Here is a 922,746-nt window from a genome sequence, read left to right on the forward strand (position 1 = left end):
ATGAACGACTTCTGGCAACACTGCGCGACCCGTCTCGAACAAGAGCTCACGCCTCAGCAGTTCCGTACCTGGATCAAACCGCTGGCACCGCTCGATTTCGACGAACAGGCGCGCACGCTCAAGATTGGCGCACCCAACCGCTTCAAGCTGGATTGGGTGAAGAGCCAATTCTCCGGGCGTATCCAGAGCATGGCGTCGGACTATTGGAATGCCCCGATCGAGGTGACGTTCGTCCTCGATCCGAAGGCCGGTTTGCGGGTGCCCTCTTCCACGACGGTGACTCCGCCGCCTGCACCGAGTGCTGCGCCCGCCCCTGTGCCGACGACCGTCGCGCGCGCCAATCCGACGGCTGCTGCTGCCCACACGGCATTGGCAGGCGCAAATGGCAACCATGCGGCGGATGCCGCTGCGCTCGACGGCGAACGTCCCGATCTGGAAGCGAGCGAAGCCGAAGCCGTGCGTCGCAACTGGCGCGTCACGCCGCAGGAGCCCGCACAAGTCGGCGAAGTCGAGTCGATCTACGAGCGCTCGAAGCTCAATCCGGTGTTGACCTTCGACAACTTCGTGACGGGTAAGTCGAACCAGCTCGCCCGTGCCGCCGCCATTCAAGTGGCGAACAACCCGGGGACTTCGTATAACCCGCTGTTCCTGTACGGTGGCGTCGGTCTGGGTAAGACCCACTTGATCCACGCCATCGGCAACCAGTTGCTGGCCGAGAAACAGAACCCGCGCATTCGTTACATCCACGCCGAGCAGTACGTATCCGACGTGGTGAAGGCGTATCAGCGCAAGGCATTTGACGAATTCAAGCGCTATTACCATTCGCTCGATCTGCTACTGATCGACGATATTCAGTTCTTCTCCGGCAAGAGCCGTACGCAGGAAGAATTCTTCTATGCGTTCGAGGCGCTGATCGCGAATCGTGCGCAGGTGATTATCACGAGCGACACGTATCCGAAGGAGATCACCGGCATCGACGACCGGCTGATTTCGCGCTTCGACTCGGGACTGACGGTGGCCATCGAGCCGCCCGAACTCGAAATGCGCGTTGCGATCCTGATCAAGAAGGCGCAGGCCGAAGGCGTGGGATTGTCGGAGGACGTGGCGTTCTTCGTCGGTAAGCACCTGCGCTCGAACGTCCGTGAACTGGAAGGCGCGCTGCGCAAGATTCTGGCGTACTCGAAGTTCCACGGCCGTGAGATCACGATCGAGCTGACGAAGGAAGCGCTGAAGGATCTGTTGACGGTTCAGAATCGTCAGATTTCCGTCGAGAACATTCAGAAGACAGTCGCCGATTTTTACAACATCAAGGTCGCCGACATGTATTCGAAAAAGCGGCCTGCCAATATTGCACGGCCGCGGCAGATTGCCATGTATCTGGCGAAGGAACTGACGCAGAAGAGCTTGCCGGAAATCGGCGAACTGTTCGGTGGCCGCGACCATACAACGGTGCTGCACGCGGTACGCAAGATTGCGGAAGAACGAGGCAAGGATGCGCAGCTCAATCACGAGTTGCACGTGCTGGAGCAGACGCTCAAGGGGTAACAGCCAGCGAAGGCGCAGGGGGACGGGCGGGGTTGCCTGCATCCCTGTGGATAAGCTGGGTGCGGTTTGGGGGGAACGGGTGTTTTCGGGCACAATAGCGGATCGGCGCACAATGCGTCCCCGGTTCGTCCACAGCGTTTTCCGCCCTGTTATCCCATCTGCAAGTGATTGATTGATAAGGGAATCTTCGGGTTTTCAGCAGAAACTGGCACCCGTTAACAGTTACTACGAAGGATAAATATGCAATTGGTCAAAACTCAACGAGACAATCTGCTGCGGCCGCTGCAAATTGTGAGTGGCATCGTCGAGCGTCGCCATACGTTGCCGATTCTGGCCAATTTGCTGATTCGCAAGCACGGACAGGACATTTCCTTCCTGTCGACCGACCTTGAGTTGCAGATCACCACGACCGCTGACTGCGGTGCCGGCGCCGACGATGTGGCGACGACCGTGGCCGCACGCAAGCTGCTCGACATCCTGCGCAACATGCCGGACGCCGAAGTGGCGCTCTCGCTGTCGGACAAGCGTCTGACGGTGCAGGCGGGCAAGAGCCGTTTCCAGTTGCAGACGCTGGCGGCAGAAGATTTCCCGACGGTGGCCGAAGCCAACGACTACGCCGCGAGCTTCGCGCTTCCGCAGCGTGCGTTCCGCCAACTGCTGGGCATGGTGCACTTCGCGATGGCGCAGCAGGACATCCGTTACTACCTGAACGGCATGCTGCTGGTGGTCGAGGGCGAGAAGATCGAAGCGGTCGCGACGGACGGTCACCGTCTGGCGTACTGCAATACGACGATTGCCGGTGAGAAGTTTGCGCGTCAGGAAGTGATCATCCCGCGCAAGACGATTCTCGAGTTGCAGCGTCTGCTCGAAGACATCGACGATCCGGTGCAGATCGACGTGGCGCCGAGCCAGGTCAAGTTCCGTTTCGCGAACGTCGAGCTGGTGTCGAAGCTGGTCGAGGGCAAGTTCCCCGACTTCAATCGTGTGATCCCGAAGGGTTACAACAAGAGCTTCGTGATCAGCCGTGAAGAGCTGCATCGTTCGCTGCAACGTGCGGCGATCGTTACGTCGGACAAGTTCAAGGGTGTGCGTTTCCTGGTGAGCGAAAACCAGTTGAAGATCAGCGCGAACAACACCGAAAACGAAGAAGCGCAGGAAGAAATCGAGATCGATTACACGGGCGGGTCGGTGGACATCGGCTTTAACGTGACGTATCTGCTCGACGTGCTGTCAAACCTGAAGGTCGAGCAAGTGAAGGTGAGCCTTGGCGATGCCAATTCGAGCGCACTGATCACCCTGCCGGACAACGACGAATTCAAATACGTCGTCATGCCGATGCGCATCTGAGCGGATATTCCGCCATACGCGCCGTCACACATGCGCGAAGGGGCCGAGCGCCCCTTTGGCGTTTCTAGAGAATTATCCTTTTGCGGGATAAGCGGCCTTCGGAGCGCCAAAAGCGTGCGGGGGGCGGCAGGTCATGAAGCAGTAATTCGTCAGCAATGACGCAGTAACCGGAAGATTGTCATGAGCGAACAGCAAAAGCAGGCCGAAAACGGCTACGGCGCAGCCTCCATCCAGATCCTTGAAGGTCTGGAGGCTGTACGCAAGCGTCCCGGCATGTACATTGGCGACACGTCGGACGGCACGGGCCTGCATCACCTGGTTTTCGAGGTGTTGGACAACTCGATCGACGAGGCATTGGCGGGTTACTGCGACGACATTCACGTCGTCATTCACGCCGACAACTCCATTTCCGTGACGGACAATGGTCGCGGCATTCCCACGGGCATCAAGTTCGACGACAAGCACGAGCCGAAGCGTAGCGCGGCGGAAATCGTGATGACGGAACTGCACGCGGGCGGCAAGTTCGACCAGAACAGCTACAAGGTGTCGGGCGGTCTGCACGGCGTGGGCGTGTCGTGCGTGAACGCGCTGTCGACCTATCTGAAGCTCACCGTGCGTCGCGACGGCAAGAAGCACTTCATGGAGTTCCACCAGGGCGTGCCGCAGAACCGCGAGCTCGAGGTGGTCGACGGCGTCGAGACGTCGCCGCTGAAGTTGCTGGGCGACACCGACAAGCGTGGCACCGAGGTGCACTTCCTGGCTGACGAAACGATCTTCGGCAAGGTCGAATACCACTACGACATTCTCGCCAAGCGCATGCGCGAGTTGTCCTTCCTGAACAACGGCGTTCGCATTCGTCTGACGGATCAGCGCACGGGCAAGGAAGACGATTTCGCCTTTGGTGGTGGCGTGAAGGGTTTCGTCGAGTACATCAACAAGTCGAAGACGGTGCTGCACCCGACCGTATTCCACGTGATGGGCGAGCGCGACGGTATCGGCGTGGAAGTCGCCATGCAGTGGAACGACAGCTACAACGAAACGGTGCTGTGCTTCACGAACAACATTCCGCAGCGTGACGGCGGTTCGCACTTGACGGGTCTGCGTGCGGCGATGACGCGCGTGATCAACAAGTACATTGCCGAGAGCGAGATCGCCAAGAAGGCGAAGGTCGAGACGACGGGCGACGACATGCGCGAGGGTCTGACTTGCGTGTTGTCGGTGAAGGTGCCGGAGCCGAAGTTCTCGTCGCAGACGAAGGACAAGCTGGTGTCTTCGGAAGTGCGTGCGCCGGTGGAAGAGTATGTGGCGAAGGCGCTTGAGGACTTCCTGCAAGAGACGCCGAACGACGCGAAGATCATTTGCACGAAGATCGTGGAAGCGGCGCGTGCGCGCGACGCGGCACGTAAGGCGCGTGAAATGACGCGTCGTAAGGGCGTGCTCGACGGCGTTGGTCTGCCGGGCAAGCTGGCGGACTGTCAGGAGAAGGATCCGGCGCTGTGCGAAATCTACGTGGTCGAGGGCGACTCGGCAGGTGGTTCGGCGAAGCAGGGTCGCGACCGTAAGTTCCAGGCGATTCTGCCGCTGCGCGGCAAGGTGTTGAACGTTGAGAAGGCGCGCTTCGACAAGTTGATTTCGAGCGAGCAGATCGTGACGCTGATCACGGCGCTGGGCTGCGGTATCGGCAAGGACGATTACAACATCGACAAGCTGCGTTACCACCGCATCATCATCATGACCGATGCTGACGTGGACGGCGCGCACATCCGCACGTTGTTGCTGACGTTCCTGTACCGTCAGGTGCCGGAGTTGATCGAGCGTGGTTACGTGTATATCGCGCAACCGCCGCTGTACAAGGTCAAGCACAACAAGGACGAGCGTTACATCAAGGACGAGAGCGAGCTGGCGCAGTACATGCTGAAGCTGGCGCTGAACAATGCCGAGCTGACGCCGTCGACGGGTGCTGCGCCGATTTCGGGCGACGCGCTGGGCGAGCTGACGCGCAGCTATCAGTTGTCGGACGGTGTGATCGAGCGTTTGAGCCGCTTGTATGAGCCGTCGGTGCTGACGGCCGTGACCGAGGGCGTCGAGATCAATCTGGACACCGAGGAAGCGGCAGCGAAGTCGGCGAAGGCGCTGGAAGCTGCACTCAGCAATGACCCGCTGGCCCCGGAGATCACGATCACGGCGGTGACGGAAGAAGTCGAGAACGCGGACCCGGTGGTTTCGCTGCGCGTGGACCGTCGTCACCATGGCAACGTGAAGGTCACTGTGATCGATCCGGACTTCCTGCAGACGGCGGATTACGCGCAACTGCAGAAGACGGCGGAAACGTTCAAGGGTCTGATCGGCGAAGGTGCGACGATCAAGCGCGGCGAACGCTCGCAACCGGTGACGAACTTCAAGTCGGCCATGAAGTGGCTGATGGCGGACGCCGAGAGCAAGCTCTCCAAGCAACGCTATAAGGGCTTGGGCGAGATGAACGCGGAACAGCTGTGGGAAACCACGATGGACCCGGCGGTGCGCCGCCTGCTGCGCGTTCAGATCGAAGACGCGATCGCAGCGGATGGCATCTTCACCACGCTGATGGGTGACGATGTTGAACCGCGCCGCGCGTTTATTGAGAGCAACGCGCTGCGGGCTGGGAATATTGACGTTTGATGGTTGTTGTAGATAGCCGCATAACCTAAGAATCAGGGACCCATAAGTTGAGAAATTTATGGGTCTTTTTTATTGATGGCTTAGATTTATTGGTGATTCATCGTCAGGCCGCCGCCCTTTAACGAATCTCCACTAGCACCGGCACAATTTTGCTTCACCACATACCGATGTGAACGCCCAGGGACCGCTGGGTGTGTTCCATTCCGCGCAGGTAAGCCAGATTGTGCAAGTGCTGGAAGACATTCGACATCGAGCCGTTGCTTAGTAGCGTTGTTGCAGCTGCGCAAACGTTGCGTCATGGAGCATATGCCGGCCTTGGGACGAACACCGAAATGTATGCTTGTCAGATACCCAAATTAAGCTGCATGGGTGCTGGCGACGCGGCCCTTCGCCATAGCCACGCATCGAATTCCCGCCGCGGCACCGCGAGTAGGTCCGCTGCGCAGCAAAACGACCTTCGCAAAAACTGGTAGTCGTCGTTCTCCACGCCGACCTTCTTCGCGAACGTGCGCACATGGCGGTCGACTGCGATGGAGTCGATTCCGACGAGGCAAGCCATATAATCGACTGTTTTGGGACCAACGCCATTGATGCCTTGAATGGCGTGGCAAAACTCCTCGCACGCCAGGCGTGCCCGAAGGTCATCGGCTCGGTCAACGTCCCACTGCGCGAGATAGTGGACTAATGCCTCGAACCGTGTCACTTTCTCGTGATGGCGCCAGTTCAGGAATACTCCAGTCCTGTGCTCCTTAACCAATGTCACCAACGAAGACACTGAATCCATCTCGGGATAGGTTCGCAGAATGGCCAATACACGCGGACGAACAACAGTCGTGTAATTGAGCCCGGCTTGGAGCACTGAGTCTGCAAGTACTGCCCCGACATGCTCGCATGTGGCACGCGGGACTTTCTGCTCGCGAAGTGCACCCTCATCCTTGGCATAGTCAGCGATACGACGCGCTGCAAGCAGAATGTCGATGGCGGAGCTCTTCGTTCCAGCCGGTCTCATACCAGTCCCGCGTCTTTGAGTGCATTGAGCCGCTCGACGCAATTGGGGCACGCACCGCACGGGAACTGTCCGGAGGCCTGGCAAGAATACGTTCGTCCGATTGGCACACCCAGTTGGAGCGCCGCACGGGCCACGTCTGCCTTCGACGAGTAGCGGAACGGAGAATGGAACCGCACTGAACCAATGCTCGATGTAAGTCCGTCGAGGCTGTTCATAAATGCAGTAGTGCAGTCAATTTCTTTGGCATGGTTGCTATTGATAAAGCCGGTGTACACGTCCAGGATGCCGATGGTTTGCGCCCGAGCCGCAGCTGCTGCGAAGAAGAGCATGGTCCGGTATGGAATGTATAGGTCATCGTCTTTGATTTCCTCATTCCACAAGTCGGCCTCGCGTATCAAGCGCGACTGCGACCCCCTGAACAGGTCTGATATGTCATTCCTTTCCGGTCTGCGCATACTTGCAGGCAATACCTCGTTGACGCGATTCCACTCAACTTCTGCGCAATGCTGCCCGTAGTCGAAGAACATGGGTACGACGTCAACCCGCTCCGACGCGAGTTGGTATGCAACTGTAGTTGAGTCGAGTCCGCCAGAGGCCAGAAGAAGAACTTCTTTCATGGCAATTCGGCCCTCAATTTGGCCAGCACGTCGAAGACGCCGTTAAGACAAGTATCAAGGTCCGCAGAGTATACAGAACTCCCGACAACGACCATGGTGTTGTTGTTCTCGTTTCTTGGGTCAAATGTGATGACCGGTTTTCCCAGTGCGATGGCCATACCTAATTCTACGAGCGCGCCGGGGTCCTTCCCAAGCGGTACAGCGAAGACTGCAGCGCTGTCGCGCAATAGCTGACAATCCTTGTGATATGTGCGATGCAAGTCAGCCCGACTGGCTGGCGGCGCGAGCTCCCCGTTCTCCTGGACCGGGCGTCGAACCAGGAAGTTGTGGTACTCCAGACTCTCGACAGCGCGCTCAAGCTCCGGCTTATAAACATAGGAGAAATCCGGTGCGGCAACATAGATGGGAAACCGCTGACGGTCATGCCATGGCAGGAATGTACCGCCCAATCCGCACAGCATGTCGACCGTCAACCTCAAGGTCCGTTGTACGTCCCGCTTGAAGTCATCCGGATACGTAGTCTGGGAGTAGCATGTCGCGGCCTGGCACCCACGCCATGCTGCTTCAAGCCAGCCCCTGCTTGAGAAACCGACCATAACGGCCGAATAGACGTCACCCACTCCGACCGAATTCACCGTGCTTCCCAATGACGCCGGAATCTCGTCGACACTGTTGGTCTTGAAATGAAAAAGTCTGCTCCCGCCGCGATTCTCCTTCAGGAGGAAGACTTCCGGCAATAGTGTCTTAACTTCAGCAAGCAAATCGTCGACCCTCTCTTTTCCGGTTGCTGCAAAGAGTGGCGACGAGGTCGAGATGACTATTGCGTCTGTACGTCCGCGGAAAGCTTGGAGCGAAGACAGGTCTTCGACGTCATATGCGATGTCAAGCGTGAATTTTGCGTCGGGCGAAAATTCTCCTATCAATTCTGTGACGTCAAACTTGCCCGGGAAGATAACTACCTTTCCGTAGTTCTCTAGGTTTGGAGAATGCTCGCGCAGCTCCACTCGCTTGCTTTCGCGCAGCAAATCCTCGTAGCCCTGGTGAGAGACTTCTGTCGGGTCGCCGATGACGATGACGTTGGGTGACCCGACGACGTCACCGAGCCAGATGAACTCTTTGCAACCATGTGCCGAGAGGTAACGGCGCGCCTCGTCTGCGAGGTACTGCGGACAAAAGGCCGCAACTGAGTACTCCAGTCCGGACGCCCAGAGACCTCTTGCCGCGTGGACGACGCCGCCTAACCGAAGTTTACAGGGGACGTCCTTGCGGGCAAGAGTGAAGTCGATAACAACTTCCCCAACAATCAATACCGCGTCAGTGTGGACCATGATTATTGTGGGACGAAATCGCCTTCGATTGACGGCATCGGTGCAAGCGCTGAAGACTTGACGATTCCGATGTAGGTGGCTCCCTCCGCGAGGCAACCAGCAAGGTAGTTGAATGACGTGGGAAGCGCGCCAACCTTAAGGCCGTTTGCATCAATCGCGAAAACGCGTCCTGCGACAATGATGCCGAGCTGCGTTCCAGGAGCGGGAACTGCTTTATGTGTCCCGTAGTAGTCGCATTGAGCTACCTCTTCCAATACACATGAGAACGCCTGCTTGCATCGGTCAACGCCGCTTGCCCCACCGCCGGCGCCTGCCCCTTTGCTCGCATTTTCTGGTTGCTTCGAACCGGAATAATCCGAAAAACTGCCTGAACCTGTGCTTCCCATAATGTTTCCGTCTCCTGGTTAATGCAGTTCCTGCTTGCAACGATGCGCTGCGCAGGCAAGTTTAGTCGCACGACAAAAGAGTTGGCCGTTCCATTCGAGAAATACATGTGCGTTCAAGCGCTGACATTCCTCAGTGAACTGCTGGCCGCGAATTAACTACTTTATCTGGAAGAATTTTTGCCCTTTGTGATAGACGATATTCTCGTAGGTCAAAGTCGAAATTGCGATACAAGTTGGCCAGTGCCATGGTGACTTCCGAATTCCGAGGGAAAGTCGACGCCAGGCGATTCAGACTGAAGCTACGTTCAAAGCATCGGTATTTGCAGCTTTTCAAAAAACGCGCGATTTCGCTTTTTAGCGTCGTCCAGCATCTTGTCATACGAGAGAATTTCGATGTAGCAATTCAGCTGAGTGTGGAACTTAAAATACCCTGCGCCGTCCGGCGTGACCATGAAGTCTCGGGTAAGTGCTATGTCTCGTATCTTGGGAGTCAGGGTGCACACGATGTACGCATAAAACGGCGTCGTTTCCGCAACTTCTATGGTTCTGCCTTCTTCCGTTTTGGCTTTGCCGTCACGAAGTTTTCGAGCGTAGCGTATAACCTGCTCGACGGGGTCTTCCTCCGTTGATGGGTATTCGTTGCGCTCGGGGCGTTTGAACTCAACGATTACGGCAGAGTTGAAGCTGCGCTTCGCCTCAGCAAACACTTTCGCGGAATTGAAAACGACGATGTCAGGTTCGTCTTTTTCGTCAGAATTGACTACTTTGAGCCGACTAATCGGCAGGTCGGACCCAAGGTACCAGTGGTACGCTAGGCGTTCGTCGATGACCCAAAGATTCTGCCGGTCGAAGTCAACGTCATCGGAGCTTGCACGCATCGGAAAGATGATGCTGTGAACAGCTTCTTCCTTCACGTAGCGTCCGTCGTCCTGCGTTTCGAGAGCTTTGTCGAGAAGCTCGAGGATGGTCCTACGATGCACCACATATCTGGCCAGAGCCGCCTGGCCAAGCTCGTTCTCCTCACGAAGGAATTGCTCGCGCAGTTGCTTGTACGCTTCATTATTCCGGTGACCATCGAGCGGCAGACTCTCAATCTGCCGCGCCTGCTCTCTGTGGGCGAGTTCAATATCCTTCTGGACTTTATACAGCTCAATGTCCAACTGGTCGTCGGATACATTTGGGGAGATGCGGTCAATGTACTGGCCATACCTTTCGCCAAGCATGAAGCGGTACTGCGGGGCCTTGTTGGCGACCAGCGTTTCGATGTTTCGTCGCTTCTCTTCACGCAACGTGTTCATGTACGGGGCCGCCGCGCTCTTCACGACGTCCGTCACTGCCGTGTCGAGCTGTGGTCGACTCAGCTCATCATCGAGTTCGAGCTCGTCTTCGCCGGATAGAACCAACTGCGTACGAGATGAATCAACACGCGAATCGAGGTATTGCCCGAACACATACGTCTTGAAAACAAACGACTTACCCGTGTCATCGACGAATCTTGTTTTGAAGTCAGGAACACGTGAACCTACGCCCCAGGAGACGACCTCCCGCTTGTTGGCGCAGTAGGAGACGGTGTGCCGCCGATTCAAACTGGAGTCAAAGCGAACAATGACCGCGTTCAGCGTGTGGTTGCCGACCGTGAATTTATGTGCGGTTGTACGGGTGTCGGCCTCGGCGCGGAAGTACTCGTTCAGATTGATTGGTTCGTGCTCGTCATCGTGAATCCACACCGCTGGGCATCCGGGGCTTAGAAAGTAAATGACAAGGTGGTCAATAATTTTCTGCGCCAGAGTATCGAGCGATTTCGGAAAATGCTTCTGATATTCCGACCTAATGTTGAGCAGCTTTACCGTCGTCTTTACTTCGCTGGCTTCGCTAAGGTCGAGCGTTTCGTTCTCGACACCTTCCTCTGATTTCCGAAACTCGAAACTGCGACGATAGCGTTCGTCGCCCTGGTTGTAAACGCTCTCAATCGTCGCCTTCTCAAACACCTTGAGCCACGTGAAGCGCCCGACGCCCTTGTTCCCCTTTGCTGCTTTGCGGGTCGAATCGGAGACGAAAAATGCCTTTGCGTTAATGTCGGAAAACCCGCCACCGTTATCCACGATGGTGACATCGCGAATTGCGCCCAGGTAGTCGTCGCCACTGTCGATTAAGCGACCCTGCCTGTCGTCTCGGTGGAAATAGACATCAATGCGTCCGTCTTTGCGTGCTGACTCGTCAATTGACTCCAGAGAGTTGACGATGCATTCAAAGACCGGGATGTACGGCTGCGTAATGGGAAGGGCAAGGTTTTCCACTCGCCCTGCAATATCAACGTGCATAGAATTCCCCGTGTCTGGCGTCTTATGTTTTTTCGACTTGAGCAGCATTGGTGTTCATTTTCATGAGGCGAGGCACTCTCGCCAACGGTTCACCATGCGGTCAATAAGATACCTTACAAATCGTCATTTTGGTAAGCTCATTCGAGCCGTCTAATGGCAATGAGAGGTATTTTCTGCTATTTCAAATGTAAAGTTAATCAACGTGAAGATAATAGACAATGCTGGTCGCGTTACCATGATTTTCGGAAACCTGTATATCAACATTTGAGCGAGCGGCAAACGAGCAGCCAAGAGCTCAATTTTCCCCGTAGCGTTGATTGCCAGAGAAATTCACCTGAGATTTGGCGGGACTACTGGGGAATCTCGGAAATTACCCACGTGCCTTGAAAATTCTTCCCGTATTGACTACGGTAAAGCGGTGACAGCGCAATGCTGGCATGCAGATTGCAGAGACAGCCTATGTACGAAGTTGCGACCCGCCCACGCGGTCGAGCCCCTATTTATGAGAGGGTGCGACGAAGGTGCGGGCGATGGAACAGGCCATATTCTGGATGACTTGGGGGTAGTTTTGCGGCGCAAGGCAAAGCGTCGTGCTTCTGCCATCGCCGTTTCGAGGAACGCCAGTCTGCTTTGCCCGAAGCGCCGACGGGCAGCCAGGGGCTACGAAGGGGAATCGGGCCACGACGCCAGTTTTCACTCAGTCAGTCGCGGCCACAAGCTAGGCACGCTGCATTACCCTGATTCGTCCGCTTGCAACGAAATGGCCGGTGTTCGTACCCGCCATGTCGCGCACCGCAACGCTGACTTCCGACACCTTGTAACGCTGACGTTACAAGGATGTAACGCGAAAAAAATTTTCACCGAGAAAATCCCTTCGCAGCTAATCATTTTTTACGATTTTGGGCGTAACGTCGGCGAAGGCGCATCTATTTTTTGCGAAAATACTTTCAGTAAGCTGCGCGGTTCATAGTTCGATTGACCGCCTGATGCTTGACAGCAACCGCACTTCATTTTCGTACGTGCCCACTTTCACAGGGTGGTCTACACGCGTCACAACGCGCTCCCTGGGCAACGCGCTACGGCGCAATGCCGGAGGTGCGCTATGAGTCCAACGCCAGCATCCTACGGCCGGCGCGGCCGTCTGAACTCGGCCAACACCGGCATCCGTCACAACGCTTCAACGTACGGCGAGGCCAAGCTCGGCACCTATTGCGAGAAGGGGGATGGCCATCTCATCGTCGAATCCGAAGCTGAACGATTTGTCGCGCATCTTCTTGCCATTGACCCACGCGTCAGGGCCTTTCAGCCGCAGCCGTTTTGCGTCGATTTGATTGACCAGCGCCTGCTGCTCACGCGGCAGGCTGTGCGCGAAGCATGGCACAGGCATCGCGACGTGCCAGGGCCAAAGTTCTACACAACCGATTTCAGCATTGACTGGCAAGACGGTTTGCACGATGCCGTTGAGGTCAAGGTCGAGGGATTTGAGGGCGACGACGTGTACTGGGCCAAGGTCGCCCGGGCCCGTTCGATTCTGGCTGCCAATGGTTACCCACTGCGCACAGTCGTCCTTCCTGCGAGCGAGGCCCATCCTGTACGGATGAATTCGAGGATGCTCAAACAGGCGACCCACCAGACTCGTGCGTACCTGACCGACGAACTTGTTGAGCGCGTCACACGTCGCTGCGAACCAGGCCCCGTCCTGTTGCACGTGTTGTGTTCGGACCTTGCGCTTTTGCCAGGTCTGATTCCCGTCTTGTTAGTGGCTGGTGTGCTCAGCGCGGACCTCGCTCGTAACCGCATCTGCGGCACGCTCGAGTTGTCCCTAGCGTATGGCGACCTCGACCACCTCTGCCTGCTGGAGGGCGTCGAAAAGTGACGGAAATCGGTCCGGAAATGAACCGGCCCCCAAGGGTTGGATTCACGTCCAACGCTTGGGGGCCAGTTCAAATCTCCGGACGCTCTGAATTGCCAGCGCGCACTCGCAGTGTTCACATGGAAATCGGAATCCTTCCGAGTGCCACGGCACAGCCGAGTAACACGACAGAGAATCCCCAGACGGTAAGCAGTGAATAGCGGATGTGCCGACCCATCTCGAGGTTTGCCAACCCGAGAGCTAGCCAAAGGGCGGGCGAGAACGGGCTGATGAAGGTGCCGACGATGTTGCCGATTGTCATCGCATAGAGGGTTGCCGAAGGTGACACACCGAAGCTCGATACCACTTCCTGAACGACGGGTAACAAGCCGAAGTAATACGCGTCCGTGCTCAACACCAACTCCATCGGCGCACCGAAGAATCCCAGTACAAGGTGCAGATGGGGCGTCAGCGCGGTCGGCAGGACTTGCGTCAGATCGCCGGCCATCGATTTGAGCATGCCGCTACCGTCCATAATGCCCAGAAAGGCACCGGCAGCCATGATGATCGAACTCATCACCAGCGCATTAGGGGCATGCATCTTGATACGCTCGATCTGGTCGCGCGCGTTCGGGAAATTGATGGAGAGCGCCACGGCGAGACCGATCATGAAGACGTAGGTGGACGGCAGCGCGCCTGTGACAAGTCCCGCCAATACCATGACGAAGATCGCACCATTGAGCCACATCAGTCTTCGATGCCCGAACCCGTTGCACACAACGACGTCATCGACGGAGCATTTCTGACTGCTCGATTCACCAGCCCCGGCGTCTATCGACCGCCAGTCGTCAATTCGCTCATCGCCCTCTTCCGACAACGACACACCAGAGGCGCTTAACGCACGTGCCCGCTTTGCCTCCCTAAGGCCAAGCAGCACCGCCAGCATGACCAGCAACACCACGCCGATCCCCTGAATCGCGATCAATGGCCGCCAAAGCTCCGTCGCCTCGATACCGGATACGACCGCGGCCCGACCGAGCGGGCCCGCCCACGGCGTCATGTTGAAAATTCCCGCACCAAGTGTGAGCAGCATGAGCATCAGGTACGGACTCATGTTCAATCGCCGATACAGCGGTAGCAGTGCCGGAATCGTGAGAAGGAACGTCGTAGCGCCCGCGCCGTCGAGATGCGCGACCATGCCGAGCAACGCCGTCCCGACCGTGACTGCGATCACGTTGCCGCGCGTCGCCACCAACATTGCGCGCAATAGTGGACGAAACAGCCCCGCATCCTGCACGACGCCGAAGAAGACAATGGCGAACATGAACATCGCCGCCACCGGCATGACCTTGAGCAAACCCGAACTGAAGAACGCGCCGATCTGATCGACGCCGAATCCGGCAAGTGCGGCACCGATCAGAGGCACCAAGGTAAGGCCGACGATGGGATTACTTCTGCGCGTGAGCAACAACCCAACTACGACAACGATGATTGCAACACCGACTGCTGTAAGCAAATCCGTCTCCTGTTATGAACGGTGTGGATGTGGAGCGGTGTCAGGACGTGAGCCGTTGTTTGTATCGGATCGTGACGCGTGAGGCGCCGTGTCGGAACCCTGACAGGCATTAGGCGGGAAGATGTCGGACGTTCAGCAGTCTATCGTCTGAAGCAACGGCGATTTCGGGGAATAATCCCAAATGTTGCCGCATCGACGGGATGAGGCGATTTTCCAAAGCGAGATGGCGTGGATTGTGATGCAAACAAAAAGCCCCTCGAATCTTGCGACCCGAGGGGCTATCACCTGTCAAACCAGCACCAAACAAGAAGTGCTAATGACTGATCATCCACGGCCTGCCTGCGGGACGTTTAAACCCTTCTGAGGCCGCTGTCCCTGCGAGAGCAACCTTCCCTCCCGAGCAGCAGCTACATCCCGCCCGATGCCTCAGCGTCGACGCATCTCCGGATTGCCGTGGTGCATTCGCAGCGCGTTCATTCGTCGCATGCGCGGAACGGCTTGCATTCCCCATCAACGCCAACGCTGGCGCGGATATAACTCTCGACCCTTCCCCTCCACACTCAGGGCAATGACACGGGTCATCACGATCTGCAATCCGTCGCATCACCGCAAACGTCCCGCAGCGCCCACATTCGAAGTCGTATATCGGCATTGCTATCTCCGTCACGTTCGGCGCTTCAGGACTTCGCCAAATCTGGCGAACACGGCATTTCGACGCCGCCCTTCACATGCTTCGCCGGGCCATCGGCGTTCGGGCGGATATCGAAGTCGAAGATCTGCGTAGGCAGCCAGAGCGTTGCGCAGGCATTCGGAATATCGACGACACCACTGATATGCCCCTGCACCGGCGCGCATCCCAGAATCGAATAGGCCTGCGCACCCGAATAGCCGAACTTCTTCAGATACTCGATGGCGTTCAGACACGCCTGGCGATAGGCGACCGTTACATCCAGATAGTGCTGCCCCCCGTGTTCGTCGACCGAGATGCCTTCAAAGATCAGGTAGTCGTTGTACGTCGGTGTGATCGGACTCGGTTGGAACACCGGATTGCGAATGCCGTACTTCTCCATTCCGCCCTTGATCACGTTCACGCGCATGTGCACCCAGCCAGCCATTTCAATCGCGCCGCAGAACGTGATCTCTCCATCGCCCTGACTGAAGTGAAGGTCGCCAACAGACAGCCCAGCGCCATCCACATAAACCGGGAAGAAAATCTTCGAACCGCGTGACAAATCTTTGATGTCGCAGTTACCGCCATGCTCGCGCGGGGGGACTGTTCGCGCACCGGACGCCGCCGCCTTCTCCCTGGCAGCCCCCGACAATTTCCCCATATGCGCGGTCGCCGCAAACGGCGGATTCGCGAGCGGCGGCACTCGCTGCGGTTCCTTCGCGATCAAACCGGTTTCACGCGCATTCCACGTTTCAAGCAACTTCGGATCCGGCAAACAACCGATCAGTCCGGGATGAATCAGCCCCGCGAAATTCACGCCCGGAATGTGGCGCGAACTCGTGTACAGGCCGTGAAAATCCCAGATCGATTTCTGCGCGTGCGGAAAGTGATCCGTCAGAAATCCCCCACCGTTCGTCTTCGAGAAGAAGCCGTTGAATCCCCACTGACTATCCGCTTTCGCGCCGATGTCCAACAGATCCACCACAAGCAGGTCGCCCGGCGCCGCGCCCTTCACACCGACAGGACCTGACAAGAAATGGACGATGGAAAGATCGATGTCGCGAACGTCGTCCGCGCTGTCATTGTTCTTGATGAAGCCGCCGGTCCAGTCGTAGGTTTCGAGAATGAAGTCGTCGCCGGGTTTGACCCAGCAAGCCATCGGAATGTCCGGATGCCAACGGTTGTGGACTTGTTCGTTTTCGTAGGCGGATTGGTTCAGGTCGACCTTGATGAGAGTTTCTGCCATTGCGCTCGCTCCTGGTAATGGGCCAGTGGGGGACACCAGCGATCAAACAGACGCCCGATGGCGCCGGATTCACACAGAGAGGTATTCGAGAACTGCGGACATCAACAACACAACCAAAGCACTGATGCGACGAAGGGACGTGAAGCATCGATGTATGGAGGCAAATAGGTAAATCGCCGTCAGGCAGCACAATTACTTTGCACTACGTCAAATCACAGCACAAACCACCGTATTTCCCCTGATATTTTTGTTTTCCGATCATATCGCGATCCTAATTGGTGCAAAATACTTTCTCTGCACAAGAATAAGCACCATCGATGGGCATCCGAGATGAAATATCAATCACTTGACGATTTTCTGCGCACTACCGCTGAGCGCAACCCCGGCCAACCGGAATTCCTGCAAGCTGTCACGGAGGTGATGGAGAGCCTCTGGCCGTTCATATCGCAACATCCCAAATACGCCGAACACGGTCTGCTGGACCGTCTGGTCGAGCCGGAGCGCACCGTCATGTTCCGCGTCTCGTGGGTCGACGATCACGGCGACGTGCAGGTCAATCGCGGTTATCGCATCCAGCACAGTTCCGCCATCGGCCCCTACAAGGGCGGCCTGCGGTTTCACCCGTCCGTCAATCTCTCGATCCTGAAGTTCCTCGCCTTCGAGCAGACTTTCAAGAACGCCCTCACCACGCTGCCGATGGGCGGTGGTAAAGGTGGCTCCGATTTCGATCCGAAGGGCAAGAGCCCCGGTGAAGTCATGCGCTTCTGTCAGGCGTTCGTCACCGAACTCTTCCGTCATGTCGGCAGCGATACCGATGTGCCTGCGGGCGACATTGGCGTCGGTGGTCGCGAAGTCGGGTTCATGGCGGGCATGATGAAGAAGCTCTCGAACCGCGCCGATTGTGTTTTCACTGGCAAGGGGTTGTCCTTCGGTGGCTCGCTGATTCGCCCCGAAGCGACTGGCTACGGCACTGTGTACTTCGCAGAAGAAATGCTCAAGCAGACGGGGCGCAGCTTCGAGGGCTTGCGCGTGAGCGTCTCCGGGTCGGGCAACGTCGCACAGTACGCCGTGGAGAAGGCGATGGCGCTCGGCGCGAAGGTCGTCACCGTGTCGGATTCGAGTGGCACGGTCGTGGATGAAGACGGCTTCACGAGCGAGAAGCTCGCCGAACTGATGGACGTCAAGAACCATCACTACGGACGCGTGAGCGACTACGCCAAACGCACCGGCAGCAAGTTCCTCGCGGGGGAGCGCCCGTGGCACATTCCGGTCGACGTCGCGCTGCCCTGCGCCACGCAGAACGAACTCAACGCCGATGACGCCGAAACGCTCATCGGAAACGGCGTGATCTGCGTCGCGGAAGGCGCCAACATGCCGTCGACGAACGAGGCCGCGAAGCGCTTCGAGAGCAAGGGGATTCTGTACGCGCCGGGCAAAGCCAGCAATGCCGGTGGTGTCGCGACGTCAGGGCTGGAGATGAGCCAGAACGCCATGCGCATCTCGTGGCCGCGCGAGGAAGTCGATGCGCGTCTTCACGACATCATGCGAAGCATCCACGAGGTTTGCCTGCATCACGGCCGTCGTGCCGATGGCTCGGTGAGCTACGTCAACGGTGCCAACGTCGCTGGCTTCGTAAAGGTTGCCGATGCCATGTTGGCGCAAGGCGTGATCTGATCGGGGCGGTATTTCGCGACCAAAAGCGCTGCCCCAAATGGCAGCGCTTTTTCCTTCGGAGGGATGTGGCGCAACAAACGCGACATTCCCTGATGTTGTAGAACACGACCGCGGCGCCTGGGATCGCCAGTCGGCGAAACAATGCGAATGGTCGCGTCCCGTAAGTGCCGACGTTATGGGCACTGCGCGCAAAGACGATTAGCTGTGCCTCGCGTCCGGAGGCGGTCAGCAAGCCCCGGTGCTGAGCGCGGCGGGCGCGCTCGTCTTCGGTCTCAGCCTCAGCGAGCAGATCGCCGGACAACTGGAAGCGGGGTTTGTATTGAAAGGCTTTCCGGAAGACGAGCAACCGAATCCGCGTTTTGTCATCGCGCGGTTTATGCCGACATTCATCGCGACCTACGTCATGACGCTCTGACATCGCTTCGCCCGCAACATCACCCCAGCACCGGTATCCAGATCTCCAGCGTTCCCGTGCCGGTGACAGGGTCGAAATCGGCGCTGTAGCGCTCGAAGTCGGGCGCGTCGGCGGCTTGCAGTCCCGACTGTGGCAGCCACTGATGCCAGATCGTGTAGACGGTCTTGTGAATCGTCGAAATGTGCGCCTTGTGTTCGAACACGGCGAAGCGTACCGCCGGAATCTCCACACAGCGGAACGACGCGGGCAAGCGATCACGGCGCGTCACTTCCACTCCGGCGATGTATTCAAATCCACCGTCGCCATCGGGGTTGCAGCACACGCCATACGTCACATCGCTCACCTGATCCGGCACGTGACCGATATGAGGACCGAAGGCTTGCCAAAGTGCGGGAATGCCCTCGTTGGTGGCGAACGTAAAACGGTCGCTCATGCCCGCAATCAGCAAGGGAGCAGGTGTCTCAAAGCGCGGCGGGGCAAGGGGGACGAACTCGATCTCTTTCATACGAAGGGGCTCCACGAGTTTCAAGCCATCGAGGTGACGACGCGCGCGCAACTGCTCGGGCGTGATGCCGAAAGCGTCGGAGAACGCGCGTGTGAACGCCTCGTGAGAGCCATAACCTGCATCCAACGCCACACCGAGAATCTCCGGCGCACCGTCGACCAGCGCGTACGCTGCGCGCGTCAGACGACGGGCGCGCACATATCGCATCACTGGCCATCCGGTGGTGACGGAGAACAGACGTGAGAGCGAGAAGCGAGTCATCTCGCTTGCGTCGGCGACGTGATCGAGCGTGAGCGCGTCACCCAACCGGACTTCGATAAACCAGAGTGCTTTGGCAACCGGATGCATGGCATTTCCGAGAACGTGTCGGCATGACTATAGGGCAACGCTGACACGCCGATTTGATCGTTCTTGCGTGCCAAGCTCATTCGCCGGATTTCATCAATCGCCAGAACGTCGTGCGACCGATGCCCAGCGCGCGGGCGGCGGCGGCGCGGTTGCCGCCAGCGGCTTGCAGGGCGGCAAGTGCGGCGTCGCGCGTGACGGCCTCACGTGCGGTGACGTCCGGCGATGTCGACGCCAGCAATTGCTTATCGCCTCCGCGCTTCTGCGTGCCGAGTCGCGCCAACTCCGGAAACACCTCGTGAAGCGTCTGCGCATGACGCGCGACGTCGGTATCGAGATAGATGGCCGCGCGGGCCAACAGATTCTCCAGTTCGCGCACGTTGCCCGGCCAGTCATAGCGATCGAACAGCGGTGCGAGCACGTCGAGAATGGGTTTCGATGCCCGGGCGTCCAACCCGTAATGCGCAGCGTTTCGCGCGAGCAATGTCTGCGCGAGCAGACGAATGTCGTCGCGACGCTCTCGCAGCGCTGGCAGCGTCACTTGCAGAAGATTCAGACGGAAGTAGAGATCGGCACGGAAACGTCCCTCGGCGACCAGCGCGTTGAGATCGCGATGCGTGGCGGCGATCACGCGCACGTCTACCGGCACCGGACGCCCCGACCCCAGCCGCATCACCTCGCGCTCCTGCAACACGCGCAGCAGGCGGCTTTGCATCGCCGCTGGCATCTCGCCAATCTCGTCGAGAAAGATGGTCCCCGTGTGCGCGATCTCGAACAGCCCGGCCTTGCCGCCGCGGCGCGCCCCCGTGAACGCCCCCTCGTCGTGCCCGAACAACTCGCTCTCGATCAGCCCCTCCGGCAACGCCGCACAGTTGAAGGCGACGAACGGATTGCCGCGTCGCGCGCTCGCGTTATGAATGCCCTGCGCCACCAGTTCCTTGCCGGTACCGCTCTCGCCCGTTAGCAGCACCGTCGCGTCGTGCGCGGCCCCCGCGCGGGCGAGCCGTCGCACCTTCTCGATCTGCGGCGAGTCGCCGACCAGTTCGGCAAGCTCATGCTTCGCCACGAGATGCTTCGGGCGCTGCGTCGTGCGAAGCGACCGGTCGATGCGCTGCGCCATCTGTGCGTCCTGCACGGTGACCACTGCCCCCGAGCGCATGCCGTGCTCGTAGATCGGCACGCAACTCGTGATGAACGTACGCCCGTCGATATGCGCCAGCCGCTCCTCGACGGCGACGCCATCGTCCGACAATTCGCGCAGCAACGGTCCAAGCTTGCGAGTGAGTTCGAACTGGCGCGCGCCGTGCGTGGCAACCCGCTCGGCGTCGATACCCAGCAGCGTGAACATCGCCGGATTCACCGCTTCGAGCTGACCGTTGTCGTCGAACGCCGCGACGCCGTCGCGCATGTGCGCCACGATGGTGTTCAGACGCATGCGTTTCGATTCTTTCTCGCGGCTCACGCGGGCGAGTTCCACCGAGCGCTCGAAGGCTTCTTCCACCGCGCCGAGCGAATAGAGGAAGACGTGCTCGAGCCCGGCCTCCTGCGCAAAGTCGCACGCCATACCGGGGCCGATGATGACCTTGCAGCCCTGCGCGGCCAGCGTGTCGACGGCGTCTTGCACCTCGTCGACGGAGCGATACGCACGCTGACGGATCTGGATCTTGAGCAACTGCCCGAGGTCATCCAGTTCGCGCGAGACGGTTTCGTGCAGCACGAGGCCGAGCGGCTGGTCGGGCCAGGTCGTCGTCGCACGCGTGATGGCGCTGAGCACGTCGAAGCCGTTGACCTTGACTGTCACGACCGGCACCGAAAGGTTCTCGCGCAGATACGCGCCGTTCGACCCGGCAGCGAGCACCACGTCGACCGCGCCCGACTCGACATACGACTGCAACGCCGTGACCGCTGCGCCATAGCCTTCACGTACGGAGTAAAAGCGTGCGCGGTCGGTGTAACGCGGGGCGACCGTCTCGCAAAGCGTCTGCAAGCGGCTGATGCTCACGAGCGCGATGCCCGGGCGACGGGAGCGCGGATCGAGCGGCGCGGGCGCGCCGGAATGGCTGGGGGGCATGACGTTATCTCCGAACTGCTCTGACGGCTTGCTGGAACGTTTCACTAGCGTTTCATGAAACGTTCCAAATTCTGTTCGCCGATTTTGCCACATCCGAAAAAAGCGGACTGCCCAGCGCAAGTCGCTGATTCGATGGCGGAATTTTCGGCATTCTCAAGTGACGTCACGTCTGGCACGCAGATTGCGAACCGTCTCTCCATTTACCGATAACTCACACGGAGACCGTCATCATGACTACCGCGACTGCACAACGCCGCGCCGAATTCCGCCATAAAGTCGAGGCCCGTCAGGGGTTGCTCGTGCCCGGCGCTTTCAATGCCCTCTCGGCACGCGTCATCGAAGACGCCGGTTTCGAGGCGCTTTATCTGACTGGCGCGGGCGTCACCAACATGTCGCTCGGACTGCCCGATCTGGCATTCGTCGGACTGTCCGAGATGGCCGAACACACGGCGCGCGTGCGCGACGCCGTGTCGCTGCCGATCATCGTCGACGCCGACACCGGCTTCGGCAACGCGCTGAACGTGCGTCACACGGTGCGCGTGCTGGAGCGCAGCGGCGCGGACGCCATCCAGTTCGAAGATCAGGTGCTGCCCAAGAAGTGCGGTCATTTCAACGGCAAGGCCGTGATCTCCGCCGACGAGATGGTGGGTAAGCTCCGCGCCGCCGTCGATGCCCGCGAAGACGGCAACCTGCAAATCATCGCGCGCACCGATGCGGCCGCTGTCGAAGGCATCGAAGCGGCCATCGAGCGCGGCCGTCGTTTCATCGAAGCCGGTGCCGACATCCTCTTCATCGAAGCGACGGAGACGCTGGCCGACATCGAACGTCTGCCCGCCCTGTTCGACCGTCCGCAACTGATCAACATCGTCATCGGCGGAAAGACGCCGACGCAGTCACAGCCGCGTCTGGCCGAACTGGGCTACGGCATCGTGCTGTATGCGAACGCCGCGCTGCAAAGCGCCGTGCTCGGTATGCAGAAGGCGCTTGGCACGCTGCGCGACAGCGGACGTCTGGACGAAGACCCGTCGCTGGTGGTGCCGTTTGCGGAGCGTCAGCGTCTGGTGAACAAGCCGTTCTACGACGCCCTCGACAAAAAGTACGCCGCCGACTGACCGGCACCGCTTTCGACATTCGCAAGAGGGTGACGTGCCGCGTCGGTTACGTCACCCGTATTCCTCAAGTCGCACCGCATTGCCGCAATTTCGCATCACTGCAAGACGGCATCAAACAAAAAGTATCGGAGACAGATTGTGACGCCCCCCTCGGATTCCCTCGCCGCACGTCAACCGCATTCCCACAACGTTTCCACCGCCACCACTCGCGCCCCCGTCAAAATCGGCTCCATCGTCGGCGGCCTCGCGGGCAACCTCATCGAGTGGTACGACTTTCTCGCGTACAGCATCTTCTCGATCTACTTTGCCAAGGCGTTTTTCCCGGGCGATAACCCGACCGTCCAGCTGATGAACACGGCGGCCATTGCGGCAGTCGGTTATGTGGCGCGTCCGCTGGGCAGCTGGCTTATCGGACTGTACGCCGACCGTCGCGGCCGTAAGGCGGCTCTCACGGGCTCGGTGCTGGCGATGAGCGTCGGCTCGATGATGATCGCGCTCACACCCGGCTACGCGACCATTGGCATCTTCGCGCCCATCGTGCTGATCGCGGCGCGCTTGCTGCAAGGCTTGTCGATGGGCGGCGAGTACGGCACCAGCGCGACGTATCTGAGCGAAGTCGCGCCGGAGAACCGCAAGGGCTTCTTCCTCGGCTTCCTGCAAGTGAGCGTGGTGGCGGGGCAACTCGTCGCACTGGGGCTCATGCTGGTGATGCAGCGCTGGTTGCTGACGGCCGAGCAGATCGAACACTGGGGGTGGCGTATCCCGTTCGTGCTGGGCGGTGTGCTGGCCCTGTTCGCGCTGTACATGCGTCGCAACGTGACGGAGAGCGAGGCGTTCGTCGATAGTGCGAAGAAGCGCGAGACGTCGATTGCACGCGAGGTGTTCGCGCACTGGCCGCAGATTCTGCTGGCCATCGGCATCACGATTGGCGGCACGGTCGCGTTCTACACGTTCACCGTCTATATGCAGAAGTTTCTGGTGAATTCGGTCGGGCTGTCGAAAGAATCGTCGACGTTCGTCTTCACGCTCGCGTTGCTGCTGTACATGCCGCTGCAACCGCTGTTCGGGCTGCTGTCGGACGTGATCGGGCGTCGCAAGGTGCTGATGATCTTCGGTGTGAGCACCACGCTCTTCTCCGTGCCGCTCTTCACGGCACTCGCCCACACGAAAGACCCGCTGGTGGCGTTTGCGCTGTCGTTCGCCGGTCTTGTCATGCTCTCAGGTTTTACGTCGGTGCACATGCTGGCGAAAACCGAACTGTTCCCACCGCGCATTCGCGCGCTCGCCGTGGGCTTCCCGTACGCGCTGACGACAGCGATTCTCGGCGGCACGACGGAGTTTGTCGCGCTGCGTTTCAAGGCGAGCGGCCACGAGTCGTATTTCTATTGGTACGTGACGATCTGCGCGGCGATTTCGCTCGTTGTGTATCTGAAGATGCCGGAGACGCGAGGACGCAAGTTCGACTGAGCCCAGGCAACACGCCTGACGCGATCCGGCACGCATGGGCGAGGGGCGGTGCGATCCCCCTCCTCGCGCCGAAGCTTCCGAAGCTTCCGAATTGCGCGCTTTCCCGCGCGCTTTGATGGGCATATTCCCGGCTTCCGCCGGATTCGCGAAATCCCGTGACGGATCCGTAAAGTGCGTTGGCCCGCGCGTGGCATCGTGGGCCGACTATCGCTGAGGAGTTTTCGCCCATGATGCTGTCGCCGATTCCTGACCTTAGTCTCGTACTGCCGTCCGATGCGGAGGAATGGTGCCGCGGGAGCCTGACGCCAGATGTGGCGTGCGATCTCGAAGGTGCGTTCAATGTCCCTGGACCATCGTGGTCACTGCCGTTTCCCATCGTGCCGCCTGACACCGACACGGCGTTTCGCTTTCAGACCGATTTTCTGGGACTGGGCGATGATGCGTACAACGACATCATCACGCAATGGATCTGTGCCGTGCAGCGCGGGAGCGGCACGCCCGCCTGGCGCGCGTTCGTCGCCCGATGGCAAAAGTGGATGCCGGGCGGGCATGGCCGCTACACGCTGTTCGGGTTTCTGATGCAGAAGTTCGGCAGGATCGACATGCGCCTTCGCCCCGCCGCGCTCGAATGCTTTTTGACGGATGGCCCTGACGGGCGTGCGGCGGTGCAACGTCACTGGCACCGGGTCGGTCTGGGGAAGTTCTCGCGCGAGCACTGGCCGCTGGTGCAACGGCTGCTGCGCCGGGCTGGCATGCTGCGGTGACTGGCGACGGGGAACGCGTTGAATAAGCGCGACACAGAAAACGAAAAAGGCAGAAGACCTTTCGATCTTCTGCCTTCTTAAACCTTGGTGCCGACGGCGAGACTCGAACTCGCACAGCTTTCGCCACTACCCCCTCAAGATAGCGTGTCTACCAATTTCACCACGTCGGCTTTGTCCTGCAAGGGAGCGCGATTGTAACGGGAAAATTGGATTTTGTGAATGCTTCGCGCGCCGCACAACCGTCTTGCGCGCGCGACGCGCTCACTATCGACACACCAACTTGACGGATATACGTGCGGTATATCTCAGGCCGCCAGCCGTTGCGACCCGCCGACCACCGCCAGCGCCGGCGTGTGGGCACCGCCAAAGCCGTGCGAATCCGCAGAGTGTCCTTCGCGCAGACGGAAGCGGGCCACCGTCTCTGCCAGCATGCGCGCCTGCTCGCTGAGCATGGCCGACGCGGCCGCCGACTCTTCCACCAGCGCGGCGTTCTGCTGCGTCGCCTGATCCATCTCCGACACCGACCGATCGATCTGACTGATGCCCGCGCTTTGCTCGGTCATCGCGCTGTGAATCTCGCTCACCAGACGCTGGACGCGCGTGATGCCGTCGACGATCTCATGCATCGTCGTGCCGGCCGCCTGCACGCGTTCTGTGCCGCTCTTCACGTTCTGAACGGACGTCTCGATCAGGCCCTTGATTTCCTGTGCAGCGGCGGCGCTGCGTTGCGCCAGCGTACGCACTTCTCCGGCGACCACTGCAAAGCCGCGGCCCTGCTCGCCCGCGCGCGCCGCTTCCACGGCGGCGTTGAGCGCGAGGATGTTCGTCTGGAAGGCAATGCCGTCGATCACGCTGATGATTTCCGTAATTCGCTCCGACGACTGCGTAATGGCGGCCATCGTGCCCACGGCGTCGGTGACGACCTGGCCCCCGCGTGCGGCGGCGGCGCTCGCGTCGTTGGCCAGACGCGTCGCATGCTCGGCGGTGTCGGCCGTCTGCTTGACGCTCGACGTCAGCTCTGTGAGCGCGGACGACGTCTCCTGCAACGACCCGGCCGATGCCTCGGTGCGCTGCGACAGATCGCGGTTGCCCATTTCGATCTCGCTTGTCGCCGACGTCATCGACGACACGCCGGTGCGCACGTCGAGCATGACCGAGCTGATCTTGTCGACGAAGGCATTGAAGGACTTCGAGATTTGCGCGACTTCGTCGTGACCGGTCACATCCAGACGCTGGGTCATGTCACCGTCGCCCGAGCCGATGGTGTCCATCGCGTCGCGCACGATCGACAGGCGCTTGAAGGCGCGCGACGTGAAGATCGAGGCGATGAGCAAGGCAACGAGCGTGAGGACCACCAGCGTGACGATGGTGGCCGTGAGCACGTGCGTGAGACCCGACGTGGCTTCCGCGCGGTCGAGCGCGACCACCAGATACCAGTCCGTGCCGGGAATGCGTTTGGCCTTGAGCAGCTTGAGCGCGCCGGACAGTTCCATCGAGACCGGTGCGGCGCCGTCGGCCGCCATACCGGGCAGAGCGTCGGCGGTGAGCGCGGCGGAAACGTCGGTCGACGGCTTGAGCGAGTACTTGCTGTCCGGGTGAGCGATCACCTGCCCGTCGCTGGCGACGACCAGCGCGAGGCTCGACGGCGTGGGGTGAACGGCCTTGATGATGTCCTGCACGCCGGTGAGCGCCACCGCACCGCTGATCGCACCGGTCGTCTGACCGTCACGCACGAGCGGCGCGGTGAAGGCTACGTAAGGAATGCCCGTCGACGAATCGCCGTACGGCTTGGTGACGGTCAGCTTACCGGCCGCGACCGCGCTCTTGTACCAGGGGCGGGCCGTCGGATCGTAGTCCGCCGGGGTGGGCGCGGTGGAGAAGAACGTCTTGTCCGACCAGCCGATGCTGGTGATCGGGAAGTCGTTGGTCTTGCCCATGAGCTTCACGAGGCCGGTCGGATCGCCCTTTTCCACCACTTGCGAGGTGGCGACGACCGCCTGCGCCTTGTCGGCCGCCCAGCGCTCGACGGTACCTGCGTTGCCGTTAGCCACGGCCGAGAGCGTGTGCTCGATGCTCGACATCATGCTGTCGCGCACGATCACGTAGGTCGTAACGCCTGAGAGGATCAGCGCGCCCACGACCGTCAGACAGGTGATGAGCAGAATCCGGGTTCGCAACGAAGTGACTTTCATGGGCTTTCATCGATAGGCCCGTAAGCGAGCCGTGGATTGGGGGCGGCCGCTCGGGCAATTGGGGGTGCCGTTGCAGCGAAACAGTGAATCTGCTACTTCCATTACGTCCTTGCTCTCTGCGCTTACGGCTCAACGGCGCAATAACTTTAATGAGCAGGAATCAACGCCCCTGTGCTGCCCTTCAACGCTGGGTCCGATGCCCTTCAACGGTGCCCTCTGCCGCTGGTTCGAGATTTCTCATTTCGGTCGTTGAAACGTCGATGGCTTTGCGCCAGGCGCATCGTCATCGTCGTGATCGTCTTCGTCGACGAACGGCGAATCTGTATCGGGGTTTCCCTTTTTAAGCGCAATGCGTGCCTCGTTAGCAAGCGCTTCGTAGCGCTTGCGGAAACGGGACAGTTCTTTTTCGTCGAGTTCTTCGAGATCGAGCAAGGCGTTGTGCGCGCCTTCCATCGCACGGATCAACTCGTCGAGCTTGATGTGCATGGCCGCCGTATCGCGGTTCTGGGTGTTCTGAATGAGGAAGACCATCAGGAAGGTGACGATGGTGGTCGACGTGTTGATGACCAGTTGCCACGTGTCGCTGTAGCCGAACAGCGGTCCGGTCACCGCCCAGATCAGCACCAGTCCGACCGCCAGGACGAACGAGACCGGGCGCCCGGTCACTGTGGATAGGTAGCTCGAAAACTTCGAAAACCATTTGCCGTTCATGACCGTCTCCCGTTTTGAAACGATAGACGGATGATGGCACAGGCGTTGCCCGAGGAGATTCGCTACCCGTCGAGACCCTTCCCCACGCGGTTGCGTTGAGAACATCCCAAGTGCCGTCCCGGTGATTCACGGTACCAAAGCTGGGGGTCGAAAAGCGCAAGTGCGCCGCGTTATCGGTGCCAATCTGGAACTCCGATTAACGGAATTTGAAGGAGTGGGTCATGGAATCGGTTTCAAATAACAACGTGGTGACAGGCGTCCCGCCGACTGTCGTGCAAGTCGAGTCGGAAGAGCGCAGACCAAGTGCCGGTGGACTGACGACCGACCTGAGTGCCGTGGCTCAGGCGCGTCCCGACCCGGCACCGTTGGGAGAGGGGCATGCCCCTGCCGTATTGCGTAGCAATGTCGCTGCGCGCGCGGCAAGCGGTACGGAATGGGCGGCGACGGTCGAAAAAGTGAAGCAGGAGGTATGGCAGGCCGTTCGCGATGGCGTGGCTGCCGGACACGACATGAATACGCCAGCTTCGTTTCTGGCGCTGGATGAAGAAGGAAAGAAGCAAGTTGTCCAGTTGACGGTCAACTGGGTGTTCACGCCGGTCAACGAGGAGACGGAAAATCGGTTCAACCGTTTTACCTCTAACGGAGATGTGAGGCTATACCTCAAGAGAACCGTGTCCAAGGAGGATCACGACAAGATTCTCAACGTGTTGGCGAAGATTCCCGGAAAGGCTCGACATTATGTCGAACTGCGGATGAAGAACTACGGGATGGTCGCGAAAATCTACAACAACATTGTCGATCAGGCCAAAGACGATATCTGGCAGGCGACGACTGATGGAATGACGTTCAACAGAGCGGCCACCACGCCAGCTTCATTCTGGAAGCTGTCGGAGAATCAAAGGAAATCTGTTGTTCAGGACGCTGTCGGCAAGCTACCGGGCATCAGCGGAATACAAGTTGAACCCCGTCTCAAGTCCCTCGATGGCAACCCGGATTTTCAGAGCTATATGAAGGGAACGTTAACCCCCTGGAATTACAACTACATGATGGACAAGTTCAAGTTTCATGAACACTACGATACCCGGATGCGCATCAAGGAAATCGTCGATCGCCTGGACATGGTTAGCGGGTGACGCTATCGGATGCGGGAACCATCCACATGAACTTCCCCGACAATCTGATCCATCGCCTCGATATCCCGGCGGATGTGCGGGGGCAGGTCAAGGTCACGTTTGAAGCCATCGACGACTGTTGACTGCGCGCTTACGTGGGTTTCGCATACAGCCAATAAATCGGAAAAACCGAGGGTCGTCGCCTGACAGCCCTCGGCGAGTTCGTCATCTTGCGTTGAGAAAAGCACGCAACGATCTTCGTCCATCGAGACCATTCCCCATGCGGTTGCATCGCGAACGTCCCAAGTGCGGACCCGTTGATTCACGGTTCCAAAGCTGGGGGTCGGAAAGCGCAAGTGCGCCGCGCTATCGGTGCCAATCTGGAAGTCCGATCAATGGAATTTGAAGGAGTGTGAACATGGATTCGATTTCAAACGTTAACGTGACGGCACCCGCCATATCAACCGTCGTACCCGAGGCGGACCGAGGGGACGATACCGTCCAATTGAGTCGCGACCTGAATGCCGCAGTTCAGGCACCTACCGACTCGTCGTTACCGATGTCAAAGTCTACGTTTGTCTCTTCAAGCACCACTATCGAGACACGTTCGGCAGGTCGGGTGGATAGGGAGGCGAAGATCGAAAATGCGAAGCAAGAAATGTGGCAAGTGATTCGTGAGTGTGTGGCCGCAGAACGCACCATGATCATGCCGTACTCGCTTATTGAACTGGATGAAGCGGGGCGAAAGCAGGTCACTAAGATGACCGTCGAGTGGGCGTTAACTCCGGTCAATAGCGATACGGGAAAGTGGTTCGATTGCCTGACAAAAAATGAAATGATCAGGGAGTATCTAAAGGACACGGTTTCAGAGGAAATGGAAAAAGAGGTACGCAAAATCCCGGAATTGATAAACGTCCTCGGTGGGATTTACTACTACGACATGCTTCGAGGGAATTCGAACCGAAGCGCGACGACAGGCTCGGTGCCGAATTTCACACCGGAAAAAACGATTCCTCCCGACCCTACAAAATCCGGCGAGCTGCCCGCAGACGCGACATCACGTACGAATGTCGCATTGCATTCGGCAACTGGTGTGGGCAATGAGGTGCGGGAGGAAAGCGCCAAACAGGAGATGTGGATAATGGTTCGTGATGGTGTGAAGCATCATCACGACATGATCATGCCAGCTTCGTTCATGTTACTGGATGAAGATGGAAGGAAGAGGGTCGCCAAGCTAACGGTTCAGTGGGTCTTCACGCCGGTCGATGCGAATACCGAGAAATGGTTTAATCGCTTTACGGGAAATAAGACTATCCAGCCGTATTTGAAGAGTACCGTGACAAAGAGTACCAGGGCTGAGGCCGATAAAATAAGATACCTGAAGGACGTCGTTGAAAGAATTCATCAATATGGAATGTTGATTTGGAATTCCTGATGGATGTGTGGGCGCGTTGACAAATTCGACATGAAGTTCGCCGGGATGCCGGCGAACTTTTTATACGGAAGGGCATTTGTCAGTCCAGAAGTAACCCTCGGCGAGTTCGTCATCATTCGTCGAGAAAAGTACGCAACGGTCTTCACCCAGCACGACCATTCCCCATGCGGTTGCGTCGCGAATGTCCCAAGTGCCAGCCCACTGATTCACGCTACCAAAGCTGCGTGTCGAAAAGCGCAAATGCGCCGCGCTATCGGTGCCAATCTGGAACTCCCACCCATTAAAGGAGTTGAGTCATGCCTCAGATTGAAAGCGGGAATACACATGCAGCGGATCTGGTTGAACTAATGCCGTCGCGGCCCTACACATCGGAATCCATTCGTCAGGACAAGCCGCCCCTGGCCGATGACCTGTGTCGTGTGTCTCACGGCGCGTGTCACTCGATTCTGCACCCGCAGCTCGGAAATGGAGACATTCAGCTATGCGTCACGACGCATGCCGTCGGGGCTCACCACCTTGCGGTATCGATAAAGACAAGTCGGCCAAGTCCGGGAACGATCGATACAGGCGAGCCGGATCAGAAAATCGATGACGTGAAAGAAGGCGAAGAGAGCGGTGACGTAACGGACGCCCATGAGGCCATCGAAAACGCAAAGACAGACTTACAGACGGCGATTCGTAATAGGTATCACCACGACAACAAGACCGAGTTGCCGGGATCGTTTTCAAAGTTGAGCGAAGCCGGGAAGAAAGAGGTAATTACGTTTGCCGTTGATTGGGCACTGTCGGACTCCAGTGAAATGACGCCCAAATGGTTTGCCTCAACGCTCGGCCTTGCTGCGGATGAGGGGCTCGTCAAATATCTGGACCAGACCGTCTCTCAGACTACGTATGACAAGCTGGACGATCTCGTCGAAAACGCATTCGTGAAATCCGTCATCGATGCGTTCGGTATGCGGATCAAATAATTCGAAATGCATTCCGGGTTCGCCGTGTGCTTACGTCGGCGAACCTTCTCGTGCGTCGAGAGCGACGATGCGTCTTGCCGGAAAACGGCCTTGCACGGCCTATCGCGAGAATGCTGCGGGAAATTCGAGGGGCGTCGCCCGACATCCCTCGGCCAGTTCGTCGTCATGCGTCGAGAACATAACGCAGTGATCCTTGCCAAGCGCAGAAAACAAATCAATCAGCACGGCGCGCGAAGGACCGTCGAGGCCGCCGGTGGGTTCGTCTGCGAGGATAACGCGCGGTGCACCGAACAACACCGCCGTCAGATAAAACTTGCGACGGGTGCCCGTCGACATCTGCTCGAAACGCTTCTCCATATGGGGCGTCAGGCTGAAGCGCTCGGCGAGATCGAGGACGTTTGCGCTCACCGTCACCTGACGTTGTGTCGCGCGTTGCTCAAGGAAACCACGGCCCGTTTGCATGGGTTCCGTCATGCAATCGAACGGTACGACCGCCAGCGCGGCCTTTGCCGCGCCGGGGGCGCTCTGCATGGAATGCCCGTCGATCCATACCTTGCCCCCTCCCGCATCGACGGTGCCTGCGAGCATGCCGAGCAGCGTGGTCTTGCCGCCGCCGCCTTCATCGCGTAGCGCGAAGCAACCGGGGCCGGTGTTGAAACGCAGGTTCTCGAAAAGCGTGAAATCGTCGAAACGTCGAGTGAGTCCTTCGAAGCGAAGCAGTGACTCGTGAGGCATGACTTCGCTCATTTCAGATAAGCCTTGATGACGTGAAGTAAGGGGGCCAGTTCGGCTTCGCGGTGAGCCTGATCCGGTTCGTGGATGACGTGATCGACGAGATGGCCCTCGATGACAGCGCCCATCAGCCCATTGATGGCACCGCGGATCGCTGCGATCTGCTGGAGGATCTCGACGCAGTCCCCCTCTTCGCTCAACTGCCGCTCCAACGCCTGCGTCTGCCCTTGAATGCGACGCACCCGTGCCAATAGCTTGTTCTTGTCCCGAATCGTATGCACGGCTCGTCGCGCCCCTGTTCATGAAAATCGAATGAAAAAATCCTAACACAAATATACTGGTGGGGAGTATATTGCGGAGCATCGCACAACCCAAACGAGTCTCCTGAAATGGCCGATTTCCCGACCCTTCTCCAGCAAGGCAGCGCCTGGCTGTTCATTCCGAGCGCAATACTGCTCGGTGCATTGCACGGTTTGGAGCCTGGCCATTCCAAGACGATGATGGCGGCGTTCATCGTTGCGGTTCGCGGCACCGTCGGACAGGCGGTGTTGCTCGGTCTTTCGGCAACGGTGTCGCACACGGCGGTGGTCTGGCTCGTCGCCATGGCAGGCATGTACTTCGGGCGTAACTGGAACCCCGAAGCGTCCGAGCCGTACTTCGAAGTGGTGTCGGGCGTTCTGATTCTTATGGTGGCGGGATGGATGCTATGGCGTACGTGGCGCGACAGTCATCGTGAGCATACGCACCATCATGCCGACCATGACCATGACCATGACCATGACCATGACCATGACCATCGGCATGCTCAACCGCAGGTATTGAGCGCCATCGGCGACGGCTATCAGGATGCCCACGAGCGCGCGCACGCCCGCGACATCGAGAAGCGCTTCGCCGGACGCGAAGTCACGACTGGCCAGATCGTCATGTTCGGTCTGACGGGCGGTCTTGTGCCCTGCCCCGCCTCGATCACCGTGCTGCTGCTGTGCCTGCAACTCAAGCGCTTCGCACTCGGTGCGGGATTGGTGCTGTGCTTCAGCATCGGACTGGCGATGACGATGGTAGCGTCCGGTGCACTGGCCGCGCTCAGCGTGCGGCATGTGTCGCGTCGCTGGACCGGGTTTGGTGAGTTCGCGCGTAAAGCGCCGTACTTCTCCGGCGCGTTGATCGTACTCGTCGGCATGTACGTCATCTATCGGGGCGCTTCGCACATTCTTCTGTACGCCTGAATCGCACCACCCGCCCACCGGTATCCGTGCAGACGGCGCACAAATGCTGTGCGCGTTACCGTCTGGTTCGCAGCGATGCATCCCCCTAGACTGGGCACCTCATCAATCACCACCGAGGTTTACCCATGACTCACCTTCTGCTCCGCACCCTGAAGCTCGCGACGATCGGACTGTCGCTCTCGATGGCGGCTGCCGCCGTCACTGCAGGCGAATCGAAAAACGCGCCTGCACCGACGATCCGCGCCATGCTCGGCGCGACGCCCGTCGATCATCTCGATCCGAAGCGCACGGCCCTGATCGTGATCGATTTCCAGAACGAGTACTTCACCGGTCGCATGCCGATCCCGGATCGCGCGCAGGCACTGGCCAATACGAAGAAGCTGATCGATATGGCCGACCGTGCCGGTATCGAGGTCTATCAGATTCAGCACGTGGCCCCGGCTGGCTCCGCCGTCTTTGCGCTCGGCGGCAAGACCGTCGAGTTCGCGCCCGGCGCCGAACCGCGTGCGCGCGACACTGTTCTGCAGAAGACGACCGTGAGCGTGTTCGCGAGCACCGATCTCGACAAACGCCTCAAGGCGAAGGGCATCGATACGGTGGTGATTGCAGGCCTGATGACGCATGCCTGCGTTGCCGGTGCCGCCCGTGACGCCGCGCCGTTGGGCTATCGTGTCGTGGTAGCATCGGATGCGTCTGCGACCCGTGACATCCAGCGCGTCGACGGTTCCCGCGTCACGAGCGCCGCGCTCCATCGCGCCGCTCTCGCAGAGATCGAAGACACCTTCGGCGATGTGCTGACGACGGCCCAGATCCTGAAGCTGCCGCAGCGCTGAAATTCGCCTCACGGCGCTCGCTTACGTCACGCCGCACACAGACGATATGGACCACTTGCTCGCAATGCGCATTTTTCATGCCCTCGTCGAAGCCCGGAGTTTTTCAGGGGCTGGCGACGCGCTGGGAATGTCGCATTCGAGCGTCTCGCGTCAGTTGAAGCAAACGGAGGCGACGCTGGGCGTGGCGCTGGTCAATCGCAGCACGCGCCATTTCGCCCTGACCAATGCCGGTGAGCGTTATCACCGGCATTGTGTCGACATCCTCGCGCGTATCGACGCCATGACAGAGTCCATGACGGACGAACGCGAACATCCGGTGGGGCCGTTGCGGGTGACCGTGCCGCTGGCCGTCGGCACGCTCGAATTGCCCGCGTGGTTACCCGCATTCCGCCTGCAATATCCCGACATCGATCTGACACTGTCGTGCAGCGATCAATATGTCGATCTTCTGGCCGAAGGATTCGATGCCGCTCTGCGTATCAGCAGCGCGCCGCTCGCAGACAGCAGCCTCATGGCGAAGCTGCTCACCGTGTCGGAAACGGTGCTCGTCGCGTCTCCGACCTACCTCTCACACTACGGCCTGCCGCGTACGCCCGACGATCTCGTCACCCATCGGTGCCTGCGTTTCGGCGGCGCCAAGGGCCCGGGTGCACCGGGTGAGTGGATCGTCTCCGGCCCGGACCAACAGGCCCATCACGTGGCGCTCCATACCGGCTTCACGACCGACGCCATCACCGCCCTCTTCTCAGCCTCACTCGCCGGTGCCGGTATCGCCGGGTTCACCGAGCGCACCGTGCGCGCGGAACTGGCGCGTGGCACGCTGGTGCGTGTCTTGCCGCAGTACTCGCTCGGCCGCAGTCACTATTACGCGCTTTACCCGCAAACCCGGCACGTCAATCCGAAAGTGCGTGGGTTCGTCGACTTCATGGCAGAACACTATCGCGCGACGTAATTGATTACCGGATCGATTGTCAGATCGGTGGTCGGACGTCAGCTCGCATGTCATGTAAGAATCACCGCATTGGTCGGTCAATCCGTCGGCATGCCTGTCAGCCCATGTGACACCGATTCTCGAGGCGATTCCATGATCGATCCAAAAGACATTGCACCTGAAAGCTCGGCCGCGCGCGTCGCGTTGTGGCGGGCGCTGCATCTCGACGTCGACGCCGAACCGCATGTGCTTGTCGACGACGTCGGACGCCGCCTGCTCGCTCCCCCGGACGACTGGCGCGAGCGCGGCGACATGCATCCGACATTCACACGACCGTTTCGCGCGTCCATCGTCGCGCGGGCACGGTACATCGAAGATCTCGTCATCGCGGAAATGAAGCGCGGTGTGCGGCAGTACGTCATTCTCGGCGCGGGGCTGGACAGCTTTGCGCAACGTCATCCCGAACTCGCCGGATCGCTCTCGATCTTCGAAGTCGACAAACCGGGACCGCAGCGCTGGAAACACGACCGTCTCGTGGCACTGGGTTACGGCGTGCAGGACTGGCTGCATTTCGTCCCCGTGGATTTCGAGGCAGGGGATTCGTGGCGCGACGCGTTGATTCAGCATGGCTTCGACGCGAGCCGGCCTGCCGTGATCGTCTCGACGGGCGTGAGCATGTATCTGACGCGTGAAGCCAACGGGGCGACGCTGCGTGAGGTGGCGTCGTTCGCGGGCGACGGATCGACGCTGGCGATGACGTTTCTGTTGCCGCTTGAAATGGCGGATCCGGAGGTGCGTCCCGGGTTGGAGATGGCCGAGAAAGGAGCGCGCGCAAGCGGCACGCCGTTCATCAGCTTCTTCACGCCGGACGACATGATGGCGTTCGCTCGCGAGAACGGTTTTGCCGACGCGCAACACGTGTCTGCCACCGCGCTAACGGCACGTTACTTCGTCAATCGCACTGACGGCCTGCATCCCCCGGCGAACGCCGAGGAGCTGCTGATCGCCACGACATAGTGCGACGTTTGAGCCGTTGCTTCGGTGTCCTGTACTGCGAAACATGCGTGATCGCGATATGCTGCCCCGGCGGTGAGGTTTACCGCGCATATTCAGAAAAGTCCTCTGGAGGGACCGCATGACGCTGACCGAACTTCTCATCCCTACATTCCTGCACATGCTGCGCGGCCAGTCCGCATGGCTCGACAAGGCGGCCGCTTACGAGAGAGCGAACGGTAAGGACGCCGATGCGTTGATGACGCTGCGCCTCGCACCGGACATGTACCCGCTCGCCGCGCAGGCGCGCTTCGCGAGCTACCTGTCGATGGAGCCAGTGCATCGCCTGCGTGGCGAAGCCATTCCGGAAGCCACGAAGGAGATCCAACGCGAAGGCTGGAACAGCGCGCAGCGTCCCGGCACCTTCGCCGAGGCCAAAGCGCACCTTGCGACCGCCATCACGTTTCTCGAAGCGCTGCCAGGCAATGCGCTTGACGCGGGTGAATATATCGATATCGCGCTGGAGTTGCCCAACGGCGTGGTGTTCGACATGACCGGCGAGCAATACGCGCGAGACTGGGCGCTCGCGCAGTTCTACTTCCACACCAATACGGCCTACAGCATCCTGCGTCAGCACGGCGTGGAACTCGGCAAGGGCGAGTACGTGGCGCATGCGCTTGCGTACCTGCGTCCGGGCACGCTGCCCAAGGGTTGAGCGATCGCTGACGGAACGGACGAAGGGCGGAAGCTTCTCCGCCCTTCTTGCCTCCCGCTACTGACTTCCTGCTTCTCGCAATACTCAAAACGCTCAACGCCGCACGTTCAGCGCACCTGCCTGAACGCCAGACGCAGATCGTGAGTCAGCGCGTCCGGTTGTTCCCACGCAGCGAAGTGTCCACCCTTGGCCGGACGGCTGTAATAGATCAGGTTGGGGAACGCCTTTTTTGCCCAACTCTCCGGCGCTTGATACAACTCGTCCGGGAAGGCGCTGACGGCAACCGGGATCTTGATGCCCTTCGGCGCGAAGAACGCCAATTTGTTCTCCCAGTACAGCCGTGCCGACGATACCGCCGTATTCGTGAGCCAGTACAGCGTGATGTTGTCGAGCACGTCGTCGCGCGTCAGACCTTCCTGCTTACCGTCGAACACGCGCGCAATGAGTTCGTAGCTGCGCGCATCGTGGTCCAGCATCCACGCTGCCAGACCGATCGGCGAATCCTCGATGCCGTACAACGTCTGCGGACGTGCCGTCATCTCCTGCGCATAGGCGAGGCCGTGCGAGTAGAAGAAATCGAGTTGTTCGTAGGCACGCTTCTCATCCGCCGACAAATTGGCCGGTGGCGGTTTGTGGGCGTCGAGCGAGCGTTGGATCTCGTCGGGCACGGCGCCAGGCATGTTCGTGTGAATCGCCAGGAGTCCCGGCGGCGCTTGCACGGCCATCTGTTCGGTCACGGCATCGCCCCAGTCGCCACCCTGCGCAACGTAATGCGGGTACCCGAGCCTGCGCATCAACTCCGCCCATGCACGGGCAATGTGCGCCGGATCCCAGCCCAGTTCGTTGGGCTTGCCCGAGAAGCCGTAGCCCGGCAGCGAAGGAATCACGACGTCGAACGCGTCGTCGGCGCTGCCGCCGTGTGCCGTCGGATTCGTGAGCGGATCGATTAGCTTCAACTGCTCGACGACCGAGCCGGGCCAGCCGTGCGTCACGATGATGGGTAACGCGTTCTTGTTCTTTGAGCGTACGTGGATGAAATGGATGTCCACGCCATCGATGTTCGTCACGAACTGCGGCAACGCATTCAGCTTCGACTCCACGCGACGCCAGTCGTAGTCGTTCGCCCAGTACTGCGCCAGCTTCTTCATCGTCTCCAGCTGCACGCCCTGCGTGCCGTCGTTCACCAGTTCGCGGCTCGGCCATTTGGTGGCGGCGATGCGCTGACGCAGGTCCTTCAACGACTGCTCCGAAGCATGGAACTGGAACGGACGGATGGACGTGTCTACCGCTTGTGTCGAAGCACTTGCCGACGGCGTTGCCTGCGTCGCTTGAATCGGTTGCGCCGCATTGGCCCATGCGGGTATGGACAGACCGATGGAAGCGAGCGCGGCCGTTACCGCCAGCATGCGTATGGAATGCATCGAACGCGCAGGGCCGGCGCGACGGGGGAGTTTTGCTGAATGCATTTTCTGTGTCTCGGGGGGAAAGAGGCGTCAGACGAGATTGAGCTCGACGTCGATGTTGTTGCGCGTGGCCTTCGAATACGGGCAGGTCTGGTGGGCGGCGTCGATGAGCGACAGGGCGACGTCGCGCTCAAGTCCCGGCAGGCTGACGTTCAGGCGCGCCTTCAGGAAGTAAGCGCCATCTTCATTGGCGAGATCGACTTCTGCGTCGACGGCTGTGCCGACCGGCAGTTGAATCTTCAGCTTGCCAGCGGCGAGTCCCATCGCGCCGATGAAGCAGGCGGACCAGCCAGCGGCGAAAAGTTGCTCGGGGTTCGTGCCGGGACCGCTCGAACCGGGCGAGGACAGCTGGACGTCGAGCTTGCCGTCGGCGCTGCGGGCCGAACCGTCGCGACCGCCGGTGGTATGGGTCTTGCCGGTGTAGAGGATCTTGCTAGCCATGATGTTTTCCTTTCGATTTGGGTTGAGATTGCCTGTGAATTGTCTTTGAGTCGTGTCCGATTGAATCGGATGCGATGAATAATGCGACAGGCGAAATCAAAAGTCAACATCTTCCGATTAAATCGGATGCGATGTATATTGTGACGAAATCGAACGAACCGACGAGAACTGAACATCATGAGCAAATCGAAGCCCACCGAAACCTCGCTGCCACACCTTAGCGACTTCATGTGTTTCGCGGTGTACTCGGCCAATCTGGCCTATGGGCGTGCCTACAAGTCCATTCTTGAAGAGCTGGGTGTGACCTACACCCAATGGATTGCGATCGTGGCGCTCTGGGAGGAAGACAATGTTTCCGTCAAACGTCTGGGCGAGAAGCTGTTCCTGGAGTCGAATACGCTCACGCCCATCCTGAAGAAGCTCGAGGAACTCGGCTATCTGCGTCGTCAGCGCGATCCCGCCGACGAGCGGCAGGTCATCGTCAGCCTGACCGAAGAAGGGAAGCAACTGCGCAAGAAGGGGGCGCAGCGCGATCTGATTGCGGCGACCGGTCTCGATGCCGAGGAATTCGACCGCACGCAAAAGACCGTCGCGAAAATGCGCGACAGTCTGCTCAAACACGCTAACGGCGATTGACCGGCCGACCGACCGACGGGGCGTAGCCGGCCACGCATCGCCTGTGCATCACTCGCCGATCAAAAACGGCGGCCCGAAGCGCGTCGCGATGTGTTCCGTCGACTCGAACAACTCGCGCAGCACCTGACTCGTGCATGTGGGCTGCACGTAGAGATAGAACGCGACGTCGGGCAGACGCGGCAGCCCGTCGGCCTCCGAGAGCACGCGCATGTTGGCGTCGAGCAACTCGGTGGTGCGGGCCGTCACGCCAAGGCCCGCGCTGATCGCAGCCTTGATGCCGGTGAGCGTCGGTGAGATGAAGCTCGTGCGCCACGCAATGCCCGCCGCATTCAGCCGCTCGATCGACAGACGTCGGAACAGACTCAGCTCGTCTGCCATCACGAGCGGCACGGGGGCCGACGAGTTGAAGATGAAGTCGTCGGCGCAGATCCACACCATCGGTGACGTGCGCAACTTGATGCCGGGAAAGCCTTCGTCGTAGCGCGTCGAGATCGCGAGATCAAGTTCGTTGTCGCGCAGTGCGTCCATCAGATGCGGGCTGCGTCCGACGATGATTTCCAACTGTAATTCCGCCGAGAGTTTCGACAGCCGTCGCAGCATGCTCGGCAGAATCGACTCCGCCACATCGTGCGGCGAGCCGATGCGCAGTTTCTCCGCCGGTCCGCGCGTTTGCATGACCTGCACCGCCTGATCGTTGAGCGCCAGAATCTTGTTGGCATACGCGACGAGACGCACGCCGTCGGTCGTCATCGTCTTCTGCCGCCCCTGCTTTTCGAACAGCGGGCAACCCATTTCCTGCTCAAGCCGCTGCATCTGCTGCGTGATGGCCGATTGCGTGCGACCCACGCGTGTGGCGGCCGCCGCAAACGTCTCATGCTGCGCAATTGCGACGAAAGTCCGCAGCAGATCGATATCGAGATTTCGCATGGTCGTCCGCCCGAATACTTCAGAAACGTTAATGTTTCCCGGATAAAAATTAAATTGTTCTGAGCAATTTTGGTGGATAACCTGCCTGACACTCAAGCAATATTTATGTGACCGGGGGTGGAAGCCGGCATTGATCGGTCCCCGCTAATCGATTCGCGTCATTTGCTTTCGCGCACACGACAATGAATCCGTCGAATCGATGTGCCTTCGGTCAAACCCAAGGAGACTCAGGATCATGTGGCAACGACACCTTGCTGGCGCGCTGTTCGCAACACTCGCCATGACGGGCATCACGAACCTGGCACACGCCGACCAGTTGGCTGACATCAAGGCGCGCGGCACCCTCGTTTGCGGCACGCAAAACGCCAGCGAACCGTACGCGTTCCCCGATGCCGCCACGCGCAAGATCGTGGGCTTCGACGTCGACGTGTGCACCGCGCTTGCGAAAGGCCTCGGTGTGAAGCTCGAACACCGCGCTCTGTCGACCGACGCCCGTATCCCCGAACTCAAGACGCGCCGCGTCGACGTGCTCGCTGCCGCCGTTGCGTGGATGCCTGCGCGCGCCGCGCAGGTCGACTTCAGCGATCAGTACTTCGTCGCTCCGATTCGCGTGCTGGTGCGCGCCGACTCGCCGGTGCAGACGCTCGATCAGCTCTCGGGCAAGAAGATCGCCGCCTCGGAAGGCTCCAGCTCGGCGGCGGTGTCGGTGACGCGTCTGCCCGACTCGAATCTGCTGACGTTCCACGACATCTCGTCGGCGTTCCTCGCACTGCAACAAGGCAAGGTCGAAGGACTGGTCGCCGGACAACTGATCCTCGCGCGCTTCGCCAATGAAGCCGCAGCCAAGGGGGGACAGCAATACCGTCTGCTGAACAAATCGGTGTTCGAAGAGCGCTGGGGCGTGGTGATGAACAAGGGCGAGCCGGCGCTGCGTGAAGCGGTGAACAAGATTCTGGTCGACTACGACAAGACGAACGGGTTGCAGGACAGCTTCGAGAAATGGCTCGGCAGCAAGTCCGTGTACAAGTTCACGCGCGACTACAAGGTCGAGCCGATCAAGGTGCAGTGAACGAGACGTCGCACAATGTTCGATCTCTCGTTTCTGCTCGAAGACGGTTACCTGAAGCTGTTCCGCGACGGCGTACTCACCACGCTCAAGCTGTTCGTGGTCTCGGGAATGCTGGCCATCGTAGTGGGTATTGTGCTCACCACGCTGCGCGCCCTGCCGGTGAAGCTCTTCAAGGGCTTCGTGATCGTGGTGGTGGAATATCACCGCAACGTGCCGGTGCTGGTGCAGATTCTCGTCTGGTATTTCGGCGTACCGCAATTGCTGCCGGAAGGTCTGCGCGACTGGATCAACGCGGGCAACACCGAGTTCTTCTTTGCGACGGTCGCGCTGGCGCTCAACGCCGGTGCGTTCATCTCGGAAGACCTGCGCTCGGGCCTGCGTGCGATTCCGCATACGCAGCAGGAAGCCGCATGGTCCATCGGTCTCACGTACTTGCAGTCGTTTCGCTACGTGATCCTGCCGCAAGGCATTCGCGTGGCGCTGCCTGCGTTGCTCAACCAGTCGTTGCTGCTGTTCAAGAACAGCTCGCTCGCCATGGCGATCGGCGTGCATGAGTTGTTGTATCGCACGCGTCAGATCGACAACCTGACGTTCCGTACCTTCGACGTGTTTCTGGTGGCCACGATTCTGTATCTGATCGGCACGCTCGCGCTCATGGCGCTCTCCGAGCACTTCGCCAAGCGCCGCACGGCGCCCTCGGGAGTCTGACGATGTTCGAGATTCTTCATGACTATCTCGCACTGTTCCTCGTCGGCAGCTGGCCCAACGGACCGCTGGGCGGTGTGGCGATCACGCTGATTCTGTCGGCGCTGGGTTTGGTGATTTCGTTTCCCATTTCGGTGCTGATCGGTCTGGCGCAGGTCTCGCCGTGGCGCTGGATGCGACGCCTCGCCGGTATCTGGACACGCTTCGTGCGCGGCATTCCGTTGCTGATGATCATCTTCTGGGCGTACTTCGCGGTGCCGTTGCTAGTGGGCGCAGAGGTCTCCGCGTTCACCACCGCCGTGTGCGCGATCATCGTCTACGAAAGCGCCTTCCTGTCGCAGATCGTACGCGCGGGTCTCGAAGGGCTGCCGCGCGGGCAGATGGAAGCGGCGCGCTCGAACGGTCTGTCGTGGCTGCAAAGCATGCGTTACGTGCAACTGCCGCAGGCGCTCGCGAACATGCTGCCGTCCATCGTCAACCAGTTCGTATCGATCATCAAGGCGACGTCGCTCGCTTACGTGATCGGCGTGCCGGAACTGACGTACTCGGCGGCGCAGGTCAATACGATCACGCTCACCAAGCCGCTGCAAACGTTCCTCGTGCTCGCAGCGTTCTATTTTGTGTTGTGTTTCGCCATTTCCCGATTCGCAGGCTGGCTGGAGCGACGTATCGCCCGCCAGCGCGCGGGGCTGGCGTAAGCGCAGGGTTCAAGACGGTTTAAGAAGGAGAGCGCGATCATGACCATGCTCGCATTCGAAAAAGTCGACAAGTTCTACGGCGATCATCATGTGCTCAAGGGCATCGACGCCACCATCGGACGCGGCGAAGTTGTCGTCGTATGCGGCCCGTCCGGCTCGGGCAAGTCGACGCTGATTCGCACGGTGACACGACTCGAAGCCATTCAGAAGGGACGCATTCTCTTCGAAGGCAAGGACGTCAATGCCCGCGACATGAAGATCAATCAGTTGCGCGCACGCATTGGCTTCGTCTTCCAGAGTTTCAACCTGTTTCAGAACCTGTCGGTGCGACAGAACCTGATTCTGGGGCCGACGAAGGTGCTCGGCATGTCGCGCGACGAAGCGGTCGCGCAGGCCGAAGCGCTGCTCACGAAAGTGGGCCTCGCCCACAAGATCGACGCGATGCCCGCAAACCTCTCGGGCGGCCAGCAACAGCGTGTGGCCATTGCACGGGCGCTGGCGATGAAGCCGCCGCTCATGCTGTTCGACGAACCGACGAGCGCCCTCGACCCGGAGATGGTCCAGGAAGTGCTGCAAGTCATGCGCTCGCTCGCGGACGAAGGCCTCACGATGATGATCGTCACGCACGAAATGGGATTCGCGCGCGATGTGTCGAGCCGCGTGTGGTTCATGGATCAGGGCCAGTTGCTCGAAGACGCAGCGCCCTCGGAGTTCTTCAGTCAGCCGAAGCACGCGCGCGCGCAGCGATTCCTGCAAGACGTGCTGCGCCCGTCGCCGATGATCAGCGTGCCGCGCGATGCGGTGCCTGCGTGATTTCGTCCGCACTCGCGTGAGCCGAACACACCGAACACACAGAACACACGAAAGCGCCTCACCCGCGCACCTCACATAACAAAGCACTACGGAGAAGACTCTCATCATGTCCACGACTCAACTTCCCGAACAACGTCAGGCCGCTGTGAGCGACGCCATTGCTGCCATGAAGGCCGCGCTGGCCCCGGCGGGCGAGACGCGTCCCGCACTGGCCGAGGTGCTCGAACAGGTCAAGGCGCTTGCCGCGCGCACCGCGCTCTGGAGCGAAGCCGACTTCCCGCCGCCGACCGATGGCGAGCTGCAAGCGCGCTATCTGATTCATGAAGATGCCGACAAGACCTACGCCCTGTACCTGAACGTCATGCGTCCGGGCAAGAAGATCACGCCGCATAACCACACGACATGGGCGTGCATCGCGGCGGTCGACGGCGTGGAATACAACTACGTCTATCGCCGTACGGACGACGGCAAGACGCCCGGCGTCGGCACGCTCGAAGTGAGCGACACGGTCGTGGTCGACCCGGGCCACGGCATTGCGCTGGCGTCGGACGACATTCACGCGGTCGAGATTCAGGGCGACGCGCCGATCCGCCATCTGCACATGTACGGCCGTGCGCTGGAGACGCTGACCGAGCGCATCACGTTCGATCTCGCCAAAGGCACTTACCAGGTGATGGACATCGGCGTGAAGACGCGCCGCTGATTCCCTGACTTCCTGACGCAACACTGACCGTCGGCGCGCCTATCGCCGACGGCAAGCGACAAGACTCACCGACGGCGCGACTCCGTTCGCGTCACCCGAAGCACACCGCCCATGCCATTGGCACGGGCGGTGCGGGCCTGCTCATGCCTACGTTTTGGCGTGCATTGACATGCTTAGACGCGCGCTGACATGCGGCAGGCGAAATTGATTAACGACCTAACGTTACGACACCGGCTATGACTTCGTTCACTCCTCATTTTGTGTCGCCTGCCCTGCTCAAGGAATGGCTGCACGACGGCACCGAGATCGCCGTGTTCGACGTGCGCGAGCACGGGCAGTACGGCGAGGCGCATCTCTTCTACGGCGTGACGCTGCCCTACAGCCGTCTCGAACTCGACATCGTGCGTCTGGCGCCGCGTCGCGACGCGCGCATCGTCGTCTACGATACCGACCAGAGCGTGGCGGTGCTGGCGGCGCAGCGACTCGATGCGCTGGGTTATTCGGATGTGTACGTGCTGGAGGGCGGCACGCAAGCGTGGCAAGCGGCGGGCTTTACGCTGTTCGCCGGGGTCAACGTGCCGTCGAAGACGTTTGGCGAACTCGTCGAGATGGCGTACCACACGCCGCGTGTGACGGCGCGCGAGCTGGCGGCGATGCGTGAGCGGGGCGACAACGTAGTGATTCTCGACGGACGTCCCGTCAACGAATATCTGAAGATGACGATCCCCTCGTCCATCTGCTGCCCGAACGGCGAACTGGGTTATCGCATTCGCGATCTGGTGCCGGACACGACCACGCCCATCGTCGTGAATTGCGCGGGGCGTACGCGCAGCATCATCGGTGCGCAGACACTCATCAACCTCGGCATTCCCAATCCGGTCATGGCGCTGGAGAACGGCACGCAGGGCTGGTATCTGGAAGACCTGCCGCTCGAGCATGGCAGTACGCGTCGTTACCCCGACGCCGTGTCGCCCGCCAGCGTCACGCAAATGCGTGAGGCCAGCGGTGCGCTCGCCGAACGCTTCGCCGTGCCGGAAGTCGACGCGTCGACGTTTGCGCAATGGGCGACCGATACGTCGCGCACGCTGTTCCTGTGCGACGTGCGTACCCCCGAGGAGTACGCCGCTGGCACGCTGCCGGGGGCGCAGCATACGCCGGGCGGGCAATTGATTCAGGCGACGGATCAATACGTGGGCGTGCGTCACGCGCGCGTGGTGCTGTTCGATAGCGACGGCGTGCGTGCGCCCATCGTCGCGAGCTGGTTGCGTCAGCTGGGTCACGATGCCTACGTGTTGCGCGACGGTCTCGCCAGCGGCGCATCGCTGGCAGTGCCGACGCCGGGTGTTGAGACGACGCTACCGGAGATCGATGCCGCGACGCTGAAGACGGCACTGGCCGAAGGCAGCGTGACGGTGGTCGACGTGCGTCCGAGCATGAGCTTCCGCCGTGAGCACGCGACGGGCGCGCAATGGGCGATTCGTCCGCGTCTGCCGAAGCTGCCCGCGTCGGGCGATGTCGTGCTGATCGCCGACGAGCGCGGTGTGGCCGAGTTGTTCGCGGCGGATTGGCGTCGTGAGCACGCGCAGGATGCGCGCACGTTCTCGTTGCTTGCCGGAGGTTTCAAGGCATGGGCGGCCGCCGGATTGCCTGTCGAAGCGACGCCGGACTCGCCGCCGGACGCCGATTGCATCGACTATCTGTTCTTCGTGCATGACCGTCACGATGGCAACAAAGCGGCCGCGCGACAGTATCTGGCATGGGAAACCGGCCTGCTCGCGCAACTGGACGAGCATGAGCGCGGTGCATTCCGTATTGGTGACGCCGCCGTCGCGAAGTAAGCTGTGACTATTGGCGCGCATGTGACCGTCCCGGTCCTGCGCGCCACTGCTGCCTGACCTGAACCGTCCGAACCGTTCTCTCTACGCCAGACCATGTCCCGACAATCCCCCCCGCCTTCTTCACCTTCTGCATCCACGCCTCTCGCCGAACACGATGCGCCGCATCATGGCCGCTCGGTTCGCGTTGCAACGCGCCTCGTCAAAGGCGGTACGGATACTGCCGTCATTGGTGGTCGTGCGGTTAACCCGCCTGTGGTGCGTGCGTCCACGGTGTTGTTCGAATCGATGGATGACATGAACGATGCACGTCGTCGTCGTGGCACCGAGCGCATGTTCACGTACGGCGCACGCGGCAACCCGACGGGTTTCGCGCTCGAAGATGTCGTCGCCGGGCTGGAAGGCGGATATCGTGCGCGACTGTTCCCGACGGGGCTGGCGGCGATCACGATGGTGTTTCTCGCTTACGTGCGTCCTGGCGATCACGTGTTGATTGCGGATTGCGTGTATCAGCCGCTGCGTCATTTCGTCGAGACGTTCCTCAAGCCGTGGGGTGTGCACGTCACGTTTTTCCGCGCGGATGGCAGCGACGCCGCCGAGCATATGACGGCGCGCACGAAGATGATCTACGTGGAAGCCCCTGGCTCGCTCGTCTACGAGATGTGCGACATCCCGGCGCTGGCCGATCTGGCGCATCGACATGGGGCATTGCTTGTTGCGGACAACACCTGGGGATCGGGCGTGCAATGCCGTCCGCTGATGCTCGGGGCGGACATTTCGGTGATGGCGGCGACGAAGTACCTGAGCGGCCATTCCGACGTGATGATGGGCACCGTCACCACGACGCAGGAAGTCTGGCAGACGCTCTCGACGATGGCCGACGCGCAAGGCGTGGCCGTGAGTCCCGACGATGCCTATCTGGTGTTGCGCGGCACGCGCACGCTGGCGGCGCGTCTGGCGATGCATGAGCGCAATGCGCTGGAGGTGGCGCATTGGCTGGAGGGGTTGCCCGATGTGGCGCGCGTGTTCTGTCTGGCGCTGCCGACGGACCCGGGGCACGCGTTGTGGCGTCGGGATTGTCTGGGCACGAACGGGCTGGTGTCGTTCGAGTTCGCCAACGCGACGCCCGTGCAGGCGGACCGCTTCGTCGATTCGCTGAAGCTGTTCGGCATCGGTGCGTCGTGGGGCGGGTTCGAGAGTCTGGCGACGGTATCGAACGTGGTCGGCACACGCACTTGCGAAGACTGGTCGCATGCCGGGCTCATCGTCCGTCTGCACATCGGTCTGGAGGATCCGCAGGATCTGATCGATGATCTTGCTGCGGCGTTTGAGAAGGTATTTGGGAAGTGATGTACGGGTCGCGCGCAGTGGGGTGGCGCGCGACCCAACTTAGCTTGCGACTACTTCGCAGGTGCTGTCGGTGCCGGACGGCTGCCGTCGAGCGTCGTCAGAATCCGATGCGCGGCGCGCAGCCGCTCTTCCATCGGGTAATTCTTGTTGGCGAGTAGCACGATCGCCATCTGCTTAGACGGGACGAAGGCCACATATGTGCCGAACCCGCTCGTCGATCCCGTTTTGTTGACCCACGATACCGGCGCCGGTGCCATCGGCGGCGTGAGTTCGCGCGCGGGGGTCGATTCCATCGACATCCGCGTGGAGTTGCCCTCGATCAGCGTTTCGACCGTGACGGGATACGGATACTGTTCCCACGCGAGGTCTTGCGTCATCGGCGCATCGAAGAAGTAGCTGGTGCGCGTCGCGTAGATCGCGTGACGCAGACGCCGGTCATGAACTGCCTCGCCGAGGTTGGCGTTGACGAAGCGCAACAAGTCGGAGGCGGTCGTCTTCACGCCGTACGCTTCCTGCTCGAACACACCGGGCGAGACGCGAATCGGTTTGCCGTTCTTATATCCCCACGCGTAATTTGCCTGCTGATCTTCCGGCACCTTGATGAAGGTGTGCTTCAGATCGAGTGGCTTGAAGACGTGATCCGACATGAGCGTGGCGAAATCGCCGTGCATGGCGCGAGCGGTAATCCAGCCGAGCGCGCCGATGCTGATGTTCGAGTACGTGCGCGCGGTGCCGGTCGGCTTGGCGGGCTTCCACGCTTTGAGGTACTGCGTCATCTCGTCGATGTTGGTGACGTTGTCCGGCACCTGTTGCGGCATGCCACCTGTGGTGTGCGTGCCGAGATTCAGCAGTTTGACGTCGCCGAACGGTGTGCCCGCGAATTCGGGGGCGCGACGACTGACCTTGTCGGTTAGGGAGAGTGCGCCAGCGGCTTGCGCGTAGGTGGCGAGCGTGGCTGTGAACGTCTTGCTGACGGAGCCGATCTCGAACAGGGTGTCGTCGGTGACGGGCTTGTTGGTGGCCTTGTCGGCAACACCGTAATCGAAGACATAGGACTGGCCGTCGAAAACGATGCCGACGGCCATGCCGGGAATGTCCTGACGCGCCATCAGCGGCGCGATGGTCTTATCGACGAGCGATTTGATCTCGTCTTGCCGGGGATTCGTCTGAACTTGCGCGCCGGCCTCGGCGGCATAACTGCGCGCACTGAACGCCATCCAGCTAATTGCGGCGGTCGCCGCGAGGGCGGCAAACAGGGTGATTTGGGGTTTGGTCATTGACGCTCATCTCCGTATGAGGGCTCACCGGGGCGTACATTCTGCATCGCCGTGAGCTGTGGACGAAGCGTAAACCCAAAGGGGCGCGGGTTTGGGGTGGTTGCATGTAACCGTTGTAACGGATGCAACTCAGAAGAAGTCGATCGAATGAAGCGCGCAATCGACATTGCGCGAAGCTTCTTGATCGGGACACCCAATGAAATACGAATTCGCATTGACGTACGACTTAGACCCAGCCGATTTGCATCTGGATGACCTTATCGATCGCCTATGCGATTCGGAATGCACCGATGCAACATTGAGTGTCGGGGCCGGGGGGCGATGCACGCGATGGTTACGATGGAGAGCAACGCGGTCCGGGCGTGCCGCAAAGTCTCGAGACGAAAAAAAACCGCCCTCAAGGGGCGGTAACACGCTGAAATCAAACAGGGGGAGGGGGGAACTACTTTTCAGCGCGCGGGTATGAATGGTGGAAGGTGAGGCGTGCGATTACAGCGCCGGTTCGAGTTCGCGGTTCTCAGCCTCGCGCATGATGCGGATTGCTTCGGCGGAGATCATCGCATCGGCGTTGAGCGGCGGGATGTCGCCGAACAACGGGCGATAAACGAAATCGCCTACATCGATGGTCTCGTTCGTCAACGCGCATACGCCCGGATGGTGCGCCTTGCGGATGCGCCAGATCTGCGCGCCGTAGTTGCCGCCGGTGGCGTCGTTCCACGACACCGTGATCGTCAGCTCGCTGGAAATCTCCAGCACGCGCACGATAGGCGCACGTCGCGTGTACGGGATCACCGGTCGGCAGACGACCGGCTCCGCGTCGAGCATGGCAACGGTGTGCTGCCACACGCCCTGATCACGCGATGCGCGTGACGAGCGCGATGCGCGCGACGTAGGGGACGTGCGGGCCGTCGGCGCGGACACCGACGAAGGCGAGGACGCTGCGGTCCCAGAGGTGCGGCTGCTGCCGCTTCGGTTCGGGCAATTGGTTCGGTCGCTTCGCATGTTCAGGCCAGCCGGATGCGCGGCCCGCGAAGGCCGCCGAGTTTTTCCGCGCCCAGCAACACCGTCGCGCGGGCGAACCCGTGCAACGCGTGCTGATGACGCCGGTACAACATGGCGTGGCTCCACTGCGCAAAGCGTCCGCGCACGATGCCACCTTTGAAAAAGCCGAATCGCCCGAGGGCGCCAAACGCGTTGTAGCCAGACAGCGACAACGACGCGCCAGGGTCGCGATAAGCGAACGGCGGAATTGCGCGGCCTTCAAGCCACGCGCCCAGATGACGGCCCAGATGCGCCGCCTGTTGCGTTGCCACCTGTGCCGTCGGCGGCAATGCGTACTCGTCCTGCCCCACGCCCGACGAAGTGAACGACGCGCAATCGCCTAGCGCGAAAATGCGTTCGTCCTGCGACGTCTGCAACGTGGCGCGCACGACGACCTGATCCGCTGCATTGGTCGTCAGTCCGCCAATGCCGCGCAGACAATCCGGCGCTTTCACGCCTGCCGCCCACACCAGCAAGTCACCTGGAATGAGCTGGCCGTCGTCGCGGTAAAAGCCGTCGCGGTCGGCGCAAACGACGCGCGTATCCGTCAGCACACGAAAGCCGAGTTGTTCGAGTTGATCCTGTGTCGACGCGGAGACGTCGGGCGGAAACGCGCCGAGCAAACGCGGCCCGCGCTCGATCAGGGTGAGCTTCAGCCGCTCGCAAATCTGCGGATCGCCGTAACCGGCCGCCATCGCGAACGTGCGACTCAGTTCTGCCGCCAGCGCAACGCCTGTGGTGCCGCCACCGGCGATCACGATGCGCAATGCATCGTCGTTCACGGCGCTGCGCAGCGATTCGCAATGCAATGCCGCGTTGAATGCAGTCGCCTGCGGCTGGCTGTCGATGAAGTGGCAAACGTCACGCACACCGGGTAGCGAGGCGTCGTCGGCTTGCGAGCCCAGCGCGAGCACCAGCGCGTCGTAAGGCACACGACGCTCGCTGAGCAAACGCTTCCCGTCGTGACCTTCCATTTCCTCCAACACAATCTCCCGGCGCTCGCGGTCCAGACCGCTCATGCGTCCCGCCTGATACGTGAAACCGTTGCTGCACGCGTGCGAGAGATACGCCACCTGGCTGTGCGCGACGTCGCACGTCCCTGCCGCAACGGTGTGCAGCATCGGCTTCCAGAGATGGGTGGGATGACTGTCGACGAGTGTCACGCGCGCAGCACCGGCACGGCCGAGCGTTCTGCCCAGACGAGTTGCCAGCATCAAGCCGGCGATACCGCCACCGACAATCACGATTCGGTTTGCGCGAGACATTTGGGGGGAAATGTCCAATTCAACAAGTGATGAATAAGCGCATAATAGCGAGCGTGTACCCGGCATGTCAAATAGGACGTGTCTGGGGAGGCAGGTACGTTCGGGTCGGGTAGACTTGGCGTATTGCTGTCGCGAAATCCGACCCACCCATCGCTCAATGACTCCTGATAAAGCTCTCTCGCAAGCCGAACCGCCCCGCAAACGCACGCGTGGGCGTCCTACGTGCGACTGCACGCACGGTGCCGACGCGTTGCTCCTCAACGCCCGTCGCATCTTCGCGCAGCGAGGGTTCTATGCGAGCAGCGTGCGGCAAATTGCCGAAGCATCCGGGGTCGACGCTGCGTTGATTTCGCATCATTTCGGATCAAAAGAAGCGCTTTGGGTCGCTGTAGTCGATCAGATTGCAGGACTTACGCATGCGATGGTCGAAGAGACCCATGCCCTGCGCGACGCACCGGGCGACGCGTCCGAGCGCATCGAAAAGGCCGTGCGCGTCTTCGTAGAAGCGGTGTTCGATAACCCGGACGTCGGCATGTTCTTTTCGACGGCCGCGACCGAAGAAGGCGAGCGGCTCGACATTCTCACGCAGCGGCTCGTGCGCCCATATCGCGACGCGATGGTGCCACTCGTTGCCGACTGGCTCAAAGCGCAGAACCGTCCAGTCTCCGACGCCGACGTGATGTTCTTCATGCTCACGTCCGCCATCAGCAAGACCGTTTCCTACCGTCACATGATGGGGCCGTTCCTGCCCCCGGAAGGCATGGCCGATCTCAAGCGCACGGTGCTCGATTGCGCGATGGCGCTGATCCGGCAGTGACGCAACGCTGAGAAGATGGACGTCCCAACGCGGGAAGTCCGCAAGCGTCGTATAAGATAGCGGCACCCGGGCCGACTCCCGGCCCGCCTTTTTCTTTACGGTGCCCCCCTATGTCGAACGAAATCAAGCGTCTGCACACCAACGCTCGCATGAGCCAGATCGTGATCGCCAACGGCGTCGTGTATCTGGCCGGTCAGGTCCCCGACACCGCCAACGTGTCCGTCACGCAGCAAACTACCGAAATCCTCACGCGCATCGATTCGCTGCTCGCCGAAGCAGGCGTGAACAAGTCGCGTCTGCTGACCGCGAACATCTGGCTGTCGGACGCCAAGCACTTTGCCGAATTCAACGCCGTGTGGGACGCCTGGGTGCCCGAAGGTCACGCCCCGACGCGTGCCTGCGTGCAGTCGCCGCTCATGCGCGCTGGCCTGGAAGTTGAAATCGCCGTGACCGCACTGGCGTAATTCCGCCGTTCGTCACCCGTCTGTGCGCGCGCCGCGTGCGGACGCCGGGCTCGTTCGCGCGTGATGTGAGGCGCATGAGCCCGCTCCCCCTCCTTCTCTGATGGTCTGACCGCTCGTCGGACACCTGCTCATGACGTACGACGCCCTAGTGCTCGGTGCCGGTATCGTTGGTGTTTCCGTGGCTGTGCATTTGCAGCGACGCGGCATGTCGGTCGCGCTCATCGACCGCAAATCGCCCGGCAACGAAACCTCGTTCGGCAACGCCGGGCTGATTCAACGCGAAGGCGTCTATCCGTACGCGTTTCCGCGCGACCTCGGCACGCTGCTGCGCTACGCACGAAATCGTTCCACGGACGTGCGCTATCACCCGTCCGCCATGGGGACTGTCGGGCCCTTTCTCGCGCGCTACTGGTATCACTCGGAACCTGCCCGTCATGCGGCCATCGCACGCGACTACAGCACGCTGATTGCGCATTGCGTGACGGAGCATCGTGACCTGATCGCGGTGTCTCGCGCCGGGGCGTTGTTGCGTGAAGGCGGTTGGGTGAAAGTGTTTCGCACAACGTCTGCGATGGACGCGGCACAACGTGACGCCGAGCGCTGGCGCAACGAATACGACGTGCCGTTCGAGCGTCTCGATGCTGCGCAATTGCGTGCGGACGAGCCATCGCTCACGCACGCGTTGGTGGGCGGGCTGCGTTATACGGCGTCCGATTCGGTGAGCGATCCGGGCGCGCTGGTCGCCGCCTATGCGCGTTACTTCGAATCGCTCGGCGGACGCATTTTTACCGGCGACGCGACCACATTGCAGCCGCACTGGTCGGTGCAGACCGAAGTGGGCCGCATCGAAGGCCGTCGTGCAGTCATTGCGCTGGGGCCGTGGGCGGACAACGTGACCCGGGCGCTCGGCTACCGCTTCCCGCTCGCCGTCAAACGCGGCTATCACATGCACTACCGCGCGCAGCCGGACGCGAAGCTGAATCAACCAGTGCTCGATGCAGAGTACGGCTTCCTCATCACGCCGATGACGGGCGGTATTCGTCTGACGACGGGTGTCGAACTCGGCCTGCGCGACACGCCGCCCACGCCGGTGCAACTGGCGGCCGTCGAACCGCTGGCGCGCGAGACATTCCCGCTCGGCGAGCGTGTCGACCCGGTGCCGTGGCTCGGACGCCGTCCCTGCACACCGGACATGAAGCCGATCATCGGCCCCGCGCCGGGGCATCGCGATCTGTGGTTCGCGTTCGGTCACGCGCATCACGGCCTCACGCTCGGGCCAGTGACGGGACGCCTTGTCGCAGAACTGATGACGGGCGACTCGCCGGTGGTCGATCCCGCGCCGTTCAGGGCCGAACGCTTCTGATCACTGCGGCATCTCTTCCGGAGAGTCGACGCTGGGCGATGGCGTTGACTCGTTCGATTCGTCACCGCCGATCACGCTGATCTCGAACAACGGCTTGCCTGCGAGCGAACGCACCTCCGGGTCTTCCGGATAGGTCTTGAGCAGCGGGAGGATGACTGACCCGCCAATCACATTGCGACGGCTGTTATCCGCTGGCGATAACCCCCACACGTTCTGATACGTCATCGGCACGCTCACGCCGTCTCGTTGCGCATTGCCCAGGTACAACATGATGTGACCGTTGATATGGATGAGCGTCATGAGCGGCCGACCGCGCTCGGCGAGCGTGCGCAGTCGCGTGTCGATGTCGGCGTTGCGCAGATCGGTACGCCGTCCGGCACGCAACTGATCGGACGAATGTCGCGGTAGCCACACGCCGAACGGCGCGAACAGACTGCGCGTCTCGGCCGAGCAATCGTTATAGAAGAGCGTGTTGCCCCAGCCGTACGGACGTCCGATCTGTTGCTTCATCACCTGCGCCATATGACGTGGCGTCAGCGTCCACGGCATCCGCACGAAGTCTGATGCGTCGAGCGCAGCCATGCGGACTTGCGCTTGTCGCTGTGCGTCGGCGATGGGGAACATCGCCATCTGACGTCCGTCTCGCGACTGCACCAGCGGCAACACCGTGCCGATGGGGGCGAACGTCCGGTAGAGGGTTGTGGAGGTGCCCGGTACCGTGTCGCTCAACGTTGCATCGCCACGCACGATCGCACCGAGACTGCGCTGCGCGGCGTCGCGCCAGATGGCGACGAAGCGCGCGTCGACGGACGCCACCGTGCGCGCATCGATCCAGCCGATGAGGTCGGGTGAGTACACGAGCAACCACGCGCCGTCCTGACTGCGCGCGAGCGTGTAGACCGGCGTGCCGGGGCGCAGCGCGGAGTCCTGCAAGGCGTCGAACGGATAGCCTTCGCCTGCTTCGCGGAAATCGTAGAACGCGGGATCGTTCGTCGGCAGCAGGCGCACGAGCGCGTTGTCGACGGTGATGCCGCGTCGGCGCGGGTCGTACTGCCAACTGGCGTGATCGGTGTCGAGTTGCGCGAGTGCCATGTTGGACTCGATCGCGCGGATCCACGCCTGCGTATGCGGCTGGAAGTTCTCGCCGTAGGTCTTGCGAATCCCGGGGCGGCTATTGTCGAAACGGCTGACGCGGCGTGCCTGCGAATCGGCGAGTTGCGCAGCACCGCCCGCGTTCAGGAGCGATGTGGCAAGCCACGTGCCGTTCCACGGCGACGGATCGCGCGGTGCAGTGCCGAAGTAGCGGGCGCGGAATACGTCGAAGCGGCGGGTCTGTTCCTGTGCGGAAAGCAGTGGCTGATCGTAACCGGAGGCGTCGGGCCGGATCCAGTGATCGACGTCCTGATCGTAATGCTCGATGGGGAAGCGGCTGATGTTGTACCGCGCGGGGGGGGCCGCCGATGCCGTGCGCCCGGTCGCAGGCGACGATTCCGGTGCGGGAGTGCTGGCGCACGCCGCGAGCATGATGAGCGGCAGGACGGCGGGCAGCCATGTGAAGCGGCGCCGCATATGTCCCTTATGCCCCGTATGTGCCGTATGTCCCGTATGTCCCGTATGTCCCGTATGTCCCGTATGTCCCGCATGCCCCGTCGAAAGGTCACGGCGCTGGCTGTCGGAAGAGACGCTGGTACGGAACGAGAGAGCGCGCTGCAAGGTGCTGCGCGCCGCGAGAATTGCGCCCATGTCGTGCAAAGGAAAGCTCGGATGCCGCCATGCTACTCCATCGCCGCGAGGCAACTCCCGAGACGGCTACGCGTTGGGAAAGTGGCTTGCGTGACGCCTCGTCCCCAACGCGTCTATCCCTTACCAGCGGGCCGTCACGCTGCCGATCACCGTGCGGCCCGTGCCGTAGTAGCACTGCACGGTGGTGTTGCAGCCCGCCACGTAAGTGCGATCGAACAGGTTGGTCGCGTTCAGTTGCAGACGCCAGCGCCAGCCGATGTCGGCGTGCAGCGACGCATCGACGAGTGTCACGCTGGGCACCGAGAACGAGTTCACCGAGTCGCCCGCCGTCTGGCCGAGATAGCGGATACCGGCCCCCGCGCCGAGCTTGGCATCGCCCACATTGCCGAAGTTATAGTCGGCCCACAGCGACGCCATGTTGCGCGGCACGCCATACGGACGCTTGCCCAGATCGGTGTTGTTGCTGCGGGTGACTTCCACGTCCTGATACGTGTAGCTCGCCACCATGTTGAGCTTCGACGTGAGGCTCACGCGCGCTTCGAGTTCCACGCCGCGCGAGCGCACCTCGCCCGTCTGAATCGTGTTGCGCGTGTTGGTCGGATCGGCGGTCGAGACGTTTTGCTGCGTCAGGTTGAACAGCGACGCTGTGAAGATGGCATCGGTGTTCAGCGGCTGGTACTTCACACCGATTTCGTATTGCTGACCTGTGGTCGGCTCAAGCGGCGTGCCCGCGAGGTTGGTCGAAAGCGTGGGCAGGAACGACGTCGAATAGCTGAAGTACGGCGACAGACCGATGGCCGATTCGTACAGCAGGCCCGCGCGCCACGTGAACTTGTTCGGCGTTTGCTTGACCGACGACTTGTTGAGGTTGTTGTCGGTCGTCGACCACGTGAAGTCTTCGCGGCCGCCCAGCGTCAGATACCAGCGGTCCCAGCGCATCTGGTCCTGCAGGTACAGGCCGAGCTGCGTTTGCGTCTGGTCGGTGCTGGTCGTGGGGTTGGCGGGCAACACACCCTTCACGCCATAAACCGGCGCGTAGAGATCGAGCGACGGTGCGGAACCCGACCACACGCGGTTCAGGAAGCGCTGCGTCTGGAAGTCCACGCCGCCGACCATTTTGTGCGCGACGGGGCCGGTCGTCGTGTCGTACTGCACGTTGTTGTCGAGCTGCCAGCCGTTGAGGATCGGCGCGGCCTGATAGGCCGTGCGTTGCAATGTGCGTTGATCGGCCAGTAGCGCGGTGCCATAGATCGACTTGTAATCGAGATCCATGTGCGTGAAGCGCGCCGTCGAGCGGAATTGCAGCGCGTCGTTCACACGATGTTCGAATCGATAACCGGTGGCGACCTGCGTCTTGCGATAGCGGTCGAACGACGGATCGCCGGTGAGCAGATCGCGGTCGATGCGTCCCCAGCGGGAGTCCTTCACCATGCCCAGCGCCGGGCCGTAGCTGACCGACGAGCCCATGTTGTCCTGCATGTAATTGACGAACCACGTGAAGCTCGTCTGCGCGTTCGGACGCCACGTGAGCGACGGCTGAATCATCAGACGGTCATCGCTCACGTTGTCGGTCTGCGCGTTCGACATCCGGCCAAGGCCTGTGATGCGATAGAGCAACGTGCCGTCTTCGTTGGCCGGCCCCGTCATGTCCACACGCAGTTGACGACGGTCGAACGTGCCGTAGTCGACGCCGATCTCGCGGTAGGCTTCCGCGCTCGGTGCCTTGCTCACCAGATTGACGAGACCGCCGAGGTTGCCTGCGCCATAGAGGATCGAGCTGGGTCCGCGCAGCACTTCCACGCGCTCAAGTGTGTACGGATCGACGCGAACGGCGGCGTAGCTGCCCGGGCGATTCGCGATCTGTGGCACGCGCAGGCCGTCCCAGTAGACGTCGGCGTTGAAGCCGCGAATGTAGAACCAGTCGGCGCGGGTGTCGCTGCCGTACGGATCGGCGTTCACGCCTGCGGCGTACTTCAGCGCGTCCGTCACGGTCTGGACCGCCTGATCGTTCATCTGATCGCGCGGGATCACGCTGATCGATTGCGACGTCTGCATGATCGACGTATCCGACTTGGTCGCCGTATCGCTGCGCGTGGCCACATAGCCGAGCACAGGACCGCGTGCGACGTCGCGCTCGGCGCGGGCGGTCACGTTGGTCTGCGGCAGGGCGACGGCCGCACCGGTGGCTGTCGCGGCCGCAGCATTCGGGCCGGGCGCGACGATGTAGCCGCCGTTCGGCTGGCCCGTCGCCTGCAGGCCCGTGCCTTCGATCAGGATCGCGAGGGCGAGCGACGGCGTGTACGTGCCGGAGACGCCTGCCGTACGCTTGTCGGCGATCTGCGCGGCGTCGTACGAGATCATCAGGCCAGTCTGCTGCGCGAAAGCGACCAGCCCCTGTTGCAGCGAACCGGCGGGGATGTGCAGTGACTGCGCGGCGCGCGCAGCGGTGGCCGTTTGTGCTTGCGCGTCCGTCGTCGTGAGGACGGTCAGTGCAGACAGGGCGCTCAGGGAGCTCAGGGAGAACAGCGCCCCGGCGGCGAGGGTGACGGCGCGGTGTGCATGATGAGCGGGCGTGCGGGCACGTGCGGCACGCGAGAGCGTGTGGCTGACGTGAGAAGACATGACGGCGGTTTCCTTTCCTGGGAGCATCGAAACATCGAAATGGGCTTTCCTGTCTATGCCCCGCGAGATTCGAAAACCCCTCAGTCCGACGTCAAAAAATTTTCGGTGTGTTGCTAACGGCCGTTTTAGGTGTGCGTGCGGTCGCCGCCGATGGCGCGGCGCGTGGGCACTTCGGTGGGTGAACGGCCGGTGTTTGCGCTCGCGTTGTTGCCCGGTTGAACGCGCACGAACCAGCGGGTGTAGCGCTGGACGTCGACAGGCAAGGCCCGTGACAGCATGTCGAGCACGCGGTCGGTGTCGTCGACCGGATAAATGCCCGACACCGGTAAGCGCGCGATTTCCGGCGCGCAGCCGAGATGCCCGCGGCGATAGCGACCCAGTTCCGCGAGGAACGCGCCGAGCGGCATGGCGTGCACGATGAGCATGCCTTGCGTCCACGCGGCGGCGGCATTGGCGACGCCAACATCGTCAAAGCGTGAGCGCAGGGCCGTGGCGTCGAAGGTGGCGCCCTGCCCGGCCGTGAGAACGACGGCGGCGCCGGTCGCGTTGGCCGGGACCACACGCACCGCGCCTTCCAGCACGGCCACGGCGGCACTTTCGTCGTGCTGACGGACGGCGAAACGTGTGCCGAGCGCCTGGAGACTGCCCTGCGCGGTATCGACGAAGAACGGGCGATGTCCGTGATCGGCGTCCGCACCGGTGGTGATGGCGATTTCCCCGCGCACGAGCCGCAGACGACGCAAGTCCTGCGAGAAGTGCATGTCGACGGCGGATTCGGTGTTGAGCACGAGGACAGTGCCGTCGGCAAGCTGCACCGTGCGGCGCTCGCCCACGCCGGTGCTCAGATCGGCACGCCAGGCGCGCACGGTGTTCGAGTCGCCGGCCGACCAGACCGCGCCCGTCACACCCGCGACGGCGATGAGGCCGAGCACGCGGCGACGGCCCTGATTCGCGTTGGCACGCACGAGCGTGTTGTGTGCAACCAGCGCAGGAATCGTCCGAAGATGCGCGCCGAAGTCCACCAGACGTTGCCACGCGAGCGCGTGTCGTGCGTCGGCGTCATGCCAGCGTTGCCAGTCGGCTTGCATGGTGGCGTCCGCTTCGTCATTGGCCCCGACGGCTTGCAGGCGGACGAACCATTCGGTGGCCGCAAGCGTGACGGCTTCCGGTAACGGCGTAGCGGTTGCGAAGCTGGCGGCGCTCTGGTCGGAGGGCATCGGACGGCTCATGCGGCATCTCCGAAGCAGCAGGCGTGCAGGGCTTTGACGATATGGCGTTGCACGGTGGCGATGGAGATGCCGACCGTCTCGGCGATGTCGCGCTGTGCGAGGCCGTCGAGTTGCGACATGAGGAAGACGCGGCGCACGACAGGCGGCAGGCCGTCGAGGCGACGATCGATGTCGATGAGTGTCTGGAGCAGGATGGCGCGGGTCTCGGGATCGGGCGCGACGGCTTCGGGCTGTGCGGCGAGCGCGTCGAGATAAGCGGCTTCGATCTTGCGATGGCGATGCAGATTGGCGACGAGCCCTTGCGCCACGACGGTGAGAAAGGCGCGGGGTTCTCGCGGGCAGACGGGGGTGTCCTTGCTGAGCAGGCGCACGAAAGTGTCGTGCGCGAGGTCGGCGGCGTCGCCGTGATTGCCGAGTTTGCGATGCAGCCAGTTGCGTAGCCAGCCGTGATGATCGTAATAGAGCGAAGCCACGCCGGACGCGTCCGCGCGTGCGTGATCTTTGCGTCCCCCGTTGTCGTCACGCATCATGATGTTGGCTTGGTCGCCCGAACCGGCAACCGTCGCTGATCTAGCAGCTTTTGAGGTTAATGATAATCATTCGCATCATATCATGACCTATCGTGCGGTGACGGATGGAGGGGGCTGGATTAAGACCACCGCGAATGGGGGATTGGGTTGATGCTGTACAAACATACAGTACAATCGCAGCGTACCGGCGACGTCTGGATGCTGCCAGCGACTGTCGCATCGGCCTGATACAGTAGTTCCCCCGAGGCGCGTATGCGCTCTGTCGTTTTGTCGTTTTCGCACTGATACGGCTCTGATACCCAGTGGACAAGTCCTCCTCGAAACCCGACCCGTCGGCCAGCCACGCCATTCGTATTCGTGGCGCCCGCCAGCACAACCTCAAGAATCTCGACGTCGATATCCAGACCGGCGAGATGACCGTCGTGACCGGTCCGTCCGGTTCCGGCAAGTCCAGTCTGGTCTTCGACACGCTGTTCGCCGAAGGCCAGCGTCGCTATGTCGAGACGTTCAGCGCTTACGCCCGCCAGTTCCTCGACCGCATGGACCGTCCGCAGGTCGACCATGTGGAAGGCGTGCCGCCCGCCATCGCCATCGATCAGACCAACCCCGTGCGCAGCTCGCGCTCGACGGTCGGTACGATGACCGAACTCAACGATCACCTCAAGCTCCTCTTCGCCCGCGCGGCGGCGCTGTTCGATCGCGAAACCGCCCAGCCGGTGCGTCACGACACGCCCGAGACGATCTACGCCGATCTCATGGCGCGCACCGCACAGAGCGATCCGCGTCTGGTCGTCACCTTCCCGGTCGAGTTGCCCGGTAGCGTCACCCCCGACGAAGTGGCGCAATGGCTCTCGGCGTCCGGCTACACACGCGTGCAGGCCGAGCGCGAAATCACGACCGCCGAAGGTACGCGCAAGGTGCTCGACGTTGTCGCCGATCGCTTCCGTCTTCAGAACACGGAGAAGGCGCGCGCGATGGAAGCCATCGAGTCGTCGCTCAAGCGCGGCCGTGCCCGGGTGAACGTCTATGTGCTGGCCGAAGAAGGTGAGCCGGACATCTGGCGCTATTCGCAAGACCTGCATTGCCCCGATAGCGATCTGCATTACGCCGATCCGCAACCCGCGCTCTTCTCGTTCAACTCTGCGTATGGCGCGTGCGAAGCGTGTCGCGGGTTCGGTCGCGTGATCGGCGTCGACCTCGGTCTGGTCATTCCCGACGAACGCAAAACGTTGCGCGGCGGTGCAGTCAAGACGATTCAGACGCCCGCGTGGAAAGAGATTCAGGAGGACCTGCTGGAGTACGCAGGCAAAGCGGGCATCCCGCGCGATACGCCCTGGTCGAAGCTCTCGCCCGAACATCGCGAATGGGTCATCGAAGGTGACCCCGACTGGCAAGGCGAATGGAACAAGCAGTGGTATGGCATTCGCCGCTTCTTCGGCTATCTGGAGTCGAAAGCGTACAAGATGCACATCCGCGTGCTGCTCTCGAAGTACCGCAGCTACACCACGTGCGACACGTGTGGCGGTGCGCGTCTGAAGACCGAAGGTCTGCTGTGGCGACTCGGCTCGAAAGAGAATGCCGACGCCGTGCTGCCGCCCGCTCAGCGTTTCATGCCGCGTGGTGTGTCGTGGTCACGCGAGCAACTCGAAGCGCTGCCCGGTCTGACGATGCACGATCTGATGCTCATGCCGATCACGCGCGTGCGTCAGTTCTTCGATTCGCTGACGTTGCCGTCCAGCCTGCTCGATGACGCGCTGAAGCTGCTGCAAGAAGAAGTCGGCACACGTCTGAAGTATCTGTGCGACGTCGGCATCGGCTACCTCACCCTCGACCGCCAGAGCCGCACGCTTTCCGGCGGCGAAGTGCAACGTATCAATCTGACGACGGCGCTCGGTACGTCGCTCGTGAACACGCTGTTCGTGCTCGACGAGCCGAGTATCGGTTTGCATCCGCGCGACATGGACCGCATCGTCGCCGCGATGCATCGGTTGCGCGATGCCGGTAACACGCTGGTCGTCGTGGAACACGATCCGGCCGTGATGCTGGCCGCCGACCGTGTCATCGACATGGGGCCAGGGCCGGGCGAGCGCGGCGGGCAGATTGTGTTCGACGGCACGCCGAAGGAAGTGCGTCAGGCCGACACGCTCACCGGCAGCTATCTCGGCGGCCGCAAGCATGTGGCGAACGCGTCGAACTGGCGCGCGCGTCCGGTGGACGAGGCGACGCCGCGTCTGACGCTGACAGGCGCTCGCGAGCACAACCTCAAGCATGTCGATGTCGACATTCCGCTGGGACGCCTCGTCTGCGTGACCGGCGTCTCCGGCTCCGGTAAGTCGACGCTGGTGCAGGACATTCTCAGCCCGGCGCTGGCGCGTCACTTCGGTGACCCGACCGAAGCGCCGGGTGCGCACGACGAACTGATCGGTGCCGAGCAACTGTCGGGCGTCGTGTTCGTCGACCAGTCGCCTATCGGCAAGACAGCGCGCTCGAATCCGGCAAGTTACGTCGGCGCATTCGACGAAATCCGCAAGCTGTTCGCCGCTGAGCCGGTTGCGCTGCAACGCGGTTATAACGCCAGCACGTTCAGCTTCAACTCCGGTAATGGCCGTTGCCCGACATGCGGCGGCTCGGGTTTCGAACACGTGGAGATGCAATTCCTGAGCGACGTGTATCTGCGTTGCCCGGATTGCGACGGCAAGCGCTACCGCGCCGAAGTGCTGGACGTGAAGATCCAGCGTGCTATCCCCGGCGAAGCGATGCGCGAACTGAGCGTGTCGGACGTGCTGGAACTGACCGTCAACGAGGCCGTGAAGCTGTTCTCGTCGGATCGTGACGTGCTGCGTGTGTTGCAGCCGATCGTGGACGTCGGTCTCGAATATGTGAAGCTCGGCCAGCCTGTGCCGACGCTCTCCGGTGGCGAAGCGCAACGTCTGAAGCTCGCCGGTTTCCTGGCAGAAGCAGCACAGAAGAAGACGGCGAGCGGACAGAAGGTCGCGCATCGTGGCCGTCTCTTCATCTTCGACGAACCGACGACCGGGCTGCACTTCGACGACATTGCGAAGCTCATGCGCGCGTTCGGCAAGTTGCTCGATGCAGGCAATTCGCTGCTCGTCATCGAACACAATCTGGACGTGGTGCGTGCGGCCGACTGGATCATCGACCTCGGGCCGGAAGGCGGCGAAGGCGGTGGCGAAGTGTTGTGTGCGGGGACGCTTGCGCACGTCGTGGCGTGCGAAGGGTCGCATACCGGGCGCGCACTGGCCGAGTACGAACGTACGGTAGTCGCGCCCGCTCAGGCTGTGGCAGCGGGTAAGGAGTCGGATAAGGAGCCGGATAAGGCGTCGAGCGATGCCGGGATGCCGCTGCAAACGGCATTGCGTGCTGCGCGTGCACATCGTAAGCCTGCGGGTGGCGACGACATTCGCATCGTCAATGCGCGCGAGCACAACCTGAAGTCGCTCGACGTCGCGATTCCGCGTGGCAAGTTCAGCGTCATCACCGGTGTGTCGGGCTCGGGCAAATCGACGCTCGCGTTCGACATCCTGTTCAACGAAGGGCAGCGCCGTTACCTCGAATCGCTCAACGCGTATGCGCGGTCCATCGTGCAGCCCGCGGGGCGTCCCGAAGTGGATGCCGTGTACGGTATTCCGCCAACGGTGGCCATCGAGCAACGGTTGTCGCGGGGTGGACGCAAGAGTACCGTCGCGACGACCACGGAAGTCTGGCACTTCCTGCGTCTGCTGTACGTGAAGCTCGGCATTCAGCATTGCATCCACGACGGCGCGCCGGTGACGGCACAAAGCCCCGACTCCATCGTTGCGCAACTCATGCGCGACCGTCGCGGACAGCACGTAGGGCTGCTCGCACCGCTCGTCGTCGGACGTAAGGGGATTTACACCGATCTGGCGAAATGGGCCAAGGCACGCGGTCATTCGCATCTGCGTGTCGACGGCGTTTTCCTGCCGGTCGATCCGTGGCCGAAGCTCGACCGCTTCCGCGAACACACCATCGAGTTGCCGGTCGGCGATGTCGTGGTGACGCCCGAGAACGAAGGCTTGCTGCGCACATTGCTCGCGGCGGCGCTGGAGCTGGGCAAGGGCGTGATGCATCTGCTCGCCCCGCTCGACGGGCTGGGCGACACGATGACCGACGAGCAACCGGGCGAAGGCGTGGGCGAGATCGAGGTGTTCTCGGTCAAGCGGGCGTGTCCGGTTTGCGGCACGAGCTACCCGGATCTCGATCCGCGCATGTTCTCGTTCAACAGCAAGCACGGCTGGTGCACGACGTGCGTCGGTACGGGGCTCGCACTCACGCGCGAACAGCGTGAAGCGTTCGACGATACCGTCCTCAATCAGGACAATCGCGGCCGCGAGCATTCGCTGCCGTCGCAGGATCAGGAGCCGGAAGATGTGGGCGATCAGCCGTGCCCGGATTGCCACGGCGCGCGCCTGAACGGTGTGGCGCGTGCGGTGACGTTCGACGAACACGCCATCTCCGAAGTCGCGCAATGGACCGTGACGGACGTGCGTCAGTGGATTCAGGGCCTCGAACTGCAAGGTCGGGATGCGAGCATCGCCCGCGATCTGATCAGCGAAATTCAGGGGCGTCTGGAATTTCTGGAAGAGGTGGGCCTCGGCTACCTCACGCTCGACCGCGCCGCACCGACGCTCTCGGGTGGCGAGTCGCAACGTATTCGTCTCGCGGCGCAACTCGGCAGTAACTTGCAGGGCGTGTGCTACGTGCTGGACGAGCCGACCATCGGCCTGCACCCGCGCGACAACGGCATTCTGCTCGGCGCGCTGCGCAAGCTTGGCGATCAGGGCAACACGCTGGTCGTGGTCGAGCACGATGAGGACACGATTCGTCGCGCGGATCACATCATCGATATCGGCCCGGGGGCAGGCAAGCGGGGTGGCATGCTCGTTGCGCAGGGCAATGTGGAGGATCTCGCCTCGCATCCCGATTCGCTGACCGGCAAGTTCCTCGCCCATCCGTTGCAGCATCCGATTCAGCCGCGCCGCGAGGTGGTGACACCGGCCAAGGGAGCTGAGGCCGTTCCGTCGAACTGGCTGACGGTGCACGGCGCAACGCTTCATAACCTGAAGAACGTGACCGCCTCGCTACCGTTGTCGCGACTCACGGCGATCACGGGTGTGTCCGGTTCCGGCAAGTCGACGCTCGCGCGCGATGTGCTGATGACGAACCTGCTCGACGCCGTGGGGCGTTCGGTGTTGTCGTCGCCCGCGGAGCGTCGTGCGCGCAAGGGCACGGTGCGCCATGCAGTGAAGGCAGACGGCAAGCCGCGCGCGAAGTCGGAAGCGCCCGCAGAGCCGCGTCGTCCGGTGGTGCATGCGTGGCACGGATGCGAATCCGTGACAGGCTGGGAGACGATCGATCGTGTGCTCGAAGTCGACCAGACGCCCATCGGCAAGACACCGCGTTCGTGTCCGGCTACCTACATCGGCTTCTGGGACACCATCCGACGTCTGTTCGCCGACACCCTCGAAGCCCGCGCGCGCGGCTACTCGGCCTCGCGCTTCTCGTTCAACACGGGCGAGGGCCGGTGTCCGGCCTGTGAAGGTCAGGGTGTGCGGACCATCGGCATGAGCTTCCTTGCGGACGTGAAGGTGCTGTGCGACGTCTGCCACGGGCAGCGCTTCAACGCCGAAACATTGGCGGTGACGTGGCGCGGCAAGAGCATCGGCGACGTGCTGACGATGGAAGTCGACGAAGCCGTTGAGTTCTTCGCGTCGATGCCGAGCATTGCGCATCCGCTGCAACTGATGAAGGACGTCGGGCTGGGGTACCTCACGCTGGGGCAGCCGTCGCCGACGTTGTCGGGTGGCGAAGCGCAACGTATCAAGCTGGTGACGGAACTGACCAAGGTGCGCGACGACATTACGCGTCGTGGACAGAAATCGCCGCACACGCTGTACGTTCTCGACGAGCCGACGGTCGGGTTGCACATGGCGGACGTGGCACGTCTGATCAACGTGCTGCACCGGCTGGTGAACGGCGGACATACGGTCGTCGTCATCGAGCACAACCTCGATGTGATTGCCGAAGCCGACTGGATCGTCGACATGGGGCCCGAGGGCGGCAAGGACGGCGGTACCGTGGTGGCCGCCACATCGCCGGACGAGCTGGCGAAGGTCAAGGCAAGCCACACTGGCATCGCACTCAAACCGGTGCTCGCGCAGACGGCCGGAACCGGTGCCACGGTGGTTATGCCGGAGGAAGCGACCGCGAAATAATCGGCCAGCCGGATATTCGCTGTAGCCCGACGGGACGCCTGATACAGGCGTCCCGTCTTTATTTGCGGCTCAGGAGGCGTAAATCGTATACGAAATAATATTCGACGCGACACGCCAAGACGTTTCTTATTATTTCAAAAATAGAAATTAGAAATAGACAATTATCGACTTTATTGCGATAGGTGCGACTAATACACTTCAACTGTCGACGATGAATTGAACATCGCCTCTTTCAGACAGACAGGAGAAACACCATGAAGCGCACTCTTATTACCTCTGCCCTCGTTTCCGCAATGCTCGCCGTCTCGGCCGGTTCGGCTTTCGCCAGCGACGCTTTTGACGGTCCTTCGGAATTCTCGTGGGTTCCGCAAACCAGCGTGCTGACCCGCGCACAAGTTCGTGAAGAACTGGTGCAGGCGCAAAAGGCCGGTCTCGTGGTCCAACACGACTCTGTGTACCCGAAGGCAGTCCCGAGCGCACAACCGGCAACGGCCAGCGCCCCGGTCACGATGGGTTCGGTTGGCGGGCTGCAAAAAGCCGGTACGACCTACTTCGGTAACTAATCGCACTTGCGAATCGCTGTACTTGCCGTAACCCCGTGAGCCAGCGCTAACGCAGCGCGACGTGACTCCGGGAAAGCAGTCTCCGATACCAAATCGGCCGCCTTGTTTGCGGCCGATTTTGTTTTGGGCGCAGGCTTTTCATTTCGACGCGCTCCGTCAGGTAGCGCAACACTTGTGGAAAAGCCTGTAGATAACCTTGTTAGCAAGCTGTGGCAGGGTTGTGGGTAAGCCTGTGGATACTCGTGGGATATGCGGTGGAAAAGCGGGGTAAAAGTCGGCAAAAAGATGTGAATAACCCGTGAGTATCCAGTGGATATGTGGTGAATTTCCTGTGCATGACCCCGGGACAATCCTGTGGATTTCCTGTGGGAATCTGTGAGATTTCTGTGATTAACCTGTGGATGGCCTGTGGATAGATTTGCACAAGCCGGTCGCAGACGCCCGTCTGGTCTGCCTCTATGGCAATACGCCTGCCGACAGGTCGGAAAAACCGCGAAACTTACTTCCCAAAAGCTGCACCCAAAAATTCGGTAACGCGATTTATCGCGTCATCGCGCGCCTCGGGCTGGGTGCCGGTGATCGGCACGATGTGCGTTTTGGGATGGGTGAACTCGGGGCGCGAGCGGACCGGGAGATTCGGATAATCGAAGTCGTGATACGCGCCCGGATAGATGTGGAACGTAATCGGTGCGCCTTGCGCGGTAACGTCTTTCACGAACGCGTCGCACGGGGCCGCCTGGGTCCAGACGTCCTCCGCGCCCGTGAGCAACAGCAGCGGAATCCTTGTCGACCAGTTCGCGCCCTGCGCGCGGGTATTGCACCAGCCGGGATAGAACGCAACGGCGGCCACGAAGTCCGGCGAAGATGTCGCATTCTGTGTGCGACCGGGACCTTTGGGGCCGATGGCGAACAGCGTGGACCCGCCACCATGCGACCACCCCATCAACGCGATCCGGTCCGACCGGATACCCGGTATCGATTGCAGGTAACGCAACGCGCCATAAGCGTCGCGCGGGCGTTCCTCCCAAGGGCGCACCGGCCCACCTTTCGCACATTCGCTGCCTTGCCCCCGCGAAGTGAAACTGTCGACCATGAGCACCGCATACCCTTGCGCATTGAACCGCTGCGCCCAGTCCAGTTCGCGACGGTCGATCGCGCCCTTGCGCGAGAACATGCCGTTACAGCCATGCATGAAGACCACGGCCGGTGTCGGCGCGCTGGCATTGGCCGCACGGAACAGATAGGCGTCGATCATCACGGGGGCGCCATTGGCATCCTTGTCCAGCGACGGGAGGCTGAGCTTTTCTTGCGCCTCGGCGTTGCCGGTCGAGACGAAAGCGAGCGCGGACATTACCGTGAGGGCGATGGCAAACGAAGCGACGGCGCGATTCGCGCGAGCGGTGCACGGCAGCGACGTAGCGGGCATAAGGAGTCTTCGCCAGGAAGTGCGGCCGCCGGTCTCGGCACCGCTATTTGCCCGACTTTAGCGCGTGTTTGCGCCACCGTGTCGCTCGCCATATTACGAACGGTTGCAAGCCCTTCGGCCGTTCCTCGCTAAGCATCCATGCATCGGAGATAAGACGGTGCGTCGCCGCAGATTAGAATGCCATCGGAGACCTAAGCAATGCATCGATCCGTTCCGTCAACGGAACGTTCTATCTTCCCGGAGACATTCGACATGGCAGACAACAACGACAAACGCGACACCGCGTCACAAGCGCCCCAATGGCGACTCGAAACACTGGCCGTGCACGGCGGGTACCGTCCCGATCCGACCACGCGCGCGGTTGCCGTTCCGATCTATCAGACGGTGGCGTACGCCTTCGACGATACGCAGCACGGTGCGGACCTGTTCGACCTCAAGGTGCCCGGGAACATCTACACACGCATCATGAACCCGACGCAGGACGTGCTGGAGCAGCGCGTCGCGGCGCTTGAAGGCGGGGTGGCGGCGCTGGCGCTCGCGTCCGGTCAGGCGGCGGTGACCTATGCGATTCAGACGATTGCCGAGGCGGGCGACAACATCGTCGCGGCCAGCACGCTCTATGGCGGCACCTACAACCTGCTGGCACACACGTTACCGCTCTCGGGCATTACCACGCGTTTCGCCGATCCGCGCGAACCGGAATCCTTCGAGCCGCTGATCGACGAGAAGACGAAAGCCATCTTCGCGGAGTCGGTCGGCAACCCGCTGGGCAACATCACCGATATCGCGAAGCTCGCCGAGATCGCGCATCGTCACGGCATTCCGCTCATCATCGACAACACTGTGCCGTCGCCTTACCTGCTGCGTCCGTTCGAACATGGGGCGGACATCGTGGTGCATTCGCTAACGAAGTATCTCGGCGGGCACGGTACGAGCCTCGGCGGCGCCATCGTCGACTCCGGAAAATTCCCGTGGGCGGAACACAAGACCCGCTTCAAGCGACTCAACGAACCGGATGTGAGCTATCACGGTGTGGTGTACACGGAAGCGTTCGGACCGGCCGCATACATCGGTCGTGCGCGCGTGGTGCCGCTGCGCAATACCGGTGCGGCCATCTCGCCGTTCAACGCGTTCCAGATTCTTCAGGGCATCGAGACGCTCGCGCTGCGCCTCGACCGCATCACCGACAACGCGCTAAAGATCGCCCAGTATCTGAAGACGCATCCGAAGGTGGAGTGGGTGAACTATGCGGGCCTGCCGGAGCACCCGGACCACGGGCTGGTGAAAAAGTATCTGTCGGGACGCGGCCCGGGCATCCTCACCTTCGGCGTGAAAGGCGGCCACGCCGCCGGTGCCGCGTTCCAGGACGCGCTGCAACTCTTCACGCGTCTGGTCAACATCGGCGACGCCAAGTCGCTCGCCACGCACCCGGCATCGACCACGCACCGTCAACTGTCGCCGGACGAACTGCGCAAGGCCGGGGTGAGCGAGGAGACAGTGCGTCTGTCCATCGGCATCGAGCACATCGACGACCTGCTCGCCGATCTGGATCAGGCGCTTCGCAAGTAAGCGGGTTGCAGTTTCGACAGGCGCAACGATTATCGTCGCGCCCGTCACTGCGAAATACCGCGAAATGCGGCAAGAAGCCGTGAATTGGTGCGCGAATTCACGGCTTGTCCCGAACCTCATTTACGTCCAATTCTGACGGAGTATGATGCGCGGCAGCCGGTTGGGGGCAGGTGACCGGCACCGCCGTCATATGACTGTCACGAAAACGTCATCATGCCGGCGTACTGTCCTTGCCCATTTCTCAAGGATTGCGCATGGACTATTTGCAAGTGCTGGTGCTCGCCATCGTGCAGGGCGTGGCGGAGTTGCTCCCGGTGTCGAGTTCCGCACACGTCATCATGGCCGAGAAGCTGATGGGGCTCGATCCGTCGACGCCCGCCATGACGTTGCTGCTCGTGATGCTGCACACCGGCACCATGCTCGCCGTGATCGTCTACTTCTGGAAGTCGTGGCGCGAACGTTACTTCTCTTCGAAGCACGATTTCATTCACAACGCGAAGCAGGTCATCATTGCGACGGCCTTCACCGGCGTGATCGGTCTGGCGCTGATGTTCTTCATCGAGAAGGTGTTGATGCGCGGCTCCGAACACGCCGAGATCGAGCATCTGTTCGGCAATCTGTACATCATCTCCGCCGGTCTCGCGATGGCGGGCATTCTGATCCTGATTTCGGGCCGCAAGCGTGCGCCGATGGGCGATCGTCCGATGCGCGGCAGCGACTCTGCGTGGATCGGCGCGGTGCAGGGTGTCTGCCTGCCGTTCCGTGGTTTCTCGCGCTCGGGTTCAACCATCTCCACGGGCATGCTGCGCGGGCTCGACAAGGTGCGCGTCGAGGAATTCAGCTTCGCGCTGGCGGTGGTTCTCACCCCACCGGTCATCGTCAAAGAGGCTTACCGTCTGTATAAGTCGGGCGGCGCTCAGACGCTCTCCGGTCACTTCATGTCGGTGCTCACGCCGAGCCTCGTCGGCATGGTGTTCAGCTTCCTTGCGGGACTGATTGCGCTGCGCTGGCTGTCGCGCTGGCTCGAGCACGGTCGCTGGTATCTGTTCGGCATTTACTGCCTCGTGGCGTCGGCCGTCGTGCTCGTCTCCAGCCAGTATCTGTAATCACACCAGCCCGGCGACGACGTCCAGAAAGGCCGCGATGGCGCGCGATGCGCGCCGCTCGGCCAGACAGACGATGACGGTGGTCGTCTCGACGCGTGCGTCACCGATGGCGACCGTCGCCAGCCGCTCGTCCGGCGTGTGTTCGCGTGCAGACACCGCCGCGATCCCCAGCCCGAGGATCACCGCTTCACGGATCGCCTCACGGCTGCCGATCTCCATCGCCACGCTCGGCACCACACCCGCCTCCTGCATGGCCACTTCGAGCGCGTGACGCGTCGTCGACCCCGGTTCTCGCATCAGCAGGGGTTCGTCCGCCAGATCAGTCAGTTTGACGCTGCGGCGTCGCGCGAAGCGATGCGTACGCGGCACCAGCAGCACGACCGGATGCGTGCGGTACGGCACGGCGTGCAGACGTGCGTCGTCGTGATAGCGCGCCAGCACGGCGACGTCGGTGCGATACGCCAGCAGGCTCTCGATCATCTCCTCCGAATTGCCCGGCCGTACGGAGATGCGAATCCCCGGAAAGCGTGGTTGAAACGCCGCGACGATCTCCATCGCGTGATGCGGCCCCACCGCCCCCAGACGTAACTCCCCGGTACGCAGCCCGCCATGCTCCTTGAGCAGGCTGAGCGCTTCCGCTTCGTCCGAAAAGATGCGCAGGCTCACCGAATACAGCGCTTTACCGGTCGGCGTCAGCGTCAGTCCGCGGCCGTGGCGATAGAACAGCTCAACCCCATACGTTTCCTCCAGCGCCCGGATCTGTGTCGTCATCGTTGGCTGACTGACGTGCAACGCCTGCGCAGCACGCGTGACGCTGCCGTGGCGCGCGACTGCGTGAAACGAACGCAACTGGGTAATCCGCATCGATGTCGCTCCCGTGACGAGGTATAGGTTTTATCAATAGATTGACGAAAAAATGTGAATTGGAAGTATAGGACGACGCTCACCATAATCCAGCTCAATCTTCGCTAATCGATCGCAACGTCATCCGGCGCGGCGGCCCAAAGACCATCATGACTGCACGTTCGCGTTTCCATAATCCGGTCGACGTCCACTTTGGTCCGGGCGCGCTGGACGCTCTGCCCGAGCTCGTCGGTCACCGTCGCGCGGTGCTCGTCACCATGCCCGAGGCACGCGCGCTCGGCATGACCGGACGTATCGAAGCGTTGCTGGGCCAACGGCTCGCGGGGGTGATCGATCAAGTCAGCCCGAACCCGGACGTGCGCGAACTCGCGCCGATGTACGGCGACTTCTGGCGGCGCTATGGCCAATGCGAAGTCATCGTGGCGCTGGGCGGCGGCAGTGCGCTCGACACGGCCAAGTTGCTGATGGTCGCGGGCGACGATGACCGATTCGCCACGCTGGTGGACGCGCTCGATGCCGGTGGCACCTTCCGCCCGACGCGCATCAAACGGCTCATCACCATCCCCACTACGGCAGGCACCGGTAGCGAAGTCACGCCCTGGGCCACGCTGTGGGACCGCCATGTGAAGCGCAAGAAATACTCGCTGCATTTGCCCCAGACGTGGCCTGAGGCGGCTATCGTCGACCCGGCGCTGACGCGTTCTCTGCCGCGCAGCATCACGCTGCAAAGCGGTCTCGACGCCCTCTCCCACGCGCTCGAAGCAATCTGGAACGTGAACGCCAACCCCGTCTCCGACACCTTCGCCGTGACGGCCGCGCGCGACATGATGCGTGTGCTGCCGGGTCTCATGACATCGCTTGACGATATGACGCTGCGCTCGCAGGCAGCGCTGGCCGCACTTCAGGCGGGCATGGCGTTCTCCAATACGAAGACAGCGCTGGCGCACTCGATTTCGTACGACATGACCATTCGTCACGGCCTGCCGCACGGCATTGCCTGCTCGTTCACGTTGCCAGCGGTGATGCGCCTGGCCATCGGCCGCCGCGCCGATCGCGACGCGGTGCTGGCGCAAGTGTTCGATGGCGACATCGCAGGCGCACCCGACAAGTTGACGGCCTTCCTCAACGGTCTGGGGGTGGCGACGGAATTTTCCGCTTACGGCGTGAGCGAGCCGGAATCGACGGCGATGATCGCGGCCGCCCTCGATGGTCCGCGTGGGCGCAATTTCATCGGCGCTGCGGCCTGAACCTGATTCGAACGGGCGGCGTCGTGTTCGTCGCCCGGTGTTGTCGACGTTGTCGCTGTCGTTGGCCCAGTAGTCCCCGTATGCGTGTTTTCGCGTCTTACCCGCAGTCCCCGCAACATCCATCATCAAAACGATAGCCGCCCACCGGTCACCGGCACGGGCGGCACCGAGACATCCAGGAGACAGACGCCCGGCGCAGACCGGTGCGTCGCAGCGCGCCGCCGGGGCGCGGCGCATCAACAGGAGGCGCAATGGAACAGGTTCTCACCGGCGTTGGCACGCGGGATGCCGTCAACGACGAAAAAGCGGTGCGCACGGTCGCGCTGGCCAGCCTGATCGGCACGACCGTCGAGTGGTATGACTTCTTTCTCTACGGGACCATCACCGGTCTCGTGTTCAACAAACTCTTCTTCCCCAGCGGGGACGCCTTCGTCGCCACGGCGCTCGCCTACACCGTGTACGCGGTGGGATTTGCGACGAGACCGCTCGGCGGCATTCTCTTCGGGCATTTCGGGGATCGGCTCGGACGCAAACCGCTCCTGATCGTCACCCTCACCATCATGGGCGTGTCGACGTTCCTGATCGGGCTCGTGCCGACGTACGACAGCATCGGCATTGCCGCGCCGCTCATCTTGTTGTTCCTGCGGCTGCTGCAAGGCATCGGCCTCGGTGGCGAATGGGGCGGCGCGGTGCTCATGGCGTTCGAATACGCGCCACGCGACAAGCGCGGTCAGTTCGCGGCGTATCCGCAGATCGGATTAGCGGTGGGGTTATGTCTGTCGACGGGCGTCGTCGCCCTGCTCTCGTCGACGCTGACCGACGCGCAATTCATGTCGTGGGGATGGCGTCTCGCGTTCATGCTGAGTCTGGTGCTCGTCGCCGTGGGCATGTTCATTCGATTGCGGGTGTTGGAGACGCCTGAATTCGCACGTATCAAGGACAGTCAGCATGTGGCGCACGTGCCGCTCTCCGAGATCGTGCGCGACTATCGTCGCAACGTGCTGCTCGGCTGGGGCGCGCGGTATATCGACGGCGTGGTGTTCAACGTCTACGCCGTGTTCGCGATTTCGTATCTCGTCGGCACGCTGCATTTTCCCAAGACGCCGATTTTGCTGGCCGTCACCCTCGCTGCGCTCGTGCTGGTCGTGACGATTCCCTACGCGTCGAAGTTGTCGGACCGCGTCGGGCGACGTCGCGTGTTCGCATGGGGGGCGCTGGCGTGTGGCGTGTCGTCGATTCCCGCGCTCGCGGTGATGCATTTCTCGTCGAACGTCTGGTGGGTGTCGCTTGCTGTGATCGTGCCGCTGGGCGTGGTGTACGCGTTCGTGTACGGCCCGGAGGCGTCGCTGTTCTGCGAACTGTTCGACACGCGCGTGCGCTATACCGGCATCTCGGTCGTCTACCAGGTCTCAGGCATCGTTTCGAGTTCGATCACGCCCTTGATTGCCGCGACGCTGCTCGAATACGGCGGACACAAGCCGTGGTGGATTGCGGTGTACGTGCTGGCGGTGGGATGCCTGTCTGCGGCGTGCGCGAAGGCGATGAAACGGACTTATTGAGACGAGAGTGAGAGGAGAGGGTCAAGCCTTGGGGGAAGCATCCCGCACTGCGGGAGCACGGCAGGCCGGTGGATGGCTCCCCGGCTTGCCGTTTTTTTGCGCTGCGCGGATTACTGACCGAAGTAGATCGAACCGGCGCGGTTCACGCGACCCGGCACTTCATACACCGGCGAGACGACCGAACCGGCTTGCGCAGCGACTGCGCCCGGTTGAGCCTGCACCTGCGTCTGTGCCTGAGCTTGCTGTTGAACTTGTTGCGGCTGGGCGGGCGGCTGCGTGTTTTCGGCAGCGCTCGCGCTGGTCATGACGCCTGCGCTCAGCAGGGCGGCGGCAAGGGTCGATGCGAACAGAGCGTGTTTCATTTTCATTTCTCCTGTCTGGCGAGACGTCCACCATGGGCGCCGTCATTGCCGCCAATCTACGCGCGCGGCACAAGGAGAAAAACGCGGTCCTGGATAAGGACGCATTGCTGAAAATGAAATAATCGACCGTCATTTAAGCCGATACGTTCGGGCCGCCATGCAATCGACGCCCGACGGACCGGTCAACTGTCTATTAGCGACGCGTTACGCGCACTTCCTGTTGACGGCGCGAACGGGTGGCACGGCTGCGAAGATACGACGCGGTGAGCAGCGAAGCGCTCGCCAGCAAAAGGAAAGAACCGAGGGCAGCCATGGTAATGCTCCTGTACTGACCGGCATCGTCCGCGGTGCGGCGCACCCTGCGAGCCACGATGTCGGCTGACTTCATCATGTTGTCACTCTACTGCTGACGCACTTCGCGATAAACCCCATCGCGCTAAAGACCCTGTTGCGCACAGCGGCATGCCGGTCGAAAACGGCTCGAAAACGTGCCGAAATCCCCTCGCATATCCTGTTCAACGGCATTAAGCGGTTGATTTTCAATAGTTTTTTCGAATCGGACGATCGGTTGCATTTCGTAGACGTTCAGTTGCGAAAAAACCACGGGTTTTCCCTAAGATTCACTCATGCCAACGCGACGGACACCGCAACGCAGCAAAACGAAGTGCCCCCCGGCCTCGACGCTGATGATGCCCCGAACGCTAGCTGAACCCGAAGTATTCAACCAAATTGACAGGAGTCTCACCATGAACACTCGTATCCTTGCTGCCGTTGTTGCCGCCGCTTCGTTCGTTTCCGCCTCGGCTTTCGCAGACGCTCGTTACAACGACAACACGCCCGACGTCGCCGCCGCGACGCAAAGCCAGGTCAGCCGCGCAGAAGTTCGCGCCGAACTGGTCCAGGCCGCCGCAAACGGTCAACTGCTGCAAAGCGAAACCGGCGCACCGCTGGTGGCCGCTGCCCAAACGCAAAACGTCGCCCCGGCCGCCGCAGCGCTGACCCGCGCCGACGTCCGCGCACAACTGAGCGACCGCAACGTGTTCGCACAGGACAGCCGTTCGTAATCTGAGCGTCCCTGGAGTACTGCAGTACAGCAGCACCCACGCATCGCCCCCAAGCGATGCGAAGCCGCCGACCAGCATCAGGTCGGCGGCTTTTTTCATGGCGATTGGGAAAGGGCGCAACGGGTATGCGATGCAGCGTGTGCCCGCTGGTTGCGGACGTCACGCGACAACTGCGATATCAAATACAGAAGCGGCGCAAATGGGCATCCGTAGAATCCGCCCAACGGCTTCCGACGCGTGGCAAGAGATCATCGAAAACGCGCCCGGTAGCGGCGAGCCACGCACCGCTCGGCGGCTGACGTCGCTAGCGTCCGACACAACCCCTTCCCGGATCTCCCCGAACCATGCCCACCACAAATCCCTTGCGAACCTCGCAGGACGCGGCGTTTCGTCCCGAACCGATCCATGAGACGACCGGGGCAGCCGACGCCGCCGCCGCGCTCGCCCGCACGCTTCGCAACGCGCAGGCGATGCCCGAATACGAGGCCTCGGCGCTCGACGCACTCATCGCGCGTGGGGTTGCGTCCCACTGTGCGCCGCCCACGTCGAGCGTGCCGGACGAGCCGGACAATGCCGCCCGCTACTACTTCCTTACCCAGACCGATGTGTCGCGCATTGCACGCCGTCCCATCGATCCGCCCGCCCCCAAGCGCTATCTCGGCTTCGACCGCGTCACACGGTCGCTGCGGCATGTCGCCATCGCCGTCAACATGACGATGCGCGCGCGCTTCGATATCAATCCGCTGGAAGTGCAGGTGAGCGTGTTCGGTGGACGCATGCACATTGCGTCGAATTTCCATGCCGGGCGCATTCCCGAAGCGCTGCATCTTGCGCTGACGGACGACAGTCTGATGATGGGGGCGCCACGGCGTCAGGCACGTGAGGACATACGCAATTGGGACGCCATGGTCATGTCCCGACGCGTGCGCCATATCGCCAGGTTGCGACGCCACTATGTCGGCGGGCACGGGCTGCAGGGCATGCACGCTGCGGCGCGTGCCGAAGTGATGGCAGGCATTGGGCGGCCATCGGCGCAGGCATTGCCGGTAGACAGCGTGTTGCGTCAGCTCGACGATGCATTCGACACCCTGCGCCGGGTGCTGCAAGACGCTGCGAGCGCCAAACCGACGTTCCGCGATCTGGTCGTGCACACGCCGATGCAAGACAACACGCCGAAGCTCGCCGTATTACCGGACGGCGTCACGCAGACGATGCACGCGGAGCAGTGCATCGAGTCGGCTATCGCCCGGCATGTCGGGGAATGGCATCGCGAGGCAACCTCGCGGCTTGGCTTGCCGGACGACGCGTTGATCGCCGTACCGATGGCCGGGCGCTTCGTGCCCTGTGCGGCATGTGCCGAAGTCGAAGCGCAGAGTCGCACACAGGGGGGGCTGTTCGATCCGGCGAACGGCAAGTTCGTGCTTCACCGGAGTAGCCAGCGCATCGGGATGGCGTTTGCGAACGAAGTGCAACATATCGCGCAATCCACACTGGCGTCGACACGAGAAGTCGCGGCCAATCGCGCGCAAGCCATCTCGGATCGCTTCGTCGACGCGCCGCAATCGCTGCGCGCCTACGATCAACCGGTCGTGCTCGATTACTCGCTCGACACGGAGAGCGAAAGCTCGGGCGACGAGTCGTGATGACGGTTGACGTCGCGCTCGCCGCCCGCTGCTTCGATGCGTCCGGTTACCCGTGCACCTGCGCGTCGACAGGCATCCGACGCGCTTCGTCTTTCAACTTCGACAGTAGCCGGGCACCGAGCGCCGTATCGTTCAGGTCCGCATACGTCGCCCTTTCGCGGTAGTTGAGCATCTCCGTGCCGTCCGAAACGCCGATCGATGCGGACATGATCTCGTGATACGAGTGATGATTCTTCGGTGGCATGAGGTTCGCCATCATCACCATGCGCGCTTCGGCGAGCGACGGCCAGTCAGACACATCGCCCGAGTAAGCGGCCATCTCACGACACTGTGCATAGTGATTCAGATAGCGCAGCGTGTGGCCACTGGGACCTGAGATGACCGGCTTGTCGTGCACGATGGCCCCGAGCGCGAAGTTGACGATCGCCGGATCGTTGCGGTCCGACGTCCTGACCATGTTCGAGCGGTCACCGGTGCGATGCTGACGTACATGCGCGCCAATCGGGTTCATCCATCGGCCGTTGTCTTCGTCGTTGGTGTACTCCGCTGTGCTCCATGTGATGTTGAGCACGTCATGCAGCAGACGGCGGCGCTCGTCCGGATCGCAACGGAACATATAGCTCACGACGTCCTTACCTGCAGCGGGGCCGTCTTCGCGAATCACACGACCCACACCGGCATGGTCGAGCACCGCGAGGAATGCGCCTTCGCCTTCCGGATTGTGTCGCAGCGTCTCCCAACGCGATTGCATGACGTCGCGAATTCGGTCGGGCAACTGGACCGGCGATTTGATCTCGGCGATCGGTACATCGAACTCGCGAAGATTCCACGGATGCATGGGATTCTCGGGATGCGGCGCGGCGTTGAACATGTTGCGGCGACGCTTCGCGTCCGGTGCGTGAGGATCGTTGAAATGCTCGGCTTCGGCCTTGATCAGTGTGGCGAACACATGGGCATCGAGCGTGTCGCGTGAGTTCAGACATTCGTCTGCGCCCCCGATCCCGACCTGCTCGCTGATGATCTTCGCTTGCGCTTTGGCGTCGAAGTCCTCGAACCGCATCGGGGCACCGGTCAGCTCACGGATGCGCCGCGCGATGTCGCGAATCTCCGGGGCGTCGCACAGCGCCTGCCCAAGCTTGCGCTCGAACTCCACGCGTGCCGAGGCCTTTGTGTAGTAAGGCGCGCAATCGAAGAGATTGCGCCCTGCGTCGCGGCGCCGAAAGTCGTCGAACGCCTTGCTGTCGGGCAGCGAATCCAAAGAGTCGGTCGAACCGGTGCGCGTATCCAGACCGAAGTTCATCTTCAGGGCGGGCATGGGTTGCTCGGGCGCCATTTGTACGTGCCGCTCCAGTGTGCGATTGTCAAATTCGCTGGCGACGCGTGCGCGGCGCAGAAACTGCGCGCCAAGCGCCATTTCCAGGAGGTTGCCTGCGGATCGTACGCGCGCAATGTTGGACTGAACTGTCAACATGATGAATTAATTAACCTCGTTTCTCAGAAATTTAACCAGCTTTCGGTACTCGGAGAAAAGTCCGTTGATTTGTCCTTCCACATCTTTATGAATGTGTTCATAGTCGATGCCCGAGAATCCGAGCAATAAAATGCCCTCCGTCGCTTCAATAAAAATCATCGGTGGGCGGGCGATGTCAGAAAAACAGTTTTCCGAAATCAGATGAATTAGATGAGGGTGGTCCAGCATCGCGGGGGGTACGTCGACACGGAAATAAACGTTGAACGTATCGACCGAATCGTCGGCGCGGAAATAGAGTGCGTCGCCGTTCTCGAGCGTGATGCCTGCACCCGGAAGCGCTTGTGCCCGAAGGCCATGCAGGCCGAAGCGCTGCGAAATGACGTCGAGTATTTCGTTCAGCCGACGCTGCGGCATGACCGGGAGTGGCGAATGTGGCAGGGAGCTGTCAGTGCGTTCCGTGCCGTGTGGCAGCGCGCGGAATGGGTGTTGCATGATGCGGTTGTCCGGTCGATGTGGTAACCGGAGCGCATGTTAAAGACTTACTGTCACTTCGAATAGACAAGTGCGCGGATTTGGGGTGAATCATGTCAAATGAATCTGATATTTCCCGACTGACAGATTCACGTGATTTGAATTGAAATTTTTTAGCGTGAAGCGGGTCGCCCGGAAATCGTCAGGCAAAAAAAAGCCGCCCGAAGGCGGCTGAAGGTCGGGTCAGACCAAGGAAAAGCGCTGTCGCGGCGGTGTCAGCCCGCCAACGACCGAGTCAGTGCACTGCGCGCGACATCGAAGTCCACGGCAAAGCTGCGGTGCCACTCGCGTCGTGTGCTGTCGTCGATCCACGCGCCGTCCAGACCGTTGTGCATGAACTCGCGCAGGTCGCCGAGCGAGAAGCCGAAGTGGCTGAACATCAGCTCCCAGGCTTGCGCGGGGTTGACCTTGTGCAGGGTCGGGTCGTCGGTATTCGGGTGAATCTTCAGACCGAGGCCGGGCATGCGTCGGATCGGGTGATCCTTGGCCCAGCGCTCCGGCGTGAGCGTGCGCAGGTAGTACGAATTCGTCGGCACGACCGTGAAGACGATGCCGCGCTCGGCGCATTCGCGTGCGAAGTCCGGCGCGTCGACGATGGTGTAGCCGTGGTCGATGCGGTCGCACTTGAGCAGCTCGACAGCGGTTTCGACGTTCGTCCACGGCATGCCGAATTCGCCCGCATGCGCCGTCGTCTTGAAGCCAGCGAGGCGCGCATTGCGATACGCCTTCCAGAACAGTTCGGGCGGACGGTCGTTCTCGCGATAGTCGATGCCGATGCCGATGACTTCGTCGGCGCGATGCGTGCGCATCCATTCGACCATCTCGACGGCTTCGCTCGGGTCGGCCTCGCGGTCGATGCTGGGAATCAGACGGCCGACGATGCCGTGATCGCGTTCCGCGTCACGAATGGCGGCGACGATGGCGTCTTGCGCCTTCGCGTAGGGAATGCCGGACGTGCGCACGGTGCCCGTCGGGTTCCAGAAGAACTCGCTGTAGCGCACGTTGTACGCGGCGGCGTCCGCCAGATATTCGTAGGCGATGCGGTGCAGATCGTCCGGCGAGGTCAGGAGATGTTCGTCGAGCGCGCGCAACACGCGCAGCACGCCCACGGGCTTTTCACCGCGCGTGTAAAAGCCGTCGATCTCGGCGCGATCGAGCGGCGCGTTCGACTTTTCGGCGAGCGCCACGAACGTGTCGTGACGCACTGCGCCGAGCAAATGGCAATGCAATTCCACCTTCGGCATCGCATGAAAGAACGTGCGATGCGCTTGCTGAATCTGCACGCCGGTGCGTGCGGCGGGCACTTGGCCCGGTGTCTCTGTCATAACGTCTTGTCTTGGTGAAGTCATCGGCATGGGGGGGCGGCGCGACGCGTGTCGTTCGCCGCCAGGTCGGTCAGTGACGCCCCACGACCGTCCAGAAGTAATACGCCAGCGGCAGCGCCAGCACGTACAGGCCCCATGGCAATTCCTTGAATCGGCCCATCAGTGCCTTGACCAGCACGTAACACAGCAGGCCGCCAGCGATGCCCGTGCCGAAGCTGTTCGAGAGCAGCGTGAGCAGCACCATGGCGAGCACGGGGAATGCGTCGCTGAAGTCGTCGAACGGCACATGGCGGATGGTGCTGAACATCGACAGACCGATGAGAATCAGCGCGGGTGCCGTGGCTTCCTTCGGAATGGCCAGCGCCACCGGCACGAAGAAGCACACCAGCGCGAACATCACGGCAGCAGCAATCGACGTGAGACCCGTGCGCCCGCCCGCTTCCACACCAGCGGCCGATTCGACCAGTGCCGTCAGTGCGGGAATGCCCAGCAGCGCACCGCCCGTCGCGGCAATCGAATCGACGAGGAACGGACGGTTGATGTTCTCCATGTTGCCGTGTTCGTCGAGCAAACCGGCTTTGCCGCCGACGGCGAGCGTGGTGCCCAGCGTCGAGAAGAATTCCGCCGCGAAGAAGGCGAACAGATACGGCAGTGCGGAGATCGTCAGCGCGCTTTTCAAATCGAGCTGGAACGCCACCGGCGCAATGCTGTGCGGCAGCGAGATGAACGACTCGGGCACTTTGGTCACGCCGAGCGGGACACCGGCGAGTGCGGCGATCAGAATCGACCAGAGGATCGCGCCTGGCACCTTGCGGCCTTGCAGCAACACGGCGACGCCCAGGCCGATCAGCGCGACGATGGTGCCCGGCTTGCTGAAGTCGCCCAGCGCGAACGCATTCGTCTTGGCATTGGCGATGACCATACCCGCGTTGCGCACGCCCAGCACCGCAATGAACAGTCCGATGGATGCGCCGAGGCCCAGCTTGATGGCCGTCGGAATCAACCGCGCCACGACGCTGCGTGCTCCGATCACCGTCAGCAGCAGGAACAGCAGGCCGGAGAGGAACGCGATGGCGATGCCCGTCTGCCAGGCGACGTGTTCGGTGGCCGCGAGCGTGACACCCACGATGACCGAGCCGCCGATGCCGGGGCCGACGACGAACGGCAGGTTCGCATAGAAACCCATCAGCAACGAGAACAGCACGAACACCAGCATGACCGACGTGGTCGCCGCGCCGCGATCCATGCCACCCGTGGCGAGCAGCGAGGGAATCACGACGAGCAGATAGGCTGCCGCCAAAAACGTAGTGATGCCGGCGAGCACTTCGGTGCGTACGCTCGAGCCGCGTTTGCCGATGGCGAAACGGCGCTCAAGCCAGCCGCCCTGGGCGGTGACCGTATGGGATTGGCCGTGCCCGGCCGGCGCTACGCGCTCGTTGTGCTCAGGAGAAGAGGTCTGCATAAGCCAAGAATAGAAGGTCTTTGCGTGGCACTTTACGTGCGTGCGACTATAAATAAAAAATGAAATTACTTATGATTCGATAATTCGAATCTATTCTTCGCGACGCTGGCGGATTCCGAGGCTTCCCCGGCGCGACCTTGGCGGGCCGACGTCGCAAAACTGTTGTGTCCGACACACTGCTGGCACCTCTGGAGCGCGCCATGGCGACTTCGTCCCGTCGTAACGAAAACACTGCAAGCCGTGCGGGCGAGACGCCCGCGTCCAAAGCGCCGGTCGCGTCCACGGCTTCGTCTACCGCTTCGTCTACCGCTTCTTCCGCCACCACGCCGCAGGTCCCGCCACTGCCTGCGCTGACGCTGCGACAGGTGCAGTACTTCGTCGCCCTCGCTCACTCGCGCAGCTTCACGCAGGCAGCGCAGGCGCTCTCCGTCACGCAACCGGCGCTCACGGCCGCCATCCGCCAGATCGAGTTCCTGCTTGGCGGACGTCTCTTCGAGCGCTCGGCCCATCGTCTGACGCTGACCGATGCGGGCACCACCATCCTGCCGCTGGCGGAGCGTCTGCTCAACGCCGCACGCGGTACGTTCGACGACATGACGAGCACCTTCACGCTGCAGGCGCAGACGGTGCGCATCGGTTTCATTCCGTCGGTGGCTGCCCGCCTGTTGCCCGTACTCGGCAGCTTGCGGGACACCCATCCCAACGTGCGCTTCGCCCTGTCCGATCTGCCGAACAGCGAACTGGTCGCGGCCCTCGCCCGAGGCGAGATCGACCTTGGTGTCGGCATTCGCGACGAAGCCGACGAGGCCGGTCATGCGGCCAACACCGAGGGCTTTCGCTGCGACGATCTGTTCGACGACGAGATCGTGCTGGTGGCGCGTCGTGACGACGCGCTCGCGTCTGCCGAGTCCGTCAGCTGGTCGCAACTCACCGAGCGCGACCTGGCCGTGTTCGTGCGCGGCAACGTCAGCGATTCCTTGCAACGCACGGGCGGGTCGCAAAATCTGCGGCTCGAACCGAAGTACCGCATGGAGTACACCGAGCCGCTTTATGCGCTCGTGCGAAGCGGTCTCGCGCTGGCGATATTGCCCAAGCTTTACACCTTGCACCTGCATGACCCTGCGCTCGTAGCGCTCGACGTCATCGCCCCGCGTGTGACGCGCACCGTCGCGCTGATGTCGCTCGTCGGCAAGGAGCGCGGCCCGCAGGTGAGTGCGTGCCGCGACTGGATCGCGCAACATCTGGCGACATGAATCGACGGCGCTTCACGCGCGTTCATCGTCGGTCCATACGTGCGAACACGGCGGCCGATCTTTTCGATGGGCCGCCGTGTTCGCTGGCTTATACCGCCGTCCTGCGTTGCCGCGCGATTACGGCAGACGCGCAATGCGTTCAAGCAGCGTGGCGTAGAAGCGGTCGGCATCGATATCGGTGAGCCACAGGGCGTTCACCGGACGCTTCGTGCGGCCGTTCCAGTCCACCACCGTCTCACCCAGCGTGAGCTGGCCCGTCGTCTCCACGGCCACGTTCACGCGACGGCCGCCATACATCGTCGGGTCGATCAGATAGCCGATGGTGCACGGGTCGTACATCGGGGCTTCGTCCACGCCACGGCGGCGCTTCTGATACGCCAGTGCGGCGTTGAAGATGTCGCCAACGATCGGGCCGCAGCGATTCTTCAGCGCATGGAACGGGGCAACGCGCTGCGGCGTAATCAGCGTCTTCAGGCTGACGTCGCGCGGCACGATGGTCACGGGCACGCCTGCGCCGAGCACGATGCTCGCAGCTTCCGGGTCGACGAAGATGTTGAATTCGGCGGCCGGGGTATAGTTGCCGCGCTCGAACCACGCACCCCCCATCAACACGATTTCACGGATGGCCTTCGCGCCTTCGGGCGCGGCCGTCAGCGCCGTGGCGATGTTGGTGAGCGGGCCGATGGCGACGAGCGTGATGCTGCCCGGTGCCGCCGCACGCAGCGTGTCGATCAGATACGTGACGGCATGCTGCGGTGCGAGCGGCGCACGCGGGTCATGCAACGGCGCGCCTTCGAGACCCGAGCGGCCCATCACGTTCGCCACCGTCACCAGTTCGCGCATGAGCGGCTTCGGGCAACCGGCGTACACCGGCAGCGTTTTGGTCTTATCGGCCCAGTCGCGCACAATGCGCGCGTTGCGCTCGGTCAGGCTCAGCGGCACGTTGCCGCCTACGACGGTCAGCGCCTTGAGGTCGATCTGGTCGCTGGCACCCAACGCCATCAGGATCGCGACGGCGTCGTCCTGACCCGGATCGCAGTCGATGATCACCGTACGACGTGGCGAGCCTTCCGCCGTGAGCGGCGACGCGCCTTCGGTCTTCGTCATTTGCGCGAAGGCGCTACCGGCCATCGATGCACCGACGGTGGCCATCGACGCAGCCAGCGACGTGCGCAGGAAGCTACGGCGGCTGTGCTGGCGGCCGTCGGTCGTCGTATCGGTCAGTTCGGTCGTTGTCGTCATGTTGTCGGACTCGCTTGAATTAGAACGTGTGACGCATGCCCAGCGTCACGGCCATCTGACGCTTGGTGCTCGACGCGGCGTAGCCGAAGAGCTGTGCGTACTTGGCGTCGCCAGCGGCTTGCTGTGCGTTGAGCGTGAGTGCGACGTCCGTGCGCTTGGACAGCCAGTAGTCGGCTTGCAGGTTGACCTGATGCCACTGCGGACGCGTATTGATCACATCGTACTTGCCGGACGTAAAGCCGTACGCCGCGCCCAGCACCAGTGCCGGGGTGACGTTGTAGTTCAGCGTCAGGTTGTAGTTCTGGAGATGCAGGTGCGAGTTGTCGATGTACGTGTAGTGCACGTCCGAGAACATGGCGCCGATGAGTGCCGGGCCCCAGCGGTAGAAGCCGCCCGTGGCGAAGATGCGCTGCTGCTTCGCGAAGACGTTCGCCGGTGTGGCGCTCTTCGAGAAGATCAGCAGCGGGCTGGCGTAATCGTTAGCGATGGCGCCGTCGTTGTTGGTGCCGCTGAACGGGTTGTTGTACTGAGCGTACGCGGCGTTCCAGTCGAAGTCGCCGTACTTGTAGCCGAGGCCGAAGCTGTAGGCGTTGTTGTTGCGGAAGCCCGTGGCCGAGTTCGAGAAACCATACTGCGCCGTTCCGTGGAAGCCGCCAACTGTCGGGCTGACCCACTTCACCGAGTTCTGCATACGGATGTCGTTGTATCCGTTGTCGTTGTCGCCGATGTTCACGCCATTGCTCGAAATGATGATCGGGCCGACGTAATCGTGAATGGTGTCGTACTGACGACCGAGCGTGAACGTGCCCCACGTCTTGTCCGAGAGGCCGACGAACGACTGACGACCGAACGCACGACCGTTCTGTGCACCCGTGCCGTTCACGATGCTGAAGCCAGCTTCGAGCGTGAAGATGGCCTTGGTGCCGTTACCGAGGTCTTCCGAGCCACGGAAGCCCCAGCGCGGATTCTGGTTGGTGCCCGAGAGTGCCTGCCAATTCTTGCTGCCGCCCTGATTACTCACGTATCCCACGCCGCCCGAAATCAGGCCGTAAATCGTGACGTTGCTTTGTGCGTGTGCGGCGGTGGCGGCGACGCCGATGGCGGCGGCAAAGCCCAGACGGGCCAGAATCGTGGTCTTCATGAGGTGTGCTTCTCTAAGGTCTAAGTCCGCGCGCTTGCGAGAGTTGGCGCGATTCGGACCGAACTATAGGGAAGGGTCTTGTATAAATATAATTTTGATTTTTTATATATCGATAAATTGAATCGATATTAGCGCGAAAGCCGCATGGAACATACGGCGGGAGGATTTCGGATCGAAACGACGTCCGCCGTTGAGCGTTGCGCGGAGTCGACAGTGAGGGGGATCGCGATGCGGTGTGCTGTTCGCAAGCCCATGGCACATTGAGCGAATCCTGCAAAGGGATCGCCGGATTCTCACCTACGCTTTTACCGTGCAGCGCGTTGAATCGCCCTGCCCGTCCTGGCGTCTTCCAACAGAAAGGCAGATGGCCGTGCGGCTCCACGTGCTTCCATTTTCCGCGTTTGCCGCACGCCGACCCACTGAACCGTCGTTGGTGAGTTTCTTTCCCTTACGTTTAGGAGTGCAATATTATGAATACGCATGGAATTGGAGCTGGGAGCTCATCGATGGCTACCCCGGAAGTCGCAGCGCCGACAAATAAAAGTCCCCGCGCAAACGACATGTCTTTCGAAGCACAGTTGCGCGGATATATCGGGTCGAAGTATGTCGTCGTGGTTTCCGGCTACGATGATGTCGAATATTCGGACCCATCGAAGGCATGCCGTGCAATCAGCATGGCATTGAATCGGGTCAGATCGATCCACGGGAACAATGTCCTGTTCGTTTCGGAGGGATTGAGACGCGGAATCGGCATTGCCTATGAAGCCGCGGCCAAGCACAGCATCCCGACGTTAGGCATCATGGAATACGGCGATAAGAAGTTTGGGCGCACGATGGATTGCGACCACTTTTTGTACGTTGAGAATAGCAACACCCGGTCTCCCCGTGTGCCTGGAAGTGACGAAAGGGTGTGGAATCTCGCTATCAAAATCGGAAGAGAAAATCGTGGGGGAGAACTGCTGGCGATCGGGGATGGCGTGCGCCCGTTGAGCGATGCGCTTGCGGCGGCGGAAGACGGCTATAAGGTGACCTTCTTCAAAGGGTTTGACAATACCTCGGGCATTGTTATGGGCAGTCTGGAGGAGAAGCTTTGCCGTGCACGTGAAAAGAACGTCAGGATCGTCGAGCATTGGGACGTAGCGAACGATCTGCCTTCCGATGATTCCTGCGTACTCCCGGATCGGGAGGATATGGGGCCAGGATGGGAGATTCCCTGAAGAGCGTCGCTATGGTCGATGACTCAACAATACCGGCGCCTGCGCCACCAAATACAGCACGGCGCCGATCAACCCGCCCACGAGTGTGCCGTTGATGCGGATGTATTGCAGGTCTTGCCCCACGCTGAGTCGAATCTGTCGTGACAGATGTTCCGCGTTCCAGCCATGCACTGTCGCGCGGATGTGGTCCGTCACAAAATCGGCAAAGCCCGGGGCCATGCGCTCGGCTGCATCTCTGAGTTGCGCGTCGAGCGCCTTTCGCAATGACTCACTGCGCGCGAGTTCCTGCCCGATCCAAGCGGCAGCGCCGGTGATCTTCGCGCCGATCACCGAGTCATCCTTCGCAAGATCCTGCTTCACCCAACTGCGCCATTCGTTCCACAGGCCACCGACGTATGCATTCAGTGCGGTGTCGCCCTTCAACTGCGTCTTGAAGCCGTCGAGCTTCGCCTGAAACTCGACGTCGTGTTTCAGACGCGCGATCAGCCCCGCGACCGCCCGGTCGAACGCCTGACGCAATTGATGTGACTCGTCGGCCTCCATCTGCGCGAGCAAGCGTGTCACCGCCGCCGAGATCATGTCGGACCCCTTGTTTCCGATCCATTCCGATGGCAACACCTTTTCCTTCTTCGGATGATCGGCCTTGAGCCACTCGACGATGCGCGCCGAGATGAATTCGCGCGTCTGCGGTTCGTTGAGTAACTCGACGAGGTAGTCGAGCGTCTCGTCGAGCAATGCCTGATGACGTCCATCGCGCGTGAGTGTGTCGAGAATCGCTGCGGCCGATTGCGACAGATCGAGCCGGTCGATCATCGTGTCGAGCGCGCGTCGGATGAAGGCCTGGACATTGCGCTCGTCCATCACGTCGAGCACACCGCTCGTCACCTTCACCAGCACGGCGCTCAACTGACGCGTGTTCTCGTATGACCCGAGCCAGCGTGTGAGAGCGTCTGCCGGATTCTGCTGCTCGATGAGCCGCACTACCGAGGGCGTATCGAGAAACTTCTCGCGCACGAAACGGGCGAGGCCATCGCCGAGGGCGTCTTTCTTGCGGATGAGGATGTTCGTGTGCCGCGAGAGGCCGGGGATCGGAATGCGTCGGAACAGCGCTTCGACGGCAAACCAGTCTGCCAGCCCACCGACCATCGCCGCTTCGGCCGCCGCACGAATCCAGCCGGTGAGGAAATGCACCGGCATGAAGAGCGTGGCGATGAAAATCGCCAGCGCGACGAGAAGGAATGACAGCGCACGCCGTTCGGCGCGTTGCAGGGCAACGGCGGGATCGATGACATCCATGTGCTACCGGCTCCTCAGAAAGCGACGACACCTCACAGGGTACCGTGTCAGGCGCTCAGTGATAAGTCCCGAAGAGATTCGTCCGGCTCACCGACCATCGAACGCCGATCGTTTTGGTCCCCGCGAATTGGGTAAATACGGTTCTGGCGCGGAGCCATTATCGAAAGGCCCTGCGATACGGACACGCCCACACTGGGCCTGCGCGATGACCGTGATCGTTCTTGTCCGAAGCCTTCGCGCACCGGGCGGTCTCGTCAACCGACACCTCTCGTGTCAGGGGCCCTCCTGGATGTCCTCGTAACGCTTCAAAGGAGTCGTCCTATGAATCCCATCAGTCAGCAATCGGTATCGTCGCCTGTGACGTTGTCAGCGTCGGCACCAGCGAGTCGGAGAACCGACGCGGATTACGAACGAGAATTCATTCGCATGCTCTGCAGCACGCATCTCATTGTGGTTCAGGGCTTTCATTGGACGTCGTACGCCGATATTCAAGGGTTGAGGCAGTCGATGCGACGGGAGTTGGAGGCGCAGCGAGATCACCAGTTCGGGCGGCAGATCGTCGTTGTCAGCCGGGGCACTACCGAGAATATCGGTGAGGTCTACGGCATCGCCAGAAGTCTCGGGATGAGCACGGGATGTATCGTTGCGGAAGACGATGAGTTCAACTCACCGTGCGACCACACCTTTGTCGTCGACACGAGGGACGGCGAATGGAGCCGCGACAAATACGCCCGCAAGCTCGTCATGCCCGAGTCGGGCAAGGACCTCTTTCTATACGCGCTGGAGATTGCCAATCGCCCCGCAGGTTCCGGAGGCAGCATGTTGTGTTTCGGTGCGGAACCGGGGGTCGCCATTCTGGCCGATCAGGTCAAGAACGCCGGGTATGGGGTCAAGGTATTCAAAGATCACGTGCCGGCAGACGCTGACGAACGCAGATGGTACGAGACAACGATCAACTCCATGCAGCAGCAGGGGTTCGAGCTGATTGAGGGTCGATAAAAAACGCCCGGCGGTGCGGAGCCGCCGGGCGTCGTGTTCCATGCGCCGATCCTGCCTTGCTGCAAGGCGGGATCGGCTTCGTTCATCAACCGCGCTGCTTCGCCTTCAACTCCAGACGGTACTTATGCAGCAGCGGCTCGGTGTAGCCGTTCGGTTGCGTCAGCCCTTCGAACACCAGCGCGCTTGCGGCCTTGAACGCCAGCGAGTTGTCGAAGTTGCCCGCCATCGGCACGTATTGCTTGTCACCGGCGTTCTGCTTGTCGACGACGGCAGCCATGCGCTTCATGGTCTCTTCGACCTGTTCGCGCGTGATTACGCCGTGACGCATCCAGTTCGCCAGATGCTGGCTCGAAATACGCAGCGTCGCGCGGTCTTCCATCAGACCGATGTCGTTGATGTCCGGCACCTTCGAGCAGCCCACGCCCTGATCGATCCAGCGAACGACGTAACCGAGAATGCCCTGCGCGTTGTTCTCGATTTCCTTGCGGATTTCCTCAGCGCTCCACTCGGCCTTGGCCACGACCGGCACCGTCAGCAGACCGGCGAGCAGCGCGTCGCGCTCCTTCGCATAGTCGATCTTTTCGAGTTCCTGCTGAACGGCTTGCACGTCGACCACGTGGTAGTGCAGCGCGTGCAGCGTTGCGGCGGTCGGCGATGGCACCCAGGCGGTGTTCGCCCCGGCCTTCGGATGCGCGATCTTCTGTTCGAGCATCGCGTGCATCAGGTCCGGCATGGCCCACATGCCCTTGCCGATCTGTGCGCGACCGCGCAAGCCCGCAGCCAGACCGACCAGCACGTTGCTCTTCTCGTACGCGGTGATCCAGGCCGACGACTTCATGTCCCCCTTGCGCATCATCGGACCGGCTTCCATCGCGGTGTGCATTTCGTCGCCCGTGCGATCGAGGAAACCCGTGTTGATGAACGCCACACGCGCGGCAGCCGCTGCGATACAGGCCGAGAGGTTCACGCTGGTGCGGCGCTCTTCGTCCATGATGCCCATCTTGAGCGTGTTGCGCGGCAGGCTGTACAGGTCTTCGACGCGACCGAACAGTTCGTCGGCGAAGGCGACTTCAGCCGGGCCGTGCATCTTCGGCTTGACGATGTAGATCGAGCCGGTGCGCGAGTTCAGGCGATGCTTGCGATCGTGCAGCGAGGCGAGCACGGTCACCACGCCGTCGAGAATGCCTTCCGGAATCTCGTGGCCTTCGCGGTCGGTGATGGCAGGGTTCGTCATCAGATGGCCGACGTTGCGGATGAACAGCAGCGAGCGGCCATGCAGCTTGAGCGCCTTGCCGTCGGCACCGGTGTACTCGCGGTCGGCGTTCAGCCGACGCGTGAAGGTCTTGCCGCCCTTGGCGACTTCTTCCGTCAGCGTGCCTTGCATCAGGCCGAGCCAGTTGCGATAGAGGTCGACCTTGTCGTCGGCGTCCACGGCGGCCACTGAGTCTTCGCAGTCGATGATGGTCGTCACGGCAGCTTCGACGAGCACGTCCTTGATATGGGCGGCGTCGGTCTTACCGATCGGGTGATTCGCGTCGAACTGGATTTCGAAGTGCAGGCCGTTGTGCTTGATCAGTACGGCGGTCGGCTTCGCAGCGTCGCCCTGATGACCGGCGAACAGCGCGGGCGTGGCCAGCGTCGTCTTGCCGCTCTTGGTCGTCACGACGAGCTTGCCGTTCTCGACCGCGTAGCCGGTGGCGTCCTTATGCGAGCCTTCGGCCAGCGGAGCGGCCTGATCGAGGAAACCACGTGCGAAGGCGATCACGAGTTCGCCGCGCTTCGGGTTGTAGCCGGTGCCCTTCTCGGCGCCGCCGGTCTCGGGAATGGCGTCGGTGCCGTACAGCGCGTCGTACAAGCTGCCCCAGCGCGCGTTGGCGGCATTCAGGGCGTAGCGGGCGTTGGACAGCGGCACCACGAGCTGCGGGCCTGCCTGTTCGGCGATTTCGTAGTCGACTTCGGCCGTCGTGGCCTTCACGCTTGCCGGGGCGGGCAGCAGGTAGCCGATCTTTTCGAGGAAGGCGCGGTAGGCGGCAGCGTCGGCAATCGGGCCAGGGTTGGCGCGGTGCCAGCCGTCGAGTTCGCCTTGCAGGCGGTCGCGCTCGGCGAGCAGTGCGCGGTTCTTCGGGGCGAGGTCATGGACGATGGCGTCGAAGCCTTTCCAGAACGCGTCGACATCGACACCGGTGCCCGGCAGGGCTTCCTTTTCGATGAACGCGATCAGATTGTCTGCGACCGTCAGGCCGCCACGCTTGGAAGTGGAAGTCATGATGCTGTACTCGAGTTTGAAAACCAGGTTGACGCGACTCCGTCCGGCCGCTTGCCGGTGCGCCGACGCTTTTCGCGACGGTCACATCGTCAGGAGAACAGACGTTATGGGGCAATCGGGGTCAGTCTTATATAAGAGTCTGAGTGTAATCCTTCTCAGGTCACTCGGAAACCCGGTATTTCGCGTGCTTGCACCCGCCCGGCTTATAGGTGGGATAAGGGTTTGCGTATGACATCGGCGCCATAAGGCTTTGCCGCCGATGCCCGATTTTTCGTGTGCAGTTGCAGCATTCGGTATGGCGTTTCACTTTATGAGAAATGAAGGGGTGACGCCGAGAATGCGGCGTAGCGTTTCCTTTCGATATGAATTTGATTGTTCGTGCGACGGGTACACTCGATATTTCCCCCAAAAAGACCATCTGCCCAGGAGGCATGAAGTCGTGAAACAGATCTTGATGATGAGCAGCTCGCGCAAGGGTGCGTCGGGCTATCTGGAACATGCCGAGGATCAGGTGCATGCGGTGCTCAAAGGTCGCGCGAAGCGGGTGCTGTTCGTGCCGTACGCGGGCGGCATCACGTTCAGTTTCGACGAGTACGAATCGCGCGTGAAGCCGTCGTTCGAGCGATTCGGTTACGAGCTGACGTCGATCCATCATCACAAGGATGCGCGGGCGGCGGTGGAGCAGGCGGAAGCGGTGGTCGTCGGCGGTGGCAATACGTTCGTGTTGCTCGACCGGATGTACAACGCGGGCATTGTGGGGCTGCTGCGCGAGCGCCTGAATGCGGGCATGCCGTATGTGGGGTGGAGCGCTGGTGCGAACGTGGTGTGCCCGACCATCCGCACGACGAACGACATGCCGATCGTGGAGCCGCCGACGCTCAAGGCGCTGGGCGTGGTGCCGTTTCAGGTGAACCCGCACTTCATCAGCGGCAAGCCTTCGGGACATAACGGCGAGTCGCGCGAGGAGCGTCTGGCGGAGTATCTGGCGATCAATCCGGACGAAGGTGTCGTCGCGATTCCCGAGGGCGTGGCGTTACATGTGCACGGCGATAGCGCCACGGTGCTCGGCGAGTTCGACGCCCTGCATTTCAGGCAAGGCGGCGCCATCGACAAGATCCCGACAGGCAGCACGTTCGCGTTGGCATCGATTTGAGTTGTCGTGGCGTGTCGCTGTGTCTGACGGATGACTCCGGGATGCCGGAGCATCCGTAAATTCCGAAAATCTGAGTTCTTGCGCCAAGTTTCGGTAGTGAGGCGCTGTCCTGCTGGCAGAATCCCCACACATTTTCCGATGCTGCCAGGCATTCCTCTGATGGAAGGACTCAAAAATCTGTCTACAAAGTGGCTCGCCACAGACGCAAAGGGCTTCGGTTGCGAGGTCTTCGCGCTGACGGCCGCCATTCTCAACGGGACGATAGGCGTACTCACGCGAACGGCGTTCGATCAGGGGGCGACCTCGACGTCGGTGGCTTTCTGGAAGTGCTTCGGCGCGTTCGTGCTGGTGTCGGCCTATTGTGTTTGCCGAACTGAACATCGCACGCATATCGTCAGGCTCGCGCCGCGCTGGCCACACTTCGCATGCCTCGCGTTTCTCGGGATCTTTTGTCTTTACTTCTTCGAGACGAAAGCGTTTTCCCAGGCGTCGATTCCGCTCGTCTCCTTCCTGACCTATGCCGCTGGCGGCGCAACCGTCGTGCTTGCCGGACGCTATCTGGGCGAGCGACTCACCCGTCGAAAGCTCGTTGCGTTCGCAGCGATTGTCGCTGGCGTGGGCGTCATGAGCTTTTCAGAGAGTGATGTCAGTGGTACGGCGTCCGGTATCGGACTGGCACTGGCCGGTGGCTGCGGCTACGCCCTGTTCATCTTCTTTTCGAAATGGTTTCGTGCTGGTGCGGGCCTGCCGCAATTGGTGTGGCTATTCGGGTTTGGGAGCGCGTTTCTACTTCTGCCGCTAATTCAGGAGGGCTTTACGGTGCCCGATGGCATGCAGTGGGTGACACTCGGTGCGCTCGTCCTATTGCCGACGATCGGCGGCTTTTACTTCACGACGCGTGCGGTGGAGCGCGGGCAAGCCAGCAAAGTGCAGATCATCGAGACAAGCGATCCGCTGTTCGCCACCGCGTTCGGCTTTTTTCTCGTCGGGGACGGACTCACCTACGCGGGCGCGGTCGGTGCGGCATGCATCGCCATCGGACTCCTGACAGCCGTCTGGCAGCAAACGAAAACCGCCGCCCGGGCGTGACCCTCGGGCGGCGGTTTTCAGGCGTGCGTCGCTGACGCGAGGTGTGGCATTCGTGCCGCCCCGCGTCAGGTGGACGTCAGCGGTGTCGTGCGATCAGGCGTCGTCGTCGAGCCAGGGCACTTCGACGTCCGTCAGGAACGCGACCATCGCGAGCGGGCGCGCTTCCTGACGGCCGATCTTGCCGTCCGCACGGTGCCACACCGCCACGAACGTCTCGGGATGCTTGTCGGCGATCAGTTGCACGGTACGCAGTTCTTCTTCGTCCATTTCTTCGATGGGGCCGTCGAACGACACCACGAGTGCCTGCGGCCAGACGCCATCTTCCGGATCGTAGACCTTGTCGCCGTTCGGCACATCCACCGTTGCCTCGACGCCGATCGTCGCCGACGCCGCCACGATCATCTCGCCAAGCGAGCGCAGCAGCGCGGTTGCACGGGCGGAGTTGATCTGGCGCATGGCGAGGTCGCCGCGCGTCAGGGCCTGTTCAAGCTTGGGGTCGGTTTTTTGTTTGGGCATGCGGGGTCCTCGGTAAAACGTTAGCCACCTCGCGGCAGCCGTGCCATGTGAGTGCGACACCGGCCCGCACGCGGGGTTCCGATGCTACCACCGTCGCGCTTGCCGGGGCGCATTACAATGCGGGTTTTCTTCACCGGCCGCTGTAATGAACCCCGCCAAGCCCACCGATTCCGCCGACGCAAACCCCGCCACGCCCTCCGATGCGTCCACGCGGCCCAGCGAGGTCTATCTGCGCCTGCTCGGCGAAACCGCCAAGATCGACTGGAAGGATCTGGAGTCGTTCTTCGCGCGCGGCGTTCTGCTCTTCGTCACGCCCGGGGTCGACCTCGTCTCCGTCGCCGAAGCCGTCGCCAACGACGACAAATCCACCGTCACGCAATGGCTGACGTCCGGCATGGTGCAACGCATGCAAGCCGACACGGCCGCCGATTTCGCCGCACGTACGCCCGAACTGTGGGCCGTCGTCGTCGCGCCGTGGGTGCTCGTGCAAGAGCGCGGTATCAAGACCTGACAAACGTTCAGGCGATTCTGCGCGCAGATGGCGGCGCTTTCGTGGGCAATCGGCCTTATTCCGTGATGCCCGCTTCAACGAGGCGTCGCGTGCAATCTTCCAGCAAATCCTGCGCTACCACCGACGCGTACGCGTAGTCCGCGTCGAGCGATTCCGTCATTTCATGCGCCGTGTACAGCCCGGCTTCGCGTGAGAGCGTGCCCGCCAGCTCGCGGGCGAAATCGTCGCTCAACGATGACAACAAACGGCGCTCATCGAGTGGCAATTGCAACTTGGAACGCGATAGCCACATCTGCGCGAGCGTCGCGCCCTGCTTGTCCGTCATCCATTGCCCATGCTCGTAAAACGCCGACAGACGCTCGGCCGTGAGCGCGAACAGCAATGCGCGGCGGGTGTTGAAATTCAGACGAATCGGTTGATTGGGCGTGGCTTCCGGCATGACGGCAACCGCAAATTGCGGGCAATAACGAGATCAGCGGCAAAGGTATCACGCGAACAGCCGCAGCAGCGCATTGCGCGCATGCCGGATCAGGTCGGTTTCATCGGCACGCCCCGGCAGCAGATGGAATTCGGCGCGCGGCAGTGTCGGCAGCCCAAGCGATGGCGGGCAGACGATCAGCTCGGGCGTAAGCGCTGACTCATTCAGGCAGGACACCCCGAGCCCTGCGGCCAATGCCAACTGCATGCCCGCGACCCCCGCCGCCGAATGCGATACGCGGTACGCCACCTTGTGCCGTTCCAGCACGCTCGCGACAAGCGTCTGTAACGCGCACGTACGGGGGAGTGTCACAAGCGGCAGCGGCGTGTCGACAGGGGCTGTCTGCGTCGCTGCCATCGCCCACACGAGCCGCTCGCGACGCACCAGCGTGGCCGACGCCCCGCCGAGGTCATCGTTGGTCGCGGTGCCGTCGGCCACATCCTCGTTCATCAGCCGTAACGCCAGCCCTACGTCGAAATGCTCGCCCGTCATGGCCGAGCGCTCAATCTGCGAACTCTGCATGGCGCTTACGTGCAGGCGCAGACGCGGATAGAGGCTCGTGAACCGCTTGAGAACGCGGGCGACGTCGTGCGGACGGTAGTAGTCCGTGATCGCGATGCGCAGCTCACCGTCGAGCAACACCCCCTGAAGGTCTTCGAATGCGGCTTCCGACAGGGCCGCGATCTGACGCGCATAAGCGAGCAGCCGCGTGCCCGCAGGCGTGGCGCGCATGCCCTTACGCGAGCGCACGAGCAGCGGCTGTCCGGCCCGCTCTTCGAGCTTCTTCAGTTGCTCGCTAACGGTCGATTGCGACAGGAAGATCTGTTCGGCGGCGGCCGAAATGCTGCCGGCATCGTGAATGGCGATAAACGTACGTAGCTGGGTCAGATCGAGGGCACGGGCATTCATGGCGGTACTCGGTAGAGCGGCAATTCGTGGGACGAACACCTGGCAAACGAGGACCGGACGGCGCGCCGCCAGGCCATCGGCGTTAATCCGGAAAACACGATATACGTCATCGAGTTTTCCCGCTTTTCCGATGGATTGTACCTCCGTAGGATGCGGAGCATGGCATCCGGATTTACGCGCAAGCGCGACCCGGGATGCCCCGTTCCCCCTTTCCCTTTCTTCGGAGCCGCGTGTTGACCGCCCGCGCGCCGTGTCACTCATGAACGAACGTCTTTGCTCTGCCTCTGCTGCGGCGAATCGTCTTCCGGCCACTGCTGTGCCGCGTGCCCCGGACGTCGCCGTCCCACAACTCAGTCGGAACCATCGCTGGAAGGTGCTGGGCGTTGGCGTGGCGGCCAATGCCAGCTTCGCAGCGGCGATGGGCGGTATTCCCGCCACGGCCGTGCAGATGCGCAGTGCCTACGCACTGGCGAACGGCGACCTCGGCCTGGTGCTCGGCATGATCGGTCTGGGCATTGCCGTCTCGGAATTGCCGTGGGGCATGCTCACGGATCGATGGGGCGACCGGCGGGTGTTGCTCGTCGGGTTGCTGGTGACGGCGGCGGCGCTGCTCGGCCTCGGCCTGTGGGGGGTGCCGACGACGCACTTCGTCCCGTCGATGCCAATGCTCGCGACCGGGATGCTGGCCATCGGCGTGCTGGGCGGCAGCGTGAACGGCTCGAGCGGACGCGCCGTGATGCGATGGTTTCACGACAGCGAGCGCGGTCTTGCGATGAGCGTGCGGCAATGCGCGGTGCCGATGGGCGGCGGGATCGGCGCACTGCTGCTGCCGGGAACGGCGGTTCACTTTGGCTTCAGCGGGGTCTTCATCGGCCTGGCAGTGGCGTGCGTGGCCGCAGCGGGCATGGCATGGCTGTGGTTGCTCGAACCGCCGGACGAGCTTCATGGCGCGGCGCGCCCGGCAACGGCTAGCGCCGGTGGGCGTCCTGCTGCCGCCTATACGCCGTTGCGTGACGCCCGTTTGCTCAGCACCGCACTCGGCATGGCCGTGCTCGCCATGCCGCAAATCGCGGTGCTTACCTTCGGCACGGTTTTTCTGCACGACTTCGCGCATGTGAGCGTGCTGACGATTTCGCTGACGCTGGGGGTTGTGCAGACGGGCGCCGCAATCACCCGTGTGTGGAGCGGACGCTTCACCGACAAGCGCCGCAATCGTCCCGCATATTTACGCGCTTGCACGTTGGTGGTCGGCGTGGTGTTCGCGATGCTGGGCGCGCTGGTGGGATTACTTTCGTTACATCCCGAGTGGCTCGCGCACGGCACGCCGGTGATGATCGTGTTGCTGATCGTGGGCGGTGTGGTCGCCTCTGCATGGCATGGCGTAGCCTTCACGGAACTGGCCACGCTTGCCGGGGCGTCCCGCGCGGGCACGGCGCTGGGCATCGGTAACACCGGTGTCTTCCTGACGATGTTCCTCACGCCGCTGGCGATCCCGCTGCTGCTCTCGCTGGGCGGATGGGGGCTGGTCTGGGCTGGGGGCCTGATCTGCGCTGCACTCGCATGGCCATTGTTCGTCTGGTCGCATCGCGAAGTGAAGACGGCATGAAGACGAGGTGAAGAGAACGTAAGTGCACGTCGCCACAATGGCATCAACACGGCAGGTGCACGTTCTCCACCAGGAAGTCTAGAAACGCACGGACGCGGGCGGGCAAGTGGCCGCCCTGTCCCACATAAACGGCGTGCACCGGCTCCAGATCGCCGGGGTTGTAGTCTTCGAGCACGGTGACGAGACGGCCGTCGCGCAGATCGGCGTCGACGTGATATCGCGAGTGACGCGCGAGTCCCAGCCCTTCGAGTGCGAGTTTGCGCATGGTCTCGCCGTCGCTGACCAGCACGTTGCCAGCAGGCGGGTACAACGTGACGCCACCCGCACCATCGCGGAACGGCAGCCCCTGAATCTGACGCTCGAAATTGAACGCCATGACGTTGTGACGGATCAGGTCGGCTGGCGTTTGCAGCGCTGCGTTGCGCGCCAGATAGTCGGGCGACGCCACCACGTGCACGCGACTCTCGCCGAGCTTGCGCGCCACCAATCGTGAGTCGCGCAACGGACCCGCGCGCACGGCCACATCCGCACGTTGCGACAGCAAGTCGACGACCGTGTCGGTGAGCGTCAGGTCGAGCCGGATCTCGGGATACTTCGCGAGGAATGCCGGGAGGACCGGCAGCAGATACAGCGTGCCGATGGGCACACTCGAATTCACCCGCAGCAAGCCGCGCGGCACCGCGCCCGCCGCCGCTTCGCGCTCAGCGGCGTCGATCTCGGCCAGCACCCGCAACGCCCGCTCGTGAAACGCGGTGCCTTCGGGGGTAAGTTGCAAGCGGCGCGTGGAGCGATTGAAGAGTCGTGCGCCCAGCCGCCCTTCGAGCCGCGCGACGAGCTTGCTCACGGCCGACGGTGTCATGTGCAACGCGCGCGCCGCTGCCGAGAAGCCGCCCAACTCGACCACCCGCGTAAAAACTTCCATGTCGCCTGAGCGGTTGACGTCCTGTCGGCCCATCGGAGGTGTCCTCGACTCTTGAGGTGATGATTTTCGCGCGATCTTGTGACTTGAAGTCACAAATGATTTTCCTTCGCGCAGTCTATTTCATCAATGAAGGGACGTCTATATTCCGCACATTGGTTCACGCGCGTCGGATGGCCGGGGCATTCGGTCTATCGACTCGATGGCGGAACCCGCCCCGATATTCAGTCTTCAAGACAGGAGTTTTCCGTGCCTATCGCCCTCTATGCCCTGACCGCCGGTGCCTTTGGCATTGGCGTGACGGAGTTCGTGATCATGGGCTTGCTGCTCAACGTCGGCGCCGATTTCGGCGTGTCGATTGCGGCCGCTGGCCTCTTGATTTCCGGCTACGCGCTGGGTGTCGTCGTCGGCGCGCCGATCATGACGACCGCCACCGCCCGCTGGCCGCGCAAGACCGTGCTGCTGGTGCTCATGGCCATCTTCACTATCGGCAACGCCGCCTGTGCACTTGCACCGAGCTATGGTGCGCTGATGGCGGCGCGTGTGCTGACGTCGTTCGCGCACGGCACGTTCTTCGGCGTTGGCTCGGTCGTGGCGACGGGCCTCGTGCCGCGCGAACGCCGTGCGTCGGCGATTGCCGTGATGTTCATGGGCCTGACGGTCGCCAACATTCTCGGCGTGCCGTTCGGTACGTGGCTGGGGCAGCACTTCGGCTGGCGCGCCAGCTTCTGGGCCGTGACGGTCATCGGTGCTCTCGCATTCCTGGTGATCGCCCGGTTCGTGCCGAAAATCGCGGCCCCGGCAGACGCTGGCGACTGGCGTGCGGATTTGCGTGCGTTGGCGCGTCGCCCGGTGCTGCTCGGGTTGCTGACCACTGTGCTGGGATGGGTCGGGGTGTTCGGCGTGTTTACATACATCGCGCCGTTGCTCACGACGGTGACAGGCTTCTCCGAAGGTGCGGTCTCACCGATTCTGCTGATCTTCGGCGGTGGTCTGGTCGTCGGCAATCTGCTGGGTGGCAAGCTTGCAGATCGTCATGTGGTGCGCACGGTGCTGGGCAGCCTGCTGTCGCTCTCGGTCGTGCTCGGCTTGATGACGTTCGCGCTGCACTCGCAATGGCTCGCCATCGTGTTCGTGGCACTGCTCGGTGCGACAGCGTTCGCGACGGTCGCGCCGCTGCAACTGTGGGTGATGGAAAAGGCTTCGGGGGCAGGCGAGAGCCTCGCGTCGAGCTTCAACATCGCCGCGTTTAATCTCGGTAACGCCATCGGCGCGTGGCTCGGCGGCTTCGTCATCGAGCATGGCCCCGGACTGACGGCGGTGCCCTGGGTGGCGGCGCTGGTGCCGCTGGTGGGCGTGGGCGTCGCGCTGCTGAGCCTGCGTCTGGATCGCCGGGATGCGAGTCGTGCGCCTGCTCCGGTTTGCGAAACCCCTGCGATGTAAGGACGACGCAGCACAATGAAGAAGGCCCGGCGCGTCGATGCACGCGCCGGGCCTTTGTGTTTGGGTGTCAGATCGTCACGCCATCACGCCATCACGCCGATGATCACACTGGCGGCGGAGAATGCGGCCGTCGCACCGATGCCCGCCGTGAGGCCGCGTGCATTGAGCGTTTCTTGCGGCATGACGGCCGCGAGACGACTGCCGCCGGGCAGCGCCAGAATCACTTCCGCCTGACCCGAATCGTCGGTGATAGCGTCCACGGTGCCGGATAACCGGTTCGCCGTGGGCAACCCCGCGAGATCCGCGCCGCGCGCAACGTCGATCCACGGCGCTTTGATCAGCGCAAACGCTTGGCCGCCGATGGCGAGCCCCAGCGTTTGGGTGCTGTGATGGGTGAGCGACGCGGTGATCGCTTCGCCGCCGGGCAGCGTCAGCGTCACTTCGTCGTTCACACCGCAGTGTCTGATAGCCGTGATCGTTCCGTGCAACTGATTGCGCGCACTGGTCTGAAGTCCGAGGCGCGAGATGACCGGCCACTGCTCGTCGAAATGTTCGAGATCGTTCGCGACGCGTGCGAGAAACTGCTGCTGGGCGGCCTCCACCGCGCGAAATGCCGCGACCAGCTTCGCACCGCGAGCGGTGAGTCGCGTGCCGCCACCGCCACGTCCACCGGTGCTGCGCTCGACGAGCGGTTCACCGGCGAGCTGGTTCATGGCGTCGACGGCGTCCCACGCAGCCTTGTAGCTCATGCCCGCCGTCTTGGCGGCCGCCGTGATCGAGCCTTGCGACGCAATGTGTTCGAGCAGCGCAATGCGTGCCTGGCCGCCAAGCGACGAATTGCCACGATGCAGCCACAACGAGCCGCTCACCTGGAGGGCATCACCCGATCCGTTGCGCAAAACATTTTCCGGCGTTGAAGAAGGTTCGGAAACCATAATGATTTTTTCGATCAAACACAGCAGGTGGCCGCATTGTAGAGGGTGGGCGAACCAGCGGATACGAGGGCTGGGCGGGGAACTGTTGCGGCGCACCAACGAAGCTCGCTTCGGACGCCCATTTGGGGGACGAATGGGGGACGTTTCTCCACTACATTGAATTTCGCCGCATGCCCCCCCAAAGCCGGTTCGTATTGCTTCAGACCTGAAATACTCAAGTCTTCAACAAGTCTGGAGCGGGATGACCGGGAATGCGACGTTTACCGAAGTGAAGTGCCTACTCACCTGACACAACAGAAACGGGGTGAAATGATGCGCGTCAGGAATATCAAGGAAACGGTTGACGGGGCTCGATACTATCGTCTGGTTCGCACGCTGCCCAACGGCAAGCGACATCAGATGCAAATCTCTTTCTCCGCGGGTGAAATGCGCTTCAGACGATTCGTCGCGCAGCGATTGTGGTTGTTGCGCGCCGAAATGCGGGACAGCACACGCGCGGCGGCCGCACCAGCGCCACGCAGCAACATGCCGCAGTTGGTCTTCTGACCGGTTGCGGTGCCGTCTGGCAGAAACGCCTGGCTGGTGAAGACCGGCGTCAGCCGTCATCTTCACGGGTCCGGCGTTTTTGTTCTGCATGACTGTTCACCCTGCCTTGCGTGGCGTCAGCGACGTTATGGGCGCGCGTGCGCTGGTCTTCACGGCCGTCAGTCCCGTGCCCGCATGCGCAATCGCGTATTGCACCAGCTCATCGAACGCAATCGGCCGCGCGAACAAATATCCCTGCGCATAAGTGACGTTGCGCCCGCGCAGGTAATTCGCCTGCATCTCGTTTTCCACGCCTTCCGCCACGATCGTCATATCCAGCCGCTCGGCCAGATGAATGATGGAATCGCAGATGTTGCGCGTGACCACATCGTCTTCGGTGACGGGCAGGAATTCCTTGTCGATCTTCAGATAGTTGAAGTCGTATCGCTTTAGATACCCGATGGAGTTGTTTTCGGCCCCGAAGTCGTCAAGCGCCGTTTCGATGCCGCGCCGCTGCAACTCGGCCATCACGTTGCGCGCGGCGGCCGTGTCGCGAATCACGTAGCGCTCGGTGATCTCGGCGACCATCGGGTACGTGTTGTTCAGCGTGCCGTAATACCGCTCGATGTCGTGAATGATGGTGGTGTCGCGCAGATGCCGTTCCGCGAGGTTGATGCCGATGTGAAAGCCCTGCGGCAGCGCACCCTTGGCGACGTCGTTGCGAATCTGGCGCAGTAGCGAACGCGTCAGTTCGACGATGAGCCCGTTGTCTTCGGCAATGGGGATAAAGGCGTCCGGGCGCACCAGTCCGGCCACGGGATGGTGCCAGCGCATCAGCGCTTCGGCTCCCGCGCAACGGCCGGTGGCCAGCTCCATGACCGGCTGGTAGTACACCTTGAATTCGTTGCGCTTGATGCCGTGCGCGATCTGACGCTTCATGAATTGCGCCGGCCCGAAATGGCGGAAGGTCAGGACGCCGAGCAAAAACGCCACGATGCCGCCAAACGACAGGAAGATCGGCGCCTGACTTGCGGCGAGCGAACGCATCAATGAGGGGCTGCCTGCCAGCGACGTCGTGAAGTGTTCCGACGTGAGCGTAATCTGCGCCCCGCGCGTCGCAACCCCTGCCGATTCCAGACGCGGCCCTTCCGAGGTCAGCGCAACGTTGCCCACCGTCATGGCCGTCCACGCCAGATCGCTGCTCTTGACGCTGTGCAGCGTCTCCGTGAGGTAGATGCCGTCGACGAACCCGAGCACACCGTCCGTGGCCGAGGTCGGTACGTAAAGCGCCAGCGCGGGCGTTTCACGTACGTAAGGCGTGCCGCTGACGAGCAACGTGCGCGTGCCGGTCAGCATCGGCACGAGATCCGCAGGCAGGGGCATGTTGAGCGCCGAGTCCGAACGAATGACCGACGAGCAATAGAGCTGGCCACGCGAGACGAGCCAGATGGAACGGAAGTAGGGACTGAGGGTGCCCGCAGCCTGGAGGGAGACGCTGACTTCGCTGCACGAGCGGCCGACCCACGGGGTGGCACCACGCAGCGTACTTTCCGCCTGCGTGATGATGCGCTCTATCGCGTCGCGCTGACGGGCCGCTTCTTCCTGAAGAATCGACTGCGACATGTGATAAATGCGCAGCCAGCCCAGGAAAAGGACGATGGCAAGCGTGACCGCCACGACAAGTCCGGTCACCAGCCACTGCACGACTCTGGAGTGTTGAATCATGTTCGCTGCCAACCAAGGAAAGAGTGGGGCCCTACGTGTGCTGCGGTGCATTTTTTGGGTGCACGCGTGCTGCACGGCACAACTCGTCAATTGACTCTACACGAATCCCCGACGGTGTCCGACCCCCGATAAACCCGCACAACGCCCGGCAGATGGGCGTGAAGGGCGCTTGCCGATCCTGCGCGCAGCCTGCTTCCGGTGGGCTTGTGAGGCGTCCTCAGCAGGCGTTCTGACCGCAATTTGCGTGACACTGGGATGGCGTAATCGCGACAAAAGTTGGCGCAACGACGATTTACGCATGCTCTACACTTCACTCATTAAATTTCTGGCGGAAATTGGGATCAATCCCAACTTTCCTGCATAGGTCGGTCAATTCGCATCAATTCGCCCGAAAACCGACGCTCAGCACCCGTTTTCTTAAGCCTTAGACGTCAAATCCAACCCATGTCGAGTCAACCTGCAACGTCCCTTCCCGGTGCCAATACACCGGCGGCGCAGGGCACAGCGTTCCGCGTGCTGTCTGCGATCAGCTTCTCCCACCTGCTCAACGACATGATCCAGTCGTTGATTCTCGCGATCTACCCGCTGCTGAAGTCCGGCTTCAATCTGAGCTTCGGGCAGGTCGGCCTGATCACGCTGACATATCAGATCACCGCGTCGCTACTGCAACCGGTCGTGGGTCTGTACACCGACAAGCATCCGAAGCCGTATTCGCTGCCGGTCGGCATGGGTTTCACTCTCGTGGGGCTGCTGCTGCTGGCTGTCGCACCGAACTTCGGCATGTTGCTGGTCGCGGCGGCGCTCGTGGGCATGGGCTCGTCGGTGTTTCATCCGGAGTCTTCGCGCGTGGCGCGTATGGCGTCTGGCGGACGCCACGGCATGGCGCAATCGTTCTTCCAGGTCGGCGGTAACGTCGGCTCGTCGCTCGGGCCGTTACTGGCGGCGCTGATCATCGTGCCGAACGGCCGTGGCAGCGTGGCGTGGTTTTCGGTGGCGGCGCTCGTCGCGATCTTCGTGCTGTACCACGTGAGCCGCTGGTACGCCGTACAGCGCGCCTCGAATCAAGGCAAGAAGGCCGCGCGCCGGGGCGGCACGGTACAGCTGTCGCAGGGCAAGGTGCTGTTCGCCATCGGCATTCTGCTGGTGCTGATCTTTTCGAAGTACTTCTATCTTGCGAGCATCAGCAGTTACTTCACGTTCTATCTGATCAGCAAGTTCCACGTGTCGGTGCAGAGCGCGCAGGTGCACCTGTTCGTGTTCCTGTTCGCTGTGGCGGCGGGCACGATGATCGGCGGCCCGCTGGGCGACAAGATCGGCCGCAAGTATGTGATCTGGGGCTCGATTCTCGGTGCTGCGCCGTTCACGCTGATGCTGCCGTACGCCAACCTGTTCTGGACGGGCATTCTGACGGTGCTGATCGGGCTGATTCTGGCCTCGGCGTTCTCGGCCATCCTGGTCTACGCGCAGGAGCTGATGCCCGGCAAGGTCGGCACCGTGTCGGGTCTGTTCTTTGGCTTCGCGTTCGGGATGGGCGGTGTGGGCGCTGCGGTGCTGGGCCAACTGGCCGACACGACGAGCATCGACTTCGTTTATCACGTGTGCGCCTATCTGCCGCTGCTCGGCATCGTGACGGTCCTGTTGCCGGACGTCGAAGGGCACAAGAAGACAGCCGCTGCATGACGGGGCTCGCTGGTTGACGGTGTGGCAAGACGCCGTCGGCCAGCATCGTCCGTCATAGAAAAATCGCCGGTCCGACATCTCGGAACCGGCGATTTTTTTATCCAGCAGCGTCTGTCGCGGGCGACAGATCGAGACCGATCAGGGCGTGCCGCGCTTTTGCAGCTTCCATTCGGCCTTGTCGTTCGCCTTGCAAGCCGGGAGTTTGAGCGTGACTTCCTGACCCTTGGCGGTGAGCAGCACGACCAGATCGCGGCAGGTGCGCTCGCCATCCTTTTGCGTATTGGTCGGCGTGATTTGCGCGGCGATGGCCACCGAGTTGCCGGTGCCTGCGTTGGTCCAGTCGGTGGTCTCGTTGTCCTGCTTTTCCGTCAGCACGGTACGCGCTGCCTTGGCAAACGACGCGGTGTCGCGTTGCTTCCAGTAGGCCAGCGGCGAGTTGCCCATGAAGGAGAGGTTCGACGCAGCGAACGCGGGGGCGGCCAGCGCGGCGCCCACGACGAGCGCCGTGCCAAGCGCGAGCGAACGGGCGCGGGAGAAGTGGATGAGCGACATTCGGAGTCCTTGATATTGTCGACAGGGGACGAAGCCTGCGCGACGCCTGGCGATGGCGCACCGGATGTTGCGCCGGGCGTTCGGCCGCAGGAAGCACGTCGATCATAAAAGAAACCGGCAGCGGCGTCATCTCGGCGCGTCGCCGTGTGACTTCAGTGACCTCCTTGACCTCCAAGATGCCGGGCTGTCCTGACGACGTCGGCCACCTGCATGAGCGCACCGTCGACCATTCGCGTCGCTGCCCGGCGAACCGAGGGCGACGCGAATGGTCGACGGTGCGCTCTGGCCCGGGGCGGCGAATGCATCGACCGGCGTTACGGCAACGCCACGCGCTTGTAGCGCGGCCACGATGTCGTCGCAGCGCAGGGCGGGGGTCGACGAAGGGATCGGCACCAGCCGGTGGAATGCGCCGGGATACCCCGTCGAGTCCAGCCCGGACAGGCATTGCATGGCAATCGCCTGTCGCTGGGTGGCCAGTGCGCGTTTGTGGGTGATCCAGCGGTCCATCGTACCGTCCGAGAGCCAGCGGGAAGCCAGTTGCGCCATCAACGGCGCGGCACTCCACACACTGGCTCGCATCGCCGCATGCACGCGCGGCAGCAAAGCGGGTGGGGCGATGAGATAGGCGATGCGCAGCCCCGGTGCGCCGGGCTTGGACAGGCTGCACACTTCGAACGTCCGTTCCGGTGCGAGCAGACGAAGTGGCGGCGGGGCGTCCTCGACCAGAAAGCCGTAAGCACTGTCTTCGACGATCAGCAGGTCGTGACGCCGCGCGACGTCCACCAGCGCCAGACGCTGCGCGAGGGGCATCACGCAGCCCAGCGGGTTGTGCAGCGTCGGCATGGTGTAGACGACGCGCAGCCGTCCGGCGTGGTGGCGGCAGAGCTTGTCCAGCGCTGCGGGATCGAGGCCATCGGATGTCATCGGGACAGCGGCGAGCGGCACGTCGCGCATGGCTGCGAGCGCCTTCCAGCCGGGGTACGTAAGGGCCTCGACGGCGACCGTCTCACCCGCGCGGCACAACGCCAGTTGCAGCACGTCCAGCGCATGCTGCCCGCCTGCGCAGACGACCAGCGAATCGGGCGATAGCGCAACGCCGTCGCGACGCGACAGCCATTGCGCCGCTGCACGTCTGTCGGCCGGTGGCCCGTCGTGCGGCGAGTGGGCGAGCAACGCGCTCAGATCCCCGCCGGCGGCCATCTCACGCAGCGCCTGGCGCAACGCCTCGGTTTGCTCGGGCAGCACCGGGTAGTTGAACGCCAGATCCACGCCACCCAGCGCGCCCGGGGCCGGTGCCCACTGTGCGAAGGCAGCGGCGGCGCCTACGGCGGGCGAGCGCACGAAGGTGCCGCGTCCGATCTCGCCCACGGCGAGGCCACGTCGTGCGAGTTCGGTATAGATGCGCGTGACCGTGGACGTGGCGAGCCCGTGTGCGTCGGCGTAGTCGCGCTGCGGCGGCAGGCGCGTGCCCGAGGCGAGCTCGCCTGACGTGATCGCGTCGGCAAGCCGTTCGACGTGTTCGAGATAGCGGGCAGGGGCTGACATGGAGGTGAAAATTGATCTCAGGACAATTCAATAATTGCACTGCATTCAGGCGCTGGCAATACTGAGCAATGCGCTGGGCAATGCGCAGTGTCCCCCCTCGATGTTCTCTTTCCGATCATGCTCCCCACGACTTCTCCGCCGCCCCGTTGGGCGATTCCGCTCCTCGCCGTACAACTCTTCCTCGTGACGTTCTCCGTCAATCTGCAAGCGCCGCTGGTGCCGCACTACGCGGCGGCGAGCGGTTACGGCGCGGGGGCGCAGGCGCTGGCGTTTGCGTGTTACGTCGGTGCGCTGGTCCCGACCCTGCTGTTCCTTGCCGGGCTGTCGGATCGTGTCGGACGTCGCTTGCCGCTCGCCATCGCGCTCCTGTTCGGTCTCGTGGGCACGTGGCTGACGCTGCGCTGGCCGACGCTGGTTGCGCTCGGCGGCGCGCGCGCCTGCTACGGGCTGGCGACCGGCCTCGTCGCGGGCAGTGGCACGGCTTACATGACGGAGTTGTACGGAGATCGTGAAGACGCGGCAACGCGCGGCGCAGCGCTGGTCGCGGCGGCGACGTCGCTCGGCTTCGGCACCGGCGCGCTCGTCACAGGCCTGTGCCTGATCGTCGCGCCTTCGATGTTGCCGCCGCTGAGCTTGTGGACGTATCTACCGCTGGCGCTCGTTGCGGCACTCGCTGTCGCCGCGTTGCCTGCACCGGGACGTCACCCGAACGTGCCGTGGTTGCGCTGGCCGGTGCTCGCCCCCGGGACGGCGCCGCTGGGCACGGCGATTCTGCTCGCATGGGCCGCAGTGGGCGTTGTGATCGGTGTGGTGCCGTCGGCGCTGGCCGTGCACGGACATGCCGCGTGGGCGGGGTTCGCGACGTTCTTCGTCGTCTCGACCGGCCTGCTGTTCCAGCCAGCGGCTCGCCGCATGGTCCCGGTGCACGCCGTTCGGGTCGGGCTGGCGCTGGTGCCGCTGGGCTTCGTTGTGCTCGCGCTGGGGGTGGTGTACGTCAGCCTGCCCGCGATTCTCGCCGGTGCCGCCATCGCCAGTTCGGCGTGCTACGGCTTCACATATTTGGGAGGACTGGCCGCCGTCAATTCGGCGGTCGCGCCAGCATTGCGTGCGCGGGCGGCCGCCGGGTATTTCCTGTTCGCGTACTTCGGCTTTTCGGTGCCGGTCGTCACCAGCGGCTGGCTCGCGGATCGCTTCGGCATGCCCGTCGCCCTCGCTTTGTTCACTGCCGCGTTGATCGCGGGCAGTGCAGCGCTTGCGGTGGTGCTGCGTCGCGAGCGTGCATCGCCTACGCGTCCGGGGCGTCTGGTTTGACCCGAGGGGCCGGTTTACTTGCGTTGTTCGAGCCAGTGCCCGACGGGCTGACGTAAGCCCCGGTGCCGTGCAACTGGTCTTCGGCCAGTTCCAGCGCGCGCACGGCGCCGCGTCCCTTGCGGGCGAGCAGCATCTCGACGAGCGTCTCCACCACGGCAATCCCCGCCGTGATCGACGGGAAGAACGACGGGCTTTCGTGCGAGAACAGCACCGTCACGTCCGCATCGAGCGCGAGCGGCGAGACTGTCGAGTCCGTGAGCGCCAGCACACGGGCACCGGCGGCGCGGGCCGCGCGCGTCACGATCAGCGCTTCGTTCGAATACGGCGCGAAGCTGATCACCACCACGACGTCGCGCGCCGAAAGCGCCCGCAATTCCATTTCCAACGTGCCCGCTTCGCCACGGATGAGGTGCACCGTCGGCCGGAACAGCCGGTAGACGTACTGGAACGTGAACGCAATCGGAAAGCACGCGCGAAAGCCTGCCACGTGCACCGTCCCCGCATTCGCGAGCAGATCGACGGCCGCGCCCAGCGAGTCGTTCGCGCCGGCTTCCGTCAGATCGAGGTTGTTGTGCTGCACGCGGAACATCTCGGGCACCATGCGCGCGGCGTCACCCTCGCGGATCACCTGTCGCGCGCGGCTCGCATACGGCTGCGGTCCGAGACGAATCGATTCGAGGAACAACTCCCGAAGGCCGTGCCATCCGTCGAAGCCGAGATGCTGCGCGAGTCGCACGAAGGTGGCCGGTTGCACACCCGCTTCGGCGGCAATCGCACGCATCGAGCTGATCGGCACACGTTGCGGATGGTCGAGAAGAAAGCGCGCGCCCGCCTGAAATTGCGGGCTCAATTGAGAGTAGCGCTCACGCAGCAGAGCGTTGAGCTGGTCGAGCGTCTGCGGCAGCGCTGTGGCTTGTGTCATTGGGGGATGGCAACACGGCGGCGAAAGAATGTAACGATTGTTGCATGAAATGCCGCAAGCGCGCACGCCCTTTCCTCTGGGCCTGTGGCCTGCGGTGAAACACCGACTGTGGTAATGGTCTTGCGCGAAGTGTTGCGCTCGTAAAACACATGAAACATATGTTGCAAACGATAGGCGATGCGCCTACACTGAGCGGCATCGTTCGCGAGACCAATCGCCCGGCGGCCACCCGCCGGTCAGTCTCGTTTTGCATCATCTTTCCGTCAGAGGTTCAGGCATGACTCACGTGTTTCACCGCAATCCGCGCCAGACGTTGCCCGTCGCGGTCGGCGGTCAGGGAATCGAGTTGATCGACAGCAACGGCAAGCACTATCTCGACGCCTGCGGCGGCGCTGCCGTCTCATGCCTCGGCCACGGACATCCCCGCGTGATCGAGGCGATGCAGCAACAGGCGGCGCAACTGGCGTACGCCCATACGTCGTTCTTCACGACCGAAGTGGCCGAGCAACTGGCCGACACGCTTGCTGCGAGCGCGCCCGGCGATCTGAACCACGTGTATTTCGTGAGCGGCGGTTCCGAAGGCGTGGAGGCGGCGCTCAAACTCGCGCGTCAGTACTTCGTCGAGATCGGTCAGCCGCAGCGTCAGTTCTTCATCGCCCGCCGTCAGAGCTATCACGGCAACACGCTCGGCGCGCTCGCCATCGGTGGCAATGCCTGGCGACGCGAGCCGTTCCTGCCGTTGCTCGTACCGGCGCATCATGTCTCGCCGTGCTTCGCTTATCGCGAGCGTCTCGACGGCGAGAGCGATGCCGCGTACGTGCAGCGTCTGGCGGACGAACTCGAAGCGAAGATTCTCGAACTGGGGGGCGACACGGTGATCGCGTTCGTTGCGGAAACCGTGGTCGGCGCGACGGCTGGCGCGGTGCCGCCCGTGGGCGACTACCTCAAACGCATGCGCGCCGTGTGCGACAAGTACGGCGTGCTGTTGCTGCTCGACGAAGTGATGTCCGGCATGGGGCGCACCGGTTATCTGTTCGCCTGCGAAGAGGATGGTGTGACGCCGGACATCCTGGTCATCGCCAAGGGCCTCGGCGCGGGGTATCAACCCATCGGCGCAATGCTGTGCTCGGACAAGATCTTCGACGCTGTCGTCGGTGGCTCGGGCTTCTTCCAGCACGGACACACGTACCTCGGACACGCCATGGCGTGTGCGGCGGCGCTGGCCGTGCAGCGCACGATTGCCGACGAGAACCTGCTGGAGAACGTGCAGGCGCGCGGCGAGCAATTGCGTGCCCGTCTGCGCGAGGTGTTCGCCGATCACCCGAACGTGGGCGACGTGCGCGGACGCGGGCTGTTCGTTGGCGTCGAATTCGTGGCCGACCGTGCCACGAAGCAAACGCTGCCGACGGCCGACAAGACACACGCGCGTTTGAAGGCCGCCGCCAAAGAACGCGGCCTGCTGATCTACCCGATGGGCGGCACGGTCGACGGCGTTCACGGCGACCATGCGCTGATCGCGCCGCCGTTCATCTGCCAGCCGGGCGACATCGACCGTATCGTCGAGCGACTGGCGCTTGCCGTGGCGGACGTCACCGGTGTGAAGGCCGGAGGCCTGGCATGACGAGACCTTACGCGCTGGCCGTCGCACCGAACGGCGCACGCCGCACGCACGCCGACCATCCGGCGCTGCCGATGACGCCCACGGAACTGGGTGAATGCGCCAAGGCGTGTCTCGACGCGGGCGCAGCCATGATTCATCTGCATGTACGCAAGGCAGACGGCACGCACAGCCTGGAAGTGGCGGACTATGCGGCGGGCATTGCGGCCGTTCGTCGCGCCGTGGGAGACGCGCTGGTGTTGCAGGTGACGACCGAGGCCGTCGGTATCTATACGCCCGAGCAGCAGATTGCGACGGTGCGCGCGCTGCATCCCGAAGCGATTTCGGTGGCGTTGCGCGAAGTGCTGCCCGATGCAGCACACGCGAGCGCGGCCGAGGCGTTCTTCGACTGGCTGTGGCACGAGCAGATCACGACACAATACATCCTGTACGACACCGAGGACGTGGCGCACTACTGGCGCTTGCGCGCGAGCGGTGCGATTCGTCCCGGCCGCCATTGGGTGCTGTTCGTGCTCGGGCGCTACAGCAAAGGGCAGTTATCGTCGCCGTCGGACCTGCTGCCGTTCCTCGCCGCCTGGCAAGCCGGTGCGGACCGGCTCGGGGAAGCCGCCGACGCCACGCCGTGGGCGATGTGCGCCTTTGGGCCGCGCGAGGCCGAGTGCGCGCTGGCCGCAGTGTTGCAGGGCGGCCACGCCCGGATCGGCTTCGAGAACAACCTTTACCTGCCGGACGGCAGCGTTTCTCCGGGCAATGCCGCGTCGCTTGGTGCGCTGACGGCCGCCGCCACCCCGCTGGCCCTCGCGCCCATGACGGCGGACGCTCTGCGCGAACTGACGCGCTGAGCGTCGGGACCTCCGGCGGCGTCCGCTGACATCCGCTGACATCCGGTGACATCCGGCGACATCCGGACAGCGGTCCACCCGGGCGCAAGCCGTGCCCGGGAGTGCGCGACAAATCAGAAATAAACCCAAATACACGGCCTGACCGACGTTGCCCGGCCGGGCCGCTGTAATAGAATCGGCGTAACCTCAAAAAGGCCCGCGTCGCCCTCCCCGGCACCGGGCGTGAACACGAACGGGAGCGCGGCGTGAAACACTGGTCGATCCGACATCGCATTCTGGCCAGTTTTGGCCTGATCCTTGCCCTGATGGCCCTCATGGCCGGCATCGCTTACACGCGGTTGTCCGCCATCGAAGTGGAGGCGCACAGTGTGGAAGCCGATTCCACGCCGGGCCTTTACTACAGCACGATGCTGCGCGGTGCCTGGTTCGAGAGCTATCAGTTGCTCCAGCAGGTGGTCGCCATCGACGACAACGACAAGACCCGTGCGATCGACCTCGACACCTTGCGCACGGCCGATACCCGAATCGACGGCTGGATCAAGGATTACGGCACGACCGTCAATCGCGCCGTCGATCGCATGCAATACGACGAGGTGCGCGGCGTGCGCACGCAATACGCGCGCATAAGCACTCAGGTGCTCAAGCTCGTGGCCGACGGTCAGATGCCCGCCGCTCGCGCCATGCTGACCGACCAGCTGTACCCCGAATGGGGCCGGGGGCGTTCCGCCATCCAACGTCTGGTCGACACGAACAAGACGTTTGCCGACGAGTCGACGCATAACATCAACGAAGCCGTGACGGCCGCCAAGGCCACGCTGCTCACCACATTGGGCGTGGCGCTCGCGGCGGCTATCCTGGCTGGCTGGATGCTGTTCCGCGCGATCAGTGTGCCGCTCGCAAGCGTGATGCAGATTCTGGAGGTCATGCGCGCGGGCGATCTGACCAAGCGCCTCGATCTGGCGCGTCGCGATGAGTTCGGCGCGCTGGAGTCGGGCTTCAACCGGATGACGGACGAACTGACCGGTCTTGTCGGGCAGGCGCAGAAGTCGGCCTTGCAGGTGACGACGTCGGTGACCGAGATTGCCGCGACATCGCGTCAGCAACAGGCCACTGCCTCGGAGACGGCGGCCACTACGACCGAGATCGGTGCGACCTCGCGCGAAATCTTCGCCACGTCGCGCGATCTGGCGCGCACCATGACCGAGGTGGCGGGTGTGGCCGATCATGCCGCGTCGCTCGCGGGCACTGGCCACGTCGGCCTCACGCGCATGGAAGACGCCATGCGTCATGTGATGGACGCGGCAGGTTCCGTCAACGGCAAGCTCGGCATCCTCAACGAGAAGGCGGGCAACATCAATCAGGTGGTGACGACGATCACGAAGGTCGCGGATCAGACCAACCTGCTTTCGCTGAACGCGGCCATCGAAGCCGAGAAAGCGGGCGAGTACGGTCGCGGTTTTGCGGTGGTGGCGACCGAGATCCGGCGTCTGGCCGATCAGACGGCCGTGGCGACCTACGATATCGAGCAGATGATCAAGGAGATCCAGTCAGCGGTGTCGGCTGGGGTGATGGGCATGGATAAGTTCGCCGAGGAAGTGCGTCGCGGCATGGACGAGATGCGTCAGGTCGGCGATCAGCTCGCGCAGATCATTGCGCAGGTGCAGACGCTGCCGCCGCGCTTCCAGGTCGTCAACGAAGGTATGCAGGCGCAGGCCACCGGCGCGGAGCAGATCAATCAGGCGCTGGTGCAGCTCTCCGAGGCGGCTCAACAGACGGCAGAATCGTTGCAGCAGTCGAGTCAGGCCATCGAAGAGCTCAATCACGTCGCCAACGGTCTCAAGAGTGGGGTGTCGCGCTTCAAGGTGCAGGCGCTGCCGCCCACGGGACTGGTCTGACATCGTCTATTCATTGATCGTTTAGCCGTCGCTAATTCAACGAATTTTCGCCGTTTCTTTCGCGGACACCGCCATGTTGTTCCTGCGTTTCGCCATCGCGACCGATCACTACGTCATCGAAGCGGGCCACGTCGCCGAGGTGCTGCCGTGGCTGGCGCTCAAGCGTCTGCCCGCCGCACCGGCATGGGTGGCGGGTGCGTTCAGCTATCGTGGCGAGTCCGTGCCGGTGATCGATCTGACGCGGCTCGCGACGGGGCGTGATGCGCCTGCGCGGCGCTCCACGCGCCTGGTGCTTGTGCACTACCCCGCACCCGGCCCGAACGCCCGGCGTCTGGGTGTGCTCGTCGAGCGCGCGACCGATACCTTGCGTGCCGATCCGGCGGCGTTTCAGACAAGCGGCGTCAACCTCCCCGAAGGCCGCTATCTCGGCCCGGTGCTCGATACCGACGATGGACTCGTGCAGTGGGTGCGCGTCGACCAGTTGCTGACGGCCGAAGCGCGCGCCATGCTGTTCGATGCGGCGACGGACGTGCTGGCAGATGAGGCAGAGGGCGCGGATGACGCGCGTAATGCGGGTGCGGCGAACGCAACGGAGGCGTCGTCATGAGCCACGTGCGAGACATCGAACGCTTGCTGTACGACACGATGGGACTGGACGCCGAGACCCTCGGCGCGAACGCCATCGAACGTGCGATACGCGTGCGTCTTGCCGCCCTTTCCGCCCTGTCGCCGGACATGCAAGACGCGCCGCCGTACTCGCGTTACTGGCAGCGCTTGCAGCAATCGCCGCAGGAATTGCAGGCGCTTATCGAGACAGTGGTGGTGCCTGAGACATGGTTCTTCCGGCATCGCGATGCTTTCACCGCGCTCACGCAGATGGTCCAGGAGGAGCGCGAATCACGTCGGGGCACCGCGCGCGAAGGGCAGGCGCTGCGACTGTTGAGCTTGCCGTGCTCCACCGGCGAGGAACCGTACTCGATGGCGATGACGATGTTCGACGCGGGCCTCGGCGCGAACGACTTCACCATCGACGCGCTCGACATCAGCGAACGCGCGCTGGCCGTTGCGCGCGAGGGACTCTACGGACGCAATTCGTTTCGCGGCCCGCCGGGCACGATGCTGTTCCGGGATCGCTACTTCACGTCGGAAGACGAGAACTTTCGTGTGATCGGTGCGCTGCGTACGCAGGTGCGCTGGCACTCGGGCAATCTGTTCGATCCGTCGCTCGTCGACCGGCTGGGCACGTTCGATTACGTGTTCTTCCGTAACGTGCTGATCTACTTCGACCGCGACGGACAACGTCGTGCCATCGCTGCGCTCGAACAACTCATGCGTATGGGGGCGACGCTCTTCGCCGGACCGGCCGAGGGGGGAACGCTGACCAGCAACGGGCTGGCACCGACGGGGCACGTGCAGGCGTTTTCGTTCCGCGTGGCGGGGCCGGTGCGGGATATGCAGACGTCGGCAGCGGGCCTGTCGCGGCCGACGGGCAAGCTCGACACCTTCCGACCCGCGCCGCCAGTGAGTACTCTCGACGCCGTGGCGCAGCATCGCGTTGCGTTACCGCACATTTCGCACATTTCGAACGTGCAGCACGTGCGAGCGTCACCCGCGCAAGCGCCGTCCTCGCGCCCGCGTTCGACCGGTGCAGGCCCCTCGCGCACGTTTGCGTCGATGACGCCCGTAGGGTCGGTCACGCCACCGCCCGATTCAGCGCGCCCAGGCGTTTTTCAGCACGTTGACGCCAGCGCCCGAACGGACATCGCCGTGCAGCTGACGCAGGCGCAAATCGCTGCTGACGCTGGCGACTTCGTGGGCGCGGTGGCGCTGTGCCGTGCGGTGCTGGCTGTTGACCGGGCCAATGCGCAGGCCGAGTATCTGCTTGGACTGGTCGAAGATGCACGGGGCGACGCACAGGGCGCGCTCATCCATTACCGTCGCGCGCTCTATCTGGAGCCGGGGCATTATGAAGCGCTGGTGCATTGCGCCGCGCTGCTCGATGCGCGCGGCGACAACGCTGGCGCACGACGTTTGCTGGAGCGCGCCGAACGTACTGAACGTACCGAACGTGCGGGCACGACTTCGCACACGACCACCGAATCGCATGATCAGACGCATCGCCACGGGAACCGACATCGATGACCTACCGCGAATCCGCGCCTGAGACCGGTCCCGTGTCCGGTGAGCGCAAACCTTCTTCGCCAGCCGCTGCGAACGCGACGCAGTCCAGGCAGCCGTCGCAAGCGAACGGCAACACGTTGCATCGACAGGCGGCGGAATTGCTCGACCGTCTGCCGGTGGTGCCGGTGGACCCGGCGCCGTGGCGCGCCATCCCCGGCGGGCAGGAGAGCGAGCGCGGCTCGTCGCTGCTGCTTTTCCGGCTGGCGGACGAATGGCTCGCCCTGCCCGCATCCGCCATCGAAGAAGTCGCGCCTATGCGCGGCTGGCATTCCGTCCCGGGCCATCGGCAACGGGCGTTGCTGGGGCTCGTCAACCTGCGCGGCGCACTCGTGCCGTGTCTGTCTCTCGGCGAGCTGCTCGGCGTGCAGTCCGCACCGCAAACACAAACACCGCAGACGAACAGCCTGCGTGCAAGTACGGCGCGACTGCTGGCGTTGCGTCATGGGCATCATCTGAGCGCGTTTCCTGTGACGGAAGTGCACGGCACGGTGACGCCTGCACGCGCATCCATGGGTGCAGTGCCTGCGACGGCGCTGGGTGCGTCGAACGGCTTTGCCGTCGCCGTGCTGCCGTGGCGCGACCACATCGTCGGTGTGCTGGATCCGCTGCGCATTGGCGCGGCGTTCGACCGGAGCCTCGCATGAGCGACGATCTGCAGAACGCCACACTGCTCGACCTGTTCCGCATGGAGACGGAGACGCAGGCGCAAGTCCTCGGCGACGGCTTGCTGGCGCTCGAACGCGCGCCCACCGATGCAGCACGACTCGAAGCATGCATGCGCGCTGCGCATTCGCTCAAGGGGGCGGCGCGCATCGTCGGCGTCGAGGCCGGTGTCTCGCTCGCTCATGTGCTGGAGGACGCTTTCGTCGCGGCTCAGCACGGTGTGCTTGTGCTCAACGTGTCGATCATCGATCGCCTGTTGCAAGGTGTCGATCTGCTCATGCGACTCGCGCACCCGCCGGGGCGCGATCCGAACTGGGCGCAAGGCGCGGGCAAGGCAGAGATCGACGGGTTCGTCTCGTCGTTCGCCAACGAGCTCGCGGCATTGACGGGCGATGCGTCGCAGGCACCCCGTGCCTCCGGCGAACTCACGGCATTCGATTACGCGAGCTATGGCATGGAGACGGGGCAGAGCGACGCTGCGAATACCGAAGCGCCTCTCTCATACACCTCGGACACCTCGGACATCCCGCGCATCTCGGAAGAAGTGCTTGTGTCCGACGACGCTCACGTGCAGGACAGTCTCGCACTCCCGCGTGTTATGGAGCACGCGGTGCCGCCGACGTCTCCCGACACACGCGACACACGCGACACACGTGACGCACGCGACACATACACCACCGAGCGGGGCGTACACGCTGACACCGGCGACGGCGCGTCGCGTGCCTTGCGCGTCTCCGCCGACAACCTCGACCGGCTTCTGCGCCTGTCGAGCGAGGCGTTGGTGGCATCGCGCTGGTCGCAACCGTTCGCGCAATCGTTGCAACGGCTGAAACGTCATCAGCACGACGCGGGCGACGCGCTCGACCGCGTGAGTTCGGCGTTCGCGCAAGTGGCCGACCGCTCCGACGAAGACCGCCAGTTGTTGCTCTCGGCGCTTGCAGATCTGCGACGCGCGCTCGGTGTCGGGGGGCAGTTGCTGGCCGAACAGATTCACGAACTGGACGACTTCGACCGGCGCTCGACGCAACTGTCGCAACGTCTGTACGACGAGGCGCTCGCATGCCGCATGCGACCCATCGACGACCGCCTTGGCGGGTTCGCCCGCATGGTGCGAGATCTGGGCCGCTCGCTAGGCAAACCGGCGCGGCTGGAGATTCGTGGCGCGGATACGCAGGTCGACCGCGATATTCTCGACCAGCTCGAAGCGCCGCTGGGGCATTTGCTGCGCAATGCCGTTGACCACGGGCTGGAGCGTCCCGAAGTGCGTGCGGCGGCAGGCAAACCTGCCGAGGGCGTCATCACGCTCAGCGCTCGTCATAGCGCGGGGCTTCTGCTCGTGAGCGTGTCCGACGATGGCGCAGGTATCGACATCGAACGTGTGCGCGAGGCGGTGGTCAAGCGCGGGCTCGTCGCGCCTGAGACGGCTCGTCATCTCGACGACAACGAGTTGCTCGAATTCCTGATGCTGCCGGGCTTCACGTTGCGCGACACGGTCACGGATGTGTCCGGGCGCGGTGTCGGCCTTGATGCGGTGCGCGCGATGGTTGCGATGGTGCGGGGCACGGTGCGCATCGAGTACACCCCCGGGCGTGGTACGAAGTTCATCCTGCAACTGCCGCTCACGCTGTCGGTGGTGCGCAGTCTGCTCGTCGAGATTGCGGGCGAGCCGTACGCGTTGCCGCTCGCCAGCCTGTCGCGCACGCTGGCGCTGCCGCAAGAAGACATCGACATGCTCGAGGGGCGTCCGCATTTCACGCTGGACGGCAAACAGATCGGACTCGTGAGCGCGCAACAGGTGTTGTGCGGCACCGAACCGACGGGTACTTCCGGCGATCAGCCGGTCGTGGTGTTTGGCGAGGGCGAGGCGCGCTACGGGCTGGCCGTCGACAAATTCCTCGGCGAGCGTATGCTCGTCGTGCAACCGCTCGATGCGCGGCTCGGCAAGTTGCCCAACATCGCCGCCGGGGCGCTGACGGAGGACGGCTCGCCGCTGCTCATCATCGATACGGCGGATCTGGTGCGCTCGATCGCGAAGGCCGTGGAAATGGGTTCGTTGGAGCGTTTGCCGATGCGCGCCGCCCAGACCAGCGGACGCGGCCGCAAACGTTTGCTGGTGGTGGACGACTCGCTCACCGTGCGCGAGCTTGAGCGCAAGCTGCTCGCCGCGCGCGGCTACGACGTGAGTGTCGCCATCGACGGAATGGATGGCTGGAACGCAGTGCGCAGCGAAACGTTCGACATGGTGATCACCGACGTCGACATGCCACGCATGGACGGCATCGAGCTGGTGACCCTGATCAAACGCGACCCGCGCACGGCGGAATTGCCCGTCATGATCGTTTCATACAAGGATCGTGAGGAAGATCGGAAGCGCGGACTCGATGCGGGTGCCGATTATTACCTCGCGAAAGGCAGCTTCCATGACGATGCGCTGCTGCGTGCTGTCGTGGATCTCATCGGGGAGTCGGGGTCATGAAAATCGGCATCGTGAACGATTCGGCCATCGCGGTGGAGGCGTTGCGCCGCACGCTCGCGCAGCGTCCGGGCCTGGAAGTGGCGTGGGTGGCGCACGACGGCGCGCAAGCCGTACAGATGTGCGCGCCCGTGCCACCCGACCTCGTGCTGATGGATCTCGTCATGCCGGTCATGGACGGCGTGGCGGCGACGCGCGAGATCATGCGGCGCACACCGTGCCCGATTCTGATCGTGACGTCGGATGTCGGCCATCACGCGAGCCTCGTGTTCGATGCGATGGGCGCCGGTGCGGTCGATGCCGTCGATACGCCTGTGTTGGGGGCGGCGGAGCTGGCGCGTCCGGCCTCGTCGTTGCTCGCGAAGATCGAGGCGGTGGCAGCCCAGCAGGCCGACGCCCGCATACCGCAGACGGTCGTGGTGCCGCGCGCCGTGCCCGAGACGGACGCGTTGGTGGCCATTGGCGCGTCGGCAGGCGGCCCGGCTGCGCTGGCGACGCTGCTCGGACGCCTGCCTGCGAACTTCGCGGCGGGTGTGATCGTCGTACAGCATGTGGACGACGCTTTCGCACCCGGTATGGCGGCGTGGCTCGATCAGCAGACACCGCTTTCCGTACGGCTGGTGGAGGCGGGCGAGCGTCCCATGGCGGGCGCGGTGCTGCTCGCGGGGGGAAACCGTCACCTGCGGGTGGACGCCAGCGGTCGCTGCGTGTATACCGACGAACCCAGGGATGCGGTGTATCGTCCGTCCATCGACGTCTTCCTGCGCAGTGTGGCCGAGAACTGGCGCTCGCGCGCGGTCGGCGTGCTTCTGACGGGGATGGGCCGCGACGGTGCAGCAGGGCTGGGTGCCATGCGCACGCAGGGCTTCATGACCATCGCGCAGGATCGCGCGACGAGCGCGGTGTACGGCATGCCCAAGGCGGCGGCCGAAGCCGGTGCCGCGTCGCAAATCCTGCCGCTGAACATCATCGCGCCACAATTGGTGACGCTGTTCGGCACCGTATGACTGTGGGACAAGAACAGAGGGACGAATAACGATGACGACAACCCCGCGCCAACCCAAACCGGGCACGCCGCCCATCGGCACAGAAAGCAGCCTGAGCGAATCGTCGGCGATGGTATTGCTCGTCGACGATCAGGCGATGGTGGGCGAAGCGATTCGCCGCGCGCTGACCGGCGAAGCGAACATCGATTTTCACTATTGCGCGAATCCGGAAGAAGCGCTGCGTGTTGCCGAACAGACGCGTCCGACCGTCATCCTCCAGGATCTTGTGATGCCGGGCACCGATGGTTTGTCGCTGGTGCGACAGTACCGCGGGAGCCCGCTCACGCGCGATATTCCGATCATCGTGCTCTCGACGAAGGAAGAGCCGACGGTCAAGCGGGAGGCGTTCGCGGCGGGAGCGAACGACTATCTGGTCAAGCTGCCCGACACCATCGAGCTGGTTGCCCGCATTCGCTACCACTCGCGCTCGTACATGAACCTGCTGCAGCGCGACGAAGCGTACCGGGCACTGCGTGAGAGTCAGCAACAACTGCTGGAGACGAATCTGGAGTTGCAGCGTCTGACGCATTCCGACGGTCTCACCGGGCTGGCGAACCGTCGTTACTTCGACGAGTACTTCGGTGCGGAGTGGCGTCGCGCCTTGCGTGAGCAACGCGAGATGGCGCTGCTGATGATCGACGTCGACAACTTCAAGATATACAACGACACCTACGGCCACATTGCGGGCGACGACGTGTTGCGCCGCGTGGCACGCACCATCGCAGAAGCGGCGGCGCGTCCGGCCGATCTTGCGGCGCGTTTCGGCGGCGAGGAGTTCGTGATGGTGCTGCCGAATACGTCGGCGGCCGGCGCGGCGGCGATTGCCGAGAAGGTGCGCGCGCAGATCGAAGCGATGGCAATTCCGCACGTGGGGTCCGCCAACGGACGACACGTGACGATCAGTCTCGGCGGCGCGGCGCTGGTGCCGCGCACGCACATGGCGTCGACCTCGTTGATCGAGTCGGCGGATCTGGCGCTTTATCGCGCCAAGCAACAGGGCAAGAATCGCGTGGAGATGCAGCCGGGCGCTTCCTGAGCCTGAGGAGGGTGCATGACCTTCGAGCTGTTCTATTGGCCGGGCCTGCAAGGGCGCGGCGAGTTTGTCCGCCTCGCCTTCGAGGCCAGCGGCACGCCGTATGTCGAGATCGTTCAGGAGGACGGCCCGGGTCAGGGCATGGACGGTCTGCTCCACACGATGGACGATCCGGCCTGCACGGATCCCCCTTTCGCGCCGCCTTTTCTTCGCGTCCGGCACCCCTCCGGGGACGAACTGATCGGACAGACGGCGAACATCCTCGCGTATCTCGGACCGTTGCTGGGCCTTGTCGGCGAATCGCCACGCGCTCGGCGCTGGGTCAATCAGTTGCAGTTGACGCTGGCCGATCTCGTCGCGGAGGTGCACGACGGTCATCATCCCATCGCCAGTCGTCTCTATTACAGCAATCAGAAGGCGGAGGCACGCAAGCGCACGGCGGATCTGATCGAATACCGTCTGCCCAAATTCTTCGGGTACTTCGAGCGCGTGCTGGCGAACAATCCGAACGCAGGGGGATGGCTCAGCGAAGGCGCGCTGTCGTATGCCGATCTGTCGCTATTTCAGGTGATCGAGGGGTTGTACTACGCGTTTCCCCGCGCCATGTCGGGATTTGCGAAGGCGTTCCCGCGCTGTCAGTCAGTGCGCGACGCCGTCGCTCGCGAGCCGCTTGTCGCGGCCTATCTGAAGTCGTCGCGACGCACCGCGTTCAACACCACAGGCATCTTCCGGCACTACAAGGAACTCGATCGGGCTTCGCCGTTTTGATGTCATTTTGATGCCGTTTTGACGGTCTGCCTTATTCCGGCAGCGAAGTATCCCCGGCGTTGAGCGGGCGCTGCATCAGGACGGTGTCAACCCAACGGCCGAATTTGAAACCGACCGATTTGAGTGTGCCCGCGTGCTCGAAACCGCATGCGGCGTGCAGCGCGAGCGACGCCCGGTTGCCGCTGTCGCCGACATTGGCAATCAGTTGTCGCCACGGACCACCTTCGCACCGCGCGATGAGTGTGAGCAATAACGCGCGTCCGACCCCTTGTCCGATGGCGTCGGCGGCGATGTACACCGAGTCTTCCAGCGTGAAGCGATACGCCGAGCGCGGACGGTAATGCGTGGCGTACGCATAGCCGAGCACCCTGCCCTCATGTTCCGCCACGAGATACGGCAGGCCTGCGTCGCGAACCTTCGCGCAGCGTGCGCGCATCTCCGCTTCGTCGGGCGGCACCTCTTCGAACGACGCGGACCCGGTGAGCACGTGATGGGCGTAGATGGCCGTGATGGCGGGCAGATCGTCGTCTCGCACCGGACGCACGTTGCAAGCGCAGCGCGCGAGTTCGGTGCCCACGCATCGCGATTCGACCGATGCCGGTGAGACGGAGGCCGTCGACGACGACGGGCGGCAGGAATGGGCGGGACGGGACGACGACATACGAAAGAACCAGTAGCGTTGGAATTCACAACGGGCCGGTCTTCCGGCCCGTGACTGTCGGCAGTTTGCGCCGCTACTTGTTATAAGAAAAGCTTGTGCAGATTATGCGTTGCATAAGTCATTCTTTGAGATGATGCTCACGCCTCTTTCGACGTCTTCTCCGTTGCTCCGTCACCTGCCGGATCATCCGCTTGCGGCTGCACGCCACCGGCTTGCCGGACGACGTCGCGCCCTGCCACGCCTGACGCATCCGACGCGCCCGGTTCGGCATTCATTGCGTCGAGCCGTGCGCGAACGAAGCCGATGTGTTCACGAAGCACGTAGAACTGATCGGCATAAGCGAGCGGAATTTTCAGCCGGTTGACGGCGGCTTCGACGGCGTCGAGCCGGTGCCGCAGGTTCTTGTATTCCGTGTGAGCATCGTCGGCCAGCGCCTCGCGCTCCAGTGCGATGAGCGCACCGTACCAGCGATACAACCGCGACTTCACACGCCAGCTATACAGCGACGGCACCAGCCGGAACGCCGGAATCAGCACCACGATGATCGGCACGAGCAGCACGACGATCCGATCCGCGAGGCTTGCAATCCAGAACGGCAGATGCCGGTACAGGAATCCCTTGCCCGACTTGTAGTAACGCGCGGCGTCGTCGGAAATCGGGAACTCGTGCACCTGCGCGGACGGAAATTCCCCTGCGCGTTGCAGCAGGTTGGCCTTGCCGTGGACCTCGCGCGCTGCTTCGATGAGCAGATCGGAGAGCGCCGGATGCAGACTTTCGCGCGCGACGAGCTCGACCGTCGGGCTGATGACGTGCACCGGCTGCGCCGGTAAATTGCGGCCGAGATCGAAGACCCCGCGCGGCAGCGTCAACTGATTCAGATAGGTGAAGCGGCGCGTGTAGGCGTCGGCCTGCGCGAAGTCCATCAGCCGCACGCCGGGCGTGCGAATCAGCTTGCCCATCGTGGGGCCGGTGGCGGTGTCGCCGGTGAGCATCGCGGCATCGACACGTCCGTCGATCAGCGCTTGCGCGGCTTCCTGCCCGTCGTAAGCGGTGAGCTTGGTCGGGCCGCCGGGCTCGATGCCGTTCGCCTTGAGCAGGGTGAGCGACAGCGCACGTGCCCCGCTGCCTTCGCGTCCGATGGCGATGCGCTTGCCCGTGAAGTCGGAGAGCTTCGTTACGCGATCGCCACGATAGAAGACGGAGATCGGCGCGTAGAACATGCTGCCGAGCGAGACCAGGCCCTCGGTATCGAGGCCCTGCGACACGCCGCCCTGCACGAGGCCGAGGTCGACATTCTGCTTGTCGTCTGCCAGACGCTCGACGTTCTGACGCGAGCCTTCGGAGGTCAGCACATTCAGCGTGATGCCATCGCGCGCGAGGATGGTCTTGTAACGTTGCGCTGCGGTCCAGAACGAACTGCCTTCCGGTCCGGCGCTCAGCGTGACGGTGCGCGGCGGGGCCGGTTGCACGAGCCAGACAGCGAGCCAGATGGCCGCAATCGCGATGAGCACGACAGGGCCGAAGGAGACGGCGAGATCTCGCCAGGAAATCGCGACAAAGCGCGCGCGGAGTCGCCGGTGGGCGGGTTGGTTAGAGTCAGTCGTCATGAATTGATCGGGCGGGCTTAGCCAACAGGTCCAACATTCGGCCGATCATACGCCATCTACGGCGTCGTTCCCGACGCCGGACCCAAGCCGTCTCCGATCATCGCCGAAGCCGCTTCAATTCATCGGTTCGCGAGACTCTGCGCGAGTTGTTTCCATAGATGGTCGGCCGCAGGCGAGAGGCGGCGTCCCACGCGGGTCATCATCTGACTGGAGAAACCGGCGGCAATCGGATGGTCGATGGGCACCGCGACCAGCTCGCCGAGTTCGATGCCGCGCCGCGCGGTGATGGCCGACATGAAGGCGACACCCAGACCGGCGGCGGCCAGCGTTTGCGCGGTATTGAACAGATCGACGCGATATGCGGGTGTCACGTTCAGGCGCGCGGTGTCGAGCACCGAGTGCACGAAGTGCTGCACGCCGTGCGCTTCGGTCATGAAGATGAGCCGCTCGTGCACCAGTTCCGAGGGCGGCACGCGCTCCATTTTTGCGAAGCGATGCGTGGGTGCTACGACGGCACACAACGCCTTGGCGGCGAACGGATGAATGCGCATGGCGGGGTCGTCGTCCGAGCGGGCGCACAGGCCGATGTCGACCACATCGTCGCGCACCAGCGAGAGCACGGCGGGTGTGGGGCCGGAGCGGATTTCCACGAGGATGTCCGGATAGCTCATCGAAAAGCGCTGCAACGCCTGCGCGATCAGGCGTCCGATAAACCCTTCGCCCACACCGATGGCGACGCGTCCTCGTTTCAGATGCCGATACTCCTCCAGTCGCGCCGACAGGTCACGCTGACGCCGCTGGCCGTCGCGGTAATAGTCGATGAGCACCTGACCGATTTCGGTGACGATCACATTGCGCCCGCGCCGCTCGATGAGCGGAAATCGCAACCGTCGCTCCAGCGCCGCGATCTGTCGGCTGACGACGGACGGATTCACGCTGAGCGCCTCGGCCGCCATCCGTACGCCGCCCGTCGCGGCGATCTCGGCGAGATATTTGAGCGGACGCTCACCAATGTCGTCCATCCACGATTCGTTGTTCATGTTTGTTTCACTGTCGCGTTCGAGCGGATGCGCTGTCTGGCGCATGGCGCAGGCAACGACCGCCAAGGTGGCAGCCTGCCTGTGCGGAGCCAGCGACAACCTATTGAATTTTCAATGGTTTTGCTTACCGATACCGACATCCGGCGTATATCGTCGCTTCAAGCATTGTTGCCTTGAGGGCAACATTTTGGCTTACCAGGGGTCATCGGTGGGGAATTTCGTCGGTGCAATACTCCGCGTTAATCAAAAACTAGAGAGGAGCCCCCGATGAGCGAGATTCGCTATTGCGAGGTGAGCGATCTGGCCGACGCGCGTGAGCAGTTGGCCGACATTCGTCACCATATCCACCAACACCCCGAGCTGTCCTACGAGGAAGTCGACACGTCGCGTTACGTGGCGCAGAAGCTGGAAAGCTGGGGTTACACGGTCACGCGTAACGTCGGCGGTCACGGCGTGGTGGCCTCGCTCACTGCGGGCACGAGCGGTCGCACGGTCGGTGTGCGCGCCGACATGGATGCACTGCCGATTCACGAACAGACGGGCCTCGCGTACGCCAGCGTGCACGAAGGCAAGATGCACGCCTGCGGCCACGACGGTCACACGACAGTGTTGCTCGGCGCAGCCCAACATCTCGCCAAGACGCGCAACTTCGACGGCACCGTTCATCTGATTTTCCAACCGGCGGAAGAAGCCGGTTCGAACAGCGGTGCCGAGCAGATGATTGCCGACGGCCTGTTCGAGCGCTTCCCGTGCGAAGCGATCTTCGGTCTGCATAACCACCCGGGCGTGGCCACGGGCACGTTCGGTTTTCGCGCCGGTCCGCTGATGGCTGCGTGCGACACCGTCAAGATTCGTATCCACGGCCGTGGCGGCCATGCGGCGCGTCCGCATCTGGCCATCGACCCGGTGGTGATTGGCAGCGGTCTCGTGATGGCGCTGCAAACCGTGGTGTCGCGCAGCATCGATCCGACGGAAGCGGCGGTCGTGACCGTCGGTACGTTCCATGCCGGATTCGCGCCGAACGTCATTCCGGAAGACGCCACGATGGAGCTGAGCGTGCGCTCGTTTTCGGCGAAGGTGCGCGCGACGCTCGAAGAGCGCATCTGCGCGCTGGTGAAGTCGCATACCGAAGGCTTCGGTGCGAGCGCCGACATCGAGTACATCCGTGGCTATCCGGTGCTGGTGAACAGCGAAGCGGAAACGGAATTTGCCCGCAGCGTGGCCGAAGAACTGGTCGGCGCGGAGCACATCATTTCGCCGTTCCCGCCCATCGCTGGCAGCGAGGACTTCGCGTACTACCTGCAAAAGGTGCCGGGTTGCTTCATTCGCCTGGGTAACGGTGAAGGCAAGCCGATGCTGCACAACGCCAAGTACGACTTCAACGACGACAATCTGACCATCGGTGCCGCCTTCTGGACGCGTCTGGTGGAACGCTTTCTTGCCAAGGACCGCGCATGAGCATCGCAACGCAATCGCAATCGTTTCAAGGTGACGGCGCATCGTCGTCATCGGCAGTGCAGATGTCGCCCGCACAGCAACGCAAGATCGTCTTCGCTGCCGTCATCGGCAACCTGCTGGAGTTCTTCGACTTCACGGTCTACAGCTACTTTGCGCTGACGATCGGCAAGCAGTTCTTCCCGGCGGACGACCCCATCACGTCGTCGCTGCTCGCGTTCGCTGTGTTCGCGGTGGGCTTCGTGATGCGCCCGCTGGGTGGCATCGTGCTTGGACGCTATGCCGACCGCGCAGGCCGCAAGCCTGCGCTGACGCTGACCATCCTGTTGATGGCGCTCGGCTCGGCGGCCATTGGTCTTGCGCCAACGTATGCGCAGATCGGTCTCGCGGCACCGCTGCTGATCGTGAGCGCACGTTTGCTGCAAGGGTTCGCGCAGGGCGGTGAGTTCGGTGCGGCGACGGCCACGCTGCTGGAAGTGGGCGGCGCGAAGAGCCGTGGCTTCCGCGCAAGCTGGCAGTTGGCAAGTCAGGGCGCGGCCGCCTTGCTCGGCTCGGGTCTGACGGCGAGCCTCGGCTTCCTGCTCTCGGACGACACCATGCATAGCTGGGGCTGGCGCATTCCGTTCCTGCTCGGCACGCTGATCGCACCGGTCGGTATCTACCTGCGTCGTCACATTCAGGAAGAGCCGCCGAAGGCTAAGGCGGTGGCCGGTCGCGACGATCCCAAGCGTGGCCTGTATGTGCGCAACTGGTTCCTCACGATCTTCTCGATTGCGGGGATGTCCGTGTCGACGTACGTGATGATGTACTACATGCCGACGTACTGCATTCAGTACCTGGGTCTGCCGCCGAAGATGTCGATGCTCGCGGGCGTAGCTGCCAGCACGATCTCGTTGGTGATGTGCCCGATCTACGGCGCGTGGTCGGACAAGATGGGCAAGCGCAAGCCGCTGACGATGTTCGGCCGCGTGGCGCTGATCGTTCTGCTGTACCCGGCATTCTGGGTGATGATCAACTACCCGTCGCTGCCGGTGGTGCTGGCGGCGCTGATCGTGCTGATGCTCTGCTACACGATGGGTTCGGCCCCGGCGTATGCGTTGATGCCGGAGAACTTCCCGAAGCATCTGCGTGCGGGTTACATGTCGAGTGCGTATGCGATCTCGGTGTCGGTGTTCGGCGGCACGGCGCAGCTCGTCGCGGGCTGGCTGATTCGTGTGACGGGCAACAAGATGGCCCCGGCGTGGTACATGATCGCCTGCGTGATCGTGTCGCTCATCGCCGTGTCGATGTTCGAAGAGACCGGCAATAAGGTGCTCGACGAGTAAGCGCAAATCGACGCAAATAGACGCGAAATGCGAGAGATGTGAAAAAGGCGACGAGGAAATTCCGCGTCGCCTTTTTTGTTGCCGCCCGAATATCGAGCGCGCTTACACCCGCTCCAAAATCACCGCCATCCCCTGCCCGCCGCCAATGCACGTCGTGACGAGCGCGTAGCGTGCGCCGGTGCGCTGCAATTCGTAGGCCGCCTTAGTCACGAGGATTGCACCGGTCGCGCCGACGGGATGGCCCAGCGCAATCGCGCCGCCGTTCGGATTGACGCGCGACGCGTCGAGCGACAGCTCCTTGAGAAATGCGCCGACGACGGACGCAAACGCCTCATTCACTTCGATGACGCCTATCTGCCCGATATGCAGATCTGCCCGCTTGAGGACCTCGCGCGTCGCGACGACCGGACCGAACCCCATCTCCTCAGGTGGCACACCGACCCGTGCATGAGCGACGAGACGCGCGAGCGGTCGCAGCCTCCGTGTCTGAGCGTTGCGGGTGGACGTCAGCAGCACGGCGCACGCGCCGTCGCTGATGCCCGATGCATTCGCCGCCGTGATCGTGCCGCCGTCACGGCGAAACACCGGCTTGAGATGCACGAAATCGTCTGCGCAGGGCGTGGCTCTTACACGCTCGTCTCGCGAGAAAGTGGCGGGCTTGCGTGCGGTGCCAATGTCGAGTGGGACGACCTGCGCGTCGAAGTAGCCCGCCTCGATGGCGTGCGCGGCGCGTTGATGCGAAGCAAGTGCAATGGCATCCTGTTCGGCGCGGCCGATATCGCGCGACGCGGCCACGCGTTCGCCCAACTCCCCCATGTGGACGCCGATCATCGGATCGGTGAGACCGCCCATCAACGTATCGACGGCAACGACGTCGCCGGGACGCGAGCCGAAGCGGTGGGCGGGCAGCATGTAGGGCGCGAGACTCATCGTCTCGGCACCGCCACCGATAGCCGTCTCTGCTTCCCCCGAATCGATGAACTGTGCCGCAAGGAGGACGGATTCGAGTCCCGAGCCGCAGAGGCGATTGACGGTCAGCGCACCGGCGCGAGGTGCGACGCCGCCACCGAGTGCGACACGCCGCGCGAGGTACATATCGCCTGCGGACGTCTGATGAACGTTCCCGAAGATGACCTGATCGATGGTGTCGCCCGAGACACCGGTACGGGCCAGTAGCGCGCGCACGACAGCGCTGCCCAGATCGGCTGGCGGATGCTCGCGCAACGCCCCGCCGAATTCGCCGATGGCCGTACGAACGGCATCGACGATGACGATGTCGGTATTCATAGCGAAGTCCTGACGAATCGACCGAAGGACGAGAGCCGCCGCACGCGGCTCGACGTCTCAGCTTAGGACGCGATTTCGCACAAAACACCTGACAACCTTGACAGGTGGCGAGCGACGGGACGCTCGCCGTCCATCGCTTACACCTCGAACTTCACTTCCCCGTCCAGCGGATACACCGGACGATTCACGCGCGAGAACGGGAACAGGCTGTAGTTCGAACTCGTCACGCCGTTGCTGTCGCACTCGACCAGTCCGGCGGAAATCGGCACGAAGACCGGCCGACAGTACATACGCGACTTCAGCAGCAGAAAGCGTTCGCTGCGCGGATCGAGCCCCACGCACGTGAACACACCGTGATCCCACGGTTCGTGCGTGCGCTCCGTCACCACGATGCGCGCCGCGCCGATGTCGAACAGCACCGTGCGCCCCATGTAGCAACGCTGGCCCGTGTACGTCGGCCCCGTCACGACATACTCACCGTCGCTGATCTTGCGCACGACGCCAGTGAGCACCGGCGGTGTCTTGGTGATGCCCAACTGCGTCAACGCACGCTTGTTGCCTAGCGCCAGCGTGACCTCTGCGCCCTCGCCTGCGGCAATCAACGTCGCCACCGCCTCGGGATCGCACAACGGGCCGACACCGATGCCCGTCAGCCCGCCTGCCAACGCAGCTTCGAGCACGTCCATCGTGTCGCACGTGCCGCCCGACATGCAGTTATCGCTGTGATCGAGCAGCAGCACCGGCTTGTCCGCGCCCTGCGCCAGTCGTTTTGCCTCGGCAATCGAATCCGCGAGGGGTGCGCTGCGATAGACGAAGCCGTCACGCTCGTCCCACGCCTGCGCTGCGATGCGATTGGCGACGGCTTGCGCGCGCGCGACACCGTCGCCACCATCCTCACCTTGCTCGGCCGTCACCACCACGCTGATGCACGGCGCAGGAATGTCGGCGAGCGAAAAGCCCGAGAACACCGACACCGCCAGGATGCCCTCCTCGGCTTCGGCGCGGCGCGCGGCGTCCAGTGCACGCTTCATCGCGCCACCATGACTCGTGCTGCGCAGCGAGTGCACCATTAGCGGCGGCTGTTGCCACACGACCTTCGGGCGACGCTTGCCTGCCAGCATCTCGAACAGCAGACGTCCGGCATGTTCGCCCGTCTCGTACATATCGACGTGCGGATAAGTCTTGAAGCCGACGACGATGTCGGCGTTCGCCACGATCTTCGGCGTGACGTTCGCGTGCAGATCGAGCGCCACGGCAATCGGCGTGTCGGGCGCAGCGGCCCGTACACGCGCGAGCAGATCGCCTTCGCCATCGTCGCTGTTTTCCGCGACCATCGCGCCATGCAGATCGAGCAGAATCGCGTCGACACCGGTGGCCGCGGCCACGATGCGTCGGCACAGTTCGTCATACGCGCTCGCCGCCACCGGACCGCTGGGATTCGCACTCGCGGAGACGGGCGTCACCATCTGCGCACCTGCCGCTTCCGCCAGATCGATGAACGCAGACATCGCCGTGCGCATGTCCTTGTTGTCGCGATAGGCGTCGGCATCGAATGTCGGCCCTTCGTTGCCGAAGGCTTCGAGCGGCGTGGGCACCGGCGAGAACGTATTCGTCTCGTGATTCATCCGCGCGATCATGACCTTCATGCAGCACCTCCGGCGCGTTGCAGCATCGCTTGCAGCAGCACGTTGCAACCGGCTTCGAGGTGCGCCGGATCGGCGTCTTCGATTTCGTTGTGGCTGATGCCGTCCTTGCACGGCACGAAGATCATCGCCGTCGGGGCAACGCGGGCGAGATACACCGCGTCGTGCCCTGCACCGCTGATGGCGTCCATCGACGAATAGCCGAGCGTTTGTGCGCCGGTGCGAATGGCGTCGACCAGTTCCGGTGCGAACGGCTGCGGCGGGAAGTACACGACCTGCTCGATGGCGACGTCGATGCCCTTCGCACTCAGCGCAGTACACTCGGCGCGCAGCTTCGCGTTGAGGGCGTCGAGCGTGGCGTCGTCCGCCGCACGCAAGTCGACAGAGAGCTTCACGCGACCCGGAATGACGTTGCGTGAGTTCGGATAGTTGTCGACCCAGCCCACCGTGCCGCGCGCGTGCGGCGCGTGTTCGCAAGCGATGCGGTTCACGGCTTGAATTAGCTGTGCAGCCGCCAGCAGTGCGTCGCGACGCAGTTCCATCGGCGTCGGGCCCGCGTGTGCTTCCATGCCTGTGATGGTGACGTCGTACCAGCGCTGGCCGAGCGCGCCCTGCACTACGCCGATGGTCTTCCCATGGGCTTCGAGTACCGGGCCTTGTTCGATGTGCGCTTCGAAATACGCGCCCACGTCGCCCGTCTTCCCAACGGCGGATGACTTGCCCGCATATCCGATGCCGCCCAGTGCTTCGGCGACGCTCACACCGTCGCGATCCTTCTGCGCCAGCGCGTGTTCGAGTGTGAACGCGCCCGCATAGACGCCTGAGCCCATCATCACCGGTACGAAGCGAGAACCTTCCTCATTCGTCCAGACGGCAACTTCGAGCGGCGCTTGCGTCACGATGTGATTGTCGTTGAGCGTGCGCAGCACTTCGAGGCCAGCCAGCACGCCGTAATTGCCGTCGAACTTGCCGCCGGTCGGCTGCGTGTCGATGTGGCTGCCGGTCATGACGGGCGGCAGCGCGTCGTTGCGTCCGGCGCGGCGCGCGAAGATGTTGCCGATGGCGTCGATGCGCACCGTGCAGCCGATCTCCTTCGCCCAGGTCACGAACAGATCGCGACCCTGACGGTCGAGGTCCGTGAGCGCGAGACGGCACACGCCGCCCTTCTCGGTCGCGCCGATCTGCGCGAGTTTCATGAGACTGTCCCACAGACGCGCACCGTCAATGCGCACTGCGGCAGCCGGTTGATCGAGACGTTCCATGTTTTCCTGTCCTTGAGAGTTGCATATCGACGCCAGCGGGCACGCCAGTCGGGTGGGCTACGCCACGCCGACGCCGAGATAGCGGTCCTTGACGGCCTCGTCGGCGAGAAACGCCGCGTTGTCCGCGCCATACACGATCACGCCCTGCTCGACGATGTAATGCCGGTCGGCGAGCTGCGTGCAGACTTCCAGATTCTGTTCGACGAGCAGGATGGCCACGCCCGCCTGTTTAATGAGCTTCAACTGCGCCACGATCTCTTCGACGATCACCGGCGCGAGCCCCTCGACGGGTTCGTCGAGCATGAGCAGACGCGGGTGATTCATCAGCGCGCGGCCGATGGCGAGCATCTGCTGTTCGCCGCCCGAGAGTTGCGCGCCCCCGTTCTTACGACGCTCCTGCAAGCGCGGAAAGATGCGGTAAATGTCGGCGAGTTGCCACGGTGAATCGCGTCGCGCGCCGAGCTTCAGATTCTCTTCGACCGTGAGCAGCTTGAAGATGCCGCGATGCTCCGGCACGAAGCACACGCCGCGTGCGGCGATGCGGTGCGCGGGCTGCCCGGCGACCGGCTTGCCCATGAAGGTGATGCTGCCCGCCTTGGGCGTGACCACACCGGCGACGGTCTTAAGGGTCGTCGACTTGCCCGCGCCGTTGCGCCCCAGCAGCGTGACGAGTTCCCCATCGCCGATCTGGAACGACACGCCTTGCAGGATGTGGCTCTTGCCGTAATAGCTGTGAACGCCTGCGACGTCGAGAATCATGCGCGGCCTCCCGTGATCATGTTGCCGAGATAGGCGGCGCGCACGCGGTCGTCGGCACGAATCGCATCCGGCTTGCCTTCGACGAGGACACGGCCTTGCTGCATGACGGTGATCGTGTCGGAGATGTCCATCACGATGTTCATGTTGTGCTCGATCAGCACGACCGTGTGGTCGTCGCGCAGGCCGCGAATGAGTTGCTTCATGTCGTCGAGATCGTCGATGCCCATGCCGGACGTCGGCTCGTCCAGAAAAATCGCCTTGGGACGCGCGGCGAGCGCCATGCCGACTTCGAGGCGTCGCTGCTGCCCGTGCGAGAGCAGACCCGCTGCGGTGTCGGCATGACGTGTGAGCGCGAGCCGCGTGAGCACGTCGTCCACCACGGACGCGCAAGCGCGCGCGCCGTCCGCCTTGCGCCAGGACGACAGCGCCTGACGCGGCGTCACCCCCAATGCTGCCAGACGCAGGTTCTCGCGCACCGAGAGGTTCTGGAACAGCGCCGTCACCTGAAACGAGCGGGCGATACCGCGTTGCACACGACGGTAATCGGCTTCGGTCGTGACGTCATGTCCGTCGAACATGATGCGCCCGCCCGAGACCGGCACGGTGCCTGTGAGCATGTGGAACAGCGTGGTCTTGCCCGCGCCGTTCGGTCCGATCACGGAGTGCACCGTGCGCGGGGCGACGCGCAGATCGACGCCGTGCAGCGCGGTGAACTTGCCATACCGTTTGACGATGCCCGAGGCTTCGATGAGAGCGTCGCTCATGTCGGGTCTCCCTGCGTACTCTGTGTATCCAGTTTGCCGTTCGACGAGTTGCGGCGGCCCGTGATGCGGTACCACAGCGATTCGCCCACGCCCCACAAGCCGCGATGCATGAACAGACTCACCGCGATGAGCAGCAGGCCGAGCAGCAACAGCCAGCGCGGCCACAGTGTCGACAACCAGTCGGCGGCCAGCACGTAAAACGCTGCACCCAGCACCGAGGCGAACAGATTGCCCGTGCCACCGATCACCGTCATCACGAGGATCATCTCGCTGGTGTGGTACTCGATGTTGGACAGCGGCGCGATGCCCGTCATCAGCGCATGCAGTGCGCCCGCCAGTGCCGTCACCGCGCCGGAGATGGCGAACGCCACGAGCTTGAACGTCTTCACGTGGTAACCGATGGCTGCCGCGCGCGTTTCGTTATCGCGAATGGCCAGCAGCGTGCGTCCGAACACCGAGTCCGCCACGCGCAACAACCATGCGAAGACGATCAGGAAGATGACCGCGACGAAGGTGTAGTACTGCCACGGCGTCTCTAGCGGAATCAGCGTCTTGCCGCCGATGGAGAGCGATTTGCGCGGAATATCGAGCAGGCCGTTATCACCGCCGGTCCAGTCCGTCGCGGTATAGGCGAAGAAGTAGAACATCTGCGCACACGCAAGCGTGAGCATCACGAAGTAAGTGCCCTTCTGCCGGATGGCGAAGCTGCCGACGAGGGCCGCAATCGCTGCGCCCAGCACGATGGAGGCAACGATGGCCACGGGCATCGGCAACGACCAGCGCGTGAGCATGATGCCCAGCGTGTAGCTGCCCAGCCCGAAGAAGATGCCCTGACCGAACGACAGCAGACCGGTGTAGCCCAGCAGCAAGTTGCAGCCAAGGACGGCGAGCGCGTAGATCAGCACTTCGGTGGCCAGCGTGCCCGACGAGAGCGCGACCGGCAGGATCAGCGTGACGGCGGCAGCGAGCCACCAAAAACGGTAACGTACGAGCATCATCCCCTCCCGAGCAGGCCGTGCGGACGCATGAGCAGCACCGCTGCCATCGCCACGTAGATCATGAGACGCGCGCCTTCCGGCCAGATCGTGCTCATCAGACTCTGCACAATGCCGATCACGAGACCGCCCACCAGCGCACCGGCGAAGCTGCCCATGCCGCCGATGACGACCACCACGAACGCAATGCCCAGCGCCTCGATGCCCATGAACGGCTCCACGCCACGCACCGGTGCAGCCAGTACACCTGCGAGTGCCGCCGTGCCTGCGCCGAGGGCAAACGCCAGGCTGAACACGCGAAACACGTTGATGCCGAGCAGCGACACCATCTCGGACGACTCGCTACCCGCGCGCACTGCGCTGCCCAGGCGCGTGCCTTCCAGCAACCACCAGAGCACGGCGGCGAACACGGCGGTGAAGCCGATGAGGAAGAGGCGGTACTTCGGATAGATGAAGCTGCCCCACATCACCACGCCGTCGAGCACCTCGGGCACGGCGACGTTATCGCCCAGCGGTCCCCAAATGATGATGACGGCTTCTTGCACGACGAGTGCAAGGCCGACCGTCACGAGAATGTGGAACTCGTGCGCTTTCTCGTAGATGTGCGAGAGCAGGACTTTCTCGGCAATCCACGCCAGCGCACCCACGACGATGGGACACACGATGAGGGCGAGCCAGAACGACATGCCCCATTGCAATGCCTGATAGCAGAAGTACGCGCCGAGGAGATAGAAGGCACCGTGCGCAAAGTTCACGAAGCGCAGCAGGCCGAAGATGATCGATAGGCCGACGGCGAGCAGGAAATACAGCATCCCGATCCCGACGCCGTTGATGACTTGGAGCAAGTAGACGTTCATGCGCGTCCCGGAGAGCTTTGGAGCAGACTTGGAACACCTTGTGCATGCGAGCGCTTCGCGAGCGGATGCAGCACAGACGACACATGCGGGGACGACATGCGTCCCCGCGAGCGACAGACTTCAGATAGCGTAAGACGAAGTGAGGACGGCGTCAGGCCATCTTGCACTCGGTCTTGTCGAGCGGCAGGAACGACTTCCCTGCACTCACGATGTCGGCGTAGTCGTCGGCGTTCTTCATCTTCGCCTTCGCCTTGCCCTTGAGCAGGTAGTAGTTCTTGAGCACCTGATGGTCGCCCTTGCGAATCTCTTCCGGCCCGGTGAGACCGTCGTACTTCAGGCCTTCCATCGCCGCGATGACCGCCTTTGGATCGGCGCTCCCCGCCTTGACCATGCCGTCGAGCATGAGCTTGGTGCAAATGTACGAGCCGGCAAGACTGTAGTTCGGGTTTTGCTTGAAGCGGTCCTGCGTGCACTTGACCAGATCGAGGTTCAGCGGCGAGGCCACGGCGTGCCAGTACTGCGCGCCGAAGTACACACCGTCGCACAGATCCGCGCCGAGCGTCTCGAACTGCTCCAGACCCGAGGCCCACGCCATCAGGATCGTGCAGTTCTTCTTCATGCCGAAGCTCACGGCCTGACGCAGCGTGTCGGACGACTGCGAGCCGAAGTTCAGGATCAGCAGTACGTCGGGCTTCGCGGCAGCGGCGTTCGTCAGATAGCCCGAGAATTCCTTTTCGGTGAGCGAGTGATAGCTGTTGCCCACGTGCTCGATGCCCTTCTCCTTGAAGATGTTCTTCGCGGCGGTGAGCAACCCTTCGCCGAACACGTACTGCGGCGTGATCGTGTACCAGCGCTTGGCCTTCGGCATCGACTCGATGAGCGGACGCACCGTCTGCTCAATCGCGCCGAAGGTCGGCACGGACCAGCGGAACGTGGCGTTGTTGCAGTCCTTGCCGGTGATTTCGTCGGCCCCGGCCGTGGTGATGAAGATGCCACCGGCCTTCTCCACTTCCTTGCCCATCGCGAGCGCTTCCGACGAGAGAATGCCGCCAGCGAAGAAGCGAGCGCCCTTCTGCTGCGCGATTTCCTGCACGCGTCGAATCGCCGTTGCGGGTTTACCTTCGGTATCGAGCGTGGTGTACGCGAGCGGGCGGCCAAGCACCTTGCCGTACTGCTCGACGATGAGCTTCATACCCAGATCGGCGAACTTGCCGTTGGCAGCGAACGGCCCCGACATGGGCACCGGACACGCCAACTGAATGGCCCCGGTGCTTTGCGCGAACACGTCGCGAGCGGTGAACAGAGAGCCGGGCAGAGACGCCGCGGCGGCGAGCTTCAACATTTCACGACGATTCAATTTGATCTCCATTCGGGGAGCAATCGTTCATGGGGTCAAACGCTTTTTTCCCTATCCGTCATATTTATTATGATAAATAGGATGGATTTGATCGTAGGTATAATGATTTTCCGTGTCAATCGGAAAAAATTCCGATCCGGGACAACCCGGAAAGCAAGACACGACGTGCGTTCACCGCTGCGGTGACGCATGTTTCAAGTGCGAAAAGACTCCTGAGGCGCTACATGGCATTGGATGCACACACGGTGCGAGAGCCGTTGGAAATCAAACAGCAAAAGCGGGGCGATCTGGTCGCCGAAGCCATCAAGCGTCTGATCACGGAAGGCAATCTGTTGCCCGGCGATCGTTTGCCGCGCGAAGTCGAATTGCAGCAGATGTTCGGCGTGTCGAAGAGCACGATTCGCGAAGCGCTCAAGTCGCTCGAAGTGCAGGGACTCATCAAGGTGAGCACCGGGCCGTCCGGTGGCGGCATGGTCGTGGAAGTGCCGCTGGAGCGCACGTTCCAGCTCATGCAGAACTATCTCTTCTTCAAGGAAGTGAGCATCGACGACATCTACACGGTGCGTCAGTTGCTCGAACCCGAACTCGCCGCCGGTGCAGTGCCGCATCTGACCGAAGCCGATTTCGCGGCGCTCGAGAACAACATGTCGTGTTGCAGTCCGGCGTCGCACGACCGTCACGAGTTGCTGCGTCAGCGTCAGGCCGATGTCGATTTTCACGACATTCTCGCGGCCGCCAATCCCAACAGTTTCCTGCGCTTTACGTGCGAACTCGTCAACGAGATGATTCGTCAGCTGATCGTGTTCGGTAACGAGACACCGCGTCGCGAACACGAGAAGTTCGGCACGGCCAACGTCAACATCCATCGCGAGATTACGGACGCGGCGCGCGCAGGCGACGCCGAGCGCGTGCGCGAACTCATGCACTTCCACATGCAGGAGGCGCGCACTTATATCAAGCGGATGAACGGGAAGTTGCGCGGCCGTCTGATTCTCGATTCGGACATCGCCGACATGCAGCAGCGGGTGCGCTCGCAGCTGGGTGCGAATGCCGCGCCGGTGTCGCGCCGTAAGCCAACGGCGAAAATGGAGAACGCGGAGAAGAGCGCGACGGCGGACGCTGCACCGGCACCGAAGCGCTCGACGCGCAAGGCGACGGGCGAGGGCGCGGGCACGGCAAATAAGGTCGCGGCGAAGAAGGGAGCAACGAAGGCGTCGGTCGCGAAGAAGGTCGCAGTCAAGTCCGCCGCGAAGACGGCGACGTCGCCCAAAGCGCGCACTGTGCGGCGCACTTCGTCAAACTGAAACGGTAGGCGGTGCAGCGCGAAGCATCACGTCAGCACCGCCGCCGGTTGCTGTTGCGTGCAGCAGTGAATGCCGCCGCCACGTCGGGCGACAGCGTTTAGCGGCAACTGCACGACGCGTCGCTCGGGAAACGCTTGCTGCACGATGTCGCGGGCATGCGCGTCGGCCTTCGCGTCGCCGAAGGCCGCCATCACCACACCGCCGTTCGGCAGGTAGAAGTTCACATACTCCGGCGCGAAGTCGGCGTTGCTTGCGAGATCGACGGGCAGCGCATCGAAGTCCGGCGCGCGTAGCAGGCCGATATCGAAGTGCCTTCCCCGGGCGTCGCGCGCGAGCAGCAACGCTTTCAGATTTTCACGCATCTCCCGCGCCTGCTCGTCGCCACCCTCGGCACCCGACGCCAGCAGCACGCCGGGACGTACGAAGCTCGCGATGCCGTCGATATGTCCGTCGGTGATCGTATCGAGCGCCGAGCCCGGCAGCCAGACGACTTTCGTCACCCCGAGCCAATGACGAAACACCGCCTCGGCTTCGCCACGCGTCAGTCCCGGGTTGCGGTTCTCGTTGAGGATCGACGTCTCCGTCACGATCAGCGTGCCGTCGCCATCGACCAGCAGCGATCCGCCTTCGGCCACGATGGGCGCGAGCGATGTGGTCATCGGTGTCCTCTCGTCAAGCGCACGCGCCACACACTGTGCGACCTTCGCGTCGGCCGCGATGCATTGCATACAGGGCTTCCCCCAGCCGTTGAAATTCCAGCACAGCGCGTGCGGGGTGAGGGCGTCGTCGAGCAGGAAGGTGGGGCCGGTGTCCCGCATCCAGTGATCGTCCACCGGCATCGGGTAGAGCGCGGCGGTATCGGGCAGGGCGCGACGCGCTTCATCCAGACGCTTGGGGTCGACCGCAACGCGTAGCGGCTCGAACGGCGCGATGGCGTGGGCGATGAGCGCCAGTTCCGCCATGAGTGGCTGGCGTTGCGCAGCCGGGACGACTGAATCACCCGGCCACGCCATCCAGCAAGCCGCGTGTGGATGCCACTCCGGCGGCATGCGCCAGTGGCCGATAGCAGTTGTGCCTGCCGTGAGGGGCTTTTGGAAAGATGCCGTCATGATTCGCGTCGCCGTGGGGAAAAATGCCGCCAGTGTAGGCGGCGCACGCGCGCTGCGATTGCCCTCAGAGGGCTGACGGTTCTGCCAGGTGGACGGTGAGGCGCGTGAGTGCACGCACCTGACGCAGCGCGACACGCAGATCGCCGGTCGAAATTAGGCCGATGCCTCCGTCGTCGTCGCCGAGCGGCTGACCGTCGCGCTCATAGACGACCAGGGCGCCGACACCGATCGACGTGTTGTACAGCTCATGCCACGAGAACATGACGGTGTAGCCGTCCGCACCCTGTGCGAGCACGTACGCCCGCGTAAAGTCGCGCGCCTGCGGCAGACGCCACTGCGCGACGTCCAGCAACGCCGTGAGCCGCACACCCTTGTACTCATTCGCACTGCGCACCTTGCGACCGGACAGGCAGACCACGTCCAGTGGCCCGGTCAACTGTGTGGGCAGGCGCATGAGCGCACACAGATCGAAGGAGTGACGGCGCTTGACGCTGCCCGAGACGACGACTTCGCGCGACGTGTGCAAGGCCGTCGCGGGCGATGGTGCAGATGTCGGGGAGAGGCCGGTCGGTACGGGGCTGACGAGCGCGAGGCGGGCGTCCGGCGCCGCGCCGAGGTTCGCGCGCAAGGGATCGATGGGCATGTTGGGTTCGGTGTGTCGGCCTGGGGGAGCCGGTCGTCTCAATATAGCGGCCGACCCCGGCGCAGACATACGAAGTCGCTGATAGCGTTTATTCGCGACGCATAAGCGCGAAGAAAAGCGGGGCCGAAGCTGGCCCCGCATAGGCTCACTGCTGCCGATGAGCGTCACACACAGCGACGGCCGCGCGCATCAACGGCCGCTCAACGGCCGTTCGGCCGTTCAACTTCCGTAGCGGGCAGGATGCGTCGCCCCGGTTTTACCGGTATGACGTGCGGCCACCTCCGCCAGCGTGGCGCGCGCTTCCTGCACGTCCGCCAGCGTCTCGCCGCCTTGCAGGGCGTCGAGCGCATCGCGCAGCACAGTCATGCACTCGGCGTCGCTCAGCGTGTCCGGCGCGTTGCCACCGCCCAGACGCAACAGACTGTGTGCGGCGCGCAGCGTCAACATGGGCGATGCTTGTGCCCGTGCGATTTGCAACGCGTGTTCTAGCCACGGACGGATCGCGTCGTCGGCGTGATGACCCGCACGCAGGAAGTCCCCCTTCTGACGCAGGAACTCCGCTTGCCAGTGACCGTCGCTGCGGCGCGCCGACAGGTGCGCGCCGCGCTCCGCCGCATGCAAACCGAGTGCGATATCGCCGGTGCCCGCGCACGCTTCGACGAGCAGACCGAAGAACATCCCCTCGACGCCACCCATCGTCTCGCTGAGTCGGCCGACGCTGTCGGTAATTCGCTCCAGACCGTTCACATCGCCGCGCGATGCAAGTGCCCACCCGCGAATCGTCTGCCCGGCGAGCGCCCAGAGGGCTACGCCGATTTCGGACGCCACTTCGGTCGCCTCGCTCGCCAAGGCTTCGGCGGGCGCGACTTCGCGGCGCAGGCGGCGCAGCATCGCCGCGAACACCAACGCAAAGGCGAACGAGTAACGGCGGCCCTGCTGACGTCCCATCGCCAGCGCTTCCTCGCTCGCGGCGAGCGACGCGTCGTGACGTCCTGTGAACCAGTAAGCCCAGGAGAGGAACGACAGGCCCGTGATGCGCGCGTCTTCTCCGAGGCCGGTGTCGGCGTGTTCAGGGCGGTAATGCGCCAGACCGGTTTCCAGTGCCGTGATGGCTCCGCCGAAGTCGCCGTGACAGCACAGGCTGTTGCCCAGCGCGTAGTAAGCGTGCGCGAGCAGTGGCGGGGCACCGGCTTGCTCGGCGATGAGGATGAGCTTGCGCGCCAGTTCGACGCTGCGCTCGAAGTCGCTCCACGAGCTGGAGCCGAGCCACAGTCCCCAGTAAACGGGGAAGAGCGCGACGTCGTCGCCCATCGGTTGCGCCAGCGCGAGTGCCGTCTCGAAGTTGTGACGTGCAGGTTCCGAGCCGTAACCGTGCAGGGAGACGAGCGGCACACCCATCGCCATGCGCAGTTGCAATTCGCGCGGCGCGGTCTGTGCGCTGGTGCCGGTCTGGCGCAGCACGTCGAGCGCGCTCTGATAGTGTGCACACGCCTCACGAAATGCCTGACGGCCGGTCGCGTACTCACCGGCGAGGCGGTAGTGCTCGATAGCGGCGTCGGGTTCGTCGGCCTGACGGAAGTGCCACGCCAGCACTTCGGGTTCGGTCTGAACGGCAGCGTGATCGCGCATCGCCAGCGCAATGCGGCGGTGGGCGTCTTGTCGGCGCTCTTGCGGTTGTGCGTCGTACGCGGCTTTATGCAGCAGCGCATGACGGAAGACGTAGCGTCCGAGATCCTGACGCTGCACGAGGGCGCAGGCAACGAGCGTGTCCAGCGCGCGCTCGACGAGCGCCATCGAACGGCCGCTCGCGGCGGCCAGCAATTCCGCGTGGAACTCATGGCCGAGGCACGACGCGAAGTGCGCCACGGGCTTGGCGCTGCCCGCCGCGTCGATGCGCGCCATCATCAGTTCCTGAAGGCTCGCGGGCATCGGCATGGTGTTCGCTGCGTTGCGTCCGCCTTGCTGCGCAGCCGTCGCGCGTGCCAGTTCCTGAAGGAACAGCGGCACGCCTTCGGCCAGATGCACGATGCGCTCGCGCATGGCGGCAGGCAGGGCGACGCGCGGCGTGGCGGCCCGCACGATGGATGCTGCGGCCCCTGCGTCGAGCGGTGCGAGATCGATGCGGCGAAGTCCGACGGTATGTCGCCAGGGCAATTCGAATTCGGGGCGGGCGCAGACGATCAGCAAGCGTCCGCCGGGCGCATTCTCCGCCATCGTGGCGAGCAATTCCTGCGTGGACGGATCGGCCCAGTGCGCGTCGTCGAGCGTGATGACGCCGCCGTCCGGCAACAGCGCGGCGAGCAGCGTGGGCGCTTCGTTGAGCACGGCCTGCTTCCACGCATGCGGCACGTTGCCGTCGGCATGCATGTCGAACAGCGCGCGCAGACGCCTCAGGGCGAGCAGCGCGGGTTGCGGCAGCTGCGATGCCTCGACCGTCGACTGGGCACGCAGCCAGCGCGCGATCGGATGGAACGGCGTGCCCGCACCGTCCTGCGCGCAGGCGAGATCGATGGAGCGCAGGCCGCCCGTCTCGACGAAGTGACGTACGAGCGCTGTCTTGCCGATACCGGCTTCACCGATGACCAGCGCCAGCACGCCGTGGCCAGTGCTGGCGTCGCGCATGGCCGCGTGGGCGGCGGCGAGTTCGGCCAGTGCGGCGTCGCGGCCGAAGAGCGTGGCAGCGCGGCGGCGGGAACGACGCTCGGGGGTGGGATCGGGGTTGACGCGAAAGACCGGAATCTCGCGATTGCCGTGACGCTCCCGCACGCTGCCGTGCGCCGTCGTGGCGATGGCAACGCCGATGAGGCGTTGCGTGGCGTCGCAGATCACGACTTCGCCGGGCAGCGCCATGTCGGCGAGCTGTGTGGCCGAGCGCGAGACGCGACCGCCGGTGTCGGGGCTATCGTCGGCCGCCGAGCTGATCACGAGGCCGGTGTGAACGCCCACACCGATGCCAACGCGTGCGGTACTCGCCTGCACGCAGCGCATGGCGGCTTCGACGGCATGACGTCCCGCACCTTCCAGTGCCGTGGGGTAACCGAAGTAGCCGAGCAGGCCGCCGGTCGGGGTGCGCAACGTGTAGCCCCACGACTGGCGCAGGATCGTCTCGCACTGCACGAGGGGCGGGCGCATCATCGCGACGAGCTGGTCGGGATCGTCCACGCCGCTTGGCGCAAGTTCGATGGCCACGACAGTGATCTGACGACGCTCGGGGCCGGTCGCGCGCTGCTCCATGCGTGAGGGCGGCGTCTCGAGCAGTTGCGTCAGCGCGTCGCCGGGTAACTCGCCGAGTTCTTCATGCAAGATGTCGCACAGACGGCGGTATTCCGTCTCGGCGTCGTCGCGACGTCCGGCGCGTAGCAGCAGGGCGATCAGGCAATGCCAGCCGGTTTCGTCGAAGGGGGCGAGCGCCACGAGTTGACGCGCGTGCGCCAGCGCCTGATCGAGATCGCCCAGACGAGCGTACCCGTCGGCCAGCAGGCGTTCGCCAAAGACGCGGCGGCGCTGATATTCGTCGCGCTGGAGTTCGATCCACTGTTCGAGATCAGGCGTGTCGCGCACCGAGAGGCCGTGAAGGAACGGCCCCTGATACAGCGCGACGGCATCCGCCAGGTGCTGGAGGTGCGCCGCGAGATCGAGCCCGGTGACGGCATCGAGCGTGCGGTTTGCCTGCTCGATCATGCTCGCGAAGACATGCGCGTCGATCCACAGCCCGGTTTCCGGACGCAGACGCACGACCTGACGATCGGATTCGAAGAGTTCGTCGCCGAGGGTGTCGCGCAGATGGAACAGCATGCGCTTGAGCTTGTCGCGACCGCCCTGGCCGTCTTCGTCGGGCCAGAAGAGATCGGCCAGCGCGCCGCGTGTGTGATAGCCCGGTTGCAGGGCGAGATAGGCGAGCAGGCCACGCGCTTTCGTGTATTTCACGGCGCAGGCCTGTTTGCCTTGTTCGACCCGCATCGGTCCGAGCAGGTAGAGCGATCTGTTGGCTTGCATTGTCCTTGGACGGCAAATAAGCAAAACCGGCGGGGCCGCGAGGGGCATGCGCCGGTATTGCGAATTTCATGATGTCATCCCGTCGGCATGCCAACGAGACGCCAAGGCCGTTCCGGGGGGGCTCCGGCCAAATGCTTTAGGTATTACATACCGAAGTATAAACAGGTGTCTTAATTCCGTCGGAAATACCTTAAAGAATCGCTAATGAATACCCGGGGTGTCATGCGCGCGCCATGGTGATGTGCGGGGTGTCCGGAACGCTCAGGCGGGGGCTTGCCAGATGGTCGCATCGGCGGCGTCGATGCGCCGGGGCAGCAGCCCCGCCTGCGTGAAGACGTCCGCAATGCGCTGCTGCTCGGCGACGGCGTCGCGCACGACCGGCTGCACGTCGTAGCTGCGGCGCTTGTTGGCGGCTTCCACGGTGGCGGCGTCGAGCCCCCACACTGGCGACAGCTGAGCTGCGGCCTCGCGCGGGTTGGTGCGTACCCACTGACCGGTCTCGCGCAACGTGCGATACACGTCGCGCAGCACGGCGTCGTGATCACGCGCGAAGGCGGGCGTGGCGAGGTAGTAGCGCTGATAGCCAGCCAGCCCACGTGCCGTGGTCAGGGTGCGTACCTTGTCCTGACGCTCGACGCTCGCGAGGAACGGATCCCACGTCACCCAGGCGTCGACATTGCCGCTGGCGAATGCTGCACGACCGTCCGCCGGGGTGAGGTAGGCGGGCTGCACGTCGTTGATTCGCAGACCAACGCTTTGCAATGCCGCGATGAGCAGATAGTGCACGCCTGCGCCCTTCGTCACAGCAATGCGCTTTCCCTTGAGATCCGCGAGCGTTTTGATGGGTGAGTTCTGCGGGACCAGAATCGCTTCGGCGTCCGGCGACGGGGTCTCGCGCGCGACATAGGCGATGCGTGCGCCCGCCGCCTGGGCAAACACCGGCACCGTGTCCGCGACGTCCGCAGAGAAGTCGATGCTGCCGACGTTGAGCGCTTCGAGCAACGGCAGTCCGCTTGTGAATTCGTGCCATGTCAGCGTCACGTTGTGCGGGGCCAGCGCCTGCGCCAGCGTGCCGCGCGCCTTGGCGAGCACGATGAGCGTCGACGACTTCTGATAACCGATGCGCAGGGTGAGCGGCGTGTTGGCCGCGCGTGCCTGACGGCTGTGCGTGAGCACACCGGCCGCCCCCGCGATGCCAAGCGCGTTGAGCGCACCGCCCGCGAGCATCGCGGTGCCCGCGCGCTGAAGGAAACGCCGACGCGCAGAAGGGGGGGACGAGAGCGGGGCGCTGTCGGTGTTGTCGACGGCGGCGGCAAAGTAGGTGGAATCAGGCTGGCGAGTCATGAGCGGTGCAAGGTGAGGGCGGTGAGCGGGAGCGCTGTGAACGTGAACATCTGAATGTGAACGACGCGCAGCGCAACATGCGGCGCGCTGCGCCGTCGTTACTTGTATCGCGACGCATCGCGCTCACGCCAATAAGCGATTCGGCTTTGCTTAGTGTTCTCGCCGTCATATCGATATCGGGGCGATGCGCTTCGCGCCGAACGTCGCCCGAAACCGCCTCGGATCGACCATGAACACGACGATATCGTCAGTCAAAACCGCCGCAAGACCCGTCAAGCCCGCTAATGGCGTGGAGGTCTCGCGTTCGTTGCGTCTTCGCCCTTAGTGAAAACCCTGTGTTCCGCGTGTGTGAAGGGGCCAATAGCGATTACAGGTCGACGAAGCAATCTGAATGCTTTCATTGCCTTACCGCGCATGCGCACCGATATGGTGCCAGTGTGTTACGGCGTATTACAAAAAATCGAGTGATTTCAGTGAGTTGCCGCAATCTGCGTGCCTTGTAATGAAAATCATTCCTATTTATATTCGCGCCCCAGATCACTCCTGTGACGTCGTGCCGTCGAGCACGCATTTGTACGCCTTCGTACTCACTCGTTCCGTCGTACTTTCAATCACCATGATGCAACGCAAGCCGCTGGCCCTGGCGATGATGGCGATCTTCGCCACGCCGCTCGCCGTCACCTACGCCCCGAACGCGATGGCGCAAAGCCCCGCACCGAACGCGCCCGTCACCAATACTGCGACCTCGGCAGCCTCCCCTGCTGCACCTGCTGCCTCCGCACCCGCGGCGGCGCTGCCGCAGACGGAGGTCTCCGGCACGTCGATTCGCGAAGAGTACATGCGCGACATGTCGACGGTCGGCGGAAAAGTGCCGACGGCGATTCGCGACATTCCGCAAACGGTGACGGTCATCGACAAGGCGGTCATGCAGGCGCAGGGCGCGACGTCGTTCGCCGACGCGTTGCGCAACTCTCCTGCGATTACGCTGGGCGGCGCCGAGGGAGGGCAGATCGGCAACAACATCAACCTGCGCGGCTTCAACGCACGTACGGACATCTATCTCGACGGCTTCCGCGACCGGGGTCAGTACTATCGCGACACGTTCGATCTGGACGCCATCGAAGTGCTCGAAGGCCCGTCGTCGATGCTCTTCGGGCGCGGATCGACCGGGGGTGTCATCAATCAGGTGAGCAAGCAGGCGAATCTCAAGCCGTTGAACGAAGTGTCGGGCACGATCGGGACGAATGACCGGTATCGCGGCTCATTCGACTTCAACCATCCGCTCTCGGACACGGCCGCCTTCCGTATCAACGGCTTCGGTCAGGACATCCATACCACGCGCGACGTGCTGTACAACCAGGACTGGGGCGTCGCGCCGACGCTCAAGCTCGGTATCGGCACGCCCACGGAAATCACGCTCTCCGCGTTGGTCCAGCACAACCGCGACATGGCGGACTACGGCACGGTCGGCTTCAACGGCAACCCGCTGCCCATCTCGAAGAATCAGTTCTACGGGCTGACAACCGACCGCACCGTGCAGGACGTGGTGAGCGTCACGGCCAAGATCGAGCACAAGGTCGACGACAGCCTGAAGATTACGAACCAGACGAACTACAGCCGCTATTCGATCGACGCGATCGAAACGTCGTCGCACGCGGTCGGTATCTCCAACGGCAAGGGCGGCTTTACGACGCTGCCGACCGGGCCGACGCCGGGATTGCCGTCTTATTCGCTCGATCAGCTTTCCGTCCAGTTGCAAAGCCACGACCGTCAGATCACGGACACGGCACTGTTCAACCAGACCGACGTGGTGAAGAAGTTCGACACGGGACCGATCAAGCACACCCTGATCGCCGGTGCAGAACTGGGCCGCGACACGTACGAGAATCAGGCCTATCTGCGCACGGGCGCGGGGCAGACGTCGGGCTTCCTGGGATGGATTCCGGCGAACAGCACGGCGTACCTCGCCAGCCTGCCGAACGTCACGACGTCGACCGGCAACCTCGCACAAGGCTCGGCGGAGACGGTGGCGTTCTACGCGAACGACACGATCGAACTGAACAAGCAGTGGAAGATCATCGGCGGTCTTCGCTGGGACCGCTACAAGGCGCAGCTCTCGAACACGACCAGCGCACCGGGCTATGCGACGCAGACCGTCAATTACACGAGCGTGCGCACAGGGGTGATCTATCAGCCGAGCGAAGCGCAGTCGTATTACTTCTCGTACGGGACGTCGTTCAATCCGTCGCTTGAGACGCTGACAGTCACCAACAACACACAGGCGTTGCGGCCCGAGACGAACGAGTCGTTTGAAGTCGGCAGCAAATGGAATCTGTTCGACGACAATCTCTCGATCAACACCGCGCTGTTCCAGGTCACGAAGAACAATGCGCGCACGCAGACAGGCACGAGCGGCGAGTACAGCAACGCAGGCAAGGTGCGCATTCGCGGTGCTGAAGTGAGCGCGACGGGTCACATCACGTCGAACTGGCAAGTGATGGGCGGCTACATGTTCCTGAACTCGCAGGTCGTGCAGGCCAACGACGGTACGCAGGGCAACGTGCTGGCGAATACGCCGCGTCACTCGCTCACGCTGTGGTCGACGTACACGCTCGGCCACTGGGAAGTGGGTGGCGGCATGAACTACATGTCGATGCGCTACGCAGCGAACACCAACCTGATTCGTGTGGGCGGCTACACGCGTTGGGATGCCACTGTGGCCTACCATCAGCCAAAGTACGACATTCGCTTCAATCTGCTCAACGTGTTCAACAAGACGTATTGGGACGGGCTGATTCAGTCGGACGGTGGACGCGCGACGCCGGGCATCGGACGCACGGCGTTGCTCACCGGGACTTACCGTTTCTGAAGCTTCTGATCGTTGTCCGGGAAGGCTGAAGGGTGGCTTGAGCGCTGTTCGTCACGCCATCCCGCGCCACACAAAATGACGCACAATACGAGGCGCGAACCGGCATCACTGCGCGGTTTCGCGCCCTGTGCATTCTTCGAGGGACACCGCCCATGCAGCTCCGAATACCGAATGTCCTCTCCGACGATCAGGTGCGTTGGGTCCGCACGAAGCTCGACAACGCGGGTGATGCCTGGGTCGACGGCCTTGCCACGGCGGGGTATCAGGGCGCGCCCGTCAAACAGAACCAGCAGATCGACGAACGCTCGCCCGTCGCGCGCGAACTCGGCGACATGATTCTGGCAGCGCTCGAACGCAATCCTCTGTTCATCAGCGCCGCGCTGCCGAACAAGGTCTACGCGCCGATGTTCAACCGCTACGGCGAAGGCATGCACTTCGGCAATCATGTGGACGGCGCGATCCGTCTGCAACCGGGCAGCGGCATGCGCATCCGCACCGACATCTCCGCGACGCTGTTTCTCGCGTCGCCGGACGAATACGACGGCGGCGAACTCGTCATCGAAGATCAGTACGGTGCGCATCAGGTGAAGCTCGCGGCAGGGGACATGGTGCTGTACCCGGCGACAAGCCTGCATCGTGTCAATCCGATCACTCGCGGTGTGCGCGTGGGGTGCTTCTTCTGGGTGCAGAGTCTCGTGCGCGACGACACGCAGCGCACGTTGCTCTTCGACATGGATAACGCCATTCAGCGTCTGAATACGACGGACGCAGACGAGACGGCACGCCGCACGCTCGTGGGCTGTTATCACAACCTGCTGCGGGTCTGGAGCGAGACCTGAACAAACCGAGCGCAAAAAAACGCCCGATCCCCGTTTAAGGGATCGGGCGTTTCACAACATGCCGGGCGTTCGCGCCCGGCGGCGCTGGCCTCGCGCTTATTGTGCCTGACCGGCAGGTGCCGGCGTCGGTGCCGCGGCCGGGGCTCCCTTGTGCATCTCGCCGCGACGCTGCATCGCCTTGTCATGCCAGGCCTTCATCTTCGCCCAGCGTGCCTTGATGGCATTGCTCACAAGCACCTTCTGGTCGTTGTTCAGGCCGTTGTACACGTTCAGCCACGCATCTTCGGTCTGGCTGCGAAGCTGGCGGTTCTGATCGAACACCTTTTCGCGGGCGGCACGCATGCCGGCCAGATCGAGCACCTGCTGGTCCTTCGCCTGACCGATCATCTGACGGAATTGCTCGCCGTTCTTACGCATGGCGTCGCGATTCTGCTTCGACGTGGCGACCGCTTGCTGCCAGGCCTGTTCCTGTTGCGCGTTGAGCTTCAGTTGGTCGTGCAGCTTGCTGATGTTACCCAGCCCCCAGGGGCCGTGGTCGCCGCGCATGTGATGCATGGCGGCGTGCGGTCCGGTGGCCGGCGCAGGGGTGTCCGCGGCATGGGCTGCGCCGAACATCGCGGTGGCGGCAACGATTGCCGACGCGGCGGCGATCTTCAGTTTGCGCATGGTGTTGACTCCTTTTGATACTGCCGGAATTGGCAGTTTCAGAGTAAGTCATCAGTGAACCTAACAAGTTGCAAAGTGCAACTGCTGTATTACTCAGCGTTACCAGCGCCCGCGTTTGCAACATTCCGAAACGACTCGGCCCGCCGTTGCCGGGGTGGGCAAGGGCGGGCCGTGCTGACGAAACGCGCGACATCGCGCGCTTCGTCCGGTTCCCGAGGGGCGCTTAAGCGCCTTTCGGTACCTTGCGGATCAGTCCCAGGCGCCGCGACCGCCAGACACGCTGTAACGGCCAGCGCCGAAGAGGATCACGCACAGGCCCATGAACAGATAGAAGCCTTGCAATTCCAGCGCCCAGCCGCCCGTCTTCGACAGATCGCCCAGTTGGCTCAGGTGAACCAGCGAGAGGGCGACCAGCATGTTGCCCACGACGAGCAGGCCACCCAGACGGGTAAGTACGCCGAGAATCAGCAGGACAGGGGCGAGGACTTCACCCAGATACGCGCCATAGGCGAGAAACGCTGGCAGACCGTGCGATGTGATCATGCCCTCGATAAATCCGACACCGTTGATGACTTTGCTGACGCCGTGAAACAGCAGCAGGATGCCGAGGGTGAGGCGCAAGATCAGTTTGCCGAGATCGTCTCTGGTGCTCTGCATGGTGAAGGCTCCTTCTTGACTCGCTTGTTCGCGTAAGGGGGCTGACAGACAACGGAGTGGCGCGCCCCCTTCGATATCTGCAACGTCGGGACAGGTAGGGCGTGCCGGCCAAATGGGCACCACTGTATCAAAACGTTACGGCGCTGTCTGCGGGTGTCCCAACGATTTCATGGACATAGCGAAAGGCGACCCCGTCAGCGCGATTACACGCCGTTACTTTTCGGACTGCCGCGTTACACGACGGTTGTCGGCGGGCGGCCTTCGGGCTTCGTTATTACGGTCAAGGACGCAGCAAATCGCCGGCAATTCCGCCGGCAGGCGCGATCCCCCCGTCGAATCTCCGACGAAGCAAAACGCCCTAAAGCATAAGGATTCCATCATGAACGTCCGTAAAACTCTGATTCTGAGCGCTGTGACCGTGGCTTTCGGTGGCTTGTTCGCCTCGCAGGCGTTCGCCCAGGGCACCGCGACCGAAACGGCGCGCGACATCAATCAGCAGCAACGCATCGAGAATGGCCTGAAGAGCGGCCAGTTGACGACCAAGGAAGCGTCGGGTCTCGAGAAGGGCGAAGCGAAGATCGACAAGATGCAGGCGCATGCCGATCGCACGGGCGACACTGCCGCACAGAAGGCACGCATCGCTAACGCGCAGAACAAGGAAAGCGCGAAGATCGATCAGCTCAAGCACAACGACCGGGTAGCGAATCCGACGTCGAAGTCGTCCGAGCGGTTGCAGTCGGACGTGCAGCGTAACGTCAATCAGGAGAAGCGCATTGCTCAAGGGCAAGCGGCCGGGACGTTGAACAACAAGCAGGTCGGCAGCCTCGAGAAGGGCCAGGCGCATGTGGATGCCGCCGAAGCGCACGCCGCCAAGAACGGGCACGTGAGCGCAGGCGAGCAGTCCGGCGTTCAACACCGCGAGAACCATCAGAGCCAGCGTATCCATCAGGACAAGACGAACGGCTAAGCGCTCTGCATCGGGCGTCCTTCAGTCGTCCTGAAGGCTTCCGAGCCGTTCCGAGTGCCTGCTCTACGCGCCACCCCTTACCGGGTGGCGCGCTTGTTTTGGGGCTATCATCGGCGTCACGAAAACAAGCATGACGATGGAGGATGGACAGGATGGAGCTGGTGCAAGCGCAAAAGATGCTCGAAGAACTCGTCTCGCCGTGGGTGCGGCAACTGAATCTGCAAATCGAGGCCGTCGGCCCCGATGAAAGCGAGCTACGGTTGCCGTTCGATGCCGCGTTCAAGCACGGTGGCGGCGTGATCTGCGGACAGGTGTTCATGGCTGTGGCCGATACCGCGATGGTCGTGGCGTTGTCCGCCGCGCTCGGTGGCTTCCAGCCGATGACGACGGTGACGCTCAATACGCAGTTCATGCGTCCCGTCACGGATGGAGATCTGCGTGTGATCGCGCGGATTCTGCGTCGCGGCAAGAATCTGGTGTTCGGCGAGATCGAGATTTTCGACGCGTCCGGCAAGATGGCCGTGCACGCAACGACCACCTACGCGCTGCTGTGACGAATTGATGGCGGCGCCGCAAGGCCGCTTCAGAGGAGACCTCGATGTTCGATCAGATCGTCTTTGCCGGCGGCGGCAACCGCTGCTGGTGGCAGGCCGGATTCTGGGAGCGCGTCTCGCGCGACGTGCCGCTGCGTCCGCGTGTCATCACAGGCATTTCGGCCGGTGCGGCCACGGCGTGCATGCTGCATATGCGGGCGTCGGACTGGGTGATGGATTACTACCGGCAGGTGCTCGCGGGCAATCGCAAGAACGCCTATTGGGGCAACCTCCTGCGACGCGAGCGGGTGTTCCCGCATTACCGAATTTATCGTCAGGCATTGCTCGACATTTACGAGGGTCAACTCGACAAGCTCGCCGCCGGACCGGAAATTCGCGTGGGCGTGTCGCACATCCCTCGCTGGCTGGGACCGCGCAGCGCGACGGCGGCCGGACTCGTGGCGTACAACATCGACAAACATTGGCGGCGCACGCTGCATCCGACGCTCGCCCGCAGTCTCGGTTTTCGTCCGGAATTCGTGCGGGCGCAGGACTGCCGCACGACGGAGGAATTGGCGGATCTGATGCTGCAATCGTCGTGCACGCCGCCGTTCACGCCGATTCTGCGACGTGGCGGCCGGGCGGTGCTCGATGGAGGGATGGTCGATAACGTCCCCGTCGATGCGCTCGATGCGACGCCCGGGCAAGTGCTGGTGATGGTGACGCGGCGGTATCCGCGTCCGCAGATCTTTACGCAGCATCATGGTGGTCAGGACCGGCTGTACGTGCAGCCGTCCGAGCCGGTGCCGATTTCAAGCTGGGATTACACGCGCCCCGAGAACATGGCGCCGGCGTTCGCGCTGGGCCGCAAGGACGGTGAGACCTTCCTGCGGCATCTGGCGTCGATGTAACTGCGAGCCGGACAGCGGGGTGGTTGCGCCGACGTTGCGTCGGCGCTGCATCGATGTCGTGAGGCAGGAGTGGGCGGTCGGAGGTTAGCGTCCGAAGCCGAGCAGAGCCGCCGGATTCGCGACGTGCGAACGATCGCCGTTCAGGAAGTTGACGATGTTCTCGAACGCGACGCGGAAGTACAACTCGTAGCTCTCGCGCTCGACGTAGCCGATGTGCGGCGTGCACACACAGTTCTCCAGACGCAGCAGCGGATTGCCTTGCAGAATCGGCTCGCTTTCGAAGACGTCGATGGCGGCCATGCCGGGGCGTGCGCGGTTCAGCGCGGTGATGAGGGCGTTCTCTTCCACCAGTTCGGCGCGGCTCGTGTTCACGAACAACGCCGTGGGCTTCATCTGCAAGAGGTCTTCGAGTTTCACGACATGACGCGTTTCGTCGTTCAGACGCAGATGAAGCGAGAGCACATCGCTTTGCGTGAAGAGCTCTTCCTTGCTGTTCGCCACACGCAGGCCGTCGGCGGCCGCTGCTTCGCGCGAACCTTCGCGTCCCCACACCATCACTTCCATCCCGAACGCCTTGCCGTAGCCGGCGACGAGGCGGCCGATCTTGCCGTAGCCCCAGAGGCCGAGCGTCTGGCCGCGCAGCACCTGACCCAACCCGAAATTCGGTGGCATGCTCGATGACTTCAGGCCCGACTGCTGCCAGGCGCCATGCTTGAGGCTGGAGACGTACTGGGGAATGCGGCGTTGGGCCGCCATGATCAGCGCCCAGGTGAGTTCGGCGGGCGCGATGGGGGAGCCGACGCCTTCGAGCACGGCCACGCCGCGGGCGGTACAGGCGTCGATATCGATGTGATTGCCGGCGCGACCGGTCTGGCTGATGACACGAAGGCGCGGCAGCTTGTCGATGAGTTGCGCCGTGATCGCGGTGCGCTCGCGAATCAGAACGAGCACCTCGGCTTCTCCGACCCGGGCCGCAAGCTGCCCGACACCTTTTACCGTGTTGTTGAAGACCTTGACGTCGTGTCCGGCCAGAAGGGAGAAGGAATCGAGCTTGCGAACAGCGTCCTGGTAGTCGTCGAGAATGGCAATTTTCATGGCAAAGCGTAATCTAATCGACGCAGAACGATGACGTTCTGCGCAGACGGAACAATTGTTGGAGCCCGCCCACACGGACAGGCATGCTTGTTCTTGACGTGGTCGGCGCGGGAAGGGGCGACCCCCCGCTACCTTGTTGCGATGCAGCATCGACGCAATTTTTGCGGTGGTATGCTGACGCCTCGTTTTGCATAGTATGGCAGGTGTCCTGGCAACCATGGCGAAACCGCCTAAACACGATGGCAAAAAGTCGAACCCACCCCGCCAATGCATGTCGGACCTGGTGAGTGAGACGCCAACTGTGACGTCCTTCCGGTATCCCCAACCGGATGGACCGCCCGGTCACGCAGGGCGCCTGCACGGTGCTCTTATATAAGGACGACCGGTGCTCGCACCCACCGGCGCTTCAACGTCTGCTTCGATTTCCCCGACTCTGCATGGAGACAACCCCCATGACGCAAGCCAGTGTGAGCGCTAACGCGCTCAACGCCTCTTCCTCGTCCAATGTTGCCACGCGTGATCTGCCCGGTTGGGTGCGTCACCGCAAACTGATCGACTGGGTCTCGCATATCGCAGCGATCACGCAACCCGAGCGTGTCGTCTGGTGCGACGGCTCGCAAGAGGAGTACGACCGTTTGTGCGGACAGATGGTCGCCGCCGGGACGATGCAGCGGCTCAATCCCGCCAAGCGCCCCAATTCGTTCCTCGCACTCTCCGATCCGTCGGACGTCGCGCGGGTAGAAGATCGCACGTTCATCTGTAGCGAGAAGCGCGAAGACGCCGGCCCGACCAATCATTGGATCGATCCGGCCGAAATGCGCACGACGCTCGACGGGCTGTTTCAGGGCTGCATGCAGGGCCGCACGATGTACGTCGTGCCGTTCTCGATGGGCCCGCTCGGCTCGCCGATCGCGCACATCGGCGTGGAATTGTCCGACACGCCGTATGTCGCTGTGAACATGCGCATCATGACGCGCATGGGCCGTGCCGTGTATGACGTACTCGGCGACGACGGCGAGTTCGTGCCTTGCGTGCATACCGTGGGTGCCCCGCTTGCCGCTGGCGCAAAAGACGTGGCGTGGCCGTGCAACAGCACGAAGTACATCGTCCACTTCCCGGAAACGCGCGAGATCTGGAGCTACGGCTCAGGCTACGGCGGCAATGCGCTGCTGGGCAAGAAGTGCTTTGCGCTGCGCATCGCTTCGACGATGGGTCGCGACGAGGGCTGGCTGGCCGAACACATGCTGATCCTGGGCGTGACGTCGCCGCAGGGCAAGAAGTACCACGTCGCGGCGGCGTTCCCGTCGGCCTGCGGCAAGACCAACTTCGCCATGCTGATTCCGCCGAAGGGCTTCGATGGCTGGAAGGTCGAGACCATCGGCGACGACATCGCATGGATCAAACCGGGTAAGGACGGTCGTCTGTACGCCATCAACCCGGAAGCGGGCTTCTTTGGCGTAGCGCCGGGCACGAGCCAGAAGACGAACCCGAACGCGCTGGCGACGCTCGGCGAGAACGTAATCTTCACCAACGTCGCGCTCACCGATGACGGCGACGTGTGGTGGGAAGGTTTGACCGACACGCCGCCCGCGCACCTGATCGACTGGCAAGGCAAGGACTGGACACCCGAGAGTGCGAAGGAAACCGGCCGCAAGGCGGCGCATCCGAATTCACGCTTTACGGCGCCGGCGTCGCAATGCCCGTCGATCGACGCCGACTGGGAGAACCCGGCCGGCGTGGCGATCGATGCGTTCATCTTCGGTGGACGCCGCTCGACCACGGTGCCGCTGGTCACGGAAGCGCGCGACTGGACCGAGGGCGTGTACATGGCGGCGACGATGGGCTCGGAGACGACCGCCGCGGCCGCTGGCCAGCAAGGTGTGGTGCGTCGCGATCCGTTCGCGATGCTGCCGTTCTGCGGCTACAACATGGCCGACTACTTCCAGCATTGGCTCGACACGGGCGCACATCTCGACAAGTCGGGCGCCACGCTGCCGAAGATCTACTGCGTGAACTGGTTCCGCAAGGGGGCGGACGGCAAGTTCGTGTGGCCGGGCTTCGGCGAGAACATGCGCGTGCTGGCGTGGATGCTGGGTCGTATCGACGGCACTGCGCAGGGCACGGAGAACGCGTTCGGCATTACGCCGCGCTACGAAGATCTGAACTGGGACGGTCTGTCGTTCACCCCGGCGCAGTTCGACGACGTCACCTCGATGGACCCTGCCGCGTGGCACGAAGAACTCAAGCTCCACGCCGAACTGTTCGACACGCTCAAACACCATCTTCCGCAGGCGCTGCTCGATACGAAGGCCGACATCGAGCGCCGTCTGAAATCGTGAGGGTGGCGATGATGGGTGCATCGCGAGCGGCGCTAACATCGTCAGCGTCACGATAGCGTTGCTGTCATCCCGAGTCCGCAGCACGATCCCGCCGAGGGAAACTTCGGCGGGATTTTTTATTGCCTTGTGATCCTTCCGAAAGCTGCGCAAGTCAACGTGCTGGCCGGTTTTCGAAAGTCCTCCGGTGCTAGCATTTATCTCGTCATCCGAATGTTTGATCTGGATGACGATTTTTGGTTATGAACTGAAGGAGAGGCTTATGCACATGATGCTGATTGAAGGTATCGACGAGCAACTGATGCGGTCGATTGAGTCGAGAGCTGCCGAGGGTGGCAGAACGCCGGAAGAGGAAGTTCTGATGATTTTGGATCGTATGGCGAGGGTGCCGAGATTCCGGTCGTTGGGAGAAGCGCTGCGAGCCATGCCGAATGTCGGTCTCGATAGCGACTTCGAGCGGATCAACTAAGTGCCGAATGCCTCATGTACTTACTGGATACCAACGTCATTAGCGAAAGCCGAAAGAGGGGAGGCGGCGATGAAGGGGTTCAGCGCTTCATGCGAATGACCGATCGGCGTAAGGCACCTCGCTTTCTATCCGTCATTACGATGGGCGAGCTGCAACGTGGGGTTAAGGTGCTCCGGCACAGAAACGATGTTCGACAGGCATCGCTAATCGAGTCTTGGTTGGCCCAACTAAGACTCGATTACGCCAACGACATACTGCCGGTCGATCAGGAGATCTGCAACGTTTGGGCACGCATGCGCGTGCCCAACGCAGCGCACCCAATCGATAAATTGATTGCGGCCACAGCGTTGGTGCACAAGTTGATCGTCGTCACACGCAACGTCAAAGATTTTTCCAACACAGGTGTGGAGGTGTACAACCCGTTTCAGCCATAGCGTGGCGGCCAGGCACCCCCGATTTACAGCCGATTCTCTACCGCAAACTTGATCAACTCCGCTTGCCCTTCGATGCCGAGCTTGCGCTTGATGTTGAGGCGATGGGTCTCTACGGTGCGTACGGAAAGATCCATTTCCGTGGCGATCTGCTTGTTCGCGAGGCCATGTGCAATGCGTGTGAGAATTTCCCGTTCGCGCGGCGTGAGCGAATCGATGGGGGCGTGCGAGGTGGAGGCCTGCACGACGCGCGCCGCAATCGCTGCGCTGTAGTAAGCATCGCCGCGTGCCACACGTTCGATGGCCGTCACGATCTCGTGTGCGGGCGCATCCTTGAGCACGTAGCCGCGCGCACCGGCGCGCACCGCCTGACGCACATACTCGGCGTTGTCGTGCATCGAGAGAATCAGCACGGCGATATGCGGAAATTGCTCCCGAAACTGCGCCGTCAGCTCGATGCCGTTCGTGCCGCGCATGCTGATGTCCATCAGGGCGAGATCGGGTGATGCCGTCTTCGCGCGGGTCAGGGCTTCCTGCGCGTTGCCCGCTTCGCCAACGACCTGCAGGTTGGGTGCCGCGTCGAATCGCGCGCGCAGGCCGTCGCGCACTAGCGGGTGGTCGTCGATCAACAGGAGTCGGATGGGATGAGCTTGCATCATTTGCGAGGGGTTGCGCGAAGTGCCGCTTTCACGGCGGCCGGCGTGAGCGGGACCCACGCGCTGATCGTCGTGAGGCCGGGCCAGGATTGAATGCCAAGGGCGCCGCCTACAGCGTCGAGCCGTTCGCGCATATTGCGCAGGCCGATGCCGTGACGAGGATCGTGATGCACGTCGGTGACGTCGAAACCGCGTCCATCGTCGGCAATCGACAGATGAATGCCGTCGGATTTGAAGATGAGCAAAATCGATACGCGCGACGCATTCGCGTGACGCTCGATGTTCGTCAGCGCTTCCTGTGCGATTCGGTAGAGCATCGTCTTGATGTTGTCGTCGAGCGTCGGCGCGTCACCCTCGACGTTCATTTCCACGGGAAGCCCCGCGTGCGAGCCGAACTCACGGGCAAGTTGCTCAATCGCGGCCGCGAGTCCCAGATCGTCGAGCATTGCGGGACGCAGCGCTTGCGAAATGCGCCGGACTTCGCCAAGCGTGCCGTTCAGCCGTTCGATGGCCACGCCGAGTGTGGCGCTGGCGGCTGCAGGCGATCCCGGCAGGCGCATCGACGCCGATTCGAGCAGTAGCTTGACCGAGACGAGCAACTGACTGATGCCGTCGTGCAACTCGCGCGAAATGCGCGAACGCTCCAGCTCCTGCGACTCAACCACCTGACGGGCGAGTTGCCGCAGCTTGGCATCGGCGGTCTTGAGTTCGGTGATGTTCACCACCAGGCCGCACAGACCAACGATGGCGAGACACGACGATGCGATCAGCGTGATCCAGATCAGCGTGCGGTCGATGTTCGCCTGTGCGCGATCGTCGGATTCGCGCAAGGTGGCTTCGACGTCGTCGAGGTAAATACCCGTGCCGATCATCCAGTTCCAGCGCGGCAGGGCAATAACGTAGCCGAGCTTCGGTGTCATTTGCTGCTGGCGAGACGGTTTCTCCCACGCGTATTGAACGTAACCCCCACCTGCACGGGCGGCCGCGATGAGACGCTGGATCGTGGGCGCACCGGACTCGTCTTTGAGCGACCAGAGATTGTGGCCGACGAGTTCCGGCTGACGCGGATGCATCAGGCTGCGGCCCTGGAGGTCGTAGACGAAGAAGTAGCCGTCCTGGCCGAATTCCATGCGGGCGAGCGTGGCAAGGGCGGCTTCACGCGCTGCCGGGGTATCCGGGCCGTCATAGAGCGGCTCGATGGCGTTGCGCGCGAGCCCCACGTAATGCAGCAGCTCGGCCCGCTTGTTGGCCAGCGATGTGGTTTGTACGGCCTCGTGCTGCGCGCGCGATAGCTCAATACCCTGGTGTCGCACGGCAAGCGCGATGGCGACCATCGCCAACGCAACCGGCAGCAGCGACAGGACGAAAAATTTCTGTCGGAGATTCATGGCATTCGATAAGCCTGCAATGCCGCGACCGCTGGTTTCAAGGGTGCGCGCTACGTATTAGCACGTAGCGAACCTGCGTAGTTCCGCGCTTGTGGCGCGTCGGGCAAACGCCAATACTACACGCCGAATCGTGGCCGGGGCTGCCGAGTGTAACTCGCAAGTCCGTTCCCGGTGTTGGCAAAGTGCCTGGCAGGCGCGCATGCGTGCATGCGCGGACCGGGCCGATGGTCACAAGTGATGGTCACAAGCTTCGCCATCGGCCTTCGTTGTCGTTACCCCCCCACAGAGGGGCGCGCCAGCGAGCCGCAAGCGAAAGCGCTCCACGCTGCGATTCGGGACACCGACACGGTGTCACACCAAGAGGCGGGACAGTGTCGCAACGGCACCGTCCCGGGTTGCTGCCTTAAGCAGGCAGTTCCGAGGAGAGACAATGAATCGTATCTGGCAACAACTGCCCTGGGCAGCGGTGGCCGTCGTCGGCGCATGCGCGCTCGGCACGGTGGCGCTATCGCGCGGCGAAACCGTCAGCGCACTCTGGATCGTGATCGCAGCCGTCTGCGTTTATCTGATCGCTTACCGTTTCTACAGCAAATTCATCGCCACCCGCGTGGCGCAACTCGATGGCACGCGCATGACGCCGGCATGGCGTCACAACGACGGCCTCGACTACGTGCCGACCAATCGCTACGTGTTGTTCGGCCATCACTTCGCTGCCATCGCCGGTGCTGGTCCGCTCGTCGGGCCTGTGCTTGCCGCGCAGATGGGTTACCTGCCCGGCATGCTCTGGATTCTCGCGGGCGTGGTGTTCGCCGGTGCGGTGCAGGACTTCATGGTGCTGTTCATCTCGACGCGTCGCGACGGCCGCTCGCTGGGCGATCTCGTGAAGTCCGAACTCGGCATGATCCCCGGTGTGATCGCGCTGTTCGGCGCGTTCCTCATCATGATCATCATTCTCGCCGTGCTGGCGCTGATCGTCGTCAAGGCGCTTACCGGCTCGCCGTGGGGTACCTTCACGGTCGGTCTGACGATCCCGATTGCTTTGTTCATGGGCGTCTATACGCGCTTCATTCGTCCGGGCCGCATCGGCGAAGTCTCGATCATCGGCTTCGTGATGCTCATGGCGGCGATCTACTTCGGCCAGAGCGTGCACGACAGCGCCACGCTGGCGCCGCTGTTCACGTTCGACGGCAAGCAACTGACGTGGATGCTGATCGGCTACGGCTTCGTGGCATCGGTGTTGCCGGTGTGGCTGCTGCTCGCACCGCGCGACTATCTGTCGACTTTCCTGAAGATCGGCACGATTCTGGGACTCGCCATCGGCATTCTCGTCGTTGCCCCCGAGCTGAAGATGCCTGCGTTGACGCAGTTCGTCGACGGCAGCGGTCCGGTCTGGTCGGGCAAGCTGTTCCCGTTCCTCTTCATCACGATCGCTTGCGGCGCCGTGTCCGGCTTCCATGCGCTGATCTCGTCGGGCACCACGCCCAAGCTGCTCGATAACGAAGTCAACGCACGCTTCATCGGTTACGGCGGTATGCTGATGGAGTCGTTCGTGGCCATCATGGCGCTCGTGGCCGCGTCGGTGATCGACCCGGGTGTGTACTTCGCGATGAACAGCCCGGCAGCGGTAATCGGCACGACGCCGGAAGCGGTGGCGCAAGTCGTCTCGGGCTGGGGTTTCACTATCACGCCTGAGGTGCTGACCTCGACCGCGAAAGCGGTTGGCGAGAACACCATCATTTCTCGCGCTGGTGGCGCACCGACGCTCGCCGTCGGCATGGCGCACATCCTGCATCAGGTGGTGGGTGGCGAAGCGATGATGGCGTTCTGGTACCACTTCGCGATTCTGTTCGAAGCGCTGTTCATTCTGACGGCCGTCGATGCAGGTACGCGCGCCGGCCGCTTCATGCTGCAAGACCTGCTCGGCACCTTCGTGCCGTCGCTCAAGCGCACGGAATCGTTGCCCGCGAACCTGATCGCCACGGGCTTGTGCGTGGCCGCGTGGGGTTACTTCCTGTATCAGGGCGTGGTCGATCCGCTGGGCGGCATCAACACGCTGTGGCCGCTGTTCGGTATTTCCAACCAGATGCTCGCCGCGATTGCGCTGATTCTCGCGACCTGCGTGCTGTTCAAGCTCAAGCGCGAGCGCTTCGCCTGGGTGACGGTGCTGCCCACGCTGTGGCTGCTCGCCTGCACGCTCACCGCCGGGTGGCAGAAGATGTTCGACGCGGACCCGAAGGTCGGCTTCCTCGCGCACGCAGCGAAGTATCAGGCAGCGCTTGCCGAGGGCAAGCTGCTCGCCCCGGCGAAGTCGATGGCGCAGATGCAGCAGATCGTGTTCAACGACTATGTCGACGCGACGCTCGCGGGTGTGTTCATGTTCGTCGTGGTCGCGGTCGCGGTGTTCGGGGTACGGACCATCCTCATTGCTCGTCGGGAGAACAAGCCGACGGCTCAGGAAACGCCGTTCGAGCCGATGCCCTCCGGGCAGCGGGTCTGAGCACGGCAGACGTTTGGACGCACAGCGGAGGACACCCCATGCTCGATGAAGTCGGCAAGGTCGGACGATATCTGGGACAAGCCATGCGATTGATGGTCGGCCTGCCCGATTACGACACGTACGTGGCGCACATGCAGGCCACGCATCCGGATCGGCCGGTCATGAGCTACGAGGCGTTCTTCCGCGAACGGCAGGAAGCGCGCTACGGCGGCAAGAGCGGTGGCCGTTGCTGCTGAAGGCAACAGCGCATCCGAACACGGCATCGATCATCCTTCGATGCCGTCGAGAATGAGAAACGCCCGGTGGAGATCCCACCGGGCGTTTTCCTTTTATGTGACGGCTTGCGTGACCCGGCACCTACGTTCTGTCGACGTCACATCACCTTGGCGCACCGCGCGTTGGCGGCGCTGCGGCGGTAGCCGTCGAACACTTGCGCCACCACACGCACGAGCAGGCGCCCGGCAGGCAGCACGCGCAGTCCGTGCGCATCGATGGCCACGAGCCCGTCTGCCGCGAGATCGGCCAACTCGCCGAGTTCGCTCGCGAAGTAAGCGACGAAGTCGATGTCGTGGGCGTCTTCGATTGCGCTGAAATCCAGCGCCATGTGACACATGAGTCGCGAGATGACATCGCGCCGGATGTGGTCGTCCCGATCGAGTTGCACGCCGCGCGCAATCGCCAGCCCGCCCGCGTCGATGGCGTCGTAATACGTTTTGAGGGTTTTGGCGTTCTGCGCATAGCTGTCGCCGACACGGCCGATGGCCGACATGCCCACGCCAATGAGATCGCAATCGGCCCGCGTGCTGTAACCCTGGAAGTTGCGATGCAGCGTGCCAGCCGCTTGCGCGAGGGCGAGTTCGTCGTCGGGGCGCGCGAAGTGATCCATGCCAATGTAGACGTAACCGGCTGCGGTCAGCCGCGCAATGATCGTTTGTAGCAGCGCAAGTTTTTCGGGACCGTCCGGCAGTGCGTCGGGCAGACAGCGCTGCATCTTGAACTGCTCGGGCAGATGTGCGTAGCTGAAGACCGACAAACGCTCCGGGGCCATCTCGATGACGGCATCGAGCGTATTCGAGAAGGAGGCGGTTGTCTGATGGGGCAGGCCGTAGATCAGATCGAAATTGACCGACTTGAAGCCGCAACTGCGTGCGGCGTCCAACGTCGCTTCGACGAGCGCGCGCGGCTGCACACGGTGAATCGCTTCCTGAACACGCGGATCGAAGTCCTGCACGCCGATGGAGAGCCGGTTGAAGCCGAGGGCCCGCAGCGCGCGAATGGACGCCGGTCCCGCGCTGCGCGGATCGATCTCGATGGCGTATTCGGCGCTGTCGTCGGGCGTCATGACAAAGTGACGGCTGATCGCGTCGACGAGCGAGGCGATCTGTTCCAGTGAGAGGAACGTCGGGGTGCCACCGCCCCAGTGCATCTGTGCGAGCGTGCGGCCCGCGCCGAGCAACGACGCCTGACGCGCGAGTTCCGCATGAAGCCGCGCCACGTAGGCTTCTGCATGCGAGCGATTGTTCGTCACGATCTTGGTGCACGCGCAGTAGAAGCACACCGTGTCGCAAAACGGCACGTGCAGATACAGCGAGACCGGTTTGCCGGTGCGCTTGGATTGCGCGGCGGCGCGGGCGTAGTCGCCGACACCGAAATCGTCGTGGAATTGCAGCGCGGTCGGATACGAAGTGTAGCGTGGTCCGTTTACGTCGTAACGGCCGAGCAGACGGGCGTCGAACTGAACAGGACTGGCCGATGCCAGAGACGACGGCGCCGTGCGGGAAGATGCCGCTGCGCGGGACTGACAGCGAGAATGCCCGGGATCCTCTCCCAAATTGCGGGACGTGCAGCCCGGGCACGGTTTGCTGGCATGCGGATCGTCAGGCGAACTGGCGCAAGGCGTCGACAAAATGGGAAGGGGGTTCATGACGAGGCCCGAAACAATAGGAGACACTCGACTCTAGCCCCGGCACGCGCGGCGCGCCGTGACCTGCGTCAAACAGCCGGGTCGGCGGCATGCAAGCCGCGTGAGACGCCTGCAATGCGGGACGTCGTTGCGCGAATTGCCGCATTGGAAGTGGATTCTTGCGTCGCGGTGCGCACGCGGCACGCCTGACGTGCACCGAAATCATTGCCGCGGCAGGCAATTTTTTGTCGTCTACGGTAAGCTAGCGCCTTATTGAAGTCCCCGCCGTGTCGACAGCCCTGGCGGCACGCGCGAGGCTCGCCCCGGAACCGCCGGGGCGGCGGTCCGACCGGTGCCCGCGGGTTTTGGCGAGTTTCCCCAGGTATCCGCAGTGCTGGCAGCTTGCCGGTCTGCCCATACGCGCATACGCCCTATGCGCTTCTGCCGGAACGACGCGGCACATCACGATTGGAAACAACATGGACCGTCTGCAATCGATGCGCGTTTTCGTCAAAGTCGCCGATAACGGGAGTTTCGCCCGTACGGCCGCCCAGATGGACTTGTCCGCCGCTGTTGTCACGCGGCACGTCGCAGAACTTGAATCGCATCTCGGCGTTCGCTTGCTCAACCGCACCACCCGCAGCCTGTCGCTGACCGGCGCCGGTCAGGTGTATCTCGAACGCTGCCGGCAGATCATCGATGAAGTCGACGAAGCCGACGCCCTCATCTCCAGCGCGTCACGCGACCCCAAAGGTACTTTGAAGGTCGTCGCGCCCGTGTCATTCGGGGTGCGCAACCTCGCACCGCTGGTCAAGAAGTATCAGGAGCTGCATCCGAAGGTCGTGGTCGATCTCACGCTGACCGACAGGGCCGTCGATCTGGTCGAAGAAGGTTACGACTGCGGCATTCTGCTCACGCGCATGATCAACAGCGAAAGCCTGATTTCGCGTGTGCTCGCGGAGACGCGTGTAATGTTGTGCGCTTCGCCCGCGTACATCGCCGAACATGGTGAGCCGGTCACGCCGCAGGAACTGGGCGAACACGGTGTGCTGGGCCTGCCCAGCGAGTTCTGGAGCGACGACCGCGTGTTTGCCGGCCCGGACGGCGAAGTGCGTGTGCGCGTGCAGAACAAGCTTATCTGCAACAACACGGCGCTTCTGCGTCAGTCGGTGTTGCTCGGGCATGGGATCGCTTTCCTGCCGTCGTACCTGGTGGGGAACGACGTGCGCGACGGCGATCTCGTGGCACTGATGCGCAACTATTCGCAGACACCCATCGACGTCTCGCTCGTCTACCCGAGCCGTAAGTATCTGTCGGCAAAGACGCGTGGCTTCATCGATCTGACGGTCGAGTACTTCCGTCAGAACGAAGGTATTTCGGCCGCCGAGCGCTGGGTGCCACCCAAGATGTCGACCCCTGCCACTGAAATTCAGATGTGACGCAGCCTAAGGGGGCATTAGCGACGCCAGCGACTTGGTGACATTAGCGACTTCAGCAACCTTAGCGGCTGGCTTCGGAAAGCAAAACGGCCACTTCCGTGAGGAGGTGGCCGTTTTTCATTGCCCGAACCGATGAAGCTGCAGCGCTTCATCGGGGACATGACGTACTTAGAACGGTGCGTCGTCTTCGTCGAAGGCGGTGTCGTCGGATTTCGCCGCTGCCTTCTTGGTCGCCGGTTTGGCCTTGGCCGTCGTCTTCTTGGCGGCCGCCTTCTTGGCCGGTGCCTTGGACGCTGCGGTTTTCGACGCCGTCTTGCGTGCGGGCGTGGCCTTCTCGTCGCCTTCGTCACCCTTCGCGTCGCCGTCACCCGCCTTCGCTACGGTCTTCTTCGGGGCTTTCGCCTCGAATTCGAAGCCGATCTTGCCGTCCTTCTGCTTGGCCAGATAAGCCTTGAACGTGCGACCGGTGCGCGACGACTTGAAGTTCGTGAGCAAGTCCGTCTTGCCTTCGGTGAGCAGCTTGTGAATCTGCTCGCGCGTGATTTCCTGCTGGAGAATCACCTTGCCCGACGTGAAGTCGCAGGTCTTCGGATTCGCCACGGCGTTTTCGCACACGTAACGCATACCGTGCTCGAACACACGGCCGTTGCACTTCGGGCAATGACCGACCGGCTCCTGACCCGTGAAGTCCGGGGCTTCGCCATCTTCGTCGCCGTTATCCTGACCGAAGTCGAATTCGAGCTTGTAGCCCATTTCGTCATCGGGGGAGAGCTTGATGATGGCCGAGAACGGACGTCCCATCTTGCTGCGGAAACCCGACAGCGGTCCGATCGTCTTGTTCTGCAGCAGCTCTTCGACTTCCGGGATTTCGAACTGACGTCCGCCCGGGATCTTCGAGATCGAGAAATTGCAGTTCGTGCAGGCGAAACGGCGGTAGTTTTCCTTGACCACGCCGCCACAGTGCGGACACGGCGTCGTGAGCGTCGCGTAATCGCCGGGGATGGTGTCGGAATCGTATTCCTTCGCGCGCTTGACGATGGTCTGCGTCATTTGCGCGATTTCGTGCATGAACTCGTCGCGCTTGAGGCCGCCGCGCTCGATCTGCGAGAGCTTGGCCTCCCATTCGCCCGTGAGTTCCGGCAGCGTGAGTTCGTCCACGCCCAGGCCGCGCAGCAGCGTCATCAACTGGAACGCCTTGGCCGTCGGATGCAGCTCGCGGCCTTCGCGCACGAGGTACTTTTCCGTCAACAAGCCTTCGATGATGGCCGCGCGCGTGGCCGGTGTGCCCAGACCCTTGCCCGCCATCGCTTCGCGCAACTCGCCGTCTTCCACGAGCTTGCCCGCGCCTTCCATGGCGGAAAGCAGCGTCGCTTCGCTGTAGCGTGCAGGCGGCTTGGTTTGCAGGCCGACGGCCGCGACCTTGTCGACACCGACCTTTTCGTCCTTGGCGACCGGCACGAGATTCGGCTGGTCTTCCTTGGTGTCCTTCGCATCCTTGCCGTCGTCAGCGCCCTCCTTGCCGTAGATGGCAAGCCATCCAGCCTGCACGAGCACTTTGCCTTCGGTCTTGAAGTGATGACCGACCACCTCCGTGATGCGGGTCGTCACCTGATACTCGGCGGCCGGGAAGAACACCGCCAGGAAGCGCTTGACCACGAGGTCGTACAGCTTCTGCTCCGGCTCGGAGAGGTTCTTCGGCGCCTGCAGCGTCGGGATGATGGCGAAGTGATCGCTGATCTTGCTGTTGTCGAAGATCCGCTTGTTCGGCTTGACCCAGCCCTTGTTCAGGACCTGATTGGCGAACTGATGATAGTTGTTGCTCTCCTTGAGCACCGCCATCGTTTCCTTGACGGTCTCCAGGTAGTCTTCCGGCAGCGCGCGTGCGTCGGTACGCGGGTACGTCAGCACCTTGTGCTTTTCGTACAACGCCTGCGCCAGACCGAGCGTGTTCTTTGCGGAGAAACCGAAGCGGCTGTTGGCCTCGCGCTGCAAGCTGGTCAGATCGAACAGCAGCGGCGAGAGCTGGCTCGACGGCTTCGATTCTTCTGTGACGGTGCCGTGCTTGCCGCGCACTGCGGCGACGACCGACTCAGCGGCCGCCACGCTCCACAGACGCGAATCGCGCTGCTCGGGATCGAATTCGTTGCGCTTGAAATTCGGGTCGAACCAGCGGCCTTCGTAGAAGCCCGCTGCGGCGACGAACTCGGCTTTGACTTCCCAGTAGTCGCGCGACACGAACTTGCGAATTTTCTCTTCGCGCTCGACCACGATCGACAGCGTCGGCGTTTGCACGCGACCGACCGTCGTCAGGAAGAAGCCGCCGCCCTTGCTGTTGAACGCCGTCATGGCGCGCGTGCCGTTGATGCCGACCAGCCAGTCGGCTTCGGCACGGCTGCGCGCGGCGTCGGCCAGCGGGAGCATGTCGTCGTCGGTACGCAGACGCTTGAAGCCGTCGCGAATCGATTGCGGCGTCATCGACTGAAGCCACAGGCGCTGGACCGGTTGCTTGGCCTTCGCGTGCTGCGCGATCAGACGGAAAATCAGTTCCCCTTCGCGCCCCGCGTCACAGGCGTTGATCAGGACGTCGATGTCCTTACGCTTGATGAGGCGGGTGAGCACCTTCAGACGCGACTCGCTCTTGGCGATCGGCTTGAGGTCGAAGTGCGGGGGAATCACGGGAAGGTTGGCGAAGCTCCACTTGCCGCGTTTGACTTCATAGTCTTCCGGCGCGCCGATTTCGACGAGGTGGCCAACCGCCGACGAGACGACGTAATCGTCGCTCTCGAAGTACTCGTCATGCTTGGTAAAGCCGCCCAGCGCCCGCGCGATGTCATTCGCGACGGACGGTTTCTCGGCAATGATCAGAGCTTTTGACATGACGTTAGGTAATGTTGAGGGGGTGTCGCCAGGCGACATTCGTTGGCTTTATAACATATAGCCAATCCGGCGTTGCCGTCGGATCGGGCACAAGGCGTGCCTGAAAGCGGCACATCATAAGCGCGTCGCAAGCCGTCGGCAAGGGCGGGGCCGACGCGGGCTCACGCGTCCCGCAGATGCTCGCGCAGCGCGGGGGCCGCGACCGTGGCGTTGCCCAGTACGTCGGCGTCGAGCATGCGATCGAGAATCCCGATGGCCGGCAGCACCGGGCCGAAGAAGCGGGCCTGACCCGCCGATTGCGGTGCATCCTGAACCAGCAAGGTCGGGAAATTCTCGATGTCGTGGTCGTCGAGCCAGTCGGCGTGTGTTTCGATATCCACCCAGACGAAACATAGCTCGGGATGCTTCGCGGCCAGTTGCTCGAAGGTTTGCGCGTATTCACGGCAGGTGCCGCACCACGCCGCGCACAGACAGGCCACGAGACGCGTGTTGCCCCCGGCCAGCGCGGCAGCCAGTGCAGAACGGTCGGCGACGGGATCGAAAACGGGCATGGTATCGGTGATGTCGGTTGCTGTGTTTGGGGGGTGACGGGCAGAAGCGCGTTGTTTGACCCTCGTGGCAGGACTTCAGGGGGCCGACATCAGCTGGCTGATGTCAGTCGGATAAAGTCAGTCGGCTGAACCTGCCGCCCGGCAGACGGGCGACATGGCCGCCGAGTTCCAGTGCGCCCAGTTGCGCCAGCACGTCGGCAATACCGAGGCCGGTGCGCTCGCAGAGGGTGTCCGCGTTGACGGGATCATACCCCAGCGCCTTCAGAACCGCTGTCGTGCCCGCCGGGGCGTCTGTCGCTACGACCGTGTTTACGTCTGCCTTCGTCTGCTTCGGGCTGACATGAACATCCGGCACGGGGGGCGCGTGCCCGTCATTGCTGCCTTGAGCAATCCGTCTGCCGTGATCCGGCGTTGCGCCGTCCGCTCGGGAGGGTGAGGGACGGCGTTGACGCTTGCGGTCGCTGGGCACGACGCTTTCCGGGGAGGATGGCGTCAGGCCCAGCGCTTCCAGCACGTCGTCCGGCGAAGTGACGAGGGTGGCCCCGTCCCGAATGAGTACGTGGCACCCCTGACTGTGCGGCGAGTGGATCGAACCGGGCACGGCAAGGACGTCGCGTCCCAGTTCACCGGCAAGGCGCGCCGTAATGAGCGAGCCGGAGTGCGTGGTCGCCTCGATGACCACCGTACACCGGGCGAGTGCCGCGATCAGCCGGTTGCGACGGGGAAAGTGCTCTGGGCGGGGCGGTGTGCCGATCGGGAACGCCGACAGCATCAGGCCCCGTTCGGCGATCTGTTCGGCCAGTGCGCGATGGCGCGTCGGGTAGACGATGTCCGCGCCGGTGCCGATGACCGCGCACGTGCCCCCGAACGTCTCCAGCGCGCCCTCATGTGCGGCCGCGTCGATCCCGGCGGCGAGCCCCGACACGACGGCGACACCCGCGTCCCCCAGCCCCCGGGCGAAGTGCCGTGCGTTGTCGCATCCCTGAGGCGAGGCGCGACGACTACCGACAATGGCCACGGCCCGCTCGCCGTCGTCTCCCGACCGGTTGGCCAGGGTCCCGTCGCCCCGGTAATACAGGATCGGCGGTGGGTCGCCGAGCGTCAGCAACGCGCGGGGATAGGCGGTTTCGGACAAAGTAACGACGGCGCATCCCGGTCGGTCCGCCCATTCGAGCGTGACGGCGATTTGCGTCGACAATTCGGCAGACGTACGCGCCAGCAACCGCCCGACGACGTCCACAGGCACCACGTCGGACAACGCGCCGCGCGATGCCCCGAAGATCGCGTCGGGGGGACCGAAGGCGGCCAGCAGACGGCGGACCGCCGCTGACGGCACACCCGGCGTGTGGCACAGGCGCAACCAGTCCTTGATTTCCTCCGGGCCCGCACCGATCTGTCCATTGGAGGGCGTGGCCCCGAACTGGGCGGGATTCTCGTTCCTCGACGTACAGGAATGGCGCGTGAGGCAGGCGGGACGGGCGTCGCGAGCGGCCGGGGGCGCGTCGGCCGCCAGCGTCGACGATAGCGCTATGCTAAAATTTTTCATCATCCGGTAAGCATTGACCGGGGGGCCAGAGCAAACGGGGCGCGCGACAGACATTGCCGTACGCCTGCGTGATCACACGATTTTGCGCGTGCGGCCGCCCGCAGGGCAATGCGGCGAATTCCCGTTTTCATCATGGCATTACTGACAATTCTTCAATATCCCGATCCGCGTCTGCACAAGGTGGCCAAGCCGGTCACCGAGGTCGACGACCGGATCCGTCAACTCGTCAAGGACATGGCCGAGACCATGTACGACGCCCCCGGCATCGGCCTCGCGGCCACGCAGGTCGACGTGCACGAGCAAGTCATCGTGATGGACCTCTCGGAGACGCGCGACGAACTGCGCGTGTTCATCAATCCGAAGATCGTGTGGCGTAGCGACGAACAAAAGGTCTACGAAGAGGGTTGCCTCTCCGTGCCGGGCATTTACGACGAAGTCGAGCGCGCGGATCGTGTGCGCGTCGAAGCGCTTAACGAGAAGGGCGAGAAGTTCGTTATCGACGCGGACGATCTGCTCGCCGTGTGCATTCAGCACGAGATGGATCACCTCAAGGGGCGCGTGTTCGTCGAGTACCTCTCGCCGCTCAAGCGCAACCGCATCAAGGCGAAGATGAAGAAGCAGGCCGAACGCGCCTGATCGCGCCTGATCGCCACGGCGCACCTCATCGGCCGCGCGCCATCAGGTTTGGGTGCGCCCGCTAAAGTCCTCTATACTTGCAGCGCTCGCGGGCCATGCGCCCGCCTTCCGCTGCTGCGACGGGGCGTCTCGAACGTCTGCCGTCGGGCCAATCACCCCGACTGTCTGACGAGATGTCCATCGCCACGCCTACGCCGTCTTCCCGTACCCGTTTTGTTTTCTGGCTGAGCGCCGCACTGCTGTTCGCGTTCCTGCTCGCGGGCCTGTTCGACCGCGACCCCTGGAAAGCCGACGAACCGTATTCGGTCGGCATGGTGCTCAACTTCTTCCGAGGTCACGACCTGATCGTGCCGCGCGTGGCCGCCGATCCATTCGTCGAGAAGCCGCCCGTCATGTACTGGACGGGGGCGATGTTCGCGCGTGTGACGTCCGCCGTACTGCCGGTGTTCCAGGGTGCGCAGTTCGCGGTGCTCGCGTGGCTCGTCATTGCGGTGATCTGCGTGGGACGTCTGGCGCAGCGCCTCTATGGTTCCGACACCTTCAACTGGCTCGCGCCGATGCTCATGGTCGGCAGCTTCGGGGCCATCGAAAACATTCACAAACTCACGGCCGACGTGCCGCAACTGGCCGGTGCCGCACTCGCGCTGGCGGCGCTCGCGCGTCTGGCGCGGGCCGAGAATTCCGCCCGTCTGTGGGGGCTGCTCTTCGGCACAGGCGCTGGCATCGCGTTCCTCAGCAAAGGCTTGCTCGTACCCGGTGTGCTGGGCCTCACGGCACTGGCCGTCTTCGTGTTGCCTGCGTATCGCACGCGCCGTTACGCGACGGCGCTCGGTTGGGCGGTGCTCGCCTCGCTGCCGTGGCTGATCGTCTGGCCGATGTTGTTCTGGCGCGCGTCCGAGCCGCTGTTCATCGAGTGGTTCTGGGATAACAACTTCGGCCGGTTCTTCGGCTTTGTGCATCTCGGGGGCGAACGCAAGTCGTACTGGAACGACGTGACCAGCTTGCTTGGGCTGACCTTTCCGGCGGGCTGGCTTGCCGTGGGCGCGCTGATTTCACAGCTGCGCCAAGGCACCGGCGAACGTCTGCGACGCTTCGTCGGCGAACGCCCGGAACTCGCCATGCTGTGGCTGTATGCCGTGCTGTTCGTGTTGACGCTGGTGGTGTCGTCGGCCATCCGCGACATCTATATGTTGTCGCTCTTCCCGGCTATCGCCGTGCTGGGCGCAGGCGTGCGCCTGCCGTCGTGGCTGGAGAAGACGTGGTCGGGCGTGGCGCTGGTGCTCATGAGTGTGCTGGGCGTCTTCCTCTGGGTGCGCTGGGGGCTGCAACTGACCGGAAACGGGCACGTCGCCGCGGGTCCGATCGGCAAATGGTTGCCACTCGATTACGTGCTGCCGTTCTCGCCGGGGTTGTTCCTCGCAGGTCTCGTGATCGCGGCATTGTGGGTGACGGCCATCGTGCATCGTCGTGCGCTCGGTGCACTCGTGTTCGGTTTCGCTGGGCTGATGTTTGTCTGGGGAACGCTTTCGACGCTGCTGCTGCCGTGGGTCAACGAAGCACGCAGCTATCGCACGCCGTTCGCCGCGTTGCATGAGGCGCTGGCGCAAGTGCCGCGGGCAACGAAAGCCATGAAGACGACGGAGGCGAGAGAGGCGAGAGAGGCGACTGAGGCAGGAAAATCCGGAGCGAGCGCTTGCATCGGATCGTTCAACGTGGGCGAATCCGAGCGGGCTATGCTCGACTATTTCATCGACGTGCGTCCGGTGCAGCTTTCGAGCCTCGACGACGCTTCACGCTGCGACACGCTGCTGGTGCTCGATAAGGCAGCGGCGCGCATCGCGGTGCCGGACGCCTGGCGCGAGATCTGGCAGGGCGGCCGCGCCGGCGACACGAACGAGCGTTTCCGCGCATTCGTGCCCGCGGCACCCGCCACGGCTTCCGCCGCTTTGGCTGCGCCCGCCGCCGTACAGTAAGTCGTCGCATTCGCCGGGGCCACCGGCAGCACCAGGTTTGCACCCCGCAGGAGGAAGTCCATCATGACGCTTCGCATCGTTTTCGCCGGTACACCGGAATTCGCACAAACCGCGCTCGCCGCCATCGATGTCGCTGGCTTCTCCGTGGAGTTGGTGCTTACTCAGCCTGATCGTCCTGCTGGACGTGGCATGAAGCTTCAGGCCAGCCCCGTCAAACGCTATGCGCTGGAACACGGCATGCCGGTGGCGCAGCCGCCGTCGTTGCGCCGTAACGGCAAGTACCCGGAAGAAGCGACAGCGGCCATCGAGCAATTGCGCGCACTCGCGCCCGACGTCATGGTGGTGGCCGCCTACGGCCTGATCCTCCCGCAGGAAGTACTCGATCTGCCGCGCCACGGCTGTCTGAACATTCACGGCTCGCTGCTGCCCCGCTGGCGCGGCGCTGCGCCAATTCACCGTGCCATCGAATCGGGCGACGCCGAGACCGGCATCACCATCATGCAGATGGACGCCGGACTCGACACCGGTGCGATGATTTCGCGCGAAGCCGAACCCATCGGTCCCGAAGATACGACGGCGACGCTGCACGACCGTATGGCGGCGCTGGGCGGAAAGATGATCGTTGAAGCGTTGCAGCGGCTCGCACGCGACGGCCATCTGCCGTCCGAACCGCAGCCCGAGTCGGGGGTCACGTATGCCGAGAAGATCGCCAAGCAGGAAGCGGTGCTCGACTGGAACAAGCCCGCCGAGACGCTGGCACGGCAGGTGCGGGCGTTCGATCCGTTCCCCGGTGCGCTGGGTACCGTGCACGACACGCCCGTGAAGCTCTGGCGCGCGAGCGCCGTGGCGGGCAAGCCGGGCACTCCCCCCGGTGCGGTGCTCGAAGTGAGTGCTGACGCCATCGTCATCGCCTGCGGCGAAGGCGCGCTGCGCGTGACCGAGTGCCAGAAGCCTGGCGGAAAGCGCCTGCCGGTGCGCGAGTTCCTGGCGGGCTTCGCACTGGCGACGGGCGACCTGTTTGCGGCTGGCGCGGCAGGCTGAGCGTTTCGAACGTGACGCGTGAGTCTGGGATTCTACGTTCCGGACATCAAAACAGCGCGAAAATGGCGTAAAACGTCTTCGAAGTCGTATGCAAACCCGGTGAACGTCTGAAAAATTAGTCGACACCGGTGCCGGGGACGTTGAATTTTCGGTAAGCGACGCCATCTAACGCCCGAGGACACGCAAAGTGCGTGATCCGTGAGGTCATCAAGGATTTGCAGAGGAGAACACTATGTTCAATTGGATGAAGACCACCCTGCTGATGGCGGCCATCACCGCGTTGTTCATGGTGGTGGGCGGCATGATCGGCGGCAAGCAGGGCATGATGCTCGCGCTGGCGTTCGCGCTCGCGATGAATTTCTTTTCGTACTGGTTTTCGGACAAGATGGTGCTGCGCATGTACAACGCGCAGCAAGTCGACGAGACCAGCGCGCCGCAGTTCTACAACATGGTGCGGGAGTTGTCGCAACGTGCTGGCCTGCCGATGCCGAAGGTCTATCTGATCAACGAAGACGCGCCGAACGCGTTCGCGACCGGCCGCAATCCGGAGAACGCTGCGGTGGCCGCGACGACCGGCATCCTGCGCGTGCTCTCCGACCGTGAGCTGCGTGGGGTGATGGCGCACGAGCTGGCCCACGTGAAGCATCGCGACATTCTCATCTCGACGATTTCCGCCACGATGGCCGGTGCGATTTCCGCGCTCGCCAACTTCGCGATGTTCTTCGGCGGACGCGACGAGAACGGCCGTCCGGCCAATCCGATCGCCAGCATTGCCGTGGCGATTCTCGCGCCGCTGGCCGCCTCTCTGATTCAGATGGCAATCTCGCGCGCCCGTGAATTCGAAGCCGACCGGGGCGGTGCCGAGATCTCCGGCGACCCGCAGTCGCTCGCGATGGCACTCGACAAGATTCATCGTTACGCGCAAGGGATTCCGTTCGACACGGCCGAGCAGCACCCGGCCACGGCGCAGATGATGATCATGAATCCGCTGTCCGGCGGGCGTCTTGCGAACCTGTTCTCGACCCACCCGGCAACCGAAGAGCGCGTGGCGCGTCTGATGGAGATGGCTCGCACCGGCCAATACCCCGTCTGATATCCTGTCGGCCGACAGCCGTCCAGTTACCCTCCCATGCCCGCCGTCGTGCGGGCATGTTTGTTTGTAGAGTGCCCATGCCGCAACCGAGTCTGCCCACCGAATCCCTGGCCTATGTGCTGCAACGCGCTGCACAGGCCGTCGAATCTGTCCAGAAGGGCACCGCATTGCCGCAGGCGCTGACGCAAGCCACCGCCCAGTGCGCACCGACCGTGCGTGCTGCTACGCAGGATCTCGCTTACCGCGCCGTGCGACGTCTGGGCAGCAGCCGCGCGCTGCTCGCCGTGCTGGTCAAGCCGGCCTTGCAGGCACGCGTGCGCGACATCCTTCTATGCGCGCTCGCGTTGCTGCAAGACGATGCCGAAGGTGCTGCGTACACCGAATTTACGGTCGTCGATCAGGCGGTCGAAGCCATTGCCGCGCAGCGTCGCACGGCGGCGGCGAAAGGGCTCGCCAACGCAGTGCTGCGGCGCTTCCTGCGTGAGCGCAGCGCGTTGATGGCACAGATCGAGACGCAACCCGAAGCGCGCTGGAATTACCCGGCATGGTGGATCGACACCGTGCGCCGTGCCTATCCCGACCAATGGGAGACGCTGCTGGCCGCTGGCAATGGCCGCGGACCGATGACGCTGCGCGTGAACACGCGTCGTGTCAGCGTGGACGCCATGCAGGCGGCGCTGGCGCAGGCTGGCATGGAGGCCGAGATCATTGGCCCGGTGGCGCTGCGTCTGGCGCAGGCGGTGCCGGTCGATCGTCTGCCCGGTTTCGCCGACGGATGGGTCTCGGTGCAGGATGCCGGCGCGCAACGGGCTGCGCCGCTGGTGCTCGGCGAGCATCCGACGCCCGGCATGCGCGTGCTGGACGCCTGCGCAGCCCCTGGCGGCAAGACCGGCCATCTGCTGGAAATGGCGGACGTGCAGGTGACGGCGCTCGAATCGGACCGCACGCGCGTGCCGCGCATCTACGAGAATCTCGAACGTCTCGGGCTGGAAGCGGATGTGCGCATCGGCGACGCGGGCAATCCGTCGAAATGGTCCGGAGGGGGATGGGACGGCGTGCCGTTCGACCGTATTCTGGCCGACGTGCCGTGTTCGGCGGCGGGCATCGTGCGCCGTCATCCGGACATTCGCTGGTTGCGTCGCGAGGCCGACATTGACGCGCTGGTCGAGGAGCAGCGCCGGATTCTGCTCGCGCTGTGGGAGACGCTGGCCGTGGGTGGCGAACTGATCTACGCGACGTGCTCCGTCTTCCCGGCGGAAAACGAGCAGCAAGCGCAATGGTTTGAACGTGTACGCACAGATGCGGTACGATTGGACGCTCCCGGGCAATTGCTGATGACCCCTGGCGGCGCCCACGACGGTTTCTACTACGCTCGCTTCCAGAAACGGTGACTTTCTCCCAACGGCTACTGGCCTGCCTGCTGCCACTGCTGCTGTGCGTTTTTGCGCTCGGCTACACGGCACCCGCGCGCGCCGAAAATGAAATTCAGGTGCGCGAGGCCCGGCTCGAACCGTCGGACGGCGGCTGGTCGCTCGACGCACGCTTCGCCTTCGAGCTAAATAGCAGTCTCGAAGATGCCGTCAATCGCGGCATCTCCCTCTATTTCACGACGGACTTCGAACTGACCCGCTCGCGCTGGTACTGGTTCGACGAGAAGGTCGTGAATACGTCGCAGAGCGTGCGGTTGTGGTTCCAACCGCTCACGCGTCAATATCGTGTCTCCAGCAATAACGGCAACAGCAACAGCGGCGGCCTGCAACTCGGTTTTGGTTCGCTGCGCGAAGCGCTCGCGCTCGTGCGCAATGTCAGCGGCTGGCGCGTGATCGAGAAGGGCGTGGCCAAGCCGGGCACGCAGTATCAGGTGTCGGTGCGCATGCGGCTCGACAACGCGCTCATGCCCAAGCCGTTCCAGATCGACGCAGTGAACAACCGCGACTGGAACCTCAGTTCGGACTGGACGCGTTTCCTGTTCACGCCCGCGCAACCGTCGGCCTCGGCGAGCTTGTCGGTACCGACCGTGGCGGCACTGCCCGTCACAGCGTCTGCATCGACATCTGCGTCCGGCGCAGCCGTGCCGATCACGCTGGCACCGTCCGCCGAGCCTGCGAGCTTCGGCCTGACGGGAATGACGGCATCGCCCGATGCGACGAGTCCTGCGAACGCCGCGAATGCTGCCTCGCGCTCGACAGGCAAATTGCCACTGGCCTTCAATGCGGCCCTTCCGCCCGGAGCTGCCCGTGTCAAATAACGGCAGCGGCTTGCTCAAGCACATCGTCATCCGCACGCTGATCGTCACGATGGCGCTGGTCGCCATCGGTCTGTTCGGCCTGCTTGCGCTTGCGTCGGCCAATACCGAATTCTTCGATCGCTACTATTCGCTGCTCTACACCGCGAATATCGCGGTCGCGTTCATCTTCGTCTTCATCGTCGGCGCGCTCGTCTGGATCATTCTCGTACGGCTGCGCCAGCGACGTTTCGGCACGCGACTGCTGGCCAAGCTCGCGATCTTTTTCGCGCTGGTGGGTGTGCTGCCGGGCGGCATCATTTATCTCGTGTCGCTGCAATTCGTCTCGCGCAGCATCGAATCGTGGTTTGACGTGCGGGTTGAGACGGCGCTCGACTCCGGTCTCGAACTCGGGCGTGCGATTCTGAACAACGGCTTGTCCGATCTGAGTGCGAAGGCGCAATTGGTGGCCGACAATCTGGCGTCGAGCGGCGAGAAGGGCGGCACGCTCACGCTGCTGCGCATGCGAGATCAGTTCGGCTTGCAGGACGCGACCATCGTCGACGGCAACGGGCGCGTGCTGGCCTCGGCCTCAGGCAACTTCAACGCGCTGGTGCCCGATCTGCCCACGGCGCTGATGTTGCGACAGGCGCGCACGCAACCGCGTGGCTACACGGCCATCGAAGGCGGCAGCGAAGGCTACGACCGGCACGAAGGACACGATCAGTTGCGCTGGCGGGTGGTGATCCGCATTCCGTCGAGTTACACGTCGTCGTTGCAGGACGACGAACGGTTTCTGCAAGTCACCCAACTGGTCCCGGCCAATCTGGCCAAGAGCGCCGAGGCCGTGCAGAACGCTTATCGCGAGTATCAGGAGAAGGCGCTGGGACGCACGGGCCTTCGCAAGATGTACATCGGTACGTTGACGCTATCGCTATTCCTCGCGACCTTCGTGGCGATGATGCTCGCGCTGGCGCTCGGCAGTCAGCTGGCGCGTCCGCTGTTTCTGCTCGCGCGCGGCACGCAGGAAGTGGCGGCCGGCGACTTGTCGCCCAAGGGTGAGGTGCGTACCAATGACGAACTGGGTTTCCTGACGCAGGCCTTCAATGCAATGACGCGTCAGTTGTCCGACGCGCGCGCCACCGTCGAGCGCAACCGGCTCGCGCTGGAAAGTTCGAAGGCGCACCTGGAGTCCATTCTGTCGAGCCTGACGGCCGGTGTGTTCGTCTTCGACCGCGATTTCCGACTGACGACGGCCAACGCCGGCGCCGAACGCATCTTCAAGCAGAGTTTTCAGGGCGAGTTGAATCGCTCGCCCGCCCATATTCCGGCGCTGGTAGAGTTCGGTGAAACGCTACGTCGTGCGTTCGCCGATCGCGACGCCAATGCCGACGTCGGCCCGCGCGGGCACTGGCAGCAGCAGATCGGTCTGACGCTGCCAGGCGAAACCGACGGCGTGACGCTGCTGGTGCGCGGCTCGCATCTGCCGGAGCCGATGGTGGCGGTGGCCGGGGTGCCGACCAGCGCAGGCGGTGGCTACGTGGTGGTGTTCGACGACATCAGCGACGTGATCTCCGCGCAGCGCTCGGTGGCATGGGCCGAAGTGGCGCGGCGTCTGGCGCACGAGATCAAGAATCCGCTCACGCCGATTCAACTCTCGGCGGAGCGTTTGCAGATGAAGCTGTCCGACAAGCTGCCGCCGGCCGACGCCGAAGTATTGCGCAAGGGCGCGACGACCATCGTCAATCAGGTGGCGGCCATGAAGCGCATGGTGGACGATTTCCGCGACTATGCGCGACTGCCGCCCGCGATCATGCATCCGTTGCAACTCAACGAGCTGATTGGCGAAGTGTTGACGTTGTATGGTGTGGATGAAGGACGCGGCACGATCCGTCCGTATCTCGATGCCGAGCTGCCGGAGATCCGCGGAGACTCGACGCAATTGCGGCAGGTTATCCATAATCTGCTGCAGAATGCTCAAGATGCGGTCGGCGGAACCGAAAACCCTCTTATCACGGTGGAAACGAAGACAGTAGAATACGCAGGAACGGATGTGCATCCCGGCGAACCGAAGCGCACAGCAGTGCGTCTGACGATCACGGACAATGGGCCGGGCTTCCCGGCGCGCATTCTGACCCGCGCATTCGAACCCTACGTGACGACCAAGTCGAAGGGCACCGGGCTCGGGTTGGCGATGGTCAAGAAGATCATCGACGAGCATCAGGCGCGTATCGACATCCGTAACCGGTCTTTACCCGAGGGCGAAGGCAGTGCAGGTGCACAGATTTCGATCTTGTTTACTCAATTGGCTGACGACCAGGAACTGCCGCGCAGCAAGCCGGCAGAACACACGAAGGTAGCGTAAATGGCAACCATTTTGGTGGTGGATGACGAAATGGGGATCCGGGAGCTGCTCTCGGAGATTCTGAGCGACGAGGGGCATGTCGTGGAGGTCGCGGAGAACGCGCAGGAAGCGCGCGCTTTCCGTGCCGCACACACGCCCGATCTCGTGCTGCTCGATATCTGGATGCCCGATACCGACGGCGTGACCTTGCTCAAGGAATGGGCGGCACAGCAGTTGCTGACCATGCCCGTGATCATGATGTCCGGACATGCCACGATCGACACCGCCGTTGAGGCGACGAAGATCGGCGCGCTCAATTTCCTCGAGAAGCCCATTGCTCTGCAAAAGCTGTTGCAGGCGGTGGAGCAGGGGTTGGCGCGCGGCAAACGCGAAGCGTCCAGTGGGGCGGCGAGCGCCTTCGAAAGCGATGACGACGCGCTCGAAGCCGGTGTTTTCGGCGAGAGCGAGTCGCGCCACGCCGGTGCGGGTCTGAACGGTACGGCCTCGCATCATGCGCCGCTTGGCGTGAGCGATGCAGACGGCGTGAGCGGCCTGGCCGGTGCGGGCATGTCGGCGGACATCTCCTTCGACGTCCCGCTTCGCGAAGCCCGCGACGCGTTCGAGCGCGCATACTTTGCTTACCATCTGGCCAAGGAACACGGCAGCATGACGCGTGTGGCCGAGAAGACCGGGCTGGAACGCACGCACTTGTATCGCAAGCTCAAGCAATTGGGCGTCGAACTGTCCAAGAGCAAGACCTGATGGAACGGCGGTGTGGCGCGTGCAAAGGTGCCGCCATGCCGCTTCGCTGCAGATTTTTTAGTGTAGGGGCTTGCGCAAAGCGTATTCGTTCTCTATAATCTCTTTTCTCTTGGCCCGGTAGCTCAGTTGGTAGAGCAGCGGATTGAAAATCCGCGTGTCGTTGGTTCGATTCCGACCCAGGCCACCAAATTCGAAGGGCTTGCGCATATCGCAAGCCCTTTTTGCGTTTGACCGAAAACGCTGCCCGATGATGGGTATAACGGCCCGGCGATAGCTGCGCGGGGCAACGCGGTTCAAAATCGCGTGACAACTCCCGCACGCGGGTTGCCCGGAAGGTCCGGGGACGTTCGAGACTGCGATGTCCGTAAGTCCTGAATGTCCGAAAGGTCCGATCTTCGATGGCAACCGCAAGCGCGTGCCCCGGCCCCCGCTGTCGCGATGCCTCGATGCTCCGACGGCAAGGGCGATACTGCTAGCGCATGATCATGACGACAAGCACCGATTCCGCTCTGGTTCTGTTCTCCGGTGGACAGGATTCGACCACCTGCCTCGCGTGGGCGCTCTCGCGCTACGCGCGCGTCGAGACGCTGGGTTTCGATTACGGCCAGCGCCATAGCGTCGAGCTCGAGTGCCGCACCGACGTGCTGGCGAAGCTCCGCGAACGTTTTCCGCAATGGGCGCCGCGACTGGGCGACGATCACATGATCGACCTGTCGATTCTCGGTCAGATCAGCGAAACCTCGCTGACGCGCGAAACCACGATTGCGATGGCGGCGAATAATCTGCCAAACACCTTCGTACCGGGACGAAATCTGCTGTTTCTGACGATTGGTGCGACCATTGCGTATCGCCGTGGCTTGCGCGTGCTCGTCGGCGGAATGTGCGAGACGGATTTCTCCGGCTACCCCGATTGCCGCGACGACACCATGAAGGCGCTTCAGGTCGCGCTTAATCTGGGTATGGACCAGCGCTTCATCGTCGAGACACCGCTGATGTGGATCGACAAGGCCGATACGTGGCAGATGGCGCAGGATCTGGGCGGCGACGTGCTCGTGGAGACCGTGCGCGAAGACACGCACACGTGCTATCTGGGCGAGCGCAGCGTGCTGCACCCGTGGGGCTACGGATGCGGCGAATGTCCGGCGTGCCAGTTGCGTCAGCGTGGCTACGAGCAGTGGCGGGCACGCGATAACCGGAATCAGGGTCGCCAGGCGGTCTGATTCTTCATAGTCGAATCGAGAGCATCATGACGTACGCGGTAAAGGAAATCTTCTACACATTGCAGGGCGAGGGCGCAAACGCCGGACGCCCGGCCGTGTTCTGCCGGTTCGCAGGCTGCAACCTGTGGACCGGGCGCGAAGAGGACCGCGCCGATGCCGTCTGCCAGTTCTGCGATACGGACTTCGTCGGCACCGATGGCGAGAACGGCGGGAAGTACCGCACACCTGCCGAGCTCGTCGCACAGGTCGTCGCGCTGTGGCCGCAGGACGATCGCGCGCACCGCTTCATCGTGTGCACCGGTGGCGAGCCTCTGCTTCAGCTCGACGCGCCGCTGATCGCTGCGTTGCATGCCGAGGGGTTTCGCATTGCCGTGGAAACCAATGGCACGCAAGCGATTCCCGAAGGCATCGACTGGGTGTGCGTGAGCCCGAAGGCCGATGCCGAACTGATCGTCACGCGTGGCGACGAACTGAAGGTTGTGGTGCCGCAGGATCGTCAGCGTCTGGCCGATTACGAAGCGCTCGACTTCACGCACTTCTATCTGCAACCGATGGATGGCCCGTTGCGGGACACGAATACCAGGCTGGCGATCGACTATTGCAAGTCGCACCCGCGCTGGTCGTTGTCGATGCAGACGCACAAATACCTGAATATTCCCTGAGCCGTTGCTGTGATTACGATTACCCGGAAACTCGAATTCGATGCGGGCCACCGCATTCCCGATCACCGAAGCCAGTGCCGCAATCTGCACGGGCATCGCTACGTGCTCGAAATCACGCTTGCGGGCGAAGTGAGCCGTGAGAGCGGTGCGTCCGACAACGGCATGGTGATGGACTTTGCCGACGTGAAGGCGCTCGCCAACGAGCACCTCGTGTCGGTGTGGGACCACGCATTCCTCGTCTATGAAGGCGACACGGCCGTGCGCACTTTCCTTGAGACGATGCCCGACCACAAGACCGTGGTGTTCGATCGCGTGCCGACCGTCGAGAATCTCGCCGCTGCGGCGTTCGACAAGCTGAGCCATGTGTTCGATGCGCATTACGGTCGCGACCTGCGCCTGGTGCGTCTGCGTCTTTACGAGACGCCGAACTGCTGGTCGGAAGTGACCGCCTGAGCGACGGCTTGTGCGAATTGGCCGTCATCCTCCGGGATGACGCCCGCGATGTCACAGAACCGATATGTGACATCGCGCTATGATGCGGCTGGTTACACGTAACTGGCATCTATAACGTCAATCGCCAACACCCGATATCGCGAAAGGGGACTCTCATGATCAAGACTTTGCTGCGCGGCCTGCTGACCGCATTCCTGTTCACTGTTTTCGCTGTACCGGCCACGTCGGCATTTGCGGAAGACAAGGTCGTGTATCACATCAACGACGCCGAGCATCAGGCACTCGCAGGCTTGCGCAACATCCGCAACCAGCTGGACACGGTGCCGGACACCAAGATCGTGGTTGTCGCGCATTCGCAGGGCGTCGATTTTCTGATGGAGAGTTACAAGGATGCGGCGACCGTCGGGCCGCTGATCTCGGCCCTGCACGCGCGCGGCGTCAAGTTCGAGGTGTGCGAAATCACGCTCAAGCAGCGCAATCTGAAGAAGGACCAGTTTGTGCTGGACGCGGACTTCACACCGTCCGGCGTGGTCGAACTGACGCGCTTGCAGCAAAAGGGCTATGCCTACATCAAGCCGTAAGTGCCCAAGTGCCTAAGTGCGATGGCACGACAGCGATCTCACCCCGAAGCCCCGGTTCAAGCCGGGGCTTTTTGTTTGGCGCACAATAGGCGTACGTCCGTTCCCGGAGGTGTGCCATGACCCGAGCCGTCCCGACGTCGTTCGCCCTGCGCCGCGTGTTCGCCGGTGCTGTCATTGTGCTTGCGGGCGTTGCGTGCGCCCCGGTCCCCTACGCGGTCGCTGCCGCACAGGCGCCGGCGCAGGCGCTCACCGATCAGGCCGTGCATCAGTACGAGGCGGGCCAGCAAACGCAGGCGCTCGACGCATTTCGCCGCGCCGCCGAGCAGGGCAATCGCCTCGCGCAGTTCGACTACGCGATGATGCTGCTCAACGGCGAGGGGGGACGGCCGATCCCAACGGCGCTGTGCAATGGCTGGAGCGGGCCGCCAACGCGGGCATGACGCAGGCGCAATACGTCTACGGCAAGATGTTCGACGACGGCTACGTCGTGAACAAATCGATTCCTCAGGCCAACCTCTGGTACGAGAAAGCCGCGAAGCAGGGCCATGTGCAGGCGCAGGCGGCCATTGCCAACGAGTACTTCATCGGGCGGGGCGTGCCCAAAGACTACAAGACTGCCTTCACCTGGTACGAAAAAGCGGCGCGCGGCGGTGACCTGCCGTCGCAATACATCGTGGCGAGCTATTACGAGCGCGGCTACGGCGTTGTGACGCCCGATCCCGAGCGCGCACGCCTGTGGTACGGGAAGGCCGCCGCGCAGGGCGACGTTGCCGCCCAGGGCAAACTCGACGCCATGAATCGAGACCGCGCGCAACGCCTATCACCCGTTCCGCCCACTCAGCCCTCACCAGCCGCGCGATAGCGCAGCGGATTTTTGAAGTCCTGATCACGCATCTCCCGGATGCGAAGAATCCCATCATGAATCGCTGATCCCGGGTCGGTATTCTCAGCCTCAACGAATTCATTGTTGAGGAGCGCGAACGACGAACACCGCCGACGTCGACTGACAGTCCGGTATCGCTTGCTCGCGAAGAGATGATGGAATCAGACCTCCGACCCGACGAGATCGACGACATTCCCCAAGGGGCGGTGCTACGTCTGCTGACTGGCCCGATGCGCGGCTGCGAGTTCGCGCTGCCGCCCGGGGTGACGCTCTTCGTCATCGGCCCCAGCGATCCCGCGTTCGATCGTGGCTGGCAGACGGAAATGCCGCCCAACGCCATCTATGTGCCGATGGACGGCGAAGGTGGCGACAACTTCGAAGTGCTGGTCGACGACGCCGGACGCGAGGGGCTGTTCGTGCGCGTGCTCAACGAAGGTGCCGGTGCGGAAGTCGCCATCGACGACTCGCAGATCGCACGCATTGGCGATGTTCGCGTGGGCGTGAAGCGTATCTACGCTGCGTGGTCCGACGAGGTGCAGCGCAGCTTGTGCGCCCGCACGCGGCTCGACGACGTGGTGAGTCCGGCGCACGCGCGCCGACGCTGGCAGCAGGCGTTCTGGTCGTGCGTTGTCGTCGTGCTGCTCGTCGCAAGCGCGTTCTTTTACTGGCGCTCGGAGCCGCAACGCCAGGCGCAGAGCGTGTCGGAATACCTCGAGTCGCTCGGCGGTCGCGCCACCGTGCTGCCCGGTAACGATAGTCATCTCTACGTGCTTACGGAAGACGGCGACGCGCGTAACGCATTGGCGCGCGCGCTCGGCGCAGAGGTCATCAAGCGGGAAAAGCTGGTGCTTGTCGCGCTCGACGAAGAGAACGCGCGCATCACGCAGTGGATCGATACATCGCGCACCGAGGTGCTGTATTTCAAGCTCTCGCTCGACGACCCGGCCGTGCCGGAGCTATGGATCAATCGCAAGCAGAAGGGGCTGTCGGACGTGGAGATGACGCAGTTCCGTCAGGCGCTGCTGGAGCGAATTCCCTATGCCCACCGCGTGAACATCACACTGCATGACGAAACCGAAGCAAACGGCGAAGCCGAGGACGCGCTCAAACGTCAGATGGTCCCGTTTCTGCGCACCGACACGCCTGAAGGCGTGACGTTCCACATCAGCACGGAACTCGACGATGTCCAGTTGCGCCGTCTCTATGGCTTTATGCAGACCTTCGAGCGGCGGTGGGGCAAGCGTCTGGTGCACTTCAACGTCGATTTGCGCGATGACTGGACGGCAAAGCAATCGTACGCGTACGGTCCGAGCGCTTATGTGAAAGACGGACCGCATCAGTGGCGATTTATCAACCGGCAGTAATGCCGCACAGGAGCTTGGAACAACCATGAACGTGAGCACTCCGGGAGTGAACGGCGAGGACCTGACTTACCTCGAGCAGCTGTCGAAGGAATTCAATGGACCGACATCGGAATTGAAGAAGCGCATGGACGAGGCGATCGAGCTGATCAAAAGCGACCCGACCGAATCGGAGGGCATGGCCAAATTCCAGGCGGCCATGGCCGCCTACACGACGATGCGTGCAGCACAGTCCGGCACCGTCAAGACACTGAAGGACACGGCGCAAGGGGTCATCTCCAAGTACTGATGCACGTGCCATCGACTGCCCGTGTGTTTCACCGACATATCGAACGAGGCTGCCATGCTATTTGATCCTTCGCTGTTATCGGTCCGATCGCTGGACCTCAACGCATCGGTGTCTGCGACCGATCCTGCTTCAGGTCAGACGCTGGAGTCGCGTTTCATGAACGCGGTGGCCAATCTGTCCGCCGATTTCGAAGCGGACCGCGCAGGCATCGCGGCGGCAGCGTCGCGCTTCGATCCCAGTAATCCGGAGAGCGCGATGGACTTGCAGAATCGGCTCGCCGTATACGGTATCGATGTCGGCATGGCGAGTTCGCTTGCGCGTAAGTCGGTGGCGGCCGTCGAGGCCCTGCTTCGGTAATGCGCCGCTACGTCTTTCTCCTCGTTGCAGTGCTGGCGCTCACGGGATGCCGCAAAGCCGAGACGCTGCTCAGCGCGCTCGACCAGCAGCAGGCCAACGAAGTGGCTGCCGTGCTGCTGCGTCACGACATCGCGACGCAGAAGACCGACGGGGGAAAGGCGGGCTATTCGATTTCGGTCGACGCCGCCGATTTTCCGCAAGCGGTGGACTGGCTCAAGACATACGACTTGCCGTCGCGTCCCCGTATGGAAATCGCACAGATGTTCCCGCCCGATTCGCTCGTGGCGTCACCGCGCGCCGAACGGGCGCGCCTGTACTCTGCGATCGAGCAGCGGCTGGAGCAGTCCGTCCGATTGATGAGCGGCGTACTCGCGGCGCGCGTGCATGTGAGCTATGACGTCGATGCGCAGCCTTCCAGTGCCGCGATATCCAGTCCACATATTTCTGCTGTCGTCGTGTATCGGAACGACGTCGATGCGACAGCGCTGATCAATGACATCCGGCGATTTCTCAAGAACAGTTTCGACGATGTGCGCTACGAGAATATCTCCGTCGTGCTCTCGCGGCAGCCGGTCTCGCTCAGTGCGGGGCCGTCGTTGCCGGTCGAGAAGAGAACGAACGAAGGCCGCCCGCTCTGGCCGCTCCTGGTGGTCGGCGTGCTGGCTTGCGCGGTTCTCGCTGCGACGCTGAGAGCGCGCGTCAGGTGGCCGCGGCGCACTGACGTCACGCCGCAAGTGTCGGAGGGCCGATGATGGCCTTCTACCCGACACCCGATCTGCACGAGTCGCCGAGTCCGATTGCCGTGAGCTGGAGGACGATGATGTTCGACCCGGTGTCGTACATCCATCCGGTGCGCTTCATCTATCCGACGCCGTTCTCGTCGCCGCGTCAGCGGGCCGTGATCAACGAAATGCTCATCGCCGGATTTCGTCTCGACAGGCACTGGCCGTTCGATCAGATCGGGATCGTGGAGCGGCCTTGGGTACTGAACTGGCGATTGTTGCCGCAGGTGGCCTATCTGATGGGATGTCAGGTGCACAAGGCCAGTCTGTGTCGTCGCGCTGCGCTGCTCGGATTGCCCCGGTGGGCCTATGCGTACGCGCGGTTGCCGGTGCTCGATGCGGTGCCGTGCGCAGTGGAGGTGCCGCCGTCGCACAGCGAATTGCTCGGCGAAGGGTTTGTGCGGCTCATGGCGTTAAGTGCACCGCTTCGCGAACCGCTTCGTCAGCGCTTGCCATTGCTATTTCCCCCCCTCGATTCCTGCGCCGCCGACATGCCCGACGCGCGCGACGTGCGACTTTTCGTGACGGCTCTGCAATATGCCAAGAAGCATCCCCATTCCCCCCCGGACACGCGTCATTGACGGCGTTGTCGTGAGCCGCGACGAGTTGGCTCGCGGGACCCGCACCGAGCGCGTCGACGACGACATTCGTCGTTGGGCGAAGCGGCGTGTCGCCGAGACGCAGCAAACGATGGCCGGGCAACGTGCGTGTGCGATGCACGCAGGGTATCGCGACGGTATGGCCATGGCGCTCGAAGACGTGGTGGCGCATCTGATGCGCACTGAGCAGCTGTGCCTGCGCTGGCGCGGCGAAATGATCGAACAGGTGCGCGGCTTGCTGACGTGCGCGTCGCGCCACCCGCAGGCACTGCTCGCCGCGCTCGAAGACGCGCTGCATGCCTTCGCCGACGTGCCGTCCGACGTCCCCGTGACGATTGTATTGCCGGTGCTTCTCAAGCCTCGTCGCGACGACATTCGTGCGCGGGTGCAAGCCGCTTGCCATGCACCGCTCAAGCTCGAATTCAGGGCGACGGACGAGCGTATCTCCGTGCGCCGCGGAAGCACCGTGATCGAGTACGACCCGCACGACTACGTCGCGCGGGCTGAGGCGGCACTGGACCTCGACCCGAACGCATCGAAGGCGGACCTTCACGCGATGCTGGCGCCCGCGCTCAGGTCGCTCGGTGAGCATGTCGCTGCGCTGGCGACGGATCCGGCTCAGACGGAACGAACTGCGAACACGGGCCGCGACGTCGATGCGGCCCGGCGCCCCGCAATCGCCCCGGCTACAGGGTGCTTCGATACGACAGGAGGCGACGATGAACACCGTTGAAGGCATCTCGACGATCTCACCGGTGTCCGCAGACCCCGCCAACGAACCGACACCGATGTCGCTTGCGGAGCGCGTTCGCAGCATGCAAGGGGCGTCGCAGGGACAGCCACCTGCGTCGGACATCGATTCGCCGTCGCCCGATGTCGGCACGTTCGAGGACGACAAGGATAAAGGCCCGCCCAACATCTGGCGGAAGTTGTTCGTGCGTCAGCTATGGCTGGCGTCGTTCGACGCAAGTCAGGAGCAAGCAGAGGAAATTGGCGACGTGTGACGCGCCGGCGGCGCTTGCCACGGAATAGTGAAACGGAAGAACCGTCGGGCTTCGACGGGGAGTGAGGTGGTCGATGAGAAGCATGAAGATCATGGAAGAAGCGCAAGCGCTGTGCGAAAACCAATCGTACTCGCTGGCATGCGGCGGCGTGTGGTTCGTGTGTTCGCCGCCGTCCACCCGAAGCCTGTTGCTGGAGCTGCAGCCGACCGGCAACGTGGGGCCGACGCGACTGGAGCTGAGTCCCGGGTATTGCGGATTGCTGATGCACGGCAAAGGCACGCTGCTGGTCAGAGGCGGCACGCTGCACTACCAGCGGTTGCACTGCAACGTGCTGGTCAAGCTGCTGGCGTTCATGGACGAAGCGCACGCGATGGGCAATGACTCGGACGACCATTACCGGCGCTGCGCCGTGCCTGCGCTGCATCGGGTGCCGGTCGCGACACCATGGGTCGACCGTCGGCAATGCGAGCTGTGGTTCCTAAGTCAAATGACCGCGCCGGGAGAAGGTTTTCGAACGATGCTCGATGTGCTGCGCCGTTGCGAATCGTACGACCTGATCCGCTTTCTGCTCACGCGCGCACCCGCTGGTGGCACGTTGCGTCACATGTGCACAAAGTATGGCGTGTCCTATTCGCATTTCCGGCGACTGTGCCGGGGCGCGCTGGGGGAATCCGCGAAGATCGCGTTACGCGATTGGCGCATGGCGCGCTCGATGCTTGAAGTCGCTCAGGGGAACGACAGCTTCACGGAGATCGCGCTGCGCAACGGCTATGCATCGTCGTCGCATTTCTCCACCGAGATCAAGGAGCTGATCGGGATGTCGCCGACCAGTGCCGCCGGCGCGTTGCGAACGTTGGCCCGATGAAGAAGATGCACTATGCCGTCTGCGCGATGCTCGCCGCAGGCGCGTCGAATGTTGCCGTCGCCTCGTGGGCGACGGCGTTGTCGTCGGCAGGCGCGCTCGACGATGCTTCGCCAGCGTCGACGCCCCCGGCCGTGATCGAGCCGCAAGCGCAGGCGCTACCGCAGACGTCGGAACCCGTGCGGGAGCCTGCGCCGGTGCAGACGGCTGGCGTATCGGGCGGCTATGTGGCACGCAACGACAACCTGCGTGTGTTCTTCGCGGCACTGTCGCCGTATCTTGGCCGTCCGGTCATCGTCAGCAATCTGGCGGCGAAGAAGCAGGTCTCGGGCGATTTCGACATGAACAACGCCCGTGTGCTGCTGGAATCGATGGCGAACCGGCTGGGTCTCGTCTGGTATCACGACGGGCAGTCGATCTTCATCTACGACGCGTCCGAGATTCGCAATGCAACCGTCTCCATGACGCACACGACGCTATCCGATCTCGTGTCGTATCTGCGCAGCGCGGGGCTTTACGACCGACGCTATCCGATACGCGGCGAGGCGAGTCGCAAAGTGTTCTACGTTTCCGGTCCGCCTGTCTTTGTCGACCTCGTGCTCGCCGCGTCGCGCTCGATCGATCGCGCGACGGTCAATGACGTCCCGGCCGCCGGACCCGACCGGATCGGGGTGGTGCGCATGGAAAACGGCTTCGTGTCGGATCGCACCTATCAGATGCGCGACGAGAAGATCGTCATCCCCGGGATGGAGTCCGTGATCAAGGAACTGGTGGAGACCGCCCGGAGTGGTGCGGGTGGGGCGGGTAGCCTGGGCGGCCTGCTACCGCCGTCGACGCAGTTACCCCTCTCGCCTCAGGACACACGGGGTGTTCCCGCGCCGCTATTGCCACCAGGGCCCAAAACCGACACAACATCCCCGCCCGCAGCGCTTAGCGCCGCACCGCCGCTCTTGCCGCCTACGCGCCCCGGGAGTGTTGGCGAGGGCGGGCGTGGCCAGCTCATCGTGCAGGCGTATCCGGCGGGCAACAGCCTGCTGGTGCGCGGTACTGCCGAACAGGTCGAGCGCATCGAGCGTCTTGTCTCGCGCCTCGATGCACCGCGTCGGCACATCGAGTTGTCGCTGTGGATCATCGACGTGCGCAAGGAAGCGCTCGATTCGCTGGGCGTGGACTGGTCGGGCGGTGTCGCCATCGGGTCTCACGTGGGCGTGTTGCTCAACGCGACGGCGCCGGTCAGCACGCTCGACGGCGTTCGTTTTCTGGCGAAGATTCAGGCGATTGCCACGCGCGGACAGGCGACCGTGGTGTCGCGTCCTGTGATCCTCACGCAGGAGAACATCCCGGCGATGTTCGACGGTAGCCAGACGTTCTACGTGCCGCTCGAAGGCGAGCGCACCACGGACCTGCGCAGTGTGACCTACGGAACGATGATCAGCGTCTGGCCGCGCTTTGCCGGGCGCGACGAAATCGAAATGACGCTCAACATCGAAGACGGCACGAGTGCGCCCGGCAAGCAGAGCGATGCCGAGAGCAAATACACCGTGCTGCCGACGGTATCCCGTACGCGCATCAGCACCATTGCGCGTGTGCCCCAGGGCAAGAGCCTGCTCATCGGCGGCTATACGCGAGACAGTGGCGACACCGTCGAGAAGAAAATTCCGCTGCTCGGCGACATTCCGTGGATCGGCCGCGTGTTTCGCTACACAAGTACGGCACAGAACAACGATGTGCGCGTTTTCCTGATTCAACCCCGCGAGATCGACGGTCCCCTTCAGCGCGACGCCAGCGATATCGCGGGCGACACCGTGGCGACGTTGCCTTATCCCGTCGACGGGGTGTCGAAGGACATTCGCGCAACGACCGGGCTCGATCCGGCCCAGGCAGTCCCTGCCGCCGGAGGACGCGAAGCGTCGGGGGCCTCACCTTCTCAACCTCCGACGGACGCGAGCGCCGAACCGCACATGCGCGACGAGTCCGTCATCCTTAACACGGGAGCCGACCGTGGCCAGTCTTGAAGCTATTCGACCCTCGTCGTCGTCAATCTCGCAGACCGCCGCCACGTCGCAGGGACGGCAACGGGCGGTGCGCTCGCACGACGATGAAGACGGCCCTCAGCGGATTCTCTCGGGCGGCCCGGTCGCCGACATCCGCAAGACGCTGGAGTCGGCCGACGAAATGTCGTCTGTCATGGCGCAGTTTCGACTGCGCACGATGCGCAAGGAAGAGAACCGGGGCATGGCGCAGAGCTACGACTACATCCTCGAAGAGGACGCGCCTAACAAGATTCTGGCGATTCTTGGTGCGTCGTGGGTGACAGCCGAAGGGTTGAGCCGACTGCTGAAGGACGCCTTCGACGACGTCACCGACCGATGGCTCGCCCTTCAGGCGCTCGATACGCAACGTGAATCGCTCGACAGCGCCCAACAGCAGGCACTGACCGAAGCGATCCAGCTTGCGCAGGATGCCCCTCGCAGGGAAATCCGCGAGCGCAAGGCGGGTATTCACTGCGCAATCAAAGCCCGCCTGAGCGCAAAGCAGATGCCGCTCGAGTTCGGGCCACGGATGTTGCGCGCGGCGTATCGTGAGTTTCTGATCAACGACGCGGGGACGCCCGACATCGATATCTACCAGTCCTGGATTTCCCGATTCGGCTATACGCGGCGTGAGCAGGTGCTCAATTTCATCGAAGAGACATTTGTCGACGACATGCGCTCGCTCGACCCGAGCAGCACGCAGGCGGAGGCACTTTCACCGACGCAGCGCCTTAACGTCCTGAAGCGCCTGCGCTCGTGCGAGCGCACGTTCGTGCAACGGGTCAGCACCAGTCCGTTTGCCGAACCCTTCAACGCCAACGAAGAGGACTGGCTGCATTTCGTGCTCGCGATCCTGACCGACCCCCGTGCGCTCGACGAATGCATGAGCGCAGTCGCGGGCCCCGCCGCATTGCTGCAGGACAACGGCGCGCATGGTCGACTGATCGGGCTGCTGTACCGGGCTTGCAGCGACTTGCCGGGTGAGCCGTTGCAGACGCAGGAGGCGCGTGACGTGCTGCTCGACGGCTTGCGCGATCTGGCCGACGCGGCTTACCGTCGCGAACGCAGCGATCGTGCGTCCGACCCCGTGTCGCGACATCGCCGGAGCGTGTAATGCCCGCCGCGTTACTGAGCGAACTGCGCGGTCGTCCCGAGGTCGTCATTCTGATCCTGATGTCGTGCGTGATCGCCATGTTGGTGATTCCGTTGCCGACGTATCTGGTCGACTTTCTCATCGGCGTGAACATTGCGATTTCCGTGTTGCTTTTTCTCGGCGCGTTTCACATCGAGCGAATTCTGAACTTCTCCTCGTTCCCTTCGATGCTGCTCATCACCACGCTGTTTCGGCTGGCGTTGTCGATCAGCACCACGCGTCTGATTCTCATCGACGCCGACGCGGGAAAAATCATCGATTCGTTCGGGCAGTTCGTCATTGGCGACAGCCTGGCGGTGGGGTTCGTGGTGTTTGCCATTGTCACTATCGTGCAGTTCATCGTGATCGCGAAGGGCTCCGAGCGCGTGGCCGAAGTCGCTGCCCGCTTTTCGCTCGACGGCATGCCGGGCAAACAGATGAGTATCGATGCCGACGTGAAGGCGGGCACCCTCGATAACGACGGCGCCCGTGAGCGTCGCAGTGTGCTGGAGCGTGAGAGTCAGCTGTACGGATCGTTCGATGGGGCGATGAAGTTCGTCAAAGGCGACGCGATCGCGGGCATCGTCATCATCTTCGTCAATCTGATCGGCGGCATTATCGTGGGCATGACGCAGCGCGGCATGGAGTTGGGAGGCGCGCTGGAGACCTACACCACGCTGACCATCGGCGACGGTCTCGTCGCGCAGATTCCGGCACTGCTCATCTCGGTGTCGGCGGGCTTCGTCGTCACGCGTGTGAACGGCGAAGCCGACAACATGGGGCGCACGATCGTCAGCCAGTTGATGGGCAACCGCTTCGTGCTGGGAGCGACGGCGCTCCTCACGCTGATCATCGGCACGCTGCCGGGATTTCCGCTTCCGACCTTTTCTCTGCTGGCTTGCCTGCTGGCGCTGGCCTGCTACTTCGCAAAGCCGGACGCCGCGGCGGCCGGGTTATCGGGCAACGCGGCAAAGGCCAGCAAGGGCGGCAAGCCGGGCGATGGCGCCGCAGGCAAAGCGAGCAAGCCCGGGAAAACGGGTCCCAATACAAAGACGCGTCCCAACGCGAAGGCCGACAGCTCGCTCATGTCGATCGACAACCTCGACAGTGTCGCGCCATCGACAGCGCCGCTGGCCATCGTCATTCCGTCGGCGGAACTCGCGTCGTTCGAAGCGGCGGGCTTCACGGAGCGGGTGCGCAGCCAGTTTTTTACCGACTTCGGCGTGCATCTGCCGGAGGTCCTCTTGCAGGGCTCGTCGTCGCTCGATGCATCGCGCGCAGCTGTCTACATCAACGAAGTGCGTGCCGACGAGTTCGTCATCTTCTACGATCGCGTGCGCGTGGACGCCTACACCGCCGAAATCGCGGCCCTGGATTACGACCCGGTCTTCTCCGGCCCCGAGCGCGGCCGCTGTGCGTGGGTGACGCCTGCGCAGGGCGAGGCGCTCGCCGCCATGCGACACCTCACACATCCGCCCGCCGACGAACTGTATCAGGGGATGGCCGTCCTGCTCACGCGACATGTGAACGAGTTCTTCGGCATTCAGGAGACGAAGAAAATGCTCGATCTGGTCGAGCAGCATTACCCGGATCTGGTCAAGGAGGTGCTGCGGCACGTGGCACTACAGCGGGTCTCGGAGATCCTGCAACGTCTGGTCATGGAGCGTATCTCCGTGCGCAACATGAAGCTCGTGATGGAAGTCCTCGCCATGTGGGCCCCGCGTGAGAAGGATGTGCTGAATCTCGTCGAGCACGTGCGCGGCGCGCTGGGCCGCTACATCTGCAACAAGTTCCTGCGCGGCGGTGAGTTGCGCGTCGTGATGCTCTCTGCGGAGATGGAGGAGAGTGTGCGTCGTTCGATCCGGCAGACCGCCGGTGGCGCGTTCGTCAATATGGACCCGAAGGACGCCGAGGCGCTGCTCGATCGCGTAGCACTCGCACTCGACGCGTCCGGGCGGCCCCACAAGGATCTGGTGCTGCTGGCGTCGGTCGACGTGCGGCGCTTCGTGAAGAAGCTGGCGGAAACGCGCTTCCGCGATCTGGAAGTGTTGTCGTTCGGCGAACTGGTGGATGGCGTGTCCGTCAACGTCATCAGCACGATCTGAGCATGCCGATGCCCGCCATGACCCAAGCACCAAACCAAGCATCGATGCCGGGCGGCCCGTCGTTCGTCCGCCCTCTCTCGCTGATCTCGCGCATCGCCGGACACACGGCAGAAGCGAACATTCCGGGGGTGACCATCGGCGAGATTTGCGATATCCGCCGCACGTGGCGTGACGCGCATGTCGTGGGGCAGGCGCAGGTTATCGCGGTGCACGACGAGCGGGCCATTCTCAGCCTGTTCGCGGCCACGCAAGGGCTGTCCTGCGATTCGGCGTTGCTGCCCACGGGACGTCAGGCGTCGTGCCGCCCGCACGACACGTGGCGGGGTGCTGTGCTCGACGCGGGCGGCGATATTGTGGATCGCATCGACGGGCAGCCGCTGACGCCGCTGCGTGGAGGGGCGACGGAGCGGACGTTGCTGGCCCCGGCTTTGCCCTACCTCGAACGCGTGGGCGTCGATAGCGCCTTGCATACAGGACTGCGCGCCATCGACGCGCTGATGCCATGTGGCGTGGGGCAGCGAGTCGGTATCTTCGCCCCGGCGGGGTGCGGCAAGACATCGTTCATGAGCGCGCTACTGGCTGGCGTGGAAGTCGACACGACGGTGATTGCGCTGATCGGCGAGCGAGGTCGCGAGGTAGTGGAGATCGTCGAAGCGTTGAGGGCTTCGCCGGGCGCGCAGCGCTGCATCGTGATCTTCGCGACGTCTGACGCGCCTGCCGTCACACGCCGCAACGCTGCGTTGCTGGCGACCACGACCGCCGAGCACTTCCGCGATCAGGGGCAGCGGGTAGCGCTGTTCGTCGACTCGCTGACCCGCTACGTGCGCGCATGCCGAGACCTGGCACTGGCGACTGGCGAGCCACCCATGCGCGCAGGCGTACCCGCTTCGGTCTACACGAGCCTGCCGCAGTTGCTGGAGCGCGCGGGGGCATCCACACGCGGCAGCATCAGCGCCTTCTATACCGTGTTGCTGGAAGACGACGAGATGCCGGACCCCATGGCCGAAGAGATTCGGTCGATCCTCGACGGACACATTCATCTAAGTGCCCAACTGGCTCACCGGAACCACTATCCAGCCATCGACGTGTTACGCAGCGTAAGCCGTGTCGCGACGCGCGTCACGCCGTCTGACCAGATGCGCACGGCGGGTCAGGTGCGGGCATGGCTCGCGCGTCTCGAATCGTTGCAGACGTTGGTAGACCTCGGCGAGTACCGGCCCGGCGTGAATGCTCAGGACGACCGCGCGATGGAGGCGAAGCCGTACATCGAAGCCTTCCTGAAGCAAGAGGCGCACGAATGGTCGTCCGCCGAAGAGACGCTGAGGAGGTTGCATGAAATCGTGGGGTGACGCACGACGGCTCTATCGCGGTGCATTGCAGATCAAGGAGGTTCAGGAGCGCGAACTGCGCAACATCGCGTTCAGGGACGCCGATCTCATCAGACAGTCCGACGAGATCGCGGCACAACGCGACGCGATTCTCGCGTTGATCGCTTCGTCGAAGCCGTCGCAGCTGGAATCGGATATCACTGGACTGCGTGGCGGGATGCGCGTCACGGGGTTGTTGCGTCAGCAGGTGCGCGATCTCGATGTGAAGCTCGCGACGCTGGCCGAATCGCGCGAGCAGTTGGAGACCGACCGCGAACTGACCGAGAACGAGCGGCGTCGATGGTGGCGCAAGGAAACGAAGTACACACGTCTGGCGAAGACATTGCGTCGCGACGCTCGCAAACGTCAGGCGTATGTGGAATGTAGCGAACTTGAGGAACATCGATCATGGCGCAGGTAAGCGTGGCAGGAACGGCCGAGGTATCGGCAAGTCCGGACGAGACCGGGCGACAGCAGGCGAGCGACAAAACGATGGCGCAGCGTGTGGAAGAAGCGCTGCGCAGGCGGGCGTCCGAGCATCGGACAGCAGACGATATGCCGAGCGGTACGCCGCTTTGGTTCTGGTCGATGCCGATGGATCGCTCGCCGCCGCTGCGGCTCGACGCGATGTCCGGGGACTCACCATCATCGGGCGAAGGCGTGTCGTCGGCTCAGCAAGCGCGCGCAACGTCTGCCGACATCAGGGATGCGACCGACCCGTCGACGCGCCACGACGGCGCGCGTAAGGCGCTTGTCGAGTTGCTCAGGGCGAACCGACTCGTGGGTGAAGGACCGCCTCGATCCGTCACCGATAAGCGCACCGGCGCGTCGCTCGCCGCCGGTACATCCCAGGTCGATGCCAGTGCTTCGGTCCAACGTCGCAACGCACGGTCGCCGATGACCGACGGTGTTGGCGGTATCGGCGGTGTCGGTGAATCGACCACCACAGCCGTAGACGGGCACGCCGCGACGGCGTCGGGCGCGGCATCGGAGGTCGGGCAGGAATCCAGGCCGGAAGTGAGACCACATCACGATTCACGCGAGCGGTCGCATCGGGGGGAGGGTGGCGTCGGCGCGCCGGGTACTTCGACGCCACAGGTCACGCAGGGATATGCGCTCGCGCTACATCCGGGCGTACGTCGATTCGTGGCGCAGGGGCCCCACAAACCCATGGCACCGCGTGCACCGGTGCACCCGTCGCCCAGCGATGTTGCCCGCCGGTCGATCACCGGTGGCGACGGCATGCGCTACGCATTCGGGAGTTGGGGGAAGGGGCACTTCGTCAACGTGCAGGTCGTGCAATTGGACGGGCGCCGAGGCTTCGTACTCGGCGCGTCGGACGCCATGGTGCATCGGCGGTTGTCGGCCGCGCTGCCGGGGGCAGCGTCTTCGTCGGAAGAAGGATCGTCGCGCAGCGTCGATGTGCGCGCCATCGAGGCCGTCGAAAAATTAGACAGCACAAACGATGAGGACGCCGGATGCTGAAACTGCGACACATCGACGAAGGACTGTTGCAGCTCACTCGGGCGGCGGACGTCTGGCAAGCGCAGGGCTGGTCGGCATCGCTCGAATATCTGCCACGCATGGGGTCCTGGATTCGCGTGCAGGACACAGCGCACACGTGGCAAGGGTGGGTGGAACCCGGCATGTGGCTCGAAGGTGCCGCGCATGAGCTGGCCTCGCTCGCGTGCTGCGCCGATTCCGAGCAACTGGCGGCGCGGTTGTTCACCGTGACGGCAAACCCGTTGCATCTGCCGATGCCCGAGTTGCGTTATGACGTGCTCGACGTGGGCGCGCCGATTGACGGTGCGGCGCTACCCGACGCGATGCTGCTCAAGGTGCGGGCGGCAGAGTGCCCCGTATGGCTCACTCGGGTGCCCGAGGTACGGGGCGCGACGCCGCTCGACGTGAGTGGCGTGCGCTTCTTGCTCGATGTGGAGATCGGCCGCAGCCCGGCCCGGTTGGCGACGCTGCGCAGCGTTCGTCGCGGCGATGCGCTGATCGTTCGCGACGTGAAGCGTCGGCTGAGTTGTTCGGGAAGTGTGATCGGCGGTTATCAACAAGAGGAGGGGAGCGCGATGCTGGAAACGTATTTGCATGACGAGATCGAGGACATGACGCCTGAGCGTTTGCGAGACGGCGACGACTTTGGCGAAATGACGGCAGCATCCGGTGGGGCGACATCGCTGGCCCAGTTGCCTGTCGAACTGGTGTTCGTGCTGCAACGCGAGCGCATGACGCTTGCCGAACTGGCGCAACTTGGTCGCACGCGCGTGCTCGCGTTGCAGCCGGGCGCGGAGCAGCACGTCGAGGTGCGCGCCAACGGCACGTTGCTCGGGCGTGGTGAACTGGTGCAACTCGATGGACGGCTGGGCGTCGAGATCTTCGAGTGGCCGATGGAGACGGCCGACGCGCAAAGGGACGTCAAGGGAACGGATCATGTGGAGTGATGTACCGGCGATTGCGGTACTGAGTTTCTTCACACTGCTGCCGTTTCTGGTGGCCTCGGGTACCTGCTTCGTCAAGTTCTCCATCGTCTTCGTGATGGTGCGCAATGCGCTCGGGCTGCAACAGGTGCCGAGCAATATGACGCTTAACGGTGCGGCGTTGCTGATCTCGATTTTCGTGATGCTGCCAGTGACGACAGCGGTGCTCGACGCGTATCAGGCCAACCCCGTCAACTTTGCCGATCCGAATTCGGTGCGTCGCTTTCTCGACGACGGCCTCTCGCCCTATCGCGATTACCTGCTCAAGTACGCCGACCCGCAGCTGACGCAGTTCTTCGCGCGTCAGGAAGTGTCCCGCGACGGCGCCAGCGCGCCGCTCGACGACACGGCACCGTCCATCTTCGCGCTGCTCCCCGCGTATGCGCTCACCGAGATCAAGAGCGCGTTCACGATCGGCTTTTACCTGTATCTGCCGTTCGTGGTCGTCGATCTGGTGGTCTCCAGCGTGCTGCTCTCGCTGGGCATGATGATGATGAGTCCGGTGACGATCTCCGTGCCGATCAAGCTCATTCTCTTTGTGGCGATGGACGGATGGTCACTGTTGTCGCAGGGGCTGGTCAGCCAGTATCTGCAATAGGGAGCGCGCGATGGATAACCTGATTTTCGCGGGCAATCGTGCGCTGTATCTGGTGCTCATTCTGTCGGCCGGTCCTGTCGCGGTGGCCACGCTCGTCGGCGTGATCGTCGGCTTGCTGCAGACGGTCACACAGGTGCAGGAGCAGACGTTGCCGTTCGGCCTGAAGCTGCTCGCGGTCTCGCTGAGTCTGTTTCTGCTCGCCGACTGGTTCGGCGAGACGCTGGTCGGCTACGGTGCGGCTATGTTGAAGCTGGCCATGACGGGCAAAACCTGACATGGATGTGTCGCTCGTCTTCGCGCACCACGACGGCATTCTGGCGGTCGCAATAGCGTACGCGCGCGTCGCGCCGTCGGTGTTCTTGCTACCGATCCTCAACGGGAATGTGTTATCGGGCGTCGTGCGCACGACCGTTTCCATGTGGATGGCCTTGGGCGTCTGGCCCTACGCCTATGGGGCACCGCTCCCACTGGATGGCTACGTGTGGGCGCTACTGCTGCGCGAGGCGGCGCTGGGGTTGGTGATCGCGGTGGCCGTGGCGATGCCGTTCTGGGTGTTCCATGCGCTGGGGGCGTACATCGACAACCAGCGCGGCGCCACCCTCAGCAGCGTGATCGATCCGGCGAACGGCATCGATACGTCGGAACTCGCAGGATTCTTCCAGTGGTTCGGGGCGGTGATCTATCTGCAACTGGGCGGCATGAGGTTACTGCTCGAAGTGCTGGCACGCAGCTACCGCGTGTGCGAGCCATTCGGACAGTGCACGATCTCGGTTGCGCGCGTTCACGAATTTCTCGACGTGCTGGTCAGTCACGCGATTGCGCTGACGGCGCCGGTGGTCGCCGCGCTGTTCCTGTCCGAACTGGTGCTGGGGCTCTTGTCGCGCTTCGCACCGCAGGTCAATGCTTTTGCGCTGTCGCTGACGATCAAGAGTCTCATCGCGTTTGCCATCTTGCTGATCTATTTCTCCGCGACGCTGCCGGACGCGCTCGTGTCGATGTTCATGCGTCCCGACGACGTTGCGCGCTGGCTCGCGCCGGCGGCGGGACCGTAGACGGACGCGCGGCATGGGCGAGAAAACCGAGAAACCGACACCCAAGCGGCTCAAGGACGCCGCGAAGAAGGGGCAGGCGTTCAAAAGCAAAGAACTGACGATGGTCACGCTGGTGTTCGTCGGCCTGATCTTCGTGCTCTCGAGCGATCCGCTGGTGTGGCTGATGCAGGAATACCGACAGGTGCTGGCGAATGGTGAATTCGCCGATCCGCAAGCCTTCGCCATCAGACTGTTCAAACATGGCCAGCAAATGTTCATGCCGGTGCTGCTCGTATGCGTTGTGGCGGCGGTGTTGCCAGCCTTGCTGCAGACCGGCTTCGCGTGGGCGAGCGAAGCGCTCAAGCTCAATCTCGGGGCACTGAATCCGATGGCTGGCACCAAGCGTATCTTCAGCTTGCGCACGCTTAAGGATTCGCTCAAGGCGATGCTATACCTGCTTAGCTTCGGTGCCATCGTCGTGATGCTGTGGTCGAGCGCCAAAGCGTTACTGTTCGCGCAGATTTACATGAGTCCGGCGGGTGTGGGCGCAGCGTGGGCCGAACTGGTGCGCAAGCTGATCTGGATCTCGCTTGCGTGTGTCGTGCCCATCGCCGTGCTCGACGCGATGGTCGAGTTCTGGTTGTTCATGCGCGAGCACCGCATGGAGCGCCATGAAGTCAAGCGCGAGCACAAGGACACCGACGGCAATCCCGAGATCAAGCGACAGCGCCGGACGTTGCACAACGAGTTGCTGTCCGAGGCGGTGAAGTCCGACGTGCGCGACTCGCGTTTGGTCATTGCGAATCCCACACATATCGCCGTGGGCATCTATTTCCGTCCCGATGTCATCGCGCTGCCGTTCATTTCCGTCATGGAGACGAATGCTCGCGCACTCGCGGTGCGCAAGTACGCCGAGTCGCAGGGCATTCCCGTGATCGGCGATATCGCGCTCGCACGGCGTCTTTATCGGACGCACCGGCGTCATACATTCGTGGCGCTCGAAGAACTCGACGCCATCATGCGACTGCTCATCTGGCTGGAAGATGTCGAGCGCGCGGGCAAGCAGGACGACGTGGTGGGTGACGAGAGCGACGACCCTGGCGAAAGCGAAGCAGAGCCAGAGGTCGCAATTTCACAGAAGGAGGCGGGTACGCACCTCGAAGCAAAGGATGTGAGCGAAGCGAACGATGGCACCGACGGCGCGCCAACCCGACAGGGTTTCCCGGGGACCGTCGAGAAGCGCTAGTCCCCGTATTCAATAGAACGCTTTTTGGAAGTCTCCCAAGGAGCGCGTTGCTTAAATGGTAGCTATCGGGATGCTGTTATGAGACGACGAGCGACACATTGCAGCTGCCCGAATAATTGAGACCCCGGGAGGAAAGATGGTGCGCGAGGACATGTGTCATCTCTCGATGCTGCGCAACGCGGGCACGTTTGCGAGTTTTGCCGAACCAGAGGGGACATCGCCGGACCGGGAGTGCCTGCGCGCACTGGCGTGCGATGCCCTCGCCGAATTGCGACAGTCCGTGTGCACCGGCGCGCGTGACGCGGCTTGTGCCCCGTCGATCGATCTTCCGTCCGAACACCTGCTGTTCCCCTGCGTGTTGCCTGCGCGAGCCAAAGCGGAGGTGAGCCATCGGCTGGCCCGCGTGAGACTGAGCGACGCAGCGCGCCGCATCGTTGCCGCACATGGCCGCGCTCAGACGGCCTTCGAGCGAAGTCAGGCGCAGGCGATGAGCGCAGATATGGCGGTGGCCGAAGCACAGGTCGTGCTCGATGTCTTATCGCCGCACGATCCGCAGTACGCCCGTGCGAGCCACAAGCGTCAGACCGCGCTTGCACAGGCAACGGCAGCGGCTGCACAGGCAGACCGCTGTTATCGATGGGTGCGCGAGAGCGGTATCGAATCATGGGTTCGGTACCTCGCGCGATTGCCGGATTTCTCGCAGATAAGCGAGATGCGGCAGGACAGCGAACCTGTCGGCAAGCGTAGCCGCAGCGATTCCCGTTCGCTTCGGGCACGCGCCGCGTCGGGAGGTCGGCGCACCGCGGGCCCCCGACTCGCATTTATTCCAGCCGCCCGGCTGGCAGACAGAAGATCGACCCGTTTTCGGGGATCTGAAGGAGGTAATTCGATGACACAAGCGGCAATGCAAGCAGAAATGGACGAAGGGAGCGTTACGAGCGCGATCTGGGACGCTGTCGTCGCCGGCGCAAGCCTCAAGGACATCCACGGCATTCCAAGCGAGACCATGGACGGCCTGTACGCACACGCCTACGACTTCTATAGCAACGGTCAGTTGGCGCAGGCCGAAGCCTTCTTCCGCTTCCTCTGCATCTACGATTTCTATAACCCCGAGTACATCGTCGGACTGGCGGCGGTGTGTCAGCTCAAGGAGGAATACCAGAAGGCAGTCGATCTGTACGCGATGGCGTTCGCCGTCGGGAAGAACGATTACCGTCCCGTGTTCTACGCTGGCCAGTGTCAGATGATGATGCGCAATATGCCGCTTGCGCGCGAATGCTTCGGGCTGGTGTGTGAGAGCAGTAGCGACGCCGATCTGCGCACGAAGGCCAAAGCCTATCTCGACGCCATCGGTGCGGACGACGTCAAAGACAAGGCGCCCGGCGCCAAGGAGGCGGCATGACCACGATCACCGCAGCTTTACCCGGAATCGCGCCGCCTGCTGACGGCTCGAACGATCTCAACGGGCCTGTGGCAGGCAAAGGCCCCGACGGTGCGCAAATGCCCGTGCCGGATATCCGGGCGGGCATGCAAACCGTCATCCGGCAGATCATCGAGAACATGACATCGACGCCGACGTCGACGGGTGAAATGCCGAAGACGCAGGCCGATGCTCCCGCGCTAAAGCCACCGTTGGGCGATGCACGCGCGAGCCTGACGTATCTGCTGGGTCGCCTGACCGAGTTGTTCAGTCATTCGTCACTGTCGGATCTTCAGAACCGCCTCAAGCAGTCGCAGCTGGAAGCGGCGTCGCGTCAGGCAATGGCCGAGCAGAGTCAGGCTGAGTTCGATCAGGCGGTGGCCGCCGCGACGCAAGCGATGGACGCGCTCGATCAGGCCACCCAGCACCTCGCCGACGCAGAGCAGGCGCTGGCAAATGCGCAGGAAACGCTCACCAACACGAAGGCTGCACTCGACAGCGCAACGCCGGGCACGCCCGAATATGACGCGGCTATGCAGGCGTACGAAGCGGCGAAATCGGGCTACGACGCCGCGAAAGCCAGGCACGACCAAGCGAAACACGAAGCGACGCAGGCCTTCGAGGCCGCCAAGGACGCGACGAGGAAGGCGGACGACATTCTCGGCAAGTTCCTCGGCAATCAATTGCCGGGGACGCTCGACAAGGCGTCCACCGAAAAGAACGGCAAGAACATGGATGAGCTGATCTTTTTGATGGCAAAACTCGCGAAGTTGCTCGGCGACAGCGCGAACGATGCCATTCAGGAAGACATGAAGTTCTTCGAGGCGATTCGCAAGGCGCGGCAGGCCGATCTCGTCAAACAGAACGAGGAGTACGAAGCCACAGTCAAGCAGGCACAGAAGCTGAGCAAGATCTTCGGCATCTTCGGCAAGATTTTGGGGGCCGTACTCGCAGTCGTCGGTGTTGTCGGCGCGGTATTCACCGGAGGCCTGAGCACTACGATGACGGTGGTCGGTGTCGCGTTGCTGGCAGATTCGGTCATGGGCGCTGCGACCGGGTTCTCACTTGTCGGCGAGGCAATCAAACCGGTGATGACCCATGTCATTCAACCGCTGGCTTCCGAGATCGGCAAGTTCGTTGGGTCGATGCTCGAGGAGCTGGGCGTTGGCAAAGACACCGCTGAGATGATCGGCAACGTCGTGGGGGTCGTGGCCGCCGCGGCGGTCGCAATCGCCTTCATCGCGGTCTCGGTCGTGGCGGGCGGTGCGGCAGCGGCGACCAATTTCGGCAAGATGCTCGGCACCCTCGTGAGCGACCTGGTGAAGAAACTCGTGCCCGACATGCTGCGCGAAGCAGGTAAGGCCGGCGCAAAGATGGTCGCTCAGGGCATGTCTTCGGCGGCGTCGCGAATGGGGGTGAAGGAGGGCAATGCGCAAATGCTCGCCAACACGCTCAGAAGCGTGGTGACGTTCGGGGAACTTGCCCTGGGTGGCACGCAAGCGGCGGGTAACGCAGCCACAGGAACCTATCAGAAGCAAGCCACCGACGTCATGGCCGACATGATGGTCGCGCAGGACACGCTGGACAAGATTACGGACTCTGTGAAGCAGTCGGCGGACCGCTTCGGCGCCACCCAGAACGTTGTGTCCGCGATCATCTCTCAGATGTCCGACGCGGCCAAAGTCCAGCAGGAAGCGCGAAAGTTTGTGCTCAACAACGTACGTGCTTGAGTGAAAGGAGAAGTTCATGAGCCTCGCTATTCAGGATGTGACATATCAACCGCTTGTGCCGATGCTGGACGTGCTGGACAAGCCCCAGTCGCCGTCGTCGGTGCTAACCCCCTCGCTCTTGTTCACGCCGAATCTCGATGACGAGGACGCACAGCGGCCATCGCTTGCGAATCCTCCGCCGCACGCCAATCGTCTCGACGCCATCGACTGGTTGCGTCTGCAGGACGACAGAAAACGTATCGGCGTCGACACCCCGGCGAAAGACGGCGATAAGGACATCGGCAGCAAGGGGCTTGTCTCCGATGCCGCACTGGTCCTGTCGCTTGTCTATACGTTCTACGTGCGTGCCTACGAAAACTCGGTCAGGCTGCGCAACAGAATGGCTGAGGTGAATGTCGACTCGGTGATGGCGGCGGCCGACGCCACCCGTCGTCAAGGCGATGCAGCGATGTGGGGCGGCATTTCCTCCGGCGCAGTGCAACTGGCATTCACCGGCATGGGCGCGTTCCAGAGCTTGAAAGGTCTCTCCGGAGAGCGCTCGGCACTCAAGACACCGACTTCGACCCCGGATGTGACGCCGCCACCGCCGCCGCCGTCCTCGCCCGACATGCCGTCCGCCACTAATGCGTCGACGGCTGCTGCAGGGCAGTCTCCCGCCAGTCGTCGTAACAGCATGGATGCCAGCGTGTTGGACGACACGCCCCCACCCCCACCCCCGCGCCCGGATGCCGTAGACAGCGTGGATGTCCCGGATGCCCCGCCGTCCGCGACGAACACCGACGCAGCGCCCGGACCCGATCCACTCAATCAGGAGGCGATGGCTGACAACGGGCGGCGGGCGAAGACGTCGGGGCAAGCGCTGATGATGTTAGGGAGTCCGCTTGCAGGCGTGACGAGCGGCGCAAGCCGCTACAGCGAATTGATTGCCGCGCAGGATCAGAAGGTCAACGACAGTGGTGCGCAACTGTCCAAAGACGGCGTGAACACCCTGCAAGAACAGTCGAACCGGGACAACTCGACGCTGACGGAAATGCTCCGCGCATTCGACAGCGTTTCACAAGCGTCCATCGGTTCGGCCTCGACCATTGCCAATAACCTGCGCGCATAACGCTGACGCTTCAAAGGACGACCGAATGACCAGTATCGTCACCGACCGCTTTTATCCTGCCGCGAAGCTTCAACCTGAGGACGTCGTGCCGCCGGGGAAACCGGAAAACCAATCGAATATGGTTCCCGGCCCAATGCCGCCTGATGCACCGTCCCCCGACCGTATGCTCGTCGACGGCGTAGTCAAAGACACCCAACGTTTCCTGGAGGCGTTTCAGGTCGCGGGGAAGGACATGGGCGACGACGCCTGGGACGACGCACGCATGGCGGGACATGATCTTGTCGCACGGGCACAGGGTCTCGCGGACAGCGACATACCCATGCCGCAAGACCTGCGCGACCTGCTTCGCGGGAACGCACCGACGCCTTCGGTGAATTCGTTGGGGGACAACGACATCGGCGCAGACAACGATGACGATCCGGCGAAATGGAGCGACGCCGAGTTCTGGGATGCGATTGCGAAGCTGATCGGCGAGTTGAAGAGCAACTTTCTCGACACCTTCCAGGACGCCGCGAAGAAGTATCTGGAATTCAGTCAGGCACTGACCGACATCGTGTCAAAACTGTCGTCGTGGATCACGTCGAAGAACGATGGCAAGGAGGTAGAGCTCGACGTCGGGAAACTGAAGGAGGCGCTCGAAAAGTTACTCGAGAAATTCAAGTTGCCGAGCAAGAATGCGGTGCTGTGGCCGCCTCAGAAAAAAGACGGCGACGGCAAGAGTGACGAGATCGAAGGCGGTAGCAAGGAAGATGCCGCGAAGTGGGCAAAGGATCTCGGCCTGCCAGACAGCAGTGTGGTCGAGCAGCCACCCGGCAGCGGCAAGTACGTGGTGGTGATCGATACGGGCCCGATCCAGAGCATGATCGATACGCTGCCCAAGGCGGACGACAACGGCAAGGCGACGATGACTACGCAGCAGCTGGAAATCTGGCGTAACGGCTTCACCGGGCAGGAGAATCAGGTGAAGACGACAATGCAGTCGCTGTCGCAGCGCTACACCACGGCGAACGCGAATAACGAGAATCTGGTGAAGATTCTGAGCGGCGCGATCGCCTCCATGAGCGAATCGGCGAAAGGCTTCTACCGGTAGCGACGACAGAGGGTATGCGTGCTCGCCGGCGTGCTCGTTTCACCTTCAACCCCGCCGGGACGGGCGGGGTTTTTCATGGGCGCCTGAAACGGCTGCCGTCAGACAGAGAACAATGCTTCCAGACGCGGGTCGTGACGATACAAGCGTTGCCACGGATACCAGTCGGTGCGCATGCGTCGCCAGGCGTCGCGCGCTGCGCCGATGCCCTCTGTGTGAAGGATCAACGGCAGCAGTCCCGCACGGACCTGGCGCGAGTCGATTTCCGAGAGTAGTTGTCGGGCGGCCCGCTTCGCCGGCTCTGCACCGCGGGCGAGTTCCACGTAATGGCGGTTCACCCGCAACAGGCCCGCGTCGTCGCCGGTCTCACGTACGGACCGCACCAGCGCTTCGGCCTCGGCGTGGCGGGATTGGTAGGAGAGCATGACGGCCATGGCACTCGTGAGCACCGGATGATGCTGACCAAGGCGTTGCAGACTTTCGCGGGCCACGACGATGGCTTCGTCCGTGCGGCGGTCGAAGAACATCGACCAGATCTTGAGAATCGTCGCCGCGATCATGCTCGGGTCGTGCTCCAGCGCGATATCGAGCGCCATCTCCGCTGCCTTGGCTTCTCCTTTCAGGATGCAGTGCCACGCGTGGTGATAGCGCACGTAGGGGTTCGATGGCGCAGACCACAGCGCCCGGTCGAAAAGAATGTTCGCCACGCTCGATTCGAACTTCATGCTGTGCAACAACGCCAGCAGACTAACGGCATGAGGATCGCGAGGTGCGAGCGCGAGTGCGGCTTCGACGGCCGCGCGTGCGCCGTGCAAGGCCGCTTTCTGATCGAACAGACCGAGATACGCGAGCGCGAGGTAGCACTCGGCCTGCCCGCAGTACGGCGCCGTTCGCGACGCACCTTCGCCCACGCACTGATGAAACAGTTGCAACGACTGCCGCAGGCTCGAAGGGGTGTGTCGCTGAAGATTGAAGCGTGCGTGCAGGAACGTGGTGGCGCAGTCGAGCGAATCGAACGATTGCGATAAATGTACCGACGCGCAAAGCCCCGGTACATGTTTTGTCACGATATCGGTGATGCGGGTCTCGAGAGGTAGCGTGTTGTCCGTGTCGGTGAGTTCAAAATCCTCACTGCACAGCAATTGATGACATTCGGAGCTCACCAGCTCGATGCGCAATCTGTTGTTTTCGATGGCGTGACCGATAACGTAGTAATCGGGCGAGAAGCGTTCGACGAAGCGTGCAATGTCGTGGCATTCGAGCACCGAGCGCGTGATGGAGGCGGGCAGGACCCTCAGACCATACGCCGTGAATTCAAAGAAACGCGTGACGAGCCGGTCGTGCAGCATCAGCGTCTGCGCCGCATTCGGGAGACGGAACGGCATGATCGCGAGCGTGCATAACGCGGCCGCGCGTGTGGCCGGCGACACAATGGCCACAGAACGGCGAATCCGGTATCCGGTGCCGTACACCGTTTCCACGATGCGATCGGACTTCTTTTCGCGAAGCACGCGCCGGATGGCGTAGATGCAGCGCGTGAGCGATTCTTCGCTCACATCCTGATGGGGCCAGACCAGCGATAGGAGCCGGTCTTTGCTGACGTTTTCGCCCGCTGCGTCGAGCAACGTGCGAAGGACCGCTACCTCCTTGGGAGGCAGACCGATTTGGCGATCTCCTTGCTTGAGTACGCCATTAGCGTCCAACGAAAAATCGTCGAACAAATAGACTTTTCCATTCTGCGGCGAACTGATCTGGTTCACGTGCCGATTCTCCTGCCAGCGAACCCCACTCGACGCGAGCGAAGACGACTGCAGGTCCGACCTGCCGAAAGCCGGAAGTGTGCGAGACCTCTGCGCTCGGAATCATCGCCGCGGGGGGGCCGGCGAAATCATGTTCCTCAAAGCGTGGAGACTATGCGAGGAACCATGGATTCCGGGGGGCTCGATGCAGAAATTTGGGCCGATTCCCGACGAATTTGGGTCGGAAGCGCATTCCAATCGTGTCGGCATGGGCGAAAGATGAAATGCACTCCTGGGAGAAGACCGGGATCATGCCCAGAAGCAAGACATGTTCCCGACAGTCCCCAACCCATAAGAAATCATGGAAGCAGACCGTGAGTCCGGTACGTCGATTTCGGCATCCGCGCTGCGACGGCTGGCAGCGACCCGTCAGACTGACCGGTCGCTGCCCGTGGTGCAGGACGAAGTGGCTCTAGCACGAATCTGCGCGGCGATGCATGAGCGTTGGCAGGTCGATGTGACGATGCGGCACGAAACGATCTTCTTCGAGGCGCGCGATCTGGACACGTGCTCGATTCGGCAATCCGCCGGCACGCTCATCGAGCGATGCATGCGTGCTGTCGACGACGATGGCGCAGTCCGCGCTTTGACGATGAATCTCATGCTTTGCCGACGAGGCTTCCTGTTCGGCACGCGAGGACCGCTGCTGGTGCTGCATCGATATGTCGGGCCGTGGGAGACGTTCGAGACGTGCATGGACGCGATACACGATTTTCTGCATGTCTCGGACCGCGTCAAACGTGTGGTGATGTCGTCATGACGCATGCCATTTCCGCGTTGCTGCTCAGCGCGTTGCCACAGACGTTCGGCACGTTCCTGCAAGCGCGCTCGGTGGTGGGCGTCGAGCCGTACTGGTTGCTCGAATACGCGCATGGTGATCTGACGTTCATGGTGTCGTTCGCAGGAGGGGGGCTGCCGGATGTGCGATTCGGCGGACGTACGGCGCAGTGCGAATCCTGGCTGTATGGCCCTTCGCTGTTCGAGTCGCGTCGCATGCTGCTGATGTATGGCAGCGCGGTGCGTGGCACCCGTGCAGATATCGTGGCTTGCATCGACATGATCTTGTCAGAGGTGTTTATGCGGTGACGCCGGCGCAAGCGCCTGCTTGCAGCAGCGCAAGCAGGCACCGGTATTTGAGAGGGGGCACAACTTTATGGCATTTATGGTTCAGTCGACGCTGAGTGAACACATTGCGGTCGCAACGCCAGCGTCAGATCAGGTCGACATTTCGCAAAACGAATTCGACACGTGTATCCGGAACGACGATCGCCTTTTTCAGGCGAGCAACGATAGCGACGACGTGCCCGCCACACGGGTGCAACGCGATGCCGGGAAGCCGCCGCTATCGCGCGCCGATACCCGTGTGGCGATCTCCGCGCTCTGGAACGTCTACCAGGACTGCCGGACCACGCTGGGACTGCCCGACAAAGGGCGCGCCCACGACAGGCTCAAGGCCGAAGTACGGGACTTCTTGCGCGTATCGTCCGGCGCGCAAATGTCGGCGCGGGAGATGCGGGCGTGCTCGGAGCTCTTTCGGTCGATGCAAAGCGCGCTGGAGCGTCACATCAACAAGAAGACCTGGGAAAAGAAGCTTGTGCCCGCAGCATTGCGCGCCAGCCGTTCCCTGAAATGGCATTTCGAAGTTAGCGTCCATGAGTGCGTCAAACAGCGTCTGAACGACGGGCTGAAAGACCGGTTGAGTACGATGAAGCCGGGTGCGTCGCAGTCTTTCCGGATGCGCGGCGGCGTCGGTGCCAACGTGGTGCCTGGCGTAGGCGCGGGCGTGACTTACACATGCGATTCGACATTATCGGTCACGCCCACAGAGTGGGTGGTCGATTCACGTACGGACAAGGTCACGCTCTCGGCCGACGCGGACGTGCTGTCGTTCGTCGAGGCAGAGCTGGGACTGTCGGTCGCTGCGTCGCGCTCGGAAATTTACGGATCGCTGGTCGACTACGTCACAAGCGCGAGCCACAAATTCACGACGTGGATCAGGCATAGTCCGATCGCGCTGATCGCCAAGATTCGTGACTTGTTCACGATCTCTTCGTCCTACGAGTCCGATCGCGCACGCGCGGATTTCAGTAGCGATTGTCTGGAAGACGATCTGATCGCCTTGTGCGGCAAAAGCCTCGACATTGCGCGATACGGTTTGGCTAAACAGCCCGTCGAGCGTCAGCACACGTACATGGGGGAGGTGCATGCCGGTGTGTCCGCCAATATCGGCGTTTCGGCGAGTCTCTCGGCGGCCGGCCGGAAGTTTGTGACGATCAAGCAGGCGCGTCTGGACATTCTGGCGCTGGCCGAATCGAAGCCGGATGTCGCGCGTCGACTGTTGTCCGGGTCGACCCTTGTCTGTACGCCCGAGAAGTTGCTGGAGGTGATGCGGGCACATCTGAAACAGTCCAGCAGGGAGATCACGTCCGAACTCATGACGGGGCGGCACGGGAGCGGCATCGAGGATATGGAGGCGCGCGCGCAATATCTGCTCGAACAGTTCGCGTTACTCAAACTCAGCGGAGATCTGGCGCCGGAGGTAGAGGCGATCTTCATGGAGCTGTTCAAGGAGCGAGAGCGCATCTTGCGTCCCCACTCGCTGGCGGTCTACGAACTGAACAGTCGACAAAGCAAGTGGCAAGCCGAACTGAATGTGGGCGTCGGGCTGGGCGCGCTACTGCCGGACGGCATTCACGGAAATGTCACGTACGAGAAGGTGACGGAGGACGAAGACCCCTACTATTGCGGCAGCTTTCTCACGATCGATCTCGCTGGCACGGTCGACGTCGCGCATGCCGTTGCGCAGGCGCTCGACGCGGTAGGCGTGCGCTCGGGCAGCGTATGGGGCGTGGCTGAAATCGGCAGTGCGCTGAGCAACGTAGGCATCGATGCGAACGCAGGCGTGACGACGACGATGCGTTTCAAGCTCAAAGAGGATGGCGTCGCCCTGATGTATTCCGTTCGCGGCGTTAATTCGACCTGTGGCGTGGGCGGCAAGACGCCGACGCCGGTGTCCGTGACGGCGGGTGTGTCGTGGGCCGGTCATTCGGCAGACTTGCTGACCATGGGTAGCCATTGTCTCGACATGCTCGCGCCGATGATGCGACAGCGTCTGACGAGTGCATCGGATGGCGGTGGTGCCTGGTGGCAGGACTTCTCGGCGCGTCACAAGGACGAACTCGACGAGATGTATTTCCAGATGGCGACCCCCGTGCCCGGAACGACGCTCGAAGCCGATCTTCAGCGCATCGTGCAGGAGGTGCCCGCCACACGACACTTGCTCGATGCACTGCGCGAGGCCGCAGGAGATCTCGCGCAAGCGCCGACCCCAAATCACAGGGCAAAGACCAATGCTGCGATGGCCGAGTTCATGCTGGCTTACGTGAAAGGCGGCTACGGCGAGAAGGTGTCGGGAAAGTGGCACCTTTCGGTGGGCGGCAAGCGGTTGCCGGACCTCGAAGGCGAGACCAATAGGGGCGTGAGCGGCAATCGTGGAAACGACCGCAATGGTGGCACGTCGATACTCGCTGCGTGAAAGCGATACGTGAGACGAGGCAGGAAAGAAGCCGCAGGGCGTAGCGCACACCACGCCCTGCGGCGGCGTCATCGGTTAGCGTTGTGCGTCACTCCCGACGCTGGGCCGGGGTGGCTGGGCGGAAGCAGATTGGGGGGCGGAACACCGATGGACGGCCGTGTTGGCGGTCGTGACGAAGGCGATGACGGTGACGAGGGCGACGCTGTCGTCGATGGCGTCACCGCATCGGGAGTGTTGCGTCGCACGGAACCTTGGGTGAGCGTCTCCGTTTTCGGCGCAGTGGCCTGATTCAGCGCAGTCCGCGCGCGAAACGCAGCAAGTTTGGCTTGTGCGGCATCGATCAACCGGTCATCGTTCGCAGGGCATTCGAACTTGAAGGAACGGATGGCCGATGACGAATGCGCGGTCCTCTGCGCAGATCCGCTAAAACCGCCTCGAACCGAAAGACGCTCCACAGACTGCACCGCCCGGCTGTTCAGGACCCTGAGCAGTCGGGACGCTTTCACGCCCGAGAATACGGCGCGTATCTGCGCGGCGAATCGACTCCACGCCGATGGCATGCGTTTGGGGGTGAGTTCCCGATTCAGAATGAAATTGCATGCCCGCACACTCTGCTGCGGATGAAGGCAGTAGTCGAGCCCTCCGTATTGGACGACAACGCCGCACTTGTTCATGCCGATCTTCGTATCCGATGGCATGGCACTCAGTTGCATACGTAAATCGTCTGTGTCTCTCGACAGTGGAACGGCCATGATTTAGCTCCTGTGAATGATGGGGTCAGTGGGCCGCAGGGAGTGCTTGCGCGACATCCAGTAGTTCGCCGAACGCGTCGGCCAGCGTGGCGCGGTCCTGCCCGTCGAGCGGCATCTTCATCCAGCAATTGAGCGTGCCGTTGTCATTGAGCGAAAACACCGGCTGACGGAAGTCCGCGCGCAGATGATTGGCCTGCAGGGCGGCGGCCAGGGCATCGGTCGTGGGCGTTTCGTTGATTTCGGCGAGCATGAACCAGGACACATGATCGATCGCGCCAAAGTGCAGCGACATGCGGTCTTCGACATCGAGACTCACGACTTCCTGATCCGGGGCCGGTTCGAATGAGAAAAAGCCGATGTGATGCAGCAACTCACCGACAACGTTGTGAAAGGAATGTAGGTCTTGCATCGGGGAACGTCCTTGAGAGAGGGGATGAAAGGGAGTCGCTGCCGGGCGCGGCTTTACTATCGCCGACATCGCCGACATCGCTGCCATGGGTTCTCGACGTGTCGTGCGCGGGTTTCGTCGCGCCGCGTCGATGGCGAGTGCGCGCGAGTCGGGTCAGCTCCTGATGCTGGCGGAAGGTCGGATCGAACTTCGTCGGCCCGATGCGGATGTCACGCAACACGGTGTCCAGCGACAGATTGCTCTGGTCCAGCAGCACACTAGCGGCGAGCCACATGCCGAGGCGCGCCGTGCGGTGCGTCGATTGCACGATGGGCAGGTGCTTTGGCGCGATAAGCGTCTGCGTCCGATAGAAATCCAGACGTTGCAGGTGTTGTGCAGGGGTCGTCGCCTTGAGTCGTTCGGCGGCCTGATGCAGATGGGACAGGGCTTGGGCGCCGACGATAGCGTCGCCGTCGTCGGTCCATGCCTGCAGTGCCGGAAACGTGACAACGTCGCAGCCGTGCGTGATGGAGATAACGCATGTGCGCAAATGCGTACCCTGCTGCCCGCAGTCGCTTTGCGTCAAAAGATAGCTGCTGAAACCGATGTCGCCGAAACGGCGGCTCATTGGCGCGAGTAGCGGATAGGCGGTGTTGCGGGTGAGCAGTTCGTCGTCTGAGGCGAGCGTAATCAGGAGGGCGGGCGGCGCGGTCAGCCAGCGCTTCAGATAGCGCTCGATGTCGGGCGCACGAGGCGGCTCGCGACGTACGGCCAGCGTACGCTTCGCGTGCCTGAGCATCTGCGAATCGCGGGGCGATTTCTCGTCCGTCGGCTGACGCGTCAGCGTTAGCGCCTCGGCTGACGGCACGCGAACCGAACGCCGGGATGCCACGGTCGCGGTGCGTCCGGGGGATGGGGTCACGGTGGCCTGGGACGACATGGCAGGTCTCCTGTTGCGATCGCATCGCATGAAGGGGGGCAGGAAGGAACGGTGATTCGTACCGTTCCTCAGGGTGTTGCGAAGACATTTCGCGACGTGACGACACCGCAGCAGCAAATCCACGAATCGACAAATCAGCGATGTTTGAGCAACGGTCTTCGCAGGTCGTCGGCAAACGCACCGATGACGTCGAGCTGATGGTGGGTGCCGATCAGCTGCGGGGAAGCTGTGAGCCGGATATCGGTGACGATTTCCTCCACGCTGAGATGTTCGTGGACGTCTCGCGACATGGCGAGCGCCGTGACCAGAACCCCGGCGATGCCCTCGGGCTCGTCGAAAACGATCACGGGGTATCCGGTGGGGATGCCGCCGGTGGACTTGCCGCTCGTGTCGTCCGGCGGCGACACATGTCGCATGGCGTTTTCGACGAACTGCAACGTTTGCGTGACGTACAACCGGTCGGACGGCACATCCGTCGCATGTCGGTAGGGCGCGTGCAGTACCGAGAACGTGACCTCGCTCGCGCTGGTGCGAAGCGTCGTGGAGTACACGCTGAAGTCAGTGACGAAGGTCGCGGCCGTGCTGGTGGTGATGTGGCGTCGACTCACGCGAATGGCACCCTCGTGGCGCTCAGCGCCGTGCGGCTCGCATTGCGGAGTGACGTGCACGACGACCGACGGACGCAGCTTCATCAGCAACCACAAGAAGGCTTCGAGCGTGCCCGGCAGCGGCGTCTGGCAGACGACCGCCAGGGGCAGATGGTTCACGCGAATGACATTGGCCGGGAGCAACGCTCCGTCGAAACTGCGCAACGCCGTTTGACGTGCAACCCAGAGCGTGCGGTGGTGACGGGTCGACAATTCGCGATGATAGTGATCGCGATAGGACGCGTTACTCTCCGTGACCAGCTTGTAGTGGCCCACGACATGCTGGGCCGATCCCATGCGATGTTTGAGCTCGGACAGTGCGTCTTGCGGCCGGTCGTTGCCGAGGAGATCGACGCCACAGGTATCCGGGTTGCCGCGCCAGTCGAGCTGCCGCTTGATGCCTTGCAGCAAACGAGCCCTCACGGCGGCTGTGGCGTTGCGCAGCAGCCAGACCATGACGAACGGCTGATCGAGGCGCATGGCGCGCACGCCGGGGCGCACGGCATCCGGAGCGCCGATGCGTGCGTCCGATGGCGCATGCGTGCGCCACTGGGTGGATGCGTCGGCACTAGCCAGCGCGGCAAGCGCCATGTCGCGCGCGCGACGCCACAGATGCGGATGTCGGTAAGCGCTCCATCCCACGAGCAGAACCAGTTGACCGTCACGATTCACGCCGACGGTCGTACGGGCGGGATCGACAGAGTGTCGACAGATCAGACGATGAAGCTGCTCGGCTTCGTCACTGGTCATGGTGGCGGCGTTGATCTGGGTATGGATCGATGCCATGCGTTGAAATGCCTCCCGATTCCAGAGCGTTCGAAAGACTATGGTCGTGCCCGTAGCGCTCAGCCGCTTGCAGGTTTGGCTCATCGTATACGCTGGGATATGGCGTATCGAGGAGGTCAGCAGCGGCATGCGCATCGCGGGACACATGCGCATGGCGACGGGCCGTGCAGACTACGAAGCGCTGTTCACGAGCATCGTTCGGATCAATGCATCTCTGGCCACACCTCCCCGATGCAAGTCGTCGAGGAATGCCGGGGAGTCGCTGGTATTGCGCGTGCTTGTTCGCGCATTGTCGGACGCCGTCGCTATCGATGACGGCGGCGCTGTCCCCGATGTTGGCGTTTGCGTTTGCGGTGGCGTACCGGGCAAGAACTCGAACGAGTGCGACGACACCGTCGACGGTGAGGGGCTGGACGGCAGCGGATGATGCATAAAGGGCGGGTCGATCTTGCGCGGTGGCCGCTTCGGTGGGGTGGCGGCCACCGGAGTCCCGAGGTTGTCATTGGCCGTTGATACCAACCATTTCAGGTCCTGCAACGCCATCGGCGGTTGCGTTGTAATCCGCACGCTCGCCTGCGAGTGCGGCGAACGGGGACTGCCGCTCGACGAGGTCTTGTCGGGCATGCCCGCGAGAAGAGATTCGAAGCAGACGGCCTTGTCGGACGCGCCATCGATCTTTCGCAACGCATTGGTCAGGTTCATCCGCCTGATCAGCGTGTCCGTAGACTGCTTGCCCAGTCGGAGGTCTTTGAACTTGAGCGCAGAGCGCAACGACGCGCTTGCGTGCGTCGACAAGTCGTTCGCTTTGATGAGTTTGTCCGCCCGGTAGCACTGCTGAAGGTGCAGCAGGAATGTCTTGCCCTTGAAGACAACGAGCTGACCTTTGTCGTTGATGCCGATGCGCCCATTTTCGATGGTCGCGCCGTTACCCGGCTCCCCCAACCTGTCGAGCGCGGCGCGCGAATTGTACGCGACCGATTGCAGCGAGATACTGGTCATAGCCTGACTTTTCCTCTCGATGAGGCATTAGACGGGATATCGCGGTGTCGACTCGACCCGCGTTGGCGACGTGGGACGCTCGACTTGCAGTGCGTCAGCGGTGTAGACGGGCGTCGGGTCGCCGTATGCCATCCGTGCACGACTGACGTTTCTTTGCAGGGCGGACGGGTTGCTCTTGGGCGGGAGAGCTGGCTTTGCATCGCATTCGGTCGGCGCTTGCGGGAGGGCGACGCTCAGCGGATTGGCTGCTACGTGGGGGGTATCGTTGCCAGCAGATTCGCGGTACTTATCCCAGATCTTCATGGTCTCCGCCATGACCGCGAGATAGAGTTCCTCGTGCTTAACCGGGCCCGTCCACGTCGCGGGCTCAATCGACGAAACCGCTTCCGAGCGTGTCGTGAGCAAGACCTGCGCCGCAGATCCGGCACCGGTCTGGCGGTCCATGACATTGGACCGGTTCAACCTGAGGATCAGTTCGCTCACCGGCCGTTTATCCAGACGGACGCTGTTGAGCTTGAGCGAGGACACCAGCGAAGAGACGGGCGACTTCCTTTCGGCGATTAGTTCTTGCGCTTTCAGAAGCTGTTTCGCGCGGTGACATTGCCTGAGGTGCAGGACAAACTCCATGCCTTTGAAGACAGTGATCTGCCCGTCCTTGCGAATGCCGATTCGTCCTTTCGCCATACCTTCGTTTGCCTGAGCGTTCAGCATGTCGAGTATGGCGCGTGAATTCTGTGCAACGGTTTGTAGGGAGATGTCCATGCCCATCGCGAAGTGCTCCTTCGGTTATGTGCATGACGCCTGTCGGCCTAGGTCATCTCAATGAAGACCGTGAACTCGGCGAATGCACGTATGTTTTGTTTACGCCTCATTTGTATCGGATTTGAACTATGCCGAATCCCATGTTTCGCTCATTGATATCGACGAAAACATCGGCCGAAAACAAAAACGGCAGAGCGTAGGCTCTGCCGTTTTTCGGGTGACGCATCGATGCGTCGAAGGCGGTGCTGGGGGGCTAGCTCTGCATGAGCCGCTTCTCGCGCGCCACGCTCATGAGAATGCCGACCCCGAGGCCGAGCGTCACCAGCGCCGTGCCCCCGTAGCTCATGAATGGCAATGGCACCCCGACCACCGGCAGAATGCCACTCACCATGCCCATGTTCACGAAGGCGTAGGTGAAGAAGATCATCGTGACCGCACCGGCGAGTAATCGTCCGAACAGCGTCGCACCGCTCGCCGCGATCATCAGGCCGCGTGCGACCAGTAGCAGATACAGCAGGATCAGCACGCCCTCGCCGATCAGGCCGAACTCTTCCGCGAACACGGCGAAGATGAAGTCGGTGTGCTTCTCGGGAATGAATTCGAGGTGAGCTTGCGTGCCCTTGAGCCAGCCCTTGCCGGTCGTGCCGCCGGAGCCGATGGCAATGACCGACTGAATCGTGTGGAAGCCCTTGCCGAGCGGGTCGGACGTCGGGTCCAGCAGCGTGCACACGCGGTGCTTCTGGTAATCGTGCAGGATGTGCCATTCGACATCCGGCTGACAGATCTTGTCTTCCAGCGCGAGGATCGTGCCAATGCCGATGACACCGGCAATGAGCACCGGCAGAATCAGCTTCCACGACAATCCGGCCAGATAGATGACGTACAGACCTGCGGCCGCCACGAGCAGACCCGTGCCGAGGTCGGGCTGCTTCGCGATCAGTCCGACAGGCACGCCGAGTAGTGCGATAGCCGCCAGATAGTCGAACCAGCGAATGTTGCCTTCCCGCTTCTGAAAGTACCAGGCCAGCATGAGCGGCATGGCGATCTTCATGATTTCGGACGGCTGAATCACCATGCCGACGTTCAGCCAGCGCTTCGCGCCCTTCTTCGTCAGACCGAACATCGCTACTGCGATGAGCAGCGCCACCCCTGCGGTATAGAGCGGCACGGCGAACTTCATGAGGGTCTGAGTGGGCAGCATCGCCAGCACCCACATCAGGATGAAGGTCAGCACGATGTTGCGGATCTGATCTTCGACACGGCCGGGTACGTCGATGCTGGCGCTGTAGAGCGTCACCAGTCCCACGCAGAGCAGCAGGAAGACGATCAGCGCGAGCGGCTTGTCGAAGGCGGCAAACAGGCGCTTGACCTGTTCTTTCCACGTATGTTTGTCGAGCGCCATCATGGCGTTGCTCCTTGCCCGCGCTGTGCGCGGATCGCAGCACGGTGGCGTGCTTCGTCGGCGACGGTCGGGCTTACGGCGGGCTTTTGCTGAGGTGGTGGCGGCGTCTGAGGTGTCGCAGGTGCTGCTGCCGGGGCCGACGCCTTGCCGCCTGCGACGCGCGGTGCGGCGTTGGTGGCAGTGGCCCCCGATGCGCCCGGTGCTACCCGCGACACGGTCGTCGTGGCCGCGCCCGCGGTGCGGTCGAGTTCGGCGGCGCTGGCGGGCGGTGCGTCCGGCGTGGCGGAGACCGCCGACGCGGCGCCCGCGCCTGACGCTGCAGCTTGCAGCGCAGCGGCTTCGGCCGCGCGCTCCTTCGGCTCGTCGATCAGGTAGTAGTCGAGCAGACGTCGCGCCACCGGACCGGCCTGCGCGCCACCCCAACCGGCGTTCTCGACGATCAGCGCAATGGCGATCTTCGGATCTTCTGCCGGGGCGAAGGCGATGAACAGGGCGTGGTCGCGCTTGAACTCCGGAATCGCGTTGTGGTTGTACTTCTCGTTCTTGCCGAGCGAGTACACCTGTGCCGTGCCCGTCTTGCCGCCTGCATCGTACGGTGCGCCGGCGAACGCCTGACGTCCCGTGCCTTCCTTGATCACGCCGACCATCGCCCGTTTGACGAAGTCGATGTCGGCCTGCTTGTACGGCAGACGCGCACTTTCATGCGGCACGGTCAGCTGGCGCGCATGCGAGACGGGATCTTCGACGGCCTTCACGAGGTGAGGCTTCATCACCACGCCGTTGTTCGCCAGCGTGGCCGTGGCGTGTGCAAGTTGCAGGATCGTGAACGAGTTATAGCCCTGTCCGATGCCCAGACTGATCGTCTCGCCGTCGTACCATTTCTGTTGCGCTGGCTTCTTGTATGCCTTGCGCTTCCATTCGGTCGACGGCAGGATCCCGCGCGCCTCGCCTTCGATGTCGATGCCCGTCAATTGACCGAAGCCGAGCGGTGCCATGAAGTCATGAATGGCGTTCACGCCCAGATCGTGCGCGAGCATGTAGTAATACGTGTCGTTCGAGACCACGATCGAGCGGTACATGTCGATCCAGCCCTGACCGTTGCGCACGTCGTTGCGGAACGTGTGGTTGCCCAGTGTGAACGAGCCTGTGTCCTGGAAACCCCAGCTTGTCGTGCGCTTGCCGAGTTCGAGCGCGGCGAGCGCCATGAACGGCTTGTACGTCGAGCCGATCGGGTAGGTGCCGCGCAACGGACGGTTGAGCAGCGGCCGGTCGGCCGAAGTGTTCAGGGCGTCCCAGTTCTGCTGATCGATGCCTTCGACGAACAGGTTCGGGTCGAAGCTCGGCGCGGACACGAAGGCGAGCACGTCGCCGGTCTTCGGTTCGATGGCGACCACCGCACCGCGACGTCCGGCGAAGGCCTGTTCGGCGACCTGCTGGAGTTTGATGTCGATGGACAGCACGAGGTTGTCGCCCGGCGTGGCCGGGGTGCGCGAGATGGTGCGCACCGGGCGGCCGCCGGCGGTCACTTCGATTTCCTCGAAACCGGTGATGCCGTGGAGCTGCGTCTCGTAGCTTTGCTCGACGCCGATCTTGCCGATGTAATCGGTGCCCTTGTAGTTGTTGACGTCGCGGCGGATGTCGTACTTGGCGCTGTCGCTGTCGTTCTCTTCGCTCATCGCGTCGATGCGCTGACGATCGCGCTGCGAAATCCGGCCGATGTAGCCGATCACGTGCGCAGCCGTTTCGCCGAGCGGGTATTGACGGAACAGGCGCGCGTGCACGTCCACGCCGGGAAAGCGGAAACGCTGGGCGGTGAAGCGGGCGACTTCCTCGTCGGTCAGCCGCGTGCGGATCGGCAGGCTCTCGAAGCTCTTGCTGTCGTCCATCAGCTTCTTGAAGCGGGCACGGTCGCGCGGCGTGATCTCGATCACGTCCGACAGATCGGTGACGAGGTCTTCGAGCGGACGGCCGATCTTCGACGGGGTGATTTCCAGCGTGTAGGCGGAATAATTGCGCGCCAGTACCACCCCGTTGCGATCCATGATCACGCCACGGTTGGGCACGATGGGCGCGAGCGAGACGCGGTTTTCGTCGGCTTGCAGGGCGTACTGGTTGTGACGGAAGACTTGCAGATAGACGAAACGCACCGCGAGCAGGCTGAAGCAAATCAGCACGAAAAACGCGGCCGCCGTTACCCGCAGGTGAAACGTCTGCAGTTGTTGCTGGGGATTCTTGAACTCGGTCATGCTGGCTGGGCGGGGCTCGTAGGTGCGATCTGAGGGCGGAGAAGCCCGTCAGATCGGACGCGTATCGTCGCGGTCGACGGCGCGTTTCTGAGGCGCCAGCAGCAAGATACTGATCACCGGCCAGAGCACAGCTTCCACGAAGCTGGCCGCGAGCGGCCACCAGCCCGGGAATGCTGCGCCGGTCGCCAGACGAATGATGAACGGCACCACGTGCGCGAGCAGCAGCAACGGCAGCACCGTGAGCGCCTGACCGAGCAGCGTGAAGAACAGAACACGGCGGTGAATCATGATCGCACCGTACGACAGCAGCGTGTAAGCGAGCGCATGCTCACCCAGCAGCCCGGCGTTGTGCACGTCCATGAGCAACCCGACGAGAAACGCCACACCCATGCCGACCTTGCGCGGCTGGTGGATGTTCCAGAACATCAGCACCAGCGCGACGAAGTCGGGCATGGCGGGGGCGTGTCCCCACGGCATCAGGTTGACCAGAAACGCCACCACGAGACTGAGCGCGATGAAGTACGGATTGACCGGCAGCAGGATGTATTGCGGTCGTGGCATGTGAATTCCTCAATGACCCTTGCGGGCGCCCGGCGCGAGCTTCGGATCGGCACGCGTGCCGCCCTTCGGCGCAGGTTTTGCGCCACTGGCCGACGGATCGGAGGCGCGTGCGAGATCGGCTGCGGCGTCCGGATGCAGCGCCAGCGGCGTGGTGTATTGCAGGACCAGCACCTGACGCTGGCTGCGCAGATTGGCCACCGGCTGACACAGTATGCGCGCGAACGCTGTGTCCGAGACCCGGTCGACCTTGGTGATGCGTGCGACCGGCAGACCGGCGGGGTACACGCCGTCCAGGCCGCTGGTGGCGATCTCGTCGCCGACCTTCACGTCGGCCGACAGCGGAATGAAGCGCAGGTCGAGCACGTCGCCGCGCAGGCCACCGTAAATCACGCTGTGCACGCCGCTGCGCGTGACCTGCACCGGCACGGCCTGTTCCTTGTCGGTCAGCAGCGTGACTTCGCTTTGCATCAGAAACACACGCGAGACCTGACCGAGCAGGCCCTGCTCGGTGACGACCGGCGCGCCCAGCTTCACGCCGTGCTTTGTGCCGCGATCGATGACCACGCGTTGCGTGAACGGATCGCGCGTGTCGTATTCGATTTCTGCCGGAATGCTGGGGACGGGCAGACGCTCGCGCAGGGCCAGCATCTGGCGCAGATGTTCGTTCTCGGCCACCAACTGGTTATTGCGTTGGGCCTGGACGGAGAGTTCGAGATTACGCGCGCGCAGCGTGCCGTTTTCGGTGGTGAGCTGCGATTCGGTCGAGAAGAAGCCCGCTATGCCGAGAATGGCGTCGCGCGGCAACAGCATCATGCGTTGCACGGGATAGAGGGCGGTGCCGACGACGCTTCGCACCCGCTCCAGCGTGTTGTAGTGCGAGTCGACCACGAGCAGGCCGATGGCGAGCGCGACGAAACAGATCAGCCGGGCCAACGCCGACGGTCCCTGTTTGAACAGTGGCGGCGGACTGTACTGCATGGTGGGCCCTTCAGGGAAGCACGCGCAGCGAGGCGCTGCGGTGCACGAGTGGTGTCAGTCGGGCGCGACGAAGTGGCGTGACAAGCGGCGTGACGCCTGACTCCGAGCGCGAGATATTGCTGCGCGGCCTGTCGTGCCGGGCGAGGTGTGCAAGGGAATGCCCCACCGCGCCGGACGACGAACCACGCACGTTGGCTTACTCGTAGGAGAAGATGCTGCCGAGCTTGTCCATACGCTCGAGCGCCATGCCCGAGCCACGCACCACGCAGGTGAGCGGGTCTTCGGCGACGAGCACGGGCAGGCCGGTTTCTTCGGCGAGCAGACGGTCCAGATCGCGCAGCAATGCACCACCGCCCGTGAGCATCATGCCGCGCTCGGCGATGTCGGCGCCCAGTTCCGGTGGCGTTTGTTCCAGTGCAATCTTCACCGACGACACGATCTGGTTGAGCGGATCGGTCAGGGCTTCGAGAATTTCGTTGCTGGAGATGGTGAAGGCGCGCGGAATCCCTTCCGAGAGGTTGCGGCCCTTGACTTCCATTTCCTTGACTTCCGAACCCGGGAAGGCCGAGCCGATTTCCTTCTTGATCGCTTCGGCGGTTTGTTCGCCGATCAGCATGCCGTAGTTGCGGCGGATGTAGTTGACGATGGCTTCGTCGAACTTGTCGCCACCGACACGCACCGAACCCTTATAGACGATGCCGCCCAGCGAGATCACGCCCACTTCGGTCGTACCGCCGCCGATATCGACGACCATCGAGCCCGTGGCTTCCGAGACCGGCAAGCCGGCACCGATGGCAGCGGCCATCGGCTCTTCGATCAGGTACACCTGCGAGGCGCCGGCGCCGTGCGCGGCTTCCTTGATGGCGCGACGCTCGACCTGGGTCGATCCGCACGGCACGCAGATGATGATGCGCGGCGACGGCGAAAACAGACGCGACTCGTGAGCCATCTTGATGAACTGCTTGATCATCTGCTCGGTCACGGTGAAGTCGGCGATCACGCCGTCCTTCATCGGGCGGATCGCCTCGATGTTGCCCGGCACCTTGCCGAGCATCTGTTTGGCTTCTTTACCGACGGCCTGAATCGTCTTCTTGCCGCTCGGGCCGCCTTCCTGACGAATGGCGACAACCGAAGGTTCGTCGAGAACGACGCCCTTGCCGCGCATATAGATCAGGGTATTGGCCGTGCCCAGGTCAATGGCCAGGTCGTTGGAGAAATAGCTGCGAAGAAAACCGAACATGCAAAATCCTGTGTTTGCTTGAGGCCGCCCAATGCGTTTGACTGGGACGGCTGCCTGTCGTCTGGGTTCCGGCCTGTTCGCAAAAAAATCGCCAGGCGCCACGCGGCGGCTCGCGAAACGTGCGGACAAACCGAGGAATGCGGTACCGGGCAGGAGGCGGGGCTGCCGTTAAAAATCCGTCGCGTCAGGGTCTTCCACTGGACTGCGCGATCGTCTGTCGCGCCCCCCGGACTGGCCGTGGCCCACCTGCGCGACAGCGGCGGAGGGTGCAAAAACACGCTCCGACGCAAATTTAATGCGCAATGATACCTTATAATTTCGCAGGTTTTGCAGGAAAAACGAGCACGTTGACGCCACATTCGAGCCCCGGGGCAAACCCGCCGGGAGCCTCACGGTGCGGCGTGTCCGACGTCCTGCGCAGTGCAGTGCACGGAGTAAAACGGCAGACGGTCAGGACCTCGTCCGCAGATTCTCCGCATTCTGTCCCTAATTTTGGCGGCAGGCGTGCATTCGGCTGCTCTCCAATGCGCATTTTTTTGGGATTTCTTCATGGCTTTGAATCTCTCAGACGTCAAACGCATCGCTCACCTCGCGCGTCTCGAGCTGGCCGATGACGAGGCGGCTCACATGGAAAAGGAGCTCAACGGCTTCTTCGCGCTCGTCGAACAGATGCAGTCGGTCGATACGACGGGCGTCGCACCGCTCGCGCATCCCATCGAACAAATTCAGGAAGTCGCTCAGCGTCTGCGCACCGATGCGGTGACGGAGCTGGTCGATCGCGAGGCGAATCAGCGTCCGGCACCCGCCGTGCAGGACGGCCTCTATCTGGTGCCGAAGGTTATCGAGTGAGTCCCGCGCGAGACGCGAACGCTGTCCGATGGGACACACGCGTCTCATGCACCAGGGGCCTCAACCCTTCCGCCTTCATGCGCTACCCAGTCAAGCCGCCATCATGGAACAAGATCTGATTCATTTGCAGGATTTGCGCGCCGCGCTCGACGCCAAGCGTGTCTCGAGCGTCGAGCTGACGCAGCACTATCTGGACCGCATCGCCGGTGCCGCCGATCTGAACGCCTTCGTGCACGTCAACGCCGAAACCAGTCTCGCGCAGGCGCGCGCGGCCGACGCCCGCATCGCGGCTGGCGACGGCGCGAACCAGCCGCTGCTGGGCATTCCCGTCGCGCACAAGGACGTGTTCGTCACGCGCGGCTGGCACAGCACCGCTGGCTCGCGCATGCTCAAGGGCTACGACAGCCCGTACGACGCTGCCGTCGTCGAGCGTCTCTCGAACGCGGGCATGGTCACGCTCGGCAAGACCAACATGGACGAGTTCGCCATGGGCTCGTCGAACGAAAATTCCTACTACGGTCCGGTCAAGAACCCGTGGGACAAGCTCGCCGTGCCGGGCGGTTCGTCGGGTGGTTCGGCGGCGGCTGTCGCCGCGCGCCTCGCGCCGGCCGCGACCGGCACAGACACCGGCGGCTCGATCCGTCAGCCGGCCGCGTTCTGCGGCGTGACCGGCATCAAGCCGACATACGGCCGCGTGTCGCGATACGGCATGATCGCGTTCGCTTCGTCGCTGGATCAGGGCGGCCCGTTCGGTCATAGTGCAGCGGATTGCGCATGGATGCTCAACGGCATGGCTGGCTTCGACGCCCGCGATTCGACCAGTCTCGAACGTGCGGACGAAGACTTTGCGCGTGGTTTGGGCAAGCCGCTGGACGGCGCCACGGCCGACAAGCCGCTGGCCGGTCTGCGCATCGGTCTGCCCGCCGAATACTTCGGTGACGGCCTGGACGCCGACGTGCGCGAGTCCGTCGACACTGCGCTCGCCGAGTTCGAGAAGCTGGGCGCCGTGCGCGTGCCGGTATCGCTGCCGAAGACGGAACTCTCGATCCCCGTGTACTACGTGCTCGCCCCGGCAGAAGCGTCGTCGAACCTGTCGCGTTTCGACGGCGTGCGCTTCGGCCACCGCGCGGCCGAGTACCGCGATCTGCTCGACATGTACAAGAAGTCGCGTGCCGAAGGCTTCGGCACCGAGGTCAAGCGCCGCATTCTGGTGGGCACGTACGTGCTCTCGCATGGTTACTACGACGCTTACTATCTGCAAGCCCAGAAGATCCGCCGTCTGATCGCGCAGGACTTCCAGAACGCGTTCGCGCAGTGCGACGTGATCATGGGCCCGGTCGCGCCGTCCGTGGCGTGGAACCTCGGCGAGAAGAGCGCCGATCCGGTGCAGATGTATCTGGCCGACATCTATACGCTGTCGGTGAGTCTGGCCGGTTTGCCGGGCATGAGCCTTCCGGTCGGCCCGGGACGCAACGCGCGCCCTGTCGGTCTGCAAATGATCGGCAACTACTTCGACGAAGCCCGCCTGCTGCAAGTGGCCGACGCGTTCCAGCGCGCGACCGACTGGCACAAGCGCGCGCCGGCGGGCGTCTGATCATGAGCCGCCAGCGCATGCAACGCGACATGACGGTTCCCGCCCCGACCGGCGCACGCACGGCGTCCCTGGTCTCCCGGGGCTTGATGCTTGCCGGTATGGTGCTCACGCTCGCGTCATGCTCACTGCCGTTCTCGCGCCCGACGCCCATCGCCTATCGCGAAGTCAACCTCTCGGGTTACTGCTCGCAGACCGACGAAGACGGGTTTCGCGAACAGGCGACGCTCAAGGTGCAGGGCAACGCGGTGCAGGCGCTGGACTGGCGTCTGTGGGTGGGCAGCCGTGGCAGTTGCCACTTCAATCTGGCGAACTTTCACCAGACGCAGTGGAAGCCGAGCATCGAGCTGCGCGCGAACAGCGGCAGTTGCAAGCTGCTCATCTGGCAGGATCCGGGCAACGTGACGATCGGCCACGCGAACTGCGAGGCGTATTGCACGGGCGACGTCTACGACAACGCATGGCCGGTGAGCTTCGATCCGCAGTCGGGCACGTGCGCACGCGACACGCGCAGATAAGTCAGGGCCAGCGCTGGCAGGTATCGACGACATCGACGGCATCGACGACGTCAACGAACAGGAACAGGCCGGACCGTCCGCTCAGGGAGATCTGAGCGACGGGCGGCAGCAAAGGCAGGGCGACATGCGCCGTGCCGACAAGTTGAGACAAGGGTGAACCTTATGCAATGGGAAGTCGTTATTGGTCTGGAGACGCACACGCAGCTCTCCACCGCTTCCAAGATTTTCTCGGGCGCATCGACGCAGTTCGGCGCGGCCCCCAATACGCAGGCATGCCCTGTGGATCTGGCGCTGCCGGGCGTGCTGCCGGTGCTCAATCGCGGCGCCGTCGAGCGTGCGATCGAGTTCGGTCTGGCCATCGGGGCGACGATTGCGCCGCGCAGCATCTTCGCGCGCAAGAATTACTTCTACCCCGATCTGCCCAAGGGCTATCAGATCAGCCAGTACGAAATTCCGGTGGTGCAGGGCGGATCGATGAAGATTCAGGTCGAAGCCGATCCACGCACCGGCCGCGAAGCGTATGAAAAGGTCGTCACGCTCACGCGCGCTCACCTCGAGGAAGACGCGGGCAAGTCGCTGCACGAAGACTTCGCCGGTATGACCGGCATCGACCTGAACCGTGCTGGCACGCCGCTGCTCGAAATCGTGACGGAGCCGGAAATGCGCAGCGCGGCCGAAGCCGTGGCCTACGCCAAGGCGCTGCACGGTCTGGTGGTGTGGCTCGGGATCTGCGACGGCAACATGCAGGAAGGCTCGTTCCGGTGCGACGCCAACGTGTCCGTGCGCCCGGCCGGTCAGAAGGAATTCGGCACGCGCGCCGAGATCAAGAACCTGAACTCGTTCCGCTTCCTCGAAGAGGCGATTCAGTATGAAGTGCGTCGTCAGATCGAACTGATCGAAGACGGCGGTACGGTGGTACAGGAAACGCGTCTGTACGATCCGGACAAGAAGGAAACGCGCTCGATGCGCAGCAAGGAAGACGCGCACGACTACCGTTACTTCCCGGACCCGGACCTGATGCCGCTCGTGATCGACAGCGAATGGGTCGAGCGTGTGCGTGCATCGTTGCCGGAACTGCCTGCCGGTATGCAGGCGCGCTTCGTCGAAGCGTACGGTCTGTCGGACTACGACGCCGCTGTGCTCACGCAATCGAAGGCGCAGGCCGCGTACTTCGAAGCGGTGGTCGCCAAGGCAGGCAAGGCGAGCGCCAAGCCCGCTGCCAACTGGATCATGGGCGAACTGTCGTCGCTGCTCAATCGCGAAGACATCGGCATCGACGCCAGCCCGGTGTCGAGCGCACAACTCGCCGGTCTGCTCGCCCGTATCGCCGACAACACGATCTCCAACAAGATCGCCAAGGAAGTCTTCCAACTGATGTGGGAAGAGCGCGCGACCGACGAAGGGGCTGCCGACCGCATCATCGAAGCGAAGGGCCTCAAGCAGATCACCGACACCGGCGCGATCGAGAAGATCATCGACGAAGTGCTGGCGGCGAATGCCAAGTCCGTCGAGGAATTCCGCGCGGGCAAGGAGAAGGCGTTCAACGCGCTGGTCGGTCAGGCGATGAAGGCCACGAAGGGCAAGGCGAACCCGGCGCAGGTCAACGAGTTGCTCAAGAAGAAGCTCGGCGCCTAAGGTGCATGGGCTGACGGGCCGAAGGGCCTGAATAGCCTGAAGGGACGGAAGGGCGCGGTAGCCGGATCGGCACCGCGCCCTTTTTTTCTGCCCCCCGCAATTTGCGCCATACTGCCAACTAACTTTTCACGCAGGAGTTGGCGATGTTCGAGAAATACCGCGTGCCGTTCGGCAAGAAGCTGGACCTCTCCAGCTTCGACCCTGCCGACAAACCGTTCTCCGGCGACAACAAGGACGACGACAAAACGCGTCTGGCCGAGCTGGCGCTCAAACTCGACGAATTGCAGACGATTCTGCACGCCAACAGCAAACATCGTGTTCTGCTGGTGCTTCAGGGCATGGACACCAGCGGCAAGGACGGCACCATTCGCGCGGTGTTCCAGAACGTCGACCCGCTAGGCATCCGCGTGGCCAACTTCAAGTCGCCCACCCCCATCGAACTGGCGCGCGACTTCCTCTGGCGCGTGCACATGGTCGTGCCGGCGGCGGGCGAACTGGCGATCTTCAATCGCAGCCATTACGAAGACGTGCTCATCACACGTGTGCACGACTGGATCGATGCGGACGAATGCAAGCGCCGCTACACGCACATCAACAACTTCGAGCAACTACTCGTCGACAACAACACGCACATCATCAAGTGCTTCCTGCATATCTCGTCGGAGGAGCAGCGCAACCGACTTCAGGAGCGCATCGACGATCCGAACAAGCACTGGAAATTCGAGCTGGGCGACCTCAAGGAACGCAGCTTCTGGCCGCAATACACAAAGGCCTACGAGGCGGCTTTATCGGCGACCTCGACGGAACACGCACCGTGGTATATCGTCCCTTCCGACTCAAAACGCCACCGTAATCTGATGGTGGCAGAGTTGCTGGTGCACGCGCTGAGCGAGCTGAAGCTGACGTATCCGCCCGCCAGACCCGAGTTGACGGGCATGAAGGTCGAGTAGCGACGAAATGCGGCGGCGCAGCACGGCAGCGGACATAACGACGGGCAAGCAGTGAGCGGTCGCGGTAAGCCAAGACCGTTTTATCAGTAGAAACAGGCGCGACCGGGAGGGCGGGGGCCCGACCGGTGACGGCGTCGCATGGGGAAACGGGGAAGAAGATGAGTGACGAGAACGCCCACCGGCCGTTGCCGGGGGACGCGGCTACCCGCGGGCATGGCGGCCAGCCGGGGAACGGCGCGCAGGGAACGAAAGGACCCAATGGACCAAATGGGCCAAATGGACCGAAGCGTTCGCGCCGCTGGGTCGTAGGTCTGGTCGCAGTGGCGGTCATCGCTGGCGGGGCCACGTGGTTGCGCTCGCGCGGCGCCGAGAAGACCGTGAAGACGGCGGCTGCACCGTCTGTCACGGCCGCGATCGTCGAAACGCGTGATGTCCCGGTCCGGCTCATCGCTAACGGGACGGTCACGGCGCGTCAGACCATCGATGTCCGCCCGCAAATCTCCAGCACCATCCGTCAGGTACATATCAAGGAAGGCGATTTCGTCAAAGCCGGGCAGTTGCTGTTCTCGCTCGACGCCCGCATGGACGAAGCGAACCTCAAGAAGGTGCAGGCGCAACTGGCGAAGGACGAAGCCGATCTCGCCAACGCACGTCGCACGCTCGCGCGCACCAAACAACTGATCGCCGAACACTTCGTGTCGCAAAGCGCCCTCGACACGGCGCAAAGCGGTGTGGACAGCCTGACGGCACAGGTCGCCGCGGACCGGGCCGCGATTGCCGCGAGTCAGGTGGCGGTCGACTACAACCAGATCCGTGCGGGTATCGATGGGCGCACCGGCGCGATCAACGTGCATCCGGGCAGTCTGGTCACGCCGGGGGGCGCGGCGCTCGTGAGCATTACCCAGCTCGATCCGATCGACATCAGCTTCACGCTGCCCGAAGGGGCGTTGGCCGAATTGCAGGCGGCGCGCGCGGGCGGTCCGGTCGCCGTGACGGCGACGCTCGGGACCACGGGCGTGAACGTTACCGGTCAGCTCAGCTTCATCGACAACGCGGTGGATTCGCAGACGGGCACGATTCGCCTGAAGGCCGCTTACGATAACCGGGACGCGAAGCTGTGGCCCGGCATGTATCTAAACGTCGCGGTCATCGGCCGCGTGCTCAAGCAGGCGAGCGTCGTGCCGCCGCAGGCGGTGCAGACCGGGCCGGACGGCAAGTTCGTGTACGTGATCGGCGGCGACGGCAAGGTCAGCGCCAAGCCGGTCAAGGTCGGCTACGTGGAAGCAAAGCTCGCGGTCGTCGACGGTGTGCCAGCCGGGGCGAAGGTCGTGCAGGAGGGCGCGGAAAACCTGCGTCCGGGCAATAAGGTGACGGTCGTTGCGTCGCGCGAAGGCGGTGCCGGTGTGGGTGCCGGTGGTGGCTCAGGGAAAGCGCCATGAACCTCTCAGAACTCTGCATCCGCCGACCGGTCATGACGATCCTGCTGTGCGTGGCGGCGGTCGTCGCGGGTCTGATCGCGTACGGACAGATTCCGATTTCCGCCCTGCCCAGCTACAACTCGCCGGTGATTCAGGTCACGGCCACGCTGCCGGGCGCGAGTCCGGAGACGATGGCCGCGTCGGTCGCGGCGCCGATGGAAAAGCAGTTCTCGACGATTGCGGGTGTGGCGGTCATCAGTTCGACCAATACACAGGGCACGACGTCGATCATCATCGAATTCGACAGCGACCGCGATATCGACGCGGCGGCCGTCGACGTGCAGGCGGCGCTGTTCCGCGCGCAGCGCAAGCTGCCGGTGGAGATGACGACGCCGCCGTCGTATCGCAAGGTCAATCCGGCCGATGCGCCGATTCTGTTCCTCGCGATGAACTCGCCGTCGATGTCGCTCGCCGAGCTGGACGACTACGCGGAAAACCTCGTCTCCCCCACGCTCTCCACGCTGCCCGGCGTGGCGCAGGTGCTGATCTTCGGTCAGAAGCGCTTCGCCGTGCGCGTGAAGGCTCGTCCCGACGCGCTCGCCGCGCGCAAGCTCACGCTCGACGACGTGGCGCGCGCCCTGGCGTCGGCCAACGCGAATAGCCCCGTGGGCACGCTCGACGGTAGCCGTCAGACGCTGACCATCGAGGCCAACCGTCAGATGACGAAGGCCGACCAGTTCGCGAACCTCATCATCGCCAGCGTCAACGGGAGCCCCGTGTATCTGCGCGACGTGGCGGATGTGCAGGACAGCGTCGAATCGGTGAAGACCGGAAGCTGGGTCAACGGCGAGCGCTCGATTGTGCTCGCGGTGCTGCGTCAGCCCAACGCGAATACGGTCGCGACAGTCGATCAGGTGAAGGCGGCGCTGCCACGACTCGCGGAGCAGATGCCGCAGTCGATTCAGGTCAAGCTGCTCAACGACCGCTCGGTGTCGATTCGCGAGTCCATCGACGACGTGCAGTTCACGCTCGCGCTCACGGTGATTCTCGTGACGCTGGTGATCTTCCTGTTCCTGCGCCGTCTGGCCGCCACGCTCATTCCGGTGATGTCGCTGCCGGTGTCGCTGATCGGCACCGTCGCGCTCATGAAAGGCATGGGTTACTCCATCGACAACATCTCGCTGCTGGGCATCACGCTCGCCGTGGGCCTGGTGGTCGACGACGCCATCGTGATGCTGGAGAACATCGTGCGTCATATCGAGAACGGCGTGCCGCCGTTGCGCGCCGCGCTCGTCGGTTCGCGCGAAATGGGCTTCACGATTCTCTCGATCTCGATTTCGCTGGTGGCGGTGTTCATCCCCATCTTCTTCATGCCGGGCGTGATCGGGCTGATGTTCCACGAGTTCGCGGTGGTCGTGTCGCTGGCGATTCTGGTGTCCGCGGCGGTGTCGCTCACGCTGATTCCGATGTTGTGCAGCCGCTATCTCAAGCACGAGCAGGACGAAGGCCTCGGTCTGCGCGCCACGCAGTGGTTCGAGGACGGCTTCGTGTGGGTGCAGGATGCCTACGTGCGCAGCGTCGATTGGTGCCTCGCGCACCGCAAGTGGGTGATCGGTGCAGCGGGGGCCACGTTCATTGCGACGGGCGTGCTGTTCGCCACGATCCCGAAAGGCTTCTTCCCGAGTGAAGACATCGGGCAGGTGCAGGTGACAGCCGAGGGCGCACAGGACATTTCGTTTACGGCGATGTCGGCGCTGCTGCGTCAGGCGGGCGACATCATCCGTGCGAATCCGGCGGTGGAAACCGTGATCGTGTCGGCCAACGACAGCAATCAGGGCCGCATGTTCATCAACCTGAAGCCGCATGGCGAGCGAGCGCACATGAGCGAAGTGCTCGAAGCGCTACGGCGCGACGTCAAACAGGTGCCGGGCCTGAACGTCTACTTCAATCCGGTGCAGAACCTGCAACTGGGAGGCAAGCAGAGCAAGAGCCGCTATCAGTATGTGATGCAGAGCGTGAAGCCGGGCGAGATGCAGTTGTGGTCCGACCGACTGATGAACCTCATGCGTGCCGATGCGATCTTCCGCGACGTGACGACGGACGCGCAGATGAAAGGTTTGCAGGCGCAACTCACCATCGACCGCGACAAGGCGAACACGCTGGGTGTCGCCATCGGCGATATCCGTAGCGCGCTTTACAGCGCGTTCGGCGAGCGTCAGGTGTCGACGATCTACACGCCAAGCGACAGCTATCAGGTGATTCTGCAAGCGGACGACAACGACCGTCGCGACGAAGGCGCGTTCGACAAGATTTACGTGCGCGGCAAGGGCGGTGCACTGGTGCCGCTCTCGGCCGTGGCGACCGTCGAGCGAAAGATGGGGCCGGTATCGGTCAACCATCAAGGCCAGTTGCAGGCGGTCACGCTGTCGTTCAACCTCGCGCCGGGCGCGGCACTGGGCGACGCGTCGAAGAAGATCGTGGGCTTCCAGCAGCAGTTGGGCTTCCCGCCGAGCATCATCACAAGCTGGGGCGGCGATGCAGCCGCGTTCCAGAAGTCGCAGTCGAGTCAGGTGGTGCTGCTGGTCGGCGCGTTGCTGGTGATCTACGTGCTCCTTGGCGTGCTGTATGAGAGCTATATTCACCCGATCACGATTTTGGCCGGTCTGCCGTCGGCGGCGGTCGGCGCGCTGATCACGCTGCGTCTGTTCGGCATGGATCTGTCGCTCATCGCGGTGATCGGCATTCTGATGCTGATCGGTATCGTGAAGAAGAACGCGATCATGATGATCGACTTCGCGCTCGACGCGCAGCGCAATGGCGGTATGACGCCGCTTGAGGCGATTCGTCAGGCCTGCGCGCTGCGCTTCCGCCCGATCATGATGACGACATTGGCGGCACTCATGGGCGCGTTGCCGATTGCATTGGGGCTGGGGGCGGGGGCGGAACTGCGCCAGCCGCTCGGTCTGGCCGTTGTCGGCGGGTTGCTGTTCTCGCAGGTGATCACGCTCTACATCACGCCGGTCATCTATCTGTATCTCGACCGCTTCGCCGGTAAGGGGCCGCTCGTGCTGCCCGGCGACAAGGCGGCGAACGACGGTGGCGGTAAGCACAACGGCAGCCAGGATGGCAGCCACAACGCAACCGACATCAATGCGCACAAGACCAGTCACGCCCACTAAGCGTTGACGAAACCGACGGCGTGCAGCGGCATCTTCTGCCTGCTGCGCGCCATCGACCCTCCCCTACGGCGCCACGCTCCCTCCCGTTTGCCACGCAAGCCATGCAAATTGGCTTGTGAATCCGCTGATTCCTGACGTTTGCGCACACTTTTGTAGGCCCTTGGTTTGCGTGTAGTCAGATTCCTATTTTTCAGTTGATGTGACCGAAGGCGTCCGGCTGTCCGGTACCCACAGCCTGCCTTGTTTTCACGGTCATTTCGCGATGATTTTCGCGATTGTCGAGGCGCGTCCGAAGGTATCGGAAATGGCGCGCGAATGGGCGATTTCATGCTTGCGTCGAATGTCAATTTGCGAAAGCTGCGCGACGCACGCGACAACGCGACGACGCACATTCGGGCATAAATCGCCCCAGTCGTTGCGAGCGAGTCTCTCGGATCGTGACGTCGTTTCCTTAAATCTCTCAAATCCCTCAAATCTCGGAATCGAAAAATGAACGCATTCACAGACGCGAACGCCATCGCGCAAATCAAACACAAGCTGGTCAAGCGCCTGAACAAGCACGGACAGCGCGGGGTAACGTTGGTGGAACTCTCGGTCGCCGTCGCCGTGATGGGCCTGATCATGGCTGGCGCGATGGTCGGTGTGCCGCGCCTGATGAACAATGTGAAGCTGTCGCAGGAGATGAAGGACTGGCAGATGTCGGTGCTTGCGGTGCAGAACGCGGTGGCGGCCGGGACGCTGATCGCCGGGCAGACCAAGCAGGCCGAAATTCGTCCGACGGCGATTGCCGAGCCGTTCAATCGGCCTGCCGGCACCACGACGATCCTGAACCGGTTTGGCGGCGAGATCACCATCGACGCGGTGGACAAGAGCGGCTATCCGTCGAGCGGTGTAACGGTGAAGTCGGTCGGGTATCCCAGTTCCCAGTGCGAAGACTTCGCCGCCAAGATGAACGGTCTGTTCGCCACGCTGAGCATCAACGGCAACGTCATCAAATCCAAGACGGAAAACAAGATCGATCAGATCAGCAAGTCGTGCACGCAGGACAGCAACAGCGCGGCCATGACGCAAGCCGATCTCGAATTCACTATCGCCGGTTGAGAAGTCTTCTCGGGGATCTGACCAAAGACTAAAGGCGGACAGAACATGACTCTTCCAGGAATGCGTGTTGCGGTGCTCGCTGCGATGTTGGGGGGCGCGACGCCATCGGCGCTGGCGGTGTCCGACACGGACGTGACGTGGATGTTCGCTAGCCACAAGCCGCTGATGCAATCGCTGGGCGGCGCAGCCGACACGGGGCCCGTCGCCGAGTCGGCGAGTGCGCGGCACACCTCGCACGAAGGCGGCGCCGCCCTCGACACGCGCGACATGCCCGACGACGGGGCGCGTCACGTCCAGACGGCGAGCGTCGCCGAGCCAGCGGCAATGGAGCTTGCCCTGCAACCGTCGGACGGCCGCGTTTCTCAGGCCGTCCGACGGTATGCCGAGCGCAATGGCTGGCAACTCGCGTGGGAGATCGAGCGCGATTTCCCCATCGAGTATCCCGCCACGTTCCGCGGGGATTTCCTCGGCATCGTCGAGCAGATCGTGCGCTCGTTGCAGAACACCGACGCACCGATTCGCGTGAAGGTCTACGAGGCCAACCGCGTGTTGCGCGTCGTGCACGCCACACAATAACTTCCGCCTTGCCCTGCGCACGGCGAACCACATCGGAAGCGGTCATCCATGAGAAAGCATCTCGGCGTGTTGTGCGCCATCACGTTACTGACAGCGTGCGGCACGCCGGGCCTGCTGTCGAAAACCGACGAGAACGTTACACAGGTGCGCGAGACCATGCGCACCGCCAACGACACATACGCAGCAACAGCTATAGGCGCCATCGAACATGTCGATGGCGCCTGGCTGTCAAAAAAATCAGTCGCGGTCAACGCGACGATCGCACTTCCCGAATTCTTCACGCGTCAGGTGCGCTTCTCTACCGGCGCGCCCCTTCCCATGTCGGTGCTGCTCGCGCAAGTGGCGCGTGGCCACGGCCTGACGATTCGCATGGCCTCCGATGTCGCTTGCGACGGCGGTGCGTCGGTTGGCGTTGGTCCGGGCGGACGCGGCAGGCCTGCAGGCGCGCCGCAGCGCTTCCAGATCAACTGCACAGACAGTGGCGAGCCTGCCGTGCCGCTGCAATACCACGGCTCGCTATCCGGGCTGCTCGACACCATCGCGCATCGATCCGGCACACACTGGTCTTATCGCGATGGCGTCGTGCAATTCGCGCGCTACGTCACCCGGACCTTCCAGATCAAGATGATGCCGGGCAGCTCAACGTACACGGCGTCGGTCGGCAAGGCGTCCAAGATGAAGGCGGATCGCGGCGCGTCCGGCGGCGGTGGCGGGACGTCGGCGGGCGGCGTCGATCTGAGTTTCAATGCCGACGCGAACGTCACGGTCGAGTCGGAACTGGATTACTGGACGGATCTCGTCAAAACCGTCGGCGACATGCTCTCGCCAAGCGGTCGCGTCACGCCGTCGGTCGTCACGAGTTCGCTCGTCGTCACCGATACGGCCGATGTCGTCGAGCGCATAGCGCGATACGTCGAATCGGAGAATGCGGTGCTTGGCCGTCAGGTGAAGCTGCGCGTACAGGTCTATTCCGTCACGCTCGACGAAAACTCGGCGGCAGGCATCGACTGGGATCTCGTTTATCGATCCGCCAGCGGTTTCGTGGCGGGTCTGAGCGGCCCGGCGCTGGGCGGTGCGCTCATGACGCGCAAGGGCGGGCTGGGCATTCGCACGATTCCGAACGGGCGTCTGGCCGGGTCCACTGCGTTCATCAAGGCGCTGAGCAAGCAGGGGCGCGTGAGTACGGTGATCGACACGACCGTCGTCACGCTGAACAACCAGCCAGCGCCGGTGGCCGTCACGCAGAACCGGGGGTTCGTCGCGCAAACCAAGATGACGCCCGGCAATTACGGCGGACAGGCCGTCGTGACAGCCGAGCAATCGGTGCTCACCACGGGATTCGTCATGAATCTGTTGCCGACGTTGATGGATAACCGGAGCGTGATGCTGCAAGTGCAGATCGATATGTCGGACCTTAAGAAGCTCGACAAGATCAATCTGCGCACGGGTAAGGAAGCGCCGAGCGGCAGCGATGCGGGAGCATCGGGCGGCGGCAACGGCCCGAACGTGCGTGCGGACATCGACGGCAAGGCGGCGAGCATCGATATTGGCGGCAAAGGCGACGACCGTGGTCGCGACGACGACGGCCTCGGCGCCGGCACGTTCATGCAACTGCCAATCACGGCGTCCGTGCAGACCATGCAGCGTGCGTCGCTTAAGTCCGGCGACACGCTGGTGTTGAGCGGCTTCCGTCGCAAGGACGACGACACCGAGCGCGATGGCATCTTCAACTACGAGGGTGGAACGAAGGAGGCGAATCAGCACGTGAACGAGGTCGTCATCATGATCTCGCCGGAACTGACAGAGGGCGTGTGAGATGGGGCGCGCACTGTCCAACCACCTCGTGATCGGCGCGCAATGGGAGACGCTGATCGGTCTCGAAAAGGAGATGACCGAGATCCGCAGTCTCGCGCGCAGCCGCGACGCCTCGCACTTCACCGTCACCGATGACGGGGCAGGCACGCGCACCGTCGGGCTGGTCTCGCTGCCCGACGCGACGCAGACGAACGCCGCTACGACCCGGTACGCGCTTGCGGCGGTGTTGCGCACGCTGGTCGACGGACCGAACGTCGCGTTCATGCACCCGGACCCTGACGACCCCGCCAAGGCAGTGTTCGTGACGTTGCGCGACCATCGTCCCGAACTGGATCTGGAGGTTCCGGCGTCGCAGTTGAAGCATCGTCTCGAACAGTGGACGGCCGAGGTCGAGGGCCCGGTGAAAGTCGCCGGGGTGATGCGCACGGATCTGCCGCATGCCGACGTCATCCTCACGCTCGACGACATCGCCGCGGCTGCGGTTCGCGAGGCAACGGCCGAGACACGTATCAAGCCGGTGCGTCAGGCGCTCCCGGCGCGACAACTGAAAATCGCCGCTACGGTGGTGACGTTGCTCGCGGTCATCACTGGCGCAGCGTACGGGGGGTGGCAATGGTACGAGAGCATCCAGCGCGAAAAGCTCGCCGCCGCGAATCGCATCGATCCTGTCGTAGCTTACAAGCAGGCGCTGACGCGGGCACTTGCCAACGAGTCGTTCTCGACCGGGGCATCCTACGCAAGACATTTGCAGCGTGCGGTGCAGCAACTACCCGCGAACGCCGGGGGATGGCGACCGGCGTCCATCGACTGTAAGGCGCGGACTTGCGAGATCGAATGGCGGCGTCTCGAAGGTGGCACCTTCGACTTGCTGCTGTCTCAACGGCCTCGTGCGCAGATCGTCGATCTCGATCATGCGAACGAGCGCTTCATGCTGCCCGAGGACGATGCCACCTCGGCAAGCACGGTCGCCGCATCGCTCGGTGCGGCGAAAAGCGAAGCGCACACACCGGCAGGCACACCCTCCATCGAAGCGCTCGAAGACGACGGCGATGCCCGCGTCACCCCCATCCCGCGCAATCAGTTTCTGCGCACGGCAGGGGCGCGGCTGCAAGCGCTCGGCGACTACGGCATGGATATCGCGCTGACGATGCCCGAGCCGTTGGTGCCGGTACCACCGGGCGCGGCCTCGCGGGACGACATGCCGCCACCCATCTCGAAAGGTGAATGGAAGATGGCGGGGCACCTGGCGTTCTTCGACTCTGTCGCGGGTCTGATGATGCGCGCGGGCAACATGTCCCTCGGCGAGCTGAAGATCGTGATCGACGACGGCAAGCCCGTCTTCTCCGCACAAGGAACCTACTATGTTCACTAAGTTGCTTCGTGACGCCGCATGGGTGACGGCGACGCTGCTGTCGGCGACGGCACATGCCGAAGAGACGATCGACGTCTTCGCGCGGGCGCATCTGAAGGCATCGCAAGCGGCGCAGGATGCCAAACAGGCGCAAGCCAAAGCGCACGCAGCGGGGGATGCACAGGCACCGACGTCCGCCAAACCCGCACTGGCCGACGGGCCGCCCGAACTGCTTTTCATCTACGGTGTGGAGAACGCTTCCGTCGCGTATCTGCGTGTGGACGGCAAGTTCGGACGCAATGTGGCGAAAGGCGACAAGGTAGGACACTGGCAGGTCGTGCAAATCGGTGACGATTTCGTCGACATTCGACGCGGTGAGCGGCAACAACGCTTGCTCTTGCCCAATGCCTTCGGCGCAGTGTCGTCATCTTCCGCACAGACGAATCGGCGCGTCCCGGGGCAAGCGCATGGCGACGATTACTGAACGATTGCGCGCCACGCTGGCGCACCTCGGACGACGCGGGCACACGCGCGCCATCGTCCGTCCTATCGCCGATCTGCGCGAGTCCGACATTCAGGCGTTCGGCTGGCGACAGGACCTCGGCATCACGCTCGCAGGCGCGGAGCATGGCGCGCTGGTGCTTGTTGCGATGAAACCTCGTCTGTACCTCGTACTGCTCGAAAACAACACGTTCGTGCGCATGCAGGGTTCGGATCTGCTCGAACGCTTCGACCGTGCCGTACGCGCCAAACACCGGCTGGACCTCGAAGGCATTTACGTCGGCACGACAGAAGAAATCTTGCTGATGCAGTCGCGCCTTCAGCAGCAAGGAGACGAAGGAGGCCAGATCGGCGAGCGGCGGACCGGTGCGTATCGCAATTTCGATCTGATCATCGAGCGCGCGGTGGAAGCCGGGGCGTCGGATATTCACTTCGAGTTTCGTGAGGGACGTCATGTTCAGGTGCGCATGCGCATTCACGGCAAGCTGCGCATGTCGGCGGAGAACGATCGTCTCGCCCGCGACTATCACGCCATGCTTGACGCCGTCTCGGCCGCCTACAACTCGCGCGCCGATCCGAGCAGCCGCAGCCACAATCACTTCGACGACGCGCAGCACCAAAGCTGCTCGATTCCCCTGACGATCCGCCAACGCAAGTACCAGCTGCGCTTCCAGAGCGTGAAAGAGAATCGCGGTGTGGACGTGGTACTGCGTCTGCTGATCAACGAAGCCACGGACGGCGACGTCCTCACACTCACCCAACTGGGCTATGCCGACGATCAGGTCGAGATTCTGGAAGATGCCGTGCACCGCAGCCCGGGCCTCACGATCATCGCGGGCGAAACCGGCTCCGGCAAATCCACGACGCTGCGTACGCTGATGACCTACGAGCGCGATTCGGGCAAGAAATTCTTCTCCATCGAAGATCCTGTCGAGTACATCCAGCCGCATATGACGCAGATCCCGATTCAGCGACGCGCAGAAGACGGCCCGGGAGACTCGCCCTTCGGCGCGGCGGCCAAGGTCTTGCTGCGCGGCGATCCCGACAAACTGATGCCGGGCGAGATTCGCGATGCAGAGACCGGATCGTTCGCCAAATCGATGACGGAGACGGGCCACCAGGTGTTGTCGACGGTGCACGCGTCGAGCGCGTTCGGCATCGTGTCCCGGTTGGTCAGCGACGAAATCGGCATGCCGCTCTCGGCCGTCGCCTCGCCAAATTTCCTCACAGCCATCGTTTATCAGAAGCTCATCCCGGTCCTGTGTGCGCACTGCAAGCGTGCCGCGCTGGACGCGCCGGACGTCATCGACGCCGCCACGTTGTCAGTGATCGGCGCACTCGGCATCGACACGTCGAAGGTTTGCGTCGAAGGGCCGGGCTGCGAGCGTTGTGCCGGTCGCGGCACGAGTGGGCAGACGGTTGTGGCCGAAGTGTGCGAGCTGACCGACGAGTTGCTGGACTTGCTGCGTGAGGGGCGCTACTGGGACGCCGAGCGTCACTGGCGCGTCTGCCACGATGGCGACCTGACCAGCCCGCACATGACCGGAAAGTCCGCGATGGAGCACGCCATTTACAAGATGTCGCAGGGACTGGTCGACCCGCACGATATCGAGGCGGCCTTCTGCAAACTCAAGAAATTCCATTTCCGTCAGTCGACGTCGTTGGGCACCACTCCGACACGGCGTCTCGCCAGTGTGTGACCAGGCGCCGCATGCGTCGATGTCTGCGTAATTCCCCCTCCGAGGTTCAGCACTGAATGCCATGATCGAAGCCGCTAACCGTCTGCTCGCCAAACTCTCTCCTGCGCGCGATCCCTATCCCGGCCTGACGAAGGCCAAGCGCCAGTTTCGCAAGTCCCGCGCCAAGTTCTATAGCGATTTCGCCGACGCCATCGAAGACGGCGCGAACCCGTTCGAACTGTTCTCGCGCCGCTATACCCGGGCGAAGGAGCGCCGCAATCCGATGGCACCGTTGTACGCCGTTTGGCGAGACCGGGCCAGTTCGAAGAATTTGCAAAAGTCGTGGGCGGGCACGATTCCTGAGGAAGACCTTGTCGTGATCGCGGCAGGCGAGAAGGGCGATTTGCCCGGCACGTTGCGCTTTCTCGCGCGCGTCGTCACGCTCCAGCAGCAAACGCGTGCGGCCATTGCGGGCGCGGTGGCGTTGCCGATCTTCATGTCGGTACTGCTTGCGGCGATTCAGTTGGGCGTGGCCTACGGCATGATGCCGATCATGACGGAGATCATGCCGCCGGAAAAATTCCCGCTGGTCGGCGCAGGTCTCTATGCGATGTCGGGCTTTGTTGCGAACTGGTGGCCGCTCCTGTACGGCCTGCCGGTCGCGCTTGTCGTGCTGATGTCATTCTCGTTCAGCCGGTGGACGGGACCGCTGCGTCGCCGCTTCGACAACTTCGGCCCCTACGCCGTGTATCGCGACGTACGCGCAGGCGAATTTCTCGTCGCGCTCGCCGCGCTCACGAGTGCGAAGACCTCTGTATTCGATGCCGTCTCGCTGCTGCTTACGCGGGCATCGCCCTGGTTGCGGTGGCATCTGCTGCGCATGCGGGCGTCGCTCAGGAGCGAGCGCAGCATGATCAAGGCGATGGACACGGGTATCTTCAATGAGGAGGTATTCGATCGGCTTGTCGAGTACTCGGGGAGGACCAACTTCGACGCGGGCATTCGCAAGATCGGGTTGATGACCATCGAAGAGGTCGCGGAACGCATCAAGGCCCGCTCGGCCACGTTACGCTCCGTGCTTCTCGCGCTCGTCGGCCTGACAATCATCTTCACCGTCGGCGGCATGTTGCAGATCGGCCATGCGGCGGGCGAGTACGCGCAATCGATGTTCTGACGATGGGCGCTCTTTTCGAATTCCTGTGGTGCGAATTTCGGGCGCTGCCGCGTGAAGCGGTCGCGGCAGGAATGGCCGTGCTGGGACTGTTTGCGGGCAGCTTTCTGAATGTTGTCGTCTACCGGCTGCCGCGCATGCTGGAGACGCAGTGGGCAGGCGAAGTCGCTGCGTGGTCCGGACAGATTCCGCCGGTGACGCCGGTCTTCAATCTCGCCTGGCCGCCGTCGCGCTGCCCGAGCTGCGAGTCGCGCATTGCGGCACGTCATAACGTCCCGGTCCTTAGCTATCTCTGGCTGCGCGGGCGATGCGCCGTTTGTGGCGCACGGATTGCGCTGCGTTATCCCCTCGTCGAAATAGCTGTCGGCGTGCTATTCGCCGCGATGGCGTGGACATTCGTGCCAACGAAGCAATACGCTGCGATGCTCGTCTGGTGCGGCTTCGGCGCGACGTCGCTGGCGCTTGCCCTCATCGACATCGATACGCGATTGTTGCCAGACTTGCTCACGTTGCCGTTGCTATGGGCGGGGCTGTTATGCAGCGTGATGGGCGTGACGCTGCCCGTCGACGAAGCCGTGTTGGGGGCCGTGCTCGGGTACGTCGCGATGTGGACGATCGGATCGGTGTACCGCGCACTGACGCACCACGACGGCCTCGGCGGCGGCGACGCCAAGCTCGTCGCCGCCTGTGGTGCGTGGCTCGGATGGATCGGCGTGCCGCTGACGCTCGCTTTCGGCGCAATCGCTGCAACGCTGGCGTTCGCCGCCTATGGGCTGGTGCGCGGCCGCGGGCTGCGCGAGCCGATGCCGTTCGGCCCCTGGCTCGTGCTTGGCGCCTTGGCGAGCGCGCTGTGGGGCGAGCCGTTCCTAGACCTGTGGCTGCGCACGCGCGGCTAATGCGGGAGCGGCGGTCATCGTCTCCCCGATGGACGCGCCATCGAGCGACGCACCCGCACCACCGCGCACGCCGACGTTCTCCCCTTGATTCGAGGCCTTCGCACTCGCCAGCATCATGTCTGCCGCTTTCTCGCCGATCATCATCGACGGGGCGTTGGTGTTGCCGCCGATGAGCGTCGGCATGATGGACGCATCGACTACACGCAATCCTTCCACGCCCCGCACCCGCAGTTCTGTGTCGACGACCGACGCCACGTCGCTGCCCATCCGGCAAGTGCCGACCGGGTGATAGATGGTGTCGGCACGCGCACGGATCAACGCCGTCAGCGCTTCGTCCGATTCCACGCCCCGGCTGTGCAGTTCTTCTCCGCCGAACTTCGCGAGCGACGGCGCCGCGAGAATACGCCGAATCACGCGCGCCCCGCGCAACAGCGTATCGACATCTTCCTGCGCTTGCAAAAACGCCGGGTCGATGTGCGGTGCGTCGCGCATGTCGGCGGACGCCAGCGTGACGCGTCCGCGACTCTTCGGTCGAAGCACGCATGCATGCAACGACAGGCCGCGCCGCAGATGCAACCGCCGGTTGTGGTTATCGCAAATGCCCACGAGAAAGTGCATCTGCAAATCGGGCCGCGCGAGCGACGGGTCGCTTTTCAGAAAGCCACCGGCTTCCGCGACGTTGCTTGCGAACAGACCGCGCCGGTCGCGCAGGTATTCCATCCCCTGCGTGAGCAGATGCCAAAGCCCTGGCGGTGTGTAGCCCACGAGATCGCGATGTGCGATGTACTTGTTGACGATGAAGTCGATGTGATCCTGCAAGTTTTCGCCCACACCGGGGGCGTCTACCCGCACGTCCAGGCCATGCGCGCGAAGCTGATCGGCCGGACCGATGCCCGAACACATCAGCAACTGCGGCGAGTTGAACGCGCCGGCGCTCAGCACGACTTCGGCGCGCGCGTGAATCGTTTGCACAGCGCCTTGCCGTTGCAGCTTGATGCCCGTCGCGCGCTTGCCGTCGAACACGATGCGCTGCACCAGTGCGTCGGTGATCACGTGCAGATTGTTGCGCGTCTTGCCGTGCAGATAGGCGCGCGCCGCGTTCCATCGCTGACCGTCCTTCTGCGTCACCTGATAGATGCCCGCGCCTTCGTAATGCTCGCCGTTGAAGTCTTCGCTGACGGGGAATCCTGCTTCGCGCGCGGCGTCGACATAGTGTCGGGAGAACGGATTGACGGTGCGCAGATCGGCGACGTTGAGCGGGCCGCCCGCACCATGCCATGCGTCGGCGCCGCGCTCGTTGTTCTCGTTGCGACGGAAGTACGGCAGCACGTCGTCCCACGCCCAGCCGGTGCAGCCCGCCTGCGCCCAGTCGTTGTAGTCGTCCGGATGCCCGCGCGTGTAGATCATCGCGTTGATCGAGCTGGAGCCGCCGAGACCGCGTCCGCGTGGCTGATACCCCTGACGTCCTCCCAGTCCCGCCTGCGGTGTGGTGCGATAGCCATAATTGCGGCGCGATGCGAACGGCACGAGTGCTGCGAGGCCGAGCGGCAGACGCACGAGAAAGCTGTTATCCGGCGGACCGGCTTCGACGAGTGCGATGGTGCGATCGGGCAACCCGTCCGCCAGACGCGCCGCGAGTGCGCAACCGGCCGAGCCGCCGCCGACAATGACGTAGTCATAGTCCATGCTGTCATCCTCCCTTGGATGGCACTGCTTCAACGATGTTGTTGAATGCGTTCGCTGCTTCTTGTGCTGCTCGTTTTTATGATGCTTTGCGATGCCTGTGTCTCTTGCCGCTTTGTCTCGCCGCTTGCGTCGATCTCTGGGAAGTCTCGTCGACGTCACTTTGCAGCGGCACTCATTGTAGGCAGACAATGCGTGTGCCCGGGGGGGAAGTGAAGCATTCCTCTAATTTGTGCGAGCCCGAGGGCCTAGCCGCTATGATGAAATGATCGACTTGAAGTGACCGTCCCATGTAAGGCATTCGGGATGACGCGCAAGGGAGACACGGATGACTGAAGCCTGGCAGACGCACGACGTCACCAATCAGGTGCCGCCGCTCACGGACTACAACCTCTACGCGACCGATGCCGCGCTGCAAGCGGCTGTGGCGGCGTTCGATGCGGACTGGCACGCGAAGGCGTTGCATCGTCAGGGCGCACGTGTGGGCGAGACGGAAGTCCAGCAATGGGCACAAGACGCCAATCGTCACGAACCGGAACTGGAATCCTTCGATTCGCAAGGCAATCGTATCGACCGTGTCGCATTTCATCCTGCGTGGCACTCGCTCATGGGACTTTTGCGCGGTGCACAACTGCAATCGCTGCCGTGGGCGCATCCGCGCGGCGGGGTGATGGCGGCACGCACGGCGTCGTACTTTGTGCACGCGCAGAACGAAGCCGGTTCGCTGTGTCCTACGACGATGACGTTCGCGAGCATCCCGGTGCTGGCGAAGGAACCGGCGCTCTTCGCCACCATCAAGGACAAACTGCTCGCGCCGCAGCATGATCCGCGCGACGTGCCGCTCGCACAGAAGCACACCATGCTAGTCGGCATGGGCATGACGGAGAAGCAGGGCGGCTCCGACGTGCGCACGAACACCACCGTCGCGACCGAAGTGGGCAATGGCGAATTCGCGCTCGTCGGCCACAAGTGGTTCTTCTCCGCACCGCAGTGCGACGCGCATCTGGTGCTCGCGCGCGATAGCGACAGCGACGCGTTGTCGTGCTTCTTTGTACCGCGCTACCGTCCGGACGGCCACAAGAACGCAGTGCAGATTCAGCGTCTCAAGGACAAGCTCGGCAATCGTTCGAACGCGAGCAGCGAAGTGGAATTTCAGGGCGCGTACGGCACGCGTGTGGGCGCGCCTGGGCGCGGTGTGCCAACGATTATCGAGATGGCGACTTACACGCGGCTCGATTGCGTGATCGGCAGCGCGGCGATGATGCGCACGGGCGTCGTGCAAGCGATTCATCACGCACGGCATCGCACGGCGTTCGGCGCGAAACTTGTCGATCAGGACCTGATGACGGCGGTGCTTGCCGATCTCGCGCTGGAGTCGGAGGCGGCGACGTGGCTGGCGATGCGGCTCGCGCGAGCGTTCGACGCGAGCCTGTCGGACGACGACTCACCCGTCGAGCGCGCATGGCGGCGCATCGTGCTGCCCGCCGCGAAGTTCTGGGTGTGCAAGCGCGCGCTCGAACTCGCTGGAGAATGCATGGAGGTGTGGGGCGGCAACGGGTATGTCGAGACGGGGCCGCTGGCGCGTCTGTACCGCGAAGCGCCCGTCAATTCGATCTGGGAAGGCTCGGGCAACGTGATGTGTCTGGATGTGCTGCGCGCCATGAGCCGCGAGCCGGATGTCGCCCAAAGTTGGTTTCAGTGGCTCGACGAACGCGTCGGATCGCACGCGACGCTGCGAGCCGCGCTCGCACAGTTGCACGGCTGGCTCGCCGCCGATCCCACGTCGCATGGGGTGCGCGCGCGTGCCATCGCGCAACAGATCGTGTTGCTGTCACAGGCCGCGTTGTTGTTGGAGCATGCGCCGTCCGAGCTGGCGCACGGGTTCGTAGAGAGCCGGTTCGCGAATGCGGGCGGACGTGTCTACGGTGTGATGCCTGACACGATTCCAGTCGGCGTGCAACGCGCGTGGCTCGACAGAGCGTTTCTTGCATGACGCATGACGCAAACGCATAACGCATGACCTAAGACACGACGCACCGACTTCATATAACGACAACATATCGACGACAGCGACCGGAGCACTCACGCACCGGCAGTCGCAGGGAGGAACGGCATGGGACACAAGGACGAGATGGGCGGGGGCGGGCTGCACGAAGCCGCAACATTGCAGGTGTCGCATGACGACGATCTGGCGCGCGCGTTGCTGTTGCCACGCTTTGACGCGATGCGTCACGCGCACGAGGCCTCCCCACACGTTGACTGGTCGACCCGCAAACGTCATCTGACGGCGCTGTTGGGCATGCTGCACAAGTATCGCGAGCCCTTCGCGAAGGCCATCGATGAGGACTTCGGCGGGCGCTCGAAAGAAGAGACCGACATGCTCGAATTGTTTCCCTCGCTGGGCAATCTGAAGCATGCGCTGTCGCACACGCGTCGCTGGATGCGTGGCTCGTCGGGTTGGGCAAACCTCTGGCTCCTGCCTGCGCGCCGCGCGCTTGTTCCCCAACCGCTGGGTGTCGTTGGTGTGATCGTGCCGTGGAACTACCCGCTGTTTCTTGCCGTCGGTCCGCTCACGGATGCACTGGCCGCAGGCAACCGCGTGATGATCAAGGTCTCGGAAGTCACGCCGCGTTTCGCGGAGGTGTTTGCGTCGGCCATCGCCGAGACGTTTCCGCCGGAATGGGTGACGGTCGTGACGGGTGACGCGCAGGTCGCGCGCGCCTTCTCGTCGCTGCCGTTCGACCATCTGCTGTTTACCGGGGCGACGTCGATTGGCCATCACGTCATGCGCGCGGCGAGCGAGCATCTCACGCCGGTGACGCTGGAACTCGGCGGCAAGTCGCCCGCGATCATCGGCCCGGGCGCGCGCTGGGAGCACGCGGTGGAGCGCATCATGCTCGGCAAGCTGCTCAACGCGGGGCAGACGTGCGTCGCCCCCGACTATGTGCTGGTGCCGCGCGAAAAGCTCAATACGTTCGTGGCGACGGCGCGGCAGGTGGCGTCGCGCCTTTACCCGGATGCCGTGAACAATCGGCAATACACGAGCATCGTGTCGGCGCGTCACTTCGAGCGATTGTCCGGACTGGCGGGCGAGGCGGCCGCACAGGGCGCTACGGCCCACCCCTTGTTCGACGCACCGGCGCAGGCAGCGCGCAGACGTCTGCCGCCGGTCGTGCTGACGGGCGTGCACGACGGTATGCGCGTGATGCGTGAAGAGATCTTCGGGCCGCTGCTGCCTGTGGTGCCCTATGACGATCTGGACGCCGCGATTGCGTACGTGAACGAGCGTCCGCGTCCGCTCGCGCTGTACATGTTCGACACCGACAATGCGCGCATCGATCAGGTCGTGGACGGCACCATCTCCGGCGGCGTGACGATCAACGACACGCTGCTGCACGTGGCCGAGCATTCGTTGCCGTTCAGCGGCGTGGGACCGTCCGGTATGGGCGGCTATCACGGGGAGGCGGGCTTTCGTACCTTCTCGAAGGAGAAACCCATCTTTCGGCAGGCACGCTGGAATGGCGGCGGTCTGCTCAATCCGCCGTACGGCAAGCGGTTCGCCGCGATGATGAAGCTGCTGCTGCGCTGAGGGCCGGACACTTCGTCGCCGCGCGTTATGTTGACCAAAACAAAACCCCCGCCGGTTTGACCCGGGCGGGGGTTTTGTCTGACTGACGCCGGTCGAAACCGGCGTTCGCCGTGAAGCGATTTAGCCGAATCAGGCGACCGCGCGCAGACCGGCGTCGGCCAGCAGGGCGTCGGCGCGATCCGTGGCTTCCCACGAGAATTCCGGCTCTTCGCGGCCGAAGTGACCGTAAGCGGCAGTCTTCTCATAGATCGGACGCAGCAGGTCGAGCATCTGGATGATGCCCTTCGGGCGCAGGTCGAAGTGCTTCTCGACCAGCTCGGCGATGCGCTGATCGCTGATCTTGCCCGTGCCGAAGGTGTTGACCATGACCGACGTCGGACGCGCCACGCCGATGGCGTACGAGACCTGGATCACGCACTTCGAGGCCAGACCGGCGGCCACGATGTTCTTCGCGACGTAACGGCCAGCGTAGGCTGCCGAACGGTCGACCTTCGACGGATCCTTGCCCGAGAACGCGCCGCCACCGTGCGGTGCAGCACCGCCGTACGTGTCGACGATGATCTTGCGGCCCGTGAGGCCGGCGTCGCCTTGCGGGCCACCGATCACGAAACGACCGGTCGGGTTCACCAGGAACTTGATGTCGCCCTTGATCAGGTCGGCCGGCAGCACCGGCTTGATGACTTCTTCGATGACGGCTTCGCGCAGCGCGTCCAGCGCGATGTCCGGCGCGTGTTGCGTCGAGAGCACCACGGTGTCGATGCTGTGCGGACGGCCGTTTTCGTACTTGATGGTGACCTGGGACTTGGCGTCCGGACGCAGCCAGGGCAGACGGCCGTCACGGCGCACTTGCGACTGGCGCTCGACCAGACGGTGCGACAGGTAGATCGGCAGCGGCATGAGTTCCGGCGTTTCGTCGCAGGCGTAGCCGAACATCAGGCCTTGGTCGCCTGCACCCTGATCGAGGTTGTCGTCGTGTGCGCGGTCCACGCCCTGAGCGATGTCCGGCGACTGGCGGTCGTAGGCGACCAGCACGGCGCAGCCCTTGTAGTCGATGCCGTAGTCGGTGTTGTCGTAACCGATGCGACGGATCGTTTCGCGTGCGACCTGCTGATAGTCGACCGTGGCGGTCGTGGTGATTTCACCGGCGAGCACGACGAGACCCGTGTTGCAAAGCGTTTCCGCAGCAACGCGCGCGTACTTGTCTTGCGTCAGGATGGCATCGAGAACGGCATCCGAGATCTGGTCAGCGACCTTGTCCGGGTGACCTTCGGAGACGGATTCGGAGGTAAAGAGATAGTCGTTCGCCACTTGTGGCTCCTCTAACGTATTTGGCGACTCACGTTGCCGTCATCGGAGGAGAAGCGGCGACGCTTTAGCGGAAAGTTGGTCGAATGGGCTGCCTATGTATGGTGGCTCATTCGAATCGCCCCGCAAGTTGTCAGTTAACTCGGCGATGTCGCTTATTATACGCCCCTGAAGAAATCCTGCTTGTGACATGGCTACCACTCCCAAGAAATCCCTCGGGTACTACCTCAGCGTGGGTTTGCTGCGCGGACTCAACCTGCTGCCCTATAGCTGGGTCGCGCGCTTTGGCGCGGGCGTCGGCCATGTGCTGTACTTGATTCCCAGCTCCCGGAAGCGGGTGGTGCACACCAATCTGCGCCTGTGTTTCCCCCACTGGGACGACGCCACCCGCGAGCGCGTGGCCCGGGCGTCCTTCGTCCATGCGATCCGGAGCTATGCCGAGCGCAGCTTTCAGTGGTTTGGCAGCGGCAAGAAGCTCGAACGGCTTATCGAACTCGATTCGGCCGTCGATCTGCGCGCCCCGGACATGCCCCCCACGATCCTGCTCGGCTTCCATTTCGTGGGGATCGAGGCGGCGTCCGTGTTCATCAACTACTCGCTGCACCGCCCCTGCGCCTCGCTTTACACGCCGATGTCCAACCCGGCGTTCGACGCCATGGCCCGCGAGCAACGGGGCCGTTTCGACGCCGAGATGATCCCGCGCGGCGACAGCGCGCGCGACGTGCTGCGCATGTTCCGCAAGAAAAAGCCGGTCATGCTGGCGGCCGATATGGACTATGGCGCTCGAAACTCCACGTTCGTGCCGTTCTTCGGCGTCGAGACTTGCACGCTGACGTCGGTGTCGCGACTGGCGGAAGTCGGCCGGGCGCAGATTCTGCCGTTTATCGGCGAAGTGCTGCCTAACTTCAAGGGCTACCGTCTGAAAGTGTTCCCGATCTGGGAAAACTACCCCAGCGGCGACCCGGATGCCGACGCACGCCGCATGAACGCCTTCCTCGAAGAGCAGATTCTCAAGATGCCGGAGCAGTATTACTGGGTCCACAAGCGTTTCAAGACGCGCCCCGAGGGGCAGCCGGGGGTCTATTGACCGGCACCGGATGCGCGTCGACCTTCTCCACTACAATAGCGGCATGAAGCTCAAATTCACCAAGATGCAAGGCGCCGGAAACGACTTTGTCGTGATCGACGGCATCTCGCAGACCATCGATTTCACGCCCGAACAGTGGCGTGCGCTCGCCGACCGCCACTTTGGCGTCGGCGCAGACCAGTTGCTGCTCGTCGAACGCTCCAGCATGCCGGGCGTGGACTTCCGCTATCGCATCTTCAACGCCGACGGCGGTGAGGTCGAGCATTGCGGCAACGGCGCGCGCTGCTTCGTCAAGTTCGTGCGCGACACCGGGCTGACCGACAAGCAGACGGTGCGGGTCGAAGTGCAACAGGGCGTGATTACGCTCACGATGCGTGAAGACGGTCAGGTCAGTGTGGATATGGGCGCACCGATTCTCACACCTTCTGACGTGCCGTTCGACGCGGCCGGTCTGGAAGGCCGCCGCGAGGGCGACGACACGCTCTGGCCGCTCGACGTCGCAGGCAAGACGACCTGGATTTCCGTGGTCTCGATGGGCAATCCGCACGCCGTGCAGGTGGTGGATAACGTCGACACCGCACCGGTCGAGACGGACGGCCCGCTGGTCGAGCGTCACCCCCGTTTCCCGCGCCGGGTGAACGCCGGTTTCCTGCAAGTGGTGAGTGAGCACGAAGCGCGACTGCGCGTGTACGAGCGCGGCGCAGGCGAAACGCTGGCCTGCGGCACGGGCGCGTGTGCGGCGGCGGTCGCGGGCATCCGTCGCGGTTTGCTCAAGGCACCTGTAGCCATCGAGACGCACGGCGGCACGCTCACCATCGACTGGGACGGCGCAAGCGGTCCGGTCATCATGACGGGACCGGCTGCCACGGTCTTCGAAGGTACGATCGAAGTCTGACGTCTTCGGCGTCAGGGCAGGCAGCATGGCATTGGTTTCAGACGGATTCTGATTTAGCGACCCAGGCGGCCGCCCGTCACCCTTGTGTTCGGCGTCACGAATATGAGGCACGACAGGCGGCAGTTGACGAACAGCAGACGGACATTCATGAACGACCGAGATATTGCGGAATACCTGATTGCGCATCCCGACTTCTTCGAGCGCCATGCCGAATTGCTGGCTGGCGTGCGGCTCACCAGCCCGCACGGCCAGCGGGCGGTGTCGCTGCAGGAGCGTCAGATCGAGATGCAGCGCGAGAAGACCAAGCAGATCGAGCGGCGCCTCGCCGAACTGATGCGCTACGGCCACGAAAACGACGATATCTCGGGCAAGCTGCACCGCTGGACCCTCGGTCTGCTGGGCGAGCGTGACCCGCATGCGCTGCCTGAAGCGATTGCCCGTGGCCTGCGCGACGTTTTCAATGTGCCGTTCGCCGCCGTGCGCCTGTGGAACGTGGCCGCGCCGTATCAACCGGCCGAGTTCGCCCGCAGCGTTAGCGAAGAAGTGAAGATTTTCGCGACGAGTCTGGTCACGCCGTACTGCGGCGCGAACACCGGCTTCGAAGCGGTGACATGGCTGGGTGCGCCGAGCGATCCCGCCTCGGTCGCCCTGCTCGCGCTGCGCGATCCGCAAGTGACCGACGGCCCGGTGTTCGGCCTGCTCGTCATGGGCTCGGAAGACGCACGCCGCTTCCATGAAGGCATGGCGACCGACTTTCTCACGCAGATCGGCGAACTGGCCGGTGCTGCCCTCGGCAAGCTGCGCGCCGACGACTGAGATGCGCTCCGGAGCTTCGGCTGGCAAGGGAAAGGGGACGAGCGAGGCGGCTGACGTGGCGCACGACGCGTCGCCCGAGTCACCTCCTGAAGCCCCCCCTGAACCGCCGCTTGAGCCGGGCATCCGCACCTATCTGACGTCGCTGGCCAGCGAGCGCAAGCTCGCGGCGCTCACCCTGGAAAACTACACGCGCGACCTGCGTCAGTTGCAGCGTCTGGCGAACGGCCGTGCGCTCGAATCGCTGCAACACGGCGACATCCGTCGGTTCGTAATGAAGCTGCATAGCGAGGGACTCGTCGGCCGCTCGATCGCCCGCAAGCTCTCCGCCTGGCGTGGCTACTTCGCGTGGCTCGCTCAGCGCACCGCGCTCGCCGCGAATCCCGTCGAAGGCGTGCGCGCCCCCAAACAACCCAAACCGTTGCCCAAGGCGCTGTCGCCCGATCAGGCGTCGGCGCTCGTCGAGTTCTCGACGGGCACGTCAGCCGAGGCCGTGCGCAACCGGGCGATGTTCGAACTGCTTTACTCGTCGGGCCTGCGTCTGTCGGAGCTGACGGGGCTTGACCATCGTTACGTCGAGGCGGACGGCTACCGCTCTGCGAGCTGGCTGGATCTGGCCGAGCGCGAGGTCGTCGTGACGGGCAAGGGCAACAAGCGGCGCCGCGTGCCGGTGGGCGAGAAGGCGGCGCAGGCGTTGACGCAATGGCTGGAGATGCGCGCACCGCTGGCGTCGGCCGAGCCGCACGCCCTGTTCCTGTCGGCGCGCGGCAAGCGTGTCGGGGCGCGCGCGGTGCAGCAAGGGCTGGAGCGCCATGCGCTGGCTGCCGGACTGCCCACGCACGTGCATCCGCACATGCTGCGTCACTCGTTCGCAACGCATGTGCTGCAATCGTCCGGCGATCTTCGGGCCGTGCAGGAAATGCTCGGCCACAGCAATATTTCGACGACGCAGATCTACACGAAGCTCGATTTCCAACACCTCGCCAAGGTCTACGATCAGGCGCATCCGCGCTCACGCAAGAAGCCCTGAGGCTGGCCCCAATGCCGCACCGGGCTGACGATGCGCTTTACGGCGAGCGCGCCGAGTCGGTGTAGAATCGCGTCCTTCCCCAGCAAGTCCCGCACGTTGTGCGTTGTGCCGTCCGTGTGCCGGATGCTTCCCGCGTGTGGCCGAGCGTATCAGCGCCTTCGGCCCGCCGTGCCGCCAGACTTGCCCGTCACTCCGAATGCAACCGTTGGTCCGTCCCGCATGAATACCTTGACCCTCAAGCCCGGCAAAGAAAAGTCCTTGCTGCGCCGTCACCCCTGGATTTACGCCACCGCCGTGGCGCGTGTGGACGGCAACCCGGCCTCCGGTGCCACGGTCGTGGTGCGGGCCGCCGACGGCCGTTTCCTCGCGCGCGCCGCATTCAGCCCGGTGTCGGCCATTCGCGCCCGCGTGTGGACGTTCAACGAAAACGAGCCGGTCGATCACGCGTTCTTCAAGCGTCGCGTGTCGGCGGCGCTGGCGTACCGCGAAGAGATGGTGCACGACACGGGCGCGACACGTCTGCTCTTCGGTGAGGCCGATGGCCTGCCGGGCCTGATCGTCGACCGTTATCAGTCCGCGCCGGGCCAGCCGCAGACCGATCAACTCGTCTGCCAGTTCATGGCGGCGGGGGTTGAAGCCTGGAAGGACGCCATTACCAAGGCGCTCGTGGGCGCGACCGGCTGCCCGAACGTCTATGAGCGTTCCGACGCGGCGGTGCGCGAGCGTGAAGGGCTGCCGAGCATTACCGGCGTGCTGGCCGGGGCCGAGCCGCCCGAAGCCCCCGAGTTGCTGACGACCCATGAAAACGGGGTGAAGTACTACGTCGACGTGCGCAACGGGCACAAGACCGGCTTCTACGTCGACCAGCGCGATAACCGTCGGCTCGTCCAGCAACAGGCCAAGGGCCGCGACGTGCTGAACTGCTTCTGCTATACCGGCGGCTTCTCGCTGGCGGCGCTGGCAGGTGGCGCGCAGAGTGTGCTGTCGATCGATTCGTCGGGTGAGGCGCTGGCGATTGGCGCGCGCAACGTCGAACTGAACGGATTCGACGCCGCCCGTGCCGAGTGGCGCGATGCGGACGTCTTCAAGACGCTGCGCGCCCTGCGCGAAGAAGGCCGTACGTTCGACATGATCGTGCTCGACCCGCCGAAGTTCGCGCCGTCGGCCCATCACGTGGACCGCGCCGCGCGGGCCTACAAGGACATCAATATGGCGGGCTTCCGTCTGCTGCGTCCGGGCGGTCAGTTGCTCACGTACTCGTGCTCGGGCGCGATCGACGCCGATCTGTTCCAGAAGATCGTGGCCGGTGCGGCCGTCGATGCCGGTGTCGACGCGCGTATCCTGCGTCGCCTGTCGGCCGGTATGGATCACCCGATGCTGACGCAATTCCCCGAAGGCGAATACCTCAAGGGGCTTTGGTTGCAGCGTATGTAAGTGCTTGCTTTCTCGGTGTTGGCTGTCCGGCGGGCATCAGCCCAGCGTGAGACCGACCACACCCAAGGCGATCAGTACGGCACCGCCCACGCGGCGGTGCATCTCCCCCTCTCCCAGCACCCGCACACCAAGCAGCGCAGCCACCATCATCGACATCTCCCGCGCCGGGGCGACATGCGAGACGGGCGCGTATTTGAGCGCTGTCAGGATCAGGAAGTAGGAGATCGGCGAGATCGTGGAAATGATCAGGATCTTGCGCCAGTTGGCCTGCCACAGCACGGCGATGCGGGCCGGACGGGAGAATGCCGTCGGCGCGGACAACACGACCCGCAGCACGTTTTCCAGGTAGTAGTAGACGAGCGGTGCGAGCATCAGGGTGCGCATGGCGTAGGCATCCGCCAGCGTGTAAGCCGCAATGAATCCGCCCGTCAGCACGCCCCAGCCAGCGCCTGCATGCATGCTGCCGCGCCGGAACAGCCGTTCGCCACCGGCAATCACGAGCACGCCACAGACGACCAGCGCAATGCCCACCAGCGCCAGCCACCCCGGGCGCTCGCCCAGCAGCACGATGGCGCCGATGGACGACAGCAACGGGCCGGTGCCGCGTGCGAGCGGATAGACGACCGAGAGATCGCCCACGCGGTAGCCGCGCTGCAAGACCAGGGTGTAGCCGTAATGCAACAGGGCGCTGACGGTGATGACACCCCAGCCGAGCGCCGACGGCCAACTGGCTTGTCCTGCGAGGAAATACAGCGCCAGCGGCGTGTAGATCACGACGGTCAGCAGGGCGTAGAGAAAGACCAATTGCGGGCCACCGCCTTCGCGCGTGTCGATGCGCTTGGCGACGAAATTCCAGGTGGCATGCAGAAACGCGGCGGTGACAACGAGGGCGAGGGCGGTGAGCGACATGACGAAGGGTGTTTTTTGTGTCAATTGTATGACGCATTCCCGTTCACTCCCCGTCACGTTGCCCGAATTTCATCCTATTCGTCGGCTAATATCCCGTCATTCCCGGTCCAACTGAGGCAGCCGGGCGGGCAACAGCGGGGCCGTCTGGACCAATTTGCAACTCGGTTGCAGCGCTGACGGCGCTGTGCTTAAATCGATTCATGAGCCTTACTCAATTACAACCGTATCTGGAAGCCGCCCGCACAAGCTTGCAGGAGCAATCTGGCCGCGTGACTTCGGGGCGTGTTCGCGTGCTGGCCTTGCTGCTCAAGGCAGGCCGCCCGCTCACCCATCAGGAAGTACTGGCCGATCTGGCGACCGACGCCGATCCGCTCGACCGCGTGACGGCCTACCGCGTGCTCGACTGGCTGGTCGCGCAGGGCTGGGCGATCAAGCAGGCGGGCGACGACCGTATCTTCCGCTTCGTCATGGCCGAGCACGTCGATCCCGAGCGTGCGAGCGCGCCGCGTCCGCATACGCAGCACGGTCATTTCCGCTGTGTACGCTGCCATCGAACTTTTTGTCTTGACGATTGGCCCCAGCATCCCCAATTGAGTGAGCGCGAACTCAAGCGCCTGCCCAAGGGTTTCGTGGGCGAACAGGTCGAGCTGCTGATTCATGGCACCTGCGCCCAATGCGCGGGCGCTACCAACTGACACGGCACACGCCGCCGCCGGCGCATTCCGATGCGCCGCATCACCACAGGACATTGCATTCATGACTCCCGTCACCATCCTGACCGGCTTTCTCGGCAGCGGTAAAACCACGCTGCTCAAGCGCATCCTGACCGAAGCGCACGGCATGAAGATCGCCGTCATCGAAAACGAATTCGGTGAAGAGAACATCGACAACGACATCCTCGTGCAGGACAACGCCGAGCAGATCGTGCAGATGAGCAACGGCTGCATCTGCTGCACGATCCGGGGCGATCTGGTGCAGGCGCTGTCCGATCTGAACAGCCAGCGCGACGCCGGTTCGATCCAGTTCGACCGCGTGGTCATCGAGACGACCGGCCTGGCGAACCCCGGCCCGGTGGCGCAGACCTTCTTCATCGACGACGAAGTGGCCGACACCTACCGTCTGGATGCCATCATCACGCTGGTCGACGCCAAGCACGGCCAGCAGCAACTCGATCAGCACGAAGTGGTGCAGCGTCAGGTGGGCTTCGCCGACCGTCTGTTCATTACGAAGGCCGATCTGGTGACGCCGGACGCCCTCGACGACCTCAAGCACCGTCTCGCCCACATGAATCCGCGTGCGCCGCAGCAGGTGGTGGACTTCGGTCAGGCCGATCTGAAGCAGATCTTCGACATCCACGGCTTCAACCTGAACGACAAGCTCGACATCGATCCGGACTTCCTGGCCGCCGACGAGCACGCGCACGACCACGGCCACGACCATGACCACGATCATTCGCATTGCGACCATGACCATGGCAAGTGCGATCACGAAGGTCACGACCACGGGCACGCTCACCACCACCATCATGCGCATCACGACGACGCCATCAAGTCGTTCGTCTTCCGCAGCGAAAAACAATTCGATCCGGCCAAGCTGGAGGATTTCCTCGGGAGCATCCTACAGGTGTACGGCGAACGCTTATTGCGTTATAAAGGCGTATTAAACATGCGCGGTATCGACCGCCGGGTCGTGTTCCAGGGCGTTCACCAGATGATGGGTAGCGACGTGGGCACGAAGTGGCAACCCGGTGAGACGCCGAACACCAAGATGGTGTTCATTGGCGCGGAACTGCCGAAAGACATCATCCTGCAAGGGCTGGAACGCTGTCTGGTCTGAGCGGAATCGCCGAATCCGGTGACGGGAAAGCCCTTAATCGGGACTGTCGAACGATTCGGTTACAATACCTGCCCACTGGGACCGCCGCCAGCGAATCGACGCGGCATTCCGGGGGGTAGGCAGGGGAGCACCGTCATGGCCACCGCCTCTCGCAAGACTGCCACCGCACGCCCCACGCGCCGGTCTGAACCGGTGCCGGAAGCGGGCGCCAAGCGTGCTCCAGCAGGCAAATCGAAGACGGGCGACGAGGCCACCGCCAAGAAGAAGGCGCCGCCTAAATCGCCCGGCAGGAAAGTAACCCAAGAAGCCGCCCGCGGCATTGCCGGTAAGCAAGACGTGCCACCCGCTACAGGGGCATCGCCGGATCATCCGAAAGAGACGCCACAGAAACCCATGAGCAAGCAACGACTTTTGACCGAGGCCGAAATTCTGAAGATGTCCGACAAGGACTACATGAATGCGGCTCAACTCGAATTCTTCAAGAATCGTCTGGAAGAGCTGCAAGCCGAAATTCTGCGTAATGCCGGGCAGACGACCGAGAACCTGCGGGAAACCGTGGTGGTTCCGGATCCGGCCGACCGCGCGACCATCGAAGAGGAACACGCGCTCGAGCTGCGCACTCGCGATCGCGAACGCAAGCTGCTGAAGAAGGTCCAGCAGTCGCTCGCCCGCATCGACTCGGGCGATTACGGCTGGTGCGAAGAAACCGGTGAGCCGATCGGCGTGCCGCGTCTGCTCGCCCGCCCGACGGCAACGCTGTCGCTCGAAGCGCAAGAGCGTCGCGAACTGCGTCAAAAACTGTTCGGCGACTGATCGTCGACCAGTTGGCTCCGGTAACCGCGCGGTGGCGGTGCCCGGTGGCCTGAATCGATCAAAGGCATGTCTTCGCGACATGCCTTTTTTCTTTCGCGGGCATCATCGCTCAGCCGTTGTCCCTTCACCGTCGTTCCTCCACCGTCATTCCACATGACGCTCGCGGGTGACGTCACTTTATGGCAGAATTGCAACTCAGTTGCAATTTCTGTCACTCATGCCTTCCATCGACTCCGACGCTCGCCCGTGGCGTGCGCGCAAGCGCATGCGCGTTGGTCGTGGCCGCAGCGGATGGATCGTCTGGCTCATCACCGCACTGCTCTGCGTGCAGATGTGGGGCCTGCAGCATGAGATTGCACACGCGCGCGAGTTGTCCGGCATCGGGCAACACACGTTCGGACGTAGCGATGCACTCGCAGCAACGACCGCGGCGGACATCGCCAACGTTGCGGCCGATGACGACGACGCCGTCGCCGCCGACTGGTCCGTGCAATCGTCGCGCACGACACACGCCAGTTTCGGCACCCATCACCATCATTGCCATCTCTTCGAAGGGGCGACGCTCGCGGCTGCGATGGCCGTGGCGGTCCTCCATTGGGCGGGCGACGCCAGCACGGCACGCGCCCCATTGCAGGTCAACGGACGAAGCCATGCGAGCGCCGTCGTCCTGCCGTTCGACTCCCGTGCCCCGCCGGTCACGGTCTGAATCTCCGCGCATAGCCGTGTGAATCGTCGTCCTGTCCTCCCTTCATCCGAGGGGGGATCGACGCGTTCGCATCGCCCTCGCGCGCATCTGACGAATTTCCACCCGTATCCACCCGCATCCACCTGTAGGCATGCCAACGTGCGCCGCTGCTTGCGACGCGCGCTCGGGCGGTTACCGCGCGTCCATTCGTCCCGATGCCGCGCCGATACACGGGGCCCCGGCCCCATCAGACCGAATACAAGCACAAGACCGACATGGCCATCTCTACCCTTCGCGTCGCGCGTCAACGCGCGACGACCTCGCTCGCCCTGACTCCGGATGTGACATCCGCAGCGCACCGCCGCACGTCGCCCAGACTTGCACCGCTTCCGCTGGCGGCGGCGCTCACCTTCAGCGCTTTCGCCATGACCAGCCTGGCAGTTCAGGCGGCGGAAGTGTCGACGCAAGCTCCGGCCGCCGCCGCTGCACCGGCTACCCCCCCGGCCGCGCCGGACGCTGCGCTACCCGTTACGTTCGTCACGGGGAACCCGCTCGGCCGCGCCGCCGCCGACCTCGCCGCCCCGCTCACGGAACTCGACGGCCGCGCGCTGGCCCTGCGCCGCGCCACCACGCTGGGCGAAACGCTGGACGGCTTGCCCGGCGTGTCGGCTACGTCGTACGGCCCGAATGTCAGCCGCCCGATCATTCGCGGGCTCGACGGCGACCGCATTCGCGTGTTGCAAAACGGCACGGCTTCGCTCGATGCTTCGTCACTCTCCTACGATCACGCTGTGGCACAGGACCCGCTCTCCATCGAGCGCGTGGAAATCGTGCGCGGCCCGGCGGCGCTGCTCTATGGCGGTAACGCCGTCGGCGGTGTGGTCAACACTATCGACAACCGTATCCCCCGCGAAGCGCTCAACGGCATTTCCGGCGCGACCGACTTCAACTACGGCGGTGCGAACCGCGAGCGCGCAGGCGCAGCGCAGCTCGAATTCGGCAACGGCCAGTTCGCATTTCACGTCGACGGCTTTGCACGCAAGAGCGCCGATCTGCGCATTCCGGGCTTCGCCCGCTCGGCGCAACAACGCGCACGCGACGACGAAGACACGAAGCAACCGTCGGGCACCCTGCCCAATAGCGATGGCCAGACCAGTGGCGCGGCTGCCGGCGCCTCCTGGACGTGGGCCAATGGCTACGCCGGACTGTCGTACTCCGGTTACGACTCCGATTACGGCACCGTCGCCGAGGAGAACACGCGCATTCGTCTGCGTCAGCAACGTCTCGCACTCGCAAGTGAAGTACGGAACCTGAGCGGCCCGTTCACGGCGTTCAAGTTCGACTTTGGCTACACCGACTACGAACACAAGGAAATCGAGAACGGCGTGACGGGCACGACGTTCAAGAACCACGGCTACGAGGGACGCATCGAAGCGCGTCACGCGAAGATCGGGCCACTCGAAGGCGCCGTCGGTGTGCAGTTCTCGCAGAACACGTTCTCCGCGCTCGGCGAAGAAGCGTTCGTGCCCAAGAGCGACACCACCAACGTGGCGCTGTTCGCGCTCGAAGAGTGGGCCGTCAATCAGGCCGTGAAGCTCTCGTTCGGCGCCCGCATCGAGCATTCCAGCGTGAAGCCGAGTTCCGGCGGTAATGAGCGCTTCGAGAACCTGCCGTCGCGTAACTTCACACCGGGCAGCGTCTCGGCAGGCGCAGTGTTCGCGCTGGCACCGGCATGGTCGGTGGCAGTGAACACCTCATACACCGAGCGCGCGCCGACGTTCTACGAGTTGTACGCGAACGGCCCGCACCTCGCGACCGGCGTGTACGAGATCGGCAACGCGCAGGCGAAGATGGAAAAGGCCTTCTCCACCGACCTGGCGCTGCGCTACGAGAGCGGTCCCAACAAGGGCAGCGTGGGCGTGTTCTACAGCCGCTTCTCGAACTTCATCGCGCTGAACAATACCGGCCTCACAGCGCCTGGCGAAGAGAAGCCGCTGCCCGTGTATCAGTACGCCGGGGTGCCCGCCGACCTCTACGGCTTCGAGGCACAGGGCCGCGCGCGCGTGTGGCAGGGCTTGGGCGATGTCGACGTCGAACTGCGCGGCGACTACACCATTGGCCGCAATCGCGACACGGGCGAACCGCTGCCGCGTATCGCGCCGTTGCGTCTGACGGCGGCAGTTATCTACGGACTGGGCCATTGGGGGGCGCGTCTGGAAATGGTGCACGCGAGCAATCAGGGACGTGTCCCGTCCAACGATCTGACGACGAACGGCTACACCACGCTGGGCGCTGCGCTCACCTATCAGTTCAAGGCGGGCGGTGCGCAGTGGCTGGCCTATCTGAAGGGCGAGAACCTGACCAATCAGGAAGTGCGTCTCGCGAGTTCGGTGCTGCGCGACATTGCGCCGCAGGGCGGCCGTGCCGTTCGCGTGGGGTTGCGCACAACGTTCTAAGCGGCGTGGCGCGCTGAGCATTCCGCAAAATCGAGGCAATTTCCGAGAAATTGCTTCGTGGCTTCCAATTCGTGCGGCGCAATGCCGCGCGAATGTCACGATCCATGCCGCTTCGCGCGGCATCGGCTTGTCGTCGACGGCACGTCTTGCGCGATGCCGTCGACGCCTCTTGATATTCTTTCGATTGCCCTAAACTACAGTCACGTCTCGCCCGGCAGGGCGCGTCGTCACCGATCCGAGGGTTGTGCAGCCGTTGTGCTGCAGTGGTTCGGCGGTGATGCGCGCGAGGTCCGGGCCAATCGTTACGGGGCGCATGTCGCCCCCCGAAAAGGAACAGGCATGGAGCAATATCACGGCACCACCATCGTCTCCGTTCGGCGCGGCGATCAGGTCGCGCTTGGCGGTGACGGACAGGTCACGCTCGGCAACATCGTGATGAAGGGCACGGCGCGCAAGGTCCGCACGATCTATGACGGCAAGGTCATGGTCGGTTTTGCGGGCGCCACCGCAGACGCCTTCTCGCTGCTCGATCGTTTCGAGGCGAAGCTCCAGAAGCATCAGGGGCACCTCACGCGCTCGGCCGTCGAACTCGCAAAGGACTGGCGCACCGATCGTATGCTGCGCCGCCTCGAAGCGATGATGATCGTCGCCGACGCGGAAACCACGCTGGTCATCACCGGTAACGGCGATGTGCTCGATCCGGAAGGCGGTGTGGCGGCCATCGGTTCGGGCGGTTCGTATGCACAGGCGGCAGCACGCGCGCTGGTCGAAAATACCGACCTGACGCCGGCCGAGATCGTCAAGAAGGCGCTGACGATCGCGGGCGAAATGTGCATCTACACCAACGACAATCACATCATCGAATCGCTGCCGCCCAAGGCAGCGAAGTAACGACGGACGACGCACGTGCCGCAGCAGGTGGACTCCTGCGGCACGCTCTGCCGGCCGGTGGCTGATCGTGGTATCGACAGCCGTCCGGCCGGGCGTCGGCCTCTTTGCGAACCCCTAATCTGGCGAACGTCATGACCCATATGACCCCCTCCGAGATCGTTTCCGAACTCGACAAACACATCATCGGCCAGCACAAGGCCAAGAAGGCTGTTGCGGTGGCGTTGCGCAACCGCTGGCGTCGTCAGCAGGTGGCTGAGCCCCTGCGTCAGGAAATCACGCCGAAGAACATTCTGATGATCGGACCGACGGGCGTCGGCAAGACCGAAATCGCCCGCCGTCTGGCCAAACTCGCCGACGCGCCGTTCATCAAGGTCGAAGCCACTAAGTTCACCGAAGTCGGCTATGTGGGCCGCGACGTGGACAGCATCGTGCGCGACCTCGCGGAAATCGCGATCAAGCAAACGCGCGAAGCCGAAATGAAGAAGGTGCGCACCAAGGCCGAAGATCGTGCCGAGGACCGCATTCTCGACTTGCTGTTGCCGACGGGCCGTGAATCGTCGCGCGACATTCGTTTCGGTTCGGCATCGGTGGAAGCCGAGCCGGGCGGCGAAGATAACGCCACGCGTCAGACATTCCGCAAGCGTCTGCGCGAAGGTGCGCTCGACGACAAGGAAATCGAGCTCGAAGTCGAGATTCCGGCGCAGGGCATGGAAATCATGGGCCCGCCGGGAATGGAAGAAATGACCGAGCAGATCAAGGGCATGTTCGCGAATCTGGGCAACCAGAAGAAGAAGCGTCAGAAGCTCAAGATCAAGGACGCGCTCAAGATCCTGACCGACGAAGAAGCCTCGAAGATGCTCAACGACGAAGAGGTCAAGCAACTGGCGCTGCGCAACGTCGAACAGAACGGTATTGTGTTCCTCGACGAGATCGACAAGATCGCCACGCGCAGCGAAGTGGGCGGCGGCGACGTCTCGCGTCAGGGCGTGCAGCGCGACCTGCTGCCGCTGGTCGAAGGCACGACCGTGAGCACGAAGTTCGGCATGATCAAGACGGACCACATTCTGTTTATTGCGAGCGGTGCGTTCCATCTGGCCAAGCCGAGCGATCTGATTCCGGAACTGCAAGGCCGCTTCCCGATTCGCGTCGAACTCGAATCGCTGTCGGTCGAAGACTTCGAGGCGATTCTCACGCAAACGGACGCGAGCCTCGTGAAGCAGTATCAGGCATTGCTGGCGACCGAAGACGTGAAGCTCGAATTCGCACCGGACGGCATCAAGCGTCTTGCGGAGATTGCGTTCTCGGTCAACGAGAAGACGGAGAACATCGGCGCACGCCGTCTGTACACCGTCATCGAAAAGTTGCTCGAAGACATTTCGTACAGCGCAGGCAAGCAGTCCAACGAAGTCGTCACGATCAACACCGAGTACGTGAACCGCTTCCTGGAAGAGGTGGCGCAGAACGAAGATCTGTCGCGCTACGTGCTGTAAGCGTCGTCATCGCTGCACCATGAAAAAAGGCCCCTCGGGGCCTTTTTTCTTTTCTGCGTCCGGCTCACTGCTTGACCGGTCGCTTGAGCAGTTTGCGTTGCAACGTGCGTCGGTGCATGTTCAGCGCGCGGGCAGTCGCAGAGATGTTGCCGTTGTGCTCGGCGAGCACGCGCTGAATGTGTTCCCACTCCAGTCGCGCGACCGACAGCGGCGAGGGGTTTTCGATGGCTTCGTCCGCTTGCGTTTCGCTCGCATCGCTGCGCAGCGATGCAAGGATCGTATCGGCATTGGCTGGCTTGGCCAGATAGTTGTCTGCACCGTCCTTAACGGCCTGCACGGCGGTGGCGATGCTTGCGTAACCGGTCAGTACCAGCATGCGGGCTTTCGGTTGCAGCGCGCGCAACGGCGCGATGAGCGGCAGGCCGGAGTCGTGGCCGAGATGCAGGTCGACCGAGATGAGATCGAACTGACGCGTGCGAGCGGCGAGCAAGGCGGCGGCGCTGTCTGCGGCGATCTGCACGTCGTAGCCGCGACGTGTCAGGGCGCGGGCGAGCGTTTCGGCAAAGACGACGTCGTCATCGATAAGAAGGAAGTGGGAGGCGTTCATGTCTGACTCCGCGAACCGAAGAAGAAAGTGGCCATCGGCAGGCGCAATTCGGCGCGCGTGCCTTGCGGCATGTTGGGGGCGAGGGTGATGTCGCCGCCGAGACGTTGTGCGCTGGCAAAGGCGAGATACAGCCCCATGCCGTGTCCGCCGTGCGTGCTCATGACGGGCGAGTTGCCCAGCCGGGTGCGCAACTCGGCGGACATGCCGGGGCCTTCGTCGCAAACGGTGAAGCGTACGTCTTCCGGCGTGGCGGCCACGTCGAGCGTGACCGACGACGGACTGAAGTACGCCGCATTATCGAGCAGGATCGTCAGGATCTGTCCGACCTGCACGGTATCTTCGATGCGCGTGGTCAATTCCGGCGGCACGTGTAACTGAAATTGCACCTGTGGATGACGCAAGCGCCACTGCGTGGTGAACGCGGGCAACCATTCAGCCATCGCCTGACGCACCGGTGCAGCCGCGCGCATCTGCACATGCCCGATCGCGCTCTTGCACAGCGCAATCTGTTGCTCCAGCGTTTGCAGATCGGGCTCGAACGACTTCAGTGCGTCGTTGCCCAGACTCTCGCTGCGAAGCTCGCCGACGACCACGGCCATCGTCGAGAGCGGCGTGCCGAGTTCGTGTGCGACGCTTGCGGCCTGCGCGCCGAGCGCGGCCATCCGTTCGTCGCGCAACAGACGCTGTTCGGCGCGGGCGAGTTGCGCATCGCGAGCGCGCAGGGCGCGCGACATGCGCGAGACGAACCACGCGATCACCAGCACGCTGACCACGAAGTTCACCCACATCCCGGCAAGATGCAGACGCAGCAGATTGCCAGGGTCGGCGAGATCGAGCGGCACGTACTGGAAGTTCAGTGCGCCGTAGGCGACGAGCGAGAGCAGCGCCAGTTGCGACGCATTGCGCCACGGCAACACGGCAGCGGCAATGGCCAGACCGGGCAGGAACAGCGAGACGAAGGGATTGGTCGCGCCGCCGGAGAAGAACAGCAGCGCCGTGAGGGCCGCCAGATCGACGAGCAACTGGCTCATCAGATCGAGATCGGTGCGACGCTTGGCCCGCTCGACACCGCGTCGGGCGCGTATCCAGGTGAGCACGTTGAACAGGACTTCCAGCGCGACGATGGTGAGCATCGGCTCCAGTGGAAGCCGCACGCCTAACCAGAGTTGCGCGACGCCGATGGTCGCCAACTGGCCGACGATAGCCAGACAGCGCAGCCAGAAAAGCTGGACGACGTTGGTTCGCTCGATGGGAAAATGAGTCATACGACAAGTGTACCAAGTCCGGGTCACGCGCCATCTGGCGTTGCGAGGCGCTGCGACACTCTGCCGCATCGGCCTGAGGCCGGGTATTACAAGGGCGGCACACGCATTTACCAACGCACGACTACAATGGTCGTTCACATTTTGCGCGACATCTCGCCGCGCAATGTCTTCGTCCGAAAGACAGACATGGATTGGGATGGACCGGCGTCGGACATTGTTCGTCGACGCCTCTGATTCGTCAGTTCGTCGTCAGCCCGTCGACAACAAAAAGGAGTTTGCATGAAGCACAAGCTTTTGGTGGCGGCCGCATTCAGTCTTGGCATGGCGTCGGCCTCGGTCTTCGCTCAGTCGCAGGTGGATGTATCCGACGCGTGGGCGCGCGGTACGGTCCCGGGTCAGACATCGTCGGCCGTCTACATGACGCTCCAGGCGCATCAGGCAACCACGCTGCTCAGCGTGAGCACCCCCGCCGCCGCGAACGCCGAAGTGCATGAAATGAAGCTCGAAGGCACGGTGATGAAGATGCGCGCGCTGCCCAAGGGGCTGCCGCTGGAGGCCAACAAGCCGGTCGCACTCAAGCCGGGCAGCTATCACATCATGCTCACGGATCTGAAGGGCCCGCTCAAGAAGGGCGACACCGTGCCGGTGACGTTGAAGTTCGAGACGGCCGATCACAAGACGTCCGAGCAACTGGTGAAGGCTACCGTGCGTGACCTGACGTCGGCGCCGCCGGCCGGTGGCGGCATGGCTGGCATGGCCCACGGCGCACACAGCCAGTAAGCGTCGCGTCTCTAAATAGAGATGTCCGGATCGGCGGCGGTGCCGCCGACCGGCACGCCAGCGGCGACGAGCGCTGCGCGCAGGCAGGCCGGGCAGAGGCAGGCACCCACGCCCAGCCGGGCCGACGCGGGCAGGTGCGGCCAATCGAGGCACCAGCATTGCACCTCGTGCGCTGCGCCGTCGCTTCCCGTCTTCCCGCTTCCCGACGCGATCGCCCCACACGCCACGACCGTGCCGCACTGCGGGCAGCGCGACGGATCGACCGGCTCAACACACATGTCGACGGTCATCGGCTCCCCCGGTCGGCGCGACCCCAATCCCCTGCATCGCCCGGCAATTTCCGTCCTGTGAGAGAGGCGTCGCCGCTCTTGGCCCCCCGCCAGTTGTACAACTGCAACAGCATGGACGCTGTCATCGACCGGCCACACGTGCCGGGGTACGGCGCGCAAATCGGGTGACTAGCGGGGCAGAGAAGCGACACGGTAAAAATCGGCCACTGACGGGCGTCCTTTAATGAGTGAAAGGGGTGATACGCACGAACGGCGCTGTGCCGCTGACGGGGCGAAAATCGCCGCGTTTGCGTTTGCGGACCGACCTGTGGGGGAGGGTAGCCATGGGCTTTTGCCGATGCAAGGGGCAGCCCCTTCCGAAACCCCTCAAACCCCCGCACGCCAAGGCTTCTTGGCTGTACAATTCGCCGTGTTTCCTGGTCCACCTGCTCCATTTGTGAGAAGAACCTTCCTGCCATGTCCGATCTGCAACTGAATTCCATCGACGACATCGCACCCGCTCTCAAGGCCGAAATTCTGGCTGAGGCGATGCCGTATATCCGCAAGTATCACGGGAAGACCGTGGTCATCAAATACGGCGGCAACGCCATGACCGAAGAGCGATTGAAGCGCAGTTTCGCGCGCGACGTCATTTTGCTCAAGCTCGTCGGTATCAATCCGGTGGTGGTGCACGGTGGTGGCCCGCAGATCGATCAGGCGCTCAAGAAGATCGGTAAGCAGGGCACGTTCATCCAGGGCATGCGCGTGACCGACGAAGAGACGATGGAAGTCGTCGAGTGGGTGCTTGGCGGCGAAGTTCAGCAGGACATCGTCATGCTGATCAACCAGTACGGCGGTCAGGCGGTGGGTCTCACCGGCAAGGACGGCGGTCTGATCAACGCGCGCAAGATGATGCTGCCGGATCGTGAGAACGCCGGTCAGTTCCTGGACATTGGCTATGTCGGTGAAGTGGACTCGATCAACCCGGCGGTCGTGCGCGCGCTCCAGGACGACGCTTTCATCCCGGTGATCTCGCCGATCGGCGTGGGCGAAGACGGTCAGGCTTACAACATCAACGCCGACCTCGTCGCGGGCAAGCTGGCGACCGTGCTGGGCGCCGAGAAGGTGGTGATGATGACCAACATCCCGGGCGTGATGGACAAGGACGGCAATCTGCTGACCGATCTGTCGGCGCGCGAGATCGACGAACTGTTCGCAGACGGCACGATCTCGGGCGGCATGCTGCCGAAGATCTCGTCGGCGCTCGACGCGGCGAAGAGCGGCGTGAAGTCGGTGCACATCGTCGACGGCCGCATCGAACACTCGGTGCTGCTGGAGATTCTGACGGAGCAGCCGTTCGGCACGATGATCCGCTCGCACTGAGCCGGACGTCATGACGACAACCTTGAAGGCCGCGCCGACATCGTGTCGTGGTCAGCGAGGTGCGACGGCAGCGTCGGACTGATTCAAGTGGCGGACCCTTCGGGGTCCGCTTTGCATTTGCGCGCCATGCGGCGAGCGTGTAACCCCACTCTCCATCTCACAAGACACCATGTCGACCCCTGCCTTCTTTTCCTGGAGCGGTGGCAAGGATTCCTGCCTTGCCCTGCATCACGCGATGTCGTGCGATACCGGCGGCGAACCGCATTACGACGTGAGACGACTGCTAGCGATGTTCGACGAGACGGGCGACAGCTCGCGCTCGCACGGTTTGCCGCGCGAGTTGATGCAGGCGCAGGCCGACGCGCTCGGCATCGCGCTCGACGTCGGTCTGGCGGGCTGGCGTGAGTACGAAGCGACGTTCGTCGCGCGGTTGCAGGCGATGCGTGCCGAGGGCGTCACGCACGGGCTGTTCGGCGACATCGATCTTCAACCGCATCGCGACTGGGAGGAAAAGGTGTGTGCGGCGGCAGGCATGACGGCGGTATTGCCGCTCTGGCAGCGCGAACGTCTCACGCTCGCGCACGAGTTCATCTCGCTGGGGTATCGCGCGGTGATCGTGTGTGTGGACGGGCGGCACCTCGGGCCGGAGTTCGTCGGCCGCGAGTATGACGCGTCGCTGCTGGCCGATCTGCCGGAGGGTGTCGACGCTTGCGGCGAGAACGGCGAGTTCCACACCTTCGCCTACGACGGCCCGCGCTTTGCGCAGCCGGTGCCGTGGCGTATCGAGCGCGTCGAGACGATTCATGGTCCCAAAGAGTATGGCGGCACGCCCTACCACCGTGCACATATCGTCGGCGACGGCGCTTGAGAACATTTCCGTGTCACCCGGCACGTCGATCACGCCGCGCCCCGACGTCTCCTCAGTCCGGCGCAGTCAGCTTGCGCAATTCGTCGAGCAGCTTGGCGGCGGGGCTCGGCAGAATGCCCTGACGACGTCGGAAGGCGGTGAGCGTGCGCGTGGCGCGCACGGTGGCAATCGGCAGTGTGTCCATCACGCGCGCCTGCGCTTCGACGTCGTACATCGGCTCGGGCATCCACGTCAGAAAGCCGCATCGCGCGACCATGCTCTTGAGCACCGGCACGGAGCGCGTTTCCACGACGATGTTCGGCAAGCCCAGCCCGTGTGCGGCGAACACGCTTTGCATATGGGCGTAGGGCGCGGTGCCGCGTGGCGGAATCGCCCAGCGCTCCTCAAGCGTGTCGGCGAGCGTAATCGTCTTTCGCTTGCGCAACGGATGGTCGCACCGCGCGACCACGTAACTGTCGTCTTCCCAATGGCAATCGGGAACCGCGACGATGTCGTCGGTGTCCGGTGCGACGGTCGATAGCGCCAGATCGATCTCGTGACGCATGAGCCCCTGCGCCAGTCGATCCCAGACCCCCTCGATGATTTCCACGCGCAGATTCGGCCAGCGCGTGAGCACCCGGTCGACGGCGAGCGGCAGCACGTGGCTCGCGATGGCACCGACCGCGCCGACCTTGATCGTGCCTTTGGCGAGGCCGCGCAACGCGTCGATTTCCTCACGCGCATGTTCGGCTTCTCGCGCCAGCAGCATCGCGTGCGGCAGTAGCGCCTGCCCGAATGCCGTCAGCTCCATCCCCTTGCTGTGACGCTCGAACAGCGGTGCGCCCAGATCCGTTTCGAGACGCTTGATCGTGCGGCTGAGCGCGGGCTGCGTGAGATGCAGTTCCGTGGCGGCGCGCCCCAGACTGCCGGTCGCGACGATGGTCGTGAAGGCGCGCAGTTGCTGAAGATTGAGGCTCATTGCGAACGACGGAACTCCCGGAGTTGAGACGACACCGACCGAAGGATGACGCGATAGGCCGGCCGCGCAAAGTCATGCAAAAGCGTAATGACTTTGGCACGTAAAAGCAATTCCGGTGCATATATCGTCTGCCTATACTCGCAAAATCGCTCGTCCGATCACGCACCCGATCATTCACGTGTGCGCGCCGCGAGCCACCACAAGAACCATGCCATCACGCCCGCGCGTCGACGGCAGCACGAGACAACCGACTCCATGAAAGACAGCCGAGAACTTCGCGCCGGTCAGCCCGCTGGCACCTCCGACACACTCACCGTGCGCGAGGTCGTCATCGACCTGATGCGCCGCCACGGCATGACCAAGGTCTTCGCCAACCCGGGGTCGACGGAACTGCCGCTGTTCCGCGACTTCCCCGAAGACTTCGAGTACGTGCTGGGATTGCAGGAAGCGGTTGTCGTCGGCATGGCGGACGGTTACGCACAGGCCACCGGCAACGCGGCGTTCATCAATCTGCATTCCGCCGCCGGTGTCGGCAACGCGATGGGCAACATCTTTACCGCGTACAAGAATCACACGCCGCTCATCGTGACGGCGGGCCAGCAAGCCCGCTCGATCCTGCCGTTCGATCCGTTCCTCGCATCCGTGCGGGCGACCGAATTGCCGCAGCCGTACGTCAAATTCAGTCTCGAACCGGCGCGCGCCGAAGACGTGCCGCTGGCGCTCGCCCGCGCCTATCACATCGCCATGCAGGAGCCGAAGGGGCCGGTGTTCGTGTCGATTCCGGTGGACGACTGGGATCGTCCGGCCGAGGCGCTGCCGCCGCGTCAGGTGAGCACACGGGTGCAGGCCGACCCGGTCGCGCTCGCACAACTCGCAGCGGCGCTCGATGCGTGCGAGCGTCCGGCGTTCGTCGTCGGCTCGTCGATCGATCGCGCGGGGGCGTTCGACGCCGTGGTCGCGCTTGCCGAGCGTCACAATGCGCGCGTCTTCACGGCGCCGATGTGCGCCCGCTGCGCGTTCCCGGAAGACCATCGTCTGTTTGCAGGTTTCCTGCCGTCAATGCGCGAGAAGATCGTTGGCCTGCTCGGCGGGCACGATCTGATTCTGGTGATCGGTGCCCCCGCATTCACCTATCACGTAGAAGGCGCTGGCCCGCACGTGCCGGAAGGCGCGTCGCTGTTCCAACTGATCGAAGACCCGGGCGTTGCCGCGTGGACACCGGTCGGCGCGTCGGTCGTGGGCAACGTGCGTCTGGGCGTGGAAGCACTGCTCGCGCGCGATGTGCCCAACGAGCGCACGCAGCCGCCCGCGCGCGCCGTCCCGCCCGTGGCTGCATCGAACGCACCCGGTGAGCCGATGACGACGGCCTTCGCACTGCAAACGCTCGCCGAAGTGCGCGACGCACGGGACATCGTCGTAGAGGAAGCCCCGAGCGCGCGCTCGGTGATGCAGCAATACCTGCCGTTCACTCTGCCGGGCACGTTCTACACGATGAACAGCGGCGGTCTGGGCTACTCGATGCCAGCGGCCGTCGGCGTGGCGATGGCCAATCCGGGGTGCCGCATCATCGGCCTGATTGGCGATGGCTCGGCGATGTACTCGATTCAGGCGCTATGGAGCGCTGCGCAGGCTCGCCTGCCGATTACCTTCGTCATCCTGAACAATCGACGCTACGCCGCATTGCAGGACTTCGCGCCGTCGTTCGGCTTTGGTCCGAAGGATCCGGTGCAGGGCACCGACCTGCCTGATCTCGACTTCGTTCGTATGGCCGAAGGCATGGGCCTGCGTGCGCAACGCGTGGAGCAGGGAAGCGAGTTGCGCGACGTCTTGTCGCACGCCATTGCCAGCGGCGAGACGCGTCTCGTCGAACTCGTGGTGGCATGATGCACGGCGATAGCGGGCTGTCTTGCGACGGCATCGCGCGACCCACAACGAATTAAGGAGACGTCAAACCATGTCCATCCAACAAGATCCGCAAGCCCTCACGATGCTGATCGCTGGCAAACGCGTTAGCGCCACCAACGGCGCAACGTTCGAGCGACGCAATCCGCTTGACGGTGGCGTCGCGTCGCGCGCCCCCGCTGCCACCGTCGAACAGGCGCGCGCTGCGGTGCGTGCTGCGTGGGATGCGTTCCCCGCATGGTCGAACACCGGCCCCGGCGAGCGTCGTGCGCTTTTGATGAAAGCGGCCGACCAACTCGAAGCGAAGGTCGAACAATTTCAGGCCGCGATGGCGGCGGAGACGGGGGCGTCCGGTCTGTGGGCCGGTTTCAACGTCCATCTCGCCGCACAAGGTCTGCGTGAAGCCGCTGCGATGACGACCCAGATCGCGGGCGAGATCATTCCGTCGGATGTGCCGGGCAGTCTCGCGATGGGCGTGCGCCAGGCGGCAGGCGTAGTGCTGGGCATCGCACCGTGGAACGCACCGGTCATTCTCGGCGTGCGCGCGCTGGCGTTGCCGCTCGCTTGCGGAAACACCGTCGTATTCAAGGGCTCGGAATTGTGTCCGGCCACGCACGGCCTGATCGCCGACGCGCTGGACGAAGCCGGTTTGCCGCCGGGCGTCGTGAACTTCATCACCAACGCCCCGAAGGACGCGGGCGTTATCGTCGAAGCGCTGATTGCAGAACCGGCCGTGCGCCGCGTGAACTTCACCGGCTCCACGCGTGTGGGACGCATCATCGCCGGTCTTTGCGCCGAACATCTCAAACCGGCGGTGCTGGAGCTGGGCGGCAAAGCGCCGTGCCTCGTGCTGGACGATGCCGATCTTGACGATGCCGTGAACGGCGTGGCGTTCGGAGCGTTTGCCAACTCCGGTCAGATCTGCATGTCGACGGAGCGCATCGTCGTGGCCGAATCGATTGCCGACGCCTTCGTCGACAAGCTCGCCGCCAAGGCGCGTTCGCTGCCGCTCGGCGATCCGCGCAAAGGTCCGGTCGTCCTCGGTTCGGTGATCGACATGGCTACGGTCGAGCGGTGCAACGCACTGATCGACGACGCCCTTGCCAAGGGCGCGAAGCTGCTGTGCGGCGGTCGCGCCGAGACCACGCTCATGCCTGCGACGCTGCTCGATCACGTCACGCCGGACATGGCGATCTACGCGCAAGAGTCGTTCGGTCCGGTCAAAGGCATCGTGCGCGTGAAGGACGACGAAGCGGCCATCGCCTGCGCCAACGACAACGCGTACGGTTTGTCCTCTGCCGTGTTCAGCCGCGACATTGCGCGCGCGATGGGCGTGGCCAAACGCATCGAGTCGGGCATCTGCCACATCAATGGCCCCACCGTGCACGACGAAGCGCAGATGCCGTTCGGCGGCGTGAAGTCGAGCGGCTGGGGACGCTTCGGCGGCAAAGCAGGCGTTCATGAATTCACCGATCTGCGCTGGATGACGGTGCAGACCACCCCGCGTCATTACCCGTTTTGACGTTACGTAAGACCACCATACCGCCGCAGCCGGGAGACCGGAATAGACGGCCGGAGGAGACAACCGTGTCACAACCGTTTGAAACTGCCCCTGCGGGGGTGAGCGCTGCATCCGCTGCGCCCGCTACATCCGGTCAGCCGCATGCCACCGATGCCCCGGCGGCGGCCGCCCCGAACTTCGGTCGCGTGGTCGCGGCGAGTTGCTTCGGCACCGCCATCGAGTGGTACGACTTTTTCGTCTACGGCTTTCTCGCGCCCATCGTGTTCGACCGGCTGTTCTTCCCGCAGCTCGATTCGATGACGGGCATGATCGCGGTGTTCGCCACCTTCGCCGTCGGCTTCCTCGCGCGACCCATCGGCGGCATCGTCTTCGGTCACTTCGGCGACCGCATCGGACGAAAGTCGATTCTGTTGTTCACGCTGATTCTGATGGGCGTGGCGACGACGCTCATCGGCTTGCTGCCGACCTACGCGATGGTCGGCATGTGGGCACCCATCATGCTCGTGACGCTGCGCTTCATTCAGGGCTTCGCGCTCGGCGGCGAGTCCGTCGGCGGGCTGCTGATGACGGTCGAAGGCGCACCTGCGCACTTGCGTGGCCTCTTCGGCGGGCTGATTCAGGCTGCAGGGCCGACGTCGATTGTCGGCGCGTCGCTCGCTATCGTGCTCATCACCCGTCTGCCGGAAGAGGACCTGCTGTCATGGGGTTGGCGTCTGCCGTTCCTCGTGAGTCTGCTGCTGGTGGCGCTCGGCACCTACGTGCGTCTTAAGGTCGAGGAGTCGCCGACTTTCAAGGCTGCGGAGCAGCATCGCGATATCGCGAAGGTGCCGGTGGCCGAGGTGCTCACGCATTACTGGCGTCCGACGCTCGTCACGTTCTTCATCTGTCTGGCCGAGACGAGCTTCTTCTATCTGGTGGCGATCTTTTCGCTCTCGTACGGCACGAAAACGCTCGGCCTGCCGCGCAACGTGATGGCCGACGGCGTGCTGTACGCCAACATCCTCGCCATGCTCACGATTCCGGCGTTCGGCATGCTGTCGGACAAACTCGGACGCCGTCCGATGTTCCTGATGGGACTCGCTGCCACGGCGCTCTTCATCTACCCGTTCTTCCTGATGATGGGCAGTAAGGAGACGGCGCTTGTCGTGTGCGCCATCGTGATCGGCGCGGGCGTCATCCATCCGATGATGTTCGGTCCGGAAGGCAGCTTCTTCTCGGAGTTGTTCGATACGCGCGTGCGCTTCTCTGGCGTGTCGCTCGGCAAGCAGATCGGGACGGTGCTCGGTGGCGGTCTCGCACCGATGATCGCGGCAAGTTTGCTGGCATGGAGCCACGGTCAGATCTGGCCCGTGATCGTCTACTTCCTCGTGCTCGCGGCCATGGCGCTGATCTCGACGGTGCTTGTGCGCGAGACCCGGTATCGAGTGATGTGACGCACATCGGTGCGTCGCTGAGGTCGATGAGGTCAATGAAAACGAACAGCCCCGCTCGGATGACGATGCGGGGCTGTTGGCTTTTTACGGGAAGCTATCGATCAGAGATCGAGGACCAGTACAGGCGATTTGCTGCGCGAGCAGCACGGCAGGATCTGATCGTTGGCGGCGCGTTCGTCGTCAGTGAGATAGACGTCGCGATGATCGGGCGTGCCATCGACGACACGCGTGAGGCACGTGCCGCACACGCCTTGCTCGCACGACATCTGCACTTCGACGCCCTGTGCCGCGAGCGCGGCGACGATGGTCTCGCCAGCTTTCACCTCGATCACACGGCCACTCGAATGCAGCTTGACCTGAAACGGCTGGTCGCCCTCGCCGTCGGTATTGGCAGACACCGGCGCAGCGAAGTACTCGCGATGCACGTTGCCTTCCGGCCATTGCGCCGCTTCGGCACGAGTGAGCACGGCGTCGATGAAGCCCGCCGGACCGCACACGTACAGATGCTTGCCGCCGGACGGCTGCGCGAGAATCGCGTCGAGATCCGCGCGTGCGCCTTCGTTGTCGAAGTAGAACTGCGTCTTGTCGGCGATGCCAGCGCTGGCGAAGCGATCGCGAAACGCCGTACGTGCAGGTTCGCGCGTGCAGTAGTGCACTTCGAACGACGCGCCGCTCGCCGCCAGCGCTTCGGCCATGCAGAGGATCGGCGTCACACCGATGCCGCCCGCGAGCAGAATGCTGTGCTTTGCGCCATCCGCGAGCGGGAAGTGGTTGCGCGGTGCGCTGATCTCGATGTCGGTGCCGACCGTCAGCGCGTGCATGCCCACGGAGCCACCCCGCGATTGCGGATCGCGAAGCACGCCCACGCAGTAGCGATGCGTCTCGCCGGGGGCGTTGCACAGCGAGTACTGGCGGATGAGGCCGTCGGCCACGTGCACGTCGATGTGCGCCCCGGCGGTGAAGGCGGGCAGCGCGCTGCCGTCGACACTCACCAGTTCGAATTCGCAGATGTCGGTCGCGACGTCGCGCTTGTTCGCCAGCCGGACTTTCATGCTGCGTTCTCCACGCCACCGGCCGCCGCACCTGAACGCTCAGCGTCGATCAGACGGTCGAGCACCTTGCGCGACTGCACGCCACCCGCGTCGATGTTCAGCTTGAGAATCTTCTTCTCGGGATACGCCGACAGATTGCGCTGCTGCGCTTCGAGCACTTCCTGGTCCTCGGCAAAGATGCCGCCCTGTCCACGCTTGATGGCGGCCGTCAGCTCGGCGTCTTCCGGCTTGAAGTTGCGCGCCATACCCCAGAAGTACCAGATCGATTCGTCGGTTTCGGGCGTGATGAAGTCGACGACGATGCTGCCTGCCTTCTTGTCGGCCGGCGCGTCATAGCCGCCATGACCTGCATGCGCAACACCGACTTCGATCATCACGTGACTCGGCGGGGTGAAGCGGCAGACCTGCCAGCGGTCGCACGGCACCTGATCGTCCAGACCGTTGGCGCGCAGTGCGCTCGCCCAGAACGGCGGCGCCTTGATGTTCTCCATATGGCGCGCCGTGATGACCATGTCGCCTTCGACGGTCGTCTTCGGCGGCGCTTCCTCGATCTCTTCCTGACCGATGCTCGTCGCGTGCACGTAGGTCTCGTGCGTCAGATCCATCAGGTTGTCGATCATCAGGCGATAGTCGCACTTGATGTGATACAGGCCGCCGCCGTACGCCCACTGCTCGCTCACGGCCCATTCCAGATGCGGGATCTCATCGGGATTCGCCAGGGCTTCGTCGCCCGGCCAGACCCACACGAAGCCATAGCGCTCGACGCACGGGAACGAGCGCGTCTTCGGGAAGCCGCCGACGCGCTGACCGACCATCTTTGTGCACTTGCCGCCGCCGTCCACCGTCAGACCGTGATAGCCGCACACGAGGTGGCCGTCCTTGACGAAGCCCAGCGACAGCGCTGCGCCGCGATGCGGGCAGAAGTCTTCGAGTGCCGCGACTTTGCCGTTGCCGTCGCGGAAGAACACCATCGCTTCGTTGCAGATCTTGCGGCCCAGCGGCTTCTCGGCGAACTCGTCGGCCGTGCATGCGACGTACCAGGTGTTTTTGAGGAACATGATCGTTTGTCTCCTTGGTGCGCCTTCGTATGGAGGGTTTGGCGCACTCTCGTTTCGATTGGGATAGGGTGGATTAGCGTATTGCCGGATTCGGGAGCGCGCGGGTCAAAGCAACTGCGCGCCCATGCTGTGTTCCTGTGTGACGATGTGTTCGCGGCACATGAATTCGGCGCGGTCGGGCTGGCGTGCGGCAATCGCCTCGACAATCGCGTGATGCTGACGATGCGCGTACGCAATGATGTCCGCGTACTGGCGTCGGTCCTCATGACCGAACGCCACCGTGCGCGGGGCCACGAACGGCACCAGATTGCAGCGCGCGATAAACCCTTCGAGCAGCGGATTGCGTGCGCCGGTGACGAGTAGATCGTGAAAGCGCGCATTGAGCGACGCATAGCCGATCTGCACTTCGGGCGTCATCTGATGGTCGGCGAGCAGCGCATCGCCTTCGGCCAGCAGTTCGCGCAGTTGCGTCAGCAATTCCGCACTCGCACCTTTCTCGGCGAGCAGACGTGCGGCATAACCTTCGAGCGCGCCACGCAAGTGCAACGCTTCGACGCTCTCGTCGCGGGTGTGTGCCCGCACGGCGTAGCCGCGTTGTCCGGCGCGCACAACCAGCCCTTCTTCCGCGAGCACCGGCAACGCCTGACGCACCGGCATGCGCGAGACCCCCAATTGCTCGGCCAGCTTGGCTTCGGCCAGACGCTCGCCCGGCGCGAGTTCGCCCTTGAGGATCATTTCGCGCAGTTGGACCGTGGTCGGTGTGGGATGCAGCATGCGTCTCCTTTCGTTCGCTTACACGCGTGCCGGACAGACTGGGCTTGCCAGCACCGGCTTTTTTTCATTATGGGATCCCGTAATTCGTAAAAGCATCAGTAAATACCCTTGTTTGTGCAGATACGGGATCCCGGATAGACTCGGCCTGCATAAATTCGGGCTATTTCATTCTGCGGCCCGGGCATGACAAGACAAGAAACGGAGACTTTCAGCGTGGCAAAGATCATTGGGGGGATCGGGACGTCGCACGTGCCGACCATCGGTGTGGCGTACGACAAGGGCAAGCAGCAGGATCCCGCGTGGGCACCGCTGTTCCAGGGCTACGAGCCTGTCGCGAAGTGGCTCGCGCAGAAGCAGGCGGACGTACTCGTGTTCTTCTACAACGATCACGCGACGACCTTCTTCTTCGACATGTACCCGACGTTCGCGCTCGGCGTGGGCGAGTCGTTCCCCATTGCCGACGAAGGCGCGGGGCTGCGTCCGTTGCCGCCGATTCGCGGCGACGTGGCGTTGCAGGCGCATATCGCCGAGTCACTCGTGAACGACGAGTTCGACATTACGGTGTTCCAGGACAAGCCGATCGATCACGGCTGCGCGTCGCCGCTGCCGCTGCTCTGGCCGCACAAGCCGGACTGGCCGGGCACGGTCGTGCCCATAGCCATCAACGTGCTGCAATACCCGCTGCCGACGGGCCGTCGCTGCTATCGCCTCGGGCAGGCGGTGCGTCGCGCCATCGAGTCGTATCCGGAAGACCTGCGTGTGGTCGTCGTGGGCACCGGCGGGCTTTCGCATCAGATTCACGGCGAGCGTGCGGGTTACAACGACGAGTCGTGGGACCGCGAATTCCTCGACCTGCTGGAGCGCGAGCCGGAGAAGCTGACTGAACTCAGGCACGTGGACTACGTCGAGCGTGGCGGTGCGGAGAGCGTCGAGCAAATCATGTGGCTGTCGATGCGTGGCGCGATGGGCCCGCGCATCAAGCGTTTGCACCTGAACTACTACCTCGCGACGACGACCGCCATGACCGTCGCGCTGTACGAAAACGACACAGAGGACGACGCCGCATGAACCCGCAACTCGAAGGCATCGAAGCGATCACCGGCACGTACGCGTTCGATCTGCGCGTGAGCAACCGCACGCTCAAGCTCAACCGCTTCTTCTGGCACATGATTCGTGCCGAGAATCGCGAGACGTTCCTGAAAGATCCCATCGCCGCTATGACCGCTGCCGGTCTTACCGCCGAAGAGCAGGCGATGGTGCAGGCGCAGGACTGGATCGGCCTCGTGCGTCATGGCGTGAACTTCTTCGTGCTGGAGAAGTTTGCGCGCGTGGTGCGCAAGACGAATCTCGAAGTCTATGCGCTCATGCGCGGCGAATCGCTCGAAGCGTTCATGGCCACGCGTCGCGTGCCGACCATGCGCTGACATGGCGATCGATACCGCCATCAGTCTGACCAACGCGCCGCCGGCGCACCGGCTCGCGTGTCACGAACGCGGCACGTGGAGCCGTGCGCCGCAAAGCAACGAAGCCACGCTGCTGGTTCGCAAGCTGCGCGGATTGCGCGCGATGGTCGCGGTGCTGGAGTGCGATTCCGTCGCGCGCGCAGCCCGCATGCTGCATCTCTCGCAATCGGCCGTTGCCCGTTCGATCTCGGACATCGAGGCGGAATTGGGCTTTCCGCTGTTTCACCGCAGCGGGCGCGGGCTGATTCCGAACGCGGCGGGGCAACGGCTCGGTGTGCGCGCGACGCGTGCGCTCGCGGAGCTGGCGAACGGCTATCGTGAAGCGTTCGCGGCGACGGCATCGCAAGCAGACGGCGGCGCGCGTGCCGCAAGCCGGTTCGCCGCCGTGGTCGCGCCGCAGCAACTCACGAGTTTCATTGCCGTTGCGGAACTGGGCAGCGGACCGTTGGCGGCGACGCGTCTGCAATGCTCGCAGCCGACCATCCAACGCAATCTGGATCAGCTCGAAGACCTCATCGGCATCAAGCTGTTCCGGCGCACGCCGCGCGGTACGCGTCTGACCGACGAGGCCGTCGCGCTACTCGGTCCCGTCAAACGCGCGCTCGCGGAACTGGCGATTGCCGAAGACGAACTCGCACCGTTCGGCGGACGCCAGCAAGGCACGGTCATCGTGGCGGCCTTGCCGCTATCGAGCGGCTTTCTGCTGCCCAAGGCGATCGACAGTCTGCTGCACAAGTCGCCGTATCTCACGGTGACGGTCGTCGACGGTACCTACGAAGCGCTGGTGCGTCAGTTGCGCCAGGCGGACGTCGACATGATCGTCGGTGCGCTGCGTGCGAACGACGTGCCGCCGGATATCCGTCAGGAAGCGCTTTTCGAGGATCACCTGTCGGTCGTCGCGCGCGCGGACCATCCGTGCCTGACATCCGGCAAAACGCCTACGCTCGCCGAACTCGCCGGGTACGGCTGGGTCAGCCCGCTGCCGTGCACACCGGCGCGCGAGGTGTTCGAGCGTGTGTTCCATGCAGAAGGTCTTGCGCTGCCGCACACGCAGGTGCACGCGAGCAGCTCGCCGGTGGTGCGCGGGTTGCTTTCGTCGAGCGACCGTCTCGCGTTGCTCTCGCCGGTGCAGATCACGTCGGAGTTGCGCACGGGGGAGCTGGCCGTGGTGCCGGTGACGTTGCAGCACGCGCGCCGTTCCATCGGCGTGGCCACGCGCCGCGACGGTTTGCTTTCACCGGCCGCAGAGCAGTTGCTCGACGAATTGCGCGCGCTTGCGCCGACGATGCAGCATCCGTCGTAAATCCGTTGCAGGTCGCTCGCCGATGCCCCGGCGAGCGCGGCGAAAATCGCCGGATTCGCCATGACTTGCATGTCTCGCCTCACTCGCTCACGCACGATTTTTCGACGACGTGACGCCTCCTGACGACTGCCCGCCGTGCCTTGTACGGCGGGCGTTCCACTCGCGAAACGTCGCTCGTCCCGCAGCGCGAAATTCCCCTCGTAAAAAACGTCTCGCAACGTAGGGGAAATCTCGGGGATATACGAAAAACGCAACGCTCGACGCGAGAAGGTCGTTCGACGCGCTCATTTCGTCTGCCTAAGCTGTTCCGGATACATAGAAAAGGCGCGCCAACCCCCGGCGCGGCTTCATGAAAAACGGATCGGTGCTACGACGCCGACGAGGAGACGACACCATGATGAAGCGCCATCTCTGGCTCGCTGTGGCACTTGCGAGCGCTTGCCAATTCACCGCCGTTTCGGTCGCGCGCGCCGAGGAAATCAAGGTCGGCGTGCTGGGCCTGTTCTCCGGCTCCGCATCGTGGTGGGGTACTGAATATCGTCGCGGCCTGAACCTGTGGATGGAGCAGAACAAGAGCAAAGTCGGCGACGACACGATTGTGCTGCTGGAGCGCGACGAGGGCGGCGTGAACCCGCAACGCACGCGTCAGCTTGCTCAGGAACTCGTGGTGCGCGATCAGGTGCAGTACCTGTTCGGCGGCTCATTCACGCCGAACGTGCTGGCCATGGCCGACGTCGTGAACCAGACCAAGACGCCGCTCGTTATCGGCAACTCGGGCACGTCGAGCGTCACGCTCAAGTCGCCGTACTTCGTGCGTACGGGCTTCACCCAGTGGACCGTGAGCGTGCCGCTCGTCGAATACGCCGCGAAGAAAGGCGTGAAGAATGCGGCCATCGTGGTCGCCGACTTCGCCACCGGCTACGACGCCATCGACGCCTATAGCGAGACGTTCAAGAAGGCGGGCGGCAAGGTCGCCGTTGAAGTGAAGGTGCCGCTGGGCACGACGGACTTTTCCAGCTACCTGCAACGCGTGCGTGACGCCAAGCCGGACGCCGTCTTCATGTTCATGCCGGTCGGTCCGATGTCGGCAGGCTTCGTGAAGGCGTTCAAGGAGCGCGAACTCGACAAGGCAGGCATCCAGTTGTTCGCCACGACCGAGACGATGGAGTCGGACCTGCCCGCGATTGGCGACAGCGCACTGGGCACGATCACCGCACTGCATTACTCGCCGTTCCTCACGACGCCGGAGAACACCGCATTCGTTAAGGCCTACAAGGCGAAGTACGGCCCGGGCGCACTGCCGTCGATTGCTTCGGTTTCGGCCTACGACTCGATGACGCTGATCGCACAGATGATCAAGGCGACCAAGGGCAAGAAGGACGCCGACAAGGCGATTGCCGCTGTGAAGGGTTACGCGTGGGTGAGCGCACGCGGTCCGGTGTCGATCGATCCGAAGACGCGTGAAATCGTGCAGAACGTGTACATCCGTCGCGTGGAAACCATCGACGGCAAGCTCGGCAACAAGCCGATCGACACGTACAAGTCGGTGGTCGAGCCGTGGCACATCAGCCACCCGGAAGTGGCCGCGAAGTAACGCAGGCGACACCCCCCCGAAGTTCGCTCTGTTCGTTAGGTTTCGGTAATTCCTCATGACGCAATCGCTTGCCACTTTCCTGTCGTTGTCGATTGACGGTGTGGCCTACGGGATGCTGCTGTTTCTCATCTCCGTGGGCCTCACGGTCACGCTCGGCGTAATGCGCGTAGTCAATCTCGCGCACTCCGCCTTTGCCATGATCGGCGGTTATTTCACCCTGTGGGCCATGCAGCGTGCCGGCCTCGATTTCTTCGTCGCCCTGCTCGTCGGCGTGCTCGGCACGATGGTGCTCGGTGCGGTGCTCGAGCGCACGCTGTATCGCTGGGTCTACACGGCCAACGGTCTGGGGCAGTTGCTCATGACGATCGGCCTCGCGTTCATCATCTGCGCGATTGCCAAGCATCTCGCTGGCACGGAGTTGCAGACCATTCCTGTGCCGCAGGGCCTGCGCGGCACGTGGGACTTCGGGGCGTTCTCGGTGTCCGTGTATCGCATCTTTGCGCTGGTGTGCAGCGCGGTCGTGGCCTTCGGTATCTGGCTGGGGCTTGAGCGCACGTCGTTCGGTGCGAAGCTGCGTGCCGCCGTCGACAATCCGCGCATGGCGCGCTGCGTCGGCATCGACGTGCCGCTCGTGTTCTCGATCACGTTCGCCATCGGTTGCGGTCTGTCGGGCCTTGGCGGTGCGCTGTCGAGCCAGATCCTGCCGCTGGAGCCGTACTACGGCCTGAAGTATCTGGTGCTGGTGCTGATCGTGGTTGCCGCCGGTGGACTGGGCAGCCTGCGCGGTTCGCTCTATGCCGGTCTGCTGCTCGGTCTGATCGACACGCTCGGCCGTTACTACGTGCCTGCGCTTGGCGCTTTCATGATCTATCTGGCCGTGCTGGCCATTCTGCTGATCCGCCCGCAAGGGCTGGTCGGTCGTGCGTAAGCGGAGGGTGAAGATGTCAATTACGAAACCCTCGCAAGCGCTGAGCGGTGCGGCGCAAGTGGCACCGGCGCTGCGTCGCAAGCGCCTCGGCATGCTCGACGCGCTGCTGCTGCTCGCCGCCGTCGCCACGTACTTCTTCGCCGATCTGTATCTGGCGCTCGCCACGAGCGTGCTGATCATGATCATCTTTGCGCTCTCGCTCGACCTGGTGCAGGGCTACTGCGGCATCGAGACGCTGGGACACGCGGCGTTCTTCGGTAGCGGTGCCTATGCGGCCGGTCTGTTCGCGCTGCATGTGTCGCCGAATCCGTTGCTGGGTCTGGTGGCCGGTGCCGTGGTGGCGGCTGTCGTCGGGCTGATTACCGGCATTGTGGTGCTGCGTGTGAGCGGGCTGACGCAGATCATGCTCACGCTTGCGTGCGCCACGCTGCTGTACGAAGCGGGCAACGTCGCCAAGTCCATCACGATGGGCGACGACGGCCTGACCGGCTACAGCATCGCGCCGGTGCTGGGCATGTTCGAGTTCGACATCTACGGCCACACGGCGTATCTGTACGCGCTCGCGGTGCTGCTCGTCGTCTATCTGTTCACGCAGTTTCTCGTGAACTCGCCGTTCGGCCTGACGGTGCAGGGCATTCGCGAGAACGCGATGCGCATGTCGCTGCTGGGCGTGCGCGTCGGCCTGCGTCGCCTGATGCTGTACACGATTGCCGCCGCTGTCGCGGGTGTCGCCGGTGCGTTGTCCGCGCAGGTCAACAACATCGTTGCGCTCGACACGCTGTCGTTCACGCTCTCGGCGAACGTTCTCGTGATGCTCGCCCTCGGCGGCACTGGACGCCTCTACGGCGCAGTACTCGGCGCGGTCGTTTTCATGGTGCTGTCCGACCGGATTGCCGCCATCGACCCGACGAACTGGCTCGCCGCGCTCGGCGTGCTGCTGATCGTCGTGGTGCGCTTCGCGCCGGACGGCCTCATTGGTCTGGTGGATCGGTTCGCTGCGCGCGTGCTTCGTTCCGCATCGGTGCCTGCTGTTGCACCGGCATCGGCGGAGAACACCAACGCAACGACCACGGACAAGGAGGTGACGCCGTGAGCGCTGCACTCGAAATTCAGGGACTGTCGAAGCGCTTCGGCCAACTCGACGTCACGCGCAACGTCACGCTGTCGCTGCCGGTCGGCGCACGTCATGCGCTGATCGGACCGAACGGTGCGGGCAAGAGCACGTTGATGAACCTGCTCACGGGCGTGCTCAAGCCGAACGCAGGCGTGGTGCGCGTTGGCGGCACCGACGTCACGTCGATGCCGTCGCACAAGCGCGTCAAGCTCGGTCTTGCACGCACGTTCCAGCTCAACACGCTGTTCGACACGCTCACCGTTGCCGAGAACGTGGGCCTCGCCCTTACGTCGCGACGCGGACTCGACGGTTGCATCGGCCGCCCGCTGGCGAATCGCCCGGCGGTGGTCGAGGAAGCGGCAGAGCGCCTGCGCGAACTCGGGATGATCGACCTCGCAGGCAAGCGCATCAACGAACTCGCGTACGGCCAGCGTCGTCAGGTCGAGATCGCGCTGGGTCTCGCGCTGGATCCGAAGGTGCTGCTGCTCGACGAACCGGTTGCCGGTGTGCCGTCGGGACAGGGCCGCAAGTTGTTCGAACTGCTGGAGCGTTTGCCCGAAGACGTCGCGGTGATGGTCATCGAACACGACATGGATCTTGTCTTCCGCTTCGCGCGCCGCATTACGGTGCTGGTCGAAGGCGCGGTGCTGATGGAAGGCGAGAAGGACGAAGTGCGCAGCGATCCACGCGTGCGCGATATCTATCTGGGACGTCGCCATCATGACTGACATTCTGCTCGAAGCCGGTGGGCTCAGTGCCGGGTATGGCGAAACCATCGTGCTCGAAGACCTGAGCCTGCGTGTGGCCGCTGGCGAAGCCGTCGCGATTCTCGGACGTAACGGCGTCGGCAAGAGCACGTTGCTGCTGAGCCTGCTTGGCCTCACCACGCGTCACGGCGGCGTGCTGCGTTATCGCGATGACGACATTACGTCGTGGCCCGCCTACAAGCGCGCCCGCGCCGGACTGGCGCTGGTGCCGCAGGAGCGCGAGATCTTCAAGTCGCTCTCCGTCGAAGAGAACCTGCAAGTTTCGGCGATGGCCGAGGGGGCCGGTGCTGCGGATGAGAAAGGCATGTGGACGCTGGAGCGCGTCTACGACCTGTTCCCGCGTCTGAAGGAGCGTCGTCGCAATCTGGGCAATCAACTCTCGGGCGGCGAGCAACAGATGCTCGCCATCGGCCGCGCGCTGATCGGCAATCCCCGCGTGATTCTGTTCGACGAGCCGTTCGAAGGGCTCGCGCCCGTCATCGTCGATCAACTGGTCGATGCGTTCTGGAAGTTGCGCGCCGACGGCGGCATGGGCGTGGTGCTCGTGGAGCAGCACGCGGAACTGGGACTGGAACTCACCGACCGCGCGCTGGTGCTCGACCGGGGCCGTCAGGTCTGGGCGGGGCGCAGCAGCGATCTGGCCGCGTCGCCGGAACTGCTCGGCACCCTGGTCGGACTGGAAAGCGCCTGAGCGAGCGTCGCCGGGCTGCGCAACAAGTATCAGAGTCAAACACATGAGCACAACACAGCACAGCAGCAATTCGGGATTGGCGGGCCTCGTGGTCAGCGCCCACTCGGCGGACTTCGTCTGGCGCGCAGCGGGCACGATCGCCACGCACGTCGCGCAGGGCTATCGCATGAAGATCGTCTGCCTGTCGTTCGGCGAGCGCGGCGAGTCGGCCAAGCTCTGGCGCAAGGGCGCGGAGATGACCGAAGCGAAGGTCAAGGCCGCACGTCGTGAAGAGGCGCAACGCGCCGCCGACATTCTCGGCGCGGAAATCGAGTTTCTCGACATCGGCGATTACCCGATGCGCGTGTCCGACGAAACGCTGTTCCGGCTCGTCGACATCTATCGCGACGTGCAACCCGCCTTCGTGCTGAGCCATTCGGAGAAGGACCCGTACAACTTCGATCACCCGCTGGCGATGCACGTCACGCAGGAAGCGCGCGTGATTGCACAGGCCGAAGGTCACAAGCCGGGCGAGAAGATCATCGGTGCGCCGGCCGTCCTCGCGTTCGAGCCGCATCAGACCGAGCAATGCGAGTGGATCCCGAACACCTTCGTCGACATCACGCCGGTGTGGGACAAGAAGCGCGCCGCCATCGAATGCATGGCCGGTCAGGAACACCTCTGGGATTACTACACGCGCGTGGCGTTGCAACGCGGTGTGCAGGCCAAACGCAACATCGGCATCACCGCGTCGCGCGACATCAAGTACGCGGAGGGGCTGATGCGTCTCACGCCGGTCGTTACGGAGCAACTGTCATGATTCGCGGCGTCGTCGTTCGTCAGATTCCGCGCGTCGATGCCGCTACGCTCGACATTCTGCGCAGCGCAGGCAGCGCCACCGTGCACGAGGCGCAAAGCCGTCTCGGCCTGATGGCCACCTATCTGCGCCCGATCTACGCTGGTGCGGCGGTGGCCGGTAGCGCCGTCACGGTGCTTGCGCCGCCGTCCGACAACTGGATGCTGCACGTCGCGGTCGAGCAGGCACAGCCGGGCGACATCGTCGTGGTCGGCGTGACGTCGCCGTGCGACGACGGGTACTTCGGCGATCTGCTCGCCACGTCGATGAAAGCGCGCGGTGTTGTCGGGCTGATCATCGACGCCGGTTGCCGCGACATCGGCACACTCACCGAGATGCAGTTCCCGGTGTGGTCGAAGGCCATCTCGTCGCAAGGCACGGTCAAGGAAACGCTCGGCTCGGTGAACGTGCCGGTCGTGTGCGCGAACCAGATCGTCAACCCGGGCGACGTGATCGTGGCCGACGACGACGGCGTCGTCGTGGTGCCGTTTGCCACCGCGCACGCCGTCGCGAAAGCGGCCGCCGCGCGCGGTGCGGACGAAGCCTACAAGCGCGGCGTACTCGCGGGGGGCACGCTCGGCCTCGATTACTACAAGATGCGCGAACGTCTTGCCGCGAAGGGCCTGCGCTATGTCGACTCGCTCGACGAGTTGCAAGGCGAGTGAGGGGCGCGACTTGGGCGAGCTAAAGCACTCTCAGACGCGCATTCGCGCCGCCGTCATGCGGGGAGGCACCTCGAAGGGGCTGTACTTCCTCGCGGACGATCTGCCCACGGACGCCGCCACGCGCGACGCGGTACTGCTCGCTGCGATGGGATCACCCGATGCGCGTCAAATCGACGGCATGGGCGGCGCGAACCCGCTCACGAGCAAGGTCGCCATCGTCTCGCGTGCCACACGTGCGGACGCCGACGTCGACTATCTCTTTGCACAGGTCGTGGTCGACGAAGCGCGTGTCGACTACGGACAGAACTGCGGCAATCTGCTCGCGGGCGTAGGGCCGTTTGCGATCGAGCGCGGACTCGTTGCGGCAACGGGCGACGTGACCGACGTCGGCATTCACATGGTCAACACGGGGCAGGTGGCGGTCGCCACCGTGCAGACCCCGGGCGGCATGGCGAAGTACGACGGCGACGTGGCCATCGACGGGGTGCCCGGCACGGCAGCGCCCATTCCACTGATGTTCCGCGATACCGCCGGGTCGTCGTGCGGCGCGCTGTTTCCGACGGGCCAACGCCAGGACGTCGTCGAAGGCGTCACCGTCACGTGTATCGATAACGGCATGCCGCTGGTGCTGATGCGCGCTGAGGATCTGGGTTGCACGGGCGCAGAGTCCTGGCAGCAACTCGAAACGGATGCGCAGTTCCAGCCGATGCGTGAGCGCATCGAAGCGATTCGTCTCGCCGTCGGCCCGCGCATGAATCTGGGCGACGTGCGTTCGCGCACGGTACCGAAGATGTGTCTCGTTGCGGCACCCCAGGCCGGGGGAGCGCTCGCAACACGTTGCTTCATCCCGCATCGCTGCCACTCGTCCATCGGCGTGCTGGCGGCCGTTAGCCTGGCGACGGCGGCAGCGCTGCCGGGCACCGTCTGTCACGAGATGGCCGTGGTGCCGGATGGCGAAGCACCGCTTGTGTCCATCGAACATCCGACGGGGGAGTTCACCGTGCGACTGACACTCGGTCTCGATGCCGAAGGACAGACCGACGTCACGGGCGCAGGCCTGTTGCGCACCGCACGCTGGTTGTTTGACGGCGACGTGTGCATTCCCACTCGTGTGTGGGCGCAAGAGGAGGCGGCATGAGTCAGGACCGTCTGCCGTTACTGCTGCTGCCCGGCCTGCTGTGCGATCAGGTGGCGTGGGCCGCCACTGCCGCGTTGCTGCCGGAATTCGATTGTCGCGTGCCCGCGTGGGGCGCGCTCGACACCATCGGTGCGATGGCCGACCACGTGCTGGCCACCACGCCGGAGCCGCGTTTTGCGCTGGCCGGACATTCGATGGGCGGGCGCGTAGCGCTCGAAGTCGTGCGCCGTGCGCCGCAACGCGTGAGCCATCTCGCGTTGCTCGACACCGGCTATCAGGCGTTGCCTGACGGTGAGGCCGCTGAGAAGGAGCGCAGCGGTCGCGCCGCGTTGCTCGCTCGTTCGCGCAAGGAGGGTATGCGCGCGATGGGGCAGGTCTGGGCGACGGGCATGGTGCATCCCGACCAGATCGGTATGCCGCTGTTCGACGCGATTCTCGACATGATCGAGCGCAGCAACCCCGATCAGTTTGCGGCGCAGATCCATGCGCTGCTGGGCCGTCCGGATGCCACCGCGCAACTGAGCGACGTGCGTTGCCCGACGCTCGTGCTGTGCGGACGACAGGACACGTGGAGCCCGCTCGCGCGTCACGAAATCATGGCCGGGCTGATCCCGGATGCGGTGCTGAGTGTGGTGGAACACAGCGGTCACATGAGTCCGATGGAACGCCCTGAAGCCGTGGCCGCTGCCATGCGCGCATGGTTGTCGCTGCCGTCGACCGAAGGGGTGACGTCATGACGCAGAACATGCCAACCACACAAACACCCGACTCCATCGATCAGCAAACGCTCGAGGTGCTGCTCGCCAAACAAGCGTGTCACGACCTCGTCATGCGCTTCGTCATGTGTAACGACCGTCGTGATCCGCAGGGACTGGCTGCGTTGTTCGCCGAGAAGGGGGTGCTGGTGCGCCCCAATGGCGAGACGCTCGTTGGCCCGGTGGCGATAGCGGCTGCGTACGCCGACCGTCCGGCGGACCGCCTGACGCGCCATCTCGTCGGCAATGTGCTGATCGAGGTGACGTCGACCACGGGTGCGATCGGCAGCAGCACGGTGCTGCTTTGGAGCGGCTCGGCGCAGGACGTGCCGGGACCGTTCGGACGTCCGGCGCAGGGCCGTCAGGTGATGGGCGAATTCGAAGACACTTTCGTGCGCACGGCGCAGGGATGGCGCATCGCCCGACGCGAAGCGCGTTTCACTTTCGTACGCGAAGCATGAAGCAAGGCGTGAGGGAAAAAACAGCACCTCACGTCGCGCCATAAAACAACGGGGACCGAGGCCGGAGTGCAGCACAGGAGGCGGCAACGGTGACCCGAAAGAGCAAGCAATGCAGTACCGGAGGCGGACGCAGTGCCGTCCCAACAAGGCTGGACCTGTGACATTGCCACCGGTTCGGAGGTTGAGGTTTGGAGTAGCTGTGTATTCAAAAACAAGGGGACAGAAGTGAAAGTGAAACACGCATTGGCCGCAGGCCTGCTGCTGGGTGCAGGCCTGGCGCACGCGCAAAGCAACGTGACGCTGTACGGGATCGTCGATACCGGCATCGCCTACTACAACAATGCTGCCAATGGCGGCAGCTTCGTCGGCGAACCGACCCTCACGGGCAAGGTGCCGTCGCGCTTCGGTTTCAAGGGTGTCGAAGACCTGGGCGGCGGTCTCAAGGCCGTCTTCACGTTGGAAAACGGCTTTCAGCCGGGCACCGGCGGTCTGAACTATGGCGGACGTCTGTTCGGCCGTCAGGCCAACGTAGGTCTGTCGAGTTCGTGGGGCACGGTGCTCATCGGCCGTCAGAACAATATGACGTTCTATGTGACGGGCAATGCGGACGTGATCGGACCGTCGATCTTCTCGCTCGCCAGTATCGACCCGTACATCGCTAACGCGCGTAGCGACAGCGCCATCGGGTATATGGGCAAGTTCTCCGGCGTGACTGTCGGCGCCACGTACAGCTTCGGGCGCGATGCATCGTCCGCAGGCGGACCGTCGGCCACGAACTGCGCGGGCAACGTCGCGGGCAACTATCAGGCCTGTAAGCAATTCACGGGCTTGCTCGGTTACGACTACGAGAACTTCGGCATTTCGGCGTCGTACGACCAGATGCGCGGCAACACCGGCGCCGCCGCACCGCTGACCAGCTCGCAGTACACCGATTCGCACTCGGTCATCAATGCGTACTACAAGTGGTCGACGGGTCGCGTGGGTGGTGGCTGGATTCACCGCAACGTGAGCGCCGACGCCGCATCGCTGCGCTCGGACATCTACTTCATCGGCTTCACTTATTTGCCGACGATCACCTGGGCGTTCGACGCACAGGCCATTCGTTACCAGTTGAAGAGCCGCGCCAACGCCACGATGCTCATCGGCCGGGCCACGTACTCGCTCTCGAAGCGCACGTCGCTGTATGGCATGGCGGGCTGGGTGGCGAACAGCCAGAACGGTGCAGTGGCGATTGCCGCTGGCGGTTCGGTGGTCACCGGTGGCAACCAGTTCGGTACGATGCTGGGCATTCAGCACACGTTCTAACGTCCGAACTCGCTTAAACGCGGCACTGCGTAGCGAGCACGTGTGGGGCGTCCGGGGGGGCGAATCGCACGTGACGCGGTGCTGCGTCACTCCCTGTTGCGCGGCGTCGTCGTGGTGGCGTGCCGCGCATAACGAGCGAGTGATCCGGCAGACGTCGTGCGGCGTGACCGTGTGCAGCCGAACATTCCCCGAGCGGCACCATTGCGCATGATTTTCCTGCCCGGCCCGGGCTATGATGCCAAGCAGGCACTGGCGAGCGAGAAGCAAATCCCGGGCCGAGATTTTTCCCCATGAACCCCTCTGTATGACGCAACCGATCGCCCCTGTCGCGCCGCTGGCCGAAGGCCTTTGCGCGAGCGCACGCCGCATTGCCGTTCCATCGATTCTGCTCGGCACCTTCCTCGGCAATCTCGATGCCTCGATTGCCAACGTGGCATTGCCGACTATCGCGCGCGATCTGGTCGCCGATCCCGCCTCGACGGTGTGGGTTGTCAACGCTTACCAACTGATTTTTGCGATGGCCGTGCTGCCGCTGGCGGCGCTGGGCGAAAAGCTCGGTTATCGGCGCGTGTTCCTGTTCGGTGTGGCCGGGTTCACGCTGGCGTCGCTCGGCTGTGCACTTGCCCCGTCGCTCTCGTGGCTCGTCGCTGCGCGCGTGGTGCAGGGGCTGTGCGGTGCATGCATGTCGACCATCGTCCCCGCGTTGCTGCGCATGGTGTTTCCGCCGCATATGGGCGGACGCGCGATCTCGCTGCTGGCGCTGACCGTCGCGCTGTCGACGGCGGCCGGGCCGAGCGTGGCGGCGGTCATTCTCACGCTGGGCGACTGGCGCTGGCTGTTCGCCATCAATCTGCCCATCGGACTGGTCGCGCTGGGCGCGTCGTACCGGTTCCTGCCGCGCACGCCGGGGGCCGAGCGGCGCATCGACGTGCCCGGTGCGTTGCTCAATGCCGCGACACTCGCGCTCATCATCATCGGACTCGGCCATGTCGGCGAAGCCGGGCATCATGGTGCCGCTGCGTTGCAGATCGCGCTCGGGCTGGCCGTGGCGGTGGTGCTTGTGCGTCATCAGCGCAGTCGTCAGGCACCCCTGTTGCCGCTCGATCTGATGCGCGTGCCGGTGCTGGCGTTGTCGTCACTGACGTCCGTCGCCTGTTATATGGCGCAAACGCTGGCGTACGTCGGCATGCCGTTTCTGTTGCAGCACACGTTCTCGCGCAGTGAGGCGACGACGGGCCTGCTGATAACGCCGTGGCCGCTGGTGATCGTGTTTATCGCGCCGCTCGCGGGGCGGCTGTCGGATCGCTTCGACAGCGCGCGCATGAGTGCGCTGGGGCTGGGCGTGTTCGCGGTGGGGCTGGCATCGCTGGCGTGGCTGCCCACAGACGCGAGCGACTGGGGCATCGCCTGGCGTATGGTGATTTGCGGGGTAGGCTTCGGCTTCTTCCAGACGCCGAACAACCGCATCATCATGATGGGCGCGCCGCGCGAGCGCAGCGGCGCGGCAAGCGGTCTGATGACGATTGCCCGGACCGTCGGCATGACGCTCGGGGCGGCCGTGGTGGCGCTGCTGTTCGATCTCTATGGCGATCACGGCGCGCACGCAGCGATGGTGTGCGCGACGATACTCGCGGCGCTGGGCGGTGGCGTCAGCCTGCTGCGGGTGCGGGCGAAGGCGCGCGCGGGCTGACGGCGTGGCAGATAGCGAGATAAGGCAGGCTGAGCCAATTTGTCAAAGTGGGCGTCGCGCGCTAGCATCTTGCCTTGCCGAGACCCCCGTCGCACGTGCGACGACGGTCATGTTCACGTATTTCCTCGCAAAATTCCGCTATCTCCGTGTCTTCTTCTCACGTTCTGAGCCGGCGACGCCGGGCGCACCTCGCCCGTAGCGAGCACGGCACGCGCGGTCCGGTCTGGTTGTTCGATCTGGACAACACGCTGCATCGCGCGTCTCACGCGATCTTTCCGCGCATCAACCGCGCGATGACCGCCTATATCGTCGAGAAGCTGGGCCTGCCGCACGACGAAGCGAATCTTCTGCGTTCGACGTACACCGAGCGCTACGGTGCGGTGCTGCTCGGGCTGATCCGGCATCACGCCATCGACCCGCACGAATTTCTCGCGCAAGTCCATGAACTGCCGCCGTTGGCCGAGGTGCTGCGCGCCGAGCGCGGCATCGCCCGTCTGATGGCCGGTCTGCCCGGGCGCAAGATTCTGCTGACCAATGCGCCGGCGCACTACGCCATGCCGATCGTCGAGGCTTTGGGAATCGGCCGTCATTTCGAGCGCTTCGTGAGCATCGAAGACATGGCGGATCGGCGTGGCTGGCGCGCCAAACCCGACCCGACGATGCTGCGCCGTCTGCTCGTGCGCGAGGGGCTGACACCCTCGAACACCTGGCTTGTCGAGGACACGCGCTCGCACCTCAAGCACCTGCGGCATTTCGGCATCAAGACCGTTTGGATCACGGGACACCTGCCGGTGAGAAACAGTCTTGGCAAGGTTATGGCGCGAAGTGGCCGCCCACACTTCGTAGATATCAAAGTACAATCTCTGCGCGAGTTAAGGGCGTACCTGGCGACCGGGGCAGGTGCCAGGCATGTGAGGGGCAAGTGACGGGCCGGTGAGGGCTCAGTCAGGCTCCCCCCGTCAGCCCTTTGCCGCGCGACGATTACATAATCCCAACTGATAACGACCAGACGATGCAGCAGGAAAACTCTTCGAACGGCGCCGGTTTCGGCACCGCCGACGCGCTGGAGGCCATGCCCGCGCCTGCGCCGGTGAAGACCACCCGTCCCAAACCGGGCGAGCGCCGCGTGCAGGTGTTGCAGACCCTTGCGGCCATGCTTGAGACGCCCAAGGGCGAGAAGATCACCACGGCCGCGCTCGCGGCTCGCCTCGATGTCTCCGAAGCGGCGCTCTATCGCCACTTCGCGAGCAAGGCCCAGATGTTCGAAGGCCTGATCGAATTCATCGAGCAGACCATCTTCGGCCTGATCAACCAGATTTCCGCACAGGATCAGGACGGTGTGACGCAAGCGCGCGCCATCGTGCTGATGCTGCTCGGTTTCGCCGAGAAGAACCCCGGCATGACGCGCGTGCTGACCGGCGAAGCGCTGGTCGGCGAACACGAGCGTCTGCAGGAGCGCATGAACCAGTTGCTCGACCGCATCGAAGCGTCGCTGCGTCAGGTGCTGCGCCTGGCGGCAGCGCAAGGCACGCTGCCCGAGACGTTCGACGCGAACTCGCGCGCCAACCTGCTCGTCTCGTACGTGCTGGGTCGTTGGCACCGTTTCGCCAAGAGCGGCTTCAAGCGCTCGCCGGCCGAAGGCGCCGAGCCGCAAGTGGCGGCACTGCTGCGCTAAGTCCGGCGGCAGTGGCTCGTCTGCGCCGAGTGCGCAGATTACGTTATACTTTTGCAACGCGTGGCAGGGCGGACGACATATCGTCCGGCCTTGTTGCGATGACTGGCGCGCCGATTTGGTGACTCGCTTGCGGGCGCGCGAATGACTCGGACAGAGGATCTCCAGGATCCTCGTCGTGGGACATTCAATAAAAATGCGGCTAAAGAGGTCGTTCGCGCACCCCGCCGTTTTTCCGTCGACCCCTTTTCCCGCACAGAACGCTTCAGGACATCGTCCGTCGATTCGTATTGACGATGACGCTGACCCCGGCATGTTTCGGACAGGGATTTATGGAATCTTCAATCGGAATCGTCACGCCGCAGCGGATGCATTTCGCTGAGCCGCTGGCACTGCAAAACGGCAGCACCCTCGCGGGCTACGACCTGATGGTCGAGACCTATGGCGAGCTCAATGCCGATCGCAGCAACGCCGTGCTGGTGTGTCACGCGCTCAACGCGTCGCATCACGTGGCGGGCATCGCCGCCGACAACCCCAAGGACATCGGCTGGTGGGACAACATGGTCGGTCCGGGCAAGCCGCTCGACACCAACCGCTTCTTCGTCATCGGCGTGAACAATCTCGGCTCGTGCTTCGGCTCGACGGGGCCGATGAGCCTCAATGAAGCCACAGGCACACCGTACGGTGCGCGCTTCCCTGTCGTGACGGTCGAAGACTGGGTCAATGCGCAGGCCCGCGTGGCCGACGCCTTCGGCATCCGCAAGTTCGCCGCCGTGATGGGCGGCAGTCTCGGCGGCATGCAGGCGCTGGCGTGGAGCATCATGTACCCCGATCGGGTGGGGCACTGTCTGGTGATTGCCTCCACGCCCAAGCTCTCGGCGCAGAACATCGCTTTCAATGAGGTCGCACGCTCGGCCATCCTCTCCGATCCCGATTTCCACGGCGGCGACTATTACGCGCACGGTGTGGTGCCGCGTCGTGGCTTGCGCGTGGCGCGCATGATCGGGCACATCACCTATTTGTCCGACGAGGACATGGCGACCAAATTCGGCCGCGCGTTGCGACGCGCCGAAGCGCTGGTCGACGAGGTGAAGGACGGCAGCGGCAACGGTAATGGCAACGGCAAGGACGACGGCTACCGCTTCAGCTTCGACGTGGAGTTCGAAGTGGAATCGTACCTGCGCTATCAGGGCGACAAGTTCGCCGAGTACTTCGATGCCAACACCTACCTGCTGATTACGCGCGCGCTCGATTACTTCGACCCGGCGCGCACGGTCGGTGGTGATCTGGCGAAGGCGTTATCGCACACGTCCGCGAAGTATCTGATCGTGTCGTTCGCGACCGACTGGCGTTTCGCCCCGGCGCGCTCGCGCGAGATCGTCAAGGCGCTGCTCGACACGCGCCGCACCGTGAGCTACGCCGAGATCGACGCACCGCACGGTCACGACGCCTTCCTGCTCACCGATGCGCGCTATCACAATCTGGTGCGCGCTTACTACGAACGTATCGCTCAGGAGGTCGGCGTATGAGCCAGTCCACCGCTCCGGCCAACAGTGCGCAGGCCGCGCAACTAGCGGCGTCGCGCCATCGCATTTCGGCCTCGCTCGCAGATCGCCCCGACTTTCGTGTCATCGCGCGATGGATCGAGCCGTCCTCGCAAGTGCTGGACCTCGGTTGTAGCGACGGGTCTTTGCTGCGTCTGCTGACCGACGAACTCGACGTGAGCGGATACGGTGTCGAGATCGACGACGCGGGCGTACTCGCGTCCGCGCAGCGCGGTATCAACGTCATTCAGCAGAACATGGAAGACGGGCTGAGGCTGTTCGAAGATCAGAGCTTCGATACCGTCATCCTGTCGCAGACGTTGCAGACCATTCACCGCACGGCAGACATTCTGCGCGAGACGGTGCGTGTGGGACGCGAAGCGATCGTGTCGTTCCCGAACTTCGGCTACTGGCCGCATCGGCTGTCGGTGTTGCAGGGGCGCATGCCGGTGTCTAAGAGCCTGCCGTTCCAGTGGCACAACACGCCGAACGTGCGGGTGCTGACGATTAAGGACTTCGAAGCACTGGCGCCGGACGTCGGTGTGAAGATTCTGGATCGCGCGGTCCTGCACAATGGGCGACTGGTTTCGGTGGGGGCGAACTGGCGTGGTAGTCTTGCGGTCTATCGCGTCAAGCGTTCCTGAACCGACGGCAGCTTGCGGGGCAGCGTAGCGCCGGACCCCGCGTAGCAATCGACGTCGGGGGCCGGGCGCCGTGCATCGCAGGCGGCTGGCCCCAATTGTCCTTTCCATGACCGATTCGCTGCGGCCCGACGACGGGCGCGTCTTCCACCCCACGCGGATGCTCATCTGCGTGATTCTCGGTTTCACCTCCGGCTTGCCGCTTTTCATCCTGCTCAATCTGGTGCAGGCGTGGTTGCGCAGCGAGCACGTAGATCTCAAGTCGATCGGCCTGTTTGCGCTGATCCAGTTTCCTTACACGTGGAAGTTTCTGTGGGCACCTCTCATGGACCGCTTCGCACCCAATTTTCTGGGATGGAAGCCGGGGCGGCGTCGCGGGTGGATGTTCGTCACGCAACTGCTGGTGGCGGGCGCGGTCGCGATCATGGGGACGTATTCGCCGCAGCGCGATCTGATGACGATTGCCGCGTTGGCGGCGGCGCTGGCGTTCTTCAGCGCGAGTCTGGACATTTGTCTGGATGCCTACCGACGCGAGTTGCTGTCCGATCGCGAGCAGGGGCTGGGCACGGCGATGCACGTGAACGCGTACAAGGTGGCGGGTCTGGTGCCGGGATCGCTGGCGCTGATCATGGCGGATCATCTGCCGTGGTCGCAGGTGTTTTTCGCGACGGCGGCGTTCATGCTGCCGGGCATTGTGATGACGCTGGTGGTCAAGGAGCCGGAGATTCGCGGCACGCCGCCAAAGACATTGCGCGAAGCGGTCGTTGAGCCGTTCCACGAGTTCGTGACACGCGGCGGCTGGTCGCAGGCGTTGCTCGTGCTGGCGTTCATCTTTCTGTACAAGCTGGGTGATTCGATGGCGACGTCGCTGGCCACGTCGTTCTATCTGGATCTGGGCTTCACGAAGACACAGATCGGCGTGGTGGCGAAGGCGACGAGTCTGTGGGCGAGCGTGGCGGGCGGCATCATCGGCGGGATCTGGCTGATCAAGCTGGGCATCAACCGTGGGTTATGGGTGTTCGGCGTGCTGCAACTGGTGTCGGTGCTGGGCTTCGCGTGGCTAGCCGAGGCCGGTGCGGTGGTCGCGGGACTGGGCGCGGTGATCGCGTTCGAGGCGTTCACGGCGGGGCTGGGAACGGCGGCGTTTACCGCTTACATCGCACGCACGACGGACCCGCGTTACACGGCCACGCAATTCGCGCTGTTCACGAGTCTGGCGTCCGTGCCGCGCACGTTCGCGAACGCAGGGACGGGCTATATCGTGGACGGCGTCGGCTGGCTGACGTTCTTCCTCATCTGCACGGCGCTCGCGATCCCGGGCATGCTGCTCTTGCCCAAAGTCGCCCCCTGGGGTGCTGACGACGACGGCGGCGATGGTGTGCCTGCGGCGAGCAGAACGTGAGGTAGCGGGCGCTCGGCGATCGGGGCCGAAGGCGTTCGCCTTCGCGTGTGTCATGCCTGCCGTGTCGCCCGCCGCCGTTTATCGTGACGGTGCGCCAGAGTGGCGCACCGCGAGCTTTTGTCGCTGGACGACCTGAGTTGCGAAGTCCGCATCGGACGGAATCGGTTCCCAGAAAAAGTCGTGCTGGAAGATCGGAATAAAGTCGAATTTCCTGGACCGGAAAATGCCCCGACGGCGTTTGAACTCGCTGTAACGATCACCTTTGAAATGTCGGTTCACCGATGTAAAAGGCAAGAGACGTTCGGCGATATCCGTGAAAGTTAGATCGGGGTGCGCGTTCTTGAACGCTTCGAGCGCGTCGAACTGATCGCGGCAAATGATCTGAACGGCGGTTTCGGGAAGTTCGTAACGCTGTGCCCACATGACATGCCAGCCGGTGCGTGTCTCGTTGACGAAGTCCACGAGCGCCTGACTCAGTAGATAGGCATCGGATTCGATGTGAACGATCTTGTCCGCGCCTATGGCCGTAGCGATGGTGTGCGCGTGCAGGAAACTGCGCCACCAGCCCGGATAGTGGGCCATGCTTTGCCGTCCGAGATTCTGTTCGAAGCGAACGATGCCCGTCGCGTGGTCATGTTCCCGGATATCGTGGCTCGCGGGCACCGTCGGAATGGTCTTGGCGGGCGGCAGATAGGGCGACCCGTCGTCGATCATGAGGATCTTGTCGGCGTGGATCGGCCCGTTGCCGTAGAAGTCCAGCCAACGCTGATATCGCGTTTTCCAGGCTTCGGCATCGCGGATGTAGCTCGTGCAGAATAGAAGGGTTTTCATGATGCGCTGCGACCGCGTGGTGCTCAAAGCGCGTGGTCGTAGTCGACGATCAGCGGGGCGTGGTCGCTGAACTTGATGTCGCGGAACACCGAGGTCGTCTTCGCCTTTGCTGCGATGCCCGGCGTGGCGATCTGGTAGTCGATGCGCCAACCGACGTTCTTTGCATACGCCTGTCCGCGATTGCTCCACCACGTGTATTGCTCCGCCCGCGGATCCAGCGTGCGGAAGACATCCACATAACCGTGATCGTCGAACAACTGCGTGAGCCACGCGCGCTCTTCCGGCAGGAAGCCCGAGTTCTTCAGGTTGCCCTTCCAGTTCTTGATGTCGATTTCCTTGTGCGCGATGTTCACGTCGCCGCACAGCACGACCTCGCGGCCCTCGGCCTTGAGCGCCAGCAAGTGCGGCATGAAGTCGGCCATGAAGCGGAACTTGGCCGCCTGACGCTCCTCGCCGCTCGACCCCGACGGGATGTACACCGAGATTACCGACAGATTGCCGTAACGGACCTCGACATAACGACCCTCGGCGTCGAACTCGGTGTTGTTCCAGCCGATGACGATGTCGTCGGGCTCGCGTCGCACGTACACACCGGCGCCGCTGTAACCCTTCTTCTCCGCATAGTGGAAGTAGCCCTGATAATCGTGCGGCTTGAGGAAGTCCGGCGTCATGTCCGGCAACTGGGCCTTGATTTCCTGAACGCAGAGGATGTCGGCGTCCTGATTGCCGAACCATTCGAAAAAGCCCTTCTTGGAGGCGGATCGCACGCCGTTCAAATTCGCGGTAATGATGCGCATGAGTCTCGATGTGTCGCGCCGCTCTCGCGCCCGTGGAGCGCGATGCAACGGCAAAAGGGGGAAATTTGTCAGCGGCAAGGATACCGCAATCGCCGATTCCCGTCGGACGACGGGCATGCATGCGCGGCGGATGTATCCGACGTCCGGCCGTCTGTCAGAACCCGCTCACTTGCGTCGTGCGCCGCCTGCGATCGCTGCCTTCGCTTCGCCGTCGCCTCCTGGCCCGAGGATGTCGCGCGCCAAGGCGAGCCAGCGTCGCGCCGCATGTGACAGATACGAGTCGCGTCGCCACGCCATCGCCAGATCCCACGGAATCTCCGGGTCGCGTACGTCCGTCATCACGAAACGCTTCGGGTCGAGTCGCGCGCAGAACGGCTCCGGCAGCAACGCAATGCCCACGCCGTTGTCCACCATCGACGCGATGAAGTCCCACTGACTCGAGCGGCCCGCGATCTTCGGCGTGAAGCCCGCGCGCCGACACGCGGCGATCACCAGTTCCGATAACGCAAATCCCTCGCCATAGAAGACGAAGGGCTCGTCGCGCAATTCGCCAAGGCCAACGGAGGCGCGGCCCTCCCAGCGCGATTCTCGGGGCGCGATCAGACGCAACTGGTAATGACAGACAGGCAGCACATCCAGCACGGTCGGGTCGATGGGGAGCAGCACCGCCCCCAGCTCGATCTCGCCCGCCAGCAACGCCTGCTCAATGGCCCGCGAGCCGGTCTCGAACAGCTTCATCTCGATATCCGGGTATTGCTGATGGAACGCGCCGATCACCGGGATGAACAGGTCGCCGCCCAACGGCGGGATGCCGATCGACAACTCGCCGCGCGACACCGTCTCCAGATCCGCCAACTCCTGTTGCAGACGGGCATGGGCGGCGAGTACGTCCTGACCGCGCTCGAAGACAACGCGTCCCGCATCGGTCAGTTGAAGTCGTCGACCCATGCCGCGCTCCTCGCGCAACATGAGCGGCGTGCCCAGTTCGTCTTCCAGCGCCTTGACCATCTTGCTCACCGTCGGCTGGGTGACGAACAACGCTTCCGCCGCCGCCGTGAAGCTCTGCTGTCGCACAACCTCCACAAATCCTCGCAACGCACGCAGTTCCATTTTGGTTCTCTCGGTTGCACACCAATGGTGCAATTTGGCCCAAAGCCCCGTCCAGCAAGGCTTTCTTATGCACTATTAGGGTTAATACTTAAATTATTCCAATTTGGAATCGTTCTGATACGACTAATTCATTATATTTATGTTGCGCTGCTTCCTATACTGCGTTTCATATTCAGGAAAACCCTTAGGGAGTCAGCCATGACCAAGATGATCGCCAGCCGTCTGTATAGCCGTAGCAAGGGCGTTGTCGGTGTGCTTTGGCAAATCGCGCTCCTGACGGGCATCTATCTGGCGGCCGATGCTGCATCGCGTCATTTTCATCTGCCTTTGCCGGGTGGCGTGCTGGGCTTGCTCGTCGTCGTCGCGCTGCTCATGAGTGGCGTGCTGAAGACGGAGAAGATCAAGCGTGGCGCGGACTGGTTTCTGGCCGAGATGATCCTCTTCTTCGTGCCGTTGGTCGCCGCCGTCATGCAATACACGGATCTGCTGCGTCAGGAAGGCCTGCAACTGCTGGCCGTGATCGGTGTCGGCACCACGCTCGTGATGGTTTCGACCGCGCTGGCCGTCGACTTCGCCTGCCGCGCCGAGCGCCGTCTGAAGCTGGCATGCGCCCGCATTCCGGCCCGCCGTGCGCATGCGCACGATGGTCGCTGAAGCATTACGTACCGCATACATACTGCATTACGTACCCGACGCCGTTCGCGCCGCTCTTCAAGCTGATCGCACTCGCAGAGAATTGTGATGAATCATACGGCGCTCCTGCTACTCGTTCTCACCGTCTTCTTCTATTACGTGTCGAAGCGCCTTTATGCGCGCTTCGGCAAGGTGTGGCTCGGCCCGGCGATTCTCGCGCCGATCCTCGTCATCGGCGTGATGATCGGCGGCGATATTTCATATACGACGTACATCGCCGATTCCCGCTGGCTTGTGTGGCTGCTCGGGCCGACGACCATCGCCTTTGCGGTGCCTATTTACGAGCATCGCGACATCATCCGCCGCCATGCCTTTGCGCTGACGTTCGGCGTGCTGGTCGCCATGGTCGTGGCCGTCGGTAGTTCGTACGTGCTTGCGCGGCTGTTCGAATTGCCGCCGGAAATGGCGCGCAGCCTGCTTGCACGTTCGATCTCGACGCCGTTCGCGCTTGTCGTATCGGATCAGGTCGGCGGTTCGCGCGATCTGGTCGGCCTCTTCGTCATCATCACCGGGCTGATCGGCATGTTGCTGGGCGAGGCGCTTCTGTCGTGGCTGCCGCTGCGTACCCGTATGGCGCGCGGTGCGCCGTTCGGCGCGGGCGCTCATGGCTTTGGTACGGCCAAGGCGCGCCAGATCGGTGGCGAAGAAGGTGTCGTCGCCAGCCTCGTCATGATGATCAACGGCGTACTCATGGTGCTCGCCGCTCCGCTGATCGCCCATCTTCCCGTCTGATAAAAATAACCCTTCGGACGTCGCCCCTGCCGTAACTTCGCGCATCAGTTTTGCTACAATGCCGGGGTCTTGAGGAGCGTTGCGACAGCCGAAGTGCTGCCAGGCTCAAGATCCTTCCTATTGGCCCCGCCGGCCGCCGGATTACCCCCGGATCGTTGGCGCGTGGGCCCCAAGAACGGCGCTCACGTCCCAACTATCTAGACTTTAGAGAAAGGAGGCGTGATGAACGCCGTAGTCGATTCGAAATTCTCCGATTTCCACGTTGCCGATATCAATCTGGCGGCATGGGGCCGTAAAGAGCTGACCATTGCCGAGAGCGAAATGCCCGGTCTGGTCGCGACGCGTGCCGAATTCAAGGCCAGCCAGCCGCTCAAGGGCGCGCGCATTGCCGGCTCGCTGCACATGACCATCCAGACGGGCGTGCTTATCGAGACGCTGACCGCGCTGGGCGCCGAAGTCCGCTGGGCTTCGTGCAACATCTTCTCGACGCAGGACCACGCCGCCGCCGCCATCGCTGCCGCGGGCATTCCGGTCTTCGCGTTCAAGGGCGAGTCGCTCGACGAGTACTGGGAATACAGCCACCGCATCTTCGAATGGCCGAACGGCGAGTTCGCCAACATGATCCTCGACGACGGCGGCGACGCCACTCTGCTGCTGATTCTCGGTAGCAAGGCCGAGAAGGATCTGTCGGTCGTGGCCAACCCGACCAACGAAGAAGAAGTCGCGTTGTACGCCGCCATCAAACGTCACATCGCAATCGATCCGCAGTGGTACAGCAAGCGCCTGTCGCAGATCAAGGGCGTGACCGAAGAGACGACCACCGGTGTGCACCGTCTGTACCAGATGGAAAAGGACGGCACGCTGCCGTTCCCGGCCATCAACGTGAACGACTCGGTCACCAAGTCGAAGTTCGACAACCTGTACGGCTGCCGTGAGTCGCTGGTCGACGGTATCAAGCGCGCCACCGATGTGATGATCGCGGGCAAGATCGCCCTCGTGGCCGGTTACGGCGACGTGGGCAAGGGCTGCGCACAAAGCCTGCGCGGTCTGGGCGCGACGGTGTGGGTCACGGAAATCGATCCGATCTGCGCACTGCAAGCCGCCATGGAAGGCTACCGTGTCGTGACGATGGAATACGCAGCCGACAAGGCCGACATCTTCGTGACGGCGACGGGCAACTACCACGTGATCGATCACGACCACATGGTCGCCATGAAGCATCAGGCCATCGTCTGCAACATCGGTCACTTCGACTCGGAAATCAACGTGGCGTCGACCCGCAAGTACGAGTGGGAAAACATCAAGCCGCAAGTCGATCACATCATCTTCCCGGACGGCAAGCGCATCATTCTGCTGGCTGAAGGCCGCCTCGTGAACCTCGGTTGCGCCACGGGCCACCCGTCGTTCGTGATGAGCAACTCGTTCACGAACCAGACGCTCGCCCAGATCGAACTGTTCGTGCACGGTGCGAAGTACAAGAACAGCGTGTACGTGCTGCCGAAGCATCTGGACGAGAAGGTCGCGCGCCTGCACCTGGGCCGCATCGGTGCCGAACTGACTGTGCTGAGCGACGATCAGGCGAAGTACATCAGCGTCGACAAGAACGGTCCGTTCAAGCCGTCGCACTACCGTTATTGATCGGTTGACGTTGCCGCGCGGGGCGTCGGCACGTCGCATGGAGGAATGCGACGCATCGACCCGGCGCGGTAACGCGTGGTGAAGCCACGGCCGTGCGATGGCGTCAGTTGCCGTTGTGTCCGCCGGGGCTTGCCGGACTCGAATTTCTCACCGCCGGTGCGGGCATGCATGCCGTGCACCGGCAAGTTTTACGGAGCTTGCCATGCGTCTGCTGCTGATTTGGCTCATCAATGCCATCGCGCTTCTCGTTTTGCCGTACATCGTGTCGGGCGTTCAGCTCAAGGGCATCGGCACGGCGCTGATCGTCGCGGTCGTGCTTGGCCTGATCAACGCGTTCCTGCGCCCGCTGCTCGTCGTGCTCACGCTGCCGGTCACCGTGGTGACGCTGGGGTTGTTCATCTTCGTCATCAACGCACTGTTGTTCTGGCTCGCGTCGCATGTCGTCAAGGGCTTCGAAGTCTCCGGCTTCTGGGCGGCGCTCTTCGGCTCGCTGCTGTACAGCCTGATTTCGTGGATTCTCTCGGCGTTGGTGTTCGGCGACCGCGTCTCCAACGTGTAAGTGTCGACGGCCATCCGTCGACAGTTCTTTGCAGGAAATTCGTAGTCATGTCGCAAGCTCTTCGTGCCGATCAGGCCCTCGTCTCCCGAGGACTGGCGGCGTCGCGCACTGTCGCTCAACGTCTGATCGATGCCGGACGCGTGTATTACGCCGGCACCGAGACGGCGCTCAAGAAAGCCAGCCAACCGGTGGCGAGCGACGAGGAACTGGAAGTGCGTGCCGCGGCCGACGGATTGCCGGACGAAGACCGGTACGTGTCGCGCGGCGGCCTCAAGCTGGCGGGCGCACTGGTCACGACGGGACTCGACGTGACGGGCCGCGTAGTGCTCGATGTCGGTCTGTCGACCGGTGGCTTCGCGGACTGCCTGTTGCAGGCGGGCGCGGCGTATATCGTCGGCGTCGACGTGGGACACGGACAACTGCATCCGCGTTTGATGGGCGAGCCTCGGCTCGCGTCGCTCGAAGGGATCAATGCGCGACACCTGTCGCGCGAGATGCTCGATGCGCGTTTGACGGAAGTCGTATCGGATGGTGAGCTGAATGCTGTACCGGAGGCGGGCTTCGATCTGATCGTGGGCGATGTGTCGTTCATCTCGCTCACGCTAGTGTTGCCCGCTGTAGCGCCGTTGCTTGCGCCGGGTGGCGACCTGCTGATGCTGGTGAAGCCGCAATTCGAAGTGGGACGGGAGCACATCGCACGCGGTGGCCTCGTGAAAGACACCGCGCAGTATGCGCAAGTGGAGACAAAAATCCGCGCCGCCTGTGAAGCGCTCGGACTGACGGTGGCCGCGTGGCTCGACAGTCCTATCGCGGGCGGCGACGGCAACCGGGAGTTCTTCGTGCACGCCAGACGTGCGGCATGAACGGCTCCGAAGATAACAAGACGATCATGACGCAACCTTCCTTCAGTTTCGAATTCTTCCCGCCCAAGACTGCCGACGGCGCGGAGAAGCTGCGCGCGACGCGTGCGCAACTGTTTCCGCTCGGCCCGAAGTTCGTTTCGGTGACGTTCGGTGCGGGTGGCTCGACGCAGCAGGGCACGCTCGACACCGTCATCGAAATCCAGCGCGAAGGCGTGGACGCCGCACCGCACTTGTCGTGCGTCGGCTCGACCCGCGACAACATCCGCGACATTCTCACGACCTACCGCGATCACGGCATCCGTCACATCGTGGCGCTGCGTGGCGACCTGCCGTCGGGCATGGGCGAGATCGGCGAGTTTCGCTACGCGTCGGAACTGGTCGAGTTCATTCGCGCAGAGACGGGCGACTGGTTTCACATTGAAGTCGCGGCTTACCCCGAATACCATCCGCAGGCCAAATCGCCGCGACACGATCTCGAACACTTCGCCAACAAGGTGAAGGCCGGCGCGAACGCGGCCATCACCCAGTATTTCTTCAATGCGGATGCTTACTTCCGCTTTGTCGACGACGTCGCCCGCCTCGGCGTGGACGTGCCGATCGTGCCGGGCATCATGCCGATCACGAACTACTCGCAGATGATGCGCTTCTCGGAAATGTGCGGTGCGGAAGTGCCGCGCTGGATCGCCAAGCGGCTGGAAGGCTTTGGCGACGACCGCGAAGCCATCCGCGCCTTCGGTCTCGACGTGGTGTCGGCGCTGTGTGAGCGCTTGCTGAAGGAAGGCGCGCCGGGCCTGCACTTCTATACGCTCAATGCGGCGGCAGCAACCAAAGCCATGTGGCAGCGGCTCGGCCTGTAAGGCGCCGCCGGGCGGGGCGCGCGCAATCTTTTCTGCCCGATGACCGCTCAGGAAGTCAATCCTAATCAAAATTGAGTGATTTCCTAATCAAAAACGCCACAAATGGGCGGTTTAGTAGGGATTTGGCGTGTTGTTACGTAGGTGAAGGTTAAGTAATATCCCTCGTGGGCTCGGCGGCTGATCGTCGCCGGGCGTCAACTCAAAATACGAGGAGCCTATGAAACAGACTCACACCCTGCGTTTGCTGTTGGCTGCAACCGTGCTTGCCGGAGCGGCAGTGATCCCGCCCGCGGCAGCCGTCGAGCTCCCGAACAAGACCCTCGTCTACTGCTCCGAGGGCAGCCCCGCCGGTTTCGATCCGGGGCAACTGACCACCGGCACCGACTTCGATCCCGCCGACGCCATTTACAACCGCCTCGTCGCCTTCGTGCCGGGCGAGACGGCCACGACGCCGTCTCTGGCCGAGAAGTGGGACATCTCGCCGGACAACAAGGTCTACACCTTCCATCTGCGCAAGGGTGTGAAGTTCCACACCACCGAATACTTCAAGCCCACGCGCGACTTCAACGCCGAAGACGTGAAGTTCACGTTCGACCGCATGGGCGACCGCGAGATGCCGTTCCGCAAGGCTTACCCGGCGGAATTCCCGTACTACGTGGACATGGGCCTGCAGGCCGACATCGAGCGCATCGAGATCGTCGATCCGTACACCGTGCGCTTCGTGCTCAAGAAGGTCGACGCACCGTTCATCCAGAACCTGGCCATGTCGTTTGCGTCGATCCTCTCGAAGGAATACGCAGACAAGCTGATGGCGGCGAACAATCCGCGCGACATCGCACTCAAGCCGGTCGGCACCGGCCCGTTCATCTTCCGTAGCTATACGAAGGACGCCACGCTGCGCATGGACGGCAACAAGGAGTACTGGAATACGAACCTGCCGCCGAAGGTGGGCAAGCTGGTGTTCGCCATCACGACGGACGCCAACGTGCGTATCCAGAAGCTCAAGCGCAACGAGTGTCAGGTGGTGACGTACCCGCGCCCGGCGGACGTCGATGCGCTCAAGGCCGACATTCAGGCACAGGGCAAGGCGTCGAAGATCAAGATGCCGGATCAGGTGGGCTTCAACCTCGGCTACGTGGCGTACAACGTCAAGAAGGCGCCGCTCGATCGCGTGGAAGTGCGCCAGGCGCTCGACATGGCGATCAACAAGAAGGCGATCCTCCAGTCTGTGTATGGCTCGGCCGGACAGTTGTCGAACGGCGCGCCGATGCCGCCGACGCAATGGTCCTATGACAAGAACATCAAGTCGGCCAGCTACGATCCCGAAAAGGCCAAGGCGCTGCTCGACAAGGCGGGCGTGAAGGGTATCGAGATCACGCTGTGGGCCATGCCGGTGCAACGTCCGTACAACCCGAATGGCAAGTTGATGGCCGAGATGATTCAGGCCGACTGGGCCAAGATCGGCGTGAAGGCGAACATCGTCACGTACGAATGGGGTGAGTACATCAAGCGCGCCAAGGCGGGTGAACACGATGCCATGCTGATTGGCTGGACCGGCGACAACGGCGATCCGGACAACTGGCTCGGCGTGCTGCTCGGCTGCGACTCGATGAACGGCAACAACTTCTCGAAGTGGTGCTACAAGCCGTTCGACGATCTCATCAAGCAGGCGCGTCAGACGACCGACGTCAAGGAGCGCACCAAGCTCTACACGCAGGCGCAGGACATCTTCGCGCAGCAACTGCCGTTCTCGCCCATCGCGCACTCGACGCAGTACAAGCCGATGGCCACGAACGTGAAGGGCTTCAAGCTCAGCCCGTTCAGCCGTAACAGCTTCGCTGGTGTATCGCTTGATTAAGTTCAGTCAAGCTCACTAAGCCGTACGACGTTTCACCGACAAGTAGAAAGCCGACTGGCCCGGCCGCCGCGCCCGGGCCAGTTCGCAGCACCCGGACGGAAGATCGTCCACGACTGACAAGATTCACTAACGCGGCAATGCGCCACTTGTCCCTGCGCCGGGGACGGGCGGCGCGCGACGCCCCCACGGAACATTCCTATGCTGAGATTCGTCCTGAGACGACTAGGCATGGTGATCCCGACGTTCATCGGCATCACCGTCCTCGCGTTCGCGCTCATCCACCTCATACCCGGCGATCCGATCGAAGTGCTGGTGGGCGAGCGCAATCTCGACCCCGTCATGCACGCCGAAGCGATGAAGCGGCTCGGGCTCGACCAGCCGCTCACCACGCAGTATTTCGTCTATCTGAAACACGCCGCACAAGGCGACCTCGGCCGCTCCATCGTCACCAACGAAGGCGTGCTGCACGAGTTCTTCGCCCGCTTCCCGGCCACGCTGGAACTCGCCCTCTGCGCGATGATCTTTGCGCTTGCCGTCGGTTTGCCAGCAGGCGTTGCCGCTTCGCTGCGGCGAGGCAAGATGCTCGACCACACCACCATGGGCGCTGCGCTCACCGGCTACTCCATGCCGATCTTCTGGTGGGGGTTGCTGCTCATCATGCTCTTCTCCGTCGACCTCCAATGGACACCCGTGTCCGGGCGCATCGGCGTGGAATTCGACGTGCCGAGCGTGACCGGCTTCATGCTCATCGACACCTTGCTCTCGGGAGATGAAGGCGCGTTCGCCTCGGCGGTCAGCCACCTGATTCTGCCGACCATCGTGCTCGGCACCGTGCCGCTCGCGGTGATTGCCCGCATGACGCGCTCCGCCATGCTCGAAGTGCTGCGTGAGGATTACATCCGCACGGCACGCGCGAAGGGGTTGTCGCCGTGGCGCGTGATTGTCGTGCATGCGCTGCGCAATGCGCTGATTCCCGTCATCACGGTGATCGGCCTGCAAGTCGGCACGCTGCTCGCGGGTGCGGTGCTGACCGAGAACGTCTTCTCGTGGCCCGGCATCGGCAAGTGGCTGATCGATGCGATTCTTCGACGCGACTATCCGGTGGTGCAGGGCGGCATTCTGCTCATTGCGACGGGCGTGATTCTGGTCAACCTGCTGGTCGACGTGCTCTATGGCGTCGTCAACCCGCGCATCCGGCACTGAAGGAGGTCAACAATGAGTGACACGCCTGCTACGCTGCCGCCTCCCGCTGCCGTCACGGCCACGCCGCGCGCGCGCCTGATCCGGGAGTTCCTGCGCAGCTTTACCGCTAACCGTGGCGCGACTGTCGCGGCCATCATCCTGTTGCTGATGTTCGCGGCTGCGCTGCTCGCACCGCTCATCGCCCCGCACAGTCCCATCGAGCAATACCGCGACTTCGTGAAGATTCCGCCGGCGTGGTTCGAGGGCGGCAACGCACGCTTTCTGCTCGGCACCGACGAAGCCGGACGCGACATTCTTTCGCGCCTGATCTACGGCGCGCGGCTGTCGTTCTGGATCGGTCTGTCGTCGGTGGTGCTTTCGCTGATTCCGGGCATTCTGCTCGGGCTGCTGGCGGCGTTTTTCCCGCGCTGGCTCGACACGCCGATCATGCGTCTGATGGACATGATGATGGCGCTGCCCTCGCTGCTGCTGGCAGTCGCCGTGGTGGCTGTGATCGGCCCGGGCCTTGCCAACACGACCATCGCGATTGCGATCGTGACGTTGCCCGCGTACGTGCGTCTGACGCGTGCGGCGGCCATCGGCGAACTGCAGCGCGAGTACGTCGTCGCCTCGCGCATGGCCGGGGCGGGCACGCTGCGCCTGATGTTCTCGACGGTGCTGCCGAACTGCGCGGCACCGCTCATCGTGCAGGCGACGTTGAGCTTCTCGGTGGCCATTCTCGACGCGGCGGCGCTCGGCTTTCTCGGCCTCGGCGTGCAGCCCCCGCTCGCGGAGTGGGGCTCGATGCTCGCGTCCGCACGCGACTATATGGAAAGTGCCTGGTGGATTGTGACGCTGCCGGGACTTGCGATCGTCATCTCGGTCCTTGCCATCAACCTGGTCGGTGACGGCCTGCGCGATGCCCTTGACCCCAAACTGAAACGCATCGCATGAGCCTGCTCTCCATTCGAAATCTATCGGTCGACTTCGACGGCGCACGCGCGGTCGACGCCATCGACCTCGACGTCGGCCAGGGCGAAATTCTTGGCGTGGTCGGCGAATCCGGTTCCGGCAAGAGCGTGACGATGCTCGCGCTCATGGGGCTTATCGACGCCCCCGGTCACGTCACCGCCGACGAAGTGCGTTTCGACGGCCGCGACTTGCTTCACGCATCCAAACGCGAGCGCCGCAATATTGTCGGGCGAGACGTCTCGATGATCTTTCAGGACGCGCTCACCAGTCTGAATCCGAGCTTCACCATCGGGTATCAGATTGGCGAGGTACTGCGCCGTCACATGGGATTGCGCGGACGGGCGCTGCGTGAGCGGATCGTCGAACTGCTGGAACAAGTCGAGATTCCCGACGCCGCCAACCGGCTCGGGGCTTATCCGCACCAGCTTTCGGGCGGGATGAACCAGCGCGTCATGATCGCGATGGCGATTGCGTGCCGTCCCAAACTGCTGATTGCAGACGAGCCGACGACTGCGCTGGACGTCACCATTCAGGCGCAGATCATGGCGTTGCTGCTGCAACTGCAGAAGGACTACGGCATGTCGCTCGTGCTGATTTCCCATGATCTCGCGGTCGTGGCGGAAGTCGCGCACAAGGTGGCCGTCATGTATGCGGGGCAGGTCATCGAAGTCCAGCAGGTGCCAGCGCTGTTCGACGCGCCGCATCACCCTTACACAGAGGCGTTGCTCTCCGCGATTCCGGAACATAACCGGGGCGTGCGCCGATTGCGCACGCTACCGGGCGTGGTGCCGGGGCGAGACGACCGGCCCGCAGGTTGTCTGCTGTCGCCGCGCTGTCCCTATGCCGACGATCATTGCCGCGAGGTGCAGCCTGCGCTGACGCCTTATGTCGGGCCGAGCGCGGTGGGTTCGCCGATGGTGCGGTGTTTCAAGCCGTTGCCGCATGAAGTGGCGATTGGACAGTCGACGGGAGGGGTGCGATGAGCGAAACGATATTTGCCGCGCCTCCGGCCAGTCCGCAGGCGAGTGCGTCGGACAACCGCGTAGTGTTGGCCGCGCAGGATCTGACGCGTTTTTACACGGTCAACCGTGGGTTGCTGCGCGGGCAGGCGAGCGTCAAGGCGCTGAACGGGGTGTCGTTCGAGTTGAAAGCGGGTCGTACGCTGGCAGTGGTTGGCGAGTCGGGGTGCGGCAAATCGACGCTGGCGCGGGTGCTGACGTTGATCGAGACGCCTACGTCCGGCAGGCTCTTCGTCGACGCGACCGAGACCACGGCGGCGTCGGCGGGCGAACTGGCGCCGTTGCGCACGCGCATCCAGATGGTGTTCCAGAACCCGTACGCGTCGCTCAACCCGCGCAAGACGGTGGGACAGGCGCTCGACGAACCGCTGGCCATCAATACGTCGCTCAGTCGCGCCGAGCGGGGCGAGAAGATCGCCGCGATGATGCGCACCGTCGGCCTGCGTCCGGAACATGTAGCGCGTTACCCGCACATGTTCTCGGGCGGTCAGCGTCAGCGGGTGGCGATTGCCCGTGCGATGATCCTGTCTCCGGCGATTGTGGTCGCGGACGAGCCCGTTTCGGCCCTGGATGTCTCAATTCAGGCACAGATCCTGAATCTTTTCATGGATTTGCAGGACCGATACGCGACGAGTTACGTATTCGTGTCGCATAATCTCGCGGTGGTCGAGCATGTGGCCGACGACGTCATGGTGATGTACCTCGGCCGCGCGGTCGAACACGGTCCCAAGGCCGCCGTGTTCGGCAAGCCGCTGCATCCGTACACGAAGGCATTGATGTCGGCGACGCCGGCGATCAAGGCGTCCGAGCGGCGGGTGAAGATTCCGCTGATCGGCGAGTTGCCGTCGCCGCTGCGCCCGCCGCCGGGGTGTGCGTTTGCGCCGCGCTGTCCGTATGCGGTTGACCGATGCCGTCAGGAAGTGCCGCAATTGCGAGAGCTCGAAGGACGTCGGGTGGCGTGCCATCGGGTCGAAGAGATAGAGGGATAAAGAGATTGGGTGGACCACCACGCGCGACGCATGTGCGCCGGGGCGTTGCATTGACCGGCTGGCTGCTGGGTTGCTTGCTGATGACGCTGGCCGTCACGCTGGACGCGGCGACGACCGCCGTTGCGCGCACGGTGGCACCGCGAACGTTCCCGTTGGTGGTCCCCGAGCCCGGCGAACCGCCGCCGGGCGCCAATCTCCCGTTCTACGAAGCGCGCAAGGGCGACATGACCATCTACGTGATGGGCACGTTGCACGTGGGCAAACCCGACGACTATCCGTTCCGCAAAGTGGTGGTCGATGCGCTGCGCGTGTCGAAGGTGGTGGCGTTCGAGCTGTCGCCCGACGACCTGACGATGTCGCAGGACGACGTACAGAAATACGGCATGTGCTCGCGCGCCTGCCTGCCCAGGCTGATCCCTGCGCCGCTCTGGCGTAAGTTGCGCGACCGTCTCAAGGGCAATCCGGCGATGCTCGCCGAGATTCGCCACATGCGCCCGTGGCTGGCGGCGTTGCTCGTCGAGACGCTGGATTCGATGGGCGCCGACCTCCAGACCGAGTACGGCACGGAAAATCAGTTGGAGAACATCTATCGTGGCCGCATCGTCGGCCTCGAGTCGCTTGCCGAGCAGATGGACGCGTTCACCGGCCTGACGGCGGCGCAGCAGAACGAGTTGCTGGCGCAGGAGCTGGTGCTCACGCCGAAGACGGCGACGGCGCAGGTGGAGGAGTTGCACCGCCTGTGGCGCGCGGGCGATGCCGAACTGGTGTTCGACTGGTCGCAAAGCAAGGCGCTGCAAGTACGACGCAATGCGGCGTTGGCCGACGCGATCGACGAGCGCATTCTCTACTCGCGCAACCGTCGCTTTCTGGCGCGCATGTTGTTTCTGGCGGACCCGGGCAAGCCGGTGTTCGTCGCGGTCGGCACACTGCATCTGGGCGGCCCGCACGGCATTCTCCAACTGCTTCGCGAGCACGGCTTTTCGGTCGCCCAGCGATAAGTCGGTCGGGACATCAGAGAACCAGGCGATCCGCTTAGGAATCGCCCGAGAAATCTCCAGACCCGATTGGACACCCGGCGACCCGCTTCTGATCTCACCTCACGCCAGCATCCCTCGTGCTTCGATGAAGCTGATGATCTCCTGAAGACCTTTCCCTTCCTTCATATTGCCCATCACGAACGGACGCATGCCGCGCATCTTCTGCGTGTCGGAGCGCATGATGTCGAGCGACGCGCCGACATAAGGTGCAAGGTCGGTCTTGTTGATCACCAGCAAGTCGGACTTTGTGATGCCCGGGCCGCCTTTGCGGGGGATCTTCTCGCCACCGGCCACGTCGATGACGTAAATCGTCAGGTCCGACAACTCGGGGCTGAACGTCGCGGCAAGATTGTCACCACCCGATTCGATGAACACGACATCCGCATCCGGGAAACGATCCAGCATGCGCTCGACAGCTTCGAGATTGATTGACGCGTCCTCGCGAATCGCCGTGTGCGGACAGCCGCCCGTCTCCACGCCGAGAATCCGCTCAGGCTCCAGCGCACCGGCGACGGTGAGCAAACGCTGATCTTCCTTCGTATAGATGTCGTTGGTGATGACGACCAGGTCGTAGCGATCGCGCATCGCTTTACAGAGCATCTCGGTCAACGTGGTCTTGCCGGAGCCGACCGGGCCTCCGATGCCGACACGCAGCGGCGGATTCTTTTTGGTGCGACGGGCGTTGGCGGATATCGTCATGGCGTATGTCGTGGTGGTGGTGATTGAAAGATGACGCAGGAAATGACGAATAAGACGACGCGAAAACCTGCGTCTTAAGAACGGAACAGCCGTGAATACTGTGTTTCGTGGCGCGAGGCCAGAATGGCCAGCGCCGGGGAAAACGTGTTGATCTGATCGTCCGGCAACGACGCGGCCCGATGGGCGGCGTCGACCACGCGCGGACGTAATGCAACGATGACTCGCTGTGCCGCCAACTGCCCGAGCGGCACTGCCTTGAGCGCACCGGCGACCTGATTCTCCAGCCAACTGAATGCGTAAGCGACGAGCGTATCGGGCAGCGGTGCACCGTGCGTGAGCGCGGCGAAGGCGAAGGCCGTCGGTAGCGCAATCGGTTTGAGCGACGACAGATGCTCGCGTAGTTCGGCATCGCCCCATTCGAGCGACACCGCGAGTTGGGTGAGCGACCAGCCCATCTGCTCGGTCTCGGCGCGTAGCTCTGCGGTCTCACGCGTGGCGAGCAGCCAGTCGTTGATGTGTCGTAACGCAGCGACATCCCGCGCTTGCCAGTGACGCCATTGGCGCGCCAGCAGCGCCATTTCACCCGTGGTGAATACGCCGTCGAGCTGACTGGCGATCCAGCGCTCGGCGCTAGGCGCGTCGTGGATGACGCCGTGCTCGACCGCTGCTTCGAGGCCCTGAGAATAGCTGAAGGCGCCGATGGGCAGCGCGGGCGAGGCGAGATGAAGCAGCGCCGCGAGCGATTGCAGCGACGCCGCCGCAACCGGCTCAGTGAGAGGGCTGGGCAGGCTTGCCGTCATCGGTCGGATTCACTGAAGCGGGTTCACCACCGGAGTCGGCGGCGTGATGGTGGCCACAATCCGGGCCATGAACATGGTCATGGTCGTGCGCATGATCGTGACTATGCGAATGCAAATGCGAGTGATCGTGACCGCAGCCTGGACCATGAACATGCCCGTGTTCATGCCCGTGGTCGTGGCCGTGATCATGATCATGACCGTGATGCTCGTGAAACACGCGCTGTGCGAGTTCGAAGTCTTCGGCGTAAGTCGCGTCGTGACCGTGCTTGTGACCGCCGCCGTATGCACCGGCCTCCGGCTCGAAGGGCATCAATGCTTCGGCGACGTCGACATCGAGCCGCAGCAGCATGTCGCGCAAGACCGGGTCGTATTCGAGCTTGAGGTATCCGTCGCCCACTTCGACCGGGGTATGACGATTGCCGAGGTGATACGCCGCGCGGGTGAGCGCGAGGGCGGTCGGTGCGCTCACGAGCAGCACGGTTTGCGCCGCCGCTTCCACGCGGATGAACTTCCCGTCGTCTGCGACGAGCACATCGCCCCCGCGCAACACGGTGCCGCGCGGCAAAAACAGCGCGACCTCTTCACCGGTCTCCAGCGTCGCACGAAGACGGCTCTTGCTGCGCGCGTCGAACGGCAGCACGAGCGCCGGGGCGCGGCGCGCGAGCGGGGCAGCGATGCGTCCCGCTTCGAAGCGCTTCTCGACACGGCGCAAAGCCGTGGTCGACGACGGAGGGTTCCCGGATGCGGAGAGTTCGGAATCTTGCGACATGGCTCGGCGAGGTCAGAAAAGAAAGTAGCGTTGGGCCATGGGCAATACGGTGGCAGGCTCGCACGTCAGCAGTTGCCCGTCGGCAATGACCTGATAGGTCTCGGGATCGACGCTGATGTTCGGCAGCCAGTCGTTATTGATCATGTTGGCCTTGGTCACCTGCCGGATATTGCGTACCGGCACGATGCGTTTGGCCAGCCCGAAACGACCGGCCACGTCGCCATCGTACGCTGCTTGCGAGACGAACGTCAGCGACGTGCGCGCCAGCGCGCCTGCCCGTGCGCCGAACATTTCGCGGTAATGCACCGGCTGCGGCGTCGGAATCGACGCATTCGGGTCGCCCATCAGCGCCGTCGTGATCATGCCGCCCTTGAGAATAAGCGACGGCTTCACGCCGAAGAACGCCGGTTCCCACAACACCAGATCGGCCCACTTCCCGACTTCGATGGACCCGATTTCATGCGCCATGCCGTGCGTGATCGCCGGGTTGATCGTGTACTTCGCAACGTAGCGTTTCACACGAAAGTTGTCCGACGCCGACGGGTCCGTCCCCAGTGCGCCGCGTTGCACCTTCATCTTGTGCGCCGTCTGCCAGGTGCGCATCACCACTTCCCCGACGCGCCCCATGGCCTGCGAATCCGACGAAATCATCGACAACGCGCCGAGATCGTGGAGGATGTCTTCGGCCGCAATCGTCTCGCGACGAATGCGCGACTCGGCAAAGGCAATGTCCTCCGCAATCGCCGGATCGAGGTGATGGCAGACCATCAGCATGTCGAGATGTTCGTCGAGCGTGTTGACGGTGTAAGGCCGCGTCGGATTGGTGGACGACGGCAGCACGTTCGGTTCGCCGCAGACCTTCAGAATGTCCGGCGCGTGGCCGCCGCCGGCACCCTCGGTGTGATACGTGTGGATCGTACGGCCCTTGATGGCCGCGACGGTCGCTTCGACGAAGCCACCTTCGTTGAGCGTGTCCGTGTGAATCGCGACTTGCGTGTCGGTGGCGTCGGCCACCGAGAGGCATGCATCGATGGCCGCAGGCGTCGACCCCCAGTCCTCATGCAGCTTCAGACCGATGGCCCCCGCTTCGATCTGCTCCATCAACGGCGCGGGCTGACTGACGTTGCCTTTGCCGAGAAAGCCGAGGTTGATGGGCCAGCCGTCGGCGGCCTGCAACATGCGCTCCATGTGCCACGGTCCTGGCGTGCAGGTGGTCGCATTGGTGCCCGTCGCGGGACCGGTGCCGCCGCCCAGCAGCGTCGTCACACCCGACGACAGCGCTTCTTCGATCTGCTGCGGGCAGATGAAGTGAATATGCGAATCGATGCCACCGGCCGTGACGATCATGCCTTCACCGGCGATGACTTCGGTCGCGCCGCCGAGCGGGATCGTCACGCCGGGCTGGATGTCGGGGTTCCCGGCCTTGCCGATGCCCCAGATGCGTCCGTCCTTCAGGCCGATGTCCGCCTTGACGATGCCCCAATGGTCGATGATGACGGCATTGGTAATGACGGTGTCGACCACGTCCGCGCGGGTGCGTTGCGATTGCCCCATGCCGTCGCGAATCACCTTGCCGCCGCCGAACTTCACTTCTTCGCCGTAGATCGTGTAGTCGCGTTCGATCTCGACGATGAGTTCCGTATCGGCCAGACGCAACCGGTCGCCCGTGGTGGGGCCGAACATTTCCGCGTAGGCGCGGCGAGAGATCTTCATAGCGCCCCCATGACGCGACCCGCGAAACCATAAACGCGGCGGTCACCCGCCAGCGCGACGAGTTCTACCGTGCGTTGTTGCCCCGGTTCGAAGCGAACGGCGGTCCCCGCGGCGATGTTCAGCCGAAAGCCGCGCGCCGCTTCGCGATCGAATTGCAGGGCGTCGTTGACTTCATAGAAGTGGAAGTGCGAGCCGATCTGGATCGGACGGTCGCCGGTGTTGGCCACGGTCACGCTGACGGTCTCACGCCCCTCATTGAGCGTGATGTCACCAGCGGCGGGGAGCAGTTCTCCGGGAATCATGAGCGTCTCCTGGCGGCAGCAACCGGATCAGGCGGCTGCCACGAGCAGCGTTACGCCATAGGCCAGCACGCCTGCACCCAGCACGCGCGGCACCCACGCCGTGCGATGGCGCAGCGCCACACCGGCAGCGATGCCGAGGCAGTGCAGCGTGCCGGTCGCGACGAGGAAACCGGCCATGTAATGCATCGCGCTCGCTTCGGTCGGCAGCTCGGCGCCGTGGGCGAAACCGTGGAAGACGGCAAACGTGCCGACGACCGCTGCGCCCGCCCATCCCGGCAGTTGCGCACGCGTCGCGAGCATCAGACCGAGGACGAGCAGCGAGACGGCGATCATCGGCTCCACGCCGGGCAGGGAGAACCAATGCATCATGCCGAGCAGGCCGCCGGCCGCGAGCATGGCGACGAACGCGAGCGGTGCCGCCCAGACGCGTTTGGACGTCAGCGAACTCCACAGCCCCACGACGATCATTGCGCAGAGGTGATCCGCGCCGGTCAGCGGGTGCAGGAAACCGGCGGCGAAACTGCTCACGGCGTCATGACCGGGATGCCCCGGGTGGGCCAGCGCGACACCCGATGTGGCGAGCAACGCAAGGCCGGTCGCCACGCGGGCACGGACCGTAGCGTGGCGAGGACGACCGGCGTCGGTCGAGCGGGCAGAGACGGGGGGCGCATTGTGCGCGTCAATCGTGTGTTCGAGGCGAGCCATGGGGGGCATCCTTAAAGTGCAGCGAAATGTTGTTGTCTATGGTTACAGCTGACAGACGAAGCGGTCGACGCGGACCGTCACGTCATGGAATCGGGTGATGCACGGTGACGAGCTTGGTGCCGTCGGGAAACGTAGCTTCGACCTGAATGTCGGGAATCATTTCGGGCACGCCTTCCATGACGTCGTCACGCGTGAGCAGCGTCGTGCCGTAATGCATCAGGTCGGCGACGGTGCGTCCGTCGCGCGCGCCCTCCATCAGTGCGGCGCTGATGAACGCCACGGCTTCCGGATAGTTCAGCTTCAGGCCGCGCGCGCGCCGACGCTCGGCCAGCAGGGCGGCGGTGAAAATGAGCAGCTTGTCTTTTTCGCGGGGGGTGAGCTTCATCGTGACGAGTGAATTTCAGTGCGAAGGGTGGGCAAAGGGTGACGTGTCATTGTGCGATGAACCGCTGCAATTCCGGCGTTGCGGGTTGCGTGAAGAGCTGTTCCGGATCGCCGGACTCCCAGATCTTCCCCTGATGCATGAACACCACGCGATCCGATACATGACGTGCAAAGCGCATCTCGTGCGTGACGAGAATCAGCGTCATGCCTTCGGCGGCGAGGTCTTCCAGCACCTTGAGCACTTCCGCGACGAGTTCGGGATCGAGCGCCGAGGTGATCTCGTCGCACAGTAGCACCGAAGGATGCATCGCAAGTGAACGGGCAATCGCCACGCGTTGCTGCTGACCGCCCGAGAGTTGCGACGGGTAGCTGTCGAACTTGTCGGCCAGCCCCACTTTGGCGAGCATCGTGCGGGCGACTTCGCGGGCCTCGTGCTTCGCAGTCTTCTTGACGACCTTCTGCGCGAGCATCACGTTTTCGCCCGCCGTCAGATGCGGAAACAGGTTGTACTGCTGGAATACCATGCCGACCTTCAGACGCAGCGCGCGAAGATCGGTGTCGCGTGCACCGACCAGCACGCCGTCCACGTCCACGCTACCCGCATCGAACCGCTCAAGACCGTTGAGTGTGCGCAGCAGTGTGCTCTTGCCCGAGCCGCTCTTGCCGATGATCGACACGACCTGACCGCGCTCGACATCCATGTCGATGCCACGCAGCACGGGGTTCTCGCCGAAGCGCTTTTGCATGCCCCGGACCTTAATTAGCGACATGGAGTTTCCTTTCGAGATGACGCGCCCACAGCGACAGCGGATAGCAGGCGGCGAAGTAGAGCAGCGCAACGAGGCCGTACACGGTGAACGGCTGGAACGTCGCATTGGTGAGCATGGTGCCGGTCTTGGTGAGTTCGTCGAAGCCAATGATCGACGCGAGCGCCGTGCTCTTGACGACCTGCACCGAGAAGCCGACGGTCGGCGCAATCGCGATGCGCAGCGCCTGCGGAAGGATCACGTGACGCAGTTGTTCGCCGTAACGCATCGCCAGACTGGACGACGCCTCCCATTGACCGTGCGGAATGGCGTCGACGCAGCCGCGCCAGATTTCCGTCAGGTAAGCGCTCGTGTAGAGCGTGAGACACACGGCCGCGGCCACCCACGGCGACACTTCCAGCCCGAGCAACGGCAGTCCGAAGAACACCAGAAAGAGCTGCATGAGCAGCGGGGTGCCCTGAAACACTTCGATGTACAGCGCCACGGCGCGCGCGGCCCATTGCACGCGCCCGACGCGAATCACCAGAAGCAGCAGCGCGACCAGGCCGCCGCACACGAAGGCGATGGCGGATAGCGCAAGCGTCCAGCGTCCGGCGAGGATCAGCCCGCGCAGCATGTCCACGATAGAGAACTCGGTCATCGCGCGCCTCCCTTGACCATGCCGCGAAACAGTCGTCGTGCGGCGCGCATCAGTACACGACGAAGCGCGATGGCGAGCACCAGATAGAGCGCGGTGACGATCAGGTAACTCTCGAAGGCGCGGAATGTGCGCGACTGCACGAAGTTGGCCGCATACGACAGATCGGGGACGGAGATTTGCGACACGACGGCCGAACCGAGCATCACGATGACGATCTGACTGGCGAGCGCGGGGAACACCTTGGCGAACGCTTGCGGCAGGATCACGTGACGCAGGATTTGTCCGCGCGTCATGGCAAGCGAGAGACCGGCTTCGGACAGCCCGCGCGGTACGGCACGCATGCCTGCGCGAATGATCTCGGTCGCGTATGCGCCGAGGTTGAGACTCATGGCGATGATGGCGGCGCTCGTTTCGTCGATATGAATACCGACGCTGGGCAGCCCGAAGAAGATGAAGAACAGCTGAACGATGAACGGCGTGTTGCGGAACAGCTCGACGTACAGTCCGGCGAAAAACCTGAACCCGTTCGAACCTTCCTCGCGCGCGGCGGCGCACAGCGCACCGATGACCACGCCGATGACCGTGGAGACGGCTGTGAGCGCAATCGTTAGCGCGGCACCGCGCACGAACAGCGCGAAGTACTGCCGCAGGTCGGCGAAATCAAGGACGTAGTGCATTAGGCGGCATGAGGTGAAAGGGGGGATGCAAAGGATCGGCGCATCTGGTCAGACCGGTCGATACAGTGAGGTAGCAGGATTCGTGCCTGGCGCTGTCGGGTGCTGCGCAGGCTTGCAGGAAGCCGCGGCGGGGTCCGTCGATCAACGAAGTGGGGGAGAGGTAGAACGTCCGATTCGTTTTCGGTGCGCCCGATTTTGGTGCGCGAAAACGCTGGTGTCGAAGGTGTGATGCCGACGTTGTCACCATATTGGTGCGTCGGCATCGCCTTCACGTCGCCCAGATCCGAAGCGGCTCGGCCGGTGCCCCATGCACGATCGGACGTAGCTTGAGCCAATGAGCGATCAGCAATTGGCGCACCGTCTCCATCTCTCGGCCGAGCACGCGCAACACGAGGACATTACCGGGCAGGCACGTGATACCGGCACGGATGTCCTCGCTGAACGGCAGTCCCTCGGCCAGGGTCTCGGCCAACTCGCGTGTACAGGCTGGCCCGACCGCCCAGAGTGCCGCGAACACGGGGAAGCTCGCGAGGCCGGTCGCGCCGGTGCGCTGTGGATCATCCGCCCCGAGCACCGCCTGCTCCGCCCACAGCAGACGATCCTGCGCGTCGCGCAGTGCGAAATTCGAGCGCCAGCGGCCTTCTGTCCACTGCTCACCTGCCGCCTGACGGCCGAGCAGCGTCGCGTCCCAGCCGATGACGGTCGCGTTCTCGCCAAGACGCACCGTCACGCGCTGACGCGCATCCGCATGCTCGAACACGATGTTCTCCAGCGGCAGCCAGTCGAGCTTCGCGCCGTCGTGCACCGTCAGCGTAATGTCCTGCGTGCCAAAGCGGCCTTGCGACTTGTACCACTTCGTCGCACCGGGCGTCGTCAGCACGGCGTGGCTGTCGTGGCCGACATCGATGTCGATGGACAACGCGTCGCCACCCGCGATGCCGCCGGGCGGATGCACGACGACCGCGTGACAGATGCCGGGGCCTTCCGGATGCAACGACTTCTGTACGACGAGTGGCCCCTGATGACGGCGCGTTGCGAGCACCGTGCGGGCGTGATGGCGCTCGAAGCCGAGCGTCAGCTCGGCGTGCCAGCCGGTTTCCGTCGACGCCATCACACCGCCACCATGTGCCGTACGCCGTCGGCTTCCATGTTCTTGCCCAGTCCGCTTGCGACGATGGCGCCGCGGCTCATCACGCGATAGTGGTCGGCGAGCTCAAGTGCGAAGTCGTAGTACTGCTCGACGAGCAACACCGTCATGCCGCGCTCGTCCACCAGACGTCGCAGCGTGCGACCGATGTCCTTGATGATCGACGGTTGAATGCCTTCCGTCGGTTCGTCCAGAATCAGCAGTTGCGGGTCGCTCATGAGCGCGCGCCCGATGGCGAGTTGCTGTTGCTGCCCACCGGACAGATCGCCGCCGCGTCGCTGCTTCATGTCGCGCAACACGGGGAACAACTCGTAGATGTCGTCCGGTACGCCGCGCTTCGCTTCACGCGACGGGCGGCTTGCGGCTCCGATCAGCAGGTTCTCTTCGACGGTGAGGCGCGGGAAGATCTCGCGACCTTGCGGCACGTACGCCATGCCGCTCGACACGCGGGCATAGGACGGGGCCGACGTCAGCGTCTTGCCGCGCCACGCGATGCTGCCCGACTTCACCGGCACCACACCCATGAGGCATTTGAGAAGCGTCGTCTTGCCCACGCCGTTGCGTCCCAGCAGCACGGTGAGTTGTGCGTCGGGCACCGTGAACTCCACGTTGCGCAGGATGTGACTACCGCTGTAGAACTGATTGAGTGCGTGAATTTCCAGCATGGTCAGCGTCCCAGATACGATTCGATCACGCGTTCGTCGCGTTGCACGGCGTCGAGCGTGCCTTCGGCGAGTACCCGGCCTTCGGCCATCACGGTGACGAGACCGGACTCCCCCGCGAGCGCGGCGACGAATGCCATATCGTGCTCGACCACCATCATCGAGCAATGTCCGCGCAGACGGTTGAGCAACTCGGCCAGTTGGGCCGTCTCTTCGTCGGTCATGCCAGCGGCGGGCTCATCCAGTAACAGTAACTGCGGCTGCTGCATCAGCAACATCCCGATCTCGAGTCGCTGCTTCTGACCGTGCGACAACTGACCCGCGCGCACATGCGCCTGATGCTCCAGATGCGTGAGCGCCAGCACTTCCTCGACGCGCCGTTTGATGGTCGGCGTCAGCACGGCCCAAAGCGCGTGGAACCAGCGCTTGTCCCCCGCGCACGCGAGTTCGAGATTTTCCCAGACGCTGTGATGCTCGAACACCGTCGGCTTCTGGAACTTGCGCCCGACCCCCGCCTGCGCGATGGCCGGTTCGTCCAGACGCGTGAGGTCGAGTGTCTGACCTAGGAAGGCGCGTCCCGAGTCGGGGCGCGTTTTGCCGGTGATCACGTCCATCATCGTCGTTTTACCTGCGCCATTGGGGCCGATGATGCAGCGCAGTTCGTCCGTCTTGATCGACAGCGACAGATCGTTCAACGCGCGAAAGCCGTCGAACGAAACGCAGATGTTCTCCAGATACAGGATGAGACCGTGCGACGTGTCGATTTCACCGGGCACCACGAGGTGCGACATGCCCGTCGCGTCGCCGCTGACCGAAACGGAAGCCTGCGGCGCATCGGCCTGCTGCCAACTGATGTCGTAGTCGGGTCTCATGCGCGGTCTCCGGAAACGGAATGGGGCACGTCGCCTTCCGCAGCGACGGGGGCGTGGCGCTCGCGCTTGCGCGTGAGTTGCGTGACCAGACCCATCACGCCTTGCGGCAGCAGCAGTGGCACCAGCACGAACATCGCGCCGAGGAAGAACAGCCAATATTCAGCGAAGTAGGCGGTAAAGAAGCTCTTCGCACCGTTGACGATGAACGCACCGGCAATCGCACCGACGAGTGAGCCGCGTCCGCCGATGGCGACCCAGATCGCCATTTCGATGGAGTTGACCGGGGCCATTTCGCTGGGGTTGATGATACCGACCTGCGGCACATAGAGCGCACCGGCGATGCCGCACAGCATGGCCGACAGCGTCCAGACGAACAGCTTGTAGCTGAGCGGTCGATAGCCGAGGAACATGGCGCGGGACTCCCCGTCGCGAATGGCGGTGACGACGCGTCCGAACTTCGAGACCACCAGTGCGCGGCACAGCAGGAACGCGCCGACCAGCACGGCGAACGTCACCAGAAACAGCACCGTGCGCGTGTTCGCCGAGGTGATCGAGTAGCCCAGAATGCGCTTGAAGTCGGTGAAGCCGTTGTTGCCACCGAAGCCGGTCTCGTTGCGATAGAACAGCAGCATGGCGGCGAACGTCAGCGCTTGCGTGATGATCGACAGATAAACGCCCTTCACGCGCGAGCGGAACGCCAGATACCCGAAGAGCCACGCGACCACGCCCGGCAGCGCCACGACGAGGAACATCGCCCAGGCGAAGTGCTCGGTGCCGGTCCAGTACCACGGCAGTTCCTTCCAGTCGAGGAACACCATGAAGTCGGGCAGATCGCTGTGATACACGCCGTCACGCCCGATGCCGCGCATGAGATACATCCCCATTGCATAGCCGCCGAGCGCGAAGAACAGACCGTGCCCGAGGCTCAGAATGCCGCAGTACCCCCACACGAGATCGAGCGCCAGTGCGGCAATCGCGTAGCACATGATCTTGCCGACGAGCGTCATGGCATATGCCGACAGATGCAACGGATGTGTAGCGGGCAGTACCAGCGCACACACCGGGACGATCACCATCACCGCCAGCACGAATGCCAGCAGCACCGGGGCGACGTGTTTCGGTAGCAGGCGTGCACGCGCGGGCACGTCCAGTGGCACCGTCGGGGCGACGCCGTCAGGTAGAAAGTTCGACGTCTGCATTCAGGCCTCCGCACTGCGCCCTTTGAGCGCAAACATGCCCTGCGGGCGTTTCTGGATGAACAGCACGATCAGGATCAGCACGGCGATCTTCGCGAGCACGGCACCCCACACGGGTTCGAGCAGTTTGTTGGCGATGCCCAGACCGAATGCGCCGACGATCGTCCCCGCGAGTTGGCCCACGCCGCCCAGCACCACGGCCATGAACGAATCGATGATGTAGCTCTGACCGAGGTCCGGGCCGACGTTGCCGATCTGCGAGAGGGCGCAGCCGCCGAGACCGGCAATGCCCGCACCGAAAGCGAAGGCGTAGCTGTCCACGCGTCCCGTTTTCACGCCGACGCACGCGGCCATCGAACGGTTCTGCGTCACAGCGCGAATGAACAGGCCGAGGCGCGTGAGATTGAGCACCGACCACGTGAGCGCCACCACGACCAGTGCGAACACCAGAATCACGATGCGGTTGTACGGCAGCATCAGATTCGGCAGCACAGCGACACCGCCGCTCATCCACGACGGATTGATGACCTCCACGTTCTGCGCGCCGAACAGCGTACGCACCGCCTGAATCAGGAGCAGGCTGATACCGAACGTGGTGAGCAGCGTCTCCAGCGGACGTCCGTACAAATGCTTGATGACGGTGCGCTCCAGCACGAATCCGAGCGCGGCGGCCACGACGAACGCGGCGGGCACGGCGGCGACGAGGTAGAAGTCGAACGCCCCCGGCAGGAAGCGCTGGAATAGCGTTTGCACGACGTAGGTGGCATACGCGCCGACCATCAGAAACTCGCCGTGCGCCATATTGATGACGCCGATCAGGCCGTAGGTGATCGCCAGACCGAGTGCGGCGAGCAGCAGCACGCTACCGAGTGACAGACCGGCGAACACCGTGCCGAAGAACTCACTGCGGCGCTGTGCGGCGGCCAGTTGTGTGAGCGCGATGTCGGCGGCGCTGCGTACCGTGGCGTCGGGCTCGGCATAGGTGCCGTCCGCTTGCCTGGCGACGATGGGCAGCAGCAGGTCGCGCATCTGCGGATCGCCAGCGGAGGCAATCAGATCGATGGCTTCACGGCGTTTCTTCGGATCGGTGTCGTGCAGGGCCGATTGCGCCCAGAGCTGATCGAGACGTTTGAGCAACGCGGGATCGATCTCCTTCTGACGCGCTTGTTCGATCAACGTCTTGAACGCGGGCGACGGGTTCTGCAACATCGTGTCGATGGCTTGCGCACGGGCGTCGTGATCGGTCGACAGCAGCGCACCGGCGGCGGCGGCCGTTGCCACCTTTGCGCGCAGCACGTTGTTCAGCGTCAGCGACCCGGCGTCGTCGGCTTTGACGGGCGCACCCGTGATCGGATCGACGTATTTGTCGTCCTTCTGAATCGCGAGGCGCTCGCCCACGGTCACGGCCGAGTCGTCGGCCAGTGCCTTGAGGAGTGCAGCCGCCTGCGGCGAACCGTCGGCGGCGAGGTGATCGATGGCTTGTGCCTTGGCGTCGAAATCGTCGCCCGCGAGGGCGGTAAGGTCGGCGTCGGTGACGGCGGCACGTGCGGGGTGGGAGAGGGTCAGCGCAGCGCCCAGTGAAAGCAGGACAAGGGCGGCAGCGGTCCAGCGTCTTATCGTTATCATGCGAAACCTCTGCATGCGCCGGAGGGCGGTGTGCGGCTCCGGCGCAAGGAATGGAAGGAAGATCAGACCTTGTCGGGCTTGCCTTCGTTACCCGCGATGAACGGGCTCCACGGCTGGGCGCGCACCGGCGCCTTCGTCTTCCACACCACGTTGAACTGACCGTCCGGGCGGATTTCGCCGATCATCACCGGCTTGTGCAGGTGGTGATTGCCGTCCATGACCATGTCGAAGCCGTCCGGCGACTTGAACGATTGGCCGATCATGGCGGTGCGCACCTTGTCGACGTCCACGCTGCCCGCCTTCTCGACGGCCTGCTTCCACATATGCATGCCAACGTAGGTGGCTTCCATCGGATCGTTCGTCACGCGCTTGTCGCCACCGGGCAGACCCTTGGCCTTCACGTAGGCGAACCATTCCTTCTTGAACGCTTCGTTGGTCGGGTTCTTGACCGACATGAAGTAGTTCCACGCGGCCAGATGGCCCACGAGCGGCTTGGTGTCGATGCCGCGCAATTCCTCTTCGCCAACGGAGAACGCGACGACCGGCACGTCCGTCGCCTTGATGCCCTGATTGCCGAGCTCTTTATAGAACGGCACGTTCGAATCGCCGTTGATCGTGGAGATCACGGTGGTCTTGCCACCCTGTGCGAACTGTTTGATGTTGGCGACGATGGTCTGATAGTCGCTGTGACCGAACGGCGTGTAGACCTCCTGAATGTCCTTGTCGGCGACACCCTTCGAGTGCAGGAAGGCGCGCAGGATCTTGTTGGTCGTGCGCGGATAGACGTAGTCGGTGCCGAGCAGGAAGAAGCGCTTGGCGCTGCCGCCTTCCTTGCCCATCAGATACTCGACTGCCGGGATCGCCTGCTGATTCGGCGCAGCGCCCGTATAGAAGACGTTCTTCGACATCTCTTCGCCTTCGTACTGCACCGGGTAGTAAAGCAGACCGTTGAGTTCTTCGAAGACAGGCAGCACCGACTTGCGCGACACCGACGTCCAGCAGCCGAATACGGCGGCGACTTTGTCCTTGGTGAGCAACTGACGTGCTTTCTCGGCGAAGAGCGGCCAGTTCGAGGCGGGGTCCACGACCACGGCTTCGAGCGGACGGCCCATCACGCCGCCTTTGGCGTTGATGTCGGCAATGGTCATGAGGGCGACGTCCTTGAGCGACGTCTCCGAGATGGCCATCGTGCCCGAGAGCGAATGCAGGATACCGACCTTGATGGGCTGTTTGCTCTGCGCGAACAAGTTGGGCGCCATGCCGGTGAGCGATGCGGCGCCCGAGAGGGCCGCCATCTGGAGTAGCGTGCGTCGTTTCATGGTACGTCTTCCCCTTTCCTGGTTAGACCGGTCAATCCGGTATCGGGGAATTAACGCAAGGGTCGTGCCAGCGTGCTCCCATGAGGTGCGCAGGGCGTGGCGACGGGGGCGGGGGATAGATTTTCAGGAGGCCCGCTATGAGCGCGAGACACGGTGGTGCGACGGCGCGCCGTATTGGTGCGCACCGACTTGGCGCGCGAACCTGTCCGTTCGCGCGCGAGGGCCTCAGACTTTGCGCGGCGACTCTACGGGCGGCGTGCCGTCATGAAAAAGGGATGTCAGAAGCGAACGCAGTTCCGCCGAGTCGGCGTGCTTGTGGACCGTGACCGCGTGCTGCACGGCCGCCTCCAGCAACTCGTTTTCGGAGTCTGCGCAAAGCGCTACCGAACAGTTCATTTCGCTGGGGAATTCCCGGCAATCGATGAATTTGCGAGCCATGATGCTCTCCTCGCACAAACAGACTGATGACGCATGCATGAACCACAGCGAGCGATGAACGCTACGCGAAGTGGTTCAAAAAGTATAGGCCGCAGGGGATGAGATGACGGTAACGAGACCGGTTTTCTCTGCGTGATGCCGCGCCAGGTGCGCAGGCCAGATCGGAGCGCGGGAATGCCCCGCCTGAGGGCATTCGACATGCCGCCCTGGCATTTTTTGATGCATGATTGGCATTCGTGCCAAATAGGCTGACGGCAAGATGACGGCGTCCGAAGACTTCTCACCGACTCGACATCACACCATGACCGATACCGTTGCCAGGCGCCCCGCGCCACCTTCCGAACCCGCCGCGCCACCTTCCGAGCCCGCTGGGCATCAGCGCCGTCGACTGGGCCGACGCTATGCCGCCGTACTCGCCGCCTGTCAGGCGCTCTATACGGCGGCGTTGTCCGTCGACCTGACGCTGACCGGTCTCGTCGGCTACATGCTGGCGTCCGACAAAGGGTATGCGACGCTGCCGTTCTCGCTCATTACCGTCGCTTCGGCAATTACGACGATCTTCGCGTCGATGCTGATTCAGCGCTTCGGCCAGCGGCTCGGCTTTGCGCTGGGGGCTCTGTTCGGCACCGTGGGCGGTCTGGTGTCGGTGATGGCGATCTACGAGAAGCATTTCGCGATGTTCTGCGCGGGGACGGCGTGCGTGGGCGTGTTTCAGGCGTTTGCGCGTTACTACCGGCTCGCGGCGGCGGACGTCGTGCCTGTCGAAGACAAGCCGCGTGCCATTTCCGTTGTGCTCACGGGCGGTGTGCTGGCCGCCGTGATCGGACCGGCGCTCGCGGCGGGCAGCAAGGACTGGCTCGCGCCGGTGACGTTCGCCGGATCGTATCTCGTCGTGACAATCCTTTCGGGCATCTCGTTGCTGCTGCTCGTCGGTTTTCTGCGCGACCTGCCGGTGCACGCGGCGGGTGGGGTAGCGGGCGGTGCGGCGGAGCTTCCGGCGCGTCCGCTCGGCGAGATCATGCGGCAACCGATTTACGTCGCGGCACTCGCGAACAATCTGATCGGTTTCATGGTGATGATGTTCGTGATGACGGCGACGCCGATTGCCGCGGTCGCGTGCGGCCACAGCATCGACGACGGCGCACACATCATCGAGTGGCATCTGGTTGGCATGTACGCGCCGTCGTTCTTCTCCGGTCATCTCGTCAAGCGATGGGGTGTGGTGCCGGTGCTGCTGCTCGGCATCGGCATGTCGGCGCTGTGCGGTGTTCTGGCACTGATGTCGACGAGTCTCGCGTACTTCTATGCGGCGTTGGCCTTTCTCGGCGTCGGCTGGAACTTCATGTTTGTGGGCGGCACGACGTTGCTCACGATGTCGTACCGTCCGGCGGAGCGCGCGCGTGCGCAGGCCGCGAACGAATTCATCACCTTTGCAGGCACTGCGCTGGCGAGTCTGTTCGCCGGGCAATTGCTGGCGCGTTTCGGCTGGGCCACGATCAATCAGGCGACGTTCCCGTTGCTGACGATCGCGGCGCTGGCGACCGTGTGGTACGCCGTCGATGCGAAGCGCCGTCCGGCGCACGCGACGGCCTGACATCAACCGACCGTTCACCATGAGCCAACCTCGTCTCGTTGCCTTTCTTCTCGTGCCGCCGTTCGTTCTGCTGGATCTGGCGGGGCCGCTCGACGCGTTTCACGCCGTCGTGCGCAACTTCACGGAGCAGGGGCAGGACGCACCCTACAAAACCGTGGTTGTGTCCGAGTATGGCGGCCCAGTGGAGACGGGGTCGGGCATCACGTTGCACACGGAGCCGATGCGGGCGCTGGACGCGATGCAAGTCGACACGCTGATCGCAGTGGGCGGTGCGGTGGCGCATCGTCCGGCGGTGCCGGGGCCGGTAGGTGACTGGTTGCGCGACTACGCACCGCGCGTGAGGCGCGTGTGTTCGGTGTGCGTGGGGGCGTTCGTGCTTGCTTCGGCGGGGCTGCTCAATGGGCGGCGCGCCACGACGCACTGGCTGGACACGGCGATGTTGCAGGCGTGCTTTCCCGAAGTGCGGGTCGAGTCCGATCCGATCTACGTGCGTGAGGACCCGGTGTGGACGTCGGCCGGGATCACGGCGGGCATCGATCTTGGGCTGGCGTTGATCGAAGACGATTGCGGCGTGGATGTCGCGTTGCAGGCGGCGCGTCGGTTGGTGGTGTTTCTCAAGCGTGCGGGCGGGCAGTCGCAGTTCAGTCCGCCTTTACAAGAGCAGGTCGCGGCGGGCGCGCCGTTCGGCGATTTGCATGCGTGGATGTCCGCGCGGCTGGACGGCGATCTGTCGGTGATGCGACTGGCGGAGCAGGCGAACATGAGTCCCCGGACGTTTGCCCGAAGCTATCTCGCGCGCACGGGATCGACGCCTGCGAAGGCGGTGGAGCGCATGCGTCTGGAGGCGGCGCGCTTCGCGTTGCTCGACTCGGATGCGTCGCTCAAACGCATCGCCGCGCGCGTGGGCTTCGGCGACGAGCAGAACCTGCGTCGCGCGTTTCAACGTCAGTACGGCGTGACGCCGGTGGCGTATCGGGAGCGGTTTGGGGTGGGAGTTGATGCGTAAGGAATCGAGGATCACCGGTCGAATGTGACGGTTGGCGCTTCAGTCCCCAACGGCATGAGCAATTTCGGAATCATCCGATTTCGGAATGCCGGAGGCTCGTTGATACTTCACAGATCGTGAATATCACCTCTCTGGATTCGCTTCCTTAATGCTCGCCAGGCGACTAACACAATTCATTGTCTCTTCACTTCTTTCGCTGCTGTCCGTGCAACCGCTATTCGCCCACGCAAGTTCAGCGCGGTGCGGCGAAGTGTGGCCAACGGTTAGGCCCGTGTTCGCGTCAGCGATTCAGTACGGCAACGTGGAGCGAAAGAGCGATCCATTCATTACGTTATCGTTAAATAAGAAGCCAGCTCGGATGCTGCTCGATTCTGGGTCGAATCGCCACGTCATTTGGGACCCACGCATCGTCCTCGAAGGAGGCGCGCCTGACACTGGCGGCAATGTCCTGAAAGCAATCGCTTCTTCTGCGCCTGCACGTCAACGCGTTTTCGAGTTGGAGGATGCTGAGCGCCGCAGCACGGCCCAGACAATCTACGTAATTGATGAAACGCCTCTGATGGCAGAGGGCTTCTCGGGGATTATCAGTCCACAGTATCTGGCCGGTAGCGATGTGTCGGTAATGAACTTCAGGGACGATTGTTTTCTTGTTGCCGAACGCTTTGAGCCGGAGGTCGTTGGGCGGATTCGCGTTGTCGACGGAAGAGCATTGCCCAATATCCATCATGTGATGGCAATTCCAGTGGGATTTAAGGGCGCGCGGATCCCGATGGTTGTCGATTCGGGCGCGTACGCGACAACGCTACCTCTCCCGACGATCAGCGGTGAAGCGGTCGGCGAGGTTCGGCGCAGATCCATCGATTTGTTGGGGCACGAGATCGAAAGTGACGATCACACGCGACTCGTGGACTTCACTATTAATGGTCAGACGATCTCCCGCCATCCAGTTGCATCTCAAGCTGTTCCGCGTGAAGGTGGCTTAGCGAGTCTTGGTGCGATTGGGATGGATGTCTTAAGGAACCGAATCGTGTTTCACGATAACGAGCGTCATCGATTCGCTTTGCTGGTTCCTTGGACGGAGGTGAGCACTGGTGATGAATAAATCAAGCCGCCAACTTCCCCGCCGCAGCTTTATCCAGAAACCGGAACAGGCGCGCGTCGTCCGAGTATGCGACGTTGAAGCGGAACCAGTGGCAGGGTTCGTTGTGGGCGAGGAAGAACTCGCCCGGGGCAAGCATGATGCTTTCCAGCAGCGCTGCTTCTGCCAACTCTCGGGCAGGTTGCGTGGCGTCCGGTAGGCTGCCGCACACGAACATGCCGCCTTCCGGCTGCGCCAGCAGCGTCACGCCGTGCGATTGCAACTGAGTGATGAGACGTGCACGGGAGCGCGTCAGGCGATCCGACAGGCGTTCGATGTGCTTGCGGTGGCGTCCCTCGGTCAGGATCGCGTGCACGATGCGCTCGTTGATCTCGGACGACGTCAGCCCCGCCACCATCTTGCTGCGCGCAATCTCATGCGCCAGATCGCGCGAACACGCCAGATACCCCACGCGCACAGACGGCGAGATCGTCTTCGAAAAACTGGAGACGTAAATCACGCGCGACAAGCCATCCATCGCCGCTAAGGACGGTGTACCCGCCGGCGCAAGCTCGCGGTAGATGTCGTCCTCGACGATCCAGAAACCATGCTGCTCGGCGCACTGCAAGATGCGATGCGCCGACGCCGGTGTGAGCGACGTGCCCAACGGGTTCTGCAACGCGGGATTTACGAACAGCGCGCGCGGACGATGCGTCTGCGCCGCCTGCTCCAGCGCCGCGAGGTCCAGCCCGGCTTCCGTGCGGGGGATGCCCACGACGTTCAGTCCCGCCAGACGCAACACCGCCAGCAAATTGCAATACGCCGGGGCTTCGACCAGCACCGTGTCGCCCGGCTTGAGCAATGTGCGCACCACGAGATCCAGCGCCTGCGTGGCACCTTGCGTGAGCACGATTTGCTCAGGTGGCGCGTCAATGGACAACTCCCCAAGGCGTCGGGCGAGCCACTGACGCAACGGCCCATAACCGTGCGGATGCCCGTAGTGCGCGAAATGCGCGCCCGGTCCCTTCGACAGCGAACGCAGCGCGCCATGCAGACCGTCCTCGTCGAGCCAACTGTCGGGGAGCCAGCCGCAGCCGCTTTTCACCGCGATGGAGTCGTCCGCGAAGATCTCCGAGAGCAACCAGGCGTTGGTGACTTCGCTCGCGGCGGCCCCCATCGACAGGCTCCCGCCGGGGCTGGACGATCCGGGCTCGCGCGTGTCCGCCGCGCCCGCCACAAAGAACCCCGCGCCGCGCCGCGCCACGAGCGTGCCGTGTGCGACGAGACGGTCGTACGCCTCCACCACCGTGAATGTGCTGATGCCGTGCGCCTTCGCCAGCGACCGGATCGACGGCATGCGCATGCCCGCGTGCAACGTCTGACGCTGCAACGCCCGCTCGACCTCCCGCACGATCTGGTCGACGAGGGCTTCGGGTTGCGCGCGGTTCAGGGTAAAGGCGAGCGGCTGGACCATGGTTTGACGAGAGTACGGGTAAGGACAGCGAGTGAGCGTGCGGATTACGTACTCCGTCGAACACTCAACCTGCGGTGTACGGGTAAATCCCGAGCGGCATCACATCCGGCCCCGGCCCACGTGGTGCGGGGCGGGCGGGTGTCCGCTCCATTGGCTGTTGCCAATACAGTTGGGGCAATTGACCGATACAGAATAACCATTTTCCGGGTGACTGTACATGTCTGTACCGGTTCACCTCTCGTAGCATCCATTCCATCCACCCGTGGAGCGGCTTCGCGCCGCCAACCCGGGACCTCCTGATCGTGACATGCCCCTGGGGAGACCCCGCGATGAACATGAAAGACCTGAATCTCGATATGACGGCGTTCTGGATGCCGTTCACCAACAACCGTCAGTTCAAGAGCTCGCCGCGCCTGTTGGTCAAGGCCGAAGGCATGCACTACACGTCGTCGGACAATCGTCAGATTCTCGACGGCACCGCCGGTCTCTGGTGCGTGAACGCCGGTCACTGCCGCACCGAGATCGTCGAAGCGATCCGTCAGCAGGCCGGTGAGATGGACTTCGCGCCGACGTTCCAGATGGGGCACCCGAAAGCGTTCGAAGCGGCCGCCAAGATCGCCGAGATCACGCCGCAGGGCCTCGACCGCGTGTTCTTCACGAACTCGGGATCGGAGTCGGTCGACACCGCCCTGAAGATCGCACTCGCCTATCACCGTGCACGCGGCGAAGGTCAGCGCACGCGCCTGATCGGTCGTGAGCGCGGCTATCACGGCGTGGGCTTTGGTGGCATCTCTGTTGGCGGCATCTCGCCGAACCGCAAGGCGTACTCCGGTCAACTGCTGCCCGCCGTCGACCATCTCCCGCACACGCTCAACATCAAGGAAGCGGCCTTCACCAAGGGACAGCCGACGTGGGGCGCGCATCTGGCCGACGAACTGGAGCGCATCGTCACGCTGCACGACGCGTCGACCATCGCCGCCGTGATCGTCGAGCCGCTGGCCGGTTCCACCGGTGTGCTGGTGCCGCCGCAAGGCTATCTGCAAAAGCTGCGCGAGATCTGCGACAAGCACGGCATTCTGCTGATTTTCGACGAAGTGATCACGGGCCTCGGCCGCCTCGGCAAGCCGTTCGCCGCGCAGTACTTCGGCGTGACGCCGGACATCATCACGATGGCCAAGGGCGTGAACAACGCTGCCGTGCCGATGGGCGCCGTCGCTGTGAAGACGTCCGTGCACGACACCATCGTCGACGCCGGTAACACGGGCGCCATCGAGTTCTTCCACGGCTACACATACTCGGGGCACCCGCTGGCGGCCGCCGCTGCCTGCGCTGCGCTCGACGTCTACAAAAACGACGGCCTGTTCGAGCGTGCCGCCAAGCTCGCTCCGCACTTCGAAAAGTCGATTCACGGTCTGCGCGACCTGCCGAATGTCGTCGATATTCGCAACCTCGGCATGGTCGGCGGCATCGAGTTGTCGACGCGCGACGGCAAACCCGGCGCACGCGCACACGAGATCTTCGTCAAGTGCTTCGAGAAGGGCGCGCTGATCCGATACACCGGCGACATCCTCGCGTTCTCGCCGCCGCTCATCATCAGCGAAGCGCAGATCGACGAGTTGTTCGGCATCGTCGCGCAAGCCATCCGCGAGACGGCATAAGCCAACACCCGCATTCACACAGTATTTACGGAAATCGACATGAACCAACGAGTCAGCACCGAACGTATCGAGCATTGGATTGGCGGCGCAAGCGTCGCGTCGGGTGAAGCCGAACTGCGCTTTGGCGAAGTGACGAACCCGGCGACCGGCGAAGTGATTCGTCAGGTGGCGCTGGGCGGTGCGAAGGACGTCGCAACGGCAGTCGCCGCCGCGCGTGCCGCGCTGCCGGGCTGGCGCGCCACACCGCCGATGAAGCGCGCTCGCGTGATGATGAAGTACCGCGAATTGCTTGAGACGAACCGCGAAGCGCTCGTGCAACTGATCACGCAGGAACACGGCAAGACGCTCGACGACGCCCGCGGCGAAGTCACGCGCGGCATCGAAGTGGTCGAGTTCGCCATCGGTATCCCCCATCTGCTCAAGGGCGAGATTGCACCGCAGGTCGGTACCGGCGTCGATACGTACTCGATCCATCAGCCGGTGGGTGTTTGCGCGGGCATTACCCCGTTCAACTTCCCGGCCATGGTGCCGCTGTGGATGTTCCCGATGGCCGTGGCGTGTGGCAACACGTTCGTGCTCAAGCCCTCGGAGAAGGTGCCGTCGGCGGCGCTGCTGCTGGTGCGTCTGGCCAGGGAAGCCGGTCTGCCCGACGGCGTGCTGAACGTGGTGAACGGCGACAAGGCAGCCGTCGATGCGCTGCTCACGCACCCGGACGTGAACGCTGTGTCGTTCGTCGGCTCGACGCCGATTGCGCAGTACATCTACAGCACGGCGTCGGCGCACGGCAAGCGCGTGCAGGCGCTCGGCGGCGCGAAGAACCACGGCGTGGTCATGCCGGATGCCGATCTCGACTTCACCGTCGACGCACTGATCGGCGCTGCGTACGGTTCCGCTGGTGAGCGCTGCATGGCGATCTCGGTGGCCGTCGCGGTGGGCGATGTGGCCGACCAACTGGTGGCGCGTCTCGCACAAGCCGCGAAGGCGCTGCCGGTCGGCGACGGCACCGACCCCGTCGCGCAAATGGGACCGCTCATCACGCGTGTGCATTGCGACAAGGTGAAGGGGTTCGTCGATGCCGGTGTGGACGAAGGCGCGAAGCTCGTGGTGGACGGCCGTGGCCTGAAGGTCGCCCAGCGCGACGACGGCTTCTTCATCGGTCCGTGCCTGTTCGATAACGTCACGCCGGATATGTCGATCTATCGCAACGAGATCTTCGGGCCGGTGCTGTCGGTCGTGCGTGTGAACACGCTGGAAGAGGCCATTGCGCTCATCAACCGCAATCCGTATGCGAACGGCACGGCGGTGTTCACGACGTCGGGCGGTGCTGCACGTCGCTTCGAAGACGAAATCGAAGTCGGCATGGTCGGCGTGAACGTGCCGATCCCGGTGCCTGTCTCGTACTTCTCGTTCGGCGGCTGGCGCAATTCGCTGTTCGGCGATCAGCACATTTACGGGCCGGAGTCGGTGCGCTTCTACACGCGCTCGAAGGTGGTCACGCGTCGCTGGTCTGAGGGACGTCCGGCGAATGCCACGTCGTCGCTTGTTATGCCGACGCTCGGTCAGTAAGTCGTCAACTTCAGCGCAATACGAAAACGCCGTCCCGGGATGCCCGGCGACGGCGTTTTTGTTGGTGGGCGACGATCGTCTGAGAGGTCAGCGCACCGGCGCGATTTCGATGCCTTCGTCGAGCAGGAAACTACGGATGCGCTGCGCGAATTCGAGCGCGTGTTCGCCGTCGCCATGCAGACAGACGGTCTGCGCCTGGATCGGGACGAGCGTGCCGTCGATGGCGCGCACGCGCTGCGCCTGAACCATCATCAGCGTTTGTGCGAGGGCGTCCTCCTCGCGCTCGATCAGCGCGCCGGGCGTGCCGCGTTTGACGAGTGAGCCGTCCGGGTTGTAGCCACGGTCGGCAAACACTTCCTCGACGGCGTGCATGCCCGCCGCGCGCGCCGCCTTCACCAGTTCGCCACCCGCCAGACCGTAGACGGCGAGATCGGTGTCGAAGGCGCGAATCGCTTCGACCAGCGTTTCGGCGAGTGCGGGGTCGCGCGCGGCCTGATTGTAGAGTGCCCCGTGAGGCTTCACGTGCGTGAGCCAACCGCCCTGCGCGCGCACCATCGCAGCGAGTGCGCCGATCTGATACAGCGTGCCTGCACGGATTTCGTCTAGCGGGAGCTGCATTTCGGTGCGTCCGAAATTTTCGCGGTCGGGGAAGCTGGGATGTGCGCCGATGGCCACGCCGTTCTCCAGCGCCCAGCGCACCACTTGCTGCATCGTGCCAGCGTCGCCCGCATGCCAGCCGCACGCCACGTTGGCCGAGCTGACCAGCGCGAGCAGTGCTTCGTCGTAATCGCAACCTTCTCCGAGGTCGACGTTAAGGTCGATCTTCATCATGCGTTCTCCTGCGGGGACAGCCTGTCCTGCGTGTTCAAGTCTGCGTATTCAAGTGCGTTTGCGCGTAATGGCGGCCACCTTCGGCGTACTCAGAATGCCGCGGTCGTGCCACGCGAGTGCGCGTTCGATCTGATCAAGATAGCGCAGTTGCTCGCGTAGCGCTTCACGCGCTTCGGCGGGGGTGCATTCCGAAAAGTACAGCGTGCTGCCGAGCCGTGCCTGTCCGAGCCGCCAGAGATCGGCGGTGATCACCGTGCCGATCTTCGGGTAGCCGCCGGTCGTCTGCGCGTCAGCGAGCAGAATGATCGGCTGTCCCGACGGCGGTACCTGAACCACACCCGGCAACACGCCGTGAGAGAGCAGGTCGTGCATGCGGTTTTTCTTGCGCGCGAGCGGCTCCGGGCCGGACAGGCGATAACCCATGCGGTTGCTGTTGGGCGTGACCTGCCACGGGTTCTCCCAGAAGTTCTTGTGCGTGACGGACGTGAAGTCGTCGTACTCCGGGCCGGGCAGCACGCGCACGCGGTGTGCGAGCGGGTCGGACAGCCACAGCGGCGGGCGCACGCCCAGAGGCTCGGCTTTGCGTGCGGCGGTGCGCGGGTGGCCGATGGCGATGCGGTCGCCGTCGTGCAGGGCGCGGCCCTCGAAGCCACCGAACCCGCCGTTCAGATCGGTGCTGCGCGAGCCGAGCGTTTCGGGCACGTCGATGCCACCGGCCACGGCCAGGTAGGTTCGCATGCCGAAGCGCGAGGGGCGCAACGTCAGCGTCTGACCTTTCACGACGGGGAAGCGCCACCACGACCACACGGGCGTGCCGTCGAGGTCGGCGTGACAGTCCGCGCCGGTCAGCGCGACGAGGGTGGCCGACGTGAAACGCATCACACACGTCCCCATCGTGATTTCGAGAGTGGCGGTGTTCTGGTCGTTGCCCACGAGCCGGTTGGCGACGGCGCAGGCGAGCGGGTCGAGGGCACCGCCGCTGGCGACGCCGAAGGCACGCTGACGGGTTCGGCCCAGGTCCTGAACGGTAGTGAGCAGGCCGGCACGCTGGATGTCGATCACAGGTCGAGACTCGCGATAGTGAAGCGCACGCGGTCGCCCGGCGCCAGGAGGGCGGGGGGCGTCGCAGCGGGGTCGAACAGGGCGCTGGTGGCGTGGCCGATGATCTGCCAGCCGCCCGGCGAGTTGAGCGGGTAGATGCCGGTCTGATTGCCGCCGATGCCGACCGAGCCGGCGGGCACGGACAACCGGGGCTCTGCGCGACGCGGCGCGGCAATCGAATCGTCCAATCCGCCCAGATAGGCGAAGCCCGGCTGGAAGCCGATGAAGTAGACGATGTACTCCGGGGCAGTGTGGCGCTGCACGACCGTCTTCGGTTGCAGGCGCGCGTGTTTGGCCACATCCGCAAGATCGGGGCCGTGCTTGCCGCCGTATTGGACGGGAATCTCGATGTCGCGTCCGACTTCCCCTGCGCCCGGCGGCGTCTGCCAGGCATCGCGCAACCGTTCGCTCAGGACATCGATATCGGTGGCGAGCGGGTCGAAGAGCAGCGTGAGGTTATTCATGCCGGGTACGACTTCGCGCACGTCGTGCCAGTCGCGGGCCAGCGTCGCCACGTGCCAGACACGGCGCTGTGTGGCGAGATTGGCAGACGTCGGGCTGGTGCCCGCTTCACACACGAGCGCGCTGTCGCCGAGCGGCAGGATCTTGAGCGTTGTCATGAATTAGCGTGGGTTGCCGGGAGGGCGGGCGTAGGTGGCCGATTCCGTCACGATGGCGTCGAGCGCCAGATCGTGCGCTTCGGCGCTGAGGTCCTGAACTTCGAGAAGGTCGTAGGCAATACCGAGCGTTTGCGGGGCGGGTTCCATCGCATGTAGCGTGCGGTCGTAGAAGCCTCCGCCGTAGCCGAGGCGCAGACCGTCGCGCGTGAAGCCGACGCAGGGCACCAGCAGCAGGTCGGGAACCAGCACTTCGGTGTCGCGCGGGACCGGGATGCGGTAGCGGCCTTCCATCATGGGGGTGTCGGGTGTCCAGCGATGGAAGACAAGCGGGGTGGCCGGTGCGGTGACGACCGGCAGGGCAGCGAATCTGGGCGTATCGGGCGACGCTGCGACCAGCCACGTGGCGACGACATCGCGGGCGTCGAATTCGTCCTGAATGGGCCAGTAAAAGCCAATGCAGCGCGGGGCACGGCGCGAAAGCTCGTCGGTCAGCCGGGTGGCGAGTGCGGTGTCACGCTCGGCGCGTGCGTCGAGGGTGCTGCGGGCGTCGAGCAACGCGCGGCGCAGCAGGGCTTTCGGGCGTGCGTTCGCCGACGTTGCGTCCGCCCCATTTCCAGACGTCTGGGCCGCCGATTGGGCGGGGTCCCGTGCTATGCTTGAATTCACTTTTTACCCGACGCTCCACGAAGATGTCCGAACGTTTGACCCGAGTATATCGCGCCGCCGCGCTCGCCCTGACCGCTGCCGCGCTGGTGGCCTGCAGCACGACCCAGGCGACAGGACGTCCCAAGGCGCAGTCGGCGGCAAGCCGCTCGGCGCCATCGGCCGACGCGCTGTCGCAGCGCTCGCCGGACGACATCTTCGTCCAATTGCGCGAGGCGGCCCGCAGCAATGACGCACCGCGCGCCGCCGCACTCGCCGCGATGCTCACCGACTACGACGTGCCGTCGTACGTCCAGTATTTCCAGATCAAGCCGCGCATGTTCGACCGTTCGGGCAAGGCGCTTCTCGACGCACCCGACGACGATATCCGCGCCTTCTTGCGCACGTATGACGGTCAGGCCATTGCCGATCGCATGCGCAACGACTGGCTGCTCGTGCTGGGCAAGCGCCACGACTGGCGCACGTTCGACGCCGAGTACCCGAAGTTCGCCCTCGACGACGACACCCAGGTCAAGTGCTACGCGCTGATGTCGCGTGCCTCGCGCGGGGAGAACGTCACGCAGGCCGCCATCGATCTGCTGACCACGCCGAAGAACTATGGCGAGGGCTGCATCGACATGATCAATACGCTCGCCGCGAGCGGTCAGTTGCCGCGTCAGGAAGTCTGGCATCAGATTCGTCTGGCGTACGAGGAGAACTACACCTCGCTGGGCAAGCAGATTGCCGATGCGCTGGGTGCGGCGCGTCCGGACGACACGTTGCTCGACATGGCGGCGACGCGTCCGGCGCAGATTCTGGCGCGCGGCGTGGATGGCTCGGAGGCGTCGCGTCAACTGGCGCTGCTCGCCACCGTGCGCATGGCCCGCTCGGACGCCATGCTCGCCGCGAGCAGCTTCAGCAGTATCGCGGGCAGCCTGTCGCAAGACGAACGCGCCATCGGCTGGGGTGCGATCGGCATGCGTGGTGCGCTGTCGCAGAATCCGATGGCGATCAACTGGTACCGTCAGGCGGGCACCGCCAAGCTCTCGAACACGGCACAGGAATGGAAGATTCGCGCGGCGTTGCGCGCGGGCGACTGGAATCTCGTGCGCACGGGCATCGAAGCGATGCCGGCCGCGTTGCGCGACGACGGTGTCTGGACTTACTGGTATGGTCGCGCGCTGCGCGAAGCCGGGCAGGGCGATGCCGCGCGTGCGCAGTTCCAGAAGATCGCGTCGCAACCGAACTTCTACGGTCAGCTGGCGAACGAGGAACTGGGCAACAAGACGATGCTGCCGCCGCGCACGGCCGTCACTCGTGCCGAGATCGACGCCAACCGCTCGAACGCCGGTTTCCTGCGTGCTGCCAAGTTCTACGACATGGGCTTGCGCTTCGAAGGCAACCGCGAGTGGAACTGGGAATTGCGCAACATGACCGACCGTCAGCTGATCGCCGCCGCGCAGTACGCCAACGGTATCGAACTGTTCGACCGTGCGGTGAATACGGCGGATCGCACGAAGGTGGAGCACGACTTCTCGCTGCGCTATCTGATGCCGTTCCGCGACAAGGTCGACCGCTTCTCCAAGATCGTCGATCTCGACGAAGCGTGGGCGTACGGCCTGATCCGTCAGGAATCGCGTTTCATCATCAATGCCCGTTCGTCCGCCGGAGCCGGTGGCCTGATGCAAGTGATGCCCGCCACGGCGAAGATGGTCGCCAAGCAGATCGGCATCGACTACAGCCCGGGCATGATGCACGACATCGATACCAATATCCGTCTGGGTACGAGCTATCTGTCGGATATCTACAATAAGTTCGACGGCTCGGCGGTGCTCGCGTCGGCCGGTTATAACGCTGGCCCGGGACGGCCGCGCACGTGGCGCTCTACCCTCGACCGCCCGGTCGAAGGCGCGATCTTCGCTGAGACGATTCCGTTCAACGAGACGCGTCAGTATGTCGAGAACGTGTTGTCGAATACGACGTATTACTCGGCCATCATCACGGGCCGTCCGCAATCGCTCAAGGAGCGACTCGGCGTCATCCTGCCCCAGTGACGGCCAATGGCTGTCCTCGGGGTGTGGCCGGGTCCGCGAACCCACAGTCATAACGCGGAGGTGACGCATGCGCTATAACGTTTGTGTCGTCGGTGGCACCGGCTTCATCGGTAGCCATCTGGTGGCCCGGCTGGTCACGCTGGGACACGCCGTGCGTCTGCCGACGCGGCGTGTCGAAGCCGCCAAGGCGCTCGGTGTGCTACCCGGCGTGGAACTCGTCGAGTGCGACGTGCATGACCCGCGCGCCCTCGAACGCGTGATCGCGGGCAGCGATGCCGTCATCAATCTCGTCGGTATTCTGCATAGCGACCGAGGCACGCCCTACGGCCGCGCGTTTGCGCGGGCGCACGTGGAACTGCCACGCAAGATCGCGCAGGCCTGCAACGACCGTGGCGTTACCCGGCTAGTTCATATGAGCGCGCTCGGCGCGGATTCGAACGGCCCGAGCATGTACCAGCGCTCAAAGGGCGACGGCGAGGCGGTGATTCGCGAGTCGGGCCTTGCGGCGACGATCTTCCGTCCGTCGGTGGTCTTCGGCCCCGGCGACCATTTCCTGAATACGTTTGCGAAGCTGCAACGGCGTCTGCCGATCGTGCCGCTGGCCAGTGCGAACGCGCGCTTCCAGCCGATCTATGTGACGGACGTTGCGCAAGCGTTTGCGCGGGCGCTGGAATGCGACGCCACCATCGGCAAGACGTACGAACTCGGTGGACCTGAGGCGTACACGCTCGAAGCGCTGGTGCGTTTCGCGGGCGCGGCCTGCGGCTGCGAGCGTCCCATCCTGCCGCTGCCGGACAGCACCGCACGACTTCAGGCCGCGATCTTCGAGAAGCTCCCGGGCGAGCCGATCATCACGCGCGACAATCTCGATTCGATGACGGTCGACAACGTGCTGACCGGCCCGCTGGCCCCGGAGCTCGATCTGACGCCGAACGGTCTGGAAATCGCCGTCGACTATCTGAACGGCGGCAATTGGGAAAAGCGGATGTCGGACTATCGCCGCTTCGCCGGACGTTAGGCTCGACTGAACGACGGACGTAGCACCGTCAGTTACAACTTCGCTGCATCGGTTTCATCTGCTTCATCGCTACGCCATCACAAGCCAACGCGCGGCGCTCAGGCGCTGCGCGGGCAAAGAAGGTCCTCATGCAACTCATCATCGCCAACAAAAAATACTCCTCGTGGTCGATGCGTCCCTGGGTGCTGCTCAAGCACTTCGGCATCGCGTTCGAAGAGAAGAACGTGTGGCTCGCGCAGCCCGATTCGCGCGAGCAGATCCTGCGCTACTCGCCCACGGGCAAGGTGCCTTGTCTGATCGATAACGGCATCACCGTCTGGGATTCGCTCGCCATCTGCGAATACCTGGCCGACGCCTATCCGCATCTGCCGCTGTGGCCGAAGTCGCTGGGCACCCGCGCGCATGCCCGCAGTATCTGTGCCGAGATGCACAGCGGTTTCACCGCGTTGCGCACCAATATGTGGATGAACGTTGCGGCCCACTGGCCCGGCGCCGGTGCGACGCCCGAGGCGCTCGCCGACGTCCGCCGCGTCGAAGCGATCTGGGAAGACTGCCTCGCGCGCTACGAAGGTCCGTTCCTCTTTGGCGACTTCTCGATTGCCGACGCGTTCTATGCCCCCATCGTGATGCGCTTCACGACGTTCGAGCCCGCGTTGTCGGCGCATGCACAGGCGTATGCCGAGCGCATTCGCGAAGTGCCTGCGGTGCAGGCGTGGGTGGCGGCCGGTCGTGCGGAGACGCAGAGCGTCGCTTTCTACGACGTGCGCCCATGAAGATTTACGCCGTCGGCGGTGCGATTCGCGACGCCATGCTGGGACTGCCTGTGAAAGACCGCGACTATGTCGTGGTCGGTGCGACGCCGGAAGAGATGGTGCGACAGGGCTTCCGTCCGGTGGGGCGCGACTTCCCGGTGTTTCTGCATCCCAAGACACAAGCCGAGTATGCGCTGGCGCGTACCGAGCGCAAGACGGCGCGTGGCTACCATGGCTTCTCGTTCTACTTCGCGCCGGAAGTCACGCTGGAGGAGGATCTGATCCGGCGCGACTTCACCATCAATGCCATGGCCCGCGAAGTGCTGCCGGACGACAGTCTGTCCGACGTGCTGGTCGACCTCTATGGCGGCAAGCGCGATCTGGACGCCCGCGTGTTTCGTCATGTCGGCGAGGCGTTTGCAGAAGATCCGGTGCGTATTCTGCGCTGCGCACGGTTTGCCGCGCGCTTCACCGACTTCACCGTCGCCGACGAGACGATGGCGCTGATGCAGACGATGACGGCCAACGGCGAAGTCGACGCATTGGTGGCCGAGCGGGTCTGGCAGGAAATTTCGCGCGGGTTGATGGAACATCGCCCATCGCGCATGTTCGATGTTCTGCGTGAGTCAGGGGCGCTCGCGCGCATTCTGCCGGAGGTCTCCCAGTTGTGGGGCGTGCCGCAACGTGCCGACTTCCATCCGGAGGTGGACACCGGCGTGCACGTGATGATGGTGCTCGACTACGCCGCGCAGCAGGGCTATTCGCTGCCGGTACGTTTCGCTGCGCTCACGCACGATCTCGGCAAGGGCACGACGCCGGAAGATGTCCTGCCTCGCCACATCGGACACGAGGGGCGCAGCGTCGGATTGCTCGGTCCGTTGTGTGCACGGTTACGCGTGCCGGTCGAGTGCCGGGAACTGGCGCAGGTCGTGGCGCGCGAGCACGGCAACATCCATGCAAGTCAGAAGTTCGGCGCGGGTGCGTTGGTGCGCCTGCTGGAGCGGTGCGATGCTCTGCGCAAACCGGAGCGGTTCGTCGAAGTATTGCAAGCGTGCGAAGCGGATGCACGTGGGCGTGGCGGTGACTTCGCGACGGCGCCATATCCACAACGCGAGCGTTTGCTGGCGGCGCTGGACGCGGCGCGTAGCATCGATGCCGGGGCGGTGGCAGGTCAGTACGCAGACAACCCGGGGAAGATTCGCGAAGCGGTTCAGGCCGCGCGCATCGATGCCGTCGACGCGGCAGGGTTGGGCGGCGAAGAGAGCTAACCCATTCGTCAGACGGAACGACAGAGGGGCATGCGAGACTTCCGAATCTCGCCTGCCCCTCATTGTTTACTTCGCTATTGCGCCGCTTTCCGGACGCTTTCCCGCCGCCCTCGTCCTGCTTACTCGAATGCCTTGTCGTTCGGGTTCGCGTAGAGCTGCTTGAGCTGCTCGCTCATCGGGAAATTGAAGTTGATGTTCTTCGGCGGCACCGGCGTCTCGAACCACTTCTTGTACATGGCGTTGATCTCGCCGCTCTTCATCACACCTGCGAGCGTGTCGTCCACCAGCTTTTTGAACTCGGTGTCGCCGTGCTTCATCATGAAGCCGTACGCTTCGAACGACTGCGGCTTGCCCGTCACGACCCACTCGTCGGGATTGCGACCCATCGTGCGCGCACCGGCAAGCAATACGTCATCCATCATGAATGCCTGAACGCGTCCGCCCTGAAGCATGGTGAACGACTCGCCGTAGTCCTTGCCGGAAATGACGTTCATGCCCATCTTCTTCTCGTTGTTCATCTTGTTCAGGATGCGCTCTGAGGTCGTTCCGGCATTGGTCACGACGGGCTTGCCCGCCAGATCCGGGAAGTCCTTGATGCCCGAATTCTTGTTCGTGAGCAGGCGCGTGCCCGCGACGAAGAACGTGTTCGAGAAATTGACCTGCGACTGACGCGCCGTGAGGTTCGTCGTCACGCCGCACTCGATGTCGACCGTGCCGTTCTGCACGAGCGCGATGCGGTTCTGCGACGTGACGGGGATAAAGCGGACTTGCAGATCCGGCTTCTTAAGACGCGTTTTGACTGCGTCCACGACCTTGTTGCACAGGTCCTGAGAGTAACCGATGACGTTATGACCGTTGTCGTAATACGAGAACGGAATGGACGATTCGCGATGGCCGATGGAAATCACACCGCTGCTTTCGATCTTTTGCAGCGTCTCCGACGTACCCTGCGCCAGCGCCGCACCGGCCGCCAACGTCATCGCTACGGCCAACACCCCGCGCATCACCCCGGTCAATCGCGTCTTGATCATGTCCTGCTCCTGAAATGGTCTTCCCGTGATTCAAATTGAATCATTTGTTTCATGTTAATTTTTTTGCAACAAATGATCAAATCATAGTTAACCCGGAAAACGACAGGGTTATGCACCACGTCGTGAGACGCGAAGGCGCAACGAACTATTGGCGGGGACTGACGGGGAAGACGGGGCGGTGCGGGGCGAATGCGATTGGAGCGGCCGATGAACGGCGTTGCAACGGGTGTTGCGGCGGGTGGGGTGTTGTGCCAGTTGTGGCGGTTGTGGAGTGCAGCGATTGTTACAGCAAACGAATCAGCAGGTTGAAGATAAGCGAGAGCAGCACGGTCGAGGCAAACGGGAAGACCATTTCCTTACCGCGCCAGCGCAGACGCACGTCACCGGGCAGGCGGCCGATGCCGAGTTTGGTCAGCCAGGGCGCGGCTGCCGAGAGGACGCAGATCGCGAAGAAGATGGTGAACATCCAGCGAAACATCGGGGCGGCCTCTCGGTTGGGCGTGATTTGACGTTGGCGTAGCGGATCAGAGGGCGTGACTGCGGTCGCCGTTGACGAAGCCGACCAGCCCGGCCCATTCGTCCATTGCGCGTCCGAAGGCGATGACCTTGAAGAGCTCGCCCATCTCAGCCTCGGAAAGCAGTTTCTGCGCGGCGGCGGCCGCAGGCAGGAACGTCTTCGGGTCGGTCGGGTCGAGTGCGCTCATCAGATCGACGATGCCCGCATTCATCAGGAAGCGCGCCTGCGACGTGAAGCCCAGCAGGTCGAGACCGGCTTCCACACCGGCGTCGGCGATACCCGAAAACTCTACGTGCGCGGTGATGTCCTGCAAGCCCGGGTAATAGAAGGGGTCGTCGTGCGCGTGGTGACGGTAGTGGCACATGAGCGTGCCGCCTGCGCGCTGCGGATGGTAGTACTCGCGTGCGGGGAAGCCGTAATCGATCAGCAGCAGCACGCCGCGCGCAAGCAAGGGGGCGACGCTGCGCACGAAGGCCGCGGCGGCTTCGTGTGTTTCCGTCAGATATTCCTGCGTCGGAGGCAGATCGGCCAATGCGTTGAGCGCTTGCGGCAGCGGGCCGGTGTAAAGCCGCTCTTCCCACGCGAAGCCTTCCGGCGTGAGCACGACGCCGCGCTCGAACCAGACCGGCTGACCGTCGGCATCCGGACGACGGGCCCACAGGCGTACGGGCATGGCGTCGAGGACTTCGTTGCCGATCATCGTGCCGTGGAAGGCGTCGGGCAACTGATCGAGCCACGTCACACGATCCAGCAGATGCGGTGCGGCTTTTTCAATAGTGTCGCGTTGGCGGGTGCGAAGTTCGCCCGAGAGTTCCATGATCGAGTACTGCTCGCACGGCGTGCCTTCGGCTTCGAGGGCGAGCAGCAGATCGGCCGCGAGGCGTCCGGACCCGGCACCGAACTCCAGTACTTGCGCGTCACCCGTCTGTTCGAAGACTTCGCCGATCTGCCGCGCGAGCGTGCGCGCGAAGAACGGTGTGAGTTCCGGTGCGGTGACGAAGTCGCTGCCGTCGGCGGCGAGGCGTCCGAACTTGGCGGCACCGGCGGCGTAATAGCCGAGGCCGGGCGCGTACAGGGCCAGTTCCATGAAGCGATCGAACGGCAACCAGCCGCCGTCAGCTTCAATGGTGTCGGCGAGATATGCCGTGAGGCGGCGCGAGTGTTCGAGCGCGTCCGTCTCCGGAACGGGTAAACTATGGGGTTTCGGTGCGGCCTGATTCATGCGGGCATTGTAACGGAGACGGTGCAGACTGGTTGCTATGGTTGAGATAGTGCGTCTGTGGGCGAATTCGACGCGTTTTGCGCCGATTTTTGCTGGTTTTCGATAGTTTTTGCGTGTTTTTCGCCAGTTTGCGCAACGCTCGGCCTCCGCCAGGAGTCCGGCAGAAGGTTCGCAGGCTGTTGTGTCCCGCTGCCGCTGAAGCCTCAGGACGCCCGAAGTTCGTTCATCCGCCCGCTGTGAAACAGGAATTCGCCGCATGACCGTTGCATCGACGCCACGCCCTGTCCCCGACGCAAATGACGCCGCTCGCACGTCCGACGTGCTGCACGCGTCGCATGCATCGCGCGTTGCGTTGGTGACCGGCGGCGCGCGCCGCATCGGGCGCGCCATCGCGCTGAAGCTTGCGAGCCTGGGCTGGGACGTCGCCGTGCACTACGAGCGCTCGCATGACGAGGCGCTTGAAACGGTGGCTGCCATCGAGGCGATGGGTCGCCGCGCGGTGGCGTTGCAGGCGTCGCTCGCCGACGAAGCCGCCACCGTCGCGCTGATCGGGCGTTGCCGTGAGGCCCTGGGCGCGCCCGTGTGTCTGGTGAACAATGCGTCGCGCTTCGAGTACGATTGCGCCGACGATTTCGGCTACCAGGCGCTGGAGCGCCACATGCGCGTGAACGCAGGCGCGCCGCTGGTGCTGGCGCGCGAGATGCACGCGGCGCTGGGTGAGTCCGGGCGTGGCGTCGTCGTCAATCTGCTCGATCAGAAGCTGGCGAATCCGAACCCCGATTACCTGTCGTACACGCTGTCGAAGGCGGCGCTCGATGTGGCGACGACGTTGCTCGCACAAGCATTTGCACCGCGCTTGCGTGTGGTCGGCGTAGCACCGGGCGTCACGCTTCTGTCCGTCGACCAGACGCCAGCGGGTTTTGCCGCCGCGCATGCGTCGACGCCGCTGGGCGCGTCGTCCACGCCGGAAGACATCGCCGAAGCCGTCGCCTATCTGGCGCAGGCGCCCGCCGTCACAGGCACGGTGTTGTATGTGGACGGTGGCCAACATCTCGCGAGTTCGTCGCGCGACGTGAAATTTCTGACCGAGCCGGCCGATGCCGACCGGTCTCGTTGATTGTCATTACGAGTCTTCAAAATGCATAGCGCTCTTTCCCACCCCCGCCTGATGGACTGCCGTCGCATGTTCCTGCGCGACTACGAGGTGTTCATCAACATCGGCGTGCACGATCACGAAAAGCGTGGCGAGCAGCGCGTGCTGATCAATGTGCAACTGTTTGTCCCGCTCGCCGAGAGCACGCCCACGGAAGACAAGCTCGATGAAGTGGTGGATTACGACTTCATGCGCGAGACCATCGCCAAGCGTGTGGGGCAGGGCCACATTCACTTGCAAGAAACCCTTTGCGACGACGTCGCGCGTGCGCTGCTGGCGCATCCGCGCGTGCGCGCCGTGGGGGTGTCGACCGAGAAGCCCGACGTCTACCCCGATTGCCACTCGGTCGGCATCGAAGTGTTTCAGATGAAGGATGCCTGACATGAGTGCCGTCATGCCTGAGACCGGCGCGCCACTGGCTGCGACCGGCAATGCCGCCGCCGCCGACAGCGTGAAGAAAGCGCAGAAGCTCGCGTTCGAGAACAACAAGCTCGAAAAGCGCCTGTTCCGTCTGACGGGGCAGGCCATCGGTGACTACAACATGATCGAGCAGGGCGATCGCGTCATGGTGTGCATGTCCGGCGGTAAGGACAGCTATGCCATGCTCGATATTCTGCTCAAGCTGCGCGAGCGTGCGCCGATCGACTTCTCTATCGTCGCCGTCAACCTCGATCAGAAGCAGCCCGGCTTTCCCGAACACGTGCTGCCGGATTACTTCCGTTCCATCGGCGTGGACTTCCACATCGAGAATCAGGACACGTATTCCATCGTCAAGCGCGTGGTGCCCGAGGGCAAGACCACCTGCTCGCTGTGCTCGCGTCTGCGTCGCGGCATTCTGTATCGCGTGGCTGGCGAACTCGGTGCGACGAAGATCGCGCTGGGCCACCATCGCGATGACATCATCGAGACGCTGTTCCTGAACATTTTCTACGGTGGCAAGCTCAAAGGCATGCCGCCAAAGCTGCAATCGGACGACGGCAAGAACGTGGTGATCCGACCGCTCGCGTATGTGCGCGAACCGGATCTCGAGCGTTACGCCGAGTACAAGCAGTTTCCGATCATTCCGTGCACGTTGTGCGGCAGCCAGCCGAACCTGAAGCGCGCCGAGATGAAGTCGCTCATCCGCCTGTGGGAAAAGCAGCACCCGGGGCGCATCAAGTCGATTTTCAGCGCGTTGTCGAACGTGGTGCCGTCGCATCTGATGGACACGGGCCTTCACGACTTCCGGAATTTGCGTGCGACGGGGCAGCCCGATCCGCTCGGCGACATTGCGTTCGACGAAGCGCCCTGCGGCGATGAGGACGATGCGGGCATCATCCGCATCAATCAATTGACGCAATTCGACGACTGATCGACATCGACGACTGACGCACGACGGGCGCGTATCTTGCGAACCGAATCGTGCGCCAGACGTGTCCCCAGTGATCCCCGCGCTGTCATCGGCCGGGGACGCGAGATCCCGACACACTGACAAACGCCTCCCACTTTCGAATCGTCACGACGCCATGAATATTGTGATTCTCGCCGCCGGCATGGGTAAGCGCATGCGCTCGAAGTTGCCCAAGGTGTTGCAGCCGCTGGCTGGCCGCCCGTTGCTCTCACACGTGATTGCGACTGCGCGTCAACTCGCGCCGGGCAAGCTCATCGTAGTGATCGGGCACGGTGGCGACGCCGTGCGCGAAGCCGTATCTGCGCAGGACATCCTGTTCGCAGAGCAGACGCATCAGTTGGGCACAGGGCACGCCGTGCAGCAAGCGGCGTCGCAGCTCGACGAATCGGTGCCGACCCTCGTGCTCTACGGAGACGTGCCGCTCACGCGCGTCGAGACCTTGCAAGGACTGCTCGATGCAGCGGGCAACGACAAGCTGGGTGTGCTCACCGTCGATCTCGACAACCCGACAGGCTATGGTCGCATCGTGCGCGATGCGGCGGGCAACGTGCAGCGTATCGTCGAACAGAAAGATGCCAACGAGGCCGAGCTGGCGATTCGTGAGATCAATACGGGGATCGTCGTCGCCCCGACGCGCGCGCTCAAGGGATGGCTCGGCGGTCTGAAGAATCAGAATGCGCAGGGCGAGTACTACCTGACCGACGTGATCGCCTGTGCGGTGGCGGACGGCGTGTCCGTCGTCACCACGCAGCCAGCGTTTGCTTGGGAGCCGAACGGCGTGAACGACAAGGCGCAGCTGGCCGCGCTGGAGCGCGACTATCAGCGCAATGCGGCGGGGGCACTGCTCGCGGCCGGTGTCACGCTGATCGATCCGGCGCGCTTCGATGTTCGTGGGGAGATCGTCTGCGGCACCGACGTTTCCATCGACGTGAACTGTGTCTTCGAAGGCAAGGTCACGATCGGCGACGGAGCTACCATCGGTGCGAACTGCGTCATTCGCAATACCACGATCGGTGCGGACACCCGTATCGAAGCGTTCAGTCATCTGGACGGCGCAGTGGTCGGGGCGAATGCGGTCATCGGGCCGTACGCCCGTCTGCGCCCTGGCGCCGATCTGGCGGACGACGTGCACATCGGCAACTTCGTGGAAGTGAAGAATGCATCGATGGCCAAGGGGTCGAAGGCGAACCATCTGGCGTACGTCGGCGATTCGACCGTGGGCGCGCGTGTGAATATCGGTGCAGGCACGATCACGTGCAACTACGACGGCGCGAACAAGCACCGCACGATTATCGAGGACGATGTCTTCATCGGTTCGGACACGCAACTGGTAGCCCCCGTCACGGTCCGACGCGGTACGACGATTGCCGCTGGCACGACAGTCTGGAAGGACACGCCGGAAGATGCACTGGTGCTCAACGGCAAGACGCAGGAAGCGAAGACGGGTTATGTCCGCCCGCGCAAGCAGAAGCAGTAAAATCGACGGTTATGTGCTGGCGCATGGCCGATTGGCGTGCGCTGGTGAGTGAATTCGGATCTCATCCGATTGAATGAGCCAGCGTTTCTGGCTCTTAGGGAAGCGAATATGTGCGGCATTGTCGGCGCGGTGGCGCGACGTAATGTAGTACCGGTACTGGTCGAAGGTTTGCGTCGTCTCGAATATCGTGGCTACGACTCTTGTGGCGTGGCTGTACTCAAGGACGGTGTGCCGCAACGTGCACGCAGCGTCTCGCGCGTGGCTGACCTCGACGAGCAGCTTGCCCAGACGCAACTGACGGGCGAAACGGGCATTGCCCACACGCGCTGGGCAACGCACGGCGCACCGGTCACGAACAACGCGCACCCGATCTTCTCGCGCGACGAAGTGGCACTGGTTCATAACGGCATCATCGAGAACCACGAAAGCCTGCGGGACGAATTGCGCGGTCTTGGCTATGAGTTCGTGTCGCAAACCGACACCGAAGTCATCGCCCATCTGATTCACCACATTCTCTCTAATGGCGCAGCCAGCGATCTGTATCAGGCGGTTCGTCTGGCGACGCGTCGTCTGCATGGCGCTTACGCCATTGCCGTGTTCCGCAAGCAGGAGCCGCATCGCGTCATCGGTGCACGTGCGGGTTCGCCCCTCGTAGTCGGTGTGGGCGAGGGCGAGAACTTCCTCGCGTCGGACGCGCTGGCGCTGGCTGGCACGACCGATCAGTTCATCTATCTGGAAGAGGGCGATGTCGTCGAACTCACGCTGGACGGCGTGAAGATCGTGGATCGCAACGATGCGGCTGTCGAGCGTGAAGTGCGCACCGTTCAGGCTTACACGGGGGCCGTGGAGCTGGGACCGTATCGTCACTACATGCAGAAGGAAATCTTCGAGCAACCGCGCGCGATCGGCGACACGATGGAAGGCGTCGAAGGTATTTCGCCGACGCTCTTCGGCGAGAAAGCCGAAGCGATGCTCAGCAACGTCGATTCGATTCTGATTCTGGCGTGCGGCACGAGTTATTACTCGGGCATGACGGCGAAGTACTGGCTGGAGTCGCTGGCGCAGATTCCGACGCAGGTCGAAGTGGCGAGCGAGTACCGTTACCGCGACAGCGTGCCGAATCCGAAAACGCTGGTCGTGACGATCTCGCAATCGGGTGAGACGGCCGACACGATGGCGGCGCTGCAGCATGCGCAATCGCTGGGCATGACGAATACGCTGGCGATCTGCAATGTGGGAACGAGCGCGATGGTGCGTCAGACCGCGTTGCATTACCTCACGCGTGCGGGCACGGAAATCGGCGTGGCGTCGACAAAGGCGTTCACGACGCAGCTCACGGCGCTGTTCCTGTTGACGCTGACAATTGCGAAGTTGCGCGGCCGTCTGAGCGCGGCGCAAGAGGCGGATTACCTGACGCAGCTGCGTCACCTGCCGTCGGCGCTGCACAGCGTGCTGGCGCTGGAGCCGCAGATCATTGCGTGGGCCGAAGAGTTCGCCCGTCGCGAAAACGCGCTGTTCCTGGGGCGTGGTCTGCACTACCCGATTGCCCTGGAAGGCGCACTCAAGCTCAAGGAAATCTCGTACATCCACGCCGAGGCGTATCCGGCTGGCGAACTGAAGCATGGCCCGCTGGCGCTGGTGACGGATCAGATGCCTGTCGTGACGGTGGCGCCGCGCGACGCGCTGGTGGAGAAGCTGAAGTCGAACATGCAGGAAGTGCGCGCCCGTGGCGGTCAGCTGTATGTGTTTGCCGATTCGGACACGGAGATCGCGAATGCCGAAGGCCTCCATGTGATTCGTATGCCGGAGCACTACGGCCAGTTGTCGCCGATTCTGCACGTCGTGCCGCTGCAACTGCTCGCGTATCACACCGCCTGCGCTCGCGGCACCGACGTCGACAAGCCGCGCAATCTCGCGAAGTCGGTCACGGTGGAGTGAGGTGACGAAGGCGCCTGCGTTTTCAGGCCCCGTCGGCTAGTTCGGAAAGAGGCACCTGCGGGTGCCTCTTTTGCTTTGTGCGTTCAGCGATGTCGACGTGAGTCGTTCCCGGACATCGGTGGCTTACGTCGCGGCCGACCAGACTGCGAGTTCGTAACCATCGGGATCGAGGAAGTGGAAGCGGCGACCGCCGGGAAATGAGAACACGGGACGGCTGATCGTTGCACCGGCCGCTTCGACACGCTGTTGGGCTCCGGCGAGATCGTCTGCGTAGAGGATCACCAGCGGTCCGCCGGGGCGAACCGCTTCTCCTGTCGTGAAGCCACCCGTGAGGCGTCCGTCCGTGAATTCGGTGTACGTCGGGCCGTAGTCGGTGAAGGTCCAGCCGAACACGCTGCCGTAGAACGCTTTGCTGCGTGCAATATCGCAGACGTTGAACTCGATGTTGTCGATCTGACGATCGCGGCCTCGGTGACTCATGCTTGTTCTCCTGCGGAAGACGGTTCGTCGGGAAGGGCGTAGCGGAAGTCGTAAGCGTGCTCTCCGTCGGTGATTTCGATGACGAGACTGCCGGTCAGGCCCGTCAGCGCATCGGTCCCGGAATCGGGCACGACGGTAATGGACTGCGTGGGTACGCCGCGCGTCATTGTCGAGCTGTGTTGCAACACAAACGTCCCGTTGCGTCCATGAAGCGCGCCGCGCACGGTTTCCATGGCGACGTAACCGGCTGAGCCAGGTGTGCCGCTGCGAAACGCCAGCATCTCTCCCCGACCGGTGGCACTCAGATCCCCGTGGTACGTCTTGTCCAGCGAGAGGCGGCCAAGCCCGGTGTCCTGCGCAACGGCACTCAGCGCTTCCGGCCCGAGCTGAACATCGAAAAGCCCTTTGGCGGTTTGGTTCACTTTCGTGCTCCTCCAGTCGAATATGGGTGCTGTGTTTTTGTACAGTGTTGAGTGTACTCAAACTTGCGCAAGATGCAAGCTGCATTTGCGTCGATGACGTATCGATGCCGCTTCGGTCCGATAGTCAGTACTAATGAATTATTGAGTTAGGCCGCGTCCGATTTTTCGGTGCATCTGCTCGCACCGACGCATGCGTTTCTAAAATGGCTGACTTCAACGTTTCCTGATCATGTGCAAATGCTGTTGGTGGAGCCACTGCCTGAGGCCTTGGCAGATGGGCTGCCACGGCCATTCGGCACCGTTAGCTTTCGAGGCGTTGTCTGGGATCTGAGTCATTTGTCGCCATTCGCTTTCAGAGTGCAAATCGCGGAGCGCTGCGATGTCTCCGTGCTGGTGCTATTTTCCTGTCACTGCTTCACTAAAAGCATTCAGTGGGATGCTCGGCCGATTGCTTCGATTCCGACTCAGGAGATTTACACAGACGGACGAGAGCGTCGGGTGCTGTGTCCAGAGCGCTACGCGCTTTCCCGAAAAATCCTACGCAAAATCGTGTTGAGTCTGGGGACTCGACGTATCACGTTAGCAGACGACAGGCGACCAAACTTTGTCACGCACGAACATGTCGATGCGCTGGGCCGAAAGGCGCTCTATGCCGTGTTTTTCGAGGTTGAGAGGGACCGGCGGCGCAAGCGGTTGATCTTGCGGGTGCAGTCGGCGTACGTGCTGGAGGGTGGATTGACGCGACGGCAGCGAGAGGCCAAAAAGATCGCGTTGAGCACGTTGTTACGCAACATCCACAAAGGTTCGCCGATTCGGGCGTAAGTGCATGCGACACTACAAAAACCAACGGCCACCGAAAGGTGGCCGTCGCATGCGGGATTCTCTATCTGACATGTTGCAGAACTCCCACTCCTGGTGGGACCCGGTTGCCCGGGCGGCGCTACGTTTTTCGCACCCGCTGGTACGTAGTTTTCAGGCGGGATACTAATATAGCGGCACGTGCCTGGTCAAGTTGAGGCAGACGTCGCTATTCTCCCGAGTCTAGTCTCCACCCAAACAAAAAAGGAGTCCCTTTCGGGACTCCCTCAACTACTGGAGCACTCAAATCAACGGCTAAACATCTCGCGAAGCGTTTAGCTTAGAACTTGTGGCGCAGGCCCGAGATCACAGCCGTTTGGGTCTTCGTGCTCGACGCACCGCCAGCACCGTTGATCGATGCGGCCGAGGCGTCGCCAGCGGCCTTTTGATAGACACCGACCAGATACACGTCGGTACGCTTCGAGAGCAGGTAGTCCACCGCGGCGTTGACCTGGTGGTACTTCGGACTCAGGTTGGCGAGCGTGGCGCTGCGCGTGCTGGCGTCCGTGTACGTGTACGACAGGCCCAGCAGCAGCGACGGCGTCAGGTTGTACGTGCCGTTCAGTTCGTAGTTCGACACACGTGCGCCCGTGCCGCCAACATACTTCAGCTGCGTGTTGCTATAGATGAAGCCAACGTTTGCCGGACCGAACTTGTAGCTGCCGCCCGTGGCGAGCACGCGCTGCTTGTCCACACCGACCGTTGCCGTGCCGACCTTGGCCGAGTAGAAGTCGCCGCTGTAATCGCCGGTCACTGCACCGCCGGTGTTCGCGCCGTTCGGCGTGCCGACTTCCAGGTAACCGATGCCAAACTTGAACGGACCGTTGGCGTAGCTCGCGCCCAGGCTCCATGCGCGGTTGTTCGAGAAGCCCGTGCCGTTGCCGCTATTGGCCTGGTTTGAGAAGCCATACAGGCCGCCGAACGAGAAGCCAGCGTAGTTGGCGCTCGTGTACTTGATCGAGTTGTTGATGCGGAACGAGTTGTACAGGTTGTCAACGTCGCCGACGTGCGCGCCGAGCTTCGTTGCAAACTGCTTGGCCGACGTCAGGCCGCTCACGAAGTCCACCACGGAGTCGTACTGACGACCGATGGTCACGCTACCGAACGTCTTGTTCGACAGACCGACGAATGCCTGACGGCCGAATTCACGGCTGCCCTGACCCAGAGCACCGTTCGTGATGTTGAAGCCGTTCTCCAGGGTGAAGATGGCCGACGTGCCGCCGCCCAGATCTTCCGAACCCTTCAGACCCCAGCGATTACCCGATTGCAGGCCATCAGCCGTCGTGAAGTTTTTGCTGCCACCGACGTTGCTCACGTAGGCGAGACCCCCATCGAGAACGCCATACAGCGAAACGTTGCTTTGCGCATGTGCAGCACCTGCCGCAGCGGCTGCGATCACGCCAGCCAGTGCGGCGGCCAATTGCGTCTTTTTCATCGGTCGAATCCTCTATCGAAAACTTATTAATCAATTCGAACCCTTCGCCTGTGGACGGGCGCCCCGTGGGTTCGGGCCGAACTATATCGAACGAACCCGCAATTCCATAGGTGTATTAACCAAATTACGCGACCGATGTCTGACCGATGCAACGCATCGCAGCACACCGCGACGAATGTCATCGAATTCATTTTCATGACACATGAATGCCGTAAAAAGGAATCCGCGAGAGGTCCGATGTGCAGGCCGCTTGCGCAAAACTTCACCGCAGCGTCGCCCGCCTTTCACGCTCGGCCACGAGCACCGCATAGCGCTTGCGAACCTTGTCGGCGTAGCGCTGGCGCAGCATGGCGCGTGCCTCACCGCCGCCGGCGTTATAGGCGCCCACGGCTTCCCATCCATACCCATACTGACGTACGAAGCCTGCGAGAATCCACGCGCCGGTGATGATCGACGCACAGGCGTCTTCACGTAATCGACGCTCGGTCAGACCGTAGCGAGAGAGTGTCGGCAGGTGGGCGCTGTTGATCTGCATCAGGCCGATGTCGCGCGTGCCGTTACGGTTGACGTTGCTGGCGTTCACGTCGAGATTCGATTCGACTTGTGCGATGGCGTACAGCAGCAGCGGATCGAGACGATAGCGATCTGCGGCGACGTCCCAACAGTCAGCCCGCGCGGGTGTCGACATGAGCGCTGCGACGACAGCGATTGCGGCGCAGGAATAAAGAAGATGAAAGCGACGAAAGTGACGAAAGCGACGAAAGCGACGAGAGGGACGAGAGGGACGAGAGGGACGAAGGAAGCGAAGGAGACGAGAGATCGTAGGGGATGACAATTCGAAACTCCTGACAGCGCCACGACCGCGCGGGTGGGCGAGATTATCGATAAGCGCGTGTCGCCTCGGCTTTCAGAACGCGCTCATCCGTGTGCTGGTCGTGTGTCGATTCGCGGACTCAAGGGGCTGTTGGCTCAACGTTCAGTCGTGGCATAGCGCCTTCTTTATGACGATATGAAGTGAATGTGCGACATATCGTCACCAATGACGTAGTTATCGACGATTTAACGCTACATTTCATCCGAATCTCTCCCTAGAATTGAGGCATATCGCGTCGCGCGGCAAGCCGTGATGACGCGTCGACCGACGTTCCTGAATGGGGAAAGACATGAAAAAGATCGCCTTGCTGGGTGCGGGACACATCGGCCAGACCATCGCGCGTTTGTTGCACGACAGCGGCGATTACCGGGTGACGGTGTTCGACCGCAACGCGCAGTCCTTTGAAGCGGTGCGCGACTATGCGCACGCGTTCGTCGAACTCACCGGCAATGACACTGGCTCGCTGCAACGCGCAGTCACCGGCTTCGATGCCGTGGTCAACGCCTTGCCCTACACGATGGCCACGAGCGCGGCAACCGCCGCCGTGGCAGCGGGCTGTCACTACTTCGATCTGACCGAAGACGTGGCGGCCACGCACGCGATAGCGCAACTGGCTGAAGGCGCATCGACAGCGTTGATGCCGCAATGCGGACTCGCGCCGGGCTTCATCGCGATTGCGGCGCATCACCTCGCGGCGGCGTTCGACCGCGTCGACTCGGTGAAGATGCGCGTCGGTGCACTGCCAGCCTTTCCGACCAACTCGCTGAAGTACAACCTGACGTGGAGCGTCGACGGATTGATCAACGAGTATTGCCAGCCGTGCGAGGCGATTCGCGATGGTGCGCGCCTGAGTGTGCAGCCGCTGGAAGACCTCGAACACTTCTCGCTCGATGGCGTGGAATACGAGGCCTTCAATACCTCGGGGGGTCTCGGCACGTTATGTGAAACGCTGGCGGGGCGAGTGCGCGATCTCGACTACAAGTCCGTGCGCTATCCGGGGCATGGTGCCTTGATGAAGGTGCTGTTGAACGAGCTACGTCTGAAGGACGATCAGGAAACGATCAAGACGATTCTCAAGCGCGCGATTCCGAGCACTTTGCAGGACGTGGTGCTCATCTTCGTGGTGGTGAACGGGCTTCGTCGCGGCGTGCTCACGCAGGAAGTGTTTGCGCGCAAGATCTTCGCGGAGCGCAACAACGGTCACAGCGCGAGCGCCATCCAGATCACGACGGCGTCGGCCATTTGCGCTGCAGTCGACATGTTCTTCGCTAAACAACTCCCGCAGCGCGGTTTCGTGCGTCAGGAACAGATCGCGTTGCCGGATTTTCTGGCGAATCGGTTCGGTCAGGTCTACGCGCACTCGACGCACATCGAATCGCTTTCCTGACGTCACATACGTCGCAAGGGATGCGAAAAAAGACACGACGGCCCGGCAAGCGGTGCGCCCCGCCATCGGCGGGCCGTCGTTGAGGAAACGCATTGGCTGACGCGAATGCGAAGAGGTTTGAAGCGGATTAAAAAGGTTTAAAGCGGATTGAAGCGATGTGAAACGTCGTTACGCCGTTTTAGAAGCGATGCTGGATGCCCGCCGTCACGCCGACCTGCGTATCGGCAGCGCCCGTCAGGTCGCGCGAAAGGCTGACCTTCTGGCCGTGCTTCGCGAAGGCATAGCCGCCGGACAGATACAGCGCCGTGCGCTTGGACATCGCATATTGCGCACGCAGGGAGATGAGCGTCGGATCGGCGTCGCTCGCGTCCTTGATGTCCTGATGGTAGATCGCGCCATACAGCGTGAACGCAGGCGTGAAGTCGTACGATGCGCCGAGCCAGTACATGTCGCTGCGCAGCGATGCGGTGCCTGCGGTCACGAACGTCTTCTTGTAGTTGCGATACCCGGCCATCACCTTGGCTCCGCCAAAGCGGTAGCTCGCACCTGCGTGAATCCCTTGGATGTAGTCCGTCGTGTCGGCCGGCGTCACGCTGTTGCCCGCACCGTTTTGACGATCGTACGTTGCGACGACGGCGAACGGACCGTTCTCGTAGCCGATGGCGAAGTCGTACTTCGACGACGTCTTCATGCTGTCGGCCACGTTGCCGAAGCCATACATCGCGCCGAGTTTCAGCCCGTTGAACTCGCCGTCGTAGCGCACGGCGTTAGCCGAGCGGGAGAACAGGCCGTCTTTGCGTCCACCGGTGGCCGTCGCACTCGTCGCCCACGAGTAGTTCGGCGCGTAACCCATCGGGTCGAACTGGAGCATGTAGTCGTACGTCGTGGTGAATGTGCGGCCGAGTGTGAACTGGCCCCACTTCTTGTGCGACAGGCCGACGGTGGCGCGGCGATCGAAGATTGCGCCGGGGCCGTCGTCGAACTGGCCGTTCACGACGTTGATGCCGCTCTCGAGGTTGAACACGGCCTTGAGATCGCCGCCGAGATCTTCCGTGCCCTTGAAGCCGAAGCGCGACGTGTTCTTGCCACCCGAGACCGCGCGCATTGCACCGCCGTTATCGGCGGCATGATTCACATACTCGACGCCGGCGTCGACAATCCCGTAAATCGTCACGTTCGATTGGGCGTGCGCCTGAGCGGCCAGTGCGCCCACAGCGATCAGCGCGGCACGCGCCATACTGCTTCGTTTCATTGTTATCTCCTCTGTTCTCTTTCTCGTGGTGTTGCGCGGGAGAGCGCCCGCGCGTCGCATGAAAAGCGTGTCGGCGTCTCCCTTAGCCGTTCGATTGCGCAAACGCCCAGCAGTCGTTCGCGGGGAATTCCACCCAGTGATTGCCGGGTTCGCGGGGGACGTGACCGAATGCACGGAAACGCAACGCGCCGCAATGGAAGAGGTACTCCCAGCGGTCGCCGAGATACATCGACGTGACGAGCTGGGCGTTCACGCGGTTGAGGCCCGGGCCGTCGGCCACCTGCACGCGCTCGAGACGGATGACGGCCTGCGCGTCCTGCCCCGGCGCGAGCGTGTCGCGTGCGCGCGCTTGCAGTGCAAAACCGTCGCCTGCGAGCGTGACGAGATCGCCGTCGACGGCGCTGACCGTCGCGTCGATGCGGTTATTGCTCCCCATGAACTCCGCCGTGTAGAGCGAGCGCGGTGAGCCGTACAGTTCTGCCGGCGTGCCTTCCTGCTCGATGCGGCCGTTGCGAAGCAGCAAAATGCGGTCCGACATCGCCATGGCTTCGGTCTGATCGTGTGTGACGCACAGCGCCGACAAACCTAGCGACACGATCAGCTCGCGCAGCCACGCACGCGCTTCTTCGCGCAGCTTGGCGTCGAGGTTCGAGAGCGGCTCGTCGAGCAGAATGACGGGCGGGTTGTAGACGAGCGCACGCGCAATGGCGACACGTTGCTGCTGACCGCCCGAGAGCTGGAAGGGGAAGCGTTCGGCGAGATGGCCGAGGCCCAACTGGTCGAGGGCGCTCTGCACTCGCTCGCGACGCTCCGCCGCGCCTACTTTGCGCAGCTTCAGCCCGTAGCCAACGTTATCCGCCACGGTGCGGTGCGGCCACAGTGCGTACGACTGAAACACCAGACCGAGCGAGCGTTGCTCGACCGGACAATCGACGTTCCTGGCACCGTCGAAGAAGACCTGATCGTCAAGCGCGATGCGGCCTTGCGACGGCTGTTCGAGACCGGCCACGGCACGCAGCAAGGTGGTCTTGCCGCTGCCCGAAGCGCCCAGCAGACACACGACTTCACCGGCTTTGAGTTCGAACGACACACCCTTGAGGATGGGGTTGGCGCCGTAGCTCAGAAAGAGGTTGTCGACGATGAGCTTATCCATGCAATTTGACTCCGAAGCGCAACGCCACGCCCAGACCGGCGCCGACCATCGCGATGTTGATGACAGAGAGCGCGGCGACCTGATCGACCGCGCCGGTCGCCCACAGCGACACGAGCAGCGAGCCGATGACTTCCGTGCCCGGCGAAAGCAGGTAGACGGCCGTCGAGTATTCGCGCTCGAAGATCATGAAGATGAGCAGCCACGCAGCGAGCAGACCGAAGCGCACCAGCGGCAGCGTGACGTCCAGGCTCACGCGGCTGCGCGTGCCGCCGACGCTGCGCCCGGCTTCTTCCAGCTCAGGGCCGACTTGCAGCAGCGCGCTCTGGATGAGGCGCATGCCGTAGGCGAGCCACACCACGGTGTAAGCGACCCAGATGCTCCACATCGAGTTCTTCAGTTCGCGCAGTCCCGGCACGAACAGGAAGATCCAGAGGAACGCGAGACCGGCGAGCAGGCCCGGCACAGCGCGTGGCAGCAGCACGAGGTAGTCGAGCAGCTTCGCGGCCCAGTCGTTGCGGCGATGACCGGCAAAGGCGACGAGCGAGTAGAAGCCCACGGCCAGCGCGCCGCCGATCACGCCGATGCCCAGCGTATTGACGATGGCGCGCACGAGGTTGTCCTGCTCGAACAGCTCGGTGAAGTTCGCGAGCGTGAGCACTTCGCCGAGCGCGACGCCTTCGCCCCAGTGCGTGACGAACGAGCGCAGCACGATGCCGGAGATCGGCACGAACACCGTCACGATCAACCACACCGCCACGATCGCCAGCGCGACCCAGCGCCAGATGCCGAGCGGCAGCACCGTCTGACGTCCCGCCTTGCCCTTCACCGTGACGAACTTGTTCGCGCGCTTGAGCAGGTGACGTTGCAGCAGCACGAGGGGGAAGGTGATGGCCACGATGCACATCGCCACGGCCGCCATCAGGTGATACGACGGCACGCCGAGCTTGTTGGTCAGCTTGTAGAGGTAGGTGGCCAGCACCAGATGGCCCTCGGGATCGCCGAGCACCAGCGGCAGACCGAAGACTTCGAAACCGAGGAAGAACACGAGCACGCCCGCAAACAGGAGCGCAGGCATGGTCATCGGCAAGCTCACGTCGAGCGCCACGCGGAACGGGCGGGCGCCGGCCACGCGAGCGGCTTCTTCGACGTCGGAGCCGAGATTACGCAGCGCGGCCGACGAGTACAGGTAGACGTGCGGCACGTGCGTGAGGCCCACGATCACGGTGATCGCAAAGATCGAGTAGACCGACCACGGGGCGTCGATGCCCGTCAGTTCGCGGAACCAGACCGAGTAAAAGCCGACGGGACCGGCAGCCACCACGTAACCGAACGCGAGCACCATCGGCGAGACGAACACCGGCGTGAGCAGCAGCGGTTCGAGCCAGCGGCGGCCGGGCAGGTCGGTGCGCACCATCAGGAAGGCGAGAATGCCGCCGAACGGGATCGAGATGAACAACATCCCGAACGCGATGATGAAAGAGTTCTTCACGGCCGACCAGAAGTCGGGATCGGTGAAGATAAAGCGGTAACCGTCGATGCCGAACGTGCGGCTGGCGTCGAAGAACGGTGCGGAGAGCAGACTCTGCAGCACGATGAACGACAGGGGCAGCAACACCGCAATCGTGAGCACGGCGATGACAAGCCAGCGCGAAGTGGCCGCGAGCGCGCGCCAGGGCGGCGCTACGTGAGGGGCGGCACCCGCTGGCGGACGGCCGACAGGGGCCGCTGCGCGGTTGGCAGTAGAGGACGACAGCATGAGAGTCTCCCTGCACCCCGCAGGGCGCATATCGAGAAAGGCTTGGGGAGAGGCGGGCCGCGCGTTACGTCGTCAGGAGACGAGGTGAGGGCGCGGCCGCCGGACTTGAGGCCTGGGGCTTAGAAAATCGTAAGACGGATGCGGCAGCTTCGGTCGGTGCCGATCAGCGCTTGATCGACTGCTGCCAGCGCTTGAGGAATTCAAGACGCTTCGACTGATCCAGATAGACGAGCAGACCCGCGCCGATGGGGATCGGCTTGAGCGCTGAACCGAGCTGCTGCGTGAGGTTCGCCATCGAGGTTTCGCCGTCGACGTCCGCACGGATCGAGAACAGGTTGGCCTGATTGGCGAGCAGCGTCTGACCACGCTTGGAGAGCAGATAGTCGACCCACAGCTTGGCCGCGTTCGGGTTCTTCGACTGCTTCGAGATCGTCACGAGACGGCTCACGACCTGCGTGTAGTCGCGCGGATAGACGTAGCCGATAGACGGATCCTTCTTCGCCTTGGCGAACGCATACGAGCCGAGAATGTTGTAGCCGATCAGGTTTTCACCCGACGAGATGCGCTCCATCATGGCGCCCGTGCTCGATTGCAGCTTCGGGTTGAGTGCGCCCATCGCGCCGACGAGTTCCCACGTCACTTCGGGGTTCACGCGTGCATCCTGCGTCAGATAGTTGAAGCCCACGCCCGACTTTTCGATGTCGTAGGTCGTGACCTTGCCCTTGAACTTGGCCGCATTCGTCTGCAGCAGCTTGATCAGCTCCATGCGCGTTTGCGGCACTTCGCCTGCGGGCAACAGACGCTTGTTGTAGACGATGGCGAGCGGCTCATACGTCGTGCCGTAGGCCTGCTTCTGGTACTGCGCCCATTGCGGAATGTGGGCAGCTTCGGGCGATTCGTAGCTCGCCATCGTGCCGTCGTTCACGAGTTTGACCTGGAGATCCATTGCGGAGCTCCAGAGCACGTCGGCGCTGGTGCTGTGCGCGGCGTACTCGCTGATGTAGCGGTTGTACAACTCCGTGCTGTTCATGTCGTTGTACTCGACCTTGATGCCGTACATCGACTCGAAGTCCTTGATGAGCGGGCGCACCAGCGCGGTGTCCGTCACCGAATAGACGATCAGCTTGCCTTCCTTTTTTGCGGCGTCGATGGTGGCCTGATAGTTCGCCGGATAGCCGGGCGGCACCTGAGCATGGGCGGCCGGGAGCGCTGCCGTGAAGAGCGCTGCCGTGAAGAGCGCTGCACCGAGCGTCGTCGTCGCGAGCAGGGCGCGGGGCATTATCGTTTGCTTCATGTCATCCTCCGGAAGACCCCTTGCATGGGGTTTGTCGTTTTCGCGTGGCGCATGTTAATTTGCCGAAACTTTCAATTCGCTTTCGATTTCGTGTCGAATCCGGCCCGAGCCCCGATTTTCGGGTCATGGATTTCCCTAGTTCTCATGCGCATCCTGCTTGTCGAAGACAATCCGAGCCTGGCCAAATCGCTCTCCGAAGCGCTGACGCAGGCGAACTTCGCCGTCGATTGTATGCACGACGGCGAGGCGGCCGATCACGTCCTACGCACGCAGGAATATTCGCTCGTGATTCTCGATCTGGGGCTGCCGCGACTGGACGGGCTCGAGATCCTGCGCCGATTGCGTGCACGCCGTAATCGGGTGCCCGTGCTGATCCTCACCGCACACGGCTCACTCGAAGACCGGGTGAAGGGCCTCAATCTCGGGGCCGACGATTATCTTTCAAAACCGTTCGAACTCGATGAACTGGAAGCGCGTGCGCGCGCGTTGATCCGCCGTTCTCAGCATCACGAAAGTGCGGATGTGACGTGCGGGCCGCTCGTGTTCGACGGTGTGGAGCGTAGTTTCCGGCTCGATGGCGAGCTGCTTGCGCTGACCAAGCGTGAGCGCGCCGTACTGGAAGTGCTGATCTTGCGCGGCGGACGTGCCATCAACAAGGAAGCGTTGTCGGAGAAGCTCTTCGGTATCGACGAGTCCGTGAATCCCGACGCCATCGAGATCTACGTCTACCGCCTGCGCAAGAAGCTCGAAGGCAGCCGCGTGGCGATCGTCACGTTGCGCGGGCTGGGGTATCTGCTGGAAGAGAAGGCGGATCTCGCGCCGCCAGCACCTTCCGTCGACTGACATCGGACGTTCCGTCACCTCATGCCGCAACCGAATCTCCGCCGTCAACTGGCGCTCTGGCTGCTGTTCCCGTTGCTGGGGCTGCTCGCGCTCGACACCTGGCTGACGTATCAACGTGCGATGAGTGCGGCCAACTCGGCGTTCGACCGCTCGCTGGAGTTCTCGATCAAGTCGATTCGCGAAGGCACGCAACTGATCGACGGCGAGGTGCAGGTCAATCTGCCGTATCTCGCGCTGGAGATGTTCGAATCGGATCGTGGCGGCAAGATCTACTACGTCATTCGTGAGGGCGGCGACGGCGTGCAGGGCGGCGATAACGACGGCCGTGCCGTCACGGGCTATCACGACCTGCCGTTGCCGCCCGCACGCGTCACGCCCGAGCCTTATCACACGGCCTTCTACGACGCCACCTATCGTGGGGAGACGCTGCGTATGGGCGCCCTCCAGTTGCCGGTCCACGATGTGCCGAACGCGAAGACGCGTGTCGTGTGGATCGTCGTCGGGGAGACGACCGAGGCGCGTCACGAGCTTGCGCGCCAGATTCTGACTGGCGCACTTCAGCAGGAGGTGCTGCTGGTGGTGCTGGCGCTCGCGATCGTGTGGCTCGGTGTGACGCGCGGCCTGCGTCCGCTCAACCGGCTCTCGGCCAAGGTTGCCGCGCGAGAGGAGGACGACACGACGCCGCTCGAAAACGTCGATCTGCCGACCGAGGTCAAGCCGCTCGTCGAGTCCATCAACCAGTACGTGGGGCGGGTGGGGCGCATGCAGGCGTCGCGTCAGCGCTTCTTTGCGGACGCCGCCCATCAGTTGAAGACGCCGCTGGCGATCATTCAGGCAGAGTCCGAGCTGACGCTGCGCGAATCGTTGAGTGCACAGGCACGTGAGCGCGTCGAGCGCCTCAATCAGGCGGTGAAGCAGGCGGCGAAGAGCGTGCGGCAGTTGCTCTCGCTGTCGCGTCTGGAGGCCGAGGACGGCCCGCCCGTGGCGATGGTGCCGACCCGGCTCGACGAGGCGGCACGCAGCGTCACACTCGACTGGTCGCCGGTGGCGCGCTCGCGCGGGATCGACCTCGGCTTCGAGAACGACGGTGCCGTGACGGTACTGGCGCAACGTGAGTTGCTGGCCGAGTTGTGCGGCAACCTGATCGACAACGCCATTCGCTATGCGGGGGACGGCGCAGTGATCACCGTGCGCACGCGGCGCGGGGGGGCGACGGGCCACTTGCGCCACTTGGGCCACTTGGACGGCGCGGACGTTGCCAACGTTTCGGACGCGACGAATGGCGGGCACGACAATCCCGACGGGCCGATGCTCCAGGTCGTCGACAACGGCCCCGGCATCCCGACGCACGAGCGCGACGCCGTGTTCGAACGCTTCTATCGTCGCGAGTCCGCAGTGCTCACCCAATCCACCGCCGATGGCTCCGGTCTCGGGCTCGCCATCGTCAAGGAAATCGCACGGAAACATCACGCCGTCGTGACGCTTGGCGAAGCCCCGGGGGGCGGTCTGGAAGTCACCGTTCGATTCCCGGCGAATGAGGTTGCCTAACCGTCCTGGGATGAAATTTCCTCGTTATGCAGTTTTTTGGGAAGGATATTCCATGGAACTGCATAACGAAGGGTGATTCTGCAAGCCTTTTCCTCTTTTCGGCGCGTACGATCGATGCACTCTTTTTTGGCGGGGGGCCGATCATGCGCGAGAACGAAACACTTCACTACTTCGATTACGCAGCGACAACGCCTGCGGACGCCGCAGTCATCGCGGCGATGGCCGACTGTCTGGGCATCGACGGCGTTTTCGGCAATCCCGCGTCCAGTTCGCATTCCGCGGGTGTGAGCGCCCGCCGTCTCGTGGAACGCTCGCGTTCGCAGGTCGCGTCGCTCATCGGCGCGGATGCGGCCGAGATCGTGTGGACGTCCGGCGCGACCGAATCGAACAATCTCGCACTCAAGGGCTATGCGGAGTTGGGGCAGGCGCGTGCGCATCTGATCACCAGCGTGCTCGAACACAAGGCGATTCTCGATACGATGGCGTGTCTGGAAAAGCGAGGTGTGCCCGTCACTTATGTGAAGCCCTCGGCGACCGGCGAGATCACGGCCGACATCGTGGCGGCCGCGCTGCGTCCGGATACGGGGCTGGTGTCGGTCATGCTGGTGAACAACGAACTGGGGACACTGACCGACGTCGCGGCCATCGCGAAGGTCGTGCATGCCGCAGGCGCGCTGCTCCACGTGGACGCCGCACAGGCGCTCGGCAAGACCCCCATCGACGTGAAGGCCATGGGCATCGACATGCTGTCGATGTCGGCACACAAGGTGTATGGCCCGAAGGGCATCGGCGCCCTGTATGTGAGCAAAGACGCGATGTCGCGCATCGCGCCGCAGATGCACGGTGGCGGCCATGAGCGCGGTCTGCGCTCGGGCACGCTGGCGACGCATCAGATCGTTGGCATGGGCACGGCATGCGAGTTGGCAATGCAGAACATGACGGTCGATACCGTCCGTATCGAAGCACTGAGCCGTCGTTTGCTCGACGGTGTGCGAGTGCTTGATGGCGTGGTGCACAACGCCGCGAACGCCCGTCGCATTCCCCATACGCTCAGCCTGACGATTGGCCACCCCGGCTTTTTCACGTTCATGCTCAACGGCAATCTCGCCGTGTCGTCGACTTCGGCGTGCAATTCGGCCTCGGGGCAACCGTCGCACGTGCTGAGCGCCATCGGGCTGGACAGCGAAGCGGCGAGCCGCACCGTGCGCCTGAGTCTCGGCCGGTTTACTTCCGAGGCGTCCGTCGATTTTGCGATTGCGTGCTTCGAGCGCGTGGTTTGCCAGTGCCGCGCGCTGGCGGCGTAATCCCTTTCTCGCGGGCGATCTTGGCGCGCCGGAATAAATCGCCCGTGCAGCGCTATTCCTGGCGAGCGACGATTCGCGCTACGTGCTCGGCGCTGAAATTGTGGTGGGCGGCGGGTTTCCACACTTTAGACCTTGCGACGGTGGGGGCGGGCAGAGGAGAGGCGCGCAGAGAGAGGCGGGGCACTTGATCCATCGCAAGTTGACGAAGATTCAACGCACCGGGCGTCGGGGAGTGCATTTCGCCGTCCTGTATTATGCTTTGAACGACTTGCGATATTGCTGACTCTTATTCTCTCCCTCTCCCCACCCACCTCATGTCGGAGGTATGTATGAGCAAAGAGAAAGACCGTCTGGACACCGGCTCGACGACCGGCGCCGGTGCACCGGCGGCAAGCGACCGAAACACGCTTTCGGTCGGCGCGGATGGCCCCCTTCTGTTGCACGACGTTCATTTCCTCGAACAGATGGCGCACTTCAATCGGGAGAAGGTCCCCGAGCGCCAACCACACGCAAAGGGCGCAGGTGCCTTCGGCGTTTTCGAAACCACGGAAGATGTGAGCCGTTACACCAAGGCGTCGTTGTTCAAGAAGGGCGCCAAGGTCGACATGCTCGCGCGTTTCTCCACGGTCGCGGGCGAAGCCGGTAGCCCCGACACCTGGCGCGACGTGCGCGGTTTCTCCCTCAAGTTCTATACAGACGAAGGCAATTACGACCTCGTTGGCAACAACACCCCGGTCTTCTTTGTCCGCGATCCGATGAAGTTCCCGCACTTCATTCGCAGCCAGAAGCGCTTGCCGGACTCGGGCCTGCGCGACAACCACATGCAGTGGGATTTCTGGACGAACAATCCGGAGTCCGCGCATCAGGTGACCTACCTGATGGGCGACCGTGGTTTGCCACGCACCTGGCGTCACATGAACGGATATGGTTCGCATACCTACATGTGGGTCAACGCCAGCGGCGAGAAATTCTGGGTCAAGTATCACTTCCACACGCAGCAGGGCATGGAGTTCTTCTCCAACGCCGAAGCCGCGACCATGTCCGGTCAGGATGCTGACTTCCACCGTCGCGATCTGTTCGATGCCATTGCGCGTGGCGAAAACCCGAGCTGGATTCTGTCGGTGCAGGTCATGCCGTACGCGGACGCGAAGCAGTACCGCTTCAATCCGTTCGATCTGACGAAGACGTGGTCGCACAAGGACTATCCGCTGATCAAGGTGGGCAAGATGACGCTCAACCGCAATCCGGAGAACTTCTTCGCGCAAATCGAGCAAGCGGCGTTCTCGCCCGGCAACACCGTGCCGGGCATCGGTCTGTCGCCGGACAAGATGCTGCTCGGTCGTGCGTTCGCTTATAACGACGCGCAGCGCAATCGCATCGGCACTAACTTCCACCAACTGCCCGTGAACCGTCCAAAGGTGCCGGTGCAGACGTATATGTTCGACGGTCACATGGCTTACGAACATAGCGGAAACGCACCGGTGTATGTGCCCAACAGCGGTGGACGTCCATATGCCGATCAGACGGGGGCGGCCGAGGACGGCTGGGAATCCGACGGCGCCATGGTCCGCAGCGCCTACACGCTGCACAAGGACGATGATGACTTCTCGCAACCGGGCGACCTCGTGCGCAACGTATTCGACGAAGCGGCCCGTACGCGTCTCGTTGAAACCGTGTCCGGTGCCCTGCTCGCCGGTGTCCGCAGTCCGGTACTGGAGCGCGCGTTCGACTACTGGAAGCAGGTCGACGCGGATGTCGGCGCGCGGATCGAGAAGGCGGTGAAGGCCGGAAAGAAGTAAGTGCGAGTAGGCGCCAGTAGGCGCGAGTAAGTGTGTGGATTGGCGCGGGAAGTCGGCGCGCTAATCCCAACGACGCATTTGCGGCGGGCGACGATGCTCTGCAAAGTGCCCGCCGTTTTCATATGTAAAAGGTTTCGCGTCCAGCGTAGTAATGCCCTCCAGAATCCGCCGATCGGGTTCGGCATTTCGCCCCAAAAAATGTCACTTATTGTGAGTGCGCGCGGTTCCTGATAGCATCACGACTACTACACGGAGATGGCATTCCTCCGGCGTTCGTTTCGCAAACCGCCCTGCAAAGGGGCTGATGATGCCTGCAAGATCCTGGCGTGCCGGGAGGTTGCGGGCTACGCAAGCGAGCGTGTTTCTCGTTCCTCTGAAGTCGCATTCCGCAGACCGTTCCCCTTCGCGTTCAGGCCACGTGTCGACGACATTGTTCGTCTCTGATTGAGCCTGTGAAGATGTTCCGCGATTCTCCTTTGTGGTCCTCCCTGTGCGATCTGTTCGGCGTATTGCCGCGCGCCGCACATGCCAGTGCGCTTGCAGCACTCGTCGGCGTGATGGCGGGCAGTGCGTCGGCGTTGTTCCTTGTCGTGCTCGATCTTGCGACCAATACACGTGTCGTCCACCCCTGGCTGCTCTGGCTGTTGCCGGTCGCCGGATTCGCGGTCGGCTGGCTCTATCTGCGCCTGGGCGCGAGCGTCGAAGCGGGCAACAACCTGCTGATCGACGAGATCCACGATCCCCGGCGCGTCGTGCCGTTGCGCATGGCACCCCTCGTGCTTTTCGGCACGGTTGCGACGCACCTCTTCGGCGGCTCTGCGGGACGCGAAGGCACGGCCGTGCAAATGGGCGGCGCGCTTGCCGATCAGTTGACGCACGTCTTCCGTTTGTCGGGCGAGCAACGCCGTGTGCTGCTGATGTCGGGGATCGCCGCGGGGTTCGCGTCGGTGTTCGGTACGCCGCTCGCGGGCGCGGTGTTCGGTCTCGAAGTGCTTGCCATCGGTCGATTGCGTTACGACGCCTTGCTCCCGTGCCTCGTAGCCGCCCTCGTGGGCGACGCGGTGACCCGCGCGTGGGGCGTGCAACACACCGTCTACACGATTGCACCGACGGCATTCGCGCCGTCGATCACGCTCGCCGGTGCCTTCAGTGCTGCGGCGGCAGGCGTGCTTTGCGGCTTGGTCGGCATGGCGTTTGCACAGGCGACGCATGCCACGTCCGCCTTCATGAAGCGGCGCATCGCTTACGCGCCGCTGCGTCCCTTCGCGGGCGGTGTGCTGGTGGCCGTGGCGGCCACGATGCTCGGCACGCCGCAGTACCTCGGCCTCGGTATCCCGACCATCGTCGACGCATTCCATACGTCGCTGCCGTGGTACGACTTTCTCGGCAAGGCAATCTTCACGGTGATCACGCTCGGAACGGGATTCAAGGGCGGCGAGGTGACGCCGCTGTTCTACATCGGCGCGACGATGGGCAATGCGCTGTCCCATGTGCTGATGCTGCCAGCGGCAGTGCTGGCGGGCATCGGATTCGTTGCGGTATTCGCTGGGGCGGCGAATACGCCCATTGCGTCGACGTTGATGGCGATCGAGATTTTCGGTCCGCAGATCGGAGGCTACGCGGCGATAGCTTGCGTGCTTGCGTATCTGTGTTCCGGACACACGGGCATCTATCGCGCACAGCGTGTGGGCCACAGCAAACATGGTGAAGTGCCTGAAGGCACGCGGCTCGCGGATCTTCCCGCGTGGCGCAAGACGCTCAGGGCGAATTCGTCATCGTCGGACAACGCCCATCGCCCTTAAGCACGCAGGCGAGCCAGATCGGCGAGGGCACGTTCAAACGCAGACGCGTTTTTCATCCCTTGATCTTCGTGATTGGTGTTGAAGAGCACATGCGTGTCGTCGGCGAGCGCGGCGATCCGTTCGACGCGCGCCGAAATATCGATCAGCTCACTCGCGCTGTACTCGTAGACGAAGCGACCCGACGAGGCCGTGACGCCCCGCCGGTTCCACGCGGCGGCATTGCGTCCGTGCAGACGAACGACGCACAGGTCGTCGCGCGTCGTGGCCCATACGGCGGGCACGGTGTTGTCGAATCCGCAGGGACTGTCGACGATGGTGTGTGCTGCGCCCGTCTCGCGCAGCATGGCGAGCGTGGCCGCCTCGCGCGATGGCGTATCGAACCAGCTACGGTGACGAAATTCGATGGCATGGCGCTCCCCGTCGAGCCGTCGCGCGGTCTCGAAAACGAGGGCGCGTCCGGCGCGGTCGTTTTGCACCCTTGGCGAGAACTGAAAGTGGATGGCCGTCAGTTGCCCGCTTTGGCGCAACGGCTCGACGGCTTCGAGATAACGTCGCCACAACTCGTCGCGCAACTCGACAGGTATGTCGGTGGCGGCAATTTGTGCGCTTTCCGGCGGCGCGCGGCGGTGCTGCGCTTCACGTGACGGTAACGCCTGAGCGATATCGGACGGCAACGCGGCGAGGGGGGTGTTGTGCCCGGTAAAGGCGCGAAACGCCTTGATGTGAAAGCGAAAGGTGGGGGGCGTGCGCTGCGTCCATCGCCAGGCAATATCGGCGTCGGGCAGCCGGTAATAGCTGCTGTCGACCTCGACGAGATCAAACCTGGACGCGTAGTGGCGCAGGCGCGCGGCCGGTGTATCGACGCCCGGTGGGTAGAACCGTCCGCACGCGATGAGCGTGGGGTCGGTCCAGGACGACGTGCCGGTGCGGATTGTCATAAGAGCCGTAGGCGGGGTGGTGGGCTGTCGACGCAGGTGACAGCGAGGATTCGTCCGAATTTCACAAGAGGCTCGATGGGCACAAAACCCATCGCTATAATGTATAAATATACAGTACTCTTTGAGCGTACCTAAACCCGATTGCCTGCCGTTCATCCACCGATTCGCATGTCAGAACAGCCGTCCGCCGCCGCCCGCGATCCTTGGGCCGAACTCAACGACCGTCAGCGTGAAGCCGTCGACTTCGGTGTGGACGACGATGGTGCGCCTGGCGGGCCGTTGCTCGTGATTGCCGGGGCGGGGTCGGGCAAGACGAGTACGCTCGCGCACCGGGTCGCGAATCTGATCGTGCGTGGTGCCGATCCCAATCGAATCCTGCTGCTTACGTTCTCGCGTCGTGCCGCTGGCGAAATGGAGCGTCGCGTGGGGGCCGTGTTGCAGAAGGTACTGGGGCTGTCGTCGACACAACCGCCGTCGCTGCCGTGGGCCGGTACGTTTCACGCGATTGGCGCACGGTTGCTGCGCGATTTCGCCCCACGTATCGGGCTGTCGGAAGCGTTCACCATTCATGACCGCAGCGACGCCGAGGATCTGCTCGGGCTGGTGCGGCACGATCTGGGTTTTTCCGCGACGCAGTCGCGTTTCCCGCTCAAAGGCACGTGTCTGTCGATCTACTCGCGCGTGGTGAACAGTCAGGCACCGCTCGCCGAAGTGCTCGCCAGGCACTTCCCGTGGTGTGCGCAATGGGAAGCGCAACTCAAGCAGCTTTTCGGCGGTTATGTCGACGCGAAACAAGCGCAGCATGTGCTTGATTACGACGACCTGCTGCTGTATTGGGCTGAGACGATGGGTGCGCCGGAACTGGCTCGTGAGCTTGACGCCCGCTTCGATCATGTACTCGTCGACGAGTATCAGGACACCAACCGCTTGCAGGCGCAGATTCTTCTCTCGATGAAACCGGACGGGCGTGGCTTGACGGTCGTGGGCGACGATGCGCAGTCGATCTACGCGTTTCGCGCGGCGACGATCCGCAACATTCTCGATTTCCCGGGTCAGTTTGCCGAGCCGGCGCACGTGGTGACGCTGGAGCGCAATTATCGGTCGACGCAGCCGATTCTCGATGCGTCCAATGCGGTGATCGCCGAGTCGAACGAGCGCTACGCGAAGGCGTTGTGGACGGACCGGCTATCGGACCGGTTGCCGCAACTTGTCAACGTGAGCGACGAATCGGGGCAGGCGCGTTGGGTCGCGGATCAGGTGCTGGCGCAACGTGAGACCGGCACGCGACTCACGCAACAGGCGGTGCTGTTTCGCACGGGGAGTCACAGCGCGGCGCTGGAGCTGGAACTCACGCGTCGCAATATTCCCTTCGTGAAGTTCGGTGGGTTGAAGTTTCTCGAAGCGGCCCACGTGAAGGACATGCTGTCGATCTTGCGATGGGCGCATAACCCGGCCAGCCGGTTGTCGGGTTTTCGCGTTGCGCAGTTGATCCCCGGCATCGGGCCGGTGAGCGCCACGCGCTTGCTCGATGCCATGGCCCAGTCCGCGACACCCGCGCAGGTGCTGGCCGAGTTCAAGCCACCGTCGGGTGCCGCCACGCAGTGGCGAGCGTTCGTCGAAGTCTTCATGACGTTGCACGACACGCGGCTGGCGTGGCCTGCAGACGTGGATCTGGCGCTGCGCTGGTACGCACCGCTGCTCACCCAACGTTTCGACGATGCCGCCGTGCGTCAGGCCGATCTCGAACAACTCGCGCGCATCGCCAACACGTACGGCTCGCGCGAGCAATTCCTGACCGAGCTGACGCTCGACCCACCCGATGCCACGAGCGCACAATCCGGTCCGCCGCTCCTCGACGAGGATTACCTGATCCTGTCGACGATTCACAGCGCCAAGGGGCAGGAGTGGCATTCGGTGTACGTGCTCAACGTGGTCGATGGCTGTATCCCCTCCGATATGAGCACCGGGGACGACGAAGACATCGAGGAAGAGCGACGTCTGCTTTACGTGGCGATGACGCGTGCAAAAGAGTCGCTGCAACTCGTTGTGCCGCAGCGGTTCTACGTCCATCAGCAAACCGGTCTGGGCGATCGCCATGTGTACGGCACGCGCAGCCGTTTCGTGTCCGACAAGATGCTGCCGCTGTACGATATTTTCCCGAAGCCGCGCGAGGACGATGTGCCGCGCGGGCCGGTCGGCGACGTCACGGTGCACATCGACGTCGCGAGGAAGCTTCGCAATGCCTGGTCCTGAACGTTGTCCCGACATCGTGCTGCGCGAAGCGCGCGAGGCCGATATCGATGCGCTCACACAACTCCTCATGCAGACGTATCGCACGACATGGGCACCGATGCTGCGCCCTGAGGTGGCGGCGGCATTCGCCTCCGGTGAACGCACGCGAGCCTATGTGCAGGCACATTGGCTTGAATTCGTGGTGGCTGTCCCGATTGCGTCGGATGACGAAGTCGTCGGCATGGTGCACGTGGTGGGTGATTTCATCGATGCCCTGCACGTGACGCCTTCACAGCAGCGACGCGGTGTCGGCGCGTTGCTGCTCGCGCATGCGGAATCGAAAATGCGCTCGCTTGGCCACCCGCTCGCACGACTCGAGACCGACACGTTCAACGTGCAGAGCCGCACGTTTTATGTCCGCAACGGGTATCGGGAAGTCGCCACCTATCCGGACGAGGCGTGGGACAGCGGCTTCACCACGGTGCTGCTGACGAAAGCGCTTTAGGCGCTGTCTTCTGCGTCGCGCGGCGTTGTGAAATCTTTCGTCACGTTTCCGCTGTCAGGCGCGGAAATTTTCTAAAGTTGCCGTCTTCCGTGCATCAGGTATAGTCGCCGCATCGGCGGCGGAGCATTGCGCGCACGCTGCCCGGAATACCTAAGAAATGGATGGTCGTCGCGGCATTGAAGATGCCGGGAGACATGGAGGCAATGGATGGTGGATCAGATGACGTTGCTGCCGACGGGGCTATTGCTCGTCGGCATGGCGCTCGGCACGGCGGTGCTTGCCGTTGCCGTGGCCTGGCTCGCGCGCGTCGTCCTGTTCGACCGTCTCGCAGACCCGACGGAGGTGCGCGGCACCGTGGCCGACGTGGTCCACGGGAGCCTGCTGGCATTCATCGTCTTTGTGCTCGCCCATGTGCTGACCGATGTGCGGGCCAATCTCGGCCATGCCGACGATCAGGCGTTGCACGAAGCGTCGGTGGTGCGACGCCTCGATCGTGAGCTGAAAGCGGTAGGCGACGCCGACGCGCAGTCGGCACGTGTGCTGCTGCGTGGCTATGTGAGCTCCGCCGTCACGGACGAATGGAAGACGTTGAGTACCTCCGATCCCGATCTCTCGCCGGACACCGAAGCTGCGCTGACGGCGTTTGTCGGTGCCACGCGGCGCGTCATTGCCCGGCACGAAGACAGCGCGAGTTCGATACGTACGTTGCTGGATCGTCTCGAAGAGGCGAGACAGGGGCGGTTTGAAAACGCGACAAAGACGGTGCCGGGCGTGTTCTGGTGGGTCATCTCGTTGTTCATGCTCGCGGCGATGGCGATGAACGGCCGTTATCCAGGGTCTTGGAAGAGCAATCTCATCATCGCTATTCACATGGGCGCGATTGGAATGGTGGTCGCACTCATCGTGAATCTGGATGAGCCGTTTCGTGGGGCGTCAGGTATTTCGCCCGCGCCATTGGCGAAGTCGGTGGGGATCGTAGTGCCGCGCTGAGACGCTGAGGGCCTGAGGCGTCGGAACTCGACGCTCGCGTAGGTTGGCTCATGCGCGGCCGGGCGCGGTGGTCGTATGTAGGAATGCAGGAGAAGAGAACGATGTTTTCGAATGTGCCAGCGGCGTCGATGGAATCGACGCCCGAAATCGAGGCGTTTCGCCCCGGTGTCTATCGTCACTACAAAGGGAATTGCTATCTCGCGCTGGGCATCGCCCGTGCCGACGAGACGAACGAACCTGTCGTCGTCTACACACGGCTCTATCCGCGTGAAGGCTTGCCGATGAGCACGCGGTTGCTGCGCATCTGGAATGAACCGGTGATGACGGAGAAGGGCCCGGTGCCGCGTTTCACGTACATCGGTCATACGACGCCGGCGGTGTGACGTATTCGCTCGCTGCGCGCCGTCAAAGACCGTATGGCGATTGCCCGACTTCCGAACTGACAGAACTCACCCGAACCGCCGGTATTTCCGGTACTTAGCCCTTCTCAGGACGCCCCCCATGACGACGCTTCATACGATGAGCCGAAAGGCCATCGCGACCCCTCACGCCCATACGGACCATACGGACCATACGGACCATACGGACCATACGGCCCGTACGATTGAGGCGAGCGATGCATTCGCCACCCACCAGCCCCGCCGTTCGGTGGATTCGGGCGACTCGGACCTCAACGGACGACGGGCATCGAAGCCCGCACCGCGCAATTTGCGTCGTTGGTGGGCGCTATTCGCGATTCTGCCGTTCGTGACGTCGGTGGCGGGATGTGGCTTGCTGGCGGCACCCTGCCGTGTGGTCTCGGCGGGGCTGAAGATCATTCCGGGGGTAGGGGGCGCGCTGGCGACGCCGACGGATGCGTGCGCAGCAGCAATCGACTGATCGCAGAGACCGGACGCAGAAAGCGGTCGCAGAAAAAAAGAAAGCCCGCGCGTTGCGGGCTTAATCCATATCAGGAGGAGACATGGAGGAGACGAGTTCAGTATAGGACGACGTGTTGCGTCGCACCATATGTATTTTTACGTAAGCGTCCTCATGTTGCGTAGGCGCAACGAAAAATAAATCACATAAAAAACAATGATTTGCGTCGATCTTCATCAGTGGCAAGCCATCTTCGCACCCCGTAGCCCTTCGAGTCACCCCTCTAGTTATTGTGCGGATGCACGCCTTTTCGTCGACATCAGTTGCAGGATGAACGGCACCGAGTCGCGCAGGGACGGGTTGACCGTCGCGTCGTGATCGAGTCCGTCGTACATGCGCACGGTGGTCTTGGTGCCTGCCTTGGCGACATCCCGCGCGAATGCCTTTTGCATGATGACCGGCACGTCGATGTCCTCCGTTCCCATGCCGATGAACACCGGATGTTTGATGCTGAGCGTCGGATAGCGCAGCGACGGCGTCTGGCTGTCCAGCAGTTTCTGGATACCCGGTTGCATGCTGTTCCCGGCGTTCAGACCTGCGGCCGTCGAGTGATCGGTCAGCGTATCGATGCACAGTGTGCGGGCCTCATCGAGTACCGGTAACGCCTGCGGGGAGAAGTACTTCGCGGGATTTAACGACGGATCGCGGTCGGCTGCGGACAGGAAGATGTACATCGCGTACGGAATCTTCGGGTCCGGCGCGCCCGGATCGGGCTGACCCGCAAAAAGGGTGGCGGCGGATGTCTGTGCGTTGAAATACGGCGTGCCGGTGAGAACGGTGGCGATGACCCTCACGTCCGGGGCGTATATCGGCTGAAAGCCCGCTGCGGCGAACGCGGCGTGAGCCCCCTGCGATTGCCCGACGAAGATCACACGGTTCTGCAACGGAAAGACGCTGCGGGCCGCGAGCAGGCTGTCCAGCACGCTGTACGCTTCGGCACGGGCGTTCAGATAGTGATGCAGCCCCTGCGAACCAAGACCCGCGTAGTCGGGGGCGACGACGGCAAAGCCGAGCGACAGCCAGGTACCGAGATACTGAATGTCGCGCGTGCTGCGCACGTTGAGCGACGGCGCGCACTTGCTGGCAATGCCGACCGTGCCATGTGCCCAGACCACGACCGGCCAACCGCCGGGCGGTGTCGGTCCTTTGGGCAGGAACACGGCACCGGTGTCTTCGCGGGCTTCGATGCCGCCGACACCGTCAATGGAACTGTAACGGATGCTGAATTGCTCACCGGCTTCCGGGAGTCCGTAGTCGGCTTTCAGCGGCTGCCGCTCGACCATCGCGCCGTGCGGAATGGTGACGGGTGCGGCCTCGGGCGTGATCGCGTGTGCGGCGCGGCCGATGACCAGACTGGCGAACAGGGCGGCACTGACATAGCGCCACAGGCGATTGAACATGTTGAACTGTCCTCGTATTGGGTAATGCGTTTGAAGCTCGGGCGGGCAGCGCTCGCGCGTTGCCCGGATGCCTGCTGCTCTTGCGTGTGCCAATACGGGTGACGTTACACCGTCCCCCTGGGAAAGTCTCGATTCGATGTCAGCCGTGCGAGGCGTGCGATGCCTGCGTCGCGTTCTGCGCTTGCGATGCGGCGGCCTGCTCGGCCTCACGCCATGCGCGGCGCGAGCGACGCATGCGGCGCAGCGCCAGTGAGGTCATCGTAATCCAGCCGAACGGGCGCGGATCCACCAGCATGCTCACTGCACGCGCGTAATCGAGCACCAGACCCGGTGTCCAGGCCATCGTCTTCGCGCGCTTGCGCAGTTGGGCGGCCACCCACAATTCGGGCGTAAGCCACAGGCGGACGAACGTCCACCAGCCAGCATCGCCGCCGTCGTGCAACTGCCCCACACGGCCCTCGATCGCGGCTTCGAGCGCCTTGGCCACACTGCTTGAGCAGTTACGGTGCGTGAGGTTATAGGTGGTGTTCTGCTGATATGTCTGCCAGAAAGCGCTCAATTGCTGCGGGCTGTAGTTGCGAATACGCACCTTGACCGTCGATGGGCACCACGCCTTCGACTCCGTAGCGTAGTTCGGCTGGAAGGTGCCGGGCACGTCGTTCTCGCGCGTCGCGCGCAGCAACTGTCCAAACTGGTCCGGCGAGCGGTCGATTTCCTTGGCGGGGTAAAGGCTCACGTACACGCCCTCGTGACTCTCCAGCGCCGCGTGCCCCGTCGAAATCACGCCGTTCTTGTCGACGGCCGCGATGTAGCGATCGATGACCGGGTGACGGCGTGCCGGTGCTTTGGACGACCCGGACGGCGTCCACACGTGCACCGTGAGCGCCGGCTCGGAGTCGGTGGGCGGGCCGTCCCAGCGCGGTGCACGGGGACGCTCGCTCCACAGGCGGCGCTTGTCTTCCGGGCTGCCGAGAATTTGTTCGACGCGGAAATCGCCGCGCATGCGACGCGCCCGCATGGCCAGCACGAGTACGTTCCACCCGGTGAAGACGAGTCCAAGCCCGATGGCGTACGGCAGGGTGCCCTTGTAGTGCGTCGGGTAGGGCTGATAGAAGAAAATCGCGACGACGATTTCCAGCGCACCGCCTGCAATGGCCCACGCCCAGCGTGGATAGCGCACCACGTACGCCGCCACGCATTGCAGCAGGCCATCGGCGAGGAACAGCGTGCCGAAGAGCATCGACAACCAGAAGTTGCCGTTGTGTTGATCGAACAGCAGGACCAGCAGTGCCGCAACAGTAAAGGTGCCGCCCTTTAGCCCCCGTACGAGACGCTGACCGCCCACGCCGATGGTAGCGATGGCAAGCGTCGCCAATCCTTCGAGCAGCAGCAGCCACGCGAAGACCTTCAGTGGGAAGTGCACGACGCCGTCGAGCGCGTCGACGATCAACGCCATGCCGAACGCGAAGAAGATCGCGCCGATCCAGATCAGCGCCCGGGCCCGGCGACGCAAATAATTCACGCCAAGCAATAACAGAATCAGACGTACCAACGCAGGGTCTCCGACGCATGCGCGCGTCCCGATGTCCGAGACCGACGCGCACCCCGATTGCGGGGAGGGTTTCGATTAATTTGGGATGCGGCCTATTTTTGTTCGCATTTTCGTCCGTATATTAGCGCGTCACTCGTGACAGGCCAAAAACAAAGGCGGCGCGCTCCTTTCGGGGCGCGCCGCCTGTTGCAGCAGGTAACACGTGGCGCACCGCTCTTGCGAGCGATGCGCCGGATGACCGCTTAGTCCTTCTTGCCTTCGAGCTGCGGCAGTGCGTCGTCGCTGGTCGACGTCAGCAGACCGGCCTTGGCGTACGTCATCAGCTTCTCGCGCGTGTCGACGATGTCGAGCGTACGCATCGTGAGCTGACCGATACGGTCGAGCGGCGTGAAGACAGAGTCGCCCTTTTCCATCGTCAGGCGCTCGGGCTTGTACGTCAGGTTCGGCGAGGTCGTGTTCAGCAGCGAGTAGTCGTTACCACGGCGCAGTTCGATGGTCACTTCGCCGGTCACGGCGCGGGCCACCCAACGTTGAGCCGTCTCGCGCAGCATGATCGCTTGCGGGTCGAACCAGCGGCCCTGATAGAGCAGACGGCCCAGACGGCGGCCGTTCTCGCGGTACTGCTCGATCGTGTCTTCGTTATGGATGCCGGTCACGAGGCGCTCATAAGCGATGAACAGCAGCGCGAGGCCCGGAGCTTCGTAGATGCCGCGGCTCTTGGCTTCGATGATGCGGTTCTCGATCTGGTCGCTCATGCCCAGGCCGTGACGGCCGCCGATGCGGTTGGCTTCTTCGAACAGTTCGACGGCGTTGGCAAACGTCTTGCCGTTGAGCGCGACCGGCTGGCCTTCTTCGAAGCGCACGGTGACTTCTTCAGCCTTGATCGCGCAATCGTCGCGCCAGAACGGCACGCCCATGATCGGCTGAACGATCTTGATGCCCGAGTTGAGGTGTTCCAGATCCTTGGCTTCGTGCGTCGCGCCAAGCATGTTCGAGTCCGTCGAATAGGCCTTCTCGACCGACATCTTGTAATCGAAGCCGTTGGCGATCAGGAATTCCGACATTTCCTTGCGACCACCGAGTTCGTCGATGAACGTCTGGTCCAGCCACGGCTTGTAGATTTGCAGGCTCGGGTTGGTCAAGAGACCGTAGCGATAGAAGCGCTCGATGTCATTGCCCTTGTACGTGCTGCCATCACCCCAGATATTGACGCCATCTTCCTTCATGGCAGCCACAAGCATCGTGCCCGTGACGGCGCGGCCAATCGGCGTGGTGTTGAAGTACGTGACACCGGCCGTCGAGATGTGGAACGCGCCCGATTGCAGGGCGGCAATGCCTTCGGCCACGAGTTGCGCACGGCAGTCGACCAGGCGGGCGTTCTCGGCACCGTAACCCATCGCGCGACGCGGGATTTCCTCGTAGTCGGGTTCGTCCGGCTGACCCAGATTGGCCGTGTAAGCGTAGGGAATCGCGCCCTTTTGGCGCATCCAAAGCAGCGCAGCGCTGGTGTCGAGACCGCCCGAAAAGGCGATGCCGACCCGTTGTCCCGTGGGAATGTGTTGCAGAATCGTGGTCATCGGCGTGAAAAAGCTGGGTTTTTAACCTGTCAAGTATCCCTGTCCGGGCTATGGATGGTCAAGTCTGATGGCCTTTTGGGCGCGATCCGATCATGTTTTCTTCGCCATTCATCCGCCATTTGTCCGTGACTTCGACCGGATTCCCGCGCGCCGGGACATTCCCATGCTGTCATCCCTGACCGTTCACCACTGCGTACCCGCGACACCGCACGCGGCCGCCAGAAAATCCGAAAACGCCCGGATCACGAGCGATGCCTGACGATGCTGCGGGTAGACGACATAAATCGACGACGGCGGCGGCTCGAAGTCGTCGAGCACCGTCACGAGACGACCGCCCAGCAACGCGGGGGCGACGATAAACACCGGCAGCCACGTCACACCCAGCCCGGCGACCGCCGCATCGCGCGCCAGCTCGCCGTTGTTCACGCGAAGCCTCCCGGACACCGGAATTTCCAGCGGCTGCCCGTCGCGCGAGTAATGCCAGCTCACGCGCTGGCTGTGACCGTAGGGCAGCAACGTGTGACGGCTCAGGTCTTCGGGCGTCTGCGGCGCACCGTGGGCTTCGAGATAGCGGGGACTGACGCAAGTGACCATGCGCATGGGCGCGACGGTGCGGGCGATCAGCGACGAGTCGGCCAGCGCGCCGATGCGCACCGCCACGTCGTAACCTTCGCCGATGATGTCCACCGTGCGGTCGTTCAGTTCGAGTTCGATGGTGACGTCGGGATACGTCGTGAGAAACGACGGAATCGCCGAGCTGAGGAACATCGTCCCGAACGACATCGGGGCGGACACCCGCAAATTACCGCGTGGGCGTTCCCCCTGACTGCTCACCGCCAGATTCGCGGCTTCTACGTCGTCAAGGATGCGCCGGGCGCGCTCGTAGTAGACCCGACCGAGGTCGGTCACGGCCAGTCGTCGGGTCGTACGCAGCAGCAGGCGTACGCCGAGGGATTGCTCCAACGAGGAGATGCGGCGGCTCACGAACTGCTTCGAGAGTCCGAGTTTCGCCGCCGCGCCGGTAAAGCTCATGGCGTCCACGGCGCTGACGAAGATGCGCATGTCGTCGAGCAGGTCCATCGGCAAGATTCCCGTCTGCGATAAATGACGGGTGACAACGAGCGGACTTCGATGCGCATTGTCACCCAGAGAAAGACAATCTTAGCCGAGATGCCAGTCACGTTCGCGACTGAAACTACCGGAGCGCCAGCCGCAGGCCCATCAGAATGGCGGCGGTGCCCGCGACGGCCAGCGCCGTCGGCCGGTGCCCGAAGATGCCCCAGTCGAGCAGCGCGGTCACCACGGGCACCAGATAGAACAGGCTCGTCACCGTCACCAGATTGCCGGACGCGATCATCCGGTAAAGCAGCAACGTCGCGCCGACCGAAATCACGAGGCCCATGTAAAGCAGCGGCAGCCAGAAGCCGACGGTGCCGTCGATGTGCCACGGCTGCGTCGGCGCGACGAGCAATGCCAGCGCCAGCCCGACGGCATATTGCAGCGGCAGCACGTCAAGGGGCGTTTGTCGCGACCCTTTTTGCGCGAGCGTGCCAAGCGTCATGCAGGCGAGCGCCGTGAGCGCCCACACGGACCCCGCCGCCGATAGCCGTGCCGACATCAGGCTTTGTGCGACGACGAGCGCTAGCCCGACCAGTGCGACCGCCAGCCCCAGCAGACGTCGCGCACTATGACGCCGCTCCAGCGCCACGAGGGTGAGAATCGGCTGGACGCCAAGCACCGTCGCCAGTGCCCCCGGTGTGATGCCGCTGGCGAGTGCGAGCAGATACGACGCCTGATAGCCGCCAATGAGCAAAACACCGGTGCCCGCGACCTGCCAGCCGGTGCCGCGTGCGGGCCACCATTGGCGACGGGTCAGTGCGATCAGCGTGAGCGCTGCGAACGCGACCCCCAGACGAATGACGAGAAAGGCGAACGCCGACGCGTGCGCCAGCCCCCATTTGGCGGCCAGTGCGCCGCCGCTCCACAAGAGAACAAATAAGAGCGTCGCGCCATGTCGGCGCAATGCAAGACCATCGAGTTGCATCGATCTTCCCCTGAGCAGCGTGTCCGGTGTGTGGTGCGATGTTTGTGCCGCGACGCCATCACGAGATCGCTCAGGCCGCGTGCACGAGGTGGCACACAGCCGGGGCGACAGCATCAAGACGACATCATCGAGACATCGACACAAGATCACCGCGGCTGGCGCAATGCGCGCAGACCACCGGAACCCGCTGAAATTCGAATGAAAAAGTGCTGTGCCGGGCGATGGACACCCAGCGAGCCGTGTGTGGCGTCAGGCCACGACTACGTCGGCGACCACCACAGTGGGCGGTGCCACGCCGGACGGCGGGGGAGGTGCGACGGCTGCAAAACGTCCGCGCAGTCGAGCACCGACACCGCGTTGCGGCGGCGATACGGCGAGACGGACGGATGCGTGAGCAGTCATGGATCGATGGAGGAATCGAATGGGTGTTGATTCGAGTGTCGAATCACGCCCGTCACTCGACGAGCGTGGACACACTTTACACGGAGGTATTGGAGCGAGCAAGCGGGAGCGGCCAAGCGCCCAACGTCGCGTACGTCAGGCGGTCGGCCACGCGCCCGTGCGCTCGACGCTGGGCGACGCTTCGCCGTCGCGCCAGGCGGCCGGTAGCGCACCTCGTACGCGTCGCACTTCGCGCACGTGCAGACGCACTAACCGCAGCGCGCCTTCGAAGCCGCTTTGTGTCTCGTCGTGCCAAAGGACTTCGGCGTCGCCCGCGACATGCAGAAAGTCGCCCGATGCAAAGTCGACGAAGACCAGCCCGGCGCGTGGGTTGGCGTGCAGATTGCCGAGCGTGTTGTAGAACGAATTGCCGCGAAAGTCGGGCCACACCAGCGTGTTGGCGTCTTCCACGCGCACGAATCCCGGCTTTCCGCCGCGATGCGAGACGTCGGTGCCTGCACTGCGCGCCGTCGCGCCATCGCCTGCGAAATGCGTCGCGATGAAGAACGTGTCGGCACTCGCAATTTGCCACTGCGCGTCGTCGTCGAGAGCGCTTTGCGGCGTTTCGGCCACCGGTGGCGCGTCATGCGCTTGCGGCGTTGCTTCGCGCTTGCGAATGTACTGCGGGCAGTTGCCGAAACTCTGGGCGACCCGCAGCGTGAACCCTTGCGCATCGACTTCGTCGATGGTGCCGTTGACGCGATTGCGACGCCGCGTCGAAGGCTCGATACCCAGCAAGCCGATCGCCGCGCCCACTGTCACCGCGCCGTAGAGCGGATCGGTCGGTGGCGGGAAGGCGCTCACACGCAGCAGCGTCGGATCGGGTGACTGCGCGAAGCCGGGGGTGCCGCTGAGCAGCGTGGCCCATGGCTGATTGTCGGCATCCAGTCCGCCGATGACGAGAAACGGCAACTGCGCGAAGAACTGACGATGCTGATCGGGCATCGCGAGACGAATCACGCGCGCCCCCACCTCCGCCATCTGCTCACGAGAACCCGCGAGCGTCTGCACGTACATTTCACCCGCGTGAAAGGGCGATGCCAGTTGAAGCGGTGACGGGGTAGGGGCGTTCATCATGCTCTCCTTCGGTTCGGGCGGCGCTCGGGCGATGCATCGGACGATGCACGGGTGACGCGACCCACCTTCGTTTAACTTTCATGCTTCATGCTTCATGCAGCAGCGGCGTTCAGACCACACGCCGTCGACGGCATCGGCACGAAACGCGGCAGCGCTTCGATGCGCGCCAGCCACGCGCGCACGGCCGGATACGGTTGCAGCGACACGTTGCCTTCGGGCGCATGCGCCAGGTAGGAGAACAGCGCGATGTCGGCAATCGTCGGCGTTGCGGCCGTGACGAACGGTGTGGCGTTCGGTGCGGTGAGGTGTGCTTCGAGACGCGTGAGCAGCAACACACCGCGCTCGATCATCGCGCTGGTGTCGACGGCACGGTTGAAGACGACGGCCACGCGTGCTGCGGCCGCGCCGAACGCCAGATCGCCTGCGGCCACCGACAGCCAGCGTTGCACGCGAGCCGCAGCTACCGCGTCGTGCGGCAACCAGGCGTGCTGGGCGTCGTAGCGCGTCGCAAGGTAGACGAGGATCGCGTTCGAGTCGGCGAGGATCACACCGTCGTCGTCGATGGCCGGTACCTGACCGAACGGGTTGATGGCGAGGTACGCAGGCTGCTTGTTCTCACCGGTCGCCAGATCGACGTCGATGGCTTCATACGGCAAGTCAAGCAGATTGAGCATCAGCTCGACGCGATGGCAGTGGCCCGAAAGCGTGAAACGGTAGAACTTGATCGGACGTGCCGGGCGAGCGGGGACGTAGGCGTGAATGTCGGTGGGGCGGGTCATCGGGCATCTCCGTGGGTGAGTGGATGCGGCAGCGCCGGGGTCGGAACCGTCACGCAATGCCCGAATTGTCCATCTGGTCGATTTTCGGATAAATGGCGTTAACCTGATTTGACTACTCCGAAAATCGGAGTAATCATGCGCCGCATGGACAAACTTCGCGCAATGCAGACATTCGTGGCCATCGTCGATCAGGGGAGCCTGAGTGCGGCGGCACGCGCGCTCGATTCGTCGCTGCCTGCTGTGGTGCGGACGCTGGCGGCGCTCGAAACTTCCCTGGAGGTGCGGTTGCTCAATCGCACGACGCGCCGTATCGCCCTCACCGAAGAGGGGCGCACCTACCTCGACACCTGCCGCCAAATCCTCAGCGAGTTACACGAGGCCGAGGCGCGGCTGGCGGCGCGTCACGAAGCGCCGAGCGGTACGCTGGTCGTCACCGCCCCGGTGCTGTTCGGACAGATGCATGTCGCCCCGGCGGTGTACCGGTTCCTGCGCGCGTACCCGAACGTCAAATGCCGGCTCCTGCTCAACGACCGTGTGGTGAATTTGTGGGAGGAGGGGATCGACGTCGGCATCCGGATCTCGCCGCTCGACGACTCCACGCTTGTCGCGCAGGGCATCGGCGCGATTCGCCGCGTGGTGGTCGCGAGTCCCGCGTGCATTGCCGAGCAGGGCGAGGTGGCGCATCCGCGCGAGCTGCTCGGCAAGAACTGCATCCTCTCGCATGGCGGCGGTTACGGCCAATGGCGTTTCTGGGAAGGGGGACGGGAGTTCGTCGTGCCCGTCGACGGCAATCTCGAAATCAGCCACGGCATGACGGCCGTCGAGGCCTGCGCCAACGGCATGGGCTACGGATGCTTTCTGTCGTATCAGGTGGCGCAGGCGATGGACGAGGGGCGGCTCGTGCGCGTATTGAAGGACTACGAAGGACCGGCGCGACCGGTCAACATCGTCTATCCGCATGCGCGCCTTTTGCCGTCGCGCACACGTGCGTTCGTGGAGTGGATGAAGCGGGAGTTGCCTGAGGTGGCGACGCGGTGGCGCTGAAGTGACGTCGCGTCGAACTGGTCGACGAGCGAGCGTCAGACAAAAGAACGCGGAAAGCGACGGAGCCGCTTCCCGCTAAAAAAGCCCGCCGACGCCAACCGGCGGGCCGCTTCGTTCTTTTGTCAGTTCAGGCGACGATCAGTCGCGGTCTTCGCGCCAGCCACGGTGCCAGCCGCGATCGTGACGACGTTCTTCCCAGCGGCGCTCGCGCCAGTCGTCGTAGCGGTCGCGACCGTAGTACACCACCGGCTGCGGAGCACGATACACGGGGCGCGGGGCCACATACACCGGTTCCGGTGCGACGTAGACCGGCTGCGGCGCCACGACGACCGGTGCGGGCACGCCGAGATAGAGGCCGACGTCCACATGCGCCGAAGCGGCGGTGGAAGCGACAGCGGCGGTAGCGCCAAGGGCAGCGATGATCAGAATGCGTTTCATGGTGTCCTCCATGAGTCCTGCTTTGGTGATTCGGTGGTGGCGTTGGCCACGTTGTTGAAACCGTTGATGCCAGTCTAGCGATGGCCTCGGGTGGCAGGTGCTACGAGTGTGTTGGGGATGTGTCGTTTTGTAACGCCGGTGGACGCTGCCGCAACGAGCAGAGAAACCGACGAGAGGCGGTTGGGGGTGTTGGGGCGGTCGAGGCGGGCGACGGAAGAATCGGTCGCTGAAAACACAAAAGGCGTCACACGAAATTCGCGTGACGCCTTTTGCATTTAATCGTTGGTAGGCTCGATTGGATTCGAACCAACGACCCCCACCATGTCAAGGTGGTGCTCTAACCAACTGAGCTACGAGCCTAGAAAGACCGCGAGTATATGGGGTATTTCTGAGGCTGGCAAGCGTTTTGCGAAAAAATCTTAACGAAACGCGCGTGGATGTGCCGTCGCGTGCTCATTCTCCCCGCTTGGCGGCGGCCCCGGAAGCGCCGCGCTTCGGCTTGATGCGCACCCAGATTCCCTTGTTGCCGCCGCTGCCCGAGCGTTGCTCCACGTCGAACAGCCCGATGGTCGCGACGAGATCGCTCAGCTTGCCGAAGCCGTAGTTGCGTGCGTCGAAGTCGGGCGCTTGCTTCGCGATGTGACTGCCCATCGCCCCGAGGCCGGCCCAGCCGTCTTCGTCCGACACACCGGTGACGGCCGTGCGCAACAGCCGCACGAGTCGCGTGTCGCGTTTGAGTTCGGCGGCGCTGCGACGCTTGCGCGGCGCGGGCGCTTCGTCGTCGTCCGGCTCGTCGTCCTGACGCAGCAGTTCGGTGTAGATGAACTTGTCGCATGCGGTGACGAAGGGCTGCGGTGTCTTGCGCTCACCGAAGCCGTACACGATCAGGCCCTGTTCGCGAATGCGCGACGCAAGACGTGTGAAGTCGCTATCGCTGGAGACGAGACAGAAGCCGTCGAAGCGCCCGGTGTAGAGCAGATCCATCGCGTCGATGATCATGGCGCTATCGGTGGCGTTCTTGCCGACGGTGTAGCGGAATTGCTGGATGGGCTGGATCGAGTATTCGAGCAGGCACTTCTTCCAGCCGTCGAGATTCGGTTTGGTCCAGTCGCCGTAGATCCGCTTCACGCTGGCGACGCCGTACTTGGCGACTTCGGTGAGCAGGCCTTCGACGATGGCGGGTGCGGCGTTATCGGCGTCGATGAGCACGACGAGCGTGGGGCCCTGAGCGGCCACCGGTGTTGTTACTGACATGGCGGGGTTCCTTGGACGCAAAGACGTATCGGATCTTTCGGATCGGTCGGACGCTTTGCATTATGACCCGGAACGGTGACCGCCATGCCTGACATGCGTGGCAGAGGCTAACGCGTGCCGCGCTGTCCCAGCGGCGCGAACCACAACACGCCGATGCCGACGAGCAGGCTCACCGCCGCGAACAGCAGCCCCGAGGTGAACGAATGCGTCCAGTCCTTGAGCACGCCGACCACGATGGGGCTCAATGCAGAACCGAGATTACCGACCGCATTGATGACGGCCAGCCCCAGCGCGCGGGTGTGCGGCGCGAGGCTGCGATCCGGCACCGTCCAGAAGATCGCCATCGCCGTATATGCGCCGGTCGACGCCATTGCCACCCCCGCGAGACGCAGCGACGGTTCCGGTGCGAAGCAGGTGACGACCCACCCCGCTGCGGAGAACAGCATCGGCAGCACGAGGTGCCAGCGACGCTCTTGCAGACGGTCGGAGCGGCGTCCCCACCAGATCATGCCCGCAATGGTGCAGACGGACGGGATGGCGGCAAGCAGGCCGATGGTGACGTTGCTGCTCGTCGTACCGAAGCTCTTTACGATCTGCGGAATCCATAGCGACGCCAGCGAGAGTGTGTTGACGAGGCAGAAGTATCCGAGTGCGAACTTCGCCACGCTCGGCGTGCAGATGGCGCGCCACATGCTGGTGTGGGTGCCTGCGTGGGTACCCGACGTTGCGCTCGCTTGTCGTGCGGTTGCTTCGGCGCGATCACGTTCGATCATCGCACCGAGTGTCCGCTTCTCGGTGGCGCTGAGCCAGCGCGCGTCGGACGGCTTGTCGTCGAGATACCACCAGGTCACGAAGCCGAGCAGCACCGTCGGCAAGCCTTCGAGCACGAACAGCCATTGCCAGCCTGCGAGTCCGGCCACGCCGTCCAGGCGCAGCAGATAGCCCGATGCCGCAGCACCGAGCGCCGACGTTACCGGCATCGCGATCATGAACCACGCGTTGGCGCGTGCGCGCGCAGCGGATGGGAACCAGTCGCCCATGTACAGCAGCATGCCTGGCAGGAAACCGGCTTCGGTAATGCCGACGATGGCGCGAATCAGATAGAGGCTGGTGGCGTCATGCGCAAACATCGTCGCGCTCGACGCGAGACCCCACGCGATCAGAATCGCGCCGATCCAGCGACGCGCGCCGAACTTCACCAGCATCAGGTTGCTCGGCACGCCGCACAGCACGTACGTCAGATAGAAGACCGTCGAGGCCATGCCGAACATCGTGCTGGTGAGCCCGAGGTCCTGACTCATCGTGAGTGCCGCGAAGCCGACGTTGATGCGGTCGAGAAACGAGAACAGGAACAGGACGAACAGAAAACCGAGCAAACGCCGCGAGACCTTGCGCACGACGGCGCGCTCCATCGCTTCGCTGGCGACACGGTGCACCGGGGCGTTGGCGGGAACGCAGGCGTCGGGTACGGATGCGGCAATGCCGCCGGAAAGACCGGCGGCGGGCGTGATACGACTCATGATGGGTGTCTTCTCCAGCGCTCCCCGCCTTGTCTGATGTGGCGGTGTTTTGAGATGGGGTCCGCCATCGTGGGCGGACGCCGAAAGGAACGGTGTGCCGCCGTCAGGCGGCTTGCAACTGCGTGCCGCCTGCGGCCTGTGCGATGAGATCGATCACGCGTTGCGGATCGCTAATCTCGTTGGCGAGCAGCAGCACGACTTTGGCGAGCAGCAACTCGCGCTTGTCGGCCGGGGCGGCGTCGATGGCCAACGCGAGCGTGTCGTAGATGTCTTCGAGGCCTGCAATGGCGGTTTGTTGAGCGGTCATGACGAGCTTCCTTGGAGAGCGGGGCGTTCAGGCGAGCGCCGTCGCCTGCGCAAGGGCGCTGGCCAGACGCGGGGCGTCGAGCTGCAACCAACGGGCGCAGATATGGTGATCGGGGCGTACGAGGTACGCCGTGCCATCGGCCGCGCCGTACCTGGCGGCTGCGTGGCCTGTCGGGTCGGGCAACGTGAGGTCGGCACCCGCCACGGTGTTCTCGGACAGCGCGAAGGCGATGACCTTGACGGGCACGCCACGCTCGCGCCACGTCACGATGACCTGACGCAGCGCATCGTCGAGCGGTGCATCGCCGAACGTCACGAGATGGAATGCCGCGCCGAGGTGATCGTAGAGATAGTCGTCCTCGGCGAGTTTTACGTTCGGCGTCGGTGCGCCGACGGTCGGGCCTGCGGACATCGTCGCGTTGTCGTCGTTCGGGCTGTTGAGCGGCGAGTGACGATAGTCGTGCGCGCGCGACGTGCGCCAGTGGAACAGCGGACGCACGAATTCATGATCGAGCGAGAGGTCGAGCACGGCGTCGCGCAGCACGCGGAATCCATGCGACGGCGGCGTCATGAAGCGCGTACTCTTGCCTGCTTCCGAAATGATCTCGCGTGCCGCGCCCACACGGTCGTGCGTGTACGACGCGAGCAACGACGTCGGGGCCGCGCCCTTGACGACGGCCGCGAGTTTCCATGACAGATCGATGGCGTCCTGAAAACCGGTGTTGGCGCCGCGCACGCCGAAGATCGGCAGCAAATGTGCGGCGTCACCGGCGAAGAGCACGCGTGCGTGCACGTAGTCGGGAAGCGTCAGCGCGCGCGCCGAATACACCGAGCACCAATCGAGCGCCCACGGCTTGCCGCCGAGTCCCATCATGTCCAGTTGCGCGTTGATGCGTGCGCGAATCGTTTCCGGTTGCAGCGCGTGTTCAGACGTCTCGTCGACCGGCAACTGATAGTCCACCCGCCAGATATCGCCCGGCTCACGATGCATCAGCACGGTGTTGCCCGGATTCCATTCGGGGGCGAAGAACGCAAGACGCTCGGTCGGCAGATCGAGATCGATGCGAATGTCGGCGATGACGAAGCGGCCCTCGTAGCTCGCGCCTTCGAAGCGCAGGCCAAGGGCTGTGCGCACGGTCGAGCGCGCGCCGTCTGCGGCCACGAGCCAGCTCGTGCGCTGCGTGTACTCGCCTTCGGGCGTGTCTATTTGCAGCGCGACACCGTCGTCGTCCTGCGTCAGTCCGATCAGCTTGTTGCCCCAGCGCATCTCGATGAGCGGTTCGCGCTCGATGGCGTCGACGAGATAGCTCTCGAGTACGTTTTGCTGGAGGTTGATGAGCGGCGCGAAGCGGTCGTCGTCGTCGTCGACCGGCGATTCCATGCGGAACACGCGCTGGCCGCGATAGTAGGAGTTGCCGCTAGTCCACGGCAGACCGTTCGCGACGACGGCATCGGCCACGCCGACGGCTTGCAGAATCTCCTGCGAGCGGCGCGTGAAGACAATCGCGCGGCTACCTTCGGAGACTTGCTGTTCGGATTGCAGCACGACGCAGCGCACACCGTGACGCGCCAGCGCGAGCGCCGTGACCATACCGATCGGACCGCCACCCACAATGGTGACGGGCACGGCCGGGGCGTCGCTCTGCGGCGCAAAATGGGGATAGACGCGATACGTGTGATACAGCGACGCGCGCGGGGTGGTCTCTGGTTTATGCATGGTGATGCGGCACCCGAAAAGCCGCTCGGCGCGTGTGTCGCGGGGCCTCGTGTCAGCGGGGAGGCGGCGCAGCCACAGCGCGCGAATGACGAGGAACGTCATCGAGCATTTAGTTGCTAACGCAACAATTCTAGTGTGCTAAGGTTGCGTTCGCAACCAAATATCGACCCATTTCGTCTAGGGGAAAACACTGAAATGCGGCCATCCCACAAATCGCTCGACCAGTTCCTCACGTACAAGATGCATCGCCTGATGAAGCAGCACGACAGGCGCGTTGCGCAGTCGTACGCGGACGGTGCGCAGTTGAGTCTGGCGGAGTCGCGCGTGCTGGCGGCGGTGGGCACGGCCGGGGCGTTGTCGAACTCGGAACTGGCGCGCCGGGCGAATCTGGACAAGAGTCAGGCGAGCCGTGGGGCGGACGGGCTGGTTACGCGTGGACTGGTGCGCCGCGCACCGGACGAGCACGACGGCCGCGCGGTCAAAGTGACGCTCACGCCGGAGGGCGAACGTGTCTGGCGCGTGGTGATCGATGCCGCACGCACGCATTACGAACGGCTGTTCGAAGCGCTGAGCGACGACGAGACGCGCGTGTACGAACGTCTGCTGGACAAACTGCTGTTGCGCTCCGACGAGCTCGATGAGCTTGAGTGAGTAGGGGAAGTAGGGGGAGTGGGCGTCGCTACCACGCCGCGCGCGTCGGCACCGAAAAAAGGGCACCCGGAGGTGCCCTTTTCTTCATCTCTGACGTCTGAGCCGATTACGCAAAGTTCAGCGTCTTCGTCAGATCGCCCGGCGGGTTCGTGCCGCGTGCCGCAAAGGCCGCGTTGCGATAGGCGATGCCTTCGAGCGTCGGCAGATCGTGCAGACGCGTGACGAAACGCAGGATCGACGTGGTGTCGTAGAACGTGTGATCGACATTGCCGCGCTTGGCGAACGGCGACACTACGATGGCCGGAATGCGCGAGCCCGGACCCCAGCGGTCGCCCTTCGGGGGCGCCACGTGATCCCACCAGCCGCCGTTCTCGTCATACGTGATCACGACCACCATGTTGTTCCACTGCGGCGACTTCATCAGGTGCGCAAGCACGTTCGCCACGTGCTGGTCGCCGGACTCCACGTCCGAATAACCGGCGTGCTGATTCAGGTTGCCCTGCGGCTTGTAGAACGTGACGGCGGGTAGCTTGCCCGCAATCGCGTCGGCGATGAATTTGTTCGAGATCGGGCTGTCGCCTTCACCGCCATCGCGCAGGTGTTCTTCGCGCGCCGCCGTGCCCGGTGCGAACTGGGCGAAGTAGTTGAACGGCTGATGGTGGTACTGGAAGTTCGGCTTGTCCGCGCCGCCCTTATGGTCAAGCGCCGATTGCCATGCGCCCGCATACCACGCCCACGACACCCCCTTCGTCGACAGCAGGTCGCCGATGGTGGCGTAGTTCTGCGGCGGCAGCGTCGCCGGGTTCGACGGATCGGCCAGACGCTTGTCACCCGACGCGGCGGGCTTGATCGGCGAGGGCTGATACGCAGGCATCATCGTGTTCACGGCGAAGTTGTCCGGCGTGATGGCGCCGTCGCGCACGAACTTCGGCTTGCCGTCGGCGGCAGACGCGGGCGAGTCGGGCGCCACGGCGAGACGTACACCCTGCGGGCCGTCGGCCAGCACGGCGATCTTGTCCTTGGCAGGACTCTGCGCGGCGTTCGGATACATCGGCGGGCGTGCCGTCACGAGGAACTGGTGGTTCAGGAACGAGCCGCCGAAGGCCGCCATGAAGAAGTTGTCGCACATCGTGTACTGCTGCGCGATCTTGTACAGATCGAGCGTCCTGGCCGTGTCGCCGTAGTAGCCCATCACCAGACCGCCCGAGTCCGCCCAGGCGGCGAACTGGTTGTTCGCGCCGTCGTTGATCTGCATCTGGTTCTGCCAGAACAGATGCCACAGGTCGCGCGTGATGACCGACTCCGGCAGCAGCTTGCCTTCGGCGTCCTTGAGCATGAACGGAGCGTTCGGCGCGCGCGCGATGTCCTTCTCGGTGATGTGGTACTTCTTGCCACCGATCATCTGTGCGCGCGGCACCAGACCGTCGAACACCGGCGGGAGCAGCGACATCGGCGTCTTGCCGTCGCGATCGAGCTGCGTGTAGCTCGATGCGTTCACCTTCGACAGTGGTTTTTCAATGCCGGGGAAGTCGGCGAACAGGTTGTTGAAGCTGCGGTTCTCGAGATAGATCACGACGACCGTCTTCACATTGGCCTTGAGCTGAGCGTCGAACGTGCCGCCCGGAGCCACCGCAGTGGGTGCCGCGGCACCGCCTTCGGTCGCGCAGCCACTGAGCGAAGCGCCTGCGGCACCGGCGGCGCCGATGGCGGCCAGGCCTTGCAGAATGCGGCGGCGCTGCGGGTTCGTCGGATCGTCGTCGTGCGAGAGGTCGGCCGAAGTGGCGTCGAGCGCCGGATCGTGCGGCTGGGGCGTGGTGTCGTGCGTCATGATGTCCTTGTTTGACGTGTCGGGCAGTGGGGCGCGCGTGAGCGCCCGCGACCGGTCGGCAAGGACTGACGGGCAGGGGCCGCAGGTAACTACGGAACCTTAACGTGTCGGCTTGCCCGGGCGGGCGGGGCAAGCGACGGTTTTACGCGGGGAATGTGACATTTCGGTGACATCGTCGATGCGTCACGCAGTGTGAAACAAGTGGGAACGGTGGCGCCTGCAGATCGCGCCGAACCTTAATGAGACGATGAGCGCACCGACGGGCGCAAAAGCGGCGCGTTCGGATCGACTAGGCAGCCCGATGTCCGGGATAGCCCGTGTCCTGAAAAAGTCCGGTCTGGAATTGCTCGACCAGATCGTCAAGCAGTGCGCGCAGGGCGCTGGGCATCTGCTTGCGCGAGATGTACACGCCGTAGACGGTCATTTCGCGCGGCACGTAGTCGGGCAGCAGCGCGACGAGCGAGCCATCTCGCAGATGTGGCAGTGCCGAGTAGACCGGCTGCATCGAGATGCCTGCGCCGGCGAGCGTCGCGGCGAACACCACGTTCACCTCATTGGCCGACAGATTGCCGCCCACCGGTACGCCGAGCGGCACACCGTCGTGCGTGAATTGCCAGAGGCTCTTGCCGAAGTAGGTGTATGTCAGACAGTTGTGCAGCGCGAGGTCTTCGGCGCGCATCGGCGTGCCATGACGTTGCAGATAGGACGGCGCGGCGCAGATGACGGAATGACACGTCGCGAGCTTGCGGGCGATGAGGCCGGGAGACGGCTCCGTCGTCACGCGAATGGCGAGGTCGATGCGCTCGTCGACCAGATCGACAGTGCGGTCCGCGACGACGAGATCGATCGCCACGCCCGGATGCTTCACGATGAAGCGCGTCACCGCCGCCGCCAGAAACGCCTGCCCGAGCGACGTGCTGCACGCGACGCGCAACAAGCCGCGCGGCGTGCTGTCCGCGTTCGACGCACACGCCAGATCGTCGGCGATGCCGAGCATTTCGCGGCACCGCGGCAGGGCGTCGTTACCCGCGTCGGTGAGGCTCACGGCGCGGGTCGTCCGATGCAGCAGGCGGGTGCCGAGCCACGCTTCGAGTTCGGCGAGGTAGCGCGAGACCATCGCACGCGACATATCGAGCCGCTGCGCCGCCGCCGTCAGCGAGCCGCGCTCGGCCACTTCCGTAAAGACCCGCATCGCCGTCAGACGGTCCATGATTTGCTCGATCGGTGCAACAAAGTGATCGCCATTATGGGCTTTTTTTGCGCGAGTGGCGCGACTACGATGGCAATCATGGAAAGCGCACAATCGTCCTCTCTGCGTTCTGCAATGGTCCCGGACGCCGCGCTGCAATACACAGGAACCCCGCCATGACTTCAGCCGCACCGCAAACCGCCCATCAAGCCACGTTGCATTACATCGCCGACCCGCTGTGCGGCTGGTGCTACGCCGCCGCGCCCCTCGTGCGTGCCGCGCGCGACGTGGCTGGTCTCGACGTCGCGTTTCACGGCGGCGGCATGATGGCCGGTCCGAACGCCCAGCCCGTCACACCGCAGTTGCGCAACTACGTCATGCCGCACGATCACCGGATCGCAGCGCTGACGGGCCAGCCGTTCGGCGATGCCTACTTCGAAGGCCTGCTGCGCGACGGCACCGCCGTGTTCGATTCCGCACCGCCCACGGCGGCCGTGCTGGCGGCGGAATCGCTCGCGCAACGCGGTCTCGACATGTTCGCCGCCGTGCAGCGCGCGCACTACGTCGACGGCAAACGCATCGCCGATCGCGACGTGCTCGTCGATCTCGCTGCGGACCTCGGGCTGGATCGCGAGGCCTTTGGCAAAGCGTTCGACGCACAAGACACCAACACGCTCATGCAGCACTTCCGTGACAGCCGCGCGTGGCTCACGCGCATGGGCGGCAGCGGCTTCCCGACATTCGCGCTGGAGATCGACGGCCAGATGGAACGGCTCGAACCCGGCCGCTATCTCGGTCAGCCCGACGCGTGGCGCGATGCGCTTCGCGAGCGCCTGCTGGCGGCGCAGCCCGCCGCCGTTGGCGACGCTGGCGCATTGCCGCAATGCGGTCCCGACGGCTGCGCAATCTGAGTCTCGCAGCGTCTCACTAAGTCTCACTAGTCACCCGAATTTCACCCGCAAGTCATCCCCCTAATCCCCAGGAGCATCCTGATGAAAGTCGCACTGATTGGAATTACTGGCCGCGTCGGAACGCGCGTCGCCGAAGAACTGCTGCAACGTGGTCACACGGTCACGGGCATCGCCCGGAATCCGGAGCGCGTCGAAGCTGAGAAAGGTCTCACTGCGGTCAAGGGCGATGCCGCCGATCCCTCGTCGCTCGCCCCGCTGCTCGCCGGTCACGACGCTGTGATCAGCGCTGGTCGCTTCGTCTCGATGGACGCCGCCAAACTCGTCGACGCTGTGAAGCGTGCAGGCGTGCCGCGTCTGCTGGTGGTCGGCGGTGCGGGCAGTCTCGAGATCGCGCCGGGCAAGGCGCTCATCGATACGCCGGAATTCCCGGACGCCTACAAGCCCGAAGCGAGCGCCGGTCGCGTGTTTCTGGAAGTGCTGCGCGCCGAGCCGAAGGATTCGTCGCTGAACTGGACGTTCCTGTCGCCGTCGGCACTGTTCGAACCGGGCGAGCGCACGGGCAAGTTCCGCATCGGTGGCGACGGATTGCTCGTCGACGCGAACGGCAAGAGCTGGATCTCGATGGAAGACTACGCGATTGCGCTGGTCGACGAGCTTGAAAAGAACCAGCACCCGCGTGCGCGTTTCACGGTCGGTTATTGAAAGGTCCGAGGAAACGCCTGAGGCAGGTGACGCTGACGCTCACGGCGATTAGCGCGCCTGCCGGAAGGTGAGGTTGTACCGCACGGCTTGCGCGTCGAAGCTGCCTTCGACGCTCGCAATGCCGTGATAGACGAGTCGCGAGGGACCACCCCAGACGACGACGTCGCCCGGCTCCAGCCGCACGCGCCGCGTGCGGTCTCCTCGTTGCAGGCCGCCCCAGAGGAAGACAGCGGGCAAGCCCAGCGAGACGGACACGATAGGCGCACCCAGCTCGCGTTCGTCGCGATCCTGATGCAAAGTCAGTCGCGCGTCGAGCGTATAGCGGTTGATGAGGCACGCGTCGGGCGAGAAGTTGCGATATCCGGCGGCCTCGGAAGCGTCGCTCGCCAGTGAGACGAACGAAGCGGGCATCGCAGGCCACGGCTGTTTCGAGAGCGGATCGTGCGTGCCGTACCGATAGCCCATCTTGTCGCTGATCCACCCCACGTCACCGCAGTTGGTCATGGCGACCGACATTCGTTTGCCGCCCGGCGTCAACCAGTGACGCAAAGGGGCCTGCGCAATCACCGCATCGATATCCGTTTGCAGCGTCGCGAGACGCGAACGTGCAAAGCCGCGCAGCACGAACGCGCCCGGGCCGAGTTCGTCGGCGTGGCGCGCGTTGGTGGTGTCGTCGTCGGCATCGTTGCCGAAGAGGTCGAACGTCATGGCAATGTCGTGGGGGCCGGAGGATGTCAGGTGGCGTCGTGCAGGATCACACCGAGCGTGTGGCGATGACCGCTGCGCACGCGGCTCACGCCGTGCCGCATGTTCACGCGATAGACGCCGCGTGTGCCGTTCACCGGGCGGTGATGTACGGCGAAGACGACCGCGTCGCCACGCGTGAGCGGCACCACTTCGGCACGCGACTGCATACGCGGACGTTGCTCCGTCAGCACGAACTCGCCACCGGTGAAGTCCTTGCCGGGTTGCGACAGCAGAATCGCCACCTGCAACGGGAAGACATGCTCCCCATAGAGATCCTGATGCAGGCAATTGTAGTCGCCTGCCTCGTAACGCAAAAGCAAGGGTGTCGGGCGGCGCTGACCTGCGTCGTGGCATTGCGCGAGGTAGTCGCGATGCGTCGGCGGATAGCGTGTGTCGATTCCCATGACCTTGTACCAGCGGTGCGCAATGTCACGCAGCGGCGCATAGAACGCTTCGCGTAATTCGGCGACGAGCGACGGCAGCGGGTAGGCGAAGTACTGGTACTCGCCTTGCCCGAAGCCGTGACGCGCCATCACGATCCGGCTGCGAAAACGTTCGGACGTCGGAGCGGTGCCGGTGCGTGCGTTCGTCTGCCCGTACATGGCGCACAGGCTCGCGCACTCGTCGACATCCAGCAGGTTCGGAATGCGCGCCGCGCCGAAAGCGTTCAGTTCGTCTTCCAGCGCGGCCCAGTCGAGCGACGTGACGCGAGCGCTCACAGCTTCACCTTGGCAGAACGATTGTCGCTGTTGTGTCGGTCGCCACGTTCCTCTTGCTCGTGCACGAGCAATGCGCGCTTGCGCTCTACGCCCCAGCGGTAGCCCGACAGCGCGCCGTCGTTGCGCACGATCCGGTGACACGGAATCGCCACGGCGAGCGTGTTGGACGCACACGCCTGCGCCACGGCGCGCACGGCACGCGGCGAGCCGATGCGCTCGGCGATCTGGGCGTAGCTCGCCGTCTGCCCGGCGGGCACTTCGCGCAGCGCTTGCCACACGCGCTGCTGGAACGCGGTGCCGCGAACGTCGAGCGGCAACGACAGGCCAATGTGCGGCGATTCGACGAATCCGACCACCTGCGCGACCCATCGCTCGAATTCGGCATCTGCGCCGACGAGCTCCGCCTTGGGGAAGCGATCCTGCAACTCACGCACGAGCGCGTCCGGATCGTCACCCAGCGAAATCGCGCACAGGCCGCGCGAAGTCGCAGCCACGAGCAGTGCACCGAGCGAGCACTGCGCGACGGCGAAGCGGATCGACTCGGCCTTGCCGCCTGCGCGGAAGGCTGCAGGTTTCATGCCGAGCAGTGCGTCGGCATGGGCGTAGAAGCGGCCGTTGGAGTTGAAGCCAGCGTCGTAGAAGGCCGACGTCACGCTCTGCGCCTCGGGCAACGCATCGCGCACGCGCTCGGCGCGGCGGGCGCTCGCATAGCCACGTGGCGTGACCCCCGTCACCGAGCGAAAGAGCCGGTGAAAGTAGTGCGGGCTGAGTCCGGCTTCCGCCGCAAGCGTTTCGAGCGACGGCGGCACCTCGGCTGCCTCGATACGGCGGCAGGCGGCCGTCACCAGCGCGGCATGGCGCGCGTCGAGCGCGCCCTGATCGGGCTTGCAGCGTTTGCAGGGACGAAAGCCTGCGCGCTCGGCCGCGGCCATATCGGTGTGGAAAGCGACGTTTTCGCGGCGAGCCAGCCGCGCACCGCACGACGGACGGCAAAACACGCCAGTCGTGCGCACGGAATAGAAGAATTCGCCGTCCGCCTGCTTGTCGCGCGCCACGACGGCAGCCCATTTGGCGTCGTCGGTGGCGTAGCGGGACGTTTGCGGACCCGTGCGCGTATCCGCCAAATCCGCCATATTCGACGATGTGCCGGGCGAGGCGTCGTTGTCCTGCGGGTCGCGGTGCTTGGGTGACGGACGTTTGGCGGTCATAGGGTAGAAGTGCATCACAAGGGTCTCCCGAGAGCTGATGACTGGCTTTCAGTCTAGGGAGACGGTCGCGATGCTGCGCTCCGTTTCTTGCTATCGAATTCGAAGTTCTTCGTCAGACGCCCGGCGGCATGGTCGTGCCGAGCTTCGCGGCGAAACTCATCACCATCACCAGCACGAGGGCTTCGATCGCGACCACGCGCGCGAAGGCGCTCGTATCGAGCGTCGTGTCGCCGGTGTCGAGCGCCAGACGCGGCAGAAAGTGCCAGCGGTTCCACGCGCCCAGCAACGCCGCACACGCGACGAGGACCAACTTCGTGACCAGCCACGCCAGATATGCAGCATTCTGATCGCTGAACCAGAGCGTTGCATTCTCACCGAGCGTGCGCCACGCGTTGAACGCGCCGGTAACGAGTGCGACGAGCATCGCCAGCGTGGCGACCGACGACAACCGTTCGCCGTAGGCGGCACGTGCCCCGACGGGCCAGTGACGCCAGCCCGGGATCACACATCCGGCGACCAGCACCACGCCCGTCCACGATGCCGCTGCCGCCACGTGCAGCGTATGCACGCCGATGGCGAGCCACGGCATGGACGCATCCGCCGCATGTCCCGTGCTCGCGCGCGCCAGCGCAAGAATCACGGCACCGGCGGCATAGACCCACCGGCCATAACGTTCCTGAAGATGCTCGCGACGGTGATGCCGGTCGCGCGGATCGTCGGCTATCGGCATGACGGCACGCAGACGCCGCCGCGCTTCGTACCATGCCCATGCGCCCGCGCACAGCAGCGCCGCACCGATCCCGGCCACCCACTGCGCGCGGCCGAAATGCGTCTGCGTAAGCACGACCCAAACGTCGCTGAACATCGCCGACGAATCTTCCCAGTCGCCCCCTGTCATTGCCTCGGTGCTTGCCAGCACATAGGCGATCCAGGCGAGCACGGCCAATCCGGCTGCGAACGCAGGCAGCACGCGTCGCGTGAGGCCACTGCGCACCGCGTGCGGACTGCGCAGCAGCAACACGCCGAGCGCCAGCGCCAGCGCAAGATTCAGCAAGCCCGCCGTGGCGGGCTGCCAGGTGCCGGCGGCCAGATCTGCCGGCATCACTTCACGGTGAACTTGAAGCTGCCCTGGGTGCGGTGACCGTCGCTCGCCACGGCCACCCAATTCGCCTGATATTCCCCGGCGGCGAGTGTCGGGACGGGGAGTGTGAGGGTCTTGCGGGCGGCATCGAGTTCAGGCTTCGCCTGCGTGACGGCGTTGCCCTTGGCGTCGACGACGGTGAGCTTCGAGAGCGCGCCTTCGAGCGCCGAGTCGAACGTTACACGCACCAACTTCGGCGCCTCGACGGTGGCCTGCGCAGCAGGGTCGCTCGAAGCGATGTGCGCGTGCGCCCAGACTCCCTGAGAAAGGCTGGCCAGACCGATGACGGCTGCAACGGTGAGACCCTGCGTCGCACGACGCAGCGCGCCGGTTGCGTGACGGGCCTGAACAGCGAAGGAAGCGATTTTGGAAGTGCGCATATCGAATTTGGCTAAAGAGACGAAAACAATGCGGCCACCCGACAGCGGCGGCACGCGAGGTTTGTCGAACTGCGTGAGGCCGCCGTCAGGAGGCAATGGCGCGTGAAGCGCGCCGCTCGCGCAGTATCGCAGACCTTGCAGACAGGCGCAGCGGCCCGCCGGTTCCACCGCCGGATGCCTTGCGCGGCATCGTGTCGCGCCGTTTCCAAAGCGGGAGCGCAGTCTGATGTCCCGACGCAAACCTGTGGGTTATGTGCAACTGAGTTGCAAAAAAGGAGAGCTCGCCGTATCATCGCGCCATATTGCAACTCTGTTGCATTTAATCGGCCGATGCGTTGGCCACGCGATGTCCGGTGAATGGCTGGCATCGCCACGAATGCGCGCTGACGCGCCTGCGATAGCGCGACGCTGCGCCGGTCCCCCCGACGGCGCGCGCCAGCGGCGTCACGCTTGCCCGTACCGGTCAACCCAGGCACCGGTGCGGCGCCACCCGCCTCCAGTGGGGCGACGTCGGCGCGCATCCTTCGGGAGAACGCCTGCCCCACAAGACCACAGGACTTTGTTGTCATGACTCACCCTCTTCCCCAAACCGGCGCCGATCGCCGTCTGCCCGTCACTGTCCTTTCCGGATTCCTCGGTGCCGGTAAAACCACGCTACTCAATCACGTGCTGCGCAATCGCGAGGGCTTGCGCGTGGCGGTCCTCGTCAACGACATGAGCGAAGTCAACATCGACGCGTCGTTCGTCGAGCGTGGTGCAAGCAACGCCGGCGCGGCCCTCTCGCGCACGGAAGAGCGCCTCGTCGAGATGAGCAACGGCTGCATCTGCTGCACGTTGCGCGAGGACTTGCTGATCGCCGTGCGCGAACTCGCGCAGGACGGTCGCTTCGACTATCTGCTGATCGAATCGACGGGCATTGCCGAACCGATGCCTGTGGCCGCCACGTTCGAATTCCGCGACGAAGCGGGACAGTCGCTTGCCGACATTGCGCGTCTGGACACGATGGTGACTGTCGTCGACGCGCTGCACGTACTGAAGGACTTCAACGGGCTGGACACGCTGGCGCAACGCGGGGAGGTCGCGGGCGAGGAGGACGAGCGCCGTCTCGCGGAGCTGCTGACCGAGCAGATCGAGTTCGCCGACGTGGTCGTGGTGAGCAAAGTGGATTGCGTGGACGCGTTGCAACTCGACGCCGTCAAGGCACTCATCACGGGCCTCAATCCGTCGGCCAAAATCGTGCTGGGCGAGCGCGGACAAGTGCCGCTGAACGAAGTGTTGGGCACGGGGCTGTTCGACCCTGCGCGCGCGGAGCAGATGGCCGGTTGGGCGCAAGCGCTCGTGGGCGAGCACGATTCCGAAGCAGACACGTTTGGTGTGACGAGCTTCGTGCTGCGTCAGCGCGAACCGATGCATCCCGCGCGTTTCGCGGCGTTCATGTCGATGCCGTTCGACGGACTGATTCGCGCGAAGGGTTATGTCTGGGCGGCAAACCGTCCGGCATGGGCGCTCGCGTATTCGCGTGCGGGTAATACGGCGACGCTGGAGTCGGTCGGCCAATGGTGGGCTGCGGCCGATCCTGACTTGTGGCCGCCTGTCGGCGATCCGCAACGCACGGCCATCGAATCGAACTGGGAAGCGCCGTGGGGCGACCGTATCAACGAAGTGGTGTTCATCGGGCGCGATCTGGATCGCGACGCCATCGAGAAGGCATTCCGGGATTGCCGCCTGAGCGCCGTCGAACTCTCGCAGGGCGACAAGGCGTGGCGCGACGACGAACACGCTCTGCCGCTGGAAATGGCCGACGAGGCGTGAGCGAATGAGTCGTACCCATGCGCAGAAGCCGGTAGCGGCGCGCCAGCGCGCGCTGAAGCGAACGCCTGAACCGTCAGACCGGCATGCGCGCGCACATGCCAGCACCGAGACGCGAGCGCAGTTCACCTTGTCGCGCAGTTTTGTGTTCGAAGCGGCGCACACGCTGAACCGCCGCGACATCGACCCGCCGAGCATGGACGCGAGTCGTCGCATCCACGGCCACAGCTACCGGGCGACGGTGGAAGTCACGGGTGCGCCGATGGGCGAGTCGGGCATGGTGCTCGATCTGGCACAGCTCGATGCAGCGCTCACGCGCGTGAGCGAACGGCTCGATCATCGTCTCCTGGACGATGTCGCCGGACTCGGTCCTGCAACGCTTGAGAATCTCTGTGCGTTCATCTGGCGCGCACTCGCGCCGCATCTCGTGGGGCTGTCGCGCGTGAGCGTCAGTCGCGATGCGCGTGGGGACGCCTGCTCGCTCTCCATGCGCGAGGCATGAAGCACGCGTGCTCGTCGACGCGCGTTCGCATTCGTCGACGTTAAAAAAAGATGCGACCGGCACCGTGAGGTACCGGTCGCGTGGACACCGAGGGAAGGCGGTGTCCGAGGTGTGGCGCACGGCGGGAAGCTGCCCGTACGCCACGACCACTGTTGCCGACCCGGGCGGATTGCCGCTTAAAAGTCAGGCGTTTCCACCGGACGCAGGTCGAACACAAGCACTTCGGCGTCGTTGCCACCGGAGAGCGTAAGTGCCGTCTCATCGCGCACTCGCACCCCGTCCCCTTCACCCAGCGCCACACCGTTCAGGCTCACACTACCGCGTGCAACGTGCACGTAGGCGTAGCGGTTCGGCGCGAGCGTCAGCGTGGCCGATTCATCACCGTCAAACAGCCCGGCATACACGCGCGTATCCTGATGGATGTGCAGCGAGTTGTCGCTGCCGTCCGGCGAGATGATCTTGCGCAACTGGCCGCGCTTTTCTTCCGCCGTAAAGCGTTGTTGCTGATACTCCGGCGCGATGCCCGTCTGGTTCGGCACGATCCAGATTTGCAGGAAGTGCACCGAATCGGTCTTCGAGTGGTTGAACTCACTGTGCGCCACGCCACGCCCTGCGCTCATCAACTGCACGTCGCCCGGCTCGATCACGGAACCGGTGCCCATGGTGTCCTTGTGTTCGAGCGCGCCTTCGAGCACGTACGAAAAGATCTCCATGTCGCGGTGCGGGTGCTTGCCGAAGCCCTGAGCCGGCGCCACGCGGTCGTCGTTGATCACCAGCAGGTCGGAGAAGCCGACTTGCTTAGGATCGTAGTAATTCGCGAACGAAAACGTGTGGTGCGAGTTCAGCCAGCCATGGTTGGCAACGCCTCGGTCTGCAGCTTTTCTGATGTCCAGCATGATGGGCTCCTGTCACTTCTTCGTTAAGTTGTGAGGCTGTGTTGGCCTCGATGAATGACATTTTAGAGTCCCCAGCGAGAACCACAATCCATCTGATTTGAGAATTATTGTCTCAATTTAGTTGTCAATTGATGGCGGCCGATCCGGCGTGTTTTCGGCCCGGAGATCGGACGATTCTGATCGAACGGGGTACAAAACACCGAAAGTGGGCGTGAGTACCGCGTGTGTCGCCCGTGCTGCGGCGCGATGTGCGAGACTACGAGCCTTCTTTCGAAAGGCCAGACGACCGGCCGTCCGGCGGCGGCCCGCGCTCACGAAGCATGGGCGGCCGTGCAAATGTTCGATTTCGTCACGATCTACCTCTTACTGGAGCATCGCCATGAGTCGCAGTTACGCATTCCGTATCGTCAACGTCTTCGCCGAATCCACGTTCGGCGGTAACCCGCTGTGCGTGTTCGAAGACGCCCGCGGCATGAGCGACGACGAGATGCGATTGCTGGCGCGTCAGTTCAATCTGTCCGAGACAACGTTCATTCTTCCCTCGGACACGGCCGACGCTCATGTGCGCATCTTCACCCCCGGCTACGAAATGCGTTTCGCGGGTCATCCGACGCTAGGTACCGCGCACGTGCTGCGTTCCCTGCGCGGCCTGGGCGATAACGTCACGCTGCAGTTCGCCGCCGGTCTGGTGCCCGTGCAGGCGCAAGGGGATCACTGGACGCTGACCGCACCGTCGTCGGGCGAGCCGAAAATCCAAAAAGCCACCGAAGCGGATTCGGATATCGCAGCGCTCGTGCGCCTGAGCCGTGACGATCTGGCGCAATCGCCGCAGTGGGTCGATACCGGCGCGGATCAGTTGCTGATTCCGGTGCGCGACGCCGACGCTGTTGCACGCGCTCAGCCCGACAGTGCCAAGCTGGAGCGCTGGCCGCTCTCGAGCCTTGAGCGCAAGACCGGATACGTGTTCTCCATCGACGACCGCCAAGGCAACGAGCTGCAGGTCACGGCGCGTTACTTCTTTACCACGCAGGGCGGGGGTGTCAGCGAAGATCCGGGCACGGGTTCGGCATGCGCCAATCTGGGCGGCTGGCTGATCGGGCAGGGCTATCCGTTGCCTGTGCGCGCGCGCGTGTCGCAGGGCGACGCCATCGAGCGTGCGTGCCGTCTGACGCTCGAAGTGACGGCGGACCGCGAGATTCGCGTGGGCGGCAATGTGATCGAAATCGCGCGTGGCGAGGTCACGCTGTAAGGGGAATACCGTCGTATGTACGCTTTGGCAGCACCGGTCGAGACCGAGCTGGAGATCAGAAAAAGCCGGTTTATCGGCATCGTCATGCCTGTGGCATCGCGCGAAGCGGCGATGCGTGAACTGGACGCACTGCGGGTGCGTTATCCGAATGCCACGCATTACTGCTGGGTGCTGTTGTGTGAGGGCGCGTCGGGATTCGACGACGACGGCGAGCCGGGAGGCACCGCCGCCAAGCCGATGTACAACGTCCTCATGCACAAGGGGCTGGCGAATGTGTTCGCGGTCGTGGTGCGTTACTACGGCGGGATCAAGCTGGGCGCGGGCGGGCTGACGCGCGCGTACGGACAAGCGGTGAGCGAAGCGCTAAAGCTCGCAACGCTCACCGCCGTCGAGCCGACGATCGAACCGCGTTACCGCTGTTCGTTTGCCCACGAGGCGACGTTGCGCCGATTAGCCGAGCGTCACGCCGCTGAGGTGCTCGACGCCGCTTACGACGACGCCGTCACCTTGCGCCTGCGGCTCAAGGTGCGCGACGTTGAAGCGTTCGAGGCCGACGCCACCGAAGCGCTCAGCGGCGGCCTCGTTCGAAGCGACGACTGACGAGGCGACTTGCCGTCGCCTGCCGTCGCTTCTCACCGTGCTTTAGCGAACGTTCACAACCCCTCGCATGCCCGCTTCGAAGTGCCCCGGCTCAAGGCACGCGAAATCCACCGTTCCGGCTTGCGTGAAGTGCCACACCAGCGTCTTGCGCTGACCGGGCTCGACCGTCACCGCATTCGGCTCGGCGTGAGTCATGCCCGGCATCTGCTGCATCATCTTCGCGTGTTCGGCGAGCGATGCAGCAGTGCCCAGCGTCAGTTCGTGACGGATCTTGCCGTTGTTGGTGACAACGAAGCGCACCGTGTCGCCACGCTTTACGGTCAGCGTGGCCGGTGAGAAGCGCATGGTGTCGCGCATGTCGACATCGACTGTGCGGGTGGCCTGCGCGTCGTCGCCGGGTTCACCGATCGCGGCCGCCTCGCTGCTGTGGCCGTGCTGCATGTGCATGGCGTGCGGGTCGTCGGCCATCGCGGGCAGACTGAGCAGGAGCGTGGCAGCGCCCAGGGCGAGCGGGGCTGCGACCGAGCGGCTGAAGTGCGAAATGAGGTGCGGACGAATCATGATTTGACTCCGGTTTTGCCTGCGCTTGCGGGCGGGCGATGGGTAGAGGGTAACGCTGAAGTGCTGCCTTGCCACGGACTTGCGACGGTGCCGCGAGGCGCGCGATACCAGCCGGGATCGCGATAGCTGTCGCGCGGCAAGTCTTGCCGCACTTTGAGGGTGGTGAACATGCCGCCCATTTCGATGGGGCCGTAGGGCCCGGTGCCCGTCATCATCGGCAGCGTGTTTTCCGGAATCGGCATTTCCATGCCGTTCATCGACGCGCCGGTTTCGCCCATCGCCATGTAGTCGGGAATGATGCGGGTGACCTTTTTCGCGATCTCACGCTGATTCACGCCGAGCATGGTCGGCACGTCGTGACCCATCGGGTTCATCGTGTGGTGCGACTTGTGACAGTGGAAGGCCCAGTCGCCGGGTTCGGTGGCGTCGAACTCGATGGCGCGCATCTGCCCGACGGCCACGTCGGTGGTGACTTCCTGCCATTGCGCGGTGGGCGGTACCCAGCCGCCGTCGGTGCCTGTGACCTTGAACTCGTGTCCGTGCAGATGAATCGGGTGATTCGTCATCGTGAGGTTGCCGATGCGGATGCGCACCCGGTCCCCCCGACGCGCCACCAGCGGATCGATGCCCGGAAACGCGCGACTGTTCCACGTCCAGAGATTGAAGTCCGTCATCTCGTTGACGCGTGGTGTGCGCGTGCCAGGGTCGATGGCGTAGGCATTGATGAGGAATACGTAGTCGCGATCGACCGGCATGAACGACGGGTCCTTCGGATGCGTGACCCAGAATCCCATGAGGCCCATGGCCATCTGCATCATTTCGTCGGCGTGCGGGTGGTACATAAACGTGCCGGGACGTTTCGCTTCGAACTCGTAGACGTATGTCTGGCCCGGTGCGATAGCGCGCTGGTTGAGACCGGCGACGCCGTCCATGCCGTTGGGCAGACGCTGGCCGTGCCAGTGCACGCTCGTGGCCTCCGGCAGCTTGTTCGTCACGTACAGACGCACACGGTCGCCCTCGACGACCTCGATGGTCGGCCCCGGACTCTGGCCGTTGTAGCCCCAGAGGTTGGCCTGCATGCCGGGCGCGATTTCACGCACTACGGGTTCGGCGATCAGGTGGAATTCCTTGACGCCGTTGCGCATGCGCCAGGGGAGCGTCCAGCCGTTGAGCGTGACGACGGGGCGGTAGGGGCGTCCGTTGGGCGGAGCGAGCGGTTTGGCGGTGGTGGCGTCGCTGCGAGTGGCGGCGTCCGGCAGTGCTGCGAGGCTGGTGCGTTCGACAGCGGCAGCGCCCACGACGGCGAGGCTGGCGTCACGCAGGAATCGTCGGCGCGAAGTCATTCGCCACCTCCGTGTTGGTGAGACGGGTGAGATGAAGCAGGCTGCGCGGGGGCAGACGGTGTGGCTGGCGCAGATGGTGCAGATGGTGCAGATGGTGCAGATGGCGCGGCAGACGAGGACGATGCGACCGGCGCGGAAGCTTCCGTCGGCGAGGGCGATGCCGATGCTTCAGGCGTCCCGCCGCCAAGGCTCTCGCGAAACGCTGCATCGGCCAGCCAGTAATCGGACGTCGCGTCGATGTAGCCAAGGACCGCGTCGCGTTGCTCGCGCGCGTCCGTCAGCAAGTCGAAGACACTGGCGAGCATGCCGTTGTATCGCAGCAACCATTCGTCGGACACGCGCTGACGCATCGGGAGGATAGTCGTGCGGTAATGCTCGGCGATGTCCCACGCAGCGAGTGTCTGCGCGCGACGTGTGCGAACGTCCGCGCGCGCGGCAACGGCCGTATCGGCGAGACGGTCGACGCTTTGGCGATAGCGCGCTTCGGCACCGGCGATGCGTGTCGAACCCCAGTCGAATAGCGGCACTTCCAGCGAGATTTCGTAGCCGCGCTCGCTTGGGCTACCGGTAGCGCTGTTATTGCGATATGCCGTATCCAGTACGTTGACGAAGCGTGTGACGCGGGTCAGGCCGAGGTCGCTCGCGGTGGCATCGAGCGCAGCCCGTGCGGCACGCACGTCGGCACGTTCGCGCAGGGCCTGCGCTTCGGCGTCGGGCCATGCAGGACGAGGTGCGGGTAAGGCGGGCAGACGTTGCGGCAACGTGAAGCTCAGTTGCTGACCCCAGAGGCCCATTTGCCGTGCGAGCTGTTCGCGTGCGGCGTTGGCCTGCTCGCGGGCGCGTGCGAGACGCGCGGCCGTATCGGCGTAGACAAGGTTCTCCTGCGTGCGCCGCATCGCACTGAAGTTGCCTGCACGCGCCATGCCGTCGGCGAGTTCGCTGGCAGCTTGTGTGGCGAGGGTCGTCTGCTCAAGGATCTGCACGCGCTCCTGTGCGGCAACGGCGTCGATCCATGCGCGGCGCGTGAGCGTCGCTTGTTCGACGATGGCTTGCGTCACCTGCGCCTGCACCTGCGCGAACCGACGCGCCTCTACACGCGAAGCGAGCGGCATCGTGAGGACACGGACGAAGTCGATGCCCCATGTGCGTTCGATGCTGACATCGCCACCGCCTTGCACGCGCTGAAAGGAGAAGCGGGGATTGGGCAGACGTCCCGCCTGAACGAGCGACGCTTCGGCGATGCCGAGTTCCGCATACGTCGCCTGCAAGCCGCGATGGTTGAGCAGCGTGAGCTGGACGGCGGTGTCGATATCGATCGGGTGAGCCAGCAAGTCGTCGCGCTGTTTGGCGAGCGCTTGTGCTGCGGCGTCGTCGCGAGCCCAGACGGCTGATTTGCCGAGGCGTTGTTGCGCAGTGTCGGCAACCGAGGTGAAACCGCCGTCGTCGCTAAACGTTGCGCAACCGGACAGTACCAGCGTCGCAATCGCGGCGAGGACCAGCGGCGATCGACGTGTGCGACGGGCCGTATCTGCAGCGCGACGATGCGGCCGGAATGCTGTGGCGCCGCGTGTGAGAGACGTGGAGACTGTCGCTGTCATGGGCGACAAATGAGCGCTCGTCATTGCAGCCCTCCTTGTCCGCCATGACCGGCGTGCGGATCGACGGACACGCCGGGAGGCGACGTCATCGGCATGGCGTGTCCCATGTTTTCGTGGCCCGGTGTCACCGGGGCGGACGAAGGGGCCGTCGGCATGGCGTGTCCCATTGCTTCGTGGCCTGTCCTGGCGGGCGGATTCATGGCATGCCCGCTGTGGCTCGGCATGTCATGACCCGAACCGGACATCCCGGACATCCCGGACATGCCCGAAACGCTGGCGTTCACCATGCGCCAGTCGCTTGTCGCGACGGATAGCGCGGGCCGGACGAAGTCGCTCAGCACGTCGGCGGGCAGTGGTCCGGCGGGGGCGTCGGGAGACGCGGGATCGTCGGAGGCGACCATGGGTGTCGCCGGTTCTGCGGCGACGGCGCCTAGCGAGCTCGCGCCCCACAGCGATAGCGCGACGGGCACACACAAGGCGTGCCGTCGAAAGGAAAGAAACATCATCGAAAGACTCGTCGATCTGGCGATGCCGGGCGTGGACACGCGCCTCGGAAGGCAGCGCGTACGGCACGGCACCGCATGTTCATGGGGCAGACGGACTTACGACGTGAGTGACGAATGTGACGGAAGCGGCAGTCGCCTCAACGGCAGCGACCGCAACCGACACATCGACGGCAACAGGCAGATCAGGCGTAGCCGTGCCAGTCACGAGGTAGTTCGTAAATCAGTCTGACGGGGGAACGACGACGGCTGGGAATCGACCGGGCGCGCGTGCAGGCATCAGGCGATGCCGCAGCGACACAGGTCGCGATGCGAAGCCGTCAGATGGCGAGGGCTTTGGGGGGACGTTCGAGGACGGCAACGATGGCGCTGGTGGCCGACGTGCGAAGGAACGGAATGGCGGCAGACGGCTGTGCGTCCGGCACGCGCATCACGACGCTTTGCGGCAGGGCTGTGCAGACGACGCAAGCTGCGCAGGCAGAGCAACTGGCGTGTTGATTGTGCGACGTCTGTGATGACGCATGCGTGGCGTCGTGCGTATCGCTGACCGTGACTGTCGCCGCGTTTTCGTCGCCGTGATGGTGCATGCCGTACAGGGGGTCGCCGGGCATCGACGCGTGATGCATCGCCATGGTTGGCATGGCGTCGAGTGTCGCAACGGGCATGCGCTGCATCGAAGCCGCAGGCGTTCCCGGCGGGCAATGCGTGCGTAGCGCGGCCATGGCCTGTAGCGGCATGGTCACGCACAACAGCAACAGCACGAGGAGTTTGCGCCAGCGATTCATGCTGCGCAGTCTAGCATCGCCTGCGCGCCGCTCGCAAATCGACGTGCGGCACCGTCGTGCGCATCGACGTTCGTCGACTGCCATGCGGGCTTGCGACAATGCCGACGCCAACACCATACCCACGGCCACGCCCTCCGTCTCAATGCTCAAACAGATGGAACGTCTCGAAGTGCGTGCGTCGTCTCGACAGCGCGACGAGGTTCACGACGCACACCAGCGCGACGAGCACGAACAGCGGTGCGGAGACCTCGATGGTGTCGCGCGCGAGCAGCGAGACGAGCGTGAGCGCGACCATGAGCGTCAGCAGCACACGATGCAGCCACGCCGCGAGTTTCAAGTGCCGCTCGGATTGTGCGACGAGCACGACCAGTGAGACGTAAAACGGGGCCGCAATGACGGCGAGCACGCAGAGGGCGAGCAGCACGCCCAGCACGCTGGTCAGCAGTTCGTGCCCGTCGGCGGCGCTCGATTGCACGCCCACAACGGTTGCTGCCGCCAGGTAGAGCAGCATCAGTCCATCCAGAACGATCGCGAGTCGGTTCATGACATCTCTCCGGCGTAAAAGAGTGCGGAGGTTCAGAGGTGCGCAGGCAAGTGTCCGGCGCAGTCAAATCGTCTGAGTCATCTGAAAAATGCGCTGAAAAAATCGCCGAAAAAGCGGTCCGAGATCCCGCCAGTGTCATGCGTCGGTCACCGGCGGCAGGCCAGACTAGCCGCGAATCACGATATTCCTGTGACAGCGGCCGACAATGCGAGTGCCGTCGTCAGCGTGGCGGTGCGGGCGTGGCGGAGGGGCGAGGTCGACCGTCCGTTTGCAACGCTTCAGGGAGCATCAGACCCAGCCAGATGGCCGCAGCATCGACTTCAGCCGGATCCGACGCCACCTGTACGCGGTAGATTGCGACGTTGCCGCAATCGTCCCCGCAAAACAGATCGCGCTCGAGATCGGCGATGACGTCGAGCCGCTGCTGAACACGGTAGAAGCCCAGCGGCGTGAGGTCCTGCACCAGCGCAGCAAGTGTTTCGGGATAGAGAAACAGACGCGACGGCCAATGGCCGTGTCGATGGCGAAATTTACCGAGCGCACCCAGCACGTGCGCGAGCGTGCCGCCATGACCGCGAACGAAGTCGATCAGGTGCGGCGTGCCGTAACCATTGGTGTACACAAACGCTCCGTTGACTTCCCGAAGGTGAGTGCCCGGTAAATATTGGTCTTGTGATTCGATAGTTGCAGACCGGCACGCGTGGCGAAATCCGCACTTTCGCTTAATCCGTCGGCATGAGTGCCAACGCAGAAGCGTTAGCACAAATGGAAACCGGCGGGCTAAGCCGCCGGTTGAGGCCCCATCGGGGCATCGCCAGCCGCGTGTACCGGCGCGGCATGGTATGGGCCAAGGAGACTTGGCACCGAAGGGCATTGCCGTCATGCATCGGACCACCATCGGTCCCCGGCCGTGCCTATGCAGTTTGACTGCGCTTTGAGTATAGGTCGCGTGCGCCGCGTGCCAATCGGCTTTTTGGATGAGCGCGCCGTCAATCCACGATGCGAACTATCAGGCACTTCCGAACTCGAATTGGCGCAAGTTTTCCCGTGTCACCGTGGTTTCGTCCGCGCGCACTTTGCGTTCTAATGTCACCATTCCAGGCGATATCGAAAGTGGTCCACGCCCGCATGACCCGGTCACCCCCGGCGACCACTAACGCGCCATACCCCAGTCAGACATTCCAATAATGGCAACGAACTCTTTTCAACGATGGGCTTTGCTGGCATGCGTATGTGCCGCACAGTCGGCCTTCGCCGCCGACCAGTGCGAAGGCATTCTGATGCTGGCCAAGAGCGCTCAAACCGGCTTTGAAGACGTCTCCGGGCCGCTGGTGGCCAAGAATGAGCGCGGCGAGAGCTATCAAGCGACGTATTCGGTGCCCGGCGGCGATTGCAAGGTGTTTCGCGCGACCGGACTCGCCCCGACCTACGAGTGCATCTGGGATTACCAGAAGATCACGCCGATGGATTTGCGCAATCAGGCGCAGAAGTTCGCGACCGACATAGCGCGCTGCACGCGCGGTGTGACCACGATGCGCACGACCACGACGAACCCGGCCGGGCTGCCCGCCGAATGGCAGAGCGCGAGCCGGAAGTACGCGCGTCCGGTCAATTTCACCATCACGGCGCAGGATCTCGTGACGCCGCGCGGCGACCGTGTGCGTGAGATTTCGCTGTCGGTGGAAAAGCAGATCGGCGACAAGTGATTCGACGGGGCGTCGCCCCCTCGGGCCCGCCGGGCTTGGGTTTGCGGAGCTTTGTCCGGCAAGCCCGAAGCGCATTCGTCTCCCGGTTACGTCCCGGTTTTAGCCCAGTTACAAACGGTTGCAGACCGCATCGCGTATTAACATCTTTTCAGTCGACGCTCATTCGGCTGTCCCGGTAAAGTCATTCATGAGGTGTATGGCGCATCGGCAATCCGCCGATGCGGGGCACACCTCGTGCAACCGGCCCCACCGTAGTGGCCGGGAGATGTGGCTGAACCCAAATGAGTGCGCGACTTCGCTGTTGTTTCCTGTTACTGCTGGTGTGTGCCTACCCTGCCTGGGCCGATGGCGGGCGTGGGCGCGAGATGCTGGACGTGAACAAGGCGTCGCTGCGCGAAGACATCAGCCGTTTCAACGCGGACCGGGGGCGTGGACAGGCGGCTTACCCGAACTGGGCGTCGCCCGCCGAACCCCGTGAGCGTCAATACACACCGCAAGGCGAACCCCGCGGCCAGCGCGGCAATGAAGGCGGCGGACGCCGGGGCCGCGGCTTCTAAGACGGCCGCACGAGGCTCACCCGCCCACCCGATGAGTGCACCCCCGACGCCTCACCAGAGTTCCACCGCTAAATCCTGTAGCACCCCTGCGTAGCCGTCCCCGATCTGCACCGAATGTTGCACATGTGCAACATTGGATGCGCTCTCTCCTCCCCAAAGACGTCCCTGAGTCGCCCTTGAGCGATGTCCATGATTCGCGCATCTCACGGCGAATGTGAGCGGTTGCTAACCCCGAAATATACGCGTTATATCAATCCCGTTATACCGGGATTAATTGTGGCGCGGATGGTCGTCCGAATTTTGTCTCCCCACCATTTCCCAGCCACTTCGTGTGGTGCATTTTTCCTTGCCGTTCCGGTCTTTCTGCGCACGGCGGGGCTGTGCGAGAATCACGGCCGTTTATCAGGGAGGCGCTTCTCGAAAGGGCGCCAGCAGGGTCCCGTGCAGGGCGGGAGCAGGCACACAAAATACATAAACCAAGGAGAAGTCAATGAAGCGCAGTATGGCCAAGGGCATGGGCGGGGCACTCGTTCTGGGCGCGTGCATGGGGGCGGTGAGCGCGCCGGCACTCGCACAATCGAACGTCACGCTTTACGGTCAGGTCGACGCCTGGGTGGGCGCAGTCAAGAACCCGGGTAGCGACCGGGCCTGGACGCAGGGCGGTGGCGGCATGTCCACGTCGTACTGGGGCATGAAGGGTAACGAAGACCTCGGCGGCGGCCTGAAGGCGGTCTTCGTGCTGGAAGACTTCTTCCGTCCGCAGAACGGTCAGTACGGCCGCTTCCAGGGCGACTCGATGTTCTCGCGCAACGCCTACGTCGGCTTGCAGTCGGACACGGCCGGCACCGTCACGATCGGTCGTCTGACCACGTCGTACTTCGTCTCGACGATTCTGTTCAACCCGTTCGTCGATTCGTACACCTTCAGCCCGATGGTGTTTCACACCTTCATCGGTCAGGCCGGTCAGGGTGTCGTGGGCGACTCCGGCTGGAGCAACGCCGTGATGTACACCACGCCGAACTTCAAGGGGCTGACGGGCGCGGTCTCGTACGCCTTCGGCAACAAGGCGGGTGAAACCGGGCAAAACAAGTGGAGCGCCTCCGCGCTGTACTTCAACGGCCCGTTCGCGGCGACCGTCGCTTACCAGCAGGTCAAGTTCGACTCGGTGCCCGACGACATGGCCGGCATCACGGGCTTTCGCAGCCAGCAAGCGCTGCAACTGGGCGCGACGTACGACCTGCAAGTCGTGAAGTTCTTCGGCCAGTACCAGTACATCCGCAACAACATCACCGGCGGCGGTGTGTCGGAGAACGGCGGCCAGCTCGGCGTGTCGGTGCCGCTGGGCAACGGCAAGGTGCTCGCTTCGTACGCGTACACGAAGAGCTCGGGCGCGAGCAACGTCAACCGCAAGACGTGGGCACTCGGCTACGACTACAACCTGTCCAAGCGTACCGATATCTACGCCGCGTACATGAACGACAAGGTCAGCACGATGTCGGGCGGTGACACCTTCGGTGGCGGCGTTCGCATGAAGTTCTGACGCCACGGCGCGCGCGCATCCCATGCGCGTGACGGTGGAATCAGCCAAGGGGCAGACCGAAAGGGTCTGCCCCTTTTTCTTTGAGCGACGTCGGTGTGCGGCATGCGCCCCGTCAATCGCATTGGCCATTCCGCACAGCGGTTTCATGTGTCACCGATTCGACGTGTCCGCGCTATGATTTGTGCACCGCGCAAGACGGTATTTCCCGCCACCTTTCAAGCACAAACGGAGCAGAGACGACATGACGATTCAACACGTAGGCATCATTGGCGCTGGCACGATGGGTAACGGTATCGCGCAGGCCTGTGCGGTGGCCGGACTGCCGGTGACGATGGTCGATATCAGCGACGCTGCCGTGCAAAAGGGCGTGGCCACGATTGCCGGGAGCCTCGACCGTTTGATCAAGAAAGACAAGCTCACCGCTGCCGACAAGGACGCCGCCCTCGCGCGCATTACGACGTCCACCGATTACGCCGCGCTGGGCACTGCCGATATCGTGATCGAAGCGGCTACCGAGAACTTCGACCTGAAGGTCAAGATTCTCAAGCAGCTCGAAGGCGCCGTGAAGGACGGGGCGATCCTCGCGTCGAATACGTCGTCAATCTCGATCACGAAGCTGGCGGCCGTCGTCGCAAATCCCGACCGGTTCATCGGCATGCACTTCTTCAATCCGGTGCCGCTCATGGCCCTCGTGGAGCTCATTCGCGGACTGCAAACGAGCGACGAGACGCATGCGCGCGTTGACGCGCTGGCGCGTCAACTGGGTAAGTCCCCGATCACGGTGAAGAACGCGCCGGGCTTCGTCGTCAACCGGATTCTGGTGCCGATGATCAACGAAGCGTTCTTCGTGCTTGCGGAGAACCTCGCGTCGCCCGAAGAGATCGACGAAGGCATGAAGCTGGGTTGCAATCATCCGATCGGTCCGCTGGCGCTGGCCGACATGATCGGTCTGGACGTCTGCCTGTCGGTGATGAACGTCTACTTTGAGGAGTTCGCGGACTCGAAGTATCGTCCGTGCCCACTGCTCAAGGAGATGGTTGCGGCCGGTTATCTGGGGCGCAAGACGGGACGTGGCGTCTACACGTATTGAGTGATTTGAATCCGGCGCGTGCAACGCGCGCCGGAAGTTGTGCCGACGCGCGGCGCTCAAGTGCCGCCCGCACCCTCGTGCACCTTCGCAAGCGGCAATTGGGGGGCGTCGAGAGACGTCGGCACGCCTGACGAACTCGGTGCCCCTGACGACCCGCCCGAACTCGACGTTCTCGACGCCGTTCCGGCACTTCCCTGACTGGCCAGACTCCCTCGTCGGCTCGCCCCGGTACGGCGAGGGCCGAGTGGACGCGTGAGTGAGACGCGAAAAGCCTCCCCGGGCCGGTGGCCGACGTCGGCAAAGGCGGCATCGAGCACATGCCTTGTCTCCTGCGGGTCTTTCGATAACGCAAAGCCGACCGCCTTCACCCGGCTCCAGGGATCGAGCAAAAGCGTTGAGTCGCGCGCATTCATGATGAACCCGGCGAAGTTGTCGCCAGAGATGCCGTCGGCGCCGGGGCCTTCGTATGCCACGGGCGTTGCGAGTTCAAGGGCATCGATCAATTCTTCGGATTCCGTATAAAGAACCAATGCGTGGGGCAAACGCCCTGTCGGATGAATGGTGATCATTCGAATGCAATCGCCGTGAACGCCGTTCTCGATCAGAAAGTGAAAAAGCACCTCGGCGTTCTCCTGACAAAACGCTTCGGTGCCCAGATTCAGACGGTAATGGCCCGCTGTGATGACCGCGGCGAGTCTTTGTTGTTCGTAAAGCGGCGTATCGGGAGGGATGCGCTCGAGCGCGACGCGGATCGCCTCCCGATTCGGGATGATCGAGTAGTCGCGATATTGACGCAGATCCTGCCGGTTGGAGCGCAGCAGCTTCATGCGCGACACGTCGTTGTAGGCCGCGAGAATGGCGTTCTGCGCGTCGTCGTCTCGAAGATGACTGAGCACAGCGTCGACTTCGTGGCGATTCAGGGCGATGCTGTCGGGCGTCCCGATGCGACTGGTTCCGCACCCGCCACCGCACAATCGCTGCGGCTCATGGGCGACCCACAGATCCAGATGCGGGTCGTACGTGACGGGCACTTGTGCCTTCGTGCGGCGCGGCGCGTCCACGAGCCAATGATCACCGCCTGCCGCCCGACTCGCGAAGTAGAAGCCGTGCTCCCCGCGCAGGTATTGCTGAGCGTCGACGATCACCAATCGCGTTGTGCCATCGGACGGCAGGCGGTCTGCGGGGATCTGCTGCGCGTAGCCCTCGAGATACGTTTGCTCACCGGCGATGAAGAAGTCGGGCATTTCTTCGGACACACTGCCAAGCGAAGCGTCCGGCGCGGGGGGGACATCGATGTTCTCTGGGTCGACCATGCGTTCCAGATCGGTCGCAGTGATCTTTTGCTCGACGCCGTTAAAGGACTTTTCGGGCGACACGACGCGGACGACGGGCGCCGCCACGCCGGACTTTTCCACCGTCGCTTGCGCGGCCTTCTTGCCTGCGGGACTCAGCCGCGCGGGGCGCATGGCACTGCCGAGCGGACGTGCCATCACTCGAGGGTCGGCGCTTTGCACAATGGAAATAATGCGGTCTGCTGTGATGGGTTTGCCGTCGATGCTGTCGGCCACGGCGTCAGCCACCTCCGAGGGAAGGCGCAGCAACGCGACTTCGGGGATCAGACCCGTGGCGACGTCCACGAGATGAGCGCGCTGCTGAATTTCCTCGCGCATCGGTTCACTGACGGTGTTGCCCGTCAGCAACGCATACATGTCAGCGATCGAATCGCCGAAGTGCCGGAACGGGGCGCTGCCGGTGCCAATCGATCTGAGCACGTCCAGCGGCGAATACTGCTCCTTGAGGGTCATGTGTGGATCAATCGGTTCGGCACGAACGGCGGGGTTAATGTCGCCCGGCGTGGGCGGCGGCTGATCGGGAAGCGACATCGACGCGCAGGCGGACGCGTCGTCTTGCACGCCGTCGTCGCCGTGGCAGCGACGCACGGCTTTCGGCACGAAGGCGGCGAGGGGGCCGACGGGGCCGACAGATGCGACGGGCGCGATCAGGTTGGCGACGAACATAAGTGCAAATGCGGTCGGCCAGACGGTCGACGTGGACGACGCTGCAGTCTTGCGCAGCGAGCCGCCGTGCATCAGGCGCGAGCGGGTTCGCGAAGGGTGCGAAGGGTGCGAAGGGTGCAAAGGGCGCAGGGGGTGCGATGTGTGCGACGACGTCACCAGGCGTGCGTGAGTGAACGCGATGCTGAAGTGTCTTTTCTTTTGTACGCTCACGCAGGCGTCGGCGCGTGCCGACACCTTGCGATGCTGCACTGCGTGCGAAAGCGGATAAACGGGGGCGGCGACAGTGGCATGACGATACGAGGCATAAGGCATAGCAGCGTCCACGTAGAAGGGGGATGAAGCGAGCGATCGGTCAGTCCGCTTGCGGTGCGGATTCGGACGATTCACTCCCGGGTGGTTCGAGATCCGATGGCACGGACACGCCGCGGCGTCCCGTCGCGCGTGGGATCGAAACGCTCAGGCGAGGACTCGACGAAGAGGGCGCCGAGTTGGGGGAGTTGCGCGACGTACCCGATCCCGTCCCGGCGCTGCCCGCACTGCCCAGACTCGACTGGCTGCCGGGCGAGCTGCGGCGCGAGGCAAGCGGACGGGTGACCGACACCGTGTACGGATTGCCGTTGCGGTGGCCGATGTCGGCGAAGGCCACGTCCAGAATGTCGACGACATCCTGCGGTTCTTTGGCCCACGCGAAGGAGACGGCCTTGTTGCGGCTCCACGGATCGAGCAGCAGGGTCGTGTCGCGCGTCATGTAGGTGGCCCACGCGAACTGCCCCGAGGAGAGGCCGTCCGGGCGCAGGCTCTCGCGAAGACGCGGTGTCGACGCATCGAGCATGTCGATGAAACGGTGCGATTCCGAGTAGAACACCATGACGTGCGGAGAGCGGTTCTTGGGCTGCACGGTGATCATGCGCAACTGATCGGTGCTCACGCCGTCCTGAACCAGAAAGTGGAAGAGAATCTCCGCGTTTTCCTGGCAGAACGCCTCGGCGAACGGGTGAGCGTAGTAGTACCGCGCGGTGGCTTCGCCGACCAGACACTGCTGTTTGACGAGCGGCAACTGCGGGTCGATGTCGCGCATCGCGACGCGCAGGGCTGCGCGGTGATCGATGATCGAGTTGTCGCGCAATGCGCGCAGATCGGGGCGGTTGGAGCGCACCAGATGCAGGCGGCTCAGATCCGCAAAAGCATTGTGAATCGCCTCCTGCGCGCTTTCGTCGGTGACATGCATGGTGGCGGCGAAGATGTTGTCGAAACTCGTGGCGATGCTGTCGGGGCTGATGGGGCGACTCGGCGCACAGCCGCCGCCACACACGCGCAGTGGCTCATGCGCCCGCCACTGATCGGTGACCGGGTCGTACGTCACCGGCACCTGCGCCCGCGTTTGACGTGGCGCATCGATAAGCCAGTGATCGCCGCTCATGCCTTGCGATACGCGGTAGTAACCCGCTTCGCCGCGCAGAAAGCGATGACCGCCGACGACGACAAGACGCGTCGCCTTTTCCGTGGGCAACTCGGCCTGAGTGAACGTTTGCTCATAGCCGTCGAGATGGTCGAACTCGCCCGCGATGGTGAAGCGGCTCGTCGGCTTTTCAGACGCCAGGTTGTCCGGCAATTCGACGATCCCGATGCGCTCGTCCTTCGGCGCCGACCACGGGGGCGCTTCCGGTGCATGACGGACATCGACCTTCGCGGAGCGCTCCGGCGGTGCCAGGTCGGGCGTGGCGGGCGAGCCACTGGCGCGCGGGGAGGCGAACTGCATCAACGCGATCAGCCGGTCGATGGCCGGGGGCTTGCCGTCGATGCTATCAACGGTGATGTCGCTGACCTCTGCAGGCAGTCGCAACAGCTGCACTTCGGGAATGAGGCTGGAGGTAATGTCGATGGCCGTACCCCATGTTCTGACGGTTTCGCGCGTCTCGCGTGGGACCTCGCGGCCGGTCATGAGCGCATAAACGTCGGTCATCGATTCGCCGATGCTGGCGAATGGCGATCGCGCGGCCCCGACGGCTCTGAGTACGTCGAGCGGCGAGTACCGAGACTTGAGCAGAACCGGTGGTACGAGCCTGGCGACAACGTCGTCCGACTGCGGTGCTTCGTGGAGATCGTCGAGGCCGTTCGGTGCCGGTGCGCGCGCCGATGCGTCACGAAATGCTCGCGGCGGTGATGCCGATGCGGACGTGACGAAGTTCGTCACCAGAAGAATCGCAAACGCTGCGGACCACGGCGCGCTGCCGGATTGGCTTGACGACATACGCGTTTCGAGAGCGTCATCGGATGCCCGTGCGCTGCGAGCGCGGCGAAAGGTGTGGGGGAAGGCGCAGAGACGGGCGGCAGCGTCGCGCGTGCGCATCACGGCGGGCGATGGGCCGTAACACGGTGTCGGGCGGATGGGGCGGTGGTGGGTTGTCAAATTCACGGAGAAATCTCCAAGGACATGCTGCGTTCATGACGTTAATCACGTTAATGACCTTCTCGAAATCGTCGCCTGGCGCTATACGGCGACCCCCGTTGCCCCCGCAAGGACCGATGCGCTTGAGCCACTGGCCGAACTCCCGGAGCCGCCGAACGAGCCGCTGCTGCCTGCACTCCCAAGGCTGCTCACGCTGCCTCTGCTCTGCTCGAGAGGCCGTGTGATCGAGACCCAGTACATGCTGCCCGGCCGATGCCCGATCTCGGCGAAGGCGTCGTCAAGCGCGTCGACCATTGCGACCGCATGCGCGGCATCCGCGAACGACGTGGCCCGCGACCGGCTCCACGGATCGAGCAGCACGGTGGAATCGCGGGCTTCGTAAGCTTCGCGCGCGAACAGTATGTCGACGAGTCCGTCCGGCCCCACGTTCAGCGGCGGGTGCGGCGTTGCCTCTTCAAGCAACGTGATCAGTCGCGCCGACTCCGTGTAGAGCACCATCACATGCGGTGGACGGTTCTTCGGCTTTATCGTGATCATGCGGAGGTTTTCGAGGGGCACCTGGTTGACGAGCAGGTGATGAAAGAGGATCTCCGCGTTTTCCTGACAGAACGCTTCGGCGTAAGGGTTCCAGTAGTAGTACAGCGTGGTGATCAACGCTGCTTCCTGCTGTTGTTTGAGTAACGGAAGGCTGCGTTTGATTCGCTTCATCGATGTCCGTAACGCCATGCGGTGATCGATGATCGAGTTGTCGCGGGTCGCCTGAAGGTCGGGACGATTGCTGCGCGAAAGATGCAGGGCGGCCAGATCGTCGAACGCGTAGATGATCGCCTCGCGTATGTCCGCGTTGCGCAGATGGGCGACGGCGTCTCTCACCTTGTCCTGGTCGAGCGCGATGCTGTCGGGTGTGGATTCACGGCTTGGGCCGCAGCCGCCGCCGCAAAGCCGTAGCGGTGCTTCCGCCTGCCAGCGCCCGCTGGCGGCGTCGACATGTACAGGCACGGTCGCGGCGCGGCCACTGCCCTTCGGTGCCGAGATCAGCCAATGGTCGAGGCTGTGCCCACGCGTCGCCCGGTAGTAGCCGGCCTCGCCGCGCAGGTAGAAACGCCCGTCGATCGTGACGATCCGCCGCTGCGGATCGATGGGCAATTTGTCGGGCGGCAGCGATTGCGCATAACCCTGCAGATGCTCGTTCTCGCCAGCGATATGCCACTCATGCGGCCAGTCATGCGGCCAGCCATGCGCCATGTACGGCATGTCACGAGGGCGGGCGTCCACGGTGTGTTCTGCGGCAAGCGCCGCATTGTCTTCGTTGGCGGCGACATTGCGTTCTCGGTGTGCGTCGACATGCGCACCGGTGTCCGGCTGTGCGCCGCCAGACGAGCGTGACGCCTTGCTTTGGGCCTTGCGTTGGGACACTTGTCGCTGCTTCTCTTCACGCATGGCGGCGATGTCCGGTGGCTTCCGGACGGCCCCCCGACTTCCAAAGTTATGAGAGTCCGCCGCCTGAACCATATCGATCAACCGCTCCGCCGCCACGGGGCGACCTTCCATCTGATCGGCGGCAATGCCCGCGGCATCGCCCGGAATTCGCGCGATCCCGACATCGGGCACCAGTCCGGTGGCGAAGTCCAGCGCTGAAGTCCATTGACCGACCGATTTACGCGTGTCGGCCCGAACTTCTTCGCCGGTGACCAGCGTGTACATCTCCAGCAGCGAGTCGCCTGCGTTTCGGAAGGGTTCGCTCGACGTCGCGATGGCATACAGAAACTCCGAGAGGGTGTAGTTCGATTTGATGAGCGATGTCTCCACGGGTCGCACGGCCACGACGTCGACCGCTTTGCCGGGCATTGGCAAATGACCCGCATGACCGCCGGCGGAAATCTGATACGCGCTATCTCTCGGACCGGCGGGGGCCGGTGGCGACTTGTGCCTGGCCGACCCCCACGGCACGGCACTCCTCGCCGGTGCGATCAGATTGGCGACGAAGAGGATGGCGAACGCTGCGGGCCACGCGCCGCCCGTGGCCGAGGGCACGGAATAGGCGGTTCTGCGCGACGCCGGCGCGCGCTCGGCGCGACTGGATGGGGTCGCGCAGACCGAATGGGCGTGCCGGAACGTTCTGGCGAGCGGATTACCGGGCGCACCTCGTGTTCGCGAAGACGACTCCGAAGCGCGCAGTCCGTAGCAGGGGGCGGGTCCAATGACACGGCAATGTGATGAATAGGGCATGGCAACGTCTCCGAAGGTAGCGTCCGGTGCGCCGCACGACGAGGATGAAGGGGGGGCAATCCCGCCGCTAGCGTTGCCTGACGGCACGGGCGTCCGGGGTCAGCGTTCCGGCATGCCGACCGTCGGCGCATCCTCTGCCGACGACGGCGTGTCCGACCGGGTCGGGAAATTGAAGACGCTGCTGCCCTCGCTGCTGAGACTCACCGGACTGTTGGCGCTACTGGCACTGTTTGAACTGCGAGGGCGCGAGCCATGCGGCGACTCCCTGAGAGGGCGAGTGATCGAGACGGTGAACGGATGACCTTCGCCGTGCCCCATCGTGGCGAGCAGGTTATCGAGTTGACGCTCGATGTCGAGATCGGTGCCTGCTTCGACGAACCCGGTGGCTTTTGCTCTGCCCCAAGGATCGAGAATGAGCGTCGAATCGCGCGTGAGGAACACCGCGCGCGCGAACATCCTTCTGCCGATGCCGTCGGGACGGCCGTACATCGCCGGTTGTGGCGTGGCCATGTGCAGCATGTCGATGAGCATCTGTGCCTCGGTGTACAGCACGACGACGTGTGACGGACGGTTCTGCGGATTGAGTGTGATCATGCGAATCCGCGTGTCGGGCACGCCGCCCTCAAGTAGCAGATGAAAGAGGATCTCGGCGTTCTCCTGACAGAAGGCCTCGGCGTGCGGGTTGTCGGAGTAGTGCATCGCGGTGGCCGCCGCCGTCTCGCGTTGCTGTTGCAGCAAAGGCGCTTCGCGATCGATGTTGCGCATCGCCTTGCGCAGTGCTGCGCGGTGACTGACGATCGAATAGTCGCGCGCCGCGCGCAGATCGGCCCGGTTGCCGCGCAACAGTTTCAGGCTGCTCAGACTACCGAAGGCCGCATGAATGGCATCCTGGGTGTCGAGTTCGGGCAGATGCGAGATCGCCGATGCAATCGTCATCCATTCGTCCACGATGCTATCGGACCCGAGTAGGTTCTTGCTTTGTCCGCACCCACCGCCGCACAACCGCAACGGCGGGTCTGCACGCCACCCGCCGGTCTCGGGGTCGCGTGTCACCGGGACTTGCGCCTTGTCGCGTCGCGGTGCATCGACGAACCAAAGGTTCTCGTGTGTCCCCTTCGTCACGCGGTAATAGCCATGATCGCCCGAGAGGTAGTGGTGGCCGTCGATCAGCATCACACGTGTGGCGTCGGCGGGTGGCAGGCGGTCTGTCGCAATCGTCTGCTCGTAACCCGCGAGATGTTCGCGCTCTCCGGCAATCGCCGTCGGCGACTGGAATGCTCCGATGGGTGAAAAGTTTGGGGCGTCGCCGATGAAATCTTCCGGTAAGGCTTCCGTTTCGCGCAGGCGAATGTCGGCGATCGGCGGACGCGCGTCGACGGGGGCCGGACTGCGCAGTCCCGGCGCGGCCTGTTTCGTTGCGCCCGGTATCGAGTCCGGCGTCGCGCCGATGGGAACGCGAGGTGCGTCGGCCGCCGACATTGCGGCACCGGGTACCACGACCTCTGTCTGGACGTTGCTTTGCCACGTGCGCGGATCGAGTACCTGCATCAGCATCAGCATGTCGTCGCTGACGGGCGGTTTGCCATCGATCTGCCGGGCCGCCACGTATGAGATATCGCCGGGCACGCGACTCAGGCGTACCTGGGGAATCAGGCTCGTGGAGAGGTCCAGCACTTTACCGGTGCGCGTGACCGACTTTCGCGTTTCGGTCGCAACCGGTGTATCGGCGAAGACGTCGTACGCGTCGCCCAGCGAGGCACCGAATTCCTCGAACGGCGATCGCGACGCCGCAATGATTCTGAGCATGTCCATCAGCGTGTAGCCGGTCTTGAAACGAGTACGCTCGACGAGACGGATGTCGACGTCATCCGGCGCGGATGTGCTGTTCGTCTGCGCCTCGGTCTGCGGTGCGAATACCGGGTCCTCTGCACGGTGTGGAACAAGGTCGTTGCCCTCGTTCGAATCGGCGACGAGATTGCGACGCGGGATGGCGCCAGCGGCAGGCGACACCAGATTCGCCACGAAAAGCACGGCAAATGCGACAGGCCAGACGCCGGACGCCCGCCGCGCACGCGTCGATGCGTCGACTGTGTGCGGGACTTCATGCGCGTCTCGGACATGATGCACGTCATGTATCGAATGGCTCGCACGGCGTGCATACCGCGCACGACGGAAGGTGACATGAAAGCCGTCGGGCCTTTCGCCCGATGAAGCGCGATGCTGGCGTGCGGGTGACAGGCCGTAGTGCGGCATGAAGTGCCGGGGGCTGTGATGCAAAGCGTGCGGCATGGCGTGCTCTCCCGAAGTAATGGGCCACCGGTCGCAGCGCGTGTGCAGCGCCTTGACGTTTCGGTGGCCCGGGAGATGAAGACTGCCATCGCACCGATGCGCCGGGCTTGCGCATCGGTCAGAGCGTCTGTCGTTTTTGGATGATCGCTATTTCGGATAGCGATGTAAATGAAAGGTACCCGGGAAGCGTTTCATCCGGCGATGGCGATCACCTTACGTCGCTGTCGACGCCTCACTCCCACCGCTCTCGCCGCTTCCGTCGCCACCGGAATCCTTTGAACCCTGAGAGCCGCCAGACCCCTGTGATCCCTGTGATCCCTTTGAGCCCTGCGAGACACGCGATCCGCGCGGACTCGGCCGCCTGGCGAGTGCGCGATCCCGAGGTGCGGGGTAAGGGCGCGTCAGCGAGACCCTGAAGGGGTTGCCAGGACGGTGTCCCGTATCGGCCAGCGCGATATCCAGTTCGTGCATCATTTCCTCAATGCTGTCCGAATCGACGAACGAGGACGCTTTGATCCGGCTCCACGGGTCGAGCAGGACGGTGACGTCTCGCGTCAGGAACAGCGCCGCAGTGAAGCGCTCTGCGCTGATGCCGTCGACATACCCCTGCACCGGCGGTTGCGGCGTCGACAGGTCGAGCAGATCGATGAATTGGTCCGACTCGGTGTAAAGCACCATGACATGCGCTGGCTGGCTCTTGGGTTGGATCGTCATGATGCGGATGTGATGACTCGGCACCCCGCGCGCGAGCAGGTAGTGGAACAGAATCTCGGCATTCTCCTGACAGAACGCTTCCGGACTGAGGTCGTAGACGCCCGTATCGACATAGCTGTCGTAATGAATCGCCGTAATCTCGGCGGCCTCGCGCTGTTGCTCGAAAAGCGTTGCGTACGGATCGAGACGCATCAGTTGCGGCACCAGAATCTTCCGGTGGCCGACGATGGAGTTGTCGCGAAACGCACGCAGATCCTCCCGATTCGTACGCATCAGATGCAAGTGGCTGAGATCGCGATAGGCGAGCTGAATGGCGTCCCGAATGTCGCGGTCGGGAATGTGGCGAATCGCGTCTGCGATCTGGTTCCGGCTCATCGCAACGCTGTCGGGCGTCGATTCGCGGCTCGGACCGCAGCCGCCACCGCATAGCCGCAGCGGCGCTTGCGCCTGCCATCTCCCGGTCTGCGGGTCATACGTCACCGGCACCTGAGCGCGGGTGCCACGGGGTGCGTCGGCCAGCCAGTGATTTACCTGCGGCGTCGCGCTCAGGCGATAGAACCCTGCCTCTCCGCCGAGATAATGGCGCGTGTCGACGGTGAACAACTGTGGACGCGCCGCGTCGGGGGGTGCGCCGGGCGGGAGCGCTTGTTCGTAGCCCCGGAGGTGATCGCGTTCGCCATCGATGCGGTGTTCGGGGAGCCTAGCAGGCTGGCCGTTCCGTGACGTTTCAGGTGTATCGACAGGCGGATCGAGCGGATCGAGCGGATCGCCTGCAGGGGAATCGGCGTTGACGGCGGACACGGGCTTCCCGTCTTGCGCGTCGATGTTCGCTTCGGCACGGGCATCAGCAGCGGCGGCGGCAATGACGTCGTCTTCAACGTTGGGTTCGACGCCCCCGTCGTCGTTGGCTTGCTCAACGTCGTGGACATCGTGGAGTTCATGAGTCGGGCCCGAACGCTCAGCGAGTAACCACGCCGACGACACGAGATCCGCCGACGGCGCACCGGCTTGCACAGGCATCGACGCCCCCAACGCGCGTGGGTCGCTCATCTGAATCAAGGCACCGATGCGCTCGGCATTCGTGGGTTTGCCCTCAGCGGCCTCGGCAGCCGCTTGCGCCACATGGCCGCCGAGACGGGCGTTTTGTACCGATGGAATCAACGCCGTTACCATGTCGATGAAGCTGCCGACATCCTTCACGGTTTCCAGCGTTTCCGGGTCGAGTTCCTGGCCTGCGACGAGGACGTGCATCTCGTTGATCGCCCGCCCGAGATTCTGGAACGGTGCGCTCGATGCGCCGAGCGCACGCATCAGTTGAGGCAGAGAGTAGTCGGCCTTGAGGGCAGTGGGGTGTTGTACGGGGACGCGCTGCACGTGGTCCCCGGTGATGGCGGCGATATCGTGGGCGTGCGGTGCGGCGTCGTCTGCGGCATCGTCGCGTGGACGTTGCTCATCTCGTGAGAACGGAAGCCTCGGTCCCGCCAGTGCGAGCGGCACGAGGTTGGCGACGACCGTCAGCGCAAACGCCGTCTGCCAGTGCCCGATGGAAGATGCCTTGGCCTGGGCATTTCGGCATGGGCCGTTTGCCACGGCGGCATGCGCACGCGGCGATGCGTGCGTGCCGCGAAAGTGACGCGGAAACTCATGCGCGCCGAAGCGGCTGCTCTGGCGGCGGTTGGCGGCAGGGGAGAGTCTGTAGCAGGGCGCGGAACCGATCGCGCGATGGTGTGGCACATGCGACATGGGAAGGCCTCCTTAAAGCTCATAAGGGCACATAAGGCGGGCCGTGCATGTGTCGTTGACGACGGTGTCATGCGCCAGCCCGGGTGGAGGAGATTGCCACTGGCAGGCGCGCGGATGCTTGCGTTTCGCTGGATCGTGCTGTCGGTTCTGCGAATTTGCGAAGGGATGTCGAGGTGGTTATACGGCGCGAGGCGACAGTGGCCCCGCGCCATGACGTGTCAGCCCGCGAGGCGCTTGCGCGTGTCGTCGTACTCCTGCTTCAGGCGCGCAATGATCTCCGCTGCCGGACGCACGTCGTCCATCAACCCCACGCCCTGACCTGCGCCCCAGATGTCCTTCCACGCTTTCGCCTTGGAGAAGTTCATCGCGGTCTTGTCTGCCGTGGGCAGGTTTTCGGGATCGAGACCCGCATTCAGAATGCTCTGGCGGATGTAGTTGCCCGACACGCCGGTAAAGAGGTTCGTGTAGATGATGTCGTTGGCGCTGGCGTCGACGATGGCCTGCTTGTAGGTGTCGCTCGCGTTCGCCTCGGTGGACGCGATGAAGCGCGTGCCGATGTAGGCGAGGTCCGCCCCCATCGCCTGCGCGGCGAGAATCGAACCGCCGTTGGCAATCGAGCCGGAGAGCACGATGGGACCGTCGAAGATCTTGCGCACTTCGCCCACGAGCGCGAACGGCGAAAGCATGCCCGCATGACCGCCCGCGCCGGCGGCGACGAGAATCAGGCCATCCACACCCGCTTCGAGCGCCTTGTTGGCATGACGCAGATTGATGACGTCGTGCAGCACGATGCCGCCGTAGCTGTGCACGGCGTCGAGCACTTCCCTGGGCGGCGCACGCAGGCTCGTGATGAAGATCGGCACGCGATGCTCGACGCACACGCGCACGTCGTGCTCAAGCCGTTGGTTCGACTGATGCACGATCTGGTTGACGGCGAGCGGGCCGACGACGGCGTCCGGATTCGCGGCCTTGTACGACGCGAGCTCTTCGGTGATGCGCGACAACCAGTCTTCGAGAATCTGCGGCTCGCGCGCGTTGAGCGCCGGAAACGAGCCGACGATACCGGCCTTGCATTGCGCGAGCACCAGTTCCGGGTAGCTCACGATGAACATCGGCGACGCCACGACAGGCAACGCCAGGTTTTGCAGAATCTTGGGAAGGGCCATGAAGTCTCCTGAGGCAGGACGTTCTGTGCGCGCTCGCCTGGACGTGACAGTCGGGACGTGGCATGGCTATCACGGCCATTTCGCGAACGATCGTTCGATTATAGGGGGATTCGAACGGCGCCCGGTGAGCGGTCACTCGAAGAAAGCTTCGGTTCCGATGCGGTCATCGCCGCCGTATCAGGGAAAGTCCTCTTGGGTCGACGCCCTGTGCTGACTACGATAAAGACGCGTGCCAGGGGACACCGGTAGCCGGTGTCGCAGGACGAGCGCCGCGTTAGCGACCGCAGCGTTCGTCCGGCACGTCACGTCCTCAAACGCCGCTTGCCGTCACTGGCGAGCGGCGTTATTTTTTTGCCGCTGAAGCGGGACGTGCGATGTCATTCCACGCAGACAGGCACCGGCTCACACCGCGTGCAACGTGTCCGTCTCGGCGTCGTGACGCAGCGCACCGGCTTTGGCCAGTTCCGCGACGAGCATGTCGAGCAACGCAGGCCACCCGGAAGGCGGGGCGAGCATCGCCGCCGCGTTGCGCCAGGCGCGCGCCGTGTCGAGCGTCGCCTTGAGCATTGCCCCCGTCATCTGTCCTTGCGCCATCAACTTGAACACGATGAGCACCTTCAGCGCATTGCGGGCGTTGCGGGCGGGATCGCTTTGCAGATAGTCGAGACGTCCGCGCGCGGCGGCGAGCGCACCGTCGATGTCGTTGAACGGCTTGCCGTGTCCGGGAATCACCAGCGAGACGTCGAACTGCTCGATGAGGTCGAGCACGGCGGCCTGCTCGGTGAATCCCGACTCGCCGTCGAGTTCCGGGAAGATTACGCCGAAGCCGCGCTCCCAGAGCGCGTCGCCGGAAATCAGAATGCCGTCGGCGGCGTTGTAGAGCATCAGGGCGTGCGGATCGTGTCCCGGCGCGCTGAGCACCAGCCATTCGTGCTCGCCGAGCGGGACGGTGTCGCCGGGCGAGAGCGTATCGTCGAACGTAAAGCGCGCGCATTGCTGGCCGGTCGCGTCGAACGACAGGCGGCGCTCGTCCCAATGGCGCACCGGATCGGCCTCGGCGGCGGGCACCCACGTGCGGCAGCCGTAGCGGGCTTGCAAGGCTGCGTTGCCGCCGCAGTGGTCGGAATGCAGGTGCGTGTTGATGAGGCGGGCGAGCGCCCGGCCTTCGGGCAGCGCGTGCGCCACCAGCGCCAGCGTTTGTTCCGAATGAGTGACGTAGCCGCTGTCGACGAGCGCGGGCTCGTCGCCGAGGAACAGCACATTGTTCGATGAGAGCCAGCCGCGCTCGAACACGCGCAACCCGGCGGGCAGGGTAAGCGAGGTCATTGGGCGTATCTCGTTAGGCGATGGGGATGTTCTTTCGCTTGCGTCAGCGATCAGGTCGGTTTGGCGCAGACGAGGATCTTGGCCGTCGCCGCGATCACCGTTTCGCCGTGCTGATTCACGGCTTCACCGTCGAGCGACACGATGTCGCCTGCCAGCTTCTCCTTCCACAAACTCTCGGTGACCGTCCAGCGCACGGTGATGTCGTCGCCCGCATGCACGGCGCGGCGCAGCTTCATGTCGAACTCCAGACCGAGCGGTTGCGCCGTCTTTGAGTAATGCGTGGCGAGCAGTGCTGCGAGATAGGACATCTGTTGCGTGCCCGACGAGATCAGTCCCCCGAAACGCGGATCGGCAGCGGCGTACTCGGCGTCGAGATGCAATGGATTGAAATCGTGCGCGAGCGTGGAGAATTCGCGGATCGAATCCGGCGAGAAGTGATGGCTGGCGGAGAACGTCTCGCCGACGGCAACGATTTTTCCCATGAGTAATGACGATAGTTGGGCAGATATTGCGTGAGTGGCGGCGAGTATCGCGGTGAGGGCTACGCGTCGTCCGCGCCCGATTTGTTTGCGACCACGCGACGATGCATCTCAGGCGGCGCTTCATGCTCCGCGCGGCGCGCGGGCAGCAGCGACCAGACGAGGCGTTTAGCGTCGTCCGCCATCGTCGACCATGCGGCGATCTCGTCGAGGGTACGCCAGCAGCCCGAGCACCAGCCAGTCGCAGGATTCATGCGGCAGATGTTGGTGCAAGGTGACGGGACAGGAGAGTCGAGCGAGGTCATGAGCGTGCGGCGAGCGCGTGGAATGTCGGTTTCAGATGGGCAGGCCGAGCTTGGTCGCTTTCTCGCGCAATTTGCCGTGAAAGCGTTCCTGATCGACGATGACACGCTCGTGCGTGCCCGAGCTGACTTTGTCCAGACCGTCCCAGGCGGCCACTTCGAAGCGAAGCGTACGCCCGTCGACGTCGATCAGCTTGCCCCGGATGCGCAAGGTGTCGCCTGCCGGTGTCGCCGCCAGATGCGTGAAAGAGACGAGCGTGCCGAGCGACTGCTCGCGCGGCCAGTCCAGATAGGGACGGATTGCCTGGAGACACGCGCACTCGAGAATGCCCGCGAGATAGCCCGTGGCCAGCACCGCAGGCATGTCGCGGCAGAGTTCTACATCGTCGTAGAGTTCGGGGACCACGGCCTTCTGCGGCACGCGATACGTCCACTCGAATGTCAGGCCCGGCACAAGTTCGGGGCTCGGCATGGCAGGTCTCCTGGTTCTTGTGAGCGGCGGTGCGTCGAGCGCTACGGTCAGCTACGCAGCGCGACGTCGACGACCGGTGCGCCCGTCATTGCCACCAACTGCTGCGGCGTGAGGTTGAACACGGCGTGCGGGTGTCCGGCGGCGGCCCACAGGCTCGCGAGCTTCAGCAGGTCTTCGTCGATCAGCGTGACGGGCGAGACGACATGCCCGATCGGGCTTACGCCACCGATCGAGTAACCGGTCTTTTCCTTGACGAAGCGGGCGTCGGCGCGGGCGAGTTCGCCCACTTGCGCGGCGACCTTCTTCTCATCCACGCGGTTGACGCCGCTGGCAATGACGAGCACCGGTGTGTCGTCGGCTGCGCGACGGAAGATGATCGACTTGGCGATCTGCGCGACTTCGCAGCCCAGGCCTGCGGCCGCTTCCGCCGACGTCTTGCCGGTAGCGGGCAGCAGCACGATCGGCTGGTCGTGGCCGATGCCAGCGAGCAGCCGCGCGACGTGGCGCGCCCCTTCGGGCAGTTGATGTTCGTCAGCGGATTCGGGGATCTGTGGCGTGCCGTTCATGGTCGGGTCCGGGGTTTTCAGGCGTTAGTTCGTCGAGGCAGCGGCGTCTTTCAGTTTTGCGAGCATGGCGCGACCCACGCGCGAGGCGTTCGGGCGGCCGATGGCTTGCGAAATGAAGTCGCCCGTGTGCACGACCGCTTCGAGATCGATGCCTGTCTCGATACCCAACCCTTGCAGCAGATACAGCACGTCTTCCGTCGCGACGTTGCCGGTCGCGCCCTTGGCGTACGGACAGCCGCCGAGACCGGCGACGGACGAATGGAAGATCGAGATGCCCGAGAGCAGCGCGGCGTAGATGTTCGCCGTCGCCTGACCATAGGTGTCGTGGAAGTGTCCCGACAGACGCTCGATAGGGAACACCTTCGCGCAGGCGTCCATGACTTCACGCGTGCGGGTAGGCGTGCCGACGCCGATGGTGTCGGCAATGTCGATCTCGTCGCAACCGAGCGCGGCGAGTCGCTTGACGACATCGACCACGCTCGCAACCGGCACTTCACCCTGATACGGGCAGCCGAGCGCGCACGAGATGCTTCCGCGCAGACGCAGCCCAGCGTCTTTGGCGGCGCGGGCGACCGGCTCGAATCGCGTGATGCTCTCTTCGATGGAACAGTTGATGTTGCGTTGCGAGAAGGCTTCGCTCGCGGCGGCGAAGATCACCACTTCGTCCGCCTTCGCGGCGACCGCGCCTTCGAAGCCGCGCATGTTCGGTGTGAGCACCGAATAGATCGTGCCCGGACGACGCGTGATGCCAGCCATGACTTCGGCCCCGTCGGCCATCTGCGGCACCCATTTCGGCGAGACGAACGACGTCGCCTCGACGTTGGCGAAGCCCGCGGCCGAGAGACGGTCGATCAGCGCGATCTTGATGTCCGTGGCGACGGGCTGCTTTTCGTTCTGCAGGCCGTCGCGCGGGCCGACTTCGACCACTTTCACACGTTGCGGCAGATGAGATGCGGACATGGGGATCGGTCTCCTCTAATTCGTCTGGTGGGGATCGGCCGCGACGCGCCTGGGTGGCGGCTCGGTCGTTCGTTTATTCGCTCAGTAACCGCGCGTCAGGTCGACGATGCCGGTAATGGCTTCGCCGCGTGACATCGCGGCAATCTTTCCTGCGATCTGCGCGACGGTCTCGTCACGCAGCGTCAGCGCCGAGATGTGCGGCGTCACGGTGACCTTCGGGGCGCGCCAGAACGGATGCTCGGCCGGTAACGGCTCGGTGCGGAACACGTCGAGCGTGGCACCGGCGATCTGGCCGCTGTCGAGGGCGGCCAGCAGGTCGTCGTCGACCAGATGCGCGCCACGCGCCACGTTGATCAGGTATGCGCCCTGCGCGAGTTTCGCGAACAGGTCGGCGTTCAGAACATCGACTGTTTGCGGTGTGAGCGGCAGCAGGTTGACGAGAATGCGTGCGCCCGACACGCAGGCGTCAAAGCCTGCATCGCCGTGATAGAGGTTGATGCCCGTATCGTCCTGACGCTCGCTACGGCTCCAGGCGCGCACCGGAAACCCGAACGCCTTCAGCGCCTTGGCCACGTGCGCGCCGAGCGTGCCGTAACCCAGTACCGCGACGGGGAAGTCGGCGAGCCGGTTCGGCTTCTGGAATTTCCACTGGCCTTCGATTTGCTGGGTCTGGAAGTCGTCGAGACGGCGAAAGTACCGCAGTGCGGCGGCGCTGACGTACTGCGCCATCTGGTCGGCCATGCCTGCATCTTCGAGGCGCACGAGCGGAACGCCAGGCGGCAGACGATGCGCGCTCTCGCCGTGTGCGCCGAGCACGCCGTCGACACCTGCGCCTAAGTTGAAAATCGCCTTCAGACGCTCACGGGGTTGCAGGACTTCGGCGTTCGGCTTCCACAAGACGATGTAGTCAGCGGGGGCGGTGTCGCCCGGCTGCCAGCCACGAATGCTGGCCTGCGGCAGATGCTCGGCGAGGCCGGTTTCATAGGCGGCAGTCTTGCCGTCCGGAGAGAAGATCAGGATGTCCATGAGGTGCGCGGCAGGCGTGGGTGGACGCGTGCCGTCGCAACAGCTGCGTTCACTCGATTTACGTTAACGTCAAGTGTAACGCAGCTTCGGCTCGCCCATGTATTGGGGCGAGGCCCGAGCCAGAGACTCAGTCGCGGGCGGCCGCGCGCAGGGTTTCGAGCTTGACCGCGAAATTGTGGTTGTCGTCTGCGACCCAGACTTCGCCGTCCTGAATCGTGCATTGCAGGCGCATCGTGCGCGAGGCCAGCGCCGTCAAGGCTTCGGCGGATTCGTCGTCGAGCATCCGTACGGTGAGGTTCGACAGACGGTTGACCTCCTTCTCGGTCGCCTGCCACCACACGGCGGCGGGTTTGCCGCCGTATGCGATCACGTCGACGTGTTCTGCACGGCCGGCCGCTTTGACCAGACGACGAGCATCCGGCTGGCCGACATCGATCCAGCGAACGATGTCGCCGCCGAAATCGTGCTCCCACAGATCCGGTTCGTCGGCCGTCGAAATGCCCTTACCGAACGAGAGACGCTCGCCCGCGTACAACATGAACGCCAGCACGCGCACCATCATGCGCTCGTCGGTTTCCGACGGATGACGGGCAATCGTGAGGTTGTGGGATGCGTAGTAGTGACGGTCGAGGTCGGTGATCTGCACCTCGGCCTTGTAGATAGTGGCTTTGAGCGCCATGCCGGGAAACCGCTGGATTGAAGAAAGTCGCAAGCATACACCAGGCGGTGCAGCGTCCTGTGTCAGGTCCGTCAAGCCCGTGGCGCACTGCAGCAAAGGGGCCGCAAGCTCGGTATACTGGCGCCTTCGTCTCACCTGATGCATCTCCATGCCGGTTCCTGCACCGCAAACGATCGACGTCAACGGCTACCCGATGGCCTACGTCGAAACTCCCGCCCCCGCCGACGCTGTCGGCGCGCCGCTAGTGCTGGTTCACGGATCGCTGTGCGACTACCGATACTTCAAGCCGAATATGGCCCCGCTGGGGCAGCGTCGGCGCGTCATCTCGGTCAGCCTGCGTCACTATTTTCCCGAAGCCTGGAATGGCCACGACGGTGAATTCTCCGGCGAGCAACACGCCGAGGATCTTGCGGCCTTCATTACGGCGCTCGGCGTCGGCCCTGTGCACGTGCTGGGCCATTCACGCGGCGGCTATGTCGCGCTGCGCACCGCGTTGCTCGCTCCCGACACCGTCCGCTCGCTGATCCTCGCCGACCCGGGCGTGGAAATCAGCGGCGGCCCGGTGCAAATTCCGCTCGACAGCGAGCGCGGCAATTTCCGTGAAGCGGCATTGAAAGCCATTGAAGCGGGCGATATCGACGGCGGTCTCGCACTCTTTATCGATACGGTGAGCGGTCCGGACACGTGGCGTCGCATGGTGCCGTGGTTCAAACAGATGGTGCGCGACAATGCGCGCACGCTGATCGGACAAGTCGCCGAGCCGCGCACGCCGCTGCCGATCGACGCCCTCGGCGCACTCCACGCGCCGGTGCTGCTGATGGGCGGTGCCGAGAGTCCCGCGCCGTATCCGGACGTGCTCAACGCGCTGGCGTACGCGATGCCCGAAGCGCGTCGCATGGTGATTCAAGATGCGTCGCACGGCATGAACCTCGCCAATCCGATCGCCTTTCACCGCGCGGTCGACGCCTTCCTCGGCACCGATTGATACGGCGAGCGCAGCGTCGGGCCCGACGTCGTCCCCCGTGCTGCCGCTCGCGCCTCACCTGTCATGTGCCCTCGCTGCCGGGCGCGCCTTTCTCTCTCATTCGTCACGCAACAAACCGTGGCCCAACCGTAGGCTCAGGGTGCGGACCAGATCGGCCATCCATGCCTGATCGCGGTCGGACAACTTTTGCATGGCACGATTGAGCGACGGATACGGATCGCACGGGGCCGACACGCTCGCGCCGATGTCCGCTGCCATGCCGTTCGACGAATCGAAGGCCAGCAACTCATGCGGGGGTAGCCCCAGCGTGTCGGCAAGAATGCAAATGTTGCGCAGCGAGATGTTGCGTTTGCCGCGCTCGACACCACTCAGATAGGAACGTGCGAGACCGCTCTCCAGCGCAAGCTTGTCCTGCGCCCAGTTGTACTTCTTGCGCAAACCGGCGAGATGTCTGCCGAATCGAAATAAATTGGTGTCCATAAAAAAGTTTCCTTGTTCGGGACGAGAAGATTGGAACAAAAATCCGGCATCGGGGACGGTGCCTCGGGTGTCCCTCGTTTGTGAGGCACGAACTACCGGGAGCGTCGCGCAGATTTCTTGCGGACTTTCGGAGAAGGCACAACGAGTGCAGTCGTTCTGACGGTGACGGCGGCGCTATTTCGCGTACCGCCGTACTGCACCGACGCGCTGTGAGACGCGTTGCCGCCCTCCCGTCAACCGGCGCCGCGCAGTGTGACACTGGTCTGACCGGTAGAAGTAGAGCGGGGATTCTGAAAGGTTCCGCGTTGGGATGTCACTCGATGATGACGAGCCGAGCCGGATATTGTGTCCAGCCTCGTGGAATTGCGGTAGGCGTCGGCTCCCCGTCGCTCCTGTCGTCGTTGACGCGCACGTCGCCACGTTCTCTGAGTTCGGTAACGACGCGGTCTGCGCAAGAGCGGCTATTTTTAATAGGTTAACCAGTCACTTTTACGAGACGAATCATCGCGCAACACCCCCCGTGTGGCCCGGGGACTTTGCGCGATCTCCTAAGCACTAATGGCGTGGCGATGGCTCACCGCTGCGCGGGTTGCTTTGAAGGGTGCTTCAGCCGCACCCTCGTTCGCGCCCTCATTCGCGTTCATCGTCGCTGCGCGGCCAGCGCAGCGACTCTTCCCGAGCAATGACGCCTGCGCCCGGCGCTGCGGCAGGTCGCGGTGAGAGATCCGTTTCACTGTCCTGCCGAGGGTCCGGGTCGCCGAAGCGACGCGCGCTGGCATTCGTCGCCGGATCATGGGTGTCGACCGACGTTTGGGATACACCCGGGTAAGTCTCCGGCGAGGCTGTGGAGAGTTGATGGCGAACAGGCAATCGCGTGTCGAAGTCGGGGTCGATCGCCGCACGGGCTGGCATACCGTCGAACGACGTAGGCGGCGCTTCACGGCGTGTAACGTGATCGAAGCCCTCGATTGCGTCGATGGAATCCGAGTCGTCGATGACGTTCGGGTCGTCCCCATCGTGGATATCGTGGACATCGTGAAATGGACCCGCATGAACGCCAGCGGAGGCCGTACCTTGGGACGAGGGTGCGTAGGCGCTCGTCGCGGACGGCGGCGCCGCGTGACTCAGGCGCGAGCTGAGACTGCGGATGATTTCCGCGAGCCAGACCTGATCGCGGTTCTCCAGCTTGCACAGTGACCGGCTGATCTGCGGCAGCGGGGTGCGCTCGGAGGCCGTCGCTGCATCTTCCGCATTGCCCGCGGCAGCCTGAGCGAAACGCAGCATCTCGGACGTTGGCACGCCCAGCGTGTCTGCCAACACGCAAATGTTGACGAGGGCGACATTGCGTCTGCCCCGTTCGATACCGCTGACATACGAGCGAGCCAGACCGCTCTCGAGGGCAAGCTTCTCCTGCGACCAGCCGCGCGCCTTACGCAAGCGGGCCAGATGGTCTCCGAACAGGGCGAGTGGATTGGTTTGCATGGCGAACTCCGTTGACGAGTCACACAGCGTAATCAATCCCCCCGCGCCCTGCGACGTTATATCGCTCTCCTCCCCATGCGTGACGGGCGGGCCTCTATAAAGAGTCGGTGACGCTAATAGCGCAAAATTTATCGGACGCTTCCCAATTCATCCGCCACAGCGGGCATCGGTTCACGCGCTTTGCGAATCGGCAGATGCCAGTTTTCGCCGAGTGCCACGCCCGCGAGAATCAGCGTACCGCCCAGGAGGTGGTAACCGGCGAGATGCTCTCCGAGACCGAAGGCCGCGATCAGCGCCGTGAAGATCGGTACCAGATTGATGACGACGGTCGCGCGACGCGGGCCGATGCGCGCAACGCCGATCATCCAGATGAACGGGGCGGCGATGGACACCGGGATCGTCGCGAAGGCCAGCTCCGGCAGGTTGTCCATCGAAATGCCTGCTTTCTCCGAGATCAGATAGAACGGCAGCAGCGCGATGACGGCAAACATGATCTGCGCGTACAGCGACGGCAGCGGCGCGAGCGGCAGATGCCATTTGCGCAGCAGCACGCAGTACACGGCGTACGCGAGCATGGCGGCGACCATCATGGCGTCGCCCACACCGATGCCCTGATCGGTGAGATGTAGCAGCGAACCGTGCCCGACGACCAGCAGCACGCCACCGATCGACAGCAGGCCACCGGCCAGCGCGCCAGCGGTGAGGGCGTCGCCCAGGAGCATGACCGCGAGCGTGAGCGTCGTGAGGGGCAGCAGCGCCAGAATGATCCCCATGTTGGTGGCACTCGTGTAATGCGCCGCCGAATAGGCGAGGCCCTGATAGATCGCCATGCCCAGCACGCCGAGGGTGGCGTACTGCGCCATGTGCGGCGCAAATTGACGGCGGGCGCGCCACAACGCGGGCAACGCAAACGGCGTGAGCAGCAACGCGGCGGCGAACCACCGCAGGAACGCGATCTCGGCAGGGAAAATGTGACCGACGGCGAGCTTGTTGACGATCACGTTGGCCGACCAGATAAGCACTGCGGTCAGCGGCAGAATGAAATTAGCCATGATGTATGCGATGTGCCGGTCGGGCGGCCGACCGGCGGGTGACTTACGAACTGAGGCAAATTGTCCGCCCGAAAGGTATCCGTCGCATAGCGAATTTCAGACAAACGATAAGGGATTTCGGACGTGACGTCCGGGTCCACATTGACCACCCTCAACGCCGTGCGCTTTGGAAGCGCTCGCCGACGTTGTCCGCAGGTAGAATGGCGCCTCCGGGTCCCTGCGACGACTGTATGTCAATGTGTTCGCACACACGACGCACAACGCCCGGCCCCACGGTGCGATGACATCGTGCGCGCATTTCGTAGTCCGTCGTTCTTGATTCGTGGTCCGTGGTTCGTGAGGGTCGATCGGAGCAGCATGGTGTCAGTGAGTCAGCAAGACAGCAACGCGCGCGCCGACGGCACGCCACAACACCGAAGGACGGGGGGCGCCGCTTCGGCGTCTGCTGCTGCGGGTATCGATCCCGCCGTTGCAGGCAAAGGCAAGCGTTTCGTACGACGCATCTATCGCCTGCGGACCATCGGTCTGGGCATCGGATTCTTCTGTGTCGCAGGCGTCTTCTATCGACTTGATCCGCCTACGCCGCTTTGGTTGTGGGCGCTGGTGATCTTCCACGGCTTCGTCTGGCCGCATCTGGCCTGTGTACTCGCACTGTCGCGTCCGATCCCTTACCGCGCCGAGCGCACGAATCTGATGATCGATGCGGCATTCGGTGGCTTCTGGGTCGCCGCGATGCAGTTCAATCTGCTGCCGAGCGTCGTCGTTCTCGCGATGATGTCGATGGATAACATCGGCGCGGGCGGCGTACGGCTTTTCCTTCAGGGGCTCTTGGCCAACGTTGTTGGCGCTCTGATCGGGATCGCCGTCCTTGGCTTTGCCTGGGCACCCGCGTCCGATACCTTCAACGTCATCACGAGTTTGCCGATGGTGATTCTGTATCCGGTCGCACTCGGCAAGGTGACGTATGACCTCGCGCAGAAGCTGTCGCAGCGCTCGCGGGAAATGGAGTATCTGTCGCGACACGATGGCCTGACGGGCCTGCTCAATCGGCGGGCGTGGGAGCAGCGGCTGGCCGACATCCACGAGCATTGCGCCCACACCGGGCAACCGGCGTGTCTGGTGCTGATGGATCTGGATCACTTCAAGCGCATCAACGACACGCTCGGCCACGCTGCAGGCGACTCGGCGCTCAGACGCTTTGCCGGACTACTGCGTCAGCGTCTGCGAGAGATCGACGCGGTCGGGCGATATGGTGGCGAAGAGTTCGGTGCCGTGCTGGTCAATACCGGCGAAGTGGCGGGACGCGATCTGATGCACCGGCTGCTCGCCGATTTGCGCGCCCGAGTGGCGCAGGCAGAAGCGCAAATGCGGCAGGACGAAGCGCTTCGCGTGTCGCTCACGGAGTGTACGGTGAGTATCGGGCTGGTGCCCTTTTCGAGCGCTTTCAGCACTCCGCACGCATGGCTCCAGCAAGCCGATCGTGCGTTGTATCGGGCTAAAAGTCAGGGACGCGACGGGATGGTGGTGCTCGAGGCCGGTGCCTTCGGTATGTCCGGCGCAGGGGCTTCGCCGGATCGCGAAGAGGCTACCGGCGGCACAGATGCGAGAGGCGCCAAAAACGTATAGCGCCTGACGCTTAACGACTCAGCGCGTGCACAAGCGCGCGAACGCGCCACGCAGTGCGGCGGGCAAACCGGCGGCGAAATTGAACGGACGGGCCAGTGCTGCCAGGCCCTCGCCATTGAGCACGCGCGCGCCTTCCAGATGCGTGGCCAGCACGCAGAAATCTTCACGGCGCATGCCCACACGCTGACACGCGTGGTCGAGTTGCTTCAAGTCGTTCGGATGCAGACTGATGGTGAGGGTAACGCGCTCTGGGTCGGTGTTCATGACTTTCAATTTTCTCTTTTTCGATACATCGGGCATGACGCGCGGGTAAGCGCATGCCAAACGCCCGCGAGATAACGCGGGCGAGCCGGATCCGACTGCGTGGGATCGGGCCTGTAGGGCGCACATGGCGGACACGTCGAGCGAACGAAACGTCGCAGAGTAAAGACGATTTCGGTCCGCCGATGCGCGCGATGTCTGATCGTGGCGTCGGGTTGTTTTACGTAACGCGTGGGCAATACGAGGCTGTGGGCGCGCAATCCGCCGCCTGAGTGTTGCGCGGGCGGCGGTACGGCACTAACGCGTGAGAGCGATGCCTCGTAACAGCAGGGAGGGCTGACTCTCCATCCGGCCATCGCACAAGCGCCGGAATACAGCATGAGTACTGCGGTACTGCGAATTGCAACTGCAGGGATTGCTCAACGATTGCTTGGGTGTTGCTTAGCTATTGCGGGGTACTGCGGTGATGCGAGACCTTCTGAATTACAGGACTGCGTTTGATGCGTGTACAGCGATGCAGACTTCAAACTACCCATACTGCGACTTGCTGAACTGCTACTGCGGATAAAGCGGAACTACGAGCACTACAAGACTTCCGAACTGCTACTGCTACTGCTACTGCTACTGCTACTGCTACTGCTACTGCTACTGCTACTGCTACTGCTACTGCTACTGCTACCACCTACTGCGAGACGACGCTGAATTACGCGGCGTCCTTAAACTGAATGCGGGGGCACGGTGCGACACGGTGGCTACGGCGATAGCGCAACACGCGGTCCATGTGCGCTGCCGAGGCGTTGCGCACTGCACGGCGGTGCAACTGCTTCACACGTGCTGCCGACACCGAAATGGCCAATGCCGCGACAACCAACCAACTGACGAAAACCACAATACTTCTCCCCGTTGAGTGCAGCGCCGAAACGATCCGGGATGAACCGGTACGCATCGAATTCGATGGGAAATCAAAAAGCGTGGTGAGCGCCGGTCGCAACTGCATAAAACTTCAATGGAGTGGATTCTAAATAGATTCCCGAATAGGGTAAACCCTTAAAATCGTGAATAGTGTATTTTTTTAGACGAATTAATGGATTTTTCCAAACAGTCGTTTGAATTTGAATGTCGTTGATTCCATGCAGAAATCGGTCCAAACCCGCATGCCTTCACGGGTTCGGGCCGATTGGCTTGAGACGGACAGATCAGAAGCTGTGCTTCAGCCCCATGCCCAGCAGTAACTGCGTGCGGGCACCGGCGTCGATGCCATAGGAGCCGACCGAGGCTGTTGCTTCCACGGCTTGTCCCTGATTCAGTGTTTTACCGACCGCTTGCTGATAGCCGCCAATCACATAAGTGGACGTGCGCTTGGACAATGCATAGGTGACGCCCGCATTGAACTGGTTGTAATGCGCTCCGAGGGTGCCGTCGGCGCGCATGCGCGTGTAGCTGTAGCCGATACCGGTGTTGATGGCTGGCGTAAGCGCATAGGTGGCGAACGCATTCACGCTGTCGAACTTCGCCGTGCCGGTGAAGAGCGACATGGCATCGCTCCCGTACTGCGCGTTCGAGAATGTCACACCGAGAATCGCCGGACCGATCGCGTACTTACCGCCCACCCGTGCAATGCTCACCTTGCTCGCGGTGCGGAACCCGGCATTGATCGGCGAGTTGAACAGCGAACCCGCGCTGCTCGTCCATTCGCGATAGGGCCAGTCACCGTTGGTGAGCGGGTTCCCGCGATTGCTGCCGCCATCCGCGAAGAAGTAACCGGCCGCGATCGCCACAGGACCATTGCTGTAGGCCCCCGCCAGGCCGTAGGAGCGCCCCGCGCCAGCCTTCCCCGCGACGTTGCCGGTCGCATACATCCCTTCGAATTGCAGACCACCGAAGTTCGGCGTGGCATAGCGGATCGAGTTGTTGATACGTGCGCCGTTGTCGTAGTTGTCGACGTCGCCCGGCGTGGCGAAGAAGCCGCCGAAGTAGCCGTCTGCGGTCAGACCCTGCACGAGATTGACGACCGGGTCGTACTGACGGCCGATCGTCACTTCGCCCCATTCGCTGCTGCGCAGACCGACGATGGCTTTACGCCCGAACGCGAGACCGCCGTTGCCCATCGATCCGTTGACGGCGTTGAAGCCGCTTTCGATCTGGAAGAGTGCCGAGAGGCCATTCCCCAGCGATTCCGTACCGCGCAGGCCCCAGCGGCTGCCGCCGATGATGTTGCTTGTGATGCCGGTGAACGACCCAGGGCCGTTGGCGACCGCCGTGTGGTTGGCGTGCACGATACCGGAGTCGATCGTGCCGTAGAGCGTGACGTTGCTTTGTGCGCTGACGCCGGACGGCAGTGCGAGCAACGCGAGCGTCGCGGCGAGCGCCAGGGTGCGCAGGCCGGGGTTCAGGTGTGGACGTTGGTTCATGATGTCGAGCGCGTTGGCGCGCATGGTTGAAATCGACATCGAGAATATTGGCGAACACCTATTCGGATTCCTTATGAAAATTCCGAAACCCCGGGGATCCGCATGGCAGCGACCGCCGTCCGAGGCCGCTGCCATATTTTCTAGGAACCGTCCTTAGGAACCTTGTGCAAACACCGCTATAAGCGTGCTTACGAAGTTCCCCGCTGGACGCGTAGCTAACGTCAGTTTTCGTCGTTGCCCTTGCTCTGACCTCGCGGCAAACCCGCGCGTCGCCGTGCGACACGCGACAGTGCGGCCCAGTCGAGCTGTCCCTCATCGTGCGCGAGGCTGTCGAGGTGGTTGTCGCGCAGCACGCTCGCGAACGGCATGGGAACGTTCGCGGCTTCGCCGGCGAGCAACGCCAGGCGCACGTCCTTCGCGCCGAGCGCGAGCTTAAAGCCCGCCGGTTCGAACACCTGCTTCGAAATCGCTCCGCCGTATCCGGTGTAGGCGGGCGTGTTGAAAACCGTCGACGTGACCATCTCGAGAAAGTCGCTGCTTGCGACCCCGTGACCTTGCGCGAGCGCGGCCGCCTCGCTCATCGACTCGATGGCGCTGGCGATCATGAAGTTCGACGCGAGCTTCACGACGTTCGCCTGCTCGGGCGTGTCACCGAACCGCCAGGTGCGCTGACCGAGCACATCGAACAGCGGCTGGACCGTATCGATGACGGACGCCTCGCCCGCCACCAGCACGTTGAGCTTCCCGGCCTCGGCCACATTCACGCGTCCCAACACCGGTGCGGCCAGATAGCGCAGGCCCAGCGTTTCGCACTGTGCGCGAATCTCGCGGGCGAAGTCGAGCGAGACGGTGGCCATGTTCACCACGATGGCGCCGCGCGTGAGCGCGTGGAGCGCGCCACCGTCGCACAGCACCGTGCGCGAGGTGTCGTCGTCGGCCAGCATGGCGATCAGCACGTCGACACCGAGCGCGGCCTGCGCGGGGCTCGCCGTTGGCGTGGCTCCCTCAGCCGCGAGGGCGTCCACGGGGCCGCGCGAACGGTTCCACACGCGCAGCGAGTAGCCTGCCTTCAACAGATTGCGCGCCATCGGGGCGCCCATGGTGCCGAGTCCGAGAAATCCGATATTCATACGTTCTCCTGATGCAAAGGAATGTGTTGCAGCGCGTGGCGCCGAGGGTCACCGGGCCGGTCGAGCCCATCGAGCCCATCGAGCACTCGCACGGGCGACGCGCGTCAGCCAGCAGCATGACACCGGAAGCGAGTTTTCGCACAGGAGACCGGCGAACGGTAAGATGGACGCCATCGACCCGCACGGGCAGGCGGCCCCTCATCGTCTGCGCCCTCACCATGACCGTTCGCTACAACTGGCCGACCTTCAAGACGCTGCCGTACCCGGTCTACTTTCGCTACGACGAGTTCGACGCGCAGACCGCCTGGGTGCCGCATCGTCACGACTGGGGCACGTTCAGTTACGTGGCGAACGGCGTCATGCAGATCGAGATCGAGGGCACGCGCTTTCTCTCGCCGCCGCAATATGCGGTGTGGGTGCCGCCGAAGGCGACGCACGCGAGCTTTAACGCGGACGCCGTGATCTACCGATCCGTGTACATCGATGCCTCGCTCGCCAGCGCCCTCCCGGCGAAGGCGGCGACGTTGCGCATCAGTGGCTTGCTGCGCGCGATCCTGCTGGACTTCGCGGAGCGCGGCGTCGCATGCCCGCAGACCGACGCCGACCGGCGGCTTGCGCAGGTGCTCATCGACCAGATCGCGCTGGCCCCGGCGGAGCCACGCTTTTTGCCACAGGCGAGGTCGCCCTCGCTGGTGCGTGTGCTGGATGCATTACAGAGCGAGCCTGCCGATAACCGCACGCTCGCTGCATGGGCGAAAACGATGTCGATGACGGAGCGCACGCTGGCGCGTCACTGTCTGACGGAGCTGGGGATGACGCTGGGGCAATGGCGGCAGCGCATGCGCTTTCTGCGGGCCATCGAGGGATTGGAGGCGGGACGGACGGTAAAGTCGATCGCGTTCGATCTGGGCTACGCCACACCGTCGGCGTTCATCGAGATGTTCACGCGCCAGTCGGGACTGACGCCGGAGCAATTCCGGCGTCAGACGATCCTCAGCGCGTCCGCGCACGATTCGGCATGATGCCCGCGTGATTCTTGCCTGGTACCGGGCCCTCGTGCGCGACGCAGAACTTACAACGCCATAAAACTCATCGCTTGAACGCCAGCAACTGCGCGCCTTCCGGCACCTGATCGCCCACGGCGTAAAGCACTTCTTCGATCTCGCCGTCGGCCGGTGCGCTGATGGTGTGTTCCATCTTCATCGCTTCCATCACGAGCAGCGGCGCGCCTTTCTCGACCTTGGTGCCAGGTGCCGCGAGTACCGCGATGACCTTGCCGGGCATTGGTGCGGTCAGACGGCCTTCGCCGCCTTCCTGTGCGCCTGCTTGTGCGAGCGGATCGTGCCAGCGCAGCGTCCACGACTGCCCGTCGGCGAAGACGTGGGCCGTCTCGTGTTCGAAGTCGACGTGGCCCTGCACACGGCGCTCGCCGAGCGTCACGCGGTACACGCCTGCGTCGTGGGCGTAGCGGTACGGGTAGGTCTGTCCGTCGACCGTTAGCGTGCTGGCCTGTGCGCCGCTCGTGAGCACGACGTCCAGGCGCGTCTCGCCATGATCGAACGAGAGCGTGCGCTGATAGTCGCCGTTCAGCCGCCAGCCCGTCGCGAGTTGCCACGGCGAATGACGGTCGATGCTGTCCTGGTACTTACGGAAGCCGACGATCGTCTCGCGCGCGAGTTGCGCCGCGACGGCCAGCGCAAGCGTCGTGGCGGGCACGGGTGTCGCAGCCGGGAACAGCGTGTCGCGGTGGCGTTCGATGAGGCCTGTGTCGAGATCGGCCCCGGCGAACGGTTCGCTCGCCACGAGACGCCCGAGGAATGCGATGTTCGTCTGCACGCCGACCACACGGTACTGGCCCAGCGCGCGACGCATGCGCGCGAGCGCTTCGTCTCGGTCCTGTCCCCACACGATCAGCTTGGCGATCATCGGGTCGTAGAACGGGGAGATGGTGTCGCCCTCGCGCACGCCCGAGTCGATCCGCACGCCTGTCGGGGACGTCGTGCCGCCGATTTCGAACTGCACCGCCGCCGGCGGACGCAGCGTCGAGAGCGTGCCCGTCGACGGCAGGAAGTTGTTGTCCGGATTCTCGGCGTAGATGCGCGCTTCGAGCGCGTGACCGTGAATGCGCAACTCGTCCTGCTTGCGTGGCAGCAATTCGCCTGCGGCCACACGCAGTTGCCATTCGACCAGATCGAGGCCGGTGATCATTTCGGTGACGGGGTGCTCCACCTGAAGACGCGTATTCATCTCCATGAAGTAGAACGAGCCGTCCTGATTGGCGATGAACTCGACGGTGCCTGCACCGACATAGCCCACCGCGCGCGCGGCATTGCACGCCGCTTCACCCATCGCACGGCGACGCGCCTCGGGCATGCCCGGGGCGGGCGCTTCTTCCAGCACCTTCTGGTGGCGACGCTGCACCGAGCAGTCGCGCTCGAACAGATAGACGCAGTTGCCGTGCGTGTCGGCAAACACCTGAATTTCGATGTGACGCGGACGCGTCAGATACTTCTCCACGAGCACGCGTTCGTCGCCGAAGCTGCTCGCGGCTTCGCGCTGGCACGAGGCGAGCGCGGCGCGGAATTCTTCGCTGCGCTCGACGACACGCATGCCCTTACCGCCACCACCGGCGCTGGCCTTGAGCAGCACCGGATAGCCGATCTCGTCGGCGCGCGCGTGGAGGAAGGCGGCGTCCTGATTGTCGCCGTGATAGCCCGGCACGAGCGGCACGGCCGCCCCTTCCATCAGCGTCTTGGCGGCGCTCTTGCTGCCCATCGCGTGGATGGCCCCGACCGGCGGGCCGATGAAGACGATCCCGGCCTCATGGCAGGCGGCGGCGAACGCTTCGTTCTCGGACAAGAAGCCGTAGCCCGGGTGGATTGCTTGTGCGCCGGTGGCCTTGGCGGCCGCGATGATGGCGTCGATGCGCAGGTAGCTCTCGCGAGCGGCCGCACCGCCTACGTGCACGGCTTCGTCGCACACGGCGACATGCTTGGCGTGCGCATCGGCGTCGGAATAGACAGCGACCGTGCGGATGCCCAGCCGAGCGGCCGTGGCAGCCACTCGGCAGGCGATTTCGCCGCGGTTGGCGATGAGGATTTTGTCGAACATGTTGCCTCCGGAAAATGGTCGATTTGGGCGGCGCCGATGGCTAACGTCCCCGCTTGTGACGGAGCGTCAGCGCACTGACACCATTCTCTTTGCTATTCAGCTTTGCGGCCACAACGGATGGAGCGGATCGTCTTGTGCGATCTGATCGTTGCGGCCGCATTTATCCTTCAACGCCTGCGCGGCAACCGCGTTGCTCCGCTCAGTGGGTCGCGCAGGGCTTCAATGCGTCGCACTCGCTCGCGTCGCCAGCATTCTCCGCGCCGAGCTTCTCTTCGGTCGACGTTCGCATGCCCAGGCGTGCGAGCAGCGCGCGGTCGGCTTCGGCCTGGGGGTTCTGCGTCACGAGCAGCTTCTCGCCGTAGAACATCGAGTTCGCCCCGGCGAGGAAGCACAGCGATTGCAGCGAGTCGTCCATCATTTCGCGTCCGGCCGACAGACGCACCATCGCGCGCGGCATCGTGATACGTGCCACGGCGATCATGCGCACGAAGTCGAACGGATCGACGCTCTCGTTGTTTTCCAGCGGCGTGCCCTCGACCTTCATCAGGTTGTTGATGGGCACCGACTCCGGATACGGCGACATGTTCGCGAGCTGCGCGATCAGACCGGCGCGCTCACGGCGCGTCTCGCCCAGACCGACGATGCCGCCGCAGCACACCTTGAGACCGGCGTCACGCACGCGGGCGAGCGTGTCGAGACGGTCCTGATACGTGCGCGTCGTGATGATCTGGCCGTAGAACTCCGGCGATGTGTCGAGGTTGTGGTTGTAGTAATCGAGTCCTGCGTCGCGCAGTTGCTGTGCCTGACCGTCGCGCAGCATGCCGAGCGTCACGCACGTCTCCAGACCCAGCGCCTTCACGCTTCGCACCATCTCGCCCACGGCGTCGACCTGATGCGGCTTCGGGCTGCGCCATGCGGCACCCATGCAGAAGCGCGTCGCCCCGGCTTCCTTGGCGCGTTGCGCGGCCGCGACCACTTCCTCGACGGGCATCAGCTTTTCGGCTTCAACGCCGGTGTCGTAGCGTGCGGACTGCGGGCAGTATGAGCAGTCTTCCGGGCAACCGCCGGTCTTGATCGAGAGCAGCGTCGAGAGCTGGACGGCGTTGGCGTCGAAATGCTCGCGGTGCACTTGCTGTGCGCGGAAGATCAGGTCGTTGAACGGCAGAGCGAACAGCGCTTCGATGTCGGCGACGGTCCAGGGCGTGTCGTTACGGCGCAGGGCTTCGTCGTGGCCGTGGGCGGCAGTGTGAGCGTGAACTTGCATGGTGAGATTCCTTGAATTCTGTATGTTCGGTGTTGGCGCGATGTCGGTGCTATGGCGGTCCGTAGATCGCGCTCAGGGTGCGGTGTGCGGGCGAGGGCCGGACGACGCCTGCGCCGCGCGATGCAGTGCGGTGTCGACCAGCGGCGCAATATCGAGATAGCCGGAGGCGGTCGCGGCGTCGGGGTGCGGCAGATGCGGCACACGCCCGAGCAGCGGTGCACCCAGTCGGGCGGCAATCGCCTCGACGTTGGCATCCACATGACGCATGTCCGGATCGACGTGGTTAGCGACCCATCCGGCAATCGTGAGACCGCGCGACGTAATCGCCTCGGCCGTGAGCAGCGCATGACTGATGCAGCCCAGACGCAGGCCGACGACGAGGATCACCGGCAGGCCGAGCTGACGTGCGAGATCGGCGGTGTCGGGCGCGCTGGCGTCGGGGCCGAGCGGCACGCGAAAGCCGCCGACGCCTTCGACGATCACGAGGTCCGCGCGCGCGGCGACCCGCGCATAGCCTGCCCGGATCACGCTGCAATCGAGGTCGATGCCCTCGGCAGCGGCGGCGATGTGCGGCGCGGTGGCGTCCTTGAGCACGTACGGGCAGTACCAGTCGTCGGGCAGCTTCAGATTGCTCGCGTCGTGCAACTGCTCCACGTCTTCATTGACGAAACGACCGTTGTGTTCGGACGCGCCTGCGGCCACCGACTTCAGCCCGGCGCACACCAGCCCGCGACGCGCTGCGGCATGCAGCAACGCCGACGAGACGAGCGTCTTGCCGATCTCGGTGTCGGTGCCCGTGACGAAGAACGCGTGACGCGCGGGCGTCGCACGCTCGGTCGGGGCATTGGCGGCAGTGATGAGGTTGCGTTCAGCCATGCGCGTGCTCCGTCCAGTCGTTGTCGAGTTGATTGATGGCGCGGGTCAGGCGCGCGACGTCCTCGGCCGTATGTGCGGCGCTGAGCGTGAGACGCAGGCGCGACGTGCCCGGTGCGACCGTCGGCGGACGAATCGCGGGCACCCACAATCCGGCCTCGGCCAGCCCGGCCTGCGCATGCAGCGCGGCGGCGTTCTCACCGAGGATGATCGGCTGCACGCCCGTCGGGGAGACCATGTGATGCCAGTGCTTCAACGTGAGCGAATCGCGCAGTTGCGCAATGCGCGCCTGCAACGTCGCACGACGCTCGCGACCTTCGTCACCCGCGATGATGGCGAGACTGGTGAGCAACGCATGCGCCTGCGAGGGCGCGGCCGCCGTCGTGAAGATGTACGGACGGGCGCGATTGATCAGCCACTCGATCACGCTTCGATGGGCTGCGACGAACGCGCCACCGACACCGGCGGCCTTGCCGAGCGTGCCGATGATGACGAGGTTCGGCGAGCGCATGTCGAAGTGTTCGAACACGCCGCGTCCGTTCTCACCGACAACGCCGAAGCCGTGCGCGTCGTCCACGATGAGCCACGCGTTATGACGCTCGGCGAGCGCGAGCAACTGCGGCAGCGGTGCGATATCGCCGTCCATCGAGAACACGCCATCGGTGACGATCAGCTTCGTCTCAGCGGTGCTGGCATCAAGCAGAGCGGCGAGGGCGTCGACATCGCCGTGCGGATAGACGTGCGTCTTCGCGCGCGAGAGCCGTGCGCCGTCGATCAGCGAGGCGTGGTTGAGCGCTTCGGAGAAGATCTCCGAGTCCTTGTTGGCGAGTGCGGAGATCGTCGCCAGATTGGCCATGTAGCCGGTGCAGAAGTACAGCGCGCGGCCGTCGACCAGATGCGGCGACATGAAGTCGGCGAGGACGTCTTCGAGTTCCGCGTGCGCCTGCGAGTGGCCGCTGATGAGGTGCGAGGCGCCGCTGCCTGCGCCGTAACGTTGCGCGCCTTCGATGAGGGCTTCGACGACCTTCGGGTGTGCCGCCAGCCCGAGATAGTCGTTGCTCGCGAAGGCGAGGACGTCACGGCCGTCGGCACTCAGGTGCGGCTGGCATGGCGTGCTCACCACGCGATGACGGCGACGGAGATGCTGACGGTCGATCTCGGCGAGTCCGGCGTCGAGACGGTCGAGCAGGGGATGGGTCGTCATGCCGACACCTCCTGCTTCAGCGTCGCGTTCATCGTCGTGTCGAAGGCGGCGAGCGTTTGAGCGGCCAGCCAGTCGATCGTGCCGTCGTCGAGCACATATGGCGGCATCAGATACACCGTCGAGCCGATCGGACGCAGCAGTACGCCACGCGCGCGGGCTTCGGTGTAGAAGCGCTTTGCGAAGGCACTCGCCGCGCCGGGTGCGTCCGGCAAGTCGGCGTCGAAGGCCCAGATCATGCCGCGATGGCGGAAATGCTTCGCGCGCGGATCGTCTGCGAGCGGTGCGAGGGCTTGCGTCAGACGCGCAGCGCTCACGGCATTTCTGGCGAGAACGTCGTCGTCCGCGAAAATGTCGAGCGTAGCCAGCGCAGCGCGGCACGCCAGCGGATTGCCGGTGTACGAGTGCGAGTGCAGGAATCCGCGTGCGGTGTCGTCGTCGTAAAAGGCGTCGTAGATCGCGTCGCGCGAGAGCACGAGCGAGAGCGGCAGATAGCCGCCGCTGATGCCCTTGGAGAGCGTCAGCAGATCGGGCCAGATACCGGCCTGTTCGCTCGCGAAGAACGTGCCGGTGCGGCCGCAACCGACGGCGATTTCGTCCGCAATCATGTGCGCGCCGTGCTTGTCGCAGAGCGCACGCACGCGGCGCAGGTATTCGGGATCGTGCATCGCCATGCCTGCGGCGCACTGCACCAGCGGCTCGACGATGACGGCGGCGATGCGTCCTTCGCGCTGCGTGAGCAGCGTGTCGAGTTCATCGGCGGCACGACGCGCGACATCCACGGCCGTCTCGCCATCGCGCGCCTGACGCGCATCGGGCGACGCCACAACGTGCGCGTGTCGCAGCAGCGGGTCGTAGGCGTCACGGAACAGGGCGACGTCGGTGACGGCCAGCGCACCGAGCGTTTCGCCGTGATAGCCGTTGCGCACGCAGACGAATTCGCGCTTGTCGCTGTAGCCCTGATTGCGCCACGCGTGAAAACTCATCTTCAGCGCGATCTCGACGGCCGACGCACCGTCCGACGCGAAGAACGCATGACCGAGCACGCCGCCGGTCAATGCCGACAGACGTTCGGACAAGGACACGACGGGCTCATGCGTGAAGCCGGCGAGCATCGCATGTTCGAGGCGACCGAGCTGATCGATCAGCGCCGCGTTGATGCGCGGGTTCGCGTGGCCGAACAGATTGACCCACCACGAACTGATCGCATCGAGGTAGCGCTCGCCGCCGGTGTCGACGAGCCAGGGCCCTTCGCCGTGAGACAGCGCGACGAGGGGCAGCTTTGCCTGTTGCTTCATCTGCGTGCAGGGGTGCCAGACCTGGCGCAGACTGCGTTCGGCGAGATCGCCGGGACCGTTGGGGGGGCGCGGGGAGGCGTCCATCTTTGACTCCTTGGAGGGCCGTGACGGGCGAGAAGCCGGGCGAGATGCCCGACGCTCGTCGTCCGTCTGGCTGGCCGGTGCGGGGCATTGCGCGCTGCGCTGCTGCACGTGGCCGGAGGTGGGGGATGGGCGCATGGTAGGCAAAGCGATTTGGCAGGGCAATAGGCGGATTTGGTGCGAAAACTCGCTGTTTTGTGAGCCGTAAGGAGACGTTATCGATAATTTCGTAAAACCCGCCGATAACGTTCCGGCATCTCCGCCGTCACCCCTCGCAAAAAAATTTTGTAACCGTCGAAATGGATGATTCCCGTGCGTTCGCTCAGGACGCGTCGCGCCACGACGGCGAACGCTTCTCCAGGAACGAACGCACCCCTTCGCGACCCTCATCGGATGCGCGGATCTTCGCGATGCGCTCGGCCGTGTCGGCGATGGCCGCCTCGTCGATGGCGCGCCCGGCGAAGTCCTGCACAAGGCGCTTGCACTCCTTCACCGCGTTCGGGCTGTTGTCGACCAGCGCCTTCGCCAGCGCGCCGACGGTGCTGTCGAGCGTGTCGTCGGTAACGACTTCGTGCACGAGGCCGAGACGCTGCGCCGTGGTGGCTGTGAAGCGTTCCGCCGTCAAGAAATAGCGACGCGACGCCTGTTCGCCCAGCGCGCGAATCACATACGGGCCGATGGTCGCGGGAATCAGGCCGAGCTTGGCTTCGGACAGGCAGAAGTGCGCCGTGTCGACGGCGACCACGATGTCCGCCACGGCCGCGAGGCCCACACCGCCTGCGTACGTGTCGCCCTGCACGCGCGCGATCACCGGCTTCGGGCAGCGGTAGATCGTGTTGAGCATGACGGCGAGCGTCATGGCGTCGGCGCGGTTCTCGGTGTCCGAGTATCCGGCCATCTTCTTCATCCAGTTCAGATCGGCGCCCGCGCAGAACGCTACGCCTTCAGCGGCGAGCACGATGGCGCGCACGTCGTCGTTCGTCGCCAGCGCGCGAAACGTGCCGGTCAGTTCTTCGATGACGGTTTCGTTGAACGCGTTGCGCACGTCCGGACGGTTGAGCGTAACGGTGGCGACGTGGGCGTCGACACTGAGCTTGAGCGTAGCGAGTTGCATGACGGAATTCCTCGGTGGACCGGTGTGGGCGATAACGAGCGCTAACACGCGATAACGCGCGATTACATGCGGAACAGGCCGAAGCGTGTTTCCGGAATCGGCGCATTGAGCGCGGCCGACAGACCGAGACCGAGCACCGTGCGCGTGTCGGCCGGATCGATCACGCCGTCGTCCCACAGGCGCGCGCTCGCGTAGAACGGATGCCCCTGACGTTCGTACTGATCGCGGATCGGCTGCTTGAAGGCGTCTTCTTCCTCCGCGCTCCACTGTCCGCCCTTGCCTTCGATGCCATCGCGCTTGACCGTGGCGAGCACTGATGCAGCCTGCTCGCCACCCATCACGGAGATGCGCGCGTTCGGCCACATCCACAGGAAACGCGGCGAGTAGGCGCGACCGCACATGCCGTAGTTACCCGCGCCGAACGAGCCGCCGATGATGACGGTGAACTTCGGCACGTTCGCGGTGGCGACGGCCGTCACCATCTTCGCGCCGTGCTTGGCGATGCCTTCGTTTTCGTATTTGCGCCCGACCATGAAGCCCGTGATGTTCTGCAGGAAGATCAGCGGAATCTTGCGCTGGCAGCACAGTTCGATGAAGTGCGCGCCCTTTTGCGCGGACTCCGAGAACAGGATGCCGTTATTCGCTACGATGCCGACCGGATAGCCCCACAGATGCGCGAAACCGCACACCAGCGTGGTGCCGTAGCGCGCCTTGAATTCGTCGAACTCGGAGCCGTCGACCAGACGCGCGATCACTTCGCGCACGTCGAACGGCTTCTTCGTGTCGGCGGGAATCACGCCGTACAGTTCGCGTGCGTCGTACTTCGGTTCGACCGGGGGCTTGGTGGCGACCGTCGCCGGTTTGCGGCGATTGAGGTTCGCGGCGATGCTGCGTGCGATGGACAGCGCGTGTGCGTCGTTCTGCGCGAAGTGATCGGCGACACCCGACAGGCGCGTGTGGACGTCGGCACCGCCGAGATCCTCGGCGCTCACTTCTTCGCCCGTAGCGGCCTTCACCAGCGGCGGGCCGCCGAGGAAAATCGTGCCCTGTTCCTTGACGATGATGGACTCGTCGCTCATGGCGGGCACGTATGCGCCGCCAGCGGTGCACGAGCCCATCACCACGGCGATCTGCGGAATGCCTTGCGTCGACATCTGCGCCTGGTTGTAGAAGATCCGGCCGAAGTGATCGCGATCGGGGAAGACGTCGTCCTGATTCGGCAGATTCGCGCCGCCCGAGTCGACCAGATAGATGCATGGCAGATGGTTCTGCTCGGCGATCTCCTGTGCGCGCAGGTGCTTCTTGACCGTCATTGGGTAATACGTGCCGCCCTTGACTGTCGCGTCGTTACAGACGATCACACATTCCTGGCCGGAGACACGACCGATGCCGGTGATGATGCCCGCGCCCGGTGCGTCGTCGTGATACATGCCGGTTGCAGCGAGTTGCGAGAGTTCGAGAAAAGGTGAACCCGGATCGAGCAGTTGTTGCACGCGATCGCGCGGCAGCAGCTTGCCACGGCCGGTGTGTTTCTTGCGCGCAGCCTCACCGCCGCCACCGGCCAGTTGCGCGATACGGGCGCGCAGTTCGTCGACTACGGTCTGCATGGCGGACGCGTTGCGTGCAAAGTCTTCGCCGCGCGGGTTGAGTTTGCTTTCGAGAATCGGCATGTGACGAAATCCGGTGGAGTGTGAGTTTTAGTTGAGTGCTTATGCTGAGCGACGTGGCGAGCGATGGGCTGAATGTCGTCGCGAGATCAGTCGAACAGGTCGCCGTCGATGTAGCGCCAGCGGCCGTCGTCGGTGCGCTCGAAGCGACTGCGTTCGTGCAGCCGGTGAGCGCGTCCGCCGACCTTGTAACGGGCGACGAATTCGACTTCGGCATGGTGCTCGTCGCGCTGCAGATGGGCTTTGACCTGAAGGCCGAGCCACTGCGGGGCGTCGCCGAAGTCGAGCGTCGCGGGACGCGTGCGTGCCGCCCATGTGTCGAGCAGATACGGCGCGTTCTGGCGCACGAACGCCGTGTAGCGCGAGCGCATCAGTGCTTCCGCCGTGGGCGCAATCTCGCCGTGTTCGAGGTAACGCGCGCAGCAATCTTCGAACGCGAGGCCACCGCACGGACAGCCTTCGCGGTCTTTGTCTTGCGGCGATTGGGGGCTTGCCATCGTATGTCGTGCCTTATGGTGTTTCAGTGTCAGATCTTGCCGTGCTTCAGACAGGCCTCGACTTGCGTGAAACGGTCGAAGCCCCAGAACGGTTCGCCGTCCACGATCACGAACGGCGAGCCGAACACGCCGCGCGCCATCGCCAGATCGATCTCGGCTTTGAGGTGGTCCTTGGCGGCGGGCGAGTGCATGCCGATGTCGAGGGCCGCGCCATCGATGCCGAGGGCTTCGCCGAGCCGTACCAGTTCCGCCGGGTCGCCGATGTTCACGTCGTCGACGTAGAGCGCGCGGAAGATCGACTTCGCGAACTCGGCCGACAAGTCGCCGCCGCGATGGTCCTGCACCCACAACACGGCGCGCTCGGCGGCTTGCGTAGGGATCGGGAAATGCGTCGGCCGCTTGTAGTCGATGCCATGAAAGCGCGCGGTGCGCGCCACGTCGTTCTTCAGATACTCCGTCTTGATCGGATGCTGCACCGGTGCGCCCGTGCCGTTCACCTTGTAGACGATGTCGAGCAGGATCGGATGCCACGCGACGCCACGCCCATTGCGCGAAGCGATGTCGTCGATGCAGGTGCTCGCAAAATACCCGTACGGGGATGCGAAGTCGAAATAAAAGTCGATGGCGGACGTCATGTTGGCTCCGTTTCCGAGTGACGTTTCTGGCCCGCGAATCAAAAGATACGGCGGTGTGGCAACAGCGTCTTATGGGTGCTACGGGTGATGCAAGTGCTACGGTACTGCGTGATTTACCAGGGGAACGGCGTGCCGTCGTAGTTGTAAAAGCCGCCGTTGTGCGTGGCGCGCTCGCCTGGGGCACGGGCCAGCACGCGGCGCATCCCGGCCACGCTCGTTTCCACGTCGATGTCGGCGTTTTCGCCTCCCATGTCGGTGCGTACCCAACCCGGATGCATGGCGACGCACGTAGCGCGCCGGGCTTCGAGCGACACCGCTTTGACGACCGAATTCACGGCGGCTTTACTCGCGCGATAGAGCCAGCTGCCGTTCGACTCCATCAATTCGACGCTGCCCATGCGGCTCGACAGGAAACCGAAGCTGCCGCCCGCCGCTTCCACGAAAGGCAGCACGAGTGGCGCGACCTGCATCGCGCCGAGTACGTTGGTGTGGAACACGCGGTCGAACTCGTCCTTCGTGATCGGCGCGAGACCGGTCGTGCGTTCGGAGTTCACACCGGCGTTGTAGACCGCCACGTCGAGTTCCACGCCGTCGAGTTGCCAGGACAAACCGGACAGCGACTCCACGCGCGTAACGTCGAGTTTCAGGGCTTCGGCATCCAGCTCGCGCAGAGCGGCCAGACCGTCTTCATTGCGTGCAGTAGCGAACACGCGCCAGCCGTCTGCACGATACTGCCGTACGAATTCCATGCCGATGCCGCGCGAGGCACCGATGATGAGCGCTGTTTTCATGACGTCGTTGTGTCCCCGTCGATTGTGTCCCCGTAGAAACGGTGAACCGGCGTTGGACGCCGGTGTGAGTTCAGACGTGTACGTTGATCAGACGAGTTCGATGGCCATCGCCGTCGCTTCGCCGCCGCCGATACACAGGCTCGCCACGCCCCGCTTGCCGCCGGTCTTGCGCAGTGCGCCGATCAGCGTGACGAGAATGCGTGCGCCGGACGCGCCGATCGGGTGGCCGAGCGCACACGCACCGCCGTGAATGTTGACCTTGTCGTGCGGCAGATCGAATTCGTGCATCGCGGCCATCGCGACGACGGCGAACGCTTCGTTGATCTCGAACAGATCGACGTCGGCCGTCGACCAGCCGGTCTTCTCGAACAGCTTGCGCATCGCGCCGACCGGGGCGGTCGTGAACAGGCCCGGTTGTTGCGCGAAGGTGCTGTGACCGGCGATGCGCGCGAGCGGCGTGAGGCCGAGGCGTTTGGCCGTCGATTCGCGCATGAGCACGAGCGCGGCAGCGCCGTCGGAGATCGACGACGAGTTGGCGGCGGTGACGGTGCCGTCCTTGCGGAAGGCGGCCTTGAGCGTCGGAATCTTCTCGGGGTTGGCCTTGAACGGCTGCTCGTCCTGCTCGACGACGGTGTCGCCCTTGCGGCCCGGCACCGTCACGGCGGTGATTTCCCACGCGAACGAGCCGTCTTTCGTGGCGTTCTGCGCGCGTTCGAGGGAGGCGATGGCGAAGGCGTCCTGCGCCTCGCGGGTGAAGGCGTAACGGTCGGCGCACTCTTCGGCGAAGGTGCCCATCAGGCGACCTTTGTCGTAAGCGTCTTCCAGACCGTCGAAGAACATGTGGTCGATGACCTGACCGTGACCCATGCGCATGCCGGCGCGCGCCTTGGGCAGAAGATAGGGAGCGTTGCTCATGCTTTCCATGCCACCGGCGACGATGACGTCGGCGCTACCGGCGACGAGCATGTCGTGGGCGAACATCGCGGCGCGCATGCCGGAGCCGCACATCTTGTTGACGGTGGTGGCACCGGCTGCGAGCGGCAGGCCTGCACCGAGCGTGGCCTGACGCGCAGGCGCCTGGCCCTGACCGGCTGGCAGTACGCAGCCCATGACGACTTCGTCGACCTGCTCCGGCTTCAGGCCAGCGCGTTCGACGGCCGCACGAATGGCGGCAGCACCGAGTTGGGGCGCGGTGACATCGCTGAATACCCCTTGCAGGCCACCCATCGGCGTGCGGGCAGCGGAAACGATGACGATCGGGTCTTGTTGCATGGCAATCTCCATAAAAGGGTTTGCGTGGCCGACACTGCGTCCTTGCGGACCGGTGCGTCAGCCCCGAATATCCAATGCTTCAATCTTCCGTCGTCCACGCGCCCGCTGGTGCGCCTGAGGGGCCTAACTTGACCTAAGTTGGCCTAGGTGGCCTGGGCCATCAGGCGCGTGGATGACGTAATTCGGCCATCGCTTCCACGCAGCGATCGTAGATACGCGGCAGGGATTCGAGGCTATTCACCGACATGCGCAGGTCGCGCACCAGACCGTCGCGCAGGCCGTACACCCAGCCGTGCACCGTGACCGGTTGGTTGCGGGCCCAGGCGTCGCGCAGGACGGTGGTGTGACAAATATTCACGACCTGTTCGATGGCGTTCAACTCGCACAGGCGATCGTGACGGGCGTCGCGTGAGGGCAGCGCGTCGATCTGGTCGATGTGGCGCTCATAGACGTCACGCACGTGGCGCAGCCAGTTGTCGACGAGGCCCATCTTCGCGCCATCGAGTGCCGCACCCACACCGCCGCAGCCGTAGTGGCCGACGACCATGATGTGACGCACTTTCAGCACTTCGACGGCGAACTGCAAAACCGACAGGCAGTTCAGGTCGCTGTGCACCACCACGTTGGCAATATTGCGGTGGACGAACACTTCGCCCGGCGCCAGGCCGGTGATCTGGTTCGCGGGCACGCGCGAATCCGAGCAGCCGATCCAGAGGTATTCCGGGGTCTGTATCTTTGACAGACGCTCGAAAAACGCGGGATCTTCCGCGTTCACGCTGGCCACCCAGGCGCGGTTGTTATCGAGCAGATGGATGAGAGGTTGGTCTTTGTCTTCGGTCATGATCGTGTCATCCGGCGGGCATGTCGTGAGCTGGGAAGCGTCGATGGCGAGGAAGTCCGGCGCTCAGGCTGCTGCCGCGCGAGGCGGAGCGTCCGAAGCACCCGAATCCGTGATGCCGCGGGCGGCACCGTAGCGATTGACGAAACGCAGCGAGACATCGTACGGATAGAAGTCGTGCATCTGTCCGGCTCGTACCCGATCCTGAAAGCCTTGCCACAGGTCGGGATCGAAGAAATCCGGATGATGCTGGCTCAGATAGCGCCGCACGCGTGCGTCTCCCGTCAGAAACGTCTCAAACGTCTGCGGAAACACGTCGTGCGGGCCTACACGGTACCAGACTTCCCCTGACATCGCCTCTTCTTCGTTACGTGGTTCCGGCACTCGACGGATGTGGCAATCCGTCAGATATTCCAGTTCGTCGTAATCGTAGAAGACCACCCGGCCGTGACGCGTCACACCGAAATTTTTGTACAGCATGTCGCCCGGAAACACGTTCGCCGCCATCAGCTCCTTGATCGCATTGCCGTATTCGCGCATCGCGTGGTCCACCTGGTCATCCGAGGCGGACTGCAGCCACAGATTGAGCGGCGTCATGCGACGTTCGATGTAGCAGTGGCGGATCACCAGCGCGTCGCCGTCGAATTCGAGCAGCGAGGGCACTTCGGTACGGAGCTGGGCGAGCAGGGCGTCGTCGAAGCGTGAGAGCGGGAAGGCGACGCTGGAGAACTCCAGCGTGTCGGCCATCCGGCCCACGCGATCGTGCTGCTTGACCATCAGATACTTCGCTTTCACTTGTTCGCGTGTCGTCTCCTTGGGCGGCGCGAAGCGCTCGCGAATCAGCTTGAAGACGTACGGATACGAGGGCAGCGTAAACACCAGCATCACCAGTCCGGGAATACCCGGTGCGCTCACGAACTTGTCGCTCGAATGCTTCAGGTGATGCAGAAAATCGCGATAGAACAGATTCTTGCCGTGTTTTTGCAAGCCGACCGATGTATAGATCTCGGCCTTCGGCTTTCCCGGCATGATCGTGCGCAAAAACTGCACATAGGCCGACGGCACCTCCATATCGACCATGAAATACGCGTGCGAGAAGCTGAACATCACGCGCAGTTGCTCGCCGCGCAGCAGGGCGGCGTCGAGCGCCAGCTTGCCGTGGCCGTCGTGCACGATCGGGACGGCGAACGGTGTCGTAGTGTCGCCGTTCACGATGCGTCCCACGATATACGCCGCCTTGTTGCGGAAGAACAGCGACGCCAGCACGTGAATCTGGAAATTCGGCGCGGCGTCGAATGTGCCGAACGCCTCTTCGATGGCGCGCATCACATAGCCCACGTCGCGCGACAGATCGGCGAACGGGCGCTTAAGCTGGAAATTAGTGACGATGCGCGCGAGCGTGGCGGCCATGCCGTCCTGCGCGGGATAGTAGACGCGGTACGTCGGCTTCGCGGCGGGCGCGTCGTTCTCGATGTACTCCGTCGCTACGGCGGGGCGCACGAAGATGAAACGGTTATTGAAGTACGAGCGATGCAGGATCTTGCAGCACACCGAGTTGAAAAACGTCTCGGCCAGTTCCGGCTGGCGATGCTCCGTGAGCAAGCCGATGTAATGCAGCTTCACTTGCTGCCAGACATCGTCGTCGAGCGACTGCGCGTCGAACTCGTCCTCCAGCGTCACGATGCACTCGCGCACGCGTTCGTCGTAATAGGCGATGCGGTCGCGCTGAAGCTTCTGGATGCCCACGAAGTCACCGGCTTCGAAACATGCCTGCGCCGCGACGCACACCTCGCGGAAGATGCGGTAATGCTTGTCGAAGCCGTCCAGCATCGTGCGGGCGACGTCGAAAGCAAACTGCGACGACAGGAGTTTCGGGAAGTGATTCATACCGGTCGGGACAGGCGCAGGGCGATGCTTGTGAAGATTGTAGCGCCGCTGCCTGCGCCTGAATGTTCGTCTTTTCCGTGTGGTTACATCGTTTCGGAGAACAGTTCGCGGCCGATCAGCATGCGGCGGATCTCCGACGTGCCTGCGCCGATCTCGTACAGCTTGGCGTCGCGCCACAGACGGCCGACGGGATACTCGTTGATATAGCCATTGCCGCCGAGAATCTGAATCGCTTCACCGGCCATCCACGTTGCCTTTTCGGCCGTGTAAAGAATCACCCCGGCGCAATCCTTGCGCACCTGACGCACGTGATCGCTGCCCAGCGATTCCAACTGACGGCCCACGGCGTACAGATACGCGCGGCTTGCCTGAAGGATCGTGTACATGTCGGCGACCTTGCCCTGAATCAGCTGGAATTCGCCGATGGACTGACCGAACTGCTTGCGGTCGTGGATGTACGGCACGACCACGTCCATGGCGGCCTGCATGATGCCGATGGGCCCGCCTGCGAGCACGGCGCGCTCATAGTCCAGACCGCTCATCAGCACCTTCACGCCGCCGCCGACCTGACCCAGCACGTTTTCTTCCGGCACTTCCACGTTCTCGAACACCAGTTCGCCCGTGTGCGAGCCGCGCATGCCGAGCTTGTCGAGCTTTTGCGCGACCGAGAAGCCCTTCATGCCTTTCTCGACGATGAACGCCGTCATGCCACGTGCACCGGCTTCGATGTCCGTCTTGCCGTAGACCACCAGCGTGTCGCAGTCCGGGCCGTTCGTGATCCACATCTTCGTGCCGTTGAGCACATAGCGGTCGCCGCGCTTCTCGGCGCGCAGCTTCATGCTGACGACGTCCGAGCCCGCGTTCGGCTCGCTCATCGCGAGGGCGCCCACGTGTTCGCCGGACACCAGCTTCGGCAGGTACTTCGCCTTTTGCGCGGCCGTGCCGTTGCGGTGAATCTGGTTCACGCACAGATTCGAGTGTGCGCCGTACGACAGACCGATCGAGGCGGAGGCGCGCGAGATTTCTTCCATCGCGATCATGTGGGCCAGATAGCCCATGTTCGCGCCGCCATACTCTTCGGAGACCGTCATGCCGAGCACGCCGAGGTCGCCCATCTTGCGCCAGAGGTCCATCGGGAACTGGTCTGTGCGATCTACCTCTGCGGCGCGCGGGGCGATTTCCTTCGAGGCGAAATTCGCGACCGATTCGCGCAGCATGTCCAGGTCTTCGCCGAGCATGAAATTGAGGCCGGGCAACGTCGTCATGACACAGTCTCCAGAGGTGGCGCGTGGCGGTTGGCCCGCGCGCATGTTCGATGGTGCTTGAAAGTGCTTGAAGGTGCTTGGTAAGCGGTGGTGAAGCGTTCGTCAGGCGGGCGTCATTGAGACGGACTCGCGGCCAGCACGAAGAGCGTTTGTTGCATGAGGGCGCAGAGCGTCCATTTCCCGTTATCGATGGCGAACAGTTCGGCGGTGGCGACGATGAGTGTGCGTCCGGATTTGACGACCTGACCGCGTCCGACCAGTGTATCGCCCTTGCCGGGCGCGAGAATGTTCAGTTTGTATTCGGCGGTGACCAGTTCCTGATCGGGCGAGATGCGTGTGTAGCCTGCGTAACCGCCTGCCGAATCGGCGATGGCACCGATGACACCGCCGTGGAAATAGCCGAGCTGCTGATTCACTTTGTCCGAGAACGGCAGAGAAATCTCGCAAAAACCGTCGGTGATATGCGTGAGTTGTGCGCCCCAGTGGGTCATGACGCCTTGTTTGTCGAAGCTGGCGCGGATTTTCGCGTCGACGGCGGGGTCGACGGGAGCGGCATGAACAGCATGAGACGAGGGGACGTTGTGCATGATCGGCTGGGCGCAAGTGGCTAAAAAGCCAGATTCGCAGATACTACTTAACGTTTACGTAAACGTAAAGTAAGGACTTTCCTGAATCGGAGAAAAGAACCGGGAGCGCAGCCAAAAGGGGGGTGTGGGGAAATAGATGGGCGGGGATCGGTGCTGCCCTGACGCAGTGACTTTCAGGTGGAACGGAGTCAGGGTAGTGCCGATTCCCGCGGCCCTGGGGTGAGGCAGGGCTGGGGGAGGTTGGAGCGGGCTGTGGTGAAGAAGGTTAGTGAGAAGCCGCCGCCTTAACCCGTCGAGCGGAGGGCGGCGCAGCTTCGCCAGCGGCCTCGAGCAAAGCAAGGCATTGCGCTTCGTGCTGGGAGACTTCGTCGAGCGTGGCGTGGAGGTCTTCGAGTTGCTGCTCCAGCACTTGACGGTGTTGAGAGAGCGTGTCGAGAAACACCTTGAGCTGCGGCACGGTGTCCTTGGGCGATTCGTAGAGATCGAGAATCGTCTTGATTTCGGAGAGTGTGAGGCCGAGGCGTTTGCCGCGCAGCGTGAGCTTCAGGCGCGTGCGGTCCTGTCCGGTGTAGACGCGGTGACGTCCGCCGGGGCCTTCACGGGCGGGCGTGAGCAGACCCTGATCCTCATAAAAGCGGATCGCGCGGGGCGTGATGTCGAACTCGCGGGCGAGGTCGGTGATCGTGTATGTGAGCATCGGATCGGCAGGGGATCGGATTAGCAAGTTTAAGCGGGTGCTTACCATTGCAGATAGAATTGCCGTTTACGTTAGCGTCAACTTGCATCGTATGCAATCGGTGATGGCGTCAACCTGACAACAAGAGAACAAGCCCATCTGGAGCGTGGCCCCCGTGAATGCCCTTGAACAGCAACTGAACTATCCCCTTGGCGATTTCCTGCCCGACGGCGGTACCGTGCACGAAGTCGTGCCGGGCGTCTTCTGGGTGCGCATGCCGCTGCCGTTCGTGCTCGATCACATCAATCTGTGGTTGTTGCGCGATGAAGTCGACGGGGTGAAGGGCTGGACAATCGTCGACTGCGGGATCACGCATCCGCAGATCAAGGCGTACTGGGAACAGGTGTTCGATAGCGCGCTCGGCGGCGAGCCGGTGCTGCGAGTTGTCGTCACGCATTGTCACCCGGACCATCTTGGCCTCGCGCACTGGATCTGCAAGGGCGGCGACAAACAGCGCTGGCAAGCGCGGCTCGCCATGTCGCTCGGCGACTATGCGTGGGGACGTCTCATGTCGGAGGGCGATAACAACAATGCCGCCAACGCGGGCGGTGAGTTCGCCGTCGCGCACTTCATCGCGCATGGTCTCGCCGACGAGGCCATGATCGACCAGATTCGCAATCGCAAGTCGTACTTCAGCGACCTCGTGCCCGAAGTGCCGTCGCGCTACTTCCGTCTCAAGGATGGCGATACGCTGCGCATCGGCGGCAGCGACTGGCGTCTGATTGCGGGCTACGGTCACTCGCCCGAGCATATGGCGCTGTACTCGGAGCAGCACAACGTGCTTATCTCCGGCGACATGGTGCTGCCGCGTATCTCGACCAACGTCAGCGTCTTCGATATCGAGCCGGAAGCCAACTCGCTGCAACTATTCCTCGACTCGCTGGGCGTTTATTTGGATTTGCCTGCGGACTGTCTGGTCCTGCCGTCGCACGGCCGACCGTTTACGGGCTTGCACACGCGCATTCACCAGCTTCGCGACCACCATGCGGCACGCTTGCAGGAAGTGCGTGATGCGTGTGCGAAGTCGCCGCAAAGCGCAGGCGATATCGTGCCCATCATGTTTCACCGCAAGCTCGATGCGCACCAGACGACCTTCGCGATGGGCGAAGCACTGGCGCACTTGCATATGCTTTGGCGTTCGGGCGAACTCAAGCGTGAGCGTGATGCCAAGGGTGTCTGGCGCTTCTCGCCTGTGTAAGGATCGCGTAGTGCGGAGCGGCTGACGTAAGCCGTGTTGCTCAGAAAATAAAAACGCCCCGGAGACGGAAGTCCCCGGGGCGTTTTGCATCGTATGGCCCGCGTGTCGCCCAAGCACTCAGGCGTGCTGCGTCGATGCTTGCATGTTGCGTCCCTCACGACCGAGCAGACCGTACGTCACAAGACTGATCGCGACGGTCATCAGAATGTAGTACGCCGGGGCGAGCGGATTCTGTGTGACCTTGATCAGGTATGTGATCCAGAACGGCGCTAGGCCGCCGAAGAGCATCACCGAAACGTTGTAAAGAATCGAGACGCCCGTCGAGCGCACGCCGACCGGGAACACTTCCGTGACGGCCGTCGGGAACGCACCCCACACGAAGCCCATGCACACCGCCGGCAGAATCTGCGCGAGCAGCAGATTGCCCATCGACGGCGAACCGTGCAGTCGCGTGAACATCCAGAACGACGTCAGTCCGTAGAGCAGTACGAACAACAGAATCAGCGGCTTGCGGCCGACACGGTCCGAAATCCATCCCGTGAGCGGGCAGAGCGCGGCGATCAGCATCGCCGCGGTGAATGTCGACAGACTGGCGGCACCTTGCGTCAGACCGAGTTGCTTGACGGCGTAAATCGGCGTGTAGATCAGCGTGACATAGAACGATGTCGTGGCCGCCACCGTCAGGCCGAAACCGGCGATCAGCGAGCGATAGTGCTTCGAGAAAACGTCGGCGAGCGGCGTACGACGTGTCGGTTCACGCGTCGCGGCGTAGGCCAGAAACTCCGGTGATTCCGTCATGCGGCGTCGAATGTAGAAGCCCACCGGCCCGATCAGAATCCCGAACAGGAACGGCAGACGCCAGCCCCACGATTCGAGCGCTTCTTTCGAAAGTCCCGTCGTGAGTACGTAAGCGCACAACCCGGCGAGCGCTACGGCCAGCGCCTGCGAGCACATCTGAAAACTGCCGTAGAAGCCGCGCAGATTCGGTGGCGAGAATTCGATGAGCATGGCCGTCGAGCCGCCGAATTCACCGCCTGCCGAGAAGCCCTGAATCACGCGGGCCAGCAAGATCAGCAAGGGGGCCGCGAAGCCGATGGTCGCGTAGGTCGGCGCAATGCCGATCAGACCCGTGCCGAGTGCCATGAGCAGCACCATGACCGACAGCGCCGATTTGCGGCCCGCGCGGTCGGCGTACAGACCGAAGGCCAGGCCGCCGATGGGACGGAAGAAGAACGCCACGCCAAGCGACGCCACGCTCGCGAGCAGCGACGTCGTATCGTTATCCGCAGGGAAGAAGAGTTTCGCGATGACCACCGCGAAGAGACCGTAAACCGTGAAGTCGAACCACTCGAACGCGTTGCCCAGGGTAGAACCGATCACCGCTTTGCGTCGCAGCGCCGGATCGATGACCGGCGTGCCGGTGGGGGTTGTCTGCATGTGCCTCTCCTGCTTGGTTGGGAGTGCCGCAGGCGGATCGGTATGGCTCGGCGCATCGCCGTGTGCACACGCGTCCGCTCTATGGCGGCGAATCCGGTTTAACGTCGTGTATACCTCTGTTCAAGTTACACGAGCACTCTAACGCAGGTTTGGAATGCACCACAACGGGTCAAAATTACGACCGAATCTTGCGTGAGACGGCGTGTTTCACGCATGGAATGCGATAAGGGAGCAAGAGCGGAGGTCAGCACGGAGGTCAGCGATTCCCCCGGCTGCCTTTCCATCGATAGTCGCGCTGACCGACCCAGCCCCAGGTGCCGGTGGACGGATCGAATTCGTAGCCTTCCCGATACTCGCTCGTATAGCAGCCACCCTTCTCGAGATAGCAGCGCTCGCGCAGGAAGTGCGCAGCGTCGCGCGACGAACGGGGTTGCGCCGGAACGATGGCCACCGGTGCAGGCTGCACGATGACAGGCGCAGGTTGGACGATGGCGGGTGCCGGGCCGACGATGACAGGCGCAGGTTGGACGATGGCCGGAGCCGGGCTGACGATGACAGGCGCAGGTCGAACGATGGCCGGAGCCGGGTCGACGATGAGGGGCGCAGGCCGGACGTATGAGGATGGCGGTCCGAAGACCTGCCAGTTACCCGGATCCATCGCAGCGCAGCCCGTCAGGATCGCTGCGGCCGTGAGTCCGGCGAGATGCAATGTGACGCGAGAGAGGACGACATTCATTGGGGCACCGCGCGTTGAGAATGCGGGGCACTCTAACGCGCGGGGTCGTTCATTTCCCCGCTTCGTCCTGCATTTTGGGGGATGTCCGAGTCAGCTTTCCCGGTCTTTAGCCGCCTCACGTGCCTGCCGCTGCGCCATCGTCGGCTTGCGTGGGGCGCGGGCGAACAGCATGTCGTACAGCCAGCGCGGCAGGCATCGCATCCCGAAGGCCGCAATGCCCATCTGCCACGGCAGCACAGCGAAGCGCTTGCCGCGTGCAATGGCCGCCGCCGCCTTGCGAGCGAACTTGTCCGAGTCCATCAGGAACGGCATCGGGAACGGATTGCCGTCGGTCATCGGTGTGCGGATGTAGCCCGGCGCAATCGTCACGACAGCCACCTTGTCCGCGCGCAGTTCGACGCGCAGGCTTTCGAGATACGTCATCGCCGCCGCCTTGGAGGCGCTGTACGCGCCGTGCCCCGGTAGACCGCGCACACCTGCCACGCTGCCGATGCCGACGAGTGTGCCGCGCTTGCGCTCACGCATCGGACCCACGAAGGGGCTGAACGTCGAGACCATCGCCATCCAGTTGGTGTCCATGACGGAGGCGAAGTGCGGCAGATCCGCGGGGTCTTCCGTATTCACGCCGTGGCTAATACCTGCGTTGGCGATCACGATGTCCGGCACGCCATGGCGCGCCATGAAGTCGCCCGCCGCAGCGCGCAGTGCGAGGGCGTCGCGCACGTCGAGCGCGTAGCAATGCACGGCATGAGGGTGCGGCAACGTGGCGGCGAGATCGGTGAGCTTGTCGCCACGGCGTCCGACGAGCCCGAGAATCGCGCCCTGCGCCGCGTAATGACGCGCGAGCGCCTGCCCCAGCCCGCTGGACGCGCCGGTGATGAATACCTTCGGTGATGTCGTGTGTGCTGCCATTGTCGCCATAGAACGCAAAAGCCCGGCCGGGGCCGGGCTTCAGGCGCCGCGAAGCTTACATCTTCTTCGCGCGGATCTGATTGATGATCGAGTCGGCCGTCTTGAGCGCCGCATCGAACGTTTGCTGTTCGGTCGTCGCCGGTTTGCCCTGCTTTTGCAGTGCATCGCCAGACGTGGCCGGGGAGACGAGATACTTGCCCTGGATGGCGATCGTCGGCACGCCGTCGATCTTGTAGTCCTGCCAGGTCTTGTTGGCCGTCTTCACACCGTTATCGACGCCGAAGCTCTTGTACGTGTCGAGGTACTTTTGCTTGTCGACGCCCAGCGTAGCCAGGAAGTCGGCTTGCTGGTCGGCCGTCAGCAGGTAGTTGTGCTTGACGTGGATTTCGTTGAAGACCTTCGGCGTGAGCTCTGCATCCTTACCCATGGCCACGAGCGCGAGGTACATGCGCGTATGCGGTTCGAAACGGCTCTGGAAAGCGACCGGCACGCGCTTGAACACGACATCCTTGCCCTGCGCCTTGACCCACTTCTCCAGCGACGGCTCCAGCGCATTGCAATGCGGGCAGCCATACCAGAAGAACTCGGTCACTTCGATCTTGCCCGGACCCGCCGTCAGCGGTTGCTGCGAAATCGTCAGATAGTCGGTCCCCGCGACCGGTGCTTCAGGCGACGCCGAGGCGACACCCGAGAGGAAACCGAAGGAAATCAGAACGGCACCAAGAAGTTTTTTCATGATCTTTGTATAGGAGTGAGACCAACACGCCGGTTTGTCCATCATCGGTGAGCGGCGCGCCAGCAAAACCATATCCCGGATTCAGCCAAATTAGCTAGTGCGTATGACCGGCGATGTCTCGCCGGGTTCAACGTCTCGTCAGCGTGGATGCCGCCGGGCCCTCAATGATGCGGGCTTTTGCGAATCCTTGCCGGGCGGCGTTGAACGAGCGCGCAGGCAGTGTCCATGCGATGCGGCAGAAACAAAAGGCGTTGCCTTTGTGGGGCAACGCCTTTCGCGTTCATTGCTTCGTGAAGCGGATCACTGCCGTGTCGTACCCGCCATCCTGCAGGCGTTGACGCACGTGATTCATTTCGTCGAGCTTGCCGTACGGGCCAAGGCGCACGCGGTAGAGCGTGAGACCGTTGGCGTCGCGCTGCGTGACCTTTGCTTCGAAGCCCGAGAGGGCCAGCTTGGCGCGCAGTTGCTCGGCGTCCGTTTGCGACTTGAACGCGCCGACCTGGAGGTAGTAACCCGTGCTGGCGTTATCCGTGGTGCTCGCGGGCGGCGTGGTCGGCGGGGCGACCGGTACCGTCGACTTGCCGTTGAGAATGTCGGCGGGTGAGGGCTTCGTCGGCGCGGGCGCGGTCGGGGCCGTCGGTGCGGAGGCGGTCGGCGGCGTGACCGGATTGCCCGGCACGAGCGGCGACGTTTCGGCTGCCGAGGGCGCTTCCGGCGCGGTGGAACCCGATGCGGCGCCCGGCAGCGGCGTGCGCGGCTGGAGCGACTTGTTCGGGTCCGGCGCCTGCGCGGCCGGCGAGTTGTCGGCCGGACGCGGCGGCGTCTTCTCGACGAACGGGGTGGGCGTCTTCGTAATGTAGAGCGCGACGACGACGGCAACGGCCAGCCCAACGATCAGGCCGAGCACGATGCCCAGAAAAGTACCGCCCCGCTGGCGGGGTGGTCGACGTGTGTTTGCCATCGAGTCGATTCCGTCCTTACAGAGTTCCGATGCGTTTGCCGTTCGGAGTGGTTGGATAACTTACATCTTGGCCGGGGCCGACACGCCCAGCACGGCAAGCCCGTTGCGCAGCACCTGACGCGTCGCCGCAAGCAGCGCCAGACGCGCATGCTTCACGGTCTCGTCGTCGACCAGCACGCGATCCGAGTTGTAGAAGGAGTGGAACGCGCCAGCCAGATCCCGCAGATAGAAGGCCACGGCGTGCGGCGCAAGTTCCTCGGCGGCACGCGTGAGCATGTCCGGGTACTCGGCGAGCAGTTGCAGCAGCGCGAGCGCGCGTTCGCTGTCGAGCGGCGCGAGATCGGTGTTGGCCAGCGACGTTTCGTCACCTGCCCATTGCGTGAGGATCGAGCAGATGCGCGCGTGGGCGTACTGCACGTAGTACACCGGGTTTTCGTCGTTCTGCTTGAGCGCGAGATCCACGTCGAACACGAATTCCGTGTCCGCTTTACGTGAAATCAGGAAGAATCGTACGGCGTCGCGGCCACGACGCAGGGCGTCTTCACGCGCGGCGGGGTCCGTCACCGGCGTTTCTGCCGTAATGCCGCCCGACCATTCGATCAGATCGCGCACCGTCACGTAGCTGCCAGCGCGCTTGGAGATCTTCACCTCTTCGCCATTGCGCATGACGGTGACCATCTTGTGCAGCACGTAGTCGGGGTAGCCCTTCGGAATGCCGATGCCCAGTGCTTGCAGACCGGCGCGCACACGCGCGATGGTGCCGTGGTGGTCCGAGCCCTGCACGTTGATGACCTGATGGAAGCCACGGTCCCACTTGCGGGTGTGATAGGCGACGTCCGGCACGAAGTACGTGTAGGTGCCATCGGACTTGCGCATCACGCGGTCCTTGTCGTCGCCGTAGTCGGTGGTGCGCAGCCACAGCGCGCCCTCCTGTTCGTACGTCACACCTGCATCGATGAGCGCCTGCACCGTGCGCTCGACGCTGCCGTCGGCGTACAGAGACGATTCGAGGTAGTACTGATCGAAGATGACGCCGAACGTTTGCAGATCGATGTCCTGCTCGCGACGCAGGTAGGCCACGGCGAAGGCGCGGATCGAGTCGATGTCGTCGACGCTGCCGCTGCCGGTGACGGGCGCACCGTCGGAGGCCTGCACCGTCTTGCCCGCGAGAAAGTCCTGCGCGATGTCGCCGATGTAGTCGCCGTTATAGGCCGATTCCGGCCATTCGGCGTCGCCCGGCTTGAAGCCGCGCGCGCGGGCTTGCACGGAGGTGGCGAGCGTCTGAATCTGCACCCCGGCGTCGTTGTAGTAGAACTCGCGATGCACCGGGCGGCCTTGCGTGCCGAGCAGCGCCGAGATCGTGTCGCCGAGCGCGGCCTGACGGCCGTGACCTACGTGCAGCGGGCCGGTCGGGTTGGCCGAGACGAACTCGACGAGCACCGGGGCGGCTTCGTTGCTGGCGGCGCGACGGCCGAAGGCAGCGCCTTCGGTCAGGATCGCGCGGGCGACCGATTGCTTTGCGGCATTGGCCAGACGCAGGTTGATGAAGCCGGGACCGGCGATTTCGACGGCGTCGACGAGGCCCTTGGCGCGGGCGTCGGCGAGGATCGCGTCGGCGATCTTCTGAGCCAGTTCGCGCGGATTGGCGCGCAACGGTTTGGCGAGCTGCATGGCCACGTTACAGGCCAGATCGCCGTGGGCGGCCACTTTGGGGCGTTCGAGCAGGATGACGGGCGCGGCAGGCGCGGTGCCGTCTGCAGGCATCAAACCGGCGACGACATCGCCGATCAGCGCGACGAGAGCATTCTTTTGTGCGGGTAGCATTGGCGGGTGTTTCGGGTGCGTCCGGACGCGTCCGGACAGGCAATTGAATCGTCAGCAACGGATTTTAACAGGTGTATGATGAAGTCACGGTGGCCGCCCATGCCGCTCGTTGCGTAACTAGCCGGGACGTGAGGGCGCAAACAAGTCAAATAGGGAGATAACCATGATGATCAAATTCTCGTCGCACGCCTCACCGGACATCATCATGCTGGAAAGTCTGGCGGAATTCTTGCTCGGCATTGTGGGCAAAAGGCTTGGCGAGCGTGGGGCAATCGGGTCGGATGAGACGGGTGCGGCCATTGCAAAGCTCGAAGCAGCGATTGCAGAGGACAAGGCGGCTGGCGCGAAGGAAAACGAGGGAAAAAGTTCCGACGAGCGCTACGAAAATGACAGTCTGCGTCTGTCGGTTCGGGCGTATCCGCTGTTGAACATGCTCCGTGAGGCGAATGCCGAGGGTAGCCCCGTGATGTGGGAGGCCTAATCTCGGGGGCGTGTCGGCCCCCGACAGATACCTCATCTGATCCCAGCCGAAAGAAAAAAGCAGGCCGCGAATCGCGGGCCTGCTTTTTTTTGTGTGCTGCGGGAAACGATCGGACCGGGCCGCCCCCGGGCGAGGGGTTTGAATCAGACCGCGAGGGCCTGAGCAGTGGCGGCGCGGGTGCCGGTCCGGGTGATGCGACGCCTGAACTACGACGTCAGCGCTCGACGTTCGCCCGCGACTTCCTGCTTACTGGGCCTTGCCCGGTGCGTTATCCGGCGCGTTGGTCGCACCGTTGCCGGTGTTGCCGTTGTTCGGCGTCTTCTTGGTGCTGTGACGCGGCTTTTGGGCCTTCGAATTCGGGTGCGGATCCGACGGCGTCATCGTTTGAGCGCCCGGCGTCGGGGCTGCCTGACGCGCATTCGGGTTCGCCTGGCTAGGCATCGGGGCCGACGGATCCGTCGTCGTGCCGCCGCCAGGGCCGGCAGCACCACCGCCCGCAGAGCCTTGAGCGAAACTCAGTGCCGAAGCACCGGCGAGGGTCAGGGCAGCAACCGAAATAATCAGCTTCTTCATCAGATGGACTCCTTTGCTTTGCGTTGCACTGGGTAGGAACGTCTTTCGTGCAGGCATCACTTGCGTTAGTGAGATTCCAGTCTAAGAAGCTGCGACGCGCGGTGCTGTAAGGGTTTGTAATTGAATGTAATTCGGCTTTTTCCTAGGTCATTTCCCACGCACGAGCGTAGGAGACGTCCTATTGCATTCGTTTATTAGTTAGTCATCCGAACGGCTTGACCAGAACACCTGATTCACACCGGGCAGCGTTTCGAGATGATCCGTGAGGGCGTCGAGTTCGCCCGCCTTGACGGCGGTTGGCAACAGCAGTGCTTCGATTTCGACTTCCGCTTCGCCGAACGGATGGATGTCGAGCGCGCGCACCGGATAGTTCGACGCTTCGAGCCACGCTTCCACCTTGTCGAGCACCTCGCGCTGCGTCGTGCGGGCGCAGATGACGGACAACGCATAGGTGGCTTCCGATGTCGCCTCGTTAATCGGCGCGCGGTTGATGCGGTTCACGACCGGGCGCAGCAGCGTGTTGGCCGCCAGTACGAAGAACGCCACGACGACCGCTTCGACGATCAGACTCGCCCCGGCAGCGGCCCCCACGGCGGCCGAGCCCCACAGCGTGGCAGCGGTGTTCAGGCCGCGCACTGACGCGCCGTCTTTCATGATCGCGCCCGCGCCGAGGAAGCCCACGCCCGAGACGACATACGCAATCACGCGCGTGTCTCCCGGCATGAGCCGCATCGACAGATCGACGAAGGCCGCTGCACCGACGGCCACAAGCACGTTGGTGCGCAAACCTGCCGTGCGCTGACGCACTTGCCGTTCAACGCCGATGATCGTGCCAAGCACGAACGCGACGGCGAGCGAGATGAGCGTGTTGAGCAGCGGGAGGAGATGGAAATTCTGGATGCTGTGCAGTGCTTGCATGGAACGTCTCGACTTGAGGCGGCTGACATGGGCGGGTGCAACGGGCCAGACGGGCATGTTGCGCCGCCGCATTATGGCATTGGGTTCTGACGGACGGAAGTCACCCCACCGGAATGGCGCTCAGGTATCGCATGGCGAAACATGGGCCGGGCCGGGGCGGTGAGGCAGGCGGGGCGACGGTGCGCGGGACCGGCCATCGGACGTCACGTTCGACGATGGCCGGTCTTGATGACAGCGTTGGTTACGACAGTTGCGGTGCCAGCAGACGCCGTGCCGTCGCTTCGTCCACGCCGGTCCGTTCCATGAAGTCCTCGACCTGATCGGGGCTGATCTTGCCGACGCTGAAGTACGTGCTGTCCGGATGCGACAGGTAGAAGCCCGATACGCTCGCCGCAGGCAGCATGGCAAGCGATTCCGTCACGCTCATGCCGATTTCATGCGCTTGCAGATAGTGGAACATCGGCCCCTTGACCGAGTGCTCGGGGCAGGCCGGGTAGCCCGGTGCGGGGCGGATGCCGACGTACTGTTCCTTGATGAGCGCATCGTTGTCGAGCTGTTCGTCGCTCACGTAGCCCCAGAAGTCGCGGCGCACGCGCGCGTGCATGCATTCGGCGAACGCTTCGGCCAGCCGGTCGGCCAGCGCCTTGAGCATGATCGCGCTGTAGTCGTCGTGCGTGGCAAGAAAGCCCGCTTCCTTGGCGTCGACACCCAGCCCTGCCGTCACGGCAAACATGCCGATGTAGTCGGGCACACCGCTGTCCTTGGGGGCGATAAAGTCCGCCAGCGAGCGGTTCGGGCGACGCACGCCGTCCACCACCGGGCGCTCGGTCTGCTGACGCAGGTTATGCCACGTGAACGCCACTTCCGAGCGCGACTCGTCCGTGTAGATCTCGATGTCGTCGTCGTTCACGACGTTCGCGGGCAGCATCGCGATCACACCGTTGGCGGTCAGCCAGCGGCCCTTGATCAGGCGATCGAGCATCTCGCGGCCGTCGGCGAACACGCGTGTTGCCGACTCGCCCACGATCTCGTCCTTGAGAATTGCCGGGTACGGACCGGCGAGATCCCACGTCTGGAAGAACGGACCCCAGTCGATGAATTCGGCCAGCTCGGCCAGATCGTAATTCTTGAACACGCGCCGACCGATGAACTTCGGCTTAGGCGGCACGTAGCTCGACCAGTCGATCTTGTACTTGTTCTCGCGCGCAGTCGCGAGCGAGACCATCGGCGTGGCCTTGCGGTTCGCGTGCTGCTGACGCACGCGTTCGTAATCCGTCTTCACTTCTGCAAGATAACGCTCGGCGGCTTCGTCGGAGAGCAGGTTCGACGCCACGGACACGGAGCGCGACGCGTCCGGCACGTAGATCACCGGACCTTCGTAGTTCGGTGCGATCTTCACGGCCGTATGCACGCGCGAGGTCGTGGCGCCGCCGATGAGCAGCGGAATGTTGCGCAAACGGAAGTAATCGTCGCGCTGCATTTCTGCGGCGACGTAAGCCATCTCTTCGAGACTCGGCGTGATCAGACCCGACAGACCGATGATGTCTGCGCCTTCTTCCTTCGCCTTGGCGAGGATTTCGGCGCACGGCACCATCACGCCCATGTTGACGACTTCGAAGTTATTGCACTGAAGCACCACGGTGACGATGTTCTTGCCGATATCGTGCACGTCGCCCTTGACCGTGGCGATCACGATCTTGCCCTTGGAGCGGACATCTTCGCCCGCAGCGGCCATGCGCGCCTTTTCTTCTTCGATGAACGGCACCAGATGCGCCACGGCCTGCTTCATCACGCGGGCGCTCTTCACCACCTGCGGCAGGAACATCTTGCCCGCGCCGAACAGATCGCCCACGACGTTCATGCCGTCCATGAGCGGGCCCTCGATCACCTGAATCGGACGGCCGCCCGCGTCGGCGATCTTCTGACGCACTTCCTCGGTGTCTTCGACGATGAAGGTGGTAATGCCGTGCACCAGCGCGTGGGCGAGGCGTGCCTCGACCGGCTGATTGCGCCACTCCAGATTCTCTTCGCGCTTGGCCGCGCCGCCCTTGAAGCGGTCGGCGATTTCCAGCAGACGCTCGGTGCTGTCGTCGCGACGGTTGAGCACCACGTCTTCCACGCGCTCGCGCAGTTCGGGATCGAGGTTCTCGTACACGCCGAGTTGACCGGCGTTGACGATGCCCATGTCCATACCCGCCTGAATCGCGTGGTACAGGAACACGGTGTGAATCGCTTCGCGCACGAGGTCGTTGCCGCGGAACGAGAACGAGACGTTAGACACGCCGCCGCTGATCTTCGCGCCGGGCAGGTGCTCCTTGATCCAGCGCGTGGCGTTGATGAAGTCGACCGCGTAGTTGTTGTGTTCCTCGATGCCCGTGGCCACCGCGAAGATGTTCGGGTCGAAGATGATGTCTTCGGGCGGGAAGCCCACTTCGTCGACCAGTACGCGGTAGCTGCGCTGGCAGATTTCCGTCTTGCGGGCGTAAGTGTCGGCCTGACCCTGCTCGTCGAACGCCATCACGACGGCGGCTGCACCATAGCGGCGGATGCGCTTCGCGTGGTGCACGAACGCTTCGTGGCCTTCCTTGAGCGAGATCGAGTTGACGATGGCCTTGCCCTGCACGCACTTCAGACCCGCTTCGATCACTTCCCACTTCGACGAGTCGATCATGATCGGCACGCGCGCGATATCCGGCTCGGACGCGATGAGGTTCATGAAGCGAACCATCGCGGCCTTGGAGTCGAGCATGGCCTCGTCCATGTTGATGTCGATGACCTGCGCGCCGTTCTCGACCTGCTGACGGGCGACCGCGAGCGCTTCGTCGAACTGGCCGTTCAGGATCATGCGCGCGAACGCTTTCGAACCGGTGACGTTGGTCCGCTCGCCGACGTTCACGAAAAGCGTGCCCTCGCCGATGTTGAAAGGCTCAAGGCCGGACAGGCGCATCGGCGGGACCGGTGCGGCGAATGACGTTTGGCTCATAGGGCAATCCGTTCTGTATTAGATGTTCGCGTCGGCGTCAGTGACGTCAGCGACGTCATTGCGGTACTGCGAGGGCCAGCGGCGCGGCTTGACGTCCGACAAAGCCTTGGCGATCTCGGCGATGTGCTCCGGCGTCGTGCCGCAGCAGCCGCCCGCCAGATTCACCAGACCCGCTTGCGCGAACTCACGCAGCAGACCGGAAGTGACGTCGGGCGTCTCGTCGAAGCCTGTGTCGCTCATCGGGTTGGGCAGACCGGCGTTCGGGTAGACCGACACGTACGTGTTGCACAGCTTGGCCAGTTCGGCGATGTACGGACGCATGAGCGTCGCGCCGAGCGCGCAGTTCAGGCCGAACGTGAGCGGGCGGGCGTGACGCAGCGAATTCCAGAACGCCTCGACCGTCTGGCCGGACAGAATGCGCCCGGAGGCGTCCGTCACGGTGCCGGAGATCATGATCGGCAGAATCTCGCCGGTGTCCTCGAACAGTTCGTCGATGGCGAAGAGCGCGGCCTTGGCATTGAGCGTGTCAAAGATGGTTTCGACGAGGAACAGATCCACGCCGCCTTCCATCAGCGACTTCGCCTGTGCGTAGTACGCGTCGCGCAATTGGTCGAAGTCGACGTTGCGCGCGCCGGGGTCGTTCACATCCGGGCTGATGCTCGCGGTCTTGGGCGTCGGGCCGATGGCGCCGGCCGCGAAGCGCGGCTTGTCTGGGGTGCTGTAGGCCGCGCAGGCCTCGCGCGCGAGACGCGCCGACTCGCGGTTCATCTCGTCGGCCAGGTCTTCCATGTGGTAGTCGCCTTGCGCGATCGTCGTCGCCCCGAAGGTGTTCGTCTCGATGATGTCGGCACCGGCGGCGAGATACTTGCCGTGGATTTCGCTGATGATGTCCGGGCGCGTGAGCGAGAGCAACTCGTTGTTGCCCTTCACGTCATGCGCGAAGTCGGCAAAACGCTCGCCACGGTACTGCGCTTCGTTCAGCTTGTATTGCTGAATCATCGTCCCCATCGCGCCGTCCAGAATCAGAATGCGCTTCTCGAGCAGTGCGGGCAGCGCCTGGGCGCGCGTGTATTGCAGTGCCGATCGTGCGATCGAGGCGGGTGGGGTTGCGGTGGTCATGACGGACGTCGCCCTGGAGTGGCCGGAAAACCTATAATTGTAATGGTTTTCGTGCATATCGCTGTGTATCGCCGCGCGCCGCCGCCGGATGGGCGGGGCTGTGTGACGATGCGCCAATTTTTCGTCAACTTCTCGCCAGTGTTTGCCCAACGACATGGAATTCCTGCTCCCGAGCGCCGCTCACAAGTTCCTGCAAGCCAACGCCAATGCGCTGTTCGTGGATTGCCGCAGCGAAATCGAGCATCTGTTCGTGGGGCACCCGGTGGGGGCGATCCACGTGGCCTGGAACGACGGCCCTGACTGGGAAGTCAACCCGCACTTCGTGCAGAGCGTGCGCAAGCTGGCGGGGGCGGGCGGTGAGCGCCCCGTGATGTTGATCTGCCGCAGCGGCAACCGCAGCACGGCGGCCGGTGAGGCGCTGGAGGCGGCCGGTTTTCTGAACGTCTACGGGGTGTTGCACGGCTTCGAGGGCGATCTGGACGCCTCGCATCACCGAAACGCCGTGAACGGCTGGCGGTTCGACGGTCTGCCGTGGCAGCAGTGCTGAGCGGGACGTGGCGATGAGGCCCTGGTCGTCTACCCGCCTCACCGCCGAACCCTGACATCGCGTCAGAGTCTGGCACCATGAAAAAACCCTCGCCTTGGCGAGGGTTTTTCGTGGGTACTACCGAATGGAGTCGGTATCAGTGGAGCACAACCGGGTTCGTCATGAAGGTGTCGAACTGCCCGAGGAATTCGTCGACTTCGTCTTCGGAGGGTTCGCTGGCGATCAATTTCTGCACTTCTTCACGGAATTGCCGGGCAAGCGAGCCGTCGAGGAAAATCTCGCGGCCGGCGGATTTGTCCACGATTTCATAGCCGCCGGCGGACAGCGAGTGATTGCCGTTATCCGCGGCAAACTCAACGACACAGTAGTTCGGGCTGTTGTAAATCATGAGCATGGCAACTCTCCTGGTGTTCCTGCATGGTCCTGAGTAACCCACATAGGGGCGACGCGGCGCGATTTCAAGAGGCAACGCCCCATGATTCGCTTATCGGCACACCGGCTGACGAATTCAATGGTTTTGGCCCTCCTTTTGTAAAGGTCACGCTACAAGTCCTGCAAACACCCCCTGCCAGTCGATCTTTTTGCAGGGTTCAGACGTTAGATGCGGCACCGAGCAAAAACGTTGCAAGGGCATTCGTTACGAACTGTTTCTGCTCGACGATCGACAGATGGGCCGCGTCGGGCACGATCTCCAACTGTGCGCCCGCAATACCGTTGGCGATCCGGCGCGCCACGGCGGGCGGCGTCGACGGGTCGTTTTCCCCGACCAGCACCAGCGTCGGCACGTCGATCTCGGACAGGCGAGCGCGTACGTCGAACGCCGCGAGCGCCTCACAGGAGGCCGCGAAGCCTTCCGGGGCGGCATGCGCGACGAGAGCACGAATGCGCTCGGCTTGCGCGGGGTGATGCTTGCGAAAGTGCGCGCCCAACCAGCGTTCCAGCGTACCCGCTGCAAGATCCTTCATGCCGTGCGCGCGAGCCGCCGCTGCGCGCTCCAGAAATACCTTGGCATCGGCGTCGTCGTAACCGGCCGTGGTATCGATCAGCGTCAGGCTGGCGATGCGCTCGGGGGCGTCCAGCGCCACTTGCTGCGCCACTGCGCCCCCCATCGAGATGCCGACGAAATGTGTCGAGGGGATCTCCAGGGAACTGAGCAGGGCGGTCGCATCGGCGGCCAATTGTTCAATGGAGTAAGGGCCGTGCGTGATATCGCTGCGGCCGTGGCCACGGCTGTCGTATCGGAGTACCCGGAAGTGGGCCGTCAGTTCCGGGACGAGGTCGTCCCAGACGGTGAGATCTGCACCTAAAGGGTGCGCCAGTGTGAGCCACGGACCGTGGCCGTCCACCGCGTAATGAATCGATGCTCCGTTGGCACTGACTTTCATGGGCGGTCCCCTGGATTAGTCGATGCGTTGCGAGGTGATGTCGATGGGCGTCGATTCACTGGGATGATTCTGATTATGTCAGGAACATCGGGATTCTGCAGACCGTTTCGTCGTAGTTGGGCAACACTTCGCGGCTCACCCGCATGCAGCCTGCATCACTCGAAATTCTAAGGAATTTTGCGTCGTTTTTCGAGACGGAAAACCCTGTGTTAGCAGGGGTTTAGTACGCCGGAATTTAGCGGGTCGATCGCGTTTGCGGTCTGCCGTCGGTTTCGTCTCTGCGCTGCTTGTGAAGTCTACCTCTCAGGTCTGCCTCTCGGGCTTACCTCTCAGCGCTTCATCATTGGGCCGATTTCTCCGTGAAGATCAGCTCGAACTCGTTGCCGGACGGCTCCGTCTGTTTCACGCGCACCGGCAGCCAGTCGAGCGATGGTGCGAGCCAGATATCCACACGCCGCTCGTCGCCCGCCTTGCGCGGCAGACGTGTGAAGTGGCGCGTCTCGACGTAACCGTTGCGCGTGGCCATCGTCTCGCTGCCGACGTACTGCACCGGCCACACCTCGCTGCTATCCGTGTCGACCACGGTGAACTCGTGCGTCACGCCGACCTGGGTATAGCGCTCGGGATTGCCCCGCGCGTAGCTCGCCAGTTGCATCATCACGCTGAACCGGTCCTGTGCGCCGGGCGCAAGCGGGACCGACTGGCCCGAGCGGGAGAAGTGGAGCGTGGGCGTGGCGTCACGATGGAAATCGGTGATGTATTCCGCGCGACGCCCGCGTTTTTCCACATAACGGGATGGCGCGATGCCGTTCGCGTCGTAGCCGCCTTCGCTGATGAACTCGAACGTGCCGAAGAAGATGATCGGCACGGCCACGCGCAGCGTGTAATGCCCGTTCTCGTTGATCCAGTGGAGCTGCCCCGTCTGATTGCGCACGCCGTTCATGAGCGCGTCGTAGGTCAGGGTGACGGACGGCGGTGGCTCGAACTTGTCGCCATTCGCGGCGGCGGCCGTGAGCGGCACACCGGGTGCGGCGGCGGCGTCCGACGCCTTCGCGCCGGGCATGTCGCCTTCGCTCGCCACTGTCTCCGACGCGGCTACCGGGCCCGGCGTATCCGTCGCGACAGGGGCGGCGAGCGTATCGGGGGGCGCAGGGGCGCGCGGACGTGGCTTGGCGACCGGCTTGGGTTTGGGAGGCGGCGGTGCCGGCGGTTCGGGTGGCGCGACCGGTTTGAGCGGGATCAGCGTGATCGGAATGCTGGGGATCGGCGTGTCGTCGAGCGTCGTGCGATGGACGGCGACCCAAAACGCGATGAGCACGTGTGCGACGAACACCGCCGTGAGCACGGCGGCCCACAGGCCCCAACGTCTGCCCGGTCGCTTAGCGCGCGACGGCTGCGCAGGCGTCTGCCCGGCGACGTCAGCCACGCCCGGGGCCGCCGGCGAATCGGGGGCCGCAGGCATGTCGGGTGTCGCTTGAGGAGGCTTACCAGGGGGCAGCAAAGACACGAGTTGGAATCGATCGGGATGTCAGAAGCTCAGGATCTCATATTGCGATGACCACGGTTCGACAGCACCCGCTGCGGGCCGTTCATCCCGCAACTTTCAGCGTTTTCTGCAGCGCTGTCTTCAACGCGGTCTTCAACGTTTTCCCCCGGGCGCCTGCGCGTGTCCGAGGTCGGCGGAGAGATTCTGAGCGAGCGTGCGCAAGGCCGTGTCGATGGGGCCGCCCCAGCGCGCGTCGAAGCGACTCTCGGGGCCGAGCGCCATGAGACCCATCACGAGTTGTCCCGTCGCGTCGAACACCGGCATGCAGAACGCGTTGACGGACGGCAGCACCGTACCTTCGACGCGGGCCGCCCGATGCGCGCGCACATCGTCGAGTACCGCTTCGTACTCCGCGCGCGTGGCGGGCAGATGATGTCGCGACGCGTGTTGCAAGGCGGTGAGTGCGGCGTCGATGAGCGGGGCGGTCTGACGCTCCGGGAGATAGGCGGCGAAGAGTCGACCGGCGGCCGATTCGAGCATGGGCATCACGTCGCCCAGACGCAGCGGCACGCGCATCGGGAACGTCGATTCGAGCCAGTGCACGACGGTCGGCCCCTGATTGCCCCAGACGGCCAGCCCCACGGTCTGATCGATGGCGTCGCGCAGTTCCGACATGGCGAAGCGTGCGGCCTTGAAGGCGTCGATGCGCGCGAGGTGCGCGAGTCCCATGCGCAGCGTGAACGGGCCGAGGTCGTAACGTCCGCTAACCGGATCCTGAACAATGAGTCCGAGCCGTTGAAAGCTCACCAGGTAGCGGTGCGCTTTGGCGGGGTTCATGCCAGCCGAGTGCGCGAGATCGCGCAGCATCATGGCGTTCGACGCTTCGGTGAGCACTTCGATCAGACGGAAGCCCACTTCGATGGACTGGATGCCCGAGCGGGTCTTCTCCTCGTCGGGGGCTGCGCTGCCGTCCTTCTCGCTCTCGTTGTGATGTTCAGGCGCTGTCATGTGTCTCTTGAATAGTTGTCATGGCCGCTTGCCGGGGCACTGCTCGACCCGTGCCCGGTCGATGCCCTCAGGTAGAATCGTCGGTGTCAAGCGCCATTCTATCGGGCCAAAATCGCCGGGCCTCAAATTGGAATCCGCTTTATCCGAATCCGCTAAAACTGCCGTAATTGCCTGCAGACGCCATCACATGAAACTCGCTACCCGTAAGGACGGCACGCGCGACGGTCAACTGATCGTCGTCTCGCGCGACCTGTCGACCGCCTGCATCGCCGACGCCATTGCTCCCACGCTGCAACGCGTGCTCGACGACTGGACGTTCTACGCCCCGCAACTGCACTCGCTCTATACCGAACTCAACCACGGCCGCGCGCGCAACGCCTTCGCGTTCGACCCGGCCGAATGCATGGCGCCGTTGCCGCGCGCTTATCAGTGGGCCGACGGCTCGGCCTATGTGAATCACGTCGAACTGGTGCGAAAGGCACGCGGCGCGGAGATGCCCCCCGAATTCTGGACCGACCCGCTGATGTACCAAGGCGGCAGCGACGACTTCATCGGGCCGACGGACGACATCGTCTGCGCCTCGGAAGACTTCGGCATCGACTTCGAAGCCGAGGTTGCCGTGGTGACCTCGGACGTGCCGATGGGCGCGAGCCCGGCGCGCGCGCTCGAAGGCGTGCGTCTGCTCATGCTGGTCAACGATGTGAGCCTGCGCAACCTGATCCCGGCCGAACTCGCCAAGGGCTTCGGGTTCTTCCAGAGCAAACCGGCCAGCGCGTTCTCGCCGGTTGCCGTCACGCCCGACGAACTGGGCGATGCATGGCGCGACGGACGTGTGCATCGTCCGCTAACGGTGAAGTGGAACGACAAGAAGTTCGGCGCACCGGAGTGCGGCGAAGACATGGTGTTCGACTTCGGCCAGTTGGTTGCGCACGTGTGCAAGACGCGTAACGCGCGCGCCGGGACCATCGTCGGTTCGGGCACGATTTCGAACAAGGATCGCAGCCGTGGCAGCGCGTGCATCGCCGAGAAGCGCATGCTGGAGACCATCGAGAAGGGCGCGCCCGAGACCGCATTCATGCGTTACGGCGACCGTGTGCGCATCGAGATGTTCGACGCGCAGGGCAAGACGATCTTCGGGGCGATCGATCAGGCCGTCGCACCGCTGGACGAGTAATCGTAGTCCGAACGGTACAGCCAACGGGTAGACCAACCGCGCGGACGGGAAAAGTGAAGATGGCTGCAAGCCATATCCGGCGTGACTTCCCGGGGTATGGGAGGATACGTCCATAGGGTGAACCCGGATATGGCGGGGAATTCTGCCTCCGCTATTCTTTGTCTCCTTGAGTCGGTGCGCATGCCTGGCAGGTTCGCGCACCGGCCGTTACTTTCGCCGGCGCGGCGCGAGGTGTCCGTCCCGGGGCATCTGCGTTTCAAAAAATCAAGCGCGGGCCAGACCAGGAGAATTCCATGCGAAACCCCGTGCGCACTGCCCTGCTGGGTGCGATGTTGCTGGCGTTGGCCGGCGGCGCTGCCGCTCAGGTCAAGATTGGTGTGAACATCTCGCTCACCGGCCCGGCGGCCTCGCTCGGCCTGCCTGCGCGCGACACTGTCGCCATGCTGCCGAAGGAAATCGGCGGACAGAAGGTCGACTGGATCGTGCTGGACGACGCGTCGGACACCACGACCGCCGTTCAGAACACCAAGAAGCTCATCTCCGAAAATCACGTCGACGCCATCATTGGTTCGTCGATCACGCCGAACACGCTGGCGATGCTCGATGTGATCGCTGCTGGCACCACGCCGACGATTTCGCTCGCTTCGTCCGCCCGCATCATCGAGCCGGTCGACGCCAAGCGCTACTGGATGTTCAAGACCCCGCAGACCGACGCGCAGATGGCCTCCGCTATCGTGGCCCACGCTTCGCGTCACGGAGTGAAGAAGATGGCCTTCATCGGCCAGGGTGACGCGCTCGGCGAGGCTTTCTATGACGAAGTCGCCAAGTTCGCCAAGGTGAATCACATCGAGATGGTCGCGAGCGAGCGCTTCGCACGCACCGACCCGAGCGTCACCGGCCAGATCCTGAAGATCATGGCGACCAACCCCGACGCCGTCGTCGTGGGGGCCGCCGGTACGCCGGCAGCGCTGCCGCCGAAGGCCCTCGCCGAGCGCGGCTACAAGGGTCTCGTGTACCACAACCACGGCGTGGGCAATAACGACTTCCTGCGCGTGTGCGGCAAGGACTGCAACAACACGTACCTGCCGGCCAGCCCGGTGCTCGTGGCAGCGCAACTGCCGAACGATCATCCGGCCAAGGCGGTCGCGCTCGACTACATCAAGAAGTTCGACGCCAAGTACGGCGCGGGCAAGGTGGCGGCCTTCGGTTCGTACGCCTGGGACGCTGGCATTTTGCTTGAGCGCGCGATTCCGATCGCACTGAAGACGGCCAAGCCGGGCACGCCGGAATTCCGCAAGGCGCTGCGTGACGCGCTGGAAACGACCAAGGACGTGCACGTCACGAACGGCATCACCAACATGAGCCCGACCGATCACCTTGGCCTCGACCAGCGCGCCCGCGTGATGGTCAAGATCGAAAACGGCAAGTGGGTGATCGCCCCGTAATCGCCGAAACTTCCGAATGCGGGACGTCATGTCCGTCCCGCATCAACCTCGTATTTGACCCGTTGACCGTCGGCGGCGCTGGCATATCCGGTGCCGCTGTTTCCCATCCCCGCCTATGCGGGGATATTTTTTTGGAGCGGTAAGCCATGTCGCAAGACCCCTATCAACACTACCAGTCGCTGCAATTCAAGCGGCATCCGAACGGCGTGCTCGAACTCATCATGGGCGCCGGGGCGAACAAGAGCGGTCTGTCGACGGCCGACCATCGCATGCATCAGGAACTGGCCGACGTGTGGCGCGATATCGACCGCGACGCCCAGACGCGCGCCGTCGTGATTCGCGGTGAGGGCAAAGGCTTTTCAGGCGGTGGGGATCTGTCGCTCGTCGAAGACATGGCGGACGACTTCACTGTTCGGGCGCGAGTGTGGCGCGAGGCACGCGATCTCGTCTACAACGTGATCAATTGCAGCAAGCCCATCGTCTCTGCGATGCACGGTCCGGCGGTCGGCGCGGGGCTGGTGGCGGGCTTGCTCGCGGACATCTCGATTGCCGCGAAGACGGCGCGCATCATCGATGGACATACGCGTCTGGGTGTGGCCGCGGGCGACCATGCCGCCATCGTCTGGCCGCTTTTGTGCGGCATGGCGAAAGCGAAGTACTACCTGCTGCTATGCGAACCGGTGACGGGCGAGGAGGCCGAGCGCATCGGACTCGTGTCGCTCACCGTGGACGAGGCGGACCTGCTGCCGAAGGCGTTCGAAGTGGCCGATAAGCTCGCGCGCGGCTCCAGCACGGCGATTCGGTGGACAAAGTACGCGTTGAACAACTGGTTGCGCAGCGCCGGACCGGCGTTCGACGCATCGCTGGCGCTCGAATTCATGGGCTTCTCCGGGCCGGACGTGCGCGAGGGGCTGGCGTCGCTGCGGGATCGCCGCGCACCGGACTTCGGAGGCGACGCCCCGTTTTGACACACCGCTGGCGCAAGCTCGGCGTATGATCGATAGCCATACGCCCTGTGTGCTTCAACTGCCGTCCGTGCCCGACTGGAGACTGTAATGAGCGATTCGACGAGTGCCATGCCTAACGGCTTCGACATTCTCAAGAAGATGTGGGAGGCGTTCAGTCCGCCCGCGACATTCACCTCGCCGCTGACGCAGTTGATGCAAAGCGCTGCGCCGTTGCTCGATCCCGACGAAATCGAAAATCGCATTGCCGAGATGCGTGCGGTGGAACAGTGGCTCACGCTCAACCTGAACGTGCTGCGCTCGACGATTCAAGCCTTCGAAGTGCAGCGCGCCACGTACGCGACGCTGCGCGCGTTCGGCACGGGCAGCTTCGGTGCGACGGACGCGTCAGGCGCGACGGACACCGGCGCGTCCCCGTTCGGACAGGCGGCTGCTGCCAACCTCTGGCGTTCACCGTTTGCCGCCGCCGAGCCAGCGCAGGACGTCGAGCCGGAACCGCAGGCGAGTGCGCCCGAAGCGGAACCGGAAGCCGAACCCGAAGCCGGGTCGGAAGCTGCCGCGCAGGCCGGTGCCGAGAACGAAGCCGGTGCGTCGGCGTCGCCTTTTGGCCAGGCGAGCAGTGCCTATGGGGCGCTGGACCCGTCGATGTGGTTCAACGCCATGCGCGCGCAGTTCGACCAGATTGCCGCTGCCGCGCAGGCGGCAGGCGTCTCGGCTGCGCAGATGACCGAGGCTGCGGCGGCGCAAATGTCCGATGCGGCGGCTAAAGTAACGAAGGCAACGAAGGCCGCAGCACCGTCCGCAGCGAAGGCATCGGACAAGACGGCCGCCCCCACAAAGCGCGCCGCGCCGGGAACGAAGACGGCATCCAGGACGGCGGCTAAACGCGCGCCGGCCAGCAAGAAGACGCCCGCCAAAACGGCGACTAAATCCGCTGCGGCCAAGACGTCGGCCAAGACATCCGCCAAAACGCCGGGACGCTCGTCGTCGGCAAAGGCCGAGGGCGAAACTCCGGCACAGGCGTCGGCCAAGGGCCGTGCATCGGGCAGCACAGGGAAACAAACCGCCTGGAAGTGGTAGGGCGCGCGACTTCGGTTGCATGCCCGGCAGCTGACGGCGGGGGAAGAATAACGACAGCGAAGGCAGAGGAGGCCCCCCATGATCTCAGGCGAACGTACCGGTCTCGTCCTGATGGGCGGAGGCGCACGCGCCGCGTATCAGGTCGGCGTGCTCGCGGCGATTGCCGCGATACAACGCGAGGTCCTGCCGTCGCGGCGGGCTATCCCGTTTCCGATTGTCTGCGGGACGTCGGCAGGTGCGATCAATGCCGCTGCACTTGCCTCGCATGCAGACGATTTTCAGCACGGTGTCATGAAGCTCGACGCCGTCTGGCGTCAGTTTCACGCCGGTCAGGTATTTCGCGCCGATTCGCTGGGCATGGCGGGCACCGGTGCGCGCTGGCTCGCCGCCATCTCCCTCGGCTGGGCGTTGCGCCGCTCGCCGCGCTCGCTGTTCGACTGGTCCCCGCTGGCGGATATGCTGCGCCAGGCGATTCGTCTGGACCGGTTGCCGGACGTTTTCGCCTCCGGTGCGCTCGAAGCCCTGTCGGTCACCGCCTTGTCGTACTCCTCGGGCAAACACGTCACTTTCTATCAGAGCGCCGAACCGATTCAGGCGTGGAAGCGTTCGTTACGGCTCGCACGCGCTGTGCCGCTGACAGTCGAGCACCTGCTGGCATCGAGCGCGATCCCGTTCCTCTTTCCGGCCATCGAACTCGATCTCGACGGACAGTCCGAGTATTTCGGCGACGGCTCGATGCGTCAGATCGCGCCGCTCAGTCCGCCGATTCACCTGGGGGCCTCGCGTGTGCTCATCATCGGGGCGTCGCACGGACAGTACGGACTCGATAGCAGCGGCGAGCGCATCGGCGGTTATCCGAGCCTCGCGCAGATCGGCGGACAGGCGCTGGCGAGCGTGTTCATCGACGGGTTGTCGGCGGATCTGGAGCGTCTGCAACACATCAACAATGTGCTGCGATACGTGCCGGAGGCGCAACGCGAGTCGAGTGGATGGCGTCCCATCGAGACGCTGCTGATTTCGCCGAGCCAGCGTCTGGAGCCGATTGCAGCGCGACACCTGAAGCAACTGCCGCGCGCCGTTCGCACGATGCTGGGGGCGATCGGCGCGGATGCCGAGCGCGGTGCGGCGTTTGCGAGTTACTTGCTGTTCGAGTCGGCCTACACGCAGGAGCTGATCGCGCTCGGTGAAGCGGATGCGTACGCGCAGCGCGACGCGATTGCCGCGTGGCTCGTGGCCGAAGCCGATGGTACGAGCCCGCTCGACGACGTCGAAGCCGGTGCGGTCGGCGGTGCCGCGCCACCGGCCAACTCGCCGCTGTCGATCGATCCCGGCACCGTGGCAGATACCGGAAAGCCCGCGGCATGAGGCGCATGGACTTCCCGTCTCCCGACTCCCGTTTCCCATCTCCCACTTCCCGCTATCATTGCCGTCTTCACTGAGTCGCGCGTATGTCGAAATCATCCCGTTCCGCAGTCGCATGTCCCTATCCGTCGACGTTCTGGCGCGACCCGGCGTTGCCGTTTCTCGAAGCCCGCGAAGTGCTCGACGGGCGGCGCGTGTGCTACGCGCTGCACAGTCACGAGACGTTCTCCATCGGCGCGGTGACGGGCGGTCGCAGCACGTATCTGAACGGACGCGCCCGTGAGACCGTGGGGCGAGGCAGTGTCGTCGTGATGAACCCGGATGCGGTACACGCCTGCAATCCCATCGGCGACGAGGCATGGGCCTATCGCATGCTATTCGTCGACACGGCGTGGTTGGGCAATCTTCAACGCGAACTGGGGTTTGCGCATGGGCAGGATCTGCATCTCTTCGACCCGATGTCGTCGACCGACCCCGCGCTGTACGACGGACTGAACCGGCTTTACGACGTTTGCACCGACACGTCGCGTGATCGGCTGGAGCGCGAGAGCGTCGTGCAACAGTTTTTCATCGATGTGCACGAGCGGTTGAATCCCGGGCCGAAGCCGATGCGCGACGACTCGCACAAACTGCGTGACGCCGCCGATTTCATCCGCGCGCACTGCTGCGAGGCGTTGACGCTGGCGCAGATCAGTGCGGCGGCGGGCTTGTCGGCGTCGTATCTGACGCGGGCATTCCGTGCGCAGTTCGGCCTCACGCCGCATGCGTTTCTCATGAACCAGCGCATTCAGTATGCGCGGGCGCGCCTGCGGCGCGGACATGCCATCGCCGAAGTCGCGCTCGACGCGGGCTTTGCCGATCAGGCGCATTTTCAGCGGACCTTCAAGCAGTTTCTCGCCGCGACACCGGGACATTATCGCGAGCCGCGCGCGGCGTGAGCGTCATTGCCCCGCATCATCCCGCTGCAACCAGATACACCGCACTTCCCGCCAGCAGCGCGGCCATCACGCGATTGAGCCGCCGCACCCGTTTCGGATCTCGCATGTGATGGCGCAGCATCGCGCCTGCCGCCGCCCAACACCCGACCGACAACCAGCACACGACGAAGTAGATCGCAGCGAATTGCCAGATGCGTGTGGGGTTGCCGCCCGTGTAAGCGCCCATGCCTGCAAGCGCGGCGAGCCACGCCTTCGGATTGAGCCACTGCATGACGGCACCGTGCGACAGGGTCGGGCCGCGCTGCGTGTTGGCGTCGCCAAGTTCACCGTTGTCGACGGCGAGCTTGTACGCCATATACAGCAGGAACGCCACGCCGAACCATTGGATCGCATGCAGGAGCACAGGCACGCGCTGCAGGAGTTCGTACACGCCGAAACCTACGGCGACGAGCAGCGCGACGAAGCCGACGGTCGCCCCCGTCACGTGGCGCAAACTCGGCATGAGCCCATAGCGCGCGCCCGAGCCGAGCGCTACGACATTCACAGGGCCTGGCGTGATGGAGGCCGCTAGCGCGAACGCGGCCATCGAATAGAAAACGGTCATCGGAATCCTCATTGCGAACGAGTTCACAACATCACATGCGTCGGATGACGGTGTGTGTGAGGTTCCGACTTTAGGTGGAGGCTTGCGCGGTGTATTGAAGAAAACTGCTCTATGCAGGATCGTGGCGGCTCAAAGAAACATGCGCTCACGCAGCCAACGTATCAAACGTCCCAGAAAGGGGAGTTTCAGATAGATGTCTTCAGTCGCATCCCAATAGTCGCGCTGATAGGCGACGCGACCGTCGACCGCGAGCCGAAGATGCGACGCGCCATGGATGACCTGTTCGTCGTCGAGCCAGCGTTTGGCGTGAAAGTGGAGGTTCCAGACGAGTAATGCCTGATTGTGCTGAAGCAGTTGCGCCGTCACTTCGAAGCGCGGTACGTCAAGGCGCTCGAACAGATGCGTGAGCAGCGACGCGACTTCGGCGGCGCTGCGTACTTCGTGCAGCGGTGTCTTGACGTAGACGTTGGGGGTGTAGAACTCCCCCAGATTCTCGATGCTCTGGCGGGTCAACGTCTCGAAGTACTGGGTCAGGCGCGTGAGCGCGGCAGCGTGATCGATGTCCATAGGCACGCTTGTCCGGGCGCGGGCTCAGCGGGCGTCGCTGATTAGTTCCGCGCGAAGATCGGGCGCGCTGGTGCGCGGGTCCAGCCAGATGGCGAAGAAGGCGCGTCCGAAGGCGTCGCCTGCGATCTGGCCGATGAGCTTGCCGTCCGAGTAGAAGCGAGTGCCGTCTCCCGGCCGGAAGACGCCGGTGAGATGCTGGCCTGCCGAGACGTCGGGCAAGATGCGCGCAAGTTCTTCGGCCCAATGCTGGCGCTCGGCGTCGGTCCCCAGTTGCAACTTGCTCATCTCGATGAGGCTGCGTTGTACGAGCGTGTGGGACTTGAAACTTCGCGCGTAGCGCACGTCGAGCACGAGCGGATGCGTGCTCCAGTTGGCGCTGAGGCGATTCGCACCGGAGAAGAGGGCGGCGTCGTATAGATGGAAGCCCATTCGCGAGAACGATCCCTGCCCGACGAGATGCGCGGACGGGATTTCCTGCGAGGCGAGTTGCTCGACGTCGAACGCCAGAGCGCCAGGCGCTGCCGCCACGGCCATCAAAAAACAGGCGGTGCGCAACCAGACGGCAAAGTGGGGACGATGAACTGCGTGCGCCCGGTTTGCCCGATGTGCTCGAAGTGCCATGCTCGGCTCCCTATCGGTGAAGGGATCAAGGATTAAGTCGAGTCGGTAGGCCCATTGGCGACGCCCGGCTCGTTCTGCCGGTGCGTCTGCCCGTCATTCATGTTGCGTAATTGCGACTGAGAACTATCCTCAAAGTGAGGCGTGGCGAGCGGCGGTTGTCGGGCCGGCCTGCGGCACTACTGAGGCGCCACTGAGGCGATTTCGTCGCAAATTCGGAACGATTGCTTCCAGCGTAGACCATGGGCGCGGCCTGCGCAGGCCCGTGGCACAAGGAAATACCCTGACACCTCACCTGAAATCGCCCTTTGGACGGCCGGGGCAGGGTAAGCATCGACCGCGTGCAACCGTCTATCAGGAGGTGCGTTGGGAAGCCTCTTGCTCCCTCAGCTTAGGTCGTTTGCGTGACAATTTGACAGGCGTCAAAATTACGACGCATTACCGTCACGTGAGTGTCAAACGTCACGGTAATTAAGGGGAATTATGTTATGATTCAAGAGTTTGCCCATATTTTAGTAGGGTCGCTCTAAGCCATTTTGCCAGGATGCGGCCAGTCAACAGGCGTGAAATCGCCGTCCTTCTGCGACGGCAGGGTTCAAGACGTGGAACCGGACGGCGGGGGCCGACCGAGACCCGCTCACCGTTTTGTCTGTCGAAATTCGGCGTAAACTTTCACAATACTATCTTGAGTCCTGGTGTAAGGTCTCGCGACCTTGGGGGTAATTGAAATGACCGAAATGCTGTATCCCGAACTGTACAAGTCGCTGGAGGCAGTGCGTTGGAACATGGAGAAGGACATTCCGTGGGACAAATTCGACGCAAGCCAACTCACCGACGATCAGGCGCGCACCATCAAGATGAATGCCATCACGGAATGGGCGGCGCTGCCGGCCACCGAGATGTTCCTGCGCGACAATCGTGACGACAGCGATTTCTCCGCATTCATGAGCGTGTGGTTCTTCGAAGAGCAGAAGCACTCGCTGGTGCTCATGGAGTACCTGCGCCGCTTCCGCCCGGAACTCGTGCCGACCGAAGCCGAGCTGCACGCTGTGCGTTTCCCGTTCGATCCGGCGCCGCCGCTCGAAACGCTGATGCTGCACTTCTGCGGCGAAATCCGCCTGAACCACTGGTATCGCCGTGCTGCCGAATGGCACACCGAGCCGGTCATCAAGCACATCTACGAAGTCATTTCGCGCGACGAAGCGCGTCATGGCGGCGCTTATCTGCGCTACATGAAGAAAGCCATGACGACCTTCGGCGACAACGCACGTGCTGCGTTCGCGAAGATCGGCGTGTTGATGGCTGCGGCGCGTCGCACCGAAAAGCCGCTGCACCCGACCAATCTGCACGTGAACAAGGAACTGTTCCCGAACGATACGGTGCAGTCGCGTCTGCCGGAGCCGGAATGGCTCGAACACTGGCTCGACGAGCAAATCAAGTTCGACGACAGCTGGGAAAAGAAGGTGGTCGAGCGCATTTTGCACAACATGTCGCTGCTGTTCGAGCGCACGTTCGCGACGGCGCAGGACCTGAATCGTTACCGCAAGGAAATCACCGTCCGCCTCGCGGCCGTGACCGCACCGGCACCGGCCGTCGCGGCATCTGCGTAATCCAAAACGCAGGCAGACTTCGCGGTATCAACAAGAAAGGGGCTTCGGCCCCTTTTTTGTTTGGGGCGGTGAGGCTCGTGGGACAATAGCGGCCATCTTTGCGAACAGCGCGTCCACTTCGATCGAACGTCATGTCAACTCCCCAAGTCATTCCTCCGGCCGATTTCGAGGCCAAGATCCTCTCACGCGAAGCGCTTGCTGCGTTGGCGCCGACGCTGCCGCGCCCATTGGTGTTCACCAACGGCGTCTTCGACATTCTGCATCGCGGTCATGTGACCTATCTGGCGCAAGCACGTGCGCTTGGCGGATGTCTGATCGTAGGCGTGAATACGGACGCTTCGGTGCGCACCCTCGGTAAGGGCGACGATCGCCCCATCAACAACGAAAACGATCGTGCGGCCTTGCTCGCGGCGTTGCGAAGCGTCGACTATGTGGTGACGTTCGGTGAAACGACGCCCGAAGCGCTGATTGCCGCGGTGCGGCCCGACATTCTGGTGAAGGGGGGCGATTACGACATGGACAAGCTGCCGGAGTCTGCGCTGGTGCGCGGCTGGGGCGGCAAGGCAGTGGCCATTCCGTTCGAACATCAGCGCTCGACGACGTCGCTGCTCAAGAAAGTGCGGGCTCAATCATGAGTGTCGCTCCTCTCGTTGAAGTTACACGCGGCGCCAACGGTGTCGATACTGTCGAGTGCATCCATTATGGTTCGGTGGCTGTGGTCGACGCGCAGGGGCGCTTGCGCTATGCCGCAGGCGATCCGTCGTTCCTCACGTTTTCGCGCTCCACGCTTAAGCCATTTCAGGCACTACCCTTCGTGGAAGGCGACGGTGTGCCGCACTTCGGTCTGACGCAACCTGAGCTTGCTCTGCTGTGCGCGAGCCATTCCGGCGAGTCGTTTCACGTTGACGGCGTGAAAAGTCTGCTGAGCAAAGCCGGGTGCGACGAACATCACTTGCAGTGCGGATGCCACGTACCGACGTTCTATTCCGCCACAGGCAAGCGCGCACCGGCCGATCTGAAGCCGACGCCGTTGCACCATAACTGCTCGGGCAAGCATGCGGGCTTTCTCGCGTACTGCGCGCAACACGGTTTACCTCTCGACACCTATCTCGATCCTTCGCACCCGTTGCAGCAGCGCATTCGCGCACGTGTGGGCGACGTTGTCGGTGTTTCGGGCGATGCGCTACCACTGGGTATCGACGGTTGTTCCGCGCCGAACTACGCGTTGCCGCTCGACAAGCTGGCAGCGGCGTACGCGCGTCTCGCGGTAAGTGACGACGCGGCGCTCTCGACCCTATTCGACGCGATGACGCAGCAGCCGGAGATGGTGTCGGGTACCGCACGCAACGACCTCGCCTTCATGCGCATGGCGCCGGGCGACTGGGTGGCGAAAATCGGCGCGGACGGTGTACAGACCATCGGTGTTCGCTCCGCTGGTCTGGGCATCGCCATCAAGGTGGTCGACGGCAACATGCGTGCGCTCTACACCGCAGCGGTAGCCGTCCTTAAGGCACTGGGCCTCGTCGATGCCCCGGAAGCCACCGGTCTTGCCCCGTGGGTGTCGCCCGTCGTCAAGAACGCGCGTGGCACGCAAACCGGCGTTGTGCGGGCTGTCGTTGACTTGAAGCGAGTGAGCTGACGAGTTGATGAAAGGCGGGCGGGGCGAAGTGCCTGCGCGAGGTGCGAGGCGTTCGCCACCGCGCGTGCCTACCCTCGCCGCTTTGCGCGAGTGACCGTAGATTTGCGCGCAGGCGTGCTAATGCACACCGGCGGGCGGACTCCCCGCCGGCGCCGGGCATGCTTTCACCAGTTGTGCCGACCACTGCTGCGTGACCACGCCACGCACCTGCGTGGCGGCGTTCGCATTGATACCGGCAATGCGATAGATGATCCGGCTCTTGGCATTCGGCCTTTCGCTCAATTGCGGCGTCAGGCCTTTCTTTTGCGCGGTCGCCATCAGACGCGTCGCGCGATCTTTGTCGTTGAACAGCCCAAGCGAGACGACGATATTCGAACCCTCGTCGTTGAGCAGGAAGTATTCGGTCACGCCTGCCGAGCGCAATTGCGCGACCTGTTTGTCCGCAGCCGCCTTGTTCGGCACCGGGTCGAGATGCACCCAGTAGCGTTTGTCGACGGCGACAGACTGAATGTCGCCCTGACCGGCAGGCAGCGCGGCGAGCAGCAGGCCGCGCGCCTGTTGCGCATCGTTTGCGGCAAACGGACCGATATCGAGGCAGGAAGACGTTGCGGCGACCGCGGCCGCCTGAGCCGCGCTGGCATCGCTCGCGACGACGCCTGGCGCAGCGGCAGCCACCGCCTGAGTCGCTACCGTTGCAGTTGCCGATGATGCGGCGGCGTCACGAGACGCGGCATTTCCGCTTGCGTTGCCCGGCGCTTCGGCCGCCACCGACGACGCGCGTACCGGCGTCCCGCCACTGATGTCCGCACCCGTCAGCCGGATGTGCTCGGGGTCGAGTTGCGCCTTTACGCGGGCCGGTTCGCGGCCGGCTTCCGGCAGCACGTCACGCCATTTCAGCCAGCCCAGTTGCACGGCCGCAAATGCTGCGTTTGCCGCGAGAAACATGACGAGCAACAACGCGCGCAACATCTCAGACGCCTCCTCGTGCTTGTCCGGCATCGCGTGACGCGTCTGCCGGGGTATGGGGCTCGGTGGCTCTTGCCGCCGACGATTTAGTCGCGTCTAACGCGACTTCATAGAGCCCTGCTGGCACGAGCTGATCGTGCTCTGTAAAGGGCAGTGCGAGCGTTTGTGCGAGTGCATGACGCGCACCCCCGGAAAGCACGCAGCGCACGGGGGCGCCGAGCTGTGCTTCGAGCTGTGCGTAGCTGCGTTCGACGAGACCGGCCTGAGCGGCCGCACATCCGCGAAGAATAGCCTCGGTCGTGCTGCGTGCGAATGCCTGACCACCCGAAGGCATCGTGGCGTCGAGTGTGGGCAACTGCGCGGTACCTTGCGCGAGTGATTGCAGCATCAACGCGGGGCCCGGGGCGATCAGCCCGCCGAGATAGTCGCCGTCGCCGCGCAACGCTTCGATGGTTGTGGCGGTACCCAGTGTCACGATCAGGAGGTGTTCGCCCGGCCATGCGGCGTGTGCACCGATAAGGCTGGCCCAGCGGTCGCTGCCGAGCTGCGAAGGCGTGTGATAGCCGTTGCGCACGCCCGCCCGTGCGTCGCTCGCGCGCAGCACCTGAAGCCAGTCGGACGACGCCATGCCCCACAGCGTCTGCAAGGTCATGCGCACGGCTTGTTCGGCGGCTTCACCCGCGACATTGGTGAGCCAGACGCCGGTGGGGGCCGGGCAGATGAATCCGTCGTGTTGCCCGCCCTGCCCGATGGCGAGCGGTGCAGCGTTGGGCGCGAAGTGTCGACCGCCGGTTTGGCTCCCGGTGTCTTCGGTGTCTGACGTCGCAGACGTATCTGCTGCCAGTGCCGACCAGCCTGCACGAATTTGTGTGGCTAGCGTACGCCATTCGGCGTGATCTACCGCGCCGCTGGCGAGAAAAGACGGCGAGGCGGCACGCCAGTGTGCGGGTCGCACAGCCGGTGCCAATGCCCATTTGATGCGACTGTTCCCGGCGTCGACCAACAGCCAGGGGGCGGCACTGCCATTGACGCTACCGTTCGATGCGGCAGGCATGCCGTTCGCGCCGCGCATGCTTTCGGATATCGGCGATGCTGACGATGCTTTTCGGGGCGCGGACATCAGCGACCTCCCTGCGTTCCGGGGAGCGTTGTTGCGGTAGGCGGATCGAGCAACCGCACCGAGACTTCGCCGCTGGCGATCTTGCGCTCGCCTTCGGTCGTCGCGACACGCAGGCAGCCCTGCGAATCGACGCCGAGTGCGACGCCGTGCAACACGTCGCGTCCGTGTTCGATCACACGAATCGACGACCCGCCGTAGGCATGCATCGCTTCCCAGTCTTCGCGGAACGCGTCGAAGCGCTGCGTGTCGAAACGCGCGAGCATGGCTGCGAGTCGCTGAACCAGGGCGACGAGGACCGACGACATATCCGGATCTACGAGGATCGATTCGAGTGCAGCGGGCGGGGTGGCAGGGACCGCTTGAGTGGCGGCGCTGGGTGAAGCCGCCGTTGCGCTCTGAACAGCCGCGCTGTCGATGCGCGTCGCCACATCGCCCGCATGACGAAGATTGACGCCAATGCCGATGACGACGCCGATGCGTCCCGGCCCTGCCGGGACCGTCTCAATCAGAATGCCCGCGAGCTTGCCGCCACGCAGCAGGACGTCGTTGGGCCATTTAAGGCCGAGCGCCTGCGGTGCGGATATCGGCAAATCCGACAATCCCTCCACGACCGCGACGCCTGTTGCCAGCGACAAGCCGGCCAGTTGTGCCGGACCACCGGTCATTACATACGCCAGCGAGAACGTCAGGCTGTCGCCCGGCAAACTTTGCCATGCGCGCCCGCGTTGGCCTCGACCGGCGGTCTGTTGCATGGCGGCGCGAACGATCGGCGCACACGATGTGTCTTCACGAAGGCGCGCGAGCAGGTCGAGATTGGTGGAGCCTGTGGTGTCGACGACTTCGATCTGCCAGTCACGGCAAACCGCCGCCAGACGCGAACGAACGCGCTCGCCGTCGAGCTGGCGCGCGGCGGTGTCGTGGGCGGACGTTGCACCCGTGCCAGAGCGGCTTTCCGGGGAACCGGTGGCCGTGGCGTCGAGCGGATCGTGAGGCGAAGAAGGTGCGGCGTTATTCATGGCTGCTATTGTAGCGGCGAGGTTGGCGCCGCGCCGGTCTGTCCTGCGCCGAAGACCGTATTTCGGCATCATCCGAGGCGCGCATCGGACAATTCCGGCGGGTTTTCAGTCGCCACCGGGTTGCCATCATATTGCCGCGCCTGTACCGTACAATGACCGCGTTTTGCCGCGCATTTTGCTGGATCCACGCCGGATTTCGGCGAGTTTGTTGTCAGGAGATCCCCAGTTTTGAACCTCGATGCCGTACCCACTCTCGAGCTGACCACCTCCGCGCAAGGCCCGGTGGTCATGCTGCGCGGTCTGTGGACGGCGTTGGCGCTATCTCAGCGCAAGAAGACGCTCATCGGGCTGGTGCGTGCATTGCCTAACGGCGAGCTGGCCTGGGACCTCACTTGTGTGGAGCGCCTCGATCACGTGGGCGCGCAAGCCCTTTGGCGTTACTGGCAACGCAAGTACCCTCAGCGTATCGCGTTGACCGCCACGCAGCGCGCGCTGTTCGATCACCTCGCAGAATTCGACCGCACGCGTCAGAGTCCGGTGCCAAAGCGTCGCGTCGATCCCGTCAGCCAACTGGGCTATTCGCTGTTCACGCTGGGCGAGCATCTGCGCGACGGCATCTCGATGTTCGGTCGATTCGTGATCGACCTCGGCCGTGTCGTTCGCCATCCGTCGCGCGCGCCCTGGCTGGAAATGTCAGCGAACATCTACAGTGCCGGAGCGAAGGCGCTCGGCATTACTGCGATGGTCGCGTTCCTGATCGGCATCGTTCTGTCCTATTTGTCTGCCCAGCAACTGAAGTTGTATGGGGCAAGTACGTTTATCGTGAACATTCTCGGCCTGTCGGTGATCCGGGAACTGGGGCCAGTGCTTTCCGCGATTCTCGTCGCGGGGCGCTCGGGATCGGCGATCACGGCGCAACTGGGTGTGATGCGCGTGACCGAAGAACTGGATGCCATGCGCGTGATGGACATCCCGCACGGTTTGCGACTCGTGCTGCCGAAGGTCATTGCGCTGGCCATTGCCATGCCATTGCTCGTGATGTGGACGAACATCGTCGCTCTGCTCGGCGGCGCCATCGCAGCGAAGTACGAACTCGGCATCGGACTGCATTATTTCTTCACTACGCTGCCCAACGCCGTTCGTATCGCGAACTTGTGGATCGGTCTGGGGAAGGGCGTCGTCTTCGGCATGCTGATTGCGCTGGTGGCGTGTCACTTCGGCATGCGCGTCAAACCTAACACGCAGAGCCTTGGCGAGGGCACGACACAGTCGGTCGTCACGTCGATCACCGTGGTGATTCTGGCGGATGCCGTGTTCGCCATCCTCTTCCGCAACGTGGGGATCGGCTGATGAGCGAACCTATCGTGCGCGCCCCTGCCAACACCGCTGCGGTCTCGTCGCCGCAGGCCCAGAGCGATGTGCTGTTCGGCGCGTCGGCCGGATGCCCGCCGGTGTCGTCGACGTTGCCGGGCGAAGCCGAGCCGGTCATCGAGGTACGCAATCTCACGAAACGCTACGGCACGCACACGATTCACGAACATCTGGATCTCACCGTGCGTCAAAGCGAGATCATTGCGCTCGTCGGCGGGTCGGGGTCCGGCAAGACCACGCTGATACGGCAGATCATCGGTCTCGAAGGGCCAACCAGCGGGCATATCAGTATCTTCGGACATGACATCACGATGATCGACCGGCGCACGGCCCATTTGCTGCGTCGTCGTTCGGGCATGTTGTTTCAGCGCGGCGCACTGTTCTCCGCGATGACGGTGTTCGACAACATTGCGCAACCGCTGCGCGAGCTGCATACGCTTTCGGAAGACCTGATTCGCGATGTGGTGATGTACAAGCTGGAGATGGTCGGGTTGTCGGGGCGCATGGCCAATCGCATGCCGTCGGAATTGTCGGGCGGCATGATCAAACGTGTTGGCATTGCGCGCGCCATCGCACTGGAGCCGGAGCTGCTGTTCCTCGACGAACCGACGGCCGGGCTCGACCCGCAGGCATCGGACGAGTTTGTGGACATGGTGCGCGGCCTGCATCGCTCGCTCGGCCTGACGGTCGTGATGGTCACCCACGATCTCGACACGGTGATGATGCTGGCGACCCGTGTGGCGGTGCTGGCCGATCGCAAGGTACTCGTGAACGCACCGGTCGAAGACGTGGTGCGTGTCGATCACCCATTCATTCACAGCTTCTTCCTCGGTGAGCGCGGCAGACGCGCGTTGCTGGCTTTGCCTGCGGCACGGCGCGCCAAGATTTCGGAGTTACTCGACGATGGAAAATAAATCGCACGCTTTCATGGCGGGCCTCTTCACACTGGTATTGCTCGCCGCCGTTGCTGCTGCGGTGTACTGGTTCAATCGCGACAACCGCGTCCGTGTGCCCTACGACCTGGTCTCGCGGACCAACGTGACGGGCCTCAATCCGGAGTCGGCCGTGCGCTATCGCGGTCTGGGCGTCGGCAAAGTCGAGTCGATCAAGTTCGATCCCCGCACGCCGGGCCAGATCCTGATTCGCATTCTCGTGAACGAAGGCACGCCGATGACCAAGTCGACGTTCGCCACGCTGAGTTATCAGGGCGTGACGGGGCTGGCCTTCGTGCAACTCGATGACGATGGCCATGACCGCACGCTGCTACCGTCATCCGAGACACAGGTCGCGCAATTGCGTTTGCGTCCGAGTTTCGTCGACGAGCTTCAGCGGCGTGGCAACAACCTCGTGCACCAGCTTGAGGAAGCGACGTCGTCGGTCAACAAGTTGCTAGACCCCGAGAATCGGCAGGCGATCGTCGATTCGATCAATAGCGTGAAGACCGCCGCCCAGAGCGTGAGCCGTGTGGCGACACAACTCGAACCGGTCACGAAGCAACTGCCGGAAACCGTGCGCGAATTGAACGGCACGCTCGCTGGCGCGCATCGCCTGACGAACCAACTGACCGATCCGCAGGGACCGCTGGTGCGTAATCTGGATAGCGTGGGGCGGGCGGCGGATCAGGCGGCATCAAGTCTTGCCGCGTTCCAGGGCACGATGCAGACGTTCGAAGGTTCGCTGCAACAGGAAGCGCTGCCGCGTCTGAATCGTCTGTCGGACGATCTTCGCTTCACGTCGCAGGCGGTGGGGCAAGCCGCAGAGACGATCAATCGCAATCCGCGCGCATTGCTCTTCGGCACGTCGCCGCCTCCGCCGGGGCCAGGTGAGGCCGGTTTCGCGTGGCCGCGTGGGGCCGGGGCAGGTCAATGATGCGCGACACCGTCATGCAAGGGGATATCGAGATGAATAACGGTAAGGGTCGCCTCGCCACGTGGCTGTTCGGTCTTGGGGCCGTGCTCGGGACTGTGGTGTTGGTCGCCGGATGCGCCGCGCCGGCGCCGTCGGGTGCACTTGCGCGCTTCGATCTGGGGCCGCCGACAATGCCTGCGTCGGCTGCGGCCGGTGCGAACGGTGCAGCCGGTGCAGCCGGTGCCGCCGGTGCCAACGCCCCCGCCTCGGATGTCGCGGCTGCCGGTGCGCAGCAACTGTCGCCGCTCAAGGTCGTGGTCAACGCGCCGAGCTGGCTCGACTCGGACCTGATCTATTACCGTTTGCCCGCCAGCGAAGGCGATCAGGCACGCGTGTATGCCAATAGCCGCTGGCTTGCGTCGCCCGCACGGCTCTTTGGCGATCGTCTGCGTGCGGCGCTATCCGTCGATCGTGCGGTGCTCGCCGCAGGCGACCCGGCGGCCGCCCCCGCACTGCGTGTCGAGCTTGAAGAGTTCGCGCAGTACTTCGACAGTACGTCCGCCAGTCATGGTGTGGTGCAGGTCCGCGCGACGTTGTTCGACGGGCCGAAGCTGCTCGCGCAGACGACATTGCGCTCTCAGGCGCCCGCCGGCTCGGCGGATGCCGCCGGTGGCGCGCGTGCGCTGGCCACCGCCAGCGATGCGGTGCAGAAGCAGTTGATCCAGTGGCTCGCCGGACGTGTACCGGCACCTTCGGCAACAACGCGTGCCCCTGCGCAGTCGCGGGCGTTGCCCGCCGCGTCTTCCGCAGGTTCGTCGTCGGTGAGCGCTTCGGCGCCGTCGCGATAGCGGGTCGTCTCGCCGATGCCCGAGCACGAAGTCAAACCCTGGCAACGACGCGCTTCTCCGCTTACGCGTCAGGCGTTGCTGTGCCTGATTCTGCTGATGGCCTACGCCAGCCTCTACCCGTTTGAGTTTCAGCGGGCGGCGGTCGGGCCGTTCGACTACCTGTTCGCGCCGCTGCCCCGCTGGATGACGATGTTCGATGTCGTCACCAACGTGCTGGGCTACATCCCGCTGGGTGTGCTGACCGTATGGGCGTTGCATCCGGCATGGCGCGGCACGCGCGCGGTGATCGCGGCTTTCGTGCTGGGCACGCTGCTCTCGTGTGGGATGGAGGCGTTGCAGACGTACCTGCCCACGCGCGTGGCGTCGAATGTCGATCTCGCGACGAATGCGCTGGGCGCGCTCATTGGCGGTGCAATGGCCGTGCCGCTCACCAGCCCGTTGCTCGATCGCGGATGGCTTCGTCATTTGCGCTTTGCGTGGTTCGAGCGTCATGCGAGTCTGCTGCTCGTGTTGTTGGCGCTGTGGCCGTGGGCGCAGGCGTATCCGCAGCAGTTTCTTTTCGGCGACGGTGACCTTGTCCGGCAAATCTGGCTCTGGCAGGACCCGGATATCACCGATCTGGTCCTCGACTGGGTGCCGAAGCTCGGGGAATTGCAGGACTATCTGTCGGCGCTGGATGCCGTCGCGAGCCACGCCCTGTGGGAGACGGTCGTGACCGCGAGCGGCACGATTCTCGCAGGGTTGCTCGCGACGTTGGCCATGCGACGCACGGCACCGCGCGTGCCGCTGCTGTGCGCGATGTTCATCAGCGCTTTCGCGATCAAGGCCATTGCGGCGGCGTGGCAGTTCTCGCCCGCGCAGGCGTTCGACTGGGTGACGGCAGGCGCGATTTACGGATTGGTCGTCGGCTCGCTCGTGCTGATCGTCGCCGGGCGCGGGCCGCGTTTTCTGCGGGGCGCCGTTGCGCTGGCGGCGCTGGTCGTCCTGCTCGTTTTCGTCAATCTTCTGCCTGCGAATCCCTATTACGAGGCGGCGCTTCAGTCGTGGCGTCAGGGGCAGTACGTGCACTTCAACGTGCTCGCGCGCTGGCTCGCGTGGACATGGCCGTATCTCGTGCTGATCTACCTGCTGGCGATGTTCGATCCGAGCCATCGCGGTCCGGCGCGTCGCGGCGGCAGGCCGGACTGACGCCAACGCACGCCAGGGAATCCGGCATTTTTTCGAGGGCGCGTCGATGCCCCCGCCAAAAGGGTGAAATGCCCGTCAAGGCCCGTCCGGTAAGCGTTTGCGGTCGATTTTTCCGCGTCATTGTTTCCAAAATGGAAATAGCGTATTGGCCGTCTGCCCATTGGTGAGGCCGTCCTCGACTCCTAAACTCTCATGTAAGGCGCACTGACACTGGGTGCGTCACGACCGCCCGGCATCTACAGGCAGATCCCGGGCGGTTTTCATTGGGGAGCGAAGATGAGTACCTGGGGATTGGTGTTTGCGCATAAGACACGGCAGCGCGTGCTGATGGCTGTGATCGCGGCGGCCACCGGCATCGAGATGCTGGAGAACGGCATGTTCGTGTTCGCGTCGTCGCATATCGCTGGCGGCGTCGGTGCTGCCCCGGAAGAGTACGCCTTCGTCTCTACGCTTTACGCTGTCGCTGGCATTCTTGTCATTCTCAAACAACGCTGGCTCGCGTCGCGTCTGGGTTATCGCGGTTTTCTGACCGGTGCGCTCACGCTCATGGCGTTCGGTGCATGGCTGTGCGGCATGGCGCACAACCCGGTGGAGCTTGCCGTGGCGCGCTTCGTGCTCGGACTGGGGGCGGGATCGCTGTTCACGGCGAGCCGCATTCTGATCAACCTGTGCTTCGCGCCCGAATTGCGGCTGCGGGCGTTGTTGTTCTTCACTTACGGCTTCTTCGGCGCGCAGATCTCTGCGCCGTTGCTCGCGAGCTATCTCGTCGATCATTTCATGTGGTCGTCGGTATTTCTCGTCATGGTGCCGATCGCGCTCGCCGGGGCACTGGCGTCGTGGCTCGTCATTCCGGATTTTCGCGAACGGCTGCGTGACGAAGGCGAATTCGAAATGCGCGGCATTGTGTTCTTCGCGGCGGGCGTGCTGTTCGTCGAAGTGATGATGCAGCGCTCGCGCTTCGACTTCTTCTCCAACCCGCTGCATCTGCTTGAACTCTGTCTGGTCGGGGCGATCTGCGCCATTGGCTACATGTGGCATCAGTATTCGCATCACAAGCCGCTGATCGACTTTCGCGTGCTCGTGCGCAACCCCGTGTATGTGCTCGGGCTGGGCGGGTATGCGGTGTATTACTTCTTCTCGTATTCGACGTCTTACCTGTTCCCGATTTACATGCAGCAGGGACTGAACTGGAGCGTCGAGCACACGGGGTATCTGCAAGCGGTGGCGTCGGTGACGAGTCTCGTCGTGGCCGTGATCTACACGATGGCGCGCCCCAAGTTCGTGCAGCTCAAACCGTTCGTGCTGCTCGGCTATCTGTGCCTGCTCGGTTACGCGTTCTTGCTGTCGCAGAGCTATCAGGGTGTGTCGAGTCAGTGGCTGATTCTGCCGATGGTGCTGAGCGGTCTTGGCGGTGTGTTCGCCATGATTCCGATTGCCGAACTGACGTTTCGCGGCATGGACGAGTACGTCTTCCAGCATGGCTATCAGACGAAGAACATCGTGCGTCAGTTGGTGAGTTCGATGTCAGTGTCCGTCATGGCCGTGCTGATGCAGGATCGTCAGGCCGTCTTCATGCATCAGCTGACGCCCGCGATGACGCCGCTCAACCCCGCCTACAACGCGGCCGTCTCGCAGGCGCAGCAGACCTTCGGTGCGAGTGTCGATGCGACGACGGCAGCACACATGGCATCGGCGTGGGTGGGCAATCTCGCGTCGCAACAGGCGCTGGTGCTCTCGTGTGTGAACGTGTTCTTCGGCTTCGCATGTCTGGCTGCCTTCTGCGCCTTGTTCATGGCGGTGCAACGGCGTCTTCGCTGATCAGTGTCCGGGTGTCCCGGAATCTGCATTTCCTCATTTCGTCGGTGCAGGGCGTTGAGTGCGCCCGCCGGGGCCGTCCGCAATGCCTGAGCAGGTCGGTTAGAATGCCCGCAACACGTCGTTACGTTGCCAATTCCCCCACATAAAAGCACCGACATGGCCACCACCCAGTCGCAGTACTACAAGCATCACGTGTTCTTCTGTCTCAACCAGCGCGAAGCAGGCGCCGACCGTCCGTCGTGCGCGAACTGCAATGCGCAGTCGATGCAGGAGTACGCCAAGAAGAAGGTCAAGCAACTCGGTCTGGCCGGTCCCGGTCAGGTGCGTGTGAACAAGGCCGGATGCCTGGATCGTTGCGAGCTGGGGCCGGTCGTCGTGATCTATCCCGAAGGGACCTGGTACACGTACATCGACGAGACCGATATCGACGAAATCGTCGAGAAGCACCTGGCGCAAGGCGAGATCGTCGAGCGCCTGTTGATCGACTGATCGACTGATCGACCGCGTGGTCGACATGCCATGTCGACGCCTGCGGCGGCTTCGCACTCCAGACCTACTTCGCTCATGAACGCTCAGACTGAACGCTTCACCATCGACGGCCCGGTCGGCGCCATCGAAATCGCTATCGACCGCCCGGCCGGTGGGCCGGAAAATCTGCGCGGCATCACCCTCGTCGCGCACCCGCATCCGTTGTTCGGCGGCTCGCTCGACAACAAGGTGGCGCAGACGCTCGCGCGTGCTTTCGTCCAGCTCGGTTACGCCGTGGTGCGTCCGAACTTCCGTGGCGTGGGCAAGAGCGAAGGCGAACACGACAAGGGCATCGGCGAGCGCGACGACCTGATGGCCGTCATCGCCTGGATGCGTCAGCAACCGGGGTGGGAAACGCAACCGCTCGCACTGGCCGGATTCTCGTTCGGCACGTTCGTGCTGTCACACGTAGCCAAGGCACTCGAAGCCGCAGGTACGCCTGCCCAACGTCTGGTGTTCGTCGGCACGGCCGCGAGCAACTGGGACGTGGCGACCGTGCCGGCCGACACACTCGTCATCCACGGCGAAAAGGACGATACGGTGCCGTTGCAATCGGTGCTGGACTGGGCGCGTCCGCAAACCTTGCCCGTCGTGGTAATCCCCGGTGGCGAACACTTTTTCCACGGCCTGTTACCGCTGCTGAAACAGATCGTGGTCGATGCGTGGCGTCATTGATACATCTGGCCCGAATTTCGGGGCGTTTCGTCTGACAGCGACCCGCTTCGCTGGGGACGTCGGATGGCGACGGGTATAATTCGCCTCTGAACCTTGTCGTGCCGTGTCGGGTCTATTTCCCCGAACGGCATGGCTCCGGCGCTCCGGTGCCGCCGTCTTCTTCGCCGTGCCGCGCTCGCCAAAGCGTGGGTTGCACGGTGCCTTCAAGCGCAGATGCCTCTGAGTTTTGCTTCGCTCACTTCGTTTTTCTCATCGCCAATGAAATTCAACGCTTCGCTGTCCCGTGCCGCCGCCGCCGCGGCGATTGTCGCTTGTGGCTCGCTTGCTACGCTTCCCGCTCGTGCTCAACAGATCCCGCCGCCGCCGATGTCGGCCAAGGCGTGGACCATCGTCGACGTCACCAGCGGTCAGGTGCTCGCCGCCGGTGACCCGGATGCCCGCGTGGAGCCGGCATCGCTCACGAAGATCATGACGACGTATCTGGTCTTCGAAGCCCTTCGCGACAAGCGCATCTCGATGGATCAGACCGTCATTCCGGGCGAGTCGGTTCGCAAGGTGGGTCGTGACGAATCGCGCATGTTCATCGAAGCCGGCAAGCCGGTCTCGGTGCGCGATCTGGTCTCGGGCATGATCATTCAGTCGGGTAACGACGCCTCCATCGCGCTGGCCGAACTCGTCGGTGGCTCGCAGCCGGGCTTCGTCGAGCTGATGAACCGCGCCGCGCAGCGTATGGGTCTGAAGAACACCCACTACACGAACGTCGACGGTCTGACCGACCCGCAGCACTACACGACGGTCGCCGACATCGCCACGTTGTCGACGCACATGATTCAGGACTTCCCCGAGTACTACAAGATTTACTCGGAGAAGAGCTTCACGTACAACAACATCCGCCAGCCGAACCGCAACCGTCTGCTGTCGCTCGACCCGACGGTCGATGGCCTGAAGACCGGCCACACCAAGGAAGCGGGCTACTGCCTCGTGTCGACGGCCTCGCGTCCGCTGCCGGGCGCGCCGGGCGTGAATCGTCGTGTGTTGTCGGTGGTCGTGGGTGAGCCGACCGAACGCGCGCGCGTGCAGGACAGTCTCTCCGCGCTGAACTACGGTTATCAGAACTTCGACACGTTGCGCGTGTACGGCGCGAATCAGGTCGTGGCCACGCCTAAGGTCTGGAAGGGCAAGGACAGCGAGCTGAAGATCGGCGTGAAGAAGGACACCTTCATCACTGTGCCGAAGGGCACCGCCGACAAGATCAAGCCGCAGCTCGAACTGCGCGAGCCGCTGATCGCACCGATCGCCAACGGCGCGCAGGTCGGCACCGTCAAGGTCATGGCAGATGGCAAGCAACTGGCCGAATTCCCGGTCGTGGCGCTGGCCGACGTGGCGCAGGCCAGCTTCATCGGCCGTGCATGGGACGCCCTGCGTCTGATGTTCGTGAAGAAGTAATCGGGAAGCCATTCGCATCATGAACAACCCCACCGTCTGGCTCAATGGCGAACTGATTGCGCTTGCCGATGCGAAGATTTCCGTCCTCGACCGAGGTTTCCTCTTCGGGGACGGGATCTACGAAGTCGTGCCGGTCTATCACGGCAAGCCGTTCCGTCTTGCGCAGCATCTCGACCGCCTGGAGCGCAGTCTCGCGGAAATCCGCATCGCGAACCCGTACACGCGTGCCGAATGGGAAGCCCTGTTCGCGCGTCTGTCGGCCACGTGTGCGGCCGATCCGCACAGCGTCTACGTGCAGGTCACGCGCGGTGTCGCGCCGCGTCAGCACACGTTCCCGAAGGACATCACGCCGACGGTGTTCGGCATCGCCACGCCGCTTACGCTGCCGAGCCGCGAGAAGGTGGAGCAGGGCGTCGGCGCGGTCACGCATGAAGACCGTCGCTGGCTGAACTGCCACATCAAGTCGACGTCGCTGCTGGGCAACGTGCTGATGGCGCAATACGCGGCCGATCACGAGGTGCAGGAGACGATCCAGTTCCGCGACGGGCTGCTGACGGAAGCGTCGTCGAGCAACGTGTGGGTGATCAAGCACGGTGCAATGGCCGCGCCGCAGCGCGATAATCGGATTCTCGAAGGCATTCGCTACGGCGCGCTGGAGTCGTTCGCGCAGGAATGCGGTATCGCCTTCGAGGAGCGTGCGGTGAGCGAAGCGGAAGTGCGCGACGCCGACGAACTGCTGATTACGTCTGCCACGAAGGAAGTGCTTGCCGTGGTTACGCTCGACGGCAAGCCGGTGGGCGACGGCAAACCGGGCCCCGTCTTCCGCGCGCTTTATGCGGCGTATCAACGCGCCAAGGAGGCACTATGACGGAAGAGAAGAAGAGCCTGATCGAGTTTCCGTGCGACTTCCCCATCAAGGTGATGGGGCATGCGCAGGATGGCTTCGCGCAGGCCATCGTGGAATTGCTGCGCGAGTTCGATGCGCAGTTCGACGCGGCGACCGTGGAAATGCGTCCGTCCAGCACGGGTAAGTATCTCGGTCTGACCGTGACGGTGCGCGCGCATTCGCAGGCGCACCTCGATGACATTTACCGCAAGCTGACGTCCCATCCGATGGTGAAGGTGGTGCTGTAAGCGACGTAGTACCGACGCGTGCCTGAGATTGCCTGTGATGGCGTGAGGCGCGCGTCTTCCGATCTCCGGATCGATCAGGCGTGCGTCGGTGCCCCGTCGTCGGGCAACTTCGCGGGGTCGAGACCCAGTTGCGCGTCAGTCGCCATCTCCCCCGCCGTCGCGGCCATCCCGGCCGCCAGCGCAGCACGGCTCGGCTTGGTCGGACGCTGCCGCGTGTCCTTGACCAGCTCGAACGCCGCCACTTCCTCCAGAAACCACGTTCTGAACGCCTGTACGCGTTTCGTCTCCAGCGCGGCCAGCGGACACACGAAGAAGTAATCCCATTCGCAAGGCGTATCGACGTCGGACAGCCGCACGAGGCGTCCCGCCATGATGTCGCCCACCGCGAGCGAACGACGCACCAGCGCCACCCCCTGACCGACGATAGCGGCCTGCGAGAGCATGCCGGAATCCTCGTACATCATCCCTTGCATCGGCTCGGGGATGTCGAAGCCTGCGGACGCGAACCATGGGGCCCACGGCTCATCTTGCGAGCGCAGCAACGTACTGTGGCGAAATTCGTCGGCGGTCTGCGGCAGCCTGCCACCGTTATAGGACGGACTGCACGCGGGGAAAAAGACGTCGTCGAGCACCTTCTCGATGTGCAGCCCCGGCCAGTTGCCCTTGCCCATACGAAGGGCGACGTCGACGTCGTCGCGCTCGAAATCGGTCAACTGCGCGCTGCATCGCAACTCCACTTCCAGTTCCGGATGGCGGTCGATGAAGCGGCCGATGCGCGGCGTGAGCCAGCGGCTGGCAAACGACGGCATGGTGGTGAGCACCAGACGCCGCTCGCTGCGCGTGCCCGCTTGCAGCTTGCGTGTGGCCTGCGCAATGTCGGTGAGGGCGGCGCGGATCGACGCTGCGTACTGACGCCCCGCGAGCGTGATGCTGATGCGCTTGCCGTTGCGGGTGAAAAGCGTGGTGCCCAGCTCCTGCTCCAGCGCACGAATCTGATGGCTGATTGCGCCGTGCGTGACGAACAATTCTTCCGCCGCACGGGAAAAGCTCTCCAGGCGGGCAGCCGCCTCGAAGGCGCGCAAGGCGCTTAGGTTGGGAAGTCTCCGAAGGTCCATGTGAGCTCTATTCGCAAGGCCGTGAAAATATGTCGTTTGGTGCGGCGCCTGCCAGTCCCTATGATTCAGTCATTGTCTCGCACTGAGTGGGGGTCGTAAAATGCAAAACAATTTGACAAAGGTTCAGTACTTCTACGGTCTTCGCCCGGGCGAAGTGGTCACGCTCGATCTGCATCATGAGCATACGCTCGTCGCACGTGGCTCGTCGGTCTGGGTGACGCGTGCCGGCGATCCGCGCGATTACTGGCTCACGCCGGGGCAGCGTATGGCCGTCGAGCCGGGGCGCCGCTACTGGGTGTCTGCGGATACGCCCGCCGAGGCTCAGCTGGAGCGCGAAGTCTCGCGTCGCTTTCCGGTGATGCGCCTGCTTCGCAAGTGGCTGGCTGGCCGTCGGGCGGCGCGTGAAGCGAACTCCTGCACCTGCGCAGCCTGATATCACTGGCAATCCGATCGATGTGCCGGGCTCCGGCCCGTGAAATCCACGCGCTCTATGGCGATAGTCGCCGGACGAGCGCGTGTTTCGTTTGGGCCGCGGAAGTCCGACCCTCGGTGCTGTTAATCGAATTCACAACAAGACGCGCAATAATCGAGTCAAAATCACAGCGATAACGCGTCGAAACAAGAGAAGTCGTCCCCCGATGAGCCAAGCTTCGCCCCCCGCCCCGGTGCCATCTTCCGCCATGCCGAACCCGCAAGCCGACGAACGCCTTGGGCGTTTGCTGATGATTGCCGCAATGGTGATCTCCGGCACGATCGGTTACTTCGTGCTTATGTCGGGCCAGCCGGCGCTCAATGTGGTGTTCTTCCGCTGCCTGATCGGTGCGCTCAGCCTGTGCGGCTGGTGTGCGCTTCGCGGTTACTGGCGCGGGTTCCGAATGACTCGCTGGCAAGTGGTGAATGTGACGCTCGGGGCCATCACGCTCGTCTCGAACTGGTATTTCCTGTTCACGGCCTACCGGCTGACCTCGGTCGGTATTACGACTGTCGTCTACAACGTTCAGCCGTTCCTGCTGGTGCTCGCCAGTGTGATCGTCACGCGCGAGCGGCCGTCGCTGGCCACGCTGGGCTGTCTGGGTGTGGCGTTCGCCGGGCTGGTGATCCTGGCCGAGCCCGGTGGCGTGCATGGCGCGGGTTATCTGATCGGCGTGGCGAGTGCGCTGGCTGCTGCGTCGCTCTACGCCGCGACCACGCTTTTCACGAAGAAGCTGGCCGGGACGATTCGTCCCGAGATCATCGCCGCGCTGCATATGGTCATCGGTGCGGTCGTTTTCGTCTGGATGGCGGACTTCCAGCATTTGCCGTCTGCACCGCGTGAGGTCGGCGCCATCGTCACGCTGGGCCTATTCCACACGACGTTCATGTATTTGTTGCTCTACGGGGCGTTTCAGAAGGCATCGACGTCGAGTCTGGCGGTGTTCGGCTTCGTCTACCCCGTGGTGGCCGTGGCGGTGGACTTCCTGGCGTTCGGCATCGTGCTGCATCCAACGCAGTGGCTGGGCGGCGTGATGATTCTGCTCGCGGCCGGGTGGTATGCCCGGGGTCTGGGCGCCGCATCTGCCCGAAAGGCGGCCTGAGCTTCCGGATCTCTCGGCGTTGTCCGTTGCGGCCGGGCAACACCGGGCGCAGCGCCTTGCGGGCGTGGCTTCGAGCAAGACTGGCGTGGTTTCGCTAAAATTGCGTCCATGACCTCCCCGATCGAAGTTTGCTGGCGCGGCATCGAAGACTACGCCACCTCGTTCGACGCCATGCGCGCGTACACCGACGCGCGTGGCTCGCACGGCCCCGACCAGCTCTGGATCGTCCAGCATCCGCCCGTCTACACGCTCGGACTCGCCGGCGATCCCGCTCACCTGCTCGTTGCCAACACCGGTATTCCGCTCGTCAAAGTCGACCGAGGCGGCCAGATCACGTATCACGGCCCCGGTCAGGTGGTGATCTATCTGCTGGTGGACCTTCGACGCCGCAAGCTCGGCGTACGTGAAATGGTGCGTCTCATCGAGCAGGCCGTGATCGACACCCTTGGAGCGTATAATCTCGACGTTGAGCGCCATGCCGGCGCGCCGGGTATCTATGTGAGCCCGGGCGACGGCACTGTGGCGCATGCCGGCGCGAAAATCGCTGCGCTCGGGTTGAAAATCCGCAATGGCTGCAGTTATCACGGCGTTTCGCTGAACGTCGCGATGGATCTGCGTCCGTTCGACTGGATCAATCCGTGCGGTTACGCCGGTTTGCAAACCGTAGACATGGCCACGCTAGGCGTGGCTCCCCGCTGGGACGAAGTGGCCGCGCGACTGGCGCAGCAACTCGGTCATCACCTCGAACAGCACCCCGCGACGACAGTTGCCGCGCCGCAGGCCGATACGAATTCGGCCGCCAGCGCAGACGCCGCCGCCTGATTGGACGCCTGGAAAGCCCCCATCATGACCACCGTGACTCAGAACGACAGCACGAACAAAGAAGTTCGCACGATCGACGGCGATTACGACGCCACCGCGAAGCAGAAGTCGCAAGCCAAGACGGCGCGCATTCCGATCAAGATCGTGCCGATCGAGCGCCTGAAGAAGCCGGACTGGATTCGCGTGAAGGCGGCCACTCACACCTCCCGTTTCTACGAGATCAAGCAGATTCTGCGCGAGCATAATCTGCATACGGTCTGTGAAGAGGCGAGCTGCCCGAACATCGGTGAGTGCTTCGGCAAGGGCACGGCCACGTTCATGATCATGGGCGACAAGTGCACGCGCCGCTGCCCGTTCTGCGACGTCGGCCACGGTCGCCCCGACCCCCTGGACGTCGACGAGCCGCTGAACCTTGCGAAGACCATCGCCGCAATGCGTCTGAAGTACGTCGTGATCACCAGCGTGGACCGCGACGATCTGCGCGACGGCGGTGCTCAGCACTTCGTCGATTGCATCCGCCACGTGCGCGAGCTGTCGCCGTCGACCCGCATCGAAATCCTGACGCCGGACTTCCGCGCGCGTCTCGACCGCGCGCTGGGCATTCTCAATGCCGCACCGCCCGACGTGATGAACCACAACCTCGAAACGGTGCCGCGTCTGTATAAGGAAGCGCGCCCCGGCTCGGACTACCAGCACTCGCTCACGCTCCTCAAGGAGTTCAAGGCGCAGCATCCGGACGTCTCGACGAAGTCGGGCCTGATGGTCGGTCTGGGCGAGACGGACGAAGAAATTCTTCAGGTGATGCGCGACATGCGCGCGCACAACGTCGACATGCTCACGATCGGTCAGTACCTGCAACCGTCGGAGCACCACCTGCCGGTGCGCCGTTACGTGACGCCCGACACGTTCAAGATGTTCGAGGAAGAAGCGTACAAGATGGGCTTCACTCATGCGGCCGTAGGTGCGATGGTGCGCTCGAGCTATCACGCCGACGTGCAGGCGCACGAAGCAGGCGTGGCCGACGCCATCTGAGCAGAATCCTTCGGACCACTCGTCCGGACGGAAGCATCACGAAAGCGGATCGTCGACAGACGGTCCGTTTTTTTCGTCCGTACCCCCCATGCGCTTGCGTGTTGAACGGGCAATGAACCCGTCTATGACCCCCTCCAAGCGTTAGCCAGACGCCCACACTCGATTACGGGACGTCACAAGTCGCTCCTGGTTTAGTAGCCGATACGCGCCACAGGCATCCCCCGGATGCCGACTAACGCGGCCGAATGCCTACGATACGCGCCGTCATTTGCAATGATCGTCGCCGAACGGCCAGCGTTACCCCCATGCGCCTGCTTTATCTCCCTCGAAATATGTTGTAACAACCGTCACCTTGTGGCGCCGGGTGCGTTGTTCCAGAATATTGAAACTTTGTTTTGCTTGGCAAAACACTGCGCACGTCATGGTTATTGGGCGAGCGGATGTTCCGGATGCACGCCAGGAGGCAGCATGTCCCGTCAGGTCACTGAGGGCCGATTTTTCGTTGAGGCACCGCAAGGTGGCGCAATGCGCCACGGGGGGCACTTGCCTCTGGTGATCGACGCGCCTCACAGTGGTCATGTGTTACCGCCGGACTTCGACACGATTGCCCCGACAGCCGCGATCCTCGCTTGTGGCGACGCCTACGTCGACGAACTCTGGTCCGTCGCGACGCGTCACGGCGCGACGCTCGTCGCGGCGCTTTTCCCGCGCGCCTACATCGACCCGAATCGCGCCGAGCACGACATCGACCCCGAATTGCTGGCGAGCCTGTGGCCACACGATGCGCGTCCGCAAGGGTATAGCGAGCGTGGCGTCGGACTGCTGCACCGCTTTGCTGCCCCAAACGTACCGCTCTACGACCGCCGCCTGACGGTGGCGGAAGTCGAGCGACGGATTCACGATTACTACCTGCCGTACCGCCACGCGTTGCGCGATGCACTCGATTCGGCGTGGCAGCGTCACGGCGTGGTCTGGCATCTGGACTGTCATTCGATGCGTTCGCGCGGCGGGGCACTCGATCCCGATGCCGGTATGGCGCGCCCGGACGTACTGGTGAGCGACGGGGACGGCACCACCGCAGACCCCGCGTTTTCACGCTGGGTGATGGCTGAATTCACGCGTCTCGGATTTCGTACGGCCTACAACGTGCCGTATCGGGGAGGCGATCTCGTGCGTCATTTCGGACGCCCCGCCGAGCGGCGTCACAGCGTGCAGATCGAACTGAATCAGGCGCTTTATCTGAATGAATCTAACGGCGAAAAGCATGACGGCTTTTCGACGCTGCAATCGCAACTTGGCCAATTTGCGGCGGCGCTTGCCGCCTATGCCGAACAACATAGCGAGGAAGTTTGAGATGGACTACACAGTCGCTTCGGTCGACACGGCGCTTTCGCTGCTGTCGCTGGTCGGGGAGTGTCCCGGCCTCGGTGTTACGGAACTGGCGCAGCGCGCCGGCCTGAACAAGTCGCGGGCGTTTCGTCTGCTGGCGACGCTCGAACAGCACCGCTGGGTGGTTCGCGAGGGCAGTCCCGTGACCTACGTGCTGGGTGCGCAGGCATTGGTGCTCGGCGTGGCAGGCCATGAACAGGTCAACCTCGTGAAGGTCGCCCATCGTCACCTGCAGGCGCTCAACCGTGCGCTCAACGAGAACATCCAGTTGCGCGTGCGCGATGGTCTCGAGTCGCTGTGTGTTGCCCGCGTGGAATCGACGCACGAACTGCGCGTGCATGGCGTGGTCGGCAACCGTCGCCCGTTGTACGTGGGCGCGTCGGGCCGTGTGCTGCTGGCTTTCGCGTCGGACGACGTCCGCGCGCAAGTGTTGGGTCGTCCCCGCAAGCGCTTCACGGCGGGCACGCTGATCGAGCGCGACGAACTGGCGGCCGAACTGCTGAACGTGCGTCGTCAGGATTGCGCGGTGAGCTTTGGCGAACTTGCGCCGGAAGCCGTCTCGGTTGCCGTGCCAGTGCGCGACGCGTCGGGTGAAGTGATCGCCTCGCTGTCGGCCTCGGGCCCGTCGTCACGCATGACGCGTGCGTTGCTGCCCGATATCTCGTCGCGTCTGTCGGCCTGTGCCGCAGAGATCTCGGCCGCACTGGGCTATCAGACGCCGGTCCCGGAAGCGCTTTCCGCCTAAGTGCGCTGAGCGCGACCGGCGGGAAGGGGTGACCGGCGACGGTTGCCCGACCCCCGGGGCAAGTCCGGACCTCCCGGCGAAGGCTCTGCCGCCACAGGCGCCTGCTTTCAAGGGAGGTTTTGTTTATCTCAACGGTCCGTTGTGACGCATCGAACTTCAGGTTCACTCGGCCTTATCGCGTGAAATCTCCCAATTTCGCCGAATTTTCTGGAAATCCAGAAACAATCCGTGCTTGCTTTCCGGATTTCCATATAAGTGAGCATCGGGTTTTCCACAACTTCCCCCAATAAAATCAATCACTTGTAGTGTTGGCATAAGTATTGCTTTCTACCGCGCGTGCTGCCGTCGTTTCCGAATTCCCGTTGGAAATCCGGAAATCCAGAGCAAGCCGTTCTAATAAAGAGAGGAGACCTTATGTTCAAGCAATGCCTTGCCGCCGCTGCGCTGTGTGCAGCTTCGCTACACGCTTTTGCCGACGATCTGGTGCGTCTGGGGAACCTGAAGTTCGCCCACTACGGCGCTGTGTCGTACATGAAAGTGATTGGACCGAAGTACGGCCTGAAGATCGAGGAACGGATGTTCGCCAAGGGCGTGGACATCATGCCGGCCATCGTGGCCGGTCAGATCGACGTGTCGGCAAGTGCGCTTGACGCTGCTATCGCAGGTCGCGCTCAGGGCGCACCGATCTACGCGGTGGCGGGTTTCGCCAAGGGCGGCGTGCGTCTCGTAGCGAAGAAGGGACTGCCGGTCACCAAGGTGGCCGATCTCAAGGGCAAGAAGGTGGGCGTGGCCCGTGGCGGTGCTCAGGAAATGATTCTGTACGCAGAACTCGCGAAGGCCGGTCTGACGTGGTCGGATCAGCCGGGCAAAGACGTGCAGATCATGTTCATGGCCTTCGCCGATCTGAATCAGGCACTGGCCGCTGGCAGCATCGACGCGATGTGCCAGTCGGAGCCGCAAGCCTCGCAAGCCATCAACAAGGGCTTCGGCGTGGAAATGCTCAAGCCGTACGACACGCCCATCGGCGAACCGGTGCGTGCGCTCGTGATCACCGAGAAGCTCTATAAGGAAAAGCCGGACGTTGCCCAACGTCTGATGTACGCGTTCGTCGAAGCGACCGATTACTTCATCAAGAACCCGAAGGCGGCCGAGAAGTACGTTCGCGAGGACATGTTCAAGAACCAGATCACGGAGCAGGACTTCACGGACGCCATCGGCAACTCGCCGTATAGCTACGACCTGAGCCTCTCGCACGTGCAACTCACGACCGACCTGATGAAGAAGTACGGCGTGGGCAAGTTGCAGGATCCGGTGCCGCAGGCGGGAGACTGGGTCAAGCTCGACCTCCTCGCCAAGGCGAAAACCAAGCTGAACATCAAGTAAGGCGAGGCGAACGGATGTCCGCAGTGCTCCCCCATTCGGGTGCTTCACGCGCCGCGCGTATGCTGCGCGGCGTGCTGATTCCGGTCGCGGTCGTGGTGATCTGGCAGATCGTCACCGGCCTGGGCTGGATCAACCCGATCATTCTCCCGTCGCCGCTCGCGGTTGTGACCAAGTGGTGGCAATACCTCAAACCGACCGTGGCGATGGCCGAAGGCTTCGGCGCGTGGCTCGAATCGAGCGAACTGCTCATGGACGCCACGCATAGCCTTTACCGCGTGATCATGGGCTTCATCGTGGGCGCAGGCATCGCGCTGCCGCTCGGTCTGCTCATGGGCACGAGCACGCGCGTCTACGGCCTGTTCAATCCCTTGGTGCAAGTGGTGCGTCCGATTCCCCCGATCGCGTACATTCCACTGGCCATTCTCTGGTTCGGTCTGGGCAATCCCCCCGCGTTCTTCCTGATCGCGCTGGGTGCGTTCTTCCCGGTGTTGATGAACACGATTGCCGGCGTGCGTCACGTCGACGGCATCTATCTGCGCGCCGCGCGCAATCTCGGCGCGGGTCAGCTCACGATCTTTCGTCGCGTGATTCTGCCCGCGGCTACGCCGTACATTCTGTCGGGCGTGCGTATCGGTATCGGCACGGCGTTCATCGTTGTGATCGTGGCCGAGATGATCGCCGTGAACAACGGCCTGGGCTATCGCATTCTGGAAGCGCGCGAGTACATGTGGTCGGACAAGATCATTGCCGGGATGCTGACCATCGGTCTGCTCGGTCTGGTGATCGACCTCGGCATGGATCGTCTCAACAACCACCTGCTCAAGTGGCATCGTGGTCTGGAAACCAAGTGAGGCGATGAACAACATGCTGATTCAAATCGATCACGTCAACAAACAGTTCCCGATTCCCGGCGGCGTCGTCGACGCGCTCAAGGACATCGACCTGAACATCAACGCGGGCGAGTTCGTCTGCCTGCTCGGCCCGTCGGGGTGTGGCAAGTCGACGCTGCTCAACGCACTCGCCGGCTTCGTGCAACCGACCTCGGGTGCGATTCGCATCGACGGTCGTGCCGACGCCGCCGCCGAGCCGGGCCCGGATCGCGGCATGGTGTTCCAGGAGTACGCACTGTTCCCGTGGATGACCGTGGCGCAGAACGTGGCGTTCGGTCTCGAAATCAAGGGCATGAAGCGCGCTGAGATCAACGAGCGCGTGAACCTGCTGCTTGGCAAGCTCAACCTGCGCGAGTTCCGCGACCGCTATCCGCGCGATCTCTCGGGCGGCATGCGTCAGCGCGTGGCGATCGCCCGCGTGCTCGCGCTCGACAGCCCGATCATGCTCATGGACGAGCCGTTCGGCGCGCTCGACGCGCTCACGCGTCGCACGTTGCAGGACGAATTGCTGCGCATTTGGGAGGAATTCAGGAAGACGATCATTTTCGTCACACACAGTATCGAGGAGTCGATCTATCTGGCCGATCGGGTCGTCGTCATGACGTACCGGCCGGGCACGGTCAAGCGAGACGTGGTCATCGAACTACCCCGTCCGCGCGACACGGCAGGCAGCGAATTCAATGAATTGAAGAAGGAGCTGGCCCAGATGGTGATGGAGGAGCAAATGCGCTTTGCGCAAAGCGAGATTCGCGGCGTCACCGCGGATTAATAAGAAGGGCGGCGGCTTGCCCCGCCGCCTGAAGAGGAAACAACATGCAAACCCAGACCAAAAAACCCTTTTACCGCATCCTGTACGTGCAGGTGCTGTTTGCCATTGTCGTCGGCATTCTGCTCGGGCACTTCCGGCCCGAACTCGCCGTCGAGATGAAACCGCTCGGTGACGCGTTCATCAAGCTCATCAAGATGATCATCGGTCCGGTGATCTTCTGTACGGTCGTGACCGGTATCGCCGGTATGGAAGACATGAAGAAGGTCGGCCGCGTTGGCGGCAAGGCGCTGATCTACTTCGAAGTCGTCTCGACGCTCGCACTTGTGATCGGCCTCGTCGCCACGCACGTGCTCAAGCCGGGCGCTGGCTTTAACGTCGATATCAATTCGCTCGATCCGAAGGCGATCGCGGGCTACGCTGCGAAGGCAGCGCACGGCGACACGTTCACCGACTTCCTGCTGCACCTGATCCCGAACACGATCACCGACGCGTTCGCCAAGGGTGAAATCCTCCAGATCCTCGTGATCGCTATCCTGTTCGGCGCAGCGCTTGGCGCGATCGGTGAGCGTGGCCGCGTGGTGACGAGCTGGATCGACAGCGTGTCGGGCGTGCTCTTCCGCGTTGTGCACATCATCACCAAGGTCGCTCCGCTGGGCGCTTTCGGTGCTATGGCTTTCACCATCGGCAAGTACGGTATCGCCTCGCTGGTGCCGCTCGCCAAGCTCATGGGTACGTTCTACCTGACGTCGTTCCTGTTCGTGATCGTCGTGTTGGGTCTGATCGCCAAGTTCACCGGTTTCTCGATCTTCCGCTTCCTCGCGTACATCAAGGAAGAACTGCTGATCGTGCTGGGTACGAGCTCGTCGGAAGCTGCGCTGCCGCACCTGATGGAAAAGATGGAAAAGGCTGGCTGCTCGAAGTCGGTGGTGGGTCTTGTGATCCCGACCGGTTACTCGTTCAACCTTGACGGTACGAACATCTACATGACGATGGCCGTGCTGTTCATCGCACAGGCGACGAACATCGACCTGACCTGGGGCCAACAGCTCACGCTGCTCGCCGTGGCGATGCTGACGTCGAAGGGCGCTTCGGGCGTGACCGGCGCAGGCTTCATCACGCTGGCCGCAACGCTGGCCGTGATCCCGACGATTCCGGTCGCCGGGATGGTGCTGATTCTCGGTATCGACCGCTTCATGAGCGAATGCCGCGCACTGACGAACATCGTCGGCAACGGCGTTGCGACCATCGTCGTGTCGGCCTGGGAAAAGGAACTGGACCGCAAGAAGCTGGCCGACGCCATGTCGGGCAAGCAAGGTCCGGAGCTGGCCTGACGGCCGGTGGCAGGGGCGGGCGGTGCTGCGTGTGATGTGTTTTGCGCGACACTGCCGACCGGTTCGCCGGGTCCCTGCCAACCTGTATCGACCGTACGTTCGCCACCGGGCGGCGCGGCACAGGCACAATAGCGCCTGAGCTTCGCCGCCCGGTGGTCCTTTGAGCATCTCACGCAACACCCTGTGCCCCAATGGCCACCCCGCACGACAACACGATCCGCGCCCGCCACACCCGCGGCAGTCACGCACCCCAGGGTGCCGCTGCGCGCGTGAGCCGCGAGGACGCAGTGGGCAATCGGCGCGACGAAGTCCCCATCGATCTCGAGAGGGCTGCCCCGATGCGCCGTTGGTCATGGATCGTCGTCATGTTGTTGGCGAGTGTCCTGTTTTGCTGGTTGACGTACGCCCTGAGTTGGCAGCGGGGTGTGGCCGACTTGCGCGTAAACGCCGGCGCGCGTGTCGAGCGTTACGCTGGCAGCCTGCGTAGTACCGTCGACCGCTACGAATTTCTTCCGTATCTGCTCTCGTTGCATCCGTACGTGCACGACCTGTTGCTCAATCCGAAAGACAAGGCCGTCGTGCAGCGGGCCAACGATTATCTGTTCGACGTCAATCAACGCGCCAAGGCATCGGCAGCGTACGTGATCGACGCGAACGGCCTGGCGCTTGCCGCGAGCAACTGGCGCGAGAAGGCGACATTTGTCGGACAGGAGTACCGCTTCCGTCCGTACTTCATCGACGCCATCAAGGGCGCATTCGGCCGCTTTTACGGCGTGGGCACGACCTCCGGCGAGCCGGGGTATTTCGTCTCCCAGCCGATTCTCGTTGACGGGCAGATCCACGGCGTCGTCGTGGTGAAGCTGAACCTGGAGTGGTTCCAGCGTGCGGGGGCGGACGCCTCCGAGCCGGTTGTCGTGGCCGACGACCATGGCGTGATCTTTCTGTCGTCCGAGCCGCGCTGGCAGTATCGTTCGCTCTCGCCGCTCGCTCCCGCCGTGAAGGCGGCGCTCGATAGTACGCGCCAGTATTACAACCAGAACGTCACGCCGCTCGCGTGGAGCGAGGACGAACGGCTCGACGCCGACGGCGAAGTCGTGACGGTGCACGACGGCAGAGGCGCGGGCAAGAACCGGCGATTTCTCGCCGTGCAGCGCAAGCTGGGTGAGCCTGACTGGACGCTCATGTATTTCGCGCCGCTCGATCAGGTGATCGCCAATGCACGGATCGCAGCGGTAGCTGCGGCGTGTCTGGCGGCGTTCACTTGTTTGCTGGGCGTGGCGTGGAATCAACGACGTCAGCGTGTGCGCGACATGCTCAAGAGCCGCGAACTGTTGCAGTCCGCCTACGCCGAATTGGGCGAGCGTGTCGCCGAGCGTACGGCCGATCTGCAATCGGCCAACGAGCGTTTGCAAACGGAAGTTCAGGAGCGTTCGCGCACCGAACACGAATTGCGCGAGGCCCAGAGCGAACTCGTGCAGGCATCGAAACTCGTGGCACTGGGGCAGATGGCCGCAGGCATCACGCATGAACTCAACCAGCCGCTCTCGGCCTTGCGCAGTTTCTCGGACAATACGCGCGTGCTGATCGAGCGCCGGGAGTACGACGCTGCGCAGGAGAACCTCGAAGCCATTGCGTCGCTTACCGACCGCATGGGCAAGATCACCGGGCAGTTGCGTCTCTTTGCGGGGCGTGCGCGGCGTGGTGACATGGAAGCCTCGGTGCAGCGAGCGCTGGACAATACGCTGATGCTGCTGCGCGTACGTCTGGCAGGTATTCAGGTGACGACCACCTTCGCGCGCGGCCTGGAAGATGTGCAGGTGGCGTGCGAGGGCTTGCGTCTCGAACAGGTGTTGATCAATCTGGTCGGTAACGCCATCGACGCCGTGGTGGGGGCGGCTAACCCGCAAGCCTCGCCGTCGATATGGATCGATGTGGACGCGGACGACCTGTGGGCGCGCATTTATGTGCGCGACAACGGGCCGGGCATTTCGGAGGCACATATGCCGCGTCTGTTCGAGCCGTTTTTCAGTACCAAGGAGGGCGGTCAGGGCATGGGGCTCGGACTCGCAATTTCGTCATCCATCGCACAAGAGAACGGCGGCCAGTTGGTCGCGCGCAACGTTCCGGGCGGTGGGGCTGAATTTCTCGTGACGCTGCGCCGCGTGCAACGCACCGGCGCGACAAACGCATGATGTACAAGAACCTCCAAATCCTATTTGTCGAAGACGACGAACTTGTGCGGCGTGCCACGCTGCAAAGCCTGCAACTCGCCGGGCTCGATGCCTTCGGGCTGGCGTCGGCCGAGGCGGCGCGAGAGCGCATCACGCCGGACTTTGCCGGTATTGTCGTGTCGGACATTCGTCTGATCGGCATGAGCGGGCTCGAATTGCTTGCGCATCTGCGTCAGCACGCCCCGGAAGTGCCGGTCATTCTCGTCACCGGTCATGGCGATATCTCGATGGCGGTGCAAGCCATTCGCGACGGCGCTTATGACTTCATCGAGAAGCCCTTCGCGCCGGACCGTCTGATCGAGTCGGCCAAGCGTGCGCTGGAAACGCGCAAGCTCATGCTGGAGAATCAGGCGCTGCGTCGTGAACTGGCGGAGCAGGGCGGACGCGCCTCGCGCATCATCGGACGCAGCCCGTCGATGGAGACGCTCCGCACGCTGATCGCCAACGTCGCCATGACGGATGCTCCGGTGCTCATCAACGGCGACACCGGCACCGGTAAGGAGTTGGTCGCCCGCAGTCTGCATGAGTTGTCGCGTCGCCGCGATGCACCGTTCGTCGCGTTGAACTGCGGTGCACTACCCGAGGCGATCTTCGAGAGCGAGATGTTCGGCCACGAGGTCGGTGCGTTTACCGGCGCGGCGAAACGTCGTGTCGGCAAGCTGGAGCATGCGTCGGGGGGTACGTTGTTTCTCGACGAGATCGAGAGCATGCCCGCAGCATTGCAGGTGAAGTTGCTGCGCGTTTTGCAGGACGGCGTACTGGAGCGTCTCGGATCGAATCAGTCGATTCGTGTGGACTGCCGCGTGGTGGCCGCCGCCAAGGGTGACATGGAAGCGCTCGTGCGCGAGGGGACGTTCCGTCGAGACCTCTTCTACCGCTTGAATGTGGTGACGCTTGCGCTGCCGCCGCTGCGCGAGCGTCGTGAAGACATTCTGCCGTTGTTCGAACATTTCATGCTCGATGCGGCCGTGCGTTACGGACGCCCCGCACCGGTGGTGTCGGACCGGATGCGTCAGGAGTTGCTCCAGTCGGACTGGCCGGGCAACGTGCGCGAATTACGCAACGCGGCTGACCGTCTCGTGCTGGGTGTGGCGAGTGCGCCGGAAGGGGAGTCGCTCGCGCCGCTGCCGCTCAAGGAACAGGTGGAGCGGTTCGAGCGGGCGGTGCTTCAGGAGGCGCTGGAACACAGCAAGGGCAACGTGGCCGCGACGGCTGAGGCACTACATGTGCCGAAGGCGACGCTGTATGAAAAGCTCAAGCGCTATGGCTTGCATACGCGCGGACACGGCGAGGGGGGCGACGGGCGTTGAGTCGTTGTCGGCGCGTTTCAGTCTCCGTCTCCCAGTGTCTCCCTGTATCGCTGCGTGGCGATCAAATCAGGTCGACCTTTCCGCTACCGAGACGGTACACGCCGCCAACGATCTTCAGCGCACCTTTCGCCTCCGCGTCTCGCAAGATGGCCGACGCGGCGCGCAGCGCGCTTATGTTATCCGACACATTTTGCGAGACGGCTGCCGCCAGCCGGTCGGGTGCTTTTTCAACCTTGCGAACCGTCAGAGACATTTGCTCGACGATCGACTGGATGCTGCCGGGGTAGGTCGTCCCTTTGAAGTGCGCGTTGAGTGCCGCATCGACAGCGCCACATTTGTCGTGCCCCAGCACGACGATGAGCGGCACCTTGAGCACAGCGACGGCGTATTCGAGACTACCGGTCACGTCGGTGCTGACGATGTTTCCCGCGACACGCGTGGTGAACAGGTCGCCGCGCACGCTATCGAATGCGTACTCCGGTGCGACGCGCGAGTCTGCGCAACTCAGCAGCGCTGCATAGGGGTTCTGTCCTTGCGTGAGCGATTTACGTTCGGACGCGAAATCATGGCGACGCATGAGCCCCGCGACATATCGCGCGTTGCCCTCTTTTAGTCGGGCGATGGCGTCGTCCGGCGTGACGACGTTATGCGGTTTGGGGACGGTCTTGTCAGCCCACGCGGACGTCGGGACGCTGCTCGTCAGCCCGGCGATTGTTGCGGCCAATGCGCTTGAACCGCGAAGGAAATGTCGTCGCGTCGAAGGTTGCGCCACCAGGGATTTCGTCTCGCACATCTTGCATCGTCCTAAAAGCAGGGGTTGGGGGGAGATGCATTCTTGCATGCGTCGCGTTCGGGGAATTGCCACCGGTCGCGCGACGTATGGGCCGCGTCGCCGGGAAAAGATGCACCGACAAGTGTTTGAGACGTTGCGTCCACCCCGGATGGGCTGTGAAATTTGGGAGGTTGCTTGCTTATTTCGTCCCGGGCTTCTGCTTTTGTGCAATGAAGGGCGAACGACGCATGTGTCGCCGAAAAGCAAAAAAGCGCCCTATATAACTAAAGGGCGCTTTTTGTCTTCAGTGAATCGCGCGAGAGGTGTTCCGCAATCAGGCCGATGATTTAGGCTTGTTTTGCGAGCGCGGTCTCGATGAGCTTGTTCAGTTCCGCGTACTCGGGTTCGCCGACATATTGCTTGAGCACCTTGCCGTTACGATCCACGACGAACGTCGTCGGCGTGAGCTGGACGTTGCCATATTGCTTGGCGACGCTGCCGTCGGAGTCCATCGCGACCTTGAACGGCAATTGACGCGACTGCGCGTAGTTCATCACGTACATCGGCGGGTCGTAGCTCATGGCCACTGCGACAAATTCCAGCCCCTGACCTTTGTACTTCTCGTACGTCTTCACCATCGTCGGCATTTCCTTCATGCACGTGACGCAGCTCGTCGCCCAGAAGTTGACCAGATAAACCTTGCCTTTGAGTTGTTCGGTGCCGAGCTTCTGACCCGAGAGCAACGTGAATGTCGCTTCGGGCGCTCGCTTCTGACCGGCGAACGTGAAGTACGCGGCAATCGCCACGGCGGCGATAACCACGACAGCGAGGATCTTGCCGAGAGGAGACTTGCGGGAGGTCGTAGCGCTCATGACACAGCGGTGTGGGTAAGGAGTTCGGTGGGGGGCAGAGGTCCGCCGTTTTGACGTCGATCCGCCCTCGATTTGTCACCGATTCTACTCTGAATCTCAGCGTGTCGTGGTGCCGCTGCCCGGGTGCAGACGGGCGCGTCCGCGTGCGATGGCGTCGTCGAGATATGCACCGTAGAAGTCCGGCAGACCTGCGCCGATCAACGGGTCTGCGACCGGCCGTCCGCTGGTATCGAGGAACAAAACCGTCGGCGACACCTTGACGCCATGGGCACGCGCCCACGCAACGCCGGTGGTCGTCGCGCCATCGAAATCGCGCACGGGCGTTGTGCTGTCCATGCCGATTTCGCGCACTTCGTACTTGCCGCTGCGCACGAGCGGCGCCAACTCTCGTTGGCGGATCGGGCCGCAATAGACGCAGTCCCGCAGCGACACGAGCACGATCAGCGGCGCGTCGAGCGAGGCCGCGCGACGCGCGTGCGCCGCGAAGTCGGTCGCCAGCGGTACGGCCGCCTGCTGTTTGGCCGCTGTCTTGTTATCGAGCGGTTTCGCCGCTGCACCCTCATGCGGATAGGTGACGCCGGTTGCCTGCGCGAGAACCAACGTCGAGGCGGTGGACGTCGGATGTCCCACAGACTGGTTGAAACTGTCGTCAGCGCTTTGCGTGCCTGGTGACGCGAAAGCGGCGACCGGCGCGATGAGCGGCAGTGTGATCACAGTGCTGGCGATCAGAGATTTCAGCAGCCGGGCGCGTCCCATCGCCCGCGGTGAAGCAACCGGTGCGGTCGGGGCGGACGAGGCAAGGGACGTGGAGGCGCAGGCGTGTGTCATGCCGCCGATGATACCGGGAACCGCGCCGAGCCGTTTTCCCTGCCGCACCGCATAGCGGATAATGGCGGCTTCCCATTCTCCAACCTCTCTGACGTCTATGAACCGCGTTGTCCGTGTCTGCGCTCTGCTTGCCGCGACCGTCGCGACCCTCGTGATGGCCGCGTGCTCCCCTCGCTACGATTGGCGTGAGGTCCATGACAAGGATGGCGCGTATGCCGTGACCTATCCCGCCAAGCCGACGCAAGATGAGCGCGAGGTGAAGTTCGCCTCCGGGCCGCTGCCGATGCGCATGCAGGCCGCACGCGTCGACGCTGCACTCTTCGCGGTGGGCGTGGTCACGCTGCCCAGCGATGACGCCACACTGCGCCAGACCGTCGTCGACGAACTGCAACACGGCTTGCTCGCCAATGTGAACGAGCGGCAGGTGTCGCCCTCGCAAGTGATGGTGCGTCAGGCGGGCGATGCGCCCTCGCTCCCGGGCATGGCGGTCTCTGCACAGGGCGTGGCGAGCGACAAAGCCGAACGTTACGTCTCCGCGCGTTTCGTCGGACGTGGCAACCACGTCTATCAGGCCGTCGTCATGGGGACGAAGGCACCCGGCAAGGAACAAGTCGATCAGTTCCTGGACTCGTTCACTCTGGAGTGAGCGGCGTACTTCAGGACGTGTTTATGCGCTCGGACGTCGGCGTCCCCATTCACGTCGGCGCTTCTCGATACTGCACCGCCTCGGCGATGTGAGACGCATCGATTGCGTCGCATTCTGCGAGGTCCGCCACAGTGCGTGCCACGCGCAACACCCGGTGGTAGGTGCGGGCCGACCAATGGTGTTGCGTCACCGCACGGTGCAGCACCTCCTGCGCCGCCGGTCCCAGTGGACATTGCGCTTCCAGCGCACGATTCGACAGACCGCAGTTCAACTGACCCTGACGCTTTAGCTGGCGCGTCTGCGCATGTCGTACTCGCATGGCCACGACTTCAGTGCGCTCGCCGGTGGCTGGAGCGGCGAATGTTTCCGCGCTGAGTGCAGGCACTTCCACGTGCAGGTCGATGCGGTCGAGCAACGGCCCGGAGAGCCGGTTGCGGTAACGCGCTACCGCGTCACTCGTGCATCGGCAGTTGCGTGACGGGTGCCCCAGGTCACCGCAGGGACACGGGTTCATTGCCGCCACCAGTTGAAATGCCGCGGGAAACGTCGCATGCCCACCGGCGCGCGAAATCGTGACATGCCCCAGTTCCAGTGGTTCACGCAGCACTTCCAGGACACGACGCTGAAATTCCGGCAGTTCGTCGAGGAACAGCACGCCGCGATGCGCCAGACTGATTTCCCCCGGTCGCGGCGTGCTCCCGCCCCCCACAAGGGCCGCCGCCGATGCCGTGTGATGCGGCGCACGAAAGGGCCGGCGTCCCCAATGCCGCATATCGAAGCCCTGCGCGCTCAGACTTGCGAGCGTTGCCGCTTCCACGGCCTGCGATTTGCAGAGCGACGGCAACAGGCCGACGAGCCGCGTCGCGAGCATCGATTTGCCCGTGCCGGGTGGCCCGCAAAGCAAAAGGTGATGGCCACCCGCCGCCGCCACTTCCAGCGCTCGTTTGGCGTGCTCCTGCCCTTTGATGTCGATCATGTCCGCGATGCTGCTGCCCGGGGGCGTGGCGCCCGGCGCGCTGACTCGCGCGACGTCGAGTTCGCCCCCCGCTGTGTCCGCTGCCCTGTCGTTAGGCGAACCCTGCACCACGGCACGTGGGAGCGGTATCGCGACATCCGGCGCCGCGAGGTGGGCGCAGACGTCGAGTAAAGCGCGTGCGCCATAGACCGTGGCTTCCTCCACCAGCGCAGCTTCTTGTGCGCTCCCGGCGGGAAGCACGAGCGCGCGTGTCGACGGCTCCGATGCCATCGCGCTCGCCATCGCCAGGCCACCGCGAATAGGGCGCAACTCGCCGGTAAGCGACAACTCGCCCGCGAACTCGTGCGTGCGCAACCCGGCCTCCGGTAACTGACCGCTCGCCGCCAGAATGCCGAGCGCAATCGGTAGATCAAAACAGCCCGACGCCTTCGGCAGATCGGCCGGGGCCAGATTGACGGTGATGCGTCGCGCTGGGAATTCAAACCGGCTGTTCTGCAACGCCGAGCGCACCCGCTCGCGACTTTCCTTCACTTCGGTATCGGGCAGCCCCACCAGCGACAATCCCGGCAAGCCGTTCGCCAGATGGACTTCGACTGTCACCGGACGTGCCGACATACCGGTGATCGCGCGGCTGCTCACCACTGCCAATGACATGACCTCTCCTCCGACGGCACGGATCGTGCCAATTTCCAATGACAACACGCCAGTTGTGTTGCCTCGATGTCGTCGATGGTCGCCCTTGAGCGCGGCAATGTGCAATGCCATATCCGTGCAAATGCGCGGCGACGGCGTGTTTTGGGATGGGGTGTGATGCGTGTCCGGAATTGCCCGTCAGTCAGCTAAGACTATTCCGATAAGCGTTCGCGAATTCATGAGGGATGAGAGCGCGTGCATCGGGCGCGACTCGGAAGAAGGGCGCTGACAGGGAAGCCGAAGGCGCGGGCTGACGGAAGGCGGAGCCTTAGGAGGTCGGGGGGGCAGGACTCGGGGTCGCGAAAAATGCGGAACGCAAACCACCGGGCACGCGCACGAGCGGGTGCGTGCCCATGTAACAAGGGGCGCTTTCGCGCCCCTTGGGATCTTCAGTCTTGCGCTTCGCTGCGCAGACCTTCGAGCTCGGCCACGCGCTTTTCCAGCGCTTCGAGCTTTTCGCGCGTGCGTGCGAGCACTTGCGCCTGCACGTCGAATTCCTCGCGCGTCACCAGATCGAGTTTGGTGAAGCCCTGACCCAGCAGGCTTTTGACGTTGCGCTCGATATCCTTGGCGGGCGATTGCTTGAGCATCTCGCTCACCTTGGCTTGCATGTCTTGCAGGATCTCGTTCGGTTTCATAAGCCTTCCTCTCGTCGTTTCTTTGCACCGATGTGGTGCTTGCACCGTCAACGTGCTTCGTCGTGCCAGCCAGGCCGGTGCAACGTGGTGCATTCCGACGCGGCCTCTCAATGTTGGCGCAACTCTAACACCGTTTTTTGCGACCAGCCACTCAAGCGGCCCGGCCAGCACCGGCCGCGTGCGCTTTTGACACGATTTACCGCGCTGAGTTGTTCCTGGCGTGTCGTTTGCGTGCCTCACGTCCCCCGGAATTTTGCCAATTTTTTATCCCGAAATCCGTATCTTGCGCGTCGCAGCATACGCGGTCGAAGGAGCTGGCACGGGAGTTGCTCTACTCAGTTCAGAACCTGCCGCACGCTGTACTAAGACGTGAAAGTCAACTTAAGGGGAAAGTGATGAGAAAAGTGTCAACTGCGATGGCTGGCTTTGTGTTCCTTGGCGCTATGACGGCGTCTGCCGGCGTATTTGCGCAAGCGGCCGCTGAGGGCGCCGCACCGGCAGCAGCACCCGCAGCACCACCGGCCGACGCAGCTGCGGCTGCCGCCGAACCGCTGACGATTACCGCCAACGTCGGTCTGTTCTCGGATTACCGCTTCCGCGGCATTTCGCAAACGGCCAAGCGTCCGGCGATTCAGGGTGGTTTCGATATCGCGCACGAGTCCGGTCTGTACGCCGGCGTGTGGGCGTCGAACATCAGCTGGATTTCGGACGGTAATTCCGCCGTCAGCGCACCCATCGAGATGGATTTCTATGGCGGTTGGAAGAAGGAAATCATTCCCGACTGGACCATCGATTTCGGTGGTTTGCAGTACTACTACCCGGGCACTTATCCGTCCGGCCAGTTTTACGCCCGTCCGCATACGTTCGAGTTGTATGCCGCCGTGGGCTGGAAAACCGTAACGCTGAAGTATTCGCACTCGATGACCCGTCTGTTCGGGCTGACGAGCCCCGATGGTCAGGACACGACCAACAGCGGCTATCTCGACCTGACGGGCACCTACGACATCGGCTTCTGGGGTCTCTCGGCCGTGGGACACGTGGGTCATCAGTGGGTGCACAACTTCAGCGCCGCAAGTTACACCGACTGGAAGATCGGCCTGTCGAAGGATCTGGGCAAGAACTTCAGCGTGTCGATCTCCTACGTGGATACGAACGCCGACGAGAAGTACTACACCGCCGCGAATTCCGGCAAAGTGCTTTCCAAGGCGACGGTCGTCGTAGGGTTGTCGAAGACATTCTAAGGAGCGACTCATCATGAAGCTGATTACCGCAATTGTGAAACCCTTCAAGCTCGACGAGGTGCGTGAAGCCCTCTCGAACATCGGCGTGGCGGGGATTACGGTGACCGAAGTCAAAGGCTTCGGCCGCCAGAAGGGCCATACCGAACTGTATCGGGGCGCAGAGTATGTCGTCGACTTTCTGCCGAAGGTGAAGATCGAGGCGGTAATCGGCGACGCCTTGCTCGATCAGGCGATCGACGCCATCGAGCAGGCGGCCCGTACCGGCAAGATCGGCGACGGCAAGATTTTCGTGTCAAACGTCGAGCACGTGGTCCGTATCCGTACTGGAGAGACCGGCGAAGACGCGCTGTAAAGGTCCCACATAAGAGACAACAATCATGAAAAAACTACTTGCCAAACTCCTGCTCGCCGCCGCCTTTACGGGTGTCGTGGGCCTCGGCGCCAGCGCCGCACTGGCCCAGGACGCCTCGGCGCCTGCCGCTGCTTCGGCCGCTTCGGAATCCGCAGCACCCGCTCCCGCAGCGGCGACCGCAACGCCAGCGGCCGCACCTGCACCTGCTGCGCAAGCCGCAGCGCCCGCCGCTCCTGCGGCTGCACCCGTGCCGCCGAACAAGGGCGACACGGCCTGGTTGCTGACCTGCACCGCGTTCGTGATTCTCATGACGCTGCCCGGTCTGGGCCTGTTCTACGGCGGTCTGGTCCGCTCGAAGAACATGCTCTCCGTGCTGATGCAGTGTTTCATCATCTTCTCGCTGGTGGTCGTGCTCTGGGCGATCTACGGCTACAGCATCGCGTTCACCGAAGGCGGGGCGTTCTTCGGCGGCTTCGATCGCTTGTTCCTCAAGGGAATGACGCCGGACTCGGTGGCGGCCACGTTCAGTAAGGGCGTGAATGTGCCGGAGTACGCGTACATGGCGTTCCAGGCTGCATTCGCCGCAATCACCTGCGCGCTGATCGTCGGTGCTTTCGCAGAACGTGCCAAGTTCTCGGCCGTGCTGCTGTTCACCGTCATCTGGTTCACGTTCTCGTACCTGCCGATGGCGCACATGGTCTGGTTCTGGGCCGGTCCGGATGCCTACATCGACGCAGCGGCGGCCGACGCGGCCAACGCACACGCCGGCTGGCTGTTCCAGAAGGGCGCGCTCGACTACGCCGGCGGCACGGTGGTGCACATCAACGCGGCTATCGCAGGGCTTGTGGGTTCGTACATGGTCGGCAAGCGCGTTGGTTTCGGTAAGGAAGCGTTCAAGCCGCACTCGCTCACGATGACGATGATCGGCGCGTCGCTGCTCTGGTTCGGCTGGTTCGGCTTTAACGCCGGTTCGGGTCTGGAAGCGAACGGCGGTGCCGCACTTGCCTTCGTCAACACCTTGCTCGCCACCGCTGCAGCCACGCTGTCCTGGACGGCCGGTGAATGGATCGGTAAGGGCAAGCCGTCGATGCTGGGTGGCGCGTCGGGTGCCGTGGCCGGTCTGGTGGCGGTCACGCCGGCAGCGGGCTTCGTCGGTCCGATGGGCTCCATCGTGCTTGGCTTGCTCGCGGGTCTCATTTGCCTGTGGGGTGTGAACGGTCTGAAGCGCCTGCTCAAGGCCGACGACGCGCTCGACGTGTTCGGCGTGCACGGCGTGGGCGGTATGCTCGGCGCGATTCTGACGGGCGTGTTCGCTGCACCGTCGCTCGGCGGCACGGGGATCTACGACTACGTCGCCAACAAGGTGGCACCGGATTACTCGATCGCAGGGCAGGTCTGGATTCAGTTCCAGGGCGTGCTGACCACGCTCGTGTGGTCGGGGGTCGTCGCCTTCATCGCCTTCAAGATCGCCGACATCGTGCTGGGTCTGCGTGTGCCGGAAGACGAAGAGCGTGAAGGTCTGGACATCACCTCGCACGGCGAATCGGCCTATCACAACTGAAGCAACGACTCAGGCAGCTGATTTCACCTCAAATACATCTGTCTCATCGCACCGTTTAGCCCCGGCTTCCGTCCGGGGAAAACCCGGGAACGTCAGCGAGTCGGCAAGGACTCGCCGACAACGGCCAGAAGGCCCGTCCCGGGCGACGCGAGAGGAGTTGCCGGAAGCCGGTCGGACAGCCGGCCCCGGCATTGCGCGGGCACCCAGGCGGTGCCCGTTTTTTTCGGCAGCCCCGGAAATCGTCCCCGCGCTTGTGATTTTCGGTTTTGCCCCCATGTCTTCTCACCGCGGCATCGCGCCGCGCTCCCCATAAACGTTGTCGACGCGTGCTCGTACGCCGCAAATCGTTGCCTCATCGACGGTGTGCCCGCGTGGCTGGCCTCGCGTCACGGAGCCCCTTCCCGGGGCATGGCGAACGGCGGGGGCGCTGAGCGTATGCTCTACAATCGATATTCCATCTGGATATGAGAGAAGCATGGTTCCGCATCTCGTCACGGCCCTGAAAGGCCCCTTGCTCGACCTGGAAAAGAAGATCCTCGATGCGACGCCCGCCATCGAGCGCTGGTTCCGGCTTGAGTGGCAGGAACATACGCCGCCGTTCTACTGTTCGGTCGACCTGCGAAATGCCGGCTTCAAGCTCGCTCCCGTCGACACCAATCTCTTCCCCGGCGGCTTCAATAATCTGGCACCGGAAGTGTTGCCGCTCGCTGTGCAAGCCGCGATGGCTGCCATCGAAAAGATTTGCCCCGATGCGAAGAACCTGCTGCTGATCCCCGAACGCCATACGCGGAACTCGTTCTATTTGCAGAACATTGCGCGGCTGTCGACGATCATGCGTCACGCCGGGCTGAATGTGCGTCTGGGCAGTGTGTCGGACGACATCACCGAACCGACGACCATCGAGTTGCCGGACGGGCAGCACGTCGTGATCGAGCCGCTGGAGCGCACGCCGCGCCGTCTGGGGCTCAAGAACTTCGATCCCTGTTCGATTCTGCTCAATAACGATTTGTCGGCCGGTATTCCGCCGATTCTCGAGAATCTGCACGAGCAATACCTGCTGCCGCCGCTGCACGCCGGCTGGGCGGTGCGTCGCAAGAGTCAGCACTTTTCGGCCTACGACGATATCGTCAAGAAATTCGCCAAGATGATCGACGTCGATCAATGGATGCTCAATCCGTACTTCGCGAAGTGCGAGGGCGTCGATTTCGACGAAGGCGTCGGCGTGGAGAAGCTTGCCGATACGGTCGACGCCGTGCTGAAGAAGATCAACAAGAAGTATCGCGAGTACGGGATCACCGAGAAGCCGTTCGTCGTCATCAAGGCCGATGCCGGGACGTATGGCATGGGCGTGATGATGGTGCACGACGCCGCCGAGCTCAAAAACCTGAATCGCCGTGATCGCACCAAGATGAGCGTGGTGAAGGAGGGGCTCGAAGTGCACGACTTCATCGTGCAGGAAGGCGTCTACACGTTCGAGCGCATCAACGAAGCGGTCGCGGAGCCGGTCGTCTACATGATCGATCGCTATGTGGTGGGCGGCTTTTACCGTGTCCATACCGGGCGCGGCACTGACGAAAACCTCAACGCCCCCGGCATGCACTTTGTGCCGCTTGCGTTCGAGCATACGGCACTGCCGGATGTCCACGCGAAGCCGGGTGCCGCACCGCCCAATCGCTTCTATATGTACGGTGTGGTGGCGCGCCTGGCGCTGCTGGCGGCATCGGTCGAACTGGAGCGTACCGATCCGGATCCCGAAACGTATTGATCGATTCCGTCCGGTGTCGCGCAATGCGACACGTTGCGCGGCGAGTGACAACTTGCCGCGCGCTATCGGTTTCGGCGGAAGGCGGCGGGCTTCGGCGCCGCTTTGAGAAGTTTCTGAATTTGACCTGAGACAACGTCCCCTTGACGGTGGTCTCAGACGCCTCTTGTCCCGAGAGGCGAAAAGAAAAAGACGCCCGGCTGGCCCCCCGACTAGCCGGGCGTCACATTTACCGGTCGCCTCATGCAACGACCGGAAATCGGGGCTTCCCTGGGCGGTTCACCCCGCAAACTGGCTCCCTGCGCACCCCCTTCACATCCTGGATCGGTGTACTGTGCCGTTCCGTCTCGGTTCGCGTCAGCAATGAAGCGATGATGCGACCGTTTGACGCAACAAACATCCCCCGAATGGGGGATGTCCGTCGGCGTTCATGCGGAATAGGAAATTTCCCTGGAATCTACTTTGACTGGGAGGTGCATGGGAGTGCAGGGGGACTTGCGCGCATGCCTTCGCCAAATGCATCAATTGCCGGTTCCCACACTCGGCTACCTACCGCTGTGGCTGGAGACGTTGCGCGTGGGGCTCTCGGCCGACAGCGTTGCCGCGCTTTGGTGCTATGCGCAAGACGGTGTGAGTCCGGTGAGCGATCCGTCAGGAACCGCACACGTTACGTGTGGGTACGCCCCGCAAGCACCGTTATCGGCGTGTGAGCGGCTGGCGTCGTGCGGTTGGGTGATGCCGTCTGCGGCCGAATTGCGACTTTCGCCGATTCAGTCGTTGCAACACGGTGGCGTGCTATTCGGGCACGCGCGCAAGCGTTCCGGCGCGGCCAAACGGTCGATGTCGCCGAGCCATCTTCACCGTCCGCCGGAGCTCGATGCTTGTTTGGCCGATGGTGATGTGCTGGACGCTTACCTGCTGCCCGCGAGTCGCGCGGCCGACGAGCGCCTGCAGCCGACGCTTTCCCGCGAGCGTGAAGGGGCCAGTCCGACATGGGACACGCCGCCCCTCGGCGCGTTGCGGCTACTCGTGTCGCGCAGTCGGACGCGACTGGCGTTCAGTGCGCGAGAAGTCGCCACGTTCGAGACGGTGGCCGCCGAGTTTGCCCAATCACCGGCGCGTCCCCATTTTCCGCCGCTCCTGCCGCTCTCATCTCTCACGAGCGCGATGCTGCCTGCCGTCGAGGGACGGGCGATGCCGGAGGGGACGGGGTCCGTCTGTGCCGACATATCGGGCACGATCGTGTGGCACCGGCGTCAGCCCGAGTGGGCCGATCCGGGCGCGTTGACGCTCATGCGTCGCGTCTGGCAACTGGTGCCGGGGCGTGCATGGCCCGATGCGTGTGTGGTTGTGCAGGCGTGCCAGCGGCTGGCCGAAGCGCTGACGTTGCATCCCTGCGGTATGTCCGGCGCGATCGTCTCGGGTGCGCAAATAGGAACGACCTTGCCGGTGCCAGGCGGCACGTTGCATCTGCACGCCACCCATCTCTGCGGCATGGGCGGGCGCGCCACGGAGCGCGTGCGCATCTCCCTGCATCTCGCCGTGCCACCCGTCATCCGCCTGTTGGCGCGGTTGTGGGACACGGCGCTGACGCCTGTGCAGCGGGAGATCGCAATGCGCTTGATGGCGGGGCAATCGCGTACGCAGACGCGCGAAGCGTGTGCGATTGGCGTGCAGACGCTCAAGACGCATCTGTCGCTCATGCGGGCACGGCTGGATCCGGTGCGTGACGCGTCGCTGCTCCTCGGACTGCGCAGCGGCAAAACGACGCCTCGGCTAGAATAGACGCCTGTCGCCGCAGCTTGCGGTGTGTGCATCCGAACCCCCAAGACTCCCGCCGATCGATGCAGATTCTCTTTATCGCCGACCCGCTCGACCAGTTCAAGATCTACAAGGACACCACGTTCTCGATGATGCGCGAAGGCGCACGTCGCGGGCACCGGATTTTTGCGTGCGAGCCGCACGAGATGGCATGGCAAGGCGCTACGGTGGATGCGCGCGTGAAGGAGATTCGTCTGACGGGCGACGCCGACGTCTGGTACGAAGTCGTCGACATTCGCGTGGCGGCGCTCACCGAGTTCGATGCAGTGATCATGCGCAAGGATCCGCCGTTCGACATGGAGTACATCAACTCCACGTGGCTGCTCGAGATTGCCGAGCGTGCTGGCGCTCGCGTGTTCAACAAGCCGAGCGCTATTCGCGACCATTCCGAAAAGCTGGCGATTGCCGAATTCGGTCAGTTCGTAGCACCGACGCTGGTCACGCGCGACGCTACACGTCTGCGCGCTTTTCACGCCGAACATGGCGACGTCATCTACAAGCCACTCGACGGTATGGGTGGCACGGGCGTATTCCGTATCGGTCCGGACGAGCGCAACCTCGGTTCGGTCATCGAAATGCTCGGCGAGAACGGCGCACGTTCGGTGATGGCGCAGCGTTTCATTCCCGACGTCAAGCTGGGTGACAAGCGCGTGCTGGTGATCGGCGGAAAGGTCGTGCCGCATTCGCTTGCCCGAATTCCGCAAGGCACCGAGGTGCGCGGCAACCTCGCGGCCGGTGGTCTGGGCGAGGCGCGCGATCTGACGGCACGCGATCGCGAGATCGCCGAGACGCTGGCCCCGGTGCTGTGGCAACGCGGCCTGCTGCTTGTGGGTCTCGACGTTATCGGTGACTACCTTACGGAAGTGAATGTCACGAGCCCGACGTGCTTCCAGGAAATCACCGATCAGACCGGTTTCGACGTGCCGAAGATGTTCATCGACGCGCTGGAACTGGCGGTCTGAGACGTCCGGGGCGTGGCAACGCGCGGTGACGCGCGGAATTGCCGCACGGAACTTGCGTTATTTGGGCCGGCCCTGCGGAGAACCCGCTTGGGACGGCCCCTAACCCAATGAAATTTCAGGGTTAATTCGGGATTTTGGCGCGCCTGCTAAAATAAGAATCCCAAAATCGACAGGTTCGCGTTCGTCGTTGTGTTTGTATCCCGAACACCCGCGGCGCCCGGCGTGCCTAGCATCATGGCTGGAATTCTGATCATTGCCCACGCACCGCTGGCTTCGGCCCTTCGCGAGTGCGTTTCGCACATCTACGGCGGTTGTCCGTCGCGCATTGGCGCGATCGACGTGGTCCCCGACCAGGACACGGCGGCGCTCGTAGACGTCGCAAAGGAACGCCTCGCGCAATTGCGCGAAGAGAACGGCGTGCTGGTCCTTACCGATTTGTTTGGCGCGACGCCATCGAATGTGGCGGCACAACTCGTGGGGCCGAAAGTGCGCGTGCTCGCGGGCGTCAACCTGTCGATGCTCATCAAAGCGGTGTGCTACCGCTCGGTGCCGCTCGATACGCTGGCCGAGAAGGTGCTTTCGGGCGGATCTAAAGGTATTCTGGAAGTCGGCGCGGGTGCGCCGGTCACACACACTACGTCACACTGAAACATGCTTCGACAAGAAACGACGATCGTAAATAAATTGGGCTTGCATGCCCGGGCATCCGCAAAGCTGACGCAACTGGCGGCGAAATTTCAGAGTGAGGTCTGGCTGACCCGGAACGGTCGGCGTATCAACGCGAAGAGCATCATGGGCGTCATGATGCTGGCGGCCGGCATCGGCTCGACGGTGGAAGTCGAGACCGAAGGTTCGGATGAGGCTCAAGCCATGAAGGAAATCCTCGAGCTCATCGCGAACAAGTTCGGCGAAGGGGAATAAGGCATTGCGGAAGTGATGTGGCGTCGGCAGGCGCGCCGCATCTTGCAGCACACCGGCATTGCGCAGGCCGTGCTGTCACCGCACCGCCGCTCGCTGTCCTGAGGGCAGTAATACACACAGAATTCGGTCGAATCACCGCCTCTGAACTGGGGAGACTTCCTTGTCTTTCACCCTGCACGGCATTCCCGTTTCCCGCGGCATCGCGATCGGACGCGCTTATTTGCTTGCGCCCGCCACGCTCGATGTCCCGCACTACCTGCTCGATCCCAGCCAGATCGACGACGAAGTCGCGCGCTTCCAAAGCGCTCAGGCGACTGTCCAGCAGGAACTCGACACCCTCAAGGAAGAACTGCCCGATGATGCGCCCGGCGAGATGGGCGCGTTTCTCGATGTTCATTCCCTGATTCTGAACGACACGTTGCTGGTCGATGCCGTCGTCAAGCTCATTCGCGAGCGTCGCTACAACGCCGAGTGGGCGCTGACGACGCAACTCGAAGTGCTCGTTGCGCGCTTCGAGGACATCGAAGACGAGTATCTGCGCGAGCGTCGCGCCGACATCGAACAGGTGACGGAGCGTGTGCTCAAGGCCCTTGCCGGTGCACCCGGCATTCGCCACGTCGTGGCCGAGACGCCGCGCGACGACATGATCGTCGTGGCCCGCGACATCGCCCCGGCGGACATGCTGCAGTTCAAGTCGCAGACGTTCAAGGGGTTCGTCACGGACCTCGGCGGCAAGACGTCGCATACCGCCATCGTCGCCCGAAGTCTCGGCATTCCGGCCGCGGTCGGCGTGGCGCAGGCGAGTCTGCTCGTCAAGCAGGACGACGTCATCATCATCGACGGCGATCACGGCATCGTCATCGTCGACCCGGCGCCGATCGTGCTCGAAGAGTACAGCTACCGGCAAAGCGAGCGTGCGCTGGAAGAGCGTCGCTTGCAGCGCCTGAAGCACTCCCCGGCACAAACCATCGACGGCACGCCCATCGAGCTGCTCGCCAACATCGAGTTGCCGGAAGACGCCAAGACGGCCGTCGATGCGGGCGCGGTCGGTGTGGGCCTGTTCCGCACCGAGTTCCTCTTCATGAACGAGGAGGAGGCGCCGGAGGAAGAGGCGCAGTTCGAGGCGTACAAGCGTGCGGTGGAGACGATGCACGGTCTGCCGCTCACGATTCGGACCATCGACGTGGGGGCCGACAAGCCGCTCGACAGCCACGAGACGTACGAAACCGCGCCGAACCCGGCGTTGGGGCTGCGCGCGATTCGCTGGAGCCTGTCGGAGCCGCGCATGTTCCTCACGCAGCTGCGTGCGATTCTGCGGGCATCGGCGTTCGGCAAGGTGCAGATTCTGTTCCCGATGCTGGCTCACGCGCAGGAAATCGATCAGACGCTCGAACTCGTACGCGAAGCGAAAGCGCAGCTCGACGCCGCCGGTCTGCTCTACGACCCGAACGTGAAGCTCGGCGCGATGATCGAGGTGCCTGCCGCAGCCCTCACCGTGCCCATGTTCCTGAAGCGGCTCGACTTCCTGTCCATCGGCACGAACGACCTGATTCAGTACACGCTGGCGATCGACCGTGCCGACAATGCCGTCGCGCATCTATACGATCCGCTGCACCCGGCGGTCCTGCGTCTCATCGCCATGACGATTCGGGAGGCACACGCTTTCGGTGTGCCTGTCGCCGTGTGCGGTGAAATGGCAGGGGATCCGACGGCGACGCGTCTGCTGCTCGGCATGGGGTTGCGCGAATTTTCGATGCACCCGAGCCAGTTGCTGCAGGTCAAGCAGGAGATTCTGCGCGCGCATTTACCGGATCTCGAGCGGCCGGTGCAGGAACTGCTCGCCGCGACCGAGCCTGAGGAAATGCAGGCTGCTCTGGCGAGACTTGCGGTGGCCTGATCGGTCGACGTGCGTCGCACAACGCAAAAGCGGACGCTCCCGTGAGGAAGCGTCCGCTTTTTCTTTTTCGCTGATCGATGAGATTGCTACAGCCGAAATTTAGGACTACGCCGGACGCATCCTCAGCCATTCCCCACGCAATCAGTGTCGCTGTCCGCAGACTTTACATTCCGGATTGCGGGCGCAATGCATGGTGTGCCAACTCATTTTGCGGCCGTCGAGCATCTGAAGACGGCCCACGAGCGGCGTACCGATGCCGGTGATCAGCTTGATCGCCTCGGCGGCCTGCATGCTGCCGATGATGCCGACAAGCGGTGCGAGCACGCCCATCGTGGCGCAGGCTTGTTCGGGAAACGGCTCGTCCGCGGGGAAGATGCATTCATAGCAGGGCGATGCATCGTTGCGCACGTCGAACACGCTGATCTGTCCGTCGAAGCGCAGCGCTGCCCCGGAGACCAACGGCACACCGGCAGCGACGCAGGCGCGGTTGACCGCGTGACGTGTAGCGAAGTTGTCCGAGCCGTCGAGCACGACGGTGGCGCCGCGTGCGAGTGTCGTCAGGCGGGCTTCGTCTACGCGTTCGTTGATGACGTCGACGACCACATCCGGGTTGATGCGCGCGATGCGCTCGCGCCCGGATTCAACCTTCGGCTGTCCGACGCTCTGCGTATCGTGAAGGATCTGGCGTTGCAGGTTGGTGAGGTCGACGGTGTCGTCGTCGATCAGCGTGATGTGTCCGACGCCCGATGCCGCCAGATAGAGCGCTGCGGGTGAGCCGAGACCGCCTGCGCCGACGATGACCGCGTGCGCGGCAAGCAGACGCTCCTGACCCTCGATACCGAGTTCGTCGAGCAGGATATGGCGGGAGTAACGCAGCAGCTGATCGTCGTTCATCGCAAAACGGAAAGGGATAAAAAAACCGTGCCGGCTTTCGCGGGCACGGTTTGTAGTGTAAAGCCGTTGCTTATTTCTTGTCCGCAGGCTTGGCGGGCACGACGGTGTCCGTCTTCGGATCCGTCTTGGCCCCGGTCGCCGGTGCTGCGGCCTTCGAGGCGTCCTTCGGCAGCGGGCCGGCGTTGGCTTCGAGGCGCGACTTCGTGCGCTGGACCGGCTCGCCCTTGAGCTGATGAACGGCCTGCTGGAGCATGAAGTCGTCGGCACTGCCCAGATCCGGCAGACGCTCTTCGCGTTCCTTCTTGCGCTCGTCCGGCGTCTTCTTCGCGTTCTCTTCTTCGAGGCGTCGCAGTTCTTCCAGACGGCGGGCTTCGCGTGCGTCGATTTCCTTCTGCTCGTCAGGCGTTTGCGTGTTGTGCAGGTGGTTCTGGTAATCGATTTCGCGCGTGACCAGTACGTCGTCCGGATCGCCCTTCGGATTCTGGTCGACCGGCACGTCCGGCTTGATACCGATGGACTGGATCGAGCGACCGCTCGGCGTGTAGTAGTACGCCGTGGTCAGACGCAGTGCCGTGTCCGGGCCCATCTGGCGCACGGTCTGGACCGAGCCCTTGCCGAACGTCGTCTTGCCCATGATGATGGCGCGCTTCGAATCTTGCAGTGCGCCGGCCACGATTTCGGAGGCGGACGCCGAGTAAGCGTTCACCAGCACGACCATCGGCACCGTCTTCCAGATCGGGGCTTCGCCCTTGAGCGGATCTTCCGGGCTGGCCGACAGACGGTAGTTGTCGAACGTTGCCTTGTACGTCTGTTTTGCGTCTTCGATCTGACCGTTGGTGGACACGACCACAGCGCCTTCCTTCAGGAACGCGGCGGACACGCCGACAGCCGACTGGAGAATGCCGCCGCCGTTGTTACGCAGGTCGAGAATCAGACCCTTGAGCGGCTGGTCCTTGGCCAGTTCCTGGAGCTTCTTGGCCAGATCCGGCACGGTGCGTTCCTGGAAGCTGGTGATGCGCACGTAACCGATGCCCGGTTCGAGCAGCTTGCCCTTGATGCTCTGGACACGAATCTCGGCACGCACGATCGAGACCGGGAAGGTGCGCTCTTCCGACTTGCGGAAGATCGTCAGCGTGACCTTGCTGCCCGGGGCGCCGCGCATGCGCTTGACCGCCTGATCGAGCGTCATGCCGCGCACGGGCTTGTCGTCGATGCGGGTGATCAGGTCGCCCGGCTTCAGACCAGCCTTGAACGCGGGGCTGTCTTCGATCGGGGAGATGACCTTCACGAGGCCGTCTTCCTGCGAGATCTCGATGCCGAGACCCGCGAAACGGCCACGCGTCTGCTCCTGGAGTTCTTTGTATTCGTCCTTGTCGAGATACGACGAATGCGGATCGAGGCTCGACACCATCCCCTTGATGGCAGCCGTCAGCAACTTCTTGTCGTCGACCGGTTGCACATATTCGCGCTTGATCTGGCCGAACACTTCAGCCAGCAGACGAAGCTGTTCGAGCGGCAGCGGCGTGGTAGCGCTTTGGGCGGATGCCTGCGAGAACGCGAGGGTGGCAGCCGCACCGGTCGCGAGGCCCAGCACGATCAGGCCGATGTGTTTGAGGGTTTGGCGCATATAGGCGTGGAATTCCCGGAATTTTGGGGCGCACGCCAATGGGCGCGCGCACTTTGGCGAAGTATAACCGTTTGCCCGCAGGCGGGACATTGCCCATTCGACAGGGACTTTTCCGGAGTGGTTCTACGAAAAGTTCCGTTCCGGGCGATGTCATATGGCGAATTTCGTCGAACGTCGGCCGATAGGGCGCCGCTTTCGCCGGTGGGACGTGCCCGCGCCGAGGGTCGCCTGACTGCGTGCAGACGCAAGAAGCGTCCGGAAATCGTGTTACCGCTTATTACGGAAGCCACCGAACGCGTGTGAGGTGAGGCGCTTGAAGTGAGGGCGCGTGCGCCGAGATGGCAGGAAGATGGCGAGAATGCCAGGGAGCGGGCTGCGACGTTCCCCCGAAGGAAAGCGTCGCAGCCGTCAGCACGTTAGCGGAGACTTACTTCGACTTGCCTTGCGCGGCCACGGCAGCCAGCGCACCGGCAATCTTGTCCTGATCGCCCAGATAGTAGTGACGGATCGGCTTGAGGTCGGCGTCCAGTTCATACACGAGCGGCGTGCCGTTCGGAATGTTCAGGCCGGCGATATCGTCGTCCGAAATATTGTCGAGGTGCTTGATGAGGGCACGCAGCGAGTTGCCGTGCGCGGCGACCAGCACTTGCTTACCTGCACGCACGGCCGGAGCGATCGATTCGTTCCACAGCGGCAGCACGCGCGCCACGGTGTCCTTCAGGCACTCGGTGAGCGGAATCTCTTCGCGCTTGAGCTTGGCGTAACGCGGATCGTTGTACGAGCTGCGTTCGTCATCCGCGGCCAACGGCGGCGGCGGCGTGTCGTAGCTGCGACGCCACACGTGGACCTGATCGTCGCCGTACTTCGCCGCCGTCTCAGCCTTGTTCAGGCCGGCGAGCGCACCGTAGTGACGCTCGTTCAGACGCCAGCTGTGCACGACGGGAATCCACATCTGATCCATGGCGTCCTGCACGTGCCAGAGCGTGCGGATCGCGCGCTTGAGCACCGACGTGTAAGCGAGATCGAATTTGAAACCCGCTTCGGCGAGCAGATTGCCGGCCTGGCTGGCTTCGGCGACGCCCTTCTCGGTCAGGTCGACGTCGACCCATCCCGTGAAGCGGTTTTCTTTGTTCCACGTCGATTCGCCGTGGCGGATAAGAACGAGCTTGTACATAAGCAAACTTCAGTCAGAGTAGGAAAGCGGGGGCAGCCGACGGAGGCGGGGCAATTCGTCGCATCGGGCGGAGCCAGGCCCGGTATGGGTTTGGCGTCACTTCGCGGTGACATTCGGGGCTTCGCAAAGGGAGCCGCCGACGCCCGGCGCAACGATTGCCAACGAGACCCGTCGGCGCAATCACGGAATATTTTATAATGATCGGATTCTTTTGATATTTTTCAGGTGGTTTGTGAAGTTCTTTGCCGATTACACCAACCTCGCGCTGATCGCCATCGCCCTCGTTTCGGGCGGCATGCTGGCCTGGCCGGTATTCAAGCGCGGCGGTCGCGGTCTGTCGACCGTGGAAGCAACCCAGCTCATCAACCGTAAGGGCGCCGTGGTGCTCGACGTGCGCACGGCTGAGGAATTTGCCGCTGGCCACCTGCCGTCCGCACGTAACGTGCCGCTCGACGACGTGGAGCAAAAGGTCGCGGGCGTCATCAAGAACAAGGCGGCTCCGGTTCTGATCGTTTGCAAGAGCGGCCAGCGCTCGGCGCGCGCTCAGACGCTCCTTCGCAATCTTGGTTATGCTGAGGCGTTCAGCCTTCAGGGCGGTGTTGCCGCCTGGCAGGAAGCCGGTTTGCCGGTGATCAAGTAATCAAGGAGTTGCAGTCATGCCGAAGATCGTGATGTACAGCACGCAAGTGTGCCCGTATTGCCAGATGGCGGAGCGCCTGCTGCGTCAGCGCGGTGTTCAGGAGATCGAGAAGATCCTGATCGACAAGGAGCCGGCCCGTCGCGAAGAAATGATGTCGCGCACTGGGCGTCGCACCGTACCGCAAATTTACATCGACGAGCGTCATATTGGCGGTTACGACGATCTGTCGGCACTCGATCGTGCCGGTGGTCTCGTTCCGCTCTTGCAAGCTGCCTGATACCGCCTGCAAAATAGTCGCCCAGCCGCGTGATTGCGCGGCTGTCTCAATTCCAAGGAAACGAAATGTCCGACCAGAATCAGCCGTTTTTCAGCATCCAGCGCGCCTACCTGAAAGATCTGTCGCTCGAGCAGCCGAATTCGCCCGCGATCTTCCTCGAACAGGAGATGCCGACCGTTGAAGTGCAGTTGGACGTCGCCGCCGAGCGCCTGGCCGAGGAAATCTTCGAAGTCGCCGTGATCGCCACGGTGACGGCCAAGATCAAGGACAAGGTGGCCTTTCTGGTCGAAGGTAAGCAAGCCGGGATTTTCGAAATCCGCAACGTGCCGGTCGAGCAACTCGATCCGCTTATCGGCATCGCTTGCCCGACGATCGTCTACCCGTACCTGCGTGCCAACGTGGCCGATACCATCAGCCGCGCCGGCTTCCAGCCGATCCATCTGGCGGAAGTGAACTTCCAGGCGCTGTACGAGCAACGTCTGGCACAACTGGCCGAGCAGCAAGCGGCCAATGGCGAGACGCCGGCCCCGGGCATCGTGATGCCTGACGGCTCGTCCGCTCAGACCCACTAAGCGCTTGCGCTGCTTCGACGCCGTGGCCGGTACACGCTGACCGGCCGCTGCGTCGAGATTTCCACATGAAAATTGCCGTATTCGGTGCAGGTGCCTGGGGCACCGCGATGGCGAGTCACATGGCAACACGCCATGACGTCGTCCTGTGGGCGCGCGACGCCGCGCTCGTGGCGCAACTGGCCGCCACGCACGAGAATTCCGCTTACCTCCCCGGTTCCCCGTTATCTCCCCGTCTGCGTTTCGAAAGCGATTTCGAGACGGCGATGGCGCATGGCTCCGGCGATCACGCATTGTGCGTTGCCGCCGTCCCGGTTGCCGGGTTGCGGGCGCTGGCTGGCCATATGGCTAAGGCCACGGATGCGCCGAAAAACCTCGTCTGGCTGTGCAAGGGTTTCGAAGCGGATACAGGCCTGCTGCCGCACCAGGTTGTGTCGGACGTTTTTCCTGCCGTTGCTGGCGGTTCGCTCTCAGGTCCCAGTTTTGCGCGTGAAGTCGCGAAAGGCTTGCCTGCCGCGCTGACGATTGCGAGCGCCGTCCCGGCCCTTTGCGAATTGACGATCGCGGCGTGCCACTTCGGTGCATTGCGCATTTATTCGAGTGATGATCTTGTCGGCGTCGAAGTCGGTGGGGCTGTAAAGAACGTACTCGCGATTGCGACGGGCGTGAGCGATGGTCTCGGTCTGGGTCTTAATGCCCGCGCGGCGCTGATTACGCGCGGTCTGGCTGAAATGACCCGGCTGGGCGTCGCGCTGGGCGGCAAGCCCGAGACGTTCATGGGGCTGACCGGCATGGGCGACCTGATTCTGACCGCTACCGGCGATCTGTCGCGTAACCGCACTGTCGGATTGCAGCTCGCGTCCGGCAAGTCGCTCGATGAGGTGTTGACATCGCTGGGCCATGTCGCCGAGGGCGTACGATGTGCACGTGCGGTGCGCGATCTGGCCCGTGCGCACGGCGTCGAAACGCCGATTACGGACGCCGTTTGTGCGACGCTGTTCGACGGGCTTCCGGCCCGTGCTGCGGTGGAAGCGTTGCTACGTCGTGACGCCCGCGCAGAGCGCGAAGACGACGCCTCGCAGGACTGAGCGCACCTTTCGCGGCACATCGATGTTTTGCCGGACTTTCCGGTCGTTCGTCTGACGACGAACCGTCGGAAGGTTGTTCTCCTGCCACGGCTTTTGGCCGTTGACACTCGCAACAAGGGAGAGATGCCCATGTCGCAAGCTGCCCTTCCTCATCGTCACCTGCACGCTTCGCAGGGCGACATCACGCAATCCACGCTCGATGCCATCGTCAATGCCGCGAACGAATCGCTGCTGGGCGGCGGTGGCGTCGACGGTGCAATTCACCGCGCCGCAGGCCCGGAACTTCTGGACGCCTGCCGCAAGCTTCATGGTTGCCCGACCGGACAAGCGAAGCTCACGCCCGGTTTTCGTCTCAAAGCAAAATTCGTGATTCACGCCGTGGGCCCGGTGTGGCACGGCGGCGCGGATGACGAACCCGCGTTACTCGCGAGTTGCTATCGCGAAAGCTTGCGTCTGGCGGCCGGGCAAGGGTGCCGGAGCGTGGCATTTCCCGCGATCAGTTGTGGCGTCTACGGATACCCGCCGGAGCTTGCCGTGCCGCTCGCCGTCTTCACTGTGAGCGACGCGCTGCCCCATTTCCCCGTCATCGAGCACGTTGAGTTCGTGTGCTTCGACGCGGCGATGTTCGCGCTGTACCGTCGCGAACTCGAGAATCAGGATCCGCCAGCGTAATCCTGTTGGCGCCACGCCTCGAAAACGACGACGGCGACGGTGTTCGAGAGATTGAGACTCCGGTTGCCGGGGCGCATCGGCAGACGCACACGTTGCGTCATGGCGAACGTGTCGAGCAGGTCCGGGTCCAGTCCCCGCGTTTCGGAGCCGAAGACGAACCAGTCGCCCGGCGCAAACGACACCTCGCCGAAGGGACGCGATCCGCGTGTGGTCAGCGCGAACATGCGCGCGGGGTCGGGGGCTTCGGCGGCGAGAAACGCGGGCCAATCCCGATGCACTTTCATCTCGGCGTACTCGTGATAGTCGAGCCCGGCGCGTCGCATGCGCGCGTCGTCGAGCGGAAATCCGAGCGGTTCGATCAGATGCAACCGGGCACCTGTATTGGCGCACAGACGGATGACGTTGCCGGTGTTCGGCGGGATTTCGGGCGAGACGAGAACGACGTTGAACATGAGTGTGAGGCTAATTAATTGAGTGGGCCGAGGGCGGCGTGCGCAGCACGACGGCCGCGAGGACGTGCACGGCACCCGCGCGCTTGAGCGCGGCGGCCGCAGCGTCGCAGGTGGCGCCGGTGGTCATCACGTCGTCGATCAGGACGATGTGGCGCCCCTCGATGCGCTCGCTAGCGACAAAGACGTCACGCAGATTGCGCTGGCGCGCGTCACGCGACAACCGACGCTGCGCCGGTGTCGTTCGCGCCCGGTGAAGCACCCCGACGCTGGCCGGCAGACTTGCCCGCCGAGCCGCAACGCGCGCTAACTCCCATGCCTGATTGAAGCCGCGTGAGGCCAATCGCGAGGGCGCCAGGGGCACGGGCACCACGAGCGGTATCGAGTCCCGATGGCGGTTTGCCGGGGCGACCTCTCTCAAAGCATCGCCGAGGCGCTCGCCGAATTCCCGCGCGAGCGGCAGCGCACCACGGTATTTCAGACGAATCATCAGCATGTCGAGCGGCGGAACGTAGTCTGCGAGCGTCAGCGTGGCGTCGAACGCGGGCCGGTCTTGCAGGCATTGTCCGCAGAGGGCGGATGTTGGGGTGCGACAAATTGTCGCACCATCCGGCGTTGGCGCAACCGTTCCGTCCAGTGCCAGCACTGGCGACAGCAAAGCGACAGCGCATCGTGCACAGCGTGGCCTGGCGCCCGGTTGGCTCGCGTCGAATGCTGTCGCGCAAGCGTCACAGATCTGCCTCAGCGCTCGACGCCGACAAATTGCGCAATGATCGGGCAACGCGATGCGCAGCAACCCGCTCGCTAGCCGAGTCGGCGTCTGGAGGAGCGAAGAGAGGATGGGCACGGCGAATATCCGGGATGAAGAGCAGAGGGCGGTGGATCGAAACAGGCGACTTAACAGGCGCGTGGTGCGGAGTGGCCCGGATGTATCCGATGCGTTCCGACAGCAGCGAGTATACTGCCGACTCGCCTTTTCGCCTGTCCCATGAAGCCCTCCGACGCCCCTCAAAACCCGTCCTCTGCGTTCTCCGCACGCATTTTGCGCACTGCGTTCGACCGTCGCGCACCGAACTGGCAGGACGCCGATTTCCTGATGCGGGAGGTGGCGTCGCGCCTCGCGAGCCGGCTCGATTACATCAAGCTCAAACCCAAGCGTGTTCTGGACGCAGGCTGCGGCACGGGCGGTGATCTGCAGAGCTTCGGCGAACGATATCCCGATGCATACCGTGTGGGCCTCGACGCCTCGTTCGGCATGGCGAAGGCTGCTGCAGCGGCTGGCGCTACATCCGGCTGGCGGCGTCTGCTGCGTAGCGCTCCTCCGTATGGGGTGGTTCAGGCCGATTTCGCTGCGCTGCCGTTTGCGTCGCGTGCCTTCGATCTCGTGTGGTCCAACCTTGCGCTCCATTGGTATCGCGAGCCGCATCGCGTGATCCCCGAGTGGCACCGCGTGCTGACGACGGACGGATTGCTGATGTTCTCGGCTTACGGCCCTGACACGCTGCGCGAGCTGCGTGCTGCGTGGGCGGAAGTCGACGGCCTTCCCCACGCGCTGGAACCGACGGACATGCACGATCTGGGCGACATGATGGTGGCGAGCGGATTCGATACGCCCGTGACCGACATGGAGCGTCTGACGCTGACGTTCGAATCACCTGACACCTTGCTGCGCGACGTTCGTCTGCTCGGGGTGAATCCGCAGCCCGAGCGTCGCCAGGGATTGACGGGGCGGGCGCGACTTGCGGCATTGCGAGCGGCGCTGGAGCGTCAGCGTGGCCCCGACGGCACGATCGCACTGACGTTCGAACTCGTCTACGGTCACGCCTGGAAGATCCCAGAGAAGACCGATGCCGCAGGCAACGCAGTCGTGCGTCTTCAGGATATCGGTCGCGGCGGCCGTCCGCGCTAAGCACCCATTCGTTCCTCCTGCCAGCATCGCATCGGCGGCGTTCCGCCGATGCCGAAGCCTCTCCCACGCCCTTGCATCACGCCGAGTGATGCGTCGCCTGATGCACCGCCGCAGCCTGCGTTCTACACGAGTATGCAGGTGTTCCACGCTCGTCCGGTTCGCTTAAATGACGCTTCACGGCGTGATTGATCGCAGGACCTGGATGGCATCTCTCCCTGCGTCTCTTCACGCACAAGCGTTGCTTGCGGGCGAATACTCGGGAGGTGGGTGGTGGACTTTCAACACGAAACGTTATCGGTACGACAAGACGTCGAACGTGCGCAATGCGACGGGGCACGTCATGCAGGCGCGTCGAAGGCGCTTCGTATCGATGGCGAATTCCTTCGCCCGACCGTCCCCGTCTTCACGGCCATCGAGGGTTTGTGCGCAGCCACCGTTCATCTAAAACTGGAAGGGTTTAACGCTGCGGGCTCCGTCAAGCTCAAGACCGCGCTGCAACTGATCGACGACCTCGAAACCACCCATCGGATTCGGCGCGACACCCAGATCGTGGAGTCTTCATCGGGCAATCTCGGCGTGGCGCTGGCGATGGTCTGCGCGAATCGCGGCTACCGATTCACGTGCGTGACCGACCCCAACACGTCGCGGCAGGCCATCCGGGCGATGCAGGCCGTCGGCGCGCGTGTCGTGCGTGTCGACCGTCGCGACGCACAGGGGGGCTATCTCGCGACGCGCATCGCGTGGATTCGGGAGCAGGTCGAGCGAGATCCGCAGTGCATCTGGGTCAATCAGTATGCGAATCCATCCAACTGGCGTGCGCACTTTCGGTGGACGGCGCCGGAAATATTCTCGGCCTATCCGGACGTCGATCATCTTTTCATCGGTGCAGGGACGACCGGTACATTGATGGGCTGTCTTCACTATGTCCGCGCACATCGATTGCGAACGCGTGTGATCGCCGTCGACGCAGTGGGGTCCGTCACGTTCGGTGGTCCGCCTGGGCCACGCTTCATTCCGGGGCTTGGCACCAGTTGCAGACCACCGCTCAGCGAACTTTTGGACTCAGAACCACCGGATGCCATCGTCCATGTTCACGAATCCGACACCCTGCGCATGTGCCACAGGCTGGCTTGCCGAGGGCTGCTGGTTGGCGGGTCGACGGGAAGCGTGCTTCACGCGGTGCAGGCTTCGATAGCAGACATTGCTGCGAGCGATACCGTTGTTGCCATCGCGCCCGACATGGGCAACAACTATCTCGACACGCTTTACGACGGTGACTGGGCTGCGGCGTGTTTCGGCGACATGCCGGGTATGTCTGGCGTATCCGGTGCATCCGGCACCACCGCCGCTTCCATCGAAACGGTTGCACCGTCGCTGTCATGAACGCGCGCCCCATTCCACAGTTCCGCGTGTTCACTGGCGAGCAGATCGACACGGCCGTTCGCCACGGCAAGCACGCCATTCTCGATACCGTCGAAGCGGCATATCGCGCGCATCACGCGGGCCATACCGTGAATCCGGAAAGCCAGTTTCTCCGGTTTCCTGACGCACAGCGCAATCGCATCATCGCGTTGCCCGCGCACATCCGCGGACGTGGCGAAGGCCGCGAGAGTGTGACCGGTATCAAATGGATTTCGAGTTTCCCGGAAAACATCGAGCGTGGCATGCCGAGGGCGTCCGCGGTGCTGATTCTCAACGATGCGGTGACGGGGTACCCGATGGCCTGCATGGAGGCGAGCATCATCAGCGCGGCACGCACGGCGGCGAGCGCGATCAGCGCGCTTCGATGTCTCGCGCACGACGCCACCGCTTGTCCTCGGCGTGTGGCGCTCATCGGGGCGGGGGTGATTGCACGCCATGTCGCCGAGTGTCTGCCGCTAGCGGAACTGAGCATTGGCGAGGTCATGGTCCATGACCTGAACATCCGATATGCCGAGTCGCTTGCAAGCCGAATCGAAACGCAAATTGGGTTGAACGCCCGCGTCGAAGCGTCGCTGGAAAACGCGATACGCGAATCGGACGTGATCGTATTGGCGACCACGGCGGTGTCCCCGCATATTGAAGATCCCGAATGGTTTGCGCACTGTCCGATCGTGTTGCATCTATCGTTGCGAGATCTCGCACCATCGATTGTCATGGCGGCGCACAACGTGGTCGACGATATCGACCATTGCTTGCGTGCCTCGACGTCGCTTCATCTCACCGAAATCGCGACGGGCCATCGACGCTTCGTCACGACATCGCTGCCGCACTTGCTGAGCGGCGGTGAGCCGCCGATGCGCGATCGGCCCATCGTTTTTTCCCCTTTCGGACTTGGCATTCTCGACATCGCCGTCGGTCGCTGGGTCTACGAGTGCCTGGCTGCCGAGCAGGCGCCCATCCCCCGATTTTTCTTTGACTTGCACCGCGCATGACCACAGCTTCTACTGCTTCCTTTGGCTCCTCCTCATCAACGGATCAACACGCTTCGCTCGCTGCCGGAGGGTTCGCGGATGTCCTCGTCGGGCTGCAATACGGCGACGAGGGTAAGGCGAAAATCATCGATGCCCTCGCACCGGGGTACGACATCATTGCCCGCTTCAACGGCGGGGCCAATGCGGGCCATACCATTGACACACCGCAAGGGCGCATCGCGCTAAAGCAATTGCCCTCCGGTGTATTCCATCCCCATGCCACGCTGTATATCGGGTCGGGTTGTGCCGTCAATCCGTGGAAGCTGGCGGATGAGATTGGTCAGCTGCGCGAGATGGGTATCGCCCTCGAAGGGCGGCTTCACATCAGCGCACGCGCTGCATTGGTGCAGCCGCATCACATTGCGATGGATCGTCGCAATGGCGACACGATCGGCACGACCGGCAACGGTATCGGCCCGTGCTACGCAGACCGCGCGTTGCGTGTCCGAAACGATATGCGCGTCAATCTGATGCTCGGCGACCTGATCGCGAACGAATCCGAGGCCGTGGGTTCGATGCGTAACATCTTCACGCGCATGGTCAACGCCGAGGGCGGCACCTCGCCGTGGATGGCAGAAATGTCCGATCTGCTAAGGGACTTACCCCGGGTGGCAGCGTCTTTGCGGCCGTACATCCAGTCGGATCGTGGATGGCTCACGTGTCGTGTCAGGGCAGGCGCGAGCGTGTTGTTTGAAGGCGCACAGTCGGTGCTGCTCGACGTGGTCGAGGGAAGTCAGCCCTATGTCACATCGAGCCACACGGTGCCTGCCTACGCGTATGTGGGGGGCGATCTTTCGCCGAAGTACCACCGGCAGACGATCGGCGTGGCCAAAGCCATCATGTCGCGCGTAGGGCGCGGGCCATTTCCTTCGGAGCTTGGCGGCGAGCGCTCCGCACAGTACTGCCACGAGGCGTCGCAGTCCCACATCGGAAAAGTGGAGGAGCAGTCATGTTTCTCCGCCGACACATTGCTTCGCTCCAGCGATCCGTTCGACGTGGGCACCGCGCTTCGCATGCTCACTGCGGAGTACGGAACGGGCACCGGGCGGCCGCGCCGCATCGGCATGCTCGATCTCGCGCAGTTGAGAGACGTGATCAGAACGCATGCAGTGGACTGCGTGTATCTCAACAAGGTGGACTGTCTCAAGCACTACGCAAAGTCGACGTACCAGGGGGTGCCGATGCGCGTGCATCGCGATGTGCTGACAGCGGATGCCATGCCGGATGTGCTGATCTATCCCGGGCTGACGGAGCCCTCGCTCGATCAGGCCCGGGAAGGGGTGCTGGATGAAGCTATGCACGGCTTTATCGACTTCGTCGAGCGTCACATCGGGGCACCTTTGACCGGGCTCGGGCTCGGGCCTGAGCGTGCCAGCCTCGTGCTGCTGGCACCGCGTCAAATAGCACCCGTCGCGTCATCGATGCCTCATGACGCCTAAGCAGACCGGCATCGGCGCATATGGTGTCTCCGGCGGACACGGTGTATCCGCATTCGAACCCAAACCGTGGCGAGACGTCGCTGCAGTCACCCGCTGTGCTACGGAGTTGCCGTTTCCGCCTTTGCTGCCGGGGCATCTGTTTTTCAATGTGTCGCTCATGCCGTATGCGACGCATCCGTTGGTCTGCGCGCAAGGTCAGGCGGCTCGGCAGCGGTTGAGTGCACTGCGTCTCGGAGACTACCTGAACAAAACGGAGCAGGTCGAGTTGTTCATCGTCAACCGGGCCATCGAGAAGATGCTCGACAGAGATGACATCACGGCGGTGAGTCGCGACGATTTGCTGGCGATTTACACGGACGAAGGTTTCCACACCTGGATGATGGAGCGCTTCCGTTTGCAGATGTTGCGCGCGGCGGGGCACGTCATGGAAAAGGGGACATCTCGGGGTGTCGCGCGGGTGCTGGCTTTGTGCGAATCGGTTTCACCAGCGTACGCGGGTATCGCAAGCATTGCCGCAGCGACCGTGACGGAGACGCTGATCACCGGAACGTTACGTCAGGCGGGCGCGGGAGATGAGATTTACCCGCCGGTGCACACCTTGCTGTCGGAGCACGGTGCGGATGAGATGCGGCATCAGGCAGCGTTCGTTCGTTTCGCGAGCGAGTGGGTGCCTGACCTTTCGCTCGGTGAGCGCGAATGCCTCAATCAACTGTTGCCGGAACTGATGATGGCATTTCTCGCGCCCGAGATCGCGACGTGGCGAGAACATCTTTGTGCGATTGGACTCGGCGAAACCGAGGCCGATCGGGTGCTGCTGGAGAGCGTCGATCCATTGGCGGTTGGCGTGCAGATGATGGAGGCGGCGCGGGTGCCACGTCGTCTTTTTGAACGCCTGGGGCTGTCATGCGCAGAAAGGTTTGCACAACAGGCGAGTCGGTGGCGACCACCTTGATGGCGTGCAACTACAGGACTTAAACGCGAAGTCTGCGCAACGCGCGGGAGACGACTGAATTACGGTGGATGAACGGCGATCAGGAGGGACTTGTGACGTGTCATTGGCTTGCGCCCGATTTGACGATGAGTGCCCCGGACTACCGGGCGTTGCTGAGTGCGGCGCTATCGTTCAAGCGTCGATATCCCCTGCACACCGAGGGGGCGCTTCGTGACAGGACGATCTACTTTCTCTTTTATAACGCCTCGCTGCGCACGCGTAGCAGCTTCCAGACAGGACTGGCGAGATTAGGGGGAACGCCATCGTCCTGGATCCGCACACGGGGATTTACACGCCGGCGCTTCCTGACGCGGAGATCCCCTACTCGACGGAGCGTGTGGCCGACGTGGCGCGAGTGCTGTCGTCCTACGGTGACGCGATAGCGATTCGCATGTACGGCGCCCCCGCAGGCTGGGTGTACGGTGCGGCGCACCGACATCTCGAAGCGTTCGCCGAGTCGAGTCAGGTGCCGGTCATCAACATGGAGTGCGACCGTTTTCATCCGTGTCAGGCGCTCGCGGATGTCATGACGCTACGGGAGCAACTGGGCGGACTCACCGGGCGCAAGCTGTGCATCAGCTGGGCTTACTCGGGAAGCTGGCACAAGCCTGTCGCGGTGCCGCAAAGTCTGTTGCTCGCCGCCGTCAAAACCGGGATGGACGTGACGCTCGCCTATCCCCCACCGTTTGCGCTCGACGATCAGGTCATGGCGGCCGCCGCAGAGTTTGCCGGGCAGACGGGGGCGAGGATTCGCGTGACGCATGATTTGCGCGATGGTGTGACCGATGCGCACGCCGTCTATGCCAAGTCGTGGTGCAGCCTCAATCACTTGCCACAGCGCTCGGGAGAGGGGGTCGACGAAGCGGGGATGCAAGCGGCCTTCGAGCGCTATCGCGACTGGTGCGTGGACGAAGACATCATGCGGCTTGCCGCACCGAACGCAGGCTATCTTCATTGCTTGCCAGTGGATCGGGGGCAGGAGGTGTCGGATGACGTCGTAGAAAGCCCGGCGTCGTGGGTGTTCCAACAAGCAGCGAACCGACTGCACGCGCAAAACGCCGTGATGGCGCACCTGTTGAATCCGGGGAGTCTGACGTGATGCCGTCGTTCTCTTATCGCTATACCTGCGTGCGCTGCGCGACCCCGCAGACGTGGGGGACGATTCGCTATCGATGCCATGTGTGTGGACAGAACTTACGAATCCAGCGCAAGGCCGATGCGGACTCGCCGTCGGCGATGGATATCGTGACGACATTCCGAGAAAGTGAAACGGAAGGCATGTGGCGGTACGTCGCCTTGTTGCCCGTCGAAGCGCACTGGGGTAGCCGACTACGTGTCGGCGGAACACCCTTGATCGATTGCGGGGACGACGGTGGCGTCCGGCTTCGGATCAAGGACGAAGCGCGGAATCCTAGCGGCTCGCTCAAGGACCGTGCCACCGAGCTGGTGCTGGCCGTCGCAAAACGCGCCGGGTGCACGGGGGCGGTGACGGCCTCGACCGGCAACGCAGGGGCGTCGCTTGCGTGCATCGCCGCCGCGCAGGCGATGGCGGCAACGGTCGTGGTGCCAGCCAGCACGCCCTTCGCGAAGCTCGCGCAGATTCGGGCGTATGGCGCGAACGTCTACGAGATCGGGGGCACCTATGACGACGCCTTCGAGATTGCCGAACGCATGGCCGACGACGCGCTCTTGTGTTGTCGGAACACCGGTGTGAATCCATTTACGCGTGAAGGCAAGAAGACCTGTGCCTATGAGATTGCTGAAGCGATGGCGTGGCATGTCCCCGACTGGGTCATCGTGCCGACGGGGGACGGCAATATTCTGTCAGGCATCGCGGCGGGATTTCTTGACCTCTTTGCACTGGGTATCACCTCGGCGATTCCGCGTCTGATGGCAGCACAGGCCCATAGCGCCGACAGCATCGCGCGCGACTGGACGACGTACGACGAGACCGTGGCGTTGCCGGTGTCGCCCACTGCCGTTACGCCTAACACGGTGGCCGACAGTCTCTCGGTGAGTCAACCGAGAGACCATTTTGCAGCGCTGCACGCCCTCAGAGCTACGCGTGGCACCTGCGTGGTAGTGAACGACGAGTGCATTGCTGCTGCGTCGCGCACGCTCGCACAGCGGTTCGGTCTTTGGTATGAACCGTCTGCGGCGGCAGGCTACGCGGCGTTGCAAGCGGGTTTCGCCAGCGGGCGTATCCAGACGGGGGCGGAAGTGGTGTTGCTAGGAACTGGCAGTGGACTGAAGTCACCGCAATGCTTCGATGACGTGACCCGTCCACCGGCTTGCGCATTGGCGGTGCTGCCTGAGGGCCATGCGCCTGGCGAGCACGGTCCGTTGCATCGCGGGACATGCCCATGAGTGTGATGTCGGGTATGGACGTCATTGTCATAGGCGCCGGTGTGAGCGGCCTGACGACCGCAGTGGCGATGTCGCTCGCAGGTCGTCGCGTCGCCATTTTCGCTGCTGAGGGGCCATCGCAAACGACGTCGGCGCTTGCGGCGGCGATCTGGCATCCGTTCTATCAGGCCCCGGATCTCATCTATCTCTCTCGCGCCCGGCACACCTATGGAGCGATGCATCGATTGTCGTCGGATGCGTCGTCCGGAGTGAGCATGAGGCCATTGACCGAATATTTCCGGCGCGACGCTGGCGTGCCCTGGTGGGCGGACTGCGCCAGCGGTCTGTGTCGGGTACCGCCGGCGCGTGTGCCATCGCGCTTTGCCTGCGCGTACCGCATGGACGTGCCCGTCGCGGTCACTGAGACCTACCTGCGTTATCTGATGAACATGTTCCTTGAGCTAGGCGGGCGATTCGTGCCACGTCGCATCGAGGATCCCTCTGCATTGCTCGACGAGGTCGAGATCGTGGTGAATTGCTGCGGCTTCGGCAGCCGCCAGTTCGGCGACGACGCCTTGTCGCTGTCGCGGGCCGTTGTGCTTCGTGCCACGCGTGACGACGCCGTGCAAGGATGTTTCATCGATGACTCGGATCCTTTCGCGCCGACGTACATCGTAGAGCGCGACGACGACATCGTACTCGGCGGTACGGCAGAACCCGACCTGACATCGACGGTCATCGGGCAACGTCAGATCGATGGCATCGTTCGTCGCTGCACACGACTTTGCGAGGGCGTTGCGGCCCTGCGCATCATCGATGCGCGCGTCGGATTCCGTCCGGTGCGTCATTCGCCGCGTGTTGTCCGGGACGAGCGGTATGCGCGCTTGCTGCACAACTATGGACATGGAGGCGGCGGCTTCACCTTGTCATGGGGATGTGCGAACGACATCGTTCGACTCGCGGGCGAGGTGCCGAGCGCCGCGTGAGCGTGCTCGCACCGTGCTTGTCACGCACGATTCTATGTAACCGTGTAAGGAGACCCGATGGAACTGGATCCGGCGACGCTGGACGAGGCGCGCATCTACAACTTCATGATGAGCACGATTCTCCCGCGTCCGATTGCGTGGGTGAGCACAGTCGATGCGCTTGGGCGACCGAACCTCGCGCCGTATGCGTACTTCATGGGCGTGTGCTGTGTGCCGATGACGGTGCTGTTCTGTCCTGTGGTGCCGCCGCAGCCGAGGCGAAAGAAGGACACGCTGCACAATATCGAGGCTGTGCCGGAGTTCGTCGTGAATGTGGCGAGCACGTCGTGCATCGATGCCGTGAATCTCTCGGCCGCGCCCTTGCCACCCGGGGAGTCGGAATTCGATCTCACCGGCGTGACGCCAGTGCCGTCGTCGCGTGTGCGGCCCCCGCGTGTTCGGGAGGCGTCCGTCGCCTTCGAGTGCGAGGTGCGCGACATCATCGAGATCAGCGCTGCACCCGGCGGAGGATGGGTTGTGCTCGGCACGGTGCTCGCTGTGCACGTAGACGACGCGCTGCTCGATCCCGTCACCTGTCATGTCGACTTACACGCCCTCAGTCCGGTGGGGCGTCTTGGCGGTGGCTCGTTCGTGAAGGCTGCTACCGATACGTTCACGTTGACACGCTACAAGACGCTTGCCGATCTTGCGTCGCGAAAGTGATCTCGTCGACATTTGTGTGCGGTGGCAACGCGACATCGTCGAGCAGTCCGTAGTCGCTTGCCATCTTCGCGGCGCGATGGCGGCTCGATACGTCGAACTTGCGCATGGCGCTGCGCAGATGGAAGACGACGCCATGTTCGGAAAGCGTGAGGATGCGACCGATTTCCCACGATGTCTTGCCGCACGCCACCCATCTCAAGCACTCGCGTTCGCGCGGCGTCAGCGCTGGCGCGCAGCGACGGGCCGCATCGCACTGAACGAGGCGCCACACGGCTTCATGCACATGGGCAGCAAGCACGACGCCAGCATGCGACGCCCACACATGTGCGCCCGAATCGCCGACGTCATGCGTTGGCCGCGCGTAGTAGCGTGCATCGTGACGCCCCTGAGGTTGTGCATGATGTTGTGCCGATGGACGGAGGCAACGCGCGGGGCGTCTCGGCGACGACAGACTCAATGTCCCCGATGCCCCCGATGGCGTGAAGACCGGATACGTGATGCCGAAGCGCAACCCGGCGGCGCGCTGTTCATCGAGCAACTGTCGGGCCTCGGGGGACGCGTACAACCCCGGCGTCCATTCGACCGGTGTGAGCTGCCGCGCGGCGAGCAAGAGGACGGGGTCGACGGTGTCGTAGCGTTGTGCGTCATAACGCTGCTGCCACTCACTGGGCAGATTGCCGAGGCGTGGTGTTGCGAAGCGGCCATCGGGCAATGCGAAGTGGCCGCGATAGCTGAAGTAGCGCTGGCCCAGCGCGCTGCAAAGCGAAAGGAGCAGCGTGTGAAGAACGTCGAAGCCGGTGGCGTCTCGCAGGGCGCTCAGACCGTCGGCAAACGAGCGGGAAGAGAGAGGGCGCGTGGCTCGCATGGTAAAGCGATGTAGGGAACATGTTTCGCTTGTAGCATGCGTCTGATGGCTGCGCGCATCGGGCTTCGCTGCATCGTGCGTGGTCCGCGCGCCACGACGCCGCGATGGCGGCAGGATACCAAAGCGACAACGGGTGAAGGCTCGGGGCAAAGCCCCTTATGACGCGGTGTCGCCACAGTATCCAGGCCTCGGAGGAAGGCGCGACATAACGTCGCACGCGAAATCCGGCACGGCGTCTACTGTTGATGGATATCGGACGAATCCCGCATCGCAACGAAGCCCTTAGTGCGAAGACGGGGTGGTGACGTGTCGTTCGAATGTGTCGGTTGGCAGGGTATTCAGGACACCGCAACGAGTCGCCGCGTGTTGCAATGTGTCAAACGTGCGACGCATAGGGAGTATCCCGTAGTCGCTCGGCCGTTGGGATTTTCGGCTAGGGGATTAACCGGATTTCCCTTTTGCATCAATGAGTTCAGGAGGATGCTATGGCGCGCCAAATACTCGGTATCAATGTTGTCGCTTCGAGAATGCGCGTTCTATAATGCGGCAGTTTGTCGCGGCCCGGACGCAACTAGTTCCCGGCCGTCGGACATGAAAGACCCAAAATGCCCCACGGGTGACGGCGATGCTCGCAGCCTCTTCTTCCGAGACCGGAAACGGTTCGGCGATGAAGGAATGGACGCATAAGCGCAACTGCGCGATATCGCCGCGCCAGTTTGTCCTGTTCTACCTGTCGTTGGCCGCCGTCTCACTGGGTGTTGCCTTGATTGCGGCGTGGCGCGGTGGGTGGTTGGTCTTGCCGTTCACAGGCCTGGACTTGCTCGTGGTGGGCGTTGCGTTCGTCATTCATGCCCGGCATGCCACAGATTACGAGGTCATTCGGTTGTCGCCCGTGAGCCTTGTGGTCGAGCAACGTTCAGCACAGAGGTTGACGCAGTTCGAGTTCAATCCCCGCTGGGTACGCATCGACATCGAAAAGCCGCCGCGAACGCGCATCGTCTTGCGCTCGGGTAGCCGCTCGGTCAGTGTCGGTGCCTATCTTGCGCCGCATCGCCGCGAAACGTTTGCGCGCGAGCTGCGCCGTTGTCTTGCCCAACAGGCCTGAGAGAGATGGAGACGATCTCGGGCGACCGCCAGGGAGGATTTGGATGGTAATTTTGGGTAAGGAAGCTATGAAAAAAACGAAACACGCCTTGGCGGCTTTCCTTGCGGGCGCTTCACTGCTCGCCGGCGCTCCGGCCATCGCGGCGGGAGTCGCGGATATGCCGGGTGGGCCGGCCGTCAACGAGCTCAACTTCCAGCCGCCGGTCACGAAGCTTGCGGAGGAGCTTCACAGCCTGCACACCATGATGCTGATCATCTGTCTGGTGATCTTCATCGCTGTGTTCGGCGTGATGTTCTACTCGATCATCAAGCACCGCAAATCCAAAGGCCATCAGCCTGCGAATTTCCATGAAAGCACCACGGTCGAGGTGATCTGGACGGTCGTGCCGTTCATCATCGTGATTCTGATGGCGTTGCCCGCCACGAAGACCGTCGTGGCCATGAAGGACACCACCAACGCCGACATCACCATCAAGGTGACGGGTTATCAGTGGAAGTGGGGCTACGACTACCTGAAGGGCGAAGGCGAGGGCATCAAGTTCCTCTCGACACTCACCACGCCGCGCAGCCAGATCGACGGCACCGAGCCGAAGAGCAACACGTACTTGCAGGAAGTCGATAACCCGATGGTCGTACCGGTCAACAAGAAGGTGCGTCTGATCACTACGGCCAACGACGTTATCCACTCGTTCTACGTGCCTGCCTTCGGTATCAAGCAGGACGCCATCCCGGGCTTCGTGCGCGACACCTGGTTCAAGGCGGAGAAGGTCGGCGAGTACCGTGGCTTCTGTACCGAGCTGTGCGGTAAGGAACACGCGTTCATGCCGGTCGTGGTGAAGGTTGTTTCGGAAGACGATTACAACAAGTGGGTCGACACGCAGAAGAAGCAGATGGCGGCCTCGGCAGACGATCCGAACAAGACCTACACCGTGCAGGAACTGATGGAGCGCGGCCAGAAGGTCTACGCCTCGAATTGCGCTGTGTGCCACCAGCCGAACGGCAAGGGCGGCGGTGCGTTCCCGGCGCTCGATGGCGGCAAGATCGTGACGGGCCCGGTGGCCGATCACATCAGCATCGTGCTGCATGGCAAGAATGCGATGCCGAACTGGTCGCATCTGAACGATGTGGAGCTTGCGGCCGTCATCACGTTCGAGCGCAACTCGTGGAGCAACAAGACCGGCGACGTGATTCAGCCGGCACAGGTGCGCGAAGCACGCGGCAACAAGTCGGCGAATGCCGCCGGTGCCGCGGCCGACGCAGCGAAGAACAGTTAAGTCGTTCGACCAGTTCGAAGCAAGGAGATTGGGTATGAGTTCCATCGCTCACGATCACGTGGCGGGTCACGACGATCACGCGCACGACCATCCGCACGGATGGCGTCGCTGGCTGTTCGCGACGAATCACAAGGACATCGGCACGTTGTACATGATCTTCTCGTTCGTCATGCTGCTCTCGGGCGGCGTGATGGCGTTGATGATCCGTGCGGAATTGTTCGAACCGGGCCTGCAGTTCATTCGTCCGGAGTTCTTCAACCAGCTCACCACCATGCACGGGCTGGTGATGATTTTCGGCGCGATCATGCCGGCGTTCGTGGGATTCGCGAACTGGATGATCCCGCTGCAAATCGGCGCGTCGGATATGGCGTTCGCGCGCATGAACAACTTCAGCTTCTGGCTGCTGCCGGTGGGTGGTCTGCTGCTGATCTCGTCGTTCCTCGTGCCGGGCGGTGCGACCGCTGCAGGCTGGACGATGTACGCACCGCTGTCAGTGCAGATGGGGCCGGGCCAGGATCTGGCGATCTTCGGGGCGCACATCTTGGGCGCGTCGTCGATCATGGGCGCCATCAACATCATCGTCACGATTCTGAACATGCGCGCACCGGGCATGACGCTGATGAAGATGCCGATGTTCGTGTGGACGTGGCTCATCACCGCCTACCTGCTCATCGCCGTGATGCCGGTGCTTGCCGGTGCGATCACGATGCTGCTCACGGACCGTCACTTCGGTACGTCGTTCTTCAACGCAGCGGGCGGCGGCGACCCGGTCATGTATCAGCACATCTTCTGGTTCTTCGGACACCCGGAGGTGTACATCATGATTCTGCCGGCGTTCGGGATCGTGTCGCAGGTGATTCCGGCGTTCTCGCGCAAGCCGTTGTTCGGCTATAGCTCGATGGTGTATGCCACGGCGTCGATTGCGATTCTGTCGTTCATGGTGTGGGCGCACCACATGTTCGTGACGGGCATGCCGGTCACTGGCCAACTGTTCTTTATGTACGCGACGATGCTGATCTCCGTGCCCACGGGCGTGAAGGTCTTCAACTGGGTCGCCACGATGTGGAAGGGCTCGCTCACGTTCGAGACGCCGATGCTCTTCTCCGTCGGCTTCCTCTTCGTGTTCACGATGGGCGGCTTTACGGGCCTGATTCTCTCGCTCGCCCCGCTCGACATTCAGATGCACGGCACTTACTACGTGGTGGCGCACTTCCACTACGTGTTAGTGGCCGGCTCGCTCTTCGCACTATTCGCCGGGTTCTATTACTGGGTGCCGAAGTGGACGGGCCACATGTACAACGAGTGGCGCGGCAAGTTCCACTTCTGGGGCTCGCTCATCACGTTCAACGTGACGTTCTTCCCCATGCACTTCCTGGGGCTGGCGGGCATGCCGCGTCGCTATGCCGATTACCCGGCGCAGTTCACGGACTTCAATCAGATCGCGACCATCGGCGCGTTCGGCTTCGGCCTGATGCAGGTGTACTTCCTGTTCTGGGTTGCGATTCCGACGTGGCGTGGCGGTAAGGCGGCCGAAGCCAAGCCGTGGGATGGCGCGCAAGGGCTGGAGTGGACCGTGCCGAGTCCGGCGCCGTTCCACACGTTCGAGACGCCGCCGAAGGTGCATTGAACATGGCACTCAGTCCTGAACAGCGGGCGAGGAACCTGCGCACCGGGCTGATTCTCGGCTCGGTGGTGCTGGTGTTCTTCATCGGCGTGATGATCAAGACCAAATTGTTAGGCGGTATCTGATGGCCGGCATGCGACGCCTCAACGTGCGCACCTTCAGCAAGCTTCTGCTGTTGGTCGCGGTGATGTTCGGATTCGGGTACGCGATGGTGCCGTTCTACCGCGCGTTCTGCGATCTCGTGGGCATCAACCAGTTGGGCGATCGCACGACCGAGATCAGCGCACGCAATTCGCAGGTCGACGAGAGCCGCACGATCACCGTCGAGTTCGACGCCAATGCGCAGGGACCGCTGCGCTTCAAACCGGCGAAGAGCAGTCTGACGGTGCACCCGGGTGAGATCGCGACCATCGAATACGAAGTGGCGAATCAGCAACCGCATGAAGTTCGTGCGCAGGCGATTCCGAGCTACGCACCGGCACAGGCGGCGAGCTACTTCAAGAAGATCGAGTGTTTCTGCTTCACGCAGCAAACGCTCAGGGCCGGGGAGGCCAAAGAGTTTCCGGTGGTGTTCGTGGTCGACACGAAGCTGCCCAAAGATGTGAATACGATCACGCTGTCCTATACTTTTTTCGATCTCGGCAAGAACGACGCCAATCAACGTGCGGACGCCCCGACGGGCACCCAGGTTGGAGCGGTGAACGCAGGAGCCGCGGCTGCAGATTCGATAAGGGGAGGCAAGGGCGGGAATGGATGACCTGAAGGAGGCGACCCGGCGCAAGCTGTCTTTCTTCCAGACCATCGGTGCGGTGTTCTGGTCGTTTTTCGGTGTGCGCAAGGGGCGTGATCACGACCGCGATATGGCACAGCTCAACCCTGTGCATCTGATCGTGGCGGGGTTGATCGGGGGCATCCTGTTCGTCGCGGCGCTGGTGTTTCTGGCGAAGCTCGCCATCCGGCTCGCGACGTAATTGGTACAGACAAAGAGAACCAAGCCTGGAGAGATAAGAATGAGTGGTCAACACCAAACGGCGCCGTACTACTTCGTGCCGGCCCCCTCGCGTCACCCGGTGAGCTGCAGTGTCGGCCTGCTGGTGGTGCTCGGCTCGGCCGCTGCATGGGTCAACGGACAATCGTGGGCACCGTGGACGGCGCTGGCCGGTCTGCTGTGGGTCCTGTGGGTGCTGCGTAGCTGGTTCGGCGACTCGATTGCCGAGTCCGAGGGCGGCCTGTACAGCAAGCGCATCGACGTGTCCTATCGCTGGGGCATGAGCTGGTTCATCTTCTCCGAAGTGATGTTCTTCGCGGCATTCTTCGGCGCGCTGTTTTACGCGCGTACGCTCGCCATGCCGTGGCTCGGCGATCTCGATAACAAGCTGCTGTGGCCCGACTTCAGCGCCGTGTGGCCGAACACCGGCCCGGCCGGTGTGGTCGACGCGTTCGAGACGATGGGCCCGTGGCCGATCCCGACGCTCAACACCGCACTGCTGCTGACCTCGGGCGTCACGCTCACGATCTCGCACCACGCACTGCGTGCGAACCATCGTGGCAGTGCGATCTTCTGGCTGTTCGCCACCGTCGTGCTCGGCTTCGTGTTCCTCGGCTTCCAGGCGTACGAATATCACCACGCCTACACCGAACTGAACCTCAAGCTGACCTCGGGCGTGTACGGATCGACCTTCTTCCTGCTCACGGGCTTCCACGGCTTCCACGTGATGCTGGGCGCGATCATGCTCTCCGTGATGCTGGTGCGTTTGATGAAGGGCCACTTCACGCCCGATCATCACTTCGGTTTCGAAGGCGCAGCGTGGTACTGGCACTTTGTGGACGTGGTGTGGCTGGGGCTGTACGTCGTGGTCTACTGGCTCTGACGCCGGTACCGAAACATGCTTAGGGGACGCCGCCGGATTCCGGCGGCGTTTCCATTTGATGCGGCCTTATGTCGCACAGTTAGCGTGATACTGGTAGTGACGGCATTGCGCCACCGGGGTGACTGTCGGCAGAGGTTATTCCGGGTAAAGCAGCGTGGCAGGGATGGGGTGCGGCGATTTGCCGCAGGAGCCCGGCGCGGGACTCAGTATCGTATGCCCGTGCTGTGAATCCAGCCCATCCAGTTGGCGAACAGGATGAGCAGGAACAGCGTCACCGACAGGCCGACGCGCACCATCAGCGATTGCACGGTGCGGTTCGATCGGCCCTTGTCCCGCATCATGAAAAACAATGCGGACGCCAGACTGCCGAGAATCAGGACGAAGGCGATGGCAACGATGATGCGCATGATCTGTCCGATGACGGGAATTCGTCATTATCGGGCAACGCACACGTGCTGGCACGCTGCAATGCAGTGTGGACAGCGCGTTTTGCGCAACATCGGGCGGCAGTCGGACAAGGAACTTACGTGTTGAAAACTCTCTTGCGCGGCATGCGGCCTGTGCCGGCCGTGCTGATACTGCTGGGCGTGATGCTCACCGCCGCACTCGGTGTGTGGCAGTACCAGCGCGCGCAGTTGCGTCTGGCGCGTCAGGCACAGATCGAGCAGGCCGAGCGCGCGCCGGTCATCGCGCTCGGCGCGCAGGCCTATTCGCTGGACGATGTGAGCCATCGGCGCGTGCGCGTCACGGGCCGGTTCCTGCGCAATCGCGTGGTGTATCTCGACAACCGTCCACGCAACGAACTGCCCGGCTTCTATGTGGTAATGGCGTTGCAAGTCGCGCCCGATCACGTGGTGCTCGTCAATCGGGGATGGTTGCCGCGCGACCTGCGCGACCGCGCGTCGATCATGCCGTATGCGACACCGGCGGGCGATATCACGGTCGAAGGCCTTGCCATGCCCGACCCGTCGCGCGCCTTTGAACTGGGGCGTGGCGGCTCGGCGGCGGGGCTGTCGATTCGTCAGAATCTCGACGTGGCGGAGTATGCACGTGAGACGTCGCTGCCGCTGCAACCGTTCGTCATCATGCAGACGAACGACACGGGCGATCACCTGCTGCGCGACTGGCCGCAACCTGCGAGCGGCGCAGATCGCAACTATGGTTATATGGCGCAGTGGTTCGGCATGTCGCTGATTCTGGCGCTGCTGGGGCTGCGTTTGGCCTATCGGCGCGGCCGTCGCATGGCGACGACGACAAACAATTTCACGCGGGCATAAGACGCGCATAAGGCGAACATGAGTGCAAATGTGAGTACGGATCGGAGTGGAAGTCCTGCCGTCGACCCGGTGCAACGACGCCGGGCGAGGCGCATGCTCGTGCTGCTCTTCGTGGTGTGCGCCGCGCCTGCCGTAGCGGCATATCTGATGTATTTCGTTTTCAAGCCGCAGGGCGGGACGTCCGCCTACGGCAAGCTGATCGAGCCGCAGCGTCCATTGCCGACGCTCGTCGTGCACGACGACGAGACGGGCGAGAACCTGCCGCTGTCGTCGCTCAAGGGCAAATGGCTCATGATCAGCGCCGACACGGCCACGTGCGACGAGAATTGCGTCAGCAAGCTGTTTTACATGCGGCAGATCCGCGTCCTGCAGGGCAACGAGCGTACGCGAGTGGAAACGCTGTGGCTGGTGACGGACGCCTCGAAGGTGTCGCAACAGATCGACGACGCCTATCCCGATACGCGCCGTCTGCGTGCCGATCCCGTCGCACTCGCCTCGTGGCTGCCGACGCAGGAGGGCACCGGCCTGCGCGATCACATCTATCTGGTCGACCCGCTGGGTAACCTGATGATGGTGTTTCCGAAGAACGCCGATCCGGGCAAGATCAAGAGCGACCTGTCGCGACTGCTGAAGTGGTCGGGGACGGGTTGATGGGGTGAGGGAGAGTCCCTCGCACGATGAATGAAACGAATGGCCCCGGGGCGCACGTGCGCCCCGGACATGTTGAAGAACAGACGTAAAACCGATGCTTTACCTTCTGGAACTAGGCTTCATCGGCCTGTGTATCGCGGTGCTGCCGCTCGGCTGGGTGCTGCTGCGCCGCGACGCGAACAAATACCGCAAACTGGCCTGGGTGACGACCTTTCTCACGCTCGACCTGATCATGTTCGGGGGCTTCACGCGCCTGACGGATTCGGGGCTCGGATGTCCCGACTGGCCTGGGTGCTACGGCACGTCGTCGCCGTTCGCCGCGCATGCCGACATCCACGCGGCGCAGTTGATGCTGCCTAGTGGACCGGTGACCTTCGTCAAGGCGTGGATCGAGATGATCCACCGGTATTTCGCGATGGCCGTCGGCGTACTCATCATCACGCTGATGGTGATGGCATGGGTGAAGCGTCGCGAGTTGAAGCAATCGCCGTGGCTGGCCACGTGGCTGCTGGTGCTCGTGTGCGTGCAGGGCGCGTTCGGAGCGTGGACCGTCACGATGAAGCTGCAACCGGTGATTGTCTCCATCCATTTGATGTTGGCGCTCACTTTGCTCGGATCGCTGGCATGGCTGGCATGCCGCCAGATGCCGCTGGCGAGCGTCGCGGCCGACCCCGGGGCGTTGCGCTGGCGCTGGGCGGCGCTGATCGGGCTGGCGTTGCTCGTCTTCCAGATTGCCCTTGGCGGATGGGTAAGCACCAACTACGCTGTATTGGCGTGCACTGACTTCCCGACGTGTCAAGGTCAGTGGATTCCGCCGATGGACTTCCATAACGGATTCAAGCTATGGCGAGAACTGGGCAAGACGGCGGGTGGCGAGGTGATTCCGATGAATGCGCTCGTGGCGATCCATTGGGTGCACCGGACGTTTGCCGTGGTCGTGGTGGTGTATCTGGCGTGGCTGGCGAGCCGCCTGCGACGTCATGCCGCGCTCAGAAAGCCCTCGATTCTGGTATTTCTACTGGTTTTCGTGCAATTCGCGACCGGATTGTCGAACATCGTTTTCCAATGGCCGCTGCTCAATGCCATCGCCCACAACGGCGGCGCGGCGGTCCTGCTGCTTTTGCTTGTCATGTTAAACTACCGCATTCGCGCCGCCCGCTTAGTCGCAGCGGCGCCCATTGCGGCCAGCCTGATAGATCAGGCAGACGTCCCGGCCCGCCAGAAGCCTTTCTCCGCAGCGGAGCCGGCTGCCGCACCGCTCGGCGCCCCGTCTGGCCCGGCGTAGCGCATTGCCTTCAGAGTGTATGAAAAGCACGACCCTTCCCCATCCGCCGGCTAGCCGTATCGCGCAATACTGGGCGCTGACCAAGCCCCGCGTGACGCAGCTCGCCGTCTTCTGTGCCGTGATCGGCATGTTCCTGTCCACGCGCGGCATGGTGCCGTGGCAGGTGCTGATCGGCGGCACCATCGGCATCTGGCTGCTCGCCGGATCGGCCTTTGCCGTGAACTGCCTGATCGAGCAACGCGTCGACGCGCTCATGCGTCGCACTGCGTGGCGTCCGTCGGCACGTGGTGAGATCGCACCGTGGCAGATCATCGTCTTCTCGACGATTCTGGGTGCGGCGGGCATGGTGGTGCTCTATACGTTCACGAATCCCCTGACGATGTGGCTGACGCTCGGCACGTTCGTCGGCTACGCGCTCATCTACACCATCATCCTCAAGCCCTCGACGCCGCAGAACATCGTGATCGGCGGCGCGGCGGGTGCGATGCCCCCGGCCCTCGGCTGGGCTGCTGCGACCGGCGCTGTGCCGGCGGATGCGTGGATTCTGGTGCTCATCATCTTCGTCTGGACGCCGCCGCACTTCTGGGCGCTCGCGCTTTACCGCCGTCAGGATTACGTGAATTCGGGGCTGCCGATGCTGCCGATCACGCATGGCGAGAAGTACACGCGTCTGCAGATCCTGCTGTACAGCGTCGTACTGTTTGCCGTGTCGCTGCTGCCGTTCGCGCATCGCATGAGCGGCTATCTGTATCTCGTGTCGGCGGTCGTGCTCTCGGGCATCTTCCTCGGTTACGCGGTCAAGCTGTGGCGCAAGTATTCCGATGAGCTCTCGCGCTCGATGTTCCGCTATTCGATCGTCTACCTCTCGCTGCTGTTCGCGGCGCCGCTGGTCGACCATTACGTGCAGATCTACCTGCTGGGCTGAACCTCCGGGGCATTTGCCCGTCACAGGCTGAGTCACGACGACAGGCGCGTTACGGTATTCTTCGCCGGCGCGCCTGTTGTGTTTTCCGAAGGCGTCTTTTCCATACGTTCTGGGGTCATTCGTTCATGAATCTTGCTGTCATCTGGTTGCGCCGTGCGATGTTGCTGATGGGGCTGACGGTGCTTCTCGCCGCCTGCGGTAAGGAAGGGCCGACGTTCACGAGCCTCGATATCACCGGCAACAAGGAATTCGCCAAGGACTTCTCGTTGCAGGACCCGCAGGGCAAGACGCGCACGCTCGCCGATTACAAAGGTAAGGCCGTGGTGATGTTCTTCGGCTACACCCATTGCCCGGATGTCTGCCCGACTACGATGGCCGAACTCAATCAGGTGATGCAAAAACTCGGTGCGGATGACGCTCAGCGCGTGCAGGTGCTGTTCGTGACGGTCGATCCGCAGCGCGATTCGGCCGAACTGATGGGCCAGTATGTACCGGCGTTCAATCCCGCGTTCGTGGGGTTGCGTCCTGAAGATGACGCCGCGCTCAAGGAATTGACCAAGTCGTTCCGCGTGGTGGTCAACAAGGTGGAAGGGTCGACGCCCAATAACTACACCATCGATCACACGGCCGGGATTTACGTGTTCGATCCGAACGGGCAACTGCGTCTGTTCATGCGTCCGGACGAGCCGGTCGACGCGATGGCCAAGGACCTGAAGACGTTGCTGAGCTAAGGTGCCAATCTAAGGCGCTGATCGGCCGCAGGATCTCTCCGCATAAAAAAATCGCGCCCCTGGAGGCGCGATTTTCGTTTCTGCGTTCGCTACGACGCCGACCCATGATGGCTCGGCGTCGTCAGGCTCAACCGCCTTCCTGACTGCGACGTTCGAGGTCGTCGTGCGCTTCGAACCACATCACGTTGATGATGCCGAACGCGAGCGCGAGGCCAAGGCCGAGAATCCAAGAGAAGTACCACATGTCGCGACTCCTTGATCAGTACATCGTGTGCGGGTTGTCGTTGACCGTCTCGATCGTTACGCGCCCACGGATCACGCGGTACACCCAGCCGGTGTAGAGCAGGACGATGGGCAGGAAGACGATCACGGCGATCAGCATGATTTGAAGCGTGAGCTGGCTCGATGTGGCATCCCAGACCGTGAGGCTGCTGCCCGGCGCAGTGGCCGACGGCATGACGAACGGGAACATCGAGAAACCGGCGGTGAGGATGATGCCTGCGATCATCAGCCCGGTGACGACGAACGTCCATGCATACGCGCGGCTCGTGGCGAGCAGGGCGGCGAGCAACGCGCACAGACAGGCGACGACCGGCGCGGCGATCATCCACGGGTAGGTGTGATAGTTCGTGAGCCACAAGCCCGGGCCGGTAGTAACCTGCTTCATCAGCGGGTTGGCCGGAGAGTCGGTCGCGCCCATCTGCGTGATGGCGAAACCGTCGACGTGCGTGGCAACCAGCACCCCGGCCACTAGGAACAGCAGCAGCGTGCCCAGTGCGGTAAGACGCATGATGCGCCCGGCGCGCTCGGCCACCATCGGGTCGGCTTTCATGCGAAGGTGCGCGGCGCCGTGCGTGACCAGCATCAGCACGCTCACCAGTCCGCACAGCAACGCGAACGGGTTGAGCAGGGCCCAGAACGACCCGGTGTAGGTCGAGCGCAGGGTGTTGTCGAACGAGAACGGCAGACCGAGCAGCAGGTTGCCGAAGGCTACGCCGAATACCAGCGACGGCACCGTGCTGCCGACGAACAGTGCCCAGTCCCACGAGTTGCGCCAGCGTGCGCTCGGCAACTTGTTGCGGTAGTCGAAGCCGACCGGTCGCAGGAACAGCGCGAAGAGCACCAGCAGCAGCGCCCAGTAAAGGCCCGAGAAGGCGGCGGCGTAGACGAGCGGCCACGCGGCGAACATCGCGCCGCCTGCTGTCACGAACCACACCTGGTTGCCTTCCCACGTGGGGGCGACGGTGTTGATGATGACGCGTCGTTCCGCGTCGGTCTTGCCGAGGAAGGGCAGCAGCGTGCCGGTGCCCATGTCGAAGCCGTCGAAGAAGGCGAAGCCGATCAGCAGAACGCCGACGAGCACCCACCAGATCAGCTTGAGTACGGTGTAATCGATCATCATGATGTGTGTCTCCCTGACGATCAGACCGAAGCCGCCGGACGGTCGCCCGCAATCGCGGCCCCGCCTGACCCTTCCGTCTCGAAGTGATAGCGGCCGGTGTGCAGCGACGACGGGCCGAGCTTGACGTACTTCACCATCAGGAACATCTCAATGATGAGCAGCGCGGTGTAGAAGATGATGAAGCCCGCGAGACTCATGTACAGATCGGTGGCAGACAGCGACGACGTGGAGAGATGCGTCGGCAGAATACCGGCGATGGTCCACGGCTGACGCCCCATTTCAGCGACGATCCAGCCGAACTCGGCGGCGAGCCACGGCAGCGGAATCGCCCACACGCACCAGCGCAGGAACCACGCCGAGCGCGGCTTGAGCAGACGGCGTCGTGCGCACAGCCAGAACGCCCACAGGAACGTGAAGAGGAACAGGAAGCCGAGGCCGACCATGATGCGGAACGACCAGAACACGGGTGCCACCGGCGGGATCGTGTCGTTGGCCGCCATCAGAATCTGCTCCGGCGTGGCGTCGACGACGTTCGGCGTGTACTTCTTGAGCAACAGGCCGTAGCCGAGGTCGTCCTTGTACTTGTCGAACTCGGCGCGCACCGCCGGCGACGTATCGCCGCCACGCAGCTTCTCGAGCGCTGCGAAGGCGATCATGCCGCGCTTGATGTTGTCCTTATGCTCGTCGCGCAATTGCGTGAGGCCGATGACAGGTGTGTCGACCGAGCGCGTGGCGATCAGACCCATCGCCCAGGGAATCTTCACCGCGTAGTCGGTGCGTTGTTCCTTCTGATTCGGGAAGCCGAACAGCGTGAACGATGCGGGCGGCTTGGCCGTCTCCCATTCCGCTTCGATGGCCGCGAGCTTCACCTTCTGTACTTCGCCCGTGGTGTAGCCCGACTCGTCGCCCAGCACGATGACGGACAGCGTGGACGCCAGACCGAAACCCGCCGCGACCGCGAACGAGCGCAGCGCGAACGGCACGTCGCGACGCTTGAGCAGGTACCACGCGGAGATGCCGAGCACGAACATCGCGGCGGTCACGTAACCGGCCGAGAGCGTGTGCACGAACTTCACCTGAGCGACCGGGTTGAACACCACTTCCCAGATGCTGCTCAGCTCCATGCGCATGGTCTCGTAGTTGAAGTGTGCCCCGACCGGATTATTCATCCAGCCATTGGCCACGAGAATCCACAGCGCCGAGAGGTTCGAGCCGAGCGCCACCGCGAAGGTGGTGGCGAGGTGGCCGATGCGCGAGAGCTTGTTCCATCCGAAGAAGAACAGGCCCACGAACGTGGCTTCGAGGAAGAAGGCCATCAACCCCTCGATTGCGAGCGGCACACCGAAGATGTCGCCGACGTAATGCGAGTAGTAGGCCCAGTTGGTGCCGAACTGGAATTCGAGCGTGAGACCCGTGGTCACGCCCATCGCGAAGTTGATCAGGAAGAGCTTGCCCCAGAACTGGGTCATGTCCTTGTAGATCTGCTTGCCGGTCATCACATAGACCGATTCCATGATGACGAGCAGCCACGACAGGCCCAGTGTGAGCGGGACGAACAGGAAGTGATACAGCGCCGTTATGGCGAACTGCAAGCGCGAGAGGTCGACGACTTCGCTACTGATCATGGCGGACACCTTGATTTTTGGTGGGGGACTGCGCTTCGACGGCCTGCGGCCCGATGAGGGCGCGGGCCACGACGTCCGGCGGCAATTGCATGTGTTTGGCCATCGGAGCGTCGAAGAACGCGTGCTTCAGAACGAACAGGAGTACTACCTTGATCGCGAGCACGATCAGGATTTCGAGGGCAAAACGAGAAGGGCGGGTGCGCCAGCGCCGGATCATCCAGGCGACGATGCCCGTGGCTGCCGGTTCCGGCTGGCCCGGGACCGCTGCGGCCGGTACTGCCGGTGAGGCCGTGGCGTGAGGCTTCAGACTGCTAGGAGAGTGGGTGTCCATCCGTGACGGCTCCTGGCGTCGAAAGTCGTGTTGTTGGGAACAGCGTCGACTTTCGGCGCATTTTGCCTTATCGCTTGAAAATGTCAAACCGCAGCGCACGGGGGCGGATGACACGCAGATGACGCTGGTTCGATGCGGATCTGCCGTTGCGAGCAACGGCGGATGAGAAGCGGATTCGAGACAAGGGTCCGGCGCGGCGAACGGCCCCCGGGCCGTCCTTCGCACGCAGCATGGCTACGTACGAACCGATTCTATCGACGGGCTCAGTAGCAGACCTTGCGATGCATCAAGTCGCGATCAGATGACGGATGAACTTTCGAAGTCCAATAAAAAAGCCCCGCGAACCTCTCGGGGCTTCACGGGGCTTGGGTGTCGGCGATGTTCCGTCGACCTGGATCGCAGTGTCGTGTGGCAATTTGTCGCTGCCTTCGACACCCGAACCCGGTATTACGCGTAGGCTTGCAACGCGCCTTTCATCTTCTTCATGGCGGCCACTTCGATCTGACGGATACGTTCGGCGGAGACGCCGAACTCGTCTGCCAGTTCGTGCAGCGTGGCACCACCGCTGCCATCGTCGGCGACCGACAGCCAACGCGCTTCGATGATGCGGCGGCTACGCGGGTCGAGACGGCCGAGCGCCGTTTGCAGACCGTCGCTCTGCAGATGGTCACGTTCGCGTGCGGCGATCACGGCGGTCGGCTCCTGATGGGAGTCGGCCAGATAGGCGATGGGGGCGAAGCTTGCGCTGTCGCCGTCGTCGCTGTGACCTTCGAGGGCGATATCACCGCCCGACATGCGCGTTTCCATCTCGATGACGTCTTCACGCTTGACGTTCAGGTCGCGTGCGACCTGATCGATCTCTTCGGGCGTGAAGGCCTGCAAGCCTTGCTTCTGGCTACGCAGATTGAAGAACAGCTTGCGCTGGGCCTTGGTCGTGGCGACCTTGACCGTGCGCCAGTTCTTCAGCACGTACTCGTGAATCTCGGCCTTGATCCAGTGCATGGCGTACGACACGAGCCGGACACCCTGCGTGGGATCGAAGCGTTTGACGGCCTTCATCAGGCCGATATTGCCTTCCTGAATCAGGTCGGCGTGCGGCAGACCATAACCGAGGTAATTACGCGCGATCGAGACCACCAGACGCAGGTGCGAAAGCACGAGCTGGCGGGCGGCTTCGAGATCGTCGTTCTCACGCAGACGCTTGGCAAGCGACTGCTCTTCCTCGGCGGTGAGCAGGGGAATGCGATGGACAGCCTGAATGTAGCTGTCGATATTGCCCAGACTGCCCGGCAGCATCAGCGCCGACGGGGCAAGTGCAAGGGCACGCGAATTCGGCGCCGTGCCGGTGGCCGGCGTCGTCGGATGCTTGGTGGCGGCAGTACTCAAGTGGTGGACTCCTGGTTAGCCTCTGGGAAAGCATTTTAGCACTCTCTTTCGATGAGTGCTAAAGACGTTAGAACCCTTACCGGACGGGAAGTTTCCGGCTTCTCGGGGTTTTCCAGCACCCCCCGTCAAACGGGAGAAGTCACTGGCGCAAACGTGACTCGGATGGTGTAAATTGCAACCCAAGCCACGAGCTTAAAGTGATGGCGAAGGATGGGAGGTCAGCATGGCGGGAAAGCACATTGACGCGGTACGACAACTCGAATCGGCGCGCTTCGAAGCGATGATCGAAGGCGATGTCGATGAGCTGGAAAAGCTCCTCGCGGACGATCTGTTCTACGTGCACTCGAATGGCAAACGCGAAACCAAGCGCGAATTTCTCGACGCGATCAGCTCCGGCCGCCGCCGTTACCTCGACATCGACGTCGATCCGAAAGCGCAGGAACTCCGCCAGTTCGGCGACACGGTGGTCGTCACTGGCAAGCTCAAGGTCGAACTGGAAACCGCGACCGGTTCGCTCGCGTCGCAAATGACCTACACGGCAGTGCACAAGCTGCTGGCCGAAGCCTGGCTCGTCATCTCCTGGCAGGCCACCCGCATGGCGTCGGCCGACTGACCCGCCCGGTACTCTCCAGGCGTCCTCTCCAAACAGAAGATTTGATGTGTTTCGGAATGAAATGTTCCGAAAATATCGAATCAATCCGCGATATTTCGATTTTGTGACGGAATTCGTGCGAGTTATCCGACGTTGTGCGCGTATTTCGTCTCAATGCGCCGATGACGCACTTAGCCCGATGGCCTGACGAATCACCTCGACCTGACGAGCGATGGGGGCAGGCACTGGAACGTCGCCAGCAAGCACCGCTTCGATCCATCGGGCAGTGGCCGGGGCGTCGGCTGGGGGGAGTGACGGCGGCGCGCCGGTGGCACCTTCCTCAGCTTCCTGCCACACCCGGAACTTCCCGTCCGAAAACCCATCGATCGCCGCCTGCCGACGGGCATCCGCGACCGGTTCGCCTTCCGTGCCACGGGCAAGCAGCACGCCCGGGGCGGCGCTATTGGTCGCGTCGGCAAACATCTCGCTCAGCGTCTCCCGATACTCCGGATGTGTGTAGTTCACGAGGCGCAGCGCGGGCCCGGCAAACGGCTGCAAAAGCTTGACGACGGTGTGCCCGGAATTTCGCACGCCGAGCGCCGCACGCATCTCCAGCAATCGCTCCAGCGCGGGCGACAGCGCGGCAATGGGCAGATAGGCGACGCGGCGCGTGCGCAGGGCTTCCTCCGCCTCGGCGGCCGATTGGCTCGCGGGATGACCTAGCTCCGCGAAGATCGCTTGCGTGCCGACGCGATTCGCGCCGCTGTGATGTTGTCCGTGCACCAGCACCGGGATACCGTCGCGCGCGAGCAGCAGCGCCAGCAACGGTGTGAGGTTCGGCTGTTTGCGCGCGCCGTTGTAGCTCGGCAGTAGCACTGGCGGCGGGGCGTCGGCCGGGGCGACGAGCGGGGTGAATGTGGCGTGTGCGGCGTCGAGCATAGCGCGCAGTTCGACGGGCGTTTCACCCTTGATGCGATACGCGATCAGGACACCGCCCAGCTCGGCGGGCGAGACCCGGTCGGCGAGGATGGCGTCGAACAGTGTGCGGGTTTCGTCGGCGCTCAGCGCGCGTGCGCCCTTCGCTCCGCGGGCAATGATCTTGAGTAGCGGGGCGCAGGCAAAGGGGGCGGCGGAGGTCATGACGCGGTTATCCAGGGTATGCGCGTGGCATGCACGCGGTATGCGGCTTCTGTGCGGCTTCTGCCTACGTTCGTGGGCGAGTCGTCATCCATCATACGCAATCAGGTGTCATCGGGGCCAGTGCTTGCAGTACCATCTCGTGTTCGGGCGCGCTTGCAGACCCTTCGGATTCTCACGATCCCCCGTCGCCGCGTCGTCCCCCAATTTTCGCTTTCGAGGTCAGCCCCATGTCCACGCTCACGCTGTACAGTTATTTCCGCAGTTCTGCGGCCTATCGGGTGCGTATCGCCCTGAACCTCAAGGGACTCGACTACGACATCGTGCCGGTACATCTGGTGCGCGACGGTGGCGAACATCTCAAGCCAGCCTACCGTGCGCTCAACGTCAATGCGCTGGTGCCGACGTTCGTCGACGGCGACGTCAACATCCATCAGTCCCTCGCCATCATCGAGTATCTGGAAGACGTGCATCCGACCCCCGCGCTGCTGCCGTCCGACCCGGCTGCGCGCGCGCAGGTCCGCGCACTGGCCCTGGACATTGCGGCCGACATCCACCCGATCGACAACCTGCGCGTGCTGCGTTTCCTCAAGCACGACATGGGCGTGACGGAAGAGCAGAAGAACGCGTGGTACGTGCACTGGATCGTGGAAGGGTTCAAGGCGCTTGAAGCGCGTCTCGCGGCGCAGACGTCGCCGGGTAAGTTCGTCGTTGGCGATACGCCGACGCTGGCCGATTGCTGCCTCGTGCCGCAGATCTACAACGCCAATCGCTTCAAGGTCGACATGACGCAATTCCCGCGCATCTCCGCCATCCACGCCCATTGCCAGACGCTCGAAGCCTTCCAGCGCGCTGCGCCCGAAGCGCAACCCGACGCCGAGTAAGTCCTTAGATGATCGATCCGGCTTTCTGGCGGGGCATGGCGCTCGGCGCCAGCCTCATCATGGCAATTGGCGCGCAGAATGCGTTCGTTTTGCGTCAGGGAATTTTGCGACGCCACGTCGGCATCGTCGTGATGGTCTGCGCGATTTGCGACATGGCGCTGATCGCGGCGGGCGTGGCGGGTATGGGCGGCCTGATCGCCGCTTATCCGCGCTTCATCACGATCGTGACGTGGGGTGGCGCGGCGTTTCTGTTCCTCTACGGCTTGCGAGCGTGGCGCGCGGCGTTTCGCGGTGCGGGGGCGTTGCAAGCCGACGGCAGTCGCGCGGCCACGCAGGAGATGTCGTGGCAACGCGCCATCGGCCTCGTGCTAATGCTTTCGCTGCTCAACCCGCACGTTTATCTCGACACGGTGATTCTGCTTGGCGGCATTGGCGCACGCGAGCCGTCGCCGGGCAACGTGTGGTTTGCGGGCGGCGCGATGATCGCGTCTATCCTGTGGTTCACGGCGCTCGGTTACGGCGCGCGTCTGCTCGCGCCGCTCTTCTCGCGTGCCCGCGCGTGGCAGATTCTCGACGGCGTGGTCGGGCTCATGATGTGGGGGCTTTGCGCGGGACTCGTCGCGCAACAGATGTAACGTCGTTACGCAGACGAAAAGCAAACGGCCCGCCACCGGAGTGTGCGGGCCGTTTGCTTTGATGCGTCGGCTTCGCGGTGTTGCTCGCGGTTCAGCCCAGCAGGGCGTCGGCGAACTCGCGGGCCGAGAACGGTTGCAGGTCTTCCACCTTCTCGCCCACACCGATGAAGTACACCGGGACCGGACGCTGACGGGCGATGGCCGCCAGAATGCCGCCCTTGGCCGTGCCGTCGAGCTTGGTCACGATGAGACCGGTGAGCTGGAGGGCGTCGTCGAATGCCTTGACCTGCGTGAGCGCGTTCTGACCGGTGTTGGCGTCGATGACGAGCAGCACCTCGTGCGGTGCGCCATCGGCCGCTTTGCCCAGCACACGCTTGATCTTCTTGAGTTCTTCCATCAGATGCAACTGCGTGGGCAGACGGCCTGCCGTGTCCGCCATCACGATGTCGATCTTGCGCGCGCGCGCGGCGCTCACGGCGTCGAACACGACGGCTGCCGGGTCGCCGCTTTCCTGGGCGACGACGGCGACGTTGTTGCGTTCGCCCCAGATCGCCAGTTGTTCACGGGCCGCCGCGCGGAACGTATCGCCCGCCGCGAGCAGCACCGATTGGCCATAGTGCTGGAAATGTTTGGCGAGCTTGCCGATGCTGGTCGTCTTCCCGGCGCCGTTCACGCCAGCGATCATCACGACCATCGGCGCTTCGCGGCCCAGCACGAGACTCTGTTCGAGCGGTTGCAGCAGGTCGACAAGCAGGTCATGCAGCGCGCGCTTGACCTGTTCGCCTTCGGTCAGACGCTCGGCCTTGACCTTCTTGCGCAGGGCATCGATCAGGTAGGTCGTGGCTTCCACGCCTGCGTCGCTCATCAGGAGCGCGCCTTCCAGTTCTTCGAACAGGTTCTCGTCGACCTTCACACCGACGAAGATGCTCGTGATGCCTGAGCTCGTCTTCGACAGCCCGGCCTTCAGGCGGGTGAGCCACGAACGCTTGGCCGCCGGTTCAGGTGCCGGGGCCGAGACGATTTCGCCAATGGCTTCGCCTTGCGCGTCCTTCACGACGACCGGTGCGCGTGGGGTGACCGGTTCAGCGGGTTCGACGGGGGTGCTCTGAGCGACGGGGGCGACCGGAGTCGGCTGCGGGGCAGGCGTCGGCGTAGCCGCAACCGGCGTGGGTGCTGTTGGGATATTGACTCGCGCAAGTTCGGAATGCGCTGAATTTTCCGCAGAGCCGACGGCAGGTGGAACGGGCTGAGCCGCTTGCGTCGGCGTGGCTGCAGGGGCGGACGGCGTCACCGGGGCCGGAGCAACAGGCGCGGCAGTTGCCAGCGGTGCCGTCCCGCCTTGCGTCGGCTGGCTTTCCGGTTGCTGCGGCGCTGCGGACGGCCGCGGATTCTGTGTCTGCGATACGTCTGTGGAAGACGCTTCGGATTCGGGCGCTTCGGGCAATTCGGTCGGTGCGGGGCTCGTTTCGGCGGCCTTGTTGCCGCCCGACTTGAAGCGCTTGAAGAAACTGAACATGGGGTGAGGAACTCGACGTGGGGGCGCGCTATCGGCGTGCGACTATGATTTGTCCTGCCATTCGCGCCGCACAAAACGCCCTACAATGGGCAGGTCGTTGTTTCCGACGCGGGAAATGCGACGTATTTTATCAGACGCGAATCGACGTCCATGATGGGCGAAAGGGGATCCATGACGGGAACCATGCGCTGGCGACACGCCTTGGCCGGACTGGCCCTGGCTGGTGTGATGAGCCTGGGCCACGCCGCTGACACCGGTGGCAGCAAGACAACGGATAACACTTCGGAATTCACGCTCTCGAACGGTCTGCGGCTGATCGTGCGCGAGGACCACCGGGCACCGACGGTCGCTCACGTGGTCTGGTATCGCGCCGGCTCGCTCGACGAGTTCAACGGCACCACTGGCGTCGCCCACGCGCTTGAGCACATGATGTTCAAAGGCACCAAGACCGTCGGCGCGGGGCAGTTCTCCCGCCAGGTCGCCGCCCTCGGCGGTCGTGAGAACGCCTTCACGAGCAAGGACTACACCGGCTACTTCGAGCAAACGGAGAAGTCGCGTCTGCCGGAAATGATGCGTCTCGAGGCCGATCGCATGGCGAATCTGACGCTCTCCGCCGACGAGTTCGCGAAAGAGATTCAGGTGGTGATGGAGGAGCGTCGTCTGCGCACGGACGACCAGCCGCGCGCGCTGCTCTATGAGCAACTGATGGCGACGGCGCTCGTCGCGAATCCGTATCGTCGCCCGATCGTCGGTTGGATGGACGATCTTCAGCACATGACCGTTCAGGACACGCGCGACTGGTACGAGCGCTGGTATGCGCCGAACAATGCCGTGGTCGTGGTGAGCGGCGACGTCGATCCCGCGCAGGTCAAGACGCTTGCCGAGAAGTACTACGGCCCGATCAAGTCGCACACGTTGCCGGAACGTCGTCCGCAGAACGAACCCGCGCAGATGGGCGTGCGGCGCGTGTTCGTGAAAGCACCGGCGGAGAACCCGAACGTGATGCTCGCGTGGCGTGCGCCGCGTCTGAGCGATGTCGAGAAGGATGACGACGTCTATGCATTGCAGGTGCTTTCGGCCGTGCTCGATGGGTACGGCAACGCGCGTCTGACGAGCCGTCTGGTGCGCGAGCAGCGCATTGCGAACGACGTCGGTGCGAGCTACGACGGCGTGGGCCGCGGCCCGCAGTTCTTCATCATGGACGCGACCCCTGCGCAGGGGAAGACGCCGGAGCAGATCGAGAAGGCCTTGCGTGCGCAGATTGCCGACATTGCGGCACATGGTGTGACGGAGGCCGAGCTCAAGCGCGTGAAGGCGCAGGTGGTGGCGTCGCAGATCTACAAGCGCGACTCGGTGTTCGGTCAGGCGATGGAAATCGGGCTGAACGAGATGTCGGGCATTTCGTGGCGTCAGATCGATCGCATGCTTGAAAAGGTGAAGGCAGTCACGCCCGCGCAGGTGCAGGCGGTGGCCGGCAAGTACTTCGGCGACGAATCGCTGACGGTTGCCACGCTCGTGCCGCAGCCGATCGACGAGGCGACACGCAAGCGCCGCGCCCAAGGGGCGCAAGACCTGAAGAACATGCGCTGAGAGGGCCACACACGATGATGAAAATTTCCGCACTGTTGCGTGCGTTCTCCGTGCCCGCGCGAACGGGTGTCATGGCTTGTGCAGCCGCTGGCGCGCTGGCGGCCGCTCTGCCGCTCACGGCCAGCGCCGCGCTGCCGATCCAGACCTGGGTCGCGCCGTCCGGTGCCAAGGTGATGCTGGTCGAGAGCCGTTCGATCCCGATGATCGACGTGAACATCGATTTCGATGCAGGCAGCCGCTATGACCCGAAAGGCAAGTCGGGGCTGGCGTTGCTGACGGCTGGGTTGCTCGACGCTGGCGCGGCGGCTGCAGGCGGGCGTCCTGCGCTGAGCGAGGCGCAGATTGCCGACCGTTTCGCAGACGTGGGCGCGATGGAAGCGACGAGCGCCGGACGTGACGCAGCGACCGTCACCATCCGCACGCTGTCGTCGGCCACCGAGCGCGATGCGGCCGTGAGTACGCTGGCGCAATTCCTGCAACATCCGACGTTCCCCGACGTTGTGCTCAAGCGCGAAACGGCGCGTCTGTCGTCCGCGATTGCCGAATCGGATACGAAGCCTGAGGCGATCGCCGAGAAGGCCTTTCGCAGTGCGATCTACGGTAGCCACCCGTATGGCGTGACGCCGACGGTGGCAAGCGTCAATGCCGTGAAGCGCGACGATCTGGTGCGTTTCTATCGCGATATGTACAGCCCGAAGCGGGCGGTCGTCTCCATCGTTGGCGACATCGACCGCGCGCAGGCCGAGAAGCTTGTGGCCCAGTTGACGGACGCCATGCCTGTCGGCGTCACGCCGCCCACGATGCCGCCGGTGGCCGCGCTGCGCAGCGCGGTGCAGATCGATCTGCCGCATCCGGCCGAGCAGGCACACATCGCGACGGGGCAGGCGTCGATGGCGCGCAGCGATCCCGACTACTTCCCGTTGCTCGTGGGGAACTACGTGCTGGGCGGTGGCGGCTTCGTGTCGCGTCTGACGGCGGAAGTGCGTGAGAAGCGCGGTCTGACGTATGGCGTATCGAGTGGCTTCGTGCCGCAGTTGCAGGAGGGTCCGTTCGAGATCAATTTGCAGACGCGTCGCGAGCAAGCGCCCGAAGCGCTTAAAGTCGTGCGCGAGACGCTGGCCCGATTCGTTCAGGACGGCCCCACCGCCGAGGAAATGCAGGCAGCGAAGGACAACCTGACGAACGGCTTCCCGCTGCGTCTGGATAGCAACCGCAAACTGCTGGCGAACGTGGCGGCCATCGGCTTCTACAACCTGCCGCTCGACTACCTCGACACCTGGACTGCAAAGGTCGAGGCTGTGACTGCGGCGCAGGTGAAGGACGCGTTTGCGCGTCACGTGCAGCCGGATCGCCTCGTGACTGTCGTCGTCGGACCGAGTGACGTGTTCGGCGCGGCGAGCGCAGGCGCAACCGCACCGAGCGCCACGCCGACAGCGAGCAAGCCTGTGAAGTGATGACGGCGTGTAGGTCGCACGTCTGAGCACGTCTGAAAAAACGGCACCGGGATTTCCGGTGCCGTTTTGTTTTGCAGCCTACGTTTCGGATTCGCTCGGGAACGCTATCGAAGTATCCTGCGACGCAACAGCACAAGCGCGACGGAGAAGCCGACGACGGTGTAGAGGACAAGTGCGCCCACATGTAGCCACGGCATATCGATGGCGCGCCCCAGCATGGCAGGGCGAATCAGCGCGACCGCGTGCGCGAGTGGCAACCATTCCGTCACATGACGCGCTGCCGCCGGGAGTTGCGACAACGGGAAGAACACGCCGGAGAGCAGCAACATCGGCGTCATCACGAGCGTCTGGTAGAACATGAAGAAGTCGTAGCTCGGCGCGAGTGCCGTCATCACCATCGCCAGACTGGCGAACGCCAGCCCTGCGAGCAAAACGGCTGGCAGGACCACAGCGAGACTGTCGATGCGCGCGTATCCGAGCACGCTTGCTACCATCAGAATCGCAACACCCGAGAGCACGGCTTTGCTTGCGGCCCAGACGACCTCGCCGAGCACGATGTCGCCCAGCGTCAGCGGAGTATGCATCAGTGCTTCCCAGGTGCGTTGCACGTGCATGCGCGAGAAGCCCGAATACATCGATTCGAAGCTTGCCGAGAACATCACGCTGGAGCCGACGGTGCCCGCGGCGAGAAACGCGATGTATGAAGTGCCGTCGACATTGCCGACCATCATGCCGAGACCGAAACCCAGGCCGAAGAGGTAGATCATCGGGTCTGCGAGATTGCCGAACATCGAGGCAATCGCGAGTTTGCGCCAGACGAGGAAGTTGCGTCGCCAGACACCCATCCACGGCGTGACGCCCGGCAGGTAGCGAGGCGCATCAGGCGTCATGTGGTGTTCAGTCATCTCGCATCTCCCGTCCCGTGAGCTTGAGAAAGACATCCTCCAGATTGGCCCGACGATGCAGATACCGCACCCCCGGCTGGTCCTGCAGGGCGTTCACGACCGGTGCGGCGTCGCGAACGTAACAGAAGTGGGTCTCGCCGCTGGTCTCGATGCGCTCGGCGAATGGCGCGAGGCTGGCAAGGAGGGCGTGCGGGACGTCGCCGAAGACTTCCACGACATCGCAGCCGATTTCGCGTGCCACGAGTTCCGGCGGTGTGCCTTCGGCGATCTTGCGTCCGGCGTCGATCACGCAAAGCCGGTGGCACAGACGCTCGGCTTCTTCCATGAAGTGGGTGGTGAGCAGAATCGTCTTGCCCTCGTTCATCAGCGATTTCAATCGCTCCCAGATCAGATGCCGGGCCTGAGGATCGAGTCCGGTCGTCGGCTCGTCGAGTACGAGCACGTCGGGATTATTGATCAGGGCGCGCGCAAGCGTGAGGCGCCGCTTCATGCCGCCCGAGAGCTGGGCGACGCGGGCATCTGCCTTCGATTCGAGACGGGCGAACGCCAGCAGCGCGGGCACGCGTTCCTTGATATCGGCCGAGGCGAGTCCGAAATAACGTCCGAAGACCGCCAGGTTTTCGCGCACCGTGAAGTCGGGGTCCAGATTGTCGAACTGCGGCACGACGCCGACGCGGCGTCGCGCTTGCGGTGCGAGTTTCGGGACGGGCAGGCCGCCGAGCCGGATTTCGCCAGCGTCGGGCGTGACAAGGCCCAGCAGCATGCGTAACGTGGTCGTCTTGCCCGCACCGTTGGGCCCCAACAGGCCGAAGCACTCGCCCGGTGCGACGTGCAGCGAAAGGTGATCTACCACGGGGCGGCCGTCATAGGCCTTGCATAGTTCTGTTACCTCGATGGCGGCATCGGTCATGGCGGGTCTGCGGTCTCCTGTCGCGTGGCCGGGCAACAACGGTGGATCGACGTACGATCGACGTTGGGAGTGCGTCGCAAAGCTGGACGTTCACCGGCCGGGATTTGTGCACCGCCGTGCGCCGCTATCCCTTATGGGGCATGGCCTATGGGGCATAAGGCGCGGGCGATGTGGTATGTTTCGCCTCAACAATGTAGCGTGAATTGTCATGATTTTGGATTCTCTGCGCGCGCAACGACGCGCGCGACCCCATTTTTCCACCGTCAGCGGTGCCCCCAGTCAAGCCGTATTGCGGAGGACGCCATGAAGTCCGGTGCAGGTAACGTGGCGCGCGGCGCGCCGCAGCAGGTCCGCATCATTGGCGGTCAGTGGAAGCGCACGCCGCTGCCGGTGCCGCCGGGCGACGGTCTGCGGCCGACCCCCGATCGCGTGCGGGAGACGCTGTTCAACTGGCTCGGGCAAGACCTGACGGGCATGCAGTGCCTCGACGCCTTCGCGGGCAGCGGTGCGCTCGGCTTCGAAGCCGCCTCGCGCGGCGCGCAGCGGGTGTTGCTGGTCGAGTCGGCCGCACCGGCCATTCGTCAGTTGCGCGCCAATCAGGCCAAACTCGACGCCAAACAGATCGAGATCGTCCAGGCGGATGCCAGACGCCTGATAACCACACTCTCGCCCGGGGTTTTCGACGTCATTTTTCTCGATCCGCCGTTTGCGAGTGGATGGCTGAACGACCTGCTGGCTCCTGCCGCCCGTCTGCTCGCGCCGAACGGCGTGATCTACGCCGAGTCGGACGTCCCCCTGGAGGACGAAGCGCTCGCCGAGTTGGGCCTCGTGTGCCTGCGTCGGGCGAAAGCCGGAGCGGTGCATTATCATTTGCTTGAATCGATTCCGAAAACCTAGAGACCACAATGAATAAGTACGCAGCAGCGGTCCCCAGCCGCGAGGAGACGTTGGCATGGTAGTGGCGATCTATCCGGGGACGTTCGACCCGTTGACCCGAGGCCATGAGGATCTGGTCCGCCGTGCGGCGGGCATCTTCGACAAGCTCGTGGTCGGAGTGGCCGACAGCCGAAACAAGAAGCCGTTCTTTTCGCTCGAAGAGCGGATCGACATCGCGCGCGAAGTGCTCGGTCACTACCCGAACGTGAGCGTCGAAGGCTTCTCCGGCCTGCTCAAGGACTTCGTGCGCAAGCATCAGGCGCGCGTGATCGTGCGCGGGCTGCGCGCCGTGTCCGACTTTGAGTACGAGTTCCAGATGGCGGGTATGAACCGCTACCTGCTGCCCGACGTCGAGACGATGTTCATGACGCCGTCCGACCAATACCAGTTCATCTCAGGCACCATCGTGCGCGAGATCGCTCAACTGGGTGGCGACGTCAGCAAGTTCGTGTTCCCGTCCGTCGAAAAGTGGCTGGTCACGAAAGTCGGCGAAATGACACCGAAGCGCTGAGCAGCGTCGCTATCAGGCATCGGTCACGTATTTCGCTCGACCGGGGCTCCGGCTTTCTAAGCTTGGCGAGCCATCAGGAAAAAACCCGCAACGCCGATGAGCGCTGCGGGTTTTTTTATCGTGACTCGGGGTGCGAGATCAGAAGTTGGCTGGCAACGGTGCTTGCATCCACTTGACGGACATCGCATTCAGTCGACCGTCGGCCTTCGCCTTGTCGATGATGGCGTTCAGCTTCGCCACCATCGCCGTTTCGCCTTTGCCCACACCGATGTAGCAGGGCGTTTCTTCAACCGGGAATTTCAGATCGAAGGCGCGCTGTTTGCTCTTCTCGCGCACGGCGTTCGCCACGATGTTGCCCAGCGTCACGAGCTGCACCTGACCGGCGAGATACGACGCCGCCGTCGCGTTGTTGTCCTCATATCGCTTGATGTTCGTGCTCGGCGGTGCGACGGCGGTCAGCGCAAGGTCTTCCGTCGAGCCGCGCGTCACCGCGATGGTCTTGTTGGCGAGGTCGGCAGGCACCTTGATCGCAATGTCTTGCGGACCATACACGCTCTTCGGGAACGGTGCGTACGCCTTCGTGAAATCGATCGCCTTCTCGCGTTCGGCGTTCTTGCCGAGTGACGAAATGACAACGTCGACCTTGCCCGTCGTCAGATACGCGATGCGGTTCGTGCTGATGACCGGTACGAGTTCGACCTTAGCCCCGATCTCCTTGCCGATCAGCTCCGCCATGTCGATGTCGTAGCCGTGCACTTTGAGGTCGGTACCGATCGAACCGAACGGCGGGAAGTCTTGCGGGATGGCAATGCGGATGACGCCGGTCTTGGCGATGGTCTGGAGGGCGTCGGCGTGGGCGAGGCCTGCGAGACCTCCCAGCGACGCAACGACAACCGCTTGCAGCATCCGGCGACGACCGGCTTGATGAAGGAAGGCAGGCATGACTCGAACTCCTTGGCTTTAGACAACGACGATGACGTGAGAGGGGCTTGCGTACGCGATAACGCACGCAGGTCACAGCGGTCGAACTGGTACGACCAGTGGTGCAAAGTGATAAGCACTAACCGTGCCAGCCGTTCCAGAGCGTTGATGACGGTGGCCGTGAAGTCGAAACGCGGCGGTGGGCGAGACTGACGCACGCTGATACCCGTTTGGGCATTCTGCGCGGCGGTGCGTTGTGCACCAAAGTGAGCCGGTCGGCGGACGAACCGGTGCATGAATCGGGGGGTATTACGGGGTGCATCGCGGCATCCGGCGCGGCGACGGCAAGTGGACACCCGCTAACTTTCGTATAATCGGGGAATTGTTCCAGGAACCGTAACGGCTGCCGTTCGCCGGGGTTCACGCAAGTCAATGATCGGCCTGAGGAAAGCGAGTCAACAGTGGCACTGATGATTACCGACGAATGCATCAATTGCGACGTGTGCGAGCCTGAGTGCCCGAACGACGCAATTTCGATGGGGGTCGAGATCTATGAGATCGATCCGAACAAATGCACGGAGTGTGTCGGACACTTCGACGAACCGCAGTGTGTGCAGGTGTGTCCGGTGGAGTGTATTCCCATCAATCCGGAACACGTCGAGACGCCCACACAACTGCTGGAGAAGTACACCCATCTGCAAGCGGCCAAGTCCGCCTGAATGGCCTGAGCGGCATGAGCGGCAACCGACCGCTCATCCCGCGCCGCCAACGATGCCAGATCTCACCGGCCGGGTCACTTTCCCGGCGACGCGTGCAGACGCATCATCGCCTTTTCCATCTCACCCTTAACAACCAGGTCGACGATGTCGAGCGATCGCGACATGGCGTCGTCGATCTGTTCCTGCTCTTCCTTGCGCGGCGGCTTGAGCACGAAGTCCACGACCTGCTGCTGGCTTCCGGCCGGTTGTAGCGTGCGCGGGTGTCCAATGCCCAGACGCAGTCGCCAGAATTCAGGCGTCGTCAGATGCGCGGCAATATCCTTGAGGCCGTTGTGCCCGCCACTGCCACCGCCACGCTTGAGCTTGACGGTGCCGGGCAACAAATCGAGTTCGTCATGCACGACGAGGATCTCGTCCGGCAGGATCTTGTAGAAGCGAGCGAGTGCTACGACCGACTGCCCCGAGCGGTTCATGAAGGTCTGCGGCTCCAGCAGCCACACTTCCTGCCCGGCCACGCGCGTACGTGCTGCGAAGCCGTGAAAGTTCTTCTGGTTGGTGAGCGACGCGCCGCATTGCTGCGCCAGCGCGTCGACGAACCAGAACCCTGCGTTGTGACGCGTCGCAGTGTATTCGGCGCCCGGATTGCCGAGCCCTACGATCAGCTTGATCATTTCGGTATCAGGATCTTGGCACGCGCCATCTTGGCATGCGCGCCGCCATAAAAAAACCCGCCGGACATGATGTCGCGGCGGGTCTTGCGTCCAGCGTCGCCGCTGAAAGCTAGCGAACGAGGCTTAGGCAGCCGGCGTTTCGCCTTCAGCCGAAGCAGCCGCTTCGTCAGCAGCAGCGCCAGCCGGTTGAACGGCTTGTGCCACCACCGGGTTTTCTTGCTCGACGTGCAGCGTCAGCGTCACGCCGGCGGGCAGCTTGACGTCCTTGGCGTGAACCGTCTTGCCAGCTTCCAGAGCCGACAGGTCGACTTCCAGGAATTCCGGCAGCTTGCCCGGCAGGCAGCTAACGTCCAGTTCGTTCAGGGTGTGGCTGATCACGTTCGAAGCCAGCTTCACGGCCGGGGCGTTTTCTGCGCCCAGGAAGTGCAGGGGCACCTTGACGTGGATCGGCTTGTTCGCGTCGACACGTTGGAAGTCAACGTGCAGAACCAGTTGCTTGAACGGGTGGTACTGCACATCGCGCAGCAGCACTTGTTCGGTCTTGCCAGCGACTTCCAGCTCGAGAATCGACGAGTGGAAAGCTTCCTTGCGGAGCGCGTGCCACAGGGCATTGTGATCCAGCTCGATCAGTTGCGGATCAACGTTACCACCGTACACGATGCCCGCGGTCTTGCCGGCATTGCGCAGGCGGCGGCTCGCACCCGTACCTTGCAGATTACGCTCAAAAGCGACGACTTTCATAACAACTCCTTGAGCTGCCCGCGACCAGGCAGCGATTTCTTCCTGAATTTCCCGCCAAAAAACACGGGTTTCAGTAACGACAAAGGCGGGGATAGGCTCCCCGCCGACATAACAACGGCGCCACACAGGCGCCGTCGCAAAATTTTACCGAACGCTTATTCCGCGAACAGCGACATCACCGAGTCGCCGCGACGGATACGCGAGAACGTCTCGGCCAGCAGGTTCGCGCAGCTCAGTTGGCGAATCTTGCCGCCCTTCGAGTCGTCGCGCAGCGGGATCGTGTCGGTGACGACCACTTCATCCAGCTCCGAGGCGTTGATACGCGCTGCGGCACCGCCCGAAAGCACCGGGTGCGTACAGTAGGCATACACCTTCTTCGCGCCACGTTCCTTCAGCACTTGTGCGGCTTTGCACAGCGTACCGGCGGTGTCGACCATGTCATCCATGATGACGCAGGTACGGCCTTCGACTTCACCGATGATGTTCATCACTTCAGCGACGTTGGCCTTCGGACGACGTTTGTCGATGATGGCCAGATCGCAATGCAGCTGCTTGGCGAGGGCACGGGCACGAACCACGCCGCCGACGTCGGGCGACACCACCAGCAGGTTTTCATGGTTCTGCGCACGCACGTCTTGCAACAGCAGCGGCGAAGCGTAGATGTTGTCGACCGGGATATCGAAGAAGCCCTGAATCTGGTCGGCGTGCAGGTCCATCGTGATGATGCGTTCGACGCCCGCGATTTGCAGCATATTGGCGACGACCTTCGCCGAGATCGCCACGCGCGCCGAGCGGGGGCGACGATCCTGACGGGCATAGCCGAAATACGGGATGGCAGCGGTGATCCGGCCGGCAGAAGCGCGCTTGAGCGCGTCGACCATGATCATCAGTTCCATCAGATTGTCGTTGGTCGGAGCGCACGTCGACTGGAGGACGAAGACGTCCTTGCCGCGCACGTTTTCCTGAATTTCGACTTGAATCTCACCATCCGAGAACCGGCTGGCCATGGCTTTGCCGAGGGGGATACCGAGAGTATCGACGACCGCTTGGGCCAAGGCGGGATTGGCGTTCCCGGTGAATACCATCAGGTTATCACTACTCATCTGGCTACCTGCGGGACGTTTGGATGCTGAGACTTTACGACAGAAGAAATTGGCAGGGGAGGAAGGACTCGAACCCTCGTATGCCGGAATCAAAATCCGGTGCCTTAACCAACTTGGCGACTCCCCTACACTAACCGATGCCTTCGCTGCGTTGTAGGAAACGCAACAAAGTAAAACCTTTTTACGCGAAGGCGAACATTGGATGTTCGGCCAGGCTAGTGGTCACTTGACCGATCCAGCGCTCTGGCAATCGCTTGCATGCCGCTTCCGCATCTGCTTTCGTGTCAAATACACCGAACACGCTAGCGCCGGATCCCGTCATACGTGCAGTGGTGAAGGTTCTGAACCAGTCAATCACAGCAGCGACTTCCGCGTATTCTCGAGTGACAACCGCCTGCATGTCGTTACGGAAGATTTCATCCGTTTCGAACACGTTTTTGTTGGCGTGCTCAAGAAAGAACGCCATTGTGACGATCTTCGTATCCCTTGTCAACAGGGGATCCGTAAATATTTTGTTGGTCGCGACATGCACGCGCGGGTTCACCACGAGGAAGTGGCGCTGCGGCAAATCCACGGCGTGCAGTTCTTCACCAAGGCCCTCTGCGAAGGCATTGCGGCCGAAAACGAAAAAGGGCACGTCCGCACCCAGTTTCAGGGCAAGTGTCTGAAGGGTTTCGCGCGGTAGATCGAGTTGCCACATGCGGTTGAGCGCGAGCAACGTCGTCGCGGCGTCGGAACTGCCGCCGCCAATGCCGCCACCGGCCGGCAGGCGCTTCTCGATGCCGATATCCACGCCGAAACGCACGCCACAGTGTTCTTGCAGCAGGCGCGCGGCGCGCACCGTCAGATCGGTCTCCGGCGGCACGCCGGGCAACGGATTCGTGTGAACGATCTGTCCGTCGTCGCGGCGCTCGAAATGCAGCGTGTCGGCCCAGTCGATCAGTTGAAAGACGGTTTGCAGTTCGTGATACCCGTTAGGCCGTTGTCCGACGATGTGAAGGAACAGGTTCAGCTTGGCCGGGGCCGGGCAGTCACGCAGGATTTCGTACATGGCGAGGCAAAAAACGGAAGACTTTGAATGAGAAGGGGCACAGGGCGCGGGCTTACTCGTCGATCACGAGTCGCACGGCAAGCGGCGAGTTGTCGAGATCGCGCGACAGATCGACACGTTTGACGCGTAACGGTGTGCCGTCGAAATACGCCTGATAGTCGATGGTCCAGCCATCCTGCTTCAGATGGATGGGGCGCTGCGTTTGCGGATCGCGTTCGATGCTCGCCTGCGACCCCGGCGCACCTTGCATGCGCAGCCAGTAACGCAGGCCGCCCACAGGCAGCGCGAAGCCGAGCGCATCGTGCATCACATCTTCGAGACGAGGCCCGGTAATCGGTGCTTTACCCGGCAATTCCAGCGAGGCACTGCGCGGACTCTCGCGCACAATGGCTTGCGTCTGGCCCAGCGGGTCGAGCAATTGGACGGTGGCGTTTTCGCCGTTCTGCTGCCAATCGAAATTGCCGTACGTGTTGCGTGCTTCGCCGTTCTGCTCGTAACGCACCGAGAAACGGCCGCGATAGTGTTCGACGGTTGCGCCCGCAGTCGGCTCAACGGGGGCTGGCGGCGCGAGGCTGGCACATCCTGTTGCGATGACGCTCGCCGTGCAGGCCACAACGAGGGCGGCCGCACGAACGAACCTTGAAGCGTCGACGCGGCGTATCACCGGGTGCGACGCACATTGAGACTTCTCGACCATACGCGCTAACGTCATCAAAGTCATTACGGCGCGACGTTGTAACGCTTCATCGTCGAGCGCAGCGTGTCGTCGTCACCGTCGAGCTTGAGCGCTTCGCGCCAGGTTTTGCGCGCTTCGTCTTGCTGACCCGATTCCCACAGCACTTCACCCAGATGTGCGCCGATTTCCGCCTGCGCCTGAATGCCGTAAGCACGGCGCAGCAGTTCGAGCGCCTGCGGCTTGTCGCCAAGGCGGTACTTCACCCAGCCGAGGCTGTCCATGATGTACGGATCTTCCGGCGAGAGCGACGACGCCTTCTGCAGCAGCTTGAGCGCTTCGGGCAGTCGCGTATTGCGTTCCGTAAGCGAGTAGCCCAGCGCGTTGTATGCCTGCGCGTTATCCGGCTGCGACGCCATCACGCGACGCATCGCCTTTTCCATCACGTCATAGTGCTTGTTCAGTTCGGCCACCATGCCGTACTGATAGAGCAGGTCGGCATCGTCCGGATTGTTTTTGACTTCGACGGCGAGCAACTTCTCCGCATCGTCGTAACGCTTGGCTTTGACCAGCAGATCCGATTCGGCACGTTTGAGCGCAAGTTGCTCACGCGGCTCGCTCGATTTGATGCCGTGCAACAGTGCACGGCCTTCCTCGAGCTTGCCCTGATCCGCCAGCAACTGCGCGCGGCCGATTTGGGCAGGCAGATAGGCGTTGCTGTCTTCGCGAATCTTCGAGAGCCACTTGTCGGCGGCCGGGTAGTCCTTGCGGTCCTGCGCGATCTGCGCGAGGTAGACGTACGCCTGTGCGCCGTCGGTGTTCTGCTGCTCGGCTTCCGTCGCGTACTTCTGCAAATACTGTTCGGCCTGTTGCGGATGGTTGGCGTGCAGGTTCAGCAGCGCGAGCGCCATCAGCGTCGACAGTTCATGCGGGTAACGCTTTTCCAGCGTTTCGAATTGCTTTTGCGCCGCGTCGAGCTGATTGTCGGCGAGCAGCAGCTTGGCGTAGGCGAAGCGGGCTTCCTTGGCGTTCGGATTCCGGTCGAGGAACGACTTCAGACTGGCGATCGCGCCGGTGCGCTCCGCCGGACCCATCTGACCGTAGAGCAGGGCAGCGGCTTCGTAATCGGGCTTGAGCTTGAGTGCGGTTTCGAGCGACGTGCGCGCGCCGGCGGTGTCGCCTGCGTCGAGCTGCGAGCGGGCGATGGCCAGTTGCGCTTCCGGACGCTGCATGTCGTTCGACAGCATGCGCTTGAGCGAGTCGATGCCGGTGGCGCGCTCAGGACTGCGGGCGATCATTTGCTGTAATTCGAGAATGGCCTGACCGCGACGTGCTTCGGGCACCTTGTTCAGTTCGTCGACCAGCAGCGGTTCGGCCTCGGCCAGATGGCCGGTGCCGACTTCGAGGCTGGCCAGCAGTTGGGTCGCAGGACGCCACGACGGATCGAGCTGATGCCACAGCTTGGCGGCAATCAGGGCGTCGCCGAGCTGGCGTGCGCCGAGTGCGATCTCAACCGCGCGACGCGCCATGCGCGGATCTTTCGTGCGGTTGGCGAGGGCGACGTAGGTATTGAAAGCGGGGGCCAGATTGCCTTGTTGCAGGCTCAACTCGGCGGCCATCACTTCGAAGACGATCTCGCTGCTGAGCGCAACATTCGGCAGCTTCTCACGCGGGACGTTCGCATTCGGTGCGACGTCTTCGCTGTCGACATCCGAGGCAGCACTGCTCGCGGCACCCGGTGCGCTGGCCTTGGCGGGGGCGGCCGGTGCCTTGGGCGCGGTCTGGGCCGCCGGTCCGGACTGGGCGAACGCGTTCGAAGATGGCAGGAATGCCATGATTGCGCTGGCGCAGGTCACGCCAAGCGCCGTGGCTCCGGCCCAGGCCCCGCGAGCCAGGGCGCCGCGCAGGCGCAAAAGCACGGGTGCCACGGTTTCCGCAGTACGGTCAGCGGCGGGAATGGACTGGAATCGGGTGTTCGGCATAGGGATCCACGGCAGGTTTCGAGCGATTGTAGCGCGCCCGATACAATAGAGTCTAAATCCTCAGCAAACGTTCGCAGGCATGCCTGAACTCCCAGAAGTCGAAGTCACCCGCCGCGGTATCGCGCCACACGTAGCGGGCACGCGTATCGCGCGCATCGACGTGCGCAACGGGTCGTTGCGCTGGCCGGTACCCGACGGGCTCGACGCCCTCCTGCGCGGCGAAACGCTCATCGGCGTCACACGTCGCGGCAAGTACCTGCTGCTCGAATACGCGCCCGGCTGGTTGCTCGTGCACCTGGGCATGACCGGGACATTGCGCGTCATGCCGGAACCGCAGTCGCTGCCGAGCGCGGGCGTTCATGACCATATCGACCTCGTGTTCGAACGTTGCGCGCTGCGCTATCGCGACCCGCGCCGCTTTGGGGCCGTCCTTTTCCATCCGCGCACGTCGGGCGATGTGCTGCACCATCCGCTGCTCGCCAGTCTCGGCGTCGAGCCGCTGACCGACGACTTCGACGGCGCCTGGCTTTATGCAGGCACGCGCGGACGCACCGTCTCCATCAAACAGGCGCTGCTCGCGGGCAGCATCGTCGTGGGGGTGGGCAATATCTACGCCTCGGAGAGCCTGTTCCGCGCAGGCATCCATCCCCGCATGGCGGCGGGCAAACTGTCGCGCCCGCGCGCCGGGATGCTTGCGCAAGCCGTCAAGACGGTGCTCGCCGCAGCGATCGAGAAGGGCGGCAGCACGTTGCGGGACTTCGTCGGCAGCGACGGCCAGAGCGGCTATTTCCAGCAGGAGTATTTCGTCTACGATCGTGCGGGCCAGCCGTGTCGCGTATGTGGCACGACGATCCGGCAGATCGTGCAGGGACAGCGCTCCACTTTCTTCTGCCCGAAATGCCAGAAATAAATTAAAGCTTTCCCCGAAAACCCCATGAAAGACGCCCCCAACGACACCACCGTCGGCACGCTCGCGGATACTTTCGCGCAGCGTCTGATCGCCTGGCAGGCCGAACACGGCCGTCACGATCTGCCGTGGCAGAACACGCGCGACGCCTACCGCATCTGGCTGTCCGAGATCATGCTTCAGCAGACGCAGGTCGCCACGGTGATCCCGTATTACGGCCGCTTTCTCGAACGCTTCCCCGACGTCGCCGCACTGGCCAGCGCACCGCAAGACGATGTGATGGCGCTATGGAGCGGGCTTGGCTACTACTCGCGTGCGCGCAACTTGCATCGCTGCGCGCAGGTCGTCGTCGAGACCCATGGCGGACGCTTCCCATCAGACCCCGAAACGCTCGCCACGCTGCCGGGCATCGGTCGCTCCACTGCAGCGGCGATCGCCGCATTTGCATACGACGCGCACGCCGCCATCCTCGACGGCAACGTCAAACGGGTGCTTGCGCGCGTGTTCGGTATCGAAGGCTTTCCGGGCACGCCGAAGATCGAGCGAGAGATGTGGGCGCTGGCGGAATCGCTGTTACCGCAAAGCGATTTACCCGCCTACACGCAAGGGATGATGGACCTCGGGGCCACGCTGTGCGCCCGCGGCAAGCCACGCTGCGGTGAGTGCCCGTTCGACAGCGATTGCGTCGCGCATGCGACGGGACGCGAGCGGACATTGCCGACTTCCAAGCCGAAAAAGGCGCAGCCGGAGCGCTACGTCGACGTGCTGGTCATCCGCGCAGGCGATCGCGTGTTGTTCGAGCGACGTCCGGACAGCGGTATCTGGGGTGGTCTGTGGAGTCTGCCGGAACTCACGCCGCCGACCGACGCACGCGACGCCGACGACGCATTACTGCGCGAGCGTCTGACGGGACATGCGGCGGCACTTGGTGCGAAGGTTGGCGCGGTGCAGTCGCTCATGCCGCTGCACGGCCTCACGCACGTCTTCACGCACTTCAAATTGCATCTGCGACCGTGGATGGTCACACTGTCCGCGTCGTCGGCAACGTCGATCGACGATGCCAACCGTGCATGGCTGGATGGGGAGGGGGTTGCGGCCGCCGGGTTGCCCTCACCGATTCGCAAGATCGCCGATGCGCTGTCGCTGCACGGGTTGAACGACGGTCAGTTGTCGCTGCCGGCTTAGGCGAGCCGGCGACCTTTCACTTCGTGTCGATGGGGGCGAGTTCGCGGTGACGCACGAGCACGCTCGCTTCGTCGCGAAAGCGCGCGCCAAGCGTCTCCGAGATGAACACGGAGCGATGTTGCCCGCCCGTACATCCGATGGCGACCGTCAGGTAGCTGCGATTGTCGCGCATATAGCTCGGCAACCACTTTTGCAGATAGGCGGCGATGTCGTTGATCATCTCGTCCACTTCGGGAATGGCGGACAGGAAATCGATCACGGGCTGATCGCGCCCGGTCAGCGGGCGCAATTGCACGTCGTAATACGGATTGGGCAGCGAGCGGACATCGAAGACGAGATCGGCGTCGAGCGGCACGCCATGTTTGAATCCGAACGATTCGAACATCAGCGTGAGGCCGGTCTGATCGTGTTGCACGAATTCGCGAATCCAGCGGCGCAGTGCACTTGCGCGCAGATTGCTTGTGTCGATCTGGTGACCCAGCTCGGTGACGCTGCTGAGCATCTCACGCTCTTTCTCGATGGCTTCGACGAGCGAGCCGGTGGCCGAGAGCGTGTCGTCGCCAGCCGCTGAAAGCGGGTGACGGCGGCGCGTCTCCGAGAAACGTTGCACCAGCGTTTGTGTAGTCGCATTGAGGAACAGCACACGGACATCATGGCCGAAACGGCGCAGGCCGCCAATGATCGGCGGCAGCTCGGCGAGCGAACTCCCGCTACGTGCGTCGATGGCGACCGCGAGGCGCGTGTAATGCTGTGTTCCGAGGTAGACGGCGAGTTCAGGCAAAAAGCGCGACGGCAAATTGTCGACGCAGTAGTAACCCGCATCCTCGAGGACGTTCAGCGCGAGCGATTTGCCCGAGCCGGAGACGCCGGTAATCAATACGATCTTCATGACATGTCCCGAATACAACCATCATGGTAAGCGATTGTGTCGTACGGGTGTCGCGTGGGCAAAAAACGAGGGCGTTCCTGCCACTTTCGCTGCATTTTCGCTGGGTTTTCGAGAATCCCGTTCTGCAAGCGAAAACGGCGCCCGCGTGGGGCGCCGTCAGGCTTGTCAGGCGTAAGCGCCCGGCGTGGAACTCAGGCAGCCGGAGCGTTCGACAGGCATTGCTTCATGAACGCCTTGCGATCGTCGCCCTTCTTGCCGCTCGCTTGCGTGTTGCAGGTCTTCATCTTTTCCTGCTGAGTCTGTTTTGCGGCCGGGGCAGCCCCGCCAGCGGACAGACACTGCTTCATGAACGCCTTGCGATCGTCGCCCTTCTTGCCGGTCGCTTGCGAGTTGCAAGCCTTCATCTTGTCTTGTTGGGAGTTGGTCGCCTTGGGGGCAGATGCCGGGGCGGCGGCCGTTTGAGCGAACACGGGCGATGCGAGCAGCGGGGATACCAGAAGCAGTGCAGCGAGTGCTTTTTTCATGATCGTCTCTCCAAAAGGTCGTGACGCACGGGCACGGGGATGAACCGCGTTGCGATTACAACATGTTAGAAAACGCGCCGCAATCGCGCGGCGTTGACAGAAAAACGCAAAACTAGCGGTATACCCGAAAGGTTTCGGCGGATTCGGCGGATTCGGACCACCGATTCGCGAATTGACAAGGCTCAGAGCAATTTGCCCTGCATGCCGTCCGGGTCTTGCATGGCCTGGCGCTGACGCTCCATGAAGTCCTTGAGCGTATCGATCCCGCGCAGTTGCAGAATCGTGTTTCGCACGGCCGCTTCGACCAGCACGGCCAGGTTTCGCCCGGCGGCCACTTGCAGAATCACCTTGTTGATCGGCAGGCCCAGCACGTCGACCGTCTGCGCTTCGAGCGGCAGACGCTGGAATTCGCCATCAGGACGACGCACCAGTTGCACGATCAGCTTGAGCTTCATCTTCCGGCGCACGGCCGTCTCACCGAAGATGGTCTTGATGTCGAGCAGACCGAGACCGCGCACTTCCAGCAGGTTTTGCAGCAGCGGCGGGCAGCGGCCTTCGACGAAATCCGGCCCGAGACGCACGAAATCGACCGCATCGTCGGCCACCAGGCCGTGTCCTCGGCTGATCAGTTCCAGACCGAGTTCGCTCTTGCCGAGACCGGAGTCGCCGGTGAGCAGCACGCCCATGCCCAGAATGTCGATGAAAACGCCGTGCATCGTGCAACGCGGCGCGAAAACGCGAGAAATGTACAGACGCAGGCTGTCGATAACGGAAGCCGTCGACAGCGGCGTGGTGAACAGCGGGGTGGAGGAGCGTGTACAGCGCAGCACCAGATCGGGCGGCGCTTCGAGGCCGTCTGCCACCACGAGGAACGGCGGTTCCAGCGCGATGACTTCACCCATGTGACGCTTGCGGTTTTCGTCCGTAAGACGCTGGTAGTAGCGTAGCTCCGCTTCGCCGAGCACCTGAATCCGGTTCGGGTGGATGAGGTTCAGGTGACCCACAAGGTCGGCGCTGGAGGTGGCCGTGGCCACGCTCTCGGGCGTGAAGCCGCGCTCCCAACCTTCATGGCCCGTGAGCCACGACAGACGCAACGTCGCGGCGTTGTCGTCGAAAATGCTTTGCGCGTTGATGCCGGTCAGTTCCACCGCGTCGCCTCGTTCGGTTGGGTGTGGGAGCTACGGAATTCGTGTGTGTTCGCGGCGATTCGTACCGGTGCGCAGACGACGCGGGACGACTCAGGGCTTCCAGTTCGTCAGCGCGGTGTGAACGTCTTTGGCGCTGGGCGCGTTGATCAGGATACTGCGCATCTCAGGGTCCGAGAGCAACTGAGCAATTTCGGACAGGATTTCGAGGTGCTGCTGCGTCGCCTGCTCGGGTACGAGCAACACGAACAGGAGGGAGACGGGCTGACCGTCGGGCGCTTCGAACGGAATGGCCTCTTCCAGGCGGATGAACGCGGCGGCCGGAAACTTCAGGCCCTTGATGCGTCCGTGCGGAATCGCCACGCCTTCGCCAAGACCCGTCGAGCCGAGACGCTCACGGGCGAACAGATTGTCGGTTACCACAGCGCGAGAAAGCCCGGCGTTGTTCTCGAAGAGGAGGCCGACCTGTTCGAACAGGCGCTTCTTGCTGGTAACGGACAGTCCAAGCAGGATGTTGGACTCGAGTATGAGTTTGGCTAAACGGTTCATCTTGTAATGCGGGCGAACGCTTAGTCGCCCTCCAACCCCCGATTGACCTCGCATTATAGACCACTCGCCGCCGCGCTCGCGGCAAGTCACGGAAGTGGGGCGAACCATACAAAAGGGGCCGTTCAACGGCCCCGCGGTGGGTGATGCCAGACTTACAACAGACGGATATGCGCTCGGGTGGTTCCTTGCGGGTTTTCGTCGGTATCAGCCAATGCGATTACCACGCCTGAAGATGCTATTGCAGCGGTTCCGCCTCAGGAGGAAGTTCGTGGTGCTTGATGGCCTCGCGACCGTGATCCTGAACCTTGTCCTTGTACTGCATTACCTTGCGGTCGAGCATGTCGATCAGCTTGTCGATGGCGGCATACATATTCTCGTCACACTTCTCGACGAAAATTTCCTTGCCCTTGAGAAACACCGTGACGCTCGCGATCTGGCGTCCGCTCTTCTCCTTGGTTTTGTCGACAGAGAGGATCACCTCGGCGCCAATTAGCTGGTCGAAATGATTCAACACGCGGTTAAGCTTGTTGACGACAAATTCGCGCAGCGAAGGCGTGAGTTCGAGATGGTGTCCACTGATCTTCAGATTCATAGCTGCTCTCCTTGCTGAAATGCCGAAGTGCAGGCCGCGTCAACGTTGACGCTGGCTAGCGAGGGTGCGAGCCATTGACGTGACGCAATGTCGCACTGCGGCGTAATGCCCCAGCGGCCAACATGGCGCACCAGGACTGTCCTACAAAGATTTGCGCAAGTTCACTGCGGGGATTCGCATGGCCTCGCGGTACTTCGCGACAGTGCGCCGCGCCACCACAAAACCTTGCTCTGCCAGCAGTTCCGCGATACGGCTATCGGAAAGGGGGCTCTGCGGGTCTTCTGCTCCTATGAGTTGCTTGATGAGTGCGCGGATGGCGGTCGATGACGCAGCGCCTCCGGCTTCCGTTGCCACGTGTGATCCGAAGAAGTACTTGAGCTCGAAGGTTCCAAATGGAGTGAGCATGTACTTACTCGTTGTCACGCGTGAAATCGTGGATTCATGTAAACCCAGCGTATCAGCAATCTCGCGTAAAACCAAGGGCCGCATGCCGATTTCGCCATGCGTGAAGAAGTTCTTTTGGCGCTCGACAATCGCCTGCGCCACCCGCAGGATCGTGTCGAAGCGTTGCTGGATGTTCTTGATCAGCCAGCGCGCTTCCTGCAACTGCTGTTGGAGGTTGCCGGTTCCCGGATCGTTCCGGTTATTTCGGAGAATGCGCGCATACATCTCGTTGATACGCAGACGCGGCATGACTTCCGGATTCAGCTCCGCCGTCCAGCCGCTCCCTTGCTTGCGTACCAGCACGTCCGGCACGACATAGTCGGCCTGAGGCGCGCCGTAAGCCGCGCCCGGGAAGGGGTCCAGCGAGCGAATCAGCTGATGCGCGGCGCGCAGGCCGTCTTCACCGACACCTAGCAGGCGGCGCAGACGCGTGTAATCGCGCGCGGCCAGCAGTTCCAGGTGATCGGTGACGATGCGCAGCGACAGGGTGCGCACACCGCTAGCGGGCAGACGCTGGAGCTGTAGACGCAGGCATTCGGCCGGGCTGCGGGCACCCACGCCCGCCGGGTCGAAGCTTTGCAGCAGCGCCAGCGCCGCGTTGATCTCTTCCGTTTCGAGCGCCAGTTCTTCAGGCATTTCGGCCTGAATTTCGTCGAGCAGGCTACCGAGGTAGCCGTCTTCGTCCAGCGATTCGATCAGGAATTCCACCAGCGCGCGGTCGCGCGGACTCGCCTTGGTCAGGCGCAGTTGGGCCAGCAGATGTTCGCGGAGATTGGGGTGGTCGACGTGAAGTTGCGGACGCGCATTGTCGTCGTCGTCCGATGCGCTGCCGGAGCGGGCGAAGTCGTTCAGGCTCCAGTCGCTGCCGTTGTCCGACGCGTTGTCGTCGAAGCGGGCCTCACCATCGAGTTCGCGTGCTTCGTCGTGACCGTTGGAGGCCTCGGGGCCATTGTCGTTCGAACTGCCCGACGACGAACTCCGTTCGTTGCGCAGCGACCCGTCTGTGCCCACACGTACCGAACCGGCGAGCCAATCGTCCTCGCGTTCGAGCATCGGGTTCTGGGTAAGGGCGTGCTCGACTTCCTGTTGAAGTTCGAGCGTCGACAGTTGCAACAACCGGATCGATTGCTGCAACTGCGGCGTGAGGGTCAGGTGCTGAGAGGTGCGGAGTTGAAGAGTCGGTTTCATAGCGGTCTCGCCTTCATTGTAGAGGCTTTGTCACGCCAACGGAACCGTCCCTGACTCCTATCGGAGGCAGGGTTTACATGCGAAAAATCTGCTTTACATCCGGAAATTCTCGCCCAGATAGACGCGACGGACGCTTTCGTCGGCAACGATCTGGTCAGGCGTACCGGCGGCAAGCACCGAGCCTTCGCTGATGATGTACGCGTGATCGCAGATACCCAGCGTCTCGCGCACGTTGTGGTCGGTAATCAGGACACCGATGCCTCGGTCCTTGAGAAAGCGCACGATCCGCTGAATTTCCAGCACGGCGATCGGGTCGACGCCCGCGAACGGTTCGTCGAGCAAAATGAAACGCGGCTGTGTGGCCAGGGCGCGCGCGATTTCCACGCGACGACGCTCGCCGCCCGAGAGCGACATCGCCGGATTCTCGCGGAGGTGGCCCACTTGAAGCTCGTCGAGCAGGGCTTCAATGCGACGTTCGATTTCATCGCGCTTGAGGGGCTTGCCCTGCGCATCGACCTGCAATTCGAGCACGGCGCGAATGTTGTCTTCGACCGTGAGCTTGCGGAACACCGACGCTTCCTGCGGCAGATACGAGACACCCATGCGGGCGCGCTCGTGGATCGGCAGTTCGCTGATGAGGTTGCCGTCGAGCTGGATTTCGCCATCGTCGGCGGGCACGAGTCCCACAATCATGTAGAACGACGTAGTCTTGCCCGCGCCGTTCGGGCCAAGCAGACCCACGACCTCGCCGCTTTTCACGTCGAGCGACACGTCCTTGACGACGGTGCGCGCGCCGTACTGCTTCTTGAGCGAGCGCACGACGAGCGCGCTGGGCTTGCCCGCCGGGCCGGCGCCCGGGTTGATGGTCGAAGCGTTGCTGTTGGCAGAATTGGCAGAATTACTCACGCGGATTCCCGATGTTCTTGGAAGGCGACAGCGGCGGCAAATCGCCCTTGGGCGCGGCGACCGGCTTGCTGGCAGCGCCCGACGCCTGTGCGCCCGTGGCGTTGCGAGGTGCGAGCGTGGCGCGCACGCGGCCGTTCGGATTGTTGGGGTTGACCTGATCGGCGCCGCTGTTGGCGGTGTAGACCTCATTGTAGGTGTCGTACGTGATCACGCTGCCGTGAATCTCGTCGAGTACCTTCGTGCCCCCGGCCAGACGCTTGAGCGTGGCCTGCGTGGTCAGCGTAGCGACTTCGGTCTTGCCGTTGTAATAGATGGTCTGGCCCCAGCCGTCGATGTACTCGTCCATGCCGTCGCGCTTCTGACGCATGTAGGCGAGCGGGCCGCCCGGCTTGTAGTAAGCGGTGGCGTACTGATAGCCCTCCGGATCCTGAGTCACTTCGACGCGATCGGCCTTCAGGAGAATCGTCCCCTTGGTCATCGTCACGTTGCCGGTGAAGATGTTGACCTGCTTGAGGTCGTCATAGCTCATGTGGTCCGACTCGATATTGAGCGGCTTGTCGCGGTCGGCGCGTTCGGCATGCGCCAGCGGTGCAGCCAGTGCGCCAAGAACGGCGAAGGCGGCAGCCAGCGCGCGAAGCGCACGCAGCGATACAGAGGCGGGTCGCAGTGAAAGGCGATCGGTCATGGGGTCTTGGGGCCCTGTGGAGTCTGAGATGGCGCGCGTGGAGCGGTAGGCGCAGCGGGCTGACCTGACGGCGGCGGGCGCTTGGCGCCCAGTTCCGCCGGCTGGATCGTGCCGTGAACATTGCCGAGCAATTGTACGGCGCGCGAGATGTTATTGAAAATCATGCCGTCGCCATACATCACGGATGACCCGCGGAACAGCTGCACCGGCTTCTCGGTGCGCACGATGTCTTCGTTCACGAGCACCTGAAAGTGCTCGGACAGCGCGCGCATTTCGGGGTCTCGCGGCCCAGGCTGACGCACCACGACCGCGTCGTCGTACAGATCGACGATCGACATATCTGCGTTGAGCGTGCCACGTTTGCTCGTGGCGGTCACTTCGGGCTGATCCGGCGTGAAGGCGCGCACGGCCGGCATCGTCATGGCCGTGGTCTGGTCGTCTTCGAAGTGCGTCATGTGGACGGCGTTGACGCGGTACTGCGTCACACCGTTGGGCGCGAGCATGGAAATCACCATGTCGTCGGCGTAGTAATCGGGGATGTGCTGCTTCACGTACGGCGCGCGGTCGGCATCGGACGGCAGCGTGCGCTGCACGAGCCAGTACGTACCTGCCGCAAGGCCGGCCAGGACGGCGATCGCGATCAGCGAAGCGGGCGAGACGCGTTGGGTGGCCATGAGTGGATCGACTCTCCCGGCGCGTCAGGCGATGGCTTCGGCGAGCAGGGCGTCGTAACGCCCCTGCGCGCGCAAGATGAAGTCGCACAACTCGCGTGCGGCACCTTCGCCGCCGCGCGTACTCGCGATCCAGTGACAGCGTGTCTTCACTTCGACATGCGCATTGGCCGGGCAGGCGGCGAAGCCCACGCGCGTAAGCACGGGCAGGTCGGGCCAGTCGTCGCCGATATGTCCGCAGACGTCGGCCGTCACGCCCACTTTGGCGCACAGGTCTTCAAACGCGGTGCGCTTGTCGTGCACGCCCTGATAGACGTGCGCGACGCGCAGATCCGCTGCGCGTTTGGCGACGATATCCGACTGGCGTCCCGTGATGATGGCGGTGACGATACCGGCTTCGCCGAGGAGCTTCAGACCGTGGCCGTCGAGCGAATCGAAGGTCTTGATGACTTCACCGGCCGGGCCGTAGCGCAGGCCGCCGTCGGTCAGCACGCCGTCGACGTCGAACACCATGACGCGCAGACGCGCCGCGCGAAGCGTGGCAGCCGCTGCGTCGAAGGGGGCGATGCCGGAGGCGTTGGGGGGATTCGTTTGACTCGGATGATTCATTGGCAGACGGCTCTGGGCAGACAACTCACACGACCTTGGCGGCGAACAGGTCATGGACGTTCAGCGCGCCGACCAGGCGGCCGTTTTCCGTCACGAGCAACTGCATGATGCCGAAGCGTTCCATCAGTTCGGCAGCTTCTGCGGCGAGCTTGTCCGGATCGATGGTGCGCGGATCGGCCTTCATGACGTCGGCCAGCTTCAGCGAGGTGAAATCGAGTGTACGCTTGAATAAACGCCGCAAGTCGCCGTCCGTAAAGATACCGACGACACGATCGTCGGCGTCCACGATGGCGGTCATGCCGAGACCCTTGGCGGTCATCTCGATCAGGGCGTCGGAGAGATTGGCGTCGGAGCGCACGCGCGGCACCGCGTCGCCGGTGCGCATGACATCGCGCACGAAGGTCAGCAGGCGGCGGCCGAGCGCGCCACCCGGATGCGAGCGGGCGAAGTCTTCCGCACCGAAGCCGCGTGCGTCGAGCAGCGTGACGGCGAGCGCATCGCCGAGGGCGAGGGCGGCCGTGGTGCTGGCGGTGGGCGCGAGGCCCAGCGGGCAGGCTTCCTTCTCGACGTGCGCGTCGAGATGCACGTCGGACAGACGGCCAAGGCTCGATGCGGCGTTGCCGGTCATGGCGATGAGCTTCGCGCCAATGCGCTTGATCATCGGCAGGATGCTGACGAGCTCACCCGTTTCGCCGGAGTTGGACAGGGCAACGACGACGTCGTCGGCCGTGATCATGCCCAAATCGCCGTGGCTGGCTTCAGCGGGGTGAACGAAGAATGCGGGGGTACCGGTGCTGGCGAACGTGGCAGCGAGTTTGCGGCCGATGTGGCCGGACTTGCCCATCCCGGTAACGACGACGCGTCCGCGGCAGGCAAGCAGCAACGAGACCGCTTCGAAGAAGCTGTCGTCGAGGTGCGCGGACACGCGTTCGATGGCGTCGGCTTCAGTGCGCAACACCTCCCGGGCGACCTCTAGTGCCCGGCCTGGATTGATTTTCGCTATCATGCGCGGAGTATATCAAAACGGACGTGGCGTCGAAGGACAGCCGCGCCACGTCTGGCCCCGCGCCCCGCCCAGCGCCATTCGGGACATCGCCCGGACCGGTCCGGTTTCCTCTCCCGGGGCCGCCGTCCGGACGTACGCTGGCACGGCCCTTGCATGAGATTGGCAAGACAACGCACCCCGCTCACCCGGAATCACTCAGGAAACCGACCCTAGCTGATGGCATCGCCGCTCGAACTCACTCTCGTATTGTTGTTTGCCGCCTGCGTCGGGGTGGTGCTGTTTCGCATGCTCCATCTGCCGCCGATGCTGGGCTATCTCAGCGTGGGCATCGTCATCGGCCCGCACGCGCTGGGGCTGGCGGCCGATTCGCAGCGCGTGCAGTACCTCGCGGAGTTCGGCGTCGTCTTCCTGATGTTCTCCATCGGCATCGAATTCTCATTGCCCAAGCTAAAGAGCATGAGAAGAGTGGTGCTCGGACTCGGCGTTTCACAGGTACTGGGGACGTTGCTCGTCGCTGTCGGACTCGGCGCACTCGTCAACCTGTTCTGGTCGTTCTCATGGCAGGCCTCGGTGGCGCTGGGTGGCGCGCTGGCCATGTCCTCGACGGCCATCGTCACCAAGATGCTCGCCGAGCGGCTCGAACTGGAGACGGAGCACGGGCGCAACATCATGGGGGTGCTGCTGTTCCAGGATCTGGCCGTGGTGCCCTTGCTGATCGTGATCTCCGCGCTCGGCGGCAACTCGAAGGCGCTGGTGCTCGCGCTCTCGCTGGCGGCGCTCAAGATCACGGGCGCACTGGCGTTGCTCCTCTGGATTGGGCAAAAACTCGTCGGACGCTGGTTCCACATCGTGGCCGCGCGTCGCTCGCAAGAGCTCTTCATGCTCAACCTGCTGTTGCTCACGCTGGGCCTGGCCTACATCACCGAGCACCTGGGGCTGTCGATGGCGCTGGGGGCGTTCATCGCCGGGATGCTGATTGCCGAGACGCCGTTTCGCCATCAGGTGGAGGACGACATCAAGCCGTTCCGCGACGTGCTGCTCGGCCTGTTCTTCATCACGACCGGCATGCTGCTCAATCCGGGCATCGTGCTCAAGCAGCCGTTGCTCGTGCTGTTGTTCTTTGTCGGTCCGCTGATCGTCAAATTCACGCTCATCGCGGGGCTGGCGCGTCTGTTCGGCAGCCCGCCGGGCACGGCAATCCGCACCGGGCTGGGGCTGGCGCAGGCGGGCGAGTTCGGCTTTGTGCTGCTCAATCTCGTGATCGACCGGAGTCTGCTCGATCCGTCGCTGTCGCAGGCGGTGCTCGCCGGGATGTTGCTCTCGATGCTGTGCGCGCCGTTCCTCATCATCAACGCCGACCGCATTGCGCTGCGCTTCGTCGCCAACGAATGGATGATGCAGTCGTTACAGATGACGAAGATCGCGACGCAGAGCATCAAGACGTCGGGGCACGTGATCATCTGCGGTTACGGCCGATGCGGTCAGAACCTTGCGCGCATGCTGGAGCAGGAGGGCATCGGCTACGTGGCGCTCGACCTCGACCCTGACCGCGTGATGGAGGCCGCCAGTTCCGGCGAGACGGTGGTGTTCGGCGACGCGGCCCGGCGCGAAGCGCTCGTCGCGGCAGGGATCCACCGGGCGGCGGGCATTGTGGTGACTTACGACAGCACGCCGGCGGCGCTCAAGGTGCTCGCACAGGTGCAGGCGCTGGAGCCGACGCTGCCCGTGGTCGTTCGCACAGTCGACGACACGCATATCGACGACCTCATCGCCGCAGGGGCCACCGAAGTCGTCCCGGAAATCGTGGAGGGCAGCCTGATGCTCGCCTCGCACGCGCTGGTGCTCATGGGCGTGCCGATGCGCCGGGTGTTGCGCCGGGTGGCGCAGGCGCGTAACGAGCGCTACAGCCTGTTGCGCGGCTACTTCCACGGGCTGGACGACGAAGACGAAGGCGGCGAGCGCGAGCAGGTGCGCTTGCAATCGGTGCCGCTCACGCTCAACGCGGCGGCCGTCGGCCGTACGTTGGGCGAGCTTCGGCTGGACAAACTCGGGGTGACGGTGACGGCGATCCGCCGCCACGGCATTCGTGGCGTGGAGCCGGTGGCGGAGACGCGTCTGATGGCCGAAGACATCGTGGTGCTGCGCGGCCTGCCCGACAAGCTGGTGGCAGCGGAGACGCGGCTGCGCGGGCACGAGTAGGGCGCTAGAGCGGGCGGAAAGTCGGACCGTCACGGGGGAGCCGGGCCTTTTTGGCATAATGTGGCGTGTTCCCTATCAGTACCGAAAGAAGGATCCCCTTGCAGATCGACGAGTCCCCTGCCGCCTATATCAAAAGCCAGATCCGCACCGTGCCGGACTGGCCCGCACCCGGCGTGCAGTTCCGCGACATCACCCCGTTGCTCAAGAACCCGCGCACCTTGCGGGTGCTCATCGATGTGTTCGTACATCGCTACATGGCGCAACGCCCCGACTATATTGCGGGCCTCGATGCGCGCGGTTTCATTCTCGGCTCGATCCTCGCATACGAACTGAACATCGGATTCATCCCCATTCGCAAGAAGGGCAAGCTGCCCTATCAGACAGTTGCCGAAGAGTACGAACTGGAATACGGCAGCGCGACGGTCGAGATTCACGCCGACGCCTGCGGCCCCGGCGACCGAGTGCTGCTGATCGACGATCTGGTCGCCACGGGCGGCACGATGCTCGCCGGTAAGAAGCTGCTGGAGCGGCTCGGCGCGACGGTCATCGAGGGGGCGGCCATCGTCGACCTGCCGGAGCTGGGCGGATCGAAGCTGATTCGCGATGCTGGCCTGGACCTCTTCCTTCTGTGCTCGTTCGAAGGGCACTGAGCGCACTGAGCGCACCGAACGATTCTTGACCTTCCGACCCGGACGCACCGATGCCCAATCTCTGGCTGTTCCTACTGACCTCGGTGGCGATCACGCTTGTGCCCGGGCCCGACAACATGCAGGTCATCGCGCGCGGTATTGCGCAGGGGCGCCGCGCGGGACTGGCCGCTGCGGCCGGGTTCACCTTCGGCTGCCTATTCCATACGACGATTGCCGCAGTGGGCCTCGCGGCCGTGCTGCGCTCGTCGCCGTGGGCGTTCGAGACGATCAAGCTGTTTGGTGCGGCCTATCTCATCTGGATCGGGATCAAGGCGCTGCGTGCGCGAGGTGCGCTGACGCTGGCGAATGACACCGAACCGCAGTCGCTCGGTGCCGTCTTCCGTCAGAGCGTGTTCGCGAACATGCTCAACCCGAAGGTCACGCTCTTCTTCCTCGTGTTCCTGCCGCAATTCGTGAGCGCCAACGCGGCCCATCCGGGCTGGCAGATGGTGCTGCTCGGCCTCGTGTTCATGGCGCAGACCATCGTCGTGTTCAGCGCCTACGGCTGGTTCGCGGGCGTGCTGGGGACGTGGCTCAAGCGCCGTCCGGGGGCGGGGCGCTGGCTCGACCGCGTGGCCGGTGCCATCTTCATCGGTCTGGGATTGCGTGTCGCGTTACAGGGGTAATGCACGACACGTGACGTTCCCGGTTTCGTGGACGTCGTCCCGTCATTCGTAGTCCAACTGATATTGCTCGATCATGCTTGCCGAACAACGCCAACAATACGTGCTCGAACAACTTGCCAAGACCGGGGCGCTGGCGATCAGCGATCTGGTGCGGGAGCTGGGTGTGTCGCGCGAGACCGTGCGACGCGACCTCAACACGCTCGCCGCGCGCGGTCTGCTGCTCATGACCCACGGCGGCGCGCTGGCTGCCGACCGGAGTGAACCCGACTGGACGCTGCGTGAGAACGTCAACGCCGTGGGCAAGCGTGCCATCGGCGTGCGCGCCGCGGAGCTGGTGCCCGACGGCGCGTCGGTCATCATCGACTACGGTACGACCACGCGCGCCGTTGCACAGGCGCTGCTCTCCAAACATCGTCTTCGCATCTACACCAACGACTGGCAGATCGCGCGCCTGCTCGGACGCCATCACGACAATCGCGTGACGCTGCTTGGCGGTGAATTGCAGGACAACGAAGACGCCGTGCAGGGCTGGGACGCCATCAACCAGATCTCGCAATATCACGCCGACTTCGCGTTCATCGGCGTGGGCGGCGTGACCGAAGATGGCGGCATCACCGATTTCAACCGCGCTGCGGCTGAGCTGCGCGCACGCATGTTGCTGTGTGCGAACGTGTCGGCCGTCGTCGCGGACCACACCAAGTTCGGCCGCGTGACGCCCGTGCGTATCCGTCACTTCGAAGCGGCGCGCTATCTCATCAGCGACGCGGCTCCGCACAAGAGCATGCTGGCCCAGCTTCGCGCGCGCGGCCCGGAGTTGCTCATCGCCTGACGACGACCGGTCCGCCCGGGACCGGTCGTTTTTCTCTCTCGTCCCGTCACTCACTCACTCACTCACTCACTCGCACGTCGCCGCGCCCGCATGCACACGTGTGCCTTAGGTCGCCACAGCACGCCACACGTCGCCAAGACGCCTTTCGCCCCCTGAACATCTCTCCAGCCAAACGCGCCGCGAGGGGCTTGTCGCACGGCCTTATGCGGTGGTTTCTCCTGTCGATACGTGTTCGTCAGGATGCCAAAAATATGTAGACAAAGTTGGCCGATGGGACCGACGGCGCCTGCGCATCATGTCACCCATCCTGACGTCATCAGCTTTTCTCCGGCACGTTGCATCGCCCCGAAAACGTTGCCAAGCCATTGAACAAATAAGGGTTTTGGCCGTACGGAAAAAAGCTGATCGATTGTCACTGTCTTGTCATCCGCACTTTTTAGACTGCGTTCACTTTTGGCACAAATTGCCACAAAACAGCTAGTCGGGCGACGCGAGCGACAACGCCTCAAGGAGGACGTCGCGAGTCATAGAGCATCGGGGCCGACCGGCGATCTGACTCACAGGTGAACCGTGGACGAAGCGATTCGAATCGAGCGACTGACCAAGACTTTCGGGAGCCGCCGCGCACTCGACGAAGTAGCGCTCAAAGTCATGCCGGGCGAAATGATCGCCCTGATCGGGGCCTCCGGCTCGGGCAAGTCGACGCTGATGCGTCACATTGCAGGCTTTGTACCGGCCGACCAGCAGCCGGGCAGCATCGAAATTCTGGGTCGTCCGATTCAGCGCGACGGCCGCATCGTGCGCGAAGTGCGTCAGATTCGCCGCGACATCGGCTTCGTCTTCCAGCAATTCAATCTGGTGGGCCGCCTGCCGGTCATCACCAACGTACTCACGGGTCTGCTGGCCCGCGTGCCGCTGTGGCGCAGCCTGATGTTCCGCTTCACGACGGCAGAGCGTCAGGCCGCCCTCGCGGCGCTGGCGGAAGTCGGCATCGCCGATTTTGCTTTCCAGCGCGCCAGCACGCTCTCGGGCGGTCAGCAACAGCGCGCAGCCCTCGCACGCACGCTTGTGCAGGGCGCCAAGATCATTCTCGCGGACGAGCCGATTGCGTCGCTCGATCCGGAATCGGCGCGCAAGGTCATGGACATGCTCGCGCGCATGAACCGCGATCACAAACTGACGGTGGTCGTCTCGCTGCACCAGGTGGACGTTGCCATGCGCTACTGCGTGCGCACGGTGGCGCTGCATCAGGGCCGCGTGGTGTACGACGGCCCGTCTTCGGCGCTCACGCCGGACCTGCTGCGCCGTCTGTATGGCGTGCAGGCAGGCGAACTGCTGAACGAAAACTCGGAAGATTCCGAAGCGTCGACGACCGGCGAAGCGAAGCCGGCCGACGCGCAAGCCCCATTCCTCACCTCGATGTCCCTAAGCCTCACTTAAGTCCTATCTGACCAGGAGCTTGCTCTCATGAAACTGTGGAAAACCCTGCTGGCCGGCGCGGCCATGTTCGCCTCGGTAGCGGCGGCACACGCGCAGGAAATCAACTTCGGCATCATCTCGACGGATTCCAGCGCAGCCCTGCGTCAACGCTGGCAGCCGCTGATCGACGATATGGAGAAACAAACGGGCATCAAGGTGACCCCGTTCTTCGCCACCGACTACGCCGGCGTGATCGAAGGCATGCGCTTCAACAAAGTGCAGCTCGCATGGATGGGCAACAAGGGCGCGATGGAAGCCGTCGACCGCTCGCAAGGCGAAGTCTTCGCCAAGATCATGTACGCCGACGGCACCGAGGGCTACTACTCGCTGCTGATCTCGAACGCATCGAGCCCGTACAAGACGCTCGACGACGTGATCAAGAACGGCAAGAAGATCAATTTCGGTCTGGGCGATCCGACGTCGACGTCGGGCACGCTGGTGCCGGGTTACTACGTGTTCGCGAAGAACAACATCGACCCGCGCACGTACTTCAAGACGGCACGTAGCTCGAACCACGGCGCCAACCTGATGGCGGTGATCAACAATCAGGTCGACGTCGCGACGAACAACACCGAAGAGCTCAACAAGCTCGAAGCCACGCAGCTGGAGAAGGCCAAGCTGGTGCACGTGATCTGGAAGTCGCCGCTGATTCCGTCGGATCCGCTGCTGTGGCGCAAGGACCTGCCGGACGGCACGAAGAAGAAGATCCGCGATTTCTTCCTCTCCTACGGCAAGGACGCGCACGAGAAGGAAGTGCTGAAGAACATCTACAACTACGGCGGTTTCCGCGCGTCGTCGGATGCTCAGCTGCTGCCGATCCGTCAGCTCGAACTGTTCAAGCAGAAGGTGCAGCTCGAGTCGGACGCCAACATCGACGCCGCCAAGAAGAAGACGCAACTGGCTGAGCTCGACGGCAAGCTGGCAGCACTCGACAAAGAGCTGAACAAGACGAAGTAAGTAAGACGATTCAAGCGATGGCGGGCCCGGGAGCCGGGTTCGCCATCTCCTTAGTTATACGAAATTTCGCCGGTGGTAGCTGCGCCGGTACGACACGTGGTACTCGACATGAACACCAGCGCATCAATCACTGCCAATGGCCGCCTGCCGGGCGAGCCGCCCAAGCGTTCGTGGCTGTCCCTGATCAGTTGGGGCATCTTCTTTCTGGTCCTGGTGTGGTCGTGGAGCGGCGCCGACATGCGTCCGCTCGATCTGATTCGCGATTCCGGCAACATGAGCCAGTTTGCGCACGATTTTTTCCCACCTGACTTCCGCGACTGGCGTGTGTACGTCAACGAGATGCTCGTGACGATTCACATTGCCGTGTGGGGGACGGCACTTGCTGTCGTCTGCTCGATTCCGATGGGTTTGCTCTCGGCGTCGAACATGGTGCCGGCGTGGGTGTATCAGCCGGTGCGTCGCGTGATGGACGCGTGCCGCGCGATTAACGAAATGGTTTTCGCGATGCTCTTCATCGTGGCGGTGGGTCTCGGGCCCTTCGCCGGTGTGCTCGCGCTGTGGGTGCACACGACGGGCACGCTCTCGAAGCTGTTCGCCGAGGCGGTCGAAGCGATCGACCCGCGTCCGGTGGAAGGCGTGCGCGCGACGGGCGCTCGCGCCATCGACGAAATCCTGTACGGCGTGCTGCCGCAGGTCATGCCGCTGTGGATCTCGTACACGCTGTACCGCTTCGAGTCGAACGTGCGTTCGGCATCGGTGGTCGGGATGGTGGGCGCAGGCGGCATCGGTGTAGTGCTCTACGAAGTGATTCGCAGCTTCCAGTACGCTCAGACGTGCGCGGTGATGGTGATCATGGTGATCGTGGTGACGTGTATCGACGTCTTCTCGGCACGTGTGCGGAAGATGGTGATCTGACGTAGCGATTGTCGGTGCAGTAGCAGTATGCAGTGTGGACGATGTGGAACAGAGAGAGGGCGCTTCGGCGCCCTCTCTCTTTTCAATGATGCAACCGATTCGCCATCAAGCGATCCGCTGCCCTACCATATAAGTCTCGCGCGGAATCGGCGGCATGCCGGGGCGCACGGCCACGCGCACCATATCGGCACGCAGGCCCGGCTTGATGCCGCCACGATCCGTGAGGCCCGCCGACTGCGCCGGATTCCACGACACCGTGCGCATGGCCTTCGAGAGCGTCCAGCCGCAGTCGGCGTGATCGTTGTGCAACTGGAACGCCGCTTGCAGCAAACTCGCCGGGACATAGTCCGACGACAGAATGTCGAGCACATCTTCACGCGCCAATTCCGCTGCCGCCACATTGCCCGAGTGCGAACCGCCACGCACCACGTTCGGTGCCCCCATGATCACGCCAATCGACTTGTCGTGCGCGGCACGCGCGGCGACCAGCGTCGTCGGAAATTCCGACAGCGCCACACCGTCGCGCTGCGCTTCTTCCACGTGTTCGAGCGATGTGTCGTCGTGGCTTGCGAGCGGCAAGCCGCGCGCACGGCTCATCTCCACGATGGAGCGACGATGCGGAATCGCATACCTTTCCTGCTGCGCGCGCAGATCGGCCAGCATGGCTTCCCACTGCGCGTCAGGCACCTTGCCGTTGCGCTCGTGATACTGACGATGCAGCACCGGGTCGTGCCACTGACGCTGACCCGGCGTGTGATCCATCACCGACACAAGACGCAGCAGCGGGTGATCGCACATGTTGGCGAACGTGTCGGCCGCGTCCTGCGTCGCAATTTCGCAGCGCAGATGCAGGAAGTGGTCTGCACGGAACAGCCCCGCTTCGATGGTGTCGAGCAGTGCCTGACCACACTCGGCCTGCAGCTTGCGACTGCGTAGACCCGACGCGTCGCGCTCGCCGATGACCAGCGAGTCGAACACCGTCGTGATACCGGCGGCGGCGACTTGTGCATCGTGAATCGCAAACGCGGCGTGCGTGTTCCAGTAGACGCCCGGGCGCGGTGCGAGGTGCTTCTCCAGATTGTCGGTATGCAACTCGACAAGCCCAGGCACCAGATAATCGCCTTCCCAGTCGACGGCTTCAGTGGACTGCGTCGTCCCTTCCTCCACCGAGTGGATGAGACCCTCGCGGACCTCGACCACGCCGGTGAAGGTCGTGTCGGGCGTGACGATGCGAGCGTTCTTGATAAGCATGGACAGACTCCGGGGGGATCAATGTGCGGGGCGAAGCACCGGACGCATGGCGAGCGTTCGCGTCGCCACTTCGTCGCGGGTCGCCTCGTCGTGGAAGATGCCCACGATGGCGCTCCCCGCTGCACGGGCTTCGGTAATCAGTTGCGAGACCACGGCGCGGTTCTGCGCGTCCAGCGACGCCGTCGGCTCGTCGAGCAGCAGCACCGGCGCGGCGGCGATCAGTCCGCGCGCGATGTTGATGCGTTGCTGTTCGCCGCCGGAGAACGTCGCCGGGGCGAGCGACCAGAGACGCTCGGGGATGTTCAGACGCGCGAGCAGATCGCGCGCTCGGCCGGCTGCGTCGGCGTCGCCGTGACCCAGACGTCGCAGCGGCTCCGCCACGATGTCGAGCGTGGTGACGCGCGGAATCACACGCAGAAACTGGCTGACGTAGCCGAGCGTGGTGCGTCGCACGGAGAGCACTTCGCGGGCGGTCGCGGTCGTCAGATCGACCCAGTGCTCGCCCTGACCGGCGTCGTGACGGATCTCGATGCGGCCTTCGCCCGCGAGGTAGTTGCCGTACAGACAACGCAGCAGCGTGCTCTTGCCCGAGCCCGAGGGGCCGACGAGCGCCACGCATTCGCCGCGTCGCACCGTGAGGTCGACACCTTCGAGTGCCGGAATCGCTGCGCCGCCTTGCGCGTGCAGACGGAAGGTCTTGTGCAGACCTTGTGCGCGCAGCATGACGTCGTCTTCGCGCGTGCCCAGCGTAAGTGCCGCGCCGCTGAGCGACGTTGCAGACGTAGTAAGGTTCGTTCCGGAGTTCATACGGGCAGTACCGAGGAAACCAGCAGTTGCGTGTAGGGATGTTGCGGGTCGTCGAGGACCTGGTCGGTCAGCCCGGCTTCGACCACACGCCCTGCCTGCATGACGATCAGGCGATGCGCGATGAGTCGCGCCACGCCGATATCGTGCGTGACGATGATGGCGGCAAGATGAAGGCGCTCTACGAGCGAGCGCAGCAGGTCCAGCAGACGGGCTTGCACCGAGACGTCGAGTCCGGCGGTCGGCTCGTCCATGAACACGAGACGCGGCTCGGTCACGAGGTTGCGGGCGATTTGCAGACGCTGCTGCATGCCCCCGGAGAACGCACCGGGCATCTCGTCCACGCGCGCAGGATCGAGTTCGACCTGCGCCATCCAGTGACGGGCCTTCTCGCGGATATCGCCAAAGTGACGCGCACCGACCGCCATCAGACGGTCGCCGATGTTGCCGCCTGCCGACACGTTCATGCGCAGCCCGTCACGCGGGTTTTGTTCGACGAACCCCCACTCGGTGCGAAGCAGACGACGCTTGTGCGCTTCGTCCAGGGCGCTCAGGTCGTGCAGCACGCCGTCGGTGCCGCGATAGTGGAGCGATCCGGCGTCGATCTCGTGCCGCAGGGCCAGCGCGTTAAGCAGCGTCGATTTGCCCGAGCCGGATTCGCCGACCACGCACACCACTTCACCGGGCCACAGATCGAAGCTCACGTCGGCGCAGCCGATGCGATCGCCGTAGTGCTTGCCGAGTCCCGTCACGCGAAGCAGCGGTTCGTCGAGCGGTGCCGTATGACGTTCGACCGGTCGCATGGAATCCATCACGGCGTTCATGCGCGCTCCTTCGCGGCGTGCGCCACATCTGCCATGTTCGCGGACGTGCGCTCGCCGCAGTAATCGCTGTCCGAACACACGTACATGCGCGTGCCTTCGTCGTCGGTGATGACTTCGTCCAGGAAGCTGTCGGTCGCGCCGCACAGCGCGCAATGCGCGTCCCATTTCTGGATTTCGAACGGGTAGTCGTCGAAGTCGAGACTCTCGACCGACGTGTACGGCGGAATCGCGTACAGACGTCGTTCGCGTCCCGCACCGAAGAGTTGCAGCGCCGGATTCATATGCAGCTTGGGGTTGTCGAATTTCGGAATCGGGGAGGGCGACATCAGATAGCGTCCGTTGACGATGACCGGGTAGTCGTAAGTCGTCGCAATCGCGCCGTGACGCACGATGTCCTCGTACAGGCGCACGCGCATCAGGCCGTATTCACCGAGCGCATGCAGCTTGCGCGATTCAACGATGCGCGGCTCCAGACGGAACATCGGTTCGGGCATCGGCACCTGAAACACGAGGATCTGGCCGTCGTGCAGCGAGACTTCGGGAATGCGGTGGCGTGTCTGGATAACGGTTGCCTCCGACGTCTTCGTCGTGGTGGCGACACCGGCCGTGCGCGCAAAGAAGCGACGGATGTTCACGGCGTTGGTCGTGTCGTCCGCGCCCTGATCGATGACCTTGAGCGTGTCGTCGGCCCCGATCACGGCGGCGCTGACCTGAATCCCGCCGGTGCCCCAGCCATAGGGCAGCGGCATTTCACGGCTGCCGAACGGCACCTGATAGCCGGGGATGGCCACGGCCTTGAGCAGGCTGCGGCGGATCATGCGCTTGGTGTGTTCGTCGAGGAACGCGAAGTTGTAGCCGTCGGCCGTGGCGACGCTGGCCGCAGACGGTTGGGGAGTGTCTTGCAACGTGGCGGCGTCGTTCATGCGGCCTCCTGAGAGTTCTGAGCAGCGGGGGCAGTGGCGTCGTCGCTCACTTGCTTGCCGGATGTCGCGTATTTCGCGGCGTGCTCGGCGCGCAGACGGCGCACCAGTTCCAGCTCGGCCTGGAAGTCGACGTAGTGCGGCAGCTTCAAGTGCTGCACGAAGCCCGACGCCTCGACGTTGTCGCTGTGATAAAGCACGAATTCCTGTTGCTGCGCGGGCGAGGTGGCTTCGTCGCCCAGCTCGTTCGTGCGCAGTGCGCGGTCGACGAGCGACATGGCCATCGCCTTGCGCTCGTTGTGGCCGAACGCCAGTCCGTAGCCCTGCGTGAACTGCGGCGGGGTGTCCTGATTGCCACCGAACTGCGTGACCATCTGGCACTCCGTCACGGCGATCTCGCCGATGTCGATGGCGAAGCCGAGTTCTTCCGGTTCGATCTCGATGGACACCTGACCCAGACGGATTTCGCCCGCGAACGGGTGATCGTTGCCGTAGCCGCGTTGCGTGGAGTAGCCGAGCGCGAGCAGGAAGCCTTCGTCGCCGCGTGCGAGGTTCTGCAACCGCGCCGTGCGCGACGCTGGCGTGAAGAGCGGCGAGTGCACGAGGTCGTGCGGCTCGGGGTCGGCGCCGTCGGTGTTCAGCGGTTCGAGCAAGCCGTCGCGCTTCATGATGTCGGTGACGCGCGTGGTGGCCGCGATGGGCGGCACGTCCGGGATCTGAGTGGCGGCGCTCGGCTGCGGTGCTGCGGTCGGTGCGGCGTTCGTGCGAAGTTCGCCAGCGAGCGGCGCATGCATCGCAGCGTCTGACGTCTCGCCTTCAAGACCTTCCGCCAGCAACGCGAAGTCCAGCAGACGCTGCGTGTAGTCGTACGTTGCCCCCAGCACCTGGCCACCGGGCACGTCCTTGAACGTGGCCGAGATGCGGCGCGACAGTCGCATCGACGCTGTATCGATCGGCTTCGTGGTGCCCAGACGTGGCAACGTCGTGCGGTAGGCACGCAGCAGAAAGATCGCTTCGACCAGATCGCCTGATGCCTGTTTGATGGCCAGCGCCGCGAGCGTTTCGTCGTACAACGCGCCTTCGCTCATCACGCGCGAGACCGCGAGACGCATCTGTTCGCGAATTTGCGTGACGGTGAGCGCGGGGATGTCGGGATTGCCGCGTCGCGCCTTGGCGAGCAGGTCCCAGGATTGTTCGATGGCGCGCTCGCCACCTTTGACTGCGACGTACATCAGCAAACCTCCACATGCGTGGTGCGCGGCAGCCCGAACACCGTGTCGCCAGCGGTGATCAACAGATCGAGACCGGCGGGAAAGCGCGGTGCGAGTGCGGCGCGTGCCTGCCAGAAGGCGGCATCCAGGCCACCGACGGTGACGTCCGCATGCGTCTGAACGCCCGGGCCACGCAAACGCAGATGCAGTCCGTCGCTGGTGTGTCCCACGCTCAGTGCGGGTACGTCGACGATCAGCGTGGCGCTGTGCTCCGGCGATTCGGCCGTGCCGAAGGCGAAGCGCTCAAGGGCCGGGCAACTGGCGGGATCGGTGAGCAGTGCGAATTGCGCGTGCGCAAGACCGGCTTCGCCGCTGAGCACCGGTGCACCTGTGTGAAAGCGCAGGGCACTGGCCACTTCGCCCAGCGGCGATTGCAGCCAGACGGGCGTCGTGGCGTCGGCCAGCGCGAGCAGCGTGGCGCGCGCGGCAACGCTGGCTTCGTCGCTATGAGCGAGACGTTGACCGACCCGGCGCAACTGGCCGGGGCGGGCGAGCGCGTCGAGGACTGCGCGGAAGACGCCCTGAGCGTCGTGGACCGGATCGTCGAAACCGGGTTGCAGTGCCGACCAGTCGGGCATGGTTGCCGTCAACATTCAGGCCTCCCGGACCATGGTGAAGAACTCGACGCGGCTAGCGGCCACGTCGGCATCGTTCTGCGCTGCGGTCGCAGCCAGACGTTGAGAGATCGCCGCGAGCGGACCGGCGGCAAGCACGCCGCGGTGGTGCGGCATTTGCATCAGCGCGTCCAGGCGCGCCACACGCACGGCGCGCTCGGCGTCGCGGCCCAGCACATAGCCGGTGCCGACCACACCGTCCTGCTGACGCAGCGTGCAACGCGTGACGGTCGTCTCGCCGAGGTTGAAGCGGTCGCCGCTGCCGCCCACGCGGCCCTGCACCAGCACGAGGCCGGTCTGCGGGGCGCGCAGCCAGATGAATTGCGGAGCGTCGGGGCAACGGGCGATGGCGTCGTCGAGTTCGTCGCGCGTGGCGCGTGCAAACAAGGCTAGCCACCGGGCGCGGTCCGCCCTTTCCTGCGGGGCGGCGCCGTCCTCGTCACGGGCGGTGTCGGGAGATGTGATTGGCATAATTGTCTAGTCGTATAGACGTGTGTATGATCGCAATGACTTCAGATGGGGTACTGCTCGCGGCCTCATTACAACTTTCCGGGGTGTCAGTTTGATGACAGCACAACTCGAACGTGGTGGCGGTGTTGCGGTCTGGCGGCAGATCGCGCAGATTCTGGCCACGGAAATCGGCGAGCGTCGTTATGGCGAAGGCTCGCCGGACGACCGTCTGCCGAGCGAGACGGACCTTGCGCAGCGCTTTGGCGTAAACCGTCACACGGTGCGCCGCGCGATTCTCGGTCTGGCAGAGCAAGGGCTTGTGAACGTCGAACACGGACGCGGCACTTTCGTGCAGGCGGCCGCCATCGGATATGTGATCGGACGCCGCACGCGCTTCACCGAGAATCTGTCGCAGAACAATCTGAAGACCGCGCAGCAGATCATTTCCGCGCACAAGCTCAAGGCCGAAAGCAGCGTCGCGCACGCGCTCGGGTTACGTGCAGGCGCACCGGTCTATCGACTGGAACTGGCCCGTCGCAGTCTCGACACGCAGGGCATCGAACTTCCGCTGGCCTACAGCGAGAACTGGTTTCCGGCGTCGCGCTTTCCCGACTTTCCCGATGTGTTCGCAGAGCACGAGTCGATCAGCGCCACGCTCGCTATCTTTGGCGTGAAGGACTACACGCGTCTCGAGAGTCGCATCGGTGCGCGCATGCCTGACGCCGACATCGCCCGCCACCTTGGGATCAACCGTCAGCAGCCGGTGCTGAGCGTGGAAAGTACGGATGTGGACGAAGCAGGCAAACCGATCAAATACGGCATTGCCTACTTCCCGGCAGACCGTATGCAGCTTGTGGTGCAAGGGGCGACGCAATGAACGAAGGACAGCGACGGCAACTGGATTTGTCGGTGGCGCGTTTTGCGATCTACTACGCACCGCCGTCTGGCTCGTGCTGGTGGAACGAGGGCAGCCGCTGGCTGGGGCGTGATGCGATCGCGGCGCGTGCGTTGCATGCGCCGACGGTAGATGGGTTGTCGCGCTCGCTGCACGACCTCACCGTCGATCCGCGACGCTATGGATTGCATGCCACGCTCAAAGCCCCGATGCGGCTCGCACCGCAGGCGCGACTGAGCGATCTGTCGGGTGTTGCGGAGACGGTGGCGGCGCGTCACGTCCCGTTCGATCTGACGGTCCATACCGACGTGATCGGCACCGACAATGGCAAGTCGCCCGGTTTCGTCGCGTTGCGTCCGAAGGCGGGCGCTGCCGACGAGAAGGCGGTGAATGCGCTTGCGGCCGATTGCGTGCAGGCATTCGACACGCTGCGTGCGCCGATGAGCGACACCGAACTGGCCAAACGAAATCCGCATCTGCTAACGTCGCGTCAGCGCGAGTGGCTGGCGCAGTGGGGATATCCGTACGTGTTCGACGAATTTCGTTTTCACGTCACGCTCTCCGACCGTGTGACGGCAGGCGACGCCACGGTCATCACCGACTGGTGGCAGCCGCGCGTACAGGCGCTCGGGCCCATGCGCGTCGACAGTCTCGCCATCTTCGTTCAACCCACGCCAGCCGAGCCCTTTGTCATGTTCGAACGTTTCGCCCTCAGGGAAGCCGCATGAATCACGCACATCTGTTTTACGTGATGGGGCCGTCCGGTGCGGGTAAGGACTCGTTGCTTGCGTACGCACGAGCGAAGCTCGATCACGCGTCGTCGTCTCGTTCGCCGGTGTGCTTCGCGCATCGTTACATTACGCGTGCGCCGTCGGAGGGAGAGAACCACATCGCGTTGTCACACGCTGAGTTTTCGGCGCGGCATTCGCTCGGTTGCTTCGCACTCGACTGGGAGAGTCACGATTGCCGTTACGGCATCGGCGTCGAAATCGATGCGTGGATGCATGCGGGCGCGAACGTCGTGGTGAATGGCTCGCGCGCGTTTCTCGCACAGGTCGTCGCGCGCTACGCTGAACGTCTGCATCTGGTGGAGATTCGGGTCGACCCGGAAGTGCGGGCGCAACGTCTTGCGAAGCGTGGCCGCGAATCCGGCGACGCGCTCGACAAGCGTGTCGCGCACAGCGTGACATGGACGCCGCCCGAAGGTATTCCGCTTTCGGTGGTCGATAACGACGGGGCACTCGAAACGGCGGGCGATGCGCTGCTCGCCTTATTGACGTCGCGGCCCGAGCGCTGACAACAGACAGTCGAGCGAGCGCAGATAGTCGCCATCGTCCGGTGGCGGCGCGGCGGGCCTGTCGTCGTCGCGTGCGAAGGGTAGGCCGCTGCCGTGCGCATGATCGATCAGAATGTCTCGCCACAGGAGCGGTTCCGTCGTCATGGCTCGCAGCAGCCCGGTCAGACGGTCGGTGATATCGCGCGTCACACCGGCAAATGCCTCGGGTGTCGCGAAGATTGCGAGCGTCAGTTGCGGATGGCGACGCACGGCGGCGTGATACCGGATCAGAATTTCGCGTACTTCCTCATGACACGCGAGGCCCGCTTCGATGTCTTTGAGCACGTCGGCGTACACCGCATCAGACAACGCGCGCAGCAACCCGGCGTAATCCTCGACGTGATGGTAAAGACTCATCGGCGTGACACCGAGCCGACTGGCCAGCGCGCGCATGCTCAGTCCCTTTGCGCCGGTACTTGGCGCTTCGTGGAGCAGCGCGAGCGCCGTCGTCAGGATGGCGTCTCGCGTAACCCCGGTGCCCTGTGCAGGCCGTCCGCGCGTGCGTCTCATGCGATGACCCGATAAGTGGACTGCACCAATCCCGACGCAAAGCGCTGGCTGTCGATCAACTGCAAGTCGACGTCATCCGACAATGCACCGAACAGTGGCTTGCCCGCACCGATCAGCACCGGCACCGTCGTGACGACGATGTCCGCGATCAGTCCTTCGCGCAAAAACGATTGCACGACCTTTCCACCGTCGACATAGATCCGGCCCACGTTCTCCCGCGCCAACGCCTGCATCAGTGCACCGGGTGGCAGGTCGGAGAAGCGCACTTTTCCCTTGAGCGTATCGGGGACTGGCGTGTTTGCCAGTTGCGTCGATAACACCGTGACGGGCAGATCGTAGGCCCAGGGGCCCATCGTCAGCACCTTCTCGTACGTACCGCGGCCCATCACGATCGCGTCCTTGTCGGCGATGAAGGCGGCGTAGCCGTGATCCTCCGAGGGATCGTCGCGTTGCAGCAACCAGTCGATGTCGCCATCGGGCCGGGCGATGAAACCGTCAAGGCTGGTGGCGATGAACGCGTGCGCTGTCGTCATGGCTTGGTTCGTCATTATTTATACGGCGTATATTTTTGCGCAAACAATCGCTAAAGACAAGTCATGCGGCCGATGGCGTGTCGGCGCAGACAGGGTGAATTCACGATCGCGGCATTGATGTCGCCAATGTGTCCGTCAACTTTATGTTGCATTGTGTGTTGTAATGTTGCAAATTATTGCAATGATTTTGAAGTTTGAGTAGTCTCGCGTCATCGCTCATGTCATTGCCCGGCGCTGGCCGGTGCAAGCCTTTCCGGAGTCCATCCATGCCTTCAGCCTTGCCCACTCATGCCCGTGTCGTCATCGTCGGCGGCGGGATCGTCGGCTGTTCCGTTGCCTATCACCTGGCCAAGCTCGGCTGGACCGATGTCGTGTTGCTGGAGCAGGGACAGTTGTCGTGCGGCACTACATGGCATGCTGCCGGGCTGGTGGGGCAATTGCGTTCCCAGGAAAGCATGACGAAGCTCATCCGCTATTCCACAAAGCTCTACAGCGAGCTGGAAGCGGAAACCGGGCTTGGCACGGGGTGGAAGCAATGCGGTTCGTTGTCGGTGGCACGCAGCGCCGAGCGCATGACGCAACTCAAGCGCACGGCGGCCGTGGCGCGCGCTTACGGCGTGCAATGCGACGTGATCTCGCCGCGCGAAGCGGGCGAACTCTGGCCGGTCATGCGCACCGACGATCTCGTGGGCGCGGTGTGGCTGCCCGGCGACGGTAAGGCCAATCCGACCGACCTCACGCAGGCGCTCGCACGTGGGGCGCGCAGCCGGGGCGTGCGCATCGCGGAGAACACGCGCATCACGCAAATTCACACAGCGTCGCCCAACGGCATTCGCACGGCGACGGGGGTGTCGTGGCAGAACAAGGACGGTGAGCACGGACGCATCGACGCCGAGATCGTCGTCAACTGTGCCGGTCAGTGGGCCAAGGCCGTGGGGCGCATGTGCGGTGTCACCGTGCCGTTGCATTCCGCCGAGCACTACTACATCGTCACCGACCGTATCCCGGGTGTGCATACCGATCTGCCGGTCATGCGCGATCCCGACGGCTACATCTACTTCAAGGAAGAGGTTGGCGGTCTCGTGATGGGCGGTTTCGAGCCGAACGCCAAGCCGTGGGGCATGAACGGCATTCCGGAGAATTTCGAATTCCAGTTGTTGCCCGACGACTGGGACCAGTTCGAGATCCTCATGGAGAACGCGCTCATTCGCGTACCCGCACTGGAGACGGCGCAGATCCGCCAGTTCTACAACGGGCCTGAATCCTTCACGCCGGACAACAACTTCATCCTCGGCGAAGCGCCAGAGCTTCGGAATTTCTACGTCGGCGCGGGCTTCAATTCGATGGGCATTGCGTCCGCCGGTGGGGCAGGGATGGCGCTCGCCGAATGGATCGTGGCGGGCGAGCCGACGATGGATCTCTGGCCGGTCGACATCCGTCGCTTCGCGGGCTTTAACGGCAACGACACGTGGCTGCACGATCGCGTGAAGGAAACGCTGGGTCTGCATTACGCCATGCCGTGGCCGAATCGAGAACTCGATACGGCGCGTCCGTTCCGGCGCTCGCCGCTGTACGCGACGTTGCTTGCGAAGGGCGCGTGCTTCGGCAGCAAGATGGGCTGGGAGCGGCCGAACTTCTTTGCACCGTCGCCCGAACAGGCGAGCATCGATTACAGCTTCGGTCAGCAGAACTGGCACTCGTGGAGTGCAGCGGAGCATCATGCGTGCCGCGACGCCGTGGCGCTGTTCGACATGAGCTCGTTCTCGAAGCTGCTGATCAAGGGGCGCGACGCCGAACGCGTGCTGCAGACGTTATGCAGCAACGACGTCGCCGTTGCCCCGGGGCGCACCGTCTACACCGCGATGCTCAACGAGCGTGGCGGCTACGAATCGGACTTCACGCTCACGCGCCTCGCGCCGGACCAGTATCTGATGGTCACGGGCTCGGCGCAGACGACACGTGACATGGACTATCTGGAGCGGCGCATCGCCAGCCTGCCCGACGATCCGCGCTGCACCGTGGTCGACGTCACCGGCCAGTACGCCGTGCTCGCGCTGATGGGACCGAACTCGCGCGCGTTGTTGCAGCAGGTATCCAAAGCCGATTTCTCCAACGAGGCGTTTCCATTCGGTACGAGCCGCGAGATCGATCTCGGCTACGCGACGGTGCGCGCGACGCGCCTGACCTACGTGGGCGAGCTTGGCTGGGAACTGTACGTGCCGGTCGAATTCGCCGTTGGCGTCTACGAGACGTTGCATGCGGCGGGCGTTGCGTTCGGGTTGAAGGACGCGGGCTACTACGCCATCGATTCGTTGCGCATCGAGAAGGGCTATCGCGCATGGGGACGCGAACTGACGCCGGATGCGAACCCGGTCGAGGCGGGGTTGACGTTCGCCTGCAAGCTGACGAGCGACATCGCCTTCACGGGACGCACCGCCGTCGAACTCGCGAAGTCGAAGGGCGTGCGCCGTCGTCTCGTCAGCGTCGCACTCGATGACGCGAGCGACAAGATGCTGTGGGGCGGTGAAGCGGTGTTGCGCGACGGTCAGCCTGTCGGGTTCATCTCTTCGGCAGCCTTTGGCCACACCATCGACGCGCCTGTGGGCCTGGCCTATCTGACGAACCCGGACGGCCCGGTGTCCGCCGAGTACATCGAGGCCGGTCGCTATCAGGTTGATCTCGCTGGGGAGCTGCTCGATGCCCGGGTGCAACTGCGCGCGTTGTACGACCCGAAAGGCGAGCGGGTGAAGGGCTGAACGACGAACGTGTGTATGGCTGAACCGCACGCCGGGGTCCAAATCCCAATGTCGTTCAGCCCAGCCAGACGGGCGATGCGTGCCGACGCGGGACGGTCATTCCCCGCGCTTCGGGCGAACTCGTCGCCGCTTCTGTAAAATGCCGCTTTTGCCTCGATTTCGCGCGCCAACGCCTGGCGCGCGTCCGGTCTCTGACGTATGTCTTTTGCTTGTATTGCGGCGGCGCGCCGCTTCGACGACCGAGCGCATCTGCCGCTCGTGATCGGCTCGCAGCGTTTTGGATGGATTCGCCGTAGCGACGTCGAGTCGCTGTGCCGCTGGCCCGACGTGTTCGAGATCAGTTCGCTCGCCGTGCGCATTCATCCGCGTCACGATACGTGCGAAGCCCGCACGGCGGCGCTGGCGCCCGTGATCGAAGCCCTCGCCGCCGAGGGACGTATCACGGGCTGGCGCAACGAGCATTACGCGATCCGTCAGCGTCTGTACGACACGCCGCTGGCGTGGATCGAACGCGCGGCCTCTCGCTTTTTCGGTACACGCACGTTCGCCGTGCATGTGAACGGCTACGTGCCCGCTCGCTTCGTCGGCGAAGCCCCGAAGATGTGGATCGCGCGCCGCAGCGTGCTCAAGGCCACCGATCCGGGCTGTCTCGACAACCTGTCGGCGGGGGGCATCGGTAACGGCATTGGTGTGGGCGACACGCTGGTCAAGGAATGCTGGGAAGAAGCGGGTATTCCGGCGCATCTGGCCAGCGAAGCGCGTCCGGGCCGTACGCTGCACATCCTCGCGGAAATTCCCGAAGGCGTGCAGTCCGAGCAGATTTTCGTCTACGATCTTGCGCTGCCGCGCGGGTTCGTCCCCGAGAATCAGGACGGCGAGGCGAGCGCGCACTGGCTGTGCTCGGCGGGCGACGTACGCGACGTGATTGCGCGCGGCAAGATGACGGTCGACGCGAGCCTCGCGAGCCTCGACTTCCTGCTGCGCGAAGGCGCGATTCGCGTGAAGGACTGCGCCGGTATCGAGGCATTGTTCAAGCCTGCGGACGAGTAAGCCCGCGCCGGATGCCCAGTGCGCACGCGGCCGGCATCGAATCGACGAATCACCGAATTTCAACACTGCAACGACATTGCAAGCCTTTGCCCAGGAGCAATCATGGCACCGATCGAAAATAGCTACATTCTGAAGTTGTCCTGCCCGGACCGTCCCGGCATCGTCCACACGGTGGCCGGTTTCCTGGTCGAGCGCGGCGGCAACATTCTCGACTCGGCGCAGTTCAACGATCGCTTCACGGGCGGCTTCTTCATGCGCGTGCATTTTCAGCAACTGCCGGGCCAGAGCGATCTGGCGTCGCTCCAGCGTGATTTTGCACCGCTGGCCGAGCAGTTCGAGATGGAATGGGAACTGGTCGACGCTTCGATCAAGCCGCGCGTCATGCTGATGGTGTCGAAGATCGGCCACTGCCTGAACGACTTGCTGTTCCGCTACAAGACCGGCCAGCTCAACGTCGAAATCCCGGTGATCGTGTCGAACCACAAGGATTTCTACCAACTGGCGGCGAGCTACAACATCCCGTTCCACTATCTGCCGCTGATGAACGCGACGCCCGAGTCGAAGGCCGCGCAGGAAGCCAAGGTGTTCGAGCTGGTCGAGGACAACAACATCGATCTGGTGGTGCTGGCCCGTTATATGCAGGTGCTCTCGAGCGACCTGTGCAAGAAGCTGGCGGGACGCGCCATCAACATCCACCATTCCTTCCTGCCGAGCTTCAAGGGAGCGAAGCCGTACTATCAGGCGTTCGACCGTGGTGTGAAGCTGATCGGTGCGACGGCGCATTACGTGACGTCCGACCTCGACGAAGGTCCGATCATCGAGCAGGAAGTCGAGCGCGTCGACCACACGATGGACCCCGAGCAACTCACCGCCATCGGTCGCGACGTGGAATGTGTCGCACTCGCGCGCGCCGTGCGCTTTCACGCCGAGCACCGCATCTTGCTGAACGGCCACAAGACGGTGATCTTCCGCTGAGCGCTTCGCTGATGTTTGTGCCGCTCAATGCGGCACATCGCACAGACAAAAAAGCCCGGGACACGAAGTCTCGGGCTTTTTTTATGCGTTCGTGACGTGTATCAGGTGCGCTGTGCCAGTTCGCTGCCCGCATCGCGCGAAAGCCGCGCAATCGAGATCGTCGAGCTGACGGCGATCAGGCCGACGACGAGAAACGCCCAAGGGAAGTCGACGTTCGTCACATGGTCGCGCCCATGCAGCCACGACGACGTCTGCAACACCGCCGCGCCAATCGTGATCCCGAGCGTGAGCGACACCTGTTGTGCGACGCTGGCGAGACTCGTCGCCTGACTCATGCGATGCCCCGGCACATCGGCGTAGGAAATCGCATTCAGACTCGTGAATTGCAGCGAGCGGAAACAACCGCCGAACAGCAGCGTGCCAAGAATCACCAGATGCGACGTCTGGTCGGTGAAAAGTCCGTACCCCCCGATGGTCGCGGCCGCAATGACTGCGTTCGTCATCAGCACGCGGCGGAACCCCCAGCGCTGAAGAATGCGCAGGGAGAGCGTCTTCATGAACATCGCACCGGCCGCGGAGATGAAGGTCAGCGCGCCCGACTCCAGCGGTGTCATGCCGAAGCCGAGTTGCAGCATCAGCGGCAAGAGAAACGGAGTCGCGCCTACGCCAATGCGAAACAGCGTGCCGCCACCGACACCTGCGCGGAACGTGGGGATGCGAAAGAGATCGAGCCGCAACAACGGATGCGCAATTCCTTTCGCGTGACGCAGATACGCGACGATCAGCGCAGCGCCGACGGCGACCAGCCCGAGGGCGAGCGGCGTGGGAATCAGATGACGGCCGATGGTCGACAGGCCGAGCATCAGGATCGACAACCCGAAACCCGAGAGCAGGAAGCCCTTGACGTCGAGCGGCGGCACTTCGTCTTCGTACAGATCGGGGATGAATTTCGTCGCAAGGATGAAACCGAGCACGCCGATGGGGATGTTGATGAAGAAGATCCAGCGCCAGTGCCAGTACGTCGTGATGAAGCCGCCCAGCGGCGGACCGAGCACCGGACCGACCAGCGCCGGGATCGTGAGGTAGTTGAGCGCGCGCACCATGTCGCGCTTCTCCACGGACTTGAGCAGTGCGAGTCGCCCCACGGGCACCATCATCGCGCCGCCCATGCCCTGCACGAAGCGTGCAATCACCAGCTCCGGCAAGTTGGTCGAGATGCCACAGCAGATGGAGCTAACGACGAACACGCCGATAGCGGTGCGAAAGACGTTGCGCGTGCCGAAGCGATCGGCGATCCATCCACTGACCGGAATGAAGACCGCGAGGCTGATGAGGTACGTCGTGAGGGCGAGCTTGAGCGTGATCGGGCTCTCGCCGAGATCTTTCGCGATCAACGGCAAGGAGGTGGACAACACGGTGGAATCCATGTTCTCCATGAACAGCGCGCAGGCAACTATCAGTGGAACGAGCATGAGGCATGACGTTGCCGTCGCGGCAACGAGAGTAAGCGAACGAGGTACGGCAAGAAGTGCAGCACGGGGGTACCGGGGTAAAGCGCAGACGATGCAGCAGATGACGCTTTCTGCGTTTATAGCAAATTCCGGTGCGGCGCGTCCCGTCGATGGTTGAAGCGAGCTGCCATGCGGATTTCAGAGGGACTGACGAGGTATCCCGTCGTTTTAAACAGCGGAATGCTGTACTGCACCGCGATATGTTGTTTTGTCTGACGAACTGCTTGCCTCCTCAATGCGCCTCAAGAAAGTCACGGAGGACATGCAGGTGCGTATGTGCTTCGTCGTCTTCCAGTCGATGTGCGGCCGTGAGTAATGTGACCGGGCCTTCGGTCAGACGCGTGCGCAACTCGGCGAGCATCGCGTTGTGGTCGGCATCCAGCGTTGACAGTTCTTCGAGGAAGCGTGTGCGGAACGCCGCGAACTCCTCGGGATGCTCGTGAAACCACTTGCGCAGCGGTGTGCTCGGCGTGACGTCCTTCGCCCAGAAGTCGACATGCGCCTTGACCTTGGCCAATCCGCGCGGCCAGAGGCGGTCGGCGAGAACACGCTGGCCGTCGGCAGCGTCGGGGGCGTCGTAGACGCGCTTGAAGCGAATGTTGTAAGACGGCATAGGGGGCGGCCTCCGGTGGTGATCGCGTGAGCGCCCGCCGCTCGCGCTGAGCGGGCGCGCAATACTTCGGAGCTTACCGGAGGCGCTTGTTACAGGCGAGTCCCCACGATAGGACATGACACATCAGAAGCGCCAGTTGACGTTGCCGTACACCGAGTTGTCGCTGACCTTGCCGCCAAACTGACCTGAGTAGCTCACGCCGAGCGTGACGGCATCGCTGACGAAAGCATCGATACCGGCACTGACGACCACCGCGTCACGGGCAATCGGCACGCCCCCCACCGTGAAGGCGGCTGACGTCCCCGAGAACGCCAGTTGCATATCCGGAGTGTTCGCGCCGTAAGCATGACGCCACCCGGCAGACAGTCGTACGCGTCCCGATGCGGCAGACCCGGCCCCCGTGGCGAAGGGGATTTCACCGCGCAGGCCTGCTGTGGAGAACGTGATGCCGTGCGACTGCTCATCGGCATGGAGCCCGGCAATGCTGCCGGATTCGTCGAAGGCGTCGGTACGCACGCGTGCGTAAGCCACGTTTGCGAAAGGCTCGACAATGACGGGCCCAGCATCGACACGCCACGCCGCTTCGCCGAACACTTGCCATACGGCAGCGTCGTATTTCGCCCGTGCTGTCTGTGCAACGGGGCCGATAGCGATGGCACGTTGCGTGCTGATCTGCTGCCAGCCGTACGCGCCGCCGACCGTGGCGCCCAGACGTCCGAAGCGCCGATTCACGTAAGCGCCGATCTGCGCGTCGTTACTGTTACCCGACGCGCTGGCGCCTGTATTGAACGTGCTGTGCCCCAGTCCGCCAAACACACCGGCGCGCCATGCATCGGCGAAGGGCGCATCCACCCCGGCGAGCACACCCATGCCACGGCGGTGCAGCGTCGCCGCGCCCGAGCCGCCATCGTCGACAGAGCGGTTACGCATCTGCCCGTCATTGCCGTAGACGGAAGCCCATGCCTGTGTCGCGCGCGTTTGCGAACGGCAATCGTCGCGCTGATCCGGTGACGTCATGCGGTTGCCCGAGATGTCATCGCTTGATGCCGCTGCATCACACGCTGATGAAAGCGAGAGACTGTCGCGCAGCCGCTGCGAGACCGCGTCGCGTGCAATCTGCGACTGACCCAGCAGCATCGACGCCACCGAGGCGTGCAGACTCCCGTCGAGACTTTCGAATGCAGCGGGCGCGTTGGCGGCCGTCAGGCCGAGCGCGGTCTGATAGAGCGCACTGCCTGTGCCCAGCGATGCGACCGCAGCGGCCACTGCGCGCTGATTCGGCGTGACGGCACCGGCGGGCAGGGGGGTACCGTTCGGCGCGAACGTCAGCAACACGGAGGTTGGCGTGTAGCTGACTTGTGGCGTGAGGTAGAGGAGGTTCGTGGAAGTCGACGCGAATTGCCCGAAGACGCCGCCCGTCGCCGACACGATGACGGCCCCCGATGCATCTGCCGGTTGTGTACCCGGTGCCGCATTGACGACGAGACTGCTGCCGCCGACCGTGGCGCTGCCGGTGGTGCTGACCTGACTCGGCGCTGTGCCGGGTGCCGCGTTGACCTGCAACGTCGACCCTGGCGCAAGCGTGAGGTTGCCACCGACGCTGAGCGTCGACCCCGGCGAACTGACGACGATCTGACTCCCGCTCGCGCCTGTCAGGGGACCGGTCTGTGCGCCTGCACCTGAGCCACCGGCACTGGCCGGTGTGGGCGTCGTCAGCGTGGCCCCTGTCTGGACGGTGACCGGTGAGTTGGGCAGTCCACCGATACCCAGCGTGCCGCCCGCGACGGTCGTTGGTCCTGACAACGGATTTTGCGCACCCAGCGTGAGCGTACCGCCGCCGGTCTTCGTGAGACCGCCCGTGCCGGAAACGCTGCCAGGGAAATTGCCCGACGCCACGGACACCGAACCGCCGTTAATCGTGAGTCCGCCCTGCGTCGTGCCGTTCAGCGACGGCAGTGTGACGTTGACGCCTTGTGTCGTCACGCTGCCCTGTGCGACGCTCAGCCCGCCGGTGCCCAGCCCACCGGGCGACGTTACGGTGACGCCGCCGCCGTTCACCGTTGTGCCGCCCGTGAAGGTGTTCGAGCCACCGAGCGTGATGCCCTGCGGGTTGTTCAACGACAAGCCGCCGTTGCCGGAAATGCTTCCACTCAGTGTTAGCGGAGCGGTGCCACCGACGGACAGTGTCGATCCGTTGCCGAGTGTGATGCCGTTCGCGAGGGTCGCTGGCGCACTCGCACTGAGGGCACCGCTACCGTTGACGGCAAGGCCGCCAGTGCCGAGCGAAGCGCTGTTGCCGACGGTTAGCGTGCCCGCGTTCAACGTTGTGCCCCCGGTGAACGTGTTGGCTGCGCCCAACGACAACGAGCCGCTCCCGTTCTTGACCAGCCCGCCCGCGCCGGACAGCGTGCCATTGAAGACGTGGCTGCCGGTGTCGCCGGTCGTGAGTCCGCCACTGCCCAGAATGACCTGCGTGCCGGTGTCGCCGTCGAGCGTTGCAAGCACGAGCGGTGCCGTCGTGGCGGATGCGTCGAGCGTAGACCCTGCGTTGCCAAGCGAGATGCCCGAAGTGTTGCCGAGACGCCCGGACGCTCCCAACTTCAACGTGCCGCCGAACACCGTCGTCTGCCCTGAGAACGTGTTGTTTCCGCCGAGCGTCACCGTGCCGCCCCCTTGCTTCGTGATACCACCGGTACCGCTAATACTGCCGTCGAAGGCGTTGTTCGCGGCGCCACCCAGCGTGAGCGATTGCCCGCCCAGCGAGACAGTGGTGTTGGCCGCACCATCGAGTCCCCGGACGGTGACCGGCGTCGTTGCGCCTGAGAGGTCGAGCGCGGTGCCACCCGCAAGCATGACGTCGTTCGCCCCGCCAAGCGCGCCCCCAGCCCCGAGCGCCAGTGTGCCGCCGGCCACGTCGATGCCACCGGTGAACGTACTTTGTCCTGTCAACGTCTGCGTGCCTGCACCGGCTTTGACGATGCTGCCGGTGCCCGCGATACCTGCGCCAAGCGTCTGATCGGTGGCATCGCCGAAGGTCAGCGTATTACCGCCAACGTTCACAGTACCGCCGGTGCCCGCAAGTGTCGCGAGCGTTTGATTACCGGCCGCCGCGATATCGAACGTCGCATTCGCGCCCGTGATCGCGACGTTCGCCCCGTTGGCCAGTTGACCGGTCGCGCCGAGCGCGAGCGTGCCGTCTGCGACGGTGGTCGTGCCGCTGAACTGTTGCTGACCGAGGAGTGTTTGCGTGCCGCTGCCTTGCTTGACGATGCCGCCCGTGCCGCTGATCGTACCGCTCACGGTGTGGCCCGATGCATCGCCGAATGTCAGCGTGTTGCCCCCGAGTGTGACGTGGGTGCCCGCCTGCGCAGTCAGCGCACCGATCGCGCGGTTGCCGTCCGCACCCGAAATGTCGAGTGTCGCGCCCGCGTTCTGCAATGTGACTGCACCAGTGGGGGACAGCGTGCCCGCCCCGCCAAGCGCGAGCGTTCCCGCCTGCACGACGGTGCCGCCAGTGAAGGTGTTCGAGCCGGTCATCGTCTCGACACCGGTTCCGACCTTCACCAGACTGCCGGTGCCCATCACGCCGCCGCTATACGTCTCGTTCAGCCCGTTCGCGCCGACCTCCAGCGTATTACTGCCCATGTTGACGTTGCCGCCGCCGGTGAGGGCGCCGAACGTTTGCGTGCCGTTGCCCGCCGACAGATCGAAGGTCGCGCCGGTCTGCACATCGACGACACCCGCTGCATTCAGACTCGCGCCCGCGCCGAGCGCCAGCGTCCCGGCGTTGACGTTGGTCGCCCCGGCATACGTGTTCTGACCGTTGAGCGTAAGTGTCGCCGCGCCGTTCTTCGTGATGCCACCTGCACCACTGATCGCGCCGTTAAGGGTGAGGTCGTTCGTACCGACGACGGTGAGATTGCCACTCAGCGAGATCTGATTGCCGAGCGTGCTGGCCTGTGTGGCGTCAAGCGATGTGCCATCGGCGAAGCTCACTGTGCCGATGCCCAACGCCGTGTCGCTGCCCACTGAAATGCCGCCCGCCTGAACGTCGACGCCGCCAGTGAAATCGCTATTCCCGGAGAGCGTCTGAACGCCGCTGCCGAGCTTCACAAGGCTGCCACCTGCGCCGTGAATGTTGGACGCCAGTGCGCCGCCTGCAGCGTCGGAAAGCGTCAGCTTCGTGCTGCCGAGATCGAGAGTGCTGCCTGCGACGCCGCTGACCGACGCAGCGGTCTGATTGGGACCCATAGAGAGATCGAGGACGGCCGTTGCGCCGTTGAGATTGGCGTTCATGCCGCCGAGCAGCGCGCCGTTGCGAAGCGCGAGCGTACCCGCGTCGATACGCACGTCGCTCGTCAATGCGACACCACCGTTCAGCGTTTGTGTGCCACTGCCTTGTTTGATGAGGTCACCGGTGCCGTTGAGCGCGCCGCTGAATACGGCGTTGTCGGTGCTGCCCAGCGTGAGCGTCCGTGTGCCGAAGTCGACGGTACTGCCAGCGATTCCGCTCAGCGATCCGATGACGGGCGTCGCGGCGGCGCTCACATCGAATGTCGCGCCGGACGCTACCGTCACATCGTTCGTATTCGACAGCGAGCCATTGGCATCCAGAGCGAGCGTGCCGCTATTCACGCGGACGTTCCCCGTGAAAGTGTTCCGCGCACCTAACGTAAGCTGGCCGCTGCCGTCCATGATCAGCGCGCCGGTCCCGGAGATGGCACTCGCGAGCGTGTCGTTATCGTTGTTGCCGACCGTCAGCGAACTGCCACCGCCCAGCACGACGCTGCCGCCGACGCTATACAGATGTCCCAGCGATTGATTCCCCGCCGCGCTGAGGTCGAGCACTGCACCCGTTCCGGTCAACGCCACGGACGCGCCCGGCGCGAGGCTGGCCCCGGCCCCGAGCACAAGCGTGCCGTTGGAAATTGTGGTGGTACCGGTGTACTGTTGCGTGCCGAGCAATGTCGTCGTGCCGCTGCCTTGCTTCAAGAGGTTGCCCGCCCCGCTGATGACCGCCGCGACGGTATGCGTCGTCGCGTCACCGAACGTGAGCGTGTTGGCCCCCAATCTGATCTGCGTGCCTGCATCGGCAGCGAGTCCGCCGATGGTTCGCGGTCCGGTAGCGCCCGAGATATCGAACGTCGATCCTGCGTTGGAAAGGGTGACAGCACCCTCCGTGGCGAGCGCGCCTGCGCCGGCGAGTGCCAGCGTTCCCGCCTGAATGACGGTGCCGCCTGTGTAGGTGTTCTGTCCTGTGAGCGTTGCGGTGCCCGCGCCGATCTTGACGACCGATCCCGTGCCGGTGAGTCCGCCGCTGAACGTATCGTTGCCCGCGCCGCCAATTTCGGTGACGAGTGCCCCGATGTTCACAGTGCCAGCGCCATCGATTGCACCGATCACTTGCGTTCCGTTGCCAGCGGAAAGATCGAGCGTTGCGCCGCTGGCGACGCTCACGGTACCAGTGGCATTGAGCGATGCACCGGCACCGAGCGCCAGCGTGCCCGAATTGATCGTTGTCGCACCCGCATACGTGTTGCTACCGCCAAGCGTGAGCGTGGCACTACCCAACTTGGTGATGCCGCCGCTTCCCGACAGCGCGCCATTGAGGGTGAGGTCGTCACTGCCGAGGACGGTCAATGTGCCAAGCAGCGTGGCGCTGTTGCCGAGCGTGACCGCCTGTGTGCTGTCGAGTGTCACATTGCTGCCAAAGGTAGCCGCTCCTGTGCCCAACGCGAGGTCGTTGCCGACGACCAGTCCGCCAGACGCGACACGCACGCCGCCGGAGAAATCGCTGGCACCCGAGAGCGTCTGGATACCGGGGCCCGAGACGACGAGCGCACCGGTTCCATGAATCGCACCGCTGTAAGTTGCGTCGGTCGCGTTGTTCAACGTCAGCGTTCGTGCGCCCAGCGAGATCGCACTGCCGGTCACGCCGCTCAGAGGGCCGATGGTCGACGCCGCACCGCCGCTGATATCGAACACGCTGTTGACGCCGCTCAGCGTGAGCGCATTGGCTCCTTGAAGCGCTGCGCCGCCGCCCAGTGCGAGCGTTCCGTTGGCGATGTTTATGGCTCCCGCATACGTTTGCGTTGCGGTGAGTGTTTGTTTGCCCGCGCCCTTTTTGACGAGTCCGCCCGTGCCCGTGATCGTGGCGGCGAGCGTCTGATCGGTGGCGTCGCCGAAGCGCAAGGTGTTGGTGCCGAGCGCGATTGTTCCGCCGCTGCCCGATAGCGCGCCGATGGTGTGCGCCGTGGATGCACCGCTAAGGTCGAATGTTGCCGTCGGGCCGCCCAATATGACAGCCCCTCGCGCGGCCAACGAGCCTGCACTGCCGAGCGCGAGCACCCCGTCGTTGATGGTGGTGCCTCCCCCCATGTGCCACTCCCCGCGATCGTGAGTGTCGCCGCGCCCGACTTCTGAAGTGCGCCGCCACCCAAGAGGGCACCAGTCAGCGTCAGATCCGCGCTACCAAGCACCGCAGACGTGCCGATGAGTGTGATGTTGTTGGCGAGCGTCAGTGCTTGCGTCGTGTCGAGCGTGGTCTGGTCGGCGAGCACGAGCGTACCGGTGCCCAGCGCATTCGCATTGCCCAATTGCAGTCCGCCAGCCTTGAGCGTCACGCCGCCGGAGAAGTCGCTCGCACCGCCAAGCGTTTCCACGCCACCGCCTTGCTTGATCACCCCCCCGGTGCCGTGAATGCTGCCGTTAAACGTTTCCCCCGTGTTGTCGCCGAAGGTCAGCGTGTTCGCACCCAACTGCACCTGTGCCGTGCCGCCGCTGAGTGAGCCGATGGTCTGTGGACCGGCGGCGCTGATGTCCAGCGATGTCGAGCTATCGCCGAGCGTCACAGCGTTTTGCGCCGACAATCCGCCACCCGCGCCGATGACGAGCGAACCGCCACCGACCACGACACTCCCCGTAAAGGTCTGCTGAGCCGTGATGGTTTGTGCGCCGTTCCCGAACTTCACGATGCCGCCACCGGTGCCGGTCAGCGTGCCAGCGAACGTTTGATCGGTGTCGTCGCCGAAGGAGAGCGTGTTGTCGCCGAGATTGATTGTGCTGCCGGACGCGCCTGAGAGCGCTCGAATCGTCTGGTTCTCGCCATTGCTGATGTCGAGTGCCGCGCCGCCCGCGATGCTCACAGGATTCGCCGACAGCGTGCCCGTGCCGCCGAGGGCGAGCGTGCCTTGATTGATGGTGATCTGACCGGTGAAGGCATTCTGTCCGGTCAGCGTTTGCGTGCCGGTGCCTTGTTTGACGATGCCGCCAGTGCCACCGAGGCTGCCCGCGAACGTCTGGCTCGCCGCATCGCCGAGTGCGAGCGTGTTGCTACCCAGTGTGACCAGGCTGTTGGCTGTGCCAATCAGTGAGCCGATGGAGACCGGTCCCGCGCCGCCGATGTCGAACGTCGCACCATCGGCGAGCGTGACGACGTTACTGCCCGCCAGCGCATTATTCCCCTGAAGCGCCAGTCGTCCCGCTGCGACGTCAATGCCACCCGTAAACGTCTGCGCGCCGGAGAGCAGCAGCGAGCCGGTGCCTTGCTTGACGATACCCCCGGTCCCGGAAATCGTGCCGCCGAATGTCGTGTTTCCCGAATCCCCGACCGTCAGCGTCTGATTGCCGATGAGCACCGTTGATCCGATAACGCCGGAGAGCGCACCGAACGTCATGTTTGCCGCGGTGGAGAGGTCCAGCGTCGACGTGCTGCTTGTCAACGCAAGCGGGGTGGCGTTGGCGAAGGCAGCCCCCTGAAGCGTCAACGTGCCTGCGCGCACGTTAATCCCGCCCCCGGCAGTGCTTGTGCCGGTAAGCGTCATGACGCCTGTGCCTTGTTTGACGAGGCTCCCGCCACTGCCCGTGAACGCTCCGGCGAACGTCTGATTGGTCGCATCGCCAAACGTCAGTGCGTTGTTGCCGAGCGCGATCGACGTGTTGGCGATGCCCGACAACGCGCCGATCGTTTGCGCCGACGCCTGACTGATGTCGAACGTGGTGCCTCCCCCCAGCAGAGACACCGCACCGTTGCTGGCCAGTGAGCCACCCGCACCCAGCGTAATGCCGCCCGCGTTGATTCTTGTGCCGCCGGTAAAGGTATTCGCGCCGCTCAGCGTCTGTGTGTTGGCATTCGTTTTCACGATGCCGCCGGTGCCGCCGATGGCACCTGAGAACGTGCTGTTGGCGCTGCTCCCGAGTGTCAGATTATTGGCACCGAGCGCGATTTGCGTGTTGCCTACGCCGGACAATCCCGAGACGGTTCTGTCGCCGTTCGCGGCGGACATATCGAAGACGGCGCCCGCTCCGGAAAGCGCAAGCGGGGTGCCACCGATCTGCAAGCTGCCCGCGCCCGACAACGCCAGCGTTCCCGCCACGACATTGACGCCCCCGCTGAACGTATTGGCCTCTGTCAGCGTGGCGGTCTGTGCGCCCTGTTTGGCCAGACTCCCGCTGCCGCCGATCGGACCTGACAGCGTGAGCGCTGCGCTGCCACCGAGCGTCAACGTACTGCCGCCACCGATGGCAATCGTGTTGGCGAGCGATACCGGTGCGTTGGCGTCGAGTACGCCGGTGGTGCCCGATACCTGAACCGTGCCGCTCCCGAGCGCTGCGTTGCTGCCCGCGACGAGCGTGCCGCTCGAGAGAAATGTCCCGCCGGCGTAAGTGTTGATGCCTGAGAGCCAGAGGCTTCCCGTACCGCTCAGCGACAAGCTGCCGGTACCGCCGACGACACCGCCCAACGTCAGCGGGTTGGCCCCCGAGACAGAGAGGCCGTTGGCGCCCAGCGTCGTTGGCAAGGCAATCGTTAGCCCCGCACTGGCCGCTTGCATGGCCCCACCGTTGACCGTGAGCGAGCCGGTGCCGAAACTGCCTGCGTTGTCGAACACGGCGAGGCCGCCGTTGAGCGTTGTCGACGTGACGGCTAGCGGACCGGTGAACGTCCACGTGCCGCCATTCACGGTGGCGCTAGTGAAGTTCACGTAGCTTGCGCCGTTAAGCGTGCCGGTGCCCGTCGTGGTCGCATTGTTGGCGGCGTTGCGAAGCACCAGCGCGTTGGTGCCGCCTGCACCTCCGTCGATCACGCCCGCCGCCGCGAAGCCGAGATTGAAGCCGACGACGGGAAGGGCGCCGATACCGGTACTGCCGCCGTCGTTAAACGTCGAACCGGTGACCGCTGTGAACGTGTTGTTGCTGTTCGCGCCGAGCGAGACGCTGCCGCTTAGCGTGCCTTCGTTGCTGAACGTATTGCCTGCGCCCGTCGTGCCGTTGGGCTGAAAGGCTACGCGTCCGAGAATCGTCCCCGTGTTGGAGAAGTTGACGCCCGCGCCCCCATACGCCGCCACCACTGGTGCGCTGCCGTTCCCCGTGAGCGTGACCCCGAGGATAGGCGTGGCCCCCAGCGTGCCGCTGTTGTTGAGGGTCGTGGTGCCGCCGGTGGCGTTCTGCACAGTCAACGCCAAACCCGTCAGCCCCGGCAGATTGACGCCCAGCACCCCCACCGTGCCTCGCATGATCGCGTTATTCGTCACGGTCTGCGTGCTGCCACCGGCATTGCCGTTGCCGATTACGGTGCCAGAGGCGAGCAACCCGATGCCACCCAGCAGCGAGGGGTCGATGGTGCCGCCATTCACGAGCGTGACGTTGCTCCCCGTGAGCGACAACGCCGTGCCGCCAACGCCGAGCAGAACACCGACACCGGCGCTGCTGTTGACGGTGACCTGCAAGTTGCTTGCGGCATTCGAATAGGACGGCGCGAGCGGATTCGCCGCGCCGCTACACGTCACGACGTTACCGGCAGCCGTGCAAGTCGCCCAGGACGATGTCGGGGTCAATGCGCCGAGCAACGCGATGCAGGCAAGGCATAGGCGCGTAAGCGTGAGTGGCGGAACAGTCGTTGGGAAGACCCGAAACCATCTTGCACGCCGCACACGCGACGCCGGCGCGCCCGCATTCTGATGCGCTGTCTCCGGCGCGGGGACGACATCGACGCGGCAACGCCGCCAGACCAAACGATAGAGGTGCTTGTTCATCGTGCTCCGGTTCCCAATAGCATGGAGTGCAGAAAGGGCGATGCGCGATGGCAACGCGCCCTTGGCGGCGGCATTCGGGGGGGAAGCGACGACAGCAGCGGTGCAGTGATAGGGCTGCGGGACGACGCGTTAATGCGCGGTAAATGTGCGGGCCATTCTAGAAAGCGCGATGGGAAAGTGCCCGGGCCATGGCGCTGACGAGGCCCGCCAAGTGACACCGCGGAATACGGGATTTGGTCGGGGAATCAAGGCCATGCGCGGCCTTGTGAAGGACGAGGCGACGCCGTTGCAGCGCCGCAAGAAAAGCAGAGTTTCGGACGATTCCCTAAGTCATCGACGGCGAGCCACCGCTTGGGTCACTCGCCGTCGTACGACGGAAGACGACAAACAACGACGTGTCCCTACCTACGCAGCACGCGTGAGCGGCGCGACCCGACGAATGCCCAGCGACGCCAGTGACTGCGAGATCGCCGTGACAACGTTACGCATCTCGTTGTCGTCGATGGCACCGATGCAGCCGACGCGGAACGTCTCGATCTGAGTGAGCTTGCCGGGGTAGAGGATGTAACCCCGTTCGCGCACGGCCGCGTAGAACGCCTTGAAGTCGTACTTGCTGTCGGTCGGCGCATGGAACGTCACGATGACGGGCGCTTGTACCTCTGCGTCGAGGAATGGACGGAAGCCCAGCGAGGCCATGCCGTCCACCAACGCACGGCAGTTCCTCTGGTAGCGCCCGCCGCGCACCGGCTGTCCGCCCTCGGCGAGGAACTGATCGACGGCCGCGCGCAGCGCAGCGACCACGTGCGTCGGCGGCGTGAAACGCCATTGCGTGGTCTTCTGCATGTAGGTGTACTGGTCGTGCAAGTCCATCGCCAGCGAGTGGCTGTTGCCGCCGCTCGCTTCGAGCACCGTCTTCTTCGCAATGACGAAGCCCATGCCCGGCACGCCTTCCAGACACTTGCCGCTCGCGGCGATCAACGCGTCGAACGGCATCGAACGCACATCGATTTCCACCGCACCGAACGAACTCATCGCGTCGACGATCAGCCCTTTGCCGTGTTTCTGGCAGACCCGTGCGATATCGGCCAGCGGGTTCAGCACGCCCGCGCCGGTTTCGAGATGAACCTGTGCGACGTGCGTGATCGACGGATCGCGCGAGAGCGCTTCGTCGATGGCCGCCGCGCTGGCTGCCTGATCTTCGGGGATGGGCAGGGCGACGGCGTCGCGGCCCAGATAGCGGCAGATCTTCAGAATGCGCTGGCAGTACGCACCGTTATCCGGCACGAGAATACGGGCGTTGCGCGGCGTGAGCGTACCGATGGCCGCTTCGACGGAGAACGTTCCGGAACCTTGCAGCGGGACGCAGACGTAGTCGTCGCCACCGTGCACGATGTCCACCAGATCGCGGCACAGCGACGCGGTGATGCGATTGAACTGGGCGTCCCACGAACCCCAGTCGCGCAGCATGGCCTGTCGGGTGGCCGGCGACGTGGTGAGCGGGCCGGGGGTGAGCAGAATCGGTTCCTGACCGAGAATCATGACCGCCTCCTATTAAGCGGGGAAACTACCAAAGTGAGTCAGCAAAATGAGCGACCAAAACCAACTTCAATGTCCGCTTCGCGTGCCCTGCACCTTGCCGGACGGCCGACGCCACGCCTGCGTGTAGCGCTCCACCACGATCTGCACGCCGTAATAGAGCAGGCACACCAGCATCGACGTCAGCACCACGAGCGTCGCCATCGCGGCGGCAGGTCCGATGGACCCGGTCTCATCCATGTTGACGATGGCGACCGATGCGAGCGACGTATCTGCGGAGTAAAGGAAGACAACGGCGGAGACCGTCGTCATCGCGTTGACGAAGAGATAGCGGCTGATGTCGATGATCGACGGCAGGCAGATCGGCGCAGACACGCGCCAGAACGTGCGGTAGAAGGGCACCTTGAGCGACGCCGACACATACTCGAACTCGGGGTCGATCTGCTTGAGCGCCGTGACGGCCGTGAGGTGACTCGACGAGTAGTAATGCACGACGTTGACGATCACCAGAATGGCGAGCGTGCCGTACAGGTTGTGCAGCGGGTTCGCTTCGGAGACGAAGAAGAAGATGTAGCCCAGACCCAGCACCAGCCCCGGCACGCCCATCGGCAGCACGGCCATCATGCGGATGAAGCCGCGCACCCACGCCATGCCGCGCGTCTTCTCAAGGAGGTAGGCGATGACGAAGATCGCTGCCGTTCCCCACACAGCGCACCAGAACGCCATCTGCAAGCTGTTGACGTACGAATCCACTGCGCCGCTTTCGATCAGGCCGAAGCGATAGTGACCGAGCGACAGACTGAAGTTGTACGGCCAGAACTTCACGAACGACGCGTACACCGCCATGCCTAGAATCGCGAGCATGATCGCGGCCATTCCCCAGCACATCGCGGCCATGAGCCAGTCGAATCCGCGTGACGGCTTCGGCACATAGGGCACGGCGCGCGCGCTGAGCAGGGCCTGCTGCTTGCGTTGCACGACCGAATCCACCAGATACGTAATGCCGACGGGCACCAGCAGCACCAGCCCGACGACCGCGCCCTTGGAGAAGTCCTGCTGTCCGATCACCAGCTTGTAGATGTCGGTGGCCAGCACGTTGAAATCGCCGCCGATGACCTTGGGAATGCCGAAGTCCGATATTGCGTAAGTGAAGACGATCATTGCCGCGCTGATGACCCCGTACTTCGCGCCGGGCAGCGTAATGGTGAGAAAGCGTCGCAGTGCGGGCGTACCGAGTGCATCGGCGGCTTCATAGAGCCGTGCATCGGTGAGCGAGAGCGCCGTAATCAGAATCATCAGCGCATGTGGGAACGTGGCGTTCACGAGCGACATCACGATGCCAAGCGGGCCGTAGATGTCCACGTCGCCCATGAACGGACGCAGCAGCCCCTGATTGCCGAACCAGAAGATGAACGAGATGGCGGGCAGCAACGTTGGGCCGAGAATCGGAATCAGTGCGATGTTGCGCAGCAGCGTCTTGTGACGGATGCAGCTGCGCGTGAGCGCGTACGCGAAGATGAAAGCGAGCGGCACCGTGATGCAGGTCGTCACCATCGAGATCCATACGCTGTTCCAGATCGAGCCGAAAAGCGCAGGGGAGTGGAAGTACTCGCGAAAGTGTCGCAACCCGACGAAGTGTCCGTCGTTGTCCTGCACGCTCTTGACGAGAATCGCGGCCATAGGCGCGAGCAGAAAGAGTACGCCCGCTGCGGCAGCGACAAGCAGCAGTGCCTGTGCGAGACGATCCGTCCAGTGCGAGGCGAGTCTCACCGGGCGAACCGCCGATGGCGGCGGCCGATCCGCTGTCGTGGGCAATGCCGACGCGCTGTGACTTTGCGGGTTGGCCGTCAGGGTCGAGCCTGCTGAACTTAAGGAACTCATCGTGGCTACCCCTGACGGAAGACGCGCACGGCGGCGCTCGGCACCGAGAAGCGCAACGCGCCGCCGGTCGCCGGTTGCAGGGCCTGCATGTCCGCAGGCGAGAGGTCGGCGTAGAGCGCGTGGTCGCAGGCGTGCATGCGCAGCGTCACGCGCGAGAATGCGCCGAGAAACTCGATCTTCTCGACGTTGCCGTCGAACACGTTGGCGGTGTCGTCGAGGTCGTCCAGATCGCGCACGCGCACGTCCTCCGGCCGGAAGAAGACGCGGATGTCTTCGCCAGAGCGACAGCCGTTGAGCGTGCCGCACGTCAGCTCGTACTGCCCGACGTGAACGCGTCCCGCTTCACCCAGACGCGCGGGCAGGATGTTCGTCTTGCCCACGAAGTCCGCGACGAACGGCGTGGCCGGATGCTGATAGATCTCACCGGGTGTGCCGACCTGCTCGATGACGCCGTTGTTCATCACGACAATGCGGTCGGCCATCGACAGCGCTTCTTCCTGATCGTGCGTGACGAGAATCGTGGTGATGCCCAGCCGTTGCTGCAGCGCGCGGATCTCGCTGCGCAGACGCACGCGCACGCGGGCATCGAGCGCTGAGAGCGGTTCGTCGAGCAGCAAGAGACCGGGCGAGGTCGCGAGTGCGCGGGCAATCGCAATGCGTTGCTGCTGGCCGCCGGAGAGCTGACCGGGAAACTTGCCGCCTGCATCGGGCAACCCGACCATCGCCAGCAGTTCGGCCACGCGCGCGTCGCGCTCGGCACGCGGCACGCGACGGTTCGTCAGTCCGTACGCCACGTTTTGCGCGACGCTCAGATTCGGAAAGAGTGCATACGACTGGAAGACGATGCCGTAATCGCGCTGCATCGGCGGCAACGACGAAATGTCCCTTCCGTTTTGCGACAGCGTGCCCTGCGTCTGCGCCTCCAGTCCGGCGATGATGCGCAGCAACGTGGTCTTGCCGCAGCCCGACGGACCGAGGAAGCAGAGCATTTCGCCGCGTCGCACGGTGAGATGAATGTCATGCAGCACGACGGTGCTGTCGAAGCGCTTGTGGATGCCTGCTAAGTGGAGATACGTATCGTCGCTCATTCGGGAGACCTCCTGCATGGGTGTGCCGGTGTGCCGGTGTGAATGAATGCGCGTGCGGCGTGATCGATACGGGCCGCACGCTGCATCGTCACGCCGTCACTTCTTCTCCGACTTCGCGCCGTAGCGCTTCTGCCACTCGGCAAGCACCGACTCGCGGCTCTTCGCGATGTCCGTGAAGTCGTTCTTCACGAGCATGTCGGGGTAATTGGCAGGAATGGTGTCGAACTTCTTCGCGACACCCGGGTAGGCCACGATGGCCCAGTCCTTCGCGTACATCTCGTTGGCTTCCTTGCTCGCGAGCCAGTCCATGTAACGCTTGGCGGCGTCGAGCTTCTTGGTCGTCTTCACGATGCCCGCCGCTTCGATGTCGTAGCCCAGCCCTTCCTTGGGGAACACGAGATCGATCGGCGCGCCCGCCGCCTTGGTGCGATGCGCATTGAATTCGAACGAAATGCCGATGGGGTACTCGCCTGCGCCGGCGTCGCGACACGGCTTCGAGCCCGAGTGCGTGTACTTCACGATGTTCTTGTCGAGGGCGTCCATGTACTTCCAGCCGCCGTCCTTGCCGAACATCTGCAACCAGGCCGTGACGTCGAGAAAGCCCGTGCCGGACGTGGCCGGGTTGGGCATCACGATCATCCCTTTATAGATGGGCTTGGCGAGGTCTTCCCACGACGTGGGCTTGGGCAGATTGCGCTTGGCCGCTTCCACGGTGTTGAAGCAGACAGTCGCGCCCCACACGTCGAGGCCGACCCACGATGGCGGATTGGCCTTGTCGCTATAGGCGCGCGTGAGCTGATCGAACCCCTTGGGCGTGTACGGCGTGAGCAAGCCTTCCTGCTTGATGAGTTCCAGGCTCGACGCGGCAAGCCCAGCGATCACATCCGCCTGTGGGTTGGCCTTTTCCGCGAGCACCTTGGCCGTGACTACGCCGGTGGAGTCGCGCACGTACTTGATCTCGATGTCTGGATTCGCCTTCTGGAACGCTTCGGCGTACGGACGCATGACCTCGACTTCCCACGCGGTATAGACGGTCAGCGTGGTCTTCGCGAGCGCGTGACCGGCCTGTGCAGCGCAGACGAGTCCTGCGGCGAGGACGGCGGCAGCGCGCATGGCACGGCGCAAGGATGAATTCATGGATGGCTCCTGTGGGTCGCGATCAGAGTCGCGTTGTAAGTACACTCGACAGCCTTCTGTGAGGCGATTTGTTGCATGATATTGGCAAATTATGTCGTTTTCTTGAAACCCATGGCTATTGTCATCTGTTCGTCAAATACCTCCAATAGTATGGAAATCGTTGATTCAGATAGGGTTTTGTCGTTGCCGCAATCGACTCGACCCGACGGTGTTGCAAAATCTGTCTGCAATGTCGGATGTGTTTTGTTGACAATCTACAAATTGCTGTGCTTGAATGTCAACAACAAAAATAATCACGTGATGCCACAAATTGCCAAGTGTCGATGGCGCGGCGGTTTGTGTTTCGGTGCTGGTGTACCGACGCACCGACGTCACGCGATGGCATCAATGTCCAGAGCACTGTTTTGAAAAAGGGAAGGCCGGTATGACTCCGAAGCCCACATCGCCAACCGCAATCGAGTTGTTGCAGAGCCAGTCGCTCACCACGCTCGTCCAGCATGAAATCGAGCGCCAGATCATGGCAGGCACGCTCACGCCGGGGACCAAGCTTAACGAGATCGAGGTGGCGGGCAGCCTGGGTGTGTCGCGCGGTCCGGTGCGCGAGGCGTTTCGGGCGCTCGAAGAAGCGGGCCTGCTGCGAACCGAAAAGAATCGCGGCGTCTTCGTGCGGGTCATCTCGATTGAAGAGGCCGAAGAGATTTACGCGCTGCGTGCGGTGCTCGACGAGTACGTTGCCCGTACGCTGGCCGAGGTCATCACGTCCGAGCAACTCACGCGCCTGCGTGAATCCGTCGAGGCGATGCATCACGCGGTAGAAAACGGCGACAGCGAGGGCTATTACCAGCTGAATCTGGCGTTTCACGATGCGCTCGTCGAGATGGTCGGCAACCGCAAGTTGCTGGAAACGTATCGCCGTCTGGTCAAAGAACTGAGTCTGTTCCGTCATGAAGCGCTGACGGGCGACTCGTCCGCGCCGCCGAAGTCGGAGCGTGAACACCGGGACATCGTGAGCGCGATTGCGTCGCGCGATCCCGAGCGTGCCGCGCAAGTCACGCGCGACCACCTGGTGCGAGGCCGTACGCGTATTCGCGAAATGCTCGCGCGTGCGCCCGGTGCGTCGGGTGCGTCGGGGGCTGCGCCGCAGGCGAAGGCGGGCTAAAGATTTGTCTTGTTGATATTTCGGCCGCATGCAGGCCATCGCACGAAACGCGATGCCCATTGCGGTCAACTGAGTGGTTATTGAGGAGAACCGACGTGAACCAGCCCGCACAGATTCAAGTGAACGGCCGTCAGTACCGCCTGCCGAAGCAACCGACCGTCATCGTATGCGTCGACGGTTGCCAGTTCGAATACATCGAAGCCGCTGCCGCCGCAGGCGTTGCGCCCTATCTGAAGCGTTTGCTCGCCGAGGGCGCCGTCTTCAAGGGCGACTGTGTCGTGCCGTCGTTCACCAACCCGAACAACCTGTCGATCGTGACCGGCGCGCCCCCCGCCGTGCACGGTATCTGCGGCAACTACTTCTTCGACCCGGCCGCCAACGGCGGTCGTGGCGCCGAAGTCATGATGAACGACCCTGCCTACCTGCGTGCGGGCACCGTGTTTGCAGCGGCCGCCGACGCGGGTGCGAGCCTCGCCGTCGTGACCGCCAAGGACAAGCTGCGCAAGTTGCTCGGCTATCGCATGAAGGGCATCTGCTTCTCGTCGGAGAAAGCCGATCAGGTCACACTCGAAGAGAACGGCATCGAAGACGTGGTGGACCTCGTCGGCATGCCGGTCCCGGACGTCTACAGTGCAGAACTCTCGGAGTTCGTGTTCGCGGCGGGCGTGCGCCTGCTGGAGACGCGTCACATCGACCTGATGTATCTCTCGACGACGGACTACATCCAGCATAAGTGGGCCCCGGGCACGGACGGCGCGAACGCCTTCTACGCAATGATGGACAAATACCTCGCGCGGATGGATGAGCTCGGTGCGGTGATTGGCCTGACCGCCGATCACGGCATGAATGCCAAGCACGATCCGAAGACCGGACAGCCTAACGTCATTTATTTGCAGGACCTGCTCGACGACTGGTTCGGCAAGGGCGTGGAAGCCGGCGGCGCTCGCGTGATCCTGCCGATCACCGACCCGTATGTCGTGCACCACGGTGCGCTCGGTTCCTACGCCACGATCTATCTGCCGAACGACGCCGATCGCGACGCCATTCGTGCACGCATCGCCGCACTGCCGGGCATTGAAGTGGTGCTGACGAATGCCGAAGCCTGCGTGCGTTTCGAGCTGCCGCCCGATCGCGTGGGCGATCTGGTAGTCGTCAGCGATCAGTCGGTGGTGCTGGGCACCAGCGCGAGCCGCCACGATCTGTCGGGACTGACGGTGCCGCTGCGCTCGCACGGTGGTATCTCGGAGCAGACGGTGCCATTGCTCTTCAATCGCAAGACCGAAGGGATTCCGGGCAAGGCGCGACTTCGCAACTTCGACATTCTCGATGTGGCGCTGAATCACGTTTGAGCCACGTTGGATTGACGTCTGACCCAAGAGCAGAGCATTAGCGCCAGGGTCGAGCGAACCAGAAAAACGTTCGAACGACCCGGCCCCTGTCCAGTTAGAGACGCAGTGGAGAACCCCATGAACGCGCCGCACAAGTTGCACCCCGAGTTCCGCGCCGAAGCGCTTCGCATCGGTGGCGAAAAAGTGACCCGCGAACGGATCATCGAAGTGTTCAATCCGTATTCGGGCGATCTGGTCGGCACCGTGCCGAAAGCCTCGCTCGACGATGTGCGTCGCGCGTTCTCGATTGCCAAGCAGTACCGCTCCACGCTCACGCGCTTCGAGCGCGCCAACATTCTGGAGAAGGCGGCCGCACTGCTACGCGCACGCACGGCTGAGGCGGCAGCCATCATCACGATGGAGTCGGGGCTCTGCAAGAAAGACGCCGTCTACGAAATCGGCCGCGTCGCCGACGTGCTGGGTTTTGCCGCTGGCGAAGCGCTCAAGGACGACGGGCAGGCGTTCTCATGCGATCTCACGCCGCACGGCAAGAAGCGTCGTGTGGTCACGCAGCGCGAGCCGCTGCTGGGTGCGATCGCGGCTATCACGCCGTTTAATCACCCCATGAATCAGGTGGCGCACAAGGTCGCGCCGTCGATTGCGACGAATAACCGGATGGTGCTCAAGCCGTCCGAGAAGGTGCCGCTCTCTGCGTACTATCTGGCCGACACACTTTACGAAGCCGGTCTGCCGCCGGAGATGCTCCAGGTGATCACGGGCGATCCGATGGAGATTGCCGACGAGCTGATCACGAACGAGAACATCGACATGATCACGTTCACGGGCGGCGTGTCGATCGGCAAGTACATCGCGTCCAAGGCGGGTTATCGCCGCATCGTGCTGGAGCTGGGCGGCAACGACCCGCTGATCGTGATGGAGGACGCCGATCTGGAACGTGCCAGCGATCTCGCGGTGCAAGGGTCGTACAAGAACTCGGGACAGCGTTGCACGGCGGTCAAGCGCATGCTGGTGCACAAGGACATCGCCGCGCAGTTCACCGAACTCGTGGTCGAGAAGACCCGGGCGTGGAAGTATGGCGATCCGGCCGATGGCGACAACGACATGGGTACGGTGATCGACGAAGCGGCCGCGCGCCTGTTCGAATCGCGCGTGAACGAAGCGGTGTCGCAGGGCGCACGTCTGCTGGTCGGCAACAAGCGCGAGGGCGCACTGTATTCGCCGACGGTGATCGACCGTGTCGACCCGAAGATGACCGTGGTGCGCGAAGAGACCTTCGGGCCGGTGTCGCCGATCATCACGTTCGGCAGCATCGACGAAGCCATCGCCATCTCCAACGGCACCGCGTTCGGCCTGTCGTCAGGCGTTTGCACGAACCGGCTTGATTATGTGACGCGTTTTACCAACGAATTGCAGGTCGGGACGGTCAACGTGTGGGAAGTGCCGGGATATCGCATCGAACTGACGCCGTTCGGTGGTATCAAGGACTCCGGGCTTGGCTATAAGGAAGGGGTTCAGGAGGCGATGAAAAGCTTCACGAACACCAAAACCTTCACCTTGCCGTGGGGCGTCTGAGCGAGGTGTAGCAGAACCAGCGCAAAAATTGTGACAATTTGATGACAGGATTGTTGCGCTGGTCAAATTGGTGTACGGTGTGTCGATTGGGGATACGCATGACGCGTGAACTTCATACGCATCCCGACGCCAGTGTTGGACTGACGCGGGATGCCGGTTTGGCAAACCAGGGCACGCGTCATCTTGGCGGCGCGAAGCGCTGCCTGTCCCGTCGACAATAAGATCACGGAACACTGGCATGCTGACACTGCTCAACCTTCTTTCCGGCGTGGCGATGCTGATCTGGGGGACGCACATTGTGCGTACCGGGGTCCTGCGCGTCTACGGTGCCGACCTGCGACGCATTCTGTCGCACAGCATCTCGAACCGCTTCCTCGCCTTTGCGGCGGGCGTGCTCGTCACGGGGCTCGTGCAGAGCAGTAACGCGACCGCGCTCATCGTGTCGTCGTTCGGCGCGCAAGGGCTGATCGCGCTGGCGCCTGCCCTGTCGATCATGCTGGGCGCCGACGTCGGTACAGCCCTCATGGCGCGGATCCTGACGTTCGATCTGCACTGGCTCTCGCCGCTGCTGATCTTCTTCGGCGTCATCTTCTTCCTCTCACGAAAGCAAACGCGCGCAGGCCAGTTGGGTCGCGTGTCCATCGGTCTTGGGCTGATCATTCTGGCGTTGCAACTGATCGTGGGTGCGACCACGCCGATGACCGAAGCCGCCGGCGTCAAGGTGCTGTTCGGCTCGCTGACGGGCGATGTGATGCTCGACACGCTGATCGGTGCGCTCTTCGCGATGGTGTCGTATTCGAGCCTTGCGGCCGTGCTGTTGACCGCCACGCTGGCGTCTTCCGGCGTCATCTCGCTCAAAGTGGCGCTGTGTCTCGTAATCGGCGCGAACCTCGGCAGCGGCATGCTCGCGATGCTGACGTCGGCCGGTCAGAATGCGGCGGGACGTCGTGTGGTGTTCGGCAGCCTTATCTTCAAGCTGATCGGCTGCCTGATCGTGCTGCCGTTCGTCGACTACGCGCCGATGCTGGTGAACTGGCTTTCGGACGCTCCGGCACAAGCCGTCGTCAACTTCCATGTGCTGTACAACCTCGTTCGCTGCCTCGTCTGCCTCGCGTTCACCGAGCCGATGGCGCGCTTGTGCGTGCGCCTGTTGGCTGAGAAGCCGGAAGCCGATGGTGTGACGCGTGCCCGACATCTGGATGAGAGCGCGCTGGAAATGCCATCCGTAGCGCTGGCCAATGCCACGCGCGAAACGTTGCGCATGGGTGACCTCATCGAACAGATGCTCAACGGTTTGCTTTACGTCATCAAGAGTAACGACGTGGCGCGCGCGAGAGAGACACGTCGTCTGGACGACGACGTCGACCATCTCTACACCGCGGTGAAGATGTACCTGACGCGCGTGTCGCGCGAAAACCTCAGCGAGCAGGACAGCCGCCGCTGGACGGACATCATCTCGCTCACGATCAATCTGGAGCATGCGGGCGACATCATCGAGCGCATGGTGGTGGAGGTCGAGGAGAAGAAGATCTCGCACAAGCTGTCGTTCTCGGAGGCGGGTTTGCAGGAGATCTGCGACATGCACGCCCGGCTGGTCACGAACCTGCAACTCGGCTTGTCGGTGTTCCTCAATACCGATCTGCGCAGCGCGCAGCGGCTGATGGCTGAGAAGGAGAGCTTCCGCGATCTGGAGCGCGCGTATTCGTACACCCACCTGAATCGTCTGGCGGGCCAGTCGGTGCAGAGTATCGAGACGTCTTCGCTGCATCTGGACATCATCAGCGACATGAAGCGTCTGAATTCGCTGTTCTGTTCGACGGCGTATCCGGTGCTCGACGACGCGGGCGCGCTGCGCAAGAGCCGCATGCGCGACAAGCCGAAGGAAGCCAAGGACGGCAAGGACAATAAGGATATGAAGACGCCGAAGGAAACGAAGGCGTCGAAGCTGGCGGCGTTTGCCGATGTCGCGACGGCCGCTGCCGGGGCTGCCCCCGATTCTCGCGATGACAACGAGAGTTCTCACGATGGCCCTGAGCCTGCCGGACATCCGCACCCTGTTCGATAAATTCGGTTCGATCGCTTACAGCGGCGAACCCGTCACCCAACTGGAGCACGCGCTGCAAAGCGGCGCGCTTGCCGAGAGCGAGGGCGCCGACGAGGCGCTCGTCGCCGCCAGCTTCCTTCACGATCTCGGCCATCTGCTCAATCTTCAGGGCGAAACGCCCACCGAGCGCGGCATCGACGATCTGCATCAATACTTCGCACTGCCGTTCCTCAGGCCGCTGTTCAGCGACGCGGTCCTCGATCCGATTCGTCTGCATGTGGACGCCAAGCGTTGCCTTTGCGCGATCGATCCCGATTACTACGGCAAGCTGTCGGTAGATTCGGTGCGCAGCCTCGCGCTGCAAGGTGGCGTGTTCAGCGACGAAGAAGCGAAGACGTTTCTCGCGCGCGAGCATGCGCAAAGCGCGCTTCGCCTGCGCCGCTGGGACGACCGCGCGAAGATCGCAGGTATGCAGACGCCGCCGCTCGACCACTACATGAAGGTGCTGGAGCGAGTGACGATTCAGTAATACGGGTGAAGGGCGGGGGAGATGCGGGTGAGATGAAAAAAGGCCGCGCCGGGACGATCCGGCGCGGCCTTTTTCGCGTTAGACGGCGAATGCGCGTCAGTGCGGCAGTTTTGCGCGCCACGCCGACGGCAGCAGGCGCAGCACTGCCCGGCGCGACGGTTGCCAGAACACCGAGAGCAACAGAAGCACGCCGCCGACGATCACCGCCGTGGCTGGCAGCGACATGCTGGAGTGCGTGTAGAGTTCGTCGCCATCCGAGCCAGGCGTCATGAACATGCGCAAGATTGCGCTCATGACGTACAGCAGCGACGACAGCATCAGCGCGCGACGGTCAATGGCGAGCGACACGGCAGTGAGCAGCACGAACACGGCGATGACCGCGCCGGGGTGATTCGGCGCGAGCATCCAGAAGATCGGATGCGTCACCATGCAGGCGGCGAGCAGATGCAGCCAGAAGGCGACATCGGAGCGGATGGTCGTGCGTTGCGGGTCCTGCGCATCCCAGCGAAGTGCCCACACGAAGATCGCCAGCCCGACGACGACGTTCGCCACCAGCAACCAGCCGTCGTTCTCGGTCAGTACGAGCACGTGCGCCCACACGACGGCGACAATACCCGCCACACCCATCGCAATGACTGCGGGCACCCGGAAGCGCCACCAGAACAGAGCGGCGCCGAGCGCCGTGCTGACGCAGGTGCCGACGAGCGTCCACCAGGTCATCGATGCGCGCACGCTTTCTCCGCCCTGATGCAGCAGCGAAGCGTTCCCGAAACCGAGCATCGCGGCCGTGCTCACGAAGCTGAAAGAAAAGCAGAGCGCAGGCAGCGCCATGCGGCGACGTCGCACGAAAATCTCGGACAAGCCCCAAGTGATCGCTGCGGCGATGAGCATTTGCAGCCAGGAAGGCAGCGAAGCCGTGAGCCACACCGTGCCGAACGAGAGCAGCCATGAAGCGATGACGACGAAGATGTCGTTAAAGCTTGTGACCAGCCGCAAAGGTTCGTCATCGATGCGTTGCTGAGTCAGCGGTGCAGACGGAGGGGGCTGGGTTACATCGGAAGGCGCGCGTGTCGGTGTCTGGAAATCGGGTGTCGTCATGTTTCGATGAACTTTGGAATGCGTAGGGCGAAGTGTACCGGTCTGAACGGTCAACTCGCCTCGCATTCCCGGGATTCATCACAAGTTTCAACCCGCCAACGCCGTCGCCTCGATCTCAACGGCAACGCCGTGACTGAGGGCGGGCACCGGCACCACGCAGCGCGCTGGTTTCGCTTCGCCCGCCCACTCGGCGTAGACCTCATTGAACGGCCCCCAGTCGTCGACGTTCGTGATGTACACGCGCACCTGCACCAGACGGCTGACACTGGTGCCGCAGGCGGCAAGGATGGCCGCCACGTTGTCCAGCGCCTGCTTTGCCTGCACGGCGAATGGCGCGCCGACCAGACGCTCGCCCTCCGGCGTGACCGGCAACTGTCCCGAGACGAAGACGAAGCCGTTCGCGCAAACCCCGTGCGAATAGTGGCCTCGCGGCGGTTGCAATGTCGGTACGTTCACCGATTCGATACCTCGTTCCTGCGTGCTCATACGGCCTCCCCGAGCGTAAGTTTGGCAAAACGTGCGAGATCGACGTTGCCGCCGGACAGAATGACGCCCACGCGCTTGCCGCGAACGTCGACCTTGCCCTGCATCGCGGCAGCGGCCGCAAGACAACCCGTCGGCTCGACCACAATCTTCATGCGGCTCGCGAAGAACTTCATCGTCTGCACGAGTTCGTCGTCGGTCACGGTCAGGATGTCGTCCACCAGCGAGCGAATCACCGGGAACGTGTACTGACCGAGATGCTGCGTCTGTGCCCCGTCGGCGATGGTGCGGGGCGTCTCGATATGAACGATCTCGCCCTTGCGGAAGCATTGCTGCCCGTCGTTCCCGGCTTCGGGCTCCACGCCGTAGATTTCGATATTCGGATTGAGCGCACGCGCTGCAACGGCGCTGCCCGAGAGCAAACCGCCACCGCCCAGACACACCAGCAGCATGTCGAGCTCACCGGCGTCTTCGATCAGTTCCTTGACGGCGGTTCCCTGACCGGCCATCACATGCGGATGGTCGTACGGCGGGATCAGCGTCATGCCGCGTTCCTCGGCGAGACGCTTCGACAGCGCTTCGCGATCTTCCTTGTAGCGATCGAAGAGGATCACCTCCGCACCGTACCCACGCGTGGCGTCGATCTTCATTTGCGGGGCGTCCTGCGGCATCAGGATGACGGCGGGCACGCCCAACTCGCGGGCCGACAATGCGATGGCCTGCGCGTGGTTGCCCGACGAGAATGCCAGCACGCCGCCACGCTTCTGCTCCGCCGTGAACTGGGAAATCGCGTTGTACGCGCCGCGAAACTTGAACGCGCCCATGCGCTGGAAGTTCTCCGCCTTGAAGAACAGGCGGGCGCCGGTCATGGCGTCGGCCGTGCGCGACGTGAGCACCGGCGTGCGATGCGCCGCTTCGCGAATCCGGTCGTGAGCGGCGACAACGTCGCCATACGTAATCGCCAACGTGGGGGTAGTCATGAGGAACCTTTCGGGTCGGAGAGATAGGTGTAGACGGTCGAACGGGCGACGCCCAGCGTGCGCGCTACTTCGGCATGCGCGTGACGCAGGTCCAGCAGGCCGCGTGCCTCGATGAGACGGATCGCTTCGCGACGTTGCGCGAGCGTCAGGCCCTGTGGCGTGGTGTTGCGCTGCGCCGCGAAGTCGGCGATGAGCGGCCGGATGTCGTCGAGACGTCGGCTGGCAAGCGTCTCGCTGACGGTGGCCGGTGCCTGGTTCGTCACGCTCACCAACTGCTGGACGCTCGCCGCTGCGGCCGCCAGCATCGAAATGTCCATGTTCAGGCAGATGGCGGCGACGTACTCGCCCTCGCTGTTCTTCAGGCCGATGGACGTGCTCTTGGCTGGACGCCCATCCGGAAACCGATTGGCGTAGTTCGCGATGACCTCGGGGAACGCCGGGTCGGCGATGCGCGCGAGCCCCATCTCCGTGACGGCGTCGCCCGGCTCGCGGCCTGACAAGTTGTTGGCGATGGCCACGATGGCGTGGTCGGGGTCGGTCAGGTCGTGCAGCACCACTTCCACGAGCGGTGCGAAGGTTTGACCGAGCGCTTCGACGATCTTGCGTCCCTCACGCAATAGCAGCGTGTTCTCGTCGAGCTTGCCCGTGGCGGGAGATTTGGCGGATTTCATGATTTGACATTATGTCATCGAGTGACGAAATGTCAAATTCACATCAAAAAACACGCCCGGTGCCTGTGGGCAGCGGGCGTGGCTGTGTACAGTCAGGCGCTCAGACTAGCTGCTTTTCCGCCAGTTCGCTCTTGAGGTGGCCGTAGTAGATGGGCGCGGCGATCAACCCCGGTAGCCCGAATGCGGCCTCCATCACGATCATGGCCAGCAGCAACTCCCAGGCGCGCGACTGAATCTGAGTGCCGACGATGCGCGCGTTCAGGAAGTATTCGAGCTTGTGAATGACGATCAGGAAGACAAGCGCCGAGATCGCCACATACAGCGACACCGATAGGCCGAGCACCACGATGAACGTGTTTGAGATCAGGTTGCCGACGACCGGCAGCAGGCCGACCACGAACGTCACCACGATCATCGTCTTGCGCAGCGGCAGATGGATGCCGAACAACGGCAGGATGCCGATCAGGAAGATGGCCGTGAAAATCGTGTTGATGAGCGAGATCTTCACCTGCGCGAAGACGATGCGGCGGAAGGCGTCGCCGAAGAGCGTCACGCGGCGAGTGAGTGCGGCGGCCAGCGGACGCATGTGCTGCACCGGACGCACCGTCGACAGCGCCACCAGCGCGCCGAGTACCAGCCCGACGATGATGTGCACCATCGCGTTCAGCGCTTCCTTGCCGACGAGCGACATCTCCTGCGTGTGATCCTTCAGGAATTCCGTCACGGCCTGATGAATGTCTTCGGTATCCGCAGGCAGACGGTCGGTTACCCACATCGGCAGTTGCGAGCGCGCCTGCTCGATCGCTTCCATCATGCGGCCGTTGATGTGTTCGAGGTGCCCCGCGTCGCTGCGCAAGAACGTGATGATGCCGAACACCAGCGCCGTCATGAGGGCGACGATGAGTGCCGCGAGCAGCGCCACGGCGACCAGCCGCGCCCGTTCGCTGGAGATGCGCAATTGCAGACGCGGCCCCAGCACATGGACAAGCTGATACACCACCATGCCTGCCAGTACCGCCGACAGCAGGTGGATGCTGAGGATCAGCCAGAGGGCTAGCGCCGCGAAAACATAGCTTGCGGCTTCGACCCAGAAGTTCCGGTCCGGAGTCCAGCCAGAGCGCGGTTCCATGAGATGAGTCCTTTTCCGATGAAGCTTTACTTGCCGCGCTTGAGCAACGGCGCCAGATACTTGCCAGTGAAGCTGGCCTTGCTCGCTGCCACTTGCTCGGGCGTGCCTTGCGCAATGATCTGCCCGCCGCCCGCACCGCCCTCCGGCCCGAGGTCGATCACCCAATCCGCCGTTTTGATCACGTCGAGATTGTGTTCGATGATGACGACCGTGTTGCCCTGATCGCGCAACCGGTGAATCACCGTCAGCAACAGTTCGATATCGTGGAAGTGCAGGCCCGTGGTCGGTTCGTCAAGGATATACAACGTACGGCCCGTGTCGCGCTTGGACAGTTCTAGCGAGAGCTTCACGCGCTGTGCCTCGCCGCCCGAGAGCGTGGTGGCCGACTGACCGAGACGGATGTAGCCGAGACCGACGTCGAGCAGCGTCTTCAGCTTGCGCGCGACGACCGGCACCGGCTTGAAGAACTCATGCGCCTGTTCGACCGTCATGTCGAGCACTTCCGAGATGTTGCGTCCCTTGTACTGGACTTCGAGCGTTTCGCGGTTGTAGCGCTTGCCGTGGCAGACGTCGCACGGCACGTACACGTCCGGCAGGAAGTGCATCTCGACCTTGATGACGCCGTCGCCCTGACAGGCTTCACAGCGTCCGCCCTTCACGTTGAACGAGAAGCGGCCCGGGTCGTAACCACGTTCCTTGGCCGCAGGCACACCGGCGAACAGTTCGCGAATCGGCGTGAACAGCCCCGTGTAGGTGGCAGGGTTCGAGCGCGGCGTACGCCCGATGGGCGACTGGTCGACGTTGATGACCTTGTCGAAGTGTTCCAGTCCATCGATCTGCTCATACGGTGCCGGCTCGGCCGACGAGCCATACAGATGGCGTGCAACGGCGTGATACAGCGTGTCGTTGATGAGCGTGGATTTACCCGAGCCGGATACGCCCGTCACGCACGTCAGCAGGCCGACCGGCAGGTCCAGGTTGACGTTCTTCAGATTGTTGCCCGTGGCGTCGACGATGCGCAGATAGTCCTCGCCCGGTGCACGACGCTCGGTCGGCACTTCGATGCGTCGCGCGCCCGAGAGGTACTGGCCCGTCAGCGATTCCGCAGCATTCTCGATCTGTTGGGGGCTGCCCTGCGCAATCACGGTGCCGCCGTGAATGCCTGCGCCGAGTCCCATGTCGACGACGTAGTCACTCGCCAGAATCATGTCCTCGTCGTGCTCGACCACGATCACCGAGTTGCCGAGATCGCGCAGATGCTTGAGCGTGCCGATGAGGCGGTCGTTATCGCGCTGATGCAGGCCGATGGACGGCTCGTCGAGCACATACATCACGCCTGTCAGGCCCGAGCCGATTTGCGACGCGAGACGAATCCGTTGCGCCTCGCCGCCCGAGAGCGTGTCGGCGCTACGTTCCAGCGAAAGGTAGTCGAGACCGACGTTATTCAGGAACGTGAGACGTGCCACGATTTCCTTGACGATCTTGTCGGCAATCTCGCGCTTCGCGCCGTGCAGCACCAGTTCGTGGAAGTAGCCGAGCGTTTCGCGCAACGGCAGATTGCCGATCTCGTAGATGGCGCGTGCCTGCTTGCCTTCGCCCACTTTGACGAAGCGAGCCTCGCGGCGCAGGCGGCTGCCTTCGCAATCGGGGCAAGCGCGGTTGTTCTGATACTTGGCAAGCTCTTCGCGAACGGCGACCGAGTCGGTTTCGCGATAACGCCGCTCGAGGTTCGGGATGATGCCCTCGAAGGCATGCGAGCGCACCGACGTGCGGCCCTTCTCGTTCACGTAGGTGAACGGAATCTCCTGCTCGCCTGAGCCGTACAGCACGATCTTCTGCGTCTCTTCGGGCATGTCCTCGAAGGGGGTGTCGACGTCGAAGTCGTAGAACGCTGCGAGGCTTTGCAGCATCTGGAAGTAGAACTGGTTGCGCCGGTCCCAGCCCTTGATCGCGCCGGACGCGAGCGACAGTGCAGGGAAGGCGACGACGCGCTTCGGATCGAAGAACGTCATCTGTCCCAGACCGTCGCAGGTCGGGCATGCGCCCATCGGGTTGTTGAACGAGAACAGACGCGGTTCGAGTTCCTGCAACGAATACGAGCACACCGGGCATGCGAACTTCGAGCTGAAGACGTGCTCCTTGTCCGTATCCATTTCCAGCGCAATCGCACGGCCGTCGGCCAGACGCAGCGCTGTCTCGAACGACTCGGCCAGACGTTGCTTCAGATCGGCGCGTACCTTGATGCGGTCGATGACCACGTCGACGGAGTGTTTTTCCGTCTTCTTGAGCTTGGGCAGAGATTCGATGTCGTACACGCGCGCCGTGCCTTCGTTGGCCGCGCCGCCGCCCGAGCGGATGCGAAAGCGCACGAAGCCCTGTGCCTGCATCGATTCGAAGAGGTCGGCATGCTCGCCCTTACGATCGACGACGATCGGCGCGAGGATCATGAGCTTGGTGTCTTCGGGCAGCGCGAGCACGGCGTCGACCATTTGAGAAACGCTTTGCGATTCGAGCGGCAACCCGTGATCGGGGCAGTACGGCGTACCCACGCGTGCATAGAGCAGACGCAGGTAGTCGTGAATTTCGGTGACCGTGCCAACGGTCGAGCGCGGGTTGTGCGACGTGGCCTTCTGTTCGATCGAGATCGCAGGCGAAAGTCCTTCGATGAGATCGACGTCGGGTTTTTCCATCAGTTGCAGGAACTGACGGGCATATGCCGACAGGCTTTCGACGTAGCGACGCTGACCTTCCGCGTAGAGCGTATCGAAAGCGAGCGACGACTTGCCGGAGCCCGACAGGCCGGTGATCACCACGAGCTGGTGACGCGGCAGGTCGAGACTGACGTTCTTGAGGTTGTGGGTGCGAGCCCCACGAATACGAATGGTTTCCATTGACGGTTCCGGGTCGTCGCCGAGGAATCCGCGCGGCGAATTGTCGCGGGGCGGTTTCCGGCCCCCAAGAGCCTGAGTTTCCCGGGACGTCGGACCGCGCCAGCACGGCGTTGGCCGGGCATCGACGCAGCAGGCGGCGGGAGCGGTCGGGCGGGCCGCTGGGGGGAAATCAGGGCGGCTAAACCTGCTAATATACCTAAGTTTGATTGCCGGGGCTGATCCCTGCTGACGGGCTGCCTCGGGCGCCGATGCGGCATGGGAGGCAGATGGGGACGAACCGCCCGATTTCCAGAGGCTGGCGTCCGGTCGTCGTGCCAGGCCTGCAAGGCCTGTCGGGCATTCAGGACCTTACCGGGTCTCATGTGCGAACCCGCCAGGCGGGGCGACACACCCCGTCGTCCGAATGCAAACATCAGACAATTCCGAGGCCGCAAGCGCTTTTTCCATCTCTCAGGACGTAATGTCGACTGATTCCGTGACTTCCGCATCTCCTGCCTCGACACGCGGCCGAGGGGGCCGCATGACCCCGCTAGAAGTGCGCGCCAGCGCGTCGCTCGCGGGGATTTTTGCATTGCGCATGCTCGGGCTGTTCCTGATCATGCCGGTGTTCTCGGTCTTCGCGCAGACGATTCCGGGCGGCAACGACACCTTCCTTGTCGGTTTGGCCATCGGTATCTACGGCCTGACGCAATCCCTGCTCTATATCCCGTACGGGTGGGCGTCCGATCGTCTCGGACGAAAGCCTGTCATCGTCTTCGGCCTGATCGTGTTCGCGATCGGCTCGCTGGTGGCGGCGATGGCGCACGATCTGACGTGGATAATCGTCGGCCGCGCGATTCAGGGCGCCGGGGCGATCTCGTCGGCCGTCATGGCCTGCGTGGCGGATCTGACGAGCGACGCGAACCGTACCAAGGCGATGGCGATGATCGGTGGCAGCATCGGCGTGTCGTTTGCCGTGGCTATCGTGTGTGCGCCGTTCCTGTATCACTGGCTGGGCATGAGCGGCTTGTTCTCGGCCATCGGCATACTCGCGGTGCTGGCGATTTTCGTGGTGCTGTGGGTGGTGCCCACGCCGCCGGTCCATGCCAAGGCCGGGCCTGCGCCGTTCTCGGAAGTGCTGCATAACCCGGAACTGCTGCGTCTGAACTTCGGCGTGTTCGTGCTGCACGCCACGCAGACGGCCCTTTTCGTGGCGATGCCGCGCATGCTGGTTGCGGCCGGATTGCCGGTGGCGCAGCACTGGGAGATTTATCTGCCGGTGATGGGGCTGTCGTTCATCGCGATGGTGCCTGCGATCATCGCCGCTGAAAAGCGGGGCAAGATGAAGGCGGTGCTGCTTTCGGCGATTGCGCTCGTGGCCATTGCGCAGGTAGCACTGGGCGGATTGCCGCCGACGGTCGGTGTGATTGCCGTGGTGTTGTTTGTGTACTTCCTGGGCTTCAATGTGCTCGAAGCGTCGCAGCCGTCGCTGGTGTCGAAGCTGGCGCCGGGGCAGCGTAAGGGTGCGGCGGTCGGGGTGTACAACACGACCCAGGCACTCGGCTTGTTCTGCGGTGGGGCGCTAGGGGGTTTTCTGATGACCCACTACGGTCAAAACGCAATCTTCCTGACTTGTGCGGCCGGTGCTTTCGTGTGGCTTATAATCGCCGCACCGATGAGGACGCCTGCGCCTCGTCAATCCTGATCGGATTTCAGCAATACCGGAGAAAGATTTATGGCATCAGTCAACAAAGTGATTCTGGTCGGCAATCTGGGTGCCGACCCCGAAGTCCGCTACATGCCGAGCGGCGATGCGGTTGCGAACATTCGTCTGGCGACGACAGACCGTTACAAGGACAAGCAGTCCGGCGAATTCAAGGAAATGACGGAATGGCACCGTGTGTCGTTCTTCGGCCGTCTGGCTGAGATCGTCAACGAGTACCTGAAGAAGGGTTCGTCGGTGTATATCGAAGGCCGTATCCGTACGCGCAAGTACCAGGCGCAGGACGGCACGGAGCGCTACAGCACGGAAATCGTGGCTGACCAGATGCAGATGCTGGGTGGCCGTAGCGGCGGCGGCGAAGGTGGCGGCGGTGGCGGCTACTCGCGCGGCGGTGGTGGTGACGAAGGCGGTGGCGGCGGTTACTCGCGAGGCGGTGGTGGTGGCGGCGGCGGTGCCCGTCAGCAAGCCCCGGCCAAGCAGTCCGGCGGCGGCTTCGACGACATGGACGACGATATTCCGTTCTAAAACCTACTTAGTTGTTTCTTGTTGGTTCAAAGCCCGCGCTCCTATAGGACGCGGGCTTTTTCTTTACCAACACTTTTTTAAGGCCTACTTTGATGGGGAACTTAACCAATACTTGCGGGAAATGGTGGGTTAGCCACTACACAAGCTGGCACGGGCATTCAGCCTAGATTCGAGCCGTTTGTTTGACGTTCTATTTTTCCCAAATAAGGTAAGCCGGCGCGTCAGACATTCGCGTGCGCGCAACTTCGGAATCTCCCGCAGGGCGGCTGTCGACGTCCTTGTCGTGTGGGCAGCAAAGCTATCCGCGCGGGGAGAAATTGCTGACGTAGGCCAAGATTAGATTGGTGCCTTGGCGGACGCGCTGCTTGCGCGCAGGGATAAAGCCCCCAGCAACGTCCAATTTGCGCCTTGGGGGGCTTATGGCTTGTCCTACCCCGTAGGCGATTCAGCCTCACTTGCAATGAAGTCGGCACCGCTTACGCACCGCTCGCACTAACGGCTGAGTAACTCTGAAGGGTCTACCTCGAGCCCGAGAGCAAGTTTCTGCAGATTGTCGAGCGTAATGTTGGTCGTAGCTCGTTCAATCTGGCTTACATATGTCCGGTGGAAGCCACATTTGACGCTGAGCAATTCTTGAGAGATGGCCCTCTCCAACCGAAATCGCCTGACATGCTCTGCCAGCCGGCGCCTGAGGTAAGGGTCGATGTCTTTGCTGTCTGTGTCGGTCATGGCCGGGAGGTTGGCCTAACATGACCTTTCCGTCTACCTGTTAAACATCTACTGTTTAAACATCTACTGTGTAAACATATACAATGGGCGTGGTTCACGGGACGCGCATGTCTAAGAGAGGCTGTCGCGCATTGACATTCCCGGCAGACAAGCACCCCGATAAAGCGTAAAGACGGAGGTCCTTCAACAATGACCCACAGCGCGAGACCCGAAGAAAAGTTGGTCAACAACTCGGTACCGCACAGGTCAACGCGCCCTATGTTGACTGCCGAGCAATGCCGCCTTCTGTCGCGGTACCCTTTGCTTTTTCGTGCGACACAGAACCCGGGGGCATATCCGTCAAACATTGCTCATTTTGGTATTCAGTGTGGCCGGGGTTGGTATCCAATCATTGAGGCTGCCGCCCGAGAGATTGAGTATGAATTACGCACGATGTGGTGCGACCAAGCTCAGAATCCGGAGAGTCTCTCCACGATGGATGAAGGTCTTCTTTCGGGCCGGGTAGCGTACCCCGTGCTTCCGTTTTGTACAGACATTAGCCAAGTTGCAGGAACTCTGACGATAGAGCTTCAAGATGGATACCTTTGCGACATAGACGCGTGGGGGCGAATTCGAAAGGCTGTTGAAAAGGCGGCGTCCAACGCTCGCTACGTGTGCGAAAGCTGCGGCAAGCCAGGGGCGTTTCGGGAGGTCTATTGGCGGCACGTTTACTGTGATGGATGCATAGCCCCTTTTTACTTTGACATGTCCTCATAGCGCTAGACCGCGCGCTCCAGCTCGTGAACGATGACTTCAAACCATTGCTCCTGTGTCCTGTGCTGTAGAACCGTCGCACGACAAGCCGTAGGGGCCGCTGTGCACCCAGTTCAGATGCCCATCTAACTGGAAGCGGAGTCGTTCACCAAAATGAGAGTGATTTCCTTTGGCCACGGTGTGACGGTCTTGCGATGGAGAACAACATGCAAGCAGGCAGCCAGATTGACCTCAAAGTTGCCCTTCGTAAAATTCATGAGCTGGCGATGACCGACGGCGATTTGGGCTACGAATATTGGCGGGAGGTAGGGCGGCTTTTACTACGGGTGGGGGAAATGTAGGAGGAAATAGATGTGCTCAAAAAGGAGTTAGAGCGATTTCATACTCGTCTGCCCAAGACTGACTGAAGTGGTGGACTCTGGCACCCAACCGGCGCAACGATGGTTACGTAGCGTTTCTGGTATCACGCAGTTTCATCACTTTTGAAACTTCTCTTTTTCGTGCCCCTCCTGCCGCGCGCTGAAGAAGGAGGGCGGTAAGCATGGTTTCTCCTGGGGGAAAGGTCTTGCACACGCTTGCCTCCACGATGCGCGAGTTGGCGAAGCGATTGCAAGACATCGATTTCATTTGGCACGTGTCTGGTCGCCGTTCAAATCACTCCGGCGAGGCAGATTAGTACATCTCCGCGAAGTTTCCATTGGCATTTGATGCCCGTGTCCGACCGTGGCGCGCTACGGTTCGCGCGAACACATGTGCCCACCAGCTACTCCAAGCGAGTTACGGAATATGTGCTAAGCGGATGCCATATCAATGGGTGCCGTCGTGACTGGCATATGCACTTCGCGTCAAATTGCACGCAACCCTTAGGGTGATGGTCCCGGTGGACTCCGCGTGCCCTCCGCCGTAAGTCCGATGCGTTAAAATCTCGCAACGCATACCGGGGAATAGCAAAAATGACAAGCGTTGCGACGGTGAAGCCCGTCTTGAGATGGGCGGGTAGCAAGCGGCAGATACTTCCAAAGTTGACCGGTCTGGCGCCACAGATTCCTGGGCGCTACATCGAACCGTTCTGCGGTTCTGCCTGCCTATTTTTGGCGCTCAACCCGTCACGAGCATTGCTCGGCGACGTAAACGCTCACTTGGTCGCAGCCTACAAGGCACTGCAGCGGACACCTGAGATGGTCGCATCTATCCTCGCCGACTGGGACGTAGATAAGGAAACATACCTTCACTTGCGTGCATTGCCGACTGGCACGTCCGCGGCCTTTGATGCCGCAAAATTTCTCTACCTGAACCGCTACTGCTTTAACGGCGTATACCGTGAAAACCGCCAAGGTCAATTCAACGTACCTTTTGGGGGGTATCGGACGGGTTCACTGCCTGGTCTAGTGGAGCTGCGTCAATTCTCAGCGCGATTGCAGAACGCGGAACTTTACTGCGGTGACTTCGCGAAGGCCGTTCGGAGTGCGAAGTCGAACGATTTCATCTACCTGGACCCACCGTACCACTATGGCAGCGTCCGCAATCGCGGCGAATACGGTTGGAACGCGTTTTCGGACACTGACGTGGAGCGATTGATTGAAGAAGTCCGTTCCGCAGACGAGCGTGGTGTCCGAATCTTGATTTCATACAACCAGGCACACTCACTCCGCAAGGCACTCCCGGGCTGGCACCTGACGTATGCCCCAGTTCGTCGGAGCGTCGCCGGGTTCTCGAAGGGGCGGAAATCGGTGCGAGAGTACCAGCTCCGCAACTACGAATAGGTGCGGACGCATGACTCATGAGCACGTTACGTTTGCGGTCTTGAGCGACCTGCACGCAGCCCCGAGAAGCAGTGACCCGAAAGGTACGGAAGTAAAGCTTTACTCTGACGGAGATAACTTTGGCCAGCACGATAGTCCATTGTCGTCGCTGTACGAACTTGTTACCCGTGAAAGCTTAACTGCCGACTTCGTTATCTGCCCCGGTGACATGACCAATCGCGCTGACGGAGGCGCGCTGAGGTTTGTTTGGGAGCAGCTACACGTACTGAAGCAAAAGATGGGCGGACAAGAAGTGATTGCGACCGTCGGCAACCACGATGTCGACTCGCGGGGCCACACTGAAGGGACAATTCCTCGCGAAGCGCTGATGCGCCTGCTGCCACGATTCCCTATTGCCGACGATGCGCTGGCCGACCACTTTTGGGCCCACGGCTATTTCTTGACCACTATTGGTCGAGTCCGCTTCTTAGTGCTGAATTCCTCCTGGCTACATGAGCATCGCAATGAACTGGAGCGAGGCGCTGTCACTGGCTATACCTTGGAGAAGCTCCAGCGCGACCTCGATGGACAGCGTGAGGCCGAATTCAACGTAGCGGTTTGCCACCATCATCCCCACGTGCACAGCGAACTGAACCTTGGGGGGGACATCATGCTCAACGGCCAGAAATTGCTCGATACATTGTCGAGCAACGGAGCGTGGCTAGTTATTCATGGCCACAAGCATCATCCGAAGATTGAACTGGCTCAAGGAGAGTTTCAGCAACCTATAGTGCTGGCTTGCGGGAGCTTCTCAGGGCGACTTGAAGGGGCGAACGCGACAGTGTCGCGGAATTACTTCCATGTCGTGCAGGTGGAGCGATTCGGTGTTGATGCCGAGTTGCGTGGCGTTGTTAAGTCGTGGAATTGGGTTCAGGGATATGGCTGGAAAGAGTACGGAAATTCGAATGTCACTTTTCCGAGCCGGTTGGGCTTCGGATTCGAGGGCAGCGTGCAGCAGCTTGCGCGTGCCATCGTTAATTCAATGGGTACTCACCAACTGATGAAGTGGGAGGCGATGTTGAAATTGCAGCCTGACTTGGCTCACCTCACTCCGCGCAAGTTAAATGCATTGAGCAGCACGCTCGATACCAAACACAATATTGTCATCACGTGCGATGGTACGGGTCTTCCGTTCGAATTCGGGGTGAGGTCAGTGTGACAAAAATCGAACGCTCAAACCTTTCAATCAATGCAGAAGCGTTTAACGCGAAATACCTCGAGCCAGCCGAGGTGGCGAATGGTTTCGTCTATTCAACTCATTTTGAGAAACTTGCGGGTGACTATCACGCCGTGCTTATCGGGCCACGGGGCAGCGGAAAAACCACGCTACTCAAGATGCTCCAGCCGAGTGCGCTAGCAACCTGGGCGGGACCTAAGGCGGATGCCTTCCGAACTTCAGTTAAGTACAGCGGCGTCTTCATCGCGTCCGACATCAGTTGGTCGAAGCAGCTCAACTCCCTCGGATATGGGAGGCTAAATGAGCAGAATCATCGTACTCTCGTTCTGGCGTGCTTCACTACGCACGTTATTCACGCAGTGTTGGAGACGATGGCCGCACGCGCCAACTCGGAGCTTGCATATCGTGGAGTCGTCCTCAGTAGTGACCAGGAGGCATTGTTAGCTCGTGAGCTCGCCACGGCGCTAAGAGTAAAACCAGAAATCCCAAGTCTTCTGGCGGTTCGTCAAGCACTACGGAACCGTCTGTCGGAAATCCGTGTTGTTGCAAATTCCTGCAGCTTGCTTTCGCACGAGCAATGCTCGGAGAAGCTTGTTTCATTAGACTATCTCCATCTAGATTTCCTCGACATTTGCTCGAATATATGCGCGAGTTTTAATGAGGCAGTGGGCGAAACCGGTGCGCGATGGAGCCTCCTGTTCGATGAATTGGAGACGGCGCCAGATTGGATTGTTGACCAGTTGTTCTCCGCACTTCGCATGTCGGACCCACGGCTCTACCTCAAGCTGGCAATCAGTCCTGTCTCGGGAACTGCGTATCGTGCGCTCTTCAAGCAAGAAGGTGCCTCTCTCGGCCACGACTATCAGCAAATCCGGTTGTGGTACTCCGACCGCACGGACTCAAAAGCGTTTTGCAGGGCATTGTGGGCTTCCCTGACGCAGAAGCACGGCCTGAAAATTACGGCTGAAGAGGCGTTAGGGCGTTCCGTGTTCGAGCCAAAGGACAATCGCGGAGTGCGTCGGCGCAGTCCGTACAGTCCAGGTGAACCTTGGCACAAGGTCTTTACATCTCTCGAGAGAAAGGACCGCTCGTTCTCCGGCTTTCTCAAGCTGAAGAGCATTGACCTTTCTGCGGCCGAGAGCCTTTGGGCGAGCAAGAGGGATAGTGTTCTTCGTAAAGCTGCACCTGTTGCAGCACTTCGCGACTTCTTCTTGCATCAGTCCAAAAAGGGCGAGGTCGCAGCGCGGCAGCGGAAGACACTCGAAATCTATGCCGGCGCTGATTCTATATTCGCCATAACGGAAGGCAATCCGCGTTGGTTCATCGGCCTCGCCTCGCCACTTATCAGTTTTCTTGCCAAAAGCGGCGAGCGTAAAGTTCCTATCTCGGAGCAGGCAAAAGAGATTGATGCCGCGGCTGACCGAATGATTGCCCTTCTGAAGACGATTCCGGTCGAACATGCTGATACTCAAGGCATTGAATTGTCGCTCGATGCACTACTGGAGGAAATTGGTTCTCGGTTGCACGCAGAGCTAGTTGAGAAGCATTTCAGCATTGACCCCGCGCAATGCTTCGTCGTTGATGACGGGGTCTCCACGAGAACGCAAGCTTTGCTAGCATCCGCGGTAAACCGCGGCGCGGTTATGCTCGTCGACGAATCTTCCTCGAGAGCAATTGTTGGGGAGATGCGCGGGGCGAACCTACGATTGAGTTTCCTGCTCGCGGCAAAATACGGGCTACTCCTTCGCAAAGGAAAAACTGTGCGCCTTTCCAGTCTCCTGCCGGGGCGTGAACGCCCACCGGCAGCGCAAGAGAACAAGCCGGCCCAGCTCTCATTGGATATGGATTGAAATGCTTACACTGACTTCGATTCAAGATGTTGAGAGTAAGCCGTCGAGCGACATCGACGTGCTCATTGTCGCCTGTGGCTATGAAGGTCGTGCAAGGGCTGCTGCCCAAGAGTTCCACACTACGGCGAAAAGCAAGCTGGCAATTGGATTTTCGTCGCAGCGCGAACTCGAGTATGAAGCGAACAAGGCTTGGTTCGAGAGCGCAGGTTTCGACTTGGTAGAGGTTGGTGACAACGAGTTTCGGGCTGCGCTCGAGCAGTATCTGTTGCCACGCGCTCAGGGAGATGGCGTACGGAAGGTGGAAGTCGATATTTCCTGTTTTAATCGCTTCCGGTTGGCACATTTGGTTGATGTGCTACGCACGTTATCCGCTTCCGAGGTCACGGTAATATTCCGCTACTCAATCGCGAAATTCACGCCGCCTGTGGAGGATACGGCACCTACGGTGTCGGTGGAGCCTGTGATTCCGCAATTCGCAGGGTGGACGACGAGGCCTGACCGTCCGCCGGCCGCTATCGTAGGCCTTGGCTACGAGCCAAATAAGGCCATCGGGATTGTGGACCATTTGGAAATTAACAATGCCACGTGGGCGTACTATCCTCTCGGACCTATCCCAGAATATTACCAGCGGGTTCTCGAGGGGAATCGGTCATTGCTCAACATCATCCAGGCCGACGGAAGGTGTCAGCCATATGACTTGGACGAACCAGCTCAGCTTTTTCATGAGATAAATTCGCTCGTCGATATGCTGAAGCCGCATTTCAACACCGTGTTGATTCCGTTCGGTCCCAAGCTTTTTGCTTTGGTAACGTTATTGGTTGCTAGCTTGAACGATGACGTGGGTGTTTGGAGGGTCAGCAGTGGTTCCCTCGAGGAGCCGGTGAACCGCGAGCCTTCTGGGCATATCGTTTCGGTGTCTGCTACGTTCCGCGATGCACCTTGAACTGGGGCATGTCAATCTCGTAGCAGTAGCTTATGCAGCTGACATACAAGGTGCAACATGCCGCTTCCATTCAAGCTCTTTGAGGCAAATCAAGCCGACCTTGAGCAACTTATTGCCGAACGGGCTCAGGAAGGCCCTCATTTAGACTTTAAGCGCGAGTTGCCCAGTGTATGGGATAACGGCGCAAGGCATGAGTTGCTTGCAGACGTCTCCGCTTTCGCGAACGCGGGGGGCGGAGACCTCGTCTATGGCATTGCGGAGAATGACCAAGGAGAAGCGGCTACGCTGGTTCCTGGCATCGAGAATCCTGATGAAACGGCGCGCCGACTAGCTGACTTCCTGTTGAATGGCGTCGAGCCTAGGATGCCAGGCGTGCAGGTACATCCCGTCCCAGTTGTCCTGGGAACTGGCAGCGGTCATGCCTTTGTCGTCCGAGTTCCACAGAGTTGGGCGGGACCACATCGAGTGAGAACGAACAACAAGTTCTATATTCGGGAGGGGAATCGCAAGCGTGAGCTCGACATCCCAGAAATCAGAGGGTTGTTCATTCGTTCGGATAGCCAAGCGCAGAGACTTCGAGACTTCCGCACCGAGCGCATTGGCAGAATTCTTAGTGGAAACGTTCCGTGCAAGCTCGTGACGGGTTCGGTCTGGATTCTACATTTGTTCCCTACCCAAGCAGTGCTCGGAGTTGGAAGCGTGGACCCGCTTCCATACCTCAATTTTGTCCGCCGTATACCTTGCCTCGGCGCGCAACATCCAGGAAGCCCACGCATCAACCTCGACGGCGCGCTCGGCTTCCGGAATCTGAACGAAGAAGGTGCGACGCATGGTTATACGCAGCTTTTCCGGGATGGTATTGTGGAAGCTGTATTTGTTGTCACTCCACGCGAGGGCGCAGGAAACCGGCGAATTCTCCATGGCGCGGGATTCGAACAACATGCGGCGGAGTTCCTAAGGCAAATCAGGCCCGAGCTGGAATATGCCGGATTTCATCCGGAGTGCTCAGTCATGATGTCGCTGCTTGAGGCTGACCAGGTTGAATTGGGGTTTAACAGGTTTAATTTCAGTGTGGACGCCACACAGGGGTATTTCGACCGTGCAACTGTCGTCCTGCCCGATGTGCTTGTGCTGGCGGAGGTAGACCCTTTCATCGGGCTCAGGCCGATGTTTGACCTCGTCTGGCAGGCTGCCGGGATGGCCGGCTCCGTGAACTTCAATGCCGAGGGACAGTGGCAACCACCCCGATGAGCACGCCTAATTTCACGTACATCAATGGGTGTATCGTCTTGCCAATGCTTGGTAGGGCGCTAGCTCGCGCATCGTATTCCGGGGCGTCTTGGCCCATTCGGAAATACTGCGTCTATCAGTGGCGGCACTTCTATGACTCGCGGCGTTAGCGGACCACTCGCAGTCTGCACTTAAAAAAGTACTTCAACGTATATCGAATATTAATTATTTCGCAAGAGTTAATTTAAAAGCTTAACTAAAATTGGTAGTGTTATTCGTATATCGCGTTTTATTTATTTGTGGGATTGATTATATTATTCTAGATTTTATTAAAAATACTCTTGAGTGATGGGTAAATATTTGTTAGATTTTACGTCAAATACCACGCTCGTTTTACTAACATTGCACTCGAAGATACCTGGGCTCCTAGTGGGCAGGGTCAACGCGCCTATTTGTGAGAGGGTACGTTGGCGAGGATGCGATGTTGTGTGTAATCGAAAGAATCAAGAGCGCGTGTGCTTCAAGGGGGGTTGACGGTCTCTATGGCCCGCATTCACCGTCCATTGTTTGGGACATCTCCGACCCTTCCGAGCGTCGTCCAATCGCAACGCCAAGACGACGCGCCCCTGGCTTGGCGCGCCAGCTTCACGGTTACGTCCGGCGTGAGTTGAGGGCAGTGCCGATTCGGTTTCGCAATACACGCTCACGCGAAGCCGTCTCCAAGTGCTCGGTTCCTTCTCTTTCTCCATCTGCGGGCCGCGACTCTCTGCCAATTTCAGCGGGGTTCCGCTTGTGCGCGCGCGCGCATCGTACGCACGCATGCACCGGCGAGCTTGAGGGAACTGCTGAATGACGAGCTTCGTCGCAAAGCGAATCCAGTTTCGGAACGGGGAGCGCCACTCAGTGCTGAGCAGACCCGGTAGCTTGCCAGTCCACGAGGTGACCCTGTACCTGGCGAAGTACAGGAAGCGCGGTCGAGCCGCCAACACAATTCATTCCGTGTGCCTAGTTTTGGCGATGCTGTATCGAGAGCTAGCCAAGGCGCGCATCGACTTGCTTCAGCGGCTGCGGCAAGGTCAGTTCTTGACGGTCCCCGAGCTCAATCGAATAGCCGATGTGGCTCAGTATCGCGTGGCCGACCTTTCCTATGAAGACGCGGACGAACGGAGTTCCGCGAACGTCATTAGTATCAAGCGAATCCGGATGCGCCGCAAAGCGGCGGTCAAGGGGCTCAAGGCGGTCGATGTGGCGACCCAAGCTTCCCGACTCAGGTACATAGCGGATTATCTGGAATTTCTGGCGACGTATATGAGCGCGACTCTGTCGGCGTCCCTGCGGAGGGAGTTAACGCTTGAAAGCGCCCACGCGCTCAAAGCGTTTCGTGCCCAGGTTCCCCAGGTTTCTATGTGGGCCAAGCTCGGTGCCCGGGAGGGGCTTTCAAAAGAGGACCAGGACCGACTCCTCAATGTGATTCGCCCGGACTCGCCTGACAACCCGTGGGAGCGCGGTTTCGTTCGCCAGCGGAACTGGCTGATTGTTGTGCTCTTACTCGCGACTGGCATGCGTCGCGGCGAACTCCTCGGTCTACAGATTCGAGACCTTGACCAACGCCTGCCTAAGCTGCGCATCGTCCGAAGGGCCGATGCAAGCGACGACCCCCGTCGCATTCAGCCAAACACCAAGACCAACGACCGCGAGGTGGAACTGCGGCCGGTAATCATGCGGGCCGTCTGGAGCTACATTAGCCAGTACAGAAAGAAAATCAAGGCCGCGCGCAAGTTCCCGCAACTCATCGTTGCCGATGATGGTCAGCCATTGTCGCTGAAGAGCATCGACAAGATATTTGTACAGCTTCGCGAAGCTTGCCCAGGCTTGCCTGTTACGTTGACGAGTCATGTGATGCGCCACACCTGGAATGAACGCTTCTCCGAGCTGGCTGAACTGTTGGGGCTGACGGATGCCGTCGAAGAGAAGGCCCGCAATGAACAGCAAGGGTGGGCGGATAACTCGAAGTCCGCTGCAACCTATACCCGCCGTTACGTTAGCCGTAAAGGACGAGACCTTTCCCTGAAACTACAAGAGCAACTTGATGTCCCAGAACACTGAACTGCGCTCGTCCACTGCTCTGGCCATCACTTTGCCCAAGCGTGTGTTTACGCGAAGCGGGAGCAGCTTTGACCCGAGGGAAGACCTCTGGGAGTGGGCCGATGGTCCGTTTAACGCGCGAATCGATTTTCGTCGTTACCGCGACGGCTTCGAAGCGTTAGTGCCGTCGCTCAAGCAAGCCCTCCTTCCCTTCGTTAAGGGGCACTCGTCTGGGCATGTCACGAACTTGCAGCAGGCATTTTCTCACTTCGTCGACGCCTTGAAGACGTGTCCGCAAGGGGCGTTTAGCGCACAACATATCGCTAACTATGCGGCCAAGCTGGGAACTCATGAAAAATGGCGACTTGGGACGCTCAACGGCCTGCTGCAGAAGTGGGTTGACCTGGGGCTGCCAGGTGTGGAGCCGGAGTGCGCCAAGTACCTTTTGGAGCGCCGGAAGCCCGGGAACAGAAAGGGCGACGCGGTCAGGACGCGGAATCCGGTCGAAGGACCTCTGAGCGAAGAGGAGTACACCGCATTGTATTCGGCGGTCAACGCTGCCTATGGGCGCGGAGAGCTTCCGCTATGGACTCTTCTGCTCACACGACTGCTATTAGCTTGCGGCGGGCGCATCTCTCAATACGCTTCGCTCAAGTTTGGCGACTTCGACTCCGAGACATTAGTGCTTAGCCTTCCGCAGGTCAAAACACGTAAACAACACGCGCGCACTATCCTGCTCCCGTTTTACATCAGCCCGCAAACGGGGCGGCTCGTAGCAGACTACATCAGTGGCTTACGGACTGAGGGCTACAACGACAATTCTGCGTTTTTTCCGCAAGACTTGGTCATGCCTCGCGGACCCCGCAAACAGCTTCGAGTCTTTGGGGACCCATTTTATGGGCACTGCACTCCTGAAACTCTGGGGAAGTGGTTTAGCGCTCTTATGATGGAAATCGCACCGCCTACTTCTCGGCTCGACTATGCGCCGATGCCTCTCACGTCTCGAAGGTTCCGGTACACATTTGGCACTCGGCTTGCGGAAGAGGGAGCAAGCGAAATGGTCATCGCCAATCGTCTGGGGCACGCGGACCTGCAGCACGTTGGAGTGTACGTCGCGGCCTCTCCGAAGATAGTGGATAGCATCGACAAGACGATGGGGTCACTGCTCGCACCGCTTGCTAGGTCGTTCAAGGGACGGGTAGTGGAAGATGAGAAGCATGCCACGCACGCGGGCGCTCCAGGCAGTCGCATCATTGACTTCCGGGTATCAAAAAATCCGGTGGGTAGTTGCGCAGCAAAGGGACGCAACTGCGCGTTTAACAAGCCGGTTGCCTGTTACGCATGCTTCCGGTTCGAGCCGTGGCTTGACGCTCCGCATGAGAAAGTGCTTGAGCGCTTGGAGTCCGAACGAGGAAATTGGTCCACCGATGACAGAGTGGCCGCCGTAAACGATGAGTCCATTCGGGCAGTTAAGGAGGTTATCGAGCTTTGCTCTCAGGTTTGGCAACAGAGAAACAGGACTGCGGAGGCGGTGTCGTGAACGCTCCAGTCCTCAACTTCACCCCCCAGGCCGAATTGGAACCCTTGGCCAACCTCGATGCCTTCGAGTCGCTCTGCAGGGACTCGGACGTGCTAGACGCCAAAAGGCAATTCGATAGGAACGTCTGGGATATTGGTTACCTGAAAGGGCGTAACGGGATGCATCGGGTGGCGTTCAGTACCTTGGAGGCGGCACGCCAGAACAAATCTGAGCCGAGTTTTCCCCATCCGTTCCTAAATTTTGCGAAAGCGGTGCTTATCTACCTTGAAGACAAGAGACCGCTGGTCAATCATGGCCAGCGCATTATGGCATTTCGATGTCTTGAAGCAGCGTTGCGGGAGTCAAGCAAGGGTTCGCGTCCGACGGCTGTCGACGAAAACGTGCTGGATAGCGCGGTAGAACTTGCGAAGCAAATGTTCGCCCCAGGTATCGCCTATCGGCTTGCAGGTCAACTTCGAATTATTGCTGAATTGATGTGCACAAAAGGGTTCATTCATCTTCGTCAACGCTGGACGCATGGCCTCAAAAAGCCCGAGGAGAGGAGTTCTCGCATTTCAGAGGAGGCGATGACCGCGCGCCAGGAAAAACTGCCCTCGGCCGCGGCACTCCGTGCACTCGGAGCTATCTTCTACGGGGCCATCGAACCTGTCGACGTTCTCGTTTCGAGTATCACCGGCCTGTTGCTTTGTGCCCCAGAGCGCATCAACGAAGTGCTTCGGCTTCGGCGAAACTGCCTTGTTGAGGGTGATGGAGAATATCGAGGGAGGCTGGGGCTGCGGTGGTCCGGTTCGAAGGGCGTCGAGAATACAACCAAATGGCTTCCCACGGAGATGGCGCCCATCGCGCGTAAGGCTGTTGAAAACATCATCGAGGTAACCGCGCCGGCTGCAAAGTTGGCGGCTTGGTACACGGCAAACCCTGGGAAGCTGTATCTGCACAAGGCAGCCGCGCATCTGAGGAACAAGAGCATCCTGACAGCGGAAGAACTTGGCCTCATCTTGTGGGGTGATGAGACGGCGATTGGTGCTGCCCACCTCTGGGCAAAAGAGACAAAAAAGCTGCCCAGCCATAAGCTCGGCGCACGCCGTGTTGGTTATCTGTTTGAGGATGTAGAGCGCGCGGTTCTTGCGATGCTACCCGCAACGTTTCCTTATGTACTAGGTGACTCCGAGCTTCTATGCCGTGAGTCTATGGCCCTCACTCGGACGAACGAAACGCATTCGGAGAATGCGACATACTGTTGCATGTTTAGCTGCGTGAGCTACGACACAGTCGTCAGTCGATTCGGGGCACCAAGTAGGCGTTTTCGGTCAATCTTCGAGCGTTTTGGCTATACCGAGGATGATGGTTCGCCCATCAAGCTCCGGAGTCATAGCCTTCGCCATTACCTGAATACGTTGGCACAGAGCGGGGGCTTGAGCAGTACCGAAATTGCCATCTTCTCCGGTCGAAAGGATGCGAGGCAGAACCGAGCCTACGACCATATGACCTCGGATGAGGTTCAGGCGCCTATCAGTCAGGCCCTGAAGAACGGGTTCACCTCGGAACTGGAACCGGTCTTCGGCGTAGGGCGTAATCTGGTGACACGCGGCGAGTTCGATGGCCTTGGACTGACCGCGGCACATACGACACAGTACGGCTGGTGCGCTCACGACTTCGCGAGCGAGCCGTGCCAGATGTACCGCGACTGCATTAACTGCGGGGAGCAGGAATGCATTAAGGGAAGCGAGCAGAAGGAAGCGAGCCTGCGGCTGCTGAAACGCGAGACTGAGTACCTGTTGAAGCAGGCACGGGAGGCGTTGAGCGAGGAAGAGTTCGGTGCTGATACATGGGTCAAGCACCAAACGGTGACGCTCGAACGAGTCGACGCGCTTCTGTCGATTCTGGAAGACCCTGCGGTACCCGTTGGGGCGCGAATTCGTTTGGATGTGAACGACGCTCCGCTCATCACAATGGATAACATTCATCCCGTCAGGTGTGCTCCAAATACGCGGCGAAAGGTGCTTGCATGAAAAAAAACCGAGCACCGGACTTAACCGACGAGCGCATTGCCGCAATAGTTGAGACGTTGGACGGGTGGATAGGCAAGCTCACCTGGGAGCTTTTGCTGGATGCAGTGGAAGCATCTACGGGTGACCGCTACTCTCGATTTACATTTGCCGAATATCCGCAGATTGCCAACGCATTCTCGCTCAGGAAGGACGTCTTGCGCGGTGCTTTGCCACGTGAACGAGGCGAGCCTCGAGACGAACGTGTCCGTGCGGCTCTCGCGCAGGCTGACCGCTACAAGGCCAAAGCCGAACGGCTGGAAGCGGAGAACCAACTTTTGACAGAGCAGTTCGTGACGTGGGCGATTAACGCCGAGCGAAAGGGCGTGACGATAGACATGTTGAATGCGCCGCTCCCGAAGCCGGAACGCGACCGTTCGAAAGGGCCAAGTGATGGGAAGCGGACAACAGGTCGGCATTCTCGCGCTCCCAACTAGGCCATATCGCAGCGCTCTTCGCCGAAGCGCGCATCGACCTCCTACCCACAAACAGGGGGTAAGGTGCCGATTTCAATGATATTTGCGCCGGTCTCGGCGCGTTACCAACAATCGTGCGTGACGCAAACCTCGTACAGGACCGCACTCACTCAAATACAAGCCGTTACCAACACTTTTTAGTGGGTATAACCCTTCTAAGTCCACGCGACCGGGGGAGATCTCGCCCGTCGACAAAACCCGGCAAGCGTTGCGCTGCCGGGTTTTTTTGCGTCTATGCGTACGCATGTCCGCACGGCCATACGCCCACGCCGGTGAACTCAGCGACAAAACGAAACAAAACTCATTGAGTCTCGACACCGTCCCGACCCGGGTCTCTCTACCATTCGCGGAGACACCATCGGGTCGGAACGCATGAAGATTCTTTATACAAACTTTCACGTCGGCTGCGGCGGCGGGCAGGACACCTACGTCCGGGAACTCGCGCTCGCCATGAGCCGCGACCATGAGATCACCGTCGCTACACCCCCCGGTAGCTGGCTCGGTGAGCAGATCAAACGACTGCCGCGCATCACATCGGTCGACATCGATTTCAAACCGCGCTGGTATCGCTTCTGGCAAGAGACGCTGCGCCTGCGTCGGCTGATTCGCGAGCACCGCTTCGATGTCGTGCACGTCAACGGTTCTCCCGATCATCGTCAGGTCATGCTCGCCGTCGCCGGACTGACGGTGCGCCCGGAAATCGTCTTCACCAAGCACAACACCTATCCTGCGAACTCGTTCGGCAACTGGTTGCGCGCGAGCTTCGGCACAACCCGGACCATCGCCGTGAGCGACTACGTACGCACGATGCTCCGACGCGAGTCGTCCTATCCGAACATCGTGGTGATCAAGCACGGCGTGCGTTCGCCGGGTTCAGCGCCGCTCAATGAGGAGGAACGCCTGCGCCGTCGCTCGGCCCTGCTCGGTGCAAGCGCCGACGACAGCATCGTGCTCGGCAGCGCAGCGGGCACCGGCGCGGCGAAGGGATGGGCCGACCTCGTCGTGGCGCTCACGCTGCTGCCCGAAGCGACACGTCGACGTTTTCGCGTCTGGCTCGCGGGTACCGAGCCGAGCATCGAGCAGCGCGCGATGGTCGAGGCGTGCGGTCTCGATGCGCAGATTCTCTTCACCGGGCCGATCAACCACGTCCACCATCTGCTCGCGGCGACCGATGTCGCGTTCGTCCTCTCCTATCACGAGAGCCTGTCGTACGCGTGCCGCGAGGCGATGGCCGCCGGCTGTGCCAGCCTGGTGACGAAGGTCGGCGGATTGCCGGAAAACGTCACCCCGTGGGTAGACGGCTGGATTGTGCCGCCGCGCGATCCGCAAGCCATCGCCAACGTGCTGATGCACATTGCCGACAAACCGGAGCGAACCCGACACATGGGGCACATGGCACGGATGAAGGGACGGACCGAATTCGATTTCGACGATTTCGTCGGCGCGACCTACGGCGTGTATCTGGACGCCACCGCCGCGCGCGTCACGTCGCAACACCCGACGCGCGCGAATCTCTCGATGCGTCAGTGGCTGCGCATTGCACTGCGTCGTGAGAGACGCAATCAGAAGCGAGCCGCCTGAGGCCCCCGCCATGTCGGTTCCGATTCTGATGTATCACCAGATTTGCGCCGTGCCGCCGCACGACAATCCGCTGCGGGGGCTGTGCGTCGACCCCGATACGTTTGCGTCGCAGATGGCCTGGCTTCGCCGCTTCGGCTATCAGGGCCTGAGCATGTGCGAGCTTCAGTTGTATCTTCGTGCGCCGGGACGCGCCAAAGTGTTCGGCATCACGTTCGATGACGGCTTTCAGAACGTCTTCGATCACGCGATGCCGGTGCTCGATTCGGTGGGCTTCACGGCGACCTGCTATTTCGTGGCGGATCATTTGGGCGGGACCAATCACTGGGACGCCCATCTCGCCCCGTCCCCCGCGCCGCTCATGGACCGCGACCGGCTCCTGACGTGGATGCGTCGCGGGCACGAGGTCGGTGCGCACACGCTCAATCACGTATCGCTGCCGGATCTGGCGCTGGACGATGCCGCCGCAGAAATCGTCGGCGCCAAGCACCAACTCGAATCGATTTGCGGGACGAACATCGAGGCGTTTTGCTACCCGTACGGCAACGTCACCCGACACGTGCGCGACATCGTCGAGCGCGCCGGGTATCGCAACGCCACCACCACTCGACGTGGTCGGGTCGACCGTGACGACGATCCCTTCCTGCTGCCCCGTCTGGCCGTTGCGCCGGATGTCGGACCCTTCCGCCTGCTGTTCAAATGTCTGGCGAGCTAATTCGCCTCGCATCGCTCCCGAATCGAATCGGCCGTGAGGCCACCTTTCTGAATCTTTACCGTCTGACAGACGCTCCGCGCACAATTCGTGGGATCGGGTCCATTAGGGGAAACGGAAAGCGGGTATTCTTGCGTTTTTCCTAAATCTCTCCGTAAGCCATGAGCCGTTTCCCCAAACTTCATCTGCGCGACGGGGACGGTTTTCGTTGGCTCGGCGCGTGCCTGCTGCTCGGTGGGTTGTTCGTCCTGCTCACCCCGGCGGCGCGGGCTGCAACGTCCACGGCGCCCGCGACACCCGAGACGATCTGTCGCGTCGAGGGCGGCGATTCGGGCCGTCCGTCGGTCGGGCTGGTGCTTTCCGGTGGCGGCGCGCGAGGCTACGCGCACCTCGGCGTGCTCAAAGTGCTCGAAGACAATCGCATTCCGGTGGACTGCGTTGCGGCAACGAGCATGGGCGCAGTCGTCGGCGGCTTATACGCGAGCGGCCTGAGTGCGTCCGATATGCGCGCCCGGCTTGAGCACGTGAACCTCGCGGACGTTGCGTTCGACGTCACCGATCGCAGCGATCTTCCGCAGTCGCAGCGCGAAGACGAACGCTACTACGTCGACAGCTTCTCCCTCGGCTTCGGTCGCAACGGCTTCCAGCTGCCCTCGGGGCTGGTGCATGGCAACCGGCTTCAGGCCCTGTTGCAGGAGTGGACGCCTAACATCGGCGGTTCAGTATCGTTCGACAAGCTTCCCGTGCCTTTTCGCGCGATTGCTGCCGACTTGCAGACCGGTCAGATGGTTGTGCTCGATCGCGGCTCGTTGCCGCAGGCTATTCGCGCGAGCATGGCGCTGCCCGGTCTCTTCTCGCCGGTGGATGTCAATGGCCGTACGCTGGTCGACGGCGGCATCGTCAGCAACCTGCCGATCGAGACGGCGCGCTCGATGGGGGCGGATGTCGTGATTGCCGTGGACATCGGCTCACCGTTGCGTCCGCTGAACGCGCTGTCGTCGCCAGCGGACGTGTTCCAGCAAATGGTCGGCATTCTGATTCGCCAGAACGTGGCTCGCCAGCGCGAGCAGCTTCGCGCAACCGACGTGCTGATTCAGCCGGATCTCGGCCGTCTGACATTCACCGACTTCGAGAACGCCCCACAAGCCATCGCCGCTGGCGAAGCCGCTGCACGGGCCGCGCTGCCACAGCTTCAGCGGCTCGCGCTGAGTCCGGACCAATACGCCGCGTGGCGTGCCGCGCACGGCAAGACAGCGGCGCAAGCGGTACGCATCACGAAGGTCGAGATCAACTCGCGCGGGGTGGTGCCTGCGAAGCGCATACGGGCGGCGCTGCATGTGAAGGAGGGCGACGTCTACGACCCGGCAGCAGTCAACAAAGACCTGCTCGCCCTGGTCAACGAAGACGATTTCGAGAGCGTCACGCAGCAAATGGTAGAAGAGAACGGCGAGCACAAACTCGTCATCACGGCGCAGGAAAAGCGCTGGGGGCCGAACTTCCTGCTGTTCGGCCTCGGCTTGTCGGCGACGTCGAAGGAGGAGGGAAGCTTCCGTCTGCACCTCGGCTACCGCCGCCCGTGGCTGACGAGCAGCGGTCTCGAAGCCCGTGCCGACGCCACACTCGGCAGCGACGTCCTCGCGTTTCACGGCGAGTTGCGTCAACCGTTCGCGAACCCGTGGGGGGCTTACATCGCGCCGTATGTGGAGATTCAGCGCCGTCACGCCAACGTATACGACGAGTCGGGCGATATCAGACTCACGCGGTATCGACTCACCACGGAGCGTGCCGGTGTCGACATTGGCTTCCCGATATCGACGTTGGGTGATTTCCGTGTCGGTCTGGCGTATGCGCACGGCACGGCGGTGCCGCAATACAACCTGCCGATCGGTGGCGATGACGACGATGCACAGCCGACGCAGCAACTGCTCTTCCCCGACATTTACGGACGCCAGTTGAGCGCCCGCGCAAAGCTGGTGATCGACCAGCTCGACGATCCGCAATTCGCACGTCGAGGTTATTTCACGGAGTTGCGCGCAGAGCGATCGTTGTTCGCGGGCACCAACAGTTATACCGAGGTGTACGGCAAGGGAATGGTGGCGATGAGCTATGGGCGGCACAGCGTAAGCGCCACGGTGGAGGCAGGCAACAACTTCGGCGGCACGAACGTGACGAACCCACTCGGCTTTACGCTCGGCGGCTTCCAGCACTTGTCCGCATACGCCGCGGATCAATTGGCAGGCAATTCCATGATGTACGGGAACATCACGTACATGAACCGGATTGCGTCGTTCAGCGCCTCGCCGATCCGGCGTCTGTTCGTCGGCGTGAGCCTGGAGGCGGGCAACGTCTGGTCCGTGGACGATTCGTTCGGGAGCGGTACGCTCAAGCGCAGCGTCACGGTCTTCTCCGCGCTCACTACGTCGTTCGGTCCGATTTACTTCGGTGTGGCCTTCGCGCCGGGCGGACGTAACAACATCTACTTCCAGTTGGGACGTACGTACTGAGTTGACTTAAGACGTCACCGAGGGAGCGCCGGTGGCGGGGATTGCAGGCCAACTGATTTCGAAGCGCGCCCCGCCGAGGGTGACGGGATCGGTGGCGGCAACATTACCGTTATGTGCCTGCATGACCTGCTGCGTGATGGCGAGACCCAGTCCGTAGCCCCCCGTGCGGCGGTCGAGTCGCACGAACGCATCGAAGATCCGTTTGCGGTCGTCCGGCGCAATGCCGGGGCCGTCGTCTTCCACGTAGATACCGATATTCCCGTGGCGTAACTGCATCCCCACAACGATGCGCGAGCGCGCATACCGGCTCGCATTGCGCAGCAGATTACGCATGGCGTACGCCATCAGCCGCTTGTCCATGACGACCTGATACGACGGCGCGAGATTGCATTCCAGCGTGATGTCCCGTTCGGCGTAGAGCAGGGAAGCGTCGCGTACCTGATTCGCAAACCAGTGCGCAACGGACGTGGCCTCAAGATTCGACTGAAGTGAGCTGTACTCCAGCCGCGCGAAAGTCAGACTCATGTCGATGAGTTCGTCGAGTTCGGTCACGTCCAGATCGATGCTCGCCAGCGCTTGCTGACACGCGTCGGCAGACGACGTCGGGTCGCGCAATATTTCCAGCGCAAAACGCAGACGCGCGAGCGGTGTGCGCAGTTCGTGCGAGATGCCGTTAGTCAGATCGCGCTGTGTGGCGATCAGCTTCTCCATGCGTTCGGCGAGCGCGTTGAGCGTGCGCGCCAGCGGGCCGATGATAACGCTGTACGACTCCTTCGCGCGCGTGTGAAAGCGGCCGCCGCTGAAGTCGATGGCACGCTCGCGCACCATCACGAGATCGACCCAGACCGGGCGCATCCACCGATACGCGACGATGGCAGGCAACAGCAGCGTGCTCAGTATCACGGGCACGAGAAAGTGTGCCGTCCCCAGACTCGTGCGCCACGCACTGTCCGGCACGTTGAACACGATGAAGAGCGCCGGGACGACGAGCACCAGCAGACAAAGCCCGAGCAGGTTCGTGTAAGTACGCACGAAAAGCCGCGACCAACTGGGACGCCGGTCGGCGCGGGTGTCCGTCCATGAACGGCGAAATCGCTGCCACCGCAGCCGGCAGTATCGATAGGGCTGGAAAGGGTTGGCGGGCATGATATGCGCCGGGCTGGCCGGTCGTGAGGTCGTGCCGGGTCAGTCCCAGCAGGATTTGTTGAGTTGATACCCCTTGCCGCGCACCGTCAGAATGCACTGCGGTGCGGAAGGGTCGTCGTTGAGCTTGCGTCGCAGCTTGTAGATGCCGCCGTCCACCGAGCGGTCGATGCCGTCGAACTCCACGCCGCGCAAGTGACGCACCAGTGCGTCGCGCGTCACTACTTCACCTGCCGAGCAGGCCAGCGCCCAAAGCAGATCGAATTCGGCGGACGTCAGGTCGGGCTGCTTGCCGTTCGGCAGCGTGACGGACCGGGTGCCCCGGTCGATGCGGCACCGGCCGAGCGTGATGCTCTCGGGCGAGTTGCTGGCGGGAATCAGATGCTCGTTGCGACGCAGTTGCGCTTTGATACGAGCAAGCAGCACACGCGGCTCCACCGGCTTGTGGACGTAATCGTCGGCACCCAGTTCCAGCCCCAGCACTTCGTCGAATTCCTCGTCGCGCGCCGTCACCATGATGACGATGCCGCGATACTGCGCGCGCGCTTCACGACAGATCTCGAAGCCGTCCTTACCGGGCAGATTGACGTCGAGAATCACCAGATCGGGGCGGCGGCGAAGGATCGTTTGCACGGCGCGTGCACCGTCGAGCACGCATTCGACCTGATAGCCGTGCTTCTGAAGGTAGCCGCAAACCAGGGCGGACAGACGGGCGTCGTCTTCAACGAGGAGGATGCGGGCGGACATGTGAATGCTGAAGGGAGATGGCGCGAGTGTAACGATTTCTGTCGCGCTGGTATTGCCTGGCGACAAAACTCGACAATTCTCCAACGTCGCTGCGTTGTGTTTTCGGTGTTTGCTTAATAAAAAACACCCCGAGGGCCGTAAGCCTCTCGGGGTGTTCTCCGGGCGAGTGCCCGAGCGACGCGCCCGACAACGCCTGGCCGAAGGTTTTACGCCTTCGACGACGTATCCGGTTGTGCGACCAGCAGAAGGAAGCCACCGGCAATCGCGATGTTCTTGAAGAAGTTATTCAGTTGACCACTGAATTGCGCGGGGTCGGCGGCCCAGAACTTATGGCCGATGAGGGCCGTTGCGACGGTGTAGATCGCGAGCAGCAGCGCGAGCGGCTTGAGACGCCAGCCCAGAATCAGCGCGATGGCGCCACCGGCTTCGATCAGGATGACCAGCGCGGTCACGACTTCCGCAAAGGGCAGACCGATGGCGGCGAAATAGCCGACGGTCGCTTTGAAGGCTAAGATCTTGCGAACCCCGGCGATCAGGAACAGGGCCGACATCAGCACCCGTGCGAACCACTGAATGTTGAAACGATGCATGGTGATTGTTTTCATCCAAAAGCGAATTTCATTCGACAAAGACGTCGGCATTGCGGCGTTCCTGCGTGATGTGACGTCGCAGGTCGCGCTCATCATATCGATGCGATACGCGGCACGAAACACCTGCCCGGGTAACTTAAAGTTGCACGGGCAGAACAATCGGCATGAAACCTTTGCGTAGATAGGCGATAGCCTGAAGTCCGAGAAATGCTCAACCGTGCGATGACATCGAAACGTATACGGAAACGGGAGTTTGTATAATCGATGCGTTTTCCATTTCGGCCTCGACAGGTTCTGCGCTGTGACCAAATCCTCACGCGACGACGCGACCGGCAACCTCGCCGCCACCGCCACGCTCGATGAAGCTTCGCTCTCGACGGCGGACCGGGCTTACGACGCGATTCGTCGTCAGATCGTGTCGGGCGAATTGCCGGAGGGCGCACCGATTCGTCAGGACGAGATCGCGGCGCAAATGGGCGTGAGCAAGATTCCGGTGCGTGAGGCACTGATGCGTCTGCAATCCGAGGGATGGGTGTCGCTCAAGCGTCATTCGGGCGCGATCGTCTCGCCGCTCACGGTGAACGATTGCGTCGAGATGCTCGACATGCGCATCGCACTCGAATGCCGTGCGCTTGAGATTGCGGTGCCGAATATGGCGCCGAGCGATCTCGCGCTGGCCGAACAATTGCTCAAGCGCTATGCGAAGGCCGACACACCGCAATCATGGAGTGATCTGAATCTCGCGTTCCATCAGGCACTTTACGCACCGGCGAATCGCCCGCGTCTCGTCGCCACAGCGCAGGCCGCGCAAGAGCGCATGGGACGTTTTCTGCGCGCGCACCTCTCGGCCGTCAACGACCACCAGCGCTCGACCGACGAACACATCGCCATCCATCAGGCCTGCGCTGCGGGCGACACGAAAACCGCTGTGCGTCTGCTGCGCAAGCATCTGGAGCAAACGCAACGCGAAGTCATGGCGTATTTCCGGCTCAACGGGAAGGCTTAAGCATCCCCTATTTTTCCTTGTCGGTCGTCTTCGCGCGCCCAAAATCGTATACGAAAATAATAAATGATATACGGACAGGATTTTGTTCGCGTATAGTCCATGTGACCGGGGTATTGCGTACCCGGCTGTTCGGGCAGTCCCGCGCGGGGCTATGAGCCCGAAATTTGTCTCGTCTGTCGTCTGCCAGAGAGGCGCTGCGCGCGCCCGCACTGCGATGTAGAGCGCACCCAGGACACCTGGACGCTGTGTTGTTTTCCAGCGCTAGGACTTTCCCTGATCCGACGCAACCCCTGATTGCCGGAATCGAAAAGCTGGGTGTAATGTCTTTACATGTATATACAACGTAGGACGAACTACTCATTACATCTATCAGGAGGTTTCATGTCCGAGTCGAAGAGTCTTCAGGGCGCTGCCGTCTGGCGCGGTGCCGAAATGGTGAACAACGACCGTTGGGTCAAAACGTTCCCGGCACACGTGCTCGATCAGATCGATGCCGCACTGGCGCAAACGCACAACGTGGACTGGCGCGACATCAATCGTCAGAACTTCCCGCTGCCCGATGCGGGTGCGTTCTTCGACGACGTTCGTGAAGAACTCGAAAACGGCTCCGGCATGGTTAAGATTCGCGGTCTCGACGTCAGCCGCTACGACGCCGAACAACTGCGTCGCATCTGGTACGCGCTGGGGGCACACCTCGGCACGCCGATGTTCCAGAACTGCCGTGGCGAAGTCATGCGCGAGATCAAGGACGAAGGCATGGGCGTCGGAGCGAAGCTCTACGGCGCGACCGTCGACAGCGCGGGCAAGCAATTTCTCTCCTCCGGCGCACGTACGCTCTCGCCGGGACAACTGCGCTTTCACACGGACCGCTGCGACGTGGTCGGTTTGCTGTGCGTGCGTCAGGCATCGGAAGGCGGTGTGAGCAAGCTGGCGAGCAGCGCTACCGTTTACAACGAGATGCTCAAGCGCCGTCCGGATCTGCACGCGCTGCTGTGCAAGGCGATTCCGCGCAGCCGTTTCGGTGAAGAAGCCGGTGGTGAACACATCGCTTACGACCTGCCGATTTTCGGCGTGCGAGACGGCAAGCTGACGAGCCACTTCTCGCTCACCTATATTGAGAACGCCCAGATGCTGCCGGGCGTGCGCAAGCTCAGCGATGCCGAGCACGAAGCCATTCAGATGCTCATGGCGCTGGCTGAAGAAGAGTGCTTCCAGATGCGCTTCGCGCCGGGCGACATTCAGTTGCTGAACAACCACATCGTGTATCACGGCCGCACGGCTTTCGTCGACGATGTGCAGACCGGTCAGGACCGCATGCTCATGCGCCTGTGGCTGTCGATGCCCAATTCCCGTGCCTTGCCCGACGATCACGCCGTTCTCTGGGGCGATGTCGCGTCTGGCAAGCCGCATGGCGGCATCGCTCAACCGGCTGCGGCATTGCCCGCATAACGTAATGAAGTACTGAAGTACTCAAGTACTAAAACACTGAAGCCCCCGCGCTCGCGCCCCGAATCACAGACCAAAGACGCAAGGAGAGACCCCCTCATGAATCCGATCGAACAGCAGGACAACACCCGCGCAACCCGCAAGTCGACTCATCTGCGCTCGCTGCTCATTCCGCTCGTGCTGGGCGGCCTCTCCCTCGTGTCGACGGCAGCCTCCGCAGCGCCTGACTTCGGCAATTGCCAGGTCACCGGCACGCGCGGCTCGATCAAACTCGAAACGGTCACGCCGGGCGCATTGTCGGTGCGTCCCGTGCTGCCTGCACCGGGCTGGTGGAACGGCGATTCGCCCGACACCATCAAGGACGGCTTCGAGTACTGTATGGCCGCCAACATGGCCTATCGCGCCGGTCTGGATCGCGTGATCGTCGTCAACCGTTCGTTCGCGCAAGTCGTGACGGGGCAGGCCAAGGGCTTCGATATCGCGCTGAGCGAAATCACCATCACCGACGAGCGCAAGAAGGTCGTCAACTTCACCGATCCGTACTTCAGCTCGGATCAGGGCATTCTCGTGAAGACGGGCACCAAGGTCGACAAGGACAGCATCAAGAAGATGCGTCTGGGCGTGAAGCAGGGCACCACGATCCTGCCGTATCTGACGGATAAGGTGAAGGTCGCCGAGCACCCGAAGGTCTACACCGACGCCGCTGCCATGTACGCCGCACTGGCCGCCGGTCAGGTCGACGCCGTGCTCTACGACACGCCGAACGTGCTGTCCATCGCAAAGAAGTCCGAAGGCCGCTTCGAAGTCGTCGGCCGCTATGACACGAGCGAACAGTGGGGCGGTCTCGTCAACAAGGATTCGCCGAATCTGGCCGCGTTCAACAAGCTGATCGCCGAGATGAAGAAGGACGGCACGTTCGACCGTCTGGCCACGCAATACCTCGTGCCGAGCCTCGGTGCCGATCCCGCCAAGCTGCCGATCCTGACGCCGTGAGGTCGGGGAGACCCGAGTCAATCCATATGAGCGAATCCACTCAAAAGGCCCCGGGGTCCATCCTCGGTGGCATGGGCCGGGAGCGCCGTCTGAACGTGGGCGGCACCCCGTCCGCACCGACGGTGCTGTGCCTGTGCGCATTGCTTGGGGCGGCGATTGCCGTCGCCGGCGGCGTCTACACGATCGGTGCCCTGCGTGAAGGGCTGATGGCCAATCAACTGGGCGGGTGGTGGGTGCCCGTCGGTACGGTTCTGCTCGGGCTGGCCTCGTTGCTCGTGCTCATTCCGCTGGTGCGTGCGTTTGCGCGTTACCAGGACTTTCGGCGCGCCACGTCGCGTCGCGACATCGTCGCTGCGCGCGTGGCGAAGTCCGAAGCCGGGGTGCAATGCTGGATCACGCTGGGCTACACGCTCGCGCAACTGATCGTCGTGCTCGCGTTGCAGTTCGTGCTGGCGAACGATCTTGCGGTGGCGAAGACGTTCTTCCTCGTCCCGCTCATCGTCAAGACGTTCCCGCTCGTACTCGAAGCCTTCTGGGTGAACGTGAAGATCTTCCTGATCGCAGAAGTCTTCGTGCTGATCTGGGGCCTGGTCGTCGCACTCGCCATGTTCGCACCGGGCAATGCCGGCAAGCCGCTGCGGTTCATCGCCACGGCTTACGTCGACATCTTCCGCGCGATGCCTGCCGTGCTGGTGATCTATCTGGTCGGCTTCGGCCTGCCGCTCACGGGCGTGCCGATCCTCAAGGACCTGTCGCTCACCACCTACGTCGTGATCGCGTTGACGCTGACCGTCGGCGCGTACGTGGCGGAGATCTATCGCGCCGGTATTCAGGGCGTGCACTGGTCGCAGGTGGCGGCGGCGCGCTCGCTGGGCCTGTCGTACACGCAGACGTTGCGCTTCGTGGTGTTGCCGCAGGGTATCCGGCAGATCATTCCGCCGCTGCTCAATGCCTTCATCGCGTTGCAGAAGGACACGGCGCTCGTGAACGTCGTCGGGGTGATCGACGCCTTCAACCAGTCGATGGTGATCGCGTCGAACCACTACAACCTGTCGGCGGCAACGACCGTCGCCATCCTGTTCATCATCATCTCGGTTCCGCAAGTGCGCTTCGTGGAACGGATGGCCAAACGCGACCGCGCCCGCATGCGTGCCGGCGGTGCCTGAGGAGCGAACGACCATGTCATTCATCGAGATTCGCGACATTGCCAAGTCGTACGGCGACGTGTCGGTCATCAACGGTCTGGCGATGACGGTGGAGGAGCATCAGGTGGTGTGCCTGATCGGTCCGTCCGGCTCCGGTAAGTCGACGTTGCTGCGTTGTATCAACGGTCTGGAGTCCATCGACGCAGGCGAGATCCTCGTGCACGGCGACCGCATTACCGGCCCCGGCGTGGACGTCAATTCGCTGCGCCGGGACATCGGCATCGTGTTCCAGGGCTACAACCTGTTCCCGCACATGACAGTGCTGGAGAACGTTACGCTCGCGCCGATTCGTGTGCTCAAGCAGCCCAAACGCGAAGCGGAGGAACGTGCAATGGCGTTGCTGGAGCGCTTCAGTCTGGCGCATAAGGCGAACGAGTATCCGGACCGCATGTCGGGCGGTCAGCAACAGCGCGTGGCTATCGTGCGTGCGCTGGCGATGGACCCGATGGTGTTGTTGCTCGACGAAATCACGTCGGCGCTCGACCCGGAGCTGGTGTCCGAAGTGCTCAACATCGTGCGCGATCTGGCGCACGAGGGCATGACGATGCTGCTCGCCACGCACGAGATGGGCTTCGCACGCGAAGTGGCGTCGAAGGTTTGCTTCCTGTGCGACGGCGCCGTATGCGAGGAGGGACCGCCGGAGCAGATTTTCGGCGACCCGCAGCAGGAGCGCACGCGGGCTTTCCTGCGAAGCATCCGGCAAGCCAAGCGTCTGTAGCAGACACCCCCTCGCGCCTCACGGTTGGAGGGGGTTTTTCTTTGTCGCGTCGTTTTCTGCGCGCGTCGCTCAGGCGATGCAGGGACCGGTCGAATCCCGCATGATCACCCGCGTTTGCACGGTGCTGAGCGTCGTCGGTTGCCCGGCGCGCTTGCGCAGGAAGGTATCGACGGCCGACTCGCCGAGCGCTTGTGTGGGAATGGCGACGGTGGTCAGCGGCGGCTCCAGCAGCGACGCAAGTTCGATGTCACCGATGCCCACAACCGACACAGATTCTCCGATCTTCAGCCCGCAACGCGTGGCGGCGCGATAGACAAGCGGCGCGAGCAGGTCGTCGTCGCACACGAACGCCGTCGGGCGCTGGGGTTGCGAGAGCAACGCTTCGATGGCCGACGACGAGGTGGCGCCGAACGGCAATTCGATCTCCAGGCGGGCGTCGTACGTCAGCCCATGCGCCTGCAAACCCTCCCGATACGCCCGTGAGCGTACGCGAAACGTGTTGGCTTCCAGATCGAAGCCGACCCGCGCAATGCGCGAATGTCCAAGCGATGCGAGGTGATCGACCATCTCTCGCACAATCACGTCCGAAGCGATGAAGACGTCGGCATCGGCAGACGAGTCGCCGTCGACCACGACCACGGACGTCGGCATGATTTCCAGCGCCCGCGCCGTCCACGACGCCTCCCAGAAGATCATGCCGTCGAAGGCGTGCGCATCGAGGCTGAGGAGCAGACGCTCCGGGTCGTTCCCGTACTCGCCGGTGTTGATGAGCACCGTGGCGTAACCATTGGCCGCAGCACTCCCGATGACCGACTTCAGCACAGACGCGAAGTAGGGGTTCGAGACATTCGGCACGCCCAGCGCGAGCAGCTTCTGCGTGCCGAGCTTCAGACCGCGCGCCGAGGAGTTCGGCCGGTAGCTCAGCGTCTGGGCGGCTTGAAGAATCTGTTCGCGCCGCTCGGGCGTAACGCGCCCCTCGGCCTTGCCACCGAACACCAGCGACACCGTGGATTGGGACACACCGGCCAGACGCGCGACATCGCGGCTCGTCGGACGCGCAGCCGCAGGACTTTTCTTCTTATTGCTCATTGCGCTCATTCACGCGTTGAATCGTAAAAAATTCGAGTTTAGTGGTTAAAATCCGTCAGTCATACGTATGACGCGATCCGAAATGCTTACTTCGACGCATTCGCAGTGGAATGGGAAACAGTAATGAAGCGTCGTACCTTTCTCGCCGGCTCGGGCCTTCTGATGGGTGCTCCGGCGGTGATCATCCGGCAGTCGAGCGCGCGCAGCGTATCGCACGGCACCCGCTTTCCGTTCTCGGTCGCCAGCGGCGACCCGACGGCGGAAGCGGTCGTGCCGTTTGCTGAACACGCCAGCGCAGTGGAATGTGATCGCATCGACGGTCAGGATGACGCCATTCGACATGCGGCACAATGACGCCCTTTATCGCTACCTGCAATCGTGGGACGGCGATCCCGCCGAGCGCAATCGCATCCTCGACCAGATCACGGCAGCGCGTGTGCCTAACCCGGTCGCGCTCTCGGGCGACATTCATTCGTACATGATCTCGTCCGTGGTGCGCAATGGGGGTGACGACCCGCGCTCGGCACCGATGACTGAACTCGTGGGCACGTCGATCAGTGCGCAGTGGCCCGAGCCGCTCGACAAACCGATGGTGCAGGGACTGCCGCTGAACCCGCACGTTATTTGCTACGAGGGTCAGCAGCGCGGTTACATGCGATGCACGCTCACGCGCGACTCGCTACTGACCGATCTGCGCACAATCGACTTTACCGACAAGCCCGGTGGCACCGTCCGGACGAGCAAACGCTTCGTCGTCGAGAACGGAAAGACCGGCGCACAGGAAATCTGAACCTCATGAACGCTACACCCCATCCGCTGCTGCAAGCCTTTTGCCCCCATGGTGACGTGATCGCCGCCGTGCTCCGCATCATGGGGGTGTCTGCCGATCAGCAGGAGAGCGACGACGGTTCGCACGACTGGTCGCATCTGATTCGCGTGTGGAAACTGGTGACGCAAATCGCCGCCGACGACCCGGCGCTCGATCTGGAGATGCTGGCCGTGTCGGTGCTGCTGCACGATTGCGTGCAAGTGGAGAAGACGGACCCGCGCCGCGCACAGGCGTCGCGGCTCTCGGCGGAGAAGGCGAGTGAAGTGCTGCGCACGTTGGGGTGGGACGACGCCCGCATCGACGCCACCGCGCACGTTATCGAAGCACACAGCTTCTCGGCGGGGATCGAACCCCTGACGAGCGAGGCGCGCGTGCTGCGCGACGCCGACCGGCTCGATGCCATTGGCGCCATCGGCATCGCCCGCACGTTTTACGTCGCAGGTCGCAACGGCTCACGGCTTTACGATCCACTCGACCCCTTCGCCACGCATCGCGAACTCGACGACCGGCGCTTTGCACTCGATCACTTCGAGACCAAGCTGCTGCACCTCGCCGACGGATTGACGACCGCCACCGCGCGGCGCATCGGAGAACACCGTATCGCCACCATGCGTGCCTACGTCGAGCTGCTGCGCGACGAGATTGCAACGACACGTCCAACGTCCTGATCGCCGTCTGCGCGATGCCGTCCGTGGCGTGGCGGGCGCACAGGCCTCCGGTCAGACGTACAGCGCCGCAGGCTCCTACACGTTCGGCCCGACGCGGGTGGCGGCGGGGTATCTGCACATTGATAACGGCAACGCCCGGGCGACGACGCGTCCGTCGAGCACGACTGACTTTTGCTTCGTGAGCGCTGTGAACCGCGCGTACGCCAGTGCGAAGTCCATCGACACCTACCGCGCAGGGGGACGTTACACGCTCGGCAACGTTACGCTCGGCGGCTATTACAGCCAGTCGTACTACAACGTGGATGCCGCTTCGACTTTCAGAACGACGCAGCGCTACGACAGCTATGGCGTCTACGCCGTGTGGCAGATTTCGCCAGCACTTGCTGTGCAGACGGGCTACGACGACCTGAGCGCATCGGGGGATTCGGCGGCGCAGTACCACCAGGTCAGTGCGGCGGTGGATTACAGCCTCAGCAAGCGCATGGACCTCTTCTGTGTGGTGACATACGCGCACGCCACGGGGTACAACGGCATCGGTCCGGCACAGGCGGCAATTGCCACCGTCTACGTCGACGCGGGCGTGAGCTCGCAGATGTATGTCACCGCAGGCGTGCAGCATAAGTTCTGAGCCGTCACGCCATCATTTCAGCGCCGTCGTCGGGTTCAGCCTGCGACGGCGTCCAGTGGCACCTCCAGCCCGACCTTCACGTTGCTCATCGAGACGAGCGTCTTGAAGCGTTTGACGTTGTTGCTCTCGAAGAAGAGCGCGCGCGTGAGCGCTGTGTACTGCGCCATGTTCTGCACGACCATGATCACTACGAAGTCGCATTCCCCAGCGACGTAATAGCACTGCTGCACCTGCGGACACGCGAGAAAGCTGCGCTTCATGGCGTCGAGTAGATCTAGGCGCTCGTTCTCGACTTCGACTTCCGTAATGATCGTGAGCGGATAGCCGACCTGCTCCGGGTCGACCAGCGAGACGGTCTTGCGCGTCACGCCTTCCTCCGCGAGCTTCTTGAGCCGCCGGTTCACTGCCGCAGACGACAGATTGATCTGCGCCCCCAGCGCATGCTGAGGTGTTGTCGCATCCTGCTGAATCGCCGCAAGGAGGGCGATGTCGTAACTGTCGAGGCTCATTTGCGCAATAAAAATTCGGTAGAGACGCCTAAAACGCGTAAATCGTACGCGCGCTCCGGAATATTATTCAGGCTGTCCGATGATACTCCGCTAGCGGTGACCCTCCGAAGTCTGTGCCGCAGCGCGCTTTCGCCTCCTACAAGAACAACCGACCGCCTCATGTCCGACACGAAAACCCCCGCGCTTCGCCTGAACGGGCCCGTCCTGCTCCAACAACTCCGCGAACTCGGCGAGATCGGCACCGATCCCGTCGCAGGCGGGCGCACGCGCGTTGCGCTGACCGACGACGAGAAGGCTGGCCGCGATCAGGTCGTCGCGTGGATGCGCGCGCTCGATCTCGATGTGCAGATCGACCGCATCGGCAACATCTTCGGCACGCTGCCCTCGGCGACGAAGGATGCGTCGGGTGAAATGCCCCGCCCGCTCATGATGGGCTCGCACATCGATACGGTCGTCAATGCCGGTGCACTCGACGGATGCTACGGCGTGCTTGGCGGCCTGGCCGTCGTGCGCGCGTTTCGCGACGCGGGCATCGCGCCGTCGCGTCCGATCACGGTGGCGGCCTTCACCAACGAGGAGGGCGCGCGTTTTCACCCCGACATGATGGGGTCGCTCGTACACGCGGGCGGGCTGCCGGTGGACGAAGCGCTCGACGCCATCGGCACCGATGGCGCGCGTCTGGGCGACGAACTGGTACGCATCGGCTACGCCGGTGACATGGAACCTGGCACCCTCGTCCCCCACGAATATCTCGAACTGCATATCGAGCAGGGTCCGATTCTCGAAGCCGAGGGGTTGGAGATCGGCGTCGTCGAGAACTTGCAGGGCATCTCGTGGCAGCAGATCACGGTGCAGGGCAACGCCAACCATGCGGGCACGACCCCGACGCGTTTACGTCACGATGCTGGCTATGTGGCCTCGGCGACGGTGACCGAGTTGCGCCGCATTGCCGTCGAATCCGGCACGACGCTCGCGACCGTGGGCACGATGAAGTTCGAGCCGAGTGTCATCAACGTGATTGCGCGCCGTGCAGTGTTTACGGTCGACATGCGCGATCCGAGCGAACAGCGTCTTGCCGAGAGCGAAGCGCGTCTGGCCGATTTCCTGACGAAGATTGCGCAGGCTGAAGGTGTGCGCATTTCGACGGAGCGTCTCGCGCGCTTCACGCCGGTCGTCTTCAACGCCGAATTGGCCGATGTGATCGAAGCCTGCGTGAAGCGTCGCGGTCTGTCGTACAAACGCATGACGTCGGGCGCAGGACACGACGCGCAGATGATTGCGCGCATTGCCCCGGCCGCGATGATTTTCGTGCCGAGCCGTGGTGGCATCAGCCACAACCCGCGTGAACATACCGACGACGACCAGCTGGTGCGCGGTGCCGAGGTGTTGCTCGACGTTGTCGCGCAACGATTGGGCGTGTCGCAGTAAATCAGCGGCTGCACTCAGGAAAATCCAGCTACATCCCGCAATTCCGGAGCCCCCCCAATGCCCCCGATGCCCCCACTGCTTTACGTCAACCCGCACGCCACGCGCGCACCGTACCCGGCCGAGCTTCACGACATCATGAGCATCGCTCGTGCACAGCAGAGCCGTGAGTGGCTTGCGCACTGGGACGGACTGACACCCGGCGCTACGCCGCTGCGTTCGCTGCCGGACCTGGCGGCGTCGGTCGGTGTGCGCAGCGTGCTGGTCAAGGACGAAGCGCTGCGCTCCGCACTCGGCAGTTTCAAAGCGCTGGGCGCACCGATTGCCCTCGTGCGATTGTTGCTGAGTCAGTTCGACGGGAAGGGTTTCAACGCGAAGTCGCTGCTGAGCGGCGAGCATCGCGACGCGCTGGCCGGTTTCACGGCGATCAGTGCGACGGACGGCAACCACGGTCGCGCGCTGGCTGCTGCTGCGCAAAGCATCGGCTGCCGCTGTGTGATCGTTCTGCACGCGCATGTCAGCGAAGAACGGGAGCAAGCGATCGCGGCATATGGCGCCGAGATCGTGCGCATCGCAGGCAATTACGATGACTCCGTCGAAGAGGCGGCGGCGCTGGCATCGCGTCACGGCTGGCATGTCGTCTCGGATACGTCCTACGATGGATACGAAGTCATCCCGCGCGATGTCATGCAAGGCTACGGCACGGTGGCGGCGGAAGTCTCGGAAGCGCTGGATGGCGATGCGCCGCAAAAGGATTCGGCCAGCCCCGTCACGCATGTCTTTGTGCAAGGCGGAGTGGGCGGGCTGGCAGCGGGTATCGTGAGCTATCTGTGGGAGCGCTGGGGCGTGTGGCGGCCGACGTTCGTGGTCGTCGAGCCCGAGCAGGCGGACTGTCTGTATCAGAGCGCCATCGCCGGGAAAGCCGCGTCGGCGTCCGGATCGGTCGATTCCGTGATGGCCGGGCTGGCGTGCGGCGAGACGTCACCGCTCGCGTGGCGTTTCCTCCAACCGTCCGTCGACGCGTTCATGACCGTCACCGACGCGCAGGCAGTCCAGGCGATGCAGCGTCTCGCACGCGGCACCGACAACGATGTGCCATTCGTCTCCGGGGAGTCCGGTGCGGCCGGGCTGGCGGGGTTGATGCTGGCGGCAGCCACGCCAGCGATGGCGTCGGCGCTCGGCCTCACGTCGGACTCGCGCGTGTTGCTCATCAGCACCGAGGGCGCGACGGCTCCGTCCGTCTATGCCGAACTGGTTGGCGAGCCTGCCACGTCGGTCGAGGCGCGTCAGCAGGCGTGGCTCGCACGCTAATCTCGTTATCCATCAAGCCTATTGCCGGAGCCACGTATGAGTCACGACACCGCACAAGAGACGTATTTCGCCACGGCGCTGACCGGATGGCGGCATGCGTTCCATCGTCAGCCGGAAACGGGCTTCGAGGAAGTCGGCACCTCGCAGACGGTGGCCACGATTCTGGAGAGCCTCGGACTGGACGTGCATCGCAATATCGGCGGCACGGGGATCGTGGCGAATCTGCGCGTCGGAGACGGCAAGGGTGCGATCGGCATTCGTGCCGACATGGATGCGTTGATGATCGACGAGAAGGCGCCGGGTCGCGACTATGCGTCGCAAGTCCCGGGCAAGATGCACGCCTGCGGCCACGATGGGCATATGTCGATGGTGCTGGGGGCGGCGAAGCTGCTCGCCGAGTCGCGCGACTTCAACGGCACGGTACGCTTCATTTTCCAACCCGCCGAGGAACACGGTCGCGGTGCAAAGGCGATGATTGCCGATGGGCTGCTCGAGCGCTTTCCCATCGACGCGATCTACGGTATTCACAACATGCCGGGCATTCCGACGGGACGCATTGCCACGCGCGTGGGCGGCATCATGGCCAGCGAGGACAACTTCGTCATCCGGATTCGTGGCAAGGGCACGCACGCGGCGCGGCCGCACATGGGTGTCGATCCGCTGGTGATTGGCGCACAGATTGTCGTGGCGCTACAAACGGTGGTGTCGCGCAGCGTCGACCCGGGACTGTCGGCAGTGGTGTCGTGCACGGAGTTCATCACAGACGGCATTCGCAACGCGATTCCGACGAACGTCGAGATCCGGGGCGATACGCGCAGCTACACGCCAGACGTACAGCAACTGCTCGAAGCGCGCATGCGCGACATCTGCATGGGCGCGTGCGCGATGCACGGTGCGCACTGCGAGTTCGAATACACGCACGAGTTTGCGCCGACGATGAACTGGGCCGAGAACACGGCGCTGGCCGTACGTGCGGCCCGAACGGTGGCAGGCGAGGGGATGGTGGATGCGGAGATCGCGCCGGTGATGGCGTCGGAAGACTTCGGCGTGTTCTTGCAGCATGTGCCGGGGAACTTCGCGTTCATCGGCAACGGCAGCGGCGACGAACCCGGCGCGATCCCGCTGCACAACGCCTGCTACGACTTCAATGACGCGATCCTGCCGCTCGGTGCGCGTTACTTTGCGCAGATCGTGCGCGAAAGCTTGCCGCGCTGAGGGGCTGCGCTTGCGGGCTTAGCGCACGGCCGCGAGTGGCACCGTTCCGGCGTTGATCACGGCGTCGGGCAGCTCGCGAACGGCTTCCAGCGTCTTTCGGATGTGCGCGGCGAGCAATGTTGCCGCGCGGTCGGCGTCGCGGGCGAGGCAGGCGTCGAAGATCGCCTGATGTTCTTCATGGACGTCGCGCGGCACTGGACGGTGCGTGATGGACAGACGTCGATAACGTTCGGACTGGCGGTAGAGAATCGCCAAAAAATGGTGCAGCCAGCGCGACGGGCAAGCACGAATCAACACCTCATGAAACGCGCGGTTTCGCGTTTCCCACTGGGCAAACTGCCCGACGTCCTGCTCGCCATCCTTGCCCAGCCGCTCCTCGGCGAGCGTGAGCAGATGGAACGCGCTCGTCAGGTCGGCTTCCCACGCATCGTCTCCCAACGCGACCGACTGGCGTAGCGCCTCGGTCTCCAACTGCACGCGTGTCTCGGTGATGTCGATGAAATCGGCCAGCGAGATCGGCGTCACCCGAAAGCCGCGATGGCCATGCTGGACGACGAGTGCGTCCGCCACCAGAAGCGCCAGCGCTTCGCGCAGCGTCCCCGCGCCCACTTCGTACCGATCCTTCAGATGCTCGACGCGTAGCTTCTCGCCGGGCGCGAGATGCCCCTCGACAATGTCGCTGCGCAGACGCATGTAGGCGCTTTGCGCCAGCGTGGCGTCGGCCGCCGGGGCAGTCTGGGAGGCGGGGGCGGTCGGGCTATGCATGTGTCAGGCGGTCTGGACCTGTGAAAACGGGTGCCGAGAGTATAAGCGGCTTCTTTCGGATTGTCGCCAAATCGTCAAATAATCGAGATAAATAAAAATTCTCGAGAAAATGTTGACGAGAATCGGGCGACGGATTTATCGTGTGCTCCATGCCGACGTCAGCGCTTTGCCCGTTATTGGGTATCGGGTATCGGGTGATGACGCTCATCCGAATCCAACCAGACAGAGAACGTGAGACATGAAGGATTTCCAGAACTTCATCAACGGTGAGTGGGTGTCCAGCCCGCGCACCTTCGAGAACCGTAATCCGGTCGACAACAGCGTGATCGGGCTCGTCCACGAAGCCGGACGTAGCGAAGTCGATGCCGCCGTGCGTGCCGCCCGCGCTGCGCTTCACGGCCCGTGGGGCAAGATGACCGTCGCACAGCGCGTGGAACTGCTGCACGCGGTGGCCGACGGCATCAACCGCCGCTTCGACGACTTCCTGGCCGCCGAGATTGCGGACACCGGAAAACCGCACGGACTGGCGAGCCATCTCGACATCCCGCGCGGTGCGGCGAACTTCAAGGTGTTCGCCGACATGATCAAGAACGTGCCGACCGAGTCGTTTGCGATGACAACGCCCGACGGCGGCAACGCGCTCAACTACGGTGTGCGCACGCCGCGCGGTGTGATCGCCGTCGTCTGCCCGTGGAATCTGCCGTTGCTGCTCATGACGTGGAAAGTCGGCCCTGCGCTGGCGTTCGGTAACACCGTGGTCGTGAAGCCGTCGGAAGAAACGCCTGCGACCGCCACGCTGCTCGGTGAGGTCATGAACGAAGTCGGTGTGCCGCCGGGGGTCTATAACGTGGTGCACGGCTTCGGGCCGGACTCGGCGGGTGCGTTCCTGACCGAACATCCGGGTGTGAACGGCATCACCTTCACGGGCGAGACGCGTACCGGCGAAGCGATCATGAAGGCCGCCGCGAATGGTGTGCGTCCGGTGTCGTTCGAGCTGGGCGGCAAGAACCCGGGCATCGTGTTTGCGGACGCCGATTTCGACAAGGCCGTTGCGGGCATTACGCGCTCGGCGTTCGACAACAGCGGTCAGGTGTGTCTCGGCACGGAGCGCGTGTACGTGCAGCGTCCGATCTTCGAGCGCTTCGTAGCGGCACTAAAGGAGCGCGCGGAATCGCTGAAGATCGGTGATCCGTACGCGCAAGGCACCACCTTCGGCCCGCTCGTGTCGCAGGTGCATCGCGAGAAGGTGCTGTCGTACTACGCAAAGGCGCGTGAAGAAGGCGCGACGGTCGTGACCGGTGGTGGTGTCCCCGACATGCCCGCGTCGATGAAGGACGGTGCGTGGGTGCAGCCGACCATCTGGACAGGACTTCCGGAGACCGCGTCGGTCATCCGCGAAGAGATCTTCGGGCCGTGCTGCCACATCGCGCCGTTCGATACGGAAGAAGAAGTGATTGCGATGGCGAATGCCACGCCTTACGGGCTGGCCGCGACGGTGTGGACGTCGGACGTCAGCCGCGCACACCGCATGGGGGCGGCGCTGGAAGTGGGTGTGTGCTGGATCAACGCGTGGTTCCTGCGTGATCTGCGCACGGCGTTCGGCGGCGCGAAGCAGTCGGGCATCGGACGCGAAGGTGGCGTGCACTCGCTGGAGTTCTACACGGAGCTGCGTAACGTCTGCGTGAAGCTGTAAGCGCTGACGCCGCAGCCACATCAACGTCAAGGGCCTCGCAAACCGTCCTGTCAGAGACGGCCTGCGAGGCCCTTGTCATGATGCCGCGATTTACTTGCCCGTCGCGTCCATCGCACGTGCGAGACGTGCCACGCCTTCTTCAATCGCTGTTACGGCCGGGGCCGCGAACGACAGACGCAGCGACGCTTCGTCCGCGTTGTCGGCAAAGAACGCCGTGCCCGGTACGAACAGCACCTTTTCGGCAATCGCGTTCGGCAACAGTGCACTCGTCTTCACCGCCGCCAGACGCGCCCACACGAACATGCCACCCTGCGGCGCGTGGAACTGAATCGCATCGCCAAGCTTGTCGCGCAAGGTGTTGCACATCGCTTCGCACTTGAGACGGTAGGCTTCGGTGATCTTCGGCAGATGCCGCGTGAGCGACCCTTCCGCAAGGTACTCGGCAGCGACGGCTTGCGTCCACGGCACGCTGCACAGATCGACCGTCTGCTTGGCGACGACACAACGTCGCGCAATCTCGGGCGGCGCGACCGTCCAGCCCACTCGCAAGCCAGGCGCGACGATCTTCGACAGGCTGGAGAAATGCACCACCCAGTCGCGCGATCCCGGCACTTCGGCCGTCAGACCGAGCATCGTCGGTACGGCTTCACCGGAGAAGCGCAGATCGCCGTAAGGATCGTCTTCGACGATCACGAAGCGGTATTCCACTGCCAGCTTCAGCAACGCAATACGGCGTTCGCGCGAGAGCGTGGCCCCGGTCGGATTTGCAAACGTCGGCACCGTGTAGAGCAGCTTCGGCACGGCGATCTTGCCGTCGCGCAGCAGCGCGCTCAACTGAGCGACATCGAGACCGTGCGCATCGACCGGCACCGTGACGATCTTTGCCTGTTGCAGACGCAGCGCCTGCAACGTTGCCGGATAGGCGGGCTGTTCCGTCACGACGACATCGCCCGGGGCGACCATTACGCGCAGCAACAGGTCGAGCCCCTGCTGCGAGCCGGTCGTCACCAGCAATTCCTCCGACGCACAAGGTGCGCCGCGTTGCGCCATCAGCGCGATGATCTGCGCCTTGAGTTCCGCGAGGCCGTCGGTCGGGCCGTATTGCAGGCAGCGCGTCGGCTGAGCGAACGCACGGGCCTGTGCGGCGGCCAGACCGTCGACGTCGAACAGATCGCTCGCCGGATAACCGCCGGCGAACGAGATCATGCCCGGCTCGGACAGGTATTTGAACAATTCGCGAATCGGCGAGCCTGCCGGATTCGCGAAGGGAGTCGTGAAGTCGTACATGTCGTGGTAAATGTCGGTCGGCTACCGCGACTTCACTCGATCGAGAAGTCGATGCCTTGCGCGAGCGGCAGGGCAGACGAGTAGTTCACCGTGTTCGTCGCGCGGCGCATATAACCCTTCCATGCATCCGAACCCGACTCGCGGCCACCGCCGGTTTCCTTCTCGCCGCCGAACGCGCCACCGATTTCTGCGCCGCTCGGTCCGATGTTGACGTTGGCGATACCGCAGTCGCTACCGGCTGAGGACGTAAAGCGCTCGGCTTCGCGCAGGTCGTTCGTGAACACGCACGACGACAGGCCATGCGACGACGCGTTGTTAGCGTCGATGGCTTCGTTGAAATCGCTGTACTTGAGCACGTAGAGAATCGGCGCGAACGTTTCCGTCAGCACGACTTCCGTTTGCGACGGCATTTCGACGATGGCCGGTTTCACGTAGAAGCCGCCTTCGTTGCCCGCCACCGCATGACGTTCACCGCCCGTCACCTTGCCGCCTTGTGCACGCGCCTGATCGAGCGCGCCTTGCATGCGCTTGAAAGCGCCTTCGTCGATCAGCGGGCCCATCAGCGTGCCGCGCTCAAGCGGGTTGCCGATGGCGACCTTGCCGTAGAGCGTCTTCAGACGCTCGACGGTCTTGTCGTACACGCTCTCATGCACGAACAGGCGGCGCAGCGTGGTGCAACGCTGACCGGCGGTGCCCACCGCCGAGAACAAAATGCCGCGCAGGGCCAGTTCCGGGTTGGCGCTTTCGGTCACGATACCGGCGTTGTTGCCGCCGAGTTCGAGAATCGAACGGCCGAAGCGGCGAGCGACTTCCACGCCGACCTTGCGACCCATTTCGGTGCTGCCCGTGGCGCTCACGATGGCCGAGCGCGGATCGGCGACGAGCGCCTCACCCACGTCGCGACCACCGATGATCAGCGCGGTCAGGCCTTCCGGCGCGTCGCCGAATTCAGCAATCACTTCTTCCATCAGCTTGTTGACGGCCAGCGCGGTCAGCGGCGTCTTTTCCGACGGCTTCCACACGACGGCATTGCCGCACACCAGCGCCAGCGCAGCGTTCCACGACCACACGGCGACCGGGAAGTTGAAGGCGGAGATGACGGTGCACACGCCCATCGGATGCCACGTCTCGGCCATGCGGTGGCCGGGGCGCTCCGAGGCGATCGTCAGACCGTACAGTTGACGCGACAGGCCGACGGCGAAATCGCAGATGTCGATCATTTCCTGCACTTCGCCCAGACCTTCTTGCAGGATCTTGCCCGCTTCGAGCGTGACGAGCGCGCCCAGTGCCTGCTTGCGCTCGCGCAGCTTTTCGCCAAGCAGACGCACCAGTTCGCCGCGACGCGGGGCGGGCACGTTGCGCCATGCCGTGAACGCCTTGTGCGCGCGCGCGAGGGCGGCTTGTGCGTCGACGACAGACGCGCTGGCCACGCGGCCGATCAGTTCGCCGTTGATCGGCGAGTGCACGGCGATGTCGCCTGCTTCGGCCAGTTTGGCAATACCCAGTTCGTTGAGGATGGAGGTCGCGTTCACGTTAATACCCTTATGGAATTCAGCGTTGATTCGTTGATTACTTGGCGTTGGCCGTCATCTTGAAAATGCCCTGCGCGTTACCGGCATCGAAGCGAAGATCGATTTTCCAGCAGCGTTTGGCGGTGTCGTACTCGCGGTGACGCGTGATGAATTCGTAGAACGAACCCGGCACGTCGCGGGTGACCGTTTCACCGTTCTTGCCACGGAACTCGCGACGCACGGTGTCGGCGCGATAGGCCGTCTGGAACACACGGCCCGAGCGCGAGCGCTCGACTTCGGGTTTCATCGGGCGGCCCTTGGCCTTCTCGGCGTCCGACAGCGCGAACACGTCTTCCACGCGGTCGGTGGCGTGGTTGAACGCATTGCCTTCGGTGGAAATCCACGCCATTTCGGCCGATTCTGCCAGCAACAGCTCGTAGTCCGCCTCGCTCGGCACGTCGTGCTGACGCGCAAATGCGCCCACGATCACCGGCAGCAGCGCCTGCGCGCTTTCCAGCGGCAGCGTGCCGTCGCGCTCCAGTTCCCACAGCTGCCCGACGGCCGCCGGTGTGAGCGGGTCTTTCGAGGTGCCGACGACGCGCGACACGGCTTGCTGGAACGTCTCCGAGAAACGCTCGGGATGCAGTTCGCTCACGAAGAATTGCGAAATCTCCTCGGGAGCGTCTTCATGCGCGTAGGCGCGGCCCGTCATGCCGAGGCGATCCAGTGGATAGCGGCCGTTGAGCTTGAAACCCAGCGGACGCAGGATGCGCGTGAACGCCGCTTCGCCCGGCGGCAGCGCACCGTTCTGGTCCCAGCGCACGGTGCGCAGCGCGCCGTGATCGAAGTAGACGCCACCCCCGGCGGCAATCGCCTCCTCGGTGTAGGTGCGACCGTTTTGCGAGCGCGCGAGCAGCCCTTCGAACAGCGCCATGTTCATGGCTTGTGCCAGTTCGGCGCGCGTGACGCGCCCCGGCTCGAAGTCGGCCAGGATCGACGGCGAATTGAGCGTGGTGAAAAGCGCGTCGGTACGCGCCTCCCCGATCAGGGAAACCAGCAAGGACTGCACGTTGGCGTTGCGCATCAGGTTGTCTCGCAGGGGGACGCCGTCTCGTGCGGCATCACAGGGTGAAGGTGTCAGGGCATGGCATGCGGCGTACCGTCATGCCTTCTTGCAGTGACTGCATTATTGGAACGGATGCGTCTCGCGTAAAGCGAGATAAAATTGCCACTTAATGCGTTTTTGGAATCAACATGCGCAAATTCAAGACCCCCGGCACGGCGGCGCTGCTGGCGTTCGAGGCGGCGGCCCGGCACGAAAGCTTTACCCATGCGGCCCGCGAGCTGTTTCTCACCGAGAGCGCGGTGTCGCGCCAGATCGCCACGCTGGAGACGCAGTTGGGCGTGCGGTTGTTCGTGCGCGCCAAGCAGCGCGTGGTGCTGACCCGCGCGGGACGGCTTTATGGCACGCAGGTGCGCCGTACGCTCGAACAACTGGATCGCGACACCCTGTCCATCATGGCCCACGGCAGCGGCGGCGGCTCGCTGGAACTGGCGGTCCTGCCAACGTTCGCGTCAGAGTGGTTGATTCCAAGAATGAAAGACTTCGACGACCGGCATCCGGATGTTCGCGTGAACATGGGCGTTCACACCGACCTCTTTACGTTCGACGAGACACACTTCGAGGCGGCCATCCATTTCGGCCAGCCGACATGGCCGGGCACGTCGTCGGACTATCTGTTCGGGGAAGAAGTGGTGCCGGTGTGCCGTCCGTCGATCCTGAAAGGACCGGTGCGCACTGCGGCAGATTTGCTGACGTATCCGTTATTGCATTCGACGACACGTCCGAGCGCTTGGTCGCAGTGGTTTGCGGAGCAGCGCGTCGAGGACCATCGGGCGTTGCAGGGCGTGCGCTACGAGCTTCACACCATGCTCATTGCGGGTGCGGCGGCGGGGTTGGGGATTGCGCTGGTGCCGAAGTTCTTCGTTGAGGGACAGTTGGCGACGCTCGGCCTCACAATTCCGTTCGACGTGAAGAGCGTGGCCGAGTCCGCCTACTATCTCGTCTATCCGACGGAACTGACGCACGGGCAGCCACTCAGCGTTTTCCGCGAGTGGCTGCTCGATCAGGCGAAAGCGTATCGGCCGACGTACCGTCCGGACTATCGCCCCGCCTGATGGTGGACGACGCGATCGATCAGCGTCCCGTGTAACGCCCCGGCTTATGCCACGCAACGACCATCGCGCTCATGGCGATGGCCGAGATGGCGGACCAGGCGACGCGTCCGGCTGGCATCGTGGCGAGCGACGCGATCAGAATCGTCGTGTCGATGCACACTTGCGTGATACCGGCATTGATGCCGCGCTTGCGTTGCAGCCACAGCGTGACGATGCCGGTGCCACCGACGCCCGCCCCATGTCGCGCCAACGCCAGAATGCCCATGCCACACAGCGTGCCACCGACGAACGCGGCGAACAGCGGATTGACGAAGGCGATGTCGAACGTTTGCGGCATGGCCGCGAGGGCGAAGGTAATGCCGAAGCTCGCGACGGTGGATTTTAGCGCAAAGCGCGCGCCCATCGTGAAGTACGCGAACAGGAAGAACGGAATGTTCACCAGCGTAAAGATGGTGCCCACCGGTAGCGGAAAGACGTAAGAGGCGAGCAGTGCGATGCCAGCCACACCGCCGGTAACCAACCCGGCAGCCTTGAGCAGCACCAGACCGACCACCACAAATGCCATGCCGATGACCATCGCATAGATGTCTTCGAGCACGGAGTGCGGCACACCGATTGTGTCGGCTGCTGCAATAGCGCCGGATACAGCGCCCGTATCGTGTTTCATGATCAGTAAGTCAGGAACGACAGGACGGCGCGCCCGGCTCTCCTGATGCCGGAACGCGCCGCCGAAGATTTCCCGCGTCGCTGTCTCGGGCGACGCGCAGCTTCACAGCTTGTAATGTAGTGACTGTCTTAACGCGCGATTACGCGACGTGGTGGACCCACTGGAACGGATCGGCGACCTTGCCACGTTGAATGCCCGTGAGCTGATCGCGGATACGCTTGGTGACCGGGCCTTCACCGCCGTCGGCGATGTTGAATTCGCCGTTGGCGTGACGCACCTGACCGATGGCCGTCACGACCGCAGCCGTGCCGCACGCAAACGTTTCCTTCACACGGCCGCTGGCCGCATCGGCCTGCCACTGTGCGAACTCATACGGCGTTTCGTTGACGGTCATGCCTTCGCGGCGTGCCAGTTCGATGATCGACGCGCGGGTGATGCCCGGCAGGATCGTGCCGGAGAGCGGCGGCGTCTGGAGCGAGCCGTCGTCCATCACGAAGAAGACGTTCATGCCGCCGAGTTCTTCGATCCAGCGGTGCTGTGCGGCGTCGAGGAAAACGACCTGATCGCAGCCCTTGGCGCTCGCTTCCGTTTGCGCAATCAGGCTGGCGGCGTAGTTGCCGCCGCACTTCGCAGCACCGGTACCGCCAGGCGCTGCGCGCGTGTACTGGTCCGAGACCCACACCGTCACAGCCGATTTGCCGGGCTTGAAGTAAGGACCGACCGGGCAAGCGATCACGCAGAAGATGTATTCATGCGCGGCGCGCACGCCCAGAAAGCTTTCCGAGGCAAACATGAACGGACGGATGTAGAGGCTGCTGCCTTCCGAGCCCGGGATCCATGCACGGTCGATGTCGACCAGCTTTTCCACGGCTTCGAGGAAGACGGCTTCCGGCAGATCGGCCATCGACATGCGCTGGGCCGACTCGCGGAAGCGCTTGGCGTTGGCTTGCGGGCGGAACAGCGAGATCTTGCCATCTTCGCCGCGATAGGCCTTCATGCCTTCGAAGATTTCCTGCGCGTAGTGCAGCACGGCGCACGCCGGATCGATCTGGAACGGGCGGCGGGCTTCCACCTTCGCGTCATGCCAGCCGCGGCCTTCGGTCCAGCGGATCGTAACCATGTGATCCGTGAATACGCGGCCGAATACCGGGTTCGCCAGTGCGGCGGTGATCTGGTCGGCAGGGGTGGGGTTGGCGTGCGGCTCCACGACAAAACGCAGTTGGTTATCGGCGCTCATGTTTCTTCAAATGTCTCGGCAGAGGTGGCTTTAGTCGACAGTGCCGTTAACGTAAACGGCAGGTCGCTATTTTCCTCCTTTCGGGGCCTGCCTGTCGACTGAATTCACCGCTTCTCCCGTCACTACGGGCTTTCGGACGATATCGCGCCGAAAATTATCGGAATTTGGACGATTTTTGCAAGAAAAGTGCGCGATTTGCCGAAAGTTGCGTGGACGCAGGTCTGCCACGAAACTGCGGTGTCGCAGGGTAACAGTGTGTAAAAAAACATTTCAGGTCACAGGCCGACCGACACTCGACATTTAATATCTAAGGCGCATGATGTCGGGAACGTCCCCACGGTCGATGTACGTACCCCCTCAGGATCGAGGGCGGCGACCTTCGCAGACGTTCCGCCCGTAGATCAAGAATGGGAGAGGAGGCAGATGAAGTCGACAACGATTCGAATGTTGCGCGCGTATCTGATCGTGGCCTCGCTGGGCGCTGTGTGCATCGACGCCTGTGTGGTCATTGCCATGCTCATCTTCGATGTGCCCGAGCGTGTCTTCACGTCGGCCGACTTTCGCATTGCGATGGCGGCGTCTTTGCTGCTGTTGTTGCTGGCGGCACGCTCGCTGGCGTCGACCGCGTTTCGGGCGGCGCTCGCCAGTCGGCATGTCATGTTCAATGGCGTTGAACGTGCCGATGGCCCGCGCCGCACAGACAGCGTCGCCTTGCGCGACGACTGCCCGCACCGTCTGCTGGTGCTGCTCCACATCCGCATCCACCGTCAGCAACTGGCGATGGTTGCCGCCTGACGGCGAAGCGGATACCTCGACCGCCACGGCGCATCAGTACCCGCATCAGTACCGATCAGGCAGCCTTCCCGTCCACCAGATCGCATTCGCGCGGCGGACGCGTCATCGCAATCCACTCCTGCACCGCCGGACGCAGAAACTGACGGCGCGCATATTCGGCCAGCGCAGGCGGTACGACGTCGTCGTTATAGACCAGACGATTGAGCATGACCGCGAGGTCGACGTCGGCAATGCACCACTTGTCGAACAGCGACATGCGTGCGTCGGGCAGCAGGCTCTCGGCGATGGCGATCAGCTTGCTCGCCGCAGCGTAGCCCACGTCGGTCAGCGGCGCATCGGACGGGCCGTAGAAGATCACCTGCGTCGAACGATCCTCGCGCAGCGCACCAAGATCGCTGCGCAGCCATGCCTGTACCTGACGGGCACGCGCGCGATCGCGAACGTCGGCCGGATACACCGGCACGTCGGGTGAGATCGTTTCCAGATATTCGATGATGGCGGACGATTCGGACAACGTGAAATCGCCATGCACGAGCGTCGGCACACGACGTGTGATCGACAGGTCGGCAAAGCCGCTTTCGTGATGCGCGCCCTGATCGAGATCGACGGTGCGCAGATCGAACGGAATACCTTTCTCGCGCAGCGTGACGAAAACCGACAGCGCGTAAGGGCTGGTGAACTGGGCGTCGACGTAAAGCGTGAACGAGGCGGGGGCAGCGGCTGACACGATGGGCTCCTGAAGGGATTGTGCGCGGGGCGAAATTGCCCGCGGATGCTTATGTTGCCGTACGTTCGTGGTGATAAGCTACTGCACAAATCGATGGCAAGCTGTGAGCCAGATTCACAGCTTGCCGCGCGCTTTCGCATGCTTTTGCGCACCGATCTGTCCCCAATATTCGCCCGCACGCCAACCCGATATTCCCTGAATCATGAACGCCGAACCTCGCGCCCGTCCGCCCCTGGCGAACCTGGAAACCGTTTGTCTCGTCGCTCGTCACGGCTCGTTCACGGCGGCCGCCGAAGCGAGTGGCCTCACGCACGGAGCCATCAGTCGTCGGGTGGGGGCCGTTGAAAACTGGCTCGGCTGTGCGTTGTTCGAGCGTCATGGGCGAGGGGTGAGCCTGACGTGCGACGGTCAGCGCTTTCTGGGCCGCATCGAACATGCCTTCGACGTGATCGACGCGGCTGCCGACCAGTGGCATCAGGCGCGCAAGGCCCCGGCGGTGCGCCTGAGCGTGGTGCCGTCGTTCGCCAAGCTGTGGCTGCTTGAGCGCCTGCAATCGCTCGAAGGGGGCAACCCGTTCATAGACATTCAGGTGACGACCGAGCATCGCAATGCCGATGTGGGCGCGGGCGAAGTGGACATCGCCGTGCGCTACGGCCGGGGCGGGTGGGCGAGCGTCGAGTCGGAACCGTTGATGCGTGAGACGCTGTACCCGGTGGCCTCACCCGAGATGGCGCTGCGTCTGAAGGGCGCGAGTGTGTCCGAGATGCTAACGATGCCCTTGCTGCACGACTCCGATCTCACGGGCTGGCGCGCGTGGTGCGGTGCCCATGGCGTGTCGCTGCGACCGCGTGCGCGTGACCGTCGATTCGAGGATTACACGGTGGTGCTTGCGGCGGCCGAAGCGGGGCTGGGCATTGCGCTTGTACGGGCGCCGCTGGCGAGCGAATGGATGGCGCGCAGCCGTCTCGTGCGACTGTCGGACGCCGAAGTCGTCTGCCCGTTGCAGTACCACGTGGTGACGGCCAAGCGCGAGAAGCGTCCGGAAGTGCTGGAAGTGATCGCGCGTCTGCACGCGCTGGCGCGCGAGGATGCGCGCACGTAAATACCATGAACGCGGCCGTGCGCGGCGCAGGGGTTTCCCGCACTGCGCGTGCTGCTGAGGGTTGCCTAAAATGCGGGACGCTTCTTGCAGGACTGCCTGGCAGAGATGAACTTACGCTCGCTCGATCTGAATCTGTTGCTCGTGTTCGAGTCGCTGCTGCGCACGCGCAGCACGACGGTCACCGCCGAGGAACTGAACCTCACGCAATCGGCGGTGAGCAATGCGCTCAAGCGTCTGCGGCTCGCCTTCGGCGATCCGTTGTTCGTCAAGACACCGCAAGGCATGCTGCCGACCGATCTCGCCGCATCGCTGGCGCCGCCGGTCACTGAGGGACTCGGCCTGATTCGCGGCGCCGTCGAGGCGCCGCAGGACTTCGTCCCGGCCAATGCGCAGCGCACGTTCCGTCTTTACCTGAGCGATATCGGCCAACTGATCTTCATGCCGAAGCTCATGGCGACGCTCGCTGTCGAAGCGCCCGGCGTTCGCATCGTCACGGTCGACACGACGCCGCGCGAAGCGCAGAACGCGATGGCGATGGGCGACATCGATCTCACGCTCGGTCTGTTCACACGCTTCTCGTCCGGCTTCCATCAGCAGCGCCTGTTCCGCGAGCACTATGTGGCCCTCGTGCGCGAAGGGCATCCGACGATTCGCGGCGAGCTCACGGCCGAGACGTTCCTTCACGCGGCACACGCCGTCTACCGTCCGACGGCCGGTCATCACGACGTGTTCGAGACTGCCGTTGAGCATTGGTTTGCGCAGTCGGGGCAGCAGCGTCACGTGGCGCTGCGCATGGCGCACTCGATGGGACTCTCGGCGCTGATCGCCGCGAGCGATCTTGTGGTGTGCGTGCCGACGCGTCTGGGGCGCGCCCTCAAGGCGGCCGCGGACCTGCGCACTTACGCGCTGCCTTTCGACGGCCCCGAGTTCGACATCTCGCAACTCTGGCACGAGCGCTTTCACACCGACGCAGGCCATCGCTGGCTGCGCAGCACGATCTTCCGCCTGTTCCACGGCGAAGACTGATCTCCCGCCTGCCTGACCTCACACGTTCGCTGCGCACGCGTGCGCGGCACCGTCGCGCTCGCATGCTGCACCCCCAATTCACGGCGTAAATACCGCGCATTTACGCAATTTGTTGGCGTCATGCGACGCCGGTCCTTATCGTATCTCTCACGACATTTAAGTCATCGGACGCACGTCCGGGACACGAACAATATCCGCAGGAGACAAGCGGTGATCAATCTGCACGACATTCGTTACGTGCGGCTGGGGACGCGCGACCTCGAAGGTGCGACACGCTATGCGCGCACCATTCTCGGGTTGCAGGAAGTGCGTCGGGAAGCCGGTTTCGTATTCCTTCGCAGCGACAGCCGCGATCATTCCGTGTGCTACTTCGAGGGCGACCCTGCCGACCATACGGTGGCGTTCGACGTCGCGAGCGATGCGCATTTCGACGCCGCAGCCGCACAACTCGACGCCATGCACATCGAGTTCCGACGCGGGACGCGCGACGAGGCCGACCTGCGCCGCGTGGCCGATTTCCTCACGTTCCGCGATCCCACCGGCAACCAGATCGAACTGGTATTGCGCGCAGCGCAGACCGGACGCGGCTATCACGGCGAGCGCGACGCGGGCATCGATTCGTTCAGCCACGTGGGCTTGTGCACAACGGACGCGCGCCGCGACGAAGCCTTCTGGACCAGCGTGTGCAATGCCCGTGTGTCGGACCGTATCGGCGACGCACCGCTGCTGCGTATCGACGACGTCCATCACAAGATCGCGCTATTCCCGGCAAAGCGTGCGGGCATTCAGCACGTGAACTTTCAGGTGAACGGCATCGACGACCTGATGCGCTCGTGGTACTTCCTGCGCGAGCAGGGCGTGCCGATTCGCTTCGGTCCGGGGCGTCACCCGACTTCGCACGCGATGTTCCTGTACTTCGCGGGCCCGGACGGCATGGTCTACGAGTACTCCACCGGTGTGCGCAAGATCGCGCCGGAAGACGAAGCCACTTACGTGCCGCGTCAGTTCCCGTTCGATCCGACCGGGTTCTGCATGTGGGGCGCGAAGCCCGAGATCCCTGAGTTTTCGTCCTGACCTGCTGGCGGGTATTCCCATGACACAAGTTACGTTCGATGCCGCCCGTCACGGCGGCATTGCCGACATCGACCGCGCGGTGCGCGTGGCTGCCCGCACGCTGGCACGCGCCGGACTGGCGCATGCGTACGGGCATTGCAGCGCGCGTCTCGATGCGGACCGCTTCGTCGTCTGCGCCGCACGTCCGATGGGGCTCATCGGCATCGGCGAGACGGGCACTGTGGTGCCGATCGACGGCCCGCTGCCCGACGGCGTGCTCGGCGAAGTCCGTCTTCATCAAAAGATCTATCGCTCGCGTCCCGACATCGGTGCAGTTGCGCGCACCATGCCGCCCAAGACCATGTCGCTGTCCACGCTGCGCCGCACGCCGCGCGCGCTGCACGGGCCGGGCACGTACTTCGCTCCCGGCGTGCCGCTGTGGGACGACCCGCAACTGATTCGCTCCGACGAACAGGCCGCTGCCGTGATCGCCACGATGGGCACGAACGCCGCTGTCGTCATGCGCGGCAACGGGGCCGTCGTCGCCGCCGACACGCTCGAAGCGATGGTCGCGCTCACGTGGTACCTCGAAGACGCCGCGCGCGTGGATCTCGACGTGCTCGCGCTCGAAGCGTCGCTACCGGCCGCCGTGCTGAACGACGACGAGTGCCGCGCGCGCGCAACGCGCTCGGGCCGGATCATCGAGCGCATGTGGGAGTACCTGTCGGCGGGCGACCCGGAGTTGCCCGGCGACGCTGCGCTCCCGTCTTCATTTTCGTCACACCCTTCACACGACCGTTCTTGATGTAATCGCCCCCAACCGGCTGCGAGCCCTTGCACAGAGCGTCGTCGACAGACGCCACGGCCCGCTGCTCTCGCGGTAGTTACCGCACAGGAGACAGACATGGAAATATCCGCTTTGATGAACCGCAGAGGCATCACGCCATTTCAATGGCGCGTGATTGCCCTGTGCTTTCTGATCGTCACACTCGATGGCTTCGACACGGCGGCCATCGGCTACCTCGCACCTGCCATTCGGAGCGAATGGGCGATGGCGACGACCAGTCTCGGCACGGTGTTCGGCGCGGGCCTCGGTGGCCTGATGCTCGGCTGCTTCGTGTTCGGGCCGCTCGCCGATCGCATCGGCCGCAAGCGCGTGCTGATCCTCTCCGTCATTCTGTTCTCGCTCGGCAGCATCGCCTCGGCCTATGTGAATAGCCCGACGGAGCTTGCGGTGCTGCGCTTCATCACCGGCATTGGTCTGGGCGGTGCGATGCCCAACGCCATCACGCTCAGTTCCGAGTATTGCGCCGAGCGCATGCGCTCGCTGCTCGTGACGGCCACCTTCTGCGGCTTCACGCTGGGCTTCGCCATTGGTGGCGAAATCGTCGCGCAGACGTTGCCGCACATCGGCTGGCGCGGCGTGTTGATCGCGGGCGGCGTAGTGCCGATTGCCTTCGTGCCGGTGCTCATGCGCTGGTTGCCGGAGTCGATGCGCTACCTCGCGGCGCGCGGCGACCGTGCCGATCAACTGCTGGAAATCGCCCGTCACATCGACCCGCAAGTCACGCGCATCGACCCGGAGGTGACGCCTGCCGGGCAGACGAATTCGGCGGTGGGCGGTCTGTTCACGCGTCGATACATCATGGGCACGCTGCTGCTCTGGGCGACGTACTTCTGCACGCTGTGCGCGTTCTACCTGCTCACCAGCTGGCTGCCGCTGGTCGTAAAGGATTCCGGCTACACGCTCGCGGAAGCGGCGCGTATCGGCGCGATGTTGCCGCTCGGCGGCACCGTCGGCGCAGTGATGATCGGCTTCGCGATGGACCGCACGAGTCCGTATCGCGTGTTGGCGGCGTCTTACGTGATGGCCGGTATCGCGCTGTGCGTGCTGGGCGCGGTGACGCACCAGTCGGGCTGGCTGATGTTCGTCGTCTTCCTCGCAGGCTTCGGCATTGCAGGATCGCAGACTGGCGCGAACGCCCTGACGGCGGCGTACTACCCGACCGCCTCCCGTGCGACGGGCGTGGCCTGGGCACTTGGCGTCGGCCGTCTCGGCTCGATCCTCGGATCGAGCCTGGGCGGTGTGCTGATCGCCTCGGCGTCGAGCACGGCGCAGGCGTTTCAGATCGTCGCGATTCCGGCGTTTCTTGCGGCGGCGCTCATGCTGGTGATGCGACGTCGCGTGGGGCGCAGTGGCTCGCTCGCCGCATCGGCGACGCAGCCTGCACCGGGCACCGTCTGATCCTGACCTGAGCACAGATTGATCCCCTTACGGACGCACGCCGAACCTCCGGCGTGCGTCTGCGAAGTACCCGCCGTAGCCGCACGTCCCCCGACGGCGACGCGGCGGCGCTGCAACTGACCGGCACAGGTCAGGCCACCACACGTATCCATGGAGACATCACCGTGATCCACAAGGGACTGCCTGCGCTTGCGCTGGCTGCAGGCCTCGCATTGGCCACTACTTCCGCTTCGGCCCAGAGCGTGACGCTCTACGGCATTCTCGACACCGGCATCGAATACATCTCGCATGCCGGACCCAACAACAGTTCGCTCGTACGCATGCCAGCCAATACCGGTTCGCTGCCGTCGCGCTGGGGCCTGCGCGGTGACGAAGACCTTGGCGGCGGTCTGCACGCGCTCTTCATGCTGGAGAACGGCTTCAACGTGCGCGCGGGCGATTTGAATCAGGGCGGACGGTTGTTCGGGCGTCAGGCGTGGGTCGGGTTGTCGAATCAGTACGGCACGCTGTCGTTCGGCCGGCAGTATTCGATGACGTTCTGGGTGATGAGCGACGCCGACATTCTCGGCCCGGACCTGTACGGCAGCGGCTCGCTCGATAACTACATCCCGAATGCGCGCAGTGACAACACTGTGGCTTACAAGGGCGTGTTCAGCGGGCTTACCGTCGGCGCGACCTACTCGTTCGGGCGCGACAGCGGCGGCACCGGCAACTCGCCCGGACAAGGCACATGCGCCGGTCAGACGCCGGGTCAGATGACGGCCTGCCGTCAGGTCTCCGCGATGCTGAAGTACGACACGGCGTGGTTTGGCGTGGCGGGGGCGTGGGACGAGCAACGCGGCGGTGCGGGCGCTGCGGCGAGCTTCTTCAATGGCGCGGCGGCGGTGCCGCTGACCAGTTCGTCGGACAAAGACACCCGCTGGCAATTGAACGGCTATGTGAAGGGCGGCAACTGGAAGGCGGGCGCGGGATGGTTGGGACGTCGCGTGCAGACCGCCTCAGCCGCCGTCGCCGATGTGAATTCCGACATGTTCTACGTCGGGGCGCTGTATCAGTTCTCACCGGCGTTTGCCGTCGATGGCGAAGTCTTTCGCATGTTGAACGCCCGTCAGAACGCGCGTGCGACGATGGCCACGTTGCGCGGCACGTACTTCCTGTCGAAGCGCACCGCCGTGTACACGCAAGTCGCCTGGCTGGGTAACAGCGAGCATGCGGCTTACTCGGTCAGTTCCGGCGGGGCAGGGGGATCGCCCACGGCGGGCACGAGTCAGTTGGGTGTGAACGTCGGCATGCGCCACACGTTCTGATCGCATGAAACGGAAACGGCGCACTGTGTTCGCAGTGCGCCGTTCCTCATTCCTTCATCCCTTCAATCTTTCATTCCGAACGCCGAAGACGTTCGGTGCCGATCGCTTAGAGCAGGCCCGCTTCGGCGAGTTGCGCACGACGCGGATCGCCCTGACGCGAAAGCATCCAGCCCGGGTACTCGCTGGGCAGCGCGCTCGCGGCGTTGATCGCCGACAGTTCGCGCTCGCTGAGCGTGACGCGCGTGGCGGCGATGTTGTCGTCAAGCTGATCGGCGCGCTTGGCTCCGATGATGACCGTCGAGACGACCGGCTGCGCGAGTAGCCAGGCGAGCGCGATCTGCGCGACCGACACGCCCTTTTCAGTGGCGATGCCACGCATCACGTCGATGACGTCGTAAGCACGCTCGACATTGACCGGCGGGAAGTCGAAGCTCTGGCGGCGTGCGCCGTCTTCCGACTGACCGTCACGCGTGTATTTGCCCGAGAGCAGGCCGCCCGCTAGCGGGCTCCACACCATCAGACCGACGTTCTCGCTACGCAGCATCGGGACGATTTCGCGTTCGAGATCGCGCCCGGCGACGGTGTAGTACGCCTGAAGCGACGCAAAGCTCGCGAGGTTCAGGCGTGCCGAGATGCCTTGCGCCTTGGCGATCTGCCACGCGGCCCAGTTCGAGACGCCGATGTAGCGCACGTGGCCCTGACGCACCAGCGTGTCGAGCGCGCTGAGCGTCTCTTCGATGGGCGTGACCGGGTCGAAGCCGTGCACCTGATACAGATCGATGTGATCGAGTTGCAGGCGCTTGAGGCTGGCCTTCACGCCGTCCATGATGTGATAGCGCGACAGGCCGCGCGAGTTGCTGCCCTGTGCGCCGGTGACGCCGAAGACCTTGGTGGCGACCACCACGCTGTCGCGCGGCACGTTGAGGTTGCGCAGGGCTTGGCCGGTGAGCATCTCCGACTGGCCTTCCGAATAGACGTCGGCGGTGTCGATGAAGTTGATGCCCGCGTCGAGTGCGCGACCGACGAGCGCGTCGACATCGTTCTGCTGCAATTGGCCGATCTTGCTCCACAGGTCGCCTTGTCCGCCGAAGGTCATCGTGCCGAGGCACAGTTCCGAGACGAAGAGGCCGGTGTTGCCGAGTTTCCGTTGTCGCATTGCATCGCTCCGTTGAGTGGCTGCCCGTCGCAGGTGGCCGTCGGTGAGGGAGACGGTGTGCACGGGATGGGATGCATTATGCGTCGCGGGGCATCAGGCAAGCAGTACCTGTTCCTGCACATTTCCTGCCTGATTCTGCAATCGGAGGCGATGGTGGGTGTCGCTCGACCTGTCGTGCGACGAAAAAGCCTTGTCGAACATGACGGTAAGGTGGCATGGGACTGACTGGGTTTGTCACCGGACGATCGGCTGCGCAGGCCTAATCTTGCCGGATTCTCCGGAATTCATGCCTGATCGTGTGGATGTATTTCCAGAGAATCAGGCAACTTTTTATGACAGGCGTATGCTTCGGTTCATTGTGGCCGGGGATGTCGGAGACGGCCAGCCTGATTCGAGGACTTGCCATGCATCTCGTCAAAACATCGCCACCCACATCGCTGCACGACGTACCGCGGCAAGACGGTCACGCTGACGATCCGTCGCACGCCGCCCGCGCGGAGCTGGTGCATCTGCTCGAACGCGCGACGCACGGGTTGGAAGGCACGGCCCCCACGGCGGTAGACGGTTTGATGGTGCATCGCATCCTGCATCCGGGCGGGCCGAGGCCTGCGTTGCAGCAACCTGCCTTCGCCGTGATCGCGCAGGGGGAGAAGCGTTTGCAGATCGGCGAAGCGCACTACGCGTACGACCCGATGCATTACATGGTGTCGTCAGTGCACTTACCGGTGGTGGCGCAGGTGTCCGGGGCGAGCGAACAGTCGCCTTATCTGGGCATGCGTCTGAATCTGGTGGCGGAAGACGTTACGTCGCTGATCGGCGACGAGCATCTGCCGCCACCGGCCCCGTCGCCGTGCGGGCGCGGGTTGTACGTCAATCGGCTCGACGCCGCGTTGCTCGACGCGGTGTTGCGTCTGCTGCGACTGCTCGATGCCCCGCGCGACATTCCGATTCTTGCGCCGATGATCAAGCGCGAGATCATCTACCGGTTGCTGATGAACGGGCAGGGAGTGTTGTTGCGTCAGATGGTGATGCAGGACAGCCAGATGAACCGGATCGCGAATGCGGTGCGGTGGTTGCGCGACCATTATGCGCAGCCGTTGCGCGTGGAATCGCTGGCGCAGGAGGTGCATATGAGCGTGTCGTCGCTGCATCACCACTTCAAGCTGGTGACGGCGATGAGCCCGTTGCAGTATCAGAAGCAGTTGCGCTTGCAGGAAGCACGTCGTTTGATCTTCGTGGCGGACGTTGCCGTGTCGTCGGCGGCGCAGGCGGTGGGTTACGAAAGCGCATCGCAGTTCAGCCGCGAATACGCCCGTGTCTTTGGCGAAGCGCCTCTGCGCGACAAACGTCGGTGGTTACAGGATGGGGATGTGGGCGCGCCGCGGGGCTAATGGTGCGGCCCGGTAGGTGCGTCGCCTGGCCACATTTGGGCGTTGTGGAAAATGCGGAGGACTCGAATGCGAGTGGGTAGCGCGCGATACGCGGCGATATAAGGCGTTCGCGTGATTACAAGTTCTCGGGTTCCACGGATACTTCCGGGTCGTCCCGCTCGCGGGAAACGTAACAGTGAGAGAAGTTGCTGGTTGATTCGGGAGTCGATCCAGATCGCCGCGTTGGGACTGCGTTGCTCAACAAAGTCATAAATGTCGCTACGGTCTTGAATTGCATGTTGGGACCACTCCAATTTCACTTCTCACCTTTTTTTCGATATGCGTTTTCGCGTTGCTTCGCGACGAGCAGCGAAGTGTGATTCGACGTCATCGTGAGCGATTGCCGGACGCGTATCTTCGAGCGCTTCCAGCACTTTCTGTCTGACCCATGCATCGTGTGCGTCCGGATCCGCAGCGAAGCCAAACGGTAGCGCACCTTCGTTCGCAATACGTGTGAGTAAAATCCGAACTACATCCGAGACCGTCAAACCCATCTTGTCGAGTACCGCCGAGGCGCGCTCTTTTAGCGCCGGATCGATACGTGCCTGCACCAGTGCACTTGCTGCCATGACAAAAACTCCTTGCGATTTGACTGCCTGAAATTGTAATTCAATTGAATGACAGTCTGCCTGCGCGAAAACACTACGGCCAGTGCGGTAGAGCGTTGGGGAGGTCAACGCCACGTGCATTTCACCGCCCTAGCCGATCCAGCATCGTCTTCGTCACCCGCTGCTGCGATGCCTTTATGTAATCCGCCCACGGGTCTTCTTTCAGTGCGGTGAGGCGGTCGAGGGCGTTTCGCACGGTCCAGGCGTCGGCACCGGGCAAATCGGACAATTCCTCCCAATGGACCGGCATCGATACGGCCATGCCTTCCCTCGCCCGGGCCGAGTACGCGCACACGGTCGTCGCCCCCCGGTAGTTACGCAGATAGTCGATGAAGCACTTCCCCACGCGATGTTTCGGTCCCATCGTCGCCGTGAATCGGTCGGGAAACACGTGCGCCATATGCTTCGCGACGGCTTCCGCGAACCCCTTCGCGAAGTCCCATTCGTGACGTCTCGCTAAGGGTGTCACCACGTGCAGTCCTTTACCCCCGCTCGTCTTCACGAAGGCTTTCAGCCCCAGTTCTTCCAGCAGTCCGCGAATGAGTTGCGCGCCTTCCACGATCTGCGCAAACGTCACCCCTTTACCGGGGTCCAGATCGAAGATCACGCGATCCGGACGCTCGATCAGATCGCTGCGCGCATTCCACGTGTGCAACTCCACCGAACCCATCTGCACGGCCCCGACGAGTCCGCGCGTATCGTCGATCTGCATCAGCGGTTCGTGGTCCGGATCGAGCGCCGGATCGAGCATATGGACGCCGGTGATCGTCTTCGCCGCATGCTTCTGGAAAAACATCTCGCCACCGATGCCTTCCGGCGCGCGCAGGACAGCGACCGGCCGGTCGGCAAGGTGCGGGAGCATCCAGTGGCTGACGGCGTCGTAATACTCGGCAAGCTCGAGTTTCGTCACGCCCGAGTGCGTGTCCATCACGCGTTCGCCGTGTGTGATCTTCACCGGAAGTGCGGACGATTTCTGCATGGACGGCATCTCCTTCGATGAATCGACGGCACCGCTGCGGCGCGTCTCGCGGCGAATCTCCTTCGCCGGTTTGTCGGTGCGCATGGCATGGAACGACGCCTGACGCACATGGCCGTCACGCGTCCACTCGGCGAAGCGAACTTCTGCGACCAGGGTTGGACGCACCCAATGCACACGCGCTTGCCCTCCCGGACGTGGCGCGGGGACAGCGGGGGCGGGGCGTCTCGATTGCGTTGAGTTGCTTGCGCATGCGCAGCAGCGCTCCGGTGTCGAAGCCGGTGCCGACCTTGCCCGCGTAGCGCAGCGTCTTGCCATCATCGTCGTAATAACCGAGCAGTAGCGCGCCGAATCCCTGCCGCGAGCCGGAAGGTTCCGTGAACCCCACTACGACGAACTCCTGACGTTGCGCGCACTTTAGCTTGCGCCATGCGTCGCTGCGACCGTCGACGTAGGTCGAGTCGTCGCGCTTGACCATGATGCCCTCGAGGCCCGCTTCGCATGCGCCGTGCCAGAGCGCACCGAGATCGCCCGAGATAGGTTGAAGGACCCGCACGGCATCCGTCTCTTTGCCTTCAAACACACTCGCGAGCCTTGCCTGACGCTCATGCAACGGCGCATCGCGCAGATCCTTCCCGTTACACCACGGCAGATCGAAGACGTAGATGACGATGACGCTCTGGGTGTTTTCGTCGAACGCCCGTTGCAACGCCTGGAAGTCCGGCAAGCCGTGCTCGTTTGTGACGACTGCCTCGCCATCGAGCCACGCGTTCGGAAGGCCGCGCTCACGCAAGGCGGTGACTGCGGGTTGGAAGCGGTGCGTCCAATCTTGCCCTGAGCGTGTGAAGACGCGAATGTCGCTGCCCGCGATTCGGATCAGGACGCGATATCCGTCGAGCTTCAACTCGGCGTGCCATCCTTCCGATGAGGGCGCTTGATCGACAAGCGTCGCCAGCATCGGACGCATCTCGTCAGGCGGTTTCTTTGATGATCTGCGAGATGGCGCAGGCTTAGACGTCGGCGATTTGGCACGTGCTGATGCATGCCCATCGTCATGCCGGTGAATCAGCAACCATTGCGGCTGACGCGCGGGCTTATCGGTGCGCACCAGCGTCCAGTGACCGCTGAGTCGTTCGCCGTGTAATGTGAACGACAGCTTGCCATGCGCGTAATCGCGCGATGCATTGCCGTCGGGTATCCAGATGCCTCGATCCCAGATGTCGACGTGTCCCGCACCGTAGTTGCCAGCGGGGATGTCGCCTTCGAAGTCGGCGTAAGCGAGCGGATGGTCCTCGACCTGAACGGCCAGTCGCGGGCGGTTGACATCCGGACTCGGTTGCTTGGGCAATGCCCATGAACGCAGGGTGCCGTCGAGTTCGAGACGGAAGTCGTAGTGAAGATGGCTGGCGTCGTGGCGTTGGATGACATACCGCAGCGCATGCTTCCGGTCTGAGCGCTTGCCGCGCGGCTCGGGCGTGGCGGAGAAGTTGCGTTTCGCGTCGTAAGCCGCGAGCGGATCGGCGGATTCGTGGCGGCGCCGCGGCTTCGCGCTTGTCGCTATGGCCGCCTCATCTGAGTCGCGTCTCGGCATCGTCGTCCCTCACTTGGCCTTGGTGGATTTGGTCGACTTGGCGCGCTTGGCCGATGTCTTTTTTGCCGCAGTCTTCTTAACCGTCCTGCCATCCGCAGCCTTAGTCGCCGCTTTAGTCGCTGCCTTTGCCGACGCCGTTGTCGACGCCGTTGTCGACGCCTTACGCGCCTTCGCAGGTTTCTCCTCGACATCCTGCGCGTCGACCGTCACTGCGTCCCGTTTGCCCTTCGTCCCGAGGCTCTGCCTGAGCAGTGCCACCAGATCGGTAACGTTTGCATTGTTCGCCAGCTTCGGTGCACTCGCTTCGATCTGCGCGACCTCGCGTGTCTGACCGGACGCGATCTTGCGGTCGATGAGCGCCTTGAGGTCGTCCTGAAACGTGTCGTGATAATCGCCGGGACGCCACGGTCCGGACATCTCGTCGATCAGTCGGATCGCCATATCCAGCTCGCGCTCGCCGGGCGCGGCGAGCTTCTGCAACTTCTCCTTCGTCAGCCCGACCTCGGCCGGATCGCGCATCTCGTCCTGCCATCTCAGCGTGTCGAGTACGAGGGCGTCGCCCGCTGGCGCGAGCACGGCAAGATGCGCACGCGTGTGCATCACCACGCGCGCGATGCCGAGCTTGCCTGCCTTGATGAGCGCCGCGTGTAGCAACGCGTAGGCCTTCGCGCCGCCACGCTCGGGCACAAGGTAGTAAGGCGTGTCGAGATACATGAAGGAGACGTCCGTGGCGTCGACGAACGCGAGAATGTCGACGGTCTGCGTCGCAGTCGGATTGGCCGAGCGGATCTCGTCGTCGCTGAGCACGACGTAGTTACCTTTCTCGTACTCGAAGCCGTGCACGATCTGGTCGCGCGGCACTTCCTTGCCGTTTTCCTTGTTCACACGCTTGTAGCCGACCGGCGACATGGTGCGCTTGTCGAGCCAGTCGAGATCGAGTTTGTGTGTCGTCGAGGCAGGAAACAGGGTGACGGGGACGTTGACCAGTCCGAAGCTGATGGCACCCTTCCAGATTGCGCGAGCCATAGATGCTCCCAATGGGGGGTAATGTTGCGATTCTTGCAGGACAGTTCAGGTTCCCGTGCATTGATTTTCTCAATGCCGATGACCGTGCCATAAGGATTCCTTGATGAAACGAAGCCGCCGGGCGTTTATCCCACTGGAATCGATGCATGACATCAGCAAAGGGAGATAGGCGATGGCGATGATCGTGGCAGGGCGATTCACGACGTTCGATCAGGCGAATCTGGTGGCCAGCCGGTTGTATGACCGGTCGTTTCGACCATCCGACGTATCGGTGTTCTTTCTGAATCCCACTGGCCAGCACGCCAGGTTTCCGATGGGCGGCGATGTGGATGCCGACGCTGCGGCGCGTCCGGCGAGCCGAGGGGCTGCGCAGGGTGTCGTCGCGGGTGGGGCCTTCGGGCTCGCGATGGGGGCATTGCTATACGTCGCGATCTGGCGTTTCTGGCTCGTCCCTGTCGTCGGCATGATGGCGGGGGCCTATCTGGGCGCATTTCTCGGTGCTTTGCGACGCATGCAAAGCCGTGAGCGCGTGTCGGCCAGGCAGGCAGGCATGCGAGACGCCGGGGTGATGCTGGCCACGCACGTTAGCGAGTCGACGGCGGATACGGCGATTGCCGTGCTGCGCGATGCAGGCGCGGCGGAAATCGAGCAGGCGAACGGTGTGTGGGAAGGCGGAGAATGGCGCGACTTCGACCCGGTGCAGCATGCCCATCATGCTCAGGATGTGCCGTCGGCGCGCGAGGTCGAACCCCGCGCCGAGCCGACCATTGGCGTGGCGGCCAATGAGCGCAGTACGCGGGACGGGCAGGAAGGCAAGGAGGGCCGCGAACGCCGCGACGAGACTCGCGTGCGTCCCCGGCGTACCGACTGGTTGTAGAATCGACGACGTCCCTTGATGACCGTTCAGGAGGCTGACAATGCTGTCGATCCATACCGGTTTCGTCGTTTGCCCGACGTGCAAGTCGCGATTCGCCGTGGCGGCCAGTGAGCCGACCGTTCAGGCGCTCCATGACTATCTTCATTCGGATGCCGAAGTGAAGTGCCCGACCTGCGATACCGTCTTCAAAACGGGCAGCGCTAAGAGCAGTATCGAGTTCGAGCCCGTCAACGACGGGGAGACGTTGTCGCCGTCTCCCGAGCGGAGCATCGACGGACTCGATAATCACTGAATCTTTGCGCGCGGGTCACCGCAGGTCACACGCGTCAGCGGCTCACAGCGGCGTCATCACCGGCTCGCCCGCCTGATAGCGGCGGGTATTTTCCATGAACATCGAAAGGGTAGCGGCTTCCGCTTCCGGCGAGCGGCCTGCGACGTGCGGGCTCAGCACGATGTTCTGCAAGTCGATGAGTGCGGCGGGCGGCGACGGCTCGCCTTCGTAGACGTCCAGCCCGGCGCCAGCGATCACGCCGTTGCGCAGTGCATCGGCAAGCGCTGCGGTGTCGACGACGCTGCCGCGCCCCAGATTGACGAGAAAGCCGTCTTTGCCAAGCGCGCGCAGCACGTCGGCATTGATCATGTGATGGGACTCCGCGCCGCCCGGTGCCGTCACTACGAGAATGTCGGCCCATTCGGCCAGTGCCGTCACGCTGTCGAAGTATTGATAGTGCGACGGGAGGTCGTCGCGACGGTTCCGGTTTCGGTAGCCAATCTGCATATCGAAGCCTTCACCGCGGTTGGCGAACTGACGACCGACTGCGCCGAGGCCTACGATCCCGAGCTTCTTCCCGGCCACACCGGGCTGCATGGGCAGCGCGTCGCGCCAGATGCCCTTGCGGCACGCCGCGTCATATTCCGGAATGCGACGAATCGCGGCGAGCAGCAGGGCAAAGCCCTGATCCGCCACGGTCGGTGCATTCGCCCCCGCGCCGTGCACCACCACGATGTTGCGCGCGCGCATCGCCGGAATGTCCAGATTCTCGTAACCGGCACCGAGTGCGCTGACCAGCTCAACGTTCGGCAAATGTGTCAGCTCGGCGGCACTCATGCCGCGTGAGCCGTTGGTGAGTACAAAACGCACGCGCTCACCCTCCGGTCCCCAGCCTTCCGGCGTCGGGTGGTGGCTCGGGCGATAGATCACTTCGAAACGGGTTTGCAGTTCGGACAACTGCTCGGGATGCATCGGGATGATGACCAGCAAGGGGGGCAGCGACACCTTCAATCTCCGTCAGAGGAATTTGGACCGACGGCGACAGGTGGGCAGGCACCGCGATTCGCCGTCAGTCGACACTCTATCCCTATCCGCGACGGATTGCGCGGCGCGTCAATGCCGGATCAGGCCACCGCTTCGACGGCGAGCACGGCTTGCCGGTGGCGAATGCGACCGAGCGTGAGCATCGTGAGACCGGCCAGCACTGCAGGCACACCGATGGCAGCGAACAACGCGGGCATCGACCAGCCCATCGCGAGCATCGACGCGCCCCCAACCGACCCGACCACCGAGCCCATGCGCCCGACACCGTTCGCCCAGCTCACGCCGGTCGCGCGGCAATCCGTCGGATAAAACTCGGCGGAGAGTGCATTGGCGCCCACCTGTCCGCCCGATACGCAGAACCCGGCCCAGAACACGGCGACCGAAGCGAGTACCGGCGAACTGGCCAACGGGCCGACGGCAGCTACGCACACGCCTGCCAGTACGTACGCGGCAGCGAGCACGTAATGCGGATTGAAACGGTCCATCAGCCAGCCGAGCACGATGGCGCCGAGCGTGCCGCCGACCTGAAACATCGCCGTGACGATGGCCGCGTTACGCAGCGTCAGACCGTTGGTGCGAAGCAATGTCGGCAGCCAGCTCGAAAGCAGATAGATCACCAGCAGGCTCATGAAGAACGTCACCCAGAAGAGCAACGTGCCACGTAGCAGTTCCGGCTTGAAGAGGTGCCGCACCGGCGACGTGGTCGACGCCTTCATCGCTACATTGAACGTTGCTCCGCGCAGATCCTCATGCGGCGCGATGCGTTGCAGCGACGCGGCCACGCGCTGCGGCGACTTGCCTGCCATCACGAGATAGCGCACGGATTCAGGCAATACGCGGATCAGAATGACGCCGAGCACGATCGGCATCACGCCCCCCACAATCAGCACCGAACGCCAGCCGAACGCTTCGATCAGGCCTGCCGAGGCGAGGCCGCCCAGGGCGGAGCCGAGCGTGAAGCCGCAGAACATGGTCGTCACGAGGAACGAACGACGCGAGTCGGGGCAGTATTCCGACGTCAGCGTGATCGCGTTCGGCATCGCACCGCCGAGACCGAGGCCTGTCAGGAAGCGCAGCGCGATGAGGTGCCACAGATCCATCGACCAGGCCGATGCGAGACTCGCGACGCCGAAGAACAGCACCGAGAAGATGAGGATGGTCTTGCGTCCGAGCTTGTCGGCGAGCGGGCCGAACAGGAACGCTCCGGCCATCAGACCGGCAAGTCCGGCGCCGAACAGCGGGGCCAGATGCGCGGGCGTGAGTGACCATTCGGCACGAATCGCGGGGGCGATGAAGCCGATGGCGGCGGTATCGAAACCGTCGATGGCGACGATCAGAAAGCACAGAACGACGATCATCATCTGAAACGGCGAGATGCGATGCCGATCGATGAACGCCGTCACGTTGATGGGATTCGCTGGCATGGGGTGTCTCCTCTAAGGTGCCAGAAGCCGCGCGAGCGCAGGCTAGCAGTCGCGCGATGGGCCCACGCGGTAGATTTTTTTGTTCCGCGTGGGGTATTGCGGTTACCTGTTCATGCGTCGGCCAGCCACGGGGTTTGCGACAGGCAGTTCTCAGCACGCCAGCCGTGCAGCCATTGCAGGGCGTCGTAGAACTGCGTCTGCGTGCGGCCTTTCCACAGCGAGTTGCGCACCCAGCGGTCCACGCCCTTGGCGTGATAGACGCGGCCCATGTCGCGTGCGCCGTAAAGCACACGCGCGGTGCGCGCAATGCGGGCGTGTTCGTAGCGACGGAAGGCCTCGGTGAAGTCACCGTTCGCGGCCGTGTAGGCGGCACCCAGCGTGACGGCGTCCTCGAGGGCCTGACACGCGCCTTGCGCGATGTACTGCGTCATCGGGTGCGCAGCGTCGCCGAGGATCGTTGCGCGGCCAAAGCTCCACTGTTCGACCGGGTCGCGGTCGGCGGTGGCCCAGCGACGCCACGACGTCGGACGGTCGAGCATCTGGTGCGGCAACGCGTCGATGCCTTCGAAGTACGACAGCACTTCTTCCTTGCTGCCGTCGCGCACACCCCACACTTCCTTCTCGCGGCTATGGAAGGTCACGACGAGGTTGTATTGCTTGCCGCCGCGCAGCGGGTAGTGCACGAGGTGGCAGTTCGGACCCGCCCACACGACCGGCGCGTTGACCTGCAAGTCCGTCGGCATGTTCTCGACATCGACCACGGCCCGGTAGACCACATGGCCCGTCACGCGCGGCTCGTCGCCGATCAGCACGGCGCGCACGGCGGATTTCACGCCATCGCAGCCGATCACGGCGTCGGCGGTGTGACGCTCGCCATGCTGGTCGATGACGGTGACGCCATACGCGTCCTGCTCCAGCGACACGACGCGGGTGGCGGTGCGGAACTGAATGAGCGGATTGCGTTGTACGGCTTCAAGGATCGACAGATGGATATCCGCGCGATGGATCACGGCGTACGGATTGCCGAAGCGTTCGCGATACGGCGCGCCTACGTCGACTTCCGCGATGATGCTGCGGTCGATGGCGTCGCGCAGCGTGATGTGGTCGGTGAAGACCGAGCGTGCGCGCGCGGCCTCGCCGACGCCGAGCGCATCGAGTGCAGCGAAGGCGTTCGCTGCCAACTGGATGCCCGCACCGATTTCGCCGATGGTCTCGGCCTGCTCCAGCAGCTCGATCTGCACGCCCTGATTGGCGAGCGCGAGCGCGGCGGCGAGTCCGCCGATACCACCGCCGACGACCAGCGCTTTGGGTTGATGGGATTGCGTCATGCTTGTCTCCTCGGGCAGTGCCTGCCCTCCTGCTTTTTCATTCACTTGCGGCGCACGCGGCCAGCGTCGTGTGAGGACGCTGGCTTCACTTGCATCACGCCGAGTAATCCGGTTGACGGCTGGGGGCCGCCGCAAGAAATGCCGGATGCGTCTCCGCCAGCGCGAACACCGCCATCGCACGCGGATACGGCGACAGATCGCAACCCATACGCTGTGCATTGGCGATCTGCGGGATCAGGCAGACGTCGGCGAGCGTGGGCGTGTCGCCGAAGCACCATGCGCCGTGCCCGTACTTCACAAGCAGACGCTCGACACCTGCCATACCTTCGGCGACCCAGTGGCGATACCACGCGTCCTTCTGCTCGGCCGACAACCCGAGAGGCCCTTGCAGATACTTCAGGATGCGCAGGTTGTTCACCGGGTGGATGTCGCAACTGATGAGCATCGATAGTTCGAGCACGCGGGCACGCGCTTCGATGTCCTGCGGCACCAGACGCGCTTGCGGATACTTCGCGTCGAGATAGTCGATGATGGCGAGCGACTGACCGAGCGAGACGTCGCCGTCGACCAGCGCGGGCACGACGGCCGAGGCGTTCACTTCGTCGACATACGGCTGTGCGCGATGCTCACCGACGCGGATGTTCACCGCAATGGTGTCAAACGCAAGTCCCTTGAGTGCGAGGGCAATGCGCACGCGGTACGAGGTCGAACTGTTGAAAAAGCTGTAGAGCTGCATGACCGTTGCCTCAGACCACGCGCACCGTGATCTCGCCGAGACCTTCCACGGCCGTGACCATCGTCTCGCCTGCCTTGACCGGGCCGACACCTTCCGGGGTGCCCGTGTAGATCAGGTCGCCCGGTTCCAGACGGAAGAATTGCGACAGGTACGAGACCGTCTCGGCCACGGACCAGATCAGATGCGTGACATCGCTCTTCTGCTTCTGCGCGCCGTCCACGGTCAGTGAGATCGCGGCCTTTTCGACATGACCGACGCTGGAGACCGGATGAATCGGGCCGATCGGCGCCGACGCATCGAAGGCCTTGCCGATTTCCCACGGACGGCCCATCTCGCGCATCTTCATTTGCAGATCGCGACGCGTCATGTCCAGACCGACGGCGTAACCCCAAACGTGTTCCAGCGCCTGATCGAGCGGAATGTCCGAACCCGCCTTACCGATCACGGCGACCAGTTCGGCTTCGTAGTGGTAGTTGCTCGTCTGCGCCGGATACTTCAGTTCCAGCGTGTCGCCGTATGCGACCGGCAGCACTGCGTCGGCGGGCTTGCAGAAGAAGAACGGCGGTTCGCGGTCCGGATCGAAGCCCATCTCGCGGGCATGGGCGGCGTAGTTGCGGCCCACGCAGTACACGCGACGCACGGCGAACTGATCGTTGCTGCCGACAACGGGAATGCCGACGACGGCGGGCGGAGTGAAGACGTAGGACATGGTGATGGACTCAACTAATAAGGTGGAGGGGCGATGACCTCGCGCGTGCCATGCAGGCGTGGCTGGCGCGTGAGGTCGTCAAATAGGGAGGTCTCGCTCAGGTGCGGGACTCGCGCAGCAGGTTCAGCGCGGCGAGCACGGGGCGGTCGGAGTAGCTGAACAGCACGGCGTCGTCGAGCGCGGCGAGTTGCACCGGTGCCCACGACGGCACCACGAAGTGATCGCGCGGTTCGAACTGGAACACGTCGTCGCCGATGCGCACCGTGCCGCGACCTTCAACGACCGAGAACACCGTTGCATCGGTGCTGCGATAGGTCTTGCCCTGGAAGCCGGCCGGGAGGTATTGCATGAACGTCGCCATCGTCGGCATCGGCCAGCCGCCGGTCGCCGGATTGACGTAGCGCAGCTTGATACCGTCCCACGGATCGAGTTCACCGTTGCGATACAGCGTGTCGAGCGCTTCGCGCGAGCGGGCGTACGGGTAGCTGAAGATCGGCGACGTCGGATCGCTGACCTTGTGATGCACCGGCAGCATGTTGAAACCGTAGCGCGCAAAGCTGTCGCCCTCGGGGCGCTGCACGGGTTGCTGCGATTCGGGGTAGTTCTCGGCGAAACCCGCATCGAAGTACTGCACGAGCGGAATGTCGAGGCCGTCGAGCCAGACGACCGGCTCGCCGTCGGACGGATTGCCGTGGTCGTGCCATGTCCACGACGGCGTGATGATGAAGTCGCCCGGGTGCATCGTGGTGCGCTCGCCGTTGACGGCCGTCCATGCGCCGCTGCCTTCAACGATGAAGCGCAGCGCGGATTGCGTGTGACGATGGCTCGGGGCGATTTCGCCTGGCAGGATCAGTTGCAGACCGGCGTAGAGCGAACCGGTGATGCTCGACGACCCCGGCGTGCCGGGGTTCTGCAGAATCAGTACGCGACGTACGGCTTCTTCGGCACTGATGACGCGACCCGCTTCCATCACGAGCGGGCGCACTTCGTTGTATTTCCAGATGGCGGGCACAACGCGCGGACGCGGCTGCGGCGGCACCAGGCTGTGCAGCGATTCCCACAGCGGGGCCATGTGGTTGTGACCGATGTGTTCGTAATAGGCAGCGCGTTCGGCGCTTGGGGCGCGGTCGGACATGCTTGTCTCCATGTTGGAAGGGGGCCCGGTTGGCTCGTCTGGCGGCTGTCGCAGACGGCGTTGCGTGGTGCTTTTCGGGTCTATGAATAGCGTTATACTCGGCGAGACATATTCTTTGAAATGAAAAAATCATCGGATCCATACGAAAAAACGTATAGATCGGGGGATTTGAGCGATACGCACCCGAGGTGCCCGGAGAAAGCGCATGGATTGGACGCAACGACTACGTCTGCGCAACTTGCAGATGCTGCTGACCCTCGCGGAGACGGGCAACATGAGCCAGTCCGCCGCGTTGCTCAACACGACGCAGCCTGGTTTGTCCAAGTGGCTCAAGGATTTGGAAGACGACATCGGTCTACCGCTGTTTGAGCGTCAGGCGCGGGGACTGCGGCCGACGTCGTACGGCGAGGCGCTGATTCAGCACGCGCGACGCATCGAAGCGCAGCTCGACACGGCACGCGACGATCTCGATGCCATGCGCGAAGGCGGGAGCGGGCTAGTGGCGATCGGGACGTCGGGGGCATCGTCGGCGGACACGGTGCCGCTCGCGGTATTGCTGCTGCTGCAACGCATGCCCCGTGTGCAGGCGCGCGTTGTCGAAAATACGATGGACCGACTGATGAATCAGTTGGCGCATAGCGAGATCGACATCGTCGTCGGACGCTCAGCCCCAGAGTTGCAGGACCGAAACGTGCGCACGGAAGCGCTATATCTGGAGCCGCTGCACTTCGTCGCCCGCACGCGGCATCCGGTGTTTTCGTTACCGACGGTGGATTGGGCGGATATCCAGCGCTATCGCTGGGTCGTCTGGCCGCGAGGCACGCCGATTCGCAATGCGTTGGAGTCGGCACTGGCCGAAGCGGGGTATCCGCTCCCGAACGACACCGTCGAATCGAACTCGACGATTCTCAATCTCACACTGCTCAACAACAGCGACATGATCGGTCTGGCGTCGCACCGCACGGCGAGCCGGTTGCAGGCGCTTGGGGCGCTACGCATTGTGCCGTTACGTCTCGCCGGATTCGGTGGGGTCTCGATGTACTGGCGCGACGATGGTGCGAATCGCGCCGCCGTGGTCGAAGCGCTTGAGTGCCTGCGCTCCGCAGCGAAACGCTCGACGGGGGATTTGGTGGAGGGGGTTGGGGGGGAGGGGTGAGCTCGGGCGTAGTCGCGCACTTATCCGAACTTCCCCATACCCGTAGCACCCCAGCAGAAAACCTTCCCCTCAAACCCCAAAGCGGCCCGAACGGTTTGCTAAACTTGCCGCCTGTCGAAGTCACTCTCTCGGGGCGTCAATGATTGGCCGCATCTCCGGCACGTTGCTGGAAAAGAATCCGCCGCACATCCTGGTCGATTGCCAGGGTGTGGGTTATGAAATCTCGGTGCCGATGAGCACCTTCTTCAACCTGCCGAATGTCGGTGAGCGCGTGACGTTGCTCACGCAGTTTATCGTGCGCGAAGACGCGCAACTGCTCTTCGGGTTCGGCTCGCCGGACGAGCGCAACACGTTCCGCGAATTGCTCAAGATTTCGGGCGTCGGTGCGCGCACAGCGCTTGCGATCCTCTCGGGCATGAGCGTGGCCGACATCGCGCAGGCCGTCACGTTGCAGGAGTCCGGACGTCTGACCAAGATCCCGGGCATCGGCAAGAAGACGGCGGAGCGTCTGCTGCTCGAACTTAAAGGCAAGCTCGGCGCGCAACTCGGCACCGTCGCCGGGGCCGCTGCACCGCACGATCACAAGAGCGATGTCGTCAACGCGCTGCTCGCGCTGGGTTATTCCGACAAGGAAGCGCTCGCGGCGGTCAAGACGGTGCCCGACGGCACGAGCGTGTCAGACGGTATCAAGCACGCACTCAAATCGCTGTCGAAGGCCTGAGCGGTTCGTCCATGCGAGCGCGATTCGTCTGATGCGCGCAAGAAATGGCAAGAGAGTGAACGCAGAGTGAGGAGGCGGCATGCAACTGCGATGGCTTGAAGACTTCGTCGAACTAGCACGCACGCGCAGCTTCACGCGAGCGGCGGAGAACCGATTCGTCACACATCCGGCATTCGGGCGACGCATTCGCGCGCTCGAGGAATGGGTGGGCACGCGTCTCGTCGAGCGGAGCAAACCGCTCGAACTCACCGCCGCCGGTACCGTATTTCTCGATGCGGCCACCAACGCGCTCGACATTCTTCACAGCGCCCGCACGCAATTGCAGGACGCCGCGCCCACGCTTGAAAACAACCTGAAGATCGCCACGGGCCGCACACTGGCCGCTACGTTTTTCCCGGACTGGTACGACGAGACCGTCTCGCGCATCGGTTTCTTTACCGCAACACTGTCCACTGGCGGCGCGGAGGAAGCCATCCTGCGGCTCGCTGCGGGCGAGGTCGATCTGCTGATCGTCTATTCCAGCGCACACACGCGGCTGCTCATCGATCAGGACCGTTTCGACTGGCTGAGCGTGGCGCGTGAGGTGCTGGTGCCGGTCAGCGCGCTCGATGCGAAGGGCCGGGCGAAGTATCGGCTCGCGGCCGGACCGTCGCCCATCCCGTGGCTGGCGTTCACCCGTACGCTGACGCTGCGTGCCGTGCTCGCGCGCCACCTCGCGGAGATGCCGAACCGTCCGACGCTCAAGCCGGTTTATCAGGCCGATTCATACGAAGCGATTCTCGCCATGGCGCGGCGCGGTGCGGGCATTGCCTGGCTGCCGCAGCGTCTGGTGGCCGACGACGTCGCGCGAGGCACGCTCGCCATCGTCGGCGGAAAAGACTGGCAGATCGGCTTCGACATCGCGCTCTATCGGCGTCGCCATCAGCCGCATCACGTGCTCGACGCCATCTGGCAGAGCGCGCGCCTTGCGGCGGGCGAAGACATCTGAGCGTCAGGCTGACGTCGCGCGCATCGCCACCGCAATGCCCTGCTTCACAAACTCAAGCATTGGCAAGTCGATAAATGACCCTTCCATCAGTTCGGGTTCGAGACGATGCGCCTCGCGGATCTTCATATGTGTGGCCGGGTTGTCTCCTGCGTAGGCGCGGAAGTACGTCAGCCATTGACGCACTAGCGCCTGAACTTCCGGCGCTTCGGGCGGCGCGCCCGCTTCCATCCGGTCGCGTATCGCACCGATGAGGACCGGCCACTCGTCCGTGTGGTTGAGGTAGTTGGCCGCGAGGAAGCGGTATTCGGCGTCGTCGAGATACTGTCGGTAGATCCGCAGCTTGGTCTGCCCGAAAGCTTCCTTGATGTACTGCATCACATCGCCCGTAATCCCCGTCTGCGATTGCATCGACGGCTCGCTGAGGTGCATCAGATTGAGCTTGGCGAGCAGACGTGCGTCTCCGCCCGTATCGCGCTTGATCATCGCCATCCAGCGACGAGCGACCGCCTGCGCTGTCTCACCTGTCGAAGGCTCCCCACGGGCTATCAGATCCCTCACCTCGGCCACGATCGCGGGCCAGTCGGAATCGTGCGCCTGCTTGTTCTGGTAGAGCGGGAAGCGGGCGAGTTCGTCTTGCGAGAAGTATTTGTCGTACATATTCATCAGCTCCAGCGTCGACAACCATTCGGCAAGTTCCGGGGCTTCGCCCGATGCCAACTGCGATTGCAGTCGGACGAGGCGTTCGCGCAGGCGGCTCGCATCGTCGATCTGATGCGTGAGCATGTCGATCTGGCGTGCGATAAGCGCATCAAGCCCGTCGTAGGCGCTGTGCCTGTCGTCGCTGCCGTTCGAAGCATCCCGGCTTGCCAGCCATTGGCCGATGTCGGCAAGCGACATGCCGAAGCGACGCAGCGCCTGAATCTCATGCAGACGGGCGATGTCGCTCAGGTCATAGAGTCGATAACCGGCATCGGAGCGCGCCGAAGGCGAGAGCAGGCCGAGCGTGTCGTAGTGGTGAAGCGCGCGCACCGTCAGGCCGCTACGTTTGGCTAATTCACCGACTTTGAGCCGCATGGAAACTCCCGTGATCTTCTGGCGTGTGACAAGGCTGAAGCCTCACGCAACGTGAGGGTCAAGCGATTTTAAGCGGGATGATGCGATCCCATCGACGCGATGTGTTTCATCAGAACAAACCGGCACAAATCTCAACAGTTGTCGTCACTCAGTGGTGCGGGGCGTGGCTACCATTTGCCGGACATCCTCTTGAGAGCAAAAAAGCATGATGAATGTCTGGAAGAAGTACTGGGGTCTGCGCACGCAGGAGTGCCCTTGCGACGTGCATTTCGTAGACTGGCTGGAGGCCATGAAGCTCACCGGCATGCGCATCTACCACTTCGGCACGGGCGGCCATCATGTGGTGGGCGAGCAGTGCGCCCGGCCGTCGCTGAACAACACGGTGTTCGGGATCACGGCGTCGCCCAAGGAGTACAAATCGTACGTCGATCTGGTGACACGCCGTCCCGAGATCAGCAAAAACTATCTCGCGTACTTTGGCGACATCTACACGAGCAATACGAAGTTGCTGCCCGTCTTCGATGTCGTCACGCTCTTCCATCTGTGCGAATTCCGTACCGAAGCGAACAGTCGCTACGGCGCAAAGACGGACGAAGAAATCCTGGATCTTTTCGCACGCCACACCGCACCCGGTGGTCACGTGCTTTTCTATAAGGGATCGTCGGCGTACAGCCGTGCCAGATCGGTGATTCAGGCATGGGCTGAAAAGGCGGACTTCACGGAGGTCGGGGAATTCAAGACGTTGCGCATCTTCCGCCTCCTTCGTATTACCGCTTCATCAGCACGCGATCAATGCTCGTGATGCAGATACTTCGCCTGACGCGGCAGGCGCAAGCTCACAACGAATGCCAGCACCATCATGCCGGTGACGTACCAGTAGAACGTCGGCTCCATGCCCGCCTTCTTCAGACCCAGCGCCACGTACTCTGCCGAGCCGCCGAAGATCGCGTTGGCGACCGCGTAGGCCAGACCCACGCCCAGTGCGCGCACTTCGATCGGGAACATCTCGGCCTTCACGATGCCGCTGATCGACGTATAGAAGCTCACGATGGCGAGCGCCAGACAGATCAGCACGCCTGCAGCGATCGGGCTTTGCACCGTCTTGAGCGCCGTCAGGATCGGCACCGTGGCAATCGCGCCGAGAGCACCGAACAGCAGCATGTTGTTGCGACGGCCAATCTTGTCCGAGAGCATGCCGAAGATCGGCTGCATGCACATGTAGACGAACAGGCAGGCGGTCATGATGTAGCTCGCCGTCTTGATCGGCATGCCCGCCGTGTTCACCAGATACTTTTGCATGTAAGTGGTGAACGTGTAGAAGATCAGCGAACCGCCAGCCGTGTAACCCAGCACGGTGAAGAACGCAGCCTTGTGATGGCGGAACAGACCGGCGATCGAACCTGCATCGCGGTTGTTACGGCTCGCGCTCGTCGACGTCTCGTGCAGCGTACGACGCAGCATCAGCGCCACCACCGCCGTGATCGCGCCGACCACGAACGGAATACGCCAGCCCCACGCCTTGAGTTCGGCTTCGCTGAGCAACTGCTGAAGAATCACGACTACGAGCACCGCGAGCAACTGACCGCCGATGAGCGTCACGTACTGGAACGATGAGAAGAAGCCGCGACGGCCCTTGAGCGCCACTTCACTCATATACGTTGCCGTCGTGCCGTATTCGCCACCGACCGACAGACCTTGCAGCAAGCGCGCGAACAGCAGCAGTGCAGGCGCCCAATTGCCGATGCTGGCGTACGTCGGCAACGCAGCGATCAGCAGCGAGCCGAGGCACATCATCATCACGGAGATGACCATCGAGTTCTTCCGGCCATTACGGTCGGCAATACGGCCGAAGATCCAGCCGCCGATGGGGCGCATCAGGAAGCCGGCCGCGAACACGCCAGCCGTGTTGAGCAACTGGGCAGTCGGGTCCGAGCTGGGGAAGAACGCAGGCGCGAAGTAGATCGCGCAGAAGGCATAGATGTAAAAGTCGAACCACTCGACCAGATTCCCGGACGACGCCGCGACAATCGCGAACACGCGTTTGCGGACTTCTTCGGGGGTGGGTGGCTTGTTGTCGATTCCGGCGTTGGATGTAGCTGTGTCTCTCATTTCTACTGACGATGGGGGCATCGCATTGATAACTACGTTTACAACATGACGCAGATCCGCTCGTTCGCCTCGGGAACACTTCATATACGAAGGAATGAGCTTATCGCGTCGCGGGGGCGGGCCAACTATAGCGGGTCACAGCAGGAACAGACAATGCCCGGACGCCGGATTGATTATTGTGAATATAGAAACAATACGGTGAATTGTTGCGTCGCAGCATGGTGATGACGCCCACGGGGCGGACGTTTGCACAACGTTGCGAGCGTTTCGACAGACGGGACGAAGCCCTGAAAATCCAGAAAATATTTTTCCGGATGGGAAGTGATCCAGAGCACCGGTCTTCTCATCTGGCGAGATATCGCTCGGGGGACGTCGGCTGCTCGACCTTATGTCCAGACGCCGGGGAGCATTCCCGTCGTGCCGTCATAAGCTATTCGATAACAAATGCTTAGTGGCGCGCGACACGCCCGGTAGGATGGGCTGCCGCTCTCTCGTGAAGCCCCGACGTCCGATGTACCGACGCGAGGCACCCTCCCCCGAAGTCATGCAAGGCGACACCTTATTAATCAAGTCGGGCGGCGCTGCCGCGCTGACCGAATGGCAACACCATTTTGCGCGGCTGATGCCAGGCCTGCGCGTGTACGGCTGGGACGATCCGTTCGTCGATGCGCGCAACGTCAAGTACGCGCTCGTCTATCAGCCCGATCATGGACGCCTCGCCCACTACCCGCGCTTGCGACTGATCCTGAGCGCAGCGGCGGGCGTCGATCACATTCTGGCCGATCCTACCTTGCCCACAGGGGTGCCCATCGTCCGCATGGTGACGGAGGAAACGCGCGAGCGCATGAGCGACTTCGTCGCGTTCGCCGCACTGGCCATCGTGCGGGACATACCGGCGCTGATCACTGCGCAGCGTGACGGACGCTGGGCCAACGACCTCACCGGACGTCTTGCACACGACACGCGCGTGAGTGTGCTCGGACTCGGCGAGTTGGGAAGTGCGGTCGCCACGCGTCTGCGCGCGAACGGTTTTCAGGTGAACGGCTGGGCGCGCACGCCGCGATTGCTCACGGGCGTCAACGTCTTTGCGGGCGAAGCGCAACTCGACGCGTTGCTCGCCGAGACCGACATTCTCGTGAATCTGCTGCCCGACACCCATGCCACGCGAGGCATTCTCGGACGCAAGCTATTTGCGCAACTTCCGGCCGGGGCCAGCCTGATTCAGGTCGGCCGCGGTGTTCATCTCGACCGGCAAGCGTTGCTCGACGCGCTGGATAGCGGCCGTCTGCGCTCGGCGGTTGTCGATGTCTTCGACGTCGAGCCGTTGCCACCGGACGACGCGCTGCGCCGTCACCCGAAGATCCTCGTCACACCGCACATCGCGTCGACGGTGTCGTATGCGGCGAGGGCGCGCCAGGTGGCCGACGTGCTCGGCGCACATCTGCGGGGCGCACCGTTGCCATTTGTCTATGACGCCGCAAGAGGGTATTAATGCGGCGTTGGCGGGTTGAGGAACACCCGCCGCGAGGCGCGATCAGCGAATGCTCACGCCATCGACCCTTCGACGAACTGAAGCGCGACGTGAAAGGCATCGCCCGCTGCGACAAGAAGGGTGCCGTTGTCGAGCGTCTTCCATGGCACGCCGTGCTTGCGCAGAGCCGCTTCCGTTTGCGCGAGCGAGCGTGTGCGAAGCACCAGCGCTACGCCGCGCTCGCTGCCGTCGTTTGTCGTCTCCACGTGCCCAAAACGACGGGCGGCGTTAAGCGTACTGACGATCTGAACACGGGCGCGACCGGCGGTGAATGCGTAACCGCTTCCCCCGATCTCGGAAAGCACGCCAGGACCAAAGGCGCGGTTGTAGAGCGCGGCCGTCTGCGCCGGATTCGGAGAACTGATCACATAGCCGACGATGTCGGTCACACCATTCGGGTGTTCGCGCCATTCGTCGCGCCACACGTGCTCTGGTGTGAGGTGATGGCAGAAGAACACACGACCGTTGCGCACGAGGTCGCTGGCGATGCGCACGGTGCGAAAGCGAGCGTCCTGCGTTGTGCCATCCGGCAGGTGAACGGGACGGAAAAACTCGGCGGGTGTTTCCACGCCGATGTCGCGCTCCTGCAATGCCGCGAAAACGCCGTGAACGTCCGGCGTCTTGAAGCAAAGGCCGGTGAGGCCGAGAGGGGCTTGCATCACGTCCGGACGGACCGTGGATTTGCCCGCCTCGTAGCCGAGGAGCTCAAGATAGTTCTCGCCGAAGATCGCGAGGTGATTGCTGGAGCCGAGCGAGTGATGGCCGCGCTCGGTCAGCGCAAAGCCCAGACGACGGTATGTGTCGACGGACGCTTCGAGATCGCCCTTGACGTTGACCACGACGTGATCGAGAACCGGGGGAGGCAACGGGTTCATGTTTGACCTTCGGTGCTTTCGACGGATAAGCGGGAAGTCGTCGATTCTCGCACCGATCGCTTGTGAGTTGTTCCCCGGGCTTCCAGGTGTGCGACGAGATGGTCGGAGAACGCTTTGACTTTCGCGGTCAGCGCACGCCGCGACGGGTAGACGAGATAAAGCCCTGCCTGTGTGTCGACGCTATCGGGTGGCAAGCTGAGCAGTTGGCCGCTCGCGACTTCGGCATCGCAAGTATGCGCGGGCAGCACGACCATCCCCGCACCGTGCAATGCCAGTTGTTTGAGCAGAGCGAAGCTGTTGGTGGCGACGGCATAGTTCTGCAGCGGCGCGCCGAGTGCTGGGGATCGGGGCGTCGATGCCGACGCGGACCGCGGTTTGAAAACCAGTTGCGGGATGTCATGTGAGTCTCGGTGCCCTCCGCGTGATGCCCGCTTACCGATAGCCTTCCCGAATACGGGACTCGCAAAGCGCGCGAAGCCGAACGTGGCGATGCGACGCGCAACGATGTGATCGCCGCCGGGCTGGCCGCCGCGAATCGCCATGTCCAGATTGTCGTCGACGAAATCGCTCACGCTGTCGTCCACCAGCACGTCGAAGCGAACACGCGGATGCGCGGCGCGGAACGTCGCGATGGCCTGACTCAGCGCGTCGAACGGAAAATCGAACGGCACACCAAGGCGTATCGAACCGTTCAGCGGACGGCGTCCGGCGGCATCGGTTTCATCGAATTGCTCGGCCTCGCGAAGCGTTCTGATCGCCGGGGCTGCGCGCTCGAAGTAGTCGCGGCCGTCGTCCGTGAGCGCAATGCGCCGCGTGGTGCGCCGAAGCAGCAACACCCCCAGATGCGCTTCTAGCGATGCGACGCGCGCACTGACCGTCGAGCGCGGAATTTCCAGCGTGCGCGCAGCTGCCGAGAACGAGCCGCACTCGACGACGGTGACGAACGCCAGCGTTCCATTGAGATCCATTGTCCATTCCATTGGCAAGTCTTGCCAATTTTAGACGTCTTTTCTCTCAGGTGAGCGGCAGCCAGAATGACGCCATTCCCCCTGATCTCAATCGAACGAAGGAGTTTCACGCCTCATGAAGTCCGAATTCAACCCGTCCGCCGACGTCGTGTCGTTTGCCAACATGGATGTGCGGCTCCTTGCCGGTGTGCACGATCACGATGAGCGCGACCTCACGCTCATGGACATGACCGTGAACCCGCAAGGCGGCGCGCCGATGCACCGTTCGCTCGACGAGGAGAAGACGTTTGTGATGACGCACGGGCGGTTGCGCTTCACCGTGGGCGACACGACGCGCGATGTCGTTGCGGGCGAAATCGTGAACGTGGCGAAAGGCGACGTGCACGGCTTCGTCAACGAGCAAGCCGGGTTGGCGCGCATGCTGCTGGTGTCGACTCCGGCGCGTCACGATGCGTTCTTCCGTGCCATGGCGGCGCTGCCTGTGCCGCATGACCCGCAGGCCGTGCGGGAGGTGTGCGAGACGTTCCGGCAGGAAATCGTCGGCCTGTGACCTCTGAGGGGCGGACAGTCGGCGCAATGACGCCTACCGGTCGAATGGCACCCCGGCGGCACGCAGACGTCGCATGGCGCTATCCAGATGCGCGCGAGCACTTTGCGGGTCGCCCGCGCGCATCTCGGCGGCGGTGCGTCGCGCGATGGCATCGGGCACCGGGCGAAGCTCGCGCCCTGTGCTCATCGCCTTGCACTGCACTTCGCAGGCGCGCTCCAGATAGTAGAGGTCGTCCCACGCTTCGGCGATGGTCGGTCCCGCGACCATGACGCCGTGATGCTTCATGAAGACGATGTCGGCGTCGCCCATCGCCGCCGCGATACGGTCACCTTCCTCGTTGCCGAGCGCGAGACCGTTGTAGTCGGTGTCGAGCACCGTTCGTCCGTAGAACTTGAGCGCTGTTTGTCCCGCCCAGACGAGCGGCTCGCCTTCGCTCATCGCCAGCGCCGTCGCCCAGGGCATATGCGTGTGGAAGGCCGCCCGCACGCGCGGGTTCGCCTTGTGCAGGCGCGCGTGGATGTAGAACGCGGTGGCTTCGGGCACCCCGTCGCCCGCCACGACATGACCGTCGAGATCGCAGACGAGCAGGCTCGACGCGGTGATTTCCTCGAAGGCCAGCCCGAACGGGTTCACCAGAAACCATCGGTCGCTGCCGGGCAGCATTGCCGAGAAGTGATTGCAGATGCCTTCCTCGAAACCATGCATCGCGGCTAGCCGAAAGCAGGCCGCGAGTTCTTCGCGGGCGGTGCGCACGGCGGGGGTATCGAGATCCACGTCATCGACGCGTAGCGACGCGTCGTCGGCGTTCAGCGAGAGGGTGTGCGCCATGTCGGTCTCCTCGTGAGTGTTCGTGATGGCTTGTAATCGTCGGCGCTTGGCAGCGTTCGGCGGCGTTCGGTGACGCCGAGCGCTTACCAGCCAAATCCGTCGAACAACGGTACCACGGTGTCGAGCGTGGCAATGGTCGCATCCGGGGTGTAATCGGGCAGCGGCCGACGTCCGGTGCCGCGATCTACCCATACGCACCGGAAGCCGATATCGCGCGCTGCCGCGTGGTCCAGATGCGGGCTGGCGCAGATGTGGACGACGTCGTCCTTCGTCACGCCGAGTTGCTGGTGCGCGTAATCGAACAGACGGCGATTCGGCTTGTAGGCTCCGGCTTGCTGCGCGGTAATCACGCGATCGATGTGGCCGCCGAGTTGCGCGACATTGCCCGCGATGATGTCGTCGTCCGTATTGGAGACGATGCACAGCCGGTAGCCGCGCGCCTTGAGCGCCGCAAGCGTCGGCACGACTTCCGGGAACGGCGGCATGGCCGAGATGTTGTCCGTCAGCACGCCGATGTCCTGCGGCGACGCTTGCAAGCCGAGATCCTGCAACGCAAGTCGAAGTCCCTCGCCCGCGACCTCACGAAACGCGCGGTGCGGCGGCGTCTGCTCCAGCGCGTGCTCGTGATGGTCGAACGTGGCGATCAGATCTGACGTGCCAATGTTATGGCCGGGCTTGCTTTGAAGAATCCGCGTGACCGCATCGCGTAGCCCTTCGTCCCATTGAATGAGCGTGCCGTAGCAATCGAAGGTGAGCCATTGCGGACGCGGGCTGTGTTGCAGCGAAGTGGACGGCTGAGGCATGACGAGACTCCATGACGATAACGGGATGACGCCAGCGTAGTCGTTTCACTCCATATTCTGAAATTAAATTAAAATTCAATACTTATCGAATTTGTAAATATGGTGCCGCCATGCTGGATCTCGGCTTACTCAAGACACTCGTTGCGGTCGTCGACGAAGGCAGCTTCACGCGTGCGGCGGAGCGGGTGCATCGCACGCAATCGACGGTGAGTCAGCAGATCCGGCGTCTGGAAGACGAGCTTGGGCGGCAATTGCTCATGCGCGACCGCTCCGGGGTGAACGTCACGCCCACGCTTCATGGAGAACTCCTCGCGCAGTACGCACGTAAGCTGCTCGCGCTGTCGATGGAAGCCGTCGATGCAATGGAAAACGACAGCCGTGTCTCGACGGTACGCGTGGGACTGCCCGAGGACATCGATGTGCGTCGCATGGCGGACATGCTCTCGCGCTTCGTGCAGGCACACGGCGACATCCGTCTGGAGATCGTGGCGGGCATGAGTACCGACTTGCGGGAGCGGTTGAGTGCGGGCGATCTGGAGCTGGCGCTCGTCAAACGCGAACCGGGGCAGGGCGACTGTCTGATGGCGTGGCCGGAGACGCTGGTGTGGGCGATGGCGGCGCAGTCGGTGGATTCCTCGGCGGCGCGAGAGGCCGACAGTCTGGCGCACGCGCCGGTGCCGCTGGCGCTGTTCCCACAGGGGTGCATTTATCGTCAGCGCGCGATTCGCAGCCTCGACGCGGCGCAACGTCCGTGGCGCGTGGCGTTCGGCAGCCACAGCCTCACGGGGATTCAGGCGGCGGTGTCGTCCGGGCTTGGGGTGTCGGTCTTGCCGGAGACGGTGCTGTTACCCGAGCACGCGGTTTGCGACACCTTGCCGCCACCGCCACCCTCGGAGATTGCGTTGATGGATGGTGGCGGCCCGGCGTCCGCATCGCGTCGGGCGCTGGCCGACTTTCTGGCGGCGACGCTCGGCGAGACGCTGGGTGTCGCGACGGCCTAGTCGGCCAGGACTCACGAAGCGCGGGACGTCGGTGCAACAGTGGCTTCTTCCGTCTCCACGCGGCCCATGCTCAGATGCACCGCTAACGCGCACAGCACGGCGAATGCCGCGGCGGCCAGGAACGCGCCGCTAAAGCCGCTGGCGTATGCACTGCGACCTGCATCGAGCAGCGCGTGGGCGAGCGAGTCGGGATAGAGATGCAACGCCTGCGAGAAGTCTCCGGCGGAGATCGCGTCCGCGAAGTCGAGCCGTGTGGCGAGATCGCTTTGCGCGTTGCCGACGAGCGCGGGCACGTGTGCAGCGACGCTGCGATGCACCCCGGCACTCAGCACTGCACCAAGCGCCGTGTAGCCGAGCAGAATGCCGGAGAAGCGGAATGTCGTGCTGATGCCAGACGCCATCCCGGCGCGATCCCGCGCAATCGTCCCCATGATGGCTTTCTGTGTCTCGCCGTTGAGCAACCCGCCGCCGCTGCCGAGCACGAACATTGCGACGGTCAGCGACAGCGCCGAATGCGCGAGTCCCTGCGCCGACACGTACGCCATTGCGGCATTGCCCAGCCCCGTCAGGAAGAGTCCCAGCACGAGAATCCGGTGCGACGGCAGATGCGCGGACAACCGCTTGCCGATCTGCGGGAGCAACAGCATCGCAATCGCGAAAGGCAACATGGCGATGCCCGCACCGAGGACGGATTCCCCACGTGCATTCTGGAGGAACTGCGGCAGCAGCGAGGCCATCACTTGCGCACAGGCGGCGTAAGAGAACATGGCGAGCGTGGCGCCTGCGAACGGCCATGAGCGGAACAGCGACAGATCGAGCATCGGCTGCGCACGCGAACGCTCCACAGCCGCGAAGATCGTAAAGAGGACGGCACCGGCGGCGAAGCGCGTCAGAATGGCCGGGCTGGTCCAGCCCGCGGCAGGGGCGGCGATCAGTGCCCACGTCACGCAGAACATGGCGCTTGCGAACAGTGCGATGCCGGGGATGTCGACGCCGCGCTGGCCCTGCGCTTTCGACTCGGGAACGATGCGCACCACGGCCAGCCCGAGCGCAGCGCAGATTGGCACGTTGACATGGAACGCCCAGCGCCAGCCGAGCGTGTCGCCTATCACGCCGCCGATAAGCGGTGAAAGCACCATTGTCAGGCCCATCACCATGCCCCACAGTCCCCACGCCCGGGCACGCGCCTCTTTTTCGTGGAAGCCGTGGCCGATGATGGCGAGCGCGGGGGCCAGCAAAAACGCTGCACCGACGCCCTGCGCGGCACGCGCGATGTAGAGCCACTGCGCTGTGGGTGACAGACCGCACGCGAGCGATGCCGCTGCGAAGCCGGTGATGCCGCAGAGGAACACGCGCCGACGCCCGAACCGGTCGGCGATGGACCCGGCAGGCAGCAATAGCGCCGCGAAGCACAGCACGTACGCGCCGATTACCCACTGCACTTGCGCGAAGCTCGCATGCAGTTGCGCCGAGATCGTCGGCAGAACGACACCGACGACGTTGGTATCGAGCACCGTCATCGCGCAGCCTGTGGATGCGGTGAGCAGTAGTGCGAGGCTGCCCGTCGATGACGAGGCGGCGCTCGCGTTCGAAGCGTTATTGGGGTTTTGCGTTGCCATGTTGAGTGTCCGCTTGGATCAGGCCGTCGAGCCCGGCCTTGGCGATTTCCTCGTCATGTTGCGGGGTATCGGCCGACACACCGATGGCGCCGACGACGGTGCCGTTCACGACGAGCGGCAGGCCACCGCGCATGAGGACGTAGCCCTGCGCAGTGCCGACAGCACGGCGTGCGCCGTTCACCGCGTCTTCCAGCACGCCGCTTGGGCGACGGAACAGCGCGGCAGTACGCGCCTTGCCCGGGGCGAGGTCCACGCCAGCGGGGACGGCGGCGTTGTCCATCCGGACCAGCGCGATGGGCAGACCGGCGGCGTCGACGACCGAGATCACGCACGGCCAGCCTTCCGTGGCGGCTTTGGTTTGTGCGGCGCGAATGACGTTTTGCGCAGCGTCCAGCGTGAGGACAGGGCGCGTGGGCAACTCGACGGCATGCGACAGCAGCGGCGTCGCGCCGGCGCATAGGGCGACCGTCATGGTGCAAAGCTGGGCGGCGCGTCGCGGGGAACGGCGCAGGACATCGGAAACGCGGTTGTTCATCGTCAAAAAGTCCCGTACTGAGGTACTGAGTGAGCGGCCGCTGCCGGAAATTCCGTCGAAATTTCACGTCGGATGACAGCGATTCGAGTGGAAGTATTCGACCATGCAGGGGGCTGGCGAGTCATTGCCGGGCGTTGGCGAAGTTATTAGGTTCAACCTAATGAAATCGACGGTGACGCCCGTAGTGCCGCGCTGTAGCATGGCCAGGAACCCATAACAAACCGAGAGGAACTCGTGGAACTTCGGCACTTTCGCTACTTCGTGACGCTGGCGCAGACGCTGCACTTCGGACGGGCCGCGCAAGCGCTGGATATCGCGGCACCGACACTCACCGTGCAGATTCAGGACATCGAACGCATGCTGGGCGTGCAGCTATTCGCACGCAGTCGTCGCGATGTGCGCCTGACGCCCGCCGGGGAGATGTTCCTGCTCGAAGCGAAGCAAGTGCTCGCGCAAGCCGAACGCGCGGTGCTGGCCGGTCAGCGTGCCGGGCGCGGTGAGACGGGGCGGGTCGAAGTCAGTTACGTCGGCTCGGCGGTGTACTCGGGCGTTCTGCAATCGCAACTGGCGGCGTTCCGTCAGGCGTGGCCGGGCGTGATCGTCACCGCGCGCGAGGTCTCGCAACATGAGTCGCCCGCCATGCTCGTGGACAATCGCATCGATATCGCACTGGTCCGGATGCCGATCAATCTTCACAACCGGCATCGCGCGCACGTGCTGTTCCGAGACAGCTTCTGCGTGGCGCTTCCCGCGGGAAATCCGCTGGTGAAGCAGTCCGGCGCAATCGATGCCGAGTCGCTCGATGGCGAGCGCTTCATCAATCCGGAACAGACGCTAGGAACGTTCGAGGTGGCGCGTCGCGGGGGCTTCACGCCGGTCATCGGCTCTGCGCCGGGTTCGTTGATTGCTGTGCTGACGGCGGTCGCGCTGGGCGAGGGCGTGGCCATCGTGCCGGATGTCCTGGTGGGGGCGACGTCGATTCCCGGGGTCGTCTTCAAGCCGCTGGCAGGGCCGCCGATCCATTCGGAAATCTCGGCCGTGTTTCGCAGCTTCGAACCCTCGCTGGCGGTATCAAAGCTGATCGCTCAACTGACACAGACGGCGGCGGTGACGTCGTACGCGCTGTTCGATACGGCAAGCTGAGCCGTGAACTCGCGGTGCTAGTACTGTGCCGTGAGCGAGAAGCCGACCGTTGTGCGAGCCGTTTGAAACGACGCCGGTTTCACGATCGGTTTTCCGGCGAAGAGTTCGCTGGCTACAAAGCCGAACGGCAGACGTGTGTTCGTGCGCAGGCCGACGACGGCACCTGCCAATTGCGTTCCAGCGAGATGCCGTGCATTCGGGCCAGTTACGCGCCCGTAATCTGCCCCCGCGAACAGCGAAACATCGAACGCGCCGCCGCTCTTCATCGTCCACTGCAATTCGTTGCGCCAGTAAAACCCCCTCTCGGCGGCGAGCGACGATTCTCCGTCGAAACCCCGCACGGTGTAGCGGCTTCCGATAGACAGACTATCGATGTAATACAGCGTGTCGCGGGTGAATTGGCCGCGAAACGTCGTCATGAATCGAAGTGGCAATTGTCCGAGCGGCACCAGAAAACTTGCGTCGAGGACGGTCACGCCGAACCGGTAAGTGGGGCCGCCGGGAAATGAATTGTCTGCGGCTGCGCCGAATCCCGGAATGCCTTTCCGATAAGTCAGACTGCCGTCGAACTGTCCTGCGCCGATGTAGCGCCGATTCGAGAGACCGAATTCGATGAACGTATGGTTGCGGTACTGCTGATCGATCTCGGTGTCTTCAATAAAGCTTCGCCCGAAGCGTTTGCTCAGCCTTACGTGCGCGCTGAGCACGCTTTGCTGACTGCGATGAAGTACGCGCGAGAGTTTGACGTCCAGATTCTGCGACTCCCCACTCGTCGAGAAAGTCTCGTTAATCCCGGCAATCTGCTGGTTGTATCGGTTCGTGTAGGCGGAGAAGCTCGCCGTCCAATAGCCCCACGGTATCGAGTAAAAGGCGTTCCATCCGCTTGATCCGAAGCGTTTGTCGGCGAATGCCAGATCGCGTGTAGCGCCCACGTTCAGGATGTCGTTCAGTCCTAGCGGATTGTCGATGCCGAGCGCCACGTTGCCCATCAGTTTCCCGGTGGCGCGTGAGCCGCCGTTGTCGATGGAAGTGACGACAGTCCACCGCTTTGCACGGTCGACGTCGATCAGGACATCGCTCTCACCTGGCACGTCGGTCGGCACGATCTGCATTGTCACGTCCTGACTCGCAAGACGCTTCATCTGCTCAAGCCCCTGTTCGAGATCGCGCAGTTCCAGCAACTTGCCTGCCCCCGTGGGAAATGCCGAGCGCCAGGTGCCGTATTGCGACGGGTCGGAGAAGCGAATCTCCCGAACCAGGCCGGGAACGAGCGAGAGCGTGAGCATGCCGGACGAGAGGTCCTGCTCCGGAACAAGTACGCGGGTCGTAACGTAGCCCTTCGCCAGAATGGCCTGCGTGAGCCCCGTAGTGATTGCAGAAACGCCCCGGCTGCCGATGCAGCGGCCGCGATAGTGATCGAGCCAGCGCTGTGCGAAAGCAAACGGATCGAGTTCGAGCGACGAGGCTCCCGCAGCCTGTGCAGTCTCGGAAAGTGTGCTTGGCACTTCCAGCACCAATTGCTCGACCCGAAAACAGGGAAATTCCTCAGGGATCGCCGGAAATCCCTGTGCATCAGGCAGTTCGGAGCGTACCCCTGGGGCGTCGATGGCCGCCGCACGCTCCTGCGCCTGCCGTTGTTGTTCCAGAAGCTGCTGCTGACGGGCGTTGCTTGCTGCGGCGTCAATGGCGGGCGGCGGCGTTTGCGCAGTGGCAAGCGGCAGCACGGGAGGGGACGACAGCGCCATTGCGCATAACAGACGACGGATCGTCGTGGGGGAACGACGCGAAGCGATTTTCATGATGAAGCGCGTAAGTTAGGCGTCGAAATCTAATCGACGCGCCTCGCGCTCGTTCCTGTTGTGCGAATTTTTTGGGATGCAACCCAATTTGTTCCGTTTTCTGAAGGAACGCCTCGCGACCAAACAGATACTCCGATCTTCAGAAAATTCCCGCCGGCGAAAGTTGGTATCCGAGACGTAACACGTGGGGTTAGGACCCGCTCGTAGTCGTCTTAAAAATCAAGAAGATCAGATGAACGCACACGTGAACGGGCAAGGCCGCTATGGGGTTCGGGGCAGTCGTGGGGAAGGTGGTTTGCAGCGCGCGATGGTTCGGGCGCTGGTACTGGCTCAGGTCATTGCGCCGGTGGCAGTACGTGCACAAGTGGTGGCCGCGCCCGGAGCCAATGGGCCGGGTGTGGTACAGACTGCGAATGGTTTGCAGCAGGTAAACATCACGGCGCCCACGGCTGCCGGGGTGTCGAAAAATGTGTATTCGCAGTTCGACGTGCCGCGTCAGGGGGTCATCCTGAACAACTCGTCGACCCTCGTGAATACGCAGCAGGCCGGGTACGTGAATGGCAACCCGAATCTGGCGCGCGATCAGGCGGCTCGCGTCATTCTGAATCAGGTCAACAGTCAGTCACCGAGCCAATTGCGCGGGTATCTGGAAGTCGCTGGCAAGGCCGCGCAGGTGGTGGTGGCGAACAGCGCCGGAATACTGGTCGACGGCGGCGGCTTTATCAACACTACGCGCGGTGTGCTGACCACGGGCTCGCCCATCATGGGGCCGGACGGTAGCCTCACGGGATATCAGGTCAACGGCGGACGGCTCGTGATTCAGGGCGACGGGCTGAACGCACAGAACGTCGGTCAGGTCGATCTCATCTCCCGTGCGGTGCAGGTCAACGCCGCACTGCACGCCAAACAACTCAACGTAGTGACGGGGACGAATCTCGTCGATCACGAGCGTTTGGCCGTGCAAAAGATGGCGGGCGAAGCGGGCGTGCCGGACGTGGCGCTGGACGTGGGGCAACTGGGCGGCATGTATGCCCAGCGCATCTTCCTGCAAGGCACCGAGAACGGCGTGGGCGTTTCGAATCGTGGCGTGATTGCCGCACAGGCGGGCGATCTGACGCTTACGACTGAGGGCAGGCTCGTCAACGCCGGGAAAACGCTCGCCAGCGGCACCATGACGATGGCCGCGCGAGCGTTAGATAACACGGGCGGAACGCTGGCTGCCGAGCGCATCGACGCGACGCTCGGCGGCGCACTCGTCAATCGTCAGGGATCGATATCTGCCGCGGCGTCGACGATCACCGCCGCCGTACTGGACAACGATCACGGCCGTTTGCACGCCGACACGTTGTCACTGACGGTGTCGGGCGACGCATCCAATCGTTCGGGAGAAATCAAGCAGTTTGGCGCATCGGATCAGGCGATCACGGTAGGCGGCGCGCTCGATAACACCGGCGGGACGATGGCAACGAACGCTGGATCGCTTGCGCTCGATGTGGGGCAGATGACCAACGATGGTGGGACGGTGAGCCATCTCGGCGACGGGCAGTTCACGTTGACGTCGTCCGGCGTCATTTCTAACCGCACCGGACTGGTGGGAACGCTCGGCGTGCTCAGCACGACGGCGGCGTGGCTCAATAATGCCGGTGGCGAACTCAGCGCGGCCGATGCGTTGCACGTGTCGACGACTGCGGATTTCATCAATCGCGATGGTGGTGTCGTCTTCGGTGCCAAGGGTCTCTCGGTGTCGGCGGGCGGCGACATCGACAATAGTAGCGGTTCGATGCAGTCGACCGGCGACGTCACGGTGAGCGCGAGCGGAGCGCTCACCAACACGGGCGGACGTCTCAGTGCGAACGGCGCGCACGACCGACTGAACGTCTCCGCACAGACCATCGACAACGCGTCGGGCCAGATATCCAACGCGGGGGACGGAGCTACCGAAGTCGTTGCCGCAACGACTATCGACAACACGGGTGGCACGCTGGGCGGCAACGGTCGGCTGAGTGTCGATGCCGCTTCCGTCGCCAACGTGGCGGGCGGAAAAGTGGTCGGTGGGGGCGATGTGGTGCTCGGCATTCGCGATGCGCTCGATAACACTTACGGTCAGGTCTTCGGCGGCGCTTCGCTGACGATGACGCAGGGCGGTGCACGCGTGACGAATACGGACGGCGTCATGGAAAGCCGTGGCGACGTGGCCATGCAACTGGCGTCGCTCGATAACACGCGCGGTATCGTCCGCTCGAATCGGGACGTCAGTGTTGGCGGTGCGATGAGCGGTGCCGGGCAGATGACCGCCGGTCGCGATCTGACGGTTGCGGCGAGCGGCGATTACGTGAATGCGTCGATGAACCGGTTGCGCGCCGATGGCGCGCTGACGGTGACGTCTACGGGACGCTTCGTCAACGACGGCGTGCTCGAAGCACCGGGCGCGCTGAACGTGCGCGCCATGCAGATCGTCAACAATGCGGGTGGTCTGATCAATGCGGCAACGACGCAGTTGAGCGCCGACGGTCTGCTCTCGAACGCAGGCAATATCGGCGGCGATACGGTTCGTCTGAAGGCGAACACCGTCAACAATGTCTACGGTGTGCTGGGCAACGATGTTCAGGTCGACGCCGCCGATGTCGACAATGCCGGGCCGTCCGCGATCGTGGGCGCGACGCGTCGGCTGGCCGTGTATGCGTCCAACGCTGTGGTGAACCGTGACGGTGCGTTGCTGTACAGCATGGGCGATATCGAAATCGCGCGGGACGGCGTGCGTGACGCTACCGGGATGCTTGCCAATCAGTCGTCGCAACTGACGAACAGCTCGGCGAGCATCGTCGCCGATGGCAATCTGGATATCGCCGCGAGCGTGGTGGACAACCAGCGCACCAGCATCGTGACGCAAGCGGGCACGCCGCAGAGCGAGACGAAGACGTTCGGCTTGTGGACGGCCGGTCTGATCGGTGGCGACGAAACGCTGTGGCACGAAAGTCGGACGTTCCCCGAGTGGAACTGGAACGCGGGGCGCGCCCCAATTTCGTCGATGTTGCTCGAACGCCTGGCGCTTCCCGTGACGGTCGAATTGCCGAAATCGCAGGTGACGAATCTCGATATGGCGGCGAAGACTTTCAGTCTGACGCGCCCGATCGTCGAGACCTATTCGGATGCCACCACGCAAGGGCAGGGGCCATGCGACGATCACGGGAACTGCGCCAATGGCACCAAGACGCGAGAGGTGGCGACGCAGGCCGTGCAGTATTTCAACGGTATCGTCGACAACGGTTCGACCTATCGCATTACGTTCTGGCCGGACTGGAATCCGAGCACGATGATTCGTCCCGACGAGGCCATCTCCCGTGGCGATCTCGGCATCGACCAGCGCGATTACAACGAATTGAAGCGCGTCGTGACGACGACACGTACGCGTGACGAACTGGTGAGCGCGTCGGCCGAAGGCAAGCTTCAGGCGCAGGGGACGATTCGCATCAATGCGGATGGTGGTGAGATCCGCAATCAGTCGTCATTGATGACGGCGGGGGGCGACCTGATTCGTCGTGCGCAAGGCGGCGCAGTGCGTGATGAGGGCATCGCCCTGCAGGAGCGTGTCGCGCAGTCGCAGGTCTCGACCTTCTACTGGCATCAGAAGTCCGGCGGCGATTCCGAGCAGCTCGATGTTGCGTATCCGGTGACGCCGCTGCCGCCGACCACAGTCGCCTCGCTCCCGGCGATTGCTGTGGGCAATCAGACCGTGGAGACCAGCGGCCAGACGATCACGGTATCGAGCGTTGACCGGAACGGCAACACCGTCGGCAACACTGGCGTGACGGGCGGCAACGGCAGCGGGTCGGCACTGATCACATTGCCGGGCGGGGTTCCGGGGCTGACGCTGCCGGGCAGTCCGCTGTACCAGTTGCGTCCGGCGCCGGAGCATACCTATCTCGTCGCGACCGATGCGCGGTTCACGCAGTACGGAAAATTCATTTCCAGCGATTACATGCTCGACGCGCTCGGGCTGGACCCACAGAAAACGCAGAAGCGTCTTGGCGATGGCTTTTACGAAACGCAACTCGTGCGCGATCAGATCACGGCGCTCACCGGAAGAACGCTGCTTGGCGGGAACGCCGACTATCTCGCGCAGTACACGGCGTTGCTGGGCAACGGTGTGGCGTATGGCAAGCAGTCCGATCTGAGCGTGGGGGTTGGGTTGTCCGACGTGCAGATGCAGCAGTTGACGACCGATCTCGTCTGGCTTGTGTCGCAGGACGTCACGCTGCCGGACGGTTCGGTGCAGTCGGTTCTGGTGCCGAAGGTTTATCTGGCGCAGGCAAGCACAGTCGATCTGGCGAGCACTGGCGCGTTGGTCGGAGGCGGGAGCGTGAAGCTTGCGGCAACGGGTGACGTCCAGAATAGTGGCCGCATCGTTAGCGATACCGCGACGACCGTGCTGGGCGACGCCATCGTCAACTTCGGTTCTGTCGGCAGCCGTGGCACGACGGCGCTGACGTCGCTGGGCGACATTCGCAACACTGGCGGTCACATCGACGGCCAGGACGTCGCGTTGCGCGCGGGGCGCGATCTCATCAACGAATCGACCACGCTCACGCAAACGGCGGGGACGGATACCGGCGGGTTCGCGTCGCGCGCTTCGGCGACATCGATCGGATCGGTCGGGCGCATTTCGGCATCGAACGGTGCGACGCTCGTCGCGAATCGCGACGTGACGCTCAATGCCGGTGCGGTCGCGAGCGACGGTTCGGTGACAGTGGCCGCCGGGCGCGACATCCAGTTGAATACGCTCGCAGTCGGGCAATCGCAAACCGTCGGCACCCGCGATGGCAAGAATGGCGGTAGCGACGTCGTGACGCAGCACGTGGGGAGTGCGATTTCGTCGGGCGGCAATCTGACGACCATATCGGGACGCGATACCACGCTCAATGCCGCCACGCTCAGTGCGGGCGAGAACGTGACGGTGATTGCGGGCAACGATGTGACGGTGAATGCCGCGAAAGATGCTTACACGCACGACGCGCGGTCGTTTGGCGGGACGTTGAAGTTCGTCGATTCCACGCTCGACGAATCCGTTCGTGGCACGCAGGTCGTTGCGGGCAACAACGTGATCGTCGGCGCAGGGCAGACGGCGGTCGCCGGGGAGCTTCTGGGCGCTCACGCGGTAACACCGGTCGCGCCGACGTCCGGTACGGGCAACCTGACGATTCTGGGCTCGACCGTGGCTTCGCAAGGCGCGGGCACAGCGGCGCTGGCGGCGACGGGCGACGTCACGATCGGAGCGGTGTCGGAAACGCACGATGGCTATCGCTGGCAACACAACAGTAGTTCGGGGTTCCTGTCGAAATCGGAGGAAACGTCCGAAATGCGCTCGCATCAGACCGTTGCCGTGGGTTCGACCGTTTCTGCGGATTCGGTGGGCGCGACGGCGGGCCGGGACCTGAGCGTGATCGGCTCCACCGTGGTCGGCACGCAAGACGTCGCGTTGCAGGCCGGGCGAGATCTGAGAATCGAGACGTCGGAGAACGTGAGCGAGAGCAGTTCGTTTCACGAGACGAAGCACTCGGGCCTGGGTTCCGCTGGCGGCGTCGGGATTTCCTATGGAAAGAACGAGGAGCGGCACAGAACCAACGACAGCAGCGTGACGCACACGGGCAGTCTCGTCGGAAGTCTGGATGGCAACGTCAGTCTGGTGGCGGGCAGGGATCTGTCGGTGCGCGGTAGCGATGTGATGGCGGGGGGTGACGTGACCGGTATCGGGCAGAACGTCTCCATCGAATCGGTCGTCGATCGCGTTCATCACGACGAGGCGCACGAGTACAAGAGCTCGGGCTTCACGCTGGCACTGAAGTCGCCGGTCATCGATGCGGTGCAGAACGTCAACAGTCAGGTGAATGCGGCGGTGGACTCCGGCGGCGACGCGCGTGTGTCGGCGTTGCGGGGCTACGCCGCCGCGAGCGGCGCCTATGGTGCGGTGGGCGAGGCCGGTAAGGTGCTCGACACGTTGCGTGCGGGCGAGACGCCGGAAGCGAAGGTGGAGCTTAGCTGGGGATCGTCGAGCAGCAAGTCGACGTCGTCGGTCGATAGCACGCAGAACGTGGCGAGTCAGATCAAAGCGGGCGGGACGGCGGCCTTCATTGCGACGGGCGATGCTGCGAGCGGCAAGGGCAACGTCGACGTCATCGGATCGAGCATCGATGCGAAGGACGTACTGCTGCAAGCGACGAATCAGGTGAACCTGCGTCACAGCACGGATACGGAATCGACGCGAAGCGAGAACGAATCGAAGAGCGGAAGTCTGGGCGTGTCGTTCGGTACGGGCGGTTTTGGGGTGTCGGCCTCGGCGTCGCGAGGAAACGGCGATGCGAATTCGGATTCGACGTTCCAGAGCAACACGCACATCAACGCGAGTCATACGGCGGTGATTGTGAGTGGCGGCGACACGAATGTCGTCGGTGCCAACGTGAATGCCGAGACGGTGATTGCGCGTGTGGGGGGTGATCTGAATATCGCGAGTGTGCAGGACACGAGTGAGAGTTCAGCGCATCAGCAGAGCATGAGCGGCGGCCTGAATCTGAGTCAGGGCGGTGCGTCTGGGAGCTTCAGTTACTCGCGGGGTAATGCCAGCGCAAACTATGCGGGTGTCGTGGAGCAGTCGGGCATTCAGGCGGGGGCTGGCGGGTTCGACGTCGACGTGGCGGGCAACACGGACCTGAAGGGGGCGTACATCGCGAGTACGGCGGATGCGTCGAAGAACCAGTTGACGACGGGCACGCTGACGTTCTCCGACATCGAGAATCACTCGGAATACAGCGCGAACAGCTTTGGCTTCGGCGGTGGATTTTCCATCGCGAACAGCGGCACGGAGAAAAAGACGACGGGCCCGACGTCGGGCAAGAACAAGGGCGGCATATCGCCGATGCTGCCGCAGTTCGCGAGCGGCAGTGAACGCGCAACGACGTACAGCGGCGTGAGCGAAGGCACGATCACGCTGACGGACGGTGCGAACCAGAAGCAGGATCTGGCAAGCCTGAAGCGCGACACGACGGACCTGAACGGGACGGTGATCCGCACGCCGGATTTGCAGGAGTTGCTGAACGACCAGTCGCGTTTGATGTCGGCCGCGACGGCGGCGGGGGAAGCGGTCGCGAGGGATATCGGGACGTATGCGTCGAAGAAGGAGGATGAGGCGCGGACGCTTGCGAAGAATACGACCGATCCGGAACTCCAAGCGCAATACCTGCAAGAAGCGGAAAACTGGAAAGAAGGCGGCGACTACCGAGCGCTGATGCATGCCGCTGGCGGTGCAATCGTAGCGGGCTTGGGCGGTGGCAATGCGTTGGGTGGTGCGTTAGGCGCAGGCGCGACGTCGAAGCTCGGCGAAGCACTGAACAAGCTGAGCGCCGACATCCAGAACTCACGCCCGACGGGAAATGCAGACGTCGATGAAGCGCTCGCGCAGATTGTCGCGACGGGTATTGGAACGGCGGTGGGGGCGGCTGTGGGGGGAAGCTCAGGGGCGTTCACTGGATTCAATGCTGATCGCTATAACCGACAGTTGCATCCGTCGGAGGAGGAGAAGCTCAAGGCACTTCAGCGAGGAAAGTCACCAGAGGAGCAGTACCGATATGCTGCTGCGTTGTGTGCCGACGCGCGCTGCGCGGATGGGATACCTGACAGTGATCCTAACCGTGCCGTATTACTGAAGATGCAAACGGAGGGTGAAGGATTTACAGCGGAGCGAGAGATGCTAAAACGCGCCGGGGTGTTCGAGGGATATTCCCTGTCGGACAAGATCAACGACGCCTATGACCGATACCAAGTTGGTGGCCGGACACTCGGCGCCTTGCAGGGAGTTACGAGTGTCGCCATTGGGGCGGGGGCATTGGGTGTCGGCTGTCCTACCGTAGTGGCGTGTGGGACGGCAACGGCGATTGCGGTGAGTGCATTCGATTACTCAAAGGCTGGGTTCACACGAACGGCTACGGGCGGTGCCGCGTCGACGTACGGCGAACAAGCACTTCAGAGTTTGGGACTCAGCCCTGAGACGGCGGCGCTCTTGTACTCAGCGTCCAGTCTGGGGCTTGGAGGCACGCTCGCTTTAGGGCGTCAAGTTGCGACGCTGCCTGGAACGCCGATTTTCAGCGCTAACGGTGCGCTCGGCTCTCAAACCTTAGCAGGCCCCGTCGGAACGGGATCGATCAGTGCGGGGATCAATGCAACTGCGCAATACGCTCAGAAAGGCGAGATAAATCCTGTGGATGTGGTTGGCGCATTCGTTGCGGGAACTGCAGGACATGGTCGTGGGGTGTATATGAATGTCGCGATTAATGGGGTCAACGGTGCAGCGACAACGGCGATTAACAACGCTCTCCAAGGAAAAGACGAGAGCATCATCGGCGAGGGATTAACTAGTGGTGCATTAAGCTTCTTCGGTTATGGCGCGGGGGCGATGATGACAAAAAAATTGAATGCGATTGCCCGACCGACGATAAACGATGCTAGTTCATGGGCAGGTTCCGGATCGTGGTCCGGTAGCGGCTACAACTTGTTTAAATCCAACGATGTCGCCGTGATTGGGGGTGGGGTGGCAAGCGGAGCCATGCAGGAGAGTTTAATTGAATTTATTGGGAAATCGAAAAATAAGTGAGGTGAAGTTTGATTAAAAAAATAACCCGGTCATTTGCTTGGACTTTACTTATTTCTCTCGTGGCATATTCAATTTCATGGATGATTGGTGGTTATGGGTACGCTTTTTTTAACGAGAAACAATACGTTCCCGGATGGGGTGATGTGACCTATGTGGTTAAATATTCCGTCATAACCGCGCTGGTATTGACTTTAATAGCATGGATAAGGGGTGTGCGGGGTGATTAGGGATTAATGATAAACAAGTATTTTTTAGGTAAAAATATTTGCATTATGGTTTCTGATTTTATTTGTGGTAATGGAAATGGTTTTTAATATTAGTAAACTTATATATTTGCCAGTGTTTGTTGTTATTTTGTCTGGTTGCATTTCGGTGCCCGTGGATGAGAGGTCAGTCGCTCAGCGGCGGGATGATTTCTCTCGAGTTGCGGCAGTGTTGGTCGGTGAGTATTCGGTCGTGGATCGCCGTAGAGCTAATTCTTCGGTAACTTCATTTTCGATAGGTGTTCGAGATGATAATTTAGTTGTAATTGGGCATGAAAAGGGGGGTGATAATTTTATCGTCACTGGGAAGAAATGCGATGGTTGGGATCAAAAGACTGAGAAGGGAATATCTTGTGGAAAAGTGTCTGATTCAATTTTGGGTTTAACATTTACGTTTATGAATCGGCATAGAACAATTGCTGGTGGGTCGCTCCCTTTTTTTTCGACGCCTGAAATGAAGGTTGAGCCGGGTGATTATCTTCTGGAGTTTCATCAAAAAGGCGGGAGAACTAATTCGTATTTGGTCAAAAGGGATTGATGGGGATGGAGAGTTCTCTAATGCTTATCATAAAATTAATTTTAATCATGACCGGGCAATATCTTCGCGCAACGCGCGCGATCACCGCCACAGCCCTGAGTGTCTTTGCTCTCAACGCATACGCGGCGGCACCCAAGTGCTTTTCCCAATCAATCGAAGGTCACACCACCGAAATTTGTAGGACATCAGCGCCGTTTCAGCACGATTACTACGAATTGAAGGTCGATCGCGCGCTGATCTTTGTACTGCCGGACGACTATGTTGAAAACATCACACTTGTGCATACGATCCCGAAAGACGCGGCAATTGAATTTCCGCTTTCGATGCAGGGGACGCCGACGGTGACGATCTCCGGTGGATGCACGCCGGTAAGTGCTGATGTTGAAGGCAAGGGGGGAGTGGTCGGAGTCGAGACGGGCCGTCGGTGTTCGTTCAAGTGGGGAAAGAAAGATATCTTGAAGGACTTGATAATTAACTACTGACAGAATCGAGAGCCATGACCTCGAAAGCTTGTCGCAGCAGCAATCAAAATGAAACAGGTTGACCCTAAATGATCAGATTCTCGATTTTTCAAGTTACGGCTATATGTCTCGGCCTCTTCACACAAACTCAAGCATTCGCATACGAATGCAACGAATCAGATGCCTATAAGAAGGGGCGAGAAGAAATCGCGCTGGTTCGGAAGGCCACTATGGCGCAGTATGGTCGGGCAGTGAAATTCGTGCAGGATGCGAAGGGCGTCACATTCGAAGTCGCATTGGGCGAAGTGATGCGAACCGGTGCCGCCGACCAAACGCGTCCTTACGACGAACAACTTGAGACGCTGGGAGCCAAGATTAAGGATATAAAACCCGACTCACCGCAGGCATGCGAAGCCTTGCTCCTACTGCAACGTCAACATGCCCACGTAGGTCAGCAGAAAATAGATTTCGTTGCAAAGCTAGTCACAGGTGAAGACTCTTCGGCTCGCTAGCTGGTCTGGTGACGCCCCATAACGGGCGGGAAGCGCCTCCGCCGAAAGTAGGGGCGGGGGTGCTGTCACAATCTATCCGGATTTAATATTTGAAAAATAATTAGGTATGCGATGTAAAAATGAATGCATGGTTTTTTTATGTTTTTGCTCCATTCTTCGGGGCGATCTTCACCTGTTTGGTCGCGTTATTCCCAATGCTCAGAAGAAATTTTAGGTTGTGGTACATGAATCGAAGAAGAATCCTCCCATGGCCAGTTCGCGAGGAGGTCAGGCTTGACAAGCGTCTTGATAATTTCGTGGGCGACGATAGATTCGCGTTTGCGGAGGTGGCGTGTTACTTGCTGGCGATGTTGAGTATTTTGGATGCGCTCATCTTGTTGGCGGGTGCCAGTCCGTATTCTCTGGACGATCGTTTCTCTGCTGGGCAAAGGTCGTTCATCGTCGTGATTGCTTTGATTTTCCAGATTTTTTCGGCCGCCTGTTACTACGCTATGGCAAGGCGTTTCGCCACCTGCACCATGTTGCTTTGGCGAGTGGCGGTAGGCGTCTTCCTGCTAAATCTGATCTGGAGTGCGCAGTTAATGACCGTTAAACCCGGGCCACTTCCGATGCTGCTAGGCATCCTCTCCGTGGGAGGGGTAATTTCGGTCGTTCGTGGACGGAGGTCGATGCAGGACCGCAATGTTTCCGCGGTGAAGTCAGGAGCTTGATTGATGCGAGTGAATGTTTGATGGAAAAGAAATCCAGAGAAGACAACTTTCTGATTGCGCAGGTTGCGTTTTGTTATTTTGCTGTACTCAACGCATTTGTTCTTGTACTAGCCTTGACCGGAGCTGACTACTCTTCGAACGGTGCAACATTGCTCCAAAAAATATCGATTTTGGCGAACACCATCGCAAACGTATTTCTCATGACGCTCGGATTCTCAGTCATGGCCATGAGCCTGGAGCGGTGTACGAAAGTCGTCTGGCGGATAGCGTTGATCGTCCTTTTTGTGGCTGTGACCGTCAATGTGCTGGCGATGCTTGCGCAACTGGCCATCATGCCGATATTGAGCACTATCGTTTCGGTTGCCGGTATCGCATCGTTGCTCTATGAGCGAAATGCGGTTTTCGGGAGGTCAAAGAGCAATACACCGGGCATCGTACATGTCTGATACCAGACTCTCCTCAGACGCTGGGATGAAACCCCGCCAACAACTCCAAAAACAGATCCAGCGCCCGGGTTTTCGGGCGTGACGCTTCTGTGATTGCGCTGATGGCGTTTTCGTACTCGGGGCCGGATGGCACTCTTGCCAATGCGTGACGCTTCGCAAACGACGCCGCGTAATACTGCGGCAACAGCCCCACGTAGTGTCCCGAGAGCACTAGCATCGCGACGGCTTCCAGTCCGGATGCCGTCGGCCCGCGCGTCAAGCCCAGTGAGTTCAGCGCCTCATGCACGAACGGTTGCGTTCGATACACCAGGGGTAATGTCGACGCGTCCTTCATCCGATGCCGCGCCACATATAACTGGTGACGTTCGATAAACAGCGGCTGGTAATGAAAGCCCGCTTCACGCCTGTACATCCCCCGTATCGCGATCTGCACGCGACGCTCGCGTAATGCCAGATCCAACTCGTTGAACGTCATCACCGTCAATTCGACTTTGACGTCGGGTGCTTGCGTCTTGAGCGCATCGAGCGCCTCGGGAATGTGACAGCCGACGTCCGACAGAATGTGCTCGACCATCCCGATAGAGAGCGTCCCCGAGAGCACGCCGCGCACGGCGTCGATTTCAGGACGAATGCGCTCTAGCGACTTCAGCGCATCACGCGCAAGCTCCAGCGCCACCTTGCCCGCATGCGTCAACACAAAGCCTGACGGCCCGCGCTCGCATAGCCGCGTGCCCAATGTCTCCTCGACCTCGCGAATATGTCGACTGATCGACGCCTTCGACATATTCAACTGCTTCTCAGCCGCAGCAAAGCCGCTGGCCTGCGCCACCGCGCAGAAGATGCGCAACGAGCGCAGATCGCGCTCGCTGAATTCCCGATTTGCCATCGCCTGTACCTGAAGGGCCAAGGCCCGTAAAAGGTTTCATTTTCTGAAACCATACCAATAAAAAAATCATTTTTCATGATCTTTTTGCCCGCATACATTGAATTGCAGAGGCGCGACTTTCCCCGAACACAGACGCAAATACACCGACAGTACCGGGCGCGCCGGATCAAGACCCAACCCACATGACGCGAGGCAAGCTATGAAGACCTGGTCCAGACGATCCTTTGTAAAGGCGACGCTTGCATCGAGCGCCGCATTGGCGCTCCCAGTCGTGCCGACGCTGGCCTTCGCCGAAGGCGGCACGCTCGCCGACATCAAGAAGCGTGGCAAGCTGACGGTCGGCACCGAAGCGGCCTACGAGCCGTTCGAATATGTGGAAAACGGACAAGTGGTCGGGTATGGGCACGATATTCTCGAACTGATGGCCGCGAAGCTGGGCGTCAAGCTCGAACAGATGAACCTGCCGTTCCAGGGCTTGCTGCCGGGTCTGATGTCGCACAAGTTCGACTTTGTGGCGACGAGCGTGGGTATCACCCCGGAGCGCGCCAAGCGCTTCGCGTTTAGCCAGCCGGTCGGTGTCGTGCGCTCGGTGCTGATGGTGCGTGTCGACGAGACCGACATCAAGAGCGGCATGGATATCGCGGGCAAGACCATCGGCACGCAGATGGGCTCGTCGTCCCAACCGGTAGCGGACGAGTTCGAGAAGGAACTCAAGGACAAGACGGGCAAGGGCTACGCGGGCACGCGCCTGTTCCAGGCGTATCCGGATGTCTCAAATGCGCTCGCCAACAAGACCATCGACGTCGCGCTGATGCCGTCGAACATTGCCGCCGTGCAGATGCGCAAACAGCCGAATGCGTTCCGCATCGCAGGCACCATCGGCCAGCCGAAGCTGCTGGCGTGGGTGGCGAATCCGAACGATCTCGAGATTCGCAAATTCATCAACGACTCGCTCGACGAATTCCGTGCAAACGGCAAGCTGGCCGCATTGCAGAAGAAGTGGTTTGGCGGCCCGATGGACACGCCGCGCGAGAACTACTTGCCGCAGGGGGCGATTTGACCTCCGCAGCCATGGTCGACGGCCTCGGCAGCATGGGCGGCATGGCCGGTGTGATTCAACCGTTTCTCGAAGGCGTGGTCTCGGGAACGGCGATCACGCTGGCGGCGTCGGCCGGTGCCTTCGTGATCGGGCTGGCGCTCGGGATCGTGCTGTTGCTCATGCGCATCTCGCCGTTCGCGCCGTTGCGCTCGCTGGTGGTGCTGTGGGTGAGTCTGATTCGCGGCACCCCAGCGCTGATCCACATGCTGATCGCGTACTACATGGTGCCCGCGATGTTCGATCTTTCGATCTCGCCTGTCACCGCCGGTGTAGCCGCACTCGCCTGCAACACGAGCGCTTACATCGTCGAGATTCTGCGCGGCGCACTCGGCACGATCTCGCACGGACAACGCGCCGCCGGTTATGCGATGGGCATGCGCGCGACGCAGGTGTGGCGACACGTGTTGCTGCCGCAGGTCATCTACCGCTCCATTCCGCCGCTGACCAGCGAGTTCACGATTTTGCTCAAGGCGTCGTCGCTGATGTCGATCATCGCTGTGCCGGAACTTGCGACCGTCGCACGCAATGCCACTTTGCAGACGGATCTGCCGTTGCAGGTCTTCGCGATCACGGCCGCCGTGTACTTCGTGTTGCTGTTCTGCATTTCGGCCGCGTCGCGTGTGTGCGAGCGCCGCGTATCGAGGATGTTGCCCCATGGCCATTGATTTCTCCATCGTCCGCGAAGCGATTCCCGTCCTGCTCGAAGGTCTGCGCGTTACTGCGCTCGTGAGCCTCGCCGGTATCCCCATCGGCATCGTGATCGGCATCGCCGCCGCCTACGCCGCGCAGTCGCGCACATTGCTGCGCCCGATAGCGCTCGGTTACGTCGAGCTGGTGCGCAACATCCCGTATCTGATCCTCGTCTACCTGTCGTTCTTCGGTTTGCCGAAGGTTGGTGTGAGTGCGTCGGCCATGACCGTCGCGGTGGGATGCACGGCGTTCTATACCGGTGGCTACTTCTGCGAAATCCTGCGTGCGGCCCTGCGCAGCGTGGCGCGCGGTCAGACGCATGCGGCGCTCTCGCTGGGCATGACTTACTGGCAGACGCAGCGCCACATCATCGCGCCGCAGTTGTTCGGCTTTCTGATTCCGCCGACGACGAGCCTCGTGATCATGATGTTCAAGGACTCGGCCATCTTCTCGGTGATGAGCCTGCCGGAGATGACGTATCAGAGCAATCTGCTCACAGCAAACACGTTCGCTTACGTCGAAGTGCTCGGCACGACGGCGTTGATTTACTGGCTCAGCAGCGTCTTGCTGGCCGGTGTGGGGCGGCGTCTGGAAACCGTGGTCGGGCGACGTACCCGCACACCCGACGCCGTCGCTTTCTCGACACTCCCCGCCAAAGGAAAAGGACAACTCTCATGACGACTTACACCGTTGCCCCGCGCACAGGCCATCCGACGCTGCTGTATTCGGAGCTTGATCTCGACATCGACAACCTGACGGCCGACATCGCTGTGCTCGGCATGCCGTACGGCGCACCGTATGCGGCGTCCGACTTCAGCAACGATCAGACGAATGCGCCGTCCGCGATTCGTCAGGCGACGGACCGTGTGGTGCGCCGTCCCGAGCACTACGACTTCGACATCGACGGCCCGCTGCTGCAAGGGCGCAAGGACATCCGTTTCGTCGACTGCGGCGACATCGTACCCGACCTGTCGAAGCCGGGTGAACACTATGCCCGCGCCGAAGCGGCGGTGCGCCGCATTGCAGCGGGTGGTGCAATGCCCATTGTGCTGGGCGGCGACCACGGCATCACCACGCCCGTGCTGCGCGGTCTCGATCAGAAGGGACCGATCACGCTCGTGCATATCGATGCGCATCTGGACTGGCGCGACGAAGTCAACGGTGTGCGCGAAGGCTTGTCGAGCCCGATTCGCCGTGCGTCGGAAATGGCGCACGTGGATCGCATCATCCAGATCGGTTTGCGTGCGCAGGGCAGTGGCCGTCCGGCGGATCTGGCTGCCGCGCGCGAGTACGGTGCAGAGCTGGTGACGGCGTACGAGCTGCATGACATCGGGATGGACGCCGTGCTCGATCGCATTCCCGACGGCGGTAACTACTACCTCACCATCGACGCCGACGGACTCGACCCGTCGACCATGCCTGCCGTGGCCGGTCCGGCTCCGGGTGGCGTGACGTTCGTGCAGGCGCGCAAGCTGATTCACGGGCTGGTGCGCAAGGGGCGCGTGATCGGCATGGATATCGTCGAGATTCAACCGGAGAAAGACGACGCGAACCTGATTTCGTGCGTAACGGCCGGTCGTTTGATCCTCAACCTGATCGGCGCGTCGATTCGCGCAGGGCACTACGACAAATGAGCACCGCACAACCCATCATCGAGATTCGCGACGTCGACAAGTGGTACGGCGCGCACCACGTGCTCAAGCAATGCTCGACGCATGTCGGCAAGGGCGAGATCGTGGTGGTGTGCGGGCCGTCCGGCTCGGGCAAGTCGACGCTGATCAAGACCGTCAACGCGCTGGAGCCGTTCCAGAAGGGCGACGTCGTGGTGGCGGGCACGTCGCTTACCGCGAAGTCGACCAATCTGCCGAAGCTGCGCAGCAAGGTCGGTATGGTCTTCCAGCATTTCGAACTGTTTCCGCATCTGGATCTGACGCGCAATCTCACGCTCGCGCAGCAGATCGTACTCGGGCGCGACGCCGATTCTGCGCGTACCAAGGCGCGGGCGTTGCTCGATCGCGTAGGGCTGTCGGCGCACGCACATAAGTATCCAGGGCAGTTGTCGGGCGGTCAGCAACAACGCGTGGCCATCGCGCGTGCGTTGTCGATGGACCCGATGGCCATGCTGTTCGACGAACCGACGTCGGCGCTCGATCCGGAAATGGTCAACGAAGTACTCGACGTGATGGTCGAACTCGCCCGCGAGGGCATGACGATGATGGTCGTCACGCACGAGATGGGCTTCGCGCGACGCGTGGCGCATCGCGTGGTGTTCATGGAGGACGGCGCGATCATCGAAGACAGTCCGACCGACGTGTTCTTCAATGAAGCGGCGAGTCTCGCCGCGAAGCGCTTCCTCTCCAAGATTCTGGCGCACTGACTGCGCCGCCGACCCTAGACAGAAAGACGAGACAACATGACGCACACCCGCATCCGCAAGTTCAACACCCGCGAAACCTATCCGGAACAAAAGCTCGACAACGATCTGTGCCAGGCGGTGATCGCCGGGAACACGATCTATCTGCGCGGACAGATCGGTCAGGACCTCGACACGCGCGAATCCGTCGGCATTGGCGACGTGACGGCACAGACCGAACGCGCTATGGCTAACGTGAAGATGCTGCTCGACGAATGCGGCAGTCAGCTCGCCGACATCTGCAAGGTATCGGTGTATATCGTCGATCCGCGCTATCGCGAGGCTGTCTACAACGTCATGGGGCGCTGGCTCAAAGGCGTGTTCCCTGTGTCGACGGGCATCGTGGTGCAGGCGCTTGCGCGCCCCGAGTGGTTGGTGGAGATCGATGTGACGGCGGTGAAGCCGACCGCCTGAGCTCGTGTAGTCGAATCGAGGGACGCAAAACGTCACGCCGATGCTTCGACGTATCGATACAACGGCCGTGACGAAACCGTTTGCGGATCAGAAGCGGCGCTTGACGTACACCGTCGCACCGAGATCTTTCTGACGGAGAATCGGGATTTTCGCGCTCGCGGAAACGGTCCAGTCTTCAGTCTTGAGCGAAAGCCCGCGCTTAGGATCTGAACCCAGCTTGTCATCGGTATTGTTCCACTGCACGAGGGACAACTCAGGTGAGCGGTTTGGCCCGATGTTCAGGTAGCTTTGCGTCGCTCTTGCGGCGTTGGCCGTATCGGCGGCGGCAGGTGATTCGATCCAGCTGGCCGTCCCATGCACGGAGGATGGCGCAGCGCTATTGATCGCTTCGATCCGAGTGTAGAGAAACGCGCTGGCGTCTGCCTGCGTCATTCGATCCACGCGCTCGGGCGTCTCGGGACCCTCTCGACCGAACGGATAGAGCGTGACGGGGACGGCCGGAACCACTGCGACGGAGATGGGGGCAGACGGAGGCGGGACACGTACGGGTAGTGGTGATGGGCCGAGGTTGGCCATCATCATCTGTTCGGATGAACCCGTGCCGACACCCTGCGACATTGCCACGCCGCTTAGCGTGGCAAGACAGGCGCCGATCATCCATTTATTCAGGCACGTCATGGACATGCCTCCCGTGAAGGAATGGAAACGCTAGTTCACTGGCCCCATTTTTACCTTCGTACGGCGTGCCTCTTTACTTCGCAAACTTTGTATTACGAACCGTCTTAATCGGTTTCTCAGCGTGCCGTATGCACTTAGGAAGTGTAGTCAGTCATTTGCATCGCGCTACCCCAATTTGCCCCTGCTTCATGCTGCATTGCGGATAGCACCGTCGCTCAGGCCCGCTGGATAAGCCCTTGGTGCACGCAGCCGTGGAGTGGCTTCGGGTATATCCCGACGTTTCGCGGCATTAACGGTTCTCGTCACGCGCCTTCAGCCAAAGCCCGAATTCCTTCATCACTTCGACCACGGGACGCAGTCGCTCGCCGTCGGCCGATAGCGCATATTCGACTTTGACGGGGGAGGTCGGGTACACGGTACGTGTGATCAGTCCGGCATCCTCCAGCGCACGAAGGTCGAGCGTGAGCATGCGTTGCGAAATGCCGGGGACATCGCGTCGCAGATCGTTGAATCGTTTGGGGCCGTCGAGCAGGTACGACACGAGGAGCAGTCGCCATCTCCCGCCGAGAACGCGCATCGATTCTTCCACCGAACAGCCGGACAGATTCTCTTTCATCAGGCACTCACATTCTTAAGAGTGGGTATATTTTTTGTACTTATATGTCATTTTAGTGCCTTCTTTATTTTTTATACCGATTGCCTAGAATGACCCCCGAATCACTATTTCGGGAATCCTCATGAAGCTCTATTACGTGCCGGGCGCTTGCTCGCTGTCGCCTCACATCGTGCTCAACGAACTGGAGGCGGATTTTTCGCTGGTGAAGGTCGATTACAAAACGCATACGACAGAAGACGGCCGGGACTTTTATGCGCTCAGTCCCTTCGGCTACGTGCCGTTGCTGGAATTGGCGGACGGCACGCGGCTTCGCGAAGGCCCGGCGATTGTGCAGTACCTGGCGGACCGCAAGCCGGAACGAGCATTGGCGCCTGCGAATGGATCGCTTGATCGCTACCGACTTCAGGAGTGGCTGAATTTCCTCAGCACGGAAATCCACAAGGGTTTCATTCCGCTGCTCTATGCGGTGCTCGCGGGGAAGTACGGCACCGAGTCGGCGAAGCCGAAGCTGGAGGCTCGCTTCAAATGGATCGATGAGCAACTGGCGCAACGGGCGTATCTGATGGGCGATGACTTCACCGTTGCCGATGCTTACCTGTTCACGCTGACGCAATGGGGGCAGGCGTCGTGGCTTCAGTCCGTCTACAAGGCGAACATCCACTTTGACGACCTGCCCCATTTGCAGCGTTGGTATCGCCGCGTGCTGGCGCGTCCTTCCGTGCAGCGGGCGCTTGAGGCGGAAGGGCTGACGGTGACGGCGCGCTGCGCCTAACGACGTTGCTCGGCAACCGTGTGGGGGAGCGCGGACGGCAGCGCGTGACGCTCGCTGTGACCGAACCACGCGGAGAAGGCGCGCGCGCACTCCGCACCGATCTGGGCGGCCCGGTCGAGCATGCCAGTTTCCTGCGCGCGCACGGCGGCCTGCCAGTCGGGTGCGCTCGTGATGGCCTCCGCAAGTTCTGCGGCGTCGAGCATGGCGAGATTGACGCCAACGCCCATGGGCGGCATCACGTGCGCGGCGTCGCCGACGAGTGTGAGCCCCGACGTCGAAGGCCATCGGGTGCCCGGTGGCAGGCTGAAAATCGGGCGTATGGCGGCGATGTGCTCGGCATCCTCGATCAATGACAGCAGGCGAGGCGACCAGCCCGGAAAGCGTGCGAGCAGCGCCTGCCGGGTGATGTCGGCGAGTGTCTTTTGCGGCCGGTCGGTGTCGTCGGCATGCGTTCTGAACGCCGCATAGGACCGTATGACGTCGTTGCCATTGCGTTGTGCAAAGAGCGCGGTGCCTGATCCGGGACCATTGCCCACGGACATAAGCGTTCCGTGGCCGACCAGCGCCGCGACGTCAGCGTGTCGGCGTTCGACGTCGGAGAACCAGAGTTCGACGAACGTCACACCTGTGTACACCGGACGAACGTCGGTGAGCGCGGCTCTGACGGCCGACCCGGCTCCGTCGGCGCCGATGACGAGATCGCATTGGTAGGTGCGTCCGTCGTGCAGATGGACGATACGGCGACCGCCCGGGGTCTTACCGACGCCAACGACACGCGCTCCCCAGATCACCGTGCTGGCGGGCAACGGTTCGAGCAGAAGTTCACGCAATACGAGACGGTCGATCTCGGGGCTGTCGCCGGTGCCGGGGGCGGGAATGTCTTCGAGGAGCGTTTCACCCGTCGCCCAGTCGATGTCGCGAAGCTCCTGATCGTCGTGACGGGCAATCGCCATATAGGCGTCGAACAAACCGGCTTTCTTCAGCGCAAGCTGACCGTCCGGCACGTGAAGGTCGAGCATGCCGCCCTGATCGCGCGACGTGGCGCTCGTGTCGGCTTCGAAGACGGTTACGTCAAAGCCATCGCGACACAGCATATTGGCGGCGACAAGTCCGGCCGGTCCGGCCCCGACGATCACGATGACGGGTTTCTGCGACATTCCTTTCTCCTGAGCACAACGCCGACATAGCGTTCATGACGCACTCTATCGGTGGCCGTGATTGCCCCGTTATCCGCATAAGGTCAAAATATGCTGAAAATCGGCCAACTCTGGATTCCGCGCTCATGCCACGCAGCCTCGGGAAAATCGATCACGAACACGAAACGCTGGCAGGTTTCGGTGTTGACGACACACGTCCGGAGAGCATCCGCCGCCTGAATCGATGGCATCGGCACGCGCAGGGGCAATTGATCTATATCGGCGCGGGGCATTTTCATATCCGCACCGACTTCGGCGCGTGGCTGGTGCCGCCGCAGCGTGCCGTGTGGATTCCGCCGGATCTGATGCACTGGGGTGAGTTGAAGGGGGTGAAGACCGGCGCGAACATCCTGCTTGCCCCCGCGTATTGCGAGACCTTGCCCGAACGTCCGCAGGTGCTCTCGGTCGGGCCGTTGTTCGAAGCGCTGATTCAGCGCGTGGCGGGATGGCGTGCGGACGTTGTGACGTCGCCGGAGGAGGCGCGCGTCATGGCGGTGCTGATCGACGAGATTCGCGCGGCACGGCATGAACCGTTACACCTGCCGATGCCCAGTGACAAGCGCCTGCTCAAGATGACGGCGCTGGTGCTCAATGAGCCGGGCCGCGAGCATTCGCTTGAGGCGCTGTCGTCGATGGCCGGACTGTCGACGCGCACGGCACGACGCCTGTTCGCGGCGTCGGTTGGCATGACGTTGTCGGAGTGGCGTCAGCAGGCGAGGCTCATGCGCGCCGTCGAGATGCTATCGGAAGGTGAGGCGGTGTCGGTGATTGCCGATGTGCTGGGTTACGCGAGCCCCAGTAATTTCATCGCGATGTTTCGCTCGGTGTTCGGTGTCACCCCAGGGAAATACGTCGCGAGCGCGCGCGCCTAGCGCAAGACTCCGTACCGCGCACACGCCCGACGTCGGGCGCAAATGCCGACGCTTACTCCGTCGGTGCGACGCTCACGCCCGTGATGCCGTGTCGCTTCATTGCGTCGGCCACGAAGCCTTCGCGCTTCATGTCTTCCACGAACGTCTTGAGGTAAGCCAATGCGCCTTCGCCGCGCGTGATCGGCACGCCCATCGCCTGACGAATGACCATGAAGCGTTCGTCCAGCAGGCGATAACCGGTGAGGTTCGCCACGTCCTGTTCCAACTGCTGTTTGACGCCAGCGGCCACTTCGCAGCCGGTGTCGATGAACGTCTTGATCACCGTCGGCGACGTCGGCGCGCGCACGATCTCGGCATGTTTGAGTTCGCGTGTCAGAAACAGATCATAGGCGCTGCCATGACCGACGACCACACGGGTGCCCGCATGATCGACGTCCGCATTGGTTTTGACGGGGGACGCATCGCGCACGAGGTAATAGCCCTCGATCAGGACGTACGGCGATGTAAAGCCGATTGTCGCCGCGCGGCGCGGATCGATGGCGAAGAAGCCCACGTCAGCCTGCTCGTTCGTGACCGTCTCCACGGATTTGCCTGCTGCGTCGACCACCACCAGTTCCAGTTCGACCCCGAGCCGCTTTGCCAGCGCGCCCGCGAGATCGACCGAGATGCCAGTGGGACGCGATTGCGCATCGACGCCCGCAAGAATCGGGTTGCCGAGATTGATGCAGGCGCGCAGCACGCCAGTCGGTGCAAAGGCTTCGAGCAAAGTACGGTCAGGCGTCATGATGGACCCGTAAGAGGAAGGGAAACGTGGAAGGTGACGACTCGAGAATACCGGCAATCATGTGTCGGCGAAGAAGGTGAATCTGTCCCATCGGGAGCCTCCGAGCGCCCCCGTAGTCGTCAGTGGTCTTTGCGGACCGGCTCAGTCATCGGCTGATTCAGTGCGGCATCCCACATCCCCATCGCGTCGGTGACGGCCTTCTCAATGACCGCCTGTCGGACGCGATCGCGGGCAAGCACAGACAGTCCCTGAAAAAAACAGTCGAATGCGATGGCCAGTGACGCCGGATCCGTGCTGCTGCGCAGTTCCCCGCTCTTGATGCCGCGCGACACGCAGGCACGGAAGCCGGCGCGCGTGCGATTGCGCACCTCCCGCAGCAACTGGGTGACGGCTTCGCTGCCGATGGAACTGGCGCCGACAACGCCCAGCGCGACCATACAGCCCTTCGGGTGGCCACTCTCAGTCTGCATCCGTGCCGACCGGAGCAGCGCCAGGAACACGCTCTCCCGTGGCGGAAGCGACGGGTCATGGAGACTACGGGTCACCTTGCCGTAAATCTCCATGTATCGCTCCAGCGCCTCTTTGTACAGCGCCTCCTTTGACTCGAAGGCCGCATAGAAGCTGGGCGCGGAGATGCCTCCGGCGATCGCTGCCTTCAACTGCGACAAAGACGTCGATTCGTAGCCATGTTCCCAGAACAGGTGCATCGCCGAAATGACCGCCGCATCGCGGTCGAACGTCCGTGGCCGACCCCGCTGAACCATAGTCATCTCCATTTGCAAAGAAATAGATACTAGTCGATACAAAATCATGAGGCAAGTCCGGGCATGTAGTTTGCCGCACAGTGCAGCGGGTCATTCAAGAGTGCGTTGACACGGTCTTCCATATCGCCTTATATTTGTACCACTCGGTATTTAAATAAAGAGCAGAGCGAGGTCTCCCATGAACCTCGCATTTTTTTAGTAATTTATGTACCAATTGATACGTAAATACCCATGTCCAAAGAACTCGAAGCACGCCTTGACGCCCTCGAAAGCCGTTTCGCCATCGATGCGCTGATCGCTAACTACGCCGAGGCGTTCGACTCCATGAACATCGAGCTGCTGGCCACGCTCTGGCATCCTGAGTCGCGACTGCTACTGGGCGCGAACGGAAACGCCGAGGGCCTGGAGGCAATCCTGGCGCAAGCACGCATCAACATGAAGCGCATGCCGTACATGCATCATTGGATGGCGAACGCACTGATTACTGTGGACGGTGACAACGGCCACGGCCTGGTGGCGGCGGACTGTCTTTTCTACGATGTCGAGCAGGGCGCACTTCAGGTAAGCGGCCAATACCGCGACGTCTATCAGCGCCGCGAAGGCCGCTGGGCGTTCCTGGAGCGCACCTTCACCATGCACTACGCCACGCCGCTACAGAACTGGCAGCCCATCACAGGCACGGAACGCTTTGGCCGTCCGGCCTGACGCGGCCGCGCACGCCGAGACCTATACATATGACAACCTCTTCCACGCGTCGATGGTCGGCGTTCGCGGTGTTGCTGGTGGGCGCATTTATGCCTCCGCTGGACTTTTTCATCGTGAACGTCGCTTTGCCGTCCATTCAAAGCACGCTCCACGCGAGCGCTGCAGAGTTGCAACTTGTCATCTCCGGATACGCCGCGGCCTACGCGGTCTTCCTTATTACGGGAGGCCGACTAGGCGACCTCTTCGGGCGGCGGAGGATCTTTCTGATCGGCGTCACGGGATTTGGACTGACATCGGTGATCTGCGGTCTGGCAACTTCACCCGCCGTACTGATCCTCGGGCGTGTGCTGCAGGGGCTCAGTGCCGCCGCCATGGCACCGCAAGGACTGGCCTCCATTCACGCTTTGTTCCCGGAGAAGGAGCGCGCGCGCGCTTTGGGCCTCTACGGCGCCGCGGTGGGGCTGGCCGCCGTCGCCGCGCAGGCGCTCGGGGGCGCGCTGATCGTTGCGGACATCTTTCACCTGACGTGGCGCGTCGTCTTTCTCATCAATTTGCCGGTCGTCGTCGCGGTCCTGATTTTCGGATTGCCGTTGCTACCCGACGTCCGTGGCGACAGCCCGGCCCCCGTAGACCGGACCGGGGTGCTACTCTGCGCGCTCACGCTGGGCTTGCTCATCGTGCCTCTGGTCGAAGGGCGGGAACTAGGTTGGCCGTGGTGGGCGTGCGCGATGCTGATCGCGTGCCCCATCGCTGGGGTAGCCTTCTGCAAATATGAGGTGGCTTACGCTCGCCGGGGCGGGATGCCTCTGATCAGCGTGGCGTTGATCCGAAGGCCCGGCCTGTTGAGCGGGCTTACCGGGGTGCTCTTCTTTTACGTCGTCTCCGCTTTCTTCCTGACGTTTTCCGTCTATCTCCAGGCGGCGCTCGGGATGAGTCCACTCGAAACAGGCCTGGTCTTCCTACCGTTCGGCGTTGGTGCCTTCATCGGGCCGCTGACGACGCCCTTGGCCATCCGCCTCTTCGGCGACCGCGTCCCCGCCATCGGTATGACGCTGGAGGTTGCGGGCTGCGCGCTCCTCGCCGCCCTCGTGGCCGGTGCGCCCGGACAGATGCCGGCTCAGTTTCCACTGACTGCGGCGGTCGCACTTCTTGGATTCGGCCAAGGCTGGGCGCTGCCTACGCTGGTGCGCTCAATCATCAATCGGGCACCGGTCACAGGTTCCGGCATGATTGCGGGCATCACGAATTCGGCGTTGCAAATCAGTGCAGCACTGGGTGTCGCCGTCATCGGCGGCGTATTCTTCAGCGTCGCGGGGACCGCACCAGATCCTTTGTCTCTCGCCAAAGCGCTCGTCGTCGCAATGATGTGTGTCGGCGGCAGTCTGGCCGTCTCTGCCGTCCTGTCCATCGTCGCTTCAAGATCGAGCATTCATGCCGCGGCGAGGGCCACCGCTCGTTGAGTCCGGCTTGCCATCGCTCTCGACTTGAGCGGGCGCTCACCCGTTGACTTGCTCACGGACGCCCGCTCCAGACAGGGACGTCTCGTTAGAAGAGCGTCGACGATACAGCCCGAGCGTTGCACAGAGGCCGCACAGCGCTGCGAAGCTTAGCCAGTAGCCAGGTGCGGCCTTGTCATGCAGGGCCTCAATCAGATATGTCGAGATGGCAGGCGTGAAGCCACCGAACAATGCCGTTGCAAGGCTGAACGCCAGCGAGAAGCCCGCGACGCGCACTTCGACCGGCATCAGTTCGGTGAGTGCTGCGACCATCGCGCCGTTGTACATGCCGAAGAAGAACGAGAACCACAGTAGTACGATCAGCATACGCGCGAAGCTGGGCGCATCGGCGAGCCAGGACAGCGCCGGATAAGCCGTGAAGATCGTCAGCACCGAAATGGTGACCAGCAGCGGCTTGCGGCCAACACGATCGGAGATCGCGCCGCCGATCGGTAGCCAGACGAAATTGGATGCCGCGACGAGCAACGTCACCATCAGACTGTCGGAGGTCGACAGCTTTAGCACCGACTTCCCGAACGTCGGCGTATAGACGGTGATGAGATAGAAGGTGGTCGTCGTCATTGCCGTGAGCAGCATGCCGCCGATGACGGTGCGCCAGTGGGCGAGCAGGATGGAAAAAATCTCACGTGCCTGCGGACGATGCTGGCGCGCTTCGAACGCCGCGGTCTCCTGCAGCGAACGGCGCAGCACGAACAGAAATGGCACGATCGCGCAGCCAATGAAAAATGGGATTCGCCAGCCCCATGCGCCGATCTGCTGCGCGGACATCCATTGGTTCAGCGCATAGCCGATCGCCGCCGCCACGACGATGGCGACCTGCTGGCTTGCAGACTGCCAGCTCGTGTAAAAGCCCTTGTTACCGGGCGTCGCCATTTCTGCGAGATAGACCGACACGCCGCCCAGCTCCGCGCCCGCCGAGAAGCCCTGCAAAAGACGCCCGATCAGCACGAGCACGGGGGCGATCAGACCGATGGTCGCGTATCCCGGCACGCAAGCAATCAGGACCGTACCGCTTGCCATGATCGACAGCGTAACGATCAGTCCCTTGCGCCGTCCCACTCTGTCAATATAGGCACCGAGAAAGATTGCGCCGAGCGGGCGCATCAGAAATCCCGCGCCGAACACGGCAAAGGTGAGCATCAGCGAAGCGAACTCACTGGAGGACGGGAAAAAGATCTTTGAGATCGACGTCGCGTAGAAGCCGAACAGAAAGAAATCGAACTGTTCGATGAAATTGCCGCTGGTCACACGCAACACGGCGACAGCTCTCCTCATGGACGACACGCCGGGCGTAGCAGCGATCGGTTCTGTGCGGTTCATTATGTCTCCTGATTTTTGTCTTGTATGGGGTGACGGGCGCTCACGCGCCCGATCGACGGCTAATCCGAACTGAGGCCTAGCGTGTTGCGCTGCCGCTTCTCTATCGACGATTTGAGCAACGCTGCCGAACGGAAGATGCCGTGCGCAAACTTTCCGTACGGCAGCGTGGCGAACAGCGCCATCACGATGCCGAGGTGAATCGCGAGCAGTGAGGGCATCGCCGAGGTCGAACGCATGGCCAGCAGCGCGAGACCGGACGCGCTCGTCATAAGCAGCAGTGCGATGAAACCGCGGTCCATCGGACGCTGACGAACATCGCCCCGCTCGGGCACGCGTTTCAGGTTCAGCCACAGGAGTCCTGCTGGCCCGATGAGCAGCCCGATGCCGCCCGCCGTGCCCAGCAGTACGGGCGCGCTAAGCACCGGATAGGGCGCTTCCAGGCCGAATGCGTAGTGATAGAGCGTTGCGACGGCAGTGGCCGCGAAGCACAGCATGAAGCCGTAGAACGTCAGGTGATGAAAACGCCGCCGCGCCAACGTGAAGGCATCGTTCGCTTCGTTGCAGCCGTCGCCATGCCCGCCGTCCAGGTATTTGAGTGTCAGGGCGTGTTTTGCTGCTTCCGCAACGGCGGGTGCGCAAGCGCTCGCCGTTCCTGCGGACACATCGCGCCAGAAGCGCGTGACACCCACCCCGAGCGCGAGAATGGCGAACAGGAAAACGACGCCGAACATCGCTGCCAGCAGGTTGTGCGGGAAGACCGCATAGAAGTTTGCTGACGCGATATCCGCCGGGATACCACCGCCCAATATCGTGCCGAGCAGCAGGAACAGCGCGAGTCCTGCCGCCAGAGCAACCGACAAGGTCAGGCCGTTGCGCTTGTACAGCGCGCCGAAAGACGCCGGGAACGCATATTCGGTGTAAGTCTCGAGTCGGACCTCGGCCATTGCTTTGGGTACGTTCACGCCGAATTCGTGTGGCGGCGCGTATTGGCACGCGTGATAGCAGGCGCCGCAGTTATGACAGAGATTCGCCAGGTAATTGACGTCCGCTTTGCCGAATTCCAGACGACGCGTCATGGCCGGGAACACCGCGCAAAATCCCTCGCAGTAGCGGCAAGCGTTGCAGATTTGCATCTGCCGCGCGACTTCGGTTTCGCTTGCGCTCATCGCAACGATGGGAATCACGCGTGCCGTGCTTTCGCGCGACACATTTTTTTTCGATTCGATCGGCAACGCCGTGCGTTTGCGTTCGGGTGTGAGCGATTCAGACTGCTGCACTGGTGGCCTCCGTTGTTTCAAATGCTGCGCGCGCGGCCTGTGTGCCAGCGATGCGCCCGAAGGCGGTGCCGATCGACATGCCGACGCCCGCGGTATACCCCTTGCCGAGCACGTTTCCGGCCATCATTTCCCCAGCGACGAACAGATTCTCACTGGCGATGCCGCCGAAGTGAACCTGTGCGCGGTCGTTCGTCTTTAGTCCGAGGTAGGTGAACGTGATGCCGGGGCGCAGCGCGTATCCGTAGAACGGTGGCGTTTCGATGCGGCGGGCCCAATGGGTCTTGGGCGGCGAGAGACCTTCGGTATGGCAGTCGTCCAGTGCGGTGTGGTCGAAGGTGCCGTCGCGGCATGCGTTGTTATAGCGCGTGAGTGTTTCCATGAAACGCGCTTGCGGCAGCCCGAGCTTGCGGGCGAGTTCCGGCAGCGTGTCGGCTTTTTCGCCGGGAAACACCGGCGGCATGAAGCGGCCGATGGCTTTCGAGTCAATGATCGAATAACCGATCTGTCCGGGTTGATGCGCCACCAGCCGTCCCCAGATGGCGTAACGCTTCGGCCAGAAGTCCTCGCCTTCGTCGTAAAAGCGTTCGGCGTCACGGTTCACCACGACACCTAGCGATACGCAATCGATACGCGTGCAGATTCCGCCGTCGTACAGCGGCGCGCGTGCATCGATGGCCACGCAGTGTGACTGCGACGGGTCGCCGATCATGTCCGCGCCAGCGTCGCTCATGTGCTTGATGAGCACGCCCTTGTTGAAGCGCGTACCGCGAATCAGGAAGTTGTCGGCGGGCCATTCGCCGCGTTCGTTTTGTCCCCAGGCCTCGCGAAGCCATTCGCGATTCGATTCGAAGCCACCCGCGGCCAGCACGCAGGCGCGTGCCTCGAAGCGTCGGTTGCCGCCGCGTGCTGCGACGAAACGGCGACCATCGAGTTCTAGCGAATCGACGGGAGTGTCGTAACGAATGTCGACACCGAGTGCCTCGGCACTGCGGTAATACGCATTGACGAGCGCCTTGCCGCCACCCATAAAGAACGCATTGGTGCGCGCCACGTGCAGCGCACCTGACAGCGGCGGCTGAAATCGGACGCCGTGCTTCTGCATCCAGGGGCGGCAAGACGAAGACGCGCGGATCGTCAGTCGCGCGAGATGCTCGTTCGTGATGCCGCCTGTGACCTTCAACAGGTCTTGCCAGAACTCTTCTTCCGGATAGGCATCGACGAGAACGTCTTGCGGCGCATCGTGCATGCAGCGCAGATTGCGCGTGTGTTGCGAATTGCCGCCGCGCCATTCGCGTGGGGCGGATTCGAGAAGCAGGACCGAGGCGCCCGCTTCGCGCGCCATGAGCGCGGCGCACAGCGCGGCATTGCCTCCCCCGATTACGAGCACATCGACCATCAGACTTGTCTCCCTTTGGACAAATCGTAAAGGTCTCGTGTGCTCCTTCGCTACGACCTGGCCGTCAAGAGGTCTTCACGGTTTGTGAAGGCTGTGGCACCCGTAGCCGCGCACCGGGCCAGCGGCCCTCATCCACCAATCGACGTGCGACGTCGGCAAGCACCACGCGTGCTGCGAGCCCGGCAGGCGACAGTTCGTCATCGGAGATGCTGGCGAGCATGTTGGGGCGTGTGGCGTATTTCTCTGCGACGGGCACGCTCTTGAGCGTCCTGTTCTCGGGCCGCGCGAGTGCGGCGCCGGGCTGGATCGTCGCGCCGATGCCGGCGCGCACGAAATCCATCAGAAGCGCAAGACCGTCGACTTCTGCGACGATGTTGGGCTCGTATTCGGCGCGCCTGAACGCCGATAACAGCAGCGAACGTAACCCGTGCGAGCCGCTAGGCAGCACCAGCGGGAGTTTGCCAAGATGCTTCAGCCGAATGGACTTGTTTGCAGGCATGCCTTCGAGATCGCCCGCGCCGATGAGGAACAAGCGCTCGTCCAGCAGTGGCTGCACGCTCCAGCGCTGCGCGGGCGCTTCGCGGAACAGCACGGCGAGATCGATCTGACGCGCGCTCAGCATGGACGCAAGATTGCCGGAGAGGCTCTCGACCATGTGCAATCGCACGTCCGGGTAGCGCGAGCGCATGGCCTGCATGAACTCGACGCCCATCACGCTCGCCGTGCTGGGCGCCATACCGACGCTGACATGGCCCGAGAGACGGGCTGAACGTGCTGCCCGTGCGGCATCGTCGACATGACGCAGCGCGAGTTGCGCCTGCCGCCAGAAAGCCAGCCCTGCATCGGTCGGCACGACGCCGCCCGAGGTGCGTTGCAGCAGACGCGTGGACAGTTCTCCTTCGAGCCGGCTGATCTGCTGACTCAATGCCGAGGTCACTACGCCGAGTTCCAGCGCTGCCTTGCCCATGCTTCCGTGTTCGACGACGCTAAGAAAATAGCGTAGTTGTCTGAGTTCCATTCCGTACTCGGTCAGAGGGATTGGGTGGACATTTTGACAGAACCTCCCACAGCCATGCCAAGGGCGTCGCCGCCGGGCAAGCGCCAGGTGCGTCGCACATGGCCCCATGGGTATCGGTGCTCCGGGATCGGTCCACGATGGAGCGGGGCACAGCGGGGCACGTATGCGGTGACGGTTATGGCGAGGGTGACGCTTTGGTCGATATCGCTGCCGCGATCTGCGCGGCTGCGTCTTGCAGGGGCGGCACGAAACGCCGCACGGCCTCTGCGGGACTCACGGCCTGATCGAGATAGATCACGTTCAAACTGGCGAGAACGCGACCTTCGGATGGGATAGCGACGGCCACGGCCCCGATTTTTCGTTGGTCATGCCAGTCGCCATGATTCGAGCCAAAGCCGTTCTCGCGCGTTTGGCGTACGAGGTTGTGGATAAAGGCGTCGTCACTGGCAAAGCGTTGCTGCAACTCGCCCCCCGCGCCTGTGCGCAGCAAGTCGAGAATGTCTTCGCGCTCCGCGTCGGGACACATGCCGAAGTAGGCACGTCCGGCAGCGGTGAACAATATCGGCAGGCGTCGGCCGACCATCGCGCGGTGAAACGACAGGGGGCTGAAGCGATGTGTCGTCTCGCGAATGATCATGGCATCGCCATCGGGTGTGGTCAGGTCCGATGGCCATACGACACGCTGCATTAGCTGCCCCATGATCGGCGGGGCGATGGTGGCGACACGCTCGTCGTCGGTGAAGCCTTCGCTAAGGGAGCGCACGGCAAGTGCCAGCCGAAAGGTGTCGTCCGACGTGCTGCGTCTCACGAACCCTTCCTCCAGCAAGGTTTCGAGCAACCGCCGCACCGTCGTGCGATGCAGGCCCGTGGCTTCGCTCAGTTGCGCGGGCGTTGCGCGACCGCGCTCCATGGCGTTCATCGCGCGCAACACCAGTAATCCGCGCGATAGCCCTCGCACATTCGGGTACTTTCCCATCGAAAACCCCATATAAATCAATTATGTGCATTCTATGCACATTTCGACGAAAAAGTTGAGGGCGTTTCGCGATCTGCCTAGACTGCACAGAAAATCAGAGCGCTAACGGAGACACCGCCCCATCCGTGCGAACGACATATGCCGAAGGCGAGTCGTTTGACAACGGATCCTGGCCCGAGCCGGCCAACGAAGCGAAGACAAGCGGACACCGCGATCCGCCGCCGATTCACCGACAGCAGCACGCCATAAGTACGCGCGAGACATGCGCGGGGGCGCGCTTGTGCCTAAGAAACGTAAAGGAGCGAGACACATGACTGCATCCGTCAATGCGTCCAATGCCGTGACCGACATCACCACCGACGTCGCCATTGTCGGCGCCGGCCCAGTCGGGTTGATGATTGCCAACATTCTCGGTCTGCAAGGCGTACGCGTGACCGTCATCGAGAAGCTCGATCAGCTCATCGACTATCCGCGTGCCATCGGTCTGGACGACGAGGCGCTGCGTGTGTTTCAGGCGGTAGGCCTCACCGATGCGTTGCTCCCCCACACCACGCCCGACCACTGGATGCGGTTTCTCACGCGCGACGGAAATTGCTTTGCGTCGATTGAGCCACGCACCGACGAGTTCGGCTGGTCGCGTCGCAATGCGTTCATCCAGCCGCTGGCCGACCGCGTACTGTTTGACGGCCTGGCGCGCTTCGCGCACGTTCAGGTGTTGTTCGGGCACGGCGTGGAGGCCTGCACACAGGACGAACGCGGCGTCACGCTGACCACGCGCACCAGCGATGGCGAAATGCGCATAGTTCACGCGGCTTACGTCGTGGGCGCGGACGGCGGCAACAGCCTGATTCGTCGCCTGCTGCAAGTACCGTTCGAAGGACGCACCAAGCCGAACCAGTGGATCGTGGTCGACGTGCGTAACGACCCGGTTGGCACGCCCCACGTGCACCTGCATTGCGATCACGAGCGCCCGTATGTATCGGCGGCGCTGCCACACGGCATTCGTCGTTTCGAATTCATGGTGATGCCGGGGGAGACGGAAGAGGAATTGTCGAAGCCGGAAAATCTGGCCGCTCTGATCCGCAAGGTCGTCGCGTATCCGGAAAAGGTCGACTACATCCGCAAACGGGTCTACACGCACAACGCCCGGCTGGCCTCGACGTTCCGTGTCGGGCGGGTGCTGCTCGCGGGTGACGCCGCGCACATCATGCCGGTATGGCAGGGGCAGGGCTACAACAGTGGTATTCGCGACGCGAACAATCTGGGATGGAAGCTCGCCATGGTCGTGAAAGGCCAGTGCCATAGTGCGTTGCTCGATACCTACACGACCGAACGCCGAGCGCATGCGCGCGCGATGATCCACCTGTCCGAAGTCGCTGGCGACATCTTTGCCCCGACGACGCGCTTTGGCGTGCGCTTTCGCGATGCCTTCGTGCGCAGCTTCAATTGGTTTCCGTCCGTCAAGCGTTACTTCGTCGAGATGCGTTTCAAGCCGATGCCTCGCTATGAAGAGGGCGTGGTCCTGCTCCCACCCCCTACGAGCACCGGTGGATGGCTCGCGCGGCTGCTGGAGCGCTCGGGCAATTCGGCACCGGGCCGCCTGCTCGGACTGATGAGCCAGAAGCGCGACTCCTGGCTCGGCCGTTGGGTGTACGGCCGGGATCCGTCCGCCGACTCCCCGGCTGGGCGCTTGTTCATTCAGCCGCGAGTCCGAACCGTCGACGGGACAATCCTGCGACTTGACGACGTCATCGGCAATCACTTCGCCGTGATCGGCTGGGGCGCCGATCCGACATTCGGTCTGACGCCGGAAGCGCGCGTCGTTGCAACGAAGCTCGGCGTTCGCTTCGTGCTCGCCAAGCCTGACTCCCAGCTCAGCTATATGGACGACGTGCCTGACGGGGTCATTGCGATCGGCGATGCGCAGGGTCGTCTCAAAGCGTGGTTCGGTGCACGCACTCAGTCGGTGGTGTTGATGCGCCCGGACCGCTTCATTGCGGGCGTGTGCGGGCCGCAGGAAGTCTCGCACGCGCTTTCGCAACTCGCGCGTAAGGCCGCGCTCGCCGAGGACCCGATTCGTCTCGTCACGAACGAGGCGACGCCGGTGCCAGAGCGCATCGAAAACGACATTGCATTGGCCAGAGTGGCCGGAGCCTGAGAATGCCGATTCATCTCGAATGCCTGTCCCATACGCCGCTTCACGGATATTTTGACCCTGTCGATGAAGTGGTGTTGGAAGTGGGACGCGTACAGGCGGCTGCGCGAGAGCGTGTGCGCCAGTTCGACCCGGAGCTTGTGGTCGTGTTCGCGCCCGACCACTTCAATGGCTTTTTCTACGACGTCATGCCCGCGTTCTGTATTGGCGCAAAGGCCACGGCCATCGGCGATTTCAAGAGCCTGGCAGGCCCGTTGCCTGTGCCGTCGGACATCGCACATGCACTGGCTGAGCACGTACTGTCGGTCGATATCGACGTTGCGCTGTCGTACCGCATGCAGGTCGACCATGGTTTCGCCTACGCACTGGAGGTTCTGACAGGACGTCTGGACGCGTATCCCGTCGTGCCGGTATTCATCAACTCGGTCGCACCCCCGATGGCGACGCTTCGCCGCTCTCGGTTGCTTGGCGATGCGATCGGCCGCTTCTTCGCGCAAACGGACAAGCGCGTGCTCGTGATCGGCTCGGGGGGCATTTCGCACGAACCTCCCGTTCCCGAGCTTATCGGCGCGACCGATGAAGTGGCCGAGCGCCTGATCGCCGGACGCAATCCGTCGGCGGAATCTCGTGCCGCGCGTCAGGCGCGCACCGTTGCCGCGGCGAAGGCCTTTACGGCGGGCGACAGCCAAATGCATCCACTCAATCCGCAATGGGACCGTGAATTCCTCCAAATCCTGACGGAGGGCGACTGGCGCGCCGTCGACGCGATGAGCAACGACACGATTACGCAATATGGCGGCAAGTCCGCGCACGAAATCCGCACGTGGGTTGCCTCGTTCGCGATGCTCGCGGCCTATGGCGAGTACCGCGCGAGCGTCGATTACTACCGTCCGATTCCCGAATGGATCGCGGGCTTTGCAGCGATGCACGCTTTTCCGCAGCCAGCGTTGATTGCGGCGGCCTGATCAAGAGAAACAAGAGCGGAAGTGAGAATTTTCCAATGTCGAATGCCCAACTGATTCACCTGATTGCCGATCGCCTTCGTCAGGCGGAAGCCTCACGTCAAGCCGTCGCGCCTGTGCGCGGCGAGATTGCGCTCGACGACATGACGACCGCCTATGCGGTGCAGCAGCGCAATGTCGACACGCGCGTTGCCAGTGGCGAACGTATTGTCGGTCGCAAGATCGGCCTGACGTCGCGGGCGGTGCAAAAGCAACTTGGCGTGGACCAGCCTGACTTCGGCGCGCTGTTTGCTGGCATGGCGTACGGCGATGCGCAGCCGATGCCGCTTACCATTCTTATACAGCCGAAGGTTGAAGCAGAAATCGCGCTCGTGCTTGAGCATGACCTGGTGCACGAGAAGCACACATTCGCCGACATTCTTCGCGCGAGCGCCTACGCCGTGGCGGCTCTGGAAGTCGTCGATAGTCGCATCGAGGCGTGGAATATCCGCTTCGTCGATACCGTAGCCGACAACGCGTCGAGCGCGCTATTCGTTCTTGGTAGCCGACCCGTGAAGCTCTCGGACGTAGATCTCACGGACTGCGCGATGACGCTTTCGCGCGACGGCACGGTGCTGTCGCGCGGCGACGGCGCGGCGTGCCTTGGCAATCCACTCAATGCTGCCGTCTGGTTGGCGGATCGCATGGTGCAACTTGGCACGCCGTTGCGTGCCGGCGATGTCGTGCTCACCGGTGCGCTCGGGCCGATGGTGCCCGTCACGGAGGCGGGCACATTTGTCACCGAGATCGAGGGACTAGGCAGCGTACGCGCCGTTTTTGCGTGAGGCAGGTCGCGTCCGATATCCGATCCCTCGCCGTTAATGGGCAACACCGGCGTCGCCCGCCACGGCGGTGATTTCGCCGTCGACAACATGACCGCCATCAAGAGCGGATTTCGTAAATCTGGAGACTCAGCAATGAACGCATCATCCCAGGGCGTCGCGCCCTCGAAGGGAAGCCTCGCGACGATCGGTTTGTGTCTGGCCATCGCACTGCTCGAAGGCCTCGATCTGCAATCGGCTGGCGTGGCGGCACCACGCATCGCAAAGGAGTTCGGTCTGAGCGTGGCGCAGATGGGGTGGGCGTTCAGCGCCGGCGCCATTGGACTGCTGCCGGGCGCAGCGCTGGGCGGACGGCTGGCCGATCGCTGGGGCCGCAAACGCGTGCTGATGCTGTCCGTCGCGTTGTTCGGCATCTTCTCGCTACTTACGGCACACGTATGGAGTTTCGAGTCGCTGTTGACGGCACGTTTTCTCACCGGTCTGGGCCTCGGCGCTGCCATGCCTAACCTTATTGCGTTGTGTGCCGAAGCCGCGCCACAGGGGCATCGCAACATTGCCGTTGGCGCAATGTACTGCGGCATGCCTTTCGGTGCGGCGCTCGCCGCCGTCATCGGCATCGTCAGCCCGAGCGAGGAGGGATGGCGTCATGTGTTCTACGTCGGTGGCTTGGGTCCGTTGCTTATGGTGCCGTTGCTTGGTCTGTGCCTGCGCGAGTCCGCGCAGTTCGTCGAAACGCGCCTTGCGCGAACTTCGAATGCGGCATTGCCGAACGTGACGCCCGGGGTAACTCACGCGCTGTGGAGAGAAGGCCGCACGCGCACGACCGTTGCACTCTGGGTGAGCTATCTCGGCACGCTGATCGTGCTGTATTTCCTGATGAATTGGCTGCCGTCGATGGTCGTGGCCAACGGGCTGTCCCGCGAGCAGGCGGGCGTGGCGATCATGATGTTCAACATCGGTGGCGGCCTCGGCGCCATCGGAATTTCTAACGTGATGGACCGTTTTTCGCCGCGCTTGACGGTGATCGGTATGTATCTCGGCATTGCGCTGTCGCTGGCCGGGCTGTCGAGCGCTATCGGCGCGTTGACGATGGCGTGCGGTGCATTCTTCTGCGGCTTGTTTCTCGTGGGCGGGCAGTCGGTGCTGTATTCGATGGCGGGGCAGGCCTATCCCACTGAAATTCGCGGAACGGGCGTTGGCGCAGCGGTGGCGATCGGCCGACTCGGTTCGATTCTCGGACCGCTGATTGCCGGGCAATTGTTCGCGTTGGGGCAGAGTGCGTCGATGCTCGTGTCATCGAGCATTCCACTGATCCTGATCGCTGCCTTCGCCGCGTTGACCGTCGTGGGCACATTCGAGCAGCGTGTCGTGGCGGGCGCAGTCCAGCCAGGACGTTGAGTATGCGTTTCCGAAACACCGAAATTTTTTGGTTTTGAGTTCTTGAATCTCCGAGTCACCGATTCTGATTAGGGAAGGTCATCATGACGGCAATCACTGAGGCGTCGACGAGCCGCTTCGTCACCATTCGCGACGCGGACACCGTGTTTCGCATTCACTACAACGACACCGGCAGCGGCACGCAGACGGTTGTGATGCTGCACGGGTCGGGGCCGGGTGCCACGGGCTGGGCCAATTTCAATCGAAACGTCGAACCGTTGGTCGACGCCGGATATCGCGTGCTGCTCGTCGATTGTCCCGGCTGGGGCAAAAGCGATCCCGTGATCAACACCGGATCGCGTTCGGAGCTCAATGCCCGTGTGCTCAAGGCAGTGCTCGATGAGCTCGATATCGAGCAGGTGCACATCATCGGCAATTCGATGGGCGGCCACAGCGCGGTCGCATTTGCGTTGTCGAACCCATCACGTGTCGGCAAGCTGATTCTGATGGGGGCGGCACTGGCGGCCCAAGCCAGTTCGTGGCGATGCCGACTGAGGGCATCAAGCTGCTCAATGGCTTGTACAAGGAGCCGACTATCGAGAATCTGAAGCGGATGATGAATGTGTTTGTCTTCGATGCCAGCGCGATCACCGACGATCTGATGCAGGCGAGGCTCGACAACATGCTCGCGTCTCGCGAACATTTGGAGAACTTCGTGAAGAGCCTTGCGGCGAACCCGAAGCAGTTCACGGACTATGGCGCCCGTCTTGGCGAAATCGCTGCGCCTACGTTGATCGTATGGGGTCGCGAGGACCGTTTCGTTCCGATGGACGTTGGTCTGCGACTGCTTGCCGGGGTGCCCAACGCCCAATTGCACGTGTTCAATCGCTGCGGTCACTGGGTGCAATGGGAGCACGCCGCCGCGTTCAATCGCATGGTCCTCGATTTTCTGGTGCATTGACATCGGGTCGGCCCAATCGCGCGTTGTCGGATTCTGCGAATGCTTCCCGTTGCCTGTCGGTAGACAAGGCGGGGCGATTCCATGTTCGACGTCATTGGGCCGTCCGTTGTGCTGCGCTGAAACTCAGGAGCGTCGGGTTTTCAAATCGGGGCGCAACGCATTCCTCGTAGCACCTCTGCCTCCATGGTCGATCCCGATAGCATCCACCACGGACACCACGAACTGACGGAACCACTTTATTCCCTCGTCCGCGTCGAATGCCTGATGCCAGTGGACCGTCGACTCCGCTTCGGGTGCCTCGATCGGCAACGGATAAATCGCAAACTTCCCAGAGGCATTCAGGATTTGCGCGACCCCCTTCGGTAAGGTGGCAACCCAATCTGTCCGCTCGAGGATCTCCGGCACGATCGTAAAGTGCGGCACGCTGATCGCCAGCCTTCGCTGCAAGCCTCCACCGTTGAGCGTCTCCTCGATCAGAAAATGACTTGAGTCCGTCGACGTCACTGCGATGTGCGACATCGCAAGAAACTGTTCTCGCGACAGCACGCGCGCGGGCAATCCCGGCCGCTTGCGTGTCATGCAGGCGTACGTCTCGCGGAACATCACGACGTGATTTGTCATGCCCCTGAGCATGGGCAGATTTCCAATCGCAAAATCCAGTTGCCCCAACCTTAGCCGCTCCTCCACCGCGCTCGCATCCACGAGCTCTACGGATAGCCGCACGCGCGGTGCAACGTGCTGAAGCGCCTCGCACAGTCGCGGCAAGAAAACCTGAACGCCGATATCGCTCATCGAAAGCCTGAACATTCGCGTGCTTGTCTTCGCATCGAACACCTTGTCGTGATTGAGCACTTCCTGAATGGAGGCCATCGCACGGCCCAACGGTAACGCCAAACGCTCAGCGGTCGGCGTCGGCAACATCCCATCGCTGGTGCGAACGAATAGCGGGTCGTCGAAAAGTGAACGTAAGCGCGATAGCGCATAGCTGGTCGCGGGTTGCGACAAACCGATGCGCTCGCCCGCTCGCGTGATGTTGCGCTCTTCAAGCACCGCGTGAAAAACCCGAAGCAAGTTCAAGTCGACGTCTTTGATATCCATGGCACTTATGATGATGATATTTACGATGCATTTGACGGATATGTTACCCATTTCTAGACTTCATGACATTCATCGAAGGGGTATCAAGACATGGGGTGCATCGAAACAATCGTGGCGCAAACTGAAGCGGCAACGCAGACACCGGGAGCGCAACGTACACTTCCCGCGCTACTCAGCGCTCGCGCTGCGAGAAACCCGGGCGCGCCGCTATTTTCCGACCGCAATACGGTATTGACCGGCGCCGATGCCACGCTGATCGCAGCGCGTCGTGCAGGCACGCTCGCGGCGCATGGCATCAAGCGTGGCGATCACGTTGCGCTGCTGTGCGGAAATCGCGTCGAGTTCATCGAAATGGTGCTCGGCTGCGGATGGCTCGGCGCCGTTGTGGTCCCGATCAACACGGCATCACGCGGATTCCAGCTCGCGCACATCCTTCGCAATAGCGGCGCGCGACTTCTCATCGCCGAAGCTGCACTGGCGGATTCGGTCAACGCGCTTGAAGCGGACGACTTGAGTCTGGAGAAGGTCTGGCTGATCGACGATCCGGTACCGGGCTCATTGGCGCCTGCGTGGCCCACCATGCCTTTGCCGCCGCTGGGCGACGCGGTCGCCGCAGCGCACCTCGCGGACGGTGATCCGTTCGCCATTCTGTACACGTCGGGCACGTCCGGCGTTTCAAAGGGGGTCGTCTGTCCTCACGCGCAGTTCTATTGGTGGGGACGTAACACCGGGGGCGATCTCGGCATCGGTAAGGGCGACGTTCTCTACACCAGCCTGCCGCTGTTTCATACCAACGCGCTTAACACCTTCTTCCAGGCTCTCATTCTCGATGCCATGCAGGTCGTCGACCGCCGTTTTTCTGCCAGCGGATTCTTCGACGCATTGGTCGACACCGGGGCGACCGTCACTTACGTTTTGGGGGCGATGGTGCCCATCCTGCTCGGACGGCCCGTGTCCCCTAACGAGCGCAAGCACAACGTGCGTATCGCGTTGGCGCCGGGGGTTCCCAGCAACTTTCACCAGGCGTTCACCGAGCGCAGCGGCATCACGTTGATTGATGGGTTCGGCTCGACCGAGACGAACAGCGTGATCGGCGGCGATGTGAGCGCCCAGCGTGCGGGATTCATGGGCCGACTCGCTGCGGGCTTCGAAGCACGCGTGGTCGATGCGAACGACATGCCTGTGCCCGATGGCGAACCCGGGGAATTGCTCTTGCGCGCGAACGAACCGTTTGCCTTTGCGAGCGGCTACCACGGCATGCCTGACAAGACTGTCGAAGCGTGGCGCAATCTCTGGTTTCACACCGGTGATCGCGTCATCCGAAGCGAAGACGGCTATTTCCGCTTTGTCGACCGACTCAAAGATGCCATTCGGCGCCGTGGCGAAAACGTCTCCTCGTACGAAGTCGAGCAGGTGCTTCTCAGTCATCCGAGCATTGAAACTGCGGCCGTATTTGCGGTGAAGTCGGCGCTCGCAGAAGACGAGGTGATGGCTGCGGTTGTGCCATGCGCAGGCCACACCATCGATCCTCTTGAGTTGATTCGTTACTGCGAACCGAGACTGCCTTACTTCGCGGTGCCTCGCTATCTAGACATCGTATCGGACTTGCCAAAGACCGAAAACGGAAAGATTCAGAAATTCAAGCTGCGCGAATGCGGCGTGAGCGCATCGACATGGGATCTCGACTTGTCGGGATACCGCCTCAAACGTTCTTGATGCCCGAGGTTTCCCGCCCGGCGTCACCGTGCACTCACGTCGACAAACGATAGGGTGTGCCCGGGGCAATCGTAATGTCCCCACATGCGTGCATCGAAAGGTGCACCACCAGGAGCTTCAGATGGCAAGCACGCAAACGTATAGCGGCCCGAATTCAGGCGGGACGGTGGCTAACGTCGATGAACGGTCGCTTCGACGCATTGTGTTCGCGTCGGTGATAGGCAACGCGTTAGAGTGGTACGACTTCTTTCTTTACAGCACGGCGGCGGCGCTGGTCTTTGGGGAGCTGTTCTTTCCGACCGGAACCGACCCGCTTCTCGGCACCCTGGCGGCTTTCGCGGGCTTCGCCATCGGTTTTGCCGCGCGCCCTTTCGGCGGCATTCTCTTCGGCCACATCGGCGACAAGTTCGGGCGCAAAGGCGCGCTTGTCTGGACCCTCTCGATCATGGGCGGCGCGACTTTCCTGATCGGCCTGCTCCCCACCTACGCGCAGGCGGGCTTTTGGTCGCCAGTGTTGCTGATCGTACTGCGCATTCTGCAAGGCATCGCGGCTGGCGGTGAATGGGGCGGTGGCGTTCTGATGATCAGCGAGTCTGCGCCTGCCGAGAAACGTGGCTACTACGCGTCGTGGAGCCAAATCGGTGTGGGCGGTGGCTTCGTGCTCTCGGCCGCTGTGTTCTACGCCGTGCAGATGTTGCCGAAGGACGCATTCCTGAGCTGGGGCTGGCGCATTCCGTTCCTGCTGTCCATCGTCATCTTCGGTGTCGGTGTGTACATTCGGTCGCGCCTGCCGGAAAGCGCGGAATTTTCGAAGGCGGAAGCGGCCGGTAAAACCGTGCATGCGCCGTTGCTCGACGTCATTCGCAAGCACCCCAGGGAAATTCTGATGGCCATGGGATTGCGCGTGGCCGAGAACGGTGGTTCATACATCGTCGTGGCGTTCGCGCTGGTCTATGGAAAATTCATCGGTGTCCCCAACCAGATCATGTTGGGTGGCCTGATCGTGTCGATGATCGCCGAACTCTTCACGATCCCGCTATGGGGCCGCTTGTCCGATCGCTGGGGACGCAAACCGGTCTATATGATCGGCGCGATGGGCTTCGTACTAATGGCCTTCCCGTTCTTCTGGATGCTCGATACGCACACCCCCGCGTGGATCTGGCTGGCTTTCATGATGGGCAACGCGCTTTGCCACGGTGCAATGATCGGCACCCAGCCCAGCCTGATGGGCGAGCTCTTCAGCACCGAAGTGCGCTATTCGGGTATGGCGCTCGGGCATGAAGTCGCGTCGGTGTTTGCCGGTGGCCTGTCACCGTTGATCGCGACCGCTCTGCTGGCGCATTACCACGCCTCCTGGCCCATCGCGCTGCTGATGATGTTCCTCGGTGCCGTCACGGTCGTTTCCCTGCTGTTCACCCGGGAAACCACGCGTCGAACCCAACGACAGGGGCATTGAGATGACGTACGGCGACTTTAGCGGCGCACTCATCACGGCCGGCGTCGAGGTTCCCTATCAGCGGCGCGCGACGGAAGGTAACACCGGTGATTTGCTCGCCGATGCATTCTCGCGGGCATTGGCCGAGTCGGGCTTCAGCAGCAAAGACATCGACGGTCTGGGTGTCGCCTCATTTACCCTCGCGCCGGACCACGCCGTCGACATGGCGTGGCGGCTCGGGCTGAGTCCGCGCTGGTGCATGGACGACTGCCACGGGGGCGCGAGCGCCATCAACATGCTCCAGCACGCGGTGCGAGCGATTCAGTGTGGCGACGCCAACGTCGTTGCGCTGCTCTCCGGAGATCGTTTCGAAGCGACCGACTTCAAGCAATTGGTCGATCACTACAACCTGACGACGCGTCAATGGCTCAGACCGCTGGAAACAGGCGGACCCAATGCTGTCTTTGCAATGCTCACGCAACGCCATGCCCGGCGCTTCGATTTGACCCCGCATGACTACGGCGCACTGTGCGTCGCTCAACGGGCATGGGCGGCGCAAAACCCTAACGCCGTGTATCGAAGCCCAATGACGCTCGCGGAATATCTGGAAGCGCCGATGGTCGCCGACCCACTGAGACGTCTTGACTGTGTGCCGGTGGTTTGCGGTGCCAACGCCATTATCGTTGCGCGCGCCGACCTGGTCCGCCGTACGCGCAACGTGCGCATTCGCGCAGTCCAGAGCCTTTTCAATACGGATCATCAGGCCGGGGATGGGTTGACCACACCGCTCGCCGCCGTGGCCCCGACGCTCTGGAAGCAGGCTGGTGTGGCGCCGCACGATATGAACGTCATTTCCGTTTATGACGACTACCCGGTCATGGCGCTGATCCAGCTTGCCGACCTCGGGTTCGCGCCGGATGGCGACATACGCGCCCTGCTTGCGCGCATTGCCTCGCGTGAGCTGAACGTCAATACCTCAGGCGGTCAATTGTCGGCAGGGCAGGCAGGCGCTGCCGGTGGAATGCATGGACTCGTCGAGGCGGTGACGCAGTTGCAGCATGGCGCTGGTGGACGGCAGGTCGACCGCGCGCGTCTTGCCCTCGTCAGCGGTTACGGCATGGTCGAGTACCGCTACGGCATGTGCGGCAATGCCGTGGTACTCGAAAGTGTCACAGGAGAAACGTCATGACGTTGTCGGTCTTTCAATGCAATGCGTGCGATCACACGCTTTTCCCCGCGCGCTATCTGTGCCCGCGCTGCGGCGGCGCCGACTGGCGGGGCGTGTCGTTCGCGCAAGGGACTGTGACGGAGGCCACCGTTGTGCACCAGCGGGTGGGCCAGCCCAACGCCGCACCTCTTCATCTTGCGAGTGTCGTCAGCGCAGCCGGGCCCGTCGTTATCGCTCGGTCGGAAGCTGCGCTTCATGCGGGCGACGTTGTCCGTCTGACGATCGATTCCGCCGGTGCCATCGTGGCGTCCCCCCTCTGATTCCGAACCGATGAGGAAATGAAAATGCAAGTCGAGGGATCCATCGCCTTTGTCTCCGGCGCCAATCGCGGCGTGGGTGCGTGTTTTGTACGAACGCTTCTGGCGCAAGGCGCGCAGAAGGTCTACGCCGGCGTTCGTGACGTCGCGTTAGTCCCCACGAACGACAGCCGCGTCATTCCCGTAAAACTGGACGTCACCGACGCCGGAGACATTGCGCTTGCCGCGGCGCTCGCGGGGGACGTCGACTTGCTCGTCAACAACGCGGGCGTCAACCGGATCGTGCCACCTTTCTCGGACCGGCATCTGGACGCCGCGCGAGCAGAGATGGAGGTGAATTACTTCGGCACGTTGAACATGACGTTGGCCTTCGCCCCCGCGCTCAAGCGCAATGGTGGCGCGCTGGTCAACGTGCTGTCGATTTTGGCGCGCGCGACATTGCCCGCGATGACATCGTTGAGTGCATCCAAGGCCGCCGCGCTGCGCATGACCGAAGGCATACGCGCAGAACTTGTCGCCCACGGCGTGCGCGTGCTCGCCGTGATGCCAGGGGCGATCGATACCGATATGTCCCGCGACCTTGGCGACACGCCCAAACTTGCGCCTTCCGAAGTCGTGCTCGCCACACTGGCCGCGCTCGGCGATGGCACCGACGACGTCTATGTCGGCGAAATGGCCAAACAGATCGCCTCCGGATTAGCGACAGACCGAAGCGCAGTGCTGCGGCGACTGGCCGCAAACGGTTGACCTGTCGCCCGTGTCATCCGAATCGAATTTACGCATGGAAAGGAGAAAGTCATGACTGGACAAACGATCGAAATCGCGGCCGAGGACGGGAAGTCGTTTTCGGCCTACCTGGCCACCCCGAAGCAGGGCAAAGGTCCTGGGTTGATCCTGTTGCAGGAAATCTTCGGCATCAACGGATTCATGAAGGAGACGGCCGACCGTTTCGCCGAAGAAGGTTACGTCGTGGTGGTCCCGGATTTGTTCTGGCGCATGGCCCCGGGCACGGTACTTGGATATGGCGAAGCGGACTTTGCGCGTGCGCTTGAATTGAACGAAGCGCTCGATTTGGGAAAAGCCGTCGAAGACGTGGGCGCGACCATCAAAGCGCTGCGGGCGCTGCCTCAGCAGATCGGGAAGGTCGGTGCCGTCGGTTATTGTCTTGGCGGGAAACTGGCCATGTTGGCCGCTGCGGCAACGGACATCGATTGTGCTGTCAGCTATTACGGCGTTGGCCTCGAAGCTTTCCTGAACGAAGTGCCGCAGATCCGTTGTCCGATGGCCTTCCACTTCGCCGAGAACGACGCATTGTCGCCGCCCTCCGTGCGCGACACGGTCATCGCCGCGCTGTCGGAAAATCCGCTAATCGAGCATTACGTGTATGCGGGTTGCGATCACGCCTTCGCAACGCCCGAGCGTGAGCACTACAACAAACCCGCGTCGATCATGGCTTACTCGCGCACGATCGCGATGCTTCGCAAGGTCCTCGGTCCGGTATATGACCTGAACACCCTCTGGGAGCTGCATTGCTATCACGAGTTCGATTCACGCGACGTTGACGCGATCATGCCTACCATGATCGAAGCTCCCTACGTCAATCACATCCCGACGATGACTGGCGGTGTGGGGCACGACGAGCTCAAGCGCTTCTACAAGTATCACTTCGTGCATGCGAATCCGGCCGACACGCGATTCATCCCGATATCGCGAACGATCGGCGCCGATCGTGTCGTCGATGAGTTCATCTTCTGCGCAACGCACGACCGTGAGATCGACTGGATGCTTCCGGGGATCGAGCCCACCGGAAAATACATCGAAGTGGCCATGCTCGCGGTGATCTGCTTTCGGGGCGACAAGCTGTACAACGAACACATCTACTGGGACCAGGCTACCGTTCTGGTGCAGATCGGCCTTCTGGACCCCACCGGCTTGCCCGTCGTGGGTATCGAAGCGTCGCGCAAGCTCATCGACGAGCGCTTGCCGAGCAACACGTTGATGCGCAACTGGTCGTCAAGCGAAGGAAAGCCGATCTAACGCGTCAATGCCTGCCGAAGGATGAGATACGCTTTCGGCAGGTAATTAGTAGTACTTATATAAATAAAAAAATCAGACCGCCAGATTATGGCGAATTCTCGTTCCGCAAATCGATAACGATACGGGTGTTCATTATGAAACTCCGGTTTGGATGTCTCGCGATCATCATGTGTGTTTCGGCGCCTGCAATGGCGCAGAGTTCGCTCACTATTTACGGCATCATCTCAGACGGCGTTGGCTACTTCAGTAATCAATCGGGAAGCTCGACTGTTCAATTAGTGAGTGGGGCGAATCAGAACAATCGACTGGGGTTTCGTATCAATGAGGACATCGGTGGCGGGTGGGCGACCATTGCGACACTGGAAAACGGTTTCGACATCAATCAGGGGAAGTTTGGCCAGGGCGGGCGGATGTTCGGGCGTCAGGCCTTTGTGGGAATGTCGAGCAGGATGTACGGCACGCTCACCGTCGGTCGGCAATACGACGTGCTGTGGGACTACCTGGATCGTATCGAACCTCAGGCCATGGGGCCGGGGCTGGCGACGAGCATTGGCAGCAACGACAACATCGAAGGCAACTTCCGCTATAGCAATTCCGTGAAGTATAAAAGTCCGGAATGGAACGGACTGGAGTTCGAAACGCTATACGCGTTCAGCAATAAGGCCGGTGCATTTCAGCAGAACCGTGCCTTCAGCGCGGGCATCAATTACACCCGGGGCGGGCAACGGTATGCCCTGACCTACCTGAACATCGATCACCCGGGCACGGCAAACCCGTCGGGCGCCGTGAGCGACGACTATTCGGGCGGCGCGTTTCAGTTGTTCCATACGAGCCCGGTGAATTCCAGTGTCGGCGTTGAGCGGCAACGCGTTATCGCGGGGGGCGCCGAGTATGCGTTTGGTAACACTCGATTGGGTGGCATCGTGTCCGATGTCAGGTACTCGTATCTGGACGGCACCAGTCTGCATCTGAACAATTTCGATCTCACCGCCGTATATAACGTCACCCCGGCGCTTGCACTGTCGGCCGCGTACGTCTACTCGATGGGGCGTTACGGCGGCATTGACGCGACGTCGCACTGGAACCAGGGGCAGTTGAGCATCGACTACTTTCTTTCCAAACGGACCGATGTCTACGCCTACGTCAACTATGTGAAGGCGACGGGGTCGCTGGCCACCGCAGTGCTGTTCCTCGCTTCTGCGCCGTCGAGCAACAAGGAGCAGACCGCGCTCGTTGCGGGGATTCGCCACCGGTTCTGACGCGCGCACGATCGGATGTATCGGCTCGCGCAGGCGGGCCGAACAACGTCTCGCGATCTCCCGACAAACTGAGTGCCCACGACATTCGGGCCATCAATATGTGACACACGAGCATGGCACACGAAATTTCCGACAACACGGTGCAGCCGATGGCCTTCGAACTGAAGGTCGGGAAAGTGGTGATTACCGTCGTTGTGGAGTCTTGCGCTCCGCTGCTCGCGCTGGGTGAGATATTCCCGGATGCGACCGAAGAGATGCTTGCCGACATCCGCACCGGGGACACCGATGCGTGGTTCGACAAGTCGACCGACAAGCTCGTGGTGGCGATCCAGGGGTTTGTCGTGCGCAGCGAAGAGAAGACCATCATCGTCGATACCTGTGTCGGAGACTGCAAATCGCGTGTGCGCGAAGCTTTCGATCACGCCACGCAAGGCTGGTTGAAGCGGCTGGCGGACAGCGGCACGCCGCCGGAACAGGTCGACTTCGTGGTCTCTACCCATTTTCATGTCGATCACGTGGGAGGCAATACGCGTAGGGTCGAGGGGCGCTGGCAACCGAGCTTTCCAAATGCGCGCTATCTCTTTGTCGACGCCGAGCTCGATTTCTGGCAAGGCGACGGCGGCGCAGCAGGTATCGCGCGAACCGGCAACTATATGGACGACAGCATCGCGCCGATACTCGAGGCGGGCCTTGCGGATATCGTATCGGGAGACCATCGGATCACCAGCGAAGTCCGACTGACACCCACGCCGGGGCACTCACCCGGTCACGTTTGTGTCGTCATCGAAAGTGGCGACGACCGCGCTATCCTCAGTGGCGATATGTTTCACTCGCCCTTGCAATGTCGCCACCCCGCATTGAGTACGCGCTTTTGCGACGATCCCGCAAAATCCGCTGAAACACGCATCGCCTTCGTTGAACAAAACGTGAATCGATCCACGTTAGTCATTCCTGCACATTTCCCTTTCCCAACCGCTGGGCATTTACGTTGCGATGCCAACGGAAAGCGCTTCATATTCATAGATCCGCGCGAGCTGACGAAGATCTGAACCGGCGGGCCTCGCCCTCAATTAGCACCTTTGCGTGCCGAATCGGCACGGACTTGTATTTTTCGCCACCTACACTCCGCTTCCTGAGACTGGCAGATGGCCCCGGCTTGACCTCGTTGCACGATATGCAACGGGCGTTCGCTGGGGCGTCCAAACATCGACTTCCAACGCCAGCGATCCCGAGGAGCAGGAATGACCGGCAACACCAAACCCCACAACCCGTGGCGCGAGATCTGCGCGGCGAGTATCGGCAACGCACTGGAGTTCTACGATCTGCTGATCTATGGCTACTTCGCCATCGTGATCGGCCAGTTGTTCTTCCCCGCTCACGACGCAACGACCTCGCTGCTGCTCTCCGTGGGCACGTTCGGTATTTCGTTCGTCACGCGCCCGCTGGGCTCGATCATCCTCGGCAGCTACGCCGACCGCGCCGGTCGCAAGGCGTCGCTGACGGTGTCCATCGGCCTCATGATGGTCGGCACCGCCATGATCGCGTTCGCGCCGACGTATGCGCAGATCGGCATTTTCTCGCCGCTCATGATCATCGTCGCGCGTATGCTGCAAGGCTTCTCGACGGGCGGTGAATTCGGCGCTGCCACGGCCTTCATGGTCGAGCATGCCGACGCCAAGCGTCGTGGCTTCTTCGCCAGTTGGCAAATGTCTACGCAAGGTCTCGCAACGGTGCTCGCCGCCGGTGTCTCCGCACTGCTGAGCCTGCTGCTGACGGCTGATCAACTGAGCGCATGGGGCTGGCGTATCGCCTTCGCCGTCGGTCTGCTGATCGGCCCGGTCGGTCTGTACATTCGTCGCAATATCGACGAAACCGCCGACTTCAAGAAGCTCGGCGAAAAGCAACGCGAGAAGTCGCCGCTGCGCGAAGTCTTCGGGCGTGATCGCGCCAACATGCTGCTCGGCGCGGGCGTTGTGGCCGCAGCCACCGCGTTCAATTACGTCCACAAGCTGTACATGCCGACGTATGCCGTCAAGCAACTGCACATTCCGGCGACGTCGTCGTTCATCGGTGCGGTTGTGACCGGCGTGATGCTCATGATCGCGGCGCCTGTCGTCGGCCATCTCTCGGACCGCTTCGGCCGCATTCGCGTGATGCTCTACGCGCTGATCGCCGTGGGTGTGACGACATACCCCCTGTTCGTGCTGCTCAACCGTTATCCGACGTTCCAGACGCTGCTGCTGGTGCAGGCGCTGGTCGGTCTGCTGATCGCCGTGAGTCTCGCTCCGCTGCCCGCCCTGCTGGCGGATATCTTCCCGACGAGCACCCGTGGTACCGGTCTGGCGCTGTCGTACAACTTCTCGGTCACGCTGTTCGGTGGCTTTGCCCCGCTGATCGTGACCTGGCTGATCGACGCCACGCAGAACAAGCTCGCACCGAGCTTCTACGTCATGGCAACGGCAGTGCTCAGCGTGACGGCCGTCACGGCGCTGGCCCGCCGCGTACGCGCAGGCAAGATCGCCGGGCTGACGGGCCAGTCGCACGCCTCGCCGCGTGCGACCAAGGCCTAACGTTCGATAACCCGGCCCCGATATTCGATGTACTGATTTGAGCCGCAACGACGACGTCCGCCAATCCCCTGGGCGACGTCGTCTCTTTTTTTGCGGCATCCCTTGCGGAGCTTTACCCATGACCACGCTCGAAGCGATTCGCGCCGCCCTGCCGGCGTACCCCATCGAAGTCTCGTTCCCCGATATCACCCGCTGGCGCGAAGGCAATACCGGCATCGACTATCTGCACACGTTCGATAGCGGCAAGCCCGGCAAGCACGTGATGATTCTCGCGCTAACGCACGGCAACGAAGTCAGCGGCGCCATCGCCGTCGACGCGCTGCTCGCCTCGGGGCTGCGTCCGTCGTCGGGCCGCCTGTCGCTGGGCTTCGGTAATATCGGTGCGTACGAACAGTTCAGCGCAGAGAACGCAGATGCCACGCGCTTTCTCGATGAGGACATGAACCGTGTGTGGACGGCGTCGACGCTCGACGGCGAACGTCAGAGCCGTGAACTGACGCGCGCCCGTGCGATGCGTCCGTTCATCGACACGGTGGATCTGCTGCTCGACATCCACTCGATGCACGAAGCGTCGGCCCCGCTGATGATGACCGGTCCGCTGGAAAAGGCGATTGCGCTGGCGGCCGAACTCGGCACGCCTGAGCACGTCATCATCGACAAGGGCCACGCCAACGGTACGCGCATGCGCGACTACGGTGGCTTTGGTGACCCCGCCAGCCCGAAGAACGCATTGCTCATCGAGACGGGACAACACTTCGCCAAGAGCGCGCGCGATGTGGCGCTCGACAGCGCAGCCCGCTTCCTGTTGCACGCTGGCGTTGTGGCCGAGGCCGATGTTGCGTCGTTCCTCACGCAAACGCCCGCGCGACAGAAGTTTGTGGAAATCACGCAGCCGGTCGTGGCGCGTTCGATGGACTTCCGCTTCTCGCAGCCGTTCACGGGACTGGAAGTGATCGAGAAGGCGGGCACCGAAATCGCCCGCGATGGTGACGAAGTGATCGTCACCCCGTACGACAACTGCGTGATCGTGCAGCCGTCGATGCGTCACCTTGGGGTGAACGTCACGATGATGCGTCTGGGACGTTTGCTGGATCGCTGAGATCGCTAAGGCGGACGTGAGTCGCCAAGCAATTCCGAAAGGGCCGAGGGTGACCTCGGCCCTTTTTCGTTGGCATCGGAACGCTCAGAACGTCCCGACGAGCGAGCCGACGGCGATGACCGCCACGAGTGCGATCAGCGCACTCACGATGCTCGTCATCACGATGTCGAAGTAGCTCTCGCGGTGCGTGCTGCCGCACACCGCCAGCAACGTGACGACCGCGCCGTTGTGCGGCAGGCTGTCGAGTGTGCCGGACGCCATCACGGCGACACGGTGCATCAGCGCGGGATCGATGCCGTGCTGCGCGGCGAGGCTGACGTAGGCGGGACCGAGCGCGTCCAGCGCAATCGTGAGGCCGCCCGACGCGGAGCCGGTGATTGCCGCGAGCAGGTTCGCGGAGAGCGCCAGCGACACGAGTGGGCCGCCGTCGATGGACAGCACCCAGTCGCGGACCAGCTCGAAGCCGGGCAGCGCGGCAATCACGCCGCCATAGCCCACCAGGCTCGCAGTACACATGATCGGCAGGACAGACGCGTTTGCACCGGCGTCCATCGTCTTGCGCAGCGCGGGCAGGCGTCGCCATTGCAGGATCACGAGCACGAGGATCGCGCTCGCGAGCGCGACGCACACGCCCCACACACCCGCTACGCTTTGCAGCGTGATGCCGCCCCATCTCGGCTCCGCGAGAAAGCTCGCGTTCAGGCGCGGGAAGACGATCACGTTCATCACGAAGTTGCCGCCGATCACGACGAGCAGCGGCAATGCGGCCGTCAGGATGCCCGGTAGCGCGTCGTTGCGATGCCCGGCTTCGATTTCCGCCGGATCGAATTCGCGCGCCACGCTGGCGCGCTCACGCACGACGGTCGGGTCCGCTTTCTTGTCCCACACTTCGTTTTCCGCATAACCGTGGCCTGCACGACGCGCTTGTCCCTCGCGCCACGACAACCACCAGAGGCCCACGCCGAGCATGATGGCCGAGGCCATCAGCCCCAGCCCCGGTGCGGCGAAGGGCGTGGTGCCGAAGAAGGGCATCGGAATCGCGTTCTGGATGGCAGGCGTGCCGGGCATCGCGGACATCGTGAAGGTCGACGTCCCCAAGGCAATCGCAGCGGGCATCAGCCGCACAGGAATGTTGGCTTCACGAAATAGCGCGTGCGCCATCGGCGCGAGGACGAAGAACGCTACGAAGAGACTCACGCCGCCGTACGTGACGAGCGCGCCGCCGAGCACCACTGCGAACATTGCGCGACGCGAACCCAGCTTGTCCGTGAGAAATGCGGCGATGGCGCGCACGGCCCCGCTGTCTTCCATCAACTTGCCGAACAAGGCGCCGAGCAGGAACAGCGGGAAGAATTGCGCGATGAAGCGCGCGGCGTTCTGCATGAACGTCTGCGTCCAGTGCGCGAGGACGGGTTCGCCTGAGAGCGCTGCGGCGAGCATGGCGGCGGCCGGGGCGAGCAGCAGTACGCTCCAGCCGCGATAGGCCAGCCAGACGAGCAGCGCCAGGCCGATAAGAATGCCTGCAAGCTCCATTCAGAGGGTCTCCTGCAGCGGATCGAGATCGAGCGAGGAGCGTTTGCCCAGATCGGCGCCGTGTTCGTGCAGGAAGGCGTCGGCGCAGCGACGGCCCTCGTCACGCAACATCACGAGGAAGTCCCATTCCGCGGAGAGCTTCGACGAATAGCCGAGCGTCGTCATCATGTCGCTCGCGATCCGGTGCATGCGCATTTGCGCCCAGCGTTTGCCTTCGTCGCTCCCGGCGTCCACGACCTGACGCAGCACGGCAATCATGCGCAACTCTTTGAGTAGCGTGGCGTTGAAGGAGACTTCGTTGACGCGGTTCAGAATCTCGCGCGCCGAACGCGGTACCTCGTTGCGTTCGACCGGATTGACCTGCACAAGGATGGTGTCGCACGACACGGTCTCGCGCACCAGCGGCGTGATCGACGGATTGCCCGCGTAACCGCCATCCCAGTAGGGCTCACCATCGATCTCGATGGCGCGATACAGCATCGGCAGGCAGGCTGAAGCGAGCAGGACGTCCGCGGTGATCTCGGCGTTGCGGAAGACGCGACCTCTTCCTGTGCGCACGTTGGTCGCTGTGATGAAGAGCTGGATCGGGTTGGCGTCGGTGCTGTTGGAGATGCCGTCGAAGTCGATGTGATCGGCCAGCAGGCGGCGTAACGGGTTGAATTCGAGCGGCGCGAGATCGTAGGGGGACACGACGCGGGCAGCGAGATCGAAAAACATGAAGAACGGCGAGTTGTCGAGCGACCAGCGTCCGAGCACGATGTCGAGCGGCGTGCGACGCAGCGGGCTGAAGCGTCCCGCATGCGCGACATCCCGCCAGAACTGTTCCAGCGCACCGCGTGCCGCATCCGGGCCGCCGCGGGCGTAACCGGTCGCAAGCACTGCGGCATTCATCGCGCCAGCGGATGTGCCGGAAATGCCCTCGATGCGGAAGGGGGCGTTGTCGGTGTCGTGAGAAATGGCTTCGAGCAGCCGGTCCAGCACGCCCCAGGTGAATGCGCCATGTGCGCCGCCGCCCTGCAGGGCGAGATCGACGGGGAGCGCGCCGCGCGCAGTGGCGCGTGCGCCGGACGGTGCGCGTGTGGCGCTAGCGGTCCGGCCGGATCGCGCGGCGGGCGAGGCTGCGGCGGCGGGCGACGGCTGCACCCGCGAGGTGGATTCTGAGCGTGGCATGATCCCTCGGCGATGCGGCGTCGCGCCGGTGGGCGTCAGCCGCAGGGTTCGTTACGAGAGTACGCTTGCAGCAGGTACGCAGTTTGCGCTGCAACATAACCACTGTCTCAGATAACCGTGAAATGGGCAACCTCGCCGTCGGTGCCGCCGTCGGCCAGGTCTTGCGACGGTTTGCCGCGACGCAGACTCAACTGTGCGAGTACGTCCGCATGCTGGTTGCCCCAGCGGTACAGCATCTCGATCGGCTCGATGAAAAGCTCGCCGAGCGGCGTCAGCGAGTATTCGACCTTGGGCGGCACCACGGGATACACCTCGCGGTGAATCAGGCCGTCGCGCTCCAGCTCGCGCAGCGTTTGCGTGAGCATCTTCTTCGAAATGCCCGGCAGACGGCGCTGGAGTTCGCCTGTGCGTGTCGTGCCGCACTGCAACGCGTAGAGCACCATGCTCGTCCACTTCACGCTGAAGAGCTCCAGCACGCGGCGCGGCACGCAGGTTTCCTCGAAGACGAAGGGTTCGGGTTTGCTCATGGTAACTAAATGGTGACTATTCAACTAAAAGGTGCCTACTGGGGATTTTTACCCTTCGTCACTATACTTTGGCACGATAGTGCGCGTCACCTGGAGTGCGTGGATCAGACACGATCTGGCATTGACCAACCGGGGTGCGACGCGCGCAAGCTAACGGAGAACCCCATGAGCAGTTTGTCGAAAACAGCCATCTCGATGCTGGATCTGGTGCCGGTGCGCACTGGCGGCACGGTGGCTGAAGCCCTGAAGCAGTCCACGGAACTGGCCCAGCATGTCGAACGTCTGGGCTTTACGCGTTTCTGGCTTGCGGAACACCACAACATGGATGGCATCGCCAGTTCCGCCACCGCGTTGCTGATCGGGCACATTGCGGACAAGACGTCGCGCATTCGCGTTGGCTCAGGCGGCGTGATGCTGCCGAATCATCCGCCGCTGGTCGTCGCCGAGAACTTCGGTACGCTCGCCGCGCTGTACCCGGGACGCATCGACCTGGGTCTTGGACGTGCGCCGGGTGCCGATCAGGCGACGATGCGCGCACTGCGACGCGACCGTCTCGGCAATGGCGATGATTTCCCGGAACAAGTTGCCGAGTTGCGCGCGCTGCTCGCACCGGCGCAACCGGGGCAACGACTGGTCGCCACGCCGGGCGCAGGCAGCGACATTCCTGTGTGGCTGCTGGGGTCGTCGCTGTACTCGGCGCAGCTCGCGGCGCATCTGGGGCTGCCGTACGCCTTCGCTTCGCACTTCGCACCGCGCTTCCTGTTCGATGCGATCCGCATCTATCGCGAGATGTTCCGCCCGTCGGCGGTGCTCGATAAGCCTTACGTGATGGTCGGCGCACCGGTCATCGCCGCACCGACGGACGAGGAGGCGAAGTTCCTCGCGACGTCGTCGCAGCAAAAGATCCTGGCGCTGATGCGTGGGCAGAGCCTGAAGTTGCAGCCGCCCGTGAATGATATGGATGAGCGCTGGGATCCGGCGGAACAGCATTCGGTGGAGGCGTTCCTCGGCGTGGCCGTCGTCGGTGGGCCTGAGCGCATCCAATCCGGTCTGTCCGATCTCGTCGAACGCACGCAAGCCGACGAACTGATGCTCGTGACCGACATCTACGACCCGGCGCTTCGCCTGCGTTCGTGCGACATCGTCGCATCCGTCTGCAAGGATTAAGCGCTCATCGCGCGCAAAGGTTGTGTCGCAGACGGTGCCGGATGGGACTGGGGCGGGGGGGCGCTAGCGGAATCGTCCGATGGAGAACGGTGAGAGGTCGATGGACGGCCGCTCGCCGCTCACCAGCCCGGCGATCGTGCGTCCGGTGGAGGCCGCCGCTGTGAGCCCCACGTGGCCGTGTCCGAAGGCGTAAAAGGCATTCGGCACTTTCGACGCAGCCCCCAGCACCGGCAACGAATCCGGCGTGCTAGGGCGAAAACCCTGCCAGCGAGCGCCGTCGACCGATTGCGTCGACTTTACCCCCTGCACCGCGCCAGGGAACATCTTGTGAAGCTGACCCAGCAGCAGATCGGCCCGTCGCCAATTTGGCGGCGCTTGCAGCCCTGCCAGCTCGACCGTGCCCGCTCCGCGAAGGCGGCCGTTCATCGGCGTTGCAAACAACTTCCCCTCCGCCCACATCACGGGACGCGATGGCATCTCGTGCGGCGTTGGAATCTCCACGTGATAGCCGCGCTCGGTGTCGAAGACGATGCTGTCGCCCAACTGCCGCACGAAGGGCGCTGACCACGCCCCGGCTGCGACGACAACGGCGCTAGCGGCTTCGCGCCCTTTGTCCGTATGCACTGCTACGGCGTGTGCGCCGTTGGTTTCGACGGCGGTCGCAGCCGCATCGACGAGGCGTGCGCCTCGCGCCACGACCTGAGCGGTCAGACGCGCCAGCAACGCGCCCGGGTCAGAGGTGTGCCCCGTCTCGCTGATATAACGCGCGCCGATGAAATCGTTCGAGAGCGTGGGTTCGAACTCGCGAAGCGCACCGGCGTCCAGCGTTTCGATCTGCACACCGTTCTCACGCCGCAAGGCCATGCCACCTTCATCGCCTTCCATGCCCTTCTGACTGGAATAGGCAATGAGATACCCGCGACGGGTCACGAGGTCGTTGGCGTTGGCATCGTCAAGCAACGGTTGATACGCGTCGAGTGCCGGGCCGAGCAGAGCGCGCAACGCGCGTGCCTGTTGTGCCACCCGTGCGGGCTGACTTGCCGCAATAAAGCGCATCAACCACGGCACCATACGGGGCAGATAGCCCCAGCGAAGCACCAGCGGGCCATCCGGTTGCATCAGCCATCCCGGCACTTGCCAGAGCACACCCGGCATCGCGATAGGCACAACGGACGAACCGTTGATGCAACCGGCATTGCCCAGCGAGGCCGCCTGCCGCGCCGACTGCCGGTCGACGAGCGTCACGGCATGCCCTGCGCGCTGAAGATAAGCGGCGGTACACACGCCAACCAAACCGCCCCCGATAACGACGACGGGACGTGAATCGCTCATGAAGCCGTCCTGCGAAAATTCGAAAACGCCTAGTGTACTGCGTCGGACCTGCGTGACCGAGCGCCCTCAAAATTCCCGTGCATTCTCCGATCGATTCCCCGATTCGGGCTCAGCGCCGGCATCAGATCATTTCCAGCGGACGTTTGCGTGACGGCGCTTCGAAGTGGTGATCGAGCAAATTCAGTTCTTCGTCGCTTAACTCGATGTCGAGCGCGGCACGGTTCGCACGCACGTGGGCCTCGGACCCGGCTTTCGGGATGGCGATGACGCCGGGACGGCTCAGCACCCAGGCCAGCGCAATCTGAAGCGGCTCGACGTGGCGCTTGCGAGCAATCTCGCTAAGGACGCCATTCGTCGGCAAGCGCCCTTGTTCGATGGGCGAGTAGGCCATCATCGGCAGTCGGTTCGTCGCAAGCCAGGGCATCAGATCGTACTCCGGGCCGCGTCGCGAAAGATTGAACAGCACCTGATCCGTCGCACATGCGGTGCCGCCCGGCGCGTCGAACAACTCGTCCATGTCGTCCACATCGAAGTTGCTCACGCCCCATTGACGGATCTTGCCCGCGTCGATCAGCGTTTCGAAACCGGCAATCGTGTCTTCGAGCGGAACATCGCCGCGCCAATGCAAGAGGTACAGGTCGATGCGGTCGGTGCGCAGACGCTTGAGGCTTCGCTCACACGCCGCGACCACGCCACGTTGCGAGGCGTTATGCGGATACACCTTGCTTACGAGAAAGACCTCGTCACGCAAGCCGTCGAGCGCTTCGCCAACGAGGCTTTCCGTCGCGCCTTCGCCATACATCTCGGCGGTATCGACCAGTGTCATGCCAAGCGAGACGCCCAGACGCAACGCCGCAATCTCGTCGCGACGGCGCTCGGGCTTCTCGCCCATCATCCACGTGCCCTGCCCGAGCACCGGCACGGTGTCGCCTTGGGGGAAAGTGATGTTTCGCATGATCTGTCCTCCTGGATTTTGATGAACATTATCTGCCTGCAAGTCGAGCCGTGACCAGTGCTATGAGGGCTTCACGCAACACTTCAAGGTGTCGTCCTATCTTCTGGATCGGATTCGTCCTAGCCACGATGCAGATATTGCCGCTTCTGCATTCGTGCACCCATTCTCTCGGATAGTTCACAAACCTTTCATCGCGGCGTCGCGATAGGCTGATCTCACCGATGCACATCGCGAATGTTGCTCCGCAGCGAGACGGCTCGGTGATGGCGCCTGCGATGTGTGTCGGGCCACGGTGGACGATGCGGACGAAAGAAACGAAAGGAGAGAAAAAGAAAGCCCCGCGAACGGGGCTTTAAAGGCCGACCGGGCGTGCGCCGGCCAAGGAGGCTCATCGATGTGGCGCCGCAGCGAGTCTGTGCGCCGGGGAGATATTGTCGGCACAGTCGACGAATCGATGGGAAGGACGAATCCGAATGTCGAGGAGAATTTTTGCGTAACAAAATGTGACGATTTGCAGCCTGTTCGCGTCGGGAGACGGGCGCGATAATAGGGCTCGCCTAAAACAGCAGAGGAGTCCCCCCGAGATGGCCAAAGCGATCAAGTTCCACTCACTCGGCTCACCGCTTTCTCCCGTTCAGCGCTACGCACCGCCAGCGATCTTTTTTCACTGGTTGGTGGCGCTGCTGATCGTGATTGCGTATGCCGCCGTGATCACGAAGGGATATTTGCCGAAAGGCAGTGCGCCGCGAGCGCTAAGCATGACGATCCACGAGTGGGCCGGAATCGCCGTGCTGGTCGTCGCCGTGCCGCGTTTGCTCTGGCGTCTGATCAAGGGATCTCCGGGGCCGCTGCCCGGTCAGGGATGGCTGGTACGCATGGGGTCGTCACTCGTGCATCTGTTGCTGTATCTGTTCATCTTCGCGCAGCCGGTGCTGGGCTATCTGACACTGAACGCAGCAGGGCACGTGCTCACGATTCCGGGGCTGGATATTGCACTGCCGCAGTTCATCGGCAAAGACGACGAGACGCGCCGCTCTATCAAGGAGATTCACGAAACGCTGGGAAGCGCCTTCTACTGGGTGATCGGCTTGCATGCGTTGGCTGCGTTGTGGCATCACTATTTCCGTCGTGACGACACGCTGCGTCGCATGATGTGAGGGTTCGACCCGAGCGTATGAGTGCGATGCGAGAGGATCGCGCGCCCGAAGTCCTTCCGAGCGCGCGTAGGGTTTGATCAAGGGTGATCAGAACGCGAGGCGAACACCCGCGAACACGCTGCGGCCGTCGCCCGGGTAGAACACGGCGGTGTTGGCCGTGCGGGCGTTGGTGACGGTGCTGAAATCCGACACATAACGCTTGTCGGTCAGATTGCGCGCATCGACGTAGAACGTCACGCCTCGCTGGATCAGATACGAGGCTTGCAAGCCGATCAGTGTGTAGCTGGGCACGCGCATCGTGTTGGCGTAGTCGACCCACGCGCCAGTGGGCACCCAGTCGAGGGACGCCGCGATCTGGAATCGGTTCGACAGCGCATAACCGAGCGTTGTACGCAGCACATTGGTCGGCACGCCTGCAATGCGGTTGTTGCCGTATTGCGGATCGTCACGGAAGCGGAAGTCGCTGTAGTTCCAGATTTGCGTCAACGTCGCGCGGTCGCCGGTGGCCGCCACGTTCTTGAACAGGTCGACGGACGCGCCGACTTCGAGACCCTGAAGCACAGTCTTGTTCGCATTGAAGGTCGACGCTGGAATGTCGGGAGACGTCGTGTACTGGAGCAGTTGGTCGCGCACCATCGAACGATAGGCGGTGACGTCCCACGCTACGCGATCGAGCTTGCCGCGTGTGCCGACTTCGATCGTCCACGCATGTTGCGATGCCAGCGGCACGAATCGCGATGTCGCCCCGAACGTCTGCGACAGATCGGTGAAATCGGGCACGTCTGCGCTGCGGGTGATGTCGATAAACGCCTGAATGTCCTTGCGCGGCTCCCAGAGCAGTCCGATCTTGGGATTCACGCCAGAGTAGGCGGCGCTGGTGGAACGATAGTTGACGTCGCCCGGCACACCGCCGTAATCGATGTACTGACGAACGTCGCGGTACGCCTTGGCGCCGATCATGAGGCCGAGCGTCGGCAGGAAGAACAGACGGTTCTCGAAATACGCCTCGTAGTTGTAAGCGCTCTGACGGGAGTCGAGCGTCTGCGCACCGCGATTACCGTTCACGTTGATGTATTGATCGGCCTTCGTATTGCCGCCGAAGAAGCGCGCGCCCACGATAAGGTCGTTACGCATGCCCGCGAGTGTCAGGTTCGCCGTGTAGCGGGGGGCTACACCGTAGGTCCAGCCATCCTGATCGATGACCTGGAAGATCGGGTGATACAGGCTCTTGTGAATGACCCACGACGCGATGTCGAGCTGGCCGACGTCGAAACGAATCGTGGTCAGGTTGCCCAGACGTTCGGTGCGGGTGTTGCGTGCCTGATCGCCGGAGACCGCGGAGGCCGCCGCCTTGGTGGGATTGTTGAGCGCGTCGAACAGCGACAATGTGCCCGGCAGCTTCTGATCGACGATGTAGGCGCCGAAGAAGAAACGCGTTTCCACGCGCGGCGAGAATTTGTAGCCGATGTTTGCGTTGATCTGGGCGTAGTTGCCCTTCGCGTGATCGCGATAGCCGTCGGACCGGTTGAGCGTCACGGTCGCGAGTGCGTCGAGCGGCCCGAAGATGCGCGACATCTGTCCACTCGCGCGAACGGTGCCGAAGCTGCCGCCTTCGAGCCGGAATTGGTTGGGGGCCTCTGCCGTGTAGGCCGTGGGCGTGACGAAGTTCAGCGCACCGCCCAGTGTGGTCGAACCGTAGGTGAGGCCGTTGCCACCCTTGTAGACCTCGGTTGAGCGCAGGCCCATCGGGTCGATCTGATAGTAGTCGCCGCTGCCGTCGGCCGAGTTGGTGGGAATCCCGTCCTGCAGGATTTCGAGGCCGCGTACGTGATAACCGCGAGCGATGCCGGAACCGCGAATCGACACGCGTAGCTCCTGCCCGTACCGGTTCTGGACATAGACGCCGGGACTGTCTTTGAGCACGTCGCGCAGGTTGAACGCGTAGGTGTTCTGGTAGCTGTCGGCGTCGACGAAGCCGACGGAGCCAGCCGTCTGGAAAAGGTTAGCTTTCTGCTCCTCCACGCTGGGAGACGTGAGCGACTCTGCAGGGGCGCTCACGTTGGTGACGGGCAACGTGGCGGTTGGTGCGGCCGTCGTGGCGACCGGGGATGTGTCTGCTGCGGCAACGAACAACGGAGCCACAGGATTCACTGCAGCGGCGCCTGCCGAGGCGACCGAAGCTGCGGGGTTCGAGGTGAGTGCGTGTGCTGCGCTGCCCAGCGAGGCGAAGGCGAGCGCGATGGCCGCTTGCAACGGCTTCTGCGTCATGAAACGTGACATGAATGTCTCTCTCGCGACCGGATGACGGCCGCCTGATGATCGTGAGTGTCGAACGCGTCCGTTGTCGGCCAGGCACGTACGGCGAGCCACGCGGTCGCGAGACGAGCGCGAACGTCGGGGCAGGCCGGGAGGCAGGCAGAGCAAAACGGGTTCGACAGTAGCCGCCGGCATTGACAGGCAATGGCCGGAAGTCGGGAGGATCAGACGGCGAGGAGCGGTGGCGCGCGCGCTAAGGCGTCGGAGAAACGGGCGCGCGGGAAATGCGGCAGCGGAGCCTGGGGGGCGGCAACGATACCAGCCGGCGCGGCAGGCGGGGGGAGATGGAAAGCGGTGGTGACGAGCGGCTGATGCGTCCACAAGGCGCAATATCCGCACTTCTCCCAGTGATCTGCGGAGTCGAGCGAGTGGCCGTCGTTGCCATGCTCGCTGTGCAGACCCGTGGGCTGGACGTGAGCGGGGGTAGGCGCAGGCGGCGCTTGCGCTTCGTCATGGCCGCTATGGCCGTCGTACACAGGTTCGCGTTGGGCGTCGACGCGCGGCGTGGTGTTCGTGCCCAGCGAGGCCTGCGTGCCCTGCACCGTGCAGTAGACCGCGAACGGATCCGTCTGCATCGCGGCGCGCCATTGCGCAATCGCGGGCATGAGCGCAGCCAGCAGGATCGCCAGCAAGGCGATCCCGATTGCGACGCGATGCTGACGAAGCTTGCGCATGCTGGGCCGGATTAAACGGATAGACGAAAAATAAGGGAATCGCCGGGCTGTCTGACGGATCAGCCCGCGAGAGCGTCCCACGATTACGTCATAAGGTCATCACGTAATCAGCTAACCGCGTGGGTTGCCACGAACGCAAAAACGCGGCAAAGACGCGGATCAGGCGGCTCTCGGGAAAGCAGGCATTGTAGGGGGTGTTGTCGAGGGGCGTAAATGCTTTGCGTTTTCATGTAGGGACGACGCGACAATTTGCCGCATCGTCCGATGGAACCAAAAAAAGGAGCGCCACGGCCCCCCGGCACGTGGCGCCCCACCCCGGATATCAGAACTTCATGCCAACGCCGACGCCGACGATCAGCGGGTCGATGTGCAACGTGCCGAGGTCGGTGCCCGCGAGCGACGTATCGGTCTTCATCCAGATCTTCTTGATGTCGATGTTGAAGAAGAGGTTTTTCGTCATCTGGATGTCCACACCGGCTTGCAGCGCCGGTCCGACACTGTGGTTCTTGATCGAGATGGGCGTACCGCCCGCATTCAGGTTGCTGTTCCAGAAGCGCGTGTAGTTGATGCCCGCGCCAACATAGGGACGCACTTTCCCTGCGTGATTGAAGTGGTATTGCAGCAGGAGTGTCGGCGGCAGCACGTTCACGCCGCCGAGATGCCCGAGGTTCGACGTGAGTTGATGGCGCGACATGCCAAGAATGAGTTCGACGCCGACGTTGTCGAGAATCATGTAAGTGAAATCGAGTTCCGGCACGATGGCGTTGTTGACGGTGACGCCGAGCGTCGGCAGGACGCTACCGCTCGCATGCGAGTCCGGCAGGATGCCGATGGCGCGCACGCGCGCGAGGATGTCGCCAGCATAGATGCCTTGCGAGCTGTCCTTGATGAAACCGAAGGTCTTCGTGGTGGCCGGATTATCGGTGGCCGGTGCGGTGCTTTGTGCGAATGCGGATGCGCTGAAAAGGGCGGCACCGGTCGCCAGTGCGGCGGCGAGAGCCGTGGCGCCGAGGGAGTGCTTCATGATGTTGTCCAAAGTCGTGTGTGAGCACGACCGATGGTAGAAGCACGATGCGCTGCGGAACTTGATGCGCGTCAAGACAGAGACAGCGCGCACGTGTGATGCGACAAACTGTCGCGCGCCACGGTTTTGGTAGGATGCGGACTTTGCCACGCATTCCCCCATCGTGAAGCGCCCGATTTCGTCGCTGTTTTCTTCGCTGCTGCATGCCGTCGCCCAAGCAGGCCGGCGGGGTCTCCGCCTTTTGCAACCGCTGTCCCCGTATGCGGCGCGCGCCTGGCATCACCTGCGCCATCCTACGCGTCGCGGTGTGCTGATCGCCATGGCGGCGCTGCCTTCTCTGCTCGTCGCTTACACACTGATCCTGATTCCGTTCACGCCGAGTATTCGCGACATCCGTCGGGCGAAAGTCGACCAGCCTGCGCAGGTCCTGTCCGCCGACGGTAAGCTGCTCGCCGAGTTCCGGCCGTCGAATCGCGAGTGGGTGGCGTTGAAAGATATCTCGCCCAACGTCGTCAAGGCGCTGGTGTCGACGGAAGACCATCGCTTTTATGAGCATCACGGCATCGATCTGAAGCGTACGGCGGGGGCGGCGCTGCGCACGTTCTCCGGTGACCGTCAGGGTGGCTCGACAATTACGCAACAGCTCGCCCGCAATTTGTACCCGGACGACATCGGCCGCGCCCCGACGCTCACTCGCAAACTCAAGGAAGCGATTACCGCGCTCAAGATCGAGGCGCTGTACACGAAGCCCGAGATTCTCGAGACGTATCTGAACACGGTGCCCTTCCTGTACAACGCGTACGGCATAGAAATGGCCGCGCGCACGTACTTCGACAAGTCTGCCGATCAGTTAGATGTTGTCGAAGCCGCCACGCTCGTCGGCATGCTCAAGGGCAACAGCTATTACAACCCGGTGATCAATCCCGAGCGCGCATTGCAACGCCGTAACACGGTGCTTGCGCAGATGGTGAAGTTCGGCGATCTCGATGCGTCGAAGCTCGCGGCGCTGCAAAAGCGGCCATTGCGCGTCGACTTCGAACGTCAGACGGAAGAGCCGGGGCCCGCACCGCACTTCGCACAGCAATTGCGTAAGTGGCTCATCGGTTGGGCGGATCGCCACGACTACAACATTTACTCCGACGGTCTGGTGGTGCACACCACCATCGACGCTCGCTTGCAGTCGATGGCGACGCAGGCGCTCACGCGTCAGGCGAATCAATTGCAGGGCATTGCCGACGCGAACTGGTCGGCGCGCGGCGGTTGGCGCGACAGTACGGCGCTGGTGCAGTCGTTCGTGCGCGAGACGGCGGAATACCGCAACGCCGTGGCCGGGGGCGAAGCGCCCGAAGCGGCGATGAAGCGTCTGTTCGCCGACAAGACGTTCATGCAGAACCTGCGCACGACGAAGACGCGCGTGCAAGCCGGTTTCCTTGCCATCGATCCGCGCACCGGCGAAATCCGCGCGTGGGTCGGCAGCCGTGACTTCACGACCGACCCGTTCGATCACGTGCAGCAAGCGCGTCGTCAGCCGGGTTCCACGTTCAAGCCGTTTGTGTATGGCGCGGCCTTCGTCAAGGGACGCAAGCCGGACGACACCATCGTCGATCAGGTCGTGGAGATTCCGCTCGCAGGCGGCGAAATCTGGCGACCCAGCGACGACACCACGCCGACGAACAAGCCGATGAAGCTCGCCGACGCGCTGGCGCAATCGCGCAATACCGTCACGGCGCAGTTGATGCAGGATGTCGGACCGTCGCGGGTGGTCGGCCTCGCTCGCGCGATGGGAGTGCGCGAGAGCAAACTCGATCCGGTGCCGTCGCTGGCGCTGGGCACGAGTCCCGTCTCGCTCAAGGAGATGGTCGCGGCCTACGGCACGATCGCCGATGGCGGCGAATACCGCGAGCCGACGATGGTGACCGAGATCACGAACAGCGAAGGCGAAGTGCTCGCGACGTTCTCACCGGCGAGACCTGAGCGCGCGCTCTCGGAGAACGACGATTACACGCTGCTCGACACTATGCGCGGTGTCATCAATCGCGGAACCGGCAATGCGATTCGCACGCGCTTCGGCATTCGGGCCGACGTCGCTGGCAAGACCGGTACCACACAAGACAACGCGGACGGCTGGTTCATTCTGATGCAGCCGCAACTGGTCGCAGGGGCATGGGTCGGCTTCAACGACAGCCGCATCACGTTGCGCAGCGATTACTGGGGGCAGGGCGCGCACAGCGCGTTGCCGATTGTCGGGGATGTTTTCTCGCGTGCGTTGCGCGCGAAGGTCATCGACGGCAGCGCGAAGTTCGAAGCGCCTGACAATCACCACTGGTACAGCGACTGGTGGACGCGCGCCTCGGCGTGGGTGACGGGCCTCTTCGCGAAGCAACCTGAGCCCAAACCCAAAGCGCCGGTGAAGCGTCAGCCGACCCCGGTTCCTGCACCGGCGCCAGCACCGTCGGTCTTGACGCCGGAAGCGGCCAGCGACAGCGGCCCGTTGCCGGTGCCGGTCGCATCCGCTGTGCTCGCGCAGCCCCAGTACACGCAACCCGCGAGTGCCTCACAAGGTACGACCATCCCGGGCGTGCCTGGCGAGTGGAACGGACCGGGAGGTTCGTCCGGGACGGGGGCGGGTGGGGCATCGATACCGGTCACACCGTCGGTGCCGTCCACACCGTCAACGTCGCCTGGCGGGATCATGCTGTCCCCAACGGCCGCACCACAAAGCCCGGCCCCCGCACAGTAACCGATCGCCACCGGGCGGATTTTCCATAACAGTTATGCGACTTTCTCATGACTGGCGTGTCATGGCTTGCGCTATATTCATGAAAATATAGCGGTGACGGCAAGTGTCGCCCGCAGCATTGGCGTCCCTTTGGGGGCCGATGATAAGAGGAGGGGACGCAAGCGATGTTCATCCGGCAACTGAGCTATCTCGTGGCGCTATCCCAGGCGCAGCACTTTCGTCGCGCAGCCGAGCTGTGCAATGTGTCGCAACCGACGCTCTCCGGCGCGATCCGAAGCATCGAGGAAGAGTTCGGCCTGCCGATCGTGCGACGCGGACGCCGTTTCGAAGGCTTCACCCCGGAGGGCGAGCGGGTGCTGGCGTGGGCGCGTCAGGTGCTGGCCGACTGCGAAGGCTTGCGTCAGGAGGCCAGTGCGAGCCGCCGCGAGGTCACCGGATGCCTGCGTATCGGCGCAATCCCCACCGCGTTGCCGCTTGTCCCTCTGCTCACCGACGCGTGTCTGCGCGAGTTCCCCGGTATGCGCCATGAGGTCTATACGCTCTCTGCGACGCAGGCGTTGCGCCAACTCTCCGAACTCGATCTGGACATCGGCCTGAGCTATCTCGACGATCCACGTCTGCGCGAATTCGAAACCATCCCCCTGTTCCGCGAGCGCTACGTGCTGATCGCGCGCGACGAGTCGGCGCTCTCGGGACGCACGTCACTGTCGTGGCATGAAGCGGCGAAGCTGCCGCTGTGTCTGCTCACCAGCAACATGCAGTGCCGTCAGGGGATCGATGCAGCGCTGGCGCGCGCGGGCACGTCGGCGTCGCCGCGCGTGGAAACGGATTCGCTGATGGCGCTGTACGCGCACGTGCGCTGCGCGGGCTTGTTCAGCATCGTGCCCCACAGCGTGCTATGTCTGGCGGAAATGCGCGACGAGTTGCACGCCGTGCCGTTGCAACCGGCGCTGCATCGCGAGATCGGTCTCATTCTGCGCGAGCGGCTGCCTCGTCCTCCGTTGCTGGACGCCGCCATCGCCGCGTTCCGTTCGGTGGATCTGCAAACCCGGCTGGATGCTTTGCTGCCCGCATAGCACGGCCCGCGCGGCTCGCATTGGCGCATCTTGCTCCCGCCTGTGCGGCATACAATGCCGCCATGAACCTACAGATCCGAAACGAAACCCCTGCCGACGTCGACGCCATCGAAGCGCTGACCGTCGCCGCCTTCCAGAACGCCCCGCATACCGCGCATACGGAGCAGTTCATCGTCGCGGCGTTGCGTCGCGCCGGACAACTGAGCGTGTCGCTCGTGGCAGAGGATCGCGGTGCCATCGTGGGGCACGTGGCGATCTCTCCGGTCACGATCAGCGATGGTGCCCGAGGGTGGTACGGTCTCGGGCCGATTTCGGTCGTTCCTGAGCGCCAGGGCGAGGGCGTCGGTAGCCAGCTCATGCGCGCGGCGCTCGACGCGCTGCGTCGACTCGATGCGGCCGGCTGCGTCGTGCTGGGCGAGCCGTCTTACTACGGACGTTTCGGTTTTCGCGCAGACCCGTCGTTGCGTTTGCCGGACGTGCCCGCCGAGTATTTTCAGATGACGCATTTCGACGGCCCGATGCCGAGCGGCACAGTCGCCTACCACGACGCGTTCAACGCCACCGCCTGAGCCGTCGACAGCGCTCTTGCACGTGACCCGGCAAAAATCCCTTGACCTAAAGTCAACTTGAATTGCCACACTGCGTGAGATGCGTCATGCCGGGTGACGTTTGGGACATCGTGGGGATCGAGCGACGTCCTTACCGGCATGTGCTTTCATCGTATCGACATGAGGGAAGCCAATGACCGAAAACGCCAATCACGATCAGTCCGAACTATGGAACGGCCGTTCGGGCAGTGCATGGGTGGACAACCGTGCCGCGCTCGACCAGATGTTTGTGCCGCTCGCGAGGTTCCTTATCGACCGCGCGCGCGACGTTGCGCAACAAACGCCTTCGGGGCGCTTGCTCGACGTCGGATGCGGCACCGGCGGCGCTACGCTCGCGCTGTCTACCGCGCTGGGTCATCCCTGGCGACTCACGGGGGCCGACATCTCAGCACCAATGATCGAGACGGCGCGTACACGCGCAGCACATGCGCGTGCGCCGGTCGAGTTTCTTTGCGCCGACGTGCAGACGCACGTGTTCGCGCAAGCGCCCTTCGATCTTATCGTCTCGCGACTTGGCGTCATGTTCTTCGACGACCCCATCGCCGCTTTCGCGAATCTGCGCGCGTCGGCCCGCCCGGGCGCAGCGCTCCACACGCTCGTATGGCGAGGGCCGTCGGAGAATCCCTTCATGACCGTGGCCGAGCGCACCGCCGCGCCGTTGCTCTGTGGACTGCCGCCCCGACAGCCAGGGGCTCCGGGACAGTTCGGCTTCGCGGATCGAGAGCGCGTCGCGGCCATCTTGTCTTCGGCAGGGTGGGGGGATGTCCGGCTTGAGCCCGTGCAATTCGACTGCACGTTTGCGCAGGCCGACTTGCGCGATTACGCGTCGCGTCTCGGGCCGGTGGGACTGGCGCTCGCCGGTCTCGATCCGGCAAAACGAGAATCTGTCGTAGACGCCGTCGTCGACGCCTACGCCCCATTTGTCGCGCAGGGCGAGGTGCGCTTCACCTCGGCGTGCTGGCACCTTTCGGCACGCGCACCATCGGGCGACGTCTGACGCGATCGCACGTTGGGCACATCGCTTTGATAGGTTTCGCCGATCAACCGATCGACCGGAACGATTTTCCAGACGAAACGCATACACCGATCATTGGCCTCAATGCAGCGACGACAAGCGTCGCCAAGCAGACATCTTGCAGATAACCATTCAGGAGTGAGACACCATGGCCAAGATTGTTTGTGTTCTGTATGACGACCCCGTTACCGGCTACCCGAAGACGTACGCCCGCGACGATCTGCCGAAGATCGAGTGCTACCCCGATGGCCAGACGCTGCCCACGCCACGTGCCATCGACTTCCAGCCGGGCGCGTTGCTCGGTAGCGTGTCGGGCGAACTGGGCTTGCGCAAGTACCTGGAATCGAACGGTCACGAACTCGTTGTGACGTCGAGCAAGGACGGTGACAACAGCGTGCTCGACCGCGAACTGGCCGACGCCGAAATCGTTATTTCGCAACCGTTCTGGCCTGCCTATATGACGGCCGAGCGCATCAAGCGTGCGAAGAAGCTGAAGATGATCGTGACCGCCGGCATCGGCTCGGATCACACCGATCTGCAAGCCGCCATGGAGCACGGCATCACCGTCGCGGAAGTGACGTACTGCAACAGCAACAGCGTGGCCGAACACGTCATGATGACGACGCTGGCGCTGGTGCGTAACTACCTGCCGTCGTATCAATGGGTGCTCAAGGGCGGCTGGAACATCGCCGACTGCGTCGAGCGTTCGTACGATCTGGAAGGCATGCATGTGGGCACGGTGGCGGCAGGGCGGATCGGCCTGCGCGTGCTGCGCCTGATGAAGCCGTTCGGCACGCATCTGCACTACCTCGATCGTCACCGTCTGCCGGAATCGGTCGAGAAGGAACTCAACCTCACGCATCACACGAGCCTTGAGAGCCTCGCCAAGGCGTGCGACGTGGTCACGCTGAACTGCCCGCTGCACCCGGAAACGGAGCACATGATCAACGCCGACAGCCTGAAGCACTTCAAGCGCGGCGCCTACCTGATCAACACGGCGCGCGGTAAGTTGTGCGACCGCGACGCCGTTGCGGCGGCGCTCGAAAGCGGCCAGCTCGCAGGCTACGGTGGCGATGTATGGTTCCCGCAACCGGCGCCGGCCGATCACCCGTGGCGCAGCATGCCGCACCACGGCATGACCCCGCACATCTCGGGCACGAGCCTGTCGGCGCAGACGCGTTACGCCGCCGGCACGCGTGAAATTCTGGAGTGCTACTTCGAGAACCGTCCGATCCGCAACGAGTACCTGATCGTGCAGAACGGCAAGCTTGCCGGTGTGGGCGCGCACTCGTACAGCGCAGGCAACGCCACGGGCGGTTCGGAAGAAGCCGCTCGCTTCAAGAAGTCGGCCTGATGCCCTTCATACGTGCGCATCGGTCTTGCTGATTCACTGCAGCAACGTTGTTCCGGTAGTTCTTTTGCAGTTCCTGGCTGTACCCGCCGGGTCGTCGTTCCGGCGTCCGGCGGGGTCGTACCTCCTCGTGCAACATCGCGATCTCAAACCGGTGCGTCTTCAGCAGGATGCACCGGTCTTTTTTGATGTCGCACATCACGTCACGTCATGTCACGCTCAGGCAGGGCGCTTCGGAATCTCCAGCCCGCGAATCACCGCCGGACGCGCCACAAATGCGCCCAGTGCGCGCTGCACGTTCTTGAACTGATCGAAGCCAACGAGATCGCCCGCCTCATAGAAGCCGACGAGGTTGCGAACCCACGGGAACGTGGCGATATCGGCGATGGTGTATTCGTCGCCCATCAGCCATTGATGGGCGGCCAGACGCGCATCGAGCACCGCGAGCAGGCGCTTCGACTCGGCGACGTAACGGTCGCGGGGACGCTTGTCCTCATACTCCTTGCCCGCGAACTTGTTGAAGAACCCCAACTGGCCGAACATCGGACCGATGCCGCCCATCTGGAACATCACCCATTGCAGCGTCTCGTAACGCGCAGCCGGATCGACGGGCAGCAGCTTGCCGGTCTTCTCCGCGAGGTACCAGAGGATCGCGCCGGATTCGAACAGCGGCAGCGGCTTGCCGCCGGGACCGTTCGGATCGAGAATCGCCGGAATCTTGTTGTTCGGGTTGAGCGAGAGGAATTCCGGCGTGAGCTGATCGTTGGTCTGGAAATTCACCAGATGCACTTCATACGGCAGCCCGATTTCTTCGAGCATGATCGACACCTTCACCCCGTTGGGCGTGGGCAGCGAATACAGTTGCAGACGTTCCGGGTGCGTGGCAGGCCACTTGCGCGTGATCGGAAACTGGGACAACTCGGTGGATTGATCGGACATGGGGATCGACGCATTGGGGATGAGCGGCCAACAGCGCCGCGGGACGCCCAATATAACGCTAAGCGTGCAGACGTGCTGGCGCGTGCACCGTCGTTGTGCCGACGGGCAAAAGCTTCGTACTTCATGACAGCCATGAGGTAGGGTTCATGAATGTCATTCACGCACACATCAAAAAAACTCACCTTGTAACGGCGCTCATTGACGCCTTAAATTAAAAGCCTCGCACGCGCTGGCTTTCTTGCCGGTGCACGAACCCTCCCTCACTCAAGGATGACACCATGAGCACGTTCAAGACGAAGGATGGCACCGCGATTTTCTACAAAGACTGGGGCAAGGGTCGCCCGGTCGTGTTCTCCCACGGCTGGCCACTGAGCGCCGACGCCTGGGACGCACAAATGCTGTTTCTGGTGCAGCATGGCTATCGTGTGATCGCGCACGACCGACGCGGTCATGGCCGCTCCGACCAGCCTGGCACCGGTAACGATATGGATACCTACGCAGACGACCTTGCCGCCCTCGTCGAGCATCTCGATCTGCGCAACGCCACGTTCGTCGGCCATTCGACCGGTGGTGGCGAAGTCGCGCATTACCTGGGACGTCACGGCACGAAGCGCGCGGCGCAGGCCGTGCTCATCGGCGCTGTGCCGCCCGTCATGCTCAAGTCGGACAAGAATCCGGGCGGCCTGCCCATCGGCGTATTCGACGAAATTCGCGCGAATGTCGCAGCGAATCGTTCGCAGTTCTATCAGGATCTGGCGGTGCCGTTCTACGGCTACAACCGTCCGAACGCCAAGAAGTCGCAGGGCGTGATCGACGCCTTCTGGGCGCAGGGCATGTGGGGTTCGCACCTCGGCCAGTACCTGTGCGTGAAGGAGTTCTCGGAGGTGGATTACACCGAAGACCTGAAGAAGATCGACGTGCCGACGCTCGTGCTGCATGGCGACGACGACCAGATCGTGCCGATCGACGATTCGGGCAAGCTCACCGCCCAGATCGTCAAGAATGCGACGCTGAAGATCTACCCGGGCGGCGCGCACGGCATGTGCACCGTCGAGGCGGACAAGGTGAACGCCGATCTTCTGGAATTCCTGAAGCAGGCGTCGTAAGGCTTTCATCACGCCAATGAAAAAGGGACGGCAATTGCCGTCCCTTTTCTTACCTCTGCGAGTGCAAACTCAGCCGTTTCAGCCTCTTTAGCCGTTAAGCACCTTAGCGATGCTATCGGCCACCACGGCGACGTTGCTCTCGTTCAGACCGGCCACGCACATGCGGCCCGAGCGGATCAGATAGACGCCGTGGGCTTCGCGCAGCACGTCGACCTGTGCGGCCGTCAGGCCCGTGTACGTGAACATGCCGCGCTGCTCCAGATAACGCGAGAGCATGGTGTCCGGCACGTGGCCGCGCAGACCGTCGTGAATCGCGCCGCGCATACGCGTGATGCGCTGGCACATGGCCGCGAGTTCGTCTTCCCACGACTTGCGCAGTTCCGGCGTGCTCAGTACCTTGGCGACGATCTTTGCACCGTGCGTGGGCGGGTTGCTGTAGTTCGAGCGCACGGCGCTCGTCAACTGACCCAGCACGCGATCGGCGGCTTCCGACGATTCGCAGATGACCGACAGGCCGCCGCAACGCTCGCCGTACAGTGAGAAGTTCTTCGAGAACGAGTTGGCGACGAATGCGGGCAGGCCCTGACGCGCCAGTTCGCGAATCACGAAGGCGTCGGCGTCGATGCCCGCGCCGAAACCCTGATACGCCATGTCGACGAAGGGCAGCAGTTCGCGCTTCTTGAGCACTTCGATCAGCTGTACCCATTGCGCGTCGTTCAGATCGACGCCGGTCGGGTTGTGGCAGCAAGCGTGCAGCAGCACGACGCTACGTGCGGGCAGCTTGTCGATGGCGTCGACCATCGCTTCGAATTGCAGGCCGCCGGTCGCTTCGTCGTAATACGGATACGTATTCACGGTGAAGCCAGCGCGCTCGAAGATGAAGCGATGGTTATCCCACGTCGGATCGCTCACCCACACTTGCGAGCCGGGGAAATAACGCTTGATGAAGTCCGCGCCGACCTTCAGGGCGCCGGAGCCGCCGAGCGTCTGCACGGTGGCGATGCTGCCGTTCTTGCGCGCGGGCGAGTCTTCGCCGAACACGAGACCTTGCACGGCGTCGCGGTAGTTGGCAAAGCCAGCCATCGGCAGATAGGGTTTCGGCCCGACTTCGGCCAGCAGCAGCGCTTCGGCCTGACGAACCGCGTTCATGACCGGCAGACGGCCAGCGTCGTCGTAATAGATGCCGATGCTCAGGTTGACCTTGTTGGTACGCGGGTCTTTCGCGAAATTCTCGTTGAGCGAGAGGATCGGGTCACCGGGATAGGCATCGATGTGTTCGAACATGGCAGTTCCTGGAGTAGCGATGGAATAACGATGGGGTAGCGTCCGATGATACCGCTAGTGCGGCACTGCCGGGTGTACGCCGGGCGTTGAAAGCCCGGCGTGCGGCGTTGACTTATTTAGCGCGTTGCGCTCACCGGGACCGGCGTTGCCGCGTTTTTCTGACGCAGACGGTAGCCGACGGCCAGCACGACCAGCCACACCGGGATCAGATACACGGAGATGCGCAGATCCGGGATCAGATACATCACGACCAGAATGCCTGCGAGGAACGCCAGACACAGGTAGTTCGTGAGCGGGTAGCCGAGGCTCTTGAAGCGCGTGGTCTCGCCCGTGCGCGCCTTGGCACGACGGAAGGCCAGATGGATCACGCTGATCATCGCCCAGTTGATGATCAGGGCCGACACGACCAGTCCCATCAGCAGTTCGAACGCCTTGCCCGGCATGAAGTAGTTGATCACCACACACACGGCCGTCGCGGCTGCCGAGACGCCGAGAGCGGCCAACGGAATGCCACGCGAATTGACCTTGAGCAGCGCGCGCGGCGCATTGCCCTGACCGGCCAGACCGTACAGCATGCGGCTGTTGCAGTACACGCAGCTGTTGTAGACGGACAGCGCAGCGGTCAGCACCACGGCGTTGAGCACGTGCGCGACGAAGTTGCTGTTCAGTTCATGGAAGATCAGCACGAACGGGCTGCCGCCGGACACGACCTTCTCCCACGGATACAGCGAGAGCAGCACGCCGAGTGCGCCGACGTAGAAAATCAGAATGCGGTAGATGACCTGATTGGTCGCGCGCGGAATGCTGCGCGACGGGTCGTCCGCTTCGGCCGCCGTAATGCCGACCAGCTCTAGCCCGCCGAAGGAGAACATGATGACCGCCATCGCCATGACGAGGCCGGACACGCCATTCGGGAAGAAGCCGCCGTGCTGCCACAGGTTGGCCACGCTCGCCTCAGGGCCTGCATTGCCGGAGAAGAGCAGATAGCCGCCGAAGCCGATCATGCCGACGATGGCGGCGACTTTGACGATGGAGAACCAGAACTCCATCTCGCCATACGACTTCACGCTTGAGAGGTTGATGGCGTTGATGACGCCGAAGCAAACGAGTGCCGAGACCCACGTGGGAATGCCGGGCCACCAGTACTGAACGTAGATCCCGACGGCGGAGAGTTCGGCCATCGAGACGAGGACGTAAAGCACCCAGTAGTTCCAGCCGGAGACGAAGCCCGCGAACTGACCGCAGTACTTGTTGGCGAAGTAGCTGAACGACCCGGCGACGGGTTCGTCCACGACCATTTCACCGAGTTGGCGCATGATGAAAAACGCGACGACGCCTGCGATGGCGTAGCCCAGCAAGACTGAGGGGCCAGCGGTTTTGATCGTTTGGGCGATGCCGAGAAAGAGGCCGGTGCCGATCGCGCCGCCGAGCGCGATCAATTGGATGTGACGATTCTTCAGGCCGCGGTGGAGCGAGCCATCTTTTGCTGCGTTGGCGGACATGTCTGTTCCTTACCCTACCTTCGTATTCACGCGACGCGCTTCTCTGTTTTCATGCGGTGAGCACGAACCGGAAGCGTTGAGCCGCCACGGCGCGGCGCTTATGACGCCGTCGCCGTGTCCTTTGGGATCGTCCGTGCGAGCGGACGATCGTGTCTCCCCGGAACTCAGACCTTGAGCGTGCCGCGCTCGATCTGGTCGCGCTCGAGCGATTCGAACAGCGCCTTGAAGTTGCCTTCGCCGAAACCGTCGTCGCCTTCGCGCTGGATGAACTCGAAGAACACCGGGCCGAGCAGTGTCTTCGAGAAGATCTGCAACAGCAGGCGCGGCTTGCCGTTCTCGGTCGTACCGTCGAGCAAAATGCCGCGCGCCTTCAGTTCGCCCACCGGCTGACCGTGACCCGGCAGGCGGGTCTCGAGCGCATCGTAGTAGAAGTCGTTCGGCGCGGTCATGAGATCGACGCCTGCCATTTGCAGGTTGTCGATGACCTGAAGCAGATTGTCGGTGAGGAAGGCAATGTGCTGAATGCCTTCACCGTTGAAGGCCATCAGGAATTCCTCGATCTGGCCGCTGCCCTTGGCCGATTCCTCGTTCAGGGGAATGCGGATTTTACCATCGGGGGCGGTCATCGCCTTGGAGGTCAGGCCCGTGTACTCGCCGGAAATGTCGAAGTAGCGAATCTCGCGGAAGTTGAACAGTTTCTCGTAGAAGTTGGCCCAGTAAGCCATGCGGCCACGATAGACGTTGTGCGTCAGGTGATCGATCAGGCGCAGGCCGTGACCGACCGGGTGACGGTCGACGCCTTCGATGTATTCGAAGTCGATGTCATAGATCGACTTGCCTTCTTCGAAGCGGTCGATCAGATACAGCGGCGCGCCGCCAATGCCTTTGATCGCCGGCAGACGCAGTTCCATCGGACCGGTTTCGATCTCGACCGGCTGTGCGCCGAGTTCCAGCGCGCGGGCGTAGGCCTTGTGCGAGTCCTTCACGCGGAAGGCCATGCCGCAGGCGCTCGGGCCATGCTCGGCGGCGAAGTAGGCCGCTTCGCTGTTCGGCTCGCGGTTCACGATGAAGTTGACCTCGCCCTGACGGTACAGCACCACGTCTTTCGAGCGGTGACGCGCCACGAGCGTGAAGCCCATCTGTTCGAAAATGGGTTCGAGGACGTTCGGCGTAGGCGAAGCGAATTCCACGAATTCGAAGCCCATCAATTGCATCGGATTTTCAAACAGGTCGGCCATGATCGTCTCGGCTTGGTGAAGTGATTTGCAGGGATGACAAATTCATTGGGCGCATGCACCGGCCGGAGGTTACGTCCCGGCAAATACAAACGACTTCGAATCGTGCAACAAAATTGCGCTTTATCGACCGATGAGTCGGGATATCGCAATCGGCGCGTTCCGTTCGTCGAAATCCTTGCTAGTGCAAGTGTTTTGCGCAAATTTTCGTCATTTCATGAGGGGCAGTGTAAGTGCGTCGGCGCAAAATAGGATTTCGTAAATGCGCTAGGGAAACCCTAGGTTATGCACTAATATTTCCAGAACTGGCTTGGGTGAGAAATAAAAATGCACGACATTGAAATTGATCGGATTGACGTACGCTTACTGGGAATATTGCAGAGTCACGGACGGATTTCGAATCTCGAACTGGCTGAAGCGATCAAGCTTTCGCCCGCGCAGACGCTGCGACGTCACCGCCGTCTCGAAGAAATGGGCGTGATCAAGGGCTACGACACCCGGCTCGACGCGCAGCGGCTCGGCTTCAGCGTGGTCGCGTTCGTCCATGTGACGATGGAGCGCGGCCATATCCGCGACCTGTCGAACTTCAAGGGACTGGTCGCGGAACTCGCGCAGATTCAGGAATGCTTTTCCGTGACGGGCGACATCGACTACGTGCTCAAGGTCGTGGCGCGGGATTTGAAAGCGCTGTCCGAGTTTCTGCTCGATACGCTGATGCGCATTCCCGGCGTGAGCGCCGTGAAGTCGAGCGTCTGTCTCGACGAGATCAAATGCACGTCGGCCGTGCCGCTCTGACGGCGACGGCGCTACCTATCCCACACCGTGGGAAACGCGCGAGGCGACACATCATGGTTGACAGCGTCCGAAAATCTGTGATTTCATGTGCCACATGATCACCGCGCAATTCTCCCTCTCGCTACGACTACTAGCCCGCTCCACCGGGCTTGGTCCGTTGCTGCGCGCGTGCATCGTCTGAATTCCTCACTGAAGCACCGCTGATTTTCCCCAGTTACGCCGACCTGAGCCCCGGTTCATCCAACCGGAGGTCGTAGCTTATCTGCGTCTGTGCGTCGTCCGGTTGACACTTTTGCTGACAATCGAGACCCGCCATGTTGAAGAACCCCGCTACGAAGTACCGTCCGTTCACCCCGGTCAACATCCCCGACCGACAGTGGCCGAGCCGCACCATCACGCGTGCCCCGATCTGGATGAGCACCGACCTGCGCGACGGTAATCAGGCGCTCTTCGAGCCGATGGACGCCCAGCGCAAGATGCGCATGTTCAAGACGCTCGTCGCCATCGGCTTCAAGGAAATCGAAGTGGCCTTCCCGTCGGCCTCCGACACCGATTTCAACTTCGTGCGCGAGTTGATCGAAGGCGGTCACATTCCCGATGACGTCACGATCGAAGTGCTCACGCAAGCCCGCGACGATCTCATCGAACGCACCTTCGCGTCGCTCAAGGGCGCACCGCGCGCCATCGTTCACCTCTACAACGCCACGGCCCCGGAATTCCGCCGCATCGTCTTCAATCTCGACCAGCCGGGTGTGAAGGCGCTCGCCGTGTCCGCCGCCAAGACGATCAAGCGTTGCGCCGATGCCGCCCCGGAAACGCAATGGACGTTGCAATACAGCCCGGAGACGTTCACGGGCACCGAACTCGATTTCGCCAAGGAAGTTTGCGACGCCGTCTTCGACGTATGGCAGCCGACGCCTGAGCGCAAGTGCATCGTCAACTTGCCTGCGACCGTCGAAATCGGCACGCCGAACTACTACGCCGACCAGATCGAGTGGATGCACCGCAACCTCGCGCGTCGCGACTCGCTGATCCTCTCCGTTCACCCGCACAACGACCGTGGCACGGCCGTTGCCGCCGCCGAGCTGGCCGTGATGGCCGGTGCGGATCGCATCGAAGGCTGCCTGTTCGGCAATGGCGAGCGCACGGGTAACGTCGACCTCGTCACGCTCGGTCTGAATCTGTACACGCAGGGCGTCGATCCCGGTCTCGACTTCTCGAACATCAACGAAATCGCTCGCACGTCGGAAGAATGCACGCAGTTGCCGGTGCACCCGCGCCATCCGTATGTCGGCGATCTCGTGTTCACCGCATTCTCCGGCTCACACCAGGACGCCATCAAGAAGGGCCTCGCCGCACAGAAGCCGGATGCCGTCTGGGAAGTGCCGTATCTCCCCATCGACCCGAGCGATCTCGGCCGCACGTACGACTCGATCATTCGCGTGAACAGCCAGTCGGGCAAGGGCGGCATCGCTTACTTGCTGGAGCAGACGTACGGTGTGCAGATGCCGCGTCGCCTGCAAGTCGACTTCAGCTCGGCCGTGCAGCGCTACACCGACGAGACGGGTGCGGAAGTCACCGCCTCGCAGATCTGGCAACTGTTCCAGAAGGAATACGTGGCGTCGACGGCTCCGGTGGCGTACGTCGCCCACACGCTCTCCGAGCGCGACGGCCGTCAGCACATCGCCGTGACCATCGACGTGCATGGCCAGCGCACGACGGTGTCGGGTGCCGGTAACGGTCCGCTCGACGCGTTGATGAACGCCATGCGCACGCCGGTTCGCGTGCAGCACTACGAGGAACGTGCGCTGACGCAAGGCGCAGATGCACGCGCCATCGCGATCGCGGAAATGGCGGGAGAAACGATTGTGGGCAGCGCGTTCGGTGTGGGTATCGACGCCAATCTGACGACGGCCTCGATCCGCGCGGTCATCAGCGGCATCAACCGTGCCTACGCACGCAGCGATGCCGACGCACAAGGCAAGTTCTTCGATGCCGTGATGCGTGACGTTGCGAAGGCTGTCTGAGCCGCGCGAACGCTAAGGAATGACAGGAAGGACTGAAGGAGACATTGGGCAGAAGCGTCCCGTCCGGCACTGATCGTGCTTGACGGGACATTGGGAGCGGCGTGGCGGAACTTACCGGTGACCGCACGCACTCCCGGCCCGAAAACATCGGCGGTGATGCTGTATTACACCGCTTCGATGGCGATAGCGATGCCCTGGCCGACCCCAATGCACATCGTACACAGCGCAAAGCGACCACCCGTACGCTTGAGTTGATACATCGCCGTCGTCACCAGACGTGCGCCGCTCATGCCGAGCGGGTGGCCCAGCGCAATGGCGCCACCGTTCGGATTGACGCGCAGATCGTCGTCGGCCACGCCGAGTTGTCGCAACACGGCAAGGCCCTGGCTCGCAAACGCTTCGTTGAGTTCGATGACGTCGAACTGATCGAGCGACATACCGAGCCGCGCGAGCAGTTTTTGCGTTGCGGGAGCCGGACCGATGCCCATGATGCGCGGTGCCACCCCTGCCGTCGCCATGCCCAACACACGGGCACGCGGCGTCAGGCCATAGCGCGCCGCACTCGCCTCGTCTGCCAGCAGCAGAGCGCAGGCGCCGTCGTTGACGCCAGAAGCGTTACCGGCGGTCACGGTGCCATCAGGGCGTACCACGCCCTTGAGTCTGGCGAGCGCTTCCATGCTCGTCGCACGCGGGTGTTCGTCACGATCCACAATGATCGCTTCGCCCTTCTTCTGGGCGATGGACACCGGCGTGATTTCCTCGGCCAGCGTGCCGTTTGCCTGAGCGCGCGCGGCCTTCTCCTGCGAGCGCACCGCAAAGCGATCCTGATCTTCGCGGCTGATGCCGAAATCGGTCGCCACGTTCTCGCCCGTCTCGGGCATCGAATCCACGCCGTACTGCGCCTTCATCAGCGGATTGACGAAACGCCAGCCGATGGTCGTGTCGTACATCTCTGCCTGACGCGAAAACGCGCTGGCTGCCTTGCCCATCACGAACGGCGCACGGCTCATGCTCTCCACGCCGCCTGCAATCATCAGACCCGCTTCGCCCGCCTTGATGGCGCGCGCGGCCGTGCCGATGGCGTCCATCCCCGAGCCGCACAGACGGTTGATCGTCGCACCCGGCACGTCCTGCGGCAGACCGGCGAGCAGCGACGACATGCGTGCCACGTTGCGATTGTCCTCGCCCGCCTGATTGGCGCAGCCGTAGATCACGTCGGCAACTTGCGTCCAGTCGACGTTCGCGTTGCGCGCCATCAGCGCCTTGAGGGGGATCGAACCGAGATCGTCGGCACGTACCGACGACAGTGCGCCGCCGTAGCGGCCGATAGGGGTGCGAATCGCGTCGCAGATGAAGACTTCACTCATTTTTCAACCTCAGGCAATGGAGGGGGACGGCAGCAGCGTCACACCGGTCAGGCGTTGTAGTTCGTCGAACGCGAGGCCCTCGACCATATCCACGACGCGCAGCCCGTCGGGCGTCACGTCGATGACCGCGAGGTCGGTGTAGATGCGCGTGACGCAGCCCACGCCGGTGAGCGGATACGTGCATTGCTCGACGATCTTGCTCTCGCCCTGCTTGGTCTGGTGTTCCATCATCACGAACACCTGCTTCGCGCCGCTCGCGAGGTCCATCGCGCCGCCGACAGCCGGAATCGCATCGGGTGCGCCCGTGTGCCAGTTGGCGAGGTCGCCGGTCTTCGAGACCTGGAACGCGCCCAGCACGCAGAAGTCGAGGTGACCGCCACGCATCATCGCGAACGAGTCGGCGTGGTGGAAGTACGCACCGCCCGGCTTCAGGGTGACGGGTTGTTTGCCAGCGTTGATGAGGTCTTCATCCTCTTCGCCCTTGGCAGGGGCCGGGCCCATGCCGATCACGCCGTTCTCGCTCTGGAGAATGATTTCCTTTTCGGCGGGCAGATGATTGGCCACTGCCGTGGGCAGGCCGATGCCGAGATTCACATAAGCGCCGTCGGGAATATCCTGGGCGACGCGGGCGGCCATCTGGTCGCGGGTCAGTCGATTCATGTCTTGCTCCGGTTCAGATGGGGATCAGGCGGCGGTGGGCGGCACGGCGACCACACGCTGCACGAAGATGCCAGGCGTGACCACGGCTTCCGGATCGAGTTCGCCGAGTTCGACGACTTCGCTCACCTGAACGATGGCGCACTTCGCCGCCGTGGCCATGATCGGGCCGAAATTGCGGGCGGTCTTGCGATACACGAGATTGCCCCAGCGGTCGCCCTTGAGCGCCTTGATGAGCGCGAAGTCGGCGTGGATAGGCGATTCGAGCACGTATGACTTGCCGTCGATCATGCGCGTTTCCTTACCTTCGGCGAGCAGCGTGCCGTAGCCGGTCGGTGTGAAGAACCCGCCGATGCCCGCGCCTGCAGCGCGAATGCGCTCAGCGAGGTTGCCCTGCGGCACCAGCTCAAGTTCGATCTTGCCAGCGCGGTAAAGACCGTCGAACACCTGCGAGTCGGTCTGACGCGGGAACGAGCAAATGATCTTGCGCACGCGTCCCGCCTTGAGCAGCGCGGCGAGGCCCGTTTCGCCGTTGCCGGCGTTGTTGTTGACGATGGTCAGGTCGCGAGCGCCTTGTTCGATCAGGGCGTCGATGAGCGCCGAGGGCATCCCGGCGTTGCCGAAGCCGCCAATCATGATCGTCGCGCCGTCGTGGACGTCCGCGACCGCACTGGCGAGCGAGTCGTAAATCTTGTTGATCACACGTGCCTCCTGGGCATTTCCGTCAATTCGCAAATCCACCTTCCAACCGGATGAACACGCTTGGCCATCGCGTTTCCGGTGGCTGTCTCCCGGCGATGACGTCTTGTGCGGCGGCATCGTCTGGTTCACAATGTTCTTATAGCGAACAAATATTCGCTATAAGAACAGCGTAAGCCTTCCGTCGTTGGGCGTCAAGCGAGGGGCTGCCCGGAGTCTTTGCGATGCGCACGATCTGAGAAGGCCCGGGGAGGACGTGAGCGGGAGGAACTCGCGCGGTAGAACCGGCGGCGCAAATCCATTACGCTTGCCGTTCACGCAATGCTCAACTTTCACTGACTTTCACCGATTACATGACCCCAGCGACGAACGACATCCCTGACGCGACCGACAAGAAGCCGGGCGACTCCTATGTGCAGTCGTTTGCGCGCGGGCTGGCTGTGGTCAAGGCGTTCAACGCAACGCGTCCGGCACAGACGCTCTCCGAAGTGGCGCAGGCGTCCGGCCTCACGCGCGCCGGGGCACGCCGCATTCTGCTCACGCTCGAAGCACTGGGTTATGTGCGCAGCGAAGGGCGTCTGTTTCGTCTCACGCCGCGCATTCTCGACCTCGGTTTTTCCTATCTGACGTCGATGCCGTTGTGGAATCTGGCCGAGCCGTTCATGGAGGCGCTGGTCCAGGAGGTGCAGGAAAGCAGCTCGGCGTCGGTGCTCGACGGCGACGACATCGTCTACGTGCTGCGGGTGCCCGTGCGCAAAGTCATGTCGATCAACCTCTCCATCGGCAGCCGCCTGCCAGCGTGGTGCACGTCGATGGGCCGCGTGATGCTCTCCGCATTGCCGGACGACGAACTCGACGCCATCCTGCGACGCGCCGATCTGCGTCAGCACACCGGACGCACCGTCACTGACATCGACACGTTACGCGCGCGAATTCTCGACGTGCGCGCAAAGGGCTGGGCGCTCGTCGATCAGGAACTGGAAGAGGGGTTGATTTCGATTGCTGCGCCGATCCGCAATCGCGGCGGTCAGGTCATCGCCGCTATGAACGTCAGCGGTCAGGCGAACCGGACGTCGGCTGCCGAGATGGAAGCGAAATTCCTCGCGCCGTTGCAGCAGGCCGCGCAGAAGATCTCGCAGATGGTGGTGGTGTAACGATTACGCACGGCGAACGTCGTCGCAAGCAAAAGGGGCATCCGATGACGGATGCCCCTTTTGCATTGACGATGCGCAACGGCTGACGCTCAGTGCGCTGCGTTGCCGAGCGCCCCGGCACGGGCAATACGAATCGCCGAGAGCAGCGTGTCGTGATCGCCGACCTGATTGGCGAGCAACAGAATCAATTGCGCGTTAGCTGCCTGACTTTGCGCTTCGTCGAGATCACGATGCATGTCGATGAGCGCCTCATAGAAGTCGTCGGGACGCGTCAGTCGCGGTTGAGTATCGAGGGCCATGAAGTGTCTCCTGCGTGCTTTACTTGTGTCGTCGGATTGTCGTCACGCGCTCATGCCGCGCATTGCAGCGGCGCGACTTCCGGTGCGGTGCGTCCCAGCGCGCGTTCGCGTGCGGCCGCGATGGCCGTCGCGTCGACCGTACGCCAGCGCGCGCACACGTGCTGGTCGGGACGAATCAGATACACCGTACCGGGCGCGGCGTCGTAACGCTGCGCCGCAAGGCCTTGCGTGTCGTGCCAGACGCTGTGCGCGTCGTGGGTATCGCATGCCGCTTCGAGATCCGGTGTAACGAACACCGGAATCACCGGCACGCTGTCGCCCGACAAGGCTTCGAGCGCGGCAAGCGATGCCGCATCGAGCGACGACGGCGCACCGAACACGAGCGCGACGAAACGTCCGCCCAGACGCGGCAGCAGCCAGCTCGCCTGACCGTGACGCGCGAGCGGCGCATCGACACAGGCGGCACCCGGCGTCATGTGGCCGGCGAACGTGTCGGTTTCCGCAGTGTTCAGTGTCGACTCGTGCAACACGGCGGGCACGGACAGACGTCCGCTATTGACCAGTTGACGCGCAAACGCATGATCGCGGGCGAGCGTCAGCACAGCGTCGCGGAACACGCGCGACACGGGGCTCTTCGGCGTAATGAAATCGGTGGAGCGCGTGGAGTTGCGGATGTTCTCGTCGGCGGCGTACTCACGCTCGCGAGCGTAAGTGTCGAGCAGCGTGTCGGGGGCGTGACCGGCCAGCACCAGCGCGAGTTTCCACGCGAGGTTTTCGGCGTCCTGCACACCGCTGTTGGCCCCGCGTGCACCGAACGGCGACACACCATGCGCGGAGTCGCCTGCGAACAGCACGTGAGCGTGCCGGAAGTCGTCCATGCGCAGACACGAGAACGTATAGACGCTGACCCATTCCAGCGTGAACTTCGCATCGGGGCCGAGCAGTGCCTGCACGCGTGGAATGACGCGCTCGGGCGCTTTCTCGGCGACCGGGTCGGCGTCCCATCCCAATTGGAAATCGATACGCCAGACGTCGTCCGGCTGACGATGCAGCAACACCGACTGATTCGGGTGGAACGGCGGGTCGAACCAGAACCAGCGCTCGGCGGGGAAGTCCGCTGTCATCTTCACGTCGGCAATCAGGAAGCGGTCCTTGAACGTGCGTCCGTGGCTGTCGACGCCGATCAGCTTGCGCACGGGACTACGTGAGCCGTCGGCCGCAACGACGTAGCGCGCTGTCGTCCGATACTCGCCATCCGGCGTCTCGACCGTGAGCGTGACGCTCGCATCCGCCGAGCCGGGCGTGCCCTGCTGCGTAAGCCCGACGACCTTGTTCTTCCAGCGAATCTCGATGTTCGGCAACTCGCTTGCGCGCTCGAACAGATAGCCTTCGACGTAATACTGCTGAAGGTTGATAAAGGCCGGACGATGATGACCCGCTTCGGGCAGCAGATCGAAGTTGTAGACCTCCTGATCGCGCAGGAACACGCGGCCTACGTTCCAGCGCACGCCCTTTTCCACCATGCGCTCGCCGCAACCGAGACGGTCGAAGATATCGAGCGTGCGCTTGGCGAAGCAGATGGCGCGCGAGCCGGTCGAGAGCGTGCAATCGTCGTCGAGCACGATCACGGACACGCCTTGCTGCGCGAGGTCGATGGCGGTGGCGAGGCCGATTGGGCCTGCACCGACCACGATAACGGGATGCGTGACGGGGTCGGCGTGCGCGGCCTGTTCGGCGCACGACCGGTATTCGAACGTCAGGCGCTGGTAATCGATGCTGCTCATGCAAAGTCTCCATCGTCGGCACCGCACCGGCACGCGAGCGCCGGCGGGTGACGTTTTTCTAATTTTGCTTTGACTGCCGATTGCTATCTATTGCGGACTCAGTTCTGCAGCGCGGCCCACATTTCCTTGTCGCGCTGCGCCGTCCAGATACGCGGATGCGTGATGCCGGACGCTTCGTCGAAGGCGCGCGTCACGTCGAACGGCAGGCAGTGTTCGTAGATGAAGACGTGGCCGAACTTCGGATCCATCTGGCTACGCGTAAGCGCCATCGCACCCTTCAGATCGAGCTTCTGTTCGACGGCTTGCTTGCCCGCTTCGAACAGCGTCGTCACGAAATCCTTGGTGTAGGCGAGGCCCTTGGCGACTTCGTCGGGCGTAGTCAGCGCGGGGCCGCGACCCGGCACGAGCTTCTCTGCGCCCAGCGCGGCGAGGGCGTCGAGCGTGGCCGGCCATTCAGCGAGTTGTGCGTCGCCGGTGTAGCAGGCGGCGTCGTACTCGACGAGGTCGCCCGAAAACAGCACCTTCTGCGACGGCAGCCACACCACCGTGTCGCCCTTCGTGTGACCCGAACCGAGGTGCGCGATCTTCACTTCGAGCTTGCCGAGGAACAGCGTCATTTCCTTTTCGAAGACGAGCGTCGGCCACGTGAGGCCGGGCACTGTCTCGACACCGGCGAACAGGCGCGGGAAGCGCTCGATCTCCGACTTCATGTCGGCTTCGCCGCGCTCGACGATCATCTCGTACGTGCCGCGGCTGGCGATGATCTGCTGTGCGCCTTCGGCGAAGTAGGCCGACGCACCGAGCACGCGCACGGCGTGGTAGTGCGAGAGCACGACGTACTTGATCGGCTTGTCGGTGACGGTGCGGATCTTGGCGATCAGGTCCTGCGCCATGGCGGGCGTGGCCGTCGTGTCGACGATCATCACGCCGTCGTCGCCGATGATGACGCCCGAGTTCGGGTCGCCCTCGGCGGTGTAGGCCCAGGTGTTTTCCGACAGTTGGGTGAACGTGACCTTCTTGGCTTCCAGGTCGGCTTGCGAGGCGAATGCTTTGGCCATGCTTGTCTCTCTCTTATCTCGTCTGCGGGGATGGTGCTGTAGGGCGAACTGCCCCTAGGTGAGGGCATCTTACGAAACGCCTGGATTATTTGTCAATGACAAATCTGATTGTTATTTGCTAATGTTGCGGCGTAAGTGATCGAAGCGGGTTTTCGTTGCGGGTTTACCCTGCGGCATTGGACGGTTGTCCGGGAATCTCGCTGCCGACCCGTTTAAAATCTAGGCCATTTTCCCGAGGGAGCGCAGCTCCCAGAACTGCATGAATCGAATTCCGATGGACGGCACGACCGACGCGACGCACGGCACCGAGGCGGCAGGCCAGCCAGGCCGTGCATCGCGCGGCGTGCAAAGCGTGGATGTCGCGGCGCGTGTGCTTCAGGCGCTGGCGCAGGCACGCCGCCCGCTGAGCCCCGGCGATATCGCCACGCTTGCGGGGTTGCCGCCTGCGCAGGCGCATCCGTACCTGGTGAGTCTCACGCGACTAGGTTTGCTCAAGCGCGATCCCATGTCCGGCGACTACGCGCCGGGACCGATGACGCTGCGCCTCGCGCTCTTGCATCTCGAAAACGATTCGGCGTATCGCGCTGCCGTGCCGCGTGTGGTCGCGCTGGCGCGCGAGACGGGCTTCTGTGTGGCGATCTGCACCGGCGCGCCGCAAGGGCCAGTCGTCGTGCATTTCGAACGGGCGGCGTTTCCGTTGCATGTGAATTTGCATGTGGGCTCTGTCATGTCGCTCACGACGACGTCGACCGGCCGCGCGTTCTGCGCCTTTACACCGCAGACGCAATGGCCACCGGCGTGGCACGAACAGATGGCGGGCGATGCGGCGGAGCGGGCGCGCTTCGACACCTTGCTGGACGAGACGCGCGAGCACGGCATGTCGCGCAGCGTGAATACGCCCAGCCCGTCGGTGAGCAGTCTGTGTGCGCCGGTGTTCGACACGCGCGGGCGTTTGCGCCTCGCGCTCACGGCCATCGGTCCGACAGCGGCGCTCGACGTCGCGTGGGACGGTGCCGCCGCGAGCGCATTGCGGGCGACGGCCGCCGCCATCGCAGCGCAGATCGGGATGTCGGGCAACGACGGCGAGGTGGCGGCATGAGCGCGACCCGAAACCGTAGCGAACCCAAAGTGGAAAGCGAAGCGATGGAAAGTGGTCCTGCAAAGCCGCAGCGAGGCATTCAGGCGCTGGAGAGCACGGGCATGTTGCTCGAAGCGCTGGTAGCTGCGGGACGTCCGTTGCCGCTCAACGTGCTCGCGCGCGAAGCCGGAATGGCGGCGGCGAAGGCGCACCCGCATCTCGTCAGCCTACAGCGGGCGGGTCTGCTCTCGCGCGACGAAAACGGCAATTTCGAAGCGGGCGCGCTGAGTCTGGATCTCGGGCTGATGGCGTTGCAGCGTCTGTCGCCGACCGGTGAAGCCGAGCCGGAAATTCTGGCGCTCGCGCAGGCGACAGGGTTGTCGGCCGCGATGGCGGTTCTGGGGCCGGTGGGGCCGACGGTCGTGCGTCTTGAAGAGGCGATGCGTCCGCAGCACGTGAGCTTGCGCATCGGCACCGTGCTATCGCTGGTGAACACGGCCATTGGGCGAACGTTCGCGGCCTTCCTGCCTGGGGCCGTGCTCGACGGACTCCTCGCGCAAGAGCCGGTGCGCATGGCGGGACTGGGCGCGGAAGGGCGTGCGGCGAAGGCGCCTGCCGACTATAGCGCGCGTCTGAGCGCGATTCGCGAGCAGCAATTCGATACGGCGCTGAGCAATCCCGTGCCCGGCATCGATACGATTGCGGTGCCGGTGTTCGATCACACGGGCGAGGTGACGTTGGTGCTCGCGCTGATGGGGTCGACGGGCAGTTTCGAAACCGCGCTCGACGCCGCACCGCTGCAAACGTTGCGCGCCGCAGCGCATCGGTTGTCGTGGCGTTTCGGCGCGGTGGGACGCGTGGACGAGGCGTCGGCATAGTCGTTCGGCCCGACGGCGACGTATTTCCGCCACGTCGGACAGATGGTCGCCGAGGGGACGCGCACGCACGGTAAGATGGACGTCGGCGCCACCCGCGTTCCCCGCGTTTCCCTGTCACCCCGACCTGTTGCCATGACTGCTGCCATGACCCGCGTGATGACCCGTGTGATGACCCGTGAACCCGTTCGATCTCCCGCCGTTTCCACTGACATTGTTCCGGTCCGCCGGTGGTTCAGGCATAACGGCGCGCGGTGGCAGACACGTATTGCCGCGCTGAGCATCGTGGGCGCACTGGGCGCCTGCACGACGCCCGCCCCGCAGCAGCCGGGCCCCGCGAAGCCGCCCGAGTCTGCTGCCCGCATCGACGGCATGCCCGCCGACTGGACGCTCGTCTCCACCGTGATCGTGAGTCGCCACGGTGTCCGATCCCCGACCCACGCCCACCCTCCGCTGGACAAACTCAGCCCGGACGCGTGGCCCGGCTGGCCGGTGCCCGCCGGTTATCTGACGGCCCGCGGCGGATCGCTGTCCGAGCGCATGGGCCGCTACTACGGCGACTGGCTGCGCGCGCGGCGCGTATTGCCGGAGCATGCATGTCCCGCCCCCGGTGCCATCTACGGATGGGCCGACATCGATCAGCGCACGCGTGAATCCGGTAATGCGTTGTTGCAAGGGATCGCGCCGGGATGCGACATGCGCACATCGCATCAGCCCGATCTCACGACGTATGACGCCGTCTTTCAGCCAGTCGCCGCAGGCGATTGCCCGCTCGATCCGGGCGCGGCTCGAGGGGCCATCGAGTCACGTCTGGCGCCGGAGGGCGTCGCCGGTCTGAACAAGCGCTACAGCGCAACACTCGCGCGCATGGGCGAGGTGCTCGACTACGCGCACAGTCCCGCTTGCGGTGCGCCCGGTGGATGCAAGCTGGAGGAAGTGCCAACGCGTTTGCGTGTGGAGAGTGACGGCAGCGGTGTGACGTTGCGTGGCGCGTTAGGCAGCGCGGCGAAGGCGTCCGAAGTTTTCCTGCTACAAGCTGGCGAGGGCTTGCCCGACAATCAGGTCGCGTGGGGACGCATTCGCGACGACAAGGATTGGGCGCTGCTGCTCGAGGCGCATAACGCGCAGCGTGATCTGCTGAACAAGACCCCGTATCTCGCCACGACCAACGGCACGCCACTGCTCGCGACCGTGCTCGACGCACTTACACGTGCCGAAGCGACGAGTGCGCCGTCGACGCCCGCCGTGCGCGGCCCGGCGCTGCCGACGGGCAACCGCGTTTTCGTACTGACGGGACACGACACGAACCTCGCCAACCTCGCAGGTATGCTGAAGCTCGACTGGCAATTGCCGGACCAGCCGGACAATACGCCGCCCGACGGTGCACTCGTCTTCTCGCTGTGGCGCAATCCGGCGGGCGAGCCGTTCGTTCGGGTGGAATTGGTGTATCAGTCGATGCAGCAACTGCGCCAACTGACGTCGCTCTCGCTGGATGAACCGGCGAAGCGCGTAGCCCTCGCGCTGCCCGATTGCGGCGACGGACCGGACGTCAAAGCGTGCCGCTGGCCCGCGTTCTCGCAACGCGTGAAATCGGCGTTGTCGCCTGCGTGTCTTGCGGGCGTTCAGTGACAGGTGCGCTGACGAGCGCGCCACTGGCGCGAACCTGAATAAATCACGGGAACTTCGGTTCCCGTTTTTTATTGCGCAGATTCCGCAACGGTGAGTCACGCGGACGTTTACCTCTAATTTATTTCGTGCGCGAAATAAAAATCGAAATATACTTCGTGTGCGAACTATGTGTGTCTTCGAAATAAGTTACTGAGAGGCGCTGGACATCCCCCCGGGTATGCGAGTGCCCGGGAGTCGTATCGTGACGTCACTTGCTGCTGAGATTCCTGCCGTCGACGGTTATCCGCTCGGCGCGCATGTCTGGTATCCCGAGGAATTGCCTGCGAAAGGCGTTGTGTTGGTGCACCCGGCGACGGCCGTACCGGAGCGGCTTTATTTCGCGTTTGCGAAATACGTCGCCGAGCGCGGATTGATTGCCGTCACCTACAGTTATCGAGGCATCGACGGGTCGCGACCGTCATCGCTCAGAGGGTTTCGGGCGCGTATGCGCGACTGGGCGGATCTGGATGTCGAGGGCGTCACGCGTTGGGCTTGCACTCATTACCCGTCGCTGCCGCTGTATGCCGTCGGGCATAGCTTTGGCGGTCACGCCATCGGATTGTGCGAAAGCTCGAACCTGCTGCGCGCGGCCGTTCAGGTGGCGTCGCACGCGGGGGCGATGCGCGTGGTGAAGCACCGCCGCGAACGCTCACGCGTCACATTGCTGATGCACTGGCTTGCACCGCCGCTCGCACGTCTCGTGGGCTACATGCCGGGCAGCCACCTCGGCATCGGTGAGGACCTGCCGAAAGACGTACTGCTCGAATGGAGCGGCTGGACGCGCTTGCCGAATTACTTCTTCGACGATCCGACGCTGGACGCCGAGGCCCGTTTTGCTCGCGTGCGCACGCCGATCCTCTCGCTCGGTTTCGACGACGATCTCTGGGCGACGCCCCTGGGCATCGACATTCTCGTATCACGGTTTAGTCACGAGAACGTCACGCGTCGGGAGATATCGGCGAGTCTTTCGGACACCGGATCGATCGGGCATATGGGATACTTCCGCCAGCGTTCCGGCGCGTTCGCGTGGCCGGAAACCATCGACTGGTTGTTGTCGACGGGCGCAGTGAATGCCGGGGAGCGTCGCACAGGAGCGGGTGTGTCGGCGCCGACGGCATGACCGCCCGCGATCCTTTGATCCCGAATTCCTCAGACTGACGAGACGGCATGCCCAAACGCCAGGCGTCCCCTGCGACTGAAAAATCTGTCAAGCAAAGCAAGTCGACGACCGAAGCGGCCGACCGACGCCTGTTCTTCCTGCTCAATGTCGGACAACGCCGCGTGCAGCAGTGGATCGACGCACGCGCATCGGAGAACGCGGGCGTGAGCGCCGCGCAGGCGGGCGTGCTCTTCTACTTGCTGCATCATGAGGACGCGCTCGTCGGCGAAGTCGGTGCGGCGCTGCAACTCTCGCCGTCATCCATGACCGGGCTGGCGAATCGTATGGTCGTCGCGGGTCTGCTCACGCGCTGGGCCGATGCCAACGATGGCCGTGCCACGCGTTTGCGCATCACGGCCGCCGGTCACAAAGCCATCGGTCGCGCGCGCGATGTGCTGGCCGAACTCAACGACCTGTTACACGACGATTTCACCGAAGCCGAGCTTCGCGTCGTAGCGCGCTGGCTCGGGAATCTGCAAAAGCAGTTCCCGGCAGAAGGCTGACGCGCGCCGGGTGTCAGTGAATCGCCAGTGCGTTCGACTGCGCGTTCGCGATACCCGCCGCCACGTTCACACCGATGTTGCCTGCGGCACCCATCAGCGCGCGGTCACCGAGCGACGCGTTCATCGCGCCCGTCACCGTCGCTGCATTGCGGATCGTCTGGGTCGTATCGATGGACACGTGGCTCGCTTGCGCCACCACGATCTGATTGGATTGCACGTTGAGTGCACCGGCGGCGACGTTAACGCCGAAGCTGCCGTGGGCATCGCGCAGCGCATCCGCGCCGAGCGTTGCGACGACTGTCGGATGGCCGTTGAAAACGGCGTCGGTTGCGATGGTCTGCCGGGTGGAGAGCTGGACGACGCTGGCGTCGTCGGGCGTGGCAGCGGCGGTGGAGAGGGTGACGCTAGCACTGGCAACGGCCAGCACGAAAGCACTCAGCGAAGCGAGACGCGGCATGTTGGTCTTCCCCAGATCGTCCGTTGGGACGGATATCTGGATAACGGCGCCTGAGGCGCCCGGGTTGAATGTTTTTTTCGTATGTCGTTTGCGCGCCTGGCTGTTGTTAATGTGCCCCGCTCTGGCGTGCCACTTCATCGAAAGCCGCAGTCGTTCCCGTGACCGCTGCGGCGCGCATTCTCGCATGACGACACGTCGCCGTGCCGTCATGCGTTCGCGCAAAAATTCACCTGAACCACTCTTGACGCGCGAGATTACGCAGGTTCTCCCGCGCCGTTCGCCAATCCCGTCGAATGCCCCTGCGACTGCATTGCTGCCTGCTGCTGCACCGACGCCGATTTCTTGTGGTCGATGAGCAACACGGCGATCACCGCAATGACGGCGGGAATCGCGATTGCCATAAAGTTTTGCTGCAACGGCAGCGACATGCTCACGAGTACACCGATCACGATGGGCGCGAGAATTGCACCGCTGCGTCCCACGCCGGAAGCCCAGCCGATCCCTGTGCCGCGTGCCGCCATCGGATAGAACTGACCCGCATAAGCGTACGTCACGATCTGCGTGCCGATGGTCGATGCACCGGCCAGTCCCACGAGCACAAACAGCACCGGTGTCGGGACCTTCACGCCGAGCAACGTGATCGACACAGCGGCGAGTGCATACATCCCCACGAGCACGTATTTGATGTTGAAGCGATCTGCGAGCCAGCCGCCGCCGATCGCGCCGAGCATCGCGCCGAAGTTCAACACGAGCACGAACGTGAGCGCTGAGCCGAGGCTGTAACCGGCGCTGGCCATGAGCTTCGCGAGCCACGAGCTGAGCGCGTACACCATGAACAGACACATGAAGAACGCGACCCACAGCATGACGGTGCTGAAGCCACGGCCGTCCTGGAAGAGCCGCGAGAGCGGCGCGGCTTGCTTGCGGTCCGTGCCCGGCAGTGCGAACTGGTCGCTCGGCTGCGCAACGTAATCCGGCGAGAGGCGGCCGAGGACTTGTTTGAGTGTGTCGATACGTCCGTTACGAATGAGAAACGGCATCGATTCGGGGAGCGCCTTCATTGCGAACGGCACGAGCAGTGCGGGCAGGCTGGCCGCGAGAAACACGGACTGCCAGCCGTACGATTCGATCAGCCCCTTGCCGAGAAGTGCTGCGAGCATGCCGCCAACCGAGTAGCCTGAGAACATGAGCGTGACGAGTGTGCCGCGCAGACGTCGCGGCGAGTATTCCGTCATCTGCGCCACGACAATCGGCATCACACCACCGATGCCGACGCCTGCCAGAAAGCGAGTAACGGAGAAACTGATCGGCTCATGCGTGAGCCCGGCCGCTGCGGTGAACAGCGAGAACATCAGCACACAGATGGCGATGGCTTTGCGACGGCCAATGCTGTCCGCGACCATGCCCATCACGATGGCGCCGAACATCATGCCGAAGAGCGCGGAGCTGACCATGAAACCGGCGCTGGTCGCGTCGACGTTCATCGCCTTCATGATCGACGGCAGCGCAATGCCCGCGACTGCGAGGTCGTAGCCGTCAAAGATGATGATGAGCGCGCACCAGAGCAAGATGCGTCCGTGATAGCCGTTGAAGCGTGCTTCGTCGGCCAGATGATGTACGTCGATGTGTCGCATGCGGGTGTCTCCATAAACGAATCCGCCCTCCGTCGGATCGCGGAGAGTCTTTGGCTTTTTCATTCATGACCGACGCACGCGGCAGCTAGGCCGAGCTTCAGAGGCGCGACCTGTGGCCGTCACCGGAGAAGCAGACCACCTCTGTGTCCTGCGATGGGTGGCTGTTCATGCAATATCGTGCATGCAGTAAACGCGAAACGGACGTCGACTGCAAGGCGAATTTGATGTTTTTAGGGTTTTACATGAGAAAACGCCGCTCGTAAGTGTCTGTTTAATTACGGTGAGGGGCGTGTCGCGGGAGGCGGGGTGTGCGGCGGCAGAACACCGCCGCACGGACTACATCAATGCAACTTATTGCCTGGCGACGGAGAAGGGCGGGAGTTGATAGCTCCACGTCTCGCTGATGGCCTTCCCGCCCGAGACCAGTGCGGCGCGCAGTTCGACGACCTTGGCCGGGTCCTTGACCATCACGCGCAGGTTCAGGCGCATGCCGTGCGTGACCGGGTTCGGCTGCAGCGTCTGCTCGATGATGGTGGCGTTGTCGCTCACGCTGATTTGCGGTGTGACCGAGCCGGGTGGCAGCGTGGCGAGCGGGCCGCCGTCGAAGTCCACGATCAGGCCGGTACTGCCGTCGAAGTGACGAATCAGATTGGCCTGTGTGATTTCGCCTGCGGTGCGCAGCGTCTGCTTCACCCACGCCAGATTGCGGTCGATGATGCCGCGCTCGTTCATCGTCCAGCGGATGTTGTAGTCGGCCTGCAGCGGCGTGCCCTTGGGCGGCAGTTGATCAGGCGTCCAGAACGCGCCGATGTTGTCGTTGGTCTCGTCCGGCGACGGAATCTCGACCAGTTCGACATGCCCCTTACCCCAGTCGCCCTGCGGCTCGACCCACGCGCTCGGACGCAGATCGTAGCGGTCCTTCAGGTCTTCGTATTGTGAGAAATCGCGTCCGCGCTGAAGCAGGCCGAAGCCTCGCGGGTTGGTCACCTGGAACTGGCTGATGGCGACGTTGCGCGGATTGTTCAGCGGACGCCAGATCCATTCGCCATTGCCCGCATGAATCGCGAGGCCGTTCGAGTCGTGCAGTGCCGGACGGAAGTTGTACGGGTCGCGCTGCTGATTCGGCCCGAACAGGAACATGCTCGTGAGCGGCGCGATGCCGAGTTTGGTCACCTTGTCGCGCATGAACACGCGTGCCTGCACCTTCAGCAGCGAGTCTTCGCCCGGCGTCAGATCGAAGCGATAAGCGCCTGTGGCGCGCTTCGAATCGAGCAATGCGTAGAAGACGAGATGCTTGTCGCCCGCGTTCGGACGCTCGATCCAGAACTCGCGAAACGCCGGGAATTCTTCGGCGATGGGCAGGCCGGTGTCGATGGCAAGGCCGCGTGCGGACAGACCATAGATCTGGCCCTTGCCGATCACGCGGAAATAGCTCGCACCGAGCACGCTCATGATCTCGTCGAGCTTGCCGGGTTCGTTGATCGGGTAGAGCACACGAAAGCCTGCATAGCCGAGGTCGTGCGTGGCGCTGCGATCGAGCTTCAGATCGCCGAAATCGAAGCGCTTGCTGTCGTACTTGATCTCGTCGATCTTCGCGTTAGCGCCGGTGCCGACGATCTCGTTGATCTTCACCGGCGTGCTGAACTGCATGCCCTGATGATAGAAGCCGAGCTTGAACGCCGTCGGCTGATCGTTCCATTCGAACGCTTCGCGGCGCGGCTGAATCTTGATGTAGTCGCCGAACTGCATCTTCGCGAAGGCCGGTGTGAGGTTGCTCGCAGGGGCCGCGTAGGGCTTGTCGGCGAGCGCCTTCGCGCGGGCGGTTACGTCGTCGAGGGAGAACGCATTGGCATGCGCGGCGCCCAGCAGGGCGGCACCCGTGACGATCCATGATGCGCATCGGCGCCAGGACGCAATCTGAAAAAACAAAACCAAAAGTCGCTCCTGAAGTGAAGGGGTAGGGTGCCTCGGCGCCGCCTTCGGGGCGGTGCCATTCCGCATGGAGGCACAGAAATCTCTCTAAAAACGCCAATTGTGGCAAAGTATCGCACTTCGTGTTGCGAGTTCGACGTTTTGCGGCACTCGCAACGCCCGCCGATACGACGACCCAGACGTTCTGGTGCAGGATGCTACTGCGCGCGCCACACGTCGCACTCAATTGGATCGCCATCAGATGCGAATGCTCTCCGCACTGGCGCTTGCCGCCAGTCTCGCAGTCGCGCCGGCCTTTGCCAGCGCCGCTCAAGCCTCCGACAACGTTAGCAACGGCGGTGTTCCCGTCGCGATGCCTTCGGCGTCCGCCAAGCAACGCTTTATCGACGATCTCATCGCGCGCATGACGCTCGAAGAGAAGATCGGCCAACTGCGCCTGATCAGCATCGGCGCGGACATGCCGCAGCCAAAACTCATCAAGGAAATCGCCGCCGGTCGCGTCGGCGGCACGTTCAATTCAGTCACGCGCAGTGAGAATCGTCCGCTGCAGGATGCCGCCGTCAAGCAAAGCCGTCTGAAGATTCCGATCTTCTTTGCTTACGACATTGTGCACGGCCATCGCACCGTGTTCCCGATCAGCCTCGGCCTCGCGTCGAGCTGGGATATGACGGTGGTCAAGCAGGCCGCACGCGTGGCCGCGCAGGAAGCGAGCGCGGACGGTCTGGATGCTACGTTTGCGCCGATGGTCGACATCTCGCGCGACCCGCGCTGGGGCCGCACCTCGGAAGGCTTCGGTGAAGACCCCTATCTGGTGTCGCAGAGTGCGCGCGCCAGCGTGCAGGGCTTTCAGGGCACCTCGCCCGCTAATCCGGACAGCCTGATGGCGTTCGTGAAGCACTTCGCGCTGTATGGCGCGGTGGAGGGCGGGCGCGATTACAACGTCGTCGACATGAGCCCGATGCGCATGTATCAGGACTATCTGCCGCCGTATCGCGCCGGTATCGATGCCGGTGCAGGCGGTGTGATGATCGCGTTGAACTCCGTGAACGGCACGCCCGCGACGTCGAACAAATGGCTGCTGCGCGATCTGCTACGTGACGAATGGGGCTTCAAGGGCGTGACGGTGAGCGATCACGGCGCGATTGAAGAACTGATGCGTCACGGCGTGGCAAAGGACGGCCGTGAAGCCGCGAAACTCGCCATCGAAGCGGGCGTCGACATGAGCATGGCGGATCAGCAATACCTCAAGCAGTTGCCGGATCTCGTGAAGTCGGGCGACGTGCCGATTCGTTTCATCGACGACGCCGTGCGCGAAGTGCTTGGCGCGAAGTACGACATGGGCCTCTTTGCCGATCCGTATCGTCGTATCGGCAACGCTCCGCAAGACCCGAAGGATGTGTATGCCGACGACCGTCTGCATCGTGACGCCGCGCGCGATATCGCTCGCAAGTCCATCGTCCTGCTCGAAAACCAGCACGACGCGTTGCCGTTGAAGAAGGCGGGCAAGGTCGCCGTGATCGGGCCGCTCGCCGATTCGAAGCTCGACATGATGGGCAGTTGGTCCGCAGCGGGCAAACCGGCGCAGGCCGTTTCGTTGCTGCAAGGCGTGCGCGACACGCTCGGCGACAAGGGACAAGTCACGTACGCGCGCGGGGCGAACATCACCGACGATCCGCGCGTGGTCGAGTATCTGAACTTCCTGGACTGGGACAATCCTGAGGTCGTGCAGGACAAGCGCACGCCGCAGCAGATGATCGACGAAGCGGTACAGGTTGCGCGCAACGCCGACACGCTGATCGTGGCCGTGGGCGAATCGCGCGGGATGTCACATGAAGCGTCGAGCCGCACGAGTCTGATGTTGCCGGGCAGCCAGCTGGCGTTGTTGCAGGCGCTAAAGGCGACGGGCAAGCCGCTTGTCGTGGTGCTGATGAACGGCCGTCCGCTCGATCTGAACTGGTCGAAAGTCAATGCCGATGCGATGCTGGAGACGTGGTACGCGGGCACCGAAGGCGGTCATGCGATTGCCGACGTACTGTTCGGCGACTACAACCCGTCGGGCAAGCTGCCGATCTCATTCCCGCGCTCCATCGGTCAGATCCCGACGTACTACAACCAACTGCGCATCGGCCGTCCGTTCACGCCGGGCAAGCCCGCGAACTACACGTCGCAATACTTCGAGGAAGACTCCGGCCCGCTGTACGCGTTCGGCTACGGCCTGAGCTACACGACGTTTGACGTGTCGAAGGTCAAACTCTCGGCGAAGACGATGACGATCGGCGCCACGGTGGAGGCGAGCGTGACGGTGCGCAACACCGGCAAACGCGAAGGCGAGACGGTCGTGCAGTTGTATTTGCAGGACGTGGCGGCGTCGATCGTGCGTCCGATCAAGGAACTGAAGGGGTTCCAGAAGGTGAGCCTGAAGCCGGGCGAGTCGCGCACCGTGCAGTTCGCCATCGACGAGCGTTCGCTGAAGTTCTACAACGCGAAGCTGCAATACGTGGCGGAGCCGGGCGACTTCAACGTGCAGATCGGACTCGATTCGCAGAACGTCCAGCAAGCGACGTTTACGCTTAAGTGACGCTTCAGTAACGTGAAGCTTCACGCCTGCGTCTGGAATTCCCCCGCAAGGAATTCCACGCAGGCGCGCACTTTGGCAGACGACGCCACGCGCGACGGATACACCGCCCAGACGTTGGCCGGTTGTGTAACATCAGGCAGCACCTGCACCAGTTCTCCGCGCGCGATCAGCGCACCCACATCCCACATCGACCGCAGCACGATGCCCTGACCGTCCAGCGCCCACTGCACGGCGACTTCGCCGTGATTCGTCGAGAGCGGTCCCGTCACCTTGAGCGAGACGGACTCGCCGCGCTGCTGCAACCGCCACATGCCGAACGGGTGATCGCGTTCCTTGATGACGATGCACGCGTGTCCCGCGAGATCGCTTAGCTGGCGCGGCGTGCCGTGCGCTTCTAGATACGCCGCCGACGCGCACAACACGCGATGGTTGTCTGCGAGCTTGCGCGCAATGAGATGCGGTGCGATCTCGTCGCCGATGCGCACGTCGAGGTCGTAACCCTCTGCCGCAACGTCGACAATGCGGTCGAACAGGTCCAGCCGGACATTGAGTTGCGGATGCAGCGCACGAAGCCGCGACATCGCCGGGGCTACGACGTGCCGTCCGAAGCCGAAGCTGCTCGACACCCGAAGCGTGCCGCGTGGCACCTGACGCGTGCTCGACACGTCCTCCATCAGATGACTCACGTCGTCGAGAATCTTCTCGGCCCACGCGTAGACCCGCTCACCCGCATCGGTGATCGCTACGCGCCGCGTCGAGCGGTGCAGCAAACGCGTGCCGAGATCGGCCTCCAGCATGCCCACGCGCTTGCTCACGTAGGCGGGCGAGACGCCCAGCGCCTCGGCTGCTGCCGAGAAGCTGGCGCGGCGCGCGACCTGACAGAACACGCGCAGATCGTCGAGATTGGGATTGACGGGTAGAGGTTTATTCACGATTCGTGGATAGTGGATTAACCGAATGGGTGATTTTATCCGCGATGGAATGGAATAACCTAGCGGCATTCGTCAAACGTTCAGGAGACAGACCATGACCGAAACGTCCCAACGCCCCCAGCGTCCGTTCAAGATCGCCGTGATCCCGGGCGATGGCATCGGTAAAGAGGTGATGCCCGAAGGCCTGCGCGTGCTCGACGCCGCCAGCAAGCGCTTCGGTATTCCCGTCGAGTATCAGCACATCGAGTGGGCAAGCTGCGACTACTACGTCAAGCACGGCCAGATGATGCCGGACGACTGGAAGGAGCAACTCGACGGCGTGGACGCGATTCTGTTCGGTGCGGTGGGTTGGCCCGAGACGGTGCCCGATCACATTTCGCTGTGGGGCTCGTTGCTGAAGTTCCGTCGCGAGTTCGATCAGTACATCAATCTGCGTCCGGCGCGTCTGTTCGACGGTGTGCCGTCTCCGCTCGCGAATCGCAAGGCAGGGGATATCGATTTCATGATCGTGCGCGAGAACACCGAAGGCGAGTATTCGTCGATTGGCGGTGTGATGTTCGAAGGCACGGAGCGCGAGTTCGTCGTGCAGGAGTCGGTGTTCACGCGTCAGGGCACGGAGCGCGTGCTGAAGTTCGCGTTCGACCTCGCGCAGCAACGCAAGCGTAAGCACGTGACGGTCGCAACCAAGAGCAACGGCATTTCGATCTCCATGCCGTGGTGGGACAAGCGTGCGGCCGAGACGGCGGCGAAGTATCCCGACATCACGTGGGACAAGCAGCACATCGACATTCTGTGTGCGCGCTTCGTGCTGAATCCGGATCGTTTCGACGTGGTCGTCGCCTCGAATCTGTTCGGCGACATTTTGTCGGACCTCGGCCCGGCGTGCACCGGCACCATCGGCATTGCGCCGTCAGGCAACCTGAATCCCGAGGGCAAGTTCCCGTCGCTGTTCGAACCGGTACACGGTTCGGCGCCGGATATCGCGGGCAAGAACATTGCGAACCCGATCGGCATGATCTGGACCGCCGCGATGATGCTCGACTTCATCGGTCGCGGCGACACCCGCACGCGCGCAGCCCACGACGCGATCCTCGCCGCCATCACGCAGACTATCAAGGACGGTCCGCGCACCGGCGACATGGGCGGGCGCGCGAACACGACCGAAGTGGGTCAGGCGATTGCGGCCGTCGTCTCGGCCGGTTGATCTGCTGAGCCGGTCTGCGCGGCCGATGCAACGTCGCGCGGCGCAAAGTACCGGTTGGGTACGGCCGGTACGCCGAGATTCTCGCGGAAGGTGCGGCCTTCGTACTGCGTGCGAAACAGGCCGCGCCGCTGCAACTCCGGTACCACCAGATCCACGAACGATGTAATGCCTGCGGGCGCGCTCGGGAACATGATGTTGAAGCCATCGGCCGCGCCCGTCTCGAACCAGTGCTGAAAGTCGTCGGCAATCGATGCCGGTGTGCCGACCAGCACGCGGTGTCCACCACCGGTAAAGCGTGTGTATAGCTCGCGCACGGTCGGCTGTTCGCGTCGTATCCAGTCCACCAGCAGTTTCTGACGGCTCTTGTGCGAGTTCGTCTCTGGCACATGCTCGGGCAGTGGCACCTTCGCATCGAACGGCAGGCTGCCGAGATCGATGCCGAGGCTCGCGTAGTTCGTCAAAGCATTCAGCACGACCGCAGGATCGCGATGCGACAGCAGGCTGTCGTACAGGTCTTCCGCTTCCGCTTGCGTGCGTCCCACGATAGGCGAGACGCCCGGCAGGATGAAGATGTGTTCCGGCTGGCGTCCGTACTTCAACGCACGTGTCTTCACGTCCGCATAAAACGCGCGGGCGTCCTCGATATCCTGCGCGGCTGTGTAGAGCAGTTCGCCCGCTCGTGCGGCCAGCTCACGTCCCGCTTCGCTCGACCCGGCCTGCGCGATGACCGGCCAGCCCTGCACCGGACGCGGCGCGCTGAGCGGCCCGCGCACGCGGAAGTGCTTGCCCCGATGATCGAGCGTGCGGATGCGCGACGGATCGGCCCACTGGCCGGTTGCCTTGTTGCGGGGGAAGGCGTCGTCGGCGTGGCTGTCCCAGAGGCCCGTAACGACGTCGTAGAACTCGTTCGCACGCTCGTAGCGCTCGGCGTGGTCGACGTGATCGTCGCGGTTGAAGTTCTCGCCGCCGCCGGTGGACGTCACGAGATTCCATCCGGCACGCCCACCCGACAGATGGTCGAGCGACGCGAACGCCCGCGCCACGTTGTACGGCTCGCTGTAGGTGGTGCTGACGGACGCGACGAGGCCGATGTGCTTCGTCGCCCCGGCCAGTCCTGCGAGCAACACGACCGGGTCCCAGCGAGGCGCGCCGGGGCTATGGGCGAGTGCGACCGGGTCCGTCGAAACGAAGAGGTTGTCGAAGAAGAAAAGTGCGTCGAACAGACCGCGTTCCAGTTCTTGCGCGTAGTGTCGGTAGCGTGCGAACTGTGAGTAGGCGTCGGTGTCGGTGTCGGGGTGGCGCCAGCTATCGCCTTGCACGCCGGAACCCGACATGTAGGCGCCCAGCCGGAGTTTGCGGGCAGGTTGCGTCATGGGCTTGCTCTCGTTCGATTTCGGTAGACGACAACGATAGGCGCACGAGACGCGTCACCACAAACAACGAAATCAGATAAGCAAACCGCCATAAGCAAACTCGCACGGCGCGGGCTATGGATCGCATCAATCGATGGTTGGGAATGCGATGGGGCGTGCCTAGACTGGCACATCCTCTCACTCTCAAAGCTGCGCCGATGCGCGGCGACATGCCATGACGAACACTGCCTCTCATGCCGCCCCGCCGGTCAGTCCCGTGCTTGACGCGTTCATCGCGGCGTCGGCGATTGCCTTCGGGCTCTATGTCAGCGCGCCGTCACGTGCCGCGATGGTACGTGCCACGCTGGCACGCTCGGCGAAGCGCGACCTGCGAGCGCGTGCACAGGACCGCTGGCCGACGTGGCGTGCGCGCTTGCGCCGTGGCGCGGCGGTGGCGCTGAGCGTCGCGGCCATTCTGCCGTTCTCGAGCAACGCAGCGAAGGCGGCAGATAAGCCGGTGCTCGTCGTGGGCGATCAGGCCTATAACGCGCAGAGTCTGTTCGAGGCGTCGGGTGCTTTGCAGGACGCCCCTTACACCGTCTCATGGAAACAGTTTCCCGCCGGTACGCCGGTCATCGAAGCAGTGAATGCGGGTGCGCTCGACATTGGTTTGCAAGGAGATGGCCCGGTGCTGTTCCTCGCCGCACAGGGGGCGCCGGTCAAGGTCATCGGAATTTATCGCGATAGTCCGGACAGCGTGGTACTGCTCGCGGGACCGCATACGCAGATCAAGACGGTGGCCGATCTGAAGGGGAAGACGGTGGCGATCACGCGTGGCGGCTGGTCGCAGCAGTTGGTGCAGGCGGCGCTGGTGTCTGCCGGGCTGCCGCTCGATTCGGTGAAGTACTCGTATCTGGCGTCGGTCGATTCGGCCGCTGCGTTACAGGCAGGCAAGGTCGATGCGACGGCGACCTGGGAGCCGTATGTGACGCGCTTGCGTCAGGCGGGCGCGCGCACCGTCGTGACGGCGCGCGGCCTGATCGCGGCGCAGAGCTATCTGTCCACAACGCAGAAGGTGATCGACAGCAAGCGCGAATTGCTGGGGGACTTCGTGCAGCGCTATCAACGTGCGCGTGAATGGTCGCTCGCGGATGCGAAGCATATCGAGCGTTACGCGGACGTCTGGGCCGCGAAGTCGCGTGTCGATCCGAAGCTGGCGCATCAATGGTTCAGCACTTCGCGCATTCGCTATGAACCGCTGACGGACGCTGCGATTGCCGAAGCGCAGAAGAGTGTCGACGACTTCGTCAAAACCGGCACGCTGACGAAGGGCTTCGACGTGCGTGGTCTGTTCGATACGTCGTTCAACAAGTTCACGCAGGCGGCGCGGTAACGTCAGGCGCTCACGCGCTGCAACACCTTCTCGCCACCGAACGCACGCGGGCGCGGTGCATCGACGCGCTCGCGCAGCAACTCGACCGCCCGTTGCGCGCGTGCCGACAGCGGCCACTCCGCGCGATGGATCAGCCATAGCGTATCCACGACCGGCGGGCCGCAATCCACGACACGAATAGCGTCCTGTGATGCGAACGCCTGCCGCGCGTACTGCGGGATGACGGTGAACCCCAGCCCACGCGCGACGTATTCGAGAATCAGGCTGATCTGATTCGTACATCCCTTGCACGGCAGACTCTGCACCCCCGGATTGCCCGGAAAGCGGCGACTGAGCAAGCGCGTCGACATCGCCTCGCCATCGGGGTGATCGATGAAGCCGATGCGCTTGAGATCCTCCCACTTATGCACGTCCTCACCGGCGGGCACCACAAGTTCGAGCGGTTCCTGCGTGAACGGCGTTGCCGTCAGCCGGGGATCGTCGGGGCGCAGCGTCACGAGGCCCAGCTCGAAGTGATTCTGAAGAATGCCTTCGAGCACTTCGCGATCGGGTGCGAAACGGTGACGCACGGCCATCGCGGGATTCGCCTGCTGCATATCGAGCAGGATCGGACAGAGATACAGCCCGATGCTCCCCGGCGTGATAAGGTTGATGTTGCCGCATTCCTCGTTCGCATCTTCGAGGCTGGCGCGCAAGTGACGCCCCGCGCATTCGACCTGTTCGCAATAGACGAGCAGCGCCTGACCGGCGGGCGTCAGTTCCACGGCACGCGGGCGGCGCACGAGCAACGGGCCGAATTCCTCTTCGAGATGCTTGATGTGCTGGCTGACCGCCGCCTGCGTCAGCCCCAGCTGGTCGGCTGTGCGGGTGAAGTTACCCAGCTCGGCGAGCGTGGCGAAGGATTTGAGCCACTGGGGATTGACCATAATGAAGTGTTATCGAATCGATAATTTGCAGATGGTTTCCATTATAGCGATGTGGGGCTACCATTGCTTGCGTCGATCCAACCGGTCGAGTTGCCGTGAAGACCGCCCCGAGCCGCAGGCTCCGCCGGCCGGCACTGCTGTGCCCTGACAATGCCCCCAATTAGAGAAACCTCATGTCTGCCCTGTTTTCCCCGTTTGAACTGAAGAGCGCCAAGCTGCGCAACCGCATCGCGATCCCGCCAATGTGCCAGTACAGCGCCATCGACGGCGTGACCAACGACTGGCACCTCGCCCACTACGCCAGTCTGGCGCGCGGTGGCGCAGGTCTGGTGATCGTCGAAGCGACCGCCGTGTCGCCGGAAGGCCGTATTTCGCCGGGATGCACCGGTCTGTGGAACGACGAACAGACGGCTGGCATGGCCCGCATCGCAGCGGCCATCAAGTCGCACGGCGCGGTGCCGGGCATCCAGATCGCCCACGCGGGGCGCAAGGCAAGCGCCAATCGTCCGTGGGAAGGCGACGACCATATCGGTGAAGACGACCCGCGCGGCTGGCCGACGATCTCGCCGTCCGCAGTCGCCTTCGGTGGCGACCTCGGCAAGGTGCCCAAGGCGATGACGCTCGACGACATCGCACGCGTGAAGGCCGACTTCGTGGCCGCCGCACGTCGTGCGCTCGCCGCAGGCTTCGAATGGCTCGAACTGCACTTTGCCCACGGTTATCTGGCACAGAGCTTCTTCTCGCTGCATGCCAACCATCGCGAAGACAACTACGGTGGCGACCTCGCTGGTCGTAGCCGTTTCCTGCTGGAGACGCTGGCTGCCGTGCGCGAAGTGTGGCCGGAGCATCTGCCGCTCACCGCGCGTTTCGGCGTCATCGAGTACGACGGCCGCGACGAAGAAACGCTGGCGGAATCGATCACGCTCGCGCGTCAGATGCGCGAAGGCGGTCTGGATCTGCTGAGCGTGAGCGTCGGCTTCTCGACGCCGAACGCGAACATTCCCTGGGGCACGCCGTTCCTCGCACCGATTTCGGAGCGCGTGAAGAAGGAAGCGGGGATTCCGGTGGCATCGGCGTGGGGTATCGACGATCCGGTCGTGGCGAACCGCATCGTGGCAGACGGCCAACTGGATCTCGTGATGGTGGGCCGCGCCCATCTGGCGAACCCGCACTGGCCGTACTTCGCTGCGCGCGAACTCGACGAAAAGCGTCCGACGTGGGTGCTGCCCGCGCCTTACGCTCACTGGCTCGAACGCTACCGCGCACCGCGCGCCGCTTAAGTCGCACGAAGTCAGTCACACGCATCGCTCGAAATGCAACGCCCCCGGACGTCACGAGACGCCGGGGGCGTTTTTTTGCGCTACGCGCGCAAAGTCCGTGGTGTGATGCCTACCAGTTGATATCCACGCAAAGCACATGCAACCCCTGCTTCGCGGGCGATGCGATGGAGGCCGTCACGCACAGGTGCGCCTCGTTGATCGAGAGATAGGGCGGTGTGAAATGCACTTCGCCGGGCGCGCGCATGGCCTCGATGAAGTACGGACGCCGCGCCCAGTTCGCGCCTTCCGAATGCAGCAGCGGACGGAAGCGTTTGGCGCGTTGTGACGAATGACTGTGCGGCAGCACGTTGTCGCCGATCTGGCGGCCGACCGCGTCGAGCAGGAAGCAGCGTGCGGCGTCGGGTAGGGCGAGCAGGTCGTGCGTTGCCTGACGAATGTCCTGTCCCTGTGCAATGCGCGCCGCCGCCGATTCGATCCCGGCGACATACGGCGCGAGTCGTGCATGCTGTGCCCGTTCGCGCTCGATGATCTGGGTGCGCAGCGCAGACGAGAGCGCGTCCATGCGCTCGGCCGCCACCTTCGGCGGCACGGGGTCGAAATCCGGCGCGGCGAAATACTGGCCCTGCACGAAATCGACATTACATTCCAGTGCGATCAGCGCTTCGCGATCCGTCGTGAGGCCGCCCATCATCACCAACTGTCCCGATTCGTGCAGCAACGACACGAGGCCCGGCAGCACGCGCGCGAGATGCGATTGCTCGGTGGCCTGCGCCAGAATGCCGCGATCGAGCACTACGATATCCGGACGCAGATCCCACACACGGTCGATGTTCGAGTGTTTCGCGCCGAATCCGCCCAGCGCAATCAGGAAACCTGCCTTGCGCAGACTGCCGACGATCGCACCGAAGCGCGGCGTGTCGCCGCCCGCCTGTTCGGGCACTTCCAGGACAACGCGCTGCGGCGATAGTCCGGTCGCCTTGAGCGTGGCGATCAGCGCGTCGCCATAGACCGTATCCATCAGCGCCGCAGGGTGCAGATTCAGAAAGAGCCACGCATCGCGACTGTCGAATTCATGGAAGTTGCCCAGGTGCAGCGACTCGGCGAGTCGGCCCAGCTCCAGCATGTCGCCATGGCGCGCGGCCATCGTGAACACCTCGTGCGACGGCACATGGCGGCCCTGCGCATCGTGTGCGCGCAGCGAGGCGTGATAGCCGATGGCGCGCCGGTGCGAGACCGAGAACACCGGCTGGAAGACGCTGGAGATCGTGAAATCGCCGTATATGACGATGCGCCGACCGTCGTCGGCCGCAGTCATTCGCGGCGGCAGGAGTCCGGGAGCGTCGAGATCGATGGTCATGGTCGTGACAGGCGCGGGGGCTAGCGAAATATATGTACAGAATAGGAGAGCAAGAAGCGTGCTCAAAGGCGCGCGCTATTGTCCCCGATTTTCACGGCGTTTTTCGCGTGTCTTGTGACGCGATGCACCAGAGAATGCCGTCCGCGCCCCAAAGTGGGGCGTGAATGCTGGGGATGGCGGCACTCGCACGCGCGGCATCGCCTTCCCGTGGGCTGCGTAGCCGAACTAGGGGGCCAGCACCTGCGCCCGCCGGGCTACTCGGGCAAGGGCCAGCGCGCACACCGCATTGAAGACGTGCAACCCACCGGGGCCGAGCAGCGTTACGGCCAGCGACGCGATCATCGGGCCGAGCAGGCCGCCGACGGAAAAGAGGATGAGCAGCGTGGCGCTTACGCCGATGCGCCGCTCCGGCTCGGTGCGGTCGTTCACATGGGAGACGATCAGCCCGTACTGCGTGAAGTTCACGGCCGAGAACAGGAACATCAGCAGGAAGACCAGCCAGTGCGCCTGAATGAAGATGAGCGGTGCGCAGAACACGACCGACGCCAGCGCCAGACGCCGCGACACCGTGCGCCGGTCCATGCGGTCGGACAGGCGTCCCACTGGCCATTGCATGAGCAGCGCGCCGAAAAGCGCCACGCCCATCAACGTCGACAGACTGCCGATGGAAAAGCCGATGCGCGTGAGATAGACCGGCATCATCGCGTAGAACGCGCTGTACAGGAACCCGGCGAGAATGCAGCCCGGAATGGCAATCGGCGTGGCGCGCGCCATTTCCGTGATGCTGTCGAACAGACTCATCGCCGGTTGTTTGACGAGCCGCTCGTCGGCCACGCGCGTGGGCCAGCCCTGCATCAGCGTGATCGGCAGAATGGCGGCGACGAACAATCCGGCGACGAGCAGTAACTGCCCTTCGCTACCGGCCTCGCCGATATTGAGCAGGAACTGGCCGGTGCTCACCGCGAGGTAGTTGATCGTGAGGTACGACCCGAACACGCGTCCGCGCATGGTGTTCGGCACCGACCCGTTGAGCCAGCTTTCCACCGTGGTGTACATGCCCATCAGTGCGAGGCCGGTGCCCACGCGAAGCAGACACAACAACAGCATCGACTCGGAGACCGCGAAGCCCATCACGAAGAGGGCGCCCAGCGCCGTGAACGCTACGAACGCTCTATGCTGCCCGATGCGCTCGATCAGCGAGCGGTTGCAGAACGCGCCGAGGAGGAAGCCCGCGTAGTAGCACGACTGGATCACCCCGATGGTGAACGTCGATGCACCGAACTTCAGGGCATGGAAAGGCACGGCAGTGACGAACAGCCCGTTGCCCACGACCAGCACGCCGTAGCCCAGCAGAATACCCATGAGCGCGGGGTAGACGCTGATGGGTAAGGGAACGGCGTCCGCCGGGGCAGGGCCGGGCGGCGTCGACGGCGTACCGAGCAGCGAGGCTTCGGACAGCGGGCCGGGACGATCGGGTTCGTCCTCGGCAATGGCAATGGCAGGATCTAGCGACGGATCGCGTTGCATTCGATTTCGAGGGCTCGCGGGCCAGAGAATTGGGGGCAAAGGCTTGCACGAGCTTTCATCATCGCACGATGAAGACACTTAGGCGAACTGATCACGGTGTCGCGTGCACCGTCGAGCGCAAAAGCACAAAGGCGTGCCCCGGTGCAGGACACGCCTTTTCATGACTTCTTTCAGCGCCGCGTGCTCATCATCGGCGTCAAGCGTCTGATGTCGATCAGTGCTCCGTCACCCCGGCGCCGTGCCACACTTGCTGGCGACGCTTGCGACTGCCGATCCACGCGGCCGACAGTGCACTGATGAGCCCTGCCACTAGCACGTAGATGCAGATCATCCACGGCTCGCCGCCATTCTTCTGCAACAGGTACGTGGCGATGATCGGGCTCAGGCCGCTCGCGAAGATGCCCGAGAACTGATAGACGAACGAGATACCGGTGTAACGAACCTTTGCGTCGAACAGTTCGGAGAAGAGTGCAGCCTCGGGACCGTAGACCGACGCGTAGATCACACCCAGCGGAATGACGATGGACAGCCATACCAGCATGACGTTGCCGCCGCTCGCCTTCATCAGCCAGAACCCGCCGAACGACGACAGGCCGGTCGCGAGCGACCCCCAGAAGTAGATGCGCGTGCGCCCGATGCGATCGGAGAGCTTGCCGAAGAACGGAATGGTAAAGATCATCACGAACGCTGCGGCCATCACACCGGTCAGTGCTTCGGTCTGCGAGAGCTTGAGCGTCTGCGTCAGGTAAGCAATCGAGAACACGCCGAAGATGTTGAAGAACACGCCGTCGATGAAGCGCGCACCCATACCGGCCAGCACGTTGCCGGGGCTCTTCGTGAGCACTTCTTTGATAGGGATCTTGATCTCGGTGCCCGCCTTTTTGATTTTCGCGAACTCCGGCGTTTCCATCACGTTCAGGCGAATGTACATACCGATGGCGACGAGCCCGACCGACAGGAAGAACGCCACACGCCAGCCCCACGCAAGGAACTGCGCATTCGTCAGCGTGTATGACAGCACGGCCACCACGCCTGAGGCGAGACACAGGCCGAGCGCTAGACCGACCTGCGGAATGCTCGCGTAATAGCCGCGCTTTTCCTTCGGCGCGTATTCGAACGCCATGAGCACCGCACCGCCCCATTCGCCGCCGAGGCCGATGCCTTGCAACACGCGCAGCAGCAGCAGCAGAATCGGTGCCCACAATCCGATCTGGGCATAGGTGGGCACCAGCCCGATCAGCATCGTGGCGATACCCATGATGGTGAGCGTCATCACGAGCATGCTCTTGCGTCCGAGCTTGTCGCCGAAGTGACCGAAGATCACGCCGCCGAGCGGACGGCTCAGGAAGCCCACCGCGAACGTGCCGTAAGCGAGCATCGTCGAGATGAGCGGGTCGCTGCCGGGGAAATACAGCTTGTTGAACACGATACCGGCGACGACGCCGTATAGAAAGAAGTCGTACCACTCGATAGTGGCGCCGATGAGGCTGGCGACGACGACACGGCGCATCTGCCGCGCGTCGGTCCTGGTCGATGCATTCATGGTTGTCTCCGAATCTTGTATTGGTTAGGGGCTAACGTGACTGATACGACTGACGCGACTGACTACCCTGCCAGGGCGACTTCCGCCGTTGCCTCCTCGCGACTGCGGATGTCTTCCTGCATGCCCGACGCGCGCTTCCTGTCTTCGAGAATCATGTCGGCCGCCTTCTCGGCAATCATGATGGTCGGTGCATTCGTGTTGCCCGACACGAGCTCGGGCATGATCGACGCGTCCACGACGCGAAGCCCCGCGAGCCCATGCACGCGCAGACGATCGTCGACGACGGCCATGCTGTCGTCGCCCATCTTGCAAGTGCCCGCCGGGTGATAGATCGATTGGCTGAACTGGCGCGCTGCCTGAAGCAATTCGTCGTCGCTCCGGTACTGCGCGCCGGGAATGAATTCGCTGATGATGTGCGGCGCGAGCGACGGGGCGGCCGCGATGCGACGCGCCACCTTGATGCCGTCGATCACCACACGATGGTCGCGTTCGTCGGACAGATAGTTCGCGTGAATCACCGGGTATTGCAGCGGATCGTTGGAACGGATCTCGACGCTGCCCCGGCTGAATGGCCGCAACTGGCAGACAGACGACGTGAATGCGGAAAAACGATGTGCGCCTTGTCCGGGCTTGTCCGCCGACAACGGCTGCATGTGGAACTGGATGTCGGGCCGCGTGACGTCGGGGCGTGAGCGCGTGAAGATCGTCACCTGACTGGCGGCCAGCGTGAGCGGACCGGTGCGGAACAGCGCGTATTGCAGGCCGATGAGGGCTTTGCGCAGCGGGTTGTTCACTTCGTCGTTGAGCGTGCGCTCGCGGGTCTTGAAGACGAGCCGTACTTGCAGATGGTCCTGAAGGTTCTGACCGACCCCCGGCAAAACATGTCGCAACGCGACACCGGCCTTCGCGAGGACCGTCGTCGGCCCGACGCCTGAGTTCTGCAACAACTGAGGCGAACCTATAGCCCCGGCGGCGAGAATCACTTCCACTCGGGCGCGCGCCTTTTTGCGCTGGCCGTCCTGCAAGTACTCGACGCCCACTGCGCGCTTGCCTTCGAAAAGCACGCGGCACGTCTGTGCACGCGTCTCCACGATCAAATTGCGACGCTCGCGCACCGGCTTGAGAAAGCCCTTGGCTGTGCTCCAGCGAAAACCCTTGAAGGCCGTCTGCTGAAAATAACCGACGCCTTCCTGCGTTGCGCCGTTGTAGTCCTCGTTGAAGGGGATGCCGATGTCCTTCGCGGCGGCGATGAAATGCTCCGCGATGGGACGGCGCAGTCGCAAGTCCGAGACCTTGAGCGGTCCGCCCACGCCGTGATACTCACTCGCGCCATGTTCCTGATCTTCCGACTTGCGAAAGTAGGGCAACACGTCCGCGTAACCCCAGCCACGATTACCGAGGTCGGCCCAATGATCGTAGTCCTCGCGTTGACCGCGTACGTACAGCAGACCGTTGAGCGAACTGGAGCCGCCGAGCACCTTGCCGCGCGGCCAGTCGATCTGACGGTCGGCCACGTTGGTGTCGGCTTCGGTGCGATAACACCAGTCCAGTTCCGGGTTGTGCATGGTCTTGAAGTAGCCGACCGGCACGTGAATCCAGGGATTGCTATCGGGGCCGCCAGCTTCGAGCAGCAGCACCCGGTTTGCGGGATCTGCACTCAGACGATTGGCGAGCACGCATCCGGCAGAGCCCGCGCCGACGATCAGATAGTCCACCTCGTGTTCCATACCGCCTGTCTCCTGCTGAGCAATTCACGACGTTTCTCCCGGGGGATGAAACGATTCGTTTCGGTTTGTTTCGATCCAATGTCGGCGAGCGATGGGCAAATGCCAAGCGAAAAAAGGCCGGGAAGCGGAAACTGAAACGGAATTCGCGCTTGGCGTCTCAGAACGAGGCGATTGTTGCAGCGCATCTGCGGGGTTTCACTGAGTCGGGGCGATGGCGGTGCTGAGGGTGAGACGGACACCGATCGCGTGACGTCAGGCGATCCTCACGGGTAATCCCGAGGCTGATCGGCATCAAATAATTGGTATATTTTGTTTCTTTTATTGATCGTGTCGAATTTCTGTCGACGTGAATCGTCAGACTCCGGAAGACGATTCGAAGCGATGAAAGCAGGAGGCGGAATGCACGGAACGCAAGGGGCGCGCGAGGGGGCTCGGGACGCGGGGGCGCTCGACGACGCCGAGTTGCGCGCAAGCGACGAAGCGAGAAATTTGCGCGCGCTGGCCGTCATCGAACGGCTTGCGATGGCCGGGCAACCGTATACGTTGTCGCAGCTCGCCACGCGCCTGTCGATTCCGAAGGCAACGCTCATGCGTCTCATCGAGGCGCTGGAAGTCTGCGGCTACGTCTCACATGTACCGGATTCGCGCGGCTCCGAGCGCGGGCTGTCGCTGGGCCCGCGGGCGGCACGGCTCGCCCTCGTCACCCTGGCCAACAACAACTTCACGCGCGCGGCACGCTCGCTGCTGCGCGCGCTTGTCGACCGCGTCGGCGAGACCGTCAACCTCACGGCGCTCGACGGCGACGAGGTGCTCTACATCGAACGCGTGGAAACGAACGAGCCGTTGCGCATGCAGATGCATCCCGGCATGCGCGTGCCGCTGCACTGCACGGCGAGCGGCAAATTGTTCTTGTCGCAAATGGCGGTGGCGGAGCGTCGTGCGGTGATTTCGCGACTGTCGCTCAAACGCATGACGCCGCGCACGATCACCGACGCGAGCCTGCTGGAAGCGGAACTCGACCGGCTGGCGGCGCGCGGCATCGGCATCGACAACGAAGAGTTCGTACGCGGCATGGTCGCCGTAGGCGTGCCCGTGCGTGCGCCGGAGGACGGACACGTGCGCGCGGTACTCGCCGTGCATGGCCCGACGGCGCGCGTCACGCTGGAACAACTGATGGGATTGGTGCCGACGCTGCGCGAGACGGCGATGGCGCTCGCGCCGCTGCTCGACTGGCAGCGGGCAAGCAAGGTAGAGGCGATGGCGAAGCGGGCAGAAGCGGAAGACGGGAGGGTCGTCCCCGCGACGGAAAGGTCCGAAAGCTGACGCGTCAGAACGTTTTCGCCAGTTCCTTTGCGGCTTCTTGCAGGCGCGGCACGAACTCCATCGCCTTGGACAGCGACGTGCGCGACACCGGTGCGTGAACGGCCACTGCGGCGATACATCCGCCGTCTTCCTTGAGGACAGGCGCGGCCACGCAGGCAATCCCCAGCACGAACTCCTCGTTATCGACAGCAATGCCTTTGTGTGCAATGCGGTCGAGTTCGCTTTCCAGCAGTTCGGGATCGGTGAGCGTGTTGGGCGTGAAGCGTTGCAGCTTCATGGCGCGCAGCAGCGCGGCGCGTTGCTCGCGGGGCATCATGGCCAGCAGCAGCTTGCCGCTCGCGCTGCTGTGCGCGGGCACGTGCGAGCCGGGCTTGAGATCGAGACGCAGCGGCCACGGCGCTTCCATGCGGTCGAGGTACAGCACCTCGGTCTCATGCAGCATCGTGAGGTTGCACGTCTCGCCGAGATCGGCCACGAGACGGCCGAGAATTGCATGACGCATACGGCGCGCGCCCGCTTGCATCATCACCCCGAGGCTCAATTGCGCCAGGCGCGGGCCGATCACATAAGCGTTCTTCTGACCCGGTTCGCGAATCACGAGACCGCCGGCTTCGAGCGAGCCGAGCATGCGATGCAGCGACGCCTTGGGCATCTGGATATCGTGCGCCATGTCGGCGAGCGAGACGGGCGCGTCGGCCGCCACGAGGTACTCCAGCAATGCGAACGCCCGCAGGGTCGGGGTGTCCGCCTTGTTGTCTGACGGGGAGTCGTGGGCAATCGCTACGTCGTTCATATGCGCCGTTCCGGAAAATGGATCAGCGGTATTGTACCCAAACAGGTTATCGACCGGCATTGGCAGCGTCCAGATACATAGGTTTCGGTTAGGTTCGGTTTCAGTTCATTCGAATCTAGTCGACGCCATGGGGGACCGTCAATCAGTGTTTTAATTATTCGGAACGAATTGTATCTAAAAATGGTTAACGCTATGATGCGCTGAAACTGCCCCGCATCTCGATGGGGCGTATTGCCTTGATACTGCCTTGGTACTGCCTTGCCCTTTGGAGACGTCGTGATGGAGATCGCAACCCAACAGCCGGATCGCATGGTCGATGCCCGCATCGTATTTGGCATCGATACCGATCTTCAGGTACCGGCGTTCAGCGAGCGCGACGATCACGTGCCCGAGATCGACACCGCGTACCGCTTCAATCCGGACGTCACACTGGCGATACTGGCGGGGTTCACGAACAACCGGCGCGTGATGGTGCAGGGCATGCACGGCACGGGCAAGTCCACCCACATCGAACAAGTGGCGGCGCGGCTGAACTGGCCGTGCGTGCGCGTGAATCTCGACGGCCACATCAGCCGCCTCGACCTGGTCGGCAAGGACGCCATCGTCGTGCGCGACGGTCATCAAATCACCGAATTTCAGGAAGGCATCGTGCCCTGGGCGCTGCAACGCCCCGTCGCACTGATCTTCGACGAGTACGACGCGGGACGCCCCGATGTCATGTTCGTCATCCAGCGCATCCTGGAGCGCGACGGCAAGTTCACATTGCTCGACCAGAACCGCGTGATTCATCCGCATCCCGGCTTTCGTATGTTCGCGACGACCAACACCGTCGGTCTGGGCAATCTCAACGGGCTCTACCACGGCACGCAAGTGCTCAATCACGCGCAGATCGACCGCTGGAATGTGGTCGCGACGCTCAACTATCTCTCGCGTGAAGACGAAGCGGGTATCGTTCTCGCCCGCGTGCCGGAACTCGATAACGACGCTGGCCGCACGCTGATCGAATCGATGGTCAGCGTGGCGGAACTCACGCGCAAGGGCTTTGCAACGGGCGATCTGTCTACGCTCATGTCACCGCGCACGGTCATCAACTGGGCGGAGAATGTGGGCATCTTCCGCGACGCCGGTCTCGCGTTCCGGCTCACGTTCCTGAACAAGTGCGACGAAGCGGAGCGCGCCGTGGTCGCTGAGTACTATCAGCGCGCGTTCGGCCGCGAATTGCCGTCGACTGACGGCGGCCGCTCGCTGCTGGCCGATGCGTCATGACTATCTCGGAGCGCGAGGCGGCCCGACGCGCCGCACGCGGCGAGGCGTTGTGCGCCGCTACCGTGCGCGCGCTGACCGGCGACGCCGCGCTGCATTACAGCGGGGCGCGCCTGTGTCGAAACATGCGGCCGTTGCCGTTGCATGCGCCGCATCTGCAAACGCTGCCGCCGCCAGCGGACCCACTGACAACGCTGCGCGGTGCGGCGGACGGAGCGGCGCTTCGGCTGCGTCACAGCGACGCGGCCTTGCATCGCCGTCTGCAACCGGAGGCGCCGCTGGAGCGGCTGCTCTTCGAGCTGCTGGAGCAATTGCGCTGCGAGACGTTCATTCCCGCTGGCATGCCCGGCGTGGCGAGCAATCTGCGCGAGCGCTTCGAAGCGTGGTCGCGCGCGATGCACGTCGCCGGCGTTGCGGACAGTCACGTGGGGTTGTTGCTGTACACGGTGGCGCAGATGAGCTGGTCGCGACTGACCGGCTATCCGGTCATCGAAGAGACCGAAGGACTGATCGAAGCCACGCGCATGGCCATCGCCCCGCGCATTGGCGGCGCGCTCGCGGGGATGCGTCGAGCACGTACCGATCAGGCGGCGTTCGCGGCTTACGCGCTGGAGCTGGCCGCCGATATCGCGGGCCTGATCCGTGCGGCGGGCGGTGAGCAGCCGGAAGACGACGCGAAGGACGAGGAAGACGAGAAGGGCGTACGTAACGCGTTCTCGCTGTTTCTCGACTTCGACGAGCAGGAAGACGAAGGCATTACGCTCGCGCATTCGGGCGACAGCCGTGTGCTGACGGCTTCCGAGCAAGGCTATCGCGTCTTCACGAATCGCTACGACCGCGAACTATACGCGGGCACGCTCGTGCGTCGTGCCTTATTGACCGAATTCCGCGAACGGCTCGACGAGCGTATCGTCGCCCAGGCGATCAATGTGCCGAGGCTAGCGCGTGCGCTCAAGGCGGCGCTCGCCGTGCCGCAGCGCGACGGCTGGTCGTTCGGCGAAGAGCAGGGCCGCATCGACGGACGACGGCTCGCGCAACTCGTCAGTTCGCCTGCCGAGCGGCGCCTCTTCCGGCTGGAAAAGCACACGCTCATTGCCGAATCGATGGTGAGCTTTCTCATCGATTGCTCCGGGTCGATGAAGGCGCAGATCGATGCCGTCGCGATGATTGTTGACGTTCTCTCCCGCGCGCTCGATGCGGCAGGTGTCACCAACGAAATTCTGGGCTTTACCACCGGTGCATGGAACGGCGGACGCGCCCGCACCGACTGGCTCGCTCGCGGCAAACCGCGATTTCCCGGTCGTCTCAACGAGGTCTCGCATCTCATCTTCAAGGATGCTGTGACCAGTTGGCGGCGTGCGCGGACCGACATCGCATCGCTTTACAAGGCGGACCTGTTTCGCGAGGGCGTAGATGGCGAAGCCGTCGAATGGGCGTGTGAGCGTCTGCGTTCGCGCAGCGTGAATCGACGCCTGCTGATCGTGATATCCGACGGCAGCCCGATGGATGCCGCGACCAATCAGGTCAACGACGAGCACTATCTCGACCACCACCTTCGGGAAGTCGTCGCGCAACAGCAGGCGCGCGGCGACGTGGAAGTGTTGGGCCTTGGCGTCGGCCTCGATCTAAGCCCGTACTACCGCAATTCACTCGCGCTCGATCTCACGTCGTCGCCCGATATGACGATGCTGGCGAAGCTGGTCGACTGGATCGGCAGCGGCGGACGTCGATCTGGCGACTGAAGCGTTACCCCCAACGCGGGATGTCAACGGCGTCAGATCATCTCCATGATCGCGTTCACCATCAGATGAAGGCCGAGCAGGATCAGCGTCATGAATGCGAGACGGCGCGTGGTGACGCCCGAGAGCGGCGGCGGATGGCGTCGTGCGAACAGCGTCGCGAACGTGACGACGGGAAACGCGAACGCCGCTTGCCACCACATCGACGCGGGCAATTGCCCTGCGAAGGCGCTATAAGTCGTGCGGATCGTCGCCGTGACGGCGAAGAGCAGAATCAGCGCGCAGCGAATCTGGACCAGTGTGAGCGGCTGACGATAGAAGTAGAAAATCAGCGGCGGCCCGGAGATGCCGAACATCCCGCTCAGCAAACCGCCGAAGATGCCGCTCAGAAAGAAGCCCCTATCGGCGGAGCGCTCGGTCTTCGGTGCGGGACGCAGTGCCGAGCCGATGCCGCCATACAGCACGACGGCGCCCAGCAGCAGATGCAGCACGTTGGACGCCGTGCCATTCAAATAATCGAACAGCAGCACACCCACCACGACCGACGGGACGATGCCGAGCGTTGCCGCTCGCACAGCGCGCCAGTCGATGAGATGCAGCGTGCCGGGCAACGCGAGCGCGCTGTTCACGAGCGTCACCAGACTCACGAGGATGGCGACGTCGGCCACTGGCGCCAGTCCGAAGCCACTGGCCCCGCCCAGCACGATCATTCCTAGCCCGAACCCGGTCACCGTCTGGAAGTACGTGGCGAAGCCCAACAACAACATCAACGGCAGATGGGCCAGCAGCCCAGTCAGCATGGTGTGCCAGGTCATGCGCGCTCATGTCCGCTCATACGCACTCAAACGCACTCATACACGAATGGCAAGCGGCGACACGCCGGTCAGCTTGGCCCGAGCGGCTTGCGCCTGCACGCAGGTCACGCCGATCACGTAGTAGATATCGTCGGCGCTGCACCCGCGCGACAAGTCGTTCGCGGGGCGGTTCAAGCCCTGCAACAGCGGGCCGATTGCCTTGGCGCCGCCGATGCGTTCCGCCAGCTTGTAGCCGATGTTGCCAGCATCCAGACTCGGGAAGATCAGCGTGTTGGCGTGCCCTTCGATTTGCGAGTGCACGACTTTGCGCTGGGCGATTTCGGAGACGATGGCGGCATCGAGCTGAACGTCGCCGTCGATGGCCAGTTGCGGCCGTGCTTCTTTGACGAGACGTGTCGCTTCCACCACCTTGTCGACGGCCGCATGCTTGGCGCTGCCACTGGTCGAGAACGACAGCATGGCGACACGCGGCGGCTCCATGAGCAACGCCGCAGCGCTATCGGCCGCAGCGAGCGCGATCTGCGCCAGTTGTTCGGCATCGGGATCGACGACGAGCGCACAGTCCGAGAAGATCAGTCCGCCCTTCATCGTGTGGAACGGCTCGCAGAGCATCATGAGAAAGAAGCTCGACACGAGTTTGAACGAGGGCTGCACACCGATGATCTGAATCGCCATGCGGACCACATCGGCCGTGGTGTTTACCGCACCCGCGACGGAACCGTCTGCGTGGCCGAGGCGCACCATCATGTTGGCGAAGCCCAGTGGCGTACGCATTTCCTCAAGCGCCTGCTCGCGCGTCATACCTTTCTTCGAGCGGATGCCGTACCAGATGTGCGAGAAGGCTTCGGTCATGTCCGACGTCGCCGGATCGATCAGTTCCATCCCGGCCAGATCGATGCGGGCATCGTCAGCGGCGCGCTGCGTTCGGGCGATGTCGCCAACGAGCACGACGCGTGCAATGCCCTCACGCGTGGCGCGCGCGGCGGCCGCGAGCACGCGCGCGTCGTCCGACTCGCACAGCACGATGCGCATCGGGGCACGGCGCGCGGTATCGATAATGCGGTTGATGGCTTTCATGATGTCAAAAAAATAAAAAAAGCGCCCCCGGCACCCACAGAGCCGGGAGCGCTGTCACACGAAGAACCGCTACCGCGTCAGACGTAGTCCTTGTACTTGTCGAGCATGCGCACCGGCTTCGAGAGCGCGTCGCGACGGAACGGATCGCCCAGTTCGCGCGTGCACATGATTTCGATGATGGTCGTCTTGCCGTGATTCATTTGCATGTCGATGGCCTTCTTGAGCGCCGGACCGACGTCTTCCAGACGATCGACCACGATGCCTTCCGCGCCCATCGCACGAGCGATGTTGGCGAAGCTCGGGCTGTCCAGTTCACCGGCGACGAAGCGACGGTTGTAGAAGTCGACCTGATTCTTCTTCTCGGCACCCCATTGACGGTTGTGGAAGACCACGGCCGTGACCGGAATGTTGTGACGCACGCACGTGAGCGTTTCCATCAGGCTCATGCCCCACGCGCCGTCACCGGCGTACGACACGGCCGGGCGATGCGGTGCGGCCACCTTCGCGCCGATGATCGTCGGGAAGGCGTAGCCGCAGTTGCCCCAGCTCATGGCGGCGAAGAAGCTGCGCGGCTTGTTAAAGCGCAGGTAGCTGTTGGCGACCGAGTTGATGTTGCCGATGTCGGTCGAAACCATGACGTCTTCCGGCATCGCCTTTTCGAGTTCGCGCAGCACCTGACGCGGGTGCAGATACTCGCCGCCGTTGAACGTCTTCTCGTGCTTCTGCTCTTCGATCATGTCGAGGCTGTACTGATCGCGCTCGTGGGTCCAGTCGTCGAGTTCCTTCTCCCAGGCAGCCTTTTCCGTGGCGATCTGGTCCGCGCGGGCGGCACGCGTAGCATCGCAGGCGAGCGTGCGCCCGGCCAGGCGTTGCGACAGAGCGACGGCCGCAGCCTTTGCATCGCCGCAGATGCCCACCGAGATCTTCTTCACGAGGCCGAGCATCTTATGGTCGGCGTCGATCTGGATGATCTTGGCGTTCTTCGGCCAGTAGTCCAGACCGTGCTGCGGCAGCGTGCCGAACGGTCCCAGACGCGAGCCGAGCGCCACGACGACGTCGGCTTGTGCGAGCAGCTTCATCGCTGCCTTCGAGCCTTGATAGCCGAGCGGGCCGCACCACAGCGGATGGTTGGCCGGGAACGAGTCGTTGTGCAGGTAGCTGTTGACGACCGGCGCGCCGAGGCGCTCAGCCAGTGCCTTGCACTCTTCGACGGCGTCGGCCATGACCACGCCACCGCCCGAGATGATGACCGGGAACTTGGCTTGCGCGAGCAGCTCGGCCGCTTCGTTCAGGCGCTCGTCACCGCCAGCGCCGCGATCGAGACGTTGCGGACGCGGGATCTCGGCCTTGATCTGGCCGTAGAAGTAGTCGCGCGGGATGTTGAGTTGCGTCGGGCCCATTTCGGCCATGGCGCGGTCGAAGCAGCGGCCGGTGAATTCGGCCATGCGGGCCGGGTGCGTCACATGACCCTGATACTTCGTGAATTCCTGGAACATCGGCAGTTGCTTCGCTTCCTGGAAGCCACCGAGGCCGATGCCCATCGTCCCCGCTTCCGGCGTGACGATCACGACCGGGCTATGGGCCCAGTAAGCGGCGGCAATGGCCGTCACGCAGTTGCTGATGCCGGGGCCGTTCTGGCCGATCACGACACCATGACGGCCCGACACGCGAGCGTAACCGTCGGCCATGTGGCCAGCGCCTTGCTCGTGCACCACCGGAATCAGACGGATGCCAGCCGGCGCGAAGATGTCCATCGCGTCCATGAAGGCCGAGCCCATGATGCCGAACATCTCGCTCACGCCATTGGCGACCATCGTTTCGACGAACGCTTCCGAGGGCGTCATCGTTTGCGGACCGGCATCGGAAGCCGTCAGTTGCTGGGTGGCCGTAGCCGGATCTTTGGCGTTCATGGGGTGTCTCCAGTGAAAAATAAACGGAACAAATAATTCCGATTTAGTTGCTTGTTTCGAAATCTAGGGGATCAAACCGCCGTCGTCAATTGGTATTTTTATTATTTGGTACGTTTTGTATTGAAAAATACAAATGAAGCGTGCGTTAGATGACGAAGATGACCTGTCGCGGTGGTTCAGAAAAAAACGCCCCGTCAGGCGGGGCGGGCAATCCGGGCATTCCTCGGGGCGCGATCAGAACGCCGGGCGGTCCTTGCGGAACGCATTCTTCACTTCGATCTTGCCGTCGCGCAGGGTGAACACGTCGACCATGCGCGCCTCGACGCGCGAGCCATCCGCCTTCGTGCCGCGGAACGTCGATTCCGACACGGCGCGGTCGCCGTCCACGAAATGCACGCCCTCGGTCCACGACGCATCGGGGAAGTTTTCCCACGCGGACTGGAACGCAGCGCGCACGGCTTCGCGACCTTCGAAGGTGCGCCCGAGCATGTCGGGGCCTGCGACGGCATGGAACACGCATGTGTCGGTCATGCAGGCCATGAGTGCGTCGATATCGTGGCGGTTCCAGGCGTCGTTGAACGTGGTGAGCAACTGGATGGCGGCGGTGTCGTTCTGAGTCGTCATTGCAGATTCCAAAAATCGAGGAGTAAGCGAGATCAGCGGGCTTCGTCCTGCGCGTGATATCGCTGATAGAGAAAGCGCTGGCCGATGCGGCGGAATGGCGCGAAGCCTTGCCATTGCACCGTGCCGAACACGTTCGGGTATTGCAGCGCGGAGTCGTAGATCGGCAGATCCCACGACGGGTCGCGCTGCCCGGCAATGCGTTGGGCAAGGCGGCGTCCGGCGTGCGCGGAGAACGACACGCCATTGCCACCGTAGCCCACGGCATAGAAGAGGTTCTGACGCGGATCGGGTTGCGTGACGCGCGGCATCATGTCGTGACTCACGTCCACCCAGCCCCACCACGAGTAGTCGATCTGAATGCCCTTGAGCGCAGGGAATTTGCGATGCAGGCCTTCGACCAGCACGGCCATATGTTTCGGATTTTGCGCATCGGCCCCGGTGATCGAACTGCGGCTGCCGATCTGCAACCGGTTATCGGGCAGCAGACGGTAGTAATAACGCAGCGTGCGCGTGTCGGTGATGACCTCGTGCGTGCGGAAGTTCGTCGCGGCGATCTCGTCCGGCGTGAGTACGCGTGTGACGAGCGAGTTCGACAGGATCGGCATGATCTTCGCGCGCAGCGCTTTCGTGACGTCGTTACGCGTGTAGCCGCCGGTGGCGAAGGCGACGGCCTTGGCGCGCACGACACCGCGCGGTGTGCGCACGTGATGCACGCCGTTGATCGTCTCCACGCCCAGTACCGGTGTCGACGGGTGCACGTGAGCGCCGAGCGCACGCGCCATGCGCAGATAACCGAAGGCGAGCTTGAGCGGGTGCACGCCGATGCCGTCGGGTTCGTGCAGCGCACCGCAGTTTTCCTGATCGTCGACGTATTGTTCGCGGACTTCGTCGCGCGAGAGGATGCGCGTGTCGTAGCCGAAGACGTCACGCATGACTTTGGCTTCGTTGCGCAGGAAGTCCATCTTGCGATCGCGGTGGGCGATGTAGAGATGGCCGCCCGGTTGCGGGTCGCACTCGGGCACTTCGGCGATGAGCGATTTGAACGTGTTGAAGCCTTCGCGGATTTCGGCATCAAGTCGCAGCGCGGTGTCCTTGCCCCAGCGATCGATCCATTGCGAGCGATAGAGACGTCCGCTGGCGTTCTGGCCCTGACCGCCGTTACGGCTGGTGCAGCCCCAGCACGTCTGGTTCGCCTCTAGCACGGTGGCCCGGATACCGTGTTCGCGTGCGAGGAACAGGGCGGTGGACAGGCCGGTGAAGCCAGCGCCGACGATGACCACGTCGACATCGGCATCGCCTGCGAGCGGACCGTCGTCTTCCGGCGGCTCGCCGGCGGTGGCAACCCAATAGGTCGGCGCGTAGTCCATGCCCAGCCCGGGGTTGGACGAGACTAGCGGATCGTAAAGCGGATCGTATGGCGCTGCGGAGCGACGATCCAGCGCGAAGGATTCAATCGTACCCACGTTTGGCTCCTGAAGAGAATGAGCCAATACTGCCAAGAACAATTTCGTGGGATTAGTACCACCGGAGACTTGTGATGGTGCCAGCGCATCGCCGCACCGCTACGGCCCGGACTTCGTCAGGGAAGTCCCTGACTGGCTCCACATTTTTCGTGGGCGTGGCGCCAGCGCAGTGATGTGATTACGCCAGCACCGCCAGTCCGTGCTTTTCGATGACTTGAAGCAATTTTGCCGCTGCGCCGCTGGGCTTCTTCGTGCCCGCCTCCCACTTTTGAACTGTCGACGCACTGGTATTGAGATATGCCGCGAGGACGCCCTGACTGACATGAACGCTCTTGCGAATTTTGACGATCGCGGTCTTTGTGTATTTGGGAACGGCGGGAACGCACAATTCGTCATATTCGCGCATCGTCCGTTTGCTGATGCCGCCAGCGGCGTGCATGTCTTTCGCAATCTCGTGAATCGCCGTCAGCGCGTCGGACTCATCGACGGAAGATCGGTTTCGTACTCTCGCAGTGCGTGTTCGGGACAAGGCATCGGTCGTCTTGACGGCGGCTTTCCGGCCAGGTTTGGCCGCAGCTTTGGATACCACAACTGGTTTGGTCATTTTCCGTAAATCTCCACTAAGGCACCCGTCTGCAACATGGCCTCAAATGCCTTTCTCGGCAAACCCTTGAGGTCTTTAGCCAGCTTCTTGAAGCCCTTCAGCGCTTTCGGACCGACGTTCTTTTCATCTTGCTTATCAAACAGATGCGCAAAGACGATCCATACCTCTTCCTTTTCGACGAGGAGCGCGCGGAAACCTCCATCGCGAAGTCGCGCCTTGACTACGCCAGCGCCCAGCGCATTCCCGCAAACGCCTTCGCTGGCCCACCTCATCGCGACACGGTACAACTCGTCGTCGGATATTTCGGCAGCCCGAGCATCGCTCGAAAACCTTCGGGTCTTGAAGACTCGGACTCTCCCCTGACAGCTTTCGCTTACTCCCTTTCTTGCTAACGGCATACGGCTTTCAAGCGTGCATTATGGCCGAAAACTGTAGCACTCAGTGCTATAAATTGTAAGCTGGCACCAAGCTGCGGACATATGGAGCGCGTCGCGCATTGCGCCTCTCTGGCACCAAACTTTTCTGGCATGTGGCTCTAAACGGCGCGATTTTTGGCTGGGGATACTCAATCCGACAAAAGGTCCGCGCCGCGCGACCGTAACGGCACATCGCAATGTGCCGTACGCAATGGAGATGGGACATGCTCAGATTGCTGATTGGCCTCGGGTTGCCGTATCTCGGGGTGGTGGGACTGCTGCCTTGGGCAGCTTCCGTCGAGCGCTACGTGCTCGGCGTGCCGTTTATCTACGGCTGGATCTTCCTGTGGTTCGTGCTCACGTCCGTCTGCCTGTGGCTGTGCTGGACGCTCTTCGACCGGCACATCGTCGAGGACCCCGCGTGATGCGATGCGCCACGAGTCACTCCAGTCGCGCAGCTAACGTCCTTCCTTAGCAACTTCGCCTCAGGCGCGTTTTTACGCGCATTGAATCGGCGCTGCGCTCATCCGAGCCAGCGCCCACGGCACCCCGATCCCCCGTACGTGCCGAATTACTTTCCGAATTCCGGAGATTGCGTCGATGGCAACACTCATCTTTGCCGGCTTCATTCTGTTGTCGGTCTATCTTGCATTGCGAGCGCGCGGCGGACGCGGCCCGCAGAGCATGCACGACTTCTTCGTCGCGTCGCGTCAGTTCGGCGCGTGGCTCGTATTCTTCCTCGCTGCCGGTGAGATATACAGCATCGGCACGATGGTCGGCTTTCCCGGTGGCATCTACGCCAAGGGGCCGACCTACGGCGTGTGGTTCCTCGGCTACATCCTGCTGGCCTATCCCGTCGGTTACTTCCTCGGCCCGAAGATCTGGGACGCCGGTAAGCGCTACAACGCAATCACGCTGCCGGACTTGTTCAAGGGCCACTTCCAGAATCGCTTTCTCGAACTGGTGGTCGCGATCACGGCCATCGTCTTTCTGCTGCCCTGGGGGCAGTTACAGTTCACCGGGCTGGTGGCGGCGCTCAAGGGACTGGGATGGAATTTCCAGCCGCTGTGGCTCATCAGTTTCTCGGCCATGCTCGCCTTCGTCTACATCGCGATTGCAGGGGTACGGGCGTCCGCCTACATCGCGGTGCTCAAAGACGTGTTGATGGTCGCGGCCATCGTGATCACCGGTGTCGCGGTGGCGTGGGAATCCGGCGTGACGCCCGTTTTTCAGGCCGCGAGCCAACACGTAAGCAACGCAATGAGCACGCAGCAACTCACGTTCGCGATGACGACCATCGTGTTCCAGTCGCTCGGCATGTACGTGATGCCCTTTGGCGTGCAGAACTTCTTCACTGCGAAGAGCGCGTCCACGATTCGGCGCACGCAGGTCGCCATGCCGCTGTACATGCTGATGTATCCGTTCCTGGTGCTGGCGTCGTACTACGCGATCAGCCAGAACATCCAGCTCGCCTCGCCCAACGAAGCGTTCTTCGCTGCCGTGACGCAATTGCTGCCGTCGTGGCTCGTCGGCCTCGTGGCCGCAGGGGCAGCGCTCTCGGGCTTGCTCGTGCTCGCAGGCATCTGCCTCGCGCTCGGTCCCATCGTCACGCGCAACATTCTCTCGGGCATGCCGGAGCATCGTCAGAAGGCCAGCTCGAAAGTGGTGATCGTGCTGTATCTGCTGGGTTCCATCGTGCTGACGTTGCTCACACCGAACCTCATGCTCACGCTCATCAACATGGCGTATTACGGCGTAACGCAGTTCCTGCCGGGTGTGATCGCCGTAGTGTTCCGCATGCGCGTGCGCGCCACTGCCGTCGCCGCCGGTGTGCTGGCGGGGCAGGGCCTCGCGCTCGTGCTCTACTACGAGAATCCGGATCTCGGCGGGATCAACCTCGGGCTCATCTGCCTGGTCGTCAACGTCGTAGTCATGTCGGTACTCCACCTGCTCCTCGGCGGTAGCCGCGCGCGTTCGACGGATGTCGGTATCGGAACGCTTTCCCCCTATAAGAAGTAACGATGACAGAAAGAGACAACACTTCCGCCAGTCGCGACGACATTCGCGTGTACGTCGCCCGTAAGATCGTGACGATGAATCCGGCGCAGCCTGTGGCCACCCATGTCGCGGTGTGCGACGGCCGGATTCTCGCCGTCGGCGGCGCCGACGACATGCGCCGCTGGACAGACGCTGCGCCCATCGACACGCTGCGCGACAAAGTGCTGATGCCCGGTCTGGTCGAGGGGCATTGCCACCTGATGGAAGGCGCGATGTGGGACGCCGTGTACGTCGGCTACTACGACCGCCGCGGCCCGGACGGTCATCTGTGGGAAGGATTGAAGACGCCCGCCGACGTGCTGGCCCGCCTGCGCGAAGCCGAGCAACACATGACGGACGATCATAAGCCGTTGCTCGCCTGGGGTTACGATCCGATCTTCTTCGAAGGCCCGCCGCTGGTCGCGCGCGACATCGATGCGGTGTCGATGACGCGCCCCATTGCGATCCTGCACGCCAGCGTGCATCTGATGAACGTGAACACACCGATGCTCGAACTCGCGGGCATCGATGGCGACGCGGACGTCGAAGGCATCGTCCTCGGTGAAGATGGCGAGCCGACCGGCGAGTTGCAGGAGTTCGCTGCGATGTTTCCGGTGTATCGCGTCATCGGCGAAGGGCTGTCGATTGCGGCGAGCGAGAGTCCGCGCGCGATCTGGAATTTCGGCCGTGTCGCGCAACTCGCGGGTGTGACCACGGCGACCGATCTCGTCAACGATCTGACGCCGACAGGCAATGCGAATCTCCATGAGGCGACGTCCGATGCGAAGTATCCGATTCGCATCGTGCCCGCCTTTGCACCGCAACGTTGTCCAGAGGGCGGGCCGCAACGCGTACTCGATGCGCGCGAAGGCAACACGGACAAGTTGCATTACGGACCGGTGAAGTTCATCGTCGACGGCTCGATTCAGGGGTTCACGGCGCGTCTGCGCTGGCCCGGCTATCACAACGGCAAGCCCAACGGACTGTGGCTGATCGCACCGTCGCAACTGGTCGAGACGTTCCTGCCGTTCCACGCGGCCGGACTGCAAATGCACATTCATACGAATGGCGACGAGGCCACGGAAGTGGTGCTCGACGCCATTGAGAAGCTGCTCGAAGTGCATCCGCGCGCCGATCATCGTCACACGTTGCAGCACTGCCAGATGGCCGACGTCGCACAACTCACGCGCGCGCAGCGCCTCGGCATGTGCGTGAATTTCTTCGCGAACCATGTCTACTACTGGGGTGACGCGCACTACACGCAGACGATGGGGCCGGATCGCGCCAATCGCATGGATGCGGCCGAGATCGCGCGGCAGATCGGCTTGCCATATGCACTGCACTCCGACGCGCCTATCACGCAACTCAATCCGCTGTTCACCGCGTGGTGCGCCATCAAGCGCGAGACGTCGTCGGGCCGTGTGCTGGGCGAGTCGCTGCGTTTGCCCGTCGACGACGCTTTGCGTGCCATCACGCTGGGCGCGGCATTCTCGCTGGGGATGGATCATCTGATCGGCAGCGTCGAAGTGGGTAAGTATGCGGACTTTGCGGTGCTGGAGGCAGATCCCCACGAGGTACCCATCGACGAATTACGTCAGATGCCGGTGTGGGGCACCGTCCTTGGCGGCGAAATCTTCCGCGCGCCGACATGATGACTGTCCGGACGCCCGACGCGCGAATGCAGACCGAAGTCGAACGGCAGCCGGTGCCGATGATCGTTCTCGGTGGCTATCTCGGTGCTGGTAAGACGACGCTCGTCAACGCGTTGCTGAGCAACGCGGACGGCTTGCGCGTGACCGTACTCGTGAACGACTTCGGGGCGGTGAACGTCGACGCTTCGCTGATTCGCGAGCGTAGCGACGACGTGATCGGATTGGAAAACGGTTGCGTGTGCTGCACCATCGGCGGACGCCTCGTCGAGACGCTGATTGCCATCGGTGAGCGTGAACAGCGTCCTGACCTGCTGGTGATCGAAGCGAGCGGCGTATCCGATCCCATGCGCATCGCGCAGGTCGGTCTGCTGGACAAGGCGTTTCGATTACACGGCATTGTGGTCGCGGTCGATGCGTGCGGCATCGAGGAAACCCTCGCCGACCGCTACGTCGGCGACATCGCCCGCAAGCAGATCATGGCGGCGAGCACGCTTGTCATGACGAAGACGGATCTCGTCACACCCGATGTTTTGCAGGCGGTGCGGCAGCGGCTGGCCGGACTCGGCGCGACAAAGATCGTCGTGACGGCGGATCACGGCGTGGTGCCACCGGCGATTCTGTTTCCCGATGAAACGCTGGCTTTGCCCGGCTTGCTGAGCCCGAGGCCGATGCGCATGTCGGGGCACGCGTTGCCAAGCGGCTTGCGAAGCTTCGTCTGGAAGACGGACGGCGCATTGGATCGCAATCGCCTGCGCGCGGCACTGTTGATGTTTCGGGGCAAGCTGTTGCGAGCGAAGGGGTTCGTGATGGCTTCGACCGGAGGCATGAGCGAGGTGCATGTCGTTGGCTCACGGGCGACATTCAGGGCACGCCCGGAACTGTCTTTGCAGCCGTCGTCGCTGGTCTTCATCGGCATACTGTCGGACGAGGAAATCGCGCAATTCGAAGGCGCGCTGCAGGCCACTCGCATCGAATCGTCGCGTCGTTTTGCTTAGCCAGGCTTGTCGAAGGGGGGCTACGGCGCTGTGCTAGTCGACACCGTGGCAGCGGGCGGACGGCGCTGCGACAGCGAAAAATGAAAGGTGACATCGCGCGTTCGGACACAGACTGATTACCTTCCTACTCGGTCTGCCCGACAGTCATGAATTCGACCTTATCCCTCATCGGCGGCAACTTTCCCGTACGGCACTACCCGGATTCCCATCTCAGCGAGCGACGCATCGCGTTACTCGACGACTTCAATCGCCGTCTTGAAGGGGATCGTTGGCCGGATGACGTCGAGTTCCAGGGTTTCCTTAGCCGGTTCGCGCATCTTGGGCCAATCGACACCCTACGTAATTGCTTCACCTGCCCAGACAAAGAAGACAAGGGAGACATTCTGCGCTGGGCCGGGCAATGTCACGTGTCTTCGTATGGCGCAGGACGCGATTTTCTGATGCGCGATCAGCGGTTGGGCGATGCCATCGATGCCTCCCAAAAGTTACTCAGCGTGCTGCAACCCGATGCTCGGGACCACATGCTGCGGCATGCGCGGATCGGCTCTCGTTTCCAGATCGTCCTGTCATTTCCTGAGCTTGCGCTGAACCTTCCGCTGGGGCGTCCATGTTTCGGAGTCGAGCAGGGGGCGCTGACGCATGATGAGGCGAGATTGCTGCTGCTTGGCCGCGACGGGGAGACGCCGTCGCTTCTGGAGCGATTTTCGAGTGAGATGGATCACACCCGCACGCCGTATTCCGACATTGACGTTTGGGCGGCGTGGTATGCGTGTATCAGATGTTGTATCGGCCGCCGACCCATCAGTGAATTCAGTGAAGATCTCACCGAGGTGCGATCGCTCGGATTTGCCCTACGCGCGTTGGGAAGCCGGGTATCGGGATGTTCGTACGCGAGTGACCTTCCGCTTTTCAGGATTCTTGCCGATAGCCTCACGGCATTCGATCACGCGCAAGACGGGAAGAATGTCGGATTAGGATGGATCGATATCGCGGGCTACCACCAGCAAGCTGGAGATGAACGACGTGCGAACAGCGCATACGAGCGTGCGGGAGAGCGGTTCGCGAAGACCGCTGAACTCCTGTTGTCGCAGGAGAAGTCTGCCGAGGCGAACGAATGCATAGCGCTAGCGCGTGAAGCCTATGAAAAGGCGAGGGGCGATGGCGAGCGTGTGGCGTCGAGCAGCGGTGCCTTCGGCTCGACCGTAGCGCAGGTGCATGGTCCACTGACGAGGGCAGACGCGCGCGAAGGCGAAGCGAACCCGCAGGGCACGGCTCGCTTTGAAGTTCCTTCCGGGTCCTCGCGCGGCGAAAACTGAAAGAGCACGTCTCAAGCTCCGGCGCAGACTGGTCGTTCCAAGCACCTGCGAGACGACGTCATGCCAGAGATATCCACCACCCCCTGCCCGAACTTTCCGGTCCCGAACTATCCGAACCAAACGCTCAGTGAAAGCCGAATCGGTCGATTGTCGGAATTCACCCGCAAGTTCGATGGCGGCGGCGTGCCCTCGGACACGGCCATCGACACTTTCATGAGTCACTTTGCGCACATGGGAGTGCGGGATATGTTGCTTGGCTGCATGTCCGACGGAGATAAGAAGCGGATATTGTGTCGTGCGGCGCGTTGTCATGTGGGCACGTTTGGCCCAGGCCGCGATTTTCTTGAGCGCCGGAAGCTGCTTCACCGAGTCGACCAGGATTCTGCGGACCTTTTTGGTGCGCTCCCCGCATCGGTCAAAGAAACGATGATGACTCGCGCACGTGTAGGTGACCACGGGCAGATCGTCCTGACGTTACCGGACACCGGGTTACGCGTTCCGCTCGGGCGTGCCTTGTTAGGTACGGGAGAGGGCGCATTGACGACGTATGAAGTCCGGCAACTGCTGATGTATGAGGACGGGCAACTGGAATCGCTGCTGGAGAGGTTCTCCGTCGGACTCGGGCGTGTCGATGCACAGTACCCGGACAATGAGGCGTGCCATGTCTGGAACGACTTGATCGAGCGATGCATCGACGGCAAGCCGATCGAACAGTTCAGCAGCGATAGGACAACGCTGAGTCTGTTGGGATTCGCCCTGAGGGCGCTGGCGGGCCGGCTATCGGCGCGCGGGCTTCATCACGAATTTCCGATACAACAGATGCTTGCCAATAGTGCGCAAGCGTATTTTCATGCCGAAGCCCCTAAGTCGTGTGCGGATAGTTTGATTGAAATGGGGCATTGTTACCAACGAAAAGGCGATGTTCGGCTGGCGGCATGGGCAAACAAGATTGCGGCAAACGTCCTTGCGGGTGCCGCACTCGAACTCTGGGACGTCGGGCGACATGCTGAAGCCGAAGGGTGCCGACGTTTGGCATCCGAGGCCTATGCGACCGAAAGAGCGTTGGCGGCCACGATCGGCGTGCAGAGAGCCGCCGAACTTCTTGATGAGGTTGGCGCTGCGCCGCTTCCCCTGCTTGGTGCAAATATCCCCCAATCCGAATTCGACGCGTTTTGGGCCGAGCGACAATCTCGCCGTCAGAACGTGCAATCGAGCTATTCGTCGACGCCACGATTGCCATCGTTCGCGCCGAAAGGCGAAGAAGCGAATCCGGAAGCGTCTTTCTCCGATTCAAGTTCCAGCTATACATCCGAATCGAGCGATTCGGACTGAGTTTCTACGACGCGGATAGGAAATCGATGATCACGCCGGTGGTGAAAACTGAAAGTTTGCCCAAGAGGTTCCGGCGCAGACTGATGGCTCCGCGTATTCGACGAGACGACCTGTATGCCACATATTCCCGAAACCATTGGCCAGAAGCCTCTGTCATTCGACGCTCCGGACCAAAGTCTCCGCGCAAATCGCATCGATCTGTTGAAAAGCTTCACTCGTCTGTTCAAAGACGACGGGTGTCCAGAAGACAAAGTGATCGACGACTTCATGCGGGACTTCGAGCACACGAAACTGCTGAACGAGGTGCTCGGTGACATGCCCGAAGCAAAAAGGAAGGAGGTGTTGCGCGGCGCGGCACGCTGCCACGTGGCGTCATTCGGGCGAGGTCGCGATTTTCTTGCAGTTCGCAACCAGCTTCATCTCGTCGGTCAGGATTGCGTGACGCTATTCGGCACGCTGCCCGCATCGCTCAGACAGACGATGTTAGCCCACGCATACGTGGGTGACCGAGGGCAGATTGTTCTGGAGTCCCCGATGTCGGGTTGAGCATCCCGCTCGGACGCACGTTGCTTGGTAACGGTGACGGCGCTTTGACGACGCATGAGGTAAGAGAGTTGCTCATGTTTCCGGAAAACGCATGTCACTGGCGGTTGGAGATATTTTCAGCCAAGCTGCGGCATTTCAGTGAAGGGGCACTCGATGCCGAGTCGTGTCATGTCTGGGTTGACCTGATTGATCGATACATTGATGGCAAGCCGATTGTGGAGTTCAGTGAAGACAAGGGCGTTTTGGAAGCACTGGCATACACGTTGAAAAAATTGGCTGAGCGGGCGTCCGTTTTGGAGCGCAGGGAGGAGTTTCCGATAAGTCGGATGCTCACGAATAGTGCTGAGGCGTATTTTCTTGCCCAGGATCACCCGGCCTGTGGAGCCGCCTTATTAACGCTCGCGACCTTCTATGCGCGCAAACTGGAATCCGATTTGGCCGCAGGGGCGAGCACGCTTGCGGCAAGCGTGCTCGCCAGAGATGCGCTTCAGCGTTGGGAAGACGGTCGATATGGCAGCGCCATCGGTAGCTATGGAATGGCAATGGGTGCTTACACGGGGAGCGGGGTGTTACAGGGTATCCGCAGCGCGCCTCTGGCGCCGAGATCCGGAGTAGTCGATGAAATCGTTCCGCTCCCCACGCTTGTCGAACACACCAGCCAGTCTGATTTTGAGGCCGCGTGGGACGGCCGATGGGAAACGACCAAGGGAGTGCGTTCGCAAAGTGTGTTGGACCTACGAGTTCTGGAAATCGAAAGAAGATTCGCCAAATTGACGGCCAAGCCGTCGGAATCCAATACATCGAACTAAGCGATTTGCGCCTCAGGATGGCACGTTGCGCAAGAGTGGTCGTCAATGCCAACACGTAGACCCCTCTTGCGCATCGAAATCCCAACTTTCCGTTAATGTCTCCACCCGCCTACACCGGCGAATCGAACTCCGGATCCGAGGATCGCAACTTGCGCCAGATCGAGCGCACAGTGAAGGCGACCAGCAACACCGTCAGACTCACGACACCCAGCGCGAGGGGCGTGCGTTGGTCCGGAATGAAGGCCATCGCACCGACAATCGACAGCATGCCGATGATCGCCACCCATGTGAGGTACGGATATCCCCACATGCGAATCTTCAACTTGCCCGGCGACTCGCGTTCGAGCCGCTTGCGCAGTTTCAGTTGCGAGAATGCGATGAGCACGTACACGAAGATCGCCACCGTGCCATACGAATTCACGAGGAACGCGAACACGGTATCGGGGGAAACGTAAGACATCACTACGGCGGCATAACCGAACAGTGTGCCGATGAGAATCGCCCGAACCGGAACGCCACGCGAGTTCAGCTTTGCAAGCGAGCGCGGCGCATCGCCACGGCGTGTCAGCGCGAAGAGCATCCGCGACGACGCGTACAGACCCGAATTCAGCGCAGAGAGCACCGCCGTCAGCACCACGGCGTTCATGATGTGCGCGGCTGCCGGAATGCGCATCGCTTCGAGCGCGCTCACGTACGGCGTTGCCATGCCAGCCGAGTTCCAGGGTACGAGCATCACCACCAGCAGAATCGAGCCGATGTAGAAGAACAGCACGCGGCCGATGACCGAATTCGTTGCACGTGCCACAGCCTGCTGCGGCTCTGCGGCTTCGGCAGCGGCAATCGTCACAATCTCCGCGCCGAAGTAGAACCCTGTCGCCGCCACCGCCCCGGACATCGCGGGACCGATGCCGTTCGGCATGAATCCGCCATGCGAGAGCAGATGTCCGGTGCTGGCCACCGCACCCGGCCACATGCCGAACACGAATAGCCCGCCGAGGAACAGGAAGACCACGATGGCGGCAACCTTGATCGATGCGAACCAGAATTCGAATTCGCCGTATGACGCGACCGACACCAGATTCGTCAGCGTGAGCACCACGAGCAGCACGAGGCTGATGGCCCACGCGGGGATGTCCGGTAACCAGAACTGAATCAGGTTCGCACCGGCCACGGCTTCGACAGCGACTACGATCACCCAGAAGTACCAATACATCCAACCCGTCAGAAAACCGGCCAACTCACCACCGACCGGCTTGTCGTTCCAGGCGAGCCGTGCGTATTCGTAGAACGATCCGACAGCAGGCATGGCGCATGCCATTTCGCCGAGCATGCGCATGACCAGCACCACCAGTGCGCCAGTGATGAGAAACGACAGCACCGCTGCGGGGCCTGCCGCATGCACGACTACACCACTACCGACGAACAGACCGGCACCGATCACGCCGCCCAGCGCGATCATGCTCATGTGACGTTGTTTGAGGCTCGATTGCAGATGCGTGCCGGTATCACGATTGGCCATGACGACCTCCTGTGAGCGGATGCGCAAAGCGGGGGATCACTGCGAGGACTGCAACGAGGGGGGAACTGCCGATGAATGTCTCAACTGCCACACAACCTCCTTAACACCTTGTTTGACGTCAGGTGCGGCGCGGTAGGTACTGGGGGGCGCGCCGCCCTGCGTCTTCTTGTGATGACCAACGGAACCGCTTCTGCCTTGTCAGACCTTGCCTTTCCAGGGCACGAGTACGCGCTCGAGATAGCGCATGATGAGATCGAACCCGAAGGCGAAGAAGCCGATCACGATGATCCCCATGATCACGATGTCCGACGCGAGGAATTCCGCCGCGTTGAGCACCATGAAACCGAGACCGCTCGATGCCGCCACCATTTCGGCGGCCACCAGCGTGGTCCAGCCCACGCCGATACCGATGCGCATGCCGGTGAAGATTTCCGGCAGGGCCGACTTCACGATCACGTGCATCACGATCTGACGTGGCGACGCGCCCATCGAATACGCCGCGTGAATCTGCTCCATCGAGACGGAGCGAACGCCCGCACGTGCCGCAATCGCGAGCGGTGCGAAGATGGCCAGATAAATCAGAAACACTTTCGAGAACTCGCCGATGCCGAACCAGATGATCACGAGCGGCAGGTAGGCCAGCGGCGGCAGCGGGCGATAGAACTCGATGGGCGGGTCGAACACGCCGCGTCCGATGCGCGAAACGCCCATCAGAATGCCGACGGGAATCGCTGTCACACAGGCCAGCGCAAACGCGCCGAACACGCGATACAGACTGGCGAGCGTGTGTTGCCACAGCGTCGAGCCTGCGAAACCCTCGGTCGATACCTGAATGAATTTCTCGACGATGGCACGCGGTCCCGGCAGGAACAGCGGCTTGATCATTCCCGACGAGGTGATCGCGACCCAGATCGCCAGCAGCGCGAACACAGTCACGACGCTGATCGCCAGGCTCGGTCCCTGACCGGGCGCGCCGAACGATTCACCGGCCTTCACCGGGCGAGGGGCGAACATGCGGGCGAAGAACCCCTTGCGGCGCGGGGCGCGCGGCGTATTCAGGGGAGAGGACGGACGCTGCATGCCGCTGCCATTCGTGGCGGACGGTGCCTGCGGGGTAGTGACGGGTTTGGTCATCATGATGGCTCGTCTCCGGCTTCGATCAGGCACATCAGGCCGAGACCGCACCGGCAGACGCAGTCTGCCCGGCACGCTCGTCACCGTAGATGATGCTGAGCACCGTCTCGCGCATGGCGATGAAATCGGGGCTCGACTTGATGGCGCGTGCATCGCGGCATTCGAGATAGCGCTTGTTGAAGTCGAGTTCGTAGGTGTGGGTGATACGTCCGGGACGCGGCGACATCACGATCAGTCGGCTGGCGAGAAACAGCGCTTCTTCCACGCTGTGCGTGATGAAGAAAATCATCTTCTGCGTCTCGCGCCAGACATCGAGCAATAGTTCCTGAATGGTCTCGCGAGTGAGCGCGTCGAGCGCAGCCATCGGTTCGTCCATCAGCAGCATCGACGGATTGCAGGTCAGCGCACGCGCAATCCCCACACGCTGCTGCATGCCGCCCGAGAGCTGGTAGATCATGTGATTGTGGAAGTCCTGCAAGCCGACGAGTGCCAGGTTGCGTGCAGCGCGGGCGCGTCGTTCGGTCTTGGGAATGCCTTGCAGCTTCAGACCGAATTCGGTGTTTTCCATCACGCTCAGCCAAGGCAGCAGCGCGTGTTTCTGGAAGACGACGCCACGGTCGGCGCCGGGGCCTTCGATGGGGGCGTCGCCGAGCAACAATTCACCGGAGGTGGGGGCGATGAAGCCGGCCATCAGACTGAGCAGCGTGGTTTTGCCGCAGCCCGAAGCGCCGAGCGCCACAACAAAATCGCCGGGTGCGATGGTCAGATCGACGTGGGCGAGCGCCTGCACCTGCTCGCCGGGACGCCGGCCGGGATACACGACGCTGACGTCGTTGACGATGAGTTGTTCCATGAAGCCCTTCTCCAGTCGATCCAGCTAATCCAGCGATCGGGGAGGGGATGGCGCGCCGCACAACCGGCCGGCGCGTCGGCCCCGGTGCGGCTTACTTCAGTTTGAGCGCGGCGTCGACATAACGCGACGTGACGAACGGCGTGTAGTCCGCCTTGACGGCGTTGATCTTCTGCTGACCCTTCAGGAAGTCGGCGGTGTCTTTCAGTGCCTTCGCAGCGCGGCTGTCCTTGCCGCCGCCCAGCCATTCCGCAGACGCCTGTTGTTCGGCCGACGGATAGGCATAGAGCGACAGTGCGCCCGGCACGTCCTCCGGCTTGCCGCCGATCATCTTGACGATGGATTTCACTTGCGGTGAGCCCGCAGTCCAGGCCGCTTGATTCTGACGGTAGGCTGCGTCGGCACTGGCGATGACCTTCACGAACTTCGCCATGAAATCGGCGTTCGCTTCCCCCCACTTGCGGTCGACGGCGATGCCATCGAACGTCGGCTTGCCCTGCTTCGACAATTCGCCCGACGTGATCAGCACATGGCCGCTTTGCTTGATCTGCGCGAGCGCCGGATCCCACACGTAGGCCGCATCGATGTCGCCGCGCTCCCATGCGGCCACGATCTGGTTCGGCTGCATGTTCAGGACCTGCACTTCGGTAGGCTTGATGCCCCATTGTTGCAGCGCAAACATCGTGTGGTAGTGCGTCGTCGAGACGAACGGCACGCCGATCTTCTTGCCCTTGAGGTCGGCCGGGGTCTTGATGTTCGACGCATTGCGCACGACCATCGCTTCAGCCTGGTTGATGTCGTCCAGGATCCAGAACAGTTGCAGGTCCAGTCCTTGCGAGACGGCCGCCGCCATCGGGCTGGAGCCAAGCACACCGATCTTGATGTCGCCCGAGGCGAGCGCCGTGGCGACCTTGGCACCCGATTCGAACTGGCGCCAGTGGATCTTGTAACCGGTTGCTTTCTCGAATTCGCCGCTCGAAATGGCGACCAGCCACGGATCGACGATCTGCTGGTACGCGATCGTCACCTCTTTTTCCTGCGCCTGCGCCTGCGCCGTTGCGGGCGCCGTCAATCCGAGCATCAGGGTGGCGGGCAAGGCCGCAGCCGCCAGTGCCGTCGCCGCGAACACCCGTCGCAGTCGGTTCGGAAGTCCAGTCATGGTTCACCTCAGTTCGAAAGGTTTTCGGTAGAACACTCGGGTTGACGCATCTGGCATGACAAATCGGCGTCAAGTGACTGCATCATTGCCGCGCACATTTTTGTTCGTTAGAGCCAGTTGGCCGCATTTGATGATGCCAACTGGTCCAGTTGCCCCGTGAACGGCCCGCAAGCCGCATGAATGCTCGAATCTCGCCTGTTTTCGCCCGTCTGCGGATAAACCCCAATTCGGAATAAACGTCACCGTCTCATGAGTAATAATTGACGTTCTAGAAGTGACAGACAAAAAGGGGACGCGATGTCGAGCCGGATTTCCGCGGCGATGTGGAACCAGTTGTTCTTGGTGTCGGCGCGAGCGGGCATGAGTTTGCAGAGCCAGATTCGCCAGATGCTCGTGTCGGCGATTCTGGACGAGCGCCTGATGCGCGGTGCGGCCGTGCCGTCGTCACGCGAGCTGGCCGAAGGGCTGGGCGTGGCGCGCAACACGGTGGTGCTGGCCTACCAGCAGCTGGTCGACGAGGGCTATCTGATCGCGCGGGAGCGGCGCGGCTACTTCGTCAATGGCGATATCCTCGCACCGCGCGTGGGGACGCAACCCGCGAGTGCGCGGGACGCACGCGATGGCCGCAATGGTCACGAGGGTCGTGACGGGAAGCACGCGCAGGAGGGGCGGGCGGAGACGGAATCCGCTGGAACCATCGCGCCACTGGATCCGTCCACGCCCGACTGGGAGGGGCGTTACGTGGTGCGGCCTTCGGCGCAGCGCAACATCGTGAAACCGATCGACTGGCAGCAGTACCAGTACCCATTCATCTACGGGCAGTTCGATCCGACGATGTTCCCGACCGCCGACTGGCGCGAGTGCTGCCATAAGGCGCTCACCGTCATGGAGATTCGCGACTGGGCGCCGGACATGATCGCGCGCGACGACGAAACGCTGATCCAGCAGATTCGCACGCGCGTGTTGCCGCGTCGCGGCGTGTGGGCCGACGCCGATCAGATCGTGCTCACCAATGGTGCGCAACAGGCGCTGTATTTGCTCGCAGATCTGCTGGTGGGCGCGCGCACGACCGTGGGTGTCGAAGACCCCGGTTATCCCGATGCCAGAAACATCTTCGCGATGCGCACGCCGAAGCTGGTCGGGCTGCCGGTCGACGAGCATGGGTTGCCGGTGGACGAGCGCTTGTCGCAGTGCGATTACGTGTACGTGACGCCGTCGCACCAATGTCCTACGACCACGACGATGCCGCTTGCGCATCGTGAGGCGTTGCTGCGTCGCGCGGAGGCCGACGACTTTGTCGTGATCGAGGACGATTACGAGAGCGAGAACAGCTATTCGGACATTCCGATTCCGGCGCTCAAGAGTCTGGACCGCAGCGACCGGGTGATCTACATCGGCAGTCTGTCGAAGTCGTTCGCACCCGGATTGCGGCTGGGGTATATCGTCGCGCCGGCGGCGCTGGTCAATGAGCTACGTGCGTTGCGCCGGTTGATGATTCGTCACCCGTCGGCGTTCATTCAGCGTTCGTTCTCGATGTTCCTCGCGCTAGGTCATCACGACGCGCTGCTGCGGCGTCTGGCCGACACCTACGCCAAGCGTGCCGAAGTGCTGAGTGCAGCGCTCGCGGCACATATGCCGGAAGCGACGTTCGTGCGCGTGAAGGGTGGGGCGTCGTGCTGGGTGCAAGGGCCGTCGCAGTTGAACGCGAACGTGCTGGCGGCGCGGGCAAAGTCGCGCGGCATTCTGATCGAGCCGGGCGATGTGTTTTTCATGGGGGATGACCCGCCGCGCAACATGTTCCGGCTCGGCTTTTCGTCGATCCGGCTGGAGCACATCGAGGCGGGTGTCGTCGCCCTGGCCGAGGTCATGCGCGAGACGATGGCCGAGGCGACGCCAGCGCAGCGCTGACGGATTGAGAGCAGCGCGCGCCGCAAAGACGTACGGCGGTTTGCCGGGGCGCTTACGGCGTGCCGTTGCGTCCGTAAAGGCGGAAGCCTTCGCGTTCGGACAGGGTTTCGTAGTAGACCGACACGGCCTCCAATTGCGGACGTTCGATCGGCACGCTGAACCAGCGATGCACCGACAGGCCGACGGGGATGTCGGCGAGCGTGAAGTTATCGCCGCTCACGAAGGCCTGTGTCGTTTGCAGTTGCTTGTCGAGCACGCGCATGAAGTCGTTCCAGCGTGCAGAGTTGGCGGCGAGCGCCTGCGGATCGTCGTAGCCGGGCGAGCGACGAATCAGCGACAGGAACGAGTACTTCCACGCCGGATTCAGGTCGGACGACTGCCAGTCGATCCACTGATCGACGCGCGCCCGTTCGCGCGGTGCGACGGGATAGAGATCCGTGCGATCGCGCGACGCGGCGAGATATCGCAGGATGCTGTTCGACTCCCAGAGGACGAAGCCCCCGTCTTCGATCACCGGCACCATCAGATTCGGATTGAGTGTGGCAAACGCAGGGTCGTCGAGCTTGCGCGAGATGTCGCCGTCGCCCCACGGCTCGTTGGTGAAGGGGATGCCAAGCTCATGAGCGAGCCACAACACCTTACGTACGTTGATGGACGCCGGTCTGCCGAGAATGCGAAGCATATCAATCCTTCTTATCGAGACTTGTTGGGGGAACAGCGTTGATTCTAGTCACCCGGATAAGGCGATAACAGATACAGATGCCTCACTTGCCGGGCAGAACAGATTGGCCGCGCACGCCGTCATGCTCTCGGTCGATGCAGGGAGTTCAACGCGGCATGTTACTGCGCCTATTGCGATCAGGCGGGGCCGTCGCGCCCGAACGCGGCGGCTTCGGATAGGATGACCCATCTGACCCATCTGACCCATCTGACCCATCTGACCCATCTGACCGATGGACATCCAAATTCCGGGAGAAACCGTGAAAGAGACGCGTGTGACCAAAGTGATTCGATGGGCTGCGGCAGCGGTGGTGCTGATGGCGAGTGCCGCGACGCATGCCGCGTCACCCTGTGACAATCCGCAGGATCAGGCGACGATGAATAAGTGCGCGATGGATGCCTACAAGGCGTCGGACAAGAAGCTCAATCAGTCTTTCCAGACGCTCAGCAATAAACTCAGCCCTCAGGGCAAGGCGGCGCTGCAAAAGTCCCAGCGGGCGTGGATCGCCTGGCGCGATGCGCAATGCACGTTCGAAACGATGGGGTCGGAAGGCGGGACCGTTCACTCGCTGGTGATAACGAGTTGCTTGGACGATCTGACGAAGGCGCAGACCCAACGTCTGGACAAGATGAACAACTGCGAAGAGGGCGATCTCTCCTGCACTCGTCCGTAACTGACCTGCGGGACACTTCGTATGGCGGCGGCAACGACACACCGGTCGTTGCCGCCGTTTTCGTTGTGAATCAGAAGGTATGACGCAACCCCAGCGACACGCCGACCTTGCTGCCGTAGGTGCCTTGCGAGGCGATCAGCGTGTATTTGCCACTGATGTTGTTGTGGTCGACTTCCAGATAGACGTCCGTGCGCTTGCTCAACTGGTAGTCGGCCATGCCGTAGACGGCGGTACGTTTGCCGCCCGGTTGCGCCTGCCAGTCGACGAAGCCGCCGACCCCTAGCGTCAGCGCAGGCAACGGGTTGTAGCTCAGGCCGAGCAGCATGACATTGTTGCGCGTCTCGACTTCGGTCAACTGGCTGTGCAGGTAGCCCGCTGTCGCTCGCCATGCGCCGAACGCCGCGCCCGTCGAGAAGCCGAACGTATTGCGCGATTGCGTGCCGTCCGCCGATGTCAGGCGCTGGTATAGCAGCGTGCCGTTGACGCCACCCGCCGTATAACCGGCCGTCACCCCAACGCCCGAGTTCGCATGCGTATCGTTCGCGGCGTTACCGAAGGTGTAGGCCGTGCCCAGCGAGAAGCCACCGGCGTCGAGCGTGTACTTCACCGTGTTGTCGAGTCGGCTGCCGACATAGTTGCTCGCGACGATCAGGGTGTCGAGGTTCGGGTTGTTGAAGATCTGTGCTGCGCCCATCGCCGTATAGCCCACGCTGTACTGACGCCCGACCGACAACGCGCCGTAGCTGCCGCGCACGCCGACGAAGGCCTGGCGGCCGAATAGCCGTCCCGCACCATTGGACGACGCTTGCCCGAAGCCTGCACTCTTCGTGCCTTGCAACGACGTGCCGTCGTCGAGACTGAAGCCGCTCTCCAGCACGAAGAACGTCTCCAGATCCGGCGCAAGTTGTTCCGTGCCCTTGATGCCCCAACGCGATCCGGTGAATGAGCCTTGCGAGGCGCTGAACAGTTTGCCGTCGCTCGCATTCGCGTTGGTCTCGTAGCGGATGGCCGTGTCGATCAGGCCGTAGAGGGTGACCTCGGCGTGGGCACTCGCGGGCACGAGTAACAGCGGCGAGGCAAAGGACAGGCAGGCCGCGGCGTACCCGAGGCGGCGTCGTGTTGCGAAAGGCATGAAACGTGTCTCCGATGTGGTTTTTGTGGTGTTGCGGTGGTGGGTCAGGCCGGTGGCGAGGCACTCCGTGTTGCGACAGCAAATACGGCGCTGGCGGTGGCGAGCGGACGGCCTTCTGCGTCGAGTAGTTCGGCCTCGCAGAACGCGAGCGTGCGGCCGCTGCGGCGCACGCGTGCGTGTGCGGTGATGCGGCCACGCGCCGGGCGCAGGTAGTTGATCGTGAGGCTGGCGGTGCCGAGGTTGTCGAACGCACCGCTCGCACGTGTGGCCACGCCCATCGCCGTGTCCAGTAGCGCCGCGACCAGGCCGCCGTGCGCGTTGCCGTGACGATTCGTATGCCGCTCGAGCACGTCGCAGGCGAGTACGGCCGTGCCGTCGCCGGCGTCGACGAGTGCAAACCCGTTATCGAGACAGAACTGCGATTCGACGCGCAACTCGCGCTCGAGGTCGGTGGCGTCCCGGCTCATTGCGCGGTCGCCAAACTGGCGCTCAGTTTCGGACGCAACATCGGATTCAGACCGGTGCGTGCCACGCGGCTTGCCAACTGGCGACCGAGCGCCGTCTCACAGGCTTGCGACGCGGCCATCATGGCGCTCAGATCGATGCCGGTGTCGACCCCCATCGTTTCGAGCACGTTGACGAAGTCCTCCGTGCAAACGTTACCGGTCACGCCACCGCCGTATTGCACCTTCGCGGGATGGCCGCCTGTGCCGCCGAAGGCGACGTCGAAGTGAGTCACGCCCGCTTCGAGCGCGGCGAGGTAGTTGACGATGCCGGTGCCGCGCGTGTCGTGGAAGTGGGCGATGGCGTGGACGTCGGGGAACGACGACAGCATTTGCGCGAACAGCGCCTTCGTCGACGCTTGCGTCGCCACGCCGATGGTGTCGCCGAGCGTGATGTATTTCACGCCGAGCGATGCGAAGCGCTCCACGTCTTCCATGACGCTGACCGGATCGATCGCGCCTTCAAAGGGACAGCCGAACGCCACGGAAATCGTGCCGACCAGACGGAAGCGGCCTTGGGCAGCTTTCGCCATCGCTTCGACGCGCAGCCACTGACCCGAACGCGACTGCTTGAGGTTGCGTTCCGAGTGCGAATCGCTCGCCGAGACCAGCAGGCTGATTTCGTTGACGCCGATCCCGGCGTCGAGATCGGTCAGCGCGCGCTCGACGGCGCGCGTGTTGGCACACGTCGCCTTGTAGTGAACGCCATCGACACGCGGCAACACCGTGAGCAACTCGCTCGCATCGGCGAATTGAGGCACCACTGCCGGGTTGGAGTAGGACGTGGCCTCCACGCGACGAAATCCGGCGCGTGCGAACTGATCGATCAGGTCGCGCTTGGTGTCGGTGGAGAGGAACGCGGTCTCGTGCTGCAGGCCGTCGCGGGCGAAGCATTCGCACAGGATCAGATCGGACATGACATGCGGGCGCAATGCGCCGGAAGTGAGTTCGGATGGAGCGCATGAAATCACTTAATGTGATGCAATGTCAAATAATTTATAAATCGCCGCACAAGGGGTTTCCCTTAATTTGTATGAGTATTTGCGGTGTTTTCGGAGTGTATTTGTGTTTGGTAGATTATTTTGTTTGACGACGTCACATTTTTTGGATTAGGCTAGCCGCCATACCCTGTTTCACCTCTGGCTGATGAATCCGATGTCTCGAACCTCCCGCAACATGACGTATCCCGACTCCTTGTTGATCGAAGATCGCGGCGCTGTGCGCGTGATCACGATGAACCGCCCCGACAAGCGCAACGCGCTGAACAACGAACTGACGCAGGCGCTGTTGGCGTCGTTGCGTGAGGCTGACGCCGATCCCGAGGTGAACGCCATCGTGCTCGCCGGGGCAGGACAGAGCTTCTGTGCCGGGGCCGACGTCAAGGAGTTCGGTGGCTTCGTTGCGGGCGGCAGCGACGCCGACGCCTCGCAGGCTGCGCTCAAGCGTGCGCACCTCACCACGTCGCTGCATCGGGCGTTCGTCGAGATCGGCACGCCGGTCGTTGGTGCGGCGCAGGGCTATGCGATGGGCGGCGGCGCGGGACTGGCGCTCGCCTGCGACCTGCTGGTCGTCGGTGAGAGCCTCAAGCTGGGCTATCCGGAGTTGAAGCACGGGATCGTGGCGGCCATCGTGATGGCCAATCTCGTGCGTCAAGTTGGCCGCAAGACCGCGTTCGAGCTGGTGTCGACAGGCGATACCGTCGACGCGTCGCGTGCGCTGGCGCTCGGACTTGCCAATCGTGTCAGCCCTGACCACACACTGGTCGACGACGCCGTGGCGCTTGCCGCGCGTCTGGCCGACTACGATCCGGTATCGATGACCGCGACCAAGCGTCTGTTCCATCGCGTGGCGGATCTGCCGCTCACGCAGGCGTTCGATGTCTCGCTCGATACGAACCTGATGATGCGCAGCTTTCCCAAGCGCGCCCCGAAGTCGTGAGCGCTCCGATGAAGCCTTTGGCCGGTGTGACGATCCTCGAACTGGCGCGCGTACTGGCGTGCCCGTTCGCCGACATGATCCTGGCGGAGCTGGGCGCGACGGTCATCAAGATCGAACAGCCGGGCAGCGGGGACGAGACACGCACCTTCGAGCCGAAAGTCGGCGACGAGTCGGCGTACTACTTCGCCTGCAACCGCAGCAAGCAGTCCGTGACGGCGAACATGAAGACGGAAGCGGGGCGCGCGATCATCCGCGATCTCGCGTCGCGCGCCGACGTGCTGCTCGAGAATTTCCCCGTCGGTACCCTCAAGCGCTATGGCCTCGATCAGGCGGCGATGCGCGAAGCCAACCCGAAGCTCATTTACGTCTCATGCACGGGATTCGGTCAGACCGGCCCGTACGCAAAACGCAAGGGCTATGACACTGTCTTTCAGGCGATGGGCGGGCTGATGAGTCTGACGGGCGAACGCGGCGGCGGTCCGGTCAAGCCGGGGCTGCCGATCGCCGATCTGTCGTCGGGCTTGTGGATCGCGATCGCGATTCTCAGTGCCCTGCAAGGTCGCACGCAAACGGGCGCGGGCTGTCACGTCGATTTCTCGATGCTCGACGGTCAGGTCAGTCTGCTGACGCTGGCCGCTGGCCGTTACTTCGCGCTGGGTGAGGTGCCGCCGCGTCTGGGTACGGAACATCCGGGGCGTGTGCCGTCGGCCACATTCGAGTGCAGCGACGGGGCCTACGTCCACATCACGTGCAGCGATCAGCATTGGTTGCCGCTGTGCGAGTTGCTTGGCCTCGACGCGCTGGCGGCCGACGCCACGCTGTCGACCAATGCAGGTCGTGTCGAGCATCGCGACCGCCTGATGGCGGCGCTGAGCGCTGCCATCGCGGGCAGAACGCGTCGCGAATTGTGCGACGCATGCGACGCCGCCGGTGTTCCCGCAGGCCCCATCCAGCATGTTGATGAAGTGCTGGCCGATCCGCACGTGCTCGCACGCGGCATGGTGAGCGAGTTCGAGCATCCGTCTGTCGGCAAGTTCGGCGCGCTGCCGGTGCCATTCAAGTTCGACGGCTTCGCCGATCCCGAAGTGGGGCGTCCGCCGTTGCTGGGTGAGCACACCGATCAGGTGCTGGCGAAGCTCGGCTATGCCCCGGCGCAAATCGCGGATTTGCGTCGTGAAGGCGCCATCTGAATTCGATTCGACGTTAGGAAAGACAAGCATGAAAGTTTGGGAGACATTGGAGATCGTGCGTCATGACGCGGTCGTGGAAGTCGTGCTGAACCGGCCGCAGCAGCGCAATGCGCTGAACGCCGCGATGTGCGACGAACTGCGCGCCACCGTTCAGGCGCTGCGCGACGACGACTCGGTGCGCTGCGTGATCGTTCGCGCTAACGGGCCGGTGTTCTGCGCGGGGGCGGATCTGAAGGAGCGTCAGGGAATGAGTCTTGACGACGTGCGCGCGCGCCGTATCAAGGCGTTCGCGGCCTACGACGCCATCGAACAGATCGGCAAGCCGTGCATCGCGCTCGTCGAAGGTCCGGCCATCGGGTCGGGTGGCGAGATCGCCATGGCGTGCGACTTCATCGTCGCGACCGATGCCGCCGCGTTCCGCACCCCCGAAGCGCTGTGGGGGACGGTCGGTGCTACGCAGCGCATGCCGCGCGCCGTGGGCAAGCGTCTCGCCAAGGACATGGCCTTCACCGGTCGCACCTTGTCGGCGCAGGAAGCGCGCGAGGCCGGGCTGGTGTCGCGCATCGTGCCAGCCCAAGGCGCGCTGGACGCCGTGCGTGTCATGGCGCAGACGATTGCCGCCGCGTCGCCGCTGGCGATGCGTCTCACGAAGGATTGCATCGACCGTGGCGTCGAGACGGACCCTGCCGGTGCGCTCGCCATCGAGATGCTCGCCATCGACGCGTTGCTGCAAAGTCCCGACTGGGGCAGCAAGATCGCGCGTTTCGGTAGCGGCACGAGCAACGATGTCGATCATGCAGCGAACCAGGATACGAAGCAGGGAGGCGGTCATGCCTGAAGTTCATGACGCAGGGCATGAAAGCTACGCCAGCCAGTTCGGGCTCGAAGGGCCGGTCACGCTGCCCGCCGTTCTCGCGGCGCGTGCGCGTGCAACGCCCGAAGCCGAAGCGCTGGTGATCGAGGGTGAGCGCATCGACTACCGCACGCTGAGCGAGCGTGTCGCACAGGCGGCAGCGCGCATGGTGCATCTCGGCGTTCAGCACGGCGAGCATGTCGGCATTTTGATGGGCAATTCGGTGGATTGGGTGGTGCTGTTTTACGCGGCAGCATCGATCGGCGCGGTCGCCGTGCCCGTCAACACCCGATTCAAGTCAGACGAACTGAACTATTGTCTGAGTCAGGGTGACGTGCGCGTGCTGTTCTATGTCGACACGTTCCTGAACATCGACTACACGGCGCTGCTGCGCGGTGTCGAACCGGCGTTCGATGCGCAACTGCCGGGCGACTTTTTGCCGCTGCTACGTCGCGCTGTGATGGTGGGCGACAGTGCGCGAGGTTTGCCGGAAGGCGTCGAGCATTTCGATGCATTGCCGGACACGTCCGCGTTGCGTGACGAAGTCGCGCGCCGTTGCGCCGCCGTCTCGCCCGACGACGTGCTGCTGATTCAGTACACCTCCGGCACGACGTCGTTCCCCAAAGGCGTGCTGCTGCGCCATCGCAACATGCTGATGAATGCTGCCGCGTCTGCGCTGCGCATCGGTGTGCGTGCCGACGATCGCTATTTCAGCGTGCGTCCGTTCTTCCACGTGGCAGGCACGACGATGTCGCTGCTCGTCTCGCTGGTGACGGGGGCGTGCCTGCTGTCGGTGCCATCGTTCGATGTGGCGCGTGTGCTGACGATCCTCGATGAAGAGCGCTGCACGCTGACGTCCGGTAACGACACGATTTTCCTGATGATGATGGGCCACCCCGAATTCCGTCGCGAGCGCATTCACCTGCGTGGCGGTTGGGCGGCGGCCGGGCCGGAAATCATGCAGAAGATTCACGACGTGATGGGCGTGCCTTACATGGTCGGTGCATATGGGCAGTCGGAAGCGTCGCCCAACGTGGTGCTCAACGACTGGCGCGATCCGCTCGAATTGCGCGTCGGTGGATGGGCGAGCCCGCATCCGGGCATCGAGATTCGCACGGTGTCTCCCGAAACGGGTGACGTGCTCGGCGCGGACGAGCCTGGCGAGATTCAGGTGCGCGGCTGGAGCGTGATGAAGGGCTACTACAACAAGCCGAAGGAGACGGCGCAGGCATTCAGCGACGATGGCTGGCTGCGCACGGGCGATCTCGGTGTGATCGACGGTGAGGGGCGCATGCGCATGCTTGGCCGTCTGAAGGATGTGTTTCGCGTCGGTGGCGAGAACGTTGCGCCTGCCGAAGTGGAAGAGACGCTGTTCACGCATCCGGCCGTGCAGCTGGCGCAGGTCGTGGGAGTGCCGGACGCGCGTCTGGGCGAAGTGCCTGCGGCGTTCGTGGTGCTGCGCCCCGGTGCGGACGTGACGAGCGAGGCGCTGATCGACTGGTGCCGCGCACGTGCTGCGAATTTCAAGGTGCCGAGATACCTGCGATTCGTCGATTCGTTCGACGGCATCGGCATGACGGGTAGCTCGAAAGTGCAGAAGAACAAGCTGCGCGACTACGCGATTGGGGAGTTCGGTTTGTCCTGACATCTGACGGCCGGGCGTCGATGGACACGACGTCCGCCCCCAACCGAACCTCATCAAAAAATCAAGATTGGAGGAGACATGACTTCACATACGACGACGGCGTCACAGCCGTTCGGCGGGACGGACACGTCTGGCGCAAGCGCGGCCGGTCAGGTAGTCGAGGAATCGACCTACCGAAAGATCGCCTGGCGCACGCTGCCGCTGCTGTTCGTTTGCTACATCATCAACTACATCGACCGGGCGAACATCGGCATCGCGCAGATTCAGTTCAAGGCGGATCTGCACTTCAGCGATCTCGTCTACGGCATCGGCGCGGGGTTGTTCTTCGTCGGCTTTTTGCTGTTCGAGGTGCCGAGCAACCTGATGCTTGCCCGAATGGGCGCGCGCAAGACGCTGTTGCGCATCATGACGCTCTGGGGTGCGGTCTCATGCGCCATGATGTTTGTGCGCACGCCCACGGAGTTCTACGTCGCGCGCATGCTGCTCGGCGCGGCGGAGGCGGGCTTCTTTCCCGGGTTGATCCTGTATCTCAGCTACTGGTTTCCGGCGGAGCGGCGTGCGCGTGTGACGGCGTTGTCGTTCGTCGCGATTCCGATTGCGACGATGATCGGTGCGCCGACGTCGGGCTGGATCATGCGCAGCTTCCATCAGATTCACGGACTCGCGGGCTGGCAGTGGATGTTCCTGCTCGAAGGCATTCCCGCCATTGTGCTCGGAATCGTGGTGTTCTTCGCGCTGGAAGACCGTCCGGAGCAGGCAAAGTGGCTAAGCGACGACGAGAAGGCGCGGCTGACGAACGTGCTGAACGAGGAGCGTCGTCAGAAGGCGAGCAAGGGTGGCGCAGGGGGGCACAGTCACGGCGGCACGCTGGCGGCGCTGGGCGACTGGCGCGTGTACGTGGCAGGGCTGGTGTCGTTCTGTGCGTATGTGCTGGCGAGCACCATCGCGTTCTTCGCGCCGCTGGTGATTCAGTCGACCGGCGTGAAGGATCCGTTCCACGTCGGTCTGCTCTCGGCGATTCCGCCGGTGGTCGGCATCGTGTCGATGCTGATCGTGAGCCGTCACTCGGACCGTCGGCGCGAGCGTCGCTGGCACGCCTCGGTGCCGTTGATGTTTGCGGCGGCGAGCCTCATGGTCATGCCGTATCTGTCGCATAACGTCGAGCTGGCGGTGGTCTTGCTGGCAGTGGCGACGGCGGGGCACCTGTCGAGCTTGTCCGTCTTTTGGACGATTCCGTCGACGTATCTCGCGCCCGCCAGTGCGGCGGCCGGGATTGCGGTGGTGAGCAGCATCGGTGCGTTGGGCGGGCTGGTCGGGCCGAGCGTGATCGGCTACGTGAAGACGACGACGGGCAGTCTCGCGCTCGGCTTGCAGGTCGCTGGATGCTTCGTGCTGTTCGGCAGCATTCTGTTGCTCGTGGGGATTCCTGCGCGGCTGTTGCCCAAGGGGGTTTCCCGTCCGAGATGAGGGCGTGAGGCGGTGCGCAATCCGTGTGGAATCAAGGCATATGCCGGTTTGACCGGGCTCGGGCGAGGCGATAGCATGACGCCATTCCTTTCCCTGCCTACCGGCTGATTCGTCACATGCCCAAGCCCAACCCCTCGCGCTCACCCGAACCGGTGAGCGCAGCACCGTCCGACTTGCGGCAGCTCACGTCGTTTCAACTGCGTCAACTGACGAACATCTACACGAAGGGTTCGTCCAGCGTGTACGAGCGCAACTTCGGTCTGACGCTCAACGAATGGCGCTCCATCGCGTTGCTGCACAGCAGCGACGGTATGTCGCTCAATCGGCTGGCCGAGCAGGCGCAGTTCGACCGGGGGCTGATGAGCCGTACGGTGACGGCGCTCGAAGCGCGCGGCATTCTCCAGCGCAGCACCGACAGCGCGGACGCGCGCGGTGTCGTCATCTCGCTCACGGCCCACGGCCGAGATCTCGTGAAGCAGGTGTTCCCCGTCGCCGAAGAACTCAACGACCGTCTGTTGTCTGTGCTCACGCGCGCAGAACGCGATGCGTTGCCCAAGATACTTGACAAGCTCACGTATCAGGCGAGGATCATGCTGGATCAGGAGCGGGAAGAGGCTGGCGAAGGGCTCTGATCGAGTTGCTGATTTCGCGGTAAATTGTTTGACAATGCATCATATGTCCCTTAGATTGACGAGCATCGTCAATGCGCGTCTGCGCGGTATTTCGAGGGACTTTTCATGCTTCAGACCCGTCTCACTCGGCTGTTGAATATCAAATATCCCATCATCCAGGCCGGGATGAGTTGGGCGTCGTCCAACGCGGCGTTGCCGATTGCCGTCTCGAATGCTGGCGGGCTCGGCGTGATCGCCGCAGGTCCGATGTATCTCGATGCCTTTCGCGACACCGTGCGCGAAGTGAAGGCCGCCACCGATGGCGCGTTTGCCGTCAACATCCCTTTGTACCGGCCGCAGGCCGAGCAATTTCTCGACGTCATCGAAGAGGAAGGGGTGCCGGTGGTGATTGCGTCGCAAGGCGGTCCGAAAGCGCATCTCGAGCGCTTTCAGTCGCGCGGCGTTCGCTGGATTCACGTGGTCTCGACCCTGCCTCATGCGCGCAAAGCGGCGGATGCAGGCGTGGACGCCCTTGTCGTCGTGGGCGCAGAGGCGGGCGGGCATCCGCCGGTGAACGGTGTGAGTACCCTCGTGGCCGTACGTCGCGCGGTCGTCGAATTCGACTTGCCGATTGTGGCGGGCGGCGGCGTGGCGGACGGGTATGGCGTGGCCGCGTTGCTGGCGCTCGGTGCGGATGCCGTGCAGCTTGGCACGCGGTTTCTTGCGACGCGCGAGGCGGGGGTGCATGACAACTACAAGCGCGCGGTACTCGATACCGATATCGACGGTACAACGCTCGTCGGGGTGCGCGGCCTGCCCGTTCGCATGACGCGAAATCAATTCGCCGAGCGCGTATTGCTGGCCGACAAGGAAGAGCCGGACGCCGCTGCGTACGACACGCTGTTCAAATCCAGTTCGCTCAAACAGGCGGCGCTCGACGGCGATGTCGAGTGGGGCAAGGTCGAACTGGGGCAGTCGGCCGGGCTGATCGGTGATCTGCCCGCAGCGGCAGAGGTGATGGCGCGGCTGGTGGAGGAGTGCGAGAGCGCGGCACGCCGGTTGGCTGGATAAGCGTCAACAAGCATCCACAGGCCACCGATTTCGTCATTTTTTTGTAATGTCTGCGTCAGTTCGCTGACGCCCCCCGCTCCTTAGACTGGCTTCACGTTGTTCACCGCAACGTCCCAATACCCGATTGTGAAGCCATGACGTCAATCTAAGGAGCTACCATGCCCACTCGTCAACTGCGCGCCATTGCTGCGCGCACCGCCACCGTCGGCGCGTTGCTTGCCGCCGCCGCCTTCCCCGCCCTGTCGGCTCACGCGGCCCCGACGGATCCCTCTGCCAACGGTCCGATCAAAAACATCGTGCTGGTGCACGGTGCGTTCGTGGGGGGGGCGGGCTGGCGCCCGGTCTACGACCTGCTGGTCAAGGACGGCTATCACGTGACGCTCGTGCAGGAGCCGCTGACGTCCTTCCAGGAAGATGTGACCGCCACCAGGCGCGTGCTCGACGGCCTGGACGGCCCGGCGGTGCTCGTCGGTCATAGCTACGGCGGCGCGATCATCACCGAGGCGGGTAACGATGCGCATGTGAAGGCGCTGGTCTACATCGCGGCGCACGCGCTCGACGTGGGCGAGACCGAGGCCAGCAACGGCAAGAAGTTTCCGAATCTGACCAAGGCGGTCGTGAAGACGCCGGACAACTATCTCTATCTGAATCCGAAGGACTATCCGGCTGACTTCGCCGCCGATCTGCCGCGTGCGCAGGCCGAGTTCGAAGCCAACGCCCAGATGCCGACGGCCGCGTCCGTGTTCACGGCGCTGATCCCCGATCCGGCGTGGAAGACGAAGCCGTCGTGGTATATGGTCGCGAAGGCCGACCGTATCATCAACCCGGATCTCGAGCGGATGTATGCTGCACGTGCGCACGCGCACACCGTGGAGATCGAAGGCGCAAGCCACTCGGTGTACGAGTCGCACCCGCAGGCGGTGGCCCGTCTGATCGAGGAAGCCGCAACGGCTTCGGGCAAGTAAGCTCGCCGCGCAAGCGGTTGAGGCAAGCAGGATGGCGGTCCACTCGGGCCGCCGTCGCTATTGGCGTGCTGGATGAGTGAGACACCATGCGCATTCTGGTCATAGAAGACGAAGCGAAGACGGGCGAGTATCTGCAAAACGGGCTGACCGAGGCGGGCTATGTCGTGGACGTCGCGCCGAACGGCATCGACGGCCTTCATATGGCGCAGGAACTCGCGTACGACCTGATTCTGCTCGACGTCATGATGCCCGGCATGGACGGCTGGACCGTCATGCGCAAGCTCGGCGACCGCACGCGCACACCGGTGTTGTTCCTGAGCGCACGCGGCACGCTCGAAGACCGGCTCAAAGGGCTCGATCTCGGTGCGGACGACTATCTCGTCAAGCCGTTCTCGTTCGCAGAGTTGCTGGCGCGTATCCGCATCATCTTGCGACGTGGGCAGCCGCAACCTGCCGACGACATGCTCCGTGTCGGCGACCTTTGCGTGGACGTGACGAAGCGTCGCGTGGAGCGAGGCGGCGCGCGCATCACGCTCACCAACAAGGAATTCAATCTGCTGCTGTTCTTCGTGCAGCATCCGGGCGAAGTGCTGTCGCGCGCGTTGATCGCGTCGCGCGTGTGGGACATGAACTTCGACAGCGACACGAATGTGGTCGATGTGGCGGTGCGGCGTCTGCGTCAGAAAGTCGACGAGCCGTTTGCCACCCGCCTGATCCATACAGTGCACGGCGTCGGTTATCGCTGCGAGGCCCTCGAATGACACACGCGCCGGTGACTGGCAAACGGATGTCGCTCAGTACGCGTCTGGCGCTCGGCTTCGCACTGATGGCATTCGCGGCGATGGCTGTCGTCGGCTTCGTGCTGTACTGGAAGCTGGAGGCGCAACTGGTCGTGCGCGATGACGGTGCGCTGGTCACGCGTGTGGACCAGTTGCGCACGCTGATGCAGGACGTGGACGCACACGATCTCATCCGCGACAAGCCACATCTGTTCGCCAACATGCTCGGCAACACGGAGTCGTTGCTGGTCGTGGGCTACCCGGGGGAGCCGCCGCTCATTCAGGTCAATCCTGGGCACGCGCGTGTACCGCCGGTCACGCCTGTCGCGCCGGACACGCCGCTCACGCTCGACGCCGTCCATCACACGCAAGCCACCGACGGTACGCCGTTCATCTATGTTGCGGCGACAGCGCACGGTGTGGCGGGGCAGCGCGATCTGCAAATCGTGTCGGGGCGTCTGATGACGCAGCGCACGCGCATGCTTGGTGACTACCGGACGCAGATTTTCCTGTTCGCCATGACGGCGGCGTGTCTGGCGGCGCTGTTCGCGTTCTGGCTGGCGCGACGCGGCATGCGTCCGCTGCGACGATTGGCGGCGCAGACGGCGTCCATTGGCGTGGGCACACTCTCCACCCGGCTCCCGCAGCGCGATACGCCTGCGGAACTGGACGTACTCGTCACGTCGATCAACGCGATGCTCGGCAGGCTTGAGCGCGGGTTCACGCAATTGCAGCAGGTCTCGGCGGATATGGCGCACGACCTGCGCACACCGATCGGTAACTTGCTCGGGCAGACGGAAGTCGGCTTAAGCCAGTCGCGCGATCCGGCGTATTACCAGCGGCTGCTCGGATCGAACTTCGAAGAGTTGCAGCGTCTCTCGAAGATGATCGACAACATGCTGTTCCTCGCGCGCGCGGAACATGCCGATCACGCCATCGATCGGCACTGGCTGTCGGTGGCGGATGAATTCGAGCGCATCGCCGATTACTTCGAGGGGTTGGCCGACGAGCGTGGTGTGCGTATCGAGCGCGATGGTGGCGGTGAAGTGATGGCCGACGCGCAACTCCTGCGTCGCGCGATGGCGAACTTGCTGGCCAACGCGGTGCGGCACGCGGACGAGGGCAGTGTGATTCGTCTGATTGCAGAGCAGCGTGCGGGGGAAACGTGGCTGCACGTCGAGAATCGCGGTGCGACGATTGAACCGGCGCATCGCGAGCGGCTGTTCGACCGGTTTTATCGCGCCGACGCGTCGCGTCAACGCTCGTCGGAGTCCAGCGGGCTGGGGTTGTCGATCGTGCGCAGCATCATGCAGTTGCACGGCGGCGCGTGGCGCGTGACGAGCGAGAGCGGCGTGACGCGCTTTACGCTGGTGTTCCCTAAGGGGTGACACTGGTGGCGCGGCCGCCACTGTTCGCCGTCTGTCCTGTGTGCCATGTGTGCCCCGTGTCAGCGCATGCCGCCGTTGATGGGGAAGTCTGGCTTGGCGTCCTTGGTGGCGAGTCCCCATTTCATCATCAGCGCGTCATAGGTGCCGTCGCGCTGGAGCTTGAGCAAGGCCTGCCGCATGACGCTCGCGAGTTGCCGCCCTTTCTCGTCGACACCGAAGCCGATGCCATAGGGCGCTTCGGCGTTGTAGTGAATGACCTTGTACTTGGCGGGAAACTTGGTCTCGTTGTAGTAGCCGACCGGCGAATCCACCCAGGCGACCTGGCTGGCGCCTGTCGATAGCGAGAGCAGCGTCATGTTCGAGTCGGGGTACGTCGCCACCGAAATGGGCCGCTTGCCGTCTTTTTGGCATTTTTCACTCAACTTGGTCGCCTTTTCCATTGAGGCCGTACCGCGCGGCAAAGCGAGTTGCATACCGCAGAGCGCATCGAGCGACGGAAGGGTGACCGCCCTTGAAGGCATGGCGACGACCGTCATGCCCATGTCGAGGTAATCGACGAACGTCACGACTTTCTGACGCGATGAAAAGTCTGCAAGCGAGAGCAGCACATCGAAGCGGTTGGCGCCCAGACCGGGAATGAGGGCGTCGAATGACGACTGGGCGAGCTTGACCTTCAGATCCAGCACCGCAGCCGCTGCTGAGAGCAGTTCCGGGGTGAACCCGATGATGTTGCCTTCACCGTCGACGAATTTGATCGGCGCCACATCGGGATTGACTCCCGCGGTCAGGGTGCCGCGCTCACGGTAGAACTTCGGGACTTGTGCAGCGAGTGCGGGGTCAACCTTGATGGCCGGAGGGGCGAGCGGCTCCAGCGCGTGGGCGGGACTCACGATCCCGAGCCAGGCGACGACACATGCCGTCGCGAATTTGAATTCGATCGTCATACGAAAACCTCTGGAAGTCGGCAGGTCGGTGGCGTATCAGGCGGCTTGTTGAACGGTGCGGGCGAAATCCCGGTGATGCCAGAGCAGACAGTCGGCTGCCCCCTCGTCGTTGACGGTGGCTTGCATAATCTGGCCGACGATAATGCTATGCGTAAACCCGTCATACACGTTGGCCAGTTGGCATTCGAATACGACGACCGCGCCTGACAGTGTGGGGACGTCCAGTTCCCCGGCTTGCCAGTGCGCAGGGTCGAAGCGCTCGGGGCCGCGCAACGAAGTGAAGCGCTTCGCCACCGCCAGCTGTTCTGCTGACAACAGATTGACGGCAAAGCGCCGTGTCCGAAGGATGACGTCATGCGCCGACGCTGTCTTGTTCACGCATACGAGGATCGTGGCCGGATCGGCAGACAGGCTGCACACTGAAGTTGCGATTAGACCGGACGGCACACGTTCTTCATATGTGGTCACCGCCGTGATGCCGCTGGCGAAGCACGTCATGGCGTGTCGAAAGACGTCGGAGGAAACTTGGTCGTTCATACGGATACCTCTTGAGTTCTGATGAAGCGCGCGACATGCACGGCAAGTCCGGGCCGCACACATCGCGCCGGATCGCCTTCAACCGCCAAATGACAGTGCGCCGAGTCCGAGATTGCCTCGTAGCGTTTGTGCCGTGTACTCGGTTCGGAATAGGCCGCGACGACGCAGTTCGGGAAGAATGAATTCGATGAAGTCGTCAAGACCGCCGGGAAGCGTCGCTGGACATAGATTGAAGCCGTCAGCGGCACCTTCGCGGAACCACGATTCCATATCGTCCACGATGTCCTGCGCCGTGCCGATCAACTGGCGGCCGCCCGATGCGCGAATCTTGTAGAGCTGGCGAATCGTGAGGTTGTCGCGCCGGGCCATCTCCAGCAATCCATTGCCGATGCTGCTGACGGGACCGGCGCTAGTGGCGGGTACCGGGCCATCGAGGTCGTAGCCGGAGAGGTCGCCGAGCACGCTGTAGAGAATCGACAAACCGCTTAGCGGGTCGATCAGCTCCTGCAACTGATCGAACTTGTCTTGCGCCTCCTGCCGTGTGCGGCCCACGTACGGCGTAAGCCCCGGCATGATCAGGAGTTGGTCCGGCGTGCGACCGTATTTTGCGAGACGGCCTTTCAAATCGTCGTAATATGCCTTGGCCGACTGAATGTCGAACGATGCGCTGTACACCACGTCGGCGTTTTTCGCGGCAATCTCTCGCCCGGCGTCAGCGGCGCCGGCCTGAACGATGATCGGGCGGCCCTGCGGCGTGCGTGCCGAATTCAGCGGACCGCGCACCTTGAAATGTTTGCCCTTGTGGTGCGGGACGTGCAACTTGCTCTCGTCGTAGAAGATGCCGCTGGCCTTGTCGCGGATAAAGGCGTCGTCTTCCCAGCTATCCCAGAGCTTCTTGACGACGTCCACGAATTCGTCGGCACGCTCGTATCGTTCCTCGTAGCCCAGGTGTTCGTCGCGGTTGAAGTTCCACGCTTCTTGCTGAGACCACGACGTGACTACGTTCCAGCCTGCGCGTCCGGCGCTGATGTGATCGATCGAGGCGTACTTTCGTGCGATATGGAACGGCTCGTTATAGGTCGTCGAAGCGGTCCCCACGAGGCCGATATGCTTTGTGCAGGCGCCGATCGCCGCGAGCAGCGTCAAAGGTTCGAGTTCGGCGTTTTTTGCATCGCGTGACGCCGATCCCGGGGGCGTATCGGAGGCCCGCACGCCAACACCGTCCGCAAAGAAGATCATGTCGAATTTCGCCGCTTCGGCCTTGCGCGCACTCTCAAGAAAGTAGTGAAAGTCGATTGCGCCGTCGGCAGGAACATCGGGATGCCGCCACGCCGCCATGTGATAGCCCAGATAGCGCATCGAGACACCCAGTCTCATCATTCCGTCGTTTGACATTTCGAATCCTGTTTAATCGAGTGTGATGGAGGGGGCGTGTCGCATGAGCGTCGCGGGCACCCCTCGCCGGACTTATGCGCGAGCGTTCGCGAGAAAGCGTTGGCTTCGCGCTGTGCCGCCGCCCCGGAAGATGTGGTCGGGCGAGCCTTGATCGACGATGCGGCCACCGTCCATGAATACGACGTGGTTCGAGACCTTTCGGGCGAATTCCATTTCATGGGTGACAACCACCATCGTGGTGCCGGTGCTGGCCAATTCCTTCATAACGTCGAGCACCTCCTGAACCAGTTCCGGGTCGAGGGCGCTGGTCGGTTCGTCGAACAACATGACCTCCGGCTCCATCGCCAGCGCCCGGGCGATAGCGACTCTCTGCTTCTGTCCACCGGAGAGTTGCGACGGATAGTGATTCATCTTGTCGGACAGGCCGACGCGGGCGAGCAGCGACTTGCCACGCTCGACGACGTCTTTACGTGCGGCGCCGCCGACGATGCGCGGCCCGGAAAGCACGTTGTCAAGCACCGTGTAATGGGGAAAGAGATGAAACCCCTGGAACACCATGCCGAAGTACCGGCGCTGTCGGTCCAGTTCCTTCTTTGGCAACCTGATGCAACGTGTGCCGCGCATCTCGCTGCCGAGCACTTCGCCGTTGAACGTCACGACGCCGGAGTCGATCAGATCGAGCATGTTGATGCAACGAAGCAGGGTGCTCTTGCCCGATCCGGAGGGACCGATGATGGCAACGACGTCGCCGCGATACAGATTGAAGTCGATGCCGTGCAGCGCGGTAAACGCGCCGAACTGCTTCGTCACGTTACGCATTTGCAGCAACGGCGGCTGAGCTTGCAGATGAAGGGCGTCATGGAGAGAGTTCATCACGGGTGGACTCCTTTGCCGAAGCGCTTTTCGAGCAGGAGCTGCCCGCACATGGCGAGGCTGGTCAGGAATAGGTACCAGAGGCAGGCGACGGTTAACAGCGGAATGGTTTCGAAGGTCGTCGAATAGATCAGTTGGACGGTCGTCAGGAGTTCAACGTAACCGATGACCGAGGCCAGCGACGTGTTCTTGAACATCGTGATGAGCTCGTTGGCCAGCGGCGGGATGATGACGCGAACCGCCTGCGGAATGACGACGTGCCACATCATCCGCATGTCGCTCATGCCCATCGCTTTGCAGGCTTCGCGTTGTCCCTTGTCGACGGCACCGAGGCCGCTTCGAAAAATCTCCGCACTGTGGCTGCCGAGATAGATCGCCAGCCCGATCGTGGCGGCGCTTAGCCGCGAGATCACGTTGCTGGTATCGATGTCGAACAGGTTCAGGTTCAGAAACGGTATCGGCAGATAGAGGCGAGGTACGAGCGCCGAGATAAAAAACAGGAACAACAGCATCGCCAGCGTCGGCGTCGCACGAATGATCCAGATGTAGGCGAACGCCGCGCCGCGCAATACCGGATTGGCGGACATGCGGCACGCCGCCACGATGGCGCCGAGCACGAGGCCGAGTGCACTGGCAAATGCCGTGAGGATCAGTGTGTTTCCAAGGCCCGCGAGTACGCGGGCGTTGAATAGGTAATGGGCGACGACGTCCCACTGCCAGCGCGGGTTGTCGATGAACCATTGGTAGAAAAGAATCAGGGCGATGCCGAACAATCCGTACCAAAGCCAGTCCGATTTCTTCGGGCGCGGATATATACGCAGGTCTGGCGCGGGCGTGGGTGAGATGTCGTCACGCGTCGCCGGGGGCGGGAGCGTGTACGCAGTTTCGTTGCTCATAAGGTGAGTCATCCTCCGAATGATTGGGGTAAACCCCCTTTCCAACACATATCGTTATTGCCGATGATCCCCGCGTACAACCAAATGAAATTGGGGATATCGGAAGAGTAGAAAGTCAAAATCTGCTTGTGAAATGCTTTTTTTTTGCAAATCGATAATGTTTTGTTATTGGATGCCCACGTGAAACTCCGCCAACTCGAAGCCTTTCGCGCCGTGATGCTGCATCAGACGGTGACGCTCGCCAGCGAGATGCTGCACATTTCGCAGCCCGCGACCACACGGTTGATCGCTGATCTGGAGCGGTCGCTGAAATTCACATTGTTCGAACGGGTTAAGGGACGGCTGTATCCGACGGTGGAAGCCCGCGCCTTGTACGAAGAGGTACAGCGTTCGCTAGTCGGCGTCGACCGGATCGCGCGGGCGGCCGACGAGATCCGGAACATGCAGCGGGGCACGCTTCATGTTGCGGCGGCACCCGCGCTGGCGCTTTCCTTCATGCCGCATGCGATTGCGGATTACCTGAAGACGCGACCGGAGGCACATGTGTCGATGGTCATGCACTCAACGCGCTCCATCGTCGACATGGTCATGGGGCAACGCTGCGATGTGGGCTTCGCCCGGCTGTCGCTGAGTCATCCGACGGCGAATGCCTCGCGACTTGTCGCGGCCAAGATGATCTGTGCGTTGCCTGCGGGACATCGACTTTGCGAGCGCGACGTCGTAGGGCCGAGCGATCTCGACGGCGAGCGATTTGTCGCGCACCCACGCAGCGTGGAGGCGCGATTGCAGATCGATGCATTGCTCGCGTCGCACGGCGTGGAAGTCAAAATGCAGATGGAGAGTCAGATTTCGTACGCCATCTGCTCATTTGTCGAAGCGGGGGCTGGCGTTGCACTGATCGACGCGTTCAGTGCGTGGAGCTACCGTGGCACCGGCGTGGTGTTCAAGCGTTTCGAGCCAGCCATATTCACCGACACTTCAGTGCTGACGCCTTCGCAGCGTCCAGTGCCGCTGTTGCTCAATTCGTTTGTGGAGCATGTGCGGGCGTTTGCACGTGAGAAACTGGGCGACGGAAATCTTGCCGGTGCATAGCGGCTGCCGGTCGCGGCGGACCGGCGATGATCTGCGTAAACCGTCTGAGCGACGCCGCTACGCAAATCCGCATTCCGTATAATCCCGCGCTGGCCACTTACCCGTCCTCGACGCAGGAAACCGCATGAATAGCAGGAACAAGGCGACACTCATTGGACTGAGCGCAGTGGTGCTCTGGGCGTCGATTGTGGCGCTGATTCGCGGCGTGAGCGAAAGCCTCGGCGCGACCGGCGGTGCGGCGGCGATTTACTCGGTGGCGTCGCTGTTTCTTGTGCTGACGGTCGGCTTCCCGAAGCTCAGCACGTTCCCGCGTCGCTATCTGGTGTGGGGCGGTTTGCTGTTCGTCGCCTATGAACTGTGTCTGTCGCTGTCCATCGGCTACGCGAATACGGCGCGTCAGGCGATTGAAGTCGGTATGGTGAATTACCTATGGCCGACGTTCACACTAGTTTCCGCCATTCTCTTCAACAAGCAGCGCGCGAACTGGCTGGTCGTGCCCGGTTTTGTGTTGTCGATGCTTGGCATCTGCTGGGTACTCGGTGGCGATCAGGGGCTCGATCTGCCCGGCATGCTCGTCAACATTGCCGATAACCCGTTGAGTTACGGACTGGCCTTCGTCGGCGCGATTATCTGGGCGGGGTATTGCACCGTGACAGCGCGAATTGCAGAGGGCAAGAATGGTGTGACGCCGTTCTTCATGCTCGTGGCCGTTGCGCTCTGGATCAAGTATTTCGCTGGTGGCGGTGGCGCGATGTCGCTGGATCTGCACTCAGGCGTTTATCTCGTGCTGGCCGCCGCCGCGATGGGCTTTGGTTACGCGGCGTGGAACGTGGGCATCCTGCGCGGCAATGTGACGATCCTCGTCGGCGCGTCGTATTTCATCCCCGTGCTGTCTGCGGCGCTGGCCGCGCTGCTACTGCGCACGCCGCTGTCCGCACCCTTCTGGCAGGGCGCGTGCATGGTCTGCGGCGGGTCGATCCTGTGCTGGCGGGCGACACGCACCGGGAAGGCGCGCGTCGCTACGTCGTCATGACGTCCGCCAGGCCGCTCAGGCGGCCTCTTTGACCATCGTCGGATAATCGGTCAGGCCGCGAGCACCGCCACCGAACAACGTGTCGCGATGATGCAAGGCCAGCGGGGCACCGACGCGCAGGCGCTCCGTCAGGTCCGGATTGGCCACGAACGGACGACCGAAGCCGATGAGATCGGCCCATCCTCCCGACACGGCGTCACGCGCACGCTCTGCCGTGTAGCCGCCCGCGTAAATCAGCACACCCGGGTACACCGCGCGCAACTTCAGCTTGAATTCCACCGGCATCACCGGCGCATCGTCCCAGTCGGCTTCTGCGATGTGGATGTAGCCAACGCCGAGTTCGCCCAGCAGCTTGGCCGCGGCGAGGTAAGTCGTTTCCGGATCGTCGTCGACGCAGCCGTTGAGCGTGGTCAGCGGCGCAAGACGGATGCCGACGCGCTTCGCGTCGCCCACGCCCTCGATCAGTGCCTCAGTCACTTCGCGCAGGAAACGTAGACGGTTTTCCAGCGTGCCGCCGTAAGCGTCGGTCCGCGTGTTGGCGTTCGAATCGATGAACTGATTCACGAGATAGCCGTTAGCGCCGTGCAATTCCACGCCATCGAAACCCGCTTCGATGGCGTTGCGCGCTGCCGCACGGTACTGGTCGACGATCTCGCCGATTTCCTTGATGCTCAGCGCGCGCGGTGCCGATGCCTGCACAAAGCCCGGCGTCGTGCCGTCTTCGCCAGCGATGAAGACGTTCACCCCTTCGGCCTGAATCGGCGACGACGACACGGGCTGACGGCCGCCGAGCAGGCTCGTGTGGCTCAGTCGGCCCACGTGCCACAGTTGCGCGAAGATATGACCGCCCGCGGCATACACGGCCTCGGTTACGGTACGCCACCCGGCGACCTGCGCGGGCGAATGAATGCCGGGCGTCCACGCATAGCCTTTGCCGAGCGGCGCGATGTACGTGCCTTCGCTGACGATCAGACCGGCACCGGCGCGTTGCGCGTAGTACTCGGCCATCAGAGCGTTGGGGACATCGCCGGGCTGGCTCGCACGCGAGCGGGTCATGGGCGGCATCACGATACGGTTCGGCAGCGTGATCGCGCCGAGTTGCAGCGGTTGAAACAGAGGGTCCTGAGTCATGATGTGTGCAGTGTTGTCGTCGCTGCCCGCAGGCAACGACTTAAAGGTTCGATAGGAAGGGAATCAGTCGTCCCACTTTGCGGCGAGTCCGTCCGGGCTGACTTCGCGAGCGTTGCGGTCGAGCGCGGCGATCTGCGCCATGTCGTCGGCCGTCAGACGCAGTGTTTGCGCCAGCAGATTGCTCGCCAGATTTTCACGTTTGGTCGACGACGGAATCACCGAGAAACCGCGTTGCAGCGCCCAGGCGAGCACCACTTGCGCGGGCGTGGCCTGATGGCGTTGCGCGATCTTGCCGATGACGGCATCTCCCAGCACCTTGCCGTAAGCGAGCGTCATGTACGACGTGACGTGGATGCCCTGTTCCTCAAGGAAGCCCACAAGCTTCGGCGTTTGCAGATACGGGCTCAGTTCGATCTGGTTCGTCGCGATGGCGTCTTTGCCCACGGCGGCCATCGCCTGCTTCGTCAACGCGATGTTGAAGTTCGAGATGCCGATCTGACGCGTCAGGCCTTTGGCCTTCGCGTCGGCCAGCGCCGTCATGAACTCGTCGAGCGACACGCCATTGTCCGGCGCGGGCCAGTGGATCAGCGTGAGGTCGACGTAGTCGGTGCGAAGCTTCGTGAGGCTGTCTTCGAGGCTGGCGGCGAGCTTGCCCTTGGCATAGTTATCGACCCAGATTTTCGTCGTGAGGAAAAGATCGTCGCGAGCGACGCCGGACTCGGCAATCGCCTGACCGACTTCGGCTTCGTTGCCGTAGATCTGTGCGGTGTCGATCGCGCGATAGCCCAGTTCAAGGCCGGTACGAACGGAATCGATGACAACCTGGTCCTTGAGGCGGAACGTGCCGAGACCGAAAGCGGGAATGTGGCTCATCGTGAGCTCCTTAATCAATTGGGTGACGAAAAACGTGCTGCTGTGTGTCGTGACGTGTTGCGATGACGATCATTCTGGCGGCGCTGACTCATGAGATAAACGCCGTCAGAGGTCAATCATTTTTGAATCTGAATCAAGGGTTCAAACTGCTGCTCAGTTGCCGACGGTCTGCATCGGCGTGCGATGCATCGCCATTTGCAGGAGCACCAGCAGCAGGCCCGACCCGGCAATCAGCGCGCCGACGATGGGCACCGCCGTATAGCCATATCCGGCGGAAATCACGGCGCCACCGGCGGCAGCGCCTACGGCATTGCCGAGGTTGAAGGCGCCGACGTTGACCGACGACGCGAGTCCAGGCGCTTCGGACGCAGCGCGCATCACCCGCATTTGCAGCGGCGGCACGAGGGCGAACGTTGCGATACCCCAGACCACGACCGCAAGGGCGGTGCCGATATGCGTGCGGGCCAGTATCGGGAAGGCGAGCATGATCGCGACGAGCAGCACCAGAAACACGATCAGGCTGGCGTTGATCGAGCGGTCTGCAAGCTTGCCACCGGCGATGTTGCCGACCGAGAAGCCGACGCCCACCAGCACGAGCATCGCGGTAACGAAGCCGGGCGACGCACCCGTGATGGTTTGCAGCGTCGGTGCGATGTACGTGTAAAGCGTGAACATCGCGCCCGCACCGAGCACGGTCGTCGCCATCGCCATCAGCACGACCGGGCGCGTGAGCACCGACAACTCGCGGCGGATGTCCGGCATGCGCCCGGCTTCCCCCTTGGGTAGCGCGAAGCGCAGCGTGAGCATGGTGATCAGGCCGAGCCCGGCCGTGGCGGCGAACGACATGCGCCAGCCGATGGTTTGGCCCAGCCACGTGGCGGCGGGGACCCCGCCGATATTCGCAATCGTCAGCCCCATGAACATGGTGGCGACGGCACTGGCTTGCTTCTCTCGCGGCACCACGCTGGCGGCGACGATGGAGCCCAGCCCGAAGAACGCGCCGTGGTTCAGGCTCGTCACGAGACGGGCGAACAGCAGCGTCGTGTAGTTCGCCGAGACGGCCGAGAGCAGGTTGCCGATGGTGAAGATGGCCATCAGCGCGATCAGCGCCGTGCGGCGCGACCAGCGCGACATGATGAGCGTCATGATGGGCGCGCCGATCATCACGCCGAGGGCGTAAGTCGTAATCAGCATGCCCGCCGTCGGGATCGAGACGTGGACGCCCTCGGCAATCACAGGGAGCAGACCCATCGGCGAAAACTCCGTCGTGCCGATGCTGAACGCACCGATGGCCAGGGCCAGAAGCGACAGCGTGGCATGCGCCGACGCTGTCGAGGTTTGGGGGGAGGACTGGTTCATGACGGGATTTCCCGGGTCGGTGAAGTTGAACGGCAGTCTGCGCCCTTTACTTTTGCAGAAAAAGTAGCCTATAAACGAAATTATTTTGATTTCAAATCAACAATGAAGATCACGCTCGACGAACTGCAAGCCTTTGTGGCGGTGGTGGATGCCGGGTCGATCACGGCGGCGGCCCAGCAACTGGACCTGACGGTGTCGGCCACCAGCCGGACATTGGGGCGGCTGGAAGAGAAGCTGAAGACGACGCTGCTGCGCCGCACGACTCGTCGGCTGGAACTGACGGAGGAGGGCAATGCGTTCTTGCTGAACGCGCGCGCCATCATCGAATCGGTCGAAAGTGCGGAAGAGCAGATGGTCACGCGACGCGAAAAGCCGTCCGGCCGACTGCGTGTCGATGCCGCGACGCCGTTCATGTTGCACGTGATCGTGCCGCTGGTGCCGGGCTATCGTGAGCGCTATCCCGAGGTGGAGCTTGAACTCAACAGCAACGAAGGTTTCATCGATCTGCTGGAGCGTCGCACGGATGTGGCCATCCGCATCGGGCGCCTGAAGGATTCGACACTGCATAGCCGACTCATCGGCAACAGCCGCACGCGCATGTTCGCGAGTCCGGCCTATCTGGAAAAACATGGACATCCGCGCAAGGTGGAGGATCTGGCAAAGCACACGCTGCTCGGCTTCTCGCAACCCGAATCGCTGAACGTATGGCCGATTCTCGGCGCAGACGGTGAGCCGTACCGGATCGCGCCGGATGTGATGTCGTCGAGCGGCGAGACGCTTCGGCAACTCGCGCTGGAAGGGGCGGGCATCGTGTGCCTGTCCGACTTCATGACGGTGCGCGACTGTGAAGCGGGCCGTCTCACACCGGTGCTGGCGCGTCAGGCGCAGGACGTGCGTCAGCCGATTCACGCCGTGTATTACCGCAACACGGCGATCTCGGCGCGCATCGCCTCATTTGTCGATTATCTGGTGGCAGAACTTCGCGCACAGATGGCGACGGGGCAAGCGAAAGGATGGGTGGCGCAGTAGTGCACGGCACGCTCGCGACGTGTCTTGTCCCTGACGTTTCGACAGTTCTTGTCACTGGTCCGTCGTACCCCCGGTGGATAGAGTCTTCGGTGAACGACTGTCAGAGAGATCATGAATACGTTGCTTACTTTCAAACACATCGAGACGCCCGGCGCGCTGCACGCGGCCTATCCCGTCATGAAGGAACTTCGCCCGCATCTGGCGAGCGCCGAGGCTTTCGTTGAGCAGGTGGAGGCTCAGCGCAAGGAGTCATACCGACTGTTGGGCGCGTTCGACGGCGAACGCTTGCTGGGCCTCGCGGGCTACCGTCACGTGACGAATCTGCTGTACGGTCGGTTCGTCTACGTCGACGATCTCGTCGTGGCGGCCGACAACAAGCGGGGCGGTGCAGGCTCGCAGTTGTTGAACGAAGTCAAGGCGATTGCCCGCGAGGCAGGATGTGCCAACTTCGTGCTGGATACCGGGCTGCACATGCCGCTCGCGCAACGGTTCTATTTCCGGAACGGCCTACTCGCAAAGGGCATGCACTTCGTGGAACCGTTGACGACGTCGCGCGAGGCAAGCCGATGAGAAGTCTTCTGCTTAACGCCAGCCCGCATGGACCGGCCAGCCGTGCGTTCGGCATGGCCCGGACGTTTCTGGAAAACAACGCCCAGCGCTATGGCGACGGCCCGGTAATCGTTCGCGACCTGGTGGCGTCGCCCTTGCCGCCGATCTCCGTTGATTACGCCACGGCCATCACCTCGAGGGAGCCGGATCCGGCGCATTTCGTCTTGTCTGAGCAACTGATCGAAGAGATCGAGGCGACATCGTTTCTGGCGATTGCCACACCGATGCATAACTTCACGGTACCGGCGGCGCTCAAGCTGTGGATCGACTACGTGTTGCGTATCGGGCGCACGTTCGCGAACACGCCCGAAGGCAAGGTGGGATTGCTTCGGGATCGGCCGACTATCGTCATCATCGGGTCCGGCGGGTTTCACACCGGTGAGAATGCGCGTCAGCCCGACTTCCTGACGCCATACCTTCGACATGCGCTGGGCTGCATCGGCATCAAGGATGTGACGTTCTTCCCCATGCAGGGGATGGTCATGCCGCCACAGGCAGAGCAGGCAATGCTCGACTGCGAACGGGATCTGAGCCGTTATCTCGCACGGTGAGTGATGGGGGGCGGTCGCGGACGACTATTTCATAAAGGCGACCGAGCGGGGCGGCGTAATCATGGTGTCGGTACCCTCTCGATGCGGGGCGCTCATCCCGGTGTTGAGCGCCCGGCGTACGATGGCACCTGTCTGTCACGCGCTATTCTTGCGCGACGGGCATTGTTGGCCCATTCCCACGACACCTGTTCCTCCCCCGGGAAGGCGTATCCGCATGACAAAGTTCATTCATATCACCGACACCCATCTCGTCACACCGGGCGAACCGTTGTACGGACTCGATCCCTACGCGCGTCTGGTCGCCTGCGTCGACGATATTATCGAGAATCACACGGACGCCAGGTGCTGCGTGATCACCGGCGATCTGACGCATCGTGGCGAAGCGACAGGCTACGCTGCATTGCGCGAGCAACTCGACCGGCTGCCTTTCCCCGTCTTCCCGTTGATGGGCAACCATGATCTGCGCTCGGCATTCACCGAGTCGTTTCCGGATCGCTTGCGCGACGCCGATGGTTTTGTGCAGGGCCGCTTCGATCTGGGCGGTGCGGGCGACGGCACGTTGCTGATGCTCGATACGCTGGACGAAGGCCAACATGGCGGCCTGTATTGCGAGTCGCGACTGGCCTGGCTTGCGCGTCAGTTGGATGAGGCGGGAGATCGCCCGGTTTATCTGTTCATGCATCACCCGCCGTTCGACATCGGCATTCCGAGCCTCGATCACATCGGGCTGGCGAACCCGCAGGCGTTCCTGAAGTGCGTGAGCGGACACAAGAACATCCGGCATCTCTTCTTCGGCCATGTTCACCGTCCGGTTTGCGGAAGCTGGCACGGCATTCCTTACTCGACGATGCGCGGCCTGAACCATCAGGTGCCGTTCGATATGCACACGGTCGATCTCGTTCGCCAGAGTCACGAACCGCCCGCGTACGCGGTGGTGCTGCTCGCCGCCGATCAGGTGACGGTGCACTTCCACGACTATCTCGACAAGTCGGCGCTCGTGGACGAGGACGCGGGTATGCGCAGCATGTAAGTCGGAGGCAGGCATCGGGCGTGCGTCATAGAGAACCCCGATCTGGACGGGGGCTTTCCATCAGGGCGCTGGCAATGGGATTTCGTTAGAATCTGTCCCAGACCGATTCACATAACTATTATCGGAGGCAGACATGCCAGGATTACTCCCCGACGTCGACCGCGACGGCTTGCTCGAATACTCGGTCGTCTACACCGACCGTTCCGTCAATCACATGTCGCAGCGCTTTCAGGGCGTGATGCGTGATATTTCCGATGGCCTGAAGAAGGTCTACAACGCCAAATCGGTCGTTGTCGTCCCGGGCAGCGGCACGTTCGGCATGGAGGCCGTGGCACGCCAGTTCGCGACGAACAAGAAGTGTCTGGTCATTCGCAACGGCTGGTTCAGCTTCCGCTGGTCGCAGATTTTCGACATGGGCAACATTCCGTCGGAGACGGTGGTGCTCAAGGCGCGTCCCGTTCAGCAGGGACGGCAAGCGCCGTTTGCCCCTGCGCCCATCGACGAAGTGGTTGCCGCCATCAAGGCAGAGAAGCCGGATCTGGTGTTTGCGCCGCACGTCGAGACGGCCTCCGGCATGATGCTGCCCGACGCGTATCTTCGCGCCGTGGCCGACGCGGTGCATTCGGTCGGCGGCATGTTCGTGCTCGATTGCATTGCATCGGGCACGGTGTGGGTCGACATGCAGGCGTGCGGCGTGGACGTGCTGATCAGCGCCCCGCAGAAGGGCTGGAGCGCATCGCCTTGCTGCGCACTGGTGATGCTCGGCACACTCGCGCGCGAGCGCATCGACAGCACCACGAGCACCAGCTTCGCGTGCGACCTTCGTCAGTGGCTCCAGATCATGGAAGCCTACGAGAAGGGCGGCTTCGCCTATCACGCCACCATGCCGACCGACAGTCTCGCCGTGCTGCGCGACGTCATCAAGGAAACGGAAGCCGACGGTCTCGAGAAGGTGCGTGACGAACAGCTCGAACTCGGCCGACGCATTCGTGCGCTGCTGGCGGAGAAGGGCTTTAAGAGCGTGGCGGCTGAAGGGTTCGAAGCGCCGGGCGTTGTCGTCTGCTACACCGACGACGATGGCATCCGCTCGGGGAAGAAGTTTGCCGAGGTGGGTGTGCAGACCGCAGCCGGTGTGCCGCTGCGTTGCGACGAGCCGGAAGACTTCAAGACATTCCGTATCGGCCTGTTCGGTCTCGACAAGCTCAACGATGTCGACGCTGCCGTGAACCGGTTCGCGAAGGCACTGGACAGCGTGCTCAAGTAATTTGTGACGTAGCGAATTACTGCAAGGGCGGGTTAAGGATCAACGGCTTCGCCCTTGCAGAATTTCCGAATGTACGTCTGAAGCATCACGCTTCAGACCGTCTCCCCAACCGGTTCCCCATCCGTCGAATTCGCGCGGACGCGCATTTGCCCGCGAGGGAAATGCATGTCGCGATACTTCACGAAATGCGAACCTCGCACCAGCCGGTAGCCCGCCCAGATCAACAAGAACAGGGGGATGCCGATGTAGGTCGCGACCACGCCGCCCCAATCGATCTTGTCCTGAAGGAATGCCTCGTAGTTCTGGCCCAGCGTGATGATCAGGCACAGCGCGAATGCGAAGATCGGACCGAACGGGAAGAACGGTGAAACGTACGGCAGATTGGCGAGATCGTGGCCCTGCCGAACGTAGCCGCGACGGAAGCGGTAATGGCTGATCGCGATACCCAGCCACGCGATGAAGCCCGTCATGCCCGAGGTGTTGAGCAACCAGATGTAGACGGCGTTGGGGCTGAACACGAACGTGAAGAAGCACAGAGCGGCGACGGCGGCCGTCGCCAGCAATGCCGACATCGGCACCCCGTTGCGCGAGATGTTGCCGAAGATCTTCGGTGCTTTGCCGTCGCGCGCCAGGCTGTAGAGCATGCGCGTTGCGGCATACATCCCTGAGTTGCCCGCTGAGAGCACAGAGGTCAGCACCACGGCATTCATGACCGACGCCGCGCCCAGCAGCCCCGCCCGTTCGAAGATCAGGGCGAACGGACTGACGCTGATATCGGTTACGTCATTGCGAAGCAAATGCGGGTCGGTATACGGAATCAGCAGGCCGATCACGAGGATCGCCGCCACATAGAACAGCAGAATGCGCCAGAAGACCTGACGCACTGCGCGCGGCAGGTTGCGCGCCGGATCCTTGGACTCGCCCGCTGCGATGCCGATGAGTTCGGTACCCTGGAACGAGAAGCCCACGACCATCGCCACACCGATCAGCGCTGCGAAGCCGCCAGCGAAAGGTGCGTCGCCTACCGTCCAGTTGGCCGCGCCGCCGGTTTCACCGCCGCGAATGATGCCCAGCAGCATCATCACGCCCATTGCCACGAAGGCCAGCACAGCAATCACCTTGACGAGTGCGAACCAGAATTCGGCTTCGCCGAAACCGCGTGCCGATAACGCATTCAGACCGAAGGTGATCGCGAGGAAGAGGGCGCTCCAGTAGACCCCGGGAATGTCGGGGAACCAGTACGCCATGACGAGTTGCGCGGCCACGAGGTCTACCGCGACCGTGACGGCCCAGTTGTACCAGTAGTTCCAGCCCAGCGCGAAGCCGAAGCCTTCGTCGACGTAGCGCGCGCCGTAGGTCGAGAACGAGCCGGATACGGGCATGGCGGCGGCCAGTTCGCCCAGACTCGTCATCAGGAAGTAGACCATGAGGCCGATCAGTACATAACCGAGCAGCGCGCCGCCGGGGCCTGCCTGCGCGATGGTCGCGCCCGAGGCGACAAACAGGCCGGTGCCGATGGACCCGCCGACGGCGATCATTGTCAGGTGGCGCGCTGACAGGGAGCGGCGCAATTCGGACGGTGCGGACGGGGCCGATGCGCCTGGCTCGTCGCCAGCGCGGGACGGGTCGTGTTCCGATGAAGCCAAAGTGGTGTTCCTCAAGTGCGAATAAGCGTCCCCCCGGCCCGGGGCGTCAGGCGTTTGCGGGCCTGACGAGGTTGCGCTCATCCCCGGCGTGTGGACATCAGACGTCTTGTGGAAGTCCCGGGGAAATGGCGTGCCCGGCTCGGAATCACCGAACCGGCCAACGGAGGGGAATGCGGAGTGGGGGGATTGTACTGCGGGAGGCCGGTGCGGGACTACTTTTCGCTACTGCGTGCCGCTTTGGCGCAACAAATCGCCCTGCGGGACGGTGGATGAGGCGCAATGGTGCGGTGGGGCTTGGCCGGGGGCTCGGAGCGTCAGTTGGGGGGATGCAGGGCGAGTGAGTTCGGCGATCGTCGGCGTTCCCCGGTTATGTGTCTCGTCATCCGAACCAAAAACACGGCCAGACGTCGGACGCGGCACCGCGCAAGCTAAACATGCGCGATGCCTGCAGCCTTCACTTCCATTTGCGCCTGACTGCGCCGGACTAATGCTCAGGGCATCAGCACCTTGTTGACGACGTGAATCACGCCATTGGACTGGAATACGTCGCCGATGGTGACTTTGGCGACATTGCCTTTGTCGTCGGTGACGGTTAGCCCATTACCGCTTTGTTTGACAGTCAGCGAGTCGCCTTCCACGGTTTTGAGCATCGCCTGGCCGCCGCCGCTTTTCACCATGCCCATCAGTTCTTGTGCGCCCAGCTTGCCCGGGACGACGTGATACGTCAGCACCTTGACCAGCGTCGGCTTGCTCTCCGGCTTGAGCAGCGTGTCGACGGTGCCAGCGGGAAGCGCGGCAAAGGCCTCGTTGGTCGGCGCGAAGACGGTGAACGGTCCCGGTCCGGACAGCGTATCGACCAGACCGCCCGCCTTCACGGCGGCGACCAGTGTCGTGTGGTCCTTCGAGTTCACGGCGTTTTCGACGATGTTCTTCGATGGGTACATCGCCGCCCCGCCCACCATGACTGTCTTTTCGCTGCCGTCCATCGACGCCGCCGTGGCGTGCATGCCCGGGAAGTAACCGGCTGCAACCAGGACCAGCAGAAATCCACCAAATCGTTGCGTTCTCATGTCTTCACCCGTTCTATAGCGCTTCGCAAAGCGGAAGCAACGATAAATACGAGTCGATGCTGTGATCGGATTCAAAGAAGTGAAAAAGATCGCTCGCGCAGATGCCAGCGGGGACCGCCGCGAGCAAAAAAGTGATCGGTGACCGGCATGCATCCGTCTGCGCTTGACGCTCGTATCTGTCGATAGAAAAGCCGTTCCTTGTCGCTGGCACGAACATCCTGAATGGCGTGGTCGTTAAGGCATCTCCCGACCGGAGGCGAAGGTGCTATATTCCGCAGAACCAAACCGTAACGATTTTCGCGACTGCCTTGCACGCATGAACGAATCCAGGGAAAGCGAAGACCGGCCACGCCCAGCGTCTGCACGCCCGCCTGCGGACGAAGCACTTATGGCTGCGCGCGAGGAACTCGGCGCGATGCTGATTGCTGTCGCGAACGAAGATCGCGAGGCGTTCGCTGCGCTCTATCGAAAGACGTCGGCACGGATCTTCGGTGTGATCGTGCGCATGGTGTCCGATCGTGCGGAAGCCGAGGATCTGCTGCAGGACGTCTATATCAACGTGTGGCGGCGCGCTTCGGCATTCGATGCCTCCCGTGGCACGGCGATGACATGGCTGATTACGCTGGCGCGCAACCGCGTGATCGACCGCCTGCGGCAGTCTCGCGAAGCGTCGCTCGACGAGGACCACGCCCTCAGTATTCCCGACGACACACCCTCACCGCTGCGCATGGCGGAGGCCAGCGAGGCTCGGCGTCGACTGGAGCACTGCTTGCAACTTCTCCCGCCACAACAACGCAATGCCGTATGCGAGGCATTTTTCAGCGGGCTGGCATACAGCGAGCTTGCGGAACGTCTCACAGTCCCGCTGGGCACCGTAAAGAGCTGGATACGTCGCAGCTTGATGCAGCTAAAAGGGTGTCTTGAACCATGAACACGCCCTCGCATTCCGATGACGATCTGCGTTGCGCCGAGTATGTGCTCGGTGTGATGGAGGCGGACGAACGTCTGGCGCTGGAGCGGGAGACATTGGCGAATCCGGCGTTGCAGGCGCAACTGACGTTCTGGCAGGATCGTCTGACGCCGCTGATCGAAGACTTGCCGCACGAAGCGCCACCGGATTGGGTGTGGCAGCGTGTCGAGCAGGCGATCCGGCCGAAGCAACCGAGTGCTACGACCCGTGCGACGCCTCAGGCAACGCCCAACGCGACATCGGCAGGGCTCTGGGATTCTCTGCCACTGTGGCGATGGCTTGGCATCGGCGCGAGCGTTGCCGCGCTGGTGTTGCTCGCCGTGGTGTTCAAGTTCGCCTTACCGGGTGGCACACCGACGCAATCCGTCTCGCTCGATTATCGAGTGGCGACGATCGCACGGCAGGATGGCGTCGCCCATTGGACCGCGACCCTCGCGTCGCAACAGGATCAACTCCTTATCGTCCCCGCGAATCGGCCAACGATTGCCGAAAACAAAGTGACCGAGCTGTGGCTGGTGCAGGGCGATGCCAAACCCGTCCCGCTCGGCGTTTTCGATCCCGCGCAAACGGTGACGATCCCGCTGTCCAGCACGATGGCCACCGCGTTGCGCAGTTCCGCCGCCGTGCTTGCCGTATCCCTCGAACCACCGGGGGATCGCCCACCGGACAGCCTACCGGTCCGGTCATCGCGACGGGTGCGCTTCATCCGGCTTGATGCTGCTTGTCAGATGGAGGAAGCGCTGGCTGCGTTGGGGGCGCTTGGCTTCTCGCAGCGTCATGAATTGATGACGTAGAATCCGGGCATCGCAACAAAATATGAATTCTGCTCATCCATCATGCTTGACCGTATCCATTTGTCCATCGTTCAGGAGGTGGAAAAGCAGGGGTCGCTGACCGCCGCTGCAGGTGTGCTGCACGTGACGCAGTCGGCGCTGAGCCACAGCATGAAGAAGCTGGAGCAGCAACTGGGCACCCACATCTGGTTGCGTGAAGGCCGAAGTTTGCGTCTGACGCAGGCCGGTCAATATTTGCTGGCGGTGGCCAACCGGGTGCTGCCGCAACTGGATCTGGCCGAGGAGCGCTTGCAGCAGTTCGCGCAGGGTGAGCGGGGCGCGCTGCGCATCGGCATGGAATGCCACCCTTGTTACCAGTGGTTGCTCAAAGTCGTGTCGCCCTATCTGGCCGCGTGGCCGGACGTCGATGTCGACGTCAAACAGAAATTCCAGTTCGGTGGCATTGGTGCGCTGTTCGGTTACGAGATCGATCTGCTGGTCACGCCCGATCCGCTGAACAAGCCAGGACTCGTCTTCGAGCCGGTGTTCGATTACGAACAGGTGCTGGTCGTTGCCAGCAACCACAAGCTGGCCAACGAGCCATACATCAAGCCCAGGCAACTGACCAATGAGGTGCTGGTGGCTTATCCGGTGCCGGTCGACCGTCTGGATATCTACAACATGTTCCTCACACCGGCGGGCATTACGCCGAAGCGCCATAAACCCATCGAAACCACCGACATCATGATGCAGATGGTCGCGAGCGGTCGTGGTGTGGCGGCGCTACCTCGCTGGCTCGTGCTGGAGTACGCGGACAAGATGGACGTGGTGCCCGTCCGACTGGGCAAGAACGGTATCGCTAAGCACATCTATCTGGGCGCTCGCGAGGCCGATATGGAGACCGATTATCTGCGCGCATTTATCGAGCAGGCGAAGCACCCCGCCAAGGTCTGACGTTTCGTTGCAGTGATTCACATGAATGGTATTCATGGAAATATGAGAATTTATCGATTTTCATAATGGTGGGTCGGACACCATAATCCGAAGCTCATAGTCCGATGTACGCGGGCGTTATTCATGGAGCTTCTCGTGGTGTCCGCAATCGAACGCAAGCCATTGGCATTACCCGGCGGGCACAAGAAGGTGTTGCTGCACTCATGCTGCGCGCCGTGCTCCGGTGAAGTCATGGAGGCCATTCAGGCTTCCGGCATCGACTTCACGATCTTCTTCTACAACCCGAATATCCATCCGCTCAAGGAATACGAGCTTCGCAAGAACGAGAACATCCGTTTTGCCGAGAAGTTCGGGATTCCGTTCGTCGACGCCGATTACGACCGCGACAACTGGTTCGAACGTGCCAAAGGTATGGAGCACGAACCGGAGCGCGGCGTGCGCTGCACGATGTGCTTCGACATGCGCTTCGAGCGCACCGCGCTGTATGCCCATGAGCATGGCTTTCCGGTCATCACGAGTTCGCTCGGGATCTCGCGCTGGAAAAACATGCAGCAGATCAACGATTGTGGCGTGCGCGCAGCGTCTCACTATCCCGACATGCTGTACTGGGAATACAACTGGCGCAAAGGCGGCGGGTCCGCTCGCATGATCGAGATCAGCAAGCGCGAGAACTTCTACCAGCAAGAGTACTGCGGCTGCATTTATTCGCTGCGCGACACGAACAAGCATCGTGTGGAGAGCGGTCGTGAGCGCATTCAACTCGGCGTGACGTTCTACGGTGACGGCACCGCAGAACAGGGCGAGTAAGTTTCAATTTCAGAATCAGAGCGTCAGATCATCATGAGTCAAGATTTCACATTCGCCATCAAGCGCATTCCTTTCGACGAGGACTATCGTCCGTCGGACAACACGCGCATCACGACCAATTTTGCTAATTTGGCCCGTGGCAGCCGCCGCCAGGAAAACCTGCGCAACACCCTCCAGATGATCGACAACCGTTTCAATGCGCTGGCGCATTGGGACAATCCGAAGGGCGACCGTTACACCGTCAAGCTCGACATCATTTCCGTCGAAATGAGCATTGGCGGTGAAAATAATGGGACCGCGCTTCCGCTGATCGAAATATTGAAAACCAGTATTTTCGACAAGAAGAACAACGTGCATATCGACGGCATGGCAGGGAACAACTTCTCCTCCTATGTGCGCGATTACGACTTCAGCGTGCTCTTGCTGGCGCACAACAAGGACCAGCCGAAGTTCGGCACGCCGGAGAACTTCGGCGACCTGCATGGCAAGCTGTTCAAGTCGTTCGTGAACTCGGACACTTACAAAGCCAACTTCAACAAGCAACCTGTCATTTGCCTGAGCGTGTCGAGCACGCGCACCTACCGTAGAACGGCCAATGTGCACCCTGTGCTGGGCACCGAATACCTGCAGGACGAGTATTCGCTGACCGATGAATACTTCGCGAAGATGGGCTTGAGAGTTCGCTATTTCATGCCTCGCAATAGCGTCGCGCCTCTGGCTTTCTATTTCTCCGGCGATTTGCTCGGCGATTACACGGATCTCGAACTGATCAGCACGATCAGCACGATGGACACGTTCCAGAAGATCTATCGCCCTGAGATTTACAACGCGAATTCCGCCGCAGGGGAATCCTATCAGCCGAGCCTGAAGCATCAGGATTACTCGCTGACTCGCATTGTCTACGATCGAGAAGAACGTAGCCGTCTGGCTATCGAGCAAGGGAAGTTTGTCGAGGAGCACTTCGTCAAACCCTACCGCGCCACGCTTGATCAGTGGTCCGCTAACTACGCTCATTGACTCACTTAAACGCAAGGTCATTCATCGTGAAAAAATTGTTGCCGACTTCGACTGCAGGTAGCTTGCCGAAACCGTCCTGGCTCGCAGAACCCGAGAAACTCTGGTCGCCCTGGAAGCTGGAAGGCGAAGAATTGGTACAGGGCAAGCAAGATGCACTGCGTCTGTCTCTGCAAGAGCAGCAGCACGCAGGCATTGATATCGTCAGCGACGGCGAGCAGACGCGTCAGCATTTCGTGACGACGTTTATCGAACACCTGAGCGGCGTGGACTTCAATAACCGTCAGACCGTGCGAATTCGCGACCGCTACGACGCGAGCGTGCCGACGGTCGTGGGCGCTGTCGCCCGTCAAAAGCCGGTGTTCGTCGAAGACGCGAAGTTCTTGCGTGCGCAGACCAAGCAGCCGATCAAGTGGGCGCTGCCCGGCCCGATGACGATGATCGACACGCTGTACGACGATCACTACAAGAGCCGCGAAAAGCTGGCCTGGGAATTCGCCAAGATTCTCAATGAGGAAGCGAAGGAACTGGAAGCAGCGGGCGTCGACATCATTCAATTCGACGAACCGGCATTCAACGTCTTCTTCGACGAAGTCAACGAATGGGGCGTGGCGACGCTGGAGCGCGCCATCGAAGGGCTCAAGTGCGAAACCGCCGTTCACATTTGCTACGGCTATGGCATCAAAGCCAATACGGACTGGAAGAAGTCGCTGGGCACGGAGTGGCGTCAGTATGAAGAAGCCTTTCCGAAGCTGCAAAAATCCAGCATCGATATGATCTCGCTGGAATGCCACAACTCGCATGTGCCCATCGATCTGATCGAGCTCATTCGCGGCAAGAAGGTGATGGTCGGGGCCATTGACGTGGCCTCCGAAACCATCGAAACGCCGGAAGAAGTCGCCAGCACGCTGCGCAAGGCATTGCAGTTTGTCGACGCCGACAAGCTCTTTCCGTGCACCAACTGCGGTATGGCGCCACTGTCCCGTGCGGTGGCACGCGGCAAGCTGGCTGCACTGAGCGCCGGTGCGGAAATCGTGCGTCGCGAACTGTCGAACTAAGTGCTAAGCCGTCAGGCGCAAGTCGGCCCGTAAGATGTCGTGACCGATCCGAAACAATCGGGGGGGCGCGCGACGCACGGGTTGGCTTGCGCCAATCGAATTGCCCCTCGGTATTTCCCCCTCAGCTATGTCACTTCCCCGTCCGGCCATCGAACCACTGCGCTTTCGTGAAGCGCTCGGGCACTACGCTTCCGGTATTACGATCATTACGTCGCACATCGACGACGAGCCGTTAGGCTTCACTTGTCAGTCGTTCTATAGCGTGTCGACGACTCCGCCGCTGGTGTCGTTCAGCGTGATGGCGACGTCGGCCAGCTATCCCAGGATCCGTCAGGCGGGACGCTTCGCCGTCAACATCCTGTCGGGAGAACAAGCGGACATTTCCAACCAGTTCGCCCGACGAGGCACCGACAAATGGCGCGGCGTCGATTGGCAGACCTCGCCGCTGGGCAACCCGATCATTCCGGGAAGTCTTCACTGGCTGGATTGCGAAATCTACGCCGAACACGCCGCAGGCGATCACATGATTGTGATCGGCGAAGTGAAGGCGTTAGACGCGCAGGATGCTGCGGCGAATCAGCCGTTGTTGTACTTCAAAGGGCAATATCGCAACATTGCCGATCACTGACGGCCGCTTTGCGCCCCCTGTATAGATCACTCAAGTTCGCCCACTGCAAGGTCGAAGCCTTCGTCGAGCCATCCGGTAACACCGCCCATCATCACCTTCACTGGCCGTCCCAACTGTGCCAGCCGAATGGCCCCTCGCGTTGCGCCGTTGCAGTGCGGTCCCGCGCAGTAGGTCACGAAAAGCGTGTCGTCCGAATATTCGGCGAGCTTCGACGCGATGATCTTGCCGTGCATCAAGTTCACTGCGCCACGTATGTGCCCGCGGGCAAACAGCGCCGGGCTTCGAACGTCGAGCAACACGAAGCCGGGTGATCCGCTGGTCAGTGCACTGGCAACATCGGAGCAATCGGTTTCAAATTGTAGCGACGCGCGAAAGTGGGCGAGTGCAGCAGCGCTCTCGGCGGCGGGGATAGCGGTGACGGCGTTCTTTTCGCTGAGGGTGGACATAGGTTGGATCGAAGGAAAATGCGGTACGCGTGAAGCCCGGGTAGCGCGATTCGGGAGCCCTCATTTTGCCGCTGCGGCGTCAAGCCGATAAGTGTCGCAAATGACAATATCCGGTAACATTACGCCATGAAAAATCGTCTTGTCATTGCGTTGGCGTATGACCGGCTCTGTACTTTCGAGTTTGGCTGCGTCACCGAATTGTTCGCGCTGGAGCGCCCCGAGCTCGGTGTCGACTGGTATCGCTTCAGCGTTTGCGCTATCGAGCCCGGACCGTTGCGTGCGGCCGGTGGCATCACCGTTGCCGCGCCCTATGCGCTCAAGCGACTCGACAGTGCTGACACGATTGTGGTGCCCGGGTGGCGCGATCCGGACGAAGTGCCGCCCGAGGCGCTGCTCAAGAAGATTCGCGCAGCCCATCGGCGTGGCGCACGTCTTTGCTCGATCTGTTCGGGCGTATTTGTGTTGGCTGCGGCTGGCGTGCTCGATGGCAAGACAGTGACCACCCACTGGCGCTACGCCGAGAAATTGCAACAGCGTTACCCGAACGTGCGCGTACAGTCGGACGCGCTGTATGTCGACGAAGGTCAGATCATTACGTCGGCGGGATCGGCAGCGGGGCTCGACATGCTCCTCCATCTGGTGCGACGGGATTACGGGAGTGCAGTGGCCAATCGGGTTGCCCAGCGGCTTGTGGTGCCTCCGCACCGCGAGGGCGGTCAGGCGCAGTTTGTGCCGCGCCCCATGCCGCGTGACGAAAGTGGACGTCTGGCGAAGTTGATCGATTGGGTGCGCCAACACCCGGCTTTACCGCACACGCTGCGCTCGCTTGCCGAAAGGGCGGCGATGAGTCCACGCACCTTGCAGCGGCATTTTCAGGACGCTACCGGCATGGCGCCTTATGAATGGCTGACGCACGAGCGTGTGGCGGTGGCGCGAGAGCTACTTGAAGCACAACCGTCCATGCCGATGCAGCGCATCGTCGAGCTGGCAGGCTTCGGCTCGGAGGAATCGATGCGCAGACATTTCCGACGCATCGCCCATACAAGTCCGGCCGCATATCGGGAGAAGTTTGGCCACGACGCACGAACGCGGAAGGTTTGATCGGTAAAACCATACCTTCTTCAGCCGCCGACTCCGATCCGGAACTGCCGGTCACGGATGCACGGTAGCCAGCCCGGAAACCGCCGTCCGACACCGCTCGGCTGCAACGCACGCACGCGATGGTCACTTCCGGATCGTGCATGCGCTTGAGCGCATTAGCGCCATTAAGGCACTCACGATCAGAGATACGCCGGTTCCACCATGCTAAAAATGCGACGGGTCGCGCCGTCGGGGGACCCTGCAAGTCCTCGGGAGACGCGCCAGAACGTTTCCAGAAACGCCAGTGCTGCGCCTTGCAGCGGCTCGTATCTACGGGTGATCAGGCACGTCGTAATCTCGTCGTTGATCGCATCAAAATCGAGAGCTACAAAACGGTCGCGCATGTCCGGGGTCTCGATCAACGGCCAGGGGACTGCCGTCAGCATGTCGGTCGAGCGCACGATCGCTAGTGCAGCGCTGACCGACCGTGCGAAGTGACAACGCTGCACCGCCTCGTCTCGTTGGTCTTCCAGCAACGCACGAATAGCCTGTGCCGTGCGTTCCATCGAACGGCTTAGCAGCCAGTCGTAACCCCGCAGATCGGCGATCGTGCGCGCGCCTGCCGCCCGATGCCCCGGGCGGCAAACCACCGCGAACGAGTACGTGTAGATCGGCCGGATCTCCAGCGCGCGCTCTTGCCCTGCGTCAGGACTTGGACCGAATGCGAAATCCAATTGCCCGTTGCGCACCGCCGGGTAGTCGCCTCCAAGATGCTCGGCGATATCGAGCTGAACGTCCGGACGTTGTTCCCGAAAATCCCGTACGACCGCTGGAATCACGCCATGCATCAACCATGGGGTGACAGACATGCGAATCGTGCCGCCTCTTTTGGCGGCCGCTTGTGCCACGTCTTCGCTCGCCCGGCTCAGTTGTCCGAGGATCAATCGTGCGTGGGAGAGCAGGGCGGTGCCAGAGGGTGTGAGTCCCACGCCATCCGCCCGGCGCTCCATCAGCACCACGTTCATCGATTGTTCAAGCTCCCGCAGCGCCTTGCTGACAGCGGTCGGCGAGCGGCCGAGCCTACCCGCAGCAGCCCGCACGCTACCGTGATCGGCCACGGCGACGAGGCATTCCAGTTGATGGAGCTTCAGATCGGACGACATGGTTTCAGAGCAGAAAAAAAGGCGCGGGCAGCGCGACGGCAGCGACTCGGGCTGGGGCGTGACATTGAATCATCGAACGCGCTGGCACGGGTGTCAACCTAGGGTTGACGCGAAAATTTGTCGTTGCCTATTCGCTGGAAATTGACGTGGCTACCATGCGTCGAAATTTCATGAGCCGAACGCAAGCATTTTTCAAATAGGGCCGCCCCAGGGGCCACTTAGGCACACGCACAGGAGACAAATGAGCCGCATCCCCATCTGCACCGGCACGACCGCCTATCGACGCCCCTTGCGCGTTGCACTGAGCGGCCTTGCCACGAGCGCGTTACTGGTCGTGGGCAACACCGCTGCGCGGGCTGAGGTGCAACTGTACGGCGCCGTCGATAACTACGTCAGCTACGACTCGGGGGGCAAGGGCAGTTCGACACAAGTCGGCAGCGGTGCGGGTTCGACCTCACGTTTCGGGCTGACAGGCACGGAGGATCTGGGCGGGGGCCTCGAATCCGGTTTCCGGCTGGAATCGGGCTTCACCGCCAACAATGGCACGCTCCAGTCAACCAACACCATCTTCAATCGGGAAGCGAACGTGTGGTTGAGCTCGCGCCGCTACGGCATGCTCAAACTCGGCCGTCAGTTTCCGACGATCTTCCCGCTCTCATCGCAGGTCGATCCGTACGCCCTGACCAAGCTGTCGCTGATGTCCAATCTGGCCTACGCGACATCGGATCTCGGGGGGAGCGCGACAGGTATCGATTCGCGTGTGGCGAACGCCGTGAGCTACACCACGCCGGATATGAGCGGTTTCTCAGGGCAGGTGCTGTACGGCTTTAGTACCGCCAGCGCCAGCGGCGCACCGGCGCACTTCACCGGCTACCTGGCGCAATACGAAGGCCAACGCCTGTATGCAGGCCTGTCGTACAACGTGGTACGCGACGACTTGTCCCGGGCCACCGACCACTACGGCGCAGGCTTGTCCTACAAGATCGGCAGCTCAACGCTATCGCTGGCTTACAACCGCATCGTGCCCAGCGTCGCATCGGGGCGCATTGCGACCACGTATCTGCTCGGCGCAACCGTGCCCGTCGGTCCGCATGTTTTCAAGTTGTCGGTCATCGAGCGCCTGGTGGCCGGTGGTGGCAATCATGCGTTCGGCGCGCTGGGCGGCTACGACTATCAGTTGTCCAAGCGCACCGCGTTGTATGCGCGCATGGCCTGGATCAACAACGGCGGGGCATCGGCACTCACGCTCGATAACGCACAGACCAGTGCCGGACGCGACGTGTTCGTGACGGCGTTGGGCGTAACGCACCGTTTCTGAATTTGTGTTGTTCAAGGCGAGCGCATCGCGCGCTCGCCTTTCTGTAATTTCTGTATTGGAGACACGATGCCCCACGACACCACTGAGCACGCCTTTCCGGCGGTGATCGAGGCCGACATCCCGGCCGACATT

General features: G+C 62.9%; 826 protein-coding genes, 4 tRNA genes, 9 pseudogenes and 2 riboswitches (1 of these 841 only partly in view). Of the genes and pseudogenes, 458 read left to right on the forward strand and 381 right to left on the reverse strand.

Annotation, left to right across the window (positions count from 1 at the left end):
• The 3 genes from dnaA (at position 1) to gyrB (ending at position 5,550) form a co-directional block, all read left to right on the forward strand.
• Positions 1-1,545, forward strand: a complete 1,545-nt coding sequence (gene dnaA, locus NA29_RS00005) for a chromosomal replication initiator protein DnaA (protein WP_039394270.1) — start codon at positions 1-3, stop codon at positions 1,543-1,545.
• Positions 1,546-1,785: 240 nt separating this feature from the next.
• Positions 1,786-2,892 carry a DNA polymerase III subunit beta gene (gene dnaN, locus NA29_RS00010; protein ID WP_039394273.1) on the forward strand — a complete coding sequence of 369 codons (1,107 nt, stop codon included), beginning with the start codon at positions 1,786-1,788 and terminating at the stop codon, positions 2,890-2,892.
• A gap of 180 nt (positions 2,893-3,072) precedes the next feature.
• Positions 3,073-5,550, forward strand: coding sequence for a DNA topoisomerase (ATP-hydrolyzing) subunit B (gene gyrB / locus NA29_RS00015; RefSeq protein WP_039394278.1), 2,478 nt, complete (start codon positions 3,073-3,075; stop codon positions 5,548-5,550).
• 343 nt (positions 5,551-5,893) lie between these two features.
• Here gyrB and NA29_RS00020 read toward each other — a convergent pair whose 3' ends face one another.
• The 5 genes from NA29_RS00020 to NA29_RS00040 all read right to left on the reverse strand — a co-directional run bounded on the left by NA29_RS00020 (position 5,894) and on the right by NA29_RS00040 (position 11,259).
• Positions 5,894-6,559, reverse strand: a complete 666-nt coding sequence (locus tag NA29_RS00020; protein ID WP_039394281.1) for an HhH-GDP family DNA glycosylase — start codon at positions 6,557-6,559, stop codon at positions 5,894-5,896.
• Positions 6,556-7,176 carry a 7-cyano-7-deazaguanine synthase gene (locus tag NA29_RS00025; protein WP_039394284.1) on the reverse strand — a complete coding sequence of 207 codons (621 nt, stop codon included), beginning with the start codon at positions 7,174-7,176 and terminating at the stop codon, positions 6,556-6,558. The genes NA29_RS00020 and NA29_RS00025 overlap by 4 nt, the downstream gene beginning before the upstream one ends.
• A complete protein-coding gene (locus tag NA29_RS00030; protein WP_052252402.1) occupies positions 7,173-8,504 on the reverse strand; it encodes a nucleoside 2-deoxyribosyltransferase in 1,332 nt (443 codons plus the stop codon). The genes NA29_RS00025 and NA29_RS00030 overlap by 4 nt, the downstream gene beginning before the upstream one ends.
• A gap of 2 nt (positions 8,505-8,506) precedes the next feature.
• Entirely contained in the window at positions 8,507-8,890 is a 384-nt protein-coding gene (locus tag NA29_RS00035) for a hypothetical protein (RefSeq protein ID WP_224786747.1), read from the reverse strand.
• A 305-nt stretch (positions 8,891-9,195) separates the two neighbouring features.
• The gene (locus tag NA29_RS00040) at positions 9,196-11,259 is read right to left on the reverse strand and encodes a Shedu immune nuclease family protein (protein WP_039394286.1); all 2,064 of its coding nucleotides are present in this window, start codon (positions 11,257-11,259) and stop codon (positions 9,196-9,198) included.
• 1,054 nt (positions 11,260-12,313) lie between these two features.
• On the opposite strand from NA29_RS00040, the gene NA29_RS00045 reads away from it, so the two are divergent.
• Positions 12,314-13,087 carry a hypothetical protein gene (locus NA29_RS00045; protein ID WP_039394289.1) on the forward strand — a complete coding sequence of 258 codons (774 nt, stop codon included), beginning with the start codon at positions 12,314-12,316 and terminating at the stop codon, positions 13,085-13,087.
• 112 nt (positions 13,088-13,199) lie between these two features.
• Here the strand turns inward: NA29_RS00045 and NA29_RS00050 are convergent, their stop codons facing one another.
• The 3 genes from NA29_RS00050 to fmdA form a co-directional block, all read right to left on the reverse strand.
• Complete coding sequence (locus tag NA29_RS00050; RefSeq protein WP_039394291.1) at positions 13,200-14,579, reverse strand: CitMHS family transporter; 1,380 nt, start codon at positions 14,577-14,579, stop codon at positions 13,200-13,202.
• Between the two features lie 313 nt (positions 14,580-14,892).
• Positions 14,893-15,231 (reverse strand): FmdB family zinc ribbon protein, encoded by a 339-nt coding sequence (locus tag NA29_RS00055; protein WP_039394293.1) that lies wholly within the window; start codon positions 15,229-15,231, stop codon positions 14,893-14,895.
• Between the two features lie 25 nt (positions 15,232-15,256).
• Positions 15,257-16,495: a formamidase gene (gene fmdA / locus NA29_RS00060; RefSeq protein WP_039394296.1), complete on the reverse strand. Its 1,239-nt coding sequence runs from the start codon at positions 16,493-16,495 to the stop codon at positions 15,257-15,259.
• 330 nt (positions 16,496-16,825) lie between these two features.
• On the opposite strand from fmdA, the gene gdhA reads away from it, so the two are divergent.
• On the forward strand, positions 16,826-18,169 hold the full coding sequence (gdhA, locus tag NA29_RS00065; protein WP_039394299.1) for an NADP-specific glutamate dehydrogenase: 1,344 nt from the start codon (positions 16,826-16,828) through the stop codon (positions 18,167-18,169).
• 238 nt (positions 18,170-18,407) lie between these two features.
• On the forward strand, positions 18,408-18,584 hold the full coding sequence (locus tag NA29_RS26535) for a hypothetical protein (protein ID WP_371328952.1): 177 nt from the start codon (positions 18,408-18,410) through the stop codon (positions 18,582-18,584).
• A gap of 19 nt (positions 18,585-18,603) precedes the next feature.
• Here NA29_RS26535 and NA29_RS00075 read toward each other — a convergent pair whose 3' ends face one another.
• Together NA29_RS00075 and prpR are read right to left on the reverse strand one after the other, a co-directional pair.
• The gene (locus tag NA29_RS00075) at positions 18,604-19,437 is read right to left on the reverse strand and encodes an AraC family transcriptional regulator (RefSeq protein WP_039394304.1); all 834 of its coding nucleotides are present in this window, start codon (positions 19,435-19,437) and stop codon (positions 18,604-18,606) included.
• 76 nt (positions 19,438-19,513) lie between these two features.
• On the reverse strand, positions 19,514-21,505 hold the full coding sequence (prpR, locus tag NA29_RS00080) for a propionate catabolism operon regulatory protein PrpR (RefSeq protein WP_039394306.1): 1,992 nt from the start codon (positions 21,503-21,505) through the stop codon (positions 19,514-19,516).
• 230 nt (positions 21,506-21,735) lie between these two features.
• On the opposite strand from prpR, the gene NA29_RS00085 reads away from it, so the two are divergent.
• From NA29_RS00085 to NA29_RS00095, 3 genes are all read left to right on the forward strand, one after another.
• Positions 21,736-22,617, forward strand: coding sequence for an isocitrate lyase/PEP mutase family protein (locus NA29_RS00085; RefSeq protein WP_039394310.1), 882 nt, complete (start codon positions 21,736-21,738; stop codon positions 22,615-22,617).
• Between the two features lie 135 nt (positions 22,618-22,752).
• Entirely contained in the window at positions 22,753-24,084 is a 1,332-nt protein-coding gene (locus NA29_RS00090) for an MFS transporter (RefSeq protein WP_371328982.1), read from the forward strand.
• A 227-nt stretch (positions 24,085-24,311) separates the two neighbouring features.
• On the forward strand, positions 24,312-24,848 hold the full coding sequence (locus tag NA29_RS00095; protein WP_039394313.1) for a hypothetical protein: 537 nt from the start codon (positions 24,312-24,314) through the stop codon (positions 24,846-24,848).
• An 85-nt stretch (positions 24,849-24,933) separates the two neighbouring features.
• Here the strand turns inward: NA29_RS00095 and NA29_RS00100 are convergent.
• The 3 genes from NA29_RS00100 to NA29_RS00110 form a co-directional block, all read right to left on the reverse strand.
• Positions 24,934-25,018 (reverse strand) — tRNA-Leu (locus NA29_RS00100).
• 135 nt (positions 25,019-25,153) lie between these two features.
• Positions 25,154-27,040, reverse strand: coding sequence for a methyl-accepting chemotaxis protein (locus tag NA29_RS00105; RefSeq protein ID WP_039394316.1), 1,887 nt, complete (start codon positions 27,038-27,040; stop codon positions 25,154-25,156).
• A 237-nt stretch (positions 27,041-27,277) separates the two neighbouring features.
• A complete protein-coding gene (locus NA29_RS00110; RefSeq protein WP_039394321.1) occupies positions 27,278-27,751 on the reverse strand; it encodes a low affinity iron permease family protein in 474 nt (157 codons plus the stop codon).
• Between the two features lie 221 nt (positions 27,752-27,972).
• On the opposite strand from NA29_RS00110, the gene NA29_RS00115 reads away from it, so the two are divergent.
• The gene (locus NA29_RS00115; protein ID WP_039394325.1) at positions 27,973-28,884 is read left to right on the forward strand and encodes a hypothetical protein; all 912 of its coding nucleotides are present in this window, start codon (positions 27,973-27,975) and stop codon (positions 28,882-28,884) included.
• A gap of 2 nt (positions 28,885-28,886) precedes the next feature.
• On the opposite strand, the gene NA29_RS00120 is transcribed toward NA29_RS00115, so the two are convergent.
• The gene (locus NA29_RS00120) at positions 28,887-29,129 is read right to left on the reverse strand and encodes a hypothetical protein (protein ID WP_150777187.1); all 243 of its coding nucleotides are present in this window, start codon (positions 29,127-29,129) and stop codon (positions 28,887-28,889) included.
• 152 nt (positions 29,130-29,281) lie between these two features.
• Between NA29_RS00120 and NA29_RS00125 the strand changes: the two genes are divergently transcribed.
• Positions 29,282-30,298, forward strand: a complete 1,017-nt coding sequence (locus NA29_RS00125) for a hypothetical protein (protein ID WP_039394330.1) — start codon at positions 29,282-29,284, stop codon at positions 30,296-30,298.
• A 296-nt stretch (positions 30,299-30,594) separates the two neighbouring features.
• Positions 30,595-31,266 (forward strand): hypothetical protein, encoded by a 672-nt coding sequence (locus NA29_RS00130; protein ID WP_039394334.1) that lies wholly within the window; start codon positions 30,595-30,597, stop codon positions 31,264-31,266.
• 99 nt (positions 31,267-31,365) lie between these two features.
• Here the strand turns inward: NA29_RS00130 and NA29_RS00135 are convergent, their stop codons facing one another.
• Together NA29_RS00135 and NA29_RS00140 are read right to left on the reverse strand one after the other, a co-directional pair.
• Entirely contained in the window at positions 31,366-32,001 is a 636-nt protein-coding gene (locus NA29_RS00135) for an ABC transporter ATP-binding protein (protein ID WP_224786746.1), read from the reverse strand.
• A gap of 8 nt (positions 32,002-32,009) precedes the next feature.
• Positions 32,010-32,279 (reverse strand): metal/formaldehyde-sensitive transcriptional repressor, encoded by a 270-nt coding sequence (locus tag NA29_RS00140; protein WP_039394337.1) that lies wholly within the window; start codon positions 32,277-32,279, stop codon positions 32,010-32,012.
• A 108-nt stretch (positions 32,280-32,387) separates the two neighbouring features.
• On the opposite strand from NA29_RS00140, the gene NA29_RS00145 reads away from it, so the two are divergent.
• The 5 genes from NA29_RS00145 to NA29_RS00165 all read left to right on the forward strand — a co-directional run bounded on the left by NA29_RS00145 (position 32,388) and on the right by NA29_RS00165 (position 36,696).
• Entirely contained in the window at positions 32,388-33,224 is an 837-nt protein-coding gene (locus NA29_RS00145; protein ID WP_039394340.1) for a nickel/cobalt efflux protein RcnA, read from the forward strand.
• 125 nt (positions 33,225-33,349) lie between these two features.
• Positions 33,350-34,057, forward strand: coding sequence for a cysteine hydrolase family protein (locus NA29_RS00150; protein ID WP_052252403.1), 708 nt, complete (start codon positions 33,350-33,352; stop codon positions 34,055-34,057).
• Between the two features lie 64 nt (positions 34,058-34,121).
• Complete coding sequence (locus NA29_RS00155; protein WP_231965209.1) at positions 34,122-35,009, forward strand: LysR family transcriptional regulator; 888 nt, start codon at positions 34,122-34,124, stop codon at positions 35,007-35,009.
• A 132-nt stretch (positions 35,010-35,141) separates the two neighbouring features.
• Positions 35,142-36,005, forward strand: coding sequence for a class I SAM-dependent methyltransferase (locus tag NA29_RS00160; protein ID WP_039394350.1), 864 nt, complete (start codon positions 35,142-35,144; stop codon positions 36,003-36,005).
• Between the two features lie 118 nt (positions 36,006-36,123).
• Positions 36,124-36,696, forward strand: a complete 573-nt coding sequence (locus NA29_RS00165; protein ID WP_052252404.1) for a DUF1993 domain-containing protein — start codon at positions 36,124-36,126, stop codon at positions 36,694-36,696.
• Positions 36,697-36,803: 107 nt separating this feature from the next.
• Here NA29_RS00165 and NA29_RS00170 read toward each other — a convergent pair whose 3' ends face one another.
• The gene (locus NA29_RS00170) at positions 36,804-38,117 is read right to left on the reverse strand and encodes an epoxide hydrolase family protein (protein ID WP_095178402.1); all 1,314 of its coding nucleotides are present in this window, start codon (positions 38,115-38,117) and stop codon (positions 36,804-36,806) included.
• 72 nt (positions 38,118-38,189) lie between these two features.
• Positions 38,190-38,600 carry an organic hydroperoxide resistance protein gene (locus NA29_RS00175; protein ID WP_039394360.1) on the reverse strand — a complete coding sequence of 137 codons (411 nt, stop codon included), beginning with the start codon at positions 38,598-38,600 and terminating at the stop codon, positions 38,190-38,192.
• Between the two features lie 177 nt (positions 38,601-38,777).
• Between NA29_RS00175 and NA29_RS00180 the strand changes: the two genes are divergently transcribed.
• Positions 38,778-39,236 (forward strand): MarR family winged helix-turn-helix transcriptional regulator, encoded by a 459-nt coding sequence (locus tag NA29_RS00180; RefSeq protein WP_039394363.1) that lies wholly within the window; start codon positions 38,778-38,780, stop codon positions 39,234-39,236.
• A 48-nt stretch (positions 39,237-39,284) separates the two neighbouring features.
• Here the strand turns inward: NA29_RS00180 and NA29_RS00185 are convergent, their stop codons facing one another.
• Positions 39,285-40,163 carry a LysR substrate-binding domain-containing protein gene (locus NA29_RS00185; protein WP_039394366.1) on the reverse strand — a complete coding sequence of 293 codons (879 nt, stop codon included), beginning with the start codon at positions 40,161-40,163 and terminating at the stop codon, positions 39,285-39,287.
• Positions 40,164-40,398: 235 nt separating this feature from the next.
• On the opposite strand from NA29_RS00185, the gene NA29_RS00190 reads away from it, so the two are divergent.
• From NA29_RS00190 to metC, 7 genes are all read left to right on the forward strand, one after another.
• Positions 40,399-41,232, forward strand: a complete 834-nt coding sequence (locus NA29_RS00190; RefSeq protein WP_039394368.1) for a transporter substrate-binding domain-containing protein — start codon at positions 40,399-40,401, stop codon at positions 41,230-41,232.
• Positions 41,233-41,247: 15 nt separating this feature from the next.
• Entirely contained in the window at positions 41,248-41,940 is a 693-nt protein-coding gene (locus NA29_RS00195; RefSeq protein WP_039394371.1) for an amino acid ABC transporter permease, read from the forward strand.
• A 2-nt stretch (positions 41,941-41,942) separates the two neighbouring features.
• On the forward strand, positions 41,943-42,635 hold the full coding sequence (locus NA29_RS00200; protein WP_039394375.1) for an amino acid ABC transporter permease: 693 nt from the start codon (positions 41,943-41,945) through the stop codon (positions 42,633-42,635).
• A gap of 39 nt (positions 42,636-42,674) precedes the next feature.
• Positions 42,675-43,448, forward strand: a complete 774-nt coding sequence (locus tag NA29_RS00205; RefSeq protein ID WP_039394378.1) for an amino acid ABC transporter ATP-binding protein — start codon at positions 42,675-42,677, stop codon at positions 43,446-43,448.
• Positions 43,449-43,554: 106 nt separating this feature from the next.
• The gene (locus tag NA29_RS00210; RefSeq protein WP_039394382.1) at positions 43,555-44,151 is read left to right on the forward strand and encodes a cysteine dioxygenase family protein; all 597 of its coding nucleotides are present in this window, start codon (positions 43,555-43,557) and stop codon (positions 44,149-44,151) included.
• Positions 44,152-44,387: 236 nt separating this feature from the next.
• On the forward strand, positions 44,388-45,989 hold the full coding sequence (locus tag NA29_RS00215; RefSeq protein ID WP_039394384.1) for a rhodanese-like domain-containing protein: 1,602 nt from the start codon (positions 44,388-44,390) through the stop codon (positions 45,987-45,989).
• Between the two features lie 93 nt (positions 45,990-46,082).
• A complete protein-coding gene (gene metC / locus NA29_RS00220) occupies positions 46,083-47,336 on the forward strand; it encodes a cystathionine beta-lyase (protein WP_039394388.1) in 1,254 nt (417 codons plus the stop codon).
• A gap of 50 nt (positions 47,337-47,386) precedes the next feature.
• Here metC and blaPNC read toward each other — a convergent pair whose 3' ends face one another.
• From blaPNC to NA29_RS00235, 4 genes are all read right to left on the reverse strand, one after another.
• Positions 47,387-48,613: a PNC family class C beta-lactamase gene (gene blaPNC / locus NA29_RS00225; RefSeq protein ID WP_084103309.1), complete on the reverse strand. Its 1,227-nt coding sequence runs from the start codon at positions 48,611-48,613 to the stop codon at positions 47,387-47,389.
• Positions 48,614-49,102: 489 nt separating this feature from the next.
• Positions 49,103-49,459 carry a DUF3331 domain-containing protein gene (locus NA29_RS00230; RefSeq protein ID WP_157744750.1) on the reverse strand — a complete coding sequence of 119 codons (357 nt, stop codon included), beginning with the start codon at positions 49,457-49,459 and terminating at the stop codon, positions 49,103-49,105.
• A 7-nt stretch (positions 49,460-49,466) separates the two neighbouring features.
• Positions 49,467-49,595, reverse strand: a complete 129-nt coding sequence (locus NA29_RS26175) for a hypothetical protein (protein WP_257125714.1) — start codon at positions 49,593-49,595, stop codon at positions 49,467-49,469.
• 22 nt (positions 49,596-49,617) lie between these two features.
• The gene (locus NA29_RS00235; protein ID WP_039394391.1) at positions 49,618-50,919 is read right to left on the reverse strand and encodes an NAD(P)/FAD-dependent oxidoreductase; all 1,302 of its coding nucleotides are present in this window, start codon (positions 50,917-50,919) and stop codon (positions 49,618-49,620) included.
• A 157-nt stretch (positions 50,920-51,076) separates the two neighbouring features.
• Between NA29_RS00235 and NA29_RS26180 the strand changes: the two are divergent.
• The 4 genes and pseudogenes from NA29_RS26180 to NA29_RS00250 form a co-directional block, all read left to right on the forward strand.
• Positions 51,077-51,247, forward strand: a pseudogene (locus NA29_RS26180) (TetR/AcrR family transcriptional regulator); the annotation flags it as partial.
• A 93-nt stretch (positions 51,248-51,340) separates the two neighbouring features.
• Positions 51,341-51,736 (forward strand): hypothetical protein, encoded by a 396-nt coding sequence (locus tag NA29_RS26185; RefSeq protein ID WP_224786760.1) that lies wholly within the window; start codon positions 51,341-51,343, stop codon positions 51,734-51,736.
• Between the two features lie 110 nt (positions 51,737-51,846).
• On the forward strand, positions 51,847-52,200 hold the full coding sequence (locus NA29_RS00245; protein WP_039394400.1) for a RidA family protein: 354 nt from the start codon (positions 51,847-51,849) through the stop codon (positions 52,198-52,200).
• A gap of 130 nt (positions 52,201-52,330) precedes the next feature.
• On the forward strand, positions 52,331-53,563 hold the full coding sequence (locus tag NA29_RS00250; RefSeq protein WP_039394404.1) for an NAD(P)/FAD-dependent oxidoreductase: 1,233 nt from the start codon (positions 52,331-52,333) through the stop codon (positions 53,561-53,563).
• Here NA29_RS00250 and NA29_RS00255 read toward each other — a convergent pair whose 3' ends face one another.
• The 4 genes from NA29_RS00255 to NA29_RS00270 all read right to left on the reverse strand — a co-directional run bounded on the left by NA29_RS00255 (position 53,564) and on the right by NA29_RS00270 (position 59,684).
• Positions 53,564-55,132: an SH3 domain-containing C40 family peptidase gene (locus NA29_RS00255; RefSeq protein ID WP_052252406.1), complete on the reverse strand. Its 1,569-nt coding sequence runs from the start codon at positions 55,130-55,132 to the stop codon at positions 53,564-53,566.
• 294 nt (positions 55,133-55,426) lie between these two features.
• Complete coding sequence (locus tag NA29_RS00260; RefSeq protein WP_052252407.1) at positions 55,427-57,928, reverse strand: TonB-dependent siderophore receptor; 2,502 nt, start codon at positions 57,926-57,928, stop codon at positions 55,427-55,429.
• 125 nt (positions 57,929-58,053) lie between these two features.
• Complete coding sequence (locus tag NA29_RS00265) at positions 58,054-59,157, reverse strand: FecR domain-containing protein (protein ID WP_052252408.1); 1,104 nt, start codon at positions 59,155-59,157, stop codon at positions 58,054-58,056.
• The gene (locus tag NA29_RS00270; protein ID WP_052253147.1) at positions 59,154-59,684 is read right to left on the reverse strand and encodes a sigma-70 family RNA polymerase sigma factor; all 531 of its coding nucleotides are present in this window, start codon (positions 59,682-59,684) and stop codon (positions 59,154-59,156) included. Before NA29_RS00270 ends, NA29_RS00265 begins: the two co-directional genes overlap by 4 nt.
• A 305-nt stretch (positions 59,685-59,989) precedes the next feature.
• Between NA29_RS00270 and uvrA (NA29_RS00275) the strand changes: the two genes are divergently transcribed.
• Complete coding sequence (uvrA, locus tag NA29_RS00275) at positions 59,990-65,941, forward strand: excinuclease ABC subunit UvrA (RefSeq protein ID WP_039394408.1); 5,952 nt, start codon at positions 59,990-59,992, stop codon at positions 65,939-65,941.
• A 254-nt stretch (positions 65,942-66,195) separates the two neighbouring features.
• Positions 66,196-66,504, forward strand: a complete 309-nt coding sequence (locus tag NA29_RS00280; protein ID WP_072633155.1) for a DUF4148 domain-containing protein — start codon at positions 66,196-66,198, stop codon at positions 66,502-66,504.
• A gap of 499 nt (positions 66,505-67,003) precedes the next feature.
• On the opposite strand, the gene NA29_RS00285 is transcribed toward NA29_RS00280, so the two are convergent.
• Positions 67,004-67,930, reverse strand: a complete 927-nt coding sequence (locus NA29_RS00285) for a dienelactone hydrolase family protein (RefSeq protein ID WP_095178403.1) — start codon at positions 67,928-67,930, stop codon at positions 67,004-67,006.
• Between the two features lie 252 nt (positions 67,931-68,182).
• Between NA29_RS00285 and NA29_RS00290 the strand changes: the two genes are divergently transcribed.
• Together NA29_RS00290 and NA29_RS00295 are read left to right on the forward strand one after the other, a co-directional pair.
• Entirely contained in the window at positions 68,183-69,499 is a 1,317-nt protein-coding gene (locus NA29_RS00290; protein ID WP_039394414.1) for an O-acetylhomoserine aminocarboxypropyltransferase/cysteine synthase family protein, read from the forward strand.
• A 254-nt stretch (positions 69,500-69,753) separates the two neighbouring features.
• The gene (locus NA29_RS00295; protein WP_039394417.1) at positions 69,754-70,605 is read left to right on the forward strand and encodes an undecaprenyl-diphosphate phosphatase; all 852 of its coding nucleotides are present in this window, start codon (positions 69,754-69,756) and stop codon (positions 70,603-70,605) included.
• Here NA29_RS00295 and NA29_RS00300 read toward each other — a convergent pair whose 3' ends face one another.
• Complete coding sequence (locus NA29_RS00300; protein WP_039394421.1) at positions 70,606-71,469, reverse strand: LysR substrate-binding domain-containing protein; 864 nt, start codon at positions 71,467-71,469, stop codon at positions 70,606-70,608. It abuts the gene before it with no gap.
• A 149-nt stretch (positions 71,470-71,618) separates the two neighbouring features.
• On the opposite strand from NA29_RS00300, the gene psrA reads away from it, so the two are divergent.
• The gene (gene psrA / locus NA29_RS00305; protein WP_039394424.1) at positions 71,619-72,716 is read left to right on the forward strand and encodes an iron-containing alcohol dehydrogenase PsrA; all 1,098 of its coding nucleotides are present in this window, start codon (positions 71,619-71,621) and stop codon (positions 72,714-72,716) included.
• A 251-nt stretch (positions 72,717-72,967) separates the two neighbouring features.
• Positions 72,968-74,275 (forward strand): MFS transporter, encoded by a 1,308-nt coding sequence (locus tag NA29_RS00310; RefSeq protein ID WP_052252409.1) that lies wholly within the window; start codon positions 72,968-72,970, stop codon positions 74,273-74,275.
• Between the two features lie 110 nt (positions 74,276-74,385).
• Here NA29_RS00310 and NA29_RS00315 read toward each other — a convergent pair whose 3' ends face one another.
• On the reverse strand, positions 74,386-74,637 hold the full coding sequence (locus NA29_RS00315) for a hypothetical protein (protein ID WP_039394429.1): 252 nt from the start codon (positions 74,635-74,637) through the stop codon (positions 74,386-74,388).
• Positions 74,638-75,383: 746 nt separating this feature from the next.
• On the opposite strand from NA29_RS00315, the gene NA29_RS00325 reads away from it, so the two are divergent.
• On the forward strand, positions 75,384-75,701 hold the full coding sequence (locus tag NA29_RS00325) for a DUF4148 domain-containing protein (protein ID WP_039394437.1): 318 nt from the start codon (positions 75,384-75,386) through the stop codon (positions 75,699-75,701).
• Between the two features lie 344 nt (positions 75,702-76,045).
• On the forward strand, positions 76,046-77,344 hold the full coding sequence (locus tag NA29_RS00330) for a hypothetical protein (RefSeq protein WP_150777181.1): 1,299 nt from the start codon (positions 76,046-76,048) through the stop codon (positions 77,342-77,344).
• Between the two features lie 46 nt (positions 77,345-77,390).
• Here the strand turns inward: NA29_RS00330 and NA29_RS00335 are convergent, their stop codons facing one another.
• The 4 genes from NA29_RS00335 to NA29_RS00350 all read right to left on the reverse strand — a co-directional run bounded on the left by NA29_RS00335 (position 77,391) and on the right by NA29_RS00350 (position 82,133).
• Positions 77,391-78,815: a hypothetical protein gene (locus tag NA29_RS00335; protein ID WP_052252411.1), complete on the reverse strand. Its 1,425-nt coding sequence runs from the start codon at positions 78,813-78,815 to the stop codon at positions 77,391-77,393.
• 6 nt (positions 78,816-78,821) lie between these two features.
• Positions 78,822-79,307: a hypothetical protein gene (locus NA29_RS00340; RefSeq protein WP_157127326.1), complete on the reverse strand. Its 486-nt coding sequence runs from the start codon at positions 79,305-79,307 to the stop codon at positions 78,822-78,824.
• A 254-nt stretch (positions 79,308-79,561) separates the two neighbouring features.
• Complete coding sequence (locus NA29_RS00345) at positions 79,562-80,671, reverse strand: adenosine deaminase family protein (protein WP_039394442.1); 1,110 nt, start codon at positions 80,669-80,671, stop codon at positions 79,562-79,564.
• Positions 80,672-80,741: 70 nt separating this feature from the next.
• Positions 80,742-82,133 carry an NCS2 family permease gene (locus NA29_RS00350; RefSeq protein ID WP_052252412.1) on the reverse strand — a complete coding sequence of 464 codons (1,392 nt, stop codon included), beginning with the start codon at positions 82,131-82,133 and terminating at the stop codon, positions 80,742-80,744.
• 200 nt (positions 82,134-82,333) lie between these two features.
• Between NA29_RS00350 and NA29_RS00355 the strand changes: the two genes are divergently transcribed.
• Positions 82,334-83,386 carry a LysR family transcriptional regulator gene (locus NA29_RS00355; protein ID WP_084104125.1) on the forward strand — a complete coding sequence of 351 codons (1,053 nt, stop codon included), beginning with the start codon at positions 82,334-82,336 and terminating at the stop codon, positions 83,384-83,386.
• A gap of 117 nt (positions 83,387-83,503) precedes the next feature.
• Here the strand turns inward: NA29_RS00355 and NA29_RS00360 are convergent, their stop codons facing one another.
• Both NA29_RS00360 and NA29_RS00365 read right to left on the reverse strand, forming a co-directional pair.
• The gene (locus NA29_RS00360) at positions 83,504-84,628 is read right to left on the reverse strand and encodes a nucleoside hydrolase (protein ID WP_052252413.1); all 1,125 of its coding nucleotides are present in this window, start codon (positions 84,626-84,628) and stop codon (positions 83,504-83,506) included.
• Between the two features lie 19 nt (positions 84,629-84,647).
• The gene (locus NA29_RS00365) at positions 84,648-85,769 is read right to left on the reverse strand and encodes a porin (protein ID WP_039394446.1); all 1,122 of its coding nucleotides are present in this window, start codon (positions 85,767-85,769) and stop codon (positions 84,648-84,650) included.
• Positions 85,770-86,275: 506 nt separating this feature from the next.
• On the opposite strand from NA29_RS00365, the gene NA29_RS00370 reads away from it, so the two are divergent.
• Positions 86,276-86,986, forward strand: a complete 711-nt coding sequence (locus tag NA29_RS00370; protein WP_072633158.1) for a hypothetical protein — start codon at positions 86,276-86,278, stop codon at positions 86,984-86,986.
• 9 nt (positions 86,987-86,995) lie between these two features.
• Here the strand turns inward: NA29_RS00370 and NA29_RS00375 are convergent, their stop codons facing one another.
• The gene (locus tag NA29_RS00375; RefSeq protein WP_039394451.1) at positions 86,996-88,282 is read right to left on the reverse strand and encodes a DUF445 domain-containing protein; all 1,287 of its coding nucleotides are present in this window, start codon (positions 88,280-88,282) and stop codon (positions 86,996-86,998) included.
• Between the two features lie 321 nt (positions 88,283-88,603).
• On the opposite strand from NA29_RS00375, the gene NA29_RS00380 reads away from it, so the two are divergent.
• Positions 88,604-89,281 (forward strand): hypothetical protein, encoded by a 678-nt coding sequence (locus NA29_RS00380; protein ID WP_157127328.1) that lies wholly within the window; start codon positions 88,604-88,606, stop codon positions 89,279-89,281.
• Positions 89,282-89,366: 85 nt separating this feature from the next.
• Here the strand turns inward: NA29_RS00380 and NA29_RS00385 are convergent, their stop codons facing one another.
• Complete coding sequence (locus NA29_RS00385; RefSeq protein ID WP_039394455.1) at positions 89,367-91,547, reverse strand: malate synthase G; 2,181 nt, start codon at positions 91,545-91,547, stop codon at positions 89,367-89,369.
• 439 nt (positions 91,548-91,986) lie between these two features.
• Here NA29_RS00385 and pepE point away from each other — a divergent pair, with 439 nt between their 5' ends.
• The gene (gene pepE, locus NA29_RS00390; protein ID WP_039394458.1) at positions 91,987-92,700 is read left to right on the forward strand and encodes a dipeptidase PepE; all 714 of its coding nucleotides are present in this window, start codon (positions 91,987-91,989) and stop codon (positions 92,698-92,700) included.
• A 159-nt stretch (positions 92,701-92,859) separates the two neighbouring features.
• Positions 92,860-93,789, forward strand: a complete 930-nt coding sequence (locus NA29_RS00395; protein ID WP_084103316.1) for a DMT family transporter — start codon at positions 92,860-92,862, stop codon at positions 93,787-93,789.
• A gap of 93 nt (positions 93,790-93,882) precedes the next feature.
• Here the strand turns inward: NA29_RS00395 and NA29_RS00400 are convergent, their stop codons facing one another.
• On the reverse strand, positions 93,883-94,305 hold the full coding sequence (locus NA29_RS00400) for a hypothetical protein (protein ID WP_039394462.1): 423 nt from the start codon (positions 94,303-94,305) through the stop codon (positions 93,883-93,885).
• Positions 94,306-94,450: 145 nt separating this feature from the next.
• Between NA29_RS00400 and NA29_RS00405 the strand changes: the two genes are divergently transcribed.
• Positions 94,451-94,816, forward strand: a complete 366-nt coding sequence (locus NA29_RS00405; protein ID WP_039394466.1) for a DUF2288 domain-containing protein — start codon at positions 94,451-94,453, stop codon at positions 94,814-94,816.
• Between the two features lie 55 nt (positions 94,817-94,871).
• Here NA29_RS00405 and NA29_RS00410 read toward each other — a convergent pair whose 3' ends face one another.
• Together NA29_RS00410 and NA29_RS00415 are read right to left on the reverse strand one after the other, a co-directional pair.
• Positions 94,872-95,255, reverse strand: coding sequence for a hypothetical protein (locus tag NA29_RS00410; protein ID WP_039394469.1), 384 nt, complete (start codon positions 95,253-95,255; stop codon positions 94,872-94,874).
• A 48-nt stretch (positions 95,256-95,303) separates the two neighbouring features.
• Positions 95,304-96,203, reverse strand: a complete 900-nt coding sequence (locus NA29_RS00415; RefSeq protein WP_039394473.1) for a LysR family transcriptional regulator — start codon at positions 96,201-96,203, stop codon at positions 95,304-95,306.
• 259 nt (positions 96,204-96,462) lie between these two features.
• On the opposite strand from NA29_RS00415, the gene NA29_RS00420 reads away from it, so the two are divergent.
• Positions 96,463-97,809, forward strand: a complete 1,347-nt coding sequence (locus NA29_RS00420) for an MFS transporter (RefSeq protein ID WP_084103318.1) — start codon at positions 96,463-96,465, stop codon at positions 97,807-97,809.
• Between the two features lie 43 nt (positions 97,810-97,852).
• Here NA29_RS00420 and NA29_RS00425 read toward each other — a convergent pair whose 3' ends face one another.
• The gene (locus NA29_RS00425) at positions 97,853-98,764 is read right to left on the reverse strand and encodes a LysR family transcriptional regulator (RefSeq protein WP_039394478.1); all 912 of its coding nucleotides are present in this window, start codon (positions 98,762-98,764) and stop codon (positions 97,853-97,855) included.
• Positions 98,765-98,977: 213 nt separating this feature from the next.
• On the opposite strand from NA29_RS00425, the gene NA29_RS00430 reads away from it, so the two are divergent.
• A complete protein-coding gene (locus NA29_RS00430) occupies positions 98,978-100,171 on the forward strand; it encodes an MFS transporter (RefSeq protein ID WP_039394481.1) in 1,194 nt (397 codons plus the stop codon).
• Between the two features lie 83 nt (positions 100,172-100,254).
• On the opposite strand, the gene NA29_RS00435 is transcribed toward NA29_RS00430, so the two are convergent.
• From NA29_RS00435 to NA29_RS00440, 3 genes are all read right to left on the reverse strand, one after another.
• Positions 100,255-101,106: a TOBE domain-containing protein gene (locus tag NA29_RS00435; protein WP_039394484.1), complete on the reverse strand. Its 852-nt coding sequence runs from the start codon at positions 101,104-101,106 to the stop codon at positions 100,255-100,257.
• Between the two features lie 222 nt (positions 101,107-101,328).
• Entirely contained in the window at positions 101,329-101,742 is a 414-nt protein-coding gene (locus NA29_RS25610; RefSeq protein WP_150660848.1) for a hypothetical protein, read from the reverse strand.
• Positions 101,743-101,748: 6 nt separating this feature from the next.
• The gene (locus tag NA29_RS00440; RefSeq protein WP_167370881.1) at positions 101,749-103,356 is read right to left on the reverse strand and encodes an EAL domain-containing protein; all 1,608 of its coding nucleotides are present in this window, start codon (positions 103,354-103,356) and stop codon (positions 101,749-101,751) included.
• Positions 103,357-103,800: 444 nt separating this feature from the next.
• Here NA29_RS00440 and NA29_RS00445 point away from each other — a divergent pair, with 444 nt between their 5' ends.
• On the forward strand, positions 103,801-105,036 hold the full coding sequence (locus NA29_RS00445; protein WP_039394488.1) for an MFS transporter: 1,236 nt from the start codon (positions 103,801-103,803) through the stop codon (positions 105,034-105,036).
• A gap of 138 nt (positions 105,037-105,174) precedes the next feature.
• Here NA29_RS00445 and NA29_RS00450 read toward each other — a convergent pair whose 3' ends face one another.
• Together NA29_RS00450 and NA29_RS00455 are read right to left on the reverse strand one after the other, a co-directional pair.
• The gene (locus NA29_RS00450) at positions 105,175-105,588 is read right to left on the reverse strand and encodes a hypothetical protein (RefSeq protein ID WP_039394491.1); all 414 of its coding nucleotides are present in this window, start codon (positions 105,586-105,588) and stop codon (positions 105,175-105,177) included.
• A 126-nt stretch (positions 105,589-105,714) separates the two neighbouring features.
• Positions 105,715-107,133 (reverse strand): aminotransferase-like domain-containing protein, encoded by a 1,419-nt coding sequence (locus NA29_RS00455; RefSeq protein ID WP_052252414.1) that lies wholly within the window; start codon positions 107,131-107,133, stop codon positions 105,715-105,717.
• A 117-nt stretch (positions 107,134-107,250) separates the two neighbouring features.
• Here NA29_RS00455 and NA29_RS00460 point away from each other — a divergent pair, with 117 nt between their 5' ends.
• On the forward strand, positions 107,251-108,444 hold the full coding sequence (locus NA29_RS00460; protein WP_052253150.1) for an MFS transporter: 1,194 nt from the start codon (positions 107,251-107,253) through the stop codon (positions 108,442-108,444).
• Here NA29_RS00460 and NA29_RS00465 read toward each other — a convergent pair.
• Positions 108,419-109,366: a MurR/RpiR family transcriptional regulator gene (locus tag NA29_RS00465; RefSeq protein WP_052252415.1), complete on the reverse strand. Its 948-nt coding sequence runs from the start codon at positions 109,364-109,366 to the stop codon at positions 108,419-108,421. The two genes, NA29_RS00460 and NA29_RS00465, sit on opposite strands and share 26 nt — an antisense overlap.
• A gap of 277 nt (positions 109,367-109,643) precedes the next feature.
• Between NA29_RS00465 and NA29_RS00470 the strand changes: the two genes are divergently transcribed.
• From NA29_RS00470 to NA29_RS00515, 10 genes are all read left to right on the forward strand, one after another.
• Positions 109,644-110,987, forward strand: a complete 1,344-nt coding sequence (locus NA29_RS00470; RefSeq protein ID WP_039394494.1) for an aspartate aminotransferase family protein — start codon at positions 109,644-109,646, stop codon at positions 110,985-110,987.
• Complete coding sequence (locus NA29_RS00475; protein ID WP_039394497.1) at positions 110,984-111,826, forward strand: beta-keto acid cleavage family enzyme; 843 nt, start codon at positions 110,984-110,986, stop codon at positions 111,824-111,826. Before NA29_RS00470 ends, NA29_RS00475 begins: the two co-directional genes overlap by 4 nt.
• A gap of 245 nt (positions 111,827-112,071) precedes the next feature.
• A complete protein-coding gene (locus tag NA29_RS00480; protein ID WP_039394500.1) occupies positions 112,072-113,721 on the forward strand; it encodes a methyl-accepting chemotaxis protein in 1,650 nt (549 codons plus the stop codon).
• A gap of 73 nt (positions 113,722-113,794) precedes the next feature.
• Positions 113,795-114,328, forward strand: coding sequence for a chemotaxis protein CheW (locus tag NA29_RS00485; protein ID WP_052252416.1), 534 nt, complete (start codon positions 113,795-113,797; stop codon positions 114,326-114,328).
• Positions 114,325-115,863, forward strand: coding sequence for a CheR family methyltransferase (locus NA29_RS00490; RefSeq protein ID WP_052252417.1), 1,539 nt, complete (start codon positions 114,325-114,327; stop codon positions 115,861-115,863). The genes NA29_RS00485 and NA29_RS00490 overlap by 4 nt, the downstream gene beginning before the upstream one ends.
• Positions 115,860-116,546 carry a chemotaxis protein CheW gene (locus NA29_RS00495; RefSeq protein ID WP_052252418.1) on the forward strand — a complete coding sequence of 229 codons (687 nt, stop codon included), beginning with the start codon at positions 115,860-115,862 and terminating at the stop codon, positions 116,544-116,546. Before NA29_RS00490 ends, NA29_RS00495 begins: the two co-directional genes overlap by 4 nt.
• Entirely contained in the window at positions 116,543-119,041 is a 2,499-nt protein-coding gene (locus tag NA29_RS00500) for a hybrid sensor histidine kinase/response regulator (RefSeq protein WP_039394503.1), read from the forward strand. The genes NA29_RS00495 and NA29_RS00500 overlap by 4 nt, the downstream gene beginning before the upstream one ends.
• Complete coding sequence (locus NA29_RS00505; protein WP_039394506.1) at positions 119,038-120,045, forward strand: chemotaxis response regulator protein-glutamate methylesterase; 1,008 nt, start codon at positions 119,038-119,040, stop codon at positions 120,043-120,045. Before NA29_RS00500 ends, NA29_RS00505 begins: the two co-directional genes overlap by 4 nt.
• Before the next feature lie 31 nt (positions 120,046-120,076).
• A complete protein-coding gene (locus NA29_RS00510; RefSeq protein WP_084103322.1) occupies positions 120,077-121,120 on the forward strand; it encodes a diguanylate cyclase in 1,044 nt (347 codons plus the stop codon).
• Between the two features lie 15 nt (positions 121,121-121,135).
• Complete coding sequence (locus tag NA29_RS00515) at positions 121,136-121,885, forward strand: glutathione S-transferase (RefSeq protein ID WP_039394508.1); 750 nt, start codon at positions 121,136-121,138, stop codon at positions 121,883-121,885.
• Positions 121,886-121,916: 31 nt separating this feature from the next.
• On the opposite strand, the gene NA29_RS00520 is transcribed toward NA29_RS00515, so the two are convergent.
• The 3 genes from NA29_RS00520 to NA29_RS00530 all read right to left on the reverse strand — a co-directional run bounded on the left by NA29_RS00520 (position 121,917) and on the right by NA29_RS00530 (position 125,193).
• Positions 121,917-122,546, reverse strand: a complete 630-nt coding sequence (locus tag NA29_RS00520) for a GNAT family N-acetyltransferase (protein ID WP_084103324.1) — start codon at positions 122,544-122,546, stop codon at positions 121,917-121,919.
• Positions 122,547-122,683: 137 nt separating this feature from the next.
• Positions 122,684-124,153 carry a TAXI family TRAP transporter solute-binding subunit gene (locus tag NA29_RS00525; RefSeq protein ID WP_224786744.1) on the reverse strand — a complete coding sequence of 490 codons (1,470 nt, stop codon included), beginning with the start codon at positions 124,151-124,153 and terminating at the stop codon, positions 122,684-122,686.
• A gap of 119 nt (positions 124,154-124,272) precedes the next feature.
• Positions 124,273-125,193, reverse strand: coding sequence for a LysR family transcriptional regulator (locus tag NA29_RS00530; RefSeq protein ID WP_039394514.1), 921 nt, complete (start codon positions 125,191-125,193; stop codon positions 124,273-124,275).
• Positions 125,194-125,460: 267 nt separating this feature from the next.
• On the opposite strand from NA29_RS00530, the gene NA29_RS00535 reads away from it, so the two are divergent.
• Together NA29_RS00535 and NA29_RS00540 are read left to right on the forward strand one after the other, a co-directional pair.
• Entirely contained in the window at positions 125,461-126,651 is a 1,191-nt protein-coding gene (locus NA29_RS00535; protein ID WP_039394517.1) for a M20 aminoacylase family protein, read from the forward strand.
• A complete protein-coding gene (locus NA29_RS00540) occupies positions 126,648-127,973 on the forward strand; it encodes an MFS transporter (RefSeq protein ID WP_052252419.1) in 1,326 nt (441 codons plus the stop codon). The genes NA29_RS00535 and NA29_RS00540 overlap by 4 nt, the downstream gene beginning before the upstream one ends.
• 102 nt (positions 127,974-128,075) lie before the next feature.
• Here NA29_RS00540 and NA29_RS00545 read toward each other — a convergent pair whose 3' ends face one another.
• The 8 genes from NA29_RS00545 to NA29_RS00580 form a co-directional block, all read right to left on the reverse strand.
• A complete protein-coding gene (locus NA29_RS00545; RefSeq protein WP_039394520.1) occupies positions 128,076-129,260 on the reverse strand; it encodes an acetyl-CoA C-acyltransferase in 1,185 nt (394 codons plus the stop codon).
• Positions 129,261-129,397: 137 nt separating this feature from the next.
• The gene (locus NA29_RS00550) at positions 129,398-130,906 is read right to left on the reverse strand and encodes a M81 family metallopeptidase (RefSeq protein WP_039394523.1); all 1,509 of its coding nucleotides are present in this window, start codon (positions 130,904-130,906) and stop codon (positions 129,398-129,400) included.
• A complete protein-coding gene (locus tag NA29_RS00555) occupies positions 130,903-132,165 on the reverse strand; it encodes a Zn-dependent hydrolase (protein ID WP_039394526.1) in 1,263 nt (420 codons plus the stop codon). The genes NA29_RS00550 and NA29_RS00555 overlap by 4 nt, the downstream gene beginning before the upstream one ends.
• 57 nt (positions 132,166-132,222) lie before the next feature.
• Positions 132,223-132,924: an ABC transporter ATP-binding protein gene (locus tag NA29_RS00560; RefSeq protein ID WP_039394529.1), complete on the reverse strand. Its 702-nt coding sequence runs from the start codon at positions 132,922-132,924 to the stop codon at positions 132,223-132,225.
• On the reverse strand, positions 132,921-133,688 hold the full coding sequence (locus NA29_RS00565) for an ABC transporter ATP-binding protein (protein WP_039394533.1): 768 nt from the start codon (positions 133,686-133,688) through the stop codon (positions 132,921-132,923). Before NA29_RS00565 ends, NA29_RS00560 begins: the two co-directional genes overlap by 4 nt.
• A complete protein-coding gene (locus tag NA29_RS00570; RefSeq protein WP_039401888.1) occupies positions 133,685-134,683 on the reverse strand; it encodes a branched-chain amino acid ABC transporter permease in 999 nt (332 codons plus the stop codon). The genes NA29_RS00565 and NA29_RS00570 overlap by 4 nt, the downstream gene beginning before the upstream one ends.
• Positions 134,683-135,540 carry a branched-chain amino acid ABC transporter permease gene (locus NA29_RS00575; RefSeq protein WP_039394534.1) on the reverse strand — a complete coding sequence of 286 codons (858 nt, stop codon included), beginning with the start codon at positions 135,538-135,540 and terminating at the stop codon, positions 134,683-134,685. The genes NA29_RS00570 and NA29_RS00575 overlap by 1 nt, the downstream gene beginning before the upstream one ends.
• Before the next feature lie 151 nt (positions 135,541-135,691).
• Entirely contained in the window at positions 135,692-136,897 is a 1,206-nt protein-coding gene (locus NA29_RS00580; RefSeq protein WP_039401890.1) for an ABC transporter substrate-binding protein, read from the reverse strand.
• A gap of 224 nt (positions 136,898-137,121) precedes the next feature.
• Between NA29_RS00580 and NA29_RS00585 the strand changes: the two are divergent.
• Positions 137,122-137,958: pseudogene (locus NA29_RS00585) on the forward strand (FadR/GntR family transcriptional regulator); the annotation flags it as partial.
• A 269-nt stretch (positions 137,959-138,227) separates the two neighbouring features.
• Here NA29_RS00585 and NA29_RS00590 read toward each other — a convergent pair.
• From NA29_RS00590 to NA29_RS00605, 4 genes are all read right to left on the reverse strand, one after another.
• Positions 138,228-139,310: an agmatine deiminase family protein gene (locus NA29_RS00590; RefSeq protein WP_084103328.1), complete on the reverse strand. Its 1,083-nt coding sequence runs from the start codon at positions 139,308-139,310 to the stop codon at positions 138,228-138,230.
• A 64-nt stretch (positions 139,311-139,374) separates the two neighbouring features.
• On the reverse strand, positions 139,375-139,953 hold the full coding sequence (locus tag NA29_RS00595) for a molybdopterin-dependent oxidoreductase (protein ID WP_052252422.1): 579 nt from the start codon (positions 139,951-139,953) through the stop codon (positions 139,375-139,377).
• Positions 139,954-140,172: 219 nt separating this feature from the next.
• A complete protein-coding gene (locus NA29_RS00600) occupies positions 140,173-143,949 on the reverse strand; it encodes an AfsR/SARP family transcriptional regulator (RefSeq protein ID WP_039394539.1) in 3,777 nt (1,258 codons plus the stop codon).
• Between the two features lie 261 nt (positions 143,950-144,210).
• Positions 144,211-145,176: an aliphatic sulfonate ABC transporter substrate-binding protein gene (locus NA29_RS00605; protein WP_039394543.1), complete on the reverse strand. Its 966-nt coding sequence runs from the start codon at positions 145,174-145,176 to the stop codon at positions 144,211-144,213.
• A 733-nt stretch (positions 145,177-145,909) separates the two neighbouring features.
• On the opposite strand from NA29_RS00605, the gene NA29_RS00610 reads away from it, so the two are divergent.
• Positions 145,910-148,162, forward strand: coding sequence for a TonB-dependent receptor (locus NA29_RS00610; RefSeq protein WP_039401897.1), 2,253 nt, complete (start codon positions 145,910-145,912; stop codon positions 148,160-148,162).
• 152 nt (positions 148,163-148,314) lie between these two features.
• Entirely contained in the window at positions 148,315-149,001 is a 687-nt protein-coding gene (locus tag NA29_RS00615) for a Fe2+-dependent dioxygenase (RefSeq protein WP_039394546.1), read from the forward strand.
• Positions 149,002-149,097: 96 nt separating this feature from the next.
• Here NA29_RS00615 and NA29_RS00620 read toward each other — a convergent pair whose 3' ends face one another.
• Positions 149,098-149,667 carry a Spy/CpxP family protein refolding chaperone gene (locus tag NA29_RS00620; RefSeq protein WP_039394549.1) on the reverse strand — a complete coding sequence of 190 codons (570 nt, stop codon included), beginning with the start codon at positions 149,665-149,667 and terminating at the stop codon, positions 149,098-149,100.
• Between the two features lie 249 nt (positions 149,668-149,916).
• The gene (locus NA29_RS00625; RefSeq protein ID WP_039394553.1) at positions 149,917-150,324 is read right to left on the reverse strand and encodes a DoxX family protein; all 408 of its coding nucleotides are present in this window, start codon (positions 150,322-150,324) and stop codon (positions 149,917-149,919) included.
• Positions 150,325-150,703: 379 nt separating this feature from the next.
• On the opposite strand from NA29_RS00625, the gene NA29_RS00630 reads away from it, so the two are divergent.
• From NA29_RS00630 to NA29_RS00640, 3 genes are all read left to right on the forward strand, one after another.
• Positions 150,704-151,291: a hypothetical protein gene (locus NA29_RS00630; RefSeq protein WP_039394556.1), complete on the forward strand. Its 588-nt coding sequence runs from the start codon at positions 150,704-150,706 to the stop codon at positions 151,289-151,291.
• Between the two features lie 152 nt (positions 151,292-151,443).
• Entirely contained in the window at positions 151,444-151,845 is a 402-nt protein-coding gene (locus NA29_RS00635) for a PaaI family thioesterase (RefSeq protein WP_039394559.1), read from the forward strand.
• Positions 151,846-151,889: 44 nt separating this feature from the next.
• On the forward strand, positions 151,890-152,735 hold the full coding sequence (locus tag NA29_RS00640) for a patatin-like phospholipase family protein (RefSeq protein WP_039394562.1): 846 nt from the start codon (positions 151,890-151,892) through the stop codon (positions 152,733-152,735).
• 84 nt (positions 152,736-152,819) lie between these two features.
• On the opposite strand, the gene NA29_RS00645 is transcribed toward NA29_RS00640, so the two are convergent.
• A complete protein-coding gene (locus NA29_RS00645) occupies positions 152,820-153,830 on the reverse strand; it encodes a D-2-hydroxyacid dehydrogenase family protein (RefSeq protein ID WP_039394564.1) in 1,011 nt (336 codons plus the stop codon).
• A gap of 452 nt (positions 153,831-154,282) precedes the next feature.
• Here NA29_RS00645 and NA29_RS00650 point away from each other — a divergent pair, with 452 nt between their 5' ends.
• The 3 genes from NA29_RS00650 to NA29_RS00660 all read left to right on the forward strand — a co-directional run bounded on the left by NA29_RS00650 (position 154,283) and on the right by NA29_RS00660 (position 157,069).
• Positions 154,283-156,169, forward strand: coding sequence for a phosphoenolpyruvate carboxykinase (GTP) (locus NA29_RS00650; RefSeq protein ID WP_039394567.1), 1,887 nt, complete (start codon positions 154,283-154,285; stop codon positions 156,167-156,169).
• A 265-nt stretch (positions 156,170-156,434) separates the two neighbouring features.
• Positions 156,435-156,635 carry a DNA-binding protein gene (locus tag NA29_RS00655; protein ID WP_150660872.1) on the forward strand — a complete coding sequence of 67 codons (201 nt, stop codon included), beginning with the start codon at positions 156,435-156,437 and terminating at the stop codon, positions 156,633-156,635.
• Between the two features lie 14 nt (positions 156,636-156,649).
• Positions 156,650-157,069, forward strand: a complete 420-nt coding sequence (locus NA29_RS00660; protein WP_039394568.1) for a type II toxin-antitoxin system VapC family toxin — start codon at positions 156,650-156,652, stop codon at positions 157,067-157,069.
• Positions 157,070-157,092: 23 nt separating this feature from the next.
• On the opposite strand, the gene NA29_RS00665 is transcribed toward NA29_RS00660, so the two are convergent.
• Together NA29_RS00665 and NA29_RS00670 are read right to left on the reverse strand one after the other, a co-directional pair.
• Positions 157,093-157,725: a response regulator gene (locus NA29_RS00665; protein ID WP_039394571.1), complete on the reverse strand. Its 633-nt coding sequence runs from the start codon at positions 157,723-157,725 to the stop codon at positions 157,093-157,095.
• Positions 157,722-159,110, reverse strand: a complete 1,389-nt coding sequence (locus tag NA29_RS00670; protein WP_039394574.1) for a cache domain-containing protein — start codon at positions 159,108-159,110, stop codon at positions 157,722-157,724. The genes NA29_RS00665 and NA29_RS00670 overlap by 4 nt, the downstream gene beginning before the upstream one ends.
• 430 nt (positions 159,111-159,540) lie before the next feature.
• Here NA29_RS00670 and NA29_RS00675 point away from each other — a divergent pair, with 430 nt between their 5' ends.
• Complete coding sequence (locus NA29_RS00675; protein ID WP_039394577.1) at positions 159,541-161,607, forward strand: carbon starvation CstA family protein; 2,067 nt, start codon at positions 159,541-159,543, stop codon at positions 161,605-161,607.
• Between the two features lie 38 nt (positions 161,608-161,645).
• Positions 161,646-161,843, forward strand: coding sequence for a YbdD/YjiX family protein (locus tag NA29_RS00680; RefSeq protein ID WP_039394580.1), 198 nt, complete (start codon positions 161,646-161,648; stop codon positions 161,841-161,843).
• A 137-nt stretch (positions 161,844-161,980) separates the two neighbouring features.
• Here the strand turns inward: NA29_RS00680 and hemN are convergent, their stop codons facing one another.
• Complete coding sequence (gene hemN / locus NA29_RS00685) at positions 161,981-163,531, reverse strand: oxygen-independent coproporphyrinogen III oxidase (protein ID WP_084103334.1); 1,551 nt, start codon at positions 163,529-163,531, stop codon at positions 161,981-161,983.
• A gap of 458 nt (positions 163,532-163,989) precedes the next feature.
• Here hemN and NA29_RS00690 point away from each other — a divergent pair, with 458 nt between their 5' ends.
• Positions 163,990-164,949 carry a LysR family transcriptional regulator gene (locus tag NA29_RS00690; protein ID WP_039394583.1) on the forward strand — a complete coding sequence of 320 codons (960 nt, stop codon included), beginning with the start codon at positions 163,990-163,992 and terminating at the stop codon, positions 164,947-164,949.
• 168 nt (positions 164,950-165,117) lie between these two features.
• Here NA29_RS00690 and NA29_RS00695 read toward each other — a convergent pair whose 3' ends face one another.
• From NA29_RS00695 to dprA, 3 genes are all read right to left on the reverse strand, one after another.
• On the reverse strand, positions 165,118-167,826 hold the full coding sequence (locus NA29_RS00695; protein WP_039394586.1) for a DNA topoisomerase III: 2,709 nt from the start codon (positions 167,824-167,826) through the stop codon (positions 165,118-165,120).
• Between the two features lie 161 nt (positions 167,827-167,987).
• Complete coding sequence (locus NA29_RS00700; RefSeq protein ID WP_039394588.1) at positions 167,988-168,377, reverse strand: thioredoxin family protein; 390 nt, start codon at positions 168,375-168,377, stop codon at positions 167,988-167,990.
• 103 nt (positions 168,378-168,480) lie between these two features.
• Positions 168,481-169,926: a DNA-processing protein DprA gene (dprA, locus tag NA29_RS00705; protein WP_224786742.1), complete on the reverse strand. Its 1,446-nt coding sequence runs from the start codon at positions 169,924-169,926 to the stop codon at positions 168,481-168,483.
• 129 nt (positions 169,927-170,055) lie between these two features.
• Here dprA and def point away from each other — a divergent pair, with 129 nt between their 5' ends.
• The 37 genes and pseudogenes from def (at position 170,056) to NA29_RS00890 (ending at position 206,395) form a co-directional block, all read left to right on the forward strand.
• Positions 170,056-170,559, forward strand: coding sequence for a peptide deformylase (def, locus tag NA29_RS00710; RefSeq protein ID WP_039394591.1), 504 nt, complete (start codon positions 170,056-170,058; stop codon positions 170,557-170,559).
• A gap of 95 nt (positions 170,560-170,654) precedes the next feature.
• Entirely contained in the window at positions 170,655-172,532 is a 1,878-nt protein-coding gene (locus NA29_RS00715) for an ArnT family glycosyltransferase (RefSeq protein WP_052252424.1), read from the forward strand.
• A gap of 63 nt (positions 172,533-172,595) precedes the next feature.
• Positions 172,596-173,573 carry a methionyl-tRNA formyltransferase gene (gene fmt / locus NA29_RS00720; RefSeq protein WP_039394594.1) on the forward strand — a complete coding sequence of 326 codons (978 nt, stop codon included), beginning with the start codon at positions 172,596-172,598 and terminating at the stop codon, positions 173,571-173,573.
• Between the two features lie 232 nt (positions 173,574-173,805).
• Complete coding sequence (gene htpX, locus NA29_RS00725; protein ID WP_039394597.1) at positions 173,806-174,666, forward strand: zinc metalloprotease HtpX; 861 nt, start codon at positions 173,806-173,808, stop codon at positions 174,664-174,666.
• 56 nt (positions 174,667-174,722) lie between these two features.
• A complete protein-coding gene (gene rsmB, locus NA29_RS00730; protein WP_371328953.1) occupies positions 174,723-176,057 on the forward strand; it encodes a 16S rRNA (cytosine(967)-C(5))-methyltransferase RsmB in 1,335 nt (444 codons plus the stop codon).
• Positions 176,054-176,650: pseudogene (locus NA29_RS00735) on the forward strand (DUF4390 domain-containing protein); the annotation flags it as partial. The gene rsmB and the pseudogene NA29_RS00735, both read left to right, overlap by 4 nt.
• 226 nt (positions 176,651-176,876) lie before the next feature.
• The gene (locus NA29_RS00740; protein ID WP_269458452.1) at positions 176,877-179,255 is read left to right on the forward strand and encodes a sensor histidine kinase; all 2,379 of its coding nucleotides are present in this window, start codon (positions 176,877-176,879) and stop codon (positions 179,253-179,255) included.
• On the forward strand, positions 179,256-179,996 hold the full coding sequence (locus NA29_RS00745; protein WP_039394603.1) for a response regulator: 741 nt from the start codon (positions 179,256-179,258) through the stop codon (positions 179,994-179,996). It begins immediately after the preceding gene.
• Positions 179,997-180,107: 111 nt separating this feature from the next.
• Positions 180,108-180,183: transfer RNA gene (locus NA29_RS00750), tRNA-Phe, on the forward strand.
• A 292-nt stretch (positions 180,184-180,475) separates the two neighbouring features.
• A complete protein-coding gene (queC, locus tag NA29_RS00755; RefSeq protein ID WP_039394606.1) occupies positions 180,476-181,216 on the forward strand; it encodes a 7-cyano-7-deazaguanine synthase QueC in 741 nt (246 codons plus the stop codon).
• Between the two features lie 26 nt (positions 181,217-181,242).
• On the forward strand, positions 181,243-181,878 hold the full coding sequence (gene queE, locus NA29_RS00760) for a 7-carboxy-7-deazaguanine synthase (protein ID WP_039394610.1): 636 nt from the start codon (positions 181,243-181,245) through the stop codon (positions 181,876-181,878).
• Positions 181,879-181,890: 12 nt separating this feature from the next.
• A complete protein-coding gene (gene queD / locus NA29_RS00765) occupies positions 181,891-182,331 on the forward strand; it encodes a 6-carboxytetrahydropterin synthase QueD (protein WP_411829204.1) in 441 nt (146 codons plus the stop codon).
• A gap of 158 nt (positions 182,332-182,489) precedes the next feature.
• On the forward strand, positions 182,490-182,912 hold the full coding sequence (locus tag NA29_RS00770; RefSeq protein WP_069342998.1) for a DsrE family protein: 423 nt from the start codon (positions 182,490-182,492) through the stop codon (positions 182,910-182,912).
• 116 nt (positions 182,913-183,028) lie between these two features.
• Positions 183,029-183,774: pseudogene (locus NA29_RS00775) on the forward strand (tetratricopeptide repeat protein).
• A 173-nt stretch (positions 183,775-183,947) separates the two neighbouring features.
• Positions 183,948-185,159 (forward strand): PrgH/EprH family type III secretion apparatus protein, encoded by a 1,212-nt coding sequence (locus NA29_RS00780; RefSeq protein WP_039394622.1) that lies wholly within the window; start codon positions 183,948-183,950, stop codon positions 185,157-185,159.
• Positions 185,160-185,184: 25 nt separating this feature from the next.
• A complete protein-coding gene (locus tag NA29_RS00785) occupies positions 185,185-185,445 on the forward strand; it encodes an EscF/YscF/HrpA family type III secretion system needle major subunit (RefSeq protein WP_039394626.1) in 261 nt (86 codons plus the stop codon).
• A gap of 54 nt (positions 185,446-185,499) precedes the next feature.
• Positions 185,500-185,802 carry a type III secretion system inner rod subunit SctI gene (sctI, locus tag NA29_RS00790; protein ID WP_039394628.1) on the forward strand — a complete coding sequence of 101 codons (303 nt, stop codon included), beginning with the start codon at positions 185,500-185,502 and terminating at the stop codon, positions 185,800-185,802.
• A complete protein-coding gene (locus NA29_RS00795; protein WP_072633162.1) occupies positions 185,802-186,554 on the forward strand; it encodes an EscJ/YscJ/HrcJ family type III secretion inner membrane ring protein in 753 nt (250 codons plus the stop codon). Before sctI ends, NA29_RS00795 begins: the two co-directional genes overlap by 1 nt.
• Entirely contained in the window at positions 186,551-187,165 is a 615-nt protein-coding gene (locus NA29_RS00800; protein ID WP_052252425.1) for a type III secretion apparatus protein OrgA/MxiK, read from the forward strand. Before NA29_RS00795 ends, NA29_RS00800 begins: the two co-directional genes overlap by 4 nt.
• A 10-nt stretch (positions 187,166-187,175) precedes the next feature.
• On the forward strand, positions 187,176-187,916 hold the full coding sequence (locus NA29_RS00805) for a hypothetical protein (protein ID WP_039394632.1): 741 nt from the start codon (positions 187,176-187,178) through the stop codon (positions 187,914-187,916).
• Positions 187,903-188,187 carry a hypothetical protein gene (locus NA29_RS00810; protein ID WP_039394635.1) on the forward strand — a complete coding sequence of 95 codons (285 nt, stop codon included), beginning with the start codon at positions 187,903-187,905 and terminating at the stop codon, positions 188,185-188,187. The genes NA29_RS00805 and NA29_RS00810 overlap by 14 nt, the downstream gene beginning before the upstream one ends.
• 82 nt (positions 188,188-188,269) lie before the next feature.
• Complete coding sequence (locus NA29_RS25615) at positions 188,270-189,052, forward strand: helix-turn-helix domain-containing protein (protein WP_052252426.1); 783 nt, start codon at positions 188,270-188,272, stop codon at positions 189,050-189,052.
• Positions 189,049-191,064 (forward strand): type III secretion system outer membrane ring subunit SctC, encoded by a 2,016-nt coding sequence (gene sctC / locus NA29_RS00820; RefSeq protein WP_052252427.1) that lies wholly within the window; start codon positions 189,049-189,051, stop codon positions 191,062-191,064. The genes NA29_RS25615 and sctC overlap by 4 nt, the downstream gene beginning before the upstream one ends.
• Entirely contained in the window at positions 191,051-192,196 is a 1,146-nt protein-coding gene (locus tag NA29_RS00825) for an HrpJ domain-containing protein (RefSeq protein ID WP_072633164.1), read from the forward strand. Before sctC ends, NA29_RS00825 begins: the two co-directional genes overlap by 14 nt.
• The gene (locus tag NA29_RS00830) at positions 192,196-194,319 is read left to right on the forward strand and encodes an EscV/YscV/HrcV family type III secretion system export apparatus protein (protein WP_039394651.1); all 2,124 of its coding nucleotides are present in this window, start codon (positions 192,196-192,198) and stop codon (positions 194,317-194,319) included. The genes NA29_RS00825 and NA29_RS00830 overlap by 1 nt, the downstream gene beginning before the upstream one ends.
• 17 nt (positions 194,320-194,336) lie before the next feature.
• On the forward strand, positions 194,337-195,668 hold the full coding sequence (locus NA29_RS00835; protein ID WP_197701867.1) for a FliI/YscN family ATPase: 1,332 nt from the start codon (positions 194,337-194,339) through the stop codon (positions 195,666-195,668).
• Entirely contained in the window at positions 195,652-196,107 is a 456-nt protein-coding gene (locus tag NA29_RS00840; RefSeq protein ID WP_039394654.1) for a SpaM family type III secretion system protein, read from the forward strand. The genes NA29_RS00835 and NA29_RS00840 overlap by 17 nt, the downstream gene beginning before the upstream one ends.
• Positions 196,095-197,171: a SpaN/EivJ family type III secretion system needle length determinant gene (locus NA29_RS00845; protein WP_039394657.1), complete on the forward strand. Its 1,077-nt coding sequence runs from the start codon at positions 196,095-196,097 to the stop codon at positions 197,169-197,171. Before NA29_RS00840 ends, NA29_RS00845 begins: the two co-directional genes overlap by 13 nt.
• Positions 197,165-198,136: a YscQ/HrcQ family type III secretion apparatus protein gene (locus tag NA29_RS00850; RefSeq protein WP_039394659.1), complete on the forward strand. Its 972-nt coding sequence runs from the start codon at positions 197,165-197,167 to the stop codon at positions 198,134-198,136. The genes NA29_RS00845 and NA29_RS00850 overlap by 7 nt, the downstream gene beginning before the upstream one ends.
• Entirely contained in the window at positions 198,126-198,770 is a 645-nt protein-coding gene (locus NA29_RS00855) for an EscR/YscR/HrcR family type III secretion system export apparatus protein (RefSeq protein ID WP_039394662.1), read from the forward strand. Before NA29_RS00850 ends, NA29_RS00855 begins: the two co-directional genes overlap by 11 nt.
• 10 nt (positions 198,771-198,780) lie before the next feature.
• Positions 198,781-199,044, forward strand: coding sequence for an EscS/YscS/HrcS family type III secretion system export apparatus protein (locus NA29_RS00860; RefSeq protein ID WP_039394664.1), 264 nt, complete (start codon positions 198,781-198,783; stop codon positions 199,042-199,044).
• 1 nt (position 199,045) lies between these two features.
• Positions 199,046-199,822 carry a type III secretion system export apparatus subunit SctT gene (sctT, locus tag NA29_RS00865; RefSeq protein WP_039394667.1) on the forward strand — a complete coding sequence of 259 codons (777 nt, stop codon included), beginning with the start codon at positions 199,046-199,048 and terminating at the stop codon, positions 199,820-199,822.
• 13 nt (positions 199,823-199,835) lie between these two features.
• Positions 199,836-201,047 carry an EscU/YscU/HrcU family type III secretion system export apparatus switch protein gene (locus tag NA29_RS00870; RefSeq protein ID WP_072633165.1) on the forward strand — a complete coding sequence of 404 codons (1,212 nt, stop codon included), beginning with the start codon at positions 199,836-199,838 and terminating at the stop codon, positions 201,045-201,047.
• A gap of 136 nt (positions 201,048-201,183) precedes the next feature.
• Complete coding sequence (gene sicA / locus NA29_RS26450; RefSeq protein ID WP_269458453.1) at positions 201,184-202,449, forward strand: type III secretion system translocator chaperone SicA; 1,266 nt, start codon at positions 201,184-201,186, stop codon at positions 202,447-202,449.
• Entirely contained in the window at positions 202,446-204,197 is a 1,752-nt protein-coding gene (gene sctE / locus NA29_RS00880; RefSeq protein WP_039394672.1) for a type III secretion system translocon subunit SseC family protein, read from the forward strand. The genes sicA and sctE overlap by 4 nt, the downstream gene beginning before the upstream one ends.
• 16 nt (positions 204,198-204,213) lie before the next feature.
• Complete coding sequence (locus NA29_RS00885) at positions 204,214-205,305, forward strand: IpaC/SipC family type III secretion system effector (RefSeq protein WP_039394675.1); 1,092 nt, start codon at positions 204,214-204,216, stop codon at positions 205,303-205,305.
• Positions 205,306-205,330: 25 nt separating this feature from the next.
• Positions 205,331-206,395 (forward strand): IpaD/SipD/SspD family type III secretion system needle tip protein, encoded by a 1,065-nt coding sequence (locus tag NA29_RS00890; RefSeq protein WP_039394677.1) that lies wholly within the window; start codon positions 205,331-205,333, stop codon positions 206,393-206,395.
• Between the two features lie 98 nt (positions 206,396-206,493).
• On the opposite strand, the gene NA29_RS00895 is transcribed toward NA29_RS00890, so the two are convergent.
• On the reverse strand, positions 206,494-208,152 hold the full coding sequence (locus NA29_RS00895; protein WP_052252428.1) for a winged helix-turn-helix domain-containing protein: 1,659 nt from the start codon (positions 208,150-208,152) through the stop codon (positions 206,494-206,496).
• A 340-nt stretch (positions 208,153-208,492) separates the two neighbouring features.
• On the opposite strand from NA29_RS00895, the gene NA29_RS00900 reads away from it, so the two are divergent.
• From NA29_RS00900 to NA29_RS25620, 4 genes are all read left to right on the forward strand, one after another.
• Positions 208,493-208,951 carry a hypothetical protein gene (locus NA29_RS00900; RefSeq protein WP_039394681.1) on the forward strand — a complete coding sequence of 153 codons (459 nt, stop codon included), beginning with the start codon at positions 208,493-208,495 and terminating at the stop codon, positions 208,949-208,951.
• The gene (locus tag NA29_RS00905; RefSeq protein ID WP_039394685.1) at positions 208,948-209,277 is read left to right on the forward strand and encodes a hypothetical protein; all 330 of its coding nucleotides are present in this window, start codon (positions 208,948-208,950) and stop codon (positions 209,275-209,277) included. The genes NA29_RS00900 and NA29_RS00905 overlap by 4 nt, the downstream gene beginning before the upstream one ends.
• 67 nt (positions 209,278-209,344) lie before the next feature.
• A complete protein-coding gene (locus NA29_RS00910; protein WP_157127330.1) occupies positions 209,345-211,726 on the forward strand; it encodes a hypothetical protein in 2,382 nt (793 codons plus the stop codon).
• 147 nt (positions 211,727-211,873) lie between these two features.
• The gene (locus NA29_RS25620; protein WP_157127333.1) at positions 211,874-212,014 is read left to right on the forward strand and encodes a hypothetical protein; all 141 of its coding nucleotides are present in this window, start codon (positions 211,874-211,876) and stop codon (positions 212,012-212,014) included.
• A gap of 489 nt (positions 212,015-212,503) precedes the next feature.
• Here the strand turns inward: NA29_RS25620 and NA29_RS00915 are convergent, their stop codons facing one another.
• From NA29_RS00915 to NA29_RS00960, 10 genes are all read right to left on the reverse strand, one after another.
• Positions 212,504-212,887 (reverse strand): CesT family type III secretion system chaperone, encoded by a 384-nt coding sequence (locus tag NA29_RS00915; protein ID WP_157744751.1) that lies wholly within the window; start codon positions 212,885-212,887, stop codon positions 212,504-212,506.
• On the reverse strand, positions 212,850-213,806 hold the full coding sequence (locus NA29_RS25940) for a hypothetical protein (protein WP_157744752.1): 957 nt from the start codon (positions 213,804-213,806) through the stop codon (positions 212,850-212,852). The genes NA29_RS00915 and NA29_RS25940 overlap by 38 nt, the downstream gene beginning before the upstream one ends.
• A 134-nt stretch (positions 213,807-213,940) precedes the next feature.
• A complete protein-coding gene (locus NA29_RS00925; protein WP_039394697.1) occupies positions 213,941-215,239 on the reverse strand; it encodes a protein-tyrosine phosphatase family protein in 1,299 nt (432 codons plus the stop codon).
• Between the two features lie 171 nt (positions 215,240-215,410).
• Positions 215,411-216,238, reverse strand: a complete 828-nt coding sequence (locus tag NA29_RS00930; protein WP_039394700.1) for a hypothetical protein — start codon at positions 216,236-216,238, stop codon at positions 215,411-215,413.
• A 27-nt stretch (positions 216,239-216,265) separates the two neighbouring features.
• The gene (locus tag NA29_RS00935; protein ID WP_039394703.1) at positions 216,266-217,006 is read right to left on the reverse strand and encodes a hypothetical protein; all 741 of its coding nucleotides are present in this window, start codon (positions 217,004-217,006) and stop codon (positions 216,266-216,268) included.
• 247 nt (positions 217,007-217,253) lie between these two features.
• Complete coding sequence (gene rodA / locus NA29_RS00940; protein WP_039401937.1) at positions 217,254-218,402, reverse strand: rod shape-determining protein RodA; 1,149 nt, start codon at positions 218,400-218,402, stop codon at positions 217,254-217,256.
• Complete coding sequence (gene mrdA, locus NA29_RS00945; RefSeq protein ID WP_072633166.1) at positions 218,402-220,648, reverse strand: penicillin-binding protein 2; 2,247 nt, start codon at positions 220,646-220,648, stop codon at positions 218,402-218,404. The genes rodA and mrdA overlap by 1 nt, the downstream gene beginning before the upstream one ends.
• A 48-nt stretch (positions 220,649-220,696) precedes the next feature.
• A complete protein-coding gene (gene mreD / locus NA29_RS00950) occupies positions 220,697-221,209 on the reverse strand; it encodes a rod shape-determining protein MreD (RefSeq protein WP_039394706.1) in 513 nt (170 codons plus the stop codon).
• Between the two features lie 9 nt (positions 221,210-221,218).
• Positions 221,219-222,187: a rod shape-determining protein MreC gene (gene mreC, locus NA29_RS00955; protein ID WP_039394710.1), complete on the reverse strand. Its 969-nt coding sequence runs from the start codon at positions 222,185-222,187 to the stop codon at positions 221,219-221,221.
• A 196-nt stretch (positions 222,188-222,383) separates the two neighbouring features.
• A complete protein-coding gene (locus NA29_RS00960; protein ID WP_010805637.1) occupies positions 222,384-223,427 on the reverse strand; it encodes a rod shape-determining protein in 1,044 nt (347 codons plus the stop codon).
• A gap of 549 nt (positions 223,428-223,976) precedes the next feature.
• On the opposite strand from NA29_RS00960, the gene gatC reads away from it, so the two are divergent.
• From gatC to NA29_RS00975, 3 genes are all read left to right on the forward strand, one after another.
• A complete protein-coding gene (gatC, locus tag NA29_RS00965) occupies positions 223,977-224,276 on the forward strand; it encodes an Asp-tRNA(Asn)/Glu-tRNA(Gln) amidotransferase subunit GatC (protein ID WP_039394713.1) in 300 nt (99 codons plus the stop codon).
• 103 nt (positions 224,277-224,379) lie between these two features.
• Complete coding sequence (gene gatA, locus NA29_RS00970) at positions 224,380-225,870, forward strand: Asp-tRNA(Asn)/Glu-tRNA(Gln) amidotransferase subunit GatA (protein WP_095178404.1); 1,491 nt, start codon at positions 224,380-224,382, stop codon at positions 225,868-225,870.
• 86 nt (positions 225,871-225,956) lie between these two features.
• Positions 225,957-226,385: a hypothetical protein gene (locus tag NA29_RS00975; protein ID WP_224786757.1), complete on the forward strand. Its 429-nt coding sequence runs from the start codon at positions 225,957-225,959 to the stop codon at positions 226,383-226,385.
• A 1-nt stretch (position 226,386) separates the two neighbouring features.
• On the opposite strand, the gene NA29_RS25625 is transcribed toward NA29_RS00975, so the two are convergent.
• Complete coding sequence (locus tag NA29_RS25625) at positions 226,387-226,536, reverse strand: hypothetical protein (RefSeq protein WP_157127334.1); 150 nt, start codon at positions 226,534-226,536, stop codon at positions 226,387-226,389.
• Positions 226,537-226,547: 11 nt separating this feature from the next.
• On the opposite strand from NA29_RS25625, the gene gatB reads away from it, so the two are divergent.
• The 12 genes from gatB (at position 226,548) to NA29_RS01035 (ending at position 242,657) form a co-directional block, all read left to right on the forward strand.
• Entirely contained in the window at positions 226,548-228,020 is a 1,473-nt protein-coding gene (gene gatB / locus NA29_RS00980) for an Asp-tRNA(Asn)/Glu-tRNA(Gln) amidotransferase subunit GatB (RefSeq protein ID WP_039394716.1), read from the forward strand.
• Between the two features lie 143 nt (positions 228,021-228,163).
• Positions 228,164-228,970 carry a polyphosphate kinase 2 family protein gene (locus NA29_RS00985; protein WP_039394719.1) on the forward strand — a complete coding sequence of 269 codons (807 nt, stop codon included), beginning with the start codon at positions 228,164-228,166 and terminating at the stop codon, positions 228,968-228,970.
• Positions 228,971-229,128: 158 nt separating this feature from the next.
• A complete protein-coding gene (locus NA29_RS00990; RefSeq protein ID WP_084103346.1) occupies positions 229,129-230,409 on the forward strand; it encodes an efflux RND transporter periplasmic adaptor subunit in 1,281 nt (426 codons plus the stop codon).
• On the forward strand, positions 230,406-233,567 hold the full coding sequence (locus NA29_RS00995; protein ID WP_072633167.1) for an efflux RND transporter permease subunit: 3,162 nt from the start codon (positions 230,406-230,408) through the stop codon (positions 233,565-233,567). Before NA29_RS00990 ends, NA29_RS00995 begins: the two co-directional genes overlap by 4 nt.
• A gap of 489 nt (positions 233,568-234,056) precedes the next feature.
• Positions 234,057-234,668, forward strand: coding sequence for a pilus assembly FimT family protein (locus tag NA29_RS01000; protein WP_039394722.1), 612 nt, complete (start codon positions 234,057-234,059; stop codon positions 234,666-234,668).
• Positions 234,669-234,713: 45 nt separating this feature from the next.
• Positions 234,714-235,244 carry a toxin co-regulated pilus biosynthesis Q family protein gene (locus NA29_RS01005; RefSeq protein WP_084103348.1) on the forward strand — a complete coding sequence of 177 codons (531 nt, stop codon included), beginning with the start codon at positions 234,714-234,716 and terminating at the stop codon, positions 235,242-235,244.
• A 48-nt stretch (positions 235,245-235,292) separates the two neighbouring features.
• Positions 235,293-237,059, forward strand: coding sequence for a secretin GspD/PilQ domain-containing protein (locus NA29_RS01010; protein WP_039394727.1), 1,767 nt, complete (start codon positions 235,293-235,295; stop codon positions 237,057-237,059).
• Position 237,060: 1 nt separating this feature from the next.
• Positions 237,061-238,431: a type IV pilus inner membrane component PilO gene (locus tag NA29_RS01015; protein WP_039394728.1), complete on the forward strand. Its 1,371-nt coding sequence runs from the start codon at positions 237,061-237,063 to the stop codon at positions 238,429-238,431.
• Positions 238,421-238,894 carry a hypothetical protein gene (locus NA29_RS01020; protein ID WP_039394731.1) on the forward strand — a complete coding sequence of 158 codons (474 nt, stop codon included), beginning with the start codon at positions 238,421-238,423 and terminating at the stop codon, positions 238,892-238,894. The genes NA29_RS01015 and NA29_RS01020 overlap by 11 nt, the downstream gene beginning before the upstream one ends.
• The gene (locus NA29_RS01025; RefSeq protein ID WP_039394735.1) at positions 238,878-240,611 is read left to right on the forward strand and encodes a GspE/PulE family protein; all 1,734 of its coding nucleotides are present in this window, start codon (positions 238,878-238,880) and stop codon (positions 240,609-240,611) included. The genes NA29_RS01020 and NA29_RS01025 overlap by 17 nt, the downstream gene beginning before the upstream one ends.
• A gap of 61 nt (positions 240,612-240,672) precedes the next feature.
• Positions 240,673-241,764 carry a type II secretion system F family protein gene (locus NA29_RS01030; protein WP_039394737.1) on the forward strand — a complete coding sequence of 364 codons (1,092 nt, stop codon included), beginning with the start codon at positions 240,673-240,675 and terminating at the stop codon, positions 241,762-241,764.
• A 2-nt stretch (positions 241,765-241,766) separates the two neighbouring features.
• Entirely contained in the window at positions 241,767-242,657 is an 891-nt protein-coding gene (locus NA29_RS01035) for a prepilin peptidase (protein WP_052252430.1), read from the forward strand.
• On the opposite strand, the gene NA29_RS01040 is transcribed toward NA29_RS01035, so the two are convergent.
• Positions 242,628-244,343, reverse strand: a complete 1,716-nt coding sequence (locus NA29_RS01040) for a GMC family oxidoreductase (RefSeq protein WP_039394739.1) — start codon at positions 244,341-244,343, stop codon at positions 242,628-242,630. The two genes, NA29_RS01035 and NA29_RS01040, sit on opposite strands and share 30 nt — an antisense overlap.
• Before the next feature lie 325 nt (positions 244,344-244,668).
• Here NA29_RS01040 and NA29_RS01045 point away from each other — a divergent pair, with 325 nt between their 5' ends.
• Both NA29_RS01045 and NA29_RS01050 read left to right on the forward strand, forming a co-directional pair.
• Entirely contained in the window at positions 244,669-246,333 is a 1,665-nt protein-coding gene (locus NA29_RS01045; RefSeq protein WP_039394742.1) for an isovaleryl-CoA dehydrogenase, read from the forward strand.
• Positions 246,334-246,564: 231 nt separating this feature from the next.
• A complete protein-coding gene (locus NA29_RS01050; RefSeq protein WP_052253154.1) occupies positions 246,565-247,929 on the forward strand; it encodes a coniferyl aldehyde dehydrogenase in 1,365 nt (454 codons plus the stop codon).
• 129 nt (positions 247,930-248,058) lie between these two features.
• Here NA29_RS01050 and metK read toward each other — a convergent pair whose 3' ends face one another.
• Positions 248,059-249,237, reverse strand: a complete 1,179-nt coding sequence (gene metK / locus NA29_RS01055; RefSeq protein WP_039394745.1) for a methionine adenosyltransferase — start codon at positions 249,235-249,237, stop codon at positions 248,059-248,061.
• Between the two features lie 187 nt (positions 249,238-249,424).
• Between metK and NA29_RS01060 the strand changes: the two genes are divergently transcribed.
• The 5 genes from NA29_RS01060 (at position 249,425) to NA29_RS01080 (ending at position 254,493) form a co-directional block, all read left to right on the forward strand.
• Entirely contained in the window at positions 249,425-250,321 is an 897-nt protein-coding gene (locus tag NA29_RS01060; RefSeq protein ID WP_039394748.1) for a lipid A biosynthesis lauroyl acyltransferase, read from the forward strand.
• Between the two features lie 43 nt (positions 250,322-250,364).
• Entirely contained in the window at positions 250,365-251,216 is an 852-nt protein-coding gene (gene dapF / locus NA29_RS01065; protein WP_039394751.1) for a diaminopimelate epimerase, read from the forward strand.
• Between the two features lie 147 nt (positions 251,217-251,363).
• A complete protein-coding gene (locus tag NA29_RS01070) occupies positions 251,364-252,032 on the forward strand; it encodes a DUF484 family protein (protein WP_039394754.1) in 669 nt (222 codons plus the stop codon).
• 1 nt (position 252,033) lies between these two features.
• Entirely contained in the window at positions 252,034-253,059 is a 1,026-nt protein-coding gene (gene xerC / locus NA29_RS01075) for a tyrosine recombinase XerC (RefSeq protein WP_150777170.1), read from the forward strand.
• 219 nt (positions 253,060-253,278) lie between these two features.
• A complete protein-coding gene (locus tag NA29_RS01080) occupies positions 253,279-254,493 on the forward strand; it encodes a class I SAM-dependent rRNA methyltransferase (RefSeq protein ID WP_039394757.1) in 1,215 nt (404 codons plus the stop codon).
• Between the two features lie 36 nt (positions 254,494-254,529).
• Here the strand turns inward: NA29_RS01080 and NA29_RS01085 are convergent, their stop codons facing one another.
• Positions 254,530-255,402 carry a DMT family transporter gene (locus NA29_RS01085; protein ID WP_039394761.1) on the reverse strand — a complete coding sequence of 291 codons (873 nt, stop codon included), beginning with the start codon at positions 255,400-255,402 and terminating at the stop codon, positions 254,530-254,532.
• A gap of 200 nt (positions 255,403-255,602) precedes the next feature.
• Here NA29_RS01085 and NA29_RS01090 point away from each other — a divergent pair, with 200 nt between their 5' ends.
• From NA29_RS01090 to hslU, 7 genes are all read left to right on the forward strand, one after another.
• Positions 255,603-256,097 carry a Fur family transcriptional regulator gene (locus NA29_RS01090; protein ID WP_039394764.1) on the forward strand — a complete coding sequence of 165 codons (495 nt, stop codon included), beginning with the start codon at positions 255,603-255,605 and terminating at the stop codon, positions 256,095-256,097.
• 61 nt (positions 256,098-256,158) lie between these two features.
• Entirely contained in the window at positions 256,159-257,238 is a 1,080-nt protein-coding gene (locus NA29_RS01095; RefSeq protein ID WP_039394767.1) for a CobW family GTP-binding protein, read from the forward strand.
• A gap of 393 nt (positions 257,239-257,631) precedes the next feature.
• Entirely contained in the window at positions 257,632-258,051 is a 420-nt protein-coding gene (dksA, locus tag NA29_RS01100; protein ID WP_039401961.1) for an RNA polymerase-binding protein DksA, read from the forward strand.
• 217 nt (positions 258,052-258,268) lie between these two features.
• Positions 258,269-258,757 (forward strand): hypothetical protein, encoded by a 489-nt coding sequence (locus tag NA29_RS01105; RefSeq protein WP_039394770.1) that lies wholly within the window; start codon positions 258,269-258,271, stop codon positions 258,755-258,757.
• Between the two features lie 404 nt (positions 258,758-259,161).
• A complete protein-coding gene (locus NA29_RS01110; protein WP_039401963.1) occupies positions 259,162-261,192 on the forward strand; it encodes a TonB-dependent receptor in 2,031 nt (676 codons plus the stop codon).
• 339 nt (positions 261,193-261,531) lie between these two features.
• Positions 261,532-262,083, forward strand: coding sequence for an ATP-dependent protease subunit HslV (gene hslV / locus NA29_RS01115; RefSeq protein WP_039394773.1), 552 nt, complete (start codon positions 261,532-261,534; stop codon positions 262,081-262,083).
• A 131-nt stretch (positions 262,084-262,214) separates the two neighbouring features.
• Positions 262,215-263,573, forward strand: coding sequence for an ATP-dependent protease ATPase subunit HslU (hslU, locus tag NA29_RS01120; protein WP_039394776.1), 1,359 nt, complete (start codon positions 262,215-262,217; stop codon positions 263,571-263,573).
• Positions 263,574-263,637: 64 nt separating this feature from the next.
• Here the strand turns inward: hslU and NA29_RS01125 are convergent, their stop codons facing one another.
• Together NA29_RS01125 and NA29_RS01130 are read right to left on the reverse strand one after the other, a co-directional pair.
• Positions 263,638-264,180 carry a response regulator transcription factor gene (locus tag NA29_RS01125; protein WP_039394779.1) on the reverse strand — a complete coding sequence of 181 codons (543 nt, stop codon included), beginning with the start codon at positions 264,178-264,180 and terminating at the stop codon, positions 263,638-263,640.
• Positions 264,177-265,445 (reverse strand): ATP-binding protein, encoded by a 1,269-nt coding sequence (locus tag NA29_RS01130; RefSeq protein WP_039394782.1) that lies wholly within the window; start codon positions 265,443-265,445, stop codon positions 264,177-264,179. Before NA29_RS01130 ends, NA29_RS01125 begins: the two co-directional genes overlap by 4 nt.
• 279 nt (positions 265,446-265,724) lie before the next feature.
• Between NA29_RS01130 and NA29_RS01135 the strand changes: the two genes are divergently transcribed.
• Complete coding sequence (locus tag NA29_RS01135) at positions 265,725-266,225, forward strand: copper chaperone PCu(A)C (protein WP_039394786.1); 501 nt, start codon at positions 265,725-265,727, stop codon at positions 266,223-266,225.
• 11 nt (positions 266,226-266,236) lie between these two features.
• On the opposite strand, the gene NA29_RS01140 is transcribed toward NA29_RS01135, so the two are convergent.
• Positions 266,237-266,503 (reverse strand): cysteine-rich CWC family protein, encoded by a 267-nt coding sequence (locus NA29_RS01140; protein ID WP_150777169.1) that lies wholly within the window; start codon positions 266,501-266,503, stop codon positions 266,237-266,239.
• Between the two features lie 468 nt (positions 266,504-266,971).
• Here NA29_RS01140 and argB point away from each other — a divergent pair, with 468 nt between their 5' ends.
• A complete protein-coding gene (gene argB, locus NA29_RS01145) occupies positions 266,972-267,877 on the forward strand; it encodes an acetylglutamate kinase (RefSeq protein ID WP_039394790.1) in 906 nt (301 codons plus the stop codon).
• 169 nt (positions 267,878-268,046) lie between these two features.
• Positions 268,047-268,745, forward strand: a complete 699-nt coding sequence (locus NA29_RS01150; RefSeq protein WP_039394793.1) for a Dph6-related ATP pyrophosphatase — start codon at positions 268,047-268,049, stop codon at positions 268,743-268,745.
• Between the two features lie 52 nt (positions 268,746-268,797).
• Here NA29_RS01150 and NA29_RS01155 read toward each other — a convergent pair whose 3' ends face one another.
• Entirely contained in the window at positions 268,798-269,703 is a 906-nt protein-coding gene (locus NA29_RS01155) for a LysR family transcriptional regulator (protein ID WP_039394796.1), read from the reverse strand.
• 255 nt (positions 269,704-269,958) lie between these two features.
• Between NA29_RS01155 and mdlC the strand changes: the two genes are divergently transcribed.
• The 3 genes from mdlC to NA29_RS01170 all read left to right on the forward strand — a co-directional run bounded on the left by mdlC (position 269,959) and on the right by NA29_RS01170 (position 274,560).
• Positions 269,959-271,587 carry a benzoylformate decarboxylase gene (gene mdlC / locus NA29_RS01160; protein WP_039401966.1) on the forward strand — a complete coding sequence of 543 codons (1,629 nt, stop codon included), beginning with the start codon at positions 269,959-269,961 and terminating at the stop codon, positions 271,585-271,587.
• A 70-nt stretch (positions 271,588-271,657) separates the two neighbouring features.
• Complete coding sequence (locus NA29_RS01165) at positions 271,658-273,127, forward strand: aldehyde dehydrogenase (protein WP_039394800.1); 1,470 nt, start codon at positions 271,658-271,660, stop codon at positions 273,125-273,127.
• A gap of 65 nt (positions 273,128-273,192) precedes the next feature.
• On the forward strand, positions 273,193-274,560 hold the full coding sequence (locus tag NA29_RS01170) for an MFS transporter (RefSeq protein ID WP_039394804.1): 1,368 nt from the start codon (positions 273,193-273,195) through the stop codon (positions 274,558-274,560).
• A gap of 101 nt (positions 274,561-274,661) precedes the next feature.
• On the opposite strand, the gene NA29_RS01175 is transcribed toward NA29_RS01170, so the two are convergent.
• From NA29_RS01175 to NA29_RS01185, 3 genes are all read right to left on the reverse strand, one after another.
• Positions 274,662-275,612, reverse strand: a complete 951-nt coding sequence (locus NA29_RS01175; RefSeq protein WP_039394808.1) for a PDR/VanB family oxidoreductase — start codon at positions 275,610-275,612, stop codon at positions 274,662-274,664.
• Positions 275,609-276,670 (reverse strand): aromatic ring-hydroxylating dioxygenase subunit alpha, encoded by a 1,062-nt coding sequence (locus NA29_RS01180; protein ID WP_039394812.1) that lies wholly within the window; start codon positions 276,668-276,670, stop codon positions 275,609-275,611. The genes NA29_RS01175 and NA29_RS01180 overlap by 4 nt, the downstream gene beginning before the upstream one ends.
• Before the next feature lie 105 nt (positions 276,671-276,775).
• Positions 276,776-277,444 carry a GntR family transcriptional regulator gene (locus tag NA29_RS01185; RefSeq protein WP_039394814.1) on the reverse strand — a complete coding sequence of 223 codons (669 nt, stop codon included), beginning with the start codon at positions 277,442-277,444 and terminating at the stop codon, positions 276,776-276,778.
• A 213-nt stretch (positions 277,445-277,657) separates the two neighbouring features.
• On the opposite strand from NA29_RS01185, the gene NA29_RS01190 reads away from it, so the two are divergent.
• The 20 genes from NA29_RS01190 (at position 277,658) to NA29_RS01285 (ending at position 297,412) form a co-directional block, all read left to right on the forward strand.
• Positions 277,658-278,512, forward strand: a complete 855-nt coding sequence (locus NA29_RS01190; protein ID WP_039394817.1) for a gallate dioxygenase — start codon at positions 277,658-277,660, stop codon at positions 278,510-278,512.
• Positions 278,509-278,868, forward strand: a complete 360-nt coding sequence (locus NA29_RS01195; RefSeq protein WP_039394820.1) for a protocatechuate 3,4-dioxygenase — start codon at positions 278,509-278,511, stop codon at positions 278,866-278,868. The genes NA29_RS01190 and NA29_RS01195 overlap by 4 nt, the downstream gene beginning before the upstream one ends.
• A 1-nt stretch (position 278,869) precedes the next feature.
• Positions 278,870-280,210, forward strand: a complete 1,341-nt coding sequence (locus NA29_RS01200) for a LysR family transcriptional regulator (RefSeq protein ID WP_039394824.1) — start codon at positions 278,870-278,872, stop codon at positions 280,208-280,210.
• Between the two features lie 394 nt (positions 280,211-280,604).
• Positions 280,605-281,804, forward strand: coding sequence for an ABC transporter substrate-binding protein (locus tag NA29_RS01205; RefSeq protein ID WP_039394828.1), 1,200 nt, complete (start codon positions 280,605-280,607; stop codon positions 281,802-281,804).
• A gap of 55 nt (positions 281,805-281,859) precedes the next feature.
• A complete protein-coding gene (locus NA29_RS01210; RefSeq protein WP_039394831.1) occupies positions 281,860-282,732 on the forward strand; it encodes a branched-chain amino acid ABC transporter permease in 873 nt (290 codons plus the stop codon).
• A gap of 13 nt (positions 282,733-282,745) precedes the next feature.
• On the forward strand, positions 282,746-283,825 hold the full coding sequence (locus NA29_RS01215; RefSeq protein WP_039394834.1) for a branched-chain amino acid ABC transporter permease: 1,080 nt from the start codon (positions 282,746-282,748) through the stop codon (positions 283,823-283,825).
• The gene (locus NA29_RS01220) at positions 283,822-284,574 is read left to right on the forward strand and encodes an ABC transporter ATP-binding protein (RefSeq protein ID WP_039394838.1); all 753 of its coding nucleotides are present in this window, start codon (positions 283,822-283,824) and stop codon (positions 284,572-284,574) included. The genes NA29_RS01215 and NA29_RS01220 overlap by 4 nt, the downstream gene beginning before the upstream one ends.
• Positions 284,567-285,304, forward strand: coding sequence for an ABC transporter ATP-binding protein (locus tag NA29_RS01225; RefSeq protein WP_039394842.1), 738 nt, complete (start codon positions 284,567-284,569; stop codon positions 285,302-285,304). Before NA29_RS01220 ends, NA29_RS01225 begins: the two co-directional genes overlap by 8 nt.
• Positions 285,305-285,347: 43 nt before the next feature.
• On the forward strand, positions 285,348-286,103 hold the full coding sequence (locus tag NA29_RS01230) for a PIG-L deacetylase family protein (protein WP_039394845.1): 756 nt from the start codon (positions 285,348-285,350) through the stop codon (positions 286,101-286,103).
• Entirely contained in the window at positions 286,100-286,804 is a 705-nt protein-coding gene (locus NA29_RS01235; protein ID WP_174555891.1) for a 4-carboxy-4-hydroxy-2-oxoadipate aldolase/oxaloacetate decarboxylase, read from the forward strand. Before NA29_RS01230 ends, NA29_RS01235 begins: the two co-directional genes overlap by 4 nt.
• Before the next feature lie 55 nt (positions 286,805-286,859).
• Positions 286,860-287,942, forward strand: a complete 1,083-nt coding sequence (locus tag NA29_RS01240) for a 4-oxalomesaconate tautomerase (RefSeq protein ID WP_039401972.1) — start codon at positions 286,860-286,862, stop codon at positions 287,940-287,942.
• Positions 287,939-288,679 (forward strand): alpha/beta fold hydrolase, encoded by a 741-nt coding sequence (locus tag NA29_RS01245; RefSeq protein ID WP_039394847.1) that lies wholly within the window; start codon positions 287,939-287,941, stop codon positions 288,677-288,679. Before NA29_RS01240 ends, NA29_RS01245 begins: the two co-directional genes overlap by 4 nt.
• Before the next feature lie 8 nt (positions 288,680-288,687).
• Positions 288,688-289,158, forward strand: a complete 471-nt coding sequence (locus tag NA29_RS01250; RefSeq protein WP_052253155.1) for a nuclear transport factor 2 family protein — start codon at positions 288,688-288,690, stop codon at positions 289,156-289,158.
• Between the two features lie 225 nt (positions 289,159-289,383).
• Positions 289,384-290,463, forward strand: a complete 1,080-nt coding sequence (locus NA29_RS01255) for a porin (RefSeq protein ID WP_371328954.1) — start codon at positions 289,384-289,386, stop codon at positions 290,461-290,463.
• Positions 290,464-290,767: 304 nt separating this feature from the next.
• Entirely contained in the window at positions 290,768-292,153 is a 1,386-nt protein-coding gene (locus NA29_RS01260; RefSeq protein ID WP_039394850.1) for an MFS transporter, read from the forward strand.
• Positions 292,154-292,299: 146 nt separating this feature from the next.
• Positions 292,300-293,079, forward strand: a complete 780-nt coding sequence (locus NA29_RS01265) for an HAD-IA family hydrolase (protein WP_039394853.1) — start codon at positions 292,300-292,302, stop codon at positions 293,077-293,079.
• 86 nt (positions 293,080-293,165) lie between these two features.
• Positions 293,166-293,828: a nucleoid occlusion factor SlmA gene (gene slmA, locus NA29_RS01270; protein WP_039394856.1), complete on the forward strand. Its 663-nt coding sequence runs from the start codon at positions 293,166-293,168 to the stop codon at positions 293,826-293,828.
• Positions 293,829-294,157: 329 nt separating this feature from the next.
• The gene (gene metX / locus NA29_RS01275; protein WP_039394858.1) at positions 294,158-295,354 is read left to right on the forward strand and encodes a homoserine O-succinyltransferase MetX; all 1,197 of its coding nucleotides are present in this window, start codon (positions 294,158-294,160) and stop codon (positions 295,352-295,354) included.
• Positions 295,351-296,013, forward strand: a complete 663-nt coding sequence (gene metW, locus NA29_RS01280; RefSeq protein ID WP_224786741.1) for a methionine biosynthesis protein MetW — start codon at positions 295,351-295,353, stop codon at positions 296,011-296,013. The genes metX and metW overlap by 4 nt, the downstream gene beginning before the upstream one ends.
• A 106-nt stretch (positions 296,014-296,119) precedes the next feature.
• Positions 296,120-297,412, forward strand: a complete 1,293-nt coding sequence (locus tag NA29_RS01285; RefSeq protein WP_039394861.1) for an AmpG family muropeptide MFS transporter — start codon at positions 296,120-296,122, stop codon at positions 297,410-297,412.
• A gap of 78 nt (positions 297,413-297,490) precedes the next feature.
• Here the strand turns inward: NA29_RS01285 and NA29_RS01290 are convergent, their stop codons facing one another.
• The 3 genes from NA29_RS01290 to NA29_RS01300 form a co-directional block, all read right to left on the reverse strand.
• Positions 297,491-298,243 carry a hypothetical protein gene (locus NA29_RS01290; protein ID WP_039394864.1) on the reverse strand — a complete coding sequence of 251 codons (753 nt, stop codon included), beginning with the start codon at positions 298,241-298,243 and terminating at the stop codon, positions 297,491-297,493.
• 23 nt (positions 298,244-298,266) lie between these two features.
• Positions 298,267-299,040 (reverse strand): exodeoxyribonuclease III, encoded by a 774-nt coding sequence (locus NA29_RS01295; RefSeq protein WP_039394867.1) that lies wholly within the window; start codon positions 299,038-299,040, stop codon positions 298,267-298,269.
• 165 nt (positions 299,041-299,205) lie between these two features.
• Positions 299,206-300,150 carry a LysR family transcriptional regulator gene (locus NA29_RS01300; RefSeq protein ID WP_039394870.1) on the reverse strand — a complete coding sequence of 315 codons (945 nt, stop codon included), beginning with the start codon at positions 300,148-300,150 and terminating at the stop codon, positions 299,206-299,208.
• 198 nt (positions 300,151-300,348) lie between these two features.
• On the opposite strand from NA29_RS01300, the gene NA29_RS01305 reads away from it, so the two are divergent.
• From NA29_RS01305 to NA29_RS01360, 12 genes are all read left to right on the forward strand, one after another.
• Positions 300,349-300,804, forward strand: a complete 456-nt coding sequence (locus NA29_RS01305; protein WP_039394873.1) for a CidA/LrgA family protein — start codon at positions 300,349-300,351, stop codon at positions 300,802-300,804.
• A gap of 87 nt (positions 300,805-300,891) precedes the next feature.
• The gene (locus NA29_RS01310) at positions 300,892-301,575 is read left to right on the forward strand and encodes an LrgB family protein (RefSeq protein WP_052252431.1); all 684 of its coding nucleotides are present in this window, start codon (positions 300,892-300,894) and stop codon (positions 301,573-301,575) included.
• Between the two features lie 65 nt (positions 301,576-301,640).
• Positions 301,641-301,766: riboswitch (S-adenosyl-L-homocysteine riboswitch) on the forward strand.
• 31 nt (positions 301,767-301,797) lie between these two features.
• The gene (gene ahcY, locus NA29_RS01315; protein ID WP_039394879.1) at positions 301,798-303,213 is read left to right on the forward strand and encodes an adenosylhomocysteinase; all 1,416 of its coding nucleotides are present in this window, start codon (positions 301,798-301,800) and stop codon (positions 303,211-303,213) included.
• A 202-nt stretch (positions 303,214-303,415) separates the two neighbouring features.
• Positions 303,416-303,772 (forward strand): phage holin family protein, encoded by a 357-nt coding sequence (locus NA29_RS01320; RefSeq protein WP_039394882.1) that lies wholly within the window; start codon positions 303,416-303,418, stop codon positions 303,770-303,772.
• A gap of 47 nt (positions 303,773-303,819) precedes the next feature.
• The gene (locus tag NA29_RS01325; protein WP_039394885.1) at positions 303,820-304,635 is read left to right on the forward strand and encodes a TlyA family RNA methyltransferase; all 816 of its coding nucleotides are present in this window, start codon (positions 303,820-303,822) and stop codon (positions 304,633-304,635) included.
• A gap of 26 nt (positions 304,636-304,661) precedes the next feature.
• Positions 304,662-305,492 (forward strand): methylenetetrahydrofolate reductase [NAD(P)H], encoded by an 831-nt coding sequence (gene metF / locus NA29_RS01330; protein WP_039401983.1) that lies wholly within the window; start codon positions 304,662-304,664, stop codon positions 305,490-305,492.
• Positions 305,493-305,709: 217 nt separating this feature from the next.
• The gene (locus NA29_RS01335) at positions 305,710-307,350 is read left to right on the forward strand and encodes an ABC transporter substrate-binding protein (protein WP_039394888.1); all 1,641 of its coding nucleotides are present in this window, start codon (positions 305,710-305,712) and stop codon (positions 307,348-307,350) included.
• Positions 307,351-307,548: 198 nt separating this feature from the next.
• A complete protein-coding gene (locus NA29_RS01340; protein ID WP_039394891.1) occupies positions 307,549-308,553 on the forward strand; it encodes an ABC transporter permease subunit in 1,005 nt (334 codons plus the stop codon).
• Positions 308,554-308,565: 12 nt separating this feature from the next.
• Positions 308,566-309,486: an ABC transporter permease subunit gene (locus tag NA29_RS01345; protein ID WP_039394894.1), complete on the forward strand. Its 921-nt coding sequence runs from the start codon at positions 308,566-308,568 to the stop codon at positions 309,484-309,486.
• Positions 309,483-310,487, forward strand: a complete 1,005-nt coding sequence (locus NA29_RS01350; protein ID WP_039394896.1) for an ABC transporter ATP-binding protein — start codon at positions 309,483-309,485, stop codon at positions 310,485-310,487. Before NA29_RS01345 ends, NA29_RS01350 begins: the two co-directional genes overlap by 4 nt.
• Positions 310,484-311,512, forward strand: a complete 1,029-nt coding sequence (locus tag NA29_RS01355) for a peptide ABC transporter ATP-binding protein (RefSeq protein ID WP_174555892.1) — start codon at positions 310,484-310,486, stop codon at positions 311,510-311,512. Before NA29_RS01350 ends, NA29_RS01355 begins: the two co-directional genes overlap by 4 nt.
• Positions 311,431-312,510, forward strand: coding sequence for a TraB/GumN family protein (locus NA29_RS01360; protein WP_039394899.1), 1,080 nt, complete (start codon positions 311,431-311,433; stop codon positions 312,508-312,510). The genes NA29_RS01355 and NA29_RS01360 overlap by 82 nt, the downstream gene beginning before the upstream one ends.
• 99 nt (positions 312,511-312,609) lie before the next feature.
• On the opposite strand, the gene ureG is transcribed toward NA29_RS01360, so the two are convergent.
• The 17 genes from ureG to NA29_RS01445 all read right to left on the reverse strand — a co-directional run bounded on the left by ureG (position 312,610) and on the right by NA29_RS01445 (position 327,265).
• Entirely contained in the window at positions 312,610-313,248 is a 639-nt protein-coding gene (ureG, locus tag NA29_RS01365) for an urease accessory protein UreG (RefSeq protein WP_039394903.1), read from the reverse strand.
• A gap of 74 nt (positions 313,249-313,322) precedes the next feature.
• On the reverse strand, positions 313,323-314,048 hold the full coding sequence (locus NA29_RS01370; protein ID WP_052252433.1) for an urease accessory protein UreF: 726 nt from the start codon (positions 314,046-314,048) through the stop codon (positions 313,323-313,325).
• Positions 314,017-314,760, reverse strand: coding sequence for an urease accessory protein UreE (gene ureE / locus NA29_RS01375; protein WP_084104133.1), 744 nt, complete (start codon positions 314,758-314,760; stop codon positions 314,017-314,019). The genes NA29_RS01370 and ureE overlap by 32 nt, the downstream gene beginning before the upstream one ends.
• 69 nt (positions 314,761-314,829) lie before the next feature.
• Positions 314,830-316,530, reverse strand: a complete 1,701-nt coding sequence (ureC, locus tag NA29_RS01380; RefSeq protein ID WP_039394906.1) for an urease subunit alpha — start codon at positions 316,528-316,530, stop codon at positions 314,830-314,832.
• Positions 316,527-316,832: an urease subunit beta gene (locus NA29_RS01385; RefSeq protein ID WP_039394909.1), complete on the reverse strand. Its 306-nt coding sequence runs from the start codon at positions 316,830-316,832 to the stop codon at positions 316,527-316,529. The genes ureC and NA29_RS01385 overlap by 4 nt, the downstream gene beginning before the upstream one ends.
• 27 nt (positions 316,833-316,859) lie before the next feature.
• Complete coding sequence (locus NA29_RS01390) at positions 316,860-317,537, reverse strand: HupE/UreJ family protein (protein ID WP_084103356.1); 678 nt, start codon at positions 317,535-317,537, stop codon at positions 316,860-316,862.
• 82 nt (positions 317,538-317,619) lie between these two features.
• Positions 317,620-317,922, reverse strand: coding sequence for an urease subunit gamma (locus tag NA29_RS01395; protein WP_039394912.1), 303 nt, complete (start codon positions 317,920-317,922; stop codon positions 317,620-317,622).
• Between the two features lie 46 nt (positions 317,923-317,968).
• Positions 317,969-318,691, reverse strand: a complete 723-nt coding sequence (locus tag NA29_RS01400; RefSeq protein ID WP_039394915.1) for an amino acid ABC transporter ATP-binding protein — start codon at positions 318,689-318,691, stop codon at positions 317,969-317,971.
• Positions 318,678-319,328, reverse strand: coding sequence for an amino acid ABC transporter permease (locus NA29_RS01405; protein ID WP_039394919.1), 651 nt, complete (start codon positions 319,326-319,328; stop codon positions 318,678-318,680). Before NA29_RS01405 ends, NA29_RS01400 begins: the two co-directional genes overlap by 14 nt.
• The gene (locus tag NA29_RS01410; protein ID WP_039394922.1) at positions 319,325-320,005 is read right to left on the reverse strand and encodes an amino acid ABC transporter permease; all 681 of its coding nucleotides are present in this window, start codon (positions 320,003-320,005) and stop codon (positions 319,325-319,327) included. Before NA29_RS01410 ends, NA29_RS01405 begins: the two co-directional genes overlap by 4 nt.
• Before the next feature lie 268 nt (positions 320,006-320,273).
• Positions 320,274-321,116 (reverse strand): urease accessory protein UreD, encoded by an 843-nt coding sequence (locus NA29_RS01415; RefSeq protein WP_039394925.1) that lies wholly within the window; start codon positions 321,114-321,116, stop codon positions 320,274-320,276.
• Positions 321,116-321,817 (reverse strand): urea ABC transporter ATP-binding subunit UrtE, encoded by a 702-nt coding sequence (gene urtE / locus NA29_RS01420; RefSeq protein ID WP_039394928.1) that lies wholly within the window; start codon positions 321,815-321,817, stop codon positions 321,116-321,118. Before urtE ends, NA29_RS01415 begins: the two co-directional genes overlap by 1 nt.
• 2 nt (positions 321,818-321,819) lie before the next feature.
• Entirely contained in the window at positions 321,820-322,686 is an 867-nt protein-coding gene (urtD, locus tag NA29_RS01425; RefSeq protein ID WP_039394931.1) for an urea ABC transporter ATP-binding protein UrtD, read from the reverse strand.
• Positions 322,683-323,885, reverse strand: coding sequence for an urea ABC transporter permease subunit UrtC (gene urtC, locus NA29_RS01430; RefSeq protein WP_052252435.1), 1,203 nt, complete (start codon positions 323,883-323,885; stop codon positions 322,683-322,685). The genes urtD and urtC overlap by 4 nt, the downstream gene beginning before the upstream one ends.
• Positions 323,886-325,508 (reverse strand): urea ABC transporter permease subunit UrtB, encoded by a 1,623-nt coding sequence (gene urtB, locus NA29_RS01435; protein ID WP_072633169.1) that lies wholly within the window; start codon positions 325,506-325,508, stop codon positions 323,886-323,888.
• Positions 325,509-325,570: 62 nt separating this feature from the next.
• On the reverse strand, positions 325,571-326,767 hold the full coding sequence (gene urtA, locus NA29_RS01440; protein WP_371328967.1) for an urea ABC transporter substrate-binding protein: 1,197 nt from the start codon (positions 326,765-326,767) through the stop codon (positions 325,571-325,573).
• A gap of 285 nt (positions 326,768-327,052) precedes the next feature.
• Complete coding sequence (locus tag NA29_RS01445; RefSeq protein WP_039394936.1) at positions 327,053-327,265, reverse strand: DUF1059 domain-containing protein; 213 nt, start codon at positions 327,263-327,265, stop codon at positions 327,053-327,055.
• 301 nt (positions 327,266-327,566) lie between these two features.
• On the opposite strand from NA29_RS01445, the gene NA29_RS01450 reads away from it, so the two are divergent.
• The 3 genes from NA29_RS01450 (at position 327,567) to NA29_RS01460 (ending at position 330,967) form a co-directional block, all read left to right on the forward strand.
• Positions 327,567-328,859 carry an MFS transporter gene (locus NA29_RS01450; RefSeq protein ID WP_039394939.1) on the forward strand — a complete coding sequence of 431 codons (1,293 nt, stop codon included), beginning with the start codon at positions 327,567-327,569 and terminating at the stop codon, positions 328,857-328,859.
• A 19-nt stretch (positions 328,860-328,878) separates the two neighbouring features.
• Positions 328,879-329,865, forward strand: a complete 987-nt coding sequence (locus tag NA29_RS01455) for a GlxA family transcriptional regulator (protein WP_039402001.1) — start codon at positions 328,879-328,881, stop codon at positions 329,863-329,865.
• Between the two features lie 358 nt (positions 329,866-330,223).
• Positions 330,224-330,967 carry a hypothetical protein gene (locus NA29_RS01460; RefSeq protein ID WP_039394944.1) on the forward strand — a complete coding sequence of 248 codons (744 nt, stop codon included), beginning with the start codon at positions 330,224-330,226 and terminating at the stop codon, positions 330,965-330,967.
• A gap of 1 nt (position 330,968) precedes the next feature.
• On the opposite strand, the gene NA29_RS01465 is transcribed toward NA29_RS01460, so the two are convergent.
• Positions 330,969-332,417 carry an aminotransferase-like domain-containing protein gene (locus NA29_RS01465; RefSeq protein WP_039394947.1) on the reverse strand — a complete coding sequence of 483 codons (1,449 nt, stop codon included), beginning with the start codon at positions 332,415-332,417 and terminating at the stop codon, positions 330,969-330,971.
• A gap of 329 nt (positions 332,418-332,746) precedes the next feature.
• On the opposite strand from NA29_RS01465, the gene aptA reads away from it, so the two are divergent.
• Both aptA and NA29_RS01475 read left to right on the forward strand, forming a co-directional pair.
• A complete protein-coding gene (gene aptA / locus NA29_RS01470; protein WP_039394950.1) occupies positions 332,747-334,075 on the forward strand; it encodes an omega-aminotransferase AptA in 1,329 nt (442 codons plus the stop codon).
• Positions 334,076-334,114: 39 nt separating this feature from the next.
• Complete coding sequence (locus NA29_RS01475) at positions 334,115-335,641, forward strand: CoA-acylating methylmalonate-semialdehyde dehydrogenase (RefSeq protein WP_039394953.1); 1,527 nt, start codon at positions 334,115-334,117, stop codon at positions 335,639-335,641.
• 87 nt (positions 335,642-335,728) lie between these two features.
• Here the strand turns inward: NA29_RS01475 and pxpA are convergent, their stop codons facing one another.
• From pxpA to NA29_RS01495, 4 genes are read right to left on the reverse strand one after another with little or no spacing between them, the layout of a single operon-like run.
• Positions 335,729-336,469 carry a 5-oxoprolinase subunit PxpA gene (gene pxpA, locus NA29_RS01480; RefSeq protein ID WP_174555919.1) on the reverse strand — a complete coding sequence of 247 codons (741 nt, stop codon included), beginning with the start codon at positions 336,467-336,469 and terminating at the stop codon, positions 335,729-335,731.
• A gap of 51 nt (positions 336,470-336,520) precedes the next feature.
• The gene (locus tag NA29_RS01485) at positions 336,521-337,534 is read right to left on the reverse strand and encodes a 5-oxoprolinase subunit C family protein (protein ID WP_039394960.1); all 1,014 of its coding nucleotides are present in this window, start codon (positions 337,532-337,534) and stop codon (positions 336,521-336,523) included.
• Entirely contained in the window at positions 337,531-338,193 is a 663-nt protein-coding gene (gene pxpB, locus NA29_RS01490; RefSeq protein ID WP_039394963.1) for a 5-oxoprolinase subunit PxpB, read from the reverse strand. Before pxpB ends, NA29_RS01485 begins: the two co-directional genes overlap by 4 nt.
• 3 nt (positions 338,194-338,196) lie before the next feature.
• Positions 338,197-338,760, reverse strand: a complete 564-nt coding sequence (locus tag NA29_RS01495; RefSeq protein ID WP_039402004.1) for a 5-formyltetrahydrofolate cyclo-ligase — start codon at positions 338,758-338,760, stop codon at positions 338,197-338,199.
• Positions 338,761-338,882: 122 nt separating this feature from the next.
• Here NA29_RS01495 and NA29_RS01500 point away from each other — a divergent pair, with 122 nt between their 5' ends.
• The 4 genes from NA29_RS01500 to NA29_RS01515 all read left to right on the forward strand — a co-directional run bounded on the left by NA29_RS01500 (position 338,883) and on the right by NA29_RS01515 (position 343,927).
• Complete coding sequence (locus NA29_RS01500) at positions 338,883-340,889, forward strand: lytic transglycosylase domain-containing protein (protein ID WP_039394966.1); 2,007 nt, start codon at positions 338,883-338,885, stop codon at positions 340,887-340,889.
• Positions 340,890-340,956: 67 nt separating this feature from the next.
• On the forward strand, positions 340,957-341,907 hold the full coding sequence (locus tag NA29_RS01505) for a complex I NDUFA9 subunit family protein (protein ID WP_039394969.1): 951 nt from the start codon (positions 340,957-340,959) through the stop codon (positions 341,905-341,907).
• Between the two features lie 128 nt (positions 341,908-342,035).
• The gene (locus tag NA29_RS01510) at positions 342,036-342,680 is read left to right on the forward strand and encodes a glutathione S-transferase family protein (protein ID WP_039394972.1); all 645 of its coding nucleotides are present in this window, start codon (positions 342,036-342,038) and stop codon (positions 342,678-342,680) included.
• Positions 342,677-343,927, forward strand: a complete 1,251-nt coding sequence (locus NA29_RS01515; protein ID WP_039394974.1) for a multifunctional CCA addition/repair protein — start codon at positions 342,677-342,679, stop codon at positions 343,925-343,927. Before NA29_RS01510 ends, NA29_RS01515 begins: the two co-directional genes overlap by 4 nt.
• Positions 343,928-344,046: 119 nt before the next feature.
• Here NA29_RS01515 and NA29_RS01520 read toward each other — a convergent pair whose 3' ends face one another.
• The 3 genes from NA29_RS01520 to NA29_RS01530 form a co-directional block, all read right to left on the reverse strand.
• Complete coding sequence (locus NA29_RS01520) at positions 344,047-344,958, reverse strand: glutamate/aspartate ABC transporter substrate-binding protein (RefSeq protein ID WP_052252436.1); 912 nt, start codon at positions 344,956-344,958, stop codon at positions 344,047-344,049.
• Between the two features lie 283 nt (positions 344,959-345,241).
• Positions 345,242-345,436, reverse strand: coding sequence for a DUF2905 domain-containing protein (locus NA29_RS01525; RefSeq protein ID WP_039394978.1), 195 nt, complete (start codon positions 345,434-345,436; stop codon positions 345,242-345,244).
• A 46-nt stretch (positions 345,437-345,482) separates the two neighbouring features.
• Positions 345,483-346,697 carry a class I SAM-dependent methyltransferase gene (locus NA29_RS01530; RefSeq protein WP_039394982.1) on the reverse strand — a complete coding sequence of 405 codons (1,215 nt, stop codon included), beginning with the start codon at positions 346,695-346,697 and terminating at the stop codon, positions 345,483-345,485.
• Between the two features lie 256 nt (positions 346,698-346,953).
• On the opposite strand from NA29_RS01530, the gene NA29_RS01535 reads away from it, so the two are divergent.
• The 5 genes from NA29_RS01535 (at position 346,954) to glmS (ending at position 352,655) form a co-directional block, all read left to right on the forward strand.
• Positions 346,954-347,814, forward strand: coding sequence for an SDR family oxidoreductase (locus NA29_RS01535; protein WP_084103360.1), 861 nt, complete (start codon positions 346,954-346,956; stop codon positions 347,812-347,814).
• Between the two features lie 21 nt (positions 347,815-347,835).
• The gene (locus NA29_RS01540) at positions 347,836-348,231 is read left to right on the forward strand and encodes a dihydroneopterin aldolase (protein WP_039394985.1); all 396 of its coding nucleotides are present in this window, start codon (positions 347,836-347,838) and stop codon (positions 348,229-348,231) included.
• A 1-nt stretch (position 348,232) separates the two neighbouring features.
• Entirely contained in the window at positions 348,233-349,201 is a 969-nt protein-coding gene (ttcA, locus tag NA29_RS01545; RefSeq protein WP_084103362.1) for a tRNA 2-thiocytidine(32) synthetase TtcA, read from the forward strand.
• A gap of 154 nt (positions 349,202-349,355) precedes the next feature.
• Positions 349,356-350,717, forward strand: coding sequence for a bifunctional UDP-N-acetylglucosamine diphosphorylase/glucosamine-1-phosphate N-acetyltransferase GlmU (glmU, locus tag NA29_RS01550; protein WP_039394988.1), 1,362 nt, complete (start codon positions 349,356-349,358; stop codon positions 350,715-350,717).
• Between the two features lie 108 nt (positions 350,718-350,825).
• Positions 350,826-352,655 carry a glutamine--fructose-6-phosphate transaminase (isomerizing) gene (gene glmS, locus NA29_RS01555; RefSeq protein ID WP_039394991.1) on the forward strand — a complete coding sequence of 610 codons (1,830 nt, stop codon included), beginning with the start codon at positions 350,826-350,828 and terminating at the stop codon, positions 352,653-352,655.
• Positions 352,656-352,778: 123 nt separating this feature from the next.
• Here glmS and NA29_RS01560 read toward each other — a convergent pair whose 3' ends face one another.
• Both NA29_RS01560 and NA29_RS01565 read right to left on the reverse strand, forming a co-directional pair.
• Positions 352,779-353,135, reverse strand: coding sequence for a VOC family protein (locus tag NA29_RS01560; protein WP_039394994.1), 357 nt, complete (start codon positions 353,133-353,135; stop codon positions 352,779-352,781).
• Positions 353,132-353,557, reverse strand: coding sequence for a DUF3224 domain-containing protein (locus NA29_RS01565; protein WP_039394997.1), 426 nt, complete (start codon positions 353,555-353,557; stop codon positions 353,132-353,134). The genes NA29_RS01560 and NA29_RS01565 overlap by 4 nt, the downstream gene beginning before the upstream one ends.
• Positions 353,558-353,725: 168 nt before the next feature.
• Here NA29_RS01565 and NA29_RS01570 point away from each other — a divergent pair, with 168 nt between their 5' ends.
• Complete coding sequence (locus NA29_RS01570; RefSeq protein ID WP_150777163.1) at positions 353,726-354,379, forward strand: YjaZ family protein; 654 nt, start codon at positions 353,726-353,728, stop codon at positions 354,377-354,379.
• A gap of 316 nt (positions 354,380-354,695) precedes the next feature.
• Here the strand turns inward: NA29_RS01570 and NA29_RS01575 are convergent, their stop codons facing one another.
• Entirely contained in the window at positions 354,696-355,850 is a 1,155-nt protein-coding gene (locus tag NA29_RS01575; protein ID WP_039395004.1) for a porin, read from the reverse strand.
• Positions 355,851-356,112: 262 nt separating this feature from the next.
• On the reverse strand, positions 356,113-356,538 hold the full coding sequence (locus NA29_RS01580) for a transglycosylase SLT domain-containing protein (protein WP_052252437.1): 426 nt from the start codon (positions 356,536-356,538) through the stop codon (positions 356,113-356,115).
• A 475-nt stretch (positions 356,539-357,013) separates the two neighbouring features.
• Between NA29_RS01580 and NA29_RS01585 the strand changes: the two genes are divergently transcribed.
• On the forward strand, positions 357,014-358,111 hold the full coding sequence (locus NA29_RS01585; RefSeq protein ID WP_039395007.1) for a saccharopine dehydrogenase family protein: 1,098 nt from the start codon (positions 357,014-357,016) through the stop codon (positions 358,109-358,111).
• Positions 358,112-358,289: 178 nt separating this feature from the next.
• On the opposite strand, the gene NA29_RS01590 is transcribed toward NA29_RS01585, so the two are convergent.
• From NA29_RS01590 to NA29_RS01605, 4 genes are all read right to left on the reverse strand, one after another.
• On the reverse strand, positions 358,290-359,363 hold the full coding sequence (locus tag NA29_RS01590; protein WP_039395010.1) for a porin: 1,074 nt from the start codon (positions 359,361-359,363) through the stop codon (positions 358,290-358,292).
• Positions 359,364-359,445: 82 nt separating this feature from the next.
• Positions 359,446-360,516, reverse strand: coding sequence for an ABC transporter ATP-binding protein (locus NA29_RS01595; protein WP_039395013.1), 1,071 nt, complete (start codon positions 360,514-360,516; stop codon positions 359,446-359,448).
• Positions 360,509-362,272: an ABC transporter permease gene (locus NA29_RS01600; RefSeq protein ID WP_039395016.1), complete on the reverse strand. Its 1,764-nt coding sequence runs from the start codon at positions 362,270-362,272 to the stop codon at positions 360,509-360,511. The genes NA29_RS01595 and NA29_RS01600 overlap by 8 nt, the downstream gene beginning before the upstream one ends.
• A 163-nt stretch (positions 362,273-362,435) precedes the next feature.
• Positions 362,436-363,551 carry an ABC transporter substrate-binding protein gene (locus NA29_RS01605; protein WP_039395019.1) on the reverse strand — a complete coding sequence of 372 codons (1,116 nt, stop codon included), beginning with the start codon at positions 363,549-363,551 and terminating at the stop codon, positions 362,436-362,438.
• A 159-nt stretch (positions 363,552-363,710) separates the two neighbouring features.
• Between NA29_RS01605 and NA29_RS01610 the strand changes: the two genes are divergently transcribed.
• The 5 genes and pseudogenes from NA29_RS01610 (at position 363,711) to NA29_RS01635 (ending at position 370,862) form a co-directional block, all read left to right on the forward strand.
• Entirely contained in the window at positions 363,711-364,409 is a 699-nt protein-coding gene (locus NA29_RS01610; RefSeq protein WP_039395022.1) for a response regulator, read from the forward strand.
• Positions 364,410-364,430: 21 nt separating this feature from the next.
• The gene (locus tag NA29_RS01615) at positions 364,431-365,957 is read left to right on the forward strand and encodes a sensor histidine kinase (protein WP_039395024.1); all 1,527 of its coding nucleotides are present in this window, start codon (positions 364,431-364,433) and stop codon (positions 365,955-365,957) included.
• A gap of 143 nt (positions 365,958-366,100) precedes the next feature.
• Positions 366,101-367,258, forward strand: a pseudogene (locus NA29_RS01620) (cysteine desulfurase family protein); the annotation flags it as partial.
• Between the two features lie 332 nt (positions 367,259-367,590).
• On the forward strand, positions 367,591-369,060 hold the full coding sequence (locus tag NA29_RS01630; protein ID WP_039395026.1) for a catalase: 1,470 nt from the start codon (positions 367,591-367,593) through the stop codon (positions 369,058-369,060).
• Positions 369,061-369,302: 242 nt separating this feature from the next.
• Positions 369,303-369,381, forward strand: a riboswitch (Fluoride riboswitch).
• Between the two features lie 155 nt (positions 369,382-369,536).
• Positions 369,537-370,862, forward strand: a complete 1,326-nt coding sequence (locus tag NA29_RS01635) for a voltage-gated chloride channel family protein (protein ID WP_052252438.1) — start codon at positions 369,537-369,539, stop codon at positions 370,860-370,862.
• On the opposite strand, the gene NA29_RS01640 is transcribed toward NA29_RS01635, so the two are convergent.
• On the reverse strand, positions 370,859-371,800 hold the full coding sequence (locus NA29_RS01640; RefSeq protein WP_039395029.1) for a DUF72 domain-containing protein: 942 nt from the start codon (positions 371,798-371,800) through the stop codon (positions 370,859-370,861). The two genes, NA29_RS01635 and NA29_RS01640, sit on opposite strands and share 4 nt — an antisense overlap.
• 168 nt (positions 371,801-371,968) lie before the next feature.
• Between NA29_RS01640 and NA29_RS01645 the strand changes: the two genes are divergently transcribed.
• The 5 genes from NA29_RS01645 (at position 371,969) to NA29_RS26455 (ending at position 376,406) form a co-directional block, all read left to right on the forward strand.
• Positions 371,969-374,053 carry an ATP-dependent helicase gene (locus tag NA29_RS01645; protein ID WP_039395031.1) on the forward strand — a complete coding sequence of 695 codons (2,085 nt, stop codon included), beginning with the start codon at positions 371,969-371,971 and terminating at the stop codon, positions 374,051-374,053.
• Positions 374,040-374,537, forward strand: coding sequence for a GNAT family N-acetyltransferase (locus NA29_RS01650; RefSeq protein WP_039395033.1), 498 nt, complete (start codon positions 374,040-374,042; stop codon positions 374,535-374,537). Before NA29_RS01645 ends, NA29_RS01650 begins: the two co-directional genes overlap by 14 nt.
• Positions 374,538-374,744: 207 nt before the next feature.
• On the forward strand, positions 374,745-375,527 hold the full coding sequence (locus NA29_RS01655; protein ID WP_039395035.1) for a bestrophin-like domain: 783 nt from the start codon (positions 374,745-374,747) through the stop codon (positions 375,525-375,527).
• 101 nt (positions 375,528-375,628) lie between these two features.
• Positions 375,629-375,910 carry a DUF1653 domain-containing protein gene (locus tag NA29_RS01660; RefSeq protein WP_084103366.1) on the forward strand — a complete coding sequence of 94 codons (282 nt, stop codon included), beginning with the start codon at positions 375,629-375,631 and terminating at the stop codon, positions 375,908-375,910.
• Between the two features lie 325 nt (positions 375,911-376,235).
• The gene (locus NA29_RS26455) at positions 376,236-376,406 is read left to right on the forward strand and encodes a DUF6726 family protein (RefSeq protein WP_306592201.1); all 171 of its coding nucleotides are present in this window, start codon (positions 376,236-376,238) and stop codon (positions 376,404-376,406) included.
• 266 nt (positions 376,407-376,672) lie between these two features.
• On the opposite strand, the gene NA29_RS01670 is transcribed toward NA29_RS26455, so the two are convergent.
• From NA29_RS01670 to NA29_RS01700, 7 genes are all read right to left on the reverse strand, one after another.
• Positions 376,673-377,845: an alpha/beta fold hydrolase gene (locus NA29_RS01670; RefSeq protein ID WP_039395039.1), complete on the reverse strand. Its 1,173-nt coding sequence runs from the start codon at positions 377,843-377,845 to the stop codon at positions 376,673-376,675.
• A 139-nt stretch (positions 377,846-377,984) separates the two neighbouring features.
• Positions 377,985-379,397 (reverse strand): HdeD family acid-resistance protein, encoded by a 1,413-nt coding sequence (locus NA29_RS01675; protein WP_039395041.1) that lies wholly within the window; start codon positions 379,395-379,397, stop codon positions 377,985-377,987.
• Between the two features lie 242 nt (positions 379,398-379,639).
• Positions 379,640-380,974, reverse strand: coding sequence for an argininosuccinate synthase (argG, locus tag NA29_RS01680; protein WP_039395043.1), 1,335 nt, complete (start codon positions 380,972-380,974; stop codon positions 379,640-379,642).
• 183 nt (positions 380,975-381,157) lie between these two features.
• The gene (locus NA29_RS01685; RefSeq protein WP_039395047.1) at positions 381,158-382,054 is read right to left on the reverse strand and encodes a LysR family transcriptional regulator; all 897 of its coding nucleotides are present in this window, start codon (positions 382,052-382,054) and stop codon (positions 381,158-381,160) included.
• Between the two features lie 115 nt (positions 382,055-382,169).
• Positions 382,170-383,018, reverse strand: coding sequence for a DMT family transporter (locus NA29_RS01690; protein WP_039395050.1), 849 nt, complete (start codon positions 383,016-383,018; stop codon positions 382,170-382,172).
• Positions 383,019-383,555: 537 nt separating this feature from the next.
• Positions 383,556-384,533, reverse strand: coding sequence for a pyridoxamine 5'-phosphate oxidase family protein (locus NA29_RS01695; RefSeq protein WP_039402020.1), 978 nt, complete (start codon positions 384,531-384,533; stop codon positions 383,556-383,558).
• Between the two features lie 95 nt (positions 384,534-384,628).
• Positions 384,629-385,315: a glutathione S-transferase family protein gene (locus tag NA29_RS01700; RefSeq protein ID WP_052252439.1), complete on the reverse strand. Its 687-nt coding sequence runs from the start codon at positions 385,313-385,315 to the stop codon at positions 384,629-384,631.
• 144 nt (positions 385,316-385,459) lie between these two features.
• Here NA29_RS01700 and NA29_RS01705 point away from each other — a divergent pair, with 144 nt between their 5' ends.
• A complete protein-coding gene (locus NA29_RS01705) occupies positions 385,460-386,359 on the forward strand; it encodes a LysR family transcriptional regulator (protein ID WP_039395052.1) in 900 nt (299 codons plus the stop codon).
• Positions 386,360-386,497: 138 nt separating this feature from the next.
• On the opposite strand, the gene NA29_RS01710 is transcribed toward NA29_RS01705, so the two are convergent.
• The 6 genes and pseudogenes from NA29_RS01710 to NA29_RS01735 all read right to left on the reverse strand — a co-directional run bounded on the left by NA29_RS01710 (position 386,498) and on the right by NA29_RS01735 (position 391,594).
• The gene (locus NA29_RS01710) at positions 386,498-386,797 is read right to left on the reverse strand and encodes a hypothetical protein (protein WP_039402025.1); all 300 of its coding nucleotides are present in this window, start codon (positions 386,795-386,797) and stop codon (positions 386,498-386,500) included.
• Between the two features lie 283 nt (positions 386,798-387,080).
• Positions 387,081-387,157: transfer RNA gene (locus NA29_RS01715), tRNA-Val, on the reverse strand.
• 99 nt (positions 387,158-387,256) lie between these two features.
• Positions 387,257-388,051 (reverse strand): annotated as a pseudogene (locus NA29_RS01720) (NYN domain-containing protein); the annotation flags it as partial.
• Between the two features lie 107 nt (positions 388,052-388,158).
• Entirely contained in the window at positions 388,159-389,571 is a 1,413-nt protein-coding gene (locus tag NA29_RS01725) for an MFS transporter (RefSeq protein ID WP_039395056.1), read from the reverse strand.
• Between the two features lie 103 nt (positions 389,572-389,674).
• Positions 389,675-389,878, reverse strand: a complete 204-nt coding sequence (locus tag NA29_RS01730; RefSeq protein ID WP_039395058.1) for a hypothetical protein — start codon at positions 389,876-389,878, stop codon at positions 389,675-389,677.
• 27 nt (positions 389,879-389,905) lie between these two features.
• Positions 389,906-391,594 (reverse strand): FAD-dependent monooxygenase, encoded by a 1,689-nt coding sequence (locus NA29_RS01735; RefSeq protein WP_039402028.1) that lies wholly within the window; start codon positions 391,592-391,594, stop codon positions 389,906-389,908.
• Positions 391,595-391,789: 195 nt separating this feature from the next.
• Here NA29_RS01735 and NA29_RS01740 point away from each other — a divergent pair, with 195 nt between their 5' ends.
• Entirely contained in the window at positions 391,790-392,245 is a 456-nt protein-coding gene (locus NA29_RS01740) for a MarR family winged helix-turn-helix transcriptional regulator (RefSeq protein WP_039395060.1), read from the forward strand.
• 106 nt (positions 392,246-392,351) lie between these two features.
• Here the strand turns inward: NA29_RS01740 and NA29_RS01745 are convergent, their stop codons facing one another.
• Positions 392,352-394,073: an acid phosphatase gene (locus NA29_RS01745; protein WP_039395063.1), complete on the reverse strand. Its 1,722-nt coding sequence runs from the start codon at positions 394,071-394,073 to the stop codon at positions 392,352-392,354.
• A gap of 289 nt (positions 394,074-394,362) precedes the next feature.
• On the reverse strand, positions 394,363-395,283 hold the full coding sequence (locus tag NA29_RS01750) for a LysR family transcriptional regulator (RefSeq protein WP_039395066.1): 921 nt from the start codon (positions 395,281-395,283) through the stop codon (positions 394,363-394,365).
• A gap of 155 nt (positions 395,284-395,438) precedes the next feature.
• Here NA29_RS01750 and NA29_RS01755 point away from each other — a divergent pair, with 155 nt between their 5' ends.
• Positions 395,439-396,173, forward strand: a complete 735-nt coding sequence (locus tag NA29_RS01755; protein WP_052252440.1) for a DsbA family protein — start codon at positions 395,439-395,441, stop codon at positions 396,171-396,173.
• An 81-nt stretch (positions 396,174-396,254) separates the two neighbouring features.
• Positions 396,255-396,875 carry an NAD(P)-dependent oxidoreductase gene (locus NA29_RS01760; protein WP_039395068.1) on the forward strand — a complete coding sequence of 207 codons (621 nt, stop codon included), beginning with the start codon at positions 396,255-396,257 and terminating at the stop codon, positions 396,873-396,875.
• Between the two features lie 48 nt (positions 396,876-396,923).
• Here the strand turns inward: NA29_RS01760 and alkB are convergent, their stop codons facing one another.
• From alkB to NA29_RS01785, 5 genes are all read right to left on the reverse strand, one after another.
• Positions 396,924-397,583, reverse strand: coding sequence for a DNA oxidative demethylase AlkB (gene alkB / locus NA29_RS01765; RefSeq protein WP_039395070.1), 660 nt, complete (start codon positions 397,581-397,583; stop codon positions 396,924-396,926).
• Between the two features lie 26 nt (positions 397,584-397,609).
• Complete coding sequence (locus NA29_RS01770) at positions 397,610-398,341, reverse strand: 2OG-Fe(II) oxygenase (protein ID WP_039395071.1); 732 nt, start codon at positions 398,339-398,341, stop codon at positions 397,610-397,612.
• Positions 398,338-399,474, reverse strand: coding sequence for a bifunctional DNA-binding transcriptional regulator/O6-methylguanine-DNA methyltransferase Ada (gene ada / locus NA29_RS01775; protein WP_052253159.1), 1,137 nt, complete (start codon positions 399,472-399,474; stop codon positions 398,338-398,340). The genes NA29_RS01770 and ada overlap by 4 nt, the downstream gene beginning before the upstream one ends.
• Positions 399,475-399,661: 187 nt before the next feature.
• On the reverse strand, positions 399,662-400,651 hold the full coding sequence (locus NA29_RS01780) for a CopD family protein (protein WP_039395072.1): 990 nt from the start codon (positions 400,649-400,651) through the stop codon (positions 399,662-399,664).
• Positions 400,651-401,070: a copper resistance CopC family protein gene (locus NA29_RS01785; protein WP_084104135.1), complete on the reverse strand. Its 420-nt coding sequence runs from the start codon at positions 401,068-401,070 to the stop codon at positions 400,651-400,653. Before NA29_RS01785 ends, NA29_RS01780 begins: the two co-directional genes overlap by 1 nt.
• Before the next feature lie 567 nt (positions 401,071-401,637).
• Here NA29_RS01785 and NA29_RS01790 point away from each other — a divergent pair.
• Positions 401,638-402,882, forward strand: coding sequence for a GTP-binding protein (locus NA29_RS01790; RefSeq protein WP_039395075.1), 1,245 nt, complete (start codon positions 401,638-401,640; stop codon positions 402,880-402,882).
• Between the two features lie 4 nt (positions 402,883-402,886).
• Complete coding sequence (locus NA29_RS01795; protein WP_084103368.1) at positions 402,887-403,381, forward strand: 6-pyruvoyl trahydropterin synthase family protein; 495 nt, start codon at positions 402,887-402,889, stop codon at positions 403,379-403,381.
• Positions 403,382-403,557: 176 nt separating this feature from the next.
• Here the strand turns inward: NA29_RS01795 and NA29_RS01800 are convergent, their stop codons facing one another.
• Complete coding sequence (locus NA29_RS01800; RefSeq protein WP_039395077.1) at positions 403,558-404,277, reverse strand: pirin family protein; 720 nt, start codon at positions 404,275-404,277, stop codon at positions 403,558-403,560.
• Positions 404,278-404,656: 379 nt separating this feature from the next.
• Between NA29_RS01800 and NA29_RS01805 the strand changes: the two genes are divergently transcribed.
• Positions 404,657-405,526: a PhzF family phenazine biosynthesis protein gene (locus tag NA29_RS01805; RefSeq protein WP_039395079.1), complete on the forward strand. Its 870-nt coding sequence runs from the start codon at positions 404,657-404,659 to the stop codon at positions 405,524-405,526.
• A 15-nt stretch (positions 405,527-405,541) separates the two neighbouring features.
• Complete coding sequence (locus NA29_RS01810) at positions 405,542-406,126, forward strand: IMPACT family protein (RefSeq protein ID WP_039395081.1); 585 nt, start codon at positions 405,542-405,544, stop codon at positions 406,124-406,126.
• Between the two features lie 42 nt (positions 406,127-406,168).
• On the opposite strand, the gene NA29_RS01815 is transcribed toward NA29_RS01810, so the two are convergent.
• From NA29_RS01815 to NA29_RS01845, 7 genes are all read right to left on the reverse strand, one after another.
• Positions 406,169-406,687, reverse strand: a complete 519-nt coding sequence (locus NA29_RS01815; RefSeq protein ID WP_084103381.1) for a cupredoxin domain-containing protein — start codon at positions 406,685-406,687, stop codon at positions 406,169-406,171.
• The gene (locus tag NA29_RS01820; protein WP_039395083.1) at positions 406,684-408,030 is read right to left on the reverse strand and encodes a multicopper oxidase family protein; all 1,347 of its coding nucleotides are present in this window, start codon (positions 408,028-408,030) and stop codon (positions 406,684-406,686) included. Before NA29_RS01820 ends, NA29_RS01815 begins: the two co-directional genes overlap by 4 nt.
• Positions 408,027-409,652 (reverse strand): TolC family protein, encoded by a 1,626-nt coding sequence (locus NA29_RS01825; RefSeq protein ID WP_231965119.1) that lies wholly within the window; start codon positions 409,650-409,652, stop codon positions 408,027-408,029. Before NA29_RS01825 ends, NA29_RS01820 begins: the two co-directional genes overlap by 4 nt.
• A complete protein-coding gene (locus NA29_RS25630; RefSeq protein ID WP_039395085.1) occupies positions 409,649-410,134 on the reverse strand; it encodes a hypothetical protein in 486 nt (161 codons plus the stop codon). Before NA29_RS25630 ends, NA29_RS01825 begins: the two co-directional genes overlap by 4 nt.
• A 317-nt stretch (positions 410,135-410,451) precedes the next feature.
• Positions 410,452-410,916: a hypothetical protein gene (locus tag NA29_RS01835; protein WP_150777158.1), complete on the reverse strand. Its 465-nt coding sequence runs from the start codon at positions 410,914-410,916 to the stop codon at positions 410,452-410,454.
• A gap of 139 nt (positions 410,917-411,055) precedes the next feature.
• Positions 411,056-411,460, reverse strand: a complete 405-nt coding sequence (locus NA29_RS01840; protein WP_039395094.1) for a hypothetical protein — start codon at positions 411,458-411,460, stop codon at positions 411,056-411,058.
• Positions 411,461-411,680: 220 nt separating this feature from the next.
• Positions 411,681-412,082 carry a hypothetical protein gene (locus tag NA29_RS01845; RefSeq protein ID WP_039395097.1) on the reverse strand — a complete coding sequence of 134 codons (402 nt, stop codon included), beginning with the start codon at positions 412,080-412,082 and terminating at the stop codon, positions 411,681-411,683.
• Between the two features lie 565 nt (positions 412,083-412,647).
• On the opposite strand from NA29_RS01845, the gene NA29_RS01850 reads away from it, so the two are divergent.
• From NA29_RS01850 to NA29_RS01865, 4 genes are all read left to right on the forward strand, one after another.
• Positions 412,648-413,166 carry a hypothetical protein gene (locus tag NA29_RS01850; RefSeq protein ID WP_039395100.1) on the forward strand — a complete coding sequence of 173 codons (519 nt, stop codon included), beginning with the start codon at positions 412,648-412,650 and terminating at the stop codon, positions 413,164-413,166.
• A gap of 281 nt (positions 413,167-413,447) precedes the next feature.
• Positions 413,448-413,723: a hypothetical protein gene (locus NA29_RS01855; protein ID WP_039395103.1), complete on the forward strand. Its 276-nt coding sequence runs from the start codon at positions 413,448-413,450 to the stop codon at positions 413,721-413,723.
• Positions 413,724-414,213: 490 nt separating this feature from the next.
• Positions 414,214-415,263 carry a porin gene (locus NA29_RS01860; protein ID WP_039395107.1) on the forward strand — a complete coding sequence of 350 codons (1,050 nt, stop codon included), beginning with the start codon at positions 414,214-414,216 and terminating at the stop codon, positions 415,261-415,263.
• 241 nt (positions 415,264-415,504) lie between these two features.
• A complete protein-coding gene (locus NA29_RS01865) occupies positions 415,505-416,353 on the forward strand; it encodes a 3-hydroxybutyryl-CoA dehydrogenase (protein WP_039395110.1) in 849 nt (282 codons plus the stop codon).
• A gap of 56 nt (positions 416,354-416,409) precedes the next feature.
• On the opposite strand, the gene NA29_RS01870 is transcribed toward NA29_RS01865, so the two are convergent.
• The 14 genes from NA29_RS01870 to NA29_RS01935 all read right to left on the reverse strand — a co-directional run bounded on the left by NA29_RS01870 (position 416,410) and on the right by NA29_RS01935 (position 434,732).
• Positions 416,410-418,371 carry a hypothetical protein gene (locus NA29_RS01870; RefSeq protein WP_157127336.1) on the reverse strand — a complete coding sequence of 654 codons (1,962 nt, stop codon included), beginning with the start codon at positions 418,369-418,371 and terminating at the stop codon, positions 416,410-416,412.
• A gap of 352 nt (positions 418,372-418,723) precedes the next feature.
• Entirely contained in the window at positions 418,724-420,622 is a 1,899-nt protein-coding gene (locus tag NA29_RS01875; protein WP_039395116.1) for a hypothetical protein, read from the reverse strand.
• Between the two features lie 240 nt (positions 420,623-420,862).
• Positions 420,863-422,815 (reverse strand): hypothetical protein, encoded by a 1,953-nt coding sequence (locus NA29_RS01880; protein ID WP_039395119.1) that lies wholly within the window; start codon positions 422,813-422,815, stop codon positions 420,863-420,865.
• A 294-nt stretch (positions 422,816-423,109) separates the two neighbouring features.
• Complete coding sequence (locus tag NA29_RS01885; protein WP_157127338.1) at positions 423,110-425,299, reverse strand: hypothetical protein; 2,190 nt, start codon at positions 425,297-425,299, stop codon at positions 423,110-423,112.
• Between the two features lie 213 nt (positions 425,300-425,512).
• Entirely contained in the window at positions 425,513-427,756 is a 2,244-nt protein-coding gene (locus NA29_RS01890) for a hypothetical protein (protein ID WP_039395124.1), read from the reverse strand.
• Positions 427,757-427,974: 218 nt separating this feature from the next.
• Complete coding sequence (locus NA29_RS01895; RefSeq protein ID WP_039395127.1) at positions 427,975-428,922, reverse strand: NAD(P)H-dependent flavin oxidoreductase; 948 nt, start codon at positions 428,920-428,922, stop codon at positions 427,975-427,977.
• Positions 428,923-429,324: 402 nt separating this feature from the next.
• Complete coding sequence (locus NA29_RS01900) at positions 429,325-430,248, reverse strand: MBL fold metallo-hydrolase (protein ID WP_039395129.1); 924 nt, start codon at positions 430,246-430,248, stop codon at positions 429,325-429,327.
• A 50-nt stretch (positions 430,249-430,298) separates the two neighbouring features.
• A complete protein-coding gene (locus tag NA29_RS01905) occupies positions 430,299-430,730 on the reverse strand; it encodes a MaoC family dehydratase (protein ID WP_039395132.1) in 432 nt (143 codons plus the stop codon).
• A gap of 59 nt (positions 430,731-430,789) precedes the next feature.
• Complete coding sequence (locus NA29_RS01910; protein ID WP_318182390.1) at positions 430,790-430,981, reverse strand: DUF1289 domain-containing protein; 192 nt, start codon at positions 430,979-430,981, stop codon at positions 430,790-430,792.
• Between the two features lie 82 nt (positions 430,982-431,063).
• Positions 431,064-431,501: a thioesterase family protein gene (locus NA29_RS01915; protein ID WP_039395135.1), complete on the reverse strand. Its 438-nt coding sequence runs from the start codon at positions 431,499-431,501 to the stop codon at positions 431,064-431,066.
• 47 nt (positions 431,502-431,548) lie between these two features.
• Complete coding sequence (locus NA29_RS01920; RefSeq protein ID WP_039395138.1) at positions 431,549-432,067, reverse strand: YbaK/EbsC family protein; 519 nt, start codon at positions 432,065-432,067, stop codon at positions 431,549-431,551.
• Between the two features lie 24 nt (positions 432,068-432,091).
• The gene (locus NA29_RS01925) at positions 432,092-433,027 is read right to left on the reverse strand and encodes a hydroxymethylglutaryl-CoA lyase (RefSeq protein WP_039395141.1); all 936 of its coding nucleotides are present in this window, start codon (positions 433,025-433,027) and stop codon (positions 432,092-432,094) included.
• A gap of 81 nt (positions 433,028-433,108) precedes the next feature.
• On the reverse strand, positions 433,109-434,053 hold the full coding sequence (locus NA29_RS01930) for a 2-hydroxyacid dehydrogenase (protein ID WP_039395143.1): 945 nt from the start codon (positions 434,051-434,053) through the stop codon (positions 433,109-433,111).
• Between the two features lie 127 nt (positions 434,054-434,180).
• On the reverse strand, positions 434,181-434,732 hold the full coding sequence (locus tag NA29_RS01935) for a YaeQ family protein (RefSeq protein ID WP_039395145.1): 552 nt from the start codon (positions 434,730-434,732) through the stop codon (positions 434,181-434,183).
• 148 nt (positions 434,733-434,880) lie between these two features.
• Between NA29_RS01935 and NA29_RS01940 the strand changes: the two genes are divergently transcribed.
• Complete coding sequence (locus NA29_RS01940; protein WP_039395148.1) at positions 434,881-435,717, forward strand: alpha/beta fold hydrolase; 837 nt, start codon at positions 434,881-434,883, stop codon at positions 435,715-435,717.
• Positions 435,718-435,813: 96 nt separating this feature from the next.
• On the opposite strand, the gene NA29_RS01945 is transcribed toward NA29_RS01940, so the two are convergent.
• The 3 genes from NA29_RS01945 to NA29_RS01955 all read right to left on the reverse strand — a co-directional run bounded on the left by NA29_RS01945 (position 435,814) and on the right by NA29_RS01955 (position 438,731).
• The gene (locus NA29_RS01945; RefSeq protein ID WP_039395151.1) at positions 435,814-436,197 is read right to left on the reverse strand and encodes a helix-turn-helix domain-containing protein; all 384 of its coding nucleotides are present in this window, start codon (positions 436,195-436,197) and stop codon (positions 435,814-435,816) included.
• 630 nt (positions 436,198-436,827) lie between these two features.
• Positions 436,828-437,679: a helix-turn-helix domain-containing protein gene (locus NA29_RS26460; RefSeq protein ID WP_084103385.1), complete on the reverse strand. Its 852-nt coding sequence runs from the start codon at positions 437,677-437,679 to the stop codon at positions 436,828-436,830.
• A gap of 128 nt (positions 437,680-437,807) precedes the next feature.
• Positions 437,808-438,731 (reverse strand): DMT family transporter, encoded by a 924-nt coding sequence (locus tag NA29_RS01955; protein WP_052252442.1) that lies wholly within the window; start codon positions 438,729-438,731, stop codon positions 437,808-437,810.
• A 357-nt stretch (positions 438,732-439,088) separates the two neighbouring features.
• Between NA29_RS01955 and NA29_RS01960 the strand changes: the two genes are divergently transcribed.
• A complete protein-coding gene (locus NA29_RS01960) occupies positions 439,089-440,357 on the forward strand; it encodes a diguanylate cyclase (RefSeq protein WP_084104137.1) in 1,269 nt (422 codons plus the stop codon).
• Between the two features lie 18 nt (positions 440,358-440,375).
• On the opposite strand, the gene NA29_RS01965 is transcribed toward NA29_RS01960, so the two are convergent.
• From NA29_RS01965 to NA29_RS01980, 3 genes are all read right to left on the reverse strand, one after another.
• The gene (locus tag NA29_RS01965; RefSeq protein WP_039395154.1) at positions 440,376-440,621 is read right to left on the reverse strand and encodes a hypothetical protein; all 246 of its coding nucleotides are present in this window, start codon (positions 440,619-440,621) and stop codon (positions 440,376-440,378) included.
• Between the two features lie 1,193 nt (positions 440,622-441,814).
• Positions 441,815-443,029, reverse strand: a complete 1,215-nt coding sequence (locus NA29_RS01975; RefSeq protein WP_052253161.1) for a porin — start codon at positions 443,027-443,029, stop codon at positions 441,815-441,817.
• A 221-nt stretch (positions 443,030-443,250) separates the two neighbouring features.
• A complete protein-coding gene (locus NA29_RS01980; RefSeq protein WP_052252443.1) occupies positions 443,251-444,159 on the reverse strand; it encodes an NAD(P)-dependent oxidoreductase in 909 nt (302 codons plus the stop codon).
• Between the two features lie 218 nt (positions 444,160-444,377).
• On the opposite strand from NA29_RS01980, the gene NA29_RS01985 reads away from it, so the two are divergent.
• Complete coding sequence (locus NA29_RS01985; RefSeq protein ID WP_039395158.1) at positions 444,378-445,181, forward strand: AraC family transcriptional regulator; 804 nt, start codon at positions 444,378-444,380, stop codon at positions 445,179-445,181.
• Positions 445,182-445,248: 67 nt separating this feature from the next.
• On the opposite strand, the gene NA29_RS01990 is transcribed toward NA29_RS01985, so the two are convergent.
• The 16 genes and pseudogenes from NA29_RS01990 to NA29_RS02065 all read right to left on the reverse strand — a co-directional run bounded on the left by NA29_RS01990 (position 445,249) and on the right by NA29_RS02065 (position 463,237).
• On the reverse strand, positions 445,249-447,270 hold the full coding sequence (locus tag NA29_RS01990; RefSeq protein ID WP_039395160.1) for an acetyl/propionyl/methylcrotonyl-CoA carboxylase subunit alpha: 2,022 nt from the start codon (positions 447,268-447,270) through the stop codon (positions 445,249-445,251).
• A gap of 199 nt (positions 447,271-447,469) precedes the next feature.
• A pseudogene (gene bioB, locus NA29_RS01995) lies at positions 447,470-448,459 on the reverse strand (biotin synthase BioB); the annotation flags it as partial.
• A 147-nt stretch (positions 448,460-448,606) separates the two neighbouring features.
• Entirely contained in the window at positions 448,607-449,410 is an 804-nt protein-coding gene (gene bioD / locus NA29_RS02000; protein ID WP_084103387.1) for a dethiobiotin synthase, read from the reverse strand.
• Positions 449,403-450,611, reverse strand: a complete 1,209-nt coding sequence (bioF, locus tag NA29_RS02005; RefSeq protein WP_039395162.1) for an 8-amino-7-oxononanoate synthase — start codon at positions 450,609-450,611, stop codon at positions 449,403-449,405. Before bioF ends, bioD begins: the two co-directional genes overlap by 8 nt.
• On the reverse strand, positions 450,608-451,990 hold the full coding sequence (bioA, locus tag NA29_RS02010; RefSeq protein WP_039395164.1) for an adenosylmethionine--8-amino-7-oxononanoate transaminase: 1,383 nt from the start codon (positions 451,988-451,990) through the stop codon (positions 450,608-450,610). Before bioA ends, bioF begins: the two co-directional genes overlap by 4 nt.
• Before the next feature lie 319 nt (positions 451,991-452,309).
• Positions 452,310-453,101, reverse strand: a complete 792-nt coding sequence (locus NA29_RS02015; protein WP_039395167.1) for an enoyl-CoA hydratase/isomerase family protein — start codon at positions 453,099-453,101, stop codon at positions 452,310-452,312.
• Between the two features lie 62 nt (positions 453,102-453,163).
• Positions 453,164-454,771, reverse strand: coding sequence for a carboxyl transferase domain-containing protein (locus NA29_RS02020; protein WP_039395170.1), 1,608 nt, complete (start codon positions 454,769-454,771; stop codon positions 453,164-453,166).
• A gap of 86 nt (positions 454,772-454,857) precedes the next feature.
• Positions 454,858-455,265 carry a YchJ family protein gene (locus tag NA29_RS02025; protein WP_039395173.1) on the reverse strand — a complete coding sequence of 136 codons (408 nt, stop codon included), beginning with the start codon at positions 455,263-455,265 and terminating at the stop codon, positions 454,858-454,860.
• A 29-nt stretch (positions 455,266-455,294) separates the two neighbouring features.
• Positions 455,295-455,900, reverse strand: coding sequence for a 2-hydroxychromene-2-carboxylate isomerase (locus tag NA29_RS02030; protein ID WP_039395175.1), 606 nt, complete (start codon positions 455,898-455,900; stop codon positions 455,295-455,297).
• A 113-nt stretch (positions 455,901-456,013) separates the two neighbouring features.
• Positions 456,014-456,691: an SDR family oxidoreductase gene (locus tag NA29_RS02035; RefSeq protein ID WP_039395178.1), complete on the reverse strand. Its 678-nt coding sequence runs from the start codon at positions 456,689-456,691 to the stop codon at positions 456,014-456,016.
• Between the two features lie 87 nt (positions 456,692-456,778).
• Positions 456,779-457,963, reverse strand: coding sequence for an acetyl-CoA C-acetyltransferase (locus NA29_RS02040; protein ID WP_231965125.1), 1,185 nt, complete (start codon positions 457,961-457,963; stop codon positions 456,779-456,781).
• A 160-nt stretch (positions 457,964-458,123) separates the two neighbouring features.
• Positions 458,124-458,804 (reverse strand): carbonate dehydratase, encoded by a 681-nt coding sequence (gene can, locus NA29_RS02045; protein ID WP_052252444.1) that lies wholly within the window; start codon positions 458,802-458,804, stop codon positions 458,124-458,126.
• Positions 458,805-458,867: 63 nt separating this feature from the next.
• Complete coding sequence (gene aceK / locus NA29_RS02050) at positions 458,868-460,688, reverse strand: bifunctional isocitrate dehydrogenase kinase/phosphatase (protein WP_039395185.1); 1,821 nt, start codon at positions 460,686-460,688, stop codon at positions 458,868-458,870.
• An 83-nt stretch (positions 460,689-460,771) separates the two neighbouring features.
• Positions 460,772-461,953: an isovaleryl-CoA dehydrogenase gene (locus NA29_RS02055; protein WP_039395188.1), complete on the reverse strand. Its 1,182-nt coding sequence runs from the start codon at positions 461,951-461,953 to the stop codon at positions 460,772-460,774.
• Between the two features lie 113 nt (positions 461,954-462,066).
• On the reverse strand, positions 462,067-462,540 hold the full coding sequence (locus NA29_RS02060) for a PaaI family thioesterase (RefSeq protein ID WP_039395193.1): 474 nt from the start codon (positions 462,538-462,540) through the stop codon (positions 462,067-462,069).
• 265 nt (positions 462,541-462,805) lie between these two features.
• Entirely contained in the window at positions 462,806-463,237 is a 432-nt protein-coding gene (locus NA29_RS02065) for a MerR family transcriptional regulator (RefSeq protein ID WP_039395197.1), read from the reverse strand.
• Positions 463,238-463,391: 154 nt separating this feature from the next.
• On the opposite strand from NA29_RS02065, the gene NA29_RS02070 reads away from it, so the two are divergent.
• Positions 463,392-464,474: an MBL fold metallo-hydrolase gene (locus NA29_RS02070; protein WP_039395199.1), complete on the forward strand. Its 1,083-nt coding sequence runs from the start codon at positions 463,392-463,394 to the stop codon at positions 464,472-464,474.
• A 117-nt stretch (positions 464,475-464,591) separates the two neighbouring features.
• Here NA29_RS02070 and NA29_RS02075 read toward each other — a convergent pair whose 3' ends face one another.
• The 6 genes from NA29_RS02075 to argS all read right to left on the reverse strand — a co-directional run bounded on the left by NA29_RS02075 (position 464,592) and on the right by argS (position 471,080).
• Positions 464,592-465,911, reverse strand: coding sequence for an MFS transporter (locus tag NA29_RS02075; RefSeq protein ID WP_039395202.1), 1,320 nt, complete (start codon positions 465,909-465,911; stop codon positions 464,592-464,594).
• 256 nt (positions 465,912-466,167) lie between these two features.
• Positions 466,168-466,647, reverse strand: coding sequence for a hypothetical protein (locus tag NA29_RS02080; protein ID WP_052252445.1), 480 nt, complete (start codon positions 466,645-466,647; stop codon positions 466,168-466,170).
• Between the two features lie 90 nt (positions 466,648-466,737).
• Complete coding sequence (locus NA29_RS02085) at positions 466,738-467,559, reverse strand: SDR family oxidoreductase (RefSeq protein WP_039395205.1); 822 nt, start codon at positions 467,557-467,559, stop codon at positions 466,738-466,740.
• Between the two features lie 55 nt (positions 467,560-467,614).
• The gene (locus NA29_RS02090) at positions 467,615-468,295 is read right to left on the reverse strand and encodes a thiol:disulfide interchange protein DsbA/DsbL (RefSeq protein ID WP_039395208.1); all 681 of its coding nucleotides are present in this window, start codon (positions 468,293-468,295) and stop codon (positions 467,615-467,617) included.
• Positions 468,296-468,575: 280 nt separating this feature from the next.
• Positions 468,576-469,256: an SPOR domain-containing protein gene (locus tag NA29_RS02095; protein ID WP_039395212.1), complete on the reverse strand. Its 681-nt coding sequence runs from the start codon at positions 469,254-469,256 to the stop codon at positions 468,576-468,578.
• A gap of 60 nt (positions 469,257-469,316) precedes the next feature.
• Positions 469,317-471,080: an arginine--tRNA ligase gene (argS, locus tag NA29_RS02100; protein WP_039395214.1), complete on the reverse strand. Its 1,764-nt coding sequence runs from the start codon at positions 471,078-471,080 to the stop codon at positions 469,317-469,319.
• Positions 471,081-471,243: 163 nt separating this feature from the next.
• On the opposite strand from argS, the gene NA29_RS02105 reads away from it, so the two are divergent.
• Entirely contained in the window at positions 471,244-471,561 is a 318-nt protein-coding gene (locus NA29_RS02105) for a DUF1840 domain-containing protein (protein WP_039395216.1), read from the forward strand.
• Between the two features lie 246 nt (positions 471,562-471,807).
• On the opposite strand, the gene NA29_RS02110 is transcribed toward NA29_RS02105, so the two are convergent.
• From NA29_RS02110 to NA29_RS02125, 4 genes are all read right to left on the reverse strand, one after another.
• Entirely contained in the window at positions 471,808-472,134 is a 327-nt protein-coding gene (locus tag NA29_RS02110; protein ID WP_039395219.1) for a hypothetical protein, read from the reverse strand.
• A 198-nt stretch (positions 472,135-472,332) separates the two neighbouring features.
• Positions 472,333-473,043, reverse strand: a complete 711-nt coding sequence (locus NA29_RS02115) for an MgtC/SapB family protein (protein WP_039402073.1) — start codon at positions 473,041-473,043, stop codon at positions 472,333-472,335.
• Positions 473,044-473,293: 250 nt separating this feature from the next.
• A complete protein-coding gene (metH, locus tag NA29_RS02120) occupies positions 473,294-475,999 on the reverse strand; it encodes a methionine synthase (RefSeq protein WP_095178509.1) in 2,706 nt (901 codons plus the stop codon).
• Positions 476,000-476,053: 54 nt separating this feature from the next.
• Positions 476,054-477,154, reverse strand: a complete 1,101-nt coding sequence (locus NA29_RS02125) for a homocysteine S-methyltransferase family protein (RefSeq protein ID WP_039395226.1) — start codon at positions 477,152-477,154, stop codon at positions 476,054-476,056.
• 154 nt (positions 477,155-477,308) lie between these two features.
• Here NA29_RS02125 and NA29_RS02130 point away from each other — a divergent pair, with 154 nt between their 5' ends.
• Positions 477,309-477,701: a rhodanese-like domain-containing protein gene (locus tag NA29_RS02130; RefSeq protein WP_039395229.1), complete on the forward strand. Its 393-nt coding sequence runs from the start codon at positions 477,309-477,311 to the stop codon at positions 477,699-477,701.
• Positions 477,702-477,837: 136 nt separating this feature from the next.
• On the opposite strand, the gene NA29_RS02135 is transcribed toward NA29_RS02130, so the two are convergent.
• From NA29_RS02135 to NA29_RS02150, 4 genes are all read right to left on the reverse strand, one after another.
• Positions 477,838-478,095, reverse strand: coding sequence for a BTH_I0359 family protein (locus NA29_RS02135; RefSeq protein WP_039395232.1), 258 nt, complete (start codon positions 478,093-478,095; stop codon positions 477,838-477,840).
• Between the two features lie 196 nt (positions 478,096-478,291).
• Positions 478,292-479,086, reverse strand: coding sequence for a 3-oxoadipate enol-lactonase (gene pcaD, locus NA29_RS02140; protein WP_039395237.1), 795 nt, complete (start codon positions 479,084-479,086; stop codon positions 478,292-478,294).
• Between the two features lie 340 nt (positions 479,087-479,426).
• A complete protein-coding gene (locus NA29_RS02145) occupies positions 479,427-480,548 on the reverse strand; it encodes a DUF3108 domain-containing protein (protein WP_052252446.1) in 1,122 nt (373 codons plus the stop codon).
• 177 nt (positions 480,549-480,725) lie between these two features.
• On the reverse strand, positions 480,726-481,580 hold the full coding sequence (locus NA29_RS02150; protein WP_039395240.1) for an IclR family transcriptional regulator: 855 nt from the start codon (positions 481,578-481,580) through the stop codon (positions 480,726-480,728).
• Between the two features lie 187 nt (positions 481,581-481,767).
• On the opposite strand from NA29_RS02150, the gene NA29_RS02155 reads away from it, so the two are divergent.
• From NA29_RS02155 to NA29_RS02180, 6 genes are all read left to right on the forward strand, one after another.
• On the forward strand, positions 481,768-482,754 hold the full coding sequence (locus NA29_RS02155) for a fumarylacetoacetate hydrolase family protein (protein WP_039395243.1): 987 nt from the start codon (positions 481,768-481,770) through the stop codon (positions 482,752-482,754).
• 293 nt (positions 482,755-483,047) lie between these two features.
• Positions 483,048-484,199 (forward strand): ABC transporter substrate-binding protein, encoded by a 1,152-nt coding sequence (locus tag NA29_RS02160; protein WP_039395246.1) that lies wholly within the window; start codon positions 483,048-483,050, stop codon positions 484,197-484,199.
• Positions 484,200-484,345: 146 nt separating this feature from the next.
• Positions 484,346-485,167: an enoyl-CoA hydratase/isomerase family protein gene (locus NA29_RS02165; RefSeq protein ID WP_039395249.1), complete on the forward strand. Its 822-nt coding sequence runs from the start codon at positions 484,346-484,348 to the stop codon at positions 485,165-485,167.
• A gap of 87 nt (positions 485,168-485,254) precedes the next feature.
• Positions 485,255-486,244 (forward strand): PhaM family polyhydroxyalkanoate granule multifunctional regulatory protein, encoded by a 990-nt coding sequence (locus tag NA29_RS02170; RefSeq protein ID WP_052252447.1) that lies wholly within the window; start codon positions 485,255-485,257, stop codon positions 486,242-486,244.
• 78 nt (positions 486,245-486,322) lie between these two features.
• The gene (locus NA29_RS02175; protein ID WP_039395251.1) at positions 486,323-487,609 is read left to right on the forward strand and encodes a patatin-like phospholipase family protein; all 1,287 of its coding nucleotides are present in this window, start codon (positions 486,323-486,325) and stop codon (positions 487,607-487,609) included.
• Positions 487,610-487,692: 83 nt separating this feature from the next.
• Positions 487,693-488,544, forward strand: coding sequence for an AraC family transcriptional regulator (locus NA29_RS02180; RefSeq protein WP_039395254.1), 852 nt, complete (start codon positions 487,693-487,695; stop codon positions 488,542-488,544).
• Between the two features lie 16 nt (positions 488,545-488,560).
• On the opposite strand, the gene NA29_RS02185 is transcribed toward NA29_RS02180, so the two are convergent.
• The 3 genes from NA29_RS02185 to NA29_RS02195 all read right to left on the reverse strand — a co-directional run bounded on the left by NA29_RS02185 (position 488,561) and on the right by NA29_RS02195 (position 490,336).
• A complete protein-coding gene (locus NA29_RS02185) occupies positions 488,561-489,148 on the reverse strand; it encodes a LysE family translocator (protein WP_039395257.1) in 588 nt (195 codons plus the stop codon).
• Positions 489,149-489,277: 129 nt separating this feature from the next.
• Entirely contained in the window at positions 489,278-489,715 is a 438-nt protein-coding gene (locus tag NA29_RS02190) for a nuclear transport factor 2 family protein (RefSeq protein ID WP_039395260.1), read from the reverse strand.
• A 24-nt stretch (positions 489,716-489,739) separates the two neighbouring features.
• On the reverse strand, positions 489,740-490,336 hold the full coding sequence (locus NA29_RS02195) for a chalcone isomerase family protein (RefSeq protein ID WP_072633174.1): 597 nt from the start codon (positions 490,334-490,336) through the stop codon (positions 489,740-489,742).
• Positions 490,337-491,070: 734 nt separating this feature from the next.
• Between NA29_RS02195 and NA29_RS02200 the strand changes: the two genes are divergently transcribed.
• The 3 genes from NA29_RS02200 (at position 491,071) to NA29_RS02210 (ending at position 493,582) form a co-directional block, all read left to right on the forward strand.
• Positions 491,071-491,943 (forward strand): ferritin family protein, encoded by an 873-nt coding sequence (locus tag NA29_RS02200; protein ID WP_174555920.1) that lies wholly within the window; start codon positions 491,071-491,073, stop codon positions 491,941-491,943.
• Between the two features lie 131 nt (positions 491,944-492,074).
• Positions 492,075-492,578 carry a D-glycero-beta-D-manno-heptose 1-phosphate adenylyltransferase gene (gene rfaE2, locus NA29_RS02205; protein WP_039395269.1) on the forward strand — a complete coding sequence of 168 codons (504 nt, stop codon included), beginning with the start codon at positions 492,075-492,077 and terminating at the stop codon, positions 492,576-492,578.
• Positions 492,575-493,582, forward strand: a complete 1,008-nt coding sequence (locus tag NA29_RS02210; RefSeq protein WP_039395272.1) for an asparaginase — start codon at positions 492,575-492,577, stop codon at positions 493,580-493,582. The genes rfaE2 and NA29_RS02210 overlap by 4 nt, the downstream gene beginning before the upstream one ends.
• Positions 493,583-493,699: 117 nt before the next feature.
• Here the strand turns inward: NA29_RS02210 and NA29_RS02215 are convergent, their stop codons facing one another.
• From NA29_RS02215 to NA29_RS02225, 3 genes are read right to left on the reverse strand one after another with little or no spacing between them, the layout of a single operon-like run.
• Complete coding sequence (locus NA29_RS02215; protein WP_084103389.1) at positions 493,700-494,581, reverse strand: SPOR domain-containing protein; 882 nt, start codon at positions 494,579-494,581, stop codon at positions 493,700-493,702.
• On the reverse strand, positions 494,553-495,620 hold the full coding sequence (locus NA29_RS02220; RefSeq protein ID WP_052252449.1) for a type III pantothenate kinase: 1,068 nt from the start codon (positions 495,618-495,620) through the stop codon (positions 494,553-494,555). The genes NA29_RS02215 and NA29_RS02220 overlap by 29 nt, the downstream gene beginning before the upstream one ends.
• A gap of 47 nt (positions 495,621-495,667) precedes the next feature.
• Entirely contained in the window at positions 495,668-496,684 is a 1,017-nt protein-coding gene (locus tag NA29_RS02225) for a biotin--[acetyl-CoA-carboxylase] ligase (RefSeq protein ID WP_052252450.1), read from the reverse strand.
• 228 nt (positions 496,685-496,912) lie between these two features.
• On the opposite strand from NA29_RS02225, the gene NA29_RS02230 reads away from it, so the two are divergent.
• From NA29_RS02230 to NA29_RS02280, 11 genes are all read left to right on the forward strand, one after another.
• Complete coding sequence (locus tag NA29_RS02230) at positions 496,913-498,034, forward strand: MlaE family ABC transporter permease (protein WP_039395278.1); 1,122 nt, start codon at positions 496,913-496,915, stop codon at positions 498,032-498,034.
• On the forward strand, positions 498,034-498,969 hold the full coding sequence (locus tag NA29_RS02235) for an ABC transporter ATP-binding protein (protein ID WP_224786739.1): 936 nt from the start codon (positions 498,034-498,036) through the stop codon (positions 498,967-498,969). The genes NA29_RS02230 and NA29_RS02235 overlap by 1 nt, the downstream gene beginning before the upstream one ends.
• A complete protein-coding gene (locus NA29_RS02240) occupies positions 498,959-499,924 on the forward strand; it encodes an MlaD family protein (RefSeq protein ID WP_039395282.1) in 966 nt (321 codons plus the stop codon). The genes NA29_RS02235 and NA29_RS02240 overlap by 11 nt, the downstream gene beginning before the upstream one ends.
• Positions 499,925-499,956: 32 nt before the next feature.
• The gene (locus tag NA29_RS02245) at positions 499,957-500,751 is read left to right on the forward strand and encodes an ABC-type transport auxiliary lipoprotein family protein (protein ID WP_095178511.1); all 795 of its coding nucleotides are present in this window, start codon (positions 499,957-499,959) and stop codon (positions 500,749-500,751) included.
• Positions 500,752-500,766: 15 nt separating this feature from the next.
• Positions 500,767-501,939 carry a VanZ family protein gene (locus NA29_RS02250; RefSeq protein WP_039395285.1) on the forward strand — a complete coding sequence of 391 codons (1,173 nt, stop codon included), beginning with the start codon at positions 500,767-500,769 and terminating at the stop codon, positions 501,937-501,939.
• 276 nt (positions 501,940-502,215) lie between these two features.
• A complete protein-coding gene (locus NA29_RS02255; RefSeq protein WP_084103395.1) occupies positions 502,216-503,757 on the forward strand; it encodes an MFS transporter in 1,542 nt (513 codons plus the stop codon).
• 156 nt (positions 503,758-503,913) lie between these two features.
• Positions 503,914-504,246: a (2Fe-2S) ferredoxin domain-containing protein gene (locus NA29_RS02260; protein WP_039395291.1), complete on the forward strand. Its 333-nt coding sequence runs from the start codon at positions 503,914-503,916 to the stop codon at positions 504,244-504,246.
• Positions 504,247-504,321: 75 nt separating this feature from the next.
• Entirely contained in the window at positions 504,322-504,960 is a 639-nt protein-coding gene (locus tag NA29_RS02265) for an alpha/beta hydrolase (RefSeq protein WP_039395294.1), read from the forward strand.
• 129 nt (positions 504,961-505,089) lie between these two features.
• Complete coding sequence (locus tag NA29_RS02270) at positions 505,090-506,406, forward strand: D-alanyl-D-alanine carboxypeptidase family protein (protein ID WP_072633175.1); 1,317 nt, start codon at positions 505,090-505,092, stop codon at positions 506,404-506,406.
• Between the two features lie 19 nt (positions 506,407-506,425).
• A complete protein-coding gene (locus tag NA29_RS02275) occupies positions 506,426-507,274 on the forward strand; it encodes a D-amino acid aminotransferase (protein WP_039395300.1) in 849 nt (282 codons plus the stop codon).
• Positions 507,271-507,540 (forward strand): HP0495 family protein, encoded by a 270-nt coding sequence (locus tag NA29_RS02280; protein WP_039395303.1) that lies wholly within the window; start codon positions 507,271-507,273, stop codon positions 507,538-507,540. Before NA29_RS02275 ends, NA29_RS02280 begins: the two co-directional genes overlap by 4 nt.
• 74 nt (positions 507,541-507,614) lie before the next feature.
• Here the strand turns inward: NA29_RS02280 and NA29_RS02285 are convergent, their stop codons facing one another.
• Complete coding sequence (locus NA29_RS02285; RefSeq protein ID WP_039395306.1) at positions 507,615-508,655, reverse strand: transcriptional regulator GcvA; 1,041 nt, start codon at positions 508,653-508,655, stop codon at positions 507,615-507,617.
• A gap of 100 nt (positions 508,656-508,755) precedes the next feature.
• Here NA29_RS02285 and NA29_RS02290 point away from each other — a divergent pair, with 100 nt between their 5' ends.
• The 12 genes from NA29_RS02290 (at position 508,756) to NA29_RS02345 (ending at position 522,131) form a co-directional block, all read left to right on the forward strand.
• Positions 508,756-509,088, forward strand: coding sequence for a DUF2917 domain-containing protein (locus NA29_RS02290; RefSeq protein WP_052252452.1), 333 nt, complete (start codon positions 508,756-508,758; stop codon positions 509,086-509,088).
• A gap of 205 nt (positions 509,089-509,293) precedes the next feature.
• Positions 509,294-510,229: a DMT family transporter gene (locus NA29_RS02295; protein ID WP_084103397.1), complete on the forward strand. Its 936-nt coding sequence runs from the start codon at positions 509,294-509,296 to the stop codon at positions 510,227-510,229.
• Between the two features lie 108 nt (positions 510,230-510,337).
• On the forward strand, positions 510,338-511,051 hold the full coding sequence (gene lipB, locus NA29_RS02300; protein WP_039395311.1) for a lipoyl(octanoyl) transferase LipB: 714 nt from the start codon (positions 510,338-510,340) through the stop codon (positions 511,049-511,051).
• A gap of 24 nt (positions 511,052-511,075) precedes the next feature.
• Complete coding sequence (gene lipA, locus NA29_RS02305) at positions 511,076-512,083, forward strand: lipoyl synthase (protein ID WP_039402093.1); 1,008 nt, start codon at positions 511,076-511,078, stop codon at positions 512,081-512,083.
• 468 nt (positions 512,084-512,551) lie between these two features.
• Positions 512,552-513,436 carry an N-formylglutamate amidohydrolase gene (locus NA29_RS02310; RefSeq protein WP_039395314.1) on the forward strand — a complete coding sequence of 295 codons (885 nt, stop codon included), beginning with the start codon at positions 512,552-512,554 and terminating at the stop codon, positions 513,434-513,436.
• 1 nt (position 513,437) lies between these two features.
• Positions 513,438-514,217 (forward strand): IclR family transcriptional regulator, encoded by a 780-nt coding sequence (locus tag NA29_RS02315; protein WP_039395317.1) that lies wholly within the window; start codon positions 513,438-513,440, stop codon positions 514,215-514,217.
• Between the two features lie 414 nt (positions 514,218-514,631).
• Positions 514,632-515,600 (forward strand): ABC transporter substrate-binding protein, encoded by a 969-nt coding sequence (locus NA29_RS02320; protein WP_039395321.1) that lies wholly within the window; start codon positions 514,632-514,634, stop codon positions 515,598-515,600.
• A 14-nt stretch (positions 515,601-515,614) separates the two neighbouring features.
• Positions 515,615-516,451, forward strand: a complete 837-nt coding sequence (locus NA29_RS02325; RefSeq protein ID WP_052252453.1) for an ABC transporter permease — start codon at positions 515,615-515,617, stop codon at positions 516,449-516,451.
• Positions 516,452-516,464: 13 nt separating this feature from the next.
• On the forward strand, positions 516,465-517,259 hold the full coding sequence (locus tag NA29_RS02330; protein ID WP_095178512.1) for an ABC transporter ATP-binding protein: 795 nt from the start codon (positions 516,465-516,467) through the stop codon (positions 517,257-517,259).
• A 44-nt stretch (positions 517,260-517,303) separates the two neighbouring features.
• Positions 517,304-518,590, forward strand: a complete 1,287-nt coding sequence (locus tag NA29_RS02335) for a dicarboxylate/amino acid:cation symporter (protein ID WP_039395327.1) — start codon at positions 517,304-517,306, stop codon at positions 518,588-518,590.
• 191 nt (positions 518,591-518,781) lie between these two features.
• On the forward strand, positions 518,782-520,782 hold the full coding sequence (locus NA29_RS02340; RefSeq protein WP_039395330.1) for a sensor histidine kinase: 2,001 nt from the start codon (positions 518,782-518,784) through the stop codon (positions 520,780-520,782).
• Entirely contained in the window at positions 520,782-522,131 is a 1,350-nt protein-coding gene (locus NA29_RS02345; protein ID WP_039402096.1) for a sigma-54-dependent transcriptional regulator, read from the forward strand. Before NA29_RS02340 ends, NA29_RS02345 begins: the two co-directional genes overlap by 1 nt.
• 61 nt (positions 522,132-522,192) lie before the next feature.
• Here NA29_RS02345 and NA29_RS02350 read toward each other — a convergent pair whose 3' ends face one another.
• From NA29_RS02350 to NA29_RS26195, 3 genes are all read right to left on the reverse strand, one after another.
• A complete protein-coding gene (locus NA29_RS02350) occupies positions 522,193-522,855 on the reverse strand; it encodes a carbonic anhydrase (protein ID WP_224786738.1) in 663 nt (220 codons plus the stop codon).
• 395 nt (positions 522,856-523,250) lie between these two features.
• Positions 523,251-523,775: a TlpA disulfide reductase family protein gene (locus NA29_RS02355; RefSeq protein WP_039395336.1), complete on the reverse strand. Its 525-nt coding sequence runs from the start codon at positions 523,773-523,775 to the stop codon at positions 523,251-523,253.
• Between the two features lie 96 nt (positions 523,776-523,871).
• Positions 523,872-524,603 carry a thioredoxin domain-containing protein gene (locus tag NA29_RS26195; RefSeq protein WP_224786737.1) on the reverse strand — a complete coding sequence of 244 codons (732 nt, stop codon included), beginning with the start codon at positions 524,601-524,603 and terminating at the stop codon, positions 523,872-523,874.
• A gap of 97 nt (positions 524,604-524,700) precedes the next feature.
• On the opposite strand from NA29_RS26195, the gene NA29_RS02365 reads away from it, so the two are divergent.
• Positions 524,701-525,249 carry a hypothetical protein gene (locus NA29_RS02365; RefSeq protein WP_052252454.1) on the forward strand — a complete coding sequence of 183 codons (549 nt, stop codon included), beginning with the start codon at positions 524,701-524,703 and terminating at the stop codon, positions 525,247-525,249.
• Positions 525,250-525,298: 49 nt separating this feature from the next.
• Here NA29_RS02365 and NA29_RS02370 read toward each other — a convergent pair whose 3' ends face one another.
• Both NA29_RS02370 and NA29_RS02375 read right to left on the reverse strand, forming a co-directional pair.
• On the reverse strand, positions 525,299-526,879 hold the full coding sequence (locus NA29_RS02370; protein ID WP_039402102.1) for a YifB family Mg chelatase-like AAA ATPase: 1,581 nt from the start codon (positions 526,877-526,879) through the stop codon (positions 525,299-525,301).
• A gap of 428 nt (positions 526,880-527,307) precedes the next feature.
• Positions 527,308-527,556: an accessory factor UbiK family protein gene (locus tag NA29_RS02375; protein ID WP_039395339.1), complete on the reverse strand. Its 249-nt coding sequence runs from the start codon at positions 527,554-527,556 to the stop codon at positions 527,308-527,310.
• 395 nt (positions 527,557-527,951) lie between these two features.
• Between NA29_RS02375 and NA29_RS02380 the strand changes: the two genes are divergently transcribed.
• From NA29_RS02380 to ptsP, 9 genes are all read left to right on the forward strand, one after another.
• Positions 527,952-528,797, forward strand: a complete 846-nt coding sequence (locus NA29_RS02380) for a TorF family putative porin (RefSeq protein WP_039395342.1) — start codon at positions 527,952-527,954, stop codon at positions 528,795-528,797.
• A gap of 13 nt (positions 528,798-528,810) precedes the next feature.
• Positions 528,811-529,149 (forward strand): P-II family nitrogen regulator, encoded by a 339-nt coding sequence (locus NA29_RS02385; protein WP_010804740.1) that lies wholly within the window; start codon positions 528,811-528,813, stop codon positions 529,147-529,149.
• Positions 529,150-529,174: 25 nt separating this feature from the next.
• Complete coding sequence (gene amt / locus NA29_RS02390) at positions 529,175-530,710, forward strand: ammonium transporter (RefSeq protein ID WP_039395345.1); 1,536 nt, start codon at positions 529,175-529,177, stop codon at positions 530,708-530,710.
• Positions 530,711-531,185: 475 nt separating this feature from the next.
• A complete protein-coding gene (gshA, locus tag NA29_RS02395) occupies positions 531,186-532,475 on the forward strand; it encodes a glutamate--cysteine ligase (protein WP_039395348.1) in 1,290 nt (429 codons plus the stop codon).
• Between the two features lie 513 nt (positions 532,476-532,988).
• Positions 532,989-534,257 (forward strand): helix-turn-helix transcriptional regulator, encoded by a 1,269-nt coding sequence (locus tag NA29_RS02400; RefSeq protein WP_150777151.1) that lies wholly within the window; start codon positions 532,989-532,991, stop codon positions 534,255-534,257.
• A 59-nt stretch (positions 534,258-534,316) separates the two neighbouring features.
• Entirely contained in the window at positions 534,317-535,255 is a 939-nt protein-coding gene (gshB, locus tag NA29_RS02405; RefSeq protein ID WP_039395356.1) for a glutathione synthase, read from the forward strand.
• A gap of 234 nt (positions 535,256-535,489) precedes the next feature.
• Positions 535,490-535,903: a PTS sugar transporter subunit IIA gene (locus NA29_RS02410; protein ID WP_039395359.1), complete on the forward strand. Its 414-nt coding sequence runs from the start codon at positions 535,490-535,492 to the stop codon at positions 535,901-535,903.
• A 3-nt stretch (positions 535,904-535,906) separates the two neighbouring features.
• Complete coding sequence (locus NA29_RS02415; RefSeq protein WP_039395361.1) at positions 535,907-536,176, forward strand: HPr family phosphocarrier protein; 270 nt, start codon at positions 535,907-535,909, stop codon at positions 536,174-536,176.
• Positions 536,177-536,336: 160 nt separating this feature from the next.
• A complete protein-coding gene (gene ptsP, locus NA29_RS02420) occupies positions 536,337-538,073 on the forward strand; it encodes a phosphoenolpyruvate--protein phosphotransferase (protein WP_039395364.1) in 1,737 nt (578 codons plus the stop codon).
• A 141-nt stretch (positions 538,074-538,214) separates the two neighbouring features.
• Here the strand turns inward: ptsP and NA29_RS02425 are convergent, their stop codons facing one another.
• The 3 genes from NA29_RS02425 to gpmA all read right to left on the reverse strand — a co-directional run bounded on the left by NA29_RS02425 (position 538,215) and on the right by gpmA (position 541,768).
• Complete coding sequence (locus tag NA29_RS02425; RefSeq protein WP_039395367.1) at positions 538,215-538,967, reverse strand: HesA/MoeB/ThiF family protein; 753 nt, start codon at positions 538,965-538,967, stop codon at positions 538,215-538,217.
• 70 nt (positions 538,968-539,037) lie between these two features.
• Positions 539,038-540,594: a S41 family peptidase gene (locus NA29_RS02430; protein ID WP_039395369.1), complete on the reverse strand. Its 1,557-nt coding sequence runs from the start codon at positions 540,592-540,594 to the stop codon at positions 539,038-539,040.
• Positions 540,595-541,021: 427 nt separating this feature from the next.
• On the reverse strand, positions 541,022-541,768 hold the full coding sequence (gpmA, locus tag NA29_RS02435; RefSeq protein WP_039395373.1) for a 2,3-diphosphoglycerate-dependent phosphoglycerate mutase: 747 nt from the start codon (positions 541,766-541,768) through the stop codon (positions 541,022-541,024).
• 232 nt (positions 541,769-542,000) lie between these two features.
• Between gpmA and NA29_RS02440 the strand changes: the two genes are divergently transcribed.
• The 5 genes from NA29_RS02440 to NA29_RS02460 all read left to right on the forward strand — a co-directional run bounded on the left by NA29_RS02440 (position 542,001) and on the right by NA29_RS02460 (position 545,014).
• Positions 542,001-542,408, forward strand: a complete 408-nt coding sequence (locus tag NA29_RS02440; RefSeq protein ID WP_039395376.1) for a rhodanese-like domain-containing protein — start codon at positions 542,001-542,003, stop codon at positions 542,406-542,408.
• A 16-nt stretch (positions 542,409-542,424) separates the two neighbouring features.
• Positions 542,425-542,685: a glutaredoxin 3 gene (gene grxC, locus NA29_RS02445; RefSeq protein WP_039395378.1), complete on the forward strand. Its 261-nt coding sequence runs from the start codon at positions 542,425-542,427 to the stop codon at positions 542,683-542,685.
• Between the two features lie 65 nt (positions 542,686-542,750).
• Positions 542,751-543,257, forward strand: coding sequence for a protein-export chaperone SecB (gene secB / locus NA29_RS02450; RefSeq protein WP_039395381.1), 507 nt, complete (start codon positions 542,751-542,753; stop codon positions 543,255-543,257).
• A 65-nt stretch (positions 543,258-543,322) separates the two neighbouring features.
• Positions 543,323-544,342, forward strand: coding sequence for an NAD(P)H-dependent glycerol-3-phosphate dehydrogenase (locus tag NA29_RS02455; RefSeq protein ID WP_039395383.1), 1,020 nt, complete (start codon positions 543,323-543,325; stop codon positions 544,340-544,342).
• A 129-nt stretch (positions 544,343-544,471) separates the two neighbouring features.
• Positions 544,472-545,014 carry an O-acetyl-ADP-ribose deacetylase gene (locus NA29_RS02460; RefSeq protein WP_072633392.1) on the forward strand — a complete coding sequence of 181 codons (543 nt, stop codon included), beginning with the start codon at positions 544,472-544,474 and terminating at the stop codon, positions 545,012-545,014.
• Here NA29_RS02460 and trmL read toward each other — a convergent pair.
• A complete protein-coding gene (gene trmL, locus NA29_RS02465; RefSeq protein ID WP_039395389.1) occupies positions 544,996-545,466 on the reverse strand; it encodes a tRNA (uridine(34)/cytosine(34)/5-carboxymethylaminomethyluridine(34)-2'-O)-methyltransferase TrmL in 471 nt (156 codons plus the stop codon). The genes NA29_RS02460 and trmL overlap by 19 nt on opposite strands.
• Positions 545,467-545,476: 10 nt before the next feature.
• A complete protein-coding gene (locus tag NA29_RS02470) occupies positions 545,477-546,109 on the reverse strand; it encodes a ComF family protein (protein ID WP_084103399.1) in 633 nt (210 codons plus the stop codon).
• 342 nt (positions 546,110-546,451) lie between these two features.
• Here NA29_RS02470 and NA29_RS02475 point away from each other — a divergent pair, with 342 nt between their 5' ends.
• From NA29_RS02475 to NA29_RS02515, 10 genes are all read left to right on the forward strand, one after another.
• Positions 546,452-547,372 carry a methyltransferase domain-containing protein gene (locus tag NA29_RS02475; RefSeq protein ID WP_052252456.1) on the forward strand — a complete coding sequence of 307 codons (921 nt, stop codon included), beginning with the start codon at positions 546,452-546,454 and terminating at the stop codon, positions 547,370-547,372.
• A 270-nt stretch (positions 547,373-547,642) separates the two neighbouring features.
• Positions 547,643-548,755, forward strand: coding sequence for a 2,3-diaminopropionate biosynthesis protein SbnA (sbnA, locus tag NA29_RS02480; RefSeq protein WP_084103401.1), 1,113 nt, complete (start codon positions 547,643-547,645; stop codon positions 548,753-548,755).
• The gene (gene sbnB / locus NA29_RS02485) at positions 548,752-549,786 is read left to right on the forward strand and encodes a 2,3-diaminopropionate biosynthesis protein SbnB (RefSeq protein WP_039395394.1); all 1,035 of its coding nucleotides are present in this window, start codon (positions 548,752-548,754) and stop codon (positions 549,784-549,786) included. Before sbnA ends, sbnB begins: the two co-directional genes overlap by 4 nt.
• Positions 549,783-551,264: an adenylosuccinate synthetase gene (locus tag NA29_RS02490; protein WP_039395397.1), complete on the forward strand. Its 1,482-nt coding sequence runs from the start codon at positions 549,783-549,785 to the stop codon at positions 551,262-551,264. The genes sbnB and NA29_RS02490 overlap by 4 nt, the downstream gene beginning before the upstream one ends.
• Positions 551,254-552,216, forward strand: coding sequence for a diiron oxygenase (locus NA29_RS02495; RefSeq protein ID WP_039395400.1), 963 nt, complete (start codon positions 551,254-551,256; stop codon positions 552,214-552,216). The genes NA29_RS02490 and NA29_RS02495 overlap by 11 nt, the downstream gene beginning before the upstream one ends.
• A 125-nt stretch (positions 552,217-552,341) precedes the next feature.
• Positions 552,342-552,638 carry a hypothetical protein gene (locus tag NA29_RS26540; protein ID WP_157744753.1) on the forward strand — a complete coding sequence of 99 codons (297 nt, stop codon included), beginning with the start codon at positions 552,342-552,344 and terminating at the stop codon, positions 552,636-552,638.
• Entirely contained in the window at positions 552,611-553,354 is a 744-nt protein-coding gene (locus NA29_RS02500; RefSeq protein ID WP_167370882.1) for an ornithine carbamoyltransferase, read from the forward strand. The genes NA29_RS26540 and NA29_RS02500 overlap by 28 nt, the downstream gene beginning before the upstream one ends.
• Positions 553,354-554,622 carry a threonine synthase gene (locus NA29_RS02505; RefSeq protein ID WP_052252458.1) on the forward strand — a complete coding sequence of 423 codons (1,269 nt, stop codon included), beginning with the start codon at positions 553,354-553,356 and terminating at the stop codon, positions 554,620-554,622. Before NA29_RS02500 ends, NA29_RS02505 begins: the two co-directional genes overlap by 1 nt.
• Entirely contained in the window at positions 554,619-555,587 is a 969-nt protein-coding gene (locus NA29_RS02510; protein ID WP_072633176.1) for an FAD-dependent oxidoreductase, read from the forward strand. The genes NA29_RS02505 and NA29_RS02510 overlap by 4 nt, the downstream gene beginning before the upstream one ends.
• Positions 555,588-555,644: 57 nt before the next feature.
• Positions 555,645-556,289, forward strand: a complete 645-nt coding sequence (locus NA29_RS02515) for a flavin reductase family protein (RefSeq protein ID WP_039395409.1) — start codon at positions 555,645-555,647, stop codon at positions 556,287-556,289.
• Here the strand turns inward: NA29_RS02515 and NA29_RS02520 are convergent.
• Positions 556,240-557,154 carry an autoinducer binding domain-containing protein gene (locus NA29_RS02520; protein ID WP_039395411.1) on the reverse strand — a complete coding sequence of 305 codons (915 nt, stop codon included), beginning with the start codon at positions 557,152-557,154 and terminating at the stop codon, positions 556,240-556,242. The two genes, NA29_RS02515 and NA29_RS02520, sit on opposite strands and share 50 nt — an antisense overlap.
• A 625-nt stretch (positions 557,155-557,779) precedes the next feature.
• Between NA29_RS02520 and NA29_RS02525 the strand changes: the two genes are divergently transcribed.
• From NA29_RS02525 to NA29_RS02550, 7 genes and pseudogenes are all read left to right on the forward strand, one after another.
• Entirely contained in the window at positions 557,780-558,259 is a 480-nt protein-coding gene (locus tag NA29_RS02525) for a DUF2244 domain-containing protein (RefSeq protein WP_052252459.1), read from the forward strand.
• 43 nt (positions 558,260-558,302) lie between these two features.
• Positions 558,303-559,529, forward strand: a pseudogene (gene coxB, locus NA29_RS02530) (cytochrome c oxidase subunit II); the annotation flags it as partial.
• Between the two features lie 37 nt (positions 559,530-559,566).
• Complete coding sequence (gene ctaD, locus NA29_RS02535) at positions 559,567-561,159, forward strand: cytochrome c oxidase subunit I (protein ID WP_039395417.1); 1,593 nt, start codon at positions 559,567-559,569, stop codon at positions 561,157-561,159.
• Between the two features lie 2 nt (positions 561,160-561,161).
• On the forward strand, positions 561,162-561,281 hold the full coding sequence (locus NA29_RS26140) for a cytochrome oxidase small assembly protein (protein ID WP_211279338.1): 120 nt from the start codon (positions 561,162-561,164) through the stop codon (positions 561,279-561,281).
• Positions 561,281-561,913 (forward strand): cytochrome c oxidase assembly protein, encoded by a 633-nt coding sequence (locus tag NA29_RS02540; RefSeq protein WP_052252461.1) that lies wholly within the window; start codon positions 561,281-561,283, stop codon positions 561,911-561,913. Before NA29_RS26140 ends, NA29_RS02540 begins: the two co-directional genes overlap by 1 nt.
• Positions 561,906-562,127, forward strand: a complete 222-nt coding sequence (locus NA29_RS02545; RefSeq protein WP_039395420.1) for a DUF2970 domain-containing protein — start codon at positions 561,906-561,908, stop codon at positions 562,125-562,127. The genes NA29_RS02540 and NA29_RS02545 overlap by 8 nt, the downstream gene beginning before the upstream one ends.
• A gap of 39 nt (positions 562,128-562,166) precedes the next feature.
• Positions 562,167-563,027, forward strand: a complete 861-nt coding sequence (locus NA29_RS02550) for a cytochrome c oxidase subunit 3 (protein ID WP_039395422.1) — start codon at positions 562,167-562,169, stop codon at positions 563,025-563,027.
• A gap of 203 nt (positions 563,028-563,230) precedes the next feature.
• Here NA29_RS02550 and NA29_RS02555 read toward each other — a convergent pair whose 3' ends face one another.
• Positions 563,231-563,434 (reverse strand): twin transmembrane helix small protein, encoded by a 204-nt coding sequence (locus NA29_RS02555; protein ID WP_039395424.1) that lies wholly within the window; start codon positions 563,432-563,434, stop codon positions 563,231-563,233.
• A 144-nt stretch (positions 563,435-563,578) separates the two neighbouring features.
• Between NA29_RS02555 and NA29_RS02560 the strand changes: the two genes are divergently transcribed.
• The 5 genes from NA29_RS02560 to NA29_RS02580 all read left to right on the forward strand — a co-directional run bounded on the left by NA29_RS02560 (position 563,579) and on the right by NA29_RS02580 (position 567,896).
• Entirely contained in the window at positions 563,579-564,304 is a 726-nt protein-coding gene (locus tag NA29_RS02560; protein ID WP_039402118.1) for an SURF1 family protein, read from the forward strand.
• Positions 564,305-564,322: 18 nt separating this feature from the next.
• Positions 564,323-564,955: an SCO family protein gene (locus tag NA29_RS02565; RefSeq protein ID WP_039395427.1), complete on the forward strand. Its 633-nt coding sequence runs from the start codon at positions 564,323-564,325 to the stop codon at positions 564,953-564,955.
• Positions 564,956-565,049: 94 nt separating this feature from the next.
• Positions 565,050-566,240: a COX15/CtaA family protein gene (locus NA29_RS02570; RefSeq protein WP_039395430.1), complete on the forward strand. Its 1,191-nt coding sequence runs from the start codon at positions 565,050-565,052 to the stop codon at positions 566,238-566,240.
• A 19-nt stretch (positions 566,241-566,259) separates the two neighbouring features.
• Positions 566,260-567,165, forward strand: coding sequence for a heme o synthase (gene cyoE / locus NA29_RS02575; RefSeq protein ID WP_039395433.1), 906 nt, complete (start codon positions 566,260-566,262; stop codon positions 567,163-567,165).
• 125 nt (positions 567,166-567,290) lie between these two features.
• Positions 567,291-567,896 (forward strand): SCO family protein, encoded by a 606-nt coding sequence (locus tag NA29_RS02580; protein WP_039395435.1) that lies wholly within the window; start codon positions 567,291-567,293, stop codon positions 567,894-567,896.
• 127 nt (positions 567,897-568,023) lie between these two features.
• On the opposite strand, the gene cydX is transcribed toward NA29_RS02580, so the two are convergent.
• The 5 genes from cydX to rpoH form a co-directional block, all read right to left on the reverse strand.
• Positions 568,024-568,140 (reverse strand): cytochrome bd-I oxidase subunit CydX, encoded by a 117-nt coding sequence (cydX, locus tag NA29_RS02585; RefSeq protein WP_039395438.1) that lies wholly within the window; start codon positions 568,138-568,140, stop codon positions 568,024-568,026.
• 15 nt (positions 568,141-568,155) lie between these two features.
• Positions 568,156-569,292 carry a cytochrome d ubiquinol oxidase subunit II gene (gene cydB / locus NA29_RS02590; protein ID WP_039402120.1) on the reverse strand — a complete coding sequence of 379 codons (1,137 nt, stop codon included), beginning with the start codon at positions 569,290-569,292 and terminating at the stop codon, positions 568,156-568,158.
• 26 nt (positions 569,293-569,318) lie between these two features.
• Positions 569,319-570,923, reverse strand: a complete 1,605-nt coding sequence (locus NA29_RS02595) for a cytochrome ubiquinol oxidase subunit I (protein ID WP_039395441.1) — start codon at positions 570,921-570,923, stop codon at positions 569,319-569,321.
• Positions 570,913-571,254, reverse strand: a complete 342-nt coding sequence (gene cydP, locus NA29_RS02600) for a cytochrome oxidase putative small subunit CydP (protein WP_150777149.1) — start codon at positions 571,252-571,254, stop codon at positions 570,913-570,915. Before cydP ends, NA29_RS02595 begins: the two co-directional genes overlap by 11 nt.
• 447 nt (positions 571,255-571,701) lie before the next feature.
• Positions 571,702-572,640 (reverse strand): RNA polymerase sigma factor RpoH, encoded by a 939-nt coding sequence (gene rpoH / locus NA29_RS02605; RefSeq protein WP_039395443.1) that lies wholly within the window; start codon positions 572,638-572,640, stop codon positions 571,702-571,704.
• A gap of 223 nt (positions 572,641-572,863) precedes the next feature.
• Here rpoH and NA29_RS02610 point away from each other — a divergent pair, with 223 nt between their 5' ends.
• Complete coding sequence (locus NA29_RS02610) at positions 572,864-573,253, forward strand: nuclear transport factor 2 family protein (RefSeq protein ID WP_039395446.1); 390 nt, start codon at positions 572,864-572,866, stop codon at positions 573,251-573,253.
• Between the two features lie 150 nt (positions 573,254-573,403).
• Here NA29_RS02610 and ybiB read toward each other — a convergent pair whose 3' ends face one another.
• Positions 573,404-574,372, reverse strand: coding sequence for a DNA-binding protein YbiB (gene ybiB, locus NA29_RS02615; protein ID WP_039395449.1), 969 nt, complete (start codon positions 574,370-574,372; stop codon positions 573,404-573,406).
• Between the two features lie 227 nt (positions 574,373-574,599).
• Between ybiB and maiA (NA29_RS02620) the strand changes: the two genes are divergently transcribed.
• Positions 574,600-575,253 (forward strand): maleylacetoacetate isomerase, encoded by a 654-nt coding sequence (gene maiA, locus NA29_RS02620; RefSeq protein WP_039395454.1) that lies wholly within the window; start codon positions 574,600-574,602, stop codon positions 575,251-575,253.
• An 8-nt stretch (positions 575,254-575,261) separates the two neighbouring features.
• Positions 575,262-575,888, forward strand: a complete 627-nt coding sequence (locus NA29_RS02625; RefSeq protein ID WP_039395457.1) for a LysE/ArgO family amino acid transporter — start codon at positions 575,262-575,264, stop codon at positions 575,886-575,888.
• A 91-nt stretch (positions 575,889-575,979) separates the two neighbouring features.
• Here NA29_RS02625 and ftsY read toward each other — a convergent pair whose 3' ends face one another.
• Positions 575,980-577,404, reverse strand: coding sequence for a signal recognition particle-docking protein FtsY (gene ftsY / locus NA29_RS02630; protein ID WP_039395460.1), 1,425 nt, complete (start codon positions 577,402-577,404; stop codon positions 575,980-575,982).
• 171 nt (positions 577,405-577,575) lie between these two features.
• Here ftsY and NA29_RS02635 point away from each other — a divergent pair, with 171 nt between their 5' ends.
• On the forward strand, positions 577,576-578,994 hold the full coding sequence (locus NA29_RS02635) for a M16 family metallopeptidase (protein ID WP_039395463.1): 1,419 nt from the start codon (positions 577,576-577,578) through the stop codon (positions 578,992-578,994).
• Positions 578,995-579,008: 14 nt separating this feature from the next.
• Entirely contained in the window at positions 579,009-580,448 is a 1,440-nt protein-coding gene (locus NA29_RS02640; protein WP_039395466.1) for a M16 family metallopeptidase, read from the forward strand.
• 104 nt (positions 580,449-580,552) lie between these two features.
• Here NA29_RS02640 and NA29_RS02645 read toward each other — a convergent pair whose 3' ends face one another.
• Positions 580,553-581,353, reverse strand: coding sequence for an ABC transporter permease (locus tag NA29_RS02645; protein WP_052252463.1), 801 nt, complete (start codon positions 581,351-581,353; stop codon positions 580,553-580,555).
• A complete protein-coding gene (gene nodI / locus NA29_RS02650) occupies positions 581,346-582,263 on the reverse strand; it encodes a nodulation factor ABC transporter ATP-binding protein NodI (protein ID WP_039395469.1) in 918 nt (305 codons plus the stop codon). Before nodI ends, NA29_RS02645 begins: the two co-directional genes overlap by 8 nt.
• A 303-nt stretch (positions 582,264-582,566) precedes the next feature.
• Between nodI and rsmD the strand changes: the two genes are divergently transcribed.
• Together rsmD and coaD are read left to right on the forward strand one after the other, a co-directional pair.
• Entirely contained in the window at positions 582,567-583,160 is a 594-nt protein-coding gene (rsmD, locus tag NA29_RS02655; protein ID WP_039395472.1) for a 16S rRNA (guanine(966)-N(2))-methyltransferase RsmD, read from the forward strand.
• Positions 583,161-583,215: 55 nt separating this feature from the next.
• Positions 583,216-583,710 (forward strand): pantetheine-phosphate adenylyltransferase, encoded by a 495-nt coding sequence (coaD, locus tag NA29_RS02660; RefSeq protein ID WP_039395474.1) that lies wholly within the window; start codon positions 583,216-583,218, stop codon positions 583,708-583,710.
• Between the two features lie 138 nt (positions 583,711-583,848).
• Here the strand turns inward: coaD and NA29_RS02665 are convergent, their stop codons facing one another.
• Complete coding sequence (locus NA29_RS02665; RefSeq protein WP_224786751.1) at positions 583,849-584,616, reverse strand: transporter substrate-binding domain-containing protein; 768 nt, start codon at positions 584,614-584,616, stop codon at positions 583,849-583,851.
• Between the two features lie 476 nt (positions 584,617-585,092).
• On the opposite strand from NA29_RS02665, the gene NA29_RS02670 reads away from it, so the two are divergent.
• Positions 585,093-585,350: a YfhL family 4Fe-4S dicluster ferredoxin gene (locus NA29_RS02670; RefSeq protein WP_039395480.1), complete on the forward strand. Its 258-nt coding sequence runs from the start codon at positions 585,093-585,095 to the stop codon at positions 585,348-585,350.
• A 74-nt stretch (positions 585,351-585,424) separates the two neighbouring features.
• Here the strand turns inward: NA29_RS02670 and pth are convergent, their stop codons facing one another.
• From pth to NA29_RS02705, 7 genes are all read right to left on the reverse strand, one after another.
• Entirely contained in the window at positions 585,425-586,021 is a 597-nt protein-coding gene (gene pth, locus NA29_RS02675; protein ID WP_039395483.1) for an aminoacyl-tRNA hydrolase, read from the reverse strand.
• 123 nt (positions 586,022-586,144) lie between these two features.
• Positions 586,145-586,762, reverse strand: a complete 618-nt coding sequence (locus NA29_RS02680; protein WP_039395487.1) for a 50S ribosomal protein L25/general stress protein Ctc — start codon at positions 586,760-586,762, stop codon at positions 586,145-586,147.
• 155 nt (positions 586,763-586,917) lie between these two features.
• Entirely contained in the window at positions 586,918-587,865 is a 948-nt protein-coding gene (locus NA29_RS02685; protein WP_039395490.1) for a ribose-phosphate pyrophosphokinase, read from the reverse strand.
• 50 nt (positions 587,866-587,915) lie between these two features.
• Positions 587,916-587,992: transfer RNA gene (locus tag NA29_RS02690), tRNA-Gln, on the reverse strand.
• Between the two features lie 54 nt (positions 587,993-588,046).
• Positions 588,047-588,916, reverse strand: coding sequence for a 4-(cytidine 5'-diphospho)-2-C-methyl-D-erythritol kinase (gene ispE / locus NA29_RS02695; protein ID WP_039395493.1), 870 nt, complete (start codon positions 588,914-588,916; stop codon positions 588,047-588,049).
• Between the two features lie 52 nt (positions 588,917-588,968).
• Positions 588,969-589,613 carry an outer membrane lipoprotein LolB gene (locus NA29_RS02700; protein ID WP_084103405.1) on the reverse strand — a complete coding sequence of 215 codons (645 nt, stop codon included), beginning with the start codon at positions 589,611-589,613 and terminating at the stop codon, positions 588,969-588,971.
• A 23-nt stretch (positions 589,614-589,636) separates the two neighbouring features.
• Positions 589,637-591,571 carry a tetratricopeptide repeat protein gene (locus NA29_RS02705; protein WP_039395495.1) on the reverse strand — a complete coding sequence of 645 codons (1,935 nt, stop codon included), beginning with the start codon at positions 591,569-591,571 and terminating at the stop codon, positions 589,637-589,639.
• Positions 591,572-591,650: 79 nt separating this feature from the next.
• Here NA29_RS02705 and mutM point away from each other — a divergent pair, with 79 nt between their 5' ends.
• Together mutM and mutY are read left to right on the forward strand one after the other, a co-directional pair.
• A complete protein-coding gene (gene mutM / locus NA29_RS02710; protein ID WP_039395498.1) occupies positions 591,651-592,481 on the forward strand; it encodes a bifunctional DNA-formamidopyrimidine glycosylase/DNA-(apurinic or apyrimidinic site) lyase in 831 nt (276 codons plus the stop codon).
• A gap of 24 nt (positions 592,482-592,505) precedes the next feature.
• On the forward strand, positions 592,506-593,663 hold the full coding sequence (gene mutY, locus NA29_RS02715; RefSeq protein WP_039395500.1) for an A/G-specific adenine glycosylase: 1,158 nt from the start codon (positions 592,506-592,508) through the stop codon (positions 593,661-593,663).
• A 16-nt stretch (positions 593,664-593,679) separates the two neighbouring features.
• Here mutY and rapZ read toward each other — a convergent pair whose 3' ends face one another.
• The 11 genes from rapZ to NA29_RS02770 all read right to left on the reverse strand — a co-directional run bounded on the left by rapZ (position 593,680) and on the right by NA29_RS02770 (position 602,871).
• The gene (gene rapZ, locus NA29_RS02720) at positions 593,680-594,552 is read right to left on the reverse strand and encodes an RNase adapter RapZ (protein WP_039395504.1); all 873 of its coding nucleotides are present in this window, start codon (positions 594,550-594,552) and stop codon (positions 593,680-593,682) included.
• 191 nt (positions 594,553-594,743) lie between these two features.
• Entirely contained in the window at positions 594,744-595,076 is a 333-nt protein-coding gene (locus NA29_RS02725) for a PsiF family protein (protein WP_039395507.1), read from the reverse strand.
• Between the two features lie 182 nt (positions 595,077-595,258).
• Entirely contained in the window at positions 595,259-596,224 is a 966-nt protein-coding gene (hprK, locus tag NA29_RS02730; protein ID WP_039395509.1) for an HPr(Ser) kinase/phosphatase, read from the reverse strand.
• 90 nt (positions 596,225-596,314) lie between these two features.
• Complete coding sequence (gene ptsN, locus NA29_RS02735; protein WP_039395512.1) at positions 596,315-596,770, reverse strand: PTS IIA-like nitrogen regulatory protein PtsN; 456 nt, start codon at positions 596,768-596,770, stop codon at positions 596,315-596,317.
• A 235-nt stretch (positions 596,771-597,005) separates the two neighbouring features.
• Positions 597,006-597,362: a ribosome hibernation-promoting factor, HPF/YfiA family gene (hpf, locus tag NA29_RS02740; protein ID WP_039395515.1), complete on the reverse strand. Its 357-nt coding sequence runs from the start codon at positions 597,360-597,362 to the stop codon at positions 597,006-597,008.
• Between the two features lie 141 nt (positions 597,363-597,503).
• On the reverse strand, positions 597,504-598,994 hold the full coding sequence (locus tag NA29_RS02745) for an RNA polymerase factor sigma-54 (RefSeq protein WP_039395518.1): 1,491 nt from the start codon (positions 598,992-598,994) through the stop codon (positions 597,504-597,506).
• Between the two features lie 93 nt (positions 598,995-599,087).
• Positions 599,088-599,858 carry an LPS export ABC transporter ATP-binding protein gene (lptB, locus tag NA29_RS02750; protein ID WP_039402130.1) on the reverse strand — a complete coding sequence of 257 codons (771 nt, stop codon included), beginning with the start codon at positions 599,856-599,858 and terminating at the stop codon, positions 599,088-599,090.
• 34 nt (positions 599,859-599,892) lie between these two features.
• The gene (gene lptA / locus NA29_RS02755) at positions 599,893-600,585 is read right to left on the reverse strand and encodes a lipopolysaccharide transport periplasmic protein LptA (protein WP_052252464.1); all 693 of its coding nucleotides are present in this window, start codon (positions 600,583-600,585) and stop codon (positions 599,893-599,895) included.
• Positions 600,582-601,259: an LPS export ABC transporter periplasmic protein LptC gene (lptC, locus tag NA29_RS02760; RefSeq protein WP_039395522.1), complete on the reverse strand. Its 678-nt coding sequence runs from the start codon at positions 601,257-601,259 to the stop codon at positions 600,582-600,584. The genes lptA and lptC overlap by 4 nt, the downstream gene beginning before the upstream one ends.
• A 24-nt stretch (positions 601,260-601,283) precedes the next feature.
• Positions 601,284-601,769, reverse strand: coding sequence for a KdsC family phosphatase (locus NA29_RS02765; protein WP_052253166.1), 486 nt, complete (start codon positions 601,767-601,769; stop codon positions 601,284-601,286).
• A gap of 121 nt (positions 601,770-601,890) precedes the next feature.
• Entirely contained in the window at positions 601,891-602,871 is a 981-nt protein-coding gene (locus NA29_RS02770; protein WP_039395525.1) for a KpsF/GutQ family sugar-phosphate isomerase, read from the reverse strand.
• A gap of 216 nt (positions 602,872-603,087) precedes the next feature.
• Here NA29_RS02770 and NA29_RS02775 point away from each other — a divergent pair, with 216 nt between their 5' ends.
• The 7 genes from NA29_RS02775 (at position 603,088) to phnE (ending at position 610,565) form a co-directional block, all read left to right on the forward strand.
• A complete protein-coding gene (locus NA29_RS02775; protein WP_039395528.1) occupies positions 603,088-605,070 on the forward strand; it encodes a monovalent cation:proton antiporter family protein in 1,983 nt (660 codons plus the stop codon).
• Positions 605,071-605,168: 98 nt separating this feature from the next.
• On the forward strand, positions 605,169-605,720 hold the full coding sequence (locus NA29_RS02780) for an adenine phosphoribosyltransferase (RefSeq protein ID WP_084009576.1): 552 nt from the start codon (positions 605,169-605,171) through the stop codon (positions 605,718-605,720).
• A 50-nt stretch (positions 605,721-605,770) separates the two neighbouring features.
• Positions 605,771-606,385 (forward strand): LysE family translocator, encoded by a 615-nt coding sequence (locus NA29_RS02785; RefSeq protein ID WP_039395530.1) that lies wholly within the window; start codon positions 605,771-605,773, stop codon positions 606,383-606,385.
• A 73-nt stretch (positions 606,386-606,458) separates the two neighbouring features.
• Positions 606,459-607,214: a DeoR/GlpR family DNA-binding transcription regulator gene (locus NA29_RS02790; RefSeq protein WP_039395533.1), complete on the forward strand. Its 756-nt coding sequence runs from the start codon at positions 606,459-606,461 to the stop codon at positions 607,212-607,214.
• A gap of 570 nt (positions 607,215-607,784) precedes the next feature.
• Positions 607,785-608,654 carry a phosphonate ABC transporter ATP-binding protein gene (phnC, locus tag NA29_RS02795; protein ID WP_039395536.1) on the forward strand — a complete coding sequence of 290 codons (870 nt, stop codon included), beginning with the start codon at positions 607,785-607,787 and terminating at the stop codon, positions 608,652-608,654.
• Positions 608,655-608,681: 27 nt separating this feature from the next.
• Positions 608,682-609,650: a phosphonate ABC transporter substrate-binding protein gene (gene phnD, locus NA29_RS02800; protein ID WP_039395539.1), complete on the forward strand. Its 969-nt coding sequence runs from the start codon at positions 608,682-608,684 to the stop codon at positions 609,648-609,650.
• Positions 609,651-609,758: 108 nt separating this feature from the next.
• Positions 609,759-610,565 carry a phosphonate ABC transporter, permease protein PhnE gene (gene phnE / locus NA29_RS02805; RefSeq protein WP_039402142.1) on the forward strand — a complete coding sequence of 269 codons (807 nt, stop codon included), beginning with the start codon at positions 609,759-609,761 and terminating at the stop codon, positions 610,563-610,565.
• Positions 610,566-610,670: 105 nt separating this feature from the next.
• On the opposite strand, the gene NA29_RS02810 is transcribed toward phnE, so the two are convergent.
• The 7 genes from NA29_RS02810 to phnG all read right to left on the reverse strand — a co-directional run bounded on the left by NA29_RS02810 (position 610,671) and on the right by phnG (position 616,720).
• The gene (locus NA29_RS02810; RefSeq protein WP_039395543.1) at positions 610,671-611,816 is read right to left on the reverse strand and encodes an alpha-D-ribose 1-methylphosphonate 5-triphosphate diphosphatase; all 1,146 of its coding nucleotides are present in this window, start codon (positions 611,814-611,816) and stop codon (positions 610,671-610,673) included.
• A gap of 18 nt (positions 611,817-611,834) precedes the next feature.
• The gene (gene phnL / locus NA29_RS02815; protein ID WP_052253167.1) at positions 611,835-612,539 is read right to left on the reverse strand and encodes a phosphonate C-P lyase system protein PhnL; all 705 of its coding nucleotides are present in this window, start codon (positions 612,537-612,539) and stop codon (positions 611,835-611,837) included.
• Between the two features lie 80 nt (positions 612,540-612,619).
• The gene (phnK, locus tag NA29_RS02820) at positions 612,620-613,423 is read right to left on the reverse strand and encodes a phosphonate C-P lyase system protein PhnK (protein ID WP_052253168.1); all 804 of its coding nucleotides are present in this window, start codon (positions 613,421-613,423) and stop codon (positions 612,620-612,622) included.
• 17 nt (positions 613,424-613,440) lie between these two features.
• The gene (locus NA29_RS02825; protein ID WP_052252465.1) at positions 613,441-614,367 is read right to left on the reverse strand and encodes an alpha-D-ribose 1-methylphosphonate 5-phosphate C-P-lyase PhnJ; all 927 of its coding nucleotides are present in this window, start codon (positions 614,365-614,367) and stop codon (positions 613,441-613,443) included.
• Positions 614,364-615,596: a carbon-phosphorus lyase complex subunit gene (locus NA29_RS02830; protein ID WP_039395546.1), complete on the reverse strand. Its 1,233-nt coding sequence runs from the start codon at positions 615,594-615,596 to the stop codon at positions 614,364-614,366. The genes NA29_RS02825 and NA29_RS02830 overlap by 4 nt, the downstream gene beginning before the upstream one ends.
• Positions 615,596-616,228, reverse strand: coding sequence for a phosphonate C-P lyase system protein PhnH (gene phnH, locus NA29_RS02835; protein ID WP_039395548.1), 633 nt, complete (start codon positions 616,226-616,228; stop codon positions 615,596-615,598). The genes NA29_RS02830 and phnH overlap by 1 nt, the downstream gene beginning before the upstream one ends.
• Positions 616,229-616,720, reverse strand: a complete 492-nt coding sequence (phnG, locus tag NA29_RS02840) for a phosphonate C-P lyase system protein PhnG (protein WP_039395551.1) — start codon at positions 616,718-616,720, stop codon at positions 616,229-616,231. It lies immediately after the preceding gene.
• 94 nt (positions 616,721-616,814) lie between these two features.
• On the opposite strand from phnG, the gene phnF reads away from it, so the two are divergent.
• Genes phnF through phnN form a run of 3 tightly spaced genes read left to right on the forward strand, consistent with a single transcriptional unit; the run spans position 616,815 to position 618,891 of the window.
• On the forward strand, positions 616,815-617,576 hold the full coding sequence (gene phnF, locus NA29_RS02845; RefSeq protein WP_039395554.1) for a phosphonate metabolism transcriptional regulator PhnF: 762 nt from the start codon (positions 616,815-616,817) through the stop codon (positions 617,574-617,576).
• Complete coding sequence (locus NA29_RS02850; RefSeq protein ID WP_039395557.1) at positions 617,573-618,322, forward strand: DUF1045 domain-containing protein; 750 nt, start codon at positions 617,573-617,575, stop codon at positions 618,320-618,322. The genes phnF and NA29_RS02850 overlap by 4 nt, the downstream gene beginning before the upstream one ends.
• A complete protein-coding gene (gene phnN / locus NA29_RS02855) occupies positions 618,319-618,891 on the forward strand; it encodes a phosphonate metabolism protein/1,5-bisphosphokinase (PRPP-forming) PhnN (RefSeq protein WP_039395560.1) in 573 nt (190 codons plus the stop codon). The genes NA29_RS02850 and phnN overlap by 4 nt, the downstream gene beginning before the upstream one ends.
• On the opposite strand, the gene NA29_RS02860 is transcribed toward phnN, so the two are convergent.
• The gene (locus tag NA29_RS02860; protein ID WP_039395564.1) at positions 618,865-619,440 is read right to left on the reverse strand and encodes a TetR/AcrR family transcriptional regulator; all 576 of its coding nucleotides are present in this window, start codon (positions 619,438-619,440) and stop codon (positions 618,865-618,867) included. The two genes, phnN and NA29_RS02860, sit on opposite strands and share 27 nt — an antisense overlap.
• Entirely contained in the window at positions 619,437-619,973 is a 537-nt protein-coding gene (locus NA29_RS02865; RefSeq protein ID WP_039402152.1) for a dihydrofolate reductase family protein, read from the reverse strand. The genes NA29_RS02860 and NA29_RS02865 overlap by 4 nt, the downstream gene beginning before the upstream one ends.
• 266 nt (positions 619,974-620,239) lie before the next feature.
• On the opposite strand from NA29_RS02865, the gene NA29_RS02870 reads away from it, so the two are divergent.
• The 3 genes from NA29_RS02870 (at position 620,240) to purU (ending at position 624,754) form a co-directional block, all read left to right on the forward strand.
• The gene (locus tag NA29_RS02870; RefSeq protein WP_039395567.1) at positions 620,240-622,729 is read left to right on the forward strand and encodes a GcvT family protein; all 2,490 of its coding nucleotides are present in this window, start codon (positions 620,240-620,242) and stop codon (positions 622,727-622,729) included.
• Between the two features lie 198 nt (positions 622,730-622,927).
• Positions 622,928-623,779: an NUDIX hydrolase gene (locus NA29_RS02875; RefSeq protein WP_039395570.1), complete on the forward strand. Its 852-nt coding sequence runs from the start codon at positions 622,928-622,930 to the stop codon at positions 623,777-623,779.
• A gap of 102 nt (positions 623,780-623,881) precedes the next feature.
• A complete protein-coding gene (gene purU, locus NA29_RS02880) occupies positions 623,882-624,754 on the forward strand; it encodes a formyltetrahydrofolate deformylase (RefSeq protein WP_039395574.1) in 873 nt (290 codons plus the stop codon).
• 101 nt (positions 624,755-624,855) lie between these two features.
• Here purU and NA29_RS02885 read toward each other — a convergent pair whose 3' ends face one another.
• The 8 genes from NA29_RS02885 to NA29_RS02955 form a co-directional block, all read right to left on the reverse strand.
• Positions 624,856-626,181 (reverse strand): MFS transporter, encoded by a 1,326-nt coding sequence (locus tag NA29_RS02885; RefSeq protein WP_231965126.1) that lies wholly within the window; start codon positions 626,179-626,181, stop codon positions 624,856-624,858.
• A gap of 316 nt (positions 626,182-626,497) precedes the next feature.
• Positions 626,498-626,878, reverse strand: a complete 381-nt coding sequence (locus tag NA29_RS02890; protein ID WP_039395580.1) for a DUF488 domain-containing protein — start codon at positions 626,876-626,878, stop codon at positions 626,498-626,500.
• A 123-nt stretch (positions 626,879-627,001) separates the two neighbouring features.
• Positions 627,002-633,028, reverse strand: a complete 6,027-nt coding sequence (locus NA29_RS26200; RefSeq protein WP_257125726.1) for an autotransporter-associated beta strand repeat-containing protein — start codon at positions 633,026-633,028, stop codon at positions 627,002-627,004.
• On the reverse strand, positions 632,947-636,663 hold the full coding sequence (locus NA29_RS25445) for a beta strand repeat-containing protein (protein ID WP_167370884.1): 3,717 nt from the start codon (positions 636,661-636,663) through the stop codon (positions 632,947-632,949). Before NA29_RS25445 ends, NA29_RS26200 begins: the two co-directional genes overlap by 82 nt.
• 651 nt (positions 636,664-637,314) lie before the next feature.
• Positions 637,315-638,448, reverse strand: a complete 1,134-nt coding sequence (locus NA29_RS02940; RefSeq protein ID WP_039395584.1) for a 2-aminoethylphosphonate--pyruvate transaminase — start codon at positions 638,446-638,448, stop codon at positions 637,315-637,317.
• 66 nt (positions 638,449-638,514) lie between these two features.
• Complete coding sequence (locus NA29_RS02945; RefSeq protein ID WP_084103415.1) at positions 638,515-640,326, reverse strand: putative 2-aminoethylphosphonate ABC transporter permease subunit; 1,812 nt, start codon at positions 640,324-640,326, stop codon at positions 638,515-638,517.
• Positions 640,327-640,331: 5 nt separating this feature from the next.
• The gene (locus tag NA29_RS02950) at positions 640,332-641,414 is read right to left on the reverse strand and encodes a putative 2-aminoethylphosphonate ABC transporter ATP-binding protein (protein ID WP_039402161.1); all 1,083 of its coding nucleotides are present in this window, start codon (positions 641,412-641,414) and stop codon (positions 640,332-640,334) included.
• A gap of 96 nt (positions 641,415-641,510) precedes the next feature.
• Positions 641,511-642,551, reverse strand: a complete 1,041-nt coding sequence (locus tag NA29_RS02955; RefSeq protein ID WP_039395587.1) for a putative 2-aminoethylphosphonate ABC transporter substrate-binding protein — start codon at positions 642,549-642,551, stop codon at positions 641,511-641,513.
• A 424-nt stretch (positions 642,552-642,975) separates the two neighbouring features.
• Here NA29_RS02955 and NA29_RS02960 point away from each other — a divergent pair, with 424 nt between their 5' ends.
• The 5 genes from NA29_RS02960 (at position 642,976) to NA29_RS02980 (ending at position 649,204) form a co-directional block, all read left to right on the forward strand.
• Positions 642,976-643,710 carry a phosphonate utilization associated transcriptional regulator gene (locus NA29_RS02960; RefSeq protein WP_039395590.1) on the forward strand — a complete coding sequence of 245 codons (735 nt, stop codon included), beginning with the start codon at positions 642,976-642,978 and terminating at the stop codon, positions 643,708-643,710.
• Between the two features lie 95 nt (positions 643,711-643,805).
• Entirely contained in the window at positions 643,806-645,059 is a 1,254-nt protein-coding gene (phnA, locus tag NA29_RS02965; protein ID WP_039395594.1) for a phosphonoacetate hydrolase, read from the forward strand.
• Between the two features lie 117 nt (positions 645,060-645,176).
• Positions 645,177-646,631, forward strand: a complete 1,455-nt coding sequence (gene phnY, locus NA29_RS02970; protein WP_039395597.1) for a phosphonoacetaldehyde dehydrogenase — start codon at positions 645,177-645,179, stop codon at positions 646,629-646,631.
• Between the two features lie 238 nt (positions 646,632-646,869).
• Positions 646,870-648,696 carry a Na/Pi cotransporter family protein gene (locus NA29_RS02975; RefSeq protein WP_072633178.1) on the forward strand — a complete coding sequence of 609 codons (1,827 nt, stop codon included), beginning with the start codon at positions 646,870-646,872 and terminating at the stop codon, positions 648,694-648,696.
• Positions 648,656-649,204, forward strand: a complete 549-nt coding sequence (locus NA29_RS02980) for a phosphonate degradation HD-domain oxygenase (protein ID WP_039395601.1) — start codon at positions 648,656-648,658, stop codon at positions 649,202-649,204. The genes NA29_RS02975 and NA29_RS02980 overlap by 41 nt, the downstream gene beginning before the upstream one ends.
• A gap of 96 nt (positions 649,205-649,300) precedes the next feature.
• On the opposite strand, the gene NA29_RS02985 is transcribed toward NA29_RS02980, so the two are convergent.
• The 6 genes from NA29_RS02985 to uvrA (NA29_RS03010) all read right to left on the reverse strand — a co-directional run bounded on the left by NA29_RS02985 (position 649,301) and on the right by uvrA (NA29_RS03010) (position 656,456).
• Positions 649,301-650,302, reverse strand: coding sequence for a hypothetical protein (locus NA29_RS02985; RefSeq protein ID WP_150777147.1), 1,002 nt, complete (start codon positions 650,300-650,302; stop codon positions 649,301-649,303).
• An 87-nt stretch (positions 650,303-650,389) separates the two neighbouring features.
• Complete coding sequence (locus NA29_RS02990; RefSeq protein WP_039395603.1) at positions 650,390-650,788, reverse strand: RidA family protein; 399 nt, start codon at positions 650,786-650,788, stop codon at positions 650,390-650,392.
• On the reverse strand, positions 650,785-651,765 hold the full coding sequence (locus tag NA29_RS02995) for a threo-3-hydroxy-L-aspartate ammonia-lyase (RefSeq protein WP_039395607.1): 981 nt from the start codon (positions 651,763-651,765) through the stop codon (positions 650,785-650,787). Before NA29_RS02995 ends, NA29_RS02990 begins: the two co-directional genes overlap by 4 nt.
• Positions 651,762-652,436, reverse strand: coding sequence for a helix-turn-helix transcriptional regulator (locus tag NA29_RS03000; protein WP_052252471.1), 675 nt, complete (start codon positions 652,434-652,436; stop codon positions 651,762-651,764). The genes NA29_RS02995 and NA29_RS03000 overlap by 4 nt, the downstream gene beginning before the upstream one ends.
• Before the next feature lie 100 nt (positions 652,437-652,536).
• Entirely contained in the window at positions 652,537-653,565 is a 1,029-nt protein-coding gene (locus tag NA29_RS03005) for an AI-2E family transporter (protein ID WP_039395609.1), read from the reverse strand.
• A gap of 26 nt (positions 653,566-653,591) precedes the next feature.
• Complete coding sequence (uvrA, locus tag NA29_RS03010) at positions 653,592-656,456, reverse strand: excinuclease ABC subunit UvrA (protein ID WP_039395612.1); 2,865 nt, start codon at positions 656,454-656,456, stop codon at positions 653,592-653,594.
• Between the two features lie 520 nt (positions 656,457-656,976).
• Here uvrA (NA29_RS03010) and NA29_RS03015 point away from each other — a divergent pair.
• Entirely contained in the window at positions 656,977-658,140 is a 1,164-nt protein-coding gene (locus NA29_RS03015) for an MFS transporter (protein WP_039395615.1), read from the forward strand.
• A gap of 30 nt (positions 658,141-658,170) precedes the next feature.
• Positions 658,171-658,683 (forward strand): single-stranded DNA-binding protein, encoded by a 513-nt coding sequence (locus NA29_RS03020; RefSeq protein WP_039395618.1) that lies wholly within the window; start codon positions 658,171-658,173, stop codon positions 658,681-658,683.
• Positions 658,684-659,175: 492 nt separating this feature from the next.
• Here the strand turns inward: NA29_RS03020 and NA29_RS03025 are convergent, their stop codons facing one another.
• Positions 659,176-659,412 carry a helix-turn-helix domain-containing protein gene (locus tag NA29_RS03025; protein WP_039395621.1) on the reverse strand — a complete coding sequence of 79 codons (237 nt, stop codon included), beginning with the start codon at positions 659,410-659,412 and terminating at the stop codon, positions 659,176-659,178.
• A gap of 959 nt (positions 659,413-660,371) precedes the next feature.
• Between NA29_RS03025 and NA29_RS26205 the strand changes: the two genes are divergently transcribed.
• From NA29_RS26205 to NA29_RS03090, 13 genes are all read left to right on the forward strand, one after another.
• The gene (locus NA29_RS26205) at positions 660,372-660,506 is read left to right on the forward strand and encodes a hypothetical protein (protein ID WP_257125715.1); all 135 of its coding nucleotides are present in this window, start codon (positions 660,372-660,374) and stop codon (positions 660,504-660,506) included.
• A gap of 612 nt (positions 660,507-661,118) precedes the next feature.
• On the forward strand, positions 661,119-661,928 hold the full coding sequence (locus tag NA29_RS03035) for a DNA adenine methylase (protein ID WP_052252472.1): 810 nt from the start codon (positions 661,119-661,121) through the stop codon (positions 661,926-661,928).
• A 10-nt stretch (positions 661,929-661,938) separates the two neighbouring features.
• Positions 661,939-663,126: a metallophosphoesterase family protein gene (locus NA29_RS03040; protein ID WP_039395624.1), complete on the forward strand. Its 1,188-nt coding sequence runs from the start codon at positions 661,939-661,941 to the stop codon at positions 663,124-663,126.
• The gene (locus NA29_RS03045) at positions 663,123-664,994 is read left to right on the forward strand and encodes an ORC-CDC6 family AAA ATPase (protein ID WP_039395627.1); all 1,872 of its coding nucleotides are present in this window, start codon (positions 663,123-663,125) and stop codon (positions 664,992-664,994) included. The genes NA29_RS03040 and NA29_RS03045 overlap by 4 nt, the downstream gene beginning before the upstream one ends.
• A gap of 1 nt (position 664,995) precedes the next feature.
• Complete coding sequence (locus NA29_RS03050) at positions 664,996-665,937, forward strand: hypothetical protein (RefSeq protein ID WP_039395630.1); 942 nt, start codon at positions 664,996-664,998, stop codon at positions 665,935-665,937.
• 57 nt (positions 665,938-665,994) lie between these two features.
• Positions 665,995-667,188, forward strand: a complete 1,194-nt coding sequence (locus NA29_RS03055; RefSeq protein WP_072633180.1) for an AlbA family DNA-binding domain-containing protein — start codon at positions 665,995-665,997, stop codon at positions 667,186-667,188.
• Positions 667,189-668,016: 828 nt separating this feature from the next.
• Entirely contained in the window at positions 668,017-669,273 is a 1,257-nt protein-coding gene (locus tag NA29_RS03060; protein ID WP_039395639.1) for a tyrosine-type recombinase/integrase, read from the forward strand.
• A complete protein-coding gene (locus tag NA29_RS03065; protein ID WP_039395642.1) occupies positions 669,257-670,792 on the forward strand; it encodes a site-specific integrase in 1,536 nt (511 codons plus the stop codon). Before NA29_RS03060 ends, NA29_RS03065 begins: the two co-directional genes overlap by 17 nt.
• Positions 670,789-672,804: an integrase gene (locus NA29_RS03070; protein ID WP_039395645.1), complete on the forward strand. Its 2,016-nt coding sequence runs from the start codon at positions 670,789-670,791 to the stop codon at positions 672,802-672,804. Before NA29_RS03065 ends, NA29_RS03070 begins: the two co-directional genes overlap by 4 nt.
• Positions 672,801-673,277 carry a hypothetical protein gene (locus tag NA29_RS03075; RefSeq protein ID WP_072633181.1) on the forward strand — a complete coding sequence of 159 codons (477 nt, stop codon included), beginning with the start codon at positions 672,801-672,803 and terminating at the stop codon, positions 673,275-673,277. Before NA29_RS03070 ends, NA29_RS03075 begins: the two co-directional genes overlap by 4 nt.
• A gap of 411 nt (positions 673,278-673,688) precedes the next feature.
• Positions 673,689-674,897 (forward strand): glycosyltransferase, encoded by a 1,209-nt coding sequence (locus NA29_RS03080; RefSeq protein ID WP_072633182.1) that lies wholly within the window; start codon positions 673,689-673,691, stop codon positions 674,895-674,897.
• 10 nt (positions 674,898-674,907) lie between these two features.
• Positions 674,908-675,609, forward strand: coding sequence for a polysaccharide deacetylase family protein (locus NA29_RS03085; RefSeq protein ID WP_039395652.1), 702 nt, complete (start codon positions 674,908-674,910; stop codon positions 675,607-675,609).
• Positions 675,610-675,767: 158 nt separating this feature from the next.
• Positions 675,768-678,110: a patatin-like phospholipase family protein gene (locus NA29_RS03090; protein ID WP_052252473.1), complete on the forward strand. Its 2,343-nt coding sequence runs from the start codon at positions 675,768-675,770 to the stop codon at positions 678,108-678,110.
• A 6-nt stretch (positions 678,111-678,116) separates the two neighbouring features.
• On the opposite strand, the gene NA29_RS03095 is transcribed toward NA29_RS03090, so the two are convergent.
• From NA29_RS03095 to NA29_RS03105, 3 genes are all read right to left on the reverse strand, one after another.
• Positions 678,117-679,256 (reverse strand): ATP-binding protein, encoded by a 1,140-nt coding sequence (locus NA29_RS03095; protein ID WP_052252474.1) that lies wholly within the window; start codon positions 679,254-679,256, stop codon positions 678,117-678,119.
• Positions 679,257-679,295: 39 nt separating this feature from the next.
• On the reverse strand, positions 679,296-680,000 hold the full coding sequence (locus tag NA29_RS03100) for a response regulator (RefSeq protein WP_039395655.1): 705 nt from the start codon (positions 679,998-680,000) through the stop codon (positions 679,296-679,298).
• Between the two features lie 206 nt (positions 680,001-680,206).
• The gene (locus tag NA29_RS03105; protein WP_039395660.1) at positions 680,207-680,590 is read right to left on the reverse strand and encodes a DoxX family protein; all 384 of its coding nucleotides are present in this window, start codon (positions 680,588-680,590) and stop codon (positions 680,207-680,209) included.
• Between the two features lie 301 nt (positions 680,591-680,891).
• On the opposite strand from NA29_RS03105, the gene NA29_RS03115 reads away from it, so the two are divergent.
• The 5 genes from NA29_RS03115 to NA29_RS03135 all read left to right on the forward strand — a co-directional run bounded on the left by NA29_RS03115 (position 680,892) and on the right by NA29_RS03135 (position 685,958).
• Complete coding sequence (locus tag NA29_RS03115) at positions 680,892-681,596, forward strand: GntR family transcriptional regulator (RefSeq protein WP_072633183.1); 705 nt, start codon at positions 680,892-680,894, stop codon at positions 681,594-681,596.
• Positions 681,597-681,977: 381 nt separating this feature from the next.
• Positions 681,978-683,045: a TauD/TfdA family dioxygenase gene (locus tag NA29_RS03120; RefSeq protein WP_039395666.1), complete on the forward strand. Its 1,068-nt coding sequence runs from the start codon at positions 681,978-681,980 to the stop codon at positions 683,043-683,045.
• Between the two features lie 96 nt (positions 683,046-683,141).
• Positions 683,142-684,035 carry an ABC transporter substrate-binding protein gene (locus tag NA29_RS03125; RefSeq protein WP_052252476.1) on the forward strand — a complete coding sequence of 298 codons (894 nt, stop codon included), beginning with the start codon at positions 683,142-683,144 and terminating at the stop codon, positions 684,033-684,035.
• 26 nt (positions 684,036-684,061) lie between these two features.
• A complete protein-coding gene (locus tag NA29_RS03130; protein WP_039395669.1) occupies positions 684,062-685,201 on the forward strand; it encodes an amino acid ABC transporter permease in 1,140 nt (379 codons plus the stop codon).
• 13 nt (positions 685,202-685,214) lie between these two features.
• Positions 685,215-685,958: an amino acid ABC transporter ATP-binding protein gene (locus NA29_RS03135; RefSeq protein WP_039402185.1), complete on the forward strand. Its 744-nt coding sequence runs from the start codon at positions 685,215-685,217 to the stop codon at positions 685,956-685,958.
• A gap of 69 nt (positions 685,959-686,027) precedes the next feature.
• On the opposite strand, the gene NA29_RS03140 is transcribed toward NA29_RS03135, so the two are convergent.
• A complete protein-coding gene (locus NA29_RS03140) occupies positions 686,028-687,047 on the reverse strand; it encodes a LacI family DNA-binding transcriptional regulator (protein ID WP_039395672.1) in 1,020 nt (339 codons plus the stop codon).
• Positions 687,048-687,170: 123 nt separating this feature from the next.
• Here NA29_RS03140 and NA29_RS25640 point away from each other — a divergent pair, with 123 nt between their 5' ends.
• From NA29_RS25640 to NA29_RS03155, 4 genes are read left to right on the forward strand one after another with little or no spacing between them, the layout of a single operon-like run.
• Positions 687,171-687,401, forward strand: a complete 231-nt coding sequence (locus NA29_RS25640; RefSeq protein ID WP_052252477.1) for a hypothetical protein — start codon at positions 687,171-687,173, stop codon at positions 687,399-687,401.
• On the forward strand, positions 687,373-687,837 hold the full coding sequence (locus NA29_RS03145) for an alkaline phosphatase D family protein (protein WP_231965127.1): 465 nt from the start codon (positions 687,373-687,375) through the stop codon (positions 687,835-687,837). Before NA29_RS25640 ends, NA29_RS03145 begins: the two co-directional genes overlap by 29 nt.
• 5 nt (positions 687,838-687,842) lie before the next feature.
• The gene (locus tag NA29_RS03150) at positions 687,843-688,544 is read left to right on the forward strand and encodes an HD domain-containing protein (RefSeq protein WP_052252479.1); all 702 of its coding nucleotides are present in this window, start codon (positions 687,843-687,845) and stop codon (positions 688,542-688,544) included.
• Positions 688,519-689,172, forward strand: a complete 654-nt coding sequence (locus NA29_RS03155) for a porin (protein WP_052252480.1) — start codon at positions 688,519-688,521, stop codon at positions 689,170-689,172. Before NA29_RS03150 ends, NA29_RS03155 begins: the two co-directional genes overlap by 26 nt.
• A gap of 35 nt (positions 689,173-689,207) precedes the next feature.
• On the opposite strand, the gene NA29_RS03160 is transcribed toward NA29_RS03155, so the two are convergent.
• Positions 689,208-689,681, reverse strand: a complete 474-nt coding sequence (locus NA29_RS03160; RefSeq protein ID WP_039395674.1) for an Lrp/AsnC family transcriptional regulator — start codon at positions 689,679-689,681, stop codon at positions 689,208-689,210.
• A 159-nt stretch (positions 689,682-689,840) separates the two neighbouring features.
• On the opposite strand from NA29_RS03160, the gene NA29_RS03165 reads away from it, so the two are divergent.
• The 3 genes from NA29_RS03165 to NA29_RS03175 all read left to right on the forward strand — a co-directional run bounded on the left by NA29_RS03165 (position 689,841) and on the right by NA29_RS03175 (position 693,632).
• Entirely contained in the window at positions 689,841-691,109 is a 1,269-nt protein-coding gene (locus NA29_RS03165; RefSeq protein WP_039395677.1) for a Zn-dependent hydrolase, read from the forward strand.
• A gap of 75 nt (positions 691,110-691,184) precedes the next feature.
• Entirely contained in the window at positions 691,185-692,417 is a 1,233-nt protein-coding gene (locus tag NA29_RS03170) for a diaminopropionate ammonia-lyase (RefSeq protein ID WP_039402197.1), read from the forward strand.
• A gap of 36 nt (positions 692,418-692,453) precedes the next feature.
• On the forward strand, positions 692,454-693,632 hold the full coding sequence (locus NA29_RS03175) for a M20 aminoacylase family protein (RefSeq protein ID WP_039395680.1): 1,179 nt from the start codon (positions 692,454-692,456) through the stop codon (positions 693,630-693,632).
• An 18-nt stretch (positions 693,633-693,650) separates the two neighbouring features.
• On the opposite strand, the gene NA29_RS03180 is transcribed toward NA29_RS03175, so the two are convergent.
• The gene (locus tag NA29_RS03180; protein ID WP_039395683.1) at positions 693,651-694,397 is read right to left on the reverse strand and encodes a GntR family transcriptional regulator; all 747 of its coding nucleotides are present in this window, start codon (positions 694,395-694,397) and stop codon (positions 693,651-693,653) included.
• Between the two features lie 238 nt (positions 694,398-694,635).
• On the opposite strand from NA29_RS03180, the gene NA29_RS03185 reads away from it, so the two are divergent.
• Positions 694,636-696,090 carry a 2-hydroxymuconic semialdehyde dehydrogenase gene (locus tag NA29_RS03185; protein WP_039395686.1) on the forward strand — a complete coding sequence of 485 codons (1,455 nt, stop codon included), beginning with the start codon at positions 694,636-694,638 and terminating at the stop codon, positions 696,088-696,090.
• Positions 696,091-696,180: 90 nt separating this feature from the next.
• On the opposite strand, the gene NA29_RS03190 is transcribed toward NA29_RS03185, so the two are convergent.
• Genes NA29_RS03190 through NA29_RS03200 form a run of 3 tightly spaced genes read right to left on the reverse strand, consistent with a single transcriptional unit; the run spans position 696,181 to position 699,972 of the window.
• Positions 696,181-697,377, reverse strand: coding sequence for an aminotransferase-like domain-containing protein (locus NA29_RS03190; protein ID WP_039395689.1), 1,197 nt, complete (start codon positions 697,375-697,377; stop codon positions 696,181-696,183).
• A 32-nt stretch (positions 697,378-697,409) separates the two neighbouring features.
• On the reverse strand, positions 697,410-698,909 hold the full coding sequence (gene amaB / locus NA29_RS03195; protein WP_039395692.1) for an L-piperidine-6-carboxylate dehydrogenase: 1,500 nt from the start codon (positions 698,907-698,909) through the stop codon (positions 697,410-697,412).
• Between the two features lie 37 nt (positions 698,910-698,946).
• A complete protein-coding gene (locus tag NA29_RS03200; protein ID WP_039395695.1) occupies positions 698,947-699,972 on the reverse strand; it encodes a DUF1338 domain-containing protein in 1,026 nt (341 codons plus the stop codon).
• Positions 699,973-700,142: 170 nt separating this feature from the next.
• Here NA29_RS03200 and NA29_RS03205 point away from each other — a divergent pair, with 170 nt between their 5' ends.
• On the forward strand, positions 700,143-701,066 hold the full coding sequence (locus tag NA29_RS03205) for a LysR family transcriptional regulator (RefSeq protein ID WP_039395699.1): 924 nt from the start codon (positions 700,143-700,145) through the stop codon (positions 701,064-701,066).
• A gap of 19 nt (positions 701,067-701,085) precedes the next feature.
• On the opposite strand, the gene NA29_RS03210 is transcribed toward NA29_RS03205, so the two are convergent.
• Positions 701,086-701,733, reverse strand: a complete 648-nt coding sequence (locus NA29_RS03210) for a YitT family protein (RefSeq protein ID WP_052252481.1) — start codon at positions 701,731-701,733, stop codon at positions 701,086-701,088.
• 139 nt (positions 701,734-701,872) lie between these two features.
• A complete protein-coding gene (locus NA29_RS03215; RefSeq protein WP_039395702.1) occupies positions 701,873-702,970 on the reverse strand; it encodes a branched-chain amino acid aminotransferase in 1,098 nt (365 codons plus the stop codon).
• A 423-nt stretch (positions 702,971-703,393) separates the two neighbouring features.
• Here NA29_RS03215 and NA29_RS03220 point away from each other — a divergent pair, with 423 nt between their 5' ends.
• Entirely contained in the window at positions 703,394-703,765 is a 372-nt protein-coding gene (locus tag NA29_RS03220) for a hypothetical protein (RefSeq protein WP_072633185.1), read from the forward strand.
• Between the two features lie 55 nt (positions 703,766-703,820).
• Here the strand turns inward: NA29_RS03220 and yfcF are convergent, their stop codons facing one another.
• A complete protein-coding gene (gene yfcF, locus NA29_RS03225; RefSeq protein WP_039395705.1) occupies positions 703,821-704,492 on the reverse strand; it encodes a glutathione transferase in 672 nt (223 codons plus the stop codon).
• A 202-nt stretch (positions 704,493-704,694) separates the two neighbouring features.
• Between yfcF and NA29_RS03230 the strand changes: the two genes are divergently transcribed.
• The 6 genes from NA29_RS03230 (at position 704,695) to NA29_RS03255 (ending at position 711,225) form a co-directional block, all read left to right on the forward strand.
• Positions 704,695-705,594 carry a LysR substrate-binding domain-containing protein gene (locus NA29_RS03230; RefSeq protein ID WP_039395707.1) on the forward strand — a complete coding sequence of 300 codons (900 nt, stop codon included), beginning with the start codon at positions 704,695-704,697 and terminating at the stop codon, positions 705,592-705,594.
• A gap of 105 nt (positions 705,595-705,699) precedes the next feature.
• Positions 705,700-706,620: a LysR family transcriptional regulator gene (locus tag NA29_RS03235; RefSeq protein WP_039395710.1), complete on the forward strand. Its 921-nt coding sequence runs from the start codon at positions 705,700-705,702 to the stop codon at positions 706,618-706,620.
• 210 nt (positions 706,621-706,830) lie between these two features.
• Positions 706,831-707,694, forward strand: a complete 864-nt coding sequence (locus tag NA29_RS03240; RefSeq protein WP_039395713.1) for a VOC family protein — start codon at positions 706,831-706,833, stop codon at positions 707,692-707,694.
• A gap of 19 nt (positions 707,695-707,713) precedes the next feature.
• On the forward strand, positions 707,714-708,478 hold the full coding sequence (locus NA29_RS03245) for a class II aldolase/adducin family protein (RefSeq protein WP_052252483.1): 765 nt from the start codon (positions 707,714-707,716) through the stop codon (positions 708,476-708,478).
• Between the two features lie 99 nt (positions 708,479-708,577).
• Entirely contained in the window at positions 708,578-709,918 is a 1,341-nt protein-coding gene (locus NA29_RS03250; RefSeq protein WP_039395716.1) for an MFS transporter, read from the forward strand.
• A gap of 179 nt (positions 709,919-710,097) precedes the next feature.
• Complete coding sequence (locus NA29_RS03255) at positions 710,098-711,225, forward strand: porin (protein WP_039402208.1); 1,128 nt, start codon at positions 710,098-710,100, stop codon at positions 711,223-711,225.
• A gap of 106 nt (positions 711,226-711,331) precedes the next feature.
• Here the strand turns inward: NA29_RS03255 and NA29_RS03260 are convergent, their stop codons facing one another.
• The gene (locus NA29_RS03260) at positions 711,332-712,381 is read right to left on the reverse strand and encodes an aldo/keto reductase (RefSeq protein WP_039395719.1); all 1,050 of its coding nucleotides are present in this window, start codon (positions 712,379-712,381) and stop codon (positions 711,332-711,334) included.
• 404 nt (positions 712,382-712,785) lie between these two features.
• Here NA29_RS03260 and NA29_RS03265 point away from each other — a divergent pair, with 404 nt between their 5' ends.
• Positions 712,786-713,772 carry an AraC family transcriptional regulator gene (locus NA29_RS03265; RefSeq protein WP_084103423.1) on the forward strand — a complete coding sequence of 329 codons (987 nt, stop codon included), beginning with the start codon at positions 712,786-712,788 and terminating at the stop codon, positions 713,770-713,772.
• On the opposite strand, the gene NA29_RS03270 is transcribed toward NA29_RS03265, so the two are convergent.
• The 5 genes from NA29_RS03270 to ku form a co-directional block, all read right to left on the reverse strand.
• The gene (locus tag NA29_RS03270; RefSeq protein ID WP_072633186.1) at positions 713,769-714,071 is read right to left on the reverse strand and encodes a type II toxin-antitoxin system RelE/ParE family toxin; all 303 of its coding nucleotides are present in this window, start codon (positions 714,069-714,071) and stop codon (positions 713,769-713,771) included. The two genes, NA29_RS03265 and NA29_RS03270, sit on opposite strands and share 4 nt — an antisense overlap.
• A gap of 3 nt (positions 714,072-714,074) precedes the next feature.
• Positions 714,075-714,380, reverse strand: a complete 306-nt coding sequence (locus NA29_RS03275; protein ID WP_039395723.1) for a type II toxin-antitoxin system RelB/DinJ family antitoxin — start codon at positions 714,378-714,380, stop codon at positions 714,075-714,077.
• A gap of 121 nt (positions 714,381-714,501) precedes the next feature.
• Positions 714,502-715,563 (reverse strand): DNA ligase D, encoded by a 1,062-nt coding sequence (ligD, locus tag NA29_RS26465; protein ID WP_306592189.1) that lies wholly within the window; start codon positions 715,561-715,563, stop codon positions 714,502-714,504.
• The gene (gene ligD, locus NA29_RS26470) at positions 715,514-716,986 is read right to left on the reverse strand and encodes a non-homologous end-joining DNA ligase (protein WP_306592190.1); all 1,473 of its coding nucleotides are present in this window, start codon (positions 716,984-716,986) and stop codon (positions 715,514-715,516) included. The genes ligD (NA29_RS26465) and ligD (NA29_RS26470) overlap by 50 nt, the downstream gene beginning before the upstream one ends.
• Positions 716,987-716,995: 9 nt before the next feature.
• Positions 716,996-718,012 carry a non-homologous end joining protein Ku gene (ku, locus tag NA29_RS03285; RefSeq protein ID WP_039395726.1) on the reverse strand — a complete coding sequence of 339 codons (1,017 nt, stop codon included), beginning with the start codon at positions 718,010-718,012 and terminating at the stop codon, positions 716,996-716,998.
• Between the two features lie 172 nt (positions 718,013-718,184).
• On the opposite strand from ku, the gene NA29_RS03290 reads away from it, so the two are divergent.
• Together NA29_RS03290 and NA29_RS03295 are read left to right on the forward strand one after the other, a co-directional pair.
• Positions 718,185-718,889: a hypothetical protein gene (locus NA29_RS03290; protein ID WP_072633187.1), complete on the forward strand. Its 705-nt coding sequence runs from the start codon at positions 718,185-718,187 to the stop codon at positions 718,887-718,889.
• 40 nt (positions 718,890-718,929) lie between these two features.
• The gene (locus NA29_RS03295; RefSeq protein WP_039395729.1) at positions 718,930-719,181 is read left to right on the forward strand and encodes an MJ0042-type zinc finger domain-containing protein; all 252 of its coding nucleotides are present in this window, start codon (positions 718,930-718,932) and stop codon (positions 719,179-719,181) included.
• 42 nt (positions 719,182-719,223) lie between these two features.
• On the opposite strand, the gene NA29_RS03300 is transcribed toward NA29_RS03295, so the two are convergent.
• From NA29_RS03300 to gtdA, 6 genes are all read right to left on the reverse strand, one after another.
• Positions 719,224-720,165: a 2-hydroxyacid dehydrogenase gene (locus NA29_RS03300; RefSeq protein ID WP_084104139.1), complete on the reverse strand. Its 942-nt coding sequence runs from the start codon at positions 720,163-720,165 to the stop codon at positions 719,224-719,226.
• Positions 720,166-720,284: 119 nt separating this feature from the next.
• On the reverse strand, positions 720,285-721,628 hold the full coding sequence (locus tag NA29_RS03305) for an MFS transporter (protein ID WP_039395732.1): 1,344 nt from the start codon (positions 721,626-721,628) through the stop codon (positions 720,285-720,287).
• 110 nt (positions 721,629-721,738) lie between these two features.
• Positions 721,739-722,956 (reverse strand): 3-hydroxybenzoate 6-monooxygenase, encoded by a 1,218-nt coding sequence (locus NA29_RS03310; RefSeq protein WP_039395736.1) that lies wholly within the window; start codon positions 722,954-722,956, stop codon positions 721,739-721,741.
• 94 nt (positions 722,957-723,050) lie between these two features.
• Positions 723,051-723,692 (reverse strand): maleylacetoacetate isomerase, encoded by a 642-nt coding sequence (gene maiA, locus NA29_RS03315; protein WP_039395739.1) that lies wholly within the window; start codon positions 723,690-723,692, stop codon positions 723,051-723,053.
• Positions 723,693-723,702: 10 nt separating this feature from the next.
• Positions 723,703-724,401 (reverse strand): fumarylacetoacetate hydrolase family protein, encoded by a 699-nt coding sequence (locus NA29_RS03320; protein ID WP_039395742.1) that lies wholly within the window; start codon positions 724,399-724,401, stop codon positions 723,703-723,705.
• 97 nt (positions 724,402-724,498) lie between these two features.
• Positions 724,499-725,536, reverse strand: a complete 1,038-nt coding sequence (gtdA, locus tag NA29_RS03325; RefSeq protein ID WP_039395745.1) for a gentisate 1,2-dioxygenase — start codon at positions 725,534-725,536, stop codon at positions 724,499-724,501.
• Between the two features lie 205 nt (positions 725,537-725,741).
• Between gtdA and NA29_RS03330 the strand changes: the two genes are divergently transcribed.
• From NA29_RS03330 to NA29_RS03340, 3 genes are all read left to right on the forward strand, one after another.
• Complete coding sequence (locus tag NA29_RS03330) at positions 725,742-726,692, forward strand: LysR substrate-binding domain-containing protein (RefSeq protein ID WP_039395747.1); 951 nt, start codon at positions 725,742-725,744, stop codon at positions 726,690-726,692.
• Positions 726,693-726,831: 139 nt separating this feature from the next.
• Positions 726,832-727,413 carry a Holliday junction branch migration protein RuvA gene (gene ruvA / locus NA29_RS03335; protein WP_039395750.1) on the forward strand — a complete coding sequence of 194 codons (582 nt, stop codon included), beginning with the start codon at positions 726,832-726,834 and terminating at the stop codon, positions 727,411-727,413.
• Positions 727,414-727,492: 79 nt separating this feature from the next.
• Positions 727,493-728,401, forward strand: coding sequence for a LysR family transcriptional regulator (locus NA29_RS03340; protein ID WP_039395753.1), 909 nt, complete (start codon positions 727,493-727,495; stop codon positions 728,399-728,401).
• Between the two features lie 3 nt (positions 728,402-728,404).
• On the opposite strand, the gene NA29_RS03345 is transcribed toward NA29_RS03340, so the two are convergent.
• A complete protein-coding gene (locus NA29_RS03345) occupies positions 728,405-729,475 on the reverse strand; it encodes a MerR family transcriptional regulator (RefSeq protein ID WP_039395756.1) in 1,071 nt (356 codons plus the stop codon).
• A 205-nt stretch (positions 729,476-729,680) separates the two neighbouring features.
• Between NA29_RS03345 and NA29_RS03350 the strand changes: the two genes are divergently transcribed.
• The gene (locus NA29_RS03350) at positions 729,681-730,277 is read left to right on the forward strand and encodes a hypothetical protein (RefSeq protein WP_231965128.1); all 597 of its coding nucleotides are present in this window, start codon (positions 729,681-729,683) and stop codon (positions 730,275-730,277) included.
• Here NA29_RS03350 and NA29_RS03355 read toward each other — a convergent pair.
• A complete protein-coding gene (locus NA29_RS03355) occupies positions 730,265-731,584 on the reverse strand; it encodes an MFS family transporter (RefSeq protein WP_039395759.1) in 1,320 nt (439 codons plus the stop codon). The two genes, NA29_RS03350 and NA29_RS03355, sit on opposite strands and share 13 nt — an antisense overlap.
• Before the next feature lie 511 nt (positions 731,585-732,095).
• On the opposite strand from NA29_RS03355, the gene NA29_RS03360 reads away from it, so the two are divergent.
• Positions 732,096-733,076 carry a 2-hydroxyacid dehydrogenase gene (locus NA29_RS03360; RefSeq protein ID WP_224786733.1) on the forward strand — a complete coding sequence of 327 codons (981 nt, stop codon included), beginning with the start codon at positions 732,096-732,098 and terminating at the stop codon, positions 733,074-733,076.
• A gap of 53 nt (positions 733,077-733,129) precedes the next feature.
• Here NA29_RS03360 and NA29_RS03365 read toward each other — a convergent pair whose 3' ends face one another.
• Both NA29_RS03365 and NA29_RS03370 read right to left on the reverse strand, forming a co-directional pair.
• Positions 733,130-733,990 (reverse strand): VOC family protein, encoded by an 861-nt coding sequence (locus NA29_RS03365; protein WP_039395766.1) that lies wholly within the window; start codon positions 733,988-733,990, stop codon positions 733,130-733,132.
• A complete protein-coding gene (locus NA29_RS03370; protein ID WP_039395769.1) occupies positions 733,987-734,958 on the reverse strand; it encodes a LysR family transcriptional regulator in 972 nt (323 codons plus the stop codon). Before NA29_RS03370 ends, NA29_RS03365 begins: the two co-directional genes overlap by 4 nt.
• 115 nt (positions 734,959-735,073) lie before the next feature.
• Here NA29_RS03370 and NA29_RS03375 point away from each other — a divergent pair, with 115 nt between their 5' ends.
• Positions 735,074-735,508 carry a cupin domain-containing protein gene (locus NA29_RS03375; protein ID WP_052252484.1) on the forward strand — a complete coding sequence of 145 codons (435 nt, stop codon included), beginning with the start codon at positions 735,074-735,076 and terminating at the stop codon, positions 735,506-735,508.
• 33 nt (positions 735,509-735,541) lie between these two features.
• On the opposite strand, the gene NA29_RS03380 is transcribed toward NA29_RS03375, so the two are convergent.
• A complete protein-coding gene (locus NA29_RS03380; protein WP_039395773.1) occupies positions 735,542-736,336 on the reverse strand; it encodes an aldolase in 795 nt (264 codons plus the stop codon).
• Between the two features lie 83 nt (positions 736,337-736,419).
• Positions 736,420-737,139 carry a haloacid dehalogenase type II gene (locus tag NA29_RS03385; RefSeq protein ID WP_039395775.1) on the reverse strand — a complete coding sequence of 240 codons (720 nt, stop codon included), beginning with the start codon at positions 737,137-737,139 and terminating at the stop codon, positions 736,420-736,422.
• A gap of 110 nt (positions 737,140-737,249) precedes the next feature.
• On the opposite strand from NA29_RS03385, the gene NA29_RS03390 reads away from it, so the two are divergent.
• Entirely contained in the window at positions 737,250-738,140 is an 891-nt protein-coding gene (locus NA29_RS03390) for a LysR family transcriptional regulator (RefSeq protein WP_039395779.1), read from the forward strand.
• An 11-nt stretch (positions 738,141-738,151) separates the two neighbouring features.
• Here NA29_RS03390 and NA29_RS03395 read toward each other — a convergent pair whose 3' ends face one another.
• Both NA29_RS03395 and NA29_RS03400 read right to left on the reverse strand, forming a co-directional pair.
• Positions 738,152-739,759: an MFS transporter gene (locus NA29_RS03395; RefSeq protein WP_084103427.1), complete on the reverse strand. Its 1,608-nt coding sequence runs from the start codon at positions 739,757-739,759 to the stop codon at positions 738,152-738,154.
• Positions 739,737-740,294 (reverse strand): GlcG/HbpS family heme-binding protein, encoded by a 558-nt coding sequence (locus NA29_RS03400; RefSeq protein ID WP_224786732.1) that lies wholly within the window; start codon positions 740,292-740,294, stop codon positions 739,737-739,739. Before NA29_RS03400 ends, NA29_RS03395 begins: the two co-directional genes overlap by 23 nt.
• Positions 740,295-740,528: 234 nt before the next feature.
• Here NA29_RS03400 and NA29_RS03405 point away from each other — a divergent pair, with 234 nt between their 5' ends.
• Positions 740,529-741,437, forward strand: a complete 909-nt coding sequence (locus NA29_RS03405; protein ID WP_039395782.1) for a LysR family transcriptional regulator — start codon at positions 740,529-740,531, stop codon at positions 741,435-741,437.
• A 17-nt stretch (positions 741,438-741,454) separates the two neighbouring features.
• Here NA29_RS03405 and NA29_RS03410 read toward each other — a convergent pair whose 3' ends face one another.
• Positions 741,455-743,236: a ShlB/FhaC/HecB family hemolysin secretion/activation protein gene (locus NA29_RS03410; protein ID WP_371328955.1), complete on the reverse strand. Its 1,782-nt coding sequence runs from the start codon at positions 743,234-743,236 to the stop codon at positions 741,455-741,457.
• Positions 743,237-743,468: 232 nt separating this feature from the next.
• On the opposite strand from NA29_RS03410, the gene NA29_RS03415 reads away from it, so the two are divergent.
• The 6 genes from NA29_RS03415 to NA29_RS03435 all read left to right on the forward strand — a co-directional run bounded on the left by NA29_RS03415 (position 743,469) and on the right by NA29_RS03435 (position 754,807).
• Entirely contained in the window at positions 743,469-751,877 is an 8,409-nt protein-coding gene (locus NA29_RS03415; protein WP_052252486.1) for a hemagglutinin repeat-containing protein, read from the forward strand.
• A 303-nt stretch (positions 751,878-752,180) separates the two neighbouring features.
• Positions 752,181-752,678 (forward strand): hypothetical protein, encoded by a 498-nt coding sequence (locus NA29_RS25645; RefSeq protein ID WP_150777139.1) that lies wholly within the window; start codon positions 752,181-752,183, stop codon positions 752,676-752,678.
• Positions 752,679-752,698: 20 nt separating this feature from the next.
• Positions 752,699-753,160, forward strand: a complete 462-nt coding sequence (locus NA29_RS03420; RefSeq protein WP_224786731.1) for a hypothetical protein — start codon at positions 752,699-752,701, stop codon at positions 753,158-753,160.
• A 68-nt stretch (positions 753,161-753,228) separates the two neighbouring features.
• Positions 753,229-753,651, forward strand: a complete 423-nt coding sequence (locus tag NA29_RS03425) for a Tim44 domain-containing protein (RefSeq protein WP_039395786.1) — start codon at positions 753,229-753,231, stop codon at positions 753,649-753,651.
• 119 nt (positions 753,652-753,770) lie between these two features.
• The gene (locus NA29_RS03430) at positions 753,771-754,361 is read left to right on the forward strand and encodes a hypothetical protein (RefSeq protein ID WP_039395788.1); all 591 of its coding nucleotides are present in this window, start codon (positions 753,771-753,773) and stop codon (positions 754,359-754,361) included.
• Between the two features lie 20 nt (positions 754,362-754,381).
• Positions 754,382-754,807 carry a hypothetical protein gene (locus tag NA29_RS03435; protein ID WP_039395789.1) on the forward strand — a complete coding sequence of 142 codons (426 nt, stop codon included), beginning with the start codon at positions 754,382-754,384 and terminating at the stop codon, positions 754,805-754,807.
• A gap of 13 nt (positions 754,808-754,820) precedes the next feature.
• Here NA29_RS03435 and NA29_RS03440 read toward each other — a convergent pair whose 3' ends face one another.
• Complete coding sequence (locus tag NA29_RS03440) at positions 754,821-755,693, reverse strand: LysR family transcriptional regulator (RefSeq protein WP_039395791.1); 873 nt, start codon at positions 755,691-755,693, stop codon at positions 754,821-754,823.
• A 199-nt stretch (positions 755,694-755,892) separates the two neighbouring features.
• Here NA29_RS03440 and NA29_RS03445 point away from each other — a divergent pair, with 199 nt between their 5' ends.
• From NA29_RS03445 to NA29_RS03470, 6 genes are read left to right on the forward strand one after another with little or no spacing between them, the layout of a single operon-like run.
• Entirely contained in the window at positions 755,893-756,753 is an 861-nt protein-coding gene (locus NA29_RS03445) for a transporter substrate-binding domain-containing protein (protein ID WP_039395793.1), read from the forward strand.
• An 11-nt stretch (positions 756,754-756,764) separates the two neighbouring features.
• Entirely contained in the window at positions 756,765-757,457 is a 693-nt protein-coding gene (locus NA29_RS03450; RefSeq protein ID WP_052252487.1) for an amino acid ABC transporter permease, read from the forward strand.
• Positions 757,447-758,160, forward strand: coding sequence for an amino acid ABC transporter permease (locus NA29_RS03455; protein WP_052252488.1), 714 nt, complete (start codon positions 757,447-757,449; stop codon positions 758,158-758,160). The genes NA29_RS03450 and NA29_RS03455 overlap by 11 nt, the downstream gene beginning before the upstream one ends.
• Entirely contained in the window at positions 758,157-759,116 is a 960-nt protein-coding gene (locus tag NA29_RS03460; RefSeq protein WP_039395795.1) for an agmatinase, read from the forward strand. Before NA29_RS03455 ends, NA29_RS03460 begins: the two co-directional genes overlap by 4 nt.
• Positions 759,117-759,130: 14 nt before the next feature.
• On the forward strand, positions 759,131-759,859 hold the full coding sequence (locus NA29_RS03465) for an amino acid ABC transporter ATP-binding protein (RefSeq protein ID WP_150777196.1): 729 nt from the start codon (positions 759,131-759,133) through the stop codon (positions 759,857-759,859).
• Positions 759,860-759,895: 36 nt separating this feature from the next.
• Positions 759,896-760,309 carry a RidA family protein gene (locus NA29_RS03470; protein ID WP_039395799.1) on the forward strand — a complete coding sequence of 138 codons (414 nt, stop codon included), beginning with the start codon at positions 759,896-759,898 and terminating at the stop codon, positions 760,307-760,309.
• Positions 760,310-760,396: 87 nt separating this feature from the next.
• On the opposite strand, the gene NA29_RS03475 is transcribed toward NA29_RS03470, so the two are convergent.
• Positions 760,397-760,987 (reverse strand): hypothetical protein, encoded by a 591-nt coding sequence (locus NA29_RS03475; protein WP_150777138.1) that lies wholly within the window; start codon positions 760,985-760,987, stop codon positions 760,397-760,399.
• A gap of 289 nt (positions 760,988-761,276) precedes the next feature.
• Complete coding sequence (locus NA29_RS03480; protein ID WP_039395803.1) at positions 761,277-761,603, reverse strand: winged helix-turn-helix transcriptional regulator; 327 nt, start codon at positions 761,601-761,603, stop codon at positions 761,277-761,279.
• 121 nt (positions 761,604-761,724) lie between these two features.
• Between NA29_RS03480 and gstA the strand changes: the two genes are divergently transcribed.
• Positions 761,725-762,375, forward strand: coding sequence for a glutathione transferase GstA (gene gstA, locus NA29_RS03485; protein ID WP_039395805.1), 651 nt, complete (start codon positions 761,725-761,727; stop codon positions 762,373-762,375).
• Here gstA and NA29_RS03490 read toward each other — a convergent pair.
• Positions 762,372-763,532: an FAD-dependent oxidoreductase gene (locus NA29_RS03490; RefSeq protein WP_052252489.1), complete on the reverse strand. Its 1,161-nt coding sequence runs from the start codon at positions 763,530-763,532 to the stop codon at positions 762,372-762,374. The two genes, gstA and NA29_RS03490, sit on opposite strands and share 4 nt — an antisense overlap.
• Positions 763,533-763,657: 125 nt before the next feature.
• Between NA29_RS03490 and NA29_RS03495 the strand changes: the two genes are divergently transcribed.
• A complete protein-coding gene (locus NA29_RS03495; RefSeq protein WP_052252490.1) occupies positions 763,658-764,443 on the forward strand; it encodes an AraC family transcriptional regulator in 786 nt (261 codons plus the stop codon).
• A 52-nt stretch (positions 764,444-764,495) separates the two neighbouring features.
• On the opposite strand, the gene NA29_RS03500 is transcribed toward NA29_RS03495, so the two are convergent.
• Together NA29_RS03500 and NA29_RS03505 are read right to left on the reverse strand one after the other, a co-directional pair.
• Entirely contained in the window at positions 764,496-765,227 is a 732-nt protein-coding gene (locus NA29_RS03500) for an ABC transporter substrate-binding protein (RefSeq protein ID WP_039395807.1), read from the reverse strand.
• Positions 765,228-765,346: 119 nt separating this feature from the next.
• Entirely contained in the window at positions 765,347-765,991 is a 645-nt protein-coding gene (locus tag NA29_RS03505) for a TetR/AcrR family transcriptional regulator (protein WP_039395809.1), read from the reverse strand.
• A 231-nt stretch (positions 765,992-766,222) separates the two neighbouring features.
• On the opposite strand from NA29_RS03505, the gene NA29_RS03510 reads away from it, so the two are divergent.
• Together NA29_RS03510 and NA29_RS03515 are read left to right on the forward strand one after the other, a co-directional pair.
• Positions 766,223-766,696, forward strand: coding sequence for a nuclear transport factor 2 family protein (locus tag NA29_RS03510; protein ID WP_039395811.1), 474 nt, complete (start codon positions 766,223-766,225; stop codon positions 766,694-766,696).
• 29 nt (positions 766,697-766,725) lie between these two features.
• Positions 766,726-768,156 (forward strand): MFS transporter, encoded by a 1,431-nt coding sequence (locus NA29_RS03515; RefSeq protein ID WP_039395813.1) that lies wholly within the window; start codon positions 766,726-766,728, stop codon positions 768,154-768,156.
• A gap of 36 nt (positions 768,157-768,192) precedes the next feature.
• Here NA29_RS03515 and NA29_RS03520 read toward each other — a convergent pair whose 3' ends face one another.
• The 5 genes from NA29_RS03520 to NA29_RS03540 all read right to left on the reverse strand — a co-directional run bounded on the left by NA29_RS03520 (position 768,193) and on the right by NA29_RS03540 (position 774,200).
• On the reverse strand, positions 768,193-769,533 hold the full coding sequence (locus NA29_RS03520) for an MFS transporter (RefSeq protein WP_039395815.1): 1,341 nt from the start codon (positions 769,531-769,533) through the stop codon (positions 768,193-768,195).
• A gap of 59 nt (positions 769,534-769,592) precedes the next feature.
• On the reverse strand, positions 769,593-770,810 hold the full coding sequence (tcuB, locus tag NA29_RS03525; RefSeq protein ID WP_039395817.1) for a tricarballylate utilization 4Fe-4S protein TcuB: 1,218 nt from the start codon (positions 770,808-770,810) through the stop codon (positions 769,593-769,595).
• Positions 770,797-772,206: an FAD-dependent tricarballylate dehydrogenase TcuA gene (gene tcuA / locus NA29_RS03530; RefSeq protein ID WP_039395819.1), complete on the reverse strand. Its 1,410-nt coding sequence runs from the start codon at positions 772,204-772,206 to the stop codon at positions 770,797-770,799. The genes tcuB and tcuA overlap by 14 nt, the downstream gene beginning before the upstream one ends.
• 64 nt (positions 772,207-772,270) lie before the next feature.
• A complete protein-coding gene (locus NA29_RS03535; RefSeq protein WP_039395821.1) occupies positions 772,271-773,224 on the reverse strand; it encodes a LysR family transcriptional regulator in 954 nt (317 codons plus the stop codon).
• A gap of 175 nt (positions 773,225-773,399) precedes the next feature.
• A complete protein-coding gene (locus tag NA29_RS03540; RefSeq protein ID WP_039402238.1) occupies positions 773,400-774,200 on the reverse strand; it encodes a DNA-binding transcriptional regulator in 801 nt (266 codons plus the stop codon).
• 310 nt (positions 774,201-774,510) lie between these two features.
• Here NA29_RS03540 and NA29_RS03545 point away from each other — a divergent pair, with 310 nt between their 5' ends.
• The 5 genes and pseudogenes from NA29_RS03545 to NA29_RS03565 all read left to right on the forward strand — a co-directional run bounded on the left by NA29_RS03545 (position 774,511) and on the right by NA29_RS03565 (position 780,476).
• Positions 774,511-776,358, forward strand: coding sequence for a bifunctional 3-(3-hydroxy-phenyl)propionate/3-hydroxycinnamic acid hydroxylase (locus tag NA29_RS03545; RefSeq protein ID WP_039395823.1), 1,848 nt, complete (start codon positions 774,511-774,513; stop codon positions 776,356-776,358).
• Positions 776,359-776,360: 2 nt separating this feature from the next.
• The gene (locus NA29_RS03550; RefSeq protein WP_039395825.1) at positions 776,361-777,320 is read left to right on the forward strand and encodes a 3-carboxyethylcatechol 2,3-dioxygenase; all 960 of its coding nucleotides are present in this window, start codon (positions 776,361-776,363) and stop codon (positions 777,318-777,320) included.
• Between the two features lie 35 nt (positions 777,321-777,355).
• A complete protein-coding gene (locus NA29_RS03555; protein ID WP_039395827.1) occupies positions 777,356-778,141 on the forward strand; it encodes a fumarylacetoacetate hydrolase family protein in 786 nt (261 codons plus the stop codon).
• Between the two features lie 132 nt (positions 778,142-778,273).
• Positions 778,274-779,536, forward strand: coding sequence for a 3-(3-hydroxy-phenyl)propionate transporter MhpT (mhpT, locus tag NA29_RS03560; RefSeq protein WP_039402241.1), 1,263 nt, complete (start codon positions 778,274-778,276; stop codon positions 779,534-779,536).
• 83 nt (positions 779,537-779,619) lie between these two features.
• Positions 779,620-780,476: pseudogene (locus NA29_RS03565) on the forward strand (alpha/beta fold hydrolase).
• Positions 780,477-780,599: 123 nt separating this feature from the next.
• Here NA29_RS03565 and NA29_RS03570 read toward each other — a convergent pair.
• On the reverse strand, positions 780,600-781,574 hold the full coding sequence (locus tag NA29_RS03570) for a LysR family transcriptional regulator (RefSeq protein ID WP_084104141.1): 975 nt from the start codon (positions 781,572-781,574) through the stop codon (positions 780,600-780,602).
• Between the two features lie 90 nt (positions 781,575-781,664).
• Here NA29_RS03570 and NA29_RS03575 point away from each other — a divergent pair, with 90 nt between their 5' ends.
• From NA29_RS03575 to NA29_RS03620, 10 genes are all read left to right on the forward strand, one after another.
• Positions 781,665-783,290, forward strand: a complete 1,626-nt coding sequence (locus NA29_RS03575) for an ATP-dependent acyl-CoA ligase (RefSeq protein ID WP_039395832.1) — start codon at positions 781,665-781,667, stop codon at positions 783,288-783,290.
• Between the two features lie 121 nt (positions 783,291-783,411).
• Entirely contained in the window at positions 783,412-784,746 is a 1,335-nt protein-coding gene (locus NA29_RS03580) for an MFS transporter (RefSeq protein ID WP_039395835.1), read from the forward strand.
• A gap of 1 nt (position 784,747) precedes the next feature.
• Complete coding sequence (locus tag NA29_RS03585; protein ID WP_039395838.1) at positions 784,748-785,914, forward strand: thiolase family protein; 1,167 nt, start codon at positions 784,748-784,750, stop codon at positions 785,912-785,914.
• Positions 785,911-786,213 carry a Zn-ribbon domain-containing OB-fold protein gene (locus tag NA29_RS03590; RefSeq protein ID WP_039395841.1) on the forward strand — a complete coding sequence of 101 codons (303 nt, stop codon included), beginning with the start codon at positions 785,911-785,913 and terminating at the stop codon, positions 786,211-786,213. The genes NA29_RS03585 and NA29_RS03590 overlap by 4 nt, the downstream gene beginning before the upstream one ends.
• Positions 786,214-786,237: 24 nt before the next feature.
• A complete protein-coding gene (locus NA29_RS03595) occupies positions 786,238-786,957 on the forward strand; it encodes an SDR family NAD(P)-dependent oxidoreductase (protein ID WP_039395843.1) in 720 nt (239 codons plus the stop codon).
• 51 nt (positions 786,958-787,008) lie between these two features.
• Complete coding sequence (locus NA29_RS03600) at positions 787,009-788,247, forward strand: dienelactone hydrolase family protein (protein WP_039395846.1); 1,239 nt, start codon at positions 787,009-787,011, stop codon at positions 788,245-788,247.
• A gap of 188 nt (positions 788,248-788,435) precedes the next feature.
• Entirely contained in the window at positions 788,436-789,506 is a 1,071-nt protein-coding gene (locus NA29_RS03605) for a porin (protein ID WP_231965130.1), read from the forward strand.
• Positions 789,507-789,619: 113 nt separating this feature from the next.
• Entirely contained in the window at positions 789,620-790,555 is a 936-nt protein-coding gene (locus NA29_RS03610) for an MBL fold metallo-hydrolase (RefSeq protein WP_039395849.1), read from the forward strand.
• 192 nt (positions 790,556-790,747) lie between these two features.
• Complete coding sequence (locus NA29_RS03615; RefSeq protein WP_039395851.1) at positions 790,748-792,076, forward strand: MFS transporter; 1,329 nt, start codon at positions 790,748-790,750, stop codon at positions 792,074-792,076.
• Positions 792,077-792,194: 118 nt separating this feature from the next.
• Positions 792,195-793,175, forward strand: a complete 981-nt coding sequence (locus NA29_RS03620; protein WP_039395853.1) for a M14 family metallopeptidase — start codon at positions 792,195-792,197, stop codon at positions 793,173-793,175.
• 84 nt (positions 793,176-793,259) lie between these two features.
• On the opposite strand, the gene NA29_RS26065 is transcribed toward NA29_RS03620, so the two are convergent.
• From NA29_RS26065 to NA29_RS03635, 3 genes are all read right to left on the reverse strand, one after another.
• Positions 793,260-794,708 carry a GntP family permease gene (locus tag NA29_RS26065; protein ID WP_039395855.1) on the reverse strand — a complete coding sequence of 483 codons (1,449 nt, stop codon included), beginning with the start codon at positions 794,706-794,708 and terminating at the stop codon, positions 793,260-793,262.
• Entirely contained in the window at positions 794,709-795,728 is a 1,020-nt protein-coding gene (locus NA29_RS26070) for a patatin-like phospholipase family protein (protein WP_052253180.1), read from the reverse strand.
• A 257-nt stretch (positions 795,729-795,985) separates the two neighbouring features.
• Positions 795,986-796,405 (reverse strand): winged helix-turn-helix transcriptional regulator, encoded by a 420-nt coding sequence (locus NA29_RS03635; protein WP_039395859.1) that lies wholly within the window; start codon positions 796,403-796,405, stop codon positions 795,986-795,988.
• Positions 796,406-796,570: 165 nt separating this feature from the next.
• On the opposite strand from NA29_RS03635, the gene NA29_RS03640 reads away from it, so the two are divergent.
• Positions 796,571-797,572: an LLM class flavin-dependent oxidoreductase gene (locus NA29_RS03640; protein ID WP_039395861.1), complete on the forward strand. Its 1,002-nt coding sequence runs from the start codon at positions 796,571-796,573 to the stop codon at positions 797,570-797,572.
• Between the two features lie 63 nt (positions 797,573-797,635).
• Here NA29_RS03640 and NA29_RS03645 read toward each other — a convergent pair whose 3' ends face one another.
• Both NA29_RS03645 and NA29_RS03650 read right to left on the reverse strand, forming a co-directional pair.
• Complete coding sequence (locus tag NA29_RS03645) at positions 797,636-798,904, reverse strand: NAD(P)/FAD-dependent oxidoreductase (RefSeq protein ID WP_039395863.1); 1,269 nt, start codon at positions 798,902-798,904, stop codon at positions 797,636-797,638.
• A gap of 121 nt (positions 798,905-799,025) precedes the next feature.
• Positions 799,026-799,859 (reverse strand): aldo/keto reductase, encoded by an 834-nt coding sequence (locus NA29_RS03650; protein ID WP_039395865.1) that lies wholly within the window; start codon positions 799,857-799,859, stop codon positions 799,026-799,028.
• 584 nt (positions 799,860-800,443) lie between these two features.
• Here NA29_RS03650 and NA29_RS03655 point away from each other — a divergent pair.
• Complete coding sequence (locus NA29_RS03655) at positions 800,444-801,016, forward strand: cytochrome b (protein ID WP_039395867.1); 573 nt, start codon at positions 800,444-800,446, stop codon at positions 801,014-801,016.
• A gap of 87 nt (positions 801,017-801,103) precedes the next feature.
• Here the strand turns inward: NA29_RS03655 and NA29_RS03660 are convergent, their stop codons facing one another.
• The 3 genes from NA29_RS03660 to NA29_RS03670 form a co-directional block, all read right to left on the reverse strand.
• Positions 801,104-803,296, reverse strand: coding sequence for a TonB-dependent receptor family protein (locus tag NA29_RS03660; protein ID WP_231965132.1), 2,193 nt, complete (start codon positions 803,294-803,296; stop codon positions 801,104-801,106).
• 200 nt (positions 803,297-803,496) lie between these two features.
• Positions 803,497-804,006, reverse strand: coding sequence for a DUF2946 family protein (locus NA29_RS03665; RefSeq protein ID WP_039395869.1), 510 nt, complete (start codon positions 804,004-804,006; stop codon positions 803,497-803,499).
• A 322-nt stretch (positions 804,007-804,328) separates the two neighbouring features.
• Entirely contained in the window at positions 804,329-805,030 is a 702-nt protein-coding gene (locus tag NA29_RS03670; RefSeq protein ID WP_039402249.1) for an OmpW/AlkL family protein, read from the reverse strand.
• A gap of 196 nt (positions 805,031-805,226) precedes the next feature.
• On the opposite strand from NA29_RS03670, the gene NA29_RS03675 reads away from it, so the two are divergent.
• The 5 genes from NA29_RS03675 to NA29_RS03695 all read left to right on the forward strand — a co-directional run bounded on the left by NA29_RS03675 (position 805,227) and on the right by NA29_RS03695 (position 811,823).
• Complete coding sequence (locus NA29_RS03675) at positions 805,227-807,770, forward strand: penicillin-binding protein 1A (protein ID WP_371328969.1); 2,544 nt, start codon at positions 805,227-805,229, stop codon at positions 807,768-807,770.
• A 164-nt stretch (positions 807,771-807,934) separates the two neighbouring features.
• Positions 807,935-808,846 (forward strand): LysR family transcriptional regulator, encoded by a 912-nt coding sequence (locus NA29_RS03680; RefSeq protein ID WP_039395874.1) that lies wholly within the window; start codon positions 807,935-807,937, stop codon positions 808,844-808,846.
• Between the two features lie 62 nt (positions 808,847-808,908).
• The gene (locus NA29_RS03685; protein WP_039395878.1) at positions 808,909-809,415 is read left to right on the forward strand and encodes a GNAT family N-acetyltransferase; all 507 of its coding nucleotides are present in this window, start codon (positions 808,909-808,911) and stop codon (positions 809,413-809,415) included.
• 172 nt (positions 809,416-809,587) lie between these two features.
• Positions 809,588-810,451, forward strand: a complete 864-nt coding sequence (locus NA29_RS03690) for a class I SAM-dependent methyltransferase (RefSeq protein WP_039395879.1) — start codon at positions 809,588-809,590, stop codon at positions 810,449-810,451.
• Positions 810,452-810,617: 166 nt separating this feature from the next.
• On the forward strand, positions 810,618-811,823 hold the full coding sequence (locus NA29_RS03695; protein ID WP_039395880.1) for an NAD-dependent formate dehydrogenase: 1,206 nt from the start codon (positions 810,618-810,620) through the stop codon (positions 811,821-811,823).
• 216 nt (positions 811,824-812,039) lie between these two features.
• Here the strand turns inward: NA29_RS03695 and NA29_RS03700 are convergent, their stop codons facing one another.
• On the reverse strand, positions 812,040-812,759 hold the full coding sequence (locus NA29_RS03700; protein ID WP_039395881.1) for a glutathione S-transferase N-terminal domain-containing protein: 720 nt from the start codon (positions 812,757-812,759) through the stop codon (positions 812,040-812,042).
• 278 nt (positions 812,760-813,037) lie between these two features.
• Between NA29_RS03700 and NA29_RS03705 the strand changes: the two genes are divergently transcribed.
• Positions 813,038-813,865 carry an alpha/beta fold hydrolase gene (locus tag NA29_RS03705; protein WP_039395882.1) on the forward strand — a complete coding sequence of 276 codons (828 nt, stop codon included), beginning with the start codon at positions 813,038-813,040 and terminating at the stop codon, positions 813,863-813,865.
• A gap of 87 nt (positions 813,866-813,952) precedes the next feature.
• On the opposite strand, the gene NA29_RS03710 is transcribed toward NA29_RS03705, so the two are convergent.
• The 3 genes from NA29_RS03710 to hppD all read right to left on the reverse strand — a co-directional run bounded on the left by NA29_RS03710 (position 813,953) and on the right by hppD (position 817,889).
• The gene (locus NA29_RS03710; RefSeq protein ID WP_039395884.1) at positions 813,953-815,149 is read right to left on the reverse strand and encodes an amino acid aminotransferase; all 1,197 of its coding nucleotides are present in this window, start codon (positions 815,147-815,149) and stop codon (positions 813,953-813,955) included.
• Positions 815,150-815,265: 116 nt separating this feature from the next.
• A complete protein-coding gene (locus tag NA29_RS03715) occupies positions 815,266-816,651 on the reverse strand; it encodes an amino acid permease (protein ID WP_039395886.1) in 1,386 nt (461 codons plus the stop codon).
• 164 nt (positions 816,652-816,815) lie between these two features.
• Complete coding sequence (hppD, locus tag NA29_RS03720; protein ID WP_039395888.1) at positions 816,816-817,889, reverse strand: 4-hydroxyphenylpyruvate dioxygenase; 1,074 nt, start codon at positions 817,887-817,889, stop codon at positions 816,816-816,818.
• A gap of 324 nt (positions 817,890-818,213) precedes the next feature.
• Between hppD and NA29_RS03725 the strand changes: the two genes are divergently transcribed.
• Together NA29_RS03725 and leuA are read left to right on the forward strand one after the other, a co-directional pair.
• The gene (locus NA29_RS03725) at positions 818,214-818,681 is read left to right on the forward strand and encodes an Lrp/AsnC family transcriptional regulator (RefSeq protein ID WP_039395891.1); all 468 of its coding nucleotides are present in this window, start codon (positions 818,214-818,216) and stop codon (positions 818,679-818,681) included.
• A 314-nt stretch (positions 818,682-818,995) separates the two neighbouring features.
• Positions 818,996-820,708, forward strand: coding sequence for a 2-isopropylmalate synthase (leuA, locus tag NA29_RS03730; RefSeq protein WP_039395893.1), 1,713 nt, complete (start codon positions 818,996-818,998; stop codon positions 820,706-820,708).
• Between the two features lie 164 nt (positions 820,709-820,872).
• Here leuA and pcaF read toward each other — a convergent pair whose 3' ends face one another.
• From pcaF to NA29_RS03745, 3 genes are read right to left on the reverse strand one after another with little or no spacing between them, the layout of a single operon-like run.
• On the reverse strand, positions 820,873-822,075 hold the full coding sequence (gene pcaF, locus NA29_RS03735) for a 3-oxoadipyl-CoA thiolase (protein WP_039395895.1): 1,203 nt from the start codon (positions 822,073-822,075) through the stop codon (positions 820,873-820,875).
• Positions 822,076-822,084: 9 nt separating this feature from the next.
• Complete coding sequence (locus NA29_RS03740) at positions 822,085-822,735, reverse strand: 3-oxoacid CoA-transferase subunit B (protein ID WP_039395897.1); 651 nt, start codon at positions 822,733-822,735, stop codon at positions 822,085-822,087.
• A gap of 24 nt (positions 822,736-822,759) precedes the next feature.
• A complete protein-coding gene (locus NA29_RS03745; protein WP_039395899.1) occupies positions 822,760-823,434 on the reverse strand; it encodes a 3-oxoacid CoA-transferase subunit A in 675 nt (224 codons plus the stop codon).
• Between the two features lie 350 nt (positions 823,435-823,784).
• Here NA29_RS03745 and NA29_RS03750 point away from each other — a divergent pair, with 350 nt between their 5' ends.
• A complete protein-coding gene (locus tag NA29_RS03750; RefSeq protein WP_052252493.1) occupies positions 823,785-824,585 on the forward strand; it encodes an IclR family transcriptional regulator in 801 nt (266 codons plus the stop codon).
• A gap of 89 nt (positions 824,586-824,674) precedes the next feature.
• Here the strand turns inward: NA29_RS03750 and NA29_RS03755 are convergent, their stop codons facing one another.
• The 3 genes from NA29_RS03755 to NA29_RS03765 form a co-directional block, all read right to left on the reverse strand.
• Complete coding sequence (locus tag NA29_RS03755) at positions 824,675-824,884, reverse strand: DUF2783 domain-containing protein (RefSeq protein ID WP_039395902.1); 210 nt, start codon at positions 824,882-824,884, stop codon at positions 824,675-824,677.
• A 50-nt stretch (positions 824,885-824,934) separates the two neighbouring features.
• Positions 824,935-826,668: an FAD-dependent oxidoreductase gene (locus NA29_RS03760; protein WP_039395904.1), complete on the reverse strand. Its 1,734-nt coding sequence runs from the start codon at positions 826,666-826,668 to the stop codon at positions 824,935-824,937.
• Positions 826,669-826,766: 98 nt separating this feature from the next.
• Complete coding sequence (locus tag NA29_RS03765; RefSeq protein WP_039395906.1) at positions 826,767-827,726, reverse strand: MBL fold metallo-hydrolase; 960 nt, start codon at positions 827,724-827,726, stop codon at positions 826,767-826,769.
• Positions 827,727-827,985: 259 nt separating this feature from the next.
• Between NA29_RS03765 and NA29_RS03770 the strand changes: the two genes are divergently transcribed.
• The 5 genes from NA29_RS03770 (at position 827,986) to NA29_RS03790 (ending at position 833,009) form a co-directional block, all read left to right on the forward strand.
• The gene (locus NA29_RS03770; RefSeq protein ID WP_224786727.1) at positions 827,986-828,825 is read left to right on the forward strand and encodes an IclR family transcriptional regulator; all 840 of its coding nucleotides are present in this window, start codon (positions 827,986-827,988) and stop codon (positions 828,823-828,825) included.
• Positions 828,822-829,682, forward strand: coding sequence for an IclR family transcriptional regulator (locus NA29_RS03775; RefSeq protein ID WP_084103431.1), 861 nt, complete (start codon positions 828,822-828,824; stop codon positions 829,680-829,682). Before NA29_RS03770 ends, NA29_RS03775 begins: the two co-directional genes overlap by 4 nt.
• A gap of 132 nt (positions 829,683-829,814) precedes the next feature.
• Positions 829,815-831,308 carry a histidine-type phosphatase gene (locus NA29_RS03780; protein ID WP_052252494.1) on the forward strand — a complete coding sequence of 498 codons (1,494 nt, stop codon included), beginning with the start codon at positions 829,815-829,817 and terminating at the stop codon, positions 831,306-831,308.
• Positions 831,309-831,549: 241 nt separating this feature from the next.
• Positions 831,550-832,467, forward strand: coding sequence for an alpha/beta hydrolase family protein (locus tag NA29_RS03785; protein WP_174555894.1), 918 nt, complete (start codon positions 831,550-831,552; stop codon positions 832,465-832,467).
• Positions 832,468-832,514: 47 nt separating this feature from the next.
• Positions 832,515-833,009: a MarR family winged helix-turn-helix transcriptional regulator gene (locus tag NA29_RS03790; RefSeq protein WP_084103433.1), complete on the forward strand. Its 495-nt coding sequence runs from the start codon at positions 832,515-832,517 to the stop codon at positions 833,007-833,009.
• A gap of 13 nt (positions 833,010-833,022) precedes the next feature.
• On the opposite strand, the gene NA29_RS03795 is transcribed toward NA29_RS03790, so the two are convergent.
• From NA29_RS03795 to NA29_RS03805, 3 genes are all read right to left on the reverse strand, one after another.
• Positions 833,023-833,466 carry a FapB/FapC family functional amyloid domain-containing protein gene (locus tag NA29_RS03795; protein WP_052252496.1) on the reverse strand — a complete coding sequence of 148 codons (444 nt, stop codon included), beginning with the start codon at positions 833,464-833,466 and terminating at the stop codon, positions 833,023-833,025.
• A gap of 254 nt (positions 833,467-833,720) precedes the next feature.
• A complete protein-coding gene (locus NA29_RS03800; protein WP_039395910.1) occupies positions 833,721-835,100 on the reverse strand; it encodes an MFS transporter in 1,380 nt (459 codons plus the stop codon).
• Between the two features lie 351 nt (positions 835,101-835,451).
• Positions 835,452-837,029, reverse strand: a complete 1,578-nt coding sequence (locus tag NA29_RS03805; RefSeq protein ID WP_371328970.1) for a glucan biosynthesis protein G — start codon at positions 837,027-837,029, stop codon at positions 835,452-835,454.
• A 250-nt stretch (positions 837,030-837,279) separates the two neighbouring features.
• Between NA29_RS03805 and bglX the strand changes: the two genes are divergently transcribed.
• The gene (gene bglX / locus NA29_RS03810; protein WP_218919676.1) at positions 837,280-839,610 is read left to right on the forward strand and encodes a beta-glucosidase BglX; all 2,331 of its coding nucleotides are present in this window, start codon (positions 837,280-837,282) and stop codon (positions 839,608-839,610) included.
• Between the two features lie 20 nt (positions 839,611-839,630).
• On the opposite strand, the gene NA29_RS03815 is transcribed toward bglX, so the two are convergent.
• Positions 839,631-840,542 (reverse strand): LysR family transcriptional regulator, encoded by a 912-nt coding sequence (locus NA29_RS03815; protein WP_039395914.1) that lies wholly within the window; start codon positions 840,540-840,542, stop codon positions 839,631-839,633.
• 94 nt (positions 840,543-840,636) lie between these two features.
• Here NA29_RS03815 and NA29_RS03820 point away from each other — a divergent pair, with 94 nt between their 5' ends.
• Complete coding sequence (locus NA29_RS03820) at positions 840,637-841,746, forward strand: tartrate dehydrogenase (RefSeq protein ID WP_039395916.1); 1,110 nt, start codon at positions 840,637-840,639, stop codon at positions 841,744-841,746.
• Here the strand turns inward: NA29_RS03820 and NA29_RS03825 are convergent.
• Positions 841,713-843,119: an LLM class flavin-dependent oxidoreductase gene (locus NA29_RS03825; protein ID WP_052252497.1), complete on the reverse strand. Its 1,407-nt coding sequence runs from the start codon at positions 843,117-843,119 to the stop codon at positions 841,713-841,715. The genes NA29_RS03820 and NA29_RS03825 overlap by 34 nt on opposite strands.
• A gap of 214 nt (positions 843,120-843,333) precedes the next feature.
• Between NA29_RS03825 and NA29_RS03830 the strand changes: the two genes are divergently transcribed.
• Positions 843,334-844,491 carry an ABC transporter substrate-binding protein gene (locus NA29_RS03830; RefSeq protein ID WP_052252498.1) on the forward strand — a complete coding sequence of 386 codons (1,158 nt, stop codon included), beginning with the start codon at positions 843,334-843,336 and terminating at the stop codon, positions 844,489-844,491.
• Positions 844,492-844,493: 2 nt separating this feature from the next.
• On the opposite strand, the gene NA29_RS03835 is transcribed toward NA29_RS03830, so the two are convergent.
• Positions 844,494-845,417: a LysR family transcriptional regulator gene (locus tag NA29_RS03835; RefSeq protein ID WP_039395918.1), complete on the reverse strand. Its 924-nt coding sequence runs from the start codon at positions 845,415-845,417 to the stop codon at positions 844,494-844,496.
• A gap of 173 nt (positions 845,418-845,590) precedes the next feature.
• Between NA29_RS03835 and NA29_RS03840 the strand changes: the two genes are divergently transcribed.
• Positions 845,591-846,697 carry an NADH:flavin oxidoreductase/NADH oxidase gene (locus NA29_RS03840; protein WP_039395920.1) on the forward strand — a complete coding sequence of 369 codons (1,107 nt, stop codon included), beginning with the start codon at positions 845,591-845,593 and terminating at the stop codon, positions 846,695-846,697.
• 109 nt (positions 846,698-846,806) lie between these two features.
• Here the strand turns inward: NA29_RS03840 and NA29_RS03845 are convergent, their stop codons facing one another.
• The 4 genes from NA29_RS03845 to NA29_RS03860 all read right to left on the reverse strand — a co-directional run bounded on the left by NA29_RS03845 (position 846,807) and on the right by NA29_RS03860 (position 852,851).
• Complete coding sequence (locus NA29_RS03845) at positions 846,807-848,054, reverse strand: sensor domain-containing phosphodiesterase (protein WP_039395922.1); 1,248 nt, start codon at positions 848,052-848,054, stop codon at positions 846,807-846,809.
• Positions 848,055-848,279: 225 nt separating this feature from the next.
• Positions 848,280-849,581: an MFS transporter gene (locus tag NA29_RS03850; protein ID WP_052252499.1), complete on the reverse strand. Its 1,302-nt coding sequence runs from the start codon at positions 849,579-849,581 to the stop codon at positions 848,280-848,282.
• A gap of 214 nt (positions 849,582-849,795) precedes the next feature.
• Positions 849,796-851,124, reverse strand: a complete 1,329-nt coding sequence (locus NA29_RS03855) for an MFS transporter (protein WP_052252500.1) — start codon at positions 851,122-851,124, stop codon at positions 849,796-849,798.
• 62 nt (positions 851,125-851,186) lie between these two features.
• A complete protein-coding gene (locus NA29_RS03860) occupies positions 851,187-852,851 on the reverse strand; it encodes a GMC family oxidoreductase (protein WP_039395924.1) in 1,665 nt (554 codons plus the stop codon).
• A gap of 522 nt (positions 852,852-853,373) precedes the next feature.
• On the opposite strand from NA29_RS03860, the gene NA29_RS03865 reads away from it, so the two are divergent.
• The gene (locus NA29_RS03865; protein ID WP_231965170.1) at positions 853,374-854,174 is read left to right on the forward strand and encodes an IclR family transcriptional regulator; all 801 of its coding nucleotides are present in this window, start codon (positions 853,374-853,376) and stop codon (positions 854,172-854,174) included.
• A 4-nt stretch (positions 854,175-854,178) separates the two neighbouring features.
• On the opposite strand, the gene NA29_RS03870 is transcribed toward NA29_RS03865, so the two are convergent.
• Positions 854,179-854,967 (reverse strand): IclR family transcriptional regulator, encoded by a 789-nt coding sequence (locus tag NA29_RS03870; RefSeq protein WP_052253183.1) that lies wholly within the window; start codon positions 854,965-854,967, stop codon positions 854,179-854,181.
• 279 nt (positions 854,968-855,246) lie between these two features.
• Here NA29_RS03870 and NA29_RS03875 point away from each other — a divergent pair, with 279 nt between their 5' ends.
• The gene (locus NA29_RS03875) at positions 855,247-856,233 is read left to right on the forward strand and encodes an AAA family ATPase (RefSeq protein ID WP_039395928.1); all 987 of its coding nucleotides are present in this window, start codon (positions 855,247-855,249) and stop codon (positions 856,231-856,233) included.
• The gene (locus NA29_RS03880) at positions 856,230-857,972 is read left to right on the forward strand and encodes a cobaltochelatase CobT-related protein (RefSeq protein WP_039395929.1); all 1,743 of its coding nucleotides are present in this window, start codon (positions 856,230-856,232) and stop codon (positions 857,970-857,972) included. The genes NA29_RS03875 and NA29_RS03880 overlap by 4 nt, the downstream gene beginning before the upstream one ends.
• A 32-nt stretch (positions 857,973-858,004) precedes the next feature.
• Here NA29_RS03880 and NA29_RS03885 read toward each other — a convergent pair whose 3' ends face one another.
• The 7 genes from NA29_RS03885 to NA29_RS03915 form a co-directional block, all read right to left on the reverse strand.
• Entirely contained in the window at positions 858,005-858,784 is a 780-nt protein-coding gene (locus NA29_RS03885; protein ID WP_224786726.1) for a sulfite exporter TauE/SafE family protein, read from the reverse strand.
• 36 nt (positions 858,785-858,820) lie between these two features.
• Positions 858,821-859,861 carry a phosphate acetyltransferase gene (gene pta, locus NA29_RS03890; protein ID WP_039395930.1) on the reverse strand — a complete coding sequence of 347 codons (1,041 nt, stop codon included), beginning with the start codon at positions 859,859-859,861 and terminating at the stop codon, positions 858,821-858,823.
• 77 nt (positions 859,862-859,938) lie between these two features.
• On the reverse strand, positions 859,939-861,771 hold the full coding sequence (xsc, locus tag NA29_RS03895; RefSeq protein ID WP_174555895.1) for a sulfoacetaldehyde acetyltransferase: 1,833 nt from the start codon (positions 861,769-861,771) through the stop codon (positions 859,939-859,941).
• A 234-nt stretch (positions 861,772-862,005) separates the two neighbouring features.
• Complete coding sequence (locus NA29_RS03900) at positions 862,006-862,395, reverse strand: nuclear transport factor 2 family protein (protein ID WP_039395939.1); 390 nt, start codon at positions 862,393-862,395, stop codon at positions 862,006-862,008.
• 32 nt (positions 862,396-862,427) lie between these two features.
• Positions 862,428-863,858, reverse strand: a complete 1,431-nt coding sequence (locus tag NA29_RS03905; protein WP_052252501.1) for an NAD(P)/FAD-dependent oxidoreductase — start codon at positions 863,856-863,858, stop codon at positions 862,428-862,430.
• A 178-nt stretch (positions 863,859-864,036) separates the two neighbouring features.
• Entirely contained in the window at positions 864,037-864,297 is a 261-nt protein-coding gene (locus NA29_RS26210) for a helix-turn-helix domain-containing protein (protein WP_052252502.1), read from the reverse strand.
• 161 nt (positions 864,298-864,458) lie between these two features.
• Complete coding sequence (locus NA29_RS03915) at positions 864,459-864,860, reverse strand: type II toxin-antitoxin system RelE/ParE family toxin (RefSeq protein WP_072633190.1); 402 nt, start codon at positions 864,858-864,860, stop codon at positions 864,459-864,461.
• A gap of 242 nt (positions 864,861-865,102) precedes the next feature.
• On the opposite strand from NA29_RS03915, the gene NA29_RS03920 reads away from it, so the two are divergent.
• The 8 genes from NA29_RS03920 to NA29_RS03955 all read left to right on the forward strand — a co-directional run bounded on the left by NA29_RS03920 (position 865,103) and on the right by NA29_RS03955 (position 873,565).
• Positions 865,103-865,303: a DUF3311 domain-containing protein gene (locus NA29_RS03920; RefSeq protein WP_039395941.1), complete on the forward strand. Its 201-nt coding sequence runs from the start codon at positions 865,103-865,105 to the stop codon at positions 865,301-865,303.
• 175 nt (positions 865,304-865,478) lie between these two features.
• The gene (locus NA29_RS03925; RefSeq protein ID WP_039395942.1) at positions 865,479-866,897 is read left to right on the forward strand and encodes a sodium:solute symporter family protein; all 1,419 of its coding nucleotides are present in this window, start codon (positions 865,479-865,481) and stop codon (positions 866,895-866,897) included.
• A gap of 2 nt (positions 866,898-866,899) precedes the next feature.
• Positions 866,900-868,567, forward strand: coding sequence for an amidohydrolase (locus NA29_RS03930; protein WP_039395943.1), 1,668 nt, complete (start codon positions 866,900-866,902; stop codon positions 868,565-868,567).
• Positions 868,568-868,593: 26 nt separating this feature from the next.
• The gene (locus NA29_RS03935) at positions 868,594-869,562 is read left to right on the forward strand and encodes a CobW family GTP-binding protein (protein ID WP_039402290.1); all 969 of its coding nucleotides are present in this window, start codon (positions 868,594-868,596) and stop codon (positions 869,560-869,562) included.
• Between the two features lie 146 nt (positions 869,563-869,708).
• On the forward strand, positions 869,709-870,878 hold the full coding sequence (locus tag NA29_RS03940; protein WP_039395945.1) for a soluble NSF attachment family protein: 1,170 nt from the start codon (positions 869,709-869,711) through the stop codon (positions 870,876-870,878).
• A 60-nt stretch (positions 870,879-870,938) separates the two neighbouring features.
• On the forward strand, positions 870,939-872,210 hold the full coding sequence (locus NA29_RS03945; RefSeq protein WP_150777132.1) for a hypothetical protein: 1,272 nt from the start codon (positions 870,939-870,941) through the stop codon (positions 872,208-872,210).
• Between the two features lie 114 nt (positions 872,211-872,324).
• On the forward strand, positions 872,325-872,756 hold the full coding sequence (locus NA29_RS03950) for a hypothetical protein (RefSeq protein ID WP_072633192.1): 432 nt from the start codon (positions 872,325-872,327) through the stop codon (positions 872,754-872,756).
• Positions 872,753-873,565 (forward strand): hypothetical protein, encoded by an 813-nt coding sequence (locus NA29_RS03955; protein WP_072633193.1) that lies wholly within the window; start codon positions 872,753-872,755, stop codon positions 873,563-873,565. The genes NA29_RS03950 and NA29_RS03955 overlap by 4 nt, the downstream gene beginning before the upstream one ends.
• A 109-nt stretch (positions 873,566-873,674) precedes the next feature.
• Here the strand turns inward: NA29_RS03955 and NA29_RS03960 are convergent, their stop codons facing one another.
• The 4 genes from NA29_RS03960 to tauA all read right to left on the reverse strand — a co-directional run bounded on the left by NA29_RS03960 (position 873,675) and on the right by tauA (position 878,227).
• The gene (locus NA29_RS03960) at positions 873,675-875,084 is read right to left on the reverse strand and encodes an amino acid permease (RefSeq protein WP_039395950.1); all 1,410 of its coding nucleotides are present in this window, start codon (positions 875,082-875,084) and stop codon (positions 873,675-873,677) included.
• Between the two features lie 198 nt (positions 875,085-875,282).
• Positions 875,283-876,098 carry an ABC transporter permease subunit gene (locus NA29_RS03965; protein WP_039402292.1) on the reverse strand — a complete coding sequence of 272 codons (816 nt, stop codon included), beginning with the start codon at positions 876,096-876,098 and terminating at the stop codon, positions 875,283-875,285.
• Positions 876,099-876,252: 154 nt separating this feature from the next.
• Positions 876,253-877,071, reverse strand: coding sequence for a taurine ABC transporter ATP-binding protein (locus tag NA29_RS03970; RefSeq protein WP_039395952.1), 819 nt, complete (start codon positions 877,069-877,071; stop codon positions 876,253-876,255).
• Between the two features lie 91 nt (positions 877,072-877,162).
• Positions 877,163-878,227 (reverse strand): taurine ABC transporter substrate-binding protein, encoded by a 1,065-nt coding sequence (gene tauA, locus NA29_RS03975; RefSeq protein ID WP_095178408.1) that lies wholly within the window; start codon positions 878,225-878,227, stop codon positions 877,163-877,165.
• A gap of 297 nt (positions 878,228-878,524) precedes the next feature.
• Here tauA and pdxR point away from each other — a divergent pair, with 297 nt between their 5' ends.
• Positions 878,525-880,135 (forward strand): MocR-like pyridoxine biosynthesis transcription factor PdxR, encoded by a 1,611-nt coding sequence (gene pdxR, locus NA29_RS03980; RefSeq protein ID WP_039395953.1) that lies wholly within the window; start codon positions 878,525-878,527, stop codon positions 880,133-880,135.
• Between the two features lie 52 nt (positions 880,136-880,187).
• On the opposite strand, the gene NA29_RS03985 is transcribed toward pdxR, so the two are convergent.
• Complete coding sequence (locus tag NA29_RS03985) at positions 880,188-880,817, reverse strand: glutathione S-transferase family protein (RefSeq protein WP_039395955.1); 630 nt, start codon at positions 880,815-880,817, stop codon at positions 880,188-880,190.
• Between the two features lie 298 nt (positions 880,818-881,115).
• Between NA29_RS03985 and NA29_RS03990 the strand changes: the two genes are divergently transcribed.
• Entirely contained in the window at positions 881,116-881,529 is a 414-nt protein-coding gene (locus NA29_RS03990; RefSeq protein ID WP_157744755.1) for a lysozyme inhibitor LprI family protein, read from the forward strand.
• 70 nt (positions 881,530-881,599) lie between these two features.
• On the opposite strand, the gene NA29_RS03995 is transcribed toward NA29_RS03990, so the two are convergent.
• Genes NA29_RS03995 through NA29_RS04005 form a run of 3 tightly spaced genes read right to left on the reverse strand, consistent with a single transcriptional unit; the run spans position 881,600 to position 884,081 of the window.
• Entirely contained in the window at positions 881,600-882,661 is a 1,062-nt protein-coding gene (locus NA29_RS03995) for a porin (RefSeq protein WP_052252504.1), read from the reverse strand.
• 44 nt (positions 882,662-882,705) lie between these two features.
• Positions 882,706-883,128 (reverse strand): PaaI family thioesterase, encoded by a 423-nt coding sequence (locus NA29_RS04000; protein WP_052252505.1) that lies wholly within the window; start codon positions 883,126-883,128, stop codon positions 882,706-882,708.
• On the reverse strand, positions 883,125-884,081 hold the full coding sequence (locus NA29_RS04005; RefSeq protein WP_039395958.1) for a hydroxymethylglutaryl-CoA lyase: 957 nt from the start codon (positions 884,079-884,081) through the stop codon (positions 883,125-883,127). Before NA29_RS04005 ends, NA29_RS04000 begins: the two co-directional genes overlap by 4 nt.
• A 238-nt stretch (positions 884,082-884,319) precedes the next feature.
• Here NA29_RS04005 and NA29_RS04010 point away from each other — a divergent pair, with 238 nt between their 5' ends.
• The 10 genes from NA29_RS04010 (at position 884,320) to NA29_RS04055 (ending at position 895,071) form a co-directional block, all read left to right on the forward strand.
• Positions 884,320-885,102 (forward strand): enoyl-CoA hydratase/isomerase family protein, encoded by a 783-nt coding sequence (locus NA29_RS04010; RefSeq protein WP_224786725.1) that lies wholly within the window; start codon positions 884,320-884,322, stop codon positions 885,100-885,102.
• An 8-nt stretch (positions 885,103-885,110) separates the two neighbouring features.
• Positions 885,111-886,292: a CaiB/BaiF CoA transferase family protein gene (locus NA29_RS04015; RefSeq protein ID WP_039395961.1), complete on the forward strand. Its 1,182-nt coding sequence runs from the start codon at positions 885,111-885,113 to the stop codon at positions 886,290-886,292.
• 28 nt (positions 886,293-886,320) lie between these two features.
• Positions 886,321-887,130 (forward strand): enoyl-CoA hydratase/isomerase family protein, encoded by an 810-nt coding sequence (locus NA29_RS04020; RefSeq protein WP_072633194.1) that lies wholly within the window; start codon positions 886,321-886,323, stop codon positions 887,128-887,130.
• Positions 887,123-888,790 (forward strand): AMP-binding protein, encoded by a 1,668-nt coding sequence (locus NA29_RS04025; protein WP_052252506.1) that lies wholly within the window; start codon positions 887,123-887,125, stop codon positions 888,788-888,790. The genes NA29_RS04020 and NA29_RS04025 overlap by 8 nt, the downstream gene beginning before the upstream one ends.
• 78 nt (positions 888,791-888,868) lie before the next feature.
• Positions 888,869-890,257 (forward strand): MFS transporter, encoded by a 1,389-nt coding sequence (locus NA29_RS04030; protein WP_039395963.1) that lies wholly within the window; start codon positions 888,869-888,871, stop codon positions 890,255-890,257.
• Between the two features lie 116 nt (positions 890,258-890,373).
• Positions 890,374-890,889: a MarR family winged helix-turn-helix transcriptional regulator gene (locus NA29_RS04035; protein ID WP_052252507.1), complete on the forward strand. Its 516-nt coding sequence runs from the start codon at positions 890,374-890,376 to the stop codon at positions 890,887-890,889.
• Between the two features lie 105 nt (positions 890,890-890,994).
• Entirely contained in the window at positions 890,995-891,939 is a 945-nt protein-coding gene (locus tag NA29_RS04040) for an NAD(P)H-dependent flavin oxidoreductase (RefSeq protein WP_039395966.1), read from the forward strand.
• A gap of 158 nt (positions 891,940-892,097) precedes the next feature.
• Positions 892,098-892,904 (forward strand): alpha/beta hydrolase, encoded by an 807-nt coding sequence (locus tag NA29_RS04045; protein WP_039395968.1) that lies wholly within the window; start codon positions 892,098-892,100, stop codon positions 892,902-892,904.
• An 86-nt stretch (positions 892,905-892,990) separates the two neighbouring features.
• Positions 892,991-893,665, forward strand: coding sequence for a heavy metal response regulator transcription factor (locus NA29_RS04050; protein WP_039395969.1), 675 nt, complete (start codon positions 892,991-892,993; stop codon positions 893,663-893,665).
• Positions 893,666-893,691: 26 nt separating this feature from the next.
• A complete protein-coding gene (locus tag NA29_RS04055; protein ID WP_084104147.1) occupies positions 893,692-895,071 on the forward strand; it encodes a heavy metal sensor histidine kinase in 1,380 nt (459 codons plus the stop codon).
• 59 nt (positions 895,072-895,130) lie between these two features.
• Here NA29_RS04055 and NA29_RS04060 read toward each other — a convergent pair whose 3' ends face one another.
• The 5 genes from NA29_RS04060 to NA29_RS04080 form a co-directional block, all read right to left on the reverse strand.
• Positions 895,131-896,015 (reverse strand): ABC transporter substrate-binding protein, encoded by an 885-nt coding sequence (locus NA29_RS04060; protein WP_039395974.1) that lies wholly within the window; start codon positions 896,013-896,015, stop codon positions 895,131-895,133.
• Between the two features lie 36 nt (positions 896,016-896,051).
• On the reverse strand, positions 896,052-896,552 hold the full coding sequence (locus tag NA29_RS04065) for a flavin reductase family protein (RefSeq protein ID WP_039395976.1): 501 nt from the start codon (positions 896,550-896,552) through the stop codon (positions 896,052-896,054).
• A gap of 78 nt (positions 896,553-896,630) precedes the next feature.
• Positions 896,631-897,947 carry an LLM class flavin-dependent oxidoreductase gene (locus NA29_RS04070; protein WP_039395978.1) on the reverse strand — a complete coding sequence of 439 codons (1,317 nt, stop codon included), beginning with the start codon at positions 897,945-897,947 and terminating at the stop codon, positions 896,631-896,633.
• Positions 897,948-898,019: 72 nt separating this feature from the next.
• Positions 898,020-898,820: an amino acid ABC transporter ATP-binding protein gene (locus tag NA29_RS04075; RefSeq protein WP_052252508.1), complete on the reverse strand. Its 801-nt coding sequence runs from the start codon at positions 898,818-898,820 to the stop codon at positions 898,020-898,022.
• Positions 898,820-899,716, reverse strand: coding sequence for an amino acid ABC transporter permease (locus NA29_RS04080; protein WP_231965134.1), 897 nt, complete (start codon positions 899,714-899,716; stop codon positions 898,820-898,822). The genes NA29_RS04075 and NA29_RS04080 overlap by 1 nt, the downstream gene beginning before the upstream one ends.
• A 180-nt stretch (positions 899,717-899,896) precedes the next feature.
• On the opposite strand from NA29_RS04080, the gene NA29_RS04085 reads away from it, so the two are divergent.
• Both NA29_RS04085 and yddG read left to right on the forward strand, forming a co-directional pair.
• Positions 899,897-900,808, forward strand: coding sequence for a LysR substrate-binding domain-containing protein (locus tag NA29_RS04085; RefSeq protein WP_039402311.1), 912 nt, complete (start codon positions 899,897-899,899; stop codon positions 900,806-900,808).
• Positions 900,809-900,932: 124 nt separating this feature from the next.
• Entirely contained in the window at positions 900,933-901,841 is a 909-nt protein-coding gene (gene yddG, locus NA29_RS04090; RefSeq protein WP_039395980.1) for an aromatic amino acid DMT transporter YddG, read from the forward strand.
• Positions 901,842-901,856: 15 nt separating this feature from the next.
• Here yddG and NA29_RS04095 read toward each other — a convergent pair whose 3' ends face one another.
• From NA29_RS04095 to NA29_RS04105, 3 genes are all read right to left on the reverse strand, one after another.
• Positions 901,857-902,972 carry an alkene reductase gene (locus tag NA29_RS04095; protein WP_039402313.1) on the reverse strand — a complete coding sequence of 372 codons (1,116 nt, stop codon included), beginning with the start codon at positions 902,970-902,972 and terminating at the stop codon, positions 901,857-901,859.
• A gap of 63 nt (positions 902,973-903,035) precedes the next feature.
• Positions 903,036-903,845: a 2,5-didehydrogluconate reductase DkgB gene (gene dkgB / locus NA29_RS04100; RefSeq protein WP_039395981.1), complete on the reverse strand. Its 810-nt coding sequence runs from the start codon at positions 903,843-903,845 to the stop codon at positions 903,036-903,038.
• 153 nt (positions 903,846-903,998) lie between these two features.
• On the reverse strand, positions 903,999-905,204 hold the full coding sequence (locus NA29_RS04105) for an MFS transporter (protein ID WP_039395983.1): 1,206 nt from the start codon (positions 905,202-905,204) through the stop codon (positions 903,999-904,001).
• 102 nt (positions 905,205-905,306) lie between these two features.
• On the opposite strand from NA29_RS04105, the gene NA29_RS04110 reads away from it, so the two are divergent.
• The 5 genes from NA29_RS04110 to NA29_RS04130 all read left to right on the forward strand — a co-directional run bounded on the left by NA29_RS04110 (position 905,307) and on the right by NA29_RS04130 (position 909,687).
• Complete coding sequence (locus NA29_RS04110) at positions 905,307-906,233, forward strand: LysR family transcriptional regulator (RefSeq protein ID WP_039395985.1); 927 nt, start codon at positions 905,307-905,309, stop codon at positions 906,231-906,233.
• 111 nt (positions 906,234-906,344) lie between these two features.
• Positions 906,345-906,803: a GNAT family N-acetyltransferase gene (locus NA29_RS04115; protein WP_039395987.1), complete on the forward strand. Its 459-nt coding sequence runs from the start codon at positions 906,345-906,347 to the stop codon at positions 906,801-906,803.
• Positions 906,800-907,393, forward strand: coding sequence for an FMN-dependent NADH-azoreductase (locus tag NA29_RS04120; RefSeq protein WP_039395989.1), 594 nt, complete (start codon positions 906,800-906,802; stop codon positions 907,391-907,393). Before NA29_RS04115 ends, NA29_RS04120 begins: the two co-directional genes overlap by 4 nt.
• 214 nt (positions 907,394-907,607) lie before the next feature.
• The gene (locus NA29_RS04125) at positions 907,608-908,423 is read left to right on the forward strand and encodes a phosphodiesterase (protein ID WP_052252509.1); all 816 of its coding nucleotides are present in this window, start codon (positions 907,608-907,610) and stop codon (positions 908,421-908,423) included.
• 133 nt (positions 908,424-908,556) lie between these two features.
• The gene (locus NA29_RS04130; RefSeq protein ID WP_039395991.1) at positions 908,557-909,687 is read left to right on the forward strand and encodes an aminotransferase class V-fold PLP-dependent enzyme; all 1,131 of its coding nucleotides are present in this window, start codon (positions 908,557-908,559) and stop codon (positions 909,685-909,687) included.
• Between the two features lie 92 nt (positions 909,688-909,779).
• Here the strand turns inward: NA29_RS04130 and NA29_RS04135 are convergent, their stop codons facing one another.
• Positions 909,780-911,258: an amino acid permease gene (locus NA29_RS04135; protein ID WP_084103441.1), complete on the reverse strand. Its 1,479-nt coding sequence runs from the start codon at positions 911,256-911,258 to the stop codon at positions 909,780-909,782.
• 566 nt (positions 911,259-911,824) lie between these two features.
• A complete protein-coding gene (locus NA29_RS04140; RefSeq protein ID WP_052253187.1) occupies positions 911,825-912,340 on the reverse strand; it encodes a fasciclin domain-containing protein in 516 nt (171 codons plus the stop codon).
• A gap of 451 nt (positions 912,341-912,791) precedes the next feature.
• Here NA29_RS04140 and NA29_RS04150 point away from each other — a divergent pair, with 451 nt between their 5' ends.
• The 7 genes from NA29_RS04150 to NA29_RS04180 all read left to right on the forward strand — a co-directional run bounded on the left by NA29_RS04150 (position 912,792) and on the right by NA29_RS04180 (position 918,607).
• Entirely contained in the window at positions 912,792-913,334 is a 543-nt protein-coding gene (locus tag NA29_RS04150) for a sigma-70 family RNA polymerase sigma factor (protein ID WP_224786723.1), read from the forward strand.
• Positions 913,331-914,167 (forward strand): anti-sigma factor, encoded by an 837-nt coding sequence (locus tag NA29_RS04155; RefSeq protein ID WP_306592191.1) that lies wholly within the window; start codon positions 913,331-913,333, stop codon positions 914,165-914,167. The genes NA29_RS04150 and NA29_RS04155 overlap by 4 nt, the downstream gene beginning before the upstream one ends.
• A gap of 42 nt (positions 914,168-914,209) precedes the next feature.
• Positions 914,210-915,100, forward strand: coding sequence for a LysR family transcriptional regulator (locus tag NA29_RS04160; RefSeq protein WP_039396004.1), 891 nt, complete (start codon positions 914,210-914,212; stop codon positions 915,098-915,100).
• 123 nt (positions 915,101-915,223) lie between these two features.
• A complete protein-coding gene (locus tag NA29_RS04165) occupies positions 915,224-915,907 on the forward strand; it encodes an epoxyqueuosine reductase QueH (protein ID WP_197701868.1) in 684 nt (227 codons plus the stop codon).
• Positions 915,908-915,940: 33 nt separating this feature from the next.
• Positions 915,941-916,924 (forward strand): DUF1852 domain-containing protein, encoded by a 984-nt coding sequence (locus tag NA29_RS04170; protein ID WP_039396008.1) that lies wholly within the window; start codon positions 915,941-915,943, stop codon positions 916,922-916,924.
• A gap of 26 nt (positions 916,925-916,950) precedes the next feature.
• Entirely contained in the window at positions 916,951-917,979 is a 1,029-nt protein-coding gene (locus NA29_RS04175; RefSeq protein ID WP_174555896.1) for a methionine synthase, read from the forward strand.
• 127 nt (positions 917,980-918,106) lie between these two features.
• Positions 918,107-918,607 carry a flavin reductase family protein gene (locus NA29_RS04180; protein ID WP_039396010.1) on the forward strand — a complete coding sequence of 167 codons (501 nt, stop codon included), beginning with the start codon at positions 918,107-918,109 and terminating at the stop codon, positions 918,605-918,607.
• A 26-nt stretch (positions 918,608-918,633) separates the two neighbouring features.
• On the opposite strand, the gene NA29_RS04185 is transcribed toward NA29_RS04180, so the two are convergent.
• The gene (locus tag NA29_RS04185; protein ID WP_039396012.1) at positions 918,634-919,053 is read right to left on the reverse strand and encodes a rhodanese-like domain-containing protein; all 420 of its coding nucleotides are present in this window, start codon (positions 919,051-919,053) and stop codon (positions 918,634-918,636) included.
• 126 nt (positions 919,054-919,179) lie between these two features.
• Here NA29_RS04185 and ftrA point away from each other — a divergent pair, with 126 nt between their 5' ends.
• Positions 919,180-920,154, forward strand: coding sequence for a transcriptional regulator FtrA (gene ftrA / locus NA29_RS04190; RefSeq protein WP_039396014.1), 975 nt, complete (start codon positions 919,180-919,182; stop codon positions 920,152-920,154).
• Between the two features lie 179 nt (positions 920,155-920,333).
• Here the strand turns inward: ftrA and NA29_RS04195 are convergent, their stop codons facing one another.
• Complete coding sequence (locus NA29_RS04195; RefSeq protein WP_052252510.1) at positions 920,334-921,296, reverse strand: LysR family transcriptional regulator; 963 nt, start codon at positions 921,294-921,296, stop codon at positions 920,334-920,336.
• Between the two features lie 241 nt (positions 921,297-921,537).
• On the opposite strand from NA29_RS04195, the gene NA29_RS04200 reads away from it, so the two are divergent.
• Positions 921,538-922,614: a porin gene (locus NA29_RS04200; protein ID WP_052252511.1), complete on the forward strand. Its 1,077-nt coding sequence runs from the start codon at positions 921,538-921,540 to the stop codon at positions 922,612-922,614.
• Positions 922,615-922,680: 66 nt separating this feature from the next.
• On the forward strand, positions 922,681-922,746 hold the start of the coding sequence (locus NA29_RS04205) for a M20 aminoacylase family protein (protein ID WP_095178409.1). 1,158 nt of this gene lie beyond the right edge of the window; 66 of the gene's 1,224 nt are visible here — the first part of the coding sequence; it begins with the start codon at positions 922,681-922,683; its stop codon lies beyond the right edge, outside the window.

This window comes from Pandoraea sputorum (assembly GCF_000814845.2).
Lineage (GTDB): Bacteria > Pseudomonadota > Gammaproteobacteria > Burkholderiales > Burkholderiaceae > Pandoraea > Pandoraea sputorum.

Bases quoted from the DNA above. Each gene is read 5' to 3' on its own strand.
- NA29_RS01165 (WP_039394800.1), top strand. From the start codon at position 271,658: ATGTCCATCCAACAAGATCCGCAAGCCCTCACGATGCTGATCGCTGGC.
- NA29_RS03820 (WP_039395916.1), top strand. From the start codon at position 840,637: ATGACCGAAACGTCCCAACGCCCCCAGCGTCCGTTCAAGATCGCCGTG.
- NA29_RS02020 (WP_039395170.1), bottom strand. From the start codon at position 454,771: ATGCCGATTCTCGAAAGCAAACTCAACCCGCGCGGCGAAGACTTTGCA.
- NA29_RS01080 (WP_039394757.1), top strand. From the start codon at position 253,279: ATGAATACCTTGACCCTCAAGCCCGGCAAAGAAAAGTCCTTGCTGCGC.
- NA29_RS02315 (WP_039395317.1), top strand. From the start codon at position 513,438: ATGGACTACACAGTCGCTTCGGTCGACACGGCGCTTTCGCTGCTGTCG.
- ispE (WP_039395493.1), bottom strand. From the start codon at position 588,916: ATGTACGAAATCCTGCGTGACTGCCCGGCCCCGGCCAAGCTGAACCTG.
- NA29_RS04095 (WP_039402313.1), bottom strand. From the start codon at position 902,972: ATGACTCAGGACCCTCTGTTTCAACCGCTGCAACTCGGCGCGATCACG.
- NA29_RS01815 (WP_084103381.1), bottom strand. From the start codon at position 406,687: ATGATTCGTCCGCACCTCATTTCGCACTTCAGCCGCTCGGTCGCAGCC.
- NA29_RS02145 (WP_052252446.1), bottom strand. From the start codon at position 480,548: ATGCCTGCGGCCCCCGATTCGCCGGCGGCCCCGGGCGTGGCTGACGTC.
- mreC (WP_039394710.1), bottom strand. From the start codon at position 222,187: ATGCAGTACAGTCCGCCGCCACTGTTCAAACAGGGACCGTCGGCGTTG.
- ligD (WP_306592190.1), bottom strand. From the start codon at position 716,986: ATGCCGAGACGCGACTCAGATGAGGCGGCCATAGCGACAAGCGCGAAG.
- NA29_RS04040 (WP_039395966.1), top strand. From the start codon at position 890,995: ATGCTTCAGACCCGTCTCACTCGGCTGTTGAATATCAAATATCCCATC.
- NA29_RS01050 (WP_052253154.1), top strand. From the start codon at position 246,565: ATGCGTCACGCGCACGAGGCCTCCCCACACGTTGACTGGTCGACCCGC.
- ureC (WP_039394906.1), bottom strand. From the start codon at position 316,530: ATGAAGATCTCTCGCCGCGCCTACGCGGAAATGTTCGGCCCCACCACG.
- dksA (WP_039401961.1), top strand. From the start codon at position 257,632: ATGAGCAAGCAACGACTTTTGACCGAGGCCGAAATTCTGAAGATGTCC.
- NA29_RS00850 (WP_039394659.1), top strand. From the start codon at position 197,165: ATGCTGAAACTGCGACACATCGACGAAGGACTGTTGCAGCTCACTCGG.
- urtC (WP_052252435.1), bottom strand. From the start codon at position 323,885: ATGCAGACGTCGAACTTTCTACCTGACGGCGTCGCCCCGACGGTGCCA.
- NA29_RS03295 (WP_039395729.1), top strand. From the start codon at position 718,930: ATGCTGTCGATCCATACCGGTTTCGTCGTTTGCCCGACGTGCAAGTCG.
- NA29_RS01910 (WP_318182390.1), bottom strand. From the start codon at position 430,981: ATGAATCCTGCGACTGGCTGGTGCTCGGGCTGCTGGCGTACCCTCGAC.
- NA29_RS02415 (WP_039395361.1), top strand. From the start codon at position 535,907: ATGCTTCGACAAGAAACGACGATCGTAAATAAATTGGGCTTGCATGCC.
- NA29_RS04035 (WP_052252507.1), top strand. From the start codon at position 890,374: ATGCCCAAGCCCAACCCCTCGCGCTCACCCGAACCGGTGAGCGCAGCA.
- NA29_RS01760 (WP_039395068.1), top strand. From the start codon at position 396,255: ATGAAAGTCGCACTGATTGGAATTACTGGCCGCGTCGGAACGCGCGTC.
- xsc (WP_174555895.1), bottom strand. From the start codon at position 861,771: ATGAACGCCAAAGATCCGGCTACGGCCACCCAGCAACTGACGGCTTCC.
- NA29_RS03410 (WP_371328955.1), bottom strand. From the start codon at position 743,236: ATGAAAATCGCTTCGCGTCGTTCCCCCACGACGATCCGTCGTCTGTTA.
- NA29_RS04160 (WP_039396004.1), top strand. From the start codon at position 914,210: ATGCTTGACCGTATCCATTTGTCCATCGTTCAGGAGGTGGAAAAGCAG.
- NA29_RS01730 (WP_039395058.1), bottom strand. From the start codon at position 389,878: ATGACCGCTCAACAAACCGCCATTGCAGGCCTCGAAGACATCTACGAC.
- NA29_RS00550 (WP_039394523.1), bottom strand. From the start codon at position 130,906: ATGAAGGTCATGATCGCGCGGATGAATCACGAGACGAATACGTTCTCG.
- NA29_RS01885 (WP_157127338.1), bottom strand. From the start codon at position 425,299: ATGCCGCACGCTTTGCATCACAGCCCCCGGCACTTCATGCCGCACTAC.
- NA29_RS00360 (WP_052252413.1), bottom strand. From the start codon at position 84,628: ATGACGACAACGACCGAACTGACCGATACGACGACCGACGGCCGCCAG.
- NA29_RS01790 (WP_039395075.1), top strand. From the start codon at position 401,638: ATGACTCACCCTCTTCCCCAAACCGGCGCCGATCGCCGTCTGCCCGTC.
- NA29_RS00290 (WP_039394414.1), top strand. From the start codon at position 68,183: ATGGCAGACAACAACGACAAACGCGACACCGCGTCACAAGCGCCCCAA.
- NA29_RS01990 (WP_039395160.1), bottom strand. From the start codon at position 447,270: ATGTTCGACAAAATCCTCATCGCCAACCGCGGCGAAATCGCCTGCCGA.
- NA29_RS01835 (WP_150777158.1), bottom strand. From the start codon at position 410,916: ATGAATCGCTGGCGCAAACTCCTCGTGCTGTTGCTGTTGTGCGTGACC.
- NA29_RS00255 (WP_052252406.1), bottom strand. From the start codon at position 55,132: ATGCGGCGCCGCTTCACATGGCTGCCCGCCGTCCTGCCGCTCATCATG.
- NA29_RS01350 (WP_039394896.1), top strand. From the start codon at position 309,483: ATGAGCCTGCTCTCCATTCGAAATCTATCGGTCGACTTCGACGGCGCA.
- NA29_RS02380 (WP_039395342.1), top strand. From the start codon at position 527,952: ATGAGAAAAGTGTCAACTGCGATGGCTGGCTTTGTGTTCCTTGGCGCT.
- NA29_RS01960 (WP_084104137.1), top strand. From the start codon at position 439,089: ATGGTGTCAGTGAGTCAGCAAGACAGCAACGCGCGCGCCGACGGCACG.
- NA29_RS00665 (WP_039394571.1), bottom strand. From the start codon at position 157,725: ATGATGCAAGCTCATCCCATCCGACTCCTGTTGATCGACGACCACCCG.
- fmdA (WP_039394296.1), bottom strand. From the start codon at position 16,495: ATGGCAGAAACTCTCATCAAGGTCGACCTGAACCAATCCGCCTACGAA.
- NA29_RS00870 (WP_072633165.1), top strand. From the start codon at position 199,836: ATGGGCGAGAAAACCGAGAAACCGACACCCAAGCGGCTCAAGGACGCC.
- NA29_RS02475 (WP_052252456.1), top strand. From the start codon at position 546,452: ATGAAGCCCTCCGACGCCCCTCAAAACCCGTCCTCTGCGTTCTCCGCA.
- NA29_RS03920 (WP_039395941.1), top strand. From the start codon at position 865,103: ATGCTCAGATTGCTGATTGGCCTCGGGTTGCCGTATCTCGGGGTGGTG.
- NA29_RS01180 (WP_039394812.1), bottom strand. From the start codon at position 276,670: ATGTTCCTCAAAAACACCTGGTACGTCGCATGCACGGCCGACGAGTTC.
- NA29_RS02185 (WP_039395257.1), bottom strand. From the start codon at position 489,148: ATGACCGTTTTCTATTCGATGGCCGCGTTCGCGCTAGCGGCCTCCATC.
- NA29_RS00160 (WP_039394350.1), top strand. From the start codon at position 35,142: ATGATCGATCCAAAAGACATTGCACCTGAAAGCTCGGCCGCGCGCGTC.
- NA29_RS01510 (WP_039394972.1), top strand. From the start codon at position 342,036: ATGCAACTCATCATCGCCAACAAAAAATACTCCTCGTGGTCGATGCGT.
- NA29_RS00375 (WP_039394451.1), bottom strand. From the start codon at position 88,282: ATGGATGTCATCGATCCCGCCGTTGCCCTGCAACGCGCCGAACGGCGT.
- NA29_RS00045 (WP_039394289.1), top strand. From the start codon at position 12,314: ATGAGTCCAACGCCAGCATCCTACGGCCGGCGCGGCCGTCTGAACTCG.
- NA29_RS00860 (WP_039394664.1), top strand. From the start codon at position 198,781: ATGGATAACCTGATTTTCGCGGGCAATCGTGCGCTGTATCTGGTGCTC.
- NA29_RS02235 (WP_224786739.1), top strand. From the start codon at position 498,034: ATGAGCGAACCTATCGTGCGCGCCCCTGCCAACACCGCTGCGGTCTCG.
- NA29_RS03095 (WP_052252474.1), bottom strand. From the start codon at position 679,256: ATGCCCGCCAACCCTTTCCAGCCCTATCGATACTGCCGGCTGCGGTGG.
- NA29_RS00040 (WP_039394286.1), bottom strand. From the start codon at position 11,259: ATGCTGCTCAAGTCGAAAAAACATAAGACGCCAGACACGGGGAATTCT.
- gatB (WP_039394716.1), top strand. From the start codon at position 226,548: ATGCAATGGGAAGTCGTTATTGGTCTGGAGACGCACACGCAGCTCTCC.
- def (WP_039394591.1), top strand. From the start codon at position 170,056: ATGGCATTACTGACAATTCTTCAATATCCCGATCCGCGTCTGCACAAG.
- NA29_RS00470 (WP_039394494.1), top strand. From the start codon at position 109,644: ATGACTCACGTGTTTCACCGCAATCCGCGCCAGACGTTGCCCGTCGCG.
- NA29_RS01755 (WP_052252440.1), top strand. From the start codon at position 395,439: ATGACTTCAGCCGCACCGCAAACCGCCCATCAAGCCACGTTGCATTAC.
- NA29_RS02980 (WP_039395601.1), top strand. From the start codon at position 648,656: ATGGCCCTGAGCCTGCCGGACATCCGCACCCTGTTCGATAAATTCGGT.
- NA29_RS01685 (WP_039395047.1), bottom strand. From the start codon at position 382,054: ATGGACCTGCTCGACGACATGCGCATCTTCGTCAGCGCCGTGGACGCC.
- NA29_RS03575 (WP_039395832.1), top strand. From the start codon at position 781,665: ATGGGGTGCATCGAAACAATCGTGGCGCAAACTGAAGCGGCAACGCAG.
- NA29_RS02940 (WP_039395584.1), bottom strand. From the start codon at position 638,448: ATGATTCTCGGTCAGGAACCGATTCTGCTCACCCCCGGCCCGCTCACC.
- NA29_RS02990 (WP_039395603.1), bottom strand. From the start codon at position 650,788: ATGAGCACGCAGGAACGAGGTATCGAATCGGTGAACGTACCGACATTG.
- NA29_RS02135 (WP_039395232.1), bottom strand. From the start codon at position 478,095: ATGCTCATGATTTACAACAGCCCGAACTACTGTGTCGTTGAGTTTGCC.
- mrdA (WP_072633166.1), bottom strand. From the start codon at position 220,648: ATGACCGAGTTCAAGAATCCCCAGCAACAACTGCAGACGTTTCACCTG.
- NA29_RS02785 (WP_039395530.1), top strand. From the start codon at position 605,771: ATGCCCAATCTCTGGCTGTTCCTACTGACCTCGGTGGCGATCACGCTT.
- NA29_RS02705 (WP_039395495.1), bottom strand. From the start codon at position 591,571: ATGCCGAACACCCGATTCCAGTCCATTCCCGCCGCTGACCGTACTGCG.
- NA29_RS01405 (WP_039394919.1), bottom strand. From the start codon at position 319,328: ATGACCGAGTTCTCTATCGTGGACATGCTGCGCGGGCTGATCCTCGCC.
- NA29_RS03880 (WP_039395929.1), top strand. From the start codon at position 856,230: ATGACTATCTCGGAGCGCGAGGCGGCCCGACGCGCCGCACGCGGCGAG.
- tauA (WP_095178408.1), bottom strand. From the start codon at position 878,227: ATGACTGGACTTCCGAACCGACTGCGACGGGTGTTCGCGGCGACGGCA.
- NA29_RS03935 (WP_039402290.1), top strand. From the start codon at position 868,594: ATGCAGACCGAAGTCGAACGGCAGCCGGTGCCGATGATCGTTCTCGGT.
- NA29_RS02200 (WP_174555920.1), top strand. From the start codon at position 491,071: ATGCTGTATCCCGAACTGTACAAGTCGCTGGAGGCAGTGCGTTGGAAC.
- phnY (WP_039395597.1), top strand. From the start codon at position 645,177: ATGAACGCGCCGCACAAGTTGCACCCCGAGTTCCGCGCCGAAGCGCTT.
- gshA (WP_039395348.1), top strand. From the start codon at position 531,186: ATGGTTCCGCATCTCGTCACGGCCCTGAAAGGCCCCTTGCTCGACCTG.
- NA29_RS02295 (WP_084103397.1), top strand. From the start codon at position 509,294: ATGAGCCAAGCTTCGCCCCCCGCCCCGGTGCCATCTTCCGCCATGCCG.
- NA29_RS03265 (WP_084103423.1), top strand. From the start codon at position 712,786: ATGCATCTCGTCAAAACATCGCCACCCACATCGCTGCACGACGTACCG.
- NA29_RS01475 (WP_039394953.1), top strand. From the start codon at position 334,115: ATGAACCAACGAGTCAGCACCGAACGTATCGAGCATTGGATTGGCGGC.
- NA29_RS02280 (WP_039395303.1), top strand. From the start codon at position 507,271: ATGACGGAAGAGAAGAAGAGCCTGATCGAGTTTCCGTGCGACTTCCCC.
- NA29_RS02090 (WP_039395208.1), bottom strand. From the start codon at position 468,295: ATGAAAAAACTTCTTGGTGCCGTTCTGATTTCCTTCGGTTTCCTCTCG.
- NA29_RS01290 (WP_039394864.1), bottom strand. From the start codon at position 298,243: ATGAAAACCCTTCTATTCTGCACGAGCTACATCCGCGATGCCGAAGCC.
- NA29_RS02025 (WP_039395173.1), bottom strand. From the start codon at position 455,265: ATGGCAAGCCCCCAATCGCCGCAAGACAAAGACCGCGAAGGCTGTCCG.
- NA29_RS02060 (WP_039395193.1), bottom strand. From the start codon at position 462,540: ATGCACAACGTCCCCTCGTCTCATGCTGTTCATGCCGCTCCCGTCGAC.
- NA29_RS02180 (WP_039395254.1), top strand. From the start codon at position 487,693: ATGTCGAAATCATCCCGTTCCGCAGTCGCATGTCCCTATCCGTCGACG.
- NA29_RS03590 (WP_039395841.1), top strand. From the start codon at position 785,911: ATGACGTTGTCGGTCTTTCAATGCAATGCGTGCGATCACACGCTTTTC.
- secB (WP_039395381.1), top strand. From the start codon at position 542,751: ATGTCCGACCAGAATCAGCCGTTTTTCAGCATCCAGCGCGCCTACCTG.
- NA29_RS01185 (WP_039394814.1), bottom strand. From the start codon at position 277,444: ATGCTGCATCCCACACCGACCACGGTCCAACTGCGCGAAATGATCCTC.
- pcaF (WP_039395895.1), bottom strand. From the start codon at position 822,075: ATGAGTGAAGTCTTCATCTGCGACGCGATTCGCACCCCTATCGGCCGC.
- NA29_RS00210 (WP_039394382.1), top strand. From the start codon at position 43,555: ATGTCCACGACTCAACTTCCCGAACAACGTCAGGCCGCTGTGAGCGAC.
- NA29_RS02885 (WP_231965126.1), bottom strand. From the start codon at position 626,181: ATGGATTCCACCGTGTTGTCCACCTCCTTGCCGTTGATCGCGAAAGAT.
- NA29_RS01965 (WP_039395154.1), bottom strand. From the start codon at position 440,621: ATGAACACCGACCCAGAGCGCGTTACCCTCACCATCAGTCTGCATCCG.
- NA29_RS03400 (WP_224786732.1), bottom strand. From the start codon at position 740,294: ATGAACAACCGCGTTTCCGATGTCCTGCGCCGTTCCCCGCGACGCGCC.
- NA29_RS00530 (WP_039394514.1), bottom strand. From the start codon at position 125,193: ATGAACAACGAATCGTGGATGGACGACATTGGTGAGCGTCCGCTCAAA.
- NA29_RS01615 (WP_039395024.1), top strand. From the start codon at position 364,431: ATGCCGCAACCGAATCTCCGCCGTCAACTGGCGCTCTGGCTGCTGTTC.
- NA29_RS00695 (WP_039394586.1), bottom strand. From the start codon at position 167,826: ATGTCAAAAGCTCTGATCATTGCCGAGAAACCGTCCGTCGCGAATGAC.
- NA29_RS04155 (WP_306592191.1), top strand. From the start codon at position 913,331: ATGAACACGCCCTCGCATTCCGATGACGATCTGCGTTGCGCCGAGTAT.
- cydX (WP_039395438.1), bottom strand. From the start codon at position 568,140: ATGTGGTACTTCTCTTGGATTCTCGGCCTTGGCCTCGCGCTCGCGTTC.
- NA29_RS01135 (WP_039394786.1), top strand. From the start codon at position 265,725: ATGAAGCACAAGCTTTTGGTGGCGGCCGCATTCAGTCTTGGCATGGCG.
- NA29_RS03220 (WP_072633185.1), top strand. From the start codon at position 703,394: ATGAAGTCGACAACGATTCGAATGTTGCGCGCGTATCTGATCGTGGCC.
- NA29_RS03210 (WP_052252481.1), bottom strand. From the start codon at position 701,733: ATGAAACACGATACGGGCGCTGTATCCGGCGCTATTGCAGCAGCCGAC.
- NA29_RS03640 (WP_039395861.1), top strand. From the start codon at position 796,571: ATGAGCAGTTTGTCGAAAACAGCCATCTCGATGCTGGATCTGGTGCCG.
- lptC (WP_039395522.1), bottom strand. From the start codon at position 601,259: ATGGCCACCCAACGCGTCTCGCCCGCTTCGCTGATCGCGATCGCCGTC.
- NA29_RS03490 (WP_052252489.1), bottom strand. From the start codon at position 763,532: ATGTCGCAGAAACCCGTCATCGTGATCGTCGGGGCCGGACCGGCCGGA.
- NA29_RS02055 (WP_039395188.1), bottom strand. From the start codon at position 461,953: ATGACGACGTTGCCCGGCCTCAATTTCATGCTCGGCGAAGACCTGGAC.
- NA29_RS02870 (WP_039395567.1), top strand. From the start codon at position 620,240: ATGCCTTCAGCCTTGCCCACTCATGCCCGTGTCGTCATCGTCGGCGGC.
- NA29_RS04025 (WP_052252506.1), top strand. From the start codon at position 887,123: ATGCCTGAAGTTCATGACGCAGGGCATGAAAGCTACGCCAGCCAGTTC.
- NA29_RS03310 (WP_039395736.1), bottom strand. From the start codon at position 722,956: ATGACGCAATCCCATCAACCCAAAGCGCTGGTCGTCGGCGGTGGTATC.
- NA29_RS01085 (WP_039394761.1), bottom strand. From the start codon at position 255,402: ATGTCGCTCACCGCCCTCGCCCTCGTTGTCACCGCCGCGTTTCTGCAT.
- NA29_RS03450 (WP_052252487.1), top strand. From the start codon at position 756,765: ATGGTCGACGGCCTCGGCAGCATGGGCGGCATGGCCGGTGTGATTCAA.
- queC (WP_039394606.1), top strand. From the start codon at position 180,476: ATGATCATGACGACAAGCACCGATTCCGCTCTGGTTCTGTTCTCCGGT.
- NA29_RS00985 (WP_039394719.1), top strand. From the start codon at position 228,164: ATGTTCGAGAAATACCGCGTGCCGTTCGGCAAGAAGCTGGACCTCTCC.
- NA29_RS03570 (WP_084104141.1), bottom strand. From the start codon at position 781,574: ATGGATATCAAAGACGTCGACTTGAACTTGCTTCGGGTTTTTCACGCG.
- NA29_RS00670 (WP_039394574.1), bottom strand. From the start codon at position 159,110: ATGAATCTCCGACAGAAATTTTTCGTCCTGTCGCTGCTGCCGGTTGCG.
- NA29_RS02830 (WP_039395546.1), bottom strand. From the start codon at position 615,596: ATGTACGTCGCAGTCAAAGGTGGCGAGCGCGCCATCGAACAATCCTGG.
- NA29_RS01920 (WP_039395138.1), bottom strand. From the start codon at position 432,067: ATGAACGGCACGCCACAGATCCCCGAATCCGCTGACGAACATCAACTG.
- NA29_RS03105 (WP_039395660.1), bottom strand. From the start codon at position 680,590: ATGCATCGTTTCAACATTCAGTGGTTCGCACGGGTGCTGATGTCGGCC.
- NA29_RS01895 (WP_039395127.1), bottom strand. From the start codon at position 428,922: ATGGCCCTTCCCAAGATTCTGCAAAACCTGGCGTTGCCTGTCGTGGCG.
- NA29_RS00675 (WP_039394577.1), top strand. From the start codon at position 159,541: ATGAATCGTATCTGGCAACAACTGCCCTGGGCAGCGGTGGCCGTCGTC.
- mreD (WP_039394706.1), bottom strand. From the start codon at position 221,209: ATGCCACGACCGCAATACATCCTGCTGCCGGTCAATCCGTACTTCATC.
- NA29_RS01900 (WP_039395129.1), bottom strand. From the start codon at position 430,248: ATGACCTCGCTTACCCTGCCCGCCGGGTTGCGCGTGTTCGAGCGCGGC.
- NA29_RS03345 (WP_039395756.1), bottom strand. From the start codon at position 729,475: ATGCGGCTCAAAGTCGGTGAATTAGCCAAACGTAGCGGCCTGACGGTG.
- NA29_RS03075 (WP_072633181.1), top strand. From the start codon at position 672,801: ATGAAAAAAAACCGAGCACCGGACTTAACCGACGAGCGCATTGCCGCA.
- tcuA (WP_039395819.1), bottom strand. From the start codon at position 772,206: ATGGTCGATGTGCTCGTAATCGGGGGAGGCAATGCCGCGCTGTGCGCC.
- NA29_RS01450 (WP_039394939.1), top strand. From the start codon at position 327,567: ATGACCGATACCGTTGCCAGGCGCCCCGCGCCACCTTCCGAACCCGCC.
- NA29_RS01260 (WP_039394850.1), top strand. From the start codon at position 290,768: ATGACGCAACCGATCGCCCCTGTCGCGCCGCTGGCCGAAGGCCTTTGC.
- NA29_RS01580 (WP_052252437.1), bottom strand. From the start codon at position 356,538: ATGTCGACACCCGCGCGGGCTGACTGTTGGGACGTCGCCGCAGATCGC.
- NA29_RS00400 (WP_039394462.1), bottom strand. From the start codon at position 94,305: ATGCCCAAACAAAAAACCGACCCCAAGCTTGAACAGGCCCTGACGCGC.
- NA29_RS00510 (WP_084103322.1), top strand. From the start codon at position 120,077: ATGACGACAACCCCGCGCCAACCCAAACCGGGCACGCCGCCCATCGGC.
- NA29_RS01825 (WP_231965119.1), bottom strand. From the start codon at position 409,652: ATGACGAGCGCTCATTTGTCGCCCATGACAGCGACAGTCTCCACGTCT.
- NA29_RS00715 (WP_052252424.1), top strand. From the start codon at position 170,655: ATGCGCCCGCCTTCCGCTGCTGCGACGGGGCGTCTCGAACGTCTGCCG.
- NA29_RS02190 (WP_039395260.1), bottom strand. From the start codon at position 489,715: ATGGACATCGATCACGCTGCCGCGCTCACGCGCCTGACCCAGTACTTC.
- argS (WP_039395214.1), bottom strand. From the start codon at position 471,080: ATGCTACCCGCACAAAAGAATGCTCTCGTCGCGCTGATCGGCGATGTC.
- NA29_RS01650 (WP_039395033.1), top strand. From the start codon at position 374,040: ATGCCTGGTCCTGAACGTTGTCCCGACATCGTGCTGCGCGAAGCGCGC.
- NA29_RS02385 (WP_010804740.1), top strand. From the start codon at position 528,811: ATGAAGCTGATTACCGCAATTGTGAAACCCTTCAAGCTCGACGAGGTG.
- NA29_RS02635 (WP_039395463.1), top strand. From the start codon at position 577,576: ATGACGGGAACCATGCGCTGGCGACACGCCTTGGCCGGACTGGCCCTG.
- NA29_RS03615 (WP_039395851.1), top strand. From the start codon at position 790,748: ATGACCGGCAACACCAAACCCCACAACCCGTGGCGCGAGATCTGCGCG.
- NA29_RS02455 (WP_039395383.1), top strand. From the start codon at position 543,323: ATGAAAATTGCCGTATTCGGTGCAGGTGCCTGGGGCACCGCGATGGCG.
- sctT (WP_039394667.1), top strand. From the start codon at position 199,046: ATGGATGTGTCGCTCGTCTTCGCGCACCACGACGGCATTCTGGCGGTC.
- NA29_RS00085 (WP_039394310.1), top strand. From the start codon at position 21,736: ATGACTACCGCGACTGCACAACGCCGCGCCGAATTCCGCCATAAAGTC.
- NA29_RS00365 (WP_039394446.1), bottom strand. From the start codon at position 85,769: ATGAAGACCACGATTCTGGCCCGTCTGGGCTTTGCCGCCGCCATCGGC.
- NA29_RS01200 (WP_039394824.1), top strand. From the start codon at position 278,870: ATGGCGATCGATACCGCCATCAGTCTGACCAACGCGCCGCCGGCGCAC.
- NA29_RS02950 (WP_039402161.1), bottom strand. From the start codon at position 641,414: ATGAGCGACGATACGTATCTCCACTTAGCAGGCATCCACAAGCGCTTC.
- xerC (WP_150777170.1), top strand. From the start codon at position 252,034: ATGCGCTCCGGAGCTTCGGCTGGCAAGGGAAAGGGGACGAGCGAGGCG.
- NA29_RS02335 (WP_039395327.1), top strand. From the start codon at position 517,304: ATGCAAACCCAGACCAAAAAACCCTTTTACCGCATCCTGTACGTGCAG.
- maiA (WP_039395454.1), top strand. From the start codon at position 574,600: ATGTCCACGCTCACGCTGTACAGTTATTTCCGCAGTTCTGCGGCCTAT.
- aceK (WP_039395185.1), bottom strand. From the start codon at position 460,688: ATGAATCACTTCCCGAAACTCCTGTCGTCGCAGTTTGCTTTCGACGTC.
- NA29_RS02995 (WP_039395607.1), bottom strand. From the start codon at position 651,765: ATGACTACCCCCACGTTGGCGATTACGTATGGCGACGTTGTCGCCGCT.
- NA29_RS00450 (WP_039394491.1), bottom strand. From the start codon at position 105,588: ATGTCGCTCATCCACTTCTCCCGCGCCCGTTCGCTCGCGCTTGGCACG.
- NA29_RS03685 (WP_039395878.1), top strand. From the start codon at position 808,909: ATGAACCTACAGATCCGAAACGAAACCCCTGCCGACGTCGACGCCATC.
- NA29_RS04045 (WP_039395968.1), top strand. From the start codon at position 892,098: ATGCCCACTCGTCAACTGCGCGCCATTGCTGCGCGCACCGCCACCGTC.
- NA29_RS03090 (WP_052252473.1), top strand. From the start codon at position 675,768: ATGAGCCGTTTCCCCAAACTTCATCTGCGCGACGGGGACGGTTTTCGT.
- NA29_RS04170 (WP_039396008.1), top strand. From the start codon at position 915,941: ATGAGTCAAGATTTCACATTCGCCATCAAGCGCATTCCTTTCGACGAG.
- NA29_RS03870 (WP_052253183.1), bottom strand. From the start codon at position 854,967: ATGAACGACGTAGCGATTGCCCACGACTCCCCGTCAGACAACAAGGCG.
- NA29_RS00180 (WP_039394363.1), top strand. From the start codon at position 38,778: ATGAGCAAATCGAAGCCCACCGAAACCTCGCTGCCACACCTTAGCGAC.
- NA29_RS03340 (WP_039395753.1), top strand. From the start codon at position 727,493: ATGCAACTGCGATGGCTTGAAGACTTCGTCGAACTAGCACGCACGCGC.
- NA29_RS03125 (WP_052252476.1), top strand. From the start codon at position 683,142: ATGAATCCGATCGAACAGCAGGACAACACCCGCGCAACCCGCAAGTCG.
- NA29_RS02170 (WP_052252447.1), top strand. From the start codon at position 485,255: ATGAGCGATTCGACGAGTGCCATGCCTAACGGCTTCGACATTCTCAAG.
- NA29_RS02640 (WP_039395466.1), top strand. From the start codon at position 579,009: ATGATGAAAATTTCCGCACTGTTGCGTGCGTTCTCCGTGCCCGCGCGA.
- NA29_RS04110 (WP_039395985.1), top strand. From the start codon at position 905,307: ATGAAGATCACGCTCGACGAACTGCAAGCCTTTGTGGCGGTGGTGGAT.
- NA29_RS00145 (WP_039394340.1), top strand. From the start codon at position 32,388: ATGGCCGATTTCCCGACCCTTCTCCAGCAAGGCAGCGCCTGGCTGTTC.
- dnaA (WP_039394270.1), top strand. From the start codon at position 1: ATGAACGACTTCTGGCAACACTGCGCGACCCGTCTCGAACAAGAGCTC.
- NA29_RS01725 (WP_039395056.1), bottom strand. From the start codon at position 389,571: ATGAGTCGTATCACGCCCGCCGCCGGTCTTTCCGGCGGCATTGCCGCA.
- NA29_RS03665 (WP_039395869.1), bottom strand. From the start codon at position 804,006: ATGCGCAAGCTTCGTCAGCATCGCGTCGCAATCGGGATCGCCTTGCTG.
- NA29_RS00615 (WP_039394546.1), top strand. From the start codon at position 148,315: ATGCAGCTCCGAATACCGAATGTCCTCTCCGACGATCAGGTGCGTTGG.
- NA29_RS01875 (WP_039395116.1), bottom strand. From the start codon at position 420,622: ATGTCGTCAAGCCAATCCGGCAGCGCGCCGTGGTCCGCAGCGTTTGCG.
- NA29_RS02580 (WP_039395435.1), top strand. From the start codon at position 567,291: ATGAATCTTGCTGTCATCTGGTTGCGCCGTGCGATGTTGCTGATGGGG.
- NA29_RS03380 (WP_039395773.1), bottom strand. From the start codon at position 736,336: ATGGCGCACACCCTCTCGCTGAACGCCGACGACGCGTCGCTACGCGTC.
- NA29_RS03705 (WP_039395882.1), top strand. From the start codon at position 813,038: ATGAGCACGTTCAAGACGAAGGATGGCACCGCGATTTTCTACAAAGAC.
- NA29_RS02515 (WP_039395409.1), top strand. From the start codon at position 555,645: ATGGAACTGGATCCGGCGACGCTGGACGAGGCGCGCATCTACAACTTC.
- NA29_RS03635 (WP_039395859.1), bottom strand. From the start codon at position 796,405: ATGAGCAAACCCGAACCCTTCGTCTTCGAGGAAACCTGCGTGCCGCGC.
- pxpB (WP_039394963.1), bottom strand. From the start codon at position 338,193: ATGACAACGCTCAAGATCCTGCCGCTCGGCGACAGCGCGCTCGTGTGT.
- NA29_RS26540 (WP_157744753.1), top strand. From the start codon at position 552,342: ATGAGTGCCCCGGACTACCGGGCGTTGCTGAGTGCGGCGCTATCGTTC.
- NA29_RS02040 (WP_231965125.1), bottom strand. From the start codon at position 457,963: ATGCAACAAGACCCGATCGTCATCGTTTCCGCTGCCCGCACGCCGATG.
- NA29_RS03055 (WP_072633180.1), top strand. From the start codon at position 665,995: ATGCCGCTTCCATTCAAGCTCTTTGAGGCAAATCAAGCCGACCTTGAG.
- NA29_RS01500 (WP_039394966.1), top strand. From the start codon at position 338,883: ATGTCCGAACGTTTGACCCGAGTATATCGCGCCGCCGCGCTCGCCCTG.
- metX (WP_039394858.1), top strand. From the start codon at position 294,158: ATGGAATCTTCAATCGGAATCGTCACGCCGCAGCGGATGCATTTCGCT.
- psrA (WP_039394424.1), top strand. From the start codon at position 71,619: ATGACTGCACGTTCGCGTTTCCATAATCCGGTCGACGTCCACTTTGGT.
- NA29_RS02520 (WP_039395411.1), bottom strand. From the start codon at position 557,154: ATGCGAGCCACGCGCCCTCTCTCTTCCCGCTCGTTTGCCGACGGTCTG.
- cydP (WP_150777149.1), bottom strand. From the start codon at position 571,254: ATGGACACCCACTCTCCTAGCAGTCTGAAGCCTCACGCCACGGCCTCA.
- NA29_RS03740 (WP_039395897.1), bottom strand. From the start codon at position 822,735: ATGAATCGACTGACCCGCGACCAGATGGCCGCCCGCGTCGCCCAGGAT.
- NA29_RS00215 (WP_039394384.1), top strand. From the start codon at position 44,388: ATGACTTCGTTCACTCCTCATTTTGTGTCGCCTGCCCTGCTCAAGGAA.
- bioF (WP_039395162.1), bottom strand. From the start codon at position 450,611: ATGACGACCCATCCCCTGCTCGACCGTCTCGACGCCGGACTCGCCGAG.
- sbnB (WP_039395394.1), top strand. From the start codon at position 548,752: ATGAACGCGCGCCCCATTCCACAGTTCCGCGTGTTCACTGGCGAGCAG.
- NA29_RS02555 (WP_039395424.1), bottom strand. From the start codon at position 563,434: ATGCGCATCATCGTTGCCATCGCCTTCGTCCTGATTCTCGGCAGTCTG.
- NA29_RS03830 (WP_052252498.1), top strand. From the start codon at position 843,334: ATGACGAACACTGCCTCTCATGCCGCCCCGCCGGTCAGTCCCGTGCTT.
- NA29_RS03600 (WP_039395846.1), top strand. From the start codon at position 787,009: ATGACTGGACAAACGATCGAAATCGCGGCCGAGGACGGGAAGTCGTTT.
- NA29_RS03290 (WP_072633187.1), top strand. From the start codon at position 718,185: ATGGCGATGATCGTGGCAGGGCGATTCACGACGTTCGATCAGGCGAAT.
- NA29_RS03355 (WP_039395759.1), bottom strand. From the start codon at position 731,584: ATGAGAGACACAGCTACATCCAACGCCGGAATCGACAACAAGCCACCC.
- NA29_RS02765 (WP_052253166.1), bottom strand. From the start codon at position 601,769: ATGGTGTTCGACGTCGACGGCGTGCTGACCGACGGCGGCCTGCGCTAC.
- NA29_RS02875 (WP_039395570.1), top strand. From the start codon at position 622,928: ATGTCTTTTGCTTGTATTGCGGCGGCGCGCCGCTTCGACGACCGAGCG.
- NA29_RS01940 (WP_039395148.1), top strand. From the start codon at position 434,881: ATGCCGGTTCCTGCACCGCAAACGATCGACGTCAACGGCTACCCGATG.
- NA29_RS01105 (WP_039394770.1), top strand. From the start codon at position 258,269: ATGCCTTCCATCGACTCCGACGCTCGCCCGTGGCGTGCGCGCAAGCGC.
- NA29_RS02680 (WP_039395487.1), bottom strand. From the start codon at position 586,762: ATGAAAGTCGTCGCTTTTGAGCGTAATCTGCAAGGTACGGGTGCGAGC.
- NA29_RS00500 (WP_039394503.1), top strand. From the start codon at position 116,543: ATGAGCGACGATCTGCAGAACGCCACACTGCTCGACCTGTTCCGCATG.
- NA29_RS04030 (WP_039395963.1), top strand. From the start codon at position 888,869: ATGACTTCACATACGACGACGGCGTCACAGCCGTTCGGCGGGACGGAC.
- NA29_RS25940 (WP_157744752.1), bottom strand. From the start codon at position 213,806: ATGTCGTCCCAGGCCACCGTGACCCCATCCCCCGGACGCACCGCGACC.
- NA29_RS02565 (WP_039395427.1), top strand. From the start codon at position 564,323: ATGAGTGCAAATGTGAGTACGGATCGGAGTGGAAGTCCTGCCGTCGAC.
- NA29_RS03940 (WP_039395945.1), top strand. From the start codon at position 869,709: ATGAATTCGACCTTATCCCTCATCGGCGGCAACTTTCCCGTACGGCAC.
- NA29_RS04065 (WP_039395976.1), bottom strand. From the start codon at position 896,552: ATGAACGACCAAGTTTCCTCCGACGTCTTTCGACACGCCATGACGTGC.
- NA29_RS01090 (WP_039394764.1), top strand. From the start codon at position 255,603: ATGAGCCTTACTCAATTACAACCGTATCTGGAAGCCGCCCGCACAAGC.
- NA29_RS02430 (WP_039395369.1), bottom strand. From the start codon at position 540,594: ATGCGCCAAACCCTCAAACACATCGGCCTGATCGTGCTGGGCCTCGCG.
- NA29_RS03430 (WP_039395788.1), top strand. From the start codon at position 753,771: ATGAATGCATGGTTTTTTTATGTTTTTGCTCCATTCTTCGGGGCGATC.
- NA29_RS02310 (WP_039395314.1), top strand. From the start codon at position 512,552: ATGTCCCGTCAGGTCACTGAGGGCCGATTTTTCGTTGAGGCACCGCAA.
- NA29_RS02410 (WP_039395359.1), top strand. From the start codon at position 535,490: ATGGCTGGAATTCTGATCATTGCCCACGCACCGCTGGCTTCGGCCCTT.
- bioA (WP_039395164.1), bottom strand. From the start codon at position 451,990: ATGGACGCCTCCCCGCGCCCCCCCAACGGTCCCGGCGATCTCGCCGAA.
- gatA (WP_095178404.1), top strand. From the start codon at position 224,380: ATGGAACAAGATCTGATTCATTTGCAGGATTTGCGCGCCGCGCTCGAC.
- NA29_RS03680 (WP_039395874.1), top strand. From the start codon at position 807,935: ATGTTCATCCGGCAACTGAGCTATCTCGTGGCGCTATCCCAGGCGCAG.
- ureG (WP_039394903.1), bottom strand. From the start codon at position 313,248: ATGACGATATCCGCCAACGCCCGTCGCACCAAAAAGAATCCGCCGCTG.
- NA29_RS00885 (WP_039394675.1), top strand. From the start codon at position 204,214: ATGAGCCTCGCTATTCAGGATGTGACATATCAACCGCTTGTGCCGATG.
- NA29_RS01610 (WP_039395022.1), top strand. From the start codon at position 363,711: ATGCGCATCCTGCTTGTCGAAGACAATCCGAGCCTGGCCAAATCGCTC.
- NA29_RS00700 (WP_039394588.1), bottom strand. From the start codon at position 168,377: ATGCCCGTTTTCGATCCCGTCGCCGACCGTTCTGCACTGGCTGCCGCG.
- NA29_RS04125 (WP_052252509.1), top strand. From the start codon at position 907,608: ATGACAAAGTTCATTCATATCACCGACACCCATCTCGTCACACCGGGC.
- hemN (WP_084103334.1), bottom strand. From the start codon at position 163,531: ATGAACCCCCTTCCCATTTTGTCGACGCCTTGCGCCAGTTCGCCTGAC.
- NA29_RS00440 (WP_167370881.1), bottom strand. From the start codon at position 103,356: ATGATTCAACACTCCAGAGTCGTGCAGTGGCTGGTGACCGGACTTGTC.
- lipA (WP_039402093.1), top strand. From the start codon at position 511,076: ATGACCACCGTGACTCAGAACGACAGCACGAACAAAGAAGTTCGCACG.
- NA29_RS04140 (WP_052253187.1), bottom strand. From the start codon at position 912,340: ATGCACGCCACGGCGGCGTCGATGGACGGCAGCGAAAAGACAGTCATG.
- NA29_RS01735 (WP_039402028.1), bottom strand. From the start codon at position 391,594: ATGCATAAACCAGAGACCACCCCGCGCGCGTCGCTGTATCACACGTAT.
- argB (WP_039394790.1), top strand. From the start codon at position 266,972: ATGTCCGATCTGCAACTGAATTCCATCGACGACATCGCACCCGCTCTC.
- gatC (WP_039394713.1), top strand. From the start codon at position 223,977: ATGGCTTTGAATCTCTCAGACGTCAAACGCATCGCTCACCTCGCGCGT.
- NA29_RS01700 (WP_052252439.1), bottom strand. From the start codon at position 385,315: ATGACCCGCCCCACCGACATTCACGCCTACGTCCCCGCTCGCCCGGCA.
- NA29_RS00260 (WP_052252407.1), bottom strand. From the start codon at position 57,928: ATGTCTTCTCACGTCAGCCACACGCTCTCGCGTGCCGCACGTGCCCGC.
- NA29_RS00460 (WP_052253150.1), top strand. From the start codon at position 107,251: ATGCTCCCCACGACTTCTCCGCCGCCCCGTTGGGCGATTCCGCTCCTC.
- NA29_RS02810 (WP_039395543.1), bottom strand. From the start codon at position 611,816: ATGCTTATCAAGAACGCTCGCATCGTCACGCCCGACACGACCTTCACC.
- NA29_RS00910 (WP_157127330.1), top strand. From the start codon at position 209,345: ATGGCATTTATGGTTCAGTCGACGCTGAGTGAACACATTGCGGTCGCA.
- NA29_RS00265 (WP_052252408.1), bottom strand. From the start codon at position 59,157: ATGAGCCGTCCGATGCCCTCCGACCAGAGCGCCGCCAGCTTCGCAACC.
- pxpA (WP_174555919.1), bottom strand. From the start codon at position 336,469: ATGAAGATCGACCTTAACGTCGACCTCGGAGAAGGTTGCGATTACGAC.
- NA29_RS00455 (WP_052252414.1), bottom strand. From the start codon at position 107,133: ATGTCAGCCCCTGCCCGCTATCTCGAACACGTCGAACGGCTTGCCGAC.
- NA29_RS00095 (WP_039394313.1), top strand. From the start codon at position 24,312: ATGATGCTGTCGCCGATTCCTGACCTTAGTCTCGTACTGCCGTCCGAT.
- phnK (WP_052253168.1), bottom strand. From the start codon at position 613,423: ATGCGACCGGTCGAACGTCATACGGCACCGCTCGACGAACCGCTGCTT.
- NA29_RS02015 (WP_039395167.1), bottom strand. From the start codon at position 453,101: ATGCAACTCGCTACGCTCAAGCTCAGTGTCGACGCCCACGTCGCCACC.
- NA29_RS00465 (WP_052252415.1), bottom strand. From the start codon at position 109,366: ATGACACAAGCCACAGCGCTGCCGCAGACGCTCGACCAGCTCAACGCT.
- NA29_RS26210 (WP_052252502.1), bottom strand. From the start codon at position 864,297: ATGCACGCCGCTGGCGGCATCAGCAAACGGACGATGCGCGAATATGAC.
- uvrA (WP_039395612.1), bottom strand. From the start codon at position 656,456: ATGGAAACCATTCGTATTCGTGGGGCTCGCACCCACAACCTCAAGAAC.
- lipB (WP_039395311.1), top strand. From the start codon at position 510,338: ATGACCTCCCCGATCGAAGTTTGCTGGCGCGGCATCGAAGACTACGCC.
- NA29_RS00285 (WP_095178403.1), bottom strand. From the start codon at position 67,930: ATGCCCGCTACGTCGCTGCCGTGCACCGCTCGCGCGAATCGCGCCGTC.
- NA29_RS00625 (WP_039394553.1), bottom strand. From the start codon at position 150,324: ATGCAGAGCACCAGAGACGATCTCGGCAAACTGATCTTGCGCCTCACC.
- aptA (WP_039394950.1), top strand. From the start codon at position 332,747: ATGAACATGAAAGACCTGAATCTCGATATGACGGCGTTCTGGATGCCG.
- NA29_RS00610 (WP_039401897.1), top strand. From the start codon at position 145,910: ATGATGCAACGCAAGCCGCTGGCCCTGGCGATGATGGCGATCTTCGCC.
- NA29_RS00570 (WP_039401888.1), bottom strand. From the start codon at position 134,683: ATGCTCGTACGTTACCGTTTTTGGTGGCTCGCTGCCGCCGTCACGCTG.
- NA29_RS03275 (WP_039395723.1), bottom strand. From the start codon at position 714,380: ATGGCAGCAAGTGCACTGGTGCAGGCACGTATCGATCCGGCGCTAAAA.
- rsmD (WP_039395472.1), top strand. From the start codon at position 582,567: ATGAAGTCCGGTGCAGGTAACGTGGCGCGCGGCGCGCCGCAGCAGGTC.
- NA29_RS01150 (WP_039394793.1), top strand. From the start codon at position 268,047: ATGTCGACCCCTGCCTTCTTTTCCTGGAGCGGTGGCAAGGATTCCTGC.
- NA29_RS02270 (WP_072633175.1), top strand. From the start codon at position 505,090: ATGGCTCCGGCGCTCCGGTGCCGCCGTCTTCTTCGCCGTGCCGCGCTC.
- NA29_RS01690 (WP_039395050.1), bottom strand. From the start codon at position 383,018: ATGCAACTCGATGGTCTTGCATTGCGCCGACATGGCGCGACGCTCTTA.
- NA29_RS03795 (WP_052252496.1), bottom strand. From the start codon at position 833,466: ATGCCGCGTCTCGCTTCGCTGAGTGCTTTCGTGCTGGCCGTTGCCAGT.
- NA29_RS00545 (WP_039394520.1), bottom strand. From the start codon at position 129,260: ATGAATACCGACATCGTCATCGTCGATGCCGTTCGTACGGCCATCGGC.
- urtE (WP_039394928.1), bottom strand. From the start codon at position 321,817: ATGCTGGAAATTCACGCACTCAATCAGTTCTACAGCGGTAGTCACATC.
- NA29_RS26140 (WP_211279338.1), top strand. From the start codon at position 561,162: ATGGCACTCAGTCCTGAACAGCGGGCGAGGAACCTGCGCACCGGGCTG.
- pta (WP_039395930.1), bottom strand. From the start codon at position 859,861: ATGAAAGCCATCAACCGCATTATCGATACCGCGCGCCGTGCCCCGATG.
- NA29_RS02220 (WP_052252449.1), bottom strand. From the start codon at position 495,620: ATGCGCGGCGCGAACGGCATGCCTGCCGCATCGAACGGTAGCGTCAAT.
- blaPNC (WP_084103309.1), bottom strand. From the start codon at position 48,613: ATGACCAAACCCCAAATCACCCTGTTTGCCGCCCTCGCGGCGACCGCC.
- NA29_RS00605 (WP_039394543.1), bottom strand. From the start codon at position 145,176: ATGCTCGCGGGCGGTGCGCTCAACGCGCTTGGCATCGCGGGGGCGGCC.
- NA29_RS00635 (WP_039394559.1), top strand. From the start codon at position 151,444: ATGGAGCTGGTGCAAGCGCAAAAGATGCTCGAAGAACTCGTCTCGCCG.
- NA29_RS02770 (WP_039395525.1), bottom strand. From the start codon at position 602,871: ATGATAGCGAAAATCAATCCAGGCCGGGCACTAGAGGTCGCCCGGGAG.
- NA29_RS02150 (WP_039395240.1), bottom strand. From the start codon at position 481,580: ATGACAGCGCCTGAACATCACAACGAGAGCGAGAAGGACGGCAGCGCA.
- NA29_RS03005 (WP_039395609.1), bottom strand. From the start codon at position 653,565: ATGGAACCGCGCTCTGGCTGGACTCCGGACCGGAACTTCTGGGTCGAA.
- NA29_RS01445 (WP_039394936.1), bottom strand. From the start codon at position 327,265: ATGGCTCGCAAATTCATCGATTGCCGGGAATTCCCCAGCGAAATGAAC.
- NA29_RS01795 (WP_084103368.1), top strand. From the start codon at position 402,887: ATGAGTCGTACCCATGCGCAGAAGCCGGTAGCGGCGCGCCAGCGCGCG.
- NA29_RS01530 (WP_039394982.1), bottom strand. From the start codon at position 346,697: ATGAATCAGGCCGCACCGAAACCCCATAGTTTACCCGTTCCGGAGACG.
- NA29_RS03120 (WP_039395666.1), top strand. From the start codon at position 681,978: ATGTCCGAGTCGAAGAGTCTTCAGGGCGCTGCCGTCTGGCGCGGTGCC.
- NA29_RS00490 (WP_052252417.1), top strand. From the start codon at position 114,325: ATGAGCCACGTGCGAGACATCGAACGCTTGCTGTACGACACGATGGGA.
- NA29_RS26195 (WP_224786737.1), bottom strand. From the start codon at position 524,603: ATGACACACGCCTGCGCCTCCACGTCCCTTGCCTCGTCCGCCCCGACC.
- NA29_RS03365 (WP_039395766.1), bottom strand. From the start codon at position 733,990: ATGAACCCGTTGCCTCCCCCGGTTCTCGATCACGTCGTGGTCAACGTC.
- NA29_RS25610 (WP_150660848.1), bottom strand. From the start codon at position 101,742: ATGCAGAACAAAAACGCCGGACCCGTGAAGATGACGGCTGACGCCGGT.
- amt (WP_039395345.1), top strand. From the start codon at position 529,175: ATGAAAAAACTACTTGCCAAACTCCTGCTCGCCGCCGCCTTTACGGGT.
- NA29_RS26460 (WP_084103385.1), bottom strand. From the start codon at position 437,679: ATGCAAACCAATCCACTCGCCCTGTTCGGAGACCATCTGGCCCGCTTG.
- NA29_RS04150 (WP_224786723.1), top strand. From the start codon at position 912,792: ATGGCTGCGCGCGAGGAACTCGGCGCGATGCTGATTGCTGTCGCGAAC.
- NA29_RS01205 (WP_039394828.1), top strand. From the start codon at position 280,605: ATGATGAAGCGCCATCTCTGGCTCGCTGTGGCACTTGCGAGCGCTTGC.
- NA29_RS03700 (WP_039395881.1), bottom strand. From the start codon at position 812,759: ATGTCCGATCAATCCACCGAGTTGTCCCAGTTTCCGATCACGCGCAAG.
- mhpT (WP_039402241.1), top strand. From the start codon at position 778,274: ATGAACGCATCATCCCAGGGCGTCGCGCCCTCGAAGGGAAGCCTCGCG.
- NA29_RS02400 (WP_150777151.1), top strand. From the start codon at position 532,989: ATGCATCAATTGCCGGTTCCCACACTCGGCTACCTACCGCTGTGGCTG.
- NA29_RS03840 (WP_039395920.1), top strand. From the start codon at position 845,591: ATGTCTGCCCTGTTTTCCCCGTTTGAACTGAAGAGCGCCAAGCTGCGC.
- NA29_RS01705 (WP_039395052.1), top strand. From the start codon at position 385,460: ATGGACAAACTTCGCGCAATGCAGACATTCGTGGCCATCGTCGATCAG.
- ku (WP_039395726.1), bottom strand. From the start codon at position 718,012: ATGGCTCGCGCAATCTGGAAGGGTGCCATCAGCTTCGGACTGGTCAAC.
- NA29_RS01030 (WP_039394737.1), top strand. From the start codon at position 240,673: ATGATCGAAGCCGCTAACCGTCTGCTCGCCAAACTCTCTCCTGCGCGC.
- NA29_RS00405 (WP_039394466.1), top strand. From the start codon at position 94,451: ATGAACCCCGCCAAGCCCACCGATTCCGCCGACGCAAACCCCGCCACG.
- NA29_RS00385 (WP_039394455.1), bottom strand. From the start codon at position 91,547: ATGACTTCCACTTCCAAGCGTGGCGGCCTGACGGTCGCAGACAATCTG.
- NA29_RS03180 (WP_039395683.1), bottom strand. From the start codon at position 694,397: ATGCATAGCCCGACCGCCCCCGCCTCCCAGACTGCCCCGGCGGCCGAC.
- NA29_RS00660 (WP_039394568.1), top strand. From the start codon at position 156,650: ATGTACTTACTGGATACCAACGTCATTAGCGAAAGCCGAAAGAGGGGA.
- NA29_RS00035 (WP_224786747.1), bottom strand. From the start codon at position 8,890: ATGGGAAGCACAGGTTCAGGCAGTTTTTCGGATTATTCCGGTTCGAAG.
- NA29_RS03140 (WP_039395672.1), bottom strand. From the start codon at position 687,047: ATGAGCAATAAGAAGAAAAGTCCTGCGGCTGCGCGTCCGACGAGCCGC.
- phnG (WP_039395551.1), bottom strand. From the start codon at position 616,720: ATGCCAATCACATCTCCCGACACCGCCCGTGACGAGGACGGCGCCGCC.
- NA29_RS03200 (WP_039395695.1), bottom strand. From the start codon at position 699,972: ATGCGCAACGCCAACGTGCAGTCCTTGCTGGTTTCCCTGATCGGGGAG.
- NA29_RS04070 (WP_039395978.1), bottom strand. From the start codon at position 897,947: ATGTCAAACGACGGAATGATGAGACTGGGTGTCTCGATGCGCTATCTG.
- NA29_RS03580 (WP_039395835.1), top strand. From the start codon at position 783,412: ATGGCAAGCACGCAAACGTATAGCGGCCCGAATTCAGGCGGGACGGTG.
- NA29_RS01355 (WP_174555892.1), top strand. From the start codon at position 310,484: ATGAGCGAAACGATATTTGCCGCGCCTCCGGCCAGTCCGCAGGCGAGT.
- NA29_RS01595 (WP_039395013.1), bottom strand. From the start codon at position 360,516: ATGGATAAGCTCATCGTCGACAACCTCTTTCTGAGCTACGGCGCCAAC.
- NA29_RS04015 (WP_039395961.1), top strand. From the start codon at position 885,111: ATGAAGCCTTTGGCCGGTGTGACGATCCTCGAACTGGCGCGCGTACTG.
- NA29_RS02075 (WP_039395202.1), bottom strand. From the start codon at position 465,911: ATGCAGACAACCCCCACCGGCACGCCGGTCATCGATCCGGCGCTGCGA.
- NA29_RS02545 (WP_039395420.1), top strand. From the start codon at position 561,906: ATGGATGACCTGAAGGAGGCGACCCGGCGCAAGCTGTCTTTCTTCCAG.
- NA29_RS02125 (WP_039395226.1), bottom strand. From the start codon at position 477,154: ATGACCACCGCAACCCCACCCGCCTCGATCGCACGATCGGCACTGCAA.
- NA29_RS02275 (WP_039395300.1), top strand. From the start codon at position 506,426: ATGAACAACCCCACCGTCTGGCTCAATGGCGAACTGATTGCGCTTGCC.
- NA29_RS03350 (WP_231965128.1), top strand. From the start codon at position 729,681: ATGATGAATGTCTGGAAGAAGTACTGGGGTCTGCGCACGCAGGAGTGC.
- NA29_RS01515 (WP_039394974.1), top strand. From the start codon at position 342,677: ATGAAGATTTACGCCGTCGGCGGTGCGATTCGCGACGCCATGCTGGGA.
- NA29_RS03420 (WP_224786731.1), top strand. From the start codon at position 752,699: ATGCTTATCATAAAATTAATTTTAATCATGACCGGGCAATATCTTCGC.
- NA29_RS02960 (WP_039395590.1), top strand. From the start codon at position 642,976: ATGACTCCGAAGCCCACATCGCCAACCGCAATCGAGTTGTTGCAGAGC.
- NA29_RS03545 (WP_039395823.1), top strand. From the start codon at position 774,511: ATGACTGCATCCGTCAATGCGTCCAATGCCGTGACCGACATCACCACC.
- NA29_RS02955 (WP_039395587.1), bottom strand. From the start codon at position 642,551: ATGAATTCATCCTTGCGCCGTGCCATGCGCGCTGCCGCCGTCCTCGCC.
- NA29_RS26205 (WP_257125715.1), top strand. From the start codon at position 660,372: ATGCAAGCAGGCAGCCAGATTGACCTCAAAGTTGCCCTTCGTAAAATT.
- NA29_RS03845 (WP_039395922.1), bottom strand. From the start codon at position 848,054: ATGACCATCGATCTCGACGCTCCCGGACTCCTGCCGCCGCGAATGACT.
- NA29_RS00130 (WP_039394334.1), top strand. From the start codon at position 30,595: ATGCCTCAGATTGAAAGCGGGAATACACATGCAGCGGATCTGGTTGAA.
- NA29_RS03425 (WP_039395786.1), top strand. From the start codon at position 753,229: ATGATCAGATTCTCGATTTTTCAAGTTACGGCTATATGTCTCGGCCTC.
- NA29_RS02245 (WP_095178511.1), top strand. From the start codon at position 499,957: ATGAATAACGGTAAGGGTCGCCTCGCCACGTGGCTGTTCGGTCTTGGG.
- NA29_RS04105 (WP_039395983.1), bottom strand. From the start codon at position 905,204: ATGAACCAGTCCTCCCCCCAAACCTCGACAGCGTCGGCGCATGCCACG.
- phnN (WP_039395560.1), top strand. From the start codon at position 618,319: ATGAATCACGCACATCTGTTTTACGTGATGGGGCCGTCCGGTGCGGGT.
- ftrA (WP_039396014.1), top strand. From the start codon at position 919,180: ATGAAAAATCGTCTTGTCATTGCGTTGGCGTATGACCGGCTCTGTACT.
- NA29_RS25620 (WP_157127333.1), top strand. From the start codon at position 211,874: ATGGACGGCCGTGTTGGCGGTCGTGACGAAGGCGATGACGGTGACGAG.
- NA29_RS02215 (WP_084103389.1), bottom strand. From the start codon at position 494,581: ATGCCGGACAAGCACGAGGAGGCGTCTGAGATGTTGCGCGCGTTGTTG.
- NA29_RS02160 (WP_039395246.1), top strand. From the start codon at position 483,048: ATGCGAAACCCCGTGCGCACTGCCCTGCTGGGTGCGATGTTGCTGGCG.
- NA29_RS03035 (WP_052252472.1), top strand. From the start codon at position 661,119: ATGACAAGCGTTGCGACGGTGAAGCCCGTCTTGAGATGGGCGGGTAGC.
- NA29_RS00250 (WP_039394404.1), top strand. From the start codon at position 52,331: ATGACGTACGACGCCCTAGTGCTCGGTGCCGGTATCGTTGGTGTTTCC.
- NA29_RS03455 (WP_052252488.1), top strand. From the start codon at position 757,447: ATGGCCATTGATTTCTCCATCGTCCGCGAAGCGATTCCCGTCCTGCTC.
- gstA (WP_039395805.1), top strand. From the start codon at position 761,725: ATGAAGCTCTATTACGTGCCGGGCGCTTGCTCGCTGTCGCCTCACATC.
- NA29_RS03770 (WP_224786727.1), top strand. From the start codon at position 827,986: ATGAATCGAATTCCGATGGACGGCACGACCGACGCGACGCACGGCACC.
- NA29_RS03130 (WP_039395669.1), top strand. From the start codon at position 684,062: ATGAGCGAATCCACTCAAAAGGCCCCGGGGTCCATCCTCGGTGGCATG.
- lptA (WP_052252464.1), bottom strand. From the start codon at position 600,585: ATGACCGATCGCCTTTCACTGCGACCCGCCTCTGTATCGCTGCGTGCG.
- NA29_RS02700 (WP_084103405.1), bottom strand. From the start codon at position 589,613: ATGGTCGAGAAGTCTCAATGTGCGTCGCACCCGGTGATACGCCGCGTC.
- NA29_RS03995 (WP_052252504.1), bottom strand. From the start codon at position 882,661: ATGCCTTTCGCAACACGACGCCGCCTCGGGTACGCCGCGGCCTGCCTG.
- NA29_RS04180 (WP_039396010.1), top strand. From the start codon at position 918,107: ATGTCACTTCCCCGTCCGGCCATCGAACCACTGCGCTTTCGTGAAGCG.
- NA29_RS00075 (WP_039394304.1), bottom strand. From the start codon at position 19,437: ATGCATCCGGTTGCCAAAGCACTCTGGTTTATCGAAGTCCGGTTGGGT.
- NA29_RS02265 (WP_039395294.1), top strand. From the start codon at position 504,322: ATGAACGCTCAGACTGAACGCTTCACCATCGACGGCCCGGTCGGCGCC.
- NA29_RS04115 (WP_039395987.1), top strand. From the start codon at position 906,345: ATGAATACGTTGCTTACTTTCAAACACATCGAGACGCCCGGCGCGCTG.
- NA29_RS03435 (WP_039395789.1), top strand. From the start codon at position 754,382: ATGGAAAAGAAATCCAGAGAAGACAACTTTCTGATTGCGCAGGTTGCG.
- NA29_RS03550 (WP_039395825.1), top strand. From the start codon at position 776,361: ATGCCGATTCATCTCGAATGCCTGTCCCATACGCCGCTTCACGGATAT.
- rapZ (WP_039395504.1), bottom strand. From the start codon at position 594,552: ATGAAGATCGTATTGATTACCGGCGTCTCCGGCTCGGGCAAATCGCTC.
- NA29_RS01660 (WP_084103366.1), top strand. From the start codon at position 375,629: ATGTTTTCGAATGTGCCAGCGGCGTCGATGGAATCGACGCCCGAAATC.
- mutM (WP_039395498.1), top strand. From the start codon at position 591,651: ATGCCTGAACTCCCAGAAGTCGAAGTCACCCGCCGCGGTATCGCGCCA.
- NA29_RS02645 (WP_052252463.1), bottom strand. From the start codon at position 581,353: ATGACTGAACACCACATGACGCCTGATGCGCCTCGCTACCTGCCGGGC.
- NA29_RS01000 (WP_039394722.1), top strand. From the start codon at position 234,057: ATGAACGCATTCACAGACGCGAACGCCATCGCGCAAATCAAACACAAG.
- gtdA (WP_039395745.1), bottom strand. From the start codon at position 725,536: ATGTCCGACCGCGCCCCAAGCGCCGAACGCGCTGCCTATTACGAACAC.
- NA29_RS00640 (WP_039394562.1), top strand. From the start codon at position 151,890: ATGTTCGATCAGATCGTCTTTGCCGGCGGCGGCAACCGCTGCTGGTGG.
- NA29_RS02195 (WP_072633174.1), bottom strand. From the start codon at position 490,336: ATGGCACTTCGAGCACATCGGGCAAACCGGGCGCACGCAGTTCATCGT.
- NA29_RS01040 (WP_039394739.1), bottom strand. From the start codon at position 244,343: ATGGACTATGACTACGTCATTGTCGGCGGCGGCTCGGCCGGTTGCGCA.
- gyrB (WP_039394278.1), top strand. From the start codon at position 3,073: ATGAGCGAACAGCAAAAGCAGGCCGAAAACGGCTACGGCGCAGCCTCC.
- NA29_RS01215 (WP_039394834.1), top strand. From the start codon at position 282,746: ATGTCAATTACGAAACCCTCGCAAGCGCTGAGCGGTGCGGCGCAAGTG.
- NA29_RS02975 (WP_072633178.1), top strand. From the start codon at position 646,870: ATGCTGACACTGCTCAACCTTCTTTCCGGCGTGGCGATGCTGATCTGG.
- sctI (WP_039394628.1), top strand. From the start codon at position 185,500: ATGCTATTTGATCCTTCGCTGTTATCGGTCCGATCGCTGGACCTCAAC.
- NA29_RS01745 (WP_039395063.1), bottom strand. From the start codon at position 394,073: ATGACGCACGACACCACGCCCCAGCCGCACGATCCGGCGCTCGACGCC.
- NA29_RS00185 (WP_039394366.1), bottom strand. From the start codon at position 40,163: ATGCGAAATCTCGATATCGATCTGCTGCGGACTTTCGTCGCAATTGCG.
- NA29_RS03710 (WP_039395884.1), bottom strand. From the start codon at position 815,149: ATGTTCGAACACATCGATGCCTATCCCGGTGACCCGATCCTCTCGCTC.
- NA29_RS02260 (WP_039395291.1), top strand. From the start codon at position 503,914: ATGGCCACCACCCAGTCGCAGTACTACAAGCATCACGTGTTCTTCTGT.
- NA29_RS03960 (WP_039395950.1), bottom strand. From the start codon at position 875,084: ATGGCCAATCGTGATACCGGCACGCATCTGCAATCGAGCCTCAAACAA.
- NA29_RS03440 (WP_039395791.1), bottom strand. From the start codon at position 755,693: ATGGCAAATCGGGAATTCAGCGAGCGCGATCTGCGCTCGTTGCGCATC.
- NA29_RS00925 (WP_039394697.1), bottom strand. From the start codon at position 215,239: ATGGCATCGATCCATACCCAGATCAACGCCGCCACCATGACCAGTGAC.
- NA29_RS01305 (WP_039394873.1), top strand. From the start codon at position 300,349: ATGACCAAGATGATCGCCAGCCGTCTGTATAGCCGTAGCAAGGGCGTT.
- NA29_RS01345 (WP_039394894.1), top strand. From the start codon at position 308,566: ATGAGTGACACGCCTGCTACGCTGCCGCCTCCCGCTGCCGTCACGGCC.
- NA29_RS00190 (WP_039394368.1), top strand. From the start codon at position 40,399: ATGTGGCAACGACACCTTGCTGGCGCGCTGTTCGCAACACTCGCCATG.
- NA29_RS03510 (WP_039395811.1), top strand. From the start codon at position 766,223: ATGTCCAAAGAACTCGAAGCACGCCTTGACGCCCTCGAAAGCCGTTTC.
- NA29_RS03985 (WP_039395955.1), bottom strand. From the start codon at position 880,817: ATGCTTCGCATTCTCGGCAGACCGGCGTCCATCAACGTACGTAAGGTG.
- NA29_RS03370 (WP_039395769.1), bottom strand. From the start codon at position 734,958: ATGGATCTCAATGGAACGCTGGCGTTCGTCACCGTCGTCGAGTGCGGC.
- NA29_RS02330 (WP_095178512.1), top strand. From the start codon at position 516,465: ATGCTGATTCAAATCGATCACGTCAACAAACAGTTCCCGATTCCCGGC.
- NA29_RS00620 (WP_039394549.1), bottom strand. From the start codon at position 149,667: ATGCGCAAACTGAAGATCGCCGCCGCGTCGGCAATCGTTGCCGCCACC.
- NA29_RS04000 (WP_052252505.1), bottom strand. From the start codon at position 883,128: ATGAGCCGGGACGCCACCGACCTCGAGCGCGAGTTGCGCGTCGAATCG.
- NA29_RS03185 (WP_039395686.1), top strand. From the start codon at position 694,636: ATGAAGGATTTCCAGAACTTCATCAACGGTGAGTGGGTGTCCAGCCCG.
- phnL (WP_052253167.1), bottom strand. From the start codon at position 612,539: ATGCTGCGCGCACAAGGTCTGCACAAGACCTTCCGTCTGCACGCGCAA.
- NA29_RS00785 (WP_039394626.1), top strand. From the start codon at position 185,185: ATGAACGTGAGCACTCCGGGAGTGAACGGCGAGGACCTGACTTACCTC.
- NA29_RS03655 (WP_039395867.1), top strand. From the start codon at position 800,444: ATGGCCAAAGCGATCAAGTTCCACTCACTCGGCTCACCGCTTTCTCCC.
- NA29_RS02225 (WP_052252450.1), bottom strand. From the start codon at position 496,684: ATGAATAACGCCGCACCTTCTTCGCCTCACGATCCGCTCGACGCCACG.
- NA29_RS00330 (WP_150777181.1), top strand. From the start codon at position 76,046: ATGCCCACCACAAATCCCTTGCGAACCTCGCAGGACGCGGCGTTTCGT.
- NA29_RS03690 (WP_039395879.1), top strand. From the start codon at position 809,588: ATGACCGAAAACGCCAATCACGATCAGTCCGAACTATGGAACGGCCGT.
- NA29_RS02490 (WP_039395397.1), top strand. From the start codon at position 549,783: ATGACCACAGCTTCTACTGCTTCCTTTGGCTCCTCCTCATCAACGGAT.
- NA29_RS00345 (WP_039394442.1), bottom strand. From the start codon at position 80,671: ATGACAGAGACACCGGGCCAAGTGCCCGCCGCACGCACCGGCGTGCAG.
- dapF (WP_039394751.1), top strand. From the start codon at position 250,365: ATGAAGCTCAAATTCACCAAGATGCAAGGCGCCGGAAACGACTTTGTC.
- NA29_RS00935 (WP_039394703.1), bottom strand. From the start codon at position 217,006: ATGGGCATGGACATCTCCCTACAAACCGTTGCACAGAATTCACGCGCC.
- NA29_RS03215 (WP_039395702.1), bottom strand. From the start codon at position 702,970: ATGAGCGCCGATAACCAACTGCGTTTTGTCGTGGAGCCGCACGCCAAC.
- NA29_RS01695 (WP_039402020.1), bottom strand. From the start codon at position 384,533: ATGAACGCCCCTACCCCGTCACCGCTTCAACTGGCATCGCCCTTTCAC.
- NA29_RS03970 (WP_039395952.1), bottom strand. From the start codon at position 877,071: ATGGAACAACTCATCGTCAACGACGTCAGCGTCGTGTATCCCGGCCGG.
- gdhA (WP_039394299.1), top strand. From the start codon at position 16,826: ATGAAATATCAATCACTTGACGATTTTCTGCGCACTACCGCTGAGCGC.
- NA29_RS02325 (WP_052252453.1), top strand. From the start codon at position 515,615: ATGTCCGCAGTGCTCCCCCATTCGGGTGCTTCACGCGCCGCGCGTATG.
- NA29_RS03395 (WP_084103427.1), bottom strand. From the start codon at position 739,759: ATGGCAACGCAAAACCCCAATAACGCTTCGAACGCGAGCGCCGCCTCG.
- NA29_RS00435 (WP_039394484.1), bottom strand. From the start codon at position 101,106: ATGGTTTCCGAACCTTCTTCAACGCCGGAAAATGTTTTGCGCAACGGA.
- dkgB (WP_039395981.1), bottom strand. From the start codon at position 903,845: ATGAGCCACATTCCCGCTTTCGGTCTCGGCACGTTCCGCCTCAAGGAC.
- NA29_RS02725 (WP_039395507.1), bottom strand. From the start codon at position 595,076: ATGAAAAAAGCACTCGCTGCACTGCTTCTGGTATCCCCGCTGCTCGCA.
- NA29_RS01395 (WP_039394912.1), bottom strand. From the start codon at position 317,922: ATGAAGCTCACCCCCCGCGAAAAAGACAAGCTGCTCATTTTCACCGCC.
- NA29_RS25630 (WP_039395085.1), bottom strand. From the start codon at position 410,134: ATGATGTTTCTTTCCTTTCGACGGCACGCCTTGTGTGTGCCCGTCGCG.
- NA29_RS01140 (WP_150777169.1), bottom strand. From the start codon at position 266,503: ATGTGTGTTGAGCCGGTCGATCCGTCGCGCTGCCCGCAGTGCGGCACG.
- ruvA (WP_039395750.1), top strand. From the start codon at position 726,832: ATGATTGGCCGCATCTCCGGCACGTTGCTGGAAAAGAATCCGCCGCAC.
- NA29_RS03150 (WP_052252479.1), top strand. From the start codon at position 687,843: ATGAACGCTACACCCCATCCGCTGCTGCAAGCCTTTTGCCCCCATGGT.
- hslU (WP_039394776.1), top strand. From the start codon at position 262,215: ATGACCCATATGACCCCCTCCGAGATCGTTTCCGAACTCGACAAACAC.
- NA29_RS03475 (WP_150777138.1), bottom strand. From the start codon at position 760,987: ATGACGTGCCTGAATAAATGGATGATCGGCGCCTGTCTTGCCACGCTA.
- NA29_RS02525 (WP_052252459.1), top strand. From the start codon at position 557,780: ATGCTCGCAGCCTCTTCTTCCGAGACCGGAAACGGTTCGGCGATGAAG.
- NA29_RS02610 (WP_039395446.1), top strand. From the start codon at position 572,864: ATGGCGGGAAAGCACATTGACGCGGTACGACAACTCGAATCGGCGCGC.
- NA29_RS02495 (WP_039395400.1), top strand. From the start codon at position 551,254: ATGACGCCTAAGCAGACCGGCATCGGCGCATATGGTGTCTCCGGCGGA.
- NA29_RS02340 (WP_039395330.1), top strand. From the start codon at position 518,782: ATGGCCACCCCGCACGACAACACGATCCGCGCCCGCCACACCCGCGGC.
- NA29_RS00630 (WP_039394556.1), top strand. From the start codon at position 150,704: ATGAACGTCCGTAAAACTCTGATTCTGAGCGCTGTGACCGTGGCTTTC.
- NA29_RS00335 (WP_052252411.1), bottom strand. From the start codon at position 78,815: ATGTTGACAGTTCAGTCCAACATTGCGCGCGTACGATCCGCAGGCAAC.
- fmt (WP_039394594.1), top strand. From the start codon at position 172,596: ATGACGCTTCGCATCGTTTTCGCCGGTACACCGGAATTCGCACAAACC.
- NA29_RS00515 (WP_039394508.1), top strand. From the start codon at position 121,136: ATGACCTTCGAGCTGTTCTATTGGCCGGGCCTGCAAGGGCGCGGCGAG.
- NA29_RS00845 (WP_039394657.1), top strand. From the start codon at position 196,095: ATGGCGCAGGTAAGCGTGGCAGGAACGGCCGAGGTATCGGCAAGTCCG.
- NA29_RS03415 (WP_052252486.1), top strand. From the start codon at position 743,469: ATGAACGCACACGTGAACGGGCAAGGCCGCTATGGGGTTCGGGGCAGT.
- NA29_RS03305 (WP_039395732.1), bottom strand. From the start codon at position 721,628: ATGCCAGCGAATCCCATCAACGTGACGGCGTTCATCGATCGGCATCGC.
- NA29_RS03585 (WP_039395838.1), top strand. From the start codon at position 784,748: ATGACGTACGGCGACTTTAGCGGCGCACTCATCACGGCCGGCGTCGAG.
- NA29_RS02850 (WP_039395557.1), top strand. From the start codon at position 617,573: ATGAACGAAGGACAGCGACGGCAACTGGATTTGTCGGTGGCGCGTTTT.
- hpf (WP_039395515.1), bottom strand. From the start codon at position 597,362: ATGAATCTGAAGATCAGTGGACACCATCTCGAACTCACGCCTTCGCTG.
- NA29_RS01645 (WP_039395031.1), top strand. From the start codon at position 371,969: ATGTCAGAACAGCCGTCCGCCGCCGCCCGCGATCCTTGGGCCGAACTC.
- NA29_RS02250 (WP_039395285.1), top strand. From the start codon at position 500,767: ATGCCCGAGCACGAAGTCAAACCCTGGCAACGACGCGCTTCTCCGCTT.
- NA29_RS02560 (WP_039402118.1), top strand. From the start codon at position 563,579: ATGCGGCCTGTGCCGGCCGTGCTGATACTGCTGGGCGTGATGCTCACC.
- NA29_RS02285 (WP_039395306.1), bottom strand. From the start codon at position 508,655: ATGGACCTTCGGAGACTTCCCAACCTAAGCGCCTTGCGCGCCTTCGAG.
- ftsY (WP_039395460.1), bottom strand. From the start codon at position 577,404: ATGTTCAGTTTCTTCAAGCGCTTCAAGTCGGGCGGCAACAAGGCCGCC.
- NA29_RS02685 (WP_039395490.1), bottom strand. From the start codon at position 587,865: ATGAGTAGTGATAACCTGATGGTATTCACCGGGAACGCCAATCCCGCC.
- NA29_RS01800 (WP_039395077.1), bottom strand. From the start codon at position 404,277: ATGCTGGACATCAGAAAAGCTGCAGACCGAGGCGTTGCCAACCATGGC.
- NA29_RS04050 (WP_039395969.1), top strand. From the start codon at position 892,991: ATGCGCATTCTGGTCATAGAAGACGAAGCGAAGACGGGCGAGTATCTG.
- NA29_RS00245 (WP_039394400.1), top strand. From the start codon at position 51,847: ATGTCGAACGAAATCAAGCGTCTGCACACCAACGCTCGCATGAGCCAG.
- NA29_RS01130 (WP_039394782.1), bottom strand. From the start codon at position 265,445: ATGACTCATTTTCCCATCGAGCGAACCAACGTCGTCCAGCTTTTCTGG.
- NA29_RS00930 (WP_039394700.1), bottom strand. From the start codon at position 216,238: ATGACCAGTATCTCGCTGCAATCGGTCGCGTACAATTCGCGCGCCGCG.
- NA29_RS01605 (WP_039395019.1), bottom strand. From the start codon at position 363,551: ATGCCCCGCGCCCTGCTCGCGACGACGACGCTCGGTGCAGCGCTCTTC.
- NA29_RS00415 (WP_039394473.1), bottom strand. From the start codon at position 96,203: ATGAATGCCCGTGCCCTCGATCTGACCCAGCTACGTACGTTTATCGCC.
- NA29_RS00110 (WP_039394321.1), bottom strand. From the start codon at position 27,751: ATGAACGGCAAATGGTTTTCGAAGTTTTCGAGCTACCTATCCACAGTG.
- NA29_RS02365 (WP_052252454.1), top strand. From the start codon at position 524,701: ATGAACCGCGTTGTCCGTGTCTGCGCTCTGCTTGCCGCGACCGTCGCG.
- NA29_RS04185 (WP_039396012.1), bottom strand. From the start codon at position 919,053: ATGTCCACCCTCAGCGAAAAGAACGCCGTCACCGCTATCCCCGCCGCC.
- NA29_RS02175 (WP_039395251.1), top strand. From the start codon at position 486,323: ATGATCTCAGGCGAACGTACCGGTCTCGTCCTGATGGGCGGAGGCGCA.
- NA29_RS02665 (WP_224786751.1), bottom strand. From the start codon at position 584,616: ATGCTGCAAGCGGTTGTCGTTGCGTCGCTGGGAGGTCTCGCAGGCCTC.
- slmA (WP_039394856.1), top strand. From the start codon at position 293,166: ATGCAGCAGGAAAACTCTTCGAACGGCGCCGGTTTCGGCACCGCCGAC.
- glmS (WP_039394991.1), top strand. From the start codon at position 350,826: ATGTGCGGCATTGTCGGCGCGGTGGCGCGACGTAATGTAGTACCGGTA.
- NA29_RS02290 (WP_052252452.1), top strand. From the start codon at position 508,756: ATGCAAAACAATTTGACAAAGGTTCAGTACTTCTACGGTCTTCGCCCG.
- NA29_RS01310 (WP_052252431.1), top strand. From the start codon at position 300,892: ATGAATCATACGGCGCTCCTGCTACTCGTTCTCACCGTCTTCTTCTAT.
- NA29_RS25645 (WP_150777139.1), top strand. From the start codon at position 752,181: ATGGTTTTTAATATTAGTAAACTTATATATTTGCCAGTGTTTGTTGTT.
- phnH (WP_039395548.1), bottom strand. From the start codon at position 616,228: ATGTTGACGGCAACCATGCCCGACTGGTCGGCACTGCAACCCGGTTTC.
- NA29_RS01865 (WP_039395110.1), top strand. From the start codon at position 415,505: ATGACGATTCAACACGTAGGCATCATTGGCGCTGGCACGATGGGTAAC.
- NA29_RS01325 (WP_039394885.1), top strand. From the start codon at position 303,820: ATGTCGCAAGCTCTTCGTGCCGATCAGGCCCTCGTCTCCCGAGGACTG.
- NA29_RS02625 (WP_039395457.1), top strand. From the start codon at position 575,262: ATGATCGATCCGGCTTTCTGGCGGGGCATGGCGCTCGGCGCCAGCCTC.
- NA29_RS00340 (WP_157127326.1), bottom strand. From the start codon at position 79,307: ATGCAACACCCATTCCGCGCGCTGCCACACGGCACGGAACGCACTGAC.
- NA29_RS03765 (WP_039395906.1), bottom strand. From the start codon at position 827,726: ATGGCCAAAGCATTCGCCTCGCAAGCCGACCTGGAAGCCAAGAAGGTC.
- sctE (WP_039394672.1), top strand. From the start codon at position 202,446: ATGACCACGATCACCGCAGCTTTACCCGGAATCGCGCCGCCTGCTGAC.
- NA29_RS01465 (WP_039394947.1), bottom strand. From the start codon at position 332,417: ATGGTCCAGCCGCTCGCCTTTACCCTGAACCGCGCGCAACCCGAAGCC.
- NA29_RS03015 (WP_039395615.1), top strand. From the start codon at position 656,977: ATGACCCCGCTAGAAGTGCGCGCCAGCGCGTCGCTCGCGGGGATTTTT.
- NA29_RS01300 (WP_039394870.1), bottom strand. From the start codon at position 300,150: ATGGAACTGCGTGCGTTGCGAGGATTTGTGGAGGTTGTGCGACAGCAG.
- NA29_RS03695 (WP_039395880.1), top strand. From the start codon at position 810,618: ATGGCCAAGATTGTTTGTGTTCTGTATGACGACCCCGTTACCGGCTAC.
- NA29_RS01540 (WP_039394985.1), top strand. From the start codon at position 347,836: ATGCATAGCGCTCTTTCCCACCCCCGCCTGATGGACTGCCGTCGCATG.
- NA29_RS01505 (WP_039394969.1), top strand. From the start codon at position 340,957: ATGCGCTATAACGTTTGTGTCGTCGGTGGCACCGGCTTCATCGGTAGC.
- ptsN (WP_039395512.1), bottom strand. From the start codon at position 596,770: ATGAACCGTTTAGCCAAACTCATACTCGAGTCCAACATCCTGCTTGGA.
- NA29_RS00495 (WP_052252418.1), top strand. From the start codon at position 115,860: ATGACCTACCGCGAATCCGCGCCTGAGACCGGTCCCGTGTCCGGTGAG.
- NA29_RS01370 (WP_052252433.1), bottom strand. From the start codon at position 314,048: ATGACGGCAAGCCTGCCCAGCCCTCTCACTGAGCCGGTTGCGGCGGCG.
- NA29_RS00680 (WP_039394580.1), top strand. From the start codon at position 161,646: ATGCTCGATGAAGTCGGCAAGGTCGGACGATATCTGGGACAAGCCATG.
- NA29_RS00420 (WP_084103318.1), top strand. From the start codon at position 96,463: ATGAACGAACGTCTTTGCTCTGCCTCTGCTGCGGCGAATCGTCTTCCG.
- NA29_RS02860 (WP_039395564.1), bottom strand. From the start codon at position 619,440: ATGAGACGCACGCGCGGACGGCCTGCACAGGGCACCGGGGTTACGCGA.
- htpX (WP_039394597.1), top strand. From the start codon at position 173,806: ATGTTCAATTGGATGAAGACCACCCTGCTGATGGCGGCCATCACCGCG.
- NA29_RS00520 (WP_084103324.1), bottom strand. From the start codon at position 122,546: ATGTCGTCGTCCCGTCCCGCCCATTCCTGCCGCCCGTCGTCGTCGACG.
- NA29_RS00535 (WP_039394517.1), top strand. From the start codon at position 125,461: ATGAGCGAGATTCGCTATTGCGAGGTGAGCGATCTGGCCGACGCGCGT.
- ahcY (WP_039394879.1), top strand. From the start codon at position 301,798: ATGAACGCCGTAGTCGATTCGAAATTCTCCGATTTCCACGTTGCCGAT.
- NA29_RS04075 (WP_052252508.1), bottom strand. From the start codon at position 898,820: ATGAACTCTCTCCATGACGCCCTTCATCTGCAAGCTCAGCCGCCGTTG.
- NA29_RS03175 (WP_039395680.1), top strand. From the start codon at position 692,454: ATGAGTCACGACACCGCACAAGAGACGTATTTCGCCACGGCGCTGACC.
- NA29_RS03230 (WP_039395707.1), top strand. From the start codon at position 704,695: ATGAACGCCGAACCTCGCGCCCGTCCGCCCCTGGCGAACCTGGAAACC.
- NA29_RS01525 (WP_039394978.1), bottom strand. From the start codon at position 345,436: ATGTTTCGCTGGATGTTCACCATCTTCTTCGCGATCTGCGTCCTCTCG.
- NA29_RS02085 (WP_039395205.1), bottom strand. From the start codon at position 467,559: ATGGCAGCACACACGACATCACCGAAGGTATTCATCACCGGCGCGTCC.
- NA29_RS00395 (WP_084103316.1), top strand. From the start codon at position 92,860: ATGGAAGGACTCAAAAATCTGTCTACAAAGTGGCTCGCCACAGACGCA.
- NA29_RS02425 (WP_039395367.1), bottom strand. From the start codon at position 538,967: ATGAACGACGATCAGCTGCTGCGTTACTCCCGCCATATCCTGCTCGAC.
- NA29_RS01750 (WP_039395066.1), bottom strand. From the start codon at position 395,283: ATGGACCGTCTGACGGCGATGCGGGTCTTTACGGAAGTGGCCGAGCGC.
- yddG (WP_039395980.1), top strand. From the start codon at position 900,933: ATGAATAGCAGGAACAAGGCGACACTCATTGGACTGAGCGCAGTGGTG.
- NA29_RS03320 (WP_039395742.1), bottom strand. From the start codon at position 724,401: ATGTCCTACGTCTTCACTCCGCCCGCCGTCGTCGGCATTCCCGTTGTC.
- NA29_RS03925 (WP_039395942.1), top strand. From the start codon at position 865,479: ATGGCAACACTCATCTTTGCCGGCTTCATTCTGTTGTCGGTCTATCTT.
- NA29_RS01980 (WP_052252443.1), bottom strand. From the start codon at position 444,159: ATGAATATCGGATTTCTCGGACTCGGCACCATGGGCGCCCCGATGGCG.
- NA29_RS02775 (WP_039395528.1), top strand. From the start codon at position 603,088: ATGGCATCGCCGCTCGAACTCACTCTCGTATTGTTGTTTGCCGCCTGC.
- dprA (WP_224786742.1), bottom strand. From the start codon at position 169,926: ATGATGAAAAATTTTAGCATAGCGCTATCGTCGACGCTGGCGGCCGAC.
- NA29_RS02945 (WP_084103415.1), bottom strand. From the start codon at position 640,326: ATGAGTTCCTTAAGTTCAGCAGGCTCGACCCTGACGGCCAACCCGCAA.
- NA29_RS01905 (WP_039395132.1), bottom strand. From the start codon at position 430,730: ATGGGAAAAATCGTTGCCGTCGGCGAGACGTTCTCCGCCAGCCATCAC.
- NA29_RS03250 (WP_039395716.1), top strand. From the start codon at position 708,578: ATGGAAATATCCGCTTTGATGAACCGCAGAGGCATCACGCCATTTCAA.
- NA29_RS03235 (WP_039395710.1), top strand. From the start codon at position 705,700: ATGAACTTACGCTCGCTCGATCTGAATCTGTTGCTCGTGTTCGAGTCG.
- NA29_RS02595 (WP_039395441.1), bottom strand. From the start codon at position 570,923: ATGATCAGTAGCGAAGTCGTCGACCTCTCGCGCTTGCAGTTCGCCATA.
- ada (WP_052253159.1), bottom strand. From the start codon at position 399,474: ATGGCGGATTTGGCGGATACGCGCACGGGTCCGCAAACGTCCCGCTAC.
- NA29_RS03065 (WP_039395642.1), top strand. From the start codon at position 669,257: ATGTCCCAGAACACTGAACTGCGCTCGTCCACTGCTCTGGCCATCACT.
- NA29_RS02985 (WP_150777147.1), bottom strand. From the start codon at position 650,302: ATGACGACACCCGATTTCCAGACACCGACACGCGCGCCTTCCGATGTA.
- NA29_RS00475 (WP_039394497.1), top strand. From the start codon at position 110,984: ATGACGAGACCTTACGCGCTGGCCGTCGCACCGAACGGCGCACGCCGC.
- NA29_RS00195 (WP_039394371.1), top strand. From the start codon at position 41,248: ATGTTCGATCTCTCGTTTCTGCTCGAAGACGGTTACCTGAAGCTGTTC.
- queE (WP_039394610.1), top strand. From the start codon at position 181,243: ATGACGTACGCGGTAAAGGAAATCTTCTACACATTGCAGGGCGAGGGC.
- NA29_RS04120 (WP_039395989.1), top strand. From the start codon at position 906,800: ATGAGAAGTCTTCTGCTTAACGCCAGCCCGCATGGACCGGCCAGCCGT.
- NA29_RS01035 (WP_052252430.1), top strand. From the start codon at position 241,767: ATGGGCGCTCTTTTCGAATTCCTGTGGTGCGAATTTCGGGCGCTGCCG.
- NA29_RS03930 (WP_039395943.1), top strand. From the start codon at position 866,900: ATGACAGAAAGAGACAACACTTCCGCCAGTCGCGACGACATTCGCGTG.
- NA29_RS01360 (WP_039394899.1), top strand. From the start codon at position 311,431: ATGCCGTCAGGAAGTGCCGCAATTGCGAGAGCTCGAAGGACGTCGGGT.
- NA29_RS00555 (WP_039394526.1), bottom strand. From the start codon at position 132,165: ATGGAACGTCTCGATCAACCGGCTGCCGCAGTGCGCATTGACGGTGCG.
- NA29_RS00135 (WP_224786746.1), bottom strand. From the start codon at position 32,001: ATGCCTCACGAGTCACTGCTTCGCTTCGAAGGACTCACTCGACGTTTC.
- NA29_RS00175 (WP_039394360.1), bottom strand. From the start codon at position 38,600: ATGGCTAGCAAGATCCTCTACACCGGCAAGACCCATACCACCGGCGGT.
- alkB (WP_039395070.1), bottom strand. From the start codon at position 397,583: ATGACGTTCGACCTCTTCGGCAACGATGCCGACGACGACACCACCAAC.
- NA29_RS03515 (WP_039395813.1), top strand. From the start codon at position 766,726: ATGACAACCTCTTCCACGCGTCGATGGTCGGCGTTCGCGGTGTTGCTG.
- NA29_RS01850 (WP_039395100.1), top strand. From the start codon at position 412,648: ATGGCAACGAACTCTTTTCAACGATGGGCTTTGCTGGCATGCGTATGT.
- NA29_RS04200 (WP_052252511.1), top strand. From the start codon at position 921,538: ATGAGCCGCATCCCCATCTGCACCGGCACGACCGCCTATCGACGCCCC.
- NA29_RS04195 (WP_052252510.1), bottom strand. From the start codon at position 921,296: ATGTCGTCCGATCTGAAGCTCCATCAACTGGAATGCCTCGTCGCCGTG.
- NA29_RS03520 (WP_039395815.1), bottom strand. From the start codon at position 769,533: ATGAACCGCACAGAACCGATCGCTGCTACGCCCGGCGTGTCGTCCATG.
- NA29_RS00830 (WP_039394651.1), top strand. From the start codon at position 192,196: ATGCCCGCCGCGTTACTGAGCGAACTGCGCGGTCGTCCCGAGGTCGTC.
- NA29_RS00165 (WP_052252404.1), top strand. From the start codon at position 36,124: ATGACGCTGACCGAACTTCTCATCCCTACATTCCTGCACATGCTGCGC.
- NA29_RS02065 (WP_039395197.1), bottom strand. From the start codon at position 463,237: ATGCTCACATACACGATCACCGACCTCGCCCGCGAGTTCGACATCACG.
- cyoE (WP_039395433.1), top strand. From the start codon at position 566,260: ATGAAAAGCACGACCCTTCCCCATCCGCCGGCTAGCCGTATCGCGCAA.
- purU (WP_039395574.1), top strand. From the start codon at position 623,882: ATGGCACCGATCGAAAATAGCTACATTCTGAAGTTGTCCTGCCCGGAC.
- NA29_RS02030 (WP_039395175.1), bottom strand. From the start codon at position 455,900: ATGACGTCCGCCATCGACTTTTATTTCGACTTCGCATCCCCGTACGGG.
- NA29_RS00590 (WP_084103328.1), bottom strand. From the start codon at position 139,310: ATGACGGCATCTTTCCAAAAGCCCCTCACGGCAGGCACAACTGCTATC.
- NA29_RS00350 (WP_052252412.1), bottom strand. From the start codon at position 82,133: ATGCAGACCTCTTCTCCTGAGCACAACGAGCGCGTAGCGCCGGCCGGG.
- NA29_RS00800 (WP_052252425.1), top strand. From the start codon at position 186,551: ATGATGGCCTTCTACCCGACACCCGATCTGCACGAGTCGCCGAGTCCG.
- NA29_RS01785 (WP_084104135.1), bottom strand. From the start codon at position 401,070: ATGCGCACTTCCAAAATCGCTTCCTTCGCTGTTCAGGCCCGTCACGCA.
- phnF (WP_039395554.1), top strand. From the start codon at position 616,815: ATGACAGCACAACTCGAACGTGGTGGCGGTGTTGCGGTCTGGCGGCAG.
- NA29_RS01285 (WP_039394861.1), top strand. From the start codon at position 296,120: ATGACCGATTCGCTGCGGCCCGACGACGGGCGCGTCTTCCACCCCACG.
- NA29_RS00650 (WP_039394567.1), top strand. From the start codon at position 154,283: ATGACGCAAGCCAGTGTGAGCGCTAACGCGCTCAACGCCTCTTCCTCG.
- NA29_RS01060 (WP_039394748.1), top strand. From the start codon at position 249,425: ATGGCTACCACTCCCAAGAAATCCCTCGGGTACTACCTCAGCGTGGGT.
- NA29_RS02105 (WP_039395216.1), top strand. From the start codon at position 471,244: ATGATGATCAAATTCTCGTCGCACGCCTCACCGGACATCATCATGCTG.
- NA29_RS04020 (WP_072633194.1), top strand. From the start codon at position 886,321: ATGAAAGTTTGGGAGACATTGGAGATCGTGCGTCATGACGCGGTCGTG.
- NA29_RS00645 (WP_039394564.1), bottom strand. From the start codon at position 153,830: ATGAAAATTGCCATTCTCGACGACTACCAGGACGCTGTTCGCAAGCTC.
- NA29_RS04080 (WP_231965134.1), bottom strand. From the start codon at position 899,716: ATGAGCAACGAAACTGCGTACACGCTCCCGCCCCCGGCGACGCGTGAC.
- NA29_RS03660 (WP_231965132.1), bottom strand. From the start codon at position 803,296: ATGTCACGTTTCATGACGCAGAAGCCGTTGCAAGCGGCCATCGCGCTC.
- NA29_RS02790 (WP_039395533.1), top strand. From the start codon at position 606,459: ATGCTTGCCGAACAACGCCAACAATACGTGCTCGAACAACTTGCCAAG.
- NA29_RS00900 (WP_039394681.1), top strand. From the start codon at position 208,493: ATGGAAGCAGACCGTGAGTCCGGTACGTCGATTTCGGCATCCGCGCTG.
- NA29_RS03610 (WP_039395849.1), top strand. From the start codon at position 789,620: ATGGCACACGAAATTTCCGACAACACGGTGCAGCCGATGGCCTTCGAA.
- NA29_RS02320 (WP_039395321.1), top strand. From the start codon at position 514,632: ATGTTCAAGCAATGCCTTGCCGCCGCTGCGCTGTGTGCAGCTTCGCTA.
- sctC (WP_052252427.1), top strand. From the start codon at position 189,049: ATGAAGAAGATGCACTATGCCGTCTGCGCGATGCTCGCCGCAGGCGCG.
- NA29_RS01925 (WP_039395141.1), bottom strand. From the start codon at position 433,027: ATGTCCGCATCTCATCTGCCGCAACGTGTGAAAGTGGTCGAAGTCGGC.
- NA29_RS00525 (WP_224786744.1), bottom strand. From the start codon at position 124,153: ATGACGACTGACTCTAACCAACCCGCCCACCGGCGACTCCGCGCGCGC.
- NA29_RS00280 (WP_072633155.1), top strand. From the start codon at position 66,196: ATGAAGCGCACTCTTATTACCTCTGCCCTCGTTTCCGCAATGCTCGCC.
- coaD (WP_039395474.1), top strand. From the start codon at position 583,216: ATGGTAGTGGCGATCTATCCGGGGACGTTCGACCCGTTGACCCGAGGC.
- NA29_RS01125 (WP_039394779.1), bottom strand. From the start codon at position 264,180: ATGAACGCCTCCCACTTCCTTCTTATCGATGACGACGTCGTCTTTGCC.
- sicA (WP_269458453.1), top strand. From the start codon at position 201,184: ATGGTGCGCGAGGACATGTGTCATCTCTCGATGCTGCGCAACGCGGGC.
- NA29_RS01240 (WP_039401972.1), top strand. From the start codon at position 286,860: ATGCGGGGAGGCACCTCGAAGGGGCTGTACTTCCTCGCGGACGATCTG.
- NA29_RS02460 (WP_072633392.1), top strand. From the start codon at position 544,472: ATGTCGCAAGCTGCCCTTCCTCATCGTCACCTGCACGCTTCGCAGGGC.
- NA29_RS02355 (WP_039395336.1), bottom strand. From the start codon at position 523,775: ATGAGCGCTACGACCTCCCGCAAGTCTCCTCTCGGCAAGATCCTCGCT.
- NA29_RS01945 (WP_039395151.1), bottom strand. From the start codon at position 436,197: ATGGACACCAATTTATTTCGATTCGGCAGACATCTCGCCGGTTTGCGC.
- pcaD (WP_039395237.1), bottom strand. From the start codon at position 479,086: ATGAAAGTCAGTGCCAACGGAGCATCGATTCATTACGCGGTGGACGGC.
- NA29_RS03360 (WP_224786733.1), top strand. From the start codon at position 732,096: ATGTACCGACGCGAGGCACCCTCCCCCGAAGTCATGCAAGGCGACACC.
- NA29_RS00205 (WP_039394378.1), top strand. From the start codon at position 42,675: ATGACCATGCTCGCATTCGAAAAAGTCGACAAGTTCTACGGCGATCAT.
- NA29_RS03780 (WP_052252494.1), top strand. From the start codon at position 829,815: ATGACTGCTGCCATGACCCGCGTGATGACCCGTGTGATGACCCGTGAA.
- NA29_RS03100 (WP_039395655.1), bottom strand. From the start codon at position 680,000: ATGTCCGCCCGCATCCTCCTCGTTGAAGACGACGCCCGTCTGTCCGCC.
- NA29_RS01230 (WP_039394845.1), top strand. From the start codon at position 285,348: ATGAGCACAACACAGCACAGCAGCAATTCGGGATTGGCGGGCCTCGTG.
- NA29_RS01585 (WP_039395007.1), top strand. From the start codon at position 357,014: ATGAAAAAGATCGCCTTGCTGGGTGCGGGACACATCGGCCAGACCATC.
- can (WP_052252444.1), bottom strand. From the start codon at position 458,804: ATGACCGAAGACAAAGACCAACCTCTCATCCATCTGCTCGATAACAAC.
- NA29_RS03085 (WP_039395652.1), top strand. From the start codon at position 674,908: ATGTCGGTTCCGATTCTGATGTATCACCAGATTTGCGCCGTGCCGCCG.
- NA29_RS00565 (WP_039394533.1), bottom strand. From the start codon at position 133,688: ATGAGCGACGCTCTCATCGAAGCCTCGGGCATCGTCAAACGGTATGGC.
- ybiB (WP_039395449.1), bottom strand. From the start codon at position 574,372: ATGACCTCCGCCGCCCCCTTTGCCTGCGCCCCGCTACTCAAGATCATT.
- NA29_RS01710 (WP_039402025.1), bottom strand. From the start codon at position 386,797: ATGAAACGCATTCTGATCATCGCTGCCCTTGGCGCTACCGCCGCTGTC.
- NA29_RS01110 (WP_039401963.1), top strand. From the start codon at position 259,162: ATGACCAGCCTGGCAGTTCAGGCGGCGGAAGTGTCGACGCAAGCTCCG.
- NA29_RS00835 (WP_197701867.1), top strand. From the start codon at position 194,337: ATGACCCAAGCACCAAACCAAGCATCGATGCCGGGCGGCCCGTCGTTC.
- NA29_RS03885 (WP_224786726.1), bottom strand. From the start codon at position 858,784: ATGACCTGGCACACCATGCTGACTGGGCTGCTGGCCCATCTGCCGTTG.
- glmU (WP_039394988.1), top strand. From the start codon at position 349,356: ATGAATATTGTGATTCTCGCCGCCGGCATGGGTAAGCGCATGCGCTCG.
- NA29_RS00740 (WP_269458452.1), top strand. From the start codon at position 176,877: ATGCGGCCCTTCCGCCCGGAGCTGCCCGTGTCAAATAACGGCAGCGGC.
- NA29_RS03855 (WP_052252500.1), bottom strand. From the start codon at position 851,124: ATGAATGCATCGACCAGGACCGACGCGCGGCAGATGCGCCGTGTCGTC.
- NA29_RS03385 (WP_039395775.1), bottom strand. From the start codon at position 737,139: ATGCCTCAGCCGTCCACTTCGCTGCAACACAGCCCGCGTCCGCAATGG.
- ctaD (WP_039395417.1), top strand. From the start codon at position 559,567: ATGAGTTCCATCGCTCACGATCACGTGGCGGGTCACGACGATCACGCG.
- hslV (WP_039394773.1), top strand. From the start codon at position 261,532: ATGGAGCAATATCACGGCACCACCATCGTCTCCGTTCGGCGCGGCGAT.
- rfaE2 (WP_039395269.1), top strand. From the start codon at position 492,075: ATGTCAACTCCCCAAGTCATTCCTCCGGCCGATTTCGAGGCCAAGATC.
- urtD (WP_039394931.1), bottom strand. From the start codon at position 322,686: ATGAGACCCGACTACGACATCAGTTGGCAGCAGGCCGATGCGCCGCAG.
- NA29_RS00030 (WP_052252402.1), bottom strand. From the start codon at position 8,504: ATGGTCCACACTGACGCGGTATTGATTGTTGGGGAAGTTGTTATCGAC.
- NA29_RS01870 (WP_157127336.1), bottom strand. From the start codon at position 418,371: ATGTTCGTCGCCAACCTGATCGCGCCCGTCGCATCTGTCGGCCCCGTC.
- NA29_RS01640 (WP_039395029.1), bottom strand. From the start codon at position 371,800: ATGACAATCCGCACCGGCACGTCGTCCTGGACCGACCCCACGCTCATC.
- NA29_RS00270 (WP_052253147.1), bottom strand. From the start codon at position 59,684: ATGCGTGACGACAACGGGGGACGCAAAGATCACGCACGCGCGGACGCG.
- NA29_RS04055 (WP_084104147.1), top strand. From the start codon at position 893,692: ATGTCGCTCAGTACGCGTCTGGCGCTCGGCTTCGCACTGATGGCATTC.
- NA29_RS01935 (WP_039395145.1), bottom strand. From the start codon at position 434,732: ATGGCGCTCAAAGCCACTATCTACAAGGCCGAGGTGCAGATCACCGAC.
- NA29_RS02890 (WP_039395580.1), bottom strand. From the start codon at position 626,878: ATGCCGTCTTACAACATTCGCTTCAAGCGCGTCTACGACGCCCCCGAC.
- NA29_RS01295 (WP_039394867.1), bottom strand. From the start codon at position 299,040: ATGCGCATCATTACCGCGAATTTGAACGGCGTGCGATCCGCCTCCAAG.
- NA29_RS01415 (WP_039394925.1), bottom strand. From the start codon at position 321,116: ATGGCGTCGACGGAAACCGGCTGGCACGCCGAGCTGACGCTCGGCTTC.
- NA29_RS00370 (WP_072633158.1), top strand. From the start codon at position 86,276: ATGGCTACCCCGGAAGTCGCAGCGCCGACAAATAAAAGTCCCCGCGCA.
- NA29_RS03145 (WP_231965127.1), top strand. From the start codon at position 687,373: ATGACGCCATTCGACATGCGGCACAATGACGCCCTTTATCGCTACCTG.
- NA29_RS03480 (WP_039395803.1), bottom strand. From the start codon at position 761,603: ATGAAAGAGAATCTGTCCGGCTGTTCGGTGGAAGAATCGATGCGCGTT.
- NA29_RS03020 (WP_039395618.1), top strand. From the start codon at position 658,171: ATGGCATCAGTCAACAAAGTGATTCTGGTCGGCAATCTGGGTGCCGAC.
- NA29_RS01600 (WP_039395016.1), bottom strand. From the start codon at position 362,272: ATGCTGTCGTCCTCTACTGCCAACCGCGCAGCGGCCCCTGTCGGCCGT.
- NA29_RS03900 (WP_039395939.1), bottom strand. From the start codon at position 862,395: ATGACGACTCAGAACGACACCGCCGCCATCCAGTTGCTCACCACGTTC.
- NA29_RS01930 (WP_039395143.1), bottom strand. From the start codon at position 434,053: ATGGACATCCTGATCTTCTCTCCGGACGGCAAGACTGCCGCCTATGAA.
- NA29_RS03755 (WP_039395902.1), bottom strand. From the start codon at position 824,884: ATGGCCCTCGATACTCAACCGCGACTGACGCGTCCCGACGACTTCTAT.
- maiA (WP_039395739.1), bottom strand. From the start codon at position 723,692: ATGCAGCTCTACAGCTTTTTCAACAGTTCGACCTCGTACCGCGTGCGC.
- NA29_RS01855 (WP_039395103.1), top strand. From the start codon at position 413,448: ATGAGTGCGCGACTTCGCTGTTGTTTCCTGTTACTGCTGGTGTGTGCC.
- NA29_RS00995 (WP_072633167.1), top strand. From the start codon at position 230,406: ATGAACCTCTCAGAACTCTGCATCCGCCGACCGGTCATGACGATCCTG.
- NA29_RS00810 (WP_039394635.1), top strand. From the start codon at position 187,903: ATGAACACCGTTGAAGGCATCTCGACGATCTCACCGGTGTCCGCAGAC.
- rsmB (WP_371328953.1), top strand. From the start codon at position 174,723: ATGTTTGTTTGTAGAGTGCCCATGCCGCAACCGAGTCTGCCCACCGAA.
- NA29_RS03205 (WP_039395699.1), top strand. From the start codon at position 700,143: ATGCGCAAATTCAAGACCCCCGGCACGGCGGCGCTGCTGGCGTTCGAG.
- NA29_RS00485 (WP_052252416.1), top strand. From the start codon at position 113,795: ATGTTGTTCCTGCGTTTCGCCATCGCGACCGATCACTACGTCATCGAA.
- NA29_RS01985 (WP_039395158.1), top strand. From the start codon at position 444,378: ATGACCGTTCGCTACAACTGGCCGACCTTCAAGACGCTGCCGTACCCG.
- NA29_RS03080 (WP_072633182.1), top strand. From the start codon at position 673,689: ATGAAGATTCTTTATACAAACTTTCACGTCGGCTGCGGCGGCGGGCAG.
- NA29_RS00125 (WP_039394330.1), top strand. From the start codon at position 29,282: ATGGATTCGATTTCAAACGTTAACGTGACGGCACCCGCCATATCAACC.
- NA29_RS03865 (WP_231965170.1), top strand. From the start codon at position 853,374: ATGGCCGGGCAACCGTATACGTTGTCGCAGCTCGCCACGCGCCTGTCG.
- NA29_RS02255 (WP_084103395.1), top strand. From the start codon at position 502,216: ATGAGTACCTGGGGATTGGTGTTTGCGCATAAGACACGGCAGCGCGTG.
- NA29_RS00300 (WP_039394421.1), bottom strand. From the start codon at position 71,469: ATGCGGATTACCCAGTTGCGTTCGTTTCACGCAGTCGCGCGCCACGGC.
- NA29_RS03915 (WP_072633190.1), bottom strand. From the start codon at position 864,860: ATGCCGTTAGCAAGAAAGGGAGTAAGCGAAAGCTGTCAGGGGAGAGTC.
- NA29_RS03555 (WP_039395827.1), top strand. From the start codon at position 777,356: ATGTCGAATGCCCAACTGATTCACCTGATTGCCGATCGCCTTCGTCAG.
- NA29_RS03670 (WP_039402249.1), bottom strand. From the start codon at position 805,030: ATGAAGCACTCCCTCGGCGCCACGGCTCTCGCCGCCGCACTGGCGACC.
- NA29_RS02825 (WP_052252465.1), bottom strand. From the start codon at position 614,367: ATGAACGACGCCGCCACGTTGCAAGACACTCCCCAACCGTCTGCGGCC.
- NA29_RS02080 (WP_052252445.1), bottom strand. From the start codon at position 466,647: ATGAATGTCGTCCTCTCTCGCGTCACATTGCATCTCGCCGGACTCACG.
- NA29_RS02370 (WP_039402102.1), bottom strand. From the start codon at position 526,879: ATGTCATTGGCAGTGGTGAGCAGCCGCGCGATCACCGGTATGTCGGCA.
- NA29_RS03500 (WP_039395807.1), bottom strand. From the start codon at position 765,227: ATGACGCCTGACCGTACTTTGCTCGAAGCCTTTGCACCGACTGGCGTG.
- NA29_RS00745 (WP_039394603.1), top strand. From the start codon at position 179,256: ATGGCAACCATTTTGGTGGTGGATGACGAAATGGGGATCCGGGAGCTG.
- NA29_RS00315 (WP_039394429.1), bottom strand. From the start codon at position 74,637: ATGAAACACGCTCTGTTCGCATCGACCCTTGCCGCCGCCCTGCTGAGC.
- NA29_RS03495 (WP_052252490.1), top strand. From the start codon at position 763,658: ATGCCACGCAGCCTCGGGAAAATCGATCACGAACACGAAACGCTGGCA.
- NA29_RS00960 (WP_010805637.1), bottom strand. From the start codon at position 223,427: ATGTTCGGTTTTCTTCGCAGCTATTTCTCCAACGACCTGGCCATTGAC.
- hppD (WP_039395888.1), bottom strand. From the start codon at position 817,889: ATGGCCGACCTGTTTGAAAATCCGATGCAATTGATGGGCTTCGAATTC.
- NA29_RS02570 (WP_039395430.1), top strand. From the start codon at position 565,050: ATGCTTTACCTTCTGGAACTAGGCTTCATCGGCCTGTGTATCGCGGTG.
- NA29_RS25615 (WP_052252426.1), top strand. From the start codon at position 188,270: ATGAAGATCATGGAAGAAGCGCAAGCGCTGTGCGAAAACCAATCGTAC.
- NA29_RS01340 (WP_039394891.1), top strand. From the start codon at position 307,549: ATGCTGAGATTCGTCCTGAGACGACTAGGCATGGTGATCCCGACGTTC.
- NA29_RS03595 (WP_039395843.1), top strand. From the start codon at position 786,238: ATGCAAGTCGAGGGATCCATCGCCTTTGTCTCCGGCGCCAATCGCGGC.
- NA29_RS02375 (WP_039395339.1), bottom strand. From the start codon at position 527,556: ATGAAACCGAACGAGATCCTGCAAGACATGCAAGCCAAGGTGAGCGAG.
- NA29_RS01575 (WP_039395004.1), bottom strand. From the start codon at position 355,850: ATGAAAAAGACGCAATTGGCCGCCGCACTGGCTGGCGTGATCGCAGCC.
- NA29_RS01155 (WP_039394796.1), bottom strand. From the start codon at position 269,703: ATGAGCCTCAATCTTCAGCAACTGCGCGCCTTCACGACCATCGTCGCG.
- NA29_RS00445 (WP_039394488.1), top strand. From the start codon at position 103,801: ATGTCGAGTCAACCTGCAACGTCCCTTCCCGGTGCCAATACACCGGCG.
- NA29_RS03535 (WP_039395821.1), bottom strand. From the start codon at position 773,224: ATGGAACTCAGACAACTACGCTATTTTCTTAGCGTCGTCGAACACGGA.
- NA29_RS03605 (WP_231965130.1), top strand. From the start codon at position 788,436: ATGGCGCAGAGTTCGCTCACTATTTACGGCATCATCTCAGACGGCGTT.
- gpmA (WP_039395373.1), bottom strand. From the start codon at position 541,768: ATGTACAAGCTCGTTCTTATCCGCCACGGCGAATCGACGTGGAACAAA.
- NA29_RS02540 (WP_052252461.1), top strand. From the start codon at position 561,281: ATGGCCGGCATGCGACGCCTCAACGTGCGCACCTTCAGCAAGCTTCTG.
- NA29_RS01975 (WP_052253161.1), bottom strand. From the start codon at position 443,029: ATGAACCAACGTCCACACCTGAACCCCGGCCTGCGCACCCTGGCGCTC.
- NA29_RS01385 (WP_039394909.1), bottom strand. From the start codon at position 316,832: ATGATTCCCGGAGAACTGCTCCCCGCCGCTGGTGACATCACGCTCAAT.
- ttcA (WP_084103362.1), top strand. From the start codon at position 348,233: ATGAGTGCCGTCATGCCTGAGACCGGCGCGCCACTGGCTGCGACCGGC.
- NA29_RS00200 (WP_039394375.1), top strand. From the start codon at position 41,943: ATGTTCGAGATTCTTCATGACTATCTCGCACTGTTCCTCGTCGGCAGC.
- NA29_RS04060 (WP_039395974.1), bottom strand. From the start codon at position 896,015: ATGACGATCGAATTCAAATTCGCGACGGCATGTGTCGTCGCCTGGCTC.
- NA29_RS00025 (WP_039394284.1), bottom strand. From the start codon at position 7,176: ATGAAAGAAGTTCTTCTTCTGGCCTCTGGCGGACTCGACTCAACTACA.
- NA29_RS01045 (WP_039394742.1), top strand. From the start codon at position 244,669: ATGACTGAAGCCTGGCAGACGCACGACGTCACCAATCAGGTGCCGCCG.
- NA29_RS01095 (WP_039394767.1), top strand. From the start codon at position 256,159: ATGACTCCCGTCACCATCCTGACCGGCTTTCTCGGCAGCGGTAAAACC.
- NA29_RS00425 (WP_039394478.1), bottom strand. From the start codon at position 98,764: ATGGGCCGACAGGACGTCAACCGCTCAGGCGACATGGAAGTTTTTACG.
- NA29_RS00310 (WP_052252409.1), top strand. From the start codon at position 72,968: ATGGAACAGGTTCTCACCGGCGTTGGCACGCGGGATGCCGTCAACGAC.
- NA29_RS00115 (WP_039394325.1), top strand. From the start codon at position 27,973: ATGGAATCGGTTTCAAATAACAACGTGGTGACAGGCGTCCCGCCGACT.
- NA29_RS01210 (WP_039394831.1), top strand. From the start codon at position 281,860: ATGACGCAATCGCTTGCCACTTTCCTGTCGTTGTCGATTGACGGTGTG.
- NA29_RS00150 (WP_052252403.1), top strand. From the start codon at position 33,350: ATGACTCACCTTCTGCTCCGCACCCTGAAGCTCGCGACGATCGGACTG.
- rodA (WP_039401937.1), bottom strand. From the start codon at position 218,402: ATGGCGCTCGACAAACATACGTGGAAAGAACAGGTCAAGCGCCTGTTT.
- NA29_RS03460 (WP_039395795.1), top strand. From the start codon at position 758,157: ATGACGACTTACACCGTTGCCCCGCGCACAGGCCATCCGACGCTGCTG.
- NA29_RS01010 (WP_039394727.1), top strand. From the start codon at position 235,293: ATGAGAAAGCATCTCGGCGTGTTGTGCGCCATCACGTTACTGACAGCG.
- NA29_RS01020 (WP_039394731.1), top strand. From the start codon at position 238,421: ATGTTCACTAAGTTGCTTCGTGACGCCGCATGGGTGACGGCGACGCTG.
- NA29_RS01400 (WP_039394915.1), bottom strand. From the start codon at position 318,691: ATGTCGCTAATTAAGGTCCGGGGCATGCAAAAGCGCTTCGGCGAGAAC.
- NA29_RS03445 (WP_039395793.1), top strand. From the start codon at position 755,893: ATGAAGACCTGGTCCAGACGATCCTTTGTAAAGGCGACGCTTGCATCG.
- NA29_RS01590 (WP_039395010.1), bottom strand. From the start codon at position 359,363: ATGAAACGAAGCAGTATGGCGCGTGCCGCGCTGATCGCTGTGGGCGCA.
- phnE (WP_039402142.1), top strand. From the start codon at position 609,759: ATGAACACCAGCGCATCAATCACTGCCAATGGCCGCCTGCCGGGCGAG.
- NA29_RS01630 (WP_039395026.1), top strand. From the start codon at position 367,591: ATGAGCAAAGAGAAAGACCGTCTGGACACCGGCTCGACGACCGGCGCC.
- NA29_RS01005 (WP_084103348.1), top strand. From the start codon at position 234,714: ATGACTCTTCCAGGAATGCGTGTTGCGGTGCTCGCTGCGATGTTGGGG.
- NA29_RS02130 (WP_039395229.1), top strand. From the start codon at position 477,309: ATGGAATTCCTGCTCCCGAGCGCCGCTCACAAGTTCCTGCAAGCCAAC.
- NA29_RS01520 (WP_052252436.1), bottom strand. From the start codon at position 344,958: ATGATCAAGACGCGATTGACCGGGGTGATGCGCGGGGTGTTGGCCGTA.
- NA29_RS03050 (WP_039395630.1), top strand. From the start codon at position 664,996: ATGCTTACACTGACTTCGATTCAAGATGTTGAGAGTAAGCCGTCGAGC.
- NA29_RS00505 (WP_039394506.1), top strand. From the start codon at position 119,038: ATGAAAATCGGCATCGTGAACGATTCGGCCATCGCGGTGGAGGCGTTG.
- NA29_RS03390 (WP_039395779.1), top strand. From the start codon at position 737,250: ATGCTGGATCTCGGCTTACTCAAGACACTCGTTGCGGTCGTCGACGAA.
- NA29_RS02510 (WP_072633176.1), top strand. From the start codon at position 554,619: ATGAGTGTGATGTCGGGTATGGACGTCATTGTCATAGGCGCCGGTGTG.
- NA29_RS00975 (WP_224786757.1), top strand. From the start codon at position 225,957: ATGCTTGCCGGTATGGTGCTCACGCTCGCGTCATGCTCACTGCCGTTC.
- NA29_RS03945 (WP_150777132.1), top strand. From the start codon at position 870,939: ATGCCAGAGATATCCACCACCCCCTGCCCGAACTTTCCGGTCCCGAAC.
- NA29_RS00855 (WP_039394662.1), top strand. From the start codon at position 198,126: ATGTGGAGTGATGTACCGGCGATTGCGGTACTGAGTTTCTTCACACTG.
- NA29_RS03190 (WP_039395689.1), bottom strand. From the start codon at position 697,377: ATGTACGACTTCACGACTCCCTTCGCGAATCCGGCAGGCTCGCCGATT.
- NA29_RS00905 (WP_039394685.1), top strand. From the start codon at position 208,948: ATGACGCATGCCATTTCCGCGTTGCTGCTCAGCGCGTTGCCACAGACG.
- NA29_RS00780 (WP_039394622.1), top strand. From the start codon at position 183,948: ATGATGGAATCAGACCTCCGACCCGACGAGATCGACGACATTCCCCAA.
- NA29_RS01335 (WP_039394888.1), top strand. From the start codon at position 305,710: ATGAAACAGACTCACACCCTGCGTTTGCTGTTGGCTGCAACCGTGCTT.
- NA29_RS03835 (WP_039395918.1), bottom strand. From the start codon at position 845,417: ATGGTCAATCCCCAGTGGCTCAAATCCTTCGCCACGCTCGCCGAGCTG.
- NA29_RS03645 (WP_039395863.1), bottom strand. From the start codon at position 798,904: ATGAGCGATTCACGTCCCGTCGTCGTTATCGGGGGCGGTTTGGTTGGC.
- NA29_RS00540 (WP_052252419.1), top strand. From the start codon at position 126,648: ATGAGCATCGCAACGCAATCGCAATCGTTTCAAGGTGACGGCGCATCG.
- NA29_RS03540 (WP_039402238.1), bottom strand. From the start codon at position 774,200: ATGGGAAAGTACCCGAATGTGCGAGGGCTATCGCGCGGATTACTGGTG.
- NA29_RS02210 (WP_039395272.1), top strand. From the start codon at position 492,575: ATGAGTGTCGCTCCTCTCGTTGAAGTTACACGCGGCGCCAACGGTGTC.
- NA29_RS00325 (WP_039394437.1), top strand. From the start codon at position 75,384: ATGAACACTCGTATCCTTGCTGCCGTTGTTGCCGCCGCTTCGTTCGTT.
- NA29_RS01455 (WP_039402001.1), top strand. From the start codon at position 328,879: ATGAGCCAACCTCGTCTCGTTGCCTTTCTTCTCGTGCCGCCGTTCGTT.
- NA29_RS03040 (WP_039395624.1), top strand. From the start codon at position 661,939: ATGACTCATGAGCACGTTACGTTTGCGGTCTTGAGCGACCTGCACGCA.
- prpR (WP_039394306.1), bottom strand. From the start codon at position 21,505: ATGCCCCCCAGCCATTCCGGCGCGCCCGCGCCGCTCGATCCGCGCTCC.
- NA29_RS04010 (WP_224786725.1), top strand. From the start codon at position 884,320: ATGTCTCGAACCTCCCGCAACATGACGTATCCCGACTCCTTGTTGATC.
- NA29_RS03760 (WP_039395904.1), bottom strand. From the start codon at position 826,668: ATGAGCAGCATCGATTACCAGCGCCTGACGTTCGAATACCGGTCGTGC.
- NA29_RS00890 (WP_039394677.1), top strand. From the start codon at position 205,331: ATGACCAGTATCGTCACCGACCGCTTTTATCCTGCCGCGAAGCTTCAA.
- NA29_RS01780 (WP_039395072.1), bottom strand. From the start codon at position 400,651: ATGCCGGCAGATCTGGCCGCCGGCACCTGGCAGCCCGCCACGGCGGGC.
- NA29_RS03725 (WP_039395891.1), top strand. From the start codon at position 818,214: ATGCACGACATTGAAATTGATCGGATTGACGTACGCTTACTGGGAATA.
- NA29_RS02155 (WP_039395243.1), top strand. From the start codon at position 481,768: ATGAAACTCGCTACCCGTAAGGACGGCACGCGCGACGGTCAACTGATC.
- NA29_RS03875 (WP_039395928.1), top strand. From the start codon at position 855,247: ATGGAGATCGCAACCCAACAGCCGGATCGCATGGTCGATGCCCGCATC.
- NA29_RS03160 (WP_039395674.1), bottom strand. From the start codon at position 689,681: ATGAGCCTCGACAGTTACGACATCGCCCTCCTTGCGGCGATTCAGCAG.
- NA29_RS03825 (WP_052252497.1), bottom strand. From the start codon at position 843,119: ATGACGCAACCTGCCCGCAAACTCCGGCTGGGCGCCTACATGTCGGGT.
- NA29_RS01820 (WP_039395083.1), bottom strand. From the start codon at position 408,030: ATGACTTCGCGCCGACGATTCCTGCGTGACGCCAGCCTCGCCGTCGTG.
- NA29_RS01235 (WP_174555891.1), top strand. From the start codon at position 286,100: ATGATTCGCGGCGTCGTCGTTCGTCAGATTCCGCGCGTCGATGCCGCT.
- NA29_RS01320 (WP_039394882.1), top strand. From the start codon at position 303,416: ATGCGTCTGCTGCTGATTTGGCTCATCAATGCCATCGCGCTTCTCGTT.
- urtB (WP_072633169.1), bottom strand. From the start codon at position 325,508: ATGATAACGATAAGACGCTGGACCGCTGCCGCCCTTGTCCTGCTTTCA.
- NA29_RS00155 (WP_231965209.1), top strand. From the start codon at position 34,122: ATGCGCATTTTTCATGCCCTCGTCGAAGCCCGGAGTTTTTCAGGGGCT.
- NA29_RS00055 (WP_039394293.1), bottom strand. From the start codon at position 15,231: ATGCCGATATACGACTTCGAATGTGGGCGCTGCGGGACGTTTGCGGTG.
- metF (WP_039401983.1), top strand. From the start codon at position 304,662: ATGACGCAACCTTCCTTCAGTTTCGAATTCTTCCCGCCCAAGACTGCC.
- NA29_RS03800 (WP_039395910.1), bottom strand. From the start codon at position 835,100: ATGCGACACATCGACGTACATCATCTGGCCGACGAAGCACGCTTCAAC.
- NA29_RS03330 (WP_039395747.1), top strand. From the start codon at position 725,742: ATGGATTGGACGCAACGACTACGTCTGCGCAACTTGCAGATGCTGCTG.
- NA29_RS00575 (WP_039394534.1), bottom strand. From the start codon at position 135,540: ATGAACGTCTACTTGCTCCAAGTCATCAACGGCGTCGGGATCGGGATG.
- NA29_RS03965 (WP_039402292.1), bottom strand. From the start codon at position 876,098: ATGTTCGCCCCTCGCCCGGTGAAGGCCGGTGAATCGTTCGGCGCGCCC.
- NA29_RS02865 (WP_039402152.1), bottom strand. From the start codon at position 619,973: ATGACGACAGCGCACGCGTTCATCGCCACCAGCCTTGACGGTTTCATC.
- NA29_RS00170 (WP_095178402.1), bottom strand. From the start codon at position 38,117: ATGCATTCCATACGCATGCTGGCGGTAACGGCCGCGCTCGCTTCCATC.
- NA29_RS00560 (WP_039394529.1), bottom strand. From the start codon at position 132,924: ATGATTCTCGACGTCGCAGGCGTTCACAGCTATTACGGCAAGAGCCAC.
- NA29_RS01250 (WP_052253155.1), top strand. From the start codon at position 288,688: ATGCCAACCACACAAACACCCGACTCCATCGATCAGCAAACGCTCGAG.
- pdxR (WP_039395953.1), top strand. From the start codon at position 878,525: ATGTCGAGCCGGATTTCCGCGGCGATGTGGAACCAGTTGTTCTTGGTG.
- urtA (WP_371328967.1), bottom strand. From the start codon at position 326,767: ATGGCGCCCAACTTGTTCGCGCAGAGCAAACAGCCCATCAAGGTCGGT.
- grxC (WP_039395378.1), top strand. From the start codon at position 542,425: ATGCCGAAGATCGTGATGTACAGCACGCAAGTGTGCCCGTATTGCCAG.
- mutY (WP_039395500.1), top strand. From the start codon at position 592,506: ATGAAAGACGCCCCCAACGACACCACCGTCGGCACGCTCGCGGATACT.
- NA29_RS01860 (WP_039395107.1), top strand. From the start codon at position 414,214: ATGAAGCGCAGTATGGCCAAGGGCATGGGCGGGGCACTCGTTCTGGGC.
- NA29_RS00380 (WP_157127328.1), top strand. From the start codon at position 88,604: ATGAATCCCATCAGTCAGCAATCGGTATCGTCGCCTGTGACGTTGTCA.
- NA29_RS00120 (WP_150777187.1), bottom strand. From the start codon at position 29,129: ATGGACGAAGATCGTTGCGTGCTTTTCTCAACGCAAGATGACGAACTC.
- NA29_RS01805 (WP_039395079.1), top strand. From the start codon at position 404,657: ATGAGTCGCAGTTACGCATTCCGTATCGTCAACGTCTTCGCCGAATCC.
- NA29_RS02035 (WP_039395178.1), bottom strand. From the start codon at position 456,691: ATGAAAACAGCGCTCATCATCGGTGCCTCGCGCGGCATCGGCATGGAA.
- NA29_RS01740 (WP_039395060.1), top strand. From the start codon at position 391,790: ATGCGGCCATCCCACAAATCGCTCGACCAGTTCCTCACGTACAAGATG.
- NA29_RS00600 (WP_039394539.1), bottom strand. From the start codon at position 143,949: ATGCAAGCCAACAGATCGCTCTACCTGCTCGGACCGATGCGGGTCGAA.
- NA29_RS03775 (WP_084103431.1), top strand. From the start codon at position 828,822: ATGAGCGCGACCCGAAACCGTAGCGAACCCAAAGTGGAAAGCGAAGCG.
- NA29_RS03505 (WP_039395809.1), bottom strand. From the start codon at position 765,991: ATGGTTCAGCGGGGTCGGCCACGGACGTTCGACCGCGATGCGGCGGTC.
- NA29_RS03750 (WP_052252493.1), top strand. From the start codon at position 823,785: ATGACCCCAGCGACGAACGACATCCCTGACGCGACCGACAAGAAGCCG.
- NA29_RS26185 (WP_224786760.1), top strand. From the start codon at position 51,341: ATGGTCGAAGAGACCCATGCCCTGCGCGACGCACCGGGCGACGCGTCC.
- NA29_RS01670 (WP_039395039.1), bottom strand. From the start codon at position 377,845: ATGTTCAATCGCCTGTGGCGCTATGTCAGTGCCGCCCTGTTCGCCAGT.
- dnaN (WP_039394273.1), top strand. From the start codon at position 1,786: ATGCAATTGGTCAAAACTCAACGAGACAATCTGCTGCGGCCGCTGCAA.
- NA29_RS00595 (WP_052252422.1), bottom strand. From the start codon at position 139,953: ATGCCCATCGATCCCTTGCGCGCGAACCTCGGCGCGGCGCCGGACGCC.
- NA29_RS00990 (WP_084103346.1), top strand. From the start codon at position 229,129: ATGAGTGACGAGAACGCCCACCGGCCGTTGCCGGGGGACGCGGCTACC.
- NA29_RS01915 (WP_039395135.1), bottom strand. From the start codon at position 431,501: ATGCCGAGCCCCGAACTTGTGCCGGGCCTGACATTCGAGTGGACGTAT.
- NA29_RS01070 (WP_039394754.1), top strand. From the start codon at position 251,364: ATGAACGACCGAGATATTGCGGAATACCTGATTGCGCATCCCGACTTC.
- NA29_RS01655 (WP_039395035.1), top strand. From the start codon at position 374,745: ATGGTGGATCAGATGACGTTGCTGCCGACGGGGCTATTGCTCGTCGGC.
- NA29_RS01410 (WP_039394922.1), bottom strand. From the start codon at position 320,005: ATGCACTACGTCCTTGATTTCGCCGACCTGCGGCAGTACTTCGCGCTG.
- NA29_RS01890 (WP_039395124.1), bottom strand. From the start codon at position 427,756: ATGTCGCATGTGCCACACCATCGCGCGATCGGTTCCGCGCCCTGCTAC.
- NA29_RS00355 (WP_084104125.1), top strand. From the start codon at position 82,334: ATGGCGACTTCGTCCCGTCGTAACGAAAACACTGCAAGCCGTGCGGGC.
- metC (WP_039394388.1), top strand. From the start codon at position 46,083: ATGTCCCGACAATCCCCCCCGCCTTCTTCACCTTCTGCATCCACGCCT.
- NA29_RS03060 (WP_039395639.1), top strand. From the start codon at position 668,017: ATGACGAGCTTCGTCGCAAAGCGAATCCAGTTTCGGAACGGGGAGCGC.
- NA29_RS03260 (WP_039395719.1), bottom strand. From the start codon at position 712,381: ATGCGACAACGGAAACTCGGCAACACCGGCCTCTTCGTCTCGGAACTG.
- NA29_RS26065 (WP_039395855.1), bottom strand. From the start codon at position 794,708: ATGGAGCTTGCAGGCATTCTTATCGGCCTGGCGCTGCTCGTCTGGCTG.
- NA29_RS01535 (WP_084103360.1), top strand. From the start codon at position 346,954: ATGACCGTTGCATCGACGCCACGCCCTGTCCCCGACGCAAATGACGCC.
- NA29_RS03245 (WP_052252483.1), top strand. From the start codon at position 707,714: ATGACACAAGTTACGTTCGATGCCGCCCGTCACGGCGGCATTGCCGAC.
- NA29_RS00295 (WP_039394417.1), top strand. From the start codon at position 69,754: ATGGACTATTTGCAAGTGCTGGTGCTCGCCATCGTGCAGGGCGTGGCG.
- NA29_RS01460 (WP_039394944.1), top strand. From the start codon at position 330,224: ATGCTGCTCGATTCTGGGTCGAATCGCCACGTCATTTGGGACCCACGC.
- bglX (WP_218919676.1), top strand. From the start codon at position 837,280: ATGCTCTCCGCACTGGCGCTTGCCGCCAGTCTCGCAGTCGCGCCGGCC.
- NA29_RS00235 (WP_039394391.1), bottom strand. From the start codon at position 50,919: ATGTCTCGCGCAAACCGAATCGTGATTGTCGGTGGCGGTATCGCCGGC.
- NA29_RS03375 (WP_052252484.1), top strand. From the start codon at position 735,074: ATGAAGTCCGAATTCAACCCGTCCGCCGACGTCGTGTCGTTTGCCAAC.
- bioD (WP_084103387.1), bottom strand. From the start codon at position 449,410: ATGGCTGAACGCAACCTCATCACTGCCGCCAATGCCCCGACCGAGCGT.
- NA29_RS03000 (WP_052252471.1), bottom strand. From the start codon at position 652,436: ATGAAATCCGCCAAATCTCCCGCCACGGGCAAGCTCGACGAGAACACG.
- NA29_RS01955 (WP_052252442.1), bottom strand. From the start codon at position 438,731: ATGGCTAATTTCATTCTGCCGCTGACCGCAGTGCTTATCTGGTCGGCC.
- NA29_RS01025 (WP_039394735.1), top strand. From the start codon at position 238,878: ATGGCGACGATTACTGAACGATTGCGCGCCACGCTGGCGCACCTCGGA.
- NA29_RS03025 (WP_039395621.1), bottom strand. From the start codon at position 659,412: ATGACCGACACAGACAGCAAAGACATCGACCCTTACCTCAGGCGCCGG.
- phnD (WP_039395539.1), top strand. From the start codon at position 608,682: ATGAAACTGTGGAAAACCCTGCTGGCCGGCGCGGCCATGTTCGCCTCG.
- NA29_RS25640 (WP_052252477.1), top strand. From the start codon at position 687,171: ATGAAGCGTCGTACCTTTCTCGCCGGCTCGGGCCTTCTGATGGGTGCT.
- trmL (WP_039395389.1), bottom strand. From the start codon at position 545,466: ATGTTCAACGTCGTTCTCGTCTCGCCCGAAATCCCGCCGAACACCGGC.
- NA29_RS02165 (WP_039395249.1), top strand. From the start codon at position 484,346: ATGTCGCAAGACCCCTATCAACACTACCAGTCGCTGCAATTCAAGCGG.
- NA29_RS04005 (WP_039395958.1), bottom strand. From the start codon at position 884,081: ATGTCCGATCTGATCCTGTGCGAATGCTTCGCCCGCGACGGCCTGCAG.
- NA29_RS02345 (WP_039402096.1), top strand. From the start codon at position 520,782: ATGTACAAGAACCTCCAAATCCTATTTGTCGAAGACGACGAACTTGTG.
- NA29_RS02110 (WP_039395219.1), bottom strand. From the start codon at position 472,134: ATGAAGAAGCTGATTATTTCGGTTGCTGCCCTGACCCTCGCCGGTGCT.
- NA29_RS03950 (WP_072633192.1), top strand. From the start codon at position 872,325: ATGCCACATATTCCCGAAACCATTGGCCAGAAGCCTCTGTCATTCGAC.
- NA29_RS01175 (WP_039394808.1), bottom strand. From the start codon at position 275,612: ATGAAAGTCCGGCTGGCGAACAAGCGCGACGTCGCGACCGACATCTGC.
- NA29_RS03860 (WP_039395924.1), bottom strand. From the start codon at position 852,851: ATGGAACACGAGGTGGACTATCTGATCGTCGGCGCGGGCTCTGCCGGA.
- NA29_RS02745 (WP_039395518.1), bottom strand. From the start codon at position 598,994: ATGAAACCGACTCTTCAACTCCGCACCTCTCAGCACCTGACCCTCACG.
- NA29_RS00690 (WP_039394583.1), top strand. From the start codon at position 163,990: ATGGACCGTCTGCAATCGATGCGCGTTTTCGTCAAAGTCGCCGATAAC.
- metW (WP_224786741.1), top strand. From the start codon at position 295,351: ATGAGCCAGTCCACCGCTCCGGCCAACAGTGCGCAGGCCGCGCAACTA.
- NA29_RS03165 (WP_039395677.1), top strand. From the start codon at position 689,841: ATGTCCGACACGAAAACCCCCGCGCTTCGCCTGAACGGGCCCGTCCTG.
- NA29_RS02240 (WP_039395282.1), top strand. From the start codon at position 498,959: ATGGAAAATAAATCGCACGCTTTCATGGCGGGCCTCTTCACACTGGTA.
- NA29_RS01810 (WP_039395081.1), top strand. From the start codon at position 405,542: ATGTACGCTTTGGCAGCACCGGTCGAGACCGAGCTGGAGATCAGAAAA.
- NA29_RS01560 (WP_039394994.1), bottom strand. From the start codon at position 353,135: ATGAGTCACCGAGGCCGCGATCGTCAGATCGACAACATCGAGTTCAAC.
- NA29_RS02505 (WP_052252458.1), top strand. From the start codon at position 553,354: ATGCCGTCGTTCTCTTATCGCTATACCTGCGTGCGCTGCGCGACCCCG.
- nodI (WP_039395469.1), bottom strand. From the start codon at position 582,263: ATGACCGATGCCGCCATCGAGGTAACAGAACTATGCAAGGCCTATGAC.
- NA29_RS04165 (WP_197701868.1), top strand. From the start codon at position 915,224: ATGGAGCTTCTCGTGGTGTCCGCAATCGAACGCAAGCCATTGGCATTA.
- NA29_RS04130 (WP_039395991.1), top strand. From the start codon at position 908,557: ATGCCAGGATTACTCCCCGACGTCGACCGCGACGGCTTGCTCGAATAC.
- pth (WP_039395483.1), bottom strand. From the start codon at position 586,021: ATGATCAAGCTGATCGTAGGGCTCGGCAATCCGGGCGCCGAATACACT.
- argG (WP_039395043.1), bottom strand. From the start codon at position 380,974: ATGACCACGATTCTGCAACACATTCCCACGGGACAACGGGTCGGCATC.
- NA29_RS03790 (WP_084103433.1), top strand. From the start codon at position 832,515: ATGCCCAAACGCCAGGCGTCCCCTGCGACTGAAAAATCTGTCAAGCAA.
- NA29_RS00410 (WP_039394469.1), bottom strand. From the start codon at position 95,255: ATGCCGGAAGCCACGCCCAATCAACCGATTCGTCTGAATTTCAACACC.
- NA29_RS03620 (WP_039395853.1), top strand. From the start codon at position 792,195: ATGACCACGCTCGAAGCGATTCGCGCCGCCCTGCCGGCGTACCCCATC.
- NA29_RS00105 (WP_039394316.1), bottom strand. From the start codon at position 27,040: ATGAAAGTCACTTCGTTGCGAACCCGGATTCTGCTCATCACCTGTCTG.
- NA29_RS01245 (WP_039394847.1), top strand. From the start codon at position 287,939: ATGAGTCAGGACCGTCTGCCGTTACTGCTGCTGCCCGGCCTGCTGTGC.
- NA29_RS00915 (WP_157744751.1), bottom strand. From the start codon at position 212,887: ATGCAAGACCTACATTCCTTTCACAACGTTGTCGGTGAGTTGCTGCAT.
- gshB (WP_039395356.1), top strand. From the start codon at position 534,317: ATGCAGATTCTCTTTATCGCCGACCCGCTCGACCAGTTCAAGATCTAC.
- NA29_RS01225 (WP_039394842.1), top strand. From the start codon at position 284,567: ATGACTGACATTCTGCTCGAAGCCGGTGGGCTCAGTGCCGGGTATGGC.
- NA29_RS00795 (WP_072633162.1), top strand. From the start codon at position 185,802: ATGCGCCGCTACGTCTTTCTCCTCGTTGCAGTGCTGGCGCTCACGGGA.
- NA29_RS00020 (WP_039394281.1), bottom strand. From the start codon at position 6,559: ATGAGACCGGCTGGAACGAAGAGCTCCGCCATCGACATTCTGCTTGCA.
- leuA (WP_039395893.1), top strand. From the start codon at position 818,996: ATGTTGAAGAACCCCGCTACGAAGTACCGTCCGTTCACCCCGGTCAAC.
- NA29_RS03715 (WP_039395886.1), bottom strand. From the start codon at position 816,651: ATGTCCGCCAACGCAGCAAAAGATGGCTCGCTCCACCGCGGCCTGAAG.
- mdlC (WP_039401966.1), top strand. From the start codon at position 269,959: ATGAAAGACAGCCGAGAACTTCGCGCCGGTCAGCCCGCTGGCACCTCC.
- NA29_RS00655 (WP_150660872.1), top strand. From the start codon at position 156,435: ATGATGCTGATTGAAGGTATCGACGAGCAACTGATGCGGTCGATTGAG.
- NA29_RS02550 (WP_039395422.1), top strand. From the start codon at position 562,167: ATGAGTGGTCAACACCAAACGGCGCCGTACTACTTCGTGCCGGCCCCC.
- NA29_RS01195 (WP_039394820.1), top strand. From the start codon at position 278,509: ATGAACCCGCAACTCGAAGGCATCGAAGCGATCACCGGCACGTACGCG.
- NA29_RS03650 (WP_039395865.1), bottom strand. From the start codon at position 799,859: ATGCGAAACATCACTTTCCCCCAAGGCGACACCGTGCCGGTGCTCGGG.
- NA29_RS03135 (WP_039402185.1), top strand. From the start codon at position 685,215: ATGTCATTCATCGAGATTCGCGACATTGCCAAGTCGTACGGCGACGTG.
- NA29_RS01390 (WP_084103356.1), bottom strand. From the start codon at position 317,537: ATGGCTCGCCTCGAACACACGATTGACGCGCACAATGCGCCCCCCGTC.
- NA29_RS02095 (WP_039395212.1), bottom strand. From the start codon at position 469,256: ATGGCAAACACACGTCGACCACCCCGCCAGCGGGGCGGTACTTTTCTG.
- NA29_RS03470 (WP_039395799.1), top strand. From the start codon at position 759,896: ATGACGCACACCCGCATCCGCAAGTTCAACACCCGCGAAACCTATCCG.
- NA29_RS01840 (WP_039395094.1), bottom strand. From the start codon at position 411,460: ATGAACCGACTCGCGATCGTTCTGGATGGACTGATGCTGCTCTACCTG.
- NA29_RS00840 (WP_039394654.1), top strand. From the start codon at position 195,652: ATGAAATCGTGGGGTGACGCACGACGGCTCTATCGCGGTGCATTGCAG.
- NA29_RS03850 (WP_052252499.1), bottom strand. From the start codon at position 849,581: ATGCAACGCGATCCGTCGCTAGATCCTGCCATTGCCATTGCCGAGGAC.
- metH (WP_095178509.1), bottom strand. From the start codon at position 475,999: ATGCGCCTGTCCGGCCTTGAGCCTTTCAACATCGGCGAGGGCACGCTT.
- NA29_RS01015 (WP_039394728.1), top strand. From the start codon at position 237,061: ATGGGGCGCGCACTGTCCAACCACCTCGTGATCGGCGCGCAATGGGAG.